This is a genomic window from Micromonospora sp. NPDC048986, assembly GCF_040649335.1.
In the GTDB taxonomy this organism is placed as follows: domain Bacteria; phylum Actinomycetota; class Actinomycetes; order Mycobacteriales; family Micromonosporaceae; genus Micromonospora; species Micromonospora alfalfae.
Genome location: NZ_JBEZFJ010000001.1, coordinates 1 through 652,448, shown reverse-complemented (window position 1 = coordinate 652,448; position 652,448 = coordinate 1). Strand labels below are relative to the sequence as shown.

592 protein-coding genes, 8 tRNA genes, 6 pseudogenes and 1 riboswitch are annotated in these 652,448 nt (G+C 70.7%); of the genes and pseudogenes, 364 read left to right on the top strand and 242 right to left on the bottom strand.

Going from position 1 to position 652,448, the window contains the following annotated elements; translation table 11 throughout:
* A partial coding sequence (locus AB0B94_RS03030) for a carboxypeptidase-like regulatory domain-containing protein (protein WP_357267725.1) occupies positions 1–1,935 on the bottom strand: 1,935 nt, incomplete at its 3' end.
* Positions 1,936–2,096: 161 nt separating this feature from the next.
* Between AB0B94_RS03030 and AB0B94_RS03025 the strand changes: the two genes are divergently transcribed.
* The 5 genes from AB0B94_RS03025 to amcA all read left to right on the top strand — a co-directional run bounded on the left by AB0B94_RS03025 (position 2,097) and on the right by amcA (position 6,799).
* Positions 2,097–2,450, top strand: a complete 354-nt coding sequence (locus AB0B94_RS03025) for a sterol carrier family protein (protein ID WP_357267723.1) — start codon at positions 2,097–2,099, stop codon at positions 2,448–2,450.
* Between the two features lie 168 nt (positions 2,451–2,618).
* Positions 2,619–4,157 (top strand): amidophosphoribosyltransferase, encoded by a 1,539-nt coding sequence (gene purF / locus AB0B94_RS03020; RefSeq protein ID WP_091396045.1) that lies wholly within the window; start codon positions 2,619–2,621, stop codon positions 4,155–4,157.
* Between the two features lie 57 nt (positions 4,158–4,214).
* On the top strand, positions 4,215–5,369 hold the full coding sequence (gene purM / locus AB0B94_RS03015; protein WP_238672768.1) for a phosphoribosylformylglycinamidine cyclo-ligase: 1,155 nt from the start codon (positions 4,215–4,217) through the stop codon (positions 5,367–5,369).
* A gap of 130 nt (positions 5,370–5,499) precedes the next feature.
* Positions 5,500–6,603 (top strand): cyclophane-forming radical SAM peptide maturase AmcB, encoded by a 1,104-nt coding sequence (amcB, locus tag AB0B94_RS03010; protein WP_357268408.1) that lies wholly within the window; start codon positions 5,500–5,502, stop codon positions 6,601–6,603.
* A complete protein-coding gene (gene amcA / locus AB0B94_RS03005; protein WP_357267720.1) occupies positions 6,572–6,799 on the top strand; it encodes a multiple cyclophane-containing RiPP AmcA in 228 nt (75 codons plus the stop codon). The genes amcB and amcA overlap by 32 nt, the downstream gene beginning before the upstream one ends.
* Positions 6,800–6,934: 135 nt before the next feature.
* On the opposite strand, the gene AB0B94_RS03000 is transcribed toward amcA, so the two are convergent.
* Positions 6,935–7,150 (bottom strand): DUF3073 domain-containing protein, encoded by a 216-nt coding sequence (locus tag AB0B94_RS03000; protein ID WP_030332207.1) that lies wholly within the window; start codon positions 7,148–7,150, stop codon positions 6,935–6,937.
* A gap of 300 nt (positions 7,151–7,450) precedes the next feature.
* On the bottom strand, positions 7,451–8,533 hold the full coding sequence (locus AB0B94_RS02995; protein ID WP_112677510.1) for a Glu/Leu/Phe/Val dehydrogenase dimerization domain-containing protein: 1,083 nt from the start codon (positions 8,531–8,533) through the stop codon (positions 7,451–7,453).
* Positions 8,534–8,726: 193 nt separating this feature from the next.
* Between AB0B94_RS02995 and AB0B94_RS02990 the strand changes: the two genes are divergently transcribed.
* Together AB0B94_RS02990 and AB0B94_RS02985 are read left to right on the top strand one after the other, a co-directional pair.
* Positions 8,727–9,566, top strand: coding sequence for a hypothetical protein (locus AB0B94_RS02990; RefSeq protein WP_357268406.1), 840 nt, complete (start codon positions 8,727–8,729; stop codon positions 9,564–9,566).
* A gap of 250 nt (positions 9,567–9,816) precedes the next feature.
* Positions 9,817–10,026, top strand: a complete 210-nt coding sequence (locus tag AB0B94_RS02985) for a BldC family transcriptional regulator (protein WP_007073996.1) — start codon at positions 9,817–9,819, stop codon at positions 10,024–10,026.
* Between the two features lie 85 nt (positions 10,027–10,111).
* Here the strand turns inward: AB0B94_RS02985 and AB0B94_RS02980 are convergent, their stop codons facing one another.
* Complete coding sequence (locus tag AB0B94_RS02980; RefSeq protein WP_357267717.1) at positions 10,112–10,501, bottom strand: PPOX class F420-dependent oxidoreductase; 390 nt, start codon at positions 10,499–10,501, stop codon at positions 10,112–10,114.
* Between the two features lie 54 nt (positions 10,502–10,555).
* Between AB0B94_RS02980 and AB0B94_RS02975 the strand changes: the two genes are divergently transcribed.
* Positions 10,556–11,335 (top strand): class I SAM-dependent methyltransferase, encoded by a 780-nt coding sequence (locus tag AB0B94_RS02975; RefSeq protein ID WP_357267715.1) that lies wholly within the window; start codon positions 10,556–10,558, stop codon positions 11,333–11,335.
* Between the two features lie 51 nt (positions 11,336–11,386).
* On the opposite strand, the gene AB0B94_RS02970 is transcribed toward AB0B94_RS02975, so the two are convergent.
* Positions 11,387–11,674: a hypothetical protein gene (locus tag AB0B94_RS02970; protein WP_091396025.1), complete on the bottom strand. Its 288-nt coding sequence runs from the start codon at positions 11,672–11,674 to the stop codon at positions 11,387–11,389.
* 177 nt (positions 11,675–11,851) lie between these two features.
* Here AB0B94_RS02970 and AB0B94_RS02965 point away from each other — a divergent pair, with 177 nt between their 5' ends.
* Positions 11,852–12,709 carry a 3-hydroxyacyl-CoA dehydrogenase family protein gene (locus tag AB0B94_RS02965; RefSeq protein ID WP_357267713.1) on the top strand — a complete coding sequence of 286 codons (858 nt, stop codon included), beginning with the start codon at positions 11,852–11,854 and terminating at the stop codon, positions 12,707–12,709.
* A gap of 52 nt (positions 12,710–12,761) precedes the next feature.
* Positions 12,762–13,505 (top strand): enoyl-CoA hydratase/isomerase family protein, encoded by a 744-nt coding sequence (locus AB0B94_RS02960; RefSeq protein ID WP_357267711.1) that lies wholly within the window; start codon positions 12,762–12,764, stop codon positions 13,503–13,505.
* 68 nt (positions 13,506–13,573) lie between these two features.
* On the opposite strand, the gene AB0B94_RS02955 is transcribed toward AB0B94_RS02960, so the two are convergent.
* On the bottom strand, positions 13,574–14,920 hold the full coding sequence (locus AB0B94_RS02955; protein WP_357267709.1) for an ABC transporter substrate-binding protein: 1,347 nt from the start codon (positions 14,918–14,920) through the stop codon (positions 13,574–13,576).
* Between the two features lie 156 nt (positions 14,921–15,076).
* On the opposite strand from AB0B94_RS02955, the gene AB0B94_RS02950 reads away from it, so the two are divergent.
* On the top strand, positions 15,077–15,466 hold the full coding sequence (locus tag AB0B94_RS02950) for a hypothetical protein (RefSeq protein ID WP_357267707.1): 390 nt from the start codon (positions 15,077–15,079) through the stop codon (positions 15,464–15,466).
* A 57-nt stretch (positions 15,467–15,523) separates the two neighbouring features.
* Here AB0B94_RS02950 and AB0B94_RS02945 read toward each other — a convergent pair whose 3' ends face one another.
* Positions 15,524–15,964 carry a hypothetical protein gene (locus tag AB0B94_RS02945; protein ID WP_357267705.1) on the bottom strand — a complete coding sequence of 147 codons (441 nt, stop codon included), beginning with the start codon at positions 15,962–15,964 and terminating at the stop codon, positions 15,524–15,526.
* A 129-nt stretch (positions 15,965–16,093) separates the two neighbouring features.
* Between AB0B94_RS02945 and AB0B94_RS02940 the strand changes: the two genes are divergently transcribed.
* Entirely contained in the window at positions 16,094–16,798 is a 705-nt protein-coding gene (locus AB0B94_RS02940) for a DUF2786 domain-containing protein (protein ID WP_357267703.1), read from the top strand.
* Between the two features lie 12 nt (positions 16,799–16,810).
* Here AB0B94_RS02940 and AB0B94_RS02935 read toward each other — a convergent pair whose 3' ends face one another.
* Positions 16,811–17,338 (bottom strand): SRPBCC family protein, encoded by a 528-nt coding sequence (locus AB0B94_RS02935; RefSeq protein ID WP_357267701.1) that lies wholly within the window; start codon positions 17,336–17,338, stop codon positions 16,811–16,813.
* A 166-nt stretch (positions 17,339–17,504) separates the two neighbouring features.
* Here AB0B94_RS02935 and AB0B94_RS02930 point away from each other — a divergent pair, with 166 nt between their 5' ends.
* Positions 17,505–18,542: a hypothetical protein gene (locus tag AB0B94_RS02930; protein WP_357267699.1), complete on the top strand. Its 1,038-nt coding sequence runs from the start codon at positions 17,505–17,507 to the stop codon at positions 18,540–18,542.
* A 209-nt stretch (positions 18,543–18,751) separates the two neighbouring features.
* Here the strand turns inward: AB0B94_RS02930 and AB0B94_RS02925 are convergent, their stop codons facing one another.
* The 9 genes from AB0B94_RS02925 to AB0B94_RS02885 all read right to left on the bottom strand — a co-directional run bounded on the left by AB0B94_RS02925 (position 18,752) and on the right by AB0B94_RS02885 (position 25,026).
* Positions 18,752–19,213, bottom strand: a complete 462-nt coding sequence (locus AB0B94_RS02925; protein ID WP_357267697.1) for a DUF1707 domain-containing protein — start codon at positions 19,211–19,213, stop codon at positions 18,752–18,754.
* 220 nt (positions 19,214–19,433) lie between these two features.
* Positions 19,434–19,507, bottom strand: a tRNA-Phe gene (locus tag AB0B94_RS02920).
* Positions 19,508–19,606: 99 nt separating this feature from the next.
* Positions 19,607–19,680, bottom strand: a tRNA-Asp gene (locus AB0B94_RS02915).
* Positions 19,681–19,736: 56 nt separating this feature from the next.
* Positions 19,737–19,809: transfer RNA gene (locus tag AB0B94_RS02910), tRNA-Glu, on the bottom strand.
* A 154-nt stretch (positions 19,810–19,963) separates the two neighbouring features.
* Positions 19,964–20,746 carry a polysaccharide deacetylase family protein gene (locus AB0B94_RS02905; protein WP_357267695.1) on the bottom strand — a complete coding sequence of 261 codons (783 nt, stop codon included), beginning with the start codon at positions 20,744–20,746 and terminating at the stop codon, positions 19,964–19,966.
* Between the two features lie 76 nt (positions 20,747–20,822).
* Complete coding sequence (locus tag AB0B94_RS02900; protein WP_357267692.1) at positions 20,823–21,767, bottom strand: MerR family transcriptional regulator; 945 nt, start codon at positions 21,765–21,767, stop codon at positions 20,823–20,825.
* Positions 21,757–22,377: an isopentenyl-diphosphate Delta-isomerase gene (gene idi / locus AB0B94_RS02895; protein ID WP_357267690.1), complete on the bottom strand. Its 621-nt coding sequence runs from the start codon at positions 22,375–22,377 to the stop codon at positions 21,757–21,759. The genes AB0B94_RS02900 and idi overlap by 11 nt, the downstream gene beginning before the upstream one ends.
* Positions 22,374–23,855, bottom strand: a complete 1,482-nt coding sequence (gene crtI / locus AB0B94_RS02890) for a phytoene desaturase family protein (protein WP_357203073.1) — start codon at positions 23,853–23,855, stop codon at positions 22,374–22,376. Before crtI ends, idi begins: the two co-directional genes overlap by 4 nt.
* Positions 23,856–23,883: 28 nt before the next feature.
* Positions 23,884–25,026: a polyprenyl synthetase family protein gene (locus AB0B94_RS02885; protein WP_357267688.1), complete on the bottom strand. Its 1,143-nt coding sequence runs from the start codon at positions 25,024–25,026 to the stop codon at positions 23,884–23,886.
* 65 nt (positions 25,027–25,091) lie between these two features.
* Here AB0B94_RS02885 and AB0B94_RS02880 point away from each other — a divergent pair, with 65 nt between their 5' ends.
* Both AB0B94_RS02880 and AB0B94_RS02875 read left to right on the top strand, forming a co-directional pair.
* Complete coding sequence (locus AB0B94_RS02880; RefSeq protein WP_238672784.1) at positions 25,092–26,015, top strand: phytoene/squalene synthase family protein; 924 nt, start codon at positions 25,092–25,094, stop codon at positions 26,013–26,015.
* On the top strand, positions 26,012–27,337 hold the full coding sequence (locus AB0B94_RS02875) for a deoxyribodipyrimidine photo-lyase (protein WP_357267685.1): 1,326 nt from the start codon (positions 26,012–26,014) through the stop codon (positions 27,335–27,337). Before AB0B94_RS02880 ends, AB0B94_RS02875 begins: the two co-directional genes overlap by 4 nt.
* Here the strand turns inward: AB0B94_RS02875 and AB0B94_RS02870 are convergent, their stop codons facing one another.
* The gene (locus AB0B94_RS02870) at positions 27,338–28,414 is read right to left on the bottom strand and encodes a serine hydrolase domain-containing protein (protein ID WP_357267683.1); all 1,077 of its coding nucleotides are present in this window, start codon (positions 28,412–28,414) and stop codon (positions 27,338–27,340) included.
* Between the two features lie 80 nt (positions 28,415–28,494).
* On the opposite strand from AB0B94_RS02870, the gene AB0B94_RS02865 reads away from it, so the two are divergent.
* From AB0B94_RS02865 to AB0B94_RS02825, 9 genes are all read left to right on the top strand, one after another.
* Positions 28,495–29,982, top strand: coding sequence for an FAD-dependent oxidoreductase (locus tag AB0B94_RS02865; RefSeq protein WP_357267681.1), 1,488 nt, complete (start codon positions 28,495–28,497; stop codon positions 29,980–29,982).
* 87 nt (positions 29,983–30,069) lie between these two features.
* Positions 30,070–30,243 (top strand): hypothetical protein, encoded by a 174-nt coding sequence (locus AB0B94_RS02860; protein ID WP_357267679.1) that lies wholly within the window; start codon positions 30,070–30,072, stop codon positions 30,241–30,243.
* Positions 30,224–31,228: a LacI family DNA-binding transcriptional regulator gene (locus AB0B94_RS02855; RefSeq protein ID WP_112677526.1), complete on the top strand. Its 1,005-nt coding sequence runs from the start codon at positions 30,224–30,226 to the stop codon at positions 31,226–31,228. The genes AB0B94_RS02860 and AB0B94_RS02855 overlap by 20 nt, the downstream gene beginning before the upstream one ends.
* A 333-nt stretch (positions 31,229–31,561) precedes the next feature.
* A complete protein-coding gene (locus tag AB0B94_RS02850) occupies positions 31,562–32,941 on the top strand; it encodes an extracellular solute-binding protein (protein ID WP_357267676.1) in 1,380 nt (459 codons plus the stop codon).
* 86 nt (positions 32,942–33,027) lie between these two features.
* The gene (locus tag AB0B94_RS02845) at positions 33,028–33,984 is read left to right on the top strand and encodes a sugar ABC transporter permease (protein ID WP_091395964.1); all 957 of its coding nucleotides are present in this window, start codon (positions 33,028–33,030) and stop codon (positions 33,982–33,984) included.
* An 11-nt stretch (positions 33,985–33,995) separates the two neighbouring features.
* Positions 33,996–34,883: a carbohydrate ABC transporter permease gene (locus AB0B94_RS02840; RefSeq protein WP_357267674.1), complete on the top strand. Its 888-nt coding sequence runs from the start codon at positions 33,996–33,998 to the stop codon at positions 34,881–34,883.
* 101 nt (positions 34,884–34,984) lie between these two features.
* On the top strand, positions 34,985–36,643 hold the full coding sequence (locus tag AB0B94_RS02835) for a glycoside hydrolase family 13 protein (RefSeq protein WP_357267672.1): 1,659 nt from the start codon (positions 34,985–34,987) through the stop codon (positions 36,641–36,643).
* 143 nt (positions 36,644–36,786) lie between these two features.
* Complete coding sequence (locus AB0B94_RS02830; RefSeq protein ID WP_357267669.1) at positions 36,787–39,684, top strand: discoidin domain-containing protein; 2,898 nt, start codon at positions 36,787–36,789, stop codon at positions 39,682–39,684.
* 177 nt (positions 39,685–39,861) lie between these two features.
* Positions 39,862–43,557 (top strand): discoidin domain-containing protein, encoded by a 3,696-nt coding sequence (locus AB0B94_RS02825; RefSeq protein WP_357267667.1) that lies wholly within the window; start codon positions 39,862–39,864, stop codon positions 43,555–43,557.
* Between the two features lies 1 nt (position 43,558).
* Here the strand turns inward: AB0B94_RS02825 and AB0B94_RS02820 are convergent, their stop codons facing one another.
* Complete coding sequence (locus AB0B94_RS02820) at positions 43,559–44,359, bottom strand: crotonase/enoyl-CoA hydratase family protein (RefSeq protein ID WP_357267665.1); 801 nt, start codon at positions 44,357–44,359, stop codon at positions 43,559–43,561.
* A 185-nt stretch (positions 44,360–44,544) separates the two neighbouring features.
* Here AB0B94_RS02820 and AB0B94_RS02815 point away from each other — a divergent pair, with 185 nt between their 5' ends.
* Positions 44,545–45,399 carry a Rieske 2Fe-2S domain-containing protein gene (locus AB0B94_RS02815; protein ID WP_328651462.1) on the top strand — a complete coding sequence of 285 codons (855 nt, stop codon included), beginning with the start codon at positions 44,545–44,547 and terminating at the stop codon, positions 45,397–45,399.
* Between the two features lie 905 nt (positions 45,400–46,304).
* On the opposite strand, the pseudogene AB0B94_RS02810 reads toward AB0B94_RS02815, so the two are convergent.
* The 12 genes and pseudogenes from AB0B94_RS02810 to AB0B94_RS02755 form a co-directional block, all read right to left on the bottom strand.
* A pseudogene (locus AB0B94_RS02810) lies at positions 46,305–47,339 on the bottom strand (LysM domain-containing protein); the annotation flags it as partial.
* 14 nt (positions 47,340–47,353) lie between these two features.
* Positions 47,354–47,803, bottom strand: coding sequence for a pilus assembly protein TadG-related protein (locus AB0B94_RS02805; protein ID WP_357267663.1), 450 nt, complete (start codon positions 47,801–47,803; stop codon positions 47,354–47,356).
* Complete coding sequence (locus AB0B94_RS02800; protein ID WP_357267661.1) at positions 47,800–48,267, bottom strand: TadE/TadG family type IV pilus assembly protein; 468 nt, start codon at positions 48,265–48,267, stop codon at positions 47,800–47,802. The genes AB0B94_RS02805 and AB0B94_RS02800 overlap by 4 nt, the downstream gene beginning before the upstream one ends.
* Positions 48,264–48,707, bottom strand: coding sequence for a TadE family protein (locus tag AB0B94_RS02795; RefSeq protein WP_357267659.1), 444 nt, complete (start codon positions 48,705–48,707; stop codon positions 48,264–48,266). Before AB0B94_RS02795 ends, AB0B94_RS02800 begins: the two co-directional genes overlap by 4 nt.
* 5 nt (positions 48,708–48,712) lie before the next feature.
* Entirely contained in the window at positions 48,713–48,916 is a 204-nt protein-coding gene (locus AB0B94_RS02790; RefSeq protein WP_357267657.1) for a hypothetical protein, read from the bottom strand.
* Positions 48,917–48,940: 24 nt separating this feature from the next.
* Positions 48,941–49,813, bottom strand: coding sequence for a type II secretion system F family protein (locus AB0B94_RS02785; protein WP_357267655.1), 873 nt, complete (start codon positions 49,811–49,813; stop codon positions 48,941–48,943).
* A 55-nt stretch (positions 49,814–49,868) separates the two neighbouring features.
* On the bottom strand, positions 49,869–50,771 hold the full coding sequence (locus tag AB0B94_RS02780; protein ID WP_357267653.1) for a type II secretion system F family protein: 903 nt from the start codon (positions 50,769–50,771) through the stop codon (positions 49,869–49,871).
* A 4-nt stretch (positions 50,772–50,775) separates the two neighbouring features.
* The gene (locus tag AB0B94_RS02775) at positions 50,776–52,311 is read right to left on the bottom strand and encodes an ATPase, T2SS/T4P/T4SS family (protein WP_357267651.1); all 1,536 of its coding nucleotides are present in this window, start codon (positions 52,309–52,311) and stop codon (positions 50,776–50,778) included.
* A complete protein-coding gene (locus tag AB0B94_RS02770; RefSeq protein WP_112586267.1) occupies positions 52,301–53,101 on the bottom strand; it encodes a ParA family protein in 801 nt (266 codons plus the stop codon). Before AB0B94_RS02770 ends, AB0B94_RS02775 begins: the two co-directional genes overlap by 11 nt.
* Positions 53,102–53,103: 2 nt before the next feature.
* Positions 53,104–53,763 carry an SAF domain-containing protein gene (locus tag AB0B94_RS02765; RefSeq protein WP_357267648.1) on the bottom strand — a complete coding sequence of 220 codons (660 nt, stop codon included), beginning with the start codon at positions 53,761–53,763 and terminating at the stop codon, positions 53,104–53,106.
* Positions 53,760–54,635, bottom strand: coding sequence for a hypothetical protein (locus AB0B94_RS02760; RefSeq protein WP_357268404.1), 876 nt, complete (start codon positions 54,633–54,635; stop codon positions 53,760–53,762). Before AB0B94_RS02760 ends, AB0B94_RS02765 begins: the two co-directional genes overlap by 4 nt.
* Before the next feature lie 53 nt (positions 54,636–54,688).
* Positions 54,689–55,255: a hypothetical protein gene (locus AB0B94_RS02755; RefSeq protein ID WP_238672807.1), complete on the bottom strand. Its 567-nt coding sequence runs from the start codon at positions 55,253–55,255 to the stop codon at positions 54,689–54,691.
* Positions 55,256–55,962: 707 nt separating this feature from the next.
* Between AB0B94_RS02755 and AB0B94_RS02750 the strand changes: the two genes are divergently transcribed.
* Complete coding sequence (locus AB0B94_RS02750; RefSeq protein ID WP_357268402.1) at positions 55,963–56,640, top strand: A24 family peptidase; 678 nt, start codon at positions 55,963–55,965, stop codon at positions 56,638–56,640.
* Positions 56,641–56,773: 133 nt separating this feature from the next.
* Here AB0B94_RS02750 and AB0B94_RS02745 read toward each other — a convergent pair whose 3' ends face one another.
* Positions 56,774–57,403: a phosphatase PAP2 family protein gene (locus AB0B94_RS02745; RefSeq protein ID WP_357267646.1), complete on the bottom strand. Its 630-nt coding sequence runs from the start codon at positions 57,401–57,403 to the stop codon at positions 56,774–56,776.
* A 170-nt stretch (positions 57,404–57,573) separates the two neighbouring features.
* Here AB0B94_RS02745 and AB0B94_RS02740 point away from each other — a divergent pair, with 170 nt between their 5' ends.
* Positions 57,574–59,973, top strand: coding sequence for a glycosyl hydrolase family 65 protein (locus AB0B94_RS02740; protein WP_357267644.1), 2,400 nt, complete (start codon positions 57,574–57,576; stop codon positions 59,971–59,973).
* Positions 59,974–60,039: 66 nt separating this feature from the next.
* Here the strand turns inward: AB0B94_RS02740 and AB0B94_RS02735 are convergent, their stop codons facing one another.
* Positions 60,040–60,504 (bottom strand): hypothetical protein, encoded by a 465-nt coding sequence (locus AB0B94_RS02735; protein WP_357267642.1) that lies wholly within the window; start codon positions 60,502–60,504, stop codon positions 60,040–60,042.
* 187 nt (positions 60,505–60,691) lie between these two features.
* Between AB0B94_RS02735 and AB0B94_RS02730 the strand changes: the two genes are divergently transcribed.
* From AB0B94_RS02730 to AB0B94_RS02715, 4 genes are all read left to right on the top strand, one after another.
* The gene (locus AB0B94_RS02730; protein ID WP_357267640.1) at positions 60,692–61,852 is read left to right on the top strand and encodes a low temperature requirement protein A; all 1,161 of its coding nucleotides are present in this window, start codon (positions 60,692–60,694) and stop codon (positions 61,850–61,852) included.
* Between the two features lie 27 nt (positions 61,853–61,879).
* Positions 61,880–62,776 (top strand): helix-turn-helix domain-containing GNAT family N-acetyltransferase, encoded by an 897-nt coding sequence (locus AB0B94_RS02725; RefSeq protein WP_357267638.1) that lies wholly within the window; start codon positions 61,880–61,882, stop codon positions 62,774–62,776.
* A 33-nt stretch (positions 62,777–62,809) separates the two neighbouring features.
* Entirely contained in the window at positions 62,810–63,403 is a 594-nt protein-coding gene (locus tag AB0B94_RS02720; RefSeq protein WP_357267636.1) for a hypothetical protein, read from the top strand.
* A gap of 195 nt (positions 63,404–63,598) precedes the next feature.
* On the top strand, positions 63,599–64,198 hold the full coding sequence (locus AB0B94_RS02715) for a dihydrofolate reductase family protein (protein WP_357267634.1): 600 nt from the start codon (positions 63,599–63,601) through the stop codon (positions 64,196–64,198).
* Between the two features lie 244 nt (positions 64,199–64,442).
* On the opposite strand, the gene AB0B94_RS02710 is transcribed toward AB0B94_RS02715, so the two are convergent.
* The 6 genes from AB0B94_RS02710 to AB0B94_RS02685 form a co-directional block, all read right to left on the bottom strand.
* Positions 64,443–66,350 (bottom strand): ABC transporter permease subunit, encoded by a 1,908-nt coding sequence (locus tag AB0B94_RS02710; RefSeq protein WP_357267632.1) that lies wholly within the window; start codon positions 66,348–66,350, stop codon positions 64,443–64,445.
* Between the two features lie 125 nt (positions 66,351–66,475).
* Positions 66,476–67,906 carry an extracellular solute-binding protein gene (locus tag AB0B94_RS02705; protein WP_357267630.1) on the bottom strand — a complete coding sequence of 477 codons (1,431 nt, stop codon included), beginning with the start codon at positions 67,904–67,906 and terminating at the stop codon, positions 66,476–66,478.
* Positions 67,907–68,368: 462 nt separating this feature from the next.
* Positions 68,369–69,139, bottom strand: coding sequence for an IclR family transcriptional regulator (locus AB0B94_RS02700; protein WP_357267628.1), 771 nt, complete (start codon positions 69,137–69,139; stop codon positions 68,369–68,371).
* Between the two features lie 205 nt (positions 69,140–69,344).
* Positions 69,345–70,247: an SdrD B-like domain-containing protein gene (locus AB0B94_RS02695; protein ID WP_357267626.1), complete on the bottom strand. Its 903-nt coding sequence runs from the start codon at positions 70,245–70,247 to the stop codon at positions 69,345–69,347.
* A 1,103-nt stretch (positions 70,248–71,350) separates the two neighbouring features.
* On the bottom strand, positions 71,351–71,524 hold the full coding sequence (locus tag AB0B94_RS02690; protein WP_357267624.1) for a hypothetical protein: 174 nt from the start codon (positions 71,522–71,524) through the stop codon (positions 71,351–71,353).
* Complete coding sequence (locus AB0B94_RS02685) at positions 71,521–71,739, bottom strand: flavin reductase (protein WP_357267622.1); 219 nt, start codon at positions 71,737–71,739, stop codon at positions 71,521–71,523. Before AB0B94_RS02685 ends, AB0B94_RS02690 begins: the two co-directional genes overlap by 4 nt.
* A gap of 498 nt (positions 71,740–72,237) precedes the next feature.
* Here AB0B94_RS02685 and AB0B94_RS02680 point away from each other — a divergent pair, with 498 nt between their 5' ends.
* The 8 genes from AB0B94_RS02680 to AB0B94_RS02645 all read left to right on the top strand — a co-directional run bounded on the left by AB0B94_RS02680 (position 72,238) and on the right by AB0B94_RS02645 (position 80,153).
* The gene (locus AB0B94_RS02680; RefSeq protein WP_110562742.1) at positions 72,238–72,462 is read left to right on the top strand and encodes a winged helix-turn-helix domain-containing protein; all 225 of its coding nucleotides are present in this window, start codon (positions 72,238–72,240) and stop codon (positions 72,460–72,462) included.
* Positions 72,463–72,987: 525 nt separating this feature from the next.
* The gene (locus tag AB0B94_RS02675; protein WP_357267619.1) at positions 72,988–73,800 is read left to right on the top strand and encodes a TIGR04255 family protein; all 813 of its coding nucleotides are present in this window, start codon (positions 72,988–72,990) and stop codon (positions 73,798–73,800) included.
* 4 nt (positions 73,801–73,804) lie between these two features.
* Entirely contained in the window at positions 73,805–74,401 is a 597-nt protein-coding gene (locus tag AB0B94_RS02670) for a helix-turn-helix transcriptional regulator (RefSeq protein ID WP_357267616.1), read from the top strand.
* A 149-nt stretch (positions 74,402–74,550) separates the two neighbouring features.
* On the top strand, positions 74,551–75,510 hold the full coding sequence (locus tag AB0B94_RS02665) for a hypothetical protein (RefSeq protein WP_357267614.1): 960 nt from the start codon (positions 74,551–74,553) through the stop codon (positions 75,508–75,510).
* Between the two features lie 1,076 nt (positions 75,511–76,586).
* Positions 76,587–78,155, top strand: coding sequence for a replication initiator (locus AB0B94_RS02660; protein WP_357267612.1), 1,569 nt, complete (start codon positions 76,587–76,589; stop codon positions 78,153–78,155).
* Positions 78,152–78,349, top strand: coding sequence for an excisionase family DNA-binding protein (locus AB0B94_RS02655; protein ID WP_357267611.1), 198 nt, complete (start codon positions 78,152–78,154; stop codon positions 78,347–78,349). Before AB0B94_RS02660 ends, AB0B94_RS02655 begins: the two co-directional genes overlap by 4 nt.
* Positions 78,349–79,569 carry a tyrosine-type recombinase/integrase gene (locus tag AB0B94_RS02650; protein WP_357267609.1) on the top strand — a complete coding sequence of 407 codons (1,221 nt, stop codon included), beginning with the start codon at positions 78,349–78,351 and terminating at the stop codon, positions 79,567–79,569. The genes AB0B94_RS02655 and AB0B94_RS02650 overlap by 1 nt, the downstream gene beginning before the upstream one ends.
* Before the next feature lie 59 nt (positions 79,570–79,628).
* The gene (locus AB0B94_RS02645) at positions 79,629–80,153 is read left to right on the top strand and encodes an SMI1/KNR4 family protein (protein ID WP_357267607.1); all 525 of its coding nucleotides are present in this window, start codon (positions 79,629–79,631) and stop codon (positions 80,151–80,153) included.
* A gap of 132 nt (positions 80,154–80,285) precedes the next feature.
* Here AB0B94_RS02645 and AB0B94_RS02640 read toward each other — a convergent pair.
* Positions 80,286–80,357: transfer RNA gene (locus AB0B94_RS02640), tRNA-Lys, on the bottom strand.
* A gap of 210 nt (positions 80,358–80,567) precedes the next feature.
* Here AB0B94_RS02640 and AB0B94_RS02635 point away from each other — a divergent pair.
* Both AB0B94_RS02635 and AB0B94_RS02630 read left to right on the top strand, forming a co-directional pair.
* Complete coding sequence (locus AB0B94_RS02635; RefSeq protein WP_357267605.1) at positions 80,568–80,870, top strand: hypothetical protein; 303 nt, start codon at positions 80,568–80,570, stop codon at positions 80,868–80,870.
* Positions 80,871–81,005: 135 nt separating this feature from the next.
* Entirely contained in the window at positions 81,006–82,088 is a 1,083-nt protein-coding gene (locus tag AB0B94_RS02630; RefSeq protein WP_357267602.1) for an NAD-dependent epimerase/dehydratase family protein, read from the top strand.
* A 133-nt stretch (positions 82,089–82,221) separates the two neighbouring features.
* On the opposite strand, the gene AB0B94_RS02625 is transcribed toward AB0B94_RS02630, so the two are convergent.
* The 8 genes from AB0B94_RS02625 to AB0B94_RS02590 all read right to left on the bottom strand — a co-directional run bounded on the left by AB0B94_RS02625 (position 82,222) and on the right by AB0B94_RS02590 (position 89,075).
* Positions 82,222–83,412: a hypothetical protein gene (locus AB0B94_RS02625; protein ID WP_357268400.1), complete on the bottom strand. Its 1,191-nt coding sequence runs from the start codon at positions 83,410–83,412 to the stop codon at positions 82,222–82,224.
* A 231-nt stretch (positions 83,413–83,643) separates the two neighbouring features.
* A complete protein-coding gene (locus tag AB0B94_RS02620; protein ID WP_357267600.1) occupies positions 83,644–84,393 on the bottom strand; it encodes a ZIP family zinc transporter in 750 nt (249 codons plus the stop codon).
* 54 nt (positions 84,394–84,447) lie between these two features.
* The gene (locus AB0B94_RS02615) at positions 84,448–85,623 is read right to left on the bottom strand and encodes a GNAT family N-acetyltransferase (protein WP_357267598.1); all 1,176 of its coding nucleotides are present in this window, start codon (positions 85,621–85,623) and stop codon (positions 84,448–84,450) included.
* An 83-nt stretch (positions 85,624–85,706) separates the two neighbouring features.
* Complete coding sequence (locus tag AB0B94_RS02610) at positions 85,707–86,399, bottom strand: ABC transporter permease (protein ID WP_355575784.1); 693 nt, start codon at positions 86,397–86,399, stop codon at positions 85,707–85,709.
* Complete coding sequence (locus AB0B94_RS02605; protein ID WP_357267596.1) at positions 86,396–87,241, bottom strand: ATP-binding cassette domain-containing protein; 846 nt, start codon at positions 87,239–87,241, stop codon at positions 86,396–86,398. Before AB0B94_RS02605 ends, AB0B94_RS02610 begins: the two co-directional genes overlap by 4 nt.
* A complete protein-coding gene (locus AB0B94_RS02600) occupies positions 87,238–87,576 on the bottom strand; it encodes a PadR family transcriptional regulator (protein ID WP_357267594.1) in 339 nt (112 codons plus the stop codon). The genes AB0B94_RS02605 and AB0B94_RS02600 overlap by 4 nt, the downstream gene beginning before the upstream one ends.
* A 103-nt stretch (positions 87,577–87,679) precedes the next feature.
* On the bottom strand, positions 87,680–88,399 hold the full coding sequence (locus AB0B94_RS02595; protein ID WP_124770664.1) for a protein phosphatase 2C domain-containing protein: 720 nt from the start codon (positions 88,397–88,399) through the stop codon (positions 87,680–87,682).
* A 115-nt stretch (positions 88,400–88,514) separates the two neighbouring features.
* Complete coding sequence (locus tag AB0B94_RS02590; RefSeq protein WP_357267592.1) at positions 88,515–89,075, bottom strand: XRE family transcriptional regulator; 561 nt, start codon at positions 89,073–89,075, stop codon at positions 88,515–88,517.
* A 55-nt stretch (positions 89,076–89,130) separates the two neighbouring features.
* Between AB0B94_RS02590 and AB0B94_RS02585 the strand changes: the two genes are divergently transcribed.
* Entirely contained in the window at positions 89,131–90,429 is a 1,299-nt protein-coding gene (locus AB0B94_RS02585) for a benzoate/H(+) symporter BenE family transporter (protein WP_357267590.1), read from the top strand.
* Positions 90,430–90,496: 67 nt separating this feature from the next.
* Here the strand turns inward: AB0B94_RS02585 and AB0B94_RS02580 are convergent, their stop codons facing one another.
* The 4 genes from AB0B94_RS02580 to AB0B94_RS02565 all read right to left on the bottom strand — a co-directional run bounded on the left by AB0B94_RS02580 (position 90,497) and on the right by AB0B94_RS02565 (position 92,749).
* Positions 90,497–90,868 carry a hypothetical protein gene (locus AB0B94_RS02580; protein ID WP_091395802.1) on the bottom strand — a complete coding sequence of 124 codons (372 nt, stop codon included), beginning with the start codon at positions 90,866–90,868 and terminating at the stop codon, positions 90,497–90,499.
* A 369-nt stretch (positions 90,869–91,237) separates the two neighbouring features.
* The gene (locus tag AB0B94_RS02575) at positions 91,238–91,489 is read right to left on the bottom strand and encodes a hypothetical protein (protein WP_357267588.1); all 252 of its coding nucleotides are present in this window, start codon (positions 91,487–91,489) and stop codon (positions 91,238–91,240) included.
* An 81-nt stretch (positions 91,490–91,570) separates the two neighbouring features.
* Positions 91,571–92,029 carry a large conductance mechanosensitive channel protein MscL gene (gene mscL / locus AB0B94_RS02570; RefSeq protein WP_357267586.1) on the bottom strand — a complete coding sequence of 153 codons (459 nt, stop codon included), beginning with the start codon at positions 92,027–92,029 and terminating at the stop codon, positions 91,571–91,573.
* A 39-nt stretch (positions 92,030–92,068) separates the two neighbouring features.
* Entirely contained in the window at positions 92,069–92,749 is a 681-nt protein-coding gene (locus AB0B94_RS02565; RefSeq protein ID WP_357268398.1) for a FadR/GntR family transcriptional regulator, read from the bottom strand.
* Positions 92,750–92,988: 239 nt separating this feature from the next.
* Between AB0B94_RS02565 and AB0B94_RS02560 the strand changes: the two genes are divergently transcribed.
* On the top strand, positions 92,989–94,140 hold the full coding sequence (locus tag AB0B94_RS02560) for an MFS transporter (RefSeq protein ID WP_357268396.1): 1,152 nt from the start codon (positions 92,989–92,991) through the stop codon (positions 94,138–94,140).
* Positions 94,141–94,153: 13 nt separating this feature from the next.
* Here AB0B94_RS02560 and AB0B94_RS02555 read toward each other — a convergent pair whose 3' ends face one another.
* A complete protein-coding gene (locus tag AB0B94_RS02555; protein WP_238668677.1) occupies positions 94,154–94,510 on the bottom strand; it encodes an STAS domain-containing protein in 357 nt (118 codons plus the stop codon).
* A gap of 163 nt (positions 94,511–94,673) precedes the next feature.
* On the opposite strand from AB0B94_RS02555, the gene AB0B94_RS02550 reads away from it, so the two are divergent.
* The 6 genes from AB0B94_RS02550 to AB0B94_RS02525 are packed head-to-tail and all read left to right on the top strand — an operon-like array spanning position 94,674 to position 100,271.
* Positions 94,674–95,534, top strand: a complete 861-nt coding sequence (locus AB0B94_RS02550; RefSeq protein WP_357267583.1) for an STAS domain-containing protein — start codon at positions 94,674–94,676, stop codon at positions 95,532–95,534.
* Positions 95,534–95,944 carry an STAS domain-containing protein gene (locus tag AB0B94_RS02545; RefSeq protein WP_124854579.1) on the top strand — a complete coding sequence of 137 codons (411 nt, stop codon included), beginning with the start codon at positions 95,534–95,536 and terminating at the stop codon, positions 95,942–95,944. The genes AB0B94_RS02550 and AB0B94_RS02545 overlap by 1 nt, the downstream gene beginning before the upstream one ends.
* Positions 95,941–96,360 carry an anti-sigma regulatory factor gene (locus AB0B94_RS02540; protein ID WP_357267581.1) on the top strand — a complete coding sequence of 140 codons (420 nt, stop codon included), beginning with the start codon at positions 95,941–95,943 and terminating at the stop codon, positions 96,358–96,360. The genes AB0B94_RS02545 and AB0B94_RS02540 overlap by 4 nt, the downstream gene beginning before the upstream one ends.
* The gene (locus tag AB0B94_RS02535) at positions 96,357–97,370 is read left to right on the top strand and encodes a SpoIIE family protein phosphatase (RefSeq protein ID WP_357268394.1); all 1,014 of its coding nucleotides are present in this window, start codon (positions 96,357–96,359) and stop codon (positions 97,368–97,370) included. Before AB0B94_RS02540 ends, AB0B94_RS02535 begins: the two co-directional genes overlap by 4 nt.
* A 32-nt stretch (positions 97,371–97,402) precedes the next feature.
* Positions 97,403–98,728: a sensor histidine kinase gene (locus AB0B94_RS02530; RefSeq protein WP_357268392.1), complete on the top strand. Its 1,326-nt coding sequence runs from the start codon at positions 97,403–97,405 to the stop codon at positions 98,726–98,728.
* Between the two features lie 4 nt (positions 98,729–98,732).
* On the top strand, positions 98,733–100,271 hold the full coding sequence (locus AB0B94_RS02525; RefSeq protein WP_357267579.1) for a SpoIIE family protein phosphatase: 1,539 nt from the start codon (positions 98,733–98,735) through the stop codon (positions 100,269–100,271).
* A gap of 31 nt (positions 100,272–100,302) precedes the next feature.
* Here AB0B94_RS02525 and AB0B94_RS02520 read toward each other — a convergent pair whose 3' ends face one another.
* Positions 100,303–101,130 (bottom strand): AraC family transcriptional regulator, encoded by an 828-nt coding sequence (locus tag AB0B94_RS02520; protein ID WP_357267577.1) that lies wholly within the window; start codon positions 101,128–101,130, stop codon positions 100,303–100,305.
* A gap of 31 nt (positions 101,131–101,161) precedes the next feature.
* Here AB0B94_RS02520 and AB0B94_RS02515 point away from each other — a divergent pair, with 31 nt between their 5' ends.
* From AB0B94_RS02515 to AB0B94_RS02490, 6 genes are all read left to right on the top strand, one after another.
* On the top strand, positions 101,162–101,764 hold the full coding sequence (locus tag AB0B94_RS02515) for a TIGR03086 family metal-binding protein (RefSeq protein WP_357267575.1): 603 nt from the start codon (positions 101,162–101,164) through the stop codon (positions 101,762–101,764).
* Positions 101,765–101,911: 147 nt separating this feature from the next.
* Positions 101,912–102,448: a PadR family transcriptional regulator gene (locus AB0B94_RS02510; RefSeq protein WP_238668682.1), complete on the top strand. Its 537-nt coding sequence runs from the start codon at positions 101,912–101,914 to the stop codon at positions 102,446–102,448.
* Positions 102,445–103,146: an ABC transporter ATP-binding protein gene (locus AB0B94_RS02505; RefSeq protein WP_238668683.1), complete on the top strand. Its 702-nt coding sequence runs from the start codon at positions 102,445–102,447 to the stop codon at positions 103,144–103,146. Before AB0B94_RS02510 ends, AB0B94_RS02505 begins: the two co-directional genes overlap by 4 nt.
* Positions 103,143–104,666: an FtsX-like permease family protein gene (locus tag AB0B94_RS02500; RefSeq protein WP_357267572.1), complete on the top strand. Its 1,524-nt coding sequence runs from the start codon at positions 103,143–103,145 to the stop codon at positions 104,664–104,666. Before AB0B94_RS02505 ends, AB0B94_RS02500 begins: the two co-directional genes overlap by 4 nt.
* A 114-nt stretch (positions 104,667–104,780) precedes the next feature.
* Positions 104,781–105,206, top strand: coding sequence for a hypothetical protein (locus tag AB0B94_RS02495; RefSeq protein WP_357267570.1), 426 nt, complete (start codon positions 104,781–104,783; stop codon positions 105,204–105,206).
* A 2-nt stretch (positions 105,207–105,208) separates the two neighbouring features.
* Positions 105,209–107,326, top strand: a complete 2,118-nt coding sequence (locus AB0B94_RS02490) for a bifunctional polysaccharide deacetylase/glycosyltransferase family 2 protein (protein ID WP_357267567.1) — start codon at positions 105,209–105,211, stop codon at positions 107,324–107,326.
* A gap of 32 nt (positions 107,327–107,358) precedes the next feature.
* Here AB0B94_RS02490 and AB0B94_RS02485 read toward each other — a convergent pair whose 3' ends face one another.
* Both AB0B94_RS02485 and AB0B94_RS02480 read right to left on the bottom strand, forming a co-directional pair.
* Positions 107,359–107,514 carry a hypothetical protein gene (locus AB0B94_RS02485; RefSeq protein ID WP_357267565.1) on the bottom strand — a complete coding sequence of 52 codons (156 nt, stop codon included), beginning with the start codon at positions 107,512–107,514 and terminating at the stop codon, positions 107,359–107,361.
* A 15-nt stretch (positions 107,515–107,529) separates the two neighbouring features.
* Complete coding sequence (locus AB0B94_RS02480) at positions 107,530–109,626, bottom strand: S9 family peptidase (RefSeq protein WP_357267563.1); 2,097 nt, start codon at positions 109,624–109,626, stop codon at positions 107,530–107,532.
* A gap of 96 nt (positions 109,627–109,722) precedes the next feature.
* Between AB0B94_RS02480 and AB0B94_RS02475 the strand changes: the two genes are divergently transcribed.
* A complete protein-coding gene (locus AB0B94_RS02475; protein WP_357267561.1) occupies positions 109,723–111,081 on the top strand; it encodes an FAD-binding oxidoreductase in 1,359 nt (452 codons plus the stop codon).
* A gap of 17 nt (positions 111,082–111,098) precedes the next feature.
* On the opposite strand, the gene AB0B94_RS02470 is transcribed toward AB0B94_RS02475, so the two are convergent.
* Together AB0B94_RS02470 and AB0B94_RS02465 are read right to left on the bottom strand one after the other, a co-directional pair.
* Positions 111,099–111,506, bottom strand: a complete 408-nt coding sequence (locus AB0B94_RS02470) for a hypothetical protein (RefSeq protein WP_357267559.1) — start codon at positions 111,504–111,506, stop codon at positions 111,099–111,101.
* Positions 111,507–111,554: 48 nt separating this feature from the next.
* Complete coding sequence (locus AB0B94_RS02465) at positions 111,555–113,627, bottom strand: SpoIIE family protein phosphatase (RefSeq protein WP_357267557.1); 2,073 nt, start codon at positions 113,625–113,627, stop codon at positions 111,555–111,557.
* A 295-nt stretch (positions 113,628–113,922) separates the two neighbouring features.
* Between AB0B94_RS02465 and AB0B94_RS02460 the strand changes: the two genes are divergently transcribed.
* Positions 113,923–118,290, top strand: a complete 4,368-nt coding sequence (locus AB0B94_RS02460) for a HAMP domain-containing protein (RefSeq protein ID WP_357267555.1) — start codon at positions 113,923–113,925, stop codon at positions 118,288–118,290.
* Positions 118,287–118,841: a response regulator gene (locus AB0B94_RS02455; RefSeq protein WP_091395745.1), complete on the top strand. Its 555-nt coding sequence runs from the start codon at positions 118,287–118,289 to the stop codon at positions 118,839–118,841. Before AB0B94_RS02460 ends, AB0B94_RS02455 begins: the two co-directional genes overlap by 4 nt.
* Positions 118,842–118,856: 15 nt before the next feature.
* Here the strand turns inward: AB0B94_RS02455 and AB0B94_RS02450 are convergent, their stop codons facing one another.
* Positions 118,857–119,192, bottom strand: coding sequence for an STAS domain-containing protein (locus AB0B94_RS02450; RefSeq protein WP_007454492.1), 336 nt, complete (start codon positions 119,190–119,192; stop codon positions 118,857–118,859).
* A gap of 176 nt (positions 119,193–119,368) precedes the next feature.
* Here AB0B94_RS02450 and hemL point away from each other — a divergent pair, with 176 nt between their 5' ends.
* The 6 genes from hemL to ccsB are packed head-to-tail and all read left to right on the top strand — an operon-like array spanning position 119,369 to position 125,358.
* The gene (hemL, locus tag AB0B94_RS02445; protein WP_357267552.1) at positions 119,369–120,706 is read left to right on the top strand and encodes a glutamate-1-semialdehyde 2,1-aminomutase; all 1,338 of its coding nucleotides are present in this window, start codon (positions 119,369–119,371) and stop codon (positions 120,704–120,706) included.
* Positions 120,707–120,712: 6 nt separating this feature from the next.
* Positions 120,713–121,360 (top strand): histidine phosphatase family protein, encoded by a 648-nt coding sequence (locus AB0B94_RS02440; protein WP_091395739.1) that lies wholly within the window; start codon positions 120,713–120,715, stop codon positions 121,358–121,360.
* Positions 121,360–121,926 (top strand): TlpA disulfide reductase family protein, encoded by a 567-nt coding sequence (locus AB0B94_RS02435; protein ID WP_357267550.1) that lies wholly within the window; start codon positions 121,360–121,362, stop codon positions 121,924–121,926. Before AB0B94_RS02440 ends, AB0B94_RS02435 begins: the two co-directional genes overlap by 1 nt.
* The gene (locus tag AB0B94_RS02430; RefSeq protein WP_357267548.1) at positions 121,926–122,744 is read left to right on the top strand and encodes a cytochrome c biogenesis protein CcdA; all 819 of its coding nucleotides are present in this window, start codon (positions 121,926–121,928) and stop codon (positions 122,742–122,744) included. The genes AB0B94_RS02435 and AB0B94_RS02430 overlap by 1 nt, the downstream gene beginning before the upstream one ends.
* Positions 122,744–124,387, top strand: coding sequence for a cytochrome c biogenesis protein ResB (locus AB0B94_RS02425; protein WP_357267546.1), 1,644 nt, complete (start codon positions 122,744–122,746; stop codon positions 124,385–124,387). Before AB0B94_RS02430 ends, AB0B94_RS02425 begins: the two co-directional genes overlap by 1 nt.
* Positions 124,387–125,358: a c-type cytochrome biogenesis protein CcsB gene (ccsB, locus tag AB0B94_RS02420; protein ID WP_357267544.1), complete on the top strand. Its 972-nt coding sequence runs from the start codon at positions 124,387–124,389 to the stop codon at positions 125,356–125,358. Before AB0B94_RS02425 ends, ccsB begins: the two co-directional genes overlap by 1 nt.
* A gap of 230 nt (positions 125,359–125,588) precedes the next feature.
* Here the strand turns inward: ccsB and AB0B94_RS02415 are convergent, their stop codons facing one another.
* Positions 125,589–126,950, bottom strand: coding sequence for a hypothetical protein (locus tag AB0B94_RS02415; protein WP_357267542.1), 1,362 nt, complete (start codon positions 126,948–126,950; stop codon positions 125,589–125,591).
* Positions 126,951–127,589: 639 nt separating this feature from the next.
* Here AB0B94_RS02415 and AB0B94_RS02410 point away from each other — a divergent pair.
* A pseudogene (locus AB0B94_RS02410) lies at positions 127,590–127,757 on the top strand (DUF397 domain-containing protein); the annotation flags it as partial.
* Positions 127,758–127,867: 110 nt separating this feature from the next.
* Here the strand turns inward: AB0B94_RS02410 and AB0B94_RS02405 are convergent.
* The gene (locus AB0B94_RS02405) at positions 127,868–128,344 is read right to left on the bottom strand and encodes a MarR family winged helix-turn-helix transcriptional regulator (protein ID WP_357267540.1); all 477 of its coding nucleotides are present in this window, start codon (positions 128,342–128,344) and stop codon (positions 127,868–127,870) included.
* Between the two features lie 83 nt (positions 128,345–128,427).
* Here AB0B94_RS02405 and AB0B94_RS02400 point away from each other — a divergent pair, with 83 nt between their 5' ends.
* Positions 128,428–128,982, top strand: a complete 555-nt coding sequence (locus tag AB0B94_RS02400; protein WP_357267538.1) for a carboxymuconolactone decarboxylase family protein — start codon at positions 128,428–128,430, stop codon at positions 128,980–128,982.
* Positions 128,983–129,006: 24 nt separating this feature from the next.
* Here the strand turns inward: AB0B94_RS02400 and AB0B94_RS02395 are convergent, their stop codons facing one another.
* Positions 129,007–129,882 (bottom strand): alpha/beta hydrolase, encoded by an 876-nt coding sequence (locus tag AB0B94_RS02395; RefSeq protein ID WP_357267536.1) that lies wholly within the window; start codon positions 129,880–129,882, stop codon positions 129,007–129,009.
* Positions 129,883–130,117: 235 nt separating this feature from the next.
* Here AB0B94_RS02395 and AB0B94_RS02390 point away from each other — a divergent pair, with 235 nt between their 5' ends.
* Both AB0B94_RS02390 and mqnP read left to right on the top strand, forming a co-directional pair.
* Positions 130,118–131,578, top strand: coding sequence for a menaquinone biosynthesis decarboxylase (locus tag AB0B94_RS02390; protein WP_238668701.1), 1,461 nt, complete (start codon positions 130,118–130,120; stop codon positions 131,576–131,578).
* Positions 131,578–132,486: a menaquinone biosynthesis prenyltransferase MqnP gene (gene mqnP / locus AB0B94_RS02385; RefSeq protein WP_357267533.1), complete on the top strand. Its 909-nt coding sequence runs from the start codon at positions 131,578–131,580 to the stop codon at positions 132,484–132,486. The genes AB0B94_RS02390 and mqnP overlap by 1 nt, the downstream gene beginning before the upstream one ends.
* 26 nt (positions 132,487–132,512) lie before the next feature.
* Here the strand turns inward: mqnP and AB0B94_RS02380 are convergent, their stop codons facing one another.
* Entirely contained in the window at positions 132,513–133,499 is a 987-nt protein-coding gene (locus AB0B94_RS02380; RefSeq protein WP_357267531.1) for a terpene synthase, read from the bottom strand.
* A gap of 151 nt (positions 133,500–133,650) precedes the next feature.
* Between AB0B94_RS02380 and AB0B94_RS02375 the strand changes: the two genes are divergently transcribed.
* Entirely contained in the window at positions 133,651–134,280 is a 630-nt protein-coding gene (locus AB0B94_RS02375; RefSeq protein ID WP_112680847.1) for a UbiX family flavin prenyltransferase, read from the top strand.
* Positions 134,281–134,444: 164 nt separating this feature from the next.
* Here the strand turns inward: AB0B94_RS02375 and AB0B94_RS02370 are convergent, their stop codons facing one another.
* Entirely contained in the window at positions 134,445–134,711 is a 267-nt protein-coding gene (locus AB0B94_RS02370) for a BldC family transcriptional regulator (RefSeq protein ID WP_007454516.1), read from the bottom strand.
* A 270-nt stretch (positions 134,712–134,981) separates the two neighbouring features.
* Here AB0B94_RS02370 and AB0B94_RS02365 point away from each other — a divergent pair, with 270 nt between their 5' ends.
* From AB0B94_RS02365 to AB0B94_RS02355, 3 genes are read left to right on the top strand one after another with little or no spacing between them, the layout of a single operon-like run.
* Entirely contained in the window at positions 134,982–135,440 is a 459-nt protein-coding gene (locus AB0B94_RS02365) for an Lrp/AsnC family transcriptional regulator (protein ID WP_238668705.1), read from the top strand.
* Between the two features lie 50 nt (positions 135,441–135,490).
* On the top strand, positions 135,491–136,321 hold the full coding sequence (locus AB0B94_RS02360) for an SDR family NAD(P)-dependent oxidoreductase (RefSeq protein WP_357267528.1): 831 nt from the start codon (positions 135,491–135,493) through the stop codon (positions 136,319–136,321).
* Between the two features lie 32 nt (positions 136,322–136,353).
* Complete coding sequence (locus AB0B94_RS02355; RefSeq protein ID WP_357267526.1) at positions 136,354–137,445, top strand: PLP-dependent cysteine synthase family protein; 1,092 nt, start codon at positions 136,354–136,356, stop codon at positions 137,443–137,445.
* Between the two features lie 117 nt (positions 137,446–137,562).
* Here the strand turns inward: AB0B94_RS02355 and AB0B94_RS02350 are convergent, their stop codons facing one another.
* The 4 genes from AB0B94_RS02350 to AB0B94_RS02335 form a co-directional block, all read right to left on the bottom strand.
* Positions 137,563–138,192 (bottom strand): putative glycolipid-binding domain-containing protein, encoded by a 630-nt coding sequence (locus AB0B94_RS02350; protein ID WP_350854371.1) that lies wholly within the window; start codon positions 138,190–138,192, stop codon positions 137,563–137,565.
* Positions 138,193–138,285: 93 nt separating this feature from the next.
* Positions 138,286–140,178, bottom strand: a complete 1,893-nt coding sequence (locus AB0B94_RS02345) for a DEAD/DEAH box helicase (RefSeq protein WP_357268390.1) — start codon at positions 140,176–140,178, stop codon at positions 138,286–138,288.
* Between the two features lie 343 nt (positions 140,179–140,521).
* Positions 140,522–142,120 carry a hypothetical protein gene (locus AB0B94_RS02340; protein WP_357267524.1) on the bottom strand — a complete coding sequence of 533 codons (1,599 nt, stop codon included), beginning with the start codon at positions 142,118–142,120 and terminating at the stop codon, positions 140,522–140,524.
* 113 nt (positions 142,121–142,233) lie between these two features.
* Positions 142,234–143,781, bottom strand: coding sequence for a C40 family peptidase (locus AB0B94_RS02335; protein WP_357267522.1), 1,548 nt, complete (start codon positions 143,779–143,781; stop codon positions 142,234–142,236).
* A gap of 239 nt (positions 143,782–144,020) precedes the next feature.
* Here AB0B94_RS02335 and mqnE point away from each other — a divergent pair, with 239 nt between their 5' ends.
* From mqnE to AB0B94_RS02320, 3 genes are all read left to right on the top strand, one after another.
* On the top strand, positions 144,021–145,190 hold the full coding sequence (gene mqnE, locus AB0B94_RS02330; RefSeq protein ID WP_091395685.1) for an aminofutalosine synthase MqnE: 1,170 nt from the start codon (positions 144,021–144,023) through the stop codon (positions 145,188–145,190).
* Between the two features lie 23 nt (positions 145,191–145,213).
* Positions 145,214–145,654: a hypothetical protein gene (locus AB0B94_RS02325; protein ID WP_357267519.1), complete on the top strand. Its 441-nt coding sequence runs from the start codon at positions 145,214–145,216 to the stop codon at positions 145,652–145,654.
* A gap of 73 nt (positions 145,655–145,727) precedes the next feature.
* Positions 145,728–146,027 (top strand): DUF4229 domain-containing protein, encoded by a 300-nt coding sequence (locus tag AB0B94_RS02320; protein WP_357267516.1) that lies wholly within the window; start codon positions 145,728–145,730, stop codon positions 146,025–146,027.
* A gap of 112 nt (positions 146,028–146,139) precedes the next feature.
* On the opposite strand, the gene AB0B94_RS02315 is transcribed toward AB0B94_RS02320, so the two are convergent.
* Positions 146,140–147,477 carry a C39 family peptidase gene (locus AB0B94_RS02315; protein ID WP_357267513.1) on the bottom strand — a complete coding sequence of 446 codons (1,338 nt, stop codon included), beginning with the start codon at positions 147,475–147,477 and terminating at the stop codon, positions 146,140–146,142.
* A gap of 210 nt (positions 147,478–147,687) precedes the next feature.
* On the opposite strand from AB0B94_RS02315, the gene AB0B94_RS02310 reads away from it, so the two are divergent.
* The 4 genes from AB0B94_RS02310 to AB0B94_RS02295 all read left to right on the top strand — a co-directional run bounded on the left by AB0B94_RS02310 (position 147,688) and on the right by AB0B94_RS02295 (position 152,859).
* A complete protein-coding gene (locus tag AB0B94_RS02310) occupies positions 147,688–149,580 on the top strand; it encodes a M14 family metallopeptidase (RefSeq protein ID WP_357267510.1) in 1,893 nt (630 codons plus the stop codon).
* A gap of 366 nt (positions 149,581–149,946) precedes the next feature.
* Entirely contained in the window at positions 149,947–150,876 is a 930-nt protein-coding gene (locus AB0B94_RS02305; protein ID WP_357267507.1) for an ABC transporter substrate-binding protein, read from the top strand.
* A 154-nt stretch (positions 150,877–151,030) separates the two neighbouring features.
* Positions 151,031–152,059, top strand: a complete 1,029-nt coding sequence (locus AB0B94_RS02300; protein ID WP_357267504.1) for an iron ABC transporter permease — start codon at positions 151,031–151,033, stop codon at positions 152,057–152,059.
* Complete coding sequence (locus AB0B94_RS02295) at positions 152,056–152,859, top strand: ABC transporter ATP-binding protein (protein WP_357267502.1); 804 nt, start codon at positions 152,056–152,058, stop codon at positions 152,857–152,859. The genes AB0B94_RS02300 and AB0B94_RS02295 overlap by 4 nt, the downstream gene beginning before the upstream one ends.
* 16 nt (positions 152,860–152,875) lie before the next feature.
* Here AB0B94_RS02295 and AB0B94_RS02290 read toward each other — a convergent pair whose 3' ends face one another.
* The 5 genes from AB0B94_RS02290 to AB0B94_RS02270 form a co-directional block, all read right to left on the bottom strand.
* Positions 152,876–153,640, bottom strand: a complete 765-nt coding sequence (locus tag AB0B94_RS02290) for a VOC family protein (RefSeq protein WP_357267499.1) — start codon at positions 153,638–153,640, stop codon at positions 152,876–152,878.
* Positions 153,641–153,734: 94 nt separating this feature from the next.
* Positions 153,735–154,472 (bottom strand): ABC transporter permease, encoded by a 738-nt coding sequence (locus tag AB0B94_RS02285; RefSeq protein WP_357267496.1) that lies wholly within the window; start codon positions 154,470–154,472, stop codon positions 153,735–153,737.
* Positions 154,473–154,482: 10 nt separating this feature from the next.
* On the bottom strand, positions 154,483–155,424 hold the full coding sequence (locus AB0B94_RS02280) for an ABC transporter ATP-binding protein (RefSeq protein WP_357267493.1): 942 nt from the start codon (positions 155,422–155,424) through the stop codon (positions 154,483–154,485).
* Positions 155,421–155,732 (bottom strand): transcriptional regulator, encoded by a 312-nt coding sequence (locus AB0B94_RS02275; protein ID WP_357267490.1) that lies wholly within the window; start codon positions 155,730–155,732, stop codon positions 155,421–155,423. The genes AB0B94_RS02280 and AB0B94_RS02275 overlap by 4 nt, the downstream gene beginning before the upstream one ends.
* Positions 155,729–156,373 (bottom strand): transporter, encoded by a 645-nt coding sequence (locus AB0B94_RS02270; protein ID WP_357267487.1) that lies wholly within the window; start codon positions 156,371–156,373, stop codon positions 155,729–155,731. Before AB0B94_RS02270 ends, AB0B94_RS02275 begins: the two co-directional genes overlap by 4 nt.
* A 135-nt stretch (positions 156,374–156,508) precedes the next feature.
* On the opposite strand from AB0B94_RS02270, the gene AB0B94_RS02265 reads away from it, so the two are divergent.
* From AB0B94_RS02265 to AB0B94_RS02250, 4 genes are read left to right on the top strand one after another with little or no spacing between them, the layout of a single operon-like run.
* Positions 156,509–156,904 carry a type VII secretion target gene (locus AB0B94_RS02265; protein ID WP_357267484.1) on the top strand — a complete coding sequence of 132 codons (396 nt, stop codon included), beginning with the start codon at positions 156,509–156,511 and terminating at the stop codon, positions 156,902–156,904.
* Positions 156,901–157,827, top strand: coding sequence for a WXG100 family type VII secretion target (locus AB0B94_RS02260; protein WP_238668723.1), 927 nt, complete (start codon positions 156,901–156,903; stop codon positions 157,825–157,827). Before AB0B94_RS02265 ends, AB0B94_RS02260 begins: the two co-directional genes overlap by 4 nt.
* 9 nt (positions 157,828–157,836) lie before the next feature.
* Positions 157,837–158,181, top strand: a complete 345-nt coding sequence (locus tag AB0B94_RS02255) for a YbaB/EbfC family nucleoid-associated protein (RefSeq protein WP_357267480.1) — start codon at positions 157,837–157,839, stop codon at positions 158,179–158,181.
* Complete coding sequence (locus AB0B94_RS02250; RefSeq protein ID WP_357267477.1) at positions 158,181–158,792, top strand: hypothetical protein; 612 nt, start codon at positions 158,181–158,183, stop codon at positions 158,790–158,792. The genes AB0B94_RS02255 and AB0B94_RS02250 overlap by 1 nt, the downstream gene beginning before the upstream one ends.
* Here the strand turns inward: AB0B94_RS02250 and AB0B94_RS02245 are convergent.
* Positions 158,781–160,967 (bottom strand): AAA family ATPase, encoded by a 2,187-nt coding sequence (locus tag AB0B94_RS02245; RefSeq protein ID WP_357267474.1) that lies wholly within the window; start codon positions 160,965–160,967, stop codon positions 158,781–158,783. The genes AB0B94_RS02250 and AB0B94_RS02245 overlap by 12 nt on opposite strands.
* 368 nt (positions 160,968–161,335) lie before the next feature.
* Between AB0B94_RS02245 and AB0B94_RS02240 the strand changes: the two genes are divergently transcribed.
* Genes AB0B94_RS02240 through AB0B94_RS02230 form a run of 3 tightly spaced genes read left to right on the top strand, consistent with a single transcriptional unit; the run spans position 161,336 to position 164,148 of the window.
* On the top strand, positions 161,336–161,920 hold the full coding sequence (locus tag AB0B94_RS02240; RefSeq protein WP_357267471.1) for a winged helix-turn-helix domain-containing protein: 585 nt from the start codon (positions 161,336–161,338) through the stop codon (positions 161,918–161,920).
* Positions 161,921–161,962: 42 nt separating this feature from the next.
* Complete coding sequence (locus AB0B94_RS02235; RefSeq protein ID WP_357267468.1) at positions 161,963–163,345, top strand: MFS transporter; 1,383 nt, start codon at positions 161,963–161,965, stop codon at positions 163,343–163,345.
* The gene (locus AB0B94_RS02230; RefSeq protein ID WP_357267465.1) at positions 163,297–164,148 is read left to right on the top strand and encodes a menaquinone biosynthesis protein; all 852 of its coding nucleotides are present in this window, start codon (positions 163,297–163,299) and stop codon (positions 164,146–164,148) included. Before AB0B94_RS02235 ends, AB0B94_RS02230 begins: the two co-directional genes overlap by 49 nt.
* Positions 164,149–164,231: 83 nt before the next feature.
* Here AB0B94_RS02230 and AB0B94_RS02225 read toward each other — a convergent pair whose 3' ends face one another.
* Positions 164,232–164,780 (bottom strand): hypothetical protein, encoded by a 549-nt coding sequence (locus AB0B94_RS02225; protein WP_357267462.1) that lies wholly within the window; start codon positions 164,778–164,780, stop codon positions 164,232–164,234.
* A gap of 390 nt (positions 164,781–165,170) precedes the next feature.
* A complete protein-coding gene (locus tag AB0B94_RS02220) occupies positions 165,171–165,410 on the bottom strand; it encodes a LuxR C-terminal-related transcriptional regulator (protein ID WP_357268388.1) in 240 nt (79 codons plus the stop codon).
* A 903-nt stretch (positions 165,411–166,313) separates the two neighbouring features.
* On the opposite strand from AB0B94_RS02220, the gene AB0B94_RS02215 reads away from it, so the two are divergent.
* The gene (locus AB0B94_RS02215) at positions 166,314–166,718 is read left to right on the top strand and encodes a hypothetical protein (protein WP_357267459.1); all 405 of its coding nucleotides are present in this window, start codon (positions 166,314–166,316) and stop codon (positions 166,716–166,718) included.
* A 97-nt stretch (positions 166,719–166,815) separates the two neighbouring features.
* On the opposite strand, the gene AB0B94_RS02210 is transcribed toward AB0B94_RS02215, so the two are convergent.
* Both AB0B94_RS02210 and AB0B94_RS02205 read right to left on the bottom strand, forming a co-directional pair.
* On the bottom strand, positions 166,816–167,778 hold the full coding sequence (locus AB0B94_RS02210) for a hypothetical protein (protein ID WP_357267456.1): 963 nt from the start codon (positions 167,776–167,778) through the stop codon (positions 166,816–166,818).
* The gene (locus AB0B94_RS02205; protein ID WP_357267453.1) at positions 167,778–168,728 is read right to left on the bottom strand and encodes a hypothetical protein; all 951 of its coding nucleotides are present in this window, start codon (positions 168,726–168,728) and stop codon (positions 167,778–167,780) included. Before AB0B94_RS02205 ends, AB0B94_RS02210 begins: the two co-directional genes overlap by 1 nt.
* 372 nt (positions 168,729–169,100) lie before the next feature.
* Between AB0B94_RS02205 and paaA the strand changes: the two genes are divergently transcribed.
* The 26 genes and pseudogenes from paaA (at position 169,101) to AB0B94_RS02075 (ending at position 196,759) form a co-directional block, all read left to right on the top strand.
* Positions 169,101–170,177: a 1,2-phenylacetyl-CoA epoxidase subunit PaaA gene (gene paaA, locus AB0B94_RS02200; protein ID WP_357267450.1), complete on the top strand. Its 1,077-nt coding sequence runs from the start codon at positions 169,101–169,103 to the stop codon at positions 170,175–170,177.
* Positions 170,174–170,458 (top strand): 1,2-phenylacetyl-CoA epoxidase subunit PaaB, encoded by a 285-nt coding sequence (gene paaB / locus AB0B94_RS02195; RefSeq protein ID WP_357267447.1) that lies wholly within the window; start codon positions 170,174–170,176, stop codon positions 170,456–170,458. The genes paaA and paaB overlap by 4 nt, the downstream gene beginning before the upstream one ends.
* 76 nt (positions 170,459–170,534) lie before the next feature.
* Positions 170,535–171,260, top strand: coding sequence for a 1,2-phenylacetyl-CoA epoxidase subunit PaaC (gene paaC, locus AB0B94_RS02190; protein WP_357267444.1), 726 nt, complete (start codon positions 170,535–170,537; stop codon positions 171,258–171,260).
* A gap of 23 nt (positions 171,261–171,283) precedes the next feature.
* Positions 171,284–171,778 carry a 1,2-phenylacetyl-CoA epoxidase subunit PaaD gene (gene paaD, locus AB0B94_RS02185; RefSeq protein WP_357268386.1) on the top strand — a complete coding sequence of 165 codons (495 nt, stop codon included), beginning with the start codon at positions 171,284–171,286 and terminating at the stop codon, positions 171,776–171,778.
* Positions 171,775–172,884 carry a 1,2-phenylacetyl-CoA epoxidase subunit PaaE gene (gene paaE / locus AB0B94_RS02180; RefSeq protein ID WP_357267441.1) on the top strand — a complete coding sequence of 370 codons (1,110 nt, stop codon included), beginning with the start codon at positions 171,775–171,777 and terminating at the stop codon, positions 172,882–172,884. Before paaD ends, paaE begins: the two co-directional genes overlap by 4 nt.
* A complete protein-coding gene (locus AB0B94_RS02175) occupies positions 172,881–173,282 on the top strand; it encodes a hypothetical protein (protein WP_357267438.1) in 402 nt (133 codons plus the stop codon). Before paaE ends, AB0B94_RS02175 begins: the two co-directional genes overlap by 4 nt.
* Before the next feature lie 70 nt (positions 173,283–173,352).
* Positions 173,353–174,543: a cyclic dehypoxanthinyl futalosine synthase gene (gene mqnC / locus AB0B94_RS02170; protein ID WP_238668738.1), complete on the top strand. Its 1,191-nt coding sequence runs from the start codon at positions 173,353–173,355 to the stop codon at positions 174,541–174,543.
* 374 nt (positions 174,544–174,917) lie between these two features.
* Positions 174,918–175,967: pseudogene (locus AB0B94_RS02165) on the top strand (cell wall anchor protein); the annotation flags it as partial.
* Positions 175,968–176,734: 767 nt separating this feature from the next.
* A complete protein-coding gene (locus AB0B94_RS02160; RefSeq protein WP_196920656.1) occupies positions 176,735–177,445 on the top strand; it encodes a demethylmenaquinone methyltransferase in 711 nt (236 codons plus the stop codon).
* 88 nt (positions 177,446–177,533) lie between these two features.
* Positions 177,534–177,758, top strand: a complete 225-nt coding sequence (locus tag AB0B94_RS02155) for a hypothetical protein (RefSeq protein ID WP_357267434.1) — start codon at positions 177,534–177,536, stop codon at positions 177,756–177,758.
* 139 nt (positions 177,759–177,897) lie between these two features.
* Positions 177,898–179,175: a geranylgeranyl reductase family protein gene (locus AB0B94_RS02150; RefSeq protein WP_238668741.1), complete on the top strand. Its 1,278-nt coding sequence runs from the start codon at positions 177,898–177,900 to the stop codon at positions 179,173–179,175.
* Between the two features lie 135 nt (positions 179,176–179,310).
* Positions 179,311–179,676: an NADH-quinone oxidoreductase subunit A gene (locus AB0B94_RS02145; protein ID WP_007454588.1), complete on the top strand. Its 366-nt coding sequence runs from the start codon at positions 179,311–179,313 to the stop codon at positions 179,674–179,676.
* A 14-nt stretch (positions 179,677–179,690) separates the two neighbouring features.
* A complete protein-coding gene (locus AB0B94_RS02140) occupies positions 179,691–180,368 on the top strand; it encodes an NADH-quinone oxidoreductase subunit B (protein ID WP_238668742.1) in 678 nt (225 codons plus the stop codon).
* Positions 180,365–181,102, top strand: a complete 738-nt coding sequence (locus AB0B94_RS02135; protein WP_357267430.1) for an NADH-quinone oxidoreductase subunit C — start codon at positions 180,365–180,367, stop codon at positions 181,100–181,102. The genes AB0B94_RS02140 and AB0B94_RS02135 overlap by 4 nt, the downstream gene beginning before the upstream one ends.
* On the top strand, positions 181,099–182,424 hold the full coding sequence (locus tag AB0B94_RS02130) for an NADH-quinone oxidoreductase subunit D (RefSeq protein WP_357267427.1): 1,326 nt from the start codon (positions 181,099–181,101) through the stop codon (positions 182,422–182,424). Before AB0B94_RS02135 ends, AB0B94_RS02130 begins: the two co-directional genes overlap by 4 nt.
* Positions 182,421–183,593: an NADH-quinone oxidoreductase subunit NuoE gene (gene nuoE / locus AB0B94_RS02125; protein WP_357267424.1), complete on the top strand. Its 1,173-nt coding sequence runs from the start codon at positions 182,421–182,423 to the stop codon at positions 183,591–183,593. Before AB0B94_RS02130 ends, nuoE begins: the two co-directional genes overlap by 4 nt.
* Positions 183,590–184,906 carry an NADH-quinone oxidoreductase subunit NuoF gene (gene nuoF, locus AB0B94_RS02120; protein WP_357267421.1) on the top strand — a complete coding sequence of 439 codons (1,317 nt, stop codon included), beginning with the start codon at positions 183,590–183,592 and terminating at the stop codon, positions 184,904–184,906. The genes nuoE and nuoF overlap by 4 nt, the downstream gene beginning before the upstream one ends.
* The gene (locus AB0B94_RS02115) at positions 184,906–187,419 is read left to right on the top strand and encodes an NADH-quinone oxidoreductase subunit G (protein ID WP_357267418.1); all 2,514 of its coding nucleotides are present in this window, start codon (positions 184,906–184,908) and stop codon (positions 187,417–187,419) included. Before nuoF ends, AB0B94_RS02115 begins: the two co-directional genes overlap by 1 nt.
* Positions 187,416–188,768 (top strand): NADH-quinone oxidoreductase subunit NuoH, encoded by a 1,353-nt coding sequence (gene nuoH / locus AB0B94_RS02110; protein ID WP_357267414.1) that lies wholly within the window; start codon positions 187,416–187,418, stop codon positions 188,766–188,768. Before AB0B94_RS02115 ends, nuoH begins: the two co-directional genes overlap by 4 nt.
* A gap of 1 nt (position 188,769) precedes the next feature.
* Positions 188,770–189,411, top strand: coding sequence for an NADH-quinone oxidoreductase subunit NuoI (nuoI, locus tag AB0B94_RS02105; protein WP_112585694.1), 642 nt, complete (start codon positions 188,770–188,772; stop codon positions 189,409–189,411).
* Positions 189,408–190,178 carry an NADH-quinone oxidoreductase subunit J gene (locus AB0B94_RS02100; protein ID WP_357267411.1) on the top strand — a complete coding sequence of 257 codons (771 nt, stop codon included), beginning with the start codon at positions 189,408–189,410 and terminating at the stop codon, positions 190,176–190,178. Before nuoI ends, AB0B94_RS02100 begins: the two co-directional genes overlap by 4 nt.
* Entirely contained in the window at positions 190,178–190,495 is a 318-nt protein-coding gene (gene nuoK / locus AB0B94_RS02095; RefSeq protein WP_088951135.1) for an NADH-quinone oxidoreductase subunit NuoK, read from the top strand. The genes AB0B94_RS02100 and nuoK overlap by 1 nt, the downstream gene beginning before the upstream one ends.
* 12 nt (positions 190,496–190,507) lie before the next feature.
* Positions 190,508–192,433: an NADH-quinone oxidoreductase subunit L gene (gene nuoL, locus AB0B94_RS02090; protein ID WP_357267408.1), complete on the top strand. Its 1,926-nt coding sequence runs from the start codon at positions 190,508–190,510 to the stop codon at positions 192,431–192,433.
* Between the two features lie 64 nt (positions 192,434–192,497).
* Positions 192,498–194,033 carry an NADH-quinone oxidoreductase subunit M gene (locus tag AB0B94_RS02085; RefSeq protein WP_091395550.1) on the top strand — a complete coding sequence of 512 codons (1,536 nt, stop codon included), beginning with the start codon at positions 192,498–192,500 and terminating at the stop codon, positions 194,031–194,033.
* The gene (nuoN, locus tag AB0B94_RS02080; RefSeq protein WP_238668757.1) at positions 194,030–195,583 is read left to right on the top strand and encodes an NADH-quinone oxidoreductase subunit NuoN; all 1,554 of its coding nucleotides are present in this window, start codon (positions 194,030–194,032) and stop codon (positions 195,581–195,583) included. Before AB0B94_RS02085 ends, nuoN begins: the two co-directional genes overlap by 4 nt.
* A gap of 90 nt (positions 195,584–195,673) precedes the next feature.
* Entirely contained in the window at positions 195,674–196,759 is a 1,086-nt protein-coding gene (locus AB0B94_RS02075) for a polyprenyl synthetase family protein (protein ID WP_238668759.1), read from the top strand.
* Here the strand turns inward: AB0B94_RS02075 and AB0B94_RS02070 are convergent.
* Positions 196,735–197,964, bottom strand: a complete 1,230-nt coding sequence (locus AB0B94_RS02070; protein ID WP_357267403.1) for an MFS transporter — start codon at positions 197,962–197,964, stop codon at positions 196,735–196,737. The two genes, AB0B94_RS02075 and AB0B94_RS02070, sit on opposite strands and share 25 nt — an antisense overlap.
* Before the next feature lie 154 nt (positions 197,965–198,118).
* Between AB0B94_RS02070 and AB0B94_RS02065 the strand changes: the two genes are divergently transcribed.
* Complete coding sequence (locus tag AB0B94_RS02065; protein WP_357267400.1) at positions 198,119–198,901, top strand: IclR family transcriptional regulator C-terminal domain-containing protein; 783 nt, start codon at positions 198,119–198,121, stop codon at positions 198,899–198,901.
* 132 nt (positions 198,902–199,033) lie between these two features.
* Here AB0B94_RS02065 and AB0B94_RS02060 read toward each other — a convergent pair whose 3' ends face one another.
* Positions 199,034–201,160 (bottom strand): PhoX family phosphatase, encoded by a 2,127-nt coding sequence (locus tag AB0B94_RS02060; protein ID WP_357267397.1) that lies wholly within the window; start codon positions 201,158–201,160, stop codon positions 199,034–199,036.
* A gap of 249 nt (positions 201,161–201,409) precedes the next feature.
* On the opposite strand from AB0B94_RS02060, the gene AB0B94_RS02055 reads away from it, so the two are divergent.
* Positions 201,410–201,904, top strand: coding sequence for a sigma-70 family RNA polymerase sigma factor (locus AB0B94_RS02055; RefSeq protein ID WP_030334158.1), 495 nt, complete (start codon positions 201,410–201,412; stop codon positions 201,902–201,904).
* Positions 201,901–202,608, top strand: coding sequence for a zf-HC2 domain-containing protein (locus tag AB0B94_RS02050; RefSeq protein WP_357267393.1), 708 nt, complete (start codon positions 201,901–201,903; stop codon positions 202,606–202,608). The genes AB0B94_RS02055 and AB0B94_RS02050 overlap by 4 nt, the downstream gene beginning before the upstream one ends.
* 104 nt (positions 202,609–202,712) lie before the next feature.
* Here the strand turns inward: AB0B94_RS02050 and rarD are convergent, their stop codons facing one another.
* From rarD to eccE, 4 genes are all read right to left on the bottom strand, one after another.
* Positions 202,713–203,639, bottom strand: coding sequence for an EamA family transporter RarD (rarD, locus tag AB0B94_RS02045; RefSeq protein WP_357267391.1), 927 nt, complete (start codon positions 203,637–203,639; stop codon positions 202,713–202,715).
* Positions 203,636–204,133 carry a GNAT family N-acetyltransferase gene (locus AB0B94_RS02040; protein WP_357267388.1) on the bottom strand — a complete coding sequence of 166 codons (498 nt, stop codon included), beginning with the start codon at positions 204,131–204,133 and terminating at the stop codon, positions 203,636–203,638. Before AB0B94_RS02040 ends, rarD begins: the two co-directional genes overlap by 4 nt.
* A gap of 128 nt (positions 204,134–204,261) precedes the next feature.
* Entirely contained in the window at positions 204,262–204,648 is a 387-nt protein-coding gene (locus AB0B94_RS02035; RefSeq protein ID WP_091395522.1) for a phage holin family protein, read from the bottom strand.
* Between the two features lie 61 nt (positions 204,649–204,709).
* Complete coding sequence (gene eccE, locus AB0B94_RS02030) at positions 204,710–206,473, bottom strand: type VII secretion protein EccE (RefSeq protein ID WP_357267385.1); 1,764 nt, start codon at positions 206,471–206,473, stop codon at positions 204,710–204,712.
* A 480-nt stretch (positions 206,474–206,953) separates the two neighbouring features.
* On the opposite strand from eccE, the gene AB0B94_RS02025 reads away from it, so the two are divergent.
* Both AB0B94_RS02025 and AB0B94_RS02020 read left to right on the top strand, forming a co-directional pair.
* Positions 206,954–207,274 (top strand): WXG100 family type VII secretion target, encoded by a 321-nt coding sequence (locus tag AB0B94_RS02025; RefSeq protein WP_091395516.1) that lies wholly within the window; start codon positions 206,954–206,956, stop codon positions 207,272–207,274.
* Positions 207,275–207,295: 21 nt separating this feature from the next.
* Positions 207,296–207,589, top strand: a complete 294-nt coding sequence (locus AB0B94_RS02020; protein ID WP_238668772.1) for a WXG100 family type VII secretion target — start codon at positions 207,296–207,298, stop codon at positions 207,587–207,589.
* A 169-nt stretch (positions 207,590–207,758) separates the two neighbouring features.
* Here the strand turns inward: AB0B94_RS02020 and mycP (AB0B94_RS02015) are convergent, their stop codons facing one another.
* Positions 207,759–208,982: a type VII secretion-associated serine protease mycosin gene (mycP, locus tag AB0B94_RS02015; RefSeq protein ID WP_357267381.1), complete on the bottom strand. Its 1,224-nt coding sequence runs from the start codon at positions 208,980–208,982 to the stop codon at positions 207,759–207,761.
* 152 nt (positions 208,983–209,134) lie between these two features.
* On the opposite strand from mycP (AB0B94_RS02015), the gene AB0B94_RS02010 reads away from it, so the two are divergent.
* Both AB0B94_RS02010 and AB0B94_RS02005 read left to right on the top strand, forming a co-directional pair.
* Entirely contained in the window at positions 209,135–212,020 is a 2,886-nt protein-coding gene (locus AB0B94_RS02010) for an SseB family protein (protein WP_357267378.1), read from the top strand.
* Entirely contained in the window at positions 212,017–212,382 is a 366-nt protein-coding gene (locus AB0B94_RS02005) for a hypothetical protein (protein ID WP_030334177.1), read from the top strand. The genes AB0B94_RS02010 and AB0B94_RS02005 overlap by 4 nt, the downstream gene beginning before the upstream one ends.
* 4 nt (positions 212,383–212,386) lie before the next feature.
* Here the strand turns inward: AB0B94_RS02005 and AB0B94_RS02000 are convergent, their stop codons facing one another.
* From AB0B94_RS02000 to acs, 4 genes are all read right to left on the bottom strand, one after another.
* Positions 212,387–213,319 carry an alpha/beta hydrolase gene (locus AB0B94_RS02000; protein ID WP_357267375.1) on the bottom strand — a complete coding sequence of 311 codons (933 nt, stop codon included), beginning with the start codon at positions 213,317–213,319 and terminating at the stop codon, positions 212,387–212,389.
* Positions 213,320–213,519: 200 nt separating this feature from the next.
* The gene (locus AB0B94_RS01995) at positions 213,520–215,973 is read right to left on the bottom strand and encodes an immune inhibitor A domain-containing protein (RefSeq protein ID WP_357268383.1); all 2,454 of its coding nucleotides are present in this window, start codon (positions 215,971–215,973) and stop codon (positions 213,520–213,522) included.
* A 332-nt stretch (positions 215,974–216,305) separates the two neighbouring features.
* The gene (locus AB0B94_RS01990) at positions 216,306–219,101 is read right to left on the bottom strand and encodes an immune inhibitor A domain-containing protein (RefSeq protein WP_357267372.1); all 2,796 of its coding nucleotides are present in this window, start codon (positions 219,099–219,101) and stop codon (positions 216,306–216,308) included.
* Positions 219,102–219,368: 267 nt separating this feature from the next.
* A complete protein-coding gene (gene acs / locus AB0B94_RS01985; RefSeq protein WP_357267369.1) occupies positions 219,369–221,333 on the bottom strand; it encodes an acetate--CoA ligase in 1,965 nt (654 codons plus the stop codon).
* 438 nt (positions 221,334–221,771) lie between these two features.
* Between acs and AB0B94_RS01980 the strand changes: the two genes are divergently transcribed.
* Entirely contained in the window at positions 221,772–222,518 is a 747-nt protein-coding gene (locus AB0B94_RS01980) for an oxidoreductase (RefSeq protein ID WP_357267366.1), read from the top strand.
* 133 nt (positions 222,519–222,651) lie between these two features.
* Here the strand turns inward: AB0B94_RS01980 and AB0B94_RS01975 are convergent, their stop codons facing one another.
* Together AB0B94_RS01975 and AB0B94_RS01970 are read right to left on the bottom strand one after the other, a co-directional pair.
* On the bottom strand, positions 222,652–223,455 hold the full coding sequence (locus tag AB0B94_RS01975) for an HAD-IB family hydrolase (protein WP_357267363.1): 804 nt from the start codon (positions 223,453–223,455) through the stop codon (positions 222,652–222,654).
* A 683-nt stretch (positions 223,456–224,138) separates the two neighbouring features.
* Positions 224,139–224,486 (bottom strand): hypothetical protein, encoded by a 348-nt coding sequence (locus tag AB0B94_RS01970; RefSeq protein ID WP_357267360.1) that lies wholly within the window; start codon positions 224,484–224,486, stop codon positions 224,139–224,141.
* Positions 224,487–224,869: 383 nt separating this feature from the next.
* On the opposite strand from AB0B94_RS01970, the gene AB0B94_RS01965 reads away from it, so the two are divergent.
* Complete coding sequence (locus tag AB0B94_RS01965; protein ID WP_357267357.1) at positions 224,870–226,093, top strand: helix-turn-helix domain-containing protein; 1,224 nt, start codon at positions 224,870–224,872, stop codon at positions 226,091–226,093.
* A gap of 24 nt (positions 226,094–226,117) precedes the next feature.
* Positions 226,118–226,585, top strand: coding sequence for an NUDIX hydrolase (locus tag AB0B94_RS01960; protein WP_357267354.1), 468 nt, complete (start codon positions 226,118–226,120; stop codon positions 226,583–226,585).
* 521 nt (positions 226,586–227,106) lie between these two features.
* Here AB0B94_RS01960 and AB0B94_RS01955 read toward each other — a convergent pair.
* Positions 227,107–228,477, bottom strand: coding sequence for a hypothetical protein (locus AB0B94_RS01955; protein ID WP_357267351.1), 1,371 nt, complete (start codon positions 228,475–228,477; stop codon positions 227,107–227,109).
* 456 nt (positions 228,478–228,933) lie between these two features.
* Here AB0B94_RS01955 and AB0B94_RS01950 point away from each other — a divergent pair, with 456 nt between their 5' ends.
* The 10 genes and pseudogenes from AB0B94_RS01950 (at position 228,934) to AB0B94_RS01905 (ending at position 237,293) form a co-directional block, all read left to right on the top strand.
* Positions 228,934–230,094 carry a serine hydrolase domain-containing protein gene (locus AB0B94_RS01950; protein ID WP_357267349.1) on the top strand — a complete coding sequence of 387 codons (1,161 nt, stop codon included), beginning with the start codon at positions 228,934–228,936 and terminating at the stop codon, positions 230,092–230,094.
* 111 nt (positions 230,095–230,205) lie between these two features.
* The gene (locus tag AB0B94_RS01945; protein WP_357267346.1) at positions 230,206–230,760 is read left to right on the top strand and encodes a sigma-70 family RNA polymerase sigma factor; all 555 of its coding nucleotides are present in this window, start codon (positions 230,206–230,208) and stop codon (positions 230,758–230,760) included.
* The gene (locus AB0B94_RS01940; RefSeq protein ID WP_357267343.1) at positions 230,760–231,761 is read left to right on the top strand and encodes a CU044_5270 family protein; all 1,002 of its coding nucleotides are present in this window, start codon (positions 230,760–230,762) and stop codon (positions 231,759–231,761) included. Before AB0B94_RS01945 ends, AB0B94_RS01940 begins: the two co-directional genes overlap by 1 nt.
* A gap of 220 nt (positions 231,762–231,981) precedes the next feature.
* Positions 231,982–233,085, top strand: a complete 1,104-nt coding sequence (ssd, locus tag AB0B94_RS01935) for a septum site-determining protein Ssd (protein WP_357267340.1) — start codon at positions 231,982–231,984, stop codon at positions 233,083–233,085.
* Positions 233,082–234,293, top strand: a complete 1,212-nt coding sequence (locus AB0B94_RS01930; RefSeq protein WP_357267337.1) for a TadA family conjugal transfer-associated ATPase — start codon at positions 233,082–233,084, stop codon at positions 234,291–234,293. Before ssd ends, AB0B94_RS01930 begins: the two co-directional genes overlap by 4 nt.
* 698 nt (positions 234,294–234,991) lie before the next feature.
* Positions 234,992–235,585, top strand: a pseudogene (locus AB0B94_RS01925) (hypothetical protein); the annotation flags it as partial.
* The gene (locus tag AB0B94_RS01920) at positions 235,582–236,241 is read left to right on the top strand and encodes a type II secretion system F family protein (protein ID WP_357267334.1); all 660 of its coding nucleotides are present in this window, start codon (positions 235,582–235,584) and stop codon (positions 236,239–236,241) included. The pseudogene AB0B94_RS01925 and the gene AB0B94_RS01920, both read left to right, overlap by 4 nt.
* Positions 236,242–236,263: 22 nt before the next feature.
* On the top strand, positions 236,264–236,431 hold the full coding sequence (locus AB0B94_RS01915) for a DUF4244 domain-containing protein (RefSeq protein WP_081883916.1): 168 nt from the start codon (positions 236,264–236,266) through the stop codon (positions 236,429–236,431).
* A 47-nt stretch (positions 236,432–236,478) separates the two neighbouring features.
* Positions 236,479–236,874: a TadE family type IV pilus minor pilin gene (locus AB0B94_RS01910; protein ID WP_357267331.1), complete on the top strand. Its 396-nt coding sequence runs from the start codon at positions 236,479–236,481 to the stop codon at positions 236,872–236,874.
* The gene (locus AB0B94_RS01905; RefSeq protein WP_357267328.1) at positions 236,874–237,293 is read left to right on the top strand and encodes an Rv3654c family TadE-like protein; all 420 of its coding nucleotides are present in this window, start codon (positions 236,874–236,876) and stop codon (positions 237,291–237,293) included. The genes AB0B94_RS01910 and AB0B94_RS01905 overlap by 1 nt, the downstream gene beginning before the upstream one ends.
* A 391-nt stretch (positions 237,294–237,684) precedes the next feature.
* Here the strand turns inward: AB0B94_RS01905 and AB0B94_RS01900 are convergent, their stop codons facing one another.
* From AB0B94_RS01900 to AB0B94_RS01890, 3 genes are all read right to left on the bottom strand, one after another.
* Positions 237,685–238,263 carry a hypothetical protein gene (locus AB0B94_RS01900; protein ID WP_238668797.1) on the bottom strand — a complete coding sequence of 193 codons (579 nt, stop codon included), beginning with the start codon at positions 238,261–238,263 and terminating at the stop codon, positions 237,685–237,687.
* A gap of 165 nt (positions 238,264–238,428) precedes the next feature.
* Positions 238,429–238,638 carry a hypothetical protein gene (locus AB0B94_RS01895; protein ID WP_238668798.1) on the bottom strand — a complete coding sequence of 70 codons (210 nt, stop codon included), beginning with the start codon at positions 238,636–238,638 and terminating at the stop codon, positions 238,429–238,431.
* 99 nt (positions 238,639–238,737) lie between these two features.
* A complete protein-coding gene (locus tag AB0B94_RS01890) occupies positions 238,738–241,158 on the bottom strand; it encodes a DEAD/DEAH box helicase (protein ID WP_357267325.1) in 2,421 nt (806 codons plus the stop codon).
* A 140-nt stretch (positions 241,159–241,298) separates the two neighbouring features.
* On the opposite strand from AB0B94_RS01890, the gene AB0B94_RS01885 reads away from it, so the two are divergent.
* The 10 genes from AB0B94_RS01885 (at position 241,299) to AB0B94_RS01840 (ending at position 252,562) form a co-directional block, all read left to right on the top strand.
* On the top strand, positions 241,299–241,655 hold the full coding sequence (locus AB0B94_RS01885; protein WP_357267322.1) for an STAS domain-containing protein: 357 nt from the start codon (positions 241,299–241,301) through the stop codon (positions 241,653–241,655).
* Entirely contained in the window at positions 241,652–242,089 is a 438-nt protein-coding gene (locus AB0B94_RS01880; RefSeq protein WP_238668803.1) for an ATP-binding protein, read from the top strand. Before AB0B94_RS01885 ends, AB0B94_RS01880 begins: the two co-directional genes overlap by 4 nt.
* A gap of 316 nt (positions 242,090–242,405) precedes the next feature.
* The gene (locus AB0B94_RS01875) at positions 242,406–244,766 is read left to right on the top strand and encodes a sodium-translocating pyrophosphatase (RefSeq protein WP_238668804.1); all 2,361 of its coding nucleotides are present in this window, start codon (positions 242,406–242,408) and stop codon (positions 244,764–244,766) included.
* 103 nt (positions 244,767–244,869) lie between these two features.
* Positions 244,870–245,409, top strand: coding sequence for a hypothetical protein (locus tag AB0B94_RS01870; protein ID WP_238668805.1), 540 nt, complete (start codon positions 244,870–244,872; stop codon positions 245,407–245,409).
* Positions 245,400–246,131, top strand: a complete 732-nt coding sequence (locus AB0B94_RS01865; RefSeq protein ID WP_357267317.1) for a hypothetical protein — start codon at positions 245,400–245,402, stop codon at positions 246,129–246,131. The genes AB0B94_RS01870 and AB0B94_RS01865 overlap by 10 nt, the downstream gene beginning before the upstream one ends.
* Positions 246,132–246,555: 424 nt before the next feature.
* Complete coding sequence (topA, locus tag AB0B94_RS01860; protein WP_357267314.1) at positions 246,556–249,387, top strand: type I DNA topoisomerase; 2,832 nt, start codon at positions 246,556–246,558, stop codon at positions 249,385–249,387.
* A 152-nt stretch (positions 249,388–249,539) separates the two neighbouring features.
* Positions 249,540–250,169, top strand: a complete 630-nt coding sequence (locus AB0B94_RS01855; RefSeq protein ID WP_357267311.1) for a TetR/AcrR family transcriptional regulator — start codon at positions 249,540–249,542, stop codon at positions 250,167–250,169.
* A complete protein-coding gene (locus AB0B94_RS01850; protein WP_357267308.1) occupies positions 250,166–250,465 on the top strand; it encodes a hypothetical protein in 300 nt (99 codons plus the stop codon). Before AB0B94_RS01855 ends, AB0B94_RS01850 begins: the two co-directional genes overlap by 4 nt.
* Complete coding sequence (locus AB0B94_RS01845; protein ID WP_357267305.1) at positions 250,465–251,445, top strand: NADPH:quinone reductase; 981 nt, start codon at positions 250,465–250,467, stop codon at positions 251,443–251,445. The genes AB0B94_RS01850 and AB0B94_RS01845 overlap by 1 nt, the downstream gene beginning before the upstream one ends.
* A 16-nt stretch (positions 251,446–251,461) precedes the next feature.
* On the top strand, positions 251,462–252,562 hold the full coding sequence (locus AB0B94_RS01840) for a GDSL-type esterase/lipase family protein (protein WP_357267302.1): 1,101 nt from the start codon (positions 251,462–251,464) through the stop codon (positions 252,560–252,562).
* Positions 252,563–252,599: 37 nt separating this feature from the next.
* Here AB0B94_RS01840 and AB0B94_RS01835 read toward each other — a convergent pair whose 3' ends face one another.
* Positions 252,600–253,916 (bottom strand): D-arabinono-1,4-lactone oxidase, encoded by a 1,317-nt coding sequence (locus AB0B94_RS01835; protein WP_357267299.1) that lies wholly within the window; start codon positions 253,914–253,916, stop codon positions 252,600–252,602.
* Between the two features lie 226 nt (positions 253,917–254,142).
* Here AB0B94_RS01835 and AB0B94_RS01830 point away from each other — a divergent pair, with 226 nt between their 5' ends.
* Complete coding sequence (locus AB0B94_RS01830) at positions 254,143–254,748, top strand: TetR family transcriptional regulator (protein ID WP_357267296.1); 606 nt, start codon at positions 254,143–254,145, stop codon at positions 254,746–254,748.
* Between the two features lie 50 nt (positions 254,749–254,798).
* Here AB0B94_RS01830 and AB0B94_RS01825 read toward each other — a convergent pair whose 3' ends face one another.
* A complete protein-coding gene (locus tag AB0B94_RS01825; RefSeq protein WP_357267293.1) occupies positions 254,799–256,007 on the bottom strand; it encodes an amino acid deaminase/aldolase in 1,209 nt (402 codons plus the stop codon).
* 307 nt (positions 256,008–256,314) lie between these two features.
* Between AB0B94_RS01825 and tmk the strand changes: the two genes are divergently transcribed.
* The 6 genes from tmk (at position 256,315) to ricT (ending at position 262,250) form a co-directional block, all read left to right on the top strand.
* Positions 256,315–258,414: a dTMP kinase gene (gene tmk / locus AB0B94_RS01820; protein ID WP_112677647.1), complete on the top strand. Its 2,100-nt coding sequence runs from the start codon at positions 256,315–256,317 to the stop codon at positions 258,412–258,414.
* A complete protein-coding gene (locus AB0B94_RS01815) occupies positions 258,414–259,676 on the top strand; it encodes a DNA polymerase III subunit delta' (RefSeq protein WP_357267290.1) in 1,263 nt (420 codons plus the stop codon). Before tmk ends, AB0B94_RS01815 begins: the two co-directional genes overlap by 1 nt.
* A gap of 121 nt (positions 259,677–259,797) precedes the next feature.
* Positions 259,798–260,127 carry a YbaB/EbfC family nucleoid-associated protein gene (locus AB0B94_RS01810; protein ID WP_007454690.1) on the top strand — a complete coding sequence of 110 codons (330 nt, stop codon included), beginning with the start codon at positions 259,798–259,800 and terminating at the stop codon, positions 260,125–260,127.
* Between the two features lies 1 nt (position 260,128).
* On the top strand, positions 260,129–260,434 hold the full coding sequence (locus tag AB0B94_RS01805) for a hypothetical protein (RefSeq protein WP_030334249.1): 306 nt from the start codon (positions 260,129–260,131) through the stop codon (positions 260,432–260,434).
* A complete protein-coding gene (locus AB0B94_RS01800; protein WP_357267287.1) occupies positions 260,434–261,114 on the top strand; it encodes a hypothetical protein in 681 nt (226 codons plus the stop codon). Before AB0B94_RS01805 ends, AB0B94_RS01800 begins: the two co-directional genes overlap by 1 nt.
* Before the next feature lie 299 nt (positions 261,115–261,413).
* Complete coding sequence (ricT, locus tag AB0B94_RS01795) at positions 261,414–262,250, top strand: regulatory iron-sulfur-containing complex subunit RicT (protein ID WP_357267284.1); 837 nt, start codon at positions 261,414–261,416, stop codon at positions 262,248–262,250.
* Positions 262,251–262,388: 138 nt separating this feature from the next.
* Here the strand turns inward: ricT and AB0B94_RS01790 are convergent, their stop codons facing one another.
* Positions 262,389–264,161 (bottom strand): metallophosphoesterase, encoded by a 1,773-nt coding sequence (locus AB0B94_RS01790; RefSeq protein WP_357267281.1) that lies wholly within the window; start codon positions 264,159–264,161, stop codon positions 262,389–262,391.
* Positions 264,162–264,275: 114 nt separating this feature from the next.
* On the opposite strand from AB0B94_RS01790, the gene AB0B94_RS01785 reads away from it, so the two are divergent.
* Positions 264,276–264,352, top strand: a tRNA-Thr gene (locus tag AB0B94_RS01785).
* A 292-nt stretch (positions 264,353–264,644) separates the two neighbouring features.
* Here the strand turns inward: AB0B94_RS01785 and AB0B94_RS01780 are convergent.
* Both AB0B94_RS01780 and AB0B94_RS01775 read right to left on the bottom strand, forming a co-directional pair.
* Complete coding sequence (locus AB0B94_RS01780) at positions 264,645–265,403, bottom strand: ATP-grasp domain-containing protein (RefSeq protein ID WP_357267278.1); 759 nt, start codon at positions 265,401–265,403, stop codon at positions 264,645–264,647.
* A gap of 555 nt (positions 265,404–265,958) precedes the next feature.
* On the bottom strand, positions 265,959–266,621 hold the full coding sequence (locus AB0B94_RS01775) for a class I SAM-dependent methyltransferase (RefSeq protein WP_357267275.1): 663 nt from the start codon (positions 266,619–266,621) through the stop codon (positions 265,959–265,961).
* Positions 266,622–266,692: 71 nt separating this feature from the next.
* Here AB0B94_RS01775 and AB0B94_RS01770 point away from each other — a divergent pair, with 71 nt between their 5' ends.
* A complete protein-coding gene (locus AB0B94_RS01770) occupies positions 266,693–267,100 on the top strand; it encodes a VOC family protein (protein ID WP_357267272.1) in 408 nt (135 codons plus the stop codon).
* Between the two features lie 31 nt (positions 267,101–267,131).
* Entirely contained in the window at positions 267,132–267,755 is a 624-nt protein-coding gene (locus tag AB0B94_RS01765; protein ID WP_357267269.1) for a DUF4240 domain-containing protein, read from the top strand.
* Here AB0B94_RS01765 and AB0B94_RS01760 read toward each other — a convergent pair.
* On the bottom strand, positions 267,746–268,363 hold the full coding sequence (locus AB0B94_RS01760; RefSeq protein WP_357267266.1) for a pyridoxamine 5'-phosphate oxidase family protein: 618 nt from the start codon (positions 268,361–268,363) through the stop codon (positions 267,746–267,748). The genes AB0B94_RS01765 and AB0B94_RS01760 overlap by 10 nt on opposite strands.
* Positions 268,364–268,531: 168 nt before the next feature.
* On the opposite strand from AB0B94_RS01760, the gene AB0B94_RS01755 reads away from it, so the two are divergent.
* From AB0B94_RS01755 to AB0B94_RS01745, 3 genes are read left to right on the top strand one after another with little or no spacing between them, the layout of a single operon-like run.
* A complete protein-coding gene (locus tag AB0B94_RS01755; RefSeq protein WP_196920715.1) occupies positions 268,532–269,035 on the top strand; it encodes a DUF2231 domain-containing protein in 504 nt (167 codons plus the stop codon).
* Positions 269,035–269,586, top strand: coding sequence for an Hsp20/alpha crystallin family protein (locus AB0B94_RS01750; RefSeq protein ID WP_238668835.1), 552 nt, complete (start codon positions 269,035–269,037; stop codon positions 269,584–269,586). The genes AB0B94_RS01755 and AB0B94_RS01750 overlap by 1 nt, the downstream gene beginning before the upstream one ends.
* Positions 269,587–269,594: 8 nt before the next feature.
* Positions 269,595–270,701 (top strand): glycosyltransferase family 9 protein, encoded by a 1,107-nt coding sequence (locus AB0B94_RS01745; protein WP_357267261.1) that lies wholly within the window; start codon positions 269,595–269,597, stop codon positions 270,699–270,701.
* A 1-nt stretch (position 270,702) separates the two neighbouring features.
* Here the strand turns inward: AB0B94_RS01745 and AB0B94_RS01740 are convergent, their stop codons facing one another.
* A complete protein-coding gene (locus tag AB0B94_RS01740) occupies positions 270,703–271,581 on the bottom strand; it encodes a glycosyltransferase (RefSeq protein ID WP_238668838.1) in 879 nt (292 codons plus the stop codon).
* Entirely contained in the window at positions 271,578–273,413 is a 1,836-nt protein-coding gene (gene rfaE2, locus AB0B94_RS01735) for a D-glycero-beta-D-manno-heptose 1-phosphate adenylyltransferase (RefSeq protein ID WP_357267256.1), read from the bottom strand. Before rfaE2 ends, AB0B94_RS01740 begins: the two co-directional genes overlap by 4 nt.
* A 201-nt stretch (positions 273,414–273,614) precedes the next feature.
* Here rfaE2 and AB0B94_RS01730 point away from each other — a divergent pair, with 201 nt between their 5' ends.
* Both AB0B94_RS01730 and AB0B94_RS01725 read left to right on the top strand, forming a co-directional pair.
* Positions 273,615–274,157 (top strand): type 1 glutamine amidotransferase domain-containing protein, encoded by a 543-nt coding sequence (locus AB0B94_RS01730; protein WP_357267253.1) that lies wholly within the window; start codon positions 273,615–273,617, stop codon positions 274,155–274,157.
* Positions 274,158–274,319: 162 nt separating this feature from the next.
* Positions 274,320–275,996 (top strand): MDR family MFS transporter, encoded by a 1,677-nt coding sequence (locus AB0B94_RS01725; protein WP_357267250.1) that lies wholly within the window; start codon positions 274,320–274,322, stop codon positions 275,994–275,996.
* Positions 275,997–276,060: 64 nt separating this feature from the next.
* On the opposite strand, the gene AB0B94_RS01720 is transcribed toward AB0B94_RS01725, so the two are convergent.
* On the bottom strand, positions 276,061–276,693 hold the full coding sequence (locus AB0B94_RS01720) for a TetR/AcrR family transcriptional regulator (RefSeq protein WP_357267247.1): 633 nt from the start codon (positions 276,691–276,693) through the stop codon (positions 276,061–276,063).
* Positions 276,694–276,818: 125 nt separating this feature from the next.
* Here AB0B94_RS01720 and AB0B94_RS01715 point away from each other — a divergent pair, with 125 nt between their 5' ends.
* Positions 276,819–277,853 carry an aldo/keto reductase gene (locus AB0B94_RS01715; protein WP_357267244.1) on the top strand — a complete coding sequence of 345 codons (1,035 nt, stop codon included), beginning with the start codon at positions 276,819–276,821 and terminating at the stop codon, positions 277,851–277,853.
* A 15-nt stretch (positions 277,854–277,868) separates the two neighbouring features.
* On the opposite strand, the gene AB0B94_RS01710 is transcribed toward AB0B94_RS01715, so the two are convergent.
* Positions 277,869–278,360 carry an NUDIX domain-containing protein gene (locus AB0B94_RS01710; RefSeq protein WP_357267241.1) on the bottom strand — a complete coding sequence of 164 codons (492 nt, stop codon included), beginning with the start codon at positions 278,358–278,360 and terminating at the stop codon, positions 277,869–277,871.
* Between the two features lie 71 nt (positions 278,361–278,431).
* On the opposite strand from AB0B94_RS01710, the gene AB0B94_RS01705 reads away from it, so the two are divergent.
* Complete coding sequence (locus AB0B94_RS01705; RefSeq protein ID WP_357268381.1) at positions 278,432–280,066, top strand: fatty acid--CoA ligase; 1,635 nt, start codon at positions 278,432–278,434, stop codon at positions 280,064–280,066.
* Between the two features lie 185 nt (positions 280,067–280,251).
* Here AB0B94_RS01705 and AB0B94_RS01700 read toward each other — a convergent pair whose 3' ends face one another.
* The 6 genes from AB0B94_RS01700 to AB0B94_RS01675 all read right to left on the bottom strand — a co-directional run bounded on the left by AB0B94_RS01700 (position 280,252) and on the right by AB0B94_RS01675 (position 285,549).
* A complete protein-coding gene (locus AB0B94_RS01700) occupies positions 280,252–281,262 on the bottom strand; it encodes an NADPH:quinone reductase (RefSeq protein ID WP_357267238.1) in 1,011 nt (336 codons plus the stop codon).
* Positions 281,263–281,290: 28 nt separating this feature from the next.
* Complete coding sequence (locus tag AB0B94_RS01695) at positions 281,291–281,944, bottom strand: HAD family phosphatase (RefSeq protein WP_357267235.1); 654 nt, start codon at positions 281,942–281,944, stop codon at positions 281,291–281,293.
* Positions 281,945–281,976: 32 nt separating this feature from the next.
* Positions 281,977–282,804 carry a hypothetical protein gene (locus AB0B94_RS01690; protein WP_357268379.1) on the bottom strand — a complete coding sequence of 276 codons (828 nt, stop codon included), beginning with the start codon at positions 282,802–282,804 and terminating at the stop codon, positions 281,977–281,979.
* 189 nt (positions 282,805–282,993) lie between these two features.
* Positions 282,994–283,665, bottom strand: a complete 672-nt coding sequence (locus AB0B94_RS01685) for an FKBP-type peptidyl-prolyl cis-trans isomerase (protein ID WP_357267232.1) — start codon at positions 283,663–283,665, stop codon at positions 282,994–282,996.
* 146 nt (positions 283,666–283,811) lie between these two features.
* Entirely contained in the window at positions 283,812–284,450 is a 639-nt protein-coding gene (locus AB0B94_RS01680) for a DUF4241 domain-containing protein (protein ID WP_357267229.1), read from the bottom strand.
* A gap of 73 nt (positions 284,451–284,523) precedes the next feature.
* Positions 284,524–285,549: a Ku protein gene (locus AB0B94_RS01675; protein ID WP_357267226.1), complete on the bottom strand. Its 1,026-nt coding sequence runs from the start codon at positions 285,547–285,549 to the stop codon at positions 284,524–284,526.
* Between the two features lie 85 nt (positions 285,550–285,634).
* Between AB0B94_RS01675 and ligD (AB0B94_RS01670) the strand changes: the two genes are divergently transcribed.
* The gene (gene ligD / locus AB0B94_RS01670) at positions 285,635–286,576 is read left to right on the top strand and encodes a non-homologous end-joining DNA ligase (protein ID WP_238668857.1); all 942 of its coding nucleotides are present in this window, start codon (positions 285,635–285,637) and stop codon (positions 286,574–286,576) included.
* Positions 286,566–287,480, top strand: coding sequence for a non-homologous end-joining DNA ligase (ligD, locus tag AB0B94_RS01665; RefSeq protein WP_357267222.1), 915 nt, complete (start codon positions 286,566–286,568; stop codon positions 287,478–287,480). The genes ligD (AB0B94_RS01670) and ligD (AB0B94_RS01665) overlap by 11 nt, the downstream gene beginning before the upstream one ends.
* A gap of 26 nt (positions 287,481–287,506) precedes the next feature.
* On the opposite strand, the gene AB0B94_RS01660 is transcribed toward ligD (AB0B94_RS01665), so the two are convergent.
* Positions 287,507–288,577, bottom strand: coding sequence for a hypothetical protein (locus AB0B94_RS01660; protein WP_357267219.1), 1,071 nt, complete (start codon positions 288,575–288,577; stop codon positions 287,507–287,509).
* Between the two features lie 144 nt (positions 288,578–288,721).
* Between AB0B94_RS01660 and AB0B94_RS01655 the strand changes: the two genes are divergently transcribed.
* Positions 288,722–289,474 carry a TIGR03089 family protein gene (locus tag AB0B94_RS01655; RefSeq protein WP_357267216.1) on the top strand — a complete coding sequence of 251 codons (753 nt, stop codon included), beginning with the start codon at positions 288,722–288,724 and terminating at the stop codon, positions 289,472–289,474.
* Positions 289,475–289,634: 160 nt separating this feature from the next.
* Positions 289,635–290,597, top strand: coding sequence for a zinc metalloprotease (locus AB0B94_RS01650; RefSeq protein ID WP_357267213.1), 963 nt, complete (start codon positions 289,635–289,637; stop codon positions 290,595–290,597).
* A gap of 117 nt (positions 290,598–290,714) precedes the next feature.
* Here AB0B94_RS01650 and AB0B94_RS01645 read toward each other — a convergent pair whose 3' ends face one another.
* Positions 290,715–291,200, bottom strand: a complete 486-nt coding sequence (locus tag AB0B94_RS01645; RefSeq protein ID WP_357267210.1) for a carboxymuconolactone decarboxylase family protein — start codon at positions 291,198–291,200, stop codon at positions 290,715–290,717.
* Between the two features lie 169 nt (positions 291,201–291,369).
* On the opposite strand from AB0B94_RS01645, the gene AB0B94_RS01640 reads away from it, so the two are divergent.
* Positions 291,370–292,287 carry an RNA polymerase sigma-70 factor gene (locus AB0B94_RS01640; protein ID WP_357267207.1) on the top strand — a complete coding sequence of 306 codons (918 nt, stop codon included), beginning with the start codon at positions 291,370–291,372 and terminating at the stop codon, positions 292,285–292,287.
* A gap of 98 nt (positions 292,288–292,385) precedes the next feature.
* Here the strand turns inward: AB0B94_RS01640 and AB0B94_RS01635 are convergent, their stop codons facing one another.
* Together AB0B94_RS01635 and AB0B94_RS01630 are read right to left on the bottom strand one after the other, a co-directional pair.
* Positions 292,386–296,471 carry a hypothetical protein gene (locus AB0B94_RS01635; protein ID WP_357267204.1) on the bottom strand — a complete coding sequence of 1,362 codons (4,086 nt, stop codon included), beginning with the start codon at positions 296,469–296,471 and terminating at the stop codon, positions 292,386–292,388.
* Between the two features lie 556 nt (positions 296,472–297,027).
* Complete coding sequence (locus AB0B94_RS01630) at positions 297,028–297,399, bottom strand: DUF4267 domain-containing protein (RefSeq protein ID WP_357267201.1); 372 nt, start codon at positions 297,397–297,399, stop codon at positions 297,028–297,030.
* 89 nt (positions 297,400–297,488) lie between these two features.
* Here AB0B94_RS01630 and AB0B94_RS01625 point away from each other — a divergent pair, with 89 nt between their 5' ends.
* Entirely contained in the window at positions 297,489–298,061 is a 573-nt protein-coding gene (locus tag AB0B94_RS01625; protein ID WP_357267198.1) for a TetR/AcrR family transcriptional regulator, read from the top strand.
* A 34-nt stretch (positions 298,062–298,095) separates the two neighbouring features.
* On the opposite strand, the gene AB0B94_RS01620 is transcribed toward AB0B94_RS01625, so the two are convergent.
* On the bottom strand, positions 298,096–298,362 hold the full coding sequence (locus AB0B94_RS01620) for a hypothetical protein (RefSeq protein WP_357267195.1): 267 nt from the start codon (positions 298,360–298,362) through the stop codon (positions 298,096–298,098).
* Between the two features lie 472 nt (positions 298,363–298,834).
* Here AB0B94_RS01620 and AB0B94_RS01615 point away from each other — a divergent pair, with 472 nt between their 5' ends.
* Entirely contained in the window at positions 298,835–299,044 is a 210-nt protein-coding gene (locus AB0B94_RS01615) for a winged helix-turn-helix domain-containing protein (protein WP_357267192.1), read from the top strand.
* 291 nt (positions 299,045–299,335) lie between these two features.
* Here the strand turns inward: AB0B94_RS01615 and AB0B94_RS01610 are convergent, their stop codons facing one another.
* On the bottom strand, positions 299,336–301,015 hold the full coding sequence (locus AB0B94_RS01610) for a DNA repair helicase XPB (RefSeq protein WP_357267189.1): 1,680 nt from the start codon (positions 301,013–301,015) through the stop codon (positions 299,336–299,338).
* Between the two features lie 172 nt (positions 301,016–301,187).
* Between AB0B94_RS01610 and AB0B94_RS01605 the strand changes: the two genes are divergently transcribed.
* Complete coding sequence (locus AB0B94_RS01605; RefSeq protein WP_357267186.1) at positions 301,188–302,066, top strand: L,D-transpeptidase family protein; 879 nt, start codon at positions 301,188–301,190, stop codon at positions 302,064–302,066.
* Between the two features lie 97 nt (positions 302,067–302,163).
* Positions 302,164–302,400, top strand: coding sequence for a hypothetical protein (locus AB0B94_RS01600; protein ID WP_357267182.1), 237 nt, complete (start codon positions 302,164–302,166; stop codon positions 302,398–302,400).
* A gap of 31 nt (positions 302,401–302,431) precedes the next feature.
* On the opposite strand, the gene AB0B94_RS01595 is transcribed toward AB0B94_RS01600, so the two are convergent.
* Complete coding sequence (locus tag AB0B94_RS01595) at positions 302,432–304,915, bottom strand: helicase-associated domain-containing protein (RefSeq protein WP_357267179.1); 2,484 nt, start codon at positions 304,913–304,915, stop codon at positions 302,432–302,434.
* 83 nt (positions 304,916–304,998) lie between these two features.
* On the opposite strand from AB0B94_RS01595, the gene AB0B94_RS01590 reads away from it, so the two are divergent.
* The gene (locus AB0B94_RS01590; RefSeq protein ID WP_357267176.1) at positions 304,999–305,622 is read left to right on the top strand and encodes an HAD hydrolase-like protein; all 624 of its coding nucleotides are present in this window, start codon (positions 304,999–305,001) and stop codon (positions 305,620–305,622) included.
* A gap of 27 nt (positions 305,623–305,649) precedes the next feature.
* The gene (locus tag AB0B94_RS01585; protein WP_030329652.1) at positions 305,650–306,036 is read left to right on the top strand and encodes a cold shock domain-containing protein; all 387 of its coding nucleotides are present in this window, start codon (positions 305,650–305,652) and stop codon (positions 306,034–306,036) included.
* Here AB0B94_RS01585 and AB0B94_RS01580 read toward each other — a convergent pair.
* Positions 305,997–306,845, bottom strand: coding sequence for a 1,4-dihydroxy-6-naphthoate synthase (locus tag AB0B94_RS01580; protein WP_357267172.1), 849 nt, complete (start codon positions 306,843–306,845; stop codon positions 305,997–305,999). The two genes, AB0B94_RS01585 and AB0B94_RS01580, sit on opposite strands and share 40 nt — an antisense overlap.
* Positions 306,846–307,309: 464 nt before the next feature.
* Here AB0B94_RS01580 and AB0B94_RS01575 point away from each other — a divergent pair, with 464 nt between their 5' ends.
* Positions 307,310–308,176, top strand: coding sequence for a helix-turn-helix transcriptional regulator (locus tag AB0B94_RS01575; RefSeq protein WP_357267168.1), 867 nt, complete (start codon positions 307,310–307,312; stop codon positions 308,174–308,176).
* 12 nt (positions 308,177–308,188) lie between these two features.
* Here the strand turns inward: AB0B94_RS01575 and AB0B94_RS01570 are convergent, their stop codons facing one another.
* Positions 308,189–308,839, bottom strand: a complete 651-nt coding sequence (locus AB0B94_RS01570) for a futalosine hydrolase (protein WP_357267164.1) — start codon at positions 308,837–308,839, stop codon at positions 308,189–308,191.
* Positions 308,836–310,437: an MFS transporter gene (locus tag AB0B94_RS01565; RefSeq protein WP_357267161.1), complete on the bottom strand. Its 1,602-nt coding sequence runs from the start codon at positions 310,435–310,437 to the stop codon at positions 308,836–308,838. The genes AB0B94_RS01570 and AB0B94_RS01565 overlap by 4 nt, the downstream gene beginning before the upstream one ends.
* 88 nt (positions 310,438–310,525) lie before the next feature.
* On the opposite strand from AB0B94_RS01565, the gene AB0B94_RS01560 reads away from it, so the two are divergent.
* Positions 310,526–311,365, top strand: coding sequence for a DUF3027 domain-containing protein (locus AB0B94_RS01560; protein WP_238668884.1), 840 nt, complete (start codon positions 310,526–310,528; stop codon positions 311,363–311,365).
* Between the two features lie 36 nt (positions 311,366–311,401).
* On the opposite strand, the gene AB0B94_RS01555 is transcribed toward AB0B94_RS01560, so the two are convergent.
* Complete coding sequence (locus AB0B94_RS01555; RefSeq protein WP_091395273.1) at positions 311,402–311,647, bottom strand: DUF2530 domain-containing protein; 246 nt, start codon at positions 311,645–311,647, stop codon at positions 311,402–311,404.
* Between the two features lie 88 nt (positions 311,648–311,735).
* Between AB0B94_RS01555 and AB0B94_RS01550 the strand changes: the two genes are divergently transcribed.
* The 4 genes from AB0B94_RS01550 to AB0B94_RS01535 all read left to right on the top strand — a co-directional run bounded on the left by AB0B94_RS01550 (position 311,736) and on the right by AB0B94_RS01535 (position 315,740).
* Complete coding sequence (locus AB0B94_RS01550; protein WP_238668885.1) at positions 311,736–313,214, top strand: NCS2 family permease; 1,479 nt, start codon at positions 311,736–311,738, stop codon at positions 313,212–313,214.
* Between the two features lie 114 nt (positions 313,215–313,328).
* On the top strand, positions 313,329–313,778 hold the full coding sequence (locus AB0B94_RS01545) for a MarR family transcriptional regulator (protein ID WP_030486369.1): 450 nt from the start codon (positions 313,329–313,331) through the stop codon (positions 313,776–313,778).
* A gap of 72 nt (positions 313,779–313,850) precedes the next feature.
* Entirely contained in the window at positions 313,851–315,134 is a 1,284-nt protein-coding gene (locus tag AB0B94_RS01540; protein WP_357267156.1) for an MFS transporter, read from the top strand.
* Between the two features lie 96 nt (positions 315,135–315,230).
* Positions 315,231–315,740, top strand: coding sequence for a hypothetical protein (locus AB0B94_RS01535; RefSeq protein ID WP_357267153.1), 510 nt, complete (start codon positions 315,231–315,233; stop codon positions 315,738–315,740).
* Positions 315,741–315,812: 72 nt separating this feature from the next.
* Here AB0B94_RS01535 and AB0B94_RS01530 read toward each other — a convergent pair whose 3' ends face one another.
* Entirely contained in the window at positions 315,813–316,580 is a 768-nt protein-coding gene (locus AB0B94_RS01530; RefSeq protein WP_357267150.1) for a helix-turn-helix domain-containing protein, read from the bottom strand.
* Positions 316,581–316,820: 240 nt separating this feature from the next.
* Here AB0B94_RS01530 and AB0B94_RS01525 point away from each other — a divergent pair, with 240 nt between their 5' ends.
* Entirely contained in the window at positions 316,821–317,486 is a 666-nt protein-coding gene (locus tag AB0B94_RS01525) for a DUF4097 family beta strand repeat-containing protein (protein ID WP_357267147.1), read from the top strand.
* Positions 317,487–317,501: 15 nt separating this feature from the next.
* Entirely contained in the window at positions 317,502–318,326 is an 825-nt protein-coding gene (locus AB0B94_RS01520; protein WP_357267144.1) for an alpha/beta hydrolase, read from the top strand.
* A gap of 54 nt (positions 318,327–318,380) precedes the next feature.
* Here AB0B94_RS01520 and sepH read toward each other — a convergent pair whose 3' ends face one another.
* The 3 genes from sepH to AB0B94_RS01505 all read right to left on the bottom strand — a co-directional run bounded on the left by sepH (position 318,381) and on the right by AB0B94_RS01505 (position 322,109).
* Positions 318,381–319,463 (bottom strand): septation protein SepH, encoded by a 1,083-nt coding sequence (gene sepH / locus AB0B94_RS01515; RefSeq protein WP_350854022.1) that lies wholly within the window; start codon positions 319,461–319,463, stop codon positions 318,381–318,383.
* Positions 319,464–319,649: 186 nt separating this feature from the next.
* Positions 319,650–320,777: a phosphoserine transaminase gene (gene serC, locus AB0B94_RS01510; protein WP_357267140.1), complete on the bottom strand. Its 1,128-nt coding sequence runs from the start codon at positions 320,775–320,777 to the stop codon at positions 319,650–319,652.
* Positions 320,778–321,002: 225 nt separating this feature from the next.
* Entirely contained in the window at positions 321,003–322,109 is a 1,107-nt protein-coding gene (locus tag AB0B94_RS01505; RefSeq protein ID WP_210782815.1) for a citrate synthase 2, read from the bottom strand.
* A 278-nt stretch (positions 322,110–322,387) separates the two neighbouring features.
* Between AB0B94_RS01505 and pdxH the strand changes: the two genes are divergently transcribed.
* From pdxH to AB0B94_RS01470, 7 genes are all read left to right on the top strand, one after another.
* Positions 322,388–323,017: a pyridoxamine 5'-phosphate oxidase gene (gene pdxH, locus AB0B94_RS01500; RefSeq protein WP_357268377.1), complete on the top strand. Its 630-nt coding sequence runs from the start codon at positions 322,388–322,390 to the stop codon at positions 323,015–323,017.
* A complete protein-coding gene (locus AB0B94_RS01495) occupies positions 323,014–324,312 on the top strand; it encodes an MFS transporter (RefSeq protein WP_357267137.1) in 1,299 nt (432 codons plus the stop codon). Before pdxH ends, AB0B94_RS01495 begins: the two co-directional genes overlap by 4 nt.
* 18 nt (positions 324,313–324,330) lie before the next feature.
* Positions 324,331–325,260 carry an aldose 1-epimerase family protein gene (locus AB0B94_RS01490; protein ID WP_357267134.1) on the top strand — a complete coding sequence of 310 codons (930 nt, stop codon included), beginning with the start codon at positions 324,331–324,333 and terminating at the stop codon, positions 325,258–325,260.
* Positions 325,260–325,862, top strand: a complete 603-nt coding sequence (locus AB0B94_RS01485) for a nitroreductase family protein (RefSeq protein ID WP_357267131.1) — start codon at positions 325,260–325,262, stop codon at positions 325,860–325,862. The genes AB0B94_RS01490 and AB0B94_RS01485 overlap by 1 nt, the downstream gene beginning before the upstream one ends.
* A 187-nt stretch (positions 325,863–326,049) precedes the next feature.
* Positions 326,050–326,355 (top strand): type II toxin-antitoxin system VapB family antitoxin, encoded by a 306-nt coding sequence (locus AB0B94_RS01480; RefSeq protein WP_030329612.1) that lies wholly within the window; start codon positions 326,050–326,052, stop codon positions 326,353–326,355.
* Between the two features lie 44 nt (positions 326,356–326,399).
* Positions 326,400–327,563 carry an acyl-CoA dehydrogenase family protein gene (locus AB0B94_RS01475; protein WP_357267128.1) on the top strand — a complete coding sequence of 388 codons (1,164 nt, stop codon included), beginning with the start codon at positions 326,400–326,402 and terminating at the stop codon, positions 327,561–327,563.
* Positions 327,564–327,662: 99 nt separating this feature from the next.
* Positions 327,663–328,520: a DUF4230 domain-containing protein gene (locus AB0B94_RS01470; RefSeq protein ID WP_357267124.1), complete on the top strand. Its 858-nt coding sequence runs from the start codon at positions 327,663–327,665 to the stop codon at positions 328,518–328,520.
* A 565-nt stretch (positions 328,521–329,085) separates the two neighbouring features.
* Here AB0B94_RS01470 and AB0B94_RS01465 read toward each other — a convergent pair.
* A complete protein-coding gene (locus tag AB0B94_RS01465; protein ID WP_030486383.1) occupies positions 329,086–329,295 on the bottom strand; it encodes a PspC domain-containing protein in 210 nt (69 codons plus the stop codon).
* A 650-nt stretch (positions 329,296–329,945) separates the two neighbouring features.
* Here AB0B94_RS01465 and AB0B94_RS01460 point away from each other — a divergent pair.
* The 10 genes from AB0B94_RS01460 (at position 329,946) to AB0B94_RS01415 (ending at position 343,528) form a co-directional block, all read left to right on the top strand.
* The gene (locus AB0B94_RS01460) at positions 329,946–331,316 is read left to right on the top strand and encodes an L-serine ammonia-lyase (RefSeq protein WP_357267121.1); all 1,371 of its coding nucleotides are present in this window, start codon (positions 329,946–329,948) and stop codon (positions 331,314–331,316) included.
* A gap of 71 nt (positions 331,317–331,387) precedes the next feature.
* Positions 331,388–332,215, top strand: coding sequence for an ABC transporter permease (locus AB0B94_RS01455; RefSeq protein ID WP_238671359.1), 828 nt, complete (start codon positions 331,388–331,390; stop codon positions 332,213–332,215).
* A 1-nt stretch (position 332,216) separates the two neighbouring features.
* Positions 332,217–332,963, top strand: coding sequence for an ABC transporter ATP-binding protein (locus AB0B94_RS01450; RefSeq protein ID WP_357267117.1), 747 nt, complete (start codon positions 332,217–332,219; stop codon positions 332,961–332,963).
* Positions 332,964–333,004: 41 nt separating this feature from the next.
* Entirely contained in the window at positions 333,005–335,014 is a 2,010-nt protein-coding gene (locus tag AB0B94_RS01445) for a DUF5941 domain-containing protein (protein WP_357268374.1), read from the top strand.
* Positions 335,015–335,028: 14 nt separating this feature from the next.
* On the top strand, positions 335,029–337,239 hold the full coding sequence (locus AB0B94_RS01440) for a bifunctional glycosyltransferase family 2 protein/CDP-glycerol:glycerophosphate glycerophosphotransferase (RefSeq protein ID WP_357267114.1): 2,211 nt from the start codon (positions 335,029–335,031) through the stop codon (positions 337,237–337,239).
* A gap of 127 nt (positions 337,240–337,366) precedes the next feature.
* Positions 337,367–338,665 carry an ABC transporter ATP-binding protein gene (locus AB0B94_RS01435; protein WP_357267111.1) on the top strand — a complete coding sequence of 433 codons (1,299 nt, stop codon included), beginning with the start codon at positions 337,367–337,369 and terminating at the stop codon, positions 338,663–338,665.
* 94 nt (positions 338,666–338,759) lie between these two features.
* Positions 338,760–339,770, top strand: coding sequence for a hypothetical protein (locus AB0B94_RS01430; RefSeq protein ID WP_357267108.1), 1,011 nt, complete (start codon positions 338,760–338,762; stop codon positions 339,768–339,770).
* Positions 339,771–339,831: 61 nt separating this feature from the next.
* The gene (locus AB0B94_RS01425; RefSeq protein WP_357267105.1) at positions 339,832–340,296 is read left to right on the top strand and encodes a DUF4442 domain-containing protein; all 465 of its coding nucleotides are present in this window, start codon (positions 339,832–339,834) and stop codon (positions 340,294–340,296) included.
* Between the two features lie 59 nt (positions 340,297–340,355).
* Positions 340,356–341,159: a beta-phosphoglucomutase family hydrolase gene (locus tag AB0B94_RS01420; protein WP_357267102.1), complete on the top strand. Its 804-nt coding sequence runs from the start codon at positions 340,356–340,358 to the stop codon at positions 341,157–341,159.
* Complete coding sequence (locus AB0B94_RS01415) at positions 341,156–343,528, top strand: glycoside hydrolase family 65 protein (RefSeq protein ID WP_238671352.1); 2,373 nt, start codon at positions 341,156–341,158, stop codon at positions 343,526–343,528. The genes AB0B94_RS01420 and AB0B94_RS01415 overlap by 4 nt, the downstream gene beginning before the upstream one ends.
* A gap of 72 nt (positions 343,529–343,600) precedes the next feature.
* Here the strand turns inward: AB0B94_RS01415 and AB0B94_RS01410 are convergent, their stop codons facing one another.
* Positions 343,601–343,795 carry a hypothetical protein gene (locus tag AB0B94_RS01410; RefSeq protein WP_238671351.1) on the bottom strand — a complete coding sequence of 65 codons (195 nt, stop codon included), beginning with the start codon at positions 343,793–343,795 and terminating at the stop codon, positions 343,601–343,603.
* 189 nt (positions 343,796–343,984) lie between these two features.
* Here AB0B94_RS01410 and AB0B94_RS01405 point away from each other — a divergent pair, with 189 nt between their 5' ends.
* On the top strand, positions 343,985–344,638 hold the full coding sequence (locus AB0B94_RS01405) for an alpha/beta fold hydrolase (protein ID WP_357267098.1): 654 nt from the start codon (positions 343,985–343,987) through the stop codon (positions 344,636–344,638).
* Here the strand turns inward: AB0B94_RS01405 and AB0B94_RS01400 are convergent, their stop codons facing one another.
* Positions 344,639–345,739, bottom strand: a complete 1,101-nt coding sequence (locus tag AB0B94_RS01400) for an AI-2E family transporter (RefSeq protein ID WP_357267095.1) — start codon at positions 345,737–345,739, stop codon at positions 344,639–344,641.
* A 202-nt stretch (positions 345,740–345,941) separates the two neighbouring features.
* Between AB0B94_RS01400 and AB0B94_RS01395 the strand changes: the two genes are divergently transcribed.
* Positions 345,942–346,124, top strand: a complete 183-nt coding sequence (locus tag AB0B94_RS01395; RefSeq protein ID WP_357267092.1) for an antitoxin — start codon at positions 345,942–345,944, stop codon at positions 346,122–346,124.
* A gap of 62 nt (positions 346,125–346,186) precedes the next feature.
* On the opposite strand, the gene AB0B94_RS01390 is transcribed toward AB0B94_RS01395, so the two are convergent.
* The gene (locus tag AB0B94_RS01390; protein ID WP_357267089.1) at positions 346,187–346,786 is read right to left on the bottom strand and encodes a hemerythrin domain-containing protein; all 600 of its coding nucleotides are present in this window, start codon (positions 346,784–346,786) and stop codon (positions 346,187–346,189) included.
* Between the two features lie 83 nt (positions 346,787–346,869).
* Between AB0B94_RS01390 and AB0B94_RS01385 the strand changes: the two genes are divergently transcribed.
* Complete coding sequence (locus AB0B94_RS01385) at positions 346,870–348,273, top strand: FUSC family protein (RefSeq protein ID WP_357268372.1); 1,404 nt, start codon at positions 346,870–346,872, stop codon at positions 348,271–348,273.
* A 10-nt stretch (positions 348,274–348,283) separates the two neighbouring features.
* Here the strand turns inward: AB0B94_RS01385 and AB0B94_RS01380 are convergent, their stop codons facing one another.
* The 8 genes from AB0B94_RS01380 to eccB form a co-directional block, all read right to left on the bottom strand.
* Positions 348,284–348,928: a C39 family peptidase gene (locus AB0B94_RS01380; RefSeq protein ID WP_238671346.1), complete on the bottom strand. Its 645-nt coding sequence runs from the start codon at positions 348,926–348,928 to the stop codon at positions 348,284–348,286.
* A 223-nt stretch (positions 348,929–349,151) separates the two neighbouring features.
* Positions 349,152–349,559, bottom strand: a complete 408-nt coding sequence (locus AB0B94_RS01375; protein ID WP_357267085.1) for a TIGR03618 family F420-dependent PPOX class oxidoreductase — start codon at positions 349,557–349,559, stop codon at positions 349,152–349,154.
* A 31-nt stretch (positions 349,560–349,590) separates the two neighbouring features.
* Positions 349,591–349,932 carry a YkvA family protein gene (locus tag AB0B94_RS01370; RefSeq protein WP_357267082.1) on the bottom strand — a complete coding sequence of 114 codons (342 nt, stop codon included), beginning with the start codon at positions 349,930–349,932 and terminating at the stop codon, positions 349,591–349,593.
* A gap of 33 nt (positions 349,933–349,965) precedes the next feature.
* Complete coding sequence (locus AB0B94_RS01365; protein WP_357267079.1) at positions 349,966–350,784, bottom strand: hypothetical protein; 819 nt, start codon at positions 350,782–350,784, stop codon at positions 349,966–349,968.
* 157 nt (positions 350,785–350,941) lie between these two features.
* Positions 350,942–351,301, bottom strand: a complete 360-nt coding sequence (locus tag AB0B94_RS01360) for a hypothetical protein (RefSeq protein ID WP_357267076.1) — start codon at positions 351,299–351,301, stop codon at positions 350,942–350,944.
* A 206-nt stretch (positions 351,302–351,507) separates the two neighbouring features.
* A complete protein-coding gene (locus tag AB0B94_RS01355) occupies positions 351,508–352,803 on the bottom strand; it encodes a WXG100 family type VII secretion target (protein ID WP_357267073.1) in 1,296 nt (431 codons plus the stop codon).
* On the bottom strand, positions 352,796–353,206 hold the full coding sequence (locus AB0B94_RS01350; protein ID WP_354943970.1) for a hypothetical protein: 411 nt from the start codon (positions 353,204–353,206) through the stop codon (positions 352,796–352,798). The genes AB0B94_RS01355 and AB0B94_RS01350 overlap by 8 nt, the downstream gene beginning before the upstream one ends.
* Before the next feature lie 46 nt (positions 353,207–353,252).
* Positions 353,253–354,872: a type VII secretion protein EccB gene (gene eccB / locus AB0B94_RS01345; protein WP_357267068.1), complete on the bottom strand. Its 1,620-nt coding sequence runs from the start codon at positions 354,870–354,872 to the stop codon at positions 353,253–353,255.
* A gap of 161 nt (positions 354,873–355,033) precedes the next feature.
* Between eccB and AB0B94_RS01340 the strand changes: the two genes are divergently transcribed.
* Entirely contained in the window at positions 355,034–356,221 is a 1,188-nt protein-coding gene (locus AB0B94_RS01340; protein ID WP_357267065.1) for a type VII secretion protein EccE, read from the top strand.
* 10 nt (positions 356,222–356,231) lie between these two features.
* On the opposite strand, the gene eccD is transcribed toward AB0B94_RS01340, so the two are convergent.
* Positions 356,232–357,629, bottom strand: coding sequence for a type VII secretion integral membrane protein EccD (gene eccD, locus AB0B94_RS01335; protein WP_357267062.1), 1,398 nt, complete (start codon positions 357,627–357,629; stop codon positions 356,232–356,234).
* 166 nt (positions 357,630–357,795) lie between these two features.
* Between eccD and eccCa the strand changes: the two genes are divergently transcribed.
* From eccCa to AB0B94_RS01320, 3 genes are all read left to right on the top strand, one after another.
* Positions 357,796–361,761 (top strand): type VII secretion protein EccCa, encoded by a 3,966-nt coding sequence (gene eccCa, locus AB0B94_RS01330; RefSeq protein ID WP_357267059.1) that lies wholly within the window; start codon positions 357,796–357,798, stop codon positions 361,759–361,761.
* Between the two features lie 203 nt (positions 361,762–361,964).
* Complete coding sequence (locus AB0B94_RS01325; RefSeq protein WP_030329557.1) at positions 361,965–362,273, top strand: WXG100 family type VII secretion target; 309 nt, start codon at positions 361,965–361,967, stop codon at positions 362,271–362,273.
* A gap of 25 nt (positions 362,274–362,298) precedes the next feature.
* Positions 362,299–362,577, top strand: a complete 279-nt coding sequence (locus AB0B94_RS01320; protein ID WP_030329555.1) for a WXG100 family type VII secretion target — start codon at positions 362,299–362,301, stop codon at positions 362,575–362,577.
* A 118-nt stretch (positions 362,578–362,695) separates the two neighbouring features.
* On the opposite strand, the gene mycP (AB0B94_RS01315) is transcribed toward AB0B94_RS01320, so the two are convergent.
* A complete protein-coding gene (gene mycP, locus AB0B94_RS01315; RefSeq protein ID WP_357267056.1) occupies positions 362,696–363,925 on the bottom strand; it encodes a type VII secretion-associated serine protease mycosin in 1,230 nt (409 codons plus the stop codon).
* A 51-nt stretch (positions 363,926–363,976) separates the two neighbouring features.
* Positions 363,977–364,312: a MarR family winged helix-turn-helix transcriptional regulator gene (locus tag AB0B94_RS01310; protein WP_238671334.1), complete on the bottom strand. Its 336-nt coding sequence runs from the start codon at positions 364,310–364,312 to the stop codon at positions 363,977–363,979.
* 226 nt (positions 364,313–364,538) lie between these two features.
* On the opposite strand from AB0B94_RS01310, the gene AB0B94_RS01305 reads away from it, so the two are divergent.
* The gene (locus AB0B94_RS01305; RefSeq protein ID WP_357267052.1) at positions 364,539–365,264 is read left to right on the top strand and encodes a carbonic anhydrase; all 726 of its coding nucleotides are present in this window, start codon (positions 364,539–364,541) and stop codon (positions 365,262–365,264) included.
* A 56-nt stretch (positions 365,265–365,320) separates the two neighbouring features.
* Here the strand turns inward: AB0B94_RS01305 and AB0B94_RS01300 are convergent, their stop codons facing one another.
* Together AB0B94_RS01300 and AB0B94_RS01295 are read right to left on the bottom strand one after the other, a co-directional pair.
* Positions 365,321–366,340 carry a hypothetical protein gene (locus AB0B94_RS01300; protein ID WP_357267049.1) on the bottom strand — a complete coding sequence of 340 codons (1,020 nt, stop codon included), beginning with the start codon at positions 366,338–366,340 and terminating at the stop codon, positions 365,321–365,323.
* A gap of 4 nt (positions 366,341–366,344) precedes the next feature.
* Positions 366,345–366,475, bottom strand: a riboswitch (cyclic di-AMP (ydaO/yuaA leader).
* Positions 366,476–366,641: 166 nt separating this feature from the next.
* Entirely contained in the window at positions 366,642–368,012 is a 1,371-nt protein-coding gene (locus AB0B94_RS01295) for a YibE/F family protein (RefSeq protein ID WP_357267046.1), read from the bottom strand.
* Positions 368,013–368,374: 362 nt separating this feature from the next.
* On the opposite strand from AB0B94_RS01295, the gene AB0B94_RS01290 reads away from it, so the two are divergent.
* Entirely contained in the window at positions 368,375–370,405 is a 2,031-nt protein-coding gene (locus tag AB0B94_RS01290; RefSeq protein ID WP_357267043.1) for a copper-translocating P-type ATPase, read from the top strand.
* Between the two features lie 6 nt (positions 370,406–370,411).
* On the opposite strand, the gene AB0B94_RS01285 is transcribed toward AB0B94_RS01290, so the two are convergent.
* Positions 370,412–370,708 carry a metal-sensitive transcriptional regulator gene (locus AB0B94_RS01285; protein WP_030329541.1) on the bottom strand — a complete coding sequence of 99 codons (297 nt, stop codon included), beginning with the start codon at positions 370,706–370,708 and terminating at the stop codon, positions 370,412–370,414.
* Between the two features lie 94 nt (positions 370,709–370,802).
* Here AB0B94_RS01285 and AB0B94_RS01280 point away from each other — a divergent pair, with 94 nt between their 5' ends.
* The 7 genes from AB0B94_RS01280 (at position 370,803) to AB0B94_RS01250 (ending at position 376,838) form a co-directional block, all read left to right on the top strand.
* Entirely contained in the window at positions 370,803–371,012 is a 210-nt protein-coding gene (locus AB0B94_RS01280; protein WP_357267040.1) for a copper ion binding protein, read from the top strand.
* A gap of 13 nt (positions 371,013–371,025) precedes the next feature.
* On the top strand, positions 371,026–371,976 hold the full coding sequence (locus tag AB0B94_RS01275; RefSeq protein ID WP_357267037.1) for a hypothetical protein: 951 nt from the start codon (positions 371,026–371,028) through the stop codon (positions 371,974–371,976).
* Between the two features lie 12 nt (positions 371,977–371,988).
* Positions 371,989–374,235, top strand: a complete 2,247-nt coding sequence (locus AB0B94_RS01270; protein ID WP_357267034.1) for a heavy metal translocating P-type ATPase — start codon at positions 371,989–371,991, stop codon at positions 374,233–374,235.
* Positions 374,236–374,309: 74 nt separating this feature from the next.
* Complete coding sequence (locus AB0B94_RS01265) at positions 374,310–374,483, top strand: CsbD family protein (protein WP_036410891.1); 174 nt, start codon at positions 374,310–374,312, stop codon at positions 374,481–374,483.
* Between the two features lie 163 nt (positions 374,484–374,646).
* Positions 374,647–374,994: a helix-turn-helix domain-containing protein gene (locus AB0B94_RS01260; RefSeq protein WP_357267031.1), complete on the top strand. Its 348-nt coding sequence runs from the start codon at positions 374,647–374,649 to the stop codon at positions 374,992–374,994.
* Complete coding sequence (locus tag AB0B94_RS01255) at positions 374,991–375,260, top strand: hypothetical protein (protein ID WP_238671325.1); 270 nt, start codon at positions 374,991–374,993, stop codon at positions 375,258–375,260. Before AB0B94_RS01260 ends, AB0B94_RS01255 begins: the two co-directional genes overlap by 4 nt.
* A gap of 123 nt (positions 375,261–375,383) precedes the next feature.
* Positions 375,384–376,838 carry an alpha/beta hydrolase gene (locus AB0B94_RS01250; RefSeq protein ID WP_357267029.1) on the top strand — a complete coding sequence of 485 codons (1,455 nt, stop codon included), beginning with the start codon at positions 375,384–375,386 and terminating at the stop codon, positions 376,836–376,838.
* Positions 376,839–376,885: 47 nt separating this feature from the next.
* On the opposite strand, the gene AB0B94_RS01245 is transcribed toward AB0B94_RS01250, so the two are convergent.
* The 4 genes from AB0B94_RS01245 to AB0B94_RS01230 form a co-directional block, all read right to left on the bottom strand.
* On the bottom strand, positions 376,886–377,542 hold the full coding sequence (locus tag AB0B94_RS01245) for a class I SAM-dependent methyltransferase (protein ID WP_357267026.1): 657 nt from the start codon (positions 377,540–377,542) through the stop codon (positions 376,886–376,888).
* 92 nt (positions 377,543–377,634) lie between these two features.
* Complete coding sequence (locus tag AB0B94_RS01240; RefSeq protein WP_357267023.1) at positions 377,635–378,888, bottom strand: DUF6596 domain-containing protein; 1,254 nt, start codon at positions 378,886–378,888, stop codon at positions 377,635–377,637.
* On the bottom strand, positions 378,885–379,241 hold the full coding sequence (locus AB0B94_RS01235; RefSeq protein WP_238671370.1) for a YciI family protein: 357 nt from the start codon (positions 379,239–379,241) through the stop codon (positions 378,885–378,887). The genes AB0B94_RS01240 and AB0B94_RS01235 overlap by 4 nt, the downstream gene beginning before the upstream one ends.
* Before the next feature lie 180 nt (positions 379,242–379,421).
* Entirely contained in the window at positions 379,422–380,684 is a 1,263-nt protein-coding gene (locus AB0B94_RS01230; RefSeq protein ID WP_357267020.1) for a DUF2786 domain-containing protein, read from the bottom strand.
* Positions 380,685–380,850: 166 nt separating this feature from the next.
* On the opposite strand from AB0B94_RS01230, the gene AB0B94_RS01225 reads away from it, so the two are divergent.
* Together AB0B94_RS01225 and AB0B94_RS01220 are read left to right on the top strand one after the other, a co-directional pair.
* Complete coding sequence (locus tag AB0B94_RS01225; protein ID WP_357267017.1) at positions 380,851–381,327, top strand: DUF2243 domain-containing protein; 477 nt, start codon at positions 380,851–380,853, stop codon at positions 381,325–381,327.
* Complete coding sequence (locus AB0B94_RS01220; protein ID WP_357267014.1) at positions 381,294–382,169, top strand: cytochrome c oxidase assembly protein; 876 nt, start codon at positions 381,294–381,296, stop codon at positions 382,167–382,169. Before AB0B94_RS01225 ends, AB0B94_RS01220 begins: the two co-directional genes overlap by 34 nt.
* A 9-nt stretch (positions 382,170–382,178) precedes the next feature.
* On the opposite strand, the gene AB0B94_RS01215 is transcribed toward AB0B94_RS01220, so the two are convergent.
* The 4 genes from AB0B94_RS01215 to AB0B94_RS01200 are packed head-to-tail and all read right to left on the bottom strand — an operon-like array spanning position 382,179 to position 387,841.
* The gene (locus AB0B94_RS01215) at positions 382,179–383,309 is read right to left on the bottom strand and encodes a CaiB/BaiF CoA-transferase family protein (protein WP_357267011.1); all 1,131 of its coding nucleotides are present in this window, start codon (positions 383,307–383,309) and stop codon (positions 382,179–382,181) included.
* On the bottom strand, positions 383,306–385,462 hold the full coding sequence (locus tag AB0B94_RS01210; RefSeq protein ID WP_357267008.1) for a 3-hydroxyacyl-CoA dehydrogenase NAD-binding domain-containing protein: 2,157 nt from the start codon (positions 385,460–385,462) through the stop codon (positions 383,306–383,308). Before AB0B94_RS01210 ends, AB0B94_RS01215 begins: the two co-directional genes overlap by 4 nt.
* 14 nt (positions 385,463–385,476) lie before the next feature.
* Complete coding sequence (locus tag AB0B94_RS01205) at positions 385,477–386,691, bottom strand: acetyl-CoA C-acetyltransferase (protein ID WP_357267005.1); 1,215 nt, start codon at positions 386,689–386,691, stop codon at positions 385,477–385,479.
* Positions 386,681–387,841, bottom strand: coding sequence for an acyl-CoA dehydrogenase family protein (locus tag AB0B94_RS01200; RefSeq protein ID WP_357267002.1), 1,161 nt, complete (start codon positions 387,839–387,841; stop codon positions 386,681–386,683). Before AB0B94_RS01200 ends, AB0B94_RS01205 begins: the two co-directional genes overlap by 11 nt.
* A 236-nt stretch (positions 387,842–388,077) precedes the next feature.
* Between AB0B94_RS01200 and AB0B94_RS01195 the strand changes: the two genes are divergently transcribed.
* Positions 388,078–388,725, top strand: a complete 648-nt coding sequence (locus AB0B94_RS01195; protein WP_357266999.1) for a helix-turn-helix domain-containing protein — start codon at positions 388,078–388,080, stop codon at positions 388,723–388,725.
* Here the strand turns inward: AB0B94_RS01195 and AB0B94_RS01190 are convergent.
* Positions 388,698–389,576: a zf-HC2 domain-containing protein gene (locus AB0B94_RS01190; RefSeq protein WP_357266995.1), complete on the bottom strand. Its 879-nt coding sequence runs from the start codon at positions 389,574–389,576 to the stop codon at positions 388,698–388,700. The genes AB0B94_RS01195 and AB0B94_RS01190 overlap by 28 nt on opposite strands.
* 72 nt (positions 389,577–389,648) lie before the next feature.
* Between AB0B94_RS01190 and AB0B94_RS01185 the strand changes: the two genes are divergently transcribed.
* The 9 genes from AB0B94_RS01185 (at position 389,649) to AB0B94_RS01145 (ending at position 402,272) form a co-directional block, all read left to right on the top strand.
* A complete protein-coding gene (locus AB0B94_RS01185) occupies positions 389,649–390,689 on the top strand; it encodes an SAM-dependent methyltransferase (RefSeq protein WP_112603623.1) in 1,041 nt (346 codons plus the stop codon).
* Between the two features lie 458 nt (positions 390,690–391,147).
* On the top strand, positions 391,148–391,237 hold the full coding sequence (kdpF, locus tag AB0B94_RS01180) for a K(+)-transporting ATPase subunit F (RefSeq protein ID WP_036410889.1): 90 nt from the start codon (positions 391,148–391,150) through the stop codon (positions 391,235–391,237).
* Positions 391,237–392,892: a potassium-transporting ATPase subunit KdpA gene (gene kdpA / locus AB0B94_RS01175; protein ID WP_357266992.1), complete on the top strand. Its 1,656-nt coding sequence runs from the start codon at positions 391,237–391,239 to the stop codon at positions 392,890–392,892. The genes kdpF and kdpA overlap by 1 nt, the downstream gene beginning before the upstream one ends.
* 20 nt (positions 392,893–392,912) lie before the next feature.
* Positions 392,913–395,096, top strand: coding sequence for a potassium-transporting ATPase subunit KdpB (kdpB, locus tag AB0B94_RS01170; RefSeq protein WP_357266989.1), 2,184 nt, complete (start codon positions 392,913–392,915; stop codon positions 395,094–395,096).
* Positions 395,096–395,977 (top strand): potassium-transporting ATPase subunit C, encoded by an 882-nt coding sequence (locus AB0B94_RS01165; protein WP_357266986.1) that lies wholly within the window; start codon positions 395,096–395,098, stop codon positions 395,975–395,977. The genes kdpB and AB0B94_RS01165 overlap by 1 nt, the downstream gene beginning before the upstream one ends.
* A gap of 71 nt (positions 395,978–396,048) precedes the next feature.
* The gene (locus tag AB0B94_RS01160; RefSeq protein ID WP_357266983.1) at positions 396,049–398,598 is read left to right on the top strand and encodes a DUF4118 domain-containing protein; all 2,550 of its coding nucleotides are present in this window, start codon (positions 396,049–396,051) and stop codon (positions 398,596–398,598) included.
* Complete coding sequence (locus AB0B94_RS01155; protein WP_210782924.1) at positions 398,595–399,275, top strand: response regulator; 681 nt, start codon at positions 398,595–398,597, stop codon at positions 399,273–399,275. The genes AB0B94_RS01160 and AB0B94_RS01155 overlap by 4 nt, the downstream gene beginning before the upstream one ends.
* Before the next feature lie 104 nt (positions 399,276–399,379).
* The gene (locus AB0B94_RS01150; RefSeq protein ID WP_357266979.1) at positions 399,380–401,395 is read left to right on the top strand and encodes an FAD-dependent oxidoreductase; all 2,016 of its coding nucleotides are present in this window, start codon (positions 399,380–399,382) and stop codon (positions 401,393–401,395) included.
* Positions 401,396–401,516: 121 nt separating this feature from the next.
* Entirely contained in the window at positions 401,517–402,272 is a 756-nt protein-coding gene (locus AB0B94_RS01145) for a dienelactone hydrolase family protein (protein ID WP_357266976.1), read from the top strand.
* Between the two features lie 14 nt (positions 402,273–402,286).
* On the opposite strand, the gene AB0B94_RS01140 is transcribed toward AB0B94_RS01145, so the two are convergent.
* The 9 genes from AB0B94_RS01140 to AB0B94_RS01100 all read right to left on the bottom strand — a co-directional run bounded on the left by AB0B94_RS01140 (position 402,287) and on the right by AB0B94_RS01100 (position 409,646).
* Positions 402,287–402,433 (bottom strand): hypothetical protein, encoded by a 147-nt coding sequence (locus AB0B94_RS01140; protein WP_357266973.1) that lies wholly within the window; start codon positions 402,431–402,433, stop codon positions 402,287–402,289.
* Between the two features lie 78 nt (positions 402,434–402,511).
* On the bottom strand, positions 402,512–403,615 hold the full coding sequence (locus AB0B94_RS01135; protein ID WP_357266970.1) for an L-dopachrome tautomerase-related protein: 1,104 nt from the start codon (positions 403,613–403,615) through the stop codon (positions 402,512–402,514).
* Positions 403,616–403,705: 90 nt separating this feature from the next.
* Positions 403,706–404,587 (bottom strand): SMP-30/gluconolactonase/LRE family protein, encoded by an 882-nt coding sequence (locus AB0B94_RS01130; RefSeq protein WP_357266967.1) that lies wholly within the window; start codon positions 404,585–404,587, stop codon positions 403,706–403,708.
* A 20-nt stretch (positions 404,588–404,607) separates the two neighbouring features.
* Positions 404,608–405,549 carry a sugar kinase gene (locus AB0B94_RS01125; RefSeq protein ID WP_357266964.1) on the bottom strand — a complete coding sequence of 314 codons (942 nt, stop codon included), beginning with the start codon at positions 405,547–405,549 and terminating at the stop codon, positions 404,608–404,610.
* Entirely contained in the window at positions 405,546–406,166 is a 621-nt protein-coding gene (locus tag AB0B94_RS01120; RefSeq protein WP_357266961.1) for a bifunctional 4-hydroxy-2-oxoglutarate aldolase/2-dehydro-3-deoxy-phosphogluconate aldolase, read from the bottom strand. Before AB0B94_RS01120 ends, AB0B94_RS01125 begins: the two co-directional genes overlap by 4 nt.
* 10 nt (positions 406,167–406,176) lie before the next feature.
* Complete coding sequence (locus tag AB0B94_RS01115) at positions 406,177–407,013, bottom strand: hypothetical protein (protein ID WP_357266958.1); 837 nt, start codon at positions 407,011–407,013, stop codon at positions 406,177–406,179.
* Positions 407,010–408,155 (bottom strand): galactonate dehydratase, encoded by a 1,146-nt coding sequence (gene dgoD, locus AB0B94_RS01110; RefSeq protein ID WP_357266956.1) that lies wholly within the window; start codon positions 408,153–408,155, stop codon positions 407,010–407,012. The genes AB0B94_RS01115 and dgoD overlap by 4 nt, the downstream gene beginning before the upstream one ends.
* Positions 408,152–408,862, bottom strand: coding sequence for an FCD domain-containing protein (locus tag AB0B94_RS01105; RefSeq protein ID WP_357266953.1), 711 nt, complete (start codon positions 408,860–408,862; stop codon positions 408,152–408,154). Before AB0B94_RS01105 ends, dgoD begins: the two co-directional genes overlap by 4 nt.
* A 37-nt stretch (positions 408,863–408,899) precedes the next feature.
* Positions 408,900–409,646, bottom strand: coding sequence for an SDR family oxidoreductase (locus AB0B94_RS01100; RefSeq protein ID WP_357266950.1), 747 nt, complete (start codon positions 409,644–409,646; stop codon positions 408,900–408,902).
* 160 nt (positions 409,647–409,806) lie between these two features.
* On the opposite strand from AB0B94_RS01100, the gene AB0B94_RS01095 reads away from it, so the two are divergent.
* From AB0B94_RS01095 to AB0B94_RS01075, 5 genes are read left to right on the top strand one after another with little or no spacing between them, the layout of a single operon-like run.
* Positions 409,807–411,102, top strand: coding sequence for an extracellular solute-binding protein (locus tag AB0B94_RS01095; RefSeq protein WP_357266947.1), 1,296 nt, complete (start codon positions 409,807–409,809; stop codon positions 411,100–411,102).
* A 1-nt stretch (position 411,103) separates the two neighbouring features.
* Positions 411,104–412,021 carry a sugar ABC transporter permease gene (locus AB0B94_RS01090; protein ID WP_357266944.1) on the top strand — a complete coding sequence of 306 codons (918 nt, stop codon included), beginning with the start codon at positions 411,104–411,106 and terminating at the stop codon, positions 412,019–412,021.
* Positions 412,021–412,842: a carbohydrate ABC transporter permease gene (locus AB0B94_RS01085; protein WP_357266941.1), complete on the top strand. Its 822-nt coding sequence runs from the start codon at positions 412,021–412,023 to the stop codon at positions 412,840–412,842. The genes AB0B94_RS01090 and AB0B94_RS01085 overlap by 1 nt, the downstream gene beginning before the upstream one ends.
* On the top strand, positions 412,839–414,926 hold the full coding sequence (locus AB0B94_RS01080) for an alpha-galactosidase (protein ID WP_357266938.1): 2,088 nt from the start codon (positions 412,839–412,841) through the stop codon (positions 414,924–414,926). The genes AB0B94_RS01085 and AB0B94_RS01080 overlap by 4 nt, the downstream gene beginning before the upstream one ends.
* Before the next feature lie 46 nt (positions 414,927–414,972).
* Positions 414,973–417,186 (top strand): glycoside hydrolase family 27 protein, encoded by a 2,214-nt coding sequence (locus AB0B94_RS01075; protein WP_357266935.1) that lies wholly within the window; start codon positions 414,973–414,975, stop codon positions 417,184–417,186.
* Between the two features lie 42 nt (positions 417,187–417,228).
* Here the strand turns inward: AB0B94_RS01075 and AB0B94_RS01070 are convergent, their stop codons facing one another.
* The 4 genes from AB0B94_RS01070 to AB0B94_RS01055 all read right to left on the bottom strand — a co-directional run bounded on the left by AB0B94_RS01070 (position 417,229) and on the right by AB0B94_RS01055 (position 424,095).
* Entirely contained in the window at positions 417,229–419,667 is a 2,439-nt protein-coding gene (locus tag AB0B94_RS01070) for an AAA family ATPase (RefSeq protein WP_357266932.1), read from the bottom strand.
* A 98-nt stretch (positions 419,668–419,765) separates the two neighbouring features.
* The gene (locus AB0B94_RS01065) at positions 419,766–422,843 is read right to left on the bottom strand and encodes a S8 family serine peptidase (RefSeq protein ID WP_357266929.1); all 3,078 of its coding nucleotides are present in this window, start codon (positions 422,841–422,843) and stop codon (positions 419,766–419,768) included.
* A gap of 259 nt (positions 422,844–423,102) precedes the next feature.
* The gene (locus AB0B94_RS01060; protein WP_357266926.1) at positions 423,103–423,603 is read right to left on the bottom strand and encodes a hypothetical protein; all 501 of its coding nucleotides are present in this window, start codon (positions 423,601–423,603) and stop codon (positions 423,103–423,105) included.
* 12 nt (positions 423,604–423,615) lie between these two features.
* Positions 423,616–424,095 (bottom strand): helix-turn-helix domain-containing protein, encoded by a 480-nt coding sequence (locus AB0B94_RS01055; protein ID WP_357266921.1) that lies wholly within the window; start codon positions 424,093–424,095, stop codon positions 423,616–423,618.
* 102 nt (positions 424,096–424,197) lie between these two features.
* Between AB0B94_RS01055 and AB0B94_RS01050 the strand changes: the two genes are divergently transcribed.
* Complete coding sequence (locus AB0B94_RS01050) at positions 424,198–425,790, top strand: MFS transporter (RefSeq protein ID WP_357266918.1); 1,593 nt, start codon at positions 424,198–424,200, stop codon at positions 425,788–425,790.
* On the opposite strand, the gene AB0B94_RS01045 is transcribed toward AB0B94_RS01050, so the two are convergent.
* Positions 425,791–426,657, bottom strand: coding sequence for an oxidoreductase (locus AB0B94_RS01045; RefSeq protein WP_357266915.1), 867 nt, complete (start codon positions 426,655–426,657; stop codon positions 425,791–425,793).
* 157 nt (positions 426,658–426,814) lie between these two features.
* On the opposite strand from AB0B94_RS01045, the gene AB0B94_RS01040 reads away from it, so the two are divergent.
* Positions 426,815–427,696, top strand: coding sequence for a helix-turn-helix transcriptional regulator (locus tag AB0B94_RS01040; RefSeq protein WP_357266912.1), 882 nt, complete (start codon positions 426,815–426,817; stop codon positions 427,694–427,696).
* 5 nt (positions 427,697–427,701) lie between these two features.
* Here AB0B94_RS01040 and AB0B94_RS01035 read toward each other — a convergent pair whose 3' ends face one another.
* Positions 427,702–428,193, bottom strand: coding sequence for a helix-turn-helix domain-containing protein (locus AB0B94_RS01035; protein WP_357266909.1), 492 nt, complete (start codon positions 428,191–428,193; stop codon positions 427,702–427,704).
* Between the two features lie 145 nt (positions 428,194–428,338).
* On the opposite strand from AB0B94_RS01035, the gene AB0B94_RS01030 reads away from it, so the two are divergent.
* The 6 genes from AB0B94_RS01030 to AB0B94_RS01005 all read left to right on the top strand — a co-directional run bounded on the left by AB0B94_RS01030 (position 428,339) and on the right by AB0B94_RS01005 (position 433,457).
* Positions 428,339–428,671, top strand: a complete 333-nt coding sequence (locus AB0B94_RS01030; protein ID WP_357266906.1) for a nuclear transport factor 2 family protein — start codon at positions 428,339–428,341, stop codon at positions 428,669–428,671.
* 128 nt (positions 428,672–428,799) lie between these two features.
* A complete protein-coding gene (locus AB0B94_RS01025; RefSeq protein ID WP_357266902.1) occupies positions 428,800–429,342 on the top strand; it encodes a TetR/AcrR family transcriptional regulator in 543 nt (180 codons plus the stop codon).
* Between the two features lie 86 nt (positions 429,343–429,428).
* Entirely contained in the window at positions 429,429–430,457 is a 1,029-nt protein-coding gene (locus AB0B94_RS01020; protein ID WP_357266899.1) for a medium chain dehydrogenase/reductase family protein, read from the top strand.
* A 288-nt stretch (positions 430,458–430,745) separates the two neighbouring features.
* Positions 430,746–430,919, top strand: coding sequence for a hypothetical protein (locus AB0B94_RS01015; RefSeq protein WP_357266896.1), 174 nt, complete (start codon positions 430,746–430,748; stop codon positions 430,917–430,919).
* A 157-nt stretch (positions 430,920–431,076) separates the two neighbouring features.
* On the top strand, positions 431,077–432,291 hold the full coding sequence (locus AB0B94_RS01010) for a PP2C family protein-serine/threonine phosphatase (RefSeq protein WP_357266893.1): 1,215 nt from the start codon (positions 431,077–431,079) through the stop codon (positions 432,289–432,291).
* A gap of 98 nt (positions 432,292–432,389) precedes the next feature.
* Positions 432,390–433,457 carry a DUF2855 family protein gene (locus tag AB0B94_RS01005; RefSeq protein ID WP_357266890.1) on the top strand — a complete coding sequence of 356 codons (1,068 nt, stop codon included), beginning with the start codon at positions 432,390–432,392 and terminating at the stop codon, positions 433,455–433,457.
* Between the two features lie 6 nt (positions 433,458–433,463).
* Here the strand turns inward: AB0B94_RS01005 and AB0B94_RS01000 are convergent, their stop codons facing one another.
* On the bottom strand, positions 433,464–434,270 hold the full coding sequence (locus AB0B94_RS01000) for an RNA polymerase sigma factor SigF (RefSeq protein ID WP_357266887.1): 807 nt from the start codon (positions 434,268–434,270) through the stop codon (positions 433,464–433,466).
* A gap of 231 nt (positions 434,271–434,501) precedes the next feature.
* Positions 434,502–434,687 carry a hypothetical protein gene (locus tag AB0B94_RS00995; RefSeq protein ID WP_357266884.1) on the bottom strand — a complete coding sequence of 62 codons (186 nt, stop codon included), beginning with the start codon at positions 434,685–434,687 and terminating at the stop codon, positions 434,502–434,504.
* A 319-nt stretch (positions 434,688–435,006) separates the two neighbouring features.
* On the opposite strand from AB0B94_RS00995, the gene AB0B94_RS00990 reads away from it, so the two are divergent.
* Positions 435,007–436,887 (top strand): sigma-70 family RNA polymerase sigma factor, encoded by a 1,881-nt coding sequence (locus tag AB0B94_RS00990; RefSeq protein WP_357266881.1) that lies wholly within the window; start codon positions 435,007–435,009, stop codon positions 436,885–436,887.
* Positions 436,884–437,564: a DUF305 domain-containing protein gene (locus tag AB0B94_RS00985; RefSeq protein WP_357266878.1), complete on the top strand. Its 681-nt coding sequence runs from the start codon at positions 436,884–436,886 to the stop codon at positions 437,562–437,564. Before AB0B94_RS00990 ends, AB0B94_RS00985 begins: the two co-directional genes overlap by 4 nt.
* 46 nt (positions 437,565–437,610) lie before the next feature.
* On the opposite strand, the gene AB0B94_RS00980 is transcribed toward AB0B94_RS00985, so the two are convergent.
* On the bottom strand, positions 437,611–438,171 hold the full coding sequence (locus AB0B94_RS00980) for a GNAT family N-acetyltransferase (protein ID WP_357266875.1): 561 nt from the start codon (positions 438,169–438,171) through the stop codon (positions 437,611–437,613).
* 81 nt (positions 438,172–438,252) lie between these two features.
* Between AB0B94_RS00980 and AB0B94_RS00975 the strand changes: the two genes are divergently transcribed.
* The 8 genes from AB0B94_RS00975 (at position 438,253) to AB0B94_RS00940 (ending at position 448,810) form a co-directional block, all read left to right on the top strand.
* Positions 438,253–438,963: a siderophore-interacting protein gene (locus AB0B94_RS00975; RefSeq protein WP_357266872.1), complete on the top strand. Its 711-nt coding sequence runs from the start codon at positions 438,253–438,255 to the stop codon at positions 438,961–438,963.
* A complete protein-coding gene (locus AB0B94_RS00970) occupies positions 438,960–440,231 on the top strand; it encodes an MFS transporter (RefSeq protein ID WP_357266869.1) in 1,272 nt (423 codons plus the stop codon). Before AB0B94_RS00975 ends, AB0B94_RS00970 begins: the two co-directional genes overlap by 4 nt.
* On the top strand, positions 440,228–441,727 hold the full coding sequence (locus tag AB0B94_RS00965) for an MFS transporter (RefSeq protein ID WP_357266866.1): 1,500 nt from the start codon (positions 440,228–440,230) through the stop codon (positions 441,725–441,727). Before AB0B94_RS00970 ends, AB0B94_RS00965 begins: the two co-directional genes overlap by 4 nt.
* A gap of 50 nt (positions 441,728–441,777) precedes the next feature.
* Positions 441,778–442,947: a siderophore biosynthesis protein gene (locus tag AB0B94_RS00960; RefSeq protein ID WP_357266863.1), complete on the top strand. Its 1,170-nt coding sequence runs from the start codon at positions 441,778–441,780 to the stop codon at positions 442,945–442,947.
* A complete protein-coding gene (locus AB0B94_RS00955) occupies positions 442,944–444,572 on the top strand; it encodes an IucA/IucC family protein (RefSeq protein WP_357266860.1) in 1,629 nt (542 codons plus the stop codon). The genes AB0B94_RS00960 and AB0B94_RS00955 overlap by 4 nt, the downstream gene beginning before the upstream one ends.
* Positions 444,569–446,167, top strand: coding sequence for an IucA/IucC family protein (locus AB0B94_RS00950; RefSeq protein ID WP_357266857.1), 1,599 nt, complete (start codon positions 444,569–444,571; stop codon positions 446,165–446,167). The genes AB0B94_RS00955 and AB0B94_RS00950 overlap by 4 nt, the downstream gene beginning before the upstream one ends.
* A complete protein-coding gene (locus AB0B94_RS00945) occupies positions 446,164–447,309 on the top strand; it encodes an alanine racemase (RefSeq protein ID WP_357266854.1) in 1,146 nt (381 codons plus the stop codon). Before AB0B94_RS00950 ends, AB0B94_RS00945 begins: the two co-directional genes overlap by 4 nt.
* Positions 447,310–447,520: 211 nt before the next feature.
* Positions 447,521–448,810, top strand: a complete 1,290-nt coding sequence (locus AB0B94_RS00940; protein ID WP_357266851.1) for a cellulose binding domain-containing protein — start codon at positions 447,521–447,523, stop codon at positions 448,808–448,810.
* A 97-nt stretch (positions 448,811–448,907) separates the two neighbouring features.
* On the opposite strand, the gene AB0B94_RS00935 is transcribed toward AB0B94_RS00940, so the two are convergent.
* A complete protein-coding gene (locus tag AB0B94_RS00935) occupies positions 448,908–449,342 on the bottom strand; it encodes an SRPBCC family protein (RefSeq protein WP_238671262.1) in 435 nt (144 codons plus the stop codon).
* A 19-nt stretch (positions 449,343–449,361) separates the two neighbouring features.
* Complete coding sequence (locus AB0B94_RS00930) at positions 449,362–450,642, bottom strand: multicopper oxidase domain-containing protein (RefSeq protein WP_357266848.1); 1,281 nt, start codon at positions 450,640–450,642, stop codon at positions 449,362–449,364.
* A gap of 516 nt (positions 450,643–451,158) precedes the next feature.
* Between AB0B94_RS00930 and AB0B94_RS00925 the strand changes: the two genes are divergently transcribed.
* The 3 genes from AB0B94_RS00925 (at position 451,159) to AB0B94_RS00915 (ending at position 453,538) form a co-directional block, all read left to right on the top strand.
* A complete protein-coding gene (locus tag AB0B94_RS00925) occupies positions 451,159–452,235 on the top strand; it encodes a histidine kinase (RefSeq protein ID WP_357266845.1) in 1,077 nt (358 codons plus the stop codon).
* Positions 452,232–452,906, top strand: coding sequence for a response regulator transcription factor (locus tag AB0B94_RS00920; RefSeq protein ID WP_357186283.1), 675 nt, complete (start codon positions 452,232–452,234; stop codon positions 452,904–452,906). Before AB0B94_RS00925 ends, AB0B94_RS00920 begins: the two co-directional genes overlap by 4 nt.
* A gap of 65 nt (positions 452,907–452,971) precedes the next feature.
* Complete coding sequence (locus tag AB0B94_RS00915) at positions 452,972–453,538, top strand: PadR family transcriptional regulator (RefSeq protein ID WP_112581719.1); 567 nt, start codon at positions 452,972–452,974, stop codon at positions 453,536–453,538.
* A 53-nt stretch (positions 453,539–453,591) separates the two neighbouring features.
* Here the strand turns inward: AB0B94_RS00915 and AB0B94_RS00910 are convergent, their stop codons facing one another.
* Positions 453,592–455,289, bottom strand: coding sequence for an MFS transporter (locus AB0B94_RS00910; RefSeq protein WP_357266841.1), 1,698 nt, complete (start codon positions 455,287–455,289; stop codon positions 453,592–453,594).
* 162 nt (positions 455,290–455,451) lie between these two features.
* Positions 455,452–456,990, bottom strand: coding sequence for an aminotransferase class III-fold pyridoxal phosphate-dependent enzyme (locus AB0B94_RS00905; RefSeq protein ID WP_357266838.1), 1,539 nt, complete (start codon positions 456,988–456,990; stop codon positions 455,452–455,454).
* 127 nt (positions 456,991–457,117) lie between these two features.
* Here AB0B94_RS00905 and AB0B94_RS00900 point away from each other — a divergent pair, with 127 nt between their 5' ends.
* The 6 genes from AB0B94_RS00900 (at position 457,118) to AB0B94_RS00875 (ending at position 464,219) form a co-directional block, all read left to right on the top strand.
* The gene (locus tag AB0B94_RS00900; protein ID WP_357266835.1) at positions 457,118–458,143 is read left to right on the top strand and encodes a methyltransferase; all 1,026 of its coding nucleotides are present in this window, start codon (positions 457,118–457,120) and stop codon (positions 458,141–458,143) included.
* Positions 458,144–458,225: 82 nt separating this feature from the next.
* Positions 458,226–459,344 (top strand): sensor histidine kinase, encoded by a 1,119-nt coding sequence (locus tag AB0B94_RS00895; RefSeq protein ID WP_357266832.1) that lies wholly within the window; start codon positions 458,226–458,228, stop codon positions 459,342–459,344.
* Positions 459,341–460,000: a response regulator transcription factor gene (locus AB0B94_RS00890; protein WP_357266829.1), complete on the top strand. Its 660-nt coding sequence runs from the start codon at positions 459,341–459,343 to the stop codon at positions 459,998–460,000. Before AB0B94_RS00895 ends, AB0B94_RS00890 begins: the two co-directional genes overlap by 4 nt.
* A 105-nt stretch (positions 460,001–460,105) precedes the next feature.
* Positions 460,106–462,181, top strand: a complete 2,076-nt coding sequence (locus tag AB0B94_RS00885) for a multicopper oxidase family protein (RefSeq protein WP_357266826.1) — start codon at positions 460,106–460,108, stop codon at positions 462,179–462,181.
* Positions 462,182–462,269: 88 nt separating this feature from the next.
* A complete protein-coding gene (locus AB0B94_RS00880; RefSeq protein ID WP_357266823.1) occupies positions 462,270–463,391 on the top strand; it encodes a ScyD/ScyE family protein in 1,122 nt (373 codons plus the stop codon).
* A gap of 129 nt (positions 463,392–463,520) precedes the next feature.
* Complete coding sequence (locus AB0B94_RS00875) at positions 463,521–464,219, top strand: response regulator transcription factor (protein WP_181539555.1); 699 nt, start codon at positions 463,521–463,523, stop codon at positions 464,217–464,219.
* Between the two features lie 16 nt (positions 464,220–464,235).
* On the opposite strand, the gene metK is transcribed toward AB0B94_RS00875, so the two are convergent.
* Positions 464,236–465,423, bottom strand: a complete 1,188-nt coding sequence (gene metK, locus AB0B94_RS00870; RefSeq protein ID WP_091394940.1) for a methionine adenosyltransferase — start codon at positions 465,421–465,423, stop codon at positions 464,236–464,238.
* 231 nt (positions 465,424–465,654) lie between these two features.
* On the opposite strand from metK, the gene AB0B94_RS00865 reads away from it, so the two are divergent.
* The 19 genes from AB0B94_RS00865 (at position 465,655) to AB0B94_RS00775 (ending at position 486,710) form a co-directional block, all read left to right on the top strand.
* Entirely contained in the window at positions 465,655–466,443 is a 789-nt protein-coding gene (locus tag AB0B94_RS00865) for an AfsR/SARP family transcriptional regulator (RefSeq protein ID WP_091397314.1), read from the top strand.
* 81 nt (positions 466,444–466,524) lie between these two features.
* Entirely contained in the window at positions 466,525–467,787 is a 1,263-nt protein-coding gene (locus AB0B94_RS00860; RefSeq protein WP_357266819.1) for a beta-ketoacyl-[acyl-carrier-protein] synthase family protein, read from the top strand.
* A complete protein-coding gene (locus AB0B94_RS00855) occupies positions 467,784–469,004 on the top strand; it encodes a ketosynthase chain-length factor (protein ID WP_238671249.1) in 1,221 nt (406 codons plus the stop codon). Before AB0B94_RS00860 ends, AB0B94_RS00855 begins: the two co-directional genes overlap by 4 nt.
* Positions 469,001–470,059, top strand: coding sequence for a methyltransferase (locus tag AB0B94_RS00850; protein WP_357266815.1), 1,059 nt, complete (start codon positions 469,001–469,003; stop codon positions 470,057–470,059). The genes AB0B94_RS00855 and AB0B94_RS00850 overlap by 4 nt, the downstream gene beginning before the upstream one ends.
* Positions 470,060–470,074: 15 nt before the next feature.
* The gene (locus AB0B94_RS00845; protein WP_357266812.1) at positions 470,075–470,401 is read left to right on the top strand and encodes an antibiotic biosynthesis monooxygenase family protein; all 327 of its coding nucleotides are present in this window, start codon (positions 470,075–470,077) and stop codon (positions 470,399–470,401) included.
* A complete protein-coding gene (locus AB0B94_RS00840) occupies positions 470,394–472,016 on the top strand; it encodes an FAD-dependent oxidoreductase (RefSeq protein ID WP_357266809.1) in 1,623 nt (540 codons plus the stop codon). Before AB0B94_RS00845 ends, AB0B94_RS00840 begins: the two co-directional genes overlap by 8 nt.
* A gap of 4 nt (positions 472,017–472,020) precedes the next feature.
* A complete protein-coding gene (locus AB0B94_RS00835; protein ID WP_238671245.1) occupies positions 472,021–472,362 on the top strand; it encodes a TcmI family type II polyketide cyclase in 342 nt (113 codons plus the stop codon).
* Positions 472,359–473,366 carry a methyltransferase gene (locus AB0B94_RS00830; protein WP_357266806.1) on the top strand — a complete coding sequence of 336 codons (1,008 nt, stop codon included), beginning with the start codon at positions 472,359–472,361 and terminating at the stop codon, positions 473,364–473,366. The genes AB0B94_RS00835 and AB0B94_RS00830 overlap by 4 nt, the downstream gene beginning before the upstream one ends.
* Entirely contained in the window at positions 473,366–473,830 is a 465-nt protein-coding gene (locus tag AB0B94_RS00825) for a cupin domain-containing protein (protein ID WP_208646634.1), read from the top strand. The genes AB0B94_RS00830 and AB0B94_RS00825 overlap by 1 nt, the downstream gene beginning before the upstream one ends.
* Positions 473,827–474,084, top strand: a complete 258-nt coding sequence (locus tag AB0B94_RS00820; RefSeq protein ID WP_091394916.1) for a phosphopantetheine-binding protein — start codon at positions 473,827–473,829, stop codon at positions 474,082–474,084. Before AB0B94_RS00825 ends, AB0B94_RS00820 begins: the two co-directional genes overlap by 4 nt.
* A 4-nt stretch (positions 474,085–474,088) precedes the next feature.
* Positions 474,089–474,559, top strand: coding sequence for an SRPBCC family protein (locus tag AB0B94_RS00815; protein WP_357266803.1), 471 nt, complete (start codon positions 474,089–474,091; stop codon positions 474,557–474,559).
* On the top strand, positions 474,556–476,217 hold the full coding sequence (locus tag AB0B94_RS00810) for an acetyl-CoA carboxylase carboxyltransferase subunit alpha (RefSeq protein ID WP_357266800.1): 1,662 nt from the start codon (positions 474,556–474,558) through the stop codon (positions 476,215–476,217). Before AB0B94_RS00815 ends, AB0B94_RS00810 begins: the two co-directional genes overlap by 4 nt.
* Positions 476,204–476,641, top strand: a complete 438-nt coding sequence (locus AB0B94_RS00805; RefSeq protein ID WP_238671241.1) for a biotin/lipoyl-containing protein — start codon at positions 476,204–476,206, stop codon at positions 476,639–476,641. The genes AB0B94_RS00810 and AB0B94_RS00805 overlap by 14 nt, the downstream gene beginning before the upstream one ends.
* Positions 476,642–476,645: 4 nt before the next feature.
* Positions 476,646–478,031 (top strand): acetyl-CoA carboxylase biotin carboxylase subunit, encoded by a 1,386-nt coding sequence (locus tag AB0B94_RS00800; RefSeq protein WP_357266796.1) that lies wholly within the window; start codon positions 476,646–476,648, stop codon positions 478,029–478,031.
* 154 nt (positions 478,032–478,185) lie between these two features.
* Positions 478,186–479,649 (top strand): peroxidase family protein, encoded by a 1,464-nt coding sequence (locus AB0B94_RS00795; RefSeq protein ID WP_357266793.1) that lies wholly within the window; start codon positions 478,186–478,188, stop codon positions 479,647–479,649.
* 106 nt (positions 479,650–479,755) lie between these two features.
* Positions 479,756–481,201, top strand: a complete 1,446-nt coding sequence (gene ahcY, locus AB0B94_RS00790; RefSeq protein WP_357266790.1) for an adenosylhomocysteinase — start codon at positions 479,756–479,758, stop codon at positions 481,199–481,201.
* Between the two features lie 14 nt (positions 481,202–481,215).
* Positions 481,216–482,193: a carbohydrate kinase family protein gene (locus tag AB0B94_RS00785; protein ID WP_357266787.1), complete on the top strand. Its 978-nt coding sequence runs from the start codon at positions 481,216–481,218 to the stop codon at positions 482,191–482,193.
* A 94-nt stretch (positions 482,194–482,287) separates the two neighbouring features.
* Positions 482,288–485,167 carry a BTAD domain-containing putative transcriptional regulator gene (locus AB0B94_RS00780; RefSeq protein ID WP_357266784.1) on the top strand — a complete coding sequence of 960 codons (2,880 nt, stop codon included), beginning with the start codon at positions 482,288–482,290 and terminating at the stop codon, positions 485,165–485,167.
* A 160-nt stretch (positions 485,168–485,327) separates the two neighbouring features.
* Positions 485,328–486,710: a glycoside hydrolase family 6 protein gene (locus tag AB0B94_RS00775; RefSeq protein WP_357266781.1), complete on the top strand. Its 1,383-nt coding sequence runs from the start codon at positions 485,328–485,330 to the stop codon at positions 486,708–486,710.
* A 111-nt stretch (positions 486,711–486,821) separates the two neighbouring features.
* Here AB0B94_RS00775 and AB0B94_RS00770 read toward each other — a convergent pair whose 3' ends face one another.
* Positions 486,822–488,066: an MFS transporter gene (locus AB0B94_RS00770; protein WP_357266779.1), complete on the bottom strand. Its 1,245-nt coding sequence runs from the start codon at positions 488,064–488,066 to the stop codon at positions 486,822–486,824.
* Positions 488,067–488,269: 203 nt separating this feature from the next.
* On the opposite strand from AB0B94_RS00770, the gene AB0B94_RS00765 reads away from it, so the two are divergent.
* Complete coding sequence (locus AB0B94_RS00765) at positions 488,270–488,920, top strand: CGNR zinc finger domain-containing protein (protein ID WP_357266776.1); 651 nt, start codon at positions 488,270–488,272, stop codon at positions 488,918–488,920.
* A gap of 722 nt (positions 488,921–489,642) precedes the next feature.
* On the opposite strand, the gene AB0B94_RS00760 is transcribed toward AB0B94_RS00765, so the two are convergent.
* Positions 489,643–492,201: a S8 family peptidase gene (locus AB0B94_RS00760; RefSeq protein WP_357266773.1), complete on the bottom strand. Its 2,559-nt coding sequence runs from the start codon at positions 492,199–492,201 to the stop codon at positions 489,643–489,645.
* 2 nt (positions 492,202–492,203) lie between these two features.
* Positions 492,204–492,881: an ATP-binding protein gene (locus AB0B94_RS00755; protein WP_281579131.1), complete on the bottom strand. Its 678-nt coding sequence runs from the start codon at positions 492,879–492,881 to the stop codon at positions 492,204–492,206.
* Positions 492,882–493,440: 559 nt separating this feature from the next.
* Here AB0B94_RS00755 and AB0B94_RS00750 point away from each other — a divergent pair.
* Positions 493,441–493,827: a hypothetical protein gene (locus AB0B94_RS00750; RefSeq protein ID WP_357266770.1), complete on the top strand. Its 387-nt coding sequence runs from the start codon at positions 493,441–493,443 to the stop codon at positions 493,825–493,827.
* Between the two features lie 215 nt (positions 493,828–494,042).
* Here AB0B94_RS00750 and AB0B94_RS00745 read toward each other — a convergent pair whose 3' ends face one another.
* The 3 genes from AB0B94_RS00745 to AB0B94_RS00735 form a co-directional block, all read right to left on the bottom strand.
* On the bottom strand, positions 494,043–494,921 hold the full coding sequence (locus AB0B94_RS00745; RefSeq protein WP_357266767.1) for a hypothetical protein: 879 nt from the start codon (positions 494,919–494,921) through the stop codon (positions 494,043–494,045).
* A gap of 296 nt (positions 494,922–495,217) precedes the next feature.
* On the bottom strand, positions 495,218–500,551 hold the full coding sequence (locus AB0B94_RS00740) for an ATP-binding protein (RefSeq protein ID WP_357266764.1): 5,334 nt from the start codon (positions 500,549–500,551) through the stop codon (positions 495,218–495,220).
* Between the two features lie 25 nt (positions 500,552–500,576).
* Positions 500,577–501,239, bottom strand: coding sequence for a hypothetical protein (locus tag AB0B94_RS00735; protein ID WP_357266761.1), 663 nt, complete (start codon positions 501,237–501,239; stop codon positions 500,577–500,579).
* 313 nt (positions 501,240–501,552) lie between these two features.
* Between AB0B94_RS00735 and AB0B94_RS00730 the strand changes: the two genes are divergently transcribed.
* Both AB0B94_RS00730 and AB0B94_RS00725 read left to right on the top strand, forming a co-directional pair.
* The gene (locus AB0B94_RS00730) at positions 501,553–504,156 is read left to right on the top strand and encodes a hypothetical protein (RefSeq protein WP_357266758.1); all 2,604 of its coding nucleotides are present in this window, start codon (positions 501,553–501,555) and stop codon (positions 504,154–504,156) included.
* 32 nt (positions 504,157–504,188) lie between these two features.
* Positions 504,189–504,395, top strand: coding sequence for a hypothetical protein (locus AB0B94_RS00725; RefSeq protein ID WP_357266755.1), 207 nt, complete (start codon positions 504,189–504,191; stop codon positions 504,393–504,395).
* A gap of 173 nt (positions 504,396–504,568) precedes the next feature.
* Here the strand turns inward: AB0B94_RS00725 and AB0B94_RS00720 are convergent, their stop codons facing one another.
* Positions 504,569–505,912, bottom strand: a complete 1,344-nt coding sequence (locus tag AB0B94_RS00720) for a hypothetical protein (protein WP_357266752.1) — start codon at positions 505,910–505,912, stop codon at positions 504,569–504,571.
* Positions 505,913–506,425: 513 nt separating this feature from the next.
* Between AB0B94_RS00720 and AB0B94_RS00715 the strand changes: the two genes are divergently transcribed.
* Entirely contained in the window at positions 506,426–507,541 is a 1,116-nt protein-coding gene (locus tag AB0B94_RS00715; RefSeq protein WP_357266749.1) for a hypothetical protein, read from the top strand.
* Between the two features lie 145 nt (positions 507,542–507,686).
* Here the strand turns inward: AB0B94_RS00715 and AB0B94_RS00710 are convergent, their stop codons facing one another.
* Together AB0B94_RS00710 and AB0B94_RS00705 are read right to left on the bottom strand one after the other, a co-directional pair.
* Positions 507,687–508,865 (bottom strand): XRE family transcriptional regulator, encoded by a 1,179-nt coding sequence (locus AB0B94_RS00710; protein ID WP_357266747.1) that lies wholly within the window; start codon positions 508,863–508,865, stop codon positions 507,687–507,689.
* Complete coding sequence (locus AB0B94_RS00705) at positions 508,858–509,655, bottom strand: hypothetical protein (RefSeq protein WP_357266744.1); 798 nt, start codon at positions 509,653–509,655, stop codon at positions 508,858–508,860. The genes AB0B94_RS00710 and AB0B94_RS00705 overlap by 8 nt, the downstream gene beginning before the upstream one ends.
* 551 nt (positions 509,656–510,206) lie before the next feature.
* Between AB0B94_RS00705 and AB0B94_RS00700 the strand changes: the two genes are divergently transcribed.
* The 3 genes from AB0B94_RS00700 (at position 510,207) to AB0B94_RS00690 (ending at position 513,193) form a co-directional block, all read left to right on the top strand.
* Positions 510,207–511,940, top strand: a complete 1,734-nt coding sequence (locus AB0B94_RS00700) for a hypothetical protein (protein WP_357266741.1) — start codon at positions 510,207–510,209, stop codon at positions 511,938–511,940.
* 312 nt (positions 511,941–512,252) lie between these two features.
* Positions 512,253–512,528: a hypothetical protein gene (locus AB0B94_RS00695; RefSeq protein ID WP_357266738.1), complete on the top strand. Its 276-nt coding sequence runs from the start codon at positions 512,253–512,255 to the stop codon at positions 512,526–512,528.
* A gap of 218 nt (positions 512,529–512,746) precedes the next feature.
* The gene (locus AB0B94_RS00690) at positions 512,747–513,193 is read left to right on the top strand and encodes a very short patch repair endonuclease (protein ID WP_082171379.1); all 447 of its coding nucleotides are present in this window, start codon (positions 512,747–512,749) and stop codon (positions 513,191–513,193) included.
* On the opposite strand, the gene AB0B94_RS00685 is transcribed toward AB0B94_RS00690, so the two are convergent.
* On the bottom strand, positions 513,138–515,033 hold the full coding sequence (locus tag AB0B94_RS00685; RefSeq protein WP_357266734.1) for a DNA cytosine methyltransferase: 1,896 nt from the start codon (positions 515,031–515,033) through the stop codon (positions 513,138–513,140). The genes AB0B94_RS00690 and AB0B94_RS00685 overlap by 56 nt on opposite strands.
* 289 nt (positions 515,034–515,322) lie before the next feature.
* On the opposite strand from AB0B94_RS00685, the gene AB0B94_RS00680 reads away from it, so the two are divergent.
* The 4 genes from AB0B94_RS00680 to AB0B94_RS00665 are packed head-to-tail and all read left to right on the top strand — an operon-like array spanning position 515,323 to position 522,353.
* Entirely contained in the window at positions 515,323–516,810 is a 1,488-nt protein-coding gene (locus tag AB0B94_RS00680) for an ATP-binding protein (RefSeq protein WP_357266731.1), read from the top strand.
* Positions 516,800–519,601, top strand: a complete 2,802-nt coding sequence (locus AB0B94_RS00675) for a Z1 domain-containing protein (protein WP_357266728.1) — start codon at positions 516,800–516,802, stop codon at positions 519,599–519,601. Before AB0B94_RS00680 ends, AB0B94_RS00675 begins: the two co-directional genes overlap by 11 nt.
* The gene (locus AB0B94_RS00670; protein ID WP_357266725.1) at positions 519,598–520,596 is read left to right on the top strand and encodes a PD-(D/E)XK motif protein; all 999 of its coding nucleotides are present in this window, start codon (positions 519,598–519,600) and stop codon (positions 520,594–520,596) included. Before AB0B94_RS00675 ends, AB0B94_RS00670 begins: the two co-directional genes overlap by 4 nt.
* On the top strand, positions 520,593–522,353 hold the full coding sequence (locus AB0B94_RS00665; RefSeq protein ID WP_357266722.1) for an AIPR family protein: 1,761 nt from the start codon (positions 520,593–520,595) through the stop codon (positions 522,351–522,353). The genes AB0B94_RS00670 and AB0B94_RS00665 overlap by 4 nt, the downstream gene beginning before the upstream one ends.
* A 1,349-nt stretch (positions 522,354–523,702) precedes the next feature.
* Here AB0B94_RS00665 and AB0B94_RS00660 read toward each other — a convergent pair.
* The 3 genes from AB0B94_RS00660 to AB0B94_RS00650 all read right to left on the bottom strand — a co-directional run bounded on the left by AB0B94_RS00660 (position 523,703) and on the right by AB0B94_RS00650 (position 527,503).
* On the bottom strand, positions 523,703–524,638 hold the full coding sequence (locus tag AB0B94_RS00660; protein ID WP_357266719.1) for a replication-relaxation family protein: 936 nt from the start codon (positions 524,636–524,638) through the stop codon (positions 523,703–523,705).
* Between the two features lie 616 nt (positions 524,639–525,254).
* On the bottom strand, positions 525,255–526,223 hold the full coding sequence (locus tag AB0B94_RS00655; protein ID WP_357266716.1) for a replication-relaxation family protein: 969 nt from the start codon (positions 526,221–526,223) through the stop codon (positions 525,255–525,257).
* A gap of 413 nt (positions 526,224–526,636) precedes the next feature.
* Positions 526,637–527,503 carry a hypothetical protein gene (locus AB0B94_RS00650; protein ID WP_357266714.1) on the bottom strand — a complete coding sequence of 289 codons (867 nt, stop codon included), beginning with the start codon at positions 527,501–527,503 and terminating at the stop codon, positions 526,637–526,639.
* 1,837 nt (positions 527,504–529,340) lie between these two features.
* Between AB0B94_RS00650 and AB0B94_RS00645 the strand changes: the two genes are divergently transcribed.
* From AB0B94_RS00645 to AB0B94_RS00635, 3 genes are all read left to right on the top strand, one after another.
* A complete protein-coding gene (locus AB0B94_RS00645) occupies positions 529,341–529,661 on the top strand; it encodes a helix-turn-helix domain-containing protein (RefSeq protein WP_357266711.1) in 321 nt (106 codons plus the stop codon).
* A 194-nt stretch (positions 529,662–529,855) separates the two neighbouring features.
* Positions 529,856–531,316 carry a tyrosine-type recombinase/integrase gene (locus AB0B94_RS00640; RefSeq protein ID WP_357266708.1) on the top strand — a complete coding sequence of 487 codons (1,461 nt, stop codon included), beginning with the start codon at positions 529,856–529,858 and terminating at the stop codon, positions 531,314–531,316.
* A gap of 80 nt (positions 531,317–531,396) precedes the next feature.
* Positions 531,397–532,221, top strand: a complete 825-nt coding sequence (locus tag AB0B94_RS00635) for a methyltransferase domain-containing protein (protein ID WP_357266705.1) — start codon at positions 531,397–531,399, stop codon at positions 532,219–532,221.
* 124 nt (positions 532,222–532,345) lie between these two features.
* Here AB0B94_RS00635 and AB0B94_RS00630 read toward each other — a convergent pair whose 3' ends face one another.
* The 6 genes from AB0B94_RS00630 to AB0B94_RS00605 all read right to left on the bottom strand — a co-directional run bounded on the left by AB0B94_RS00630 (position 532,346) and on the right by AB0B94_RS00605 (position 538,092).
* Positions 532,346–533,224 carry a hypothetical protein gene (locus AB0B94_RS00630; protein WP_357266702.1) on the bottom strand — a complete coding sequence of 293 codons (879 nt, stop codon included), beginning with the start codon at positions 533,222–533,224 and terminating at the stop codon, positions 532,346–532,348.
* A gap of 284 nt (positions 533,225–533,508) precedes the next feature.
* Entirely contained in the window at positions 533,509–533,991 is a 483-nt protein-coding gene (locus AB0B94_RS00625; protein WP_357266699.1) for a hypothetical protein, read from the bottom strand.
* Positions 533,992–534,264: 273 nt separating this feature from the next.
* Positions 534,265–534,933: a GNAT family N-acetyltransferase gene (locus AB0B94_RS00620; protein ID WP_357266696.1), complete on the bottom strand. Its 669-nt coding sequence runs from the start codon at positions 534,931–534,933 to the stop codon at positions 534,265–534,267.
* Positions 534,934–534,977: 44 nt separating this feature from the next.
* Positions 534,978–535,661, bottom strand: coding sequence for a GPP34 family phosphoprotein (locus AB0B94_RS00615; RefSeq protein WP_357266693.1), 684 nt, complete (start codon positions 535,659–535,661; stop codon positions 534,978–534,980).
* A 14-nt stretch (positions 535,662–535,675) separates the two neighbouring features.
* On the bottom strand, positions 535,676–536,689 hold the full coding sequence (locus tag AB0B94_RS00610; protein WP_357266691.1) for an acetamidase/formamidase family protein: 1,014 nt from the start codon (positions 536,687–536,689) through the stop codon (positions 535,676–535,678).
* The gene (locus tag AB0B94_RS00605) at positions 536,686–538,092 is read right to left on the bottom strand and encodes an APC family permease (RefSeq protein WP_357266688.1); all 1,407 of its coding nucleotides are present in this window, start codon (positions 538,090–538,092) and stop codon (positions 536,686–536,688) included. Before AB0B94_RS00605 ends, AB0B94_RS00610 begins: the two co-directional genes overlap by 4 nt.
* 361 nt (positions 538,093–538,453) lie before the next feature.
* Here AB0B94_RS00605 and AB0B94_RS00600 point away from each other — a divergent pair, with 361 nt between their 5' ends.
* Positions 538,454–540,256 (top strand): prolyl oligopeptidase family serine peptidase, encoded by a 1,803-nt coding sequence (locus AB0B94_RS00600; RefSeq protein WP_357266685.1) that lies wholly within the window; start codon positions 538,454–538,456, stop codon positions 540,254–540,256.
* A gap of 5 nt (positions 540,257–540,261) precedes the next feature.
* On the opposite strand, the gene AB0B94_RS00595 is transcribed toward AB0B94_RS00600, so the two are convergent.
* Positions 540,262–541,638 (bottom strand): helix-turn-helix transcriptional regulator, encoded by a 1,377-nt coding sequence (locus AB0B94_RS00595; protein ID WP_357266682.1) that lies wholly within the window; start codon positions 541,636–541,638, stop codon positions 540,262–540,264.
* A 537-nt stretch (positions 541,639–542,175) separates the two neighbouring features.
* Here AB0B94_RS00595 and AB0B94_RS00590 point away from each other — a divergent pair.
* The 13 genes from AB0B94_RS00590 (at position 542,176) to AB0B94_RS00530 (ending at position 553,081) form a co-directional block, all read left to right on the top strand.
* The gene (locus AB0B94_RS00590) at positions 542,176–542,610 is read left to right on the top strand and encodes an NUDIX domain-containing protein (RefSeq protein ID WP_357186150.1); all 435 of its coding nucleotides are present in this window, start codon (positions 542,176–542,178) and stop codon (positions 542,608–542,610) included.
* 36 nt (positions 542,611–542,646) lie between these two features.
* Positions 542,647–544,545: a radical SAM protein gene (locus AB0B94_RS00585; protein ID WP_357266679.1), complete on the top strand. Its 1,899-nt coding sequence runs from the start codon at positions 542,647–542,649 to the stop codon at positions 544,543–544,545.
* Positions 544,521–545,144, top strand: a complete 624-nt coding sequence (locus AB0B94_RS00580) for a hypothetical protein (RefSeq protein WP_357266676.1) — start codon at positions 544,521–544,523, stop codon at positions 545,142–545,144. Before AB0B94_RS00585 ends, AB0B94_RS00580 begins: the two co-directional genes overlap by 25 nt.
* Complete coding sequence (locus AB0B94_RS00575; protein ID WP_357266673.1) at positions 545,141–545,869, top strand: hypothetical protein; 729 nt, start codon at positions 545,141–545,143, stop codon at positions 545,867–545,869. The genes AB0B94_RS00580 and AB0B94_RS00575 overlap by 4 nt, the downstream gene beginning before the upstream one ends.
* Positions 545,870–545,878: 9 nt before the next feature.
* On the top strand, positions 545,879–546,514 hold the full coding sequence (locus AB0B94_RS00570) for a hypothetical protein (RefSeq protein WP_357266670.1): 636 nt from the start codon (positions 545,879–545,881) through the stop codon (positions 546,512–546,514).
* Positions 546,511–547,416 (top strand): protein kinase, encoded by a 906-nt coding sequence (locus tag AB0B94_RS00565; protein ID WP_357266667.1) that lies wholly within the window; start codon positions 546,511–546,513, stop codon positions 547,414–547,416. The genes AB0B94_RS00570 and AB0B94_RS00565 overlap by 4 nt, the downstream gene beginning before the upstream one ends.
* A 111-nt stretch (positions 547,417–547,527) precedes the next feature.
* Entirely contained in the window at positions 547,528–547,692 is a 165-nt protein-coding gene (locus tag AB0B94_RS00560) for a hypothetical protein (protein ID WP_357186169.1), read from the top strand.
* Between the two features lie 102 nt (positions 547,693–547,794).
* Complete coding sequence (locus tag AB0B94_RS00555) at positions 547,795–548,718, top strand: HEXXH motif-containing putative peptide modification protein (protein ID WP_357266664.1); 924 nt, start codon at positions 547,795–547,797, stop codon at positions 548,716–548,718.
* Positions 548,715–550,070 carry a serine hydrolase domain-containing protein gene (locus AB0B94_RS00550; protein ID WP_357266661.1) on the top strand — a complete coding sequence of 452 codons (1,356 nt, stop codon included), beginning with the start codon at positions 548,715–548,717 and terminating at the stop codon, positions 550,068–550,070. The genes AB0B94_RS00555 and AB0B94_RS00550 overlap by 4 nt, the downstream gene beginning before the upstream one ends.
* A 342-nt stretch (positions 550,071–550,412) precedes the next feature.
* Positions 550,413–551,315, top strand: coding sequence for a phosphotransferase (locus tag AB0B94_RS00545; RefSeq protein ID WP_357266658.1), 903 nt, complete (start codon positions 550,413–550,415; stop codon positions 551,313–551,315).
* 179 nt (positions 551,316–551,494) lie between these two features.
* The gene (locus AB0B94_RS00540; RefSeq protein WP_357266655.1) at positions 551,495–552,022 is read left to right on the top strand and encodes a DUF6244 family protein; all 528 of its coding nucleotides are present in this window, start codon (positions 551,495–551,497) and stop codon (positions 552,020–552,022) included.
* A 173-nt stretch (positions 552,023–552,195) separates the two neighbouring features.
* Positions 552,196–552,618 (top strand): hypothetical protein, encoded by a 423-nt coding sequence (locus tag AB0B94_RS00535; RefSeq protein ID WP_357268369.1) that lies wholly within the window; start codon positions 552,196–552,198, stop codon positions 552,616–552,618.
* A gap of 13 nt (positions 552,619–552,631) precedes the next feature.
* A complete protein-coding gene (locus AB0B94_RS00530; RefSeq protein WP_357266652.1) occupies positions 552,632–553,081 on the top strand; it encodes a SitI3 family protein in 450 nt (149 codons plus the stop codon).
* Positions 553,082–553,469: 388 nt separating this feature from the next.
* Here the strand turns inward: AB0B94_RS00530 and AB0B94_RS00525 are convergent, their stop codons facing one another.
* Together AB0B94_RS00525 and AB0B94_RS00520 are read right to left on the bottom strand one after the other, a co-directional pair.
* Positions 553,470–554,252 (bottom strand): hypothetical protein, encoded by a 783-nt coding sequence (locus AB0B94_RS00525; protein ID WP_357266649.1) that lies wholly within the window; start codon positions 554,250–554,252, stop codon positions 553,470–553,472.
* A gap of 287 nt (positions 554,253–554,539) precedes the next feature.
* Positions 554,540–555,745, bottom strand: coding sequence for a hypothetical protein (locus AB0B94_RS00520; RefSeq protein ID WP_357266646.1), 1,206 nt, complete (start codon positions 555,743–555,745; stop codon positions 554,540–554,542).
* Between the two features lie 443 nt (positions 555,746–556,188).
* Here AB0B94_RS00520 and AB0B94_RS00515 point away from each other — a divergent pair.
* Positions 556,189–556,261, top strand: a tRNA-Arg gene (locus tag AB0B94_RS00515).
* Positions 556,262–556,477: 216 nt separating this feature from the next.
* On the opposite strand, the gene AB0B94_RS00510 is transcribed toward AB0B94_RS00515, so the two are convergent.
* Positions 556,478–557,077: an ATP-dependent Clp protease proteolytic subunit gene (locus AB0B94_RS00510; protein WP_357266643.1), complete on the bottom strand. Its 600-nt coding sequence runs from the start codon at positions 557,075–557,077 to the stop codon at positions 556,478–556,480.
* Between the two features lie 136 nt (positions 557,078–557,213).
* Positions 557,214–557,711 (bottom strand): helix-turn-helix transcriptional regulator, encoded by a 498-nt coding sequence (locus tag AB0B94_RS00505; protein ID WP_357266640.1) that lies wholly within the window; start codon positions 557,709–557,711, stop codon positions 557,214–557,216.
* A gap of 342 nt (positions 557,712–558,053) precedes the next feature.
* On the opposite strand from AB0B94_RS00505, the gene AB0B94_RS00500 reads away from it, so the two are divergent.
* Positions 558,054–559,067 (top strand): potassium channel family protein, encoded by a 1,014-nt coding sequence (locus AB0B94_RS00500; protein WP_030329269.1) that lies wholly within the window; start codon positions 558,054–558,056, stop codon positions 559,065–559,067.
* A 110-nt stretch (positions 559,068–559,177) separates the two neighbouring features.
* Here AB0B94_RS00500 and AB0B94_RS00495 read toward each other — a convergent pair whose 3' ends face one another.
* Positions 559,178–559,657, bottom strand: coding sequence for a MarR family winged helix-turn-helix transcriptional regulator (locus AB0B94_RS00495; RefSeq protein ID WP_357266637.1), 480 nt, complete (start codon positions 559,655–559,657; stop codon positions 559,178–559,180).
* Between the two features lie 82 nt (positions 559,658–559,739).
* Here AB0B94_RS00495 and AB0B94_RS00490 point away from each other — a divergent pair, with 82 nt between their 5' ends.
* The gene (locus tag AB0B94_RS00490) at positions 559,740–560,384 is read left to right on the top strand and encodes an NAD(P)H-dependent oxidoreductase (RefSeq protein WP_357266634.1); all 645 of its coding nucleotides are present in this window, start codon (positions 559,740–559,742) and stop codon (positions 560,382–560,384) included.
* Positions 560,385–560,448: 64 nt separating this feature from the next.
* On the opposite strand, the gene AB0B94_RS00485 is transcribed toward AB0B94_RS00490, so the two are convergent.
* The 3 genes from AB0B94_RS00485 to AB0B94_RS00475 all read right to left on the bottom strand — a co-directional run bounded on the left by AB0B94_RS00485 (position 560,449) and on the right by AB0B94_RS00475 (position 565,085).
* Positions 560,449–561,483, bottom strand: a complete 1,035-nt coding sequence (locus AB0B94_RS00485) for a 2-oxoacid:ferredoxin oxidoreductase subunit beta (protein WP_357266631.1) — start codon at positions 561,481–561,483, stop codon at positions 560,449–560,451.
* On the bottom strand, positions 561,476–563,323 hold the full coding sequence (locus AB0B94_RS00480) for a 2-oxoacid:acceptor oxidoreductase subunit alpha (protein ID WP_357266628.1): 1,848 nt from the start codon (positions 563,321–563,323) through the stop codon (positions 561,476–561,478). Before AB0B94_RS00480 ends, AB0B94_RS00485 begins: the two co-directional genes overlap by 8 nt.
* 280 nt (positions 563,324–563,603) lie before the next feature.
* On the bottom strand, positions 563,604–565,085 hold the full coding sequence (locus AB0B94_RS00475; RefSeq protein ID WP_357266625.1) for a hypothetical protein: 1,482 nt from the start codon (positions 565,083–565,085) through the stop codon (positions 563,604–563,606).
* A 129-nt stretch (positions 565,086–565,214) separates the two neighbouring features.
* Here AB0B94_RS00475 and ndhC point away from each other — a divergent pair, with 129 nt between their 5' ends.
* Positions 565,215–565,592: an NADH-quinone oxidoreductase subunit A gene (gene ndhC, locus AB0B94_RS00470; protein ID WP_091394827.1), complete on the top strand. Its 378-nt coding sequence runs from the start codon at positions 565,215–565,217 to the stop codon at positions 565,590–565,592.
* A 67-nt stretch (positions 565,593–565,659) separates the two neighbouring features.
* Here the strand turns inward: ndhC and folP are convergent, their stop codons facing one another.
* Positions 565,660–566,529, bottom strand: a complete 870-nt coding sequence (folP, locus tag AB0B94_RS00465; protein ID WP_357266621.1) for a dihydropteroate synthase — start codon at positions 566,527–566,529, stop codon at positions 565,660–565,662.
* 156 nt (positions 566,530–566,685) lie between these two features.
* On the opposite strand from folP, the gene AB0B94_RS00460 reads away from it, so the two are divergent.
* Positions 566,686–567,306: a DivIVA domain-containing protein gene (locus AB0B94_RS00460; RefSeq protein ID WP_357266618.1), complete on the top strand. Its 621-nt coding sequence runs from the start codon at positions 566,686–566,688 to the stop codon at positions 567,304–567,306.
* Complete coding sequence (locus AB0B94_RS00455) at positions 567,303–567,800, top strand: SRPBCC family protein (RefSeq protein WP_238671220.1); 498 nt, start codon at positions 567,303–567,305, stop codon at positions 567,798–567,800. The genes AB0B94_RS00460 and AB0B94_RS00455 overlap by 4 nt, the downstream gene beginning before the upstream one ends.
* Here AB0B94_RS00455 and AB0B94_RS00450 read toward each other — a convergent pair.
* A complete protein-coding gene (locus AB0B94_RS00450) occupies positions 567,745–568,641 on the bottom strand; it encodes a sterol desaturase family protein (RefSeq protein ID WP_357266614.1) in 897 nt (298 codons plus the stop codon). The genes AB0B94_RS00455 and AB0B94_RS00450 overlap by 56 nt on opposite strands.
* A 137-nt stretch (positions 568,642–568,778) precedes the next feature.
* On the opposite strand from AB0B94_RS00450, the gene AB0B94_RS00445 reads away from it, so the two are divergent.
* Positions 568,779–569,360, top strand: a complete 582-nt coding sequence (locus AB0B94_RS00445) for a DNA-3-methyladenine glycosylase I (RefSeq protein ID WP_357266611.1) — start codon at positions 568,779–568,781, stop codon at positions 569,358–569,360.
* A gap of 13 nt (positions 569,361–569,373) precedes the next feature.
* Entirely contained in the window at positions 569,374–569,997 is a 624-nt protein-coding gene (locus tag AB0B94_RS00440) for a hypothetical protein (RefSeq protein ID WP_357266608.1), read from the top strand.
* Between the two features lie 161 nt (positions 569,998–570,158).
* Here AB0B94_RS00440 and AB0B94_RS00435 read toward each other — a convergent pair whose 3' ends face one another.
* Genes AB0B94_RS00435 through AB0B94_RS00420 form a run of 4 tightly spaced genes read right to left on the bottom strand, consistent with a single transcriptional unit; the run spans position 570,159 to position 574,387 of the window.
* A complete protein-coding gene (locus AB0B94_RS00435) occupies positions 570,159–571,400 on the bottom strand; it encodes a DUF1501 domain-containing protein (protein WP_357266606.1) in 1,242 nt (413 codons plus the stop codon).
* A gap of 14 nt (positions 571,401–571,414) precedes the next feature.
* Entirely contained in the window at positions 571,415–572,713 is a 1,299-nt protein-coding gene (locus tag AB0B94_RS00430) for a DUF1800 domain-containing protein (protein WP_357266603.1), read from the bottom strand.
* A 59-nt stretch (positions 572,714–572,772) separates the two neighbouring features.
* A complete protein-coding gene (locus AB0B94_RS00425) occupies positions 572,773–573,564 on the bottom strand; it encodes an enoyl-CoA hydratase-related protein (protein WP_357266600.1) in 792 nt (263 codons plus the stop codon).
* Between the two features lie 4 nt (positions 573,565–573,568).
* Positions 573,569–574,387 (bottom strand): PaaX family transcriptional regulator C-terminal domain-containing protein, encoded by an 819-nt coding sequence (locus AB0B94_RS00420; protein WP_091394799.1) that lies wholly within the window; start codon positions 574,385–574,387, stop codon positions 573,569–573,571.
* Positions 574,388–574,577: 190 nt separating this feature from the next.
* Between AB0B94_RS00420 and AB0B94_RS00415 the strand changes: the two genes are divergently transcribed.
* A complete protein-coding gene (locus AB0B94_RS00415; protein WP_007455245.1) occupies positions 574,578–574,745 on the top strand; it encodes a DUF3117 domain-containing protein in 168 nt (55 codons plus the stop codon).
* A 147-nt stretch (positions 574,746–574,892) separates the two neighbouring features.
* Positions 574,893–576,368, top strand: a complete 1,476-nt coding sequence (locus tag AB0B94_RS00410) for a leucyl aminopeptidase family protein (protein WP_357268367.1) — start codon at positions 574,893–574,895, stop codon at positions 576,366–576,368.
* Positions 576,369–576,422: 54 nt separating this feature from the next.
* Here the strand turns inward: AB0B94_RS00410 and AB0B94_RS00405 are convergent, their stop codons facing one another.
* A complete protein-coding gene (locus AB0B94_RS00405; RefSeq protein WP_357266597.1) occupies positions 576,423–577,118 on the bottom strand; it encodes an O-methyltransferase in 696 nt (231 codons plus the stop codon).
* 172 nt (positions 577,119–577,290) lie between these two features.
* Between AB0B94_RS00405 and AB0B94_RS00400 the strand changes: the two genes are divergently transcribed.
* Together AB0B94_RS00400 and AB0B94_RS00395 are read left to right on the top strand one after the other, a co-directional pair.
* Positions 577,291–578,727: a trypsin-like peptidase domain-containing protein gene (locus AB0B94_RS00400; protein WP_357268365.1), complete on the top strand. Its 1,437-nt coding sequence runs from the start codon at positions 577,291–577,293 to the stop codon at positions 578,725–578,727.
* Between the two features lie 97 nt (positions 578,728–578,824).
* Entirely contained in the window at positions 578,825–579,247 is a 423-nt protein-coding gene (locus AB0B94_RS00395) for a preprotein translocase subunit TatB (protein WP_238671212.1), read from the top strand.
* A 90-nt stretch (positions 579,248–579,337) separates the two neighbouring features.
* On the opposite strand, the gene AB0B94_RS00390 is transcribed toward AB0B94_RS00395, so the two are convergent.
* The 3 genes from AB0B94_RS00390 to AB0B94_RS00380 all read right to left on the bottom strand — a co-directional run bounded on the left by AB0B94_RS00390 (position 579,338) and on the right by AB0B94_RS00380 (position 582,492).
* Entirely contained in the window at positions 579,338–580,486 is a 1,149-nt protein-coding gene (locus AB0B94_RS00390) for an Mrp/NBP35 family ATP-binding protein (protein ID WP_145787534.1), read from the bottom strand.
* 76 nt (positions 580,487–580,562) lie between these two features.
* On the bottom strand, positions 580,563–581,213 hold the full coding sequence (locus AB0B94_RS00385; protein ID WP_238671211.1) for a DUF1003 domain-containing protein: 651 nt from the start codon (positions 581,211–581,213) through the stop codon (positions 580,563–580,565).
* Positions 581,206–582,492, bottom strand: a complete 1,287-nt coding sequence (locus AB0B94_RS00380) for a CBS domain-containing protein (RefSeq protein ID WP_357266592.1) — start codon at positions 582,490–582,492, stop codon at positions 581,206–581,208. Before AB0B94_RS00380 ends, AB0B94_RS00385 begins: the two co-directional genes overlap by 8 nt.
* Positions 582,493–582,525: 33 nt before the next feature.
* Between AB0B94_RS00380 and AB0B94_RS00375 the strand changes: the two genes are divergently transcribed.
* Positions 582,526–583,395, top strand: a complete 870-nt coding sequence (locus AB0B94_RS00375) for a PhzF family phenazine biosynthesis protein (protein WP_238671209.1) — start codon at positions 582,526–582,528, stop codon at positions 583,393–583,395.
* Between the two features lie 12 nt (positions 583,396–583,407).
* Positions 583,408–583,938 (top strand): hypothetical protein, encoded by a 531-nt coding sequence (locus AB0B94_RS00370; protein ID WP_357266589.1) that lies wholly within the window; start codon positions 583,408–583,410, stop codon positions 583,936–583,938.
* An 8-nt stretch (positions 583,939–583,946) separates the two neighbouring features.
* On the opposite strand, the gene AB0B94_RS00365 is transcribed toward AB0B94_RS00370, so the two are convergent.
* Positions 583,947–584,666 carry an HAD family hydrolase gene (locus AB0B94_RS00365; RefSeq protein WP_238671208.1) on the bottom strand — a complete coding sequence of 240 codons (720 nt, stop codon included), beginning with the start codon at positions 584,664–584,666 and terminating at the stop codon, positions 583,947–583,949.
* A 106-nt stretch (positions 584,667–584,772) separates the two neighbouring features.
* Here AB0B94_RS00365 and AB0B94_RS00360 point away from each other — a divergent pair, with 106 nt between their 5' ends.
* Positions 584,773–585,729, top strand: coding sequence for a DMT family transporter (locus AB0B94_RS00360; RefSeq protein WP_357266585.1), 957 nt, complete (start codon positions 584,773–584,775; stop codon positions 585,727–585,729).
* 7 nt (positions 585,730–585,736) lie between these two features.
* Here the strand turns inward: AB0B94_RS00360 and AB0B94_RS00355 are convergent, their stop codons facing one another.
* From AB0B94_RS00355 to AB0B94_RS00345, 3 genes are all read right to left on the bottom strand, one after another.
* A complete protein-coding gene (locus AB0B94_RS00355; protein WP_357266582.1) occupies positions 585,737–586,381 on the bottom strand; it encodes a hypothetical protein in 645 nt (214 codons plus the stop codon).
* Positions 586,382–586,521: 140 nt separating this feature from the next.
* Positions 586,522–586,815, bottom strand: coding sequence for a hypothetical protein (locus AB0B94_RS00350; RefSeq protein ID WP_357266578.1), 294 nt, complete (start codon positions 586,813–586,815; stop codon positions 586,522–586,524).
* Complete coding sequence (locus AB0B94_RS00345; RefSeq protein WP_357268363.1) at positions 586,808–587,632, bottom strand: SDR family NAD(P)-dependent oxidoreductase; 825 nt, start codon at positions 587,630–587,632, stop codon at positions 586,808–586,810. The genes AB0B94_RS00350 and AB0B94_RS00345 overlap by 8 nt, the downstream gene beginning before the upstream one ends.
* Positions 587,633–587,760: 128 nt before the next feature.
* Here AB0B94_RS00345 and AB0B94_RS00340 point away from each other — a divergent pair, with 128 nt between their 5' ends.
* Entirely contained in the window at positions 587,761–588,717 is a 957-nt protein-coding gene (locus tag AB0B94_RS00340) for a CoA ester lyase (RefSeq protein WP_238671206.1), read from the top strand.
* Between the two features lie 74 nt (positions 588,718–588,791).
* Here AB0B94_RS00340 and AB0B94_RS00335 read toward each other — a convergent pair whose 3' ends face one another.
* Complete coding sequence (locus AB0B94_RS00335) at positions 588,792–589,328, bottom strand: DUF4190 domain-containing protein (RefSeq protein ID WP_357266574.1); 537 nt, start codon at positions 589,326–589,328, stop codon at positions 588,792–588,794.
* Positions 589,329–589,446: 118 nt separating this feature from the next.
* Between AB0B94_RS00335 and AB0B94_RS00330 the strand changes: the two genes are divergently transcribed.
* Positions 589,447–590,352, top strand: a complete 906-nt coding sequence (locus AB0B94_RS00330; protein WP_210781830.1) for an SDR family NAD(P)-dependent oxidoreductase — start codon at positions 589,447–589,449, stop codon at positions 590,350–590,352.
* 27 nt (positions 590,353–590,379) lie between these two features.
* On the opposite strand, the gene AB0B94_RS00325 is transcribed toward AB0B94_RS00330, so the two are convergent.
* The gene (locus AB0B94_RS00325; protein ID WP_357266570.1) at positions 590,380–590,919 is read right to left on the bottom strand and encodes a DUF4190 domain-containing protein; all 540 of its coding nucleotides are present in this window, start codon (positions 590,917–590,919) and stop codon (positions 590,380–590,382) included.
* Positions 590,920–591,096: 177 nt separating this feature from the next.
* Here AB0B94_RS00325 and AB0B94_RS00320 point away from each other — a divergent pair, with 177 nt between their 5' ends.
* Positions 591,097–592,293, top strand: a complete 1,197-nt coding sequence (locus AB0B94_RS00320) for an acyl-CoA dehydrogenase family protein (protein ID WP_238671203.1) — start codon at positions 591,097–591,099, stop codon at positions 592,291–592,293.
* Between the two features lie 97 nt (positions 592,294–592,390).
* Here AB0B94_RS00320 and AB0B94_RS00315 read toward each other — a convergent pair whose 3' ends face one another.
* Together AB0B94_RS00315 and AB0B94_RS00310 are read right to left on the bottom strand one after the other, a co-directional pair.
* The gene (locus tag AB0B94_RS00315) at positions 592,391–592,798 is read right to left on the bottom strand and encodes a CoA-binding protein (protein ID WP_196928457.1); all 408 of its coding nucleotides are present in this window, start codon (positions 592,796–592,798) and stop codon (positions 592,391–592,393) included.
* 19 nt (positions 592,799–592,817) lie between these two features.
* Positions 592,818–594,881, bottom strand: a complete 2,064-nt coding sequence (locus AB0B94_RS00310) for an intein-containing Rv2578c family radical SAM protein (RefSeq protein ID WP_357266565.1) — start codon at positions 594,879–594,881, stop codon at positions 592,818–592,820.
* Positions 594,882–594,974: 93 nt separating this feature from the next.
* Here AB0B94_RS00310 and AB0B94_RS00305 point away from each other — a divergent pair, with 93 nt between their 5' ends.
* Positions 594,975–595,394, top strand: a complete 420-nt coding sequence (locus AB0B94_RS00305; protein ID WP_109819716.1) for a DUF393 domain-containing protein — start codon at positions 594,975–594,977, stop codon at positions 595,392–595,394.
* Here the strand turns inward: AB0B94_RS00305 and AB0B94_RS00300 are convergent.
* The 3 genes from AB0B94_RS00300 to trxA form a co-directional block, all read right to left on the bottom strand.
* Positions 595,358–596,308, bottom strand: coding sequence for an HTTM domain-containing protein (locus tag AB0B94_RS00300; protein ID WP_357266562.1), 951 nt, complete (start codon positions 596,306–596,308; stop codon positions 595,358–595,360). The genes AB0B94_RS00305 and AB0B94_RS00300 overlap by 37 nt on opposite strands.
* Positions 596,305–596,745, bottom strand: coding sequence for a hypothetical protein (locus AB0B94_RS00295; RefSeq protein WP_357266559.1), 441 nt, complete (start codon positions 596,743–596,745; stop codon positions 596,305–596,307). The genes AB0B94_RS00300 and AB0B94_RS00295 overlap by 4 nt, the downstream gene beginning before the upstream one ends.
* 153 nt (positions 596,746–596,898) lie before the next feature.
* A complete protein-coding gene (trxA, locus tag AB0B94_RS00290; protein ID WP_007455291.1) occupies positions 596,899–597,261 on the bottom strand; it encodes a thioredoxin in 363 nt (120 codons plus the stop codon).
* 548 nt (positions 597,262–597,809) lie between these two features.
* Between trxA and AB0B94_RS00285 the strand changes: the two genes are divergently transcribed.
* From AB0B94_RS00285 to AB0B94_RS00235, 11 genes are all read left to right on the top strand, one after another.
* Entirely contained in the window at positions 597,810–598,325 is a 516-nt protein-coding gene (locus AB0B94_RS00285; RefSeq protein WP_030486570.1) for a MaoC family dehydratase, read from the top strand.
* A 92-nt stretch (positions 598,326–598,417) separates the two neighbouring features.
* A complete protein-coding gene (locus AB0B94_RS00280; protein ID WP_357266556.1) occupies positions 598,418–598,954 on the top strand; it encodes a hypothetical protein in 537 nt (178 codons plus the stop codon).
* Positions 598,955–599,005: 51 nt separating this feature from the next.
* Positions 599,006–599,629, top strand: coding sequence for an RNA methyltransferase (locus AB0B94_RS00275; protein ID WP_357268361.1), 624 nt, complete (start codon positions 599,006–599,008; stop codon positions 599,627–599,629).
* Between the two features lie 10 nt (positions 599,630–599,639).
* Positions 599,640–600,386, top strand: coding sequence for a DUF6758 family protein (locus AB0B94_RS00270; RefSeq protein WP_357266553.1), 747 nt, complete (start codon positions 599,640–599,642; stop codon positions 600,384–600,386).
* Between the two features lie 116 nt (positions 600,387–600,502).
* Positions 600,503–600,661, top strand: coding sequence for a hypothetical protein (locus AB0B94_RS00265; RefSeq protein WP_007455302.1), 159 nt, complete (start codon positions 600,503–600,505; stop codon positions 600,659–600,661).
* Positions 600,662–600,667: 6 nt separating this feature from the next.
* Positions 600,668–601,543, top strand: a complete 876-nt coding sequence (locus tag AB0B94_RS00260; protein ID WP_238646470.1) for a PH domain-containing protein — start codon at positions 600,668–600,670, stop codon at positions 601,541–601,543.
* 103 nt (positions 601,544–601,646) lie between these two features.
* Positions 601,647–602,429: a SigE family RNA polymerase sigma factor gene (locus AB0B94_RS00255; protein WP_357266549.1), complete on the top strand. Its 783-nt coding sequence runs from the start codon at positions 601,647–601,649 to the stop codon at positions 602,427–602,429.
* Entirely contained in the window at positions 602,426–603,688 is a 1,263-nt protein-coding gene (locus AB0B94_RS00250; protein WP_357266546.1) for a hypothetical protein, read from the top strand. Before AB0B94_RS00255 ends, AB0B94_RS00250 begins: the two co-directional genes overlap by 4 nt.
* Positions 603,689–603,741: 53 nt before the next feature.
* A complete protein-coding gene (locus AB0B94_RS00245) occupies positions 603,742–604,614 on the top strand; it encodes a PHP domain-containing protein (protein ID WP_357266543.1) in 873 nt (290 codons plus the stop codon).
* A 41-nt stretch (positions 604,615–604,655) separates the two neighbouring features.
* Complete coding sequence (locus tag AB0B94_RS00240; protein WP_091394729.1) at positions 604,656–605,270, top strand: MarC family protein; 615 nt, start codon at positions 604,656–604,658, stop codon at positions 605,268–605,270.
* Between the two features lie 43 nt (positions 605,271–605,313).
* Entirely contained in the window at positions 605,314–606,234 is a 921-nt protein-coding gene (locus tag AB0B94_RS00235; protein ID WP_357266540.1) for a PD-(D/E)XK nuclease family protein, read from the top strand.
* Positions 606,235–606,254: 20 nt separating this feature from the next.
* Here AB0B94_RS00235 and AB0B94_RS00230 read toward each other — a convergent pair whose 3' ends face one another.
* Both AB0B94_RS00230 and AB0B94_RS00225 read right to left on the bottom strand, forming a co-directional pair.
* On the bottom strand, positions 606,255–607,118 hold the full coding sequence (locus AB0B94_RS00230) for an oxygenase MpaB family protein (protein ID WP_357266537.1): 864 nt from the start codon (positions 607,116–607,118) through the stop codon (positions 606,255–606,257).
* Between the two features lie 59 nt (positions 607,119–607,177).
* Entirely contained in the window at positions 607,178–607,606 is a 429-nt protein-coding gene (locus AB0B94_RS00225; RefSeq protein ID WP_238671193.1) for a Fur family transcriptional regulator, read from the bottom strand.
* Positions 607,607–607,807: 201 nt separating this feature from the next.
* Here AB0B94_RS00225 and AB0B94_RS00220 point away from each other — a divergent pair, with 201 nt between their 5' ends.
* The gene (locus AB0B94_RS00220; RefSeq protein ID WP_357268359.1) at positions 607,808–608,290 is read left to right on the top strand and encodes a DUF2231 domain-containing protein; all 483 of its coding nucleotides are present in this window, start codon (positions 607,808–607,810) and stop codon (positions 608,288–608,290) included.
* A gap of 33 nt (positions 608,291–608,323) precedes the next feature.
* Here the strand turns inward: AB0B94_RS00220 and AB0B94_RS00215 are convergent, their stop codons facing one another.
* A complete protein-coding gene (locus AB0B94_RS00215; protein ID WP_357266534.1) occupies positions 608,324–608,773 on the bottom strand; it encodes a hypothetical protein in 450 nt (149 codons plus the stop codon).
* Positions 608,774–608,916: 143 nt separating this feature from the next.
* Between AB0B94_RS00215 and AB0B94_RS00210 the strand changes: the two genes are divergently transcribed.
* Entirely contained in the window at positions 608,917–609,099 is a 183-nt protein-coding gene (locus AB0B94_RS00210; protein WP_357266531.1) for a hypothetical protein, read from the top strand.
* 361 nt (positions 609,100–609,460) lie between these two features.
* Positions 609,461–609,757, top strand: a complete 297-nt coding sequence (locus tag AB0B94_RS00205; RefSeq protein ID WP_357268450.1) for a hypothetical protein — start codon at positions 609,461–609,463, stop codon at positions 609,755–609,757.
* A gap of 14 nt (positions 609,758–609,771) precedes the next feature.
* Here AB0B94_RS00205 and AB0B94_RS00200 read toward each other — a convergent pair.
* Positions 609,772–609,978 (bottom strand): annotated as a pseudogene (locus tag AB0B94_RS00200) (FmdB family zinc ribbon protein); the annotation flags it as partial.
* Complete coding sequence (locus AB0B94_RS00195; protein WP_357266528.1) at positions 609,975–610,652, bottom strand: 5-formyltetrahydrofolate cyclo-ligase; 678 nt, start codon at positions 610,650–610,652, stop codon at positions 609,975–609,977. The gene AB0B94_RS00195 and the pseudogene AB0B94_RS00200, both read right to left, overlap by 4 nt.
* Positions 610,653–610,737: 85 nt before the next feature.
* On the opposite strand from AB0B94_RS00195, the gene AB0B94_RS00190 reads away from it, so the two are divergent.
* The 7 genes and pseudogenes from AB0B94_RS00190 to AB0B94_RS00160 all read left to right on the top strand — a co-directional run bounded on the left by AB0B94_RS00190 (position 610,738) and on the right by AB0B94_RS00160 (position 619,011).
* The gene (locus AB0B94_RS00190) at positions 610,738–613,092 is read left to right on the top strand and encodes a diguanylate cyclase (protein ID WP_357266525.1); all 2,355 of its coding nucleotides are present in this window, start codon (positions 610,738–610,740) and stop codon (positions 613,090–613,092) included.
* A 9-nt stretch (positions 613,093–613,101) separates the two neighbouring features.
* Positions 613,102–614,064, top strand: coding sequence for a UTP--glucose-1-phosphate uridylyltransferase (locus AB0B94_RS00185; protein ID WP_357266522.1), 963 nt, complete (start codon positions 613,102–613,104; stop codon positions 614,062–614,064).
* Positions 614,061–615,374: a gephyrin-like molybdotransferase Glp gene (gene glp / locus AB0B94_RS00180; RefSeq protein WP_091394702.1), complete on the top strand. Its 1,314-nt coding sequence runs from the start codon at positions 614,061–614,063 to the stop codon at positions 615,372–615,374. The genes AB0B94_RS00185 and glp overlap by 4 nt, the downstream gene beginning before the upstream one ends.
* A 111-nt stretch (positions 615,375–615,485) precedes the next feature.
* The gene (locus AB0B94_RS00175; protein ID WP_357266519.1) at positions 615,486–616,136 is read left to right on the top strand and encodes a GNAT family protein; all 651 of its coding nucleotides are present in this window, start codon (positions 615,486–615,488) and stop codon (positions 616,134–616,136) included.
* A gap of 200 nt (positions 616,137–616,336) precedes the next feature.
* The gene (locus AB0B94_RS00170) at positions 616,337–617,119 is read left to right on the top strand and encodes a hypothetical protein (protein ID WP_357266516.1); all 783 of its coding nucleotides are present in this window, start codon (positions 616,337–616,339) and stop codon (positions 617,117–617,119) included.
* A gap of 225 nt (positions 617,120–617,344) precedes the next feature.
* Positions 617,345–617,421, top strand: a tRNA-Ala gene (locus AB0B94_RS00165).
* Between the two features lie 323 nt (positions 617,422–617,744).
* Positions 617,745–619,011: pseudogene (locus AB0B94_RS00160) on the top strand (ATP-binding protein).
* A gap of 43 nt (positions 619,012–619,054) precedes the next feature.
* On the opposite strand, the gene AB0B94_RS00155 reads toward AB0B94_RS00160, so the two are convergent.
* Positions 619,055–619,702: a hypothetical protein gene (locus tag AB0B94_RS00155; RefSeq protein WP_357266513.1), complete on the bottom strand. Its 648-nt coding sequence runs from the start codon at positions 619,700–619,702 to the stop codon at positions 619,055–619,057.
* Positions 619,703–619,723: 21 nt separating this feature from the next.
* Here AB0B94_RS00155 and AB0B94_RS00150 point away from each other — a divergent pair, with 21 nt between their 5' ends.
* On the top strand, positions 619,724–621,388 hold the full coding sequence (locus tag AB0B94_RS00150; RefSeq protein WP_357266510.1) for a DUF885 domain-containing protein: 1,665 nt from the start codon (positions 619,724–619,726) through the stop codon (positions 621,386–621,388).
* A gap of 148 nt (positions 621,389–621,536) precedes the next feature.
* Here the strand turns inward: AB0B94_RS00150 and AB0B94_RS00145 are convergent, their stop codons facing one another.
* Positions 621,537–622,271, bottom strand: coding sequence for a hypothetical protein (locus tag AB0B94_RS00145; protein WP_357266507.1), 735 nt, complete (start codon positions 622,269–622,271; stop codon positions 621,537–621,539).
* 59 nt (positions 622,272–622,330) lie between these two features.
* Between AB0B94_RS00145 and AB0B94_RS00140 the strand changes: the two genes are divergently transcribed.
* Positions 622,331–623,416 (top strand): Gfo/Idh/MocA family oxidoreductase, encoded by a 1,086-nt coding sequence (locus AB0B94_RS00140; RefSeq protein ID WP_357266504.1) that lies wholly within the window; start codon positions 622,331–622,333, stop codon positions 623,414–623,416.
* Positions 623,417–623,535: 119 nt separating this feature from the next.
* Positions 623,536–624,552, top strand: a complete 1,017-nt coding sequence (locus AB0B94_RS00135) for a hypothetical protein (protein ID WP_357266499.1) — start codon at positions 623,536–623,538, stop codon at positions 624,550–624,552.
* 65 nt (positions 624,553–624,617) lie between these two features.
* Here the strand turns inward: AB0B94_RS00135 and AB0B94_RS00130 are convergent, their stop codons facing one another.
* Both AB0B94_RS00130 and AB0B94_RS00125 read right to left on the bottom strand, forming a co-directional pair.
* Positions 624,618–625,388: a DUF4352 domain-containing protein gene (locus tag AB0B94_RS00130; RefSeq protein WP_357266495.1), complete on the bottom strand. Its 771-nt coding sequence runs from the start codon at positions 625,386–625,388 to the stop codon at positions 624,618–624,620.
* Between the two features lie 202 nt (positions 625,389–625,590).
* Positions 625,591–626,247: a 4'-phosphopantetheinyl transferase superfamily protein gene (locus AB0B94_RS00125; protein WP_357266490.1), complete on the bottom strand. Its 657-nt coding sequence runs from the start codon at positions 626,245–626,247 to the stop codon at positions 625,591–625,593.
* Between the two features lie 198 nt (positions 626,248–626,445).
* Between AB0B94_RS00125 and AB0B94_RS00120 the strand changes: the two genes are divergently transcribed.
* Entirely contained in the window at positions 626,446–626,715 is a 270-nt protein-coding gene (locus tag AB0B94_RS00120; protein WP_203122828.1) for a hypothetical protein, read from the top strand.
* Between the two features lie 46 nt (positions 626,716–626,761).
* Here the strand turns inward: AB0B94_RS00120 and AB0B94_RS00115 are convergent, their stop codons facing one another.
* From AB0B94_RS00115 to AB0B94_RS00105, 3 genes are all read right to left on the bottom strand, one after another.
* Positions 626,762–627,544 carry a peptidase gene (locus AB0B94_RS00115; RefSeq protein WP_357266487.1) on the bottom strand — a complete coding sequence of 261 codons (783 nt, stop codon included), beginning with the start codon at positions 627,542–627,544 and terminating at the stop codon, positions 626,762–626,764.
* A complete protein-coding gene (locus AB0B94_RS00110; protein ID WP_357266484.1) occupies positions 627,544–628,821 on the bottom strand; it encodes a VWA domain-containing protein in 1,278 nt (425 codons plus the stop codon). Before AB0B94_RS00110 ends, AB0B94_RS00115 begins: the two co-directional genes overlap by 1 nt.
* A 365-nt stretch (positions 628,822–629,186) precedes the next feature.
* Complete coding sequence (locus tag AB0B94_RS00105) at positions 629,187–630,848, bottom strand: phospholipid carrier-dependent glycosyltransferase (protein ID WP_357268357.1); 1,662 nt, start codon at positions 630,846–630,848, stop codon at positions 629,187–629,189.
* 131 nt (positions 630,849–630,979) lie between these two features.
* Between AB0B94_RS00105 and rsmI the strand changes: the two genes are divergently transcribed.
* Positions 630,980–631,828, top strand: a complete 849-nt coding sequence (rsmI, locus tag AB0B94_RS00100; RefSeq protein ID WP_112581647.1) for a 16S rRNA (cytidine(1402)-2'-O)-methyltransferase — start codon at positions 630,980–630,982, stop codon at positions 631,826–631,828.
* Positions 631,829–631,859: 31 nt separating this feature from the next.
* On the opposite strand, the gene AB0B94_RS00095 is transcribed toward rsmI, so the two are convergent.
* A complete protein-coding gene (locus AB0B94_RS00095; protein WP_357266480.1) occupies positions 631,860–632,909 on the bottom strand; it encodes a hypothetical protein in 1,050 nt (349 codons plus the stop codon).
* 158 nt (positions 632,910–633,067) lie between these two features.
* Between AB0B94_RS00095 and metG the strand changes: the two genes are divergently transcribed.
* Complete coding sequence (gene metG, locus AB0B94_RS00090; RefSeq protein WP_357266477.1) at positions 633,068–634,870, top strand: methionine--tRNA ligase; 1,803 nt, start codon at positions 633,068–633,070, stop codon at positions 634,868–634,870.
* Positions 634,871–634,912: 42 nt separating this feature from the next.
* Here metG and AB0B94_RS00085 read toward each other — a convergent pair whose 3' ends face one another.
* Positions 634,913–636,160 carry a hypothetical protein gene (locus tag AB0B94_RS00085; protein ID WP_357266473.1) on the bottom strand — a complete coding sequence of 416 codons (1,248 nt, stop codon included), beginning with the start codon at positions 636,158–636,160 and terminating at the stop codon, positions 634,913–634,915.
* 128 nt (positions 636,161–636,288) lie between these two features.
* Between AB0B94_RS00085 and AB0B94_RS00080 the strand changes: the two genes are divergently transcribed.
* The 6 genes from AB0B94_RS00080 to AB0B94_RS00055 all read left to right on the top strand — a co-directional run bounded on the left by AB0B94_RS00080 (position 636,289) and on the right by AB0B94_RS00055 (position 642,307).
* On the top strand, positions 636,289–637,188 hold the full coding sequence (locus tag AB0B94_RS00080; RefSeq protein WP_357266470.1) for a TatD family hydrolase: 900 nt from the start codon (positions 636,289–636,291) through the stop codon (positions 637,186–637,188).
* 46 nt (positions 637,189–637,234) lie between these two features.
* The gene (gene rsmA / locus AB0B94_RS00075) at positions 637,235–638,104 is read left to right on the top strand and encodes a 16S rRNA (adenine(1518)-N(6)/adenine(1519)-N(6))-dimethyltransferase RsmA (protein ID WP_357266467.1); all 870 of its coding nucleotides are present in this window, start codon (positions 637,235–637,237) and stop codon (positions 638,102–638,104) included.
* A gap of 86 nt (positions 638,105–638,190) precedes the next feature.
* The gene (locus tag AB0B94_RS00070) at positions 638,191–639,138 is read left to right on the top strand and encodes a 4-(cytidine 5'-diphospho)-2-C-methyl-D-erythritol kinase (protein WP_357266463.1); all 948 of its coding nucleotides are present in this window, start codon (positions 638,191–638,193) and stop codon (positions 639,136–639,138) included.
* Positions 639,139–639,258: 120 nt separating this feature from the next.
* Positions 639,259–641,064, top strand: a complete 1,806-nt coding sequence (locus AB0B94_RS00065) for an ABC-F family ATP-binding cassette domain-containing protein (protein ID WP_238671167.1) — start codon at positions 639,259–639,261, stop codon at positions 641,062–641,064.
* 100 nt (positions 641,065–641,164) lie between these two features.
* Complete coding sequence (locus AB0B94_RS00060) at positions 641,165–641,620, top strand: DUF4383 domain-containing protein (RefSeq protein WP_357266459.1); 456 nt, start codon at positions 641,165–641,167, stop codon at positions 641,618–641,620.
* 210 nt (positions 641,621–641,830) lie between these two features.
* Positions 641,831–642,307: a DUF4383 domain-containing protein gene (locus AB0B94_RS00055; RefSeq protein WP_357266456.1), complete on the top strand. Its 477-nt coding sequence runs from the start codon at positions 641,831–641,833 to the stop codon at positions 642,305–642,307.
* A 6-nt stretch (positions 642,308–642,313) separates the two neighbouring features.
* Here AB0B94_RS00055 and AB0B94_RS00050 read toward each other — a convergent pair whose 3' ends face one another.
* Positions 642,314–643,012, bottom strand: a complete 699-nt coding sequence (locus tag AB0B94_RS00050; RefSeq protein WP_357266453.1) for a TetR/AcrR family transcriptional regulator — start codon at positions 643,010–643,012, stop codon at positions 642,314–642,316.
* Between the two features lie 225 nt (positions 643,013–643,237).
* A complete protein-coding gene (locus AB0B94_RS00045) occupies positions 643,238–644,203 on the bottom strand; it encodes an acyl-CoA desaturase (RefSeq protein WP_210784778.1) in 966 nt (321 codons plus the stop codon).
* A gap of 314 nt (positions 644,204–644,517) precedes the next feature.
* Here AB0B94_RS00045 and AB0B94_RS00040 point away from each other — a divergent pair.
* The 8 genes from AB0B94_RS00040 (at position 644,518) to AB0B94_RS00005 (ending at position 652,230) form a co-directional block, all read left to right on the top strand.
* Positions 644,518–644,589, top strand: a tRNA-Gln gene (locus AB0B94_RS00040).
* 110 nt (positions 644,590–644,699) lie between these two features.
* Positions 644,700–646,232, top strand: a complete 1,533-nt coding sequence (gene glmU, locus AB0B94_RS00035) for a bifunctional UDP-N-acetylglucosamine diphosphorylase/glucosamine-1-phosphate N-acetyltransferase GlmU (protein WP_357266450.1) — start codon at positions 644,700–644,702, stop codon at positions 646,230–646,232.
* A gap of 58 nt (positions 646,233–646,290) precedes the next feature.
* Positions 646,291–647,271: a ribose-phosphate diphosphokinase gene (locus AB0B94_RS00030; protein ID WP_030329105.1), complete on the top strand. Its 981-nt coding sequence runs from the start codon at positions 646,291–646,293 to the stop codon at positions 647,269–647,271.
* A 333-nt stretch (positions 647,272–647,604) separates the two neighbouring features.
* Positions 647,605–648,300 carry a 50S ribosomal protein L25/general stress protein Ctc gene (locus AB0B94_RS00025; RefSeq protein WP_357266446.1) on the top strand — a complete coding sequence of 232 codons (696 nt, stop codon included), beginning with the start codon at positions 647,605–647,607 and terminating at the stop codon, positions 648,298–648,300.
* 94 nt (positions 648,301–648,394) lie between these two features.
* Positions 648,395–648,985 carry an aminoacyl-tRNA hydrolase gene (gene pth, locus AB0B94_RS00020; protein ID WP_238671161.1) on the top strand — a complete coding sequence of 197 codons (591 nt, stop codon included), beginning with the start codon at positions 648,395–648,397 and terminating at the stop codon, positions 648,983–648,985.
* A gap of 132 nt (positions 648,986–649,117) precedes the next feature.
* Positions 649,118–649,948 (top strand): 3'(2'),5'-bisphosphate nucleotidase CysQ, encoded by an 831-nt coding sequence (locus AB0B94_RS00015; RefSeq protein WP_091394622.1) that lies wholly within the window; start codon positions 649,118–649,120, stop codon positions 649,946–649,948.
* A gap of 75 nt (positions 649,949–650,023) precedes the next feature.
* Positions 650,024–650,935 (top strand): sulfate adenylyltransferase subunit CysD, encoded by a 912-nt coding sequence (cysD, locus tag AB0B94_RS00010; RefSeq protein WP_238671159.1) that lies wholly within the window; start codon positions 650,024–650,026, stop codon positions 650,933–650,935.
* On the top strand, positions 650,935–652,230 hold the full coding sequence (locus tag AB0B94_RS00005; RefSeq protein ID WP_238671158.1) for a GTP-binding protein: 1,296 nt from the start codon (positions 650,935–650,937) through the stop codon (positions 652,228–652,230). The genes cysD and AB0B94_RS00005 overlap by 1 nt, the downstream gene beginning before the upstream one ends.
* Positions 652,231–652,448 lie beyond the last annotated feature (218 nt).

The following is a 652,448-nucleotide window of genomic DNA, read 5'->3' as shown; positions in this document are numbered from 1 at the left end:
GCCGTAGCCGCCCTGGTCGTAGCCCCGGTCGTCGTAGCCGCCGCGCTGCTGCGGAGGCTCCTGGCCGTAGGTGCCGCCCTGGTCGTAGCCGCCGGCGGGCTGGCCGTAGCCGCCCTGGTCGTAGCCCCGGTCGTCGTAGCCGCCGCGCTGCTGCGGAGGCTCCTGGCCGTAGGTGCCGCCCTGGTCGTAGCCGCCGGCCGGTTGACCGTAGCCGCCCTGGTCGTACCCGCCAGCCTCCGGAGCGCCGTACCCGGCGGTCGGCTCGGCGGCGCGGCCGCCGTACGGGGCGGCATCGGGCTGGCCGTACCCCTGCCCCTGCTCCGGCTGGTAGACGCCGGTGGCGTACGGGTCGGCCGGGGCCGGGTACTGGGTGCTGTCGCCGGTGTATCGGCCGGTGGGCTCGTCGAACCGCTCGCCGTAACCGGCTGCGCCAGCGGGAGCCGGCGGGTAGGCGGCGGTGCCGCCCGGGGCGTCGTAGTCACGACCGCCGTAGCCGCCACCGGAGGCCGGAGCGTTGCCGTAGCCACCAGCGGGCGCTGGTGCGCCGCCGTAGCCGGCACCGGAACCAGGCGCGGCACCGTAGCCGTCACCGGCCGCGCCGTACCCGCCCTCGGGGCCGGCCGGAGCGCCGTAGCCGCCACCGGAAGCGGGGGCGTTGCCGTAACCGCCGGCACCGTATCCACCCGGCGCTGGCTCCTCGCCGTAGCCGGCGCCGCCCCAGCCCTGCTGACCTGCGCCGCCGTACGCCTGGGCAGGCGCGCCGTACGGGTCCGGCGGAACGTCGTCGACCACCGGTCGGTGCATCATCGTCGGGGCCTCGCTCAGGGCCGCGCCGCCGACCATTGTCGGGTCCGCTCCACCGCCGGGACGACCGCCGACCACCCGGGTCTGGTCGTCGGGACCGCGGAACCCGCCGCGCGAGGGCGGCACCACTCCGCCGCCACCGGCACCTGCCGGAGCGTCGTCGTCGCCGTTCTCCCTGCGCTTCATCCACAGCAGCACGATCGTGCCGACACCGGCGGCGACCAGGAGACCACCGAGCAGGATGATGATGTACGAGCTGAAGCCGCCGCCGTCGTCCTCGCTGTTCGCGGCGTTCGCCGGAGCACCCTGACTGGCCTCCTCGGTGGGCTCCTCCTCGGTGCCCTCCTCGGTCGCCTCCTCGGTGGCAGTGGCCTCGGGGGTGGCGGACGGCGTGGCGCTGGGCGTCGTCTCGGCCTTGATCGCGAGGCTGATCCGTTGCCCGGTGACGGCCTGCCCGGCGCTGGCGTTCAGGCTCTTGAACGCCTTGATGTTGTCGAACGACGCGCCCAGGTCGATCCGTCCGGGGGCGATCGGGTTCTGGGTGGTGCCGGTGAACCGGAAGTCGCCGCTGCCATTGCTGGTGGCGTCGTAACGGTGACCGGCGGTGTCCTGGAGAACCACGAACGCGTTCGCCACGGCCTTGCCGTCACCCTGGGCGACCACCTTGCCGGAGACCGACCGCACGGTCTGGTTCTGCGGCGGCGGCGGGGCGGCCTTGCCCTTCACCGTCAGCGAGACGGTGGCGGTGTCCGGGCCCGACTCGGCCTCGACGGCCACCGTGATGGTCGCTGTCGCGTCGCCGGCGTTGTCGTTCGCCGCGATCCGGACCAGCGCCGACCCTGTCGGGTTGCCCAGGCCGCCACCGGAGAGTTTGACATCGCCGCAACCACTGGCGCAGCTGACGCCGGACGGCAGGCCGGCGAGGCTGACCTTCGCTGACTCGTCGTCATTACCCCCGGTGACGCGCACGGTGATTGTGGCGTCGCTGCCGGCGTTTACGGTGACCGAGCCGGGGGAAACGCTGACATCTGCGGCCATTGCTGGTGTGGCGGGGACGGCGAGCAGAGCGCCGGCAACCAGCGCTACGACCACACCGGCCCGCTGCTTCCAGGCACGTCGGTGTGTTGACACGTCCACCGCCTTCCGGGCTGACTTCCCTCTGACCGGCGGGGCGCCGGGCCGGGGATCATCACGGTACGAATACGCCGTCGGCAACTATGCCTTGTCCGACTGCATGAGCGCGACCCAGGGCCAGCGTCGCGTGTCTGGCCTGGGGGTCGTATCGTCCCGTCGTGTCCTCTCCGCACAGTAAGTCCGCTGCCGTTGCGGCCGCGTTGTCGGCGCTCGACGAGGGGCGTACACCCGAACGGCCGGTGTTCCGAGAGGCGGTCCGGTCGTTGTTGGCCGTCCTCGCGGAGCGCGCCCCCGGCCGATCGGTGGAGGTGCGCGTTCCACCATACGGGGCGATCCAGTGCGTACCGGGGCCTCGACACACCAGGGGAAATCCACCAAACGTGGTCGAGATGGCCCCGAACACCTGGTTGGAGCTGGCAACCGGCAGGGTTGCCTGGGCGGATGCGGTCACCGACGGTCGCGTCCAGATGAGTGGCAACCGGGCGGACCTCTCGGCGTATCTGCCCCTCTAGTCGTCCCGTTGTCCCACTCGCTGTGACGCTGAGCAGGGGAATCGTGACTTTCTGTATTGACGCCGATTCGCGTACACTGTCAGGCGATGACAGTGGTCCCGGCAGAGGAGAGTGGATCCGCCCGTGATCCCCGCCCGGCCGGTCCAGACCAGCATGAGGGAGCGGTAGGTGCCCCGAGGCGACGGCCGGCTGAGCCACGACCTTGACCCCCAACGACCTGGCCCCCAGGATGCCTGCGGCGTCTTCGGCGTCTGGGCCCCCGGCGAAGAGGTTGCCAATCTGACCTACTTCGGCCTCTACGCCCTACAGCACCGCGGCCAGGAGGCGGCGGGCATCGCGGTGAGCGATGGCTCCGGCGTGGTGGTCTACAAGGACCTCGGCCTGGTGGCGCAGGTCTTCGACGAGCCCACCCTGGCGAGCCTGCGCGGTCACCTGGCGATCGGGCACGCCCGATACTCCACCACCGGCGCGTCCAACTGGGAGAACGCCCAGCCCACGATCCGGTCGACCACCTCCGGCACGACCATCGCGTTGGCCCACAACGGCAACCTGGTCAACACCGCCGAGCTGGAGAAGGAGGTCGCCGAGCGCGGCCTCATCGCGGACGGTTCGACAAACGACACCTCCCTGGTGACGATGCTGCTGGCCAGCCGACCGGATCTGTCGGTCGAGGCCGCCGCGCTGGAGGTGCTGCCGCAGTTGCGGGGCGCGTTCAGCTTCGTCTTCATGGACGAGTCGACGCTGTACGCGGCCCGCGATCCGCACGGCGTCCGCCCGCTGGTGCTCGGCCGTCTGGAGCGCGGCTGGGTGGTGGCCAGCGAGACGGCGGCCCTGGACATCGTCGGCGCCAGCGTGGTGCGCGAGGTCGAGCCGGGCGAGCTGATCGCCATCGACGAGAACGGGCTGCGCTCCACCCGGTTCGCCGCGCCGGAGCCGAAGGGCTGCCTCTTCGAGTACGTCTACATCGCCCGCCCGGATGCCACCATCGCCGGGCGCAACGTCCACTCGGCGCGGGTGCAGATCGGCCGGCAGTTGGCCAAGGAGCACCCGGTCGAGGCCGACCTGGTGATCCCGGTGCCCGAGTCGGGCACGCCAGCGGCCATCGGGTACGCGGAGGCGTCCGGCATCACGTACGGCGCCGGCCTGATGAAGAACCCGTACGTGGGTCGCACCTTCATCCAGCCGTCACAGACCCTGCGTCAGCTCGGCATCCGGCTCAAGCTCAACCCGCTGCGGGAGAACGTCCGCGGCAAGCGGTTGGTGGTGGTGGACGATTCGATCGTGCGCGGCAACACCCAGCGCGCCATCGTGCGGATGCTGCGCGAGGCGGGGGCGCTGGAGGTGCACGTCCGGATCTCCTCCCCACCGGTCAGCTGGCCGTGCTTCTACGGCATCGACTTCGCCACCCGGGCGGAGCTGCTGGCCAACGGGTTGGACAACGACGGCATCCGGCGCTCAATCGGCGCCGACACGCTGGGCTTCGTTTCCCTTCCCGGCCTGATCGCCGCGACCGAGCAGCCGAAGACCAGGTTGTGTCGGGCGTGTTTCGATGGGGAGTACCCGATCGAGTTGCCAGCTGGCAACCTGATCGGCAAGCACGTGCTCGAAGGGGTGGGTCGACGCGTCGCCAACTCGGCGCCGGAGGCCCCGCACACCAACGGCTCGTCCGTCGCCACTCCGGGTGGCGTTACCGCAAACCGCCCGTAGCACCAACCGGCGCGGCCCGGCTACCGCCGGCGGCACCGAGAACCAAAGGGGAGAACCGTGACGCACGTGTCCGAGCGCAGCGGCGCAGGAAGCAGCCCGACCGGCGCCGGCGGCGACCGCCAGCCGTGGACGGGCGGTGCCGGCCGCCAGGCGCGCAAACGCTCGGTCTCGTACGCCGACGCCGGTGTCTCCATCGACGCGGGTGACCGCGCCGTGGAGCTGCTCAAGTCGAAGGTGCGGCAGACCCGCCGTCCCGAGGTGCTCGGTGACCTTGGTGGCTTCGCGGGCCTGTTCCGGCTGGACACGAAGAAGTACAAGAGCCCGATCCTGGCGTCCTCCACCGACGGGGTGGGCACCAAGCTGGTGATCGCCCAGCAGATGGACATTCACGACACGGTCGGCATCGACCTCGTCGCGATGGTCGTCGACGACCTGGTGGCCTGCGGCGCCGAGCCGCTGTTCCTGCTCGACTACATCGCCACCGGCGAGGTCGTGCCGGACAAGGTCGCCGAGATTGGCGCGGGCATCGCCGACGGCTGCCGCTACGCCGGCTGCGCGCTGCTGGGCGGGGAGACCGCCGAGCACCCCGGCGTCCTGCGTCCGGACGAGTACGACATCTCCGCGACCGGCGTGGGCGTGGTCGAGGAAGCCGACATCCTGAGCCCCGAGCGGGTCGAGGTGGGCGACGTGGTGATCGCCATGCGCTCCTCCGGCCTGCACTCCAACGGGTACTCGCTGGTCCGGCACGTGCTGCTGGGCGCGGCCCGGATGCGTCTGGACATCGTGATCGACGACTTCGGCCGGCAGCGGACCCTCGGCGAGGAGCTGCTCACGCCGACCAAGATCTACGCCAAGGACTGCCTCAAGCTGATCGCCGAGGCCGAGGTGCGCGCGCTGTCCCACATCACCGGTGGCGGCATCCCCGGGAACCTGGTCCGGGTGCTGCCCGAGAACGTCGACGCGGTGGTCAACCGGTCCACCTGGAAGCCGCAGCCGATCTTCGACCTGATCCAGACGAAGGGTCGGATCGACGACCACGACATGGAGTCGACCTTCAACATGGGCGTCGGCATGTTCGCGATCGTCTCGGCCGAGGACGCCGACCGGGCGCTGGCCACCCTGACCGGCCGTGGCGTCGAGGCCTGGCAGGCCGGCGAGATCATCGAAGGCACCGGAAACGTGCAGATGGTTGGTCAGCACACCCGAGGCTGATCACCCTCCGGTGATCGTACGGGCACCTGATCAGGGCTTCACCCGAGTGGCCAATGCCGCCTAGCCTGAAGGGCACCCTCAGGCTAGGCGGAGGAGGGCGATGGCTGCTCGGGGACAGTCGTTCAGCGGGATGCGCGGTCTGGCCGCCGTCCCGTCGTACGTCGTCATGCAGCCCACCACCCTCTGCAACCTCGACTGCGCGTACTGCTACCTGCCGTTTCGGGCTGCGGATCGCCGGATGCCGGTGGCGGTGGCCGAGGCGGTCGCGGCCGCTGTCAACCAGTGGGCGGTGAACGGTCGGTTCTCCGTGGTGTGGCATGGCGGCGAGCCCCTGGCCGCCGGTCGGGAGCACCTGGCCGATCTGATCGCCCCGTTCGGGCCAGAGGTCGAGCACCACGTGCAGACCAACGCCACCCTCATCGACGACGACTGGTGTGATTTCTTCACCCGGCACGAGATGCGGGTGAGCGTGAGCGTCGACGGGCCCCGGGCGCGCAACGGCGACCGGGTCAACCGGGGCGGTCAGCCGGCGTACGACCGGATCCTGCGCGGCATATCGGTGCTGCGCCGGCGCGGTCTGCCCTTCTCCGCACTGGCTGTGGTGTCCCGGCCTGAGCCGGGGCTCGCCACCGAGCTGTACGACTACTTCCTCGAGCTGGGCTGCGACGTGCTGGGCATCAACATCGAGGAGACCGAGGGGGTCAACACCCGCGACAACCGCCACGACCCGTCGGCGGTCTCCGCGTTCTGGGCGGAGCTGGTCGGGGCGTGGCGCCGGGAGCCCCGGATTCACCTGCGCGAGATCGAGTGGTCGTTGCGCTATGCGGCGGCGGTGCTCGACAACACGGCGGACGGGGTGCTGCCCCGCCACCTGGACCCGATCCCGACGATCGGTCACGACGGATCGGTGATCGTGCTCTCCCCGGAGTTGGCCGGTTTCACCGACCCCCGCTACGGCGACTTCAGCAGCGGCAACGTGCTGACCACCCCGTTGGCGCAGATCCTCGGCAACGCGGCGGCGACGCCGTGGGTGCGGGAGTTCCTGGCCGGGGTGGAGGCGTGTCGGGCGTCCTGCCCGTACTTCGGCTTCTGCGGTGGCGGCCATGCCGCCAACCGTTACTTCGAGCTGGGGCGTTTTGACGGTACGGAGACCGAGCACTGCCGCAACAGCAAGATCCGCCTATTGGAGGGAGTGTTGGAGCATGCCCGAGACCACCAGTCACCGGCGGCCTGAGCGCGAAGCGGACGACGGAGTCACCGAACGGGTGCGGGGTGCGGCTCCTGCGCTCGTCGCGCTGCTCCAGGAGGCCGAGGACGCACGGCGGCTGCGTTCGGAGGTGTCGGGCGCGGAGGCCTCCAGCGCGGTCTGCGCCTGGAACCACTTCGAGAACATCCCGACGTTCTACAACTGGAACAATCGCCCGCGCTGAGGGAGCCGTTGTCAGGGGCCTGTCGAGCGGCCGGAGTGGATCCGGTCGGGCCAGGCCCCTGATCGTCGGCGACTGCACCGCACGGGACGTGCGTGAGCACGCGGGGGTTACCGCGTGCTCAGCTGCGTCGAGAGGTCAGCGGGTCGGACGGACCCAGGGATCCGGATCGTCGTCCGCGTGATCCTCATCATCGTCGTCGACGAACTCTTTAGAGTCGTCGTCGAAGTGGTGCTCAGACTTACCAGCACCCGCCAGTTCGCGCTGCAAAGCGGTGAGGTCGGTGTTCGGGGAGTGGTACTTCAACTCCCGCGCCACCTTAGTCTGCTTGGCCTTAGCACGGCCGCGCCCCATGGCTCGACCCCCTCGCACAGAATGCGGGGCAGCCCGAAGGCGGGCCCCGATGACGTCAGGCATCTCTCGTGGCTCTTACGGTACATGGGGATGCCATCGTTCGGCACCTCGGGTTACCGTCAGCCGGCTCTGCGCGTCGCGTCGATCCGGCCGTCACCCAGTGTACCGGGTAAGGAGCGGAACGGTTAGCACCCGTGACGCCGGACAAACCGCATCAAATTTGACCCCGGCTCAGCTTACCCAGCGACGCCCGGCAGCGGGGCCCGGAGGCGGATCTCGTCGATCCGCCCCCGGGGTCGCTCAGCGCAGGTGGATCGCGCGCAGCCGGCCGACGTCCGCCATCCGCCGCTCCGCCAGCCGGTCGGCAGCCACCGCCGGCGGCACGCCCTCAGCGTCAGCCAGGTGCAGGATCTCGCGGGTGGTGTCGTAGATCCGGGTGGCCCGCAGCTTCGCCCTGTCGAAGTTGAAGCCCTCGATCTCGTCGGCCACCTGGATGACGCCGCCCGCGTTGACCACGTAGTCAGGGGTGTAGAGGATGCCCCGGTCGGCCAGCAGCTTCTCAATGCCCGGGTGGGCGAGCTGGTTGTTCGCCGCCCCGGTGACCACCTTGGCGCGCAACGCCGGCACCGTGTCGTCGTTCAGGGCGCCGCCCAGCGCGCACGGCGCGTACACGTCGATGTCCGCGGCGACCAGCGCGCTGGCGTCGTCGACGAGGGTGACCTGCGGGTGGTTGCTGCGGACCCACGTCAGCGCCTTCGGGTTCACGTCGGTGGCGACCACCTCGGCGCCATCCTCCAGCAGGTGCCCGGTGAGGTACTTGCCGACCTTGCCCAGCCCGGCCACACCGATCCGCCGACCTCGCAGGCTCGGAGTGCCCCACACGTGCTCGGCCGCGGCCCGCATCCCCTGGAAGACGCCCCAGGCGGTGAGGATCGACGAGTCGCCGGCCCCGCCGTGCTCCACGCTGCGCCCGGTCACGTAGCGGGTCTCCCGGGCCACGACGTCCATGTCCGCCACGTACGTGCCGACGTCGCAGGCGGTGTAGTAGCGCCCGCCCAGCGACTCCACGAAACGGCCGTACGCGCGCAGCAGCGCCTCGCTCTTGATCTGCTCCGGGTCGCCCCAGATGACGGCCTTGCCGCCGCCCAGGTCCAGCCCGGCGAGCGCGTTCTTGTACGCCATCCCGCGGGACAGGTCCAGCACGTCGGCGAGGGCGTCGTCCTCGCTCGCGTACGGGTAGAAGCGGGTGCCGCCGAGCGCCGGGCCCAGCGCGGTGGAGTAGATCCCGATGATCGCCTTCAGGCCGCTCTGCTTGTCCTGGCAGAACACGACCTGTTCGTGACCGGTCGATACCGGGTCGTCGGTGCTCGCGAATACGCCCATTGTTGGCTCCTACTGTGGTGTGCGTCCTTGTGGGACGCGGACCTGGTGGACCCCGGCGGGGATGCTGCCGGTGTGATCGAGCCTAGTATCGGCCGCCGGGCGGGTGCTCGACGCGCCGCCGCCGTCCCACGGTGCGGCGCGCGTGCTCCGGCCGCTGACCGCGTACGGGCGTGGTTCGTGGGAGGATCGCGCGGTGCCGTCGCTCTTCGCTTCTTACCTGCGCGTGTACGAACCGCTGGCCGCCTTCGATCGAGATCGGCAGACCTACTGGCGCCGCTATGTCTCGGAGGGGCGCGCGATCGCCCCGGTCGAGGGGCCCGGTCGGCAGCGGACGGCGGTGATCGAGGCGCTGGGTGCTGGCTGGACCCGGCTGCCGGACCTGCCGGAGGAGGCGTACGTCCTGGAGACGGACGACGGCCTGCTGGTCTGCCCGTGGAACCTGCGCATCCGGGTCGCTGAGGCGGCGCTCAGCGCCCGGGACGGGGTGCCCTCGGTGCTCGCCGACGCCTTCGTGCCACCGGTGCTCGCCGGGCAGGCCAGGGCGGTGGTGGACGACTGGCGCAGCGGCGCCCGGGTGCTGGAGCACGGGGTGCCCCGGGTGCATGAGCAGATCGCCACCTGGGGCGTACCGCTGCGGTGGTTCGTGCTCTTCGACCCGGCGGAGCGGGACCTGGTCACCCAGCCGGGCCGGCGGGCGTTGCGCTACCGCACCGAGATCTCCAAGGCTCGACGCCGCTCGTCGCGGGCGCTGTCGGTGCTGCGCAAGTCGGTGGGCGAGGCGCCGATCACGGAGGCGGTGGAGGAGGCGGCCCGCTGGCTGGAGGAGTTCCATCCGCGGTCGGTGGTCGAGCTGGACTACGGCGGTCTGGTCGACCTGCTCTCCGACGAGACGCTCGCCGCTGACGACTCGCCCGAGCTGGTCGCCGGCGGCCTCGCGGGGCTGTCGCGCGGCGAGGCCGAGGAGGCGTCGGCCGCGTACGACAAGTTGGTGGCTCGGTGGCGCGCGGTGCAGCTGTTGGAGCGGTGCAACTAGGGCATATCACCCTAGGAGCGCTCCCAAGGTGAGTTGTACTCGTAGTTGACGCATCACGAACCGTGATCATGAGTCCGAATAAGGTACTTTCTGCCGTGTAAAAGTCGTAAAAATCGGGCATGGTTCATCCGTCCGTCTAGGGACCTTCATCCGTTCGGCCCATGTCGGACATCGGGGACTAGCCGGACCATGGGAGACGCGTCGGCCGGCGGGACCCCGGCCGATGTCTATACATGTGGAGGAGTGACCGATGGCATCGCGAACGCACGAACCAGAGCCGCTACTCACGCCGGCCGAGGTGGCGTCGATGTTCCGGGTCGACCCGAAGACGGTGACCCGGTGGGCCAAGGCTGGCAAGCTCAGTGCCATTCGCACCCTGGGTGGCCACCGTCGGTACCGTGAGTCGGAGGTCAGGGCGCTCTTGCAGGGCCAGATCCCGCAGCAGCGGCAGGGCGACTGAGCAGGCGACAGTTCTTCGTGAGGGGCGGTGGATCTCGATCCGCCGCCCCTTTCGTATGCCCCGCCGGGCACTACCCCGGCCGGGGTCAGCGCCGTGGCTCGGCCAACGTCACCCGGATGCCGACAGTGCCGCCCTCGCCGCGACGCAACCGGCTACCCAGCAGACTCAGCCGGCCGATCAGGCGGTACTTGTGCTTGAGCAGGTCGCGGACCCGACCGGTGTCACCGCCCCCGTAGATCGTCGCGTGAGCTGGCACCTCCGCCCCATGTGGCCGACCCCGCACGTCGCACGGGGCCACTGTCACCTCGCCGTTGCGGCGGATCCGTTTCACCTTGCCCGAGTCGGCCCGCGTCCAGACCGCAAGCGCCTCCCCGTCGCGCACCGCCCAGACCGGAGTCGGCACCGCCCGACCGTCCTTGCGAAAGGTCGTGAGCAGGATGTACTTCTCGGTCGACAGCCGGTCCAGCATGGTCACGCCGCCAGGATACGGCCGGCGCGGGCCACTGAGTGGCCGGATAGCGTGAACGTCGTGACTGTTGAGCCCCTAATCGGTGACGTGGTCGGCGAACTACTGCGGGACACGCTCGCCGTGGCCACCGGGGTGGGCCCCCGACCCCTGGTCGGTGGTCGACTGCCCCGACCGGTCATCGAGATCATCGAACGGGACGACGGTCTGATCAACGGCGCCCCGGCCGCGCACTACCTGGACGGGCCGGCCGAGTGGCAGCCGTACGACCACCGCGCGGTGGACCGGGCGCACGGCGAGACGCTGGACATCGGCACCGGAGCCGGCCGGATCGCGCTGCGGCTCCAGGAGCGCGGCGTACCGGTCACCGGGCTGGACACCTCAGCGGGCGCGCTGGAGGTGAGCAGGCGTCGCGGTGTCCGGCGGCTGGTGCACGGCACCGTCGACACGCACGTCGCCGACGGGTCGCGGTACGACACGTTCCTGCTGCTCGGCAACAACCTCGGGCTGTTCGAGGGGCGGGAGCGCGCTCCCGAGTTCCTGGCCGCGCTCGCCGCGCTGGCCCGACCGGGCGCGCAGATCATCGCGCAGGGCACCGACCCGTACGGCACCCGCGACCCGCTGCACACCGGCTACCACGAGCGCAACCGTCGGCGCGGCCGACTCGGTGGCCAGTTGCGGCTGCGGCTGCGCTACCGCGAGTTGAGCACCGAGTGGTTCGACTACCTGGTCTGCTCGGCGGACGAGTTCGCCAGCCTGGTGCACGGCACCGGTTGGCGGCTCACCGATGTGGACGACAGCGACGCCCCGTACTACCTGGCCACCCTGCGCCTCGTCGACTGAGCGGGACGGCCCCGCACTCCGCCGGGCGGAGAGCGGGGCCGTCCGTACGTCTCAGACCTGGACGGTCGGGGGGAGCTGCTCGGGCGGAAGGCCGCCGTCGCCGTCGACCACCTCGTCCGGTTGGCCGTCCTCGTCGATGTCGACCATGGTGATGTCCACCTTGCCGTCACCGTCGGTGTCGAACTGGAACAGGTCCGCCTTGCCGTCGCCGTCGGTGTCCACCACCCACACGTCGGTCTTGCCGTCGTTGTTGGTGTCGGCGCGCAGCAGTTCGACCCGCTCGTCGCCTCGGGTCTCCACGATCTCCCCGTCGGTGACGCTCTCCGGTGCCTGGCTCATGTCGATGCGGTCCTTCCCTCGGTTGACAGGCCGTCATTACCCGATCCGGCGCTCCCCCACGCATGGGCCGGGCCGCCGCGCTGTCTACTGTCGCAGCATGAGCGAGCGGAGCGGGCGGGACACCCGGGCCGGCGTAGCGGCGACCCCGCGCGTCGGCGGGCGGGACAGGGAGGCGTGATGAGCGATCGTTTCGTGGTCGTCGGTGCCGGCACGATGGGGCTTGGCATCGCGTACGTGGCGGCCGGCGCCGGGCACGCCGTCGAGTTGGTCGAGGTGGACCCCGAGCGGGGTGCGGCCGCGCTGAACCGGCTCGCCGAGCTGTGGGAGCGGGCGGTGCAGCGCGGAAAGCTGAGCGCCGACGAGGCCGCCACGAACCGGCAGCGGGTGACGCTGCGCCCGACCCTCGCCGAGGTGTCTCCCGCCCCCGAGGTGATCGTGGAGGCGGTGCCGGAGCGTCTCGACCTCAAGCGCGCGGTGCTGCGGGACGCCGCTGCGCTGCGACCGGCTCTGCTGGGCAGCAACACATCAAGCATCGCCATCGGTGATCTGGCCGCCGGGCTGGACGCGCCCGAGCGCTTCCTCGGCCTGCACTTCTTCAACCCGGTCTGGGCGATGGCGCTGCTGGAGATCGTGGTCGGCCCGGCCACCGCCGAGGAGACCACCGCCGCGGCCGTCGCGCTCGCCGGCCGGCTCGGCAAGGACCCCGTCGTCGTACGCGACATGCCCGGCTTCGCCACCTCCCGGCTCGGGGTCACCCTCGGGCTGGAGGCGATCCGGATGGTCGCCGACGAGGTGGCCAGCCCGGCGGACATCGACAAGGCCATGGTGCTCGGCTACCGGCACCCGGTCGGGCCGTTGGAACTCACCGACCTGGTCGGCCTCGACGTGCGGCTGGACATCGCCCGCACCCTCCAGGCCGCGTACGGGGACCGCTTCGCGCCACCCCCGCTGCTGGTGGAGATGGTGGCCGCGGGGCGGCTGGGTAAGAAGTCCGGGCAGGGCTTCTACCGCTGGAGCGGCGGGGTCAAGCAGTGAGCGCGACGAGCGAGCTTGCGAGCCCCGCGGCCGCGAACGGAGGGTGGGTCCAGTGAGCGGGTTGCGGATCGAGGAGCGGCCGGACCGGCTGGTGGTCACCCTCGACCGGCCGGAAAAGCGCAACGCCATCGACGCCGACCTGATCGCCGAGCTGCACCAGGTCTGCGCCGAGTTGGAGGCGCGCCCGCGCCTGCTGCTGCTCACCGGTGGGGCGGCGGGCATCTTCGCCGGTGGCGCCGACATCGGCCAGCTTCGCGAACGGGGTCGCATTGACGCCCTCGCCGCGATCAACTCGGCCGCGTTCGCCCGCATCCGGGCGCTGCCGATGCCGACCGTGGCGGCCGTCGACGGCCCGGCGTTGGGCGGTGGCGCGGAGCTGGCGTACGCGTGCGACCTTCGGGTGTGCACCGCGCGGGCGGTCTTCGGGCAACCGGAGGTGCGGTTGGGCATCCTGGCTGGTGCCGGCGCGACCCACCGGCTGCCCGCGTTGATCGGCGAGGGCCGGGCCAAGGAGCTGCTCTTCACCGGCCGGCGGGTGGACGCCGCGGAGGCACTGCGGATCGGCCTGGTGAACCGGGTGGTGGACGAGCCCGGCGAGCTGCTGACGGTGGCGCACGCGTTGCTGGACGAGATAGCCCTGGGCTCACCGTTGGCGGTGCGACTGACCAAGCTGGCGGTGGACGCGCCGGCCGCCGCGCACCCGCATCTCGACCTGGTCAGCCAGGCGGTGCTCTTCGAGGACGACGAGAAGCACCGCCGGATGACCGAGTTCCTGGAGCGTCGCCGGCCGCGCTGATACGGCGGTACCAGAAACGGCCGCACCGGCGGGAAGCCGGTGCGGCCGTCGTGGGTTTCGGGTACCGCCTACTGCCGGATCTGCACCCCGGCGTCGGCCAGTCCGCGGATCACCTGGGCGGACTCACCGAAACCGATGATCAGTACGGCGTCCGCGCCGAATTCCTTGATCTCCTTCGCGCCGCCGCTGAAGTCGACCGGAGCGGCCTTCGCGTCGGCCGGCGGCTCGTACGTCAACAGCTTGAGCCGGTCGTTGGCGATACCGGCCTTCTCCAGCTCGTCGCGGACGGTGCCCTGCAGGCCCTCACCGTAGGAGTCCTTGCGGGCGACGATGACGATCTTCTGCGACCCGTCGCGGAGGATCACGTCGGCCAGCGCCCGGCCCTGGAGGCTGTCCGGCGGGGCGGTACGGAAGTAGAGGCCCTGGTCGTCGACGTCGGTCAGGCTGCTGTCGGTGTTGGACGGGGAGAAGAGGATCTTCCCGGCCTGCACCACGTCCGGCAGCACCGCCCGGGAGATGCCCGAACCGCCGGCACCGATGATCACGCTGACGCCGTCCGCCACGTGCTTGGCAACCGTCGCCTTGGCCACCGCCGGGTTGGTGCCGTCGTCGCCGTCGAGCCACGTCACCGGCTTGCCCAGCGCGCCGCCAGCGGCGTTGATCTCCTTGATCGCCAGCGCGGCGCCGGCTGCCATCGGCGGGTAGGCGATCGAGAGGTCACCGGTCTTCGGCAGCAGGCCGCCCAGGATCAGCGGCTCCTGGTCGTCGGAGGCGCCACCCGGGCGCTGCTTCTTCGGCTTCGGCGGCGTCTTGGTGCTCGCCGCCGACTCGATGCCCGCGCCGACGAACTCGGTCTTGCCGTCGTTGATCTGCTGCCCGTCGAAGGTCAGCGTGGCGTAGCTCGCGGTGGCCGGCTCACCCTTGTCGGTGAAGCCCGCCCGGGTCAGCGACACGCCGCGGTACTCGATGTCCTGCCCGTTGCGGGCCAACGCGAGACAACTGGCCGGGTCCTCGCAGCGCTGCCCGTCGTTGGTCACGGCGACGATCTGCTTGGTGATGGCGGCCGGGTCGGTGCTCCCGGACAACTGGGCGGCGAGCACGGCGATCACCACCGCGTCGTACGTCTCGGCCGAGTACACGTAGTCCGTCAGTGCCGGATTGACGGCCCGTAGCCGGCCCTTGAAGTCGTCTGGCAGCGGTACGAGGGGCGTGGTGCCCTTCATTCCGTCGACGAGACTCGCCCGTTCCTTCAACTCCGCAGGATAGGAGTTGAGCATGTTGCCGTCCGTGCCGTAGAGGCGCACCTGTTGAGCGCTGGCCTCTTCGGGCTTGTCATCCCCGCAAGCGCTTGTGGCGAGCAGGATCGTCGCGCAGGCAGCCAGTGTGGCTACCCGCGAGCGGCGTGATACGAACATGGTCGTCCTTCCTCCGGCGAAGGTCCGCTGCGCACATTAGCGTGCCGAGGCCGGCGGCGGGACCGTGGAGGTGGCGTAATGCGCAGGTAGCTCGCGTTGAACACGGACAGTGACGGTTGCGGGGGGCGCTTGACCACCCGTCCTACTGTGCGCTGCGTGACGGACCTACCACAGCAGACGTTCGATGACGCGGCCGCCGTGCTCCGTTCGGCGCTCACCGGCGATGGAGACGCGGTGGTGGGAGCGTTCGACGCGGTCGTCGACCGGGACGGCCTGGACGCCGCGTACGACGTCGCCTGGTGCCTGGCGGCGACCATGCTCGGCGACGCGCCGGCGGCCAGCGGGGCGGCGCTCGACTTTCCGGGCATCGATCAGGCCGGGTACGACACCCGCTGGGTGGCCCGCTTCGTCAGCGCGTACGCGAACCGGGACGAGCCGACCGGGGAGGCGCTGTTCGGCGCTGCGGCCGCCGACGGTCTGCTCCCCGACTGCCTGCTCACACTCGCCGGCTCGACGATCGCCACGCTGCGCAGCCGCGCCGGGTGAACCGCCGCCGGGTCGCGGCGTCCGTCGGGGGGCGGACGCCGCGACCGGGCGGGTCGCTCAGAACGCGTGGTACGCGATCAGCGGTTCGTACTCGTACCGCAGGTTCTCGAAGCGGACCCGGAAGTTGACGCCGTCCCGGACGTTGGTCGCCACCGTGATCCACCCCGAGTTGGCCGGCAGGTAGGTCCAGTAGTTGCAGGCGCTCGTCTTGTCAACGAAGATCACGCACGCGTCGGTGGCGTACACGCTCGCGTTGCGCACGTTGATATCGCGACAGCGCGTCGTTGTGCGGTACTGGCCGGCCGAGCCGCCGTAGCGGCCGGTCTCGAAGTACGACCGGACCGCCCCGCCGTAACAGGTGGCGAGCGGGGCGAACACGTTCGGCCCGGAGCTGACCGGCGTGGTCGGTGTGGTCGGCTCCGCCTGCGCGGGCGTGCCGACGGCGAGCAGCGCGGTGGCCGTGGCGACGGCGAGCAGACGAGCGGTCGGGGATGGCATCCGTTCGTTCCTCCAAACAGTAGGCTGACCGTCCGTATCGGACTGATCATCTGGCCGTGACGATGATACGTATCGATCGATTGCCGCGCGGCCCCGATGATGTCCGGCCCGTGTGGTAGCTCTGTAGGCATGTCCGAGGCCATGCTCAGCAAGGTGCGCAAGCTGCTGGCCCAGGCCGAGGACCCGGCCTGCACGCCGGCCGAGGCCGCCGCGTTCACCGCCAAGGCGACCGAGCTGATCGCCCGCTACGGCGTCGACAGGGCGCTGCTCGCCGCCCGGGACCCGACCACCGACCCGGTCGGCGATCGAGTGCTCGACGTCGTCGCCCCGTACGCCCGCGACAAGGTGGGCCTGCTCGCCGCGGTGGCCGAGCCGCTGCGCTGTCGCTGCGTACGCCGTCGGCGGGGCAACGGCTTCGCCCTGCACCTCTTCGGCTTCGCCAGTGACCTGGAACGGGTCGACCTGCTCTTCACCTCGCTGCTCGTGCAGGCGGCGCACGGCCTGGCCGCCACCGAGGTGCCAGCGGACGACCATCCCGCCGCCTTCCGCCGCTCCTGGCTGGCCGGCTTCGCGGAGGTGGTCGGAGGGCGACTCTGGGCGGCGGAGTCGGCGGCGGCCAGCGAGTCGGGCACACAGTCGATGGCGCTGGTGCTGGCCGACCGGTCCGACCGGGTGCAGCGCCGGCTCACCGAGGAGTACCCACGGCTGCGTACCGCACCGCCACGTCGGTTGGGCGGCACCGGCTTCGGCTCAGGGGCGGAGGCCGGCCAGCGCGCGAACCTTGGTGGTCGGGACCTCGGCGGCGCCGCAGCCGGTCGGCGGCTCGGCCGGTGACCCGGTAGGTCGTCAGGCCGTCGTGCTCGGGCGGTGACGCGACACAGTGGCGACGTACCGGGTGAGCAGCTCGTGCCAGCCGGCCGTGAGCGCCTTGCGGTAACCCTCGGCAGCTTCGCCGTGCCGGTCGAAGTGCCGGTGCTCCAGCTCGACCCGGGTGTGTTCCGGCCCCTCGGCATGGAACAGCACCTCGACCTCGCTCGCGCGGGCCGGGTCCGGCACCGGCGCCCGGTCGGGGCCGATCTGCCACACGAAGACCAGCCGGCGAGGCGGATCCCAGGTGAGCACCCGGCCCCAGTCGGCGCGGAAACCGTATGGGCCGATCTCGTAGAGCATGCCGCCGGCCCGAGGCTCCATGCCCAGCTCGGCCAGCGCGTCCGGGCCGGACCAGGTGTATTCGGTGACCCACCAGTCGGTCAGCTCGTCGGTGAAGACCGCGAACGCGTGCTCGGCGGAGCCCGGGACGAGCAGGCTGCACCGGAGAGAGAACTGGCCGACGTCCTGCCGGATGTCGGCCGGATCAGTCAATTCCTGTCCCATAGGCCCGGACCATACCGGCTGATGCCTCGGTGTGCAGCTTCGCGCGGTGCCCGGTTCCAGACAGAGGGTCGTCGAGCCGTCACTGACGGGATGGCCCGCCGGAAAGCGGGTAACCGCGCCCAACGGCCCGGACGACCCGGCCGTTGGGCAGGTGGGGCGGGAGAGCATGAGCGAGAGCGGGCAGCAGCGGGAACCGGACCGGGACGTCGACAGCGGGAACCCGGACGTCCTGCTCGACATTCCGAAGGTCTCCGTCGACTCCATCCGACTGGCGGTCGACGGTCTGGAGGCCGATCTGTCGCTGCGGGCCCGGGTGGCCAACCTGCTCCAGGTCGACGCCGGCGTACGGGTGCACCTGAACAGCGGCGAGTTGAACATCGACGGGGTGAACGCCGAGGCGCAACTACGGGTGCGGTTGGAGCAGCTGACCAGAATCCTGGGCCGCGCCCTCGACACGCTCGACCACAACCCGCACATCATCGAAGCGCTCGCGCGCACGACAGTCGACGACGTGAACCGCAGCGCCCAACAGGTGGCCGCGAGCGCAGCGGAGATCAAGGCGTCGAGTCGACGCTCGGACGCCGTACGCGACGAGCCGGGCCAGCAGGTCGGCGCGGCCAGCCCGGTGGCCGACCGCCACCGACTGGGATCCGACCAACCGCGTCCGGCTCGGCTGACGGGCGCCGGCCCGGGTCCGGATCGCCCGGGTCTCAATCAGTCCGGCCCAGGTCGTCTGGGTTCTGATCGGCCGGATCCGGGTCGACCCGGGCAGGGTCCGGTCGGCTCGGGACCCGGTGCCGGCGGACCTGGGCCGCGCGCTGGCGGCCCGGGGCTCGCCGACCAAACGCAGCCACAGGGCCAGCAGCCGCAGGGCCCGCATCCGCAGGGTCAGCATCCGCAGGGTCAGCATCCGGAGGGGCGGCATCCGGAGGGACGGCATCCGCAGGGTCAGCGCCCCGAGGGGTCGACGGGGCCGACCGCCGGGCAGACCGGCAACGAGTCCGGCCAGTCGGCTGGGTCCGGTCCAAGCCCGTCCGGAGGTGGCGACGGTGGTCTTCCGGGCGCGGCGCAGGCTGCCGCGCAGAGCGCAGCCCAGTTCGCCGAGCAGGCGGGGGAGACGCTGCGAGAGGCCGGACGCAGCGTGTGGGAGGCGATCCAGGGCAGCGTGGCCCAGCATCGCCCGCAGGGTCGCCGCGACCACTGACGCCGCGCGGTCGTGCGTCACGCCCACCGCCCGCTGCGTCACGTCCGGGCCCACCGCCCCGACGCGGCGGCTCCCCCGGGCATGATCGACTCGGTTTCCTTGAATACGCGGTGTCGCGCCTACTGGGACACCGCGACTTCAAGAAAGTCGTGTTGATCACGCAGGCCGGCGGGGGTTGGTCACGGCAGCAGGATGGGGCGTCGCGCACTTCAGTCAAGGATGTGGTAGGCGACCCAGGCGACTTGCAGTGCGACGCATAGTGACCCGCCGAGAACTCCCAGGGTTGCCAGCGCCCGGCAGAAGAGTGACGCATTTGCACGTAAGCCGAAAAGGCCGAACACGACGCCAGCGGCTCCCGGAAGGAGAGCGGTAGGCAGTTGTCCGTACAACGGCACCCAGACCAAACCTGCGGCGAGCGCCAAGAACGACAATGCCGTGCCTTCGTGATCCCGTGCCGTGCCTGCGCGATTGCATACAACGACTGCTTGACCGCGCGCCAGCGTCGGCAGGTCGACCACCAGGGCGTCAAGCTCGCCGTAGGTGTTCGCGGCGTAGGCACGCGCTGACCGGTCCTCAAACTCCGCGAAGGTCAACCGCCCCTCGCTGGCGGCGACGCCGAGCCGTTCCACGACCGCTTCTCGGTCACGATTTGACACCCGGATGTCGTTCACAAGCAGAGGGTAGCGAGGGCAAGGTCAGGAGATGTACGAAACCGGATCAGGCTCCATGACCGCTGACCACGTGCAGCGAACGTGCAACGTGTAGCGGGAATCACCGGTCACCAGCGGTCAGTCGCGGGCCACGGCGATCGGCGGAGCAGTTGGGCATACAGCAAGATCCCCACCTGCGTTTCCGCTGGTGGGGACCTCTGTAGCCCGGCGAAAGGCTATGTGGCCAGGGGCGGGGTCGAACCGCCGACCTTCCGATTTTCAGTCGGACGCTCGTACCAACTGAGCTACCTGGCCGTGTCGCTCGGCTCATGTTACCCGCCAACCGGACGAACCGGCGGCAAGGCGACCTGCTCCGATACGCAGAACGCCGCGCGGGGCGCGGCGTCGGCGCTGCGGTCCTGACGGGACTTGAACCCGCGACCTCCGCCTTGACAGGGCGGCGAGCACTCCAACTGCTCCACAGGACCTAGCTTGTGTTGCCCGGCTTGCGCCGGTCGTGCCTTGCTCCGGCTTGCGCCGGTCGTGCCCCCAACGGGATTCGAACCCGTGCTACCGCCTTGAAAGGGCGGCGTCCTGGGCCGCTAGACGATGAGGGCGGCCCCGCCATCATTGCACATTCGCAACTTCAAGCGGACTTGCTCCCATCCGGCCCCGCCGGAGGCTTGGAAAGCATACGTGATGCTCCGTCGGTCGACAAAATCGGTGTCGGCAAGGGCTTGGGACGGGTCATAACCGCAGGTCAGAGCGGTTCTATCGGAGTGGGGTGATGCCGAAGCGGTGCTTCAGGTCGGCGATCAACTTCGGGCATGCGGCGAGTGTCGCGGCCCGATTACCGCCCCCGTCGTGCAGAAGGACTATCGCACCGGGCCGGGTGGCGGAGTGGACCCGCTTGCCGATCGTGGCGGCGGTCGGCTTGTCCCAGTCCTGCGGGTCGACCGACCAGTGCAGCGGACGCATGCCGAGGTCCTTGGCCACCCCGACCACCTCCGACGTCCACCGGCCGCCGGGCTGCCGGTAGAACGACACCTTCGCGCCGGGAGCGGCCTTCTGGATGGCCTTGTTGGTGCGGTCCAGGTCGGCCCGGATCTCGCCGACAGGTCGACGGGCAAGTTCGAGGTCGTGTCGCCAGCTGTGGTTGCAGAGCTGGTGTCCCTCCCGGACGATCCGCCGGACCAGCTCCGGGTGACGCTGCACCTCGCGACCGACGACGCAGAAGGTCGCCGTCACCTTGGCGGCCTTCAGCTGGTCGAGCACCTTGGGTGTCCAGGCCGGGCTGGGCCCGTCGTCGAACGTCAGGGCCACCGGACGTACGCCGGTGTTGCGACCCAGGCCGGTGGGGAGCTTGGCCGGCAGCGGCCGCAGTGGCGGCTTGGCCGGCTTGGTGACGCTGGGGCGTGGTTTCGGGGTGGGCGGCGTGGTTGATTCCACCGGCCGTGGAGCGCCGACGGGTGCGATGGTGCGCTTCGGCTGGGCACAGCCGGAAAGGACCAGCGCCACGGCGAGGACGGACGCCAGGATGGCGCGGGCTTGCATCTGCTCGCTCCCGGAGGGGTCGGGGTAGGCGGACCCGCCCGACGGTAGTTCACGACGCGATCCGGCGACAGTGCGATCAGTCACGCCTCGACTGGTCCAGGGAGTCGCGGACGGCGACGGAGAGCGAGACCGCCTCGGCCAGGTCGACCGGCCGCACCACCCCGGCGGGCAGCGTGTCGGCTCGCCAGCCGGGGCCGGCGGCGAGCACCAGCAACGGGCGTCGGGGAGCGGCGAGCAGCGCGCTGAGTTGGGTCGGATCGGCAGTGGCCCGAGTGTGCGACCAGAGCACCACGGCGGCCGGGCCGGTCCGGTTGACCGCCTCGACGAGGGCGGCCACCGGCACCCGGGCGCCGAGCATCCGGTAGCTGACGCCGGCCTCCGCGAGAGCTGCCGCCAACGCCTCCAGCGGCAGGGTGTGCTGTTCCTCGTCGGCGCAGGAGAGCAGGATCCGGGCCGGCCCGGTGGGGACGTTGGCCCGGCTGGCCGCCGCGAGCGCCTCCGAGACGCAGCGGGACACCAGGTGTTCCACCTCGATCAGGCCGGCGGTGGCGGCGTGCCGCTCGCCGATGCCGACGAGCACCGGGCGCAGCAGGCCCTCCCAGGTGGCGACGACCCCGCTGGCGGCCAGGGTGTGCGCGATGGTCTCGCTGATCGCCGCCGCGTCCAGTCGCATGGCCGCCCGGGCCAGGCCGCGGGCCGCCGGACCGGCGCGGCCGACCGGGATGGAGCTGCCGCCGTCACGGCCGGTGGGGTGGATCCGGGCGGGAGCGACGGTGCCGTTGGGCGTCGGGTCTGGTGCCTGGCGGGCCCACTGGGCGGCCTCGGCGGGGCTCACCCCCTCGGCGGTGAGTCGTCGCATGATCTCGAGACGGGCCAGGTCGGTGGGTGTGTACCGGCGGTGGTGACCGGGGATGTGTTCGCTGGGCCCGAGCCCGTAGCGCTGGTGCCAGGTGCGGAGGGTCGTCACCGCGACCCCCAACCGACGTGCGACAGCGCCCGCGCTCAGCGCCTCATCGACCACCCGACCGCTCCGCCGTGTCGGCCGCCGACGATCCGGGCGGCGTCATGGCCGGGCCGGTTGCGCCCGACCGGGACGCCGCGGGGCGGAGCAGCCGGCTCACCACCCCGCCCAGCCAGGGCGCGTACGACCGGGGGTCACGCTTCAACTCGACCTCCAGGGCGGCGGGGTCGGCCCACCGCAGCTCGGCCACCTCGTCCGGGTCGGGCAGTAGCGGAGCGCTGGGCAGGAACTCGCCTCGCAGCACGTGGTCGTACTCGAACTCGACCCGACCGGTCGCCGGGTCCTCGGCGTAGTAGACGTAGATGCCGACCTCGGTCAGCTCGACCGGACCCGCGCCCAACTCCTCGCTCAGCCGTCGGTTGGCCGCCTCGGCGAGCGACTCGCCAGGCTGGGGATGGCCGCAGCAGGAGTTGGCCCAGCGCAGCGGGAACCGGGTCTTCACACCGGCTCGGCGCTGGAGCAGCACCTGGCCGTCCGGATCCACAAGCAGCACCGAGAAGGCCCGGTGCAACTGCCCCGGCGGTTGGTGCGCTGCCGCGACTGTCGTCTCGCCGTGGGCCTTGCCGGTCTCGTCGACGAGTTCGACGAGGTGCTTCTCACGACCGCTCATCGGCCCTCTCCGGTGATCCGGCCGGCGGCGAGCTTGCCGGAGATGAGCACCATCGGCACGCCGACACCGGGTTGGGTCCCGGAGCCGACGAAGACCACGTTCGACAGGTCGCGGTGCAGGTTGGACGGGCGGAACGGGCCGGTCTGGAAGAGGGTGTGCGCGGCGGCGAACGGGGTGCCGGCGGCCATCCCCTGCTCCTCCCACTCGGCGGGGGTGATCGCCCGGAGCACCTCGACCCCGGCGCCGAAGCCGACGTAGCCGCGCTCCTCCAGGGTGCCGATCAGCTGGTCGGTGTAGCGCTGGGTCAGGTCGCCGCGCCACTCGAACGGCGCCCGGTGCAGGTTGGGCACCGGGGCGAGCACGTAGTAGGTGTGTCGGTCCGGCGGTGCGACAGCGGGGTCGGTCCGGCTCGGGTTGGTCACCAGCAGCGACGGATCGGTCATCAGCTCACCCCGTCGGATGACCTCATCGAAGGTGCCCTTCCACGCGCGTCCGAAATGGATGTTGTGATGGGCGATCTTCGCATAGGCCTGTCGGGAGCCGACGTGCAGAACGACGCAGGACGGCGAGTAGGTGAGCCGGCGCTGCGGCGCGGCGGGGAGCAGGTCCCGGTAGGCGACCGGCAGGTCGGGGTTGAGCACCACCACGTCTGCCGGGACCAGGTCGCCGTCGGCGGTGAGCACGCCGGTGGCGCGGCCGTTCACTGTCTCCACCCGGGTGACGGTGGTGTCGTACCGGATCTGCACGCCGTGCTTCTCGGCCGCGCCGGCCATCGCCCTGGAGACCGCGTGGATGCCGCCGCGTGGGAAGTAGACCCCGGCCACCGAGTCGAGGTACGCGATGACCGCGTAGATGGCCAGCGCGTCGTGCGGCGCGAGGCCGGCGTACATCGCCTGGAAGGAGAAGATCCGCTGGGTACGCGGATCCCGGAAGAACTGGTTGATCTTCGTTTGGAGGCGTCGGAAGGCCCCGCCGCTGAGCAGCTTGAGCAGGTTGCCGGTGATCAGGTCGGTCGGCGCGTCCAGGTTGCGCTCGATGAAGTCGGTGCGCTCCAGCCGCCACAGCTCCCGCGCGTACTCGACGAACCGCAGGTAGCCGTCGGCCTCCCGGGGCCCGCAGACCCGGGAGATCTCGGCAGCCATCCGGGTGGTGTCGGTGAGCACGTCGAGGGTCGAGCCGTCCGGGTAGTACGCCCGGTAGGCGGGGTCGAGCGGCGTCAGGTCCAGCCAGTCGTGCAGCTCCTCGCCGACAGCGCCGAGCGCCTCGGCGATCAGGTCGGGCATGGTGAGCACCGTCGGGCCGGTGTCGAACTCGTAGCCGTCCACGCCGAGGCGTCCGGCCCGCCCGCCGGGCACCGGCTCGCGCTCCAGCACTGTCACCTGTCGACCACTGCCGGCCAGGTGCAGCGCGCAGGCGAGCCCGCCCAGCCCGGCCCCGACGACCACCACCCGGTCCGTCCGTCCTGTCACAGTCCGCACGTGACCACCTCCTCGCTCAAGTCGCTCATCAGGCCCGCCGGTTGGCAGCGGCGGTGGCCAGTCCGGTCAACGCGGTCCGCGCCGTCTGGTCCACGGGTGCGGCGTCGAGCGTGGCCAGCGCGTCGCTGACCCGCTCGGCGATCATCTGCTCCACCCGGGTCACCGCGCCGGTCTCGGCGACCAGCTCGGCGAGCGTGTCGACCGGTCCGTCGGCGGCCCGCTCCAACGCCGTGAGCTGTGCCGGCGTGGCCAGCTCACGGGCCAGCATCAGCAGCGTGGTCGGTTTGCCGGTGCGGAGGTCGTCGCCGGCCGGCTTGCCGGTGGCCGCCGGGTCGCCGTAGACGCCGAGCAGGTCGTCGCGGAGCTGGAACGCTTCGCCGACAGCCAGGCCATAGCGGGTGTACGCGGAGACCAGCGGGTCGTCGGCGGGCAACCCGGCCAGGCAGGCACCGAAGAGCAGTGGTCGCTGGACGGTGTAGCTGGCGGTCTTGTAGCGGGCCACCCGTAGTGCCCGGTCGACCGACCAGCGGCCCGGGTCGTTCTCGCCGAGCACGTCCAGATACTGCCCGGCGACCGTCTCGACCCGCATCTGGTCGTAGCAGCGGCGCACCTCGAAGAGTCGCGTCGACGGCACCGAGGCATGGGCCAGCAACTGGTCGGCCCAGACCATGCAGAGGTCGCCGATGAGCACGGCGACTGCTTCACCGAACCGGCCGGGATCACCTCGGTGGCCGGCGGCGACGTGCTGTTCGGCGAGCGCGACGTGCGCGGTGGGCCGGCCGCGGCGGGTGGTGGACGCGTCCATCACGTCGTCGTGCACCAGCGCGAAGGTGTGCAGCAGCTCCAGCGCGGCCAGCGCGGGCAGCACGGGTGGCAGCGCCGCGGTGCCACCGACGGCCCCACGCCATCCCCAGTAGGCGAACGTGGAGCGGATCCGCTTGCCGCCGGTCAGGACGGCCTCCCGCGCGGTGGCGGCGAAGCGACCCATCGACGCGTCGATGTCGTTGAGGTTGTCGACCTCGGCGGTGAGGAAGGTGTCCAGCGTCTCGTCGACCGCCGTGACCAGATCGTGGGTATAAGCAGCCAGAACGGCGCGGACCGGATCGTCCCCGTCCCCCGGCCCTGTCGGCGCCACGCGGGTCACGTTGCCCGCAACTGCGTCGTTGGCCATGCGGCTGAGCGTACCCTAGGCTACGAGTTGCGTCGATTGGTGCGTCGATAAATGGAGGAGGGCCGGTGGAAACTGATCTCACCGCTGCCTATGACCGGTGCCGTGAGCTGCACAAACGCCACGGCCGCACCTACTATCTCGCCACCCGCCTGCTCCCCGCTTGGAAACGACGACATGTGCACGCCCTCTACGGGTTCACGCGGTACGCGGACGAGATCGTCGACCGCACCGAGGACCTGCCGCCGGCCGAGCGGGCCGCCCTGCTGGACCGCTGGGCCAGCCAGTTCGTGGCCGGTCTGCACGGTGCGCCGGTTGACGACCCACTGTTGCCGGCCGTGCTGCACACGATCGCCGTCTTCGATCTCGACCGGGACGACTTTGCGTCGTTTCTGAAGAGCATGGCGATGGACCTGACCGTGACCGCGTACCCGACCTACGACCACCTGCTCGACTACATGGAGGGCTCGGCGGCGGTCATCGGCACCATGATGCTGCCGATCCTGGGCAGCTCCGACCCGGTGGCGGCCCGGGAACCGGCCCGACAACTCGGCTTCGCCTTCCAGCTCACCAACTTCATCCGGGACGTCGCCGAGGACCTCGACCGGGGCCGCACCTACCTGCCCGACGAGGACATGGCGAAGTTCGGGGTCACCCGCGAGGAGTTGGCCGAGGCCCGCGCCCGGGGCCGCGTCACCCCCCGGATCCGCGAGCTGATCGAGTACGAGGTGACCCGCGCCCAGGCGCACTACGCCGCCGCCGCACCGGGCATCACCATGCTGGCGCCCGCCTCACAGGCCTGCATGCGCACCGCGTACGCCCTCTACGGCGGCATCCTCGACGAGGTGGCCGCGCAGGACTACGACGTCTTCGTCCGGCGGGCCCTGGTTCCGCAGCGCCGACGGATGGCGGTGGCCGCGCGGGCCCTGCTCAGCTCGACCGGTACGCCGGTAGTCATTCCCGGGCCGACGATCCAGCCGGAGAACCGGTGACCGCGAGCACGGCGATCGTGCTCCTCACCCGCGACCTGCGGGTGCACGACCACCCGGCGCTGGCCACCACCGCCGCGGCCTTCGACCAGGTGGTCCCGCTGTACGTGCTCGACCCGGCGCTGGCCGACCTCTCCGCCAACCGCACCCGCTTCCTGCACCAGGCCCTTGCCGACCTGCGCGACCAACTTCGTGAGCGTGGTGGCGACCTGGTGCTGCGGCACGGCGACCCGGTGGCCGAGACGATCCGGCTGGCCGACGAGGTCGGGGCCACCGCCGTCGCGCTCTCGGCCGACGTCAGCCACTACGCCGTCCACCGGGAGCGGCGACTCCGCGCCGAGTGTGAGCGGCACCGGCTGCACCTGCGACTGTTTCCCGGGTTGACGGTGGTCGAGCCGGGCGCGTTGCGGCCCGGTGGCGGCGGGGACCACTACCGGGTTTTCAGCCCGTACCACAGGGCCTGGGCGGCCAACCGGTGGCGCGAGGAGCTGGCCGCGCCGCGCCGGATCGCACTGCCCGATCGGGTGCGGGTGGGCCGGCTGCCGGCGCTGCCGACCGGAGACTCGCCCGACGCGGCCATCGGTGGTGAGCGGATCGCCGGGCGGCGGCTCACCGACTGGCTGCCCGACCTGACTCGGTACGGCGATCAGCACGACGACATGGCCGGCGACGACACGTCCCGGCTCAGCCCGTACCTGCGCTTCGGCTGTGTGTCCCCGCTGGCGGTGGCGAACCGCGCCGGCGACCGGTCCGGCCCGTTCGTCAGGCAGCTCTGCTGGCGCGACTTCTACTACCAGGTCACCGCCGCCTTCCCGAAGATCTCGACGGCGGCGTACCGGCGGGGTGCCACCGAGCAGTGGCGCTACGACGACGACGCGTTGGCGGCCTGGGCCGAGGGACGCACCGGGATGCCGATCGTCGACGCCGGGATGCGGCAGATGCTGGCACAGGGCTGGATGCACAACCGGGCCCGGCTGATCACCGCCGGCTACCTGACCAAGCACCTCGGGCAGGACTGGCGGTCCGGGGTTGCGGTGTTCTTCCGCTGGCTGCTCGACGGGGACGTGGCGAACAACTCCGGCAACTGGCAGTGGGTCGCCGGCACCGGCAACGACACGAAGCCCTACCGGGGGTTCAACCCGGTCCGGCAGGCCGAACGGTACGACCCGGACGGCGACTACGTGCGCCGGTGGGTGCCGGAGCTGGCGACAGTGCAGGGCAGGGCCATTCACCAACCATGGCGGCTGGCCGAGGCCCTGCGCCAGACACTCGACTACCCACCGCCCCTCTCGGTACCCGGCACCGACCCCGTCTGGCTGCGCTGATCAGAGCACCGAGTGCAACGCCTCGACCAGCTCGTCCACCCGGTCGTGCTCGGCGAGGTGCGCGGTGGCGTACGCGAAGGTGTAGCCGCGCTCGGGGTCGGCCCACGCGCTGCTGCCGCCGATGCCGCCCATGCCCCAGCTGCCGTCCGGCTCCCACTGCATACCCAACGTCCAGCGGGCGTCGCGATCCAACACCAGGTCCGGCCCGTCGTACTGGACCCGTGTCGCCTCCGCCACCAGGTCGGGGCTGAACAGCCGAACCCCGTCAAGGACACCACCGGCCAGCAGGCCGGCGTAGAGCCGGGCCAGGCTGGGGGCGGTGGCGTGCAGGTTGACGGCCGGCATCTCGGCGCCCCGCCACAGCGGACTGTTCAGCACGGCCAGGTCCAGCCCGCCGGCCGGGTTGCCCAACGCTCGCGCCCGCAGTGACCCCGGCTCGCCGAGCTTCCGGCTCGGCCATCCCGGGTCGGCGTACCGCAGGTCCGCGCAGCGCAACTGGTCGGCCTCGGTCAACCCGAACCCGAGGTCGAGCTGCCACCGGTCGGCGATCTCCTCGGCCAGGAAGCGGCCCACCGACCGTCCGTCGACGCGGCGGACCACCTCGCCCACCAGATGCCCGTACGTCCAGGCGTGTTCCCCGGCGACCGAGCCCGGCGACCACTCGGGGTCGGCGGTGGCCAGGTCGCCGGTGAGCAGCGCCCAGTCGGCGATCGCGGCGGCCGGTCGCGGCACCGGAAAGGCCGGCAGCCCGGCGGTGTGCGACAACACCTGACGCACCGTGGCGGGAGTGCGGAACTCGGGCCAGTACCGGTCCACCGGCGCGTCGAGATCGACAGCTCCCCGGTCGACGAGCAGCAACAGGCAGAGCGCCGCCACCGGCTTGCCGACCGAGTAGACGTTCACCAGCGTGTCCGGCAGCCACGGCTCGCCGCCCGGCCCGTGGCCGCGGCGGGAGCCGCCGGTCAGGTCCACGACCGGCTGCCCGTCGTACCAGATGGTCAGGGCCGCGCCGGTGTCCCGGCCGGCGGCGAGCATGTCGTGGAAGCAGTCCCGGACCGGAGCGAAGCGTGCGTGCATCCGGCCACGGTAGGCGTCCGGGCCGGTGCGCGTGCCGACTTTTCCGCCGACCCCGGTGGTTGGGGTGGTGTCGCTGGGGGATGCTGTTCGGTGTGGCGGAGCCGGAGTTGGTGGACGTGGTGGTGGTCGGGCTCGGGGTCGGCGGCGAGGAGGTGGCCGAGCGGCTTGCCGAGGCCGGCCTGAGCGTCGTCGGCGTCGAACGGGATCTCGTCGGCGGGGAGTGCCCGTACTGGGGCTGCATCCCGAGCAAGATGATGATCAGAGCGGCCAACGCACTCGCCGAGGCTCGCCGGGTCGACGGGCTCGCCGGGACGGCGCAGGTCCAACCCGACTGGGCGCCGGTGGCGAAGCGGATCCGCGAGGAAGCCACCGACACCTGGGACGACACTGTCGCGGCGGAGCGGTTCGTCGGCAAGGGTGGCCGGCTCGTGCGGGGCAGCGGCCGGCTCGACGGTCCGCGCCGGGTCCGCGTCGGTGACCAGATGTTCGAGGCCCGACACGGGGTGGTGCTGGGCACCGGCACCCGACCGTCAGTGCCGCCGATCGACGGCCTGGCCGACACGCCGTACTGGACCAACCACCAGGCGATCGAGGTCGAGGAGCTGCCGCAGTCGTTGCTCGTGCTGGGTGGCGGCGCTATCGGCCTGGAGTTGGCGCAGGTCTTCGCCCGCTTCGGGGTCCGGGTCACAGTGGTCGAGGCGCTCGACCGGGTGCTGGCCATCGAGGAACCCGAGGCGTCCGAGGTCGCCGCCGCGGCGCTGCGCGCCGACGGCGTGGAGATCCACACCGGGGTACGCGCGGAACGGGTCGAACACGACGGGACCAGGTTCACACTGCACGGTGGCGGCGGCGCGCAGTTCACCGCCGACCGGCTGCTGGTGGTGACCGGGCGCAAGGCCCACCTGGCCGAGCTGGGCCTGGACACGATCGGCCTGGACGCCAGCCAGCGTTACCTCCCGGTCGACGACCGTCTGCACGTCACGGACCAGGTCTGGGCGGTCGGCGACATCACCGGTGAGGGTGCCTTCACGCACATCGCCATGTACCAGGCGGGGATCGTGATCGCCGACATCCTGGCCCGCGCCCGGCAGGCGAAGGCGGGGGCTGACGCCAGCGGCACCTCCAGCGTGGTCGGCGGAGCGATGGGCGCGTCCAGCTCGTTGGCCGCCAGCGGATCGAGCGGATCAGCCGGCACCGTCCCGCGCGCCGACTACCGCGCGCTGCCCCGGGTGACCTTCACCGATCCCGAGATCGGCGCGGTAGGGCTCACCGAACAGCAGGCCCGCGAACGCGGCATCAACGTGCAGGTGGGTTTCACCAAGCTCGGCAGCTCGACGCGCGGCTGGATCCACCGGGTCGGCGACGACGGGTTCATCAAGGTCGTGGCGGACGCCGACCAGGGTGTGCTGATCGGCGCCACCTCGGCCGGCCCGGCCGGCGGTGAGGTGCTGTCCGCGCTGGTGGTGGCGGTGCATGCGGCGGTGCCGCTGAGTCAGCTCCGACACATGATCTACGCGTACCCGACCTTCCACCGGGCCATCGAAAGCGCCCTACGCGACCTGTCCTGACCCCAGCCCGCCCTCAGGGCCCTGGCAATGCCGCGCGCCCCGCGCGCTGCGGCTGGGCATGATCCACTCGCGTTCCAGGAAGTCGGGGTGTCCAGGGCACTGGAACCCCGCGACCTCGTTGAAACCGAGTCGATCATGGTCGCCGGCATCGGCGACGGTGGGAAGAATGCGGCAGCGGGCCAGCAAACGACGGGCAGATTGCTGTTCATTTCTTTCATCCAGGTGACGTACGATTGCGACCGTGACCAAGCGGTTGACTGAAGTTGCCAAGAAGGCGGGCGTCAGCGAGGCCACCGTCAGCCGGGTGCTCAACGGCCGCGACGGGGTTTCCGAAGCGACCCGCACCGCCGTGCTCACGGCGCTGGACGTGCTCGGTTACGAGCGGCCGACAAAGCTGCGCGGCGAACGCGCCCGGCTGGTCGGGCTGGTGCTGCCCGAGTTGCAGAACCCGATCTTCCCGGCGCTGGCCGAGGTGGTCACCGGCACTCTCGCTCAGCGCGGCTACACCCCGGCGCTCTGTGCCCGGACCATCGGCGGGGTCTCCGAAATGGACTATGTGGAGATGCTCCTCGACCACCAGGTCTCCGGGGTGATCTTCGCCGGTGGCTCGTACGCGCTCGCCGACGCCCGGCACGACCACTACCGTCGGCTGACCGACCGAGGGCTTCCGGTGGTGCTGGTCAACGCCGGTGTGGACGAGCTGGGTTTCCCCCGGGTCTCCACTGACGACGCGGTGGCGGTGGAGCAGGCGTACGGGCACCTGCGCTCGCTCGGGCACGAACGGATCGGCATGGTGCTCGGCCCGGAGGGGCACGTGCCGTCGCGGCGCAAGCTCGACGCGATGGTCCAGGCCGCCGGCTGGGACGAGGGCGACGCCGAGTGCGTCGAGCGTTCCAGCTTCTCGATGGAGGGGGCGCGGGTCGCCGCCACGAAGTTGGTCGAGCGGGGCGTGACAGGCATCATCTGCGCCAGCGACGTGCTCGCGTTGGGCACGATCCGGGCGGCCCGACGGTTGGGGCGTTCGGTGCCGGCCGACGTGTCGGTGGTGGGTTTCGACGACTCCGCCTTCATGACGTGCACCGATCCGCCGTTGACCACCGTGCGGCAGCCGATCGAGACGATGGGGCAGGCCGCAGTGGATCTGCTGGTCACCCAGATCGAGGGTGCCGGCGTCCTTCAGGACGAGCTGCTGTTCGAGCCGGAGTTGGTGGTGCGGGGTTCCACCGCACCCGCCCCCGGCCGCTAGGCACCACACCGAACGACGCTTCGGCCGTCGACCGCCTCTCGCGGTCGGCGGCCGTTTTCGTCGTTGCTGGACCCGGTCGCCATCGACAGGGCCGAATGACCGGCCATAAGGGATCAATAGCCGGCAAACAGGACTGCTTTCAGCGCCTTGCCAACATCTGTCGTCATCACGTCGTGTCCTTTCGGCACAGGGTCGATACCTTGCCGAAATGAGTCGGCCTCGCTACAGTGACTCCACTCACACCTGGCTCCGACGCAGCTACTGGGCGTCAGGTCGTATCACCGCAGATCAGCGAAGGTCATTGGAGACACCCGTTCCCGAAGGGATGGACAGATGTCCGTACCGCAATACCGAAAGGCTGCGGCGGTTGCGCTCGTGGCCGGCCTGGGGCTCAGCCTCACGGCATGCTCCACGAAGAGTGACGACAAGGGCTCGAACGCAGGTGGCAAGGTCACCATCACTGTCGACTGCCAGCCGGTCGGCGCCCAGAAAGAGCTGTTGAAGAACTGGAACGACGACGTCGCCGAGTTCCAGAAGCAGAACCCGGACATCACCATCAAGAGCGTCAGCGTCGGCGAGCAGTGCAACAACCCGCCGGACTTCACCGCCCGCCTCGCCGGTGGCACCGTGACCGACGTCTTCTACGGGTACATGACCGACCTCCAGCAGGTGCTCGACTCCGGTCAGGCGATGGACATCAGCCAGCACGTCAACAAGGACGCGATCCCGACCTGGGAGAGCGTCGACCCGGCGCTCAAGGAGGTCTTCACCGACGGCGGCAAGCTCTACGCCGTTCCGGTGAAGAACTACTCGATGGGCCTGGTCTACAACAAGGTGCTGTTCCAGCAGGCCGGGCTGGACGTGAACAACCCGCCCAAGACCTGGGCCGAGGTCCGGACCGCCGCCAAGAAGATCTCCGCGCTCGGCAACGGCATCGCCGGCTACTCGGAGTACAGCGCCGGAAACACCGGCGGCTGGCACTTCACCTCCCTGCTCTACTCGCAGGGCGGCCGGGTGCTCACCGAGGACGGCAAGAAGGCCGACTTCAACAACCCAATGGGCAAGCAGGTCCTGCAGAACCTCAAGGACATGCGGTACGGCGACAACAGCATGGGCGCCCGTCAGCTGCTCCAGTGGGGTGACCTGCTGACGAACGCCGGCGCGGGCAAGGTCGGCATGTTCATCGGCGCGCCGGACGCCACCCAGGCGATCGTCAGCCAGTTCCAGGGCAAGTTCCAGGACTGGGCGATGGCTCCGCTGCCCGGCCAGGACGGCGCGGCGAAGGGGACGCTCGGTGGTGGCGAGGGCTACTTCTTCAAGAAGGACCTCACTCCCGAGCAGGTCAAGGCCGGTCTGAAGTGGATCGCGTACCAGAAGCTCACCCCGGGCAAGGGCCAGTTCGACTACGTCCGGGCCAAGCCGCAGAACTACCCGGTCGGTCTGCCCCAGCCGCTGCTCTTCGCCAACGGCAGTGACGCGCAGAAGCAGGAGCTGGAGCTGCGCAAGGCGAACGCGAACGTCGACACCGCGAACTTCGCGCTCTTCGAGGCGACCCCGGTCCCGATCAAGGGTGAGCCGCGCAACGCCCAGGCCGTCTACGCGGTGCTCGACGCCGCGATGTCGGGTGTGCTGACCAACCCGAACTCGAACATCGACGCACTGCTCAAGACCGCTGAGGAGAAGGTCAACCAGCTCCTCGCCGCCGAGAGCTGACCGATCGTGTGGGGGTCGGGACGCCGACCCGACCCCCACGCCACCCGCACCACATCTCGACGTCACCGACTCACCCAGGAGTTGCCTTGGCGATCACCACCGTCCCGGAGACCCCCAGGAAACCGGGCCGCCCGCCGTCGCCGTACTCGGCGAGGCCGCAGCGCACCAGCCTCGGCCGCAAGGTACGGGACAACCTCACCGGTCACGCGTTCCTGATCGGGGCGGTGCTCTGCTTCGTCGTCTTCTCCTGGTACCCGATGGTCCGCGGCATCGTGATGAGCTTCCAGCGCACCCGGCGCGGCGAGACCACCTGGGTGGGCTGGGACAACTACTCCCGCATCATCGCCGACCCCAGCTTCTGGACGGCCTGGCAGAACACCTTCTACTTCACCGTCCTGGCGCTGGCCCTCGGCTACGTGGTGCCGTTCTTCGTGGCGATCCTGCTCAACGAGTTCCGCCACGCCAAGGGGTACCTGCGGATCCTGGTCTACCTGCCGGTGATGCTGCCGCCGGCCTCGGCGCTGTTCCTCTTCAAGTTCTACGCGTACGACCCGAGCGAGGCCGGGCTGTTCAACGCGATCCTCAAGGCGCTGCACCTGCCCACCTCGCAGTGGATGCAGTCGCCGGAGATGACGATGCCGGCGATGGTGCTCGCGTCGACCTGGATGAACATGGGCGGCGCTGTGCTGATCTACCTGGCGTCGTTGCAGAACATCCCCGGTGAGCTGTACGAGGCGGCGGAGCTCGACGGCGCCGGGATCTGGCGGCGGATCGTCCACGTGACGATCCCGCAGACCCGGTTGATCCTCGCGCTCCTGGCGATGTTGCAGATCGTCGCCACCATGCAGCTCTTCATCGAGCCCCTGATCCTCGCCAACGGCGCGGGCGCTGAGGACTCGGCGACCTCCGTGGCGTACCTCATCTACCAGCACGGGTTCTTCCAGAACGACCTCAACGGCGCCGCCGCGCTGGGCGTGATCATGCTCGTGGTGCTGGCCGGCTTCTCCGCCGTGTACGTGCGGCTGACTGCGAAACAGGACTAGGACGGCGAGGAATGGCACAGGATTCCGGAACCCGGACCCTCATCTCTCAATCCCAGCTCAGCCGGGGGCGCGGCCGGGTCATCTACTGGACGCTGCTGGTCGTCGTGGTGGCAGGGTTCACGCTGGTCTTCCTCGGGCCGCTCTACTGGATGGTCACCGGGGCGCTCAAGTCCGGCCAGGAGATCGCGCAGACCCCTCCGTCGCTGTTCCCGAAGGACCCGCAGCCGCAGAACTACATCGACGCGTGGAACAACCTGGCCCTCGCCAAGCTGCTCTTCAACACCTTCTACTACGCGATCGGCGCGGTGCTGTTCCAACTGGTCTTCGACAGCGCCGCCGCGTACTCGTTGTCCAAGCTTCGGCCGATCTTCGGCAACGCGATCCTCGGGCTGATGCTCGCCACGCTGATGATCCCGGCCATGGTCCTCATCGTCCCGCAGTACGTGACGGTGCTCGACCTGCCGATCCTGCACATCAACCTGCTGGACTCACCGTTCGCCATCTGGCTGCCGATGGTCGCCAACGCGTTCAACATCTTCCTGCTGAAGCGGTTCTTCGACTCGATCCCCGAGGAGCTGATGGCGGCGGCCCTGATGGACGGGGCGACGTCGCTGCGCACGCTCTGGTCGATCATCCTGCCGCTGTCGCGTCCCATCCTCGGCGTAGTGTCGATCTTCGCGGTGACGGCGGTGTGGAAGGACTTCCTCTGGCCGAAGCTGGTCATGCCCTCGCCCGAGACCCGGACGGTGAGCGTCGGCATCTACACCTTCGCCGGTGGCACGCCGATGAACGTGGTGATCGCCGCGTCGGTCATCGCCGCGATCCCGACGGTCATCATCTTCCTGATCTTCCAGCGGAACATCATGTCCGGTCTGACCACGGGCAGCATCAAGGGCTGACCACCACCGCATCCGTCCCCGCGGCGAACAACGACAGTTCGCCCCACACATGACCAGGTCCGGCGAGTTCGCCGACGTACTGACGCAGAAAGCAGGTGCTCGTGTCCACAGCTGACAGAAGTCCGTGGTGGCGGGGAGCGGTGATCTACCAGGTGTATCCCCGGAGCTTCGCCGACGGAAACGGCGACGGCATCGGCGACATCGCCGGCATCCGGTCCCGGCTGAACCACCTGTCCGCGCTCGGCGTCGACGCGATCTGGTTCAGCCCCTGGTACCCGTCCCCGATGGCGGACGCCGGCTACGACGTCTCCGACTACCGCGACATCGACCCGGTCTTCGGCACCCTCGCAGAGGCGGAGGCGCTGATCGCCGAGGCGCACGAGCTGGGCATCCGGACCATCGTCGACGTGGTGCCCAACCACTGCTCCGACGCGCACCCCTGGTTCCAGGCTGCCCTCGCCGGCGGGCCCGACGCGCCCGAACGGGACCTGTTCTGGTTCCGGCCCGGCCGCGGCCCCAACGGCGACGAGCGGCCCACCGACTGGATCGGCGAGTTCGGCGGGCCGACCTGGACGCGCACCACCAACCCGGACGGCACCCCCGGCGACTGGTACCTGCACCTGTTCGCCCCGCAACAGCCGGACCTCAACTGGGACCACCCGCGGGTGCGGGAGGAGTTCGAGGACATCCTGCGGTTCTGGTTCGACCGGGGCGTGGACGGCATCCGGATCGACTCGGCCGGGCTGCTGGTCAAGGACGCGACGCTGCCCGAGGTCCTACCGGATCAGCCGCACCCGTTCCACGACCTGGACGGGGTGCACGACGTCTACCGGGGCTGGCGTCGGGTCGCCGACGAGTACGCCGACCGGGCGCTGATCGGTGAGGTGTGGCTGCCGGACCGGCAGCGGTTCGCCAACTACCTGCGCCCGGACGAGCTGCACGCGGCGTTCAACTTCGACTTCCTCGGCTGCGCGTGGGACGCCGCGGCGCTGCGGGAGAGCATCGACGGGACGCTGAGCGCGCACGCACCGGTCAACGCGCCGGCCACCTGGGTGCTCTCGAACCACGACGTCACCCGGCACGTCACCCGCTACGGTCGCGCGGACACCCGGTTCAGCTTCGCCGCCAAACGCGAGGGGACCCCCACCGACCTGGAGCTGGGCACCCGCCGGGCCCGCGCCGCCGCGCTGCTCTCACTGTCGCTGCCCGGCGCCGCCTACGTCTACCAGGGCGAGGAGCTGGGCCTCTACGAGGTCGAGGACATCCCGTACGCGATGCGACAGGACCCGATGTGGGAGCGGTCCGGCCGGATCGACCCCGGTCGGGACGGCTGTCGCGTACCGCTGCCGTGGGCCGGGGACGAGCCGCCGTTCGAGTTCAGCCCCGCTGGTGCCGCAGCGCCCTGGCTGCCGCAGCCGGCCGACTGGAAGGACCGGACGGCCAGCGCGCAGACCGGCGACTCGGCCTCGATGCTGGAGCTGTACCGGGCGGCGATCCAGGCCCGAAGGGCCGACCCGGCGCTCGGTGACGGTGAGCTGACCTGGTTGCCCGCCCCGGACGGGGTGCTGGCGTTCAGCCGTGGCGGTGGCTTCACCTGCCTGGTCAACCTGTCCGCCGCGCCGGTTCCGATGCCAGCTCAGGGGGAGTTGCTGCTGGCCAGCGGACCGCTCGACGACGGGTTGTTGCCGTCCGACACAGCGGTCTGGCTGCGTACCGCCGAATTCACCGACGGGCCGCGCGGGGCGGACGGCCCGGCCTGACCTGACTCTGCCCGCCGTGGTGCCGGCGGCCCGTCCCGGCCGCCGGCACCACGCCACCAAGAAGGGAGAACCGAGGGGGGACGCGCGACACCGCACCGACACGGGGGGACCTGGCCTGCCTGACGAAAGGGAGAGCGCAGCTCATGGCCAACCACACCACCGGCACCCCGCACCACCTTCGACACCCGACCCGGGCGCTGTTGGCCGCCATCGCCGCCACAGTGCTCGCCGCCACCTCGGTCACCGTTCTCGCTGTCACCGGCACCGCGACCCCGGCCTCGGCGGCGGGGTTGTCCCCCTTCGACATCCCCAACCGGGGCGCGACAGTTCCGTTCGTCGAGCAGGAGGCGGAGGAGACCGCTCACAACGGCACGAAGATCGGCCCGGACCGGCGTTACGGCACGCTGCCGTCCGAGGCGTCGGGCCGGGAGGCGGTCACCCTCGACGCCGTCGGCGAGTACGTCGAGTTCACCCTCACCGCCCCGGCCAACGCGGTGACCTTCCGCTACAGCCTGCCGGACAGCCCGGCCGGCACCGGTCGGGACGCCGCCATCGACCTGCGGGCCAACGGGGCGCTGCTGAAGTCGGTCCCGGTGACGTCGAAGTACGGCTGGTACTACGGCGGATACCCGTTCAACAACAACCCGGGTGACACGAACCCGCACCACTTCTACGACGAGACCCGGGCGCTGTTCGGCAGCACCCAGCCGGCCGGCACGAAGATCCGGCTCCAGGTCTCCTCGACCGCGCAGTCGCCCACGTTCACCATCGACCTGGCCGACTTCGAGCTGGTCGCCCCGGCGATCACGAAGCCCTCCGGTGTGCTCGACGTGGTCACCGACTTCGGCGCCGACCCGAGCGGCGCGACCGACTCGACGGCGAAGTTCCAGGCGGCGGTGGACGCCGGCAAGGCCCAGGGCCGGGCGGTCTGGATCCCGACCGGCACCTTCACCCTCTGGGACCACGTGGTGGTCGACGGGGTGACGCTGCGCGGTGCGGGCCCCTGGTATTCGGTGCTCGGCGGCCGGCACCCCACCGAGCGGAACAGATCCGTCGGCATCTACGGCAAGTACGTCCCCGGTGGCGGCTACACCGGCCCGGTCCGCGCACACGAGGCGAACGGGCCCAGCCGCAACGTCACGCTGCGGGACTTCGCGATCATCGGCGACATCCGCGAGCGGGTCGACGACGACCAGGTGAACGCCCTGGGCGGGGCGATGACCAACTCGGTGGTGGACAACCTCTGGCTGGAGAACACCAAGGTCGGGGCGTGGATGGACGGCCCGATGGACAACTTCACCATCCGTAACAGCCGGATCCTGGACCAGACAGCGGACGGGGTGAACTTCCACACCGGGGTGACCAACTCGACGGTGACGAACACGTTCGTCCGCAACACCGGCGACGACGCGTTGGCGATGTGGGCGCAGAGCGTGCCGAACGTCAACAACTCCTTCACCCACAACACCATCGGGGTGACGCTGCTGGCGAACCACCTGGTCAGCTACGGCGGTCGGGACATCAAGATCACCGACAACGTGACTGCCGACTCGCTGACCAACGGCGGCGGCATCCACGTCGCGAACCGCTACCCCGGCGTGCAGGGCGCCACCGGAGTCCAGGGCACCTGGACGATCGCCCGGAACACGTTGATCCGTAACGGCAACTCGGACTACAACTGGAACTTCGGTGTCGGGGCGATCTGGTTCTCCGCGCTCAACGAGGCGTTCCAGAACCCCACCATCAACATCACCGACACCGACATCCTGGACAGCTCGTACGCGGCGCTGCACTGGATCGAGGGCCAGACCAACGGGATCAACCTCAACAACGTACGGATCGACGGCGCCGGCACGTACGCGCTCCAGGTGCAGGCGAACAGCCAGGTGTCGTTCACCAACGTGCGGGCCACGAACATCGCGCAGAGCAACCCGATGCACAACTGCGTGGGCACCGGCTTCCAGATCACCCAGGGTTCGGGCAACTCCGGTTGGTACACCCCGACCCCGTACTGCGGCCCGTGGCCGAACCCGCAGTGGGGCGGCGGACCCACCTCGCCGCCGCCGACCACCCCGCCGCCGACCACCCCGCCGCCCACCACCCCGCCACCCACCACCCCGCCGCCCACCACCCCGCCGCCGACCAGCGGCAACCTGGCACTGGGCCGGTCCACGACGGCGACCAGCACCAACCAGAGCTACACGGCCGCCAACGTGGTGGACGGCAACGCGTCGACGTACTGGGAGAGCGCCAACAACGCCTTCCCTCAGTCGGTCACCATCGACCTGGGTGCGTCCCGGTCGGTCGACCGGGTGGCGCTCAAGCTGCCCGGCGGTTGGGAGCAACGCACCCAGACCCTGTCGGTGCTCGGCTCCACCGACGGGTCGTCGTACACCACTCTGGCCTCGTCCGCCGGTAGGGTCTTCGCCCCAGGTGCGGGTAACACGGTGTCGATCGGGCTGCCCTCCGGTGGCCGTCGCTACATCCGGGTCACCGTCACCGGCAACACCGGCTGGCCGGCAGCGCAACTCTCCGAGGTCGAGGTGTACGGCGGCACCCAGACCACCCCGCCGCCCACCACACCACCACCGACCACGCCACCACCGACCACGCCGCCCCCCAGCGGCAACCTGGCGGCCGGACGGTCGATCACCGAGACCAGCCACTCCGACGTGTACGCCGCCCCCAACGCGGTGGACGGCAACGCGAACACCTACTGGGAGAGCGCCAACAACGCCTTCCCACAGTCGTTGACAGTGGACCTGGGCGCTGACCGGTCGGTGTCCCGGGTCGTGCTGAAGCTCCCACCGTCATCGGCCTGGCAGACGCGTACGCAGACGCTGGCGGTGCTCGGATCCACCAACGGCTCGACGTTCAGCACCCTGAAAGCGTCGGCCGGCTACAGCTTCAACCCGGCCAGCGGCAACACGGTCACGGTGACCTTCACGGCGACCACCCAGCGGTACCTGCGGCTGACAGTCACCGGCAACAGCGGCTGGCCGGCCGGTCAGCTCAGCGAGTTCGAGGTCTACTCCAGCTAGATCGGCTGCCCCCGCCCGGACCGGGCGGGGGCACCCCCGGCGCAGCGCCGCGCCGGCCGTCCGACCCCGTCCCCAACCCGCACCGTCCCCCACCTGTCGCGGAACGACGGGCGTACCAGTGCACCCGTCACCGGACAACGCACCCACACCCACCCCCGAAAGAGGTGTAGCGACCCCATGTCCAGGACCGGCACCAGACGAGGCACGCCGCAAACCGGCGCGCCCACCACCGTCCCCCGCACCGCCCGCACCGGCCGCCGTCGGATGCTCGCCGGCGCGCTCGCCGGGATGCTCCTCGCCACCGCCCCGGTCGTCACCCCCATGGCGAGCGCGGCACCGGCGGCCGACCCGTCCGCGGCCGCCGCCCGGGTGGCCATGCTCGCCGGGCTCTCCGCCACCATGACCGCCAGCAGCTACAACCAGAACTACGTCGCGGGCAACGCCAACGACGGCAACGCGTCGACCTACTGGGAGAGCGCCAACAACGCGTTCCCGCAGTGGATCCAGGCGGACCTGGGCGCCACTGTCAGCGTGGACCGGGTGGTGCTCAAGCTGCCACCCGCGTCGGACTGGCAGACCCGTACGCAGACGCTGTCGGTGTTGGGTTCGACCAACGGCTCGTCCTTCACCACCCTGAAGGCGTCCGCCGGCTACACCTTCAACCCGAGCAGCGGCAACACCGCGACCGTCAGCTTCACCGCGGCCAGCACCCGCTACGTACGCGTGCAGGTCACCGGCAACACCGGTTGGCCGGCCGCGCAGCTCTCCGAGGTCGAGGTGTACGGCGCCACCGGCAGCACCGACACCCAGGCACCCAGCGTGCCGGGCAACCTGGCCTACACCCAGCCGGCCAGCGGACAGATCCGGCTCACCTGGTTGGCGTCCACCGACAACGTCGGGGTGACCGGCTACGACGTCTACGCCAACGGCGCGCTGCGGGGCAGCGTCAACGGCTCGACGCTCACGTACACCGACAGCCAGCCGACAAGCGCCACCGTGTCGTACTACGTGCGGGCCAAGGACGCGGCCGGCAACCAGTCGGCGAACAGCAACACGGTGACCCGGACCGGCACCGGCAACCCGCCGACCGGTTCCAACCTGGCGATCGGCAAGCCGATCAGCGCCTCCGGGTTCGTGCACACGTTCGTGGCGACCAACGCCAACGACAACAACGTGGCCACCTACTGGGAGGGCAACGGCAACCCGAGCACGCTGACGGTGCAGCTCGGGGCGAACGCCAGCCTCAGCCAGGTCGTCGTGAAGCTCAACCCGGACTCGGCGTGGGGCGCGCGTACCCAGAACATCACGGTGCTCGGCCGGGACCAGGGCTCGTCGAGCTTCACCACACTGGTCGGCGCGGCGAACTACAGCTTCAACCCGAACAGCGGCAACACGGTGACCATCCCGGTCTCCGGCGCGGCGGCCGACGTACGGCTCTCGATCGCCTCGAACACCGGTGCTCCGGCCGGTCAGGTCGCTGAGTTCCAGGTCTTCGGAACTCCGGCGCCGAACCCGGACCTGACCGTCACCGGCATGTCGTTCAGCCCGTCCGCACCGGTGGAGACCAGCACCATCACGCTCTCCGCGACGGTGCGTAACGCGGGCTCGGCGGCTTCCGGCGCGACGAACGTCAACTTCTACCTGGGCTCCACCCGGGTGGGCACGGCTTCGGTCGGCGGTCTCGCGGCCGGTGCCTCGACCACCGTCAGCGCCAGCATCGGCACCCGGGACTCGGGCAGCTACCCGCTCAGCGCCAAGGTCGACGAGTCGAACACCGTCGTCGAGCAGGACGACACAAACAACAGCTACACCAACCCCAGCCCGTTGGTCGTCGCCGCGGTCGCCACCTCCGACCTGGTCGCCTCGGCGGTCGCCTGGTCGCCGGGCAACCCGTCGGCGGGCAACACAGTGACCTTCTCCGTGTCCATCCGCAACGCCGGCAACCAGGCGTCCGCCTCCGGTGCGCACGGCATCACCCTGACAGTGCTCAACGAGTCCGGCACCGCGGTCCGTACCCTGACCGGCTCGTACTCGGGCGTGATCAACGCCGGCGCCACCGTCGGCCCGATCAGCCTGGGCACCTGGACCGCCGCGAACGGCAAGTACACCGTCCGGGTGGTGCTCGCCGTGGACGGCAACGAGCTGCCGGTGAAGCAGGCCAACAACACCACTGACCGGCCGCTCTTCGTCGGTCGCGGCGCCAACATGCCGTACGACATGTACGAGGCCGAGGACGGTGTGATCGGCGGCGGCGCCAGCGTCGTCGGACCGAACCGGGAGATCGGCGACCTGGCCGGCGAGGCGTCCGGTCGGCGGGCGGTGACCCTCAACTCGACGGGCAGCTATGTCGAGTTCACCACCCGGGCCAGCACCAACACGCTGGTCACCCGCTTCTCCATCCCGGACGCGCCGGGCGGCGGTGGGATCAACTCGACACTGAACGTCTACGTCAACGGCACCTTCCACAAGGCCATCGACCTGACGTCCCGGTACGCCTGGCTCTACGGCAACGAGGCCAGCCCGGGCAACTCGCCGAGCGCGGGCGGACCGCGGCACATCTACGACGAAGCCAACGTCATGCTCAACTCCACTGTCCCGGCCGGCAGCAAGATCCGTCTCCAGAAGGACCCGGCCAACACCACCACGTACGCCATCGACTTCATCAACACCGAGCAGGTGGCGCCGATCGCCAACCCGGACCCGGCGCGCTACACCACGCCGACCGGCTTCACCCACCAGGACGTGCAGAACGCCCTGGACCGGGTGCGGATGGACACCACCGGCAACCTGATCGGGGTGTACCTGCCGGCCGGCAACTACTCCACCTCGTCGAAGTTCCAGGTGTACGGCAAGGCCGTCCAGGTGACCGGCGCCGGTCCCTGGTACACCCGGTTCAACGCCCCGTCGGGCCAGGACAACACCGACATCGGCTTCCGGGCTGAGAACTCGGCGGCGAACTCCTCCTTCAAGAACTTCGCCTACTTCGGCAACTACACCTCGCGGATCGACGGTCCGGGCAAGGTGTTCGACTTCGCCAACGTGTCGAACATCGTGATCGACAACATCTGGAACGAGCACATGGTGTGCCTCTACTGGGGCGCGAACACCGACTACATGACGATCAAGAACTCCCGGATCCGGAACATGTTCGCCGACGGCATCAACATGACGAACGGGAGCACCAACAACCTGGTCAGCAACAACGACGCCCGGGCCACCGGCGACGACAGCTTCGCGCTGTTCTCGGCCATCGACGCGGGCGGCGCCGACATGAAGGACAACATCTACGAGAACCTGACCTCGACCCTCACCTGGCGGGCCGCCGGTGTCGCCGTGTACGGCGGATACGGCAACACGTTCCGCAACATTTACATCGCGGACACCCTGGTCTACTCGGGCATCACCATCAGCTCGCTGGACTTCGGCTACCCGATGAACGGCTTCGGCGCCAACCCGCCGACCCGGTTCGAGAACATCTCGATCGTGCGGGCCGGTGGTCACTTCTGGGGTGGGCAGACCTTCCCGGCGATCTGGGTCTTCTCCGCCTCGAAGGTGTTCCAGGGCATCCGGGTCAGCGACGTCGACATCATCGATCCGACCTACAGCGGCATCATGTTCCAGACCAACTACGTCGGTGGGCAGCCGCAGAACCCGATCACCGACACGGTCTTCACGAACGTCTCGATCAGCGGTGCCCGCAAGAGCGGGGACGCCTACGACGCGAAGTCCGGCTTCGCCATCTGGGCGAACCCGATGCCGGAGGCCGGGCAGGGGCCGGCCGTCGGGTCCGTCACCTTCACCAACCTCCGGTTGAGCAACAACGCGGTGGACATCCAGAACCCCACCTCGACGTTCACCATCATCCGCAACTGAGTCACCCGGTAGCCGACGCCGTCGGGAGGTCCCACCCTCCCGGCGGCGTCGTGCCGTGTCGGCCCTCGCCCGCGGCGAACCGGGCCGCGCCGGCAGCCGCGTCCGCGGCCAGCGAGTCCATCCCGTACGCCAACTCGGTCGCCAGCGCCTCCGGCTCGGGCCGTCCCGCGCCGGCCAGCAGCGCCGCCCGGTCGTTGCGCAGGCAGGTCTGTGGATGCCGGGCGATCGTCGCCGCCAACTCCTCGGCTGCGGCCCGCGCCTGGCCAGGTGGCACCAACCGATTGACCAACCCCATCGTGTACGCCTCGTCGGCCGGCACCGGACGGCCGGTGAGGATCAGGTCCATGGCCCGGCTCTCGCCGATCAACCGGGGCAGCCGGACGGTCCCACCGTCGATCAACGGCACTCCCCAGCGGCGGCAGAACACCCCGAGTGTCGCGTCGGACTCGGCGACCCGCAGGTCACACCAGAGCGCCAGTTCGAGCCCGCCCGCCACCGCGTACCCGGAGATCGCCGCGATCACGGGTTTGCTGAGCGTCATCCGGGTCGGACCCATCGGGCCGTCCCCCTCCGGCTCGACCCGGTTGCCGCTCGGTGTGCCGAAGGCCTTGAGATCGGCACCGGCGCAGAACGTCCCACCCGCGCCCCAGAGCACGGCCACCGCCGCATCCGGATCGGCGTCGAAGGCCCGAAACGCGTCCGCCAGCGCCCGTGCCGTAGGACCGTCCACGGCGTTCCGCGCGTCCACCCGATCCAGCACAACTGTGGTGACCGCCCCGACCCGCTCCACCCGCACACCCATCCCGCCAGCATGCCGGCCCGGCCCCACCCCCACAATCCCCGTCGATCTTGCACTTGTGGTTGCCGGTTCGCGGCTTGTGCCCCGGATTACGTGGGCAGAAACTGCAAGATCGGCGGCGTGGGTGGTGCGGCAGGTTTGTCGTCGACGACCGGTTTGGGACGGCGATCGCCGGGAAGTCGGTACGCGTGCGAGCACTTTTGACGAAAGTTGAGCAGGACTCCCGGCTGGACCGCGCGGGTGACCGGTTGCAGAAGGTCGTCCTGGGGACGCTGCGTCCACGCCGGCTGCGTGACCTGCTGCACGGGGTGACCCTCGGGCATCCGCTGCACCCGGCGATGGTGCAGGTGCCGGTCGGCGCGTGGATCAGCGCCGCGGTGCTGGACCTCATGCCCGGGCAGCGCCGGCCCGCCACCGTGCTGGTCGGTCTGGGCACCGTCAGCGCGCTGCCCGCGGCGGTCGCCGGTCTGAACGACTGGGCGGCACTCGCCCGCGACCAGCGCCGGGTAGGCCTGGTGCACGCCGCCGCCAACACCGTCGGCATGACGCTCTACGCCGGCTCGTTGGCCGCCCGGCTGTCCGGCCGGCACGGAATGGGTCGCGCCCTCGGCTTCCTCGGGCTCTCCACGGTGAGCCTCGGCGCGTACATCGGGGGTCACCTGGCGTACAAGCAGGGGGCGCAGGTCAACCAGAGCGTTTCCGAGCTGCACCGGATGACCGACGGCTGGCACTCGCTCGCCGACATGGCGACGCTGCCGCAACGCACCCTGATCACCCGAGAGGTGGACGACGACATCTCGGTGATCCTCTACCGGCACGGTGACGAGGTGACCGTGATGCTGGAGCGCTGCCCGCACCAGAGCGGGCCTCTCGGCGAGGGTGAGGTACAGGAGATCGACGGGCACGCCTGCGTGGTCTGCCCGTGGCACGGCAGCGCCTTCCGGCTCAACGGCGGCGAGGTCGTGCAGGGACCGTCCGGCAACGACCAGCAGATCCTGCCCACCCGGATCCAGAACGGCGTACTCCAGACCCGCCTGCCCTGACCAGCCCGCGCTGCCCATTCGCGCTGCCCGTTCACGCTGGCCTGCCCAGCGCTGACCTGTCCCGCGCTGACCTGTCCCGCGCTGGCCTGTCCCGCGCTGGCCTGTCCCGCGCTGACCTGCTCCGCGCTCACCCGGGCGCCTGCGGCGTTGGGTGCCGACGGCGGAGAACACCAGGTCGTGTGGGCCGCTCAGCTGCGTCGGTGTCGGCCGACCGGCGGACCGTCGGGCACGGAGTCCAGGCCGTGCCCGCCGTCGAACAGCCCGCCCTCGCCACCAGCACCGGCCCAGCCCTCGTCACCACTCCAGCCCTCAGCGCCGGTGGCTGCCATTCCGCCGCCGTGCGGGGCCGTGCCGCCGGAGAGAGCCATCCCGCTGCCGGGGAACGCCGTGCTGCCGGGGAACGCCATTCCGCTGCCGGCAGGCGGCACAGCACTGCCAGTAGGTGCGATCCCGCTGCCGGCAGGTGCGATCCCGCTGCCGGCAGGCGTCATCCCGCCGCCGCGAGGCCCAAAGCCGTTCTCGCTCGGTGCCGCGCGGCCTTGCCGCGCCGCCGGGGCTTCGATGGCCGCAGCCGCCCGGCTGGCAGCCCAGGCGGCACCGCTTCCGGCCGCCCCACGACTGCCAGGCCGGCCCGCGCCTCCACCGTGGCCCGCGCCTCCACCGTGGTCCGCGCCTCCACCGTGGTCCGCGCCTCCACCGTGGTCCGCGCCTCCACCGTGGCCCGCGTCTCCGCTTTGGCCCGTGCCACCGCGGCCCGTGCCACCGCCTTGGTCCGCGTCACCGTTTTGGCCAGTGCCTCCGCTTCGGCCTGTGCCTCCGCTGCTCCGGCCGGCGCGTCTCCCGCTTCGGCCCGCGCCGCCCCGGGATGTGCGGGAGGACGCGGCCAGTCGGGGCGCCGCCCCGGCGGTGGCCGGACGGCGGCGCAGCCCCAGGACTGCGCCGATCTGGGCGCCGACGATGCTCGCCACGGCCAGCACGGCAGAGACAGCCAGCGGGCGGTTCACCCGATCGGCGGCACCGACCCGGGCTGCGCCGACAGTCATCGCTGGTGGTTGGCCCGCTGACTCCGTACCGCCGGGTGGTGCCGGGGCCACCCGCGGCGGTGCGGCCCGCTCGGGCGCCGGCCGGGGCGCGGGCGGCTTGGGCGCTGCGGGGCGGTCGACGAGCCGACCGGTGGCGTGCTGCCGGGCCCCCTGATCGGTGGCCTCCGTGGGCAGTCGGAGCAGTTGCCCGGGGCGGATCCGGTCCGGGTCGTCGAGCTTGTTCAGCTTGGCGAGCTGTCGGTAGTCCCCGAACTCGTCCAGGTACCGCTCGGCCACCTCCCCGAGGTAGTCGCCCCGCGCCACCCGGTACACCGGTGCGGCCTCGTCGTTCGCCGCCGAGGCACCGGGTGCGGCCAGTCCCGTTCCGGCCACGCCGAGCAGCCCGCCCCGGGCCACCGGCGCGGCCGTGTCCGGCGTCGTCGCGGCTCGGGTCGGTGCGGCCAGCGTGGTGACGGTGGTTGCGCTCGGACTCGCGTACACCGGAGTTCCGTAGACCGCCGCGGCGCTGGCGGCGGCCGGGCTGGCGACCAGGATCAGCGCGATCGAGCCGAGCAGCGCGGCGGCGGCCTTCTGCTGGCGGCCCATCCCGGGCAGCTTCGGCGCCGGCCGGCGCAGGGTCTGTGCGCCCAGTTCGACGAGGACGGAGAAGGCGAACGTGGCCCAGCCGAACCAACCGGCCACCGCCAACGCCCGCAGGAAGAGCTGACCGTCGTCCCGGCTGGTCAGCGCGGTGCCCAGTTCGCTGATCGTGGGGAGGTGATCGGGCAGCGGGTTACCCGCGAAGGCGAGCAGCGCGATCGGCGCGCCGACCAGCAGCCCCAGAAGCACTGCCAGCGCGCCGATGCCGGTGAGGATCCGTCCGGTCCGCCGTACGACGGACCCACCCGATACGGGCATGGCTGCCTTCCTTCCTACGGTGTTGCGGTGATGGCACGCGCTGTCGCCTCGCCGGTGACGGTGACCGCCTTCTCCTGGATGAACGGTCCGATCATCGAGCGTTGGTAGGTGATGGAAACGGTCACCCGGATCAGGGTCTCCCCGTCGACCTCGGGGAAGTTCACTGTGTGGCCGGCGGTGTTCACGACGGACAGGTAGTTGGCCACCGCATCGCGCGCCTCCGGCTCGTTGATCCGCTTCGGTCCGCCCTCGATGGCGGTGGCCCTGTCGATGGCCTGACCGCCGGCCCGGGCCGCCTCGGAGGCCAGGTTCTGGGCGTGTTGCAGGGTGCGGAGCTGACCGGCGGCGTCGAAGGAGAGACCGATGATGGCCAGTACGCCGACCATCGTCACCGCGAGGAAGATGCTCACCCGGCCGTGCTCACCTGCCCGCGAGGGACCGGCAGCCGACGTGGTGGCCGTCATTGCCGGCTCCGGTAACGGTCAAGCGGGGAGGTGAACTGCGCCGAGATCTCCTTCTCGCTGGTCATCCCGGGCAGGATGTCCAGGGTGATGTCCCGGAAGGACACCACGCACCTCAGTGTCACCGTCACAGTGGCGTTCGAACCGACCTCGCTGCTGAAGGCCATGTCGAAGCTGTTCGCGTTGTCGGGCGACTTGCCGGTGAATGCCGGGTCCAGGTCGTTGACGCAGGCCAGGCCGCGCCAGTCCAGCTGGGCCCGGGCGGCCTCCACCGCCTCAGTCCGGGCGGTGCCGGAATCCCGGGAGATCGAGGCGGCCCGGGCGGCGTCGTGCGCTGCCGCGTCGAGCGCTTCAGCGGCAACCGCTGTGCGCCCGACCACACCTGCCAGCACCATCAGTGCGATGAACGCGGGCGCGAGGACAGCCACCTCGATGGAGACCGAGCCCCGCTCGGCGGTGCGGGTCATGGCGGTGTCACCCTCTCCACCGTCCCGTGGGCGGTCTGCTGTATCGCGAAGTCCACGCCCGGCACCACCGACAGGGACCGGCCGCTGACGGTGCAGGTCACGTCGGTCGTGGTGGTCACGCAGGTCGGGCCGGGCCTGTCCCAGCCCACCAGCCAACCGTCGGCGGCCCTCAGGAAGCGGGAGGCGCTGTCCACCCCGACGCCGCCGCGCGCCTGGTACGTCCGCTGCGCGTTGACGCCACTCTGCGCGGCGTTCAACGCCGTGGAGCGGGCGAGGAAGACCGCCGCGACCTGGATCGAGGCGAAGAGCAGCACCAGGATCAGCGGCATCATCACGGCGAGTTCCACCGGGTTGGCGCCCCGCTCGCGGTCGCCGGCCGCGAGGCGGTGCCGAGCGGCCGTGACCGCTCGGCTCCATCTCGGGTACGCGGCTCGACGCATCTCGGCTACTCCGGGACCGTGTATCCCGGGATACCGTTCATCCAGCCCCTGGCCTTGGTCAGGGCCAGGGCGGTGACGGCCATGGCGACGGCGACCAGGCCGGCGATTATCACCGCGGTGGGCACCGGGCTGTCACCGCGCTCGCCGTCGCGGCGAAGCTCGGCCAGGCGCGTCGTCACCACGACGTGCAGGTAGCTGAGGATGGACATGACGTTCTCCTTCAAGGGGTCGGGTCAGACACGGGCGATGAACGGATAGAGGACGAACCCGAGCAGCACGAAGACGAGCAACGCGCCCGGGATGTCGAGCTTGCTGGTGATCCCCTCGGCGCGGGCCAGGTTGTCGGTGCGGATCTGGTCGCGCAGCGAGTCGGCCCGGCTGCGCAGCGTCTCGTGCACCTGCGCGCCCTCGCTGCCGGAGGAGCGCATGATCGCGCCGACGTCGCCCAACTCGGGAATGCCGATCTTGTCGGCGAGGTCGCGCAGTTCGTCCCAGGGCGCGTGCATCTGCATCTGGGCGATGCGCAGCGACTCCTGGAGTCGGTCGAACACCCAACCGTCGCAGACCGCCGCCGCCCGCTCCAGCGACTGCACCGGCCCGTGCGCGGCCGAGAGCTGCAACGCCACCAGGTCGAGGTACGTGCAGACGGCCTGGCGGAACTCGTCGCGGGCGGCGTTGGCCCTGGTCAGCACGGCGCGGTGTGCCAGCAGGCCGGCCAGCAGCGCCAGGCCGAGGCTGCCCAGCACCGGCACGACCAGCGGGAATGGGACGCCGAGCAGCCACAGCATCACCCCGAGCACTGTCGGTGTGGCCAACCCGATCAGTGCGGAGAGCAGCACCGACAGCGCGTACTGCTCGGAGGTCTGGCCGATCAGGGCGAGCTGCATCTGCGGCGGCCGCATCCAGCGGGACATGCCGGTCAGCCAGTCGAGCCGCCGGGATGCGGGCGTGGACACCCGGCCGGTGCCCGGCGGCTGATGCAGTCGACGCAGCGCCGGGCCGAGCGCCGGTGTCGCCGGCACCAGCTCCCGGACCACCAGGAACACACCCAGACCAATCCCGGCGCCACCGCAGACAGCGAGGGCGAACTGCCAGTTCACGATCATGCGAGCCGCCTTTCGCGTGCGGCCGCCGGGCTCCGCTGCGCTGCGCTGCCCGCGCTCACGCGATCACCTCGCTCGGGTTGGGCGCCGGCAGGAACCGGGCCGGCCGTTGCGGCTGGCTCATCGACCGCACCCAGGCCAGCAGGCCGATGAAGGCGGCGCCGAGGGCGGCCATCACCAGCTGACCCACCGGGGTGCCGTACGGCCTGATGTACTCGGTGTTGATCAGCCCGTACGCCAGGGTCGCCAGCGTCATCCCGGTGAGGAAGCGGACAGCGAACCGGGGCTGGGTGCGCTTGGCCTCGATCTCCCGACGGGTCGCCACCTCCGCTGACGCCGCGCCGGCGATCGAACCGAGCACGTCACCCAGCCGCTCACCCCGGTCCGACAGGTGCAGGATCAGCGCCGCGACCACCTGGTCGCAGACCGGGTCGGCGATCTCGTCGGCGAACGCCAGCAGTGCGGAGCGGGCCATCCAGCCGGCCTGGAGGCGGGCGGCGAGCAGCCGTACCTCGTCCTCGACGCCGGGTGGCACGCTGCCGATGGTCCCGATGATCGACTGTTGGAGGCCCTGCCCGGTGCCGGAGACGTCCTTGAGTCGGCGGGTCCACTCGCCAACGGCCTCGATCCGGGCGATCGCCCGCTGTTCGGCCTTGCCCACCCCGAACAGCCACGGGGTGCCGGGCACCGCCACCGCCACCAGCAGGCCCACCACCGGCAGCCCGGTCAGCAGGAACGCCAACGCGCCGGCGACCAGCGCGGCGACCAGCAGCGCCTGATAACCGCGCTGCTCGGCCGGAGTGCTGCCCGGCCCGCGCCACAGTCGGCTCAGCCCCGGCCCGCTGCCCGGCTGCGGGCCCGGGGGTCGGCGGGTGCCGACCAGGGCGACCACTGCCAGCAGCAACCCGGCCACACAGGCGGCGCCGGAGACCACAGCGATCAACTCCAGGCTGTCGAGCATCAGGTCACCGCCGGGCCAGTCGGGTCTGCCGAGGCCGCCGCCAGGCACCGGCACCTGCCTCGACCCAGCGGGTCAGCAGCCGCGCGTCGTAACCCACCCGCAGCAACTGGTCGCGGACCCGCTCCGGCAGGTGCCGGGGGACCGCACGACCGTCCGGGCCCGGCCCGAAGACAGTGGTGGTGGTGATCCGACCGGCTTCGCCGGCCCCGATCACCTCCTCCACGTGCGACACGAACCGGTGTTTCCGCCCGCCGATCGCGGTCTCGTCCTCGATGGTGACGTAGACGATCAGGTCGAGCGCGTTGCCGGCCATCCGACGGGCCTGGTCGACTGTCATCTCGCGGCCGTGCGCCAGGGCCAGCTCGACGATCCGTTCACCCACGCCGGCGGCGGTACGGGCGTGGATGGTGCACATCGACCCCCGGCTGGTGGTCATCGCCTGGAGCATCGGCACGATCTCCCGGGACCGCACCTCGCCCACGATGATCCGCAGGACGCCCATCCGCAGCGACAGCGGGATCAGGTCGGCGATGGTCACCTCGCCGGCTGGGCGGCCGTCGAAGCCGCGCTCGCCGTGACCCTCCCGCGCCTCGAAGCTCATCACCGCCCGGTGCCGCTCCCGACGGCGGGCCGGGAGCAGCTCCCGACTCTCCTCCAGCAGCACGTACGGCTCATCCTGCGGGATCTCGTTCATCAGCGCCCGGATGACGGTGGTCTTCCCGGCGCCGGCCAACCCGGCGACCATGATGTTCAGACCGGCGCGCATCGCCGCGCGCAGGAAGTCGCGCAACAGCGGGTCGATCATCTCGTCCAGGTCGCCCCGGGCGCCCGCCAGGTCGTCGAGGCTCACATCCAGTGTGTTGTGCTTGCGGATCACCGCGTACGGGCGGTGGCTGACCAGGAACACGGCGGCCAGCCGGCTGCCGTCGGGCAGTTGCAGGTCGAGGGTGGGCTTCACAGTGGAGAGGGACCGCTCGGTAGCGCCGGCCCGACGGGCCGCGGCCTGGAGGATCTCCACCAGCTCGGCGTCGCTGTCGGCGATCGGCTCGGCCCAGTCCACCCCACCGCCGTGCCGGGTGATGCGCACCTGGTCGCAGCCGAGGATGTGCACCTCCTCGATGGTGTCGTCGACGAGCAGCGTCTGTAGCCGGCCGAGCCCGACCAGCTCGGCGGTCACCTGGTCGAGCAGCAGGCGTTCGTCGCCGGCGGCCATCGGCGTGCCGGCCCGGCGCACCGAGTCCGCGTACGCGGCGACCACAGTGACGGCGAGTCGGGCCCGCTCGGTGTCCTCCTCGTCGACAGTGAACTCCCGGCCGCGCTGCCAGAGGGTGAGCCGTTCGGTGAGTTCCCGGCGCAGTTCCCGGACGACCTGGAAGTCCATCCGGGCCCGGGGCGGCGACTCCGGCAGCGGGGTAGCCGCGGGCGTGGGCTGCGGCCCGGACTGGTGGTGCCGGCCGTTCGGGACGGTCAGGGGCGGCGCGGTGGAGGTCACTGCCGGTGGCTGCTGACGCGGGTCGGTGGAGACCGGCTCAAACCGCATCCGGCACCCCCTGCTGCACGGGCCACGCCAACCGGGCCCGTCGCCGTTCCAGCAGCGCCCCGATCGGGACCTCCAGCGCGGCCGCCGCGCGCATCAGCGGCCGACCGGCCCGCACGGTTCCGCCCAGGGCGAGCACCCCTGCGGTACGCGGATCGTGCGGCAGCCGTGCGATGACCGGCAGTTTCAGGGCGCGGCTGATCTCGGCCCGCCCGTGCCCGTCGCCGACCAGCAGCAGCCGCAGGGTGCCCGGGGGCACCCGGTGTTCGGCGAAGTCCCGTTCGATCGCGGTGACCACCGCGCGGGTGCCGGAGAGGTCCGGCAGGTTCGCCCGGGTCACCAACAGCACCACCGAGGCGGCCCGCAGCACCGGCCACGGAGGCCCGGTCACGTGCAGCCGACCACAGTCGACTAGGACGTCGTAGCCGGGGGTGCCGCGGTCGAGGGCGTCGAAGTAGTCGGCGAAGCGCTGCCAGAGCGGGGTGACGCTGCCGCTCTGGGCCGGGTCGACGAGGCCGGGCAGCAGCAGCCGTTCCCGGCGGGGTGCGTCCAGGTCGACCAACTGGGACCAGAACGCGGTTTCCAGGTTGCCGTCGCGCAACTCCCCGACGGCCAGCTCTCCGATGCCGCGTGGACCGTCGAGTTGGCCGCCGAGATATCCGGCGAGGATCGAGCCGCCGGCCGGGTCACATTCGGCGACCACCAGCCGCCGGTGCCAGGCCAGCGCGCAGGCCAGCGCCGAGGTGGTGACGCCGGGCGAACCCTTCGCGGACACCAGCGCGATGATCGCCATGCTCAGGCCGCCTCGGTCAGGACGACGGCGAGCCGTTGCTGTGCGGCGAGCGCCACCACCGCCGGCACGTCACGGGTGAGCAGCGCCAGGTACAGGACCTTGTCGTCGTTGGCCGGGCTGACCATGTCGATGACGGTGGCCGTGAACCGGGTGCCGGCGGCGGCCTTGTCTTCGTCGGCGTCATTGTCCGGAGTGCTGACCAGCAGAACCTTGTCACCGGGGTGCAGCTCGCGGGCCGGCACCTGGGCGGTCTTCAGGCCGAGCGCGATCTGCTGCTGGCCGGGGCCGAGCAGCGGGTCGTCGGTGACCTGTCCCAGGGTGAGCAGCGTGCCCGGAAGCAGCGCGACGGCGGCTCGTTTGCCGACCACCTCGTCGAGTCGCGCGGCGGGCACCGGGCGCAACCCCTGGCCGCCAGCGACCTGCACTGTGACCAGGTCAGCTGCGCTGATCTCCCGGCCGACCTCCACCGGTCGGGCCACCGCCAGGTAGCTGCCGGTGGCCCGTACCGAGGTGACCGCGAAGGCCGCGCCCAGCCCGCCCAGCGCGATCAGGAGGACGGCGAGACCGAGCAACCCGGGACGGACCCGGCGCTGGCGGACGACTGTGGGTGGGTTGACGGGTGCGTCCACCGACGGGGTCCCGTTGCGCGTCGCGAGGCTCATCTGGTGACCACCTGAAGTTCGTTGATCCTGATCTGCACGATGCCGCTTCTCCGGGTCTGCGGGATCACCCGCCTGGTGGCGTCGCTGTTGGTCCACCAGCTCACCGTCCAGTGCGTGGTGGCGGTGACGTCGTAGGTGTCTGCCTTCTGGTAGCCCTCGTCGTAGCCGCAGTCCGGCGAGGTGGCACCCGCCCGCGTGCCAGTGGCCTTGTACTCGGTGCCGGCGCCGTGGCAGGTGACCTTCTCGCCGTTGCCCATGTCCCAGACGATCCGGTCGACCTTCGCTTCGATGTAGACGGTCAAGCCTCTGTCGGACTCGTCGGCGTACAGCGGGCCGAAGTAATTCTTTCCTGCGGTTGCCCACATCCACACGGGCAGGCCGACCAGGCCGGGGCCGATGTCCTTGCGCGGCGCGACCTTCAGCCGGGCCGGCAGCAGGCTGATCTTCGCCAGGGCGCGACGGGCCAGCTCCTCCGGGTCCGGTGGTGCGCCGAAGCCGGCCGGCGGATCGGCCAGCGTCACCATCACCTGCGTACCCAGGTCGCCGCCGTTGCAGGTTTGCAGGTACCACTGCTCGCCCTCGGGCGGCTCGACCGTCCCCTCGGTCAGCTTGTAGTAGCACCCGTCGCCGTTGTTGAACCAGCCCAGGTCCTCGTCGTAGCAGGGGATGGTCCGCCCGTTCCACTGGCAGCCGCCGCCGCCGCCACCGCCGCCGTCGTCTCCGCCCCCACCGTTGTCCCCACCGCCCCCGGGATCACCGGGATTGCCGGGCTCGTCGTCCCAGACGCTGCAGTCGGGTTGGTCGGGTGGGCAGCCCGCCCCCGGGTCGGCCCGTAGGGCGGCGGTGGCGAGCGGGGCCGCACCGACTACCAGCAGGAGCGTGAGGCCGAGCCCGGCGAGCGCCCGTCGGATCGTCGCGGCCCCGCTCAGCACGGCTGGTCCCGGTGCGTCGCGCCGTAGTTGATCAGCCAGCGGCCGTCGGGATAGCGGGTGGCGGTGGCGGTGGAGAGGTGTCTGCCGCCACCGCTGCCCGGGACCGAGCGTTTGTCCTTGGCGTAGACCAGCCGGTAGCCGGTCGTGTCCAGGCAGTCCTGGATCTCCACCGTGGCCGGCTTCGCGTCCAGGCTGACGGCGGTAATGGTCGGGTCGGACTTGATCGTCCCGGTACGCATGGCGCCGTGCTCCTTGGCTTCGCGAATGGACACCCGGACCCGAGTCAAAAGTGGATCACCAAGGAACCGGGACAGTTCCGGCGAACGCGGATCACTGCGCAGGCCCGCCGTGCGCGAGGCCGCGAGATACCCGGAGTACGCGTCAAGCGCCGCCTTTTCGGCAGCGCGCCGGTCGACGTCGGAATCGGTCCGGGGTCCGTTGTCGCGGACTTCCGTCGGCCGTTCGACAGCCTCCCGTCCGCTGGCGCAGGCGGTGACCGGCATCGCCGCCACGCCCACCAGCAGGCAGATCGCCGCTCTTCTGAGCTGCCGTCCGCGCACCGTCGAGCCTCCTCGTGGTCGCCCGGGGCGGTGACGGTTCACCGCCGTCGGGCATGCGGAAGCGCGCCCGGATCAGCACATCCGGAGCCGTTCATTGCGCTTCTGCATTCACCGTTACGGATCTTTTACAAATTGGGGTTCCTGTGTCGTCCGGTGGTGAAGGTGAGGCTTGCGTCACACCCAAGGGGCGAGCATAGGCTGACGCTCGCCGATGCAACAGAGGCAATTCAAGCGAACACTCAGCGTGATGACAGGTGGTGGTGGCGGGTGTCCGCACTGTGCCCCGGGCAATGGGTGAGCGAACTGTCGTTATCTGTCGGGTGCCGCCGGGCCGAATGGGTTGACCGGAGTCGCCGCACCGGTCGCGGGAGTGGGACATCGCGGTCTCATCCCGGCATTCGACCGGCGTCGGCTCACTGTCGGCGGGCCGCCTCGCCCATCGGCACGCCTCACTCGGAAAGGGCTGGAAGCAGGCTCGCAGGCTCCGGTCGGCACGTCGCTTTCCGCGCCATCCGCTACACCACTGCGAGCGTTCAATCACGATCCGTGTTCGTCATCGCGGGGGACCAGTTGGCCGCGATGGAGGCGACATGGCGCTGACCGGCCCCCCGGAGGCCATCCCCGGTCGGGAGGACCCACCCGATCGGAGCCCGGCAGCACGCACCCGGCTCTCGACAGTGTTCGCGATCCTCGCGGTCAGCCCGCTGATGCGGTTGGCCGCGCTGCGTTACGCCGTACCCCCGGGTCTGCCCAGCCGGCGCGGCTGCGACGCCTGCGGCGCGCCGGTCGGCCTGACCCACCCCTGGCCGGCGCTCGGCCCGGCAGCCCGGTGCGGTCGGTGCGGCGCCCGGGTCGGCCCACCGCCGGCCACCGTCGAACTGGTGGTGCTCGCGGCGGCGGTGCTGCTGGCGCTCGCCGGGCCGCCGGGCGGGGCGCTGCCGGCGCTGATCTGGTGGCTGGGCTGGACCATCCCGGCGATCGTCGTCGACCTGGCCGTGCACCGGTTGCCGGACCGGCTCACAGTGCCCGCGGCGGCCGGGACCTGGCTGCTGCTCGGCGTGGCCGCGCTCGACGCCGACCCGGGGCACTGGCTGCGAGCAGTCATCGGCGGCGCCGGGCTGGCGTTCTTCTTCGCCAGCACCGCGGTGCTGCTCGGCCGCCGAGGCTTCGGGTTGGGCGACGCCAAGCTGGCGCTCAGCGTCGGCGCGCTGCTCGGCTGGTACGGCTGGCCGGTGCTGCTGTTCGGGCTGGTGCTCACCTTCGGGCTCTCCGCCCTGGTGAGTCTGGGCCTGCTGGCCACCCGCCGCGCGAACTGGAGCACCCACCTGCCGTTCGGCCCGTTCCTGCTGCTCGGCACGACGGCCGCCCTCCTGCTAACGCCCTGACCCCGCCCCGCCCCGCCCCCGCGATCTTGCATTTTCTGTCCCGGCGTAAGGCGCGTTCCGCTCATATCGACAACCGAAAGTGCAAGATCGGCGTGGCGAGGGGGCGCTCTCTCACTCCAGGTCGCGCTGCCGATCAGGGGCGGGAGCGGCTGGCCAGTTTAGGGACCGGGCCGTCGGGACGGTTGGCCCGGCGGCGGAGCACCTCGCTGGTCGGGCGGGCCAGCAACGGGGTGAGCACCACGGCGACCAGGGCGCCGAACAGCACACCAGCGATCACGTCGTGCGGGTAGTGCACGCCCACGAAGACCCGGGAGAAGGCGGCGAGCGCGGCCAGGGGGAGCGCGACCAGGCCGAGTCGGCGGGAGAGCAGCAACGTGGTGACCGCCAGCGCCCCGGCGATGGTGGCGTGGTTGCTGGGAAACGACCAGTCGCCCGGCGGTGGGCAGACGCCCGCGATGATCTCCCTACCGATGGTCCGGCAGGGGCGGTCCTGGTCCACCACGGTCTTGAGGAACTCGCTGCCCACGTACGCCAGAAGGGTCGGCACCGGCGCGATCAGGGCGAGTGCCCGGTCGTGCGGGCCGCCGGACCGGCGGCTCAGCGCGGCCATCACCAGCAGCGCGCCGAGTAGCAGGATCACCCCCTCGGTGGCGTGTCCGACGAACCACTGCACCGGCTCTGGGCTGCCGGCGGCGGCGTCGACGACGTCGCTGTACCACTCGGCGCTGAGCTCCGGAACGTCAATGCTGCCGTTGTCGACCATGCATCACCTCACTTCACGTTCATACCCTGTTCACCTTGGGGACACCCTAGGAACGCGCCAGAGGGCATCGCTGCTGTCGAAGGTCGGGTGGTCTGCCAGACCTTCGTCCAGGATTCGCACAGCGGGCTCTGGTTGGCTGTCGCACTACGTGGACATCGACAGGAGGCCCAGTGCAGACCGGTTCGGCCACCGATCAACAGCGGTCCAGCGCCCCCGCTGCCGATGACGAGACCTGGCGGATCCGGCGCACCGCAGCCGACGTGGACCGACTCGGCGAGACCGAGTCGATCTTCGCGTTGGGCAACGGGTGGATCGGCTGGCGTGGGGTGCTCGACGAGGGTGCCCCGTGCGGGATGCCGGGCAGCTACGTCAGTGGCTTCCACGAGCGGCGCGAGCTGAGCTATCCCGAGGAGGGGTACGCGTTTCCGCAGGCCAGCGACACGGTCATCAGCGCACCGAACGCCGCACTGATCCGGCTCTGGGTCGACGACGAGCCGCTGGATCTCCGGACCGGGACGCTGCGCAGTCATGAACGGGTGCTCGACCTGCGTACCGGCGTGCTACGCCGGGAGACCGAGTGGATCTCACCGGCCGGGCGGGGCGTCCGCATCCGCAGCACCCGGTTGGTGTCCCTGCCGCGTCGCCCGGTGGCCGCCGTCCGCTACGAGGTCGAGCCGTTGGACACCGCCGTCGAGCTGCGGGTCTGCTCGGACCTGCTGGCCAACGAGAAGGTGCCGCAGCGTTCGGACGACCCTCGGGCCGCCTCGGTGCCCACCGACCCGCTGACCGCCGAGACGTACCGTGCGACAGGCCTCGACGGCGTGCTGGTGCACCGCACCGAGCGCAGCGGCCAGCGCGTCGCTGTCGCGGTCAGTCACCTGCTGGAGGGCCCGGGCATTCTGACGACCAGCGGCGACTGCACGCCCGACCGGGCACGGCTGACTGTGGCGGGTCGCCTGCACCCGGGGGAGCGGTTGCGGCTGACGAAGTTCGCCGCCTACGAGTGGGCGGCTCTCGACGCGACGCCCGCCGACGAGTTGGCGGCCCTGGTCGCCGCCGAGGCGGAGGCGGCGCGCGCGGACGGCTTCGACGCCCTGCTCAGCGACCAGCGCGCCGCACTGGACGCGGCGTGGCAGGTCGCCGACGTGCGGCTCGACGGCGATCCGGAGCTTCAGCAGGCAGTTCGGTTCGCGATGTTCCACCTGATCCAGGCCGGTCGTCCGGACTCCGACCGGAGCATCTCGGCCAAGGGGTTGACCGGCAACGGCTACGACGGGCACGTCCTCTGGGACACCGAGAGTTACGTCCTTCCGGTACTCACCTACCTGGCCCCGGCGGTGGCCCGCTCCGCGTTGAGGTGGCGGCACGCCCACCTGCCCGAGGCGCGGGAGCGGGCGGCCGAGCTGCGGTTGAGTGGCGCGACCTTCCCGTGGCGCACCATCGGTGGCCGGGAATGCTCCGGCTACTGGCCGGCGGGCACCGCGGCGCTGCACGTCAACGCCGACATCGCCGACGCGGTGTTGCGTTACCTGGCCGCCACCGACGACCAGCGGTTCCTGACCGAGGCGGGTCTGGAACTGCTGGTGGAGACCGCCCGGCTCTGGCACGGCTTCGGCCACTGGTCGGACGAGGGCGACTTCCACCTGCACGGGGTGACCGGCCCGGACGAGTACGCCGCGCTGGTCGACGACAACGTGTTCACCAACCTGATGGCGAAGCGCAATCTGCGCGGCGCGGCGGACGCCGCCGAGGGACATCCCGAGCTGGCCGGCCGGCTCGGCGTGGACCGTGACGAGGTGGCGGGCTGGCGGGCTGCCGCCAACGCGATGGCCATCCCCTACGACAGTGAGCGCGGGGTGCACCAGCAGGCCGCCGGCTTCACCGAACAGCCCGAGTGGGACTTCGCGAACACCGGCGACGACGACTACCCGCTGCTGCTGCACTTCCCGTACCTGGAGCTGTACCGCAAGCAGGTGGTGAAGCAGGCCGATCTGGTGCTGGCCATGCAGCTCCGCCCCGGTGAGTTCACCGCCGACGAGAAGGCCCACAACCTGGCCTACTACCAGGCCCGGACGGTCCGCGACTCGTCGCTGTCGGCGGCCCCGCAGGCCGTGCTGGCCGCCGAGGTCGGGCACCTGGACCTGGCGTACGACCTGTTCGCCGAGTCGGTCCTTCAGGACCTGGCCGACCTGGGCGACAAGACCGCCGACGGGCTGCACCTGGCCTCGCTGGCCGGCGCGTGGCTGGCGCTGGTGCAGGGCTTCGGTGGGCTGCGCGACGACCGGGAGGTGCTCTCCTTCGACCCGCGGCTGCCCCGCCGGATCGACCGGCTGGCGTTCAGCCTGCGCTGGCGCGGGCACCGGTTGCGGGTCACGTTGACTCCGGTCGAGGCCCGCTACGAGCTGCCCGACGCCGCCGCGGATGCCGAGGTCGAGCTGTGGCACCACGGCGAGTCGCTGCGGCTCACCGGTGCCGAACCGGTCACCCGGCCGATGCCGCCGGTGCCCGACCCCGGCCCGGAGCCGCCCTCCCCGCCCGGCCGCCGCCCCAGCCGCCGCTCAGCCGGCTGAGCCGCCCCGACCTGCTCAGGGGCCGGCCGCAGCTTCGGGTTCGTCCCAGGTCAGCGCGGTGTTGGCTCAGGTCGGGGCGGGACCGCCGCTCATCCGCTCGCGGACGGCCTCCAGCGCCTCGAAGGCGTACGCCCAGTTGTGGCACTTGAAGCTGCGCAGACCGTCGATGGCTGTGTGACAGTCGGAGCAGCGCACCCCGGCGATGGCATCCGGAATCTCGGTGTTGACGTATTTGCGCTCGCCCAGGATGACCGTGGCGATCATGGCCTTGTCGTGCAGGCCGGAGAGCGCCGACGAGACGATGTCGTACCAGGTGATCCGCCGACGGCACTTCGGGCAGTCGGGTTCGTCGCCGCTGACCCAGAGCGGCGCGCCGATGCTGCGCGCCGGCATGCCGAGCAGTTTCTCCAGCCGCCGGACGTCCGACTCGGGGGTGGTCCAACGGTGTCGGCCGGGCAGTGATGCGGGCGAGTCGTACACGGCGCGGAACAGGTCGTGGTCGACCTGCACTGTCTCGCGCTGAGCGGTCATCGGCGTCCCTCCTCGTTGAGTCGGTGCCCCCACCGTGGCCAGTGGTGACCATGGGCGCAGCCGGATCAACGACACGAGGGGTCAGCGGGTCGTCGCCGCGGTCCGCCGCTGACAGCGCTTTCGCCTCCGGTGGACGGATTCGGGTGGTACGACGGACGCAGGGCGTGCGCCAGCGGGAGGAGCGCCGATGGCGAGCAGACCCGAACGGCTGCTGCGGGGCGGCGACTCGCCGTTGAGCGCCTCGTTCCTGGAGCTGTTCTTCGATCTGGCGTTCGTGCTCGCGCTCAGTCAGTTGGCCGCCCACCTGCTGCACGACCTCAGCATTGTCGGCGCTCTGCACACCGCCCTGCTGTTGACCGGGGTCTGGTGGATCTGGGTGCCCACCACCTGGTTCGCCGACTGGTACGACCCGGAGAGCCCGGCGGTGCGGTGGCTGCTGGTGGGTGCCGCGCTGGGCGCCCTGCTGGCCGGGGTGGCGATCCCGCAGGCGTTGGACGGGCGGGGGCTGCTCTTCGCCGGCGCGTACGTCTCGGTGCACATCGCCCGGGGCGTGGTCACCGCCGTCGGGCTGCGCGGTCATCCGCGGCAGATCCGGACGCTGCGGATCCTGTGCTGGTTCAGCGTCTCGGCCGTACCGTGGCTCGCCGGCGGGTTGCTGCCGCAGTGGCGGGTGCCGCTGTGGCTGCTCGCCCTCGCCCTCGACCTCACCGGTCCCCGGCTCGGCTGGCCCACGCCGGGGATGGGCCGGACCAGACGGGAGGAGCTGCACCTCGCCGGTGAGCATTTCGCCGAGCGGTACCAGCAGATCATGATCATTGCGCTCGGCGAACTCGTTCTGGTCGCCGGCCTGTCGTACGCCGGCACCGACCTCCACTTCCCACAGACTGTCGCGTTTCTACTGGTCTTCAGCATCGCCGTGCTGATCGGTCTGCTCTATGTCACGCCCGCCGGCCAGCGCCTCGGCCCGGCCATCGAGCGCGCCGACCCGGCCCGGCTCGGCGTGATCACCGGTTACCTGCACCTGGTGATGATCGCCGGGCTGGTGGTCACCGCCGTCGGCGCCGAGTTGAGCATCGCCCACCCCCTGCGGACCGGTGACACGACAGCCGTCGTGGTCATCCTGAGCGGCCCGACGCTGTTCCTCGTCGGGCGGATCCTCTTCTCGGCGGCGATCCACCGGCGACTCTCCTGGCCCCGGGTCGCCGCCCTGTTCGTGCTGGCCGGTGCGGCGGCCGTGCTGCGGTTGCCGCTGTTAGTGGTCAGCGCGGTCGCCACCGGGGTGGCGCTCGCGGTGGTCGTCCTGGACCACGCCGGCATCGGTTCCTACCGCCACCGATCTGGTGCGTAGGCAATAAGCCTGACTAAAGTCAGGTATATGGACTCGGCTCTCATCGCCGCCGTGCGGCGGTTCAACCGGACTGTCACCCAACGGGTGGGTGCGCTCGACGACGAGTACATGGCCCAGGGGCGTCCGCTGGGGCAGGCTCGGCTGCTCTGGGAGATCGGCCCCGCCGGTGCCGAGGTTGCCGCGCTACGGGCCCGGCTCGGCCTGGACTCCGGACACCTCAGCCGGCTGCTGCGCGCCCTGGAGAACGACGGCCTCATCGCCGTCGGACCGGCCGACCAGACCGGCGGCGACGGCCGCGTCCGCGTCGCCACCCTCACCGACGCCGGCCGGACCCAGTGGGCCGACCTCGACCAGCGGTCGGACGATCTCGCCGCCTCGATCCTCGAACCACTCACCGAACACGGTCGCGAACGACTCGTCACCGCCATGGCCGATGTCGAACGGCTGCTCGTCGGCTCAATGGTCGTCATCGAGCCGTGCCCGCCGAGTGACAGGCGAGCCCGCGCGTGCCTGCGGGCCTACGCCCGCGACATCGCTCGACGATTCGACGACGGCTTCGACCCCGCCCTGAGCAGCCCGGTCCACGACGACGCGCTCGTCCCGCCCAACGGGGTGCTCCTGCTCGCCACCCTGAACGGCGAACCGATCGGCTGCGGAGCTGTCAAACTCCACCCCGACGCGCCCGCCGAGATCAAACGCGTGTGGGTGGCCGACACCGTACGCGGGCTCGGCGTCGGGCGGCGGCTGCTGGGTGAGCTGGAACGGTACGCCGCCGAGAGCGGAGCGGCAGCAGTCCGGCTGGACACCAACCGCAACCTCACCGAGGCGATCGCCCTGTACCGGGCGACCGGTTACCGGGAGATCGAGGCGTACAACACCGAGCGCTACGCCCACCACTGGTTCGAGAAGCAGCTCAGGCAGTGACGGCCTCGGCTACCACGCCCTACGCTTTCAGCCATGCCGCCGACCACCGCCCGCTGCGCCGGACGTCGGGGCAGGATCTGCGTCGTCGCCGCCGTTGTCCTGCTCCTGCTGTCCGCCGCGTACCTCACGGCGACCCTGCGGTACGAGTTGGGTGCGGGAAGCTTCTCGGCACACCCGCAGTCGTTCTCGGATTCTTCCGCCGGGGGCATCAGGGAGTACCGCTACCTCGCCCAGCCCGACCGAACCATCGAATACGGCTTCAGCATCGCCAACCGAGGGCCGGTGACCGTCGCACTGGAAGAAGTTGTCGATCAAGGCGGGCCCGCGTACTCCGTTGATCGGGTTCGTATGGAGCCAGATGTCATCCGCCAGGGCATCACCGGCTTCCATGCGGTTCCGTTCCAGCCGATCCACCTACGCCCGGACGACCAGGTGTTCATCTGGGTGACGCTGCGATTCTCCGAGGGGGCGCAGGTGAGCGGCCCCTGCGCGGCGTTCTGGTTCGACACCCAGTCAGTTCGTTTCACTGCTCTCGGCATGCCGCGTGAGCAACGGGTACCGATCGGCCACGTCATCACAGTCACGACACCCGACGCCGACGGCCAGCCGTGCGCCGCGTACCCGTAGATCCGGGCGGGTCCCACCTCGCGGCTACAGCCGCTCGAAGCTCTCCTGCGCTGTGCCGGCGAAGGATCGAATGAGTTCCGGCTCGAAGCACCCCGGTCTCGACGCGGGCGGCCAGCCCGGCGCGGTCCATTTATGATCTTGTAGCCCTGTGCCGCGCCGGGCACGCTGATGGCATCCCTGAACGAGGAGATCGTCGTGCGCAAGCTCGTGTACTACATAGCCGCCACACTGGACGGTTTCATCGCCGGCCCCGACGGCGCCGACCCCACCGGCCCCGACGGCTTCTGGCCCATTCCGGAGGACTACCTTCACCACCTTGTCGCCGAGTACCCGGAGACCCTCCCCGGTCCGGCCCGGCAGGCCTTCGGCATCACCGACCAGGGCAGCCATTTCGACACAGTGCTGGAAGGGCGACACTCCTACCAGGTAGGCCTGAAGGCCGGCGTGACCGACGCGTACCCGCACCTGCGCCACCTGGTGTTCTCCCGGACGCTGGACAGCAGCCCGGACCCGGCCGTCGAGGTCATCGGCCAGGACCCCATTGCCACCGTACGAGAGCTGAAGCGGCACCACGGCAAGGACGTCTGGGTGATCGGCGGTGGTGCGCTGGCCGGTGCCCTCTACCCCGAGATCGACCAGCTGATCATCAAGCTTGCGCCGTTGACCATCGGCGCCGGCATCCCGCTCTTCGGCAGCGACGCCGTCTTCGCACCACGTACCTGGCGCCTGACCGACCACACCGTTCTGGCCAGTGGTGCCCTGTTCCTGACCTACAGCCGCACCGAGGCCGCATGAGCACGTCAAGCACTACGAGCAGCAACTGGCCACGTACTCCAGCCCCCGGGAGTGGTGGCGCATCGGCACGTCGGGCGGGAACGGCGAGCCCGTCGGGTTCGTCGTTCCCGCCCGCAACGCCTACCACCCGGTGATCGCCCACCTCGGCGTCGTTCCGGAGCACCGGGGCCACGGCTACGTCGACGGCCTCCTCGCCGAAGGCACCCGAACCCTGGCCCGGTAGCGAGCGAACGGCTGCCCCCGGTCAGCCCTTCACCGCGCCCGCGGTGAGCCCCTCGGTCAGGAAGCGCTGCCCGAGGGCGTACATGATCACTACCGGGATGCTGACGAGCAGCGACGCCGCGGCGAGTTGTCCCTGCGGCACGACGTCGCCCGCGATCATCGACTGCATCCCCACCGGGAGCGTCTTGTACTCGTCCTTCGTGATGAACACGAATGCGAAGAGGAACTCGTTCCAGGCGTTGGTCAGGGTGAAGAGCGCAACCGCCAGCAGGCCGGGCTTGGCCAGCGGCAGCACCACCCGGCCGAACGCCTGGATGCGGCTGCAACCGTCGACGAGCGCGGCCTCCTCCAACTCGATGGGGATCGACGAGAAGTACCCCACCAGCAGCCAGGTGGCGAACGGCAGCGTGAAGGTCGGGTACGTCACCACGAGGGACCACAACGAGTCGGTGAGCCGGGCGCCGATGAGCATCTGGTACAGCGGGATGAACAGCAGCGCGCCCGGCATCACGTAGGTGAGCAGCACGGTGACGGTGAAGCCCTGCGCCCCACGGAACCGCAGCCGGGCCAGCGCGTAGCCCGCCAGGGCGGCGCAGACCAGTGCCACAGCGGTCGACGCCGCCGACACCAGCAGGGTGTTGAGATACCAGCGGCCGAACGGCTGGTTGTCGAACAGGGCGCCAAACTGCTCAAGCGTCCACGGCGTCGGCCACAGGTCGTCGGTGCGCATGACGACCTGGCCCTCGGACTTGAAGGCCGTGACGGCGATCCAGTACAGCGGGCCCAGCACGAAGAAGAGCAGGCCGGCCAGCGCGGCCCAGGAACCCAGGCCGGACACCACTGACGACGACCGGCGACCACCCCGAGACTGGAGGGTCGAGACCACCCGGCCGACCCCCGCCGCGATCAGCAGGATCACACCGAGGACCACCGCCGCCTTCCAGAAGATCTGCGGTGATGCCCAGAAGAGCAGACCGGTGACCAGCGCGGTGACGGCCCACGGCAGGGCCTTGCGCGCCGTTTCGGCCCACCGCCGCGTGCCGATCCACCGCGCCGCCCGGCGGTTCCGGGGCAGTCTGATGTTGCCGTCCTGGCGTAACAACCGGACCAGGACGAACACCAGCCCGCCGATGATCGGCAGCATGACGAGCGTTACCGCCGCGCCCGCGCCGTACTGCAACTGCAAGATCGCCTTTGAGTACGCGACGAGCACGTACGGCGCTGTCACGTCGCCAGGGCCGCCCTGCGTCAGCAACCAGACCAGGTCGAAGTTGTTGAACGTCCAGATCGACGACAGGGTCACCGTCACGGTGATCACGTGGCGCAGTCCGGGCAGCGTCACGCTCTTGAACCGCTGCCACGACGAGGCGCCGTCGATCGTCGCCGCCTCGTAGAGGTCCGCCGGGATGGCCTTCAACCCCGCGAGGAAACACACGGTGAAGAACGGCACTCCCTTCCAGACGTTGACGAGGATCACCGACGGCATGGCCAGCGACGGGTCGGACAGCCAGCCCGCGGGCCAACTGTCGACCAGGTGCGCGCTGGCCAGCAGCGGCCCGATCCCGGTGGCGGTGAGCAGCGTGTTGACGCTGCCGAAGATCGGGTCGAGCAGCGCGCGCCAGCTGAACGCCGTCACCACCGTCGGCACCACCCACGGCACCAGGAGCAGCCCGGCCAGCAGGGCCCGGCCACGACGGCGATGGTGCAGCAGCAGGGCCGCGGCCAACCCCAGCACGACCTTGAAGACCTCGGCGTACGCGGTGAAGACGAACGAGTTCACCACGCCGGTGTGGAACTGGTCGTCCCCGACGAGCGCGAGGTAGTTGTCCAGGCCGACGAAGACACTCTCCTGCCCGTGCCGTTCCGTGGTGCTGGTGATGATCGACCGGGCGATCGGCACGAGAACGAGCCCGCCGACCAGCACTGCCATCGGCGCCAGGAACAGCGCCGCGAGTCGCCAGTCGCGACCCAGCCGCCGTTGAACCGCGGTGAGGGAGCCAGGTCCCGACGGCGGGGATTTCCTCGCCGCCGGGACCCGCGCAGGACGGACTGACCTCACTGCGGCAGCCCCTGCTGGTTGAAGATCTGCACCATCTTCGCGTGGGCGGCCGTCACGGCCTGCGCCGGCGCGGTGCCCTGCACCACCTGCTGCATCATGTCGGTGAGGACATAGGCCGACCCCACCGCCTGCTGGCCCGCGCTGGCCTTCTGCGGGAAAGTCAGGCCGTTCTTCGTGTTCAGCGGCAGCTTCAACTCAGTGATCTTGCGCAGCATGGGGAACGCCGGGTCGCCGCTGGTGAAGAACGGGTCGGCATCCCAGACCTTCGCCCAGGCGGGCATCACCAGGCCGGGTGCTTCCTTCGCCACTCCCAGCAGCGCTGGTGCGCTGACCAGGTACTGAGCCAGGAGCTTGGCGAGCGCCGGGTTCTTGGCGCCCTTGAAGACGACGAAGCCCTGCGACTGGCCGAGCAGCAGCGGATTGTCGGTTGCCGGCCCGATGCAGTCGGAGAACACGTGGGTGTTCTCGTGCACCGGGTTCTTCTTGGTCCTGGAGTCCGCGTAGACGCTGAACTGGTTGCGGGTGTATCCGAGGATCCCGGCGAGCCAGTTCTCGTTGTTGCTGGTGTCGGTCCAGCTCGCGATCCCCGGCGGCAGCATCGGCTTGTACTTGGGGTTGGTGTAGATGTCGCCCAGGAACGTCACCGCCTGCACCGTCTCCGGGCTGTTGAAGGTGACCTTCCGGCCGTCGTTGGCGGCGATCGACCCGCCGTAGGCGTTGATCAGCGCCTCGATCATGCCGTTGCCGTCACCGGACCGGTTCACAGTCATGCCCCAGCCGAACCGGCGCTTGCCCGGGTCGGAGATCTCCAGGCACAGGTCCCGCAGCTCCTCCCAGCTGTAGATGTCCTTGGGGGTGATGCCCTTGTCCTGCATCCAGTCCTTGCGCAGGAACGACCCGATCCCGATGAAGTGGTACGGGATGGCGAACCACTTGCCGTCGAAGACGCAGAAGTTCTTGGCCTCGGCGCAGGGCTCGCCGTACTTGGCGGTCAGCGCCTTGACGACGTCAGTCACGTCCTCCAGGTCGCCCAGCGCCTGGAACTGCGCGACGAACCGCGAGTCGGTCATGAACGCCAGGTCACGGGCCACCCCGCCCTTGACCTCGGCGTCGATCTTGGCCACCACGTCACCGGCGTCGGCCTGGACCAGACTGTTCTCGATCTTCGTTCCGGTGGTGTCGGCGAACTTCTTGATCGAGCTGTCGAGGGCCTCGTTCGCCGCCGTCGAGTAGAGCTTCTGCGACAGCATGCCCATCGAGGAGCCCTTCATCGACGCCGCGGCGTCGATCAGCTCCTGCGGAACCTCCGGCTGCACCTTGCTGGGCGATTCGGACTCGCCCCCGCACGCGGCCAGACCGGCCGCGCCGAGCACTCCCACTCCCATCCCCAGAAAGCCGCGCCGGGACCATGCCGGTTTGATCTCCATGAACATTCGCCTCCTTGAAGTCTCCGCACCACTGCACGCCGAAGGCCTGTCTGACGAACACCGCGATGCTCGTGCTCCAGGCGGGTCCATGACGGCGACCAGAGACGCGTCGCCCCCATCGATCAGCGCGTTCGCGTGCTCGTTGTCGAAATGCGTCGGGTTGCCACGGTGCCGGCGGGCTCGCTCGTGCCGCCGCTCACCGTCGTCCTGCCTTGGCGTCCGTGTGGGCCGCGCGAGAGAATCCGCGTGTCGCTCGCCGGGTGGCGCGACGAGGTCGAGGCGATCGACGACCGGGCCGAGGAAGCAGCGCTGACGTTCCAGTTCGGTCGGGTCACGGGACCACCGCCGTTCGAGATTTCGAACCAGGTTCGATATACCGGATCGAGTGGTCGCGACGCTAAGGCAGCATGGAGAGCGATGTCAATGTTTCGATGTTGTTTCGAGCCGAAAGCGGGAGGTTGGCTAACGAGGCTGCGCCCGGTGACCCATCCGAGCCGACAACTCGGCCGCGCCCTCGCGAACCAGCCCGGTCCACTCCACCTGCACCTGAGGCGTCCAGCGAATGATCGGCGCGGACAGGCTCATCCCCGCGATGACGGCACCGGTATGGTCCCGGATCGCCGCGGCGACGCAGCGCATCGCGCTGTCCGACTCGCCGATGTCGACAGCGACGCCCTCCACCCGGACACGATCGAGCTGCTCACGAAGAAGGTCCGGGTCGGTGATGCTGTCCGGCGTCATGCCCGGCAGAGGTTCCTTTTGCAGGACGGCGTCCAGGTCCGCCTGATCGAGGGCCGACAGCAGTACCTTGCCGACCGCCGTGCAGTGGGCGGGCAGCCGCAGCCCGACCCCGGAAACCATCCGAACGGGGTGGGTGCTGTCGAACTTCACCAGGTAGATGACATCGGCGCCGTCGCGCACCGCCACATGAACCGCCTCGTCGCACGCGGCGGCCACGTCCCGTGCGACGCCCTGCGCCTCACGCACCAGATCAAGCCGGCCCGCGAACGCCGCGCCCAGCTGGAACAACGGCATGCCGAGCCGGTACTGCACCGGCTGACCCGGTACGGAGATCAGGTACGAGCGAGCCTCAAGCGTGACGAGCAGTTCGTGGACCGTGGTGCGGGGCAGGTCGAGCCGCTCCATCACCTGGCGGGCCGACAGTTGGGGGCAGTCCAGGAACAGTTCGAGGACGTCGAGTGCGCGGTTGAGTGCCGGTACCACACGGGGCATGTCGATAGTCCCTTCGCAGTGCCGGCCCCGTGTCAACGATCTCCACACGGGCCGGCACTTGAAGAGGATATCTACGTCGGCTCCCGGCGCCAGGTGCCGGACTCGTCGTCGATTGGAGCCGTCTGGGCGGCGCGGCGATCGACAGCCGCTGCCATCTGTCCGGGTCGCCGCCCGCCCGAAACATCTCGGGCGGGCGGCGAAGGGCTCAGCTCTGGGTGACCAGGCCGGCGTCGACCACGTACTCTGCGCCGTTCACGGCCTGGAACTCGGCGCTGGCGACGAGCAGAGTCGGCTCGAACTGGTACGAGGTCACGATGTCCGAGTCAGTGGCGTCGTCACCCACGTCTGCGACAGTCCGACCGTACGCGGCGGCTGCCTCCAGCCGGACCTCGTACAACAGCTCGGTGCGGGCGGTGATCGACCAGGCTCCGTCCGGGTTGACGGTGGCCGAGCCACCGCCAATCGCCTGCCCCTGCCGATTCCACAAACGCACCTCCAACACGCCGTCCGGACCACCGGCGACGGCCGGCTCATCCGCCTCGCGCTGCCCATCCCGGTCAAGGTCGTGCCACACGCTGCCGCGGATGACGCACGTGCCCGAGATCGCCACCGTGACGGAGCCGGTGTTGTTGTCAGTGTTCGCCTCGCGGCGTTGCGGGGTGATGCTCGTGGTGATGGGCACCCTGCTGCCCGGCGCCGCGCCGGCCACGACGAACGGCACGAACAGCCGGCTCGCCCGACCGCCAGCCGCCAGTTGCGGATGCGAGCACGTGTAGCTCGTCGTGCTCAGCGCCGTGCAGCTCCAGCCCGGGTCACCGACCGACGGGGTCGTGGTCCTGAGCCCGGCGGGCACCGCGACCGTGACGCTGATCGGGTCCGACGCGCCGGTGCCGTAGTTCCGGATGTCGATCTGGGCGCTGAAGGTCTCGCCCTCCGCCGGGTTCAACACGTTGGTCATCACCAGATCGACGAGCAGATCGGGCTGCAGTCGCCCGGCCGCCACCGCGTCGGCCGGAGCGAGTGCCGCCGCGCCCCCGACAAGGGCGAGGGTGGCCAGGCAACTGGAGAAGGTACGTCGGATCGAGTGGGAAAGGGAACGAGGGCGCATAGGTTCCTCACGTCGCCGGTGACGGCCTTCCCAGGACGGTGAAGGCACGAGTGGAGATCAAGATCTCCACTCGTCCGGCGTCGCCGATCGGCCTGACGTTACAAAGACGGCGCCCGGCCGGAGGAAGCAACCTCGGCGACGGCAACCATTCGGGCGAGTGCCGCCAAGGCCCGCGGAAGATCGCCCGCTGTCACCACGGCGTAGCGTCCCAGGGCGTCCCTCGGTGTCCCGGGCCGCTGGCTCACCGCCCGCGCCCTCGACAGGCCGGCTACTTCAGGTAGGGGTTCTAGCTCTGGGGATCCGGCTCGCCCCATCGAGCGGTGCGGGACAACTCTCGCGCGCACGGGCCGATCGTGGCACACCAACTGCGGCCCCACTCGACCTCTCTGTCCTGGACGCGGGTGTGGAACGTCCTCTGGTGCCGGTGGCGCGGGTAGTTGTGGGTCCCACCCCCCTATTCCAAGTCGAGTTCGACCGGCTGGGGTATGCAACGATGATCGGCATGTCGACTTCACGAAAGGGCAATGCCGCGTAGGCGCCCCGCACAACTGCGTTCCGACTCCGTGTACCGGCGACCGCTCGATGGGTCGACCTCTGTCGTCCCCGGGCTCTCGGGGCGGGGCACGAGAGCCATCGCCTACCTCGAACGCACCCGCCTCTGGGGCCACGCCGTCACCGATGCACTGCTGACGTGGTCCTGGTTCGTGGAGCACCCATGGCATCGCCTGTGGGACCCCACCTCCGGCTGCGGGGTGATGGAGTGCTGTCCGAACCCGCCCGAGCTGCGCTGGATCTTGGACGTTGCCGTTGCGGCCCTGCCGCCGAAGGATGCCCGAACCCTCCGCAAGCAGATCGCGGTCCTCGATGAGCAATGGTGATTGCTTGTATTCCTGCTACACCGGCCCCACGTACGGCAACAGCGACCCCGGTTGGGGCCGCTGACCTGCGAAGGAGTGGGCCGCCAGGGACTCGAACCCTGAACCTATGGATTGCCGGCGAGTCGGTTGGATCGAGTGTTGTTCGAGTTCATCCGGGCTGCTGCCGCACGTCTCGGTCCGGTTCGGCTGGCACGGTTGCTGTACTTCGCTGCTGTACTGCTGGCATCAGACGAGGCGCTGGATGCGGACCTTCGGGTGCTCGTGTCTCAGGTGGCCCTCCTTGTGCTGGCGGACCTGTTCGTCCCAGACCTCCTGGTCGTAGTCCGGGTTCGGCGGGATCCACTTGTGGGAGCCGTCGCTGTAGTGGAACTTCTCGTCGCCGGGTCGCAGGATGCTCATCGGGTCCAGCCGAGGAATCGGTGGTGCAGGTGGCCGGCGGGGACGTGGGCCAGGTCCTGCGCGGCGTCGACGAGCTGAGCTGCCAGGTAGAGGGCCAGTGACACCGGGGCGCGGTCGTACTCCGCTCGCAGTTCCCGCCGCCGCGTCTGACAGGGCCAGTCGGCACCGCAGCCGCCGCACGTCCAAACCCGTGTCACCGGTAGGTGGGTCGTCATTGCGGGCCGTCCTGACTCGGCCAGTGACCGCGGTTGATTGGGATGAGGTGGCGGCTTCGGCATGGCAGGTCGGCTCCGCAGCGGCAGACGCGTCGCCAGTGCCGCCAGGACCAAATCGGCCGATGGCGTCGGGCCAGGGTTAGCGCCACTGCGATGACGTACTCGTCGTAGGTCACGCGCCGCCGAGCGCTCTCCGACCTCCGCTGCCAATGTCCGGAATCCCCGGTCGCACGGCCGGCACCTGCGGTTGAGGCAGTTGCATCGTTTGGCCTGGTCACCATGCCTCCCGCTGACACCAGGGGGTTCCGTGGGCACCCGGTCAGCCGTGTCCGGAGACAGGGCACCCACGGCGGGGCGACCCGGCCGCCAAGCTGGGTAACCCCACAAGCAACGTAGGACGCAATGTGCGCATAGTCAACGACTGGCAACACATAGCGTTGTAAGTCGAGCCTGGGGTGTGGTCTGCTTGCACCAGCCGCCAAGCTGGGAGCACCACCTATGTCTGAAGCTGCGTACCTACAGGTCGCGCGTGATATCCGCGAGCAGATCAGCTCCGGCCAGTTGAAGCCGGGCGACAAGCTGCCGTCCTTCGCTGCCCTCTGCGAGCACTACGAAGTCAGCAACACGGTGATCCGCGCCTCCATGCTCGTGCTCAAAGCTGAGGGCTTGATCGACGGGCGGCAGGGCAAGGGCGTCTACGTCGCCAACCCGCTTCCCCGATAGTCCTCGGTGCATTCGCCGAGTTAGGACGTCTCGCTTACAAGCTCTGTGCGCTCCGTCCGACGGGGTCCGTGTATGTCCGCGACCTCGGGCCGCTGTCTGCGCTCGACTGCTGGCGGCTGCCCTCGTCTCGCTCGGTTGCTGTCAGGGCTGCTGTCGGCGCTGCTGCCGCAAACGGCCTAGGAAGGAGTCAGCGGCAAGGCGCGGAACAGCGTCTCCACCAGGCGCAACGGGGCAGTCGCTGGGAAGCCAAGACTTGATCGTTCCACGCCGGTTCCGGATCGTGACCTGGCTGCTCGTTTTCAAGCTCTGTGCGCCGCGTCTGCACACGGCCTCCGACCACGCCGCATGCTCGTGGCATCGCCTGTCTCAGCTCTCGCCGCTGCGCCGCCGTTCACCGGCGTTGCTGTCGCGTACATAGCCAACGCATCGGCTGCCCCAGCTGGGAGGATTGGCCACTTGAAATAGAGGTATGTCGATCAAGCTTTCGGCGCCTCGCGGCGTTTGATGTGAAGTACAGTGTGAAGCATGGCCGTTGCGATCCCCACCAGCCCCTACGATCCAACTCCACTGGAAGAGCAACCCCTCGGTAACGCTCCACTCGTTCGGGTCCTTGCCCAGATCCGCCACCCAGCACTCCTGAGCCTAGCGAGTGATGCAGCCACTGAGACTGCACTTCGCGTTGCTCAGAGCCTCAGCGAGGGTTACCCCATCTTCGAAGCCGGCCGTGAGACCGCAGTCATAGTGACACCGGAGGGGGTGAAGGAGCAGAAAAACTCGGGCGCGTCCATCTGGCGCCTGAGAGACCCTAAGGAAACTTGGCAGGTCAGCTTCAGCAAAGAGTTCCTCGCGGTTGAGACCTCTGCATATGAAGGGCGTACGCACTTCTTTCAGCAGTTGCAGGCCGTACTATCGACCTATGTCGAGCAGGTTAAGCCACCCTCCGCTACTCGGATTGGCGTCAGGTACACGAATCGAGTCGCAGAGCCTCAACACCTCGACAGACTCAAGCAACTCGTCCGTCCTGAACTGCTCGGCCCTGTCGGGACAGAGCTACCTGGAAGTGCCCGACTTTTGCAAACCGTCTCTCAAGCGCAGTTCTCGGTGCCCAATGGAGGATCGTTGCTTCATTGGGGGCTGGTGCCACCAAACGGCGCTTTTGACCCGACGCTCACCCCACTCGAATCGCAGTCGTGGATTCTTGACATCGATGCTTTCCACTCTGAGAAAAGTCCGTTCGAGGCCAAGGCCATCACCGAACTGGCTCGCCGTCTAGCCGTGCAGGCCCACACTCATTTTCGCTGGGCCGTTACAGAAGATTTCCTGCGGACCTACAGGTGATCCCATGACTACTCCAGTCGTCGAGCAATCTTCCGCCGCCGATGTCCAAATTTCTCCTCGCGCCGACATGTCGTCGTCGAACCCAACACAACGCCCGCCGTCTAGGGTGAAACACATCGTTGCTGCCGTAGCATTTGCGGCCATGGTCATGCCGACATCGAATACCGGCCAGCCTGTTACCGTCATCCGCCAAGGTTTGGACTATACCTCCTCAAACGGAGCCACTTCGACGCCTACCGTTCCAGAGGCAGTCGAGCCGCCCTCGCTCGCCCTTTCTGTGAAGCAGTTGCACGAGATGTCGGGCCTCACATGGGAACAGCTCTCCCGCCTATTCGGCGTAAGCCGGCGGGCGGTTCACAATTGGGCAAATGGCGGAAGGATGACCGCTCGGCATTCGGAAAGGCTGGCCGGTATTTACCGACGGATCGCGGAGCTTCCGGCCGGACTGCCGACCGAACGGCGTGACCTGCTGCTCGTGCCGGCCTCCAACGGCCGGAGTCTGTTCGAGGAGTTGCGATTTGAATTTTCGCCCGATACACCACCGATCGGTGGTTCACCGCTGACTTCCGCTGAACTTCTTAATGCATCCTTCACCGACTGAGTAGGGCGTCTGTGCGCACTCAAGGAGTTCCCCCGCGCAAGATTTCGTCGAGCACCGCCCATCTACGGCAGTGCGACATACTCGAAGTTCGAGAGCTGGTATTTTTTACTGAGCCAGGCGTACACGAACGGGTTGACACACCGCACGGTGTGGTGATCGTCTCGCAGACCTGCGATGTCGTACGGGAAGATCCAGCACTGTTGGCGGTTGCGCCAGTGGTAGAGCTTCCAGCGAATAAGGCGGGCCAGGCTAAGAAGGGAATTCAGCCCAACTTCGTGCACATCCCTGGCGCAGGGGATACATGGTTCGCTGATTTGAGCGTTGTTGGAACCGTGAGCAAGAGTTGGGCGGCGCAGTGCAGCAGTCGACCCGGGGCAACGTCTGACGAGGAAAGCAGCAGGTTTGCGCGCCTGGTTGGCCGAAAATTCTCACGCTTCGCGTTTCCCGACGATGTGACCTACTGGTTCAAGCCGTTGCAGAGCGTGGCGCAGACCAAGCACGACAACAGTCAGAGCGCGGAAGGCAGGGCATTCCAACGGGTCGAGGAGTTGCGCGTCGCGGCAGCTGAGCCTTGGAGTAAGGCTCCCCACGAACTGACCCTGATCGTCATATTGAAGCGTGACGTACTGCCCGAGTTTCCCGACGGGGACTATCCCGAAAAGCCGCCCCGATTTGACGAGACGGTTCGACCCAAGGGCCAGCTTCTTCCGCCTGACCGTCTTGCGACAATGTTGGAGGTGACGCTTGATCCGGTCGAGAAGTACTGGCTGTGGCAGGCGCTGGCCGAGGCCTGGGCCGCAAGATGCGTTCCCAGGGACGGTGACATCAAGCACCTCCAAGAGGAAGAGCGCGCACAAATATTGTCGGTTATCGCCAATGGCGAAATCGCTTTCGAACTGACAACTGTTGACGAATTCTCGATGTACCGATACGTCAGAAGTGAAATGCTTGACCTCGACTACCTCTCACCCGCAGATGGCTTGTTTCATTCGATGCCGCAACTGTCACCGACCGCATTGACCGATGCCGCTAAGCCGAGAGTTCCGTTGCAGCAGCGGGTGAGCATCCGGCTGAAGTCAATCGTTTCGAAGCTTTCCGCCAAGGGATAGCAACGGTCACCCACTTCCATCCCGTCTGCCGTCGACCCGCCCTGCTGGGGAGCGGGCCGCCGTCCGGCCCGCCACGTCAAGACGGCCTTGACGCAAGTTCGGACGCTGGCGGGTCGGGCGGTGGTCTGCTCGGCTTGCCCGGGTCGGTGGCAGGCGGGATGGCCTACCGCAACCCTCGACGAACGGTGACCCGCCGACGAAGCCCCGGCCATCTCGGAGTCGTTGCGCCCCCGCCGGAGGCGCAGTAACCGCAACCGGCGACCACCGCCAGCTCGCCGACGCGGCCGGCGTGCGCTCCCCCACGCCGCGCGGGCTCGTGGCCGCGCGGCCCGGCCGGCTGCCGGCCCACCACCACCCGGTCAACCGCCTGTCGTTCTGCGGCGGCCCCTTGGGCTTCCCGCTTCCGCGCCAGCCGCCGGGCGTGTTGCGTGGCCGGAGTCGGAGCGCCAGCGGAGCGACGGACGCGCGCCCAGGCAGCGGCGCGTGCGGCCCGTTCAGGGCCGCCTTGATAGACGTACAGAAAGTCCTCCCACATCGGCTGGCGGCCGGCGGGTCCCGACCCGACCTCCGATGTCACGGCGGGTTGACGTGTCGGCACGCGGTGCTACTCTGGCGCTCGTCGAGCACGCTAGCGCGGCCTTCCTGCCGAATCGCTGGGCTCGAACTCAGAGACGCTGAGCGGCCTTCCTGCCGCTGATGCGGGTCACGTCCCGCCAGCTGTCGATCGCACCGGCCATCGTGCCGGTCTCCCGAATCCGCTGAGCGGCCCAGCACGGCCTTCCCTGCCGTCCACGATGGCCCGGATTCGCAAACCTCCACGGGTGGGGGCGGCCTGCGGCAACCCGCCGAATGCCGATATTTCAGGCTCCCCACTCGTGCCCGCCCCGATCACCGGGTCCATGAGCGCGAAAGGACATGACCCATCGGCGGTACGTGGCATCACCACGAACCCGCCCTCCGGCGTCAGCCGCCCTTCCGGCGGTGCCAGGAGACACGACGAAGCACCACCAGCGGACCAACGTCCACGGCTGGTGGTGCTTCGTCTCCCGTCCCTGCCACCCCCAGAGGAGAAGACCGTGTCCAGCCCGCACACCCTGTACCGTCCCGGCGTCGCAAGCGGCCGTGACGCCCAAGCGCTGCATCGCGCCGCCACGCCGGAATTCTCCGGCTGGCTGGTGCACACCGCTTCCGCCGGCGCCTGCTCCCGCCCGATCCGCCTCTCGGGCACGATCGCCGCCGTCGAGCGAGACACCGGCCGCGTTCTGGTGGTCCAGCACACCGACGAGCTGCCCGACCGGGCGCTGTACAAGGCGTGCGGCAACCGCCGCGAATCGCAATGCCGAGACTGCGCCTGGGTCTACCAAGGTGACGCCTACCAGGTCGTCCGCTGCGGCCTGACCGGCGGCAAGGGCGTACCCGACTCGATAGGTCGGCACCCGGTTGTCTTCGCCACCTTCACCGCCCCGTCCTTCGGCCCGGTCCATCACCGGCACGTTCCCCGCCACACCTGTGCTACCCGGCGGCGCTGCGACTGCCGGCCCGCTCCCTGCCGCGCCCGCAGCATCGCAGGCACCTGCCAGCACGGTCAGCCCGCGGCCTGCTTCGTCCGTCACGACGCTGACGATCCGCGGCTCGGGCGGCCGTTGTGCCTGGACTGCTACGACCACGACCACCAGGCCGTCTGGAACTACTTCTCCGGTGAGCTGTGGCGACGCACCAAGCAGGCCATGGAACGCCACCTCGCCGTGCTGTGCCGACGTCGCGGCATCCCGCAGGTCCAGGTCGTCACTGACTCCGGCAAGGTGCGCCGGGTGCCGCCCGTGCGGGTGTCGCACGGCAAGGTTGCCGAGATGCAGAGAAGGGCGGCCGTGCATTTCCACGCCCTGCTGCGCCTTGACGGCGTCGACCCCGACGACCCGGACGCTCTCGTGCCACCACCGGCCGGAATCATTGTCGATGACCTGGAGGCAGCCGTCCGCGTCGCCGCCTCCCGGATCACCGTCACCACACCCGCACACCCCGACCAGCCGCGCGGCTGGCAGGTGGTCTGGGGTGAGCAGGTCGACGTCCGACGGATCAACAGCCCTGGTGGCGAGCTGACCGACGGCAAGGTGGCCGCCTACCTGGCCAAGTACGCCACGAAGGCCACCGAGGCCACCGGCCACATCTCCACTCGGCTTACCCCGGCGACCATCGACGACTACGCCGACCCAGAAGGCGACCACCTCGCCCGCCTCATCGACGCCTGCTGGCACCTCGGACGATTCATGGGCACCGACACCGCCAGCGGCGCCACAACAGCCGACGACCGTCAAGACAGCCTTGACACCAAACCGAACGCCTATGCCGGCCTGCGACGCTGGGCGCACATGCTCGGCTTCGGCGGCCACTTCCTCACCAAAGCCCGCCGCTACTCCGTCACCTTCGGCCTGCTCCGCGACACCCGCGCCACCTACCGCCGCACGGAAGACGACGACACCACCGACGCCATCACCATCGGCACCCTCACCTACATCGGGTCCGGCTGGCTCAGCGACGGTGACGCCCTGCTTGCCAACACCGCCGCCAGTCAGCGACGAGAGAGCCGACGTGTCGGCCGGGAAGAATTCGCCCACGCTGCATGGCTCATCGGGGCCGCCGCATGAGCCGAGACCTCACCCCGCGCTGGTACTCGCCCGCCGAGGTCGCCGTCCTGCTCGGCTTCGGCATTTCCAAGGTCAAGATGAAGATCGCCACCGGCGAGCTGCGCTCCATCAAGGACGGCAAATACCGCCGCGTCCTCCCGGAGTGGGTGGACGACTACATCCGCGACCAGGTCGAGCGGCAGGAGGCGGCCTGATGCCCGGACGTGCACGAGCTAACGGTGAGGGGTCGATCTTCCCGTACCGGAACGGCTTCGCCGCGTACGTCTGGGTTGAGAAGCCCGACGGCAAGCGGGGCCGGAAGTGGGTCTACGGAAAGACCCGCGAAGAGGTCCACGACAAGTGGATCAAGCTGCACGGGCAGGCCAAAGCTGGCCCGGTGGCGACACGGTCCCCGACGGTGGGGGAGTACGCCGGCTACTGGTTGAGCGAGATCGTCAAGCCGAACCTTGCCCCGGGCAGCTACGTCACCTACGAGGTAGTGGTCCGGCTCTACCTGGTGCCGGGGCTGGGCCGGAAACGACTCGACAAGCTCAGGGTCAGCGACGTGCAGACCTGGATCAACGAGGTCGGGCGGACCTGCCAGTGCTGCGCCCAGGGCAAGGACGAGCGGCGCAAACCCGCCCAGCGTCGCTGTTGCGACCTCAGCCGCTGCTGCCAGGATCTGCCCTCGGCAACCAGTCTCACCCACCTGCGGACCGTGCTTCGGACGCTGCTGTCCCAGGCGATCACCGAAGGGCTGATCTCCCGCAACGTCGCATCCCTGGTGAAGCTGCCACCAGTACGGAAGCGCAAGCGGAAGGCGTGGGCGAGCGACGAGGCGCGGCGCTTCCTGGAGTCGGCCCGTGCCGACGACGATCCGCTCTACGCCGCGTACGTCCTGGTCCTGGTGCTCGGTCTGCGCAAGGGCGAGATGCTGGGGCTCACCTGGGCCGACGTCGACCTCGACGCGGGGGAGTTGACCATCGATCGGCAGCTCCAGCGGGTCGGTGCCGAACTGCTGCACCGGGAGACGAAGACGGCCGCCTCGGACGCCACCCTGCCGCTGCCAGACATCTGCACCGTTGCCCTCGACCGCCGCCGCGTCGCCCAGAACACCGCCCGGGACACCGCCGGCCCTGCCTGGCAGCCGTCCGACCTGATCTTCACCACTCGCTACGGCAGGCCGGTCGAGCCACGGAACTTCAACCGCTTCTGGGACCGGCGCTGCGACGCCGCCGGGGTCCGGCGGATCACCGTGCGGGACGCCCGGCGGACCTGCGCCTCGCTCCTGGCCGACCTGGACGTGCACCCCCGGGTGGCGATGCAGATTCTCCGGCACGCCCAGTTCGCAATCACCATGGAGATCTACACGGTGGTCTCCTCGGCGGCCACCCGCGACGCCCTCAAGCGGCTCGGCCAAGCGCTGGATCGGTGAAGGGTCCCTTACCGGTCTGCTGCCGGCGATCCGTCGGTGCTTCTCGCTAAGGTGCTGCCGTGGATCACGATGGTCGTACCTTGCCGACTCCGCTGTCCGAAGCTCATGAGGTCGGCTTCGACTACCGGGACGGGGCCGGCGTCGACTTCGAGCCGTACTCTCACTTCCTCAACTCGGACGAGATTGCCGAGTGGTGGAGGGCGTGGACGGGAAACACGGAGCTGGACGGGTCCGAATTCCGGGTCTTCGGGCAGGACGGCACCGGTGGTCTTGCCGCCTTCTGGGTGGTGCGTCATGGTGAGCCGATCGAGCAGCAGCCGGTGGTGTTTCTCGGCTCTGAGGGCGAAACAAGCGTCGTGGCGCAGAACCTCTGGGCCTACTTGTGGCTTCTCGCTGACGGCTTCGGTCCATGGGAAGCAACGGCATACCCGGATCACGAACATGAGCCCCGAACGGATGCTCGCCTCGCGGAGATCGCCCAACGCTGGGCACCGTCGTACCGCAGGTCGGCGGATGAGGTCATTACCGCAGCTCGGGAAGAGTTCCCCGGCTTCGAGGAGCTGATCGGCTCACTCTGCCGGTAGCTGGCGAGCGGGGCGGCATAGCGGCTCGGCAGCACGCAGGACCGATGAGGCGCTACTGCTGTACTTCGCTGCTGTACCGGCCCGGATCACAAGATAGCGGCCCTAACAAAGGGCCGCTGAGCTGGAACAGAGTGGGCCGCCAGGGACTCGAACCCTGAACCTATGGATTAAAAGTCCACAGCTCTGCCATTGAGCTAGCGGCCCGCGCGCTCAGGTTACCCGACGGTGAGCGACGACGGCTCTCGGCTTCCGGCCGGCCGTCGATGGCTTCGACCGGCGGGTGTCCGCCGCAGTTGATCATCACCTGTCGCGGCGATGCGGAGGGTCCCAGGCGCTGGGTCGGCGAGCTGGGGTGAATCGAGCGACCTTGCGCGGCGGTGCATGGGTATGGGTCGGTGGGGAACCAGGACCGACATGGGATCGAGTCGATTGCCGGCCGTGGCGGCCTCGGGGGAGGAGGCCGGGCGCGATGGCGTACGCCAGCCGGGTGGGGAGGTGCACGCCTGGCTGCCCGGCCAGAACCAGACGGTTTGTGGCCTGGCGCTGAGTCGGACCCGCCTGCGTCGCTTCCCGCATGTGCGCTTCGACTGCTCGGGCACCGATGTGCTCACCGAGGCGGACGCGGTGGGCTGGATCTGCCCACGCTGCCTGGCCGCCACCGCCGGTAGGCGGGGCAAGGAGAAGCACGGCTGGGTACGGGAGTCTCCTCGCCCTTGATCGACTCGGGATTCAGGAAGTCGGGCTGTCCTGTGCGCGCGGATCCCGCGACTTTCGGGAAGTCGAGTGGATCAAGCCGTGCGAGCCGCGGGCCGGGGGTGGTTGAGCTGCTGCTGGGCGGGTACGGGGTCGGGCATGCGGATCGTGGTGGTGGGGGCGAGCGGCAACGTCGGTACGGCGCTGCTGCGGCGGCTGCGCCGGGAGCGGGGCGTGGAGCTGGCCGGGGTCGTGCGACGGTTGCCCGGCCCTGATGCCGGCGAACCGTACGACCAGGTGGAGTGGCACTCCTGCGACATTGGCGCGCCGAGCGCGGTCGGGCAGCTCGCCGAGGTTTTCGCGGGTGCGGACGCGGTGGTGCACCTGGCCTGGCAGATCCAGCCCAGCCACGACCAGCGGGTCTTGCGCCGGACCAACGTCGAGGGCAGCCGGGCGGTGATCAACGCGGTGGTCCAGGCCGGTGTTCCGGCCCTGGTGTACGCCTCGTCGGTCGGTACCTACGCGCCCGGCCCGAAGGACCACCCGATCAGTGAGCGGTGGCCCGCCACCGGCGTGCCCGGATCGTCGTACAGCGAGCACAAGGCGGAGGTGGAAGCGCTGCTGGACGCTGTCGAACGGGATCAGCCGACGCTGCGGGTGGTGCGGATGCGACCCGGGTTGATCTTCCAGCGGGCCGCGGGTGCGGAGATCACGCGCTACTTCCTCGGCCCGTTGGCGCCGGTGCGGCTGCTGCGCTTCGGCCGGATCCCGCTGGTGCCGACGAACCGCCGGTTGCGGATGCAGGCGGTGCACGCCGATGACGTGGCCGACGCGTACGCCCGGGCGGTGTTGGGTGATGCGCGCGGCGCCTTCAACGTCGCCGCGGACCCGGTGCTCACTCCGGAGCTGGTGGCCCGGCACTTCCATGGTTGGACGGTGCCGGTCGCCGCGCCGGTGCTGCGGGCGGCGGCGGCGCTGACCTGGCGGGCGCGGCTGCAACCTGTCGACGCGGGCTGGGTGGAGCTGGGTCTGAACGCCCCGCTGATGTCCAGCGAGCGCGCGGAGACCGAGCTGGGCTGGCAGCCCAAGATCAGTGCGCTGACGGCGCTCAAGGAACTCTTCGCCGGAATGGCCGACGGCGACCACACGCCGAGCCCGCCGATGTCCGGCGCACGGGACCTGCCCGGCCGCCCCGCCGCCCTCCTCCACGCCCGCCCTCCAGGCGAAGGAAACCCCTACTGACCCCACCCCACCTTGTTGATCAAGAGCTTTCGGTCAAAAAACGCCGCCCCGATGACCGAAACCTCTTGATCACCGGCGCGGGCGGCGCGCGGGCGGGGGCGCCCGGGCGCGGCGGGGGCGGCGCGCGGGCGGGTTAGGAGAGCTTGGAGCCCGTCAGCGTGGGGTTGCGGGCACCCAGGAAGAAGATGCCGGGGAAGCCGCGGGTCTCGAACTTGGCGCTGGGGTTGCGGCGCAAAGTCGAGTTTTCGATCCTCATCGTGCCGGTGCGGTTGTTGCTCACGAAGAAGACCGCGCCGCCACCCTCGTTGGCGGTGTTGTTCTCGATGATCGTGCCGGCGATCCGTACGGTGAACTCGTTGCCGTCGCAGTAGATCGCGCCGCCGCTGCCGCCGCCGGGCGTACCGGACTTGGCCGGATTGGCACCGCTGCCGATCGCCTCGTTGTTCCTGAGCAGGCTGTTCAGCACCACCCACGACACGCCGATGCTGCTCAGCGCCCCTCCGTTGGAGCAGGAACCGCCGTCGAAGGTGCTGCCCACCACGTACACAGGCTTGTTCTCGTACTGGCTCAGCACCCGGACGGCCGCGCCACCCAGGTCCGGTCCGGTGCGGTCGCAGCGGTTGCGGACGAAGCGCGAGTTGACCACCTTCAGCCGACCGCCGCGTACGAAGATCGCCCCACCGCCGCCGCCCTCGGCCTTCTCGCCTGTGGAATTGCCGTCGGCGAAGGTGAGGTTCTGCACTGTGAGCTGCGGGTGATCCTGGTTCTGGCAGTGCGAGGTGGTGAAGCCCTGGGCCTCGTCGCAGGTGTTCATGTAGAGAATGCGGCGCTGCCCCTGGCCGCTCAGCGTGACGGTGCCGCCGCCGTCCAGCACGATCTTCGGCCCATTGGCGTTGCGGACCTTCGCGGTGGCGGCCATCTTGATCGTCACCGGAGCCGGTCCACAGTTGAACGTGATGACACCGCCGGCCGCGACGGCCTTCACTACCGCCGCGGAGGTGCAGCTCGCCGGGGTGCCGGTGCCGATGGTCCGGGTCGGCTTCGAGGTGTCCACCGCCCGCGCCTCGGCCGGCACTGTGGCAGTGCCGTTCGGGTTGCCGGCGGCGAGCACCTTGCTGGCGGGCTTCGGGCTGGCGCTGGCGCTGGCCCCCGGGCCGCCGAGGCCGTCCCGCGCGCCCGGCGCTTCGCTCTGACCGCCGCTGGGCAGGGCCGTCGGCGAGGCGGTCGAGCCGGCCTCGAAGGCGGGGGCCGGGTCGTTTGGCGCGCAGGCGGGCAGGGTCGCGGTGGCGACACCGAGGACGAGGAGAGCGGCTAGCGACGTCATGCGCACCCGGTGATGCTAGGAGCCGCGACGGTGTCGCGGCGAATCCGCCGGGCCGGTTTAATGCGCAGCTAAGCCGCGCCCGTCACCGCTCGTCGCGCGTCGCCGCCCGCCGCCGCCGTCGCCGCTCGCCGTCGCCGGCCGCCCGCCGCCGTCGCCGCTCGCCGCCGTCGCCGCTCGCCGTCGCCGGCCGCCCGCAGACCGCCGCGCCGATTGTGGCGGCGTGACCGGTGGTCAGGTGTGGGAGAGGGCGAAGGCGGTCAGGAAGCCGGCGACCGTGATCAGGCCGACGAGCAGGTGCGCGTTCTCGAACGCCTCCGGGACCATGGTGTCGGTGATCATGGCGAGGATCGCCCCGGCGGCCAACGCGGTGATGGCGGCCATTACCTCCGGCGGCGCGCCACCCAGCAGCGTGTTGCCGACCAGCGCGGCGACGCCACTGACCAGCGCGATCCCGGCCCAGAGCAGGAACACGTACCGTCGGCTGCGGCCGGCCTGGCGCATGCCGGCCGCGCTGGACAGCCCCTCCGGAACGTTGCTGAGGAACACCGCCGCCACGGTGACCAGGCTGACGGTGCCGCCGCCGAGCAGGCTGGCGCCGATCACCACCGATTCCGGTACGCCGTCGAGCAGCGCGCCGACGGCGAGCGCCGAGCCGGAACCAGGCTGTTCGCTCTCGGAGGGTTGCTGGTCGCCGGACCGCTTCCGGTGCCGGGCGCCGTGCCGGGCGAGTGCCAGGTTGGCGAGGGTGTAGGTCACCGCACCGGTGGCAGCGCCGAGAGCGGTGGGCAGCAGCCCACCCTGCGCGTGCGCCTCGGCGATCAACTCGAACGACACGGCGGAGAGCAGCACCCCCGCGCCGAACGCCATGATCGACGCGATGACGCGCTGCGGCACCCGGGCGAACCAGCCGACCGCCGCCCCGACCAGCAGAGCCGACCCGGCCAGCAAGCCCCAGCCACCCGCCTGTAACCACTCCGGCATTCGCGGGACCGTACCCACTGCCGCCGAGGCGACAAACCAGATTGTGAGGAGGGCTCAGAAGTCGGCGAAGAGGTACGGCACCCGGCGGGGGAAGAGGCCGCGCAGTTCCGTGGCGGCGTCCACCGGCACCTCGCCCAGACCGCGTAGCGGCAGTTCGGCCGGGTCCAGCACCCCGTACGCGAGGGCGGAGAGCCCGGCGGCGGTGAGCGTTGCCGTCGGCGCGCGGCCGGTGGCGTCGTCGACCAACTCCAGCGCGCCGGTTGTGCCGTCGAGCAGGTGGGTGCCGGCCAGCCAGCGGTCCCCGGTCAGCTCGATCCGCACCCGGCCCGGACCGGCGGGCAGCCCGCTCAACGCGTCCAGCGACAGCAGCCGGGCCATCGGCGCGGACGAACCCGGCACTGCCGTACGGGCCTCGACGTGTACGTCCAGGTCGGTCAGCCACAGCTCGGGCAACTCGTCCGGCGGAACCTGGACGGTGATCCGCTCGATCTGGTCGACGTGCCGGGCGAAGAACTGCAACAGCAGCGTCCGCGCGAGCGGGTCGGTGACAAGCAGTTCGTTGCCGTGCAGCGTGCCGCCGTATTCGTCGATCCGGTACGTCACCGCGCCGGTGACCTCCCCACCGACCCGGGCGGTGAGCAGCCAGTACTCGTCACGGTCACGCATCCCGACCGCCCGGTGGTCCGGGAAGATCGCGAAGCCGTGTCGTTCCTGGAGGTTGCGTTCGGTGAACGCCCGCCACGCCGGGTAGCCGGCGGCGACGCGTTCCCAGCCGACCTCGCCGGGCAGGTCCACCCGGAGCAGCGAACCCAGGTTGGCCGGGGTGAAGGTGACCCGGCGCGGCTTGGGTAGCCCGATGTAGCCGAACCGGGCGTAGAAGCTGGGCCGGAACGGATAGAGCGCGCTGAGCGGGTGGTCCTCGTCGCGCATCTCGTCGAGGAGTTGGTGCAGCAACGTCCGGACGTGCCCCTGCCGGCGGGCCAGCGGATGGGTCGCCACCCCGGCGACACCGGCCATCGGCAGCACCACCCCGCGCAGGTTCTGTCGCATCGGGATGGCCGAGACGGCGGCCAACGTGGTGCCGTTCTCCTCGGCGATCAGCGTCCGGTTGCCCTGGTTGTAGGGCAGGTAGTCGCGGAACTCCGCGGTCCGGGTGGCGCTGAGCGGCGAGGACTCGAAGGCGTACGCGGCCAGCGGGAAGCTGGTGGTGAGACGGTCGTCGTCGGTCACCCGGCGGATGGTCATCCGCCCATCTCAACCCGCCGCGCGGGTCGCAGCAACCGGATTGGCCCGATCCGCAGTCGGTGCGGCGGTCAGCCGACCGGCAGGTGCCGCAGGTGGCGACGGCGGCGCAGGCGGACGCTGGCCACCGCTGCCACGCCCAGAGCCAACAGGGCGGTGACGACGAGCCCGTGCAGCAGGCCACGGGAGAGGTAGCCCTGGTCGGTGTTGTCGACCGTCCAGGTGGCGATCTCCCGACTCGACCAGAACGGCGTCAACCTCGCCCCGGACCCGGCCGGGTCGATCAGCATCTGCACCGTCACCACTGTGAGCAGCAGCAGCGTGCCCTCCAACTCGCGGGGCAGCAGCGCACCGATCAGCATCCCGAACGGCGCCGCCACCGCCACGGAACAGAGCAGCGCCGCCGCCAGGCCGCCGTACCGCAGGTCCGCGCCGTCGATCATCGGGAGCAGGAAGAAGGGTACGGAGATGACCAGCCCCACCGTCCACAGGCCGAGCATCCGACCGAGATAGAGATGGTGTGGGCGGTACCCGGCCAACCGCAGCCTCGGCTCCAACTCGCGGGCCGCGGTCGTGGCGAACAGCGCGGCGGTGCTCACCGCCCAGCCCACGCCGAGCAGCAGCGAGCGAACCGACTGCCCGAGGTAGGCGTCCCGCCGGATCAAATAGAAGGTCAACGGCATCAACAACAACAGCAGGAGTACGCCCCGACGTCGCAGCAGCTCCCGCACTGTCATCTCGGCGACGGTGACGAGCCGGTTCACTGGCGGCCTCCCTGGCTGTCGGGCGCGTGCCGCACGGTCTCACGTGCCGGGGTCAGGTCGAGCACGATGTCCACCCGGTCGAGTTGGTTGAGCAGGTGGGTCACCACGACGATGGCTGTGCCGGCGTCGCGCAACCTGCTGAGCTGGTCCCAGAAGTTGACGTACGTGCCCTGGTCGAAGCCCTGGTACGGCTCGTCGAGCAGCAGCACGTCGGGGGCGCTGAGCGTGGACATTGTCAGGTTGAGCTTCTGTCGGGTGCCGCCGGAGAGGTGGCGGGCCTGCACGTCGCCGCCCGCCTCCCAGCCGAGCTGCCGGGCAGCCGCCCGACCGGCGCGGCGGGCCGGGCCCCGGGCCACATCCTGACCGGCGCCGATCAGCACGAAGTGCTCGTCGGCGAGCAGGAAGTCGGCGGTGCCGCCGGACTGCGGGCAGTAGCCGAGCCGCCCGGAGACGGCCACCTCACCGGCGTCGGGTGACATGAGGCCGGCGCAGATCCGGAGGAAGGTGCTCTTGCCGCAGCCGTTCGCGCCGACGACGGCGGCGATCTGTCCGGCCCGGACGGTCAGCGTGGCGTCGCGCAGCACGGTTCGCCGCCCGTACCTCTTGGTGATGCCCGCCGCGTGCAGCCGGACCGGCCCGGGGCGCGGTCCGGGCGCGGTGCCGATGCTCTCCACGACGGCGCCCGCGTACTGCTGGGGTGGGCCGAAGACGACCCAGGGGTCGCCACCGCCCTCGCGCAGGTGCGTGGCGGCCTCGGCGACCACGTGCCGTGCGGCGTCCGCCGCGACCCGGCGCTGGTGCAGCTCGGCTGTGAGCGTACGTAGCCAATCGTCGGCGTTCACCGGGTGACCCCCTTCGTGACGATGTCGTTCACCGGCCGGACGAAGGTGAGCCAGGCGCTGCCGCCGGCGCGGAGCGCCGCGTGCCCGTCGTCGGTGAGCCGGTAGTACTTGCGGGCCGGCCCGGCGCTGCCCTCCCGCCACTGCGCGGTCACCAGGCCGGTCTTCTGTAGGCGCAGCAGCACGGGGTAGAGCGTGCCGCCCTGGATCGGCCCGACGCCCGCCGCGTCGAGCGCCTGGGCGAGCTGGTAGCCGTAGGACTCGCCTTCGGACAGCAGGGCCAGGACGCAGATGTCGAGCACCCCCCGCAGCCACTGCCCGCGCCGGTCGGAATCCACGCGTCGGACAGTAGCGGCGCAAGCTAGATGGCACAACCACCTACTGTGGCAGCGGAACCCGAACCAGTCGGTCCGGGTGAGCCGCCGAGTGGAGCCGTACGGGTCAGCGGGCGACGACGTCGGAGACCACGACTGTGACGTTGTCCGGCGCGCCGGCGTGGTGGGCCAGCTTCACCAGCTGCTCACCGCACTGCTGGCGGTCGGCGTACATGCCCAGGGCCGCGGCGATGGCCTCGTCCTCGACGTAGTCGGAGAGCCCGTCGCTGCACAGCAGCAGCCGGTCACCGGGGACCACTGTGAGCACCCCGACCGCGGGTGGGGTGTCGGCGCCCTGCACGGCCCGGGTCACCAGGGACCGCTGTGGGTGGTGGCGGGCCTGCTCGGGAGAGAGGGTGCCCTGATCGACAAGCGCCTGCACGAACGTGTCGTCCCGGGTGAGCTGGGTCAGCTCACCGTCGCGCAGCAGGTAGCAACGGGAGTCGCCCACCTGGGCCAGCACCAGTGTCTCCCCGGCCAGCAGGGCCGCGGTGAGCGTCGTCCCCATGCCGTCCCGGCTCGGGTCGACGGTGATCGCGGCGTGGATGCGCTGGTTGGCGGTGCTGACCACGGCACGCAGCGCGTCAGCGGCGCCGTCGGGGTCGGTGGGCGGAGCCAGCTCGTCCAGGATCCGGATCACGATCTCGCTCGCCACCTCGCCCGCAGGCAGCCCACCCATGCCGTCGGCGACGGCGATCAGGCGGTCACCGGCGAGGGCGGAGTCCTCGTTGTTGGTGCGTACCAAGCCGATGTCGTTGAGGATGACCGAGCGGAGGATCAGCGTCATGGGGTCAAGCTTGCCAAGAACAACCCGCATTCGTCTCTACGCCTCCTACCTAGGTCGAGAAATGATTGCGATTTTCGTCGACGAGGCCGACGGTCCGTAACCGATCGGCGGGGTCTCAGTGGCGCGGATAGCGCAGCAGCAGGCTCGCGGCGACCTCCTCGTCACCCACCGCCGCGTAGCTGTGTGGCACGTCCGACACCCAGCGGAGGTGACCGCCGGCCGGGGCGGTCAGCGGCGCGTCGGCCGGCCCGGCGCGCAGCACACCGGCGAACACTGTGACGTGCTCGGTGACTCCCGCCGGGTGGGCGGGGGAGAGCTGGCCGGGGCCGGGCGCCACCCGCATCCGGTACAGCTCGTAGGTCGCGTCGGTGTCGGTGAAGACCTCCAGCAGGGTGGCGGTGACAGCGGTGCCGTGCACTGTGGGCCCGGCGGCCGGCTCCGCCAGCACCGCCGTCAGCGGTACGCCGAGCTGCGCGGTGACCGCCCAGAGCGTCTCCAGGGTCGGATTGCGGGTGCCGTGCTCCAGGCCGGAGAGGGTGGCCTTTCCGACGCCGGCGAGTCGGGCGAGTGTGGACAGCGAGATCCCCTGCTCCTCGCGCAGGGCACGGACCCGACGACCGACGACGGCGGGATCCACGTCGAGGCCCGGGCGCGGGGCTGGTGGTGGGTGCGGCACCCGGCTATCGTGCTACACGCTTCCGTTCCGTAAACGGAACAGTCGGGAGGATGAGGTGGCCGGACGCGTGCAACCGGTGCTGGCCGGGGTGGTGACCGCGCTGGTCGGCTTCGCCAGCTCGTTCACAGTCGTGCTGGCCGGGCTCCGAGCGGCGGGAGCGTCGGACACGCAGGCCGCCTCCGGCCTGCTCGCTCTCTGTGTGGCGAGTGGGTTCGTCGCCGCCTGGCTGGGCTGGCGGTACCGGATACCGATGAGCGCGGCCTGGTCCACCCCGGGCGCCGCGCTGCTGGTGGCGACCGGGCCACCGCCGGGCGGATGGCCGGTGGCGGTGGGCGCCTTCCTCGTCTCCGCTGTGCTGATCGTCGCGGCCGGGTTGTTCCCGCCGCTCGGCCGTGCGGTGGCCGCCATCCCCAAGCCGGTGGCCGGCGCCATGCTCGCCGGGGTGCTGCTGCCGCTGTGCACCGCCCCGGTCCGCGCACTGGTTGAGCTGCCGGTGGTGGCCGGGTCGGTGGTGGTCGGTTGGCTACTGCTGCACCGGTTCGCCCGACGCTGGGCGGTGCCCGGTGCGCTGGTGGTGGCCGTGGCGGCTATCGCACTGACCGCACCGCCGACCGGCCTGACCGGGGCCGCGCTGATCCCGTCGGTCACGCTGACCGCGCCGGCCTGGAACGCGTCCGCACTGGTCGGGTTGGCCCTGCCGCTGTTCCTGGTCACCATGGCCGCGCAGAACGTACCCGGCATGGCGGTGCTGGTCGGCTACGGCTACCGCCCGCCGTTCGGTGCCGCGCTGCGGACCACCGGCCTGGCCAGTCTGCTCGCCGCCCCGGCCGGCGGGCACGCGGTGAACCTGGCGGCGATCACCGCCGCACTGGCCGCCGGCCCCGACGCGCACCCCGACCCGGAACGCCGGTGGATCGCCTCGGTCACCGCGGGCGCTGGGCTGGCAGTGCTCGGACTGGGCGCCGGCGTGGCCACCACGCTGGTGGCGGTCGCCCCACCGATCCTCATCGAGGCGGTCGCCGGGCTGGCGCTACTGGGTGCCCTCGCCACGGCGCTCGCCTCGGCGGTGACCGACCCGGCGACCCGGGAGGCCGCCGTGATCACCTTCGTGGTGACCGCGTCCGGGGTGACGCTGATCGGCGTGGGCGGCGCGTTCTGGGGCCTGGTCGCGGGCTGCCTGATGCTGCTGCTCTTCCACCGCCGCCAGCCCGCCACGCCCGCCGCGTCCGACCAGCCCGCCGCGTCCGACCAGCCCGCCCTCACGGCGCCCGATCAGCCCGCCGCGTCGGGTCAGCCTGCCGCGCCGGGTCAGCCTGCCGCCGAGGCGCAGGGGAGATCGACTCGGGTTTCATGAAGTTGGGCTGTCCCGAGGCTCCGGACGCCCCGATTTCATGAAACCCGAGTCGATCAGGGCGGTTGGGTCACTCCTCGGGCGGCAGATCGGCCACCCCGACGGCCAGAAGGACCCGGCCATCGGCCACCGACCCGATCCGGTCGGCCGGTACGTAGACAGCGCCGGTGCGGGTCAGATCGGTCGAGACCTTCAGATAGCCGCTGTGCAGCAGCCGCGCCGCCAGATCGGCCGGGACGTCCGGCTCCTCGACAGCGGTCGCCTCGATCAGCTCGTCCAGGCTGCTGCCCGGGTCGGCAGTCGGTGTCTGGACGGTCACCGCGTTCGGGTCACCCCGCTGGACGAGGTCCACCGTGCCGACCTCGGTGCCAGCTGAGTCGATCACCGGCATCCCGGTGGTGATCCGCGAGATGGTCGCCTGCTGCTCGTCCTGCTGGTCCATCCCGCTGCGGTTCCCAGGGCGGCGCGCCGCTAAACGCCAGCCGCGCCCGCGCCCGCGCCTGCCCGCCTGCCCGCCCGCCTGCCCGCCCGCCGTTCGGCCGGCTCCGCCCGCCTCCGCCCGCCCGCCGTTCGGCCCGGCTTCACCCGCCCAGACGCGCAGCCGCAGCCGCAGCCGCAGTCGCGGCCTCGGCCTCGGTGTGGGTCGGCACCTTGGCCCAGCGCAGCGGCGGCGTTCCAGCGCAGCGGCGTTCCAGAGCGGCGGCTTGGAGGCCCGGAGGCAATGGTCCGGAGAGCGTGATGACTCCGAGTCATAGCTATGACTCAGAGTCATCACCGTCGACAGCAATACCGCCTCCACGGGCCCGTCCACTCAGCTGTTCGGGAGGGTCCAGCCGCCGGGCTGGCGGGGGGACAGCTCCCGCCAGCTGTCCGGGCCGTCGAGCAGCGCCCGGACAGTCTCCTCGGCCTCGTCCACACTGCCGTACTCGTAGAAACGGGAGATGCCCTCGGCGCCGCCGGCCCGCTGCTCGACGTGCCACCGGTCGGCGTCCACCCGCAGGAAGACGTCCCGCCGGGCCAGCCGCCCCCACTTCCCGTTCCACCAGTGCTTTCGCTGCTCCATGACGGGACTCTATCGAACACACGTACGAGAAGGTGCGGCCCCTGCGGGAATCCCACAGGGGCCGATGTGCATCCGTTCGGGTCAGCGCTGCGTCGGCGGCTCCGGGCGGCGGCCCAGCACGTCGTCCAGCGCCCCGCGCTGCTGGCCGGGGGTGGTGTGGCCGGCGGAGACCAGGGCGTCCCGGATCTCGGTGAGCAGCTTGACCTCCTCGCTCGGCGCCGCCGGCGGCGGCTCCTCGCCCCGCTGCCGGCGCTCGGCCAGCTTGTTCATCGGGAACACCACGAAGAAGTAGAGCACCGCGGCGGTGAGCAGGAACGTGATCAGGGCGTTGATGAACGCCGCCCAGTCGAAGACCTGATCGTTGAGTGTCCACGTGCCGGCCGAGAGGCCGGTGCCCCCGCCGATTGCCTTGATCAGTGGTTCGAGGAACGACTTGGTGAGCTGGGTGACCACGCCCGTGAAAGCAGCACCGATCACGATGCCGACCGCCAGGTCGACGACGTTGCCGCGCATGATGAAGTCTTTGAAGCCCTTGAGCATTCGTACTCCCGAGGTGTCCGCTTTTCTGTCGGGCACAACCTATGCCCGTTCGGCGGGTTCCAGAAAAGCGCCGGCTTCGAGCGCCGCCCGGCCGGGATCGCCGGCCCGGATCGCCTCGACCAGCCGGGTGTGGTCGACGTAGCGCTCGGGGGTGAGCTCCCCGCCCATGGCCTGGGCGACGGTGCTGCGCAGGGCGGTGCCCACCGAGGCGTAGAGCTCGGCGAGCATGGCGTTGTGCGCGGCGGCGACCACCGCCGTGTGCAGTGCCGCGTCGGCCTCGACGAACGCGTCGACCCGGCCGCCGTGCCAGGCGGCCTCGCGTTGGGCGAGCGCGCCGTCGAGCGCCGCCAGGTCCTGCGGGGTACGCCGTAACGCGGCGAGGCGGGCGGCCTCCACCTCGAAGGCGCGGCGTACCTCGATGACCTCCGTCATCCGGTCGTCGCCGAGTCGGCGGGCGACCACCGGTGCCAGTTCGTCGGTGGACACCACGTAGGTGCCCGAGCCCTGCCGGCACTCCAGCACCCCGGCGTGCACCAGGGCGCGGACCGCCTCGCGGACCGTGTTGCGCCCGACGCCCAGCGCGGCGACCAGTTGCGGCTCGGTGGGGATGCGCCCGCCGACGGGCCATTCGCCACCGAGGATCCGGGCGCGGAGTTGCTCGGTGGTCTGCCGGACCCGGTGGCCGCGGGGCGGCACGGCGGGCTGGTCACGGGGCGGCACGGCGGGCTGGCCGAGGGGCGGCGTCGGCGGCGCGGAGGGGAATTCAACCGACGGTGGCACTGGTTACATCACCGGTCCCAAATTCATCCCATGATTGTAGGTTAACGGTCATGACCCCGCCACCAACAGCCGCTCCGGCGCTGCCCGCCCCCGTCGCCGTCGACCCTCGCCCGACGCGGGACCCCGGCACCGGCCGGCGGACGCACCCGGCGACCGGTGGCGCGCTGGTGCTGGTCGGGATGCTGCTGGTCGCGCTCAACCTGCGTGCCGTGGTGACCAGCCTCGGCGCACTGCTCGACGAGGTCCGCGACGGGCTCGGCCTCTCCGGCGTCACCGCCGGCCTGGTCACCACCCTGCCGACCATCGCGTTCGCCGGCCTCGGCGCGCTCACCCCGTGGCTGGTACGCCGGGTGGCGCCGGCCCGGGTGCTGGTGGTCGCCATGTTCGCCCTCGCCGTGGGCCAGGTGCTCCGGGTCGCCACCGACTCGGCCTTGATCTTCGTGCTCACCAGCGCGCTGGCGCTGTCCGGCATCGCGGTCGCCAACATCCTGCTGCCGATGCTGGTCAAGCAGCACTTCCCGCACCGCACCGGCCTGGTCACCGGGGCGTACACGATGGCGTTGACTGTGGGCACGACGGTGGCCGCCGCCTCCGCGGTGCCGATCGCGCACGCCTTCGGGTCCTGGCGGGCCGGGCTCGGCGTCTGGGCCGCGATGGCCGCGGTGGCCGTACTCCCGTGGGTGCCGCTGGCGCTGCGGACCCGCGCCGCGGCGCGGCGGGCGACCCCGACGGCGGTCGTCGCCACGCCGACGCGGGTCCGGCCGGCGCGGACCCGGCTGGGCTGGGCGATGGCGGTCTACTTCGGGGCGCAGTCGCTCAGTGGGTACGCGATCATGGGCTGGCTGGCCCAACTGTTCCGCGACGCCGGTTACCAGCCGGAGTCGGCCGGGCTGCTGCTCGCCGGGGTGACCGCGCTCGGCGTGCCGATTGCGCTGCTGATGCCCACCCTGGCCGGTCGGCTGGGCACCCTGCGGCCGCTGGTGCTCGGGCTCACCACCGCGTCGGCACTGGCCTACCTGGGGTTGGCGCTCGCACCGCACGGCGCCGCGCTGCTCTGGGTCGCCCTGCTGGCGATCGGTCAGGGCGCGTTCCCGATGATCCTGACCGCCATCGGCCTACGCGCCCGCACCGCCGAGGGCACTGTCGCGCTCTCCGCGTTCGCGCAGAGCACCGGATACGTGATCGCCGCCCTCGGCCCGCTGATGGTCGGCATCCTCTACGAGGCCACCGGCGGCTGGACCGCGCCGATCGGGTTCCTGCTGGGTGCCCTCGCCGTGCAGACGACGGCGGGCATGGCGATCGCTCGCCCCCGTTACGTCGAGGACGAGTGACGAACGCCGACGGTCAGGAGGACGCTGGCGTCGATTCGCCGGCGACTGCCTCATCCACCGTCGGATAAGTGTGCAGCACCTCGACCAGCCCGCTCACCTCAAGGATGCGCAGCACACCGCGCTGCGGGGCGGCCAGCCGGACCACGCCGCCGGCCTCGTCACAGCTGTTCTTGGCGCGGACGAAGACCGACAGACCGGTCGAGTCGCAGAACGAGACCTCCGCCAGGTCGAACACCAGCCGGTTGCGGCCCTTGTCGAGCAGGTCGGTGATCTGGTCCTGCAGCTGCGGTGCGGTGGCCATGTCCAGCTCGCCCGCGACCGACACGACGACCACGTCGCCGCGTTGTTCCGTGTGCACCGTCAACGACATTCGCCAGACCTCCTGTTATCGGGGGAACGGTATCCCACGACCACCCCCGGAGGTAGAACGGGAGCCGTCATCCGGTGGCCATCGTCATTCCGTTGCTACGGGGCAAGTAGTTGGTCAGGCCCCGGTGATAGAGTCCGCCCGGTCCAGGTCAAGGGGGTTCGAAATGGCGTTGAGCACCGAAGAAAGTGGTCGGCTCGTCGCGCTGCTCAACGGGCAGGACGAACGGGTCACGACTCGGTGGACCGAGATCGTCACCAGTTCGTTGCGAGGCCGACTGAGCCAGGCGGAGCTGCGCCGGCAGGTCCAGGACCTGCACCGTGCCATCGTCGCCAGCGGCGAGCAGGGCACCATCGATCTGTCCGCCGACAGCGCCGCCGAACTGCGCGCCGCGCTCTCCGAGCTGTCCCGTGGCCGGGCCCGGCAGGGCTTCTCCGCCACCGAGACCACGATCAGCGTCTTCGCGCTGAAGGACGTGCTGGCCGAGCTGGTGCAGGAGACCGGTGGCACTGACGCGCTGAAGGACTACGTCGCCTTCTCGAAGCTCGTCGACGAGATGGGCCTGTTCACCTTCGAGAGCTTCGTCCGCACCCGGGAGAGCCTGATCGCGGATCAGGCCGAGCAACTGCTCGAACTCTCCACGCCGGTGGTCAAGCTCTGGGAGGGTGTCGTCGCCGTCCCGCTGGTCGGCACCCTGGACTCGGCCCGGGCCCAGGTCGTCATGGAGCGGCTGTTGCAGACCCTCGTCGACACCGGCTCGCCGTACGCGATCATCGACATCACCGGCGTGCCGGCGGTCGACACCCAGGTAGCCCAGCACATCCTGAAGACCGTGGTGGCCGCCCGGCTGATGGGCGCCGACTGCATCATCTCCGGCATCCGCCCGCAGATCGCGCAGACCATCGTGGCGCTCGGCATCGAGTTCGGCGACATCGCCACCAAGGCGAGCCTCGCCGACGCGCTGCGCCACGTGCTGCGGCTCAACGGGGTAGAGACCGCCCGCCGCCAGCCGCGCCGGGACGTCTGATGGAGCGGGTGCCGATCCTCAAGATCGGGGACATCCTGCTCGTCTCCATCCAACTGGACATGTCCGACCAGACGGCGGTCGCGCTCCAGGAGGATCTGGCCCAGCGGATCGTCGACACCGGCTGCCACGGCGTCATCATCGACATCACAGCGCTGGACATCGTCGACTCGTTCGTCGGGCGGATGCTCTCCACCATCGCGTCGATCTCCAAGGTGCTCGACGCGGAGACGGTGGTGGTCGGGATGCGTCCAGCCGTCGCCATCACCCTTGTCGAACTCGGGCTGTCGCTGAACGGCATCCGTACCGCGCTGAACGTGGAGCGCGGCATGGAGCTGATCGCGGCGGCCCACGCCGACGAGCTCGACTACCAGCTCGACGACGAACCGGACGCCGAGACGGCCACGCCGTGACCACGGGCGTCGACCTGGGCCAGCCGCAGGCGCAGTCGGTTCGCAGCGATGAGGACGTGGTGCGCGTCCGGCAGTTGGTCCGCGCCGTGGCGGTGTCCGTCAAGCTGTCCCTCGTCGACCAGACCAAGGTGGTCACCGCGGCGAGCGAGTTGGCCCGAAACACCCTGGTGTACGGCGGTGGCGGGTCGGTCGAGGTGACCGTGGTGGACAACGGCCGACGCAAGGGCGTGCAGATCGTGTTCGCCGACTCCGGGCCCGGCATCGCCGACCTCGACCTGGCCATGACCGACGGCTACACCAGCGGCGGCGGCCTCGGCCTCGGGCTCAGCGGGTCCCGCCGGCTGGTCGACGAGTTCCAGATCGAGACGTCGGCGGAGAGCGGTACGCGAATCACGGTCACCAAGTGGTCCAGGTGAACGCCGACGCGGTCACCGACAGTGGCATCTGGTTCCGGGTGGAGGCCAGCAGCGCGGCGAGCGCCGTCCGGCGCGCCGCCGAGCGCCTCGGCGCGCAGGTGGAGATGGGGGCGGCGCGCATCGCCGACCTGGCCATCGTGGCGGCCGAGCTGACCAGCAACCTGGTCAAGCACGCCGACGAGGGTGTCCTGCTGCTCCGGCCGGTACGCCGCGCCGGGCAGGCCGGGGTGGAGTTGGTGGCGATCGACTCCGGGCCTGGCATGGCCGACCTGACCGTCTCGTCCCAGGACGGGCACTCGACCACCGGCACACTCGGCATCGGTCTGGGTGCCATCGTCCGGCAGGCCAGCTGGTTCGACGGATACTCGCTGCCCGGCCAGGGCACCGTCCTCGCCGTGCAGGTCTGGCCGGCCGAGACGGCGCGACCGTCCTGGGCCGGCGCCCTCACCCGACCCCTGACCGGCGAGACGATCAGCGGCGACGGCTACGCCGTCCGGGTCATCGACGGGCGGCACCAGGTGCTGGTGAGCGACGGGTTGGGGCACGGCCCACTGGCCGGGGCCGCCACCGACGCGGCGCTGGCCGCATTCCGCGACGCCCCGGCCGGCCCACCGGCGATGGTGGTCGGTCACCTGCACCGGAGCATGTCGCACACCCGGGGTGCCGCGCTCGCCGTCGGAGAGCTGATGCCGGAGGCCGGCGTGCTGCACTACGCCGGCCTGGGCAACATCTCCGGCGTGGTCGTCGACGGTGACGGCCGCCGTCGAGGGCTGGTGTCGCTGCCCGGCATCGCCGGCCACCAACGGCCCACGATCCGGGAGTACGACTACCCGTTCGGTCCCGGCGCCCGGCTGGTGATGCACAGCGACGGGGTGGTCGACCGGTGGCGGATGACCGACTACCCGGGCCTGGCGGAGCGATCCCCGCTGGTGATGGCGGCGACCCTGCTCCGTGACGCCGGTGTGCGACGCGACGACGCCTGCGTACTTGTCGCGAGGTCGTGGGCGTGAGCGGGGAGCCGGCAGCGCTGCCGCTGCTCCAGATGGCGCTGCGGGTCGAGCAGGACATCTTCGTGATCCGTCAGCGGGGGCGCGAGGTGGCCGCTGTGATCGGCCTCGAACACCAGGACCAGGTGCGGATCGCCACCGCGCTCAGCGAGGTCGCCCGGGATCTGCTGCGGACGACCGGCGGTGCCGACGTCTCCTTCCACGTCGACACGGCCGCCGACGGCCGGTTTCACCTGCGCGCCGACCTGGCCCCGATGTCCCCGCTGCCGGACGGCCGCTACCAACCGCAGTCCGGCGCGGTGTCCCGACTGGTCGACACACTGAGCGTGTCGACCGTCGAGGGGGTTACGGTCGTACGGATGTCCCGACGAGTCCCGGCGAACGCGCCGACGCCGACCCCGGAGCGGCTGGCCGAGTTCCGTGCCGAACTCGGCCGTACCGCGCCGGCCAGTGCGCTGGATGAGCTGACCGTGCAGAACGGGCAGCTCATCTCCGCACTGGACGAGGTGCGCAGTCAGCGCGACGAGCTGGCCGTGCTGAACGAGGAGCTGGCCGAGACCAACCGCGGCGTGCTGGCGCTCTACAACCAGCTCACCGAGGAGTTGGAGGAGACCAACCGCGGTGTCGTCGCCCTCTACGCCGAGCTGGACGAGAAGTCGGCCCAGCTCCGGGCGGCGAGTGAGTCGAAGAGCCGGTTCCTGGCCAACGTGAGCCACGAGCTGCGCGCCCCGGTCACCGCGATCATCGGCCTGGGGCGGCTGCTCACCGACTCCGCCTCCGACCCGCTCACCGACGAGCAGGGCCGTCAGGTCGATCTGATCCGCTCGTCGGCGGCAGATCTGCTCAACCTGGTGAACGAACTCCTCGACCTGGCCAAGGCGGAATCCGGCCGGATCGAGCCGGAGTTGGCCGAGGTCGACCTGCGGCCGGTCTTCGGGCAACTGCGCGGCACCCTGCGCGCGCTGGCCACCCGCCCGGAGGTGGAGCTGGTCGTGGAGGAGCCCAGCGGGCCGGCGGTGCTGCGCACCGACGAGGTGCTGCTCGGTCAGGTGCTGCGCAACCTGCTGCACAACGGGCTGAAGTTCACCGAGCGCGGCGAGGTGCGACTGCGGGCCAGCCAACACGGCGACCGCTGGCAGTTCGAGGTCAGCGACACCGGGCCGGGCATCGCTCCTGAGCTGCGCGACCGGATCTTCGAGGAGTTCTACCAGATCCCCGGAGCCACCCGGGTCGGCGGCACCGGCCTCGGTCTGCCGTACGCCCGGCGGTTGGTGACCCTGCTCGGCGGGTCACTGGAGCTGACCAGCACGCCCGGCGAAGGCAGCACGTTCACCGTCTCCCTACCTGTCGGCGGGGCGTGACGGCATGGACGGCGTACCGACAACCATCCTGGTGGTCGACGACAGTCGTACCAAGCGTTACCTGCTGGTCAGTTGGCTGACCCGGGCCGGGTTCACAGTGCTGGAGGCGGAGAACGGCGCCGAGGCGTTGGCTCGGGTCGAGGTGGACCGGATCGACCTGGTGGTTCTCGACGTCCGACTGCCCGACCTGAGCGGCTACGAGGTCTGCGAGCAGATCAAGGCACGGCACCCGGCGATGCCGGTGGTCCACGTGTCGGCGCACGCAGTGGACGTGGCCGACCGTGCCCAGGGGCTCACCCGGGGCGCTGACGCGTACCTGACCGAGCCGATCGAGCCCGAGGAGTTGATCGCCACCACCCGGGCGGTGTTGCGCTACTACCAGGCCCGGCAGCGCGCCGAACTGCTCGCCGAGCGGCTGCTCGGGTTGGCCGACACGACGGTGGCGGTACACGCCGCGCCGACCTTCGCGCGCCTGCTGGAGGCCGCCGCCGAGGGCGCCGCCCAGATCTTCAAGAGCCCGGCCGCGGTGATCGCCGAAACCTTCGACGGCGACTGCCTCGCGGGTGTCTGCGCCGGTCCCGGCGAGGTGGCCGCCGTGGTGCCATGGGTCGTCGACGACACCGGGGTGCCGACCGGTGCCACAGTGCGGGTGGAGGCCCCGGCGAACTGGGCGCTCGTCGACTGGCCGGCGGACGACACGGTGACCATCGCCGCCGCCCGACTGCGCGAGGACCGCGCCCCGCTGTACGTGGTGGTCCCGACCGCCACCCAGACCGCGCGGACCCCGGTGCTCAAGCAACTGGCTCAGGCGGTGGCGGCGGCAGTGGAGGGGCAGCGCTCGTTCGACGAGGAGCACCGGATCGCTGTCACTCTCCAACGCAGCCTGCTCCCGCGCGGACTGCCCACCGTGGCCGGCCTCGACCTCGCGGTGCGCTACGAGCCGGCCAGCGCGCAGACCGAGGTGGGTGGCGACTTCTACGAGCTGGTGATGCTCGACGGTCACCTGCTGCTCGCGATCGGGGACGTCGCCGGGCACTCACTGCACGCGGCTACGGTGATGGCCGAGCTGCGGCACGCGGTGCGGGCGTACGCGGTCGAGGGCCACCAGCCCGGCGAGATCCTGCACCGGGTCAACGAGCTGATGCGGACACTGCTGCCGAACGAGCTGGCGACGCTCTGCGTCCTGCTGATGCACCCGCCGACCGGACGGGTCCGGCTGGCCAGCGCCGGGCACCTGCCGCCGCTGCTGATCCAGGACGGCAAGGTCGAGTTCGTGCAGCATTCAGCGCCGCTGCTCGGCGTCCGTGCCCCGCGCCCGGCCGACCTGGAGTTCGTGGTGCCGGCCGGGGCCACGCTGGTCTTCTACACCGACGGGCTGATCGAGCGACGGGACGCCACCATCGACGAGGGGCTTGCCGCACTGGCCGGGGTCGCCGCGACCGTCGACGGTGACCTGGACCAGTTCTGCGCCCGACTGCTGGTGGAACTGGCCCCACCGGAGATCCAGGACGACGTCGCCGTGGTCGTCCTGCGGCGTCGCTGATCTGCCAGCGCTGGCAGCTCCTCGGTTTTCCTCAGTGCACCGAGCGGGCGTACGCGGCGGGGGACATCCCGGCGACGGCGGTGAAGTCGCGGACCAGGTGGGCCTGGTCGCTGTAGCCGAGGTCGGCGGCGAGGTCAGCCCAGCTCAGCGGGCCACCAGCGGCCTGTTCGACCGCCTCCTGGAGCCGGTAGCGGCGGATCACCCACTTCGGCCCGACCCCCACGTACTCGATGAAGAGCCGCTGCAACCGGCGGACCGGAACGTCGTGCCGCGCGGCGAAGTCGTCGACGCGCAGCACCGTCCGGTCGGTACGGATCGCCCCGGTCAGTCGGATTGCCTCCTCGGCCATCGGGTCCGGTTCCGGTCGCCAGGCGGTGAGCAGGGTGTCCAGCGCCCGGCAGCGCTCGTCGTCGCCGGCCGCCGAGGTGGGTGCTCCCGGGTACGTGCCCGCGCCCACCGGCACGTCGGGGTGGGTCAGCCGGCCGGCGGGCAGCGGCACCCTACGGCCGGTCAGCTCACTGACAGCGCGCCGCCAGAATGGGTGGAAGCCGCCGGGACGGAACTGCACACCGGACACCCGGCCGGTGCCACTGAGCGTGATCCGGAACAGGTCGCGGCCCACCCCGGCCACCTCGCCGGACTCGGGCCCGTCGTCGTCCCGTCGGAACACCACGTTCACCGCCGGGTGCGGCACGACCCGCTGCTCGAACGGCGCGCTCAACGACCAGTCGATCAACCAGTAGTGCTCGACCCACTGGCGTAGCGACTCGGCCGGCAGGTGTCGGCGGAAGCGCATCTCGCGCAGCAGGCGCCCGGGGTCGAGAATTCCCCGGCTGTCGCCACGCGGTCGCTGTCGCATTTGTTCAAGACCACCCTCATACGCTGGCCCTATGTCCACTCAGACTAGCGAGCTGCTGGCGGCCGCCGCGCCGCGAACCGTCGATGTCGTACGGGGTGTCTCCGACGACCAACTGGACCTGCCCACCCCGTGCAGCGACTACCTGGTCCGTGATCTGCTCAATCATCTCTTCCAGGTGGTGGTCAACTTTCAGGACCTGGCCGAGAAGCGACAGGTGGAGTGGGCCGAGAAGCCCGACCACCTGGGTGACGGCTGGCGGGACCGCTTCGAGGTGGAGGTCGGCCGGTTGGTGACCGCCTGGTCGGAACCGTCCACGCTGGAGGGTGTGTCACCGGGCATGGGTATGCCGCAGCCAGTCATCGGCGGCATGGCCCTGCTGGACCTGACAGTGCACGGCTGGGATCTCGCGGTCGCCACCGGCCAGCCGTACCACCCAGCTCCGGAGGCGGTGGCTGAGCTGCACGCGCTGGTGGAGCGGTTGGGTCCCACCGCCCGCAAGATGGGCGTCTTCGCCGACCCACCACCCACCCCCACCCCCACCCCCACCCCCACCCCCACCCCCGACCTGCCCCCCGACCTGACCCACCTCCTGACCCAAACCGGCCGCACCCCCACCTGGCCCCAAACCCCCTAACCCCCCACCCCCCACCCCCACTCCGTTGATCATGAAGTTATTGCCGTCTGTCGCGGCGTGTCGGCGCAATAACTTCATGATCAACAGAGGGGTGGGGGTGGGGGTGGGTTGTTGACTTGGGTATTCGCTGGGTGAATAGTGGGCGGGGTGTCCACGCCGCATGTTCTGCTCGGGTTGCTCGCTGGGGGCAGCCGGCACGGGTACGAGCTGAAGCGTGCGCACGACGAGCGGCTGCCGAGGGCTCGGCCGCTGGCCTTCGGGCAGGTCTACGCCACTCTCGGCCGCCTCGAACGTGACGGGCTGGTGGCTTCCGCCGGGCAGGACCGGGTGGGCGGGCCGGATCGCACCGCGTACGCGCTGACCGACCAGGGGCGGGACGCACTGGACCAGTGGTTGTCCACTGTGGAAGCGCCTATGCCGTACGTGGCCAGCACGCTCTTCGCCAAGGTGGTCGTGGCGCTGCTGGTCGCCGATGTCGATCGGGCCCGGTCGTACCTGGTCGCCCAGCGGGCCGCGCACACCGCACGGCTGCGTGAGCTGACCACGGTCAAGGGTGACCCGGCCGCCACCCTCAGCGACGTGGTAGCAGCCGATTTCGCGATCGCCCACCTCGACGCGGATCTGCGGTGGCTGCACGCCACTCTGGGCCGGGTCGCCGACTGGCACCGGGAGGTGCATCCGTGACGCAACTCCAGGCTCGCGGCGTGGTTCGGGCGTACGGCCCGACGCCGGCGCTGCGCGGCGTGACGCTCGAGGTGGCGGAGGGCGAGATCGTCGCCGTCACCGGGCCGAGTGGCTGCGGCAAGTCGACTCTGCTGCACTGCCTGGCCGGGATTCTCCGGCCGGACGTCGGCGAGGTCACCTGGCGTGGGCACCGCATCGACACCTGGTCGGAGGCGGCCCGGTCCCGGCTGCGGCGCACCGAGTTCGGGGTGCTGTTCCAGTTCGGTCAACTGGTCGCCGAGTTGACCGCCGCCGAGAACGTCGCCCTGCCCCTGCTCCTCGCCGGCACGGGGCGGCGAGAGGCACGGACGGCGGCGCTCACCTGGTTGGAACGGTTCGGGGTGGCCGAGGTGGCCGATGTGCGGCCGGGTGAGATGTCCGGGGGTCAGCAGCAACGCTGCGCCACGGCGCGGGCGCTGGTGACCGAGCCTCGGGTGCTCTTCGCCGACGAGCCGACCGGCGCACTGGACACGCTCGCCGGCGAGCAGGTCCTCACCCAACTGGTCCGGCTCGCCCGTGAGCAGCGCACCGCCGTCGTGCTGGTCACCCACGAGCCGCGGATCGCCGCGTACGCGGATCGGGAGATCGTGCTGCGCGACGGCCTGGTGGATCACACCGGCCTGGGGCTCGACGTGCCGCTGGCCGGCGGTGCCCGTTGAGACCGACGACGCTGCTCCGCCTCGCGCTCGCGGGCACCCGCACGGACACCGCCCGGGTGGTCCTCACCGCGCTCAGCGCCCTGCTGGCGACCCTGGCCGGGCTCACGGCGCTCACCGTGTTGGCCATCGAGAAGCCCGCCGGCGACGCCTGGGCCCAGTCGGAGCAGTACCGTAACGCGCTGCTGCGCGAGCCCGGGTTACGCGGTGGCACGGCGTTTGCGCTGTTGATGCTGATGATCCCGGTGCTGGCGCTGGCCGGTCAGTGCGCCCGGCTCGGCGCGCCGGCACGGGACCGCCGGTTGGCCGCGCTGCGGTTGGCCGGCGCCACGCCCGGGCAGATCACCCGGCTGGTGGTGCTGGAGACCGGCGTGGCCGCTCTGCTCGGCACGCTCGTCGGGCTGGGTGTCTATCTGGTCGGCCGCGATCTGCTGCACCGCCCGGACGCGCAGGGTCGACTGGCCCTGCCCACCGACGTGCTGCCGTCGACCGGCGCGCTGGCCGCAGTGGTGCTCGGTCTGCCGGTTGTGGCGGCGCTGGCCACCGTCCTGATGCTTCGTACTGTCACCACCAGCCCGCTCGGGGTGAGCCGCAAGGCCGCCCGCGAGCGTGGTCCGGGTCCGTGGGCGGGGCTCCTGATCGGGTTCGGCGTGGCCTCGTTCGCGGTGATCCGCCCGGTGGTGAATTCGATCGACAACGACGGCGGGCTGACCTGGCTGGTGCCGCTGTTGTTCGCGGTGGGCGCGCTCGCGGCGATGATCGGGGTGGTGATCGGCACCGGCTGGCTGTCCTACCACTGCGGCCGGTTGTTGCGCCGGCACGCCCGGGGTCCGGCTGCCCTGCTAGCGGCGGGCCGGCTGATGGCCGACCCGTGGGCGGGTAGCCGCACGTTCGCGGCGCTGCTCGCCGCCCTGATCTTCGGCGGGGGCGCAGCCGCCCAGCGGGCCTACTTCGGGGCCAAGGACCAGCTTGAGCGGGAGCAGAACCGGGTCGCCGGGTTGGATGGTGGCACCAACCCCTTCTACCTGTCCACAATGGATTACGTCGATGGCGCGATTGCCGTGGCCATCCTGATCGCGACGGGCGGGCTGATCGTCGCGCTGGTCGAGGGGATCGTCGCCCGCCGACGCGCCTACGCCGCACTGGTCGCCACCGGGGTGCCCCGCGCCACGCTGAGCCGTTCGGTGGCCTGGCAGGCGTTGGCGCCGGCCGTACCGGCGATCCTGCTCGCGCTCACAGTGGGCACGCTGCTCGGCCGGGGGCTTGCCGCGGCGGAGGTGTCGGCGGGCGGCGGGTCGACGATGATCTGCGAGGCCACGGCAGCGCTCTGTGCGGACCCTGCCACCAGCGCACAGTACAACCGGATCGTGCACATTCCCGAGGTGCAGCGCGCCGTTCCCGTACCTCTGGAGCACCTGGCGTGGCTCGGCGCCGGCGCCCTGGCGGCGGTGCTGGTGACGATCGGCGTCGGCCTGCTCTTCCTGCGCGTCAGCACCGCCCTGGACGAGCTGCGGACGACCTGAGTCGATGTAACACCGCTGGTGGCGGTGCCGCTGTGTGCACCGGAGGCCCGGGACGGTTGGGACTTCGGTGTCGGACCGGACGGTCCCGCCACGGTGACCAGGGGAGTTCGCCAGATGCACAACCAACCGGGCTCCGCCCCGCCGGTGTTCGTCGACGGCACCGGGCGTCGTCGACGGCTGACAGTCATCGCGGGCACCGCCATGGGCCTTGGCCTGCTCACCAGCCTCGCCCTGATCGCCGCGGGCATCTTCCTGGACACCTCGGTGCCGCTGCCCGGCTGGTCGGACGACTCCCGGGGAACGCGACCGGTGGAGGCCGGCGTGGACGGGATCAACCAGCCCCGGGTGGCCACGTCGCCGTCGCCGGTGACCCGTACGGCTGCGCCGCTGCCGCGCGCCACGTCGACAGCCGGGGACCGACCCCCCACCACGGCCGGTACGACAGCCACCGGGGTGCCGTCCGCCACCGACCGGCCGGGTCGTGGCGACGAACACCGCAACGGCGCCAAGCCAAGCAGGCCGCCCGGTAAGCCGCAGTGACGATGGCGAGACACGTGGCCCGCCGTGACCCTCGGGCGCACTGGCTGCTGCTCCTGCTCGGGCTGCTCCTGCTGCTCGCGGCCCTCACCGTCAACGGTCTGGTGAGTGGCCTCGCCGGTGGATCGGGGAACGCCACCGACCGGCCCGCGCCGGATGTCCCGGCCGCCGTCGGCTCGGGCGGCCCGGTGCTGCGGCTGGACCGCGCCGAACCGGCCAGCCGGGCGCTGCCGGACCGCACCGTCGCGCTGACCTTCGACGACGGACCGGACCCGAGTTGGACGCCGCAGGTCCTCGACGTACTGCGCCGGCACGGCGCGCACGCCACCTTCTTCGTGGTGGGCGCGCGGGTCAACGAGCATCCCGAACTGGTCCGGCGGATCCTCGCCGAGGGGCACGAGATCGGGTCGCACACGTTCACCCACGCCAACCTGGCCGACGTATCGCCCTGGCGTCGTGACCTCGAACTGTCGCTGACCCGCAAGGCTGTCGCGTCAGCCACCGGCCGGGAGGTCACCCTGTTCCGGCCGCCGTTCTCCTCGGTGTCGGCGGCGCTGACCGGGCCCGATTACGCAGCGTTGCGCGCCGCCGCCGGTGCCGGGCACGTCGCGGTGCTCACCGACCTGGACACCAGGGACTGGCAGCGCCCCGGCACCGACCAGATCGTGCGGGCGGCCACCCCGAAGCGGGGTCGGGGAGCTGTGGTGCTGATGCACGACGGCGGCGGTGACCGGGCGCAGACCCTCGCCGCGCTGGACCGGTTGCTGCCCGCGCTGGGCGAGCAGGGCTACCGGTTCACCACGGTCTCCGCCGGCATCGACGCCTCGCCCTCGATGGTCCCGGCCGGCGCGGGTGCCCGGCTGAGCGGCACCGCGCTGCGCTGGACCCAGACCGCCGCCCGCTGGTCGGCCGACGTGATGAACGTGCTGCTCGCCGCCGCGCTCGTGCTCGGGGTGGCGCGTCTGGCCGTGCAGGTGTTCTGCGCCCAGCGGCACGTCCGCCGGGTCCGCCGTCGCCGCCGCCACCGGCCGGAGGTTCGGGTACCCGTCTCGGTGATCGTGCCCGCGTACAACGAGGCGGCGAACATCGCCGCCACTGTTCGGTCCCTGCTGGCCAGCGCGTACCCGGCGTTGGAGGTGATCGTGGTGGACGACGGGTCGGACGACGGCACCGCCGACATCGTCGAGCGGATGCGACTGCGCGGGGTGCGCGTGATCCGGCAGGCCAACGCCGGCAAGCCAGCGGCGCTGAACACGGGCATCAGGGCGGCGCGGGCGAACCTGCTGGTGCTGGTCGACGGCGACACCGTCTTCCAGCCGGACACCGTGCACCACCTGGTGCAGGGCTTCGCCGACCCGTCGGTGGGCGCGATCAGCGGCAACACCAAGGTCGCCAACCGGCGCCGGCTGCTCGGTCGGTGGCAGCACCTGGAGTACGTGATCGGCTTCAACCTCGACCGACGGATGTACGACGTGCTGGAGTGCATGCCGACCATCCCCGGCGCGATCGGCGCGTTCCGCCGCGAGGTGCTGCTGCGGGTGGGAGGGGTGCCGTCGGACACGCTGGCCGAGGACACGGACCTCACCATGAAGGTGCTCCGGGCCGGCTGGCGGGTCGTCTACGAGGAGTCGGCCATCGCCTGGACCGAGGCCCCGTCGTCGTTGCGCCAGCTCTGGCGGCAGCGTTACCGCTGGTGCTACGGCACCATGCAGGCGATGTGGAAGCACCGGCACGCGCTGCGCGAGTCGGGTGCCGGCGGCAGACTGGGCCGCCGCGGCCTGCCGTACCTCACGGTGTTCCAGATCGTGTTGCCGCTCACCGCTCCGGCGGTCGACGTGTTCGCCGTGTACGGCCTGCTCTTCCTGCCCTGGTCGACCCTCGCCCTGGCCTGGGCGGGACTGCTGCTGTTGCAAGCGGCCACCGCCGCGTACGCGCTGCGACTGGACCGGGAGCGGTACGGCCCACTGTGGGCGCTGCCGTTCCAGCAGTTGGTCTACCGGCAGCTCATGTACCTGGTGGTGGTGCAGTCGGTGGTCACCGCGTTGATCGGCAACCGGCTGCGTTGGCAGCGGATGGTGCGGACCGGCGAGGCGGCGGCGTTGGTGGGGGCCGGCCGCGGCTGACGCCACCTCGACACAGCGCCAGCCGCCGCCGTTCAGCTCGGGGTGTGGAAGAGACCGGCCGACCAGGAGATGACCAGGCCGACGGCGGCGGAGCAGCAGCAGACGAGCAGGGCGGCGGCGACCACCGCGAGGATCACCCAGGCGGACGCCCGCCGGGGCGTCGGCCCCGGCCCGTCCTCGTTGGTCATCGCCGCCGCCCGTCGTCAGGCCCGGCCGACGCGGTCCAGGATCCAGGCGTTGATGAACGCCTCCTCGCGCCAGGAGTCGTAGCGACCGCTCGGGCCGCCGTGCCCGGCACCCATCTCGGTCTTCAGCAGGTAGTCGCCGCTCGGTGCCACCGCCCGCAGGCGGGCGATCCACTTCGCCGGCTCCGAGTAGAGCACCCGGGTGTCGTTGAGGCTGGTCACCGCGAGGATCGCCGGATAGTCCACGGCGGCCACGTTCTCGTACGGCGTGTAGGACTTCATGTACGCGTACACCTCGGGGTCGTCGAGGGGGTTGCCCCACTCCTCCCACTCGGTGACTGTCAGCGGCAGCGACGGGTCGAGGATCGACGTGAGCGCGTCCACGAACGGCACCTGCGCCACGATCCCGGTGAACGCGTCCGGCGCGAGGTTGGCCACCGCGCCCATCAGCAGGCCACCGGCCGAGGCGCCCCGGGCGACCAGCCGGTCGCTGGACGTCCAGCCGGCCTTGACGAGGTGCTGGGCCGATGCCACGAAATCGGTGAAGGTGTTCTTCTTGGCCAGCAGCTTGCCCTGGTCGTACCACCGTCGGCCCAGCTCACCGCCGCCCCGGATGTGCGCCACGGCGAAGACCACACCCCGGTCCAACAGGGACAGCCGGGCCACCGAGAACCACGGGTCCATGCTGGCCTCGTACGAGCCGTAGCCGTACAACTCGCAGGGTGCCGAGCCGTCCCGGGGGGTGCCCACGCGGCAGACCAGTGAGATCGGCACCCGGGTGCCGTCGTCGGCGAGTGCCCAGTCGCGGTGCTGCTCGTACTCGGCCGGGTCGTACGGTCGCCCGTCCGGACCGGGCAGCACCGGCTTCTGCTTGAGCAGCACCATCTGCCGGGTGACCAGGTCGTAGTCGTACACCGAGTCGGGGGTGATGAGCGAGGAGTAGCGCAGCCGGACCTGGCCGGTGCGGTACTCCGGGTTGGCGTCCAACCCGACGCTGTACAGCGGCTCGGGGAAGTCGATGTCGTACCCGTCGTCACTGCCCACCGGCAGCACCCGCAGCCCGGTGAGCCCGTCGGTGCGCAACGACACCACCAGGTGGTTGGCGAAGGCGTCGACGGCTTCCAGCCGGGTGCCGGGGGTGTGCTCGATCAGCGGCACCCAGTCGCCCGGTACGTCCGCCGAGGTGAACGCCAGCGCGAAGTCCTCCGCGCCGTCGTTGTGCAGGATCAGGAAACGGTGGCCGTGGTGCTCGACCGTGTATTCGACGCCCTGTCGGCGGGGGGCGATCACGGCCGGCGCGCCGGTCGGGTTGCCGGCGGGGATCACCAGCACCTCGCTGGTCACCTTGCTGTGCACGTCGATGAGGATGAACTTCTCCGACCGGGTCAGCTCCACCCCCACCCAGAACCGCTCGTCATCCTCCTGGTGGACGACCACGTCGTCGGCTGCTGCGGAGCCGATGGTGTGCCGCCAGACCCGGTTCGGCCGCCAGGCGTCGTCCACCGTCACGTAGAACAGCACCGAGGCGTCCGACGACCAGGCGGTGCCGTAGAAGGTGTCCGGCACCTCGTCCGGCAGCAGCTCGCCGGTGGTCAGGTCCTTCACCCGCAGGGTGAAGCGTTCGTCACCGGAGAAGTCGGTGGAGTAGGCCAGCCAGCGTCCGTCCGGGCTGACGTCGAACGCGCCGAGCGAGAGGAAGTCGTGCCCCTCGGCCAGCAGGTTGCCGTCGAGCAGCACCTCCTCGCCGTCGAGCGGGGCGCCGTCCGGGCTGACCGGCGGGTCGGTCTCACCGTCGCGGACCGCCCGGCGACACTGCACTCCGTACTGTTGCCCCTCGACCGTCCGGGTGTAGTACCAGTGCCCGCCCTTGCGGGTCGGCACGGACAGGTCGGTCTCCTGGGTGCGTCGGCGAGTCTCCTCGAACAGGTCGGCGCGCAGGTCGGCCAGGTGTGCGGTGCGCGCGTCGGTGTACTCGTTCTCGGCGGTCAGGTAGGCGATCGTCTCCGGGTCGTCCTTGGCGGCGAGCCAGGCGTACTCGTCGACGACGGTGTCGCCGTGGTGGGTGCGCTCGCTGGGCACCCGCTTCGCCGCGGGCGGGGCAGTCTCGGTGGTCACGGCGGCCACGTTACCGGCCGGCAGCCGCAGCGCGCCGGACCAGCGGCATCCCGATACTCGTCACCGCGACTTTAGAACACATGTACGATAGCCGGCATGGCGGCAGCAGCGAGTTCCCTCGGCCGGTCCGGAGCCCTTGAGATCACCCGGCGGTTGGCGGCGATCTGCGGTCCACCGTTCTCCCGGCTGGCCGGGCCGGCCGACGAGGTGGCGGGGCGACCGGCGCGTTGGGTGGCCGTCCCGGGCGGCCCGCACGCCGCCGCCGAGGTGCTGCGGCTGGCCGCCGTGCACGACCTGGCGGTGGTGCCCCGGGGCGCGGGCACGAAGATCGACTGGGGTGCCGCCCCCGTTCAGGTCGACATCCTGCTCGACACCGGCCGACTGGCCGGCATCGGTCACGAGCCGGTCGACTCGCTGGTGACCGAGGTGGGGGCCGGCACTCCACTGCGGGCGGTGCAGGCCACCCTGGAGCGCACCGGCCAGCGGCTCGCGATGGACGCCCCCTCACCCGGCGCGACAGTGGGCGGCGTGCTCGCCGCCGGCGAGGCCGGCCCGCTGCGCCACCGCCACGGCAGCCCCTGCGACCAACTTCTCGGTGTGCGTTACCTCGCCGCCGACGGCGAGCTGACCAGCGTCGACGGTGGCGCGCCCGGGCTCGACCTGGCCCGCCTGCTCTGCGGCTCCCAGGGCGCGCTCGGCGTGCTGGTGTCGGCGAGCCTGCGGGTGCAGCCGGTGCCGGCGAGCAGGCTCTGGGTGTCCCGCCCGGTGTGGACGCCGTTGGAGGTGCACGACCTGGTCCGGACGATCCTCGCCGCTCGGCTGGAGCCGGCGGCCATCGAGCTGGACCTGCCCGGAGGCACCCCCCGCCCGCGTACGCCGTACCCGCCCGGTCACCCGGCGGCCACCGCCCGGGAGCGCCATCCGTCGATGTCCGGCCGGGCCGGCGCCCCGTCCCGGGCCGGCAGCCTGGTGGTGCTGCTGGAAGGCGGCCCCGCCGACGTCACCGAGCGTGCCGAGCGGCTTGTCGGCCTGCTGCACGGGGAGGCGACGATCGCGCACTCCGCGCCGACGTGGTGGCGCCGCTACCCGTTCGCGCCGGGTGACACGGCGCTGCGCCTGGAGGTGCCGATCGGCGACCTGCACGCCGCCGTCTACGCGCTACGCGACGCGGCCGGAGCGCCGGTGCCGATACGCGGGTCAGCCGGGCTGGGCGTGGTGCACGCGGCGTTGCCCGGGGCGCTGGCAGCCGACCGGGTGGCGTCCATCCTGGCCGCCGTCCGAGGGGTGCTGCTGGCCCGGCAGGGCCGCTGCGTGGTGGTCTCCGCTCCGGCGGCGGTCCGCCAGGCGGTCGACCTCTGGGGCGAGTTGGCCGGCCTGGCCCAGTTGCGGGCCGCGAAGCGGCACCTGGATCCGGAGCACCGGCTCGCGCCGGGACGGCTCCCCGGCGGCCTGTGAGGCCTGCCCGGCCGTGCTCAGTCCAGCCACCACCGGTGCATGTCCAGCAGTGGCGGGGTGAGGCGGGCCACCAGCACCAGCAGGCTGCCGGCCGCCCCGGCCAGCAGCAGTGACCGGGTTGCCCGGGGCAGGGCCTCGCGCTCCCGGACGACCAGCGCCACCGCGACGATCGCCAACGGCAGCCCGAGCACAGCACCCGTCAGGTAGAGCACCGCCACCACGGGGTGGAGCACCCCGAAGAAGGCGATGTCCTTCGGGTCGTACGCGCCGGTCAGCATCTCGGCCGGGCCGATGCCGGCGCTCGCCATCTGACCGACGTAGAGCAGCAGCACGGCGAGGAACCCGCCGATGGTCGCGAACTGCGCGACGATCAGGGCCCGGACAAACGGCCGGGAGTACGACGTGACCTGCGCGGCACTCGACATGGTCGTCAATCTACCGAGCGGACCCGATAGCCGTTGGCCGCGCTGCGGTCAGGTCGCGTCGTTGCGGAGCACCAGGACGGCGATGTCGTCCCGGGGTGGCTCGACCGAGAAGTTGATCGCCGCGGCGCGCAGCCGGGCGGCCACCACGTCGGCCGAATATCCGGCCAGGGGAGCGGCGGCGTCCCGCAGTCGGTCGGTGCCGAACAGCTCCCGGCCGCGCCTCCGCTCGGTGACGCCATCGGTGTAGAAGATCAGCGAATCGCCCGGTGCGAGCGTGATCTCCGCCGTCGGCGAGGTGATCGTGTCGAGCAGGCCGAGCGCGGTGCCGCCGGTGCCGACGAACCCGGCGCCGCCCGCTGCGGCGAGCAGCACCGGCCGGTCGTGCCCGGCGAGGTGCAGCGAGACGTCCAACTGGTCACCCTCGCCCGGCCCGACCGCTGCCAGGGCCAGCGTGCAGTAGCGACCGCCACCGCGCTCGACAAGCGTCTCGTTGAGCCGCGCCAGCGCCTCGGGTAACGGTTTGCCGTCGCCGACCAGCACCCGGATCACGTCCCGGACCAGCCCGGTCACCGCGGCGGCCTGGACACCCTTGCCGGAGACGTCACCGATCACCACCAGCCAGCGCCCGTCGGGCAGCGGCACCACGTCGTAGAAGTCGCCACCCACCTCGGCGTCGTCGCCGGTCGGGACGTACTCGGCGGCGAAACCGATCCCGTCCACAAGCGGCAGCACCGGCGGCAGCAGAGACTGCTGGAGCGTCTGTGCCACCCGACGGCGTTCGGCGTGGATCCGGGCGTTCTCGATGGCCAGCGCGGCCCGTCGAGCCACGTCCTCCAACACGGCCACCTCGTCCGGGTCGTGCCGGTGCCGCTGGTGCCGCCCCACCGCCAGGGTCCCGAGCCGCTGCCCGCGGGCGATCAGCGGGACGGCGAAACCCTCCATCGGCCCACCCAGGGGGATCTGCGCCGCGCTGCGGGACGCCTCGCGGAGACGGGCCTGGATCGAGTCCGGCCCGGTCTCCGCCAGCACCTTGTGCAACTGCGGAAGCATCGACTCGTCGGCGTGGCTGGCCGCCGCCAGCCGGAGCCGACCCCATTCGTCGGCGGTGTGCACAGCGCACCACTGACCGAGTCGCGGCACCACCAACTGCGGCACCAGCGCCATGGTCAGGTCGACGTCGAGCGACTGGGCCAGCAGTTCGCTCGCCTCGGCCAGGAAGGTCAGCCACACCTGCCGGCGGACGTCGGCCCGGCGCAGCCGGTCGTTCTCCAGGTGCAGCGACAGCCGCTCGGCGGTGAGCACCGCCAACGGTTGGGCGTACGCCGACGGCGCGGCGTCCAACTCCAACTCCCCGGCGTACGGGCGGTGCACGGTCAGTGGCACCCGGAGCAGGTCGCTGCCGGGGCGGGGTGGCCGACCGAAGCGGGCCAGCACCTGGCTGCCCTGCCCGTCGCCCCGGTCCAGGCGGATGGTGCCGCCGGCTGCGCCCACCATCTCGGCGACCCGGCTGAGCAGGCTGGTGGCGAAGTCGGGCAACGGGTCGTCCCCGTACAGGTCGGGGGCTGTCTGCATGAGTTCGCTCATCGCGCTGGCGCTCGGCGCGGACCCGTCGGTGCTCGTCCGGGGGCCGGCGTTGGCCGGTGTCGATTCGCCGATGGTCCCGCTGGAGGGCGGGTCGGCGCCGGGGCGGTCCAGCCGGAACCAGACGCCCTTCCCGGTGGGCAGGTACGTGGTGCCCCAGCGGCTGGCGAAGTGGTCGACCAGCAACAGGCCCCGGCCCCGCACGGAAACCTCGTTGATCTCGGTGGAGTCGTTGCGGTCGCCGACTGTCAGCTCGTCGCCGGAACCGGGGGCGAAGTCGGAGACGGTGACGGTCAACCCGATCTCGTCCGCGACGACCTCGATGTCCAGTTCGGTACGGGCGTGCTCGACGGCGTTGGTGGTCAGCTCGGTGGTGAGCAGCAGCGCCTCGTTTGCCAGCTCGTCCAGGTGTGACTCGGTCAACACCGAGCGGACCACGGCGCGGGCGGCGGCCGGCGTACGGCGGTCGGCGGGCAGCCGCACACGCCGGACGGCCCCGTCCCGGGCCCCGGCCGTCGCGGGCCCCGCCTCGGCTGACACCCCCGTATCCTCCACCGTTCCCCTGCCGGGTGCCAAGCCGATCACCGATCGCGGGCTGTCGCGTCGGTCAGCGGCACCGGCGGCCAGGGGGCTGGTCGACGCGTCGAAACGAACGGTCCGGGAGCCGGGCGAGGTTTGCGGCGCGCCGTGCCGGCTCGACCCTGATCGGGCGGGTCGACGGGCGATCGATGCCACCTGGCGGGTCGCGCACCCTGGCACCACGGAGCGCGCGGGCACAATATGGGGTGCCGGTGTGCCCGCACGGACCGGCGCCCCCCGAGTTGAGCGAGGAATGATGACCACGTCGAAGCAGTCGGTGGCGGATCCGTCCGCGCCCGACCACGAGGCGCTCCTCGGTGAGTTGGCCGAGGCACTGCGACGGATCGGGCGCGGTGACCTGAAGGTCCGGCTTCCCCGCCGGGCCGGCGCGGCCGGTGAGGTGGCGGACGCCTTCAACGAGGTGGTCTCGCTCCAGGAGCGGCAGTACCTGGACCTGCGGCGGATCAGCCGGATCGTCGGTCGCGACGGCCGGCTCACCGAGCGGCTCGACGACGAGGGGCTGGACGGCTCGTGGGCGGAGGGGCAGCGGGCGATCAACTCGCTGATCGACGACCTGGGTCGACCGACCACCGAGATCGCCCGGGTGATCGTGGCGGTCGCCGACGGTGACCTTTCCCAGCACATGGCGTTGGAGATCGACGGTCGGCCGCTGCGCGGCGAGTACCTGCGCATCGGGCGCACTGTGAACACGATGGTGGACCAGCTGTCGTCGTTCTCCAACGAGGTGACCCGGGTGGCCCGTGAGGTGGGTACCGAGGGCAAGTTGGGTGGCCAGGCCGACGTGCGGGGCGTCGCCGGCACCTGGAAGGACCTCACCGACTCGGTGAACACCATGGCGTCGAACCTGACCGGCCAGGTGCGGTCGATCTCGCAGGTGGCGACGGCGGTGGCCAAGGGTGACCTGTCGCAGAAGATCACGGTCAGCGCGCGTGGTGAGGTGGCCGAGCTGGCCGCCACGATGAACTACCTCACCGACACGCTGCGGCTCTTCGCCGAGCAGGTGACCCGGGTGGCCCGTGAGGTGGGTACCGAGGGCAAGTTGGGCGGCCAGGCCGAGGTGCCGAACGTGGCAGGCACCTGGAAGGACCTGACCGACAGCGTCAACTCGATGGCGTCGAACCTGACCGCCCAGGTCCGTAACATCGCCCAGGTCTCCACTGCTGTGGCGCGCGGCGACCTGTCGCAGAAGATCACGGTGGCGGCGCAGGGCGAGATCCTGGAGTTGAAGGACACCGTCAACACGATGGTGGACCAGTTGTCGTCGTTCGCCGACGAGGTGACCCGGGTCGCGCGTGAGGTGGGCATCGAGGGCAAGTTGGGCGGTCAGGCCCAGGTGCGTGGCGTCTCCGGCACCTGGCGGGACCTCACCGAGAACGTCAACCAGTTGGCCGGCAACCTGACCAGCCAGGTCCGCAACATCTCCCAGGTCTCCACCGCCGTGGCGAAGGGCGACCTGTCGCAGAAGATCACGGTGGACGCCCAGGGCGAGATCCTGGAGCTGAAGAACACCGTCAACACGATGGTGGACCAGTTGTCGTCGTTCGCCGACGAGGTGACCCGGGTGGCCCGCGAGGTGGGCACCGAGGGCAACCTGGGCGGTCAGGCGCAGGTGAAGGGCGTCTCGGGCACGTGGCGGGACCTGACCGACAACGTGAACTCGATGGCGTCGAACCTGACCAGCCAGGTCCGCAACATCGCCTCGGTGACCACCGCCGTGGCGAAGGGTGACCTGTCGCAGAAGATCACGGTGGACGCGCGGGGCGAGATCCTGGAGTTGAAGTCGACTGTCAACACGATGGTGGACCAGTTGTCGTCGTTCGCCGACGAGGTGACCCGGGTCGCGCGTGAGGTGGGCACCGAGGGCAAGTTGGGCGGTCAGGCGCAGGTGCGCGGGGTCGCCGGCACGTGGCGGGACCTGACCGACAACGTGAACTCGATGGCGTCGAACCTGACCGCCCAGGTCCGCAACATCGCCCAGGTCTCCACCGCCGTGGCGAAGGGTGACCTGTCGCAGAAGATCACGGTGGACGCGCGGGGCGAGATCCTGGAGTTGAAGTCGACTGTCAACACGATGGTGGACCAGTTGTCGTCGTTCGCCGACGAGGTGACCCGGGTCGCGCGTGAAGTGGGCACCGAGGGCAAGCTCGGCGGGCAGGCGCAGGTGAAGGGCGTCTCCGGCACGTGGCGGGACCTGACCGACAACGTGAACTCGATGGCGTCGAACCTGACCAGCCAGGTCCGCAACATCGCCTCGGTGACCACCGCCGTGGCGAAGGGTGACCTGTCGCAGAAGATCACCGTGGACGCCCAGGGCGAGATCCTGGAGTTGAAGTCGACTGTCAACACGATGGTGGACCAGTTGTCGTCGTTCGCCGACGAGGTGACCCGGGTCGCGCGCGAGGTCGGTATCGAGGGCAAGCTCGGCGGCCAGGCGCAGGTGAAGGGCGTCTCCGGCACCTGGCGCGACCTCACCGAGAACGTCAACCAGCTCGCCTCGACGCTGACCACGCAGTTGCGGGCCATCGCCCAGGTGTCCACCTCGGTGACCCGGGGCGACCTGACCCAGCGGATCGCTGTCAAGGCGCAGGGCGAGGTCGCCGAGCTGAAGGACAACATCAACCAGATGATCGTCACCCTTCGGGAGACGACGAAGAAGAACGCCGAGCAGGGCTGGCTGGACTCCAACCTCGCCCGGATCGGTGGCCTCCTGCAGGGCCAGCGCGACCTCGGCGAGGTCTGCCGCATGATCATGACGGAGGTGACTCCGCTGGTCGACGCCCAGCTCGGCGCCTTCTTCCTGGCCGACGACACAGATGGCAGCATGCGGCTGCGGCTGACCTCCTCGTACGGGTACGTGGCCCGGGGGCACGACGTCACCTTCGGGCCGGGTGAGGGGCTGGTCGGGCAGACAGCGCTCTCCCGTCGCACGATCCGGGTCAGCGCCTCCCCGAACAGTCGGCTCACCCTGCGCTCCGGCCTGGCCGAGACACCCCCGTCCGACCTGGTGGTGCTCCCCGTCCTGTTCGAGGGCGAGCTGCTCGGGGTGATCGAGTTCGCCAGTGTGTCGGCCTTCTCCGAACTGCACCTGTCGTTCCTGGAGCGGTTGGTGCTCACCATCGGCATCGCCGTCAACACCATCCAGGCCAACCGGCGTACGGAGGAGCTGCTGGCCCAGTCTCAGCGGCTGGCCCACGAGATGCAGGAGCAGTCGGCGGAGTTGCAGCGCACCAACGCCGAGCTGGAGGAGAAGGCCACTCTGCTGTCCGAGCAGAAGGGCAACATCGAGACGAAGAACCGGGAGATCGAGCTGGCCCGGCTGGGTCTGGAGGAGAAGGCGCAGCAGCTGACCCGGGCGTCGGCGTACAAGTCGGAGTTCCTGGCCAACATGAGCCACGAGCTGCGGACCCCGCTGAACTCGTTGCTGCTGCTGGCCCGTCTGCTGGCCGAGAACTCGGAGCAGAACCTCAGCCCGAAGCAGATCGAGTTCGCCCGGACCATCCACGGGTCCGGTTCCGACCTGCTGCGACTGATCGACGACATCCTCGACCTGTCCAAGATCGAGGCGGGCCGGATGGACGTCGAGCCGACCGAGATCCGCTTCACCGAGCTGCGCGGCTACGTCGAGCAGGCGTTCGCGCCGCAGGCCGAGGAGAAGAACCTGGACTTCCAGGTACGGGTCAGCAAGGATCTGCCGCCGGCGTTGGTGACCGACGCGCAGCGGTTGCAGCAGATCCTGCGCAACCTGCTCTCCAACGCTGTGAAGTTCACCGACAACGGTGCCGTGACGTTGCGGATCGCCCCGGCCGCGGAGAACGCGGTCTTCGACGTGCCGGCGCTGACGAATGCCCAGCAGGTGATCGCGTTCACCGTGATCGACACCGGGATCGGCATCTCCGACGACAAGCTGTCGATCATCTTCGAGGCGTTCCAGCAGGCCGACGGCACCACCAGTCGCCGGTACGGCGGCACCGGCCTGGGCCTGTCGATCAGCCGCGATCTGGCCCGGCTGATCGGCGGCACCATCACCGTCTCGTCCGCGCCCGGTCAGGGCTCGACCTTCACCCTGTTCGTGCCGCAGGTGCTGGCCCCGGACGCGGTGGTCGCGCCGCAGACTCCGTCGCCGCAGCGCGCCGGGCTGCCGTCGTCGCTGCTGATGCCGCCGCTGGAACTGTTGCCGGATCGGCCGGAGGCGCCGGCCACCCGTCAACTGGACGGCGCCACGGTGCTGATCGTGGATGACGACGTCCGCAACGTCTTCGCCTTGACCAGCGCGTTGGAGCTGCACGGGATGACCGTGCTGTACTCGGACAACGGGGCGGACGGTGTCCGTCTGCTGGCCGAGCATCCGGAGGTGGACATCGTGCTGATGGACGCCATGATGCCCGACCAGGATGGTTACGAGACCACCCGCCAGATTCGCCGCAACCACCGGTTCGCCGACCTTCCGGTGGTCTTCCTGACCGCGAAGGCGATGCCGGGTGACCGTGAGTCGGCGCTCGCTGCCGGGGGCAGCGACTACATCACCAAGCCGGTCGACCTGGACGACCTGATCGAACTGATGTCGTCCTGGATCAACGGCAGCCGGACCGAGGAGACTTCGTGACCCAGATGGCCAAAGCGCTGCTCGTGGACGACCGGCGGCAGAATCTGACGGCGCTGGAGGCGATCCTCCAGGGGCTGCCGGTCCAGTCGGTGGCGGTGGAGAGCGGCGAGGCGGCGCTGAAGCAGTTGCTGGTGGACGACTTCGCGGTGATCCTGTTGGACGCGCAGATGCCGGACATGGACGGCTTCGAGACGGCGAGTCACATCAAGCGCCGCGAGCGGACCCGGCACGTGCCGATCATCTTCCTCACCGCCGCCGACCGGGACGCCCAGCTCGCCCTTCGGGGTTACCAGGTGGGCGCGGTGGACTACCTCACCAAGCCGTTCGATCCGTGGGTGCTCCGGGCCAAGGTGTCGGTCTTCGTCGAGCTGTGGGTGAAGACCCGGCAGCTCGCCACCCAGTCGGATCTGGTCCGGGAGCGCGACACGCAGTGGCGGCGGCTCACCGACGCGGTCGACGAGGCGACCGCGCAGCTCCGCTCGGACGACCCGGAGGTCCGCGACCGGGCGGTACGGCTGCTCGAACAGGCCCGTTGGGGCAACACCGCCTGACGGCGGCGGGGCGGCTCAGCCAGTGGGCTGGTCGTTGCGGATCATCAGGGCGCTGCGTAGGCCGGTGATGTCCAGCACGCGGATCAGGAAGTCGCCCACGTGCGTCAGCATCAGCAGGCTCTGCGCGTGGCTGGCCTTGCGGCTGAGCACGACAAGGGTGCCCAGGCCCTGCGAGTCGCAGAAGGTGACGCCGCCGAGGTCGAGCACGATCCGCGGGGGTGGGTCGGCCAGCACCTCGTTGACGACGGTGGAGAGCTGGGCCGCCGTGAGCATGTCGATCTCACCGGCCAGGCGCAAGACTGCTTCGTCGCCCGTCCGGTGTAGCGTGATGGACAGTTCGGCACGATCCACCCGGTCAGCCTAGCGCGATCCGACCGACCTGGCCTGTCGAGGCCGCGAGCCGTCGCCGTCCAGGCCGCGAGCCCCGTGTCGGCGCTGTTGACCGACGCGGGTCGCAGGTGAGCCGGGTAACCCCGCCACGGGGTGGCTGCTGGTTGACCGTCCGGCGCTGTCACAATGGCGGCATCGTGACCGACATCTTTCCTGCCGGATCCGGCCGCTACCCAGCCGACGCGCCGGCCTCCGAGGCCCTGTTCGACCGCGCCCGCGCCATCGTGCCGGGCGGGGTGAACTCCCCTGTGCGCGCCTTCCAGGCGGTCGGCGGCACCCCGCGTTTCATGGTCCGTGGCGAGGGCCCGTGGCTGTACGACGCCGACGGTCGCCGCTACGTCGATCTGGTCTGCTCCTGGGGTCCGCTGATCCTCGGGCACGCCCACCCGGAGGTGGTGGAGGCCGTCCAGGCCGCCGCCGCACGGGGCACCAGCTTCGGCACTCCCACCCCCGGTGAGGTGGAGTTGGCCGACGAGATCGTCGCCCGGACCCCGGTCGAGCAGGTCCGCCTGGTCAACTCCGGCACCGAGGCGACCATGTCGGCGATCCGGCTGGCCCGTGGCTTCACCGGCCGCTCGAAGATCATCAAGTTCGCCGGCTGCTACCACGGCCACGTCGACGCGTTGCTCGCCGCCGCCGGCTCCGGCGTGGCCACCCTGGGCCTGCCCGACTCGCCCGGCGTGACCGGCGCGGCGGCCAGCGAGACGATAGTGCTTCCGTACAACGACATCCGGGCCGTCGAGGAGGCCTTCGCCGCCGAGGGCCCGCACATCGCCGCGGTGATCACCGAGGCCGCCGCCGGCAACATGGGCGTGGTGGCCCCCCGCGACGGCTTCAACCAGCAGCTCGCCCGGATCGCGCACGCACACGGCGCCCTGCTGGTGGTGGACGAGGTGATGACCGGGTTCCGGGTCTCCCGCGCCGGGTGGCACGGCCTCGACGCCTCCGACGCCGATCTGTGGACGTACGGCAAGGTCATGGGTGGCGGCCTGCCCGCCGCGGCGTTCGGCGGGCGCGCGGACATCATGGCGCGACTCGCTCCGGCCGGCCCGGTCTACCAGGCCGGCACCCTCTCCGGTAACCCGCTGGCCTGCGCCGCCGGCCTGGCGACCCTGCGGCTCGCCGACGACGCGTTGTACCAGCGCCTCGACGAGACGGCCGCCGTCGTGGGCAAGCTGGCGTCCGACGCGTTGGCCGCCGCCGGGGTCCCGCACCGGCTGTCGTACGCGGGCAGCATGTTCTCGGTCTTCTTCACCGACGCCGACGTGGTCGACTACGACAGCGCGCGCACCCAGCAGGTGCCGGCGTTCAAGGCGTTCTTCCACTCGATGCTCGCCGCTGGCGTCTACCTGCCGCCGAGCGCGTTCGAGTCGTGGTTCGTGTCGGCGGCGCTCGACGACGCCGCCCTGGAACACATCGCCGACGCGCTGCCCACGGCGGCGAACGCGGCGGCAGCGGCCGGTCACGGGGGGTAGAAGATCTTGAGCAAGACGGTGGTCCACGTGCTTCGGCACGGCGAGGTGTACAACCCCGACCAGATCCTCTACGGCCGGCTGCCCGGTTTCCGCCTCTCGGAGCTGGGTGTGCAGATGGCCAAGGCCGCCGCGCAGGGCCTGGCCGAGCGGGAGATCGTGCACGTGGTGGCCAGCCCGCTGGAGCGCGCCCAGCAGACCGCCGAGCCGATCGCCGCCCAGTTCGGGCTGCCGGTCGGGGTGGACGAGCGACTGATCGAGAGCGCCAACTGGTTCGAGGGCAAGAAGGTCTCCCCGGGGGACGGGTCGTTCCGCGACCCGCGTAACTGGTGGGTGCTGCGCGACCCGGTGACCCCGTCCTGGGGTGAGGCGTACCGGGTGATCGCCGAGCGGATGTTCGCGGCCGTGCACGCCGCCCGGGTCGCCGCCGAGGGACGCGAGGCGGTGCTGGTGTCGCACCAGCTCCCGATCTGGACGTTGCGTCGTTACGTCGAGCGCAAGCGGCTCTGGCACGACCCGCGCAAGCGGCAGTGCGGGCTGGCGAGCCTCACCTCGTTCCACTTCGACGGCGCGAAGGTGGCCGGCATCGGCTACAGCGAGCCGGCCGCGCACCTGATCGCTCTCTCCGCGACCGCCCGGACGGCCAAGGGGGCCTGATGAACGCCCGGAGGTGGACCGCCGGTCTGCTCGCCACCGTCGCCGCGGTGGCGCTGGTCGGCTGCACGTCCGGGGGCAGCGGGGAGAAGGACTGCACGAGTGATGGCCTCACGATCACCTGTGCGCCGGAGCAGCGGTCGAAGACCCCCAAGGTGATCGGCGAACTGCTCACCGGCGGCCAGTACGACGTCTCCCAGGCGCGCGGCCAGGTGGTGGTGGTCAACTTCTGGGGTTCCTGGTGCGCGCCCTGCCGGGCGGAGGCCGACGACCTGGAGGACACCTACCAGGCCACGAAGGCGTCCGGGGTGACCTTCCTCGGGGTCAACGTGCAGGACAGCAAGGACAAGGCGATCGCCTTCGAGCAGGGGCGGGCCACCTACCCGAGCATCTTCGACCCCTCCAGCCGCCAGGCGCTGAACTTCGACATCCCGCCCAATTCGACACCGGCGACTGTTGTCCTCGACCGCGACGGCCGGATCGCCGTGGTGATCCGTCGCGCTGTGACAAAGGACGAGCTGCTGCCGATCGTCGAACGGGTCGCCGCCGAGAAGCCGGCGTCGAACTGATGGGGGAGACCTTCGAGCAACTGGCCCTCCGCGGGCCGCTGCTGCTCGCCATCGGCGCGGCGGCGCTCGCCGGCCTGGTCAGTTTCCTCTCCCCGTGCGTGCTTCCACTCGTCCCCGGCTACCTGTCATACGTGACCGGTCTGGCCGGCGCCGACCTGGAGGGCCGGCGGCCGGAGGCCGATCCCGCGCCGGCCGGCGGGGGTGTCGCCGTCAAGGAGCGGGTCGCGCGGGTCGGCGCGGTCAAGGGTCGGGTGCTCGCCGGGACACTGCTCTTCATCGGCGGCTTCACAGTCGTCTTCGTGGCCACCGCGATCCTCTTCGCCAGCATCGGCCGGGTGTTCTTCGACTACAAGCGCGAGTTGCAGATCAGCGTCGGCGTGCTGATCATCGTGGCGGGGTTGAGCTACCTCGGGATGATCCCGGCCCTGCAACGGGAGTTCCGGATCTCCCGGTTGCCGTCGGCCGGGCTGCTCGGCGCACCGGTCTTCGGGGCGGTCTTCGCGCTCAGTTGGGTGCCCTGCACCGGCCCCACGCTCGGCGCGGTGATGGGCATGGCCACCGCCAGCGGCCAGAGCGACCGAGCCGTGGTGCTCGCCGTGGCGTACTGCCTCGGGTTGGGGATACCGTTCATCGTCTTCGGGCTGGGCTTCGAACGCCTGCTCGGGGTCTTCCGCGCCGTTCGGCGCAACAGCCGCTGGGTCACCCGGGTCGGTGGCGCCCTGCTCATCCTGATCGGTCTGGCCCTGGTCACCGGCGGATGGCAGAGCTTCGTGATCTGGCTGCAGACCACCGTCGGGGTGGGCGAGGTGAGCATCTGATGACTGTCGTCGACGACCGACCGGAGACCGCGGCGCCCGCGCCACGCCGCCGGCCGAACCGGCTGCTGGCCCTGCTGCGCAACTCGTGGCGGCAGCTCACCAGCATGCGTACGGCGCTGATCCTGCTCTTCCTGCTCGCGATCGCCGCCATTCCCGGCTCGGTGCTGCCGCAGCGCGGGATCAGCCCGGAGAAGGTCAACGAGTACTTCGTCGACCACCCGGACTGGGCCCCCCGGCTGGACCGGATCGGCGCGTTCGAGGTCTTCGGGTCGGTCTGGTTCTCCGCGATCTACCTGCTGCTGTTCACCTCCCTGATCGGTTGCATCACGCCCCGGCTGCGTGACCACGTCCGCACGCTGCGCTCGCGTCCGCCGGCCGCGCCGAAGCGGATGGCCCGGCTGCCGCAGCACACGGTGCTGCCCGCCCCGCCCGGTGGGGCGGCGGCCATCGCGGAGGCGCTGCGCAAGCGCCGCTGGCGCGTCGAGGTGCGCGGCGACGAGGTCTCCGCCGAGAAGGGCTACCTCAAGGAGACCGGCAACCTGCTGTTCCACACCTCGCTGATCGCGGTGCTGATCGGGGTGGCGCTCGGCTCCTGGTACGGCTGGAGCGGCAACCGGCTGCTGGTGGCCGGGGCTGACAACGCGTTCTGCAACACCCGCCAGCAGTACGCCGAGGCGAAGCTCGGCCCCCAGGTGGACAGCGCCGACCTGCCCGGCTTCTGCCTGCGGCTGGACGACTTCGAGGCCCGGTTCCTGGCGTCCGGCCAGCCGGAGTTCTTCAACGCCACTGTCACAGTCGACGGCCCGGACGAGCCGACCCGCAGCGCCGACTTCTCGGTGAACTCGCCGCTGCGCCTCAACGACGCGAGCGTCTACCTGCTCGGGCACGGGTACGCCCCGGTGATCCGCTACACCGACCGGTTCGGCAACAGCCAGATCAGTGACGAACCGTTCCTGACCACCGGCGACATGGGCCTGACCAGCGAAGGGTTGGCGGCCTTCCCGGACGCTAACGTCGACCCGGCGACCGGCCAGCGGGCACCGGATCTGCAGATGGCGTTCACCGGCATCTACCTGCCCACGGCACCCGAGCAGGCGCCGTTCGTCCGTTCGCAGTACCCGACCGAGCGCAACCCGGCGCTGAACCTGGTCGCCTACCGGGGCAACCTCGGCCTGGACGCCGGTATCCCCGGCTCGGTCTACCAACTCGACCAGCGGCAGGTGCGGGCCGGCAAGGTCAAGGAGGTCGGCACCAAACTGCTCCGCAAGGGCGAGACCTGGAAGCTCGACGACGGCACGACAGTCGAGTTCCTGGGCACCGAGCGGTACGTCACCCTCTCCATCCGGCACGATCCGGGCTCGACGATGCTGCTGGTCAGCTGCGGCGTCCTGCTGGTCGGGTTGATGGGTTCGCTGTTCGGGAAACGCCGCCGGGTGTTCTTCCGGGTGGTGCCGGCCGACCCCGGGGGAGGATCTCCGACGAGCGGTAGTAGCTTGATGGAGGTCGGCGGGTTGCCGCGCACCGACTATCCAGGGTTCGCCGACGAGTTCACCCAGCTGGTCGCCGCCGTCAGCGGTGCCGAACGGGCTGGTGCTGGCGCTGACTCCGCTGACCGGGCCGGCGTGCGAGAAGGAGCCGAGTGATGTCCGCACTCTCCGACAATCTGGTGACATTCGCGATCCTGGCGTACCTGATCGCGATGATCGGCCACGCCGTCGAGTACGCGCTGGGCAACGTGCGTACCCGGGTCGCCACGGCGGCACCGGTACGCGAGTTGGTCGGTGCCGGCGGCGGTGTCGTTCCGACGCCGCCCGCGCCGGTCCCTTCGTCACCCACGGCCGACCGCTCCGCCGGGCGGGCCTGGCTCGCGGGCCTGATCGGCGTGGGCGCCACTGCTGTCGCCGCCGCGCTGCACCTGGCGGCGCTGGTCACCCGGGGGCTGGCTGCGGACCGGATGCCCTGGGGCAACATGTACGAGTTCGTGCTCACAGTGACGTTCATCGGGGTGGCCGCCTGGTTGGTGGTGCTCTGGAAGCGACAGTCGCTGCGCAAGCTCGGGCTCTTCCTCACCCTGGTGATGGTGCTGCTGGTCGCCACCGCCGAGCTGGTGCTGTACGTGCCGATCGTGCCGCTGGTGCCGGCGCTGAACTCGTACTGGTTCATCATTCACGTCTCGACGATCGTCTTCGCGTCCGGCATCTTCCTGCTCGGCGTGGTGCCGGCGGTCGGCTTCCTGATGCGCAACGGGTACGAGCAGGGCAAGCGCAGCTTCCCGTACACGCTGGCCAAGCGGCTGCCCGGCGCGGCCGGCCTGGAGCGGCTGACCTTCGCGCTGCACGCCTTCGCGTTCCCGATCTTCACCTTCGCGGTGATCGCCGGCGCTATCTGGGCCGAGGCGGCCTGGGGTCGGCCGTGGGGCTGGGACCCGAAGGAGACCTGGGCGTTCATCTCCTGGGTGGTGTACGCCGGCTACCTGCACGCCCGCGCGACGCCCAGCGTCAAGCGCAACGTGGCCACCTGGATCGCGGTGCTCGGCTTCCTCACCATGCTGATGAACCTGTTCGGCGTGAACATCTTCTTCACCGGCCTGCACTCGTACGGCGGGCTGGACTGACCTGTTCGACGTACGCATCCGACATGGATCCACTCGACTTTCGTGAAGTCGGGGTGTCCTGCCGCCTGGGATCCCGCGATTTCATGAAGCCCGAGTGGATCTCGCGGTGACAACCGTCAACCCCCGGCTCCCCGTTCACCGTCCGCGGGGTCCTCGCTGACCCTGGCTACGCGGTGCGGGCCGGTCACGGAGCAGTCCGTGGCCGGCCCGCGTCGTTCAGGCGGCAGTGATCAGCTCACGATCACCGGGGCGACATCGTTGTCCGGGTTGTCGTCCACCCGGGGGTAGCGCTGGAACGGCTGGACCTTGCCGGGGACCCCGGAGAGGCTGTCGATCCGCAGGTCGAACCCGACCTTGTGAGCCGTGCCGGCCGGGAAGACCGACCCCGGCCCGTTGCAGTACCAGGTTGCCGGAACGGTTTCGGGCTCCTCCTCGTCGCCGTTCAGCCAGCAATCGGATGGAGCGGCCAGCACGGTGACCCCGGCGGGCGGGACGAAGACGAAGGCCCCGACGCCCTCGCCGGAGAGGCTGCCGTCCGGCACGCCCGGACCCTTGTTGCGCAGGCCCACTGTCACCCGCACCGCGTCACCGACGGCTCCAGTGACGGCCGCGCCCTTCGCGACGATGTCGAAAGCGCCGTGCACGCCCCGCAGGTAGGTCTGGCCCTCGGCCCGGGTCGCCTCGGTCGGCAGCACGTCGAGTGGTGCGCCCACCGCCCGTAGCCGTAGCGCCTGGTCGGCGTCGCGGCTCTTGAGTTTCACCCCGCTCGGGAGCGGCCCGGCGCTGGCCAGGGGCTGCACGCCCTGGGTGATCCGCTTGCTGCCGAGCGTCGCCGGGCCGAGCGTGGTGGCCAGCCCGTCCCGCAGCTCGTGCCGCTGGCCGGGAGCGAACGTGCCGCGCACCGTGCAGACGACCACTGTGGCGAGCACCCGGTCGGTGCCGTACCGGCAGTTGCGGTAGCTGGCCGGCACGAGGCCCACCGGGAAGCGCATGGTGAGCCGCAGGTCCACTGCCGGCTGGTCGCCGGCGTTGACCACGGCCACCGGGACGGGAAGCGTGTCGCCCACGTCGACGCCGGTCGCGGTCTGATCGACCATGTCGAGCAGGTCGGGCCCGGACCGCACGGTGACCGTCGCCTGCTGGGTGTACGCCTCGGTCTGCTCGCCGAGCGCCGTGTAGTCGAGGGTGCCGGTCGCGCCGTCGGCAGCGCCGGGCGCGGGCCGGAACACCACCGGCACGGTGCCGGTGAGCGTGCCGAACTCCTCGGTGGCAGTCGCCGGCATCGGGCAGGTCACCGAGGTGCCCTGGGTGACGCAGAAGTCGGGGAAGCTGGCGGTGGCCACGCCGGCCAGGCCGGTCAGGTCGATTGTCACCCGGGGCTGGCTGGCCCCGGTGCTGGTCAGGGTCAGCGGCACAGTGCGGCCGGGAGCGCCGGGGCCGCCGACGGTGACGTCATCGAGCCATCCACTGACCCAGCCGGGGTCGTCCTCGGCCGCAGCCGGGCCAGCCACCACACCGACTGCTGCGGTGCCGACGAGCAGCGCGGTCAGCCCGCGCAGGAGCCGACCACGGGCAACGTGCACAGATCTCATTGATCTCCTTGCTGAGGGGTGAGCCGATCGGAAGAAGCCGGGTCTGCCGCACCCCGACCCGATCGGCATCCATGATCTTAGGGACCGCCTGTGACAGTTTCCGATCGGTCGACCGGCTCGCGATCTTCGTCGAAACCGGACCCGGTCGGCCGTTTGATCCACTCAGCTTTCAGCAAGTGGGGGTGTCCTGCGCCGTGCGGTGCCGCGACTTCCTGGAACCCGACCGGATCTTGCGGTGCCGCAGGTGAGCCGGGGTCGCAGCTCGCGTTACCGCGATATGCGCGTCATGGGGTGACGCAGTGTCGAACGCTCGCTACCGTGCGGCAGGTGGGTCGTGCGACACGATCGCGGCGGAAGGTGGGCGAGTGACCACAGTGGTGTCCGCGGCGGCCCGCCGCCCGCACATCAGGGTGCACGTGCTGCCGCAGGGTGTGGGCCTGCACGCCGGCCTCTTCGGGCCGTTCATCCTCGGCCGCACCGCCGACGGCAGCTGGCTCGCTTCCTCGACAACCGGACCGGTGGCAGGGCCGTGGACGACATCAACGAGGTGGCGACGCTGCTCGGAAGGCGGGAGAGTCTGCGCAGTGGCGCGCTGCCCCGGCAGCAGTCGATCGACCTGCTCGAGGAGATCGTGAAGCCATGGATCTGACCGGAGCCCGCTGGCGCAAGTCGACCCGGAGCGGGAACAGCAGTGGCGCGTGCGTCGAGGTCGCCGACAACCTGCCCGGCCGGGTGCACGTCCGCGATTCCAAGGACCGTGACGGCGACCTGCTCACCTTCACCCCGGCCGCGTGGCGGGCCTTCGTCGAGCTGGCCCGCAGCCACCGACCGTCCGCTCAGCCGGGTAGCCGCAGGCGTTCCCGCCCCGACCCGGGCCACCCGGCAGGATGGTCCGGAGGTCTCGCCCGCGCCCGCGATCAGCCGCCGAACCAGCCGGGCACGTCGAGTCGGAACCAGTTGGCCGAGGCCATGGTGCTGAGGTCGTCTTCCATCGCGGTGACCCGTTCCGGGCCGAGCGTGTCCGCCCACTGTGCACGCAGCCGGTCGAAGATCTCGGCCGAGCGGCGTAGCCCGTCGGCGCCGCGCGCTGTCACCCGGACCAGCCGCCGTCGGGCGTCGGTGGGGTCGTCGACCCGCTCCAGGTAGCCGACGGCGACCAACCGGTCGACGGTCTTGCCGGCGGCCTGTTTGGAGATGCCCAGCCGCTGACCCAGCTCGGTGGCGGTGGTGCCGTCCGCGCCGACGGCCTGGAGCACGAACCCGTGCAGCGGTCGCAGCTCCGGATGCCCCTCGCGGGCCAGCTCGGCGTGCAGGTCGTCGATCAGCGTCCGGAAACCGGCCAGCAGCAACAGCGGCAGCGCGAAGCCGGGCCGCGCGGGATCAGGGGTTGCCATGTTCGACAACCACGTTTACTATTTCGTCAACCACGTTGACTATCTTACGTCACCCGATCCGCAGCCTGGAAAGTAGGCAAGCCATGCCCGTCTTCACCGCTCACACCGCCGAGACCGCGCCCGCCGCCGCCCGACGAGCCATCGAGGGCGTACGCGGCCGGTTCGGCTGGCTGCCCAGCGCAGTGGCGCTGATAGCCGACTCGCCGCAGTTGCTCACCGGCTTCCTCACCGCCAGCGCAGGCTTCGAGCAGACCGACCTCGCCCCGCTGGAACGGGAGGTGGTCATCCTGGCGATCTCCACCAGTCACGAATGCCATTTCTGCGTCGCCCTGCACACCGGCAAGCTCACCCAACTCGGCGCGACCGCCGAACTGATCACCGCACTACGCGCCGGCTCGGCGCTGCCCGAGCCGCGACTGGAGGCGCTGCGCCGCTTCACGCTGGCCGTGCTCGACCACCGAGGCGCGGTGCCCGACGACGAGTTGGACGCCTTCCTGACCGCCGGCTACCAGCCCCGGCACGCGCTGGACGTGGTGCTCGGCGTCGGCGCGTACACAATGTCCACCTTCGCCAACCGGCTCACCCGGGCGCCGCTCGACCCACCGCTGGCCGCCCACGCCTGGGCGCCCGCCGCCTGACCTGGAATGCCTGCCAACCGCTGCTCAGGACGACCCGAGGAAGTCGCGCAGCAGGGCGAGCATCTCGTCCGGACGCTCCTCGTACAGCCAGTGCCCGCAGTCCTCGACCACCTCGCCGCGGACAGTGTCGGCGTACCGGCGAACCTGCTCGGCGACCTGCCCGCCGAGGCTGGCCGCCGCGCCGACGGCCAGCACCGGCATGGTCAGCTTCGTGCCCCGGTACGCCGCGTTGTCGGCGATGTCCTGCTCGAACGCCCGGAAGTAGGCGAAGCTGGCCCGCAGATGCGCCGGGTCGCGCAGATGACTGGCGAACTCCTCGATGTCGGGCGCGGCGATGCTGCCCTTGCGCACCATCAGCGCGTCGGTGAACCGGTCCACCCAGAGTGACTCCCGCCCGTCGACCAACGCCTCCGGAAGCCCGTTGCCGATGGAGAAGTAGCCGAAGTTCCACACCCCGGGCCCGGCCGAGGTGAGCGCGGGGAACGTGTAGATGCTCTCGTCGGGGATCGGCGCCTCGCTGAGCACCAGCCGACTCACCCGCTGCGGATGGGCGGCGGCGTACGCGTACGCCACCATCGTCCCCAGGTCGTGCCCGACCAGCCGAAGGTCACTGGCCAGGCCGAGCTGGTCGAGTAGTCCGTGCAGGTCGGAGGCGACAGTCTTCTTGTCGTACCCGCCGTCCGGGGCGTCGCTGCCCCCGAAGCCGCGCAGGTCGGGCGCGACCACGTCAAAGGAGCGCCCCAACTCGGGCAACAGGTGCCGCCACATGTGCCAGCACTGTGGGTACCCGTGCAGCAGCACCAGTGGCGGGCCGGCACCGCCACGGACGTAGTTCATGGTGATCTGACCCACCCGGGCCCGCTGCTCGGTGAACCCCGCCGGAACCCGCTCCCCGCCCATCGCCGCCTCCATCCGCCGCCCGCCGTGCCCTCTGCCGTCCGCCCGCCGCCTGCCCGGCTACCCGCTCCACCGGCCGCCATGCCCGCGAGGTTCGGGTCCTGCCGGTTGCTAGACGCGCCGCCCACGCCCAGGCCCGCCGCCAGCCGCCCGCCGCCCGCTGCTGACGGCGGGCGATCGCGAGCGTCACAGCACCCGGCTTGGGCCCTGCGGGAGCCGGTGCGGGAGACTGGGCGACATGGCGGCTCGTGGCTTCCCGTACACCGATCTCAAGGACTTCATCGCGGCGCTGGAGCGCGCGGGGGAGTTGCGCCGGATCGACGTCCCGGTCGATCCGACCCTGGAGATCAGCGAGGTGGTCACCCGCACGGTGCGGGCCGGCGGCCCGGCGCTGCTCTTCGAACGTCCGACCCGGGGCGAGATGCCGGTGGCGATCAACCTGTTCGGCACCGAGAAGCGGATGGCGATGGCGCTCGGCGTCGACTCGCTGGACGAGATCGGCGCCCGGATCGGCGCGATGATCAAGCCGGAGTTGCCGGTCGGCTGGTCGGGTATCCGGGAGGGCCTCGGCAAGGTCATGCAGCTCAAGTCGTTGCCGCCACGCAAGGTGAAGACCGCCCCCTGCCAGGAGGTCGTCTACCGGGGTGAGGACGTCGACCTCAACCGGCTGCCGGGCTTGCAGGTCTGGCCCGACGACGGTGGGATCTTCCACAACTACGGGCTGACCCACACCAAGCACCCGGAGACCGGCAAGCGCAACCTCGGCCTGTACCGACTCCAGCAGCACGGCCGCAACACCCTGGGCATGCACTGGCAGATCCACAAGGACTCCACGGCGCACCACGCGGTCGCCGAGCGGCTCGGGCAGCGTCTGCCGGTCGCGGTCGCGATCGGCTGCGACCCGGTCGTCTCGTACGCGGCCAGCGCGCCGCTGCCCAGCGACATCGACGAGTACCTGTTCGCCGGGTTCCTGCGCGGCGAGCGGGTGGAGATGGTCGACTGCCTCACCGTGCCGCTGCAGGTGCCGGCGCACGCGCAGATCGTGCTGGAGGGCTACCTGGAGCCGGGTGAGCGGCTGCCCGAGGGACCGTTCGGCGACCACACCGGCTTCTACACGCCGGTCGAGCCGTTCCCCGTGCTGCACATCGAAGCGATGACCATGCAACGCAAGCCGGTCTACCACTCGATCGTCACCTCGAAGCCGCCGCAGGAGGACCACGGCCTCGGCAAGGCCACCGAACGGATCTTCCAGCCGCTGCTCAAGCTGATGATCCCGGACATCGTCGACTACGACCTGCCGGCCGCCGGCGTCTTCCACAACTGCGCGATCGTCTCGATCCGCAAGCGCTACCCGAAGCACGCCCAGAAGGTGATGAACGCGATCTGGGGCGCGCACCTGATGTCGCTGACCAAGCTGATCGTGATCGTCGACGAGGACTGCGACGTGCACGACTACAACGAGGTCGCCTTCCGGGCCTTCGGCAACGTCGACTACGCCCGCGACCTGCTGCTCACCGAGGGTCCGGTGGACCATCTCGACCACTCGTCGTACCAGCAGTTCTGGGGCGGCAAGGCTGGCGTCGACGCGACCCGCAAGCTGCCCACCGAGGGCTACACCCGCGGTTGGCCGGAGGAAATGAGCATGAGCCCCGAAGTCACCGCCCTTGTCGACAAGCGCTGGAAGGAGTACGGGATCTGATGGCCGTCATCGACGCACCGACGGCGAAGCCGGGCCGGACCAAGTCCTTCCTGAAGCTCGTCGCCGTCGAGCACTCGGTCTTCGCGCTGCCGTTCGCGTTCCTCTCCGCGCTGACCGCCATGCAGATCAACGGCGGGCGGGTACGGTGGCTCGACCTGCTGTTGATCACCGTGGCGATGGTCGGGGCGCGGACGTTCGCGATGGCAGCCAACCGGATCCTCGATCGCAAGATCGACGCGCGGAATCCGCGTACCGCCGGTCGGGAACTGGTCACCGGAGCGGTGAGCGTGCGGACGGCCTGGACCGGCGCGGCCGTCGCACTTGTGGTCTTCCTCGTCGCCGCCGCCCTGCTCAACCCGCTCTGCCTGGTGCTCGCGCCGCTCGCCGTGGTGCCGCTGGTCGTCTACCCCTACGCGAAACGGTTCACCAACTGGCCGCACGCCATCCTCGGGATCGCCCAGGCGGTCGGCCCGGTCGGCGCCTGGCTGGCGGTCACCGGCACCCTGGACGGCTCCGGGCCGGCCTGGCTGCTCGGCGCGGCAGTGGGCCTGTGGATCGGCGGCTTCGACCTGATCTACGCCTGCCAGGACTCCGAGATCGACCGGGAGATCGGCGTGCACAGCGTGCCGGCCCGGTACGGTCGGCGTTTCGCGCTGCACGCCTCCACCGTCGCGCACGTGGTGACCTTCGCCCTGTTCATCTGGTTCGGTGCGCTGATCGGTCTCGGCTGGCTCTGGTGGATCGGGCTGGCGCTGACCGCTGTGGCGTTCGGCTACCAGCACCTGGTGGTCACCCCGACCGACCTCAGCAAGGTCAACCGGGCGTTCTTCACCGCAAACGGCTTCGTCGGCATCGCGCTGTTCCTCTTCGCCCTGCTCGACCTGGTGATCCGGCTCGGCCTGCGGTAGTGAGGCCGGGGGTGGTCCGGCCCGGCCTACGGCAGTGAGGCTGGTGGGCTGGTGCTGACGGGGTAGCGGGCGCTCTCGAAGGTCCAGTCGACGGTTCCGCGCACGGCGTTAGCGATCCCGTCAAGATGATCGGTGACCGCCTCGTCCAACGCCGGGCCGAATGACGGCACCGCGGCGCGCAACGCGACGAAGCGGCGCATCGCCTCCCGCCAGTGCTCGGCGGCCCGTTCGGCCGCCTCCGCCTCCGGCACGCCCAGTTCGGCCTCGATGGCGAGGACGAGGTTGTGCCCGCCGGCGGTCCTCCGGTCCCGTTCCAGCGACGCCAGGTCGTTGTACCAGGAGAGCAGGTCGTTGCCGGTGCGGGCGATCTGACGCAGCAGCGGGTGCTGGTAGACCGGGTCGGGCAGTGCCCGGCCGCTGACGAACTCCACAAGCGGGTACGACACCTCCGCCGCCGAGGTCGACCGACGTAGCTCGACGTACTCGTCCACGCTCGGACGGCGTCCGGCCTGCTTGGTGACGGCCTCCTGCCAGGTGCCGTCGAGGTGTCGGGCCACCGCGTCGGCGAAACGCTGCCGCCACCGTGCCGGCATCCGGCGGCGCGGCTCACGCCAGGCCAGCACCAGCAGTCGGCGCAGCGGGCCGGTCAGCCCGGCCTGCCGCAGCCGGGAGCCGTCGCGCAGCAGCGCCAGGGTGCCGTTGCGCAGCGCCCGGATCTGCTCCGGCGTCAACCGACTCGGCCCGTCGCAGGCGTCGTCGACCAGAAAGAACCAGGTGAACAGCGCGGTCAGCACCCGCAGATCGGCTTCGGTCGCCGTCGGGTAGAGCCGCGCGGCGTACCGGGCGAATGCGCCCTGGGACAGCCGGTGCAGCGCGGCGTCGTCCAGTGGAAGGCCAAGACCGGGCAGCAGACCGAGCAGCCAGTCCTGCACACGATCGGTGTGTGGTGGTGGAGGCTGGGGCGGGATCGGACATTCGGCACGCAGTGCCCGGAGGATCTCGCCGGTAGTCACCGATGCCTCCTCTTCGAGATGGTTCCGGTGCAATCGCCAGCGGCAGCATGTCAGGTCGGTGGGATGCGCAGGTACCCCGTCCGACATGTCGGACCGGACCAACCCCGGGGGTGCCCACCAGCGGGCCAGCCGGACCAGGCAGGCTGGGGGCATGCGGGAACCATGGGTGGTCGGGGTCTCCGGAGCCTCCGGTACGCCGTACGCGGCGGCAGTCGTCGGCGGGCTACTCGACGCCGGCGAACCGGTGGACCTGATCGTGTCCCGGGCGGCACGACTCACGGTGCTCGACGAGACCGGCCGGCCATTCCGCGACGGGCACTGGGCCGAGGACCTCGCCGCCTGGCTGGATCGGGACCTGACCACTGCGGATGTGCGGCACTGGCCGGCCGGCGACCTGGCCGCCGGGCCGAGCAGCGGCTCCTACCGGGTACGCGGGATGGCGGTGGTCCCGGCCAGCACGGCCGCCTGCGCGGGCATTGCGATCGGGCTCTCCAAGGACCTGTTGCAGCGCGCCGCGGAGGTCAACCTCAAGGAACGCCGTCCCGTGGTGCTGGTCCCCCGGGAGACGCCGGTGACCCGCAGCCATCTGGAGCACCTCATCGCCCTGCACGACGCGGGCGCTGTGGTGCTGCCGGCCAGCCCCGGCTTCTACGGCGCCGGGGCGGCGGCCAGCGCCCAGCAGTTGGTCGACTTCGTGGCCGGCAAGGTGCTGGACGCGCTCGGCGTCCCGCACACCCTGTTCCGGCGGTGGTCCGGCCAGCTCGGCGCAGCCCGAAGCTGAGCCGGCGCGGCCCGAAGCGAAGCCGTCCCGCACGTGCTGAGCCGTCCGCCCGCGCCGGGCACAGTTGTGCTGCTCAGCACCAGCGGGGCTGCCGCCCGGCGGTTGGCCGAAGCGGGACGCGGACCGGACTGGTGTCCGGTCCGCGTGGCGTTGTCCGCACCAGTTCAGTACATGCCGGCGTTGGCCGGACCCGGCCCCGTGGATGCCGCCGGCCCCACATTGCGGGGCTTACCGACCTCATCCACCTCGTCCAGCATGCCCTCCCCCTCAAGCAGGGCTCGCACCTCGGATTCCCGAAACCGGCGATGCCCGCCTGGAGTCCGGATGCTTCCTATCCGGCCGGCCGCCGCCCATCTCGTCACAGTTTTCGGGTCTACCCGAAACAGCGCGGCGACCTCACCCGGTGTCAGCAGGCGATCTCCAGTGTCCACAGCCCCCTCCTCGCGTCGACGAAGCCCCCGGCTGAACACACTGCCCCCGGCTGGTGCGTAGCCCAGAGCCGTCATGAGGGACGTATGGCAATTACAGCACCAGGGACATGGCCTGTCCGCCCAAACGCGAAAAATGCACTGAGTGGGGAGTTAGTAATGTTACTGGTGCTACCTCGGCCCTGACCGGCGGTTTATGAACAGTGACTCACCGCTCAGTCCAACGGGTGCCGAAGGCAGGACGTTACGTGTCAGCGGTTAAGGTCACTCTCTGTGGATGCCATCGACCTGAGCCTCGTCGACCTGCTGCGCGGCAACGCCCGACTCTCGTACGCCGAGTTGGCCCGACAGGTGGGCCTCTCGGCCCCGGCCGTGCACGAGCGGGTCGGCAAGCTGGAGAGCAGCGGCGTGGTCCGGGGCTACCGCGCGGACGTGGCCCCGGAGTCGATCGGGTTGGGAGTCACAGCGCTGATCGGCATCGTCGAGGACTCCGGCGCCGACACCGACGACATGCTCGAGTCGCTGCGGGTGCTGCCCGAGATCGAGTCCTGCTACTTCATGGCCGGCGTGGAGTCGTTCCTGCTCAAGGCGCGGGTCGGCACCATCGCCGAGCTGGAGCAGTTGATCGTGCGGTTGAACCGGACGCCGGGGGTGGCCTCCACCCGTACCGCCATCGCACTCTCCACCAAGTGGGAGAACCGCCCCCAGCCGGTCGGCTCGCCCGCGGCCTGACCGCCGCGTACCCCTGGTGTCGCCCGGACGGCCGGCGGTAGCGTGCGCCGATGACCCCGCCGGCGCGCCCAGTGGCCGTGGTGACCGGCGCTGCCGGCGGCCTGGGCCACGCCATCGCCACCGCGCTGCACACCGACGGTTGGTCGGTGCTGCTCACCGACCTTGACCCGGCGGCGGTGCAGAGCGCCGCAGCGCCGCTCGGCGGCTGGTCGGCCGCCCTGGACGTCCGGGACGAGGAGGCCTGCGCCGCGATCGCCGCGAGCGCGGCAGGCCGGGGCGATCTCGCCCTCTGGGTCAACAACGCCGGCATCCTGGTCACCGGGGCGTCGTGGGAGCACGACGCCGCGACCCGCCGTCGGCTGCTCGACGTGAACACCCACGGCGCCATGAACGGCACCCTCGCCGCGCTGAGCGTGATGCGCGGGCAGGGCCACGGCCACGTGCTCAACGTCGTCTCGTTGGCCGGGCTGGTCGCCGCGCCCGGCGAGACGGTGTACGCGGCCAGCAAGCACGCCCTGCTGGCGTTCAGCCTCGGCACCCTGGCCGACCTGCGAATGGCCGGGTACCGGCGGGTGCACGTCTCCTGCCTCTGCCCGGACGGCATCTGGACCCCCATGCTGCACGACCGGCTGGACGACCCGGGGGCGCTAGCCTCGTTCACCGGATCGATGCTGACCGCGCAGCAGGTGGCGGCCCGCGCGGTCCGGCTCGCCCATCGGCCACGTCCGGTGGTCAGCCTGCCCCGCTGGCGGGGAGCGCAGGTGCGCCTGTTGGACGCACTGCCAAGGTTGGCCGTCGCACTCACCCCCCTCGTCCGGGCCGCCGGCCGCGCCGGGCAGCGCCGCCAACGCCGCAGGTCAACGCCGCCGGACCGGCGCTGACCACCGCTGGCCCGCTTGCTAGGTTTCCGAGCGTGACTCATCTCGACCGGTGCGACGAATCCAGCCGAACCTGGGTGACCGAGGCGATCGCCGCCGTCGAGGCAGACGCGAACCGGTCCGCCGACACCCACCTGCTGCCGTTCCCGCTGCCCCGGGAATGGGGGATCGACCTCTACCTCAAGGACGAGTCGTCACACCCCACCGGCTCGCTGAAGCACCGGCTGGCCCGTTCGCTGTTCCTCTACGGGCTCTGCAACGGCTGGATCGGGCCGCGCACCACGATCGTCGAGGCGTCGTCGGGTTCCACTGCCGTCTCCGAGGCGTACTTCGCCCGGATGCTGGGTCTGCCGTTCATCGCCGTCATGCCCGCCTCCACCTCGCCCGAGAAGATCACGCAGATCGAGTTCCAGGGCGGCCGGTGCCACCTGGTGGACGATCCGGCGAGCGTGGTGGTCGAGGCCCGGTGGCTCGCCGAGGACTCCGGCGGGCACTTCATGGACCAGTTCACCTACGCCGAGCGGGCGACCGACTGGCGGGGCAACAACAACATCGCTGAGTCGATCTACGCGCAGTTGGAACTGGAGCGGCACCCGATCCCCGCCTGGGTCGTTGTGGGCGCCGGCACCGGGGGCACCAGCGCGACAATCGGCCGCTACGCCCGGTACCGCCGGCTCGCCACCAAGCTCTGCGTCGTCGACCCGGAGAACTCGGCGTTCTACCCGGCCTGGCAGGCCGCCGACTGGTCGGTACGCACCGGGAAGGGCTCCCGCATCGAGGGGATCGGCCGGCCCACCGTGGAGGCGTCGTTCCTGCCCTCGGTGGTGGACCGGATGGTCCAGGTGCCGGACGCCGCGTCGGTGGCCGCCATGCGCGCCGGATCGGCGCTGCTCGGCCGCCGGGTGGGTGGGTCCACCGGCACCAACCTGTGGGGCGCGTTCGGCCTGATCGCCGCGATGCTCGCCGAGCGTCAGACCGGCTCGGTCGTCACCCTGATCTGCGACCCGGGCGACAGGTACGCGGACACGTACTACGCCGACGACTGGGTGGCCGCCCAGGGCCTCGACCTGACCCCGCACCTGGCCACCATCGACCGCTTCCTTGCCAGCGGGGCCTGGCCCGTCTGACGCGGTCAGCGGGGCGTGGCCCGCCCGGGCCGTCAGCGGGGCGTGGCCCGCGTGGGCCGTCAGCGGGCCTGGCCCGCTCAAGGCCGATCGGCCGGCCCGGCCCGCCCGGGACGCTGATCAGCGTGGGTCGATCCGTTCGGCCAGCCCGGGGTAGCGCACCACGTAGCCGCTGTCGTCAAGATCGATGTCGGCCGTGAAGGTGCCGCTGGCGAAGCGCACCCGACCCGGCCCGAGCCCGGTGTAGATCTGCTCGGCCGGCACCACCTCAAGACCGGGCAGCAGCACCCAGGCCACGGTGATCCGGTGTGCCACGTCGGCCGGCTCGGCCGCCATCCGAAGGCGGTGGACCGGCAGGGTGTTGAACAGTGGCGAACCGCTCAGGTCGACGTCGAGCGCGTCGGCCAGCCGGTCCGGGTCGTCCGTACCCGGCAGGCCGGCCCGGCGGTGACCGGCCGCGACCAGCGCCGCGTCCAGGTCGCCCTGTTCGGCTGTGGTCACCCGCCAACGACCCGCGGCCCGCTCCAGGGTCACCCGGCGCAGCCAGCCGAGACCCTCGGCCTCGACCTCGACCCGGGTGGTGGCCCAGTCCGGCGTGGTGGTGAGCTGGTAGCGGGCGGTCCACGGGATCGGGTCCACGGCGAGCAGAGTGCCCCGGGCCGCCAATCCTCGGCCGTCGTCGAGCAGAACCTGCTCGCTGCCGGCGGTGTCCGTCCGGGACCAGAAGATTGACTTCGGCATGGTCGGCATGAGCCGGACGTTACGCGACCTTCTCGGTATCGGCAGGGCATGCGCGAACGCCGCCGCGAAGCCTGGGCTTCGCGACGGCGTTCAGTGGATCAATCAGTGGGTACGCGCTGCGGGTCGCCCGCCAAAGCCGCGCCGATCGTCACGTGGACGGTCCTCGCGGGGCCGGTCGTCGCGGGGCCGGTCGTCCCGGACCCGGCTCTCCGGGCGGAACCCACCCCGAGCGTCCCGGTCGCCGAAGCGCCGCTCACCCTGCGGCCGGTCGCCGAAGCGACGCTCGCCGGTCGGTCGGTCGCCCCGACCGTCCCGGTCACCGAACTGCTGCCGGTCGCCGAACCGACGCTCGCCCTGCGGCCGGTCGCCGTACCCCCGGGTGTCCCGATCGGCGTAACGCCGCTCGCCCTGCGGGCGGTCGCCGTAGCTCCGGTCGCCCTGCGGGCGGTCGCTGTGCTGCCGGTCGCCGAAGCGACGCTCGCCCTGCGGGCGGTCGCTGTAGCTCCGGTCGCCCTGCGGCCGGTCACCGAAGCGGCGCTCGCCGGTGGGCCGATCGCCGTAGCGGCGCTCGCCCTGCGGACGGTCGCCGTAGCTCCGGTCGCCCTGCGGGCGGTCGCTGTAGCTCCGGTCGCCCTGCGGACGGTCGCTGTAGCGGCGCTCGCCCGTGGGCCGGTCACCGAAGCGCCGGTCGCCCTGCGGACGGTCGCTGTAGCGGCGCTCGCCTCCCGTGCGGTCACCGAACCGGCGCGGGCCGCCGGAGCGGTCGTCGAACCGGCGCGGGCCGCCGGAGCGGTCGCCGTAGCCCCGGGGTTCCGCGTCGACGCGGACCGGGACGCCACTGGGCTCGCGGGCGCCGACCAGCTCGGCCAACGCCGCGTCGCCGACCCGGACCCGGGTCTCGGCCGGCGCGACGCCGGCCTTCTCCATCATCGCCAGGGTGGTGCGACGCTGCTTGGGCAGCACCAGCGTGGCAACCGCGCCCGACTCGCCGGCCCGGGCGGTACGCCCCGCGCGGTGCAGGTAGTCCTTGGGGTCCTTCGGCGGGTCGACGTGCAGCACCAGGGTGACCCCGTCGACGTGGATGCCTCGCGCCGCCACGTCCGTGGCGACCAGCACGTTCATCCGGCCCTCACGGAACTCGGCGAGCGTCTTGGTGCGCATCCGCTGGGTCTTGCCGCCGTGCAGCCCACCGGCGCGTACGCCGACGGCCGCGAGCTGCTCGACCAGCCGGTCCACCCCGAGCTGGGTACGGGCGAAGACCATCGTCCGGCCGTCCCGGGCGGCGATCGAGGCCGCCACCGGGAACTTCTCGTGCGGCGGGATCAGCAGCATGTGGTGGTCCATGGTGGACACCGAGGCGGTGGACGGCGCCGTGGAGTGGGTCACCGGGTCGGTCATGAACCGCTTGACCAACGCGTCGACGTCACCGTCCAGGGTGGCCGAGAAGAGCAGCCGCTGACCGTTAGCGGGCGTCTTCGCCAGCAGATCGGTCACCTCGGGCAGGAAGCCCATGTCGGCCATCTGGTCGGCCTCGTCGAGCACCGTGACCTCGACGTCGTCGAGCTGGCAGATGCCCCGCTCGATGAGGTCACCAAGCCGGCCCGGGGTGGCCACGATGATCTCCACGCCGCGGCGCAGCGCGTCGATCTGACGGTCGTACGGAACGCCGCCGACGGCGGTCTTGAGGAAGATGCCGACGGACTTGCCCAGCGGCACCAGGGCGTCGTTGACCTGCATGGCCAGCTCGCGGGTGGGCACCAGGACCAGGGCGCGCGGACGCATCGGCCGGGCCCGGTTGCGGTTGGCCAGCCGGGCGATCATCGGCAGCCCGAAGGCGAGTGTCTTGCCCGAACCGGTCTGCCCGCGGCCCAGCACGTCGCGGCCGGCGAGCGCGTCCGGAACGGTGGCCCGCTGGATCTCGAACGGGCTGGTGATGCCCTGCTGCGCCAGCGCGCGGACCAGCGGCTCGGGCAGGCCGAGCGCGGCGAAGCTCATCGGCTCGGCGGTCTCGGTCGGCTCGGCCTGCGCTGTCGCTACCGGCGGGGTGCCAGCCTCGCTCGGGGCGACGTCGAGCTGCTCCCGGGCGGCGTCGGCCGCCGGGACTGAGTTGAAAACGGACGTAACGGTGCTGGGGTCAGCAGAGGTGGTCAACAAAAACCTTTCGAGCGGGGCGCATCTTCGCGATGGCCTGCCGCGGCTGTACCGCCGGATCGCCCGCAAGATCGCCCAGGGGCGCACACCACGCGCGCCGGGTCAGTGATCTCAGCCAGTGTACGGCGGTCTGGCGAAGCCGCCAGCCGGTTGACCGACCGTAGTGGGCGGACTCACCATCGCTGGCTCACCCGTTGAGCACGCTGCCCACCAGACCGTCCAGGGCGTCACCGGCCAGCAGAACGACCATGACGCTGATCGCCACCAGCAGCCCCAGGGCGGCGGCCAGGACGATCATCACCCGGGCGTTACTGGACCGCTCGGCCGGCGTGTCGGACCAGCCCTGGGCCAGGATGTGCCCGGTCAGCGAGCCGGAGGTCTCCACCGCGTTGGCGGGTATCGCCACAGTGGTGAAGCCGGCGCCCTCGCCGTTGCCGTAGACGGTGCCGGCCAGGTCGGTGCGACTGTCGTGCCGCCCACCACGGGCGCCGGCAGCCTCCCGTCCGGCCGAACGAGCCGGTGGGCCGCTCGGCGGCGAGGTCACCCGGGAGTTTCCGGTGTTCCCGGTCGACGAGGGGGCCCCGGCGGTGGATGGTGGCCAGCTCGGCAGCGCTGGTGCGGGCACTACCGGCGGCGCGGAGGCGGGTGCCCCGGCCCATCCGGCACCGGACGTCGGGCGGGTCGCCCCACCGGTGGACGACCACCCGGCCGGTGGTGCGGAGACCGAAGCGCTGGCCCGTACGCCGGGCGTGTCGGACATCGCGGGCGGCGGCGGGAACGGCGGTGCCGGCATCGGGGCGGGCGGGGCCGGTGGTGCCGGCACCGGCGGACCGGGTGGCGGCAGCGGTGGGCTCGGGACGGGCGGCGTCGGCGGGCCGGGGATGGGCGGCACCGGCGAGGGCGGTGGGGTGGGCGGGCCCGGGACTGGCGGAACCGGACCGGGCGGCGGCGTGGGTCGAGGACCCGGCGTCGGCACCGGGCCGGGCGGGTACGGACCAGGGGCCGGCGCGGGCTCCGGTTCCGGTGGCGACGGCTGGGTCGGCCCGGGGCCGGGTGGCGTGGGGTCCGGCTCCGGCTCCGGAGTCGACGGCGTCGGAGGCTGGGCCGGCTCGGCACCCACCGGCGCGGCTCGATAGACGGCTGGCGTGCTCTCGCGACGGTCCGGGGTGCCCAGGGCGCTGGCAGTGCCCCGGCTGCTGCTCGGAACCGTGGCGCTGGCCCGGGCCGGGGCGGAGGAGTCGCTTCGCTGGCCCGGCAACGACATGTCGGCGGGGCTGGCCGAGCCTGTCGCACGGTAGGTGGTAGCTGTGACCGGAGCGCTGGCCGGCAGGTCACTGCGGAGAGCACCGGCGGTCACGACGCTGGCACGTGCGCGGACCGGTGCCGCAGCCGCGCTCTGGCGCTCGTCGTCGCCGGCGGACGCGTCGTCATCGGCCTCGGCGGCGCCGTCCGCGGCGTCCGTTGCAGTGCCGCCACCGACCGGGTCGCTGCCGCCTGGGCCGCTGCCGACCGGGTCGCTGCCGACCGGGTCGCTGCCGACCGGGTCGCTGACAGCGGGGGCGGCGTCGCCGCCAGTGGAGCCGGAGTCGGCCGAGCTGGTGGCAGGCGAGCTGGTGTCGCTGCCTGTCGTGCCGGCGTCCGTCGAGCTGGTGTCGCTGCCTGTCGAGCTGGTGGCAGCCGGGCTGGTGTCGCTGGCGGCCACCGGGTCGGCGTTGTCCGGCCCTGATGGGCCGGCCTGGTCGACCACGGGGTCGACAGTCTCCGCCGGATCTCTCTGCTCGGCCATTTCCGCCCTCCGCGCCATGCTCGCACCCGGACCCGTGACGTCGAGTCGGATGTGCCTGGTTGTCACGGTGCCACAGATCGTCCCGAGCGGACAGCCGGAGCGGTCGTGGCGGATCAGCCCGTGGCGCTGGGGCTACCCGTCGCGCTGCTACTGCCCGTCGCGCTCGTGCTGGCCTTCGGCGTGGTCGTCGGAGACGCGCTGGTCGGCGCGTTGGTCGGTGCCGAGGGCGCTGTCGACGGAGTGTTGCTCGGGGTGTTCGACGGCTTCGGCGTCTTGCTGACGGAGGGGGTGGGCGTCGGAGTGGTCGTCAGCGTCGGCGTGGGCGTGGGCGTGGGCTTGGTGGTCTTCGTGGGCGACGGCGTGGGCGTCGGCTTGGTGGTCTTCGTGGGCGACGGGGTGGGCGTCGGCTTCGGCGTCGAGACGGGCGGGGTCGGGTTGGTCACGACCGGCGCCGGCACCGCGCCGATCACCCGGGTGGCGGCGTACAGCCGGGACCAGCGGACGACCGAGATCTTGACGACGTCGCCAGTGGTGGGTGCCTGCACCATCTTGCCGTTGCCGATGTACATGCCGACGTGGTGGATCGTCGTCCAGCTGCTGCCCGAGGCGAAGAAGAGCAGGTCGCCGGGGAGCAGCGCGCTCTGCGGAACAGTGCGGCCCCGGGTGGCGGCGTACTGGTCGCGGGAGACCCGGGGCAGGTCGAAGTAGTCGGCGCCGGGGGACCGGTACGCCGCCCACATCAGGCCGGAGCAGTCGAACTGGTTCGGCCCCTCCTCGGACCACTTGTACGGGTCGCCGAGCTGGGCGAGCGCGTACCGCACCGCTGCCAATGCCCGGGGGTGCGCGGCCATGCCGCTGATGCTCTGGTTGGAGACGTAGCCGGCGCCGATCTGCTGCTCGGCGGCTTCCTGCTGACGTTCGATCTCGATCAGCGCGGCGGCGTTGTCCCGGCGCAGCTTGAGCAGGCTCGCCTCGGCGGTGCGGAGCGCCGCCTCACCGGTGGTGAACTCCGTCTCGGCGGCGACGAGCAGATTCTTGGCGTCGGCGTGCTTCTGGTACGCGGCCTGCTCGCCGGCGCGGGCCCGGGACAGCTCCCCGGCCACCCCTGTGGTGCCGCCGTCGACCTTCTCGCCACGGGTGATCGCCTGGAGGCGGCTGAGCCCACGGATGTCCTGGGCGAGCTCGCCCGGCGGCAGCGCGGCGGCGGCCTTGACAGCCTCGGCGGCGGCGGTGTCGGCCGTCTGCTGGGCCCGGAGCAGGGCGTCCTGCGCGGTCGCCAGCGCCTTGCCGGCCGCGTCGAGCTGCGCCTGGGCGTCGACGCGTTTCTGCCGACTCACCAGTAACGCCTCGCCGAGCGCGCCGACCTGGACCTCACCGGCGGAGATCGCGGTGGCCAGTGGGCCGTTGCCGATGTTGACCACCGGTGGAACGGGCACGCCAACGACCGGCGCGCTGCCGGGCAACTGAAGCGAGCCGGTGACCGCCGGACGCGAACCGGTGTCCGGGACGGTGGTCGGCACGCCGGGCTCCGCGTACGCGGGGGTGGCCAGCACGGCCGCGGCGATCGCGCCGAGCAGGGCGGCCCAGAGCTTCGGACGCAGGACCGGCGAGATCACCGGGCTCCGTCGTCGCTGCCGTCGCCCGCGCCCGCTGTAGATCATGCCGCTCCCCGTCCAACCGCTCGTCGCCGCGCTCGGTGGGCGCGACCGCCGGGACGGTACCAGTGTGTGTGTTCCGCCCCACCTTGTTACTACCGCACCGCGCCACTCATGTCGATGCGTTGCCGGGTTACGGGAGGCTGAGAGTCTGGTGAAGTGGGTCGCTGCCGGCGACCGTGCCGCCGGGCCCGTCGGCACCGCGACGTACGCTCGATCCGGACCGCAGGTGGAAGGGACGTGCCATGGACGCCGGACTCAAGCGTGAGCTCGAAGCGAAGGTGTACGCCGGTGAGCGGCTGACCCGGGAGGACGGGGTCGCCCTCTACGAGAGCGACGACCTGACCTGGCTGGGGCGGCTGGCGCACCACAAGCGCACCGAGCTGAACGGCGAACGGGTGATGTTCAACGTCAACCGGCACCTCAACCTGACCAACGTCTGTTCGGCGTCCTGTGCGTACTGCTCGTTCCAGCGCAAGCCGGGCGAGAAGGACGCGTACACGATGCGCATCGACGAGGCGGTCCGCAAGGCCAAGGAGATGGAGGACGAGCAGCTCACCGAGTTGCACATCGTCAACGGCCTGCACCCCACGCTGCCCTGGCGTTACTACCCGAAGGTGCTGCGCGAGCTGAAGGCGGCGCTGCCGAACGTGAAGCTCAAGTGCTTCACGGCGACCGAGGTGCAGTGGTTCGAGAAGATCAGCGGCCTGAGCGCCGACGAGATCCTCGACGAGCTGATGGACGCCGGTCTGGAGTCGCTGACCGGCGGCGGCGCGGAGATCTTCGACTGGGAGGTCCGGCAGCACATCGTCGACCACGCCTGCCACTGGGAAGACTGGTCGCGCATCCACGCCCTGGCGCACAGCAAGGGCATGAAGACCCCGGCGACGATGCTGTACGGCCACATCGAGGAGCCCCGGCACCGCGTCGACCACGTGCTGCGGCTGCGCGAGTTGCAGGACGAGACCGGCGGCTTCGCTGTCTTCATTCCGCTGCGCTACCAGCACGACTTCGTCGACTCGGCGGACGGCAAGATCCGCAACCGGATCCAGGCGCGCACCACGATGGCCTCGCCGGCCGAGTCGCTGAAGACGTTCGCCGTCTCCCGGCTGCTCTTCGACAACGTGCCGCACCTGAAGAACTTCTGGGTGATGCACGGGCTGTCGGTGGCCCAGCTCTCGCTGAACTTCGGCGTGGACGACTTGGACGGCTCCGTCGTCGAATACAAGATCACCCACGACGCCGACTCGTACGGCACCCCGAACACGATGCACCGGGACGACCTGCTGCACCTGATCTGGGACGCCGGCTTCCAGCCCGTCGAGCGGGACACCCGCTACAACGTGGTCCGGGAGTACGACAAGGCCCCGTCGCTGGCCGAGCGGCGTGCCGAGCCGCAGCAGGTCTGGGCCTGAGTCACCACGTACCCTCGCAGTCGATGACCGAGCAACGAGGACCTGAGCAGCAGAGCAGCGGGTTTCCCCGCCGGGACGCCGAGGGCCGCATCCGTACCCTGGGCGATCTGCTCGGGGTGTGCCTGGCCGGCCTGGTCATCGGCGTGCTCGCGTTGGTGTTGTTCGACTGGGCGTTCGCCTCGATCGGCGCCGGCGACTTCGGGCACACAAATGGTTGGCTGGCGGTGATCCTGCCCGCCTGGCTGTTCTGGGACGACTTCCGGGCCTGGGAGTTCGGCGCGGCCCGGGTGGTGGCGGCGGTGGTCGCCGCTGCCGTCGGGGTGTTCGCCGGGCTGCTGATCGCCGGTCTGGGCGCGGGGTTGCCGCCGTTGCTCTCCGGCGCGTTCGCGGCGGGGGCGTTCACAGTGGCGTACGCGGCCCTCTGGTTCCCGGGTGTCCGCTGGCTGGCCCGCCGGACCGGCTGACCACGACCGCCCGCCGGGCGGCTCGACCCTTCCGCCGGCAGTGGCGGGCGACGGAGAGAACGGAGTGGTGCAGGTGAGCGCCGCGCTCAAGTACACGCTGGGCCGGATCGGGCTGTTCGTCGCCGTGCTGGCCGGCCTCTGGCTGATCGACATGAACGTGTTCCTGAAGCTGATGCTGGCGCTGGTGTTCTCCGCTGCGCTCTCCTTCTTCCTGCTGCGTGGTTGGCGGGACGAGATGGCCGGGGAGATCGCCGAGGCAGCCGAGCGTCGCCGCAGCGAGAAGGAACGCCTCCGCTCCGCCCTGGCCGGCGAAGACCAAACCCCCACCCCCACCCCTGACCCTCCCACCCAGGCCCCAGACTCCCCGCGTTGATCATGAAGTTATTGCCACGACACGCCGAGTAGTCGGGCAATAACTTCATGATCAACCGCGCTGGGCCGGGGTGGGGCTGGGGCCGGGGCCGGGGCCGGGGCTGGGGGTGGGGCTACCAATTGGTGGAGCCGGGGACCTTGGGCCAGGGCTTGGCGGTGGGCTTGATCAGGTACGCGATGCCGCCGGAGCCGCCGGAAACACCACCGCTGGCGTTGGTGCGCTTGGTGCGCAGCCAGATCTGCTCGAACTGCTCACGCTTGTAGACGTTGCGCACCACGTCGTTGCTGGATGAGGCCGGGTCGTTGACGATCACGTCGCCGCCGGCGGTGAAGCCGACCACCACGAAGAGGTGCCCGGAGGTGCCGTAGTTCGCCCCGTCCAGCTCACTGGCGAGGAAGGACTGGCTGGTCACGACGGGAATGCCGGCGGCGATGAAGCGCTCCACCTCGTCCAGTGAGTGCAGCCGGGTCACCCGACCCTCCAGTCCGGGGAAGCTGGCCGCGTACGCGGTGTTGAAGGGCCAGTTGCCCGCGCCGTCGTACGTGTAGTCGTAGGTCATCCGGGCGGCGTGGTTGACGGTCGGGTCGGGGTAGGTCGGGTCCACCCAGGAGGTGTCGGCCGCCGACGGTTTGCGTCCCCAGTACTCGACCACCATCTCCGTCGAGGTGGGTGAGCACCACGCCTCGCCGCCGCCGTCGTACTCGGGGTAGTGCCCGGAGTGCACGTTCTGCGAGTAGCGCGGCACCGGCAGCTCCCGGCCCCAGGCGATGTGCCCGGCGCTCGGGGTCACTGTGAACCGGTCCGGCACCGTTGAGCTCATCGCGCCCAGCATCCGGACCACCGGGGCGGCGCTCTGCCCGGGTGCGCGGTAGAGGGTCAGCTTGAGCTGGTACGACCGCAGCAGCACCCCGGCGGTGGCGTCGTCGATGCTGAAGGTGTCGGTCCAGATCGTCGACCAGGGGTCGCCCTGCCGGTTGACGCTGGTCCGCTTGATGTCGGTGTCCCCGGACGCCCAGCGACCCAGGACGTACCACGGGGTCTGGTCGCCGCTGGTGTAGCTGCCCTGCATCTCCACCTGGATCCAGGTGCCGGCGGGGGTCTCCGCGTTCCAGGAGGCGATCAGCTCGGTGGCGTCGAACCCGATCCGGGTCACCGGCGAGGTCCAGGTGCCGTACTCCCAGGTGCGGGTGGCGCCGGTGTGCGGGTCCGCGTACTCGGTGGTGCCGGCCGGGCGGGCCAGTGTGATGCCCGCTCGGGCGCCGGGCACGACGCGGGTGCCGGCCCGGCTGCCCCGGTGCCAGTCGGCGGGCCCGGACCAGTCCTGGTAGGTGATCTGCTCGTCGTGGGCGGGGGCGGGCGGGTGGGCCGCCAGCGCGGGCGCGGCGCTGGTGAGCAGGGCGAGCGTGGTGACGCCGGCGAGGGCGGCCGCGCGCAGGCGGGATCTGGCCATTGGTGCTCCGCGGTGTCGAGGGGGCATCGTCGCTGGTCAGTTTTCCGCTTGGAGGGAAGTTTCGCCAGATGTTGATAGGTGGAAAATCATTGCCGCCATGATGATCCGCCTGGGATGGCCAACGCAGCGATCAATATTGATATGACCATGTGACAGGTGGTGAAGTGTCCTTCACCGAGCGGGATCTCCCGCCCATCGAGGAGGTAGTCAATGGCCCTCCGCACGCCCACCCCCCTCCGCCGTGTCCTGGTGCTCGCCGTCGTCACCGGGCTGGGCATCGTCACCGTCGCCGCCGGCCCGGTCACCGCCGGCCCGGTCACCGCCCGACCGGCACCGGACCGCACCGCTGAGCAGGTCGCCGCCGGCTACCGGGTGCTCGGGCCCCGGACCCTCGCCGACCGCAACGCGGTGGCCCGCACCGGAGCCGCCATCGACTACTCCGAACACGGCGTGCTGCACATCTCGGCCACCGCCGCCGAGGCCGCCGCGATCGGCAAGCTCGGCTTCCGGCTGGAACCGCTCGCCCCGCCGCCCAACGCCGAGCGCGGCGCCGGCGACTTCGGCGCGCTGGCCTTCCCGCCGGCCGACTCGAACTACCACGACTACGCGGAACTGACAGCCGTCGTGAACCAGGTCGTCGCGGACCATCCGGCGATCGCGCGCAAGATCAGCATCGGTTCGTCGTACGAGGGCCGCGACCTGATGGCGGTGAAGATCTCCGACAACGTCGGCACCGACGAGAACGAGCCGGAGATCCTGTTCAACTCCCAGCAGCACGCCCGCGAGCACCTGACCGTCGAGATGGCGATCTACCTGCTCAACCTCTTCACCGACAGCTACGGCAGCGACTCCCGGATCACCAACATCGTCAACGGCCGGGAGCTCTGGATCGTGCCGACCGTCAACCCGGACGGCAGCGAGTACGACATCGCCACCGGGTCGTACCGGTCCTGGCGCAAGAACCGGCAACCCAACAGTGGCTCGTCCAACGTCGGCACCGACCTGAACCGCAACTGGTCCTACAACTGGGGATGCTGCGGCGGCTCGTCCGGCAGCACCTCGTCGGAGACCTACCGGGGGCCGTCGGCGTTCTCCGCGCCCGAGACGCAGGCGCTGCGCAACTTCGTCAACGGCCGGGTGGTCGGCGGTGTGCAGCAGATCAAGGCGAACATCGACTTCCACACGTACTCGCAGCTGGTGCTCTGGCCCTACGGCTACACCACGGCGAACACCGCGACCGGGATGAACGCGGACCAGTACAACACCTTCGCCACCATCGGTCAGCAGATGGCGGCCACCAACGGCTACACGCCGGAACAGTCCAGCGATCTCTACATCACCGACGGAGACAGCCTCGACTGGATGTGGGCCACCCACAACATCTGGGCGTACACGTTCGAGATGTACCCGGGCTCGTCCGGTGGCGGCGGCTTTTACCCGCCCGACGAGGTGATCCCGGCGCAGACCTCGCGTAACCGCGAGGCGGTGCTGATCCTCAGCGAGTACGCCGACTGCCCGTACCGGGCCATCGGCAAGCAGTCGCAGTACTGCGGCGGGGGTGGCGGCACCACCGTCTGGTCGGACACCTTCGAGACCGCCACCGGCTGGACCATCAACCCGGCCGGCACCGACACCGCCACGGCTGGTGCGTTCGAGCGGGGCGCCGCCCAGGCGACCACGTCCTCCGGGGCCAAGCAGCTCACCCCGTACGCCGGGTCCAACGACCTGGTCACCGGCCGGCTGGCCGGCTCGGCGGCCGGTGACTACGACCTGGACGGCGGCGTGACCAGCGCCCGGTCACCGGCGGTGACCCTGCCCTCCTCCGGCACGCTGACCCTCTCGCTCGCCTGGTACCTGGCGCACGGCTCGAACGCCTCGTCGGCGGACTACCTGCGGGTGAGCGTGGTGCACAACGGCGGCACCACAGCGCTGCTCACCCAGGCCGGCGCGGCCAGCAACCGCAACGGGAGTTGGGCGGTCGCCAACCTCAACCTCACCCCGTACGCGGGCCAGTCGGTCCGCGTGCTCGTCGAGGCGGCGGACGCGTCCGGAGCCAGCCTCGTGGAGGCGGCTGTGGACAACGTCACCATCACGTCCTCCTGATCGGGTGGGGCCCCGTCCCGCCCCGGCGGGGCCCCACCACCCGCTCGGAAACCTCTGGATCTCGGACATAAGCCTCCCCGCCCGGTGTGGTGCGGGTGTCCGAGGTATCGACGGCCACCGACCGGCCCTTGATCGATCCGGCATCTCCTGGCGGTGCGCTACCGTCTTAGCGACCAGTCCGCAGCGAAGCCGGTGCTCATCCCGGCGCTGTCCCGCAACTGTGATGCCCCACCGCCCGGTGGGGACGAGCCAGGTCGCCTACGGATCGGTCGCGAAACGCGCTCTCGAGGAAGGGCGCCTCGTGGGCGGGCGTACGAAAGTCCCTGTCGGCGAAGCACCACACTCCTCGACCGACAGGAGGCCCCCATGAACAGACGTACCCCTCGGCTCTTCGCGGCGACACTCGCGGTCACCGCGCTCGCCCTCGGCGCCTGCGCCGACAAGGCCGACGACCAGCCGAGCGCCGGCACCGCAGCCGCCGCCTACCCGGTCACCGTCGGCGCGCTCACCCTCGACAAGCGCCCCGAGAAGATCGTCGTGCTGTCGCCCTCCGCCACCGAGATGCTCTTCGCGATCGGTGCCGGTCCGCAGGTGACAGCCGTCGACGACCAGTCGAACTACCCGGCCGACGTGCCCAAGACCGACCTCTCCGCCTTCCAGCCGAACGCCGAGGCGATCGCCGGTAGGAACCCTGACCTCGTGGTGCTCTCCGACGACCGCAACAAGATCGTCGAGCAGCTCGGCAAGCTGAAGATCCCGGTGTACCAGACCCCGGCGGCGACCACGCTCGACGACTCGTACCGGCAGATCACCGAGCTGGGCACGCTGACCGGGCACGCCGACCAGGCCACCGACGTCGCCACCCGGATGAAGGACGACATCGCCAAGCTGGTCAAGGACCTGCCGCAACGCACCGAGAAGCTCACCTACTTCCACGAGCTGGGCCCTGAGCTGTACAGCGCCACCAGCAAGACCTTCATCGGCTCGCTCTACAGCCAGGCCGGCCTGACGAACATCGCCGACCCGGCCGACGCGGACGGCAAGAACTTCGGCTACCCGCAGCTGTCCCAGGAGTTCATCGTCAAGGCCGACCCGGACTTCGTCTTCCTGGCCGATGCCAAGTGCTGCCAGCAGAGCGCCGACACGGTCAAGGCACGCAGTGGCTGGGCCGGCCTCACCGCGGTGAAGAACAACCAGGTCGTCGCCCTCAACGACGACATCGCCTCCCGCTGGGGCCCACGGGTCGTGGACCTGCTCCGGGTCATCATCGACGCGGTCGCCAAGGTGCCCGCATGACCGTCGCCAGTCAGTGACCGGGTCGCGACAGGTGTCCGATCCGGCACCAACCGGTCGATTGGCCGAGCCGCCGCCGACAGCCCCGCGGGCCGAGCCACGTTCCGGGGCCCGGCCCGCCGGGCTGCCGTCCGGGTCCCGGCCCGCCGGGCTGCGCATGCGGTGGTTGGTCGCGGGGTTGGTCGCGGTGCTCGTCGCGCTCGTCGTCGGGGTGTCGCTCGGCCCGGTGAGCCTGCCCCCGGGCAGCGTCGCCGCCGAGCTGCTCAACCTGTTTCCGGGGGTGCACCTCGACAGTGGGCTGACCGAGCGGGAGATCGCGATCGTCACCGAGCTGCGCCTGCCCCGGGTGGTGCTGGGTCTGCTCGTCGGCGGTCTGCTCGCCCTCGCCGGCGGTTGCTACCAGGGTGTGTTCCGCAACCCGCTGGCCGACCCGTACCTGCTCGGTGTGGCCGCCGGCGCCGGCCTCGCGGTCACCGCGGCGATCGCCCTCGGCGGCGCCGGCCGGCAGGGCACGCTCTCCGGGTTGCCGATGACCATTCCGCTGGCCGCGTTCGCCGGTTCGCTGCTCGCCGTCACGATGACCTACGTGCTCGGCGCGGCCGGGGGGCGACGCGGGTCACCGGCCATGCTGATCCTGGCCGGGGTGGCGGTCTCCGCGTTCCTCTCCGCCGGGCAGACGTACCTTCTGCAACGACACGCCGACACCATCCAGCCGGTCTACTCCTGGTTGCTCGGCCGGCTGGCCACCGCCGGTTGGCACGACGTGCTGCTGGTGCTGCCGTACGCCGTGCTCACCACAGTGGTGGTGCTGCTGCACCGCCGCGAGCTGGACGTCCTCGCGGTCGGCGACGACGAGGCGAGAAGTCTGGGCCTGCACCCGCAGCGCACCCGGTACCTGTTGATCGCCGCCGCCTCGCTGGGCACCGCGGCGGCGGTCTCCGCTACCGGCCTGATCGGTTTCGTCGGCATCATCGTGCCGCACACCGTCCGGCTGCTCGCCGGGTCCAGCTACCGGGTGATCCTGCCGATGTCACTGCTGTTCGGCGGCGCGTTCCTGGCGCTGACCGATGTGGTGGCCCGCACCGTCGCCGCTCCGTCCGAGCTGCCGATCGGAGTGGTGACCGCCCTGCTGGGCGGCCCGTTCTTCGTCCTCGTGCTGCGGACCGCCCGGCGAGTGCTCACGTGAGCCGCGAACCCGCCGTCGGCGCGGCGGCCGTCGAGGTGCGCGGGCTGCACGTAGCCCTCGGTGGCACGCCGATCCTGACCGGCGTCGACCTCACCGTCGCCGTCGGCGAATGGGTCACCGTGATCGGCCCGAACGGCGCCGGCAAATCCACACTGTTGCGCGCCGTCGGCGGCCTGCTGCCCGCGCCGAGGGCGATCACCCTCTTCGGTACGCCGAGTGCCGCGCTGCGCCGTCGGGACCGCGCCCGAATAGTGGCCACTGTGGCACAGTCGCCGGTGGTGCCGCCCGGCATGTCGGTGCTGGACTACGTGCTGCTCGGCCGCACCCCGTACATCCCGACCCTGGGCCGGGAGTCGACCGCCGACGTCGACGCCGTGCACGAGGTGCTGGGGCAGTTGGACCTCGCCGGCTTCCACCGTCGCGAACTGGCCACCCTCTCCGGCGGCGAACGGCAGCGGGTGTTCCTCGCCCGCGCGCTCGCCCAGGGCGCGACGCTGCTGCTGCTCGACGAGCCGACCAGCGCGCTCGACATCGGTCACCAGCAGGACGTGCTCGAAGTCGTCGACCAGCTACGCCGGGAGCACGGCCTCACCGTCCTGGCCACCATGCACGACCTCTCCCTGGCCGGTGAGTACGCCGACCGGATGGTGATGCTCGCCGCCGGTCAGGTGGTGGCCGCCGGAACTCCGTCCGAGGTGTTGACCGAGGACCTGCTCGCCACCCACTACCGGGCCAGCGTCAGGGTGGTCCCCGGGGCCCACGGCCCTTTGGTGGTCCCCGTCCGCCCCACCCGCCCCTGAGCACACAGGCGCTGGGTCAGGGGCCCAGGTCGATGACGGAGAAGAGGGCGCCCTGGGGGTCGCGCAGGGCGGCGAAGCGGCCCGCCGGGATGTCGCGGGGCGGGACCAGGATCGTTCCGCCCAGCTCGGAGGCGCGGGCCGCGGCGGCGTCCGCGTCGGCCACCGCGAAGTACACCGTCCAGTACGCGGGCAGGTCGGCCGGGAAGTCGTCGGCCAGCGGCGGCATCATCCCGGCGACGATCTGCGTGCCGAGCCGCCACCCGGTGTACGTCATCGCGCCCACCGCCTGGTCGTCGGGCTGCCAGCCGAACACCAGCTCGTAGAAGACCTTCGCGCCCTCGGGGTCGGGGGTGACCAGCTCGTTCCAGCTCATCGCGCCCGGTGTGTTGAACACCTCGGCGCCGGCCATGGCCAGCGGCTGCCAGACGCTGAACGTGGCGCCGGCCGGGTCGGCGAAGACCGCCATCCAACCCCTGTCGAAGACCTCGAACGGGGGTACGACGACCTGCCCGCCGGCCCGTTCGACCCGGCCGGCGACCAGTTCGGCGTCGTCGGTGGCGAGGTACGTCGACCAGATCGGGACCTGGTCCGGGATCGCTGGCGGGCCGGCGCCGGCCACCGGCTTGCCGTCGAGCAGGAAGACCGTGTAGCCGCCCGCCTCGGGCTCCGGGGTGACCTGGCCGGTCCATCCGAACAGTTCCGGGTAGAAGCGCCGCGCGTCGGTCAGGTCCGGGGTGGCCAGGTCGGCCCAGCAGGGCGTACCCGGCGGGACGGTGCTCACGTCAAGACCCCTCTCGGCCCGGGCGGCCACGGCGGCCCCCTGCCGGAATCCTGGCACCGTCCCGCCGCGGCTCGGGGCGGAAACGGACGAATCGTCAGCTGAACCGGCGACCCTCGTCCCGCCGGTACGCCCAACCGGCGAGCGCGGCGAGCAGCACCACCCAGACACCGAGCATGATCATTGCCATCGGCGCCACGTCGTAGTCGGCCACCGCCGCCCACATCAGCTCGGCAGCGCCCCGGGTGGGCAGGTACGGCGCGATCGTCTCGATGAACCCGGGCGCGTCGCCCGGCGCGGAGAGCAGGCCGCCGCCGAACGCCAGCGGCAGGAAGATCAGCTGCGCCACCACGATCGCCGCCTTGCTCGGCAGCAGGTAGCCGATGGCGAGCCCCATCAGCGTGAACGGCACCGAAATGACTGCCACGGTGCAGAGAGCCAACAGGAACGCCGCCGGGGTGACCTGGGCCGCGGTCAGCGTCGCGCCGATCACCACGACCGGGATCAGCGAGAGGTAGGTCAGCGCCAGGCCGGCCAGCACCCGACCGGCGAACCGCGGCGCCGGCCCGGTCGGCAGGGTCCGGGTGTACGGGTTCCAGGGCTGGTCGCGGTCCTCGGCGACACCGACGCCGTACTGGAAGATGTTGGCGCTCATCACCGAGAAGGTGACCATCGACGCGGTGGCGTAGGTGGCACCGACCGGATCGTCACCGGCGAACGGCACCACGAAGAAGATCATGGAGGCGGCGGGAAAGAAGGCGCTGCCGAAGACGGCCACCGGGATCCGGATGATCTCCAGGAGTTGGTAGCGGGCGTGGACCAGGGCGAGCTGCACTGTCGCCTCCTCAGACTGTGGTGGGTCGGCCGCCGGCAGCGGCGGTGGTGGGTCGGCCGGTGCCGGCGGGCACGTCTGCGCTGGACGCGTCCGCGCTGGTGATGGCGAGGAACGCCTCCTCCAGCGAGGTCGGCCGTACCTCCAGGTCGGTGAACGGGGCCCGGGCCGTGACCAGCGCTCGGACCAGCTCGTCGGCGTCGGTGGTGAGCAGGTGCAACCGACCGTCGACCCGTTCGGTGCGAACCACTCCGGGCAGGTCCGGCAGGTCGTCGGCGACCAGGCTGACCCGGCGTACGCCCACGATGCCGCGCACCGCGTCCACTGTGTCGTCGGCGAGCACCCGGCCCTGCCCGATGACCACCACCCGGTGGGCGAGCGCCTCCACCTCCTCCAGGTAGTGGCTGCTCAACAGCACTGTGCCGCCGTCGTCGTGGAACGCCCGGATCGCGTCCCACAGGGTGTGCCGGGCGGCCACGTCCAGGCCCGTGGTTGGTTCGTCGAGCAGCACCAGGCGGGGTCGGCCGACGAACGCCAACGCCACCGCCAACCGGCGGCGTTGCCCGCCGGAGAGCCCACCGGTCTGCCGTCGGGCCAGGTCGGCGAGGCCGAAGCGGTCGAGCAGCTCCGCCCGGGGCACCGGGTCGGGGTAGTGCGCGGAGACGAAGTCGACGACCTCGCCGACGCGCAGCGTGCTGGGTGGGCCGGTCTCCTGCATCGTGACCCCGATGTGTCGCCGGCTCGCCGCGTCGCGGGGGTCTGCGCCGAACAGCTCGACCCGCCCCGAGCTGGGGCGGCGCAGACCCACGAGCAGTTTCATCAGGGTGCTCTTGCCGGCGCCGTTCGGCCCGAGCAGACCGACCAGTTCACCGGCCCGGACCTCCAGGTCGACACGGTCGAGGGCGAGGACGTCGCCGTACCGGCGGCTGGCCTGTTCGGCGCGGGCGAGGGTCATGGCTGCTCCTTCGACTGGGTGGGGTCGAGCAGGGCGCGGATCGATTCGGTGTACTCCTCGAACGCCAGCCGACCTCGGCGGCTGAGCCCGACCAGGGTCGCCGGGGTGCGTCCACGATGGGTCTTGCTGATCTCCACATAGCCGGCGTCCTCGAGCTTGCGCAGGTGCACCGAGAGGTTGCCGGCGGTCATCGCGAGCAGCTCCTGTAGGCGGGGGAACGCGATCTTGTCGCCGACGTTGAGAGCGGAGAGGCTGGCCACCACCCGCAGCCGGGCCTGCGCGTGGATGACCGGATCCAGCTCGGTCACGGCTGCTGTCGCTGTCGCTGTCGCCGCCGGGCGAGCGCGCCGGCCACCAGCATTCCGCCGCCGCCGGCCACCGCCACGACGAGCGGGTGCCAGCCCGGCCCGGCGATCGCCCCGATCACGTTGATCACGCTGATCCAGACGCCCAGCCGGAACAGGTCCTGGTCCAACCAGACCGCCCCGCCCGCCATGTGCAGCGCGCCGGTCAGCCCGACGGCGGTCGCCGACCAGAGCAGCGCCGCCAGGTCGTGCGGCAGGTGCTCGGAGATCCGGCCCAGCCCCGCGTAGACGCTCACCGAGCCGAGGGCCCAGGCGTACCCGTACCAGCGTCCACGCTGGGCGGACTCGCCGGTCACCTGGCCGTAGGCCCGTACGCTGACCACCGCCTGGATCGCCCCGGCGCTGGCGAGCAGGACGAAGAGGACTGTCAGCGGCAGCCAGCTCGGCAGTGGGACCAGCGCCCGATCACCGGGGGAGAACCGCAGGAAGAACAGCCCGAAACCGACCAGCCAGGCGACACCCCATGGCCAGTAGAGCAGGCGGGCGTCGGGGTCGAGTCGGCGTGCCGTCGCCGACCGTTGGTGCTGGATCAGCCGCAGCGCCGCCGCGGCGTCGGTGGGTGGTGAATCATCGTCGAGGTCCACGCAAACTACTTTACGATACAAAGTCGAGCTGGGTGACCCCGTCATCACCCGCCGGGACCCCCGATCGCGGCGAGCAGTGCCTATGGTGGGGAGTCGCGGCGACTGATCCGTCGCACAGCCCACAGGGGAGGGTCCGTGTCAAGCCCGAGCAATGAGCTGGAGGTCCAGCCGGAGGCCCTGACGGCGTTCGCCGCGGGGTCCAAGGATCGGGCGGCCCGCTTTCGCGAGCTGCACCGCGCCTTCGGCGACGGCCACGTGCCCCGGCACGCCTTCGGAGTGATGCCGGCGTCCTTCAACCTCGCGGCGACGTACGCCGAGCAGTTCGAGGCGTGCCTTCAGGGGCTCGCCGACGGTGCCGAGATGATGGCGGACATCGCCGAAGGGCTCACCGACACCGCCGCCGCCTACACCGGCACCGACGCGGCGAACACCGACCTGTTCGTGCCCGGCCGCCCGCCCGCTCCCGACGTCATCGCGCCCGGCCCCTGGTCCGGTGGCACCGCCACCCCGAACGGTCCGGTGCCGGCGTGAGCACCGAGGCGTTGCAGCGCAACAAGACCTACTTCGAGCAGATCGTCTCGGGCACGCCCGAACCCTTCAAGCCGCTCTCCAACGCGGTGCTCTGGCCGTTCGAGCAACTGCTCGAGCTGGTCGCTGGCGAACCGGACGACCTGATGCGGGCCGCGCAGCTCTGCCTGGACACCGGCGCGGCGGTGCGGGAGATCGCCGGTGACCAGATCGCCGACCGGGCCCGGTTGCGCGGCGCCTGGACTGGCGACGCCGCCGACAGCTTCCATGCCTCCATGGAATCGGTGGAGGCGGCGATCGAGGAGCTGGCCCAGGGGCTCGACGGCACCAAGGAGGTGCTGGTCGAGGCGGCGAACGCGGCGGTGGACGCGTTCAACCTACTGGTCGAGCTGATCCTCGAGTTCCTGCTCTGGTTCCTCACCGAGGTGATCATCGCGGCGGTGGCCGCGGCGCTGAGCGCCGGCGTCTCGCTGGCCGCCACCGTGGTCCGGGTGCTGGCCCGGCTGGCCACCACAGTGGGTCGGATGGTCAAGATCGTCGCCCGGTTCGCCGAGGTGCTCACCCGCCTCGCCGCCCGGCTGGGCAAGGTCGCCGGGCAGCTTCGCAAGTACGCGGACACCGTCATGGAGCTCAAGCAGCGCAAGAAGCAGTACAAGCTGCTCAGCAAAGGCGGCTGGACGGCCGAGGGGCGCGCCTTCCAGGTCGAGAAGCTCAAGACCCTGTTTCCCGGCAAGTTCGTCATCAATCAGGTCTCGCCGGTCAACATCCCCGGCTTTGGCGGCGCTCTGCTGGACACCGGCGTGGGCCTGCACGACATCTCCGACGGGCACAAGGACCGCAACTACCTGGTGGACGGCACGTACAGCGAGGACCTGGGCCCGTACACAGCGGGTGTGCAGAATGTCTTCGACTCCATCGTGAACTGAGAGGCAGCCATGACCTTCCCCGCCCTGGACCGCATCGAGGCGCTGGCCCGCAACCTGGACGGATGGCAGCGGCAACTCGCCGACCGGATGGCGGAGCTGGAGCAGACCAGCGCCGAGGGTGTCAGCGACTCCGGCCTGGTGCGGGTCACCGCCGCCGCCGACGGCAAGATCGTCTCCACGGAGCTGAACGCACGGGCGATGCGACTGGATTCGTACAGCCTGGCCGAGGAGTTCACCGCAGCCGCCAACCGGGCGCAGGAGGCCGCTGCGGCCCAGGTCCGGGAGTTGGTCGGTGAGGTCATCGGCACGCCGGGCGCCGGTCCGCGCCAGCCCGGCGACCACGAGGGGCGCTGATGACCGCCGACGAGAGCCAGGCACGGTACGTCGAGGGGATCACCCGACTGCTGGCGGCCGACGAGCGGGTGCGCGCGGTGGCCCAGGTTCGAGCGGGCGGCGGGCTGACCCCGGCGCCGCCCTCCCAGCCGTCGACCCCAACCGCCACCGGTGGGCCGGGCTTCCTTGGTGTCCTGCTCAACGTGCTGTCACCGAACATCACCTTCGGCCGGGCCGACAACGCCGTCGACTGGCTCTTCTTCGGTGTCGGCGGTCGAGGCGAACCGGATTCCCAGGCATCGGTCCTGCACCAGGCCCTGACCGTGGCAGCGAAGGGCCCCGGCCTCCGAAACCTCGTACTGGGGGTCACCGACCAGCGGCTGCTGCTCGGCGCGACAGCACCCGTCGGGCTGCTCTCCAACTCGGCGGCAGACGAACGGGCGCAGGCCGACATCGAACTGCTCGGGTCAGTCCCGCGCGCCACCGTCGCCGCCAGGGTCGGCAGGTACCGGTTGAACTGGAAGCGGCTGCGGATCGACTTCGCCGACGGGTCGTGGCTGTCGTTCCACGTGCCGCTGGCCGACTCCAGCCGCCCGCTGCGGGAGGTCGCGGCGGCAGTGTCAGCCGGCTGACCCGCCGACGAGCGGCGCGGGCAGCGGCGCAACGTGCAGCACCGCCAGCCGGGACACCGCCCGGGTGAGCACCACGTACAACCGGTGCAGCCCGCGCGGCTCGGCCGCGACGATCGCGGCCGGCTCGACCACCACCACATGGTCGTACTCAAGGCCCTTCACCAGCGTCGCCGGCACCACTGTGACCCGCTCCGCGGCCGCCACGTCGTCGGCTGTCGCGGTCTGCACACCGGCCGCGGCCAACGCCGCGCGCAGGCCGTCGACCGTGTCGTCAGCGGCGATCACACCGACCGAGCCGTCGTGGCCGAGCGCCGCGCGCACCTCGGCCACCGTCGCCGAGGTCAGGTCGGTCACCGTACGCACGTCCAGGCCGCCGTCATGGCGCAGCGACTCGGCCGGCGGTACGTCCACCGCGAGCGCCGGGAGCAGCAGGTTCGCGAACGCGACGACTACGGCGGGCACCCGGAAACCGATCGTCAACGGCACCACCACCGCGTCCGGCTTGCCCAGGTGGGCGAGGGATTCCCTCCAGTCCGTCGCCGCCCACGGCGCGGTGCCCTGGGCCAGGTCACCGAGGAGCGTGACCGAGCCGTGCTCACTGCGCCGGGCGATGGCCCGACACTGCATCGGGGAGAGGTCCTGCGCCTCGTCCACCACCACGTGCCCGAACCCGGAGAGCCGTTCCAACAGCCCGGTCGCCTCGTCGATCAGCACCGCGTCGGCAGCTGTCCAACGGGTCGCCTTCGGCGTACGGGCCGGCTTCGCCCAGACCAACTGCGCCTGCTCGACATCGCTGAGCAGCCCGTCCGCCGCTGCGGCGAGCCGGTCCGGATCGGAGAACAGGCTGTGCACCAGCCCCTCCGGAGTGAGCGCCGGCCAGACCGCGTCCAGGAAGTCGAGCACCGGCCGGCAGCGGCTCATCCGGCGCAGCCAGGCATCGCTGGGCGACTCCGCACGCCGCGCCTCGGCCTGCCGTTGCAGCAGACTCACCACCCGCGCCTGGACACGTTCCCGACCCGTGCCGTACGGCAGCCCCTCCCGGCGGGTCTCCTCGACGATCCGGTGCAACGGCTCCACCCCGATCCGCCAGCGGAACGAACCGTCCGACACGGTGATCGACTCGGTAGGGGTGCCGATCTGCGCCTGCACCGCGTGCCGCAACACGCTCGCCATCCGTACGTCGTGTTTGAGCGCGGCCACCGCCGGCGCCTCAACCGCCCGGACCGACACCCGGGTGATCAGCTCTTCCACAGTGGCCTGCTCGACCTCGACCTCACCGAGCGCCGGCAGCACCGCCGCGATGTACGACAGGAACGCCCGGTTCGGCCCGACGATCAGCACACCCGCCCGCCGCAACCGCTCCCGATGCAGGTAGAGCAGGTACGCCGCCCGGTGCAGACCCACCGCGGTCTTCCCCGTACCCGGCGCGCCCTGCACACAGATCGAGTCGGCGAGGTCAGCCCGGACCAGCTCGTCCTGCTCCGGCTGGATCGTCGCGACGATGTCGCGCATCGGCCCGACGCGTGGACGCTCGATCTCGGCGGTGAGGATCCGACTGGTCGTACCGAGTTCCTCGCCCCGATCCAACCGCTCATCCTCGAAGCTGGTCAGCACACCATTGCTGAACCCGAACCGCCGCCGAACCGCCACCCCCTGCGGATCCCGCACGCTGGCCCGGTAGAACGAGCGGGAGACTGGTGCTCGCCAGTCCAGCACCAACGGCTCGCCACGCTCATCAGTGACATGCCGCCGCCCCACGTGATACCGCCGACCGTGATGATCGCCGCTGGTGTCGGGCGCGGTCGGGTCGCTGGCGGGCCTGCTCGCAGTGGTCCCGTCGCCCCTGGTCCTGTTGTCTGTGGTCCTGCCCTCGACGGTGCTGTTGTCGGTGGTGCTGTTGTTTGGGGCGCCGCCGAAGTCGAGGCGGCCGAAGAAGAGCGGGGTGGTCGGGTCGTCGGCCAGCTCGGCGACCCGGCGGGCCAGGGTGCGGCCGAGCGTCTCGGCCGCGTACGCGTCGCCGGCCACCTGGTCACCGGTGGCGAAGAGCGACTCGGCCCGCTCCCGCATCCGAGCCAGCGCCGCCCGCGAGGTGGTGAGGTGTGCCCGTTCGGCGGCCAGGTCCGCGTCGAGGTCGGTGTCGGTGCTGAGCTGGGTGTCGAGGTCAAGTGCGGGCATGCTGACGTCCCATCGTTCACATCTGCTGCGCGCTCGCGTGTCCGGGGGGCGGATGGCCGGCCGCCCGGCGCGAAGACGTCCGTTCCGGTGCAGCTCACCTCGGCCGTCAAGCGGGCTGCAACCCTACGCCCCCCAACCCGACGTATCCAGCGAATTACCGACGCGACCACCTGTTCGAGACGGCGTGTTGCCTGGCCGGCTTTCGCTGGGCGATCACGCGCCGTGCCTTTTCCCTGCCGTGAGCGCCGAGTCGATCACCGGGAGACGCCCGCCCGCTGAGGACGCCCGCCAAGCCGCGCTGGCCGCGCAGTCGGGCCGCGCCGCGGGGGTGATGGCGGGTTGGGGTGGGCTGCCGGGATCATGGGCGGATGACCGAGGCCCGCTCCGAATCGCGCCGGATGACGATCAGCGACCCCCAGGTGATGCGGGCGATGGCCCATCCGGCCCGGATCGCGATCATGGAGTACCTGAACAGTCGTGAGAGTGGTGGGACTGCCACCGAGTGCGCCGAGATCGTCGGGCTGTCGCCGAGCGCGACCAGTTACCACCTGCGGGCGCTGGCGAAGTTCGGTCTGGTTGAGCAGGCGCCGAGTCGGGGGGACGCGCGCGAGCGGTTGTGGCGGGTGCCGAGTGTGAGTGTGCTGGTCGAGGCGGGTCGTGATGCCGGGCCTGAGGCGCGTGCGGCAGAGCAGGCGCTGGTGGAGGCGCATGCGGTCCGGGCCATGGAGCGGACCCGGGACTGGTTGCGCCGCGCCGGGGACGAGCCGGCCGAGTGGTACGACACTGCCCTGTTCAGCGACACGCTGCTGCTCCTCACCGCCGAGGAGTTGGCCGAGTTGAACGAGGCGGTGCTGGCGCTGCTCCGGCCGTATCACCCGCGGCGGCGGCAGGGTGAACCGCCGGCGGGGGCGCGCACTGTCGCCGTGCAGTACCGGACGGTGCCGCTGGCATAGCCAGGCTTGCATGAATCAGTTGTGAAGGATTATTTTCGAAGCATGTCCTTCACAACTGACGAGTCGCGCTGGTCCGACGTGTGGCTCGCCGCCACCGCTCGAGGCACCACGATCTGCGGTGACTTCCTCGCCGCGACCGCCCTGGCGCTGGCGCTACAGGGGGCCGGAGCCGGCGGGCTGGCCGTGTCGGGGCTGCTGCTGGCCGCCACCCTGCCCCTTGTGGTCCTCGCCCCACTCGCGGGCCGACTCGCCGACCGGACTGACAGCCGTACCCTGCTGGTGACCATCGGTTTCGGGCAGGCCGCAATCTGCGCGCTGCTCGCCGTTGTCGAGCAACCGGTCCTGGTGGTGGGGCTCGTCGCCCTGCTGGCCTGCGGGCTCGCGGTCACCCAACCCTGCCTCGCCGCGCTGCTGCCGGCGATGGTCCGCCCGGCCGACCTGCCGCGAGCCAGCGCGATCAGCCAGACCGCTGTCTCGCTCGGTGCGCTCGGAGGCCCGGTGCTGGCCGGCCTGCTGGTGGGACAGTTCGGCACCCGCGTACCGCTGCTTCTCGATGCCGCGACCTACCTGGCGCTCGTGGTCGCCGGCCTGCTGCTGCGGACCCGACGCGGCGGCCGGCCCCCCGCCGCCGTAGGCAGCGAGGCCGCCGCGGGCCCGGCCACGGCCGTGAGCAGCGACGCCGTTTCGGGCGGCGTGGCAACCCCTGGGGGTACGGAGATCGGCTGGCGACTGCGCCGCGATCCGCTGATGCTCGTCATGGTGGTGAGTACCGCTGTGGTGATCGCGGCGATCGGCGGCATCAACGTGATCGAGGTCTTCTTCATCAGGGAGACGTTGGAGGGTTCGGCGACCACGTACGGCCTGGTCAGTGCCGCGTGGATGGCCGGCATGCTGCCGGGAACCTGGCTGGCCGTACGACTTGCCAGGCGGCTTGACGACGACGGCGCGTTGGTGCGGGGAGTGCTTGCCACTCTGGCCGTGTGCAGCCTGATGGTGTTGCTGGCGTCGATGGTGCCGGCGGCGGGTGTGCTGGTGCCGCTCTGGCTGGTGGGTGGTGCTGCCAACGGTGGCGAGAACGTCTTCGCCAACCTGCTCACCGCTCGGCGGGTACCGGAGGCGATGCGCGCCCGGGCGTACGCCAGCTACGGGGCGGCGGTGCAGGGCGGCTCGATGGCGGGCTTTCTGATCGGCGGGGCGTTGCTCGCTGTCGTTCCGCCTCGGCCGCTGATCGCCGGTGCCGGTGTGGTCGGGCTGCTGGTGGTGCTGGTCTTCGTGCCGTTCGTGACCGGGGCGGTACGACGGTCGTCGAGTGCGGGCTTGGCCACTCCGGGCCGACCCGCCGAGCCGGAGCCAGCCGCCGGGGATACGGTCGGGCCATGGCTGAGCGCATCGCACGCCCGCGGGTCGGGCACATCCAGTTCCTGAACTGCCTGCCGATCTACTGGGGTCTGATGCGCTCCGGTGCACTGCTCGACGTCGACCTGCACAAGGACTCGCCGGACCGGTTGAGCGCGGCGCTGGTCGCCGGCGACCTCGACATCGGCCCGATCACCCTGTTGGAGTATCTGAAGCACGCCGACGAGTTGCTGCTCCTGCCGGACCTGGCGGTGGGCAGCGACGGGCCGGTGCTCTCCGTCAACATGGTCTCCACCCGCCCGCTCGGCGAGCTGGACGGCGCCCGGGTGGCGCTCGGCTCGACCTCGCGGACCGGGGTCATGCTGGCTCAGCTGCTGCTCGCCGAGCAGTACAACGTGCGGCCCGAGTATTTCCGCTGCCCGCCGGACCTGACCCAGATGCTGCTGGAGGCCGACGCCGCCGTGCTGATCGGGGACGTGGCGCTGCGGGCGTACTACGAGGCGCCGCGGAAGGGCCTCACTGTCACCGACCTCGGGCAGGCGTGGCGGGAGTGGACCGGGCTGCCGATGGTCTTCGCCGTCTGGGCGGTCCGCCGCGACTTCGCCGCCGCCCATCCGGGCCTGGTGAAGGAGGTGCACGAGGCCTTCCTGCGCTCCCGGGATCTCTGCCTGGCGGAGTTGGACCAGGTCGCCGAGGCGGCTGCCCGCTGGGAGACCTTCGACGCGGAGACGCTTGCCACGTACTTCCGAACCCTCGACTTCTCCCTGGGCGAACGGCAGGTCGCCGGTCTGCGCGAGTGGGCCCGGAGGGCCGCCGCCATCGGCGAGGCCCCGGCGCTGCCGGACGGCGGCCCGGAGTTCTTCGCCGGCTGAAGTGGTGCTCGCGGCGGAGTGCGGATCTCCGCACTCCGCCGCTTCTGTGGGCTATAGGACAAGTGCGGCAGCGACAGAAACCATCAGGAAGAGCCGAGAAGGATAGTACTGATCCACTCAGCACCATTCGCGTCGTCGTACAGGTTCATATCTATACGCCCGTCCTCGACGATGTCGAAGTCCGCGATTCCGTAATCGATGACGCTGCTGGTGCCGGGTGCGGCGTACAGCTTCGTGCACGGCAGGACGCTGATACCGCAGATCTGCCCATAGACAGTGTCGCCGTCGTTGCGGGTGTCGTAGTACCACAACCGTTCGTCATAGGGATGGAATTCGAACTTGGCGACCAGGCCACTACCATCGCGCACCTCGGCCTTGATAGCTCTTCCGCCGGGGTCCTTGACGAAGTAGGTGCCGTCAGCGGAATCGTTGAGTCGGCATCCCCCCGACTCGGCGATGACCGCCAAGGTGCCGTCGACACGCTGGCAGTTCCCGGTGTCGACGACAGCAAACCGCACCGTCAGGCTCCCGTAGGCCTGTGCTGGGCCAGTGGTGACAGCCAGGGTGCTCGCGACCGCTGTCCCCGCGAGAACGGCCCCCGAAAGTAAACGACGTAATTTCCGGATGCTCACAGTGTCGCACCTCCAACTATTGGAAAGAATTTCGACGACGCTACCGAGTGTTAACGGGAAATGCTCGTTCTGGTGTTGCGCACATCAAGGGGTGCGGTAACGATTCAAGATCGCTGTTGCGCCGGTGGCGATTGAGTGTGGGTTCCACCAAGCCCCACGAATGACCTTCGAAAAACAATCCGCGGCAGTCGCAGAGCCAACGGTATTCGGCTCACTCGTGGTCGGTGTACTCCTGCCGAGGCTCCCACCCCGAGAGGCTCGAGGTGGGCGCCAACGCTGCCCGGAGGTCGATTGTCCGCCAGCGGCCTGCGCCTGAGAGCAGACTGAACGCTGGGGAGGCGGCCAGGATGGTCTGGCGGGCCCTTGTCCTCGAGATCGGGTTGACAGTCGCTAGGAATGCAGGCCTCTCAGCGCAATCTGCACACCGAGTTGCAGGCGCGACGATACGCCCCAAGCAGACATGAGTTCTTTCAGTTCGCGCTGCAAGGTGCGCTCGCTAATAGCCATTCTGTTGGCGACTGATCGATCGGAAAGGCCCCTTGCCAGGTGAAGGAGCATGCTACGTTGGCGCTCACTCAGGGAAGTTGGGCAGTTGTCGAGCAGTGCGGATCTTGCCCCGCCCAGGCTCATTACAGCATTTGTCTTCATGAATCCCCCGTTGCTGGTGCATCCCGCGCCCCTCCTTCCGCATGGCTGGCGAAGAAGAGTCGTCCGGACTGACGCATCGCTCGATTGCCGAGCTATCCTTTCAGGTGTCGATCCTCCTGTGATCTAGCCAGAGTGGTCCTAATTAGGGCCACGATTTTGCCCGACCACCCGGTCGAAGCTGCCGCACTGCCGAGAAAACTCTGGCAGTCGTAGCAAGCAACAGAGCCAGAAGTCCAGCAGGAACAATAACGACCGATTGTTCCATACATGCACCTCGATGGTCGACTTAATCGGATCTTAGTCATCGGTCAAGTCGTAGTCAAGGCATTGCTTTAAACCGTCAAGCGACCCATGGGAGCTCGCCTGACTTGATCCACTTAGCATGGCTTCGCCACGACTCGAATCAGCGCACAACCAGTCGGCCAGGAGTTACGGCATCCTGCCGCCCTGGCACAAGGCAGGTGCGCTTGGCAAGCGGCGGGTGTTTGACGTCGGTCGGCTCAAGGGATTCGCAAGGAGCCAACTCGGCTCGGAGTAGATCCTTGACCGAAGCGACTTTCTTCCTAAAACGATCGTCGACGTAGCCGAGTTCGACTATGGCGGAGATGATGCGGCTTCGAGCAACCTAGCGGCCCAAAGTTGCTCGTAACAAGAGGCTGGCCGGCGCGGAGGTCCGTCGGCTCGCCGCGCATACCCGCTGAGCAGGAAAGACGTGGACGCCCGTGTCGCAATCTCGCCAACTTCTGACCTCATGCTCGTCAAGCCGCATTGACGTCCGTACTGTTGAAGCAGGTCGACGTGCTTGCTTCGACGACGGGAACGGCGTGATTGTTGCAGGTCTGGGAGTCGGCCCTAATTTCGGTTAACCCAGCAAAGGAGAACATTATGCGTCGGCTGCTCAGTGGAATTGCCTTCGGAGCGCTGGGTCTTGCGGCGTCCATGATCGTCGCTCCTGCGCCCTCGTCTGCGGCAGCCGCATCCTGTTACGGGGGTGCGGTGGGTTGGAAGACCGGTGCCTTTGGCCTCAGCAGTCAGGCGACCTTCGGTCCCTACTACGCGAGTTCCAGGTGCGTCGATGTCAATCTGCGAGTCACCAGCGCTCCTGAAGCCGATGTCTACTCGGCGTGTGTTCGCTTTGGCTCGGCGACGGCATCCTGTAATTACCAGACCATTGTTGCTGGTGGGTCTTGGCGCGTGATCGCGACAAACGTGAAAGACGGCACGAAGCTGTACGTCTCAATTTTCAACGGCAACGGTGGTAGTCCGGTTACCGGACAGGTGGCTTACTGACGATGTGATTAGGCGGCGGCCAAGGGAGTGTTCCAAGGCCGCCGCCATAACTGAAAGCCTGCTCGATCCGGGGCGGCGACAGTTCGGTGAGCTCGTGTCAAGAAGTGGGCCGGAGCAGCGCCTCGGTGATCTTCTCGCAATTTTTCATGCCGTAGTCGTAGCCCATGTTGATCGGGTACTTGACCATCACGCCCATCGTCCAGGTGTCACCGATGGCCAGGCAGTTGATGTGCATCTCCTGCTCCCTGGTCCGGTCGATCCACCCGTTCTTGATGGCGATCTTCTTCTGCTCGGCGGCCGGGAAGGCCTTGCGGATCCCGAAGTCGCCGGCACCGCGAACCAGCTTCATCTCGTTGAGCAGCCACTTGGTCCACTTCGGTCCGGCGGCGGTGCCGGTGACGATGCAGTTGCCCATCCGGGCGGTGTCCCGGGGGGAGAGCGCCGTCCGGCTCCAGCCGCCGTCGGGGGCGACACTGCTGTCGGTCAGCTTGCACATGGAGATGAGCCGCTTGATCGAGGCGTCCCGGTCGACCTGGTTGTAGAACTGTTCGGCCCGGGTATTGTCACTGTCCCGAATGATCCGCGTCGCGTCGGCGAGCTTCGCGTCGCTCGGTGTCTGGCCGGCATCGGCAGCGCGACGCAGGTAGTCGGCAACGATCCAGGCCTTGATCATCGAGGCGGTCGTGCTGGTCTCGCCCATGTTCTTCGAACCGATGATCTTTCCGGTTCGGCGGTCGAGCACGCTCCAGGAATACCAGCCCTCGATGTCCAGATCGAGGTTCTTGGCCACGAAGGGCAGCGGCTCCAGCGACGGGCTGGGGCTCGGTGACGGCGAGGACGGCTGGCGGGCGCTGCGGTCGGTGCCGGCGCCGGTGGGGCGGTCGCTGGTGCCGGAGCCCGTGTCGCCCCACTTGGCCGCGGCGGACGACTCGAACGGCGACCCGGGCAACAGTCGCAGCGAAACCAGGACCAACCCGATCAGGATGACCGCGACGGCGATCAGCCGAATCGGGGAGGTCTCGCCGCCGTTGCGGCCGTCGACCCGACGGTTGCCGGCCATCACAGCTTCCCGACCGGCTGTTGCGGCACCTTGAGCGCCGCGCCCGGCGCCGGGGTGACCAATTGTGTGGCCACACTGGCGCAGACCTTCGCGCCGTAGTCCAGACCGCTCTTCTGTGGGTAGCGCATCATGACAGCCAAGGTCCACTTGTCGGTTACCGCAAGGCAGTTCAGATGCCACTGGACATCGGCCCAGAGCATCGTCCAACCGTTCTTTATGCTGACGGGACCCTGTGTCTTGATCTGGGTCGGCAGGCCGTCGATGATGCCCCACCGGCCGCCGCCCTGCTTAAGCTGTTGATCCTTGTCGGCCGTGGTGCCTTGCACCTTACTCATCTCGCTGAGCACCCACTTGGTCCAGTTCGGGCCAGCGGCAACGCCGTCCGCAATGCAATCGCCCATCCGCACGGCGTCACGGGGAGACATCCTGGTGTAGGCCCACCTGGCCTTACCCGACTCGATCGTCGTATCCGTGAGCTTGCACATCTTGATCAGTCGAGTGAGCACGGGTCGCCTGCCGCCAGCGTTGTAGAGCGACTCAGCCGCATCGTCGTTGCTGTTCCGGATGGCAGCGCTCGCCTGCTTCTTGCGCTCCGCGGTCGGCTGCCTGTCCCTCAACTGTCGCAGGTAGTCGGAGACGATCCACGCCTTGATCATCGATTCGGTGGAGTTGGTCGCGGTCATGTTCGACGACCCGGAGATCTTGCCCGTCTTGCGATCCATCAGGGCCCATGAGAAGAACTCACCCTTGAAGCTCACCGACACCGGGCCGGCGGCCAGGGTGGGCGGCGGTGGTGGGGTGGGTGCGGGCGCGGCGACGGTCGACGTACCTCCGCCGCCGCCTCCGCCGCTGTCGTCACTGGCGAGTCGGGCGTACGCGGTGGGGACCAGTAGGACGCCGCCGAGCACGACCGCCGTGATGGCGAGCACCAGGGTCACGCGAGATCGCATGAGTGGGTGAACTCCAGGTGTCAGGGCCGGGGGGACCGGCTTGTCGTCGGGACGAATCGGATGCGATCGCCGGGGCCGGGGGAGGTGGCCTCAGTGGATATGTCGATGTCGGCAGCCCGATCGGTTGTCCGGCAGAAGTCTACGTCCGGACCGGCGGACCGCCAGGGTTCGACACTAGGCAACCTGCGATAAAGGCGGGATATGGGGCCGGTATGAGGTTTTTGCAGGGATTCACCTTTGTTTCGTGGCCTAGGTCACGGCGAGATGACGGTGTCCGAGTAGCGCAAAGCGCTCATGCGCTCACAGATGGGATGCGCGGATTCCTGTTACACCCCCTGGTGCAACGCGGCGCAAGCTGTAACACTTAGCCTCATGTATGGCAACGACTTCTCCGCCCCGAACGGCGCCACCGACGAGGCATCCGGCGGCCTGCTGGGCGAGGTCGAGGCCGCCGAGGCCGAGCTGCGGGCAGCGGCGGCGCGCGGGCGGCGTGGCGGGCCCGCGCCGGACGAGGACCTGGCGGCCTACTTCGCCGAGGTCGTCGACGCCGAGCAGAAGATCGAGCCCCGCGACTGGATGCCCGACGCGTACCGGCGGACGCTGATCCGGCAGATCGCCCAGCACGCCCACTCCGAGATCATCGGCATGCAGCCGGAGGGCAACTGGATCAGTCGGGCGCCGTCGCTCAAGCGCAAGGCGATCCTGCTGGCCAAGGTGCAGGACGAGGCGGGTCACGGCCTCTACCTCTACGCCGCCGCCGAGACCCTCGGCATCAGCCGCGACGAGCTGGTCCAACTGCTGCTCGACGGCCGCCAGAAGTACAGCTCGATCTTCAACTACCCCACCCTCAGCTGGGCCGACGTTGGCGCCATCGGGTGGTTGGTGGACGGTGCGGCGATCGTCAACCAGGTGCCGCTCTGCCGCTGCTCGTACGGCCCGTACGCCCGCGCGATGATCCGGGTCTGCAAGGAGGAGTCGTTCCACCAGCGGCAGGGCTACGAGATCCTGCACACCCTGGCCCACGGCACCCCCGCCCAGCAGGCGATGGCCCAGGACGCCGTGGACCGTTGGTGGTACCCGTCGCTGGCCATGTTCGGCCCGCCGGACGGCGACTCCACGCACTCCGCCCAGTCGATGGCCTGGAAGATCAAGCGCTTCTCGAACGACGATCTGCGCCAACGCTTCGTCGACATGTGCGTCCAGCAGGCCGAGATCCTCGGGCTGCGCATCCCCGACGCCGACCTGCGCTGGAACGACGAGCGGCAGGCGTACGACTACACCCAGCCGGACTATGACGAGCTGATGCAGGTGATCTCCGGCGACGGGCCGTGCAACAGGGAGCGGATGGCCCACCGCCGGGCCGCGCACGCCGACGGCGCCTGGGTACGCGAGGCCGCCGCGGCATACGCCGCGAAGCGGGCGGGACAGAAGGAGACGGTCGCAGCATGACGCAACACACCCCGCTGTGGGAGGTCTTCGTACGGGCCCGGCGCGGGCTGTCGCACACGCACGTCGGCAGCCTGCACGCCCCCGACGCCGAGCTTGCCCTGCGCAACGCCCGCGACCTCTACACCCGCCGCCAGGAGGGTGTGTCGATCTGGGTGGTGCCGGCCGCCGCGATCACCGCGTCCAGCCCGGACGAGAAGGACGCCTTCTTCGACCCGGCCGCCGACAAGGTCTACCGCCATCCCACCTTCTACGAAGTGCCCGACGGGGTGGCCCACCTGTGAGCGAGCGAACCAGCCGGCTCAGCAGCGAGCGCAGCAAGCGAACCGGACAAACCAGCCAGCTCAGCGAGGTGACGGCGTGAACGGGCCCTTCGACTTCACCCTCTCCCTCGCCGACGACGCGTTGGTCGCAGCCCAGCGGCTGGCCGAGTGGACCACCCGCGCGCCGGAGATGGAAGAGGACATCGCGCTGGCCAACATCGCCCTCGACCAGCTCGGCGCGGCGCGCCTGCTGCTGTCGTACGCGGGCGAGCTGGAGGGCGCCGGCCGCGACGAGGACGCGCTGGCGTACCTGCGCGACGACCGCGAGTTCCGCAACGTGCTCCTGGTCGAGCTGCCCAACGACGACTTCGCGGTGACGATGGCGAAGCTGTTCTTCCTGGCGGCGTACCAACTGCCGCTGTACGCGGCGCTGGCCGGCTGCCCGGACGAGCGGCTGGCCGCGATCGGCGCGAAGGCGCGCAAGGAGTCGGCGTACCACCTGGACCATGGCGCGCTGTGGGTGAGGCGGCTCGGTGACGGCACCGAGGAGTCGCATCGTCGGATGCAGGCCGCCGTCGACCAGGTGTGGCCGTACACCCACGAGTTGTTCACCGCGGACCCGGCGGCGCCGGTCGACCCAGCCACCCTGCGGCCGGCGTTCGACGAGGTCGTCGGCCCGGTGCTGGCCGAGGCGACGCTCATCCAGCCGGGTGGTGCCTGGGCCCCCGCCGGTGGGCGGGCCGGTGTGCACACCGAGCACCTGGCCTACCTGCTCGCCGAGATGCAGGTGCTGCACCGCGCCCACCCGGGAGCGAAGTGGTGAGCGCGAGGAGCGCGAGCCCCACCATCGCGAACGCCACCGGCAGGGCGAGCGCCCGGCAGGCCGCCGCGAGCGTCGTGGACCCGGAGATCCGGGTCATCACCATCGACGAGCTGGGCATCCTGCGTGCGGTAGACGAGGATCCGGCCGGTGGCCGGGTCACCGTCACCATCACCCCGACCTACACCGGCTGCCCGGCGATGGACGTGATCCGGGCCGACATCCGCCGCGCGCTCGCCGCCGCCGGCCACCCGGACGTGGAGGTCCGGACCGTCTACAGCCCACCGTGGAGCACCGACTGGATCTCCGAGGGTGGGCGGGCCAAGCTCGCCGCCGCCGGGATCGCCCCGCCGGCCCCGGTGCGCGCCGCCGGCGTCGTGTCGCTGACGCTCGCGGTCCGCTGCCCGCAGTGCGGCTCGCCGGAGACCGAGCAGGTCAGCCGGTTCGGCTCCACCGCCTGCAAGGCACTGTGGCGGTGCCGTTCCTGCTCCGAACCCTTCGACCACCTGAAGGCGCTGTGACTGTCACCATCACCCGCCCGGTTCGCCGCCGGCCGGTCTTCCACCCGTTGTCCGTAGCCGCCGTCGACCGGCTCACCGACGACTCCGTGGCGGTCACCTTCGCCGTACCCGAGGAACTGCGGGAAACCTTCGCATTCCGCGCGGGCCAGCACCTCACAGTGCGGCGAGCCGCGGAGGACGGCGCCGACGTGCGCCGGTCGTACTCCATCTGCTCCACCCCCGACGACCTGGCCCGGCACGGCCGGTTGCGGATCGGGGTGCGGGAAATCCCCGGCGGCGCGTTCTCGGCGTTCGCCTGCGGGGCGCTGCGCGGCGGCGACACCGTCGAGGTGCTGCCGCCGCTGGGCACCTTCACCACGGCGTTCGCGCCGGACCGGGTGCGGCACTACGGCGCTGTCGTCGCCGGCTCCGGCATCACGCCGGTGCTCGGGCTGGTGGCGACCGCCCTGGCCGTCGAGCCGGCCAGCACCTTCACACTGGTGTACGGCAACCGGACGGCTAACACTGTGATGTTCGCCGAGGAGTTGGCCGACCTGAAGGACAGCTACCCGACCCGGTTGCACCTGGTGCACGTCCTCTCCCGGGAACAGGGCGAGTCGCCGCTGCTCTCCGGTCGGATCGACGCCGACCGGCTGGGCCGGTTGCTGGGCACCATCGTGCCGGGCGACCTGATCGAGGAGTGGTTCCTCTGCGGCCCGTACGGGATGGTGGTCGACGTCCGGGACGTGCTCACCGCACGCGGGCTGCCCGAGTCGGCGGTGCACACCGAGCTGTTCCACGTCGACACGCCGCCGGAGCCGGTGCGCCGACCCGTCGACCAGGCAGGTGCCGGGGCCGAGGTGACCATCGTGCTGGACGGCCGGTCGTCGAGCTTCACGATGGGTCGCGAGGAACGGGTGCTGGACGCCGCGCTGAAGGTGCGGGGTGAGCTGCCCTACGCCTGCAAGGGTGGCGTCTGCTCGACCTGCAAGGCGAAGGTCGTCGACGGCGCTGTCACGATGGCCCGCAACTACGCGTTGGAGCCCGACGAACTGGCCGCCGGCTACGTGCTGACCTGCCAGTCCAGCCCGACCACCGACAGGCTCACCGTCGACTACGACGCATGACCACGCCGAACGACAGGGAGTTCGTCGAGCGGTTCGCCGAGGTCACCGGGGGACGGCGGCCGACCGGCTACGTGCAGGGGTGGGAGCAGTTCGTCGAGTTCTGCGAGGCGGGCTATCACGACAACCTCGACGAGTACTGGTTCGACCTCAGCGTCCGGGACGCCATCGAACGGGTGCTGACCGACGAACGGCTGTCCGGCTTTCCACAGATGGGGTGGGTCCGGGAGCGGATCGAGGCGGCGGACGAGCGGTTCCGCGCGGTGCTCTCCGCGCGGCCGATGCCGGGCCGTTCCGAGCAGCCGTGGTGGCAGGCGTACGTGCCGGCGTGGGCGGGACCGGAGTTCGCGGCGGAGCTGCGCGGCACCTACGGCGTCCACGTCGAGGTACGCGAAGACTGACGGCTGTGGGACGTGCCGCACCCGGCGGGGTCCGGCGGTCGAGTCGGGTGGGCCGACGTAGGCTCGGGGTGTGACGGTGAGCCGGGAGATCGACGACATCCTGCAGCGTGGCGCTGACGGCGGGCGGATCACGCCCGAGGAGGCGCTGCTGCTCTACACCGAGGCGCCCTTCCACGCATTGGGCGAGGCGGCGGACGCGGTGCGTCGGCGGCGCTACCCGGACAACGTCGTCACCTACCTGATCGACCGCAACATCAACTACACGAACGTCTGCGTGACGGCGTGCAAGTTCTGCGCGTTCTACCGGGCGCCCAAGCACACGGAAGGGTGGACCCACCCGACCGAGGAGATCCTGCGCCGCTGCGGCGAGGCGGTCGAGCTGGGCGCCACCCAGGTGATGCTCCAGGGCGGGCACCACCCGGACTACGGCGTGGAGTACTACGAGGAGCTGTTCTCCTCGGTCAAGCAGGCGTACCCGCAGTTGGTCATCCACTCGATCGGCCCCAGCGAGATCCTGCACATGGCCAAGGTCTCCGGGGTGAGCCTGGACGAGGCCATCGCCCGGATCAAGACCGCCGGCCTGGACTCGATCGCCGGCGCCGGCGCGGAGATGCTGCCCGAGCGGCCCCGCAAGGCGATCGCCCCCCTCAAGGAGTCGGGCGAGCGCTGGCTGGAGGTCATGGAGCTGGCCCACCGGCAGGGCATCGAGTCGACCGCCACCATGATGATGGGCACCGGCGAGACGCACGCCGAGCGGATCGAGCACCTGCGCATGATCCGTGACGTGCAGGACCGCACCCGCGGTTTCCGGTCCTTCATCCCGTGGACGTACCAGCCGGAGAACAACCACCTCAAGGGCCGCACCCAGGCGACCACCCTGGAATACCTGCGGCTGGTCGCGGTGGCCCGGCTCTTCTTCGAGACCGTGCCGCACCTGCAGGCGTCCTGGTTGACCACCGGCAAGGACGTCGGGCAGCTCGCGCTGCACATGGGCGTGGACGACCTCGGCTCGATCATGCTGGAGGAGAACGTCATCTCCTCCGCCGGTGCCCGGCACCGCTCCAACCTGCACGAGCTGATCGGCATGATCCGCTCGGCGGACCGGATCCCGGCGCAGCGCGACACCCTCTACAACCGGCTCGCCGTGCACCACACGCCGGCCGATGACCCGACCGATGAGCGGGTGGTCTCGCACTTCTCCTCGATCGCGCTGCCCGGCGGCGGCGCGGGTCGATCCCTGCCCCTGGTGGACGTCAGCTGACTGCCGGCACCCGGCCGTTCGGCTGATCGACGCTCATGCTCCCGCCGGAAGACCCCGGCGGTACGGGTGGTCCGCGCCGCCGCAGCGTCAGCCTCTCCGGTGCGGGGCTGGTGGAGATGATCGTCGGCAGCTAGCGTCCCGGCTCATATCCGTCGCCACCATCGACGGACGAGGCTGTCCTCCATCGGCCCGCTGCGGGTCGTTCATATAACGCACGGCAGTACGGGCGGGATGGGTGACCATCCCGCCCGTACTGTCTGCCCAGCTCGGACCGGACGGATGAAAACGGCTCCGCCTGCTGGCGTGGAAGATCGGCCTCCGATAACGTCCGCTCGTTCCGCAACCATTCTTTCTTCCCTACCCCCGGGGGACTGATGACAGCGTTCCACCGCTCGACGCTGGTGCGCGCCAGTGTCGTGGCGCTGCTCGCGGCCGGCGGCATCGCCGCCGTGGCCGCTCCAGTGCTGGCGGCCGAGGAGGCCGACCTGGCCCTGGTGCCGCTCAGCTACAACCTGGCCAAGGGTGTGACGGAGGCCAAGAGCAAGCCGTTCAAGTTCACTGTCGACAACACCCGGAGCAAGGAAGACGCCAAGGGTGTCAGTTACACGGTGGACACCAGCAAGCTGAAGACGAACAAGATCCGGGTCGTGGTGCCCGACGGTTGCCGGGTGAACGGCAAGAAGTTCACCTGCCGCCTCGGCGACCTGGCCGCCGGCACCAGCGAGGACTTCGGTATCCCGATCTTCTCCACCGGTGGTAAGGGCGCCGCCGGCACTCTGGTGGTCACCATCCGCTCGGCCACCGAGGACCCGAACGAGGGCGACAACAAGGTCGAGCACGACATCACCGTCACCGAGCCCGGATACGACCTGACCAGTTGGGTGCAGGACGTCAACGCGAACGTCGTGGTGAACGGCGTCAACGGCGACGACCCCGACCTTCGGCCGGTGCGGCCGGGCGAGACGGTGCCGGTCGACTGGGCGGTCTACAACGACGGCAGCCGCAAGGCCACCGGTCTCGCCTACGTGTTGACCCTCCCGGCGGGCGTCACCTTCGACACCCTGCCGGACACGTGCACCTCGCAGACCTTCGGCGTCGCTCAGGCGCTCTGCCAGGACGACGGCGCGGTGATCCGGCCCGGCGACTACTACACCGCGGACATCAAGGTGACAGTCGGCAAGGACGTCACCGAGCCTGTGCTGCGGGTCGGCGAGCTGGTGGCGCACGGTCTGGACGTGGCAGCCGGCAGGCCCGAGGAGCAGCCGCGGCGGGCCAACACCGCCCAGCGGAAGGCTTTCACCGAGATCGACGAGGGCGACAACCAGGCGATCTTCGACGTCTTCGTCGACCTCTCCGTCGACCCGACGCCGACGCCCACGCCCACTGTCACCCCGACCGAGTCGCCGACCCCGACGCCGACGGCCACCCCGACCCCGACGGAGACGCCGACCCCGACGGAGACGCCGACGCCGACGCCGACGCCGACGCCGACGCCGACGCCGACGCCGACGCCGACTGTGACCCCGACGGAGACGCCGACCCCGACGCCGACTGTGACCCCGACGGAGACGCCGACCCCGACGCCGACTGTGACCCCGACCGAGTCGCCGACGCCCACCCCGACCCCGACGCCGACCGAGACGCCTACGCCGACCCCGACGGAGACGCCCACGCCGACGCCGACCCCGACGGAGACGCCCACGCCGACGCCGACCGCGACGGAGACGCCGACGGCCACTCCGACCGCGTCAGCCACGCCGACGCCGATCCCCAGCGGTACGGCGACGCCGGGCACTACCGTCTCGCCGGGTGCCGGTGGTGGCTCCGCCGGTGGTGGACCGGGCGGTGGCGGCCTGCCGGTGACCGGTGTGCAGGTCGGCCTGATCGGCGGCATCGGAGTGATCATCCTGCTGGTGGGTGGGGCGCTGCTGGTGCTCACCCGTCGCCGCAAGGTGGTCCTGGTCTCGCCGACCGACGAGAAGTCGGCCGACTGACACCGGTGCCCTGACCGGCGGCGCGCACACGAGGCACGCCAGCGACGGGTGCGATGGCGACAGGCGTCCTGACCGAGTTGTCACTGACGCGGGCACGACGCGAGGGCGGGGTGGGCGACCACCCCGCCCTTTCGCGTACCGGTGTGTGCCGCCCACCCAGCGAACGCCGGTTGGCGGGCGGCTGGCAGAGTGAGGGGGTGAGCCGTACCCCGCAGGGCCAGCGCGCCAGTCTGGACAAGCAGCCGCACGAGGTCGCCGCGATGTTCGACGGCGTGGCGGAGCGTTACGACCTGACCAACACGGTGATCTCGCTGGGACAGGACCGCTCCTGGCGGCGCGCCACCCGGGCGGCGCTCGGGCTGCGGCCGGGTGAGCGGGTCCTGGACGTGGGGGCGGGCACCGGCGTCTCGACGCGCGAGCTGGCCCAGTCCGGGGCGTACGCGGTCGGGGTCGACCTGTCGCTGGGCATGCTGCACACCGGCAAGCGGGCCCGGCCCGAGGTGCCGCTGCTGGCCGGAGACGCGCTGCGGCTGCCGTTCGCCGACGCCAGCTTCGACGCGGTGACCATCTCGTTTGCGCTGCGCAACGTCAACGACACCGACGCGGCGCTGCGTGAGCTGGCCCGGGTGACCCGGCCGGGCGGCCGGCTGGTGGTCTGCGAGTTCAGCACCCCGGTCAATCCGGTCTTCCGGACGGTCTACCTGTCGTACCTGATGCGGTCGCTGCCGGCGGTGGCCCGGACCGTGTCGAGCAATCCCGAGGCGTACGTGTATCTCGCCGAGTCGGTGAGGGCCTGGCCGGCGCAGTCCGCGCTGGCCGGCCGGGTGGCGGCGGCCGGGTGGGGGCGCGTGGCGTGGCGCAACCTGACCGGTGGCGTGGTGGCCCTGCACCGGGGGATCCGCGAGTAGCGGGGTAACCGAGCCCGCCCGGTACGGACATTATTCAGGTTTCGTTAATATCGGCTTTTAGTCCACTTTGCCCGGTACGCTCGATCGCATGACCGGAGCAGACCCGGCGGACCCGGTGGCCGCCACCGACGACGACGCGGCCGAACTCATCTCCCAGTTGCGTGAGTTGGCCGGTGCCGACCCGGTGGAGGTCCGGCAGGTGGTCGCCGAGGTGTTGGCGGCTCTGGACCGGGCGGCGGGTGGGGCGCTCCGCGAGCACCTACCGGAGACAATTCGGGTCGATGCGGGCCTGGGCGCCTCCAGCCCGGCCTGACACCTGACCGCTGTGGACGGTGATGAGCTGTCACATCGGCGAGTTAGGTACCCCTGATCCTGCGCTGGTATGACGCCGGTCATACACTCGTCCCGTCTGGCTTGTGAAGCATTTCACGAGCGTGCGGGAGGAGGCGCGAATGACCGCGGTGGAACACGATGCCGACGTCATTGTCGTGGGCGCCGGTCCCGGTGGGTCAGCGACCGCGTACCACCTGGCCCGGCACGGCGTACGGGTGCTGTTGTTGGAGAAGACCGAGTTCCCCCGGGAGAAGGTCTGCGGCGACGGGTTGACCCCGCGCGCCGTGCGCCAGCTCGTCCGGATGGGTGTGGACACCTCGCCCGAGGCGGGCTGGCTGCACAACCGGGGTCTGCGGGTCATCGGCGGCGGGGTGCGCCTCGAACTGGACTGGCCGGAGCTGGCCAGCTTCCCCAACTACGGTCTGGTGCGCACGCGCCTGGACTTCGACGACCTGCTCGCCCAGCGGGCGGTGGCCGCCGGCGCGAAACTGCGGACCAGCGTCAACGTGCTGGGCCCGGTGCTCGACGACGACGGCCGCGTCACCGGCGTCGAGGCGGAGGTCGGGCCGGGCAAGGAGCCCACCACCTTCCACGCCCCGCTGGTCGTCGCTGCGGACGGCGTCTCCGGCCGGTTCCCGCTCGCGCTCGGGCTGGCCAAGCGGGAGGACCGGCCGATCGGTGTGGCCGTCCGCCGCTACTACCGTTCGCCGGCCAAGCACGAGGACAACTACCTGGAGTCCTGGCTGGAGCTGCGCAGCAAGGACAGCGGTGACAACCTGCTGCCCGGCTACGGCTGGATCTTCGGCCTCGGTGACGGGCGGGTCAACGTCGGGCTCGGCGTGCTCAACTCGTCCTCGGCGTTCGGCAAGACCAACTACCGCCGGCTGCTCACCGACTGGCTCGCCAACACCCCGGAAGACTGGGGGATGACCGACGAGACCAACGCCGACGGCCCGATCCTCGGTGCCGCGTTGCCGATGGGCTTCAACCGGGTGCCCCACTACACCAGGGGCGTGCTGCTGGTCGGCGACTCGGGCGGCATGGTCAACCCGTTCAACGGTGAGGGCATCGCGTACGCGATGGAGTCCGGTGAACTGGCCGCGGAGGTCATGGTTCAGGCCCTCGCCCGCCCGGCCGGCCCGGAACGCGAGCGCGCGCTGCTGGCGTACCCGAACGAGCTGAAGGCGCGGCTCGGCGGCTACTACCGGCTGGGCGGCATCTTCGTGAAACTGATCGGCCGCCCCGAGATCATGCGGATCGCCACCAAACACGGCATGCCGCACCCGACGCTGATGCGTTTCGTGCTCAAGCTGTTGGCCAATCTGACCGACCCGCGTGGCGGGGACGCGATGGATCGGGTCATCAACGCGATGACGAAGGCCGCCCCAGCCGTCTAGGTAGGACGGCATCGGCGCTGGTCACGGCCCCGATGCCGACAAAGATCGACCCCCGCCGACTGCCACTGCGAGGGACGTGAATAGTGTGATTTTCGTCAAGCACCGAGGGCAGGGAAGGACGAGCAGGAGAAAACGATGTCGCTCTCGCCTTACGCACCGATCATCGGGCTGTTCGCCCTCGCCGCGGCGTTCTCGCTGTTTTCCGTTGGCGCCGCCCGCTTCGCCGGTCCCCGTCGCTACAACAAGGCCAAACTCGAGGCTTACGAGTGCGGCATCGAGCCCAGCCCGCAGCCGGTCGGTGGCGGGCGGTTCCCGATCAAGTTCTACCTGACGGCGATGCTCTTCATCGTCTTCGACATCGAGATCATCTTCCTCTACCCCTGGGCGGTCTCGTTCGACGCTCTGCCGATCTTCGGCTTCGTGGAGATGGTCCTGTTCATCGTCGCGGTCTTCGTTGCGTACGCCTACGTGTGGCGGCGCGGCGGCCTGGACTGGGACTGAGGAAGGAACGTCAGATGGGCATCGAGGAGAAGCTTCCCGCCGGCGTCCTGCTCACCTCGGTGGAGAAGCTGGTCAACTGGTCTCGGAAGTCGTCCGTGTGGGGCGCGACCTTCGGCCTGGCCTGCTGCGCCATCGAGATGATGGCCGCCGGTGGTCCGCACTACGACATGGGCCGCTGGGGCATGGAGGTCTTCCGGGCGTCCCCCCGGCAGGCCGATCTGATGATCGTGGCCGGCCGGGTGAGTCAGAAGATGGCACCGGTGTTGCGCCAGATCTACGACCAGATGGCCGAGCCGCGCTGGGTGCTCTCGATGGGCGTCTGCGCCAGCAGCGGCGGCATGTTCAACAACTACGCGATCGTGCAGGGCGTCGACCACGTGGTGCCGGTCGACATGTACCTGCCTGGCTGCCCGCCCCGGCCGGAGATGCTCATCGACGCGATCCTCAAGCTCCGCGAGAAGATCATGTATGAGCCGCTGGGCCCGAACGGCCGCAAGATGCTGGCGGCCCGCCAGGAGCGCGGCGACGTTCCGATCGTGCCCTACGGCTCGATGCCCTCCTCGTACCGCAGCGACAAGTCCCGGCGCGCCGAGTGGACCCGGGCGGTCCGTGAGGGCCGCGAGGAGCAGCTGCGCATCGAGAACTGGATGAACGCTCAGAACCACCTCCACCCGCAGGTAGGCCCGAAATGACGTCACCCACGGACAAGCCAAACGACGGCGGCGTACCGCTGCCGGTGGTGCCGGCCGGCGCCACCAGTGGTGCCCCCGCCGAATTCCCGCCGGCCAGCCCGGCCGGTCGCGGGATGTTCGGCAACCAGGGCACGGGCGACGTGTCCGGCTACGGCGGCCTGGTCCGCCAGCGCCAGCCCATCGAGGAGGCGTCCCGGCCGTACGGGGGCTACTTCGACGAGGTCCGCGACGCGCTGGAGGAGGCGTACCCGGCCTTCAACGACGCGATCGAGAAGGTTGTGGTCGACCGGGGTGAGCTGACCCTGCACGTACGCCCGGAGCGGATTGCCGAGGTGTGCCAGGTGATGCGGGACGACCTGGCGCTGCGGTTCGAGCTGTGCTCCTCGGTGTCCGGTGCGGACTACCTGGGCGCCGACGAGCGCCGGTTGCACGTGGTCTACCTGCTCACCTCGATGACGTACCGGCGGCGGGTCCGGCTGGAGGCCGCGGTCTCCGTCGAGGCCCCGCACCTGCCCAGCGTGACCGCCATCTACCCGACGGCGGACTGGCAGGAGCGCGAGGCGTACGACATGTTCGGCATCGTCTTCGACGGCCACCCCAACCTGACCCGGATCCTCATGCCGGACGACTGGGAGGGCCACCCGCAGCGCAAGGACTACCCGCTCGGCGGCGTCCCCGTCGAGTACAAGGGCGCGGAGATCCAGCCGCCGGACACGCGGAGGTCGTACCAGTGACGACGTCGAACTACGCCAGCGAGCGCGAAACCGACGAGGGTCGGGTCTTCACCGTCACCGGTGGGGACTGGGACACGATCGTCTCGGGCACCGACCCGATCAACGACGAGCGGATCGTGGTCAACATGGGTCCGCAGCACCCGTCCACGCACGGGGTGCTGCGGCTGATCCTGGAACTGGAGGGCGAGACGGTCCGCGAGGCCCGCTCGGTCATCGGCTACCTGCACACCGGCATCGAGAAGAACCTCGAATACCGCAACTGGGTCCAGGGCTCGACGTTCGTGACCCGGATGGACTACCTCGCCCCGATCTTCAACGAGACGGCGTACGCCCTCGCTGTCGAGAAGCTGCTCGGCATCACCGACGACATCACCGAGCGGGCCACCACCATCCGCGTGCTGATGATGGAGCTCAACCGGATCTCGTCGCACCTGGTCTGGCTGGCCACCACCGGCATGGAGCTGGGCGCGATCTCGATCATGCTGTACGGCTTCCGCGAGCGGGAGTACATCCTCGACATCTTCGAGACCATCACCGGCCTGCGGATGAACCACGCGTACGTGCGGCCGGGCGGTGTGGCACAGGACGTGCCGGACGACGCGATCGTCAAGATCCGCGAGTTCCTGAAGATGATGCCGAAGAAGCTCAAGGAGTACGAGGACCTCCTCTCCGGCCAGCCGATCTGGACCGAGCGGACGAAGAACGTGGCGGTGCTGGACGTGACCGGTTGCGTGGCGCTCGGCATCACCGGCCCGGTGCTGCGCTCCGCCGGCCTCGCCTGGGACCTGCGCAAGACCATGCCGTACTGCGGCTACGAGACGTACGAGTTCGACGTGCCGACCCACCCCGACGGTGACGTGTGGGGTCGCTACCAGGTCCGGCTCGCCGAGATCCGGGAGTCGTTGAAGCTGGTCGAGCAGGCACTGGACCGGCTTCGTCCCGGCCCGGTGATGGTCGCCGACCGCAAGATCGCCTGGCCGGCGCAGCTCGCCATCGGCGTGGACGGCATGGGCAACTCGCTGGAGCACGTCGCGAAGATCATGGGTCAGTCGATGGAGTCGCTGATCCACCACTTCAAGCTGGTGACCGAGGGCTTCCGGGTCCCGCCCGGCCAGGTGTACGTCGCCATCGAGGCGCCCCGCGGCGAGCTGGGCGTCCACGCGGTCTCCGACGGTGGCACCCGGCCCTACCGGGTGCACTACCGGGAGCCGAGCTTCGTCAACCTGCAGGCCCTCCCGGCGATGGCCGAGGGCGGTCTGATCGCCGACGTGATCGCCGGCGGCGCCTCGTTGGACCCGGTGATGGGTGGGTGTGACCGATGACGACGACTTTCACTGACGATACCCGGGAGCGGGCGCGCGACATCATCGCCCGTTACCCGGCGGACCGGTCCCGCTCGGCGTTGCTGCCGCTGCTGCACCTGGTGCAGGCCGAGGAGGGGTACGTCTCCCCGGCCGGGGTCGCGTTCTGCGCCGAGGTGCTGGGGCTGAACAAGGCCCAGGTCGGCGCGGTGGCCACCTTCTACACGATGTACAAGCGCAAGCCGACCGGTGACTTCCTGGTCAGCGTCTGCACCAACACGATGTGCAACGTGCTCGGTGGCCAGGAGGTATACGACACCCTCGCCGAGCACCTGGGCGTCGGGCACGACGAGACCACAGCGGACGGCACGATCACGCTGGAGCACGCCGAGTGCCTGGCGGCGTGCGACTACGGCCCGGTGATGACTGTCAACTACGACTTCTTCGACGGCGTGGACGCCTCCACCGCCGTCGGTGTGGTCGACGAGTTGCGGGCCGGCGGTCGGCCGATGCCGACCCGGGGTGCCCGGCTCTGCACGCTCAAGGAGATGGCGGTGCAGCTCGCCGGTTTCGCCGACGAGCGCGACGATGCGGTCGCCGACGGCGGGCCGGGTGAGCCCACCCTGCGCGGGCTGCGGCTGGCCCAGCAGCACGGCGTCTCGGTGCCGGGCTTCGACCCGAACACCCCGATCCGCAGCAAGGCCGAGGCCGACAAGGCCGCCGCCGAGGCGAAGGCGAAGGCGGAGGCCGCCAAGCCGGCGCCCGTCGAGGCCAGCGCGGCCCCGGTCAAGGGCAGCGATGGGGCGTCCGCCCCGACGGGGGCGGCCGGAGTCGCCGAGCCGGCGAAGCCGGCAGACGCCACCGGCAGCACCACGCGGGACGTCAAGGCACCGGACGACAAGTCGCCGCAGGTGCGTACCGCCGAGACCCGGCAGCCGGACGCGGGCACGGCAGTGCCGGACGCCAGTGGCACGAAGGTCCCGACGGACGCCACCGGCACCGCGCCCGAGGCCGGCGACGCACGGGCGGCCGAGGCCGCCGGCGTGGCCGCCAACCCGCCGGCCGGCGACGGCAAGCCCGCCGGCGACGAGGCCGGGGCGCAGGAGCGCAACCTCACCGAAGCGAAGGCTGGGACGGACGCCGACGGCGCCGGACCGGCGGACGCGAACGAAACGGGGGCCCAGAAGTGACCACTCCCCGCCCGGAGACGCTGGCCAAGCTGACGCCGGTGCTGACCAAGCGCTGGCTGTCGCCGGACGCCTGGCGCATCGGCACGTACGAGCAGTTGGACGGCTACGCCGCGCTGCGCAAGGCACTCAAGGCCCACCCGGACGACCTGATCCAGCTGATCAAGGATTCCGGGCTGCGGGGCCGAGGCGGCGCCGGCTTCCCCACCGGCCTCAAGTGGGGCTTCATTCCCCAGGGCGACGGCAAGCCGCACTACCTGGTGGTCAACGCCGACGAGGGCGAGCCGGGCACCTGCAAGGACCTGCCGCTGATGACCCACGACCCGCACGCGCTGGTCGAGGGCGTCATCATCGCGTCGTACGCGATCCGGGCCGCCCGCGCCTACATCTACATCCGGGGCGAGGCGGTGCACGCCGCGCGTCGGCTGCGCAACGCGGTCCAGGAGGCGTACGACAAGGGTTACCTGGGCCGGAACATCCTGCGCAGCGGCTACGACCTGGAGCTGGTGGTGCACTCCGGCGCCGGGGCGTACATCTGCGGCGAGGAGACGGCGCTGCTCGACTCGCTGGAGGGGTTCCGGGGTCAGCCCCGGCTGCGCCCGCCGTTCCCGGCCACCCACGGCCTGTACGCGAGCCCGACTGTGGTGAACAACGTCGGCACCATCGCCAGCGTGCCGCCGATCGTGCTCGGCGGGGCCGACTGGTGGAAGAGCATGGGCACCGAGAAGTCCTCCGGGCCGATGATCTACTCGCTCTCCGGCCGGGTCGCCAACCCGGGCCAGTACGAGTGCTCGATGGGTGTCACGCTGCGCGAGCTGCTGGAGCTGGCCGGTGGCATGCAGCCCGGCCACAACCTGCGGTTCTGGACCCCGGGCGGCTCGTCCACCCCGCTGCTCGCCGCCGAGCACCTGGACGTGCCACTGGACTTCGAGGGGGTGGCGGCGGCCGGCTCGATCCTGGGCACCACCGCCACCCAGATCTTCTCCGACCAGGACTGCCCGGTCTACGCGACGTACCGGTGGCTGGAGTTCTACCACCACGAGTCGTGCGGCAAGTGCACCCCGTGCCGCGAGGGCAACTACTGGATGGTCCGGGTCTACCGGCGGATCCTCACCGGTCAGGGCACCCACGAAGACCTGGACACCCTGCTGGACACCTGCGACAACATCCTCGGCCGCTCGTTCTGCGGCCTGGGTGACGGCGCGACCAGCTCGGTGACCTCCTCGCTGCAGTACTTCAAGCAGGACTACCTCGACTACATCGAGGGTCGGACCGCACCCAAGCTGTCGGAGAAGACCCTGGTAGGGGCGCACTGATGACCGACGTAGCCAAGCAGACCGAAACCGTCACCCTCACCATCGACGGCGTCGAGGTCACCGCCCCCAAGGGGACGCTGCTGATCCGGGTCGCCGAGCAGATGGGCACCGAGATCCCCCGGTTCTGCGACCACCCGCTGCTGGCCCCGGCCGGCGCGTGCCGGCAGTGCCTGGTCGAGGTGGAGGGGCAGCGCAAGCCGGTCGCCTCCTGCACCCAGACCGTCGCCGACGGCATGGTCGTGCGTACCCAGATCACCTCCCCGGTCGCCAAGAAGGCGCAGGAGGGGGTGATGGAGCTGCTGCTGCTCAACCACCCGCTGGACTGCCCGATGTGTGACAAGGGCGGCGAGTGCCCGCTCCAGAACCAGGCGATGTCCACCGGCCGCACCGACTCGCGCTTCCACGAGCACAAGCGGGAGTACGAGAAGCCGATGGCGATCAGCAGCCAGGTGCTGCTGGACCGCGAGCGTTGCGTGCTCTGCCAGCGGTGCACCCGGTTCTCCGAGGAGATCGCCGGCGACAAGTTCATCGACCTGATGGGCCGGTCGTCCGCCGAGGAGATCAACATCTACCGGGACGACGCGTACGGCGCAGAGTCCGGGGAGGACAGCGGCGACGTCCCGTTCAACTCCTACTTCTCCGGCAACACAGTCCAGATCTGCCCGGTGGGTGCGCTGACCGGTGCCCAGTACCGCTTCCGCGCCCGCCCGTTCGACCTGGTCTCCAGCCCGAGCGTCTGCGAGCACTGCTCGGCGGGCTGCGGGCAGCGCACCGACTGGCGGCGCGGCAAGGTGCTGCGCCGGCTGGCCGGCGACGAGCCGCAGGTCAACGAGGAGTGGAACTGCGACAAGGGTCGCTGGGGCTTCCAGTACACCCGAGCCGCCGACCGGCTGACCACTCCGCTGGTCCGCGACGAGCACACCGGTGAGCTGCGCGAGGCGTCCTGGAGCGAGGCGCTCACCGTCGCCGCCGAAGGGCTGCACATCGCTCGGGAGAGCAGGCAGGGCACTGCCGTGCTCACCGGCGGTCGGCTGACCGTCGAGGACGCGTACGCCTACGCCAAGTTCGCCCGGGTCGCGTTGAACACCAACGACATCGACTTCCGGGCCCGGCCGGTCTCCCGCGAGGAGGCCGACTTCCTTGCCAGCTCGGTCGCCGGGGTCACCGACGTCACCTACACCGACGTGGAGAACGCGCCGGCGGTGGTGCTGGTGGGCCTGGAGCCCGAGGAGGAGTGCCCGATCCTCTTCCTGCGGCTGCGCAAGGCGTACCTGAAGAAGACCCTTACGGTGTACGCGCTGGCGCCCTTCGCCACCCGCGGCCTGGAGAAGCTCGGTGCCAAGCTGGCCCGGGTGGTGCCGGGCGAGGAGGCCAGCGTGCTCGCCGAGCACGCCACCGTCAGCGAAGCGCTGAGCGCACCGGGCGCGATCCTGATCGTCGGCGAGCGGTTGGCCACGGTGCCGGGTGGGCTCTCCGCCGCTGCCGACGTGGCCCGGCGTACCGGCGCGAAGCTGGCCTGGGTGCCGCGGCGCGCGGGTGACCGCGGCGCGGTGGACGCCGGCTGCCTGCCCAACCTGCTCCCCGGTGGACGACTGGTAACCGAGCCGGCCGCCAGGGCCGAGCTGGGTGAGGCGTGGGACATCCCGGCCGGGGTGATCCCGAGCCAGGCCGGTCGGGACACCGACGGCATCCTGACCGCGGCCGCCAACGGGCAGCTCGGTGCGCTGGTCGTCGGCGGCGTCGACCCGGCCGACCTGGCCGACCCGCGCCTGGCCGAGTCCGCCCTGGACGCGGTGCCGTTCCTGGTCAGCCTCGAACTGCGCGCCAGCGCGGTGACCCGGCGGGCGAACGTGGTGCTGCCGGTCGCCCCGGTGGCCGAGAAGGCCGGAAGCTTCCTGGACTGGGAGGGCCGGCTGCGCCCGTTCGAGGCGGTGCTGAACACCGCGGCGATGACCGACGGCCGGGTGCTCGACGCGCTGGCCGCGCTGCTCGACGTGCGCCTCGGCACGGCCGATGTGCTGAGCGTGCGTCGTGAGCTGGGCACGCTGCCGGCGACGCGGATGTCCCGCCCGGCCGCGCCGTCTGTCGCACCGGGCCGGGTGCCGCAGCCGAACGCCGGGGAGGCCGTGCTGGCCACCTGGCACCAGCTGGTGGACCTCGGCACTCTGACCGAGGGCGACGAGAACCTCGCCGGGACCGCCCGTCCGCCGGTGGTCCGGCTGGGTAAGGGCACCGCCGAGGCGCTCGGTGTGGTCGACGGTGACGCGGTCACGGTCGGCACCGACCGCGGGGCGCTGACCCTGCCGGCGGAACTCACCGAGATGCCGGACGGCGTGGTCTGGCTGCCGACCAACTCACCCGGCTCGACCGTGCGGCGCAGCCTCGGGGCGACGTCCGGCGCGGTCGTCCGGATCTCCGTCCCCGCACCGAGTACGGCCATCCCGGCCGGACGCGTGGCGGCCGACGAGACCGGTCTCCCGGGTCCGCTCCTCAACTCCGGGGGTAACCAGTGAGTCCGATCTACCTGGCCCAGGATCCGACGCTGGCCGACTTCGGCCGGGATCCGTGGTGGCTGGTTCTCGGCAAGATTGTCTTCGCGTTCGCCTTCGGTCTGCTGGCCACCCTGCTCGGCGTCTGGTTCGAGCGGCGCGTGGTCGGCTACATGCAGGTGCGGCCCGGCCCCAACCAGGTCGGCCCGTTCGGCCTGCTGCAGACCCTCGCCGACGGCCTGAAGATGGCCTTCAAGGAGGACATCCTCCCGAAGGCGGCCGACAAGGTCGTCTACTTCTTCGCCCCGACCATCTCGGTGATCTGCGCGGTCACCGCCCTGTCGGTGGTGCCGTTCGGCCCGATGGTGAGCATCTTCGGTCACCACACGCCGTTGCAGGTCACCGACGTGCCGGTGGCGGTGCTGCTGCTGCTCGCCTGCTCCTCGATGGGTGTCTACGGCATCGTGCTGGGTGGCTGGGCCTCCGGCTCGACGTACCCGCTGCTGGGTGGTCTCCGGTCGAGCGCCCAGATGATCTCCTACGAGGTCGCGATGGGGCTCAGCATCGTGGCGGTCTTCATGACCGCCGGCACGATGAGCACCAGCGGGATCGTCGCCGCCCAGGGCGACGGCACCCAGCTGACGGTCTTCGGCCAGCCGATCCCGGCACCGGGTTGGTACGCGATCCTGCTGCTGCCGAGCTTCATCATCTTCTTCATCGCCACTGTGGGTGAGACCAACCGGGCGCCGTTCGACCTGCCCGAGGCCGAGTCCGAACTGGTCGCCGGCTTCATGACCGAGTACAGCTCGTTGAAGTTCGCGCTCTTCATGCTCAGCGAGTACGTCGCGATGGTGACCATGTCCGCTGTCACCACCACGCTGTTCCTGGGCGGATGGCGAGCACCCTGGCCGATCACCATCTGGGAGGGCGCCAACTCCGGTTGGTGGCCGATGCTCTGGTTCTTCGGCAAGGTGATCGCGCTGGTCTTCGTCTTCGTGTGGCTGCGTGGCACGCTGCCCCGGCTGCGCTACGACCAGTTCATGCGGCTCGGCTGGAAGGTGCTGCTGCCGATCAACCTGGTCTGGATCCTGGTCCTGTCGGGCCTGCGCTCCATCGAGGACTGGGACACCCGCGGCAAGGTGATCGCCGTCGGCATCCCGGCCGGCATCCTGCTGATCGCCACGATCTTCTGGCCCAGCCGGCGCCCGAAGCCGAAGCCGACGACGCAGGAACAGGTCGACAACCGGCCGCACGGGAGCTTCCCGCTGCCACCGATGGATCTTCAGGTACCACCGAGCCCGCGCATCACGCGCGTGGTCGCCGAGCGGGAGCCGGCCAACATCGTTGCCGGCTCGGACTCCAGGGAGGTGTGACGTGGGCGCGATCACCGGAACGTTCAAGGGATTCGGTGTCACCTTCTCGCACATGTTCAGGAAGGTCGTCACGACCGACTACCCGTTCAAGCCGCCGGTGTCGGCGCCGCGCTACCACGGGCGGCACATCCTCAACCGGCACCCGGACGGCCTGGAGAAGTGCATCGGCTGCGAGCTGTGCGCCTGGGCCTGCCCGGCGGACGCGATCTACGTCGAGGGTGGCGACAACACCGACGAGCAGCGCTTCTCGCCGGGTGAGCGGTACGCCAGCATCTACCAGATCAACTACGCCCGCTGCATCTTCTGCGGGCTGTGCATCGAGGCCTGCCCGACCCGGTCGCTCACCATGAGCAACGAGTACGAGTTGGCCCGGGACAACCGGCAGGACCTGATCTTCACCAAGGAGCAGTTGCTCGCGCCGTTGCTGGAGGGCATGGAGCAGCCTCCGCACCCGATGCGGCTGGGTGACAGCGAGAAGGACTACTACGTCGGCGCGCTGGACAACCCGGGCACCTCAGCCGGTGCGGAGACGTCCCCGATGGGCCCCGGCCGCTACCAGGTCGAGGAGCACCCCGGCGTGACGTTCCCGGGCGCCGAGCAGGCCGCCCAGCGCGTGGCGGCCGGCAAGGGAGAGGAAGCATGACCACGTCTACGGTGCTCGCCGCGGCGGGTTCGGTCTCCACCGGCGAGGCGGTCACCTTCTGGATCCTCGCCCCGCTCGCGCTGATCGGCGGGATCGGGATGGTGGCCGCGCGCAACGCGGTGCACTCGGCGCTGTGGCTGGTGCTGACCATGCTCTGCCTGGGCGTGTTCTACGTGCTCCAGGCCGGTCCGTTCATCGGCATGGTGCAGATCATCGTCTACACCGGCGCGATCATGATGCTGTTCCTCTTCGTGCTGATGCTGGTCGGTCGGGACTCCACGGACTCGCTGATCGAGACGCTACGCGGGCAGCGCGTCGCCGCGACCGTGCTCGGCCTGGGCTTCGCCGGCCTGGTCGGCACCGGCCTCTACCAGGCGCTGGACCGGACCAACACGGCCGGTCTGGAGCAGGTCAACGCCGAGGGGAACGTGCAGGGCATCGCCCGGCTGCTGTTCACCAAGTACGTCTTCGCGTTCGAATTGACCTCGGCGCTGCTGATCACCGCGGCGGTCGGTGCCATGGTGCTGGCCCACGTCGAGCGGCGTAAGCAGGACAAGGTCGACCAGGTGTCGACAATGAAGGCACGCTTCGCGCCGGGCAACTACCCCGGCCCGAAGCCGGGGCCCGGCGTCTTCGCGACCTCCTCCTCGGTGGCCACCCCGGCCCGGCTGCCCGACGGCCGCCTGACCGACCGCAGCACCCCGGCGATCCTTCCGCAGCGCGAGCTGACCGCCGAGGAGACCTCGCTGAAGGGGACGGACAAGTAATGGGAACGTTCTTCTCGGTCGAGCCGACCTACTACCTCGTGCTCGCCGCGGTGCTGTTCACCATCGGCGCCGCCGGGGTGCTGATCCGGCGCAACGCGATAGTGCTGTTCATGTGCGTGGAGCTGATGCTCAACGCGGCCAACCTGACGCTGGTCACCTTCAGCCGGATCAACGGTGACCTCAACGGCCAGATCATGGCGTTCTTCGTGATGGTGGTGGCGGCGGCCGAGGTCGTGGTCGGGCTCGCGATCATCATGTCCATCTTCCGGACGCGACGCTCGGCGAGTGTCGACGACGCCAACCTGCTCAAGTACTAGAGGGGTCCACCGGTGGAAGAGACTGTGGAATACGCCCAGGCCACGGGGCTACTCGGGGGCGTCTGGCTGCTGGTGGCGATCCCGCTGGTCAGCGCGGCCATCCTGCTGCTGCTCGGCCGCCGGGCCGACCGCTGGGGGCACTGGTTGGGCGTCGCCGCCATCGGCGCCGCGTTCGTGCTCGGCCTGAGCTTCTTCTTCCAGCTGCGTGGCCTGGAGAACAAGTCGGTCGAGCTGAGCCTCTGGGACTTCATCGCTGTCGGTGATCTGCGCGTGGACTTCGGCCTGCTCTTCGACCCGCTGGCCGCGGTCTTCGTCCTGCTGATCACCGGGGTGGGTTTCCTGATCCACCTGTACGCGGTGGAGTACATGTCGCACGACGCGGGCCGTCGTCGGTTCTTCGCGTACTTCAACCTGTTCGTCGCGGCGATGCTGCTGCTGGTGCTCGGCAACAACTACGTGATGCTGTACTTCGGCTGGGAGGGCGTCGGTCTGGCGTCGTACCTGCTGATCTCCTTCTGGACCGACCGGCCGAGCGCGGCCACCGCCGGCAAGAAGGCGTTCCTGATGAACCGGGTCGGCGACGCCGGCCTGGCCATCGGCATCTTCATCATGTTCGCCACACTGGGCACCACCCAGTACGACGAGGTGTTCAACGGTGTCGGCGCGCTGACCGGCACCACGGTGTTGGTCCTCGGCCTGTTGCTGCTGCTCGGGGCGGCCGGCAAGTCCGGTCAGTTCCCGCTCCAGGCGTGGTTGCCGGACGCGATGGAGGGCCCGACCCCGGTGTCGGCGCTCATCCACGCCGCCACCATGGTCACCGCTGGCGTCTACCTGATCGCCCGGTCCAACCCGATCTTCTCGGCCAACTCGACGCTGCAACTCGTGGTGGTCAGCGTCGGCGCGCTCACCCTGCTGATCGGCTGCATCATCGGCGCGGCCAAGGACGACATCAAGCGGGTGCTGGCCTGGTCGACGGTGAGCCAGATCGGCTACATGTTCCTCGGTGTCGGCCTCGGCGGCGCGGCCTACGCGCTGGCCATCGTGCACCTGCTGGCGCACGGCTTCTTCAAGGCCAACATGTTCCTCGGCGCCGGCTCGGTCATGCACGGAATGAAGGACCAGGTCGACATCCGCCGCTTCGGTGGACTGTCCAAGTACATGAAGATCACCTGGTTGACCTTCATGATGGGCTGGCTGGCCATCATCGGCATGTTCCCCTTCTCCGGCTTCTTCTCGAAGGAGCCGATCATCGTGGCCGCCTTCGAGCGGGAGGACTGGACCGCCTGGCTCTTCGGCGGTGCGGCACTGCTCGGCGCCGGGCTCACCGCGTTCTACATGACCCGGTTGTTCGTGCTCACGTTCCACGGGCCGCAGCGGTGGACCGAGGACATCGAGCACCCGCACGAGTCGCCGAAGCTGATGACCATCCCGCTGATCCTGCTGGCCGTCGGATCGGTCGGCGCCGGCTTCCTGCTCGCCACGTCCGTTCCGGACTGGCTGACGGAGACCGCCGGGCTGGGCGGCGAGCACGCGGAGCACGAGGCGGTCCTCTCGCACACCGTGATCACCATCCTGTCGCTGCTGGTGACAGTGCTCGGTGCCGGGCTCGCCTGGTTCCTCTTCCGGGCCGGCACGGCCACCGTGCCGCAGCCGGCCGGGGTGCTGGTCACCGCCGCCCGGCGCAACCTCTACACCGACACGGTCAACGAGGCGGTCTTCGAGAAGCCGGGCATCTTCCTCACCCGGGCGCTGGTGTACCTCGACAACCGGGGCATCGACGGGCTCGTCAACGGGCTCGCCGCCGCGGTCGGTGGGGGCTCGGGTCGCCTCCGCCGGATGCAGACCGGCTTTGTCCGCTCGTACGCCACCTCGATCCTGGCCGGTGCGCTGCTGGTGATGGCGGCATTCCTGGCGGTGCAGGCGGGGTGGTTGGCGTGATCGACCTCTTTCCGGCCGCCCCCGCCGGCGGACCACGCAGTGACGACGGAGGTAAGGCCGCATAATGTCCAACTTCCCGTTCCTCTCGGTGCTCACCGTGGCGCCGCTGGTGGGCGCCCTGGTGGTGGCCTTCCTGCCGCGCCACCGCCCGGAGCTGGCCAAGCAGGTGGCGTTCGCCTGGTCGCTGCTCGTGCTGGTGCTCTCGGTGGTGATGTGGGTCAGCTTCAACGCCGGTGGTGACCGGTTCCAGTTCCGCGAGTCGTACTCCTGGATTCCGAACTGGGGGGTCAGCTTCACCTTCGCCGCCGACGGCATCGCGCTGGTGATGCTGATGCTCATCGCGGTGCTGGTTCCGCTGGTGATCCTGGCGTCCTGGCACGACGCCGAGTCGTCGAAGCGTTCGGTGCCCGTCTACTTCGCGCTGCTGCTGGTCCTCGAGTGCACGATGATCGGCGTCTTCGCCGCCGCCGACGTCTTCCTGTTCTACGTGTTCTTCGAGGTCATGCTGGTGCCGATGTACTTCCTCATCGGCAGCTACGGCGGCCACCAGCGGCAGTACGCGGCGGTGAAGTTCTTCCTCTACTCGCTCGTCGGCGGTCTGTTCATGCTGGCCGCGGTGATCGGCCTGTGGGTGGTCGGCGGGAAGACCTTCGACTGGCAGGCGCTGTCGCAGGTCGACATCAGCACCGGCACCGAGCGGTGGCTGTTCCTCGGCTTCTTCCTCGCGTTCGCCATCAAGGCGCCGTTCTTCCCGTTCCACACCTGGTTGCCCGACGCCGGTGGCGCCGCACCGGCGGGAGCGGCGGCGCTGCTGGTCGGCGTGCTGGACAAGGTCGGCACGTTCGGCATCCTGCGCTACTGCCTGCCGCTGTTCCCCGAGGCGTCGAAGTGGTTCGCGCCGTGGGCGCTGGCCCTGGGCGTGATCGGCATCGTCTACGCCGCGCTGCTGGCGGTCGGCCAGAACGACCTCAAGCGGCTGGTGTCGTACACCTCGATCGCGCACTTCGGCTTCATCGGCGTGGGCATCTTCGCCTTCACCACCCAGGCCGGCACCGGCGCGGTGCTCTACATGCTCAACCACGGGCTGGCCACCGGCCTGCTCTTCCTGGTGGTGGGCATGCTGATCTCCCGGCGGGGCTCGTCGCTGATCAGCGACTTCGGTGGTGCCGGCAAGCTGGTCCCGGTGCTCGCCGGGGTGCTCTTCTTCGCCGGTCTCGCCTCGCTCGCGCTGCCCGGCACGGCCCCGTTCATCTCCGAGTTCCTGGTGCTGATCGGCACCTTCACTGTGAACAAGCCGGTAGCGGTCATCGCCACGCTCGGCATCATCCTGGCCGCCGCGTACGTGCTGTGGATGGTGCAGCGCACCACCCAGGGCACCCTCAACCCGGCGCTGACCGAGGTCGACGGCATGCGCCGGGACCTCAACCTGCGCGAGAAGGTGGTGGTCGCCCCGCTGATCGCGCTGATCGTGCTGCTCGGCTTCTTCCCCAAGCCGGTCACTGACGTGATCAACCCCGCCGTCCAGGCGACAATGGACGACATCGGCAGAACCGACCCGGCGCCGTCCGTGGGCGGCACCGTCCAGGAGGCGGCAAAGTGACCGAGTTGAAGCTGCCGTCGATCGACTACGCGGCGATCTCTCCGATCCTGATCATGCTGGGCACTGCGTTGCTCGGCGTGCTGGTCGAGGCCCTGGTGCCTCGTCGCTGGCGGCACGTGGTGCAGTTGACGCTGGCGCTGCTCGCGGTGCTCGCGGCACTGACCATGGTGGTCCTCAGCGCCGATGAGCGGATCATCACCGCGGGCCAGGCGCTCGCGATCGACGGGCCGACGCTCTTCCTCCAGGGCGCGATCCTGGTGCTGGCCGCGATGGCGCTGCTGCTGATCGGTGACCGTTCGGTCGAGCGGGGCGGGGCGTTCGTCGCCCAGGCCGCGGTGACCGCGGAGTCGGCCGACGACCGGCGGCAGGCCGAGGGGCGCAACGGCCTCACCGAGGTCTACCCGCTGACCACGTTCGCTATCGGCGGCATGCTGATCTTCGTGGCGGCGAACGACCTGCTGACCATGTTCATCGCACTCGAGGTCTTCTCCCTGCCGCTCTACCTGCTCTGCGCGCTGGCCCGTCGCCGGCGTCTGCTGAGCCAGGAGGCGGCGATGAAGTACTTCCTGCTCGGCGCGTACGCCTCGGCGTTCTTCCTGTTCGGTGTGGCCCTGATCTACGGCTTCACCGCCGGCATCCCGGGCCGCCCGTCCGGCGTCGACTTCGCCACCATCCACGCGGCGGTGGGCGAGTCGCCGGCCAGCCCGGTGCTGCTCTTCGCCGGCATGGCGCTGCTCGCCATCGGTCTGCTCTTCAAGGCCGCGGCGGCCCCGTTCCACGTCTGGACCCCGGACGTCTACCAGGGCGCTCCTACCCCGGTCACCGGGTTCATGGCGGCCTGCACCAAGGTCGCCGCGTTCGGTGCCCTGCTGCGCGTCTTCCAGGTCGCGTTCGCCGACGCCAACTGGGACTTCACGCCGGTCCTCGGCGCGGTGGCGGTGCTGACCATGCTGGTGGGTGCGGTGCTCGCGGTCACCCAGACCGACATCAAGCGGCTGCTCGCGTACTCCTCGATCGCCAACGCCGGCTACCTGCTGGTCGGTGTGTTGGCGCCGAGCCGCGACGGGCTGGCCGGCACGATGTTCTACCTGGTCGCGTACGGCTTCTCGGTGCTCGCCGCGTTCGCCGTGGTGACGTTGGTACGCGACGACGACGGCGAGGCCACCCACCTGTCCCGCTGGGCCGGGCTGGGCCGTCGGTCGCCGTTCTTCGCCGCGCTGTTCACGTTCATCCTGCTCGCCTTCGCCGGTATTCCGCTGACCAGCGGCTTCACCAGCAAGTTCGCCATCTTCGGGCCGGCGCTGGAGGGTGGCCAGGCCTGGCTGGTGATCGCCGGTGTGCTGACCAGCATGATCCTCGCGTTCCCGTACCTGCGGGTCGTGGTGATGATGTGGCTCTCCGAGCCGGGCGAGTCGACGCCGACCGTCACGGTGCCCGGTGGGCTCACCTCCGCCGCGCTGATGATCGGTGTGCTGGCGACCCTGGTGTTGGGTGTCGCACCGGCGCCGCTGCTCGATCTGGCTGCCGGAGCCGCCGAATTTGTTCGATGACCGAAGGATTGATCACCGGGGGTCGGCGCGTGTTCACGTGCCGGCCCCCGGTGCGTATCCCCGGGCCGGAGCAGGTCGAACGGGTGTGGCATGGTTGATAGCGTGGTGAAACCGGCGGGCGAGCGTTCAGGTGCCTCCGGCTCCGGCGGTCGGCGGGGTCGGGCGAGCACGAGTCAGTTCGGCGCGCTTGGCCTCCATCTCGCCGATCCCCGTGTCGAGGCGTCAGTGCTGGGGCTTCTGGACACGGTCGAGGTCGAGTTGCGGGCCAGCGTGTCCAGTGCCGACCCGTTCGTCACCGAGGCCGCCCGGCACCTCGTCGAGGCCGGCGGTAAGCGGTTCCGGCCGTTGCTGGTGGCGCTCGGCGCCCAGTTCGGTGACCCGACAGGTGCGCAGGTGGTCCCGGCGGCAGTGGTGATGGAGCTCACTCACCTCGCGACCCTCTACCACGACGACGTGATGGACGAGGCCGCCGTCCGTCGGGGCGCGCCGAGCGCGAACTCCCGGTGGACCAACTCGGTGGCCATCCTGGTCGGCGACTACCTCTTCGCCCGCGCGGCGGACATCGCCGCCGACCTGGGCACCGAGGCGGTCCGGTTGCAGGCGCGCACCTTCGCCCGGCTGGTGCACGGCCAGATCGCGGAGACGGTCGGGCCGCGCGCCGACGACGACCCGGTGGCCCACTACCTGCACGTGATCGCCGAGAAGACCGGCTCGCTGATCGCCACGTCCGCCCGGTTCGGCGGCATGTTCGGTGGCGCCGCCCCGGAGTACGTGGAGGCCCTCGCCGGGTACGGCGAGACGATCGGTGTCGCCTTCCAGCTCTCCGACGACCTGCTGGACATCGCCTCCGAGTCGGTGCAGTCGGGCAAGACCCCCGGCACCGACCTGCGCGAGGGTGTCCCGACGCTGCCGGTGCTCTACGCCCGCGAGGCGGACGACTCCGACGCGTCGTCGGTGCGGTTGCGGGAGATCCTGGCGACCGGCCCGCTGACCGACGACGTGCTGCACGCCGAGGCGTTGGGGCTGCTGCGGGAGAGCCCGGCGCTCAAGCGGGCCCGGGAGACGGTGCGCAGCTACGCCGAGGAGGCCCGCGCGCAGCTCGCCCCGCTGCCGCACGGCCCGTCCCGCAGCGCACTTGAGTCGCTCTGCGACTACATCGCCGACCGCACCAGCTGATCCACGCCCCGACCCGCCGCGGCGGCGGCGCGGGTCAACAGCCGGCTGCCGACGAGCATGAGGGCGGCGGCGAGCAGCATCGCCACGGCCGCGATGGCCCACATCGCCGGGTAGCCGAGGTGCGCGGCGAGTGGGCCCAGGCTCAGCGGGCCGAGACAGCCGCCCGCGTACACCCCGGTCTGTGTGATCGAGGTGGCGGCGGCCGGTGACTGCGGGTGGAGCCGGACCACCGCGAAGTTCATCAGGCCGGGCCAGGCCCAGCCCAGCCCGAAGCCGAGCACCACGCCGACCGCCAACGGCACCGAGCCGGTCAACGCGAGCAGGCCCAGCCCGACCGCGCCGACGAGCAGCATCGCGGCGATGACTGCGACGTGGCCGGTGTCGCGGCGGTCGGCCAACCAGCCGGCCCCCACACGAGCCGCCACGCAGACCGCGCTGCCCAGGGTCAGGGTGAGGCCGGCGAGACCCGGCGACAGACCCCGGGCCGCTGCGGAGTCCACCAGGAAGGTGCCCAACGAGTTGGCCGCGCCCGAGGCCAACGTCGCCGCCGCGCCGATCACCACCAGCGCCGCCGTCGCCCGCCCGGCCCGCCCGGCTCCGGCCCGCCGAGCGGGGCCGGGCAACTGCCGGGGTACGGCGGCCAGCGTCGTCAGCGCGGCCACGGCGGCGGCCACGAACGCCCAGCGCCACCCGGCGGTGAGCGCGATGGTGGGCACCGCGACCCCGGCCAGCAGGGTGGAGACCGGGATGGCGGCCTGCTTGACACCGAACGACAGTCCCTGCCGCCGGGCCGGAACGTGCTGGGCCAGCGCGGCGTTGCTGGCCAACTGGCCGAGCGCGTTCGCGGCGGCGCTGAGCGCCAGCAGGCCCACCAGCACCGGGTACGACCGGGCGAAGGCGGCCACGGCGAGCATCGATCCGGCGGCCAGCAGGATGCCGCAGCGGGCCACCAGGGCCGGCCCGTACCGCTCGACCAGCCGCCCGGAGGGCACCGAGGCCAGCGCGCTGACCCCGAAGTAGACGGCGACGGCCAGGCCCAGGCCGGCCGGCGAGAAGCCGAGGTCCGTGCCCATCTGCACGGCGAGACCACCGAGCAGGAAGACGGGGAGTACGCAGGCCACCGTGGTGACGACTGCGCCGGCGCTGGCCCGGACCGGACGGGTTTGGGCAACGGCCGGATCGGGGGTGTTGGAGGTGTCGGTCATCGTTCGGCAAACCTACGCGAGCCCCGCTCACAGCACTCCTGGTGACCGGCGGGGCACAAGCTGTGGATGGTGATCTGGCATCCTCGACCCGAACAGGCATTTCGCACCGGGCCTGTTTTTCATATGGTGTAAGTCCCCGGCGGCGGAGGTGGTTGTGCGCGACCCCTTGGCAGAACCTTCGGACCTGATTCGCAGCGTGTCCCGAGCGCTACGGGTGCTGGAGTCGGTCGGTCGCGCCCCGAAGGGCCTGACCGTCAAGCAGATCGCCCGGCGCTGCGAGCTGACGGTGGCCACCACCTACCACCTGGTCCGCACCCTCGCCTACGAGGGCTACGTGATCCGTCGCGAGGACGGCACGTACATAGTGGGGTTGGAGGTGGCCGACCGGTACCGGGAGCTGGTGACGGCGTTCCGAGGCCCGCCGGCGGTCGGTGAGACGCTGCGGCGGGCCGCCCTGGACACCGGCTACAGCCACTACCTCGGCCGGTTCGTCGGCGGTCAGGTGGCCCTCACCGCTGTCGCCGAGGGGCACCGCTCGCCCTACCTGGAGGATCTGGTCCCCGGCTTCGACGAGGGGGCGCACGCCACAGCGCTCGGCAAGTCGTTGCTCGCCACCCTGACGGCCGACCAGCGCTACCGCTACCTGCGCGAGTACGGCATGCGCCCGTTCACCACCGCCACGCTGACCACCACCGAGAGTTTCGAGGCCGACCTGGCGGCCGGCGACCGGCGCGGCATGCAACTGGAGATGGGGCAGTTCCGCCAGGGGGTGGCCTGCGCCGCGGTGCTCGTCGCGCCGGACAAGGACATGGAACGCCGCGTCGTGCTGGCCTGCGCGTTGCCGGCCAGCGAGATGATGACCTCCGCCCGGGTGGTACGCGCCAAGCTGCTCACAGTGGCCCGTGGCGTGGCCGACGGCATCGCCACCGACAACTGACCGCCGAGAGGCCCTCTCCCGGGCTGGGAGAGGGCCTCTCGGGGCGGTCGAGCGCCGGACCGCCGGAGCAACGTCGGCGACCCACCGGGCGGCGGGTGCAACGTCAGCGGCCGCTTCGCCGCGGGTGCTGTGTCAGCTGCCCACCGGGCCGCCGTCGAGACGCCAGGTGACCACCACGCCCGGCTTGGCGTAGTCGCCGTCCGGCCAGTTCGAGGCCGGGTTCTCCACCGAGGCCCCGGTGATCTCGCCCGGGTGCTGCACGGCGACGAAGACCGAGCGGTTGTCTTCGGTGATGAACGGGCCGCAGGTCTCCGCGCCGAGCGGCACTGTGAGGAACTGCTTGAGGTGACCCCGCTCCGGACCCTCCACGGCGGTGGCGAACAGGCCGTCGTTGCTGCCCAGCGCATTGCCGTCGGTGGAGATCCAGAGGTTGCCGGTGGCGTCGAAGGCGACGTTGTCCGGGCAGGAGATCGGGGAGACCTTGGTCTTGTCGTACCCGGCGAAGAAGGTCGACGGGTCGGTCGGGTCGCCGCAGACGATCGGCAGCGACCAGGCGAAGGTTTCCGAGGTGTTGTCGTTGCGGTCCTCGACCAGCTCCAGGATCTGCCCGTGCTTGTTGGCGGTGCGGGGGTTGGCCTCGTCGGCCTTCGGGTTGCTGCCGACGCCCCGGTTGGTGTTGTTGGTCAGCGCCACGTACACCTTGCCGGTGAGCAGGCTCGGCTCGACGTCCTCGGGGCGGTCCATCTTGGTCGCGCCGACCTTGTCACCGGCGAGCCGGGTGAAGGTGAGCACGTCCGCGGCGGTCATCCCGTCGACGAACGACCGGTTCCCGCTGACCAGCCTGATCCAGCGGCCCCGACCGTTGAACGCGCCGTCGGTGGGGAGCTTGCCGGTGCCGTCGATCTCGGCGGCGCTGCTCTGGTCGAGCTTCGCCACGTAGAGCGTGCCGGACTCCAGCAGGGTGAGGTTGTGCTTGCGGGCAGCCCAGGAGTTGCCAGCCATGAACTTCTTGTCCGAGACGAACTTGTAGAGGTAGTCGAACCGCTCGTCGTCGCCCATGTACGCGACCACGTGGCCGTCCTTCGCGACGATCACGTTGGCGCCCTCGTGCTTGAACCGGCCCATCGCGGTGTGCTTGCGCGGGCGGCTCTCCGGGTCGAACGGGTCGATCTCGACGACCCAGCCGAACCGGTGCGCCTCGTTGGGGTGCTTCGCCAGGTCGAAGCGCTCGTCCGCGCGCTCCCACCTGCGGCTGCCGCTGGGGTAGCGGCTGGCGGTGCTGATGCCGTAACGGTCCAGCTTCGGCTTCAGCTCGGCCGGGACGGCGTCGGCGCCGACGAAGTACTGGTTGAAGTTCTCCTCGCCGGAGAGCACAGTGCCCCACGGGGTCACGCCACCGGCGCAGTTGTTCAGTGTGCCGACGGCGGTGCGGCCCCTGGGGTCGGCGGCGGTCTTCAGCCAGGCCGAACCGGCGGCCGGGCCGGTCAGGTCGAACTTGGTGCTCAGGGCGGTGACCCGCCGGTTGTACGGCCGCGGGCCCTTGCCGACCGGCTTCCACTGCCCGGTGCCCGCCACCCGCTCAAGCTCCACCACTGACATGCCGTGCGCGGCCATGGCGGTGCGCAGCTGCTCCACCGAGAGCCCGTCCAGGCCGGGGAAGCCCGGGAACATCAGGTCCTCGTTCGTGTACTCGTGGTTGACCACGAGCAGCGCCCGCTTGCCCTGCTTGTCCAGCGGCAGCACGCCCACGAAGTCGTTGTTGTAACCGAACTGCTTGGACTGCGCGGCGGCGGTCTGGTGGTGCAGGTTGAACTCCGGCGCGCCCGGCAGCACCGGGTCGCCCCACTTGATCACCACGGCGTGGTCGTAGCCGTTCGGCACGACCAGGGTGTCCAGCTTGTTCGGTGGGATCGGCTTGAAGGTCAGCGCGCCGCTGCCGACCCCGGTGCCGGGACGGCCGAACCCGAAGTTCTCCGGGACGTCCGGGGCGGTCGGGGTGGCCATCGCCGGGGCCGCCCCGGCGAGCGCGCCGGCTGCCGCGCCGCCGAAACCGAGCACCAGCGCGCCGACCGCGCCGGCCCGGACCACGCCACGCCGCGACACCTCGGCCTTCACCACGTCACCGAAGTACGCGTTGTCGGAGGTGTTCGGGACCGGGTGGTCACACGCGTTTCCGCACCGGTACAGGCAGGTCATGGCATCACGGGTGCCATGGCGGGTGCCGTCCAACAGGGGGAGCAGCCGGGGGCGGTCGCTCATGGGGGAGGCCTCCAGAGAAGTCGGTGGCACGACAGGCGGCGTACCAGCCGGACGCTAGGAGGACGTGGTGAGCGCTCGTCGGCCGCGATGTGAACCAGGCGTGAACACCTTCGTCGATGGCAACCGACACGCAACCGGTCTGACCTCGGGCTGAACCGATCGGCGTGACAGCACGTATTCCCGAGCGGACGCACCGCCGGACGCGCGCCGGAAGCGAGGGAGACCGCCATCAGCGACCACGACGCCCAACTGCTGCGCGCGCTGCACGACGAGCACGCGGAGGCGCTGTACGCCCACGCCCTGCGGCTGGTCAACGGGGACCGGCAGCGGGCCGAGGACCTGGTACAGGAGACGCTCCTGCGGGCCTGGCGACATCCGGAGTCACTCGACCCGAGGCGCGGATCGGTGCGGTCCTGGCTGTTCACCACCGCCCGCAACCTTGCCATCGACGCCTGGCGGCGGCGATCCACCCGGGTCGGCGAGGTGTTCACCGACGATCTGCCCGAACCGCCCGAGGTGATCGACGAGGCCGAACGGGCGGTGGAGGCGTGGACCGTCGCCGAGGCCCTGAACCGGCTCAGCCCGACCCACCGGGAGGTGCTGGTCGAGTGTTTCTACCAGGGGCGGTCGGTGGCCGAAGCGGCGTCCCGCCTGGGCGTACCGCCAGGGACCGTGAAATCCCGCACCCACTACGCGCTGCGGTCTCTACGGTTGGTCCTGGCCGAGATGGGGGTGACGGGATGACCCGGTGCGAGTTCGCGTACGACGACGGCGCGTACGTGCTGGGCGCCCTGGCCCCCGCCGAGCGGGCGGCCTACGAGCGGCACCTCGGCGGTTGCGCCTCGTGTCGGGAGGCGGTCGCCGAGATCGCCGTCCTGCCCGGCCTCCTCGGGCGCCTCGACCCGGCGGGGTTGGAGCAGATCCTGCCGCCGCCGGCCCCGCCCCGGGTGCCCGCGTTGCTCGACGAGGCCCGCCAGCGCCGTCGTCGGGAACGCGCCGCGGACCGGCGACGGTACGCACTGACCACACTGGCCGCCGCCGGACTGGCGCTGCTGGTCGGTGTGGGTACCGCCGTGGCGCTGCCTCGACCGGTCGACCCGCCCGGCGCGCAGGGCAATCCGGCCCCGCAGGTGTCGATGGTGGCCATGAGACCGGTGGCCGCCGCCGGGCCGGTGCACGCCGACCTCGGGCTGACCGGCACCAAGTGGGGCACCGAGGTGAAGATGCGGTGCGGGTACGACGCGCGGGCGAGCTACGGCAAGGCGTACCCGTTCCGGCTGGTGGCGCGCGGCCCGAACGGCGCCACCGAGCAGATCGGCTCCTGGCTGGCAGCCCCCGGCGACGACCTCAGCTTCACCGGCGCGACGAGGTTCACCGACGCCGAACTGGTGAGCGTGGAGTTGCAGAAAGCCGACGGCACGCCCCTCCTGACCTACGCCGTCCCCTAACCCACCCACCCACGCCCCACCCGGTCCTCCGCGATCTTGCACTTTCTGCCCTGGCAAAAGGGGCATGGCAGGCGTATCGACGACCGAAACTGCAAGATCGCGGGTCAGGGGGTGGGGAGAGGGGCGGGGACGTTGGTGGGTTGGTGGGACTGGCGGGTGCGGCGGGAGGTTCGGACGGCGTCGGCGGTGAAGACGATCAGGGCCAGCCAGACCAACGCGAAGCCGACCAGCCGGGCCGGCGGCATCGGCTCGTGGAAGATCAGCACCCCGCAGCCGAGCTGAAGGATCGGCGCCAGGTACTGGACCATGCCGAGGCTGCTCAGGGGCAGCCGGTTGGCAGCCCCGGCGAACAGCAGCAGCGGAATCGCCGTGGCCGCGCCGGCCAGCACCAGCAGCGCGGTGTGCCCGGCCGAGACGTGCCCGAAGGTCAGGTCGGCCTTCGCCGTCAGCCAACCCAGGTAGCCCAGCGCCGGCAACGCCAGCACCGCCGACTCGACGAACAGCCCCTCCGCCGCCGGCAGCCCGAGCCGCTTCTTCACCAGGCCGTAGCCGGCGAAGCTGAACGCCAGGGTCAACGCCAGCCAGGGCAGCCGGCCGTAGTCCACGGTGAGCACCATTACCGCCGACGCGCCGATCCCCAGCGCCACCCACTGCGCCGGGCGTAGCCGCTCGCGCAGCACCGTCACCCCGAGCAGCACCACGACCAGCGGGTTGATGAAGTAGCCGAGCGCTGTCTCCACCACCCGGTCGGAGTTGACCCCGTAGATGTAGGTGCCCCAGTTGACAGCGATCAGCGCGGCGGCGGCGACGATCCCCGCCACCGCCCAGGGCCGGCGCAGTAGCGCCCGCAGGAAGCCGACGTTGCGCAGCGCCGCCAGCAGCAGGGCCACGAAGAGCACCGACCAGACGATCCGGTGGGCCAGGATCTCCAGCGGGCCGGCGGGTCGCAGCAGCTTCAGGTAGAGCGGAAAGAAACCCCAGAGCAGGTACGCGCCGAGGCCGTAGAGGTATCCCAGACGGAGTGGCGTCACGCTTCCACCGTAAGGGGCGTAGTGCTGCTTTGTTCCTTTCCGGTGATCGGCGTCACCGGGGGTCGCCGGTCCAGCTGCATCCACCGTTGCGGTGCGTCCAGCGGGGTGAACCCCACCCCCGCGTACACCTGGTGCGCGTCGTTGGTGCAGAGCAGGATCCGGCGTACGCCAAGCTCGGCCAGGTGGTCGCGGACCGCGCCGGCCAGCCATCCGCCCAGCCCGCGACCCCGGGCAGGCCGGTCGACGTACACGTCGCAGAGCCAGGCGAAGGTGGCACCGTCAGTGACCACCCGGGCCACAGCGACCTGGCGGCCGTCCTCCGGCCGGTAGATGCCGAACGGCAGTGAGCCGGCGAACGACCGCTCGGTGGTCTCCCGGTCTCGTCCGAGAGCCCAGTACGCGTCGGTGGACAACCAGTGGTGCACCAGGTCCAGGTCGATCCGCGCCGGATCGGTGCTGAGCAGGTGGCCGTCGGGGGAGGTCAGCGAGAACATGCAGCGACGCTAACCGCCGAGACGGGGAGTCCGGCCGCCACATTCCCGAACTCTGGTCATCGGCCCGCCGGGGCCCCGACCGAGGTCGGAGCCCCGGACGAACCGGGTCGGTGCTGGCTGGTCGGCGGTCAGTCCCGGTCGAGGACGGCGCCGAGGATCCAGGTCACGATGCTCACGAAGAGGGCGCCGAGCACGGCCGCCGGCCAGAAACCGTCCACCGAGAACGGCAGCCCGGCCTGGTCGGCGATCCAGCTGGTGAGCAGGAAGAGCAGCCCGTTCACCACCAGGGCGATGAGACCCAGGGTCAGCAGGTAGAAGCCACAACCGACGGTCTTGATGATCGGCTGGAGAACCGCGTTGACCACGCCGAAGATCACCGCCACCAGGAGCAGCGTGGTCACCGTCTCGGTGGCCGAGTTCGAATCCAGGGAGATGCCCGGGATGAGGAGCGTGGCCAGCCAGAAAGCGAGAGCTGTGCTGGCCAGCCGAATCAGCAGACCCTTCAGAAAACCCATGGCGGGGATCGTGCCACGGACACCGCACCGACGTAACCCGCCAGCTGGCCGTCCGGGTGGATCAGCCGCGCGTCGGCGGCCCGATCAGTTGCGCCTCGATCGGCGTGGGGGAGAGCAGTGCCCAACGCAGCGCCCGCCGGTTGACCACCGCCACCATGTCCTCCCGGATCCGGGTCAGCCACTCGGCCGAGCCGCCCAGCCCCAGCGCGGCTCCGGCCAGGGTGGCCTCGGCGGACGACAGTGGCTGGAGCAACGCCAGGTCGGCGCGGCTCAACGCGTCCACATCGGCCGGGGTCAGCTCGTCTCGTACCACAAGCGTGGCCCGCCACGGCGGGCCCGGCGCGGCCTCGGCCGCCACCGGCCCGGCGTCGACGATCAGAAGCAACGGACGCAGCGCGGTGCCCACCCCGTCGGCGACCGCCCGACCGGGAGGGAGCAGCGGGATGGTGCCGCCCGGCGCGCCAACCCCTCGGATGAACGGTTCCCAGGCGCGTGGCCGGGCGGTCTGCACCACCACCAGGGCGCCGAGTGCCAGGGCGCGCAGGGCCACCAGCTGGGCCGCCCGTACCCCGCCGACCAGCAGGACGCGGGTGCTCTCCGGCCGGAACAGTCGCACGGTGACGGCGCGGCCGTGCCGGTTGGTGCCGACCATCATTCCCGCGTCGCCCACCGACAGCTCCCAGTCGTCCACGGCCGGGCCGGGTCGCGCCCCGGCCGCCGGTGGGCGGGGCTGCGCCCCGGGCGCCGCCAGCGCCAACGGCAGCGTGCTGGCCAGCCCGCCCAGGTGGGCGCCGTCGAGTCGTCGCAGCCCTCCGCCCAGGTCGGTCACCAGGCGGGTCAGCGCCTCGCTGGCCGCCGCCAACTCGGCCGTCGTCCCGGCGGCAAGGCGTACGGTCAGCTCGGTCGGCACTCCGCCGGCCGCCGCCGGACCCGACGACGTCGACATCGTCGGCGACGGGCCTGAGCAGATCGACACCGTCGTGGCCGTCGCCGGCAGCGCGAGCAGGCGGGGTACCAGGCGACGTCCAGCCGCAGCGCCCACGTCGAGCAGACGGAAGGTGGCCTGGACGAGAGTGCCGGACCGGATCGCCGGCCAGGACTCCCGGACCGGCTCGCCCTCGTGGTGGGCCAGCTCGCCCAGGACGCGCAGCGCCGCCGGCACCCCGAGCGGCCGCGCGGCCAACGGCCCGAGCCGGCGGACGATTCGGCGGACCGTGCCGGAGAGGACCCGGCGCAGGTCCTCCTCGGACCAACCGTTCGTCCGCAGCACCCGGACCGCCACCACCGCCCGCTCGCGCCCGGCGAGCCGCCCGTCGGTGAGCTGCCGGTACGACGTGCCGACAGTGCCACCGGCGCTCGGCACCGGCGCCGGCGTACCGGCGAGCAGCAGTTGGACCAGCAGCGGGGGTTGGTCCGGACCGGTCGGGGGGAGCAACGCGGCCGGGGCGGGGATCGCCTGGGACACGTCGCCCAGCAGGTCGCCGGGGTCGCCGAGCTCCAGGAGCGCGACCATGCCGGTGGTGTCCTCCAGGACGGCCGCCGGCCCGCCGGTCAACTCGGTCGAGCGGACCACGGTGCCCGGGGCGACCAGGTCGAGCAGTTCGGCCGGGTCGGCCGGCCCGGTCAACCGCCGCCGACGGCTGAGGTGCCCGATGGCGGTGCCCAGCCACTCGAACAGCCACCGCCCCCGCACCGGCACCCAGGCGGCGGCCACCAGCAGCACGGCCACCAGCACGGCCGCCGCGACGACCGGTGCGGGTCGGCCGAGGGCGACGAGCACGAGCGCCGCCGCGACCTGCGCGGTGACCAGTTGGCCGGCTCGCACCCGGGCAGCCGCACGACGGCTGAGTGCGACCCAGTGGGCCGCCGGCGACCGGCGACGGGGGGTGCGCTGATCGACAGGCCCCGGACTGCGGTCGGTGGATCGGCCGGGCCCGCCCACCAGTGGGAAGGCGCCTGCCTCGGGCCCGACCGGGGTCGGTGGGTGCGGCCCTCCGGTGGTGATCGCCGGCACCGTGCCTCCTCGACCAGTGGGGACCGGGTCGGGCGGCCGGCCGCCCTCCGGCGGCCCGTCACGCGCCGCGACGTGGCTGCGGCACATCGTAAGCGACCGATGGCCGCCTCGGTTGTCCACAGGGGAAGCCGGCGGGGTAGCAGAACCGCTACGAGGTCGCTACCGTCAGCCACGAAGTCCTTCGCTGACCCGGGTCTCAGTGCTCGACGACCGGGCCAAGCGACGACGCGTCGCCCCGGGGGTGGGCGCGTCGACGGCCAGGTGCGATCCGAGAGACGAGGTGACGTCCGGATGTCCCAAACCAAGGCAGAAGCAGCGGTGATGCAGCAGACTGCCGCGAAGTTCGAGCAGGTGGACCAGTCGTTGCAGTCCATGCTGACCGGCCTGCTGGCCGAGCTGGAGGTGTTGCAGCAGGCCTGGCGTGGCGCTGGTGGCCGGTCGTTCGAGCAGGTCAAGCAGCAGTGGTCACAGGACCAGGCGGCGCTGCACCGCGCGCTGCGCGAGACCGCCGGTGCGATCCGCACCGCCGGTCGGCAGTACCACGCGTCCGACGACGAGGTGGCCAGCCGGGTGGCCGGCACCAACCGCGGCGGCATCCAGTTGCCGCTCTGATCTCGCTGGGGAGGGAATCCGATGGACCATGGTGTGCTGGTCGTCAACTTCGCCGCGCTGCAGCAGGCCGGCGCTGACATTCAGAAGGCGTTGAACACCCTCGACGCGCAACTCGGCCAACTCGAACGCGACGCCGCCCCGCTGGTGGCGAGCTGGACCGGCGACGCACGGCAGGCCTACGAGCAGCGGCAGGCGCGGTGGCGTTCGGCCTCGCAGGACCTGCAGGGGATGTTGCGTGACATCAGGTTGGCGGTGAACGACTCCGCTACCGACTATCTGGACACCGAGAAGAAGAACACCGGGCTGTTCCAGTGAGCGATGTGGGCCGGGAGCGCTGACCGTGTCCGGGCCAGCGCCCCGCCCGCAGCCGGCCAGCGGTCAGGGCCGCACGCGGGCGGGCTCAGGCCGCACGTCGGCGGCGTCAGGCCGTGCGCAGCTGGGCTCAGGCCACGCGTCGGTGGGCTCAGGCCGTGCGCAGGTGGGCTCAGGCCGGGTCGGCCGGGCGCCAGCGTCGACGGGCGCCCCGGGGCGCCAGCAGGGCGAGCAGCGCCACTGTCACCGCTGTCATGCCGGCCACCGCGCCGATCAGCAGGGCTCGGTCCCGTGCGGCGGCCCGACGGGCCTGGCGGGCGAGCTGCGCCGGGTCGGCCCGATCGTCGGCGAGCGCTGCGACCGGCCGCGCGCCGGTCACACGGCCGCCACTGGTCTCGGTGACCGCCCGGTAGGGGTTCAACACCCCGGCGCCGTACCCGCCGCCCCGGCCCGCGCCCGGAGCTGGATCGGCGGTGGCGATGATCCGCTCCGCCACCTGGGCAGCGGTCAGCTCCGGCCGGTATTCCCGCAGCAACGCGGCGGTGGCGGCCACGAAGGGTGCCGCGTAACTGGTGCCTTCGACCCGATGGTGGCCGGCACCGGGCGCGGCGGTCAGCACCTCGCTGCCCGGGGCCACGAGGTCGACGTACGGGCCGGTCTGCGAGAACGTCGCCCGCCCGCCGTCCGCCCCGATCGCCCCCACGCCGAGCACCCCGTCGTAGCCGGCGGGGAACGGTCGGGGGTCCCCGTTGTCGTGCAGGTTGCCGGCGGCGGCCACCAGCACCACGTCCCGGTCGACCGCGTACCGCACCGCCGAACGGACCTCGGGGTCGTCCGCGTACAGCACCACGGACAGGTTCACCACGTCGGCGTCATTGTCGACGGCCCACCTGATGGCCCGGGCGAACTCGTCGGCGCTGACCGTACGCCCCGACTCCCGCCCCTGCACCACCTGCTGCTCGCTCACCCGCACCGGCAGGATTCGGGCCCCCGGTGCCAGGCCGCGAAAGGCGACGTCAGGGCGGGGTGCCGCGGCGATGATGCTCGCCACACCGGTGCCGTGCCCGGCGCAGTCCCGACCGCCGTCCCCGCCGGGGTCGAGCAGGTCGGTGCCGGCCAGCACCCGCCCAGCCAACTGCGGGTGCACCCGGTCCACCCCGGAGTCGACCACCGCGACCGTCACCCCGGCGCCGGTGGCCAGGGGCGCGAGCCGCGCCGGGTCGTACCGTTGCTGTGGCCAGGGCCTGGCCGCGACCGGCCGGACGGGGGCGAGTGCTGTCGTGCAGGCCGGCGCCGCCCGGAGCCCGGCGGTGGCGGCGACTGTCGGAAGGGCCGGTACGGTCAACAGGCCGGCGGCCAGACCTGCGAGGACCGGGCGCGCGATCGATTGGGACATCGACACCCTCCGTATCGTATCGGCTCCGGAACGGGATGTTATCGCCTCCTCCGGTCCCTGGCCGGCCGCCGCCGGCCAGCCATTGTGATCTTGGTACCACCTTGTAGGTTGTACGCGATACCTGTGGCCTGTTCTCGGAAGGGGAGGTGGCCGTGACCGCATGGGAGCCGGCCACGGAGGCCGAGGTGGCGATGCGCGACGCGCTGCGCGCCAACGACCAGGAGCTCTACTTCCGGCTCCTGTCCCGCACCGATGTGCTGCTGCCGGTCTCCGCGCCGACGCAGCCCGGCCAGCCACCCGCCGGATGGGGCACCTGGACCACCGGCGGCCGGACCCACGTCCTGGCCTTCACCTCCGCCGCCGCCCTGCGAGCCTGCCTCGGCGATCACGCCGGCAGCAACCGACGCATCCCCTTCGCCGATCTCGCGGCAAGTTGGCCCAACCACGAGTGGTGGCTCGCCGTCAATCCGGGTCTGCCGGTCGAGGGTTACCTGCCGGCGTGGTTCGTGTCGCAGCTCTCCCGAGGCGACGTGCGACTGCCCGGCCGTGCCATGGGTGCCCGCGCCCGCCTGGAGCGGGCCGAGACGTTGGCGCGCACCCGGCCCGGCACGCCACTGCGGGACGCCGCCCCAGCCGCCGGATCGCCTCCCGTGTCGGGGGCGGCCCCGTCCGCGCCCGAGAGCGTTCCGCTCGCACCCCGACGGCCCGCGCGTAGCCCGGGCCCTCGGGTGGGTGCCCCGCCGGTGCCGGGTCCGGCGCCCCGGCCACCCGCCTCCGCTGAGCCGCCGGTGCCAGGTTGGGCGCCCCGGCCACCCGCCTCCGCTGAGCCGCCGCGCCGTCCTGGCGAGGAGGACCTGCCCGCCGCCGGTCAGCGGCACCCGACCGAACCGCCCCGGCCCGCCCCGGGCAACGGAGCACTGCCCCGCACCGGCCGGCCGTCCCGGTTCACCCCGTTGGCGACCGCCGGCCCCACCGCCGACCAGGCTGGGCCGGGCGTGGGCTGGCCGGCAGGGACCCGGCCGGGTGACGTCGACGGCCCCGCCCCGGGTAACGGCAACGGTGGCCCCCAGGCCGCCCCTCGGCGTTCCTTCTTCGACCCCAGCCCGGCCCGCGACCCGGCCGCGAGCGGAGGACGCCCCGGTGACCGGGCGGCCCCGCCGACCCGGTTCGGGCGAGGCAGCCAGCCCTTCCCTCGCCGCCGCCCAGCCGACGCGCCAGCCGACGAGACACGGGCCTTTCCGATGGCGGCGGACCCGGCCGCCACCCAGCCGATACGACGGCCGGAGGGCGGCCTCGGCGCGTCCCGCGGGATGGACGCGCCGCCATCCGGCGAGGAGATCACCCAGCCGCTGCCGCCGCGCCGGCACAACCCGCTCGCCGAGGAGCCCACCCGCGCGTTCCGGGTGACCGGTGAGCCTCCCCTGACCGGTGCGCGTGGGCGGCCATCGGCGGAGGAGACGCAGGCGATTCCCCAGGACCGACCGGGCCGGTTCGAGCCGACGGAGGATCTGCCGGTGTCCGTCGCGGAACCGGTCTCCGGGCCGCCCGCGCCGCGCCGCGGCTTCACGCCCATCGTCATCGAGGGCACCATCATCGAGTCCCGCGACCTCACCGACCCGATCGAGAGCAGCGCGCCGGTCGACGCGCCCCGGCGGCCCAGCCCCGCCGAGGCCACCCCGCCGTTCGGTTCGACGTCCCCCGGTCCGGGCCTGTTCGGCCCGTCGTCGCCCAGCCCCGCCGAGGCCGCCCCGCCACCGTACGGCTCGACGTCCTCCGACCCGGGCCTGTTCGGTCCGTCGTCCTTCGGTTCCAGCCCATCCGGGCCCGCGTCGTTCAGCCCCGGTCAGTCCGCCCCGGGCCCGTCCGCGCCGCACCCCGTGACTCCGACCGAGGTCGGCGGTGGCCTGGGCGATCCGCGAACCGACGACAGTGGCGACGCCCCGCTTCGTGACGACCGCGCCGACAGCGCTGTTTCGTCAACCGGCCCGGCCGGTACGGACCAGGCCGGCGGCGCGAGCGTGATCGCTGACGACGGTCCGCACCCGCCGGCCGACGAGCCGCCGGTCGAGTTCGAGCCGGCCAACACTGTCGAGGAGGACCTGCTCAGCGCCGCCGGCTCGGGCAGCACCGACACGTTCCTGTCCACCCTGCTGCTGGCCCGGGTGCTACTGCCGGCGGCACCGGACTCGGTGCGGGGGAGCCGCCCCGGGGATCCCGGTTTCGTCTGGCGTACCGGGCAGCTCGACGGCGAGACGTACGTGGTGGTCTACACGTCGTCGGAGCGCCTTGCCGACCATGTCGAGGGGGACGTCGACACGGTCCGGGTGAAGTTCGCCCAACTGATCCGGCGGTGGCCCGACGAGGACTGGTCGTTCGCCGTCAACCCGGGCACGCCGGTGGGTGCCAAGTTGCCGGGCGAGCAGATCGTCGCGTTGGCCAACTGGGCTGCCGAGGTGGGGCTCGGGGACGATCTGGAAGTGGACCAGGTGGAAGCGCCGGCCGTTGCCGAACCCGCCGCCCGTCCCCGGTACGCCCCCGCAGCGGTCGACCCGACCCGGCCGACGGTCATGCAGAAGGCGATCGCCCCCAGCCAGCTCGCGTACTACCTGGATCGTGGGTACGACCGGGTGTCCGGGTTCGTGCACCGGGCCGGTGAGCTGTCCCACCTGACCACACCGGCTCAGCTGCACGAGGCGCTGGGCCTCAGCTACCCCGGCTCGCCGTTCGCCTCGGACGCCGAGGAGATCTACGTGCTGCGCTGGCCGGCGCACCGGCCGAGCCTCTACCGCATCCCGTACGGCGGCCAGAACGAGCCGGCGATGCGGGCCATGGAGGGCTGGGTCATCGAACGCCCGCCGTTCCGGGGCAACGGCTTCGCCCCGGGTGAGAGCAGCGACGTGGTGGCGGAGTTCAAGGTGGACAGCGCGCGGCTGCCGCACGGCGCCCAACTCTGGCGCATCGGCGCGGACGGCAGCGAGCGGGTGGTCGCGGAGCTGGACACCGACTCGGTCACCTGGCGACGGGTCGGGGAGGCGTGATGCGCGACGGTTACGTGGCCCGTTGGCAGGGCCGGGAGTACCAGGCCAGCCCGGACGGCGACGACATTCGCCTCTACCAGCCCGAGCCGGGCGAGGGTTTCGAGGAGGTCCGCGCGGGCCGCTACGTCAGGGTGCTGCCGGCGAGCGAGATCGAGGACCTGGCGTACGTGCGGACCACCTGCACCTGGAAGGGGCAGCCGTTCATAGTGCTCGGCGAGCACGACGCCTGGTTGCGGGTGGAGTACACAGGTGGCCGCTGGCCGGTGGCCGAGGCGATGCGGCTGGAGGTCTTCGACTTCGGCGTCTACCAGGGCTGGGCGCCCGCTGCCGAGGTCACCGACCTGCGGGAGCAGCGGGTCTGACCGGTCAGGTCTTCGCCCACCGCAGGATTTCGCCGAGCACCAGCTCCGGTGCCTCCAGGTGCGGGAAGTGCCCCACCCCGTCGAGCAGTCGCCACTCGTAGGGGGCGACGACGTACCGGCCGGAACCCAGGGCGGTGCGGGGCAGGGAGGCGGTGTCCAGGGCGCCGTGCAGTTGCAGGGTCGGGGTGGACAGTGGCTTCTGCATCAGGCGGACGAACCGGTAGCCGTGCAGTCGCAGCAGCGAGCGGAACGCCCAGCGGTAACCCTCCAACGCGCAGAACGCGGCCTGCGGGATGCACATCGCCTCCCGGCACCGCTCGGCGTACGCCTCGAAGTCCGGCCCGTCCACCCACTGTGGGCCGCCCCAGCGGCGCATGATCTCGCCGACGGCCGCCGCGCCGTCGCGGGTCAGGACGTGCTCGTAGCGGGGCAGCTGGAACTTCAACGCCGGGGTGGAGGCGGTGAACTGCCCGCGCGGGTCGGCGAAGATGGCGGCGCGCAGTCGCAGCGGGTGCGGTGCCCCCAGCACCACGAGTCGGCGGACCAGGGAAGGGTGGAACGAGGCCACCGTCCAGGCCACCATGCCCCCGAGGCCGCTGCCGACGATCGTCGCGGATCGTTCACCGAGCGCGCGGATCAGCCCGGCGATGTCGGCGGCGAGGGTGTAGCCGTCGTACCCCCGGGGTGGTTTGTCGCTGGCCCCGTAGCCGCGCAGGTCGACGGCGACTGCCCGGAAGCCGGCGTCGGCGACCGCCGGCAGCATCTGGTGCCAGGCCCACCAGTGCTCCGGAAAGCCGTGCAGGAACAGCACCATCGGCCCGGTGCCGCCCTCGACCACGTGGAACCGGCTGCCGTTGGCGCCGACGAAACGGTGCGTCCACGGCCCCTCGGTGAGGACGCAGGACTCGTCGACGGCCCCGCCGCGCTGGTCGGTCATGGCAGACAGCCTATGACCCGGTTGCCGCAGGCGGCCCTGGCGGTCGCGTTGAACAGGGGAAAGCCCCGGGTTGCCCCGGACCGGAACCAGGGGAACCGGCTCGACCAACTCGGTCCGGGCCATCCGGGAGGTGGCGCACAAAGCGCGACGCCCGGGCAGTTGACCTGCCCGGGCGTCGCTGGTTGGTGCGGGATCAGTGGTCAGCTGACCCGGATCTTCATCGAGGTGCCGTCCTGCTCCAGAACCTTGATCTTGACACCGGTCGCGGGAAGCTTGACGCCGTGGTTCGGCAGCTCCTCGTAGAAGTACTTCTTGGTGTCGTCGAACAGCGGCTCAGCGGCCTGGCCACGGATGTACTGCGGCTGGCTGTTGAGGTGCAGGGTGAACGAGTCGGCCTTGTTCAGGCTGAACGGTGCGTCGTACATCTGGACGCGGGCCCGCCACGGGTCCCCGGTGAGGTTGTAGATCGGGCGCGGGTGCGCGTCGATGTACAGGTTGCGGCCCTCACCCGGGTGACCACCCGGGTTGGACGCCGACGCCGGGGCGGTGTTGTTGTCGTCCCAACGGGTGTTCCAGTACGAGATGAGCAGGCCCTCCTGGTACGCGTAGTGGTCCACCCAGTCCGGGCGGGTGTTCGCGTAGCCGAAGAAGTACGGGCCGGTCTTCAGGTACTTGTCGTACGAGACGTACGAGCGGTTGCCGGCGATGTAGAAGTTGTCGAACTCGTCGGTGTAGGTGGCACCAACGACCTCCCACTCGGCGAGCGCCCAACCCGCGTCGGTCTCGGCGCCGTCGCTGAGTACGGTCTGGCCGTCGGCGGTCACCGTGATCGCGTCACCGAAGAAACCGCCCTCGGAGACGCCACCGTCGGTGACGTAGTGCAGGCGGACCTGTGCCACCTTCCCGGCGACCGAGGTCAGCGGGATGTTGATGTCCGCCCAGGCGCCCTTGCTGGTGCCGGAGAGGGCCGGACGCCCCGCGCCATCGACGCCGATCGGCGTACCGTTGGCGGTTCCGTCCAGGTCGGTCCAGGTCTTACCGCCGTCAGTGGACGCCTCGAAGTAGAGGTAGTCGTAGCCGGCTTCGATGCTGTACTTGCCCTTGAGCGACATCGCCGCCGCTGACTTACCGGTGAGGTCGAACGTCCTCGTCATGGTGCCGTCGAGGTTGTCCTTGTTACCGGAGAAGTACTGCTTGGAGCCCTCGAACGGCGCGCCGTAGTTGAAGGTGTACTCCCGTTTCGGCAGCACGACCACGACGGCCTGTGCCTTCGTCGAGTTGTACTCCTGCGGGCCGAGCTCCAACGTGCGCTTCTGCCCGGCCACGACCACCTCGTAGTCGAGCCAACCGAGCTGGAACTTGTTCCACGCCCCGAGGTCGCCGCCACGGTCACCGATGCCGGCGTCGTTCTTGGCGCCGAGCCGGCTCTGGGCCATCAGGGTCCAGTGCTCGTTGCTGTTGTCCGCGGGGCCGTAGTCGTCCGGCAGGCCCAGGTCGTGGCCGTACTCGTGGTAGAAGACGCTGCGACCGCCGTTTTCCGGCTGGATCGTGTAGTCGCGGATCCAGACGCCGGTGTTGCCGATCTGGGTACCGCCGATCGGGAAGTTCGGCGGGCCCACGGGCGAGCTGTTGAACGCCGACCAGCGGTGGCTCCAGATCGCGTCCTCACCCTGCTGCGGGTCACCGTCGGCCTGGTCGCCGCCGGAGTGGACGATCTGGAAGTGGTCGATGTAGCCGTCCGACTCGTTGAAGTCGCCGTCGCCGTCGTAGTCGAACCGGTCCCACTGGTCGAAGGACTTCATCTCGGTGGCGATCTGGGCGTCCGTCCGGCCCTTGGCCTTCTGGTCGGCGACCCACTGGTTGGCGGCGTCGGCGATCAGGTTCCAGGTGTTCGGGCAGACGTTGTCGGCGCAGACGGCCCGGTCATCCTGCGGGTCCGGGTCCTGGCCGGGCTCCGGGTCCGGGATCGGGTCGTCGGAGCGCCCGTAGCGGGCCTCGTTGTACTTGACCTTGACCCAGTCGGTCACCTCACCGTCGACGGTGTAGCGACCCGAGGACTGTGCCTCGTAGTACTGCTTGAGCGACTCGTCGCCCGGGTTGGTGCCGAAGTAGAGCTGGCGGAAGTGCTCCGGGCTGAAGTCCGGCTGCCAGATGGTGGAGTTGTCCACGGCCCGGTTGGGCTCGGGGATCTTGTTGTGCAGCGGCCCCTCGAACGTCGCCGGGCCGGCGATGTCCGGGTTCATGTCCTTGTCCGGGTAGGACGGGTGCCGCTCGTCCCCGAACTCGGCCAGGATCACGAAGATCTTGTCGGTCCGCTCGCGCTTGAGCTCGACGTACTGGTCCTTGGTCTGCTTCGCGCCAGCGGTGGAGCGGGCGTTGACGCCGGCCCCGCCTGCCTTGCCGACCTCGCCGACCTTGACGACAGTGCTTCCGTTGCGCTCGATCGGCTTGCTGCGACCGGTCAGCACATCGCTGAGACCCTGCTGACGCAACGCGCGGCGCTTCTCCTCGAGCTTGTCGGGGAGCTCATCCTGCAGTGCCTGCGGTTCGGCAGCGGCCGGTGCTGCTGCCGGCAGTTTGGGCTGAGGCGCCGCCGAGGCGGACGGGCCGAAAGCCAGGCCTGTCGCCGTCAGTGAGAGCCCGAGCAGACCCACTGCGACTTTGCGCACGTGGTACCTCCGGTTTGAGGGAACCGGCCCAACGGGGTACGGGCCGGTGGGAGATCGATCCCACTAGTGGGACCATTGGTGAACATAGTTACTGGCGGGACGGGTGGGAAGACGAACGCGTCGATTTGTTGCAAGATTTTGTTGGGAACGCTTTTCACCGTCACACCCCGCCGGTTCATCAGCCACGCTGACCAGCGTGGACCCGGACGCGAACGTATACAACGACATTTTTCGATCAAGCTGATCGCACATACGACAGTGGGGCCGGCAGCGTCTCCGCCGCCGGCCCCACAGTCAGTTGTCGATCCGCGAAACAGTTACTTCTTCGCCGGGGTCACGTAGATCATGGCCGACGAGTTGTCCCCGGCAGCCTTCTTGATCGTCAGCGAGACGCCGTAGTTCACGCCCTGGTCGCCGGGGTTACCGGTGCCCAACACGATCGCGCCGCCGCCCAGGGTCACGCCGTAGAACTCCGGCGCGGGGCTGCCGTCCGGGTTGGTGACCCGGGTGGTGTACGGCGCGTTGTCGCGCGACGGCAGGACCACCGACGCGTCGTTGTCCCGGGCGTAGGCAGCGCCGTCGCGCATCTCGATGCCCGGGTAGTAGCCCTTGGCGTCGGTGAACGCCTTCACCGGCGGCAGCCCCTTGAACTTCGTGCAGTAGGCGCTGTACGGCTCGTCGGCCGCCTCCAGGCACTCGGTGAACGGGTACGTCCGCTGCAACGTGAAGGCCGCGTTGGACGACTGCGGACGGCTCGGCAGGTTGTCCGTCACCGACGGGTCCTTCACTGCCGCCTCACCGGTGCGCCGCAACGGGTCGAAGTGCGAGTCGACGATGAGCAACCCGCCCTTCGCGCCGTAGCTCGGCAGCGCGGTCATCTGCCCGGTGACGTGGTTGACGTCGCCGAGCGCGGTGTCCCGGTACCAGACCAGCATGCCCGGCGCGTTGTAGGAGATCCGGTCGACCTTCCACGCCTCGTGCGAGTAGATGGTGTCGTAGGCGTACTTCAGGCCCTTGTCGAAGCCGTCGAAGTTGCGCCACTCCGCCAGGTAGTACTGGGCGTGCACCTCGGTGCCGCTGGAGACCTTCCAGCCCCCACCGGTGGTGTCGACGAAGGTGCCGCCGGTGGCCGTCCAGCCGTTCGCGCCGCCCTCGACGTCGTCACTCCAGGTGGTGGCGCCGCCGCCGGTGACCGAGAAGTCGTCGACGAACCAGTTGCGCTCCTCGAACGCCTCGTCGGTGGCCAGCCGCAGCCGCACCTGCACTGTCGTCCCGGCGTACGCCGACAGGTCGACGTAGTCGTGCCGCCAGCCGTCGGTGCTGCCGGTCAAGCCGTACTTCTTGCCGCCGAAGTCGTTCATCCGGCCGTTCGGGTCCGGGTAGCCGTCCGGCGTGGTGACCACCGTGCCGCCCTCGTCGTACACCTTCTGCTCGGTCCAGGTCGTACCGCCGTCGGTGGAGAGCTCGACGAAGCCGTAGTCCCAGTCCTCCTCGATGATGTAGTTGTTCCACATCCAGAACTTCGAGTCGGCTGCCGCCGGCACGTCCACCGAGCGGCTCAGCTTGACGTCGGCCCACTCCTGGTCGTTGTTGCTGTGCCACATCTTGGTGCCGCTGTGCGGGGTCGCCAGCGTGGTCACCTTGTCCGGCAGGTCGACCTTGATGCCGTCCTCGGAGTCGATCGGGGTGCGCGACGTCTGGCCGAGCTTGACCTCGCGCGGGTTCGACCCGGGGCGGATGGTCAGCGGGTCGGCCCAACCGAGCACCCACTTGTCCCAGATGCCCATGTGCGTCGGCAGCGCCTGGAAGATCTCACCGGAGTGCGAGCCCGAGGCCATCAGGTCCCAGAAGTCCACGTCGGAGTCGGCGTTGCCGGACGTGTCGTAGAGGTCCGGCAGGCCCAGGTCGTGGCCGAACTCGTGGGCGAAGACGCCGACGCCGGCGTCCTCCGGCTGCACGATGTAGTTCGACGCCTTCAGGTTGGTGCCCGGGATCGTGTAACCACCGGCGACAGTGGAGGAGTGCGCCCACACGGCGTACACGCCCTCGGCGCCGCCGCCACGGGACTTGCCCTGGCCGGCGTGCACCAGCACCAGGTGGTCGATCACGCCGTCCGGCTCGAAGACGTTGCCGTCGCCGTCGCGGTCGGCCTGGTCCTCGATGTCGTAGTCGGCCCACGGGAAGTTCGGGTCCTTCGCGACGAGCGCGTCGATCGCGTCGGTCGCCAGGCGGCCCGCGCCGGCCGGGTTGTCCGGGTGGCCGTTCATCGACTGCTCACGGCCGGGAACCCACGCGCCGGTCTCGTCCTGGAAGCAGCGGTTGGCCGCGTACCAGCCCTCCGAGTGCGGCACGGTGATCCACGGGCTGGCCTGCCCGTCCACCGTGTACGCGTTCTTGGACATCTCCAGGTACATGTTGTGCATGGTGCGACCGGACAGGTCGATGCCCTTCTTGCCGTCCGGGCCCTTCAGGTCGGTGCGGACCCGCTCGGTGATGCCCTTCTTGCTGTAGAGCATCTTGTTGTAGTGCTGCGGCGAGAAGTCCGGCACCCACATCGAGTTGTTGTCCTCGTGGGGCAGGCGCGCCGGGTCTGGGATCTTGTTGTGCTTCGGGCCGTTCTGGACGGTGCCGGGGACGCAGGTGCGGTCCTCGAACACCGTCTTGGGGACCATCACACCGGTGAAGTCGTCGTTGGCCTTGTCGTTGAACTCCACCAGCAGCGTCAGCAGCTTCGCCGTCTGGGTGGTCGGCGCCTTCTTGAACTTGCGGGGGTTCTGACCCGTCTTCAGCGACTTGGCCTCGTCCTTGGCCAGTTGCCGTGCGGTCACCGGGTTGCCCCGGGCGTGCTTGCGGTCGAACGCGCGCGCGGACTCAGCGGCAGGGGTGTAAATGCCACCCTTGCCCTTCACCTCACGGCCGGTGGTGTCCGGCTGGACCTCGGGCTCGGCGTAGTTGATGTAGTGCTCGTCGGCGCCGATCACCGCCTGGGGGGTGCCGGAAGGCGACTGGGCTGCCGCGCTGCCACTCACGGTCAGTGACGTGGCCGCGAGGGCGATGGCGGGCAGCGCGACGAGTAGTCGTCGCCGCGCCCTGGACTGCGGTTTGTGGTTCATGCCGCTCCGTTTCTCGGGCATGGGGAGGAGGACGTTGGCGTGGCCGACCATCGAAGCGATGTGTGTCGAACTCTTCCAACCTGCGTGAACCTAAAGCACAACCGGCCGAAAGGACAGAGGTGATCTACGCCTGTGCCCGTTCAGCTTCTCCAGACTCCTCCGACCGACCGATGTGACAGTGGTGAGCCGGCGCGGACCGTGCCCGTAAGACATGACGAAGGGTGGCGGTCCGCACGAACCGCCACCCTCCGATGAGTACGCCTACCGTCAGTCCTCGTCGGACTTCGTACCGCTCATCCCCGAAGAGATCAGGTCCATCACCGAGGAGTCCTGCAACGTGGTCACGTCGCCCAGCGACCGGTTCTCCGCCACGTCCCGCAGCAGCCGGCGCATGATCTTGCCGGAGCGGGTCTTTGGCAGCTCCGGCACCAGCATGATCTGCCGCGGCTTGGCGATCGGGCCCAGCGTCTTCGACACGTGGTTGCGCAGGTCGGCGATGAGCTGCTCGCCCGCCTCACCGGCGATGTCAGTGCTGCCGCGCGGAATGGCGAACGCGACGATCGCCTGACCGGTGGTCGGGTCGGTCGCGCCGACGACAGCCGCCTCGGCCACCGACGGATGCGACACCAACGCCGACTCCACCTCGGTCGTCGAGATGTTGTGCCCCGACACCAGCATCACGTCGTCCACCCGGCCGAGCAGCCAGATGTGCCCGTCGTCGTCCTTCTTCGCACCGTCGCCGGCGAAGTACATGCCCTGGAAACGCGACCAGTACGTGTCGATGAACCTGTCGTCGTCACCCCAGATGGTGCGCAGCATCGACGGCCACGGCTCGCGCAGCACCAGATAGCCGCCACCACCGTTCGGCACCGACTGACCCTGGTCGTCCACCACGTCGGCTACGATGCCCGGCAGCGGCGTCATCGCCGAACCCGGCTTGGCCGCGGTCACCCCCGGCAACGGCGAGATCATGATGGCGCCCGTCTCGGTCTGCCACCAGGTGTCCACCACCGGCAGCTCGCCCCGGCCGACGTGCTGCCGGTACCACATCCAGGCCTCCGGGTTGATCGGCTCGCCGACGCTGCCCAACAGGCGCAGCGACGACAGGTCGAAGCCCGCCGGGATGTCGTCGCCCCACTTCATCATCGTCCGGATCAGGGTGGGAGCGGTGTACAGGATGCTCACCCCGTACTTGTCGATGATCTCCCAGAACCGGCCCTTGTGCGGCGTGTCCGGAGTGCCCTCGTACATCACCTGGGTGGCGCCGTTGGAGAGCGGGCCGTACACGATGTAGGAGTGCCCGGTGACCCAGCCGATGTCGGCAGTGCACCAGTAGACGTCCGTCTCCGGCTTCAGGTCGAACACCGCGTGCGTCGTGTACGACGCCTGGGTGAGGTAGCCGCCGGTGGTGTGCAGGATGCCCTTCGGGCGGGCCGTGGTGCCGCTGGTGTAGAGGATGAACAGCGGGTGCTCGGCGTCGAACGGCTGCGCGGTGTGCTCGGCCGACGCGGTCTCCACCGTCTCGTGCCACCAGTGGTCCTTCTCCGACCACGCCACGTCCTCGCCGGTGCGACGCACCACGAGCACGTGCTCCACCGACGGGGAGCTTGCCACTGCCTCGTCCACAGTGGGCTTCAACGCCGACGGCTTGCCCCGCCGGTAACCGCCATCAGCGGTGATCACCACCTTGGCGCTGGCGTCCTGGATCCGGTTGCTCAACGAGTCGGCGGAGAAGCCACCGAAGACCACACTGTGCGCGGCGCCGATCCGGGCGCACGCCAACATGGCCACCGCCGCCTCCGGGATCATCGGCAGGTAGATCGCCACCCGGTCGCCGGCGGTCACCCCCAGGTCGGTGAGCGCGTTCGCCGCCCGGCAGGTCAACTCGTGCAGGTCCGCGTACGTGATGGTGCGGGTGTCGCCCGGCTCGCCCTCCCAGTGGATCGCGACCTTGTCGCCCCGGCCCGCCTCGACGTGCCGGTCCAGGCAGTTGTACGCGACGTTGAGCTGCCCACCCACGAACCACTTCGCGAACGGCGGGTTCGACCAGTCGAGCACCTCGTCCCACTTCTTCGACCAGGCCAGCCGATCGGCCTGCTTCGCCCAGAAGGCCAGCCGGTCGGCCTCAGCCTCGGCGTACGCATCGATGGTGACGTTGGCGTGCGCGGCGAGTTCGGCCGGCGGGGGGAACTGGCGCGTCTCGTTCAGCAGATTGGCCAATGCCTCGCTCATGCCGTGACTCCTCATCCTCGGGGTGACCTGGGTCTCGATGGCACGAGGGTAGTCGCGGGGCCGGCAACCGGCCACGGCTGCCCACTGCGTCGCGCCGAGTGGCCCCCGCCGCGCGCCCGGCGGCCCGTCCCTGCGCGGAGTGCCTCGATCGCCACGAGCCGTCTCCGCGTGCGTGGGCCCGAGCGCCTTGATCGACACGGGTTCACGGCAATCGCGGTGTCCAGGTCAGGCGGACTCCGCGGTTTCCATGAACCCGTGTTGACCTTGCCGAGACTGCCGCGCCGGGTCGGTTCTGTGGCCGTGCCGGGTCGGTTGCGTGGTCGCGCCGGGTCGTTTGCGGCCGTGGCGGGTCGGAGGTGCCGCGCCGGGCGGGTGGTCCGGGTCGCGTTGCGGGCGGGTGCGGCCCGCCGCGCCGGGCCCTGTCGTTAGCGTGGCGGGGTGACCACCGACCCGCTCGCGCCCCTGCTCGCGCTCGCCGACATCGCCGCCGCCGTCGAGCAGGCCCGCGCGCGGTTCGACCAGGCGCTCGGGCACCGGGCGCTGCGCCGGCACGGTGGACAGGTCGCCGCCGAGGTCAGCCTCCGCTCCGCGGTGGCCAGCGCGGCCCTTGAGGGGGCCGGGCACGAACGTGAGGCGGTCCGGGCCGGCACCGTCACCGACCCGGTGCTCCAGGGGGCGCTGCGGGTCGCCGGAGCGCTGCCGGGCCTGAGCGAGCTGTGGCCGAAGGCGCCCCGCCAGGCGCTCGCGAAACTGCACGTGCTCGCCGCACGGGACCTGGTGTCGGAAGCCGAGCTGGGCCGCCCGGTCGCCGACCCGGTGGTCGCCACCCGGCTGGACGGGCTGGCCGGCCTCGTCGCCGGCGGCACGAAGGTCTCCCCGTTGGTGCTCGCCGCTGTCGTACACGGGGAGTTGCTGAACCTGCGCCCCTTCGCCGGGCCGTCCGGCGTGGTGGCCCGCGGGGCGGCCCGGCTGGTGCTGCTCGCCAGCGGCCTCGACCCGCGTGGCCTGCTCCCCGTCGACGCGGGACACCGCGAGCGGGAGCCCGAGTACGTCGGCGCGGCCGGTGCCTTCGCCACCGGCACCCCGGACGGGCTGCGCTCCTGGCTACGCCACTACATGGCCGCCGTCGAGGTCGGCACCGACCAGCTCACCGCCATCGGAGACGAGATCCTCGCCGCCGCCTGAGCGTCCATCGGTTCCACCGGCCCGTCCTCACGGTGTCGATCATGGAGTTGTGGTGCCCCGCAAAAGGTGCCAATTGGCCGAAGGCGCCCACCACAAGCCCATGATCGACCTGGACGGGGGTGGGGCCGGGTGGTCAGGCGGTGGTGGCGGCTCGGGTTCGGCGGTGCCGGCCGTACCAGGCGATGCCGATGGCCACGCCCACCCCGACCCCCAGGGCCGCAGCGGCCACCGGAACCGCAGGACGTTCCCGCAGCCGCCGGCCCAGCGGGATCGGGTGCCGGAACTCCAGCACCGGCCACCCGTTCTCCGACGCCAACTTGCGCAGCTGCCGGTCCGGGTTGACCACACTCGGGTGGCCGACGCACTCCAGCAACGGGCGATCGCTGTACGAGTCGGAGTAGGCGTACGAATCAGCCAGGTCGTAGTCCCGGGCGGCGGCCAACTCGCTGACCGCCTCGACCTTGCTCGGGCCGGCCGCGTAGAACTCGACCTCGCCGCTGTACCGGCCGTCCCGCACCGTCATCCGGGTGGCGATCACGTCGGTCACCCCGAGCAGCTCGCCGATCGGCCGGACCATCTCCTCACCGGACGCCGACACCAGCACCACGTCCCGCCCGGCCGCCTGGTGCTCCTCGATCAGGGCGGCGGCCTCGGCGTACACGTATGGGTTGATCAGCTCGTGCAGCGTCTCCGCGACGATCTGGCGGACCTGCTCCACCTGCCAGCCCTTGCAGAGCGCAGCCAGGTAGTCCCGTGTTCGGGCCATGGTCTGCTCGTCGGTGCCGCCCAGCCGGAACATCAGCTGCGCGTACGCCGACTTGACCACGTCACGCCGGGTGATCAGCCCATCCCGGTAGAACGGCCGACCGAACGCCAGGGCGCTCGACTTGGCGATGACGGTCTTGTCCAGATCGAAGAAAGCGGCACTTCGGCCCACGGCGCGAAAGTCTAGCCGGATGGTCTATCGTCGGCGGGTGCCCGGGGTCATGCCACCCCTCAGACCTGCGGGCTCTCCGCTCCGCGTGATCACGCTCACACTCTGCGAGGAGATTTTCGCAGTGAGTGGAGGCAGCACCACTCGACGTGACGGGCCCGCTCAGGCAGACTTGTCCGTACGACGAGCTTTCACATCCTCGAAACAGGCAGACCCTCAGCGGTTGCACCCCCCGTGACCGCTGAGTGGTTCGGCTCGACCCCCCCGGAGCCGAACCTCCGACGACCCCCGTCTCCCCCCGACGGGGGTCGTCCCTTTCCGGGGAGCGCTTCCGGCCAGGTGAGGCGCGTCTGCGGGCCCGGCCGGTCGAGGCGACGGGCAGAAAGTCAGCGAATCGGCAGCGAAGGCCAGCCGGGCCTTCGGCGTAGTGCTCGGGCCTGTGCGTGTAAAGGTGCCGAGCGCGCCAGCGCCGCCGCAGCGGTCGGAGGTCCGCCTGCTGTTCCCGGCCGTTCCGATTTGTCACGCCGCCGGGGACGCTCCATCGACTGAGTCCTCCGGTGGAAGCTTAGTTGCGCGTACCAGGATCTGTGCTTGAGAGCCTCGACGGCCTGACGGAGAGAGCCTGAAGCCCTCGACCCAGATCCACTCGTCGCTCGGCGGGCGGTTAGCCACCAGCCGTACCCCGGTTACCCACAACCGCACCGGCCCGTCTGATGGCAAAAGACGATCGACCGCGTCGATGTCCAGCACCGCGCCGAGTCGTACCCGAACATCAAACACCGAATCTCCTCGTCATTGGCGCCGTGTTTTTGAGAGGGCGGCGCGCTGTCGGTCGTGTGTTGCTGGATCTGGAGGCCGGCGATCTGGGCGAAGACTTCCCGCCGTGCCAGGGCCTTGCCGGTAGCCAGGTCGATGGAGTAGCCGGTCAGCCACACCCAGCCGTGGTACGTCGGCTTGTCGCAGACCGAGGTCACCCGCAACCACAGAGCCCGATCACCGCCGAACTGCACCGACGCCCGAGCGTCAATCAGCACCAGGTCACCCGGAACGAGGACACCCGGCCGGCGAGGCGTGGCTGTGCGAGGCGCCGGGGCGGGTGGGCCATTCATGGGCCGTCGTTCGGGTCGCGGTCTCACGCCAGCACTCACCCCGGGCCAGCCTCAGCACGTCGCCGCGCGACCGGAACCCGCGCAATCCGGGCGCGGACGCCGCTCGAAAGCATGAGTCCACTCCGCACCACGCCCGATTGCCCGGACCGCCGTGCGGGCGAGGGCGTACTTCCAGCCCGCGCCCGAGCAGGATTGGCAGTTGGTCGATGCTTTGAGCCCCGTCATGCAGCCAGGTTGTGGCACATACCGCCCAGCTACCCGGAAAATCCTTCCGGGGTCGGAGCCGGCCGAGGGGAGATGGTGAACCAGTGCGCGGAAGAACCAGCAACCTGACCATCGGCGAACGCGTCGCCTGGTACCGCTACCGACGCGGCCTGTCCCAGGAAGTCTTGGCCGGACTCATCGGCCGCACCGCCGACTGGTTGGGCAAGATCGAGAACAACCGGATCGAGCTGGACCGGCTCTCCGTCATCAAGTCCCTCGCCGAAGTCCTGGACGTGTCCCTCGGCGACCTGCTCGGCGAACCCTCGCTGCTCGACTGGACCGGCGACAGCGGCACCACGACCGTCCCCGCCCTACGCGCCGCTCTGATGAACTACCGCGCCCTCGGCCCGTTCAGCGGCGGCACGGAGAACGAGCCATCCAGCGTCGCCGTACTCAGGAAGGAGGTAGGCGCCCTCTGGGACGCCTACCAAGACTCCCGATTCGCGTACGTCACCGGCCGTCTGCCCGAGCTGCTGCGCCGCGCCCAGGCCGCCGCCGATTACTACGACGGCGACGACCAGGACCAGGCTCGTCGGCTCCTCGGCCTGGCATATCAACTCGCGGCCACCCAACTCACCAAGCTTGGAGAGAGCGACCTCGCCTGGATTGCCGCCGACCGCGGCTTGACCGCCGTCCGCCCCACCGGCGACCCGCTCATAACCGGCTCCCTCTTCCGCTCCGTCGGACATGCCCTGCACGCCACCGGGCGCTACACCGAAGCTGTACGCCTCACCGAGGACGCCGCCGGCTACCTTGAGCCCCACCTCAAGCACGCCACACCAGCGCTGCTCTCCGTCTACGGGACCCTCTTCCTGTCCGGCTCCATGGCCGCCGCCCGATCCAACGACGCCGTCACCACCCGCACCTTTCTCGCCACCGCCGATCAAGTCGCCGGTCAGCTCGGGGCAGACGCCAACCACCTCTGGACCGCGTTCGGCCCGACCAACGTCGTGATCCATCGCGTTGCCACCGCGGCCGAACTGGGCGATCTGCAGGTCGCCATCGACCTCGGCCCGCGCGTCGACACCGCCGGGCTGCCGATGGAGCGCCGAGTGCGGCACGCCCTCGAAGTCGCCCGCGCCTACAGCGCCTGGAACCGCGTCGATGATGCCCAGGCCGTCATCCTTGACGCCGAACAGATGGCACCCGAGCAGGTCCGGCATCACTTCCTCAGCCGCCAACTCGCCCTGACCTGGATCCGCCGGCAACGGGGCAAGCCCTCGGCCGAACTGGTCGGCCTGGCCCAGCGGCTCAGGGTGCTCGACTGAACCCGGTCGAACTAGGCTGCGCTGGTGCCGGCCAACGAGATGCCACCAGTGGCAACCCCACGCGTCGCTGCTGGTGCTCTCTTCTTCGACGACGAAGGCCGCGTGCTCCTCGTACGGCCCAGCTACAAGAAGCACTGGGACATCCCCGGCGGCTACGTCGAACCCGGCGAGTCACCACGTACGGCGTGTTTGCGCGAGATCGAAGAGGAGTTGGGCTTAACCACGGCCGTCGGCCCCATGCTCGTCGTTGACTGGGCGCCGGCCGAGCACGAAGGAGACAAACTCCTCTTCATTTTCGACGCCGGAACTCTCACTAGGGAGCAAGTGCAGGCCATTCACTTTGCGGATGGTGAACTCACCGACTGGCGCTACGTGACCGCAGACGACCTGGAACATTACGGACCGCCTCGACTCACTCGCAGAATTCGCACAGCGATCGCATCCCGCAACAGCGGCAACGCCACCTATGCGGAGCACGGCAAGGCTCTTTAGCCCAGATTCTCTGTACGTCTTCAAGGCGGCCCTGAAGGGGCCGCACTCGCTGCCGCAGGGTGAGCGTCCGTCGCTCCGACTCCGGCCACGCAACGCGACCGGCTGCTGGCGCGGAAGCGGGAAGCCCAAGGGGCCGCCGCAGGACGACAGGGACGTGGAGGGGAGGAGGTGGGCCGGCAGCCGGCCGGCCGCGCGGCCACGAGCCCGCGCGGCGTAGGGAAGCGCACGCTCGCCGCGTCGGCGAACTGACGGCGGTCGCGGGGGCGCGGTTACTGCGCCTCCGGCGGGGCGCTCCGGCTCCAGGATGGCCAGGGCTGCATTCGGCGCGTCACGGTCCGTGGGCGGTTGCGGTGGGGAGCCATCCCGCCTGCCATCGACCCCGCACGAGCCGAGCAGACCACCGCCCGACCCGCCAGCGTCCGTACGGGCGTCAAGGTCCGCTTGACGTGGCGGGCCGGGCGGCGGACCGCTCCCCGGGAGGGCGGGTCGATTGCAGGCGGGATGGCGAGATGGACTGCATGTCACCAATTACTGCGAATCGCGGCTTGAATTAGAGCTCTCTGAGCGATCCAACGGACATGACTAATATCATGCTGCAGCATCTTTGCCTCGGCACTATTCGGCAGTAGCAATTCTCCGCGTTTCGGGCCGCCGTCCTCCTTGGCGTGAACGATCCGGCAGCGAATCTGGTAAACACGCGAAGCAACCTGGCTGGTCAGGGAGCCAGCGTTGGACTTCTCGTCCAAGACGAGATGACCGACGCCCTTAAGCGCATTCTTTTTGGTAAGGAACTCCCTGCGATCGTCTGACTGCTCCAAAAATGAGCGCAGGTCGTTGCTGTCTATGCAGGAATCCACGGTCGCTTTTAGTTGCTCTTCTTCGTACTGCAATGCGCGCGCTTCGGCGTTTAGGAATGTCACTAAGGTGGCCACTTGATTTCCGTTGTTTGGATCGAAGGCCGGGTCTCTCAACCTACGTTGAAAGCGTCGAACGGTCTCGCTGCGTGCGTAGGTGGGGAAGTAGAACTCAAGCACCTGATAGAAGGCCAAATACTGGAGCAGGGGCATGCCACTCGCGGATCGCCCGTAAGCATATAAAGATGCGGCCTCGACGGAATAGAAGTTTCGCGGCACTGTCGGTGCCTTGAGGGTTTCAGACGGCCTCTCTCTCGCATCGCTTCGAATTCGCTGACGCCTGCTTTCGGACAGGGAGAGTGGAAGGTCGTAGAGCAAGTCCATCTCAAAGAATAACGCGGCCGAGAATTCTTCAAGCAGTTTCACTGATGCGTCATACGACAAAGCCGAATTGAGTCGCACCTTGAGGGAGTAACCTAGGCGCGTGCCTTCCGTCGCCCCGAGTCCGGCGCTCGCTGGCGAGATTTCCGCACTCGCGACTATCCCGTTGGAGGTAGAGGTGATTGCAAGCGCATCTTCGGCGAGGGAGGCGCTCTTCAATTCATCAGGTGCGTCGTCGTGTCGGGCTTTTCGATGAAGCATTTGAAGCGTCGATTTCAGGGCATAGCGTGGCTGCACCATTGCTTCGATAACATTAGTGGAGCGGTCTAGTGCTGCGGCGAAATTCTTAAGGAGCACCAGGCTTTCGAAGTTGCTGCTCGCCCAGTCGCCGGCCCGCGATCTGCTGATGCTAAATGTCTTGCGATCCTTGCCGCCGCCGGGCAGGGATATATGCAAATACCATTGAGTAGCCCTTTCTGTGACGTCGCCATTCGAACGCATCGTCACATACGATCTCCACTCTACCGGAATTGATGCGTTTGCAGCACGTTCAGCCAGTTGTACCAGATCGGCCGGCTTTTCGGCTGAGTAGTTCTTTGCTGCTTCAGGGTCGCCAGTCTCTAGTAGGTCTTCCTCAATGCCCTCTTCCTCGTCCATCCCGGCAGCTTATTGGCGGTTGTCCGTGTTTTCTAGATCCCGGCAGGGAGGATGTCGGATGAGCTGCACAGAAGTTGTAAGCGAGGCGCCAGCCAGCGAGGCAGCAAAAGGCAGCGCGAGCCTCAATGCGGGCCAACGCGGGACGTGAACCGACGACGCCCTGCACCTGCTCGTCGACGAGGGCCGCCACCAGCTGCCAGCGGCCGGTAGCTTGTGTCCGCATCCCCCAGACGGGGGTCGTCCCTTTCCATGGGAGCGCGCCACCGCAGCGGCTACTTCGCACTATGAGTCCCCGTCCGCGCGATGAAAGCTAGATTCGTCGATGAGTGGAACGGCTCGGATGCTCTCCGCTCAACCTAGTCGCGGACCGCGCGACGGCCGCCTGCCGTGTAATTTGCCAAGCGGGACGAGCTGGGGAGGGAACAGGTGGCTGCTGGCGGCTTCTCGTCGAAGCGCTTGACTCGGCTGCAAGGGCTGCTTGAGCGCCACGTCGAGTCCGGTTTCGTCCCGGGCATGGTGGTCGTCCTCGCCCGGCACGGCGAGGTGCACATCGAGGCGACGGGTCAGCTCGCGTTCCAGGGCCCCGGGTCGCAGACGCCGATGGCGGCCGACACGATCTGTCGCCTGGGCTCGATGTCGAAGCCGATCGTCGCCGCGTGTGCGATGACCCTCGTCGAGGACTGCACAGTCCGCCTCGATGACCCGGTCGACGATCTCCTGCCGGAGTTGGCGGATATGACGGTGCTCGCCGATCCGCACGGTCCGCTGGACGACACCGTCAGGGCGGAGCGCCCGATAACACTGCGGGACGTCCTGGACGGCACCCTTGGCACCGGCATGGTCCCCGCCGAGCCGGGAACCGTGCCGATCGCCGACGCGCTGGACGCACTCGAGTATCAGTCGCCGGGCGAGTGGATCCGCCAGCTCGGTGCCCTTCCGCTCGTGCACCAGCCAGGTGAGCGCTGGATGTACGACACCGCCGCCAACGTGACGGGTGTGCTCATCGCCCGGGCCACCGGCATGTCCTTCGGCGACGCCATCCGTGAGCGGGTCTGCAAGCCGTTGGGAATGGCCGACACCGCCTTCAACGTGGGTAGCGAGGGCATCGACCGGTTCGCGACGGCGTACGAGCAGGACAACGCCGCCACCGGCGAGCCGGTTGTCGAAGACGCCCCCGACGGGCGGTTCAGTCGACCGCGGATGTTCGAGTCCGGTGGCGGCGGGCTCGTCTCGACCGCCCAGGACTACCTCGCGTTCGCCTCGGCCCTGCTCGCTGGCGGCGCCCACCGCGGCGAGCGGGTGCTGTCGCGGCCGGCGGTGTCGCTGATGACCAGCGACCAGCTGACCCCGACGCAGAAAGCCCTCTCCGGGTTCTGGCCCGGCTACTTCGACGCCATCGGCTGGGGTTTCGGAATGTCGGTCCGGACCCGCCGTACGCACCTCGGGCCCTCGGTCGGCAGTTACGGATGGCCCGGCTTCTACGGCACCGCCTGGTACAACGATCCCACCGAGGACCTGTCGACGATCGTGTTCATGCAGCGGGCGCACGCGGGCGACCAGCGGCTGCCGATGTGGCACGACTTCTGGACCACCGTCTACCAGGCGATCGACGACTGACCGCAACGCTCGATCTCCCGCTGGGCGGCACCCGCCCTCGGTCGCGCGGTAATCCTCCGGTCCTCAGCGACACAAGCCACTGTGAGAGTCGCCGAGGCAATGGGGGTTCGGGTGGGTCCACCGAAGACGCGGGACGAGGGCTGGTTCACCAGTCTCTACGCCACCGAGTACGAGCACATAGTCCGATACGGCCTGCGCCGGCTCGCTGACCGGGATGCCTCGGCGGAACTTGCCCAGGAGGTCTTCGTCGTCGCCTGGCGTCGCCGCGCCGAGGTGCCGGAGCGCAGCCTGCCCTGGCTGTACGGGGTGGCCCGGCGCATCCTCGCCAACCACTGGCGGTCGCGGCGGGCCGCACCGGACCTGCTCCCGATCACCGAAGTCGGCCTCGAGCGACTGGCCGGATCGTCGGGTGCCGACACGAGCGTCGGGGTCGCCGACATCTGGACCGCCCTGGCCACCCTCAACGACCTCGACCAGGAAATCCTCCGGCTGGTCGGCTGGGAGGAGCTGACGGTGTCCGAGGCGGCCAAGGTTCTCGGTTGCACCGGGGCGACCGCCGCAGTGCGCCTGCATCGCGCCCGCCGTCGTCTAGCCGAAGCGATGTCGGCCCGGCTCGCGCAGACCCGACGTCGACCGGTGTTGGCGACCATCCGAGAGGATCTGTGATGTTCGGAGCAGAACGCACCCGTACTCTTCTGGGCCCGGCCGACCCGGCCCGGAACGCCGCCGTCGAGCCGCCGCTGGTCTCGGCACGCGAACTGATCGACCGCGCCGACGCTACCGAAACGGTCGCCGGGCGTCGTCACGTACGTCCGAACCGCCGGCTGGTCCTGGCGGCCGGGACACTGGCGGTCGCGGCCGGTGCCGTGGCGGTGCTCCAGCCGTTCGGTGCGGCCACACCGGACACCCCGGGCTCGGCGACGGGCACGGTACTCGTGCCGGTCGCGTACCAGTTCGACGCGGATCCGCCGGCCGCCGGTCCGCAGCTACGCAGGCTGGCTGACAAGATCAAAGATGCGGCGTACGACCACCAGCGCGGACGCTACATGTACCACCACACGAAGGTGTGGGGTGATCCGGTGATGACCTCGGCCGACGGTCGCCACCTCGTCGCCTTCGCCGGCGAGACGAAGGTCTGGCAGGCCGCCGACGGGACCGGTAGCCAGGTCAACACCCAACTGGAGCCGCAGTACCCCGATCAGGAGTCACGGACCTACTGGCAGCGCAGACTCGATTCGCCGCCAGCGGCCGGCAGCACCCCCGCTCCCAACGGGTATCCGCTGCCGCCCATGGACCTCAGCCCACCGACGGCTGTCCCGTCCGAGCTGCGGGAACTGTTGAAGGTTGAGTACGGTCCCGCCGCGGCGAGCAAGGAGGTCAGCACGCTCTATGGCCGGTACGTCGTACCGCGTGCGACCCGAGCGGCGGTCCTGCGGGTCCTCGCCGACGTCCCCGGGTTCCGCTGGCGGGGGCAGGTCACGGACCGCGCCGGCCGACCTGGAGTCGCCGTCACCTTCGACGACAGCGAACACGACGCGCAATCTCTGCTGGTCTTCGATCCGAGGACGGGCGAACTGCTCGCTCACGAGCGGTTGACGTTGTCGCCCGTGCGGATCAGCTCGTACCAGGTGATCCTCGACGCCGCCTGGACCGACCGGGTCGGCTGATCGCCGACGTTCGGGGCCGCTCCTTCCGGGAGCGGCCCCGCTGTCTTTCCCGCAGCGGCAGTAGCTGCGGAGTTGCCCGCGCTCGTAGCAGATCAACTGTTCGAGTGGGGGTTTTCCACAGCCCACCAGGTTGTCCACAGGTGACGACATCGGGACGGCTCGTGGGGCGGATTCCGAGCAGGGTCGGCGGCATACCAGAGCCCGACCGCTGGAGGCCGCGATGCCACCCCGTACAACGGTTCCGCCGATCCGCCGGCTCCCGCTGGTCGTCACCGGCGACGACGATCTGCTCGATGATGTCCTCCGGCTCGCCGCCGTCGGCGGGACCGAGGTGGAGCTCGCCCGCGATCCAGCGGCCGCCCGCACCCGGTGGCTTCCCGCGCCCCTGGTGTTGCTCGGCGCCGATCAGGCGCAGGCCTGCCTACGCGCCCGGTTGCCGCAACGGCCACGGCTGGTGCTGCTCGGCCGGGCTGGTCAACTCGACCCCGGCTGGCAGATCGCCGAGCTGATCGGGGCCGAGCACGTCGCCACGCTGCCGGCCGCAGAGCCGTGGCTGGTGGACCGGTTCGCCGAACACGATCCGGACCGTCCGGTCGGCGTCGGCGCCCGGGTCGTCGCGGTCCTCGGTGGTCGGGGCGGTGCGGGCGCGAGCGTGCTCGCCGGTGGTCTTGCGGTGACCGCCGCCCGGGCCCGGCTGCGCACCCTCCTGGTCGACGCCGACCCGCTCGGTGGTGGCCTCGACCTCGTGCTGGGCTGGGAGCAGTTGGAAGGCCTGCGCTGGCCGTCCCTCACCAGCGCCGACGGGCGGGTGGACGCCCCGGCGCTGGTGCAGGCCCTGCCCAGCCGGGGTGATCTCGTGGTGCTCTCCTGGGACCGCGGCGAGATGCTGCCGTTGCCGGCGACGGCCATGGCGGCGACAGTCGACGCGGCCCGGCGCGGGCGGGACTTCGTGGTGATCGACCTTCCCCGACAGCTTGACGACGCGGCGGTGGTGGCGCTGCAAGCCGCCGACCAGGCGTTCGTCGTCGTGCCGGCCGAGTTGCGTGCCACCGCTGCGGCCACTCGGGTGGTGGCCGCTGCCGCCCCGCACTGCGCTGCGCTCGCTGTGGTGGTGCGCGGGCCTGCGCCGGGGCGGTTGCGGGCGTCCGAGGTGGCACGCGCGCTGGGTCTTCCGCTGGCCGGCACGCTGCGCCCCGAGCCAGGGCTCTGCCGTGGGCTGGAACGGGGCGAGGCGCCGGCAGCCGGGGGCAAGGGCCCACTGGCCGCCCTCTGCCAACGGATCGTCAGCGACCTCACCGGCGTGCCTGCTGCGGGTGCGGCATGACCGCCGGGCCGGAGGACGGCACGCTCGCCGCCCGGGTGCGGCAGCGGATCGCCGCCGCCACCACCCCGGTCACCGCGGCGGCCATCGTCTCCGCGGTACGGGCCGAGCCCGCCGCCGCAGTGCTCGGTGACACCGCCATGCTGCGGATCGCCGACCGGGTGCGTGACGACCTCGTCGGCGCTGGGCCGTTGGCGTCGCTGCTCGCCGACCCGGAGGTCACCGACGTCCTCGTCAACGGCGCCCGGGTCTGGGTCGATCGAGGGTCGGGGCTGCACCAGGTCGCCGTCCCGGTGGGCTCGGTGGAGGATGTCCGCCGGCTGGCGCAGCGGCTGATCGCCAGCGCGGGGCGGCGGCTCGACGACGGCTCCCCGTACGCGGACGCGCGGCTTCCCGACGGCACCCGACTGCACGCCGTGCTGCCGCCGGTGGCGACCGACGGTCCCTACCTGTCGCTGCGGACCTTCCGGCACCGGCCGTTCACCCTCGACGAGTTGGTGCGCCAGGGGACCGTGCCGCGACCGCTGGCACCACTGCTCGCCGCAGTCGTGGCGGCCCGACTGGCGTACCTGGTGACCGGAGGCACCGGGTCGGGCAAGACGACACTGCTCAACACCCTGCTGGGGATGGTGCCGGCCACCGAACGGATCGTGCTGGTGGAGGACGCCGCCGAGCTGCGTCCGGGGCATCCGCACGTGGTGGGGCTCCAGGCACGTACCGCCAATGTGGAGGGCACGGGCGTGGTCAGCCTGGCGGACCTGGTCCGGCAGGCGTTGCGGATGCGCCCGGACCGGCTGGTGGTCGGGGAGTGCCGGGGCGCTGAGGTGGTCGACCTGCTGGCCGCGCTCAACACCGGCCATGACGGGGGTGCCGGCACCCTGCACGCCAACACACCGTCGGACGTGCCGGCCCGGTTGGAGGCCCTGGGCATGTTGGGTGGGCTGCCCCGCGCCGCGCTGCACGCCCAGGTGGCCGCCGCGTTGCAGGTGCTGTTCCAGGTGCGACGCGGCGAACGTGGTCGGGTCCTGGAGTCGGTCTGCCTGCTGCTGCCCGAGGGGCCCGATCGGATGGTGACAGTGGTGCCCGCCTGGGTACGCGGCAGTGGGCTCGGTCTCGCCGCCCGTGCCCTCGGGGCGCTGCTGCGCGAGCGTGGGGTGGCGGTGCCGCCCATCCTCAGCGAGCCCTGGCCCGGATCGGCCGGTCCGGTATGACCCCCGAGACGATTCTGGTGGCGGCGCTGCTCCTGGTCGCCGCCGCCCTGGTGGCGTGGCCCGTACTGAGCATTCGGGCCCGTCGACGTCGCGTGCTGGCACCGGGACGGAGGGGCGGCGGCGCCGATCCGGATGACGCCCTGGTGCGGTGGATCAGGGAACTCGGTCGCACGCCGGACGGGCCGGTCGACGCCGCTGGCGCCGCCCCGACCAAGGGCCATCCGGCCGGCATCGGGTTCGACTCGGCACCTACCGCGGATGCCAACGGAAGACGGACGGCACTCGGTTGGCCCGACCGGGACGTAACAGGCAGCCCGAGGTGGCCGGGAGCGGCAGGCGGGTTCACGCGTCCGGAGGGCCCGACGCGCCCGCCGGCCCGTCGGGATCCTCGACGCCCGACCGGCACCATCCGCCCCGAACTGGCCCCCACCATGCTCGACGCCGAACAACGGCCTGGCCCCTCGGCGGCCACGACCACGATCGGCGTCAACGGTGTGGACGTGACCGGTCGGAACGACGTCGTCGGTCCGGCAACCGCGGACGGGCACGGCGACCTGGACGCTGGCTGTCGGGGCGCGTCCGCCGAGGCGGCGTCCGATGGGCGCGCGATCGCTGACTGCCGCGCTCACGGGCGCGTCGGCGCGGCCGCCAGAAGGCCGGGTTCGCCTGCGTCGTTGCGCATCTCGCGATCGACGGCCCGCGTGCTGCCGGTGGCCGGTCTGCTCGGCGGCGGTGTGGGTGCAGTGGTCGGGGGTCCGGTGGCCGCTGTCGCGATGGCCGGGTACGGCACGCTGGCCGTGCGCGCTGCCCTGCGTTGGCGAGTGAACCGGAGCGCCGAGCGGGACAGGCGACGTGGACTGGACCAGCTCTGCGGCCTCGCGGCGGACCTGCGGGCCGGCCTGCCCGTGCCACACGCGTTCGATGTCGCGGACCTTGAGCATGGCAGGGGGGACCGCCTACATCAGTTGACCTCGGCGGCGGTGCGATTGGCCGACCGGACCGGCGCGCCGCTGGCGGAGCTCGTCGAGCGGATCGAGGCGGACGCCCGGGCAACCGACAGGGGCCTGGCCGCGGCGGCAGCCCAGGCGGCGGGTGCGCGGGCCACGGCCTGGCTACTCGCGGCGCTGCCGATCGGCGGGATCGGGCTCGGGTTCGGGATCGGCGTCGACCCGGTGACGGTGCTCCTGCACAGCACCGTCGGTGGAGCCTGCGCTGTCGTCGCGGTCGCCCTGCAGATCGTGGGCCTGCTCTGGGCAGAACGGCTGGGCGCGACATCGGGGCGGGCCGGATGACGGCCCGGTACCCGGTCGGCCAGCCCAGCTCGGCGGTCCAGCCCAGCTCGACGAGTCGGCGACGGCCGGACGTGATCCGGCTGGTGGCGGCGCTGGCCGGGCTCGCCGTGGCCATCGTCGTCGAGGGTTGGCTCGGGCTGCTCGGTGCTCTCCCGGTCGCCTTCCTGCTCGATGTCCTGCTGCGGCGGATCGAGTCGCCCGCAATGCGTAGGCGGCGGCAGCAGGAGGCTGCTGACCTACCGCTCGCCGCCGACCTGCTGGCGGCGGCGATGCGGGCGGGCGCGCCGGTGGATCGCTCAGTGCTGGCCGTCGCCGAGGCGCTGGACGGGCCGCTCGCCGGCCGGTTGGCCCGGGTTGGCCGCACGCTGCTGCTTGGTGGTGGCCCAGCGGAGGCATGGTCCGCGCTGAACGGCGTTCCCGGCGCTGAGCGCCTGACCGCGGCAGCGTTGCGCTCGGCAAACAGTGGTGCCGCCCTGGCCGGCGCACTGACCCGGCTCGCCGACGACCTGCGCGCCGACCGGGCCACCGCCGCCGAGGCCTCGGCCCGCCGGGCGGGTGTGCTCATCGTCCTGCCGCTGGGGCTCTGCTTCCTGCCGGCGTTCATTCTCGCCGGCCTCGTGCCGGTGATCGTCGCCGTTCTCGGCGATGTGCTCTGACCCATCGAGAAGGGAAACAGTCATGCGCAAACTCATCGCTCGCCTGCGTGGCGATGCCGGGATGAACACGGCCGAGTACGCCGTGGGCACCCTCGCCGCGGTCGCCTTCGCCGGGATCCTGTTGAAGGTGCTGACCTCCGGCAACGTCCAGTCGGCGCTGACCGCCGTCATCGACCGGGCGCTGAAGTGATCGCGCGCCGGCGGGCCGGCCGCGAGTCAGGGTCGAGCGTTCCCGGGTTGGCGGCATGCGCCGGGCGGAGACTTCCCGTCCTCGTCCGGGCTGCTGGCGGGGACCGGGGTTCCTTCACCGCCGAACTGGCGGCCGGCCTGCCGGCGCTGCTCCTGCTCCTGCTGGCCGGCCTGACCGCCGTCAACGCCGTCACCGCGCAGGCGGGCTGTCTGCACGCCGCTCGGGAGGCGGCGCTCGCCGCCGCCCGGGGCGCGGATGGCAGCGCGGTAGGTGGCCGGGCGGCGCCCCCGGGGGCGGCGGTGTCGGTGTCCGTCGACGGCGACCGGGCGCAGGCGACGGTACGGGCACCCGTCCGGGCCCTGGGCGGCCGGCTGCCGCGGATCACAGTGGTCGCCACCGCCGTCGCCGCCGTCGAGCCGGGCACTCACGAGGGGAGTTGGTAGTGCCACGAACTGACGATCCGTCACACCGCCCCGGTCATCCACCGGCCGCCGGAGGGCTCGTTGGTGGCCGGTCGGACCGGCAGCGAGGCGGCGCGACGGTTCTGCTGCTGGCGATGGGGCTCGTCCTCGTGGTGTTCGGGACGTTCGGCGCCGCCATCGTCGCCGCCGGAATGGCAAGCCAGCGAGCGGCCGTAGCAGCCGACCTCGGCGCGCTGGCCGGGGCCGTCCGGGCGCTCGACGGCGACGCTGTGGCCTGCGCGTCCGCGTCCGACCTCGCCGGTCGTAACGATGGTCGGCTGGTCGGCTGTCACCTCGACGGGCTGGACGTGCTGGTGACAGTCGAGGTGGCGTTCACGCCACTACCCGGCCTGACCCGGGTGGCCGTAGCGAGCGCCCGCGCCGGCCCGGTGCGGGGCTGACCCTCACTGGCCGGTGCCTGCTCGAGGAGCCGGGAACCGGGGTGGGATTGGTGGGTGCTGTGGAGCTGAATCGGTGACGACATCAAGGGTGATGCGTTTGCGACATCAGCTCAAAAGGGGGACCGGAGCCGTCAGGGGCCGAGTCGCCAGTGGCCTCTCGCCTGAGGAGGGTCCAACGGCCCCGCCGGCCGGGGCGCGCGGTCCAACGGCCTCCCGCCCGGGAGCGCGGCCCGACGGCGTGCCAGCCGGGCGCGGCCAGAGCAGAGCGCGGTCCAACGGCCTGCCGGCCGGGACTGGTCGAGGTCCAGGTCCCGGCCGGCAGCCGAGGATCGGGTGGCCGCGACGGCGACCGCCGAGGGTCACCGCAGAGCCCTGGTCCGGGCCGGGTGTGTCAGCGGGCCTGGAGCGCGTCGAGGGCGACGGCCATCGCGATGACCAGGCGGCGGTCGATCTGCGGGTTCTGCACCTCGACGACGTACTTGTCGCGCAGGCCCCACTTCTTGACCACGGTGAAGACCGGCTGGCCCCCCGCGGTGAAGTCGAAGTGGTACGGCAGCCAGGACAGCGAGTCGACGAATCGACGCAGCAGCGCCACCGGCATGCTGCGCTCCTGGCCCGTCACCTGCGGCAGGCCGGCCTGCTCGACGTGCCAGGTGGAGCGCAGCAGCGACTGGGCGAAGTCCTTGCGGAACAGGCCGATCGGGTTGCCCGCCGCGTCGGTGACGTCGTACGTGGCACCCAGGTCGATGCGCTGGCGGGCCTTGAAGCCGAGCAGGGGCTGCTGCTTGGAGTCATCCGTGTAGATGGTCACCTGCTCCTTGAAGGCGAGTCGCTTCTGCTGCGCGAACGCCAGCAGCTCACCCTCGGTGCCGTCGGGGGCGACCGCCCGGACCTCGTACTGGTTGACCATCATGCGCAGTCGCTGGCGGATGTGGAACTGGTGCTGGCCCTGCAAGTTGTCGAGCTGCATGTGCACTCCTCTGGGGGTTGGTGCGCCGGAGTCTCGCACAGCCCGACAACCGTCGCGCCCCCTGCTGTCCATGATCGCTTGCGGCTGGGTAGCCGTCGAGCCCGTTGGACGACTACCCAGCACGGAGTGACCACTGGTGCCCTTGCAGGATCACTCCCGGCGACCTCAGCGACTGTCGACGGAGGTCACGGTCCGCAGCGACCAGGTGTTGAGCACCTGGTGAATGCCGCGCAGCCGCTCGTTGATCTGTTCCAGCCGTTCCGCCTGGGCCAGGGCGGCCAACGCCGACCCCAGCGCGATCTGCTGGTCGAGGGTGAGATTGTCCTGGTCGATGGTGTAGAGCAGGTCGACGGTCTCGGCGATGGTGTCGGCCACAGCTTCTCCTCGGGCACGGGGGGCGATCAGCAACATGGGCATCGATGGAAGCGCTCCCACACCATTGTGCCCCGTGCCATGCCGATTCATGCAAGCCGCTCAGTCCGGCAGGTTCGTCAACACCACGTCGAGCACCCGGATCGCGTCCGGCTTGGAGAGGGGATTGTTGCCGTTGCCGCATTTCGGTGACTGCACGCAGGACGGGCATCCGGTCTCGCAGCCGCACTCCGCTATCGCGTCCCGGGTGGCCCGCAGCCACGCCGACGCCGTCCCGTACGCCCGCTCGGCGAACCCGGCGCCACCCGGATGCCCGTCGTAGACGAAGACGGTCGGCGCCTCGGTGTCCGGGTGCACGGCGGTGGAGAGCCCACCGATGTCCCACCGGTCGCAGGTCGCCATCAGCGGCAGCAGGCCGATCGCGGCGTGTTCGGCGGCGTGCAGCGCACCCGGCACGTCGGCCGGCTGGACCCCGGCGGCGGCCAGCGACTGCGGTGACAGGGTGAACCAGACCGCCACAGTGCGCAGCTCCCGGGTGGGCAGGTCGAGCGGCCGGGTGTCGATCACCTCGCCGGTGGCGATTCGCCGCCGCTGGTACGACACCACCTGGCTTGTCACATCCACCTCGCCGAGGAACATGCCGACCGGCCCGGCGTCCACGTAGGAGCGCACCGACACCACTGACAGGTCGGTGACGTCGCGGGCGTGGGTGGACCAGTCCGGCTCCTCGGCGCGTACCAGCGCGCAACCGTCGACCACGTCGAGCTGGTCGACCACGTACGAGACGCCCTGGTGCAGATAGACGGCGCCGGAGTGCAGCAGGAAGTGCGACGAGCCACCGTCGACAGTGCCGAGCAGCCGGCCGGTCGACGACTCCACCACGGCGACCGGAGCGCCGCCCTCGCCGCGCAGGTCCACCTCGGGCCGTTCCCGGTGCCGCCAGTACCAACCGGTGGGCCGCTGCCGCAGCGCCCCGGCCGCGACCAACTGGTCGACCGCCTCCTTCGCCCCCTCGCCGAAGAGCGTCAGGTCGGCCGGGGTGAGCGGTGCCTCCACCGCGGCGCAGGCCAGTTGCGGTGCCAGCACGTACGGGTTGGCCGGGTCGAGCACCGTCGCCTCCACCGGCGCGCCGAAGATCGCCTCCGGGTGGTGCACCAGGTAGGTGTCCAGTGGGTCGTCCCGGGCCACCAGCACCGCGAGGGCCTCCTGCCCGGAACGCCCGGCGCGGCCCGCCTGCTGCCACAGCGACGCCCTGGTGCCCGGGTAGCCGCAGATCAGCACCGCGTCGAGCCCGACCAGGTCCACGCCCAGCTCCAGCGCGTTGGTGGAGGCCAGGCCGAGCAGGTCGCCGTGCAGCAGGGCCCGTTCCAGCTCGCGTCGCTCCTCCCGCAGGTAACCGCCCCGGTAGGCGGCCACCCGGTCGCCGAGCCCCGGAACGGCGTCGTCCAGCGCTCGACGCGCGTTGGCGGCCACCACCTCGGCACCCTTGCGGGAGCGGACGAACGCGAGGGTGCGTACCCCCTCGGCGACAGTGTCGGCGAGCAGGTCCGCGGTCTCGCGCAGCGCCGACCGGCGGACCTGGTGAAGCTCGTCGTGCTCGCCGGTCGCCTGCGGCGGCACCAGCGAAGCGGCCGACGAGTCGGGCGGCAGCAGCGGCGGTTCCCAGAGCGCGAAGGTCACCCCGCCACGGGGGGAGGCGTCCTCGGTGACCGCTGTCACCGGCAGGCCGGTCAGCCGTCCGGCCGCGGTGGCCGGGTCGCCGGAGGTGGCCGAGGCGAGCACGAACACCGGGGTGGCCCCGAACCTGGCGCACTGCCGACGCAGCCGACGCAGCACGTGCGCGACGTGCGAGCCGAACACGCCCCGGTAGGTGTGGCACTCGTCGATCACCACGTACGCGAGTCGGCGCAGGAAGCCGGACCACTGGGCGTGCCCGGGCAGGATGCCGTGGTGCAGCATGTCCGGGTTGGTCAGCACGAACCGGGAGTGCCGCCGGATCCACTCCCGCTCGGTTCGCGGAGTGTCCCCGTCGTAGCAGGCGGGGCGTACACCCTCCAGTTCCAGCGCGGCGACGGCGCGCAACTGGTCCGCGGCGAGCGCCTTGGTCGGCGCCAGGTAGAGCACTGTGGCCCGGGGGTCGGCGAGCAGTGTGGCCAGGGCGGGCAGCTGGTACGCCAGTGACTTGCCGGACGCGGTGCCGGTGGCGACGACCACGTGCTGGCCCTCGTACGCAAGGTTGGCCGCCTGCGCCTGGTGCTGCCAGGGGGCGACCACGCCGCGTCCTGTGAACGCCGCCCGCAACTCCGCAGGTGCCCACGACGGCCACGGCGCGGGCACGCCGGCGCGGGCCGGCACCCGTTCGACGTGGGTGACCGGGTCGGCGGCACCCCGGGCGCGTAGCCGGCGCAGCAGGTCGGCTGGCGCTGGTCCAGGGCCGGGACCAGCGGATACGGTGGCCGCGGACGACGACTCCAGGTCGTGGCGCGGCGTGCCCCGCGCGGAGCTGAAGTCGTTGGAGGTCACGCCCTGCACTCTCGCACTGGTGTTCGGAGATGAAAAGTCGGACACCGGGGTAAGGGGAAGCCTCCGCTGGCGTCCGCAGGCCGTCCCGGCGGTAGTGGTTAGATGCCCACGAGAGTTTACGGCTCTGGCGAGGAGGACCGATGGAGCTGTCACTGGCGACCCGCACCGTGGGCGAGCACACGGTGCTCGAGGTCGGTGGTGAGGTGGACGTCTACACCGCGCCCCGGCTCCGTGAGCGACTCCTCGAACTGATCGACGGTGGCGCCCGTCACGTGGTGGTCGACCTCGGTCGGGTGGACTTCCTCGACTCCACCGGGCTGGGCGTGCTGGTCGGCGCGCTCAAGCGGCTCCGCTCGACCGGCGGTTCGTTCGCGCTGGTCTGCGACAAGGAACCGCTGCTCAAGATCTTCCGGATCACCGCGCTGGACCAGGTGTTTCCGCTGCACCCGACGGTCGACGCGGCGATCAGCGCTGACTCGGCGGGCGCCGGCGCGTGATGGCGACAGTCAAGCTCTCCTTCTCGCCCGCTCCGGTGCACGTGCGCACCGCCCGCCTGGTCGGCGTCGCCGTCGCCCGGCGGGCCGGGGTGCGGGAGGAACTGCTGGACGAGGTGCGCCTGGCCATCGGTGAGGCGTGCACGCGCGCGGTGGCCCTGCACCGGCAGTACGGCCTGGCCGACCCGGTGCTGGTGGAGATGTCCGACGGTGGCTCGTACGCCGTGCGGGTGGTGGACCGGGCGCCGATCGAGGCGGGTATCGGTCTGACCGCGCTGCCACCGGACGAGCTGGCCAACGAGTCGCTGACCGATGAGGCGCTGACCACCGGCGTCGGCTTCGCGCTGCTCGCCGGTTTCGTCGAGGACCTCCAGGTGCGCCCGGTCGACGAGGGCATCGGCACCGAGGTGCGGATGGTGTGGCCGGTCGGCCGCTGACCAGTCTCGCTGCGTAGGCCGCGTCCCCTGCTGGGGATGCGGCCTTCTTTGCATGGATGGGGCCCTATATCAGATTTCGTTTCATAACACAGCGACGAAGATCATCGCGACACGGTGCCACCTGGGTGTGACCTCCAACACTGCGGAGGGCTACAGTACCCGGGTTGTCAGCAAGTGACCTATCCCGCACCCAGCGGGTATGGGTGTTCATCGCTGGTCCGCTGGTGGGTTGGCGCGCGCTTGCGAGTCCGCATCCAGGCGTCGGTCAGTGCGTCTCCACTCACCGGCGCGAGTGTTCGGTAACAGGAGGACACAGATGTCCGAGACCTTGGCCGCTGACGGCGGCGGGCTTTCCCTTACCGGAAGCAATGTCACCTACGTCGTCATCGCCGCGGTTGTCGCGCTGGTGGCACTCGGTTTCGCTGCCGCCCTGACAAAAACGGTGCTGGCCGCTGGTAAGGGCACCGAGAAAATGCAGGAGATCTCGGGGGCGGTCCAGGAGGGCGCCTCGGCCTACCTGCTCCGGCAATTCCGCACCCTGGCGATCTTCGTCGTCATCGCCGTCGTGCTGCTCTTCCTGCTTCCGGTGCACGACACTGATGGCAGTGAACTCGCTGTGAAGATCGGCCGCTCACTCTTCTTCGTGGTGGGCGCCCTGTTCAGTGCGTTCATCGGCGGCGCCGGCATGTGGCTGGCCACCAGGGCCAACCTGCGCGTGGCCGCCGCCGCGAGGGAGCGAGCAGGCGGCCGCGAGGCGGCCATGAAGATCGCGTTCCGAACCGGGGGGGTCGTCGGCTTCTTCACCGTCGGCCTCGGCCTCTTCGGTGCCGCGCTGGTCGTCCTGCTCTACCGGGGTGACGCGCCGACCGTGCTGGAGGGCTTCGGCTTCGGCGCCGCGCTGCTCGCGATGTTCATGCGGGTCGGCGGTGGCATCTTCACCAAGGCCGCCGACGTCGGCGCCGACCTGGTCGGCAAGGTCGAGCAGGGCATCCCCGAGGATGACCCACGCAACGCCGCGACCATCGCCGACAACGTGGGCGACAACGTCGGTGACTGCGCCGGCATGGCCGCCGACCTGTTCGAGTCGTACGCGGTGACGCTGGTCGCCGCGCTGATCCTCGGCCGCGCCGCGTTCGGCGAGGAGGGCCTGGTCTTCCCGCTGATCATCTCCACCATCGGCGTGCTGATCGCTATCGTCGGTGTCTTCATCACCCGGCTGCGCGCGTCCGACCGTAACGCCCTGACCGCGATCAACCGGGCCTTCTACCTGTCGGCGGTGCTCTCCGCTGTGCTGGTGGCGATCGCCGCCTACGCGTACCTGCCGGCGACCTTCGGCGAGTTCGACAGCGGGCTCACCGACGCGCCCGGCAACCCCCGGCTGGTCGCCATCGGCGCGGTGGTCATCGGCATCGTGCTGGCCGCCGCGATCCAGGCGCTGACCGGCTACTTCACCGAGACCAACCGGCGCCCGGTGCAGGACATCGGCAAGAGCTCGCAGACCGGTGCGGCGACAGTGATCCTGGCCGGCATCAGCATCGGCCTGGAGTCGGCTGTCTACTCGGCCCTGCTGATCGGCGCCGGCGTCTTCGGGGCGTTCCTGCTCGGCGGCAGCTCCATCACGCTGTCGCTGTTCGCTGTGGCGCTGGCCGGCACCGGCCTGCTCACCACCGTCGGCGTGATCGTCGCGATGGACACCTTCGGGCCGATCTCCGACAACGCGCAGGGCATCGCCGAGATGTCCGGTGACCTCGACGAGCACGGCGCTCGCACGCTGACCGAGCTGGACGCGGTCGGCAACACCACCAAGGCGATCACCAAGGGCATCGCGATCGCCACGGCGGTGCTCGCCGCTACCGCGCTGTTCGGCTCGTACACCGACTCGCTCCGCAGCGCGTACGCGACGGCTGGGGTGGGCGACGTCGGGACGGAGATCCTCAACTCGCTGAACGTGGCGAACCCGCGCAACCTGGTCGGCCTGATCATCGGCGCGGCGGTGGTCTTCCTCTTCTCCGGGCTGGCCATCAACGCGGTGTCCCGCTCGGCCGGTGCCGTGGTGATGGAGGTCCGCCGGCAGTTCCGTGAGCTGCCCGGCATCATGGACGGCACCCAGCGCCCGGAGTACGGCAAGGTCGTCGACATCTGCACCAGGGACGCACAGCGCGAGCTGATGACCCCCGGTCTGCTCGCCATCCTGGCGCCGATCGCTGTCGGCTTCGGCCTCGGGCCCGGCGCGCTCGCCGCGTACCTGGCCGGTGCGATCGGTGCCGGCACCCTGATGGCGGTGTTCCTGTCCAACTCCGGTGGGGCCTGGGACAACGCCAAGAAGCTGGTCGAGGACGGCGCGTACGGGGGCAAGGGCTCCGAGGCGCACGCCGCCACTGTCATCGGCGACACCGTCGGTGACCCGTTCAAGGACACCGCCGGCCCGGCGATCAACCCGCTGATCAAGGTGATGAACCTGGTCTCGCTGCTGATCGCGCCCGCGGTGGTGGCCTGGAGCGTGGGCGACGACCGCAACGTCGGCCTGCGGGTCGGCATCGCGCTGGTCGCGACGCTGATCATCGTGGCGTCGGTGGTGTTCAGCAAGCGCAAGGGCATCGCGATGTCCGACTCGGACGTCGATGGCAACACCGGCGCGGGCAGCACCGATCACCGCCCGGAGACGGTCAACGCCTGATCCAGGAACGGTCCGGGGTCCCCGGTCGACGTAGCCCGTCGACCGGGGACCCCGGCCGTCCGGCCCGATGCCACACCTGGCCAAAGGCCGTACGCTGCAACGCATGCGTACGTGCCGGGCGTCTGCCGCCGGAAAGTTCACGGTGGTCCTGGCCACGATCGTCGTCCTGGCCGGCTGCGGCGGGGGTCCCAGCCCGCGGGCCTGGGCGGCCTCGGTCTGCGGCGCCCTCACCCCGTGGCGCTCCGAGATCAACAAGCTGACCAGCAGCACTGACGAGCAGATGACCGCGCAGACCACGCCGGCGCAGGCCAAGGAGAACCTGGTGCGGCTCTTCGATGGGGCGGAGCAGGCCAGCGAGGCCGCGCGCCGCAAGGTGGAGAAGGCGGGCATCCCGGAGGCGGAGAACGGCGAGGCCATCTCCGCCGGATTCCGTGGCTCCCTGGGAAAGATGCGTGACGCGTACGGTCGCGCCCGGGACACCATCGACGGCCTTGCCACCGGCGAGCCGACAGTCTTCTACGACGGCGTGCGGGCCGCCGTGGAAACCCTCAACAAGGAGTACGACGCCAGCGCGCTGGACACCAGCAAGCTCAACTCCGAGGAGTTGAAACAGGCATTCGACGAGGTGCCGGAGTGTCGCTGAGCGGGCTCGGTGACACCGGGAAGGCGCAGCCGCCCCCGGCGCTGTTCCCCGCGCCCGAGTCCGACCCGCCCACTCCCGGGCGACGCCGCGGCGGCGCGCCGCAGGCCGGCCCGGCGCGGCACGGCTCCCCCCAGCCCGACGACGCGGGCCGGCAACTTGTCTTCTTCGGCGCGGACGCGGCCGAACCGACAGTCGCCGACCTGGCCGGGTTGCTCGCCGGGCCGGGTGAGGTGGTCCGGATGGGCGGCACCGCCCGGCTCACGGTGCAGGTGGACGCCGCCTGGCGGGTGCACGTGCTCGTCGCCGAGCTGGCGTCGCGTGGGCTGGCGGCCAGCTGGGAGCCGACCGAGGGCGCGCGACACGCCGTTCGTACCTCGTACACCCGGGTTTTGAAGCCGCTCGCGGCCGCCTGGCTGCACGGTACGACGAAACGCCCGCCGGACGCGTTCCACCTGACCGGTCGACGGTTGCGGCTGTGGCTCGCCGCCGCCGGGACGGCGGAGCCTCCGGACTGCTTCCTGTTACGGCTGGGCACCGGCGACCAGGAGTGTTGGGAGTCGATCGGTGTGGCGCTCGCCTCGGCGGGGCTGGCTGGAACGCTGCTCGGCCCGGCTGAGGGCGGCCCGGCGTACCGGATCACCGGCCGCCGCCGACTCTCCCGGCTGGCCGAGCTGGTCGGCGCACCGCCGCCCGCAGCCCCAACCAACACCTGGCCAACCTGACCCCTCACCCCCGCGCCGATCATGGAGTTGTGGTGGGGGAGGTATTGCTCTCCCGGGGTTAAAACGCCCACCACAAGTCCATGATCGACGCGGTTGGGCGGTGCCGGCCGGGTGTCCGGTGCCGGACAGCGGGCGGGTAGATCCAGGCGGAAAACGGGCGGGTCGGGTCTCGGTGGTGGGTCCGCCATCGTCACAGTGACCCGCTTCGAGCCCTACCCACGGTGTACGGTGGCGCCGTCCGGCAGTGCTGAGCGCGGTGGGGCGGCGTCGACCGCCGCGTCGAAGCGGTTTGCGGCCCGCGAAACCCGAAACGCGGGCGGCGCGTTACGTTGGACATCCGGACCGCCGGTGCGACGGCGGGGTCGAAAGCGGTCGCTGTCCGGGCGCCGGCAGACCACGAGCAGGAGTGAGGTCGGGGAGAGACGTGCCGAGCAACGCTGGAACCACCCGTCTGGTCATCGTCGAGTCACCGGCGAAGGCCAAGACGATCTCGGGCTACCTTGGCCCGGGGTACGTCGTGGAGGCCAGCTTCGGTCACGTCCGCGACCTGCCGCGCAACGCCGCCGACGTGCCGGCCAAGTACAAGAAGGAACCCTGGGCCCGGCTCGGGGTGGACGTCGACAACGGCTTCCAGGCGCTCTACGTCGTCTCCGCCGACCGTAAGCAGCAGATCAGCAAGCTGGTGAAGCTGGCCAAGGAGGTCGACGAGATCTTCCTGGCGACGGATGAGGACCGCGAGGGCGAGGCGATCGCCTGGCACCTGGTCGAGACGCTCAAGCCCAAGGTCCCGGTCAAGCGGATGGTCTTCCACGAGATCACCAAGCCGGCGATCCAGGCTGCGGTGGCCAACCCCCGGGAGATCGACCGCGATCTGGTCGACGCCCAGGAGGCGCGCCGGATCCTCGACCGGCTGTACGGCTACGAGGTCTCCCCGGTGCTGTGGAAGAAGGTCATGCCGCGGCTCTCGGCAGGCCGGGTGCAGTCCGTGGCGACCCGCATCGTGGTCGAGCGGGAGCGGCAGCGGATGGCCTTCCGCACCGCCGAGTACTGGGACATCCTGGCCACCCTCGCCGTGGCGAACGCCGGTGACGGGCCGCGAAACTTCAACGCCACGCTGATCGCGTTGAACGGCGACCGGATCGCCACCGGTAAGGACTTCGAGCCGACCACTGGCAAGGTGAAGCCCGGCGCCGGGGTGGTCCACCTCGACGAGAGCGGCGCCCGGGGCCTCGCGGCCCGACTCGACGGACGGCCGTTCACCGTCACCCGGGTGGAGGAGAAGCCCTACCGCCGCCGCCCGTACGCGCCGTTCATCACCTCGACCCTCCAGCAGGAGGCGGCCCGCAAACTGCGCCTGTCCTCGCAGCAGACGATGCGCACCGCGCAGCGCCTGTACGAGAACGGCTACATCACCTATATGCGTACCGACTCGGTCAACCTGTCGGAGACCGCCATCTCGGCGGCCCGCCGACAGATCGTCGAGCTGTACGGCGAGCGCAGCGTTCCGCCGGAGCCGCGCCGCTACACCGGCAAGGTGAAGAACGCGCAGGAGGCGCACGAGGCGATCCGCCCGGCGGGGGACAACTTCCGCACCCCGGGTGAGGTGGCCAAGGAGCTGTCCGCCGAGGAGTTCAAGCTCTACGAGCTGATCTGGCGACGCACCATCGCCTCGCAGATGACCGACGCGGTCGGCTCCAGCGTGTCGGTGCGCATCCGGGCGGTCTCCACCTCGCAGGAGGAAGCCGACTTCGGCGCGACCGGCAAGACCATCACCGACCCGGGCTTCCTGCGCGCCTACGTCGAGTCCAGCGACGACGAGAACGCCGAGGCCGAGGACGCCGAGCGCCGGCTGCCCACCCTGGTCAAGGATCAGCCGCTGACCGCCGACGAGCTGGCCGCGCAGGGTCACCACACCCAGCCGCCGTCGCGCTACACCGAAGCGTCGCTGGTCAAGGCCCTGGAAGAGCTGGGCATCGGCCGCCCGTCCACCTACGCGTCGATCATGCAGACGATCCAGGACCGGGGGTACGTCACCAAGCGCGGCCAGGCGATGATCCCCACGTTCCTGGCCTTCGCGGTGATCGGGCTGATGGAGCGGCACTACCCCCGCCTCATCGACTACGACTTCACGGCCACCATGGAGAACGAGCTGGACGAGATCGCCGGTGGTGACCACGCTGCTGTCGACTTCCTCACGGCGTTCTACTTCGGCAGCTCCAACGGTGCCGGTGACCAGGACATCGCCCGCTCCGGTGGGCTCAAGAAGCTGGTCACCGAGAACCTCAGCGACATCGACGCCCGCAGCGTCAACTCCATCCCGCTCTTCACCGACGACGACGGCCGCGAGGTCGTCGTCCGGGTCGGCCGCTACGGGCCGTACCTGCAACGGGAGTTGCCCGGTGGCGAGCAGCCGGCACCGGCTGCCGAGGGCGAGGAGGGTGGCTCCCAGGGTGACCGGGCGCCGATCCCCGAGGGCCTGGCCCCGGACGAGCTGACCCCGGAGAAGGTGCACGAGCTGTTCCTGGGCGGCAGCGGCGAGCGCAAGCTCGGCGACGACCCGGCGACCGGCGAGCCGATCGTGCTCAAGTCCGGCCGGTTCGGCCCGTACGTGTCAAGCGGTGAGCGCAAGTCGTCGCTGCTGCGGACGCAGACGCCGGACTCGCTGACCCTGGAGGAGGCGCTCAAGCTGCTCAGCCTTCCCCGGCTGATCGGTGTCGCGCCGGACGGCGTCGAGGTCTTCGCCAACAACGGCCGCTACGGCCCGTACGTCAAGCAGGGCGAGGAGTTCCGTTCGCTGGAGTCCGAGGACAAGATGTTCACCGTCACGCTGGACGAGGCGCTGGCTCTGCTGGCCGCCCCGAAGGCGCGTGGACGGCGAGCCGCGGCACCGCCGTTGCGCGAGATGGGCGTGGACCCGGCGACCGAGAAGCCGATGGTGATCAAGGACGGCCGGTTCGGCCCGTACGTGACCGACGGCGAGTTCAACGCGTCGCTGCGGCGCGGGCAGACGCCGGAGGCGCTGACCATCGAGGAAGCGTCCGAGATGTTGGCCGAGAAGCGGGCGAAGGGTCCGGCGCCGCGGAAGAAGGCGGCGGCGAAGAAGGCGCCTGCGAAGAAGGCAACTGCCACGAAGAAGACGGCCGCCGCCAGCAAGTCCACGGCCGCCAAGAAGACCACCACTGCCAAGGCGACGGCGGCGAAGAAGGCTCCGGCGAAGAAGGCCGCCCCGCGCAAGGCGGCTACCAGCACCGAGTAACTCTCGTCCGGGCCGCTCGGATCCGTGACGTGCGGCTGTGGCCGTGGTCCGGGTGTTTCCGATCACGCTGAGGTGGTGCCGCTCGTCGCTTCGCCGGTACCGCCGTACCGTATGGTCATGCCGATCTGCGAGCTGTGCCCGCCGAGGTCGAAATGATCCGCAAGAGGCGTGCGGGCGGGGAGAAGCGGGAGGCCGTTCTCGACGCCGTGGCCGCCGTGCTGGCGACCCGCGGCTACGAGAACACCCGCTTCACCGACGTGTCAGCGGCCGGCGGGGTGGCGATCAGCACCCTGCAGACCTACTTCGGCTCCCGCGAAGACATGATCATCGAGGCCATGCAGGTCTTCACCGACCGGGAGGTGGAGGCCCTGCGAGCGGTGTCCGCCGCCGAGGCCGATCCGTGGCGACGGCTTGTCGCGCTGGTGGACCGGAGCCTGCACAACTCGGAGAGCACAAGGCAGGTCCTGGTCGAGTTCTGGCGCTCCGCGATGCGCGACGACGAACTCCGCGACTACAGCGCCACTGTGCAGCAGCGCTACCGGGAACCCTTCCTGGCCGCCGTCCGGGAGGGCGCCGCCCGGGGGGCGTTCACGCCGGCCCACGACGCCGAGGCGGTGACGGATCTCCTGCTCGCCGCGCTGGCCGGTCTGATCGTCTCGCGGGTTCAGCACCATCCCACGCCGGCATCAGCGAACTTCCGCGACGTCCTGCTGACCCAGCTCAGACTGATGCTGGGCGTCAGCGACTCCGAACCCACACCCGAACGGATCGAGGCACGATGACCACCGTCGAGATCACCCGGTTCCGCGTCCCCGCCGAGCGCGCGGAGGATCTGCTGGCCGCGCGGCCGGCGATGCTGCGCGACTTCGAGGCCGATCGCGCCGGCTTCCTCGGCGCACGGCTGATCCGGCTGAGCGCGGACGAGTGGCTGGACATCGTCTTCTGGGGTTCGTCCGAGGACTACGCCGAATCCCGCCGTCGGGGCGCGAACCGGCCCGGCATCCAGACGTTCTTCTCCCTGATCGACTCGGTGATCAGCGCCGAGGAGGGCACGACGACCGACGTGGTGGGTGCGTGATGCGCGCCGCGTGGTACGACAGGCAGGGCCCGGCACGCGAGGTGCTCGAGGTCGGCGAGCTACCCGACCCGTGGCCAGGCGAGGGCGAGGTGAGGGTTCGGGTCTCGGTCTCCGGAATTCACGTCGGCGACCTGGGCAAACGGCAGGGCTGGTGGGGGTCCACGATGATGTTCCCCCGGGTCGTCCCGCACGGAGACGGCGCAGGAGTGATCGATGCGGTCGGGCTGGGTGTTGATCCGTCGCGGATCGGCGAACGGGTCTGGGTCTACCTCGCCCAGTCGTACCGCCCCTTCGGGACCGCCGCCGAATACACAGTGGTGCCCGCTCGGCACGCCGTGCCGCTGCCCGCCGGGGTGCCGTACGAGCAGGCGGCCGGGCTGGGCATCCCGGGCATCACCGCCCACCGGGCGATCTTCGGCGACGGGCCGGTGACCGGCCAGCGGATCCTCGTCACCGGAGCCCTCGGCGCGGTCGGACGGGCCGCGATGGCGGTGGCCCGTCGGGGCGGTGCCATCGTGATCGCCACGGTACGCAGCCCGGAGCAGGTCGAACACGCGCTGGCAGCGGGTGCGCACCACGCGCTCGACACCGCTGATGGAGACATGGCCACCCGAATCCTCGACTACACGGGCGCAGAGCCGATCGATCGGGTCGCCGAGTTGGCGTTCGACGCGAACATGGCGACCAACCTGGAGGTGCTCCGCAACGGGGGAGTGATCGCCACCTACGCGACCGGCGAGGCCGAGCCGACCATCCCGTACTGGCCGCTCGGCTTCAAGAACATCACCGTCCGGTTCCTCAGCAACGACGACTTCCCGGAGGCAGCGAACGAGGCCGCCGCGAGCGAGCTGACAGCCGCGCTACTCGCCGGCGATCTGCGTTACCCCATCGCCGCCCGCCTTCCGCTGGCGGAGATCGCGCACGCGCACGAGCTGGCCGAACACAGCTCGGCCAGCGGCCGGGTCGTCCTGGACATCTGAAGGGCCCGAAGCGACCATGATCTGGACAGCCGGCTTCCGCACCGCAGTGATCAGCCCGTACGAGCAACTCCAGTTCGGCGAACCCCGGCGCTTCGCCGACCAGACAGTTCGTCAGGTGCTGCACCTGGCCGGCGGCGGTGACGCTCTGCGCGTACGCCTGACGAACCGCTACGGCCGTACTCCGTTGACCATCGGGGCCGCGACTGTCGCCGTCGGCGACCGGCAGGCGGTGCTCACCTTCGGCGGTGCCGAGCACGGCGTCGTGCCGGCGGGCGAAGAAGCCGCCACCGACCCGGTCAGCATTCCCGTCGAGGCCGGCGCCGACCTGGTCGTGAGCCTCTACTTCCCGGAGCGGACCGATCTGGCCACCTACTCCCACAAGCCTGTGGAGGTCGCGCGGATAGCCGGTGGCAACCGGGTCACAGTGCCCGTCCTGCCGAGAGGGGAGCAGGTCGAGGCCCGGTTCTTCATAGCGGGTGTGGACGTGCTCAGCGCCCCGGACACCGCCGTCGCGGTGGCCTTCGGCGACTCCTGGTTCGAGGGAGTCGGCACCACTATCGGCGCGAACCGTCGCTCCGTCGACTTTCTCAACCGGCGGTTGAAGCGCGGGTGGGTGGTCAACCAGGGCATCGCCGGGAACCGCCTGCTGCGCGACGGCGTCGGCGCACACGCGCTGGCGCGCTTCGACAGTGACGTTCTCTCCATCCCCGCACTGACCCACGTTCTGGTCCACTTCGGCATCAACGACCTCGGTCTGCCGGCCATGTTGGGCGAGCCGGCAGTCACCGCCGACGCCCTCGTTGAGGGCTTCCGCGAGCTGGCCGACCGCGCCCACGGCGCCGGTCTGCGGATCGTCGCGGCCACCATCGGCCCCTTCGCGGGCGGTGGCCCGGAGATCAGCACACCGGCGGGCCTCGCCACCCGACGCGAGGTCAACGACTGGATCCGTACGACTGACGCCTTCGACGCCGTCTTCGACGTGGCGGGCGCTGTCGCGGACCCGCACGCCCCCGACCACATCCACCCGGCGCTGGACAGCGGCGACGGCATGCACCTGAACGACAGGGGCGCGGAGGCGATGGCCGACGCGGTGAACCTGGACGACCTGGCGCTGTAGCGCTGGTCGCCGCGATGGCGCGCGCCGACGGGAGCCGTCAGACCCCGAGCACGTGGTTCAGGTGGGGGTTGGTGAAGACGCGGTGCGGGTCGAGCCGGTCGCGGACGGCCTGGAAGTCCGCGAAGCGGGGATACGCGGTGGCCAGCGAGGCGGCGTCGCGGTAGTGCAGTTTGCCCCAGTGCGGGCGACCGCCCAGCCCGGCGGCCACCTGCTCGAAGGCAGTGAAGTACGGCTCGTACGGCATACCGACGTACTGGTGCACGGCGATGTAGGCGTTGTCCCGGCCGTAGCCGTGCGACAGCCAGATGTCGTCGGCGGCGGTGAACCGCACCTCCACCGGGAAGAGCACCTTGAACGGCAGGCCGTCCACGATCCGCTGGAGCGCGGCGAGCGCCTCCGGCAACGCCTCGCGGGGCAGGCCGTACTCCATCTCCACGAAGCGGACCCGGCGCGGGGTGCAGAAGACCCGGTCGGAGCGGCCGGTGTACTGGCGTTCGGTGAGGGCGCGGGCGGAGACCGCGCTGATCCCCGGTGCCAGCGCGGGCACGGCCCGGCCGAGTCGGCAGGCGCCGGCGAAGACCCGGTTGGACAGGAAGTCGTCGTCCATCCAGCCGCGCCAGCGCGACAGCGGCCGGTCGTTGGCCGGTGCCCGGTCGTTGGCCTTGACCTGGACCCGCGACGTGTACGGGAACCAGTAGAACTCGACGTGGTCGTGCCGGCCGATCAGCTCGGGCAGTTCGCCGAGCACGTCGGCCAGTTCGGCCGGTCGTTCGTGGGCGCGCAGGACGAAGGCGTCAACGCAGCGCAGGGTCACCTCCACCAGGACGCCGAGCGCGCCGAGTGACACCCGGGCGGCGGCGAGGACGTCGGGATGCTCGTCGGCGGAGCAGCGCAGCACCTCGCCGGTGCCGGTGACCAGGGTGATCGCCTCGACGAAGGTGGAGAGGCACCCGTAGCCGGCCCCGGTGCCGTGGGTGCCGGTGGAGATCGCCCCGGCGACGGTCTGCGCGTCGATGTCGCCGAGGTTGGGCAGCGCGAGGCCGTGCCGGGCGAGCAGGCCGTTGAGCGTGTGCAGGGTCATGCCCGCCGGCACGGTGACCAGTCGATGGGCGACGTCCACGCTGACCATGGTGTCCAGCTCGGAGAGGTCCATCCGACGGTCGTCGGCGAGTGCGACGGCGGTGAACGAGTGGCCGCTGCCTGTCACCCGGATCCGAGCGCCGTCGGCGGCGGCGGATCTGACGGCTTCTACGACGTCGGTCGGCGAGCCGGGGCGCAGGATCGCGCTGGCGCTGCCACGCTGGTTCCCGGCCCAGTTGGACCATCCAGCCCCGAGCGGTGCGGTGCGGACCATGCGCACTCCTCATTCATGAATATGAACTGACTTCATATCAGGAACGTTCTAGCTGGTAAATACCGCAATTGCGATCCGCTCGTTGTACCGGTAGTCACGGACTCGTGACGTGGAGATATGTTCATCCGTCGAAGGGGGGTGGCGCAGAGTGTCCACACCAGCCGCCACGACCGGGCCGCTGCGCCGCGTACCGGTGCAAGGTCGAAGTGTCGCGCGGGTACAGCGCATGTTGGATGCCTGCGCCGAACTCGTCGACGAGGTGGGGTACGAGGGGCTGACCACCACCCTGCTCGCCGAGCGGGCCGAGGTCGCGATCGGGTCGGTCTACCAGTTCTTTCCGGACAAGCGGGCGATCGTGCAGGCGCTGACCCTGCGGACCATGGAGTCCTACCTCCAGCGCCTCGACGAGAGGTTCGCCTCCGACGAGATGACCCACTGGTGGGACGGCGTCGACGCGGGCATCGACGAGTACATCACCATGCACCGCACCGTCCCGGGCTTCCGTACCCTGCACTTCGGCGACGTGGTCGACCTGCACCTGCTCGACGAGCAGCGGGACAACAACGGTGTGATCGCCGACCAGTTGGCCCGGGTGCTCACCGAGCGTTTCGGGCTCACCGACGTGCCCAAGCTGCGCTTCGTGCTGGAGATCGCGGTCGAGGCGGCGGACGCGCTGATCAAGCTCGCGTTCCGCCGGAAGTCCGAGGGCGACGAGCGGGTGCTGCTGGAGGCGAAGGCGCTGATCCGGGAGTACCTGCACCGCCAGGTCGACGGCCCGGACAACGGCCGGTCCACAGTGGGCAAGCAGGCCGAGGCGCCCCAACCCGCCTGAGTCGGCGCGACGGGCGGGCCTCGGCCGGCGGTGGGGGCGGCTGTCCGGTCTCAGAGGAAGGCCCGCCCCTCACCCCGGTAGGTGGGCACGGTCGCCACTACCGCGTCCCCCTCGATCAGGTGCAGCTCGTTGACCCGTTCACACAGCTCGCCTGCCTTGGCGTGCCGGAACCACACCCGGTCGCCGACGCTCAGCCCGGCCGCCGCCGCTCCGGACAGCGGGGTCTGCACCTCGCCGGCGCCCTCGGTGCCGACCAGCTTCAGCCCTGCCGGCAGCCACGGCCGGGGCAGTCGACTGTCGGCGGCCGGGCCGGAGGCGATCCAGCCACCGCCGAGCACCGTCGCCAGCTCCGGCGTCGGTCGGCGGACCACAGCGCAGGCGAAGAACGCCGCAGGGGTGGGACGCCAGGCGCGGTACGCGTCGAACAGCGTCGGTCCGTACAGGCCCGATCCCGCGGTGATCTCGGTGACCGCGGGATCGGCGCTGGTCGCGGCCACGCTGCCGGTGCCGCCGCCGTTGACGAACTCCAGGTCGGCGTGCTCGCGTACCGCGGCGACCGCCGCGCCGCGGCGGGCCAGCAACTCGCGGTACGACCCACGCTGGGCCAGCCTGATCGCGCCGGCCAGCAGTGTCCTGCCCGGCGGCGCATCGCCCAGGCCGGCGATCTGCGCCTCGTACGACATGAGCCCGACCAGTCGGAAGCCGGGCCGACCGGCGACGGCTGCGGCGAGCGCGCCGGCTGCCCGCGCGCTGTGCACCGGTGAGCGGCGGACGCCGACGTGCACCCGGCCGCGCAGCGGTCGCCAGGAGGCGTCCAGATCCAGGCAGAGCCGTAGCTCGGCGCGCTGCCCCGGGGCTTCGATCGCGTCGATGAGGTCGAGTTGGCCGGTGCTGTCGATCATCAGGGTGATGGCGGCGGCGAGCGTCGGGTCGGCGCCCAGCTCGGCGAGGGCGGCCCGGTCCGCGCTCGGGTACGCCACCAGCACGTCGTCGCTGACGCCGGCGCGGACCAGCCAGATCGCCTCGGGCACTGTGAACGCCATCACGCCCTGCCAGCCCGGCCGCGCGAGCGCTCGACTGATCAACTCTCGGCTGCGGACCGACTTGCTGGCGAGGCGGACCGGTTTTCCGGCGGCGCGATCGGCCAGTGCGGCCGAATTGGCGTCGAAGGCGGTGAGGTCGACCACCGCGTACGGGGGGTCGAGGTGGGCGGTCGCCCGATCCAGGCGCTCGCGAAGTTTGTCGCTTTCGATGGCCACGTGTGCACGCTAACTGTCCGACGGAGAATGCGAAATACCCTCGCGTACGTCCGGGCTGCGGCCGGTACCTCCGGCGGCCTAGGCTCAGCGAGCAGGAGAATGTCGCCCGGGGGGTGGCCCCCACCGGGTCTAGAGTGTTGCACCGGAGGTGCCCAGCGATGGGCCGGCACGTGGAGGTACGGCCATCGAAAGCCAGAACAGCGGCGAGTCGCCCGGCGTGTCGCGCTCGGGTGACCAGTCGGGCAACGCCGCCACGCAGCCCAACGGCGGCCAGGCTGATCCGTCCGGTTATGCCGCGATCCGGTCCGTGCTGCGCATCCGGCCGTTCCGACGGCTCTGGATCGTGCTCGGCGCGGCCTCCTTCGGCGACTGGCTCGGCCTGCTGGCCACCGCCCTCTTCGCCGCCTCGCAGGTGCAGGGCAGCACCGCCCAGGGCGCCGCGTTCGGCGGGGTGACCGCCATCCGGTTGCTCCCCGCGCTGGTGCTCGGCCCGGTGGCCGGCGTCTTCGCCGACCGGTTCGACAGGCGCTGGACGATGGTCATCTGCGACCTGCTGCGCTTCGTGCTCTTCGCCTCCATTCCGCTCTACGCCCTCAGCGGCGCCGCGGGTGGCCTGGTGGTCGGCTGGGCGCTGATCGCCACCTTCCTGATCGAGTCGCTCACCCTGCTCTGGATCCCGGCCAAGGAGGCCGCGGTCCCGAACCTGATCCCGCGGGCCCGGCTGGAAGCGGCCAACCAGCTCACCCTGATCACCACCTACGGCCTCACCCCCGTCGCCGCCGCCATCGGCCTCGCCGTGCTCGACCGGGGCGTCCGTGGTGCCGTCGGCGGCGACCTGCCCTCCTGGGCCGAGCCGGCCCAACTCGCGCTCTGGTTCAACTCCTTCTCCCGGCTCGCCACGGCACTGGTGGTGGCCTTCGGGATCAAGGAGATCAGCGAGGCGCAGCGCGGTGAGGCGGAGCGTGCCGAGCAGAGCATGTTCCGGCAGTTCTCCGAGGGCTGGAAGTACATCGGCCAGACCCCGCTGGTCCGGGGCCTGGTGCTGGGCATCTTCGGCGCGTTCGCCGGCGGCGGCATCGTGGTCGGCACCGCCAAGTTCTTCGCCAACTCGCTGGGCGCTGGCGACGCGGCGTTCTCACTGCTCTTCGGCGCGATCTTCGTCGGTCTGGCGCTCGGCATCGGGCTCGGCCCGATGGTCGTCAAGGAGATGTCCCGACGCCGCTGGTTCGGCATGAGCATCGTGCTGGCCAGCGCCGCGGTGATGACCCTCGCCTTCGCGATCCACCTGTCCATGGCGATCGTCGGCGCGGTGCTGGTCGGCGCCGGTGCCGGGATGGCCTTCCTGGCCGGCACCACGCTGCTGGGCGGCGAGGTGGCCGACGAGGTGCGCGGCCGGGTCTTCGCTGTGGTGCAGATCGGCACCCGGCTGGTGCTGATCCTGGCCATCGGGCTGAGCAGCGTGTTGGTCGGTGTCGGCGGCTCCCGCAAGCTGGAGATCGCCGACCTCGGCATCTCCGTCTCCTCCACCCGACTGCTGCTGCTCGCCGCCGGTGCCGCCGGCATCTTCGCCGGGATCAGCGCGTTCGGCCAGATGGACGACAAGAAGGGCGTCCCGGTCCTCGCCGACCTGTGGGGCTCCATCCGGGGCCGTCCGCTGATGCCCGCCGAGCCGTTCGTCTCCGCCGGGCTCTTCGTGGTCTTCGAGGGCGGCGAGGGCGCGGGGAAGTCCACCCAGCTCACCGCGCTCTCCGAACGGCTGCGCGGGCACGGCCGAGAGGTGGTGGTCACCCGCGAGCCGGGGGCCACCGGCGTCGGCCGGCGAATCCGGTCACTCGTGCTGGACACCTCCGGCGACGACGCGCCCTCCCCCCGGGCCGAGGCGCTGCTCTACGCCGCCGACCGGGCGCACCACGTGGCCACCGTCGTCCGGCCCGCGCTGGTGCGGGGCGGCGTGGTGATCAGTGACAGGTACGTCGACTCGTCCCTGGCGTACCAGGGCGCCGGCCGCACACTGCCCGTCGACGAGGTCTCCTGGCTCTCCTCCTGGGCCACCGGTGGGCTCAAGCCCGACCTGGTGGTGCTGCTGGACGTCGAACCGCGCACCGGCCTGTCCCGGGTGGCCTCGCGCAACACCGGCACCGACCGGCTGGAGGCCGAGTCGGTCGCCTTCCACGAGCGCGTCCGGTACGCGTTCCTCGACCTGGCCGCCGCCGACCCGAAGCGCTACCTGGTGCTCGACGCCTCCCGGCCGGCCGACGAGATCACCGGGCTGGTGGTCCGCCGGGTCGAGGAGATGCTCGGCAAGCCGGGCGGCATCGTGCACCCGCGGCCGGCGCAGGGCCCGGACACCTCGGTGCAACCTGAGTTATCCGACGCGGAGCTGGTGACGATGGAGCACAAGACCTGATGCCGGACGTCTTCGCCGACCTGGTCGGTCAGGACGAGGCGGTGGTCGAGCTGCGGCGCGCAGCCGCCGCGGCAGCCGCCGTGCTGCGCGCTGGCGCTGCCGCGTTGGTCACCGCCGGCCCGGCCAGCGGTGACGGGTCCGCGGCCGACGACGCAGTGAGCGGCGGGCTGGACCCGTCCGCCGGGATGACGCACGCGTGGATCTTCACAGGGCCACCCGGCTCCGGCCGCTCGGTCGCCGCACGGGCGTTCGCCGCCGCACTCCAGTGCGTGCACGGCACCGGCTGCGGTGAGTGCCCCGGCTGCCACACCACAATGGGCGGCACCAACGCCGACGTGCGGATGGTGGTGCCCGAAGGGCTCTCCATCGGCGTCGGCGAGATGCGCGCGCTGGTACTCCGCGCGGCCAGCACCCCGTCCGGCGGGCGCTGGCAGGTGGTGGTCATCGAGGACGCCGACCGGCTCACCGAGGCCGCCGGCAACGCGCTGCTCAAGGCGATCGAGGAACCCCCGCCGCGGACGGTCTTCCTGCTCTGCGCCCCGTCCACCCACCCGGACGACATCTCGGTGACCATCAGGTCGCGCTGCCGGGTCGTACCCCTGCGGCAGCCGCCGGCCGAGGCGGTGGCCGAGGTGCTGGTTCGCCGGGACGGCATCGCCGCCGACGTGGCGCAGTGGGCGGCGGCGGCCGCGCAGGGTCACGTGGGTCGGGCCCGCCGGCTGGCCCGCGACCCGGAGGCCCGCAAACGACGCGAGGCGGTGCTCGCGGTGCCCCGCCGGTTGACCGGTGTCGGCGCGGCGTTCGACGCGGCGTCCGCGCTGATCGAGGCGGCCGAGGCGGAGGCCGAGGCGTCGGTCACCGAGGCCGACACCACCGAGCGGGCGGCACTGGAGACCGCGCTCGGCGCGGGCGGCACCGGCCGGGGCGCGGCCGGCGCCATGCGAGGCGCTGCCGGGCAGCTCAAGGAGCTGGAGAAGCGGCAGAAGTCCCGGGCCACCCGGGCCCAGCGGGACGCACTGGACCGGGCGCTGGTCGACCTCGCGGGCTTCTACCGGGACGCGCTCACCATGGCGCTGCGCGCACCCGTCGCCCCGGTGCACACCGACACTGCCACGCTGGCCGGCGCCGGCGCGCAGAAGTGGGACGCCGAGGGGTCGCTGCGCCGGTTGGAGGCCGTGCTCGCCTGCCGTGCGGCGATCGAGGCGAACGTCAAGCCGCGGATCGCGGTCGAGGCGATGATGCTCGCCCTCTGGAAGGGCTGACCCGCACCTCCGGCCGTTGTCCACAGGCATCGACAGGCCCGATTGCGGTGCGGTACGGTCCCTGTGCCGTGGTGACGGTGGCACCACACTGAGTGATGGATCACCCGGGAGGAGTCGGCCGATGCCGCGGGGGGAGATCGACGAAGCCTGGATCGAGGAGGCGGTGCGACGCTACCGCCGGATCGAGTCCCTCCAGGCCGAGTTCGACCAGGCGGTGTCGACCGTCGAGGTGACCGTCCGCTCGCCGGACGGTCTGGTCGAGGTGGTGGTCACCGCCGGTGGACGGATCACCGACGTCCGGTTCCTCGGGCCGCTGCACACCCGCAGCCCGCGCGACGTTGCCGGTTCCGTGCAGGCGGCGGTCACCGCAGCGGCCGACGCCGCCGAATGGGCCCGGGAAAAGCTGCACAACGAGACGTTCGCCGCCTACCGACCGCTCGCGGGGGCCTGAGATGGACACGCTGCGCGCGCTCTCCGCCCGACTCGACGAGGCGAGCGCCACGCTCACCCTCGTTTCGCACACCGTCACCGCCAGCGATCCGGCTCAGGCCGCGTTCGGCGCCGACGCACCGGGCCGACCGGGCGAGATCGGTCGGGCGCTGCACCGGCAGTGGACCACCGCCACCGACGACCGGGCTCGGGAGGCCCGCGCCGCCGCCGGTCGACTGGCCGCCGCCGCGGCGGCCGTGCGGGAGGCCGCCGACCGCTACGCCGAGGTCGACAGGGCGGCCCGCCGCCGGCTCACCGGGGAACCGTGATGGACGCGCTGGACCGGCTCGCCGAGCCCGGCCTCGACCTGCTCCGCCGGGTGGACAGGCTGATCGCTGCCGGTGTCCCCGAGGGGCACCGGGTCTGGCCGCTGCTGCGCCGCATGCAGGTGCTGCCGGGCGACGCGGTTCGCAGCTTCCTCGACCTGCACCCGGCGCCGCTCGCCAGCGCCGGCCACGCGGTGCGCCGGCTCGTCCGGGGGTACGACGACGTCTCCGCCGCGCTCACCGACTCGGTGCTCTGGTCAGGTCCGGCCGCCACGGCGTACGGGCAACAGCGGGCGGCGCTGCTACGCCACCTCGACGAGGGGCCGGACAGCCTGGTCGGGCGACTCGACTCCACAGCCGGTTACGCCGACGCCCTCGCCGACTGGGTGGAGGGCAGCCGTCTCGCGCTGGCCCGCACATTGGCCGACGTGCTCCGCTCTGCCGAAGCGGTCGCCGTGGTCGCCGCCACCGCCACCGGTGCGTCGACGCGCCCCGGGCCGGTCGGGCCGGGTGTGGCCGACGCCGCCGAGGTCGCCGCACGGGTGCTGGCAGTGCTCTGCGTCGCGTACGACGGTGCGGAGACGCTGCTGCGTCAGTGGGCGCCGAGCCTGGCCGAGACCGCGTGGCGTCCGCCAACGGACGGGCGTCCCCGCTACGACCAGCCCACCCGGGTCGGCTGGTAACCGGGCCGGCCGTGGCAGCGTTGCCTCGGACAGGCCACGGCGTCGCTCGCGGGCGCCTGACCTGAAGCCGGCGCCCACGGCGACGCCGTGGTCTTCCCCCTGCACCCCCCGCAGGTCTGCCTCCACTCAACGCCGCCGAGGCACGTCTTGTCTCCTGCCCGGCCCCGGATTCAACCGTCCGGGCGAGCAGCAACGGCACTACGGGACGCCCGGCAATAGGTCGAGTCGACGGTCATGAATGGCAGCGGGGCGTAGCCGGCCGGTGCGCCTTGTGCCGTGACCCGTCGTAGGGTGGGGGGATGGGCATGCTCTGCGCGGTCAGCTTCAACCGGTACGGGCGGCTCTACTACCTCGACCCGGGCGAGTTGCGCCCGCAGGTGGGCGACCGGGTGCTGGTGCCCACCGATGACGGGCCCGAGGTGGCGGAGTGCGTGTGGGCCGCGCAGTGGGTGACCGAGGAGACCGACGGCTTCCCCCGGCTGGTCGGGCTGGCCGGCGACGACGACCTGCGCCGGGACGAGGTGCTGCGAAAGCGCAAGGCCGAGGCCAAGGTGGCCGCGAAGCGGCTGATCCGTTCGCACGGCCTGCCGATGAAGGTGGTGGCGGTCGACCACGTGCTCGGCTCCGCCGAGGGCGGTGAGCGCAGCACCGTCTACTTCACCGCCCCGCACCGGGTGGACTTCCGGTCCCTGGTCCGCGACCTGGGCGCGACCCTGCACTGTCGGGTGGAGCTGCGCCAGCTCTCCGCCCGCGACTCCGCGCGGGTGCAGGGCGGCATCGGCTCCTGCGGTCGGGACCTGTGCTGCGCCACGTTCCTCACCGACTTCGAGCCGGTGACCATCCGGATGGCGAAGGACCAGGACCTACCGCTCAACCCGCTGCGCATCTCCGGCGCGTGCGGCCGGCTGATGTGCTGCCTCAAGTACGAGCATCCGCTGTACCAGCGCTTTCAGGAGACCGCCCCGGCGGTCGGCAGTCGAGTGACGACGCCCGAGGGTGACGGCCGGGTCGTCGGCCACAGCGTCCCCCGCGACGCGGTGACCGTCCGCCTGGACGCCGACGGCTCCCGCTGCTCCTGCTCCCGAGCCTCCGTCTGCGCCCCCCGCCAAGCCCACGACCAGCACTACACCCCCTAACCCCCCCGCCCCCGACCCCCCGACCCCCCGGGTCCGTCAGTCCCGCGTTGATCATGAAGTTATTGCCATGACAGGCGGCGTGTCGGCGCAATAACTTCATGATCAACGGAGGGGTGGGGTGGGGTGGGGGGTGGGGGGTTAGTGCAGGACTGTGGGGGGTTCGGTTAGGTGGGGGGTCAGGGGGGACTTGGGGATCAGCCAGCTCTGGGTGGGGGACTGGTCGGGGTTCACTTGCCAGTCGCGGGAGACCCGGTCCACCCCCAGCGGGTAGATGGTCAACGTGCCGTCAGCGTCGATGCGTAGTCGCAGGAACGACTTGGAGTCTTCGATGCCCTGGCCGGCGAAGAGCTCGTTGACGTTCACTCCGAAGGAGCCCGCCACCAGCAGGTACGCCGCCACCAGCTGGCTGGCGACCAGACCGATCACCGGGCCGTAGAGCACCGCCGCGGCGACCGCCGGCAGTGGCCACGGCCAGTCGTAGAACGGCAGCGCCAACCAGACCCAGGTGCCGGCCGCCCCCAGGGCCACCTGCGCGACGCCGTGGCCGACGCCGAGGATCCAGTGCCGCGCGTGACGTTTGCCGCTCGCGCTCGGCGGCTTGGCGAACAGGGCCGCCGCGATCACCGTCACGAGCACCATCACCACCAGCGGGACGCTGAACAGCCGCTGGTTGGTGCTGTCGGCCCAGTTCGCCGTCGCACCGGCCATGGCCAACATCAGCAGGGTGTGCAGGGTGCCGAGCAATGTGGTGAAGCCGGGATTGCGCAACGGCAACCGGGGGAAGATGCCCCAGCCGTAGCGGCGCGACCGCGCGGCGTCCGGGTAGCGGGCCACCAGGTCGTACGGCTGGGCGGAGCTGGCCTTGCGGGTCGGCGTGTCCCGCGGTGGCACCTCGATGCGCTCGGGCAGCTTGTGGGTGGGATAGAGGTACGCGCCGCCCCCACCGCAGGTGATCAGCTGCCGGTCCGGCCCTGAGTAGCGGGCGTAGTGGTGCAGGTCGCCGGAGAGCAGCAGCCGCACCCGCGCCCCGGTCGGGTCGATGATCGTACGGATGAAGTAGTCGATCGAGTCGTACGCCGTGGGGTTGTCGGCGGCCTTGACCCAGGTCGGCGCCGGCGCCGCGATGATCACCTTGCACTCCGGCCCGAGTCGCTTGGCCACCTCGTCGAAGTAGGCCAGCTGCGGGTCGTCGAGGTACGAGCCGGACTGGTCGTCCACGCCGAGCAACCACCAACCGGCCGGCAACTCCACAGCGAAGTACGACCGGGACTGCCCGGTGCCCCAACCCGCGAAGTTGCGGTCCCGGGAGCGGACGAACAACCGCAGGAAAGCGGTGAGGCCGTCGTACCAGTCGTGGTTGCCCGGCACCGCGAAGAGCGTGGGCTTCTCGGCCGGCGTCACCGGCAGGGCGGCCTGGTAGGGGCCCTTGCACCGGTCCTCGTACGCGGCGTAGGCCGCCGACGGGTACACCTGGTCGCCGCCCATGACCAGGGTCTGCGCCCGGGGCAGGCGGTGCCCGTCGACGGTCAGCTCGGGCTGCGCCAGCAGGTACGCCACCGAGTAGGTGGCGTTGAAGCCGTCACCAAGGTCGGCCACGTAGTCGAGCCACAGCCCGCCGTCCGGCCCGACCTGGCGGAAGATGCCGTCGCCGAACGCGTTCTGCAACTCGCGCTTGTCGAGGTACGCCCCGAAGAGCACCGCCAGCAGCGTCCGGATGCCGGTGCTGATCAGCAGGAACGGTGCCAGCCACGGCACCGGCTTGCGGGGCGTGAAGCCCAACTCCAGCGGGTCGGTGCTGCGCGGCCGGTGGGCGGCGCGTTCACCGGCCGGCGGGCGGTCGGGACGCTCCGGGCGGGGGGAATCGTCGCGTTCGTCGCTCACCCGCCGCAGCGTAGTCCCGGGCCCGATCATCCGCTGTCCGGTAAGCGTCCAGATGGCGGCCGATGTCCGGTTGGTGCGGGCAGGCGCGACGGGGGTATCCCGTTCGGTCGGTGCCTCCGGGGTGCCGTACACTTGCTGATCGTTGCCGCCTTAGCTCAGTCGGCTAGAGCGACGCACTCGTAATGCGTAGGTCGACGGTTCGATTCCGTCAGGCGGCTCCACAGAAAGGCCCAGGTCACCGGCTTGATCGCCGATCATGACCTGGGCCTTTTGCTTGCCCTCGCTAGGCCGAGCCGTCAAGGGGTCTCCGGTGGAGAGAGTCGGCCCGCAATTGTGCGGGGCGCCTACGCGGCATTGCCCTTTCGTGGAGTCGACATGCATCGAACGTGCCGCTCGGGGGCGACACGTGGCGACAGCAGGCGAGGTGTTGGCCGAGCTGAGCGGTACGGGATGACAGTCGACGGCAGCAGACGATGCGCCGCACCCGCGTTCACACCGAAGAGACCTGACGGGCTAGTTCGGGCCGCTGGGCCGTCGAATGAACTGTCGATCGCGGGCGCTGACCGAAGCCGTAGGGCCGGCCGCTCGGAGGACGACATCGAGGACCAGGTCCGGGTCCGCTACGTAGGCACCACTTGCCCACGCGGCATTTGCCTCGATCACGGCCCAGTAGCCGTCGACCAGTCCTACGTCCACGACGATGGCGGAAGGCAGCGCGTGCCCATATCCGGCGAGGAGGTCAGTGCCGAAGGCGAGCGCGTCGGTCGACGGAGGGCCGAGGTGCAACCGGCCGTGCGCGGCGTACTGGCTGCCTGCGTAGACCACACCGTCGAGCAGGTGTAGCCGGTGCTCGGCGGTGAAGTCGACGATGTCGCTGACGAGCACTGGAACTCGTCGGTCGACAGCATCCGAGCCGGGCAGGCGCGAGCCATCGGTGTAGATCATCGCCGGGATGTTCTTGTCGTTGGGCGACTTGATGAACGCCGGCCGACGGAGTTCGTAGGCCTCGCCGATTGGGACCAGGATGATCTCCCGGCGGGTAAATTCACGGGGAAGCCTGGTCAGCCAGCCAGGTTCAGCCTCCAAAGGCGCGATCCCGAGCAGCGGTGCGACGACGTCGGCGAAGCTTGGTCCCGCATGAAGGTGATCAGCACGCAACCCAGCGGGTACCTCGAACGTGGGGAGCTGAACGGTGCCCAGTCCGCGGCGGTGAGCCGCGTCGCGCAAGGTCTGAGCCGAGGCTGTCAGGCGCGGCGGCAGGACAAGTGTCACGATCGATGATCCTGCCCCAACACACCGCCACCGTTACAGCGGTTATCAGGCGATCCGTGACGGACACGGGTGGCTTTCGACAGCAACGGCGACAGCGACGGGCCGGGACGAGGACAGCCGCCGGCCGCCAAACACGGACAGTCGTCCGAGGTCGGGGATCCGGACGGACTCCGCCAGACGAAGCGCCTAGAACTTGTAAGCGAGAAGTCGAGGACTGGCCGGTCAGGCCGCTTGCAGCCGCCGTGTGATGTCGATGAGAGCGGTGAAGGTGTCCCGGTCGGAGTCGGTCGGAAGTGGAAGTGGCGTGGCGACCTGATGGTGACGGCGGAGGTAGTCCGCTGCGGCGGCGGTTACCCCGCCTGCCCCCAACCCTGGGCCTGATCTTCGGTGAAGTACTGCTGTAGGGCTTCAGCGGCCCCAGGGCCGTTTAGGAGGACCAGGCGGTGGACCAGCATCGGGGGACCGACTCGTAATGCGTAGGTCGACGGTTCGATTCCGTCAGGCGGCTCCAGGCGTAAGGCCCTGACCAGCAGGAGTGCCGGTCAGGGCCTTCGCTCATCCAGGTAGGCCTGAACCGCCTTCCCGTCGGCCGACGATGATTCCGCCGAGCCGGCTCTCCGCCGAGGTGACGGTGGTCTGCGAGTCGACGGTGAACCCGTGCTGACGCAGCCAGGCCGCCACCTGGGCTGGCTGTCGACGATGGACGTGCACGTTCATCGGGTGGCCGCCGTAGCCCTCTGTCTTGAGCGTCGTCTCGTCGCCCACGTGAAACCCGAGCAGCAGGGGCCCGCCGGGCCGGACCACCCGCCGGAAGTGCGCGAACACGGCGTCGATGTGGTCGTCGGGGATGTGGATGAGGGAGTACCAGGCGACCAGGCCGGTCACCGAGCCGTCGGGCAGATCGAGGTCGGTCATCGAGCCGACCTCGAACCTCAACTCGGGGTGATCACGGCGGGCCACCTCGATCATCCCGGGCGAGAGGTCGATCCCGAAGGCGTCGACGCCGAGCGTGTGCAGGTGGGCGGTGATGCGACCCGGCCCGCAGCCCACGTCCGCGACCGGCCCGCCGCCGGCTGCCCGTACGAGATCGGCGAACGACGTCAGCGCGGCTCGTTCGTGCGGTGCCTGGGCCAACAGGTCGCGTACCAGGCGGGCGTAGCTGACCGCGACAGTGTCGTAGGAGGTGCGGGTCTCCGGCAGCCAGTCGTCTGTGGTCACCACGCCAACGCTAGTTGAGCGACACACTGATGGCTGACCATGCCGAGCCGACACTTTGGAGGCGTCCACCCATGACTTCCGCACCGGTGATCGTGAGTCTGCCCATCGCCGACCGCGCCACCTCCTACCGCTTCTACCGCGACGGCCTCGGCCTCGACGCCGTGGGCGAGTTGGCCGACGACGGCATCCCGGAACCGTTGCAGTTCGTGGTCAACGACGGGCTGCGGCTGATGCTCGTCCCGGCCGGCGGCTTCGGGTGGGTGATCGGCCGACACGAGGTCGCCCCGAAGGGCCAGAGCGAGTGCCTGCTCAACCTCGGTGTCGCTTCGTCTACCGACGCGGACAGGGTCGTCGACCGGGCCCGCGCGGTCGGCGCCGAGATCATCACCGAGCCGGCGGACCAACCCTGGGGGTACGCGGGGGTCTTCGCGGACCCGGACGGTCACCTGTGGATGGTGTCCGCCGACCCGAAGTCCTGAAAGCGTCGGTGCCGGTGGTTACGGTCCGACGGTGACAGTGACCACCGATACCCCTCAGACGCTTCCCACCCCCGCCGACGAGGCCCGGCTGTGGGCGCTCATCGAGTCGGCCTGGGCGGAGCTGGGCGAAGAACCTCTGGCCCTGCGCCAGGCCCTCGTCGAGCGCGACCCCGCCGATGACGACGACGATGACGGTCCGTCCTACGCGGTCGACGCCTGGCTCGATGCCTTCCTGGATCGTCTCGGGCAGTTGACCGTCGAGCTGAGCGGGCAGGAGCTGACCGACCTCGACCGGGTGGTGGAGCGCAAGCTGCACGACATCGATCGGGAGGACATCCACGAGGTGACCGACGGGTCGGACGACGGCTTCCTCTACGCCCGAGGTTTCATAGTGGCCCTGGGTCGGGCGTACTACGAAGCGGTCCGCGCCAACCCCGCGATGGCGCTGCCCGACGCCGACTGCGAGGGCATGTGTTATCTCTTCGCGCACCTGCACAACGACAGGTTCGGTTCGTGGCCGGAGACCGGCTCCGGGATCTCCCGGGAGTCGTTCGGCAACCCGGCCGGCTGGTCGGGCTGGCGTGGCGACGAGCCGGCTCCCTCGGGCCCGGCCGAGGGGCAGCCGACCCGGCCGGCCGGCGCAACTCAGGCGTAGATCTTCGTGACGTACTCCGGGCCGTAGTACCGTTCCAGATCTTCGAGGCTCTCCGTCGACGCCTCGACCTCCTTGATCAGGCGTGCCCGGGACGGCAGCGCCTCGGGCTGCCAAGTCTCCGGCCGCCACAACGCGGACCGTAGGAACGCCTTCGCGCAGTGGTAGAAGATCTGTTCGATCTCCACCACCACGGCGAGCACCGGCCGGTGCCCCTTGACGACCATGTCGTCGAACCAGGGAGCGTCGCTGACCAGGCGGGCCCGCCCGTTGATCCGTAGCGTGTCGGTCCGCCCGGGGATCAGGAAGAGCAACCCGATGTGCGGGTTGTCGAGGATGTTGCGGTAGCCGTCGGCCCGCTTGTTGCCGGGCCGCTCGGGCAGGGCGATCGTGGTGTCGTCCAGCACCAGGGCGAACCCGGCCGGGTCGCCCTTGGGCGAGACGTCGCAGCTGCCGTCCGCGCCGGCCGTGGCCATCAGGCAGAACGGCGAGGCGCCCAGCCAATCGCGGTCCCGCTCGTGCAGGCGGGTGCGTTCCTTGTTGGCTGCCCGCGCGCTCGGGACGCCGAGCAGCTCGCGCAACTCCTCGTGCGAGGTGATCTCCACCGTCACGTTGATCCTCCTCAGGCGTTGACCCGTTGGCGGGCGCCACCAATCGTCAGCCTAGGCCGCCGTGACCAGCAAGAGGTTTGTGCCCGGTCGCCGGGGGTACGGCCTGACCCGACGCGCCCGCCGCAACGAGACCGTTCCGCAGCGCAGCCGACCAGTGGAGGCCGGAAGATGGAGAGCCGACTCAAGGTGCTGGGTCACCCGGTCCATCCGATGCTGGTGATGTTCCCGGTCGCGTTGCTGGCCACCGCGGTGCTGTTCGACGTGGTGGACACCGTCGGCGGTCCCGACTTCCTCGGCGAGGTCGCGTACTGGAACATCACAGTCGGCCTGATCGGCGGCCTGCTCGCCGCGGCGGCCGGCTCGTTCGACCTGCTGGCGATCCCGACCGGCACCCGCGCCAAGCGGGTGGGTCTGCTGCACGCGGGCGCCAACGTCGCGGTGATCCTGCTCTTCGCCGCAGTGTGGGCGGTGCGGCTCAACGCGGATTCCCGGGCCGCCGGCGGGGCACTGGTCGCCATCGAGGTGGTGGCGCTGGCGATTCTCGGCATCAGCGCCTGGCTTGGTGGCGAGTTGGTCGACCGGCTCGGTGTGGGCGTGGACAGCGACGCCGGCCTGGACGCCCCCAGTTCACTTCGGCCGCCGACGGCCACCCAGCGGATCGGAGAGGTGTGATGAGCGAGCAGCAGTTCGGCGGCTTCGGCCGGGGGTGGCGCGGCAGCCGGCAGCAGGGCTGGGACCCGATGGGGGAGTTGCAGTCGCTGCGCTCCGAGTTGAGTCGCCTGGTCGGTGGTCGCGGCGGGGGGTCCGACGTCGAGTTGACCGAGACCTCGGACGGCTGGGAGGTCGTCGTCCGGCTGCCCGGGGTGGCGCCGGAGGAGGTGGCCGTCGAGTTGGACGACCGCGAGTTGTGCGTGCGGGCCCGCTCGGAGGCGGAGGTCAACGCCGACCAGGGCATTCCCGGCGGCTTCGAGACGCGCGGTTTCGAATACCGGGTCACCCTGCCGGCGCGGGTCGACCCGGACACCATCGACGCGGTGATGGACCACGGCCTGCTCCGGGTCCGGCTGCCACGGGCGACCCGGCCCGCGCCGCGCACCATCACCGTCGGCCGCACCGGGCCGCGCTCCGGCGACCTCTCCACGGGTACGCCGATGCCAGCCGATCCCGCCGCGGACCGGGAGCTGCACCGCCCGGACACCGCCGGCGAGATCGACCGGCCGTAGCGGGCCGGGTGGTCACCCCGTCCGTGCTCGGCCCGACCGCCGAGCGCCTTCCCGACGTGCGGCGGATCGCCGTGCTGCGCGCCAACGCGCTCGGTGATTTCATCTTCGCCCTGCCGGCGCTTGACGCGCTGCGCGGCGCGTACCCCGCGGCGGAGATCGTGCTGCTCGGCGCGCCGTGGCACGCGAAGCTCTGGCGCGACCGGCCCGGCCCGGTGGACCGGGTGCTGGTGGTGCCGCCGGCAGCCGGGATCCGTACGCCGGAGCCGGGCGAGCCGGAGTCGTCGATGGACGACTTCGTGGCCGCTGCCGCCGGTGCGGAATTCGACCTGGCGGTGCAGATCCACGGCGGGGGTGCCAACTCCAACCCGCTGATCAGTCGGCTCGGCGCCCGGTTGACAGTGGGTCTGCGCGCCGACGACGCGCCGCCGCTGGACCGGTGGCTGCGCTACGTCTACTACCAGCACGAGGTGATCCGCTACCTGGAGGTGGTGGCGCTGGCGGGAGCGCCGGCCACCACCATCACGCCGACGCTGGCGGTGACCGCCGCCGACCGGGCCGAGGCCGCCCAGGTGCTCGGCCCGGCCAGCCGTCCCCGGGTGGCGTTGCATCCGGGTGCCACCGACACCCGCCGCCGCTGGCCCGCCGAGCGCTTCGCCGAGGTGGCCCGTGCGCTGCACGAGGACGGCTACGAGGTGTTGGTCACCGGCACACCCTCCGAGCAGGAGGTGGTGGACCGGGTGGTCGCTGCGGCGCAGGTGCCGGTGCGCCCACAGGTGGGCACGCTCAGCCTGGGTGGGTTGGTCGGCTGCTACGCCGACTGCGCGTTGGTCGTCTCGAACGACACCGGCCCGCTGCACCTGGCCGCCGCTGTGGGCGTGCCCACAGTGGGCATCTTCTGGGTCGGCAACCTGATCAACGGGGCCAGCCCGCTGCGGGGCCGGCACCGGCCGATCAGCTCGTGGACGGTGCACTGCCCGGTCTGCGGTGTCGACTGCACACCGGGCATCTATCCGCACCGGCCCGGCGACGGTGACTGCCCGCACCGGGACTCGTTCGTGACCGACGTACCGGTGATCGAGGTGCTGGAAGCCGCCCGGGAGTTGCTCACCCCGTAGGTCAGGCCGGCTGCGGGGTGTCCTCGTCGGCGAGGACGACCTCCCACGCCTCCACGTCCCGGTCGGTGACGGTGGTGGGGGACTCCAGGTGGTACGCGCCGCTGGGCAGGATGCCCGCGCCGCCGTAGCGGGACAACACGGCGAGTTGCGCGGCCACGTCCTCCCCCTGGTGCTTCTCCTGCACCCGACGCCAGAAGTCGAAGCCGCCGGCGTCGACGAGCTTGGCCCGGTCGTAGAGCACGCACCCGCCGATCCAGGAGACCTTGTACGCCCGCCACGCGCCCGGCGGCAGCGCCAACTGCTCGGTGATGTGCAGCAGGTTCGCGGCCGAGTGGATCCGGGCCCGGTTCCACTGCGGGGTGTCGGGTCGGATCCGCTCCGGTGTGGGCGGGCCGACCCACTCCTCGTAGTGGCAGTGCGATTCCGGCCGTACGTCGTCGGTGTACGAGAGCCCGTGCACGCCGTTGCCGACGAACCCGCAGCCCAGCTCACCGATCGCGGTGACCAGTCGGTGCAGCGCCCCCGGTTCCAGCCAGATGTCGTCGTCGAGGCTGAGGACGTACCGGGCGGCCGAGGCGGCGAGCAGGTACGCCCGGTGTTCGGCCAACCCCCGTCGGGGCAGCCGGCGGGTCAGCAGCACCGGGTGGCCCCGGTGGCGTAGCGCCCGGACCATGGTGGCCGCCGCCGGATGCGTGTACGCCGGATCCCCGTCGGACTGGTCGCTGACGACCACGCCGAAGCCGGGCACCCCGTCCTGGGTGGCGAGTCCGCCCAGTGTGACGGCCAGCTCGGCGGGCCGGTTCCGGGTCGGAATCAGCACGTCCACCAGCCGGTCGGCGCGGAACTCCTCCGGGGTGCCGAGGTCCAGGGGGCGGTTCACGACGCCTGGGTGCGGGTGCGCAGCGACGGGTCGGGCTCCCGGTCGTCGAGGTGTGGCGACGGGTCCTGGCTGTGCGACCGGATCCGCTCGATGATCGCGGAGGTGGACCGGTCCGGCACGTACCCAAGGGTGCGCACCTGGCCGCCGAGCCGGCGCACCAGCGGCGCCTCCGGCACCAGCTCCGGCGGATAGTCGCCGCCCTTGACGTACACGTCCGGTCGGACCGCCTCGATCAGCGCGGCCGGTGAGTCCTCCTCGAAGACCACCACGTGGTCCACGCAGGCGAGCGCGGCGAGCAGGGCACCCCGGTCCTCGACCGGGTTGACCGGCCGGTCCGGGCCCTTCAGCCGTCGTACGCTGCCGTCCGAGTTGACCGCCACGATGAGCAGGTCGCCCAACGCGCGGGCCTGTTCCAGGTAGCGCACATGCCCGCGATGCAGCACGTCGAAGCAGCCGTTGGTGAAGACCACCGACCGTCCCGCCTCGCGGTACTCGGCGACGATCGCGTCCAACTCGTCGCCGCCGACCAGCGCGGGGTGGCTCGTGGTGTCGGTTGGCTGGTCCAACGCGGCGAGCAGGTCGTCGCGTCGGCACACGCAGGTGCCGGTGTCCGAGACGGTGATGGTGGCAGCGAGTTGGGCGAGTTGGGCGGCGGTGGGCAGGGGCGCGTCGGCGGCCAGGGCCAACGTCATCGCCGCCAGGTACGCGTCGCCGGCACCCACCGCGTGGCTCGCCGGCACCGGGGTGCTGTGGCTGCGTCGTGGCTCCCCGTCGGCGCCGCCGACCACAGCGCCCTCGGTGTCCAGGGTCACCGCGACCACGTCGGCACCGGTGTGCGCACGCAGTTCGGCAAGCCGCGACTGGGCCAGGACCGCCCGGTCGACGCCCTCTCCGGCCCGGGTGTTCACTGTGACGCCGGTGCCGGTGACGCTGAGCCCGTCACCGGTGAGGGCGACACGTCCCTCGCCCGGGGTCGGCTCGCCGACCGGTCCCGGGCGGTCGACCCGGGCCAGCTCGGCGGCGGTGTCGTCGGCGCGTACCGCCCCCGGGGCCGCGCCGACCGTCATTTCGGACGGTCCGTCGACCGGGTCGCCGTCCGGGTGTTCCAGGTGCAGTTCGGTCCCGCCGGTCGGTCGGGTCGTACCGCCCGCGCGGGCCAACAGCCGGGTCGCCTCGGCGAAGCTGGGGGTGACCACTGTCGGCGCGAGGCCCCGCCAGTCGGCCAGGTCGTGGGCGTCCAGCGCGACTGTGGCGTACCGCTGGCGGTTCTCGACCAGCCACGCGCGGACCGGCGCGGGCAGCGCGCCCAGGCCGTAGTCGCAGACCACCAGTGTCGGCGCCTCCCCACCGGCGGCGGCACGCAACTCCTCGGTGGCGCAGCTCAGGGCGGTGAGCAGCCGGGTCACCCCCTCGTGGTCCAGCGCGTCCTCCGGGTCGCCGGAGTCCTCACGCAGCAGGATCTGGTTGCCGGCCAGCATTCGCCGCTTGACCGGGGTGGGTCGCCCGGGCTGGTTGACGGTGCGGTCCCAGACGCTCGCGCGGTCCAGGCAGTCGTGCAGTTCGTCCCCGGCGACGTCGGCGCCGACCGGTGCCACCAGCACCGCCCGACCGCCCAGGGCCGCGACGTTGACTGCGGTGTTCGCGGCCCCACCGGCGGCGGAGATCCGCCGGCGCAGGGTGAGGACCGGGGCGGGCGCCTCCCGGCAGAGCCGGTCGGAGTCGGCGAACCGCCATTCGTCCAACATGGCGTCACCGACGATCAGTACTGGGCGTCCGAGCCAGCTCTCCACGACGGTGGCGAACCGGCGCTGCTCCGCTGCTGCTCCTGCCATGCCTCCCCGGGTCCCCAGCGGCCTGGCGGACAAACCTGCGCGCCGACCGGGCCCCGCCGCTGCTCAGGTGGTCTTCGGCGGCCCCTGACCGGTCCTCGCCCGTCGTCGCCGGTCCGCACCGGTCCGAACCTGTCCGCCCTGTTTCGGGTGTTCGAGCGCGGGAAGGGAATTGAGGTACCCCCGGAGAGGAGATGTACCGAGATGGCAGCGACATTGCAGGGCAAGCGGATCGCCTTCCTGGCCGCCGACGGCGTCGAGGAGGTCGAGTACGTCCAACCACGTGAGGCGGTCGAGAACGCTGGCGCCACGGCCGAGCTGGTCTCGCTGAAGCCCGGTTCCATCCAGTCCTTCAACCACCTGGACCACTCCAGGACGTACGACGTGGACGTGACAGTCGACAAGGCCGACGTCGCCGGTTACGACGCGTTGGTGCTGCCCGGAGGGGTGGCGAACCCGGACTTCCTGCGGGGCGACCCGGACGCGGTGCGGTTCGTGAAGGCGTTCTTCGACGCGGGCAAGCCCGTCGGGGTGATCTGTCACGGCCCATGGACGCTGATCGAGGCGGACGTGGTGCGGGGCCGGCGGATCACCTCCTGGCCCACCCTGCGTACCGATCTGACCAACGCCGGAGCCACCTGGGTGGACGAGGAGTGCGTCACCGACGGCAACCTGACCAGCAGCCGCAAACCCGACGACCTCCCCGCCTTCTGCGCAGCGATCACCAAAACCTTCACCACCCCCTAACCCCACCCCCGCTCCACCCGGGTTGATCATGAAGTCATTACCCCTCGGCGCGGCGTGTCGTGGCAACAACTTCATGATCAACCCGGGTGGAGCGGGTGCGGCACCGGGTTGGTTTTTTGGTGGTTCGGCGCATGTTCTGCGGGTGGCGGGATAGAAGGGCACATGACCACCGAAGCCTCGGATGCGCCGGTGCTGAACCGTCAGCAGATCCGGCTGCTCATGTTGGGCCTGATGACCGGCATGCTGCTGGCCGCGCTCGACCAGACCATCGTTGGCACGGCGCTGCCAACCATCGTGGGCGAGCTGGGCGGGATCAACCACTACTCCTGGGTGGTCACCGCGTACCTGCTCGCCTCGACCGCGTCGACGCCGCTCTACGGCAAGATGGCCGACCTGTACGGGCGTCGGCCGGTCTTCCTCTTCTCGATCGGCACGTTCCTGCTCGGGTCGTTGCTGGCCGGGCTGTCGCAGAACATGACCCAGCTGATCGTCACCCGTGGTATCCAGGGTCTCGGCGCCGGTGGTCTGTTGACGCTCGCGTTCACCATCATCTCGGACGTGGTGTCACCGCGGGAACGTGGTCGGTACCAGGGCCTGTTCGGCGCGGTCTTCGGGATCTCGTCGGTCGCCGGGCCGCTGGTGGGCGGTTACTTCGCGGAGACCGACTGGCGGTGGATCTTCTACATCAACGTGCCGCTGGCGATCCTGGCCATCGTCGTCTGCTACCACGTGATGCGGTTGATCCCGTTCGAGCGTCGGGACCACTCGATCGACTGGCTCGGCGCCGGCCTGCTGGTCGCCGGGGTGAGTTCCCTGCTGCTCGCGTTGAGCTGGGGCGGTAACGAGTACGCCTGGGGCTCCGGCGTGATCATCACGCTGTTCGTGGTCGGCGCGGTGCTGGGGGTGCTCTTCGTCCTCCAGGAGGCCCGGGTGGCCGAGCCGATCCTGCCGCTGCGGCTGTTCCGGAGCGCCACCTTCGCGCTGGCCAACTCGGCACTGCTCATCATCGGTCTGGTGATGTTCGGTTCGATCATCTTCATCCCGCTGTACCTGCAGATCGTGAAGGGGGCCTCACCGACCCGAAGCGGTCTGCTGATGCTGCCGATGATGGCTGGCATCATCATCACCTCGATCCTGACCGGCCGCGCGATGACCCGGATCGGCCGCTACAAGTGGTTCCCGGTGGCCGGTTCGGTGACCCTCCTGGTCGGCATGTTCCTCTTCACCCAGTTGGAGGTGGCCACCTCGCTCTGGGTGGCGTTCGGGTACATGGTGGTGATCGGCGTCGGGCTGGGCCTGTGTATGCAGTCGCTGATCCTGGCGGTACAGAACGCGGTCTCGGTACGCGACCTGGGTGCCGGCACCTCCTCGGCGACCTTCTTCCGGTCGCTGGGCGGTTCGTTCGGGGTGGCGATCCTCGGCACGGTGCTCTCGTCCCGGCTGACCGGCGGGCTCGCCGACCGGTTGCCGGGCGCGATCGCGCAGCTCCCGCCGCAGGAGCAGGCCGCTGTCGCGGCGAGTGGCGGCGCCAACATCTCGATCAATGATCCGGCGACCATCCTGGCCCTGCCGGGGCCGGTGCGTGCGGCCATCCAGGGCGCCTTCGTCGACGCGCTGGACATGGTCTTCCTGACCGCCGGCCTGATCGCCATCGTGGCGGTGGTGGTCACCCTGACGCTGCCCAACACGCAGCTGCGGGGCGCCGGCCCACAGGGGGCCACAGGTGGCGCCGACCCGCTCGGCGGGGAGGCCCCGGCTCCGGGCGGCAAGCCGTTGACCCGCGAGTCGAAGGAGGAGGCCGCCGCCGACATGGAGGCCAAATCCCAGACGATGATCTGAGCGTCTCGACACCGACCGCCCCGGACCGCTTCGGGGCGGTCGGTGTCGGCCGGGCCGTAGGTGGTCAGGCGGGGCGGCGGTAGGCGCCGTACCACCAGGTCGCGGCCAACTCCCGGGCGGCTGCCGCGTCGGTCTCGGGGTCGGCCGAGGTCGTGCTGACGTGGTCGGCCAGGAAGCGGTCGCCGCCGACCACTATCAGCCGGCTGGCCGCTGTCACGTCCAGGTCGGCGGGGGTGCGCCCGGCCTGCTGCTCGATGCGGAGCGCGTCCACGGTGCGGGCCACGAACTGCTCCAGCCCGGCCGCCCAGTACTCCCGGACCGCCTCGTCGTACGCGGCGACCTCGCTGACCGCTGCGAGCACCGGGGCGTACGTCCGGTATATCCGGATCACGTCGGCGAAGACCTCGGTCAGCCGCGCGAGCGGGTCGCCGGGGCCGCCCGGGTCCCAGTCGCCGGTGCGATCGAACGAACTCTCCCGCATGGTGCCGGCGAGACGCATGAGCAGCTCGGTCTTGTCCCGGAAGTGGGTGTAGAAGGTCGACCGGGCCACGCCGGCCTCGGCGGCGATCCGCTGCACGCCGAGGTCGGTGAAGCGGATCCCCTCCTTCAGGAGCCGTTCGGTGGCCGCCAGCACCCGCGCTTCGACTGCCGCGCGTCCGTCGGGGTTGCGCGGGCGGCGGCGGGTGATCGAGGGCATAGCCGGAATCCTAGGTGGCTGGGGGTCGGCTGGGCGACGTACGCTCGTTGCCGGACAGAGTGTCCGACATAGTGACCACGGAGTGCCTGACCTCGGCCTCCGATCCACCACGAGGAGCGACACACGTGAAGTACCGACTGCTGGGCACCACCGGGGTGTACGTCTCGGAGATCTCGCTCGGCGCGATGACCTTCGGCGGTAGCGGGCACCCGCTCTGGGGCACCCTGGGTGGGTTGGCCCTGCCCGAGGTGCAGCGGCTGGTGGACACCGCGCTGGACGCGGGCGTCAACTTCGTCGACACCGCGGACGGCTACGGCGACGGCGAGAGCGAGGAACTGCTCGGCAAGGCGCTCGGCAAGCGGCGTCGCGACGTCGTACTGGCGACGAAGGTGCACTCCCGGACGGGCCCCGGCCCGAACGACGTCGGCACCTCCCGGCTGCACATCATGCAGAACCTGGAGGACAGCCTGCGCCGACTGGGCACCGATCACATCGACCTGTACCAGATCCACAACTTCGACCAGATCACTCCCATGGAGGAGATGCTGCGCGCGCTCGACGACGCGGTCCGGCAGGGCAAGGTCCGCTACATCGGCGCCGCCAACTTCGCCGCCTGGCAGATCTCCAAGGCGCTGGGTATCTCCGCCCGGGAGAAGTTGGCCGGGTTCGTCTCGGTGCAGGAGTACTACTCGCTGCTGGGCCGGGACGTGGAGCGCGACGTGGTGCCGATGGCGCTCAACGAGGGTGTCGGGCTGACCGTCTGGAGCCCGCTCGCCGGTGGTTTCCTCTCCGGCAAGGTCGGCCGGGACGGTGCCGTCGCCGACAGCGGCGCGCGCAGCGCCCAGCCCGGGTACGCCAGCTTCACGCCGTTCGACCCGGAGCACGCCTTCGGAGTGGTCGACGTGCTCAAGGGTGTCGCCGAGCGGCACGAGGTGAGCCCGGCCCGGGTGGCGGTCGCCTGGCTGCTGTCCCGACCGGCGGTGACCAGCGTGATCGTCGGCGCCCGCAAGCACGAGCAGTTGGTCGACAACATCGCCGCCTCGGACCTCACGCTGACCGAGCAGGACCTCACCGAGCTGGACGAGGCCACCAAGCTGCCCGTCGCGTACCCGAACTGGATCCAGGAAGGGTTCTTCGCCGGGATGCGCCACCCGCAGTAACGCGGCCCGGCCGACCTACTTGAGGATGAGCCTGTTGGTCTGCTCGAAGACGTCCAGGTCGGCAAGGGTCTCGATGACCGAGGTGGAGAGTGGGGCGGGAAACCGGTCGCGGGCGAAGAAGCCGGCGTCGGTGGTCTCGTCGGTGACCCGGGCCAACTGCCCGTCCCACTCCTCCACCTTGAACGCCGTCGTGAACACCTGGTACGTGTGGCCGTACATGTTGGTGCTCGTCCGGTCCGGCCCGGTGTAGAGGGCGAACGCGCAGACCCGCAGCGCGCGCAGCCCGGTCTCCTCCCGGACCTCGCGTACCGCGCAGTCGGCGATCGACTCGCCCAGCTCCATCGCGCCGGCCGGCATGGCCCACTGGCCGTTGTCCGAGCGTTTGATCAGCAGAATGCGTCCGGCGTCGTCGTTTACCACGGCACGGGCGCCGACGAACATCAGCGTCCGGTCCCCGGCGATCGCGCGCAACTGCCCCACGTATGAGTCGGCCCAGGAGATGCTCACCTGCGACAACTTACGGGGGTTCCCAACGTGTGACCGCCGACACTAGCTTGTTACCCATGCGTAGCACGATGATGGACGCCCCTCTGCAGATCTCCCGGATCCTCGACCACGGTGCACTGGTGCACGGCACGGCCGAGGTGGTCACCTGGACGGGTGCCGAATCCCGCCGGATGACGTACGCCGAGGTGGGCCGGGCCGCCGCCCGGCTGGCACACGGGCTGCGCGGCGAGTGCGGGGTGACCGGCGACGAGCGGGTCGCGACCTTCATGTGGAACAACAACGAGCACCTGGTCGCCTACTTCGCGGTGCCGAGCATGGGCGCGGTGCTGCACACGCTGAACATCCGGCTCTTTCCCGACCAGGTCGTCTACATCGCCAACCACGCCGAGGACCGGGTGGTCCTCGTCGACAGCACGCTCATCCCGCTGCTGGCCCGGGTGATCGGTGAGCTGACCACTGTGCGGCACGTCGTGGTGGTCGGCGGCGGTGACCCCGCGCCGCTGGTGGCGGCGGCCGGCGACCGGATCACCGTGCACCACTGGGACGCGTTGCTCGCCGACCGGCCCGACACGTACGACTGGCCCGAGGTGGACGAGCGCGACGCCGCCGCGCTCTGCTACACCTCGGGCACCACCGGCAACCCGAAGGGTGTGGCCTACTCGCACCGGTCGATCTATCTGCACTCGTTGCAGGTCTGCATGCCGGAGGGTTTCGGTCTCGGCCCGACCGACCGCGAGTTGGCCATCGTGCCGATGTTCCATGCCATGTCCTGGGGCCTGCCCTACGCGGCCTTCCTATCCGGCGCGTCGCTGATCATGCCGGACCGGTTCCTCCAGGCCGCGCCGATCGCCGAGATGATCGCCGCCGAGCGGCCCACCCTGGCCGGCGCGGTGCCGACCATCTGGACCGACCTGCTGGCCTACCTGGACACCCACGACGTGGACACCTCCTCGCTCGGTGAGGTGATCGTCGGCGGTTCGGCGTGCCCGCCGGCGCTGATGCACGCGTTCGACGAGCGGCACGGAATCGACGTCATCCACGCCTGGGGGATGACCGAGATGTCCCCGCTGGGGTCGGTCTCACGTCCACCCGCCGGTGCGACCGGTGAGCAGGCGTGGCGGTACCGCTACACCCAGGGGAGGGTGCCGGCGGGCGTGCAGGCGCGGATCGTCGGCCCGTCGGGCGAGCCGATGCCCGCCGACGGCACGGCAGTGGGCGAGCTGGAGGTCCGAGGGCCGTGGGTGACCGCCCGGTACGTCGGTGACGAGGCCCCGGACGAGGAGAAGTTCCGCGACGGCTGGCTGCGCACCGGCGACGTGGGCACCCTCTCGCCGGACGGGTACATCAACCTGACCGACCGCGCCAAGGACGTGATCAAGTCCGGTGGTGAGTGGATCTCGTCGGTGGAGTTGGAGAACGCGCTGATGGCCCACCCGGCGGTGCTGGAGGCGTGCGTGGTGGGGGTGCCGGACGAGCGATGGGACGAACGTCCGCTGGCCACCGTGGTGCTCCGGGAGGGCGCTTCGGTGACCGCCGAGGAGTTACGGGACTTCCTGGCCGGGTCGGTGGCGCGCTGGCAGTTGCCCGAGCGTTGGGCGTTCATCGACACGGTGCCGAAGACGAGCGTCGGCAAGTTCGACAAGAAGGTCGTCCGTTCGCGGTACGCCGAGGGTGAGCTGAGTGTCCGGGAGCTGACAGCCCCGTAACGTTTTCCCCGGCACTGTCGCCTGTTGGGGCGGGAGTACTCCTGAAACCCTCCCCAGGGGCGGCCCCGGCGTTCGCACCGCGCCGGGGCCGCCCGCTCCACGCGGGGTGACCCCGCACCGTCATTGTTGCGAAAATTGTTCGCTTCTGTCCTGCTGACGGGGAAATCGGGTTGCCGGCGACCCGATCAGGCGTCGCTGGTGCTGATGAGCACCTTGCCCACCGCCGAGTCCTCCACCGCCTGGTGCGCCGCGGCCGCCTCCGCCAACGGGTAGTAGTGCAGCGGCAGACCAGCGTCCGCGCCGACCCGGATGCCACCCTGGCTGGCCGCCGCCGCCACGTCCTTCACGCCCAGCGCCTTGGCCGCCTTCGGCTCCGTGTAGACCAGAACGAACTGCCAGCGGGCGTTCGGCGCCATCATCGCCCGGATCGGGATGGTCACCTCGTCCCCGCCGTTGTCGGCGTACATGCAGACCGCGCCGCCGTGGCGCAGCACCCGTACGTCGACAGCGGCGTTGCGGGCGGGGGAAACCTCCACGATCGTGTGGACCCCGTCGGGGGCGATCTTGTGGACCTCCTCGACCACGTCCTGCTCCCGATAGTTGATCACGAAGGAGGCGCCGGCCGAGGCCGCGAGCTGAGCCTTCTCCGCGCTGCTCACAGTGGCGATCACAGTAGCGTCGGCCCAGCGGGCGAGCTGGATCGCGGCGTTGCCGACAGCGCCAGCACCGCCCTGCACCAGCACCGTGTGATCCGCCAGCGCCCCGGCCCGCAGCGTGTCCGGCATGAACTCGCCAGCGGTCAGACAGCGGTGCGCGGTGAGGAACGGAATGCCCAGGGCCGCGCCCAGCTCGAACGCAGCGGCGCCGAGACGTACCGCCTGCCGAACCGGCACCAGCGTGTACTCAGCAGTCGTGCCCCACTGTCGCTGCCAGGCGGCCTCCCAGACCCACACCCGCTCACCGATCAGGTCGGGATCGACCCCCTCGCCGACCGCCTCGACCAACCCCGCGCCGTCCTGCCCGGGGATCTGCCATCCGTTCGGCGGGGCGTTGCGGCGGGACTTCCAGTCGGTCGGGTTGACCCCGGAGACCGCCATCCGCACCAGGACTTCGCCCGCGCCCGGCTCCGGCACCGGACGGTCGACCAGTTGCAGCACCGAACTGTCGCCGTTGCGCTCGTACACGATGGCCTTCATCAGTGGTCTCTACCCGGCTCGGCCCCTGTCAACCCAGCTCGTCCACCAACTCCGTGCTCAGCTCACCGATCGCGTTCAACGTCACCGCCGCCAGCCCGGCGGCGTCCGGGTCGAGCGGGTACGAACCGTGCGGCACCGCCACCACCCGCATCCCCGCCGCCGCGGCGGAACGCACCCCGTTGGACGAGTCCTCCACCGCCACGCACCGGTCCGGGGCGACGCCGAGGCGCTGCGCCACGCTCAGGTACACGTCGGGTGCCGGCTTGCCCCGCTCGGTCTGCTCGGTGGAGAGGGTGGCGCCGAACGCGTCGGTCAGGCCGGTCGCCGCCAGCGCCGCCTCGATCAGCCGGGTCGGCGACGAACTGGCCAACCCGAGCGGCCACCGCGCGGCCAGCCGGCGGACGACCTGGTCGGCGCCGTCGATGAGGGGTACGTGGTCCCGGTAGCGTCGGGTCATCTCCTCGACCACCTCGGCGGCGACCTGCTCGGCGGTGCGGTCGACGCCCAGCTCCCCGCTGAGGTAGTGCGCCCACTCGCCGGTGCTCATCCCCATGAGTCGGCGTTGCGTGTCCGGCTGCCACGTCCCGCCGTGCGCCGCCACGTACGCCCGGCGGACCTCCTCCCACACCGGTTCGGAATCCACGATCACGCCGTCCAGGTCGAAGACCACCGCATCAGTCACGGGCCCATCCTGCCCGACCGGCGGGGCCCCGGTCAGCCGGGCAACGCGGGCAGACCGAGCGGGCTGCCCTCGGGGAGCAGGGTGTGACCGGACCGGGCGATCGGCTCCAGCAGCTCCCGGAGCCGATCGGTGTCGTGGGCGCCGAGCGCCTGCCACGGGTGGGCGGCGGCCCGGTCGGTGGCGTCCTCGATGGCCTGGAACTCGGCTCGGGCGTGGTCGGTGGCCGCGCCGCCACCGGTCAGCCAGCCCCGTTCGGTGAGCCGCCCGCGGGCGGCGTGCCACTGCTCCTCGGACCAGCCCCGGCCCAGCAGGTACTGCGGCGGCGAACCGTCCAGCGCGACCCGCCCGGTCAGCGTCTCCACCGGGTCCAGGCCGGCGGCCACCAGCGCCGCCACGTGCCCGTCCCCCCGGTGCTCGCGCAGCGTGGTGGCGGCCTGCCAGAGCCGCGCCAGCGGGTATTCGCCGGCCGGGAGGGCGGCGTTGGCCGCGCCGAGCACCCGGCCGGCGGTCTGCGCCGCTGCCGCGGCCCGCTCCAGCAGGTCGGCGGCCTCCACCAGGTGCGACTCGGGTAGCTCGTAGGTCAGCTCGGCGAGCGCCTGCACGGCACCGGTCAGACGGGCGCGCAGCGCCTCCGGCGGGGTGGCCAACCGCCACACCGCCGGCAGCGCGCGGGCCACCATCGGCGGCGCGAAGTTGAAGAAGGCGGCGACCACCGGGGCCGCCTCGGTGGCCCCCAGCGGCGCGGCCCGGCCGGCGAAGTAACCGCGCCAGTAGCCGCGTAGCCCGACCGCCTCGTACGCGGCCCGAGCCCGGGGGTGCAGGTAGGTGACGGTGTGCACCGGCTCGAAGTACGCCCACATCGACCGGGCGGTTCGCCCAGGCTCGTCCAGCGCCGTCACATGCACCTCCGCGTCCCGGTTCCGGATGCTCACCCCGGGCGGCGAACCGCCCGGGGTGACGCCGAACCTACTGCCGCTGGGTGACGGGCCGGAAGCCCCATGTGAACAACTCCATCGCGTCCCGGCGACAACCGGGACGACCCGGACAGGTCACTGGGCGGCGATCACGTCCACCACGAAGCGCAGCGGACCGGTGGGACGTCCACCGGCGGCGGCCTCGTCGTTGCCGTACGCCAGCTCGCCCGGGATGTCGAGCTGCACCCGGCTGCCCACGGTCACTCCGACCAGACCCTGGTCCCAGCCGGGGATGACCTGGCCGACGCCGATCGGGAAGGTGGCCGGCTGCCCGCCCTTCCAGGAGGAGTCGAACTCCTTGCCGTCCTTGTAGAACACCCCAACGTAGTTGGTGGTGATGTTCTGACCCTTCTGCACGGCCGGACCCTTGCCCTTGATCAGCGGGGTGACCGTGAGCTTCTTGAGGTCGCCAGTGCCCGGCGTCACCGTCGGCTTGGTCTTCAGCGCCGGATCGGCGTCGGCGGGCAGCTGCGGCGCAGGCGGCGCGCCGGCCTCGTCCGGGGCCGGGGCGGAGGCGGACGGGGACGAGTCAGCCTGGGTCTTCGGCTTGTCGTCACCCCCGCCGATCGTCACGAAGACGCCGATCAGCACCCCGACCACGGCGACGGCGGCGAGGCCGCTGGCCCACGCGTTGCGCTTGCGCCTCGCGTCGGCGGCCTTCTTCTCCGCCAACTGGGCGGCCAGGCGGCGCCCCGACTTGGTTGCCGGGCTCTGGTCCGGGCCCGTCTGCTGCGTCCGCTCGCTCACGTCGTCGACTCCCTGCTGCGAAGTGTGGCCGGCACCCGGTGCCGGGGGGAAAGCCGACGCACACGGTACCCGCACCGCGGCCTACCGTGCCCGCCGCCGACGCCTCGGATCGCCCAGCGCGACAGTTCCGGGGCGTTCTTGGGCGGTTATTCCGGGACGACCATGAAGTCGGTCACGAACGACGTGATCCGTCCGTCGACGGTACGGCCGATCCAGGTGCCGTAGCAGCCGTCGCCCCAACCGGTGGTCACGGTGACGACGTTGGCGCCGCTGGCCTCGTCCAGGACAGCGGTGATCAGGCCCGGGACCGGGGACGAGGGGAGCTTGTCGGGGATGAAAACCTGCTCGACCCGGTCGTAGTCCCAGCCTTCCAGCACACTGAGCGCTGTCGGGTCGGCGAGGGTGCCGGTGCCAGCGTCCACCCCGTACCCGAAGTAGTCGTCCGCACCGAGCGTGGCGACGTCCTGGTCGCCCGCGACCGCCGGTTCCCAACGTATGGTCGGCTCGTCGGAGACGACCAGCTGAAACGCGGCCACCCGCCGGTCCACCTCGGCGTCCTCCCGGAGCACCACTGCCACCCAGGCGCGGGCGGCGTACCGGCCCGGCGGGACCGTGACAGTGAACGGCTCGCCCTCCGGGCAGACCAGCGGGTCACACCCGACCACCTGGCCGGTGGGCAGCACGACGTCGCCCGCCGGGTGAACCTCGATCAGGTATCCGCCGTGCTGGTCGGTGTAGCGGGCGCCGGGCGTCAGTAACCGGTCCAGATCAGGGGTGTACGGCATGGGGGCTCCTCCGGTCGCCAGCGGCCGGCGGAGCGTACCCGGCGAGGCGGACACCGCCGCCGCTGCCGTACGGTCAGGCGCTCTTGCGGGGTGCTGTCTTGCGCGCGGCGGTCTTCTTCGCCGGCTCCGCCTTCTTCGCGGGGGTCTTCTTGGCGGCGGTCTTCTTCGCCGGCTCGGCCGCCTTCTTCTCGGCGGTCTTCTTCGCCGCTGTCTTCTTCGCGGGCGCCTTGGCCGCCTTCTTCTCGGCTGCCTTCTGCGCGGACCGCGCCGACGAGATGGGCGTCGGCTCGCCGCCGCCACCGCCGCGGGCGGGCTGCTCGCCGCGGGCCGCCTTGGCACGCTCCACCGAGGCCTTCAACGCCGCCATCAGGTCCACCGCCGCGGCCGGGGCCTCCTCGACCTCCTCCGGCTGGACGACCTCCCGACCCTCCACCTTGGCGTCGATGACCTCCTGCAACGCGGCCCGGTAGTCGTCGGTGAAGACGTCCGGCTCGAACTCGCCGGTCATCGAGTCGATCAGTGAGCTGGCCATGGCCAGCTCCGGCGGGCGCACCTTGAGGTCCTCGTCGAGGAAACCGAAGTCCGGGGTACGGATCTCGTCCGGCCAGAGCATGGTGTTGAGCAGCAGCACACCCTCGCGGACCCGCAGCGTGGCCAACTGCTCCCGCTGGCGCAGCGCCACCTTGACGATGGCCACCCGCTCCGAGTCGGTCAGCGCGTCACGCAGCAGCACGTACGGCTTGGTCGCCGCGCCCTCCGGCTCAAGGAAGTACGCCTTGTTGTAGAGGATCGGGTCGACCTGTTCGGCCGGCACGAACTCCAGCACGTCGATGGCACGGGAACTGGTCAGCGGCAGGTCGGCGAAGTCCTCGTCGGTGAGGATCACCATTTCGCCGCCGCCGATGTCGTAGCCCTTGGCGATGTCGTCGTAGGTGACCTCTTCGCCGCAGACCGAGCAGGTGCGCTTGTAGCGGATCCGGCCGCCGTCCTCGCGGTGCACCTGGTGGAACCGAATGTCCTTCTCCTCGGTCGCGGAGTAGAGCCTCACCCCGATCGAGACGAGCCCGAACGACACGGCTCCCTTCCAGATGGCACGCATCCTGCGCTCCCTTCCCCGGTATCGACCATGCTCGCATCCGAAAGAACCGGACGCGAGGTGTTCGGGCTGCTACTACAGTCGGGTCGTGCCCGGCGCGCCGCTCAAGCCGATGCTCGCGATGACCGGGCCGCTCCCGGCGGGTGACGGCTGGGCGTACGAGTTCAAGTGGGACGGCGTCCGCGCCCTGGCCGACATCTCAGGTGGCGGTCAGCACCTTTATGCCCGTTCCGGCGTGGAGATCACCGCCGCGTACCCGGAGTTGGCCACCCTGCCCGAGCAGGTCGACGACGCGCTGCTCGACGGTGAGGTGGTGCTGCTCGGCCAGGGCGGGCAACCGTCGTTCACAGCGCTGGCCGAGCGGATGCACGTCCGGGACCGGGCCAAGGCCGCCCGGCTGGCAGCGGTCATGCCGGTGACGTACATGATCTTCGACCTGCTCCGGTTGAACGGTGACGACCTGACCGGCTGGCCGTACGAGCGCCGCCGGGAGGCGCTGGACGCGCTCGCGCTCGGTGGCCTCCGGTGGGCGGTGCCGCCGATGTTCGCCGACGGGCCGGCGACCTACGAGGCGGCCGGTGAGCACGGCCTGGAGGGGGTGATGGCCAAGCGGGTCGGGGCCGTCTACCGCCCGGGGGTGCGCTCACCGGACTGGGTGAAGGTCAAGCTGGAGGTGACCGGCGACTTCGTCATCGGCGGTTGGCGACCGGGCGCGCGCCGGATCGGCGGGCTGCTGGTAGGGGTGCCCGGCCCGGACGGTCGACTGATCTACCGGGGTCGGGTCGGCGGCGGGATCGGCGCGGCCATCGAGCGGCAGCTCCTCGCCGAGCTGGAGCCGCTGCGCTCCGGCGTGTCACCGTTCGCGCCGGGGATGCCGCGCGAGGATGCGCGGGGCGCCATCTGGGTAACACCCCAGGTGGTGGTGGAGGTGAAGTACGGCCAGCGCACCCCCGACGGCCGGCTGCGCTTCCCCCGGGTGCTGCGGTTGCGCCCGGACAAGCCTCCGGAGGAGGTCGACGATGCCGGCTGAGCGGCTACGGGTGGACGTCGAAGGTCGTGCGCTGGAGTTGTCCAACCTGGACAAGGTGCTCTACCCGGCGGCCGGGTTCACCAAGGGTGAGGTGATCGACTACTACACCCGGATCTCCCCGGTGCTGCTGCCGCACCTGCGGGACCGGCCGGTCACCCGGATCCGCTTCCCCAACGGGGTGGACGACAAGTCGTTCTTCGAGAAGAACACGCCGGCCGCGACCCCGGACTGGGTGCGGGTGGAGAACCTGCCGGCGCCCGGGTCGACGAAGGGCCGGGAGACCATCGACTACGTGGTCGCCGACGACCTGCCCACCCTGGTCTGGCTGGCCAACCTGGCGGCGTTGGAGCTGCACACACCGCAGTGGAAGGTGGGTGCGCACCCGGACATGATGGTGGTCGACCTGGACCCGGGCCCGCCGGCCGGGCTCGCCGAGTGTTGCCCGGTGGCGGTCCTGATGCGCGACCGCCTCGCCGACGACGGCATCGAGTCGTACCCGAAGACCTCCGGCAAGAAGGGCATGCAGCTCTGCTGCCCGATCGCCGGCACCCAGTCGTCCGACAGCGTCTCGGACTACGCCCGGCGGATCGCCCAGGAGTTGGAGAAGGCCCACCCGAAGCTGATCGTGTCGAAGATGGCGAAGAACCTCCGACCGGGCAAGGTCTTCATCGACTGGAGCCAGAACAACGCGGCGAAGACCACTGTGGCGCCGTACTCGCTGCGGGCCCAGTCGGTGCCGTCGGTGTCGACGCCGTTGACCTGGGACGAGGTCGAGGCCGGCGCGCGCGGCCGGAAGCCGGCCGTCCGCCAGTTCACCGCCGCCGAGGTCCTGGCCCGGGTCGAGGAGTACGACGACCTGCTCGGCCCGCTGCTCGACGGCGGCCCGGAACTGCCCACCCGCTGACGGGCGCGCCGTGTTGTCGGGGGGCGTCAGCTTGCGCCGACGGGATCAGCGGGCGAGGCACGGCGCAGCCGCCACCAGGCGCCGCCGATCACTGCGACAGTGATGACGGTGACCGCGACGTCGCCGGCCAGGGCCGCGGCCGGGCTCGCCGGGGAGTATGGCGGCACCAGGTACGCGAACGCGGCGGCCATGACCAGGCCCGCGGTGCCGGCAACAAGCACGTGCCGCTGCTCCCAGCCGTTCTGGGACGACCAGTACGCGACAAGCCCTCCGGCGACGGCGGAGAGCGAAAGCGCGATGATCGTCCCCGGCCAGCCGGGCGTCAGGTCGGAGCCGAGGCGGACGAGGACGACGGGTAGGCCGACCCAGAGTGGGTGCGGTGCCCGACGGGCCCGGCGCGGGCGAGGGTGACGCCAGCGGGGCAGCACTGCGACAGCGACCAGGGCGAGGACCACCACGGCGGCGAAGGCCAGTTGGAGCGGGCTGGCCAGGAAGCCCTTCCGGCCGCTGCTGTCGGAGAAGATCAACAGGCTGCCGAGCAGGTAGAGCACGCCCACCACGGCGAGACCGGGCCGGCCCAGCCACGGCCGTAGCCGCCGTTCCGGCCCGAGGAACGACTCGATGAGCACTATCGGCGCGCAGATCGTCAGCACGATGTGGTTGCCCACGTAGTCGAACGCCTGCCGGAGGCTGAAGTCGAGCCCCGGCACCAGCGTCGCCTCTGCGGCGGCCCGGGTGTCGGCGTACTGGGTGTCGTCGAGGAAGTCGCCGTTGAACAACGACTGGTCGACCAGCCCGGCCTGGAGTACGCCGAACGCGGCGGCGAGCAGCACTATCGTCGGCCAACCCGCGCCGAGGCGGCGGGCGGTCTCCCGGATCAGGAGCGCCGCGCCGCCGTACATCGGGCCCAGGAAGATCAGCACCGGGAGGAAGTCGTCGATGGCGAAGCCACCCCACGAGCACTCGGCCGCCCACGGCGCGAGCAGCAGCAACGCGATCACCGGCAGGAGCCGCCGGCGCAACGGCAGGCGGCCAGCGTCGGCGGGGTTGTCGGCGGCGGGATGGTCGGCGGTGACGGGGTCGGGTCCGGTCGGCATCGGCGCTCCTCGGCGGCGTCTCGGGGATCGTTCCCCGCACACTGCGCGAGCCACCCGGTCACCCGATACGGCCATCGGCCGACGACCGGTGCGACCAAAGTCGTTGAGTACTGTGATGCCGACGTCGACCCGGGGAGCGTGGAGATGCAGCCAACCGTCACGGCCAACCTGGCGGCCCGGCCCGTCGAGGCCGAGCGTCCGCTGCTCAGCTACCGCGACGAGGCGACCGGCGAGCGTGTCGACCTGACGGCACAGCAGGTCGGCCAGTGGGCGGCACGCAGCGCGAGCCTGCTGCGGGACGGCTGCCGGCTCGGCCCCGGCAGCCGCGTAGCGGTCCTGCTGCCGCCGCACTGGCGTACCGCCGCTGTGTTGTTGGGCGCCTGGGCCTCGGGCCTGGCGGTGTCGTTCCGACCGCGCGCAACGGCGGGCCTGGCGGTGCTCGAACCGGGCGGCGACCGGCCGTTCGACGCGGTCTTCGTGACGCCGGAGCGGCAGGACGACTGGCTGGAGGACGTGCCGGACGCGCCGCACCGCTATCTCGTCGGCACCGGGCCGGGACGGCTGGACGACGTGCCGTTGGGCTGGTTGGACTGGTCCGCCGAGGTGCTCCGGCACGGCGACGGCACGCCCGACCACACTGCCATCCACCCGTCGGACCCGGCCACCGCTGACGGCACCACCTACGGTCAGTGGGGTGCGCTCGCCCAGGAGTTCGCCACGATGCTGGACCTGCGCGCCGGCGACCGCCTGCTGGTCGACGCCGCCGAGACCGAGCAGCCGCTGAAGTGGTTGCTCGCGCCACTCTCGGCCGGCGCGTCAGTGGTGATCAGCGCCAACCTCGACCCGGCGCGGCGGGACGCGGTAGTCGTCGCCGAACAGGTGACCCGCGTCCTCTGAACCCCGCCGGAGCGGCCCAAACAGCGCTGGCCGATCCGGTTCCGTTACATCGCCATCTGCCCTGCTCAGAGGGTCTTTTGTCGATGCCGTCGGCGTGTTCTCATACCCGAACAGCGACGTCATCGACACCGCACCGTCTCCCTCATCGAAAGGTGCACCGATGCGCAGAAGACCGACCTTCCGACTGGCGGTCCTCACCGCCACCGCCGCGACGATCCTGGCGTCCGGCGGTGCCTCCGGGGCACTCGCCACGGCCGCGCCAGCGACCGCCTCCCCGTCCGTCACCGCGTGTGAGCCGGGCACCGACGCGCACAGCGCGGCCCGGGTGGCCGAGGGCGCCGCCGCCCAGGAGCCAGCGCTGTACGCCACGAACGAAGCCAAGGCCTACGGCGTGATCAAAGACGCGCCGCGGCTGCCGAACGCCAGCGTCACGGTGCCGACGGTCTTCCACATGATCTCCGACCATCCGCTCACCGCAGCCGAGACGACCAGGTGGAACACCCTGATCGCGGCACAGATGAAGGTGCTCAACGACTCGTACGCGGGCCGTACGGCGGCGGACGCCTCCGACACCCCGTTCCGGTTCTCGCTCGTCGACACCACGTGGACGGTGAACAGCGCCTGGTACACGGTCGAGCCGGGCAAGAACGAGCGCGACATGAAGAAGGCGCTCTACACCGGTGACTCCCGCACGCTGAACGTGTACGCGGCCAACATCGGCGGCGGCCTGCTCGGCTGGGCGTACTTCCCGAAGGGCTACAACAACGGCCGCGACTACATCGACGGCGTCGTCATGCTCGACGAGTCGATGCCTGGTGGTACGGCCGGCAAGTACGCCCTGGGTGACACGCTGACGCACGAGGTCGGGCACTGGCTGATGCTGGAGCACACCTTCGCGCACGGCTGCTCCGCGTCCGGCGACTTCGTCGCGGACACCCCGCGTGAGGCGGCACCGCAGTTCGACTGCCCGGTCGGCGCGGACACCTGCACCGCACCGGGGCTCGACCCGATCCACAACTTCATGGACTACACGCAGGACTCCTGCATGGACATGTTCACCGCCGGTCAGGCGGACCGGATGAGCGACGCCTGGGTGGCGTTCCGGGCCGGCGGCGGCAAGTAGGCACAGCGCCGGAAGCCTTCGCGGACGCGGTCCTCCAGGTCGCGGTCGGCGGCCTCCGCTGATGGTCGGCGTGCCCGGTCCAGGGTCGGCTGATCCCGGACCGGGCGCGCCTCCCGTTCAGTCGAACGCGGCGGCGAACATGCCCGGCTGGTACGAACCGCCCCGCTGGTGCACGATCACGGCGAGCCGGTTGGCCGCGTTGATCAGGGCGACGAGGGCTACCAGCGCAGCGATCTGGTCGTCGTCGTAGTGCTTGCGCGCCTGAGCCCAGGTCTCGTCGGACACGCCCTGGGAGGCGTCGGCGAGCCGGGTGCCCTCCTCGGCGAGTGCCAGCGCCGCCTGCTCAGCCTCGGTGAAGACGGTTGACTCGCGCCAGGCGGCCACCAGGTTGAGCCGGACCGCGCTCTCACCGGCCGCCACGGCGTCCTTGGTGTGCATGTCGATGCACCAGCCGCAGCCGTTGATCTGGCTTGCCCGCAGCGACACCAGTTCCTGCGTGGACCGCTGCAGCGACGAGCGCTGGATCACCTGGCCGGCGTTGGCGAACCGCTTGAAGAAATTCACGGCGGTCTCGTTGTCGAGCATGTTGAATCGGGCGCCCATGGTTCCGTCCTTCACTCGCGTTGTTCGATCGGACGACCATGAGATGCCGGCCCTCCCCGTTCTGTGACGGCGCGGCAGTCGTGACGACCGCCACAGGCCACCGGTGTCACAAACCCGGCGGGTCCGGCACCTGATGGGTGACGCAGTCGAGAGCGAACAGGAGTCACCCATGGTGGGCACGCCGCAGACCGTTGCCGACGACGATCGCCCGGACCGGGCCACCGAGGCGTTCCTCGCCCACCGCAACCTGCTCTTCACCGTCGCGTACGAAATGCTCGGCTCGGCCGTCGACGCGGAGGACGTACTCCAGGAGACCTGGCTGCGGTGGGCGGGCGTCAACCTGGGTGCGGTCCACGACCAGCGCGCCTACCTGGTCCGCATCACCACCCGGCAGTCACTCATCCGACTGCGGACCCTCGGTCGCCGCAAGGAGTCCTATGTCGGCTCCTGGCTGCCCGAGCCGCTGCTCACCGCACCTGACGTGGCCGAGGACATCGCGCTGGCCGACAGCGTCTCGATGGCCATGCTGCTGGTGTTGGAAACACTCGCGCCGACCGAACGCGCGGTGTTCGTGCTGCGCGAGGTGTTCGACCTGGGGTACGACGAGATCGCCGAAGCCGTCGACAAGAGCCCCGCCGCAGTCCGCCAGATCACCCACCGCGCCCGCGTGCACGTCGCCGCGCGCCGGACCCGCCAAGTCGTTTCCGTGGCCGAGTCCCGGAGTGCGCTCGACGCATTCCGGCGGGCCGTCGAGACCGGTGACCTCCAGGGCCTGCTCGACATCCTGGCGCCGGACGTCGTCCTGCTCGGCGACGGCGGCGGCGTCAGGCAGGCCGTCCCGCGGCCCATCTTCGGCGTCGACAAGGTGGCTCGTCTGCTGGCCGGCGGGTGGAGCAAGGTTCCGGGCGTCACCTCGCTGCGGCCGGCGCAGGTCAACGGCCACCCTGCACTGGTCGTGCACCTCGACGGCGAGCTGGACACGGTCGTGGCCCTGCGCATCGACGACGGCCTCGTCACTGGGATCTACGCCGTGCGCAATCCCGCGAAGCTGTCACACATGGAGCGGGAGACCGTCCTGAGCCGCTGAACCCCGCCCCGGCTTGGGAGGGCGCGTGCACGTCCGCGTCCGCGTGGCTGTCTCCCGGTGAGGAACTATGGACCTGATGGCTCGGGCTGCGGCGCTGGCTATCGGGCGAGGTTGAGGAATTCGTCAGCGACCTTCGTCAGTGCAGCTGGCTGGACTCTAACCAGAGCCTTCAACGGAGCCGTCCAGTTGCCTAGACGGAGCGCCCACGCGATGAGCATCCGTGCACGGGCAGGGTCCATTTCGTCGGCCAACGTGGCCAGCGCCGCCGCCTGTCGCCCTGGATTGCTGATCGCACGGGCCAACCTCTCGGCCCCCTCAACGTCGCCGCTAGCCATTGCTGTCCGAGAGAGCCTGGTCAGCACCGACGCCTGTTGCTCCTGGTGCCGTATCGACCGGGCCAACTCTACGGCCGACTCAAGGTTGCCGGCTTCCATTGCCGTCCTTGCGAGCGCGGCCAACGCAGACGCCTGCTGGTCTGGGCGAGCATTCGAGCGGACTAGCTCTTGGGCCCACTCGATCCGGCCACCTGCCGTAGCCATTTCGGCGAGCGCGAGAGCGACCTGTGCACGCTCATTCCAGTTGCTGATCGAACCAACCACTTCCTCGGCTTGCTCAGCCAGCGCATTGGCCCGTTCAGCATCGCCGACCACCGCCACTGCCACTGCAAGCCGTGCCAACGCTCGCGCCTGAGCGTCCGCACGCTCAATCAGGCGGACCAACTCCTCCGCTTGGTCGACAAGCGGCCAGGCGCGCTCGGTGCGGCCTGCCCCGGTCATCGCCATCACGACCGCGGCCAAGGCCCCCGCCCGCTTCTCTGGATTGTTTATCGATTGCGCGAGCCTGGCGGCTCGATTGGTGTCACCGGCCGCAGCAACCGCCTCAACCAGCACGCTCATCGTTCGGGCATACCGGTCGGGATGGCTGATTGAGCGAACCAACTCTTCCGCCCGGTCAGCCAGCTCCCCAGCCCTTCCTCTGTCGCCCGCTCTGGCGACCGCCGGTACCAGGGCCGCCAACGCCTGCACCTGCCAGTCCACGCGGTCGATCGAGTAGACCAATGCCTCCGCTCGTTCCGCGTCGCCCCCTCCAGCTATCGCCTCCGCCAGCGCGCTGAGCGCTTCTGCCTGCTGCTGGGGACGCCGAACGGACCGCACCAACGCCTCGGCCTGCTCGATCCTGCCGGCGGTAGCCAACCGCCGGGCAAGAGCGGTCACTACTGACGCCTGCCGGTCGGGACTCCTGATCGAGCGGACGATCGCCTGTGCCTGCTTCGTGTTGCCGCCGGCAGCCGCGACCTCGGCCATGCCTGCCGCCGTTTCCGCTATTGCTGCCATCGCTTTGGCCCGCCCCTGCCGGCGACCAATCGAACGGGCCAACATCTCTGCTCGTTCAATCTCGCCTGCTGCGGCCACCGCCGGTGCAAGCGCACCCAACGTAGTTGCCCGGCGACGTCCGTCGGTGATCGAAAGGGCCAGGGTTTCCGCCCGCTTGATCTTGCCTGCTGCGGCCATCGCCGGCGCGAGCGCAGACAGCGCCTGCTCCTGTCGGTCTCGGTTCGTGATCGAGCGGGCCAACATCTCGGCCCGCTCAACCTCACCTGCTGCGGCCACCGTCGGCGCGAGCACACTCAACGCCTGCTCCTGTCGGTCACGGCCGCTGATTGAACGCACCATGCTCTCTGCTCGCTCGATCTCGCCTGCCGCTGCCATCACTCGCGCCAGGGATGCCGAGGCTTCTGCCTCCAGCCTTCCGCCGCTGATCGAACGCACCAGTGTTTCTGCCCGATCGAATTCGCCGGCCGCAGCCAGCGCCGGTGCCAGGGCGGCGAGCGCCCGCTCGCGCCGGTCTGGGTCGCTGACCGAACGAGCCAATCCCTCGGCGTGGTTGGCCAGCGCGCTGGCCCGCTCGGCGTCGCCGGCCTCTGCGACAGCCCTCGCCAAACCACTGAGCGCCAACGCTTTCTTGTCCGGGCGAGCCATCGAGTTGACTGCTTTCTCAGCCCGGTCGGCCAGCACAACAGTCCGCTCGCGGTCATGAACTCCGCCAACTGCCGCGACGATGTTGATCAACGCCTGCACACGGTCAGTCGAATCCGTCGAGCGAATCAGGTCTTCAGCACGCTCAACCAGCGTGTCAGCCCGCTTGACGTCGCCTGCCAGGGCGACTGCCCCGGCCAGGAGAATCCATACCTGCGCCCGCTGGTCTGGACCTGGAAGCGAACGAATTAGATCCTCGGCTTGGTCAGCCAGGGCACTCGCCCGTTCGCCGTCGCCAGTTGCGGCCACCGCCCTCACCGCGGCGGTCAATGCGCGCGCCCTCGGCTCCGGCTGACCAACCGAGCAGGCCAGCGTGTAGGCGCGACGATCGTCGCCGGCTGCGGCCACCGCCGCCGCCAGTCCGGCCAACGCCCGCGCACGGCTGTCCGGGGAGTCAATCAGGCGAACCAGCTCCTCGGCGCGGTCAACCAGCCCGCCAGCCCGCTCGGTATCGCCTGCCGCGGCCGCCGCCCCGACTAGGCCACCCAGCGCCCACGCCTGCCAGTCCGGGCGGTCGAGCGTGCGAACCAGCTCCTCGACGCGGTCAGCCAGGCCGCCAGCCCGCTCAGCGTCGCCTGCCTGGGCGACTGCCCCGGCCAGGGCGATCCATACCTGGACCCGCCGGTGTGGATCAGCGACCGAGTGCATCAGCGCCTCGGCGCGGTCGGCCAGCACGTCAGCCCGCTCGACGTCGCCATCTCTGGCGACCGCCGCCGCGAGATCAGCCAACGCCGACGCCTGCCGACCGGGATCGTCGATGGAGCGTGCCAAGGCCTCGGCCCGAACAGGCTGGCCTAGCGAAGCCCAAACTACGGGTAGTCCGGTAGGGATGGTGGCGTTGCGTCCTGCAAGGTTGTCTCGATGAATGGCAAGGCGAGCCATGTCCAGTAGGTCAGGATCGGGCTGAGCGAGAATGACGTCCTGAGTGGTGGTGATTTCGGCGAGGGCAGCAGTGTCGCCTCCGGTGATGTCGAGCATCCGGTCGTGCCGGTGAGGGTCCACGGCGCAGGCGATCATCCTGGATAAATCGCCGGTGGCAAGCAGCATCCGGTAGTAGCCACGCAGCAGATATTCGGGGGTGCCGGCCGGCCATTGTTGCTCCCGAAAGGTGTCGGCCCAGACGTGCAGACGTTGCCGGTAGCCCTGCAGTCGCGCCTGGCCAAGGCGCTCAACGGCGGCGTTCTGCAGTTCTTCGTGACCGAGCACGTACAGGTCGGGTCCCATGTTGGGCTGCCAGCGGCTCGGGCGTTGAGTGAACGAGCGACCGGCGACAGTACCGAGGTGGTCCGCAACCTGCCAGGCCGGCGAGCCGGTCAAGTCAGCAAGGTCGTTGGCGCTGAGGCCGCCCCCGGCGGCCGTGAGAAGACCTAGCAGGTCCTGCTCGGCTGGAGCGCCCGACAGCAGCCTGGCCAACTCCCGCAGCATGTCTGCCCTACGCACCTCCGCCTGCGGCGATCTGTTCAGTGGTCGAACAATCCGGGGATCGCGTAACGGATGGTCATCTGGCACGTCGGTGGGGATCGGGGGGTTCGGCCGGCCAGAAACGACGATGCGCATTCCGGCCGGCGGCGTTGCGGGCAGCAGTGCGGCGATGCTGTGTGCGTCCGATCCGCGATCCTCATCCAAGCCGTCGATGAGCAGGATCAGCCGCTCACCTCGTGTCTGGCAGGCCTCGGCAGCACGGTCGAGTAGATCGAGAAAGCTCTGGTCGCGAGTCGCGTCCGTGTAATGGGCCGGCATTGGCTCACCAAGCAGTTCGGCCAGTTGCTCGATGACCACGTCGGTGAAGGCGACCCTGTCGCTCTGTCCGGCCCATCGGGCCGTGATGAAGAACGAGACGAGTCGTATCCCGTTCGGCGGGTGCAGGACGAACCAGGACATCAAGGCCGACTTACCAGCCCACGCGTCCGCACGCCACCACCGGTAGCCGGCGGCATCAGGCAACGTGCAAAACGCCGTCAGCTCGGCCAGTTCCTGTTCCCGGTCCAGCAGATCCGACGGGGCGATGCGCTGCACCTGCTGGCGGTAGGCCGACCGGGCGACAGGCCGTGAAGCGATGGTGACTGGCCCCTTGATCACGCCGGTGTTGGCGAATCCGCCGCTGTGAGCTGTCGCGTTGCCGGTCTCGCGGGCCAGTGCGTCGGGCAATCGTCTCAAGCTCACCGCGAGCCCTTCCGCCGCGCAGGGGCCTCGATGTCAGGGGCGAAGGTTCAGGCCGCTGTTGGCGCTGCCGCCATTGCTGGCCTGAGCGTCACCGGTGCGATCCGCTACTGCTGGCCCTGCGATCGTGGACGAGCCCGTCACCCCACTGTTCGCTCGGCTGCCCAGCCCACGTGCGGTGGCACTGCCGGTGTTGCCGGCGCGATGGCCTGGGCTGCTGCCCGGCAACGCCGCCCACACCGCCACACCTAGCGCCGCTACCGCGGCCAGGGCCGACGCGACGGTAGCGATTCGATCTGCTTGGTCCCACTGGCTGAACGCGAAGGTGGCTCCGAGCGCTCCTACCGCCAGACACGTCACCAGGATTGCTACCCGCCGCGCAGTCACCCCCACATCATGCGCTCCGCGACATCAAATGGACAGGCTCCGACGGGGCGCTTCACCACCGACGGTGTTGATCAAGAGGTTTGCGTCATCATCAGGCCGATCGATGACGCAAACTTCTTGATCAACATGGGCGGGGTCAGGGTTGGGGCGGGTCGGGTTACAGGGCGAACAGCAGGGCGGCGTCCAGGAGGACGACGACGGCGGTCGCGAAGTGGATGCCGAAGGCGACGGCCTTCGTGCCGCCGTTGCGCAGCACGATGAGGGTGTCGCTCAGTGGAACGAGCGCGACGACCAGCATGTACCACGCGACCGCCTCGGCAGTGGTGAAGGCGATCAGGGCGAGCCCGAGCAGCCCGAACGTGAGGTCCTTCAGCCCTTTGACGGTCAGGTAGGCGGGGTCGCCGTCCGGCTTGGCCGGCACCCCGTACCCAGCGGCTGCGGCCTGCGGCGCCAGCAGGAACCGCGCACCGATGAAGGCGACGAAGAGGCTGAGTACGACGGCGAGCCCGTAGGCGAGGGGTGCCAGCATGGGTCTGCTCCAATTCCTAGCGCTGCTAGATGTTAGAGCGACGCTAGCAGAGCGGCGGTAGGTTCGCTAGCGGTGCTAGGGTCGCTGTCATGTCGACTCAGGCGCGCCGCGAGCGCGAGCGGGCGGAACGGGAACGCGCCATCATCGCCGCTGCCCGCGACCTCGCCCTCGCGGAAGGCTGGGACGCGGTGACCACCCGGCGGCTCGCCGCCGAGATCGAATACAGCCAGCCCGTCCTCTACAGCCACTTCAAGGGCAAGGACGCCATCATGGCGGCGGTCGCCGTCGAGGGCTTCGCCGAGCTGGCAACCGCACTGGTGTCCGCCCGCGCCGCCGCGGCCGACCCACGACAGGCGGTCGCCGACGTCGCGGCGGCGTACGTCACCTTCGCCGAGCAGCGCCCAGCGCTCTATGACGCGATGTTCACCCTCGCCGTGGACCTACCGTTCGCCACCCAGACTGTCCCGACCGACCTGGCCCGGGGCTTCGCCGAGCTGGCCGAGACGGTGCGTCCGTTCGCCGGGGGCGGCGACCTGGAGACGCTCACCGAGACGTTCTGGAGCGGCCTGCACGGGCTTGTCACACTGATGCGCAGCGGCCGACTCCGCCGCCCCGGCCACGACCGCCGACTGGCAGTGCTGGTGGACCGCTTCTCCCGGTGAGCGCTCGCCGGCACGGCCCAGGCACACCCTGGGCCTAGCGACGATCGGGCCGCAGCGGGTGCCGGGCGCAGGGCGCGAGGTGGTCGACCGGCAGGGGGCACCGCGCGCCGCCGGGCAGTGGTCGATCACAGAACACCCAATGGCGTACGCCCTGCTGGTCCTCCGCCGAGACGGTGACCCCGCCCGGCTCGACCCGCGCGCTGAGCCGCACCAACACCCGAGCGGCGGTACGCGCGAAGATCCGGGCGCGCAGCAAATCCGGCGCAACGATCGGCAGGTGGATCACCCAACGCCCGCTCATCGGTGGTGGCACCGTTCGAGAAGCTGCCGCGGCCGCGGCGGATCGCCCCGCCTTCTCGTCGCACGTGGCTCGTCGCGCCGGCTCGACAGCCGACGGATCAGGTTGCGCACGGTGACCGCCCTTCGTCGGATGGATCGGCGTGCAGGGGCGGCCTCCGCCGCTTGCGGTCGACGGAGACCGCCCCGCCCTGCGGCCGTCCGGGGGGTACGGCAGCAGGCCGCGCCGGGGGAGCGCGGCGAGTGAGGTCTCGGCGGCGATGCGAGACCAGTACGAGAGGCGCCAACCGACCGCAGCAGCACCGCATCACCGAGAGCGACGCTACCGATACTGAGTCACCTATGTCAAGGACGTCGCTGAGTCAGCTACCCACCTATGTCACTCGCGCTACATACGTTGCCTGCGTCGAAGCGGCTGATCAATACTGGGCGAGCCAACCGACTGCAAGGGGCTCCACGTGCCTATCCCGCCCACTATGGACGAGCTGCTCGACGACCTCCTGAAGAAGATCAAGAGCGGGACCTATTCACCTGGTTCCCAGCTCCCGTCCGGGCGAGTGTTGGCAGACGAGTACGACGTCTCACAGTCCACGATCAGCCGTGCGGTGGCGAAGCTGCGGAAGCAGGGCGTGCTCGTTGGCCGTCCGGGGCGCGGTGTCTTTGTCGCGGAGTCCGGCAAGCGCTGACGCTCGTTGACCTCTGGGTCGCGCCCTACGAGGCGACCCGGAGTCGCCCGCGGCCCACCGCGCACTCGCACGGCCGGTTCGTCCAGGACGGTCGACGGCCGATTCGTCTACGACATCAGGTCCATAGCGAGCGCAAGAGACGCCGCGCCCCCGCTCGCCCCGCGCCCGCGCCCGCGCCCGCGCCTGCGCCCGCGACACGCTGATCGACTCGGCTTTCAGGAAATCGGGGCATTGAGCTGCCCCGGACACCGCGACTTCCTGAAAACCGAGTCGATCAAAGTCGTGCGTGCGTTAGTCGACAGTGGGCAGCTTCGGGCCGAGGACGTCGTCGGCGTCGACGATCGTGTACGCGTACCCCTGCTCGGCGAGGAAGCGCTGCCGGTGCGCCGCGTACTCCGTGTCGATGGTGTCCCGGGAGACCACCGTGTAGAAGTGCGCCTGCCGGCCGTCGGCCTTCGGCCGGAGCACACGGCCGAGCCGCTGCGCCTCCTCCTGGCGTGACCCGAACGTCCCCGACACCTGGATCGCCACCGCCGCCTCGGGCAGGTCGATGGAGAAGTTGCCGACCTTCGAGATGACCAAGGTCCGCAGTGAGCCGGACCGGAACGCGTCGAACAGCCGCTCCCGCTCCTTGTTGGTGGTCGAACCCTGGATGATCGGCGCGTCCAGGTATTCCCCGAGCTGGTGCAACTGGTCGATGTACGCGCCGATCACCAGCACCTGGTCGTCCGGGTGCCGGTCGACCAGCGCCTTCACCACCGGCAGCTTGGTGCGGGCGGTCGCCGCCATCCGGTAGCGCTCCTCCGCCTCCGCCGTCGCGTACGACATCCGCTCCGCGTCGGTGAGGGTCACCCGGACCTCGGTGCACTCGGCCGGGGCGATCCAGCCCTGCGACTCGATGTCCTTCCACGGCGCGTCGTACCGCTTCGGCCCGATCAGGCTGAACACGTCACCCTCGCGGCCGTCCTCGCGTACCAGAGTCGCCGTGAGGCCCAGCCGACGGCGGGCCTGGAGGTCCGCGGTGAACCGGAAGATCGGCGCGGGCAGCAGGTGCACCTCGTCGTAGACGACCAGGCCCCAGTCGCGGGCCCCGAAGAGGTCCAGGTGGGTGAACGCACCGCCGCGCCGAGAGGTGAGCACCTGGTACGTGGCGATGGTGACCGGGCGGATCTCCTTGCGCTCGCCGGAGTACTCGCCGATCTCCTCCTCAGTCAGCGAGGTACGGGCGATCAGCTCCCGCTTCCACTGCCGGCCGGCGACAGTGTTGGTGACCAGGATCAGTGTTGTCGCCTTCGCCTCGGCCATCGCCGCCGCGCCGACCAGGGTCTTGCCGGCGCCGCAGGGCAGCACCACCACCCCCGACCCGCCGGCCCAGAACGCCTCCACGGCCTCCCGCTGGTACGAGCGCAGCGTCCACGGCTTGCGCCCGTCCTTGCCGGCCTCGGCCAGCTCGATCGGATGCGCCTCACCGTCGACGTAACCGGCCAGGTCCTCCGCCGGCCAGCCCAGCTTGAGCAGCGCCTGCTTGAGCCGGCCACGCTCGGACGGGTGCACCCGGATGGTGTCGTCGTCGATCCTGTCGCCGAGCATCCCGGCGAGCTTCTTGCTCTTCGCCACCTCGATCAGCACCAGCCGGTCCAGTGCGCGCAGCACCAGCCCGTACGCCGGGTCGTTGGCGAGCTGAAGCCGGCCGTACCGGTCCATCGTCTCGGCCACGTCCACCAGCAGGGCGTGCGGCACCGGGTAGCGGGAGTACTTGAGCAGCGAATCCACGACGCCCTCGGCGTCGTGCCCCGCCGCGCGGGCGTTCCACAGGCCCAGCGGGGTCAGCCGGTAGGTGTGCACGTGCTCCGGCGAGCGTTCCAGCTCCGCGAACGGCGCGATCGCCATCCGGCAGGCCTGCGCGTCGGGGTGGTCGATCTCCAGCAGCAGGGTCTTGTCCGACTGCACGATCAGTGGTCCACCGCTCACGCCAGTGTCCTCTCCTCGGTTGGCCGACCGGCCGGAACGGGTCGCATACCCGCTGCTGGCCGACCATCCAGTGTTGCACGATGCGGGACTGCGGAAGAAAGATGCTCACCGGGCGCAACCGTGATGGCACTCACGAACGTCTAGTAAAGGGACGACTGTCTGGGGAGGGCCCATGAAGCATGTTCGGATCGCCTCCCGGCTGGTTGCCCTCGTGGTGGTCGTGCTGGTCGGCGCGGGAGCGTGCGCGTTCGATCCGCAGTCCGGCGGGAGTGGTGGCGGGGGAGCCGCCCCAGCCGGTGCGGCGGAACAGGCAACGGGGGCGGGCGACACGTCCGGGCCCGACCAGCACGGCCGGCCCACACCGGCCGCGCCCACGGCGAAGCCCTCCCGGAAACCCACCCCAAAGCCGACCCGCCCGGCACCCACCACGACCCCCGGCACCGGTACGCCGACCGTCGCCGGCTGCCCCCAGGGGCAGCACCAGCGCGCGGTGGAGACCCACCTGACCCGATTGGGTGGGTTCGGGACGGTGACAGTGGACGGCCGGCAGTCCGCCGCCGACTGCGCGGCGATCAAGAAGTTCCAGAAGAGGTACGGCATTCGCCCCGTCGAGGGTCGCGCCGGACCAACCACCCTCGACGTGGCCCAGCGCCTCGCCACCACCGACACGACCCGCTGCAAGGCCGGCACCGGCACCACGTTCTGCGTGGACCTGACCCGGCAGACCGTCTGGGCGCTCCGCGGCGGCAAGGTGATCATGGCACCGACGGTGACCCGCACCGGCATGTCCGGCTACCGCACCCCGGCCGGCACGTACACCATCAACTACCGCAACCCGAAGGAATGGTCGAACCCGTACGAGGTGTGGCTGCCGTACTGGCAGCACTTCACCCAGGGGATGGGCTTCCACGAGACCACCACCTACCTGCACGAAAAGTCGATCGGCTCGCACGGGTGCGTCAACCTGCTGCACGCCGACGCCGTCCGGATGTGGCAGCTCGGCAAGGTCGGCACCCGGGTGGTGCTGATCGGCCGACGCCCCGGCACCTGAGTGACCCGGAACGAATCGCGGCGATAACCCCCTGTCCGACCGGACTAACGAGTGTCACCCTTGGAGTCCAGGGCCGGACCGGGCGGGGAGGCTGGGCATGACGGTCGACCGTGACGTGATCGCGGAGCACGAACACGTACCACCCGATGAGGTGTCCCGAGCGACTGTGATCGCGTACGCCGTCGCGGCGACGCTCCTCCTCGGGTGGTTCCTCTTCGGCTGGCTGGTGCTCCAGCAGGGCTTCGTCGACTCGGTCGGGGAATCCGCCGGCGCCGGCTTCGCGCTGCTGCTGATCATCTCAGTGGTCGGCACCGTACGCCGCAGCCGCCGCTGACCGACGGCGCCCCCGCGGTGGCCGCCGCCGGTCAGTCCGCCACCACCGCCGCGGTGATCCGGTGCAGCGCGAACGTGTGCAGCATCTCGGTCCGTTCGTCCTCGGCCCGCAGATAGCCGGCACCGATCGAGACCGGCTTGAGCAGGCGTGACGCCGTCGCCCCGTGCGCGTCGACGTAACCAACCCAGACCAGCGCCTTGTCCCGGACCGCCTGCTGGAGCACCGCCAGGGCCTCGCTGTGGGTGTGCGCCGGCACCGGGCCGCCGCCCAGCCCCGGCGCACCGCCGCGCACCACCGCCGGTGCCCGTCGGGCGGCCCGCGCCGCAGCGTCGCCTCGCCGGATGTGCTCCACCACGCCGAGCAGCCGGGGCATGGGCAGCTTCGGGGCGGCCAGCGGGTCGATCGTCCTGGTGGTCACCGACACCCGGGGCGGGGCCCGCCGGATTCGTGGCCGGGTCAGCACCGTGCTGCCGGTGCCGTCCTCCTGCACCGGGGCGTACCCCGCGTCGCGCAGCGCGCCCAGCAGCCGACCAACCTGGTACTGCGTACACAGCACCGTGGGCGCGAGCCGGCGCAGCGCCAACGACTCCAACCGCCGGTCGGCCAACACCTCGCTGATCAGCGTCTCGTCGTCGCTGCGCAGGTACGCCCCGGCCAGGCCGACCCGCAGCCCGCCGTGCTTACGGGCCACGTCGTCGATCAGGTAGGTGAGCCCCTGCGGCACCGGGGTACGTGACCGACGCCGGAACACGTCGTGCAGGTCGTCGGCCGTGTAGCCGGAATCCAGGGCCCGCCGCACGCTGGCCGTGGTGACACGGTGCACGCTGGCCCCACCGGCCGACTCAAGCTCGGTCATCGACTCCAACTCGACGGCGAGCGCCGGCTCGGGTGGGCCGGGCACCACCACTGTCAGGTCGGCCTGCACCAGAAAGTGGTCGACCGGTGCGGGCAGCAGCGCGTCCAGCGCGCGTGCGGCACCGGACGGTTCGCCGCTCTCGACGTCGGCGTGCACGCCCAGCGGGTCGTCACCCCGCTCGTCGGTCGACGTCAGGTCCCCGAGCAGCAGCCGACCGTACGAGGTGAGCGCCCCCAGCCCCGTCACGCCCAACTGTGCGGCCTCGGCCAGCACCTCCCGGTGGGCGGCGTCCCGGCCCCGGCTGCGACGCGGGGCCCGCCAGTCCAGCAGCTCCTGCACCTCCTGCGGGGTGGGTGCCGTCGCCGGCTCCAGATCGGCGAGTACGCCGAGCACCGCCCGTCGGGTGGCCGGCACTCCGGCCCGCTCGGCCTCGGCGGAGAGCGCAGTGATCGGCCGGTCCCGGTCGTCACGGCGGCCCACCAGCCCCACCTGCCGGGTCATGGTCAGCCACGCTCGGGCGAGCTGCTCCCACCGTTGGGCCAGCGAGGCGGCCCGCCACACCTCGTATCCACCGGTCGGCAGCACCTGCTGATCCGCCCCGTACCGGCCGGTGGTCGCACCGGGCATCTCCAGCTCACCGAGGAGCCCTGCCGCGTACGCCACCTCCAGCAGCAGCGCCGTGGTGGGTTCGTCCAGCCCGCCGGTACGTGCCAACCGGCGCAGGTCCCGTACACCGATGCCACCCGAACGCAGCACCGGCGCGGGCTCGTCGGCGAGCTGCTCCAGCAGCCCTTCGGTGTTTCGGACCACCTCAATGGTCTGGCCGGCCCCGGCCGAGTCGACAGCTTTCGGCTCGCGCGGCGCGGCGGCCACCGGCGGTGGGCTGGTACGCAGCGGCCCGAGGGGGCCGCTGTCGCGGCGCAGTAGCAGGCCGACCTCGCGGGGCAGCTCCACAGTTCCGCTGGCCGTGGACGAGCCTGTCGTCGCCGGGACCAGCAGTCGGTTGTCGACGAGCCACCGCACCGGGGAGCCGGTCGGGGCGCCCCCGTTGGTCGGGTCGGTGAGGACCGGGTCCGCCGCGCCGAGCGGGGGCGCCTGCAACGCCCCCGGCGGCACGCTGCCCACCGGCGGGCCGGCCGCCAACCGGTCCAGGATCGCCCGGGCCGAGGGTGGGGCGGCGAGCACCGTCCGTCGGAGCTTCGCCGGGTCCGCGCAGAGCGCGGCAGTGCGCGGGTCCAGCTCCGCGGCTGGTCGGCCGAGCCCAGCGGGGTACGGGGAGACCTCGTCGACGGCGGGCAGCACCTGGAGCGCGTGCTCCGGGCCGTACAGCAGGAAGAGCGCACGCAGTCGGCCCACGGCGGCCCGGACGGCCGTCGGAGCCGGCGGCTGCGGCCCGGAGGTCGCCATCGCGAGCACGGTGTCGGTGGCGGTGGTGGCGTCGTCCGGATTCCGGGTGAGCCGGGCGGCGTCGAGGATCTGGAGGGTGAACTGGTCCAGACCGTCCAGCGCGCGGGCCACGGAGACCCGGGACTGGGCCCGGATGGCCAGGGCGGAGACGTCGGCCGGCACAGGCACGACGAGGTCGGGCCGCAGCTGGAGGAGCGCGGCCAGTGACTCGTCGGGCAGCGACCGCAGGTGGTCGGCGAGTGAGGTGGTCATCGTCTTTCCACGCTAGCCCGGCACCGGGCTTCCGCGCCCCTCGGACGTCCGGTCGACCGGGAGTAGCCGGTACGTTTCTCGACATGCCCGCACTGACCGTCGGATTCGACCTCGACATGACCCTGGTGGACTCCCGCCCCGGCATCGCCGCGACGTACCGGGCGCTGACCGCGAGGACCGGTGTGCCGGTCGACGCCGAACTGGCGGTGTCCCGGCTCGGGCCGCCGCTGCGTACCGAGATCGCGCACTGGTTCCCGCCGGAGCAGGTCGAGTCGGCCGTGCGGGTGTATCGCGAGCTCTACCCGGCGTACGCGATCACCCCGACGCTCCTGCTGCCCGGCGCGCGGGAGGCCGTCGAGGCGATCCGTGCGCGGGGTGGCCGGGTGCTGGTCGTCACGTCCAAGATCGGTCGGCTGGCCCGGTTGCACCTGGACCACCTCGGTCTCAGTGTCGACGAGTTGGCCGGCGACCTGTTCGCCGAGCAGAAGGCGACAGCTCTGCGGGAGCACGGCGCTACCCACTACGTCGGTGACCATGTCGCGGACATGGTGGCGGCGGCGGCGGCCGGGGTGCCCGGCATCGCTGTGGCGACCGGCCCGTGCTCCGCCGATGAGCTGCGCGCGGCCGGGGCGGAAGTGGTGCTGGACGAGCTCACCGAATTCCCAGCGGCGCTCGACGGGATGATCCAGCTAGCCTTGGAGCAGTAGCGGCTCAAGTGAAGCAGGGGTTTTCAGGTGCCTACGGGTCGAGTGAAGTGGTACGACACGGCCAAGGGATACGGCTTCGTCACGAGTGACGAGGGCGGCGACGTGTTCCTGCCCAAGGGGGCGCTGCCGGCGGGTGTCACCGACCTCAAGGGTGGCCAGCGGGTCGACTTCAGCGTGGTGGACAGCCGCCGGGGCGCGCAGGCCATGGGGGTCAAGCTGCTGGACGCGCCGCCGTCGATGGCAGAGCTACGTCGTCGGCCGGCGGAGGAGCTGCACGGCCTGGTCGAAGACATGATCAAGGTGCTGGAGGCGAAGGTCCAGCCGGACCTGCGCCGGGGTCGGTACCCGGACAGGAAGGCCGCGCAGAAGATCGCTCAGCTGGTCCACGCGGTGGCCCGCGAGCTGGAGGTCTGAGGCACCAGGCCGGCGGTGGCGGCCCGGTCGAGCAGTGCCGCCACCGCGGCGAAACCGGCCTCGCCCAGGTCCGCTGTGAACTCGTTGACGTAGAGGCCGATGTGCCGGTCGACCACGTCGAGCTCCATCTCCTGGGCGTGCGCCAGCACGTACTCCCGGCTGGCCGCCGGGTCCGCCCAGGCCTGCCGGACCGACTCGCGGACCCAGCCGGCCGCGGCCTCCGGGTCGACCGCCCCGCGCCGGGCCAGGATCGCGCCGAGGGGGATGGGCAGACCGGTGTCGGCCTCCCACCATTCGCCGAGGTCGACAAGGGCGGTCAGGCCGTGCCGGTGGTAGGTGAACCGGGCCTCGTGGATGACCAGCCCAGCGTCGTAGCGCCCAGCCGCCACGCCCGGCATGATCTCGTGGAACGGAACCACCTCGATCCGGGCCGGTGGTCGCCCGGCCGACCAGAGCCGGAACAGCAGGTACGCGGTGGTCCGGTCGCCCGGCACCGCCACCGTGGCACCGGTCAGGTCGGTGCGGTCCGGCCCGCCGTCACTGTCGCCCCGGGTGAGCACCAGCGGACCGCAACCGCGACCGAGGGCGCCGCCGCAGGGCAGCAGGTGGTAGTCGTCGAGCAGCCACGGCAGCGCCGCGAAGCTCACCTTCACCAGGTCGAACGCGCCCCGCTCGGCTGCCGTGTTCGTGACGTCCACGTCGGCGTACGTCACCTCGACCGGCGGCGCGCCGGGCACCTGCCCGTGCACCAGCGCGTGGAAGACGAACGTGTCGTTGGGGCAGGGCGAGATAGCCAGGGAGAGCGCCACACCCTCACGGTAGCCCCGCCCTCAGCCCGGGGTCCGTGCCCACCCCACGACTGTGATCCGCAGCGGTGTTCCGAGTCGGAGCGAGGCGGCGGCGCGAAGCCGGCGGAAGCCCCGCCCGGTGGAAGGGACGCGTGGGAACGGCCGACCCAGCCGGGTCTAGCACCTGCCCAGGTCTCCCTTTGGAGCTGATGCCACAAACGAATCGCCCGGCGTCGGCGATCGTGGGTCTGCAACCGGACATGCTGTCTAGCTAGGGACATGCTGTGTACCTAGGGATATGCGGTGTATTTAGGGACATGCTGTGTAGCTGGGGGCATGGGTCGGGCGGTGATGTCGCAGACGGTTCAGCTCCAAAGGGGCTCACGGGAGTAGGTCGTCCACCGAGCGGAGCGGTTGTCCACAGCGTTATCCACAGCCCGACGCAGGGTGTTGATCGCGCACTGACCAGCCGGGACCATCGGTCTGTGACCGAGGCGAGTGACAACACCGACGAGGTCGGCGGAGCCGATCTCGGGCAGGCGCTCCGTGCGTTGCGTCGGCGGGCCGATCTGAGTCAGCGACAGTTGGCCGAGAAGTCCGGGGTGCCACAGCCGACGCTGGCCCGGATCGAGTCGGGGCGATCGATCAATCCCCGATTCCGGACAGTGGAACGCCTCGTGCAGGCAGCGGGTGGGCAGTTGGCCGTTGGCGTCCCGGCAGCATCCGGCTTCGCCGAGCCCGTGCCGGTTCCGCACCACGACATGCGGGACGAGGCAGGCCGTCGATACCCGGCTCACCTGGACGTGTGGCCGGTCCACGAGCCTCGGGACTGGCCCGGCGCCTGGTGGGCGGAGTGGTACCGGTTGCCGCCCGAGCGGTATCCACTTCCGCTGCCACCGGCAGCGTACGAGCTGAACCGGCGCTACCGCGACAACCGACGGTGGGGTGCCGAGGTGCAACGGACCGCGCGGGTGCGCCGGGTGCTCACCAACGACCTGCCGGCCACGTCCTGGCGGTACGTTGCCGAGCTTCCCGGCGGGAAGCTGGTCGGTGAACTGCGGGCCCATGAGCGCAGCCCGTTCCTGGAGTTCGGAGAGTGGATTCCGGGCCTGCCGGAGCGGGAGATGGTGCTCGACGGCGTGCTCGTCGATGCCCGATATCGGCGGTTGGGGCTGGGGCGTCGGCTGGTCAGTGCACTGATAACCGAGATGCGCGAGGCGGGCATCGACGATGCGGCGGCGATCGCCGAGGGCTTCGGCACCGAACTGCTACTGGCGTGCGGCTTCGAGATCGAGGGGCGCCGTCCGGCCGCACTGCGCCTGGGCCCTCCGGGTAAACGCTGGTTCCTCTGAGCCTCGGCTGAGTCAGCGCAGTGCCGGGGCCGCCGCGGTCAGGGCGGCGAGGGCTTCGCGCAGCCGCCAGGCGTCCCGGTCGCGGGGGCCGATCGGGTTGGAGATGGTGCGCAGTTCGGCGAAGGGCACCCCGGCCTGTGCCGCGGCGACCGCCACGCCGTACCCCTCCATGGCTTCGGCGACCGCCTCCGGATGCCGACGGCGCAGCTCGTCGGTGCTGGCCGTGGTGCCGGTGACGGTGCTGACAGTGAGCACCGGCCCGGCCGTGGCCGTCGGGAGGGCGGCTCGCAGCGCCGCCAGCAGGCCCGGGTCCGCCGGCACCCTGCTGCCCGCACCGATCAGCGCGGGTGGCATGCCCAGCTCGTCGACCGGAATGAAGCCGCCGGGCGACTCCGCGCCCAGGTCCGCGGCGATGCTGGCGGTGCCGAGAACCGTGTCGCCGACCTCGGCCCGCCCGGTGAAGCCGCCGGCCACGCCGGCGCTGACCACCGCACGGTACGGGCGGCCGGCGGCCTCCGCCAGCGCCAGCAGCCGGGCCGTGGCGGCACCGGCGACGGCCGGACCCACACCGATCGGAGTGACTGTCACCGTGGGGTCGGTCAGCCCGGCGCGGACCGCGTCCGCCTCGGCTGGAACCGCCGTCACCACCAGCAGGCCGGTCACGGGACTGAGCCGGGGGACTCCCGGCGGGTTTCGTCGTCGGCCCCGCCACCCGGGCCGCCAACGGCCGACGACGGGCGGTAGATGTGGTAGCCGGGCGGGGCGAGGCTCGGGTCGTCGTACTGCGGCGAGCTGGTCTGGGCCGGCGCCGGTGAGGTTGGTGTGGGGTCCCCGGGCTCGTCAGCCGGGTCGTCCTCGGTCAGCTCGTCGTCGCCGAGCGGTCGGCCGGCCAGCTTCTCGCCGCGCAGCCGGGCGGCGGCCAGCACACCCCGGATCGCGGCCAGTACGCCGACCCCGGCGGCCACGGCGATGCCCATCCGGCCATCGAACGGCACCAGCCCGAGCCCGCCGCCGGCAACGAAGGCGAGCATCAACACCGTCTCGGAGTGGGCGAAGGAACTGGCCCGCAACCGTTCCGGGATGCGTTCCTGGATCGACGCGTCCACCGCCAGCTTCGCTATCCCGCTGGCCAGCGCGGCGACCAGGCAGAGCAGGGCGACCATCAGCAGCGAGAACTGGATGACGGCGAGCACCGCCACCCCGGCCGCGATGATCATGCTGCTGGACTGGATGGCGGTCGGCCGGTGGATGCGTAGTCGGGTGCCGATGGCGGTGGCCAGGAACGTACCGACCGCGAGCGCGCCGCCGACCACGCCCAACGCCCACTCGGCGCCCAGATCCCGGCCGAACACCACTGTGGTCAGGTCGCCCTTCTTGATCGCGAAGGCGAGGAAGAGCAGCAGGAAACCGTAGAGCGCGCGTAGCGTCGCCGCGCCGATCAGGGTGGCGATCACCAGCCGGCCGGACGGTCGGCCCCGGCCCAGCGGCCGGTCGCCACGGCGGCGGCCCAGCGCGCGCAGTGGCCGGGGGACCCGCTCCGGTGGCTCCGAGTCGGCCTTCGGCGGCAGCCGCAGGGAGATCACCATGCCGACCAGGAAGATCACCGACGCGACCCTCAGCGGCCACTGCGGCCCGAACCAGAACGCGGCCAACCCGATCGGCGCCACCAGCGCGCCCGCGACAGTGCCGTAGACGCTGGCCCGGGCACCCACCTGGGACAGGCCGAGCCCCTCCGGCAGCAGGCGGGGCACCGCCGCGGAGCGGGCCACGCCGTACGCCCGGGAGAGCGCGAGCACCCCGAACGCGGCCGGGTAGAGCCCGAAGCCGTGGATGTAGTCGGAGATCAACCAGGCCAGGAAGGCGCGGCCGAGCATCGTCGCCGCCAGGGCGTACCGCCGGCCGTGCCGGAAGTGATCCAGCAGCGGGCCCACCACCGGGGCGAGCATCGCGAACGGCACCATGGTGACCAGCAGGTAGAGCGCCACCTTGCTGCGGGCCTCGCCGAGCGGCACGTTGAAGAAGATCGTGCCGGCCAGACCGATGGCGATCAGGGTGTCACCGGCGCAGGAGAGCGCGTGCAGGTCGAACAGGCGAACCATGCCGACCTCGCCGCCGGCACCCCGGGCGCGGGCCCGACCGGCCCGGCGGGTCACCCAGCGGCCGCTGCCCACCGAACCGCGCAACAGCAGCCGGATGGCGCGAATGCCGGTGCCGACGGTCCGCCCGAGGACGGATCGCCCGGAGGGGGAGTACGACGGCATGTGCACCATCCTCGCCCATCTGATCCGGGTACGCCGCACCACCGCTGGGAAAGGTTCCCCGGGAGTCCCTGTCACCCCTGCGAGGCGCATGGGGAACAATGGTCGGGTGACCAGGCCCGCTTCCACCCGTGCCGCCCGTCTCGACCAGGTCTGCGCCGCCGCCGTCGAGGTGGCCCGCGCCGGCATCACCGAGGTGGACGCCGACGACGTCGGCGACCACCTGCAGGTCGTTGCCGAGGGTGACCGGCTGGTCACCCACTACTTCGAATGTCGCCTCGCCGGCTACAACGGCTGGCGCTGGGCGGTCACCGTCACCCGGGTGCCGCGCAGCAAGACGGTGACCATCTGCGAGACGGTGTTGCTGCCCGGCCCGGACGCGCTGCTCGCGCCCGGTTGGCTGCCCTGGCAGGAGCGGCTCAAGCCGGGCGACCTGGGGCCGGGTGACCTGCTCCCGACCTCGCCCGACGACGATCGGCTGGTCCCCGGTTACCTGCTCTCCGACGACCCGGCGGTCGAGGAGACGGCATGGGAGTTGGGCCTCGGGCGTGCCCGCGTGCTCTCCCGGGAGGGCCGCATCGACACGGCGCAGCGCTGGTACGAAGGTGACCACGGCCCCGCCGCGGCCATCTCGTCCGCCGCTCCGTCCGCCGCCCGCTGCGGCACCTGCGGCTTCTACCTGCCGCTGGCCGGTGCGATGCGGCAGGCGTTCGGGGCGTGCGGCAACTTCTACGCCCCCGACGACGGCCGGGTGGTGAGCGCCGACCACGGTTGCGGCGCGCACTCCGAAACGTTGATCGAGGCGGCCGAGACCGCTGTCGACGAGCTGCCCACGGTGTACGACGACAGCGCGGTGGAGGCCATGTCGGTCAGCCGGGCGCCGGGCTCGGTGGAGGCGGCTGAGCCGGCGGAGCCGTACGGGCACTCCTGATCGTCCGCGCCGGATTGCTCCGGCGCGGAGGTCAGCTCACCTCGCGCGGCGGCGTCGCCGGTTGGCGTCGTGCCGCATCATCACGGCGAGACCCGGGAAACCCCACAGGAAACCGGCGAGGCAGGTCCAGAGCCAGTTCTGGTGACCGTGGTCGGTCAGCCAACCCCTGAAGAAGATCAGCAGGACCAGCCCGGCGACCGCCCACGCGATCAACCCGGCGAGGGCGAACGGCACCATCGGCGGATCTAGCGGTGCGGGCCGCGGTGGCTGCTCGTTCGGCATTCGGCAAGCGTACGGGATCTACTTCCCCTGCCCACCGACGATCTGGGACGATGCGCGCGACAACTGGAAGATCACCTGCGAGGACCTGATGGCCGTAGCGCCGCCCGAGAACGGCACACCTCCCAACCCCGCTCATCCGCGTAACGGTTTCGACCGGTTCTTTGAGATCTCCGCCCGTGGCTCGACGTTGAGCCGTGAGGTACGCGGTGGCCTGGCGACCTTCTTCACGATGGCCTACATCGTGGTGCTCAACCCGCTGATCCTGGGCGGCGCCGTCGACGGTGACGGCAAGAGCCTTCCGATTCCGGCGTTGGCTGCCGCGACCGCGCTGGTCGCCGGCCTGATGACCATCCTGATGGGTGTGGTCGGCCGGTTCCCGCTGGCGCTCGCCGCCGGTCTGGGTGTCAACGCCCTGGTGGCGTACGAGATCGCCCCCGAGATGACCTGGGCAGACGCGATGGGTCTGGTGGTGATCGAGGGTCTGATCATCGCGGTGCTGGTGCTGACCGGTCTGCGGACCGCTGTGTTCCGCTCGGTGCCGACCCAGATGAAGAGCGCGATCGGGGTCGGCATCGGTCTGTTCCTGACCATCATCGGCCTGGTGGACGCCGGCTTCGTGCGGCGCATCCCGGATGATGCCAACACCACGGTTCCAGTCGGCCTGGGCATCGGCGGCAAGCTGGTGAGCTGGCCGATGCTGGTCTTCGTGGTGGGCCTGCTGATCACGCTGGTGCTGGTGGTCCGTCGGGTGAAGGGCGCGATCCTGATCGGCATCCTCGCCTCGACGGTGCTCGCGGTGATCGTGGAGGCCATCGGCAACATCGGCCCGTCGTTCGTCAACGGTCAGCCCAACCCGAAGGGCTGGTCGCTGAACGTGCCGGAGTTGCCGAAGTCGGTGGTCGACCTGCCGGACCTGTCGCTGCTCGGCAAGTTCAACGTGTTGGACTCGTGGGGCCGGGCCGGTTGGCTGGTCGTGCTGATGTTCATCTTCACGCTGTTGATCACGGACTTCTTCGACACCATGGGCACCATGGTCGCGGTCGGCCAGGAGGGCGGCCTGCTCGACGAGCAGGGCACTCCGCCGAAGGCCAAGGAGATCCTGCTTGTCGACTCGATCGCGGCGGCGGCCGGCGGTGCGGCCAGCACCTCCAGCAACACGTCGTACATCGAGAGCGCTGCCGGTGTCGCGGAGGGTGCGCGGACCGGCGTGGCCAACCTGGTCACCGGCGTGCTCTTCCTGCTCGCGATGTTCCTGGCGCCGCTGGTGGTGATCGTGCCGTTCGAGGCGGCGTCGACGGCCCTGGTGGTGGTCGGGTTCCTGATGATGACAGCGGTGCGGACGATCGACTGGTCCGACTACGAGATCGCCATTCCGGCGTTCCTCACCATCGTGCTGATGCCGTTCACCTACTCGATCTCCAACGGGATCGGCGCTGGTCTGATCACCTTCGTGGTGGTCAAGCTGGCGCGGGGCAAGGCCCGTGAGATCCACCCGTTGCTGTACGGGGTGGCAGTGCTCTTCGTGCTGTACTTCCTGCGTGGGCCGATCGAGTCAGTGGTGCTCTGAGCCACGTCCGGGCGGGGAGTCGATCGGGACTCCCCGCCCGTACCATCTGAATCCCCTCGTGAGCCTGGTCATAACGGATGTCGTTAGCCATGCTCATTAGTTAAGCTAACTACTGTGACGGAGCGGACGGTGACGGCGGAACGCGTGCCACCGGCGCAGCTGGCTCCCCAGCTGCGTGATGCGATCACCCGACTCAACCGGCGGGTCCGACAGGCCCGGCCGGTCGGCGACCTCACGGTCACCCAGGTCTCCGCGCTCACCAGCCTGCGGCTGGCGGGCGCGATGACACCCCGGGAACTGGCCGACGTGGAGCGGGTGCAGCCGCCGACGATGACCAAGATCGTCGGGAAGTTGGAGGACCGCGGCCTCGTGCGGCGGACACCCCATCCGACCGACGGGCGGCAGGTCATCCTCGCGGCGACCGAAGGAGGGCAGGCCGTGCTCGACCAGTTCGAGCGGGCCCGCGACGAATGGCTGGCCCACCGGCTGGCCGCGCTCGACGAGGACGAACGGGAGACCCTGCAGAGGGCCGCCGAGATTCTTCAGCAGCTCGCTCGCGCCTGAGCCGCACCCGCGCCACCGGGTCCGTGCCGTCACGTGTCGATGACGCGTACGTCCGGAGGAGGCGCACCAAGAGTGCAGGCGAAGCTGAGCACGATGTTCCAGTCCCTACAGGTCCGCAACTACCGCCTCTTCGCATCCGGGCAGCTGATCAAGTTGATCGGCGTCTGGATGATGTTCATCGCCCAGGACTGGCTCGTCCTCGAGCTCTCCAACAACTCGGCGACCGCGCTCGGCGTGGTCACCGCCTGCCAGTTCACCCCGGTGCTCCTGCTCACCCTGCTCTCCGGCCGGCTCGCCGACCGGTACGACAAGCGGGTGCTGCTCTTCGCCGCCAACGCCTTCTGGAGCCTGCTGGCGCTCGGCATGGCGATGCTGGTCCTCACCGACCTGGTGCAGCTCTGGCACGTCTTCGCCTTCGCCGCGCTGCTCGGCACCGCCAACGCCGTGGAGACCCCGGTCCGGCAGGCGTTCGTCTCCGAACTGGTCGGCACGCCGCTGCTGCCCAACGCGCTGTCGCTGAACGCCGCAGTGTTCAACTCCGCCCGGATCGTCGGCCCGGCCGTGGCCGGCCTGGCCATCGCCGCGTTTGACGTCGGCCCGGTCTTCCTCTTCACCGCCCTCAGTTCGGTCGCGCCCCTGGTCAACGTCGTCCGGATGCGCACGACCGAGCTGCACCGTGACGCCCTGCTGCCCCGCGACGAGCGGGCGTCCGCCCGGGTCGTCGACGGCCTGCGGTACGTGTGGCGTCGCCCCGACCTGCTGCTGCCGATGGCGATCATGTCGGTGATCGGCATGTCGCTGTTCAACTTCCAGCTCACCCTGGCCGCGTTGGCGAAGACGGTCTTCCACACCGGAGCCGCCTCCTTCGGCCTGTTCAGCACGGCGCTGGCCGTCGGCGCGCTCGGCGGAGCGCTCAGCGGCACCGGTCGCCGTAGCCGCCCGTCCGTGTGGCTGGTGCTCGGCGCGGCGATCGCCTGCGCCAGCTTCGGCACCCTGGTCGGCCTCTCCACCGCGTACTGGCTGGTGGTGGCGCTGTTGGTGCCGACCGGCTTCTGCATGGTCTTCTTCGCCCAGGCCGCCAACCAGCGGATCCAGATGGGCGTCGACGCGGCCTTCCGGGGACGGGTGATGGCCCTGTGGGTGCTGGTGTTCCTGGGCACCAACCCGGTCGGCGCGCCGCTGATCGGCTGGGTCGCGGAGCACTACGGTGCCGGTGCCAGCATCTGGATGGGTGGGCTCATCTCGCTGGCCGCCGCGCTGATCGCGCTCACCTGGCAGTTGCGCCACTCCGGTGCCCGGCTGCGGTTCCGGGTGCTGCCGATGCCTCGTTTCTACGTCACCTCGACCGACTGCTGAGGTTTACCACCGACGCCGGCCGCGTCCGGTTGCGCGGATTGCGCGGATGCGGCCAAACCGCTGGCGGGGTCGCACGGTGGGGCTTAGCGTCGATGCGTGGGAGTCGGACGCGCGCTGATGCTGGCCCTGGCGTTCCTCGCCGTGGCCACTCTGCCTGCGGCGTTCGCACTGATCTTCTGCTACGACGAGATCGTCGACCGGGTGGTCTGCGGCTTTTCCGAGTGGCGTGAGCGCCGACGGGAGAAGCGCACGATCGCCAAACTCGACCGCGCCATCGAGGCCGACGCCCTGACCCGGGACATCGACCTCAGCGAGTTCGACAGCGTTGACCGCCGGCCGCTGGAGCAGCTCGCCGCCGACCTGCGCCGTCTCGGCGGTCAGCGGGTCGGCGGCGGCGGTCGCTCGATGGTCTGGCACAGCGCGTTGCTCCAGGCGTACGACGACAGGCTTCGCCTCGCCTGCCGCGCCCTCGGCATCGCCGAGCACCTCGCCGAGCTGGAGGGCGTCGATCAGGAGATCGAGCGGGTCCGGGTGGAGGGCGTGCTGCACGCCGCCGGGCTGGCTCTTCCGGCGGCTCGGGCCGGGCTTCGGCAGCGGCACCGCTGATCTTCGTCGCGCTCCGCCCCTGGTGGCATCGGGTCTGTTGCTGGTGCGCGGCCGCCTCAGCGGCCGACCGCGTTACGAGCGGGTCGCCGCCTGGTCGCTGTGACCCGGCGGCACGTCGCTGATCGCTGTGGAAGGCCTGCTGCGGAGAAGCTCGCGGGCCTGGTCGGCGGCGCGGGTGATGCTCTCGCTGATGAAGTCGAGGAAGCGGGCGATGTTCTCCAGACGGGCGGCGGCGGGGGTGTGCGCGCCGAGGAGGGCGACGCCCTGGCGTGCGATCACGACGAGATGGTCGTTGGCCCGAGCGCTGGCGATCGTCGCCTGGTAGAAGAGCTCGTCGTCGACGACGTAGCGGTCGCGTCGGCGTTCGTCGCGTTCGCGGCGGACGAGGCTCTGGCTCTCCAGGAAGGTGATCGCCTTGGAGATCGACGCCGGGCTGACCTGGAGGCGTTGGGCGAGCTCGGACGCGGTGAGGCTGCCCGAGTCGGTGAGGAACAGTCTGGTCAACACCCGGGCCGCCATCCTGTTCAGACCGGAGGCCATGAGGACGGCGGTGAACGCCTCCTCGTAGTCGGCCACGGCCTGGGCGTCGCGTCCGTCTGATCGACGGGCCGCCTCGGCCCCACGGGAGGGGACGGGCTTGCGCCGGTGGGCGCGGCGCTCGGTGGCGTGGTGGGCCAGATCGGCGCGGTAGCCGGTGGGACCGCCGTTGCGCATCACCTCACGCGTGACGGTCGAGGTGGGACGGTCGAGGCGACGGGCGATCTCGGCGTAGGGGAGGCTGTCGGCCAGCCCCAGCGCGATCTGCTGGCGTTCCTGCTGGCTGAGTCTGCCTCCCGGCATCGCGATCTCCCTCGTGGTCTCCGTGGGGCAGCGGCCCCCCGACGCCGTCACCATAGCGTTAACCCACACATCAATGCAACGATGCGATGGTTGGCGTTGCATTAGATTCAGGCTCGTTGCAACAATCTCAAGAGCTTGAGCAGTCAAAACGCTGATCTGCTGCAACAAGCTTGTTGCGCGATCTGGAAAGCAACGTAGCGTTTCGCATGTCAGAAACAAGCGCGAACCTGGGAGAGCACGATGCAGACGTTCGACACACCCGCCCCCATCTCCGCCGTCCTGGACATCCCCGCCGGACGCATCCAACTCATCGCGGCAGACCGCGCCGACACCACAGTCGAGATCCTCCCGGCCGACCCTGCCAAGAGCAGCGACACGAGGGCCGCCGAGCAGACCACCGTCGCCTACGCCGACGGCGTCCTGCGAATCACCACCGCACGTCCCGCCAACAAGCTCTTCGGCCCCTCCGGCTCCCTCGAGGTCACCGTCCGGGTGCCCGCCGACTCCCACGTCGAGGGCAGGGCCGCCAGCGCCGAACTTCGCGGCGTCGGCCGACTCGGCGACGTCGCCTTCGACGGGGCGTACCGGAACATCAAGATTGACGAGGCCGCGAGTGTTCGCCTCACCGCGATCGACGGCGACGTCGAGGTCGGCCGGCTCAACGGCCCCGCCGAGATCAGCACCGCCCGGGGTGACGTCACTGTCGCCGAGGCCATCCGCGGCACCGTCGTCCTCCGTACCCAGTCCGGCGACATCTCGGTAGCGGCGGCGACCGGCGTCTCGGCCGCCCTGGACGCCGGCACCGGCCACGGCCGCGTCAGCAACGCCCTCAAGAACGACGGCACCGTCGAGCTGGACATCCACGCCAGCACCCTGCACGGCGACATCAACGCCCGCAGCCTCTGAAAAGGACGGATCGAGATGACTGACAACCCCTCAACCAACTCCCCGTGGACCGGCATGGTGCCAGTCGACGACACGGCCCTGGCCGTCACCGACACCGGTGGCCCCGGCATCCCGGTGGTCTACCTCAACGGTCAGTTCGCCACCCAGGGCTACTGGCGGCGGGTCATCGCCGAGCTGGGCACCGAATTCCGGCACATCACCTACGACGAGCGGGCTCGCGGCAGGAAGTCGAAGCGCTCAGCCGACTACTCGTTCGAAGCGGCCGTCCGGGACGTCGACGCCGTTCTCGCCGCCCGGGGGGTGGCCCAGGCGGTGCTGGTGGGCTGGTCCTACGGAGCGGTGGTCGGGGCGCACTGGGCCAACCGGAACCCGGAGCGTGCCCTGGGCGCGGTCCTGGTCGACGGCGCGTTCCCGCACGACTGGCTCGACGAGGCAATGGCGCAACGGATCCGCAAGATGTTCCGACGGATGAACCTGTTCATGCCGCTGCTCCGCCCGACCGGCCTGACCCCACGCATGAATGCGAACCAGATGGCGGACAGCAACATCGAACTGGGCGAACTCTCCCGCGAGCGGGAACTGGGCCCGGTGCTGGACGCCATCAGCGTCCCGGTGCGGTACGTCGTCGCCTCGGGAACGTCCCTCGGAAGTCGCGGGGACGAACAGGAGCAGATCCGCGCCAGCCTCGACGCGGTGACCGCCCGCAACCCGCACATCAGCATCGGGGCGAAGGTCGCCAGCAACCACGGTGCGATCCTCAAGAAGGACTTCCGCGCCGTCGCCGGGGCCGTACGCGGGGTCGCCGCCGCTGATCACGAAGACGCCCGAGACGTTCGGTGAGGTCAGGACGCGCGCGTTGACGGGTGACGCACTGTCACCCGTCAACGCGAGGCGTCAGGACGATTCGCGGGCGGCTGGGCCGCTGCCGAAGAGCACGTCGTCCCAGCTCGGCAGCCGCTTGCGCGGCTTGCCGTTGGCGTCGGTGGACTCGCCGCCGCCGGCGGCCGCCGCAGCGCCCGTCCGGCGGGGCCGCAGCACCGCCAGCGACGGCACGGCCGGCACCTCCTTGGGCGCGTCCGAATCGTCGTCGAAGGCCGAACCCTGACCACCGCCGAGCAGCGCGGCGGCACCCCCACCGACCGGCCGCTGCCGGGGCGCGTCCGAACCGGCCAGGGCAGCCGGGGTACGCGGCTCCAGCCCGCGACCCGACGAGGCGCCGAGCGGGCGGTCCAGGGAGGCGAGCAGGGCGTCACGGCCGGCCCGGATCGGATCACGGCCGGGACGCGGGTGCTCGGACGCCGCCGGCAACCCGTGCCCACCGCGACTCGGCTCACCACGCGACGGACCAGGCAGGGCATGCCCACCGCGCTCCGGTGCCGGCTCCTGGCCGAGGATCGGCGTGGGCCGCTCGGCGCACAGGTACTGCGCCATGTCGTCGTGCGGGGCGACCGACTGCCGGGTCTTGTCCAGATCCCAGATGGCCTGCGCGGTGGCCTTGCCCGATGGCCAGGTGGCGATGATCCGCCAGGTGCCGTCGTCGCGCCGGTACGCGTCCCAGGAGATCTTCTCGGTGTCGATGCCGTGCTGGCTCAGCCGACCGTTTACCACCTCGGCGAGCGGGGTGGGCTTCTCCGCGCCCTTGAGGCGGGTGCGGCGGGCGTGCTGGGCGAGCATCGCCCGCTCCTGCAACACCGGACCGGCGTAGCGCAGCACCCGGTCGACAGGCACACCGGCGATCCGGGCGACGTCCTCAGCGGACTCACCGGAGCGGATGCGGGCCTGAATGTCCCGAGGAGACAGTGACGGAACCGGGTCGGCCGCGGTCGGCGCCACAGCCAGCGGCGGCGCACCGGGCTCGGCGTGCAGCGCACCGGAGATCCGTTCGTCGATCGGCAGGGCGAGCAGCCGCCCGACCTCGTCGGCGAGAACCAGGGCATGGCCGTCCTCGGAGAGGGCGACGAAGCGTACTGGGCGCATAGCGTTGCCTCCGTCCCGCTTCGCTGGCCGCACGCCACGAGTCGGCCACCCAGGCGTCTCGGACCACCGTACGCGCATCTGCCTCGGGGTGGGGGAAGCGACACCCCGCATGTCGTGACTGAGCTGCGGCGATGATCACGGTCGGTGTCCGTGGAGGCCCCGACGGACACCGACCGTGACCGAACGTCAGAGTCGCTCGACCACGTAGTCGATGGACGCGGTGAGCGCCTCGACATCGGCCGGCTCGACGGCCGGGAACAGCGCCACCCGCAGTTGGTTGCGACCGAGCTTGCGGTAGGGCTCAGTGTCAACGATGCCGTTGGCGCGCAGCGCCTTGGCGATCGCCGTGGCATCCACCCCGTCGGCGAAGTCGATGGTGGCTACCACGTTGGAACGCAGCGCCGGGTCGGTGACGAACGGGGTGGCCACGCTGGACCGCTCGGCCCAACCGTAGACAGCGGCGGCGCTCTCGGCGGTGCGCTTCGCCGCCCAGGACAGGCCGCCCTGCGCGTTCATCCAGTCGGTCTGCTCGGCGGCCAGGAAGATGGTGGCCAGCGCCGGGGTGTTGTAGGTCTGCTCCAGCCGCGAGTTGTCGATCGCCGTGACCAGGTCGAGGAAGGCGGGGATGTAGCGCCCGGACGCCTTGATCTCGGCGGCCCGGTCCAGTGCGGCCGGGGACATCAGGGCCAGCCAGAGACCGCCGTCGGAGCCGAAGCACTTCTGCGGGGCGAAGTAGTAGACGTCGGTCTCACCGACGTTGACCTCCAGGCCACCCGCGCCGGAGGTCGCGTCGACCAGCAGCAGCGCGCCCTCGTCGGCACCGGCCACCCGGCTGATCGGGACTGCCACACCGGTCGACGTCTCGTTCTGCGGCGTCGCGTACGCGTCCACGCCGGACTCGGCGACCAGGGTCGGCGCGCTGCCCGCGTCGGCCTTGCGGACGGTCGGCTCACCGAGGAACGGGGCGTCCTTGACCGACTTGGCGAACTTCGCGCCGAACTCGCCGAAGCTGGCGAACTGGGCCCGGTCACGAATCAGGCCGAAGGTGGCGACCTCCCAGAACGCTGTGGTGCCGCCGTTGCCGATGACCACCTCGTAGCCCTCGGGCAGCGAGAAGAACTCGGCGATGCCGGAGCGCAGCCGGGCCACCTGGTCACGGACCGTCTTCTGCCGGTGCGAGGTGCCGAGGTAGCTGGTCGCGACCTCGGCGAGAGCGGACACCGCCGCCGGGCGGACCTTGGACGGGCCGCAGCCGAAACGTCCATCGGCGGGCTTGATCTCATCGGGAATCCGGATGATCGGTGCGTCAGCCACGGTCTTGAAGATCCTTCCGCAAGGGCGAGGGCGGGCCCGGCGACACTGCCGGCCCTCATCCTCGCACCCGGACCGGACGACGATGGGCGGGGTCCCGGCGGTCGGTCTGAGTCCTTCGCCACAGTCGGCTCCGATAACCGACGACATGACCACTCTTCGACCCGCGACGTCGACAAGGGCCCCTCCTCGACGTCCAGCGTCGGGGAGGGGCCCTTGTCTACCAGCTCAGACGCCGTGCGGGATGGCTGCCCAGCCCTCGACGTCGGACGGCTTGCGGGTCTCCGGGCCCATGTAGAGCGCGGACGGGCGGACCAGCCGCTGCAGCCGCTTCTGCTCCAGGATGTGCGCGCTCCAGCCGCCCATCCGCGCGCAGGTGAACATCGAGGTGAACATGTGCGCCGGCACCTCGGCGAAGTCCAGCACCACGGCCGACCAGAACTCGACGTTGGTGGCCAGCACCCGGTCCGGGCGGCGGGCCTGAAGCTCGGCGAGGGCGGCCTTCTCCAGCGCCTCGGCGATCTCGAAGCGCGGCGCGCCCAGCTCCTTGGCGGTACGCCGGAGCACTCGGGCACGCGGGTCCTCGGCACGGTAGACGCGGTGGCCGAAGCCCATCAACCGCTCACCGCGGTCGAGCACGCCCTTGACGTAGCCCTCCGCGTCGCCGCTGCGCTCCACCGCCTCCAGCATGCTGAGCACCCGGGACGGGGCGCCGCCGTGCAGCGGGCCGGAGAGGGCGCCGATGCCCGACGAGATGCAGGCGGCCGCGTCCGCCCCGGTGGAGGCGACGATGCGGGCGGTGAAGGTGGACGCGTTGAGGCCGTGCTCGGCGGCCGAGATGAAGTACGCGTCGACTGCCTTGACGTGCCGCGGGTCGGGCTCGCCGCGCCAGCGCTTCATGAACCGCTCGACGATGGTCTGCGCCTTGTCGATCTCCTTCTGCGGCACCGCCGGCAGGCCGAGGCCGCGGGCGGACTGGGCGACGAAGGAGAGCGCGGTCACCGAGACCCGGGCGAGATCCTCACGGGCTTGCTCGTCGGAGATGTCCAGCAGTTGGTTGAGCCCCCAGTACGGGGCCAGCATGGCGACCGCGGACTGCACGTCGACGCGAATGTCACCGGAGTGCACCGGCACCGGGAACGGCTCCGCCGGCGGCAGGCCCGGCCCGAACCGACCGTCGACCAGCAGTGCCCACACGTTGCCGAACGACACCTGGCCGATCAGATCCTCGATGTCGACTCCGCGATAGCGCAGCGCACCGCCCTCGCGGTCAGGTTCGGCGATCTCGGTCTCGAAGGCGACGACGCCCTCCAGCCCGGGTTTGAAATCGGCCATGTCGCTCTCCTGGATCTGGTCGGTGCGCCCGATCGCTCATCCGGCCCGATCGGCCGAGCGCCTTAGGCGACCCTCAGGGATGTGTTCGCAACATACTGCCTGCTGAGTAAGGGATACGCGACCCGCTGCGACTGTGCTGCACGCGACATCCCCGGACGCGCATTCTCCGTCCGGCTCGGTGAGACTGGGCGGGGCGGGCTGGTCAGCGCGGAAGGGCGCTGACGGGGCCCCCGAGAAGGAGTGGGGACGTGACGGGCGACACACCCGCCCCGGCCGCGATGCGTAACGAGTACGCCGCGGACCTGGGCCTGACCGAGGCTGACCTGGCCGCCGACTGGCACACCCAGTTCGACAGCTGGTTCGCCGACGCGGTGGCCTTCGGGCTGCCCGAACCCAACGCCATGGTGGTGGGCACCGCCGACTCGGCCGGCCGGCCGAGCGGGCGGACGGTGCTGCTGAAGGGGTACGACCCGCAGGGCTTCGTCTTCTTCACCAACCACCTGTCGCGCAAGGGCGTCGAGGCGACCGCCAACCCGTACGCCAGCCTGGTCTTTCCGTGGTTTCCCATGCAGCGTCAGGTGGTGGTCGCCGGACGTGTCGCGCCCGTCGACAGCGCCACGACCGACGCGTACTTCGCCAGCCGGCCGCGCGGCTCCCAACTGGGCGCCTGGGCCAGCCCGCAGTCGCAGGTGGTGTCGGGTCGGGCGGCGTTGGAGCAGCGGTACCGGGAGGCGGTCGAGCGGTTCGCCGAGCAGGCCGAGATCCCGACCCCGCCGCACTGGGGAGGGCTGCGGGTCCAACCCGAGTCGGTGGAGTTCTGGCAGGGCCGGGCCGGGCGGTTGCACGACCGGCTCCGCTTCCGTCGCCTCGACGAGGGTGACTGGATCGTCGAGCGGTTGGCGCCGTGACGGGTGTGCGGGAGACCCGGCCGCGCGCAGCGCGCCGCTGGGCGATCGACGTACGTCCGCTGCGGGTCCCGGCGTACCGCCGGCTCTGGCTCGGCAACACGGTGGCGATGTTCGGCTTCCAGTTCACCGCCGTAGCGGTGCCGGTGGAGATGTACGCGCTGACCCGGGACTCGTTCTGGGTGGGCCTGCTGGGGATTGCCGCCTTCGTACCGCTGCTGGTCTTCGGGCTCTGGGGCGGCGCGGTCGCCGACGCCCGCGACCGGCGTGCGGTGCTGCTCGGCGGCTCATTGTTGCTTTGGGCATCCACTCTCGGGCTGCTGCTCCAGGCGCTGTTGAACGTGGGCAGCCCGGTGCTGCTGCTGGCGTTGATGGCGGTGCAGTCGGTCGCCTTCGCGATCAGCTCGCCGGCGCGCAGCGCCATGCTGCCCCGGCTGGTGCCGGAAGACCTGGTGGTGTCCGCCTCTACCCTGAACTACACGACCTTCACCGCCGCTTCGGTCGCCGGCCCGCTCGCTGCCGGCCTGATCCTCGCCGCCTCGCCGGACACCACTGTGGTCCTACCGATCGCCTACGGGCTGGACGCGGTGCTGTTCACCGCGATGCTCTGGGCCGCGCTGCGGCTGCCCTCGCTCCCGCCCGAGCCCACCGCCGACGGTCAGGCCCGGCGGGCCGGCCTGGCCAGCGTCATCGACGGCTTCCGCTACCTGGCCACCACCCCGGTTCTGCTGCTGTCCTTCGGGGTGGACCTGATCGCGATGATCCTCGCCATGCCACGGGCCCTCTTCCCGGAGATCGCCCACGAGCGGTTCGGCGGCGGTGGCGCGGTCGGTCTGCTCTACAGCGCCATCGCGATCGGCTCGATGATCGGTGGGCTGACCTCCGGCTGGATCGGGCGGATCCGCCGGCAGGGGCTCGGCCTGGTGCTCGCGGTGGTCGGCTGGGGACTGGCGATCGCCGCGGCCGGGTTGGCCCACCAACTCTGGTTGATGGTCGTGCTGCTCGCCGTGGCCGGCGCCGCCGACCTGATCAGCGCGGTGCTGCGTCAGTCGATGCTGCTGGTCTACGCACCGGACCGGATGCGCGGCCGGCTCCAGGGCGTGAACACGGTGGTGGTCGCGGGTGGCCCACGCCTGGGTGACCTGCGCGCCGGCACCATGGCCGCCGGATTCGGCGGCGGGGTGGCCTGGGTGGCCGGTGGGCTCGCCTCCGCGGTGCTCGTGGTGGTGCTCGCCGTCGCGTTCCCGGCGCTGCTGCGCTATCGGGCGGCGACGGCGTCGAGCGGCGACCGGACCTGACCGGTTAGGGTCGCCGGCATGGAAAGCCCCGATCCGCGCCCGTTCTCCGGCGCCCAGTGGACCATCTCCGCCGCCGGTCACGAGGCCGTCATCGTGGAGGTCGGCGGTGGGCTCCGGACGTACCGGCACGACGGTGTCGACCTGCTCGACGGGTACCAGACCGACGAGGTCTGCCCCGGTTGCACAGGGCAGGTGCTGGCACCCTGGCCGAACCGGATCCGCGATGGCCGCTACTCGTTCGACGGCAGGACACACCAGCTTTCGCTGACCGAGCCGGAGCGGCACGTGGCCATCCACGGGCTGGTCAACTGGGTGCCGTGGCAGGTGCTGGAGCAGTCGGCCGACGCCGTGACGGTCGGCTACGACCTGCCGCCGCAGCCCGGCTACCCGTGGCCGCTGCGGCTGCGCAGCCGGTGGAGCGTCGACGCGGACGGGCTGCGCGCCGAGCACGAGGTGACGAACATCGGCGGGGAGTTGGCCCCGTTCGGCTTCTCCGTGCACCCGTACCTGCAACTGCCGGGCGTCGCGGTGGACGACCTGGTGCTGCGGCTGCCCACCCGGAGCCGGGTGCTGGTGGACGGTCGGCTGCTGCCGGTGGGGGTGACCCCGGTGGCCGGCACCGAGTACGACTGGACCAGCCCCCGCCGGATCGGTGCGGCCGTGCTGGACTCCTGCTTCGGGGAGGTGATCTCCGACGCCGACGGTGGTTCGTCGGTGAGCCTCGCCGCGCCGGACGGTTCGGTCGGTGTGAGCATCTGGGCGGACGCCGAGTTCGGCTGGTGGCAGGTGTTCACCGGCGACGCCCTCACCGGCGAACGGCACCGCCGCTCGGTGGCGATCGAGCCGATGACCTGCCCGCCGGACGCGTTCCGGTCGGGCAAGGACCTGCTCACCCTCAAGCCCGGCACCACCTGGCGAGGTGCCTGGGGCATCCGTCCCGGCGCCTGATGGAGTTCGCCGAGGTCGTCCGCCGTCGGCGGATGGTGCGCAACTACGACCCGGACCGCCCGGTCCCGCCCGACGTGGTGGACCGGTTGCTCGACCACGCGGTCCGCGCGCCGTCGGCCGGCTTCGCCCAGGGTTGGGGCTTCCTGGTGTTGGAGGAACTGGCCGATCGGGACCGGTTCTGGGCCGCCACCACCCCTGCTGGCGGTGGGCGGGAGCGCTGGCTCGCGGGCATGCGCCGGGCACCCCTGATCGTGGTGCCGCACGCCAACGAGTCGGCCTACCTGCGGCGGTACGCGGAGCCGGACAAGGGTTGGACGGATCAGTCCACGGACCGGTGGCCGGTGCCGTACTGGCACGTGGACGCCGGATTCGCGGCGTTGCTGATGTTGCTCACCGCGGTGGACGAGGGGCTGGGGGCGTGCTTCTTCGGCATTCCACCGCAGCGGCTCGCCGCCTACCGGGAGGCGTTCGGCGTGCCGGCCGAGTACCAACCCATCGGTGCCGTCACAATCGGTTACCGTGCCGCCTACCATCGGTCACCATCGTTGCGCCGTGGACGTCGCCCGATGGACGAGGTGGTGCGGCGCGGGCGGTGGAACTGACACGGTCGTCCCGTTCGTCCGGTTGAGGATCGGACGAGCGATAGCGAAACTGACATCAGGGAGCAGAACGTAGCGTGCGCTGGGCGGCTAGGCTGGCACGGTCATCGGTGCCGCGCCGCGCGGTGCCCGCCGCGGCCCGGCTCGGCGCCGTCGGTCGGCCCGGCCACGGGGAGGGGAGCGTGCCGTCGTGATCTTCAGAGCGGTCCGGGACGGGCGTCCCTATCCGGAGCACAATCTGACGCTCAAGCAGTGGGCGGAGATCCCGCCGAGGCCACTGCGCCTGGATCAGATGATCACCACCAAGCGCGAGTTGGCGCTGGACAAACTCCTCGCCGAGGATTCCACCTTCTACGGTGACCTCTTTCCGCACGTCGTGCAGTGGAACGGCGGGCTCTACCTGGAGGACGGGCTGCACCGGGCGCTGCGCGCCGCCCTCCAGCAGCGCAACCAGATCCACGCGCGGGTGCTGGTGCTCTCCGAGCCCATCGAGTGACGAGCCCTTCTTTCCCCCGCTGAACCTTCGTTAGGGTGGCGTCCATGACCGCTGCGCTGGACCTGCTCGACCTGGACCCGTCGCTCAGCGAGGAGGAGCGGCAGATCCGCGACGTCGTCCGCCAACTCGTCGACGACCGGGTGCGACCCCACGTCGCCGACTGGTACGAGGACGGCAAGGTGCCCGCCCGGGAACTGGCCCGCGAGTTCGGCAAGCTCGGCCTGCTCGGCATGCACCTGACCGGCTACGGCTGCGCCGGCGCCTCCGCGGTCGCGTACGGGCTGGCCTGCCAGGAGTTGGAAGCCGGCGACTCCGGCCTCCGCTCCCTGGTCTCCGTGCAGGGATCGCTCGCCATGTACGCCATCTGGCGCTACGGCAGCGAGGAGCAGAAGCAACGCTGGCTGCCGTCGATGGCCACCGGTGAGGCCATCGGCTGCTTCGGCCTGACCGAGCCGGACCACGGCTCCGACCCCGCCTCGATGGCCACCCGGGCCCGCCGTGACGGCGACGACTGGGTGCTCACCGGCGGAAAGATGTGGATCACCAACGCCCCGATCGCGGACGTCGCGGTGATCTGGGCCCGCACCGACGAGGGCGTGCGGGGTTTCGCCGTACCCATGGACACGCCCGGCGTCACCGCCCGGGAGATCCGCCGCAAGATGTCGCTGCGCGCGTCGGTGACCGGCGAGATCGTGCTCGACGACGTCCGCCTCCCGGCCGACGCCCAACTGCCCGAGGCGGTCGGGCTCAAAGCGCCGCTGAGCTGCCTCACCGAGGCCCGCTACGGCATCGTCTGGGGCGCGGTCGGCGCGGCCCGCGACTGCCTGGAAACCACACTGGCGTACGCGAGCAGCCGCACCCAGTTCGGTCGCCCACTGGCCGGCTTCCAACTCACCCAGGCGAAGCTCGCCGACATGGCCGTCGAGCTGGTGAAGGGGCAACTGCTCGCGCTGCACCTGGGCCGGCTCGCCGACGCCCAGCGGCTGCGGCCCGAGCAGGTCAGCGTGGGCAAGCTGAACAACGTGCGGGAGGCCCTGGCCATCGCCCGGCAGTGCCGCACCATCCTCGGCGCCAACGGCGTCTCCGGCGAGTACCCGGTGATGCGGCACGCGAACAACCTGGAGAGCGTGCTGACCTACGAGGGCACCTCCGAGATCCACCAACTGGTCATCGGGCAGCGACTCACCGGGCTCTCCGCCTTCGCCTGACCTGCCCGTTTGTCACTTCCTGGCGCTCGCCGCGCGACTGTCGTATCGGGGCCGTACCGTCATTGACAGACGACGTGTCTGACGAGGACGGTGAGCGTGATGGCCCGCGACGCTGGCAGCAACGAGCCCACGAGAGAGTTCCCCGGTTACCCGACCGGTGACGATCTCAAGGCGCGGTCGACCGCGACAGCCGAGTGGACCGCTGACACACCGGGTGCCCCCGGTGGGCCTGGTGGTCCCGCTGGTCCTGATGGGCCCGGTGGGCCCGGTGGGTCCGGTGGCCCGCCGAGCGGTGGCGACGGCCCCGGCGGTGGCGGTGGGGCGGCCCGCGGTCTGCTCCTGCTGCTCGGCGCCGCCGCGCTGGCAGTGGTCGTGCTGCTCGGCATTCAGGCGACCGGGATCCTCCCGGAGTTCCGCAACCCGTTCGCCAAGGAACAGACCGACCGCAGTCAGCCACCACTGCTGAAGTCGATCCAGGACCTCAGCCGATACGTGGCCGCCGAAGGCAACTTCCAGGTCGTGGTCGACACACAGAACGACCGGCGCAACGTCCCAGACTTCCTGCTCAACGAGCGCACCCTGTTCGTCGGGGCCGGCAGCGTCGAGGCGTACGTCGACTTCACCAAGATCGGTGAGGGTGCCGTCGTCCAGTCCGCCGACGGCAAGTCCGTCGAGATCAAGCTGCCCGCGCCGCAGCTCGGCGAGACCAACCTCGACATGGAGAAGAGCTACGTCTTCGCCGAGCAGCGCGGCCTGCTCAACCGGCTCGGTGACCTGGTCGGCAACGACCCCAACCGGCAGCAGCAGGTCTACCAGCTCGCCGAGGACCGGATCACCGCCGCCGCCCGGGACAGCGGGCTCTCCGCCCGAGCCGAGGAGAACACCCGCAAGATGCTGGAAGGGCTGCTCCGCTCCCTCGGCTACCAGCAGATCACGGTCACCTACATAGCCCCCTGACCTGCCCCCGTACCCCGAAGCGCCCGCCCCGACGTCCGTCGGAGCGGGCGCTTCCCGTCTGGTCCCCCGCAGTTGGGCGGCCGCCTGAAGGTCCAACCCCGGGGTGGTCCCGGCGTGGTCGCGGCGGTCGCGGGTGGGTCCCGGGCGGTCCCGGCTGGTCCCGGCGCGGTCGCGGATGGGCTCGGCGGTCTCCGGGTGGTCCCGGCGGTGCCGGGCAGTCCCGGCTGGTCCCGGGTGGGCTCGGCGCGGTCCCGGCGGTGAGGGGCAGTCCCGGGCGGTCTCGGCGCGGTCCCGGCTGGTCCCGGGTGGGCGCGGTCCCGGCGGTCGCGGCGGTCGCGGGTGGTCCCGGCGCGGTCCCGGGATGTCCCCGGCCGTGGCCGGGCGGTCTGGGGCGGTGCCGGGCGGTCCGGGGCGGTGCCAAGCCCCGCCCCGGCCGAAGTTGACCACCGACCTACCGGATCTGCGATGCCGTTGAGGCTGCGATACGAGCAATCTTGGACAGTTTCCGTTAGCTGCTGACGGAAACTGTCCAAGATTGCTGATTACGTGTGGTGTGTGGGCGGGATCAGTGCCCGGTGGAGGCGAGGTAGCGGTCCTCGTTCGGCATCAGCACCCACAGGATCAGGTAGACGATCACCTGCGTGCCGGGCAGCAACAGCGACAGCAGGAACAGCAGCCGGACCATTCCGGCCGACATGCCGAACCGCCGCCCGAGACCGGCGCAGACTCCGGCGATCATGCGCCCCTCGCGGGGCCGGACCAGTTTGCGACTCATCGTCGTACTCCCACTCTGCGGCGGTGCGCCGCGTCTGCAATCCACGGTAGAAAGGGATGGCCACCTCGCCCTCGGTCCCGAGGAGGAGCGGCAACCCGTGGACCCGTAGGTGCATTACCCGGGCAGCCCCTTGCTGACGCCTCCCCGCCCGCGCCCGCCCGCCCGCGCCGCGCCCCGCCCGCGTCGCCCGTGCCGCGCCCGCCCGCCACCGCTCTCGGCCGCGGCCTGCCTTCCGGTCGCGCGCAGTCCGCTTCAGCCAGGCGGAGATCGTGCTCGATCCTGGTTTGAGTGGCATCAAGGCGGGCGGACACCACTACATCCTGGATCGAGCACGATCTTGCGGATCGAGCCGGCGACTGAGGCGGGCAGGGCGGCGCGGGCAGGGCGGCGTGGCGCGGGGCGGGGCGGCGCCGGGCGGGACGGCGCGGGGCCCGGGCGGGGTCGGGCCGGGCGGGCGGGGGACGGTGGTCGGGTGTTCACGTCCCGGACCGGGTGGGCGGTGAGCTGGGCGGGTAGGCTGATTGATCGGCCTTCCACACCCCGGAGGGCCGGCACCCCATACCCCGGACGGTAACGAGCGGGGCCGCCAGACCGGCGGTCACGACCCGGCCGGGTCCCGTACGCCGGGACGACGGCGAGGAAGCGCAGCCATGATCAGTGTTTTCGACCTCTTCAGCGTCGGTATCGGGCCGTCCAGCTCTCACACAGTGGGGCCGATGCGGGCCGCGCGGACGTTCGTTGGTGGGCTGAAGGCCGACGGGCTGCTCAGCGACACGGCGCGGGTGCAGGCCGAGCTGTTCGGCTCGCTGGGTGCGACCGGGCATGGCCACGGCAGCGGTCCGGCGGTGCTGCTCGGGTTGTCCGGCGAGTCGCCGGAGACTGTCGACACTGACACTGTCGGTCCTCGGGTCGAGCGGATCCGGGCCGAGCGGCGGATCAACATCCTCGACGCGCACGAGATCGATTTTGACCCGGATCGGGACCTGACGCTGCACCGCCGCCGGTCGTTGCCGTACCACCCGAACGGGATGACCTTCGTGGCGTACGACGGGGCCGGCGTCGAGCTGCGCAGCCGCACCTACTACTCCGTCGGTGGCGGGTTCGTGGTGGACGAGGCGGCGGCCGGGGCGGACCGGATCAAGCCGGACAACACCGTGGTGCGGTATCCCTTCCTGACCGGGGCGCAACTCCTCGACATCACCACCCGCACCGGGCTGTCGATCAGCGAGGTGATGCTGGCCAACGAGCGTTCCTGGCGCAGCGAGGCGGACATCCGGGCTGGTCTGCTGGAGATCTGGCGGGTGATGCAGGAGTGCGTGCGGCGCGGCTGCGAGCGGGACGGCGTACTCCCTGGGGGGTTGAAGGTTCGGCGGCGGGCGGCGGAGCTGCGGCGTGGTCTGGAGGCGGAGGCCGGGTCGGCGGACCCGCTGCACGCGATGGACTGGGTGACGCTGTTCGCGCTCGCGGTCAACGAGGAGAACGCCGCTGGCGGCCGGGTGGTCACCGCGCCGACCAACGGCGCGGCCGGGATCATTCCGGCGGTGCTGCACTACTACACCCGGTTCGTGCCGGACGCCGATGACGAGGGTGTGGTGCGGTTCCTGCTGACGGCGGGTGCGATCGGTGTGCTGTTCAAGGAGAACGCCTCGATCTCGGGCGCCGAGGTGGGCTGCCAGGGTGAGGTCGGTTCGGCGTGCTCGATGGCGGCGGCGGGGCTGGCCGAGGCGCTCGGTGGCACCCCGGAGCAGGTGGAGAACGCGGCCGAGATCGGGATGGAGCACAACCTCGGGTTGACCTGTGACCCGGTGGGTGGCCTGGTGCAGATCCCCTGCATCGAGCGGAACGCGGTGGCTAGCATCAAGGCGATCACGGCCGCCCGGCTGGCGCTGCGCGGCGACGGGGTGCACAAGGTGTCGCTGGACAAGGTCATCAAGACCATGCGGGAGACGGGCGCCGACATGAAGGTCAAGTACAAGGAGACGGCGCGTGGCGGTTTGGCCGTCAACGTGATCGAGTGCTGAGTCCGGTCGATTCGGGGCAATCGTTCACCGACTGCTAACCTGTCGTCCGTTTCAGGAGGCGGGAGGCTGCGGTGACCTCTGGCGTCGCGGCGTTGTGGTCGCACCGCAACTCGCTGCGCATCCTGGTCAGGCGGGATCTCGCGGTCAAGTACCAGCAGTCGGTGCTGGGCTACTTCTGGTCGTTGATCGAGCCGCTCGGCATGGGCGCCATCTACTGGTTCGTCTTCGGGGTGCTCTATTCCCGGGACACCGGTCGGCACCTCGGTGAGGCGGCCGGTTCGTACCCGTTGTTCCTGATCACCGGCATCTTCGCCTGGATGTGGACCAGTTCGGCGCTGAGTGAGGCGACGAACGCGCTGACCGGCCAGTCCCGGTTGATCACCACGATGAACGTGCCACGGCAGGTCTTTCCGATCGGTCGGGTCACCGGCCGGTTCGCCGAGTACGCGGCCGGCCTGCCGATCCTGATCGCCATCGCGGTGATCTACGCGGCGCACGGTCGGATCCATCCGGGTTGGTCGCTGCTCTCGCTGCCGCTGGCGGTGGCCGTCCAGGCCGTCCTGTTGACCGGGCTCGCCCTGCTGCTGTCCGCGTGGAACGTGCTGATGCGCGACGTGGAACGGCTGATGCGGCTGATCATCCGGGTGCTCTTCTACGCCACGCCGATCATCTATCCGCTCAGCCTGGTCCGGGAGTCCGGCCTGCCCGGCTGGTTGAAGGTGGTGTACGAGCTGAATCCGCTGGTCGGGATCTTCCAGTTGCACCACGCGATCTGGTACCCGGACGAGTTCCCGGACGCCCGGCTGCTCGCCACCACTGTTGTCGGCAGCCTGCTGGTGCTGGCCGCCGGTTGGTGGTCGTTCCGTCGGTTGGAGCCCGCAGTGCTCAAGGAGCTCTGAGGTGTCCGCGCCGATCATCGAGGCCGACGGGCTGGGCATCCGGTTCGTCCGGAACCGTCGCCGCCAGTTGCGGCTGCGGGAGCTGTTCATCCACCGGGGTGCGCGTGGGGCCCTGCCCGGCCAGTTCTGGCCGTTGCGGGACGTGTCGTTCACCATCGAGCCCGGCGAGACCGTCGGGGTGATCGGGCGCAACGGCACCGGCAAGAGCACGCTGCTGCGGCTGATCGCCGGGGTGCTCATCCCGGATGAGGGCGACATCCGGGTGCACGGCGCTGTGGCCCCGCTGCTGGAGTTGTCCGCCGGTTTCTCCAACGACCTGACCGGACGGGAGAACCTGCACCTGGTCGGTGGGCTGCACGGACTGTCGACGAGCTATCTGAAGCGGCACTTCGACGAGATCGTCGAGTTCGCCGGTGAGCAGGTGGAACGGGCCATCGACACGTCGGTGCGGCACTACTCGTCGGGGATGAAGGTGCGGCTGGGCTTCGCGATCATCTCGCACCTGCCGCACCCGATCCTGCTGATGGACGAGGTGACAGCGGTCGGGGACGCGGAGTTCCGCAAGAAGTGTTACGCGACTATTGATCGTCTGCTCGGGGAGGGGCGCACGCTGGTGCTGGTGTCACACAACGAAAAGGACCTGACCCGGTTCTGCCGTCGGGGGTTGTACCTCGACGCGGGCCGGTTGACGCTCGACGGCACCATCGCCGAGGCGCTCGACGCGTACCACGCAGCGGTCCCGCGGTGACGCTCGCGATCGTGCTCGCCGCCGGGACGCCCGCGGCGGGCCTGACCACTGCGACCGGTGAGCCGCTGGCTGACCGGTTGGCCGACCAGTTGCGCCTGGCCGGGGCGGACGAGGTGCGCTTCGCCGCCAACCTCGACGAGCTGTCCGACCTGGTCACCACAGCGACCGTCCCGGTGCTGATCACCGGCACCGACCTGGTGGCGCACACAGCCGTACTGCGGCACCTGGCCACCAGCCCGGTGGGCCCCACTGTGGCGTTGGTCCTCGGTGACCCGCCGGTGCCCGGTCGGACGGCGGTGCGGGAGGAGCGCGGCCAGGTGGTCGACGCCGGCGCGTTGGACGCCCTCGACGGGGCCGCCACCGGCGTGTTCGGCGGCGCGTTGCGGGTCGGCGTCGACGATCTGCCGACCCTCGCGGCCGCCGCCCGCGCCGCCACGTCCGGGATGCTCCCCGTCGCCGCTCCGATCGGCCCGGCCGGCGACGTGGCGCCGCTGCCGGTGACCGGCGGGGCCGGGGGGTCGGTGGCGGCCGGTGGCCCCGGGTCCGCCGTGGACCGGCTCTTCGCGGGTCTCGCGGCGCTCGGCACCCTGATCTTCGCCCAGCGGGTACGCCTGCTCGTCGCCCACCGGGTCGAGGACCAGGCCGGGCTCACCGCTGCCGAGGCGGCGGTGACCGCTGTCGACGAGGACCGGGCCGAGTTGCGGCTGTCGGTGAAGGAGAAGGACGACTTCTTCTCCACCTACTTCGTCAGCACCTGGTCGCCGTACGTGGTCCGGCTCTCGGCCCGGCTCCGGCTCACCCCGACCGGGGTGACGGTGATCTCGGTGCTCTTCGCGTTGGGCGCGGCGGTGCTGTTCGGGGTCGGTGGGCGGCCCGCGCTGGTCGGTGGCGCGGTGCTGCTCTACCTGGGCTTCGTGCTGGACTGCGTGGACGGCCAGTTGGCCCGCTACACCCGGCACTTCAGCGCCTGGGGTGGCTGGTTGGACACGATGGCGGACCGGGCCAAGGAGTACCTGGTCTACGCCGGGCTGGGCTTCGGGGTGAGCCATGCCGGGCTGGGCAACGGGTGGGCGCTCGCGATCGCCGCGATGACGTTGCAGACCGTCCGGCACATGACCGACACCTGGTACGGGGTGCTGCACGACGAGGCTGCCCGCCGCCCGCGTACGGCGACGAACGCCAGCGGTGGGATCGGTGACCGGCTCAACGCGGCGTCGACCCGGGTGCAGGCGGACACCGGGTCGGTGTCGTACTGGCTGAAGCGGACAGTGGTCTTCCCGATCGGTGAGCGGTGGGCGCTGATCGCGCTGACAGTGGCGCTGTTCAACCCGCTGGTCAGCCTGATCGCCGTGCTGGTCTGGGGGGTGTTGGCGTTCGCGTACACGGGGGCGCTGCGGACGTTGCGGGCCCGCTGGATGTGGGTGCCGGTGCTGGACACCGTCGACGCCACCCTGCACCGCGACGACGGGCCGCTGGCCCGCTGGTTGCCGGTGGTCCGCCCGATGGGGCCGCTGACCCTGGCGGTGATCGCCGCGCTCGGTCCGGCGGTGCTGCTGGTCTGGGCGCTGCCGAGCGACGCGCCCGACGGGCTGCGTTGGGCGGTGCCGGTGGCGCTGCTGGTGCTGCTGGTCGGCGGCCTGGGCGCCGGGGCGGCGCACAACGGTCCGCTGGACTGGCTGGTGCCGGCGGCGTTGCGGGCCGCCGAGTACCTGTTCGCCATCGCGGTCGGGGTGGTCGGTGCGGCACCCGGCTGGCTGATCTTCGGGTACGTCTTCGTGCTCACCGTGCACCACTACGACCTGACCGCCCGGCTGGAGAAGCGTCAGGCGGCACCGCCCCTGCACGCGGCGACGCTGGGCTGGGAGGGGCGTTCCGTGCTGTTGGCCCTCGCGGCGATCGCCGGTATTGCGGGTATCGGACTGGCTACACTCGGTGCGTACCTTCTCGTGGTTTTCGTGGTGAGCGTCGTCCTGGCCTGGTTCGTGCGACCGGCCCGTAGCGCGCGGGCGTCGGTGGCGCCGGCGGGCGCTGGAGGTGCCGCGCCGCGCTGACGGAGGGCGGCCGGATGACTCTGATCAGCTTCGTGGTGCCCGCCTTCCGGGTGCAGGGATACCTGCGGGAGTGCCTGGACTCCATCCTCGGTCAGCCGGAGACGGACATCGAGGTGATCGCCGTCGACGACTGCTCGCCGGACGCCAGCGGCGACATCATCGACGAGTACGCGGCCCGCGACCAGCGGGTCCACTCGGTCCGGCTGTCGGAGAACGTCGGCCTCGGTCCGGCCCGCAACATCGGGCTGGACCGGGCCGTCGGCGAGTACGTGTGGTTCCTCGACGGCGACGACTGGCTGGCCCCGGAGTGCCTGACCGAGGTCGCCGAACGGTTGCGGGTCACCCGCCCGGACGTCCTGCTCGTCGACCACGTCCGCACCCACTGGAACGACACCGCCACCCGCAGCGCGATGGCCGAGGTGTTTCCGGAGTCGCCGGGCCCGGGCACGTTCCGCCTGCGGGACCGGCCGCAGGCGATGCACCTGCTGCACACCGCGTGGAACCGGCTGGTCCGTCGGGAGTTCCTCACCGATCTGGGGCTGCGCTTCGCGCCCGGCTGGTACGAGGACGTCTCGTTCAGCTACCCGGTGCTGATGGCCGCGCACCGGATCGGCGTACTGGACCGGGTCTGCGTCAACTACCGCCAACGCCGCGCCGGCGCGATCACCCGGACCCGGGGTGACCGGCACTTCGAGGTCTTCCCGCAGTGGCACCGGGTGTTCCACCTGATGGAGTCGTGGGGGTCGGCGACGGAGGCCCTGCGGCCGGTGGTCTTCGAACGGATGATCTGGCACTACCTGACAGTGCTCGGCAACGGTCAGCGGATCGCGCCGGAGCTGCGGGAGGCGTTCTTCGCGCAGATCACCGCCGACTACGAGCGCTGGCTGCCGGCTGGCGGTTATCCGGTACCGGACGGGGTCGAGGGGATCAAGCACAAGCTTGTCGCCTCCGGCCGGTGGCGCACCTTCAGCGCGTTGCGGGCCGCCGGCCGGGCCCGTGACGCCGCCCGCCGGCGGGCCCGCACCGCGCGGCGCACTGTCGGCCCGGTCGCCCGGCGCGGTGCCCGGCTGACCCGGGACGGGCTGCTGCGCGAGTACTACCGGGCCGAGTTGCGGCGGCCGGTCGACCCGGCGCTCGCTGTGTACGCGGCGTACTGGTACCGGGGCTACTCCTGCAACCCGGCGGCCATCTACGAGGTCGCCCGCCGGTTGGCGCCGGGGGTGCGCGGGGTGTGGGTGGTGCGTCGGGACCGGGTGGAGACAGTGCCGGCCGGAGTGGAGTACGTGGTGGCCGGCACGCCGGCGTACTACCGGGTGCTCGCCCGCGCCCGGTGGTTGGTCAACAACGTCAACTTTCCGGACTTCGTCAGGAAGCGACCCGAACAGGTGCACGTGCAGACCCACCACGGCACACCGGTCAAGGTGATGGGGCTGGATCAGCAGCGCTACCCGATCGGCGCGGGCCGGATGGACTTCGCCGGGCTGCTGCGCCGGGTGGACCGCTGGGACTACAGCGTCAGCGCCAACAGCTTCTCCACCCAGATGTGGGACCGGGCGTACCCGGCCACGTACACCACGCTGGAGGTCGGGTACCCGCGCAACGACCGCCTGGTCACCGCCAGCCCGGACGAGGTGCGCCGACTTCGCGCTGAGTTCGGCCTCGACCCCGACGAGCAGGTCGTCCTGTACGCCCCGACGCACCGCGAGCACCTGCCCGGCTATCGGCCGCCGTTCGACCCGGACCGCTTCGTCAAGGCGCTGGGTGACTCGGGCCGGTTGCTGATGCGCAGCCACTACTTCCACGACCGGGACCGACGCCCCGGCCAGCCGAGGGACTGGGAGCGGGTTCGTGACGTCAGCGGCCATCAACGGGTGGAGGATCTCTACCTGGTGGCGGACGTGCTGGTCACCGACTACTCGTCGGCCATTTTCGACTATGCGGTGTTGGACCGGCCGATCGTGCTGTACACCCCGGACTGGGAGGCGTACCGGCTGGCCCGGGGCGTCTACTTCGACGTCACCGCCGAACCGCCGGGCGCGGTAGCCTGCACGTTCGCCGATCTGCTCGACCTGTTCCGTACCGACGGGGTGCGCTCGGACGCGGCGACGAAGGCCCGCGAGCATTTCCGGGCCCGGTTCTGCACTTTGGACGACGGGCGGGCGGCGGAGCGGGTGGTGCGGCAGGTGTTCCTCGGGGAGCCGGACGAGAGGTCCACGCGCTGCTGATCGACGCTTCTGTCGTGTAATAGCAGTGTCATCGATCGAACATGAGACGTTTACCCGATGTCACAAACCCATGATCCTGGTCACAGTCTTGTGGGGTTCGGCCGACGCGCGCTGGGGGGGGAAGACGGTGAGCACCGTCACGCTCAAGGATGTGACCAAGGTTTTCCGGGATGGCACGCTCGCCGTCGACAGCATCAACCTCGATGTTAACGACGGCGAGTTCATGGTGCTGCTTGGGCCGTCCGGCTGCGGCAAGTCGACGGTGCTGCGGATGATCGCCGGGCTGGAGGAGCCGACCACCGGTGCGGTGATGCTCGACGGGGAGTTGGCCAACGACCTGCCCCCACGCGACCGCAGGATCGCCATGGTCTTCCAGGACTTCGCCCTCTACCCGCACATGACAGTTGGCGACAACATCGCGTTTCCGCTGCGGCTGGCCGGGGTCGAGCCCGAGCCGCGGGGCGAGCGGGTCAGCGACGTGGCGAGCGCGCTGGGCATTGGTGACGTGCTGGCCCGCAAGCCGGGGCAGCTCTCCGGCGGGCAGCGGCAGCGGGTCGCGATGGGGCGTGCGATCGTCCGCCGACCGGGCCTGTTCCTGATGGACGAGCCGTTGTCCAACCTGGACAGCGGCCTGCGGGCCGAGCTGCGCGCGGAGATCTCCGGCCTGACCCGCGAGCTGGGCGTCACCACTGTCTACGTCACGCACGACCAGGCCGAGGCGCTCACCATGGCCGACCGGGTGGCCATCATGCGCCGCGGCGTACTCCAGGACGTGGGCACACCGACCCAGGTGTACGGCCGGCCGGCGACGCTCTACGTCGCGGCGTTCCTGGGCAGCCCGCGGATGAACCTGCTGGAGGCGTCGGTCTACGTCCATCTCGACCGGTACGTCACGCTGAACCTCGGTGACCAGTCGCTCTACCTGCCCTGGAACGACATCCGCAGTAGGGCGGTGGCGCACTACCACGGTGAGCGGATCGTTGTCGGCATGCGGGCCGAGGCGCTCACCCCTGTCGCACCGGACAGCCCCGGCGACGTGCTACGCGGGCGGATCCGCTACCTGGAGCACCACGGGCACGAGTCGTTGGCGTTCCTCGACATCGGCGCGACAGCGATCGTGGTCGACGAGATGGGCGCCCCACTCGAACCGCCGCCGGTGGGCCAGCGAGGCCTGCGTCGGTTCGGCTCGGTGATGCAGCGGCTCACCGGCAAGCCGGTGGAGGCGCAGGAGGCCCCGTCCAGTGGTGCCCAGACCAGCGTGCTGCCCGATCCGGGCCGGCACCACCGCCGTCCGGCGGAGCTGGCGGTGCGGCTGGCGCCGTACCCGGCGGTCAGCGCCGGTCACCCGCTCGCCGTCTCGGTACGGATGGACGCGCTGCACTTCTTCGACGAGCGTGGCGACCGGATCGACGTGGGCTGGCGCTGACGACGTCCCCGGACGGGGTGGCGGGCCCGCCGCCCGGTGCCCTACCGTCTGCCCACCCAGTCCACTGTGAAATACCACCGAGAGGGGTGCACCCGTGTCGGGTGACCGTCCCAGCCCGCTCGTCATCGAGCGCATCCTGCGGGATCGCGAGAGCATCTGGCAGCAGATCGTGGCCGAACGTGACCTCAACGCCCTGACCGGGCGGATGCTGACCAGCTCCGCCATCGCGTTGGCCTGCTACGGGGCGGTGCTGGGCTTCTTTCACAGCCCGCTGATGGCGCTGACCTCGGCGCTGAAGCTGCCGCTGCTGTTCCTGGTCACCCTGGTCATCTGCCTGCCCACGCTGTACCTGTTCAACCTGGTCTTCGGTGCCCGGCTCTCGGTGCGGCAGTCGGTGGCGCTGGTGATGGTGGCGATCACCGTCACCTCGATGCTCGCTGTGGCGTTCGCGCCGATCAGCCTCTTCTTCCTGATCACCGCCAACGACTACGGGTTCTTCAAGCTGCTCAACGTGTCGATCCTTACCCTGTCGGCGCTGGTCGGGTTGCGCTTTCTGACAAGCGGGATGCAGGTGCTCAACGACCACGGCCTGCTCGCGCCCGAGGCCGCCGACGCCACTGTCGGCGAGCAGGCCAGCGTCCCGGCGCCGGTCCAGGCCGTGCCGGCCGCGGTGCCCGCCGGGCCGCCGCCGGCCGCCGTGCCGGCCGCCGGTCAGAGCACCGAGCCGGTCGCCGTGCCGGCCGGGGCCGCCGTGGTCGAGTCGACAGCGAACGGTGCCGTGACCACCGCGACGCCCCCGGCCCCGGTTCCGACGCAGTGGGCCGGGCAGCCGGCCGGTGCCTCGTTCCCGCCCGGCATGCTGCCGCCCGGCTACGTGGCGCAACGCCCGTGGGACGGCCGTGCGGTCCGGCGCGGGGAGCCGACGCAGCGGCCGGCCAGCATGACACTGCTCTACATCTGGATCCTGCTCTTCGGGTTTGTCGGCACCCAGCTGGCGTGGACGTTGCGGCCGTTCTTCGGCGACCCGGGGCAGGATTTCTCCTTCTTCCGCAGCATCGACGGCAACTTCTATGCGGAGATCCTGCGCATCATCGGCAACCTCTGAGCGGGCCCTGACGGACAAGTAGCTGGTTGCCGGCCTGGTTACCGATTAGTAACGTCAGGTCATGACTATCGACTCCCGCCAGGTGGCGGCCGGCATGCTGGAAGCGGTGCCGTTCGCTCGTACGCTCGGCATCGAGTTCGTCGAGGTGGCACCCGAGGCGGAGGGCGGCGTGCGGGCAGTCGTGCGGCTGCCCGACTCGCCGGCCACTCACAACCACATCGGGGGCCCGCACGCCGGAGCCATGTTCGCCCTCGGCGAGACGGCCTCCGGCGCGGTGGTGCTGGCCGCGTTCGGGCAACTACTCGACCGGGCCGTGCCGTTGGCCGTCCGGGCCGAGATCGCCTACCGGAAACTCGCCATGGGTCCGGTGCTGGCCACCGCGCGACTCGGCCGGTCCGCGGCCGAGGTGACCGAGGAGCTGGTCGCCGGTCGGCGCCCGGAATTCCCCGTCACGGTCCAGATCGCCACCGAGGACGGCAAGCCCACCTCGGAAATGACAGTGATCTGGACGCTGCGACCGAACTGAAACGCCTCAGGGCGGCCGAAATGGGTTTGCGTGCCCAGCAGGGTGGATAGATTCGTACCGTGCTGGGCCTACCTGCTCACGTGACCGCCTGTCTCTTCGATCTGGACGGTGTGCTGACGCAGACCGCCCGCGTACACAACGCCGCCTGGACGCAGACGTTCGACGAGTTCCTCCGCCAGCGCGCCACGGCCTCCGGCGAACCGTTCCAACCGTTCGATCCGGGCCCGGACTACAACCGCTACGTCGACGGCCGCCCCCGCGCCGACGGCGTCCGGTCGTTCCTCGCCTCCCGCGGGATCGTGCTGCCCGAGGGCGGCCCGGACGACCCGCCGGAGGCCGAGACCGTCAACGGCCTTGGCAACCGCAAGAACGTCCTGCTGCTGCACCGCCTGCGTACCGACGGCGTCGAGGTCTACCCGGGCTCCGTGCGGTATCTGAAGGCGGCAACCGCCGCCGGGCTCCGCCGAGCCGTGGTCACCGCCAGCGCGAACGGGGGTGAGGTGGTCGCCGTCGCCGGGTTCGAGCCGCTGCTGGAGGCCCGGGTGGACGGGCTGGTCGCCCGTGCGCAGGGACTGCGCGGCAAACCACACCCCGACACGTTCCTCGCCGGGGCCAGGGTGCTCGGCGTCGACCCGACCCAGGCCGCCGTCTTCGAGGACGCCCTCTCCGGGGTGGCCGCCGGCCGCGCGGGTGGCTTCGGCTACGTGGTCGGCGTCGACCGGGTCGGGCAGGCCGACGAGTTGCTCGCCCACGGTGCCGACATCGTGGTGACGGACCTCGCCGACCTCCTCGACCGCGCGGACCCACCGGCGCCGGATCGCACCGCTACCGACCCGCTCGCCGCCGAACGAGGCTCCGGATGATTCGGGAGCGCGCCTATCCGGTAGAGCCGTGGCACGTCCGGGAGACCCGGCTGGACATGGACGTGCTGGCCCAGTCGGAGTCGGTCTTCGCGCTCTCCAACGGGCACGTCGGCCTGCGCGGCAACCTCGACGAGGGCGAACCGCACGGCCTGCCCGGCACCTACCTCAACTCGTTCTACGAACTGCGTCCGTTGCCGTACGCGGAGGCGGGCTACGGCTTCCCCGAGTCCGGGCAGACCATCGTCAACGTCACAAACGGCAAACTGATCCGGCTGCTGGTCGACGACGAACCGCTCGACGTGCGTTACGGCGAGCTGATCGCCCACGAACGGATCCTCGACCTGCGGGCCGGCACGCTGCACCGGGAGCTGCACTGGCGCTCGCCCGCCGGCCGGGAGGTCAAGGTCCGCAGCACCCGTCTCGTCTCGTTCACCCAGCGGTCCGTGGCCGCCATCAGCTACGAGGTGGAGGCCGTCGACCGCCCGCTGCGGCTGATCGTGCAGTCCGAGCTGGTGGCGAACGAGTCGCTGCCCGCGCAGAGCAAGGACCCCCGGGTCGCGGCGGTGCTGGAGTCGCCGCTCCAGGCCGAGGAGGAGCTGACCACCCCCGACGGCGGCCAGCTGATCCACCGCACCAAGGTCTCCGGTCTGCGGGTCGCCGCCGCGATGGAGCACGAGGTGCACGGCCCGGACCACACCACAATCGAGTCCGAGGGCTACCAGGACTGGGTGCGCACCACAATCGCCTGCGTGCTCCAGCCCGGCGAGAAGCTGCGGGTGATCAAATATCTGACGTACAGCTGGTCGAGTCGACGGTCCCTGCCGGCGCTGCGCGACCAGGTCGGCGCGGCACTGGCCGGTGCCCGGCTGGACGGGTGGGACGGGCTGCACCGGGAGCAGCGCAACTACCTCGACGCGTTCTGGGACGCCTCCGACGTGCTGGTCGAAGGCGACCCGGAGGTGCAGCAGGCGGTCCGGTTCGGTCTCTTCCACGTGTTGCAGGCCGGCGCGCGGGCCGAGCAGCGGCCGATCTCGGCGAAGGGGCTGACCGGCCCCGGTTACGACGGTCACGCCTTCTGGGACACCGAGATGTTCGTCCTGCCGGTGCTCACCTACACCCAGCCGAGCGCGGTGCGCAGCGCGTTGCAGTGGCGACACAGCACTCTGGATTCGGCGCGGGAACGCGCCGAGACGCTCAACCTCCGGGGTGCCGCCTTCCCCTGGCGCACCATCGGCGGCCCGGAATCATCCGGGTACTGGCCGGCCGGGACGGCGGCCTTCCACATCGCCGCCGACATCGCCGACGCCGTGCGCCGCTACGTGATGGTCACCGGGGACACCCAGTTGGAACGGGACATCGGGCTGGAGCTGCTGGTGGAGACCGCCCGGCTGTGGCGCTCGATCGGTCACCACGACCGGCACGGGCTGTTCCACATCGATGGTGTCACCGGCCCGGACGAGTACACAGCCGTGAAGAACGACAACGTCTACACCAACCTGATGGCGCAGCGGAACCTGCTCGCCGCCGCCGACGTGGTCATGCGCCACCGGGACGAGGCGTTCCACCTCGGCGTCACCGACGAGGAGGCCGCGAGCTGGCGGGACGCCGCCACCTCCATGCACATCCCGTACGACGAGGAGCTTGAGGTCCATCAGCAGGTGGAGGGCTTCACCCGACTCCAGGAGTGGGACTTCACGCACACCCCGGCGGAGAAGTACCCGCTGCTGCTGCACTACCCGTACTTCGAGCTGTACCGCAAGCAGGTGGTGAAGCAGGCCGACCTGGTCCTCGCCATGCACTGGCGGGGGGATGCCTTCACCCCCGAGGAGAAGGTGCGCAACTTCCTCTACTACGAGCGCCGCACCGTCCGCGACTCGTCGTTGTCGGCCTGCACCCAGTCGGTTCTCGCCGCCGAGGTGGGCCACCCCGAACTCGCGCACACCTACCTGCGTGAGGCCGCGCTGATGGACCTGCACGACCTCAACGAGAACACCCGCGACGGCGTGCACATGGCGTCGTTGGCCGGCGCGTGGCTCGCCCTGGTCAGCGGGTTGGGCGGTCTACGGGACCACGACGGTGAGCTGTCCTTCGCCCCCCGGCTCTCCAGCCGACTCAGCCGGTTGGAGTTCTCACTCCAGTGGCGGGGGCTGGCGCTGCGGGTGGACGTCCGGCCGCACCAGACGACGTACTCGCTGCGGCACGGCGGCCCGGACGACGTGGTGGAGCTGCGCCACCACGACCAGATGCTGCGGGTGACCTGCGACGAGCCGGTGACGGTGCCGGTGCCGCCGGCCGACCCGTCCGGCCCGCCGCCCGAGCAACCACCGGGCCGGTCTCCGCTGCTGCGGTTGCCCGAACGCGAACAGTGACGGGCGGGGCGGGAGTCCTCCCGCCCCGCCCGCCCGCGCTGTTTGTCGGACCAGCTCGCCGGCCCAGGTCGGTCAGACCGGCTCGCCGGTCGACGGACGTCCGATGGCGTCGCGGGGCGCCGCCGCCTTCGGGTCGTCGGGCAGCCGGGCCGAAGCGGCCTGGTCTCCGAAATCCTGGTCCCCGACGTCCTGGTTGCGCGCGGCGTCCTGTTCACGCTGGGCTCGCTCGGTCAGCTGCTGCTGCCGGGAAATCTGCTGCTTGGCCATGGCGATCCTCGCGATCCGTCGGGGCGCGGTTGCGCCGACACGGTCTGCGGTCGCTCGTCGCGTACCCGGCGCCCCAGCGGGCAAACGCGGCCCGGCGGCGGGCCCACGGCCCGGGTGACGCCGTCGCGGCGTGCGTGCCCGGCGGCGGGCGGGGTACCCGGAGCACCGGCGAGTACGCGGAGGTGGGGCATGGACGAGCAGCGCAGCGTGACCATTCCGATCGGGGACGCCCAACTCCCCGCCGACCTGACGCTGCCCGCCCAGCCGGTCGGCGTGGTGCTGTTCGCGCACGGCAGCGGCAGTTCCCGGCACAGCCCGCGCAACGTCGCGGTGGCCCGGACGCTGAACGGCAGTGGGCTCGGCACGGTGCTCGCGGACCTGCTCACCCCGGCCGAGGACGAGGTGGACGCCCGCACAGCCGAACTGCGCTTCGACATCGGGCTGCTCGCCAGCCGGCTGGCCGGGATCATCGACTGGCTGGCCGTCGAGCGTCCTGCCGGCGATGTGCCGATCGGTCTGTTCGGGGCCAGCACTGGTGCTGCCGCCGCCCTGGTAGCGGCGTCGTCCCGTGCCGATCGGGTGGCAGCCGTGGTCAGCCGGGGTGGTCGGCCGGACCTGGCCGAAGACGCGCTGGCCCAGGTGCGTACCCCGACGTTGCTCCTGGTCGGCGGGCTCGACGAAGAGGTGATCACGCTCAACGAGCGGGCGCTGGCCGAGTTGGGTGAGGTCGGCGAGCTGCGGGTGATCCCCGGCGCCACCCATCTCTTCGAGGAACCCGGCACCCTTGAGCAGGTCGCCGATCAGGCTGGCACCTGGTTCACCACGCACCTCGGTCGGCGATGATCAGTCCGAGGGCAGGAGAGCCGAGGCCGAGCGGCGCTGTTGCACGGTGTCGATGACGCGCCACAGGACGGCGGTGATCGGGACGCTGACGAAGGCGCCAGCGATGCCCGCGATCAGCGTGCCCGCGGTGACCGCCACCAGGATCACCGCCGGATGCAGTCGGACCTGCCGTTTCATCACCAGCGGCTCCAGCAGGTTGCCCTCGATCTGCTGCACGGCGATCACCGCCGCGAGGGTGAGCAGCGCGGTGGTGGGACCGTTCGCGGCCAGCGCCACCAGCACCGCCACCGCGCCGGCCACCGTCGCCCCGATGATCGGCACGAACCCGCCGAGGAACGTGATCAACGCCAACGGCAGGGCGAGTGGCACCCGCAGCACCACGAGAGCCAGCCCGATGCCCAGCGCGTCGATCGCGGCGATGAACATGGTGCCCCGGCTGTACGCGCCCAACGTCTGCCAACCGGCCCGGCCGGCCTCGGCCAGCACTGGTTGGTTCGGGCCGGACACCCGGGACAGCACCCAGTGCCACATGGACCGGCCGTCCTTGAGCAGGAAGAAGAGCAGCACCAGAGCCAGCAGCGCGGAGCCGAACACCTCGGTGGCGGTCCGGGCGCCGGCCACCGGGTCCGGAGAGCTGCCACTGAGCCCCTCGCGGGCCTGGTCGACCAGCCGGTCCAGCTGTGCCTCGCTGACCGGCAGGGTGGACGTCACGAAGTCGCGGCTACGTTCGACCCCCTGCGTCAACTCCTGGCTGAGCTGATCGAACTGGCTGGCGGTCAGGTTCCATACCAGGGCGCCGACGCCGACCAGGATGCCCAGCAGCAGCAGCACGGTGCACAGCGCCGCCAGCGCCGCCGGCAGGCGCAACCGGCGCAGCAGCAGCAGGACCGGATCGAGCAGCGCGGTGAGGAAGATGGTGGCGGCCAGCGCGATGGCCAGCGGCGCCAACAGGACGGCGATCCGGCCGAGCAGGTAGAGCCCCGCGGCGATCACCACCAGGCAGGCGCTCCACAACACAGCGGTCCGGACCAGCCACGGCAGCGCCGCCCAGGTCTGGCGCGGCCCGGGGCCACCTGTCGGTCCGGATTCCTCTGCGGCCATGTCGGTCCTCCTCGATGTCGACGAGGTCGGTACCCGGTCGGTCGTGCCCCGACACCCGAATCGCTGGCCGTCGCCCGCGCGGATCGTACGTCGGGCCGAGTGACGTGGGCGGGAGTTCGCGGATCACGTCCACAGCGGCGGGCGTTTGCGTGGTCCGGCCGAGGGAACGCGAAGGGGACGGACCGGACTGAGGAGGAACGCGGTGGGTGACTTCATGGACAAGGCCAAGGACTTCGCGGACAAGCATGACAAGCAGGTCGACCAGGGCGCGGAGAAGGCCGGCGACATGGCCGACAAGCGCACCGGCGGCAGGTACGGCGATCAGATTGACAAGGGCGTGGACCAGGCCCAGGCGCGCACCGGTGAGGGCGACCAGGTCCGCTGACCCGAGGCGCTCCTCCCGGGCCGCCGAGCCGTCGGCGACCCGGGAGGCCGATGCTGCGCGGGTCAGTGGTTGTCGCGTAGCTCGTCCACTGAGGTGGGCCGGGCGCTCAACGCGTCGCGCAACCTGTCGACCAGACCGATGCCGGGGGCGAGCAGCTTGTTCGCCGGTGGGTGTACCGGGCTCCCGGGATGTGGCCGGGTCGGCCCGATTTCCTTGATCACCGTCACCCGGGCGGCGATCTCGACCAGCTCCTCCCTCGCCGTCGCCGCGCGCAGCCGGGGGAAGAGCTCCTTCTCCTCTTCCGCCACGTGCTGTCGGACAGTGCTGGTCAGTTGGGCGAGCAGCTCGTCGAAGCGGGGGTCGGACGGGTCGACTGACTCCAACTCCTTCATGGTCCGCTCGGCGTCGGCGTGCTCCGCGATCTCCCGGTCGGCGATCTCGTTGCCGTCGGGCAGTACCTTCCGGGCGATCGGATACACGTACGCCTCCTCGGCCACCGAGTGGCGGACGAGTTCGGCGATCACCACGTCGGCGAGGCGCCTGCGGTGCTCGGGGGTGCCCTGCCGGGTCGCCAACTCGGCGAGGACTGACTCGATCTCACGATGGTCGGAGACCAGGATGTCGACGGCATCATGGTCGTCCGTGGTCGGTGTAGTTGTCATGTACGGCCCCTTACCGGTTGCGGAACGGTGGGAGGTGTGTGGCTCTGGTACCCCCGTGGGGCTGCACAAACCTACGGTTGACTATGCGTCCGACGGTGCCGGTGGTGCGCGCGGTGTCGGTGGTGCCCGGCCGCCACGGTTGCCCCGCCGCCGCCGGGGTAACCGCCGCCATGGCCGACGATCGCCCCACCGCCGACCGCGATCAGTCGCGGTTCGATAAGACCGCCGAGCGGACGGTCCGGCGGGTGCGGCACCGTGGCGGAGAGGCCGGCCGGATCCGGGCCCGGCAGTGGGAGGTCACTCTGGTGATCTCCATTCAGGCCGGCCTGGCCGCGGCGATCGCCGCCCTGCTCGCCCAGAACCTGCTCGGCCCCGGAGCGCACGTCTTCGCCCCCGCCGCCGCCGTCGGTACGATCGCCACCGCCATCGGGCAGCGGGCGCGGCGCACCTTTGAACTGTTGGGCGGCGTGGCCCTCGGCATCATCATCGGCGACACGCTGCGTTTCCTGCTTGGCTCGGGCCCGTGGCAGACCGGTGCAGTGGTCGCGCTGGCCATCGCCGCCGCGTTGCTGGTGGCCGGAAGGGGTGGTGCGCTGGTCGGCCAGGCCGGCGGTACCGCCGTGCTGATCGCCACGCTGGCCCCGATGGAACGGGGCCTGGAGTTACCTCGGATCTTCGACGCGCTCGTCGGTGGGGCGGTCGGCCTGGTGGTGGTCGCGCTGCTGCTGCCGATCAACCCGCTGCGGGTGCTGGACCGGGCCGCGGCACCGATCTTCGCGATCCTCTGCGAGCAGCTCGCCGAACTGGCGCGGGCGCTGCGGGAGCGCGACGGCGAGCGGACCCTGGGCGTCCTGGAGCGGCTCCGGAGCACCGAGGGAGACCTGGGCCGGCTGCACGATGCGTTGAGCGGCGCCGATGAGGTGGTGACCATCGCCCCGGTGCGCTGGCACCGTCGGCAGCAGTACCACCGTTACGCCCGCAGCGCCGGTCACCTGGAACGGCTGCTGCTGGACACCCGCGCCATGGCCCGTTGGTCGACCACCGCGTTGCAGTACGACGAGCCGATTCCGCCGGAGCTGCCGGATGCGATGGGCCGGTTGGGTCAGGCGGTGGCGGAGATGCGGATGGAGTGCAGGGTCGGTGACGACCCCCGACGCACCCGCCGGTTGGTCGAGGAGTGCGCCGAATTGGCCGGGCGGGCCTCCTCGACCGGCGTCAAGTCGTTCGGCGAATCCCTCGTCACCGGACTTCGTACCGCCGCCAGCGACCTGCTGCGGGCCGCCGGTTGCGAACCCGAGGACGCCAACCGGATCGTGCGCCGGGCGACCGGAGCAGGTGAGGCGGAGATCCACCCACCGGTCCGCCGACAACTGCACCGGACCCGACCGACCCGGGCCGCCCGAGCCCGTCGACGCGCACACCTCGCCGCCCGGGCCCGTAACGACGGTCGGGCCGGCCTCCCCGCACGGGAGAGGCCGGCCCGGTGAACCGTCCTGATCAGGAGGAGTAGCCGCGCTCGGCGATCCAGTTGGCGACCTTCGGCAGGCTCATCCAGTACTCGCCCAACGCCGGGTCGGCCGGGTCGGCGACGCGGATCATGTCACCACCGTCGCGGTAGCCGACGAGGGTCAGGTAGTGGCCACCCTCGTACGAGTGCGGGTTGCCGTCGGTGTCCACCGTCGTGCCCTTGATGTTCGCCACCACCGGGCGGCCGGCGTCCACAGCGGCCAGCACGTCACGGCGCAGCTGCTCGACCTGGTCGGGGCGGGCCACTGAATCACGGATCTCGGTGGTCCGGTACTTGCCACCGGTCAGCTCGTTCAGCACCCGGGTGGTGTCCAGGGCCGAGGGGGTACCCGCCTCGGTGGTGCCGAGCAGCCGGGCCACCTCGTCCTGGGACAGCGCCTTGCCCTGGGCGGACAACGCGATCCGGGTCGCGGCCGGGCCGCAGTAGTAGAAGTTCGGCTGGGCCTGGTAGTCGACGCCGAGGATCCGCTCGGCGTGCCTGTCGCTCTGGCTCGACGAGGCCGGGGCGGCCTGGGCCGGGGCGGCCTGCGCGGCCACGGCCGGGCCGAGAGCGCAGCCCCCGGCGACCAGCAGGCCGACGACGGACAGACCGCTCTTCTGGACGATCGGGTTCATTGTCGAGTCTCCGTTCGGGGGTTGGCGCCTCCGACCAGCGGAGGGCGGCAGCACCGGGAATGGCGCTCGGCGCAACACGGGGGCCGACCATCTGTGGTCTCGGCCCTGGCCGTACCGAGGGCGTAACCGCTCTGCTCCACGGAGAATTCCGCCGGCTGCGGGCACCGGGGTCGTGCGGCGTCCCTACCCGACCCGAACCGGTCATCGGGGACACCCGGTCAGCTCAGAGGCTGCCCAACAGCCTGGTCACGGTGATCTCGATGACCACCCGCTCCGGATTCGGACGGGGCGTCCGATACCGCGCGGCGTACCGCCGCTCCGCCTCCGCCACGGCGGCCGGATCCGACCGCAGCACCGCGCGGCCCTCGATGGTCAACCAGCGGCGGCCATCCACCTGGCACACGGCAACCGGCGCGCCCGCCGCGCCCGCAGCCGCCACCTGACGGGCCTTGCGGGAGGCGCCGGAGGTGATGACCCGGGCCAGGCCGGCGGCCGGGTCGAGAGTCACCCCGACCGGTACGACGTGCGGGGTGCCGTCCGCCCGCACTGTGGTCAGCGTCGCCAGGTGCCGTTCGGCGCAGAAGGCGACAACCCGCTCATCGTGCACGTCCAACCGATGATCGCCCGCCATGCCCGTCCCCTGTCCACCGAACCGACCTCGATCATGGCACGCGGCGGCGCACCTGGCCCCGATCCGGCGGGGCGTCCGGCTGACCCGGCAGCTGGCGGCCCGCCGCCCGACGTTGGTGCACCAGTCGGGTCAGGTAGATCAGCGCGGCGGCCAGGACCCCCATGTCATCCAGGTAGATCGGGTCCGGCAGAACGTCGACCGGGAAGATCGTGTAGATCAGCGCTCCGTAGAACGCGACCTTGCCGCCCGCGCCCAGCCCGGTCAGCAGCCGCCGGGTGCGCACCACCCGCACCGCCAGCACCACGGCACCGACCAGTGTGGCGAGCGCCAGGATGCTGGCGACCACCACGAGGACCCACGCCTGTCGGGACATGCCGTCACGCTAACCCACCCGAGCCCGCGCGGCTCAGAACGCGGGCACCGTCGCACGGCCGCGCGCGGTCACCTTGTTCTCCCGGGTTTGCTCGACGTTCTCCCGGGGCTGCGCGCCCACGGGTCGGGCGACCTCGCTCAGCGGCAGCACCGACGCCGACTCGGCGACCCGTCGTCCGGTCGCGGCGTGCGCCTCCTCGCGCAGACTGCGAGCCGCGGCCACCGCCAACTCCGCCGCCCGCCACGCGGCCTGCTCCCGCTCGCGGGCAGCGGAGTGCCGGGCCGCCAGGTTGTCCCGGATCGCCCGCTGGAGCACCAGCTCCTGCTCGACCGGGTGCAGTCGCGGGTCCCAGCCGTCGCGGTGCGCGAAGACGTCGCTGAGCTGCTCCACCGACAGCTCCCGCCGCCAGTACGCATCCAGCGCCGCCCGGTGCAGGTAGCGCTCGCGGTCCGCGTACTCGGCGGGGGTGCGTGCGGTGTGCGGCAGCGGCATCGCGGCCGCCGCGTCGAGCCGCCGTACGCCAGACTCGGCCGCCTCGTACGCCAGCCAGGCCGCCTCGACCGCCTCCTGCGCGGCCACCCACTCCGCCCGGCGGCGCCGCACGGTGGTGGTCGCCCGCTCCGCGGCCACCGCGACCTCCTGCGCGTAGCGGCTCTGCTCCCGCTCCTCCTGCGCCTGCTCAAGTTGGCTCGGCATGGCGGCGCGGCGGATCCGGGAGCCCGGGTCGAAGCGGAGCCGGCCGGGCCGCAGCAGGAGAGCGGAGACAGCGACGGCCACCACCCCGAGCAGGCTCAGCCAGATGACGGCGGCCCGGGAGAGGTCTGGCAGGACGGCGGAGAGGATGGTTTGCATGATCAGCACCTCGCGGTCGAAGGCGGGTATCGACGGGCGGCAGGAAGGCGCGGCGGCACCGGTCGGCCCGGTGGCGGGATGGTCCCGTCGACGGCGAAGTCAGGTGCCGTGCGGGAGGATCAGCCGGGGTCGGGCCCCGGGGATCGCCGGGCCTGGTTCAGCGGGCGGGCGGGCCGCGTCGTGCAGGAGAGCCACGGCCGGGATCGATGGCCGGGACGTGCACCGGGCCCGCCGCGACCGGAACGGTCGCCGTGGCGGTGTCGAACGTGCCGGCCGGCGGGGCTTCGGCGGGCTGGGCGGCCCGCTGGTTGGCCGGGCCGGCGTCGGGGCGGACATCTGCCACCCGGCTGCTCACGGTACTGGGCCGCAGCTGCGTGGGGGCGGGCGGTGGTGTCGCGGCGAGAGCGGCACCGAGGCCGACCGCGAGCACCAGCGCGGTGACCGCCAGACGGGTCAGTTCCCGCAGTGACCGCAGCGCAGCCCACCTGGCTGGGCGGACAGACGCTGCGGACGACACCCGACCAACCTATCGCCCGTCCCGGCCCACCGCAGCACGGCGACGGACCGCGCGGGCGTGACCGCCACCACCATGCGCACTGTGGACGCCGGCGGTAGCGGCCCGGGAACGGCAGTGCCCCCGACCGGATCGGGTCCGATCGGGGGCGCCGTGCAACGTCGGGGCGGCACCGCCGGTGGTGCGGGCGTGCCGGCGGCAGGCGGTGGTCAGTCGCCGGTGCCGAGCACCGGAGGTGCGGCCTTCTCGTCGCCCTGCCACACCATCTCGTCCTCGGTCAACCAGGTCAGCCGCTCGTCGGAGTCGTCGTCCTGCGCGCGACCCTGCCCGCCGAGCACACCGGGCCGGCCGCCGCCGGACCCCGGTCGGGCGTTGCCACCGGTCATGGCCGGGCGTCCGCCACTCCCACCGCGCTGGCCGTCGATGCTGCGCCCGACCCCGTTGGCGGCGCGGGTCTCCGCCGGAGCCGCACCACCGCCGGTCGGTCGAGCCGAGGTGGGGGGTGCGTTGCCCGAGCCCGCTAGCGCGCCGCTGCGCAACACCCCGCCGGCCGGTGACCCGCCCTGTGCGCCGTAGAGCAGGCCGGGACCGGTGCTCGCCGCAGTGGGCGCGCCGACCGGCCCGGACAGCCCGGCCAGGCCGGCGGCACCACCGCCGAGCAGCGCGCCGCCGACCAGAGGGTCGGCGCCGGCGAGGGAGGTGCCGCGGTCAGCGAAGTCACTGCCAGCGCCGATCGGCGCGGCACCGACAGTCGGGCTGCCACCGGTGCCCGAGCCGACATCGCCCGGCGTCGAACCGTCTCCAGGCAGTTGGGCGACCCGGTCGGGCGTCGAGATGGTCGCGTCGCCGGTGTGCCCGGAGTCCGCGCCGGTGGTGGGGCCACCGGTCACCCTGGCGATGGCCGAGACGCTCTGTGACGTCGTCGGATCCTTGCGGGCGGTGCTCGGAGTATCCGGGTCGGGCGGGGGTGGTTCGACCACCCGGTCGTAGGCCGAGATCTCGTAACTGTTGGCCAGGCCGGCCACCAGGTTCACCATCCGCTGGTGGGCCTTCTCCTGCTCTGCCTTGTCCTGCTGGTGACCCGCGATGCCCCCGACGATCAGACCGGTCAGACCGAAGGTGGCGCCACCCTTGATCGCGCCGGCGATCGCCTGGTCGTTGTCGTCGGTCTCCTCAGGGCTCTCGGCCTGCTTGTGGGCGTCGCGCAGATGGTCGGCCATCATGGTCAACCCCTGCTTGATGCCGGCCATCCCTTCGCCCAACGCGTCGGTGTGGGCGACGATCAGGCTGAGTCGCCGGTGGAACTCCCGACCCGCCGACCCCGTCCACGTGTTGCTGAGCTTGTCGAGGTCGCCGCTCAGATCCCGGCCGAGGCCGTCGAGGATGCCCTTGACCTCGGCCCACTGGGTGGCCACGCCCTCGATCTGCTCCGGCTTGCCCGCCATCAGGCCGTCGTACAGCTGCTGGTGGCTGTTGCCCTGGTAGCGCTGGGTGTATTCAGACACGCCCGTCCTCCTTCGGCTGAAACGCCCGGTCGACAGGGGTCAGCGCGGCGGTGACGTCGTCGGCGTTGGCCGCGTTACGCGCCTCGGCGGTGCGGTAGTTGCTCAGGATCGTGCTGGTCGCCTGCTGCGCCGCCAGCACCGCCTGCCGGATGCGTTCGGCCTGGTCGACATAGGACTGGTGGACCTCGCTGTAGCGACGCGCCTTGTCGGTGGCGTCGAAGAACGAGCCCAGCGCCGGAGGACGGCACTGCATCTCGGTGTTGAGTTTGCGCAGCACCGACTCGGCCTGGCTCAACCGCGAGGCCAGGTGCTCGTGGAAGTCCTCAAGGGACAACAGGTCGACTTCCGTACGCCCGGCCATGGCAACATCCCCGTCGTTCTGGTTGACAACCGTCAGCGACATCCAGGTTAGTCCACCAGTGCGACTCCGGGCGACCCGTCGAAGCTGCTCAGCCGTCGGTGCCGATCGATTCCGTGGACCCCCCGCCGGTCCCGCCACTCGACGGGGTGCCACCGGCCGGCTTCGACGACGTCGACCCCGACGGTGGCGCAGCGGAAGACGACCCCGATGGTGACGCCGCGGACGGCGTGCCCGAGGGCGGCGCCGCTGCTGGCGAGCCCGACCTCGGCGCGGCCGACGGCGGTGCGCTCGGTGCCGGCCCGTCGGCAGCGAAGACGGCGAACGCGTCCTCGCGGTCCAGCGTCGGCCCGGTCGGGATCAGTGCGAGCAGGGAGCCGGGCACCGCCAGCGGGGTGATCCCGCCGTAACCGAGCACGTCCAGTGTCGCCGCCGAGCCGAGCGGATACCGGATGCCCTGCGGGCTGATCAGGTAGATCGTCGACCCGGCGGCGCCGGACCCGCTGGTCCCGGCGCCCGGCGAGGCCTGCGCGATGACACCCTTGCCGCCGGGCAGCAGCACCGCCTCAGCGGTGCGTACCGCGTCGCGCCCGGTCTGGCGCACCGGCACCAGGCCCGGATCGCTGTCGGTCAACTCGCTCGGCACCCGGTCGAAGACCTCCAGGGTGGTGGTCGGCGGGCCGCCCGCGCTGCCCTTGCGGTACGTCGCGCACAGCGTGGTCTGACCGGGCTGGGCCGGGTAGAGGGCGGGCATCGTCGGGGGCACCCCGTCCTCCTCGATCCGCCGTTCCTCGAACGCCTCGCTGGCCTGGTTCGGGGTGATGTCGGTGATCCGACCGCCGTTGCTGACGAGCAGCAGAGCGGTGATCTCACTGATCGAGACGAGAGCGTCCCGGGTCAGCACGTAGTGCCGCCCGGCGGCCTTGAACACCGAACCGACGTCGTGCGACTGCCCGGCCACCGTGCGACTGCTGGGCTCGCCCTCACCGGGCAGCGACGGCCGGCGCAGCGGTGGCCCGGCCGGCACGGCGTTGAGCAGCTGCTGCCCGACCTGGAGTCGCTCGGTGCCGGCCATCCGCAGCGCCGTGATCGTGCGGGACGGATCGAGTAGCTGGAGTCGGGTGTTGTTGGTGACCAGGTATCGCTGGTCGTTCACCGAGACCAGCACCGCCCGGTCACCCAGCGGCGTGCCGCCGGGCAACGTCCGGTCGATCACCAGTCGGGTGCTGGACCGCTGCCGGTCGACCGGGTCTGGCACGTCGCAGACCGACCAGGGCAGCCCGGTCAGCGACTTGCGGTCCGGCAGGGCGTCCGGCGCCCCGACGATGCCGACGGTGACGCCGCGGGGCCGGTCCCGCAGCGACGCCTGGGACATCGTCCGCACCTGGGCACTCGCGTCGTTCACGATGAGGCGGGCCGAGGTGTAGTTCAGCGTCGGGTGCAGCTTGCCCTCGATGAACACGTACGTCGCGCCGGTCTCCCTTTCGATGACAAGGGTCTGGTCGTCCAGCGGCGCCGTGCCACCGGTCAACTGGCCGTAGGCGCCCACCCCGCCGAGCACGATGGCCGCGGTGAGGACACTGCCGAAGACGGCCATGCCGAGCCGTCGCATCGGCAGGTTGGTGGTCTCCGGATCGCCCGACAGCAAGGCGGAGACGATGCGGCGGGTGACGAAGCGGTACGCCTGCACCTGATCGCGGCGGGTCCGCATGACTTACCTCCGGCGGGGTGGATCCGCGACGATCAGGGTCGGGGTGCCGTCGCGGGCTTCCCTACGATAAGGGGCCGACGGTGGTTCCTTGGGACCACCGCTCGTGGCCGGCACCGGACCGACCGGCGCAGGGTCGTACCGTGCAGGAGGGACAGTCAGCGATGACGCAGGTTCAGGCGCCACCCGCCCGAGCGGTCACGGACCCTGTCGACGTTTCGAGCCGACCGGTGCCCCCGGCCGAGCGGCCCGGCCGTGGGCGGGTCGGCCCCGTGTTCGTCGGGCAGCTCGTCGTACTGGAGTTGTGCGTGGTCGGCGTCTGGGCCGCCACCGCCGGACCGAGCTGGGTGCTCGCCGCGGCGGGCGCCGCGGCGCTGCTGGTCGTCCTGGCGGCCTTCGCCCGTCGGGGTGGCCGTTGGTGGTTCGAGGACCTGCTGCTGCGCCGGCGGTTGCGGCGACGCGGTGAGCGGGCGTCGGCCGCGCTGGCCAGCGGCACCGCGACCGACCCGAGGTTGGCCGCGCTCGCTCCCGAGCTGAGCGTCATCGAGCTGACCGACCGAGGCACCCGGCTCGGCATCGGGCGTGACGACCAGGGCTGGTTCGCGGCCGTCGCCCTGCAGTCCGCAACCGGTGCGGCGGTCGGCTCCGTCGACGCCGCCGCTGTGGACCGCGCGCTGCGGGTGCTCACCGACTTCAGCGCCCCGGTCTCCCGGGCCCAGGTCGTCGCGCACACGTTGGTCTGGTACCCGGCACCCGGTGCGCCGCCGGCTGCCCACCGGACCGTGTGGGTGGCGGTGCGGCTCACCGTCCGGGACGCCCGGGTCGAGGCGGTGAGTCGCGGCGGTGGGCTGACCGGCGTGCACCGGACGGTGGCGGCCGGGATCGGCAGGCTCGGCAAGGCGCTGACCTCGGCGGGGCTGGCACATCGCCCGCTGGGCAGGGAGGAGCTGCGCGCGGCCATCGTCTCGGCCGCCGGTCTGGACCTGGTGCCCGAGGCGCCGGCGGAGAGTTGGCGTGGGTTGCGCGGCGGCGGTTGGACGCACCGCTGCATGGCGCTGCGGGGCCGCTTCGACGCGCCGCTCGGTCCGCTCGTGGACGCGATCACCGCGACCTCGGCACCGTCGCACACGGTGGCCGTGACCGTCTCGTCGGACGGTCGGGTGGCGGCACCGCTGCTGCGGGTAGCGGCGATGGACAACCACGTCGAGGCCCTGGTCAAGGTGGTTCGTGAGGTCGCCGGCCGGGTGGGTGCGTCCACCCGGCCGATGGACGGTCAGCACGCCCCGGGCGTCTACGCCACCGCTCCGGTCGCGTCGGCGCTGGGCGTCTCCACCGGTCTGCGGTCGCGCTGACCGGCGCGGGTCAGGGTCGGAGGTTGACGATCCAGCCGTAGAGGCCGCAGACCCAGAAGGCGAGCGGCACCAGCGCGATGATGAGCAGGATCTCGGCGATGTCGAGCAGGCGGCCCCAGACCGGCGAGATGCGCTTGCCGGCGACTGTCAGACCGTAGATCAGGCTGATCACCGCGGCGAGCACCAGCCCGCCCAGGATCAGGCCGAGCCGGACCGGCAGCGACCCACCGGCGAAGGTGGTCGCGGCGGCCAGGCCCAGACCCACGGTGCCGGCCAGCAGGACCGGGGTGCGCTGGGCCCGGCCCAGGAGGGGTCGGGCCCGCAGCAGCGCCAGCAGCGCCAGCACCAGGCACAGCAGCACCGCTGGCAGGCGTCCGTCCAGGGCCAGCACGATCTGCGCGCCCAACACCAGCAGGGACACCGTCCACAGCAGACCGGTGAGGAACTGGTCGGCGCGCTCACTCTGCTGGAGCACCTGGCGGCCGTCCACCGACTCGCTGTCGGTCTTGAGGTCCTCCGGACCGGTCGGAATCGACGGCACCGGCAGCCGGGCCAGCCGGTAGGCCATCATCGGCAGCGCCGGCACCACACCGAACGCGACAGCCGCGACCACCGCGGCGGAGGCCGCCGCGTCGAGGCCGAGGGCCAGGCAGAGCACCGCGCCCAGACCGGTGGCGGCCGCGACCCCGATCGCGGCGAAGAAGAGGGGGTACCGGTCGCCGACCGCCAACACGGCCACCGCGCCGGCCACCACCGCCGCGGTCGCCGCGAGCAGGACATGCGGACTGGCCAGGTCGGTCAGCGATCGATCGCCGGCGAGCAGCAGCAGGCCGCCGGTGGCCGCGTGCACCAGGCCGACCAGGGCCAGCACCGCGCCGATGCCGCTGTCACCGGCGGCCCTGGACAGCACCGCCGCGCCCACCAACAGCGCCACCGCGACCAGCAGCGCGGCCAGCGCGCCGGGCAGGTGCGGCGGACCGGCGAAGAGGGCGGCCAGCGCGCCGGCGCCGAACGCCGCCGCCGCGAAGACCACGGCGAAGGAGCGGGTCGCGCCGACCTGCCAGGCGCCGGGGCGCTGGTTGGTGGCTGTGGCGACCGCGTCCACCACGTCATCGAAGACGATCTCCGGCGCGGCGTCGGACCGGGGGTTGAAGTAGAGCACCTCACCGTCGCGGACGCTGAGCTGCGCCGCGGTACGACCACCGTCGAGGGGCGCACCACCCAACCGGGACAGTGCCCAGCCGCCGTGCCGCGCACCCTCGTCGGCCATGTCCTCGCCGGCGTAACGCAGCAGGGTGGGGAGCAGGTCGGCCATCGGCACGTCCGACGGCAGCGCCAGATCCATCCGGGTACGCGGAGCCACGATGGTGATCCGGCTGAGACCACCGGTCGCCGTCTTCGTCGCCACAGTGGCCTCCAGGTGTGCGTCTGTGATCGGCTGGCTGGAATGCTGCGGTACGGGTCCACCGCGCACACGGCAGATTACCTACGATGACGGCACGTACGATGCCCACCCGCGGGCGGTGTTCCGCGGGCCGCACGTCATCAGGGCCGCTTCTGGGGAGGAGACAGCCGTGAGCACTGTGGTGTTCCGCCGGCTCCCGCGTCAGCCGGGGCCGGCCCTGCCGCGCGGCGAGGTGCTGCTGGAGTCGCCTCCCGAGCTGCCCGAGCCGACGCCCCGCGGGATGGGGCAGCTGCTCATGATCCTGCCGATGTTCTGCGGGGTCGGCGCCATGGCGTTCCTCTACGCCGGCAAGGGCGGCGGCATGATGACCTACGTCGCCGGTGGTCTGTTCGGTGTCTCGATGCTCGGCATGGCGATCGGCTCGCTGGCCAACAGCGGTGGCAAGGACAAGGCCGAGCTGAACGCCGATCGCCGCGACTACATGCGCTACCTGGCGCAGATGCGCAAGCGCACCCGGCGTGCCGCCGAGCAGCAGCGGGCCGCGATGGCGTGGCGGCACCCGGAGCCCGACGCGCTCTGGTCGATTGCCGCGTCCCGGCGACTCTGGGAGCGGCGGATCACCGAGGACGACTTCGGCGAGACCCGGATCGCCCTCGGGCCGCAGCGGCTCGCCGTGGAGATCGTCCCACCGGAGACGAAGCCGGTGGAGGACCTGGAGCCGATGAGCGCCATCGCGCTTCGCCGGTTCGTCCGGGCACACTCCACGGTGCCCGACCTGCCGACGGCGCTGTCGGTGCGCGCGTTCAGCCGGGTGGTGCTGCGCGGCGACCGCGAGCCGGTGCTCGACCTGACCCGGGCGGCGCTGGGGCAGCTGGCCACCTTCCACGCACCGGACGACCTGGTGATCGCGGTGGTCGCCGCACCCGACCGGCAGTCGTCCTGGGGTTGGGTGAAGTGGCTGCCACACGCCCACCACAGCGGTCGTACGGACGCGGCCGGCGCGCGCCGGCTGGTCTTCGCCAGTCTGGCCGAGGCGGAGGCCGCGCTCGCCGCCGAGTTGGCCGGGCGGCCTCGGTTCGCGCCGGAGGCCAAGCCGCTGACCACCGCTCCGCATCTGGTGGTGGTGATCGACGGCGGGGAGATCTCGCCGACCTGCCAGCTGGTGGGTCCGGGGCTGCTCGGCGCCACAGTCATCGACCTCTCCGGGACGGTGCCGCGCGACGCCGGCCGCTGGCTGCTCTGCCTCGACGTGAATGACGGGGGATCCCTCGAACTGGTCCGGGGTAGTTCGTCGTCGACGCTGGGTAGGCCCGACCGGCTCAGCGCGGAGGCCGCCGAGGGGCTGGCCCGACAGATCGCCCCCTTCCGGCTCTCCCAGCAGCAGACCGGCGGCGACGAGCCGTTGGCCCGCAGCACGGAGCTGCCGGACCTGCTCGGCGTCGGTGACGCCGCGGCGGTGGACGTGCAGAACACCTGGCGCCCGCGTGGGCACCGCGACCGGCTGCGCATCCCGCTCGGTGTCGGCCCGGACGGCAACGTGGTCGAGCTCGACTTCAAGGAGTCGGCGCACGAGGGCATGGGCCCGCACGGTCTGGTGATCGGTGCGACCGGCTCCGGCAAGAGCGAACTGCTGCGTACCGTGGTGGCCGCGTTGGCGGTGACCCACTCGTCGGAGGAACTGAACTTCGTCCTCGTCGACTTCAAGGGCGGCGCGACCTTCGCTTCGCTGGAGGCGCTGCCGCACACCAGCGCGGTGATCACCAACCTGGCCGACGAGCTGCCGCTTGTCGACCGGATGCGCGACGCGCTCGCCGGCGAGATGGTGCGCCGGCAGGAGCTGCTGCGGGCGGCCGGCAACTACGTCTCCCGCTTCGAGTACGAGAAGGCGCGCTCGGCAGGTGAGCCGCTGGCGCCGATGCCCAGCTTGTTGATCATCTGTGACGAGTTCAGCGAACTACTCGCCGCCAAACCGGACTTCATCGACCTGTTCGTCATGATCGGCCGGTTGGGTCGGTCCCTCGGCGTGCACCTGCTGCTGGCCAGTCAGCGCCTCGAAGAGGGCAAGCTGCGGGGCCTCGACACGCACCTGTCGTACCGGATCGGTCTGCGGACGTTCTCCGCTGTGGAGAGCCGGATCGTGCTCGGCGTACCGGACGCGTACGAGCTGCCGAACGCGCCGGGCCACGGCTACCTGAAGACGGACACCAGCACCATGCTGCGGTTCCGGGCCGCGTACGTGTCGGGGGCGTACCGGGCGCCGGGGCAGCAGGCGTCCGCCTCGCAGGCGCTGGTGCAGCGCCGGATCGTGCCGTACGGTCTCGACTTCGTTCCGGTGCAGGTCCCGCAGGTGCCGGTGGCCACCGCCCCGGAGCCGGAGCAGCCTGCCGACGGCAAGGCCGTGGCGATGCTCGACGTGCTGATCGACCAGCTCAAGGGTCGGGGTCGCCCGGCCCACCAGGTGTGGCTGCCGCCGCTGGCCGATCCGCCGGGCCTCGGTGAGCTGCTCGGCCCGCTGGCTGTCGACCCCACCTACGGCCTGTGCACCGCCTCCTGGCCGGGGCGCGGGCGACTGACGGTGCCGGTCGGCGTCGTGGACCGCCCCTACGAGCAGCGCCGGGACCCGATGATGGTCGAGCTGGCCGGGGCCGGCGGCAACGTGGTCATCGTCGGTCGGTCGCTGAGCGGCAAGAGCACGATGCTGCGTACGCTGCTCGCCTCGCTGGCGCTCACGCACACGCCGCGGGAGGTGCAGTTCTTCTGCCTGGACTTCGGCGGGGGCGCGCTGCGCAGCATGGAGCGGTTGCCGCACCTGGCCGGGGTGGCTGGTCGGCGCGACGTCGAGGCGGTCCGCCGGACGGTGGCCGAGGTGGTCGCCGTCCTGGACGACCGGGAGAGTCGTTTCGCCCAGCACGGCATCGACTCGGTGGCGAGTTACCGTCGTCGCCGTGCCGCCGGTGAGTTCGCCGACGACCCGTTCGGTGACGTGTTCCTGGTGGTGGACGGGTGGAACACCCTGCGCCAGGAGTACGAGGAGCTGGAGCAGACCATCACCACGTTGGCCAACCGGGGCCTCGGCTTCGGTGTGCACGTGGTGCTCACCGCCGTCCGGTGGGCGGAGATCCGGATCAACATGCGGGATCTGCTCGGCACCAAGTTGGAGCTGCGCCTCGGTGACGCGTCGGAGTCCGAGATCGACCGTCGGGCGGCGAACAACGTGCCGGAGAAGTCGCCCGGTCGTGGCCTGACCCGGGACAAGTTGCATTTCCTCACCGCCATCTCGCGGATCGACGGCCGTCGCGACATCGACGATCTGAGCGAGGCCTCGCTGTCCCTGGCCGGGCACGTGGCGGCGAACTGGCCGGGTCGCCCGGCGCCGAAGGTGCGGTTGCTGCCGCGCCGGATGCCGGTGGCGGAGCTGGCCCGGATCATCGACAGGTCGGCGCCCGGTCTCCCGATCGGCGTCAACGAGTCGGCGCTCGCTCCGGTCTACCTGGACCTGGCCAACGAGCCGCACCTGACGGTCTTCGGTGACGCGGAGTGCGGCAAGACCAACCTGCTGCGCCTGATCGCCCGGGGGATCACCGAGCGGTACACGCCTGCGCAGGCCCGGCTGGTGATCGCCGACTACCGGCGTGGCCTGCTGGGGGCGGTGGAGGGTGACCACCTGCTCGACTACGCCCCGTCGAACCAGGCGTTCGCCCAGGGGCTCGGCTCGATCCGCAGCGCGCTGTCCAACCGACTGCCCGGCCCGGACGTGACCACCGCCCAGCTGCGTGATCGGAGCTGGTGGAAGGGTCCGGATCTCTACATCCTGGTGGACGACTACGACCTTGTGGCATCGGGTGGCAGCAACCCGCTGAGCGCTCTCCAGGAGTTGTTGCCGCAGGCCCGCGACATCGGTCTGCACCTGATCGTCACGCGTCGCGTCGGTGGTGTGTCCAGGGCGCTCTACGAGCCTGTGCTGCAACGGCTTCGCGAGTTGGACTCTCCGGGCCTGCTGATGTCCGGCAACCGGGAGGAGGGCGCGGTCTTCGGCACGTTGCGGCCGAGCCCGCAACCGCCCGGTCGGGGCACCCTGGTGCGCCGTCGCGATGGCCAGCAGCTGATTCAGACCGCCTGGTCCGAGCCGGCCTGAGCGCTGTCGTTCGTTCGGCAGGGGTGGTGGGCCTTTCCGGCCCGATTCACCACCATCCATCGAACGTCGCCGGTCAGGGCTGCGAGGGCTGGACCCGTTCCGCTACGGTCTTCACAGGAGTGTCCGTCGGTGGGGTGTTGCTGCCTTGCCGCGGGGGAGGATGCGGCGAAGCCGCCACCACAACAGACGGAAGGGTGTGAAGCATGGCGTTCGAGGTCGAAGCTGCGACTCTGCATACCGCCGCGAGTGACGTGCGGTCCACGCGCAGCGAGGTCGACGGCGAGCTGAAGAAGCTGTGGAACGTGGTCGACGACCTGGCCATCGCGTGGAAGGGTCAGGCGTCCACGGGCTTCCAGTCGCTGATGACGCGCTGGAACGAGGACACCGTCAAACTGCTGACGGCGATGGACAGCATCGCTGACCTGCTCGACAAGTCGGGTACGACGCACCAGGTCAACGACGAAGAGCAGCAGCAGATGCTGGACAAGTTCCACTCTGCTCTCAACCCGTGATCCGTAGCCGGCAGAGGAGGAAATCGTGACGATCAAAGTTGACTATGCGGTCCTCGAGAGCAGCAACCAGCAGATGCAGGCCATCTCGAAGACTCTTGAGGAGAAGCTTGACACGCTGCGGTCGATGCTGACCAAGCTGCACTGGGACGGCGAGGACCGGGTTGCCTACGAGCAGCACCAGGCGAAGTGGGACGCGGCGGTCCGGGACATCAACCGGATCCTGAACGAGATCGGTGGTGCCGTGGGCATCGCCCGCGAGAACTACCTCACCACGGAGATGAGCAACTCCAAGGTGTGGAGCTGAGGCATTCGCACGAGCGGCTCCGGTCCGGTTCGCCCGGCCCGGAGCCGCTCTGTGTCTGGTGTTGGCGGACGTAACAGTCGGCGGACGTAACCGTCGGCACCGGGCTGCGGTGCGCCGCTCAGCCGGCAGTTGGTGCGTCGGTGCGTCGGCCGGGGCGCCAGTCGCGTCGGCGGCCAAGGGTCATGATCGGTCGCGCGACCAGCAGCAGCATGGCGAGTAGCCCGCCGATGACCGCCGCCCAGATCGCTGTGGGGCGCTGCCAGCTCAGCGGGTCATCCCGCACGGCGGGCGCCGGGAGCACGCCGGCCGGAGGGTTCGCCCGGCTGCCCAGCAGGCTCGACACCGCCCGGTACGGGTTGACCATTCCGTGGCCGATGTCGGCGTTCTGGCCCTCGGGTGGGTTGTCCGCTGTGCGTTTCAGCCGGTCCGCGACCTGCTGCGGGTCGAGACTGGGGTAGGCGGCCCGGACCAGCGCGGCCACTCCCGAGACGTACGCGGCGGCGTAGCTGGTGCCGCCCTCCGGCACGGTGCGGTAGCCGCTGTTTCCGGGTGCCGGCCCGACGATGTTCATGCCGGGTGCGGCGATGTCGACGTAGTCGCCGCTGATCGAGGTGCCGACGTGGCCGCCCTGCTCGTCCACCCCGCCGACCGCTATCACCCCCGGGTACGCGGCCGGGTAACCCGGCAGGTTCTGCGAATCTTCCGACCGGTTGCCCGCGGCGGCGACCAGCACCACCCCTTTATCCAGCGCGCGCTCGACGGCCGCCGTCAGTTCGGGGCGGGGAATTGTGGTCAGGGACAGGTTGATCACGTCGGCGCCCTGCCCGACCGCCCAGTCGATGGCCGCGGCGATCTCCGCCGGGAGTTGCGGGTTGTTGACCGCGCCGAGCTGCGGCAGAACCCGGATCGGCAGGATGCGGGCGGCCGGGGCGATGCCGCTGAAGGGGACGACGGTGCCCTCCCGGCCCGCGATGATGCCCGCGATCAGCGTGCCGTGCCCGGCCTCGTCGCACTGACCCTGTCGGGCCGGCAGGCCGTTGAAGTCGCGCCCTTCGAGCACCTGCCCCTTGAGGAGCGGGTGGGCGGCGGAGACTCCGGAGTCGATCACGGCGACCGTGATCCCGGCGCCCCGGGACAGCGGCCACGCCGAGGACGGCTCCAGCCGGCGGAGCGCCCACGGCAACTGGGTCAGGCTGTCGGTGCCGATGGGACCGCAGAGGGGCGGCGCGGCGGTCGCGGGGGAGGGTGCCACCAGGCCGGCGCCGAGCAGGACCGCCAGCGTTCCACTGAGGACGCCGCGAAGGGCACGGCGGGACGGGGTCGCGCTCAACGGCGGGCATTCGCGCACCCGCAAAGGTTACCGCCGTGACCGTCGGTCGGCGGGCCCCGGTGACCACTGTCAGGCCCGGGGCTCTGCCTTCGCTGTGGAGTCATCGGCGAAGAGCGCGAGCAGGTCGCCGACCTGCCGGTCGGCCTCGGCGGGGTGCCGGAACCGGCCGGCCGGGTTGAGGGTGTATTCGTTGCGTCGCCCGACCCGGGTGCGGTGCAGGTACCCGCCCGCCTCCAGGTCGGCGACGATCGCCTGCGCGGCCCGTTCGGTCACGCCGACCTCGGCCGCGACGTCGCGCAGCCGGGCGGTCGGATCGCGGGCGATGGCCAGCAGGACGTGCCCGTGATTGGTGAGGAACGTCCAGTTCCGCCCGCCGCCGGTGTCGTCCGTCACCGTGCTCGCCATCGTGTGACCGCCTTTCCGGATGTCCGTCTGCCCTCGCGAGAGTCTGGTCCGCCCCGCCCCGGGAAGGTTGCCCAGGGGGTGGCCGGAGTCAACGTATGAAATCTAAATCACGCATACCTTGACGCATCTTACGGTGCGTGTGACGGTGGAGCACGAGCCAGCGCCCGCCGCCCGGCCGGCGGAGAGCCGGTTTGACCAGGTCAGATGCGTCGAGACGAGGTGCGGGATGAGTCATACCGGGAGCTCCGGCGGTCAGCCGGGTCCGCAGCGGACCACCGACCGGGCCGCCGCGCTCAGCGAGCCGACCCGGGCGTACGCCGAGTTGGTCGCCGGCAACCGGCGCTTCGTCGACGGCGCCCCACGCCACCCCAACCAGGATGCCGGGCACCGGGCCGCCGTGGCCGACGGGCAACACCCGTTCGCGGTGATCGTCGGCTGCTCCGACTCGCGGCTGGCTGCCGAGATCATCTTCGACCGGGGCTTGGGCGACCTGTTCGTGGTTCGCACCGCCGGGCACACCGCCGGTCCCGAGGTGCTCGGCAGCGTCGAGTACGCGGTGACAGTCCTCGGCACCCCGCTGGTGGTGGTGCTCGGCCACGACTCCTGCGGTGCGGTGCAGGCCGCCCGGGAGTCCGCCTCGACCGGTACCGCGCCGAGTGGCCATCTGGGCGCGGTGGTCGACGCCGTGCTGCCCAGTCTGCGCCGAGCCGCCGCCGAGGGCGTGGACGACATCGACGGCATCGTCGACATCCACATCGCACAGACCGTCGAGACGTTGCTCGGGCAGTCGCCCGTGCTGGCCGACGCGGTGGCGCAGGGGCGGTGCGCGGTGGTGGGTGTGTCCTACCGGCTGGCCGCCGGAGCGGTGCGCCCGGTGGCCGCCGTGCCGGCCGGCCTGGCGGCGTTGGAGACCGCGCCCTCGACCGACCCGGCCGCGCCTGCCACCGTCTGACGCGTCGAGGGCCGCTCCGCCTCACGCGGAACGGCCCTCGACGGGAATCGTGCGGGTCAGAGCAGCGACATGTGGACGTGGTCGGTGTGGTTCGACGGCCCGCTGTACGAACTCCAGCCGGTGGCCGGGAACCAGATCTGCCGGTTCCAGATCACGTAGTAGATGCCGAGCCGGTCGGCGTTACGGATGAGGAACGCGGCAACGTTGTTGCCGTACGTCCGGGTGTCGTTGTTGTGCCACGGGGAGAATCCGCTCTTCTGCAGCGACCAGTCGCAGGCGCGCCCCTTGGGGTGCTCCCACGGCCCGCCGGGGCGGTAGCAGCCGACGAACCGGTTGAAGCCGGCCGCCTTGACCTCCTTGTACGCGTGCAGCGTGCGCGGCGTGATGCAGCCGGACGTGGTGGGGTCATTCTCGCTGCACGACTGGGGCTTCCAGTCACCGTCGGCGGTGCGACCCGGGCCGATCTTCGCGACCTTGGAGGTGGCGTCCACCAGGCCGCCGGTGAAGCCCTTGCCGCCGACGAGGGAGAGCGCCTTGTCGGCCTCGCTCTTGCGCTTCGCCATCAGGGCGGTCTGCTTCTGCTGCTCCCGGACCTCGGTGTCGAGGGCCAGCTTCGCCTGCTCGGCGCGGGCCTTCACCTCGTTGACCTCGGAGAGCTTCTTCTCGTTGACCATGTTCATCTCGTCGAGCATCCCGGCGCGTTGGACGAACGAGTCGGGAGCCTCGCTCTCCAGCAGCATCGCGACCGCGCCGATCCGGCCGGTCCGGTACGCCTGGGCGGCGATCTGCCCGACCTGCGGGGCCAGGGCGTCCAGGTCGGCCTTGGCGCGGTTGACCTCCGCCGCCAACTCGCCCTGCCGCTTCTTGGACTTGTCCAGCTTGGACTTTGCGGCGGAGTAGTCGCGGTTGGCCTGCTCGATGACGTCGTTGAGCAGCTTGGGCTCGCCGTCCTCCTCGTGCCCGGACGGTGTGGGGTTCGTCGGGGCGGCGTGCGCCGGGAGCGGCCCGGCGAGCACTGTCAGTGCGGCGATCACGGCCACCACGGGTGTCAACCAGCGGCGTAGGGGTGCCGTCACAATGTTCCCTTCCGTCGACCGCCGACCGGGTTAGCTGACGGGTTCGGGGCGGAAGTGGCCCCTACCGCTGACGCGGATTCACCCCAGGCACCTGGGTCCCCGGCTCGCCGGTTGGCGATTGGGCGGTGGCACCGCAGGCGCCGCTTCGCGCCTTCATCGGTAACCGGCAGCGAGGTTACCCGAGAGTCGACCGCCTGAGCTACGCCTGGATGCCGACCAAAAGCGTCATTTCGCCATAGCGTTGAGTGACCAGTGACGCGGTTCTCAGGGTGGATGCCCGATCTGGTCACGCTGAGGAGTGTCACCATGTCGTATCCGTGCTCCTGTTCGGCTCCGGCCACCGGTCGGTGGCCTCGGATGGGGGTGCGGTCCGCGTCCGGTCCGGCTCGTCGGAGCCGGCCGTTCGCGGTGAGCTGAGTGCGGCCAGTGCCTCGCTGCGGTCCGGCTTGGGCCGGGGCGCGGGAGCGTCGGTGGACGCCACGGCAGCGCTGCGCCCGGCGGCGGTCACCACAGCGGCCAGCCCGGTGGTCAGCGGCACGGCGGCGATCAGACCGAGGGTGGCGACAGCGCTGCGGACGATCTCCTGCGCGAGGAACTCACTGGTGAGAATCTGCCCGATCGGCCGCGCGTCGGCGGTGAGCAGGAGCAGCAGGGGCAGTGACGCGCCCGCGTACGCCAGCACGATGGTGTTGACAGTGGAGGCGATGTGCGCGCGGCCGACCCGGGTGGCGGCACGGTACAGCTGCAACCGGGTCAGCCCGGGGTTGGCGTTCGCCAGCTCGGTGACGGTGGCCGCCTGGGTGACAGTCACGTCGTCGAGCACCCCGAGCGAGCCGATGATGATTCCGGCGAGCAGCAGACCGTGCAGGTCCACGTCGCCCTGGAACATCGACAGGGTGGTGGCGTCTTCGCTGCCGAACCCGGTGAGGTGGGTCGCGGCGGTGGCGATGGTGGCGAGCACGCCGGTCAGCACCAGGCTGCCCAGGGTGCCGAGCACCGCGACCGAGGTCTGCGCGGTGACCCCGTGGGTCAGATAGAGCACCACGAACATGATCAGGGCCGCCCCGACCACCGCCACCAGCAGTGGTGACCTGCCCGCGCTGATGCCCGGCAGCACGAAGGTGAGCAGGATGGCGAAGCTGGCGGCCAGCCCGGCGAGCGCTGCCAGACCTCGCCACCGCCCGAACGCGACGATCGCGGCCGCGAAGACCACCGCCAGCCACACCATCGGGGTGCCGCGTTGGTGCTCGGCGATGTTCCAGTTGCTGGTGGTGGGATCAACCGGATCGGCCAGCTGGACCAGGACGACCTCGTCGCCGACCTCGACCCGGGGTGCGCCGGGCCCGTCGGGCACCGGAGTCCGTACCTGCTGGCCGGCGGTCGGACCGTCGTCGACCCGGACGTCGACGGTGCCGCACCGTCCGTCGCCCACCCTCGGTGTGCCCTCCGGAACCGACGGCACCGGCGGGCACGGCTCGCTCACCACCCGGGTGACGGTGCCGGGGTAGCGCGGCACGTCCGCACCACCATCGGTCTGCGGTGACCCGCCGCGCGGCCAGAGCAGCACCGCGGCCAGCACTGTGGCGACGAAGAGGGGTACCACAGTCACGACGAGGATCCGTCGCACCCGTGGTGGGGCGGGCGGAGCGGGGTGAGTGTGGTCGGCGGCCAAGGCGAGTCTCCCAACGGTCCGGTGCGGGATACGGGTCAGCGGGCCGGGCGGTTCACAGTTGCTGTGGAAACGCGGCGGACGGCGGGGCGGATCGCTGCCTGACGACCGCCTGATCACGGACGGTCAGTGCTCGGCCCGGTCGGCCGGGGGCGACGCCATGACGTGGCGCCGCCGGTGCCCGACTGTGCAGCGGCATTCGGAGAGCCATCGTGGGAGATGCTAGCCAGCCCTCCCGGGGGTCGCAGGTCGTGGCGGAGTGTCGGGTGGCCGAACCGCTCGCGCGGCGGTCTCCGGGGCGGCATGTTGGAGCCATGCCCGCTCCGACACCGCCCGATCCTGACCGACCGCGACGCGCCGAACCCATGCCCGACGACAAGCACTCCGGGCACGACCAGCACGACAAGCACGCCGGACACGATCCGGCGATGTTCCGCCGCCGGTTCTGGGTCTGCCTGGTGTTGACCGTCCCGGTGGTGCTGACGAGTCATCTCGTGTCGGGTCAGCTGGGCCTGGCCGGGGACGACGGCGTCCCCGGCCAGGACTGGGTGGGGCCGGTGCTCGGCTCGGTGGTGTTCTGGTGGGGCGGTTGGCCGTTCCTGGTCGGTGCGGTACGGGAGGTCCGGGACCGGGCGCCCGGGATGATGCTGCTGGTCGCGATGGCGATCACCGTTGCGTACGCCGCGTCCCTGGCGACCAGCGTCGGGGCCTTCGACCTGGACTTCTGGTGGGAGTTGGCCGCGCTGGTCACCATCATGCTGCTCGGGCACTGGCAGGAGATGAAGGCCATCGGGCAGGCCCGGGGAGCCCTGACGGCGCTGGCCGCGCTGTTGCCGGACGAGGCCGAACGGGTGACGGCGGACGGGCGGATCGAGGCGGTGCCGGTGACGGGTCTGCGGATCGGCGACGTGGTGCTGGTCCGACCGGGAGGTCGGGTGCCGGCGGACGGCCAGGTCGTCGAGGGCGCCGCCGAGCTGGACGAGTCGATGATCACCGGGGAGTCGCGGCCGGTCGCCAGGTCGACGGGCGACCGGGTGGTGGCCGGCACCGTCGCCACCGACTCGGCCGTCCGGGTGCGCGTCGAGGCGCTGGGTGAGCAGACCGCCCTCGCCGGCATCCAGCGCATGGTCGCGCAGGCCCAGGCTTCCGGTGGACGGGCCCAACTGTTGGCCGACCGGTTCGCCGCGGCGCTGTTCTACCTGGCCACCGGCACCGCCGTGCTGACGGTGCTGGTCTGGACCGCGCTCGGCCAGCCGGACGAGGCGGTGGTCCGTGCGGTCACCGTCCTGGTGATCGCCTGCCCGCACGCGCTGGGTCTCGCCATCCCGCTGGTCGTGGCGCTCTCCACAGCGCTCGCCGCGCGGTCCGGCATTCTGGTCAAGGACCGGTTGGCACTGGAGCGGATGCGGACCGTCGGCGCGGTGCTCTTCGACAAGACCGGCACGCTGACCAGGGGCGAGCACGGCGTGACCGACCTGGTGACGGCGTCCGGCGTCGAGCGGGACGAGGTGCTGCGGATCGCGGCCGGTGTCGAGTCGGAGAGCGAACATCCGCTGGCCCGGGCGATAGTGGCGGCGGTCGGGAGCGCCGGCCCGGCCCGGGCCGCCGGGTTCCGGTCGCTGCCGGGCCGGGGTGTGCAGGCGACGATCGACGGTACGCAGTACGCGGTGGGCGGGCCGGCGCTGCTGCGCGAGCGGGGCCTTCCGGTCCCGGCAGAGCTGGAGGCCGCGACCGGGCGGTGGTCGGCGCGGGGTGCCGCGGTGTTGCACCTGGTGCGGCTGCCGGATGCCGTGCTCGGTGCGTTCGCGTTGACTGACGAGGTGCGTCCGGAGGCCCGGCGTGCCGTCGACGAGCTGCGTGCCGAGGGTGTCCGCACCATCGCCATGATCACTGGTGACGCCCGGTCGGTGGCCGAGGCGGTCGCCGCCGACCTCGGTTTCCGACCTGGCGTCGACGAGGTCTTCGCCGAGGTGTTGCCGGCGGAGAAGGACGACCGGGTGGCCGAGCTTCAGCGGCGGGGGTTGGTGGTGGCGATGGTCGGTGACGGGGTGAACGACGCGCCGGCGCTGGCCCGGGCGGACGTGGGCATCGCGATCGGCGCGGGCACCGATGTGGCGATCGAGTCCGCCGGGGTGGTGCTGGCATCCTCGGACCCGCGCGGGGTGGGGGCAGTGCTCCGGCTGTCCCGGGCGTCGTACCGGAAGATGCGACAGAACCTGGCCTGGGCGGCCGGGTACAACGTGGTGGCGCTGCCGCTGGCCGCCGGGGTGCTGGCCTGGTCCGGCGTGGCGTTGAGCCCGGCGCTGGCCGCGGTGCTGATGTCGGCGTCCACCATCGTGGTGGCGCTCAACGCGCAGTTGCTGCGCAGGGTCCGCCTCGGCGCTGCGCCGGACTGAGCGCGGTCAGCCGCGCTTCATGAGCCGACCGACCGCCGCCATCATCTCGGTGGCCATCTCGTCGGCCCGGCCTTCGGCGGCGCCCTCGTGCATGCAGTGCCGGGCGTGCCCGTCGAGCAGCCCGAGGGCCACCTTGTCGAGGGCGGCCTGGATGGCGGAGATCTGGGTGAGCACGTCGATGCAGTAGCGGTCGTCGTCGACCATCTTCTCGATGCCCCGGACCTGCCCCTCGACGCGGCGGAGCCGCGCGAGCAGCTGGTCCTTGCTGGCGGTGTATCCGCGGATCGGGGTGGGTGCGGTCATGCCGACCAGGATAGCGTACCCCCAGGGGGTATGGTACGGTCGGCTCTGTTGAGATACCCCCACCGGGTACCGGTACCGCGAAGGAGACGATCCGATGGTCAACACGACGTATCAGGTGCAGGGCATGACCTGTGGGCACTGCGTCAGCGCGGTGAGCGCCGAGGTCGGCGCCATCGCGGGGGTGCGTGACGTCCAGGTCGACCTGGCGGCCGGCCGGGTCACCGTCAGCAGCGATCAGCCGCTGGACACCGCTGCCGTCCGAGCCGCCGTCGACGAGGCCGGCTACGACCTCGTCGACGCGTGATCGGCGGGCCGGCGTGCGCACCGTGACGAGACTCGCCGGGTTCGCCGTCGGCCTGGCGGCTGTCTTCGGCGCCACCTACGGGATCGGCAGGGTCGCCGACACCGCCCCGGTCGCCGAGAGCCGGCACGACGATGCCACCACCACCCCGACGGCTGACGAACGGGGCGGGACGGGCGATCGGCTCCCCGGCGGGCTGCTCGTCTCCGAACACGGCTACACCCTCGAACCGGTCGACGCCCCGGCCGGCGAGTTCGCCTTCCGGATCGCCGGCCCGGACGGCCGCCCGGTCACCCGGTACGACGTGGCGCACGACAAGCAGATGCACCTGATCGTCGCCCGTCGGGACCTCTCCGGCTTCCGCCACGTCCACCCCGAGCTGGCCCCGGACGGCACCTGGCGGGTCGACACCCCGCTGGCCGGCCCCGGGCAGTGGCGGGCGTTCGCCGACTTCACCCCGACCGGGGGTGAGCCGCTGACCCTCGGCGTGGACGTGACAGTCCCCGGCGAAATGATCGAACGGCCGCTGCCCGCCCCGGCGACCAGCACCACGGTCGACGGCTACACGGTCACCCTGACCGGAGCGCCGCAGCCCGGCCGCACGTCGTCGCTGACGCTGACCGTCAGTCGGGACGGGCAGCCGGTCACCGACCTGGAGCCCTACCTGGGCGCGTACGGGCACCTGGTGGCACTGCGCCGTGGTGATCTGGCCTACCTGCACGTGCACCCGGACGGGACGCCCGGCGATGGGCGCACCCGACCCGGACCGGCCGTCACCTTCCTCGCCGAGGTGCCCTCGACCGGCAGCTACCGGCTCTACCTCGACTTCCAACACGGTGGGCGGGTGCACACCGCCGAGTTCACAGTGGTCGCCGACGCCGCCCCGACCGGCGACGCCCCCACTCCGAGCGGGCCCGCACCGACCGGCGGGGCCGACCACGGCACCCCCGGGCACGGACACAACTGACGGGACCAGACGATGACCATCACCAGCAGACCCCTGCCCGAGGCGCCCAACCGGATCGAACTGGCGATCGGCGGGATGACCTGCGCCGCGTGCGCCGCCCGGATCGAGAAGAAGCTCAACCGGATGGACGGGGTGAGCGCCACAGTCAACTACGCCACCGAGAAGGCGACCGTCCGGTACGCCGACGGCATCACGCCGGACGACCTGATCGGGACCGTGCAGAAGACCGGTTACACGGCGGCGCTGCCGGCCCCGCCCAGCGCGGAGCCCCCGGTGGACCCGTTGCGGGGGCCGCGTACCCGGCTCTGGGTGTCGGTGGCCCTGAGCGTGCCGGTGGTGCTGCTGGCAATGGTCCCGGCCTGGCAGTTCGACTACTGGCAGTGGTTGTCGCTGACCCTGGCCGCCCCGGTGGTGGTCTGGGGTGGGCTGCCGTTCCACCGGGCCGCCTGGACCAACCTGCGGCACGGTGCGGCCACCATGGACACCCTGGTGTCGCTCGGCACCCTGGCCGCGTTCGGTTGGTCGCTCTGGGCGCTCTTCCTCGGTGACGCGGGGATGCCCGGCATGACGCACCCGTTCCGCTTCGACATCACCCGTACCGACGGCGCCGGCAACATCTACCTGGAGGCGGCCGCCGGGGTCACAGTGTTCATCCTGGCCGGTCGCTACTTCGAGGCCCGTTCCAAGCGGACCGCCGGCGCCGCCCTACGCGCCCTGCTCGACCTCGGCGCCAAGGACGTGACAGTGCTGCGTGACGGCGTGGAGACCCTGATCCCGGTGGACCGGCTCGCCGTCGGTGACCGGTTCGTGGTCCGCCCCGGGGAGAAGATCGCCACCGACGGAGTGGTCGACGAGGGCACCTCCGCCGTCGATGCCAGCATGCTCACCGGTGAGTCGGTTCCGGTCGAGGTCGCCCCGGGTGACGGCGTGGTCGGCGCCACGATCAACGCGGGTGGGCGGCTCATCGTCACCGCCACCCGGGTCGGCGCGGACACCCAGCTAGCCCGGATGGCCGACCTGGTGGAGCAGGCGCAGAGCGGCAAGGCGGCCGTGCAGCGGCTGGCGGACCGGATCTCCGGGGTCTTCGTTCCGATCGTCATCACCATCGCCGTCGGCACGCTCGGCTGGTGGCTCGGCAGCGGGGCCGGCCCGACCGCCGCGTTCACCGCCGCCGTGGCCGTGCTGATCATCGCCTGTCCGTGCGCGCTCGGCCTGGCCACCCCGACGGCGCTACTGGTCGGCACCGGTCGGGGCGCCCAGCTCGGCGTGCTGATCAAGGGCCCGGAGGTGCTGGAGTCGACCCGCCGGGTGGACACCGTGGTGCTCGACAAGACGGGCACCGTGACGACCGGCCGGATGACAGTGGTGGACGTGGTGCCGGCGAGCGGTGTGGACCGGGCCGAGCTGCTCCGGCTCGCCGGGGCGGTGGAGGCCGCCTCCGAGCATCCGATCGCCCGTGCGGTCGCGGCCGCTGCCACCGACGCGGGCGCGCTGCCCCCGGTGACCGCCTTCGGCAACCTCGAAGGGCTGGGGGTGACCGGAACTGTCGACGGGCGCTCCGTGCTGGTCGGCCGGGTCCGGCTGCTGCGCGAGCGTGAGCTCGACGTACCGCCGGAGGTCGAGTGGGCAGTGCGCGACGCCGAGGCTGCCGGCCGTACGCCGATCGTCGCCGGCTGGGACGGACGGGCCCGGGGTGTGCTCACTGTCGCCGACGTGGTCCGGCCGACCAGCCGGGCGGCGGTGGCTCGGCTGCGCGGGCTGGGGCTGACTCCGGTCCTGCTGACCGGGGACAACAGCACAGTTGCTCGCGCGGTCGCCGCCGAGGTGGGCGTCGACGAGGTGATCGCCGAGGTGCTGCCGGCCGGGAAGGTCGACGTGATCAAGCGGCTCCAGGCCGAGGGGCGATCGGTGGCGATGGTCGGTGACGGGGTCAACGACGCCCCGGCGCTGGCCCAGGCCGACCTGGGGCTGGCCATGGGTACCGGCGCCGACGTGGCGATCGAGGCGGCCGACCTCACCCTCGTCCGGGGCGACCTGGACGCCGCTGTGGACGCCATCCGGTTGTCCCGCCGGACGCTCGGCATCATCCGGGGCAACCTGTTCTGGGCGTTCGGCTACAACGTGGCGGCGCTGCCGTTGGCCGCCGCCGGGCTGCTCAACCCGATGATCGCCGGCGCCACGATGGCGCTGTCCTCGGTCTTCGTGGTGGCCAACAGCCTGCGCCTGCGTCGCTTTCGTCCGGCCGCTGCCGATCTGTGACGACGGTAATGGTTGGGCCGGTGCCGGCGGGGGTACCTCTGTTGTCGTAGCGACGCTTGCAATGGAGGTTGGCAATGGGATTCGACGACAAGATCAACAACGCCACCGAGGACGCGACCGGCAAGCTGAAGGAAGGCGCCGGCCGGGCCACCGACAACGAGCAGTTGGAGGCGGAGGGTCGCGCTGACCAGTCCACCGCCAAGCTCAAGCAGGCGGGCGAGAAGATCAAGGACGCCTTCAAGAGCTGACGTACGACGTAACCCGCACGCCGGGCCGGTGATCATCACCGGCCCGGCGTGCTGTGTGTCGGGACTCTTTCGCCGACCCTGAGATCCCCCTGATTCCACCCGCGTCCCGCACCGCGGCGCGCCGGCACCTGCTAACTTTCCTTGGCATGTGCAAGGGCTGGTTATGAGCGCCGCCTCACCGCCGACCGGCGACGACCTGGTCCGGGTGCTGGCCACCCTGGCCAACCCGCACCGGCTGCGGGTCGTCGCCGCGTTGGCCCGGGAACGTGCGTACGTCAGCGGGCTGGCCCGGCAACTGGGCATCAGCCGGGCGCTGTTGCAGGTCCACCTACGGAAGCTGGCGGCGGCCGGGCTGGTCACCGCCCGCCTGGAGTTGTCGGAGGACGGGAAGGCCATGAACTACTACGAGGTGGAGCCGTTCGTGCTCACACTCACCCCCGCGGTCATCGCGGCCGCGGTCGAGACGCTGACGGTGCCCGACTCGGGCGAGCAGCCGGGAGCACAGCGATGAGCGAGCACGACTGGACCGAGGTGGTCGGCGCGATCGGCATCTTCGCCTTCCTGATCAGCGTGGTCACGGTGACCGTCGTGCAGCTCGCCAAGACCCGGCGGGCCCGGTACGAGGCGGACCGGGCGGACGACTACCGCCGGCTCGCCGAGACGGCCGCTCAGGCCCAGGCGGACAACGCCCGACTGCTCGCGGCGATGGACGGCCGGTTGGGCGGGATGGAGACCCGGATGACCACGCTCGAACGCGTCCTGCGCGAGGTCGACTGACCCGGCGGACGAGAGGCCCCGGGCCGCCGAGCGGCTACTCGACGGCCCGGGTGGAAGCAGCATCACCTCGCCCAGTGGGCGAGTTTCACAGGCAACGCTCCTTCGAGGAGAGGACAGCACCTCATGCTGCGCGTACGCAAATCCGCAGTCGGCTGGGCGGTCGCCCTGGCCCTGACGGCCACCGGCCTGACCCCGGCGAGCCCGGCCGCCGCCCGACCACAACCCGCCCCGACGATCGACTGGCGGCCGTGCGCCGAGGACAGCAGCGCCGAGTGCGGCACCCTGTCGCTGCCCGTGGACTGGGACCGACCCCGAGGTGAGCGCTTCGACCTGTCGCTGGCCCGCCGGGTCGCCAAGCCGGCCACCCGGCAAGGCGCGTTGGTGTTCGGCCCCGGCGGGCCGGGCGACAGCGGGGTCGATCGGGTGGTGAACGGCAGCTCCCGGTTCAGCGCCGACCTGCGGGCCCGGTTCGACATCGTCAGCTTCGACCCACGCGGTACCGGCGACAGCCACCCAGTGGTCTGCGCCCGGGACCTGCTCGCCCGGCAACCACAACTGGTCGCCGACCAGGCCCAGTTCGACGCCACGCTGGCCAACAACGCGCTGCTGCGCGCCGACTGCCGGGCCCGCACCGGGACGCTCTACGACCACGTCGACACCACCAGCGCCGCCCGCGACCTGGACGCGGTCCGCGCCGCGCTCGGCGAGCGGCAGTTGACCTTCCACGGCAGCTCGTACGGCACAGTGCTCGGGCAGCGTTACGCCGAGCTGTACCCCGACCGGGTCCGGGCCATCGTGCTGGAGGCCGCCATGGACCACAGCCTCGGCACCCGCGCCTTCCTGGACACCCAGGCCGCCACCGCCGAGGGCGCGTTCGACGAGTTCCTGGCCTGGTGTGACCGCTCGGCCGACTGCGTCCTGCACGGTCGCGACGTCCGGGCCAGCTGGGCCGGGCTGCACGCCCGGGCCGAGCGTGGCTCGCTGACCGACCCGGACCAGGCCGGGGCCGCGCTCGCCCCGTTCGAGCTGAGCCGCCTCGCCCACAAGAAGCTCTACGACACCTGGCGGTGGCCGGGGCTGGCCGAGTGGATCCTCCGACTGGAGGGCACCGCCACCACGCCGAGCGTCCGCCCGTTGGCGGACGAGGCCGTGGCTCCGTACCCCTTCGCGGTTTTCTGCCAGGACTGGAGCCTGCCGGTGCGCGACTACCGCGAGTACGTCGGACATCTGCGCCGGGCGGCCCGGCTCGCGCCGGACCTGCGCTACCCGCCGGCGCTGTTCGCGCTGGTCACCTGCCTGGGCTCCCCGACGCCGGTGGCCAACCCGCAGCATCGGCTACTGGTGCACACCGACGTGCCGCTGCTGGTTGCCGCCACGGTGCACGACCCGGCGAGCGGCTACGACTGGGCGCGCAACGTGGTACGGCAGTTGGGTCGGCACGGCGCGCTGCTCACCTACCTGGGGTGGGGGCACGGCAGCTACAGCAGCAGCCCGTGCGTGCAACGAGTCGTCGATTCGTACCTGATCGATCAGGTGGTGCCCGCCCGGGGCGCCAGCTGCCCGGCCGTCGAACCCTGACAGCCGCTGCCGGCCGCCGGGACGTCCGGCGGCCGGCAGCGGTCTGCTCACCGGCGTCGGGTGGCGCGTACGACCACGTCGTGCAGCGGTGCGTCCCGGCCCGGCACCGTGCGGCGGTGCTCCTCGGCGGTGACGATCTCCCAGGTGCTGCTGTCCAGGCCGGCGGTGATGTCGGCGAGGGTGACCGATGCCTCGTCCGGCGGGTGGTGCCCGGACCCGTGCCCGTGCCCGTGCCCCGGCGCGGAGGTTTCCGAAGTGTGCAGGTGCCCGACGATCAGGAGGGTGCCGCCGGGTGCCACCCACCCGGCGATGCGGTCGTAGAAGGCCAACTGCGGCATCGCGGGGTGCGCGTAGTGCGTCGTGACCAGGTCAAACCGTGCCGCTGGAGCCCAGGCCGTCAGGTCCGCCTCCACCCACCGCACGCGCTCGGACACGCCGCTCTCCGCTGCGCGTTCGGCGGCTCGGGCGAGCGCGACGGGTGCGATGTCGACGGCGGTGACCTGCCAACCGTGGGCGGCTAACGAAATCGCCTCGGCGCCCGCGCCGCACCCGGCGTCCAGCGCCGAGCCCGGCACCAGAGCGCCGATCTCCCGGGCCAGGTACGGGTGCGCGGGACTCGTGCTCATCGCGCCGGGACGGTCGTGGTGCGTTTGCTGCCAGTGCCGCTCCCAGTAGTCCTTGTCGAACTCGTGCCGCTCGGTCATCTGTGCCTGCTCCTTCGCGCGTCGGCCACGACTGTGACCGGTGACCGGCGCGATGCGCAAAGATTGTTGCCAAAACGGCAAGACGACGTCGCTCACCACTGCCCGGTCAGCCGGGCCGCCCGCACCTCCAGGTAGCGCTGCTCGGGCCGGCTCGTGGTGCCCCGCGCCGCCACCAGGTACGCCTCCCGCGCCGCACCGACCTCCCCGGCCAGCTCCAACAGGTGAGCCCGGACGGCGGCCAGCCGGTGGTGCCCGGCCGTGCGTTCGTCGGCGTCCAACGGCGTGAGCAGGGCGAGCCCGGCCCGGGGCCCGTCGACCATGGCCACCGCCACCGCCTGGTTGAGGGTGACCATCGGGTTCGGCGCGATCCGGGCCAGCAGTCGGTAGAGCGCGACGATCTGCCGCCAGTCCGTCTCCGCCGCCGTCGACGCCTCGGCGTGCACGGCGGCGATCGCCGCCTGGAGCTGGTACGGGCCGGGAGGCGACCAGGTCAGCGCCTCGGTGATCAGCGCGACCCCCTCCGCGATGGCGGCGGCGTCCCACCGGGAACGGTCCTGCTCTGCCAGCGGCACCAGCTCCCCGTCCGGCCCCACCCGGGCCGCCCGGTGCGCGTCGGTCAACAACATCAGCGCCAGCAGCCCGGCCACCTCGCCGTCGTCGGGCAGCAGCCCACGCAGGATGCGAGCCAGCCGGATCGCCTCGCCGGTCAGCTCGGCCCGGCGCAGATCCGGGCCACTGGACGCGGTGTAGCCCTCGTTGAAGATCAGATAGAGGACCCGCAGCACAGTTCCCAGCCGCTCGCCCCGCTCGCCCGGCCCCGGCATTGTGAACCGTGCCCCGGCGGCCTCGATCCGCTGCTTGGCTCGCCGGATGCGTTGACTCATCGTCGCCTCGGGCACCAGGTGCGCCCGGGCGATCTGGGCGGTGCTGAGACCGCCGACCGCTCGCAGGGTGAGCGCCACCTGCGCCGATCCGGGCAGCGCCGGGTGACAGCAGAGGAACAGCAGCGTGAGGGTGTCGTCATCGGCCGGAACTGTGGGCTCCGCGTCCGCCGCGGGCACCACCCCGGCGTACGCCGGCGCGCGCCGCGCCACCGCCACCTCGCGGTCGCGGCGCGCGCTCTCGCTGCGCCACTCGTCGGTGAGGCGGCGGGTGGCCACTGTGAGCAACCAGGCGCGCGGATTATCCGGTACGCCCTGGCCGGGCCACTGCGTCGCGGCGGCGAGCAGCGCCTCCTGGACCGCGTCCTCGCACCTGTCGAACTGTCCGTGCCGACGGACCAGCAGGCCGAGGACCTGCGGCGCGAACGTGCGCAGCAGGTCCTCGACCGTCCGGTCCCCGGTCACATCTCCGTCCCGGCCTCGTCCATGATCGGGCGGACCTCCATCGCACCGCCGTACCGGACGTCCGGCCAGCGGGCGGCGATCTCGGCGGCCCGCTGCGGGCTGTCGCAGTCGACGGCCAGGTAACCGGCGAACTGCTCCTTGCTCTCCATGAACGGCCCGTCGAGGACCTCGGGGCTGCCGTCCACGAGCCGGACCGTCAACGTCTGCGACGGATTGGCCAACGCCTGGCCGCCGATCAGCTCGCCCGTCTCGGCCAGCTCCTTCATGATCTCGTCGACCTCACCGAAGAGTGCGGTGCGCTCCTGCTCGCTCAGCTCCTCGGTGAAGCCGGGGCGGTTCCAGATCAGCAGCATGTACTTCACGGCGATGCTCCTCAGGCTCTGGTCGCACCCCCGACCGGGGCGCGACTCACCGGAGGGTCGGAGCCGTTCCCCCGATCCCTACCGCGTACCGAAGAAAATCGCAGAAACGTCCGCCGGGGGCGGTCCCACGCCGGACGGGCCGAGATCGAGGCCCGGTCAGCGGAACAGCGTTCAGCGTGGATCGGGTCGGCCGGGCACCTGTCGGGGCTTCCGGGCGCCGCCGACGTCCAGCGAAGCCCGGTCGGCCGCCGAGGTGCCGGACGACCAGCCCTCGGCGTCACGCACGCTGAGTCGGTGCCGGGTGACGCCGGGGAAGAGCGTGTCCAACCGCTCCCGAACCGCCTCGCCCCGCGCAGCGAGCACCGGCAACAGCCGTTCCGCCCCGGCCGTCTCGGCCGCCGCCTGGTCCGCCGCGTGTGTCGCCGCCTCGGTGGCAGTGCGTAGCCGCTCGCCGATCCGCAGCGCGAACGCGTTGAGGAAGGACTCGTCCCACACCTTCGTCCGTCGCCCCGACCCCGGCCGGCGCTCGGCCCGCCCCCGCAGCATCGCCGCCGTGGCCTGGACCAGCAGCGACGTGTAGAGCAACTCCACCGCCACCAGATCGGCCGGCCAGCCCAGCACCGTGGCGAAGCCCAGATCGTCGGACCAGACCGCCTCGCACCGGTTCGCCGCCGCCACCTCCTGCACCAGCAGCGCCTTGGCACCCGCGTACGGGGTGTCGGTGCTCAGCCGTACGCCGCCGGGCAGGTCCCCGCGCTCCGACCCGGCCGCCAGCAGCGCCTCGTCGATGCTGTGCCGGGCGATCAGCTCCTGGGCCTTTCCGGTCAGCGCCTCCGCCTCCGCCGGGAAGGTGGTCGACTCGGCCTTCGCCAGCAGCGCCCGCACCCGGTCCAGCATCGGGGACCCGCTGCGAGCCGTGCCCGCCGTGCGGGGCAGCGCCGCGCCGCTCGTACCCGGCGGTGGGCGCAGCACCGCGATCGGCGGCAGGCTCTCCACCAGTGCGAGAGTGTCCACTGCCGCGCGGAGCGCGTCGGCCCGGTCCAGACCCTCCCGGCCGGCCCAACCGGCCAACACGCTGCGCTCGGCACCGCCCTCGGTGGCTGCCAGCTCGCGTAGCTGGTCGTCCCACCAGGCCGGGACCGGCTCGGTCTGGTCGCGCCGCTGGGCGGCCATCGCGGCACGGACCAGCCGGGCCGCGCGGGCGTCGAGCCGTCGACTGGTGATCCGGTCCACGTCGACCGGCTGCCAACCGCGCGGCCAGAGCCGGCCCAGGCCGCGAACCAGGCGACGCAGCAGAGCGGCGTCCACCGCCGTGGTGCCGTCCGCGGCGCCGGTGCCGACCATCAGTTGGTCCAGCTGCCGTTCGGCCTGCCGTACGTCAGTGCCGCGCACCGCCGCGAGCGCGTTGGCGACGAGTTCGTCAGCGTCCGGCACTGGCACCTCCTTCTCGGGATCTGGCTGTCGCTACCTCCAGGCTCCATGATCATGCCGCCAGTGGTGCGGGAGTCGTGAAACGGGGATGGCCCGGGGCCGTCTCGGCCGCGATCGGCGGCATGGTCGGGGTAGTTTCGACCTGACCCGGGCGGATGCGAGGTGTGTGGTGGCCGATTCGAGTCTGCCGAGCGCACGCGTCGCCGACGTACGCTCCTCCACGCTCGTCGGCGTCCTGATCGGCATCGCAATCATGGCTGCGGTGGACGAGATCGTCTTCCACCAGTTGCTGGCGTGGCACCACTTCTACGACCGGTCCACCCCATCGGTGGCGCTGCTCTCCGACGGACTGCTGCACGCCGCCGAGCTGATCATCCTGGTCGGCGGGTTCTTCTGGTTCGCCGACCTGCGTCGACGACGTGCCCTGTCGAACCGGCTGGCGTGGGGTGGCTTCCTGCTCGGTGCCGGCGGGTTCCAGGTCTTCGACGGGGTGGTCGACCACAAGGTGCTCCGGCTGCACCAGATCCGCTACGGCGTACACCTGCTGCCGTACGACGTGCTGTGGATCGCGTCCGGTGTGGTGCTGCTGTTGGCCGGCGCCGGGGTGGTGTGGTGGGCCCGGTCCCGCCGGCCCGGCCCCCGATGACGGTGGCCGGGCCGCTGGCGCACGCCGGGCACGGTGCGGCCGGGCCGACCTGGTTCCCGCTGTTCACTGTCGCGTTGGTGGCGGTCGGCTACCTGCTGGCAGCCGTCCGCGACCCGCGGGGTTGGGACCACCGGCGTACCGCCTCCTGGCTGGTCGGCTGCGCCCTGCTGGCGGTCGCCGTCGGGCCGCTGGCCCAACTCCCCGACAACCCGAGCGGGCACGCGGCGCAGCACCTGCTGCTCGGCATGCTGGCCCCGCTCGGGCTGGTGCTCGGCGCCCCGGTGACGCTACTGCTGCACGTCGCGCCTCCGCCGATGCGCCGGCTGGTGGGACGGCTGCTGCGCGCCCGCCCGCTGCACCTGCTCGCCCACCCGTTCACCGCCGCGCTGCTCAGCACCGGCGGGCTGGCGTTGGTGCTGCTCACCCCGTTGTACGCGGCGGCCGAACGGCAACCAGTCCTGCATCACGCGGTGCACCTGCACTACCTGGCCGCCGGGTACCTCTTCGCCTGGTCGTTGGCCGGGCCGGACCCGGCGCCGCGTCGCCCCGGCCTGGCGGTACGGGTCGGCGCGTTACTCGCCGAGTCGGCCGGCCACGCCGTGCTGGCCAAGTACCTGTACGCCCAGGCCGAAAACCTCCCGCCCGGCCTCGCCGACCGGGACCCGGAAGCGTTTCGCTCGGCCGCCCAACTCATGTACTACGGCGGCGACCTGGCCGAGCTGCTCCTGGCAGCAGCCCTCTTCGCCACCTGGTACCACTCCCGCCGCCCCCGCCCGTCCCCACCTCCGTTGATTAAGAAGTTTGCGTCACCGGAAGGCAATTCCTTGACGCAAACCTCTTGATCAACAGGATCAGGCGCGGTGGGGCCAGTCGGTGAGGATGTCCCCTACCGGTTGGACGTCCTGTTCCGGATCTGGTGCCGGGGTTGGTCGGTCGGTCGGGGTGCGGTCGAAGCGGGGTGCGGGGGCCGGCTGGATCTCGCCGCCCACCTCGACGAACGTCCCCCGGGCAGCGTTGTGCGGGTGCCCATGCGCCTCGCCGGGAGCGAGCACCGGCGCGACGCAGGCGTCCACGTCGGCGAAGACCGCCGTCCACTCGTCCCGGGTGCGCTCGGCGAACCGCTCGGTGAACCGGCGGCGCAACTCGTCCCAGCCGCTCGGGTCGTACTGGGCGGGCAGGTCCGGGTCGTCGGCGAGGCCGAGGCCGCTGAGCAGTACGGCGTAGAAGGCCGGTTCCATCGCGCCGACCGCCATGAATCCACCGTCGGCGGTGGCGTACGTGTCGTAGAACGGCGCCCCGCCGTCGAACATGTTGCGCCCACGCGGGGCGGCCCACAGGCCGGTGCCGAGCAACCCGTGCAGGAACGAGGTGAGCAGCGCCGAGCCGTCCACCATCGCCGCGTCGACCACTTGGCCGAAGCCGGAGCGCTCCCGCTCCAGCAGCGCGGCCAGCACCCCGACGGCGAGCAGCATCCCGCCGCCGCCGAAGTCGCCGATCAGGTTCATCGGCGCGTACGGGCGTTCGCCGGCCCGCCCCAGCGGCTCCAACGCCCCGGCCACCGCGATGTAGTCGATGTCGTGCCCGGCTCGGGCTGCCAGCGGGCCGTCCTGACCCCAGCCGGTCATCCGCGCGTACACCAGTCGAGGGTTGCGGGCCCGGCACACCTCCGGCCCGATGCCGAGCCGCTCGGCCACCCCGGGCCGGTACGCCTCGACCAGCACGTCCGCGCGTTCGGCGAGGCGCAGCAGGTCCGCCACGCCGGCCGGGGACTTCAGGTCCAGCGCGGTGACCCGTCGGCCGCGTTGCAACGGCCCGCTGGTCGGTGCTGCCAGCCGGCCCGCTCCCGGGGCGCCCGGCCGGTCCACCCGCACCACGTCCGCGCCGAGGTCGGCGAGCACCATGCAGCCGAACGGCGCCGGGGCGAGGCTGGCCAGCTCGACCACCCGCACCCCGGCCAGTGGCCCGCCGCGGGCCGCCGTCATGCGACGTCAGCCGGTTCGGCCCGGAGAACGGCGAGCCGCTCGGCCAGGTCGGCGGGGGGCGTGAACCGGTCGCCGTAGCTGCCCGCCAGCTCGGTGGCACGTGTCGCGAAGCCGGCCGGGCCGCCCGCGTACTGCCGGACGTAGCGGATCACCCCGCCCGTCCACGCCGGGAAGCCGATGCCGAAGATCGAGCCGATGTTGGCGTCGGTCTCGGTGCGCAACACCCCCTCGTCGAGGCAGCGCAGCGCGTCCAGCGCCTCGGCGAAGAGCATCCGCTCCTGGAGGTCGGTGAACGGCACCGCCCGACCCGCGTCGGTGATCAGGTCGGCGAGACCGGGCCACAGCCGACCCCGGGTGCCGTCGTCGTAGGAGTAGAAACCCCGTCCGGCGGCGCGCCCCGGCCGCTCGTACGCGTCGACCAGCTCGTCCACCAGGCGGTGCGCCGGCAGCGGCCGGAACTCCTCGCTGGCCGCCTCGAACTGGCGGCGGATCCGCTGGATGAGCGTCAGGCTGACCTCGTCGGCCAGCGCCAGCGGCCCGGTCGGGTAGCCGGCCTGAAGGGCGGCCTGCTCCACCGATGCGGCGGGGACACCCTCGGCGACCATGCCGACCGCCTCGTCGATGAACTTGCCGATCACCCGGCTGGTGAAGAATCCCCGGCCGTCGTTGACCACGATCGGGGTCTTGCCGATCCGCCGGCCCAGGTCGAACGCACGGGCCAGCGCCACATCCCCGGTGCGTTCGCCGACCACGATCTCCAACAGGGGCATCCGGTCCACCGGAGAGAAGAAGTGCGTGCCGATGAAGTCCGTCGGCCGGTCCACGCCCTCGGCCAGCCCGGTGATCGGCAGGGTGGAGGTGTTGGAGGCGAGCAGCGCGCCCGGCGCGAGCACCGGCAGCACCTCGGCGAACACGGCCTTCTTCAGGGCCGGGTCCTCGAAGACCGCCTCGATGACCGCGTCGCAGCCAGCCAGCGCGTCCACCTGGTCGGTCGTGGTGATCCGGTCCAGCACGGCACGCGCGTCCGCCTCGGTGGTGCGGCCCTTGCGTACCGCCCGGGTCAGTAAGCGCTCGGCGTGCTCCCGGGCCCGGCCGGCGGCCTCCGGCGTGACGTCCTTGACCACGACGTCCAGCCCTGCGCTGGCACAGGCGTACGCGATGCCCGCGCCCATCATGCCCGCGCCGAGCACCGCCACCCGGCGCACCGGCGGCGCGTCCACACCGGGCGGTCGGGCCGCGCCACCGTTGACTGCCTTCAGGTCGAAGAAGAACGCACCGATCATGTTCTTGGCGACCTGCCCGGTGAGCAGGCCGATCAGGTGCCGGGTCTCCACGGTCAGGGCGGTCTCCAGGTCGACCTGTGCGCCCTCGACGGCGGCGGCGAGGATCGCCTCGGGCGCGGGCAGCCGGGCACCCTTGAGCTGCTTGCGCAGCGTCGCCGGGAAGGCCGGCAGTTGGGTGGCCAGCGAGCGGCTGGCCGGGGTGCCGCCCGGCATCCGATAGTCCGGCCGGTCCCACGGCTGTGCCGGGTGCGGGTTCGCCGCGATCCAGGCCCGCGCCCGGTCCAGCAACTCGGTGGGCGTGGCGACCACCTCGTCGACCAGCCCGGCGGACAGGGCGTCGACCGGGCGCATCCGTCGGCCGGTGAGCAGCACGGTGGTCAGCGCGCCGGCCAGGCCGAGCATCCGTACGGTCCGGGTGACACCGCCAGCACCGGGCAGCAGGCCCAGTGTCACCTCGGGCAGCCCGAGCCGGCTGCCGGGCGCGTCCAGCGCGATCCGGTGGTGGCAGGCGAGTGCGATCTCCAGGCCACCACCGAGCGCCGAGCCGTTGACAGCGGCGACCACCGGCCGGCCCAGCGTCTCCAGCCGGCGCAGGTCCCTTTTCATGGTGCCGAGCAGGTCGGCGAGCGCGGGCGCGTCGGCGCGGGTGGCCCGGATCATCTCGGGCAGGTCACCGCCGGCGAAGAAGGTCGACTTCGCGCTGGTCACGATGACGCCGACGAGGTCGCTCTCGGCCTCCAGCCGGTCCAACGTGGCGGTCATCGAGGCGGCGTACGCCCGGTTCATGGTGTTGGCGGACTGGGTGGGGTCGTCCAGAGTGAGAGTGACGATGCCGTCGGCGCCGCGGTCGTACCGGATGGTGTTGGTCATTGTCGTCCTCCGGGTCAGCAGCGCTCGAGAACTGTGGCGACGCCCATGCCGCCGCCGATGCAGAGGGTCACCACGGCCCGGCGCAGGTCGCGGCGCTCCAACTCGTCCAACGCCGTACCGAGCAGCATCGCTCCGGTCGCGCCGAGCGGGTGGCCGAGCGCGATCGCGCCGCCGTTGACGTTCACCCGGTCCGGGTCGAGGCGTAGGTCGCTGACGTACTTGAGCACCACGGCGGCGAACGCCTCGTTGATTTCGAACAGGTCGATGTCGTCGACTGTCAGCCCGGCCACGGCGAGCGCCTTGTGGGTGGCCGGGATCGGGCCGGTCAACATCAGCGTCGGGTCCGCGCCGGTGACCGCCGCGCCGACGATCCGCGCGCGCGGGGTGAGGCCGAGATCCCGACCGACCTGCTCCGAACCGATCAGCACCAGCGCCGCGCCGTCCACGATGCCGGACGAGTTGCCCGCGTGGTGGACGTGCTCGATCGCCTCCAGCCAGTGGAACTTCTGCAACGCGACAGCGTCGAAACCGGCCGCCTCACCCATTGTGGCGAAGGACGGGGTGAGCGTGGCCAGCGCCTCCCGGGTGGTCTCCGGGCGCGGATGCTCGTCGACGGTGAGGATGTCCAGCCCGTTGCCGTCGCGGACCGGCACCACCGAGCGGGCGAAGTACCCGCCGGCCCAGGCCTTGGCGGCCCGTTCCTGCGACCGCAGCGCGTAGCCGTCCACGTCGTCGCGGGTGAAGCCCTCCAGGGTGGCGATCAGGTCGGCGCTGACGCCCTGCGGCACGAACGACGTGGCCAGCGCGGTCTGCGGATCGGTGGCCCAGGCTGCCCCGTCGGAACCCATCGGCACCCGGGACATCGACTCGACCCCGCCGGCGAGCAGCAGATGCTCCCAGCCGGAGCGGATCCGCGCGGCGGCGGAGTTGACCGCCTCCAAACCGGAGGCGCAGAACCGGTTGAGCTGCACCCCACCCACCTCGTCGGGCAGCCCGGCCAGCAGGGCGGCGGCCCGGGCCAGGTCGCCGCCCTGCTCGCCGACCGGGGTCACGATGCCGAGCAGCAGATCCTCCAGCCGGCCGACGTCCAGGCCGGGGTTGCGCTCCCGCAACGCGTCGATCAAGCCGACCACCAGGGAGATGGGCTTGACCCCGTGCAGCGCGCCGGTGTCCCGGCCGCGTCCGCGCGGGGTGCGGACCGCGTCATAGACGTACGCCTCAGAGAGCACGGGCGATCAACTCCTTCATGATCTCGTTGGTGCCGCCGTAGATCTTCTGGACGCGGGCGTCGGCGTACATCTGGGCGATTGGGTACTCCGTCGTGTAGCCGTAACCGCCGAAGAGCTGAAGGCACCGATCGACTACCTCGCACTGCCCGTCGGTGAGCCACGACTTCGCCATCGCCGCCGTGGAGACGTCCAGGTCGCCACGCGTGTGTCGGACGATGCAGTCATCCAGGAAGACGCGGCTGACCCGGGCTCGGGTGGCGCACTCGGCGAGCACCATCCGGGTGTTCTGGTGACCCATCAGGGTCTTGCCGAAGGCGGTGCGCTCCTTGGCGTACGCGACGGTCAGCGCGACCGCCCGTTCCATGGCGGCGACCGCGCCAACGCCGATGACCAGCCGTTCCTGCGGAAGCTGCTGCATGAGCTGGATGAAGCCCAGCCCTTCGGCGCCGCCGAGCAGGTTGGCCGTCGGCACCCGGAGCTCGTCGAAGAACAACTCCGCCGTGTCGTTGGCGTGCAGGCCGATCTTGGACAGCAGTCGGCCTCGCCGGAAGCCCTCCGGGTTGCCGCCCACCTCGCAGACGAGCAGCGAGACGCCGGCCGCCCGTTGCTCGGGGTCGGTCTTCACCGCCACGATGACCAGGTCGGCCAGACCGCCGTTGGTGATGAACGTCTTCGCGCCGGTCACCAGGTAGTCGTCGCCGTCGCGCACCGCCCGGGTACGCATCGCCTGAAGATCGGAGCCACCGTCCGGCTCGGTCATCGCGATGGCGCCGACCAGCTCACCGCTGCACAGGCCGGGCAGCCAGCGCCGCTTCTGCTCCTCGCTGCCGTACGCCACCAGGTAGCCGGTGACGATTCCGCTGTGGACGGCCAGGCCGAGGCTGTTCTCCCCGGCGTACGCCTGCTCGTGCAGCAGCACCGCCTCGTGGGTGAACCCACCGCCCCCGCCGCCGTACTCCTCCGGGACCGACAGGCCGAGCAGCCCCAGCTCACCGGCGCGCCGGTAGTGCTCGCGGTCCGGGTGGCCCTGCTCCTGAAGGCGGTCGGCGTGCGGCAACACCTCCTTCGTGAAGAAGGTGCGGGCCAGCTCGGCCAGGTCGTCGTGCTCCGGCTCGCGCCAGGGGGAGGGGGGACCGTCGGGCGTCGGCATGTGCACCACCCTCGCGCGCTGTTGGCGGCGTGTCAATAAGTCGTGATCGGCAGCCGGCGCGGCGGGACGGAGTCGGCAAGGTTGCGGGATCGGGTCGGGGGCCCGGAGGCAGCGCTGCACTGCGCGCGGAGCGGGTTGTTCGATCTCCGTCGTCAGCTGACGTTGATTGGCCGGGCATCAAGTGATCAAGGTGAGGAACGGCGGCCGATCGGTGAGCTGTCGATAGGGTCGGGCAGATGAGTGTCGAGACGGCTCCGCGCCGCCGCCGTTTGGAGCCGGACGCCCGGCGTGGGCAGATCCTGGCCTGCGCGGTCCGGCTGTTCGGCGAGCGCCCGTACGCGGACGTGTCGACCACCGACGTCGCCCGCGAGGCTGGTGTCGCCCGCGGTCTGGTCAACCACTACTTCGGGGCGAAGAAGGACCTCTACCTGGAAGTCGTCCGCGTCATGGTGACCATCCCGGAGGTTGCCGTGGAGCGGCTGCCCAAGGGTGATCTGCGGACCCGGGTCGAGGCCAGCGTCACCTGGTTCCTCGACGTGGTGTCCCGGCACAGCACCTCGTGGCTGGCGGCGGTCACCGCCCGGGGGATGGGCGGCGACGCCGACGTGGAGCGGGTGCTCGCCGAGGCCGAGGAGGTCGCCGCGGACCGGATGCTGGTCGCCGTCGGGCTGGCTGGCCAGGCCGAGCACCACGAGGAGCTTCGCGGCATGGTCCGGGCGTACTGCGGGTTGGCGACGTCGACCGCCCGGGAGTGGCTCCAGCGTGGCGCGCTGACCCGCGCCCAGGTGCACCTGCTGCTCACCACGACCCTGCTGACCATCGTCGAGCAGGTCATCCCGCAGGTCCTCGCCGACGATCAGGCGGCACGCCGTTCGCCGGCCTGATCGGTACGCGTGACATGCCCGGCCCGCGCCGCCGGCGCGGCGAACCGGTCGGCGGCCTGCGCCGGATAGGACTCGGGGCGTACCACCCGCAGCGGTCGGTCCACCTCGTCGGCCCCGAACCGCCACCGGGACGGTGTCGGCTGCCGCTGCGGTGCCGGCCCACCGGGGCGCAGACCGGGCCGGGACAGCAGCACCGTGATCAGGTAGCCGACCACCAGGAAGCCGTGGCTGATCAGCCGCTCCCCGCCCACCGAACCGGTGGCCAGGTCGTTGACCGACAACAGCAGCAACGTGCCGACGAACGCGCTCAGCATCGGCAACAGCCCGGCGGGTGGGCTGCGGCGCAACGCCACGAAGAGGAAGCCCGCGCCCACTGCCACGTTCCACGCCGCCGACTCGTGCCACAGGTGCTGGCCGGTGGGGTGCAGGTGGTCGGCGGTCGCACCCCGGCCGACCTGGGCCAGGCCGAGCACCAGTTGCACCGCGCCGAGCAGCCCGAGCGCCGACCGAAGGCCGGCGACGAGCGGGCCACGTCCGAACGCCGCGCGCAACCCGGCGGCGAGCTGGCCCCGTCCGGGCACCTTTCGCAGGCCGGCGACGAGCGGGCCAGGCCGCCACCGCGACCGGCGGGCCGGGGCCGCGCTGGCGGCAGCAAGGATCGCCGCCGTCCGGTCCGGCACCTCAACCACCAATCGGGTACGAACCCGACGGGTCACCGCCGCCGCAGCCGTGAACCAGGCCCGGCACTCGGCACACCCGTCCAGGTGCCCCTGCACCGCCGTCAGTTCGGCGGCGGTCTCCTCCCCGTCCAACTGCGCGGACAGGACCTCCCGCCACTGCTCACACCCCATGTACCGGTAGTCGCTCCGGCAGCCGCTCCGGTTCCCGGCGACCGTGACCGGTTGTGGAATACTCGCCGGATCATGACGCGTTACGGCCTGCTGATCCTGCCCGCCACCAACCGGGTGTACGCCCGCGCCGCAGTCGACCTCACCCGAGCTGAGCTGGAGATCTTCGGCCGCTCGGCGTTGGACGGCCGGATCGGCGAGCTGGACACCGAGGTCGTCGGAGGGGCGTCCTACATCACGTTCACCGGTGACGGGCTGACCGAGCGTGACCTGGCCGTGCTGGGCAACCTCTCCGCCGGGTACGCGTTGTTCGAGATCGTCGGTGAGTTGTTGCGGCCGATCGAGTGGAGCCGTCTGGACCGTTACGACGACGATCTGCTCACCATCCAGAAGTACCCGGGCAAGACCAACGAGCAGTTCACCAAGCTGCTGCTCAACGTCACCCTGCTCGCCTCGGACTGGGCCGCCGAGATGACCAGCCGCCGGTTCCGGGTGCTCGACCCGCTCTGTGGTCGGGGCACCACCCTCAACCAGGCGCTGATGTACGGCTTCGATGCCGCCGGAATCGAGCGCGACCAGAAGGACGTCGAGGCGTACCGGGCGTTCATCACCACCTGGCTGAAGCAGAAGCGGGTCAAGCACCGGGTGCTGGAGTCGGGGCCGGTGCGGCGGGAGCGCAAGGTGGTCGGCCGGCGGGTGCGGATCGAGTTGGCGCCGACCCGCGAGGAGCACAAGGCAGGCCAGACGCAGTTGCTGGACGTTGTCAACGCCGACACCGCCCGTTCGGCGGAGTTCTTCCGCCCGGAGACCGTGGACCTGGTCGTCGCCGACGCGCCGTACGGCGTGCAGCACGGCAGTCGTACCGCTGGGCAGGGGTTGACCCGCGACCCGCTGGCGTTGCTCGCGGACGCCGCGCCGGTCTGGGCCCGGTTGTTGCGTCCCGGCGGTGCGCTCGGGATCTCCTGGAACACCCACGTCGCCAGTCGGGACGACGCGGCGGCGGCGTTGGCCGACGCCGGCCTGACAGTGGTCGACGCCGAGCCCTACCGCGCGCTGCGGCACCGGGTGGACCAGTCGATCATGCGAGACGTGCTGGTGGCCCGCCGCCCGGCCTGAGCGGCCCCGCACCCCCGCCCCTCGCCGCGCCATGCGCCATCCCATCCGGGTCGCGCATGGTCTCGTAGGTCCTTTGCTCTGCACCCCCCGAGGCGACGCTCACCGTCGGTAGCCGGTGCCCCCGCGGGTGCAGAGCAAAACCGGTGCCCCCGCGGGTGCAGAGCAAAGGGCGGACAACTGCTCTCGACCTCGCGGACCACCGCGGGGCTGTGCCGCATTTCACCTGATCAGCAGCTCGGTGTGAAAACCATGTCAAGAAAAGGTTCGCCGCCGTCATGGTCGCGTTATGACTCGTGCCGTCCGGCGGGTGGTGGGGCTTTGATTGCCCGGCGCGACCGGAAGGCGGTCGCGACGAACCTTTCCGGCTGAGGAGTCAGCGTGTCTGACGTGGTGTTCGTGGTCCTGACGGTGGTGCTGTTCACAGTGCTCGCCCTGGTGGTCCGGGCGGTGGAGAAGCTGTGAACGCGGTAAACGCCGTCGGTCTGGTGCTCGCGGTCGTCCTGGGCGCGTTCCTGGTGTTCGCGCTGCTGTTTCCGGAGCGCTTCTGATGACCATGACAACAGCGGGCGTCATCTTCGTGTTGACGCTGGTGGCGGCCCTCGTCGCCGTCTACAAGCCGTTCGGCGACTACATGTTCCGGGCGGTCTCCGGCACCAGGCAGTCCCGGGTCGAGCGGGGCATCTACCGGCTGGTCGGGGTCAACCCGGCCGCCGAGCAGACCTGGGGCGTGTACGCCCGCAGCGTGCTGGCCTTCTCCGCGGTCTCGATCCTGTTCCTGTACCTGTTCCAGCGGGTGCAGAACCATCTGTGGCTGTCGCTGGGCTTCGACCCGGTGGTGCCGCACGGCGCGTGGAACACCGCCGTGTCGTTCGTGACCAATACGAACTGGCAGTCGTACTCGGGTGAGTCGACGATGGGTCACCTGGTGCAGATGGCCGGCCTGGCAGTGCAGAACTTCGTCTCGGCGGCGGTCGGCATCGCGGTGGCGGTCGCGTTGGTACGCGGTTTCGCCCGCAGTCGCACCGGGCAGCTCGGCAACTTCTGGGTCGACCTGACCCGGATCACGCTGCGGATCCTGCTGCCGATCGCGGTGCTCGGCGCGATCGCGCTGATGATCGGCGGGGCGGTGCAGAACCTGTCCGGCGGCACCGACGTGAGCACGCTGACCGGTGGCACCCAGACCATCACCGGCGGGCCGGTCGCCAGCCAGGAAGTGATCAAGGAGTTGGGCACCAACGGTGGCGGCTTCTACAACGTCAACAGCGCGCACCCGTTCGAGAACCCCACCACCTGGACGAACTGGCTGGAGATCTTCCTGATCTTCCTGATCCCGTTCAGCCTGCCCCGGGTCTTCGGCCGGATGGTCGGGCAGAACCGGCAGGGCTTCGCCATCGCCGCGGTGATGGGCATCCTCGCGTTCCTCAGCGTCGCCATCACCAACATCTTCGAGCTGGCCGGGCACGGCACGGTGCCGCAGGCGGTCGGTGCGGCGATGGAGGGCAAGGAGGTGCGGTTCGACGTGTCGAACTCGGCCACCTTCGCAGCCGCCACCACGCTCACCTCGACCGGTGCGGTGAACTCGTTCCACGACTCGTTCACCTCGCTCGGCGGCATGATGACGATGGTCAACATGATGCTCGGCGAGGTCGCGCCGGGCGGCACCGGTTCGGGGCTGTACGGCCTGCTCATCCTCGCGGTGATCACCGTCTTCGTGGCCGGCCTGATGGTGGGCCGCACTCCCGAGTACCTGGGTAAGAAGATCGGGTCGCGCGAGATCAAGTTCGCCTCGCTCTACTTCCTGATCACGCCGATCCTGGTGCTCGTCGGCACGGCGGCCGCGTTCGGCACCGGCAACAACTCCACGGCGCTCAACGTCGGCCCGCACGGCCTGTCCGAGGTGCTGTACGCGTTCACCTCGGCCAGCAACAACAACGGCTCGGCGTTCGGCGGCATCACCGTCAACACCACCTGGTGGGACACCGCGCTCGGGTTGTGCATGCTGCTGGGCCGGTTCCTGCCGCTGATCTTCGTGCTCGCGTTGGCCGGCTCGCTGGCCCGCCAGGCACCCACCCCCGCGTCCGAGGGCACCCTGCCGACCCACCGACCGCTGTTCATCGGCATGGTCGTCGGCGTCACCGTGGTCCTCGTCGCGCTGACCTTCCTGCCCGCGCTCGCGCTCGGTCCGCTGGCAGAGGGGCTCTGACCATCATGAGGAACGAGGACATGTCCGTGACATCCGGGCAGCTCGCCACCGCAGCCGACCAGGGCAACCGGATCGGCGGAGGCCTGCTCGACCCCCAGCAGTTGATCCGGTCCCTGCCGGACGCCGTACGCAAGCTCAACCCCACCACCCTGTGGCGCAACCCGGTGATGCTGATCGTCGAGGTCGGCGCGGCCTTCACCACAGTCCTGGCGGTGCTCGACCCGTCGGTGTTCGCCTGGGCGATCACCGCCTGGCTCTGGCTGACAGTGGTCTTCGCCAACCTGGCCGAAGCGGTCGCCGAGGGTCGGGGCAAGGCCCAGGCCGCGACCCTGCGGCAGGCGAAGAAGGACACCATCGCCACCCGGCTGATCGACTGGAGGCCGGGCGCGCGGGCCAACACCTACCGCGACGAGGCGGTGCCGGCGCCGGACCTGCGTCAGGGCGACGTCGTGCTCGTCGAGGCCGGCGGCATCATCCCCGGCGACGGCGACATCGTCGAGGGCATCGCCAGCGTCGACGAGTCGGCCATCACCGGCGAGTCGGCACCGGTCATCAGGGAGTCCGGCGGCGACCGCAGCGCTGTCACCGGCGGCACCAAGGTGCTCTCCGACCAGATCATCGTCAAGATCACCCAGAAGCCGGGGGAGAGCTTCATCGACCGGATGATCGCCCTGGTCGAGGGGGCCAACCGGCAGAAGACGCCGAACGAGATCGCGTTGAACATCCTGCTCGCCGCGCTCACCGTCATCTTCCTGCTGGCAGTGGTCACCCTCCAGCCGTTGGCCATCTTCTCCAAGGCGTACCAGGCTGCCGCGCCGGACAGCGGGGCGATCACCGACTCCGGTGTCACCGGCGTGGTGCTGATCTCGCTGCTGGTCTGCCTGATCCCCACCACCATCGGCGCGCTGCTCTCCGCCATCGGCATCGCCGGCATGGACCGCCTCGTGCAGCGCAACGTGCTGGCCATGAGCGGCCGGGCCGTCGAGGCGGCCGGCGACGTCAACACCCTGCTGCTGGACAAGACCGGCACCATCACCCTGGGCAACCGGCAGGCCGCCGAGTTCGTACCGGTCGAGGGGGTCGACGCCGCGGCGCTGGCCGACGCCGCGCAGCTGTCCAGCCTGGCCGACGAGACCCCGGAGGGGCGCTCGGTGGTCGTGCTGGCGAAGAACGAGTTCGGGCTGCGCGAGCGCGAGCCCGGCGTGATGCCGCACGCCACCTTCGTACCGTTCACCGCGCAGACCCGGATGAGCGGCGTCGACCTCACCCCGGACGCCAGCGTCGACGGCGGCGCGGTGGGCACGGCCCGCCGGGTCCGCAAGGGCGCCGCCGCCGCGGTGATGAAGTGGGTACGGGAGAACGGCGGCCACCCGACCGAGCAGGTCGGCGAGATCGTGGACGCGATCAGCGGCACCGGCGGCACCCCGCTGGTGGTCGCCGAGCACGTCGACGGTGCGCCCGCCCGCGCGTTGGGCGTCATCCACCTCAAGGACGTGGTCAAGTCCGGCATGCGGGAGCGGTTCGACGAGATGCGCCGGATGGGCATCCGAACCGTGATGATCACCGGCGACAACCCGCGGACCGCGAAGGCGATCGCCGACGAGGCCGGGGTGGACGACTTCCTGGCCGAGGCGACGCCGGAGGACAAGCTCGCGCTGATCAAGCGGGAGCAGGAGGGTGGCCGGCTGGTCGCGATGACCGGTGACGGCACCAACGACGCGCCGGCGCTCGCACAGGCCGACGTCGGGGTGGCGATGAACACCGGCACGTCGGCCGCGAAGGAGGCCGGCAACATGGTCGACCTCGACTCCGACCCGACGAAGCTGATCGAGATCGTGGAGATCGGCAAGCAGTTGCTGATCACCCGCGGCGCGCTGACCACCTTCAGCATCGCCAACGACATCGCGAAGTACTTCGCGATCATCCCGGCCATGTTCGCCGGCCTCTACCCGAGCCTGGACGCGCTGAACATCATGCGGCTGTCCAGCCCGGAGTCGGCGATCCTGTCCGCCGTCATCTTCAACGCCCTGGTGATCATCGCGCTGATCCCGCTCGCCCTGCGGGGTGTGCGGTACCGGCCGGCCGCCGCGTCGAAGCTGCTCAGCCGCAACCTGCTGGTCTACGGGCTGGGCGGCATCATCGTGCCGTTCATCGGGATCAAGCTCATCGACCTGCTCATCCAGTTCATCCCGGGGATTTCGTGATGCGCCTACCCACCTGGATCGCCCAACACCTCGCCGCGCTGCGCGCCGTGCTCGTCTTCACCGTGCTGCTCGGCCTGGTCTACCCGCTGGCCCTGGTAGCGCTCGGCCAGCTGCCCGGCCTCAACCACCGGACCGACGGCTCGCTGATCACCTCGGGCGGAACGACTGTCGGCAGCGCGCTGATCGGCCAGTCCTTCACCGACGCGGACGGCAACCCCGTCGCCCGCTACTTCCAGTCCCGCCCGTCCGCCGCCGGTGACGGCTACGACCCGACCGCCACCTCGGCCAGCAACCTGGGCCCGGAGAGCGTCGTCGACACCATCGCCACCGACCCGGAGGCATCCAGCGAGAGCCTGCTCACCCAGGTGTGCGGGCGCAGCAAGTCGGTCGGCGAGCTCAACGGTGTCGACGGCCGACGCCCGTACTGCACCGACGACGGGGTGGGCGCTGTGCTCGCGGTGTTCCGCGCCGACGGGCTGACCGGCCCGGTCACCCGGGTGGTCAGCGTCAACCAGGCCGCCCCGAGCACTCCCTTCGTCACCGAGTACCAGGGTGTCGCGGTGGAGCCGGCCCAGCCCGGCGAGGACTACGTGGCCGCCGGTGGGGTGGTCACACCGATCCGGGGCGACGCGCCCGCCGACCCGACGGTGCCCGCCGACGCGGTCACCGCCAGCGCCAGCGGCCTCGACCCGCAGATCAGCCCGGCGTACGCCGAACTGCAGGTGAACCGGGTCGCGCGGGAGCGCGGCGTGGACCCGGCGGCGGTCCGCAAGCTGGTCGAGGAGCACACCGGCGGGCGGGGGCTCGGCTTCCTGGGTGCGCCCGGCGTCAACGTGCTGGAACTCAACCTCGCGCTCGACAAGCAGTTCGCCGCACGCTGAGCACCTCGCGGGCGGGGCCGGGCCGACCGGCGCGGCCCCGCCCGCCGATCTGACCAGGGAGGATGGTCCCCGTGCCACGCGGAGAACTGCGCATCTATCTGGGGGCCGCCCCCGGCGTCGGCAAGACGTACGCCATGTTGGAGGAGGCCCAGCGGCGGGCCGCGCGCGGCACCGACGTGGTGATCGGCTTCGTGGAGACCCACGGCCGCCAGCACACCGCCGAGATGCTCGGCGACCTGGAGCAGGTGCCCCGCCGCACGATGACCTACCGGGGCGTCGAGTTCACCGAGATGGACCTGGACGCGGTGCTGGCCCGCCGGCCGCAGATAGCTGTGGTCGACGAGTTGGCGCACACCAACATTCCCGGCTCCCGGCACGACAAGCGCTGGCAGGACGTCCAGGAGCTGCTCGACGCGGGGATCGACGTGCTCTCCACTGTCAACGTGCAGCACCTGGAGTCGGTGAACGACGTCGTCGCGCAGATCACCGGCACCACCCAGCGGGAGACAGTGCCGGACGAGATAGTCCGCGCCGCCGAGCAGGTCGAGCTTGTCGACATGACCCCGGAGGCGCTGCGCCGGCGGATGGCGCACGGCAACATCTACCGACCCGACAAGATCGACGCCGCGTTGGGCAACTACTTCCGGGTCGGCAACCTCACCGCGCTGCGCGAGCTGGCGCTGCTCTGGCTGGCCGACAAGGTCGACGAGCAGCTCGACCGCTACCGCAGCCAGCAGGGGATCGCTGCCACCTGGGAGGCCCGGGAACGGGTGGTGGTGGCGCTGACCGGTGGCCCGGAGGGTGAGACGCTGATCCGTCGGGCGGCTCGGGTCGCGGCCCGTAGCAAGGGCGCCGACCTGCTCGCCGTGCACGTGGCCCGCAGCGACGGTCTGGCCGGCGCCGACCCGGCCCAGTTGGCCCGGCAACGAGTGCTGGTGGAGAGCCTGGGCGGCACGTACCACCAGGTGCTCGGCACCGACGTGCCGGCCGCGCTGCTGGACTTCGCCCAGGGCGTGAACGCCACCCAACTGGTGCTCGGGGCCAGCCGGCGGGGTCGCCTCGCGCAGATCTTCGCCAGGGGCGTCGGGGTGACCACCACAGCGCTCTCCGGCTCGATCGACGTGCACCTGGTCACCCACAAGCAGGCCGGCAAGGGCCGCCGGGCGGCGGCGGTTCCGGCGGCGCTGTCCCGACGCCGCCGGCTGCTCGGCTTCGGCCTGGCGGTGCTGGGCATGCCGCTGCTCACAGTGCTGCTGAAGACACTGCCCGACCTGACGCTGACAAACGACATCCTGCTGTTCCTCGCCGGGGTCGTCGGGGTCGCGCTGGTCGGCGGGGTGTGGCCGGCCCTGGTGGCCGCGCTCGGCGGCTCACTGCTGCTCAACTGGTTCTTCACCCCGCCCTTCCGCACGCTGACCATCGCCGAGGCGGACAACCTCCTCGCCCTGGCCGTCTTCGTCGGGGTGGCCCTCGCGGTGAGCTGGATCGTCGACGTGGCCGCCCGGCGTACCCGGGAGGCCGCGCGCGCCGCCGCCGACGCGCAGACCCTCGCCGCCGTCGCCGGTGGGGTGCTGCGCGGCGAACGTCCGTTGCCCGCCCTGCTGGATCAGCTCCGGGAGACCTTCGGGCTGCGCGCGGTGAGCGTGCTGGAGTTGGCCGAGGAGGCCGGTGGGCGGCCGGAGCGGGCCCGCGAGGAGCACGCCTGGTGTGTGGTGGCCAGCGTCGGCGAGCAGCCGGCCGGCACGCCCGACGGTGGCGAGACGGCGGTGCCGGTCGACGACCGGATCACCGTCGTGCTCAGCGGCCGACGACTGGAGGCCGCTGATCGGCGGATCGTCGAGGCGTTCGCCGCCCAGGCCGCCGTCGCGCTGCGCCAGGAACGGCTCGCCGAGGAGGCCGCCACCGCCCGGCCTCTCGCCGCCGCGGACCGGATGCGCACCGCGCTGCTCGCCGCGGTCAGCCACGACCTGCGTACCCCGCTGGCGTCCGCGAAGGCCGCAGTGACCAGCCTGCGCAGTCACGACATCGAGTTCGACGAGTCCGACCGCGAGGAGTTGCTGGAGACCGCCGAGGAGTCGCTGGACCGGCTTGCCCGGCTGGTCGGCAACCTGCTGGACATGAGCCGGCTCCAGGCGGGCGTGCTGGGCATCTCGGCGACCGCGATCGGCCTGGAGGACGCCGTACCCCTGGCGCTTGACGAACTTGGCCCGGTGGCCGCGACGGTCGGCACCGACATCCCGGCCGACCTGCCGGCCGCCACCGCCGACCCGGGCCTGCTGGAACGGGTGCTGGTGAACATCGTCGCCAACGCGCTGCGGTACAGCCCGCCCGGCCAGCCGCCCACGATCACCGCCAGCGCCCACGCCGGTCAGGTCGAGCTGAGGGTGATCGACAGGGGGCCCGGCATCCCGGAGGACCAGTGGGAGCACGTCTTCCTGCCGTTCCAACGCCTCGGTGACCGGGACAACCAGACCGGCGTCGGTCTCGGTCTTGCCCTGTCCCGGGGGTTGGCCGAGGCGATGGGTGGCAGCATCACCCCGGAGACCACCCCCGGCGGTGGGCTCACCATGGTGCTGCGGCTGCCCGCCGCGCCGAGCAGCTCGGAGGGGCCGCAGGAATGACGCGCATCCTGGTCGTCGACGACGAACCGCAGATCCTGCGCGCCCTGCGCATCAACCTGCGCGCCCGCCGGTACGACGTGGACGTCGCCGGCACCGGAGCCGCCGCGTTGAAGGCCGCCGCCAGCCACCCACCCGACCTGGTGGTGCTGGACCTCGGCCTGCCCGACATCGACGGCGTGGAGGTGATCCGGGGCCTGCGCGGGTGGACCACAGTGCCGATCATCGTGCTCTCCGGCCGAGCCGGCAGCGAGGACAAGGTCGCGGCGCTGGACGCCGGCGCGGACGACTACGTGACAAAGCCGTTCGGGGTGGAGGAGTTGCTGGCCCGCATCCGCGCGGTGACCCGCCGCCTCGGCGCGCCCAGCGAAGCGGTGCCGGCCCTGCGGATCGGCCAGCACACAGTCGACCTGGCCGACCACAGCGTGCTGCGGGACGACGGCACCGAGGTCAAGCTGACCCCCACCCAGTGGAGCGTGCTGGAGAAGCTGCTGCGTCACCCCGGCAAGCTGGTCAGCCAACGTCAGCTTCTCCAGGACGTGTGGGGGCCGGAATACCAGAACGAGACCAACTACCTGCGGCAGTACCTGGCCCAGCTGCGGCGCAAACTGGAGGACGATCCGGCCCGCCCTCGCCACCTCATCACCGAGCCGGGAATGGGCTACCGCTACCGCCCCTGACCCCGTTGACACCCGCCTGCGGACATTGAAGAATTTCTGCTAGCAGCGGCAGCGGCGTGCTTCTGTAACCGTCCCCCTCACCGGTTACCCCTCGGGAGCCCGCCGTGTCCGTGCCCCTGCCCCTGTCCCGTCGTCGGCTGCTGGTCGCCGGCGGTGCCGGCCTCGTCCTGGCCGGCCTCACCGACCCGTTCCGGGCCACCCCCGCCCGAGCCGCCGTCACCACCGCCGACCTTGTCGTCTACGGCGCCACCTCCGGCGGGCTGGCCGCCGCCATCACCATGCGCCGGCTGGGCCGCACCGCAGTGGTGGTGGAGCCCACCAGCCACGTCGGCGGGTTGAGCACCGCCGGGCTGGGCGCCACCGACACCGGCGTCCAGGCGTCCATCGGCGGGCTGGCCGCCGAGTTCTACCGCCGGGTGTACGTGAAGTACCACGGCGGAACCCTCACTCCGACGTCACCGCTGCGGATGACCTTCGAACCGCACGTCGCCACCACCGTCTTCGCCGAGATGCTGGCCGAGGCGGGCGTCCCGGTGGTCGTCGACGCCCGGCTGGCCGGCCTGGGCCGAACCGGGAACCGGATCACCGAGCTGCGCACCGAGGACGGGTCGATCTACCGGGGCGGGGTGTTCGTCGACGCCACCTACGAGGGCGATCTGCTGGCCATGGCCGGCGTGGGGTTCACCGTCGGGCGGGAGTCCAACGACACCTACGGCGAGACGATCAACGGGGTGCAGTCGCGCAACACCCACCAGTTCGCCTACCCCGTCGACCCGTACGTGACGGCCGGCTCGCCCGCCAGCGGGCTGTTGCCGGGCATCTCCGCCACTCCGCTCGCCCCGCAGGGCAGCGGCGACGACCGCATCCAGGCGTACTGCTTCCGGATGTGCCTGACCCAGGCGGCCAACCGGATCCCGTTCGGCAAGCCGTCCGGTTACGACCCGATCCGGTACGAGCTGCTGCTGCGGCACATCCAGGCCGGCTACCCGGGGCCGTACTTCACCACCCACTCGGTAGGCGGCGCAAAGACCGACTCCAACAACAACGGCGCCGTGTCGACCGACAACATCGGCTTCAACTACGCGTACCCGACGGCGAGCTGGGTGACGCGGGAGAGCATCATCGCCGAGCATCGCAGCTACCAGCAGGGGCTGATGTGGTTCCTGGCCAACGACAGCCGACTGCCGGCGTCGGTGCGCGACTCGACCGCCCGGTGGGGACTGCCGGTGGACGAGTTCACCGGCACGGGCGGCTGGCCGCCGCTGCTCTACATCCGCGAGGCACGCCGGATGATCTCCGCTTACGTGATGACCGAGGCCGACTGTCGGGGTCGGGTACGCGCCACCGACTCGGTGGGCCTGGCCAGCTACACGATGGACTCGCACAACTGTCAGCGGGTGGTCGTCGACGGCAAGGTGCGCAACGAGGGGGACGTGCAGATCGGCGTGCCGGCGCCGTACCCGGTGAGCTACCGGGCGATAGTGCCGCACCAGGCGCAGTGCGCCAACCTGCTGGTGCCGGTCTGCCTCTCGGCGAGCCACATCGCGTACGGCTCGATCCGGATGGAACCCGTGTTCATGATCCTCGGGCAGGCCGCGGCCACTGCGGCGTCCCTGGCGCTCGCCGGGAACCTCGCCGTGCAGGCCGTCTCCGTGCCCGCCCTCCAGGCCCGGCTGCGGCAGGACGGCGCGGTGCTGGAATGGGGCAGCACCAGCGAGGTGATCCTGGACAACGCGTCGTCCAGCGGGATCACCCGGGCCGGGACGTGGCTGCGCAGCACCAGCACCGGCGGCTACTACGGCCCGGACTACGAGCACGACGGCAACGTCGGCAAGGGGGTCAACCGGCTGCGGTTCCGCCCGACACTGCCCGCCTCCGGGTCGTGGACGGTGCAGTTGCGCTGGACCGGACACCCGAACCGGGCGACGAACGTGCCGGTGGACATCGCGTACTCCGGGGGGTTGGTCACCACTACTGTGGACCAGCGGCAGTCCGGCGGCCAGTGGGTGCCGCTGGGCACCTACCCGTTCACGGCGGGCAGCGATGGCAGCGTGCTGATCCGCACCGAGGACACCGACGGGTACGTGGTCGCCGACGCGGTCCGCTTCGTCCGCGCCTGAACGGCGTCGGATCCGTGCCCGATCGACTTCTTGACGTTCCGTTCACGCGGCTGCCGGCCGGGCGCGCCGACACGGCGGGTAACGTTCGGAACGGACCAAGATCGGCGTACGAGGAGGCACGGTGCTGACGACGACGGTGGACATCCCGACCAGTGACGGAGTGGCGGACGCGAGCCTGACCCGACCGGACGGCGACGGTCCGTTCCCGGCGGTGCTGCTCTTCATGGACGCGTTCGGGCCGCGCCCGCGCCTGGTCGAGATGGCCGAGCGGATCGCCGAACGCGGCTACCTGGTGCTGACGCCCCACCTGTTCTACCGGGCCGGCCGGGCACCGCTGTTCGACCTGTCCCGCCTCGGCGAGGCCGACCAGCGCGGTGCGCTCTTCGAGAAGATCATGCCGCTGGTGGGCGCGTTGACTCCCGAGGTGATCAGCCAGGACACCACCGCGTTCCTCGATTTCCTGGCCGCCCGCGACGACGTGCGGCCGGGCCCGGTCGCGATCACCGGTTACTGCATGGGCGGCACTAACGCGCTGCGGGCCATCGAGGCGCACCCGGACCGCATCGCCGCGGTGGCGAGCTTCCACGGCGGGCGGATCGTCACCGAGGCGCCGGACAGCCCACACCGGGGCGTCGCCTCGATCACCGGCGAGCTGTACTTCGGGCACGCCGACGCCGACCAGTCGATGACGCCCGAGCAGATCGCCACGCTGGAGCAGGCGCTCGACGCCGCCGGGGTGCGCTACCGCTCCGAGGTGTACACCGGGGCGCACCACGGCTACACCATGGCCGACACCCCGGCGTACGACGAGCAGGCCACCGAACGGCACTGGGCCGCCCTGTTCGACCTCCTGGACCGCAATCTGCCAAAGAGTTGAGCGCTGGGGCGGGCTCAGTCCACCGGGACCCGGTACACCAATTCGTACCGCCCGCCCGGCAGGACGATGTCCGCCGTCTCGACCGGTACGTCCGCGTAACGCACGCCAAACGTGCCGAAGTGGCCGTCCCCGTCGTCACGACGTCGTGGTCTGGTGATCAAGTGATGAAAATTAGGTCAAGAACGGCTCGGAGACCTGCTTTTCATCACCTGATCATGGGAAGCGGGGGCAACCTCGCCTCAGCGGCGCAGCAGCACCGGGCCGGCGTCGATGCGGGTGCGGAACAGCGCGTACGGCTTGCGCCGCAGGTCCTTGCCGCGCTGGTACTGCGGCTGCCGGTGCAGTTGGTTCGCGGTGACGTAGAGGTACCCGTCGGTGGCCACCGACATGGTGTCCGGCCAGAGCAGTCGCGGGTCGTGCACAAGCGTCTCGTACTCGCCGTCGGGCAGTCGACGTAGCACAGCGTTGTGCTCGTACGAGGTGATGTAGAGCCGCCCGGCGTCGTCGCTCTCCAACCCGTCCGAGGCGGTGCCCCGGTCGCCCTCGTCGACAACCGTCGCGGCGACCGCCTCCTGGGTGACGCCCGGGTCGGCCAGCGCTTCGGTGGAGACGCTGTAAAGACGCCGGGACGCCAACGGGCAGTAGTAGAGCCGGGTGCCGTCGGCGGAGATGGCGATGCCGTCGGAGCCCATGCTCACCGGCTTCGGCGGCCCGTCGGCCGGTCGTTCCAGGAACGGTCGGCCCTCGACAATCGGGCGGAACGACGTCAGCGGCTCCGCCTTGGTGGACGGATGGTCGTGCAGCCGCCGCCAGGAGGCCCCGCTGGCCAGGTCCACCACGATGATCCCGTTCGGCCCGGCGAACGCGGAGTCGGTGATGTAGGCGACCCCCGCCTCGCCCCGCCGAAGGTCGAAGCGGACGTCGTTGAGGTACGTCGTCGGCAGCGCCACGTCCGCCGGGAAGGTGATCACCTGGGCGACGGTGTCGGTGTCCAGGTCGACCCGGACCAGCTTCGGGCCGCCCGGCTTGGTGGGTTGCAACATCGGGCTGCCGGTGTCCAGCACCCAGAGCCGGTCCGCCGGGTCCACCACGATGCTCTGCACCGAAACGAACGCGCCCGCGTCGTCGTCGCCGGACGGGTCGTTCCACGCCTGGTCGGGGTAGGGCATTTCCTGGCCGTCCCGCAGCTCGACGACTGTGGCCGGCACCTCGTCGCCCCACTTCGGGAAGTTGACGAAGATCCGGCCCCGGTGCGAGACGCTCACCCCGGTCGGCATCGGGCCGGTGAAGGTGTGCACCAGTTCCAGTTCGCCAATCGGCTCGTCGCCGACCGGCCCGTTCATGACGTCCGCCCCACGGTGCTCATCGGCTCGCTCCCTACCGGTCGGCTGTTACGGCGTTTGTTCCCGCCCTGGCGTCCGGTATGCCTCCGATCAGCTCGCTGGCGCGGCGCCGCGCGCGGCGGGCAGGCCGGGCACCGGAACGTCCACCGCGAGCAGCGCGCCGTCCTGCGGGCCCGGCGAGTCCAGCCCCACCCGGGCGGTGCCGATGAAAAGTCGCCGCAGGTCGGGGCCGCCGAGGCAGATGCCGGCCGGCTGCTTGGCCGGCAGCCGGATCTCCCGGTCGAGGGTGCCGTCCGGCCGGTAGCGGCGTACCGCCGAGCCGCCCCACAACGCGATCCAGAGGTGGTCGGCCGCGTCGAGCGTCATGCCGTCCGGGCCGCCGTCGGCGGGGGACAGCCGCAGGAACGGCTCCCGGCCGCGCAGGGACCCGGTGGCGGGGTCGACTGTGAACCGGTCGATCTCGCCGCGCGGGGTGTCGGCCAGGTACATGGTGGTGCCGGTCGCGTCGAACGCCGGCCCGTTCGGGATGGTCAGCCCGGTCACCGCGGGGACCGGCTCGGCGCCCGGTGTGAGGCGGAACAGCGTGCCTCCGCCGGGCACCATCGCGTACGTCATGCTGCCGGCCCAGAACCGGCCGTGCGGGTCGGCGACCGCGTCGTTCATCCGGGTCGGTTCGGGTGCGTCGGCGACCAGCCCGACGACCGGGCGGGGGTCGCCGGTGGCGGGCAGCACCGTGACGCCGGTCCCGGCGGCGGCCAGCCATTCACCGGGTCGGTCGGCCACCGGGGCGACCGCGCCGAGCGGCACGTCGAGGCGGCGCAGCTCCCGCAGCGGGCTCGGGGCGTCGCCGTCGGTCTCCAACAGTCGCCCGGCCAGCAGGTCGACCAGGACCAGCCGGTCGTCGACCCAGCGCAGGCCTTCACCCAACTCCAGCCGGTCGGTGCTCCAGACGGTCGGCTCGGTCAGCTCCATGATGTTCCTCCAAAGGATCGTCAGCGGACCGTACCGCCGGGGCCGTGGTCGAGCAGCGCTAGCTCGGTCCGGTCGGGCAGGCCCTCCCAGTCACCACGGGTGGCGACCGCGAACGCGCCGGTGGTGACGGCCCGGTCCAGTCGGGCCGGCGCGTCGAGGCCGTCGAGCCAGCCGGAGAGCAGCCCGGCGACGAACGCGTCACCAGCGCCGACGGTGTCCACCACCGGCACCGTCCGGGCTGGACGGTGGATGACGCCGGTCACGCTGTGGCTGGTCGCCCCGTCGCCGCCGTGCTTGACCACTACCTCGGTGGCGCCGGCCGAGAGTAGCGCCGTGGCCGGGTCGGTGGCGTCGGTCAGCACCGCCAACTCGTCGTCGGAGGCGATCACCAGGTCGATCGAGGGCAGCAGCGGGCGCAGCGCGGCGGCGGCCTCGGCGACCGACCAGAGCCGGTTGCGGTGGTTGACGTCAAGGCAGATCGTGCTGCCGGCCGCGCGGGCACGCCGCACGGCCTCCACCACCGCCTGGTACGGCTCGACGCCGAGCGCGCAGGTGATGCCGGTGACGTGCAGCAGCCGGGGTGGCGGCCCGGGCGCGTCGAAGGCAGGTGTCACGTCGGCCGGGCCCAGCCGGGAGCCGGCCGACCCGGCACGGTGGTAGGTGACCCGGTTGATGTCGGCGACCCGGTTCTCGAAGAGGATCAGGCCGGTGGGGGCGGTCGCGTCGACCCGGGACCAGGTCAGGTCGACACCCTCGGCGCGCAGCGTACGGCGGACCAGCTCGCCGGGCTCGTCAGCGCCGGTGACGCCGACCCAGGCGGCCCGGTGGCCGAGCCGCGCCAGGCCGATCGCCACATTCGACTCGGATCCGGCGACGGAGATGCCGGCGGTGCCGCCCAGTCGCAGCGGGCCGGTGGTGCGGAACGCCGCCATCGTCTCGCCGAGCGTGAGCAGGTCGGTCATTGCCGGACCGCCGCGAGGAAGGCGGCGGCGCGCTCCCGCAGCGCCACCTGGTCGCCGCCACGGACGGCGTCGCCGAGCAGCGGGGAGCCGACGCCGACAGCGACCGCACCCCGTTCCAGGTAGCGTCGCGCACCGTCCGCGTCGACCCCACCGACCGGCACGAACGCGGCACCGGGGAACGGGTCGCGCAGGGCGCCGAGGTAGTCGGGCCCGCCGAACGAGGCCGGGAAGAGCTTGATCGCGGCGGCCCCGCCGTCGGTTGCCTGCACCACCTCGGTGGGGGTGAGGGCACCGGCGAGCACCGGCAGGCCGAGCCGGCCGCCCTCGGCGAGGCTCGCGGCGATCGCCGGCGTGACCAGGAAACCAGCACCCGCGTCGGCCGCCGCGCGGGCGTCCTCGGCGCTGAGCACGGTGCCGGCGCCCAGGGCGTAGCCGGGGCCGAGGGCGGTCCGGGCGCGTCGGATGACGCCGAGCGCGTCGGCGCTGGTCAGCGAGACCTCGACCAGGGCGACGCCGCTCTCGGCCAGTGTGAGCACGGCGGTCAGCGCGGCGGCCGGGTCCGGGCCGCGCACGATGGCCAACAGCCGGTGGGTACGCAGCTCGTCGAGCAGGTTCATCACGGTGTCCTCAGTGGTTGCGGTGGGCGGAGATGGTGAGTCGCCAGGTGACCTCGCCGGTGGGCGGGACGACCGCCGCGTCGGAGGGGCCGGCGTCAGCGAGGTCGAAGGCGCTGCCGAGCATCGGTTCGACACCGATGCTGCGGTAGGGGCAGTCGGCCGGCCAGCCGCCCAGGTTGCGCCAGAGCGCGGTGCTGCGGGGCTGGCCGTCACACTCCAGCTCCAGGATCAGCCGGTCGTCGCCGTCGATCACCTGGGCCCGTGGGCAGTCGAGCAGCACCGCGCCGAGCGCGGTCCCGTCGTCCGGCCCGAAGGTGTCCAGCGTCAGCCCGACGGGAGCCGGCCACGGCCCGGTCAGCCACGGGCTACCGGTGGGCCAGACGCCCGGCGGCAGGAGTGCGGCGGCCTCCGGATGCAGCCGGGTGGGCGTGCCGGCGGGGGCGTCGAGATGAGCCTCGGGGGAGAGGCCGAGCAGGGCGTGTGCGGCCCACACGAAACGGTAACCGGGGTCGGCGGCCAGCCGGTAGTCGGCCACCACCACGCCACCGTCGTCGGTGATCCGCCGGCTCAGCGTGAACGTCGGCCGCTCGATGACCAAGGTGTCAGGGCCGCCGCTGCGCCACCGCCGCGACCACACCTCGCCGTGGTCGGGCTCGCCGCGCACTGTGGGTAGGCACTCCTCCAGCCCACCGGCGTCGACGAACGCGTCGTCGGGGCGTACCCCGTGCCGGCCGGGTTCCGGGCCACGCCACAGCCACTCCCGGCCGCCGCCGCGCAGACTCGTCCATCGACCGCCGTGCGCGGCGTCGTACGCCACCCGCAGGGCCACCGGCCGCGCGCCGGTCACCACTCGGCGAAGGACCCGTCGGCGTGCTGCCAGACCGGGTTGCGCCAGGCGTGCGGCGTCTGGGCGGCCTTGCGGACCGCCGCCTCGTCGACGGTGATGCCCAGGCCGGGCCGGTCGAGGCGGGCGATGTGCCCGTCCACGAACCGGAACGGCTCGGGGTCGACCAGGTAGTCGAGCAGTTCCGAGCCGGCGTTGTAGTGGATGCCGATGCTCTGCTCCTGGATCAGGAAGTTCGGCGTCGCGAAGGCCACCTGGAGGCTGGCCGCCAGGGAGATCGGGCCGAGCGGGCAGTGCGGGGCGAGCAGCGCGCCGTACGTCTCGGCCAGCGCGGCGATCCGGCGGACCTCGGAGATCCCACCGGCGTGCGACAGGTCCGGTTGGACCACTGCGACCCCGGCCTGCAACGGGGCGAGGAACTCGGACCGACCGTAGAGCCGCTCGCCGGTGGCCACCGGGATCGGCGTGCCGGCGACGATGTCGCGCAGGTGGTGAGCCTGATCGGGCAGGACCGGCTCCTCCACGAAGAACGGGCGCAGGGCGGCCAGCTCGGGCAGGATCCGGCGGACGGCGGCCAGTCCGGCGCGACCGTGGAAGTCCACAGCGATGTCCCGGTCGGGGCCGAGCACCTCGCGGGCGGCCGCCACCCGGCCGATGACCGCGTCCACCTCGGCCGAGGTGGGGATCGGCGAGAGTCGCCCGCAGGCGTTCATCTTGATCCCGGTGAGGCCGGCGGCGACCTGCGCTGCGGCGGCGTCGGCCACCTCGCCGGGTTCGTCCCCGCCGACCCACGAGTAGATCCGTACCCGGTCGCGCACGTGCCCGCCGAGCAGCGCGTGCACCGGCGCGCCGTACGCCTGCCCGGCGATGTCCCAGAGCGCCTGGTCGAGGCCGGCGACGGCGCTGGAGAGGATCGGGCCGCCCCGGTAGAAGCCACCCTTGGTGAGCACCTGCCAGTGCTGCTCGATGCGCAGGGGGTCCGCACCGATCAAGTGTTCGGAGAGCACCTCGACCGCGCTGCGCACCACCTCGGCGCGGCCCTCGACCACCGGCTCACCCCACCCGACCAGCCCGTCGTCGGTCTCCACCCGGCAGAACAACCACCGTGGCGCGACCAGGAAGGTCTCGATCCGCTCGATCTTCACTGACTGCCCCTTCGTCCCCGTACCTTCTCGACGTCGCGGACGGCCTTGTCCAGCAACTGACGCATCGCGGTCTCGGCCGCCGTCTCGTCCCGGTCGCGCAGCGCGTCGACCACGGCGCGGTGGCTGGGCACCGGGTCGTCGTGCGGGGTGCCACCGTGCACCAGCCGGTCCCGTTCGGCGAGCCCGGTCTCCATCACCACCTCCATCCGCTCCAGCAGCTCGTTGTGGGTGGCGGTGAGCAGCGCGCGGTGGAAGGCGAGGTCGGCGGCGATGGCGGCGGCGGGGTCACCGTTGGCCCGGGACATTTCGGCCAGCGCCCGGTCGAGGGCGGTCAGGTCGTCCTCGGTGGCGCGGGTGGCGGCCAGCCGTGCGGCTGCCGGCTCGATGATGGCGCGCACCTCGTGCAGTTGGTCGAGCAACCGCTGGTCGGTGCCCTCGGCGAACTGCCAGCGGATCACGTCACCGTCGAGCAGGTTCCAGTCCGCACGGGGTCGGACGAAGGTGCCGCGCTTCTGTCGGGCGTCGACGATGCCCTTGGCCGAGAGGACCTTCAGCGCCTCGCGGAGCGCGGTGAGGCTGACGTCGAACTCCTCCTGCAACGCGACGATGTTCAGCGTCGCGCCAGCGGCGATCTCGCCGGTGAGGATACGACGGGCGATCGCTTCGACTGTCTGCCCGTGGACGCCGCGGCGTGCGTACTGTGCCAATGCTCCTGGCCTTTTCGCTGGTCGGTATCGATCTCTCTCAGGCCGAGGCTTTCACCGCTGTCCAGCCACCGTCCACCACGAGGCTCGCGCCGGTGATGTAGGCGGCGTCCGGCGAGGCGAGGAAGGCGACTGTGGAGGCCACCTCGTCCGGTGTGCCGAAGCGTTTCGCGACGGTCTCCGCGATGCTTCGCTGACGGTCCTCTTCGGACACATCGGCCCAGGCGGCGGTGAGAATCGGCCCGGGCAGCACCGTGTTGACCCGGATCTGCGGGCCGTACTCGACGGCGAGTTGGCGGCCGAGCGCGAGCAGGCCGCCCTTGGCCGCTGCGTAAGCGGGTCGGCCGGGCAACCCGACCAGCGCGTGCACCGAGGAGATCAGCACCACCGCGCCGGCGCGTGCCCGCAGGTCGTCCAGGCAGGCGCGGACGCCGAGGAAGGAGCCGGTGAGGCTGACGCCGAGTTGCTGGTCCCAGGACTGTCGGCTGGTCTCGTGCGCCGGGGCGACCCGCACGGCGTACGCGGTGCTGACCAGGATGTCCACCGGGCCGAGGTGGTCCCGTACGGCGCGCACGGCGGCCGTCCAGTCGGCCTCGTCGCTGACATCGCCCACTACGGACAGTGCGCGGTTGCCCCGCGCTGTCAGTTCCTGGGCCAGCGGGGCCGGGTCGGTCACGTCGAGTAGCGCAACCGCTGCTCCCTCGGCGGCGAGTCGCCGGGCGATGGCCGTGCCGATCCCACCCATCGCACCAGTGACCAGCGCGTTCTTGCCCTCAAGCCGACGCATAAGCTGATCCACCTGACCCCTCGCCTTGGTCTCTTCTAATCATTAATTACGAAGATATCTTGACAGTCGGCGACGGCCGATGCAACCTTCTGGTCACAGCATTCACATGGACGACACATCGCGTGGTGACGCTGAGTGTCGTAAAGGAAGGGATACCTCCGTGAGCGACTTCGACCCCGGTCGCCGGCGATTCCTTGGCCACCTTGGGCTCGCCGGCCTGGGCGCGCTCGGCGCCAGCTCGTTCCTCAGCGCGTGCGCCAGCTCCGCCAGCGGGCCGACCACGAGCAACGGCTCGGGCGCTGTCACCATCCAGTCCAACCTCTCCTCGCCGCAGGCCAAGGCGGCGATGGAGAAGCTGATCGAGACCTTCAACGCGCAGGGCAAGGGCACGGCGAGCCTCAACACGATCGCCTCGGAGACCTTCCGGACCCAGTTGCCGACCTACCTGACCTCGGCCAACCCGCCGGACCTCTACACCTGGTACGCGGGCTCGGTCGCCAACGACTACGCCAGCAAGAACCTGCTGCTGGACGTCTCCGAGGTGTGGAAGTCACTGGACGACTACCCCCAGTCGCTGCGCACCCTCTCCACCGACGCCAGCGGCAAGCAGATCTTCGTGCCGATGAACAACTACTGGTGGGGCTTCTTCTACCGCAAGTCCAACTTCGCCAAGTGGGGCGTGCAGGAGCCGAAGACCTGGACCGAGTTCCTGGCTCTCTGCGAGACGCTGAAGAGCAAGGGCGTCCCGCCGATCGGCATCGGCCTCGGCGACACCCCGTGGGTGGCCTCGGCCTGGTTCGACTACCTGAACATCCGGATCAACGGCGCGCCGTTCCACCGCGAGCTGCTCGCCGGCAAGCAGCGCTTCGACGACCCGAAGGTCAAGGCGGTCTTCACCCGCTGGCGTGAGGCCCTGCCCTACTTCGACCCCAAGGGCAAGGCGTACCCGTTCCAGGAGGCGACCACAGCGCTGCTGGCCGGCAAGACCGGCATGTTCCTGATCGGCACGTTCTTCGCCGACGCCGCACCCAAGGACGCGCTCGGCGACCTCGACTTCTTCCGGTTCCCGATCATCGACCCGGCGGTGCCGCTGGCCGAGGAGGCACCCACCGACGGCTTCTTCGCCAGCGCGAAGACCGCCAACCCGACCGGCGCCAAGGCCCTGCTCAGCTACCTCTCCGGGGTCGAGGCCCAGGAGGCGTACGTCAAGGCCAGCTCCGGCATCGTGCTGCCGGCCAACCCGAAGGCCAAGGCGTCCGACTCGCCGCTGGTGGTCAAGGGCAAGGCGATGCTGGACGAGGCCAAGGAGCTGACCCAGTTCTTCAACCGCGACTCCAGCGACGCGCTCCAGCCGACGGCGGACACCGCGCTGACCAAGTTCATCGACAAGCCGGACCAGATCGACGCGATCCTGCGGGAGTGGCAGGCCGGCGCCGAGAAGGTCTTCAAGGGCTGACGTGACAGCAACGATCTCCACGACTTCGGTCACCCCCACCCGGCGGCGGCGACGGTCGGCTCGACTGTCGCCGCTGCTGGTGGCGTTCGTCCTCGTGCCGTTCGCGGTGGAGAGCGTCTGGGTGTTCTGGCCGGCGATCCAGGGCTTCTGGTTCTCCCTCACCCGGTGGGACGGGATGACACCGCCGACCTTCGTCGGCACCGACAACTACGTCGAGCTGGCCGGTGACGCCACCTTCCGGGGTGCGCTGATCAACACGGTGATCTGGCTGGTGCTCTTCGGTGGCCTTTCCGTGCTGGGTGGCTTCGGGATGGCGCTCGTCCTACAGAAGGAGCGGCGCTTCGTCGGCTTCTACCGGGCCGCGCTGTTCACCCCTGTGGTGTTCTCGCTGGTGGTGACCGCGCTGGTCTGGCGGGTCTTCTACCAGCCCGACGGCATCGCCGACACGCTGCTGCGGGCGGTCGGCCTGGAGCACCTGATCCGGCCGTGGCTCGCCGACCCGCAGACCGCCCTGTACGCGGTGATCCTGCCCGCCCTGTGGCGACAGATCGGCTACGTGATGGTGCTGTTCCTGGCCGGGCTGAAGGCGATCGACCCGGCGCTGCACGAGGCGGCCCGGATGGACGGCGCCAACGCCTGGCAGCGGTTACGACACGTCACGATTCCCCAGCTCAAGGGGGTCAACGCCGTGGTGCTGTCGGTCATCGTGATCGATTCGCTGCGCTCGTTCGACATCGTCTGGTCGCTGACCAAGGGCGGGCCGTACCACTCGTCGGAGCTGCTCAGCACCTACATGTACTCGACAGCGTTCCAGAGCCTGCGGCTGGGCTACGCCTCAGCGATCGCCGTCGTGATCTTCGTGCTCGCGCTGGCCGTCATCCTCGGCTACCTGGTCCGCGCGTTCCGGGAGGAAGCGTGATGAACAAGCTCCGTACCGGGGCCTTCCACACCGGCATGATCCTGCTCTCGCTGCTCTGGCTCGGCCCGGTGCTCTGGGTGGTGGTGATGTCCACCCGGTCGTTCGACGACATCGCCGCGCACGGCGTGGGCAGCCTGCCCCGGTCCTTCACACTGGACACCTACCGGCAGGCGTGGACCGACGGCGGCGAGCTGCGCGCGCTGATCAACAGCCTGCTGGTCACCGTCCCGTCGGTGGCGCTGAGCCTGGGGTTGGCCGCGATGGCCGCGTTCGCGCTGAGTCGCTTCCGGATCCCCGGGCGGCGCACGATCCTGCTGCTGATGCTCGCCGGCAACCTGCTGCCACCGCAGATCCTGCTCATCCCGGTGGCCAAGTTCAGCGAGCTGACCGGCCTGTACGACACGCTCTGGGCGTTGATCGCGGTGCAGGTCGGCTTCGGGCTCGGCTTCTACACGTTCGTCCTGCACGGTTTCATGCGGGACCTGCCGGGCGAGATCCAGGAGGCGGCCACCATCGACGGCGCCGGCACCGCGCAGATCTTCACCAGGGTGATGCTGCCGCTGACCAGACCCGCGTTGGCAGCTCTCGGGGCGCTCTCCTTCACCTGGATCTTCAACGACCTGCTCTGGGCGATCACCGTGCTGCGTACCGATGACAACATGCCGGTCACCCCGGCGCTGCTCGCCCTCCAGGGCCAGTTCGTCTCGTCCTGGAACGTCATCGCCGCCGGTACTGTCATCGCGGCGGTGCCCACCGTCGCGGTCTTCCTCCGCTTCCAGCGGCACTTCGTCTCCGGACTGGCGCTCGGAGCGGTCAAGTGACCGCCGGGGCCGGGCAGCGCTGGACGCTGCGCGGCACGCACACCGAGTACACCGTCGCCGTGCCCGCGCACGGCCGTTGGCTGGAGCTGGTCGCGTGGGGGCCGCACGGCGTCTCCGACGGGCCTTCGCCGGTCGCCTACGACGGCCCGGTCCCGTTCCTCACCCCCGGCGACGCGGCTCCCATCGAGTACGCCACCGACGCCGACCGCCCGTTCACCGGCGCCGACCTGGTGATCGAGACCGTGAACGGGCAGCGCCGGGTGGGTTTCGTGCACACCGACGCGCGGGTCGACGCCGACCAGCGGGAACTGGCCGTCGACTTCGCCGACGCGGTGACCGGGCTGCGCGCCACAGTGCACTACCGGGTGCCGGTCGGCACCGACGTGGTGCAGCGGTGGGTCGAGCTGGCCAACGACGGCACCGACGCGCTGCGGGTCGTCCGGGCCGGCTCGGGCGGGTTCTGCGTACCGACGCCGCACGGCGCGCTGCTCAGCCACCAGTGGGGGCAGTGGGCGCAGGAGTTCCAGCTCTCCCACGTCGAGCTGGGCCACGGCACGTTCAGCATCGGCAGCTCCCAGGGCGTACCCGGGCACCTGCACGTGCCCTGGCTGGCCGTGCGCGACACCGCCGAGCCGGCCGGTCCGGCGTGGGGGATGGCGCTGGCCTGGACCGGCTCCTGGGAGATCAGCGCCGAGCGGGACACCGGCGGCCTGACCCGGGTCCGGGTCGGCCGTCAACTGGTCGACGGCCCGCTGGAGTTGGCCGCCGGCGAGCGATTGACACTGCCGGTGATCACCGGGGCGTACAGCCCGGACGGCCTGGACGGGCTGGCCCGGGTCTGGCACACGCATCAGCGGTTGCTGGCCGCCGACCGGCTCAGCCCTCGCCCGGTGCTCTACAACTCCTGGGAGGCGACCTACTTCGCCGTCGAGGCGCGGAGTCAGCTCGCGCTCGCCCGGATCGCCGCCGAGCTGGGCGTGGAGACGTTCGTGGTGGACGACGGCTGGTTCGTCGGCCGCGACGACGACACCGCCGGGCTGGGCGACTGGACGCCCGACCCGGCGAAGTTCCCGGCCGGGTTCGACACCTTCATCGCCGACGTCCGCGCCCTCGGGCTGAACTTCGGGCTCTGGGTCGAGCCGGAGTGCGTCAACCCGAGGTCCTCCCTGTACGCCGAGCACCCGGACTGGGTCTACTCCGTCGACGGCCGACCGCTCACTCCGGTCCGCAACCAGTACCTTCTCGACCTGGGCCGGCCGGAGGTCGCCGAGTTCGTCCACTCCACAGTCGACGGCCTGTTGCGCCGGTACGACATCGACTACCTGAAGTGGGACTTCAACAGGCCCCGTACCGAGCCGGGTCGGTTCGGCGGGTTGGGCCCGTTCGACCTGGACGGCGCGCACGTCGCCAACCTGCACCGGATCTACGAGCGGTTGCGCCGGGACCACCCCGGTGTGCTGATCGAGGCGTGCGCCGGCGGGGGCGCGCGGACCGACCTGGCGATGGCCGCCCGGGCCGACGTCTTCTGGCCCAGCGACAACACCGGCCCGCTGGACCGGCTCGCCATCCAGTACGGCTTCCTGCACGCCAACGCCCCACACCTGCTCAGCTCCTGGGTCACCGACGCGCCCGGCCTGTTCGACAGCCGCCCCCGCTCGCTGGCGTTCCGATTCGTCCTGGCAATGGCCGGTGTGCTCGGCATCGGCGCTGACATCAGGGCGTGGACCCCGGCCGAGCGGGCCGAGGCGGCCGGCTGGATCGCCCGCTACAAGGAGATCCGGGACGTCGTCACGCGCGGCGAGGTGCACCTGATCGGTGGCCCTGACCAGGCCCGGTGTGCGGTGCAGTACACCGCGCCGGACGAGAACCAGGTGGTGGTGCTTGCCTGGCACACCGGCCGGCTCGACGGCGCCGGGCTGCTTCCGTCCCGCCCGGTCCGGTTGCCGCTGCGCGGCCTCGACTCCGCGGCCCGTTACTCGCACGGCGATCAGCACTACTCCGGCAGCCACCTCGCCACTGTCGGCCTGCCAGTGCGCTGGAGCGCTACCCACGACGCCGACCTCATAGTGCTGACCCGCTGCTGAGTTCGGAGCACCACCACCCCCACCCCCGAGGGACAGGAGTACCTCCATGCGCCTGAACCGACAGCTGACCGCTGCCCTGGCCGTGCTCGGCCTGGGCCTGGCCAGCCCGATGCCGGCGATGGCCGGCCCACCCCACGCCGACCCGCCGCAGGCCGGCCACGGGCCCGGCCGCCCCGGTCACGCCCCGGCGGCCACCGGCGCCGAGGACCAGGGCGCGCCGACCTTCTTCAACAGCGGCCTCGCCCCGACGCCCTACCAGGGTTGGAACACCTACTTCGGTCTCGGTGGCGACCCCACCGAGGCCGAAGTACGGTCGGTCACCGACCACATGGTCCACAGTGGCCTGCGGGACGCCGGCTACACCTACGTGTGGATCGACGGCAACTGGGCAGCACCCACCCCGCGCAACGCGGCCGGCCAGCTCGTCGCCGACCCGGCCCGCTTCCCCGGCGGAATGGCCGCTCTGGCCGCTTACATCCACAGCAAGGGGATGAAGGCCGGCATCTACACCGACGCCGGCCCCTACCTGCCGGGGCAGTGCGGCCTCGGCAGCAACGGCCACTACCGGGCGGACATCGCCCAGTTCGCCGGCTGGGGCTTCGACGCGCTGAAGGCCGACTGGCTGTGCGGCCGGGCCGCCGGCCTCGACCCGGAGGCCACGTTCCGGGAGCTGGCCGAGGCGGTACGCCAGTCGCCCCGACCGATGCTGCTCAACATCTGCAACCCGGTCAGCTCGGACTGGGGCGGCGGCCCGTACACCCCGGAGCAGCTCTCCACCTGGAGCTACACGTACGCGCCCACGATCGCCGACTCCTGGCGGACCTACACGGACGTGGGGCTCACCGACCCGTCCCCGCAGTGGGCGTACCAGTGGGTGTTGCGCAACATGGACGTCAACGCGTACCACCCCGCGGCCACCGGGCCGGGGCACTACAACGACCCGGACTACCTGCTGCCGATGCGCCCGCTGCCCGACGGTGGGTACGAGTTGAGCCTGGACGAGTCCAAGACGCAGCTCGGCATGTGGGCCATCATGGCCGCTCCGCTGGTGATCGGCTCCGACCCGCGTGGCCTGCCGAAGGAGATGATCTCGGCGCTGACCAACCCGGAGATCATCGCGGTGGACCAGGACCCGTTGGTCCGGCAGGGCATCAAGGTCGCCGACACCGGCACCGACGCGCAGGTCTGGAGCAAGGTGCTCACCGGCTCCGGAAAGCGGGCCGTCGCGCTGCTCAACCGGCACGACACCGCCCAGCAGATCACCGTGAACTTCGCCGACGTCGCTCTCGGCGGGTCGGTGCAGGTCCGTGACCTGTGGTCCCGCTCCACTGTGGACGCCCAGCCGAGCAGCCCTGGTGTTCAGCCGTTCGCCGGCTCGTACACCGTCGAGGTGCCGGCGCACGGGGTGGCCATGCTCGGCCTGACCGGCACCGACCAGGTCGCCGGCGCCGACCTCGGCGGCACCGCCAGCGCCAGCCCGGCGCTGGTCCGGGTGGACGACACCCACGCCACCGCCTTCGTCCGCGACGCTTCCGGCGCGCTGGCCGTCAACACCCGGAGCGGTACGACGTGGGGCACGCACTGGACCTCCCTCGGCGGCCCGATCGGCGGCCGGATCCTCGGCCAGCCGGCGGCGTACGGCTCCGCCGACGGGCGGCTCGACGTCTTCGTCCGCGGCACCGACGACGCCGCCTGGCAGCGCAGTTACACCGCCGGCGGTTGGGGACCGTGGCGCAGCCTCGGTGGCACGCTGACCGACGCGCCCACAGTGGCCTGGACCAGCCCGACGCAGTGGACGCTCGTTGCCCGCGGTGCCGACGGCAAGCTCTGGTCGCGTACGCCGAGCGCCGGCTGGACCGGCGTCGGGGCTCCCGAGAACCGGCCGTTCTACGGTCGGCCGAGCGCTGTCGTCGACGACGCCGGCGTGCTGCACGTGGCGGTCCGCAGTCGCACCGACGAGGTGTGGTGGAGCAGCCGGACCGGCACCACCTGGTCGGCCTGGACCAACCTGGGCGGCACCACCAGCGGCAGCCCGACCCTGCTCGCCACCTCGGGCCGGGTCTACCTGTTCGCGCTGGCCGCCGACAACCGGCTCTGGCAGCGCAACCTGGCCGACGGCGGTTGGGGTGGCTGGTTCCGACGCGGTGAGTTCGCCACCGACGCGTTCCGGGGCGCTCCCGGGGCCGCCGCCGGCGCCAACGGCAGCGCCTGGCTGGCGGTACGCGGTGTCGACAACCGGGTGCACCAGGTCACGCTCTGACGCACTGTGGCGGGCCGTCGACAAACGGCCCGCCACAGCGGCTCAGGCCGGCACTAGTGCCCGGCATCGGCGTAAGGCGGCCTGGGCCAGCGGCGCGTCCCGGCCCGCGATCCCGGCCTCCAGTTCGGCCACCGCTTCCGCGGCCCGCCCCGGATCACCGGCTGCGGCTGCCGCCTCGGCCAGCACCCACACGGCCTCGGCGGCCCACGCCAGGATGCCCTTTCCGCGTACCAGCGCCAGCGCCTCCGCCGCGTGCCGGACGGCCTCGTCCGGGCACCCGGTCGCTGTGAGCCGCGCCAGCGCCGAGAGCGCCTGCACCAGCGGCCAGATCGCACCGACCCGCCGGGCGTCGGCAACCACCTCCCGCAGCGCCCGTTCGGCCGATTCCGCAGCGTCGTGTCTCCCGCTTGCGGTGCCGGCGGTAAGGGCCAGCACTGTCGCCAGTTCGGCCTGCGCGTCCAGCAGGGTGACCGGCATCCGCTCGGCGTTGGCGACCAACCGGCTGAGCCGCTCGGCGAGCCCGTCCGGCCGGCCGGCGGCCCGGTCCAGCGACAGCTCGGTCGCCTCCACCAGGGACGCCAGCCGCTCGTACCCGGTCTCGTCGACCAGCGCGCGACCGGCCGCCAGCAACGCTTCGGCCTGCTCCGGGTGACCGGCGTGCAGCGCGCCCTGCGCCCAGTTCAGGCAGGCTCGCGCATGTTCGCGGGGCCGGTCGGCCAGTTCCGCGGACGCCCGCAGCTCGGAGATGATCGCCCAGGCCGCGGGGTCGCCCAGCTCCAGCAGCAGCGAGGCGCGGGCGATACGAACCGCGAGGTGCGCCGCCGGATCCCCGCTGGCCGCTGCGGCGGTCTCCGCCTCCGCGCAGCGGGCCAGGTGGTCGTCGACGTGCCGGTCGACGACTGTGTCAGGGGCCGCCAGCACCGCGAGCGCCTGGGCCTTGCGGCGCGGCGCGCGCAGGTACGGCACGGCACGCTCGATCTCGGTGTACCCGCGCAGCGCCTCGCCCTGCTGTCGCAGCATCCGCCCGAGCACCAGACCCAGCTCACCGCGGGCGCCCGGCGGCAGCCGTCGGTCGGCGAGCAGCCGTTCCAGCACCGGGATCGCCTCGGCCTGGGTGAGCCCGTCGATGGCCGACCGGCCCAACTTGGCGGCGAGCCGAACCCGTACCGGTCGGGGCAGCTCGGCGACGTCCATCGTCTGGAGCAGGAAGCTTGCGGCTGTCGCGTCGTCGCCGCGCTCGGTGGCCAGGTCGGCTGCCGCCTCGGCGTTGCGGACGAAGTCGGCCCCGCTGCCGGCCCGGCGGTAGTGGTGCGCCAGTTGGGCCACCGGCCTCGGCAACTCCTGTTCCAACACCCGCGCCACCCGCAGGTGCAGCCACTCCCGGCTCTCCCGGGGCATCAGGTCGTACACCACCTGGCGGGCCAGGTCGTGCCGGAACCGCAGGCCGTCACCGGCGTCGTGCAGCAGGCCCGCGCGGTGCGCGGCGGTCAACGCCGCGCCGATCGCCACCCGGTCCAGGCTGAGCACCGAGGCGAGGATGCGCTGATCGGGCGTCATCCCCAGTACGGCAGTCGCGCCGAGCACCTCCCGGGTGGCCTCGTCGAGCGGGCGCAACCGCCAGAGCAGCACGTCACGCAGGACGAACGGGACGCTGTCGTCGGCCAACGGGTCGCCGCCGCGCTCGGCGAGCGTCCGCAGCACCTCCTCGACCACGAACGGGATGCCGGCGGTGCGGTCGAGCAGGGTGGCGGTGAGCTGCTGCGGCGGATCATCGAGGCGCAGGGTGCGGGCCGCCAGCCTGCGTACGTCGTCGGCGTCCAGCGGGCCGAGCGCAACGCGCGTGACGCTCCACGGGGGAGTCCGCGACAGGGCGTCGTGGATCGGCGTACTGCTTCCCGGCGTCGCCGTGCGCGCTGTCAGCACCACTGCCAGCCCCTCCACCGGGTGGGTGCTCAGGTAGGCGAGGAGTTCGCAGGTAGCCGGGTCCGCCCAGTGCAGATCCTCCAGCAACAGCGTGGCCGGGCTCAGCGCGGCCAGCACCGCCGCGACGGCGCGGAGCAGGCGATGTCGCTCGGCCGCCTGGTCGGTCAACGGGGGCGGCGCGTCAGGTAGCACGTCGGCCAGTTCGGGCAGCAGCGGCGCGAGGGCGCCGGCCACCGGGCTGAGCGGACCGAGCCGGTCGGCGCCGCCCCGGATCGCGTCCAGCAGCACGCCGAGTGGGAAGGGTTCGGGCACGTCGTCGCACTCGCCGATGAGGTGCCGCCCGGGGAGTTCGGCGAGCAGTTCGGCGACGAGCCGACTCTTGCCGATCCCGGGCTCACCCTCCAGCAGGATCAGGCAGGGCGGGGTGGCGACGATCCGGCGTAGCTGGGCCAGCTCCGCCGCCCGGCCGACGAACTCGACGGGCCCGCGCAGACGTTCGGGGCGGACGGGAGTTGGGCTCCCGCCGCCCCGTGTCTTGTCCTCGCCGCCGTCGATCACCGTGGGCCGAGCAGATCATCTCTTCGCGGCGCGACGGCGGGCCGGCGGACCGGCGGTGACCTGGGTCACACGCCGATCCGCCGGGTTGGGGGGAAGGGTCAGGACTGGATGGTGACCGGCACTGTCTTCAGTGAGCCGTCACCGTTGCGAAACTCCAACACCCCGAGGTAACGCTGGCCCGGGGCGAGACCGAACCAGCGCACTGTCAGGTTCGCCGTCGCGCCCGGCCGCACGCTGCGCTGCTTCGGGTCGATGGTGAACCGGCCGGTGGAGGTACCCGGCGCGCCCGGCAGGTAGCTGGTGACGGTGTACGCGTTCGCGCCGTCCCTGATGTTCTCGGTGAACTCCTGCTCGACGACCACGATGTAGTCACCGGCACCGTCCGGCAGTGTCACCTTGGCGCCGTCCCGGCCGCTGGCCGTGGCGGTCACGAACTTCCCGAACTTGTCATAGACGTTGAGGCTGAACTCGGTGCACTCCATCACGCCCTCCTCGTCGTCCCAGTCGATGTGGGAGCAGGTGGGCCGCCCCGACGTCACCTGGACGAGTGGGCTGCGGGTCCCGGCCGGCACGTGCAGTGTGGTCCTGCTGATCGACGCGGGCAGCGGCACCGGCAGGTTGTTCGACGTGCTCCAGTCCCAGCTCGGCCCGTCGCCCTTGAGGGTGACCACGTTGCTGGTGCCCGAGGTGAGCCCGGAGAGCTGGGAGATCAGCTGACCCTGGTAGCCGACCTCGGCGGCGATCCGGACGCTGCCGAAGGTGCCAGTGCCGGTGATGGCGTCGGGGGCGACCAACCCGGAGTTGCGCACCACCAGCGGGCTGCGTACCGCGTGCTTGAACTGGTCGCGCCAGGTCAGCGAGCCGTCGGCCCAGGTGTCGAAGGCGCCACCGGTGTTGGTGACCTCAACGGTGAAGCGGGCGCTCTTGCCCGGGCGGATCTGCAGCTTCTTCGGGGTGACTTTGACCTGGTAGCCCGGCGGGGCCTGCACCGACGAGGAGTAGGTGCTGGTCTTGTCGCTGACGTTGGTGACCGTACGGGTCACGGTCTGCTTGCCCACCATCCGGCCGAGCGAGATGGACGGGTAGTTGAGCTGTGCCGTGTCGATCGCACCGATCGTGTCGCAGCCGTCCAGGCCGCCGAGCCCGTAGTCGCCGCCCCGGTCGGCGGAAACCCCACACAGGTACTGGATCCAGTCCTGCTGGTTGGAGTCGTAGACCAGGCCCGGGTCGAAGGCGCTGCCCGGCGCGACCTGGCCGGCGCCGTAGTTCAGCGGGGTCGCGTCGTACGTGCCGATCTTGATCGGGTTGCCCTTGTCGGTCTTGTCCACCGCGCTGGTCATCAGCGCCGAGCGGACCGCGGCCGGCGACCAGTCGGGGTGCTTGGCAAGCAGCAGGGCGGCGATGCCGGCGATGTGCGGCGCCGCCATCGAGGTGCCCGACTCCAGTGCGAAGTCGTTGCCGCCGATGGACGGGGAGAACGCGGCGACGATGTCCTGACCGGGCGCGCTGATGTCCGGCTTGAGCAGCTCACCGGCGTTCAGGTTCGACGGGCCCGCCGAGGAGAACGCGGCGACAGCGGGCGCCTCGACCGTCTCCAGCCTGCTCGGCGAGATGGTCGCCGTGGCGTTGCCAGTGGCGACGTAGGCGGTGACAGTGGCCAAATCGACTTCGTTGATGTGCACTGTCGGCACTGCCTGCACATCGGCGTTCAAGGAGTTCAGCTCGTCGTTGTACAGCACCATGCCGACGCCGCCGGCCCGGGCCACCTCGATGCTCTTGTCGGTACGCGGGATCTCGCCGCGCAGGCAGAGCACGATCGCGCCCTTGACCTTGGCCGGATCCAACGTGTCGTCGGCGCAGAGGCCGGCACCGTAGGCGCCGCCCGGATCGATCGCGCTGTCCTTCGCGAAGACCAGTCGGGCCGGCCCGACACCGGTCTCACCCATGCCCACACCGGCGATGGTGGTGCCGTCGCCGAGGGTGAGCTTCCGGGTGTTCTGCCGGTCGGTGGTGCTCGCGGCCACAGTGGTCAGCCAGGGCGTCGAGTTGTCGACGGTGTTGGCGAACGGACCGGAGTTGCCGGCGGCGGCGGCGACGAACACCCCGGCGGCGGCCGCGTTGAAGAACGTCGCGTCGACAGCCCCGAACCGCTCGGTGTCGTCACCGATCGAATAGTTGATCACGTCGACGCCGTCCGCGACCGCGTCGTCGATGGCGTGCACGATGTCGATGTCGGTGCCTGTCGCGCCACCAGCGCCGTTGTCGTACAGAGCCTTGTAGATGGCCAACCGCGCGGCCGGCGCCATGCCGGAGATCACGCCCAGGTCCTGGGTGCCCGACGTGGCCCGCACACCGTGGATGCCGGCCGCGGTGCTGGCGGTGTGGGTGCCGTGGCCGTTGCGGTCACGCGGCGAGGAGTAGTCGTCCGGGAACGCCTCGGCGATGCCGCTGTCGTTGTACCAGCGCGCCCCGATCACCTTGTTGTTGCAGGTGACCGGCGCTTCGACGCCGACGTCGCAGGTGCCCTTCCACTTGGCGTCGATGATGGCCTGGTCAGGGCGCGGGCTGGGCAGCGGAGCGAAGCTCGCGCTCTCCGGCCAGTAACCGCTGTCGATGACCCCGATGATGACGCCCTCACCGGCGTGGGAGTCTGAGCCGAACTCCTTGTTCCACACCCCGCCCTTGCCGGTCAGGCCCAGGTAGTCGGGGGTGTGTGAGGTGGCGGCGTGCACCTTCTGGCTCTCGTAGACCGCTCGGACACCGTTTGTTGCGCGCAGCCGGGCGGCCTGCGGCCCGGTCAGGTCGGCGGCGAAGCCGTTGAACGCGGTCTCCATGGTGACGCGGGTGCGCTCGGCCGGCACTCCGACGTGGTCCAGCACCGACTTACGCTGCTGGCGCAGGTGGTCCCGGTACGCGTTGGCGTTCCCGGACGTGCGGTTCAGCTTGGCCCCGTCGGTCGGCTTGGTCGCCGCGATCCCGGGAACCCCGCCGGTGTAGGTGGCCAGCGGCTCCTCGGCGAGTTGGACGAGGTAGCGGGCGGTTGGCCCACTGCCGGCCGGCGCGGCGGTGGCGCTGGCGGGCAGGCTGGTCAGGCCGGCCGCGGTCAGCGCCACGGCGGCCAGCATGCTGACCCCGTACCTGGCCCGTCCGGTCCGATGTGCGTTCGGTTGTGGCACGTCGTTGCCTCCACGTTCGGTGCCGGCCGCCACGACTGATGACGGTGGCCGAAACCTAGGATCGGTACCGATCATCGAGAAGCACCCGTAACCTCGCCGTCATCTTGGAAACAAGCTCGTAACACAACGGGTACTTTGCGCGTCATTTGGAAGCGCCGACAGGCGGGATCCGTGCCATTTGGTCGGATGGCCGTGCCGCCGGTCGAGTCGGCCTTCGTGGTCTTCGACGCACAGGACTCCGGATGCCTCTCCTACGGCGTCAAGGAGGCGGGCGGAACTGCCTGCACTGACCCACAGCAGGCGCGGCCGGCAACGCCACATCGGCGGCGAAGTCGTACAGGAAGCAGCCGTCGTAGAGGTCGACAGCGACGAGGCCGGCGGCGCTGACGGCGAGGTGGGCGTCGAGGATCGCGTCGAGCGCCACCTCGACCTGCGGGACCGGCAGGCGCTGGAACCGGGTCAGCGCGCTGCGGTCCGTGCCGTGCGCTGTGGCGTGGTTCAGGACGGTGCCGTCGTACCAGGGGTAGACGAGGGTTGGTCCAGCGGTGCCGTGGATCGTCCAGGTGGGACGGACGATGGTCGGGTGGCTGACTGCGGCGTGCACCGCGACGGCCCGGTCGAGGGATGCTCGGCCCTCGACCGTGGTGGCCGTCTTGACGAGCCAGCGGCGGCTGCGGCGCAGGGTTCGCGGCCAGGAAGAGCTGCCGGGCCGGGGCGTTGCCGCGCGACCTGGTTGGCGGCGGTGCGGTGGTCCGGCCACGGCCTTCCGGGTTCAGTCGCGGCGGACGAGGCCCGGGCCGGCGATGATGTCGATGTCGCTGTCGGCGATCTCGTGGCCGGCGGCGCAGCGGAGTACGGCGCGGATCGGCTCGCCGCAGTCGTGGTGGGTGGCGACGACGGACGGGCCGGTGTCGGTGGCGGCCCAGGTGTCGCCCCAGTTGCGCAGTGCGGTGATGACGGGCAGGAGTTCGCGGCCCTTGCGGGTGAGTTGGTACTCGTGGCGGGTGCGCTGCCCGGGCTCCCGGTAGGGGATTCGTTCGAGCAGTTCGGCGGCGACCATTTCCTTGAGGCGGGCGGCCATGGCGGGCTCGCCGACGCCGACCCGGCGGACGAAGTCGTCGAAGCGGCGCGTGCCGAGCAGGGCCTCGCGCATGATCAGGACCGTCGACCGGCTGCCCACGATGTCCATCGCCCGGGCCACCGAGCAGTTTTCGCTCGTCCAGGAATCGCGGTCGCCTCGTAGGTCCTCCATGCCCCCAGCGTACCTGACTTGCATGGAAGCTAGCCAGGTGCTTCACTGGGTCGAGCTGACTTCAGCATACGCAAGTCAGACCACCAGCGTGAAGGAACTTCAGTGACCACCAGCGCCACGGCCCCGACCCCACCCGGAGCGACAGCACCCGGGGAGACCCCACCAGGGCCGGCGGCCCCCGGGCCGGCCGTCCGTGCCCGCGCGTCAGTGCGCGGCTCCCGCCCGGTGACCCTGATCGCCATGTGCCTGGGCGCGATGATCACGTTCCTCCAGATCACCGCGACGGTCTCCGCGTTGACCACGATCCAGCGGGACCTGCGGGTCGACCCCACCACTCTGGTCTGGATCCCCAGCGCCTACACCCTGATGGTGGCGAGCGTCGTGTTGTCCGCGGCCACCCTGGGGAGCCGATACGGGCGTAAGCGCATGTTCGGCGCCGGGGTCGTCGCGATGGTCGTCGGCGCAGCCGTCGTGGCTGGCGCTCCGACCGTCGGGTGGGTGATCGCCGGGCAGTTGGTCGCCGGCCTCGGCGGGGCCCTGATCCTGCCGAACAGTCTGGCGATCCTCGGCGCGACCTTCACCGATCCGCACCGACGGACCGAGGTCATCACCGCGTGGTCGGCGGCCTCCGGCATCGGCCTCGCGATCGGCCCACTCATCGCCGGCTTCCTGTTGCGGCACCACCAGTGGCACAGCGTCTACCTGTCGACGATCGCGCTGGGGCTGGTCACCCTCGTCGTCGCCATCGTCGGGGTGACCGAGTCCCGGCCGAACGCCGCCCGACTCGACGTGCCCGGCCTGCTGCTGGGCACCGTCGCCATCGCGGCCGCCGTCTACGCGCTGATCCAGGGCGGCAAGGTCGGCTACACCAACCCGGTGGTGTCGACGGCCTGGGTCGTCGCGGTCGTCGCACTTGTCGCGTTCGTGCTGGTCGAGCTGCGGGCCAGCGCGCCAATGCTCGACGTGCGGCTGTTCCGGTCCGCGTCGTTCAGCGCCGTCATGGTCGTCGGCGCGGTGTCGCTGTTCGGTTTCACCGGCGTGGCGATCCTGCTGGTCCTCTTCCACGAACGTGCCCAGGCGCTCAGCCCGCTGGACACCGGCTGGCGCATGCTGGTGCTCTTCGGCACGTACGTGGTGGTCGCCTTCGGTGCCGGGCGCGCGATCCGTCGTACCGGATTCAAGGCGCCGTTGACCCTCGGCCTGGTCCTCGGTGCGGTGGCCAGCTTCGCGCTGGCCCACCAGGGGCCGACCACGTCGTTCGGTGACCGCTGGGCGCTGTTCGCGTTGTTCGGCGCGGCCAGCGGTCTGGTGGTGGCCCCGGCGACCGCGGCGGCGTTGGCCAGCGTCGCGCCCGCCCAGGCAGGCATGGCCTCCGGCGCGGTCAACGCCGCCCGCCAGGTTGGCTCGGTGCTCGGCTCGTCAGTGCTCGGCACGCTCCTCACCACCACGATGGTGGCCGACCTGCCGGACCGGCTCGCCGCGCACCAGATCGGCGAACCCACCCGTACCGCAGTGCAGGCGGCGGTGGCCTCCGGCGTCAACGGCGGCCAACCCCTGCCCGACCCGGTCCGGGCGGCGATCGCGGAGGCACTGACCTCCGGTGTCCAGGCCGGGTTGCGGGTCAACGGCGTCGTCTTCCTGGTCACCGCAGTGCTGGCGCTCACCCTGATCCGCAACCGGCCGCACCAGCACTAGCTAGGAAGCCAGCGCGTCCAGTTCCTCGATGGCGTCGGTCGGCAGTTTCAGGTCGGCCGCCGCCATGTTCTCCCGCAGGTGCGCCACGCTGGAGGTGCCGGGGATCAGCACCGTGGTGGGGGAGCGCTGGAGTAGCCAGGCGAGGGCGACCTGCTGCGGTGAGGCACCCAGTCGGGCGGCAACGCCGTCGAGCGTGTCGGACTGCAAGGGCGTGAACCCGCCGAGCGGGAAGAACGCCGCGAACGCGATGTTCTCCGCCGCGCACCGGTCGACCAGGGCGTCGTCCTGCCGGTTGGCCACGTTGTAGAGGTTCTGCACGGTGACCACCGGCGCGATGGCCTGGGCCTCGTCGAGCTGGTCGAGGGTGACGTTGCTGAGGCCGAGGTGCCGGATCAGGCCCTCCTGCCGCAGCTCCGCCAGGGCGGCGAACTGCGCACCGAGCGGCGCGTCGCCCGTGCCCTCCGCCACGCCTACCCGCAGGTTGACCACGTCGAGCACGTCCAGGCCGAGGTGTTTCAGGTTTTCCCGGACCTGGGCCTTGAGGTCGTCCGGCTCCAGAGCCGGGATCCAGGAGCGGTCGGCGCCGCGCCGCGCGCCGACCTTGGTGACCAGGTGCAAACCCTGGGGGTACGGGTGGAGCGCCTCGCGGATCAGCTCGTTGACCACCACGGGCCCGTAGAAGTCGCTGGTGTCGATGTGCCGGACGCCCAGGTCGACGGCCTCGCGGAGCACGGCGAGCGCCTGCTCGCGGTCGCGGGGAGGGCCGAAGACACCCGGGCCGGCCAACTGCATCGCCCCGTAGCCCATCCGGCTCAGGGTGAGGCCGTCAGCGGGGGTGAGGGCACCACCGGGAAGGTTCTCGCTCATCTCATCCTCTGTCAGTAGTCGTCGTGACATCTGGAGGGCCGCTTGGAACCGGCTCTCCGACGACTGTGCGTCGGCAGCCGCCCGGGCGGCAGGGCGAGCTGTTCCTGGTAGTGACACAGCCAGTCACCGGGCGGCCCGGCGATCTACCGTCGGTGGCATGGACGCAACGAACCCGCTCGGTGACTTCCTGCGCGCCCGCCGGGAGCAGACCCGGCCCGAGGACGTCGGGCTCGGCCCGGGCGTTGGCCTGCGCCGGGTGCCGGGGCTGCGGCGTGAGGAGGTGGCGATGCTGGCCGGCATCAGCGCCGACTACTACCTCCGGTTGGAGCAGGGTCGCGAGCGGCACCCGTCGGTGCAGGTCCTCGATGCCCTCGCCGGGGTGCTCCGGCTGGATCCGGAGGCGACCGCGTACATGATCGGGTTGAGTCGGGCGCGGTCGCGTCGGGCGGCCCGACCGGCCGCCGAGCGGGTCCCGGCCAGCATCCTGCACCTGCTGCGACAGCTCTCCATGCCGGCCTTCGTGCAGAATCGCTACCTCGACATCCTGGCGTCGAATCTGATGGCGAGGGCGCTGTCGCCGAATCTCGCCCCGGGCGCCAACCGACTCCGCGCGGTGTTCCTCGACCAGGCCGAGCGGGAGCTGTTCCGCGACTGGCGGCAGGCGATGCAGAGCGTGGTGGGGCAGATGCGTGCCGACTCGGGCGGGGCCACCGACGACCCACGGTTGACGGCGCTGGTGGGGGAGTTGTCCCTCAAGAGCGACTGCTTTCGGCGACTGTGGGCGCGCCACGAGGTGCGTCGACGGGAGGGCGTGGTCAGCCGGCTGCACCACCCCGAGGTGGGCGACCTCGACCTGTACTGCGACAAGCTCGCGGTCGCGGGCGCCGACGGGCAGCTGCTGGTGATCTATCACGCCGAGCCCGGTACGGAGTCCGCCCGCTCGTTGGCGCTGCTCGGATCGATCGCCGCCAGCAGTGCTGACGACGTGCCGGACAGCCTCCGACCCGGCGATCCGGCCCGCCTCTATCCGCTGGAGTGACCAGGTCAGGGCCGCTGCGGGGTCGCCTGGGTGGGGATGTGCTCGTAGCGTTTGCGCATGGTCTCGCTGGCGGCCGGGCCGGCGGCGAACACGAAGTCGGCGTCGTCGAGCGGTCGACCGCTGTTGCGGTCCACGATCACCGGGTCGGCCTCCAGCCCGGTGGCCCGGTCGACGAGGATCATGCTGCGCTCGCTCGGATCGAGGCGTGAGTTACCCCAGGCGGCGAGGGCGACGACGACGGGCCGCAGGCTGCGGCCGAGGTCGGTGAGGACGTACTCGTATCGGTCGGGCCTGGTCTGGTAACGGCGACGTTCGAGCAACCCCTGACCGGTGAGGGTCTTGAGCCGGCTGGTCAGGATGCTGGACGAGACGCCCAGGTTGGCCTGGAACTGGTCGAACCGGGTGTAGCCGTCGAAGGCGTCGTGCAGGATCAACAGCGTCCACCACTCGCCCACCTGGCCCAGCGCGCTGGACAGCGGGCATTCGCGGTCCTCCAAGCGGATCTTCCCGGCCACAACTGCGCCCTTTCCCGACTAGGTGCTAGTGTCGAAGTTAGTAGGTGCTAGTTAAGAAGTAACTATACGACGTCCTGGTAGCGTGCGCCTCCTGCTGCCCAGCGACGTCCGGAAGGGGTCTCCAGCCGTGACTGTCACCCAGGCCGTACCGGCCATCATCCGCCGCTACTTCGCGCTCGCCGGCCGGTCCGACTCCGAGGACTACTTCGCCCTCTTCGCCGAGGACGCCGTGGTCGAGGACGAGTCGACCGAGTGGCGGGGCATCGAGGCCATCCGCGCGTGGCGTCGTGCCGTGCCGTTGGTGTCGTACGAGATCACCGACATCGAGGACACTCCCGCCGGCACCGTCGTGACCGCGACGATCACGGGCGACTTTCCCGGCAGCCCGTTCGCCGGCCTCCGTTACCGCTTCAGTGACTACGACGACACCGCGATCCGGCAGCTGCGGATCGCACCCTGAGGGTCCGCATCGCCCCCTGGCGGGCCGCATGGCCCCCGGCCGAGCGGGCGCGCTGGGCGACGGTGTGGCGGGCGTGATGACAGGTGTAGGGCTTGACGGCGCTTGTTTGTGAGTGCACACTTACAAACATGCGATCCACCGCCGAGGCCCGCCGGGTCACCGTCCTGAGCACCGCCGTGTCGGTGTTCGCACGCGCCGGCTTCCACGCCACCCCGGTCACCGCCGTGGCCGCCGCCGCCGGCATCTCCGAGGCGTACGTCTTCCGGCTCTTCTCCGGAAAGCTCGGCCTGTTCGTGGCGGCGGCCGGAGTGTGTTTCGACCGGATCGCTGACGCGATCGAGGCGGGTGCGGAGCGCGCCGGGGGTGACAGCCCGCAGGAGATCCTCGACGCCATGGGCGGCGCTTACGCGGAGCTGATCGCCGATCGCGACCTGCTGCTCTTTCAGGTGCAGGCGCAGGCCGTCACTGACATCCCGGAGATCGCCGAGGCGGTGCGGGCCGGCTACCGACGGGTCGCGACCCTCGTGCAGAGTCGGGCAGGGGCCAGCGACACGCAGGTGCAGCAGTTCTTCGCGTACGGCCAGTTGTGCCACCTGATCGTGACGGCCGGCCTGGAGCAGGTCCCGGAGCCCTGGGCGCGCGCCCTGACCGCCGGCATTCGCCACCCCTGACCGACCCGATGCTGGGCCGCTTCGGCGGCCCGCTCTTGTGACCCAACAAGTGTGTGAGTGCACACTTACAAACAAGGGAGAACCCGATGACCACCGACACGATCACCGAAGTGGTGCTGCCCGGCGTGGTGGAGCCCGATGGCCTCCTGCTGCACCGACGCGCGATGCCAGTGCCCGCCCGGGGGCAGGCGCTGGTCCAGGTCGAGGCCACCGGCATCTCGTTCGCCGAGCAGCAGATGCGCCACGCGCTCTACCCCGGCCAGCCGAAGTTTCCGTTCGTGCCCGGCTACGACCTCGTCGGCACCGTCCGGGAGGTCGGCCCCGACGGCGACAACGCACTGGTCGGCACGCGGGTGGCGGCGGTCACCAAGACCGGCGCCTGGGCCACGCACGCGCTTGTCGACATCGACGCCCTGGCCCCGGTGCCAGCGGGTCTGGACCCCGCCGAGGCCGAGACCGTCGTCGTCAACGGGGTGACCGCCTGGCAGATGCTGCGGGACGCCGACCTGACGGCCGGACAGACCATCCTCGTGCACGGTGCGAACGGCGGCGTCGGGAGCGTGCTCGTCCAACTCGGCCGACACCTCGGCCTACGGGTCATCGGCACCGCCGCCGAACGGCACCACGCCGGGCTGCGCGAACTCGGCGTCGAACCCCTTGACTACCGCGACCCGGAAATGGCGGCGCGGGTCCGCGAGCTGTCGCCGGGTGGCGTCGACGCCGTCTTCGACCCGGTCGGCGGCCCGGGCGTACGCACCTCGTACGTCCTGCTCGCCCCCGGCGGCAAGCTGGTCGTCTACGGCAACGCCGCCGCCGTCGGCACCGGGCAGTCGGTCGGGTGGGTCTTCGTGAAGCTGCTGACCCGCCTCTACACCTGGAACGCGCTGCCCAACGGTCACCGGGCCGGCTTCTACAACTTCTGGTCCGGCCAGCTCACCCGCCGCGCCGCCTTCCGCCGTCGGCTGCGTACCGACCTCGGCATCGTGCTCGACCTGCTGCGGCAGGGCGTGATAGTGCCGCAGATCGCCGCCCGCTACCCGCTCAGCGAGGTCTCCGCGGCACTGGTGTTCGCCGAGAACCGCAGCCGGGCCGGCAAGGTGGTGCTGGAGCCCTGACCTCCGGCCCGTCCAGGGCGCTGGTGCGGCTGGCCGGCGTGAGGGCGTACGGTGAACATGTCGCCCGGGGGACCCCGGTGGCCGCCAGACGCCGTCGCCACCAGCCCACCAGGGCGTTAGCGCTCATCTTCTCCATCGCCGCGACGTACCGGCCGTGTCGGCTGACCGCGGACCGCGTCCCGACCGACAGGTCGCCGCGTCGTCGGCGTCCGGCGGTCGGTTGCCCGACGCGCATTCGAGTTCATTCTCAGTGCACATTGTTTCGACGCTCAACTAGGGGAGTACCAGATGAGGATCGCCAGGGACCGAATCGTCGCCGCACTTCGCGACCGGGGTCAACTGGCTCGGGCCGCCTGGGTCGAGCGTGAACTGCCCGAGTGGGTGGACCCGGCCAAGCACTCCGGGCTGCTCGCCACCCTGGACCTCAACCCGGCTGACCTCGCCGACGCGCCATCCCCGTGAGGGTGGCGCGGCTCGGGCCGGCCGCCGGCGGTGTGATGATCGCGGCGCGCCCTGGCCCGGAGGCGACTCGGTAGGCGCCGGGTGCGCAGCGGGCGAGGTAGCCTCACCGCTCGCGCTACGTACTCCCGCGATCCGGGAGGACAGGGGGAGGTGGAGCATGGCCGACGTTGGCGAGGTGGTGCGTTGGTTGCAGCTCAACGCGCCCCGGGGCGGCCCGGACGAGGTGTCGCAACTGGTCTCCCGTGCGGCGCCCGCGATCGACGCCAGCGAGATGGTGATCTATCTGGCCGACTACACGCAGACCCTCCTCGTGCCGCTGCTCGGCGCGGGTCTGGACCGGGGCCAGTTGCCGATCGAGACGACGCTCGCCGGCCGGGCCTTCACCACCCTCGACATTCAACGCGCGCCCGACAACCCGGACCGGGTGTGGGTGCCACTGCTGCTCGGGTGTGAGCGAATGGGTGTACTGGAGATCGTCTCGCCGGCCGCCGCCGACGAGACGATGGATGCTCCGGCCTGGGAGGTGGCGGTCAACATCGCCCAGATCCTGGTCAACCGCCGGCTCTACGGTGACGTGGTCGAGCGGATGCGGCGGCGAATGCCGATGCAGGTCGCTGCCGAGATCGTGTGGGGTCTGCTCCCACCGCTGACCTTCGCCACCGACGACCTGGTGGTCACCGCCATCCTCGAACCGTGCTACGACGTCGGCGGCGACATCTTCGACTACGCGTTGAACGACGACGTGCTCAGCGTCGGGCTCTTCGACACCTGTGGGCACGGCATAAAGGCGAGCACACTGGCCTCGCTGGTGGTCAGCGCGTACCGCAACGCCCGTCGGTGCGGCCTCGACCTGGTCGACACGGCGATCAGCATCGACCGCTGGGTGCGGTCCGAGCACCCGAACTTCTTCGCTACCGGGTTGCTCATCGAGTTGGACCGACAGACCGGCCGACTCAGCATGATCAACGCGGGTCACCCCGGTGCGATGTTGCTGCGCGACGGCAAGGCCGTTCGGGAACTGCCCGGGCCGACAGTGTTGCCGCTCGGCCTGGGCCACCTGTCACCTCGCCGACCGCGGGTACACGTCGAGGACCTGCACCCGGGCGATCGCATCCTCGCCTACACCGACGGCATCACCGACGCACGCAGCGCCGAGGGGGAGCAGTTCGGGCTGGACCGGCTCGTCGACTTCGTCAACCGCGCCCTGAACGACGGATTGCCCAGCCCGGAGACGATGCGTCGCCTGGTCCGCGCCGTCGTCGGCTACCAGGACGACCAGCTCGAGGACGACGCGACGGCCCTCTTCGTGGAGTGGCGGCCTCCGCACCTGCCGCTCGCGCACCTCCGCGACCTCGCCGCGCTCCGATACTGACTCCACGCCGCAGCGCCCCCGACCACTCAGCCTGCGCAGTGGGATTTTGCACTCGCAGTGCACTTGTCTTCGATTGCGGGGCTGTCTAGCGTCACCTCATGGCTGACTCATGGACCTTCGCCGTGGCGCGTGACGACCTCGGGCAGACCACGCTCGTCGATGGCTTGACCCCCGCTCCGGCCGACGGCGAGGCGCTGCTGCGCGTGGACCGCGTCGGCCTCACCGCCAACAACGTGACCTACGCGGTGCTCGGCGACTCGATGCGCTACTGGCAGTTCTTTCCGCCAGCGGCCCAGGGCCTCGGGCCGCAGTGGGGCCTGCCACCGCTCTGGGGCTTCGCCGAGGTGGTCGCCTCGGCAGTGGCCGGGGTCGAGGTGGGGCAACGGATCTACGGCTACCTGCCGCCCGCCGGTCACCTTGTGGTGCGACCGGACCGGATCGACGCGACCGGGTTCCGCGAGGCGAGCCCGCACCGGGCCGAGTTGCCGTCGCCGTACAACGCGTACCGGTCTACCATCGGCGACCCCGCGTACCAGCGCGACCAGGAGGATCTGCTGATCCTGTTCCGGCCGCTGTTCTTCACCTCGTTCATGCTGGCCGACCAGGTCGTCGACAACGACTTCTACGGTGCCGAGGCGCTGCTGGTGTCGTCGGCGTCGAGCAAGACCGCGTACGCCGCCGCGTTCGAGCTGCACCGGCGAGGGCCGCGCCTGGTCGGTCTCACCTCACCGGGCAACCTGGCGTTCACCAGGTCGCTCGGCTGCTACGACGAGGTCGTGTCGTACGACGACATCGACGCCCTCGACGTGGCCCCGACCGTCTACCTCGACCTGTCCGGTGCGCCCTCGACCCGTGCCGCGGTGCGTCGTCGCCTCGGCGACCGCCTGGTCCGGGACATCGCGGTCGGGCTCACCAACCAGACGCCGAACGCCGACGCCGCCGAGGAGGTGTTCTTCGCGCCGGTGCAGATGCGCAAGCGCAGCCACGACTGGGGCCGCGACGGCCTCGACCAGCGGTTCACCGAGGCCTGGCAACGCTTCGCCGCCGTCGTGAGCGGCTGGCTCGACGTTCGGGTGGGTGCCGGGCCGGCGGCGCTGCAACACGCGTGGCTGGACGTTCTCGCCGGTCGTACGCCGCCACGGGTGGGCCACGTCGTCCAACTCTGATCAGGCTCAGGCTGCGATGTCCGGGTTGAGCTGGCGGCGCAGCGCGGCCAGCGAGCGGGTGATCAGTCGGGACACGTGCATCTGCGAGACGCCGATCCGGTCGGCGATCTGGGCCTGGGTCAGGTTGCCGTGGAAGCGCAGGCTCAGAATCTGGCGCTCGCGTGCCGGCAGCGTGGCGAGGGCTGGGCCGAGGGCGACGCGGATCTCGACGAGATCGAACTCGTGGTCGTCATCGCCGAGGGTGTCTCCGAGCTCGCGGCTGCCGTCGGCCCCGGTCGGCGTGGACAGCGACGTGGCCCGGTAGGCACGCGCACCCTCCAGCCCTTCCAGGACCGTCTCCTCGGACACGTCGAGGTGGGACGCGATGTCGGCGACTGTCGGCGAGCGGCCGAGGGTCTGGGTCAGGGCGCTGTTCGCCGCGCTGATCGACAGGCGCAGCTCCTGGAGGCGGCGGGGCACGCGCACCGCCCAGGTGCGGTCCCGGAAGTACCGCTTGATCTCGCCGATGATCGTGGGAATGGCGTACCCGCTGAAATCGACGCCGCGGTCGTGGTCGAAGTTGTCCACTGCCTTGATGAGCCCGACGAAGGCGGTCTGGGCCAGGTCGTCGTCGGGTGCGCCGCGTCCGCCGTAGCGGCGCGCCAGGTGCCGGGCCAGCGGTAGCCACGCCTCGATGGCGCGGTCCCGCAGTGCTGGGCGGCGGGGATCGTCCGCCGGGGTCGCCGCCAGGGTGGCGAGCAGCTCATCCGGGCTCTGGTCGCTGCTGCGCTGGCTGACGCGGCTGCTGGTCGCGTTCTCGACGATTGTGGACATGTGGTGATCCCCTCCCGCACATGCCCGTCGATCGGGTCGACCGGAAGGATCTCCGAACCGGCTGACGCCGGGGCGCACGTACGGGCGAAGGTGCGCTGTCGCAAGGCCACGAGCACGGGCCTCGCCACCGCGTCATGTCGTTCACTTGATGACCCGGACACTACCCGAAAGACCGACTATTTTCTAGCCGAAAGTATGAGGTTAGGCGTTTGGAAGGGGAGCGAGTGGGGATCAGCCGCGCTGATCCGAGGGGTCGACAGCGCCCGGCGTCGGCTGGGCCGGCTGCACCGCGAACGGGTGACGCAGTTGCCGCATGGCCTCCTCGCTGCTGTCGAAGGTCACCGCCGGTCCGTCCAGCACGTCACCGTGCGACGTGGCGAGAAACAGGGCGGGTCGAGAGTTGTCGTTCGATGTCATGCAGGGATCCTGTCTCTACGAAAGGGGTGCGTCCGGGCCTCGGCAACGTCGGCCGTGCGACCCGGTGACGCTTCGGCGCACTCGTTGGTGCCCGAACGCTGGTGTCCTGTGCACGGGCGAGCGCCCGGCGACACCGACACCCCGCACCATACCCGGCGCCGCCGACACATATGCGCCGCCGACGGACCCGCCTCGCTTGTGACGAACCGGCCGCCCGGGAATTCTGTAATCCCACCCGCTGCCGCGAGTCTCCGATCTTGAGGGCGGTCAGCACACCCAGCGTGGCTGCCGCGCGGATGAGCACCCAAGGAGTGGACCCATGTCGTCAGCCGGTCGAGCACTGCCCGACGTCGGGTTGGTCGTCGCGGCCCGGCAGGGTGACCAGCGCGCTCTCGACGACGTCGTCGCGGCCTCGCTCCCGCTGGTCTACAACATCGTCGGGCGTGCGCTGCGCGGGCACGCCGACGTCGACGACGTGGTCCAGGAGACGTTGGTACGGGTGATCCGGTACCTGCCCGCGCTCAACGACCCGGCGGCATACCGGTCCTGGCTGGTGGCGATCGCCATCCGCCAGGTGCGTGACTGGGAGACGCGCCGCCGAGTCGCGCTCAACCGCGACGCCGGGCTGGACGCGATCCACAACGTGCCCGACCCGGCCTCCGACTTCGCGGGGATGACCATCCTCCGGCTCGGCCTCACCGACCAACGACGCGAGGTGGCCGAGGCGACCCGCTGGCTCGACCCGGACGACCAGGAGCTGCTCTCACTGTGGTGGCTGGAGGAGACCGGCGAGATCACCCGCAACGAGGTCGCCGACGCGCTCGGGTTGTCACCCGGGCACGTCGCGGTGCGGATCCATCGGATGAAGGAGCAGATCCAGAGCGCCCGTGGCGTCGTCCGCGCGCTCCGCGCCCGCCCCGGCTGCCCGGACCTGGGAACCGTGACCGCCGAGTGGGACGGCACGCCCAGCTCGCTGTGGCGCAAGCGACTGGCTCGACACGTCCGCGACTGCGCGTTCTGCGGACGGCTGGGAACCACCCTCCTGCCGATCGACCGGTTGCTGGCCGGTATGCCGCTGTTGCCGCTCCCGGCGGGTCTCGGCGCCCACCTGCCGGGCGCGGCGGCCCCCGCCGCCGCGCAGGCCGTCGTACCCCCGACCCCGGCGGCCGGACCCGCCGCCGGGCCGACGCCACCCGGCGTGGTGTCCACCGATGCGGGCGGCGGCCCGAGCGTCGTCGACCTCGCGGTGAACCGGCCCCGTGGCCTCGTGCCGTCCCTCGCCGCCGGTGTGGCCGCCGCCGTCCTGGCCATCACCATGGCTGTGGTGATCCTGCCGGACGATCCGTCCGCGCCCTCGTGGGCGGCGCCGCCGTCTGCCGCGCCCACCGCCGTCGCCACCACGAGCGCCGCGCCCTCACCGAGCGCGCGGCCCTCGTCGAAGGCTCCGGTCGCGCCGGCGGTCAGCTCGGCCCGCAAGGGTGTCGGGGTGTGGAACTTCGCCGGAGCGAGTCAGGCGTTGGCGAACTCCAGGGCCAGCTGGTACTACACCTGGGGCACCCAGCACGCGGGGATCAGCACCCCGCGTGGTGCGACGTTCGTACCGATGATCCGCAGCGCGGAGAACGTCACCGCCGCGGAGCTGGCGCGGGCCAGGGCCGCCGGGCCGTACCTGCTCACCTTCAACGAGCCGGACCTGCCCGAGCAGGCGAACATGACAGTCGAGCAGGCGTTGGACCTGTGGCCGCAGCTGATGGCGACGGGCAGCAAACTGGGCAGCCCGGCGGTCGCCTGGGGCGGTCCGGACCCGCAGGGTTGGCTGGACAGGTTCATGACCGGCGCACAGGCCCGCGGCCATCGGGTGGACTTCATCGCGCTGCACTGGTTCGGCGCCGACTTCACGACCGCCACCGCTGTGGCTCAACTCCGGCAGTACCTCCAGGCCGTTTACCAGCGGTACCGGAAACCGATCTGGCTGACCGAGTTCGCGCTGATCCGCTTCGCCGGGGGCGGTTCGCAGTTTCCCAGCCAGCAGCAGCAGGCGGCCTTCCTCACGGCGGCCACCGCCATGCTCGGCCAACTCCCCTACCTCCAGCGTTACGCCTGGTTCGGGCTACCCGCCACGGACAAGGACCGGTCCGGGTTGTTCAGCGACGGGACCGGCGCGACGGTGGTCGGCCGCGCGTTCCAAGCCGCCCGGTGAGCAGTGGCGAACAGATGGACGAACAGGGCATGGCGGAGCGCGGAGAGCCTCGCGTACCTGCCGGGCGGCTGGTCGGCGTCGTCGCGACAGTGGTCGCCACGGCGGTGGCCGTCGGGCTCGGTCAGGGCTGGGGTCGCACCAACCAGGCACCAGCAGCGCCGTCGGTGGCAGCGTCGTCGGCCGCTGCGGTGCCGGCCGTGCCGGTGGTGCTCAACGGCACCGACGACGCCTTCATCCAACTGCTGATCCCGATGAACGAGGGCGCGCTCGCGCTGATCGATCAGCTCGACACCCGCCCGGTGGATCCGTCGCTGCGGACCCTTCTCGGCGAGGTCCGGAAGGCCCATCAGGCGGAGTTGCGGGACCTGCGTGGGCTGTTGGCCGCGGGCAACACCGCGGAGCTGAACATCCATGAGGGGCATCAGATGCCCGGCATGGTCACCGAGGCCAGCCTCGCCGAGCTACGTGCCACGTCCGACGCGGAGGTGTCGTCCCGGGCGGCTGGCCTGATCCGGGCGCACCTCGCGCAGACAGTGGTGCTGTGCCGGGGCGAGCAGACCGCCGGGGGAAGCCCGGAGGTGACGGCGCTCGCCGGCCGGATCCAGCAGGCGCGGGCCGCCGAGCTGAACGTGCTGGACAACCGGCCCGGCGCACCCACTGCCGCACCGGGCGGCTGAGCGCACCGGACCCCGCAGCGCGGCGCGGTCGCCGGTCGCGTGGTGGTCAGGCCGGCGTCGGGTGCCTCTCCGCGAACCGGGCGCGGGTCAGGAACGCGAGTTGGGCCCGCTTGTCCGGCATGTCGATCTCCGAGTCGAAGGTGAAGCCCTCGATCTCCAGCCGACGCAGGGCGAGGTGGTTGCGGACGTCCGGCTCCACCACGATCCGCTGGGCGGCCGGGTCGCGGAACAGGAAGCGGGCGACGGCCGGGCCAGCCGCGTTGGTGAGGCTGCGGGCGAGGCGTCGGTCGGGGCTGAGCAGCAGGTGCATCCCCACGTCGCCGGGCTGGACGGGGTAGCGCTCGCCGACCGGGTCCGCCTCGGGCTGATAGCTCTGGAAGAGGCCGACCGGCTCCCCGTCGACAGTGATCAGGTACGCGTGGTGCGTGGCGAGACCGTCCACAAAGGCATATATCTCGCGGACCTCTTCGACGGTGTGCGAACCCATGCCCCAGAAGGAGTTGCGGGGCCGGGTCACCCATTTGTGCAGGAGTGCGGCGTCCCGGTCCGGGTCGACTGTCACCAACGACAGCTCGCCGAGACCGGCGATCTTCTCCTGGTACGTCATCGGGCGCTGTCCTCTGTTCCATCCGGGGCGCAACTTAGGTTAACCTCCCCTAACCAAGGATGACCTTACCTGGAGGGGTGCGTGAAACGGAACTGGGAGGCCCTGGTCCTCAAGGCCATGGGAGGGCGGGACTTTCGGTTGACCGTCCTGAGCACCGAGTCGATCGACGGGCACTACCAGCGGCTCCTGCTGGACGGGGGCGGCCTGCTGGAGACGTGTGGGGTGCACCCCACGATGTGGATCCGGCTGTGGTTCGACAACGACGGCCGGGCCCACCAGCGTGCGTACACGCTGGTCGATCCCGATCCGACCACCGGCCGATTCACACTCGAATTCGCCATCCACGACGGGTGCGCGGCCCGCTGGGCCACCACTGCCGCTGTCGGCGACACCATCAGCGCGACAGTGCAGGGCAGCGCCTTCGAGCTGCCCGACCCCGCGCCCGAGCACCTCTACCTGGTCGGCGACGCGGCCTCGCTGCCCGCGGTGAACAGCCTTCTCGACGCCGGCGCCGACATCCCGGCGACGGTCTGGCTCGAGTACGCCCACGAGGGCGAGAAGGCACTCGCGCTGCGGGCCCGGGCGCACCACGACGTCACCTGGGTGCCCCGGCGCGACGCGGGTCAGCACCTCGTCGACACGGTCTGCGCGGCCCTGCCGACCAGCGACGCGGGCCACTACTGGGTGGCCTGCGAGGCGGCCACCACCCGGGGCATCACCCGACACCTCCGCAAGACGCTGGGCGTCGACAAGGACCGGTTGACCTCCCTCGGCTACTGGAAAGCGGCATGAAGGGCCGACTCGGCACCCTTACCGCGCTCTACGTCACCCAGTACCTCGGCGTCGGCTTCATCACCGTCGGGCTCACCGCCATCCTGCGCGACGGCGGCACCTCGCTGGACACGCTGGCGCTGTTGCAGATCGTCGGCCTGATCTGGCCCATCAAGTTCCTCTGGGCGCCGATCCTCGACCGGTACGGTTCACGGCACCGCGGCCACTACCGGTCCTGGCTGCTCGTGCTCCAGAGCGCCCTGGTGCTCGCCCTGCTGGCGCTGCTGCCGTTCGCCAGCCCAGCCGACGCGCTCGGCCCGATCATCGCGATCTGCGCCGCGTACGTGTTCTTCTCGGCCACCCAGGACATCGCAGTGGACGCCGTCGCGGTCCGGATGCTGGCCGACTCGGCCCGGGGCACCGGCAACGGCATCCAGGTCGCCGCGAGCTACCTCGGCAACCTGCTCGGCGGTGGCGCCTGCGTGCTGGTCTACGACCAGCTCGGCTGGGTGCCGGCGATCGGCCTGCTGGCCGCGATGACGGCGGTCGGCCTGCTGGTGGTGTGGCGGTTCCGGGAGCCTCCCCGTACCGATCGGGTGGAACGGGTCGGCGCGGCGTACCGGGCGTTGCTGTCGGTGTTCGGCCAGCCGGGCTGCCGGTGGTGGACCTTCGGCGTGGTGCCGCTGGTCTACGTCGGCGCGGGCATGGCGTACGCCCTTGTCACCCCGGCGCTTGTCGACGCGGGGTGGTCGTTGGGTCGGATCGGCGTCGTCACCGGCGTGGTGACCAGCGCCCCGGCCATCGTGGCGGGCCTGGTCGCGGGGCTCGGGATCGGGCGGTTCGGGCGCGCTGGCGTGCTGGTGGTCGGCGGCGTGGCGCTCACGGTGTCGACGTTGCTGCTGCTGCCGCTGATGAACGGCCGCGCTCCGCTGGGCGGAACGGTCGCCGCGCTCTGCTGCTTCATGGTGGCCTACACCATCGCCAACGTCGTGCTCTACACGGTCAACATGGACTACTCCCGGCCCGACACCGGCGGCACCGACTTCACGGTGCTGTCGTCGTTCGGCCTGGTCTGCTCGTTCGTGGCGGCGTCCATCGGTCTCGCGGCGGCCGACCGGGTCGGCTATCCGGCGGTAGCGGTCGCGGCCATCGTGCTGGTGGCCGCCGGGGTCGTCCTCGGCCTCGCCCACCAGCGACGATTCCCGCACCGGCCCGGCCCCGCCGTCGACCCGGCGGCCGGGCAACCCACCGAGCCGCAGGCACTGGACGGCGTCAAGGCGGTGGCGTGACCAGCGTCCAGCCGGCCACCGACACAGCGACATCGGCACTACTGCCACAGCGATGGCTCATCCTGGCCGTGCTGTGCGTCGCGCAACTGGTGGTGGTGTTGGACAACACCGTGCTGACCGTGGCGGTGCCGGTGCTCACCACCGAGTTGGGTGCCAGCACCGCCGAGGTGCAGTGGATGATCAACGCGTACGCGTTGGTGCTGTCCGGGTTGCTGCTCACCGCCGGTAGCGCCGCCGACCGGTACGGCCGCCGCCGGATGCTGCTCGCCGGGCTGGCCCTGTTCGGGGTCGGCTCGCTGGCCGCCGGTCTGGCCAGCACCAGCGGGCAGTTGATCGCCGCGCGGGCCGGGATGGGCATCGGTGGCGCGCTGCTGGTCACCGCGACGCTCGCCGTGGCGATGCAGGTCTTCGACGCCGCCGAGCGGTCCCGGGCGATCGGCATCTGGGCCGCCACCAGCGCGTTGGGCTTCGCCATCGGGCCACCGATCGGCGGCACGATCCTCGCGCATCTGCCGTGGGGCGCGATCTTCCTGATGAACGTGCCGATCGTGCTGGTCTGCCTGCTCGTCGGTCGCGCGCTGGTTCCCGAGTCCCGCGGGCCGGCCGGTGGCCGACTCGACGTGCTCGGCGCCGTGCTCTCCACCGCCGGCCTGACAGCGGTCGTCTGGGCGATCATCTCCGGGCCGGAGCACGGGTGGGCGTCGACCGAGGTGATCGGCGCGGCGGCTGTCGGCGTGCTCCTGCTCGGGATCTTCGTGCGGTGGGAGCGACGGATCGCGCACCCGATGTTGGACATGCGCTTCTTCCGGGACCGGCGCTTCGTCGGGGCGATCTCCGGCGTCGTGCTGATCACGTTCGGAGCCACCGGAGCGCTCTTCCTGCTCACCCAGCATCTCCAGTTCGTCAGGGGGTACCCCGCCTGGGAGGCCGGTCTGCGGATGGCGCCTTTCGCGCTGTCCATCGTGCTGCTCAACGTCAGTGGCGTCGTCGCGAGTGTGATCCGTCGGCTCGGCCTGGCTGTCGCCATCGCCGTTGGCATGACGCTTCTCGCGGCCGGTCTCGCGCTGGTCACCCTCGTTCCGTCCGACGGGTACGGGGTGCTGCTTGTCGGGTTGCTCGTCATGGGTGTCGGTTGCGCGTTGGCCAATCCGGCCATCGTCGAGGCGGTGATGAGCGCGATCCCGGCGGCGAAGGCCGGCGCGGGGGCGGGCGTCGACGGCACGATGACCGAGGTCGGCAGCAGCCTCGGCATCGCGGTGCTGGGTGCCGTGTTGAACGCCCGGTTCGCGGCGCTGCTGCCGGCGGCCCTGGCGGGCGCCGGGTCGTTTCCGGCGGCTCTCGCCGCCGCAGGTGAAGGGGCCGAACGGGAGGCAGTGACCGTCGCCTTCGCCTCGGCGCTGCAGACGGGGCAGTTGGTGGGCGCGGCTGCTGTGTTGAGCGGTGGACTGGTTGCCGCCGGATTGCTACACCGGGCGGATCGCACCAAAGCCGCATAATAAGGATAGGCTACCCTAATAGTCACATCGTGGTAGTCGACGGAGGCGGTATGCGGCTGTACATCACCGCGCTCAACCCCACCGACGCCGTCCTGGACGGGTTCCTCCCGGCGGCGGCGTCACTCGGGCTGGCGGCCACAGTGCTGACCGACCGGCCGGCCGAATGGCCGGCGGACGTGCGGGTGGCGCGCTGCGCGGTCCGCGACCCGGCCGCTGTGCTCGCGGCGGCGGCACCCGACCGAGCGGTGGCGCTACTGTCCAACAGCGACCACCTCCAGGAGGCCACAGCGATCGCCGCCCGAAAGCTCGGCCTGCCCGGCAAGCACCCGGACGCCGCCCGGCTCTGCAAGGACAAGGCCGCGGCCCGCCGGGCGATCGCCGCCGCGGGCCTCGATCTGGTACGCACCGGCACCATCGACCCCGGCGTCACGCCGGACGTGCCGACCGGGATGTTCCCGGCGGTGGTCAAACCCCGCGAGGGGGTGGCCAGTGAGGACGCTTACCTGGTGACCGACCACACCGAGCTGGTCGCCCGGGTCGCCGAGATCCGTGGCCGGCGGCCGGACGTGGCACTGGTGGTCGAGGAGTACCTCGCCGGCGAGCTGCGGACCTTCGAGACCCTCGGCGACGGCACCGAGCTGGCCTCCCTCGGCGGTTGGCGCACCGGCCTCGGCCCGCCGCCGACCTTCACCGAGGAGAGCCTCGCCTGGTCGCCCCCGGAGGAGCGGGCGCGCACCCAGCTGCGGACGCGGCTCGACGCGCTCGGAGTCGGCTTCGGCGCCTGCCACACCGAGTACGTCATCTCCGACGGCCGGGTCCGGCTGATCGAGGTGAACTACCGCCTCATCGGCGACCGGATGGACCTGATCCTCGCCGAACTGCTCGGTGTGCCGTTGTTCGAGTACGTCATCCGGCTGCACCTCGGCGAGCCGCTGGCCGCCCTCGGCCTGCCCGACACTGTCCACCGTCACGCCCGGGTCGAGTACGTCTGCGCGGACCGGTCCGGCCGTCTCGTCGCCGCACCGGGCCCACTCGACACCGTCCACGGCGACGTCCGGCTGGGCTGCCGTCCGCTGCGCGAGGTGGGCCGCACCGCCGAGCACACCGGCACGAACCGCGACTACCTCGCCGTGCTGCACGGAATCGGCCCCGACGAGGGCACCGTCCGGCAGGCGCTGGCCGCCCTCCGCAACGGCCTCCAGTGGACCATCGTCGAGTGAGCGACGACTGTGAGCGGGAGGTCTTCGCCCGGGTGCTCGACGCCCTGCTGCGCGAGGATCACCTCGGTCTGAGCAGCACGGGCCGACCGGACGGGCCCGACTGGTGGCAGGTGCCACACCCCGCTGGCCTGCTGCGCATCCCGATCCGCGCCGACGGGTTCCAGCAGGCAGTGCGCAGCGCCGCGCCGATCGTGCTGCTGGTGACCCGCGCCGGCCACGTGCGGCGTACGGAGACGCTGGACGGACTGTTGACGCTGCTCGCCCCGCACGACAACGCCGAGGCCGAGGCCGGCTGGCGCGACCTCGGCGTCGAGTGCCGCGCCGACCTGCGGGCCCGACGGCTCGCCGCCCGCGATTGGACGCTGGTGCTCACCAAGGTGGCGGCCGAACGCGCGCTCGCCCCGACCGGCCTGCCGGCGGCCCTCCTGGACGACGTGCTCGCCGCCCACCACGGCCACCCCGTCTACCCCACCGACAGGTGCCGGCACGGCCTGCGCGACGACGAACTGCTCCGGTACGCCCCGGAGCACGCCCCACGTTTCGCGCTGCGCTGGTACGCCGCCGCGGCCGACGACGTCCGACTCGCTGGCGAGCTACCAGCGTGGTGGCCGCGCGCGCCGCGACCCGGTCAGCTGCTGCTGCCGGCGCATCCGATCACAGTGGCCCGCGACGCGCTCCCGGTGCTCGACCTGCCGGTGACCCCGGTGCGACCCACCCTCTCCATGCGGACGGTGGCGCTCGACCACGACCCGTACCTGCATCTCAAACTGCCGCTGCCGACCGCGAGTCTCGGCGCGCGCAACCGGCGCACCCTGCAACCGGGCTCGCTCGCCGACGGCGCGGCCGTCGCCGCACTGCTCGACCGGACCGCCACCGCCGAACCCAGCTTCGCCGGTCGGATCCGACACGCCGACGAGAGCACCTGGGCGCACGTCGACGGCGACGAGCGCCGCGGTTTCCTGCTGCGCCGATTTCCGCGCGACCTGGCCGACGTCCAGGTGGTGCCGGTAGCGGCCCTCGCCGCCGCCGACCCGGTGACGGGCACGGTCCTGGAACGGATCAGCCCGCAGCGGCCCGTCGCACTGCTGGAGTCCTACCTGGACCTGCTGCTCGACTGGCACGTCTTCCTCTGGCTACGCCACGGAATCGCACTGGAGGCGCACCCGCAGAACATCCACCTGCTGGTGCACAGGGACGGCACTGTCGGCCTGCTCTACAAGGACAACGACGGCGCCCGGCTCGACAGGCGGCACGGCGGCACCAACGGGCTCGCCCTGCACGACGACCGGATGTGGGCGCGCGACCCGCACGAGTTGGCCGACGTGTTCATCACCATCACCCTGCACCTGGCCGCCGCCGCGCCAGTGCTCGCCCTGGCCGCCCGGGGACTGCCCGTGCCGACACCCGCCGAGGCGCTGGTGCCCCGGCTCGTCGCCGCCCGCGACCGCTGGGGCGACGGACCGACGGTGCGGATCTTCACCGAGCGGGTCCTGCACGCAACCGAGCTGCCCATCAAGGCGATGCTCACCGCCGGCACCCTGCTGCCCAAACAGCGGCTCGGCTGCGCCGACATCAACAAGTACTACCTGCGTACCGGCCCGAACTACCTGCGGGAGACACGATGACGAGCGCCCGGTTGCGCTCCCGGCCGGCCAGCGACACCGGTCAGCGCGCCGACCTGGCCGCAGCCCACGCCGTCTTCGGCTGCCTGCTGCGCGAGCTGGCCCCGGCCGACGGCGCCCCGACAGTGGTCGACGGCAGCGTACGGCTGCTGCTGCGGCACCTCGACGTCACAGTGCGCTGCGAGGTCGCGCGAACCTCGCCGCTCGGCGCGCACCGCTATACCGGCCCGGTCCAACGCAGGTCCGGCAGTGGGCGGTGGGAAGACCTGGACGCGGACGGGTTGGCCGCCCTGGTCGCCGCGGAACTCACCACCCGTACCGGCCTGGTGAACGACGAGTTCGCCGAGCAGGTCAGGTCCAGCCGGGACACAGTGGCCCGGCTGCTGGCCGACCGGCCGGCCGAGGATCCGACCCCCACCGGTGAGCCGGCCATCGACGCGTACGTCGACTCCGAGCAGTCGCTTGTCTTCGGCCACCCGCACCACCCCACCCCGAAGTGGCGCAGCGGTGACCCGGACAGTTGGCGGGCGTACGCGCCGGAGCTGCGCACCGCGTTCCGGCTGCACTGGCTGGCCGTACCGGACGACCTGATCGCCGACGCCGGGCCGTTCGATGCACTGGTGGCCGCCCTCGACCCGCCACGGCCCCCGCGCGGGCACCGCGTCCTACCGGTGCACCCCTGGCAGCTGTCGCTGATCCCGCCCACCCACTCCCGGCTGCGCAACCTGGGGGCGGCCGGTGTGCCGGTGCGACCCACGGCGAGCGTCCGTACCCTCTACGCCCCCGAGGCCGACCTGTTCGTGAAGACCAGCCTGCACGTGCGGATCACCAACTGCCTGCGCAAGAACGCCCGTTACGAACTCAGCGGCGCGGTGGCGCTGACCGACCTGCTGGCCCGGGTGCCGCTGCCGGACGGGGTGGGGCTGCTCGCCGAGCCCGCCTACCGCACAGTCGACGTCCCCGGCCCGGACGAGGCGTACGGCACGATCCTGCGCGGCGGGCTGCGCCCGCACCTGCGTCAGGGCGACACCCCGGTGCTGGCGGCGGCCCTGGCCGCAACACCGCTGGTGACACCGGATCCGGTGGCCTGGTGGCGCGCGTACGTCGGCCTGCTGGTGCCGGCGGTGCTGCGCAGCTGGCTCAGCCACGGCGTCGTGCACGAGGCGCACCTGCAGAACGTGGTCGTCGTGCTCGACCGGGACCACCGTCCGGTACGCATGCTGCTGCGCGACCTGGAGGGGGTGAAGCTGGACGCCGAGCGGTGGGGCACCTGGCCGGACGGCGTCCCTGCCCAGGTCCGCTACGGTCCCCGGGCCGCCCACCGCCGGGTCGTCTACTGCCTGTTCGTCAACCACCTCGGCGGGATCAGCGGGGCCCTCGCCGACGCGCGGCCGGGAATCGAACGGCGGCTGTGGCAGGAGCTGCGCGCCGTCGTCGAGGCGGTGTCCGCCGACCTCGGTGAGCCGGCGGAGCTGCGCGCGCTGCTGACCGGAGAGCCGCTGCTGGCCAAGGCGAACCTGCTGGTCCGGTGGCGGCGCGACGCCGACCGGGCCGCACCGTTCGTGCCGGTGCCGAACCCGATGGGTGAGCCACGATGACCCGACCGATCTACGTCCACGACCTCGACGCGCTGGCCGGGCAGGCCCGAGCCATCCGGGCGGCGTTGCCCCAGCCGGTCGAGCTGCTCTACGCGGTCAAGGCCAACCCGGACGCCGGTGTGCTGCGAACCCTCGCCCCGATCGTCGACGGGTTCGAGGCCGCCAGCCGGGGAGAGCTGCGCAGGCTGGCCGAGGTGCTGCCGGGACGGGCGCCGACCGCGTACGCAGGGCCGGGCAAGACCGACGCGGACCTCGCCGCCGCTCTCGCCGCCGGGGTGCACCGCATCCACGTCGAGTCACCCACCGAGCTGGCGCGACTCGGTGCGCTGGCCACCGCGGCGGGCCGGTCGGCCCAGGTGCTGCTGCGGGTGAACCTGCCGGTCGACGCGCCGGGCGCGAGCCTGGTCATGGGCGGCGGGCCCAGCCCGTTCGGCATGGACCCGGCCGACGCGGTCGCGTGCGCCCGCCGCCCGCCCGCCGGCATCGACGTACGGGGAATCCACGCGCACCTCGCCAGCGGGTTGGACGCGCCGCTCGCCGCGACTGTCGCCGCCGCCGTGGTCGGCTGGGCGGTGGCCGCTGTCGGCGCGGCGGAGGTCGACGTCGGCGGCGGCATGACAGTCGACTACGCCGACCCGGACGCGCGGTTCGACTGGGAGGGCTACGGCCAGGCCCTGGCGGACGTTCTCGACAGGCACCCGGGCGTGCGGCTGCGCATCGAGCCGGGCCGGTCGGTCACCGCCTACTGCGGGGCGTACCTCACCGAGGTCGTCGACGTGAAGCGCTCCTACGGCGAGTGGTTCGTGGTGGTGGCCGGCGGGACGCACCACCTGCGGACTCCGGCGGCGAAGGGGCACGCGCAGCCGTTCACTGTGCACCCGCGACAGGGTGCCGTCGGCCCCCGTACCGACGGCGGCCCGGTCACAGTGGTCGGGCAGCTCTGCACCCCGAAGGACGTGCTGTCCTTCTCGGCCACCGCGGGGCCGATCGGCGTGGGCGACGTGCTGGCCTTCGCCATGGCCGGGGCGTACGCCTGGAACATCAGCCACCGCGACTTCCTGCTGCACGAGCCCCCGCATTTCCGCACCGGTGACCTGCACAAAGTGGCCGCCGAGTGGGCGGACCGGCCGCTCGGGACGTGAGGCCGGGAGGCTCGACCGACTCGGTGTGTTATCGATAACATGCTATCTTTCACCCGGGAGTGAAGGGCACGCTCCCGGTCACCCGAGCCAGTCGGAGAAGACGCGCCGAGGGCCCCGTCCCTCCCGCCGCCTTCCCGGTCGGTGACCAGTCCGGGCCCCCGTCGATGCCAGGCGACCACTGATCGTCGCCGAACGGCAAGGAGCCCAAACAATGCTGAGACGTAGGTTTCTCCTCCCATCCATCGCGGCTGCGGCGCTTCTCCTCGCGGCCACCACCGGCGGCGCGTTGAGCGGCGGCTTCGGTGCGACGGCGGTGGCCGCCACCAACGGCACCCTCGCGGCGACCGCCGGCTGCGGCAAGGCCCCCACACTCGCCAGCGGGACGCGGACGATTCAGAGCAGCGGCCAGAGTCGTACGTACAACCTGCGGATCCCGGACGGATACGACCGGAACCGCCCCTACCGGCTGATTTTCGGCTTCCACTGGTTGAACGGCTCGGCAAACAACGTCACGTCGGCCGGCTACTACGGGCTCCAGCCGCTGTCGAACAACAGCACGATCTTCGTCGCTCCACAGGGTCTCAACGCCGGCTGGGCCAACACCAACGGTCGGGACCTGACCCTGTTCGACGACATCTCCCGGCAGATCGAGAACGACCTCTGCGTCGACACCACCCAGCGCTTCGCCCTGGGCTGGAGCTACGGCGGGGCCATGAGCTACGCGGTGGCCTGCGCCCGGCCCACTGTCATCCGCGCGGTCAGCGTCCTCTCCGGTGCCAACCTCAGCGGATGCAACGGGGGCACCCAGCCGGTCGCCTACTTCGGCATCCACGGCATCTACGACAGCGTGCTGAACATCTCCCAGGGTCGGCAGTTGCGCGACACGTTCGTGCGCAACAACGGCTGCACCGCGCAGAGTCCGCGCGAGCCGAGCCGGGGCAGCCTCACCCACATCACCACCGCCTACTCGGGTTGCCGGGCCGGCTACCCGGTGCAGTGGGCGGCGTTCGACGGCGACCACACCCCCAGTCCGGTGGACGGATCGGGCAGCCCCAACGACTCGCGGACCTGGACCTCGGGTGAGATCTGGAGGTTCTTCAGCCAGTTCGAGTCGACAACGCCTCCGACGACCCCGCCGCCGACCGACCCGCCGCCCACCGACCCGCCGCCGACCACCCCGCCGCCGACCGGCGAACCCGGCACCTGCGCCGCCACCTATCGGACGCTCAACACCTGGCCCGGCGGTTTCCAGGCCGAGGTGACAGTGGCCAACAACTCCACAGCGCCCCTGAACGGCTGGACCGTGGGCCTGACCCTGGCCAGTGGTCAGGCCATCAGCAGCCTCTGGAGCGGCACCAACACGGGCACCACCGGCAGTGTCACGGTCAGGAACGCCGCCTACAACGGCACTGTCGGCCCGAGCGCCTCGACCACCTTCGGTTTCACCGCCACCGGCAACGGTGCCACCGCACCCAGCAACGTCACCTGCACCAGCCCCTGAGTTCGGCAACAGGTGGGCCCGGAGCCGACCGGCTCCGGGCCCTGCCGTGACGTCCACTGGCGGCGGTTGCCGCCGGCGCCATCGGCTCACGCTGCGCTCAGGCTTCGTTCTCCAGCAGGTCGCGGAGGGCGTCGAGGGCGGCGATCTCCTCCTCGAACGTCTTGCCGACGACCGGGCCGAGGAAGCGCGACAGCCCGCTCGGCTGCCACGCCAGCTTCAGCGTGAGCCGCGTCCCGCCGCCGTCGGCCGGGGTGAGCGTGTATTCGCCCTGGGTGCGTACGACGCTGCCGGTTGCCTGGAACGCCAGACGTCGACCCGGCTCGAACCCGGTCACCTCGTAGTCGGCCGGGATGCGGCTCCCACCGGGGCCCTTGAGTCCCTGTTTGTAGCGAGCGCCGACCCCCTCGCCGGAGACGCGCGCGACGTCGAGCACGTTGGGACGCCAGCGGGCGTCGTTCTCGCCGCGGGCGAGAAAGGCGAAGACGTCCTCAGGGGTCCGTCCGATCTGCACAGTCTTCTCTGCCGAGGGCACAAGAAACCTTTCTCAGGGGTCAGGGAACGATCTTCATCTGTGCCATCATCCCACTCGCGGAGTGGTCGATCATGTGGCAATGGTAGACATATCGGCCAAGGTACGGCCCGAATGTCGCCTGGAGTCGGACCGTCTCGCCCGGTCCCACCGAGATGGTGTCCTTCACCCCGGCCTCGCCCGGCGCCGGCGGCTGACCGTTGCGGTCCAGCACCCGGAACTGGACCAGGTGGGGGTGGAAGTTGTGCGGGATGCCGAAGAGTGTGTCGCCGTTCGTCACCGTCCACACCTCGGTCGTGTTGCGTTTGATCTCGGTGTCCACCCGTCCGGCGTCGAACTGCTGCCCGTTGATCAGGAACTGGCCGGTCGACGGGTTGAAGTTGAGCGTGAACGCCCGCTCCTTCGTGGCCGCCGGCAGCGCGGGGATGGTGCTCAGCCGGTCGGGCACCCGACTGGTGTCGGCGGTGGCTCGGTTGACGTCGAAGCGCAGCACCGGCCCGGCCACCGCGTCGTCGAGGAAGATCTGGCTGCCGACCGGGAAGGCGCCGAAGTCGACGACGATCTCGATCCGCTCGCCGGGCGTCAGGCTCCACGAGCGGATCGGCGTCGGCCCGGCGAGCAGCCCGCCGTCACTCGCGATCTGGGCGACCTCGGCGTCGTTGCCGAGCCGCAGGGTGAAGGTGCGGAGGTTGGAGGCGTTGGCGAAGCGCAGCCGGTACTTGCGGGCGGCTACCGGGAAGTACGGCTGTGGCTTGCCGTTGACCAGGATCGTGTTGCGGAACTGGAAGTCGTCGTGTTCGAAGACCAGGCTCGCGTCGTCGGCGAACCGCGCGTCGCGCAACATGATCGGGATGTCGTGGTTGCCGCTGGGCAACCGCAGTTCGGCCTGGGCTGGGTCGTCGATCAGGTAGAAGCCGGCGAGCCCGCGGAACACGTGCTCGGCCTCCATGTGATGGGCATGGTCGTGGTACCAGAGCGTGGCCGCCCGCTGCTTGTTCGGATAGCTGTAGAGCCGGCTCTTACCCGGGTTCAGCACGTCGGTCGGGAACCCGTCGCTGCTCGACGGTGTGTGGCCTCCGTGCACGTGCACCGCGGTCGGCATGTCGAGGTGGTTGCTGTGGGCGATGACCGCGAGCCGGCCCGTCTTGACCCGGAACGTCGGGCCGGGAAAGAGCCCGTCATAGGTCAACACCTCGGTACGCGTCCCGGGCAGGATCTCCACTTGAGCCTTACGGGTGGAAACGACGTAGAAGTCGGTGTTGGCTACCGAGGCGATCGGCTGCTGCACGGGAGGTATCGGCATCCGGACAGCGAACGGGGCGGTGACGGCCGCGACGTGTGCCGTCCTCCCGTGGCCGGTGTGGGCGCCGTGGGCCGGTGTCGCGGAGGGGGTGGACCCGCGGGCTGCTGCCGCCGCGGTGGTCGTGACCAGCGCGGCTGCTCCCGCGGTGGCGCCGGCCTTCATGACGTTGCGTCTGCTCACCATTGGTCGCTCCACTCCTGGTGGTCGAGGTCTCGGGTGAACTGTCGGACAGGCCCCTCGACGCGTCGTCGAAAACTGGTCGCGGCCAAATGTGGATTTCACCTTAAGTTTTGGTGTGACTACCAAAAGCTAAGCTTCGATGCTTCCAACGACGCGCGGTGAGACCGTAGACTCGTGCGAGTAGTCGGCCGTGACAACTCGTAGAAGGCCGATCCGATCTGAGTGCTTTGTCGCCCACGACGGGGGGAGTCGGCGACACGGCGGGCAGCCGGCGCTGGGGAGAGCCGTTCGTGCCCGCACCTGGGGAGCAATAGGGCACACACCGGGGGATCCGCAATGGTTGTTGGAAACGATGCGCTGCGGAGGACCGCTGCCGAGGTTCTCGAACGCAGGCATCAACCGATTCTTGCCGCCTACCGTCAACGTCTTGCCGTTGCGAGTGACGATTTCGAAGGGGCCGCTGACCTGGTCGACAACTACACGGCGCAGGCCGAGGTCCTGCTCCGGGACACGATCGCCGAGATTCGTCGTGAGACGACCGACCCGCTGTCGACACCGCCGCCGGCAATGTCCACCGAGGACGTCGAGCTGCACCCGCGCGAATGCTTTCGCGCTGTCGTCGCGTTGGCGGACATCGTGTTGGCCGACGCGCTGGAGCAGTTGGCCGGCGAGCCCGACGAGGGCGCGATCCTGGCGCTGGTCGCCGACGCGCTCACCCGTACGACGCTGACCCGGCTGGTCGAGGCGAGTTCGCGCTATGCCGCCGGCCTGATGAACGAGGTCCACCAGGCGCAGATCGCCGAGCGTTCGTTGATCGCGCGCGAGCTGCACGACCGGCTGGGTCACAGCCTCAGCGCGGCGTACCGCAACCTGGAGGCCCACGAGCTCGCCCAGGAACGACGCCACGACGACGTGGACCGCCGGGTGGTCATCGCCCGGGAGTCGCTGCACGACGCGGTCGGCTATCTGCGTGTGCTCATCGCCGACCTCCGGCTCTCTCAGCCGCTCGGGTCACTCGACGAAGCGCTGGCCAACTTCCTGTCGACTGTCGAGACGGGCGAGACCCGTCTGCACACCGAGATCAACGGCGACGAGTCGTGGGTGCCGCCCGAGGTGCTCGACGAGGTGTTCCTGGTCGTCCGCGAAGCGTTGCGCAACGCGGTGGCCCACGCCGGCGCTCGGGTGATCCACGCGGTCATCGACATCACCCCGCACGAGCTGCGGGCGACCGTCACCGACGACGGGGTGGGCTTCGACCTCGCGGCGGCGCGCGACGGCTCCGGCCTGCGCGCGATGGCTGAGCGCGCGGCCGTCGTGGGCGGTCGTCTCGCCGTGCGCGCGTCGGGCCACCAGGGCGCTTCGGTCGAGCTCGTCGTGCCGCTGCTGGCCGTCGGGGCGGGGGCCGGCCGGTGACCGTCACGATGATCGAACCGACCCGCATCGTGCTTGTCGACGACCACGTGGTGGTGCGCGACGGCCTCCGGGAGATCCTCGACGCCCAGCGTGACCTCGTGGTCGTCGGCGAGGCCGGCGACAGCGGCGCCGCGATCAACGAGATCCGAATCCGCCAGCCCGACATCGTCCTGCTCGACGTGCAGATCCCCGGCGACGGGGTGACCACCACGGTCCGCCGGATCCGGGACGTCGCGCCGGCGAGCCGGGTCATCATCCTCAGCATGTTCGACGGCCCGACGCTGCTGCGTGAGTTGTTGACCCTTGGTATCTGCGGCTACCTGCTGAAGAACTCGACCCGCCAGGAGTTGGTGGCGGCGATCCGCAGCGCCCGCGCCGATGACGCGCCGGTGATGCTGGCGGTGTCGCGGGAGAGCCTGACCCAGGTGCAGGGGCCGGTGCACAGCACGCTGTCGGACCGTGAGCGCGAGGTCCTGCAGTTGGTCGGTCAGGCGATGAGCAACGCCCAGATCGCCGGCCGGCTCTGCCTGTCGGAGGCGACGGTCAAACGCCACCTGCGCAACATCTTCGCCAAACTCGGCGCGGTGTCCCGGATCGACGCTGTCAACAGGGCCATAGCGGCCTCGCTGATCGTCCTGCCGAGGCTCTGCGATCCGACGTTTCACGGATAGCAGGCCGCTCAAGGATTGCTCTGGGTAACTTGCCCGCAAACGGGCACTCGTGTTGGACTAATGCCGTGAATAGCACTCGCCTGTTCGTACTCGGAGCGCTCGCGCGTGGGGGCCCCATGCATGGGCACCAGATCCGCCGGGCGGCGCAGGTCGACCGTACCGAGCTGTGGAGCGACGTCAAACCGGGCTCGCTCTACGGCGCGCTGCACCGAATGCAGGTCGAGGGCGTCATCGAGGCGGTCCGGACCGAGCAGGAGGGCAACCGGCCCGCCCGCACGATCTACGCGCTCACCTCGGCGGGCGCGGCCGAGCTGATCGACCACCGCGACGAGGCGTTGCGTGACACCAAGCTCCGTCACGACCCGGTCGACCTGGCGCTGCAGAACGTGATCGACCTCGGAGAAGACGCGCTGCGCGCGATCATCGTGGCGCGCCGGAAGGCACTCGCCGAGCAGCTCGACTCGTGGCTCGCGCTCCGAGAGCTGGCGGCACCGCACATCCGTGGTCTGGAGTGGACGACCTTCCGTCATACCGAGCTCCGACTCCGTACCGAGCTCGCCTGGCACGACGAGCTGCTCGACCAGTTGCCCAAGCTGATGGCCAACCAACCGACCTCGATGACGACCTCGTGACGGTGCCAGCCCCGACCCCGGTGGGCATTTCCGGGGCCGGGGCTGGCGGCATGTCACTGAGCGGGCTCGGGCTGGGTGGTCACGTTCCAATCGGGCTTGCTCGCCTCGGCCCAGGGCTCTTCGGGCCGGCGGGGCAGCAGGTAGACGAGAAGGAACGTGAGGATCACGCCGACCAGGACGGCGCCGACGGTCCACTGGACCGCCCGGTTGAAGTTGGTCTCCAGCGCCGACGTGGCGGCGCTGTCGAAGGCCGCACCCACCGGACCCGGCGCCGAGTCCGCGCAGCCCGGCGGCGTGGCCGTCGGATCTGACGCGCGTGACTGGCGGATGAAACAGTCGGCGAAGGTGGTCGTCGCCGCGCTCGCCTCGGCCGGCGGCAGGCCGGCCGCCACGAGCGATGCCTGGAGCTCCGGGCTCGCCTTCTCGGCGGCCGTCCCCGAGTAGGAGCCGAGCGTTCCGAAGAGGACAACGCCGGCCACCGCGACGCCGATCGCCTGGCCGAGACGCTGGGCGGTGCCGAGCACACCGCTGGCCGCGCCCGCGTCCTGCCAGGGCACGCCGGCCAGCACGATCTCGACGCTCGGCGCGATCACCAGGCCCGAGCCGAAGCCGGCGAAGAGCAATGCCGGCAGTAGCTCCAGGCCGGAGCCCCACCAGTGGATCGTGGCGATGATGCCCACCATGCCGACGATCACGATGCCCGCGCCGAGCATCAGGACGCCACGACCGAGCGCCCGGGCGACGTTGTCGGAGATGGCCGCGCCGACCAGTGTGCCGAACGAGAACGGCAGCAGGATCAGGCCCGTCGTCAGGGCGGACTTCTCCAGGCCGATCTGCAGGTGCAGTGAGAGCGCGAAGAGCAGGCCGATGAAGCCCGCGAAGTAGCAGAGACTGATGCCGACGCCGGCGGAGAATGAGCGGTGCGCGAAGAGGCGCATGCTCACCAGCGGGACCTGGGCGCGTCGGGCGCGGCGCAGCTCCCACACCGCGAAGACGGCCAGCGCGGGCAGCGCCGCTGCCATCGAGACGAACGTCCACGCCGGCCAACCCAGGCGCTGGCCCTCGACCAGGGGGACGGCCAGCAGCAGCACGGCGGCCGAGACGAGCAGCATGCCGATCACGTCGAGACCACCGCGGCGGCCGCGTGACTCGGGCACCAGGATCAGCGCGGCGACGAACGTGGCCAGGCCGATCGGCACGTTGAGCAGGAACACCGGCCGCCAGTCCCAGCCGTTGAGGTCCCACGCGATCAGCAGGCCGCCGAGGAGGGGACCGCTGGCGGTCGCGATGCCGCCGATCGCGCCGTAGATCCCGTACGCCTTGCCGGTCTCCTTCGCCGGGAACGTGGTCTGGATCAGCGCCAGCACCGGCGGGTTGAGGATGCCGGCCATCATGCCCTGCACCACCTGGAACGCGATCAGCTGGCCGGGTGTGTCCGCGAGCGCCGACGCCGCCGACGCGAGCGTGAACCCCGCGACGCCGATGAGGAACAGCTTGCGGTGGCCGAAGCGGTCGCCGATCCGACCGGCGGGGATGAGCAACAGGCCGTAGCCGAGCGCGTAGCCGGCGATGACCCACTCCATGGCCGTGTAGGTCGACTGGAGGTCGCGCTGGATCGGCGCGACAGCCACATTGACGATCGTCGTAGCCAGCAGAATCATGAATGCCCCGGCCAGGATGACGGCCAGGATCAGCCATCGGCGCGGGTTGGGTGGGGCAGCGCTGCGTTCGTCGGTCCAGCTCTCCGTCATCGCGTTCCTCCTGAAGTCGGACGGGGGTCGACAGCGGACCCACCCTCCGACTACACGCCGCCGCGTGCGATTAGTCAAGTACGGCTATTTGCGTATGACCTGTACGGCACATGAGGAGGGCCCGGGTCAGCAGCTGACCCGGGCCCGGTGACGCGGAGGTGGCTACGACCAGTCGGACGAACCCGAACCCCACTCGGAGGAACCGGCGCCCCACGCGGATGTCGCCGGCCACGCCAGGTCGAAGGGGAAGTCGTTGGCGCGAAGCTCCAGCGTGCTCTCCAGCACGGCGTCGGTCAGCCGGTCGACGTCGGCGTCGCTGTGAGCGCCGCCGGCGAAGAACATCGGCATCCCGAGCGTGTAGATGCCGCGCTTGCGCAGCAGCAGCGTGAGGATGAACGTCGCCGGGTTGAGCGCCCGCGAGTAGACCCGGTAGTCGGTGTAGGAGTCTTCCGGAAGGAACTGGAAGCACCCGATGTAGTCGCCGAACCCCACCATGCGCAGCGGGATCCCCTCGGCCGCCCGGAACGCGGCCAGCCGCGCCTGGACCCGGTCGACCTTGGCCCGCAGGTCGGTGTAGTAGGCGGGCCCCTTGTCGCGAAGCAGCTGGAGCGTGGCCAGCGACGCCGCCACCGACAGGTAGTTGCCGGTGTGGCTGCCCTGTAGGCCGGTCTTCTGGCCGAAGTCGGTCCAGGACTGCCCACTGGTCTGCGAGATGTCGAGGATGTCGGCCCGACCGCCGATCGCCGACAGCGGCAGCCCGAGCCCGCTGATCACCTTGCCGTAGGTGACCAGGTCGGTCGGGATGTCGAACTTCTGCGCGGCGCCGCCGAGCCCCGAACGGAAGCCCGTCAGCACCTCGTCGAGGATGAACGGGACCCCGAGCCGCTGCGCGGCCACCGCCACCTCGCGGATCATCGGGATCGTCGTCTCCTCGAACGGGAACGACGAGGCGGCCGGCTCGGCCAGGATGCAGGCCAACTCACCCGCGTGGCGTTCGATCAACTCGACGGCCAGCGCTGTGTCGTTGGGCAGGATCAGCAGGTCACGCGGCTCGGCCGGGGTGACGCCGGCGAACGCCGAGACCAACGGAATGCCGTCCTTGCCGATCTCCGGGAACGGCACCGCGGGATGGCCGTGGTACCAGGGCGCCGTGTTGTGGACGGCCAGGTCGTGGGACCCGTGCAGGGTGCCCTCGAACTTGGCGACCATTCGCCGCCCGGTGTGGGCACGGCAGAGCCGGATCGCCGACTGGGTGGCGCCCGTACCCGAGTGTTGGAAGGCGAACTTCTCGTTGTGCGGCAGGATCTCCCGCAGCAGCGTCGCCAGCTCCAGCTCCAACGCGTTGGTGTAGCCGTTGCCGGTGCCCTTGCCGAGGTGCTCGCGGACGAAGTCGACCACCGGCGCCGGGTTGTGCCCGTGCAGCGCCTGAGCGCCGTATCCCATGTGGCAGTCGAGGTAGTCGTTGCCGTCGATGTCGGTCAACGTCGATCCGTTGGCGGTGGCCGCGATCACCGGAAATGGTGGTGCCTGGAACGGCCAGAACACGTGCGCGGCGGCGTCGACCGCCCTCAGTTGCTCGACGTGCGCGGCCGAGGCACCCTGGCGCGCGCCGATCTCGCCGAACAGCTCGTAGACCCACTTCTGCTGCATGAGGTCCTGAATGACCTCGATCGCTCCGCGCTCCTGGTGGCTGGCGCCCATCGTGTCCCCTTCGCATGGCGGCCGTGACAGGCGCAGCCTGCGCCCGCCCACTCGAACCCGGCTGGAGAACCGGTCGATCGACGCGGCTTCGAGCCGGTCTCGAGCGCCGTCGTCGAAGCTCGCCGCCATGACGGAAAATCGGGTCAATCTCTACTCGCTGACCGACACGATCACGCCGTGGGCAGTGCGGGCCGCGGCAACGCTCGGCCTCGCCGACCTGATCGCCGCGGGCACCACCACGCTCGACGAGCTCGCCGCGGCGACGAAGGCCAATCCCGACGCGCTGCACCGGCTGCTGCGCTACCTCTCGGTCCGCGGCGTCTTCACGGAAACCGAGCCGCGGGTCTACGCCCTGACGGAAGCCGCCGAGTTCCTCAAGACCGACCACCCCGCCGCCCAACGTCCCTGGCTCGACGTCGACTCGATGGCCGGCCGGATCGAGGGCACGTTCAGCTCGCTGACCCACTCGATCCGCACCGGCGACGCGGCGTACCCCGTGCGCTACGGCATCGAGTTCTGGGACGACCTGGCCACCAACCCCGATCGGGCCACGTCGTTCGGCGCGCTGATGGCCACCCACGCGAGCTACTTCGACCAGGTCGTCCAGGGCTACGACTGGAGCGCCGTCAACCACGTCATCGACGTCGGCGGCGGCACCGGCGCCCTGCTCACCGAGATCCTCAAGGCCCAGCCGCACCTGCGCGGCACAGTGGTCGACCTGGCGGGCGTCGTCGAGCAGGGGCGGGCCCGGTTCGAGGCGGCGGGCATCGCCGACCGCGCCGAGGTGGTCAGCGGAAGCATCTTCGACCCGCTCCCGGCCGGCGCCGACGTCTACATCCTGTCGAACGTTCTGCACGACTGGAACGACAGCGCCGCCGAGAAGATCCTCCAGCGGGCGGCGGACGCGATCGGCACCACCGGAAAGGTGCTGATCGTGCAGATCCTCGTGAAGGACGAGAACGACAACTTCCCCGACGACCCGGCCCGGCTGATGTTCATCACCCAGATGGACCTGCGCCTGCTCTCGCTCATGGCGGGCAAGGCGCGGACCTGGCGCGAGTACGCCGAACTGGGCGAGAAGGCCGGGCTCCAGGTGGACGGCAGCACGGTGATCCCCACCGGGCAGACACTGCTCTCGCTTCGCCGCGGCTGAGCCGACGGGCCCCTTGCCGACGGTGTCCGGTTGGGAAGGGGCCCTCGCTAACGGACCGTGCGCGCGTCGTACCGTTGCGGACATGAACCCGGCCATCAGACGAGTCGCGATCGACGCCCTCATCGCGGTCGTCGTCGCGGCCGTCGTGGCGGTGGCGATCCGGGTCGCCGACGAGCCCGGCGCCCGGCCGCCGGACGCGCGCGCCTACGCGATCGGCGCGGTGATCGGGCTGCTGCTGGTCTTCCGGCGCGGCTGGCCGCTGCTGGTGCTGGTCGGCTCGGTCGCCGCACTGATGATCTACTACGCCCTCGAGTACCCGGGCATCCCGCCCGCCCTCCCGCTGGCCGCCGCCCTCTTCTCCGTCGCGGCCGCCGGCCGGTTCACCTGGGCGCTCGTCGTCGCCGGGTTCTTCGTCGTCCTTGAGCTGATCATGCGGTACACGCTGCTCGGCGAGGGTTTCTTCCCCGCCCTCTCGGCCACCCTCGAAGAGGGCTCGCTGCTCGCGGCAGTGGTGCTGCTCGCCGAGACGATCCGCACCCGCCGGGACCGGCTGGCCGAGGCACAGCAGCGTCTCGCCGTGATGCGCCAGGAGCGTCAACACGAGGTCGCCCAGGAGCGGCTCCGCATCGCCCGCGAGGTCCACGACGTTCTCGGTCACACGATCGCCGCGATCAGTGTGCAGGCGAGCCTCGCCGACGACGTCTTCGACAGCAAGCCGGCCGAGGCGCGGGCCGCGCTGCGGAGCATCCGGGGCGCGGCACGCGACGCCATGCACGAGGTCCGCTCGGCGATCGGCATGCTCCGCGACGCCGGGGAGGTGCCCGATCTGGCCCGGGTCTTCGCGGTCGCGGAACAGGCCGGCGTGAAGGTGCGGTCGGGGATCGCCGGCACCCCGCGCCCGATCCCGCCGGAGGTGGCGCTCTCGGTCTACCGGATCGTGCAGGAGTCGATCACCAACACGGTCAAACACGCCGAAGCGACGACAGTCGACGTCACCATCGCCTACGCGGGTGACGCCGTCACCGTGGAGATCGTCGACGACGGGGTCGGGTCCGGGGCGAGCCGGCGGGGGCACGGGGTGGCCGGCATGCGGGAACGGGCCACGGCCGCCGGCGGATCGCTCGAGGCCGGGCCCCGACCGCAGGGTGGGGGGTTCCGAGTGGCCGCGCGGCTGCCGGTCGAGGTGGAGGAGACAGCGTGACGATCCGGATGGTGCTGGCGGACGACCAGACACTCGTGCGGGCCGGCTTCCGGGGCCTGCTCGACCACAGCGAGGACCTGGAGGTGGTCGGTGAGGCGTCCAACGGCGCCCAGGCCGTCGAGATGGTCGCCGCGACCCGACCGGACATCGTGCTGATGGACGTGCGGATGCCGGTGCTCGACGGCGTGCGGGCCACTGCCGCGATCGTCGAGCGGTTCCCGGCCGTGCGGGTCATCGTCCTGACCACCTTCGAGCTCGACGAGTACGTCTTCGAGGCGCTGCGCGCCGGCGCGAGCGGGTTCCTGCTCAAGGACATCGAGCCCGACGAGCTGCGCCAGGCGGTGCGGGTGGTGGCCGGCGGCGACATGTTGATCTCGCCTCGGGTGACGAGCCGGTTGGTGAGCGCGTTCGTCAGCAAGGTCGCGCCGACGCCTGTCGACGGCGGCCGGCTGGCGGTGTTGACCGACCGCGAGCGCGAGGTGATGAGCCTGGTGGCCAGCGGGCTGACCAACGAGGAGATCGGGCGCCGGCTGTCGATGAGCCCGGCCACGGCCCGTACCCACGTCCACCGAGCCATGGTCAAGCTCCGCGTCCGCGACCGCGCGCAGCTCGTCGTGCTCGCCTACCAGACGGGGCTCGTCGCGCCTGGCAGCTGACTACGGCCCTTGTTTCGCAGGCGGTGTCGGCTACGGCGATCGCCGTACGCTCCGGCCGTTCCTCAACGGATGCCGTGCCGTGCGCATCCTTCGTATGTTGGCGTCATGTTTGAGGTCGGAGAGAACGCCGATGGGATCCTGGCCGGGGTCCTGTTCCTGATCTGGCTGTCCGCGGCGATCCTCGCCACGCGGCTGGCCTGGCGGCCGACGCCCGAGGCGCTGCGCAAGAGCGCCCGTCGGTTGCTGCGTCTGCTCGTGGCCGCGCTGGTGGTGCTTGTCATCAAGTGCGTCGCGATCGGGCTGATGCTCGCCGTCGACTGGATCTTTGCCGACAACCGCGTGATCGTGCAGATGCCACTCCTGCTGCTGCCGATGCTGGCCGTCGCCATCTGGACAGTGCCGGGGCTGCGCGCCCTGGCCAACAGAGCCGACGCGCCGGTCGACGTCGAGACGCGCTCCGCCGCCGCCGATCCCCGATTCGTCGTGCCGGTCCAGGTGACGGCGGTGGCGACTGTCGTCGGCGTCTACTTCGCGTACGTGTCCCGTCCGGTCCCGTCCTACCTCGACGACATCGCGACCCACGCCGCGCCGATCCTGCTGTCGGTGCTGGTGCTGTGGTTCTGGCAGGCGCGTCGCCTGCGGGCCGTCACCGCGACCGACTTCGCACGCCGTGGCCGGCGTGCCAGCGCCCTGCGCGCCACCGCTCAGGCCGCCGTCGTGGTGCTGGTCGTCGCCGCCGGCATCACCTACGTGGCCCAGAGCAGCAGGCTGCCCGACCGCATGACCATGACGTCCCACGACAACGTCGACTATGGCGGCGGCCCCTCGTTCGGTCACGGCGGCCACGGCGGGGTCTCCGTCGACGACCTGCGCGGACCGCGGACCGGCAAGCCCAACAAGGCCTTCACGCTGACCGCGAAGAACGCAACGGTACGGCTGTCGTCGGGCACCGAGATCAAGGCGCTGACGTACAACGGTCAGTCGCCCGGGCCGGAGCTGCGGGTCCGCGAGGGAGACCTCGTCGAGGTGACACTGCACAACGAGATTCCCGACGAGAACGTAACGATCCACTGGCACGGCCTCGACGTTCCCAACGGTGAGGACGGCGTGGCCGGCGCAACGCAGAACGCGGTGGAGCCGGGCGGCAGCTTCACCTACCGGTTCATCGCCGAGCAGGTCGGCACCTTCTGGTACCACACCCACCAGAACCCGCTCGAGGCGATCCGGCGGGGTCTGTTCGGCGCGCTGATCGTCGAGCCGCGCGACGGCCCGCCACCCGGCGAGCGGGACTTCGTCGTGCAGGCCCACGAGTGGCGTACGCCTGACGACAACATCGTCTCGTTCGGCACGAGTGACACTTTGCAACGCCAGGAGGTCGCCCCGGGCACGCCGGTGCGGCTGCGCCTGATCAACACCGACAACAACCCGTCCACCGACAGCCGTCCGCGGGCCCTGACTGTCAACGGCACGCCGGTGCGGGTGGCGGCGATCGACGGGGTCGACGTCAACGGTCCGACCCCGCTGACCGATCCGCGATTCGGGTTGGCGGCCGGTGGACGCTACGACGTGACGTTCACGATGCCGGCAGGCCCGGTGCGCCTGACCGACCTCGCCAACCGCGACGGCGGGCTGGTCCTGGCGCCGCCGGGTGACGCCTCGACGCCGAAGATCGTCGACAACGGTGACCACTTCGATCCGCTTTCGTACGGCTCTGGCGGATCCCGGCCCTTCGACGCCGGCTCGTCGTACGACCGCTCGTTCACCCAGCTCCTCGACGACCGGCTGTCCTTCTACAACGGAGGCCTCCACCTGGTGCCGATCATCAACGGGCACAGCTTCCCCCATACGCCGACGCTCATGGTCCGGATGGACGACGTGGTGAAGGTGCGGATCGTCAACCGCAGCCACCAGAACCACCCGATGCATCTGCACGGCCATCACGCGTTGGTGCTGTCCCGCAACGGGGTCCGCGCGACCGGGTCACCGTGGTGGATCGACAGCCTCGACGTGATCCCCGGTGAGATCTACGAAATCGGCTTCAAGGCGGATAATCCGGGGCTCTGGATGGACCACTGTCACAACCTCGACCACGCGGCCAACGGCATGGTGATGCACCTCGCCTACGAGGGCGTGACATCCCCCTATGAGCTGGGGCGCGGCACTCCCAACCAGCCGGAGTAGGGGGACCTGTCGAGCCTTCCTCCACCGGGCCTCGAGGCATCGCCGGCAGCGTCGTTCGCATCCGAACCCCGCTTGCTGAGGAGAACCCATGCTCGACGCGATGCGACGAACGTTGTCGCTGGCCGTGCCGCTGGTGCTGGTGGGCGGCATTGCCGCGCCCGCCACCGCGGCCACCTCGACCACTGGGCGACTGACCGTTGTCGCCCGCAACCTCGACAACCCTCGCGGTGTCGCCATCGACCGGGCCGGCATCGTCTACGTCGCCGAGGCCGGGCTCGGCGGCGACGACGTGTGCATCCCCGGCACGTTCGGCACCAACCTCTGCTACGGCTCGACCGGTGCGATCACGGCGGTCCGTCACGGCTGGCAGAAGCGAGTCGTGACGGGTCTGCCGTCGCTGCGCAGCACCGGCGCGGGCTTCTCCGTCTACGGTGCCCACGACCTGGCCTTCGACCGGCAGGGCAAGCTCCTGGTGGCGATGGGCTACAGCACCGACCCGGTCTCGCGCGACCTGCTCGGTGCGGCCGGGGCCACGATGGGAACCATCCTCCGGGTCGAGGGTAAGCGCCGTTGGTCTGTCGTCGGCGACCTCTCCGCGTTCGAGGGGCGGAACAACCCCGACGGGGTGATTCCGGAGAGCCAGCCGTACGCCGTCGTCGCCGACGGGCGTGACGTCTACGCGCTCGACGCGGCCGCAAACGACGTGCTCCGGATCGACCGTCGTGGCGCGGTCACTGCCGAACACGTCTGGCCGCAGGAGCAGGTTCCGGCACCGCCGGAGTGGGGTCTGCCGCCGGGCTCGACGACGCCGATCCAGTTCGTGCCGGTAACCATCACCCGCGGGCCGGACGGCGCGCTCTACGTCGGACAGCTGACCGGGCACCCCTTCCCGAACGGCGGGGCCCGGGTGTGGCGGCTGGTGCCCGGGCAGGAGCCGACGATCTTCGCGACCGGCTTCACCAACATCATCGACATCGCCTTCGACAAGCGGGGTCGACTGGTCGTGCTGGAGATCGCGAAGAACGGGCTCAGCTCCGGGGATTCCACGGGTGCGTTGATCCGGGTGGAGCGCGACGGTAGCCACCGGGAGCTGGCGAGCACCGGCCTGGACTCCCCGATGTCGTTCGCCACCGCATCCGACGGCAGCTTCTACATCGCCAACAAGGGGCTCGGCATCGGCGAGTTGGTTCGTCTGTCCACACGAGACTGACAGAGTCGCGCGGCGATCGTGGCGTTCTTCGTGTCGGGAGGACGCCACGATAGCCGTGGCGTCACACGTCCGCGATACGGTGCCAATCATGTGCACGCTGGCGGCGGGGGATGGGGTCTGGGGGTTAGGTTGACGCGGTCCGACGGCGGGTCTCCCGCCGGCGCCACCACCATCCTCATAGTCGACGACCACGCTCTCGTCCGCGAGGGGCTGCGCTGGGTGCTCGAGGTGCACGCCGACCTCGACGTGGTCGACGAGGCGGGCGACTCGGCAACCGCTGTCGCCAAGGCGGCGTCGGAGCGTCCCGACGTGGTGTTGCTCGATGTCGAGATTCCCGGCGACGACCCGGTGGTCACGGTGCGCCGCATCCGTGAGGTGTCGCCCGACAGCGCGGTGGTCATCCTCAGCATGTATGACAGCCCCGACCTGCTGCGCCGTCTGATCGCCGCCGGGGTGCGCGCCTATCTGCTGAAGAGCGTGGGTCGGGAGGAACTGGTCGCCGCGATCCGCAAGGCACGCGACGGCAGCGGCTCGGTGCTGCTCTCGGTCTCCGGTCAGAGCCTGGTGCAGGTGCAGAACGCGGAGTCCGCCATTCTGTCCCCCGTCGAGTTGGAGATCCTGCAACTCGCTGCCGAGGCGATGACCAACGCCCAGATCGCACGGCGACTCGACCTGACCGAGGCCACCGTGAAGAGCCACCTGCGGCGCATCTTCGCGAAGCTCGGCGCGGTCTCCCGCATCGACGCGGTCAACAAGGCGGTGGCAGCGTCACTGGTGACGCTGCCACACGACCGGTTGGTGCCACGCCCGCGCCGCCCGCCGTTCTAGCGACCGGCGACGGTCCTCAACAAGCGGCCTTGAGATCGGCGGCGCGGTCGGTGCGCTCCCAGGTCAGGTCCGGGAGTTCACGGCCGAAGTGGCCGTAGGCGGCCGTCTGCTGGTAGATCGGACGCAGCAGGTCCAGGTCGCGGATGATCGCCGCCGGGCGCAGGTCGAAGACCTCACCGATCGCCTTCTCGATCCGGTCGAGCGGCACCGTCTCCGTCCCGAACGTCTCCACGAACAGGCTCACCGGGTGGGCCTTGCCGATCGCGTAGGCCACCTGCGCCTCACACCGCTCGGCCAGGCCCGCGGCGACCACGTTCTTCGCCACCCACCGCATCGCGTACGCCGCCGAACGGTCGACCTTTGACGGGTCCTTGCCCGAGAACGCGCCACCACCGTGCCGGGCGTACCCGCCGTAGGTGTCGACGATGATCTTCCGTCCGGTCAGGCCGGCGTCGCCCATCGGGCCACCGATCTCGAACCGGCCGGTCGGGTTGACCAACAGCCGGTAACCCTCGGTGTCGAGGTCGAGCGCCTCCAGCTCCGGCGTGATCACGTGGTCCCGGATGTCGGGGGCGAGCAGTTCGTCGAGGGAGATGTGGGCGGCGTGCTGAGTGGAGACCACGACGGTGTCGAGCCGGACCGGGCGGAGACCGTCGTACTCGACGGTGACCTGGGTTTTGCCGTCCGGCCGCAGGTAGGGCACCGTGCCGTCCTTGCGGACGGCGGCCAGACGACGAGCCAGCCGGTGGGCCAGCGCGATCGGCAGCGGCATCAGCTCCGGCGTCTCCGAGCAGGCGAAGCCGAACATCATGCCCTGGTCACCGGCACCCTGGGCGTCGAGCCCACCACCGGACGAACCGTCGCGCAGCTCGATCGCCGTGTCGACGCCCTGCGCGATGTCGGGCGACTGGGCGCCGATCGAGATGCTGACGCCGCAGGACGCGCCGTCGAAGCCCTTCTTCGACGAGTCGTACCCGATGCCCAGGACCGTTTCCCGCACGATGCGGGGGATGTCGGCGTAGGCCTGCGTGGTGACCTCGCCGGCGACGTGGACCTGGCCGGTGGTGATCAGGCTTTCGACGGCGACCCGGCTGTGCGGGTCCTGCGCCAGTAGCGCGTCGAGGATCCCATCGCTGATCTGATCGGCGATCTTGTCGGGATGACCTTCGGTGACCGACTCGGAGGTGAAGAGGCGGCGCGACATGTGTGACTCCTAACCCGAGGGGCGTGGGGGCCCGGCGAGTCTTCCCGCCCCTGGTGGAGGTTGCCTGGAGGAAGCATCGAGCGATCAAAGGGGTATCCGCCGTACAACTTTCGACACGCATCGATCCTCGGAAGAACCCGCGATGTCGCTACCTGCGGTCGTTCCGACACGCCCCGCTCATCCATAGCTTGAGAGCGTCTCGACGAGTGCTATGGGGAATGGGGGACCACTGTGGTCAGGTACGAGATCCTCGGGTCGCTGGAAGTGATCCACGAGGGCCGGATCTGCACGCCGACGCCGCCGAAGGTGCGGACCGTGTTGGCGCTGCTGGTGATGCGGGCCAATCGGGTCGTTCTGGTCGACTCGATAATCCGGGAGCTGTGGGGTGACGATCCGGCGCGCAGCGCCGTCACCACTGTCCAGACCTACATCTACCACCTGCGCAAGCTCTTCGCGAAGGAGGGCATAGAGACCCCGGACCGGACCGTGCTGGAGAGCCGTGCCCGCGGTTACCTGCTCAGGGTCGAGCCGGGTCAGCTCGACGCCGAGGTGTTCGAGACGATGCTCGACCAGGGCCGCTCGCACATCGAGTCGGACCGGCCCGAGGAGGGCGCCGAGGTGCTGCGGCGGGCGCTGGCCATGTGGACGGGGCCGGTGGGCGCCAACGTGACGTTCGGGCCGGCGTTGGAGGCGCACGCGATCCACCTCCAGGAGCAGTGGATCCGCGCACTGGAGCTGCGCATCCAGGCCGACATCACGCTCGGCCGCCACCGCGAGTTGATCGGCGAGCTGCGCTATCTCGTGGGCACGTACCCGCTCAACGAGTGGTTCCACCGCCAGCTCATCGTGGCGCTCAGCCGCTCGGGACGCCGTGGCGAGGCGTTGCAGGCGTACCACCACCTGCGCCGGGTGCTCAGTGAGGAGTTGGGCCTGGACCCTTCGCCTGACCTCCAGCGGCTCCAGCGGGAGGTGTTGGCCGCCGGCGGACCACTGCGCCCGGGGCTTGCCAGGGCCTCGTGACAGGCCCTCGACCGACGCTCCAGCGCCGTTCGACCGGCCGTCCCTAGCTTTCACACGGACATCGCGGCCAGGAGGTCTTCCATGACGAGCACATCCGACCGTCGGGTGGTCATCACCGGGATTGGCGTCATCGCCCCCGGTGGACTGGGCACCAAGGCGTTCTGGGAACTGTTGACCGCTGGCCGCACGGCCACCCGTAGCCTGTCGTTCTTCGACGCCACCCCCTTCCGGTCACGGGTGGCCGCGGAGGCCGACTTCGACCCGGTCGCCGAGGGCCTGTCGCCGCAGGAGGTCCGCCGGATGGACCGGGCGGCCCAGATGGCAGTGGTCTGCACCCGGGAGGCGCTGGCCGACAGCGGCTTCGAGGTCGCCGACCCGACCCGGGTCGGCGTGAGCGTCGGCACGGCGGTCGGGGCCACCATGAGCCTCGAAGAGGAGTACGTCGTGGTCAGCGACGGCGGCCGGAACTGGCTGACCGACCACCGGTACGCCACCCCGCACCTCTACGACTATCTGGTGCCGAGCTCGTTCGCCCGCGAGGTGGCGTGGTCGGTCAGGGCGGAGGGTCCGGCGACGGTGGTCTCCACCGGCTGCACGTCGGGCCTCGACTCGGTCGGCCACGCCCGGGAGTTGATCCGGGAGGGCTCGGCCGACGTGATGATCGCCGGCGCGACCGACGCCCCGATATCGCCGATCACGGTGGCCTGCTTCGACGCGATCAAGGCGACCACGGCCCGCAACGACGATCCGACGCACGCCTCGCGGCCGTTCGACAACAGTCGCGACGGGTTCGTCCTCGGTGAGGGTTCGGCGATGTTCGTCCTCGAAGAGCTTGAGCACGCCCGTCGACGCGGGGCGCAGATCTACGCCGAACTGGTCGGGTTCGCCTCGCGCTCCAACGCGTTTCACATGACCGGTCTGCGGCCCGACGGGCGGGAGATGGCCGAGGCGATCCGGGTCGCGCTCGCCGACGCCCGGTTGCCCGGCGACGCCGTCGACTACATCAACGCGCACGGCTCGGGTACGAAGCAGAACGACAGGCACGAGACGGCGGCGTTCAAGCGGAGTCTCGGCGACCATGCGTACCGCACCCCGGTCAGCTCGATCAAGTCGATGATCGGCCACTCGCTCGGCGCCATCGGTTCGATCGAGATCGCGGCGTCGGCCCTGGCGATCAAGCACGGGGCGGTGCCGCCAACAGCCAACCTGCACGAACGCGACCCGGAGTGCGACCTCGACTACGTTCCGCTGACCGCCCGCGAGCAGCAGACCGACGTGGTGTTGAGCGTGGGTAGCGGATTCGGCGGCTTCCAGAGCGCGATGCTCCTGGCGCGTGTGGCATGACCACTGTCGTCACCGGTGTCGGAGTGGCAGCGCCCAACGGGTTGGGCCGCGACGCCTTCTGGGCGGCCACCGTCGCCGGGGTGGGCGGCATCGGGCCGATCAGCCGTTTCGACAGCTCGGGTTACCCCGCCCAGTTGGCCGGCGAGGTTCCCGGATACGAGGCGGCCGATCACATCCCGAGCCGGCTGATGGCGCAGACCGACCACATGACCCGGCTGTCGTTGACGGCGGCGCAGTGGGCTCTTGCCGACGCGTCGGTCGACCCTTCGGCGCTGCCCGAGTTCGGCATGGGTGTCGTCACTGCCAGCGCGTCGGGCGGCTTCGAGTTCGGCCACCGTGAGCTGGAGAAACTCTGGAGCAAGGGCTCTGAGCACGTCAGCGCCTACCAGTCGTTCGCCTGGTTCTACGCTGTCAACACCGGCCAGATCTCGATCCGCCACGGGATGCGCGGGCCGACCGGCGTGCTCGTCACCGAGCAGGCGGGTGGGCTCGACGCGGTGGCGCAGGCCCGGCGCCAGGTGCGCAAGGGCGTGCAACTCGTGATGACCGGCGGTGTCGACGCGTCGCTCTGCCCGTGGGGCTGGACGGCCCAGCTCGCCAACGGCCTGCTCAGTACGGGGCGGGATCCGGCCACGGCGTTCCTGCCGTTCGACGCCAACGCGTCGGGTTACGTGCCGGGCGAGGGTGGGGCGATCCTCGTGTTGGAGGACGAACACGCCGCTGCCCGGCGCGGGGCCGCCGTCTACGGGGTGATCGCCGGATACGGCGCGACGTTCGACCCCCGGCCCGGCTCCGGCCGCCCGCCGGGTCTGCGTCGGGCGGCCGAGATGGCAGTGTCCGACGCCGGTCTCACCCCGGCCGACATCGACGTCGTCTTCGCCGACGGCGCCGGTGTCGCGCAGCTCGACCGCGTTGAAGCCGAGGCGATCACCGCTGTCTTCGGCCCACGCGGGGTGCCGGTGACCGCCCCCAAGACGATGACCGGCCGGCTCTACTCGGGCGGGGCGGCGCTCGACCTCGTCTCCGCGCTGCTGTCGATCCGGCACGGCGTCATCCCGCCCACCACCAACATCCGCCAGCCGGCCGAGGGCCTGCACCTCGACCTGGTGCGTGACGTCGCGCGGGAGACACCGGTACGCGCGGCGCTCGTACTCGCCAGGGGCTACGGCGGGTTCAACGCGGCAATGGTCGTGACCGACGAAAGGAATGGACGATGACCGACGCCAGCCTCGCCGCCGTCGCGAACTTCGACGAGCAGCAGGCACTCGATCTGCGTGAACGGCAGATCGCGGTGCTGGGAAGCGCCAAACAGATCGCCAACGTGATCTACGTGGTCACCGAACTCGGCATCGCCGACCTGCTCGTCGACGGACCAGTGCCGGTCGCCCGACTGGCGGCGGCGACCGAGTCGCACGAGGACGCGCTGCGGCGGATCCTGCGCGCGGCCTCAGCGGTCGGCATCTTCGACGAGCAGGAGGACGGGTCGTTCGCGCTCACCCCGCTCGGCGAGGGGCTGACGTCGGCCCGGATCGGCGGGCTGCGGCCGATGGTGCAGTTCAGCGGCGCCGACTTCAACCGCCTCCCGTACGCGGAGATCCTGCACAGCGTCCGTACCGGCGAGCCGGCCTTCAACAAGGTCTTCGGCATGGGCTTCTACGACTATCTCCAGGCCCACCCGGAGGCCAACCGGTTCTTCGAGGGCTTCATGGCCCACTGGAGCCGGCGGCTGGCCGACCGGTTCGCCGCGGAGTTGGCACCCGAGCGGTTCGGCCGGATCGCCGACATCGGCGGCAGCAACGGCTACTTCCTGGCCAAGATGCTCCAGCGTCACCCCGATGGCACGGGTGTCCTCTTCGACCTGCCCGAGGTGGTGGCCGACGCCGAGCCACTGCTCAAGGAGCACGGTGTCACCGAGCGGGTCGAGGTGCGGGGCGGCGACTTCTTCACCGACGAACTGCCGGTCGGTGCCGACGCGTACATCCTGAAGTCGATCGTCCACAACTGGCCGGACGACACCTGCGTCACGTTGCTGCGTCGGATCCGGGCGGCGATCGGCGACGCCGACTCCCGGCTCATCGCGATCGACCAGATCGTGCCGCCGCGCAACCAGTGGGACCACGCCAAGATCATCGACATCGACATGCTGGTGCTCTTCGGCGGCAAGGAGCGCGACCTCAGGGAATGGCAGGCGCTGTTCACCGCGTCCGGTTTCGAGCTGGTCAACACCCCCGCGTCCCGCGGCTGGGCCCTGCTCGAAGCGCGTCCGATCTAGGAAAGGAAGCCCGCAATGGCACACATCGGCATCGACCAGCAGGTCGTGACGATGGTCAACGTCTTCACCGTCGAGCCGGCCAACCAGCAGAAGCTCGTCGACATCCTGATCGAGGCGACCGACGCGGTGATGTCCAAGGTCGACGGGTTCGTGTCGGCGAACATCCACGCCAGCCTCGACGGCACCCGGGTCGTCAACTACGCGCAGTGGGAGAGCGAAGAGCACTTCACAGCGATGCTCAAGAACCCCGAGGTCCACCCCCACTTCGGCGAGGTACGCGCGATCGCCACGCCGGAACGCCACCTCTACAAAGTCGTCTACACGGAGGACGCTCATGTCTGACGGAAGCACCGACGTCCTGATCGTCGGCGGCGGCCCGGTCGGCTTGTCGACCGCGCTCTTCCTGGCCCGCAAGGGGATCCGGCCGATCCTTGTCGAACGTCGGCCCCGGCTGTCGACGATCCCCCGCGCTACCGGTCTGCACGCCCGCACCGTGGAGATCTTCCGCACCGTCGGCCTGGAGCCCGCGGTGCAGCAGGCCGGCATGAAGATCGTCGGGCCGGGCGCCGAACTCGACCTGGTCCGCGCCGGCCGCGCCACGCCACTGGTCATGCTCGGCGCCCAGTCCCTGGCCGACCTCCACAAGTCGTTCGTGATGGAGGCGCACGACGTCGACTACGACAAGTTCACGCCGAGCTGGCCGATCTGGTGCGGCCAGGACCACTACGAGCCGCTGCTCTACGACGCCGCAGTCGAGGCGGGCGCGGAGATCCGCTTCCAGAACGAGCTGATCGGGCTGACCCAGGACCAGGACGGGGTGACAGCCACCGTCTCCGACAACGGCACGACACGCACGATCCGGGCGCGCTACGTCGTCGCCGCCGACGGGGTGAAGAGCCCCGTGCGCGAACTGCTCCAGGTCGGAAACCGCAGCAACGGCGTCGCCGGGAACTTCGTCAGCATCATCTTCCGCGCCAAGGTCGACCTGCCCGAGACGGCACCCCGGTTCACGCTGATCTACCTGATGAACCAGCTGGCCCAGGGTCTGCTGCTCTTCATCGAGCCGGGACGGTGGATGTTCGGCGTCAACTACTACCCCGAGCGCGGGCAGTCGCCGGCCGACTTCACACCGGCTCGCTGTGTCGAACTGGCCCGGATCGCCGCCGGCGACCCCGAGCTGGAGATCGAGGTCGAGTCGGCCCAGCCCTGGGACGCGCGGCACATGGTCGCCGACGCGTACCAGTCAGGGCGGGTCTTCCTGGCCGGCGACGCCTGTCACGCCCACCCGCCGGCCGGAGGTTTCGGCGTCAACGCCGGCATCCAGGACGCGCACAACCTGGCCTGGAAGCTCGCCGACGTGCTTCACGGGCACGCCGACGAGAGCCTGCTCGACTCCTACGAAGCCGAGCGTCGTCCGGTCGGCGCCGCGACCGCCGACCAGGCGTGGATGCTCTTCCGCACCCGGGGTCAGCTCGCCGACGAGGACAAGGCCGCCTACCGCGACTTCGTCATCGTGACGATGGGCTACCGGTACACCTCCAACGCGATAGTCGGCGCGCCCGCCGACACCGAGCTGCTGCCCCGCGAGCTGACCTTCACCGGCCAACCCGGATCGCGTGCCCCGCACGGCTGGGTCGAACACGACGGCGCGCGGGTCTCCACGATCGATGTGCTGACCGAGGGCTGGACGTTGGCCACGGCTCCGGGCGACGACGCCTGGCTCGCCGCGGCCGAGGCGGTCTCGGCGGAGACCGGGCTTCCGATCAAGGCGCTGACCGCCGGACCCGACGGCGACCTCGCCGACGACGGTTCGTGGCTCGCGAGCTGCGGAGTCGGCCCCGGCGGGGCGCTGCTGGTACGCCCCGACGGCATTGTCGCCTGGCGCAGCGCCGGCCCGGTCGACGACCAGGCCCAGGCCCTGACCGCTGCCCTGGCCACGATCCTGCGGGGAGCGTGAGCACATGTCCTACCGCGCCCTCATGGTCATGCGGATGGCCCCCGGCCACGCCGACGCGGTCGCCGAACTCTTCACCGAGCACGACAAGGGCGACATGCCCTACGTCGTCGGCATCTCGCGGCGCACGCTCTTCCGCTACCAGGACCTCTACATGCACCTGCTGGAGGCCGACACCGACGTCTTCGACAAGCTCCTCGCGGCCCGAGCCCGCGCGGACTTCCAGGAGGTCAACCGGCGCCTCTCGGCCTACCTGCAGCGCTACGCGCCGGACAGCATGACCGAGTTGCAGGACTCGAAGGCCACGCCCTTCTACACCTGGAGCCCCGAGACAGGGAGCATCACGTGACGCTGACCCGCCGCGACATCAACGACATGATGCAGGCATACAAGAAGACGAGCCTGCTGCGTACCGCTGTCGAGCTGGGCGTGTTCGACGCGCTCGCCGCGGGCCCGGCCACTGCCAGCGGGCTCGCCCCGAAGCTCGGCATCCACCCCCGGGGTGCGCGCATCCTGCTCGACGCGCTCACCGCCATCCGCCTCACCGACCGTACCGGCGAGCACTTCTCGCTCACCCCGGCGGCCGCCGACCACCTGGTCAGCACCCGTCCCGACTACCTGGGCGGCATGGTCAAGGTGATGTCGAGCGACTGGGAGTGGGACGCGCTGCGCGACCTCAGCGCCGCCGTACGGGCCGGCGGCACCGTCCTCGACGTGCACGCCGAGACCCCGGAGTACACCTACTGGGAGGACTTCGCCGCGTACGCGACGAAGGTCGCCCAGCCGACCGCCGAGGTGATGGCCGAGGCGCTCGCGCCGTGGACGAAGGAGCGCGCCGAACTCGACATCCTCGACGTCGCCTGCGGCCACGGCGTGTACGGCTACACGCTGGCGCAGCACAACCCGCAGGCGACGGTGACCTCGCTGGACTGGCCCAACGTGCTCGCCGTGACGGAGAAGCACGCCGAACGGCTCGGCGTGCGCGACCGGGCGTCGTTCCTGCCGGGTGACATGTTCACCACCGATCTCGGCGGGCCCTACGACGTCGTGCTGCTCACCAACGTCACGCACCACTTCTCCGAGGAGCGGGTGCATGAGCTGGTGACCCGGCTCGGTTCCGTGGTCAAGCCGGGTGGACGGCTGGTTATCGTCGGGTTCACCACCGGCGACGAGTCGCCGGCACTGGACCCGGCACCGTACCTCTTCTCGGTGTTGATGTTGGTCTGGACCTTCGAGGGGGAGTCGCACTCCGTCGCCGCCTACAACCGGGCCCTCGCCGCGGCGGGCTTCGGCCCGGCCACCGTCCACCCGACGGACCTGCCGTTCCGAGTGCTCGTCGCAGAGAAGGGATGATCATGCATCGGCAACCGATCGTGAAGGTCGCCGCCACCGACGTGCCCGGCATCAACCGGATCGGCGGCGAGGTGCGGATCCTGCTCAGCCCGAAGACCGTCGACGCGACGGAGGGCTTCATGGGCACGGTCCGCCTGGAGCCGGGCGAGTTCCTGGCGGAGCAGTACAACCCGTACTCGGACAAGTTCTGCTATCTGGTGCGCGGCGAGGTGGTGATCCGGGTCGACGGCGCGGAGGTCAAGCTCGCTGCCGACGAGGCTCTCATGGTCCGTCGCGGCCAGCGGCACCGCATCGTCAACGCCGGTGGCGAGACCGCGCTGATCGTGTTCCAGATCAGCCCGCTCGCGCCGCGCCCCGAGCTGGGCCACGTCGACACCGAAGAGGTCCCGCACCCCGAGTCGCCGGTGCCGCAGGTCGGCGGCGTGCGCGACGGGTGGCAGCGACCGACGGGAGGAAACTCATGAGCCAGCTGACCCTCGACGACCTGCGTCGGATCCTGGAGACCAGTTCCGGTGTGGTCGAGCAGACCGACTGGGCCGATCCGGCGACGCTCGACGCGCCGTTCGACGACCTCGGCTACGACTCGCTCGCGCTGTTGGAGCTGGCGGCGCGGGTGCAGCAGGAGTACGAGGTGCGCATCCCCGACGACGCCGTGTCGATCATGAAGACGCCGCGGCTCGCTGTCGACTACGTCAACCAACGACTCGCGGATCGGTGACCCGATGGCCGGACACACTGACAACGCGGTCGACATCAACGCACCGTTCGACCTCGTCTGGGACCTCACCAACGACATCCCCAACTGGCCCTCCCTGTTCAGCGAGTACGCCAGCACCGAAGTGCTCTCGACGTCCGCCGACGGGGCCGTCGTCTTCCGCCTGACCATGCACCCCGACCCGGCCGGCCGGGTGTGGAGCTGGGTCTCCGAGCGGGTGCCCGACCGCGGCGACCGGGTGGTACGGGCACGGCGGCTGGAGACGGGCGCCTTCAAGTACATGAACCTGTTCTGGGAATACACCGAGATCCCGGACGGCGGCGTGCGGATGCGGTGGGTACAGGACTTCGAGATGCGGCCGGGCGGGCACGCCGACGACGAGGGCATGACCGCCCACCTCAACCGGACCACACGTGAGCAGCAGGCACGCATCCGGGAGATCGTGGAGAAGGCCGCGGCCGAACGCGGGCAGTCATGACCGCCACCGTCAACACACCCGTCGGCAAGAGCTGGCTGATCTGCCCGGGCTGCCGGGCGCTGCTCTACCAGCGCCGGGTCGAGCGCAACCTCGGCGTCTGCCCGGAGTGCGACCACCACGACCAGGTCACCGCACACCAGCGGATCGAGCAGCTCTTCGACCTCGACTCGGTCGAGGAGCTGCCACCGGTCGGCGCCTTCGGTGATCCGCTCGGTTTCGTCGACACCAAGCCCTACCCGCAACGGATCGAGGCGGCCCGCCGGCGCACCGGGCTCGACGAGGCAGTGGTCTGCGTCCGGGGCACCGTCGAGGGGCAGCCCCTGATCGCGGCGGTGATGGACTTCCGGTTCCTCGGCGGCAGCCTCGGCTCGGGCGTCGGCGAACGGATCACCCGGGCCGCCGAGGTGGCGCTCGAAACCCGTACGCCGCTGCTGATCGTCAGCGCCTCCGGCGGGGCCCGGATGCAGGAGGGCGTGCTGTCGCTCATGCAGATGGCCAAGACGAGCGCGGCGCTCGGTGCCCTCGACGAGGCCGGGGTGTTGACGATCTCGCTGGTCAGCGACCCGACCTACGGTGGCGTTGCCGCATCGTACGCGACGCTCTGCGACGTCATCCTCGCCGAGCCGGGGGCGCGCCTCGGCTTCGCCGGGCCGAGGGTCATCCAGCAGACGCTGCGTCAGCCGCTGCCGGCCGGCTTCCAGACCGCCGAGTACCTCTTCGCCCGCGGCATGCTCGACGACCTGGTGCCCCGGTCGAACCTGCGGCCGACCATCGGCCGGCTGCTGGCCTTCGCGGGGGCCGACCGGTCCGCGCCCAACCCTCACCCGGTACCTGCCACCACGCCCCCCGAGTCGGCCGACCCGTGGGCTGTCGTGGCGCTGTCCCGCGATCTCGGTCGACCATCCACACTCGACTACATCGGACACTTCGTTGACGGTTTCGTGGAGCTGCACGGCGACCGGCTGGCCAGTGACTGCCCGGCGATCGTCGGCGGCGTCGGTCTGATCGACGGCCGGCCCACTGTGGTGATCGGCCACCAGAAGGGCCACACGGTCGCCGAGGTGGCCAGCCGCAACTTCGGCATGGCGACACCGGCCGGCTATCGCAAGGCGGCCCGGCTGATGCGCCTGGCCGAGAAGCTCGGCACGCCGATCGTGACGCTGATCGACACGCCCGGCGCCTACCACGGCGTCTCGGCTGAGGAGAACGGGCAGGCCCTCGCCATCGCCGACAGCATCCGGCTGATGGCCGGGCTGACGGTTCCGGTCGTCGCGATCGTGACCGGCGAGGGTGGCAGCGGAGGTGCGCTCGCCCTCGGCGTCGGCAACCGGGTGCTGATGCTCGCCAACGCGACGTACTCGGTGATCAGCCCGGAAGGCTGCGCCGCGATCCTCTGGAACGACTCCGGTCGGGCCGACGAGGCCGCGGCGCAGCTCAAGCTCCAGGCCGGCGACCTGCTGGCGCTCGGCATCGTCGACGGGGTGGTTCCCGAACCACCCGGCGGGGCACCGGCCGATCCCGGGGCGACCGCGTCGGCCGTACACCGGGCGGTTGTCGACGCGTTCGCGGAGTTGGCCGGTCTCAACCGCGAGCAGGTGCGGGCCCATCGCCGGGCCCGCTTCCGACAGATCGGAGGTTTGACGAATGCCGGAGGGTAACGCCGACCCGCTGGATGCCGCGGTCCGCAGTCTCGCGCGGCTGATCGGGTCGACGCCAGGTCCGGTCCGCCGCGCCCGGTTGCAGCACGGCGACCTGGTGGTCGAGGTGGAGTGGCCGGATGGCGCACCGGGGGCGGCGGTGGTACCGGCCGCCCCGCCGGTGGAGACCGACGCCGGTCTGCACTACGTGTGCGCGCCGATGGTCGCGACGCTCTACCTCGCGCCGTCGCCCGGAGCTGACCCGTTCGTCACTGAGGGCGACCAGGTCATTCCGGGCCAGCAGGTCGCGATCCTCGAAGCGATGAAGATGATGATCCCGGTCGAAGCCGACCGCGCGGGCGAGGTCGTGAAGGTGCTGGTGCCCAACGCGAGCCCGGTCGAGTACGGCGAACGGTTGATCGCCTTAGCTGTGTCGGAGGGCTGACCCAGTGTTCGAGTCGGTGCTGATCGCCAACCGGGGCGAGATCGCGGTCCGGATCGCCCGGACCTGCCGGGAGATGGGGCTGCGTACCGTGGCTGTCTACTCGACAGTGGACCGGGACTCGGCGGTGGTGCGGCTGGCCGACGAAGCCGTCCAGATCGGGCCGGGTCCCAGCCGGCGCAGCTACCTGAGTGCCCCGGCCATCATCGAGGCGGCCCGTCGCACGGGGGCCGACGCCATCCACCCGGGCTACGGATTCCTCTCCGAGGATCCGGACTTCGCCGAGATCTGCGAGGCCGACGGGATCACGTTCATCGGGCCGCCGCCCGCCGTGATGGCCGCGCTGGGCGACAAGGCCCGGACGCGGGGCATCATGGCGGGCCTCGGCCTGCCCGTACTCCCCGGCACGACCGACGCCGTCGAGTCGGCGGCCCACGCGCGCGCTGTCGCCGACGAGATCGGCTTCCCGCTGATCATCAAGGCGGTCGCCGGTGGCGGCGGTCGGGGCGTACGGGTGGTCCGCGATCCGGCCTCGTTCCTGAGCGAGTTCGCCGCCGCGCGGGCAGAGGCGCAGCTGCTCTTCGGTGACAACCGGGTCTACATCGAGCGCTACCTCGAGTCGGCCCGCCACGTCGAGGTGCAGGTGCTCACCGACCGCTACGGCAACGGCATCCACCTCGGCGAGCGCGACTGCTCGGTGCAGCGGCGTCACCAGAAGCTGATCGAGGAGTCGCCCGCGCCCGGGCTGCCGCAACAGATGGTCGACCGGATGACCGCCGCCGCGGTCACCGGCGCGCTCGGTGTCGGCTACGTGGGCGCTGGCACCTTCGAGTTCCTGGTCGGCGGTGGCGACGACTTCCACCTCATGGAGGTCAACTGCCGGCTCCAGGTCGAACACCCGGTCTCCGAGCTGGTGACCGGCGTCGATCTGGTGCGGCAACAGATCCTCGTCGCGGCCGGCGAACGGCTGGCGCTGACCCAGGCGGACGTGACACCACGCGGCACCGCGATCGAGTGCCGCCTCAACGTCGAGGACCCGGCGCGCGGCTTCGTACCGACGCCGGGCGAGCTGACCCGCTTCGACCTACCCGCCGGCCCGTTCGTCAGGGTCGACACGCACGGGTACGCCGGCTACCGGGTCCCGGCCGACTACGACTCCCTGCTCGCGAAGGTGGTCGTCTGGGCGCCCGACCGCACCCAGGCCCTGGCCCGGATGGCCCGCGCCCTCGACGAGTGCGCCGTCGAAGGGCCAGGGGTGGCCACCACCCGCGACTTCCTCCGATCGACGCTCGACCACCCGCTGTTCCGTGCCGCGAAACACGACACCTCGCTTGTCGACACCATGCTCACCGGCCTCCAGCCGGACACCACCGAAGCTCCAGGGCGCCACTAACCGAAGGGTTCACACTGCTGCCGGTTCGCGGGTTTGCGGCCCGTGCGTCCACGCGGGCGCCCGCGGACGGAAGGTGGCCGACATGGCAATTGACAACGCTTCTCGAGGTGTCAGCCGACGGCGATTATTGGCCGGAGTCGGCGCGGGGGCGCTCGTGGCCGGCACCGGGGGAGCCCTGCTCGACGCGACGCCGGCGGCGGCCGCGTTCTCCAACCGGTTCGGTCGGATGTTCCCGTCGCTGCCGGCGTTCGGGTCCGCGACGACCCAGATGCGCAACGCACTGATCGACCTGTCGCGCGTCGGCGGCCCGATGGACGCCCGCGACCCGCTCAGCGTCGGCGCGGAGGCGCTCGCCGACCAGCAGCAGCACAGCATCAACAACCCCGACAACTTCTCGATCCCACAGGGCATGACGTACTTCGGGCAGTTCGTCGACCACGACCTGGCCTTCGAGACGACGGCGCCGCTGGGTACGCCGGTCGACCCGACCACGGTGCCGAACCCCCGGACGCCGGCCCTCGACCTCGACTCGCTCTACGGTGGCGGGCCGACCGGAAACCCGGAGCTGTACAACTCGGCCGATCCCGCCAAACTCAAGATCGAGTCGGGTGGGCGTTTCGAAGACCTGCCGCGCAACTCCAGTGGCAAGGCGATCGTCTTCGACTCCCGCAACGACGAGAACCTGCCGATCGCGCAGATCACTGCCGCCTTCATCCTCTTCCACAACCGGGTGGTCGACCTGGTGCGCGCCCAGGGCACACCGGCGGCACAGGTATTCGGCGCCGCCCGGCAACTCGTCACCTGGCACTACCAGTGGATCGTGCTCAACGAGTTCCTTCCGCTGATCGCCGGCTCGGGCACCGTCTTCACAGTGCTCAACGGCGGCCGCCGCTTCTACAAGCCGGAGCCGAACGCGACGTTCATCCCGGTCGAGTTCACCGCAGCGGCGTTCCGCTTCGGCCACAGCCAGCCACGACCGGCCTACCTGGTCAACCGCACCGGCAACGGCGGCGACGAGTTCTACGCCATGCTCTTCGACCCGGCGCTGAGCGGCGCCGACCCGGCCGACCTGCGCGGCGGGAAGCGGGCCGCCCGCCGCTACCTCGACTACCAGTTCTGGTTCCAGTTCTTCGACGGCCAGGTGCGCTGGAGCAAGTGGATCGACGTACGCAACTCGACGCCGCTGTTCGGCTTCCCACTGCCACCGCCGCCGTCCGGCTCCCCGTCGGCCAACCTGCTCGGACGCGACCTGCTCCGGCAGCTCACCTTCGGCATCCCGTCGGGCCAGCGGATCGCCGCGACCATCGGCGCGCCCGCGCTCGGCAGCTTCAACTTCCCGGAGCTCAGCGGGTACGGCCTCGGCCTGGACTCCAACACCCCGCTCTTCTACTACATCCTCAAGGAGGCGCAGCTCCAGGCCGGCGGAGGCTCGTTGGGCGCCGTCGGTGGGCGAATCGTGGCCGAGGTGCTCATCGGCATCGCCCAGCTCGACCCGGCGAGCTACCTGAAGGTGCAGCCCAACTGGCGTCCGACCCTGCCCGCCCGCTTCTCCGGCCAGTTCACGATGGCCGACCTGCTCACGTACGCCCGGGTCGACCCGGCCAGCCGCAACTCCTGACGGCGCTTGCTCCGCACCCGGGCCCGGGGTGGCCCGGTGTGCGGGGCATGAGCCCGGTTGAACGGGACTCCAACGGTCCTCGACGCGGGTGGGGGAGGGTGCGGGCATGACTGGCGACTTCAGCGATTTCAAGGTGGCGGATCTGTCGTTGGCGGCCTTCGGGCGTAAGGAGATCGAGCTGGCCGAGCACGAGATGCCGGGTCTGATGTCGATCCGGAGGGAGAACGCCTCGCGCCAGCCGTTGAAGGGTGCGCGGATCACCGGCTCACTGCACATGACGATCCAGACGGCGGTGCTGATCGAGACGTTGGTGGCGCTCGGCGCGCAGGTCCGTTGGGCGTCCTGCAACATCTTCTCCACCCAGGACCACGCCGCGGCGGCGATCGCTGTCGGCCCGACCGGCACCCCGGACGCCCCGGCGGGTGTCCCGGTCTACGCCTGGAAGGGCGAGTCCCTCGACGAGTACTGGTGGTGCACCCAGCAGGTGCTGCTCTGGCCGGACGGGCAGGGCCCCAACATGATCCTCGACGATGGTGGTGACGCCACACTGCTGGTGCACAAGGGCGCCGAGTTCGAGGCGATCGGCGCCGTCCCGTCGCCGGAGAGCGCCGACTCGGAGGAGTACGAGGTCATCCTCGGTGTGTTGACCCGGTCGCTGCGGGAGGACAACCGCCGTTGGACGCGGATCGCCGCCGGGATCAAGGGGGTTACCGAGGAGACCACCACCGGCGTGCACAGGCTGTACGAGATGCAGCAGGCGGGGAACCTGCTGTTCCCGGCGATCAACGTGAACGACTCCGTGACCAAGAGCAAGTTCGACAACAAGTACGGCTGTCGGCACTCGCTGATCGACGGGATCAACCGGGCCACCGATGTGCTGATCGGCGGGAAGGTCGCAGTGGTGTTCGGCTACGGCGACGTCGGGAAGGGCTGCGCCGAGAGTCTGCGTGGTCAGGGTGCGCGGGTCATCGTGACCGAGGTGGATCCGATCTGCGCCCTCCAGGCGGCGATGGACGGCTACCAGGTCGCGACCATCGACGACGTTGTCGAGACCGCTGACATCTTCGTGACCGCCACTGGCTGCTTCAGCGTGATCACCAATGAGCACATGGCGCGGATGAAGCACCAGGCGATAGTGGGAAACATCGGCCACTTCGACAACGAGATCGACATGGCCGGTCTCGCGAAACGCGGGGATGTCGAGCGGATCACCGTGAAGCCGCAGGTGGATGAGTGGCGGTTCGCGGACGGCCACTCGGTCATCGTGCTGTCCGAGGGACGGCTGTTGAACCTGGGCAACGCCACGGGGCACCCGAGCTTCGTGATGTCGAACAGCTTCGCCAACCAGACGATCGCGCAGATCGAGCTGTTCACCAGCACCGACCAGTACCCGATCGGTGTGCACACCCTCCCCAAGCACCTGGACGAGAAGGTGGCCCGACTCCACCTCTCCGCGTTGGGTGTCCGGCTCAGCGAACTGACAAAGGAACAAGCCAGCTACCTCGGCGTCCCGGTCGAAGGGCCGTACAAGCCCGACCACTACCGCTACTGAGAGGGCCCGTCCGCATGATCGCCGTATCCGGCTCGATCGCGACCGACCATCTGATGCGTTTTCCGGGGCGGTTCGCCGAGCAACTCATCGCCGGCAGCCTCGACACCGTCTCGCTCTCGTTCCTCGTCGACGACCTGGTCGTCCGGCGCGGCGGGGTCGCGGCCAACATCGCCTTCGGGCTCGCTCAACTGGGGCACCGGCCGGTGCTGCTCGGCGCGGTCGGCGCTGACTTCGGCGACTACCGCAGCTGGCTGGAGCGGCACGGGGTCGACTGCTCGGAGGTGCAGGTCAGCTCCAGCGCACACACCGCCCGGTTCATCTGCACCACCGACACCAACCTCTGCCAGATCGCGTCGTTCTATCCCGGCGCGATGGGCGAGCCCGACCGGATCAGCCTCGACGGTGTCGCCGCACGGGCCGGTGGGCTCGGGCTCGTCATCGTCGCCGCGGAGAACCCGGACACGATGCTCGCCCGCGCCGCCGCCTGCCGCCGACTGGGCCTGCCCTTCGCCGCCGACCCGTCTCAGCAACTGGCCCGGATGCCGTCGGCCGACATCGAGGCGATGATCAGCGGCGCTCGCTACCTGTTGACCAACGAGTACGAGGCGGCGCTGCTGGAGTCGAAGACCGGGCTGAGCGAAGACGACATCCTGCGCCGCGTGGGCGTGCGGGTCGTGACCCTGGGCGCCAACGGGGTACGCGTCACCGGGCAGGAGGGTGACTTCCTGGTTCCGGCGGCGCGGGTGGGCCGCATCGTCGACCCGACCGGCGTCGGCGACGGCTTCCGGGCCGGCTTCATCGCCGCGCTCGCCGCCGACCTGCCCATCGAGCGCGCGGCGCAGGTGGGCTGCGTACTGGCGGCGCACGTGCTGGAGGTCGAGGGCCCGCAGGAATACACGGTCGACGCCGACGCTTTCGAGCGCCGCATCGCCGACTCCTACGGCGCGGACGTAGCTGTCGACGTGCGGGCGCTGGGGCTGGCTCGGGTCTGATCGGGCCTGCCCGGGGGCGAGCCGGCCCCGTCCCCGGGCTGGTCAGACGATGCGCGACGATCAGCGGGGCTCGATCTTGACACTGTGACACCAGATGACTACCCTACGGGCCGATCTGCACAACGGGGGTGTCATCGTGGCGGTGCCGATCGACTTCATGGTGCTCGGGCCCCTTGAGGTCAGCGCTGGCGACCGACGCGTTGAGCTGGGCGGCGAGCGGCAGCGAAGGCTGCTGGCCGGTCTGCTTCTCCGGCACGGTCAGCTGGTGTCCGCCGCTGACCTGATCGCCATCGCCTGGAACGGGGACCCGCCCGCGACAGCTCGCAATCAGATCCACAGCGGAATTTGGCGGCTGCGTCGCACCCTTGACCGCTACGGTGCGGCGCACCTGCTGGGTGGTGAGCGCGCCAACTACCGGCTTCGCGTCGACGCGAGTCAGCTGGACCTCGCCCGATTCAAGGACGCCGTGTCCGAGGGGCGACGCCTCGTAGCGCTCGATGACAGGCGCAAGGCAGCCGTCGTGCTGCGTCAGGCGGTGTCGATGTGGCGGGGTCCCGCGCTCGCTGATCTGAAGGGGATCGTGCTGGAGCGCGAGGCGGCCGTGTTGGACGAGATGCGGATAGCGGTCCTCGAAGAGTGTCTGGAGTGCGAGCTGACCTTCGGCGGCGGGGCCGCCGTGGTCGCCGAACTGACTGATCTGGTGGCGAGACATCCGCTGCGCGAGCGGCTCGCGGCAATGCTGATGACCGGCCTCTACCAGTCGGGGCGGCAGGCCGAGGCGATCGAGGCGTACCAGCGCGTCGCTTCCACGCTCGCCGACGAGCTGGGCGTCGACCCGGGCGACGAGCTGCGTAGGAGGTACGAGGCGATTCTCCGGCAAGACCGAGCCCTCGACCCGTCGGCGCGTCCTGAGGGCGTCACCCTTGCCTCCGGCGCCGGTGCGACACCTGTTCGTCCTGCTCAGCTACCTGTGCAAGGGGCCCTGTTCGTCGGCCGTTCTGCCAGTCTGGCCGAGTTGGATGCGGCTCTGGCGATCGATCCCACCGACCAGCCGCAGCCCACGGTGCTGTCCATAGTGGGCCATGCCGGTGTCGGCAAGACGGCGCTGGCGGTCCGTTGGGCACATCGGGTCCGCGACCGTTTCCCGGACGGGCAGCTCTTTGTGAACCTGGACGGGTTCGGTCCGGACGGAACGGCGGCCCTCAAGCCCACCGACGTCCTACGAGACTTCCTGGAGGCGTTGCACGTTCCGCCGGACCGGATCCCTCCCGGGATCAACGCCCAGGTGGGTCTCTACCGCAGTGTCCTGGCCGACCGGCGGGTGCTGGTCGTGTTGGACAACGCCCGCGACGCGGCACAGGTGCGCCCGCTGCTCCCGGGCACCCCTTCCTGCCTGGTCGTGGTCACCAGCCGAAACCGGCTCACCGGACTCGTCGTGAACGAAGGGGCCCAACCCGTCTCGCTCGGCATGCTGACCGAGGTGGAAGCGCACGAGTTGCTCACCCGTCGACTCGGCGTCGCCCGGGTCGTGCAGGACGCGGGAGCCGTCGACCAGATCATCCGCAGGTGCGCAGGTCTACCCCTGGCGCTGGCCATCGTCGCAGCGCGTGCGGCCACCGACGCCCAGCTCCCGATCGAGGTCCTCGCCAGTCGCCTGCGGAGCGGCGAGGATCTGGACGTCCTTGCCGGAGACGATCCGCAGTCCGACCTGCGGACCGTGCTCTCCGGCTCCTACCGCGCTCTCAGCCCCGAACACGCCCGACTGTTTCGCCTGCTCGGCCTGCATCACGGCCTGGAGATGGCCGTCTCGACCTGCGCCAGCCTGGCCGGCCTGCCACGGGACCAGACCAGCCGACTGCTGGCCGACCTGGTAGCGGTCCACATGGTCGAGCGACGTTCGGCCGACCGGTACGCGCTCCACGATCTCCTGCGCGCATACGCGCGCGAGCTCGTCGGTGTTCACGAGACCGAGCGCGATCAGCGTGCCGCGCGGCAGCGGATGCTCGACCACTACCTGCACACCGCCCATGTCGCCGATCGCCTGATCTACCCGCACCGGCGTGACTCGATCGACCTCGCGGCGCCGCAGCCCGGCGTGACCACTGAGGTCCTCACCGACAGCGACGCGGCGTTCGCCTGGTACACGCACGAACGGCGGGCACTCGTCACGGCCGTCGACATGGCAGCCTCGCACGGGTTCGACTCGCACGCCTGGCGACTCGGCTGGACACTGACCACCTTCCTCAACCGATGCGGGTGGTGGCACGAGTGGGCTGCGGTCGAGGCCACCGGTCTCGTCGCTGCGCGGCGGCTGAAGGATCGCAGGGCCGAGGCCCGCTGTCATCGTGGCCTCGCCAACGCCCACACCCGCCTGGGGCACTACGAACGTGCCCGCCAGCACCACGGTTACGCCTTGAGGCTGTACGTCGAGATCAGGGACCGGACCGGGCAGGCGCAGGTCCACAGCAATCTGTCCTGGTTGGCGGAGCGCCAGGGAAGCTACCGCGACGCGCTGGCGCACGCCGAACAGATGCTGCGCCTCCATCAACACGCGGGTCCCGAATCTGGCGAGGCGAGCGCACTCAACGCGGTCGGGTGGTATCACAGTCTGCTGGGGGACCATGCCCGCGCTCTTGACTACTGCGGACGCGCCGTCGCTCTGATGCAGCGCTTGGGTGATCTCCACGGTGAGGCGTACGTGTGGGACAGCCTGGCGCATGTCCACCACCAACGGGGCGACCACGCTCAGGCGCTCTCCTGTGGCCGACGCGCGGTCAACCTGGCTGCGGAGGTCGGCGAGACCACTCTCCAGGCGAGCGCGTTGGCCCGCCTCGGTGACACCTACGAGGCCGCGGGTGACCTGGCCGCCGCGTGGAAGGCGTGGCACCAGGCCTTGGATGTCTACAACGGGCGCGACGAGGTGCAGGCGGCAGCCATTCGAGAAAAGCTGAAGGTCAGCATCTACGGCTCCTGACTCCCCGCCACCTGTGACACCCCGACACCAGCCCCCAAACACGGACATCCGGTCCATCGACGTGCGTTCACGTCTTGGCAGCGGTGCACGCCTCCGCTAACGTCCCTGGGAACGCTCCCATGAACTTAGACACATCTATGTGATCTGGAGGCAACACGTCGTGGCTATCTTCTCCTCGCTCCGCCGCAGATCGGCGGCCATCAGCGTGGCGGCCGTCGCGGGCGCCACAGCCGTCGGCGTCTGCCTCGCCGTCAGCAGCGCCTCCGCCGGCACGCTGTCCGGGTCGCTCTACCGCGACCCGAGTTCGGCAGTCGTCCGCTGGGTCGCCGCCAACCCCGGCGACTCGCGTACCGCCGTCATCCGCGACAAGATCGCGAGCCAGCCGCAGGCGCGCTGGTTCGCCAACTTCAACCCCTCGACAGTGCAGTCCGAGGTCTCCGGGTTCATTGGCGCCGCCAACGCGGCGCAGCAGATCCCGGTGCTGGCCGTCTACGAGATCACCAACCGGGACTGCGGTGGGGCCAGCGCCGGTGGTGCGCCGGACCTCAACCAGTACCAGACGTGGGTTTCCAACTTCGCCAGGGGACTGGGCAACCAGACCGTCATCATCATCCTGGAAACCGACTCGCTCGCTCTGCTGACGTGCCTGAGCAGCGCCGAGATCAACGCGCGCAACCAGGCGATCTCGACGGCCACCCGGACCATCAAGTCGGGCAACCCCAACGCCAAGGTGTACCTCGACGCCGGCCACTCCACCTGGAACAGCGCCGGTGAGACAGCCAACCGGCTCCGGGCGGCCGGCGTCCAGTACGCCGACGGCTTCTTCACCAACGTGTCGAACTACAACTCCACCTCCAACGAGGCGAACTTCGGTCGGGCTGTCATCTCCGCCCTCAACGGCATGGGGATCTCGGGCAAGCGCCAGGTCATCGACACCAGCCGTAACGGGGGTGCCAGCGGGGACTGGTGCGGCGACGACAACACCGACCGGCGCATCGGGCAGTACCCGACGACCAACACGGGTGACAGCAACATCGACGCGTACCTGTGGGTGAAGCCGCCGGGGGAGGCGGACGGCTGCCGTTTCACTGCCGGTTCGTTCCAGCCTGACCTGGCCTTCAGCCTGGCCAACGGCGCGCCCAACCCGCCCACCACCACCCCGCCGACGACGCCGCCGCCGACGACCACTCCCCCGACCACCACCCCGCCGACGACCACTCCGCCGACCACCCCTCCGAGCTCGCCGCCGGCCGGTGACGGCTGCTACGCGTCGATCGCGGTCAACCAGTGGGCTGGCGGCTTCACGGCGAGCGTGACTGTCACCGCCGGCAAGTCGGACATCAACGGCTGGACCGTTACCGTCCCGCTGCCCGGCGGCGCTGTCACCAGCGCCTGGAACGCGCAGGTCAGCGGCACCAGCGGCACCGTAGGGTTCACCAACGTGAGCTACAACGGACGGGTCCTGGGCCGACAGTCGACCAACTTCGGCTTCCAGGGCACCGGCACCGGTCCGGGCGTGCTGGCCGACTGCGTGACCAGCTGACCTCAGCCGATGCGGCGGCCCGGCGCGGAGGACCACTCTCCGCGCCGGGCCGTTCTCTGCCACCCCAGGTGAACGCGCCCAGGTCGCGTAGCTCACCGAACACCGCGCCAGCTATGTCGGCACGCTGGCGGCCTGTGGTTTCTCGGCATCGTGGCTGCGGGTCGGTCGCTTCGGCCAACTGCTCTGGTCGGGCCTGTGGTTCCTCCCTCTCCTGCGGGACATTTCGTGGCCGGCGAGCAACGCGATCGCCGCGGCTGTCAGCAGGCCACCGAACAGCGGGATGACGCGCACCCCGGCCGTCGCCAGCAGACCCGCGCCGATCAACGAGCCGGCCGCGAGGCCGAAGTTGAACGCGACGCTGAGGCTGGCCGACGCCATGTCGGTGGTCGACGGTGCCACCTGCATGACGCGGTGCTGGATTCCCGCGATCAGCGAACTGAACGACATCCCCGCCACGGCCAGCAACGGGATCGTCAGTACCTTGCTCCCGCCAACCCCAAAGAGGCCGAGCATCGCGGCGCTGAGGAGCCCGAGGAGAACGAGCACGACGGCGAGCGGAAATCGGTCCAGCACCCGGCCGACCGCCCAGGTGCCGGCGACGCCGAACGATCCTTGAACGAAGAGCAGCAGGCCGAGGGATGCTGTGGCGAAGCCGCTGACGTCGAGCAGAAAGACGGTCATGTAGGTGAACGCGCCCATCGCGCCGGTGACCGCGAGGATGGTGGCGACAAGGAGCACGACGAAGCGGTGCCGGTCCGGCATCGGCCCCGTGTCGCCCGCATCCTGTTGCGGTGCGACGCTCGGCAGGAGCAGGGCGACAGCGATGCAGGTGACGAAGCCGAAGATGGCCATCGCGACGAAGGCGGCCCGCCACCCGGCCTGCCCGCCCAACCAGGTACTCAGCGGCACGCCGAGGACCGGGCCGAGGGCGTTACCGATCGACAGCCGAGCCACGATGCGACCTCGGATGTTCGCGGGGAACATCGAGATCGCCACCGGGAAAACCACTGCCCAGAAGACACCGTTGGTGGTGGCGGACACCAGCCGCGCGGCGAGCAGCACCTCGTAGGAGGTTGCGAAGGCCGACACCGTCGTCGCCGCGGCGAACACGCCGAGCGCGCCGGCGAGCAGGGGGCGCCGGGGCACGCGTCGAGTGACCCGGGTGAGGGGGAGCGCCACAACCATGACCACCGCGGCGTACCCGGTCACCAGCAGACCGGCCTCGGACCTGGAGCGTCCCAGGTCTGGCGCGATCAGCGTGAGCAACCCGATCGGAAGCACCTCGGTGGTGACGTAACAGAAAGTGGCGGCGGACAACGCGGCGAGGGCATAGACCGCGCGTCGTTGGTGCGCCATTGGCTACCTCCCAGATCCTGGATGACCGTCGGTGATCCCTGCTAAATGGATTTTGACGGTAGCATAGACGGCTGCGCATCCCTCGTTGTCTCGCCGCCAACCCCTATCTTCACGCCGATGTGTCAAGCCCAGCGAGTCGCGCCTACTCCTGAACTGGAGATGGTGTAACCGTCTTGAGCGGTCTAGGTGGTAGCCTGGCTGACATGCCAATCGACGTGTGCCAGCTGCCGATGGTCGGGGGGCACCCAATGCTGGATCTGGTCAACACGCTGGAGCGCGGGGGCACCGCACCGCACGACTTCCTGTCCGACAGCTCGGCCCTGCTGCGCTGGTCGGTCCAGGTCGGCCTGATCACCGACGCCGAGGCCGACCAGGTTGGCCGGGCGTGGCGCGACGAGCCCGCCGCCGCGCACGCGGGACTGGCCGCAGCGCGGGACATCCGCGAGGGCCTGTATCTCGTGATGCTCGCCGCGATCCCCGACGGGGACGACGGCACGACGGGCGACCCCGTCGCGGCCGGTGCCGCGCTGGTCGGACTACACCAGCGCTGGTCCGGCGCGGCCGCTCGAGCACGATTCGTGCTCGACTCGTCGCAGGTACGGCTGGTCTACGGCACGGTGCCAGCCATGTTGGTGCCCGACCGGATCGCCGAGGCCGCTCTGGACGCCATGCTGACGGCCGACCTGACCCGAGTGCGCCGCTGCCCGGTGCTCGAAGGCGGCTGCGGTTGGCTGTTCCTCGATCGCAGCCGCAACGGATCCCGCCGCTGGTGCCGCATGGCCGACTGCGGCAACGTGGTGAAGGCGCGACGGCTCACCGAACGTCGCCGCACCGCCCGGCCCGCCACCTCGTAGCGGTCGACTGATCGATGCTGTGCGTGGTGAGTCGCCACGGCAGCGGACGCCTGCCGACCTCCTCCTGTCGGTTCCCCCGGCGGTCTCGGGTTGTCGCGCGTGTGCTGGGACAACAGGCGTTCGGGCGGCGGGGTGAACGCAGGCCACTCCCTGCCACCCCAGCTGGACGCCCGGGTCGCTAGACTGGGCCCTCGCGCCCCCGTAGCTCAGGGGATAGAGCATCGGTTTCCTAAGACGACGCTCTATCTGCACCCATATGCTGATGACCTGCGGGTTCCTATTTTGTATTCACTTCAGTGGGTCGCACACGCGCGTTGCTGTGGTCGCTTGCTGAAGATCAGTAGAGCTGACGTAAGTCCTGCTCAGGCCGTACTTTGGTCGGTCCGACACGTTCATGCCGGAATCTGGCGAAGTTGCCGCGCCGCGTTAGTCTACGGTGCCGCGAGAGCCGGGGCCAGCAGCGTGACGGGTTTGGCTGCGCGTGCCGGGTGGTGGTGACCGACCCAGAGGGCTCGTCCGGTGAGATATTGGGCGAAGTCGGGGTGGCCGGTCCGGTTCTGCAGGGCGGCACGGAACTGGTCGTACTCGTCGCGTGGTGTGGCGGGGCTCGCTCGCTGGAGGTCAGCAATCGAGGCGGTGCGTGCGATTGGCCGCGCTCCTGCTGCGGGCTTGGTCAAGCCCGCGGGCTCTTGCGGGGGACGCGCAGGCAGTAATGAGTCCGATCATACTTGGATTGCGACGGGAACGCCGATCTGCTGGGCGACGGGTGTCCAAATGTCGACGTCTTGTTCCGGGGTCTCGATGGATACGGCGAGAGCGTAGCGTGCGCCGGAGTCGCTGCCGTCACGTTTGGGGTTCTCCTTCCACCATCCAGTCACGGGGAAGATGGCTATGGCGCCGCACCCGGCGAGATCCGCCGCTGATCCTTCCCAGATATCGGTATGGAGGGAGCCTGCGGTTCGTTGATTACTCCCGAAGATCCACTGCTTGGCGTCATTGGTGCTACTCGGTCGGCGCTCCTCTTCGGCTAGCGCGCGTTGATTAATGCGCTTGCGGAAAAGATCAGTGGACTCTGTAGGCCGCCGGATGTCGAAGCGAAGGCCGTGGGATGCGTAGCTGTATCTCCGTTGCCAACCGCGGCGTCCGGGGTTGGGCTCGATGAAGTACGACAATGTCACGCGCATCCTGACCTGCGCGGCTCCGAGTCCTGTCAGGACGTCAGTGGGCCATGGCAGGTCGTGAAGGTGCATCTCCCTCATGGTTCCGTCGCGGTAAGGGTGGATTGTGTCCTGAACGATAAGGGTGAGTGCGTCGCTTGCGCTGCGGGTCGCACGATCTAGGCTGGGTAGGCCCATCCCGTATCGTCTGTGGAGCTGATGGACCGCGGCCTTGCCTACCCTGCGGGCTCGGTCGACGCGCTGCTGCATGGCAGTCGTCCACTCCGCAGAATGGACGATCAGGGCACGAACCGTCTCAGGCCAAAGTGTCGGGTAGTCAGCAAGGATCGATGCGGCTAGGTGAGCAGCCTGGGCGGTGGCGGCGCTGGTTGCGCAGGTGGTTGTGAGGAGGCGTGCATCGACGCCTGGGTGTCGGGTGGTCAGCACCTGCAGGGCCTCTGGAGTGTCATAGCTCGTTCCCGCGGGCGAGCAGGCGACGTTGCCGCCTTCGAGCACGATGTCGGGCTTGACCGGCCATCTACGGCTGAACGGGACGGAAGTTCGGCTGTGTGGTGATAGCTCACCGCGGGGGGCAAGCGGTATCCAGCCGTCCCACATTTGCCCTGCGGATGCGAGATTATCCAGGCTTGTGTAGGCCCCCACGGTCAACGCGTTCCACGCTTGTCCGGGGTCCTCGACCGGCTCGACATCGTTTCGGGTCAGGTAGTCCTGCTGGAACTTGGCGCGCTCCACGTTCCCGGCGCTAATGAGGAAGAGGCGACGAGCTGCCTCCTCGGCTTGGTCAAGATAGACCAAGCCGTTGTCGGTGACGTCGATGCTTCTTCCGGCCGCGAGCGCATCGACAGCTGCAGACCACGACGTCGGTTCGCCCGTCACGCGACGGCGGCTGCCGTCCTCTTGGACCGGTCCTGCTTTTGCCGTAACAGCCATCGAGAATACCCGGCGACGCGCAGGGGCTTGGACCTCCACAAGGCTCGCCGCTGTGGCGGTAACTGCACCATGCAGCTCGGGTGGATGCTCCTGAGGAGGCGGCGGTACCAGCTTGACAGACTCCAGGCGGTGCCGAAGCTTTACTGGTCCCGCTGATCGTATGACCTTGCCAAGATCGCCATAGAGAGCGAGGCCGGCCATCTCTGTACCATGGCCACCGTGGTCGTCAAGCCGCCAATTCGGATCGCAAGAGTGGCAGTCGGTTAGGTCGAGTGAGTGTTCCAAGAGCGCATGGTTTTTGTGAACACCGGTATCGAGGATGCATACGGTGGGGGCTTCGGCTGAAGCGGCGCTTGTTCGGTCGACGAGTTGGTCTACCCACTCACGCTGTTCGCTGGCGGGCTCAGAGGCAATTTGTTGCGCGAGTTCATGAGGTTGACGTAGCTCAGCGAGGTCATCGAGCACGTCTAGGGCGGTTGCCAGATCCCGGGCGGTCGCTTCGACCAGGACGACCGTTCGGTCCGAGAAGCCCAGGGTACGCGGGCCCATCCGGACTCTCGCCCGCTCGGCGAACTGCTGAAGACGGCCGATCTCGTTGCCGTCGCGGCGACGCAGCCACACTTCCCACCAGACGCGGGCATCCGGCTCTGGAAATTGCTCTGGCGGATCGGTCCATAGCGCCTCGACTGAAGCTAGCCTAACCGCTGCGATCCGGTCGACGAGGTTGGCGTTCTTCGGCTTGGCGTCATTAGTGGTCTCAGCGTAGCCCTCGAGCTTGGAGAAGAAGTGACCAAGTTTGCCGTCTGGGACGAAGACGGTCGCCTGCTCCACCGGTCCTGTTGGCGTTTCGACTTCATGGACCGAGACCAGTTCTGGTTGGAGACCGCTGCGCTGCGATTCCAGCGATTGGAGTGCTAGGCCGACGCCAGGAAAGCTCTCGAACACTAGATACAGGCCGTCGATTGCTCCTTCGACGGTCGCCTCTCGTTCCGCACGCCTAGCCTGTGCGGCTATGTCGACTTCTCTCAGTTGCTCGGAGAGCCGTTGCGCGTGAGCCTGACGATCCGAGGGTGCCGCCACGGTGCCGTTGTCGCCCCCGCTTCCGGGGCGGCGGTATGGCTCGGCAGTGGCGGCTCGCGTGAGGAGGAGATGGGGGCGGTTTCGAGGGGCCATCTTTACTGCTTCTCGTGGGCCATGTTCTGCCGATCTCGCAGGGCTGCCGCCAGGGTGGCAGGAGTGACGTGCTGCTGACCAGACAGGATGGCCTCCTTGGCGGCTAGTTCGCAGGCGACTGTGATCTCGGCGTGACTCAGGCCTGCTGCGGCCTCGTCGATAGCACTCCACGCCCACTTTTTGGGCCCCATAGTAGCCAACCGATTGCGGATAACAGCCCTGCTGACCTCGGGCGTGGGTAGCGGATACCCGACAACGAGGTCGAACCTCCGGAACAGCGCGCGGTCGAGCAGTTGAGGGTGGTTCGACGCGGCCACCAAGAGGCTGTCCGAGTCCTGCTGGTCTAGGAACTGCAAGAAGGAGTTCAGCACGCGTCGGATCTCACCAACATCGTTGGTCCTGGAGCGCTCTCCCCCAAGAGCGTCGACCTCATCGAACAGGTAGATCCCCCGGGTCTCCGCTAGCGCGTCGAACACAAGCCGCAGCTTTGCGGCCGTCTCGCCCATCATCTTGGTGATCAGGGCGTCCAGGCGGATGGTGAAGAGTGGTAGTCGAAGCTCGCCGGCGAGGCTGCGCGCCGTCATCGTCTTTCCGGTCCCGGGCGGGCCGACTAGTAGGAGGCGACGCAGAGGGTCGAAGCCGTGTTCTCGGAGTCTGTCTTGCTGTCGCTGCTCAAGCAAGACACGCTCCAACCGTTGCCGAACTTCCGGCTCCAGCGCGAGGTCTGCCAAACGCGTGGTCGGGTAGGCGACGCTCAGGAGATCAGCTAGCTCACCTCGTGGTCGCGCGACAGGAACCGGGCGGCTAACTGGCCTGTCTGCCCTCTCAGAAGTTGCTCGGAGTCCATCGACTAAATCTCGCAGCTCTTGGGCGAAGTGCGCTTGACCGCTTCGAGCGGCCTTCGCGGCCACCTGCAGGGCTACCGAATAGAAGCGGGCATCGTCACCCTCGCCATGACTTCTGACCAGGGCCTTGACTTGATCAGCTGTCGCCACGTACGCCGCACCTCCCCCAGCTGCCGTGCATGAAGCCGCCGCAGACGCTGACCTGACCCTAGCGTCAACGACTGACTTCCCTGTGCGACATGACCCAAAATGATCTTGCGTATCGCGACCTTGGCGATTCTCCCACTTGCCGACCAAGCTTAGAGCCAGACAGGTGGCAGGGCCGCCGCGGTTCGGTCGCAAGGAGCCTGCGGGGCAGAGACTTCATCCGGCCAGCGCCACCATCATTGCGGTGATGCACCGGATCAGCAAGGCAGTCCCCGCCGAACACCGCATAGGCCCACCACTGGTCCGAGTGCTCCGGCTCATTACGAATCACCTGGCGGCCCTGGAGCACCACCTCGGCCTCGCACGCGAGTCCGACCTGGCCGACGACAGCGTGGTCCGCTTTCACGACGACCTCAACATCATCGTCCGCCTGCGCAACGGCGCCGAGGTCGGGGCCAGTGTCCGACCTGACCCGGACAAGAAGGAGACCGGCGACGCCACGCTCCAGTTGCACACCAACCGCCTCGCAAGGGATGTTCTCGGCAGGAGCACGACCGTCTGGGCGCCATTGTCGGACTGCAGGACGCCGCCTTCTTCCAACCTGCCAGGCTCATCGACCCGCAGTCTGGCCTGAAGAGGGTCTTCGTCCGCACCAACCGGCGCCTGCAGTGCTGGAGGCAGCCCAGCTGTTCACCGAGCCCAAAGACCTGGCCGAGAACCCCAAACGGAGGAAGCCCGAGCCCTACCTCGGCACCAGGTTTTTGGGGGGCCGGCACGATCCTGCGGGCTTCCGCCTCACCGCCCCGAGTAGGACCGTTGCGCAGCCGTCTCGTATAGCGCTGCGGCGGATTATGGATACTCGGCCCGGATGAGGGTGGCGAGGTGGTTGCCGGCTTCGGTGGTGTCGACAGGTCCGCCGGCCAACTCGGTGGTGAGTGCATCAATCGGGTAGCGGGCAAGTACGTGGTAGCGGACCAGGTACGCCGCAACCGCGGAGACCTGGTAACCGCTCACAGCGGCGAGCAGCGTGTAGGTAAGGACCTGGTCGATGAGACCCTCGAACTGGTGGGTCTCGGTGAGGTGGCCGGTCTTGACTTCCACGATCGTGGCGCCGGCGAGTAGGTCGGCGACCCTCAGCCCATCGAGTAGGGCGGGACCGGCGGTTAGGGGGCCGTAGCTACGCAGCGCAGCACGGAATCCGCTGAGGTAGCTGGCCCAGAAGGCGGCGAATGCTGGTCGGGCGGCACGGGTCGCGGTCGCGCAGATGGCGATGGTCCGGCGATGCCGCAGCGGACCTTGCAGCGTGGCATGGGCCCCGTCCGGCGTGGTGATGGGAAGCTGTCGCAGGGCTTGTTCGAGGATGGTGAGCACGCTGCCCACCGTGAGCAGGCGGGCACCTGGCACTTCAGAGTTGGTCCTGCGCCACGCCGCGTCGCCTCTCCGGTGGTCGGGCCGGTATCCGGCGGTGGTGAGGAGGGTCTGGCGCTCGGTCTTGGGCAGGCTGGCGAACAGGTGTGGGTACGGCGGGGTGTCGCACAGGTCGAGTGCGAAGGTTTTCTCGATAGCGTGGCCGAAGTGTCGCGGATTCGGCGGGCACACGGTGATCGGCGCAGGAGCGCGGCGGATGCGGTGGCGTAGGTCGGCGATTAGCTCCTCGCGGTACGGGAAACGGCGGGCAAGCCACCGTTTCGACGACAACGGCTCGAGGTCGGGGCGGGACGCATCCATCGGACACTCCTCGGCAGGAGGGCACACCAGTGCGGCTTCCAACACGGCCTGGTCAATGACCGGCAGGCAGCCTGCGGCGGGAAGGACAGCAAGAACGACCGGCTCATGCGTGAGCGCGTGGAAGAGGTGTGAGCGCTGCCGCTGGCGGGGTCTCAGCCCTTCGGCATCATCGGCCGATGTCGGGCTCCGCTACTGCAGGGCGGCGTGGTTAAGAAGCGTTCGGTCACACGAGCCGAAGCCGCTCAGTAACTCTACGCGACAGCAGAGTTCAGGGATACCCGTGTAGATGCCGGCGGTCACGACCAGCGGTACTCCAGACGCAGACCCTGGCCGACGAAGCGATACCGGCCGCGGCTCGCAGGGTCGAACGGGTTCGGGAGCATACGGATTTGGCGGTTCTCATTCATGACGTTGGTGATCACTAGGAGCCGCCACCGCCGGTTCCGGGCGTTCTCCTGCGCTGCGATGACCTGAGTTTCGCCCAGCTCGATTCGACCGCCCTCGGCGAGGGTGGTCTTGACCTCGTAGTACCAGGTGCCGCGCCGGCCGGGGACTTCAAAGTCCCAGCCCAGGCTGTCGTCACCGGTGCCGGGGTAGACCCGCTCACGGTATCCCGACACCCAGCATTCCGGGCTGAAGTCGGCACCGTACTGCCGCTCCAGCCATCGATAAGCGAACCACTCGCCAGCGAACCCCACTCCCAGCTTTTGCAGGCTTGACAGCTCAGACGCGAACCCACCGCCGAAGCCGCCACCCGCGATCCGGCCGCCGGGGCCGGACCGGGCGTCGGTTTCCTTGAGGCCGGTGAACCTGCGTGGAGTGGCCAGGAACGCGGGTGTTCGGTCCAGTGAATTGTCGAGAGCCGCGCGTAGCGAGGTGAAGCTGTCGTCGAGGTCGAATGGTTTGTCGTCGATGTTCACGGTCCGCCGCTGTCGTTCCCGTTCGGCGCGTTGCTGCCGCTCCTCGGCTTTCTGGCGGTCGAGGTCGTCGGGGGTGAGACCAAGCGCGTCAACGTCGTCGGTCGCGGGCATGTCCGTCGGCCAGACGCCGAGAGTTTGCAGCCAGCGGGGCACGTCTGGAAGCGTCAGCATGGCGAAGTCGAGGGCGCCGGCCGAGTCGAGCGTTGCGCGCAGCGCCGGGCCTGCCGACGCCTCGTCTGTCCACGGCGCGGGGACCGGGCGGCTGTGCCGTTCGAGCCAGGCGCGCACGAGTTTGGCCAGCCTGCCGGCGGCGGTGTCGACCAATTCGGCGTTGGCCTTGGCGCAGTCGCTGCGGCGGAGCAGAGGGGGGCCGCTGTCTGGCGGCTGTTCGCCCAGCCGCGCCGTGAGTTCTTCCTCGACGCGCGCCGCCATGAGATCGGTCGAGAGGACGTCGACGGTGGTGCCCCACTCCGGGTCCGGGGCGAGCAACTCAACCCGCCGGAGCTGGGGCCAGTCCGGCTGGGGGTCGCCGGCCGCGAAGCGGTCCCACCGGTGCCAGCGCAGCCGATCAAGTAGGGAGTCGCGATGGTGGCGTACGTAGTCGGCGAAGTCCTCGGAGTGCTGCGCGCCGTAGTCGATGAGCGGATAGCGCCCGCCCATGCCGGACAGGGTGGCGTTGAGTTCGCGTACCGGGATCTTCAGCTGCTGCTGGAGCGCCGCGAGCGTCGGAGCGTCGAGCGCGGCGGCAAACAGCTCGTCCGGCTCGTGGTCGAGTCGGTCGGCCAGCGCAGTAAGCCGGTCTCGGGCCTCCTGCTCGCTTTCCATCGACGGTGAGTCGGGGTCGAACGGCGCGGCCGACTCGGCGTGCAGGTAATGCGCGACGACGGGATAGAGCCTATGTAGTAAGGGTCGCAGGGAAGATTGGATTCGCCGCGCCATCGTCCGGACGTCCTCGGCCGTGACGTCGCATATCTCGGCCACGTCGTCGTCGGCGAGTTGGGCGACGGGGATGCCGACCCGCCGGGTCCGCTCTGCGGCCCACCGGAAGGTGCGGGCGTAGTCCCGCCGGCCGATGAGGTATGCCAGCGGCTCCGCCATCGCCTCCAGCATGTCCCAGTCCAGCTCCGTCTCCGCGCCCTCGACGATCAGGGTCGGATGCGCGGTGTGCGGCATCGGCAGCACCCCGTGCAGCCGGTCCGGAAGCCGCCGGGTTGCCTCGCCGAGGCGCACCTCGACTTTGCTAGCGAAGGCGACCCGCACCCGCCGCAACGCGTCGAGCGTGTCGTCGAACGCCCGCTGACCGAAGCGGCTGAACTGGCTGCGCTGGTGGTCGAGCAGCGTCGCCACGAACAGCGGCAGCCACGGCAGGATGCCGACGATCGGTCGGGCGCTGGCGACGGCTGGCGGGCCGAACTCATGTCCGTCCAGCAGCACGACCGGCGTGACACCGCTGGCACGTGAGACCCGGTCGCCGAGGCGGCGGCGCAAGATGGCGGTCACCGTCTCGGGATGCGCGTCTACTTCGAGGACCCGCCACCCGAAGTCGGCCATCAGCCGGAGCAGGCTCTGCTCGTCGTCCCGCGACGCGACTACCACGTCGGGCGGCTCCTGGTCGCCACCGGCTGGCTCGATCGGCAGGGCTGTCGACGAGCCGCCGACGTCGACAACGAGGTAACCCCGGGTGTCCGGCGGGAACGGCTCCACCTCGGCGCCACGGGCGGCACAGGCCGCCCACGCCGCCCGGTACGTGTTGTGGAACTGCGCCGCATATATCTCGGTAACCGCGCCGGTGTGAAAGAGCGCGCCCAGGTGGCGCACCAGACGCGGAGCGTCGCCCTCCCGGCCCCACACGCCCAGACCCAGCTCCGTCAGCCGCCGCAGCGCCACCGGGTCGTCGTCGAGCAGATCCCGCACCGGCTTGGCGAGCAGCGTCGCGAACCGCGGCGGCACGTCGTCACTGCGAACCGGAAACGTCCAGCACTCGGCTGGCCTCGCGAAAGCCCCGCCGCTCTGGCCGAGTCGTTGCGTCGGCAACCAGGCCGCCGTACGCAGGAACGCACCGAGCGGCGTCCGTCGCCGTTGCGGGTTCTTGTCGCCGGGCCGGTCGCGTTCCCAGACGGTCGCCAAGGCGTCGGCCGGCCAGGCGCCCTTGAGTCCGCGCAGGATCTGCCGTGCCAGGTGCACGCGCACCCGGTCGGTCAGCCGTTCCCAGTCGGCCTGTCCCGGCATCCACCAGAGCGGGCCTTTCACCACGTAGGGGGTGGACGGATACCACGCAGCGGACGTCGTCGGCAGGACCTTCGCCCACTGGTCGCGGACCGGATCGGGCAGCCCGGGCACGGTCGAAAGCCGATCGCGGGTCAGGTTGCTGCCGTAGATCCCGCGACCGTCGGATACAGACTTGAGCGGCACCACCTCGCCAACGCCGATGCGCCGCAGGAAGGCAACCCAGTCGGCAACATGGTCGCCGGCTCGCATGACCTGCGCCGGAGGTGCCAGCATCCGGCCTGCGAGCGCGTACAGCTCAGCCGACCGGTCCTCTGGAGTGGCCGCGATCGCGGCCAGCTCCTCGCCGGTGGTACCCGGCCAATCGGACGAGAACAGACAGTCCTTGGCGGCCATCCAAGCGCCGCTCGCGGTCGGCAGTCGCAGGCTCATGGCGGCCAGGTTGGTCTTGATGCGGGCACCGCTGCGGCTCAGGTTGAAGACGAACGTCAGCGCGTCCCGGGCGACCCGCTGCGCGCGGCTGTCGGCGAGCACGGCACGGATGTGTTCGAGGATGCCCCGCGTCTCGAAGCCGCGCACAAGCCGATTCTCCTGCAGGAACTTGCGCGCCGGGGTCTGTTGCCGGTTGACGTGCCAGGTCAGATCGCCGTGCAGGTAGAACAGCCGGCTGGACAGGCTTGCCGGCAGCGACAGGTCGACGCCGGGGTCGACGTCGTCCTCGTCGGCGATCCGCTGGGTCGTCGGCGGGAAGAACGGCGCGGCCTCCCGGCTCGCGGGCGTCTCGTCGGCCCGCCGGCCGGCGCACGGCGCGAGCTCGCCCGAGTCGGTCAGCAGAATGCGCCGCGCCCGCAACGCCTCGGGCGCCTTCTCGAAGAGGCGCGCGACGTCCGCGTAGGCCTGGTCCCAGTCGCTGATCGGGCTGCGGTCGCGCTGCATCACCGCCATCATCTGCTCGACCCAGCCGGCCAGACGCTCCGGCTCCGGCGTCACGTCAAGTCCGAGCCGCGACAGCAGGCTCCTCAGCCGCGCCTGCCGGCGCATCGGCAATTCCCGCAGGAACTCGGCGCCGCTGGCTGCTGTCGCAAACGCTGCGGTCAGCATGCCTGTGTCGGATACTGGCCAGCGCCATGCCGCAGCTGGTGTGAGCCAGCGGCCGGCCGCCTGCGCGGGCAACAGCGGGCGTTCGCCCAGCGGTCGGCCCTGCTCCTCCGCGCGAGAGGTGAGCAGCCCCAGACGGTCGTCGTCCCAGCACAAAAGATCGAGCACAGCCGCAGGGGCGGCGTCGTCCGGCCAGCCGGTGAGCGCCTCGGCCGCGTCGAGGCAGAGTCCCGCCGCCGAGGTGAGCAGCAGCCGGTTCAGCGGGTTCGTCTCGTCGATGTCCGTGCGGGACAGGTCGGTGAAGAACGGCGCGTTGAGGTGCCCCGCGAACGGCGACGGCGCCTTACGGCCCATCGGCAGGAAGGTGTAACACCGGCCGACGTGCGCGTCCGCAGGTCCGTACGGCACCGCGACCGAGACTTCGACCGCCGCCGTCGACTCGGCATACCTGGGGTCGAGCTGACGCCGGTCGATCGCTTCCTGCACCGCACGCCGGTAGGCGGCCGGATCGACCCGCCGAGACAGCACCAGATATGTGCCGTCCTCGTCCATCGTCACAAGGTCGCAGGTGAAGTCACCGGCCGCCACCGGCGCGCTGCTGCGTACCCGGGTCAGCACCCGCTCCTCGCTGGCGGAACCCTCCTCTCTCCGGACCGTGACACTTTCCAGCCGCTTCAGGAACAGCATGAGCGGCACCTCTGACGCTTCAAGCTCGTCGAGGCGCTCGGCCACCGCATCGACGGCGCCCTCGTCGAGCGGCAGCCGCACCACGGTGGCATAGCCGTCGGCCCAGAGCGTGGCCACCCGAGCGGGCGTCCCCTCGGCCGGCAAGGTGATGCTGTAGAGCGAAACCTCGTCGATGATCTGCCGAGTGAGCACCGGATCTGCGCCGACCAGCCCTGGCACGTCATCCTCGGTAGCGAACCGGAAGCAAAACCCCGGATCTCCGCTGTCCAGCGTGCTGTAGACCTCCGGAGTCGCGCATATCTGGAGCACGCTCTTGAAGCCGACACCCTTGTTGCCGATACCCTCGCCGATCGGCTTGTCGCTCAGCCCGAGTGAGCGGATCCGCTGGGCGTTGCTGGCGGTGAACCCGCGCCCGGTGTTGGCGACGTAGAGAGTGCCGTGTGTGCCGTCGCCGCGCGCCAGCACCACCGCGATGCGCCCGCTGCCGGCGTCCGGCGGCTGCGCGTCGTACCCGTTCTGAATTAGCTCGAACAGGAAGCGGCCGCCGTACTCCCGCATCGTCTGGCCGATCATGCTCTTCTGGCTGCGCGCGAAGTCCTGATCCTCCCGGGTCATCAGCTGGGCCCGGACGAGGCGCTCGGCCCGGTCACGCAGCTGCGCGTCGGCCTCGGCGCGTGAAGCCGGCCCGGTACCTTTCATCTGCTCTGTCTCCTCCGGGGTGGAACTACCGCCTCTTGCGTTCCAGGCTGCTGCGGAGGTTCTTCGCGCCCATCTCCGAGACCCCGGCGTGTGCCAGGGCATACCCCACAGCGGTGTCGACGTCGATCAGCCCGCCGCGCAGCACGGCGTCCAATACCTTGCGGGCGTGCTCACGCTCGTGACTTCCGGTCCAGTTGTTGTGCCCGCCGAAGAGCACGGCACGGTCGAGAGCCTTCTGCGCCTCGGGGTCCAGCACCGGCACCTGCGGATACACCCCGGACAGGTCCTCTGCCTGGGTTCCGGCAGCCCATCCGGCCAGGGGGGTCATCGCGCTCTCCAGGACCACCAGCGCCGATCCGCGCGCCAGGTCAGCCGCTCGTCGCAGGGACCGGGCGTCGGGGTGGTAGGCCATCAAAGCACCACGTGGCCGGTCTCGGTCGAGCGGGTAGCTGAACCGGTAGCGGCTCGCCAGCCGGTGGACCGGGCCAGGGCCCCCATGCGCCTTCGCCGCGTTGTAGAACACCACCGGGGTAACCCCGTCGGCGGCAGCCTGCTCCTCGATCCACTGCACCGCAGTCTGCTCGAGTTCCTCCCACCGCTCCAGGTTCTCGTCGACGTCAGGGATCCACGCGGCTACCCGCAGCAGGCTCGGGTGCTGCCGCCAGGGATTGTCCGGCTGATCGGTCACTCCACGCCTCTTTCGTCAGTCACTCGTGGCCAGTGAACCAGCAGGGTCCGACATGGAGCCAGCCGTCGAACGGCCTGAGGTTCCCCGGTGCGTCGAGGGCGGCCGAACGGGAAGCCGCGGGCGTGTGGGCCCTGAGAGTGTCAGGGGCGGGGTGTCTACTGGAGCCGCCCCTTGCTCGGGAGTACCGGTCGGACTTGACCACCACGGGTCAGTTTCAGGTGGAGCCGACAGTTCGGCTCGTTCTTCGGTCCGGGCTGCCATATACGGCCGTGTCCAGCTCCATCGAGTACGCCGTGCCCCTTACTGTCGGGTGGTGCAGCGATGGGATTCGCTCAATGAGCGGCAGCTCGACCTGCTTCGCCGGATCCACGGCGGCGATGGCCTCAGCGGCCCGGACGGCATTGCGTACCGCCGGTCGGCGCGTGCGCTTCAGGACCGGAACCTGGTGACGGTGACACGCAAGGCAGGGGTGTGGAGGGCGTGCTCGACTGATGCCGGTCGCTTCTACCTTGAGCATGGTCACCATCCCGATCATCCCGACCACCGTGCTTCCCTCCCGCGGTCGGAGACGCCGGCACCCGACGGCATCGCCGGCGGCGCTTCGTCGGCGGACCTGCTGCGATCGGCTTGCGAACTGCTCGACCGCCTGCAGCACGGGGGCGGCATGGTCCGTATCGAGAGTCCCGACAGTGGAACGCGGGCCCGGTACCGGCGGATCATTCACGCGATCAAGCAGCAGGGACTTGTGCCATCGGGTCACCATCTGCGCCACACTGGCCGCGACGCCGGGGACATCGTCATTCGCCTGTACGCCGATGCCGGTGCGGACGAGACCGACTGGAACCGGATCCGGCTCAACACCCGACGTGTCACCACCGACCCGCATGTGGCGTTCAGCGCCCTCGAAGCCGATCCGACCAACCTCGCCGTCAGCCCGGGCCTACTGCCCCGGGCGTTGCTGCTGATCCGGCAGCTCGCCGGCGAGGCGGCCCGGCGTGGGCACCGGCTCGGGCTTAACACCAAGGCGAAACACCCGCGGGTGTTCCTCCAGGCCGGGCAGGTCCGACGCACGGTCACCCTGACCGAGGAACGCGACCAGGTCCCGCACGAACCCACCGCCGAGGAGTTGAAGGTGCTGCGCCTGCGGCCGTGGATGAAACCCGCGGAGTTCGACGTCGTCGACTCCGGCAGGCTCCGCTTGGAGATCGCCCGGGCCGGACACGACAACCGGGACACCTGGACCGACACCGCACGCGTACGTCTGGAACAGCGCGTCGCGCAGATCATCCAAGGGTTCGAGGCTGGCGTCACCGCCGACGAACAGCAACGGCGGGCAGCCGAAGCCGCGCGGGAGAAGGCCGCGGCCGAGCACCGGCGGCGGCAGGAGGAAGCCGCGGCCGAGCGCAGACGGCAGGAGGAGGCCAGCCTCGCGCAATGGCACGCCGCGATGGCCGACGCCCGCGTCCGGGCCGCCGAAAAGATCCGCGCGGAAACCTTCCGCAACGCCTACCAGGCGTGGACCACCGCAGCTGACATCCGCGCGTTCTGCAGCGCCCTTGAACAAGCGGCCGAGGGCAGGACCGGCGCCGGCGGGTACCTCGCCAGCTGGGTCGCGTGGGGCAGGACCGCCGCCGACCGGATCGACCCCATCCGCAGTCCCCGCGTGCTGGCTGACATCAACTACAACCCCGAACCCGGACCCGACGACCTGCGCCCGTCCCTCAATGGCTGGAGCCCGCACGGACCACGCAAGGAGCACCGCCCTGATCACGACCGGCAGGCCCACGCCGGCACCCGCCGGCAAGCCGATTCGTGGCACCACGGGCTGCTCGACCGCGCCCGCCTGAAGTGCGTGCCCACCTCAACCGTCACCACACGCCGGCCGGATGCGCACGAGCCTGCGCTGGGACCTGCCGCCATCGCGGCGCGAACCGCCAGCACGACCCGGCACCACGCAACAAGCGACGCTTACCCGAAGGACGGCTGGATGAGAATCGACCCCTCCCGCTTCACCGTGGGCGACGAATGGGCGTACCGGCAGTCGGACCCCGCACCGTCCGAACGCGTCCGCATCCTGGCCGTCGAGCCGAAGAAGACCAGCGCCCGCCTCGAGATCAGATTCCTCGACGACCCCGACGAACGGGTGGAGAAGGTCCCCGGGTCGCGGCTGCGGGTGCCGTGGAGCGAAGTCGGGACCTTCGACGCGCTGATGGCCAACTGGCAGCGCATCGACGACCTGAGCCTCGACCGCACAGAGGAAGCCTGCGTCGAGGAGATCTTCGGCCTCTTGATCAGCGATGACGTAGCCGAACTGCTCTGGTCCCCGGTGTCATGCGCCACCGACATCCGCGACAGAGCCCGGCTGAGCGAGATCATCGACGGCCCGACCGACGATATCCTCGCCTCGGCTGAATGGTTCGACCACGACGGCCGGACCATCCTGTCACCGGCCGGCACCCTCCAACTGGTCGAGGCCGCGTGCCACGCCCATCCGACCCAGGTCCTCGACCTCGTCATCGAGCAGGAAGCCCAGTCCCGCCACAAATGCAAGTTCGGCGATGAGCATCGCGTCGGCCGCGACAGCCGGTCGACGACACCGGAATGGGAGTACGACTGGTACCGCCGCCACGACCGGCCCCGTCATGAACTACTGCGCCAGTGGTGCGGCCACCGGGCAGTTACCTACCACGAACGGTTCCTCGCCGGCGAAGCCGAAACCCACCGCCTCGACATCCTGGTAACCGACCTCCTCAAGGCCCTGGACAACCTCGGCGAACACGAACAGGCCGCCCGGTTCGCCGAGGAACACGAACGCGACCGCATCACACCCCACACGATGCGCCCCGTCGTCGAACGCCCCCTAGACCCCTCCGAGATACCCGTACGCGAGATCAAGGTCAGGCGCCGCTGGTGGTGAACGCCCGTCGCACAAACGGTTCCGATGTTCAAGTGCTTCTCCCCAAGCTCCAGTTCACCGGCACCCAGATGAGCGTGGTGGTGGCCGCCAGCGGATTCCAGAGTGGTGCCGATGACTGCGCCAAGGCCCACGGCATCGCGTGCGTACGGCTGGTCGACAACGCCTGGATGTACATCTCACGTCACACCGTCACGACGCCCCACCCGCGCTCACCGGCGCGTACACCGGCTACGCGATGACGCCCGACGCCGAGGGAGAGTACGAGTTCACCCCGCTGACCGGCAGCGCCGAGAACAGACGCTCAGCGTTGATCACAACGGCCTAACCTTGTCTGACGGCGCCATTGCCACTTGGCGAGCCGATCCGATCCGCCGGGCTATGACACCGAGCGAACCAGCCGGCGTCCGGGCAATCAGGCCCAGACTCTGGCCTCCCTGGCGAAGCACGGCCAGGGCCGCGTGCCGGCAGCGAACTCGCCGCTGAGCATCGCGGCGACCTGCTGGCTCCAGGTGCGGAGATCGATCAGCTCGAGCATCAGCTCCGCGATCGCGGCGAAGTTCAGGGGTGTCGACCAGAGCCGGTTGCCCGACCGTACGGCGACGTTCAACAACGGCTTCGAGGGGTCCTCGGTGCCGTCGAGACGCTGCAGCCAGGACCCTTCGACACCGGCGTTGGCCAGCGAGTCGATGATCCTGTTCGGGTTCATGCAGACGGCGAAGAACATGCCGTCGGCGATGAGGCTGGCCGCGACCTCGGGTTCGATCGGGTAGATCGCCCAGGGTGGGCGCACGAGAGTACGACCGGCCTGGTCGATGCTCAGCAGCGTCAGCGTGTGCCCAGGGTCGTCGGCGCCGATGCGGCGGCGGACCCGGGCGAGTTCGGCGCTGAACCGAGTCCCGAACTCCTCAGCGGTGTACCGGCCGGCGGCGGTGAACTGACTGGCCGCCACGACCGCGCGGCCGGACGAGACCACGCCTCCGGCGATACCCGTCCGCGCATGCGCCAAGCCGAGGATGTCACGTAGGCCCGCCAAGTCGGTGCGGTAGTCGATGGTGGTGCGCACCGGTGCGTAGCCGCTGGGCAACTCGCCGGTCTCGTCGGCGAGGACCTGCGAGGTGTCGGCCAGCAGCCGCTCCTGGGCAGGAACTCGATACCGCTGGTTGGTCTTGATCTCGCGGAGCCAGGCCCAGCCGTCACGGTCGAGGACGGTGACGTCGCCGACACGGATGACGTTGGTCAGGTCGTGGTGCAGCACGAACTCACGGTTCTCGCGCCACGCGGTCTCGATGACCTCGAGCTCTGCGGCCAGGCCGGTCTTGCCGTACATCGGGCCGGGGGCGTCGGCGCGCGACAGCGCCACGATGATGTTGCGCTGGTAGCCGAAGACTTTCCAGGCGAGTGCGTCCGCGATCGACTTGAGCTGGCGCCAAATCCGCTCGTAGACGTCGCTCTCCAATATCCAGGATTCCCGGTCGGTACGGTCGAGGGATGTGCCAAGTTCGGGTGCGTCAGCGGTGAGGCAGCGGTGCCTATCCAGTCGTTTGATCTGCCGGCTGATCGCGGAACGACGCTGCTCGGTGTCGAGGACCATGCCACGGAGCCGACTCTGGAAGTGGTACAACTCCTCGGCAGAGCGGCAGGCGCGTAATGTCCGGATCAGATCGATCAAGGCGCGCAGGGTCTCCTGGTGCGCCGGATGCGTCAGGATGAGGTCGATCTGATCGCCGTCCGCACGATCCATCAACGTGGCGCGCACCGTGCCTCCTGCACTGCCGACCGGATGGCATTCGCATCATCCGGACAGCTCACCGTATCGGCAAACGAGTTCGCCGCTGCGTAGCGCCGGCGGCACTGTGCCCGCGCCGGAAGCGACCCGCGGCCAGTGACATCACGGCGATGTGCAGAAGAGCGTCGACAGCGGCGAGCCTGTCGCGCCGCTATGGACATCCGGTGCGTTGCGGTGTGGCATCCGCGGTCGTCGCCTCTTCCATAGGCGCTCAGGGAGTCGCGAGCTGTGTCAAGCGCTTCAAGTTGCCCACGCCCTCGGCCGACAGCACGTCGCTACGTCCCTGCTCATCAACCAACGCTGACGAGCCGAGGGATCGGCCAGCCCGAGGGTTGCCGTTTGGTCGTCGTGAGAGGACGTGGTCGCGGCGAGCGGGGCTTCAGACACCGCCCGTGCCCTGCCAATGGTTGCCGGTAAGGGCTACCACAACCGCTGGGGGCACAGCATCACGGAACTGTCGTACCCGGCACTGAGCATGTACCTGTGCCTCTTCTCGCGATGGTCGATGGCGTACGGACGGTCAGCACGTTGCTGTCCGACGAGCAATGGCAGTCGCTACGGACGGACGTTCGAGCGGGCCGGTGTTCCGTGCGGCTGCCGTACTGCGGCGTTGTGGCGTACCTGCGCACGAGCAAGCTCGGTGTGCGGCATTTTGCGCACAGGGCAGCGAGCGACTGCGCGAGCCATTCAGCCGAGACCGGTCAGCACCTTTACGCCAAGAACATCATCGTGCAGGCCGCTCGGGCAGCCGGATGGGACGCCGAACCGGAGGCGCGTGGTGAAGGTTGGGTCGCCGACGTATTGGCCACTGGAGGGATGAGCAAGTTCGCATTCGAAGTCCAGTGGAGCGCGCAGACCCGGGACCAGTTCGAACACCGTCAGCATCGGTATGCCGCCGACCGTGTCCACGGCGTGTGGTTCACCCGGTACGAGCGCAGCGTCCCGCTTCCACGACGCGACCTGCCCGTGTTCCACACCGCCTTCGCTGCCGACAGCGTCACCACGGTCGTCAACGGCACCGCGATGCCGTTGGCCGACGCCGTCATCGGTCTACTCACCGGCCGGATCGGTTTTCGTACCCACGTGGCGACCGGCCAGCCGGCCATCACGCAGGTGTCCTGTTTCGAGTATCCCTGCTATCGGTGCAGTGGTGTCTCGCTGTTCTGGGAGGTCGAACGGGAGGTCATCGATGGACCGTGCGGAACGAGAGCCGAGATCCGCCATGCGTTGATCTGGGCACAGGACCGCCCGGAAGCCCGGCCCGACGTGCGTCGCCGCGTGGCGATGGAGGCGGGTCGTCTGGGCGTGCCGCTCGCCAATCTCGGTTCTCGCTACAGCGCGACCGCCAGAGGTTCCTACACCGCCTTCAGTTGCCCTTCCTGCAACGCCTTGTTTGGAGACTGGTATCTGCGGGAGTACGTGATGGAAGCCCGAGCCGAGGACGCGTTCCTCCTCGTCACGTTTCCAGGCGGCGGCGGCCGGATCGAGCAACCACACTGGTGCCGCGATGCCGGGCAGGGCCAGTGCGTTGACCGTGAACAGGCGGCTGCCCTAACCGGCGGGCCTGATCTCGCCCCAGCGACGCACCGTCATCGATGACCACTCGACCGACGATCGAGTGGCTGGTGACGATCCGCCCGGCGTGCCGTGCTTCGTTCCCGCTGTACTGCAACGGTCGTCGACATCCGATCACCCACGGATCACCACGCGATCGTCGCCGACGCTGTCGCGCGAGATCAATCGTCTACCGCACCAGTTTGAGGACCGGTCGCTGGTCGGCTACGCCCAGCAACATTCTCACCCAGGGCAGCGGCCACGCGAGCTCTTCGGCGAGCGCCTGCATCGTCAGGCCGTTGCCGGTAGCCAGGTCGAAAGCTCGGCTGAGCATAGCCGGCTGCTCACCCGGATAGGCAGCCGCGGGTTCGGCACGGAAGCCTGGCTGATCGGCCAAGAGGTGCAGTCTTTGGTGTGCACGGCTGGAGGCGGAGTCGGACAACAGCCCCAGCTCGCGACATCGGTACAGCAACGACTTGACCGAGACTCCCCACTCGCCTTGAAGCTCGACGAGTTTGCCGAGGTCGGCGCGGCCGGGGAGGGCGGGCAGGATGCTGTTGCGGGGCGTGAGGAACTCGGCCGCGAAGGTGTCGGCTTCACGTTCCTGTTGGATGTCACCGGGCGCGGTGTCGCCATGGAGTACGAGGTGGCCGAGTTCATGGGCGGCACTAAAACGATGGCGGTAGACGTTGTTCGCGCGATTCGGGGTCAAGACCGCAATCGGCCGGGGCAGGCGTGAGGTGGAGAAGGCGTCGACGGTGGTGGCGTCGTCGTCAGCTGGTGGAGTGACGGTGACGATGCCGTGGGCTTCCATCCGACGGACGAGGTGACTGATCGGCCCGTTGCCGAGTTTCCAGTGGCTGCGTAGCGCTTGGGCCGCGGCAGCTGGGTCGCGGGGAAGTTCGGTCCCGGAGTGCACCTCGCCGCCGGCGAAGCCGGGTAGGTCGATCCAGGGAAGCTGGACTCGCTTCTCCAGCGCGTAGGTCAGTTCCCACACCAGTTCGGTGAAGGAGATCGCCTTCGCCCGCTGATATGCCCGCGTCGCTCGCAAGCTGCGGAAGTGAGCCATAGATGCGTCGAGGCGGGCATGGGGGCGGCCTCTGAGGAAGAACGGCGGAGGCACGCTGAGGAATTCGGCGAGTGGCCCGATCAACTCGGGTCGGGGTTTGGTGAGTCCGAGCTCGTACTGTCCGATGGCCGCTGCCGTGACGCCGATCCGGTCGGCGAGTGCTCTCTTGGTCATGGCTGCGAGTTGCCGGGCCTGGGTCAGCCGGCCGGGGTCAAATCCGTCGGCGATGGCGGCGGGTGTTGCCGTCCCACCAGCGGCAACAATCGGTGTGATGAGTCGGAGTTGTTCGTGCTTACGCATTGCCGTTGTTCGCGGTGGGCTTTCCCGACCCCGGCTCCCGCTCAGCCGTCGGCGCCGCTACCGGACGCGAGTGCGTCGGGAAGTCGAGCGCGGGCAGGTCACCCTCGTCGAAGGCCCGCCCCGAGCCGCCAACCTCCGCCAGCCCCGAGAACGCGCCGGTGGAGCCTTCCGGCGTGGCGCCCTTAGCCGCTGGCAGCTCCTCCGGCTGGCCGACAAGCCAGGCGATCGTGCCGTCGGACTGCATGAGGCCCTCACCCCACCAGGACTTCAGCAGGCCGGCATCGGCGTGAGCAACGTAGGGCACGTAGATGATCTTAGTGGCGGGGCTCAGGTGAACAAGTTCGTTGACCACTGCGACCGGGTCGAACTCGAAGTCCTCGCCCAGAAGGCTCAGGAGGTCATCCGGCGGCTGCGCTGCGGAAAGTGCAAGCGACAGGTTCCGGCCGATCTTCGTCGCCAAGCGGGCCTGCTTCACCGGCACGTTCAGGTTGTCGGCGAGCTTGAAGGGCAGCAGCAGCCGCTCCCGGACGACCATCAGGTTGTACGAGGCATTCGGCGGCCGGAACTTGTACGCCCCCTCAAGGCCTACAAGTTGCTCCTCCAGGGACTTGTACGTTGCCGGCCACATGCCGCCGTACGGCTGCTTGGACGGTAGACCTGACATCTCCTGGATCAACACAGCCCGCTGCTGCGCGTGGTGCAGCCCTTCCACAAGGCCACGCCGCACCACCTCAGCGTCCTGCCCGAAGTGTGACCGCGCCCAGGCCGAGACCGGCGATTCCTCGCTCAACTAGCCCTCCAGAGAGACTGACACTTCAGATCCAGTCAGGACTCTAGCGCATCCGCTTTAGTTTTGTGCATGACGTGCCCACCGCGGGGTTCCCTCGCTGCAGCACTCACCGAAGGGCGCTCGTCGGCTGGGGTGAGCGCCCCGGGCCGACGAGGGCTGAAATATCGGCTCACTCCCGAAGGCCGCCACCGACCGGGCGGCGTGCATCAGCGTCCGATGGGCCCCCGGCCACCACCCGTCCGCAGGTGGGTCGGATCCGCGCATATGAGGGCGAGGTCATCGACTACAGCCTCTTGGGCCGCACTGCCCCACTCCCCGGCGGGCCTCCGACGTTGAGATACTTTGCCTCTGTGTTTCCTTCCGGGCCTGCGTTCCGTTTCCCGCCGAGCTGGGTCGATGAGCTGCACGACGCGGTTGGTTGGTGGACCCGTTCTGATGACCAGCCGTGGGGCCGGGCCGGCGCTGTGGCTCTGCCGCTCGCCCTTTCGGAGGTTCGAAGCTGGATCGCCGGGCCGTTCAGCGGTGAGCGGAAGCAACCGTGGAGGTCGGCGATGGAAGACCTCCGCCTTGCCGCCGGCAGGTGCGGCCAGCATCTGCGGACGGAACTGGGCCAAGATCTTCTCGATGTGGACGACCAAGCGCAACGGCTCATCGCGATCGTCTCGCAGAAGGGAAAAGTCGACGGGGCGGTGGGCGGGTGGTTGGCGGGGGCGCCGGCGCCAAGGGCGACGGTAGAGAAGCTGCTGGCCCGGCTCACGGAGCCGGCGATAGCTGTGGCGGCCTGGCGCGACCTGGTGGACGCCTGCCGGACGAGCGGAATCTCCGCCGACGACCTCGGCAGCCGCCGCGACTTGTTCCGTTCACTGCTGTCCAATGCCGAGATCAACCTCCGCATCACCGGGCGGATCCTGGCCGGCGTACTGCACGACAGCGCCGCCTTCGTGACCGAGGCCCGTGTTCATATCGGTGATCTCGATCGGGACGACGTGGCGACGTGGCCAGGTCTTGATGAGGCGGCCGGGTTGGACGAAGCCGCGCGACTCGTACTGTGTGAGCAACTGATCGCTTCGCGTGCGCACGGCGGCCATCACGTCGTATGGCTCGCGTTCGGCCAGGCCCACATCGGCACCTCGTACTTCGCCGTGGGTCCGGTCACCTTCTACTGCGCGCCGATGATGCAGGCCATGATCGGCGTGACCGGGCCAGGAAAGGAGTGGGTGCCTGCCGAGCTCCGTCGCACCGACGGGTGGCTGAGGCTTAAGGACATCCCCAACGACGACGGCCTCGTCTTCGCCCGTGTCGATCTGGGTCATGGGCGCTTCGCTGATCCGATCCGCCGCGCCACGGACCTCGCCCACGCGACCGTTGCGGTCGCGAAGTTCGACACCGGTACCCGCAACTGGACTCCGTGGAGCGGTTACATCCACGCAGTCGATGGTCGTGTTACCGGCATGCCACTTTTTTCTGCACCGAAGCCGGAGCCAGAGGTGGTGCCGCATGAAGATCCGACCGGCGATGTGCTGGAGGATCTCTCCGTCACGCTGGGAGCGCGGCTCTCGCCGGTTCCGGAAGAGTTGCACGAGGTGATCAACCTGGTGCGATGGTGGCAGGAGGCTGGGGAGCAGTCGAACCTACCCCGCGTCGTACTCGACGTACGCGTCGTGGAGTGGGTCGCTTCCCTTGTCGGCGGCGGCAAGTGGTACGAGTTTCTCACATGCACCTGGAAGCAGCAGTGGGTCAGAAGCCGGGTTCGGGCTCACCTATTCGATACGTGTATCGAAGCTGCCGGTGAGCCGCACGCCGTCGCGCCCGAGCACCGCGCTCAGATGACCAGCCTCCGCGGCAAGCTTCAAGTGCACCATGGTCGAGGTGCCTACACCAGTCACCTGGACCACGCCTTGGCGGCCCTGCCCGCCCTCCGATCGATGCACCCGGTTCACACCCGAACCAGTCGCCGGTTGACCACCCTCGCCGACCGGCTGGCAACAACCGCGACACTGGAGGAGTGGTGCAGCCAGTTGGAGCTGGACTGGGCCTTGCAGGTCGATCGCCTCCAGCGGCTGCGGAATGCGCTCGCCCATGGTGGCCCAGCCTCGTCGGATGCCGTGGACACTGTCGCGTCGTTCGGGCGCGATCTGGCACGGGTGACGCTCCGGGTCACCCTGACAGGTCTTCTTGACGGCCGTGGCTCGGTGACCGCCCACGAAGAGATCAAGACTGCGGCCGAGGCCTGGCGCGCCGGCATACCGCTCGCGCCTGACGTCGCCACCGCGTTGTTCGCCTAGCTAGAGACGTGGCTCTGCGTCGGCGGCCCTATGTCGCGCTGGAGCATCTTCAGGCCCACTTCGGCTGGCGGGCTGACGATCGTGAGCCGCAGGTCGCGCAACCTGACCCGCAACGGAGAGCGGGTGGTGATGTCGCCGGGGGCTCGCATCTCGTGTCTGAGATGCCTGCCGGCGTTGGGACCATGCTGGCGTCGCCCACCATGGCGGGGCCGGGGCAGCCATCATCCGTCTGACTCGTACGAGTCCCCCGCCCGCAAACTGTGCTTCGATCAGCTGGGCGAAATACTCGAACGTCTCAGCGTCGATCGGCCGGTGGTTGTGGCCGCCATCGATCGGGCGCACGCGGACTGGTTGCAGCCGCTGGTTGAGCGCGCGTCCTGCGGATTCGACCTCGATGACCTACGTCCGCAGTTTCTGACTATCCATGCGTGGTCGATCAAGGAGATGATGGATTTGGCCGCGGCGATTCTGGCCAAGGCTGAACACGATCCGCCGCCGCCCCTGTGCTGGGGGCCGTCCTCGAATGATGAACAACCCGTGGAGGATCGCGTGGAAGTGGACGGGCAGCAGTCACTGTTCAACTGCTGAGCCTTGGCGAGTCATTAGGCGCTTCTTCCTGGCAGCCCTGCCCGTCGTAGCCTTGGGGAGGTTCTTGGCCGCTTGGATCACCGGGTCGCCAGCAGGACGACGACGACCTGCCGAGAAGTGGCCGTAAGCCGGTCCGGTTGTGGTCTGCCTTGGGAAGGCTTCTTCAGGCTCCATGTGGCGGCCGGGTGGTCGGCCATGCCGATCACTATCCTGGTGGCATGGGGCAGGCGGGCTCTGGTAGCGGCACCGACGCTCGGGGTTGGGTCTCGACCCAGGCCGGCGCACATCTGCGCGGGCGCCGGGTACGCGACACAGGACCAGAGATCGCCCTCCGCAGCGCCGTGCACGCCCTCGGGATGCGTTTCCGGCTACAGCGACAGGTGGTCGGCCGCTGCAAACCCGATCTCGTGTTCATGGGGCGACGGTTGGCAGTGTTCGTTGACGGCTGCTTCTGGCACGGTTGTCCCCAGCACGGACCGCGGGCCTTCCGAGGACCCAATGCGGATCGCTGGCGTCAGAAACTGCGTGACAACCAGGAGCGGGACCGCCGCAATGATGCTGCCCTAGCAGATGCAGGTTGGCGGGTGTTGCGACTGTGGGAGTGTGAGATCAAAGCTGATGTGATGGCTGCGGCCCGACAGGTGCAGCGGGCTTTCCAGAGCTGACGAAGCGCGCGCCGAAGTGGCAGTTGTTGCGAAGTGGGCATGTTCGACAGAGTTGCCTGCTGGGTTCAGTCCGGCAAACGGTAGCTCCCAGTAGTCGCACGGCCGCCATGCGCGATGCTGCGTGCACCCCGGACCCGACCAGCAGCGCAAGGTCGAGCCTGCCGGCGGTGAGCCGGTTCGTCGTGTGTGAGTCGCTGCCGACCACTCGTGCTGCGACACGGGTCGCCGTCTGGTTGGGCACCAAGCGGTCTTCGCCGAGGAGTAGCCGGAATAGGTCTGCCTCGGCTGCCCGCAGTCGGAGTTTGATCTCCAGTTGGTCGGGGTCGTGAGCGACGTCGGGGTCGTCCAGCAGCGGGGCGAGCCGCTCAACGGCGTTACGAAGCCTTGACGTGGTCCTACCGTCAAGAACGCGCTCCAGCAGTTGCCGCGTCAGGAGGGCTGTGTCTCGCAGGGGTTCCAGTGTGGCGCCGAGTCCAGGCTGACCACCGATCATCGCCACCAGCGCCGCCAGGGCCGGTGGGCGACCCTGCGAAGGCAGCAGGTACCAGTGATCGCCCAGACGCTGACGGGTGGCGTGCTGAGCGAGAATCTTGCGGACGGTACTCCACTCGCGGTGCTCGTCGTCTGACGGTTCCTCTTGAGCCATCAGCGCCAGCGCGGCGGCCTCACCGAGCATCGGCGGTACGGCGTTGCCGATCTGCCGGAAGGCGTCACTCCGGGTTCCGGCGAAACGGAAGCTGTCGGGGAACGTCTGGATGCGTGCTGCCTCACGGACGGTGAGGGTGCGGTGCTCCTCCGGGTGGATGTACCAGTAGCCATCCTTGGCGATGTGCGCGGTGATCGACCGACTCCGGTCGTCCCAGTCCAGGCGCTTGTACTTGTCATCAAAGGTGTCGGCGGTGTACCGACGCAGGCTCGGGTCGATAGCCGAGTAGAGGGTCTTCGAGGTCATCAGCGAGAAGACCTGGCGGTCATCGTCGCGCACCGGGCGGGTCATGTGATCAAAAACGACATCGGTCTCGGCGCCGCGGCGCATGCGTAGGGCGAACTTGCTCAGGTCCTTGGACGTGTGCTCCATCCGGCGTCCGCCGGTGCCGAGCTCGAGCCGTGGCAGGTCACCGATGGCCTCCCTCAGGGTGGTGAACTGCTCAACCTCCTGGGGCCAGGCGAACGATCCGCTGTCGCGGCGAGCGAGCAGGATCAGCCGTTGGCGGTGCTGAGGAACCCCGTATCGCCATGCGTCCACAAGTCGCACCTGTGTGCGGTAGCCGTCCTGCTCCAACATCGCGACGATGGTGCGCACCACAAACATCTCATCGCCCAGTGCCATGTCCGGCACGTTCTCCATGAGCACCGCACGGGGGCGGACCTTGAGGACGACGTCGACGAAGGCACGCCACAGTTCCTTGCGGTGGTCCTCGGCGTCGCGCTTGCCGGCATCAACGAGGCTGCGGATCTTACTGCGTCCCGCCCGGCTGAACGGCTGGCAGGGCGGTCCTCCGGCGACGAGGTCGATCTCGGTCCGTCGGAGGAGTCGCACAAGGTCGGCTCGGGCGACCTTGTCTCCGAGGTCGACGTCCAGAGCCAGCCCTGGAAAGTTCGCCCGATGAGTGTCCAGCGCCTTGCGGTCATGGTCCACGGCGGCGGCGACGGTCCAACCTGCATCGGTGAGACCCTGACTCAACCCGCCGGCCCCGGAGAACAGGTCGACAGCAAGACGCCCTCCCGCAGCCAACCTTTGTTCGCACCACTGCGGGAATGACTCCAGGTTGCAGCCGTCCTCGCGGGGGAGGAGTCGAAGGTCGTCGCTCCGCTGCAGCTTCACACCATAGGTGGCCACCCGGACGCCGTCCCCCCATTCGATACCTCACGCAGACTGCGGTCGCACGCGTGTATGAACGACCGGTCAGGCACACTGTACGACGATGATCGCTTTTCGTCACGTCGCAGCGCTGTCCGGGTCGTCCTCGGTGGCGCCCGTCGGTCTGGACACTCTAGGTGGTCCGACCGCCCGCACGCCCGGTGCCCCCAACCTCACCAGGTCGCGGTGATCCCGCCCCGTTCGTGGGGCGGAGAACGTCGGAGAGAGGTCGTATGCTGGCGCCCTGTAACACGAGTGAAGGGCACCGATGACGGTCGAGCCGCGCGCACTGCACGCACCCCCCAACGCCGCTGCTCTGATCGAGTCCCTGCGTGCCCTGGGTTATCACCTACCGGACGCGATTGCCGATCTGGTCGACAACTGTGTGACTGCCGGTGCCCGCTCGGTAAGCGTGGAGTACAACGCTGATCGGGGCACCGGCTGGGTGGCGGTGGTCGACGACGGCAGGGGCATGACCGAGGACCAGCTCCACCGGGCTATGCACCTAGGCGTGGATGGACCTCTGGCGGCGCGCCCACGCGGGGACCTAGGCCGGTTCGGCCTCGGGCTGAAGACCGCCTCGTTCTCGCAGGCCCGCAGGCTCACCGTTCTCACGCGCACGGATGCGGGCACCACGGCTGCCCGCACCTGGGACCTAGGCTTCGTCGCTGAGCGGGGCGACTGGTACGTCCTCGACAGCCTTGATGACGAGGCGCTACGCATAGCAGAGCAACTCGGGATGGCCTCCCCGGGGACGATGGTGCTGTGGCGCGACCTCGACCGTTGTGGTCACGGGAGTCAGCTGACCGACGGCATGGCCCGCGTGCGCGACCACCTGGCAGCGGTGTTTGGTCGCTTCCTGCGCGACGGACGCCTTCGTCTGGCCGTCGGTGGCCAACGGGTGCGGGGTTGGGACCCCTTTCTGACGGCGCACCCAGCGACCCAGGATCTCGGCTCCGCGCTGGTGGAGGGCGGGCTGTCGACCGCTGGCGTGACACCCTACGTCCTGCCGCACCCATCTCGCCTTACCAACGTCGAGACCCTGGCAGCCACCGGCGCGTCGGGCTGGAACTCGCACCAGGGTTTCTACGTCTACCGCAACAACCGTCTCCTTACGCTGGGAGGCTGGCTCGGACTCGCCGGCCTGCGCCGCACGCCGCAATGCCAGCTCGCACGCATAGCGGTCGAGGTCACCAGCGACGACGACCACTACTGGCAGGTAGACATACGCAAGGCCCGGGTCAGCCCGCCACCAGTACTACGGGACCGGCTACGCGAGATCGCAGTGCTCACACGCACGCGCTCGGAGCAGGTCTTCCGCCACCGTGGCACGTCGGTGGTTCCCTCCAGCCGGAGGGACAGCGGTGCACTGACCTTCGTCTGGCAACAGCGCAGCCGGCGGGGCCAGATCGGCTACCAGATCAACCGGGACCATCCAGTTGTCGCAGCTGCGCTGGCAGCCCAGGAAAAGGCGGCTGTAGAGGTGGCCCTACGACTGGTGGAGGAGGCACTGCCCGTCAGTCTGATCGCTACCGAGGTGTCGGCCGCTCCCGACCGCGCGGCGCAGGCACCTCTCGACGGCGCTGGCCAAGACGAGGTGGCCGCACTCTTCCGCGCCGCGGTCGCCGCGCTACCCCACGAACCGCACAGCCGGCAGGCTGTTGTCGCCGCCCTCCGGTCGACCGAGCCGTTCAATCGCTTCCCCGAGGCGCTCGACCGCGCCCTGGACGCCGAAGGAGCAGCAGGTGCTCATTGATCCGTTCACGATGGCCCTCGACGTCGCCGAGAAGCTTTTGCTGAGCCAGCCTCGTACCGATCGGACGATCGAGCGGATCCGCGAGGCGGCCGAGACCGCCGCGAAGCCTGCCAGCGTGATTGGTCCTGTCGATGTTGACCGGCTAGTCGAGGAGTTGGAGTCGCGATTCGACGTGTGGGTACCTCGCCCGGTGGCAGTGACCAGTCCCGACGCCCACCAACCGTGGTACCCGGAGCGCCGGGAGAAGATCTCCTTTGACTACTGGAACCGCTACCGCACCTGGCTCGCGTCCCGTCGGAGCTGGAAACCCCAGCCGGTGGAGGCCCTGGACGAGGCGACCGATGTGATCCTCGACCGCTTGGAGGACCCAGAACGCGCCGGCCCGTGGGCCTTCTACGGGTTGGTCTACGGGCAGGTGCAGTCCGGCAAGACCGCCAACTACACCGGCACCATCTGCAAGGCTGTGGACGCCGGTTACCACGTGGTGATCGTGCTCGCCGGGCGACACGAGAGCCTGCGCACCCAGACCCAGGCACGGCTGGATCTGGAGTTCCTCGGGTTCAACACCAGGGTCACCCGCACCCGGGGTGAGGGTGCGGGACTCGGCGACATCGGCGTGGGCACCCTGGGCCTCCGCCATCCCGTGCAGTGCTTCCCACTGACGACCACTGAGTCGGACTTCAAGAAGGCAGTGGCCCAGAGCACCGCCGTCGACCTGCGCAAGAACCGCGTTCTGATCGTTGTCAAGAAGTACAAGAGCATCTTGGAGAACCTGACTCGCTGGTTGGCCAACTTCAACAAGGACGGCGCCTTGGCCGACCTGCCGCTGTTGCTCATCGACGACGAGGCCGACGACGCGTCGATCGATACGCGCAAGACTCCTGACAAGAAGACGCACAGCGATCCCGAGCACGACCCCACCGCGATTAACGCCGCCATCCGTGACCTGCTTGGTCTGTTCGACAAGAGGGCCTACCTCGCCTATACGGCCACCCCGTTCGGCAACATCTTCATCCCGCACGACACCGACCATCCGGAGCACGGTCCCGATCTGTTTCCGCGCCACTTGGTCCTCGCACTGCGGCCGCCGACGAACTACTGCGGCCCGGAGACCGTCTTCGGGCTCGAGGACGCCACAGCCGACGAGGTTCGTCAGCCCCTACCGATCATCAGCGTCGTCGACGACCACGAAACGTGGATGCCCGACAAGCACAAGGGCGGCCACCGGCCACCGGCCCGGCTGCCTGCCTCACTGGTAAACGCGATCGACGCCTTCGTGCTGGCTACCGCGGTGCGTAAGGTCCGTGCCGCCCGGCAGGGCGGTCGGCCCGACCACAACTCCATGCTCATCCATGTCACCCGGTTCACCGACATTCAGACCGCTGTCGTCAACCAGGTCCGTCAGCACCTCGCGCACATGCGCGACACGTGGGGGGACCACGGCGCGGCCGGTGCGGCGCTGCGACGACGACTGTCCAAGCTTTGGAAGCAGGACTTCGTTCCCGTGCACCTCGACCTCGCCGCCCGCGACAACCTCGGTGACGCTGTGGGCGAGCCGGTGGTCCTCAAGGAGGTGCAGGAGATCCTGCCCGAGGTGCTTGCGGAGGCGGCGGGCAACGTCAAGGCGATCAACGGCACTGCGCAGGACGTACTCGAGTACGGATCCACGCCGGTGACTGTGGTTGCCGTCGGGGGCGACAAACTGTCCCGGGGTCTCACGCTGGAGGGGTTGACGGTCTCCTACTATCTGCGCGCGTCGAAGGCCTATGACACGCTGCTGCAGATGGGCCGCTGGTTCGGCTATCGGCCGGGCTACCTGGACGTCACCCGCCTGTACACGACCCAGGAACTGGTCGACTACTACGTCCACATCACCCGCGCCAACCGCAACCTGATGGACGTGGTCGCCACCGTGGCGGAGAACGGCGACACCCCCAGGGACGTCGGGCTCAAGATCGAAGATGGCTACGGTCAACTCCAGGTCACCGCCGCAGCCAAGCGACGATCTGCCACCACGCTGTCCTTCACCTTCTCCGGTGAGCGACCCGAAACACTCGTTATGCTCTCCGATCCCGTAACCAAGGCAGCCAACAAGACGGTGTTCGACCGGCTGGTCGAGAACACCCTCAACTGTCCCGAGCTTCCGGTTGAACGACGCCCCCGCGGTCAACGAGGCTACTTCCGCTCCGAGGTGCCCGCTGCCGTCGTCAAGGAATTCCTGAACGACTTCCGGGCGTCGCTGCGGAACGTCCAGGCCACCCCGAAGGTCCTCGTCGAGTACATCGAGGCCCAGGAGAGCAAGGGCGAGCTGACCCGGTGGATCGTAGCGATCGTCGCCGGCAAGGCCGACACCACCGACACCATCGACGGCGTCGAGCTGCGGCGTATCACCCGGAAGAACACCACCAACAGCGACCCCGCTAGGTGCAGGGAGCACGAGGTCGGCGTGTTGGTCAGCCCCACCGACGAGGCGATCGGCTTCGACGCCGAGCAGCTCGCCGTCGCGAAGAAACGTACCCAGGCACTCGCCGGAGACCAGACCACGGTGAAACGCCCCAGTGGACAGGTGCTGCGCAGGATGCGGGACCCCGCAGAGGGCCTGCTCGTGGTCTATCGCGTCGACCCGGGTACCAACCAGGACGATGACCTCCTGATTGGGTTCGCGGTTCCGTTCCCGCGGTCCGACAACGCCAAGCGCCTGCAGTACAAGGTCAACAACGTGTTCATCGAGAACCTCGCCAAGAGCCTCCGCGCCGAGGAACTGGGCCAGTCCGAGGACGATCTCGAGTGACCGCACCCACCGTTGACGAGATCGCCCGCCTGTTCGCCCAGATGGAACTCGCGCCCCCCGACCAGCCCGGCGTCCTGCGGCGCCGGCTGCGTGCCGATCTGCGTCATCTCGACATCCACGTCGAGGTCGCGCTGCCCGAACGGACGCGAGCCCTGGTCGTCACCGCCGCTGACGCCGTTGACGACCAGCAGCTACTGAACACCGCCGGGCTCAGGTGCAGCACCCAGGGCGGAACCGTCCGGGTGCAGGCCGAGCCGAACGTCGAGGCCGAGCTGTTCTGCACTCTGGTGGCCGACCTCGTCCACCACGCAGGTACCGCCGCCGTCCAGCCGACAGCGGCGCTGGTACACCGCATTCGGTGCTGGCAGAAGATGCTGGCGGCCGGACTTAACACCGGCCTCTCGGCGCAGGCTCAGCTGGGCCTTTTCGGGGAACTCGTCGCCCTTCGCGAGATCGCCCTGCCCGCTTGGGGGCCAGCGGCCCTGCAGGCGTGGGTGGGGCCGACGGGCGCCCCACAGGACTTCCGGTACGGCCGCGCCGCGCTGGAGGTCAAGTGTGTGTCGTACCGCGATCCGGAACACTGCCGGATCAGCAACGAACGCCAGCTCGACAGCGCCGACATCGACCTCCTGTGCCTGGTACACCAGAGCGTGCGCTCCGGCTTCGACGGGGGCGTCACCCTGCCCGAGATCATCGATTCTGTGCGTGCCGACCCTGCCTTGGCCGGGTATCGGTTGTTGCTGGAGGAACGCCTGATGCACGCCGGTTGGCTCGACGTGCACCGCCACCAGTACGAGCGTGAGCGCTACGGTCTCACGGCGCGACGTTGCTACCGAGTGGTTCCAGGCTTTCCACGCCTGACCTCTCGCGATGTTCCCACCGGGGTCCGCTCGGTGAGCTACTCGGTGGAACTCGACCAGTGCGCCCCGTTCCTCCTCACCGAGCGAGACCTGGCGCAGCTGCTGCGTCAGCACACCCCTGAGGAGGTGCCGTGACTGGTAACACGGACCTTGCGGACTTCGCCGAGGACCTTCGCGTCGAGGTCAACCAGCGGCTGGCCCTCGAGCCTGAGAGCATGAACGGCGACATGTTCGTACGCGTGGTCGGCGAACGGCTGATGGCCGACGGGGCACTAGAGGACCTGCACGTCTGCTACCTGCGGCAGACGGGCCGCCCGTCGCTCGAGGTCGCCGGGTACCACATCGGCCAGGACGGCACCGTTCTCGATCTGGTGACCAGGGCGACCGATCGGGGAGCCACGACAGTCACCAGAAGCCAGGTCGACCAGCTCTTCCGCCGTGCTGCCGCGTTCGCCGAGGCCTGCCGCGACGGCCTGCACCGACGGATGGAGGAGTCCTCACCTGCGTACGACATGGCGCAGAGGATCCACGCCGAGTGGCAACAGCTCCGAAAGGTTCGGATACTGCTCGTCACCGACGGGCGTACCACGCTCGACCGCCTCGACGCGGGCACAGTCGCTGGACTACCAGCCACGTACGACGTCTGGGACATCACCCGGCTGCACCGGCTGGCAACCTCAGGGCGTGTGCAGGAGGAAATCGTCATTGACCTTGAGGCGATGGGCGAGGTGGTGCCGGTACTGGAGTCACCGAAGCAGTCCGATGGTTATCGCTGCCTGCTCGCCGTGCTGCCGGGGCAGCTGCTGGCTGATCTCTACGAACAGCACAGCGGCCGACTGCTGCAGCGCAATGTTCGTGCTTATCTACAGGCGCGCGGACGCGTGAACAAAGAGATCCACACGACCCTCCGCACGGCCCCTGGCCGCTTTCTGGCCTACAACAACGGCATTTCGGCCACCGCCACCGACGTCGCGGTCCGAACGGTCGACGGAGCCACCGTGCTCACACGGCTGCACGACTTGCAGATCGTCAACGGCGGGCAGACCACTGCTTCGCTACACCACGCGGCCACGCTCAAGGCGGACCTGAGCGACGTCCACGTCATGGCGAAGATCACCGTTGTGCCGGCCGACATGCTCGACGAACTGGTGCCGCGTATATCGCGTTACGCCAACTCGCAGAACGCCATCCGGCCCGCCGATTTCGAGGCCAATGGTGCCTTCCACGTAGGTCTCGAACGCGTCTCCCGGGCGGTGTGGGCACCGGCGGTCGGCGGCGCCACCCGCCAGACCCGTTGGTACTACGAACGCGTCCGGGGTCAGTACCAGGTAGAGCGCAGCCGACTGCGCGGCAGAGGCCAGCTGGGTAGGTTCGAGCAGGAGCATCCCCCGGCCCAGCGTTTCGGCAAGACAGACGCTGCCAAGTACGAGATGGCCTACCTACGGCAACCCCACACCGTCAGCCTTGGCGCCGAGAAGTGCTTCCACGAATGGACGCTGCAGTGCCACCTCGACGAGCGAGACGAGCCGAGCGTCCAGTACTTCCAACACCTCATCGCTAAGGGCATCCTCTTCCAACGGATCCGCTCCCGTGTCCTGGGCATGAAGCTGGGGGGTTACCCCGGTCAGACCGCCGCCTACGTCATGGCCCTCATCCTGGAGCGGCTCGGCGGGGGAATCGACCTTGACCTGGTTTGGCGTCTACAAAGCCTGCCCAGTTCGGTGGTCGCCGTGATCCCGAACGCAACCGAGCTCGTCCGCCAGGTCATCATCGATCCGCCCGACTCGGCGAACATCACGGAGTGGTGCAAGAAGGAAGCCTGTTGGTACAGCGTTCAACAGGTTGCTTGGCAACCGCCGCCCGACCTCGCCGGCCTGGCCATGGCACCATAGGCATTCCTCGCCAGTAGGGAATGGGCAAATCCGTAGGGATTAGGAAGTTGCCTCGGCACGTTCGTGCTCGAAGAGCTCCCCTGCCTATCAGCCGACAGGACCGCTATGGAGAGCAACTCTGTCCGCGCCTGAAAGGTTCGTCAACGATCCACCACGAGATGCAGCGGCGGGGCTGTCGCCCGGTCACTGATCCGATGCGCAAGGCCTGCAGCGAGGGTGGACGCCCTGCGACCGATCCTTTCCTGAGCTGCATGCAGAAGAATGGCAGAGGCGCCGCGCAGTGCAGCCCGAAGACCACGCCACCACCCTCGCCCCAGCTCACCCGGCGGGTGAGGGCGGCGGACGCGGCGAGACGGTGTGGCAGGCGGCCCTGAGCAGCACTGCGTCCCAAACAATCGTGCCGAGGGCGGCACCGAGTAGGGCGGCGAGCCGTACGGCACCGAGTCCCATGCCGCTGCCAGCGATCGGGCGAGCAGCAGCTATCCGCCGCCGCGCGTCAGCAGCCAGCGCCGCCTCGACTGCGAGGATCTCAAGGCTCCACGGCTGGGCGCACTCGTGGCCGAATTCCAAACCCGCACGCCGCAAAGCCTGCGCAGCGCGCCCAGCGCGGCGCTTGTTTCGGAGACAGCCGTGTAGTTCTAGGCAGCATTGGCGGCCAAGGCTGGTCGTAGGGGTGTCTGCCGTGATGGGCGGTCTGCCACCGGCCGCACGGGTGCTCTCTGACGGCGGCGACTTATTCTCGCGGGCGGCTGGATACCATCGAGCGCCGCCGCCTGTACGTGCTCCCAGCTGTTGGGCTGACGGTGGTGTAGGAGGCTGAGCTCCCGTGTGGGCAGGAACTGGTAGCGGTCGGCGAGTGTGGCGGCGGCGCGCAGCCAGGGGTGGCCGCCGTGGCGGTCGCCGGCAGTACGGAGTTGTTCGGCCTGAGTGGTCTAGGCCTTGACGTGCCAGTCGAGCAGCGCGGCGCGGGCTTGGTGGGTCAGGTCCGGGTCGTCGCGGTTGGCCACCCAGCCAGGACCGTGTCGACGAGTTCGGGGTCTTGGTCGTTCAGGTCGGAAAGGGTGGCGGGGTACCAGGAGGTGAGCAGCTGCGCGACGGCGGGAGCGTAGAAGAGCTGAGTGACCTCGTCGGCGGCGTCGAGGATGTCGCCGACGAGGTCGATGCGCTCTCGCCGGACGGAGGCTGCGGCTGCCTCGTCGTAGTGACGTTGGGCGCGGGTCTGGGCGGTGACGCGGCCAGCGAGCTGCGACGTCGCGCGGAAGGTGGGCTCGTCGGGAAGCAGCCATACCGGAGCGGCGATGGCGGCCGGCGGGGTCGCCTACGAGCCCCCTCGTGTTCCGCTCCCCTCATTAGGCGGCCCGCTCGTCCAGGGTGGGCTGGTGGTGGGTGGGGTATTGGTCGTCGTGGTGGGTGTCGGTGTAGGGCAGGTCGATGAGGCGGTGACGGCCGGTACGGCCGGGGAGTTGCCAGATCTGGTGGGCGGGGCTGGCGGCGAGTGCGGTGCGTAGTTCGGCGGTGGTGGTGGCGATGGCCGCCTTCGGGTCGGTGCCGGCGATCCGGTGGTGCAGGTTCGCCTCGCGTCGTGCGGAGGGTAGGTGGAACAGCACCGGCCATGCCCAAGTGCTCAGGAGGTAGAGCCGCTCGTATTTGATGATTTTGTCGATGAGGACCTGCAGGTTCTCACCGCTGGTGTCGTACTCGAGGAAGAACGGCACGGACCGTCTGCCCTCGGTCCATATTCCGGCGCCGTCCGGGCGGGGGAAGCCGGTCGCTCCGGCGATGATGATGTTCGGGTCGCCGCCTTCGCGGTAGAGGGTGCCGGGTTCGTGGTAGGCGGACGCGGGCTGCCAGCGGGCCAGCTCGGTGTCGGGGTGGGTGCGGGCGTGGGCGGCGAGGTCGATGAAGACCTGGTTACCGCCGAGCAGGTGCGGCAGGTCCGGTCGGTTGGTCAGAAAGTGTTTGCGGCGGCGTGCCTGATCCCGGCGGCCTCGTGGGAGTCCGCGTTGGGCGTGGACGTGGTCGTAGCCGAGTTGGTCCAGGACGTAGTGGTAGGGGTGGGAGCCTCCGTCGGCTTTGTTGGGCCGGAACCGGTCGACTGCCCGCAGGGCGGTGAGGCGGCGTAGCCGGCGTTGGGTGAAGTCCAGGGATGGGAACAGGGCGGCGGCGATCTGGTCGGTGGTGAGCACGCCGTGGTCGTAGAGCCAGCCCAGGAGCCGGTCGTCGCGGGCGGTGATGCTGGCCTGCAGACGCAGCAGCGGATCCGCGGCCGGTAGGTGTTTACCCATGGGCACAAGCCCTGGGGGAGAGACCCGAGACTGGAGGGTCTGTCTGGAGCGGTCCCAGACTCCTGACAGCGGGGCTGACCTGGGCTGTGAGCGGCCGTGAGGGGTCGGGTTGGGGGTCAGGATCAAGACGGACGGTAGAACGGAGATCGGCACTGACCATTGAAGCGCCGGGCACAACGGGTTGGGCGTGACGGTGCGGTGAGGGTGGGTGTGAGTCGGGCCGGTGACGCTGGTGAGGTTCGCGGTGCGGGGTGATCATCGTTGTTGCTCCAAGGTCAGAGGTGCGAGTGGGTGTGAGGTTGGTGCGCCCCGCGGCCGCCAGCGGGCGGAAGCAGCCGGAGGTCCCCAGGCGCTGTCCGCAAGCCTTGTTGCACATGCCAACCTGCCTGGTCTCGCGCGTGTGACGAACTTCCGGTGACAGTCGCCTGTCGATCGAAGTTGGTCGCAGCGGCTGCGGCCTGCGGTGTGAGAGCCGTCGGCGTTGCCGTTCGGGTTCGAAGCGAACGGCAACCTCCGGTAGTCCTCCTGACAGTGACCGGGTGATCGCTTTGTTGGCCGCCCCGGTCTGCTCCTCGACCGGCCCGGGTGGGCCGGTCGAGGAGCAGCGGTCGGTTGGTCAGGGGCGCGGCGGGTAGTGGTACTCGCCGTCGGCGACGGATTCGTTGTAGGGGCGTTCGGGGTCGTAGATGGGGTGCGGGGCTCGGGGTCGTACCTCCTTGAAGGTCACGGTGTCGGGCGGCCACTGCTCGGGGGTGGGGGGAAGGTCGGTCAGGGCGAGGCGGTGTGTCTCGCCGATCGGCTGCCAGACCGGGTCGGCCGGGTGGCCGCGCTCGGGGTTGCTGGTGACGACGGTGAGGTGCCGCGTGTTGCGGCGCTCGAGGTAGCGGCGTAGGTCCTGCTCGCGCTGCGGGTCGGCGGCGTGGAACAGCAGGGTCGCCAGGCCGGTCTGTTCGGCCAGCCGCCGGTAGGTGTGGACGTGGTCGGCGAGGTCGGCGGGACGGATCTCGCCGGGGTCGGGCTGGTACCAGAACGCGTGGCGGTCGCGGTCGTGGATGTACTCGCCGTGCCAGGCGGCATGTCGGGCCGCGGTGACGTGTCGGCAGGTGCGCGGTGACCACCAGGTGCGTAGGTCACTACCGGGCTTGGTGAGCGCGTGGGTGGCCAGGTCGACGAAGAAGGTGTTGGCCTGCAGCAAGCCGGGCAGCCCCGCGTGTTCGCGGAGCCGGTCGCGGGCCCGGTACGCCTGCGCCGGTGTGACGTCGCGGTCTTCGTCGAGTGGGGTGAGTTGGGCGCCGATTGGGCCGAGGCACCACGAGGTGTCGGCGGTGGCCGCGGCGCGGGTGTTCCAGAGGCGGTCGATCCAGCCGCGTCGGGCGAGGATCGCCAGACGTCGGGTGGCCGACGCCGTGGTGGTAGCGAAGCCGAGTGCGGTGAGCTGCGCGGTGGTCAGGACGCGGTGCTCGGCGAGCATCTCGACGGCCCACCAGTCGCGCAGGCGCATGCGGCCGCTCTCAGCCAGGAGCAGCTCCACCGGGATCGGTCGGGTGGACGGGACAGTGAACTGGGAATGGTAGGTGGTTGACATGACCGGTACCTCCAAGATGCGCCACCCGGATAGAGGGTGGCAGGGACGGATGAAAGCCCGTGTGACCGCGTCGATGCGGCACACCTCGGGCGGATCACGCCCCCGCGGTCGTGCGTCGCAGCGCGTGACAGGGCGTTGCCAGATCGCCGTTCCGTGCCCGGACGGCAGCCCGGGCACGGAGCTGGCTGGTCCGCGCGGCCGGATCACCGGCCGGTTATTCGGTACGGCGAGAATCGGAGCGCGGCTTGTGGCGCCGTCATTAAAGGAACCGCCGTTTGTGTGCTCTGGCGAACGCCTGTCCCACTCACAGCCACTCACAGCCACTCACAACGAGGGGTTTTCTCAGTTGAGGTGATCCGTCCTAGGAGCCCTCACCGGGGGAGGTGACGGTGCCGCGAGAAGAGGGAGCCGACCTACGCGACTGCCGTCGACGTGGCGGTGGTGGTGGAGGGGCGACGGCGGCTGGCGGCGCGCAGACTGGCCCGGCGTTCGGCTTGCGCCGCCAACGCCTCGGCGGCCTGCGGGGACGCCGCGCCGTTCAGCATGCCGTTGGCGAGGGCTTCGGCGAGGCGGGTGTCGATGCGACCCAACCGCATGCGTAGGGCGTCGGTGCTGATGCCCATCCGGGCTGCGATCGGGTCCATGGCCCGCCGTCCCAGTCGCACGTCGATGTAGGGCTGCTCGTCGTCGGCGTCGAGGATCCCCAGGCGCACCGCGCGGCGTACCAGCACGTCCGGATGCCCGTAGGGCACCTGCGGGGTCCGCGGTCCCGTGACGCGCTCCACGTCCTCGACCGGAACGAACTCGCTGGCCTGCTGTCGCAGCGCGTGGCCGGCGCGCCACCCGGCCCGGCACAACGACGCGTACGGCGCCCGGCGGGCCACGGCCACGTGGTTCCGCAGCGCCGCCAGGAAACCCGCGAGGATCTCCGCGCCGATGTCGGCGGGGTCACCGCGGTAGCCGTCAGACAAGCGCCTGGCGTAGCGGCGCAGCGCCGGCATCGCCATGCCGACCGCGGCGATGACCCACTGCGGCCCGTCCAGGCGGGCACGACGGATCAACTCCCGCCACACCGCGTCGCGGGCCGTGTAGGCGCGCGGGTTCGCCAGCAGCCAGTCCCGCAGCGCCGGCAGCGCCACGAAACCCCTTGGCAGGCCGTCATCCGGACCGAACATGTCGAGGTCGAGGGACAGGGGCGCCGGGTCGCTGGTCAGCGCCGCGAACGCGACGTCGACGGCGTCCAGGGGTGCGGCGGGCCAGATCGTGTCGGACACACTCATGATCAGTACTCCTCGGTCAGAGACCATCGAGGGGTCGCCGTCTTTTCGGCGACGCTGGGATGCCGATTACGCCACGACCCACTCACAACCGATCACAGCGCAGGTCAGGCCCGCTTTTGCCCCCACCGGACCGCCGTAGCGCCCCACCCGAACTCCGGGCGTCAGTCCGGCACCTGGCGGGCGACGCGGACGGGCCGCGGTACGGCTGAGCAGGGCTGTGAGCCACCGAGGCGCACCGTGGGCGGCACCCGGACGGCTCAGCGAAGAGGTCACGATCGTCGAGCCGCGCCCACCGCTCACAGTCACTCACAGCGGCTCACAGTCACTCACAGCCGCTGGCCACGCCCGTTTGGTCAGCGAATCTCGTTCGTCATCGGCGGTCGGATCACTCTCGTTGGCACCCGAACCACCTTGGCTGGCGTCGGACTGACAGCGCCGATAACTTCGTGCCGTCGAAGGCGCCGTAGCCATTTCACCGCTGGAGTCGCACCGCCGCTGGTCACTCGCGCTAGGGGTGCTGAGCAGGGCTGTGAGCGTAGGGGCGGGTGCGAGAAGTGTCCGACAGGAGAGTCTCCGGGGCCCTATACCCTCCCACTCACAGCGACTCACAGCCGCTCACACAGACTCACAGCGACTCACAGCGGCTTGGCATCCGCTGCCGGCACGCCCAGTAGGCCAGCGGACGACGCCGGCGTGGCGCGAACCCCGACCAAATGCCGCGTCCTCGTCCCTGGGCGTCATGCCCGGCGCCTCACCCATGTCGACCGCCGAGGTGTGCGCACCAGTGGGAGAACCCTCGGTCCCGGCTGCCTCGCCCGGGAAGCGGGCGATCCGGTGTCAACGAGGGCGGTCGATTGACAGGTTGTCCGTGCGGGCGTTGGCGACCGCATCCGAGAGGACAGGAACGTCGGCATGGGCGCGGTGTCACTTTGTCCGGACACGCGTTCACGAGCGGTCACATGACGTCGAGAAGTGCCGATGGGTATCGTGCGCGCGGCCATGGCCTCAAGGTGGGCACAGCATGTCCTCCGTGCCTGGACCGGTGTCCGTTGACGTCGCGCATGTCATCGATGCTCGTCGTTGACAACTTGTCCGGCGGGTCGCTGATCAGGCCCGGGACAACCCGTCCTCGCGTGTCACCGGCCTGGAGTGACACTGGCGCAGGTTGGCGGAAGTCCGTCCCGTGGCGGCGATGGCCAACCGACATGACATCACCGCGCCGCGTGGGCGGGTGTGTCAACCGCTCGCCAGCGGTGTCCGCGCTCGTCGGTGACGGACATTTTCGCGGACAACTTGTCATCGACCCGCATGAGTGCCTGAACGGTCGTGCCACTTCGCCGTGTGACACGTTGGCACCGTGGCGGAGTCGTCGGCGGACAGGCTGTCGGAGCATTCGTCAACCGCCACGCCGCCCACCATGTCATCGACTTCTGCCACTGTCCGGGTGGTTGGCGCCGAGGCGGCGGCGCATCGGCGTTGGTATCGGCGCCGGCCCCCGTGTGAGCGCACGGACGGGCGGCCTGTGAGCCCCTGTGAGCGGCGGTGAGTCAGGCAGGCGTTCGCCAGAGCACACAGGCGCGGGTTTACAGATGTCAGCGCCCTGACCGGCGCGGCGCGGCGCGGCGCCGACATCGAGATGAGCGAGCACCGACGTAAGCACCGCTTGAGTCGTCCCGGCCGGCCGTGCTGGACGTCGCCGAGCCAGGTCGAGCATCTGTCGGATCTGCTCCTGCGGTCCGGCCGCGAGGGGCGAGTCCGCACCCGGGCATCCGGCCTCACCGCCGCGCGCCCCCGCGCCTGACGCCGCACGCCCGTACCCACCGTTGAGGAGATGACCATGAGATCGTCCAGACGCACTCGAACCGTGCCACCGCAGTCTGGGAAAGAGGCGGCCGCGGGTGAGCGGGAGCCGACGTGGACCGCCGAGCGGATACGCGCCCTGGGCGCCAGCACAGACCTGGCCACCGCCGCGGCAGTGCTCGGCATGTCCCGCTCTGCCGCCTACAAGCTGATCCGCCGCGACGCGTTCCCCGTGCCGCACTTCCACGTCGGCGCGCACTACCGGATACCGACGGCGCCGCTACTCGCCGCCCTGCACCTGGAGGACCCCGGCACCACGCCGGAGCGCGCCGCCGGTGCCACGAGCGCCCCACCCTAGGCGCCTTGCGCGCCGACCGGGGCCCACCCGTCAAACCCCCACGCCGCGCCAACGCGCGGCCCTCTTCCAGAACCGACCTTGCGCCGGGACCGTCGTCTGACGGTCCCGGCGACTTGATCGTGCCCGCGGATCACGCGTGGATGTCGATCGACGAAACCGATGCACCCCCACCTGATCGAGGAGCACCACCTGCCATGCCTGACGGAAGCATCTTCAAACGCTGCGGCTGCCGCCACCCCGACACCGGCAAGCCACTCGGCAACGACTGCCCCAAGCTGCGTCGCCCCAACCGCGCCTGGAGCTCCGAGCACGGCCATTGGACCTACCAGCTCGAACTCCCACCCACCCCCGACGGCGCGCGCCGGCAACTACGCCGCTCCGGCCTACCCTCCCGGCGGGCCGCCGCAGACGAACTCGACCACGCCCGCGACCTGCTCGCCCTCGCCAAGGGCGACCGGCGCCGCCGGACCGAGATCGGCGACCTGCTCCAGAACGCCGCACGCACCAAACGGCCCCTGCCTGAGGTCGACCGGATCCGCCAGCGGCTGCGCGGCGACGGCCCTCTCGCTGACGCGCCCACCGTCGCGGACTATCTCACCGGCTGGCTGACTCACCTCAGCGTGGACGACAACACCCTGCACGGCTACGAGTCCATCGTGCGGGTGCACCTGATCCCGCACCTCGGCGAGGTCCCGCTGGACAAGCTGCGCACCAGCCACGTCCGTGCCATGCTCGCCGCGATCGAACGCCGCAACGACGACATCCGCGCCGCGAAGATCAGCCCCGACCCGGCGGTGCGCAGGTCCGTCGCCGGGGTGCGGCCCACCGGCCCCACGACGCGGCAGCGCATCCGCGCCTGCCTGCGCAAGGCCATCAACGATGCCCTCGCCGACGAACTGATCGTCGGCTCCAACCCTGCCGCGCTGGTCAAGACCCCGGGTGATCGGCCGCAGCCGATCGTGTGGGAGGACGAACGCGTGCAGCGCTGGAAGGACACCGGAAAGGTGCCCGGACCGGTGATGGTGTGGACCGACAACCAGGTCGTCGACTTTCTCGACCACGCCGCCCAACACGCTCCCGACCTGCACCCGATGTGGCACTACATGGCTTACCGCGGACCCCGCCGCGGCGAGGCGTGCGGCCTGCGTGACAGCGAGGTTCGCCTGCACCGACGGGAGACCACCATCAACAACCAGATCGCCACCCACGGCTACACCGCTGTGCAGAAACCGCCGAAGAGCAGAGCCGGCAACCGCGACGTCGCCCTCGACGCCGACACCGTCAAGGTCCTCACCGCCTACAGGGCCCACCGCGCCCAGTGGCAACTCGCCGCCGGCCCGGCGTGGCCCGACACCGGACTGTTCTTCGTCCGCCCCGACGGGCAGCCGTGGCACCCAAGCGCCGTCACCCAACGGTTCCGGCGGCTTGTCCGCAAAGCCGGGCTACCCCCGACCCGGCTGCACGACCTACGCCACAGCGCCGCCACCATCGCCCTCGACGCCGGCATCGACATCAAAGTCGTCTCCGAGCAACTCGGTCACTCCACCACGACCCTGACTCGCGACACCTACCAGAGTGTCACTAGGCGGATGCACCAGGACGCCGCCGATGCTGTCGCGAAGAAGATCAACCAGAAACGCCGCAAGGCGGGGTAAACCCCACCTCACGAAAGCGGCGGCGGACGACCGTGTGCGGCCGGCCCCTCCCCGGTCGCCCGAGCGAATACGCTCGCGACGTGGGCGGTGACGACCAGCGGCTGAGCCGGCGGGGCAGCTTTGACGAAGACCCGGACAACTACCAGGCGGCCCGGCCGGGATACCCGCGGCGGGTGTACGAGGTGCTTGCCGAGTGCGGGCTGCGACCGGGTGCGCGCGTCCTGGAGATCGGACCCGGCACCGGGCAGGTGACCCGTCCCCTCGTGGACGCCGGCGCGTCGGTGCTGGCGGTGGAACTCGGTGGCCGGCTGGCAACTCGGCTGCGAACGAACCTGACCGGCCACGACGTGACCGTCGTCGAGGGCGACTTCGCCACCGTGGCGCTGCCCGACGACACCTTCGACCTGGCGGTCTGCGCCACCGCGTTCCACTGGCTGGACGCGGGCGCAGCGGTGCGACGGCTGGCCCGCCTGGTGCGGCCGGGCGGAGGGCTGGCGGTGTGGTGGACGGTCTTCGGCGACCCCGACCGCAGCCCGCCCTGGCGTACGGAGCTGGACGTGGTGTACCGACGATGGCTACCGGGGCAGGGGCGCGGCGCGGCCGGTAGGCCAGCGCCGCTGCGGGTCGACGAGCGCACGGCGGAACTGCGGGCAGGTGACTGGTTCGGCCCCGTCCAGGTCGAGATGATCCGGTGGGAGCACCAGCTGACCCCGCACGGCGCGCGCGGGCTGTGGGGGACCTTCCCGAACGTCCGCGAGCTGAGAACTGACCAGCGCGAGGCGTTCCTCGACGGCGTCGCCGAGGTGATCGCCCGCCAACCCGGGGCGACGGCGATCGACCACTACGTCACCGCGCTGTACACGGCGCCGCGGCGAGACAGCTCCGCCCTTCCGGCCGGTTCTTGAAAGCGGGCAGCGGACGACTGAAGGCCGCCAGCGATCCACGCCTTCAACAGGGACTGGGCCAGCCGGGACTGGAGGAGCCGGACACCACCTGCAAGCCGATGCGCCCCTCCCAGTGGGGGGCAGCTCAGGGCCGCCCGGAGGGTGTTCCGGTGTCGGTGGCGGTGTGGCCGTGTTCGAGGATCAGCAGGTAGGAGAACAGGCCGGGCTTCGCACCGTGCACCTGTTCGTGGGCGGAGAGGATTTCGCCCGTGCGGGGGTGGACGATGAGCTGCGTCTGGGAGTTGTCGGCCGTCACGGTGAAGCCGAGGCCCGTTCGGCCGGTGAGGTCAGTCCGCTCGCCCTGGTAGGCGATGGTCGGCACGTCCGCGAGGACGCGCAGTGTGGCTGCGCGCTGTGCTCGGTCGAGGTATTGGCTGATGGCGACGCCGATGACGCCGTGGATGAGCATGCGCGGGTATGCGGCCTCGCCGGCCAGCTCGCGCGGGGCCAGCGCACCAGCAAGCTTCGCAGAATCGGTGGTCAGCGGTTCGGGAAGGTACGGCTCGAGATCGCCGCTGACGTATCGCGTCGTCTTTAGGCCGGCAGCGGCGAACTGGCGGCGCTCGTCGGATGTCGGGCGGTGGGCGAGGCCACGCACGTCGGGGAGCCGGCGCGTCACCTCGCGCCCGGATTCATCGGCATCGCGGCGCCAGCGCTGTAGGTCTGAGCGGGTGATGACATTGGTAGCGCGGGTCCAGGATTGGGTGTGCAGGTAGGTGTAGGGCAGGCCGACGGTTTGATCAGCGGGGGCGGCCGTGATGGTGTCGGCGAGCAGGCGCAGGCGCTGCTGTGGGGTGAGGCCCGGCGCAGTCGCCGCGAGCGCCGGGGATGTGCACGCTGGTGGCGTCGCGGGAGTTGGTGTGGCCGGTGTGGGGGCGGAGGGTCCGGGGTGGCAGCCGGCGAGGAGGAGGCCGGCGATTAGCCCCGCCGACCGTCGGCGCGTGGTGGGGGTGGTGCGGAGCACGGTGTCTCGTGTCCTTCCGATGCGAGTCTGGTGCGGGTGCGCCCAGGCAGGCTGTCCCGGTGGGTGGTCAGGTGCGGGCGGTCTAGCTGGCGCCGGGCGTCGCGGTCATAGCGAAGCGCGTGGGGTGACCCAGCGGGTCGGTGGCTGTGGTTTGCATGCGGTATAGGGCGGCTGTCATGCGCGCGATGGCGGGGTGGTGGGGATGGGCGCGGCGGTGGTCGGTGATGGGGCGTGGCGTTGGGCCAGGTGCAGGCGCTGGGCCATGGCCATCATCGGATGGTGATCTACCGGGAGACAGCTCTCCAGGTGATGTGCAGGTCTGTGCCGGTCGCGCCGACGGTGACGCGGTGGATCGGGCCGAGCGCGCAGGAGGCGGCCTGGGTCGGCATGCCCGGTGGAACGAGGTGTGGGGTGCGGTGCAGGATCACCGCGGCGACGGCGTCGCGGATCTCGTCTGGCGGCACGGGTGTGCGTCCGCAGGACGGCGCGCACAGGTATGCCCAGCCACAGCCGGGCAGCTGGATGAGGATCATGGATCGTGCGCAGGTGTGGCAGGCCAGGAGGTCGGGTGGCACGGGCGCGGCCTGCACCGCGCGGGCCCGCGCAACCCATTCCTCAACCGTCGCCGGTGACAGGCCGCAGCTGCGAGCCACGTCCCGGAACGCTCGGTGCAGGCCGTCAACGGTGGCGTGCTCGAGGGCAGCGGCCACGACCTCGGCGACAAGGGCGGGTGTCCACGCGGCGAGGACTGGCGTCCGCGTTGGCATCGGCGCTCCTTCCTACTATTGATGTTCGGGGGTTGGGTGCGGGTAGCACCGCTGCGCTGGTGCAGGCGGTCGCGGCCGGGGCTGCGCATTCGGGCGGAGGGTGTGGCCAGCGGCGACAGCGGGGGACCATCGTCGCCGGCCACGTCGGTCGCGGCTGCCGTCCCTCTGCGGGCCGCGACCGGCTTTGAGCGTCCCGGCGTGGGCCCAGCGCGGCTGGCGTGCGCCGAGGCGGGACGGTCGGTGGGAGCGGTGACCTGGGCGTCCGCACCTTGTCTAGCGTTGCGCGTCGGACTGGGCGGGCGCGGGCGCGGTGACGGTTGCCGGCCTGGCGGTGTTCACGGGCCAGGCTCCGCGAGCCGGGTGAGGGTTGCGGCGCATCGGGGCGATGAGCGGCCCGTCGGGCAGGGTGAGCGCGGGTCTCGGGAGGTAGCCGTGCCGGCGGTACACGTCCTGGCTGCCGTGGATGGTCTCGGTCCAGGAGGGCATGTCGATGCGGTCGAGGCGGCTCTCGTGGTGGGTGAGCATCGCCGCGCCGATGCCGCGCCGCTGGGCGGCGGGAAGGACGGCGAGCACTGCCAGGTGGTAGTGAGGCTCGGTGGGTCGGACTTGGGTGAGCAGCTGGTCGAGGAGTTCAAACTGCCGCGCGTGCGGGCCGGCGGCGTCGGCCAGTCGGCTGCGGTAGTTCGACGGTGGCGGGATGCTGCGGTAGCGGTGAAACCCCATCGCGGCGGCGCTCAGGTCGTCGGTGATCTGAATGTCGCCGAAGAACATGGCGTGCTCCACCCAGATCACTGCCACATCGGCCAGGATCCGCCGCCGGCAGGTCGGATCCGGCACTAGCCACTGGGCGAGCGGGCCGGAATGCAGGGCGTCGGCGACGATCGCGGCGACCGGTTCCTTGTCCGCCCACCGGGCGGCACGGATACGCGGAATGACGTCCATGAGATGCCTCCAAGGGCAGCGGATCGGGTGGGATGGCGCGGGGCTCACCGGTAGGCGGCGGTGGCGAGGTCACCGACGACGGCGTCCACCGCGGCGGTAATGTCGCGGACCTGCCGGTGGTGCTGCGCGGCGATGGTGCGCAGCTGCACGGTGAGGGCGGCGATGTCGTCGGCGAGGTACAGGTGCTGGGTCAGGCCGAGGGTCGCGACGAGGCCGCCCAGGGCGGCGGTGTGGTTGTCGGGCTGATCACGGCCGGTGGCGATGTAGTGCAGCCGGGCGCGGGCGACGACCGGCCACTTGAGGTCGGCGGGCAGATAACGGTCGGTGCGGGCCAGCCCGCCGAGGCGGCGGCGCACGTCGTGGCGCAGGATCCCGCCAGCGTGCAGGCCGGCGCGGGTGCGGTCGTACAGGTCGTCGGCGAACCCGCGCAGCCACCCCCGCAGGGGCGGGGTCGGGTGGGCGTAGCGGATGGAGGCCAGGGCGGTGTCTGCGATCAGGTCCCCGACCGGGCGGTCCAGGTGCAGCCAGAGACGCTGCTCCTCGCCCGATGGGGTGTCGTCCGTGGTGTCGAGAGCGATCCGCCCGGCGAGGAACAGGTCGATAAGAACCGCACCAGCCAGGCCAAGGGCGAGGGCCCGGCGGTGAATGTGCGGCTGACCGGTGTCGTCGTCGTGACCGAGCAGGAACAACTCGTCGCGCAACGGCAACTGGGGGATCGAGGAGGTCATTTGGTCCAGTCCCTCTACCGCGGCCCGCCGGCGTGCTGTCGGAGGCGGGCGTGCATCCCGCCGTAGGCGGCCTGCGGCTGCGGAAGCAGCAACTTGTCGACGGCGGCGAGGACCGTGTAGTTCGGGTCGCAGACGTTGCCGATCGGCGCCCGCCCCGCCTGCGACACCAGCTGGTAGGCGTCGAGCTGCTCCAGGCCGGTGAGGTCACCCACCCAGCCGACCAGGTCGCGGTGCGCGACCCGGTACGCGTCCTCCAGGGGCCGGGCGCAACCAACGGACATGATCGACGTGTCTGTCTCCAGGCGGGGCCACACCGTCGGGACGCCCTTGATGACCTCGATGATCAGGGTGGTGGTCGTGGCGATCTCCACCCCGACCCCGCAGGCCTCACCCTCGCCCTGGCGGGCGTGCCCGTCGCCGAGGGCGAGCATCGCCCCGTGCACGTTCACCCCCAGGTACAGGGTGGCCCCGGCGCGCAGCTCCGGGCTGTCCAGGTTCCCGCCGTGGGAGTCGGGGACGATCGTGGAGCGGGCCTCGAACCCGCCGGGCGCGACCCCGATCGTGCCGATCATCGGATCCAGCGGCAGGTCGACGCTGTGGTCGCTGCCCGTGGCGTGGAAGCGGATCGTCCCGGCCTGCCGGTCGATGTCGTACACCCACACCCGCTCATCCAGCGGCGGCTGCAGCGTAGCGGTGTGCGAGGTCGAAGTGAGTGCTCCGAAGTGCGGGAACGTCGACGAGACTCCCCAGTCCCGGGCGGGCTCGATGGCAGCGAGGTAGATCGCGAGGGTGTCGCCGGGCTCAGCGTCCTCGACGAAGAACGGCCCCGACACCGGGTTCAGGTACGGCATCCGGCACACCCGCGACGGCAAATCCGCCGGCCCGCGCACGAAACCGCCAAAGCAGTCCTCCGTGAACACCCGCAGCACGTCGCCGGAGCGGACGTGGGCCACCGGCATCCGGCCACCGAAGCTGTAGGCCAACTCATCGCGAGCCGGACGGTAAGTGATCGTGTCCATGCCGGTCACACCCGTTCCACGTGACGGGCCTGCGGCTGCGCGGGCGCCAAACCCGACAGCGCGGGCCGGCGGCCGACCAGGTACAGGCCGGCGAGAACGACCATGCCGAGGGCGAGCCAGGCCAGGCCGAGGCGCTGCGCGGCGATATTGGCGTTGACCACCACGTAGGCGAGGATCGCGAACCCGATACCGGGCATGACCAGGTGAGCCCACCAGTTGCCGCTGCGCTGGCGGATGAGGTGGTGCACGACCACGGATACGTGCAGCACGAGGAAGGCGACCATCGCCCCGAAGTTGATCAGCGACGACAGAAGGGTGATCCCGTCGGCGCGGGTGGCCATGTAGAGGCCGAGGGCGAGGGACACGGCGCCGGTGAGCAGGGTGGCGTTGATCGGCACGTTGCGGCGGATCGACACCTTCGCGAGGAAGCCGGGAAGCTGCCGGTCGCGGGCCATCGCGTACAGCAGCCGCGAGGTGGCGACCTGCGCGACCATCGAGTTCGGCAGCCCCCAGGCGATGGCCGTCGCGACCGCGCACAGGGTCGCCAGCCAACTCCCGCCGGCCACGGCGGCGGCGTCGTAGAACGCGGTCCCGTTCGGGTCACCGTTCGCCAGGAGACCGGCCGGGTCGGGGACGAGCATCGCGGCCAGCCACGTCTGGACGATGAACAGCACCCCGGCCAGGATCAGGACGGCGGCCATGGCGCGGCCGATCTGCCGGGAACCACCCCTGGTCTCCTCGGCCAGCATGCTGATGCCGTCGAAGCCGAGGAACGACAGCACCGCGATCGACACCGCGCCCGCGACGAGCGACCAGGTGAAGGTGTCGGCGTTGTAGAACGCCTCCCAGCTGAACCGGCCTCTGCCTGAGGCGAGGGCCCAGCCGGCAATGGCCAAGAAGATCGCAAGGACGATCAACTCGCCGACGAGCATGACCCGAGTGACTACCGCGGTCATCCGGATCCCGACCGAGTTGACGACCGTGTTGACCGCCACGAACCCGAGCAGCCACAGCCACACCGGCACCGACGGGACCGTGGCGTGCATGGCCATCGACGCCACCAGGTACAGCAGGCCAGGCACGAGCACGTAATCGAGGAGGATCACCCAGCCGGCCAGGAAACCCACCGGCGGGCTGATGCCCCGACCGGCGTAGTTGTAGACGCTGCCGCTCATGGGGAACGCCTTGACCATCTGCGCGTAGGAGAACGCGGTGAACACCAGCGCCACCACGCCGATCGCGTACGCCAGGGCCACCATCCCACCGGAGCCGGCATAGACGCTTCCGAAGATCGCCATCGGGGCGATCGGCACCACGTACACCAACCCGTACGCGACCAGGTCCCGGAACCGCAGCCCCCGGGCTAACTCCTGGCGGTAGCCGTAGCGTGTCAATTCATCTTGTAGCTGCATTGCACCCTTCCGAAGAGCTCGTCGGCAGCGGCGAAACGTCCAATGTTGGGCCGCGCGTGAATTGCTTCACGCTCCGAATAGTCGCTCGATTCGAATGGCGCGGTCGATACCGGAAATGCGGACAAAGGATGTTGTCCGCATTGAACTTGTCGCTCCGAACTTGAGCTGCCCAGCGGCAGTTCGAGCCGTACCGTCCAGCGGCAGGGACGAAGTGCTTGCGCGTAGAGTCGACCGTGCCTGGGGAGCACTCGCGCCGGCTCGGCGGCACGACAACTTCTTCTACGCCGTCGCCGGTGCACCCGAGGCCGGTCGACGAGGGCGCTGTCTTACGGTCGCGTACGGAGTTGTTCGAGGAGGACCCGTGAGGCTGGCAGACAGGATCGCTGTGGTCTCGACGGAGGACGCGGTTCGCGCCTCTGTGAGCTATGACCAGCTGCGTGCCGGGGATGGCGCGCTGTACTGGTTGGAGACCCGCCCCGAAGCCGGCGGGGTCGCGACGGTGGCATGTTGGCGGCCCGGCGAGGGTGCGCGAGACGTCAGTCCTGAGGGCTTCGACGTCACCAGCGGCGTTCACGCGTACGGAGGCGGGGCGTTCGCTGTCATTGACGGGACGTTGTGGTGTGTCGGCGGAGACGGCCTTTACCGGAGCCGTCTTCACGACGATCAACTCGAGTTGGTCAGTCTGGGATCCTTCGGCGACCTGACGATCGGCGACGGCGAGTTACTGGCTGTGCGGGAGTCAGAGCATGGTGACGACCTCATCGCGGTGTCGCTCACAGGCGTCCCGGACATACGGGCTCTCGCAGCATGCCGGGGATTTCTCGGCGCACCTCGGCCGGGTTCAGGCATGTTGGCCTGGACCACTTGGAGCGAGCCCGACATGCCTTGGGATAGGTGTGAGATATGGGTCGCCTCCTACTCGCCGCGTGGCCAGGTAGGGAACCCGGTAATGCTCGCCGGCGGTTCGGAAGAGTCGGCGGTGGAGCCTAGGTGGGGTCCCGACGGGGCGTTGTACTTCGTGTCAGACCGCAGTGGCTGGTGGAACCTTTACCGGTGGGACGGCCACCAGGTGAAGCGGGTGGCACCGATCGCAGGTGAGTGCGCCGCAGAGCCGTGGGAGCTCGGCTACGCGTCGTACGACTTCCTTGACGACGGCCGGATCGTCGTGGCGGTGCAGGACGGGCCGCGGCACCGCCTCGTCGTCATCGACCCTGACGGCACTGTTCGCCCGGTCGACCTTCCATATACGTCCATCAAGCCCTATCTGGCCGTTCAGGGAACGACGGTGGCATTGATCGGGGCGTCGCCGACTGCGGCCCCACAGGTCGCGCTCGTGCACCTCACGGCCGCCGATCCTCAGGTGGAGGTGCTTGCCCGGTCGGAGCACGCCAAACTCGACGGGGCGCAAGTATCGACGCCGACGGAACTGCGGGTTCATGTCGCGGGTGATCGAGAGGTAATTGCCTTGGTGTATCCGCCAACGGCCTCGGCGGCGGACTGGCGGGCACCGGTGATCGTGAGGGCGCATCCTGGGCCGACCGCCTCGTGCCTCCTGCGCTTGGACTGGCAGGCGCAGTTCTTCACCAGTCGGGGGTTCGCCGTCGTGGACGTCGACTATCTCGGCAGCACCGGGTACGGCCGGGTCTTCCGGGAAGCGCTGTACGGCCGGTGGGGCCTCGACGACGTTGATGACTGCGCGGCGGTGGCGGACCACCTGCTCGCAACAGGACGAGCCGTACCGGGTCAAGTCTTCATTCGCGGAGCCAGCGCCGGCGGATACACAGCCCTGCACGCCGTGGCGCAGAGCGGTCCGTTCGCTGCCGCCACGGCCGTGTCAGCGATCGTGGATCCCGACCGTTGGGCGGAAACCGTGCCCCGCTTCCAGCGCGCGCACGCCAGACGGCTGCGAGGCAGTGCCGGGCGGGTCAACGCCGCAACCGTTCAGCGGCCGGTGCTGCTCGTCCACGGCACCGCCGATGACGTGGCTGTGGTCGAGGATGTGCGGGAACTCGCCGATCAGCTGACAGCTCACAGCGTGCCCCACGACATGCTGCTTCTCCCCGACGTCGGCCACTACGTCGCGACCTCCACCCAGGCGGGCAAGGCGCTGGAAGCGGAACTCGCGCACTACCGTTTCGTGATGACGGCTGCGGCTGCCGATTAAGGGAACTACACCGCAGCCAGCGGTAGTTGAGAACGCACGTACTCGCCGAACTCACGGACCTCCGGCTCACACCGGTAGGGCTCAAGATCGGCTTGCACCTCAACGATGCGCTCTAAACAGCGGTGCGAGGTGGTCCGCGCGGCATGATCCACCGCCATTCGGCCGGCGGCGCAGGCTTCGTCGATGCGGCCAGCGGCAGCCAACGATGAGGCCAGGAGCGCGGTGTCGATGGCCAGTCGGCGGACATGTGTGGGACTCAGCGCGGCAAGGGCATCGCCCAGGTGCCGTTGGGTCTGCTGCGGCCGGCCCAGATCATGGAAACAGTGGGCAAGCTCGTCGGCGAGATAGGCCGGATCGAAGTACTGGATCCACAGCGGCTCGTCCTCGGTCCTGCTGCGATTCAGTTGCCTCTCTGCGACTTCGAGGTGGGCCATGCAGTCGCTTTCGCGTCCGAGGCGGGCGTACGTCCGCGCCACCACGGCGTGTAGCGCGGCATCCACGGCGGGCGTCGCCTGAGTCTCACTACCCCTCACCGCCGTGAGCGCCATCCGCAGCGCCGGCTCGGGATGACCGCAGTGCAGTGCCAGGTGGCCGATGTTCACGGCGAGCAGGTAGCTGCCGTAGAGGCAGTCGTCGGCGGCCTGCGTCAGCCGCAGAGCGCGCAAGTAGCGGCGCTGCGCGAGACCGTGGGCTCCGGTGTCGACTGCCTGATACCCGCACAGTTCGAAGAAGCCCGCCGCCAGCCTGTACAGGCGCCGACCGATCGCTTCCGAGGCGGGGCTGTTTGCCAGCAATCGGTTTAGCTCGCCTTCGACGTACCGCTGCACCTGGGCATGGACTCGTCCGGCACCGTGGGTGTGGTCCAGCTGCCGGAACATCGCCAGAGCGGTCTCAGCGGAGCTGAGGTCCTCCTCGCGAACCTGATCAGGTGAGCCGGGCCGGCCGGCCGCAGACAGTCGGGGCCCCGCAGTAGCGTTCAGCCAGTCCAGAGCGGCGCGATCGAGGACACCTGGCTGGAACGGAACCCGGACGACCATGTCGGTCAACCCCGAGGTATCCGCCGGCTGAGTGGAGAGCAGGGTGATGGCGCCCGTCGGCGCCGTCGCTAGCTTGGCCGCGTTGACCCGATTCTTCTCGAGCAGCGGTAGCAGGCGCATCAAGGCGCCACCGGTCGTCAACGCCTTGTCGCATGCCTCGACGAAGTCCCGCGAGGGGAACCGGTCCGCCGTCTCGATTCGACGCACCAGGTCGGCACTGAATCGGATCATGGCACCCAGCCGCGCCTGCGAAAAGCCGGCGTGCTCCCGCAGCCGACGCAACTCGGCGCCGAAGAAGTGTCGCTCAGACATGGACGGTTGAAGCGCCCGCGGGGTCTGGCCCATGACACCGCCTTTCAGGCTGCCCACTTCCGGATGGCATTGAGCAGCATGGACATCGCGCACATAGGGTCACTCAGCGTTCGGCGCGGCGCAACCAGGAACGACGAAAGGGTGTCGATCCGAACCCGCTCACGGGGCGAGCGCCATGCGGACAACCACTCCGTCCGCATGCTCGGTGTTCACGACTGCGGCTCGAAGGGCGAGGGTGTGGAGGACGGGATACCGACCACTCGTCAAATCCGCTTCGAATCTTGAGGAACCCTCGGAGGTGGTTATGGAGCACGAGACGAAGCCATCCTCCGTGGTCGTGGCGGGTGCTGGGATTGGGATAGAGCCCGAAGCTCGGGCATCAGGCGATGAGCCCAGTGCAACGCCCCTCCTGATGGATCACTTGGCTCTTCATGACGTTCGGTTACCAAACCTAGACTCAAGGTCGTTTGCCTAGCAGGTCGGCGGGCGCTGCTCAGTACCGCATGCGGTTCCGTTAATACCTCCGGGCCTACGAGCTTCTGAAGTCAACGAATGAAGAGGGGTTCTCCCATGCCGGAGCGGGTCACCAAGGAAAAGGTTCTCTGTTACGTCGTACGTGACGGCAAGCTGCTGGTCTTCCGGCACACCGATTACAGCTACGAGGAAGTCGGCATCCAGGTTCCGGCCGGCAGCATCCGCGCCGGCGAGACGCCGGAGGCTGCGGCGCTGCGCGAGGCCGGCGAGGAAACCGGCCTGAAGGACTTCAAGATCGTGCGGAAGCTCGGCGAGACCGAGTACGACATCAGCCCGTACCGGTTCGAGCTCCAACGCCGCCACGTCTTCCACCTGGAACTGACCGAGCCGACGTCGGAGCGGTGGATGAGCCAGGAGGACCACGACGGAGAGCAGGAGCCGACGCACTTCGAATGCTTCTGGATTCCGCTGGAGGCCGCCCACATCCTCCAGTCCGGCCAGGGCGCCCTGTTGGGACGCCTGTACGACTGATCCCGTCCGGTCACGGCCACCCCTGGGAGGCAGCCGATGCACGGCACCACCGATCACCCGATGGCCCATCTGTACCGCGGCCTCGACGTCGAAGACGCCGACAGTGCCGTATCGGTGATCTTGAAGCTACGGGGTGAGACCTGCGACATCGACTGCCTGTACTGCTACGAGAAACGCAAGGAGGCCCCGGGCGGAGCCCGGATCGACGCGAGTCAAGTGCGTCGACTCGCCGAGCTCTTCTCGGGGCGTGTGCTCGCCGTGGAACTGCATGGCGGCGAGCCGCTGACGGCCGGACGCGACCATGTCGCCGAGGTCCTGCGCGAACTGGCATCCCAGCCCAGCGTCGTGCGGGTATCGATGCAAACCAACGGCATGCTGCTCGATGAGCAGTGGCTGGATCTGTTTGACGCCCTGTGCCCGCGCCTCCAGATCGGCATCTCCCTCGACGGGGACGCGGCGGGCAACGCCTGGCGGGTTGGATACGACGGCCAGCCGGTTTACCCGCGCGTGGCCAACGCCCTGCGGCTGCTGGCTGGGCGCGGCCGGAAGGTGGGCGTGATCGCCGCGGTCACTCCGACCGTGCTCGGCCGTGCCGAGGCCGTCCTGGATCACCTCGCCGGCTTCGAGGCGGTCAACGCCGTCAGCTTCGTACCCTGCTTCGATTCCTCCGTTCAAGGCCCTACCGCTGCCCAAGGGCAACGCGTTCCCGCGAGCCGGATCCTTCAGCGCGCGGCTCTGCGCGGCTCGCAAGGGCCCGGGTGGGCGACCACCCCGGACCAGTACGCCGAATTTGTACTCGCCGCCACCGTTCGCTGGATCGGCGCTGGCCACTTCTCCCGGCTGAAGCTAGAACCGTCCGTATCCACCATTCGACGGTTGCGCGGGCTGGATACCGGCTTCTGTCACTTCTCCAACCTGAAGTGCGACCACGTCTTCACGCTCTATCCGGACGGACGGCTCGGCAGTTGTGACGAACTGCCCTGGCCGCAGGCCCAGCTCACCCTCTTGGACCAGCCCTCCGGACAGAAGGCGGTCGTCGCGGCTCAGCGGCGGCTGCCGCTGCTGAACCAGGGCAAGGCCCTGATGGAGCGGTGCACCACCTGCACGTACCAGTCAACGTGCGGCGGCGGCTGCGTGGCCACCCGCTGGCGTCACGACCAGGCCGGTGACCAGGACGCCTACTGCGACTACCGGATGCGGATGATCGACGGCATCGCCGCACTCCTCGCCCAGCCCGCCCACCCGGCAGGGGCCTGGTGCCGCAAGGTGCGCTCGCACCCGCGTATGCCGAACAGCATGCGTGACGTCGCCTCCTTCCTCGCCCACTGGGACCACCCCGAGGCGAACCGCCCACCTGTACGGCTGCGCACCAGCTCGCACGGCAACATCAACACCGTTGGCCTGCCCGGCGTGCACGAGGCCGATGACCTCGACCCGGCCCACCCCCAGTGGCGAGGGGCGATCGAGCCCGGCGTCCGCTCCCTGGTCGACGCCGTCACCCAGGACTGGCGCCTGATCACGTACGACAGCTGCCAGGGACATCTCTATCCAGGCCTTGATCTGCCGCCCGCCGAGCGCCGGGTCGGCATCCTGCCGCGTGACCGAACCGAGTACGCGCGAGCTGCTGCCGCCCTGTGCCGCGCGATCACCGCTGTGACCACCGACCTACCCGCCGCCGTGCAGGTGGCCGTCGGGCGTGCGGGGCTGAGGTGCGAGACCACCGGACGTGCGAGCCCCGTACTCGACCTGGTGCTGCGCCGGGGCGCCAGGCACGGCTGGCCGGCGTACTTCGATGCCGTTGACGCGGCCACCCGCGCCGTCACCGACGCGCTACGCGGCGAGCGGCCCACCGAGGACGGGTGCTATTGCCCAGCACCTCAGAGCACTGCTTCGACCAGCGAGGAGGCGGCGTGGGTAGCGTCACGGCCTCGCTGACGATCCATCAGTTGCTGGGGCGGATCGTGTACTTCCACGCCCTGTTCATCGAGCCCGCACTCCTTCCCAGCGCCGCGCGCCGGCCTGGTCCGGTGTGCTGCAACCATGGCCCGGACTCGGGCCGCAGCACCGTCAGTGAGTTATTGACGGACTCCGCCTGGGCGGCCCTCGTTGAGGTCGCAGCCACCCTCCCCGCCCATGATCATCCGTGCCCGATGGCCAACGGCGCGTGCTGTGCTACCTGCCGCGTTGTGGTCGCAGCCGCAGCGGTCGGAGCTGGATGGGCGCAGACCGAGCACCGCAGCTACCAGCGGGCTGAGCCTGCCGAAACGCTCCTGCGCTCCTGCCGGCTCATGGCGGCGGCACGGCTGGGGCGGGCCTTCGCCACACAGCACGTCGCCTGGTGCCCGGCGTTGGACCAGTTGACGGTGTGGGAGCCGCTGCCCGGCGCGGAGGAGCTGCCGTTGACCGGCGAGCTGCTGGCCCTGTGGGCCAATCCGGCCGCTAACCCTCACCACCCTGTGGCCAGTTGGCTCAATCACTGCACCGGCCTGGACGACGTCCGCCGCGTGCTCGAGACGAGGAGGACCTACTCGTGATTCACATCGCCGAGACCGTCGCGGTCGGCAGCATCGAGGGATTCGTCGACACCGAGGAGCGGGACCAGCTCACAGCCATGATGAACGACTTCCTCAGCGATGAGGCCCGGCTCCGCTTCGGCGCGAGGCGGGCCAACTCCATCCATGAGATCCCCGGTCGCTCCAAGGAGCAGGCCATGGCCGTCTACGAGCCGGCCGGACGGATCGAGGTCCCAAGGATCCCGGACAGAGCCGAGGCACTGCTTCAGCATGCCTTCGACCGTGCCCGCCCCGCTCTGTCCCGCGTCATGCCGTCGATCACCGCTTGTCGGCCGTGGACCTACGTCGAGTACGGCCCCGGCCAGCACATCACCGGCCACCTCGACGGCATCGCCCCCGACCCGTTTGCTTGGCCGCGACAGATCGCCGGCATCAGCGTCGTGATCCGTGAGGCCGAGGCCGGCGGCGCGTTCTACGTCGAAAGCACGTCCAGCGACCGCCTGTGGAACACCCGGCTGGAGCACGACGCCCGGGAACAGGGATACGCGGGCGGTATGTGGCTGGCCCACGACGGCGCCGACCACTCCGCTGACTGGTATGCGGCCATGCCCCGAACCCGATGGAGCGTGAGCCCCGCCCCCGGCACCGCCCTGCTCTACGGCTCCCAGCTCACCCACGGCACCAAACCGGTCTCTCTCGGCCGCGTCGCGAAGTTCATCAGCTGGCTGATCGCCGAGAAGAACTAGGAGCGAGGCATGCTGCTGGCCTTGGAAGGAATCGCTGGAGCCGGGAAGAGCACGCTACGCGACCGGATCCTGGCCAACGCCGCCTGCGAGAGCATCCGCCTCGGGCACATCGGCCAATTCTCCTGGCTGTCGCTGGAAGCGACCCGCTCCATCGTCAGCCTGCGGGCCGGCCGTCCAGCAGCAGACGGCGTGCGGGCGGTGGCCGCGGCCCGCCGCGACCTGGAACTCCATGCTCGCCATAACCTCGCTCCCGCGCTGTCCCTCGGCCCGGTCATCGCCGACCGGCTCACCTTGTCGACCGCCTGCCTGATCGCCCTGCTGCACGACCGTCCTGTCGCCCACTACGTTCAGCAGCTCGCCGAGGTCACGGCCGCGCGGGCGGACCTGATCGTCCTGCTCACCACCGAGCCCGAGCTGTGCCATGCCCGGCTGTCCGAGCGGCCCACAACGCGTCGCTTCGGGGAGGACCGCCCGACCGCCGCTCGGTATGCCGACCTGTATGAGCAGGCAGTCAACGCGTGGACCGAGGCAACCGGCCTGCCCGTGCTGCGCCGCCCGTGCACCACCAAGCCCGACCTCGACCGGCTGGCCGCCGCCTGCCTGGAGCGGCTACGCCAAACCGCACCGGATGCGGCGCGAACATGAGAAGGCAGCCCATGCACCTGCACCCGATGCACCCCGCCGCCTGGGTCCTTGACCAGCTTCGCTACGCCGGCTGGCACGTCCACGACCTCCTCTGCTTCACTCGCGCCAGCACGCTCGTGCTCGCCAGCCGCAACGGGACGCCTCCGGTGGTTCTCAAGGCCGGCTTCGGCAGCAACCACGTTCTGGCCGACCTCGACGAGGCCACCCGCAAGGCCGCCTACGGCTTCTACTGGTACGCGGAGATGACCGAGGCCGAAAGGGCCTTGACCCGTGAGGACTTCCGCCACGAGATCGCCGTAACCCACGCCGCCCAAGGCGCCGAGCACGTCGTGCCCCTGCTGGAGCAGGGCAGCACCGACCGGTTCGACTGGTACACCATGCCCCACTTCGTCGGCGGCAACTTCGGGCGGTACCTCACCACCGCCCTCAACCGAGACCAGGTGACGGGTGGGCTCAGTATCTTGGCCGACGTCGCCGAGGGTCTGCGCACCCTGCACGAACGCGGGATCGTGCACCGCGACGTCTACCAGGAGAACATCCTCATCCACGACGGCCACGGGCTGATCACCGACCTTGGCGCCGCGCGCCGCACAAAAACCTCGCGCGGCCCCGCCGCTCGGGGCCCGGAGGTGCATTGGCCGCCGGAGTACGCCACCTCCTACGACCGCGCCACCCCAGCGGCGGACACCTTCAGCCTCGGAGTCCTGACCTACCGCTACCTGTGCGCCGACATCCCCCGCTACGGCCCTTCCCTGCTGCACACCGGGCCCGCCGGACTCCGCCCGATCATCACCGCGGCGCTCGCCCAAGCACCCGAGGACCGGCCCGCCATGAGAGAGCTGCGCGACGCCCTGCGCCAGGCGGCCACTCCCGCCGCCACGCCGGCCCAGCGCAGCAGTTGACCCACCACCCATCGGAAGGAGACGCGGTGCCCACCGCCCGCTCGCCGCCACAGGAATCGGCTCCAGAAGGTGCACGACCTAAACCCCTCTTCGGAAAGGACGAGCGCACTCATGGACAACGACCGGATCAGCGACTTCCTCGCCGCCGTGGACGACCTTCGCGGCGACGACGAGACCGTCCGCAGCACCCGTCACACCTCCAGCGTCTCCGCCGAGGGCTGGCCGACCGCTGAGGCCCCGGCGAGCACCGCGGCACCCGAGGGCACCGACGTCTGAACGCCCCGCATCACACCGACGGCGCGCCGTCGGTGAGTACCTCCTGGGGCCGGACCCTCACGGGGCCGGCCCCAGCCCCAGCCCGTCGGAAGGACCCACCCCGTGGAAGCGCCCGCCATTTCCTTCTCGTTCGCCCCCATTCAGGCCCACCACCGCGACCGCACTCGCCGGATACGCGCCGCCCTCAAGCCCGCCGCCCGGCCGACCGTCAACATCCCCGACTCTTCGGGGTCGGACGCCGCCGACTACTGCTTGGCCCACCACGTCCTCGAAGGTGCCGAGGCCGCCGCCCGCTCCCGCGAGACCGCCACCTTCAACTGGTACGGCGCCCACCCGGACGCGAACGCCTCAGCGCTATCGACCCCCACCTCCGTCGGTCCGCGCATCGTCCTCGCCCCCGAACTGGACCGCCTGCCCCGCTCGACGATCTCCGATACCCCCTACTACGTACTGAACTCGGAAACCACCGCCGCCCCGCCGGATCTACGGGAACTGGCCGCCGCCGCATACGCCAACGGCGCGAAGACCGGTTTCGCAGACCTTCTCGCCGGCCACGCAGTCGTCGTCTGCCTGCTGCGCCACAAGAAGCTCGGCGACACCCTCGACAGCTGGACCCTCAGCCGGCTGCCCGGCACCATCTTCTGCGACCACATCAACGAGCCCGTCGTCCTGGCTCGCGACCTGATTCACGAGGCGGGCCACAACTGGCTCAACGACGCCCTTGGCGCCACAGCCTGCGAGATCAGCGACGAAGTCAGGTTCTACTCCCCCTGGAAGGAGACGAGCAGGCCCGCCTTCGGCTTCCTGCACGCCTGCTTCGCCTTCCCCCTCACCATGATCTACGCCGCTCGTGTCCTGCCCGAAACAAGCGGCGACCTGTACCGATTCCTGACCGCCTACTTGGACCAGCAGCGCGGACTGCTTGCCACCACCGCCGCCGACCACGACCGCGCACTCGCCCTGATCAACGACCCCGCCTTGCGGGAACGCCTGCGCTCTGTCCACCGCGAAGCCCTCAGCCTGTGAACTCCACCGACACCTCGGTCCCCGCTACCGAGACCGCCCTCGCGGTCCGGCTGGGCGAGCCCGGCGTCATCCTGCGCGTCGGCCAGGCCGGCCATCCGACGGCGCAGGCGCATACTGGATTGGCCAGTCTCGAACTCGCCGCGCCCATCGGGGAGAACACCGCCTTCAACATCGGCTCCGTCGCCAAACAGATCACCGCGTACCTGTGCATCCGCGCCGCCCGCGATCGCCTTCTCACCCTGGACCGGCCCGTCGACGGCATCATGCCCCGCTTCCACATCCCCGACGTCACCGTCGGCGACCTCATGCAGCACCGCGGCGGCATCCGGGACGCCGAGTCCCTGCTGTCCCTGGCCGGCTTCCGCGAACTCGACCACTACACCGCCGACGACCTGCTGCAACTCGCCTACCGTCAGCAGCACCGCGCCGTCAAAGCGAACCGCTTCCTCTACAGCAACACCGGTTACCTCCTCCTCGCTGAAGCGCTCACGCACGTATACGGCGCTGGACTCCACGAGATCGCCAGCGAGCAGGTCTTCACCCCGCTCGGCATGACCTCGGCCCGCTTCAAGACCGATCCACGCGAGGTGATCCCCGGCGCCGCCGCCAGCTACCAGGCCGTCGCCAGCGGATGGCAGCACCAGCAGCGCCCAGTCACCCTGCCCGGCCCCGGCTCCCTGTGGTGCACCGCCGCAGACCTGGACCGCTGGCTCGCTCACCTCTGGCACGAATGGCACTGCCGGGCCGACGACGCGCTCCCGTTCGACCAGCACCTCGGCTATCAGTCCAGCGACCACGCGCCGTTCACATACGGTGCCGGGCTGTACGCCGATCCTCGTCCCGGCCGCACCGCCGTCTTCCACTACGGCCACGAGCAGGGGTTCTCCGCAGCCGTCTATCTCACCAACTCAGGGCTCCGCGTTATCTGCCTGTCAAACCACGCCGGAATCGCCGCCGACCGCGTGCTCGCCGCTGCCCTCGCCGACCCCACCCATGAATCCGGCGCTGATCCGGGCGAACTGCTGTCTCGCGCGTTGAGAAGCCTTCCTGCGCCCAAGACCACCACCTCCACGGGCAGCGCCGACGCCGAAGCGGCTCACACGTCGCTCGGCACCTATGTCTGCGACGAGGTTCCCGGCACCGTACGCCTGACCCGCAGTGCGGGCTCGCTGTACTTGTGGCGTCGGGGAACCCTCGACCGACTCACCTGCACCGGGTCCACGTACGTTGCGGACGGCTACACGCTGACACTCGATACCTCGTCGGCGGATGAGGATCTGCCAGTGTCCAATGGCTTTGTTCTTGATCTCGATCGCGCACCAGGGCTGCACTATCGACGACGGCCCGACTGACCGACTGCCACCATTACAACGTCGGTGGTTCTCAAGCCTCCCGATCCGACACGGGGGCCCCTGGCTGGCCGGCCGTTGTCAGCCGGTCTTGATGTGTGCTACCCCGCTTCTATCGAGCTTCTTGATTACTAAGTCGAGGACTGTATCTCGGCTCGGGCTCCACTTGAGCGTTCGTACTCCCAGGAGCTCGGCCATCTTCGACGATCAACACTCCACTAATCAGACGGCCACAGACAAGCCCAAAATGAGCAACGGGTCGGCAGATCGCCGTGGTCCAGCACGGGGAGCGCTTCGAGATCGGCCTTCGCCAACGGCTCATCGATTCAATCAAGGAGACCGCCGATGTCGCACACGCCGCCTGATCTGCCTGGCTTAGCAGTCACGATCGGGCTGACCATCGACACGGTGCTACGGCGCACGGACAAGACCCTGCTGGCGCGAGGCTCGTTCCGCGGCGAACCGGCAGCGGTGAAATATCTGATCGACCCGGACCCGTTCTGGGCAGCCAGCTGGCGGCACGAGCTGGACGTGTACGAGGTCTTCGGTGACACCACCCCGCCTGTCCGCGTTCCTCGGCTGCTCCATACCGACCGTGATCGACTGCTGGTCCTGGAATGGGTCGACGCACCGCCCCTCGCGTTCGAACGCTACCCCCAGCGTGAGCTCGATACCCGGGAGGTCGATGCCGTCCTGGACTGCATCACCGCGTTGAATGAGTGGGCCTACCCCGCCGTCCGGATCTCGCCCACCTTCGACTACTCCGACCGCGTGGCTCGGTACCAGGCCAAGGGATACCTCACTGAGGGCCAGCGAGAGGCTCTGGACAGTCTGCTGGCCCGCTGCGACGCGCCGGCACAGCTCAATCACGGCGACCCGCTGGCCAGCAACATCCTCCTCAATGCCGGCCGTTCCGACAGCGATGACGAGGCCGAGACCACGGCGGTGCTAGTCGACTGGGAGTTCACCGGTTTGTTCCTTCCTGGCTTCGACCTTGCGATGCTCCACACCCAGGTCGGCGCGAGTACGCCATTGATCCGCGAGCGTATCGAGGCGATCGTGAGTGAGGCGGGCATCGAGGCCGCATTCGCGCTCAACCTCGCTATGGTCTTGACCCGCGAGCTGCGCCTGCACCACGAACTGCCCGAGGACGACCCGGCCCGGACGCGCTGTCTGCCGATCATTGAGGCCGCCTGGACCTCGGCCGGCACCCGCGTACAACGGCTCATTGCATCGAGGTCAGCATGATCCAACTCTGACTAGCCACAACGACACCCTGCATCTGTTCGCAGATGCAGAGATGACCGAAAGTTAGGGGATCTGTCTGTGGTGTCGACGATCTCGTCGGTGTCTAGTGGCCTCGCAAGGAGCCCGGTAGTTTCAGCTGTCGACCACTTTCGCTTTCATCGATTGGAGGTGCCGCCCACGTGTCGCAGATCGAGAAGATCACCGGTGAACTCCGCGCGTTGATGACCGGGGTCGAACGCGCGCAGGGGCTGGCAGCCGCCGCCGACAGCCAGGCGCAGGAGGTGGCGTTACGGGCCGCAGGCGCGGGCTTCGTCGCCGTGGCGGCGGGTGTGGCGCGGGTGCGCAACGCGATCACCGGCATCCAGGGCGGCCTGGGAAGTCTCGCCGGTTCGATCGGTGAGGCGACGAAGGCAACCGCGGCGGTGCCGAACGAGGCCACCCCGCAGGAGACGATCGCCGGCCTGGCGCCCGTGCAGAGCGCCATGGACGTCGCCCGTGACGCAGCGGCTGGGGCCATCACCGGAGTCGGTGAGGCACAGCAGCTCGTCGCCGTGGTCCTGCAGGGTGGGCAGCCCGGGCCGCTTCTGCAGGCGTTGGAGGCCATCAAGCAGGTCCTGGTGCTGATTGTTCAGCGCACCGGCGGGGCCCGGCAGGCCATCGAAGGGGCGATCGCGCAGGCCCGGCAGCTGGGCTCGTCGGGAAACTGACAGGGGCTGGCGGTCACCCACCGGCCAGCCCCGCCCCTCATACCACCGACAGCCCATCCCCGACGACCCCCACCCCGGGCGGCACCCTCTCCACGGACACTGACGCAGGAACCCCGTGGACCAGGCGTCCCACCGGCTTGCTCGGCGGGTCACCTGCCGGACGTCGAACCCGGATCTCCGCGAACGAGAAGCCGCGGGAGCGGCGTGCCCTGGAGTTGGAGAACGAGTGTGCCGACAGGGTCGCCGGCAAGGGGTACCGGGTTCACCAGAACCCCACGAGGCAGGAGGTCGCGGACGCGCGACGCGAGACCGGGGATTCTGGGAGGCCGGAAAAGGCACCCGACTTCCTCATCGAGGGGCATGTCTTCGACTGCTACGCGCCCACTGCCCCTGTGCCGCCCCGCGCCGTCTGGAGCGCCGTGTCCAGGAAGGTCGACACGGAGCAGACCCAACGCGTGATGTTGAACCTCCACGACTGGCGAGGAAACCTCGCCGCCCTGCACAAGCAGTTCCACGACTGGCCCGTAGCAGGGCTCAAGGAACTGGCGGCGGTAACGCGCGACGGTGCGATCATTCAAATCATCCGGCGAGACTGACGAAGGGGTGCAAATGGCTGTCGAGTACCGGTTGACACTGGCGGGCGACGTTCCACTGGAGCAGTTGGCGGAACTGGCTGCTCCCGGCGCAGTCGAGAGGTCCACGGCGTCCGGCGGCAGGATGCTCAGCGCCGACCTAAACGACGAGCACGGGTACGTCGTGGACATCACCGGCGGAAGGCACGGCTACTACAGCGCCGAGGACGACGATGGCGCTCTGTGGGAATGGGAGCCGGAGACCTACGTCGACATCAGCTTCTACATGCGCAAGGACACCCTGGTCGACAAGGGCAAGCCCCACATGCTGGCAACCGTGGCCAGAATCCTCGCCGGCACGACGGAGGACTCCGCCCTGACCCTCAACGGCGACGTGCTCATGCTGACACGCGTCGTGGGCACCTTGCAGAAGCACAACACCGACGGGTGGTACGACGAAGACTACGACAGGATTCTGCACCCCTGACGGGCGTGCGTCCTCGGCTGGACCCACCAAAGCCACTCGCCCACTACTGATACCCGACCGGAAGTTTCTCACCGCTGCTGCGGATCGGCGACATCCGACAGGCCAGTGGCATCCACGCCCGCCGCCCCGACCGAATCGTTGCCCTACGCCACGGCGTCTTGGTAGCTACCGGGCCGCCGCGACGCCTCTACCGCCAGCGGCGGTTCGCCGCCCAGGATCCCGGATGAGACTCCCGGCCATAAAACCGCCGACCAACGCGGCACCGATGCCGCAGCCTCGAGGGGACCTGTGGCTCGGATGGCAGCATCATCGCGGCAGAAGAGTACGCCTTCCGCCTCCAGGTGCCGGCGGCCCTCAAGCGCGTCGAGCCTCTCGGCGGAGGGCGCCGCTACGAGTCCTCGAAGTCATGGTCAGCGGCCTGCTGGATAGCATACTGGACTAGGTCGTCTACATGAGCGAGGAATTCCGCCAGCTCGGTCGCGGTTGGTAAATCTCTTCCCTGCGGATCCCCGTATCGAGCAGACGGTCGAGCCTCTAACAGATGTCTCATTGCCTTATACCAGTCAGGTGTACCGTTTCCGACGTGCGTATAACTGTTCAACCAAGCCTGGCGTGCGCCATGAGAGTTACGCCCTTTGTGCATAACATTTTGCAGGGAGGCCATGGCCGTTATCGCTAGCTCGCCGGCTGCCAGTGCTGTCTCGACCGAAGGCCCAATCCGGCCTGACGCCAGTGCCTCGCATCCGGTCGCCAGAAACTCCTGCGCTCGGTCCAGCAGTTCGGCCGCGCGGTCGCGGTTGTATCGGAAGTCGAACGCCACCATGATGCCGCTACCTGGGAGTAGGGCAAATGCGATCCACCCGGCGCTAGGCGGGACGTTAGCAGGACGCAGCGCTGACACCTGCTCGACATTCTTCGTGGTCACTGGTTCACCCACTGCTACAGCCCCGCGTACCTTCGCTTTAGCCACCAGCTCGGCTTGATCGTTCAGCAGCACTTCCGGCGCACCGTTGGGATGGAGTATTACTACTGCCTGGGCGATCTGGTTACGAGAGACATCTAGGTTGCTCCTCTCGATATGCGGCAAGATCCAGAGCGTGAACATTTGATCGATCAAGTCACCCGCACGAAGTGCAGGGTTAGCTGCCTCGTCTCGCTTCGCGTCACTCACTGCACAACCGTAGACGGCGGCAGGCCCTCACGTCCATGGTGTTTCACTCCGTCTGAGATCCGCTTATGCAGTTGTCGAAAGTATGCACATAGGGATCGCGCGACCAAAGCAGGTCGAGTTCGATCAGCGGGGTGATCGGGTCGGCTGCGGAAGACCAAAGACCGCTCGCATCGGCATGAGCGTGCGTCGGGCCGGATCCGACGTGCGTCACGCCGCAGGACGGCTCACCGCCGACTGGCGCGCGGTGGGGCAGCATGAAAGTGAGCTTGAATAACTGGCGTTAGGGATCATTTCGGAAGTGCTGCAGTTCCATGCTCTAGATGAGACGGAGGCCCGGCTCTCTTAAGTCGCCTAAATCCCCTGGGCAACGATTCGCTGCGGACAGCGAGCAGGTACGAGGAAGTGCTTGCCTGCCTCAATCCGCGCAACTCGCCGGCAGTCCGCACTGCTGATTGACTAATCCCGAAGGCGAATCCGGCACCTGTTGCAACTGCGGTGAGCATGTTATTTCCGCCAGCAAATTCACTAATTGCTGCGGCCGCGATTGGCGGCATGGCTGCCTGGGTCGATATAACTCCAAAGCATGCGTTTAGTCGACTTTGCTTTAGCGACTTTTGTAATTCGACAATTCCAGGGTAAACCTCCCGCTCGTACTTAACGGCTAGGATTTCCTGGAGGGCGTCGGCGTTGATCACGCCGGTCTCGCCCGATAAGAATGAGCCGGTGCTGACTTGTTGCATGTAATTCTGGAATGCAATCAATTCAGCCCGATGTTTGGATCTTATGCCTACGATAACGTCCGCAGAGAGACGATCAGACGCTGCCGGCAGCACTGCTCGTACGGAAGCCATTCCCAGCAGCGCCGACAGATCTCTCCCTAGATCAACGGTTGGCAACTGGCCGTCTGGCCGGAGGAGTGTCTGATGAAGGGTGTCGTCAGTCCAGCTGAACGCACCTACCAGTGGGGAATGATAGACACTCATCGGTTCTGCGAGATTGGTCCGCGCGAGGTCGTCCAAGAGCATGCTGTAGTAAATGCGGCCAAGATTGGACGCGACCAGCAATCGATCCCACATTTGGTACAGGTTCTTCTTGAAGGATCCTATCCCTTCGTCGAGGACCGCCTCTCGAAGCGTGTCCGGAATGAAATCGTTGTAGATCCCGAATGTTCTTACCATTCCTTTGGCTGGACTAAGTCCGTCAAATTTCATCACCCCTCTTAGCTCCTCCCCCCATCGGCGAACAGCGTCGACCAGCGCGGACGCGGCTCGGCGCTTGTCGTCGCGCGAGAGCTGAATCTTACGGACTATTCCATGGTGTACGAGACCGTTAAGCAGCCTTTCACACCTAACGGAGGTGGGCAATGGGGGCAGGGGGTAGGTAGACTCGTCTGACACCCCTGGAGTGAGAACGACGAGCCGATCGAAGTACAATGCGCCCGAAATCAAGGAATCCTCATTGATGTCGCGCTGCCTTATGAAGCCTGTGGCCATCGACAAATTATAAGAAATGATGTCAAGCTTAAGATGGGGTAGCGGCGCCTGTTAAGAAGATCGTCGCCGTACTGATCTGTAAATGCACTCAACTCGGCATGAGCGGACGCTCGGTGGGGAACGTCGTAGTCGGTATCACGGCGGAGTCCGAGCGCCCCGGGGTTAGCACCCCGTGGCCCTCCGGCGGCGACGCTGAAGGCGTGTATGGACGGAACGTCTTTGATCATCGATGGTGTGCGCGGTGTGTGCTCTCCAGCGGATGCCAACCCGGGTGAACCGGTGCCAACGCGGGTCACCGCGGCCGACCGCCGGTCGCAAACCGGGGTTCGTGTGCTCGGCGTGTGGTCCTGGGCTGGGCGAACAGGGGTCCGGGGAACGTGGGTAAACGTGGGCCACTCCCTGCCACCCCAGGTGAACCCCAGGTCGCTAGACTGGGCCCTCGCGCCCTCGTAGCTCAGGGGATAGAGCATCGGTTTCCTAAACCGTGTGTCGCAGGTTCGAATCCTGCCGGGGGCACCTCAAAGATCAGTGGGCCAGTCAGACGGCGTGGATGAGTTGACTCCGTGTAGCCCCGGAGCGGCGGCCCGAGTGCCGCGGACCCCGCTGTTGAGGTTGAGCGCGGCCAGGTGCAGGTGCTGGCTGCGGTACCCGTCCACGTGCTGGATCGTGACGGTGTGCCCGCCCGTACCGTTGTCAAGGTGCTCTGGCGGTACCGCGGCCACCAGACGTTGATCAGAGTGTCGGCAGCTGTTCGGCTCGGGTGACCACCTGGTCGATGAGGCCGTACTCCCGGGCCTGCTCGGCGGTGAACCAGCGGTCCCGGTCCCAGTCACGCTGGATCTCGTCGAGGGTCCGTCCACTGTGCTGGGCGATCAGCTCCTGCATAGTCCGCTTCACGTGCAGCATGTTCTCCGCCTGGATGGTGATGTCGGCAGCGGTGCCGCCCATCCCGCCGGACGGCTGGTGCATCATGATCCGCGAGTGCGGCAGCGCGTACCGCTTGCCGGCCGCACCCGCGCAGAGCAGGAACTGCCCCATCGAGCCAGCGAACCCGAGCGCCAGCGTCGCCACGTCGTTGCGGACGTAGCGCATGGTGTCGTAGACAGCCATTCCCGCGCTCACCGAACCGCCCGGCGAGTTGATGTAGAGGTAGATGTCCCGGTCGTCGTCCTCGGCGGCGAGCAGCAGGATCTGCGCGCAGATCTGGTTGGCCGACTCCTCAGTCACCTCGGTGCCGAGGAAGACGATCCGTTCCCGCAGCAGCCGCTCGAACACGTGATCACCGAAGGACGGCTGCCCGCCCTCCAGCATTCGCACGTTGTACCCGATCATGTGTCGTCGCCTTCCGCCGTGCCGGCGGGTGGTGGGGACCGCCCGGTGGACCGGCCCTTCCAGCGTGCGGGCGACGGCGCCGGCGGCCCAGTGATTCTGCCGCCGGCAGATCCGCCGACGGCAGAACCCGCGCGGCCTACGCGGCGGTCAGCCGCCGCAGGCCCAGCCGGCTTTCTGCGCTGTCAGCAAGGGCTGCGGTACGCGGACCGGGGCGCGAGCCACCAGCGGAGGCTCTTTCGACGATGCTGAGGGTCGGCTCGCTCGGGACCGGCCCGTGGTGCAGGACGAACCCGCCGACACGTGGTCCCACCAGCAGGGTGGCGTTGCCGATCTCCCGGCGAGTCGCATCGACCCGCTCCAGCTGGGTAAGCGCGGCGCGCGGCGCGGCCGGGAGGCGGGGCTCGACCCGCCGCATGTCGTCGCGGGCCTCGCCGAGCAGGTCGGCGAGGCTGATGCCGAGCGCTCGGCAGATCGCCGCCAGCACCTCCGACGAGGCCTCCTTCCGACCCCGCTCGACCTCCGAGAGGTAGGGCACCGAGACGTCGGCTGACGTGGCCACCTCGCGCAGTGTGCGGCCCTGACGCTGGCGGTGGCGGCGCAGCACCCCGCCGATCACTCGTCGCAGTAACGACATGCGGGCCTCACTTTCGCGGTCGTCGTCGGGAACCCCCCCATCATGCCCGTCGTCGGTCGTCCGGACCGACCCGTCCGGGCCCGCGCCGACCGCAACCGCCGCTCGTCGATCGGCCGCCGCCGCACCACGCGGTGTATTCGTCGTCGGTCTCGGCTCGCCGTCTGCCGCTCGTTGTCACGAGGGTCGCGCCCCTCCGTCTGTCGGCCCGCACCGGTTCTCGTCGTCGCCTGGTAGGCGGGTGCGGGAGCGTTGCCGGTTGTCCGCCGCGACCCGGGCGTACGGTCGACCGCCTACCCGCTATGTTGTGGGCGTGCAGGCGACGGTGGGGGAGCAGGTTCGACGGTGATCCATTTTCCCGCACAGCGCCGGGGCCCACTGAGCGCGCTGAGCCTTCGGCTCGCCGCCGCCCTGGGCCTGGTCTTCGCCGTGGTCGCCGCTGTCTATCTGGGCCGGGACGGCTACCGCGATGTCAACGAGGACGGCCTCACCCTGCTCGACTGCTTCTACTACGCCGTCGTGTCGCTCTCGACCACCGGCTACGGGGACATCACCCCGGCCGCCCCGTCGGCCCGGCTGGTCAACGTCCTCTTCATCACCCCGGCCCGAGTGATCTTCCTTATCATCCTGGTCGGCACCACACTGGAAGTTCTGACCGAGCAGTACCGGACCGGCCGTCGCCTGTCGCGGTGGAGGAGAGCCGTGAAGGACCACGTCATCATCTGCGGCTACGGCACCAAGGGGCGCAGCGCTGTGTCCGCCCTGATGGAGAACGGTCTGGACCGCTCGCGGATCGTGGTGGTGGAGCGCAGTGCCGCCGCGCTGCGGCAGGCCACCTCCGCTGGGCTGGTGGCGATCGAGGGCTCGGCGACCCGGTCGTCGGTGCTGAACGAGGCGCACGTCAAGAGCGCGAAGGCCGTGATCATCGCGACCGACAGTGACGACGCGTCGGTGCTGGTCGCGCTGACGGTGCGGCAGCTCACCGCGGGACAGGTCCGCATCATCGCGGCGGCGCGGGAGGCGGAGAACGCCCCGCTGCTCAAGCAGAGTGGCGCGCACCATGTGATCGTCTCCTCGGCCACGGCGGGCCGGCTGCTCGGCCTGTCCACCTCGGCGCCGCCGCTGATCGACGTGGTGGAGGACCTGCTCACCCCAGGCCAGGGCATGGCGCTGGCGATGCGTTCCGCCGAGCGGGACGAGGTGGGTCGCTCGCCGCGCGAGCTGGAGTCGTTGGTGATCGCCCTGGTGCGGCGGGGCAAGGTGGTCACCCTGGCCGACCGGGCCGGCGCGGTGATCGAGACCGGCGACATGCTGGTGCACGTCCGCGACGACCGCCCCCAGTCGGCCACCACCGCCTGATCGTCCCGCCTTCCGGTGTCCCGGCGTGACGGCTCGGCCCCTCGGGGGCGGCGTGCTGGCCGCGCCGCTGTCGGCCGGTGTGCCGGCTCCGCCGCTGTGCTGACGCGGCGTCAGCAGGTGTCGTCGGCGACGCAGATCGCCTCGGTGCAGTTGACCGTCGTGCCGGTGGAGGCTCGGCTGAGCAGCTCGTAGAGCGTCTCCCGCTCGGTGGGAGTCAGCGCCCCCAGCACCTCGTTCTCGGCGCCGGCCAGGGCGCATTCGGCCTCGCTGAGGCGTTTCGCACCGTCTTCGGTGAGCTCGACGACGTGTCGGCGGCGGTCCTCGGGGGAGCGCCGCCGCTCGATCAACTGCTCGGCCTCCAGGTCGTTGAGCAGCCCGACGATGTTGGTGCTGTCCATTTCCAGGATGGTGGCGAGCGCCTGTTGACCGGTGCCACCTCCGGCGCGCAGCACTGTGAGCGCGACCAGGTGCCGGGGGCGTAGCCCCAGCGGTGCCAGCACCGACTCCGACCGCAGCCGCATCCGCCGGGCCAGGTGGTCCAGGAGTGCGCCCGAACGGTGCTCGGAGGAGTCGAGCGGCTGGGCGGACATGTGACCCAGTCTACCGACTCAGCGGAACATCGGCCTGCTATAAATAGTTGGTGCTTCACAGACTATTCCTGAAGGGGGAATAATGCACCTACTGCATATCGACTCGAGCATCCGCGGTGACTGGTCGATCAGCCGGCGGCTCACCGCCCGCGCTGTCGACGCGTGGCGTGCGGCGCACCCGGACGGCACTGTGGCCTACCGGGACCTGGGCGCCGAACCGCTGCCGCACCTGGATTCGGAGGGCGGCCTCGCCCGGATGACGCCACCGGACCAGCACACGCCCGCCCAGCGCGAATCCTGGGAGCTCAGCGAGCGGTTGGTCGACGAGGTGAAGCAGGCCGACGTGGTGCTGCTCGGACTGCCGCTCTACAACTTCGGCGCGCCGAGCAGCGTCAAGTCCTGGGTCGACCACCTGATCGTTCCCGGCCTGGCGTACGACCCGACGACGCAGGAGGGCCTGCTCGGCGGACGCGAGTTCGTGGTGCTGGCCACCCGGGGTGGCGGCTACGGCGAGGGCACCCCGCGCTACGGCTGGGACCACGCCGAACCGTGGCTCCCGCACGGCCTGTCGATGACCGGCATGGAGCCGCGCTTCATCAGCGCCGAGCTGACCCTGGCCCCGTCCGTGCCGGCGATGGCCGAGCTGATCCCGCTGCACGAGGCGAGCCTCGCGGCGGCCGAGAAGGAGATCGACAACCTCTGGACGCCGGCCACCGCCCAGCGCTGAGACAGCCGGTACGACGAGAGCGGCCGCCCCGATCGGGGCGGCCGCTCTCGTCAGTGCGGACCGGTCAGTTGATGGTCCAGGTGTCGCCGCTGCCCAGCAGGCCGGCGAGCTGCTGCTCGGGGGTCTCGGTGACGGTCGCCTTGGCGGCCGCGAGCTGAGCCTGCACCACGCTGTCGTAGGACGGTCGGTCCACCGAGCGGAACACCCCGATCGGGGTGTTGCGCAGATCCAGGCCGGGCAGCCGGGACAGGGCGAAGGCGTACGCCGGGTCGGTGACAGTCGCGTCGTGCACGACGATCTCCTCCGGGCGGACCGAGCTGGTGTCCCGGACCTCCAGGCCGAAGCCGCCCGGCGGGTGCACCACGCAGAACCGCCCGTCGGCACCGAAGGTGATCGGCTGCCCGTGCTCCAGCCGGATCAGGTAGTCGTCCCGGGTGGACGGGTCCTTGAGCTGCTCGAACGCCCCGTCGTTGAAGATGTTGCAGTTCTGGTAGATCTCCACGAACGCCGAGCCCTCGTGCTCAGCGGCGGCCCGCAGCACCGACTGGAGGTGCTTGCGGTCGGAGTCGATGGTGCGGCCCACGAAGCTGGCCTCCGCGCCAAGGGCGAGCGAGAGCGGGTTGAACGGGGCGTCCGCCGAGCCGGCCGGCGTCGACTTGGTGATCTTGCCGACCTCGGACGTCGGAGAATACTGGCCCTTGGTCAGACCGTAGATCCGGTTGTTGAACAGCAGGATCTTGAGGTTGACGTTGCGCCGCAACGCGTGGATCAGGTGGTTGCCACCGATGGAGAGCGCGTCGCCGTCACCGGTGACCACCCAGACCGACAGGTCCGGCCGGGACACCGACAGGCCGGTCGCGATCGCCGGGGCCCGACCGTGGATCGAGTGCATCCCGTACGTGTTCATGTAGTACGGGAAGCGGGACGAGCAGCCGATCCCGGAGACGAAGACGGTGCGTTCCCGGGGGATGTTCAGCTCCGGCATGAACTGCTGGATGGCTGCCAGGATCGCGTAGTCACCGCAGCCGGGGCACCAGCGCACCTCCTGGTCGGACTTGAAGTCCTTCGCGGTGAGCTTGACGGCGACGGGCTCAGACATTCTTCAGCACCTCTTCCAGCGTCGTCTCCAGCTCGGTGGCCGTGAACGGAAGGCCGCGGACCTGGTTGTAGCTGATCGCGTCGACCAGGTAGCGGGCCCGGATGACGTGGGCCAGCTGGCCCAGGTTCATCTCCGGGATGACCACCTTGTCGTACGAGCGGAGCACCTCACCGAGGTTCGCCGGCATCGGTGCCAGGTGCCGCAGGTGCGCCTGGGCGATCGAGAGGCCGCGCTGGCGGACCCCGCGGCACGCCGCACCGATCGGCCCGTACGTCGAACCCCAGCCGAGGACCAGGACCCGGGCGTCGCCGTCCGGGTCCTCCACCTCGATGTCTGGCACCGGGATCGTCTCGATCCGGGCGGCCCGGGTGCGCACCATGAAGTCGTGGTTGGCGGGGTCGTAGGAGATGTCACCGGTCTTGTCGGCCTTTTCCAGACCGCCGATCCGGTGCTCCAGGCCCGCGGTGCCGGGGATCGCCCACGGCCGGGCCAGGGTCTCCGGGTCGCGCAGGTAGGGCAGGAAGGTGGTGCCGTCCTCGCCGTTGGGCTTGGTGGCGAACTCGACCCGCAGGTCGGGCAGCGACTCCACGTCCGGCAGCAGCCACGGCTCGGAGCCGTTGGCGACGTAGTTGTCGGACAGGAGGATCACCGGGGTGCGGTAGGTGAGCGCGATCCGGGCCGCCTCCAGCGCCGCGAAGAAGCAGTCCGACGGTGACCGGGGCGCGATCACAGCGACCGGTGCCTCACCGTGCCGACCGTAGAGCGCCATGTTGAGGTCGGCCTGCTCGGTCTTGGTCGGCATGCCGGTCGACGGGCCGGCGCGCTGCACGTCCACGATCACCAGCGGCAGCTCCAGCGCCACGGCTAGGGAGATCGTCTCGCTCTTGAGCGCCACGCCGGGGCCGCTGGTGGTCGTCACGCCGAGCGACCCGCCGTAGGAGGCTCCCAGCGCGGCGCCGACGGCGGCGATCTCGTCCTCGGCCTGCACTGTGATGACGCCGAAGCGCTTGTGCTTGCTCAGCTCGTGCAGGATGTCCGACGCGGGCGTGATCGGGTACGCGCCGAGGAAGACCGGCAGCCCGGAGCGGACCCCGGCGGCGACCAACCCCAGCGAGAGCGCCGCGTTGCCGGTGATGTTGCGGTACGTGCCCGGCTTCATCTTGGCCGGCTTGACCTCGTAGCGGACCGCGAAGTCCTCGGTGGTCTCGCCGAAGTTCCAACCGGCCTTGAAGGCGGCGACGTTCGCGGCGACAAGCTCCGGACGGGCCGCGAACTTGCGCTCCAGGAAGCGCAGCGTCGACTCGTAGGGCCGGGAGTACATCCAGGAGAGCAGGCCGAGCGCGAACATGTTCTTCGACCGCTCAGCGTCCTTCTTGGACACCTGATGGGCGGCGAGCGCACCGACAGTCATCGAGGTCAGCGCCACCGGGTGCACCACGTAACCGACCAGCGAGTCGTCGTCCAGTGGGCTGGTCTGGTAGCCGACCTTGGCGAGGTTGCGCTTGGTGAACTCGTCGGTGTTGACGATGATGTCCGCGCCGCGCGGCAGGTCGGCCAGGTTGGCCTTGAGCGCCGCTGGGTTCATCGCCACCAACACGTTCGGCGCGTCGCCCGGCGTGAGGATGTCGTAGTCGGCGAAGTGCACCTGGAAGCTCGACACGCCGGGCAGGGTGCCGGCGGGTGCCCGGATCTCGGCGGGAAAGTTTGGCAGTGTGGAGATGTCGTTGCCGAGCTGCGCCGTCTCCGAGGTGAACCGGTCGCCGGTCAGCTGCATGCCGTCGCCGGAGTCACCGGCGAACCGGATGACCACCCGGTCGAGTTGACGGATCTGCTTGGTCACTGTGCCACCTTCGTTCGCGACTGCGGGGCTTGCCCGGCCACGGAACCTCCCTGACGCAACGCTTCACCGCACCGCCCCAGGCTGGTCCGGCCGCTGTCGTTCCTCACCTGAGAGCCTACGTCTAAGGGAGCCCTAACCATCCCCGGAGGTCCGCCGACTGGGACCGGATTGGGGCGTGAAATGCCCGCGTTTGCGGGGTTACGCACCGCCCGCCGTAATTCAGATCACCACCGACTTGCGCCGACGACCCCGGCCGCGCGGGGCCGGGGTCGTCAGTCGATCAGTCGGCGGGGTTGGGAGCGGGCTCGGACGGCGGGCCGCCGAGCCGGCGGCGCAGCGAGGTCGTGGCCAGCGTGAGAGCCAGCACCACCAGCAGCGTGGAGACCGCGATCAGGATCACCGCGGTGCGCTGCACCGAGGTCAACCCACCGTCTCTGGTGCTGGCACCGGCGGGCAGTACGCCCTGTGAGCCGGTCGGCGCGGGCGGGGAGAGCACTGGCGTGGCCAGCGCGGCCGCCGAGGTGATCCGGAAGCTCATCTGCACCCGACGGGTCGGGCCGCTGCGTGGATCGAGCTGACCGATCACGGCCCCGGACAGCGGCGCCTCCCGCTGCGCCTGCGGCGTCGCCTCCACCGGCAACTGCACCTCTGCGGTAGTGCCCGCCAGCACCAGGCCGGCGTCGCAGCGGGTACGCGTCGGGTCGACAGCCACGCAGCCGAGCGGTGGGGTCGGCACTGTCACCCCGGCCGGCAGGACGACCTCGACCCGGCCGGCGGCGTCCACCGCGCCGGTGTTGCCCAGCCGGAGCGTGAGGGTGCTGGGGCCGCCGCTGATGTCGAAGGCCACCTCGTCGGCGGCGAGCGCGATCCCGGGCACCGGCGGGCCCGCCGGGAAGAGCACAGCGAAGCCCTGGTCGTCGGTCGCCTCCCCGGCCGCTCCCGGCGCGTCCGCGATGACCTGGACGGAGCCGCTGAGCGGCATCTGCTTCCACGCTGTGCCGGCGACCCGCAGCCGCAGCATGGTGCTGAACCGGACGCCCGCTCCGGCGGTCCAGGCACCGCATCGGTACGTCCCACCACCGGCGGCGGCGCAACCCTTCGTGCCGGCGTCGGTCAGCCCGGAGGGCAGCGTGTACGAGAGTCGGATCTGTTCCGTAGTGGTGCCGGTGTTGTGCACGGTGACCTGGAGGGTGGCGGCCGTGCTCGCCGTGTTCCAGTACGCCTCGGTGAGGGTGACGTCGCCGGTGGTGACCTTCACGCCCAGCGGGCTCTGCGGCGCCGGCGCCGAACCCGGGGCGGGCGGGCGGACCGTCGGCGCCGGCGGTGTTGGCGGGGCCGGAGGCGCCGTCGGTGGCACCGGGGGAGCCGGGGTGGGCGGCCGGGTGGTGCCGCCCGGCGCGGGCGCGCTGGTGGTCGGCGCCGGCGGCGGGACCTCCGGGGCGGTGGTCACCGGCGCCGGTGGCGTCGTCTCCGGTGGTGGCGCGGCGGTCTCCGGTGCCGGATCGGTCGGCTCCGGTTCACCGCCCGGGTCTTCGGTGGGGGTGGGCTCCTCCGCCGGTGTGGTCGGGGGCCCCTCGCCTCCCGGCTCGTTGACCGGCTCGGCAGTCGTCGCGACCGGCTCCGCGTCCGGTGCGGCGGCGCTGGCCCAGGCCGGCCCCACGGCGAGCGCCGTGAGCAGGCCGAGCGCGAGCGCGGTCGCCAGCAGGGGCGTGGAACGTCGCCCCTCCGCCCGGTTACCGGGCGATGCCTTCACGCGGGCCATCTGTCCTCCGGTGACATGGGTGGGTGTCCAATATTCGGTAACAGTTGCCCCGGTGCACTAGTCCCATCTGGAAACAAATCCGTAACGTGTTTGGGACGGCCCGTCCGGGCGGACGGTAGGCTGCCGACTGTGAACGGATACCTGGGCTCGTACGCGACGCTCGGGCTCCTGCTGCTCGCCAGCGTTCTCTTCTTCGTTACGGCGTTCTCGGCCAACCGGGTGTTACGCCCGGCGCGTCCAGCCGACCCGCCGGGCAAGCGGGCCAGTTACGAGTGCGGGCTCGACCCGGTCGGTGCCGACTGGGCGCAGATGCAGATCCGCTACTACGTGTACGCCTACCTCTACGTGCTGTTCGCTGTCGAAGCGGTGTTCCTCTTCCCCTGGGCGGTGGTCTTCGACCGGCCGGGCTTCGGTCTGGTGACGGTGGTGGAGATGGCGGTGTTCGTGGCCGTGCTCGCGTTGGGCATCCTCTACGCCTGGCGTAGGAACATCCTCCGCTGGACCTGAGCGCCACTGCCTCCGGCGATCGTGTCGGTCCGACCGCCCGTTCGCTGGCGGTTACGGCGACGACCGGTCAGGCTAGCCCCCGGCGGGTGGCGGTGGGCGGGCGGTCGCCTCGGATCGAGGCCACCATGTCCAGCACCCGGCGGGTCGGGCCGACCTGGTGGGCCCGGAAGACCCGGGCACCCAGCCACGCCGAGACGGCCGTCGCGGCGAGCGTCCCCTCCAGCCGTTCGGCCACCGGCAGCCCCAACGTCTCACCGATGAAGTCCTTGTTGGAGAGCGCCACCAGCACCGGCCAGCCGGTAGTGGTCAGCTCGTCCAGTCGGCGGGTGATCTCCAGCGAGTGCCGGGTGTTCTTGCCGAAGTCGTGCGCCGGGTCGATGAGGATGCCGTCGGGGCGTACCCCTGCCGCTACAGCTCGCTCGGCGAGCCCGGTCACCGTCGCGACCACGTCGGCGACCACGTCGGTGAAGGCGGCCCGGTGCGGCCTGGTCCGCGGCGTCAGCCCGCCGGCGTGCGAACAGACCAGACCGGCGCCGGTCCGGGCGGCCACCCCGACCAACGCCGGGTCGACGCCCGACCAGGTGTCGTTGAGCAGGTCGGCCCCGGCCGCCACGGCCTCCGTCGCCACCTCGGCGCGCCAGGTGTCGATGGAGATCACCACCTCCGGAAACGCGGCTCGGACGGCGGCGATGGTGTCCACCGTGCGCCGGATCTCCTCGGCGACGTCCACGTCCGCGCCGGGGCCGGCCTTGACGCCGCCGATGTCGATGATGGCCGCGCCCTCGTCCACCGCCCGCTCCACGGCGCGCAGCGCGCTGTCGGCGGCGTAGGTGGCCCCGCGGTCGAAGAACGAGTCCGGCGTGCGGTTGATGATCGCCATCACCACCAGCTCGCCCGGGGCGAACGTGTGCCCACCCAGCCGAAGCGCCCCGGCCATGCCCGCCTCCTGGAAGTTCGCGCCGTCGCCGCCGCGCCGGCCGGTCCCGACGCTAGTCGGTCGCCCGTCCACGATTCCGGGCGGGCGTCGGCACCGATCGTGATCGAGGCGGGTGGCGGGGTCGCTCCCGGACGGCTGCCATGCCACGATCAGTACATGGGTCAGCTTCTGCTCCTCCTGGTCGTGGCGTTGACCGTCGCGGCGGTGATATTCGGCGTGACGGTGCTGGTCAGTGGGCGTGATCCCGGGCTGGTGCCGGCCGAGCCGGATTCGCAGGCCGTGGCCTTGCCGGGCACCCGCCCGTTGCGCGAATCCGACGTGGGGGCGGTCCGTTTCGACACCGGGTTGCGCGGGTACCGGATGGACCAGGTCGATCAGGCGTTGCGCCGTGCCGCCTACGACATCGGTTACAAGTCCGAGCTGATCGGCGTACTGGAGTCGGAGGTCATCGCCTTGCGTGAGGGGCGCACCGACGACGCGGACGTGCTGCGGCAGGCCCGCGAGCAGTCTGCCAGCAAGGTGAGCACCGCGAACGCGGCCGAGTCGGGCGACGCGGCCGAGTCGGGCGACGCAGCGGAGCCGGGCGAGGATGCGCCGTTGACCGGCGAGGCAGGCTCGGCCCCGGTCGGCTCGACGACTCCCGGCCCGTTGCCCGCCGCCAGTTCGTCCCCGGCGGATTCCGACGGGGTGGCGCCCGCCGACGACGAGTCGGCCGATCGTGAGCAGACGGCCGGCACCGAGCAGCGCGACGCGGTGGTCAGGTCGGAGTCGGCGTGACCGAGCCGGAGGGCGCTGACGATCTTCGCGAGGCGGCCCGACCCGGCGCGGGTGAGGTGACCGCCACGGTGATCGTCGAGGCCCCGGCGGAGCGGGTGTTCGCCGCGCTGCTCGCCTGGGAACGTCAGTCCGACTGGATTCCGTTCACCCGCGTGCGGGTGGTCGAGGGCGACGGGCGCGAGGGCAGCCGGATCGAGGCGGTGACCGCGCTCGGCCGGGCGACACTGCGCGACGAGATGCGGGTGGTCCGGGTCGACGAGCCGTACGAGATCGGCGTCGTGCACCACGGCCAGCTGCTGCGCGGCCCGGGGGTGCTGCGCTGCACCCAACTGGACCGGGACCGCACCCAGGTCGTCTGGCACGAGTGGTTCCACCTGCCGGGCGGCCCGGCCGGTCGACTGGCGTGGCCGGTGCTCTGGCCCGGCTCCAAGCTCGGCCTCACCCAGGCGCTGAAGAGGTTCGCCCGCCTGGTCGAGCAGGGCCGGCTGCCCTGACCGGGGAGCCCGGTGCCGGCTGCCAACCCGGTGCGCGGAACAGGTGTCCGACCCGGTGCCGCCAGGTCACCGCGGCGCGCAGGTCCCGGGCGATCGAGGCGTACTCGTGGAAGGCCACCCGGACCGGGTTGTAGCTGCCGACGTTCTTGGTCAGGCCGTACACGCAACGTTCCCCTTCCGGCGCGAACGACTTGAAGAGCCGGTCCCAAACGATCAGGATGCCGCCGAAGTTGCGGTCCAGGTAGCTGCCCTGCGACGCGTGGTGCACCCGGTGGTGCGACGGGGTGTTGAACACCGCCTCGTACCAGCGCGGCATCTTGTCGATCCGCTCGGTGTGGATCCAGAACTGGTAGAGCAGGTTGACCGAGCCGCAGAACGCGACAACGGCCGGGTGGACGCCGGCCACTATCAGCGGGATGTAGAACACCCAACTGGTCAGACCGGTCCACGGCTGGCGCAGCGCGGTGGAGAGGTTGAACCGCTGCGACGAGTGGTGCACCACGTGTGAGGCCCAGAGGATGCGGATCACGTGGTGGCCGCGGTGCGACCAGTAGTAGCAGAAGTCCTGCCCGAGCAGGATCAGCGGCCAGGTCCACCAGAGCTCGGCGACCCGCAGCGGGGTGAGCGCGTAGAGCAGCGCGTACGCGGCGGCGATCGGCACCTTCCAGAGCAGGTCGGCGAAGATGCTGCCCAGGCCCATCGCCATGCTGGTAGCGGTGTCGGCGCCGCCGTAGCCGACCTCGTCGTCGTCGCGGTGCAGCAGGTAGGAGACCCGCTCCAGCACGATGAGCAGCACGAAGGCCGGGATCGACCAGGCGATGACGTCCGGGAACTCCTTCACCGTGCGGCCTCCGCTCGCCGTCACCGGCCGGGGCGCACCGTCGGGTGACCTCGACCTACCGGTCGGTAACAAGCACCATAGGCAGCCGGGCCGCCGGTGGCAATGGGGTGTCGGACGGATGCCCTAGCGTGTACGGGGTGACTGACCTGGTGATCGGCGCCGACGGGCTGGCTCGCTGCGCCTGGGGGTCGAGCACCCCCGACTACGCCATCTACCACGACACCGAGTGGGGGCGGCCGCTGCGCGGCGACGACGCGCTCTACGAGCGGATGACGCTGGAGGCGTTCCAGTCCGGGTTGTCCTGGCTGACCATCCTGCGCAAGCGTCCGGCGTTCCGACTGGCCTTCGACGACTTCCACATCCCGACCGTCGCCCGCTACGACGACGCCGACGTGACCCGGCTGCTCGCCGACGCCGGCATCGTCCGCAACCGGGCCAAGATCGAGGCGGCGATCGCCAACGCCCGCGCCGCACTGGAACTGCCGGAGGGCCTGTCGGCGCTGCTCTGGTCCTTCGCGCCGGAGCCCCGGCCAACTCGCCCCGCCTCGTTCGCCGAGCTGGCACCGATCACCCCGGAGTCGACGGCGATGGCCAAGGCGCTCAAGAAGCGCGGCTTCCGGTTCGTCGGCCCGACCACCGCGTACGCGCTGATGCAGGCCACCGGGATGGTCGACGATCACATCGTCGGCTGTCACGTCACCCTTGCAGCGGCGGCGTGATGAGATGGCAGGCATGACGACCGAGACCGCGCACCGGGCCGGTGCGGCCGGCAACGCCGACGGGGTGGGCACCTGGGCGGTGCTGCTGCCCGCCGAACGGTACGAGGCCGAGCGGCTCGTGCACCACGACACGCTGGAGCTGACCGGGCTGACCGACGTCGCCCGGCCAGGGCCGGGCGACCAGGTGGCAGTGCTGGTCGACGCGCCGCCACGGCTGGTGGCCCTCGGCCGGGTCACCGCGCCGGGTCGACGCCACCGCGAGGACCCGGACGACCCGCAGTCCCCGGTCGAGCCGGGCACGCTCGTCGTCGCGTACACCCGGCGGGCCTTCGACGAACCGGTGCCGGCCGACCTGCTGACGCTCGACGAGCAGGTCACCGCTGTGGAGCCGGCGGCCTTCCGGGCGCTGGCCGACCAGCTCGGCCCGCCCCCGGCGCGGCGCACCTGGCTGGTCAGCCTCGACCTGCCGATCGAGGCCGGCACGCCGGCCGAGGCGGTTCGGCTGTTCTGGTCCTACGTGCAGGAGCTGGGCCCCCGTGAGCTGCCCGCCTTCGTCTCGCCGGCCGGCGACGAGCTGGCCATGCAGGCGTTCGTGTTGGGCGAGCAGGCCAACCAGGACCCGGAAGAGGACGACTAGGGCGTGTGTCGAAGTCCTCGGTCGAGCCGAGGCGGAGTCCAGGCGGCGGTTCGGCAAGGCGGAGGCGGCCCGGATACCGGTGTTGTATCCGGGCCAACCTCCAACGCGGCCGGCCGTCGTCTGGGCCCGCCGCAGGCCGGCCAGGGGCGTCGACACACGCCCTAGAACAGCTTCTCCACGCGTCCCCGCCAGTCGCTGAGGACCGGACCCGGGTCGGTGTCCAGCACCCGCTCCAGCAGCGTGGCGTAGACGTCACGGAAGTCGGTGGTGTATTTCAGGTCGCCGTCGTCGAGGTCGGTGAGGCTCGGTGCTGCACCGTGCCAGCCGCCCCGGACGCCCGCGCCGAGCAGCAGCATGTCCGAGGCGGTGCCGTGGTCGGTGCCGTCCGAGGCGTTGGCCCGTACCCGACGGCCGAACTCGGAGTAGACCGCCACCACCACCTTCCGGCCCGCCTCGGTGCGACTCATCCGGTCGGCGAACCCGGTCAACGCCCGGTCCAGCTGACCCAGCAGCACTGCCTGCAACTGCTTCTCGTCGGCGTGCGTGTCGAAGCCACCCAACGACACCGAGAAGACCCGGGTGGACACTCCCGCCTCGACGCACTGCGCCACCAGGTCGAGCTGCGCGTCCAGTGGGGTGCGGGCCCCGCCGGTGGCCGTCGCGGGAGCCTGCTCGCCGTCCGGGTCCGCCGTGTCCGGGTCGGCGGAGTCGCGTACCTGGCGGATCATCTCGTCCACCGACCGCAGGTCGGCGAAGCAGGCGGCGGCCCGACCCCGGGCCGCCGACTCGCCCGCCTCGGCGGCGGCGAACGCGGTCAGTGTCGCCGCGGGCAGCCCCTTTGCGGCCTTGCGGTCGGACACCGGCACCGCCGCACCGGCGCTCTGGGCCCCGGCCAGCAGCGGCGGCAGCGCCGGCTCGAAGGAGACAGCCAGTCGGGGATCGCCACCGGCGCGGTCCAGCCACCGCCCGAGCCAGCCGGTGTTGCCGGGCCGGTCCGGTTGCGCTGTGTGCCAGATGTCCATCGACCGGAAGTGGCTGCGGTCCGGCTTCGGGTAGCCGACCCCGCGCACGATCGCCAGCCCACCGCCGGACCAGCGCTGGTGCAGGCCGGCCAGTGCCGGGTTGAGGCCGAAGTCGTCGTCCAACCGCCGCACCTCCCCGTCCGGGTACGCCAGCTCGGGGCGGGCCGCCCGGTAGGCCGGGTCGGCGTACGGAATGACGGTGTTGAGACCGTCATTGCCGCCGTAGAGGGTCACCAGCACCAGCGTGCGGGACTGCGGGTCGCGGTCCCCGCTGGTGTCCAGCAGGTCCCGCAGGCTGTACGCGCCGGCCCCGGCGGCCAACGCGCCAGCGCCGACCACTCCGCTGGTCAGCAGGAACCTGCGTCGGGTCACTGTGTCCATGTCGACTCCTCCGCTCAGCTGACTGTGTATTCGGGGCTGACCAGGCCGGCGGCCAGCAGCTTGCGGGGCTCACCGGCCAGCGGGGTGAGAGCGGCGCGGGTGCGCCCGCTCCAGCCGTCGACCACCAGCAGTCGGGCCAGCGCGTCCGGTCGGCCGGCGGTGGGCGCTGCGGTCAGCCGGGCCAGCACCGATGGTGCTGTGGCGGCGGCGAGCAAACCTGCGGTCCGTAGCCGGGCCTGTAACGACGAGGTGGTCAGCCAGGCGGACCCGGCCGGCCAACCGCCCACGCTCGGTGGACGCAACGGCACCTGGTCGAGCGCGTTCAGACCGGCCAGCAGTTGTTTACGTTGCTGCTCGGGCAGCGCTGACGGTCGGATGCCGAGCTGCCGCAGCGCACCGACCAACCACTCCACCGGCTGTTTCACCAGCGTGCCCCGGGTCTGCGCGAAGGCCGGCGCGGAGAAGATCGCCCGCACTGTCGCGATGGTGTCCGCGCCGGCCAGACCCTCCGGCGCCGGGGTCTCGGGGCCGGCGTAGCGGAACCAGAGCCGACCGGCCACGAAGGTCGCCGCCGCCGGTTGGGCCGTCAGCAGACCGGCGTACGCCTCGGCGTCGAACCGGCCGCTGTGGCCGAGGATGTTCTTCTCGCCGGGGTCGTGCCGCTTGGGCTCGAAGCGGGCCACCCCGGTACGGCGGTCGACCACCCAGCCGGTCAACGCCCGCGCGCCGGCCTTCACGTCGGCCTCGCTGTAGGCGCCGATGCCGAGGGTGAACAGCTCCATCAGCTCGCGGGCCAGGTTCTCGTTCGGTGCCTTGCGGGTGTTCTTCTGCCCGTCCAGCCAGAGGATCAGGGCGGGGTCGCGCACCATCGCGGCGACCAGCGGGCCCAGCGGTCCACGGCCGTGCCGGCGCAGCGTCTCCAACTGGCCCACCATCAGCCGCGCCGACTTGACCTTCTGCGCGCTGGTTGCCCAGTGCCCGTGCCAGAAGAACAGCAACTTCTCGGTCAGCCCGTCCTCGGCGGCCACCATCCGGTTCAGCCACCACTCGGTGACCTGCTGGAGTTGCTTGCGGCGCTCCGCGTTGGCCTGCTGCCGCTGCTCGCGGGTGGAGTCCTTGGTCAGCTCGGCGTACGGGTCGGGGGGCAGCGTCGGGGTCGGTGTGGCAGCCGCGCCCCGGTCCGTCGCCGGCTGGGTGAGCAGCCGGTCCAGGGTTGCCGCCGGCCCGGCCCGTTCGGCCGCGTCCACTTCGTCCGCGGTCGGCCCGAAGGTGGCCCGGCGCAGCAGGTGCGCCACCGCTTCACGATCGCTCATGCCCGCCGACGCTAGGCGTCCCGTGTTCGAGGACGGTAAGGGAGGCGTCCGGATCGCGTTCAGCGTCCCTCGAAGACCGGTTTCTGCTTGCCGACGAAGGCGAGGGTGGCCGATCGGTGGTCGGCGGTGGCGCCGCAGATCGACTGGGCCTGCGCCTCGGCGGCGAGGGCGTCGGCGAGGGTGCCGGCGTCGGCGATGGAGAGCTGTCGCTTGATCGCCCCGTAGGCGACGGTCGGGCCGGCGGCGAGGCGGGCGGCCAGCTCCTGGGCGACGGGCAGCACCTGCTCGTCGTCGTCCGTCAACCTGTTGAGCAGGCCCACCCGGCAGGCTTCCTCGGCGCGGACCGGCTCGGCCAGCATCAGCAGCTCCACCGCCTTGGCGTGCCCGACCAGTCGGGGCAACGTCCAGGAGGCGCCGGTGTCGGCGGCGAGACCGACCTTGGCGAAGGCCATCAGGAAGCTGGTGGACGGGCCGCCGATGCGGATGTCGGCCAGGAAGGCCAGCGACGCGCCGGCCCCGGCGGCCATCCCACGGACCGCGGCGATCACCGGCTTGGGCAGGTTGGCGAGCCGGGCGGCGATCGGGTTGTAGTGCGCCCGCACGGTGCCCAGCGGGTCGTTGGCGGAGTTTTCCAGTGTGGCCACGTGCTCGCGCAGGTCCTGCCCGGCGCTGAACGATCCGCCGGCTCCGGCCAGGACGACAGCGCGGCAGGACCTGTCGGTCTCCAACTGCGCGAGGGTGTCCCGCAGCGCCTCCTTGAGCGCCACGTCGAGCGCGTTCATCGCGTTCGGCCGGTTCAGCGTGAGGGTGACGACGGCATCGGTCCGGTCGACCAGCAGCGGCTCGGTCACGTGTCTAACGACCCTTCTGTCGGACGATGCGGTTGCCGGCGTCGAGGCACTGTTCGACGTACCGGTCGGCGGCCGGGCGCAGGCGGGCTGCGTGCCGGTCGAAGAAACTGGCAGCGGCGGTGCCGGGCCACCGCTCGGGCAGCAGCGCCGGGGGCAGCTGCGGATCCTGGAAGAGGAACGTACGCCAGGCGTGCACGAGGCGGAACCGCGTCGCGTACGCCTCCTCGTCGCTGCTGCGTACCGTGACGGCGGCGAGCAGCGGGCGCTGGTCCGCGACGAACCGCTCGTAGGCGCGGCCGATCTCGGCCAGGTTCCAGGCGCGCCGGACCACGCCCATCGCGCCGGGGGTGCCGGAGAAGTGCGAGGCGGTGAACCGCTCGAACCGGATGCCGGTCTCGGCGAGGAGCAGGTCGACGTCCTCTGCGGGGCGGGTGGCGACCCAGGTCTGCTCGTCGAGCGTCCCGTAGCCGAGGAAGCTCAGGTTGGCGGCGAGCCGCTGGCGGTCCCGTCGGGAGCCCGGGGCCTCCAACACCAGCAGATCGAACCGGCCGTCCCAGGTGACCCGGCCGGTCCGGTAGATCCGGGCAGCTGCCTCGTCGAGTCGGCGGGCAGCTTTCGGTGTGATCGAATATCCCGGTCCGGAGACCAACCGGAGGGGCTCGAGCCAGCCTTGACGCACCATCCGGGAGACGGCGGTGCGAACTGCTGGCGGTGCGATTCCCAGCGGCGCCAGTAGCTTGACCAGGGCAGCAACCGGTGCCCGGCCACCCCTCGGACGGAGGTGGTCGCCGTACAGGTCGAAGAGTGCCGACCGTGCCTGCATGACCGCACATTGTGACAGGCCTTCTCAAGATAAGCTAGATGCTGTTACATCAATGCTGCTCCGGTTTGGGTCCGGCGGTGTTCATCAGGGAAAATCGTCAGTCGACACCCCCGCGACCGTTGCGGGTGGTCGTGACGAAGTGGCTGTGGGGCAACCCACCGACCCTGGTGTAGGTCTGAGGGGAGACAACATGGCGGCGATGAAGCCGCGGACGGGCGACGGTCCGCTGGAAGTCACCAAGGAGGGGCGGGGCATCGTCATGCGGGTCCCGCTGGAGGGCGGTGGCCGGCTCGTCGTCGAGATGACTCCCGACGAGGCCAACGCGCTCGGTGACGCACTGAAGGCAGCGGCCGGCTGAGTAAGGAGTGCTCCGGGCGGCTCGCGCCGCCCGGAACGTTCTTCAGGCCCTGAGCCACCGGAATCACCGGTGGCTCAGGGTCTTCAACGCTGCGGGCAGGTGGGTTCGCCGTCGGCCCGCGACACTTTCCTGGAGGTACGGTTCCGCGTGCTCGCCATTCGTCTGATCGCCGAGCCCGACCGGCTCGACGTCCTCGTCCTGCCCGTCCGCTCCGCCGATTCGACGGCGGAAGGCGGCACCTCGGCCGAGCCGGTGCCGACCGCCGTGGCGGGCCCGGACGGCACTGCCGACGAGGCGGCCGCGCTGGCGTCAGCGGCCCGGCTGACCGGCCGGGCCGGCGAGATCCACACCCAGTTGCGCCCCGGGCGTACCCCAGGCCGGCTGCTGCTGCTCGGCACCGGTGACGGCGACGAGGCGGCCTGGCGGACGGCCGGCGCGGCACTGGCCCGCTCAGCTTCGGCTGAGACGCATATCACCATCGCGCTGCCGGCCGAGGTCACCCCGGCCGCGGTTCGCGGGTTGACCGAGGGGCTGCTGCTCGCCCCGTACCGGTTCCGACTCACCGAGGCCGGTGACCGACCGGCGCTCAGCGGCGTCGACCTGCTGCTCGACGACCCCACCGGGTACGAGGACACCGTCGCCACGGCCCGAACCACCGCCGCGATGACCCATCTCGCCCGGGACCTGACAAACACTCCCTCGTCGGTGAAGACCCCGCAGTGGTTCGCCGACCAGGTGGCCTCCGCCGCCGCCGACCTTCCGGACCTGCGACTGCGGGTCCGGGGCCCGGCCGAGCTGACCACCGAGGGCTTCGGCGGGATCCTCGCCGTGGGCGGTGGCTCCGCCAGCGGACCACGGCTGGTCGAACTGGACTGGCACCCCGCCAACGCGCGCACCCACGTGGTGCTGATCGGCAAGGGCATCACCTTCGACACCGGCGGCATCTCGATCAAGCCGGTGGCGTCGATGAAGCTGATGCGCAAGGACATGGCCGGCGCGGCCGCTGTCGTCGCCGCCACACTGGGCGCCGCCGCGCTGCGGCTGCCGGTCCGGATCACCACGTTGGCCCCGCTGGCCGAGAACATGGTCAGCGGCTCGGCGTTCCGCCCCGGCGACGTGATCCGGCACTACGGCGGTACGACCAGCGAGACGACGAACTCCGACGCCGAGGGTCGGCTGGTCCTCGCCGACGCGCTGGCGTACGCGGTGCAGCAGCTCAAGCCGGACCTGTTGCTCGACCTGGCCACGCTCACCGGCGCGAACTCGGTGGCGCTGGGCAAGCGCACCGCCGCCCTGTACAGCGAGAACGACGAACTGGCCGCCAGCGTGCTGGCGGCGGCCGAGGCGGCCGGCGAGTCGGCGTGGCGGATGCCGCTGCACACCGACTATGTGGAGTATCTCGGCAGCGAGATCGCCGACCTCTACAGCGCACCCACCCAGGGTGCGGGCTCGGTGCTGGCCGCGCTCTACCTGCGCGAGTTCACCGGCGAACTACGCGACCGCTGGCTGCACCTGGACATGTCCGCCCCGTCCTGGGCCGACGGCGACCAGGCCGAGGTCAGCCGCGGCGCCACCGGCTGGGGCGTCCGCTCGTTGCTGCGCTGGCTCGCCGACGTCAACTAGGGCGTGGGTCAGAGCCTCGGCGCGACCGAGGCTCTGACCCGTCCTGGGCTCGAATCAGCACTTCACAGCGGCGAGCAGGCCGTGCCCGACCGGAAGCAGCGCGGGAATCCAGTGCTCCGACTCCCGGACCGCCTTGATCGTTTCGCGAACCGTCACCGTCTCCGCGTCCCGGGCGGACGGGTCGCCGATCCGGTCGCTGGCCAGCACGCCGTTGAGCGCCAGCACGCCTCCCGGGCGCAGCAACCGCAGCGCCGCCTCCACACAGGCGTGGAAGCCGGTCGCCTCCGCGTCCACGAAGACCAGGTCGTACGCGCCATCGGCCAGCCGGGGCAGCACGTCGAGCGCCCGACCGGTGATGATCCGGGTACGCCCGGCCGCGAAACCCGCCTCGGCGAAGATCCGCCTGGCGATCCGCTGGTGCTCCACCTCCACGTCGATGGTGGTGAGCACGCCGTCGACGCGCATGCCGCGCAGCAACCAGACGCCGCTGACCCCGGTGCCGGTGCCGATCTCCACCACCGCACGGGCGTTTCCGGCGGCGGCCAGCAGTCGCAGCGCCGCCCCCGCGCCGGGGGTGACCGCGTCGAGGCCCACCTCCCGGGCCAGGCTGCGGGCGGTGCGCAGAACGAGATCCTCGGTGACGTACGACTCGGCGAAGTGCTGGGCCTGTGTCGTCGAACTGCCGGAACCGGCGGCCGTGGCGATGGGGCACCTCCGGGGGCGGTGCGTGGTGCGGGGGCGGGTTGGCACTGTGAGCGTAGAGGCGACCGTTGTGGGGCGCAGCTGCGCCTCCGCCGGAAGCGATCACGGGGCAACCGCTGACTGCACCGCGTCCATCCGTGCAATCCTGGAGGCGGTATCCCGTCAGCCGCGACCAGACCGGCCAGTGGCCGGGCGACGCGGCACGGGATCCGGGGACGGACTGGGAGGCACCGACGTGACCGACGGCTGGGACTGGCGCCGGGGCGGTGAGACTCCGGCTCCGGCGCGACCGCCCGGGGCAGGAGCCCCGTCGGTGGGGCCGCCGACCATGCCGGGGGCTGACCGCACGCCCCTCGCCTCGCCAGGCGGCGCGCCGACACCGGGCTGGCCGGCGTCTTCCGGCGCGCCGACCCCGGGCTGGCCCGCGCCGGCTGCGGGCGAACCCAACTCGGCCGACGCGTCGGCCTGGTGGTCGGACGCGCTCGCCGACCCCTGGCGCGACCCGGCGGCCCCGGCCGCTGTGGTGGTGCCCGGGGTGGTGGCGCCCGGCACCGAGCCCGAGCCGGTCAGCGACCCCGACGCGCCGGGCCGGCCGACACTGCGCCACCTGTTGCTCATTCCCGTGATCACCGCGCTGCTGGCCGGCACCCTCGGCGGTGCGTTGGGCTACGCGTTCGCGGTGCGCGGCGGCGCTGGTGCGGCGATCCTCGGTGCTGCGCCCGCTGAGGTGCCGGCGTTGGCGCAGCGCAAGCCGGAGTCGCTGGCCGGGGTCGCCGAACGGGTCCTGCCCAGCGTGGTCACCGTACGGGTGAGCAGCCTCGGCGGGACCAGTGAGGGTTCCGGGTTCATCGCCAGCGCCGACGGTCATGTGATCACCAATGATCATGTGGTGGCCGGCGGCACCGGCAAGGCCTCGGTGGTCTTCAACGACGGCAGCACCGCACCGGCGACCATCGTCGGTCAGGACGCGGAGTCGGACATCGCGGTGATCAAGGTGAGTCGTCAGGGGTTGCGACCTGTGGAGTTCGGCGACTCCGACGCGCTGGCGGTCGGCGACCCCGTGCTCGCCATCGGCTCGCCGTTGTCGTTGGCCAACACGGTCACCGCCGGCATCGTGAGTGCGCTGGACCGGACGATGCAGGCCGGCGAGCCGGGCGGCCCGGTGCGTTACTACGCCGCCATCCAGACCGACGCCGCGGTCAACCACGGTAACTCGGGCGGCCCACTTGTCGACGGCGCCGGCCGGGTGGTCGGAGTTAACTCCACCATCAAGTCACTTGTCGCCGAGGGGCAGGAGGCGGGCAATATCGGGCTCGCCTTCGCCATCCCGATCAACCAGGCCAAGCGGGTGACCCAGGACATCATCGGCACCGGCAAGGCCCGGCGTACGGTGATCGGCGCCCGGGCGGACGGCCCGACCGGGGTTGTCGGCGGCGGCCTGCGGCTGGCCGAGGTGGAGCCGTCCGGCCCCGCTGACGGCGCAGGACTGAAGGTCGGCGACGTGATCCTCAAGATCAACGGGCGGCCGATGACCGAGCCGACGGATCTGACCGCGTTGGTCCGCAAGTACGCGCCGGGCTCGGTCGTGACAGTCGAGTATCGGCGGGGTTCCGCCCGGCAGAACACCTCGGTAACTCTCGCCGCGGACGCGAAGTGACTCACCTCGGAAGCGAGACGAACAGCGGCGCACCCCCTGCCCGAAAGCGGTCCGCCGTGCGTAGTCTTGCTGCTGACGCCGAGAGGAGGCCCGCGGAATGCTCGACAACCTGAACTGGTGGGAAATCGGTGCGCTGCTGCTCCTGGCGCTGTTGATCTTCGGCGACCGGCTCCCTGCCGTGATCACCGACGGCCTGCGGTTGGTGCGCAACCTGCGCAACATGGCCCGCAACGCCACCGGCGACCTGAGCCGTGAGCTGGGCACCGACATCCAACTGGAAGACCTGCACCCGAAGGCGTTCATCCGCAAGCACCTCCTCAGCGAGGAGGACGAGGCGGCGATCCGCAAGCCGCTGCAGGGCGTCTACGACAACCTGCGCGCGGACGTCAGCGGTGTGCACAACGACCTGAAGGACGTGGCCAACGCCGCCGACCTGCGGTCGAGCGAGGCCCGGTCCGGCGCGGCCACCAGCAGCCCCTCGGCTCCGGCCCCCCGCGTCAGCTACGACGACGCCACCTGAGCGACCCGTACCCGCCGGCCCGTGCCATCCACCGACGCGACTCAGCCCGCCGGCCAGCAGTGGCCGACGGGCTGACGGTGTTCCGGGTGGTCAGCGGCCAGCGGGCTTGAGGCCGAGTGGCTTGCCGAGCAGTGACTCACGGCGCAGGGCGAGCCGGTCGGCGATCGTGCCGAGCGCCTGAGCGGCCGGGGACTCCGGCTCGGCCAGCACGATCGGGTTGCCGGCATCGCCGGCCTCGCGGACCCGGGTGTCCAGTGGGATCTGACCGAGCAGCGGCACCTGGGCGCCGATGGTCCGGCTCAGCGACTCGGCAACCGCCTCGCCACCGCCGGCACCGAAGATCTCCATCCGGGAGCCGTCCGGCAGCTCCAGCCAGGACATGTTCTCGATGACGCCGACCACCCGCTGGTGGGTCTGCAGGGCGATCGCCCCGGCCCGCTCCGCCACCTCTGCGGCGGCGGTCTGCGGAGTGGTGACGATCAGGATCTCCGAGTTGGGCAGCAACTGGGCCAGCGAGATGGCCACGTCACCGGTGCCCGGCGGCAGGTCGAGCAGGAGCACGTCCAGGTCGCCCCAGTAGACGTCGGCAAGGAACTGCTGCAGTGCCCGGTGCAGCATCGGGCCGCGCCACACGACGGCGGCGTTGCCCGACGTGAACATGCCAATGGAGATCACCTTCACGCCGTGCGACTGCGGCGGCATGATCATGTCTTCGACGCGGGTGGGCCGCGCCTCAGTGCCGAGCATCCGGGGCACCGAGTGGCCGTAGATGTCGGCGTCGACCACGCCGACGGAGAGCCCACGGGCGGCGAGCGCCGCCGCCAGGTTGACGGTGACGCTGGACTTGCCGACGCCGCCCTTGCCGCTGGCCACCGCGTACACGCGGGTACGCGAGCCGGGCTGGGCGAACGGGATGACCGGCTCCTCGGTGGCGCCACCGCCGCGCAGCTGCGACTGCAACGACTGCCGCTGCTCGGGGGTCATCACCCCAAAGTCGATCTCCACGCCGGTGACGCCGGGCACCGCGGCGACGGCGGCGGTGATGTCCGTACGCAGCTTGTCCTTCAGCGGGCAGCCGGCGACTGTGAGCAGCAGTTCGACGCGGACCACGCCGCTGGCACCGATCGTGGCGGAGCGGACCATGCCCAGCTCGGTGATGGGCCGGCGGATCTCCGGGTCGTTGACGGTGGCCAGGGCGGCCTGGATCGCGTCCTCGACGGTGCTCACTGGTGCTGACATGCCCGCAATGCTACGTCGCGGGGCATCCGTTGCCGCCGCTGCCCGGGGCGGTGTGAGCCAATCGATGACCCGTCGGTCAGCTCTCTGACCGGCGCGGGCCGGTGCCGTCCGGCCGGGCGTCCCGGGTGAAGTCGCCGTCCAGGTCGTCGCGGGGTTCCTCCAGGCCGACACCGTCGGTCGGCCGCTGGCCACGTCGCTCCTGGCGGCTGTCCTTCTCCTGCTGGCGGCGCTCCAGCCGCTGCCGGCGTTGCCCCATCTCGTCCAGTTCCTCGGCCAGCCGGGCCAGCTCGGAGCGGAGGAAGTCACGGGTGGCCACCTCACCCAGGGCGATCCGCAGGGCCGCGATCTCCCGGGCCAGATACTCGGTGTCCGCCTTCTGCGCGGTGGCTCGCCGCCGGTCCTCCTCCAGGGCCACCCGGTCCCGGTCGGCCTGCCGGTTCTGGGCCAGCAGGATCAGCGGGGCCGCGTAGCTGGCCTGCAACGACAGCACCAGGGTCAAGAACGTGAAGGTGTACGGGTCGAAGCGCAGGTTCGCCGGGGCCAGTGTGTTCCAGGCGAACCAGATCGCGATCACCACAGTCATGACGACGATGAAGTTCGCGGTGCCCATGCCCCGGGCGATGCCCTCGGACCACCGACCGAACGCCTCCGCGTCGAACCGGGGCAGCTTGACGCCCCGGGGCTCGCGCGGCTGGTCGAGCCGTTCGTTCCGCCGCTGCTCAGCCATCCGCGCCGTCCAGCGCAGGGTCGGCGGTGCCCGGGGCGGCCAGGGCGTCGCGGTCCCGCCAGTCCCGGGGCAGCGAGTGGTCCAGCACGTCGTCGACAGTGACGGCGCCGACCAGCCGGTTGTTGCGATCGATCACCGGCATGGCGACCAGGTCGTAGGTGGCCATCCGGCGGGTGATCTCCGGCAGTGGCGTGGTGGGGCGCAGCGGGTCGATGTCGTTGACCACCACCTTGCCCAGCAGGTCGGCGGGTGGTTCACGCAGCAGCGCCTGGAAGTGCACCATGCCCAGGTAGCGGCCGGTCGGCGTGTTCTGCGGCGCCCGGGTCACGAAGACCTGCGCGGCGACGGCGGGGGAGAGCTGCGGCTCCCGGATCCGGGCCAGCGCCTCGGCGACTGTGGCGTCCGGCGGCAGGATGACCGGCTCGGAGGTCATCACACTGCCCGCCGTGCCGGGGGTGTACTTCAGCAGTTGGCGTACCGGGTCGGCCTCGTCGGGCTCCATCAGGTCCAGCAGCACGTCCTGCTCGGGTGGGGGCAGTTCGTTGAGCAGGTCCGCGGCGTCGTCCGGGTCCATCTCCTCCAGGACGTCGGCGGCCCGCTCCCGGTCCAGGGCGGCGAGGATCTCCACCTGGTCGTGCTCCGGCAGCTCGCTGAGCACGTCGGCCAGTCGCTCGTCGTCCAGCGCGGCGGCGACCTCGTTGCGTCGGGCGTCGGGCAGATCCTGCAACGCGTTGGCCAGGTCGGCGGGGCGCATGTCCTCCAGTACGGCGAGCAGGTTCGCCGTGCCCCGGTTGTCGGCGATGCCGCTGAGCCCGCGCACCCGGTCCCACTCGACCTGGTGCAGGTGGCCGCGGCGGCTGAGCCGACCGGTCTGCTCGCGTACGGCGACACGGGTCAGCGACCACTCGCCGCCCCTGGTGCACTCCATCGCGACGTCCACGACCGCGCCCGGCTGGCCGCCCGGGTCGAGTTGCACCCGCCGGTCGAGCAGCTCCTGGAGCACCAACAGCTCGTTTGGGCGCTTCTCGAACCGGCGCAGGTTGAGCGTGCCGGAGCCGAGCACGACCGCGTCCGCGTCGATGGAGGTGATCCGGTTGATGGACAGGAAGATCCGACGACGCATCGGCATCTCGGCGACGAGGCCCACCACCTCCGGCGGACGCTTCGTCGCCCGCAGCCGTGCCACGGCGTCACGAACCCGGCCCACCTGGTCGCCGTTCGGGTCGAAGACGGCGACTCCGGCGAGACGGGCGATGTAGACCCGGGTCGGCGTACTCACGGGCACCAGCCTAAGCGCCTAGTGTTTATCAACATGTCGACAGTGGCCTACGAGATCGTGGACGTCTTCACCGATCGCCCCTTCGCCGGCAACCCGCTGGCGGTGGTGTTCGGCGCGGAGGCGCTGGCCACCGAGCAGATGCAGGCGCTCGCGTTGGAGTTCAACCTGTCCGAGACGGTGTTCGTGCTGCCGCCGACCCAGGTCGGCGTCACCTACCGGGCCAGGATCTTCACTCCGGTGGAGGAGTTGCCGTTCGCCGGTCACCCCAGCGTCGGCGCGGCGGTCACCGCCTGCCGGCGGGGCATGTTCGGTGTGGGGCAGGTCACCCAGGAGTGCCGGGCCGGCGTGCTGCCGATCGAGGTGACCGCGTCCGGGGCGACGCTGACCGGTGGTGCCCCGACGCTCGGGCCGGAGCTGGACCCGGAGCCGTTGCTGGAGATCGCCGGCCTGGTCGCCGGGGACCACATCGGGCCCGCGCCACGGGTCGCCGGCTGCGGGCTGGAGTTCCCGTACCTGCCGGTGCGTCCGGAGTCGGTGGCCCGCGCCCGGGTGGACCCGGCGGCGGCGCAGCGGTACGGGGTGTCGCACGTCAGCGTCTTCTCCTGGGACGCGGCGGCGCAAACCGCGCACGCCCGGGTCTTCGTGCCGGGGATCGGCGTTCCGGAGGACCCGGCGACCGGTTCGGCGGCGCTCGGCCTCGGTGTCTGGCTGGTGGCGAGTGGTCTGCTGCCCGGCGAGGGGCGGTCGGAGTACGCGGTCCGTCAGGGCGCGGAGATGAACCGTCCGTCCGCGTTGGCCTGCACCGTCACAGCGGCGAACGGGGTGGCGGTCGGCGCGACGGTCGCCGGCCAGGTGGTGCCGGTGGCCCGCGGCGAGATCGCCGTGCCGCCGTTCGTGGGTTGAGCGCAGGCGCCGATGCGGAAGGATGCGGGTGTGACGGACGAGGACGCCCCCGGGGGCACCCCACTGGTCGACGAGGCGATGAAGAAGGCCGCCGTGGCCTGGGTCAGTGTTGCGGGCGGTCCGGCGCTTGCGCTCTGGTGCGCCCCGCTGGAGGGCGCGCTGCTGGTGGTCAGCGGGCCGGGCGAGCAGGCCGCGCCGGGCCTGGCCGACGCGACCGAGGCCCAGGTCACCCTGCGCGGCGACCACGGCGGCCGGATCGTCACCTGGCCGGCCCGGGTGAGCCGGTTGCAGCCGGGCACCGAGGCGTGGGACGTCACCGCGCCGCTGGTGGCGGCGAAGCGCCTCAACGCGCCCGGTCCGACCGCTGACCTGGTGGCCCGATGGGCCGCCGACGGATGCGCTGTGAACCGCCTTGCCCCGGCCGGTACGCCGCTGGCCGGAGCGGAGTTACCGGCCGACGCGCAGGCCGAGCCACCCCGGGCGACTCCGGCGGTCCGGGCCACCCGCAAGCCGTTCCGCCTGCACCGGGTCCGCCGCCGCTGATCGGTTGATCAGCCGGTCCGACCGCCGACGCCCGCCACCGTGGCGTCGGCGTCGACGAGGGCGAGCACGTCGCCCAGGGTGCCGAGTGTGGGGCCGCGCCAGTCCCGGTCGGCGTTGAAGACCATGTGCGTGGCCAGATCCGGTGCGGCGAGCCGGACGGCGGTCATCCCGGCCCGCTCGGCGCCGGTCAACTCCTGGCTGCCGCCGTCACCGACGTAGAGGCAGTCGCCCGGCGCGAGCCCGAGCCGCTGGCAGGCCGTCAGGTAGAGCGTCGGGTCCGGTTTGCACCGCCCGACCTGCACCGAGAAGACCCGCACGTCGAGCAGGGGGGCGACCGCGAGCTGCGGCAGGAAGGCCGGCAGTTCGTGCGTACAGTCGCTGATCACGCCGGTGCGCAGGCCGCGCTGGCGCAGAGCCGCCAGCACCGGCACCGCGTCGGCCCGTAGCCAGGTGTCGGCGCGGACCGCCCGGTGCCGGGACGCCACCGCCGCCCGTACCGCCTGGTCGCTGGGGTGTACGCCGGCCTGGGCGCACACCCAGCGCAGTGTCGCCTCCGCGTCGCCGAGCCGCCCGCTGGCCCGCTCGTAGTAGGTGCGGTTCAGCACCTCGGTCAAGATCTCGGTGGGACACCCGAGCAGCTCGGCGGTGCCGACGTGCGCGACACCGCGTTGTACCGAACGGGTCAGGGTGCCGAAGAAGTCGAACAGCACCGCCTGGTAGCTGGGCATGGGGGAGCGCCTCCGGGCGGTCGAGGGTCGTCGGCGCGAACCCGCGTGATCGTAACGGAGTGATGACCCTCCGTGCTGACCGTCATACGTGTGAGGATTACGTCCCGTGCCCCCACCTTCACCCCGGCCGTCCCTGGACCCGCTGACCACCGGCGCGGTCGGGCTGGCCGTGGTCGCCGTGTCGTCGTCCGCGCCGCTGATCGCGTACGCCGCCGCCCCCGCGCTGGCCATCGCGTTCTGGCGCAACCTGCTCGCGGTGGCCGTGCTGAGCCCCTTCGCGCTGGTCCGACGCCGCGCCGAGTTCCGCAGACTGACAGTGGGCGCCGGCCGGCGGGAGGGCCTGTTCTGCGTGCTCTCCGGCGTCGCCCTGGCCGGGCACTTCGCGACCTGGGTGCCGAGCGCCCAGCTCACCTCGGTCGCCACGTCCACCGCCCTGGTCGCCACCCAGCCGGTCTGGCAGGGGCTCATCGCCCGCGCCCAGGGGCGTCCGCTGCCCCGGGTGGTGTGGATCGGCATCGCGGTGGCGGTTGGCGGCGCGGCGGTCGCCACCGGGGTGGACGTGGGGGTCTCCGGCCGGGCCGTCCTCGGTGACGTGCTGGCGCTGGTCGGCGCGATGTTCGCCGCCGTCTACACCGCCTTCGGCGAACGTGCCCGGGTCAGCATCAGCACCACCACCTACACCACCATCTGCTACGGGATCTGCGCGCTGATCCTGCTGGCCCTGTGCCTGGTCGGCGGCGTACGGCTGACCGGCTTCGACGGCCGTACCTGGCTGGCCATCCTGGCCCTGGTGGCCGGGGCCCAACTGCTCGGGCACTCGATGTTCAACTACGCCCTGCGGAAGATCCCGGCGACCACTGTGAGCGTGTTGATCCTGCTGGAGGCGCCCGGCGCGGCGGTGCTCGGCTGGGCCTGGCTGGGTCAGCTGCCCCGCCCGTACGCGCTGCTCGGGATGGCGTTGCTGCTGGTCGGGGTGGCGGTGGTGGTGCTCGGCGGTGCCCGCGCTGGCCGTCGCGCAGTCGAACCCACCGCCCTGCCCGCCGACCCGACCCCGTTGGCCTGAGGGCGATTCACAGGTACGCGGCGAAGTGGTCGGCCACCAGGTCGGTCAGTCGTTCGCCGTCCAGGCTGCCGTCGACCCGAATCACCCTGACGGCCAGTCGCTCGGCCTGCACGACCGCGTCCGCCGCCACCAACTCGTCGCGTTCCCACCGGTGACGGTTCGCAAGACTGGGGTCGCTCACCCCGGCTATCGCAGCGTTGGCCCGGGGTAGCCGGCTGATCTGGTGGGCGCGAAACCCGGGGGTCGGCACCAGCACCACCATCTGCCGTACCGACTCCACGAGCGGCGCAACCAGTTCCGGTCGCAGCCCCCAGCCCTCGGCCACCACCCGCCGTCCGGTGACCAGGGCGCTGAGGTCGTCGAGCACCCATTCGAAGCGACGGGAAAAGCCGGCCAGGGTCTCGGCCGCCATCCGCGCCGGATCGGTGTGCACCCAGGTGGCGTCCGGGCCGGGGTCAGCTGGCGATTCACCACGTCGAACGCGGTCGGCCATGCGCCGGTCGTCGTGGCCTCGGGCGTCGTGCCGGTCGTAGAGGTACGCCGTCAGACCGAACCGCATGGCCAGGTTGACGGCAACGGTCGACTTGCCTGCCCATTGCCCGCCGCCGATCCAGAGGGCCCGGCGCGCGGTGGCGATCGCATCGAAATCCATGCCTCGATGGTGGTTGTCCACCCCATCAAGATCAAGTCTTGTCCTCGCCCGCCACCCCGTGATGAAGTGAGGGAAGACGCAGGTCCGCACCTCCGCAGCAAGATTGCCGGAAAATCCATGGCTCGCACTGCCGTCGGCGGTCAGGCTTCGCGGACCTCGATGACCCGGGTCGTCGGGGCGGCCTCGCCGAGGGCGGTACGCAACGCCGCCCGGTCCGGGTCGGCGAGGAACGACTCGTAGCCGGCCCGCCCGTCGAACCGGATCACGTGCACCTCGGCCTGCCCGTCGGTGCCGCGCAGTCGCCGCTCCAACCGGCCGCCGTGCCGTTCGAGCAGGGCCAGCACGGCGTCCTCGTAGCGCTGCCCGGCGGCCTCTGCCCCGCCGGCGAACTCGACGACCGCGACGAGTGTCAGCACACCGGCCCGGTCAGTCATCGAGACCCACAGCCTTGGCGCTCGCCGCCCACAGCCGGGCGGCGAGCTGCGGATCGGCCGCCTTCCGGAGCGGTCGACGCGGCCGACGGTCGATGTAGTAACCCCCGTTGATCAGCCGGGAGCGCTCCTGGTTGGCCAACCACACCAGGGTCTCGGCACCCTTCTCCGGGCTGCGGAACGGCATGAAACGCATGCCGAACGCGACAAGCCTGCTGTCGTTGGCGAACCGGGTACGGACCACCCCCGGGTGGAAGCTGTACGCGGCAACGTCCGGCCAGCGCCGGGCGGCCTCGGCGGTGAACAGGATGTTCGCCTGCTTGCTGGTGCCGTACGCGCCCATCGGCCGGTAGTCACGCAGCGGCTTGTTCAGGTCGTCCGGGTCCAGTGCGCCGAAGCGGTGCGCGCCGGAGGCGGTCACCACGACCCGGCCCACCCGGTCGGCGAGCAGGTTGGTCAGCAGGAACGGGGCCAGGTGGTTGGCCTGGATCGACATCTCGAAACCGTCGACAGTCCTCAGTGGTTGCAGCGCGATGGCCCCGGCGTTGTTGGCCAGCACATCGATCCGGTCGTACGCGGCCCGGAGCTGTTCGGCCAGTCGACGTACGTCGTCGAGGATCGCGAAGTCGGCCCGGAACAGCTCCGGACGTTCACCTGAGTTCTCCCGGACCCGTTCGGCTGCGGCCTGCAGGCGGGCCGGGTCCCGCCCGACCAGCACCACCTGGTCGCCCCGGCAGGCCAGGTGCACGGCGGTGGCCAGCCCGATGCCGGAGCTGGCCCCGGTCACCACCACCAGTCGACGCCCAGTGAGATCTTCCACAGGTCCATTCACCCCGGTCATGGCGCGAGGTTACCGTGGCGTCACAACGCCCTTTGGGATCGTTAAGGTCTCGGATCTGTCGTCAGGTGGCGTCGGCATGCCCGCCGGACGCTGGAAGGAGCGCACCCATGGCCGCAGTCGGTCGCCCCCGCAGGTCCTGCCTCGCCGTGCCGGGTTCCAGCGTGAAGATGCTCGGCAAGGCCCAGGGCCTCCCGGCCGACCAGGTCTTCCTCGACCTGGAGGACGCCGTCGCCCCACTGGCCAAGCCGGACGCGCGCAAGAACATCGTGGCCGCCCTCAACGAGGGCGACTGGGCCGGCAAGACCCGGGTGGTCCGGGTCAACGACCTGACCACCCCGTGGACCTACCGGGATGTCATCGAGGTCGTCGAGGGTGCCGGCGCCAACCTGGACTGCATCATGCTGCCGAAGGTGCAGACCGCCGCCCAGGTGCAGTGGCTGGACCTGACGCTCACCCAGATCGAGAAGACGATCGGCCTGGAGGTCGGTCGGATCGGCATCGAGGCGCAGATCGAGAACGCCGCCGGCCTGGTCAACGTGGACGCGATCGCCGCCGCCTCGCCGCGCGTGGAGACCATCATCTTCGGCCCGGCCGACTTCATGGCATCGATCAACATGAAGTCGATGGTGGTCGGCGGCCTGATCCCGGACTACCCGGGCGACCCGTACCACTACATCCTGATGCGAATCCTGATGGCCGCGCGGATGCACGACAAGCAGGCCATCGACGGCCCGTTCCTGCAGATCCGCGACGTCGACGCGTTCCGCGAGGTGGCCAAGCGCTCGGCCGCGCTGGGCTTCGACGGCAAGTGGGTGCTGCACCCGGGGCAGATCGACGCCGCCAACGAGGTCTACCAGCCGGCGCAGGCCGACTACGACCACGCCGAGTTGATCCTCGACGCGTACGAGCACTACACCTCGGAGGCCGGCGGCCGGCTCGGCGCCGTGATGCTCGGCGACGAGATGATCGACGAAGCGTCCCGCAAGATGGCACTGGTGGTCGCGGCCAAGGGCCGGGCCGCCGGGATGAGCCGTACCTCGTCGTTCACCCCGCCGGAGCGCTGACCGGCCGGGCCGGGACGACCGCCGACGGCTGTCGGTCCGGCCCGACAACCGGCGGTACGCCGGCCCGCAGCCGGTCAGTAGCTGCTGCTGTTGTCGCTCGTCGCGATCGCGTAGATGATCGCGGCGACGTAGATGGCGATCACCAGCACCAGCAACCCGGTGAGAATCCAGCCGACGATGATGGCGGCCTTCGCCATCCCCGCCCCGCCCTCGCCGCTGAGCCGGATCTGCTTCTGCGCAACGTGCCCGAGGATCGCGCCGATCGGCGCGGTGATGCAGGACGTGAAACCGATCAGGGCCAGCACGAACGCCGCGATGGCCATGCCGTTGGTCTTCGGCGGCTGCGGGTAGCCGTAGCCGGGGTACTGCGGCGGGTAACCGGGCGGGGTGTATCCGGGCGGCGCGTAACCGGGCATCGGCTGGGTCGCCGGGTGCTTCGCGCCGGCGTACGGGTCGACCGGGGCGTACGGGTCGGGGGCGTACGGGTCGACCGGGCCAGGTTGCGGGGGCACCGGCTGACCGGCCACCACTGTCGGGTCCGGTGCGGGGCTCGACGGCTGGGCCGACCACGTGGGATCGCTCCAGTTGCCGGGCGGCGGGGGATTGGTCATACGAACTCTCCGTCAGGTTGGGGTGCGGAGACAGGGTAGCCAGCGACGCCCAAACCCGACGCCCCTGCTTCCGGGTGCCGCGTTGCTCGGGCCGGTCGTAACGGGCAGGATCCCTGACATGGCATACGACGCGCGCGCCGCGGACCGCTCCGGCAGTCGACCCCGACGGGACGTCAGCCGCCCCGGCGCGGCCCGGCGCGCCCGGACGGCCGCCCCGGCGGGCAGCCCCGGCCCCGACGAGCCGGTCGCGCTCACCGACCCGGTCACCATGCGCCTCGACGGGCGGGTCGCCCTGGTCACCGGGGCGGGCAGCCCGGACGGCATCGGGTACGCCACCGCCCGGCGACTCGCCGACCTGGGCGCGCGGGTGGCCATCGTCTCCACCACCCGACGCATCCACGAGCGGGCGACCGAGCTGGGGGTGACCGGCTTCGTCGCGGACCTGACCGACGAGTCCGAGGTCGGCGCGTTGGCCGATGCGGTCGCCGAACAGTTGGGCGACGTCGAGGTGCTGGTGAACAACGCCGGCCTGGCCAGTCGCGCCAGCCAGGGGGTGCTGCGGCCGGTGGCGCAGCTGACCTACGACGAGTGGCGCGGCGAGATCGACCGCAACCTCTCCACAGCGTTCCTGTGCAGCCGGGCGTTCATCGGGGGGATGGCCGAGCGGGGTTGGGGTCGGATCGTCAACCTGTCGGCCACTGCCGGCCCGGTCAACGCCCTGCCCACCGAGGCCGCGTACGCCGCGGCGAAGGCCGGCGTCGTCGGGCTGACCCGGGCCCTGGCCATGGAGATGATCGCCGACGGCGTGACAGTCAACGCGGTGGCGCCCGGCACCATCTACACCGCGGCGTCCACCATGGCCGAGATCAAGCAGGGGTTGGGCACCCCGGTGGGGCGACCGGGCACACCGGACGAGGTCGCCGCGGCGATCAGCTTCCTCTGCTCGCCGGCCGCCTCGTACATCACCGGGCAGATGCTGGTGGTGGACGGCGGCAACAGCGTCCGCGAGGCCCGCTTCCGCTGACGGCGCCGGCCCGCACCGGCCCGTTGGTCAGTAGCCGGCACTGTCGCCGGTGTTGCCGAAGGCCACCAGCGCCAGCCAACCACAGCAGGCCAGCACGGTGAGCCCGGTGAAGACGTAGCCCAGGATCAGCCCCCAGGTCGCGAGCTGGTCGCCCTCCTCGCCGCTGGTGCGGATCTGTCGCTTGGCCACGTGGCCGAGGACGGCGCCGGCCGGCGGAAAGACGAAGGCGAACACCAGCGACAGGATCGCCAGCACGTTGGTGCCCCGACCCGGCCCGGACGGCGGTGGGCCGTACTGACCGTAGGGGCCCTGCGGGGGGTACGGCGGCTGCTGGCTCCAGTGCGCCGACTGCTGTGGCCCCTGGTGGACGTACGGCGACGGTTCGCCCGCCGGTGGCCCGTACGGTGACCGTTCCGTTGGCAACTCGTACGCCGGCTGGTCCGGCTGCGGCGTGTACGGCGGCTGGTCGGCCGGCGGTGGCGCGTACGGCGACTGGTCCTTCGGTGGCTCGTAGGGTGACGGCGGCGGCTCGTCCTCGGGCGGCGGTCCCGACGGCGGGTAGCTCACAGCTGTCCTCCTCCTGCCGGTGCCGGAAAAGTCCCTCTTGCCGGACGCTACCCGCAGCGGTGAACCTTTTCACAGCGGTTGTGTGGACTGGTCACCTTGGCCTCGTCGACCCGAGGGGCCGATACTGACCCAGCGTTCAGTTACCCATGAGTAGTGCGCGGATCCCCGGAGGCTGAGATGGCCAGACTCGCCCAGACGCCCGGCCTGACCGATGTGCAACAGTCGATCCTGGAGACCGTTCGGGACTTCGCCGACAAGGAGATCATCCCGCACGCGCAGCGGCTGGAGCACGCCGACGAGTACCCCACCGACATCCTCGACGGCATGCGCGAGATGGGGCTGTTCGGTCTCACCATCGACGAGGAGTACGGCGGCCTTGGCGAATCGCTGCTCACCTACGCGCTGGTGGTGGAGCAACTGTCCCGAGGCTGGATGTCGATCTCCGGCATCGTCAACACCCACTTCATAGTGGCGTACCTGATCTCCCAGCACGGATCCGCCGAGCAGAAGGCCCGACTGCTGCCGAAGATGGCCACCGGCGAGGTGCGCGGAGCGTTCTCCATGTCCGAGCCGGAGACCGGGTCCGACGTCTCGGCGATCAAGTCCCGGGCCGTCCGCGACGGCGACCGCTACGTGCTCAACGGGCAGAAGATGTGGCTCACCAACGGGGCCTACTCCTCGGTGGTCGCCACCCTGGTCAAGACCGACACCGGCGCGGAGTCCGTCTACGGCAACATGAGCACCTTCCTGCTGGAGAAGGAGCCGGGCTTCGGCGAGACCGCTCCCGGCCTCACCATCCCGGGCAAGATCGAGAAGATGGGTTACAAGGGCGTCGAGACCACCGAGATGGTGCTCGACGGCGTGACAGTGCCCGACTCCGCGATCCTCGGCGGCGCCGACCGGGTGGGCCGCGGCTTCTACCAGATGATGGACGGCATCGAGGTGGGCCGGGTCAACGTGGCCGCCCGTGCCTGCGGCATCTCCATCCGCGCCTTCGAACTGGCGGTGAGCTACGCCCAGCAGCGCAAGACCTTCGGCCAGCCGCTCGCCAAGCACCAGGCGATCGCCTTCAAGCTCGCCGAGATGGGCACGAAGATCGAGGCAGCGCACGCCCTCATGGTCAACGCCGCCCGGCTCAAGGACGCCGGCCAGCGCAACGACGTCGAGGCCGGGATGGCCAAGCTGCTCGCCTCGGAATACTGCGCCGAGGTCGTCCAGGAGGCGTTCCGGATCCACGGCGGCTACGGCTACTCCAAGGAGTACGAGATCGAGCGGCTGATGCGGGAGGCCCCGTTCCTGCTCATCGGCGAGGGCACCTCAGAGATCCAGAAGACCATCATCAGCCGGGGCCTCCTGAAGGAATACAAGCTCTAACCCCCTCCACCCTCCGCGATCTTGCACTTTCGGTTGCCGGATTGACCTCTGTGTCGGGTATGCCGGGACAGTAAGTGCAAGATCGCGCGGGGGTGGGTCAGGGGAGGCGGGTCAGGTTGGCGGCGGCTCGTTCGACGATGAGGCAACGGTCTTCGACGTAGTCCATGCCGGCCTCCTCGGCGATGCGCCGCGCCTCGGCCGAGACGATGCCGAGTTGCAGCCAGACGGCGGGCGCGCCGATCGCCGCCGCGTCCCGGACCACCTGCACGGCGTCGGCCGCCGGTCGGAACACGTCGACCAGGTCGACGGGGTGCGGAATGTCGGCGAGGGTCTTGTAGGCCCGTTCCCCGAACAGTTCGTCGACCGTCGGGTTGACCGGGATGATGCGCCAGCCGTACTGCTGCATCTGCAACGGCACGCCGTGCGCGGCCTTGAACGGGTCGCGGGACGCGCCCACGACGGCGATCACGGCGGAGTCGGCGAGGATCTGCTGAGCGGTACGCACCAGCCGACTGTAGCTCCGACTACAGCAGCGTCAGCTGCTCGGCCGTGGACGGCGGCGGCTCGGGCAGGCTGCGGTTGTCGCCCCGCTCCCCGCGGTGCAGCCCGTGCCGGCGGGCGGCGATCCGCACCCGCGCGGTCAACTCCCGCTGGTACGCCTGCGGCGCGTACGCACCGGCCCGGTAGAGCTCGCGGTAGCGGGGGACGAGGTGCGGGTGCTCGCGGGCGAGCCAGTGCGCGTACCACTCCCGGGCGCCCGGACGCAGGTGCAGGGGCAGGGCGGTCACGCTCGTCGCGCCGGCGGCGGCGATCGCCGAGACGGTGGCGTCGATCGACTCGTCGCTGTCGCTGAGGCCGGGCAGGATCGGGGCCATCAGCACCCCGACGGAGAAGCCGGCGTCGGCGAGTGCCCGGACGGCGTCGAGTCGGCGGCGTGGGTGCGGAGTGCCCGGCTCGACGGTGCGCCAGAGGTGTTCGTCGACGAACCCCACCGAGAAGGAGATGCCCACGGTGGTCACCTCGGCGGCCTGACGCAGCAGCGGCAGGTCCCGCAGGATCAGCGTGCCCTTGGTGAGGATCGAGAACGGGTTGGCGACGTCTCGCAGGGCGGCGATGATCTGCGGCATCAGCCGGTAGCGGCCCTCGGCGCGCTGGTAGCAGTCCACGTTGGTGCCCATCGCCACGTGCGCGCCCCGCCAGCGCGGCGCGGCCAACTCCCGCCGGACCAGCTCGCCGGCGTTGACCTTGACGATCACCTTCCGGTCGAAGTCCGCGCCGGCATCGAGGTCGAGATAGGTGTGCGTGTTTCGGGCGAAGCAGTTGTGGCTGACCACTCCGTCGGCGATGAAGTCCCCGGTGCCAGTGGTGATGTCCCAGAGCGGCAGCTCCAGCCCGAGTGCCTCGATGCCGACGACCCGGAGGGCGCCCTGATGCCTCAGTGCGCCGCCCTCGATCGACCGCTTCCGGGTGATGGCAGGGTCGGTCAGGTGAAAGAACCGGAGCCGGGCGGCGAGACCCCCGGTCAGCCTGATCTCCCGCACACGGTTGGGTAGGCCGCCGTCTTCTCGCACGCACGCGAAACCGAGATGGCGCAATGCTGCCGTCGTCTGGTCGAGGATGGCGTCGTCGCTGCTGCTGATGCGCAGGACGCCTCTGCTGCAACCGCCTTGCGCGTCGAAGATGCCGGCCAGGAAGCCGAGCCGCCAGTCGTCACTGGGCTCGGCCGGCCAACGAACGAGTTCGGTGATCGCCAGGATGTCCCGCTGTTCAGAGGTTCGGATGGCGGCCACTGCGCGTCGTGTGGGACTGGCCGGGGTGAAATCACAGCGCTGTGTCTTGATCTCTTCGAGCGCGAGGTAGCGCTCGCTGCGGCTCAATGCCTCGTCATCGGCCAACGCCAGCCGAAACCGGTGCACCGTCCCGTACGAGTACGAGAATGTGCCCAGGTGCGCGTCTCCGCGGAGGATGCCGCACAGGTAGCCCCGGCGGTAGTCGGGTGACTCCTTGGGCCCAACGGCGAAACGGCCGGTGCCGATCAGGCGGTTGTTGGTGGTCAGGTAGGGGCGTCGGGCGTTGCCCTGCATGGCGCCGGTGACGTGCTTCCAGCCACGTTCAGAGAGGAACCGGTGGTCCCCGCTGGCGATGAGGGTCGTGCCATCCGCCAGGGTGACCCGGTAGGCCGGCTTCACCGTGGACCACTTGTCGAGGACGGTGGTGATCACGTATCGGCGGTACCCGCCCCGTCGCTCGGTCCCGTAGATGCGGTCGCCCGGCTCCAGTGCGCTGATCGGCTTCGTGCGGCCGTCCGCCATGAGGATCGGGGTGTCCGCACCCAGGCAGTAAACACAGGCATGAGAGCAGCCCCGGTACGGGTTGATCGTCCACTCGAACGGGACGCGGGACTGCCCGGGCACCCGGTTGAGGATGGACTTGGCCTGCACCTCGTAGAAGGTCATCCCGGCGAACTCGGGGGTGTCGAAGGTGCGGGCGACGGCGCCGGGCAGCGCCAGCGGCAGGGGTGGCGTCGCTGGCGCTGCCCGCTCGGGGTCTCCCTCGACCGGGGGAGCGGTGAGGTTGTCCCAGCGCATGGGCACTATTCGAACACGTGTACGAGGCGAGCGCAAGTGACCCGCCGTACACCGGTGGGCGTCCGGGTGGTCGGAGAGGGGAGGATGGACGCCATGGAGACGTCGACCTTCGTCTACGACGGGGACTGCGCGTTCTGCACGAGCTGTGCGGAGTTCATCGAGCGCCGCATCCCCACCGCCGCCCGGGTGGTGCCCTGGCAGTTCGCCGACCTGGACGCGCTCGGCCTCACAGTGGCCGAGTGCGAGGAGGCAGTGCAGTGGGTCGGCGCGGACGGCTCACGCGCGGCCGGCCCGGACGCCATCGCGAAGTTGCTCGCCGCGAGTGGTCCGCTCTGGCGGGTCGCCGGCGCCGGCCTGCGGATTCCTCCGGTACGCGTCGCGGCCTGGCCGTTGTACCGCTGGGTGGCGCGCAACCGGCACCGACTTCCCGGTGGCACGGCGGCCTGCTCCCTGCCCCAGGAGGCCCGGGAGCGGCTCTACGGGCCGGCCGGTCGCCCGACCACCGGCGCCTGATCGTCGAGCGCCGGCCCCGCGCCGGCTGCCACCGGGTCGACCTCGGCCCGGTGCGGTTGCGGCTCCTCCGTCGTCGCCGCCTCGGGAGAGCCACGCCTGACGAGCCGGCGACCCCAGACCAACGGGCGTACCCGCTCCAACGGTAGGAAGCTGGTCATCGCGGCCAGGTGCGGCGCGAACGAGATGGTGATGGTCGCGATGGTGACCGCGTGGAACGAGTAGAAGAAGCCGACCATGGCGAGTCGCCAGCGCTGTGGCAGCAGGAAGACCATCGGGCTCAGCAGCTCGAACGCCACGATGCCGAACTGGGCGACGATGAGCAGGTACGGCACCTGGGCGATGAGGTCCGCCAGGTCGGTGCCGCGCCGGATGATCGCGCGGGCCAGGACCGAGCCGGTCAGCCAGTCCAGACCGCCGAAGCGCAGCTTGGCGAAGGCGGCCAGGAAGTACGTGCAGATCACCGCGATCTGGGTGACGCGTAGCGCCCAGCCACCGGCCTCGGTGCGGGTGGTGTCGCCGTGTCGGGCACGACCGGCGGTGGGCAGCACTGCCAGTGCGACGAGCAGCCCGAACCGGTCGTGGTCGACCTTTCCGTAGCTCATCGCGATGATCATCCACTCCAGGTAGAGCGCGCACACCGCCCAGCCGAGCAGCCGGGGCGCTCGTCCGGTGGCGGCGAGGAGGGCGAGCAGCAGCAACGCCCAGAAGATCACCGTCACCAGCGTCTCGGTTGGCGTCGGCAGTGGGAGCAGGCGGCCGATCAGGAGTGGCTGGTAGAGGTCGCCGGGAACGCTGACCCGGGTGCGTACCCAGGGGGTGAAGACCACCAGATCGGCGGCGACGAACAGGTAGACCAGGGTGCGGAAGGCGGCCACCCGCCCCCGGGGCACTGCCTCGGTCAGCCAGCGGGTCATCGGGTGGCCTGCCAGCGGACGACGGTCTGGTCGGTGTGGCTGCCGGTCGGCCGGCCGGCGCGGATCCCGTGCCAGCGAATGACGATGCGGACCTCGACCAGCGCGGGGGCGTCCGGATGGCGTTCGGCGTACGCGTCGGCGACCTCGGTGAGCAGCGTCGGGTCGGCGGCGTATCGGGCCTGCTGACCCTCGATCTCGGCGCGCCGGATGCCTGTCGCGTTCTGGTCGAGGTCGATCACCGCCCCGGAGCTGTTCACCCCCTCGACGCGGGTGTCGGGCGCAGGTGCGTTCGGCGGGTTGGAGGTGGAGTACATCCGGAACGGGCCGAACGGGAAGTCGTCGTCGCCGCCCCAGAAGGTGCCGACGACGAGCAGGGCGAGGCCCACTGCGGTAGCGCCCAGCCGGGTCACGCGCCCGCGGGTGGTCAGGTTCTCCATCGGGTCGTGACGATACGGGATGTACCGCCGCCCTCGGGTCCCTCCGACGGCCAGTCCGGCCTGACCAGGCAGGTGATCATGCGGCACTTGGCGGGGTACGACGAAGGCCGGGCCCGCATCGGGCCCGGCCTCGCGTGTCGTCGTGGTGACGACTCAGTGGTTGTGCTCGGCCAGCTGCTTGCGGACGTCGTCCATGTCCAGCGCCTCGACCTGCTCGATCAGGTTCTCCAGCGCGGACTCGGGAAGGGCGCCCGGCTGGGCGAAGACGATGACGCCGTCACGGATCGCCATGATCGTCGGGATCGAGCGAATGTCGAACTTGGCGCCCAGCTCCTGCTGAGCCTCCGTGTCGACCTTGCCGAAGACGATGTTCTGGTGCTTCTCCGAGGAGCGCTCGTAGACCGGGGCGAACCGCTTGCACGGACCACACCAGTCGGCCCAGAAGTCGACCAGGACGATGCCGTCGTTGCCGGTCACCTCGTCGAAGTTCGTCGAGGTCAGCTCAACGGTTGCCATTGCACTCTCCGATCACCGCGGTTTATCTACGTCCCGTAGAACCAGGGCTGACCGTATCGAATTCCCGGGTGGTGGGGCACGAAACGTGCACGGGGCTGCCGGGGGGTGCCCGGGACCATCGACAGGCATCTGTTCACACCCGACCTGCGGAACGCAAGTGCATGACGCACTTGCGTGACCTGCGGTAATGGGAGCGTTTCCAGGGAGATCCACGCGATTGAGCTCTACGAATCGGTAACTTGGGCCTTGACGAGGAGGTATCCGGCCTGCGGAGATCGCTTATCAACCTCCGCTTCGTCACGCACAGTAGTGTTACAAAAAGATAAATGTGACCGCGATCTCTGTTGAACCTACGCAGGCGTAGGGCAGAATTCCTCACATCAGAGCGTGGGCGGCGGGTGCCGGGGAGGGCCCCGCCGCTCATTGCGTCTCCCCCCAGGCGAGTGACCGGTGTGACATTTCCGCCGCCGCCGCGCCCCGCCGGTCTCCTTAACCATCGGTAAGGCATGCTGGGCCGAACTCCATCGCCGCCCGTCGAAGGGACCAGCATGCAGTTCGGTCGCTACTACGAGGAGTTCGAGGTCGGCGCGGTCTACCGGCACTGGCCGGGCAAGACCGTCACCGAGTACGACGACCACCTCTTCTGCCTGCTCACCATGAACCACCACCCGCTGCACATGGACGCGCACTACGCCGCGACGGCCAGCCAGTTCAAGCGCAACGTCGTGGTCGGCAACTACATCTACTCACTGCTGCTCGGCATGTCGGTGCCCGATGTGAGTGGCAAGGCGATCGCCAACCTGGAGGTCGAGTCGCTGCGGCACGTCGCGCCGACCTTCCACGGCGACACCATCTACGGCGAGACCACGGTGCTGGACAAGCGTGAGTCCGGCTCGAAACCCGACCGGGGCGTGGTGTCGGTGGAGACCCGCGGCTACAACCAGGACGGCACGATGGTCTGCGTCTTCCGGCGCAAGGTCATGGTCCCCAAGCGGGAGTACGCGGCCGCTGCGGTGCCCGACGGCGTGGACCCGGAGCGGCCCAGCTTCCCCGAGCCGCGCTGACTGTCGCGGCGGGCTCAACCGTCGACGAACACCGGGCTCCTTCCCCACCGCGGGTCTGCTGGGGAAGGGGCCCTGTTCCCGTTGTGGGGCATATGCTGACGCCGGAGGTTTCGATGAGCCACTCCGTAGCGGGAGAGCCGTCCTCTGCCGGCCGCCGGGCCGCACCCTTGACCACCGCCGTCTACTCCGCCGCCGAGTGGGATCTGCTCACCGGCCTGCCCGGTCGGGTTCTCGTGGCCGCCGTGGCGCCCGGTCCTGGCCGGACGGAGCGTGGAGTGATGGCCGGCCTGGCCGGCCTCGACGCCGTGGCCGCGGGCCGAGCCTCCGACAGCGATCTGGTCCGCGCTGTGGTCGCCACGATCTACGCCCGCCACGACGGCACCCCGCAACCCGCCGAGCGGCTCACCGACCTGGTGGACCTGCTGGCCGCCTGCCGGGCAGCGAGCCGGGTCCTCCGGCGGCGGGCCGACCCCGCCGACTCGGCCGCGTACCGCCAGTGGGTGCAGTCGGTGGCGGCCCGGGTCTGTCGCGCGGTGCCCGGCACCGGCGCGCGCCGGGTCGACCCACCGGCCAGCCCAGCGGACCGGCGTTTCCTGGACCGGCTCGGTGCCGCCCTCGACCTGGGCTGACCGGCAGGTCTCCGCGACGGGCGCCGACGCGGTCCGTACCCTCTGATGACCGTGACCGACGACCAGCTTGAGGTGGGCGTGGGCCCCTGGCCGGGGGACCCACCCGACGACAGCCGTTACGACCCGCAACTGCTGGCGGAGGGGGACCGGCGCAACGTCGTCGACCGCTACCGCTACTGGCGGCACGAGGCGATCGTCGCCGACCTGGACCGGCACCGGCACGGCTTCCACGTCGCGATCGAGAACTGGCAGCACGACTTCAACATCGGCACCGTGGTGCGCAACGCCAACGCGTTCAACGCCGCCGAGGTGCACATCGTCGGACGGCGACGGTGGAACCGGCGCGGCGCGATGGTGACCGATCGGTACCAGCACGTACGGCACCACGAGACGATCGAGGAGTTCGTCTCCTGGGCGGTCGAGCGGCAGTTGCCGGTGTTCGGCATCGACAACCTGCCCGGATCACGTCCGCTGGAGACCGGCACCCTGCCGCGGGAATGTGTGCTGCTGTTCGGCCAGGAGGGCCCCGGCCTCTCCGCGCCGGCCCGTGCCGCCTGCGACCGGCTCTACTCCATCGCCCAGTACGGCTCGACGAGGTCGATCAACGCGGGCGTGGCCAGCGGAATCGCCATGCACGCCTGGATCCGCGCGCACGCCGGTACGCCACCGGACTGACCCACGTACGGTGCCGAATCGGACGTTCCGGCTTGACGTGCCGCCGGTCCGGGGAGACGGTGGGGATGTGAGTGTCGCGGTGAGTTGTCCGAGATGCGGGGGCCCGGTACGGGCGCCGGATCTGATGAACACCGACTCCAGGTGTGTGCGCTGTGGCCCGGTGCCGCCGTTGCACGTGCCCGAGCACATCGGAGCGGACATCGTGGCGAGCGTGGTGGAACGGATCACCGCGACCGGCGATCCACCGGTGACACCGTTGTGGTGCCCGTGGCCGCTGCCACCCGGTTGGACACTCACCGGCGTGGCGTACGCCGGGGACGACCGGACGGGCGTGCGGGCGACTGTGGTGGCCTGCGCGGGTCCCGCGCCCCTCGGTGGTGGTCCAGCCGATCTGGTCTTCGTGGCCGAGGAACCCGGTGTCGGCCTGGGCACCCGGCTCGCCGGTCTGGCCGGCCCGGATCCGGGACCGGAGTTGGTGGACGCGTTGACCGACCCGGGGTCGGGTCACCCTGACCACGTCGGACAGGCGAAAATCAAGGTCGGCGGGCACCCCACTCCACTGTGGTTGGTGAATTCACCAACGGATCGAAGCGCGTACGCCGGCGAAGCTCGGGGAATGTGGCTCCATGCGATAGCCTGGCCGGCGAGTGCGGGTCACCTGCTCGCGGAAGATGTCGTGCTACACGACCTGACCGAGTGGACTCCGCCCGAGCTCGTGTACGGCGCACCGTCCCCGTATCTACCCGGTAGAGCTTGACAACTCTTCCGGATTGACGGAGAACGGACGCAGATATTCACTGTACGACACCACACTGATACTCTGGGTGCCGCTGCGGTAATGGGACCCGGCGCCGCGCGAGAGGATGGCCCGCCATGGTCAAGAAGGTCCTCACCTGGGCCGGAATCGCATTCTTGATCTTCTTCGTCGCCTATCGGCCAAACTCTGCGGCGGACGTGTTCAAGTCGCTCGGCGGCGGGATCATGGATATCGCCCAGGGGTTTGGCGACTTCTTCACCAGCCTCGTCGCCTAACCGCCGATGGGCAGCCCCTCCGGTCCACCCTTCGACCCGGACGACCCCGACCGGGAACGCCGCGAGCGCGACACCGAGCCGATCCCGCGGATCGGGCCTGACGACGGCCCGGGCTACGGGGCCGGTCCCGGCCTGTCCGACGGTCCGTCCCTTTCGGACGACGTCGGCTATGGCGACGGGCCCGGCTATGCCGGCCAGGGTCGGTCCGGTCGGGGGTGGATCCGTGATCCGGAGGCCAGCTACCAGCCGCCGCAGATCTCCGAGGACGAGCTGGCCGGGTTGCGTGCCGACGCGACCGGCGCGACCCCTCGACGGGTGCTGCCCCTGGAAGACGAGCCCAGTTCGCTGGTGGCTCGCTACCTCTTCCCCACCGAGCGCTACCGGGGCGAGTGGAAGCGACACTGGATCCACCTCACCAACCCGCTGTTGATCGGCGTCGCGGCGACCTTCGTGCTCGGCTACCTCTCCGGCTTCCTCGCCGGCCAGGACGTCGGCGCGTTGACCACCATCGCCGTGCTGCTGTGGTTCGCGGTGATGGGCTGGGTGGCGTGGAAAGTCGCCGACTGGTGGTATGACCGGTTCATCCTGACCAACAAGCGGGTCATGGTGGTCAACGGCATCGTCACCCGCAAGGTGGCGATGATGCCGCTGGTCCGGGTCACCGACATGAAGTACGAGCAGACCCCGACCGGTCGAGCGCTCAACTACGGCACCTTCGTGCTGGAGTCCGCCGGCCAGGAGCAGGCGCTTCGCGAGATCAAGAACCTGCCCAACCCGAACGAGCTCTACCTGCGCGTCGTCGAGGAGATGTACGAGCCGCAGGCCGTCGAGGCGCGGCTCGGCAAGGAGGCCGACGAGGCCAAGGCCGACGACGGGGCGTGAAGGTTTTCGACCGAACATCGGAGCAAGTGCGCACCTTTCGTCATGGACCAGAGCGCCCCTGACGTGGCACTCTGCCAGGACGGCAGGGGTGTGGAGGTGGGCGGTGACGAGCAAGGACTCGTTGGAGGAGCAGTTCCGCGAGTTCGTCGCGGCCCGCTCCGCCGCGCTCCTACGCACCGCTTATCTGCTCACCGGCGACTGGGCCACGGCCGAGGACCTGCTCCAGACGGCGCTGACCAAGACCTACCTCGCGTGGAAGCGGCTCGGCGGGATCGAGGCGGTCGAGCCGTACGCCCGGCGTGTGATGGTCAACACGTCGACAAGTTGGTGGCGGCGGCGCTGGCACGGCGAACGCCCGACCGAGGTCCTGCCCGAGCGGGCCGGCGTCGACGAGATCGAGCAGCAACTTGACCGTGACCTGCTCTGGCGGCATCTCCGGGAGTTGCCCAACCGGCAGCGGGCAGTGCTGGTGCTGCGCTACTACGAGGACATGTCGGAGGCGCAGACCGCCGCGATGCTCGACATTTCGCCGGGCACTGTGAAGAGCCAGGCATCCCGGGCGCTCGCCACGCTGCGTCGGCGACTGGGCGCGGACGCCCCGGAGCTGGCAGCCGCCGCCGGCATCGCCGGCCGGCCTGCCGCTGGCGCCGGTGCAGGGGCCTCGACCGGTGCCAACGGCCGGACGACGAGCTCGGGTTCCCGGACCGGACGAGTCCCGGCCACCGGTGCCGCTGCCACACCCCGTCCCGGACGGGCGGGCGCCTCACCCGTGCCCCGACCGACCGCCCCGCGCCCCGCCGTGCCGCGTGCCATCAACCCGCAGGTCGTCCTGCCCACCGCCCCGGCGGCCGTGCCCGTCGGCACGGGCTCCGGGGAACAGCAGTGAGTCAGTTCCCAGGCCGACGCGACAACCTGACGGACGGCCCGCAGCGTTCATACCAGGTGCGGCCTGACGAGCTGGAAGGGGCGGTGCGGGAGACACTCTCGCACCAGGTCGCCCTTGTCCGCCCACTGAGCGTCGATCCGGCCGGCCAGGCCATCCGTCGCGCGAACCGGATCCGGCGTCGACGCACCGTCGCCGGCCTCGCCCTCGCGGCGGTCACCACGGTGCTGCTCAGCGCCGGCATGGCCCAGCTCGGTGCCGAGACCAGGCGGGACGGCTCACCCATCGTCGTGATCGGCGACCCGGACCCGACCAACCGACCGCTCCCGACGGCCGGCATTCCCGGCCCCGCCCCCTCGCCCACGACGTCGACCTCTCCTCTCGTCGGCGAGACGCTGGTCAGCGCCGACGGGCGTCGGCTGGCGCTGCCCGACGTAGGGCCGGCCGAACGCGTCCAGCGGCTGCCCAGCGGCGGCGGTTGGCTGGTGGTCGGCGCGCCGAGCACCGCAGGACGCTCCCTCTGGGTGGTGCAGGACGACGGGCTGGTCCAGGTGCTGCTGGCCGGTGCCGGCGCGATCGTCCTGGCCCCGGACAGCCTCCAGGTCGCCTGGCGCGACGGAGACGATCTCCTGATGGCGGGCGTGGTCGGCACCCAACTCATCGGGTCGGTGCGCACCCCGGTGCCGGCGGCGGCGGAGCCCGTCCGGTTCGTCGGTGACAGCGTGCTGGTCCGGCTCGACAGGGCCGGCGCCGGTCACACGCTCTGGCGGCCCGGTGCGGGGCCGTTGCCCGACGCCCTCGACCGCAAGAGCCTCAACGTCTACGGGCGGCTGCCCGACGGGCGGCTCGTCGGCCAGGTCACCACAACCGATCCGGGCCGGACCTGCCTCGCCATCCTCACCCCGACACGTCACCTGGACCCGGTCCGCAGCGGCTGCGGCCCGGACCTGAGCCAGGACGGCGTCGGCGCGGTTTCGCCGGACGGGCGGTGGCTGCTGGTCAACGGGGGGAGCGGCACTGCCGGCCGGTCCCTGCTGGTCGACCTTCACCGGCTCGGGCCGGGTGCGACAGCCGTTGCGGCCGGGCCGCCGATGACTGGGGCGATCGTGTGGAGCGACGAGACCAAGGCCTCCTACCTCGACGGCACCGGCGAGCTGGTCCGGGTCGACGTCGCTCAGGCGCGGGCGGGAAAGCCCGCCAGCCCCGCTGCGGTGCCCGACGTGCCGGCCGGAGAGCGGCCGATCCTGGTGGACGGCTTCTGACCCCTGGTGACCCATGTGAACCGGACTCACCGTTTCCTCGGTAACGTCGGGCGGTGACCTCGCGTACCGGCCCCGACCCCCGGATCGACCTGCACGCCCACTCGACGGCCAGCGACGGCACACTGACCCCGGCCGAGCTGGTCGGCGCGGCCTTCGACGCCGGGCTGGACGTGCTGGCGATCACCGACCACGACACCACTGCCGGCTGGGCGCCGGCAGTGGGGGCGCTGCCGCCAGGTCTGCGTCTGATCCGGGGTGCGGAGTTGTCGTGTCGCTGGTCCGGTTCGCAGCCGGCGGTGCCGCTGCACCTGCTCGCGTACCTGTTCGATCCGGGCCACCCGGAGCTGGTGGCCGAGCTGGCGCGGGTCCGGGCCGCCCGGGAAGAGCGTGGCGAACGAATGGTCGGCCTCCTGCGGGCCGACGGCATCGACGTGAACTGGCCGGACATCCTGGCCGGCGCGGGTGGCGGCACGGTGGGACGCCCGCACATCGCGCAGGCGCTCATCCGCGCCGGCCTGGTCGGCAGCGTCCGGGAGGCGTTCGGTCCGGACTGGCTGGGCGAGCGGTACCGGCTGCCCAAGGAGGACATCGACGTGTTCCGGGCGGTTCGGCTGGTCCGGGCGGCCGGAGGCGTGCCGGTCTTCGCCCACCCGCGAGCCACCCGACGCGGCCGGGTGGTGCCCGACGAGCTGATCGCCGAGCTGGCCGCCGTCGGGCTCGCCGGGCTCGAAGCCGACCACGAGGACCACAGCCCGGCCGAGCGGGAACACGTCCGGGCGCTCGCCGCCGAGCTGGGTCTGCTCGTCACCGGCTCCTCGGACTTTCACGGCACCCACAAGACGGTCCAACTCGGCGCGTTCAGCACCAGCGTCGAGGCGTACGAGCGGATCGTCGCCGATGGGGTGACCGAGGTCGCTTCGGGCTGATCCGGGTATTTCGCCCATCCCGGCGCGGCTAGGTTGATCACGTGGATCTGAAGCTGTTCGGCGAGGTTTTCGTGACCCTGCTGGTGATCACCGACCCGCCGGGCATGATGCCGATCTTCCTGGCGCTGACCGGCCCGCTGCCCGCCCGCGACCGCAACCGGGCAGCCTGGCAGGCCGTCGCGTTGGCCCTCGGCGTCATCGTGATCTTCGCGGTGGCGGGGCAGACCCTGCTCGACTACCTGCACGTGGACCTGCCGGCGTTGCAGGCGGCCGGTGGACTGCTGCTCGTGCTCGTCGCCCTGGAGCTGCTGACCGGCAAGGCCGACGACCCGAGCCAGCAGGTCACCTCCAACATCGCGCTGGTGCCGCTGGGCACGCCGTTGCTGGCCGGCCCGGGCGCCATCGTGGCCACCATGCTCTTCGTCCAGCAGGCCGACGGGCTGGGAGAGTTCAGCGCCATCGCCGTGGCGATCCTCGCCGTGATGGTCGCCGTCTGGATCGTCCTGCGCTTCTCCGGCGGCATCGTGAAGATCCTCCGGCCGGGCGGGATCGAGGTGCTGACCCGGATCGCCGGCCTGCTGCTGGCCGCGATCGCCGTGCAGCTCATCGCCGACGCGGTGGCTGCCTTCGTCACGCAGTACGTGAACATGGCCTGACGGCACGCGCACGGTGTCGGAGGTGGATGGCAGGATCTCAGGCGTGCGACGATCCTCATCAGCGGGGCGGCCCGCCGCCGGCGGCCGGGCCCCGCGGCAGCGCGCCGGCGACGCCGAGCAACTCGGCTTCGAGGGCATGCCGGAGCGGCTGTTCGTCTGCACCCCGAGCAAGCTCGGCGCCTACGCGGACTGCCCGCGTCGCTACCGCTACTCCTACGTCGACAGGCCCGCCCCGCCCAAGGGCCCGCCGTGGGCGCACAACTCGCTCGGCGCCAGCGTCCACACCGCACTGAAGAACTGGTATGCGTTGCCCGCCGACCGGCGGCGTCCCGAAGTGCTGTCCACCCTGCTCAAGGGCACCTGGGTCCGCGAGGGTTACCGCGACGACGAGCAGGAGCGGGCCGCCTACCGGCGGGCGTTGGGATGGCTTGAGGCGTACGTCGAGACGCTGGAGCCTGATTCCGACCCGCTCGGCGTGGAGCGGGTGGTGGCGGTCAAGACCGCCGTGCTGGCGTTCAACGGTCGTGCCGACCGGATCGACTCGCGGCCCGGTCCGGAGGGGCCGGAGCTGGTCATCGTCGACTACAAGACCGGCCGCACCGGGCTGGACACGGACGACGCCCGGGGCTCACAGGCGCTGGCGCTCTACGCGTACGCCGCGGAGCGGGTGTTCCGTCGGCCGTGCCGCCGGGTGGAGCTGCACCACCTGCCGACCGGCACTGTCGCCGGCCACGACCACACGGTCGAGTCGCTGGCCCGACAACTGACCCGCGCGGAAGAGACAGCCCGCGACATCATGGCCGCCGAGCGGGCAGTCGCCGACGGCGCCGACGCGGACGAGGCCTTCCCGGTGGCGCCCAGCCCGCGCTGTGGCTGGTGCGACTTCCGGCGGCACTGCCCGACGGGCGCACAGGTCCCGGGCAAGGAACCGTGGGCGGCCATGGACCGGCCCGCCGACGGCTGATTCACCTACCGAGGGTCGGATCAGCCGGCCAACGAGGCGGCGGCGTGCCGCGCGGCCCGCTCCTTGGCCGCCTGGATCAACGGCCCCTCCAGGTAGCGGCGGGGGACGGCGGCGAACGCGAGCCGCAGCGCGCGCACGGTCAGATCCGCCGACAGCGCTGTGGTCGGTAGACCGAGACCTCCGTACATCCGGTGTGCCCACGCCGGAAGCAGCGCGAACGCGGTGCTGGCGATCCCCAGGTACGCCCAGCGTGGCGGGCCCAGCGTGAGCCCCAACCGGACCGGCAGGCTGAGCTTCCACGGCAGCGGCGGGGCGGTGAGGAACACCGCCGTCTCGGCGGCCTCCCGGGTCATCCGCAACTGTGGCCGTACGGTCTCGTAGTAGTCCGCGACCTCGGCGGCGGTCTCAGGGACGGTGGCCGGGTCCAGGCCGACCAGGGCGGCGGCGCGGCGCTGCTCGGTGTAGTAGCCGTCCACCTCGTCGTCGCTCAGCGGCAGTCCGGCGCGTCGGGCCGTGTTCAGGAACGACTCGACCTCTGTCACGTGCACCCAACGCAGCAGGTCCGGTTCGTCGATCCGGAACCGCTCACCGGTGAGCGTGTCGGTGGCCCGCAGCCGGTCGTGCAGGCGGCGCAGCCGGGCCCCGGCGGCCTCAGCCTCGGCGGTGGTCCCGTAGACGGTGGTCGCCACGTAGGTCGCTGTGCGGACCAGCCGACCCCAGGCGTCGGTGCGGTAGTTGCTGTTCTGCGCGACCCCGGCCATGGCCCGGGGGTGCAACGCCTGGAGGTAGAGCGAGCGCAGGCCGGCGACGATCAGGATCGGCTCCTCGTGCACCTTCCACGTGACCGAACCCGGACCGAAAAGGCCGAGGTCATCGGAGTCCACCGCACAAGAGTGCCACGGTCGGGCCGACCTCGCCGGTCACGTGCCGCCGGTGCCGATGATCAGACGTCGGCGGAGCGGCGGGCCCGGCAGCCCGGGCAGAGGCCCCAGAAGGTCACTTCGGCCTCGTCGACCTCGAACCCGTGCGCGCTGTTCGGCTCCAGGCACGGTGCGCTGCCCACCGCGCAGTCGATGTCGGCGATCTCGCCGCAGCCCCGGCAGACCACGTGGTGGTGGTTGTCGCCCACCCGCGCCTCGTAGCGGGCAGGGCTGCCCGCCGGCTCGATCCGCCGGGACAGCCCGGCCCGGGACAGCGCGCCCAGCACGTCGTAGACCGCCTGGGTGGAGACCGAGTCGAGGCGTTCGCGCACCCGCCGGGTGATCTCGTCGACCTCCAGGTGGCCGCCGTCGGCCAGTACGTCGAGCACCGCGAGGCGGGGGCGTGTGACACGCAGGCCCCTCGACCGCAGCAGCTCCTCGGCACCGGACATTGGCCAATGACAACACGCCCGACCCGCATCGACAACCGTCGCCCGCTTCGGGTGGCCACCGACACAGCCAGGCAAGATCGGGATTACGGCCCAACGGATGAACCCGATCGACGCGGCGCGCGTGTCACCGGTCGAGAGCCTGGGGACGATCGGCGGACCATAGGCTGACCACCCCTGACCATGATCCACCTGGAGGGTTCGATGTTCGAGGAGATCCTGGGTCTACCGGTGCACGTCCTGGTAATCCACGCCGTCGTCGTGTTCGTGCCGCTGCTGGCGGTGCTGGCCATCGCGTACGTGGGGCTACCGCGCTGGCGGCACCGGCTGGACTGGGCCCTGGGCCTCCTCGCCGTGGCCGCACCGGTGACCGCCTACGTCGCGGTCAAGTCGGGTGAGGCACTCACCGACGCGCTGGTGGCTCGGGGCTTCCAGGGGCCGATCCTCGATCAGATCTTCGAGCACTCCCGCTACGGCGACATCCTGTTACGCGTCGTGGTGCCGCTCGGGATCGTGGCCATCCTGCTGCTCGTGGCGACAAGTGGGCACCCCCGGGTCCCGCAACTGCCCGCGCTGGTCACCCCGGTGCTGGCGGTGGCGGCAGTGGGGCTTTCCATCGCCGCCCTGATCTACGTCTACCTGACCGGCCACTCCGGTGCCGAGACGGTGTGGGGCACCACCCTCTGAGCTGCTGCTCGCTGCTGATGCCCGGGGGTGGCATCAGAAGATGACTCGCGAGCAGAGCAGACAGAGCAGTACCAGCAGCACCACGCCGGCCGCGGCGCCGAAGCCGTAGGTGACCCGCTGCGAGCGCTGTTCGGCCGCGTCCAGGTCGGCCATGTCCTGCGGTGGTAGCTGTCGCGGCGGCGCCGGTTGCAGGTGTACGGGTGGACGCCAACCCGCCGGCGGCGGCACGCTCGGCGGCGGGCCGGAGTATCCGCTGGCAGTGCCCCCCGTCGGCGCTGGCCCGGGCGGCAGCAGGCCTGCTTCTCCGCTGGGAGTGTGCCCCGTCGATGCTGCGCCGGCCTGCTCGCTCCGCTGAGGGTTGGTCGGTCCGGTCGGTGGTGTGGTGGCGGGCGCGGCGGGAGGCTGGTCCGCCACCGCATCGTCACCGGTGTCGGGCCGTCGCCAGTAGTCGTCCGGGGTGCTGCCACCGCTGGGGGTCGTCACGCCGTCCGACGCTACCAACGCCACCGGCGGCCCGGTCGGTTCTGCCCGGCGTGCCCTCGGGCGGCGGTCCGGTCGGTTCTGGTCGGCGTGCCCTCGGTTTGCGGTCCGGTCCGCGGTCGTCGGCTGCGCTAGTCTTGCCGCTCGTGAGCACCGAGGACCCCGGCACGCACGGCGCACGTGGAGACGACGACCGCGCCGTCGACCTGAGCGAAGACTTCGTGGTGCTGCCCGAGCAGACCTCCGACGACACCGACCGTGGGTGGGGAGAGCGGCCGGGCGGCAACGACGACTGGCTGCTCGCCGAACGCCCCCCGCACTGGGACTGACTGACCCCGCCGGCTCGACCAGACCCTCATGACGTCGGTTCGGAAGCCGTCCGTGCGGTGCCGGGTGAACTTGCGCAGCGGGCGCAACGCCCGCGACGAATCCGGATCGACCATTGCGTCTGCCGCCTCCCGTCCCCCGAGCGCCGCAGTGGCACCCATGGACGGCAGGCTAGGCAGTTCCCGCCGCCTCGGCCGACCCACGGCGGACGCCTGTGGACAACCGCCCGGCCTGTGGAAAACGCCCATCCGGCGGGTCGATTTGTTATGGCACCAACCCTGATCGACTCGCGATCAAGGACATCGGCCTAACGAGTCGACCGGGATGGGCCGACTTCCGGAAACCCGAGTTGATCGAGGCCCGATGCCGTGGGTGGGTGTCGAGGCCCGACCCGGTGGGTGTCGGGCCTTCGACGATCAGGACGCGGAGCTTGCCGCCGGTGCCTTGCCGCCGCCCGATCCACCCGAGGACGACCCGGAAGACGACCCCGAGGAGGACGACGAGCCCGAGGACGACCCGGACGAGGACGACCCCGAGGAAGACGAGGACCCCGAAGAGGACGAGGAGCTGTCACCGGAGGACGACTCGGACTTCGCCGGCTTGGTGGCAGTGCCGCCTGCTGTCGTCTCGGAACCGGACGCCCGGGAGTCGGTGCGGTAGAAGCCCGAACCCTTGAAGACGATGCCGACCGAGTTGAAGACCTTGCGCAGCCGCCCCTGACACGCCGGGCACTCGGTCAACGGCTCGTCAGAGAAGGACTGCACCGCCTCGAGCTGCTGACCGCACGTGGTGCAGGCGTACTGGTACGTGGGCACGTTCTCCTCCGGATCTGGGCTCAGCCAGTTGGCACTCGACGTATTCGAGTGCCAATGGTGCGTCATTCGCCCCGGGTTCGTCCAGCAGACGTGTGGGGCGCGACACCGTGCGCCGCACCCGGGCCGTCGTCAAGCGTACGCACCCCGTCGGCGGGAGTGACCACCGCGCGCACCCGACGGTCGTGGGGCTCTGCCGGCAGCGCCTCGACCAGCTCACCGTCGTGCAGCGGCACCACCGTCAGGGTCGCCGCGGGTACCCGGGCGAGTGCACGGTCGTACGAGCCGCCGCCGCGCCCGAGCCGCCGACCGTGGTGGTCGACAGCGAGAGCCGGTACGACCACCAGTTCCGCGTGCGCCACGGCGGTCACCCCGAGACGGGCACCGACTGGTTCTCGGATACCCCGTCCCGCCGCGATCAAGGCATCGGGACCGGTATACGCCGCCCAGTCCAGATCCAGGTCGGCGAGGAGCACCGGCAGCAGCAACTCGGCGTCCGCCGGCAGGGCCGCCCGCAGCACCTTGGGCAGATCGGCGCCGCCCGGTTCGGAGCCGACCGGCACGTACGCCGTCATCCGGTGTGGGCGCAGCCGGCGTACCAGGGCGACCAGCTCGGCCTGCACGCGCCCGGCGGCGGCTGCCCGGGTCTCGGCGGGCAGTGACCGGCGGCGAGCGAGCAGCTCGACCCGGGTCTCCCGCTTCGCCAGCCGGGTCACTTCCGCTTCATCAGAAAATTCCGGCACGCAACACTCCTGACGCAACGCCTCTCCCACGGTTGCACTGTGTCAGCATCGCAAGCAACGGAGGCGGAACTTCCGGGGGGACCGAGTGACGCTACGCGGGCGGTTGACCGCAGCCTTCCTCGTGGTGGTGCTCGGGCCGGTCCTGCTCGGCGCGCTCTTCGTCGCCTCCACCGTCGCAACGGTCGACCGCAGCCGCTCCACCGAGCGCCTGGCGGTGGCGGCGTCCACCGTTCGTACCTCGCTCGACGCACTCTGCCAGCAGCTACGCGCCACCGCCGACGCGGTGGCGCTCACCGCCGATCCGGCCGTCGCCGCCGCGCAACTGGTCGGCCGGGGACTGGCCGCCGCGGTGCTGGTCACCGATGTGGCCGGCCAGATCACCTACCTGTCGCCAGGCGCTCCGTCGACCCCCTGGCAGGACTGCGCCGGCTCGGCCGAGGGCACGAACGGGAGCTCGAACCCAGGCTCGGCCGGCCCGGTCCGTGCGTTGGCCGCCCAGGTCGACCTGCACGATCGCGCCGGCGCCCGGCTCGGCACTGTGACCGCCGCGCAACTGGTCGACCCGGACTTCGTGGCCCGACTGGCGGCGGTGACCGGGGTGGCGGTCACACTGCTCGACAGCGGGGCGAGCGCCGCGCGGGTCACCCACACGACCGAGTCCCGTGACGTCCGCGACGCGGTGCTGGCCGCCGCCGTCGGCGTACGGGGCGAGCAGGTCACCGAGACCAACGATGGCCGGTACGTGCGCAGGCTCGCGCCCTCCGACGCGCAGCCGCTGCCACTGGTGCTCTCCGTGCCCAGTGAACGGCCACCGGGGCTGCACGCCACGCTGGTCGGGGTGGTCGTGCTGGCCGGGCTGCTCGCGGTGCTGACCGCCTGGCGGCTGGCCCGGGTGACCACCCGGCCGTTGGCGGAGCTGGCCGGCGCTGTCGACCGGGTGGCCCAGGGCGACCTGACCGCCCGGGTGCCGGTACGCAGCAGTGACGAGTTGGGCAGGTTGGCCGCCGCGTTCAACCGGATGACCCGGGAGACCGGCGCCTACGTCGCGGCGTTGACCAGCAACCGGGATCAGCTGCGCGGGCACCTCGCGGTGCTCGGCGACACCCTGGCCAGCACGCACGACCTGCAACGCATCCTGCGGGTGATCCTGCGCAGTGCCATCGGGGCGACCGGCGCGCGGGCCGGCGCCGTGCTGCTGGTGGAGACCGGCGGGGTGCTCGTCGCGCAGTGCACCGAGGGGTTGGACGGGCGCTGGCCGGCCGAGGAGGCGGACGGGTCGCAGACGCTGCGGGTGCCGGTCGGCGTCGGCGTGATCGGTGAGGTCGCCGCCACCGGGGAACCGCAGCGGGGCAGGGCGGAGACGGCCGAGGCGACAACAGGTGAGCCACGCTGTCGCACCTACGTCGCGGTGCCGTTCGCCGCGCCGGCCGGCGGTGCCACTGTCACCCTCGCCGCACCCTCCGGCCCGGTCGACGAGGCGGGCGCTGCGGTCGCGCTCGGTGTGCTGGCCCTCTACGACCGGCTGGGCGCCGACGAGTTCGACGACGACGACCTGGCCACCCTGCGCACCTTCGCTGGTCACGCGGCAGTGGCGGTGGACAACGTCCGGGTGCACGAGGAGGCGCAGCGGCTCTCCCTCACCGACCCGCTCACCGGGCTGTGGAACTACCGCTACCTGCGCGAGTCGATCCGGCGGGAGGTGGAACGGGCCAGCCGCTTCGGGCGGATGCTCAGCGTCCTCGCGTTGGACCTGGACCGGTTCAAGGACGTCAACGACACCTACGGGCACGCCGCCGGGGACACCGTCCTGGCCGAGTTCGCCCGTCGGGTGCGCGGGGAGATCCGCGAGGTCGATCTGGCCTTCCGCCAGGGTGGTGAGGAGTTCGTGCTGCTGCTGCCGGAGACCGACGCGCGGGGCGCGGCGATCGTGGCCGAGCGGCTCGGCGCGGCGGTGCGCGACACGCCCATCGCCATCGAGGCGTACGCCGGGCCGGTCCTGGTGACCGTGTCGGTGGGCATCGCCGTCTTCCCGGACCACGGCAGCACCGGGCGGGAGGTGCTGGAGGCCGCCGACGACGCGCTCTACGCGGCCAAGGCGGCGGGCCGCGACACGTACCGGGTCGCCGAGGTTCGCTCGGATCTGCCGACCCGGGAGATTCCGGTGCTCGCGTGTGCGGTGAGCCCAACCGATGGGCTGCCGCGTGCCGGCCAGCCGGTGCAGGCCAACCGGGAGCCGGGCGGGCCCGCCCGGTCCGACCCGGCGGTGGGCGTACCGGAATCATCGCTGGCCGGCCCGGCGCACGCCCAACCCGATTCGGCCGACGACACGCCGGACAGCGCGACGGGCGCGGCGCGGGCCGGCCCGGACGGGGCCCGGCCGGGGCCGGGTGGCGGCGCGTCTTCTGGGCCACACCCGCCGCGGCAGAGCCGTGGCCGATAGTCTCGCGGCATGTCGGAGCACTCAGCGAACCCCTCATCGACGGTCGCCGCAACCTTCCGTCCCCTGGCGGTCAAGGCCGTCATCCCGGCCGCCGGACTGGCCACCCGGTTCCTGCCGGCCACCAAGGCGGTGCCCAAGGAACTGCTGCCGGTGGTGGATCGGCCGGTGTTGCAGTACATCGTCGAGGAGGCCACGCAGGCTGGCATCGGTGACGTGTTGCTGATCACCGGGCGGGGTAAGACGTCGATGGTGGACCACTTCGACCGTCGCCCGGACCTGGAGGCCAGGTTGGAGGAGAAGGGCGACTCCGAGCGGTTGGCCGCCGTGCGGCGGCCCAGCGAGCTGGCCGAGATCTACACAGTGCGGCAGCCCGAGCAGCTCGGTCTCGGCCACGCCATCGGGTACGCCGAGTCGCACGTCGGGGACCAGCCCTTCGCGGTGCTGCTCGGCGACGAGTTCGTCAAGCCGTCGGAGCCGCTGCTGCCGGCGATGATCGAGTTGCAGGCCCGCACCGGCGGTGTGGTGCTCGCCTTCTTCGAGGTCGACCCGGCCGAGACCAAGCGGTACGGGATCGCCTCCGTCGAGCCGGCCGAGTCGGAGCTGACCGACATCGGCGAGGTGGTCAAGGTGACCGGGATGGTGGAGAAGCCGCAGCCCGAGGACGCCCCGAGCAACCTCGCGGTGCTCGGCCGCTACGTGTTGCCGGGCAGGATCTTCGACGCGATCCGGCGGACCAAGCCGGGCAGCGGCGGCGAGATCCAGCTGACCGACGCGATGGAGCTGCTGCGTACCGAGGGCATCCCGGTGCACGCGATCGTCTACCGGGGCACCCGCTACGACACCGGCATGCCGCTGGGGTACCTCCAGACGGTGGTGCAGATCGCCGCCGAGCGCGAGGACCTGGGCACCGAGTTCCGGTCCTGGCTCGCCGACTTCGTCAAGGCCGACGCGGCAGGCGGATCTGGTACATGACCGCGACGGCCGACGCCGAGGCGGCCGCGAACGAGTTGACGCCGCTCGCCGACTACCTGGGCAGCGTGCTGCGCAGGTTGCGCGCGCTGCCGCCACTCGACCTCGACCTCACCCAGGCGCACGGCAACGTCCTCGCCGAGGACGTCGTCGCGCCGCACGCCTTCCCGGCCTTCGACCAGGCGGCAGTGGATGGCTACGCCGCGCGCTGGGAGGACATTTCCGGAGGGGGTCGGGGGCCGAGCTACGTCCCGGCCCCCTCCGGTACGCCCGGCGGCCGCACCATCCGGCTCAACGTGGTCGGCGACCTCGGCGCCGCGAGCTGGCGGCCGGTCCGGCTCACCCCCGGCTCGTGCTTCTCGGTGGCCGCCGGGGCTCCGCTGCCGGTCGCCGCTGACGTCGTGGTCCCGGTGGAGTGGACCGACCAGGGCATGGCCGCCGTGGAGATCTTCCGCACCCCCAAACGGGGGTACGGGGTACGCCGAGCGGGTGAGGAACTGCCCGCCGGCACCCTGCTCGCTCGGGCCGGCACCTACGTGTCCCCGGCCCTGGTCGCCGTCTTCGCGGCGACCGGCATCGGGCACGTGGTGGTCCGGCCCAGTCCACGGGTGGTCATCGTGGCCACCGGTGACGAACTCGTCGACGTGGGCCGGGGCAGCCAGCCCGGCCAGGTGGTGGACGCGAACTCGCACGCGCTGACCGCCGCGGCGGCCGAGGTGGGCGCGCTGGCGTACCGGGTGGGAATCTGCGACGACGACCCGGAGGGGTTGCGCGGGCTGCTGGAGGACCAGACGCTGCGTGCCGATCTGATCATCACGACCGGGGGCACCGGCACCGGCCCCGGAGACATGGTGCGTCGGATCCTCTCCCGCCGCGAGGGCGGTCGCGCCGGGCCGGTCACCTTCACCGACGTGGCGCTCTATCCCGGCACCGCGCTCGGGTTCGGCACTGTCGGCGCCGAGGAGGTGCCGGTGGTCTGCCTGCCCGGCGACCCGGGTGCTGCGTTGATCGGCTTCGAGGTGCTGGCCCGCCCCGCCATCCAACTGCTCGCCGGCGCCGAGCCGGTGTTCCGCCCCAGTGTGCGGGCACACCTGCTGGAGACCGTGTCGTCGCCGACCGGGTTGCGCGAGTTCCGGCCGGCGCACGTCGCCGAGCGACGCGGCGGTGGGTACACGGTCCAGCCGCTCAGCGGCGGGCCGTTCACCCTCTCCGGATTGGCCGAGGCCAACGGGCTGCTGGTGCTCGGCGAGCGGGTCACCACGGCCGCGGCCGGCTCGACAGTGGACGTCCTGTTGCTGGACCGCCGCCGGTGACGCGTTCCGGCCGGTCCGCTCGCGGCCCGCGTCGGATGATCATTGGATCTGTGTGGTGAACGCGGTGGAGCCACTTGCGCGCGACACGGTCCCGCGCGGGAGACTGTGCGGGTGAGTCTCTTCGGACCCGCGCGGGCACCGGGCTGGCCGGTGGAGCTGGCCGACGGCCCGGTGCTGCTGCGGCCCTATCGGCGCTCCGACGCGGCGGCGTGGTCGGAGGTGCGGCGGGCCAATCGGGCCTGGCTGGCTCCCTGGGAGTCGTCACTGCCCGGCGGTTGGGACGAGATGAACTCGCCGGCCGCGTTCCGCTGGGTGCACCGTGACCAGCGGCGCTCGGCCCGCGAGGGTGAGGGCATGCCGTTCGCGGTCTGCCTGCGCGAGGCCGACCGGGACCGGCTGGTCGGGCACATCAACGTGGGCAGCATCGTGCGGCGGGCGCTCTGCTCCGGTTACGTCGGCTACTGGGTGGACGCGCGGGTCGCCGGCCAGGGGGTCATCCCGACGGCGCTGGCGCTCGCCGTGGACCACGCGTTCGGCCCGGGCGGGCTGCACCGGGTCGAGGTGAACATCCGTCCGGAGAACCGGCCGTCCCGGCGGGTGGTGGAGAAGCTGGGCTTCCGCGAGGAGTCGTACCACGTGCGCTACATGCACATCGACGGCGCGTGGCGGGACCACATCGGGTACGCGATGACGAGTGAGGAGATCGCCGCCGAGGGTGGCCTGCTGGCCCGCTGGCACCGGGTTCGCGCCAACGCGCGGTAGGAGGATTTCCCGACATCCGCCCACTCGTCCCACGGACGGGATCGGCGCGGCGCGGTGGCATCCCGGTCGGTGCGCCGTAACCTCAAGTAACTGCAAGCTGCGGCAAGCGCTCCCCGGCCGGACGATCCACGCGCTCAGGCGTGATCGATGGAAGATCCTGCGGTCGGATGGCGCCTGCTTCGAATTCGGTGACGGGAGGGGTGAGGGTGCCGACCTCGGTGCTCCTCGCCGTCCTCGCCGCCGCCGGCCTGCTCGCCCTGGCCCCGGCGTTGGTTCGCCGGTACGACGCCACCGAGCGGCTGGTGGCGGAGCGGGCGCAGTCGACGGCGCGGGTGCTCCAGCGCCGCCGACGGCGCCGCACTGTGCCGGGACGGCGACCCGTCCATCCTCCGCGCTCACTGGTAGTCACCCTTAGTGAGGACGCGACTACCGGCGCGTTGAGTGCGCCGGTCTCCGCGCCACCGGCCGGCCGCCGCTCGGGTCGACTGCGCGCGGTGCCCGCCGCGCCTAAGCGGTCCCGTCGCCGCCCGCCGCCGCGCCGGCAGCACACCCCCGCCGTGTACCGGCGTCGCCGGGTGCTCGCCGCCCTGCTGCTCCTCAACGTCGTCGAGTTGATCGGCGTGCTGTTCGTCAGCCCCGGCTTCTGGGTCGGCTTCGGGGTCACCTTCCTGCTCCTGGCCCTGTACGTCGTGCACCTGCGGGGGCAGGCCCTCGCCGGGCGTCGCCGCCGCCGCGCCCGAGCCCGGGAGGCCGCCTGGTTGGCCGCCCGGCAGGCCGAGGTGCGCCGGGAGCAGGCCCGGCGGGCCACGGCCCGTCGGGAGGCGCAGCGCCGCCTCGCCGCCCAGCGCGAAGGGGTACGCCGAGCCGCCATGGGTCTGGACCGGCCGGGAGACCTGCCGGCGGCGGTCAACGGTGGATCGGTCTCGTACCGGCGGTCGGGTGGGCTGCGCGGTCGCCCCTACGAGGCCGGCCGAGGCGCCTGACGTCGGCCCCGGCCGCGCTCCGGCCAGCTTGATCGACTCGGGTTCCTGAAAGTCGGGTGGTTGTGGTGTCCGTGATGCCCCGGTTTCCAGGAATCCGAGTCGATCTTCGGGTGGGCCGGAACGCCGGGCCGGGGGCGGATTCGCGGTGGAGGCCGACGACCTGTTAGCCTTGCTGCCGGCCCGCCCAGTGTAAGCCGGGTGGGACCGAAGCCGGTTCGCCGGCGGGGGGCTGTGGCGCAGACTGGTAGCGCACCTCGTTCGCATCGAGGGGGTCAGGGGTTCAAATCCCCTCAGCTCCACCAAGAAACAGCAGGTCAAGGGCGGGTTTCCGGATGACGGAGAACCGCCCTTGATCGTTTGACCGTCGTTTGACCGCCGGACAGAGCCACAGACCGCGGCACAGGGCGGCAGAACTCGAGCCGAACGGCGAGTTCGACGCTCACCGCCCGTTGACCAAGACTGCGGCAAGTCAGTGCGGCCGAGCCACGTGGCGGTCGACGATGTTCCTCGCCGATCAGTGTGCCGCCGCATATTGAACGCCACAGGCCCGCAAACCGAACATCGTCGAGCCGCAGATCGAAAGCGGACCTGCCCGCAGATCGTAACCCCCCGATTATCATGACTCGTGCCCACACCGCACTTGATCCCCCGCCACGCCGCCGTGCAGGTCGACGCTGCACTCGCTGACACCCGCGTCGTGCTGATCAGCGGAGCACGCCAAGCAGGCAAGAGCACCCTGGTTCGCATCGTCGCGGGCGACCGGCTCGCCGAGCGCCGCGATCTCGACCGGGCGCAGGACCGGGCCGCGGCGATCGCCGACCCGGTTGGTTTCGTGGACTCCGCCGAACTGCTGGTGATCGACGAGATCCAGCGCGCTCCGGAACTGCTGCTGGCCATCAAGGCGGCCGTCGACGAGGACGTCCGTCCCGGTCGCTATCTGCTCACCGGCTCATCGCGGCTATTCGGCATGGTGGCTGCCCCGGACGCGCTGCCCGGCCGGATGGAAACCGTCGAGCTCTGGCCGTTCTCACAGGGTGAACTCGACGGCGAGCCGGACGGGTTCGTCGACGCCGTCTTCGCGCTCGGCCCCGAACTGCGACACGAGTCGGACGTGACCCGCGCCGACTACGCGGCCAGGATCGTGCGAGGTGGCCTGCCCGAGGCCACGAACCGCGTCGACCCGCGGCGCCGCCAACGGTTCTTTGACGCGTATGTCCAAGCGCTCATCGATCGCGATGTACGACAACTGTCCGACATCCAGCACAAGGGCGAGCTGCGCAAGCTGGTGCGCCTACTCGCCGCCAGATCCGCGACCACCATCGCCGCCAATGCCCTCGAATCCGCCCTCGGACTGAGCCGCCCGACGATCGCACGATACTTCCAGGCACTGGAAGAGATCTTCCTCGTCAAGCGGATCCCCGGTTGGTCCCGAAATCTTGGCACCCGTTCAACTGCCGCGCCGAAACTGATCTTTGTCGACTCGGGCATCGCCGCCAACGAGATCGCGACCGACGCCCGCGCACTGCTCCGGCCCGGCGCACCGTTCGGCGCACTGCTCGAATCATTTGTCTTGTCCGAGCTGTCCCGGCAGCTCACCTGGTCGGAGCAGTCTGCCGACCTCTCTCACTACCGCGACCAGAGCAGGTACGAGGTCGACGCGGTGCTCGAGAACAGATCCGGGCATGTGGTCGGGATTGAGGTCAAGGCAGCCACAACCGTCGGATCCGACGATTTCCGCGGATTACGCCGACTCGCCGACCGCCTCGGCGACGACTTCATCGCCGGCATCGTCCTCTACACCGGGACCTCGCTCGACACTGCCGTTTGGCGACAGGCTCCGCGCATTGCCGGTCAGTGCCTTGTGGCAGGTTGCCGGCCCACGGACAGGCTGACCGGGGCGCTCGCCGTGAATGGTCGCATCTCGCCTGGAATCAATCAGTCCTCCATCGCCGAGACGAGCCGGCGGAGGCCAGCGCGTTCCCGACGGTTTTCGTGGGTGATCCACTCCTTGCCTTCGGCGGCGATGCCTTCCAGCACATGCAGGGTGCGCTCGAGGCCCGAGGCGTCGAGGGAGACCTGGGAGGCGATGCGATCGTCGTCGCCGAGCTCCGGCATGCCTGGCCACTCACCAGTGATCGTCAGCTCGTCCCGGGGATTGTTCGTCAGGGTCAGGGGAGCTTTCTCGCCGTTGCGGGCATCGACGACGTGCGCCGCCACGACCGAGTTGTACTGGTAGGTGAGGCGCTGCTGATCGCCGAATTCCGTGGTCTCGAAGTCGAGAGTGACCGTGACCTGGCGGACGCCGTCCTTGGTGAGTAGGAAGAGGGCCACGCGGTAGTGGCGCAGCGTGTCCCAATCCGTTCTTACCTCGGAGCGACGCGTGCCAGCGATCTTGCTCGCGTCGATGACAAGTGGCCCTCTCGTTTGCATCGAGGGGGTCAGGGGTTCAAATCCCTCAGCTTTACCAGCAACACGTACGACCTGGGGAAACGCCTCCGGGCCCTGTTTTTGTTTGGCGCGCTCGTCGCGTAGCGCGCCGCTGATGATGTTGGGGCGGCGGTCTTTCTCGGGCCACCGGTGCACGTAGGCCCTAGCATTGCCCCAATGCTTGAGGACTTCGCGGATCGCCTCCTGTACGACATGGCCGGCCTCGACCCCTGCACAGCGGTCGTCGAGGCTGGCGAGCAGGATGTCGACGGGCTTACCGACTACAGCCCGGAGGGCCACCAGGCCCGCGCCGACCTCGCAGCCCGATCCCTGCGCGAGCTTGAGATCTCCGGTGACGCACTGCCGGCCGCGATCCCGTTGCACGCCCACCTCGCCGAACGGCTGCATACGCGCATCGCCTTCCACGACGCCGGGGAGGACCTGCGCGAACTGCACGCGGCGGCCACCGGTCCACTCCAGCTCATCCGCCAGGCCGTCGAGGCGGCGGTACCCGCCCGGGGCGCCGAGGGCGCGGAATTCGAGCAGGGCTGGGCTCGTGTCGGCGCACGCCTGGCCGCGGTCCCTGCGGCCCTGGACGGGTACGCCCGCAGCCTCTTACTTGCCGCGGAGCGCGGCAATGTGCCGCCGCGGCGTCAGGTGGAGCTCGTCACGCAGCGCTGCCGCAACTGGATCGACGACGATGTCGCTCTGGTTGATCGCTACGGCGCGGGGCGTCAGCGGGCGTCGTTGCAGGCCGCAGCGACGGGCTCGCGAGAGGCGTACCAGAAACTGGCCGAGGTGCTGACCGCGGACCTGGCACCGCGGGCCGTTGAGGATGAAGCGTTCGGCCAGCAGCGGTACGCACTCTGGGTGCGCACCTTCCTCGCTGCCCAGCCTGACCTGCGCGAGCTGTACGACTGGGGCTGGGACGAGTTCCGAGCGACAGAGGCAGAGCTGATCGCGGAAGCGAAGGCCCTGGGCGGAAGCGTGCCAGAGGTGCTCGCCTGGCTCGCCAGCCCCGACGCGCCCGGCACGCTGCACAGCAGGGAGGCGTTCGCCGCGTGGCTGCAGGAGCTGTTGGAGAGCGCCACCGAGCAACTGGATGGCGTGTACTTCGACATCCCCGCCCCGCTGCGGCGCATCGAGTCGCGGTTGACCACGTCGTCAAGCATTGCCTACATCGGGCCGTCGCGGGATCTGGCGCGGCCGGGCCGGGTCTGGTGGTCAGTTCCCGAGGACGCAGCGAGCTTCCCCACCTGGTACGCCTACAGCACCGCCTATCACGAGGGCGTTCCCGGCCACCACCTCCACCTCGGCTCCGAGGTCTGCCGGGCGGGCCTCGGGCAGCGGCTGAACCTGCTCGGCGGCCTCTCCGGCAGCCAGGAGGGCTGGGCACTGTACGCCGAGCGGTTCATGGACGAACTCGGGCTCTACGGACAGCCGGGTGCTCGACTGGGGTATCTGTACATGCAGCTCCTGCGGGCGGCACGGGTCGTGCTCGACATCGGCCTGCACCTGCGACTGCCGATGCCGTTTGGCGACGGAGCAATGTGGACGCCGGACGCTGCGCTGAAGCTGCTGCGGGACCGCTGTCATCAGGGGCCGTACGCGTCCGCCGAACTCGGGCGTTACCTGGGCCGGCCCGGGCAGGCGCTGGCGTACAAGGTGGGTGAGCGCGCCTGGCTGGCAGGCCGCTCGTCCTTCCCCGGCGACCGGCGCGCATTCCATCGTCAGGCCCTGGAGTTGGGTTCGCTGGGGTTGGATCAGTTGACGGTTGCCCTCGATGGTGACCGCGCACCACTCGTGCACGGCGGAGAAACAAGCCGGGGACAGCACCTGTAGCTCTAGGGCGTAGGCGGCGGGTTGGGGGACCACGCACGCCTGACCCCAGACATCGGCCCGCGCGGCGGTCACCAGCTCGGCGAGCGGGATGGGCTCAAGGTCGACTGAGATTCGAGCCCCCAGTGTCGTCCGATGGCGGTGCCAGACCCTAGGAGAAGCGTTCGGTCGTCACGGGTATCAGGCCGTGTTGGCGCAGGACGTTCGTCAGCTCGGACAGTGTCGAGCCGAGCGCCGCGGTGGCGTCGGTCCGCAGCAGCGCGGTGACGTCGAGACACCAGGCGAGGGAGTGGCCGACGCGGCGCAGGTCCCAGGTGAACTGGTCGCCGTGCGCGTCGAGGCGACCGCTCGCGGCGGACGTGACACTGCCGTCCGCCGGTCTCCGCCAGGCCGTCCGGAGGCTCGCCACCTGCTCGGCGCGGAGATCCTTGGCGAAGAGGACGCGGTACACCCGCCGCTCGTGGAAACCGGCTGGTGGCTGCGCCGGGCCGAGCCGCAGCGGCGGGGCGGTGGCGATCGGTTGATGGTCGAGGAAGTGCGTACGAAGCAGCGGCTCGTCCGGCAGTTGCCCACCACCGAGCGCGCGGTAGGCGGCCTCGGCCTCCCGGCGGGAGGTGGGGAGCACCCGCCCCAGCACCTCGGGGTCGGTGCGCATGCCGCGGCTCAGCGTGGGGCAACTCCACCAGCCGGCGTCCGGCGTCCACCCGGCGCTGTCCAGCCCCGTCGTGGTGAGGTCGTGGTGGCGGGTGAACTCCTCGACGACGATCCCTTCCACAGTGGTGGCTGGGGCGCGGTCGTCGAGTCGAGGTAGGACCAGGTAGTAGTCCAGGGGCGGCCCGGCGTCGGGCACTGGCACGGGCACGGCCCGCATCGGCTCGGTGGTCATCAGCGCAACCGTAGCGAAGGAGAACGGCTAGCATCCGGATCTCTACGTGAGGAGCCCAGATGACTTCGGTGGCCCAGACCCGGTTCGGCATCGTCGGCAGCGGCTGGCGAGGTGAGTTCTTTCTCCGCCTGGCCCGGCTGCTCCCCGAGCGGTTCCGGGTGACCGGGGTGGTGACGCGTACCGAGTCCCGGGGAGCTACCGTGACTGCCGACTGGGACGTGCCGACCTTCCGCACGGCGGCGGAGCTGCTCGCCCACGAGCGGCCGGACTTCGTCATCGTGTCGGTGCCGTGGCCGGTGACTCCAGAGGCGACCCGGGAGCTGGTGGCGGCCGGCGTGCCGGTGCTCGCCGAGACGCCGCCCGCCGCCGACCTGGCGGGTCTGCGTTCGCTCTGGGCCGACGTCGGATGCAGCGGCCTGGTGCAGGTCGCCGAGCAGTACCTGCTGATGCCCGGACACGCGGCGCGGCTGGCGTTGGTCCGCGCCGGGGTGCTCGGTGAGCCGACCTCGGTCCAGATCTCCTCGACCCACCTGTACCACGCGGTCTCACTGATCCGGGGTCTGCTCGGCGTCGGTCACGGGAGCGCCGAGGTGAGCGCGCGCGCCTTCGTCGCGCCGTTGGCCAACCCGCTCTCGCCGGCCGGCTGGAGTGGCGACGACACCCCGCAGCAGCTCTCCACCACCCTCGCGACCATCGACTTCGGCGGGCGGATGGGGTTGTACGACTTCACCGACAACCAGTGGTGGAACCCGCTGCGCACCCGTCGGTTGGTGGTCCGGGGCTCGCGCGGTGAGCTGGTGGACGACAGGGTGGTCCGCCTGGTGGACCCGAGCACACCCGTGGAGTCGTTCCTGACCCGGCGGCAGACCGGTCTCGACCTCAATCTGGAAGGTCTCGACCTCAAGCACATCAGCTTCGACGGTGACGTGGTCTACCGCAATCCGTTCGTCGGCAGCGGGATGTCCGACGACGACATCGCTGTCGCCGACATCGTCGCCCGCGCCGGGGCGTGGGCTCGGGAGGAGGGCCCGGCTCCGTATCCGCTCGCCGAGGCCTGCCAGGACCACCTGATCAGCCTCGCCATCGACGAATCGGTACGCACCGGCCGGCCGGTCGTCACGGACACCGAGGCGTGGGGGCGGTAGTTCCAGCGGATCCACTTCTGTCTCTTGGCTGACAGTGCGCAACCGTGCAGCCAGCTCACCTGTGAAGCCGGGTATCAACCGAATGCCCGGGAGCACCGGGCCCCACACGGGGAGCAAGGATGAATCGAAGCACTCGACGCAGGATGCTCGCAGCCACCGCGACCGGTCTGCTGGCCACCTCTCTCGGTGTCGCTGTCTCCGCGTCGGCGACCGCCGCGCCCGCCGGCGCGACCCCCCGCAACTGCAAGATCAGTACGCTGCCGTACCCGACCGACACCTATCGCGCCGACGCGAACGCTGTCGACCCAACGGGTCGCTACGTCGCGGGCACCGCGCTGCGGGTCGGTGAAACCGACAACCAGTATCTGCTGCTGTTCTGGGACGGGCAGCGGGTCACCGAGTTGGAGTCGGAGGCCACGTCCACCCCCGTCGACATCAACACCGACGGCGTCGTGATCGGCAACGGATCGGCGGAGACCGGCTACGCGCAGCCGTGGCGGTACCGCGACGGCAAGCTTGAGCGGTTGCCGGTGCTGCCGTCCACTGGCATCTTCGTCAGCGCCATCAACGATGCCGGCGACATCGTCGGCTACGGCTCCGACATCGTCCCCGGGGAACTGGTCGCGCTGCGCTGGCCGGCCGCCCGTCCGGGCACTGTGGAGGTGCTCGACGCCCCCGTCGACGCCCAGGCGGGTGGGATCACCGACAACGGGACCATCGTCGGTAGCGCCGGACCCTTCGGGGACTGGAACAGCTGGGTCCGCCGGCCGAACGGCCGGATCGACGCGCTCACGTTCCCGGGGGCCGAGTGGAGCACTGCCGGCGCGGCGGCGGGCCGCTGGGCGATCGGCCAGGCATGGCTGGGCGGCACCACCTCGACCAGGGTGCGGTGGGACCTCCGGAACGGCTCGCACACGTTGCTCGACCAGGAGATGCCGGCACTGACCGGCATCAACACCAAGGGTGTCGTGGTGGGCGGCGACCGCGTTGCCAGGGGCTCCTCCTCCCGGGTTCTGCCGGGCGGCGGCGAAGGGGTGGTCGTCGGTGCGCGGTCCATCTCCGACTCGGGCACCATCGTCGGGTTCCGCAACGTCCTCGCCGACCGGTTGACCCCGGTGCGCTGGACGGGCTGCTGACCCACCAACTCTTTCACCGCGTGGGGCCGGCCCGGACGGGGTCGGCCCCACGCCGCGTCAGCGCGTCACGGCTTCCAGGAACCGGCGGTCTGGAACTGGTCCTGGTATTCCAATGCGCCCGAGGTGTCGTGCACGTCGAACACCACGCTGCCGGTGCTTCTGGTGCCAGCGGTCAGGTCGTCGACGGCCGGCATCGGTTTGCCACAGCCGGAGAAGGCTCCACCGATGGCTGTGGTCTTGGTGCCGTCAGCGGCGACCCACTGGAAGTAGAGCGGGTTCGTCGACGCGGTGCCCTTGGTGACAGCAACAGTCACGTCGGCGATCACGTACATGCCCTCGCCGGGCTTCAGTCCGTGGGACTTGCAGGGTTTGGTGGCGCTGCTGAACTTCGTCACGGTGATCTCGACGGTGCCGGCCTCGCGGTTGACGACCAGGGTGTCACCCGGCGACATCTCGCGGGTGTCGCCGTTCGCCGTCGACGGGGTCGGCGGGGTGGCCTGTGCCTCGCCCACGGTGCTCGAGGTGCCCTTGGTGCCGATGACGACCGCCACGATGCCGCCGGCGCAGGTGAGCAGGGTGAGTACGGCCGCGGTGACCGCGACGACCACGACGGACTTCTTGGCGCGGTCCGTCTGCGCCGGTGGTGGTGCGATGATCGGGTAGCCGGAGCCACCTGGTGCCCGATATCCGCCGCCATCGCCCGTGTGCCCGCCGGCCGCCGGGTACGCAGCCCCCGAGAACGGCGGCTGCGGTGTCGCCGCGAACGAGCGGGTCGGCGGCTGCGGGTTCGGCTGTCGGGGGTCGTGCGGCCTGACGCGAGGCTGGGGGTGGGTCACCGTACTCCTTGACGCTTCGGTACGTGCGGTGCGGGAACTCTTCGACGTTACCGTGGGTGGTGGAGCGTCCAGCCGCCACTCCAGAGGGCTTCCCACCGCAACAATCCGAAGCCCCTCTGGCCAGCGTGGACAGTGTTCAATCGGTCACCGAACGCCAATATTTATCGGTATTCCATTCATCGCTATGAGTAACCAGGCGGGGTCAACGTGCCGGAAGTGCGGCGGCGGTGCGGACCAGCCCGTCGGCGATCACGAAGCGGCCGCTGATCGATGCCGGCGGGTTGTCGACCCCTGCCGCGTCCACCCGGGCCGGTGCGATCCGAGCAGTGAACGTGCCGGCATCCGGATCAATATCGAGTTGGGCGTCGTGGAAGCCCAGCCAGCCGCGGACGACCGGATGCCACACCTTGTAGACGGTCTCCTTCGCACTGAACAGCACGACCGGCCAGTAGGTGCCGTTGGGCAGCCGTGCGCAGGTGGCCTCCTCCTCGGGCAGCAGCACGAGTCGGCGTACTCCCGAATCGACCTCGCGGTGCTGTTCGGCATCCATTCCGACGGACCTGACGTCGGTGGTGTGCGCCGCCGCCGCTGCGCAGTAGCCGGCGGTGTGGGTGATGCTGCCGACCACCCCGGCCGGCCAGACCGGCGCGCGGTCGGCGGCGGCCGGCACGGCGGTCGTCGGCAGGCCGAGGTCGCGCAATGCCCTGCGGGCGCACATCCTTCCCGCGGCAAAGTCCCGCCGACGGGTCTGCACCGCCCTCTCGCCGAGGCATGCCTGCTCAGCGGGGAGCAATTCGCCGGTCCAGTCCTCGGGCCCGGCGACGGCGACGGCGACCGTCGACGGCAGCAGGTCACGCATTCCGGTGGCCTACTGGTCGGTAGGAATGACGCATCGAGTTAACCGTCAAATTTCCGACTCCCACGACCGATGAAGGTACCGCAAAGATGTAACACCGGAGGGACGCGCAGCGCCCTCCCTGATGGCTCCGGGGGGACCACCATCAACGCTGGCCGGCACGGCAGCCGCCAGTCCCGTGGACATCTGGAAGGACGTGCGATGACCGATGGCCTGGAACGGCCGGGGGTGCGGGCTGACGAACACGCCCCGAAGACCCCCTGCTGGAGCTGCGGCTCCTGCGGTGACGAGTGGCCGTGCGCGACGAAGCGCACCCGGCTGCTGGCGGAGTACGGGGGTGACCGCGCCATGCTCAGCGTCTATCTGGGCTCCTGCCTCGCCGCCGCCACCGAGGATCTGCGCGCCGCCCCGGTGATGTCGCTCCAGGACAGGTTCATCGGCTGGTTGCCGCGCGGCTCCCGGCGTAGCTGATCCTCTGGTGGCCCCGCCGCCGGGCGGGGCCACCAGAGGTGGCGTCTCAGCGACGTCGAGGGCGTCGGGTCACCGCGAAACCGAACACGCCGGCCACCGCGGCGAGCACGCCGCCGATGCCGGTCCAGACCCAGCGCGAGCCGAGATCCGGCAACCAGTCCGCCAGCGAGCCGCTCTCGTCGTGGGCCTCCGCGTCCACCGGGGGTACGGCGTTGAGCACCGTTCCGGCCTTGGTGTTCGGCACCAGCGGGGCGGCCAACTCGCCGTCGTCGGCCGAGGCGCCCCGGTCGGCGATGGCGCCCACCAGCAGGTCGACGTCGATCGGCGCACCCAGGTCCGGCTCCGGCAGCTCGATCACCGAGAGTCGGACGACGTACGTGCCGGGCAGTGGGTCGGCCGACCAGGGCTCCGCCCACGACCGCACCTCGCGCAGCGTGCAGCCCAGCACCACGTTCGACGCCTTCGCGTCCACTGTCGGGGTCTGGGCCCCCGCCGTGCACGCCTGGCGTCGGCGCAACCCGTCGAAGACGTCCACCGTCCAGGTGGAGGCGCCGCTGCGTCCCTTCGGGAAGGTGACGGTGGCGGTGATCTCGTGCACCTGACCGGCCGTCGCCGGGAACGACCAGTAGAGGTGGTCGCCGATCGAGGCGTCCACCCGTACCGGTTGGCCGGCGGTGATCGGGGTGGCGGTGAGGAACGACGTGCCGGCACGGTTCACCGGCGTGGCACCCGGGGAGGGGGTCGGCGCGGCGGTGGCCGCAGCGGGAAGCAGCGCGGCCACGCCGGCGGCGAGCAGCGCCACCGTCGACCGGAACAGTGCGGTACGCATCAGTTCTCCCTCCAGGTGGCTACCCACCAGCGGGTGAGCAGACCGGCGAGCAGACCGGTGAGCAGACCGGCGATGGTGAGCAGTGCGAGCAGCACCCAGCCCCGGCCGAGGTCCGGTCCGTCCGGTGCGGGTGCGGCGGCGACCACGTCGATCGTCAACTCCACCGGCATGCCCGGGGTGGCCGCGGTGCCGGGACGCGGGGCGAACGAGTTGCTGACCACCAGGCAGACGGTGGTGGGTTCGATGACCGGCGCGGAGCTCTGCTCGGTCTCGGCGGCATCCTCGTCGTCGGCGGTGGCCGACCAGCGCAGCCCGGCGGAGAGCACGTCGGCCCGCCCGCTGCCGGCGTCGGCGCCGCGGACGAGTTCCCGGCCGTCGGCCGCGGTGGCCCGCAGCAGCACCCCGTAGTCCCGGTTGACGGCCCGGTCCAGCGCCATGCTCACCGAAGCCCGCAGCTCCTGCCCGGGGCGGACCGGCACCCGGTAGTAGCGATGCTCGGAGAACGCCTCCCGGTCGGCGTAGACGCCGGGGGCGAGCAGTGGCGCCGAGTCGCACGCGCTGGTGCCGCCGACCACTGTCGGGGCCCGGGTGTGCGTGTCTCCGGCCCGCTCGACGAGCTGTTTGATCCGGTCGGTCAGCTCCTCGGCGCTCTGCGCGGCGGTGTAGGTCCCGCCGGTCGCGCTGGCGATGCAGAGCAGTTGCCGGCGAACCTTGTCGTCGGGGGCCAGGCCGAGGGTGTCGACGACCAGGCTGGTGCCCTGGGCGGCCAGTTCCCGGGCCACTTCGCACGGGTCCGGCGGAGCACAGGTGTCCTCGCCGTCGGTGATCAGGACGATCCGCCGGGTGGTGGCCCCGGTGCCGAGGTCCTGCGCGGCGGAGCGCAGCGCCAGTCCGACCGGAGTGAACCCGGTCGGCCGAAGTGTCGCCACCGCCGCCTTGGCGGCGGACCGGTCCACCGGCCCGACCGGCACGATCTGCTGGGTGTCCTGGCAGCCGACCTTCTTGTCCTTGCCGCGGTAGGTCGCGCCGAGCACCCGGATGCCGAGCTGTGTCTCCTCGGGCAGCGCGTCGACCACCTCGTTGAAGGCCTGCTGGGCGACCGAGATCCGGGTGCGTCCGTCGATGTCGGCGGCGCGCATCGACCCGCTGACGTCGAGCACCAGCTCGACCCGGGGCGGCTCGGGCACCGGCTCCTCGTCGGCCTGCGCCGGCCCGGTCAGCGCGGTGGTCGCCAACAGTCCGAGAAGGACCGCCGTCGATCGTCTGAAGTTGATCACGACCCGCAGTGTAGTGAGATCCACTTTGGATGATCGTTTGGGTGGAGGCACGCGGAACCGGCGACTCCGGTTGAGCCGGGGATCGCCTCTGACCGGCCGCGCCCGCGCTCAGGGTCCACGCCGGGTCACCCTCGGTCAACTGCACGAGGGAAGGTGTCGGTTCGGCCAGCATCCGTCGGAAATCTGACCCAAGTCGACCCGTTGTGCCGGTGGTGCGCGGTGGTTAAGCTCTTCTTGCGCGCCCCAATCGCCCGCTTCCCCCGTGGCAGGCGATCGGGGCGCGCGTCTTTGTCAAGAAGGGCCCGCACGCTTCGGCGTGCGGGCCCTTCTTCCGTCGCGCTGTGCGGCGCGTCGCCTGTCGATGCTTATATCCACCGACCGTCGAGCCACATCCGGGACAGCCAGTCCGAGTACGGAATCACCCGGCCCACGAAGATCGGATAGAAGTACGCGAAGCAGAGCGCCACCAGCAGCACGTACGCCCCCGCCGCGATGCTGCCCACCAGTCGACGCTCATAACTCGGATCACCGGGCACCAGCGGCGCCACCGCACCCACGTCACCCCCGGCCGGCGCGATCAGCGCGCCCAGCACGTACACCACGGCCAGCACCAGGAACGGCACCGCCGGCGCGGCGTAGAACGAGAACATCGTCCGGCCGTCGAGGGCGAACCAGAACCACGGCAGCAGCCCGGCGGCCACGGTGAGCAGGATCGCGCCGGCCCGCCAGTCCCGACGGGCCACACCCAGCCAGACCAGCGCCACCAGAGCGGGCAGGAACGACCACCAGAGCAGCGGGGTGCCGAGCAGCAGAATCTCCGAGGCGCAGCTCGCCGCGCCGCAGACGCCGTCGCCGGCGTAGTGGAACGCCACCGGCCGGCCCAACAGCAGCCACTGCCACGGCCACGACTGGTACTTGTGCGCGTCATCAAGCTGGGCGTGGAACCCGTACGCCGCCCGGTGGTATTCGAAGAGGTTGATCAGCGGACCGATCACCGGGCGGTCGCTGAGCCGGGAGCCCGGGTAGGCCGACGCGAGCCGGTAGTAACCGTCGTCGGTGAACAGCCAGCCGGACCAGGTGGCGAGGTAGGTGCCCACCATGAGCACGCCGGCGAGCACCAGCCAGGGCAACTCGTCGACGAGCGTGTCCCGCCAGGGCCTGCGGACGCCGGCCGAGCGGCGGACGCCGACCTCCCAGAGGAGCACCAGCAGCGCGAAGGCCGGCACGAAGTACAGGGCGCTCCACTTCACCGCACAGGCGCAGCCGATCAGCACCCCGGCCGCCAGTCGCCACCACGGCCAGGTGCGCCAACCGGTCGGCGGGCGGCCGGCCCGGCCCGGCTGGCTCGGATCGAGCCCGTCGTCCAGGGCCCGAGCCCAGCGTCGACGGCGGGCGTCCCGGTCGAGCACCAGCGCGCCGAACGCCGCCAGCACGAAGAAGAGCAGGAAGATGTCGAGCAGGGCCGCGCGGGACAGCACCAGGTGGAAGCCGTCCAGGGCGAGCAGCAGGCCGGCCGCGCAGCCGAGCACCGTCGAGCGGAACATCCGCCGGCCGATGCGGACCAGCAGCAGCACCGACAGTGTGCCGATCACCGCCGCCGAGAATCGCCAACCGAACTCCGGCGCGGTGGTCATCAGGTGCCCGGGGACGGAGACCTTCGAATCGGCGTCCTGATAACCGAACGCCCACTCGCCGATGCCGATCAACCACTTGCCCAGCGGCGGGTGCACCACGTACGACGGGACGTTGTCCTTGTAGTTCCACTCCACGCCGCGGGAGATCAGCCCGTAGGCGTCCTTGGCGTAGTACGTCTCGTCGAAGATCTTGCCCTTCGGGCTGGACAGCCCGACGAAGCGCACTATCGCCGCGATAGCCACCACCACTGCCGTGGCCAGCCAGGAGAACCGATCCACCTGGGTGTCGACGGTGGCGAACCGTCGCCGGACCGTCGCGGCCACCCCGCCGCCCTCGGCGCTCGGTGCCGTCGGCTCCTGGTTGGGACCGGGCTCGCCCGTCGCCTGGATCATCTTGTCCGGATCGGCGCTCGGGCTCTGCGCTGTCGACGCACTCGTCACCCGGCGATCGTAGGCTGCCAAGGTGTCCGGTGGCGTCCGTCGTCCCTGATACCGGTATTCCCAGCAATGAAGGAGACGAATTCGTGGGTGAAATGTCCGAAGTTGGGCGCCTGATTCTGCTCGGTGCCCCGCTCGGCAACCCCGCCGACGCCTCGGCCCGACTCCGGGAGGTGCTGATCAGCGCCGACGTGGTCGCCGCCGAGGACACCCGCCGGCTCACCCGGCTGGCCCGCGATCTCGACCTCACCGTCGGCGGTCGAATCGTCTCCTACTTCGAGGGCAACGAGGAGCGGCGCACCCCCGAGCTGGTCGAGGCCATCCTCGGCGGATACGTGGTGGCGCTGGTCACCGACGGTGGGATGCCCAGCGTCTCCGACCCCGGCTACCGACTGGTCCGTGCCACGTTGGACGTCGGGGCGCCGGTCACCGTCGCCCCCGGGCCCAGCGCTGTCACCACCGCGCTGGCCGTCTCCGGGCTGCCCTGCGACCGGTTCTGCTTCGAGGGCTTTCTGCCCCGTACCCCCGGCGGCCGCCGATCCCGGCTGCGCGCCCTCGCCGCCGAGGAGCGCACCCTGGTCTTCTTCGAGGCCCCGCACCGGATCGGAGCGACGCTCACCGACCTGGCCGACACGTTCGGGGCCGACCGGCCGGCCGCGCTCTGCCGTGAACTCACGAAGACCTACGAGGAGGTGCTCCGTCGCCCCCTCGGCGAGCTGGCCCGGTGGGCCACCGAGGGGGACCCGCGCGGAGAGATCACCCTGGTGGTGGCCGGCGCTCCGGTGACCGCTGCCGAACGCCCCGACGACGACACCCTGCGCGCCGCCGTCGCCGAGCGGGAGGCCGCCGGCCGGTCCCGCCGGGACGCCATCACCGACGTCGCCACCGAGTACGCGCTGCGCCGCCGGGACGTCTACACGATCGTGCACAGCTGACCGCCGCGGCCCGGTCCGCCGGCCGGCGGGTTCACCACGCGGCGACCAGGAAGCCGACTGTGATCAGCGTGGGGCCGGCGATGGCGGCGGCCACTGCCCAGCGGCGGTGCCGGCGACCGGGCAGCCGGGCCGACCCGGTCCACCGGACGATGCCGGCGGCGCAGGCCAGCACCACCAACAGACCGGGCAGCCACCGCAGGTGCCGGCCCACACCGACGTCCGCGTACGCGGTGCCGCTGTCCGGGCCGGTCATCCGCGCCGGCAGCGCGGTGCCGGCCGTGCTCCCCTCGACGGGCACGCCGCTGACCCGGACACCATGGGCGATGAACCGCCCGTCCTCGGCAGTGAAGATCCCCCGGCATCGCAGGGTGAGCCCGCCGCCGGAGCAGTCGTCGATCACCACGGTGCCAGTCCGGGCGTGCCCGACCGCGAGCCAGAACGGGCCGGCGCTGACCCAGGCGAAAAAGGCCGCGACCAGGCTCAGCACCACCAGCGCGGCGAGCCCGGGCAGCGGATCCGGCGGTGGGGGCGTGCGGCCGGGTGGCCGCCGCAGCGCCAGCCGGAAGCCGCGAAGCCGCGCCGGTGCCGGGTCCTTGCGGACCGGGGTGCCGTCCCAGTGCACCTGCTCGATCGGCGCCCAGAAAGCGCCGCCGTCGTTCGGCGGGTCGCCGTCGGGCCCATTGTCGCGCTGCCGGCGACCCTGCTGCCGGACCGGCACCCGACGTGGCACCGCGTCCACCGGAGCGCCGGTTGTCGGCTCCACCTCGACGGGCTCCGCGCCGACCGGTGCCGCGCCGGCCGGCGGGCCCGACGAGCCGGGCCGGACCGGGCTGGGAACGGGTGCCCCCGGGGTCGGACGAGTCGGTGTGGGTGACGGGGCCGCCGGCGCGGGGCGGGCCGGGGCAGCGGACCTTCCCGCCGGGGTGGGCCGCTGCGAACCCGGGTCGGCGCTGGGCACGACCCGGGGCTGCGGCGCGACCCCGGCGACCCGTGACGCGGCGGGCTCAGGGCCCGGGTCGTCGCCGACCGTCGACCCGGTGGGACGGTCCTCGTGGTCCCGCGCCGCTCCTCTGCCCGTCACGACGTTCATTGCACACCGCGCCAGGAGGTGAAACCGGCAGGTGAGCCGCGTGTCGACGACAAATCGGACCAACGGGCGAGGTGGTCGGCCCGGTCCGACGGCCGGGCACCCCCCATTGGTTCGCGAAGGCCCCGGACGGGTCACTAGGCTCACTGCTCATGAGTCACGTTCTCGCGGCAGTGGCCTGGCCGTACGCCAACGGCCCCCGCCACATCGGCCACGTCTCCGGTTTCGGCGTTCCCTCCGACGTCTTCGCCCGGTACATGCGGATGGCCGGCCACGACGTGCTCATGGTCTCCGGCACCGACGAGCACGGCACCCCGATTCAGGTGCAGGCCGACGCCGACGGGGTGACCCCGCGCGAGCTGGCCGACCGGTACAACAGGGTGATCGTCGAGGACCTGCACGGCCTCGGTCTCTCCTACGACCTGTTCACCCGCACCACCACCCGCAACCACTACGCGGTGGTGCAGGAGTTGTTCGAGGGGATGTACCGCAACGGCTACATCGTGCCGAAGACCACCATGGGCGCGATCTCCCCGTCCACCGGGCGCACCCTGCCCGACCGTTACATCGAGGGCACCTGCCCGATCTGCGGGTACGACAGCGCCCGCGGCGACCAGTGCGACAACTGCGGCAACCAACTCGACCCGATCGACCTGATCAACCCGAAGTCGCGGATCAACGGAGAGACTCCGAAGTTCGTCGAGACCGAGCACTTCTTCCTGGACCTGCCGGCCTTGGCCGAGGTGCTGCGGCAGTGGTTGGACACCCGCGAGGGGTGGCGGCCCAACGTGCTGCGGTTCTCCCGCAACCTGCTCGACGACCTCCAGCCCCGGGCGATCACCCGTGACCTGGAGTGGGGCGTACCGATCCCGCTCGACGGCTGGCGCGACCGGTCGGACAAGCGGATCTACGTGTGGTTCGACGCCGTGATCGGCTACCTGTCCGCCTCGATCGAATGGGCCCGTCGCTCCGGCGACCCGGACGCGTGGCGCAGGTACTGGTCCGCCGACGGCGCGGGGAAGGACGCCCAGTCCTACTACTTCATGGGCAAGGACAACATCGTCTTCCACTCGGTGATCTGGCCGGCGCTGCTCTCCGGCTACTCCGGCGAGGGCTCCCGCGACGGTGAGCCGGGCGAACTGGGTCGGCTCAACCTGCCCACCGAGGTGGTCTCGAGCGAGTACCTGACCATGGAGGGGCGCAAGTTCTCCTCGTCCCGCAAGGTGGTCATCTACGTCCGCGACTTCCTGGAGCGCTACGACGCCGACGCGTTGCGGTACTTCATCGCCGCCGCCGGCCCGGAGAGCAACGACACCGACTTCACCTGGGCCGAGTTCCTGCGCCGCAACAACGACGAGTTGGTCGCCGGTTGGGGCAACCTGGTCAACCGGTGCGTCTCGATGGCCGCGAAGAACTTCGGGGCGATCCCGCCGGTCGACCCGGCCGGGCTCACCGAGGCCGACGAGGCGCTGCTCGCCGTCGCCCGGACCGGGTTCAGCACAGTCGGCGACCTGATCGGCCGGCACCGGCAGAAGCAGGCGATCGGTGAGGCCATGAAGGTGGTCGCCGAGGCCAACAGGTACCTCTCCGAGCAGGCGCCCTGGAAGCTCAAGGACGAGGCGGACAAGCCCCGGATGGGCACCATCCTGCACGTCGCCCTTCAGGTGATCAGCGATGCCAACACGCTGCTCACCCCGTTCCTGCCGCACTCCGCGCAGCAGGTGCACGAGCTGCTCGGCGGCACCGGCGTGCACGCGCCGATGCCGGTGATCGAGCAGGTCGACGACCTGGACGGCGGCCCGGCGTACCCGGTGCTCACCGGGGACTACACAGTCGGCGCGCGCTGGGAGTCGGTGTCGATCGAGGCGGGTCGCCCGCTGGCCGCGCCGAAGCCGGTGTTCCGCAAGCTCGACCCGTCGATCGTCGACGAGGAACTGGCCCGGCTGGCCGACTGAACACACGACGTGCGGCGGCGGAGCACCCGCCGCCGCGCGCTGTCACATCGCGTACCGGGTGTCCATCACCTGGTCGTCGGTCACCTCGGCGCCCGGCGCCCAGGCCTCGTAGACGCCGCGTTCCTGACACTGCGCGCCGGTCGTCACCACGGTGTCCGGGTTCGGGTAGCGCAGGCGCACCCGCAGCCAGCCGGCCTCCTCCCGCAGTACCAGGCACGGCACCCCCCGCCACTGGGCGAACCGGAGCCGGCGGGCCACCGCGTCCACCGGGTAACGGGCCGCCCGGGTCATCGCCAACACCCGGAACCCACCGGGCAGGTCGGCGACCGCCTCGTACTCGCTGTCGCCGTACATGCCGACCAACTGGGTCGAGCGGGGAGCGTCGGCGTTCGGCACGTACTCCTGGTCCGGGGAGAGGCCCGGCACCGCGGCCAGCAGGTGCCGCCACTGCGGGCCCACCATCCGCAGCCACCCGCGCTGTTCGGCCTGGTAGGTGTACAGCACCACCTCCATCCCGTCCGCCGGGTACGCGATGAGGGCGGCGTTCGCCGGCATCGGCAGGTCGGCGAAGTCCCGGGTGATGAACTCCGGGATGAGCTGACCGTTGCTGGGCACGAAGCCGGTGCCGAGCACCGGGGCACCGAGCCGGTCCCGGGAGGCCAGCGCGGTCAGGCCGCGGTGTGCCGGGCCCACCGGCACGTCGTAGTCGCCCGGGTCGGACGCGCGCCAGCGCAGCGCGTACGCGACGTCCGGGCCGTCCCGGCCTGCGTCACCATCCGTACGCAGCACCGTCGTCGTCGCCGGCGTGCGCAGGTGCGCCACATCGTGCTCGCGGTAGCAGAAGCCGTGCGGCAGCCAACCCCGTACGTAGCCGGCGAGCTGCTGGGCCGAGAGCACCTTCATCATCCGGGTGCCCCGCCGGACCACCGCCGACGCGCGCGCCGCCGCCAGCATCGGGTCGCCCGCTGCCGCCGGCTGCTGGCTGAGCTGGTGCAGGTACGCCCAACCCCGCTCGCGGTGAGCGGGTATCAGCAGCGGTGTCTCCGGCTCGTCGGCCGGCTCGGTGCCCCCGTGCACGGCGGTCACCTCGGTGACGTGCACGAACCGGTGCCACGGCAGGGCGCTCCCCGGGCGGGGTGCCCATTCGAAGCCGGCCACCTCGTCGGCGCTGAACAACTCGTACGCGGCGCCCCGGGCGATCTCCTCGGCCGGGTACACGCCGCCGCCGAACGCCACGTGCAGTCCGGTCCGTTCGCCGGCGCTGCCACCGGCCTGGGGGGTGACGCTCATGCCGTCGCCTCGCTGCTCGGTGGGATGGGTCCGCACGCTGTCGCGTCCGCTCGTGAGCGACCGTAGAGTCGCGCGGCGTAGTCGGGGTGAACGTCGGGTGGCGGGCAGATGGACAGGCCCGGTGTGTGATGCTGTCGCTGATGAGCGAGCCCACTGAATCCCGCCGCGAGCGCGCCGCCCGGCGGGCCGGAGAGTTTCCGCCCGCCCCCGAGCCGTTGCCCCGGGCGGTGCTGGACAGCCACACCCACCTGGACATCACCGTCAGCGAGGCCGGTGTGCCCGGCGGCGGGCCGGCCGACGACCCGGTTGCCGTGGCAATCGCGTTGGCCACGAAGGTCGGCGTGGACCGGCTGGTCCAGGTGGGCGTGGACGTCGCCTCCTCCCGGTGGGGCGCTGACACCGCCGACCGGTACCCCGCGGTGCTGGCCACTGTGGCGTTGCACCCCAACGAGGCGCCCCGGCTCAGCGACCTCGACGAGGCGTTGCGGGAGATCGAGTCACTCGCGGCCCGCGACCGGGTCCGGGGGATCGGCGAGACCGGGATGGACTTCTTCCGGACCGGCGACGAGGGGCGTGCCGCGCAGGAGCAGAGTTTCCGGGCGCACATCGCCATCGCCAAGCGGTACGGCAAGACGCTTGTCATCCACGACCGCGACGCGCACGCCGACGTGCTGCGGATCCTCGACGACGAGGGCGCTCCCGACCGGGTGGTGCTGCACTGCTTCTCCGGCGACGCCGACTTCGCCAGCGAGTGCGTCCGCCGCGGCTACCTGCTGAGCTTCGCCGGCACCGTCACCTTCGGCAGCGCGACGGCGCTGCGCGAGGCCGCCGCGCTCACCCCGGTGGATCAGATGCTGGTGGAGACCGACGCCCCGTACCTCACCCCGATGCCGTACCGCGGCCGGCCGAACGCGTCGTACCTGATTCCGCTCACCGTCCGGGCGCTCGCCGCGACCACCGGCAGCGACCTGGACGAGCTGTGCGCGGCCATCTCCGCGACCGGCGACCGGGCCTTCGGTCCGTGGTGAGCCCGGCCCGGCGGTCGGCCGCGGCCCGGTCGCTACGCTGCCAGCCATGACCGGTCTCCTCGGCCCGGCGGAGATCCGGGAACTCGCCGCCCGGCTGGGCGTCGCGCCCACCAAGAAGCTGGGCCAGAACTTCGTGCACGACCCGAACACGGTGCGCCGGATCGTGACCGCCGCCGGCCTCACCCCCGACGACGTGGCCCTGGAGGTGGGGCCCGGGCTCGGCTCGCTGACGGTGGGGCTGTTGCCGGTCGCCGGGCACGTGCACGCCGTGGAGATCGACCCGGTGCTCGCCGGGGCGCTTCCGGAGACGGCCGCGCGGCACGCCGGGGCCGACGCCGCCCGGCTCACCGTGCACCGTGCGGACGCGTTGCGCATCGCCGCCGCCGAACTGGCCGACCCGGCACCGACAGCGCTGGTGGCGAACCTGCCCTACAACGTGGCCGTGCCGGTGGTGCTGCACCTGCTCGCCGTGCTGCCCACCCTGCGACACGGGCTGGTTATGGTGCAGAAGGAGGTCGCCGACCGGCTCGTCGCCGGTCCCGGCTCCAAGGTGTACGGCATTCCGTCGGTGAAGCTCGCCTGGTACGCCCAGGCTCGGGGCGCCGGCAAGGTGCCGCCGAACGTCTTCTGGCCGGTGCCCAACGTCGACTCCGGCCTGGTCTCCTTCACCTGCCACGAGCCGCCCCGCACCGACGTACCGCGGGAGCGGGTCTTCGCCGTGGTGGACGCGGCGTTCGCGCAGCGGCGCAAGACGCTGCGCGCCGCGTTGGCCGGTTGGGCTGGTGGCGCGGACCGGGCCGCCGCGGCGCTCACCGCCGCCGGCGTCGACCCCGGCGCCCGCGGGGAGTCACTGACAGTCGAGCAGTTCGCCGCCATCGCCGCGTCGGCTCCGGTCGGTACGCCGGCCGGGAAGTAGGCTGACGCCGTGCCCGCCCAGGACGCTGAGGAGCTGAAAGTGGCCAAGCCGTTCGACATCCGCCTGCGCCTGCGGGACAGCACCCCGTGACCGAGGCCTGGCGACCGGACGACGACGAGCGACGCGGGGCCGTCGGCCCGGTGCGGGTGCGGGTGCCCGCGAAGGTCAACCTGCACCTCGGGGTGGGCCCGCTGCGTCGGGACGGCTACCACGAGCTGAACACGATCTACCACGCCATCTCGATCTACGACGAGCTGACGGCCCGCCGGGGCGACACCCTCGCCCTGACCATGGAGGGTGAGGGCACCGGCGAGCTGGCCCTGGACGACACCAACCTGGTGATCCGCGCCGCGCACGCCCTCGCCGGGTACGCGGGGGTGCTGCCGCACGCCCGACTGCACCTGCGCAAGCAGATTCCGCTCGCCGGTGGGTTGGCCGGTGGCAGCGCCGACGCTGCCGCCGCGCTGGTGGCCTGCGACGCGCTCTGGGGCACCGGGCTGTCCCGCGACGAGTTGGCCGGCATCGCCGCCGACCTCGGCTCCGACGTGCCGTTTCTGATCTACGGTGGCACCGCGCTGGGCACCGGCCGGGGTGAGGCGATCAGCCCCGTGCTGGCCCGCCCCACCTCCTGGCACTGGGTGGTGGCGATCGCCGACGCCGGCCTGTCCACCCCGACCGCGTACCGGGAGCTGGATCGGCTCCGCGACTCCGGTGCCGCTGGTGCCCCACTGGGCAGCACCGACGCCCTGCTGGGTGCGCTGCGCCAGCGTGACCCCCGGGTGCTCGCCCGCACGCTCGGCAACGACCTCCAGGACGCCGCGCTGGCCATGCGCCCGGCGCTGGCCGACACCCTGAAGGCCGGCGAGGCGGCCGGCGCGCTCACCGGCATCGTCTCCGGCTCCGGCCCGACCTGCGTGTTCCTCGCCGCCAACGCGGCCGACGCGGAGCGGATCGCCGCCGAGTTGACCGCCGCTGGCGTCTGCCGGGAGGCGCGGGTCGCGCACGGTCCGGTAGCCGGCGCCCGCGTCGGCTGACGGGGCGTTCCACCGGAGCTGCTGGCGCGCGGCGCGGGCGTTCGGGGCTTCCGCGTACCCTTGGGACAGGCGTCCAGGTGCCCGCCGGCACCCGGACGCTTTGATCATGAAGGGTGGAACGTGGCGAACATCGTCAATCTGGACCGGGTGTCCAAGGGGTACGGCGCCGCCGGGCGGCTGCTCACGGACGTCTCGCTCGGCCTGGACGACGCCGACCGGATCGGCGTGGTCGGCCTCAACGGCGCCGGCAAGTCCACCCTGCTGCGGCTGCTCACCAAGCAGGAGGACCCCGACGACGGTCGGGTGACCCACCGCCGTGACCTGCGTGTGCTCTGGCTGCCGCAGCAGCTCGCCCTCGCTCCCGAGGCGACCGTCCGGGACGTGGTGCTCGGCACCGCCTGGCTCGCCGAGGGCATGGGCGCCGAGCACGAGTGGGCCGGTGACTCCGGTGTGCGGGCCATCCTCGACGGCCTCGGCATGCCGCACCTCGGCCTCGACCAGCCGGTCGGCCCGATGTCCGGTGGCGAACGCCGCCGGGTGGCGCTCGCCGCGCTGCTCGTACGCGACTCCGACCTGCTCATCCTCGACGAGCCCACCAACCACCTGGACGTCGGCGGGGTCGACTGGCTGGCCCGGCACCTGGTCGGCCGCAAGGGCGCCCTGGTCGTGGTCACCCACGACCGGTGGTTCCTGGACGCGGTCTGCACCAACACCTGGGAGGTCGCCGACCAGACCGTCCGCGCCTACGAGGGTGGCTTCGCCGCCTGGACCCTCGCCCGCGCGGAGCGCGAGCGGGTCGCCGCCGCCACCGAGGCCCGCCGGCAGAACCTGCTCCGCAAGGAGATCGCCTGGCTGCGCCGTGGCCCGCCCGCCCGGACCTCCAAGCCGCAGTTCCGCATCGACGCCGCCAACGCGTTGATCGCCGACGTGCCGCCGGCGCGCGACACCATGTCGTTGCAGCGGATGGCCACCTCGCGGCTCGGCAAGCAGGTGTACGACCTGGAGAACGTCGAGCTGCACGCCGGCCCGAAGGAGATCCTTCGCGACGTCACCTGGCTGGTCGGCCCCGGCGACCGGATCGCCATCCTCGGTGCCAACGGCGCCGGCAAGACCACGCTGCTGCGGATGCTCGCCGGCATCACCCGCCCCGATGGTGGCCGCCTCGGCACCGGCTCCACGGTTCGGCCCGCGTTCCTCTCCCAGGAGCTCACCGAGCTGCCCGGGCACCTGCGGGTGCTGGAGGCGGTCGAGGAGGTCGCCCGCCGGGTTCAGCTCGGCGACCGGGAGGTCTCCGCCGCGCAGCTCGCCGAGGTTTTCGGCTTCGACGACCGCCGCCTCTGGACCCCGGTCAGTGACCTCTCCGGTGGGGAACGCCGCCGGTTGCAGATGCTGCGGCTGCTCGCCGGCGAGCCCAACGTGCTGCTCTTCGACGAGCCCACCAACGACCTGGACACCGACACCCTCGCCTCGCTGGAGGACCTGCTCGACTCGTGGCCCGGCACGATCATCGTGGCCAGCCATGACCGGTACCTGATCGAACGGGTCACCGACACGGCGTACGGGATGTTCGGCGACGGTCGGCTGGTGCACCTGCCCGGCGGCGTCGACGAATACCTCGCGCGGACCGCCGAGCGGGCCGGCTCTCCTCGGGTCGGCGTCACCTCGACCTCCGCGCCCGGTGCCCCCTCGGGAGGCGGTATGTCCGCCGCCGAGGTCCGTCAGGCCCGCAAGGAGCTGACCCGGCTGGAGCGGCAGCTCAGCAAGCTCGACCAGCGCGAGACCACGCTGCTCGATCAGCTCGCGGCGGACGCCACCGACTACGCCCGGGTCGCCGAGTTGGACACCCAGCTCAAGGATCTGCGCGCCGAACGGGAGCGGATCGAGGAGAGCTGGATGACCCTCGCCGAGGACCTGCCCGAGAGCTGACCGGCCGGGCGCGCCGGCCCGGGCCCCGTGTGCGGCGTCACACCACCACATGCGAGACAATCGTCGGCGACACCTACCCCACGGCGTTGGAGACACAGACATGGCACACACCCCCGTCAACCACCCCGCGCGGCCGATCTACCGGGCGATCGGCGGGCTGACCGGTCTGTACCTGGTCGTCTTCGGTGTGCTCGGCATCATCGCGAGCACCGGCAACGAGATCCTCGCCCAGGACGACACCAAGGTCCTCGGTCAGGGCACCAACCTCGGCTTCTCGCTGCTCAGTGTGCTGCTCGGGATCATCGTGCTGGTCGGCACCGCGCTCGGCCGCAACATCGACGTGGCGATCAACCAGTGGCTGGCGTACGGCCTCATGGTGGTCAGCCTGGCCGGTCTCGCGTTCATCCGGACCGACGCCAACTTCTTCAACTTCAGCATCACCACAGTGGTGGTGGTGATGACGGCCGCCCTGGTGCTGCTGATGGTCGGCATGTACGGCAAGGTCGGCACCGAGGATGAGGCGGAGGCGTTCCAGAAGGCTCGTCTCGTTCTCTGAGCTTCTCTTCGTGGTTGCGGCCGTGGGTTTTCGCCGGGGCCCGAGCTGCTCCGGGCGGTCAGGCTTGATCCCTGCGCAGCTCGGGCCCCGGCGAAAACCTGACCTGGTCCAGCCATTCGGCGGACCCCTTCGGCTTTGTGGTTCCGCGGACAGTTAGCTCTGCCTTGGGCGACAATTCCCCCTGAAACGGTCACATCAGGGGGTCTGGGCATGCCGCACTTTCCGGTCAACCATCCGGCACGGCCGCTCTACCGGGTCCTCTCCGGGCTGATCGGCGTCTACATCCTGGTCTTCGGCGTCTGGGGCGTCGCCGAGACGATCGGGGATCCGCTCTTTGCCCGCAACAGCACCTGGGCCCTCGGGCTCCGGACCAACCTGGCCTTCTCACTCGCCTCGGTGGTCTTCGGGGTCGTCCTGATCATCGGGGCCTCACGGCGTAGCAACCTCGGCCACTACATGAACCTCACAGCGGGCGTGGTGTTCCTGGTGACCAGCATCCTGATGATGTCGGTGCTGCAGACCGGCGCGAACTTTCTCAACTTCTCGATGTCGACAGTGATCGTGTCGATGCTGTTCGGCCTGATCCTGCTCGGCACCGGCCTCTACGACAAGGTCGGCCCACCGGAGTCCGCCGAGGCGGAGTTGGAGCACCGCAAACACCCGGTGGCCGACGTGCACCGCCGCTGATCGGGGTCAGCCGCGCCGTGCGGTGATCAGCGTCGGCTTGGCCTCCAGGTGCGACAACCCGTTCCAGGCCAGGTTGACGAGGTGTGCCGCCACCGTCTCCTTGCGCGGCTTACGCACCTCCAACCACCAGCGGCCGGTCAACGCCACCATGCCGACCAGCGCCTGCGAGTACAGCTCGGCGAGCTTCGGGTCGTACCCTCGACTCTTGTACTCGGCGCCCAGGATGTGCTCGACCTGGTGCGCCACGTCGTTCATGACGCTGCTGAAGTTGGCAGTGCCGGACATCAGCGGCGACTCGCGGACCAGCACCCGGAAACCGCTGGTCTCCTCCTCGATGTAGGTCAGCAGGGCGAGCGCCGCCTGTTCCAGAAGCTCCCGCGGATGCCCGGCGGTCAACGCCGTGGTGATCCGGTCCAACAGGGCCCGGACCTCCCGGTCCACCACCACCGCGTAGAGCCCTTCCTTGCCGCCGAAGTGCTCGTACACCACCGGCTTGGAAACCTTGGCGCGGGCCGCCACCTCCTCGATGGAGGTGGCGTCGAAACCGCGCTCGGCGAAGAGTTGCCGGCCGGTCGCGATCAACTGCTCCCGGCGTTGGGCCGCCGACATGCGGACCCGGGAGGGAGCTTTGGCTTTCGGTGCCGCCGTCGGCGTCGCCCGTCGGCCGCTGACAGCTGCCGCGGCGTCGTCGCTGACCTCAGGCATGTCGCCGCCTCGCTGGCGCTCGGTGACGCCCTGCCGTGGAATGGTTCCTCCGCTGTGCCCGTTCACGTCGTCGCCTCACTGTCGGGCGGTCCGACCGCCCTGACGCGCCGTTCGACAGTACCCGGAACGGGCTCGGCCTCCCGTCCGCCGAGCCGCCTGGTCCCCCCGCATGGCTCGGGTCATCCGGCCATCCTGCCAGGCGGCATCCCCGAGCACCGCCCGGTTTCAGTGGGGTGCGACGGGCTTCACCAGCTTGGCGGCGAGGCGCTCGGGCTTTGGCCAGCGCACCTGCGTTGCCGCGCCGGTCTTCTCGAACAACCAGATCACCCGGGCGGAGATGTCCACCTGACCGCGCAACACGCCGTGTCGGGCGCTGGTCGGGTCGGCGTGGTGCAGGTTGTGCCAGCTCTCGCCGAACGACAGGATCGCCAGCGGCCAGAAGTTCGACGCGCGGTCACCCTGGCGCATCGCGAACGGACGCTCACCGTAGACGTGGCACACCGAGTTGATCGCCCAGGTGACGTGGTGCAGGAGGCCGATGCGGACCAGCCCGGCCCAGAAGAACGCGGTCAGCGCGCCCTGCCAGGACCAGGTCACCAGGCCGCCGATCAGCGCGGGGCCGAGCAGCGAGATGGCCACCAGCGCGGGGAAGAGTCGGTCGACCCGGCTGATGTCCCGGTCGGCGATGAGGTCCGGTGCGAAACGCCCGCGGTTGGACAGCTCCCGGCGGAACAGCCAGCCCACGTGTGCGTGGAACAGGCCCCGGGTCAACGCCCAGAAGCTGGTGCCGAACCGCCACGGCGAGTGCGGGTCGCCCTCCAGGTCGGAGAACGCGTGGTGGCGCCGGTGGTCGGCGACCCACTGGATGATCTCGCCCTGCACCGCCAGCGAACCCGCGACCGCCAGAGTCACACGTAGCCACCGCTTGGCCTTGAACGAGCCGTGCGTGAAGTAGCGGTGGAAGCCGACGGTGATGCCGAGCCCGGAGACGACGTACCAGACCAGGCCGATGATCACGTCGGTCCAGCCCAGCCAGCCGCCCCAGGCCACCGGCACGGCGACCAGCAGGGCGACGAAGGGGATCACCACGAAGGCCCAGAGGGCGGCCAGGATGCCGGGGGACTGGCTGCCGTCGGTGAGTGGTTTGGGGCCGGGTCCGGCGGTGTTGGAATCGAGCAGAGCAGTGGACATGGGACCTCGCAGGGGGATGGTAACGATCACGAAGTTACGCCTACGTCACCGTAACTTACGGCACCGTAGATCGCACGGGGAAGTTTCGAATCGGCTTCGCGTAACCGCTCGAAGTCGCAGGTCAGCCGGCCCGGTGGGCGGGTTCGTGACCGATCCGGGAAGAGGGCGGCCGAGGCGCGGGCCGACCACCCTCGGAAGGCCGACGACATCGATCGGTCGCCGTGCGGCGGGATGAGCGCTGGCATCCGACGGCCGGGGCGCTAAGGTGTAGCGGCGGGATGTCCATCCCTCGTGCGACGTGCTCACGTCGCTGATCGGCCGTGGTGTAATTGGCAACACCCGGGTCTTTGGTACCCGTATTTCAGGTTCGAACCCTGGCGGCCGAGCTGCCCATCTACGTCCGTTTTAGGATCCGGTGGGGGTAAGAGGGAAACGTGCCGGGCCTCGCGGTTAGCATGGCCGCGAGAGTGTCCGCCGTCCCGACGGGAGCCACGTCGTGCCCCAGCCCCACCTCCGTACCGTCGTCGTACTTGCCGCCGGTGAGGGCAAGCGGATGAAGTCGACACTGCCCAAGGTGCTGCACCCCCTTCTCGGTCGGACGCTCCTCGGTCACGTGCTGAGCGCCGCCGCCCCGTTGGGCGCGGACCGCACCGTCGTCGTGGTGGGGCACGGCGCCGACCAGGTGCGGGCGCACCTGTCCGAGGTAGCCCCGGACGCCACCCCGGTGCTCCAGGCCGAGCAACTCGGCACCGGGCATGCGGTACGGATCGCGCTGGAGGCCGTACCGGACGGTGCCGGCACCGTCGTGGTGATCAACGGTGACGTGCCCCTGCTGCGACCCGAGACGGTGGGCGCGCTGGTGACCGCGCACGAGGAGGCCGCCGCGGCGGCCACCGTGCTGGCCGCCGAGGTGCCCGACCCGACCGGCCTCGGGCGGATCGTCCGGGACGTCGACCGGCGCCTGGAGCAGATCGTCGAGGAGCGCGACGCCGACCCGACGCAGCGCGCGATTCGGGAGATCAACGCCGGCATCTACGCGTTCGACGCGGTGCGGCTGCGCGAGGCGCTGGGCAAGCTCTCCACCGACAATGACCAGGGCGAGGAGTACCTGACCGACGTCTTCGGTCTGCTTCGTTCCGCCGGCGAGCCGGTGTCGGTGCACGTCGCCGTGGACCACGTCGAGACGTTGGGCTGCAACGACCGGGTGGAGCTGGCCACGCTGCGCCGGCTGCTGCGCGACCGGATCAACGAGGCGTGGATGCGCACCGGGGTGAGCCTGCTCGACCCCGCCACCACCTGGATCGACGTGACTGTCGCGCTGGACCGGGACGCGGTGGTCGACCAGAACACCCAGTTGCGCGGCGGCACTGTGGTCGGCGCGGGCGCGCTGATCGGGCCGGACGTCACGTTGATCGACACGATCGTCGGCCCCGCTGCGTCGGTGATCCGCAGCCACGCCGTGGGTGCCGAGGTGGGCGCGGGCGCGACAGTCGGGCCGTACGCCTACCTGCGGCCGGCCGCCCAGCTGGCCGAGAAGGCCAAGGTCGGCACGTTCGTCGAGGTGAAGAACTCGCAGATCGGCGCCGGCGCGAAGGTGCCGCACCTGACGTACGTCGGCGACGCGACGATCGGCGAGCAGACAAACATCGGCGCCGCGTCGGTCTTCGTGAACTACGACGGGGTCAACAAGCACCGCACGGTGATCGGCAGCCACGCGCGGACCGGCGCGGACAACATGTTCGTGGCACCGGTCGAGGTGGGCGACGGGGCGTACACGGCGGCTGGTTCGGTGATCATCGACGACGTGCCGGCGGGGGCGATGGGTGTCGCCCGGGCGCGTCAGCGCAACATCGAGGGCTGGGTGGTCAAGCGTCGCGCCGGAACCGCCGCGGCGGAGGCGGCGCAGCGGGCCCGCGACGCGAAGGGTGCGTCCGGTACGGCTGGTGCCGCAAGCCACAGTGAGGCAATCCACGGGGCGACCGAGACGGTGGGCGGCGCATCCGGCGCGGGAGATACTGCAACCGAATAGTCCCTGACCCACCACCACCGGGTCGGGTACCGCCGACATAACGGGAGCAGACGGGCCCATGGGCAGCATCGTCGCCGAAAACCGCAAAAGCCTGATGCTCTTTTCCGGACGTGGCTTTCCGGAGTTGGCCAAGGAGATCGGCGAGGTGCTCGGCGTCGCGCCGACGCCGGCCGACGCGTACGAGTTCGCCAACGGCGAGATCTTCGTACGGTTCAAGGACTCGGTACGTGGTTCGGACGCCTTCGTGGTGCAGTCCGTCACGCACGGGGTGAACACCTGGGTCATGGAGACCCTGATCATGGTGGACGCGCTCAAGCGGGGGTCGGCCAAGCGGATCACAGTGGTCCTGCCGTTCTACCCGTACGCCCGCCAGGACAAGAAGCACCGTGGTCGGGAGCCGATCTCGGCCCGCCTGGTGGCGGACCTGCTGAAGACCGCCGGCGCCAACCGCATCCTCACCGTCGACCTGCACACCGCGCAGATCCAGGGCTTCTTCGACGGCCCGGTGGACCACCTCTTCGCGATGGACATCCTCGCCGAGTACGTGGAGCACAAGTACGCCGGCCGGCCGATGACGGTGGTGGCACCGGATTCGGGTCGGGTGCGGGTGGCCGAGCGGTGGACCGACCGGTTGGGCGGGTGCCCGCTGGCGTTCATCCACAAGACCCGTGACCCGATGAAGCCGAACCAGGTGGTGGCGAACCGGGTCGTCGGCGAGGTGGAGGGCCGGGTCTGCCTGATCGTCGACGACATGATCGACACCGGGGGCACCATCGCCAAGGCCGCCGACATCCTCAAGGAGTCGGGCGCTGCGGAGATCGTTGTCGCGTCCACCCACGCGCTGCTGTCCGACCCGGCCACCGAGCGGCTGAAGAACAGCTCGATCAGCGAGATCGTGGTGACGAACACCCTGCCGCTCCCGCCGGAGAAGCAGCTGGACAAGCTCACAGTGCTGTCGATCGCGCCGCTGCTGGCGCGGGCGATCCGCGAGGTGTTCGACGACGGCTCGGTGACCACCCTCTTCGGTGGCCTGAGCTGAGCCTGAGCCCCGTTCCCACCACTTGGCGCGCCGGTGGGGGCGGGGCTGGCAAACTGACGGAAACAGGGCCGGCACGCTGGTGGGAGCGCCACCGACGCGCCGGTCCTGAGCCGTGATCGGGGACTGCCGGAAACCCTGGAAACAGCTCGGGTAGACTGGTGCGGTTGCCACGGCGAGGGTGCCCGGCGGGCCGCTGAAAAGCGCCGCACGGAGGCACCGTCATCGACGCGGTGCTCCGGGCAGTCGTTCATGACGCATGAGCCCCAGCGAGCCCCTCGCCCCAGCACCGTTAGACGACAAGCCGCCGCAGCGAAAAGCATCAGGAGTTTCCCCGTGTCCGAGGTAAAGATCAGCGCCGAGCCCCGTACCGAGTTCGGCAAGGGTGGTGCCCGCCGTACCCGCCGGGCCGGCAAGGTGCCCGCCGTGCTGTACGGCCACGGCGAGAAGCCCAAGCACATCGCGCTGCCGTCGCGGGAGTTCGCCGCCGCGATCCGCAAGGGCGGTGCCAACCAGCTCTTCGCGATCGACATCGCCGACGGCACCCAGGTGCTGGCGCTGCCGAAGGCGATCCAGCGTGACCCGATCCGCGACACCTTCGAGCACGTCGACCTGATCCTGGTCCGCCGGGGCGAGAAGGTCACAGTCGAGGTCCCGGTCCAGCTGACCGGCGAGGCCGCCCGGGACACCCTGATCGTGCACGACCACGACACCCTCTCGGTGACCGCTGACGCCACCAAGGTGCCGGATCACCTCGAGGCGTCGATCGAGGGACTGGAGGCGGGCACCCTGGTGACCGCCGGCGACGTCGTTCTGCCGACCGGCGTCGAGCTGGCCGTCGACTCGGAGCTGACCGTCGCGTCGGTGACCGCCGCCCCGACCGCCGAGCAGCTCGAGGCGACGCTGCCCGAGGTCGAGGTTGCCACCGACGAGGCCGAGGCCGAGGTCGGCGAGACCACCGAGGGCTCCGAGGGCGCGGACGCCGCCCCGGCCGAGGGCGCCGAGACGACCGAGGCGCGCACCGAGGCCTGATCGGTTCGTACTGTGCGACAGGCGTCCCCGAAAGTTCGGGGGCGCCTGTCGGCATATCGGGAGTCGCTGCGTTGGGCGTCGGAAGGGACGGGTCGTGACGGACGAGGCGGGGCCGTGGCTGGTGGTCGGCCTGGGCAACCCGGGTCGGGAGTACGCCGGCAACCGGCACAACGTCGGGTTCATGGTGGCCGAGCTGCTGGCCGGGCGGGTGGGTGCGCGTTTCGGCCGGCACAAGCGGGCGGTGGCCGAGGTGGCCGAGGCGCGGCTCGGGTTCGGTGGGCCGAAGCTGGTGCTGGTGAAGCCACTGACGTACATGAACCTGTCCGGCGGGCCGGTCGCGGCGTTGGCGCAGTTCTACAAGGTGCCGACGGCGCAGGTGATCGCTGTGCATGACGAGTTGGACATCGGCTTCGGTCAGGTGCGGGTCAAGTTCGGCGGCGGCGAGGGCGGGCACAACGGCCTGCGTTCGATGTCCAAGTCGTTGGGGACCAAGGACTACGCCCGGGTGCGGTTCGGCGTTGGCCGACCACCGGGGCGGCAGGATCCGGCGGATTACGTGCTGTCGGATTTTGGCGCGGCCGAGCGCAAGGAGTTGGATTTCCTGGTGGACCGGGCCGCCGACGTGGTGGAGTCGGTGATCACCAAGGGCGTGGAGCCGACCCAGAACCTCTACCACGGCGGCTGAGCCGGGCGGGGCGTACCCGAATCGGAAACGGCGGGCCGGTAGTCTGCGCCTTTCAGCGTGCCGCGACCGGCGACGCGAGTCGCGGCGGATCGGCCCGTGCGGGCAGCGCGGCGAGGCGACGGGAGCGGACAGATGAGCAGTCCTCCGATGATCGATGGCGCGTTCGCCCGATGGTTGGCGTCCCGAGCCGGGCAGGCGCTGCTCGACCTGCGCACCGAGATGGGTTTCGCCGACGCCGGCGCGCTGAAGTCGGCCGGGGACAAGGTGTCGCACGACCTGATCCGCACGGAGTTGGCGAAGTGGCGTCCCGGTGACGCGGTGCTCTCCGAGGAGGACGAGGGGTCGCGGTTGGCCTGGGCCGCGGAGGTGAACACCGGAGCGGTGTCGCGGCTGAACGCGGACCGGGTGTGGATCGTCGACCCGTTGGACGGCACCCGGGAGTTCTCCGAGGAGGGCCGCTCGGACTGGGCGGTGCACGTGGCGCTCTGGGCGCGCAACGCGCCGAGCCCGCACGGGCTGGTTGCCGGGGCGGTGGGGTTGCCGGCGCAGCACCGGGTGCTCGGCACCGACTACCCGCCGGCGTACCCGCCGATGACCGTGGAGGCGGCGACGGCTGGCGAGCGGAAGATCCGCCTGGCCGCGAGCCGGAGCCGGCCGCCGGTCTTCCTGACCGATCTGGCCGAGGACGTCGGGGCGCACCTGGTGCCGATGGGCTCGGCCGGAGCGAAAATCGCCGCAGTGGTCACCGGCGAGGTGGACGCGTACATCCACGCAGGTGGGCAGTACGAGTGGGACTCGGCGGCCCCGATCGCTGTGGCGACGGCCACCGGACTGCACGCTTCCCGGATCGACGGTTCTGCGCTGAAATACAACGAGGCGGATCCGCGGCTGCCCGACCTCCTGGTCTGCCGCAAGGATCTCGCCACCCGGTTGCTTGCAGCGCTGCAGAAACATTCCGGGTAGCCTGAGCGAACTTTCTTGACATGCCCGACCGGAAAGGTCTGGAAATCGGATGAGCGAGCGAATCGAGCCGGTGTCATGACCACCCCCGCGGCGTACCAGGTCTCCCACCTGGACGCCTTGGAAGCGGAGAGCATCTTCGTGATGCGCGAGGTGGTCGCCGAGATGGAACGCCCGGTGATGCTCTTCTCCGGTGGCAAGGACTCGATCGTCATGCTGCGGCTCGCGCAGAAGGCGTTCGCCCCGGCCAACGTCCCGTTCCCGGTGATGCACGTCGACACCGGGCACAACTTCCCCGAGGTTTTGGAATACCGCGACCAACGGGTCGCCGAACTGGGGTTGCACCTCGTGGTGGCGAGCGTGCCGGAGGCCCTGGCCAGCGGCATGGTCCGGGAGTCCGGTGACGGCATGCGCAACCGGATCCAGACACCGGTGCTGCTGGACGCGGTGGAGAAGCACCGCTTCGACGCGCTGTTCGGGGGCGCCCGCCGGGACGAGGAGAAGGCCCGGGCGAAAGAGCGGGTGTTCAGCTTCCGTGACGAGTTCGGTCAGTGGGACCCGAAGAACCAGCGGCCGGAGCTGTGGTCGCTCTACAACGGCCGGCACCACCCGGGCGAGTCGATCCGGGTCTTCCCGCTGTCCAACTGGACCGAGCTGGACGTGTGGCACTACATCGCCCGGGAGCGCATCCCGCTGCCGTCGATCTACTACGCGCACGAGCGCGAGGTGATCGAACGGGACGGCATGTTCTACGCCGTCAACGAGTTCTTCCGCCCCCGCGCGGGTGAGGAGCGGTTCAAGGCGCAGGTGCGCTACCGCACCGTCGGCGACGCCTCCTGCACCGCCGCGGTCCGTTCCGACGCGGACACCGTGGAGAAGGTCATCGAGGAGGTGGCGGCCACCCGGATCACCGAGCGCGGCGCCACCCGTGGTGACGACCGGGTCAGCGAGGCCGCCATGGAGGACCGCAAGCGGGAGGGCTACTTCTGATGAGCACCGAGATCATGGCCCCGGCCTCCGAGGCGCGGGCGATGGACCTGCTGCGGTTCGCCACCGCCGGCAGCGTGGACGACGGGAAGTCGACCCTGATCGGGCGGCTGCTCTACGACACCAAGTCGCTCTTCACCGACCAGCTGGCCGCCGTGGAGGCGGTCAGCGCGGCCCGCGGTGACGAATACACCAACCTGGCGTTGCTCACCGACGGACTGCGTGCCGAGCGGGAGCAGGGCATCACCATCGATGTGGCGTACCGGTACTTCGCCACCCCCCGGCGCAAGTTCATCATCGCCGACACCCCGGGCCACATCCAGTACACCCGCAACATGGTCACCGGCGCGTCGACAGCGGACCTGGCGCTGATCCTGGTGGACGCGCGCAAGGGCCTCGTCGAGCAGTCCCGCCGGCACGCGTTCCTCTGCTCCCTGCTGCGGGTGCCGCACCTGGTCCTCTGTGTCAACAAGATGGACCTTGTCGACTGGTCGCAGGAGGTCTACGAGCGGATCGCCGACGAGTTCACAGCGTTCGCGGCGAAGCTCGACGTACCGGACCTGACAGTGGTGCCGGTCTCCGCGTTGCGCGGCGACAACATCGTCACCAGGTCCGACAACATGCCCTGGTACGAGGGCCCGTCGCTGCTGCACCACCTGGAGCGGGTGCACATCGCCAGCGACCGCAACCTGGTCGACGTCCGGTTCCCGGTGCAGTACGTGATCCGTCCGCAGTCCACCACTGTCACCGACTACCGCGGCTACGCCGGCCAGGTCGCCTCCGGCGTGCTGAAGCCGGGCGACGAGGTGATGGTGCTGCCCTCCGGCTTCACCAGCCGGATCGCCGCCGTGGAGACCGCCGACGGGCCGGTCCCGGAGGCGTTCCCGCCGATGTCGGTGACGGTACGCCTGGCCGACGAGATCGACATCTCGCGGGGCGACCTGATCTGCCGGCCTAACAACGCGCCGGCGGTGGCCCAGGACATCGAGGCGATGGTCTGCTGGATGGACGAGACGGCTCCGCTGCGGGTCGGTGGACGGTACGCGATCAAGCACACCACCCGGTCGGCGCGAGCCATCGTGCGCGGGCTGCACTACCGGCTGGACATCAACTCCCTGCACCGCGACGAGTCGGCCGACGAACTGCGGCTCAACGAGATCGGCCGGGTGCGACTGCGCACGACGGTGCCGCTGCTGGCCGACGAGTACCGCCGTAACCGCACCACCGGCGGCTTCGTCATCATCGACGAGGCGACCAACCGCACTGTGGGCGCCGCAATGATCGTCGAAGCCAGCTAACCACCCGCGCCGCCCACCGCCCGCCTGCCCACCACCCGCCTGCTCGCGCCCGCCGCCCGTCGGCTTGCGCCCGCCGCCCGTCGGCTCGCGCCCGCCGCCCGTCGGCTCGCGCCCGCCGCCCGTCGGCTCGCGCCCGCCGCCCGTCGGCTCGCGCCCGCCGCCCGTCGGCTTGCGCCCGCCGCCCGTCGGCTCGGGCGAGAGGGGGGGTGCGGTCGGCG

Bases quoted from the DNA above. Each gene is read 5' to 3' on its own strand.
- amcB (WP_357268408.1), top strand. From the start codon at position 5,500: ATGCGCGGTCTGGCCGCCGTCCCGTCGTACGTCGTCATGCAGCCCACC.
- amcA (WP_357267720.1), top strand. From the start codon at position 6,572: ATGCCCGAGACCACCAGTCACCGGCGGCCTGAGCGCGAAGCGGACGAC.
- AB0B94_RS03000 (WP_030332207.1), bottom strand. From the start codon at position 7,150: ATGGGGCGCGGCCGTGCTAAGGCCAAGCAGACTAAGGTGGCGCGGGAG.
- AB0B94_RS02995 (WP_112677510.1), bottom strand. From the start codon at position 8,533: ATGGGCGTATTCGCGAGCACCGACGACCCGGTATCGACCGGTCACGAA.
- AB0B94_RS02985 (WP_007073996.1), top strand. From the start codon at position 9,817: ATGGCATCGCGAACGCACGAACCAGAGCCGCTACTCACGCCGGCCGAG.
- AB0B94_RS02970 (WP_091396025.1), bottom strand. From the start codon at position 11,674: ATGAGCCAGGCACCGGAGAGCGTCACCGACGGGGAGATCGTGGAGACC.
- AB0B94_RS02965 (WP_357267713.1), top strand. From the start codon at position 11,852: ATGAGCGATCGTTTCGTGGTCGTCGGTGCCGGCACGATGGGGCTTGGC.
- AB0B94_RS02955 (WP_357267709.1), bottom strand. From the start codon at position 14,920: ATGTTCGTATCACGCCGCTCGCGGGTAGCCACACTGGCTGCCTGCGCG.
- AB0B94_RS02945 (WP_357267705.1), bottom strand. From the start codon at position 15,964: ATGCCATCCCCGACCGCTCGTCTGCTCGCCGTCGCCACGGCCACCGCG.
- AB0B94_RS02940 (WP_357267703.1), top strand. From the start codon at position 16,094: ATGTCCGAGGCCATGCTCAGCAAGGTGCGCAAGCTGCTGGCCCAGGCC.
- AB0B94_RS02935 (WP_357267701.1), bottom strand. From the start codon at position 17,338: ATGGGACAGGAATTGACTGATCCGGCCGACATCCGGCAGGACGTCGGC.
- AB0B94_RS02930 (WP_357267699.1), top strand. From the start codon at position 17,505: ATGAGCGAGAGCGGGCAGCAGCGGGAACCGGACCGGGACGTCGACAGC.
- AB0B94_RS02905 (WP_357267695.1), bottom strand. From the start codon at position 20,746: ATGCAAGCCCGCGCCATCCTGGCGTCCGTCCTCGCCGTGGCGCTGGTC.
- idi (WP_357267690.1), bottom strand. From the start codon at position 22,377: ATGAGCGGTCGTGAGAAGCACCTCGTCGAACTCGTCGACGAGACCGGC.
- AB0B94_RS02885 (WP_357267688.1), bottom strand. From the start codon at position 25,026: ATGGCCAACGACGCAGTTGCGGGCAACGTGACCCGCGTGGCGCCGACA.
- AB0B94_RS02870 (WP_357267683.1), bottom strand. From the start codon at position 28,414: ATGCACGCACGCTTCGCTCCGGTCCGGGACTGCTTCCACGACATGCTC.
- AB0B94_RS02865 (WP_357267681.1), top strand. From the start codon at position 28,495: ATGCTGTTCGGTGTGGCGGAGCCGGAGTTGGTGGACGTGGTGGTGGTC.
- AB0B94_RS02850 (WP_357267676.1), top strand. From the start codon at position 31,562: ATGTCCGTACCGCAATACCGAAAGGCTGCGGCGGTTGCGCTCGTGGCC.
- AB0B94_RS02840 (WP_357267674.1), top strand. From the start codon at position 33,996: ATGGCACAGGATTCCGGAACCCGGACCCTCATCTCTCAATCCCAGCTC.
- AB0B94_RS02830 (WP_357267669.1), top strand. From the start codon at position 36,787: ATGGCCAACCACACCACCGGCACCCCGCACCACCTTCGACACCCGACC.
- AB0B94_RS02825 (WP_357267667.1), top strand. From the start codon at position 39,862: ATGTCCAGGACCGGCACCAGACGAGGCACGCCGCAAACCGGCGCGCCC.
- AB0B94_RS02820 (WP_357267665.1), bottom strand. From the start codon at position 44,359: ATGGGTGTGCGGGTGGAGCGGGTCGGGGCGGTCACCACAGTTGTGCTG.
- AB0B94_RS02805 (WP_357267663.1), bottom strand. From the start codon at position 47,803: ATGACGGCCACCACGTCGGCTGCCGGTCCCTCGCGGGCAGGTGAGCAC.
- AB0B94_RS02800 (WP_357267661.1), bottom strand. From the start codon at position 48,267: ATGACCCGCACCGCCGAGCGGGGCTCGGTCTCCATCGAGGTGGCTGTC.
- AB0B94_RS02795 (WP_357267659.1), bottom strand. From the start codon at position 48,707: ATGCGTCGAGCCGCGTACCCGAGATGGAGCCGAGCGGTCACGGCCGCT.
- AB0B94_RS02790 (WP_357267657.1), bottom strand. From the start codon at position 48,916: ATGTCCATCCTCAGCTACCTGCACGTCGTGGTGACGACGCGCCTGGCC.
- AB0B94_RS02785 (WP_357267655.1), bottom strand. From the start codon at position 49,813: ATGATCGTGAACTGGCAGTTCGCCCTCGCTGTCTGCGGTGGCGCCGGG.
- AB0B94_RS02780 (WP_357267653.1), bottom strand. From the start codon at position 50,771: ATGCTCGACAGCCTGGAGTTGATCGCTGTGGTCTCCGGCGCCGCCTGT.
- AB0B94_RS02775 (WP_357267651.1), bottom strand. From the start codon at position 52,311: ATGCGGTTTGAGCCGGTCTCCACCGACCCGCGTCAGCAGCCACCGGCA.
- AB0B94_RS02770 (WP_112586267.1), bottom strand. From the start codon at position 53,101: ATGGCGATCATCGCGCTGGTGTCCGCGAAGGGTTCGCCCGGCGTCACC.
- AB0B94_RS02765 (WP_357267648.1), bottom strand. From the start codon at position 53,763: ATGAGCCTCGCGACGCGCAACGGGACCCCGTCGGTGGACGCACCCGTC.
- AB0B94_RS02750 (WP_357268402.1), top strand. From the start codon at position 55,963: ATGCGGTTGGCCGCGCTGCGTTACGCCGTACCCCCGGGTCTGCCCAGC.
- AB0B94_RS02745 (WP_357267646.1), bottom strand. From the start codon at position 57,403: ATGGTCGACAACGGCAGCATTGACGTTCCGGAGCTCAGCGCCGAGTGG.
- AB0B94_RS02735 (WP_357267642.1), bottom strand. From the start codon at position 60,504: ATGACCGCTCAGCGCGAGACAGTGCAGGTCGACCACGACCTGTTCCGC.
- AB0B94_RS02730 (WP_357267640.1), top strand. From the start codon at position 60,692: ATGGCGAGCAGACCCGAACGGCTGCTGCGGGGCGGCGACTCGCCGTTG.
- AB0B94_RS02725 (WP_357267638.1), top strand. From the start codon at position 61,880: ATGGACTCGGCTCTCATCGCCGCCGTGCGGCGGTTCAACCGGACTGTC.
- AB0B94_RS02720 (WP_357267636.1), top strand. From the start codon at position 62,810: ATGCCGCCGACCACCGCCCGCTGCGCCGGACGTCGGGGCAGGATCTGC.
- AB0B94_RS02710 (WP_357267632.1), bottom strand. From the start codon at position 66,350: ATGGCAGTGCTGGTCGGCGGGCTCGTTCTCGTGCCGATCGCCCGGTCG.
- AB0B94_RS02705 (WP_357267630.1), bottom strand. From the start codon at position 67,906: ATGGAGATCAAACCGGCATGGTCCCGGCGCGGCTTTCTGGGGATGGGA.
- AB0B94_RS02700 (WP_357267628.1), bottom strand. From the start codon at position 69,139: ATGCCCCGTGTGGTACCGGCACTCAACCGCGCACTCGACGTCCTCGAA.
- AB0B94_RS02695 (WP_357267626.1), bottom strand. From the start codon at position 70,247: ATGCGCCCTCGTTCCCTTTCCCACTCGATCCGACGTACCTTCTCCAGT.
- AB0B94_RS02690 (WP_357267624.1), bottom strand. From the start codon at position 71,524: ATGAGCATCCTGCGACCCGGCGACGAGAAGTTCCACTACAGCGACGGC.
- AB0B94_RS02685 (WP_357267622.1), bottom strand. From the start codon at position 71,739: ATGACGACCCACCTACCGGTGACACGGGTTTGGACGTGCGGCGGCTGC.
- AB0B94_RS02680 (WP_110562742.1), top strand. From the start codon at position 72,238: ATGTCTGAAGCTGCGTACCTACAGGTCGCGCGTGATATCCGCGAGCAG.
- AB0B94_RS02675 (WP_357267619.1), top strand. From the start codon at position 72,988: ATGGCCGTTGCGATCCCCACCAGCCCCTACGATCCAACTCCACTGGAA.
- AB0B94_RS02670 (WP_357267616.1), top strand. From the start codon at position 73,805: ATGACTACTCCAGTCGTCGAGCAATCTTCCGCCGCCGATGTCCAAATT.
- AB0B94_RS02655 (WP_357267611.1), top strand. From the start codon at position 78,152: ATGAGCCGAGACCTCACCCCGCGCTGGTACTCGCCCGCCGAGGTCGCC.
- AB0B94_RS02650 (WP_357267609.1), top strand. From the start codon at position 78,349: ATGCCCGGACGTGCACGAGCTAACGGTGAGGGGTCGATCTTCCCGTAC.
- AB0B94_RS02635 (WP_357267605.1), top strand. From the start codon at position 80,568: ATGGGATCGAGTCGATTGCCGGCCGTGGCGGCCTCGGGGGAGGAGGCC.
- AB0B94_RS02630 (WP_357267602.1), top strand. From the start codon at position 81,006: ATGCGGATCGTGGTGGTGGGGGCGAGCGGCAACGTCGGTACGGCGCTG.
- AB0B94_RS02625 (WP_357268400.1), bottom strand. From the start codon at position 83,412: ATGACGTCGCTAGCCGCTCTCCTCGTCCTCGGTGTCGCCACCGCGACC.
- AB0B94_RS02620 (WP_357267600.1), bottom strand. From the start codon at position 84,393: ATGCCGGAGTGGTTACAGGCGGGTGGCTGGGGCTTGCTGGCCGGGTCG.
- AB0B94_RS02595 (WP_124770664.1), bottom strand. From the start codon at position 88,399: ATGACGCTGATCCTCCGCTCGGTCATCCTCAACGACATCGGCTTGGTA.
- AB0B94_RS02580 (WP_091395802.1), bottom strand. From the start codon at position 90,868: ATGGACCAGCAGGACGAGCAGCAGGCGACCATCTCGCGGATCACCACC.
- AB0B94_RS02575 (WP_357267588.1), bottom strand. From the start codon at position 91,489: ATGGAGCAGCGAAAGCACTGGTGGAACGGGAAGTGGGGGCGGCTGGCC.
- mscL (WP_357267586.1), bottom strand. From the start codon at position 92,029: ATGCTCAAGGGCTTCAAAGACTTCATCATGCGCGGCAACGTCGTCGAC.
- AB0B94_RS02560 (WP_357268396.1), top strand. From the start codon at position 92,989: ATGCTGCTGGTCGCGCTCAACCTGCGTGCCGTGGTGACCAGCCTCGGC.
- AB0B94_RS02555 (WP_238668677.1), bottom strand. From the start codon at position 94,510: ATGTCGTTGACGGTGCACACGGAACAACGCGGCGACGTGGTCGTCGTG.
- AB0B94_RS02550 (WP_357267583.1), top strand. From the start codon at position 94,674: ATGGCGTTGAGCACCGAAGAAAGTGGTCGGCTCGTCGCGCTGCTCAAC.
- AB0B94_RS02545 (WP_124854579.1), top strand. From the start codon at position 95,534: ATGGAGCGGGTGCCGATCCTCAAGATCGGGGACATCCTGCTCGTCTCC.
- AB0B94_RS02530 (WP_357268392.1), top strand. From the start codon at position 97,403: ATGGCGCTGCGGGTCGAGCAGGACATCTTCGTGATCCGTCAGCGGGGG.
- AB0B94_RS02525 (WP_357267579.1), top strand. From the start codon at position 98,733: ATGGACGGCGTACCGACAACCATCCTGGTGGTCGACGACAGTCGTACC.
- AB0B94_RS02520 (WP_357267577.1), bottom strand. From the start codon at position 101,130: ATGCGACAGCGACCGCGTGGCGACAGCCGGGGAATTCTCGACCCCGGG.
- AB0B94_RS02515 (WP_357267575.1), top strand. From the start codon at position 101,162: ATGTCCACTCAGACTAGCGAGCTGCTGGCGGCCGCCGCGCCGCGAACC.
- AB0B94_RS02495 (WP_357267570.1), top strand. From the start codon at position 104,781: ATGCACAACCAACCGGGCTCCGCCCCGCCGGTGTTCGTCGACGGCACC.
- AB0B94_RS02490 (WP_357267567.1), top strand. From the start codon at position 105,209: ATGGCGAGACACGTGGCCCGCCGTGACCCTCGGGCGCACTGGCTGCTG.
- AB0B94_RS02485 (WP_357267565.1), bottom strand. From the start codon at position 107,514: ATGACCAACGAGGACGGGCCGGGGCCGACGCCCCGGCGGGCGTCCGCC.
- AB0B94_RS02475 (WP_357267561.1), top strand. From the start codon at position 109,723: ATGGCGGCAGCAGCGAGTTCCCTCGGCCGGTCCGGAGCCCTTGAGATC.
- AB0B94_RS02470 (WP_357267559.1), bottom strand. From the start codon at position 111,506: ATGTCGAGTGCCGCGCAGGTCACGTCGTACTCCCGGCCGTTTGTCCGG.
- AB0B94_RS02460 (WP_357267555.1), top strand. From the start codon at position 113,923: ATGACCACGTCGAAGCAGTCGGTGGCGGATCCGTCCGCGCCCGACCAC.
- AB0B94_RS02435 (WP_357267550.1), top strand. From the start codon at position 121,360: ATGAACGCCCGGAGGTGGACCGCCGGTCTGCTCGCCACCGTCGCCGCG.
- AB0B94_RS02430 (WP_357267548.1), top strand. From the start codon at position 121,926: ATGGGGGAGACCTTCGAGCAACTGGCCCTCCGCGGGCCGCTGCTGCTC.
- AB0B94_RS02425 (WP_357267546.1), top strand. From the start codon at position 122,744: ATGACTGTCGTCGACGACCGACCGGAGACCGCGGCGCCCGCGCCACGC.
- ccsB (WP_357267544.1), top strand. From the start codon at position 124,387: ATGTCCGCACTCTCCGACAATCTGGTGACATTCGCGATCCTGGCGTAC.
- AB0B94_RS02415 (WP_357267542.1), bottom strand. From the start codon at position 126,950: ATGAGATCTGTGCACGTTGCCCGTGGTCGGCTCCTGCGCGGGCTGACC.
- AB0B94_RS02405 (WP_357267540.1), bottom strand. From the start codon at position 128,344: ATGGCAACCCCTGATCCCGCGCGGCCCGGCTTCGCGCTGCCGCTGTTG.
- AB0B94_RS02400 (WP_357267538.1), top strand. From the start codon at position 128,428: ATGCCCGTCTTCACCGCTCACACCGCCGAGACCGCGCCCGCCGCCGCC.
- AB0B94_RS02395 (WP_357267536.1), bottom strand. From the start codon at position 129,882: ATGGGCGGGGAGCGGGTTCCGGCGGGGTTCACCGAGCAGCGGGCCCGG.
- AB0B94_RS02390 (WP_238668701.1), top strand. From the start codon at position 130,118: ATGGCGGCTCGTGGCTTCCCGTACACCGATCTCAAGGACTTCATCGCG.
- mqnP (WP_357267533.1), top strand. From the start codon at position 131,578: ATGGCCGTCATCGACGCACCGACGGCGAAGCCGGGCCGGACCAAGTCC.
- AB0B94_RS02375 (WP_112680847.1), top strand. From the start codon at position 133,651: ATGCGGGAACCATGGGTGGTCGGGGTCTCCGGAGCCTCCGGTACGCCG.
- AB0B94_RS02360 (WP_357267528.1), top strand. From the start codon at position 135,491: ATGACCCCGCCGGCGCGCCCAGTGGCCGTGGTGACCGGCGCTGCCGGC.
- AB0B94_RS02350 (WP_350854371.1), bottom strand. From the start codon at position 138,192: ATGCCGACCATGCCGAAGTCAATCTTCTGGTCCCGGACGGACACCGCC.
- AB0B94_RS02345 (WP_357268390.1), bottom strand. From the start codon at position 140,178: ATGAGCTTCGCCGCGCTCGGCCTGCCCGAGCCGCTGGTCCGCGCGCTG.
- AB0B94_RS02340 (WP_357267524.1), bottom strand. From the start codon at position 142,120: ATGGCCGAGCAGAGAGATCCGGCGGAGACTGTCGACCCCGTGGTCGAC.
- AB0B94_RS02335 (WP_357267522.1), bottom strand. From the start codon at position 143,781: ATGATCTACAGCGGGCGCGGGCGACGGCAGCGACGACGGAGCCCGGTG.
- mqnE (WP_091395685.1), top strand. From the start codon at position 144,021: ATGGACGCCGGACTCAAGCGTGAGCTCGAAGCGAAGGTGTACGCCGGT.
- AB0B94_RS02325 (WP_357267519.1), top strand. From the start codon at position 145,214: ATGACCGAGCAACGAGGACCTGAGCAGCAGAGCAGCGGGTTTCCCCGC.
- AB0B94_RS02315 (WP_357267513.1), bottom strand. From the start codon at position 147,477: ATGGCCAGATCCCGCCTGCGCGCGGCCGCCCTCGCCGGCGTCACCACG.
- AB0B94_RS02310 (WP_357267510.1), top strand. From the start codon at position 147,688: ATGGCCCTCCGCACGCCCACCCCCCTCCGCCGTGTCCTGGTGCTCGCC.
- AB0B94_RS02305 (WP_357267507.1), top strand. From the start codon at position 149,947: ATGAACAGACGTACCCCTCGGCTCTTCGCGGCGACACTCGCGGTCACC.
- AB0B94_RS02300 (WP_357267504.1), top strand. From the start codon at position 151,031: ATGCGGTGGTTGGTCGCGGGGTTGGTCGCGGTGCTCGTCGCGCTCGTC.
- AB0B94_RS02280 (WP_357267493.1), bottom strand. From the start codon at position 155,424: ATGACCCTCGCCCGCGCCGAACAGGCCAGCCGCCGGTACGGCGACGTC.
- AB0B94_RS02255 (WP_357267480.1), top strand. From the start codon at position 157,837: ATGACCTTCCCCGCCCTGGACCGCATCGAGGCGCTGGCCCGCAACCTG.
- AB0B94_RS02250 (WP_357267477.1), top strand. From the start codon at position 158,181: ATGACCGCCGACGAGAGCCAGGCACGGTACGTCGAGGGGATCACCCGA.
- AB0B94_RS02245 (WP_357267474.1), bottom strand. From the start codon at position 160,967: ATGCCCGCACTTGACCTCGACACCCAGCTCAGCACCGACACCGACCTC.
- AB0B94_RS02240 (WP_357267471.1), top strand. From the start codon at position 161,336: ATGACCGAGGCCCGCTCCGAATCGCGCCGGATGACGATCAGCGACCCC.
- AB0B94_RS02235 (WP_357267468.1), top strand. From the start codon at position 161,963: ATGTCCTTCACAACTGACGAGTCGCGCTGGTCCGACGTGTGGCTCGCC.
- AB0B94_RS02230 (WP_357267465.1), top strand. From the start codon at position 163,297: ATGGCTGAGCGCATCGCACGCCCGCGGGTCGGGCACATCCAGTTCCTG.
- AB0B94_RS02220 (WP_357268388.1), bottom strand. From the start codon at position 165,410: ATGAGCCTGGGCGGGGCAAGATCCGCACTGCTCGACAACTGCCCAACT.
- AB0B94_RS02215 (WP_357267459.1), top strand. From the start codon at position 166,314: ATGCGTCGGCTGCTCAGTGGAATTGCCTTCGGAGCGCTGGGTCTTGCG.
- AB0B94_RS02210 (WP_357267456.1), bottom strand. From the start codon at position 167,778: ATGGCCGGCAACCGTCGGGTCGACGGCCGCAACGGCGGCGAGACCTCC.
- AB0B94_RS02205 (WP_357267453.1), bottom strand. From the start codon at position 168,728: ATGCGATCTCGCGTGACCCTGGTGCTCGCCATCACGGCGGTCGTGCTC.
- paaA (WP_357267450.1), top strand. From the start codon at position 169,101: ATGTATGGCAACGACTTCTCCGCCCCGAACGGCGCCACCGACGAGGCA.
- paaB (WP_357267447.1), top strand. From the start codon at position 170,174: ATGACGCAACACACCCCGCTGTGGGAGGTCTTCGTACGGGCCCGGCGC.
- AB0B94_RS02175 (WP_357267438.1), top strand. From the start codon at position 172,881: ATGACCACGCCGAACGACAGGGAGTTCGTCGAGCGGTTCGCCGAGGTC.
- AB0B94_RS02155 (WP_357267434.1), top strand. From the start codon at position 177,534: ATGACCGGAGCAGACCCGGCGGACCCGGTGGCCGCCACCGACGACGAC.
- AB0B94_RS02150 (WP_238668741.1), top strand. From the start codon at position 177,898: ATGACCGCGGTGGAACACGATGCCGACGTCATTGTCGTGGGCGCCGGT.
- AB0B94_RS02145 (WP_007454588.1), top strand. From the start codon at position 179,311: ATGTCGCTCTCGCCTTACGCACCGATCATCGGGCTGTTCGCCCTCGCC.
- AB0B94_RS02140 (WP_238668742.1), top strand. From the start codon at position 179,691: ATGGGCATCGAGGAGAAGCTTCCCGCCGGCGTCCTGCTCACCTCGGTG.
- AB0B94_RS02135 (WP_357267430.1), top strand. From the start codon at position 180,365: ATGACGTCACCCACGGACAAGCCAAACGACGGCGGCGTACCGCTGCCG.
- nuoE (WP_357267424.1), top strand. From the start codon at position 182,421: ATGACGACGACTTTCACTGACGATACCCGGGAGCGGGCGCGCGACATC.
- AB0B94_RS02115 (WP_357267418.1), top strand. From the start codon at position 184,906: ATGACCGACGTAGCCAAGCAGACCGAAACCGTCACCCTCACCATCGAC.
- AB0B94_RS02100 (WP_357267411.1), top strand. From the start codon at position 189,408: ATGACCACGTCTACGGTGCTCGCCGCGGCGGGTTCGGTCTCCACCGGC.
- nuoK (WP_088951135.1), top strand. From the start codon at position 190,178: ATGGGAACGTTCTTCTCGGTCGAGCCGACCTACTACCTCGTGCTCGCC.
- AB0B94_RS02085 (WP_091395550.1), top strand. From the start codon at position 192,498: ATGTCCAACTTCCCGTTCCTCTCGGTGCTCACCGTGGCGCCGCTGGTG.
- AB0B94_RS02075 (WP_238668759.1), top strand. From the start codon at position 195,674: ATGGTTGATAGCGTGGTGAAACCGGCGGGCGAGCGTTCAGGTGCCTCC.
- AB0B94_RS02070 (WP_357267403.1), bottom strand. From the start codon at position 197,964: ATGACCGACACCTCCAACACCCCCGATCCGGCCGTTGCCCAAACCCGT.
- AB0B94_RS02060 (WP_357267397.1), bottom strand. From the start codon at position 201,160: ATGAGCGACCGCCCCCGGCTGCTCCCCCTGTTGGACGGCACCCGCCAT.
- AB0B94_RS02050 (WP_357267393.1), top strand. From the start codon at position 201,901: ATGACCCGGTGCGAGTTCGCGTACGACGACGGCGCGTACGTGCTGGGC.
- AB0B94_RS02040 (WP_357267388.1), bottom strand. From the start codon at position 204,133: ATGTTCTCGCTGACCTCCCCCGACGGCCACCTGCTCAGCACCGATCCG.
- AB0B94_RS02035 (WP_091395522.1), bottom strand. From the start codon at position 204,648: ATGGGTTTTCTGAAGGGTCTGCTGATTCGGCTGGCCAGCACAGCTCTC.
- AB0B94_RS02025 (WP_091395516.1), top strand. From the start codon at position 206,954: ATGTCCCAAACCAAGGCAGAAGCAGCGGTGATGCAGCAGACTGCCGCG.
- AB0B94_RS02020 (WP_238668772.1), top strand. From the start codon at position 207,296: ATGGACCATGGTGTGCTGGTCGTCAACTTCGCCGCGCTGCAGCAGGCC.
- mycP (WP_357267381.1), bottom strand. From the start codon at position 208,982: ATGTCCCAATCGATCGCGCGCCCGGTCCTCGCAGGTCTGGCCGCCGGC.
- AB0B94_RS02000 (WP_357267375.1), bottom strand. From the start codon at position 213,319: ATGACCGACCAGCGCGGCGGGGCCGTCGACGAGTCCTGCGTCCTCACC.
- AB0B94_RS01990 (WP_357267372.1), bottom strand. From the start codon at position 219,101: ATGAACCACAAACCGCAGTCCAGGGCGCGGCGACGACTACTCGTCGCG.
- acs (WP_357267369.1), bottom strand. From the start codon at position 221,333: ATGAGCGAGGCATTGGCCAATCTGCTGAACGAGACGCGCCAGTTCCCC.
- AB0B94_RS01955 (WP_357267351.1), bottom strand. From the start codon at position 228,477: ATGGACGAGGAAGAGGGCATTGAGGAAGACCTACTAGAGACTGGCGAC.
- AB0B94_RS01940 (WP_357267343.1), top strand. From the start codon at position 230,760: ATGTTCGGAGCAGAACGCACCCGTACTCTTCTGGGCCCGGCCGACCCG.
- ssd (WP_357267340.1), top strand. From the start codon at position 231,982: ATGCCACCCCGTACAACGGTTCCGCCGATCCGCCGGCTCCCGCTGGTC.
- AB0B94_RS01930 (WP_357267337.1), top strand. From the start codon at position 233,082: ATGACCGCCGGGCCGGAGGACGGCACGCTCGCCGCCCGGGTGCGGCAG.
- AB0B94_RS01920 (WP_357267334.1), top strand. From the start codon at position 235,582: ATGACGGCCCGGTACCCGGTCGGCCAGCCCAGCTCGGCGGTCCAGCCC.
- AB0B94_RS01915 (WP_081883916.1), top strand. From the start codon at position 236,264: ATGCGCAAACTCATCGCTCGCCTGCGTGGCGATGCCGGGATGAACACG.
- AB0B94_RS01900 (WP_238668797.1), bottom strand. From the start codon at position 238,263: ATGCAGCTCGACAACTTGCAGGGCCAGCACCAGTTCCACATCCGCCAG.
- AB0B94_RS01885 (WP_357267322.1), top strand. From the start codon at position 241,299: ATGGAGCTGTCACTGGCGACCCGCACCGTGGGCGAGCACACGGTGCTC.
- AB0B94_RS01875 (WP_238668804.1), top strand. From the start codon at position 242,406: ATGTCCGAGACCTTGGCCGCTGACGGCGGCGGGCTTTCCCTTACCGGA.
- AB0B94_RS01870 (WP_238668805.1), top strand. From the start codon at position 244,870: ATGCGTACGTGCCGGGCGTCTGCCGCCGGAAAGTTCACGGTGGTCCTG.
- AB0B94_RS01855 (WP_357267311.1), top strand. From the start codon at position 249,540: ATGATCCGCAAGAGGCGTGCGGGCGGGGAGAAGCGGGAGGCCGTTCTC.
- AB0B94_RS01850 (WP_357267308.1), top strand. From the start codon at position 250,166: ATGACCACCGTCGAGATCACCCGGTTCCGCGTCCCCGCCGAGCGCGCG.
- AB0B94_RS01845 (WP_357267305.1), top strand. From the start codon at position 250,465: ATGCGCGCCGCGTGGTACGACAGGCAGGGCCCGGCACGCGAGGTGCTC.
- AB0B94_RS01840 (WP_357267302.1), top strand. From the start codon at position 251,462: ATGATCTGGACAGCCGGCTTCCGCACCGCAGTGATCAGCCCGTACGAG.
- AB0B94_RS01835 (WP_357267299.1), bottom strand. From the start codon at position 253,916: ATGGTCCGCACCGCACCGCTCGGGGCTGGATGGTCCAACTGGGCCGGG.
- AB0B94_RS01830 (WP_357267296.1), top strand. From the start codon at position 254,143: ATGTTGGATGCCTGCGCCGAACTCGTCGACGAGGTGGGGTACGAGGGG.
- AB0B94_RS01815 (WP_357267290.1), top strand. From the start codon at position 258,414: ATGCCGGACGTCTTCGCCGACCTGGTCGGTCAGGACGAGGCGGTGGTC.
- AB0B94_RS01810 (WP_007454690.1), top strand. From the start codon at position 259,798: ATGCCGCGGGGGGAGATCGACGAAGCCTGGATCGAGGAGGCGGTGCGA.
- AB0B94_RS01805 (WP_030334249.1), top strand. From the start codon at position 260,129: ATGGACACGCTGCGCGCGCTCTCCGCCCGACTCGACGAGGCGAGCGCC.
- AB0B94_RS01800 (WP_357267287.1), top strand. From the start codon at position 260,434: ATGGACGCGCTGGACCGGCTCGCCGAGCCCGGCCTCGACCTGCTCCGC.
- ricT (WP_357267284.1), top strand. From the start codon at position 261,414: ATGGGCATGCTCTGCGCGGTCAGCTTCAACCGGTACGGGCGGCTCTAC.
- AB0B94_RS01790 (WP_357267281.1), bottom strand. From the start codon at position 264,161: ATGATCGGGCCCGGGACTACGCTGCGGCGGGTGAGCGACGAACGCGAC.
- AB0B94_RS01770 (WP_357267272.1), top strand. From the start codon at position 266,693: ATGACTTCCGCACCGGTGATCGTGAGTCTGCCCATCGCCGACCGCGCC.
- AB0B94_RS01755 (WP_196920715.1), top strand. From the start codon at position 268,532: ATGGAGAGCCGACTCAAGGTGCTGGGTCACCCGGTCCATCCGATGCTG.
- AB0B94_RS01750 (WP_238668835.1), top strand. From the start codon at position 269,035: ATGAGCGAGCAGCAGTTCGGCGGCTTCGGCCGGGGGTGGCGCGGCAGC.
- rfaE2 (WP_357267256.1), bottom strand. From the start codon at position 273,413: ATGGCAGGAGCAGCAGCGGAGCAGCGCCGGTTCGCCACCGTCGTGGAG.
- AB0B94_RS01730 (WP_357267253.1), top strand. From the start codon at position 273,615: ATGGCAGCGACATTGCAGGGCAAGCGGATCGCCTTCCTGGCCGCCGAC.
- AB0B94_RS01725 (WP_357267250.1), top strand. From the start codon at position 274,320: ATGACCACCGAAGCCTCGGATGCGCCGGTGCTGAACCGTCAGCAGATC.
- AB0B94_RS01720 (WP_357267247.1), bottom strand. From the start codon at position 276,693: ATGCCCTCGATCACCCGCCGCCGCCCGCGCAACCCCGACGGACGCGCG.
- AB0B94_RS01705 (WP_357268381.1), top strand. From the start codon at position 278,432: ATGGACGCCCCTCTGCAGATCTCCCGGATCCTCGACCACGGTGCACTG.
- AB0B94_RS01700 (WP_357267238.1), bottom strand. From the start codon at position 281,262: ATGAAGGCCATCGTGTACGAGCGCAACGGCGACAGTTCGGTGCTGCAA.
- AB0B94_RS01690 (WP_357268379.1), bottom strand. From the start codon at position 282,804: ATGTGGGCGTACTTCGAGCCGGTGCACACCGTCACCTACCTGCACCCC.
- AB0B94_RS01680 (WP_357267229.1), bottom strand. From the start codon at position 284,450: ATGCCGTACACCCCTGATCTGGACCGGTTACTGACGCCCGGCGCCCGC.
- AB0B94_RS01675 (WP_357267226.1), bottom strand. From the start codon at position 285,549: ATGCGTGCCATCTGGAAGGGAGCCGTGTCGTTCGGGCTCGTCTCGATC.
- ligD (WP_357267222.1), top strand. From the start codon at position 286,566: ATGCCGGCTGAGCGGCTACGGGTGGACGTCGAAGGTCGTGCGCTGGAG.
- AB0B94_RS01660 (WP_357267219.1), bottom strand. From the start codon at position 288,577: ATGCCGACCGGACCCGACCCCGTCACCGCCGACCATCCCGCCGCCGAC.
- AB0B94_RS01655 (WP_357267216.1), top strand. From the start codon at position 288,722: ATGCAGCCAACCGTCACGGCCAACCTGGCGGCCCGGCCCGTCGAGGCC.
- AB0B94_RS01650 (WP_357267213.1), top strand. From the start codon at position 289,635: ATGCGCAGAAGACCGACCTTCCGACTGGCGGTCCTCACCGCCACCGCC.
- AB0B94_RS01645 (WP_357267210.1), bottom strand. From the start codon at position 291,200: ATGGGCGCCCGATTCAACATGCTCGACAACGAGACCGCCGTGAATTTC.
- AB0B94_RS01640 (WP_357267207.1), top strand. From the start codon at position 291,370: ATGGTGGGCACGCCGCAGACCGTTGCCGACGACGATCGCCCGGACCGG.
- AB0B94_RS01630 (WP_357267201.1), bottom strand. From the start codon at position 297,399: ATGCTGGCACCCCTCGCCTACGGGCTCGCCGTCGTACTCAGCCTCTTC.
- AB0B94_RS01625 (WP_357267198.1), top strand. From the start codon at position 297,489: ATGTCGACTCAGGCGCGCCGCGAGCGCGAGCGGGCGGAACGGGAACGC.
- AB0B94_RS01620 (WP_357267195.1), bottom strand. From the start codon at position 298,362: ATGAGCGGGCGTTGGGTGATCCACCTGCCGATCGTTGCGCCGGATTTG.
- AB0B94_RS01615 (WP_357267192.1), top strand. From the start codon at position 298,835: ATGGACGAGCTGCTCGACGACCTCCTGAAGAAGATCAAGAGCGGGACC.
- AB0B94_RS01605 (WP_357267186.1), top strand. From the start codon at position 301,188: ATGAAGCATGTTCGGATCGCCTCCCGGCTGGTTGCCCTCGTGGTGGTC.
- AB0B94_RS01600 (WP_357267182.1), top strand. From the start codon at position 302,164: ATGACGGTCGACCGTGACGTGATCGCGGAGCACGAACACGTACCACCC.
- AB0B94_RS01595 (WP_357267179.1), bottom strand. From the start codon at position 304,915: ATGACCACCTCACTCGCCGACCACCTGCGGTCGCTGCCCGACGAGTCA.
- AB0B94_RS01590 (WP_357267176.1), top strand. From the start codon at position 304,999: ATGCCCGCACTGACCGTCGGATTCGACCTCGACATGACCCTGGTGGAC.
- AB0B94_RS01565 (WP_357267161.1), bottom strand. From the start codon at position 310,437: ATGCCGTCGTACTCCCCCTCCGGGCGATCCGTCCTCGGGCGGACCGTC.
- AB0B94_RS01560 (WP_238668884.1), top strand. From the start codon at position 310,526: ATGGGGAACAATGGTCGGGTGACCAGGCCCGCTTCCACCCGTGCCGCC.
- AB0B94_RS01555 (WP_091395273.1), bottom strand. From the start codon at position 311,647: ATGCCGAACGAGCAGCCACCGCGGCCCGCACCGCTAGATCCGCCGATG.
- AB0B94_RS01550 (WP_238668885.1), top strand. From the start codon at position 311,736: ATGGCCGTAGCGCCGCCCGAGAACGGCACACCTCCCAACCCCGCTCAT.
- AB0B94_RS01530 (WP_357267150.1), bottom strand. From the start codon at position 316,580: ATGCCGGGAGGCAGACTCAGCCAGCAGGAACGCCAGCAGATCGCGCTG.
- AB0B94_RS01525 (WP_357267147.1), top strand. From the start codon at position 316,821: ATGCAGACGTTCGACACACCCGCCCCCATCTCCGCCGTCCTGGACATC.
- AB0B94_RS01520 (WP_357267144.1), top strand. From the start codon at position 317,502: ATGACTGACAACCCCTCAACCAACTCCCCGTGGACCGGCATGGTGCCA.
- sepH (WP_350854022.1), bottom strand. From the start codon at position 319,463: ATGCGCCCAGTACGCTTCGTCGCCCTCTCCGAGGACGGCCATGCCCTG.
- AB0B94_RS01505 (WP_210782815.1), bottom strand. From the start codon at position 322,109: ATGGCCGATTTCAAACCCGGGCTGGAGGGCGTCGTCGCCTTCGAGACC.
- pdxH (WP_357268377.1), top strand. From the start codon at position 322,388: ATGCGTAACGAGTACGCCGCGGACCTGGGCCTGACCGAGGCTGACCTG.
- AB0B94_RS01490 (WP_357267134.1), top strand. From the start codon at position 324,331: ATGGAAAGCCCCGATCCGCGCCCGTTCTCCGGCGCCCAGTGGACCATC.
- AB0B94_RS01485 (WP_357267131.1), top strand. From the start codon at position 325,260: ATGGAGTTCGCCGAGGTCGTCCGCCGTCGGCGGATGGTGCGCAACTAC.
- AB0B94_RS01475 (WP_357267128.1), top strand. From the start codon at position 326,400: ATGACCGCTGCGCTGGACCTGCTCGACCTGGACCCGTCGCTCAGCGAG.
- AB0B94_RS01470 (WP_357267124.1), top strand. From the start codon at position 327,663: ATGGCCCGCGACGCTGGCAGCAACGAGCCCACGAGAGAGTTCCCCGGT.
- AB0B94_RS01465 (WP_030486383.1), bottom strand. From the start codon at position 329,295: ATGAGTCGCAAACTGGTCCGGCCCCGCGAGGGGCGCATGATCGCCGGA.
- AB0B94_RS01460 (WP_357267121.1), top strand. From the start codon at position 329,946: ATGATCAGTGTTTTCGACCTCTTCAGCGTCGGTATCGGGCCGTCCAGC.
- AB0B94_RS01440 (WP_357267114.1), top strand. From the start codon at position 335,029: ATGACTCTGATCAGCTTCGTGGTGCCCGCCTTCCGGGTGCAGGGATAC.
- AB0B94_RS01425 (WP_357267105.1), top strand. From the start codon at position 339,832: ATGACTATCGACTCCCGCCAGGTGGCGGCCGGCATGCTGGAAGCGGTG.
- AB0B94_RS01415 (WP_238671352.1), top strand. From the start codon at position 341,156: ATGATTCGGGAGCGCGCCTATCCGGTAGAGCCGTGGCACGTCCGGGAG.
- AB0B94_RS01410 (WP_238671351.1), bottom strand. From the start codon at position 343,795: ATGGCCAAGCAGCAGATTTCCCGGCAGCAGCAGCTGACCGAGCGAGCC.
- AB0B94_RS01405 (WP_357267098.1), top strand. From the start codon at position 343,985: ATGGACGAGCAGCGCAGCGTGACCATTCCGATCGGGGACGCCCAACTC.
- AB0B94_RS01400 (WP_357267095.1), bottom strand. From the start codon at position 345,739: ATGGCCGCAGAGGAATCCGGACCGACAGGTGGCCCCGGGCCGCGCCAG.
- AB0B94_RS01390 (WP_357267089.1), bottom strand. From the start codon at position 346,786: ATGACAACTACACCGACCACGGACGACCATGATGCCGTCGACATCCTG.
- AB0B94_RS01385 (WP_357268372.1), top strand. From the start codon at position 346,870: ATGCGTCCGACGGTGCCGGTGGTGCGCGCGGTGTCGGTGGTGCCCGGC.
- AB0B94_RS01380 (WP_238671346.1), bottom strand. From the start codon at position 348,928: ATGAACCCGATCGTCCAGAAGAGCGGTCTGTCCGTCGTCGGCCTGCTG.
- AB0B94_RS01375 (WP_357267085.1), bottom strand. From the start codon at position 349,559: ATGGCGGGCGATCATCGGTTGGACGTGCACGATGAGCGGGTTGTCGCC.
- AB0B94_RS01370 (WP_357267082.1), bottom strand. From the start codon at position 349,932: ATGTCCCGACAGGCGTGGGTCCTCGTGGTGGTCGCCAGCATCCTGGCG.
- AB0B94_RS01365 (WP_357267079.1), bottom strand. From the start codon at position 350,784: ATGCAAACCATCCTCTCCGCCGTCCTGCCAGACCTCTCCCGGGCCGCC.
- AB0B94_RS01350 (WP_354943970.1), bottom strand. From the start codon at position 353,206: ATGTCGCTGACGGTTGTCAACCAGAACGACGGGGATGTTGCCATGGCC.
- eccB (WP_357267068.1), bottom strand. From the start codon at position 354,872: ATGCGGACCCGCCGCGATCAGGTGCAGGCGTACCGCTTCGTCACCCGC.
- AB0B94_RS01340 (WP_357267065.1), top strand. From the start codon at position 355,034: ATGACGCAGGTTCAGGCGCCACCCGCCCGAGCGGTCACGGACCCTGTC.
- AB0B94_RS01325 (WP_030329557.1), top strand. From the start codon at position 361,965: ATGGCGTTCGAGGTCGAAGCTGCGACTCTGCATACCGCCGCGAGTGAC.
- AB0B94_RS01310 (WP_238671334.1), bottom strand. From the start codon at position 364,312: ATGGCGAGCACGGTGACGGACGACACCGGCGGCGGGCGGAACTGGACG.
- AB0B94_RS01305 (WP_357267052.1), top strand. From the start codon at position 364,539: ATGAGTCATACCGGGAGCTCCGGCGGTCAGCCGGGTCCGCAGCGGACC.
- AB0B94_RS01290 (WP_357267043.1), top strand. From the start codon at position 368,375: ATGCCCGACGACAAGCACTCCGGGCACGACCAGCACGACAAGCACGCC.
- AB0B94_RS01285 (WP_030329541.1), bottom strand. From the start codon at position 370,708: ATGACCGCACCCACCCCGATCCGCGGATACACCGCCAGCAAGGACCAG.
- AB0B94_RS01280 (WP_357267040.1), top strand. From the start codon at position 370,803: ATGGTCAACACGACGTATCAGGTGCAGGGCATGACCTGTGGGCACTGC.
- AB0B94_RS01270 (WP_357267034.1), top strand. From the start codon at position 371,989: ATGACCATCACCAGCAGACCCCTGCCCGAGGCGCCCAACCGGATCGAA.
- AB0B94_RS01265 (WP_036410891.1), top strand. From the start codon at position 374,310: ATGGGATTCGACGACAAGATCAACAACGCCACCGAGGACGCGACCGGC.
- AB0B94_RS01260 (WP_357267031.1), top strand. From the start codon at position 374,647: ATGAGCGCCGCCTCACCGCCGACCGGCGACGACCTGGTCCGGGTGCTG.
- AB0B94_RS01255 (WP_238671325.1), top strand. From the start codon at position 374,991: ATGAGCGAGCACGACTGGACCGAGGTGGTCGGCGCGATCGGCATCTTC.
- AB0B94_RS01250 (WP_357267029.1), top strand. From the start codon at position 375,384: ATGCTGCGCGTACGCAAATCCGCAGTCGGCTGGGCGGTCGCCCTGGCC.
- AB0B94_RS01245 (WP_357267026.1), bottom strand. From the start codon at position 377,542: ATGACCGAGCGGCACGAGTTCGACAAGGACTACTGGGAGCGGCACTGG.
- AB0B94_RS01235 (WP_238671370.1), bottom strand. From the start codon at position 379,241: ATGCTGCTGATCTGGAACCGCCCCGGCTTCACCGAGGAGCTGAGCGAG.
- AB0B94_RS01215 (WP_357267011.1), bottom strand. From the start codon at position 383,309: ATGACGGCGGCCCGCGGCGGGCCACTGGCCGGGGTGCGGGTGGTCGAG.
- AB0B94_RS01210 (WP_357267008.1), bottom strand. From the start codon at position 385,462: ATGACCAACACCATCCGGTACGACCGCGGCGCCGACGGCATCGTCACT.
- AB0B94_RS01200 (WP_357267002.1), bottom strand. From the start codon at position 387,841: ATGCCGACGCCCGACGGTCCCCCCTCCCCCTGGCGCGAGCCGGAGCAC.
- AB0B94_RS01195 (WP_357266999.1), top strand. From the start codon at position 388,078: ATGAGTGTCGAGACGGCTCCGCGCCGCCGCCGTTTGGAGCCGGACGCC.
- AB0B94_RS01190 (WP_357266995.1), bottom strand. From the start codon at position 389,576: ATGGGGTGTGAGCAGTGGCGGGAGGTCCTGTCCGCGCAGTTGGACGGG.
- AB0B94_RS01185 (WP_112603623.1), top strand. From the start codon at position 389,649: ATGACGCGTTACGGCCTGCTGATCCTGCCCGCCACCAACCGGGTGTAC.
- kdpA (WP_357266992.1), top strand. From the start codon at position 391,237: ATGACCATGACAACAGCGGGCGTCATCTTCGTGTTGACGCTGGTGGCG.
- kdpB (WP_357266989.1), top strand. From the start codon at position 392,913: ATGTCCGTGACATCCGGGCAGCTCGCCACCGCAGCCGACCAGGGCAAC.
- AB0B94_RS01165 (WP_357266986.1), top strand. From the start codon at position 395,096: ATGCGCCTACCCACCTGGATCGCCCAACACCTCGCCGCGCTGCGCGCC.
- AB0B94_RS01155 (WP_210782924.1), top strand. From the start codon at position 398,595: ATGACGCGCATCCTGGTCGTCGACGACGAACCGCAGATCCTGCGCGCC.
- AB0B94_RS01135 (WP_357266970.1), bottom strand. From the start codon at position 403,615: ATGAACGGGCCGGTCGGCGACGAGCCGATTGGCGAACTGGAACTGGTG.
- AB0B94_RS01130 (WP_357266967.1), bottom strand. From the start codon at position 404,587: ATGGAGCTGACCGAGCCGACCGTCTGGAGCACCGACCGGCTGGAGTTG.
- AB0B94_RS01125 (WP_357266964.1), bottom strand. From the start codon at position 405,549: ATGACCGACCTGCTCACGCTCGGCGAGACGATGGCGGCGTTCCGCACC.
- AB0B94_RS01120 (WP_357266961.1), bottom strand. From the start codon at position 406,166: ATGAACCTGCTCGACGAGCTGCGTACCCACCGGCTGTTGGCCATCGTG.
- AB0B94_RS01100 (WP_357266950.1), bottom strand. From the start codon at position 409,646: ATGCGTCGGCTTGAGGGCAAGAACGCGCTGGTCACTGGTGCGATGGGT.
- AB0B94_RS01085 (WP_357266941.1), top strand. From the start codon at position 412,021: ATGAACAAGCTCCGTACCGGGGCCTTCCACACCGGCATGATCCTGCTC.
- AB0B94_RS01075 (WP_357266935.1), top strand. From the start codon at position 414,973: ATGCGCCTGAACCGACAGCTGACCGCTGCCCTGGCCGTGCTCGGCCTG.
- AB0B94_RS01055 (WP_357266921.1), bottom strand. From the start codon at position 424,095: ATGGAGGACCTACGAGGCGACCGCGATTCCTGGACGAGCGAAAACTGC.
- AB0B94_RS01045 (WP_357266915.1), bottom strand. From the start codon at position 426,657: ATGAGCGAGAACCTTCCCGGTGGTGCCCTCACCCCCGCTGACGGCCTC.
- AB0B94_RS01040 (WP_357266912.1), top strand. From the start codon at position 426,815: ATGGACGCAACGAACCCGCTCGGTGACTTCCTGCGCGCCCGCCGGGAG.
- AB0B94_RS01025 (WP_357266902.1), top strand. From the start codon at position 428,800: ATGCGATCCACCGCCGAGGCCCGCCGGGTCACCGTCCTGAGCACCGCC.
- AB0B94_RS01020 (WP_357266899.1), top strand. From the start codon at position 429,429: ATGACCACCGACACGATCACCGAAGTGGTGCTGCCCGGCGTGGTGGAG.
- AB0B94_RS01015 (WP_357266896.1), top strand. From the start codon at position 430,746: ATGAGGATCGCCAGGGACCGAATCGTCGCCGCACTTCGCGACCGGGGT.
- AB0B94_RS01010 (WP_357266893.1), top strand. From the start codon at position 431,077: ATGGCCGACGTTGGCGAGGTGGTGCGTTGGTTGCAGCTCAACGCGCCC.
- AB0B94_RS01005 (WP_357266890.1), top strand. From the start codon at position 432,390: ATGGCTGACTCATGGACCTTCGCCGTGGCGCGTGACGACCTCGGGCAG.
- AB0B94_RS01000 (WP_357266887.1), bottom strand. From the start codon at position 434,270: ATGTCCACAATCGTCGAGAACGCGACCAGCAGCCGCGTCAGCCAGCGC.
- AB0B94_RS00995 (WP_357266884.1), bottom strand. From the start codon at position 434,687: ATGACATCGAACGACAACTCTCGACCCGCCCTGTTTCTCGCCACGTCG.
- AB0B94_RS00990 (WP_357266881.1), top strand. From the start codon at position 435,007: ATGTCGTCAGCCGGTCGAGCACTGCCCGACGTCGGGTTGGTCGTCGCG.
- AB0B94_RS00980 (WP_357266875.1), bottom strand. From the start codon at position 438,171: ATGACGTACCAGGAGAAGATCGCCGGTCTCGGCGAGCTGTCGTTGGTG.
- AB0B94_RS00970 (WP_357266869.1), top strand. From the start codon at position 438,960: ATGAAGGGCCGACTCGGCACCCTTACCGCGCTCTACGTCACCCAGTAC.
- AB0B94_RS00960 (WP_357266863.1), top strand. From the start codon at position 441,778: ATGCGGCTGTACATCACCGCGCTCAACCCCACCGACGCCGTCCTGGAC.
- AB0B94_RS00950 (WP_357266857.1), top strand. From the start codon at position 444,569: ATGACGAGCGCCCGGTTGCGCTCCCGGCCGGCCAGCGACACCGGTCAG.
- AB0B94_RS00945 (WP_357266854.1), top strand. From the start codon at position 446,164: ATGACCCGACCGATCTACGTCCACGACCTCGACGCGCTGGCCGGGCAG.
- AB0B94_RS00940 (WP_357266851.1), top strand. From the start codon at position 447,521: ATGCTGAGACGTAGGTTTCTCCTCCCATCCATCGCGGCTGCGGCGCTT.
- AB0B94_RS00930 (WP_357266848.1), bottom strand. From the start codon at position 450,642: ATGCCGATACCTCCCGTGCAGCAGCCGATCGCCTCGGTAGCCAACACC.
- AB0B94_RS00925 (WP_357266845.1), top strand. From the start codon at position 451,159: ATGGTTGTTGGAAACGATGCGCTGCGGAGGACCGCTGCCGAGGTTCTC.
- AB0B94_RS00910 (WP_357266841.1), bottom strand. From the start codon at position 455,289: ATGACGGAGAGCTGGACCGACGAACGCAGCGCTGCCCCACCCAACCCG.
- AB0B94_RS00905 (WP_357266838.1), bottom strand. From the start codon at position 456,990: ATGGGCGCCAGCCACCAGGAGCGCGGAGCGATCGAGGTCATTCAGGAC.
- AB0B94_RS00900 (WP_357266835.1), top strand. From the start codon at position 457,118: ATGACGGAAAATCGGGTCAATCTCTACTCGCTGACCGACACGATCACG.
- AB0B94_RS00895 (WP_357266832.1), top strand. From the start codon at position 458,226: ATGAACCCGGCCATCAGACGAGTCGCGATCGACGCCCTCATCGCGGTC.
- AB0B94_RS00885 (WP_357266826.1), top strand. From the start codon at position 460,106: ATGTTTGAGGTCGGAGAGAACGCCGATGGGATCCTGGCCGGGGTCCTG.
- AB0B94_RS00880 (WP_357266823.1), top strand. From the start codon at position 462,270: ATGCTCGACGCGATGCGACGAACGTTGTCGCTGGCCGTGCCGCTGGTG.
- metK (WP_091394940.1), bottom strand. From the start codon at position 465,423: ATGTCGCGCCGCCTCTTCACCTCCGAGTCGGTCACCGAAGGTCATCCC.
- AB0B94_RS00860 (WP_357266819.1), top strand. From the start codon at position 466,525: ATGACGAGCACATCCGACCGTCGGGTGGTCATCACCGGGATTGGCGTC.
- AB0B94_RS00855 (WP_238671249.1), top strand. From the start codon at position 467,784: ATGACCACTGTCGTCACCGGTGTCGGAGTGGCAGCGCCCAACGGGTTG.
- AB0B94_RS00850 (WP_357266815.1), top strand. From the start codon at position 469,001: ATGACCGACGCCAGCCTCGCCGCCGTCGCGAACTTCGACGAGCAGCAG.
- AB0B94_RS00845 (WP_357266812.1), top strand. From the start codon at position 470,075: ATGGCACACATCGGCATCGACCAGCAGGTCGTGACGATGGTCAACGTC.
- AB0B94_RS00840 (WP_357266809.1), top strand. From the start codon at position 470,394: ATGTCTGACGGAAGCACCGACGTCCTGATCGTCGGCGGCGGCCCGGTC.
- AB0B94_RS00835 (WP_238671245.1), top strand. From the start codon at position 472,021: ATGTCCTACCGCGCCCTCATGGTCATGCGGATGGCCCCCGGCCACGCC.
- AB0B94_RS00820 (WP_091394916.1), top strand. From the start codon at position 473,827: ATGAGCCAGCTGACCCTCGACGACCTGCGTCGGATCCTGGAGACCAGT.
- AB0B94_RS00815 (WP_357266803.1), top strand. From the start codon at position 474,089: ATGGCCGGACACACTGACAACGCGGTCGACATCAACGCACCGTTCGAC.
- AB0B94_RS00810 (WP_357266800.1), top strand. From the start codon at position 474,556: ATGACCGCCACCGTCAACACACCCGTCGGCAAGAGCTGGCTGATCTGC.
- AB0B94_RS00805 (WP_238671241.1), top strand. From the start codon at position 476,204: ATGCCGGAGGGTAACGCCGACCCGCTGGATGCCGCGGTCCGCAGTCTC.
- ahcY (WP_357266790.1), top strand. From the start codon at position 479,756: ATGACTGGCGACTTCAGCGATTTCAAGGTGGCGGATCTGTCGTTGGCG.
- AB0B94_RS00785 (WP_357266787.1), top strand. From the start codon at position 481,216: ATGATCGCCGTATCCGGCTCGATCGCGACCGACCATCTGATGCGTTTT.
- AB0B94_RS00780 (WP_357266784.1), top strand. From the start codon at position 482,288: ATGACTACCCTACGGGCCGATCTGCACAACGGGGGTGTCATCGTGGCG.
- AB0B94_RS00770 (WP_357266779.1), bottom strand. From the start codon at position 488,066: ATGGCGCACCAACGACGCGCGGTCTATGCCCTCGCCGCGTTGTCCGCC.
- AB0B94_RS00765 (WP_357266776.1), top strand. From the start codon at position 488,270: ATGCCAATCGACGTGTGCCAGCTGCCGATGGTCGGGGGGCACCCAATG.
- AB0B94_RS00760 (WP_357266773.1), bottom strand. From the start codon at position 492,201: ATGGCCCCTCGAAACCGCCCCCATCTCCTCCTCACGCGAGCCGCCACT.
- AB0B94_RS00750 (WP_357266770.1), top strand. From the start codon at position 493,441: ATGCACCGGATCAGCAAGGCAGTCCCCGCCGAACACCGCATAGGCCCA.
- AB0B94_RS00745 (WP_357266767.1), bottom strand. From the start codon at position 494,921: ATGGATGCGTCCCGCCCCGACCTCGAGCCGTTGTCGTCGAAACGGTGG.
- AB0B94_RS00740 (WP_357266764.1), bottom strand. From the start codon at position 500,551: ATGAAAGGTACCGGGCCGGCTTCACGCGCCGAGGCCGACGCGCAGCTG.
- AB0B94_RS00710 (WP_357266747.1), bottom strand. From the start codon at position 508,865: ATGCGTAAGCACGAACAACTCCGACTCATCACACCGATTGTTGCCGCT.
- AB0B94_RS00700 (WP_357266741.1), top strand. From the start codon at position 510,207: ATGGAAGACCTCCGCCTTGCCGCCGGCAGGTGCGGCCAGCATCTGCGG.
- AB0B94_RS00690 (WP_082171379.1), top strand. From the start codon at position 512,747: ATGGGGCAGGCGGGCTCTGGTAGCGGCACCGACGCTCGGGGTTGGGTC.
- AB0B94_RS00680 (WP_357266731.1), top strand. From the start codon at position 515,323: ATGACGGTCGAGCCGCGCGCACTGCACGCACCCCCCAACGCCGCTGCT.
- AB0B94_RS00660 (WP_357266719.1), bottom strand. From the start codon at position 524,638: ATGGGTAAACACCTACCGGCCGCGGATCCGCTGCTGCGTCTGCAGGCC.
- AB0B94_RS00655 (WP_357266716.1), bottom strand. From the start codon at position 526,223: ATGTCAACCACCTACCATTCCCAGTTCACTGTCCCGTCCACCCGACCG.
- AB0B94_RS00650 (WP_357266714.1), bottom strand. From the start codon at position 527,503: ATGAGTGTGTCCGACACGATCTGGCCCGCCGCACCCCTGGACGCCGTC.
- AB0B94_RS00645 (WP_357266711.1), top strand. From the start codon at position 529,341: ATGAGATCGTCCAGACGCACTCGAACCGTGCCACCGCAGTCTGGGAAA.
- AB0B94_RS00640 (WP_357266708.1), top strand. From the start codon at position 529,856: ATGCCTGACGGAAGCATCTTCAAACGCTGCGGCTGCCGCCACCCCGAC.
- AB0B94_RS00625 (WP_357266699.1), bottom strand. From the start codon at position 533,991: ATGCCAACGCGGACGCCAGTCCTCGCCGCGTGGACACCCGCCCTTGTC.
- AB0B94_RS00620 (WP_357266696.1), bottom strand. From the start codon at position 534,933: ATGGACGTCATTCCGCGTATCCGTGCCGCCCGGTGGGCGGACAAGGAA.
- AB0B94_RS00615 (WP_357266693.1), bottom strand. From the start codon at position 535,661: ATGACCTCCTCGATCCCCCAGTTGCCGTTGCGCGACGAGTTGTTCCTG.
- AB0B94_RS00605 (WP_357266688.1), bottom strand. From the start codon at position 538,092: ATGCAGCTACAAGATGAATTGACACGCTACGGCTACCGCCAGGAGTTA.
- AB0B94_RS00595 (WP_357266682.1), bottom strand. From the start codon at position 541,638: ATGGGCCAGACCCCGCGGGCGCTTCAACCGTCCATGTCTGAGCGACAC.
- AB0B94_RS00590 (WP_357186150.1), top strand. From the start codon at position 542,176: ATGCCGGAGCGGGTCACCAAGGAAAAGGTTCTCTGTTACGTCGTACGT.
- AB0B94_RS00585 (WP_357266679.1), top strand. From the start codon at position 542,647: ATGCACGGCACCACCGATCACCCGATGGCCCATCTGTACCGCGGCCTC.
- AB0B94_RS00570 (WP_357266670.1), top strand. From the start codon at position 545,879: ATGCTGCTGGCCTTGGAAGGAATCGCTGGAGCCGGGAAGAGCACGCTA.
- AB0B94_RS00565 (WP_357266667.1), top strand. From the start codon at position 546,511: ATGAGAAGGCAGCCCATGCACCTGCACCCGATGCACCCCGCCGCCTGG.
- AB0B94_RS00560 (WP_357186169.1), top strand. From the start codon at position 547,528: ATGGACAACGACCGGATCAGCGACTTCCTCGCCGCCGTGGACGACCTT.
- AB0B94_RS00545 (WP_357266658.1), top strand. From the start codon at position 550,413: ATGTCGCACACGCCGCCTGATCTGCCTGGCTTAGCAGTCACGATCGGG.
- AB0B94_RS00530 (WP_357266652.1), top strand. From the start codon at position 552,632: ATGGCTGTCGAGTACCGGTTGACACTGGCGGGCGACGTTCCACTGGAG.
- AB0B94_RS00520 (WP_357266646.1), bottom strand. From the start codon at position 555,745: ATGGCCACAGGCTTCATAAGGCAGCGCGACATCAATGAGGATTCCTTG.
- AB0B94_RS00510 (WP_357266643.1), bottom strand. From the start codon at position 557,077: ATGATCGGGTACAACGTGCGAATGCTGGAGGGCGGGCAGCCGTCCTTC.
- AB0B94_RS00505 (WP_357266640.1), bottom strand. From the start codon at position 557,711: ATGTCGTTACTGCGACGAGTGATCGGCGGGGTGCTGCGCCGCCACCGC.
- AB0B94_RS00495 (WP_357266637.1), bottom strand. From the start codon at position 559,657: ATGTCCGCCCAGCCGCTCGACTCCTCCGAGCACCGTTCGGGCGCACTC.
- AB0B94_RS00490 (WP_357266634.1), top strand. From the start codon at position 559,740: ATGCACCTACTGCATATCGACTCGAGCATCCGCGGTGACTGGTCGATC.
- AB0B94_RS00485 (WP_357266631.1), bottom strand. From the start codon at position 561,483: ATGTCTGAGCCCGTCGCCGTCAAGCTCACCGCGAAGGACTTCAAGTCC.
- AB0B94_RS00475 (WP_357266625.1), bottom strand. From the start codon at position 565,085: ATGGCCCGCGTGAAGGCATCGCCCGGTAACCGGGCGGAGGGGCGACGT.
- folP (WP_357266621.1), bottom strand. From the start codon at position 566,529: ATGGCCGGGGCGCTTCGGCTGGGTGGGCACACGTTCGCCCCGGGCGAG.
- AB0B94_RS00460 (WP_357266618.1), top strand. From the start codon at position 566,686: ATGGGTCAGCTTCTGCTCCTCCTGGTCGTGGCGTTGACCGTCGCGGCG.
- AB0B94_RS00440 (WP_357266608.1), top strand. From the start codon at position 569,374: ATGACGACCGAGACCGCGCACCGGGCCGGTGCGGCCGGCAACGCCGAC.
- AB0B94_RS00435 (WP_357266606.1), bottom strand. From the start codon at position 571,400: ATGGACACAGTGACCCGACGCAGGTTCCTGCTGACCAGCGGAGTGGTC.
- AB0B94_RS00430 (WP_357266603.1), bottom strand. From the start codon at position 572,713: ATGAGCGATCGTGAAGCGGTGGCGCACCTGCTGCGCCGGGCCACCTTC.
- AB0B94_RS00420 (WP_091394799.1), bottom strand. From the start codon at position 574,387: ATGCAGGCACGGTCGGCACTCTTCGACCTGTACGGCGACCACCTCCGT.
- AB0B94_RS00415 (WP_007455245.1), top strand. From the start codon at position 574,578: ATGGCGGCGATGAAGCCGCGGACGGGCGACGGTCCGCTGGAAGTCACC.
- AB0B94_RS00395 (WP_238671212.1), top strand. From the start codon at position 578,825: ATGCTCGACAACCTGAACTGGTGGGAAATCGGTGCGCTGCTGCTCCTG.
- AB0B94_RS00390 (WP_145787534.1), bottom strand. From the start codon at position 580,486: ATGTCAGCACCAGTGAGCACCGTCGAGGACGCGATCCAGGCCGCCCTG.
- AB0B94_RS00385 (WP_238671211.1), bottom strand. From the start codon at position 581,213: ATGGCTGAGCAGCGGCGGAACGAACGGCTCGACCAGCCGCGCGAGCCC.
- AB0B94_RS00375 (WP_238671209.1), top strand. From the start codon at position 582,526: ATGTCGACAGTGGCCTACGAGATCGTGGACGTCTTCACCGATCGCCCC.
- AB0B94_RS00370 (WP_357266589.1), top strand. From the start codon at position 583,408: ATGCGGAAGGATGCGGGTGTGACGGACGAGGACGCCCCCGGGGGCACC.
- AB0B94_RS00365 (WP_238671208.1), bottom strand. From the start codon at position 584,666: ATGCCCAGCTACCAGGCGGTGCTGTTCGACTTCTTCGGCACCCTGACC.
- AB0B94_RS00355 (WP_357266582.1), bottom strand. From the start codon at position 586,381: ATGGATTTCGATGCGATCGCCACCGCGCGCCGGGCCCTCTGGATCGGC.
- AB0B94_RS00350 (WP_357266578.1), bottom strand. From the start codon at position 586,815: ATGACTGACCGGGCCGGTGTGCTGACACTCGTCGCGGTCGTCGAGTTC.
- AB0B94_RS00340 (WP_238671206.1), top strand. From the start codon at position 587,761: ATGGCCGCAGTCGGTCGCCCCCGCAGGTCCTGCCTCGCCGTGCCGGGT.
- AB0B94_RS00335 (WP_357266574.1), bottom strand. From the start codon at position 589,328: ATGACCAATCCCCCGCCGCCCGGCAACTGGAGCGATCCCACGTGGTCG.
- AB0B94_RS00330 (WP_210781830.1), top strand. From the start codon at position 589,447: ATGGCATACGACGCGCGCGCCGCGGACCGCTCCGGCAGTCGACCCCGA.
- AB0B94_RS00320 (WP_238671203.1), top strand. From the start codon at position 591,097: ATGGCCAGACTCGCCCAGACGCCCGGCCTGACCGATGTGCAACAGTCG.
- AB0B94_RS00310 (WP_357266565.1), bottom strand. From the start codon at position 594,881: ATGCGCTGGGACAACCTCACCGCTCCCCCGGTCGAGGGAGACCCCGAG.
- AB0B94_RS00305 (WP_109819716.1), top strand. From the start codon at position 594,975: ATGGAGACGTCGACCTTCGTCTACGACGGGGACTGCGCGTTCTGCACG.
- AB0B94_RS00300 (WP_357266562.1), bottom strand. From the start codon at position 596,308: ATGACCCGCTGGCTGACCGAGGCAGTGCCCCGGGGGCGGGTGGCCGCC.
- AB0B94_RS00295 (WP_357266559.1), bottom strand. From the start codon at position 596,745: ATGGAGAACCTGACCACCCGCGGGCGCGTGACCCGGCTGGGCGCTACC.
- trxA (WP_007455291.1), bottom strand. From the start codon at position 597,261: ATGGCAACCGTTGAGCTGACCTCGACGAACTTCGACGAGGTGACCGGC.
- AB0B94_RS00285 (WP_030486570.1), top strand. From the start codon at position 597,810: ATGCAGTTCGGTCGCTACTACGAGGAGTTCGAGGTCGGCGCGGTCTAC.
- AB0B94_RS00280 (WP_357266556.1), top strand. From the start codon at position 598,418: ATGCTGACGCCGGAGGTTTCGATGAGCCACTCCGTAGCGGGAGAGCCG.
- AB0B94_RS00265 (WP_007455302.1), top strand. From the start codon at position 600,503: ATGGTCAAGAAGGTCCTCACCTGGGCCGGAATCGCATTCTTGATCTTC.
- AB0B94_RS00260 (WP_238646470.1), top strand. From the start codon at position 600,668: ATGGGCAGCCCCTCCGGTCCACCCTTCGACCCGGACGACCCCGACCGG.
- AB0B94_RS00225 (WP_238671193.1), bottom strand. From the start codon at position 607,606: ATGTCCGGTGCCGAGGAGCTGCTGCGGTCGAGGGGCCTGCGTGTCACA.
- AB0B94_RS00220 (WP_357268359.1), top strand. From the start codon at position 607,808: ATGTTCGAGGAGATCCTGGGTCTACCGGTGCACGTCCTGGTAATCCAC.
- AB0B94_RS00205 (WP_357268450.1), top strand. From the start codon at position 609,461: ATGCCGTGGGTGGGTGTCGAGGCCCGACCCGGTGGGTGTCGGGCCTTC.
- AB0B94_RS00185 (WP_357266522.1), top strand. From the start codon at position 613,102: ATGTCGGAGCACTCAGCGAACCCCTCATCGACGGTCGCCGCAACCTTC.
- glp (WP_091394702.1), top strand. From the start codon at position 614,061: ATGACCGCGACGGCCGACGCCGAGGCGGCCGCGAACGAGTTGACGCCG.
- AB0B94_RS00150 (WP_357266510.1), top strand. From the start codon at position 619,724: ATGCTTGAGGACTTCGCGGATCGCCTCCTGTACGACATGGCCGGCCTC.
- AB0B94_RS00145 (WP_357266507.1), bottom strand. From the start codon at position 622,271: ATGACCACCGAGCCGATGCGGGCCGTGCCCGTGCCAGTGCCCGACGCC.
- AB0B94_RS00140 (WP_357266504.1), top strand. From the start codon at position 622,331: ATGACTTCGGTGGCCCAGACCCGGTTCGGCATCGTCGGCAGCGGCTGG.
- AB0B94_RS00135 (WP_357266499.1), top strand. From the start codon at position 623,536: ATGAATCGAAGCACTCGACGCAGGATGCTCGCAGCCACCGCGACCGGT.
- AB0B94_RS00125 (WP_357266490.1), bottom strand. From the start codon at position 626,247: ATGCGTGACCTGCTGCCGTCGACGGTCGCCGTCGCCGTCGCCGGGCCC.
- AB0B94_RS00120 (WP_203122828.1), top strand. From the start codon at position 626,446: ATGACCGATGGCCTGGAACGGCCGGGGGTGCGGGCTGACGAACACGCC.
- AB0B94_RS00115 (WP_357266487.1), bottom strand. From the start codon at position 627,544: ATGCGTACCGCACTGTTCCGGTCGACGGTGGCGCTGCTCGCCGCCGGC.
- AB0B94_RS00105 (WP_357268357.1), bottom strand. From the start codon at position 630,848: ATGATCCAGGCGACGGGCGAGCCCGGTCCCAACCAGGAGCCGACGGCA.
- metG (WP_357266477.1), top strand. From the start codon at position 633,068: ATGAGTCACGTTCTCGCGGCAGTGGCCTGGCCGTACGCCAACGGCCCC.
- AB0B94_RS00085 (WP_357266473.1), bottom strand. From the start codon at position 636,160: ATGAGCGTCACCCCCCAGGCCGGTGGCAGCGCCGGCGAACGGACCGGA.
- AB0B94_RS00080 (WP_357266470.1), top strand. From the start codon at position 636,289: ATGCTGTCGCTGATGAGCGAGCCCACTGAATCCCGCCGCGAGCGCGCC.
- rsmA (WP_357266467.1), top strand. From the start codon at position 637,235: ATGACCGGTCTCCTCGGCCCGGCGGAGATCCGGGAACTCGCCGCCCGG.
- AB0B94_RS00060 (WP_357266459.1), top strand. From the start codon at position 641,165: ATGGCACACACCCCCGTCAACCACCCCGCGCGGCCGATCTACCGGGCG.
- AB0B94_RS00055 (WP_357266456.1), top strand. From the start codon at position 641,831: ATGCCGCACTTTCCGGTCAACCATCCGGCACGGCCGCTCTACCGGGTC.
- AB0B94_RS00050 (WP_357266453.1), bottom strand. From the start codon at position 643,012: ATGCCTGAGGTCAGCGACGACGCCGCGGCAGCTGTCAGCGGCCGACGG.
- AB0B94_RS00045 (WP_210784778.1), bottom strand. From the start codon at position 644,203: ATGTCCACTGCTCTGCTCGATTCCAACACCGCCGGACCCGGCCCCAAA.
- AB0B94_RS00030 (WP_030329105.1), top strand. From the start codon at position 646,291: ATGGGCAGCATCGTCGCCGAAAACCGCAAAAGCCTGATGCTCTTTTCC.
- AB0B94_RS00015 (WP_091394622.1), top strand. From the start codon at position 649,118: ATGAGCAGTCCTCCGATGATCGATGGCGCGTTCGCCCGATGGTTGGCG.
- cysD (WP_238671159.1), top strand. From the start codon at position 650,024: ATGACCACCCCCGCGGCGTACCAGGTCTCCCACCTGGACGCCTTGGAA.
- AB0B94_RS00005 (WP_238671158.1), top strand. From the start codon at position 650,935: ATGAGCACCGAGATCATGGCCCCGGCCTCCGAGGCGCGGGCGATGGAC.